This is a genomic window from Streptomyces sp. NBC_00466, assembly GCF_041433995.1.
Classification (GTDB): domain Bacteria; phylum Actinomycetota; class Actinomycetes; order Streptomycetales; family Streptomycetaceae; genus Streptomyces.
Window position 1 is genome coordinate 4,445,172 of sequence record NZ_CP107896.1, and the last position, 910,233, is coordinate 5,355,404.

809 protein-coding genes, 15 tRNA genes, 1 other RNA gene, 11 pseudogenes and 2 riboswitches (2 of these 838 running past the window's edge) are annotated in these 910,233 nt (G+C 70.3%); of the genes and pseudogenes, 443 read left to right on the top strand and 393 right to left on the bottom strand.

Annotated features, from left to right (window positions below; genetic code table 11):
- Nucleotides 1-412, top strand: partial view of an SDR family NAD(P)-dependent oxidoreductase gene (locus OG210_RS19895; RefSeq protein WP_371537991.1) — the 3' portion only. It extends 278 nt beyond the left edge of the window; 412 of the gene's 690 nt are visible here — the last part of the coding sequence; the start codon falls outside the window, past its left edge; its stop codon occupies nucleotides 410-412.
- Between the two features lie 117 nt (nucleotides 413-529).
- Here OG210_RS19895 and OG210_RS19900 read toward each other — a convergent pair whose 3' ends face one another.
- Nucleotides 530-1,681 carry an NAD(P)/FAD-dependent oxidoreductase gene (locus OG210_RS19900; RefSeq protein ID WP_328327094.1) on the bottom strand — a complete coding sequence of 384 codons (1,152 nt, stop codon included), beginning with the start codon at nucleotides 1,679-1,681 and terminating at the stop codon, nucleotides 530-532.
- Between the two features lie 592 nt (nucleotides 1,682-2,273).
- Here OG210_RS19900 and OG210_RS19905 point away from each other — a divergent pair.
- On the top strand, nucleotides 2,274-2,819 hold the full coding sequence (locus tag OG210_RS19905; protein ID WP_371537994.1) for a VOC family protein: 546 nt from the start codon (nucleotides 2,274-2,276) through the stop codon (nucleotides 2,817-2,819).
- A 36-nt stretch (nucleotides 2,820-2,855) separates the two neighbouring features.
- On the opposite strand, the gene OG210_RS19910 is transcribed toward OG210_RS19905, so the two are convergent.
- Complete coding sequence (locus OG210_RS19910) at nucleotides 2,856-4,214, bottom strand: MFS transporter (RefSeq protein ID WP_371537997.1); 1,359 nt, start codon at nucleotides 4,212-4,214, stop codon at nucleotides 2,856-2,858.
- A gap of 84 nt (nucleotides 4,215-4,298) precedes the next feature.
- On the opposite strand from OG210_RS19910, the gene OG210_RS19915 reads away from it, so the two are divergent.
- The 10 genes from OG210_RS19915 (at nucleotide 4,299) to OG210_RS19960 (ending at nucleotide 17,488) form a co-directional block, all read left to right on the top strand.
- A complete protein-coding gene (locus tag OG210_RS19915) occupies nucleotides 4,299-5,291 on the top strand; it encodes a LysR family transcriptional regulator (RefSeq protein WP_371538000.1) in 993 nt (330 codons plus the stop codon).
- A gap of 508 nt (nucleotides 5,292-5,799) precedes the next feature.
- On the top strand, nucleotides 5,800-6,351 hold the full coding sequence (locus tag OG210_RS19920) for a hypothetical protein (RefSeq protein WP_371538003.1): 552 nt from the start codon (nucleotides 5,800-5,802) through the stop codon (nucleotides 6,349-6,351).
- Between the two features lie 55 nt (nucleotides 6,352-6,406).
- On the top strand, nucleotides 6,407-8,590 hold the full coding sequence (locus OG210_RS19925; protein WP_371540384.1) for a bifunctional polysaccharide deacetylase/glycosyltransferase family 2 protein: 2,184 nt from the start codon (nucleotides 6,407-6,409) through the stop codon (nucleotides 8,588-8,590).
- Complete coding sequence (locus tag OG210_RS19930; RefSeq protein WP_371538005.1) at nucleotides 8,587-9,792, top strand: acyltransferase; 1,206 nt, start codon at nucleotides 8,587-8,589, stop codon at nucleotides 9,790-9,792. Before OG210_RS19925 ends, OG210_RS19930 begins: the two co-directional genes overlap by 4 nt.
- Before the next feature lie 110 nt (nucleotides 9,793-9,902).
- Nucleotides 9,903-11,069 carry a uroporphyrinogen-III synthase gene (locus OG210_RS19935; RefSeq protein WP_328327083.1) on the top strand — a complete coding sequence of 389 codons (1,167 nt, stop codon included), beginning with the start codon at nucleotides 9,903-9,905 and terminating at the stop codon, nucleotides 11,067-11,069.
- Between the two features lie 70 nt (nucleotides 11,070-11,139).
- Nucleotides 11,140-11,679 carry a GNAT family protein gene (locus OG210_RS19940; protein ID WP_328327081.1) on the top strand — a complete coding sequence of 180 codons (540 nt, stop codon included), beginning with the start codon at nucleotides 11,140-11,142 and terminating at the stop codon, nucleotides 11,677-11,679.
- A 109-nt stretch (nucleotides 11,680-11,788) separates the two neighbouring features.
- Nucleotides 11,789-12,370 carry an ABATE domain-containing protein gene (locus tag OG210_RS19945; protein WP_328327079.1) on the top strand — a complete coding sequence of 194 codons (582 nt, stop codon included), beginning with the start codon at nucleotides 11,789-11,791 and terminating at the stop codon, nucleotides 12,368-12,370.
- Between the two features lie 142 nt (nucleotides 12,371-12,512).
- Entirely contained in the window at nucleotides 12,513-14,954 is a 2,442-nt protein-coding gene (locus OG210_RS19950) for a UvrD-helicase domain-containing protein (protein WP_371538008.1), read from the top strand.
- A 517-nt stretch (nucleotides 14,955-15,471) separates the two neighbouring features.
- Nucleotides 15,472-16,905, top strand: coding sequence for an NAD-dependent malic enzyme (locus OG210_RS19955; RefSeq protein ID WP_328327075.1), 1,434 nt, complete (start codon nucleotides 15,472-15,474; stop codon nucleotides 16,903-16,905).
- A gap of 301 nt (nucleotides 16,906-17,206) precedes the next feature.
- Complete coding sequence (locus OG210_RS19960; RefSeq protein WP_003968811.1) at nucleotides 17,207-17,488, top strand: HU family DNA-binding protein; 282 nt, start codon at nucleotides 17,207-17,209, stop codon at nucleotides 17,486-17,488.
- Between the two features lie 148 nt (nucleotides 17,489-17,636).
- Here the strand turns inward: OG210_RS19960 and OG210_RS19965 are convergent, their stop codons facing one another.
- Nucleotides 17,637-18,323 (bottom strand): HAD family phosphatase, encoded by a 687-nt coding sequence (locus tag OG210_RS19965; RefSeq protein WP_328327073.1) that lies wholly within the window; start codon nucleotides 18,321-18,323, stop codon nucleotides 17,637-17,639.
- On the bottom strand, nucleotides 18,320-19,078 hold the full coding sequence (locus OG210_RS19970; protein ID WP_328327071.1) for a GntR family transcriptional regulator: 759 nt from the start codon (nucleotides 19,076-19,078) through the stop codon (nucleotides 18,320-18,322). The genes OG210_RS19965 and OG210_RS19970 overlap by 4 nt, the downstream gene beginning before the upstream one ends.
- Nucleotides 19,079-19,356: 278 nt before the next feature.
- Here OG210_RS19970 and OG210_RS19975 point away from each other — a divergent pair, with 278 nt between their 5' ends.
- Genes OG210_RS19975 through OG210_RS19990 form a run of 4 tightly spaced genes read left to right on the top strand, consistent with a single transcriptional unit; the run spans nucleotide 19,357 to nucleotide 23,259 of the window.
- The gene (locus tag OG210_RS19975) at nucleotides 19,357-20,499 is read left to right on the top strand and encodes an ABC transporter substrate-binding protein (RefSeq protein WP_371538020.1); all 1,143 of its coding nucleotides are present in this window, start codon (nucleotides 19,357-19,359) and stop codon (nucleotides 20,497-20,499) included.
- Between the two features lie 2 nt (nucleotides 20,500-20,501).
- Nucleotides 20,502-21,398, top strand: a complete 897-nt coding sequence (locus tag OG210_RS19980; RefSeq protein ID WP_328327067.1) for an ABC transporter permease subunit — start codon at nucleotides 20,502-20,504, stop codon at nucleotides 21,396-21,398.
- Nucleotides 21,386-22,213: an ABC transporter permease gene (locus OG210_RS19985; RefSeq protein ID WP_371538023.1), complete on the top strand. Its 828-nt coding sequence runs from the start codon at nucleotides 21,386-21,388 to the stop codon at nucleotides 22,211-22,213. The genes OG210_RS19980 and OG210_RS19985 overlap by 13 nt, the downstream gene beginning before the upstream one ends.
- Entirely contained in the window at nucleotides 22,210-23,259 is a 1,050-nt protein-coding gene (locus tag OG210_RS19990) for an ABC transporter ATP-binding protein (protein WP_371538025.1), read from the top strand. The genes OG210_RS19985 and OG210_RS19990 overlap by 4 nt, the downstream gene beginning before the upstream one ends.
- Before the next feature lie 173 nt (nucleotides 23,260-23,432).
- Here the strand turns inward: OG210_RS19990 and murA are convergent, their stop codons facing one another.
- On the bottom strand, nucleotides 23,433-24,779 hold the full coding sequence (gene murA / locus OG210_RS19995; protein WP_328327061.1) for a UDP-N-acetylglucosamine 1-carboxyvinyltransferase: 1,347 nt from the start codon (nucleotides 24,777-24,779) through the stop codon (nucleotides 23,433-23,435).
- Nucleotides 24,780-25,048: 269 nt separating this feature from the next.
- Between murA and OG210_RS20000 the strand changes: the two genes are divergently transcribed.
- The 8 genes from OG210_RS20000 to OG210_RS20035 all read left to right on the top strand — a co-directional run bounded on the left by OG210_RS20000 (nucleotide 25,049) and on the right by OG210_RS20035 (nucleotide 36,507).
- Nucleotides 25,049-25,714, top strand: coding sequence for a YqgE/AlgH family protein (locus OG210_RS20000; protein WP_328335443.1), 666 nt, complete (start codon nucleotides 25,049-25,051; stop codon nucleotides 25,712-25,714).
- 30 nt (nucleotides 25,715-25,744) lie between these two features.
- Nucleotides 25,745-26,038 carry a DUF3039 domain-containing protein gene (locus OG210_RS20005; RefSeq protein ID WP_164266014.1) on the top strand — a complete coding sequence of 98 codons (294 nt, stop codon included), beginning with the start codon at nucleotides 25,745-25,747 and terminating at the stop codon, nucleotides 26,036-26,038.
- Nucleotides 26,039-26,254: 216 nt separating this feature from the next.
- Entirely contained in the window at nucleotides 26,255-27,991 is a 1,737-nt protein-coding gene (locus OG210_RS20010) for a beta-N-acetylhexosaminidase (protein ID WP_371538029.1), read from the top strand.
- Between the two features lie 288 nt (nucleotides 27,992-28,279).
- Entirely contained in the window at nucleotides 28,280-29,176 is an 897-nt protein-coding gene (locus OG210_RS20015) for an FAD binding domain-containing protein (protein ID WP_328327057.1), read from the top strand.
- A gap of 92 nt (nucleotides 29,177-29,268) precedes the next feature.
- Nucleotides 29,269-31,029 carry a 2Fe-2S iron-sulfur cluster-binding protein gene (locus OG210_RS20020; RefSeq protein ID WP_371540387.1) on the top strand — a complete coding sequence of 587 codons (1,761 nt, stop codon included), beginning with the start codon at nucleotides 29,269-29,271 and terminating at the stop codon, nucleotides 31,027-31,029.
- Nucleotides 31,026-33,341: a xanthine dehydrogenase family protein molybdopterin-binding subunit gene (locus tag OG210_RS20025; protein ID WP_328327055.1), complete on the top strand. Its 2,316-nt coding sequence runs from the start codon at nucleotides 31,026-31,028 to the stop codon at nucleotides 33,339-33,341. Before OG210_RS20020 ends, OG210_RS20025 begins: the two co-directional genes overlap by 4 nt.
- 209 nt (nucleotides 33,342-33,550) lie before the next feature.
- Nucleotides 33,551-35,758 (top strand): germacradienol/geosmin synthase, encoded by a 2,208-nt coding sequence (locus tag OG210_RS20030; RefSeq protein WP_371538034.1) that lies wholly within the window; start codon nucleotides 33,551-33,553, stop codon nucleotides 35,756-35,758.
- Nucleotides 35,759-35,922: 164 nt separating this feature from the next.
- Entirely contained in the window at nucleotides 35,923-36,507 is a 585-nt protein-coding gene (locus OG210_RS20035) for a DUF1269 domain-containing protein (protein WP_328327051.1), read from the top strand.
- A 33-nt stretch (nucleotides 36,508-36,540) separates the two neighbouring features.
- Here the strand turns inward: OG210_RS20035 and OG210_RS20040 are convergent, their stop codons facing one another.
- Nucleotides 36,541-37,287 carry a DUF1990 family protein gene (locus OG210_RS20040; RefSeq protein WP_328327049.1) on the bottom strand — a complete coding sequence of 249 codons (747 nt, stop codon included), beginning with the start codon at nucleotides 37,285-37,287 and terminating at the stop codon, nucleotides 36,541-36,543.
- An 81-nt stretch (nucleotides 37,288-37,368) separates the two neighbouring features.
- Here OG210_RS20040 and OG210_RS20045 point away from each other — a divergent pair, with 81 nt between their 5' ends.
- Together OG210_RS20045 and OG210_RS20050 are read left to right on the top strand one after the other, a co-directional pair.
- A complete protein-coding gene (locus tag OG210_RS20045; protein ID WP_328327047.1) occupies nucleotides 37,369-37,620 on the top strand; it encodes a hypothetical protein in 252 nt (83 codons plus the stop codon).
- A gap of 9 nt (nucleotides 37,621-37,629) precedes the next feature.
- The gene (locus tag OG210_RS20050) at nucleotides 37,630-38,346 is read left to right on the top strand and encodes a DUF1990 family protein (RefSeq protein WP_328327045.1); all 717 of its coding nucleotides are present in this window, start codon (nucleotides 37,630-37,632) and stop codon (nucleotides 38,344-38,346) included.
- Nucleotides 38,347-38,457: 111 nt separating this feature from the next.
- On the opposite strand, the gene OG210_RS20055 is transcribed toward OG210_RS20050, so the two are convergent.
- Nucleotides 38,458-38,529: transfer RNA gene (locus OG210_RS20055), tRNA-Cys, on the bottom strand.
- Between the two features lie 202 nt (nucleotides 38,530-38,731).
- Between OG210_RS20055 and OG210_RS20060 the strand changes: the two genes are divergently transcribed.
- From OG210_RS20060 to OG210_RS20090, 7 genes are all read left to right on the top strand, one after another.
- Complete coding sequence (locus tag OG210_RS20060; RefSeq protein ID WP_328327043.1) at nucleotides 38,732-40,189, top strand: MFS transporter; 1,458 nt, start codon at nucleotides 38,732-38,734, stop codon at nucleotides 40,187-40,189.
- Nucleotides 40,190-40,222: 33 nt separating this feature from the next.
- Nucleotides 40,223-40,420, top strand: coding sequence for a hypothetical protein (locus OG210_RS20065; RefSeq protein WP_328327041.1), 198 nt, complete (start codon nucleotides 40,223-40,225; stop codon nucleotides 40,418-40,420).
- The gene (locus OG210_RS20070; RefSeq protein WP_371538040.1) at nucleotides 40,420-40,791 is read left to right on the top strand and encodes a type II toxin-antitoxin system death-on-curing family toxin; all 372 of its coding nucleotides are present in this window, start codon (nucleotides 40,420-40,422) and stop codon (nucleotides 40,789-40,791) included. Before OG210_RS20065 ends, OG210_RS20070 begins: the two co-directional genes overlap by 1 nt.
- An 80-nt stretch (nucleotides 40,792-40,871) precedes the next feature.
- A complete protein-coding gene (locus OG210_RS20075; protein ID WP_327297339.1) occupies nucleotides 40,872-42,653 on the top strand; it encodes a DEAD/DEAH box helicase in 1,782 nt (593 codons plus the stop codon).
- A gap of 188 nt (nucleotides 42,654-42,841) precedes the next feature.
- Nucleotides 42,842-43,657, top strand: a complete 816-nt coding sequence (locus OG210_RS20080) for a MerR family transcriptional regulator (protein WP_371538043.1) — start codon at nucleotides 42,842-42,844, stop codon at nucleotides 43,655-43,657.
- Nucleotides 43,658-44,012: 355 nt separating this feature from the next.
- Nucleotides 44,013-44,654 carry an IclR family transcriptional regulator gene (locus tag OG210_RS20085; protein WP_266856555.1) on the top strand — a complete coding sequence of 214 codons (642 nt, stop codon included), beginning with the start codon at nucleotides 44,013-44,015 and terminating at the stop codon, nucleotides 44,652-44,654.
- Between the two features lie 94 nt (nucleotides 44,655-44,748).
- A complete protein-coding gene (locus tag OG210_RS20090; protein ID WP_328327036.1) occupies nucleotides 44,749-45,537 on the top strand; it encodes a S16 family serine protease in 789 nt (262 codons plus the stop codon).
- Nucleotides 45,538-45,624: 87 nt separating this feature from the next.
- Here OG210_RS20090 and OG210_RS20095 read toward each other — a convergent pair whose 3' ends face one another.
- Nucleotides 45,625-46,107, bottom strand: a complete 483-nt coding sequence (locus tag OG210_RS20095) for an Lrp/AsnC family transcriptional regulator (protein ID WP_328327034.1) — start codon at nucleotides 46,105-46,107, stop codon at nucleotides 45,625-45,627.
- Between the two features lie 144 nt (nucleotides 46,108-46,251).
- Here OG210_RS20095 and hppD point away from each other — a divergent pair, with 144 nt between their 5' ends.
- The gene (gene hppD, locus OG210_RS20100) at nucleotides 46,252-47,397 is read left to right on the top strand and encodes a 4-hydroxyphenylpyruvate dioxygenase (protein WP_328327032.1); all 1,146 of its coding nucleotides are present in this window, start codon (nucleotides 46,252-46,254) and stop codon (nucleotides 47,395-47,397) included.
- A 48-nt stretch (nucleotides 47,398-47,445) separates the two neighbouring features.
- Here hppD and OG210_RS20105 read toward each other — a convergent pair whose 3' ends face one another.
- From OG210_RS20105 to OG210_RS20115, 3 genes are all read right to left on the bottom strand, one after another.
- Entirely contained in the window at nucleotides 47,446-48,432 is a 987-nt protein-coding gene (locus tag OG210_RS20105; RefSeq protein ID WP_371538048.1) for an SRPBCC family protein, read from the bottom strand.
- Between the two features lie 5 nt (nucleotides 48,433-48,437).
- Nucleotides 48,438-49,082 (bottom strand): hypothetical protein, encoded by a 645-nt coding sequence (locus tag OG210_RS20110; protein ID WP_328327028.1) that lies wholly within the window; start codon nucleotides 49,080-49,082, stop codon nucleotides 48,438-48,440.
- An 80-nt stretch (nucleotides 49,083-49,162) separates the two neighbouring features.
- A complete protein-coding gene (locus tag OG210_RS20115; RefSeq protein ID WP_328327026.1) occupies nucleotides 49,163-49,591 on the bottom strand; it encodes an Asp23/Gls24 family envelope stress response protein in 429 nt (142 codons plus the stop codon).
- 298 nt (nucleotides 49,592-49,889) lie between these two features.
- On the opposite strand from OG210_RS20115, the gene OG210_RS20120 reads away from it, so the two are divergent.
- The 9 genes from OG210_RS20120 (at nucleotide 49,890) to OG210_RS20160 (ending at nucleotide 54,960) form a co-directional block, all read left to right on the top strand.
- Nucleotides 49,890-50,213 (top strand): gas vesicle protein, encoded by a 324-nt coding sequence (locus OG210_RS20120; protein ID WP_328327024.1) that lies wholly within the window; start codon nucleotides 49,890-49,892, stop codon nucleotides 50,211-50,213.
- 35 nt (nucleotides 50,214-50,248) lie between these two features.
- Nucleotides 50,249-50,707, top strand: coding sequence for a gas vesicle protein GvpJ (gene gvpJ / locus OG210_RS20125; RefSeq protein ID WP_328327022.1), 459 nt, complete (start codon nucleotides 50,249-50,251; stop codon nucleotides 50,705-50,707).
- A 3-nt stretch (nucleotides 50,708-50,710) separates the two neighbouring features.
- Nucleotides 50,711-51,451: a GvpL/GvpF family gas vesicle protein gene (locus OG210_RS20130; RefSeq protein WP_328327020.1), complete on the top strand. Its 741-nt coding sequence runs from the start codon at nucleotides 50,711-50,713 to the stop codon at nucleotides 51,449-51,451.
- 1 nt (nucleotide 51,452) lies between these two features.
- Complete coding sequence (locus OG210_RS20135; RefSeq protein ID WP_328327018.1) at nucleotides 51,453-51,725, top strand: gas vesicle protein GvpG; 273 nt, start codon at nucleotides 51,453-51,455, stop codon at nucleotides 51,723-51,725.
- Nucleotides 51,726-51,775: 50 nt separating this feature from the next.
- The gene (locus tag OG210_RS20140) at nucleotides 51,776-52,129 is read left to right on the top strand and encodes a gas vesicle protein (RefSeq protein ID WP_328335441.1); all 354 of its coding nucleotides are present in this window, start codon (nucleotides 51,776-51,778) and stop codon (nucleotides 52,127-52,129) included.
- Nucleotides 52,126-52,998, top strand: a complete 873-nt coding sequence (locus tag OG210_RS20145) for a GvpL/GvpF family gas vesicle protein (RefSeq protein ID WP_328327017.1) — start codon at nucleotides 52,126-52,128, stop codon at nucleotides 52,996-52,998. Before OG210_RS20140 ends, OG210_RS20145 begins: the two co-directional genes overlap by 4 nt.
- Nucleotides 52,982-53,212 carry a gas vesicle protein gene (locus tag OG210_RS20150; RefSeq protein WP_328327016.1) on the top strand — a complete coding sequence of 77 codons (231 nt, stop codon included), beginning with the start codon at nucleotides 52,982-52,984 and terminating at the stop codon, nucleotides 53,210-53,212. The genes OG210_RS20145 and OG210_RS20150 overlap by 17 nt, the downstream gene beginning before the upstream one ends.
- Nucleotides 53,209-53,493 (top strand): gas vesicle protein K, encoded by a 285-nt coding sequence (locus tag OG210_RS20155; RefSeq protein ID WP_328327015.1) that lies wholly within the window; start codon nucleotides 53,209-53,211, stop codon nucleotides 53,491-53,493. Before OG210_RS20150 ends, OG210_RS20155 begins: the two co-directional genes overlap by 4 nt.
- A 99-nt stretch (nucleotides 53,494-53,592) precedes the next feature.
- Nucleotides 53,593-54,960 carry an FAD-binding oxidoreductase gene (locus OG210_RS20160; RefSeq protein ID WP_371538054.1) on the top strand — a complete coding sequence of 456 codons (1,368 nt, stop codon included), beginning with the start codon at nucleotides 53,593-53,595 and terminating at the stop codon, nucleotides 54,958-54,960.
- A gap of 47 nt (nucleotides 54,961-55,007) precedes the next feature.
- Here OG210_RS20160 and OG210_RS20165 read toward each other — a convergent pair whose 3' ends face one another.
- Nucleotides 55,008-55,484 carry an SsgA family sporulation/cell division regulator gene (locus tag OG210_RS20165; protein WP_328327012.1) on the bottom strand — a complete coding sequence of 159 codons (477 nt, stop codon included), beginning with the start codon at nucleotides 55,482-55,484 and terminating at the stop codon, nucleotides 55,008-55,010.
- Between the two features lie 210 nt (nucleotides 55,485-55,694).
- Between OG210_RS20165 and OG210_RS20170 the strand changes: the two genes are divergently transcribed.
- Nucleotides 55,695-57,200, top strand: coding sequence for an RDD family protein (locus OG210_RS20170; RefSeq protein WP_328327010.1), 1,506 nt, complete (start codon nucleotides 55,695-55,697; stop codon nucleotides 57,198-57,200).
- A gap of 64 nt (nucleotides 57,201-57,264) precedes the next feature.
- The gene (locus OG210_RS20175; protein WP_328327008.1) at nucleotides 57,265-57,957 is read left to right on the top strand and encodes an RDD family protein; all 693 of its coding nucleotides are present in this window, start codon (nucleotides 57,265-57,267) and stop codon (nucleotides 57,955-57,957) included.
- A 112-nt stretch (nucleotides 57,958-58,069) separates the two neighbouring features.
- On the opposite strand, the gene OG210_RS20180 is transcribed toward OG210_RS20175, so the two are convergent.
- A complete protein-coding gene (locus OG210_RS20180) occupies nucleotides 58,070-58,399 on the bottom strand; it encodes a hypothetical protein (protein ID WP_328327007.1) in 330 nt (109 codons plus the stop codon).
- A gap of 438 nt (nucleotides 58,400-58,837) precedes the next feature.
- Between OG210_RS20180 and OG210_RS20185 the strand changes: the two genes are divergently transcribed.
- Nucleotides 58,838-61,207 (top strand): immune inhibitor A domain-containing protein, encoded by a 2,370-nt coding sequence (locus OG210_RS20185; protein WP_371540389.1) that lies wholly within the window; start codon nucleotides 58,838-58,840, stop codon nucleotides 61,205-61,207.
- Nucleotides 61,208-61,330: 123 nt separating this feature from the next.
- Nucleotides 61,331-61,636, top strand: a complete 306-nt coding sequence (locus OG210_RS20190) for a hypothetical protein (RefSeq protein WP_328327004.1) — start codon at nucleotides 61,331-61,333, stop codon at nucleotides 61,634-61,636.
- Between the two features lie 103 nt (nucleotides 61,637-61,739).
- Here the strand turns inward: OG210_RS20190 and OG210_RS20195 are convergent, their stop codons facing one another.
- The gene (locus OG210_RS20195) at nucleotides 61,740-62,324 is read right to left on the bottom strand and encodes an isochorismatase family protein (protein WP_328327002.1); all 585 of its coding nucleotides are present in this window, start codon (nucleotides 62,322-62,324) and stop codon (nucleotides 61,740-61,742) included.
- 195 nt (nucleotides 62,325-62,519) lie between these two features.
- Nucleotides 62,520-63,848: a nicotinate phosphoribosyltransferase gene (locus OG210_RS20200; RefSeq protein ID WP_328327000.1), complete on the bottom strand. Its 1,329-nt coding sequence runs from the start codon at nucleotides 63,846-63,848 to the stop codon at nucleotides 62,520-62,522.
- Between the two features lie 222 nt (nucleotides 63,849-64,070).
- On the opposite strand from OG210_RS20200, the gene clpS reads away from it, so the two are divergent.
- From clpS to OG210_RS20230, 6 genes are all read left to right on the top strand, one after another.
- Nucleotides 64,071-64,376: an ATP-dependent Clp protease adapter ClpS gene (gene clpS / locus OG210_RS20205; RefSeq protein ID WP_328326998.1), complete on the top strand. Its 306-nt coding sequence runs from the start codon at nucleotides 64,071-64,073 to the stop codon at nucleotides 64,374-64,376.
- Nucleotides 64,376-65,008 carry a DUF2017 domain-containing protein gene (locus tag OG210_RS20210; protein ID WP_371538059.1) on the top strand — a complete coding sequence of 211 codons (633 nt, stop codon included), beginning with the start codon at nucleotides 64,376-64,378 and terminating at the stop codon, nucleotides 65,006-65,008. Before clpS ends, OG210_RS20210 begins: the two co-directional genes overlap by 1 nt.
- A 495-nt stretch (nucleotides 65,009-65,503) precedes the next feature.
- On the top strand, nucleotides 65,504-66,940 hold the full coding sequence (locus OG210_RS20215) for an amino acid permease (protein ID WP_328326994.1): 1,437 nt from the start codon (nucleotides 65,504-65,506) through the stop codon (nucleotides 66,938-66,940).
- Between the two features lie 146 nt (nucleotides 66,941-67,086).
- Nucleotides 67,087-67,503: a M67 family metallopeptidase gene (locus tag OG210_RS20220; protein ID WP_328326992.1), complete on the top strand. Its 417-nt coding sequence runs from the start codon at nucleotides 67,087-67,089 to the stop codon at nucleotides 67,501-67,503.
- A gap of 356 nt (nucleotides 67,504-67,859) precedes the next feature.
- Nucleotides 67,860-68,138: a MoaD/ThiS family protein gene (locus OG210_RS20225; RefSeq protein ID WP_328326988.1), complete on the top strand. Its 279-nt coding sequence runs from the start codon at nucleotides 67,860-67,862 to the stop codon at nucleotides 68,136-68,138.
- Nucleotides 68,139-68,146: 8 nt separating this feature from the next.
- Entirely contained in the window at nucleotides 68,147-69,097 is a 951-nt protein-coding gene (locus OG210_RS20230; protein WP_328326986.1) for a cysteine synthase, read from the top strand.
- 139 nt (nucleotides 69,098-69,236) lie between these two features.
- Here OG210_RS20230 and OG210_RS20235 read toward each other — a convergent pair whose 3' ends face one another.
- Entirely contained in the window at nucleotides 69,237-69,734 is a 498-nt protein-coding gene (locus tag OG210_RS20235; protein WP_328326984.1) for a type II toxin-antitoxin system PemK/MazF family toxin, read from the bottom strand.
- 211 nt (nucleotides 69,735-69,945) lie between these two features.
- Here OG210_RS20235 and OG210_RS20240 point away from each other — a divergent pair, with 211 nt between their 5' ends.
- On the top strand, nucleotides 69,946-70,698 hold the full coding sequence (locus OG210_RS20240; RefSeq protein ID WP_328326982.1) for an MBL fold metallo-hydrolase: 753 nt from the start codon (nucleotides 69,946-69,948) through the stop codon (nucleotides 70,696-70,698).
- A gap of 89 nt (nucleotides 70,699-70,787) precedes the next feature.
- On the opposite strand, the gene OG210_RS20245 is transcribed toward OG210_RS20240, so the two are convergent.
- A complete protein-coding gene (locus tag OG210_RS20245) occupies nucleotides 70,788-72,050 on the bottom strand; it encodes a PTS transporter subunit EIIC (RefSeq protein ID WP_328326980.1) in 1,263 nt (420 codons plus the stop codon).
- A gap of 141 nt (nucleotides 72,051-72,191) precedes the next feature.
- Between OG210_RS20245 and OG210_RS20250 the strand changes: the two genes are divergently transcribed.
- The 3 genes from OG210_RS20250 to rdgB all read left to right on the top strand — a co-directional run bounded on the left by OG210_RS20250 (nucleotide 72,192) and on the right by rdgB (nucleotide 74,094).
- Nucleotides 72,192-72,512: a PTS glucose/sucrose transporter subunit IIB gene (locus OG210_RS20250; RefSeq protein WP_328326978.1), complete on the top strand. Its 321-nt coding sequence runs from the start codon at nucleotides 72,192-72,194 to the stop codon at nucleotides 72,510-72,512.
- Between the two features lie 141 nt (nucleotides 72,513-72,653).
- Complete coding sequence (gene rph / locus OG210_RS20255) at nucleotides 72,654-73,379, top strand: ribonuclease PH (RefSeq protein ID WP_266856610.1); 726 nt, start codon at nucleotides 72,654-72,656, stop codon at nucleotides 73,377-73,379.
- Nucleotides 73,380-73,491: 112 nt separating this feature from the next.
- Complete coding sequence (gene rdgB, locus OG210_RS20260) at nucleotides 73,492-74,094, top strand: RdgB/HAM1 family non-canonical purine NTP pyrophosphatase (RefSeq protein WP_328326975.1); 603 nt, start codon at nucleotides 73,492-73,494, stop codon at nucleotides 74,092-74,094.
- A gap of 48 nt (nucleotides 74,095-74,142) precedes the next feature.
- On the opposite strand, the gene OG210_RS20265 is transcribed toward rdgB, so the two are convergent.
- The 5 genes from OG210_RS20265 to bcp form a co-directional block, all read right to left on the bottom strand.
- Nucleotides 74,143-74,215: transfer RNA gene (locus OG210_RS20265), tRNA-Leu, on the bottom strand.
- Nucleotides 74,216-74,229: 14 nt separating this feature from the next.
- Entirely contained in the window at nucleotides 74,230-74,676 is a 447-nt protein-coding gene (locus OG210_RS20270) for an HNH endonuclease (RefSeq protein WP_328326973.1), read from the bottom strand.
- Nucleotides 74,677-74,908: 232 nt separating this feature from the next.
- A complete protein-coding gene (locus OG210_RS20275; RefSeq protein WP_328326971.1) occupies nucleotides 74,909-75,535 on the bottom strand; it encodes an HNH endonuclease in 627 nt (208 codons plus the stop codon).
- Between the two features lie 153 nt (nucleotides 75,536-75,688).
- A complete protein-coding gene (gene proP, locus OG210_RS20280; protein ID WP_328326969.1) occupies nucleotides 75,689-77,185 on the bottom strand; it encodes a glycine betaine/L-proline transporter ProP in 1,497 nt (498 codons plus the stop codon).
- Nucleotides 77,186-77,360: 175 nt separating this feature from the next.
- A complete protein-coding gene (gene bcp, locus OG210_RS20285; RefSeq protein WP_328326967.1) occupies nucleotides 77,361-77,828 on the bottom strand; it encodes a thioredoxin-dependent thiol peroxidase in 468 nt (155 codons plus the stop codon).
- 138 nt (nucleotides 77,829-77,966) lie between these two features.
- Between bcp and OG210_RS20290 the strand changes: the two genes are divergently transcribed.
- The 3 genes and pseudogenes from OG210_RS20290 to OG210_RS20300 all read left to right on the top strand — a co-directional run.
- Entirely contained in the window at nucleotides 77,967-78,296 is a 330-nt protein-coding gene (locus OG210_RS20290) for a DUF3618 domain-containing protein (RefSeq protein ID WP_328326965.1), read from the top strand.
- 85 nt (nucleotides 78,297-78,381) lie between these two features.
- Complete coding sequence (locus OG210_RS20295) at nucleotides 78,382-78,717, top strand: co-chaperone GroES (RefSeq protein ID WP_328326963.1); 336 nt, start codon at nucleotides 78,382-78,384, stop codon at nucleotides 78,715-78,717.
- A gap of 55 nt (nucleotides 78,718-78,772) precedes the next feature.
- Nucleotides 78,773-78,840: riboswitch (guanidine-III (ykkC-III) riboswitch) on the top strand.
- A 29-nt stretch (nucleotides 78,841-78,869) separates the two neighbouring features.
- A pseudogene (locus OG210_RS20300) lies at nucleotides 78,870-79,124 on the top strand (multidrug efflux SMR transporter); the annotation flags it as partial.
- A gap of 51 nt (nucleotides 79,125-79,175) precedes the next feature.
- Here the strand turns inward: OG210_RS20300 and OG210_RS20305 are convergent.
- Entirely contained in the window at nucleotides 79,176-80,432 is a 1,257-nt protein-coding gene (locus OG210_RS20305) for a GDSL-type esterase/lipase family protein (RefSeq protein WP_371538069.1), read from the bottom strand.
- 88 nt (nucleotides 80,433-80,520) lie between these two features.
- Nucleotides 80,521-82,857 carry a transglycosylase domain-containing protein gene (locus OG210_RS20310; RefSeq protein ID WP_328326956.1) on the bottom strand — a complete coding sequence of 779 codons (2,337 nt, stop codon included), beginning with the start codon at nucleotides 82,855-82,857 and terminating at the stop codon, nucleotides 80,521-80,523.
- Nucleotides 82,858-83,133: 276 nt separating this feature from the next.
- Between OG210_RS20310 and OG210_RS20315 the strand changes: the two genes are divergently transcribed.
- From OG210_RS20315 to OG210_RS20325, 3 genes are all read left to right on the top strand, one after another.
- Nucleotides 83,134-83,934 (top strand): ABC-2 family transporter protein, encoded by an 801-nt coding sequence (locus OG210_RS20315; protein ID WP_328326954.1) that lies wholly within the window; start codon nucleotides 83,134-83,136, stop codon nucleotides 83,932-83,934.
- On the top strand, nucleotides 83,927-84,730 hold the full coding sequence (locus tag OG210_RS20320; RefSeq protein WP_328326951.1) for an ABC transporter permease: 804 nt from the start codon (nucleotides 83,927-83,929) through the stop codon (nucleotides 84,728-84,730). Before OG210_RS20315 ends, OG210_RS20320 begins: the two co-directional genes overlap by 8 nt.
- A gap of 76 nt (nucleotides 84,731-84,806) precedes the next feature.
- Nucleotides 84,807-85,829 carry an ATP-binding cassette domain-containing protein gene (locus tag OG210_RS20325; protein ID WP_371538072.1) on the top strand — a complete coding sequence of 341 codons (1,023 nt, stop codon included), beginning with the start codon at nucleotides 84,807-84,809 and terminating at the stop codon, nucleotides 85,827-85,829.
- An 83-nt stretch (nucleotides 85,830-85,912) separates the two neighbouring features.
- Here OG210_RS20325 and OG210_RS20330 read toward each other — a convergent pair whose 3' ends face one another.
- Nucleotides 85,913-87,130, bottom strand: coding sequence for an SGNH/GDSL hydrolase family protein (locus OG210_RS20330; RefSeq protein WP_371538075.1), 1,218 nt, complete (start codon nucleotides 87,128-87,130; stop codon nucleotides 85,913-85,915).
- A 125-nt stretch (nucleotides 87,131-87,255) separates the two neighbouring features.
- Here OG210_RS20330 and OG210_RS20335 point away from each other — a divergent pair, with 125 nt between their 5' ends.
- Nucleotides 87,256-88,596 (top strand): DUF445 domain-containing protein, encoded by a 1,341-nt coding sequence (locus OG210_RS20335; protein ID WP_328326945.1) that lies wholly within the window; start codon nucleotides 87,256-87,258, stop codon nucleotides 88,594-88,596.
- 128 nt (nucleotides 88,597-88,724) lie between these two features.
- Here the strand turns inward: OG210_RS20335 and OG210_RS20340 are convergent, their stop codons facing one another.
- On the bottom strand, nucleotides 88,725-89,024 hold the full coding sequence (locus OG210_RS20340; protein ID WP_266856642.1) for a hypothetical protein: 300 nt from the start codon (nucleotides 89,022-89,024) through the stop codon (nucleotides 88,725-88,727).
- Nucleotides 89,025-89,389: 365 nt separating this feature from the next.
- Between OG210_RS20340 and OG210_RS20345 the strand changes: the two genes are divergently transcribed.
- Nucleotides 89,390-89,569, top strand: coding sequence for a hypothetical protein (locus OG210_RS20345; protein WP_371538078.1), 180 nt, complete (start codon nucleotides 89,390-89,392; stop codon nucleotides 89,567-89,569).
- A 136-nt stretch (nucleotides 89,570-89,705) separates the two neighbouring features.
- Here the strand turns inward: OG210_RS20345 and OG210_RS20350 are convergent, their stop codons facing one another.
- The 3 genes from OG210_RS20350 to OG210_RS20360 all read right to left on the bottom strand — a co-directional run bounded on the left by OG210_RS20350 (nucleotide 89,706) and on the right by OG210_RS20360 (nucleotide 91,329).
- On the bottom strand, nucleotides 89,706-90,092 hold the full coding sequence (locus OG210_RS20350) for a nuclear transport factor 2 family protein (RefSeq protein WP_371540392.1): 387 nt from the start codon (nucleotides 90,090-90,092) through the stop codon (nucleotides 89,706-89,708).
- Between the two features lie 208 nt (nucleotides 90,093-90,300).
- Nucleotides 90,301-90,909 (bottom strand): N-acetyltransferase family protein, encoded by a 609-nt coding sequence (locus OG210_RS20355; protein WP_371538081.1) that lies wholly within the window; start codon nucleotides 90,907-90,909, stop codon nucleotides 90,301-90,303.
- Between the two features lie 75 nt (nucleotides 90,910-90,984).
- The gene (locus OG210_RS20360; RefSeq protein WP_371538084.1) at nucleotides 90,985-91,329 is read right to left on the bottom strand and encodes a hypothetical protein; all 345 of its coding nucleotides are present in this window, start codon (nucleotides 91,327-91,329) and stop codon (nucleotides 90,985-90,987) included.
- Between the two features lie 79 nt (nucleotides 91,330-91,408).
- Here OG210_RS20360 and OG210_RS20365 point away from each other — a divergent pair, with 79 nt between their 5' ends.
- On the top strand, nucleotides 91,409-92,686 hold the full coding sequence (locus OG210_RS20365) for a lanthionine synthetase LanC family protein (RefSeq protein ID WP_371538087.1): 1,278 nt from the start codon (nucleotides 91,409-91,411) through the stop codon (nucleotides 92,684-92,686).
- Between the two features lie 27 nt (nucleotides 92,687-92,713).
- On the opposite strand, the gene OG210_RS20370 is transcribed toward OG210_RS20365, so the two are convergent.
- The 5 genes from OG210_RS20370 to OG210_RS20390 all read right to left on the bottom strand — a co-directional run bounded on the left by OG210_RS20370 (nucleotide 92,714) and on the right by OG210_RS20390 (nucleotide 96,738).
- Nucleotides 92,714-93,244, bottom strand: a complete 531-nt coding sequence (locus tag OG210_RS20370) for a nucleoside deaminase (protein ID WP_371538090.1) — start codon at nucleotides 93,242-93,244, stop codon at nucleotides 92,714-92,716.
- Nucleotide 93,245: 1 nt separating this feature from the next.
- Nucleotides 93,246-93,767 (bottom strand): hypothetical protein, encoded by a 522-nt coding sequence (locus OG210_RS20375; protein WP_371538093.1) that lies wholly within the window; start codon nucleotides 93,765-93,767, stop codon nucleotides 93,246-93,248.
- Nucleotides 93,764-95,449, bottom strand: coding sequence for a hypothetical protein (locus OG210_RS20380; protein WP_371538096.1), 1,686 nt, complete (start codon nucleotides 95,447-95,449; stop codon nucleotides 93,764-93,766). The genes OG210_RS20375 and OG210_RS20380 overlap by 4 nt, the downstream gene beginning before the upstream one ends.
- A gap of 246 nt (nucleotides 95,450-95,695) precedes the next feature.
- A complete protein-coding gene (locus OG210_RS20385; protein ID WP_371538099.1) occupies nucleotides 95,696-95,893 on the bottom strand; it encodes a DUF397 domain-containing protein in 198 nt (65 codons plus the stop codon).
- On the bottom strand, nucleotides 95,893-96,738 hold the full coding sequence (locus tag OG210_RS20390; protein ID WP_371538102.1) for a helix-turn-helix domain-containing protein: 846 nt from the start codon (nucleotides 96,736-96,738) through the stop codon (nucleotides 95,893-95,895). The genes OG210_RS20385 and OG210_RS20390 overlap by 1 nt, the downstream gene beginning before the upstream one ends.
- A gap of 203 nt (nucleotides 96,739-96,941) precedes the next feature.
- Between OG210_RS20390 and OG210_RS20395 the strand changes: the two genes are divergently transcribed.
- Complete coding sequence (locus OG210_RS20395) at nucleotides 96,942-97,598, top strand: ATP-binding protein (RefSeq protein WP_371538105.1); 657 nt, start codon at nucleotides 96,942-96,944, stop codon at nucleotides 97,596-97,598.
- Nucleotides 97,599-97,623: 25 nt separating this feature from the next.
- Here OG210_RS20395 and OG210_RS20400 read toward each other — a convergent pair whose 3' ends face one another.
- Nucleotides 97,624-100,776 (bottom strand): DUF3427 domain-containing protein, encoded by a 3,153-nt coding sequence (locus OG210_RS20400; RefSeq protein WP_371538107.1) that lies wholly within the window; start codon nucleotides 100,774-100,776, stop codon nucleotides 97,624-97,626.
- A 164-nt stretch (nucleotides 100,777-100,940) separates the two neighbouring features.
- On the opposite strand from OG210_RS20400, the gene OG210_RS20405 reads away from it, so the two are divergent.
- Nucleotides 100,941-102,068: an MrcB family domain-containing protein gene (locus OG210_RS20405; protein ID WP_371538110.1), complete on the top strand. Its 1,128-nt coding sequence runs from the start codon at nucleotides 100,941-100,943 to the stop codon at nucleotides 102,066-102,068.
- An 86-nt stretch (nucleotides 102,069-102,154) separates the two neighbouring features.
- Here the strand turns inward: OG210_RS20405 and OG210_RS20410 are convergent, their stop codons facing one another.
- On the bottom strand, nucleotides 102,155-103,150 hold the full coding sequence (locus OG210_RS20410; protein WP_328326912.1) for an SEC-C domain-containing protein: 996 nt from the start codon (nucleotides 103,148-103,150) through the stop codon (nucleotides 102,155-102,157).
- 77 nt (nucleotides 103,151-103,227) lie between these two features.
- On the opposite strand from OG210_RS20410, the gene OG210_RS20415 reads away from it, so the two are divergent.
- The 3 genes from OG210_RS20415 (at nucleotide 103,228) to OG210_RS20425 (ending at nucleotide 105,894) form a co-directional block, all read left to right on the top strand.
- Complete coding sequence (locus OG210_RS20415; RefSeq protein WP_328335439.1) at nucleotides 103,228-104,046, top strand: class E sortase; 819 nt, start codon at nucleotides 103,228-103,230, stop codon at nucleotides 104,044-104,046.
- Between the two features lie 61 nt (nucleotides 104,047-104,107).
- Entirely contained in the window at nucleotides 104,108-104,356 is a 249-nt protein-coding gene (locus OG210_RS20420) for a DUF3311 domain-containing protein (protein WP_328326910.1), read from the top strand.
- Nucleotides 104,353-105,894 carry a sodium:solute symporter family protein gene (locus tag OG210_RS20425; RefSeq protein ID WP_328326908.1) on the top strand — a complete coding sequence of 514 codons (1,542 nt, stop codon included), beginning with the start codon at nucleotides 104,353-104,355 and terminating at the stop codon, nucleotides 105,892-105,894. Before OG210_RS20420 ends, OG210_RS20425 begins: the two co-directional genes overlap by 4 nt.
- A gap of 40 nt (nucleotides 105,895-105,934) precedes the next feature.
- Here the strand turns inward: OG210_RS20425 and OG210_RS20430 are convergent, their stop codons facing one another.
- Entirely contained in the window at nucleotides 105,935-107,395 is a 1,461-nt protein-coding gene (locus tag OG210_RS20430) for an MFS transporter (RefSeq protein WP_328326906.1), read from the bottom strand.
- Nucleotides 107,396-107,484: 89 nt separating this feature from the next.
- On the opposite strand from OG210_RS20430, the gene OG210_RS20435 reads away from it, so the two are divergent.
- The 4 genes from OG210_RS20435 (at nucleotide 107,485) to OG210_RS20450 (ending at nucleotide 110,347) form a co-directional block, all read left to right on the top strand.
- Nucleotides 107,485-108,015, top strand: coding sequence for a helix-turn-helix domain-containing protein (locus OG210_RS20435; protein ID WP_328326904.1), 531 nt, complete (start codon nucleotides 107,485-107,487; stop codon nucleotides 108,013-108,015).
- A 117-nt stretch (nucleotides 108,016-108,132) separates the two neighbouring features.
- A complete protein-coding gene (locus OG210_RS20440; protein WP_328326902.1) occupies nucleotides 108,133-108,432 on the top strand; it encodes a DUF6412 domain-containing protein in 300 nt (99 codons plus the stop codon).
- Nucleotides 108,433-108,533: 101 nt separating this feature from the next.
- Nucleotides 108,534-109,298 carry a YidC/Oxa1 family membrane protein insertase gene (locus OG210_RS20445; RefSeq protein WP_328326900.1) on the top strand — a complete coding sequence of 255 codons (765 nt, stop codon included), beginning with the start codon at nucleotides 108,534-108,536 and terminating at the stop codon, nucleotides 109,296-109,298.
- Nucleotides 109,299-109,489: 191 nt separating this feature from the next.
- Complete coding sequence (locus tag OG210_RS20450) at nucleotides 109,490-110,347, top strand: fumarylacetoacetate hydrolase family protein (RefSeq protein ID WP_328326898.1); 858 nt, start codon at nucleotides 109,490-109,492, stop codon at nucleotides 110,345-110,347.
- 155 nt (nucleotides 110,348-110,502) lie between these two features.
- Here the strand turns inward: OG210_RS20450 and OG210_RS20455 are convergent, their stop codons facing one another.
- Nucleotides 110,503-110,631, bottom strand: coding sequence for a hypothetical protein (locus OG210_RS20455; protein ID WP_371538115.1), 129 nt, complete (start codon nucleotides 110,629-110,631; stop codon nucleotides 110,503-110,505).
- Entirely contained in the window at nucleotides 110,628-111,701 is a 1,074-nt protein-coding gene (locus OG210_RS20460) for a Gfo/Idh/MocA family oxidoreductase (protein WP_328326894.1), read from the bottom strand. Before OG210_RS20460 ends, OG210_RS20455 begins: the two co-directional genes overlap by 4 nt.
- Before the next feature lie 68 nt (nucleotides 111,702-111,769).
- Between OG210_RS20460 and OG210_RS20465 the strand changes: the two genes are divergently transcribed.
- The 12 genes from OG210_RS20465 to OG210_RS20520 all read left to right on the top strand — a co-directional run bounded on the left by OG210_RS20465 (nucleotide 111,770) and on the right by OG210_RS20520 (nucleotide 124,780).
- Nucleotides 111,770-112,960, top strand: a complete 1,191-nt coding sequence (locus OG210_RS20465) for an ROK family transcriptional regulator (protein ID WP_328326892.1) — start codon at nucleotides 111,770-111,772, stop codon at nucleotides 112,958-112,960.
- A 131-nt stretch (nucleotides 112,961-113,091) separates the two neighbouring features.
- Nucleotides 113,092-114,027, top strand: coding sequence for a hypothetical protein (locus tag OG210_RS20470; protein ID WP_328326890.1), 936 nt, complete (start codon nucleotides 113,092-113,094; stop codon nucleotides 114,025-114,027).
- Between the two features lie 120 nt (nucleotides 114,028-114,147).
- A complete protein-coding gene (locus tag OG210_RS20475; RefSeq protein ID WP_328326888.1) occupies nucleotides 114,148-114,909 on the top strand; it encodes a GntR family transcriptional regulator in 762 nt (253 codons plus the stop codon).
- Between the two features lie 157 nt (nucleotides 114,910-115,066).
- Nucleotides 115,067-116,188, top strand: coding sequence for a TIGR03364 family FAD-dependent oxidoreductase (locus OG210_RS20480; RefSeq protein ID WP_328326886.1), 1,122 nt, complete (start codon nucleotides 115,067-115,069; stop codon nucleotides 116,186-116,188).
- A gap of 5 nt (nucleotides 116,189-116,193) precedes the next feature.
- Nucleotides 116,194-116,889, top strand: a complete 696-nt coding sequence (locus OG210_RS20485) for an HAD family hydrolase (RefSeq protein ID WP_371538119.1) — start codon at nucleotides 116,194-116,196, stop codon at nucleotides 116,887-116,889.
- Nucleotides 116,886-118,115: an ABC transporter ATP-binding protein gene (locus tag OG210_RS20490; protein ID WP_328326881.1), complete on the top strand. Its 1,230-nt coding sequence runs from the start codon at nucleotides 116,886-116,888 to the stop codon at nucleotides 118,113-118,115. Before OG210_RS20485 ends, OG210_RS20490 begins: the two co-directional genes overlap by 4 nt.
- Complete coding sequence (locus tag OG210_RS20495) at nucleotides 118,108-118,983, top strand: 2-aminoethylphosphonate ABC transporter permease subunit (RefSeq protein WP_328326879.1); 876 nt, start codon at nucleotides 118,108-118,110, stop codon at nucleotides 118,981-118,983. Before OG210_RS20490 ends, OG210_RS20495 begins: the two co-directional genes overlap by 8 nt.
- Nucleotides 118,970-119,767, top strand: coding sequence for an ABC transporter permease (locus OG210_RS20500; RefSeq protein WP_371538123.1), 798 nt, complete (start codon nucleotides 118,970-118,972; stop codon nucleotides 119,765-119,767). The genes OG210_RS20495 and OG210_RS20500 overlap by 14 nt, the downstream gene beginning before the upstream one ends.
- Before the next feature lie 76 nt (nucleotides 119,768-119,843).
- Nucleotides 119,844-120,902: a 2-aminoethylphosphonate ABC transporter substrate-binding protein gene (locus OG210_RS20505; protein WP_328326875.1), complete on the top strand. Its 1,059-nt coding sequence runs from the start codon at nucleotides 119,844-119,846 to the stop codon at nucleotides 120,900-120,902.
- Between the two features lie 116 nt (nucleotides 120,903-121,018).
- Nucleotides 121,019-121,825, top strand: coding sequence for an HAD-IIA family hydrolase (locus tag OG210_RS20510; RefSeq protein WP_328326873.1), 807 nt, complete (start codon nucleotides 121,019-121,021; stop codon nucleotides 121,823-121,825).
- A gap of 147 nt (nucleotides 121,826-121,972) precedes the next feature.
- Entirely contained in the window at nucleotides 121,973-123,073 is a 1,101-nt protein-coding gene (locus OG210_RS20515; RefSeq protein WP_328326871.1) for a CapA family protein, read from the top strand.
- Nucleotides 123,074-123,286: 213 nt separating this feature from the next.
- Nucleotides 123,287-124,780, top strand: a complete 1,494-nt coding sequence (locus OG210_RS20520; RefSeq protein ID WP_371538126.1) for an alkaline phosphatase family protein — start codon at nucleotides 123,287-123,289, stop codon at nucleotides 124,778-124,780.
- A 78-nt stretch (nucleotides 124,781-124,858) separates the two neighbouring features.
- Here the strand turns inward: OG210_RS20520 and OG210_RS20525 are convergent, their stop codons facing one another.
- Entirely contained in the window at nucleotides 124,859-125,638 is a 780-nt protein-coding gene (locus tag OG210_RS20525) for an HAD-IIA family hydrolase (protein WP_328326867.1), read from the bottom strand.
- A 177-nt stretch (nucleotides 125,639-125,815) separates the two neighbouring features.
- On the opposite strand from OG210_RS20525, the gene OG210_RS20530 reads away from it, so the two are divergent.
- Nucleotides 125,816-126,361: a hypothetical protein gene (locus OG210_RS20530; protein ID WP_371538129.1), complete on the top strand. Its 546-nt coding sequence runs from the start codon at nucleotides 125,816-125,818 to the stop codon at nucleotides 126,359-126,361.
- Between the two features lies 1 nt (nucleotide 126,362).
- Entirely contained in the window at nucleotides 126,363-127,031 is a 669-nt protein-coding gene (locus tag OG210_RS20535) for a class F sortase (protein ID WP_328326863.1), read from the top strand.
- 239 nt (nucleotides 127,032-127,270) lie between these two features.
- Here the strand turns inward: OG210_RS20535 and OG210_RS20540 are convergent.
- Nucleotides 127,271-127,344 (bottom strand) — tRNA-Lys (locus tag OG210_RS20540).
- Nucleotides 127,345-127,479: 135 nt separating this feature from the next.
- Here OG210_RS20540 and OG210_RS20545 point away from each other — a divergent pair.
- The 4 genes and pseudogenes from OG210_RS20545 to OG210_RS20560 all read left to right on the top strand — a co-directional run bounded on the left by OG210_RS20545 (nucleotide 127,480) and on the right by OG210_RS20560 (nucleotide 132,875).
- Nucleotides 127,480-129,159, top strand: a complete 1,680-nt coding sequence (locus OG210_RS20545) for a peptidoglycan-binding protein (RefSeq protein WP_328335438.1) — start codon at nucleotides 127,480-127,482, stop codon at nucleotides 129,157-129,159.
- Nucleotides 129,160-129,266: 107 nt separating this feature from the next.
- Nucleotides 129,267-130,301: pseudogene (locus tag OG210_RS20550) on the top strand (SPFH domain-containing protein); the annotation flags it as partial.
- A gap of 233 nt (nucleotides 130,302-130,534) precedes the next feature.
- Entirely contained in the window at nucleotides 130,535-131,134 is a 600-nt protein-coding gene (locus tag OG210_RS20555) for a lytic polysaccharide monooxygenase auxiliary activity family 9 protein (protein ID WP_328326861.1), read from the top strand.
- Between the two features lie 82 nt (nucleotides 131,135-131,216).
- A complete protein-coding gene (locus OG210_RS20560; protein ID WP_328326859.1) occupies nucleotides 131,217-132,875 on the top strand; it encodes an AMP-binding protein in 1,659 nt (552 codons plus the stop codon).
- A gap of 78 nt (nucleotides 132,876-132,953) precedes the next feature.
- Here the strand turns inward: OG210_RS20560 and OG210_RS20565 are convergent, their stop codons facing one another.
- On the bottom strand, nucleotides 132,954-134,510 hold the full coding sequence (locus OG210_RS20565; protein ID WP_371540395.1) for an MFS transporter: 1,557 nt from the start codon (nucleotides 134,508-134,510) through the stop codon (nucleotides 132,954-132,956).
- A 635-nt stretch (nucleotides 134,511-135,145) separates the two neighbouring features.
- Between OG210_RS20565 and OG210_RS20570 the strand changes: the two genes are divergently transcribed.
- On the top strand, nucleotides 135,146-135,862 hold the full coding sequence (locus OG210_RS20570) for a CDP-diacylglycerol diphosphatase (RefSeq protein WP_328326855.1): 717 nt from the start codon (nucleotides 135,146-135,148) through the stop codon (nucleotides 135,860-135,862).
- 83 nt (nucleotides 135,863-135,945) lie between these two features.
- Here OG210_RS20570 and OG210_RS20575 read toward each other — a convergent pair.
- From OG210_RS20575 to ehuB, 6 genes are all read right to left on the bottom strand, one after another.
- Nucleotides 135,946-136,019: transfer RNA gene (locus tag OG210_RS20575), tRNA-Lys, on the bottom strand.
- Between the two features lie 95 nt (nucleotides 136,020-136,114).
- Nucleotides 136,115-136,873 carry an IclR family transcriptional regulator C-terminal domain-containing protein gene (locus OG210_RS20580; protein WP_328326853.1) on the bottom strand — a complete coding sequence of 253 codons (759 nt, stop codon included), beginning with the start codon at nucleotides 136,871-136,873 and terminating at the stop codon, nucleotides 136,115-136,117.
- A gap of 164 nt (nucleotides 136,874-137,037) precedes the next feature.
- Nucleotides 137,038-137,805, bottom strand: coding sequence for an ectoine/hydroxyectoine ABC transporter ATP-binding protein EhuA (ehuA, locus tag OG210_RS20585; RefSeq protein WP_327299737.1), 768 nt, complete (start codon nucleotides 137,803-137,805; stop codon nucleotides 137,038-137,040).
- Nucleotides 137,806-137,893: 88 nt separating this feature from the next.
- Nucleotides 137,894-138,547 carry an ectoine/hydroxyectoine ABC transporter permease subunit EhuD gene (gene ehuD / locus OG210_RS20590; RefSeq protein ID WP_328326851.1) on the bottom strand — a complete coding sequence of 218 codons (654 nt, stop codon included), beginning with the start codon at nucleotides 138,545-138,547 and terminating at the stop codon, nucleotides 137,894-137,896.
- Entirely contained in the window at nucleotides 138,544-139,215 is a 672-nt protein-coding gene (gene ehuC, locus OG210_RS20595; RefSeq protein WP_328326849.1) for an ectoine/hydroxyectoine ABC transporter permease subunit EhuC, read from the bottom strand. Before ehuC ends, ehuD begins: the two co-directional genes overlap by 4 nt.
- Nucleotides 139,212-140,042: an ectoine/hydroxyectoine ABC transporter substrate-binding protein EhuB gene (ehuB, locus tag OG210_RS20600; protein WP_328326847.1), complete on the bottom strand. Its 831-nt coding sequence runs from the start codon at nucleotides 140,040-140,042 to the stop codon at nucleotides 139,212-139,214. The genes ehuC and ehuB overlap by 4 nt, the downstream gene beginning before the upstream one ends.
- A 201-nt stretch (nucleotides 140,043-140,243) precedes the next feature.
- On the opposite strand from ehuB, the gene OG210_RS20605 reads away from it, so the two are divergent.
- On the top strand, nucleotides 140,244-140,744 hold the full coding sequence (locus tag OG210_RS20605) for a DUF3830 family protein (RefSeq protein ID WP_328326845.1): 501 nt from the start codon (nucleotides 140,244-140,246) through the stop codon (nucleotides 140,742-140,744).
- 28 nt (nucleotides 140,745-140,772) lie between these two features.
- Here the strand turns inward: OG210_RS20605 and OG210_RS20610 are convergent, their stop codons facing one another.
- Entirely contained in the window at nucleotides 140,773-142,170 is a 1,398-nt protein-coding gene (locus OG210_RS20610) for an amidase (RefSeq protein ID WP_328326843.1), read from the bottom strand.
- On the bottom strand, nucleotides 142,163-143,134 hold the full coding sequence (locus OG210_RS20615; protein WP_328326841.1) for a D-2-hydroxyacid dehydrogenase: 972 nt from the start codon (nucleotides 143,132-143,134) through the stop codon (nucleotides 142,163-142,165). The genes OG210_RS20610 and OG210_RS20615 overlap by 8 nt, the downstream gene beginning before the upstream one ends.
- Nucleotides 143,135-143,285: 151 nt before the next feature.
- Between OG210_RS20615 and OG210_RS20620 the strand changes: the two genes are divergently transcribed.
- The 3 genes from OG210_RS20620 (at nucleotide 143,286) to OG210_RS20630 (ending at nucleotide 146,065) form a co-directional block, all read left to right on the top strand.
- Complete coding sequence (locus OG210_RS20620) at nucleotides 143,286-144,122, top strand: decarboxylase (protein WP_328326839.1); 837 nt, start codon at nucleotides 143,286-143,288, stop codon at nucleotides 144,120-144,122.
- Nucleotides 144,119-144,859, top strand: a complete 741-nt coding sequence (locus tag OG210_RS20625) for a decarboxylase (RefSeq protein WP_328326837.1) — start codon at nucleotides 144,119-144,121, stop codon at nucleotides 144,857-144,859. Before OG210_RS20620 ends, OG210_RS20625 begins: the two co-directional genes overlap by 4 nt.
- A 147-nt stretch (nucleotides 144,860-145,006) precedes the next feature.
- Complete coding sequence (locus OG210_RS20630) at nucleotides 145,007-146,065, top strand: LLM class flavin-dependent oxidoreductase (RefSeq protein WP_371538138.1); 1,059 nt, start codon at nucleotides 145,007-145,009, stop codon at nucleotides 146,063-146,065.
- Between the two features lie 87 nt (nucleotides 146,066-146,152).
- On the opposite strand, the gene OG210_RS20635 is transcribed toward OG210_RS20630, so the two are convergent.
- A complete protein-coding gene (locus tag OG210_RS20635; protein WP_328326833.1) occupies nucleotides 146,153-147,934 on the bottom strand; it encodes an EAL domain-containing protein in 1,782 nt (593 codons plus the stop codon).
- Between the two features lie 378 nt (nucleotides 147,935-148,312).
- Between OG210_RS20635 and OG210_RS20640 the strand changes: the two genes are divergently transcribed.
- Complete coding sequence (locus OG210_RS20640; RefSeq protein ID WP_328335437.1) at nucleotides 148,313-149,563, top strand: M6 family metalloprotease domain-containing protein; 1,251 nt, start codon at nucleotides 148,313-148,315, stop codon at nucleotides 149,561-149,563.
- 89 nt (nucleotides 149,564-149,652) lie between these two features.
- Here the strand turns inward: OG210_RS20640 and OG210_RS20645 are convergent.
- From OG210_RS20645 to OG210_RS20680, 8 genes are all read right to left on the bottom strand, one after another.
- Nucleotides 149,653-149,726 (bottom strand) — tRNA-Lys (locus tag OG210_RS20645).
- Nucleotides 149,717-150,454: a bifunctional DNA primase/polymerase gene (locus OG210_RS20650; RefSeq protein ID WP_328326831.1), complete on the bottom strand. Its 738-nt coding sequence runs from the start codon at nucleotides 150,452-150,454 to the stop codon at nucleotides 149,717-149,719. Before OG210_RS20650 ends, OG210_RS20645 begins: the two co-directional genes overlap by 10 nt.
- A gap of 194 nt (nucleotides 150,455-150,648) precedes the next feature.
- Entirely contained in the window at nucleotides 150,649-150,987 is a 339-nt protein-coding gene (locus OG210_RS20655; RefSeq protein ID WP_328326829.1) for a hypothetical protein, read from the bottom strand.
- A gap of 185 nt (nucleotides 150,988-151,172) precedes the next feature.
- Entirely contained in the window at nucleotides 151,173-151,310 is a 138-nt protein-coding gene (locus OG210_RS20660) for a hypothetical protein (RefSeq protein WP_371538142.1), read from the bottom strand.
- Nucleotides 151,298-152,626, bottom strand: coding sequence for an AAA domain-containing protein (locus tag OG210_RS20665; protein ID WP_371538145.1), 1,329 nt, complete (start codon nucleotides 152,624-152,626; stop codon nucleotides 151,298-151,300). Before OG210_RS20665 ends, OG210_RS20660 begins: the two co-directional genes overlap by 13 nt.
- Complete coding sequence (locus OG210_RS20670) at nucleotides 152,623-154,299, bottom strand: hypothetical protein (RefSeq protein ID WP_371538148.1); 1,677 nt, start codon at nucleotides 154,297-154,299, stop codon at nucleotides 152,623-152,625. Before OG210_RS20670 ends, OG210_RS20665 begins: the two co-directional genes overlap by 4 nt.
- Complete coding sequence (locus tag OG210_RS20675) at nucleotides 154,290-155,618, bottom strand: hypothetical protein (RefSeq protein ID WP_371538151.1); 1,329 nt, start codon at nucleotides 155,616-155,618, stop codon at nucleotides 154,290-154,292. Before OG210_RS20675 ends, OG210_RS20670 begins: the two co-directional genes overlap by 10 nt.
- Nucleotides 155,515-156,441 (bottom strand): phosphatase PAP2 family protein, encoded by a 927-nt coding sequence (locus OG210_RS20680; protein ID WP_328326823.1) that lies wholly within the window; start codon nucleotides 156,439-156,441, stop codon nucleotides 155,515-155,517. Before OG210_RS20680 ends, OG210_RS20675 begins: the two co-directional genes overlap by 104 nt.
- Nucleotides 156,442-156,621: 180 nt before the next feature.
- On the opposite strand from OG210_RS20680, the gene OG210_RS20685 reads away from it, so the two are divergent.
- Nucleotides 156,622-157,218: a histidine phosphatase family protein gene (locus OG210_RS20685; protein WP_328326821.1), complete on the top strand. Its 597-nt coding sequence runs from the start codon at nucleotides 156,622-156,624 to the stop codon at nucleotides 157,216-157,218.
- Between the two features lie 119 nt (nucleotides 157,219-157,337).
- Here the strand turns inward: OG210_RS20685 and OG210_RS20690 are convergent, their stop codons facing one another.
- The gene (locus tag OG210_RS20690; protein WP_371538154.1) at nucleotides 157,338-158,708 is read right to left on the bottom strand and encodes a hypothetical protein; all 1,371 of its coding nucleotides are present in this window, start codon (nucleotides 158,706-158,708) and stop codon (nucleotides 157,338-157,340) included.
- A gap of 235 nt (nucleotides 158,709-158,943) precedes the next feature.
- On the opposite strand from OG210_RS20690, the gene OG210_RS20695 reads away from it, so the two are divergent.
- Complete coding sequence (locus tag OG210_RS20695; RefSeq protein WP_371540398.1) at nucleotides 158,944-159,360, top strand: hypothetical protein; 417 nt, start codon at nucleotides 158,944-158,946, stop codon at nucleotides 159,358-159,360.
- Between the two features lie 96 nt (nucleotides 159,361-159,456).
- A complete protein-coding gene (locus OG210_RS20700; protein ID WP_328326814.1) occupies nucleotides 159,457-160,320 on the top strand; it encodes a fused MFS/spermidine synthase in 864 nt (287 codons plus the stop codon).
- A gap of 28 nt (nucleotides 160,321-160,348) precedes the next feature.
- Here OG210_RS20700 and OG210_RS20705 read toward each other — a convergent pair whose 3' ends face one another.
- On the bottom strand, nucleotides 160,349-160,930 hold the full coding sequence (locus OG210_RS20705) for a hypothetical protein (RefSeq protein WP_371538158.1): 582 nt from the start codon (nucleotides 160,928-160,930) through the stop codon (nucleotides 160,349-160,351).
- A gap of 87 nt (nucleotides 160,931-161,017) precedes the next feature.
- On the opposite strand from OG210_RS20705, the gene OG210_RS20710 reads away from it, so the two are divergent.
- From OG210_RS20710 to OG210_RS20745, 8 genes are all read left to right on the top strand, one after another.
- Nucleotides 161,018-161,707: a response regulator transcription factor gene (locus tag OG210_RS20710; protein ID WP_328326810.1), complete on the top strand. Its 690-nt coding sequence runs from the start codon at nucleotides 161,018-161,020 to the stop codon at nucleotides 161,705-161,707.
- On the top strand, nucleotides 161,704-163,098 hold the full coding sequence (locus OG210_RS20715; RefSeq protein ID WP_328326809.1) for a HAMP domain-containing sensor histidine kinase: 1,395 nt from the start codon (nucleotides 161,704-161,706) through the stop codon (nucleotides 163,096-163,098). Before OG210_RS20710 ends, OG210_RS20715 begins: the two co-directional genes overlap by 4 nt.
- Nucleotides 163,099-163,327: 229 nt before the next feature.
- Entirely contained in the window at nucleotides 163,328-164,827 is a 1,500-nt protein-coding gene (locus OG210_RS20720; protein ID WP_328326806.1) for a cellulose binding domain-containing protein, read from the top strand.
- A 561-nt stretch (nucleotides 164,828-165,388) separates the two neighbouring features.
- Nucleotides 165,389-166,717 carry an extracellular solute-binding protein gene (locus tag OG210_RS20725; RefSeq protein WP_328326804.1) on the top strand — a complete coding sequence of 443 codons (1,329 nt, stop codon included), beginning with the start codon at nucleotides 165,389-165,391 and terminating at the stop codon, nucleotides 166,715-166,717.
- A gap of 186 nt (nucleotides 166,718-166,903) precedes the next feature.
- Entirely contained in the window at nucleotides 166,904-167,896 is a 993-nt protein-coding gene (locus OG210_RS20730) for a sugar ABC transporter permease (protein WP_328326802.1), read from the top strand.
- Between the two features lie 15 nt (nucleotides 167,897-167,911).
- Complete coding sequence (locus OG210_RS20735; protein WP_328326800.1) at nucleotides 167,912-168,826, top strand: carbohydrate ABC transporter permease; 915 nt, start codon at nucleotides 167,912-167,914, stop codon at nucleotides 168,824-168,826.
- Nucleotides 168,827-168,954: 128 nt separating this feature from the next.
- Nucleotides 168,955-170,412: a GH1 family beta-glucosidase gene (locus OG210_RS20740; RefSeq protein ID WP_328326798.1), complete on the top strand. Its 1,458-nt coding sequence runs from the start codon at nucleotides 168,955-168,957 to the stop codon at nucleotides 170,410-170,412.
- Between the two features lie 240 nt (nucleotides 170,413-170,652).
- Nucleotides 170,653-171,702, top strand: coding sequence for a LacI family DNA-binding transcriptional regulator (locus OG210_RS20745; protein WP_328326796.1), 1,050 nt, complete (start codon nucleotides 170,653-170,655; stop codon nucleotides 171,700-171,702).
- A gap of 61 nt (nucleotides 171,703-171,763) precedes the next feature.
- Here the strand turns inward: OG210_RS20745 and OG210_RS20750 are convergent.
- The 7 genes and pseudogenes from OG210_RS20750 to OG210_RS20780 form a co-directional block, all read right to left on the bottom strand.
- Nucleotides 171,764-171,895 (bottom strand): annotated as a pseudogene (locus tag OG210_RS20750) (bifunctional ornithine acetyltransferase/N-acetylglutamate synthase); the annotation flags it as partial.
- 330 nt (nucleotides 171,896-172,225) lie between these two features.
- Nucleotides 172,226-172,363 (bottom strand): hypothetical protein, encoded by a 138-nt coding sequence (locus OG210_RS20755; RefSeq protein ID WP_328326794.1) that lies wholly within the window; start codon nucleotides 172,361-172,363, stop codon nucleotides 172,226-172,228.
- A 519-nt stretch (nucleotides 172,364-172,882) separates the two neighbouring features.
- Nucleotides 172,883-173,293, bottom strand: coding sequence for a DUF6879 family protein (locus tag OG210_RS20760; protein WP_371538164.1), 411 nt, complete (start codon nucleotides 173,291-173,293; stop codon nucleotides 172,883-172,885).
- A gap of 566 nt (nucleotides 173,294-173,859) precedes the next feature.
- Nucleotides 173,860-174,117: pseudogene (locus tag OG210_RS20765) on the bottom strand (site-specific integrase); the annotation flags it as partial.
- A gap of 28 nt (nucleotides 174,118-174,145) precedes the next feature.
- A tRNA-His gene (locus OG210_RS20770) sits at nucleotides 174,146-174,218 on the bottom strand.
- Nucleotides 174,219-174,330: 112 nt separating this feature from the next.
- Nucleotides 174,331-174,933 carry an oligoribonuclease gene (orn, locus tag OG210_RS20775; RefSeq protein WP_328326792.1) on the bottom strand — a complete coding sequence of 201 codons (603 nt, stop codon included), beginning with the start codon at nucleotides 174,931-174,933 and terminating at the stop codon, nucleotides 174,331-174,333.
- Between the two features lie 104 nt (nucleotides 174,934-175,037).
- Nucleotides 175,038-176,252: a helix-turn-helix domain-containing protein gene (locus OG210_RS20780; RefSeq protein ID WP_328326790.1), complete on the bottom strand. Its 1,215-nt coding sequence runs from the start codon at nucleotides 176,250-176,252 to the stop codon at nucleotides 175,038-175,040.
- Between the two features lie 851 nt (nucleotides 176,253-177,103).
- Between OG210_RS20780 and OG210_RS20785 the strand changes: the two genes are divergently transcribed.
- Entirely contained in the window at nucleotides 177,104-177,625 is a 522-nt protein-coding gene (locus OG210_RS20785) for a universal stress protein (RefSeq protein ID WP_328326788.1), read from the top strand.
- A gap of 167 nt (nucleotides 177,626-177,792) precedes the next feature.
- Here the strand turns inward: OG210_RS20785 and glmS are convergent, their stop codons facing one another.
- Nucleotides 177,793-179,610, bottom strand: a complete 1,818-nt coding sequence (gene glmS, locus OG210_RS20790) for a glutamine--fructose-6-phosphate transaminase (isomerizing) (RefSeq protein ID WP_328326786.1) — start codon at nucleotides 179,608-179,610, stop codon at nucleotides 177,793-177,795.
- A 15-nt stretch (nucleotides 179,611-179,625) separates the two neighbouring features.
- Nucleotides 179,626-179,904 carry a hypothetical protein gene (locus OG210_RS20795; RefSeq protein WP_328326784.1) on the bottom strand — a complete coding sequence of 93 codons (279 nt, stop codon included), beginning with the start codon at nucleotides 179,902-179,904 and terminating at the stop codon, nucleotides 179,626-179,628.
- A 216-nt stretch (nucleotides 179,905-180,120) separates the two neighbouring features.
- Here OG210_RS20795 and OG210_RS20800 point away from each other — a divergent pair, with 216 nt between their 5' ends.
- Nucleotides 180,121-181,755 (top strand): beta-N-acetylhexosaminidase, encoded by a 1,635-nt coding sequence (locus OG210_RS20800; RefSeq protein WP_371538169.1) that lies wholly within the window; start codon nucleotides 180,121-180,123, stop codon nucleotides 181,753-181,755.
- A gap of 73 nt (nucleotides 181,756-181,828) precedes the next feature.
- Here OG210_RS20800 and OG210_RS20805 read toward each other — a convergent pair whose 3' ends face one another.
- The 14 genes from OG210_RS20805 to OG210_RS20870 form a co-directional block, all read right to left on the bottom strand.
- Nucleotides 181,829-183,661 (bottom strand): IucA/IucC family siderophore biosynthesis protein, encoded by a 1,833-nt coding sequence (locus OG210_RS20805; protein WP_328326779.1) that lies wholly within the window; start codon nucleotides 183,659-183,661, stop codon nucleotides 181,829-181,831.
- The gene (locus OG210_RS20810; protein ID WP_371538172.1) at nucleotides 183,658-184,182 is read right to left on the bottom strand and encodes a GNAT family N-acetyltransferase; all 525 of its coding nucleotides are present in this window, start codon (nucleotides 184,180-184,182) and stop codon (nucleotides 183,658-183,660) included. The genes OG210_RS20805 and OG210_RS20810 overlap by 4 nt, the downstream gene beginning before the upstream one ends.
- Nucleotides 184,179-185,459: a lysine N(6)-hydroxylase/L-ornithine N(5)-oxygenase family protein gene (locus OG210_RS20815; protein ID WP_371538175.1), complete on the bottom strand. Its 1,281-nt coding sequence runs from the start codon at nucleotides 185,457-185,459 to the stop codon at nucleotides 184,179-184,181. Before OG210_RS20815 ends, OG210_RS20810 begins: the two co-directional genes overlap by 4 nt.
- Entirely contained in the window at nucleotides 185,443-186,882 is a 1,440-nt protein-coding gene (locus tag OG210_RS20820; RefSeq protein ID WP_328326773.1) for an aspartate aminotransferase family protein, read from the bottom strand. The genes OG210_RS20815 and OG210_RS20820 overlap by 17 nt, the downstream gene beginning before the upstream one ends.
- 136 nt (nucleotides 186,883-187,018) lie before the next feature.
- On the bottom strand, nucleotides 187,019-187,867 hold the full coding sequence (locus tag OG210_RS20825; protein WP_328326771.1) for a siderophore-interacting protein: 849 nt from the start codon (nucleotides 187,865-187,867) through the stop codon (nucleotides 187,019-187,021).
- 3 nt (nucleotides 187,868-187,870) lie between these two features.
- Nucleotides 187,871-188,899: an ABC transporter substrate-binding protein gene (locus tag OG210_RS20830; protein WP_371538179.1), complete on the bottom strand. Its 1,029-nt coding sequence runs from the start codon at nucleotides 188,897-188,899 to the stop codon at nucleotides 187,871-187,873.
- Between the two features lie 143 nt (nucleotides 188,900-189,042).
- Nucleotides 189,043-189,729, bottom strand: a complete 687-nt coding sequence (locus OG210_RS20835) for a response regulator transcription factor (RefSeq protein WP_328326767.1) — start codon at nucleotides 189,727-189,729, stop codon at nucleotides 189,043-189,045.
- Nucleotides 189,730-189,778: 49 nt separating this feature from the next.
- Nucleotides 189,779-190,996 carry a sensor histidine kinase gene (locus OG210_RS20840; RefSeq protein ID WP_371538181.1) on the bottom strand — a complete coding sequence of 406 codons (1,218 nt, stop codon included), beginning with the start codon at nucleotides 190,994-190,996 and terminating at the stop codon, nucleotides 189,779-189,781.
- A 38-nt stretch (nucleotides 190,997-191,034) separates the two neighbouring features.
- Nucleotides 191,035-191,610 (bottom strand): hypothetical protein, encoded by a 576-nt coding sequence (locus OG210_RS20845; protein ID WP_328326763.1) that lies wholly within the window; start codon nucleotides 191,608-191,610, stop codon nucleotides 191,035-191,037.
- Nucleotides 191,611-191,758: 148 nt separating this feature from the next.
- Complete coding sequence (locus tag OG210_RS20850) at nucleotides 191,759-192,490, bottom strand: amino acid ABC transporter ATP-binding protein (RefSeq protein ID WP_328326761.1); 732 nt, start codon at nucleotides 192,488-192,490, stop codon at nucleotides 191,759-191,761.
- Nucleotides 192,490-193,992 (bottom strand): ABC transporter substrate-binding protein/permease, encoded by a 1,503-nt coding sequence (locus OG210_RS20855; protein ID WP_371538184.1) that lies wholly within the window; start codon nucleotides 193,990-193,992, stop codon nucleotides 192,490-192,492. Before OG210_RS20855 ends, OG210_RS20850 begins: the two co-directional genes overlap by 1 nt.
- A gap of 143 nt (nucleotides 193,993-194,135) precedes the next feature.
- Nucleotides 194,136-194,879, bottom strand: a complete 744-nt coding sequence (locus OG210_RS20860) for an IclR family transcriptional regulator (protein ID WP_371538187.1) — start codon at nucleotides 194,877-194,879, stop codon at nucleotides 194,136-194,138.
- A 191-nt stretch (nucleotides 194,880-195,070) separates the two neighbouring features.
- Nucleotides 195,071-195,235, bottom strand: a complete 165-nt coding sequence (locus tag OG210_RS20865; protein ID WP_328326755.1) for a hypothetical protein — start codon at nucleotides 195,233-195,235, stop codon at nucleotides 195,071-195,073.
- Entirely contained in the window at nucleotides 195,232-195,642 is a 411-nt protein-coding gene (locus OG210_RS20870) for a hypothetical protein (protein WP_371538190.1), read from the bottom strand. Before OG210_RS20870 ends, OG210_RS20865 begins: the two co-directional genes overlap by 4 nt.
- A 162-nt stretch (nucleotides 195,643-195,804) precedes the next feature.
- On the opposite strand from OG210_RS20870, the gene OG210_RS20875 reads away from it, so the two are divergent.
- Complete coding sequence (locus tag OG210_RS20875) at nucleotides 195,805-196,755, top strand: Scr1 family TA system antitoxin-like transcriptional regulator (RefSeq protein WP_371538193.1); 951 nt, start codon at nucleotides 195,805-195,807, stop codon at nucleotides 196,753-196,755.
- Entirely contained in the window at nucleotides 196,712-196,843 is a 132-nt protein-coding gene (locus OG210_RS20880; RefSeq protein ID WP_328326749.1) for a DUF397 domain-containing protein, read from the top strand. The genes OG210_RS20875 and OG210_RS20880 overlap by 44 nt, the downstream gene beginning before the upstream one ends.
- 2 nt (nucleotides 196,844-196,845) lie before the next feature.
- Here OG210_RS20880 and OG210_RS20885 read toward each other — a convergent pair whose 3' ends face one another.
- Nucleotides 196,846-198,252 (bottom strand): MFS transporter, encoded by a 1,407-nt coding sequence (locus tag OG210_RS20885; protein WP_371538196.1) that lies wholly within the window; start codon nucleotides 198,250-198,252, stop codon nucleotides 196,846-196,848.
- A gap of 65 nt (nucleotides 198,253-198,317) precedes the next feature.
- Here OG210_RS20885 and OG210_RS20890 point away from each other — a divergent pair, with 65 nt between their 5' ends.
- The 7 genes from OG210_RS20890 to OG210_RS20920 all read left to right on the top strand — a co-directional run bounded on the left by OG210_RS20890 (nucleotide 198,318) and on the right by OG210_RS20920 (nucleotide 206,925).
- Nucleotides 198,318-199,049: a metalloregulator ArsR/SmtB family transcription factor gene (locus OG210_RS20890; RefSeq protein WP_328326745.1), complete on the top strand. Its 732-nt coding sequence runs from the start codon at nucleotides 198,318-198,320 to the stop codon at nucleotides 199,047-199,049.
- A 183-nt stretch (nucleotides 199,050-199,232) separates the two neighbouring features.
- The gene (locus tag OG210_RS20895; protein WP_328326743.1) at nucleotides 199,233-200,594 is read left to right on the top strand and encodes an MFS transporter; all 1,362 of its coding nucleotides are present in this window, start codon (nucleotides 199,233-199,235) and stop codon (nucleotides 200,592-200,594) included.
- A gap of 108 nt (nucleotides 200,595-200,702) precedes the next feature.
- The gene (locus tag OG210_RS20900) at nucleotides 200,703-201,719 is read left to right on the top strand and encodes a LacI family DNA-binding transcriptional regulator (protein WP_371538199.1); all 1,017 of its coding nucleotides are present in this window, start codon (nucleotides 200,703-200,705) and stop codon (nucleotides 201,717-201,719) included.
- Nucleotides 201,720-202,023: 304 nt separating this feature from the next.
- Nucleotides 202,024-203,220: a hypothetical protein gene (locus OG210_RS20905; RefSeq protein WP_371538201.1), complete on the top strand. Its 1,197-nt coding sequence runs from the start codon at nucleotides 202,024-202,026 to the stop codon at nucleotides 203,218-203,220.
- Nucleotides 203,207-204,892 carry a class I adenylate-forming enzyme family protein gene (locus OG210_RS20910; protein ID WP_371538204.1) on the top strand — a complete coding sequence of 562 codons (1,686 nt, stop codon included), beginning with the start codon at nucleotides 203,207-203,209 and terminating at the stop codon, nucleotides 204,890-204,892. Before OG210_RS20905 ends, OG210_RS20910 begins: the two co-directional genes overlap by 14 nt.
- Nucleotides 204,893-204,895: 3 nt before the next feature.
- Nucleotides 204,896-206,062, top strand: coding sequence for a CaiB/BaiF CoA transferase family protein (locus tag OG210_RS20915; protein WP_371538207.1), 1,167 nt, complete (start codon nucleotides 204,896-204,898; stop codon nucleotides 206,060-206,062).
- Entirely contained in the window at nucleotides 206,059-206,925 is an 867-nt protein-coding gene (locus OG210_RS20920; RefSeq protein ID WP_328326732.1) for an enoyl-CoA hydratase/isomerase family protein, read from the top strand. Before OG210_RS20915 ends, OG210_RS20920 begins: the two co-directional genes overlap by 4 nt.
- Here OG210_RS20920 and OG210_RS20925 read toward each other — a convergent pair.
- From OG210_RS20925 to OG210_RS20940, 4 genes and pseudogenes are all read right to left on the bottom strand, one after another.
- Nucleotides 206,915-208,072 (bottom strand): acyl-CoA dehydrogenase family protein, encoded by a 1,158-nt coding sequence (locus OG210_RS20925; protein ID WP_328326730.1) that lies wholly within the window; start codon nucleotides 208,070-208,072, stop codon nucleotides 206,915-206,917. The genes OG210_RS20920 and OG210_RS20925 overlap by 11 nt on opposite strands.
- Nucleotides 208,073-208,074: 2 nt before the next feature.
- On the bottom strand, nucleotides 208,075-209,016 hold the full coding sequence (locus OG210_RS20930) for a hydroxymethylglutaryl-CoA lyase (protein WP_328326728.1): 942 nt from the start codon (nucleotides 209,014-209,016) through the stop codon (nucleotides 208,075-208,077).
- Nucleotides 209,017-209,096: 80 nt separating this feature from the next.
- Nucleotides 209,097-211,115: pseudogene (locus tag OG210_RS20935) on the bottom strand (biotin carboxylase N-terminal domain-containing protein); the annotation flags it as partial.
- A gap of 27 nt (nucleotides 211,116-211,142) precedes the next feature.
- Nucleotides 211,143-212,765: a carboxyl transferase domain-containing protein gene (locus OG210_RS20940; RefSeq protein WP_328326726.1), complete on the bottom strand. Its 1,623-nt coding sequence runs from the start codon at nucleotides 212,763-212,765 to the stop codon at nucleotides 211,143-211,145.
- 138 nt (nucleotides 212,766-212,903) lie between these two features.
- On the opposite strand from OG210_RS20940, the gene OG210_RS20945 reads away from it, so the two are divergent.
- The 3 genes from OG210_RS20945 (at nucleotide 212,904) to OG210_RS20955 (ending at nucleotide 216,699) form a co-directional block, all read left to right on the top strand.
- The gene (locus tag OG210_RS20945) at nucleotides 212,904-213,542 is read left to right on the top strand and encodes a TetR/AcrR family transcriptional regulator (RefSeq protein WP_328326724.1); all 639 of its coding nucleotides are present in this window, start codon (nucleotides 212,904-212,906) and stop codon (nucleotides 213,540-213,542) included.
- A gap of 59 nt (nucleotides 213,543-213,601) precedes the next feature.
- A complete protein-coding gene (locus OG210_RS20950; protein ID WP_371538211.1) occupies nucleotides 213,602-214,381 on the top strand; it encodes a phosphatase in 780 nt (259 codons plus the stop codon).
- Nucleotides 214,382-214,569: 188 nt separating this feature from the next.
- Nucleotides 214,570-216,699, top strand: coding sequence for a hypothetical protein (locus tag OG210_RS20955; RefSeq protein ID WP_328326719.1), 2,130 nt, complete (start codon nucleotides 214,570-214,572; stop codon nucleotides 216,697-216,699).
- A 28-nt stretch (nucleotides 216,700-216,727) separates the two neighbouring features.
- Here OG210_RS20955 and OG210_RS20960 read toward each other — a convergent pair whose 3' ends face one another.
- Nucleotides 216,728-216,940: a hypothetical protein gene (locus OG210_RS20960; RefSeq protein ID WP_371538215.1), complete on the bottom strand. Its 213-nt coding sequence runs from the start codon at nucleotides 216,938-216,940 to the stop codon at nucleotides 216,728-216,730.
- A gap of 601 nt (nucleotides 216,941-217,541) precedes the next feature.
- Here OG210_RS20960 and OG210_RS20965 point away from each other — a divergent pair.
- From OG210_RS20965 to OG210_RS20980, 4 genes are all read left to right on the top strand, one after another.
- The gene (locus OG210_RS20965) at nucleotides 217,542-219,047 is read left to right on the top strand and encodes an alpha/beta hydrolase (protein WP_328326717.1); all 1,506 of its coding nucleotides are present in this window, start codon (nucleotides 217,542-217,544) and stop codon (nucleotides 219,045-219,047) included.
- Entirely contained in the window at nucleotides 219,040-219,624 is a 585-nt protein-coding gene (locus OG210_RS20970; protein WP_328326715.1) for a hypothetical protein, read from the top strand. Before OG210_RS20965 ends, OG210_RS20970 begins: the two co-directional genes overlap by 8 nt.
- A 261-nt stretch (nucleotides 219,625-219,885) precedes the next feature.
- Nucleotides 219,886-220,194, top strand: a complete 309-nt coding sequence (locus tag OG210_RS20975; protein WP_328326713.1) for a hypothetical protein — start codon at nucleotides 219,886-219,888, stop codon at nucleotides 220,192-220,194.
- Nucleotides 220,195-220,235: 41 nt separating this feature from the next.
- On the top strand, nucleotides 220,236-221,072 hold the full coding sequence (locus OG210_RS20980; RefSeq protein WP_328326711.1) for a phosphatase: 837 nt from the start codon (nucleotides 220,236-220,238) through the stop codon (nucleotides 221,070-221,072).
- A 30-nt stretch (nucleotides 221,073-221,102) separates the two neighbouring features.
- Here the strand turns inward: OG210_RS20980 and OG210_RS20985 are convergent.
- From OG210_RS20985 to OG210_RS21000, 4 genes and pseudogenes are all read right to left on the bottom strand, one after another.
- Nucleotides 221,103-222,673: pseudogene (locus OG210_RS20985) on the bottom strand (FMN-binding glutamate synthase family protein).
- A gap of 217 nt (nucleotides 222,674-222,890) precedes the next feature.
- Nucleotides 222,891-223,763, bottom strand: a complete 873-nt coding sequence (locus OG210_RS20990) for an acyl-CoA thioesterase II (protein WP_328326709.1) — start codon at nucleotides 223,761-223,763, stop codon at nucleotides 222,891-222,893.
- Between the two features lie 63 nt (nucleotides 223,764-223,826).
- The gene (locus OG210_RS20995; RefSeq protein WP_328326707.1) at nucleotides 223,827-224,984 is read right to left on the bottom strand and encodes an acyl-CoA dehydrogenase family protein; all 1,158 of its coding nucleotides are present in this window, start codon (nucleotides 224,982-224,984) and stop codon (nucleotides 223,827-223,829) included.
- 255 nt (nucleotides 224,985-225,239) lie between these two features.
- Nucleotides 225,240-226,772 carry a PucR family transcriptional regulator gene (locus tag OG210_RS21000; RefSeq protein ID WP_371538222.1) on the bottom strand — a complete coding sequence of 511 codons (1,533 nt, stop codon included), beginning with the start codon at nucleotides 226,770-226,772 and terminating at the stop codon, nucleotides 225,240-225,242.
- A gap of 130 nt (nucleotides 226,773-226,902) precedes the next feature.
- Between OG210_RS21000 and OG210_RS21005 the strand changes: the two genes are divergently transcribed.
- The 3 genes from OG210_RS21005 (at nucleotide 226,903) to OG210_RS21015 (ending at nucleotide 231,253) form a co-directional block, all read left to right on the top strand.
- Nucleotides 226,903-228,399: a sodium:solute symporter gene (locus tag OG210_RS21005; protein WP_371538225.1), complete on the top strand. Its 1,497-nt coding sequence runs from the start codon at nucleotides 226,903-226,905 to the stop codon at nucleotides 228,397-228,399.
- Between the two features lie 182 nt (nucleotides 228,400-228,581).
- Nucleotides 228,582-229,580 (top strand): agmatinase, encoded by a 999-nt coding sequence (gene speB / locus OG210_RS21010; protein ID WP_328326703.1) that lies wholly within the window; start codon nucleotides 228,582-228,584, stop codon nucleotides 229,578-229,580.
- Nucleotides 229,577-231,253, top strand: coding sequence for a thiamine pyrophosphate-binding protein (locus OG210_RS21015; RefSeq protein WP_328326701.1), 1,677 nt, complete (start codon nucleotides 229,577-229,579; stop codon nucleotides 231,251-231,253). Before speB ends, OG210_RS21015 begins: the two co-directional genes overlap by 4 nt.
- 75 nt (nucleotides 231,254-231,328) lie before the next feature.
- On the opposite strand, the gene xdhC is transcribed toward OG210_RS21015, so the two are convergent.
- The 3 genes from xdhC to OG210_RS21030 are packed head-to-tail and all read right to left on the bottom strand — an operon-like array spanning nucleotide 231,329 to nucleotide 236,077.
- Nucleotides 231,329-232,138, bottom strand: coding sequence for a xanthine dehydrogenase accessory protein XdhC (gene xdhC, locus OG210_RS21020; protein ID WP_328335435.1), 810 nt, complete (start codon nucleotides 232,136-232,138; stop codon nucleotides 231,329-231,331).
- Nucleotide 232,139: 1 nt separating this feature from the next.
- Nucleotides 232,140-234,590, bottom strand: coding sequence for a xanthine dehydrogenase molybdopterin binding subunit (gene xdhB / locus OG210_RS21025; RefSeq protein WP_371538228.1), 2,451 nt, complete (start codon nucleotides 234,588-234,590; stop codon nucleotides 232,140-232,142).
- Nucleotides 234,587-236,077 (bottom strand): xanthine dehydrogenase small subunit, encoded by a 1,491-nt coding sequence (locus OG210_RS21030; protein WP_371538231.1) that lies wholly within the window; start codon nucleotides 236,075-236,077, stop codon nucleotides 234,587-234,589. Before OG210_RS21030 ends, xdhB begins: the two co-directional genes overlap by 4 nt.
- Nucleotides 236,078-236,725: 648 nt before the next feature.
- On the opposite strand from OG210_RS21030, the gene OG210_RS21035 reads away from it, so the two are divergent.
- The 4 genes from OG210_RS21035 (at nucleotide 236,726) to OG210_RS21050 (ending at nucleotide 243,989) form a co-directional block, all read left to right on the top strand.
- On the top strand, nucleotides 236,726-240,457 hold the full coding sequence (locus tag OG210_RS21035; protein WP_371540401.1) for an ABC transporter ATP-binding protein: 3,732 nt from the start codon (nucleotides 236,726-236,728) through the stop codon (nucleotides 240,455-240,457).
- A gap of 219 nt (nucleotides 240,458-240,676) precedes the next feature.
- The gene (locus OG210_RS21040) at nucleotides 240,677-241,840 is read left to right on the top strand and encodes a hypothetical protein (protein WP_371538234.1); all 1,164 of its coding nucleotides are present in this window, start codon (nucleotides 240,677-240,679) and stop codon (nucleotides 241,838-241,840) included.
- Between the two features lie 179 nt (nucleotides 241,841-242,019).
- A complete protein-coding gene (locus OG210_RS21045) occupies nucleotides 242,020-242,457 on the top strand; it encodes a hypothetical protein (protein WP_371540404.1) in 438 nt (145 codons plus the stop codon).
- A 98-nt stretch (nucleotides 242,458-242,555) separates the two neighbouring features.
- Nucleotides 242,556-243,989, top strand: a complete 1,434-nt coding sequence (locus OG210_RS21050) for a S28 family serine protease (protein WP_328326695.1) — start codon at nucleotides 242,556-242,558, stop codon at nucleotides 243,987-243,989.
- Nucleotides 243,990-244,090: 101 nt separating this feature from the next.
- On the opposite strand, the gene OG210_RS21055 is transcribed toward OG210_RS21050, so the two are convergent.
- The 3 genes from OG210_RS21055 to OG210_RS21065 all read right to left on the bottom strand — a co-directional run bounded on the left by OG210_RS21055 (nucleotide 244,091) and on the right by OG210_RS21065 (nucleotide 248,144).
- Nucleotides 244,091-245,917, bottom strand: coding sequence for a glycoside hydrolase family 3 protein (locus tag OG210_RS21055; protein ID WP_371538238.1), 1,827 nt, complete (start codon nucleotides 245,915-245,917; stop codon nucleotides 244,091-244,093).
- 241 nt (nucleotides 245,918-246,158) lie between these two features.
- Nucleotides 246,159-246,953 (bottom strand): sugar phosphate isomerase/epimerase family protein, encoded by a 795-nt coding sequence (locus OG210_RS21060; RefSeq protein ID WP_371538241.1) that lies wholly within the window; start codon nucleotides 246,951-246,953, stop codon nucleotides 246,159-246,161.
- Nucleotides 246,954-247,082: 129 nt separating this feature from the next.
- Nucleotides 247,083-248,144 carry a LacI family DNA-binding transcriptional regulator gene (locus OG210_RS21065; RefSeq protein WP_328326689.1) on the bottom strand — a complete coding sequence of 354 codons (1,062 nt, stop codon included), beginning with the start codon at nucleotides 248,142-248,144 and terminating at the stop codon, nucleotides 247,083-247,085.
- Nucleotides 248,145-248,350: 206 nt separating this feature from the next.
- On the opposite strand from OG210_RS21065, the gene OG210_RS21070 reads away from it, so the two are divergent.
- From OG210_RS21070 to OG210_RS21095, 6 genes are all read left to right on the top strand, one after another.
- Nucleotides 248,351-249,502, top strand: a complete 1,152-nt coding sequence (locus OG210_RS21070; RefSeq protein WP_371538244.1) for a Gfo/Idh/MocA family protein — start codon at nucleotides 248,351-248,353, stop codon at nucleotides 249,500-249,502.
- Nucleotides 249,503-249,507: 5 nt separating this feature from the next.
- Nucleotides 249,508-250,680, top strand: coding sequence for a dihydrodipicolinate synthase family protein (locus OG210_RS21075; protein WP_371540407.1), 1,173 nt, complete (start codon nucleotides 249,508-249,510; stop codon nucleotides 250,678-250,680).
- A 32-nt stretch (nucleotides 250,681-250,712) separates the two neighbouring features.
- Nucleotides 250,713-251,510 (top strand): sugar phosphate isomerase/epimerase family protein, encoded by a 798-nt coding sequence (locus OG210_RS21080; RefSeq protein ID WP_371540410.1) that lies wholly within the window; start codon nucleotides 250,713-250,715, stop codon nucleotides 251,508-251,510.
- A 348-nt stretch (nucleotides 251,511-251,858) separates the two neighbouring features.
- Nucleotides 251,859-253,268 carry a family 2B encapsulin nanocompartment shell protein gene (locus tag OG210_RS21085; RefSeq protein ID WP_328326685.1) on the top strand — a complete coding sequence of 470 codons (1,410 nt, stop codon included), beginning with the start codon at nucleotides 251,859-251,861 and terminating at the stop codon, nucleotides 253,266-253,268.
- A gap of 65 nt (nucleotides 253,269-253,333) precedes the next feature.
- Nucleotides 253,334-254,506, top strand: coding sequence for a family 2 encapsulin nanocompartment cargo protein terpene cyclase (locus OG210_RS21090; protein WP_371540413.1), 1,173 nt, complete (start codon nucleotides 253,334-253,336; stop codon nucleotides 254,504-254,506).
- Between the two features lie 15 nt (nucleotides 254,507-254,521).
- Entirely contained in the window at nucleotides 254,522-255,400 is an 879-nt protein-coding gene (locus OG210_RS21095; RefSeq protein ID WP_328326683.1) for a geranyl diphosphate 2-C-methyltransferase, read from the top strand.
- A gap of 250 nt (nucleotides 255,401-255,650) precedes the next feature.
- Here OG210_RS21095 and rbsD read toward each other — a convergent pair whose 3' ends face one another.
- From rbsD to OG210_RS21120, 5 genes are all read right to left on the bottom strand, one after another.
- Nucleotides 255,651-256,040 carry a D-ribose pyranase gene (gene rbsD, locus OG210_RS21100; protein WP_328326681.1) on the bottom strand — a complete coding sequence of 130 codons (390 nt, stop codon included), beginning with the start codon at nucleotides 256,038-256,040 and terminating at the stop codon, nucleotides 255,651-255,653.
- Nucleotides 256,037-256,963: a ribokinase gene (locus OG210_RS21105; RefSeq protein ID WP_328326679.1), complete on the bottom strand. Its 927-nt coding sequence runs from the start codon at nucleotides 256,961-256,963 to the stop codon at nucleotides 256,037-256,039. The genes rbsD and OG210_RS21105 overlap by 4 nt, the downstream gene beginning before the upstream one ends.
- A 70-nt stretch (nucleotides 256,964-257,033) precedes the next feature.
- Nucleotides 257,034-259,010, bottom strand: a complete 1,977-nt coding sequence (locus OG210_RS21110) for a substrate-binding domain-containing protein (protein ID WP_328326677.1) — start codon at nucleotides 259,008-259,010, stop codon at nucleotides 257,034-257,036.
- Nucleotides 259,000-260,568, bottom strand: coding sequence for a sugar ABC transporter ATP-binding protein (locus OG210_RS21115; protein ID WP_328326675.1), 1,569 nt, complete (start codon nucleotides 260,566-260,568; stop codon nucleotides 259,000-259,002). Before OG210_RS21115 ends, OG210_RS21110 begins: the two co-directional genes overlap by 11 nt.
- The gene (locus OG210_RS21120) at nucleotides 260,565-261,623 is read right to left on the bottom strand and encodes a LacI family DNA-binding transcriptional regulator (RefSeq protein ID WP_328326673.1); all 1,059 of its coding nucleotides are present in this window, start codon (nucleotides 261,621-261,623) and stop codon (nucleotides 260,565-260,567) included. The genes OG210_RS21115 and OG210_RS21120 overlap by 4 nt, the downstream gene beginning before the upstream one ends.
- 188 nt (nucleotides 261,624-261,811) lie before the next feature.
- Between OG210_RS21120 and OG210_RS21125 the strand changes: the two genes are divergently transcribed.
- Together OG210_RS21125 and OG210_RS21130 are read left to right on the top strand one after the other, a co-directional pair.
- Nucleotides 261,812-264,082 carry an ATP-dependent RecD-like DNA helicase gene (locus OG210_RS21125; RefSeq protein WP_371538250.1) on the top strand — a complete coding sequence of 757 codons (2,271 nt, stop codon included), beginning with the start codon at nucleotides 261,812-261,814 and terminating at the stop codon, nucleotides 264,080-264,082.
- Nucleotides 264,083-264,215: 133 nt separating this feature from the next.
- Nucleotides 264,216-265,514, top strand: a complete 1,299-nt coding sequence (locus OG210_RS21130; protein ID WP_266856891.1) for a citrate synthase — start codon at nucleotides 264,216-264,218, stop codon at nucleotides 265,512-265,514.
- 557 nt (nucleotides 265,515-266,071) lie between these two features.
- Here the strand turns inward: OG210_RS21130 and OG210_RS21135 are convergent.
- The 3 genes from OG210_RS21135 to OG210_RS21145 form a co-directional block, all read right to left on the bottom strand.
- Nucleotides 266,072-266,416 (bottom strand): heavy-metal-associated domain-containing protein, encoded by a 345-nt coding sequence (locus tag OG210_RS21135; RefSeq protein WP_328326669.1) that lies wholly within the window; start codon nucleotides 266,414-266,416, stop codon nucleotides 266,072-266,074.
- Between the two features lie 130 nt (nucleotides 266,417-266,546).
- Nucleotides 266,547-266,738 carry a MerR family transcriptional regulator gene (locus tag OG210_RS21140; RefSeq protein WP_328326667.1) on the bottom strand — a complete coding sequence of 64 codons (192 nt, stop codon included), beginning with the start codon at nucleotides 266,736-266,738 and terminating at the stop codon, nucleotides 266,547-266,549.
- 292 nt (nucleotides 266,739-267,030) lie between these two features.
- Entirely contained in the window at nucleotides 267,031-267,921 is an 891-nt protein-coding gene (locus OG210_RS21145) for a sugar phosphate isomerase/epimerase (protein ID WP_328326665.1), read from the bottom strand.
- A 190-nt stretch (nucleotides 267,922-268,111) separates the two neighbouring features.
- On the opposite strand from OG210_RS21145, the gene iolC reads away from it, so the two are divergent.
- The 8 genes from iolC (at nucleotide 268,112) to OG210_RS21185 (ending at nucleotide 279,314) form a co-directional block, all read left to right on the top strand.
- Nucleotides 268,112-269,068, top strand: coding sequence for a 5-dehydro-2-deoxygluconokinase (gene iolC, locus OG210_RS21150; RefSeq protein WP_371540415.1), 957 nt, complete (start codon nucleotides 268,112-268,114; stop codon nucleotides 269,066-269,068).
- Nucleotides 269,065-269,976 (top strand): deoxyribose-phosphate aldolase, encoded by a 912-nt coding sequence (locus OG210_RS21155; RefSeq protein WP_371538255.1) that lies wholly within the window; start codon nucleotides 269,065-269,067, stop codon nucleotides 269,974-269,976. Before iolC ends, OG210_RS21155 begins: the two co-directional genes overlap by 4 nt.
- The gene (gene iolB / locus OG210_RS21160) at nucleotides 269,973-270,869 is read left to right on the top strand and encodes a 5-deoxy-glucuronate isomerase (RefSeq protein WP_328326661.1); all 897 of its coding nucleotides are present in this window, start codon (nucleotides 269,973-269,975) and stop codon (nucleotides 270,867-270,869) included. Before OG210_RS21155 ends, iolB begins: the two co-directional genes overlap by 4 nt.
- On the top strand, nucleotides 270,866-272,770 hold the full coding sequence (gene iolD / locus OG210_RS21165) for a 3D-(3,5/4)-trihydroxycyclohexane-1,2-dione acylhydrolase (decyclizing) (RefSeq protein ID WP_328326659.1): 1,905 nt from the start codon (nucleotides 270,866-270,868) through the stop codon (nucleotides 272,768-272,770). The genes iolB and iolD overlap by 4 nt, the downstream gene beginning before the upstream one ends.
- A gap of 19 nt (nucleotides 272,771-272,789) precedes the next feature.
- Nucleotides 272,790-274,289 carry a CoA-acylating methylmalonate-semialdehyde dehydrogenase gene (locus OG210_RS21170; RefSeq protein ID WP_371538259.1) on the top strand — a complete coding sequence of 500 codons (1,500 nt, stop codon included), beginning with the start codon at nucleotides 272,790-272,792 and terminating at the stop codon, nucleotides 274,287-274,289.
- A gap of 298 nt (nucleotides 274,290-274,587) precedes the next feature.
- Nucleotides 274,588-275,763 (top strand): EfeM/EfeO family lipoprotein, encoded by a 1,176-nt coding sequence (locus OG210_RS21175; protein ID WP_328326655.1) that lies wholly within the window; start codon nucleotides 274,588-274,590, stop codon nucleotides 275,761-275,763.
- 206 nt (nucleotides 275,764-275,969) lie between these two features.
- Nucleotides 275,970-277,223 (top strand): iron uptake transporter deferrochelatase/peroxidase subunit, encoded by a 1,254-nt coding sequence (efeB, locus tag OG210_RS21180; protein ID WP_371538262.1) that lies wholly within the window; start codon nucleotides 275,970-275,972, stop codon nucleotides 277,221-277,223.
- 201 nt (nucleotides 277,224-277,424) lie between these two features.
- Nucleotides 277,425-279,314 (top strand): phospholipase C, encoded by a 1,890-nt coding sequence (locus OG210_RS21185; protein ID WP_371540417.1) that lies wholly within the window; start codon nucleotides 277,425-277,427, stop codon nucleotides 279,312-279,314.
- 90 nt (nucleotides 279,315-279,404) lie between these two features.
- Here the strand turns inward: OG210_RS21185 and OG210_RS21190 are convergent, their stop codons facing one another.
- The gene (locus OG210_RS21190) at nucleotides 279,405-280,286 is read right to left on the bottom strand and encodes a hypothetical protein (protein WP_328326651.1); all 882 of its coding nucleotides are present in this window, start codon (nucleotides 280,284-280,286) and stop codon (nucleotides 279,405-279,407) included.
- Nucleotides 280,287-280,426: 140 nt separating this feature from the next.
- Between OG210_RS21190 and OG210_RS21195 the strand changes: the two genes are divergently transcribed.
- Nucleotides 280,427-281,320 carry an aminoglycoside phosphotransferase family protein gene (locus OG210_RS21195; protein ID WP_328326649.1) on the top strand — a complete coding sequence of 298 codons (894 nt, stop codon included), beginning with the start codon at nucleotides 280,427-280,429 and terminating at the stop codon, nucleotides 281,318-281,320.
- A gap of 43 nt (nucleotides 281,321-281,363) precedes the next feature.
- On the opposite strand, the gene OG210_RS21200 is transcribed toward OG210_RS21195, so the two are convergent.
- A complete protein-coding gene (locus tag OG210_RS21200) occupies nucleotides 281,364-282,791 on the bottom strand; it encodes a PE-PGRS family protein (protein WP_371538265.1) in 1,428 nt (475 codons plus the stop codon).
- Between the two features lie 114 nt (nucleotides 282,792-282,905).
- Nucleotides 282,906-283,592, bottom strand: a complete 687-nt coding sequence (locus OG210_RS21205; protein ID WP_371538268.1) for a hypothetical protein — start codon at nucleotides 283,590-283,592, stop codon at nucleotides 282,906-282,908.
- A gap of 355 nt (nucleotides 283,593-283,947) precedes the next feature.
- Between OG210_RS21205 and OG210_RS21210 the strand changes: the two genes are divergently transcribed.
- On the top strand, nucleotides 283,948-286,563 hold the full coding sequence (locus OG210_RS21210) for an alpha/beta fold hydrolase (protein ID WP_371538271.1): 2,616 nt from the start codon (nucleotides 283,948-283,950) through the stop codon (nucleotides 286,561-286,563).
- A complete protein-coding gene (locus OG210_RS21215; protein ID WP_328326645.1) occupies nucleotides 286,560-287,480 on the top strand; it encodes an ABC transporter permease subunit in 921 nt (306 codons plus the stop codon). Before OG210_RS21210 ends, OG210_RS21215 begins: the two co-directional genes overlap by 4 nt.
- Nucleotides 287,481-288,030: 550 nt before the next feature.
- Here the strand turns inward: OG210_RS21215 and OG210_RS21220 are convergent.
- Nucleotides 288,031-288,486, bottom strand: coding sequence for a tellurite resistance TerB family protein (locus OG210_RS21220; protein ID WP_371538274.1), 456 nt, complete (start codon nucleotides 288,484-288,486; stop codon nucleotides 288,031-288,033).
- A gap of 254 nt (nucleotides 288,487-288,740) precedes the next feature.
- Here OG210_RS21220 and OG210_RS21225 point away from each other — a divergent pair, with 254 nt between their 5' ends.
- The 4 genes from OG210_RS21225 to OG210_RS21240 all read left to right on the top strand — a co-directional run bounded on the left by OG210_RS21225 (nucleotide 288,741) and on the right by OG210_RS21240 (nucleotide 294,978).
- Nucleotides 288,741-289,643: an Lrp/AsnC family transcriptional regulator gene (locus OG210_RS21225; protein ID WP_328326641.1), complete on the top strand. Its 903-nt coding sequence runs from the start codon at nucleotides 288,741-288,743 to the stop codon at nucleotides 289,641-289,643.
- 339 nt (nucleotides 289,644-289,982) lie between these two features.
- The gene (locus OG210_RS21230) at nucleotides 289,983-291,641 is read left to right on the top strand and encodes an amidohydrolase family protein (protein WP_328326638.1); all 1,659 of its coding nucleotides are present in this window, start codon (nucleotides 289,983-289,985) and stop codon (nucleotides 291,639-291,641) included.
- Between the two features lie 144 nt (nucleotides 291,642-291,785).
- On the top strand, nucleotides 291,786-293,270 hold the full coding sequence (locus tag OG210_RS21235; protein ID WP_328326636.1) for a cytosine permease: 1,485 nt from the start codon (nucleotides 291,786-291,788) through the stop codon (nucleotides 293,268-293,270).
- A gap of 268 nt (nucleotides 293,271-293,538) precedes the next feature.
- Nucleotides 293,539-294,978: an MFS transporter gene (locus OG210_RS21240; RefSeq protein WP_328326634.1), complete on the top strand. Its 1,440-nt coding sequence runs from the start codon at nucleotides 293,539-293,541 to the stop codon at nucleotides 294,976-294,978.
- Between the two features lie 80 nt (nucleotides 294,979-295,058).
- On the opposite strand, the gene lgt is transcribed toward OG210_RS21240, so the two are convergent.
- On the bottom strand, nucleotides 295,059-296,069 hold the full coding sequence (gene lgt / locus OG210_RS21245; RefSeq protein WP_328326632.1) for a prolipoprotein diacylglyceryl transferase: 1,011 nt from the start codon (nucleotides 296,067-296,069) through the stop codon (nucleotides 295,059-295,061).
- A gap of 229 nt (nucleotides 296,070-296,298) precedes the next feature.
- Here lgt and OG210_RS21250 point away from each other — a divergent pair, with 229 nt between their 5' ends.
- Entirely contained in the window at nucleotides 296,299-296,787 is a 489-nt protein-coding gene (locus OG210_RS21250) for a MarR family winged helix-turn-helix transcriptional regulator (protein ID WP_328326630.1), read from the top strand.
- 22 nt (nucleotides 296,788-296,809) lie between these two features.
- Here the strand turns inward: OG210_RS21250 and OG210_RS21255 are convergent, their stop codons facing one another.
- Together OG210_RS21255 and OG210_RS21260 are read right to left on the bottom strand one after the other, a co-directional pair.
- Nucleotides 296,810-297,097, bottom strand: coding sequence for a hypothetical protein (locus OG210_RS21255; RefSeq protein ID WP_328326628.1), 288 nt, complete (start codon nucleotides 297,095-297,097; stop codon nucleotides 296,810-296,812).
- A 385-nt stretch (nucleotides 297,098-297,482) separates the two neighbouring features.
- A tRNA-Arg gene (locus tag OG210_RS21260) sits at nucleotides 297,483-297,555 on the bottom strand.
- A 337-nt stretch (nucleotides 297,556-297,892) separates the two neighbouring features.
- On the opposite strand from OG210_RS21260, the gene OG210_RS21265 reads away from it, so the two are divergent.
- The 8 genes from OG210_RS21265 (at nucleotide 297,893) to OG210_RS21300 (ending at nucleotide 308,159) form a co-directional block, all read left to right on the top strand.
- On the top strand, nucleotides 297,893-299,494 hold the full coding sequence (locus OG210_RS21265; protein ID WP_328335426.1) for a dynamin family protein: 1,602 nt from the start codon (nucleotides 297,893-297,895) through the stop codon (nucleotides 299,492-299,494).
- Nucleotides 299,495-299,871: 377 nt separating this feature from the next.
- Nucleotides 299,872-301,638, top strand: coding sequence for a GTPase (locus OG210_RS21270; protein ID WP_328326626.1), 1,767 nt, complete (start codon nucleotides 299,872-299,874; stop codon nucleotides 301,636-301,638).
- A 329-nt stretch (nucleotides 301,639-301,967) separates the two neighbouring features.
- Nucleotides 301,968-302,369: a single-stranded DNA-binding protein gene (locus OG210_RS21275; protein WP_328326624.1), complete on the top strand. Its 402-nt coding sequence runs from the start codon at nucleotides 301,968-301,970 to the stop codon at nucleotides 302,367-302,369.
- A 276-nt stretch (nucleotides 302,370-302,645) separates the two neighbouring features.
- Nucleotides 302,646-304,046, top strand: coding sequence for a Cys-Gln thioester bond-forming surface protein (locus tag OG210_RS21280; protein WP_328326622.1), 1,401 nt, complete (start codon nucleotides 302,646-302,648; stop codon nucleotides 304,044-304,046).
- A gap of 308 nt (nucleotides 304,047-304,354) precedes the next feature.
- On the top strand, nucleotides 304,355-304,933 hold the full coding sequence (locus OG210_RS21285) for a Type-2Aa cytolytic delta-endotoxin (RefSeq protein ID WP_328326620.1): 579 nt from the start codon (nucleotides 304,355-304,357) through the stop codon (nucleotides 304,931-304,933).
- A gap of 417 nt (nucleotides 304,934-305,350) precedes the next feature.
- The gene (gene ettA, locus OG210_RS21290) at nucleotides 305,351-307,015 is read left to right on the top strand and encodes an energy-dependent translational throttle protein EttA (protein WP_328326618.1); all 1,665 of its coding nucleotides are present in this window, start codon (nucleotides 305,351-305,353) and stop codon (nucleotides 307,013-307,015) included.
- A 2-nt stretch (nucleotides 307,016-307,017) separates the two neighbouring features.
- A complete protein-coding gene (locus OG210_RS21295; protein ID WP_328326616.1) occupies nucleotides 307,018-307,440 on the top strand; it encodes a thioesterase family protein in 423 nt (140 codons plus the stop codon).
- Nucleotides 307,437-308,159 carry a hypothetical protein gene (locus OG210_RS21300; protein ID WP_328326614.1) on the top strand — a complete coding sequence of 241 codons (723 nt, stop codon included), beginning with the start codon at nucleotides 307,437-307,439 and terminating at the stop codon, nucleotides 308,157-308,159. Before OG210_RS21295 ends, OG210_RS21300 begins: the two co-directional genes overlap by 4 nt.
- Nucleotides 308,160-308,234: 75 nt before the next feature.
- Here OG210_RS21300 and OG210_RS21305 read toward each other — a convergent pair whose 3' ends face one another.
- Nucleotides 308,235-308,639: a globin gene (locus OG210_RS21305; RefSeq protein ID WP_328326612.1), complete on the bottom strand. Its 405-nt coding sequence runs from the start codon at nucleotides 308,637-308,639 to the stop codon at nucleotides 308,235-308,237.
- Between the two features lie 129 nt (nucleotides 308,640-308,768).
- Here OG210_RS21305 and OG210_RS21310 point away from each other — a divergent pair, with 129 nt between their 5' ends.
- The gene (locus OG210_RS21310; protein ID WP_328326610.1) at nucleotides 308,769-309,755 is read left to right on the top strand and encodes a methyltransferase domain-containing protein; all 987 of its coding nucleotides are present in this window, start codon (nucleotides 308,769-308,771) and stop codon (nucleotides 309,753-309,755) included.
- Here the strand turns inward: OG210_RS21310 and OG210_RS21315 are convergent.
- The 14 genes from OG210_RS21315 to OG210_RS21380 all read right to left on the bottom strand — a co-directional run bounded on the left by OG210_RS21315 (nucleotide 309,733) and on the right by OG210_RS21380 (nucleotide 329,477).
- Nucleotides 309,733-311,055, bottom strand: coding sequence for an FHA domain-containing protein (locus OG210_RS21315; protein ID WP_371538285.1), 1,323 nt, complete (start codon nucleotides 311,053-311,055; stop codon nucleotides 309,733-309,735). The genes OG210_RS21310 and OG210_RS21315 overlap by 23 nt on opposite strands.
- Nucleotides 311,056-311,130: 75 nt before the next feature.
- Nucleotides 311,131-312,504 (bottom strand): VWA domain-containing protein, encoded by a 1,374-nt coding sequence (locus OG210_RS21320; RefSeq protein WP_328326606.1) that lies wholly within the window; start codon nucleotides 312,502-312,504, stop codon nucleotides 311,131-311,133.
- 77 nt (nucleotides 312,505-312,581) lie between these two features.
- Nucleotides 312,582-313,937 (bottom strand): protein phosphatase 2C domain-containing protein, encoded by a 1,356-nt coding sequence (locus tag OG210_RS21325; RefSeq protein WP_328326604.1) that lies wholly within the window; start codon nucleotides 313,935-313,937, stop codon nucleotides 312,582-312,584.
- Between the two features lie 4 nt (nucleotides 313,938-313,941).
- Nucleotides 313,942-316,602 (bottom strand): tetratricopeptide repeat protein, encoded by a 2,661-nt coding sequence (locus OG210_RS21330; protein ID WP_328326602.1) that lies wholly within the window; start codon nucleotides 316,600-316,602, stop codon nucleotides 313,942-313,944.
- 10 nt (nucleotides 316,603-316,612) lie between these two features.
- Nucleotides 316,613-317,950: a hypothetical protein gene (locus OG210_RS21335; RefSeq protein WP_328326600.1), complete on the bottom strand. Its 1,338-nt coding sequence runs from the start codon at nucleotides 317,948-317,950 to the stop codon at nucleotides 316,613-316,615.
- Between the two features lie 133 nt (nucleotides 317,951-318,083).
- On the bottom strand, nucleotides 318,084-319,049 hold the full coding sequence (locus tag OG210_RS21340; protein WP_328335425.1) for a glutamate ABC transporter substrate-binding protein: 966 nt from the start codon (nucleotides 319,047-319,049) through the stop codon (nucleotides 318,084-318,086).
- A 107-nt stretch (nucleotides 319,050-319,156) separates the two neighbouring features.
- Nucleotides 319,157-320,587 carry a hypothetical protein gene (locus tag OG210_RS21345; protein WP_371538291.1) on the bottom strand — a complete coding sequence of 477 codons (1,431 nt, stop codon included), beginning with the start codon at nucleotides 320,585-320,587 and terminating at the stop codon, nucleotides 319,157-319,159.
- Nucleotides 320,588-321,138: 551 nt separating this feature from the next.
- The gene (locus OG210_RS21350) at nucleotides 321,139-322,284 is read right to left on the bottom strand and encodes a BadF/BadG/BcrA/BcrD ATPase family protein (protein WP_328326598.1); all 1,146 of its coding nucleotides are present in this window, start codon (nucleotides 322,282-322,284) and stop codon (nucleotides 321,139-321,141) included.
- Nucleotides 322,275-323,540: a 6-phospho-beta-glucosidase gene (locus OG210_RS21355; RefSeq protein ID WP_328326596.1), complete on the bottom strand. Its 1,266-nt coding sequence runs from the start codon at nucleotides 323,538-323,540 to the stop codon at nucleotides 322,275-322,277. Before OG210_RS21355 ends, OG210_RS21350 begins: the two co-directional genes overlap by 10 nt.
- Nucleotides 323,541-323,545: 5 nt before the next feature.
- Nucleotides 323,546-324,457 carry a carbohydrate ABC transporter permease gene (locus OG210_RS21360; RefSeq protein ID WP_328326593.1) on the bottom strand — a complete coding sequence of 304 codons (912 nt, stop codon included), beginning with the start codon at nucleotides 324,455-324,457 and terminating at the stop codon, nucleotides 323,546-323,548.
- 5 nt (nucleotides 324,458-324,462) lie between these two features.
- Nucleotides 324,463-325,404 carry a sugar ABC transporter permease gene (locus tag OG210_RS21365; protein ID WP_328326591.1) on the bottom strand — a complete coding sequence of 314 codons (942 nt, stop codon included), beginning with the start codon at nucleotides 325,402-325,404 and terminating at the stop codon, nucleotides 324,463-324,465.
- 7 nt (nucleotides 325,405-325,411) lie between these two features.
- The gene (locus OG210_RS21370) at nucleotides 325,412-326,746 is read right to left on the bottom strand and encodes an ABC transporter substrate-binding protein (protein ID WP_328326590.1); all 1,335 of its coding nucleotides are present in this window, start codon (nucleotides 326,744-326,746) and stop codon (nucleotides 325,412-325,414) included.
- 153 nt (nucleotides 326,747-326,899) lie between these two features.
- Nucleotides 326,900-328,108 (bottom strand): ROK family transcriptional regulator, encoded by a 1,209-nt coding sequence (locus OG210_RS21375; protein WP_328326588.1) that lies wholly within the window; start codon nucleotides 328,106-328,108, stop codon nucleotides 326,900-326,902.
- Between the two features lie 295 nt (nucleotides 328,109-328,403).
- Nucleotides 328,404-329,477 (bottom strand): mechanosensitive ion channel family protein, encoded by a 1,074-nt coding sequence (locus OG210_RS21380; RefSeq protein WP_328335423.1) that lies wholly within the window; start codon nucleotides 329,475-329,477, stop codon nucleotides 328,404-328,406.
- 318 nt (nucleotides 329,478-329,795) lie between these two features.
- Between OG210_RS21380 and OG210_RS21385 the strand changes: the two genes are divergently transcribed.
- The 6 genes from OG210_RS21385 (at nucleotide 329,796) to alc (ending at nucleotide 335,654) form a co-directional block, all read left to right on the top strand.
- Nucleotides 329,796-330,332, top strand: coding sequence for an HNH endonuclease (locus OG210_RS21385; protein ID WP_328326585.1), 537 nt, complete (start codon nucleotides 329,796-329,798; stop codon nucleotides 330,330-330,332).
- A gap of 507 nt (nucleotides 330,333-330,839) precedes the next feature.
- On the top strand, nucleotides 330,840-331,079 hold the full coding sequence (locus OG210_RS21390) for a hypothetical protein (RefSeq protein WP_164265240.1): 240 nt from the start codon (nucleotides 330,840-330,842) through the stop codon (nucleotides 331,077-331,079).
- A 24-nt stretch (nucleotides 331,080-331,103) separates the two neighbouring features.
- A complete protein-coding gene (gene malQ, locus OG210_RS21395; RefSeq protein ID WP_371538296.1) occupies nucleotides 331,104-333,149 on the top strand; it encodes a 4-alpha-glucanotransferase in 2,046 nt (681 codons plus the stop codon).
- Nucleotides 333,150-333,169: 20 nt separating this feature from the next.
- Nucleotides 333,170-333,400: a hypothetical protein gene (locus OG210_RS21400; protein WP_164265242.1), complete on the top strand. Its 231-nt coding sequence runs from the start codon at nucleotides 333,170-333,172 to the stop codon at nucleotides 333,398-333,400.
- Nucleotides 333,401-333,527: 127 nt separating this feature from the next.
- The gene (locus OG210_RS21405; RefSeq protein ID WP_371538299.1) at nucleotides 333,528-334,445 is read left to right on the top strand and encodes a LysR family transcriptional regulator; all 918 of its coding nucleotides are present in this window, start codon (nucleotides 333,528-333,530) and stop codon (nucleotides 334,443-334,445) included.
- 78 nt (nucleotides 334,446-334,523) lie between these two features.
- On the top strand, nucleotides 334,524-335,654 hold the full coding sequence (alc, locus tag OG210_RS21410; RefSeq protein WP_327297589.1) for an allantoicase: 1,131 nt from the start codon (nucleotides 334,524-334,526) through the stop codon (nucleotides 335,652-335,654).
- A gap of 141 nt (nucleotides 335,655-335,795) precedes the next feature.
- Here alc and pepN (OG210_RS21415) read toward each other — a convergent pair whose 3' ends face one another.
- The 3 genes from pepN (OG210_RS21415) to OG210_RS21425 all read right to left on the bottom strand — a co-directional run bounded on the left by pepN (OG210_RS21415) (nucleotide 335,796) and on the right by OG210_RS21425 (nucleotide 343,136).
- A complete protein-coding gene (gene pepN / locus OG210_RS21415; RefSeq protein WP_328326578.1) occupies nucleotides 335,796-338,372 on the bottom strand; it encodes an aminopeptidase N in 2,577 nt (858 codons plus the stop codon).
- Between the two features lie 196 nt (nucleotides 338,373-338,568).
- Nucleotides 338,569-339,597: an aspartate-semialdehyde dehydrogenase gene (locus OG210_RS21420; protein WP_328335422.1), complete on the bottom strand. Its 1,029-nt coding sequence runs from the start codon at nucleotides 339,595-339,597 to the stop codon at nucleotides 338,569-338,571.
- 212 nt (nucleotides 339,598-339,809) lie between these two features.
- A complete protein-coding gene (locus OG210_RS21425; RefSeq protein ID WP_371538302.1) occupies nucleotides 339,810-343,136 on the bottom strand; it encodes a S8 family serine peptidase in 3,327 nt (1,108 codons plus the stop codon).
- Between the two features lie 378 nt (nucleotides 343,137-343,514).
- Here OG210_RS21425 and OG210_RS21430 point away from each other — a divergent pair, with 378 nt between their 5' ends.
- A complete protein-coding gene (locus tag OG210_RS21430; RefSeq protein WP_371538304.1) occupies nucleotides 343,515-345,269 on the top strand; it encodes a TIGR03767 family metallophosphoesterase in 1,755 nt (584 codons plus the stop codon).
- Between the two features lie 94 nt (nucleotides 345,270-345,363).
- On the opposite strand, the gene OG210_RS21435 is transcribed toward OG210_RS21430, so the two are convergent.
- Together OG210_RS21435 and pepN (OG210_RS21440) are read right to left on the bottom strand one after the other, a co-directional pair.
- On the bottom strand, nucleotides 345,364-346,533 hold the full coding sequence (locus tag OG210_RS21435) for a hypothetical protein (RefSeq protein WP_371538307.1): 1,170 nt from the start codon (nucleotides 346,531-346,533) through the stop codon (nucleotides 345,364-345,366).
- Nucleotides 346,534-346,720: 187 nt separating this feature from the next.
- The gene (pepN, locus tag OG210_RS21440) at nucleotides 346,721-349,315 is read right to left on the bottom strand and encodes an aminopeptidase N (RefSeq protein ID WP_371538310.1); all 2,595 of its coding nucleotides are present in this window, start codon (nucleotides 349,313-349,315) and stop codon (nucleotides 346,721-346,723) included.
- A gap of 143 nt (nucleotides 349,316-349,458) precedes the next feature.
- Here pepN (OG210_RS21440) and OG210_RS21445 point away from each other — a divergent pair, with 143 nt between their 5' ends.
- Nucleotides 349,459-350,097: a DsbA family protein gene (locus tag OG210_RS21445; protein WP_328326568.1), complete on the top strand. Its 639-nt coding sequence runs from the start codon at nucleotides 349,459-349,461 to the stop codon at nucleotides 350,095-350,097.
- Nucleotides 350,098-350,264: 167 nt separating this feature from the next.
- Here the strand turns inward: OG210_RS21445 and OG210_RS21450 are convergent, their stop codons facing one another.
- Nucleotides 350,265-350,906 (bottom strand): superoxide dismutase, encoded by a 642-nt coding sequence (locus tag OG210_RS21450; protein WP_328326566.1) that lies wholly within the window; start codon nucleotides 350,904-350,906, stop codon nucleotides 350,265-350,267.
- 218 nt (nucleotides 350,907-351,124) lie between these two features.
- The gene (locus OG210_RS21455; protein ID WP_328326564.1) at nucleotides 351,125-352,489 is read right to left on the bottom strand and encodes an amino acid permease; all 1,365 of its coding nucleotides are present in this window, start codon (nucleotides 352,487-352,489) and stop codon (nucleotides 351,125-351,127) included.
- Between the two features lie 295 nt (nucleotides 352,490-352,784).
- Here OG210_RS21455 and OG210_RS21460 point away from each other — a divergent pair, with 295 nt between their 5' ends.
- Nucleotides 352,785-353,369, top strand: coding sequence for a biotin transporter BioY (locus OG210_RS21460; protein WP_328326562.1), 585 nt, complete (start codon nucleotides 352,785-352,787; stop codon nucleotides 353,367-353,369).
- 89 nt (nucleotides 353,370-353,458) lie between these two features.
- On the opposite strand, the gene OG210_RS21465 is transcribed toward OG210_RS21460, so the two are convergent.
- Nucleotides 353,459-354,892, bottom strand: a complete 1,434-nt coding sequence (locus OG210_RS21465; protein ID WP_371538314.1) for an amino acid permease — start codon at nucleotides 354,890-354,892, stop codon at nucleotides 353,459-353,461.
- Nucleotides 354,893-354,979: 87 nt separating this feature from the next.
- Here OG210_RS21465 and OG210_RS21470 point away from each other — a divergent pair, with 87 nt between their 5' ends.
- Together OG210_RS21470 and OG210_RS21475 are read left to right on the top strand one after the other, a co-directional pair.
- Complete coding sequence (locus OG210_RS21470) at nucleotides 354,980-355,468, top strand: ribose-5-phosphate isomerase (RefSeq protein WP_328326558.1); 489 nt, start codon at nucleotides 354,980-354,982, stop codon at nucleotides 355,466-355,468.
- Between the two features lie 8 nt (nucleotides 355,469-355,476).
- Nucleotides 355,477-356,286: an Fpg/Nei family DNA glycosylase gene (locus OG210_RS21475; protein ID WP_371538316.1), complete on the top strand. Its 810-nt coding sequence runs from the start codon at nucleotides 355,477-355,479 to the stop codon at nucleotides 356,284-356,286.
- Nucleotides 356,287-356,302: 16 nt separating this feature from the next.
- Here the strand turns inward: OG210_RS21475 and OG210_RS21480 are convergent, their stop codons facing one another.
- Nucleotides 356,303-357,532, bottom strand: a complete 1,230-nt coding sequence (locus OG210_RS21480; RefSeq protein WP_328326554.1) for a GNAT family N-acetyltransferase — start codon at nucleotides 357,530-357,532, stop codon at nucleotides 356,303-356,305.
- Nucleotides 357,533-357,637: 105 nt separating this feature from the next.
- Between OG210_RS21480 and OG210_RS21485 the strand changes: the two genes are divergently transcribed.
- Nucleotides 357,638-358,801 (top strand): PP2C family protein-serine/threonine phosphatase, encoded by a 1,164-nt coding sequence (locus OG210_RS21485; protein WP_328326552.1) that lies wholly within the window; start codon nucleotides 357,638-357,640, stop codon nucleotides 358,799-358,801.
- A 175-nt stretch (nucleotides 358,802-358,976) separates the two neighbouring features.
- On the opposite strand, the gene OG210_RS21490 is transcribed toward OG210_RS21485, so the two are convergent.
- Nucleotides 358,977-360,182, bottom strand: a complete 1,206-nt coding sequence (locus tag OG210_RS21490) for an acyltransferase family protein (protein ID WP_328326550.1) — start codon at nucleotides 360,180-360,182, stop codon at nucleotides 358,977-358,979.
- A gap of 498 nt (nucleotides 360,183-360,680) precedes the next feature.
- Here OG210_RS21490 and OG210_RS21495 point away from each other — a divergent pair, with 498 nt between their 5' ends.
- The gene (locus OG210_RS21495; RefSeq protein WP_164261160.1) at nucleotides 360,681-360,875 is read left to right on the top strand and encodes a hypothetical protein; all 195 of its coding nucleotides are present in this window, start codon (nucleotides 360,681-360,683) and stop codon (nucleotides 360,873-360,875) included.
- A 191-nt stretch (nucleotides 360,876-361,066) separates the two neighbouring features.
- Here OG210_RS21495 and OG210_RS21500 read toward each other — a convergent pair.
- Nucleotides 361,067-361,140 (bottom strand) — tRNA-Gly (locus OG210_RS21500).
- Between the two features lie 153 nt (nucleotides 361,141-361,293).
- Here OG210_RS21500 and OG210_RS21505 point away from each other — a divergent pair.
- The 5 genes from OG210_RS21505 (at nucleotide 361,294) to clpX (ending at nucleotide 365,961) form a co-directional block, all read left to right on the top strand.
- Nucleotides 361,294-361,370, top strand: a tRNA-Pro gene (locus tag OG210_RS21505).
- Between the two features lie 115 nt (nucleotides 361,371-361,485).
- Entirely contained in the window at nucleotides 361,486-362,877 is a 1,392-nt protein-coding gene (tig, locus tag OG210_RS21510; protein WP_328326547.1) for a trigger factor, read from the top strand.
- A gap of 282 nt (nucleotides 362,878-363,159) precedes the next feature.
- Complete coding sequence (locus tag OG210_RS21515; RefSeq protein ID WP_323183829.1) at nucleotides 363,160-363,777, top strand: ATP-dependent Clp protease proteolytic subunit; 618 nt, start codon at nucleotides 363,160-363,162, stop codon at nucleotides 363,775-363,777.
- A 51-nt stretch (nucleotides 363,778-363,828) separates the two neighbouring features.
- On the top strand, nucleotides 363,829-364,512 hold the full coding sequence (locus tag OG210_RS21520; protein ID WP_164261167.1) for an ATP-dependent Clp protease proteolytic subunit: 684 nt from the start codon (nucleotides 363,829-363,831) through the stop codon (nucleotides 364,510-364,512).
- Nucleotides 364,513-364,668: 156 nt separating this feature from the next.
- The gene (gene clpX / locus OG210_RS21525; RefSeq protein ID WP_266857025.1) at nucleotides 364,669-365,961 is read left to right on the top strand and encodes an ATP-dependent Clp protease ATP-binding subunit ClpX; all 1,293 of its coding nucleotides are present in this window, start codon (nucleotides 364,669-364,671) and stop codon (nucleotides 365,959-365,961) included.
- Between the two features lie 109 nt (nucleotides 365,962-366,070).
- Here clpX and OG210_RS21530 read toward each other — a convergent pair whose 3' ends face one another.
- Nucleotides 366,071-367,096, bottom strand: a complete 1,026-nt coding sequence (locus OG210_RS21530; protein WP_328326543.1) for a hypothetical protein — start codon at nucleotides 367,094-367,096, stop codon at nucleotides 366,071-366,073.
- A 137-nt stretch (nucleotides 367,097-367,233) separates the two neighbouring features.
- On the opposite strand from OG210_RS21530, the gene OG210_RS21535 reads away from it, so the two are divergent.
- Nucleotides 367,234-369,855 carry a valine--tRNA ligase gene (locus OG210_RS21535; protein WP_328326541.1) on the top strand — a complete coding sequence of 874 codons (2,622 nt, stop codon included), beginning with the start codon at nucleotides 367,234-367,236 and terminating at the stop codon, nucleotides 369,853-369,855.
- Nucleotides 369,856-369,921: 66 nt separating this feature from the next.
- Here OG210_RS21535 and OG210_RS21540 read toward each other — a convergent pair whose 3' ends face one another.
- Nucleotides 369,922-370,935 (bottom strand): rod shape-determining protein, encoded by a 1,014-nt coding sequence (locus OG210_RS21540; protein WP_328326539.1) that lies wholly within the window; start codon nucleotides 370,933-370,935, stop codon nucleotides 369,922-369,924.
- Nucleotides 370,936-371,083: 148 nt separating this feature from the next.
- On the opposite strand from OG210_RS21540, the gene OG210_RS21545 reads away from it, so the two are divergent.
- The 21 genes from OG210_RS21545 to OG210_RS21645 all read left to right on the top strand — a co-directional run bounded on the left by OG210_RS21545 (nucleotide 371,084) and on the right by OG210_RS21645 (nucleotide 400,732).
- Entirely contained in the window at nucleotides 371,084-372,586 is a 1,503-nt protein-coding gene (locus tag OG210_RS21545) for a folylpolyglutamate synthase/dihydrofolate synthase family protein (protein ID WP_371540421.1), read from the top strand.
- Nucleotides 372,587-372,589: 3 nt separating this feature from the next.
- On the top strand, nucleotides 372,590-372,940 hold the full coding sequence (locus OG210_RS21550) for a DUF4233 domain-containing protein (protein WP_328326535.1): 351 nt from the start codon (nucleotides 372,590-372,592) through the stop codon (nucleotides 372,938-372,940).
- A 79-nt stretch (nucleotides 372,941-373,019) separates the two neighbouring features.
- On the top strand, nucleotides 373,020-373,433 hold the full coding sequence (gene ndk, locus OG210_RS21555) for a nucleoside-diphosphate kinase (RefSeq protein WP_328326533.1): 414 nt from the start codon (nucleotides 373,020-373,022) through the stop codon (nucleotides 373,431-373,433).
- A 288-nt stretch (nucleotides 373,434-373,721) separates the two neighbouring features.
- On the top strand, nucleotides 373,722-374,741 hold the full coding sequence (locus OG210_RS21560; RefSeq protein ID WP_164261203.1) for a rod shape-determining protein: 1,020 nt from the start codon (nucleotides 373,722-373,724) through the stop codon (nucleotides 374,739-374,741).
- Nucleotides 374,742-375,003: 262 nt separating this feature from the next.
- The gene (gene mreC, locus OG210_RS21565; protein WP_371538322.1) at nucleotides 375,004-375,954 is read left to right on the top strand and encodes a rod shape-determining protein MreC; all 951 of its coding nucleotides are present in this window, start codon (nucleotides 375,004-375,006) and stop codon (nucleotides 375,952-375,954) included.
- A 15-nt stretch (nucleotides 375,955-375,969) separates the two neighbouring features.
- The gene (mreD, locus tag OG210_RS21570) at nucleotides 375,970-376,644 is read left to right on the top strand and encodes a rod shape-determining protein MreD (protein ID WP_371538324.1); all 675 of its coding nucleotides are present in this window, start codon (nucleotides 375,970-375,972) and stop codon (nucleotides 376,642-376,644) included.
- A 61-nt stretch (nucleotides 376,645-376,705) separates the two neighbouring features.
- Nucleotides 376,706-378,886, top strand: a complete 2,181-nt coding sequence (gene mrdA / locus OG210_RS21575) for a penicillin-binding protein 2 (RefSeq protein ID WP_328326527.1) — start codon at nucleotides 376,706-376,708, stop codon at nucleotides 378,884-378,886.
- A gap of 3 nt (nucleotides 378,887-378,889) precedes the next feature.
- Nucleotides 378,890-380,080 (top strand): rod shape-determining protein RodA, encoded by a 1,191-nt coding sequence (gene rodA / locus OG210_RS21580; protein ID WP_328326525.1) that lies wholly within the window; start codon nucleotides 378,890-378,892, stop codon nucleotides 380,078-380,080.
- An 89-nt stretch (nucleotides 380,081-380,169) separates the two neighbouring features.
- A complete protein-coding gene (locus tag OG210_RS21585) occupies nucleotides 380,170-382,107 on the top strand; it encodes a TIGR03960 family B12-binding radical SAM protein (RefSeq protein ID WP_328335421.1) in 1,938 nt (645 codons plus the stop codon).
- 321 nt (nucleotides 382,108-382,428) lie between these two features.
- Nucleotides 382,429-383,262: a TIGR03936 family radical SAM-associated protein gene (locus tag OG210_RS21590; protein ID WP_328326523.1), complete on the top strand. Its 834-nt coding sequence runs from the start codon at nucleotides 382,429-382,431 to the stop codon at nucleotides 383,260-383,262.
- Between the two features lie 282 nt (nucleotides 383,263-383,544).
- Nucleotides 383,545-387,720, top strand: coding sequence for an Rne/Rng family ribonuclease (locus OG210_RS21595; RefSeq protein ID WP_328326521.1), 4,176 nt, complete (start codon nucleotides 383,545-383,547; stop codon nucleotides 387,718-387,720).
- Nucleotides 387,721-388,013: 293 nt separating this feature from the next.
- The gene (rplU, locus tag OG210_RS21600; RefSeq protein WP_164265538.1) at nucleotides 388,014-388,334 is read left to right on the top strand and encodes a 50S ribosomal protein L21; all 321 of its coding nucleotides are present in this window, start codon (nucleotides 388,014-388,016) and stop codon (nucleotides 388,332-388,334) included.
- Between the two features lie 11 nt (nucleotides 388,335-388,345).
- Entirely contained in the window at nucleotides 388,346-388,600 is a 255-nt protein-coding gene (gene rpmA / locus OG210_RS21605) for a 50S ribosomal protein L27 (protein WP_164265539.1), read from the top strand.
- A gap of 139 nt (nucleotides 388,601-388,739) precedes the next feature.
- On the top strand, nucleotides 388,740-390,179 hold the full coding sequence (obgE, locus tag OG210_RS21610; protein ID WP_328326519.1) for a GTPase ObgE: 1,440 nt from the start codon (nucleotides 388,740-388,742) through the stop codon (nucleotides 390,177-390,179).
- Nucleotides 390,180-390,472: 293 nt separating this feature from the next.
- Nucleotides 390,473-392,497 (top strand): glycosyltransferase family 4 protein, encoded by a 2,025-nt coding sequence (locus OG210_RS21615; protein WP_328326517.1) that lies wholly within the window; start codon nucleotides 390,473-390,475, stop codon nucleotides 392,495-392,497.
- A gap of 184 nt (nucleotides 392,498-392,681) precedes the next feature.
- Nucleotides 392,682-394,187 carry a bifunctional cytidylyltransferase/SDR family oxidoreductase gene (locus tag OG210_RS21620; RefSeq protein ID WP_328326515.1) on the top strand — a complete coding sequence of 502 codons (1,506 nt, stop codon included), beginning with the start codon at nucleotides 392,682-392,684 and terminating at the stop codon, nucleotides 394,185-394,187.
- A 202-nt stretch (nucleotides 394,188-394,389) separates the two neighbouring features.
- Nucleotides 394,390-396,510 (top strand): hypothetical protein, encoded by a 2,121-nt coding sequence (locus OG210_RS21625; RefSeq protein ID WP_328326513.1) that lies wholly within the window; start codon nucleotides 394,390-394,392, stop codon nucleotides 396,508-396,510.
- Nucleotides 396,511-396,662: 152 nt separating this feature from the next.
- Nucleotides 396,663-397,730, top strand: a complete 1,068-nt coding sequence (locus OG210_RS21630; protein ID WP_328326511.1) for a glucose-1-phosphate thymidylyltransferase — start codon at nucleotides 396,663-396,665, stop codon at nucleotides 397,728-397,730.
- A complete protein-coding gene (gene rfbB / locus OG210_RS21635; protein ID WP_328326509.1) occupies nucleotides 397,727-398,716 on the top strand; it encodes a dTDP-glucose 4,6-dehydratase in 990 nt (329 codons plus the stop codon). The genes OG210_RS21630 and rfbB overlap by 4 nt, the downstream gene beginning before the upstream one ends.
- A gap of 115 nt (nucleotides 398,717-398,831) precedes the next feature.
- Nucleotides 398,832-399,716 carry a dTDP-4-dehydrorhamnose reductase gene (gene rfbD / locus OG210_RS21640; RefSeq protein ID WP_328326507.1) on the top strand — a complete coding sequence of 295 codons (885 nt, stop codon included), beginning with the start codon at nucleotides 398,832-398,834 and terminating at the stop codon, nucleotides 399,714-399,716.
- A 248-nt stretch (nucleotides 399,717-399,964) separates the two neighbouring features.
- The gene (locus tag OG210_RS21645; protein WP_328326505.1) at nucleotides 399,965-400,732 is read left to right on the top strand and encodes a class I SAM-dependent methyltransferase; all 768 of its coding nucleotides are present in this window, start codon (nucleotides 399,965-399,967) and stop codon (nucleotides 400,730-400,732) included.
- Between the two features lie 79 nt (nucleotides 400,733-400,811).
- Here OG210_RS21645 and rfbC read toward each other — a convergent pair whose 3' ends face one another.
- Nucleotides 400,812-401,405 carry a dTDP-4-dehydrorhamnose 3,5-epimerase gene (gene rfbC / locus OG210_RS21650; protein ID WP_328326503.1) on the bottom strand — a complete coding sequence of 198 codons (594 nt, stop codon included), beginning with the start codon at nucleotides 401,403-401,405 and terminating at the stop codon, nucleotides 400,812-400,814.
- Between the two features lie 376 nt (nucleotides 401,406-401,781).
- Here rfbC and OG210_RS21655 point away from each other — a divergent pair, with 376 nt between their 5' ends.
- The 6 genes from OG210_RS21655 to OG210_RS21680 all read left to right on the top strand — a co-directional run bounded on the left by OG210_RS21655 (nucleotide 401,782) and on the right by OG210_RS21680 (nucleotide 408,114).
- A complete protein-coding gene (locus tag OG210_RS21655) occupies nucleotides 401,782-402,993 on the top strand; it encodes a glycosyltransferase family 2 protein (protein ID WP_328326501.1) in 1,212 nt (403 codons plus the stop codon).
- Between the two features lie 15 nt (nucleotides 402,994-403,008).
- Nucleotides 403,009-404,136 (top strand): glutamate 5-kinase, encoded by a 1,128-nt coding sequence (proB, locus tag OG210_RS21660; protein WP_328326499.1) that lies wholly within the window; start codon nucleotides 403,009-403,011, stop codon nucleotides 404,134-404,136.
- 154 nt (nucleotides 404,137-404,290) lie between these two features.
- On the top strand, nucleotides 404,291-404,773 hold the full coding sequence (locus OG210_RS21665) for a hypothetical protein (protein ID WP_328326497.1): 483 nt from the start codon (nucleotides 404,291-404,293) through the stop codon (nucleotides 404,771-404,773).
- A 104-nt stretch (nucleotides 404,774-404,877) separates the two neighbouring features.
- Complete coding sequence (locus OG210_RS21670) at nucleotides 404,878-406,161, top strand: glutamate-5-semialdehyde dehydrogenase (RefSeq protein ID WP_328326495.1); 1,284 nt, start codon at nucleotides 404,878-404,880, stop codon at nucleotides 406,159-406,161.
- Between the two features lie 66 nt (nucleotides 406,162-406,227).
- Nucleotides 406,228-406,875: a hypothetical protein gene (locus OG210_RS21675; protein ID WP_328326493.1), complete on the top strand. Its 648-nt coding sequence runs from the start codon at nucleotides 406,228-406,230 to the stop codon at nucleotides 406,873-406,875.
- A 135-nt stretch (nucleotides 406,876-407,010) separates the two neighbouring features.
- Nucleotides 407,011-408,114: a hypothetical protein gene (locus OG210_RS21680; protein ID WP_328326492.1), complete on the top strand. Its 1,104-nt coding sequence runs from the start codon at nucleotides 407,011-407,013 to the stop codon at nucleotides 408,112-408,114.
- 91 nt (nucleotides 408,115-408,205) lie between these two features.
- Here the strand turns inward: OG210_RS21680 and OG210_RS21685 are convergent, their stop codons facing one another.
- Nucleotides 408,206-409,330 carry a M48 family metallopeptidase gene (locus OG210_RS21685; protein WP_328326491.1) on the bottom strand — a complete coding sequence of 375 codons (1,125 nt, stop codon included), beginning with the start codon at nucleotides 409,328-409,330 and terminating at the stop codon, nucleotides 408,206-408,208.
- Between the two features lie 115 nt (nucleotides 409,331-409,445).
- On the opposite strand from OG210_RS21685, the gene OG210_RS21690 reads away from it, so the two are divergent.
- The 15 genes from OG210_RS21690 (at nucleotide 409,446) to OG210_RS21760 (ending at nucleotide 423,804) form a co-directional block, all read left to right on the top strand.
- On the top strand, nucleotides 409,446-409,589 hold the full coding sequence (locus tag OG210_RS21690; RefSeq protein ID WP_203600251.1) for a hypothetical protein: 144 nt from the start codon (nucleotides 409,446-409,448) through the stop codon (nucleotides 409,587-409,589).
- Between the two features lie 81 nt (nucleotides 409,590-409,670).
- A complete protein-coding gene (locus OG210_RS21695) occupies nucleotides 409,671-409,832 on the top strand; it encodes a hypothetical protein (protein WP_328326490.1) in 162 nt (53 codons plus the stop codon).
- 46 nt (nucleotides 409,833-409,878) lie between these two features.
- Nucleotides 409,879-410,475, top strand: a complete 597-nt coding sequence (gene nadD, locus OG210_RS21700; protein WP_328326489.1) for a nicotinate-nucleotide adenylyltransferase — start codon at nucleotides 409,879-409,881, stop codon at nucleotides 410,473-410,475.
- Nucleotides 410,476-410,494: 19 nt separating this feature from the next.
- Complete coding sequence (locus OG210_RS21705) at nucleotides 410,495-412,270, top strand: LCP family protein (protein WP_328326488.1); 1,776 nt, start codon at nucleotides 410,495-410,497, stop codon at nucleotides 412,268-412,270.
- Nucleotides 412,271-412,382: 112 nt separating this feature from the next.
- Entirely contained in the window at nucleotides 412,383-412,844 is a 462-nt protein-coding gene (gene rsfS / locus OG210_RS21710; RefSeq protein ID WP_328326487.1) for a ribosome silencing factor, read from the top strand.
- A complete protein-coding gene (locus tag OG210_RS21715) occupies nucleotides 412,841-413,494 on the top strand; it encodes a histidine phosphatase family protein (protein ID WP_328335420.1) in 654 nt (217 codons plus the stop codon). The genes rsfS and OG210_RS21715 overlap by 4 nt, the downstream gene beginning before the upstream one ends.
- A 111-nt stretch (nucleotides 413,495-413,605) precedes the next feature.
- A tRNA-Ala gene (locus tag OG210_RS21720) sits at nucleotides 413,606-413,678 on the top strand.
- A gap of 335 nt (nucleotides 413,679-414,013) precedes the next feature.
- Nucleotides 414,014-414,247, top strand: a complete 234-nt coding sequence (locus OG210_RS21725; protein ID WP_018103228.1) for a hypothetical protein — start codon at nucleotides 414,014-414,016, stop codon at nucleotides 414,245-414,247.
- An 85-nt stretch (nucleotides 414,248-414,332) separates the two neighbouring features.
- A tRNA-Ala gene (locus OG210_RS21730) sits at nucleotides 414,333-414,405 on the top strand.
- Nucleotides 414,406-414,779: 374 nt separating this feature from the next.
- The gene (gene leuS, locus OG210_RS21735) at nucleotides 414,780-417,695 is read left to right on the top strand and encodes a leucine--tRNA ligase (RefSeq protein WP_328326486.1); all 2,916 of its coding nucleotides are present in this window, start codon (nucleotides 414,780-414,782) and stop codon (nucleotides 417,693-417,695) included.
- A gap of 238 nt (nucleotides 417,696-417,933) precedes the next feature.
- Nucleotides 417,934-418,746: a hypothetical protein gene (locus OG210_RS21740; RefSeq protein WP_328326484.1), complete on the top strand. Its 813-nt coding sequence runs from the start codon at nucleotides 417,934-417,936 to the stop codon at nucleotides 418,744-418,746.
- A gap of 174 nt (nucleotides 418,747-418,920) precedes the next feature.
- Complete coding sequence (locus OG210_RS21745) at nucleotides 418,921-419,766, top strand: DegV family protein (RefSeq protein WP_328326482.1); 846 nt, start codon at nucleotides 418,921-418,923, stop codon at nucleotides 419,764-419,766.
- Between the two features lie 600 nt (nucleotides 419,767-420,366).
- The gene (locus OG210_RS21750) at nucleotides 420,367-421,137 is read left to right on the top strand and encodes a helix-hairpin-helix domain-containing protein (protein WP_371538333.1); all 771 of its coding nucleotides are present in this window, start codon (nucleotides 420,367-420,369) and stop codon (nucleotides 421,135-421,137) included.
- Complete coding sequence (locus tag OG210_RS21755; protein ID WP_371538335.1) at nucleotides 421,134-423,563, top strand: ComEC/Rec2 family competence protein; 2,430 nt, start codon at nucleotides 421,134-421,136, stop codon at nucleotides 423,561-423,563. Before OG210_RS21750 ends, OG210_RS21755 begins: the two co-directional genes overlap by 4 nt.
- Nucleotides 423,514-423,804, top strand: a complete 291-nt coding sequence (locus OG210_RS21760; protein ID WP_371538337.1) for a hypothetical protein — start codon at nucleotides 423,514-423,516, stop codon at nucleotides 423,802-423,804. Before OG210_RS21755 ends, OG210_RS21760 begins: the two co-directional genes overlap by 50 nt.
- Nucleotides 423,805-423,856: 52 nt before the next feature.
- Here the strand turns inward: OG210_RS21760 and OG210_RS21765 are convergent, their stop codons facing one another.
- The 3 genes from OG210_RS21765 to OG210_RS21775 form a co-directional block, all read right to left on the bottom strand.
- The gene (locus OG210_RS21765; RefSeq protein ID WP_371538339.1) at nucleotides 423,857-424,048 is read right to left on the bottom strand and encodes a hypothetical protein; all 192 of its coding nucleotides are present in this window, start codon (nucleotides 424,046-424,048) and stop codon (nucleotides 423,857-423,859) included.
- 138 nt (nucleotides 424,049-424,186) lie between these two features.
- Nucleotides 424,187-424,378 carry a hypothetical protein gene (locus tag OG210_RS21770; protein ID WP_371538341.1) on the bottom strand — a complete coding sequence of 64 codons (192 nt, stop codon included), beginning with the start codon at nucleotides 424,376-424,378 and terminating at the stop codon, nucleotides 424,187-424,189.
- Entirely contained in the window at nucleotides 424,375-424,794 is a 420-nt protein-coding gene (locus OG210_RS21775) for an ATP-binding protein (RefSeq protein ID WP_371538343.1), read from the bottom strand. Before OG210_RS21775 ends, OG210_RS21770 begins: the two co-directional genes overlap by 4 nt.
- A 182-nt stretch (nucleotides 424,795-424,976) precedes the next feature.
- Between OG210_RS21775 and OG210_RS21780 the strand changes: the two genes are divergently transcribed.
- Together OG210_RS21780 and OG210_RS21785 are read left to right on the top strand one after the other, a co-directional pair.
- A complete protein-coding gene (locus OG210_RS21780) occupies nucleotides 424,977-426,236 on the top strand; it encodes a helix-turn-helix transcriptional regulator (RefSeq protein WP_371538345.1) in 1,260 nt (419 codons plus the stop codon).
- Nucleotides 426,233-426,760, top strand: a complete 528-nt coding sequence (locus OG210_RS21785) for an N-acetyltransferase family protein (RefSeq protein WP_371538347.1) — start codon at nucleotides 426,233-426,235, stop codon at nucleotides 426,758-426,760. Before OG210_RS21780 ends, OG210_RS21785 begins: the two co-directional genes overlap by 4 nt.
- Nucleotide 426,761: 1 nt before the next feature.
- On the opposite strand, the gene OG210_RS21790 is transcribed toward OG210_RS21785, so the two are convergent.
- From OG210_RS21790 to OG210_RS21930, 29 genes are all read right to left on the bottom strand, one after another.
- The gene (locus OG210_RS21790) at nucleotides 426,762-427,268 is read right to left on the bottom strand and encodes a hypothetical protein (RefSeq protein ID WP_371538349.1); all 507 of its coding nucleotides are present in this window, start codon (nucleotides 427,266-427,268) and stop codon (nucleotides 426,762-426,764) included.
- A gap of 107 nt (nucleotides 427,269-427,375) precedes the next feature.
- Nucleotides 427,376-428,242, bottom strand: a complete 867-nt coding sequence (locus tag OG210_RS21795) for a peptidoglycan-binding protein (protein ID WP_371538351.1) — start codon at nucleotides 428,240-428,242, stop codon at nucleotides 427,376-427,378.
- A 100-nt stretch (nucleotides 428,243-428,342) separates the two neighbouring features.
- Nucleotides 428,343-428,642, bottom strand: coding sequence for a hypothetical protein (locus OG210_RS21800; protein ID WP_371538353.1), 300 nt, complete (start codon nucleotides 428,640-428,642; stop codon nucleotides 428,343-428,345).
- 10 nt (nucleotides 428,643-428,652) lie between these two features.
- Nucleotides 428,653-428,880 (bottom strand): hypothetical protein, encoded by a 228-nt coding sequence (locus tag OG210_RS21805; protein WP_371538355.1) that lies wholly within the window; start codon nucleotides 428,878-428,880, stop codon nucleotides 428,653-428,655.
- Between the two features lies 1 nt (nucleotide 428,881).
- On the bottom strand, nucleotides 428,882-429,223 hold the full coding sequence (locus OG210_RS21810; RefSeq protein ID WP_371538357.1) for a hypothetical protein: 342 nt from the start codon (nucleotides 429,221-429,223) through the stop codon (nucleotides 428,882-428,884).
- A gap of 111 nt (nucleotides 429,224-429,334) precedes the next feature.
- The gene (locus tag OG210_RS21815; RefSeq protein ID WP_371538359.1) at nucleotides 429,335-430,255 is read right to left on the bottom strand and encodes a hypothetical protein; all 921 of its coding nucleotides are present in this window, start codon (nucleotides 430,253-430,255) and stop codon (nucleotides 429,335-429,337) included.
- 134 nt (nucleotides 430,256-430,389) lie between these two features.
- A protein-coding gene (locus OG210_RS21820) for an IS5 family transposase (protein WP_371540426.1) occupies nucleotides 430,390-431,189 on the bottom strand; the annotation gives its coding sequence in 2 pieces (ribosomal slippage) (nucleotides 430,390-430,841 and nucleotides 430,841-431,189; 801 coding nt in all).
- A 43-nt stretch (nucleotides 431,190-431,232) separates the two neighbouring features.
- A complete protein-coding gene (locus tag OG210_RS21825) occupies nucleotides 431,233-431,487 on the bottom strand; it encodes a DUF6332 family protein (RefSeq protein WP_371538361.1) in 255 nt (84 codons plus the stop codon).
- An 88-nt stretch (nucleotides 431,488-431,575) separates the two neighbouring features.
- Nucleotides 431,576-432,901, bottom strand: coding sequence for a hypothetical protein (locus OG210_RS21830; protein WP_371538363.1), 1,326 nt, complete (start codon nucleotides 432,899-432,901; stop codon nucleotides 431,576-431,578).
- A 58-nt stretch (nucleotides 432,902-432,959) separates the two neighbouring features.
- A complete protein-coding gene (locus OG210_RS21835) occupies nucleotides 432,960-433,988 on the bottom strand; it encodes a hypothetical protein (RefSeq protein WP_371538365.1) in 1,029 nt (342 codons plus the stop codon).
- Nucleotides 433,989-434,000: 12 nt separating this feature from the next.
- Nucleotides 434,001-435,179, bottom strand: coding sequence for a siphovirus ReqiPepy6 Gp37-like family protein (locus tag OG210_RS21840; RefSeq protein ID WP_371538367.1), 1,179 nt, complete (start codon nucleotides 435,177-435,179; stop codon nucleotides 434,001-434,003).
- A 9-nt stretch (nucleotides 435,180-435,188) separates the two neighbouring features.
- Nucleotides 435,189-436,013 (bottom strand): phage tail family protein, encoded by an 825-nt coding sequence (locus OG210_RS21845; RefSeq protein WP_371538369.1) that lies wholly within the window; start codon nucleotides 436,011-436,013, stop codon nucleotides 435,189-435,191.
- A gap of 130 nt (nucleotides 436,014-436,143) precedes the next feature.
- Entirely contained in the window at nucleotides 436,144-439,311 is a 3,168-nt protein-coding gene (locus OG210_RS21850; RefSeq protein WP_371538371.1) for a hypothetical protein, read from the bottom strand.
- 276 nt (nucleotides 439,312-439,587) lie between these two features.
- Nucleotides 439,588-440,118 carry a hypothetical protein gene (locus OG210_RS21855; protein WP_371538373.1) on the bottom strand — a complete coding sequence of 177 codons (531 nt, stop codon included), beginning with the start codon at nucleotides 440,116-440,118 and terminating at the stop codon, nucleotides 439,588-439,590.
- On the bottom strand, nucleotides 440,115-440,447 hold the full coding sequence (locus OG210_RS21860) for a hypothetical protein (protein WP_371538375.1): 333 nt from the start codon (nucleotides 440,445-440,447) through the stop codon (nucleotides 440,115-440,117). Before OG210_RS21860 ends, OG210_RS21855 begins: the two co-directional genes overlap by 4 nt.
- A gap of 94 nt (nucleotides 440,448-440,541) precedes the next feature.
- On the bottom strand, nucleotides 440,542-441,117 hold the full coding sequence (locus OG210_RS21865) for a phage tail protein (RefSeq protein WP_371538377.1): 576 nt from the start codon (nucleotides 441,115-441,117) through the stop codon (nucleotides 440,542-440,544).
- A gap of 102 nt (nucleotides 441,118-441,219) precedes the next feature.
- Entirely contained in the window at nucleotides 441,220-441,645 is a 426-nt protein-coding gene (locus OG210_RS21870) for a hypothetical protein (protein WP_371538379.1), read from the bottom strand.
- An 18-nt stretch (nucleotides 441,646-441,663) separates the two neighbouring features.
- Entirely contained in the window at nucleotides 441,664-441,903 is a 240-nt protein-coding gene (locus tag OG210_RS21875) for a hypothetical protein (protein ID WP_371538381.1), read from the bottom strand.
- 3 nt (nucleotides 441,904-441,906) lie between these two features.
- On the bottom strand, nucleotides 441,907-442,191 hold the full coding sequence (locus OG210_RS21880; RefSeq protein ID WP_371538383.1) for an HK97 gp10 family phage protein: 285 nt from the start codon (nucleotides 442,189-442,191) through the stop codon (nucleotides 441,907-441,909).
- On the bottom strand, nucleotides 442,191-442,457 hold the full coding sequence (locus OG210_RS21885) for a hypothetical protein (RefSeq protein WP_371538385.1): 267 nt from the start codon (nucleotides 442,455-442,457) through the stop codon (nucleotides 442,191-442,193). Before OG210_RS21885 ends, OG210_RS21880 begins: the two co-directional genes overlap by 1 nt.
- A gap of 79 nt (nucleotides 442,458-442,536) precedes the next feature.
- Complete coding sequence (locus tag OG210_RS21890; RefSeq protein ID WP_371538387.1) at nucleotides 442,537-442,926, bottom strand: hypothetical protein; 390 nt, start codon at nucleotides 442,924-442,926, stop codon at nucleotides 442,537-442,539.
- Nucleotides 442,927-442,950: 24 nt separating this feature from the next.
- Nucleotides 442,951-443,286, bottom strand: a complete 336-nt coding sequence (locus OG210_RS21895) for a hypothetical protein (protein WP_371538389.1) — start codon at nucleotides 443,284-443,286, stop codon at nucleotides 442,951-442,953.
- Entirely contained in the window at nucleotides 443,286-443,501 is a 216-nt protein-coding gene (locus tag OG210_RS21900; protein ID WP_371538391.1) for a hypothetical protein, read from the bottom strand. The genes OG210_RS21895 and OG210_RS21900 overlap by 1 nt, the downstream gene beginning before the upstream one ends.
- Nucleotides 443,502-443,504: 3 nt before the next feature.
- Nucleotides 443,505-443,882: a hypothetical protein gene (locus OG210_RS21905; protein WP_371538393.1), complete on the bottom strand. Its 378-nt coding sequence runs from the start codon at nucleotides 443,880-443,882 to the stop codon at nucleotides 443,505-443,507.
- Between the two features lie 35 nt (nucleotides 443,883-443,917).
- Nucleotides 443,918-444,745: a P22 phage major capsid protein family protein gene (locus OG210_RS21910; RefSeq protein ID WP_371538395.1), complete on the bottom strand. Its 828-nt coding sequence runs from the start codon at nucleotides 444,743-444,745 to the stop codon at nucleotides 443,918-443,920.
- Nucleotides 444,746-444,848: 103 nt separating this feature from the next.
- Nucleotides 444,849-445,625 (bottom strand): hypothetical protein, encoded by a 777-nt coding sequence (locus OG210_RS21915; protein WP_371538397.1) that lies wholly within the window; start codon nucleotides 445,623-445,625, stop codon nucleotides 444,849-444,851.
- A 4-nt stretch (nucleotides 445,626-445,629) separates the two neighbouring features.
- Nucleotides 445,630-447,189: a phage portal protein gene (locus OG210_RS21920; RefSeq protein ID WP_371538399.1), complete on the bottom strand. Its 1,560-nt coding sequence runs from the start codon at nucleotides 447,187-447,189 to the stop codon at nucleotides 445,630-445,632.
- 20 nt (nucleotides 447,190-447,209) lie between these two features.
- Nucleotides 447,210-448,484, bottom strand: a complete 1,275-nt coding sequence (locus OG210_RS21925) for a PBSX family phage terminase large subunit (protein WP_371538401.1) — start codon at nucleotides 448,482-448,484, stop codon at nucleotides 447,210-447,212.
- On the bottom strand, nucleotides 448,456-448,968 hold the full coding sequence (locus OG210_RS21930; RefSeq protein ID WP_371538403.1) for a hypothetical protein: 513 nt from the start codon (nucleotides 448,966-448,968) through the stop codon (nucleotides 448,456-448,458). The genes OG210_RS21925 and OG210_RS21930 overlap by 29 nt, the downstream gene beginning before the upstream one ends.
- Before the next feature lie 150 nt (nucleotides 448,969-449,118).
- Between OG210_RS21930 and OG210_RS21935 the strand changes: the two genes are divergently transcribed.
- The gene (locus OG210_RS21935) at nucleotides 449,119-449,487 is read left to right on the top strand and encodes a hypothetical protein (RefSeq protein ID WP_371538405.1); all 369 of its coding nucleotides are present in this window, start codon (nucleotides 449,119-449,121) and stop codon (nucleotides 449,485-449,487) included.
- A gap of 52 nt (nucleotides 449,488-449,539) precedes the next feature.
- On the opposite strand, the gene OG210_RS21940 is transcribed toward OG210_RS21935, so the two are convergent.
- From OG210_RS21940 to OG210_RS21975, 8 genes are all read right to left on the bottom strand, one after another.
- Nucleotides 449,540-449,746 carry a helix-turn-helix domain-containing protein gene (locus OG210_RS21940; RefSeq protein WP_371538407.1) on the bottom strand — a complete coding sequence of 69 codons (207 nt, stop codon included), beginning with the start codon at nucleotides 449,744-449,746 and terminating at the stop codon, nucleotides 449,540-449,542.
- Between the two features lie 132 nt (nucleotides 449,747-449,878).
- Nucleotides 449,879-450,385, bottom strand: coding sequence for a hypothetical protein (locus OG210_RS21945; protein ID WP_371538409.1), 507 nt, complete (start codon nucleotides 450,383-450,385; stop codon nucleotides 449,879-449,881).
- A gap of 99 nt (nucleotides 450,386-450,484) precedes the next feature.
- Nucleotides 450,485-451,159 (bottom strand): hypothetical protein, encoded by a 675-nt coding sequence (locus tag OG210_RS21950; protein ID WP_371538411.1) that lies wholly within the window; start codon nucleotides 451,157-451,159, stop codon nucleotides 450,485-450,487.
- Nucleotides 451,160-451,282: 123 nt separating this feature from the next.
- Nucleotides 451,283-451,942 (bottom strand): hypothetical protein, encoded by a 660-nt coding sequence (locus OG210_RS21955; RefSeq protein ID WP_371538413.1) that lies wholly within the window; start codon nucleotides 451,940-451,942, stop codon nucleotides 451,283-451,285.
- A gap of 183 nt (nucleotides 451,943-452,125) precedes the next feature.
- Nucleotides 452,126-452,857, bottom strand: a complete 732-nt coding sequence (locus OG210_RS21960) for a hypothetical protein (RefSeq protein ID WP_371538414.1) — start codon at nucleotides 452,855-452,857, stop codon at nucleotides 452,126-452,128.
- Nucleotides 452,858-452,963: 106 nt separating this feature from the next.
- On the bottom strand, nucleotides 452,964-453,212 hold the full coding sequence (locus OG210_RS21965) for a hypothetical protein (protein ID WP_371538416.1): 249 nt from the start codon (nucleotides 453,210-453,212) through the stop codon (nucleotides 452,964-452,966).
- Nucleotides 453,209-453,469, bottom strand: a complete 261-nt coding sequence (locus tag OG210_RS21970; RefSeq protein WP_371538418.1) for a helix-turn-helix domain-containing protein — start codon at nucleotides 453,467-453,469, stop codon at nucleotides 453,209-453,211. The genes OG210_RS21965 and OG210_RS21970 overlap by 4 nt, the downstream gene beginning before the upstream one ends.
- The gene (locus OG210_RS21975) at nucleotides 453,469-454,347 is read right to left on the bottom strand and encodes a hypothetical protein (protein ID WP_371538420.1); all 879 of its coding nucleotides are present in this window, start codon (nucleotides 454,345-454,347) and stop codon (nucleotides 453,469-453,471) included. The genes OG210_RS21970 and OG210_RS21975 overlap by 1 nt, the downstream gene beginning before the upstream one ends.
- A 458-nt stretch (nucleotides 454,348-454,805) precedes the next feature.
- Between OG210_RS21975 and OG210_RS21980 the strand changes: the two genes are divergently transcribed.
- From OG210_RS21980 to OG210_RS22005, 6 genes are all read left to right on the top strand, one after another.
- Nucleotides 454,806-456,044, top strand: a complete 1,239-nt coding sequence (locus OG210_RS21980; protein ID WP_371538422.1) for a hypothetical protein — start codon at nucleotides 454,806-454,808, stop codon at nucleotides 456,042-456,044.
- Nucleotides 456,045-456,239: 195 nt separating this feature from the next.
- Complete coding sequence (locus OG210_RS21985; RefSeq protein WP_371538424.1) at nucleotides 456,240-456,626, top strand: DUF6221 family protein; 387 nt, start codon at nucleotides 456,240-456,242, stop codon at nucleotides 456,624-456,626.
- Nucleotides 456,626-456,877 carry a hypothetical protein gene (locus tag OG210_RS21990; protein ID WP_371538426.1) on the top strand — a complete coding sequence of 84 codons (252 nt, stop codon included), beginning with the start codon at nucleotides 456,626-456,628 and terminating at the stop codon, nucleotides 456,875-456,877. Before OG210_RS21985 ends, OG210_RS21990 begins: the two co-directional genes overlap by 1 nt.
- 310 nt (nucleotides 456,878-457,187) lie before the next feature.
- Nucleotides 457,188-457,670 carry a hypothetical protein gene (locus tag OG210_RS21995; protein ID WP_371538428.1) on the top strand — a complete coding sequence of 161 codons (483 nt, stop codon included), beginning with the start codon at nucleotides 457,188-457,190 and terminating at the stop codon, nucleotides 457,668-457,670.
- 81 nt (nucleotides 457,671-457,751) lie between these two features.
- Nucleotides 457,752-458,066, top strand: a complete 315-nt coding sequence (locus OG210_RS22000; RefSeq protein WP_371538430.1) for a hypothetical protein — start codon at nucleotides 457,752-457,754, stop codon at nucleotides 458,064-458,066.
- 55 nt (nucleotides 458,067-458,121) lie between these two features.
- Entirely contained in the window at nucleotides 458,122-458,988 is an 867-nt protein-coding gene (locus tag OG210_RS22005) for an abortive infection family protein (RefSeq protein WP_371538432.1), read from the top strand.
- Here the strand turns inward: OG210_RS22005 and OG210_RS22010 are convergent, their stop codons facing one another.
- A complete protein-coding gene (locus OG210_RS22010; protein WP_371538434.1) occupies nucleotides 458,989-460,443 on the bottom strand; it encodes a recombinase family protein in 1,455 nt (484 codons plus the stop codon).
- Between the two features lie 44 nt (nucleotides 460,444-460,487).
- Here OG210_RS22010 and OG210_RS22015 point away from each other — a divergent pair.
- Nucleotides 460,488-460,709, top strand: a pseudogene (locus OG210_RS22015) (ComEC/Rec2 family competence protein); the annotation flags it as partial.
- Nucleotides 460,710-460,861: 152 nt separating this feature from the next.
- Here OG210_RS22015 and OG210_RS22020 read toward each other — a convergent pair.
- Nucleotides 460,862-461,314: a pyridoxamine 5'-phosphate oxidase family protein gene (locus OG210_RS22020; RefSeq protein WP_328326476.1), complete on the bottom strand. Its 453-nt coding sequence runs from the start codon at nucleotides 461,312-461,314 to the stop codon at nucleotides 460,862-460,864.
- A 345-nt stretch (nucleotides 461,315-461,659) separates the two neighbouring features.
- On the opposite strand from OG210_RS22020, the gene OG210_RS22025 reads away from it, so the two are divergent.
- Both OG210_RS22025 and OG210_RS22030 read left to right on the top strand, forming a co-directional pair.
- Complete coding sequence (locus tag OG210_RS22025; protein ID WP_328326474.1) at nucleotides 461,660-462,496, top strand: arylamine N-acetyltransferase; 837 nt, start codon at nucleotides 461,660-461,662, stop codon at nucleotides 462,494-462,496.
- 167 nt (nucleotides 462,497-462,663) lie between these two features.
- Nucleotides 462,664-463,557 (top strand): YceI family protein, encoded by an 894-nt coding sequence (locus OG210_RS22030; protein ID WP_328326472.1) that lies wholly within the window; start codon nucleotides 462,664-462,666, stop codon nucleotides 463,555-463,557.
- A 100-nt stretch (nucleotides 463,558-463,657) separates the two neighbouring features.
- On the opposite strand, the gene OG210_RS22035 is transcribed toward OG210_RS22030, so the two are convergent.
- On the bottom strand, nucleotides 463,658-463,903 hold the full coding sequence (locus OG210_RS22035) for a hypothetical protein (protein WP_328326470.1): 246 nt from the start codon (nucleotides 463,901-463,903) through the stop codon (nucleotides 463,658-463,660).
- Nucleotides 463,904-464,045: 142 nt separating this feature from the next.
- Here OG210_RS22035 and holA point away from each other — a divergent pair, with 142 nt between their 5' ends.
- Nucleotides 464,046-465,041, top strand: a complete 996-nt coding sequence (gene holA / locus OG210_RS22040) for a DNA polymerase III subunit delta (RefSeq protein WP_328326467.1) — start codon at nucleotides 464,046-464,048, stop codon at nucleotides 465,039-465,041.
- A gap of 261 nt (nucleotides 465,042-465,302) precedes the next feature.
- Here holA and rpsT read toward each other — a convergent pair whose 3' ends face one another.
- Nucleotides 465,303-465,569 (bottom strand): 30S ribosomal protein S20, encoded by a 267-nt coding sequence (gene rpsT / locus OG210_RS22045; RefSeq protein ID WP_164266334.1) that lies wholly within the window; start codon nucleotides 465,567-465,569, stop codon nucleotides 465,303-465,305.
- 251 nt (nucleotides 465,570-465,820) lie between these two features.
- Between rpsT and lepA the strand changes: the two genes are divergently transcribed.
- The 4 genes from lepA (at nucleotide 465,821) to hemW (ending at nucleotide 473,247) form a co-directional block, all read left to right on the top strand.
- Nucleotides 465,821-467,689 (top strand): translation elongation factor 4, encoded by a 1,869-nt coding sequence (gene lepA, locus OG210_RS22050; protein ID WP_371538438.1) that lies wholly within the window; start codon nucleotides 465,821-465,823, stop codon nucleotides 467,687-467,689.
- A 239-nt stretch (nucleotides 467,690-467,928) separates the two neighbouring features.
- Nucleotides 467,929-469,818 carry an AMP-dependent synthetase/ligase gene (locus OG210_RS22055; protein ID WP_328326462.1) on the top strand — a complete coding sequence of 630 codons (1,890 nt, stop codon included), beginning with the start codon at nucleotides 467,929-467,931 and terminating at the stop codon, nucleotides 469,816-469,818.
- A gap of 271 nt (nucleotides 469,819-470,089) precedes the next feature.
- A complete protein-coding gene (locus tag OG210_RS22060) occupies nucleotides 470,090-471,988 on the top strand; it encodes a SpoIIE family protein phosphatase (protein WP_371540429.1) in 1,899 nt (632 codons plus the stop codon).
- A 56-nt stretch (nucleotides 471,989-472,044) separates the two neighbouring features.
- Nucleotides 472,045-473,247, top strand: coding sequence for a radical SAM family heme chaperone HemW (hemW, locus tag OG210_RS22065; protein ID WP_328335419.1), 1,203 nt, complete (start codon nucleotides 472,045-472,047; stop codon nucleotides 473,245-473,247).
- 42 nt (nucleotides 473,248-473,289) lie between these two features.
- Here the strand turns inward: hemW and OG210_RS22070 are convergent, their stop codons facing one another.
- Nucleotides 473,290-474,126 carry a DUF3097 domain-containing protein gene (locus OG210_RS22070; protein ID WP_371538440.1) on the bottom strand — a complete coding sequence of 279 codons (837 nt, stop codon included), beginning with the start codon at nucleotides 474,124-474,126 and terminating at the stop codon, nucleotides 473,290-473,292.
- A 10-nt stretch (nucleotides 474,127-474,136) separates the two neighbouring features.
- Complete coding sequence (locus OG210_RS22075) at nucleotides 474,137-474,898, bottom strand: MBL fold metallo-hydrolase (protein WP_328326456.1); 762 nt, start codon at nucleotides 474,896-474,898, stop codon at nucleotides 474,137-474,139.
- A 156-nt stretch (nucleotides 474,899-475,054) separates the two neighbouring features.
- On the opposite strand from OG210_RS22075, the gene hrcA reads away from it, so the two are divergent.
- The 10 genes from hrcA to OG210_RS22125 all read left to right on the top strand — a co-directional run bounded on the left by hrcA (nucleotide 475,055) and on the right by OG210_RS22125 (nucleotide 486,848).
- Entirely contained in the window at nucleotides 475,055-476,065 is a 1,011-nt protein-coding gene (gene hrcA, locus OG210_RS22080) for a heat-inducible transcriptional repressor HrcA (protein WP_164267318.1), read from the top strand.
- On the top strand, nucleotides 476,066-477,202 hold the full coding sequence (gene dnaJ / locus OG210_RS22085; RefSeq protein WP_328326454.1) for a molecular chaperone DnaJ: 1,137 nt from the start codon (nucleotides 476,066-476,068) through the stop codon (nucleotides 477,200-477,202). It begins immediately after the preceding gene.
- A 200-nt stretch (nucleotides 477,203-477,402) separates the two neighbouring features.
- Nucleotides 477,403-478,476, top strand: a complete 1,074-nt coding sequence (locus OG210_RS22090) for a nitronate monooxygenase (protein ID WP_371538443.1) — start codon at nucleotides 477,403-477,405, stop codon at nucleotides 478,474-478,476.
- Nucleotides 478,473-479,231, top strand: a complete 759-nt coding sequence (locus OG210_RS22095; protein ID WP_371538445.1) for a 16S rRNA (uracil(1498)-N(3))-methyltransferase — start codon at nucleotides 478,473-478,475, stop codon at nucleotides 479,229-479,231. Before OG210_RS22090 ends, OG210_RS22095 begins: the two co-directional genes overlap by 4 nt.
- A gap of 241 nt (nucleotides 479,232-479,472) precedes the next feature.
- Entirely contained in the window at nucleotides 479,473-479,907 is a 435-nt protein-coding gene (locus OG210_RS22100; RefSeq protein WP_328326448.1) for a hypothetical protein, read from the top strand.
- 214 nt (nucleotides 479,908-480,121) lie between these two features.
- Complete coding sequence (locus OG210_RS22105) at nucleotides 480,122-481,072, top strand: hypothetical protein (protein WP_328326446.1); 951 nt, start codon at nucleotides 480,122-480,124, stop codon at nucleotides 481,070-481,072.
- 50 nt (nucleotides 481,073-481,122) lie between these two features.
- Entirely contained in the window at nucleotides 481,123-484,287 is a 3,165-nt protein-coding gene (locus tag OG210_RS22110; protein ID WP_371540431.1) for a S41 family peptidase, read from the top strand.
- A gap of 192 nt (nucleotides 484,288-484,479) precedes the next feature.
- Nucleotides 484,480-484,839 carry a histidine triad nucleotide-binding protein gene (locus OG210_RS22115; protein WP_328326442.1) on the top strand — a complete coding sequence of 120 codons (360 nt, stop codon included), beginning with the start codon at nucleotides 484,480-484,482 and terminating at the stop codon, nucleotides 484,837-484,839.
- 5 nt (nucleotides 484,840-484,844) lie between these two features.
- On the top strand, nucleotides 484,845-485,762 hold the full coding sequence (locus OG210_RS22120; RefSeq protein ID WP_328326440.1) for a ribonuclease Z: 918 nt from the start codon (nucleotides 484,845-484,847) through the stop codon (nucleotides 485,760-485,762).
- A gap of 72 nt (nucleotides 485,763-485,834) precedes the next feature.
- Complete coding sequence (locus tag OG210_RS22125; RefSeq protein ID WP_328326438.1) at nucleotides 485,835-486,848, top strand: adenosine deaminase; 1,014 nt, start codon at nucleotides 485,835-485,837, stop codon at nucleotides 486,846-486,848.
- Here the strand turns inward: OG210_RS22125 and OG210_RS22130 are convergent.
- Both OG210_RS22130 and OG210_RS22135 read right to left on the bottom strand, forming a co-directional pair.
- Entirely contained in the window at nucleotides 486,794-488,152 is a 1,359-nt protein-coding gene (locus OG210_RS22130; protein WP_328326436.1) for an MFS transporter, read from the bottom strand. The two genes, OG210_RS22125 and OG210_RS22130, sit on opposite strands and share 55 nt — an antisense overlap.
- Before the next feature lie 190 nt (nucleotides 488,153-488,342).
- Nucleotides 488,343-489,134, bottom strand: coding sequence for an IclR family transcriptional regulator (locus OG210_RS22135; RefSeq protein ID WP_328326434.1), 792 nt, complete (start codon nucleotides 489,132-489,134; stop codon nucleotides 488,343-488,345).
- A gap of 125 nt (nucleotides 489,135-489,259) precedes the next feature.
- On the opposite strand from OG210_RS22135, the gene OG210_RS22140 reads away from it, so the two are divergent.
- From OG210_RS22140 to OG210_RS22175, 8 genes and pseudogenes are all read left to right on the top strand, one after another.
- Entirely contained in the window at nucleotides 489,260-490,282 is a 1,023-nt protein-coding gene (locus tag OG210_RS22140; protein ID WP_371538448.1) for a 5-dehydro-4-deoxyglucarate dehydratase, read from the top strand.
- Complete coding sequence (locus OG210_RS22145; protein ID WP_328326430.1) at nucleotides 490,279-491,589, top strand: glucarate dehydratase family protein; 1,311 nt, start codon at nucleotides 490,279-490,281, stop codon at nucleotides 491,587-491,589. Before OG210_RS22140 ends, OG210_RS22145 begins: the two co-directional genes overlap by 4 nt.
- Before the next feature lie 155 nt (nucleotides 491,590-491,744).
- A pseudogene (locus tag OG210_RS22150) lies at nucleotides 491,745-493,171 on the top strand (MFS transporter).
- Nucleotides 493,172-493,301: 130 nt separating this feature from the next.
- Nucleotides 493,302-494,387 carry a PfkB family carbohydrate kinase gene (locus tag OG210_RS22155; RefSeq protein ID WP_328335418.1) on the top strand — a complete coding sequence of 362 codons (1,086 nt, stop codon included), beginning with the start codon at nucleotides 493,302-493,304 and terminating at the stop codon, nucleotides 494,385-494,387.
- A gap of 119 nt (nucleotides 494,388-494,506) precedes the next feature.
- Entirely contained in the window at nucleotides 494,507-495,538 is a 1,032-nt protein-coding gene (locus OG210_RS22160; RefSeq protein WP_328326428.1) for a PhoH family protein, read from the top strand.
- Between the two features lie 28 nt (nucleotides 495,539-495,566).
- On the top strand, nucleotides 495,567-496,064 hold the full coding sequence (gene ybeY, locus OG210_RS22165) for an rRNA maturation RNase YbeY (protein ID WP_328326426.1): 498 nt from the start codon (nucleotides 495,567-495,569) through the stop codon (nucleotides 496,062-496,064).
- A complete protein-coding gene (locus tag OG210_RS22170; protein WP_328326424.1) occupies nucleotides 496,061-497,353 on the top strand; it encodes a hemolysin family protein in 1,293 nt (430 codons plus the stop codon). Before ybeY ends, OG210_RS22170 begins: the two co-directional genes overlap by 4 nt.
- On the top strand, nucleotides 497,350-497,703 hold the full coding sequence (locus tag OG210_RS22175) for an MmcQ/YjbR family DNA-binding protein (RefSeq protein ID WP_328326422.1): 354 nt from the start codon (nucleotides 497,350-497,352) through the stop codon (nucleotides 497,701-497,703). The genes OG210_RS22170 and OG210_RS22175 overlap by 4 nt, the downstream gene beginning before the upstream one ends.
- A gap of 42 nt (nucleotides 497,704-497,745) precedes the next feature.
- Here OG210_RS22175 and OG210_RS22180 read toward each other — a convergent pair whose 3' ends face one another.
- Nucleotides 497,746-499,176 (bottom strand): MFS transporter, encoded by a 1,431-nt coding sequence (locus OG210_RS22180; RefSeq protein ID WP_328326420.1) that lies wholly within the window; start codon nucleotides 499,174-499,176, stop codon nucleotides 497,746-497,748.
- Between the two features lie 175 nt (nucleotides 499,177-499,351).
- Between OG210_RS22180 and OG210_RS22185 the strand changes: the two genes are divergently transcribed.
- Together OG210_RS22185 and OG210_RS22190 are read left to right on the top strand one after the other, a co-directional pair.
- The gene (locus OG210_RS22185) at nucleotides 499,352-500,173 is read left to right on the top strand and encodes a helix-turn-helix transcriptional regulator (RefSeq protein ID WP_328335417.1); all 822 of its coding nucleotides are present in this window, start codon (nucleotides 499,352-499,354) and stop codon (nucleotides 500,171-500,173) included.
- A 27-nt stretch (nucleotides 500,174-500,200) separates the two neighbouring features.
- Complete coding sequence (locus tag OG210_RS22190; RefSeq protein ID WP_328326418.1) at nucleotides 500,201-500,563, top strand: cytidine deaminase; 363 nt, start codon at nucleotides 500,201-500,203, stop codon at nucleotides 500,561-500,563.
- A 39-nt stretch (nucleotides 500,564-500,602) separates the two neighbouring features.
- On the opposite strand, the gene OG210_RS22195 is transcribed toward OG210_RS22190, so the two are convergent.
- Complete coding sequence (locus OG210_RS22195) at nucleotides 500,603-500,941, bottom strand: P-II family nitrogen regulator (RefSeq protein ID WP_164264502.1); 339 nt, start codon at nucleotides 500,939-500,941, stop codon at nucleotides 500,603-500,605.
- Complete coding sequence (locus tag OG210_RS22200) at nucleotides 500,938-502,269, bottom strand: ammonium transporter (RefSeq protein WP_371538451.1); 1,332 nt, start codon at nucleotides 502,267-502,269, stop codon at nucleotides 500,938-500,940. The genes OG210_RS22195 and OG210_RS22200 overlap by 4 nt, the downstream gene beginning before the upstream one ends.
- Before the next feature lie 158 nt (nucleotides 502,270-502,427).
- On the opposite strand from OG210_RS22200, the gene era reads away from it, so the two are divergent.
- Nucleotides 502,428-503,378, top strand: a complete 951-nt coding sequence (gene era / locus OG210_RS22205; RefSeq protein ID WP_328326416.1) for a GTPase Era — start codon at nucleotides 502,428-502,430, stop codon at nucleotides 503,376-503,378.
- 51 nt (nucleotides 503,379-503,429) lie between these two features.
- Here era and OG210_RS22210 read toward each other — a convergent pair whose 3' ends face one another.
- Nucleotides 503,430-503,696, bottom strand: a complete 267-nt coding sequence (locus OG210_RS22210) for a protealysin inhibitor emfourin (protein WP_328326413.1) — start codon at nucleotides 503,694-503,696, stop codon at nucleotides 503,430-503,432.
- Between the two features lie 81 nt (nucleotides 503,697-503,777).
- Nucleotides 503,778-504,875: a M4 family metallopeptidase gene (locus OG210_RS22215; RefSeq protein WP_371538454.1), complete on the bottom strand. Its 1,098-nt coding sequence runs from the start codon at nucleotides 504,873-504,875 to the stop codon at nucleotides 503,778-503,780.
- A gap of 311 nt (nucleotides 504,876-505,186) precedes the next feature.
- On the opposite strand from OG210_RS22215, the gene leuA reads away from it, so the two are divergent.
- The 11 genes from leuA (at nucleotide 505,187) to OG210_RS22270 (ending at nucleotide 514,771) form a co-directional block, all read left to right on the top strand.
- Complete coding sequence (leuA, locus tag OG210_RS22220; protein ID WP_328326411.1) at nucleotides 505,187-506,944, top strand: 2-isopropylmalate synthase; 1,758 nt, start codon at nucleotides 505,187-505,189, stop codon at nucleotides 506,942-506,944.
- A gap of 325 nt (nucleotides 506,945-507,269) precedes the next feature.
- Nucleotides 507,270-507,965 carry a TerB family tellurite resistance protein gene (locus OG210_RS22225; RefSeq protein ID WP_328326409.1) on the top strand — a complete coding sequence of 232 codons (696 nt, stop codon included), beginning with the start codon at nucleotides 507,270-507,272 and terminating at the stop codon, nucleotides 507,963-507,965.
- A gap of 65 nt (nucleotides 507,966-508,030) precedes the next feature.
- The gene (locus OG210_RS22230; RefSeq protein WP_328326407.1) at nucleotides 508,031-508,285 is read left to right on the top strand and encodes a hypothetical protein; all 255 of its coding nucleotides are present in this window, start codon (nucleotides 508,031-508,033) and stop codon (nucleotides 508,283-508,285) included.
- Between the two features lie 169 nt (nucleotides 508,286-508,454).
- Nucleotides 508,455-508,757: an urease subunit gamma gene (locus OG210_RS22235; protein ID WP_328326405.1), complete on the top strand. Its 303-nt coding sequence runs from the start codon at nucleotides 508,455-508,457 to the stop codon at nucleotides 508,755-508,757.
- On the top strand, nucleotides 508,754-509,140 hold the full coding sequence (gene ureB, locus OG210_RS22240; protein ID WP_328326403.1) for an urease subunit beta: 387 nt from the start codon (nucleotides 508,754-508,756) through the stop codon (nucleotides 509,138-509,140). Before OG210_RS22235 ends, ureB begins: the two co-directional genes overlap by 4 nt.
- A gap of 1 nt (nucleotide 509,141) precedes the next feature.
- A complete protein-coding gene (locus OG210_RS22245; protein WP_328326401.1) occupies nucleotides 509,142-510,845 on the top strand; it encodes an urease subunit alpha in 1,704 nt (567 codons plus the stop codon).
- The gene (locus OG210_RS22250; RefSeq protein WP_328326399.1) at nucleotides 510,845-511,525 is read left to right on the top strand and encodes an urease accessory UreF family protein; all 681 of its coding nucleotides are present in this window, start codon (nucleotides 510,845-510,847) and stop codon (nucleotides 511,523-511,525) included. Before OG210_RS22245 ends, OG210_RS22250 begins: the two co-directional genes overlap by 1 nt.
- Before the next feature lie 103 nt (nucleotides 511,526-511,628).
- Nucleotides 511,629-512,339 carry an urease accessory protein UreG gene (gene ureG / locus OG210_RS22255; RefSeq protein ID WP_328335414.1) on the top strand — a complete coding sequence of 237 codons (711 nt, stop codon included), beginning with the start codon at nucleotides 511,629-511,631 and terminating at the stop codon, nucleotides 512,337-512,339.
- On the top strand, nucleotides 512,336-513,073 hold the full coding sequence (locus tag OG210_RS22260; RefSeq protein ID WP_328326398.1) for an urease accessory protein UreD: 738 nt from the start codon (nucleotides 512,336-512,338) through the stop codon (nucleotides 513,071-513,073). Before ureG ends, OG210_RS22260 begins: the two co-directional genes overlap by 4 nt.
- 60 nt (nucleotides 513,074-513,133) lie before the next feature.
- The gene (gene recO, locus OG210_RS22265; protein WP_266857187.1) at nucleotides 513,134-513,880 is read left to right on the top strand and encodes a DNA repair protein RecO; all 747 of its coding nucleotides are present in this window, start codon (nucleotides 513,134-513,136) and stop codon (nucleotides 513,878-513,880) included.
- Between the two features lie 75 nt (nucleotides 513,881-513,955).
- On the top strand, nucleotides 513,956-514,771 hold the full coding sequence (locus tag OG210_RS22270) for an isoprenyl transferase (protein WP_328326397.1): 816 nt from the start codon (nucleotides 513,956-513,958) through the stop codon (nucleotides 514,769-514,771).
- 116 nt (nucleotides 514,772-514,887) lie between these two features.
- On the opposite strand, the gene OG210_RS22275 is transcribed toward OG210_RS22270, so the two are convergent.
- The 4 genes from OG210_RS22275 to OG210_RS22290 form a co-directional block, all read right to left on the bottom strand.
- Entirely contained in the window at nucleotides 514,888-515,307 is a 420-nt protein-coding gene (locus OG210_RS22275) for a transcriptional repressor (protein ID WP_327297680.1), read from the bottom strand.
- 57 nt (nucleotides 515,308-515,364) lie between these two features.
- Nucleotides 515,365-516,255 (bottom strand): metal ABC transporter permease, encoded by an 891-nt coding sequence (locus OG210_RS22280; protein ID WP_371538459.1) that lies wholly within the window; start codon nucleotides 516,253-516,255, stop codon nucleotides 515,365-515,367.
- Between the two features lie 2 nt (nucleotides 516,256-516,257).
- The gene (locus OG210_RS22285) at nucleotides 516,258-517,028 is read right to left on the bottom strand and encodes a metal ABC transporter ATP-binding protein (RefSeq protein ID WP_371540435.1); all 771 of its coding nucleotides are present in this window, start codon (nucleotides 517,026-517,028) and stop codon (nucleotides 516,258-516,260) included.
- 77 nt (nucleotides 517,029-517,105) lie between these two features.
- The gene (locus tag OG210_RS22290) at nucleotides 517,106-518,065 is read right to left on the bottom strand and encodes a metal ABC transporter substrate-binding protein (RefSeq protein WP_328326396.1); all 960 of its coding nucleotides are present in this window, start codon (nucleotides 518,063-518,065) and stop codon (nucleotides 517,106-517,108) included.
- Between the two features lie 279 nt (nucleotides 518,066-518,344).
- Here OG210_RS22290 and OG210_RS22295 point away from each other — a divergent pair, with 279 nt between their 5' ends.
- From OG210_RS22295 to OG210_RS22305, 3 genes are all read left to right on the top strand, one after another.
- Complete coding sequence (locus tag OG210_RS22295; RefSeq protein WP_266857194.1) at nucleotides 518,345-519,727, top strand: glycine--tRNA ligase; 1,383 nt, start codon at nucleotides 518,345-518,347, stop codon at nucleotides 519,725-519,727.
- A 340-nt stretch (nucleotides 519,728-520,067) separates the two neighbouring features.
- Complete coding sequence (locus OG210_RS22300; RefSeq protein WP_371538462.1) at nucleotides 520,068-520,883, top strand: DUF899 domain-containing protein; 816 nt, start codon at nucleotides 520,068-520,070, stop codon at nucleotides 520,881-520,883.
- Nucleotides 520,884-520,982: 99 nt separating this feature from the next.
- Entirely contained in the window at nucleotides 520,983-521,309 is a 327-nt protein-coding gene (locus tag OG210_RS22305; RefSeq protein WP_371538464.1) for a DUF3040 domain-containing protein, read from the top strand.
- Nucleotides 521,310-521,331: 22 nt separating this feature from the next.
- On the opposite strand, the gene OG210_RS22310 is transcribed toward OG210_RS22305, so the two are convergent.
- Entirely contained in the window at nucleotides 521,332-521,862 is a 531-nt protein-coding gene (locus OG210_RS22310) for a cupin domain-containing protein (RefSeq protein ID WP_328326391.1), read from the bottom strand.
- An 82-nt stretch (nucleotides 521,863-521,944) separates the two neighbouring features.
- On the opposite strand from OG210_RS22310, the gene OG210_RS22315 reads away from it, so the two are divergent.
- Nucleotides 521,945-522,796, top strand: coding sequence for a LysR substrate-binding domain-containing protein (locus OG210_RS22315; protein ID WP_328326389.1), 852 nt, complete (start codon nucleotides 521,945-521,947; stop codon nucleotides 522,794-522,796).
- 46 nt (nucleotides 522,797-522,842) lie between these two features.
- Here OG210_RS22315 and OG210_RS22320 read toward each other — a convergent pair whose 3' ends face one another.
- The 8 genes from OG210_RS22320 to OG210_RS22355 all read right to left on the bottom strand — a co-directional run bounded on the left by OG210_RS22320 (nucleotide 522,843) and on the right by OG210_RS22355 (nucleotide 530,063).
- Nucleotides 522,843-523,388 (bottom strand): GNAT family N-acetyltransferase, encoded by a 546-nt coding sequence (locus OG210_RS22320; RefSeq protein ID WP_328326387.1) that lies wholly within the window; start codon nucleotides 523,386-523,388, stop codon nucleotides 522,843-522,845.
- Between the two features lie 108 nt (nucleotides 523,389-523,496).
- On the bottom strand, nucleotides 523,497-524,156 hold the full coding sequence (locus OG210_RS22325; protein WP_328326385.1) for a GNAT family protein: 660 nt from the start codon (nucleotides 524,154-524,156) through the stop codon (nucleotides 523,497-523,499).
- A 127-nt stretch (nucleotides 524,157-524,283) separates the two neighbouring features.
- Nucleotides 524,284-525,603 (bottom strand): MFS transporter, encoded by a 1,320-nt coding sequence (locus OG210_RS22330; RefSeq protein ID WP_371538467.1) that lies wholly within the window; start codon nucleotides 525,601-525,603, stop codon nucleotides 524,284-524,286.
- A gap of 210 nt (nucleotides 525,604-525,813) precedes the next feature.
- Nucleotides 525,814-526,800, bottom strand: coding sequence for an ABC transporter substrate-binding protein (locus OG210_RS22335; RefSeq protein ID WP_371538469.1), 987 nt, complete (start codon nucleotides 526,798-526,800; stop codon nucleotides 525,814-525,816).
- 93 nt (nucleotides 526,801-526,893) lie between these two features.
- Nucleotides 526,894-527,637, bottom strand: a complete 744-nt coding sequence (locus OG210_RS22340) for an ABC transporter ATP-binding protein (protein ID WP_328326378.1) — start codon at nucleotides 527,635-527,637, stop codon at nucleotides 526,894-526,896.
- Nucleotides 527,610-528,500 (bottom strand): ABC transporter permease, encoded by an 891-nt coding sequence (locus OG210_RS22345; RefSeq protein ID WP_371538471.1) that lies wholly within the window; start codon nucleotides 528,498-528,500, stop codon nucleotides 527,610-527,612. The genes OG210_RS22340 and OG210_RS22345 overlap by 28 nt, the downstream gene beginning before the upstream one ends.
- A 432-nt stretch (nucleotides 528,501-528,932) precedes the next feature.
- Nucleotides 528,933-529,514 (bottom strand): winged helix-turn-helix domain-containing protein, encoded by a 582-nt coding sequence (locus OG210_RS22350; protein WP_328326373.1) that lies wholly within the window; start codon nucleotides 529,512-529,514, stop codon nucleotides 528,933-528,935.
- Nucleotides 529,515-529,556: 42 nt separating this feature from the next.
- Nucleotides 529,557-530,063 (bottom strand): hypothetical protein, encoded by a 507-nt coding sequence (locus OG210_RS22355; protein WP_328326371.1) that lies wholly within the window; start codon nucleotides 530,061-530,063, stop codon nucleotides 529,557-529,559.
- A 172-nt stretch (nucleotides 530,064-530,235) separates the two neighbouring features.
- On the opposite strand from OG210_RS22355, the gene OG210_RS22360 reads away from it, so the two are divergent.
- The 3 genes from OG210_RS22360 to OG210_RS22370 are packed head-to-tail and all read left to right on the top strand — an operon-like array spanning nucleotide 530,236 to nucleotide 532,906.
- Nucleotides 530,236-531,468 carry a histidine kinase gene (locus OG210_RS22360; RefSeq protein WP_328326369.1) on the top strand — a complete coding sequence of 411 codons (1,233 nt, stop codon included), beginning with the start codon at nucleotides 530,236-530,238 and terminating at the stop codon, nucleotides 531,466-531,468.
- On the top strand, nucleotides 531,456-532,103 hold the full coding sequence (locus OG210_RS22365; protein ID WP_328326367.1) for a response regulator transcription factor: 648 nt from the start codon (nucleotides 531,456-531,458) through the stop codon (nucleotides 532,101-532,103). The genes OG210_RS22360 and OG210_RS22365 overlap by 13 nt, the downstream gene beginning before the upstream one ends.
- A complete protein-coding gene (locus OG210_RS22370) occupies nucleotides 532,100-532,906 on the top strand; it encodes a hypothetical protein (protein ID WP_328326365.1) in 807 nt (268 codons plus the stop codon). Before OG210_RS22365 ends, OG210_RS22370 begins: the two co-directional genes overlap by 4 nt.
- Before the next feature lie 87 nt (nucleotides 532,907-532,993).
- Here the strand turns inward: OG210_RS22370 and OG210_RS22375 are convergent, their stop codons facing one another.
- Both OG210_RS22375 and OG210_RS22380 read right to left on the bottom strand, forming a co-directional pair.
- Nucleotides 532,994-534,481, bottom strand: coding sequence for a long-chain fatty acid--CoA ligase (locus OG210_RS22375; RefSeq protein ID WP_328326363.1), 1,488 nt, complete (start codon nucleotides 534,479-534,481; stop codon nucleotides 532,994-532,996).
- Entirely contained in the window at nucleotides 534,478-535,542 is a 1,065-nt protein-coding gene (locus tag OG210_RS22380) for a TauD/TfdA family dioxygenase (protein ID WP_328326361.1), read from the bottom strand. Before OG210_RS22380 ends, OG210_RS22375 begins: the two co-directional genes overlap by 4 nt.
- A 142-nt stretch (nucleotides 535,543-535,684) precedes the next feature.
- Here OG210_RS22380 and OG210_RS22385 point away from each other — a divergent pair, with 142 nt between their 5' ends.
- From OG210_RS22385 to OG210_RS22415, 7 genes are all read left to right on the top strand, one after another.
- Complete coding sequence (locus OG210_RS22385) at nucleotides 535,685-536,692, top strand: AraC family transcriptional regulator ligand-binding domain-containing protein (RefSeq protein ID WP_328326359.1); 1,008 nt, start codon at nucleotides 535,685-535,687, stop codon at nucleotides 536,690-536,692.
- A 99-nt stretch (nucleotides 536,693-536,791) separates the two neighbouring features.
- Nucleotides 536,792-537,850 carry a 3-keto-5-aminohexanoate cleavage protein gene (locus OG210_RS22390; protein WP_328326357.1) on the top strand — a complete coding sequence of 353 codons (1,059 nt, stop codon included), beginning with the start codon at nucleotides 536,792-536,794 and terminating at the stop codon, nucleotides 537,848-537,850.
- Between the two features lie 186 nt (nucleotides 537,851-538,036).
- Nucleotides 538,037-539,008 carry a quinone oxidoreductase gene (locus OG210_RS22395; protein ID WP_328326355.1) on the top strand — a complete coding sequence of 324 codons (972 nt, stop codon included), beginning with the start codon at nucleotides 538,037-538,039 and terminating at the stop codon, nucleotides 539,006-539,008.
- Nucleotides 539,009-539,023: 15 nt separating this feature from the next.
- Nucleotides 539,024-539,896: a TauD/TfdA family dioxygenase gene (locus OG210_RS22400; RefSeq protein ID WP_328326353.1), complete on the top strand. Its 873-nt coding sequence runs from the start codon at nucleotides 539,024-539,026 to the stop codon at nucleotides 539,894-539,896.
- A gap of 41 nt (nucleotides 539,897-539,937) precedes the next feature.
- On the top strand, nucleotides 539,938-541,284 hold the full coding sequence (locus OG210_RS22405; RefSeq protein ID WP_328326350.1) for an MFS transporter: 1,347 nt from the start codon (nucleotides 539,938-539,940) through the stop codon (nucleotides 541,282-541,284).
- A complete protein-coding gene (locus tag OG210_RS22410; protein ID WP_328326348.1) occupies nucleotides 541,281-541,853 on the top strand; it encodes an alpha/beta hydrolase in 573 nt (190 codons plus the stop codon). The genes OG210_RS22405 and OG210_RS22410 overlap by 4 nt, the downstream gene beginning before the upstream one ends.
- The gene (locus OG210_RS22415) at nucleotides 541,853-543,835 is read left to right on the top strand and encodes an acetoacetate--CoA ligase (protein WP_328326346.1); all 1,983 of its coding nucleotides are present in this window, start codon (nucleotides 541,853-541,855) and stop codon (nucleotides 543,833-543,835) included. The genes OG210_RS22410 and OG210_RS22415 overlap by 1 nt, the downstream gene beginning before the upstream one ends.
- 18 nt (nucleotides 543,836-543,853) lie before the next feature.
- Here the strand turns inward: OG210_RS22415 and OG210_RS22420 are convergent, their stop codons facing one another.
- The 4 genes from OG210_RS22420 to OG210_RS22435 form a co-directional block, all read right to left on the bottom strand.
- A complete protein-coding gene (locus OG210_RS22420) occupies nucleotides 543,854-544,447 on the bottom strand; it encodes a TetR/AcrR family transcriptional regulator (protein WP_328326344.1) in 594 nt (197 codons plus the stop codon).
- Between the two features lie 108 nt (nucleotides 544,448-544,555).
- Nucleotides 544,556-545,575: an aldo/keto reductase gene (locus OG210_RS22425; RefSeq protein ID WP_328326342.1), complete on the bottom strand. Its 1,020-nt coding sequence runs from the start codon at nucleotides 545,573-545,575 to the stop codon at nucleotides 544,556-544,558.
- Between the two features lie 131 nt (nucleotides 545,576-545,706).
- Nucleotides 545,707-546,162 (bottom strand): Lrp/AsnC family transcriptional regulator, encoded by a 456-nt coding sequence (locus OG210_RS22430; RefSeq protein WP_327297697.1) that lies wholly within the window; start codon nucleotides 546,160-546,162, stop codon nucleotides 545,707-545,709.
- A 10-nt stretch (nucleotides 546,163-546,172) separates the two neighbouring features.
- Complete coding sequence (locus tag OG210_RS22435; RefSeq protein WP_371538476.1) at nucleotides 546,173-547,717, bottom strand: amino acid permease; 1,545 nt, start codon at nucleotides 547,715-547,717, stop codon at nucleotides 546,173-546,175.
- 305 nt (nucleotides 547,718-548,022) lie between these two features.
- Between OG210_RS22435 and OG210_RS22440 the strand changes: the two genes are divergently transcribed.
- On the top strand, nucleotides 548,023-548,220 hold the full coding sequence (locus OG210_RS22440) for a DUF6243 family protein (RefSeq protein WP_266857234.1): 198 nt from the start codon (nucleotides 548,023-548,025) through the stop codon (nucleotides 548,218-548,220).
- 138 nt (nucleotides 548,221-548,358) lie between these two features.
- On the opposite strand, the gene OG210_RS22445 is transcribed toward OG210_RS22440, so the two are convergent.
- A complete protein-coding gene (locus OG210_RS22445) occupies nucleotides 548,359-549,735 on the bottom strand; it encodes an MFS transporter (protein ID WP_328335410.1) in 1,377 nt (458 codons plus the stop codon).
- A 212-nt stretch (nucleotides 549,736-549,947) separates the two neighbouring features.
- Here OG210_RS22445 and OG210_RS22450 point away from each other — a divergent pair, with 212 nt between their 5' ends.
- Nucleotides 549,948-550,802: a helix-turn-helix transcriptional regulator gene (locus tag OG210_RS22450; protein ID WP_328326339.1), complete on the top strand. Its 855-nt coding sequence runs from the start codon at nucleotides 549,948-549,950 to the stop codon at nucleotides 550,800-550,802.
- 33 nt (nucleotides 550,803-550,835) lie between these two features.
- Here OG210_RS22450 and OG210_RS22455 read toward each other — a convergent pair whose 3' ends face one another.
- Nucleotides 550,836-552,290 (bottom strand): MFS transporter, encoded by a 1,455-nt coding sequence (locus tag OG210_RS22455; RefSeq protein WP_328326337.1) that lies wholly within the window; start codon nucleotides 552,288-552,290, stop codon nucleotides 550,836-550,838.
- Nucleotides 552,291-552,341: 51 nt separating this feature from the next.
- On the opposite strand from OG210_RS22455, the gene dusB reads away from it, so the two are divergent.
- Nucleotides 552,342-553,469, top strand: a complete 1,128-nt coding sequence (dusB, locus tag OG210_RS22460) for a tRNA dihydrouridine synthase DusB (RefSeq protein ID WP_328326335.1) — start codon at nucleotides 552,342-552,344, stop codon at nucleotides 553,467-553,469.
- A gap of 588 nt (nucleotides 553,470-554,057) precedes the next feature.
- Complete coding sequence (ppdK, locus tag OG210_RS22465; RefSeq protein WP_328326333.1) at nucleotides 554,058-556,802, top strand: pyruvate, phosphate dikinase; 2,745 nt, start codon at nucleotides 554,058-554,060, stop codon at nucleotides 556,800-556,802.
- Between the two features lie 188 nt (nucleotides 556,803-556,990).
- Here ppdK and OG210_RS22470 read toward each other — a convergent pair whose 3' ends face one another.
- The 4 genes from OG210_RS22470 to OG210_RS22485 all read right to left on the bottom strand — a co-directional run bounded on the left by OG210_RS22470 (nucleotide 556,991) and on the right by OG210_RS22485 (nucleotide 561,153).
- Nucleotides 556,991-557,911: an alpha/beta hydrolase gene (locus tag OG210_RS22470; RefSeq protein ID WP_328326331.1), complete on the bottom strand. Its 921-nt coding sequence runs from the start codon at nucleotides 557,909-557,911 to the stop codon at nucleotides 556,991-556,993.
- Nucleotides 557,912-558,107: 196 nt separating this feature from the next.
- Complete coding sequence (locus OG210_RS22475) at nucleotides 558,108-558,971, bottom strand: carbohydrate ABC transporter permease (protein WP_328326329.1); 864 nt, start codon at nucleotides 558,969-558,971, stop codon at nucleotides 558,108-558,110.
- Between the two features lies 1 nt (nucleotide 558,972).
- Entirely contained in the window at nucleotides 558,973-559,866 is an 894-nt protein-coding gene (locus OG210_RS22480) for a sugar ABC transporter permease (protein WP_328326328.1), read from the bottom strand.
- Nucleotides 559,867-559,884: 18 nt separating this feature from the next.
- On the bottom strand, nucleotides 559,885-561,153 hold the full coding sequence (locus OG210_RS22485; RefSeq protein ID WP_328326326.1) for a sugar ABC transporter substrate-binding protein: 1,269 nt from the start codon (nucleotides 561,151-561,153) through the stop codon (nucleotides 559,885-559,887).
- Between the two features lie 252 nt (nucleotides 561,154-561,405).
- On the opposite strand from OG210_RS22485, the gene OG210_RS22490 reads away from it, so the two are divergent.
- Nucleotides 561,406-561,810: a VOC family protein gene (locus tag OG210_RS22490; RefSeq protein ID WP_328326324.1), complete on the top strand. Its 405-nt coding sequence runs from the start codon at nucleotides 561,406-561,408 to the stop codon at nucleotides 561,808-561,810.
- Between the two features lie 75 nt (nucleotides 561,811-561,885).
- On the opposite strand, the gene OG210_RS22495 is transcribed toward OG210_RS22490, so the two are convergent.
- Together OG210_RS22495 and OG210_RS22500 are read right to left on the bottom strand one after the other, a co-directional pair.
- Complete coding sequence (locus OG210_RS22495; protein WP_328335409.1) at nucleotides 561,886-562,848, bottom strand: oxidoreductase; 963 nt, start codon at nucleotides 562,846-562,848, stop codon at nucleotides 561,886-561,888.
- A gap of 118 nt (nucleotides 562,849-562,966) precedes the next feature.
- A complete protein-coding gene (locus OG210_RS22500) occupies nucleotides 562,967-563,752 on the bottom strand; it encodes an aminotransferase class IV family protein (RefSeq protein ID WP_371538480.1) in 786 nt (261 codons plus the stop codon).
- 114 nt (nucleotides 563,753-563,866) lie between these two features.
- Between OG210_RS22500 and OG210_RS22505 the strand changes: the two are divergent.
- Nucleotides 563,867-564,456 (top strand): annotated as a pseudogene (locus tag OG210_RS22505) (NADPH-dependent FMN reductase).
- 43 nt (nucleotides 564,457-564,499) lie between these two features.
- Here the strand turns inward: OG210_RS22505 and OG210_RS22510 are convergent.
- Both OG210_RS22510 and OG210_RS22515 read right to left on the bottom strand, forming a co-directional pair.
- Nucleotides 564,500-565,228: an ElyC/SanA/YdcF family protein gene (locus OG210_RS22510; RefSeq protein ID WP_328326318.1), complete on the bottom strand. Its 729-nt coding sequence runs from the start codon at nucleotides 565,226-565,228 to the stop codon at nucleotides 564,500-564,502.
- Between the two features lie 146 nt (nucleotides 565,229-565,374).
- Entirely contained in the window at nucleotides 565,375-565,962 is a 588-nt protein-coding gene (locus tag OG210_RS22515) for a dihydrofolate reductase family protein (protein WP_328326316.1), read from the bottom strand.
- A 162-nt stretch (nucleotides 565,963-566,124) separates the two neighbouring features.
- Between OG210_RS22515 and OG210_RS22520 the strand changes: the two genes are divergently transcribed.
- From OG210_RS22520 to OG210_RS22535, 4 genes are all read left to right on the top strand, one after another.
- A complete protein-coding gene (locus tag OG210_RS22520) occupies nucleotides 566,125-567,444 on the top strand; it encodes a deoxyguanosinetriphosphate triphosphohydrolase (RefSeq protein ID WP_328326314.1) in 1,320 nt (439 codons plus the stop codon).
- 155 nt (nucleotides 567,445-567,599) lie between these two features.
- Nucleotides 567,600-568,862, top strand: coding sequence for an FAD-dependent oxidoreductase (locus tag OG210_RS22525; RefSeq protein ID WP_328326312.1), 1,263 nt, complete (start codon nucleotides 567,600-567,602; stop codon nucleotides 568,860-568,862).
- 121 nt (nucleotides 568,863-568,983) lie between these two features.
- Entirely contained in the window at nucleotides 568,984-570,885 is a 1,902-nt protein-coding gene (gene dnaG, locus OG210_RS22530; RefSeq protein WP_328326310.1) for a DNA primase, read from the top strand.
- Between the two features lie 165 nt (nucleotides 570,886-571,050).
- The gene (locus OG210_RS22535) at nucleotides 571,051-572,241 is read left to right on the top strand and encodes a sigma-70 family RNA polymerase sigma factor (protein ID WP_371538483.1); all 1,191 of its coding nucleotides are present in this window, start codon (nucleotides 571,051-571,053) and stop codon (nucleotides 572,239-572,241) included.
- Between the two features lie 58 nt (nucleotides 572,242-572,299).
- Here the strand turns inward: OG210_RS22535 and OG210_RS22540 are convergent, their stop codons facing one another.
- The 4 genes from OG210_RS22540 to OG210_RS22555 all read right to left on the bottom strand — a co-directional run bounded on the left by OG210_RS22540 (nucleotide 572,300) and on the right by OG210_RS22555 (nucleotide 577,964).
- Nucleotides 572,300-574,273: an ABC transporter ATP-binding protein gene (locus tag OG210_RS22540; protein WP_328326306.1), complete on the bottom strand. Its 1,974-nt coding sequence runs from the start codon at nucleotides 574,271-574,273 to the stop codon at nucleotides 572,300-572,302.
- On the bottom strand, nucleotides 574,273-576,006 hold the full coding sequence (locus tag OG210_RS22545) for an ABC transporter ATP-binding protein (protein ID WP_328326304.1): 1,734 nt from the start codon (nucleotides 576,004-576,006) through the stop codon (nucleotides 574,273-574,275). Before OG210_RS22545 ends, OG210_RS22540 begins: the two co-directional genes overlap by 1 nt.
- Nucleotides 576,007-576,152: 146 nt before the next feature.
- Complete coding sequence (locus OG210_RS22550) at nucleotides 576,153-577,634, bottom strand: FGGY family carbohydrate kinase (RefSeq protein WP_328326302.1); 1,482 nt, start codon at nucleotides 577,632-577,634, stop codon at nucleotides 576,153-576,155.
- Between the two features lie 30 nt (nucleotides 577,635-577,664).
- The gene (locus tag OG210_RS22555) at nucleotides 577,665-577,964 is read right to left on the bottom strand and encodes a YtxH domain-containing protein (RefSeq protein ID WP_164258730.1); all 300 of its coding nucleotides are present in this window, start codon (nucleotides 577,962-577,964) and stop codon (nucleotides 577,665-577,667) included.
- 168 nt (nucleotides 577,965-578,132) lie between these two features.
- On the opposite strand from OG210_RS22555, the gene OG210_RS22560 reads away from it, so the two are divergent.
- The 3 genes from OG210_RS22560 to OG210_RS22570 all read left to right on the top strand — a co-directional run bounded on the left by OG210_RS22560 (nucleotide 578,133) and on the right by OG210_RS22570 (nucleotide 578,534).
- Nucleotides 578,133-578,205, top strand: a tRNA-Asn gene (locus OG210_RS22560).
- 5 nt (nucleotides 578,206-578,210) lie between these two features.
- A tRNA-Asn gene (locus OG210_RS22565) sits at nucleotides 578,211-578,283 on the top strand.
- A gap of 177 nt (nucleotides 578,284-578,460) precedes the next feature.
- Nucleotides 578,461-578,534: transfer RNA gene (locus OG210_RS22570), tRNA-Ile, on the top strand.
- Here the strand turns inward: OG210_RS22570 and OG210_RS22575 are convergent.
- From OG210_RS22575 to OG210_RS22585, 3 genes are all read right to left on the bottom strand, one after another.
- Nucleotides 578,494-579,246 carry a tyrosine-type recombinase/integrase gene (locus OG210_RS22575; RefSeq protein ID WP_371540439.1) on the bottom strand — a complete coding sequence of 251 codons (753 nt, stop codon included), beginning with the start codon at nucleotides 579,244-579,246 and terminating at the stop codon, nucleotides 578,494-578,496. The two genes, OG210_RS22570 and OG210_RS22575, sit on opposite strands and share 41 nt — an antisense overlap.
- 105 nt (nucleotides 579,247-579,351) lie before the next feature.
- On the bottom strand, nucleotides 579,352-579,504 hold the full coding sequence (locus tag OG210_RS22580) for a hypothetical protein (protein ID WP_371538485.1): 153 nt from the start codon (nucleotides 579,502-579,504) through the stop codon (nucleotides 579,352-579,354).
- Nucleotides 579,471-580,061, bottom strand: coding sequence for a peptidase inhibitor family I36 protein (locus OG210_RS22585; RefSeq protein ID WP_328326297.1), 591 nt, complete (start codon nucleotides 580,059-580,061; stop codon nucleotides 579,471-579,473). Before OG210_RS22585 ends, OG210_RS22580 begins: the two co-directional genes overlap by 34 nt.
- Before the next feature lie 542 nt (nucleotides 580,062-580,603).
- Here OG210_RS22585 and OG210_RS22590 point away from each other — a divergent pair.
- The 4 genes from OG210_RS22590 (at nucleotide 580,604) to OG210_RS22605 (ending at nucleotide 582,095) form a co-directional block, all read left to right on the top strand.
- Entirely contained in the window at nucleotides 580,604-580,903 is a 300-nt protein-coding gene (locus OG210_RS22590; protein WP_328326295.1) for a hypothetical protein, read from the top strand.
- A 189-nt stretch (nucleotides 580,904-581,092) separates the two neighbouring features.
- Nucleotides 581,093-581,584: a response regulator transcription factor gene (locus OG210_RS22595; protein ID WP_371540442.1), complete on the top strand. Its 492-nt coding sequence runs from the start codon at nucleotides 581,093-581,095 to the stop codon at nucleotides 581,582-581,584.
- Complete coding sequence (locus tag OG210_RS22600; protein WP_371540446.1) at nucleotides 581,542-581,922, top strand: hypothetical protein; 381 nt, start codon at nucleotides 581,542-581,544, stop codon at nucleotides 581,920-581,922. Before OG210_RS22595 ends, OG210_RS22600 begins: the two co-directional genes overlap by 43 nt.
- On the top strand, nucleotides 581,844-582,095 hold the full coding sequence (locus OG210_RS22605; RefSeq protein WP_328326293.1) for a hypothetical protein: 252 nt from the start codon (nucleotides 581,844-581,846) through the stop codon (nucleotides 582,093-582,095). Before OG210_RS22600 ends, OG210_RS22605 begins: the two co-directional genes overlap by 79 nt.
- Before the next feature lie 36 nt (nucleotides 582,096-582,131).
- Here the strand turns inward: OG210_RS22605 and OG210_RS22610 are convergent, their stop codons facing one another.
- The 3 genes from OG210_RS22610 to OG210_RS22620 all read right to left on the bottom strand — a co-directional run bounded on the left by OG210_RS22610 (nucleotide 582,132) and on the right by OG210_RS22620 (nucleotide 584,594).
- A complete protein-coding gene (locus OG210_RS22610) occupies nucleotides 582,132-582,776 on the bottom strand; it encodes an RraA family protein (RefSeq protein ID WP_328326290.1) in 645 nt (214 codons plus the stop codon).
- Nucleotides 582,777-582,813: 37 nt separating this feature from the next.
- On the bottom strand, nucleotides 582,814-583,539 hold the full coding sequence (locus tag OG210_RS22615; protein ID WP_328326288.1) for a flavodoxin family protein: 726 nt from the start codon (nucleotides 583,537-583,539) through the stop codon (nucleotides 582,814-582,816).
- 71 nt (nucleotides 583,540-583,610) lie between these two features.
- Complete coding sequence (locus OG210_RS22620; protein ID WP_328326286.1) at nucleotides 583,611-584,594, bottom strand: DUF5996 family protein; 984 nt, start codon at nucleotides 584,592-584,594, stop codon at nucleotides 583,611-583,613.
- Nucleotides 584,595-585,010: 416 nt separating this feature from the next.
- Here OG210_RS22620 and OG210_RS22625 point away from each other — a divergent pair, with 416 nt between their 5' ends.
- Together OG210_RS22625 and OG210_RS22630 are read left to right on the top strand one after the other, a co-directional pair.
- Entirely contained in the window at nucleotides 585,011-586,123 is a 1,113-nt protein-coding gene (locus OG210_RS22625) for an LLM class flavin-dependent oxidoreductase (protein ID WP_328335408.1), read from the top strand.
- 11 nt (nucleotides 586,124-586,134) lie between these two features.
- Nucleotides 586,135-586,755, top strand: a complete 621-nt coding sequence (locus OG210_RS22630; RefSeq protein ID WP_328326284.1) for a CE1759 family FMN reductase — start codon at nucleotides 586,135-586,137, stop codon at nucleotides 586,753-586,755.
- Nucleotides 586,756-587,240: 485 nt separating this feature from the next.
- On the opposite strand, the gene OG210_RS22635 is transcribed toward OG210_RS22630, so the two are convergent.
- On the bottom strand, nucleotides 587,241-587,702 hold the full coding sequence (locus tag OG210_RS22635) for a ricin-type beta-trefoil lectin domain protein (RefSeq protein ID WP_328326282.1): 462 nt from the start codon (nucleotides 587,700-587,702) through the stop codon (nucleotides 587,241-587,243).
- Nucleotides 587,703-587,916: 214 nt separating this feature from the next.
- Between OG210_RS22635 and OG210_RS22640 the strand changes: the two genes are divergently transcribed.
- Together OG210_RS22640 and OG210_RS22645 are read left to right on the top strand one after the other, a co-directional pair.
- Nucleotides 587,917-588,126, top strand: coding sequence for a hypothetical protein (locus tag OG210_RS22640; RefSeq protein ID WP_328326280.1), 210 nt, complete (start codon nucleotides 587,917-587,919; stop codon nucleotides 588,124-588,126).
- A gap of 230 nt (nucleotides 588,127-588,356) precedes the next feature.
- Nucleotides 588,357-589,415: an NAD(P)/FAD-dependent oxidoreductase gene (locus tag OG210_RS22645; protein WP_328326278.1), complete on the top strand. Its 1,059-nt coding sequence runs from the start codon at nucleotides 588,357-588,359 to the stop codon at nucleotides 589,413-589,415.
- A gap of 18 nt (nucleotides 589,416-589,433) precedes the next feature.
- Here OG210_RS22645 and OG210_RS22650 read toward each other — a convergent pair whose 3' ends face one another.
- Entirely contained in the window at nucleotides 589,434-590,006 is a 573-nt protein-coding gene (locus tag OG210_RS22650) for an XRE family transcriptional regulator (RefSeq protein ID WP_328326276.1), read from the bottom strand.
- A 79-nt stretch (nucleotides 590,007-590,085) separates the two neighbouring features.
- Here OG210_RS22650 and OG210_RS22655 point away from each other — a divergent pair, with 79 nt between their 5' ends.
- From OG210_RS22655 to OG210_RS22665, 3 genes are all read left to right on the top strand, one after another.
- Nucleotides 590,086-591,105, top strand: a complete 1,020-nt coding sequence (locus tag OG210_RS22655) for a DUF6282 family protein (RefSeq protein ID WP_328326274.1) — start codon at nucleotides 590,086-590,088, stop codon at nucleotides 591,103-591,105.
- A gap of 142 nt (nucleotides 591,106-591,247) precedes the next feature.
- Nucleotides 591,248-591,967, top strand: a complete 720-nt coding sequence (locus OG210_RS22660; RefSeq protein ID WP_328326272.1) for an aspartate/glutamate racemase family protein — start codon at nucleotides 591,248-591,250, stop codon at nucleotides 591,965-591,967.
- A gap of 93 nt (nucleotides 591,968-592,060) precedes the next feature.
- On the top strand, nucleotides 592,061-592,717 hold the full coding sequence (locus tag OG210_RS22665; protein WP_328326270.1) for a GntR family transcriptional regulator: 657 nt from the start codon (nucleotides 592,061-592,063) through the stop codon (nucleotides 592,715-592,717).
- Here the strand turns inward: OG210_RS22665 and OG210_RS22670 are convergent.
- Nucleotides 592,669-593,751 carry an NADP-dependent oxidoreductase gene (locus OG210_RS22670; protein WP_328326268.1) on the bottom strand — a complete coding sequence of 361 codons (1,083 nt, stop codon included), beginning with the start codon at nucleotides 593,749-593,751 and terminating at the stop codon, nucleotides 592,669-592,671. The two genes, OG210_RS22665 and OG210_RS22670, sit on opposite strands and share 49 nt — an antisense overlap.
- Nucleotides 593,752-593,862: 111 nt before the next feature.
- Here OG210_RS22670 and OG210_RS22675 point away from each other — a divergent pair, with 111 nt between their 5' ends.
- On the top strand, nucleotides 593,863-594,450 hold the full coding sequence (locus OG210_RS22675) for a TetR/AcrR family transcriptional regulator (RefSeq protein ID WP_328326266.1): 588 nt from the start codon (nucleotides 593,863-593,865) through the stop codon (nucleotides 594,448-594,450).
- Nucleotides 594,451-594,523: 73 nt separating this feature from the next.
- On the opposite strand, the gene OG210_RS22680 is transcribed toward OG210_RS22675, so the two are convergent.
- On the bottom strand, nucleotides 594,524-595,165 hold the full coding sequence (locus tag OG210_RS22680; protein WP_328326264.1) for an endonuclease: 642 nt from the start codon (nucleotides 595,163-595,165) through the stop codon (nucleotides 594,524-594,526).
- Between the two features lie 64 nt (nucleotides 595,166-595,229).
- Nucleotides 595,230-595,592 carry a DUF6479 family protein gene (locus OG210_RS22685; protein ID WP_328326262.1) on the bottom strand — a complete coding sequence of 121 codons (363 nt, stop codon included), beginning with the start codon at nucleotides 595,590-595,592 and terminating at the stop codon, nucleotides 595,230-595,232.
- A 187-nt stretch (nucleotides 595,593-595,779) separates the two neighbouring features.
- Between OG210_RS22685 and OG210_RS22690 the strand changes: the two genes are divergently transcribed.
- Together OG210_RS22690 and OG210_RS22695 are read left to right on the top strand one after the other, a co-directional pair.
- Nucleotides 595,780-596,493 carry a DUF6333 family protein gene (locus OG210_RS22690; RefSeq protein ID WP_328326260.1) on the top strand — a complete coding sequence of 238 codons (714 nt, stop codon included), beginning with the start codon at nucleotides 595,780-595,782 and terminating at the stop codon, nucleotides 596,491-596,493.
- A 163-nt stretch (nucleotides 596,494-596,656) separates the two neighbouring features.
- Complete coding sequence (locus OG210_RS22695; RefSeq protein WP_328326258.1) at nucleotides 596,657-599,098, top strand: LAETG motif-containing sortase-dependent surface protein; 2,442 nt, start codon at nucleotides 596,657-596,659, stop codon at nucleotides 599,096-599,098.
- Between the two features lie 141 nt (nucleotides 599,099-599,239).
- Here the strand turns inward: OG210_RS22695 and OG210_RS22700 are convergent, their stop codons facing one another.
- The 4 genes from OG210_RS22700 to OG210_RS22715 form a co-directional block, all read right to left on the bottom strand.
- Nucleotides 599,240-600,367: a permease gene (locus tag OG210_RS22700; RefSeq protein WP_328326256.1), complete on the bottom strand. Its 1,128-nt coding sequence runs from the start codon at nucleotides 600,365-600,367 to the stop codon at nucleotides 599,240-599,242.
- Between the two features lie 162 nt (nucleotides 600,368-600,529).
- Nucleotides 600,530-603,109, bottom strand: a complete 2,580-nt coding sequence (locus tag OG210_RS22705; protein WP_328326254.1) for an MFS transporter — start codon at nucleotides 603,107-603,109, stop codon at nucleotides 600,530-600,532.
- Nucleotides 603,106-603,657: a MarR family transcriptional regulator gene (locus OG210_RS22710; RefSeq protein ID WP_328326252.1), complete on the bottom strand. Its 552-nt coding sequence runs from the start codon at nucleotides 603,655-603,657 to the stop codon at nucleotides 603,106-603,108. Before OG210_RS22710 ends, OG210_RS22705 begins: the two co-directional genes overlap by 4 nt.
- Before the next feature lie 301 nt (nucleotides 603,658-603,958).
- On the bottom strand, nucleotides 603,959-604,972 hold the full coding sequence (locus tag OG210_RS22715) for an NADPH:quinone reductase (RefSeq protein ID WP_328326250.1): 1,014 nt from the start codon (nucleotides 604,970-604,972) through the stop codon (nucleotides 603,959-603,961).
- Between the two features lie 209 nt (nucleotides 604,973-605,181).
- On the opposite strand from OG210_RS22715, the gene OG210_RS22720 reads away from it, so the two are divergent.
- Nucleotides 605,182-605,841: an HAD family hydrolase gene (locus OG210_RS22720; protein WP_328326249.1), complete on the top strand. Its 660-nt coding sequence runs from the start codon at nucleotides 605,182-605,184 to the stop codon at nucleotides 605,839-605,841.
- Nucleotides 605,842-605,941: 100 nt separating this feature from the next.
- On the opposite strand, the gene OG210_RS22725 is transcribed toward OG210_RS22720, so the two are convergent.
- From OG210_RS22725 to OG210_RS22735, 3 genes are all read right to left on the bottom strand, one after another.
- Nucleotides 605,942-606,763, bottom strand: a complete 822-nt coding sequence (locus OG210_RS22725) for a class I SAM-dependent methyltransferase (RefSeq protein WP_328326247.1) — start codon at nucleotides 606,761-606,763, stop codon at nucleotides 605,942-605,944.
- 122 nt (nucleotides 606,764-606,885) lie between these two features.
- The gene (locus OG210_RS22730) at nucleotides 606,886-607,758 is read right to left on the bottom strand and encodes a class I SAM-dependent methyltransferase (protein ID WP_328326245.1); all 873 of its coding nucleotides are present in this window, start codon (nucleotides 607,756-607,758) and stop codon (nucleotides 606,886-606,888) included.
- A 158-nt stretch (nucleotides 607,759-607,916) separates the two neighbouring features.
- Nucleotides 607,917-608,513, bottom strand: a complete 597-nt coding sequence (locus tag OG210_RS22735) for an XRE family transcriptional regulator (protein ID WP_328326243.1) — start codon at nucleotides 608,511-608,513, stop codon at nucleotides 607,917-607,919.
- A 115-nt stretch (nucleotides 608,514-608,628) separates the two neighbouring features.
- Here OG210_RS22735 and OG210_RS22740 point away from each other — a divergent pair, with 115 nt between their 5' ends.
- Complete coding sequence (locus OG210_RS22740; RefSeq protein ID WP_328326241.1) at nucleotides 608,629-609,024, top strand: TOBE domain-containing protein; 396 nt, start codon at nucleotides 608,629-608,631, stop codon at nucleotides 609,022-609,024.
- A 32-nt stretch (nucleotides 609,025-609,056) separates the two neighbouring features.
- Here OG210_RS22740 and OG210_RS22745 read toward each other — a convergent pair whose 3' ends face one another.
- The gene (locus OG210_RS22745; protein ID WP_328326239.1) at nucleotides 609,057-610,013 is read right to left on the bottom strand and encodes an amidohydrolase family protein; all 957 of its coding nucleotides are present in this window, start codon (nucleotides 610,011-610,013) and stop codon (nucleotides 609,057-609,059) included.
- A gap of 58 nt (nucleotides 610,014-610,071) precedes the next feature.
- Here OG210_RS22745 and OG210_RS22750 point away from each other — a divergent pair, with 58 nt between their 5' ends.
- A complete protein-coding gene (locus OG210_RS22750) occupies nucleotides 610,072-610,569 on the top strand; it encodes a MarR family transcriptional regulator (protein ID WP_328326237.1) in 498 nt (165 codons plus the stop codon).
- A gap of 55 nt (nucleotides 610,570-610,624) precedes the next feature.
- Here OG210_RS22750 and OG210_RS22755 read toward each other — a convergent pair whose 3' ends face one another.
- The gene (locus OG210_RS22755; protein WP_328326235.1) at nucleotides 610,625-612,193 is read right to left on the bottom strand and encodes a PucR family transcriptional regulator; all 1,569 of its coding nucleotides are present in this window, start codon (nucleotides 612,191-612,193) and stop codon (nucleotides 610,625-610,627) included.
- 371 nt (nucleotides 612,194-612,564) lie between these two features.
- Between OG210_RS22755 and OG210_RS22760 the strand changes: the two genes are divergently transcribed.
- The 3 genes from OG210_RS22760 (at nucleotide 612,565) to OG210_RS22770 (ending at nucleotide 617,059) form a co-directional block, all read left to right on the top strand.
- The gene (locus OG210_RS22760) at nucleotides 612,565-613,389 is read left to right on the top strand and encodes an FAD binding domain-containing protein (RefSeq protein WP_328326231.1); all 825 of its coding nucleotides are present in this window, start codon (nucleotides 612,565-612,567) and stop codon (nucleotides 613,387-613,389) included.
- Nucleotides 613,386-616,391, top strand: a complete 3,006-nt coding sequence (locus tag OG210_RS22765; RefSeq protein WP_328326229.1) for a molybdopterin-dependent oxidoreductase — start codon at nucleotides 613,386-613,388, stop codon at nucleotides 616,389-616,391. Before OG210_RS22760 ends, OG210_RS22765 begins: the two co-directional genes overlap by 4 nt.
- A 173-nt stretch (nucleotides 616,392-616,564) precedes the next feature.
- The gene (locus OG210_RS22770) at nucleotides 616,565-617,059 is read left to right on the top strand and encodes a molybdopterin-dependent oxidoreductase (RefSeq protein ID WP_328326227.1); all 495 of its coding nucleotides are present in this window, start codon (nucleotides 616,565-616,567) and stop codon (nucleotides 617,057-617,059) included.
- 69 nt (nucleotides 617,060-617,128) lie between these two features.
- On the opposite strand, the gene OG210_RS22775 is transcribed toward OG210_RS22770, so the two are convergent.
- Nucleotides 617,129-617,548 carry a TOBE domain-containing protein gene (locus OG210_RS22775; protein WP_328326225.1) on the bottom strand — a complete coding sequence of 140 codons (420 nt, stop codon included), beginning with the start codon at nucleotides 617,546-617,548 and terminating at the stop codon, nucleotides 617,129-617,131.
- Nucleotides 617,549-617,739: 191 nt separating this feature from the next.
- Here OG210_RS22775 and OG210_RS22780 point away from each other — a divergent pair, with 191 nt between their 5' ends.
- The 5 genes from OG210_RS22780 to OG210_RS22800 all read left to right on the top strand — a co-directional run bounded on the left by OG210_RS22780 (nucleotide 617,740) and on the right by OG210_RS22800 (nucleotide 624,403).
- On the top strand, nucleotides 617,740-618,135 hold the full coding sequence (locus OG210_RS22780; RefSeq protein WP_328326223.1) for a helix-turn-helix transcriptional regulator: 396 nt from the start codon (nucleotides 617,740-617,742) through the stop codon (nucleotides 618,133-618,135).
- 174 nt (nucleotides 618,136-618,309) lie between these two features.
- Nucleotides 618,310-619,113: a molybdate ABC transporter substrate-binding protein gene (modA, locus tag OG210_RS22785; protein WP_328326221.1), complete on the top strand. Its 804-nt coding sequence runs from the start codon at nucleotides 618,310-618,312 to the stop codon at nucleotides 619,111-619,113.
- Between the two features lie 133 nt (nucleotides 619,114-619,246).
- Nucleotides 619,247-621,247 carry an ABC transporter permease gene (locus tag OG210_RS22790; protein ID WP_328326219.1) on the top strand — a complete coding sequence of 667 codons (2,001 nt, stop codon included), beginning with the start codon at nucleotides 619,247-619,249 and terminating at the stop codon, nucleotides 621,245-621,247.
- Nucleotides 621,248-621,358: 111 nt separating this feature from the next.
- The gene (locus tag OG210_RS22795) at nucleotides 621,359-622,981 is read left to right on the top strand and encodes a serine/threonine-protein kinase (RefSeq protein ID WP_328326217.1); all 1,623 of its coding nucleotides are present in this window, start codon (nucleotides 621,359-621,361) and stop codon (nucleotides 622,979-622,981) included.
- A gap of 153 nt (nucleotides 622,982-623,134) precedes the next feature.
- A complete protein-coding gene (locus OG210_RS22800; RefSeq protein ID WP_328326215.1) occupies nucleotides 623,135-624,403 on the top strand; it encodes an MFS transporter in 1,269 nt (422 codons plus the stop codon).
- 15 nt (nucleotides 624,404-624,418) lie between these two features.
- On the opposite strand, the gene OG210_RS22805 is transcribed toward OG210_RS22800, so the two are convergent.
- From OG210_RS22805 to OG210_RS22815, 3 genes are all read right to left on the bottom strand, one after another.
- Entirely contained in the window at nucleotides 624,419-625,825 is a 1,407-nt protein-coding gene (locus OG210_RS22805) for a GAF domain-containing protein (RefSeq protein WP_328326213.1), read from the bottom strand.
- 114 nt (nucleotides 625,826-625,939) lie between these two features.
- The gene (locus tag OG210_RS22810; RefSeq protein WP_328326211.1) at nucleotides 625,940-626,977 is read right to left on the bottom strand and encodes a rod shape-determining protein; all 1,038 of its coding nucleotides are present in this window, start codon (nucleotides 626,975-626,977) and stop codon (nucleotides 625,940-625,942) included.
- A gap of 140 nt (nucleotides 626,978-627,117) precedes the next feature.
- On the bottom strand, nucleotides 627,118-627,696 hold the full coding sequence (locus tag OG210_RS22815; RefSeq protein ID WP_328326209.1) for a hypothetical protein: 579 nt from the start codon (nucleotides 627,694-627,696) through the stop codon (nucleotides 627,118-627,120).
- A 153-nt stretch (nucleotides 627,697-627,849) separates the two neighbouring features.
- Between OG210_RS22815 and OG210_RS22820 the strand changes: the two genes are divergently transcribed.
- Together OG210_RS22820 and OG210_RS22825 are read left to right on the top strand one after the other, a co-directional pair.
- Nucleotides 627,850-629,343, top strand: a complete 1,494-nt coding sequence (locus tag OG210_RS22820; RefSeq protein ID WP_328326207.1) for an APC family permease — start codon at nucleotides 627,850-627,852, stop codon at nucleotides 629,341-629,343.
- Nucleotides 629,343-630,956, top strand: coding sequence for a serine hydrolase domain-containing protein (locus OG210_RS22825; protein ID WP_371538496.1), 1,614 nt, complete (start codon nucleotides 629,343-629,345; stop codon nucleotides 630,954-630,956). The genes OG210_RS22820 and OG210_RS22825 overlap by 1 nt, the downstream gene beginning before the upstream one ends.
- A gap of 48 nt (nucleotides 630,957-631,004) precedes the next feature.
- Here OG210_RS22825 and OG210_RS22830 read toward each other — a convergent pair whose 3' ends face one another.
- Nucleotides 631,005-632,633, bottom strand: coding sequence for a PucR family transcriptional regulator (locus OG210_RS22830; protein WP_371538498.1), 1,629 nt, complete (start codon nucleotides 632,631-632,633; stop codon nucleotides 631,005-631,007).
- A 138-nt stretch (nucleotides 632,634-632,771) separates the two neighbouring features.
- Between OG210_RS22830 and lysA the strand changes: the two genes are divergently transcribed.
- Nucleotides 632,772-634,058 carry a diaminopimelate decarboxylase gene (gene lysA / locus OG210_RS22835; protein ID WP_371538500.1) on the top strand — a complete coding sequence of 429 codons (1,287 nt, stop codon included), beginning with the start codon at nucleotides 632,772-632,774 and terminating at the stop codon, nucleotides 634,056-634,058.
- 45 nt (nucleotides 634,059-634,103) lie between these two features.
- On the opposite strand, the gene OG210_RS22840 is transcribed toward lysA, so the two are convergent.
- The gene (locus tag OG210_RS22840; RefSeq protein ID WP_328326198.1) at nucleotides 634,104-634,535 is read right to left on the bottom strand and encodes a MarR family transcriptional regulator; all 432 of its coding nucleotides are present in this window, start codon (nucleotides 634,533-634,535) and stop codon (nucleotides 634,104-634,106) included.
- A gap of 107 nt (nucleotides 634,536-634,642) precedes the next feature.
- On the opposite strand from OG210_RS22840, the gene OG210_RS22845 reads away from it, so the two are divergent.
- The 4 genes from OG210_RS22845 to OG210_RS22860 all read left to right on the top strand — a co-directional run bounded on the left by OG210_RS22845 (nucleotide 634,643) and on the right by OG210_RS22860 (nucleotide 638,071).
- A complete protein-coding gene (locus tag OG210_RS22845) occupies nucleotides 634,643-635,662 on the top strand; it encodes an NADP-dependent oxidoreductase (protein WP_371538502.1) in 1,020 nt (339 codons plus the stop codon).
- A gap of 64 nt (nucleotides 635,663-635,726) precedes the next feature.
- Entirely contained in the window at nucleotides 635,727-636,155 is a 429-nt protein-coding gene (locus OG210_RS22850; RefSeq protein WP_328326193.1) for an organic hydroperoxide resistance protein, read from the top strand.
- Nucleotides 636,156-636,428: 273 nt separating this feature from the next.
- Nucleotides 636,429-637,199 (top strand): IclR family transcriptional regulator, encoded by a 771-nt coding sequence (locus OG210_RS22855; RefSeq protein WP_328326191.1) that lies wholly within the window; start codon nucleotides 636,429-636,431, stop codon nucleotides 637,197-637,199.
- Complete coding sequence (locus OG210_RS22860) at nucleotides 637,196-638,071, top strand: SMP-30/gluconolactonase/LRE family protein (protein WP_328326189.1); 876 nt, start codon at nucleotides 637,196-637,198, stop codon at nucleotides 638,069-638,071. Before OG210_RS22855 ends, OG210_RS22860 begins: the two co-directional genes overlap by 4 nt.
- 37 nt (nucleotides 638,072-638,108) lie before the next feature.
- Here OG210_RS22860 and mmsB read toward each other — a convergent pair whose 3' ends face one another.
- The 6 genes from mmsB to OG210_RS22890 form a co-directional block, all read right to left on the bottom strand.
- Nucleotides 638,109-639,344: a multiple monosaccharide ABC transporter permease gene (mmsB, locus tag OG210_RS22865; protein ID WP_371538505.1), complete on the bottom strand. Its 1,236-nt coding sequence runs from the start codon at nucleotides 639,342-639,344 to the stop codon at nucleotides 638,109-638,111.
- Between the two features lie 5 nt (nucleotides 639,345-639,349).
- Complete coding sequence (gene mmsA / locus OG210_RS22870; RefSeq protein WP_328335407.1) at nucleotides 639,350-640,870, bottom strand: multiple monosaccharide ABC transporter ATP-binding protein; 1,521 nt, start codon at nucleotides 640,868-640,870, stop codon at nucleotides 639,350-639,352.
- Nucleotides 640,871-640,959: 89 nt separating this feature from the next.
- Nucleotides 640,960-642,066 carry a multiple monosaccharide ABC transporter substrate-binding protein gene (chvE, locus tag OG210_RS22875; RefSeq protein ID WP_328335406.1) on the bottom strand — a complete coding sequence of 369 codons (1,107 nt, stop codon included), beginning with the start codon at nucleotides 642,064-642,066 and terminating at the stop codon, nucleotides 640,960-640,962.
- An 8-nt stretch (nucleotides 642,067-642,074) separates the two neighbouring features.
- On the bottom strand, nucleotides 642,075-643,115 hold the full coding sequence (locus tag OG210_RS22880; RefSeq protein WP_328326185.1) for a hypothetical protein: 1,041 nt from the start codon (nucleotides 643,113-643,115) through the stop codon (nucleotides 642,075-642,077).
- Between the two features lie 136 nt (nucleotides 643,116-643,251).
- Nucleotides 643,252-644,271: a zinc-binding dehydrogenase gene (locus tag OG210_RS22885; RefSeq protein WP_371538508.1), complete on the bottom strand. Its 1,020-nt coding sequence runs from the start codon at nucleotides 644,269-644,271 to the stop codon at nucleotides 643,252-643,254.
- On the bottom strand, nucleotides 644,268-645,425 hold the full coding sequence (locus tag OG210_RS22890) for a mandelate racemase/muconate lactonizing enzyme family protein (protein WP_328335405.1): 1,158 nt from the start codon (nucleotides 645,423-645,425) through the stop codon (nucleotides 644,268-644,270). The genes OG210_RS22885 and OG210_RS22890 overlap by 4 nt, the downstream gene beginning before the upstream one ends.
- A 177-nt stretch (nucleotides 645,426-645,602) precedes the next feature.
- Here OG210_RS22890 and OG210_RS22895 point away from each other — a divergent pair, with 177 nt between their 5' ends.
- Complete coding sequence (locus OG210_RS22895; protein ID WP_328326181.1) at nucleotides 645,603-646,493, top strand: EI24 domain-containing protein; 891 nt, start codon at nucleotides 645,603-645,605, stop codon at nucleotides 646,491-646,493.
- A 21-nt stretch (nucleotides 646,494-646,514) separates the two neighbouring features.
- Here OG210_RS22895 and OG210_RS22900 read toward each other — a convergent pair whose 3' ends face one another.
- Nucleotides 646,515-647,090 (bottom strand): TetR/AcrR family transcriptional regulator, encoded by a 576-nt coding sequence (locus OG210_RS22900; protein ID WP_328326179.1) that lies wholly within the window; start codon nucleotides 647,088-647,090, stop codon nucleotides 646,515-646,517.
- Between the two features lie 217 nt (nucleotides 647,091-647,307).
- Between OG210_RS22900 and OG210_RS22905 the strand changes: the two genes are divergently transcribed.
- Nucleotides 647,308-649,767 carry a glycoside hydrolase family 3 C-terminal domain-containing protein gene (locus OG210_RS22905; protein WP_328326177.1) on the top strand — a complete coding sequence of 820 codons (2,460 nt, stop codon included), beginning with the start codon at nucleotides 647,308-647,310 and terminating at the stop codon, nucleotides 649,765-649,767.
- 17 nt (nucleotides 649,768-649,784) lie between these two features.
- On the opposite strand, the gene OG210_RS22910 is transcribed toward OG210_RS22905, so the two are convergent.
- Together OG210_RS22910 and OG210_RS22915 are read right to left on the bottom strand one after the other, a co-directional pair.
- A complete protein-coding gene (locus OG210_RS22910; protein ID WP_371538511.1) occupies nucleotides 649,785-650,759 on the bottom strand; it encodes an aldose epimerase family protein in 975 nt (324 codons plus the stop codon).
- 9 nt (nucleotides 650,760-650,768) lie between these two features.
- The gene (locus OG210_RS22915; RefSeq protein WP_328326173.1) at nucleotides 650,769-651,674 is read right to left on the bottom strand and encodes an SGNH/GDSL hydrolase family protein; all 906 of its coding nucleotides are present in this window, start codon (nucleotides 651,672-651,674) and stop codon (nucleotides 650,769-650,771) included.
- Between the two features lie 286 nt (nucleotides 651,675-651,960).
- Here OG210_RS22915 and OG210_RS22920 point away from each other — a divergent pair, with 286 nt between their 5' ends.
- Together OG210_RS22920 and OG210_RS22925 are read left to right on the top strand one after the other, a co-directional pair.
- Entirely contained in the window at nucleotides 651,961-652,455 is a 495-nt protein-coding gene (locus OG210_RS22920) for a DUF3145 domain-containing protein (protein WP_328326171.1), read from the top strand.
- Between the two features lie 63 nt (nucleotides 652,456-652,518).
- Nucleotides 652,519-653,394, top strand: a complete 876-nt coding sequence (locus tag OG210_RS22925) for an NAD(P)-dependent oxidoreductase (RefSeq protein ID WP_328326169.1) — start codon at nucleotides 652,519-652,521, stop codon at nucleotides 653,392-653,394.
- A gap of 89 nt (nucleotides 653,395-653,483) precedes the next feature.
- On the opposite strand, the gene fabF is transcribed toward OG210_RS22925, so the two are convergent.
- From fabF to OG210_RS22950, 5 genes are all read right to left on the bottom strand, one after another.
- The gene (gene fabF, locus OG210_RS22930; protein WP_328326167.1) at nucleotides 653,484-654,746 is read right to left on the bottom strand and encodes a beta-ketoacyl-ACP synthase II; all 1,263 of its coding nucleotides are present in this window, start codon (nucleotides 654,744-654,746) and stop codon (nucleotides 653,484-653,486) included.
- A 75-nt stretch (nucleotides 654,747-654,821) separates the two neighbouring features.
- On the bottom strand, nucleotides 654,822-655,070 hold the full coding sequence (locus OG210_RS22935; protein ID WP_266857402.1) for an acyl carrier protein: 249 nt from the start codon (nucleotides 655,068-655,070) through the stop codon (nucleotides 654,822-654,824).
- Between the two features lie 81 nt (nucleotides 655,071-655,151).
- Nucleotides 655,152-656,156 carry a ketoacyl-ACP synthase III gene (locus OG210_RS22940; protein ID WP_328326165.1) on the bottom strand — a complete coding sequence of 335 codons (1,005 nt, stop codon included), beginning with the start codon at nucleotides 656,154-656,156 and terminating at the stop codon, nucleotides 655,152-655,154.
- A 15-nt stretch (nucleotides 656,157-656,171) separates the two neighbouring features.
- On the bottom strand, nucleotides 656,172-657,110 hold the full coding sequence (locus OG210_RS22945) for an ACP S-malonyltransferase (protein ID WP_328335404.1): 939 nt from the start codon (nucleotides 657,108-657,110) through the stop codon (nucleotides 656,172-656,174).
- An 89-nt stretch (nucleotides 657,111-657,199) separates the two neighbouring features.
- The gene (locus tag OG210_RS22950) at nucleotides 657,200-658,399 is read right to left on the bottom strand and encodes a helix-turn-helix domain-containing protein (RefSeq protein ID WP_328326163.1); all 1,200 of its coding nucleotides are present in this window, start codon (nucleotides 658,397-658,399) and stop codon (nucleotides 657,200-657,202) included.
- Nucleotides 658,400-658,461: 62 nt separating this feature from the next.
- Between OG210_RS22950 and OG210_RS22955 the strand changes: the two genes are divergently transcribed.
- The gene (locus tag OG210_RS22955; protein WP_328335403.1) at nucleotides 658,462-659,118 is read left to right on the top strand and encodes a pirin family protein; all 657 of its coding nucleotides are present in this window, start codon (nucleotides 658,462-658,464) and stop codon (nucleotides 659,116-659,118) included.
- Between the two features lie 86 nt (nucleotides 659,119-659,204).
- Here OG210_RS22955 and OG210_RS22960 read toward each other — a convergent pair whose 3' ends face one another.
- Nucleotides 659,205-659,858, bottom strand: coding sequence for a TetR/AcrR family transcriptional regulator (locus OG210_RS22960; RefSeq protein WP_328326161.1), 654 nt, complete (start codon nucleotides 659,856-659,858; stop codon nucleotides 659,205-659,207).
- Nucleotides 659,859-659,999: 141 nt separating this feature from the next.
- Here OG210_RS22960 and OG210_RS22965 point away from each other — a divergent pair, with 141 nt between their 5' ends.
- Complete coding sequence (locus OG210_RS22965; protein ID WP_371538515.1) at nucleotides 660,000-660,962, top strand: alpha/beta hydrolase; 963 nt, start codon at nucleotides 660,000-660,002, stop codon at nucleotides 660,960-660,962.
- A gap of 108 nt (nucleotides 660,963-661,070) precedes the next feature.
- On the opposite strand, the gene OG210_RS22970 is transcribed toward OG210_RS22965, so the two are convergent.
- Both OG210_RS22970 and OG210_RS22975 read right to left on the bottom strand, forming a co-directional pair.
- Nucleotides 661,071-661,337, bottom strand: a complete 267-nt coding sequence (locus tag OG210_RS22970; RefSeq protein ID WP_371538517.1) for a DUF397 domain-containing protein — start codon at nucleotides 661,335-661,337, stop codon at nucleotides 661,071-661,073.
- Complete coding sequence (locus tag OG210_RS22975) at nucleotides 661,297-662,145, bottom strand: helix-turn-helix domain-containing protein (RefSeq protein ID WP_371538519.1); 849 nt, start codon at nucleotides 662,143-662,145, stop codon at nucleotides 661,297-661,299. The genes OG210_RS22970 and OG210_RS22975 overlap by 41 nt, the downstream gene beginning before the upstream one ends.
- A gap of 83 nt (nucleotides 662,146-662,228) precedes the next feature.
- Between OG210_RS22975 and OG210_RS22980 the strand changes: the two genes are divergently transcribed.
- Complete coding sequence (locus tag OG210_RS22980; RefSeq protein ID WP_328326157.1) at nucleotides 662,229-662,663, top strand: ATP-binding protein; 435 nt, start codon at nucleotides 662,229-662,231, stop codon at nucleotides 662,661-662,663.
- A gap of 4 nt (nucleotides 662,664-662,667) precedes the next feature.
- Here OG210_RS22980 and OG210_RS22985 read toward each other — a convergent pair whose 3' ends face one another.
- Complete coding sequence (locus OG210_RS22985) at nucleotides 662,668-663,489, bottom strand: serine hydrolase domain-containing protein (RefSeq protein ID WP_328326155.1); 822 nt, start codon at nucleotides 663,487-663,489, stop codon at nucleotides 662,668-662,670.
- A gap of 15 nt (nucleotides 663,490-663,504) precedes the next feature.
- A complete protein-coding gene (locus OG210_RS22990) occupies nucleotides 663,505-663,972 on the bottom strand; it encodes a GNAT family N-acetyltransferase (RefSeq protein WP_328326153.1) in 468 nt (155 codons plus the stop codon).
- 114 nt (nucleotides 663,973-664,086) lie between these two features.
- Between OG210_RS22990 and OG210_RS22995 the strand changes: the two genes are divergently transcribed.
- Both OG210_RS22995 and OG210_RS23000 read left to right on the top strand, forming a co-directional pair.
- Nucleotides 664,087-664,554 carry a MerR family transcriptional regulator gene (locus OG210_RS22995; RefSeq protein ID WP_328326151.1) on the top strand — a complete coding sequence of 156 codons (468 nt, stop codon included), beginning with the start codon at nucleotides 664,087-664,089 and terminating at the stop codon, nucleotides 664,552-664,554.
- Nucleotides 664,555-664,559: 5 nt separating this feature from the next.
- Nucleotides 664,560-665,579, top strand: coding sequence for an aldo/keto reductase (locus tag OG210_RS23000; protein ID WP_371538521.1), 1,020 nt, complete (start codon nucleotides 664,560-664,562; stop codon nucleotides 665,577-665,579).
- Nucleotides 665,580-665,646: 67 nt separating this feature from the next.
- Here the strand turns inward: OG210_RS23000 and OG210_RS23005 are convergent, their stop codons facing one another.
- The 3 genes from OG210_RS23005 to OG210_RS23015 all read right to left on the bottom strand — a co-directional run bounded on the left by OG210_RS23005 (nucleotide 665,647) and on the right by OG210_RS23015 (nucleotide 668,545).
- Complete coding sequence (locus OG210_RS23005) at nucleotides 665,647-666,498, bottom strand: DUF4429 domain-containing protein (protein WP_328326147.1); 852 nt, start codon at nucleotides 666,496-666,498, stop codon at nucleotides 665,647-665,649.
- 99 nt (nucleotides 666,499-666,597) lie between these two features.
- Nucleotides 666,598-667,785, bottom strand: coding sequence for an alpha/beta hydrolase (locus OG210_RS23010; RefSeq protein WP_328326145.1), 1,188 nt, complete (start codon nucleotides 667,783-667,785; stop codon nucleotides 666,598-666,600).
- A gap of 85 nt (nucleotides 667,786-667,870) precedes the next feature.
- Nucleotides 667,871-668,545 carry a TetR family transcriptional regulator gene (locus OG210_RS23015; protein WP_328335402.1) on the bottom strand — a complete coding sequence of 225 codons (675 nt, stop codon included), beginning with the start codon at nucleotides 668,543-668,545 and terminating at the stop codon, nucleotides 667,871-667,873.
- Between the two features lie 200 nt (nucleotides 668,546-668,745).
- On the opposite strand from OG210_RS23015, the gene OG210_RS23020 reads away from it, so the two are divergent.
- Together OG210_RS23020 and OG210_RS23025 are read left to right on the top strand one after the other, a co-directional pair.
- Nucleotides 668,746-670,344, top strand: coding sequence for an MFS transporter (locus OG210_RS23020; protein ID WP_328326143.1), 1,599 nt, complete (start codon nucleotides 668,746-668,748; stop codon nucleotides 670,342-670,344).
- Between the two features lie 254 nt (nucleotides 670,345-670,598).
- Nucleotides 670,599-670,979, top strand: coding sequence for a peptidase inhibitor family I36 protein (locus OG210_RS23025; RefSeq protein WP_371540451.1), 381 nt, complete (start codon nucleotides 670,599-670,601; stop codon nucleotides 670,977-670,979).
- Between the two features lie 87 nt (nucleotides 670,980-671,066).
- Here OG210_RS23025 and aceE (OG210_RS23030) read toward each other — a convergent pair whose 3' ends face one another.
- Nucleotides 671,067-673,814, bottom strand: a complete 2,748-nt coding sequence (gene aceE, locus OG210_RS23030) for a pyruvate dehydrogenase (acetyl-transferring), homodimeric type (RefSeq protein WP_328326139.1) — start codon at nucleotides 673,812-673,814, stop codon at nucleotides 671,067-671,069.
- 438 nt (nucleotides 673,815-674,252) lie between these two features.
- Between aceE (OG210_RS23030) and OG210_RS23035 the strand changes: the two genes are divergently transcribed.
- From OG210_RS23035 to OG210_RS23060, 6 genes are all read left to right on the top strand, one after another.
- A complete protein-coding gene (locus tag OG210_RS23035) occupies nucleotides 674,253-674,693 on the top strand; it encodes a DUF3052 domain-containing protein (RefSeq protein WP_164260513.1) in 441 nt (146 codons plus the stop codon).
- A gap of 213 nt (nucleotides 674,694-674,906) precedes the next feature.
- Complete coding sequence (locus OG210_RS23040; protein ID WP_371538525.1) at nucleotides 674,907-675,365, top strand: peroxiredoxin; 459 nt, start codon at nucleotides 674,907-674,909, stop codon at nucleotides 675,363-675,365.
- A 126-nt stretch (nucleotides 675,366-675,491) separates the two neighbouring features.
- Entirely contained in the window at nucleotides 675,492-676,067 is a 576-nt protein-coding gene (locus tag OG210_RS23045) for a TerD family protein (protein ID WP_327297894.1), read from the top strand.
- Between the two features lie 102 nt (nucleotides 676,068-676,169).
- Complete coding sequence (locus OG210_RS23050; RefSeq protein ID WP_266857441.1) at nucleotides 676,170-676,745, top strand: TerD family protein; 576 nt, start codon at nucleotides 676,170-676,172, stop codon at nucleotides 676,743-676,745.
- Nucleotides 676,746-676,887: 142 nt separating this feature from the next.
- Nucleotides 676,888-678,030, top strand: a complete 1,143-nt coding sequence (locus OG210_RS23055; protein ID WP_328326136.1) for a DUF475 domain-containing protein — start codon at nucleotides 676,888-676,890, stop codon at nucleotides 678,028-678,030.
- Nucleotides 678,031-678,192: 162 nt separating this feature from the next.
- Nucleotides 678,193-678,927 carry a Tellurium resistance gene (locus OG210_RS23060; RefSeq protein WP_371538528.1) on the top strand — a complete coding sequence of 245 codons (735 nt, stop codon included), beginning with the start codon at nucleotides 678,193-678,195 and terminating at the stop codon, nucleotides 678,925-678,927.
- Between the two features lie 37 nt (nucleotides 678,928-678,964).
- Here the strand turns inward: OG210_RS23060 and OG210_RS23065 are convergent, their stop codons facing one another.
- The gene (locus OG210_RS23065) at nucleotides 678,965-679,792 is read right to left on the bottom strand and encodes a TerD family protein (protein WP_328326132.1); all 828 of its coding nucleotides are present in this window, start codon (nucleotides 679,790-679,792) and stop codon (nucleotides 678,965-678,967) included.
- A gap of 204 nt (nucleotides 679,793-679,996) precedes the next feature.
- Here OG210_RS23065 and OG210_RS23070 point away from each other — a divergent pair, with 204 nt between their 5' ends.
- Genes OG210_RS23070 through OG210_RS23080 form a run of 3 tightly spaced genes read left to right on the top strand, consistent with a single transcriptional unit; the run spans nucleotide 679,997 to nucleotide 684,632 of the window.
- The gene (locus OG210_RS23070) at nucleotides 679,997-681,181 is read left to right on the top strand and encodes an HpcH/HpaI aldolase/citrate lyase family protein (protein WP_328326130.1); all 1,185 of its coding nucleotides are present in this window, start codon (nucleotides 679,997-679,999) and stop codon (nucleotides 681,179-681,181) included.
- Nucleotides 681,181-683,730: a phosphoribosyltransferase gene (locus OG210_RS23075; protein ID WP_371538530.1), complete on the top strand. Its 2,550-nt coding sequence runs from the start codon at nucleotides 681,181-681,183 to the stop codon at nucleotides 683,728-683,730. Before OG210_RS23070 ends, OG210_RS23075 begins: the two co-directional genes overlap by 1 nt.
- Nucleotides 683,727-684,632 carry an HAD family hydrolase gene (locus tag OG210_RS23080; RefSeq protein ID WP_328326126.1) on the top strand — a complete coding sequence of 302 codons (906 nt, stop codon included), beginning with the start codon at nucleotides 683,727-683,729 and terminating at the stop codon, nucleotides 684,630-684,632. The genes OG210_RS23075 and OG210_RS23080 overlap by 4 nt, the downstream gene beginning before the upstream one ends.
- On the opposite strand, the gene OG210_RS23085 is transcribed toward OG210_RS23080, so the two are convergent.
- Nucleotides 684,559-684,897: a hypothetical protein gene (locus OG210_RS23085; protein ID WP_328326124.1), complete on the bottom strand. Its 339-nt coding sequence runs from the start codon at nucleotides 684,895-684,897 to the stop codon at nucleotides 684,559-684,561. The two genes, OG210_RS23080 and OG210_RS23085, sit on opposite strands and share 74 nt — an antisense overlap.
- Before the next feature lie 209 nt (nucleotides 684,898-685,106).
- Here OG210_RS23085 and OG210_RS23090 point away from each other — a divergent pair, with 209 nt between their 5' ends.
- A complete protein-coding gene (locus tag OG210_RS23090; protein ID WP_328326122.1) occupies nucleotides 685,107-685,478 on the top strand; it encodes a hypothetical protein in 372 nt (123 codons plus the stop codon).
- 44 nt (nucleotides 685,479-685,522) lie between these two features.
- Here the strand turns inward: OG210_RS23090 and OG210_RS23095 are convergent, their stop codons facing one another.
- The 5 genes from OG210_RS23095 to OG210_RS23115 form a co-directional block, all read right to left on the bottom strand.
- Complete coding sequence (locus OG210_RS23095) at nucleotides 685,523-685,744, bottom strand: zinc ribbon domain-containing protein (RefSeq protein WP_328326120.1); 222 nt, start codon at nucleotides 685,742-685,744, stop codon at nucleotides 685,523-685,525.
- Nucleotides 685,745-685,785: 41 nt separating this feature from the next.
- A complete protein-coding gene (locus OG210_RS23100) occupies nucleotides 685,786-686,793 on the bottom strand; it encodes a sugar kinase (protein WP_371538533.1) in 1,008 nt (335 codons plus the stop codon).
- On the bottom strand, nucleotides 686,790-687,458 hold the full coding sequence (locus OG210_RS23105) for a bifunctional 4-hydroxy-2-oxoglutarate aldolase/2-dehydro-3-deoxy-phosphogluconate aldolase (RefSeq protein ID WP_328326116.1): 669 nt from the start codon (nucleotides 687,456-687,458) through the stop codon (nucleotides 686,790-686,792). The genes OG210_RS23100 and OG210_RS23105 overlap by 4 nt, the downstream gene beginning before the upstream one ends.
- A 235-nt stretch (nucleotides 687,459-687,693) precedes the next feature.
- Nucleotides 687,694-688,986 carry a hypothetical protein gene (locus OG210_RS23110; RefSeq protein WP_371538535.1) on the bottom strand — a complete coding sequence of 431 codons (1,293 nt, stop codon included), beginning with the start codon at nucleotides 688,984-688,986 and terminating at the stop codon, nucleotides 687,694-687,696.
- Between the two features lie 134 nt (nucleotides 688,987-689,120).
- A complete protein-coding gene (locus tag OG210_RS23115; protein WP_371538537.1) occupies nucleotides 689,121-689,894 on the bottom strand; it encodes a DUF4097 family beta strand repeat-containing protein in 774 nt (257 codons plus the stop codon).
- A 218-nt stretch (nucleotides 689,895-690,112) separates the two neighbouring features.
- Between OG210_RS23115 and OG210_RS23120 the strand changes: the two genes are divergently transcribed.
- The 5 genes from OG210_RS23120 to OG210_RS23140 all read left to right on the top strand — a co-directional run bounded on the left by OG210_RS23120 (nucleotide 690,113) and on the right by OG210_RS23140 (nucleotide 692,523).
- A tRNA-Val gene (locus tag OG210_RS23120) sits at nucleotides 690,113-690,187 on the top strand.
- A gap of 246 nt (nucleotides 690,188-690,433) precedes the next feature.
- On the top strand, nucleotides 690,434-690,730 hold the full coding sequence (locus tag OG210_RS23125; RefSeq protein WP_328326110.1) for a DUF3303 family protein: 297 nt from the start codon (nucleotides 690,434-690,436) through the stop codon (nucleotides 690,728-690,730).
- 258 nt (nucleotides 690,731-690,988) lie between these two features.
- Nucleotides 690,989-691,174: a hypothetical protein gene (locus OG210_RS23130; protein WP_328326108.1), complete on the top strand. Its 186-nt coding sequence runs from the start codon at nucleotides 690,989-690,991 to the stop codon at nucleotides 691,172-691,174.
- A gap of 313 nt (nucleotides 691,175-691,487) precedes the next feature.
- The gene (locus tag OG210_RS23135) at nucleotides 691,488-691,736 is read left to right on the top strand and encodes a hypothetical protein (protein ID WP_371538539.1); all 249 of its coding nucleotides are present in this window, start codon (nucleotides 691,488-691,490) and stop codon (nucleotides 691,734-691,736) included.
- 193 nt (nucleotides 691,737-691,929) lie between these two features.
- Nucleotides 691,930-692,523, top strand: coding sequence for a pyridoxamine 5'-phosphate oxidase family protein (locus OG210_RS23140; RefSeq protein WP_328335401.1), 594 nt, complete (start codon nucleotides 691,930-691,932; stop codon nucleotides 692,521-692,523).
- 45 nt (nucleotides 692,524-692,568) lie between these two features.
- Here the strand turns inward: OG210_RS23140 and OG210_RS23145 are convergent, their stop codons facing one another.
- Nucleotides 692,569-693,726 carry a HoxN/HupN/NixA family nickel/cobalt transporter gene (locus tag OG210_RS23145; RefSeq protein WP_371538541.1) on the bottom strand — a complete coding sequence of 386 codons (1,158 nt, stop codon included), beginning with the start codon at nucleotides 693,724-693,726 and terminating at the stop codon, nucleotides 692,569-692,571.
- A gap of 120 nt (nucleotides 693,727-693,846) precedes the next feature.
- A complete protein-coding gene (locus OG210_RS23150; RefSeq protein ID WP_371538543.1) occupies nucleotides 693,847-694,938 on the bottom strand; it encodes a PP2C family protein-serine/threonine phosphatase in 1,092 nt (363 codons plus the stop codon).
- Nucleotides 694,939-695,321: 383 nt separating this feature from the next.
- Between OG210_RS23150 and OG210_RS23155 the strand changes: the two genes are divergently transcribed.
- The 3 genes from OG210_RS23155 to OG210_RS23165 all read left to right on the top strand — a co-directional run bounded on the left by OG210_RS23155 (nucleotide 695,322) and on the right by OG210_RS23165 (nucleotide 699,400).
- The gene (locus OG210_RS23155; protein ID WP_328326103.1) at nucleotides 695,322-697,232 is read left to right on the top strand and encodes an NAD-binding protein; all 1,911 of its coding nucleotides are present in this window, start codon (nucleotides 695,322-695,324) and stop codon (nucleotides 697,230-697,232) included.
- A gap of 272 nt (nucleotides 697,233-697,504) precedes the next feature.
- On the top strand, nucleotides 697,505-699,058 hold the full coding sequence (locus OG210_RS23160; RefSeq protein WP_328326101.1) for a DUF1254 domain-containing protein: 1,554 nt from the start codon (nucleotides 697,505-697,507) through the stop codon (nucleotides 699,056-699,058).
- A 90-nt stretch (nucleotides 699,059-699,148) separates the two neighbouring features.
- A complete protein-coding gene (locus OG210_RS23165; RefSeq protein WP_328326098.1) occupies nucleotides 699,149-699,400 on the top strand; it encodes a DUF2277 domain-containing protein in 252 nt (83 codons plus the stop codon).
- Nucleotides 699,401-699,426: 26 nt separating this feature from the next.
- On the opposite strand, the gene OG210_RS23170 is transcribed toward OG210_RS23165, so the two are convergent.
- Nucleotides 699,427-700,056: a VTT domain-containing protein gene (locus OG210_RS23170; RefSeq protein ID WP_328326096.1), complete on the bottom strand. Its 630-nt coding sequence runs from the start codon at nucleotides 700,054-700,056 to the stop codon at nucleotides 699,427-699,429.
- Nucleotides 700,057-700,367: 311 nt separating this feature from the next.
- Between OG210_RS23170 and OG210_RS23175 the strand changes: the two genes are divergently transcribed.
- On the top strand, nucleotides 700,368-700,988 hold the full coding sequence (locus OG210_RS23175) for a superoxide dismutase family protein (protein WP_328326093.1): 621 nt from the start codon (nucleotides 700,368-700,370) through the stop codon (nucleotides 700,986-700,988).
- A 72-nt stretch (nucleotides 700,989-701,060) separates the two neighbouring features.
- Here OG210_RS23175 and OG210_RS23180 read toward each other — a convergent pair whose 3' ends face one another.
- Together OG210_RS23180 and OG210_RS23185 are read right to left on the bottom strand one after the other, a co-directional pair.
- Nucleotides 701,061-701,528: a DoxX family protein gene (locus OG210_RS23180; RefSeq protein ID WP_328326091.1), complete on the bottom strand. Its 468-nt coding sequence runs from the start codon at nucleotides 701,526-701,528 to the stop codon at nucleotides 701,061-701,063.
- Nucleotides 701,529-701,657: 129 nt separating this feature from the next.
- Complete coding sequence (locus OG210_RS23185; RefSeq protein WP_371538546.1) at nucleotides 701,658-702,317, bottom strand: HNH endonuclease family protein; 660 nt, start codon at nucleotides 702,315-702,317, stop codon at nucleotides 701,658-701,660.
- A 661-nt stretch (nucleotides 702,318-702,978) separates the two neighbouring features.
- On the opposite strand from OG210_RS23185, the gene OG210_RS23190 reads away from it, so the two are divergent.
- Complete coding sequence (locus OG210_RS23190; RefSeq protein ID WP_328326087.1) at nucleotides 702,979-703,560, top strand: TMEM165/GDT1 family protein; 582 nt, start codon at nucleotides 702,979-702,981, stop codon at nucleotides 703,558-703,560.
- Nucleotides 703,561-703,737: 177 nt separating this feature from the next.
- Here OG210_RS23190 and OG210_RS23195 read toward each other — a convergent pair whose 3' ends face one another.
- Nucleotides 703,738-704,403, bottom strand: coding sequence for an HAD-IA family hydrolase (locus OG210_RS23195; protein ID WP_328326085.1), 666 nt, complete (start codon nucleotides 704,401-704,403; stop codon nucleotides 703,738-703,740).
- Nucleotides 704,404-704,758: 355 nt separating this feature from the next.
- Between OG210_RS23195 and OG210_RS23200 the strand changes: the two genes are divergently transcribed.
- A complete protein-coding gene (locus OG210_RS23200; RefSeq protein ID WP_328326083.1) occupies nucleotides 704,759-706,132 on the top strand; it encodes an MFS transporter in 1,374 nt (457 codons plus the stop codon).
- 399 nt (nucleotides 706,133-706,531) lie between these two features.
- Nucleotides 706,532-708,571, top strand: coding sequence for an MDR family MFS transporter (locus tag OG210_RS23205; RefSeq protein ID WP_328326081.1), 2,040 nt, complete (start codon nucleotides 706,532-706,534; stop codon nucleotides 708,569-708,571).
- An 11-nt stretch (nucleotides 708,572-708,582) separates the two neighbouring features.
- Here the strand turns inward: OG210_RS23205 and OG210_RS23210 are convergent, their stop codons facing one another.
- The 4 genes from OG210_RS23210 to OG210_RS23225 form a co-directional block, all read right to left on the bottom strand.
- Entirely contained in the window at nucleotides 708,583-709,068 is a 486-nt protein-coding gene (locus OG210_RS23210) for a GNAT family N-acetyltransferase (protein WP_328335399.1), read from the bottom strand.
- A gap of 110 nt (nucleotides 709,069-709,178) precedes the next feature.
- Nucleotides 709,179-709,505, bottom strand: coding sequence for an antibiotic biosynthesis monooxygenase (locus OG210_RS23215; protein WP_328326079.1), 327 nt, complete (start codon nucleotides 709,503-709,505; stop codon nucleotides 709,179-709,181).
- A 44-nt stretch (nucleotides 709,506-709,549) separates the two neighbouring features.
- The gene (locus OG210_RS23220; RefSeq protein WP_328326077.1) at nucleotides 709,550-710,299 is read right to left on the bottom strand and encodes an O-methyltransferase; all 750 of its coding nucleotides are present in this window, start codon (nucleotides 710,297-710,299) and stop codon (nucleotides 709,550-709,552) included.
- Nucleotides 710,300-710,402: 103 nt separating this feature from the next.
- Nucleotides 710,403-711,488 (bottom strand): DUF2330 domain-containing protein, encoded by a 1,086-nt coding sequence (locus OG210_RS23225; protein WP_328326075.1) that lies wholly within the window; start codon nucleotides 711,486-711,488, stop codon nucleotides 710,403-710,405.
- Between the two features lie 535 nt (nucleotides 711,489-712,023).
- On the opposite strand from OG210_RS23225, the gene OG210_RS23230 reads away from it, so the two are divergent.
- Entirely contained in the window at nucleotides 712,024-714,195 is a 2,172-nt protein-coding gene (locus tag OG210_RS23230; protein WP_371538550.1) for a bifunctional glycosyltransferase 87/phosphatase PAP2 family protein, read from the top strand.
- Nucleotides 714,196-714,240: 45 nt separating this feature from the next.
- Here OG210_RS23230 and OG210_RS23235 read toward each other — a convergent pair whose 3' ends face one another.
- Nucleotides 714,241-715,485, bottom strand: a complete 1,245-nt coding sequence (locus OG210_RS23235; protein WP_328326073.1) for a cytochrome P450 — start codon at nucleotides 715,483-715,485, stop codon at nucleotides 714,241-714,243.
- 280 nt (nucleotides 715,486-715,765) lie between these two features.
- Between OG210_RS23235 and OG210_RS23240 the strand changes: the two genes are divergently transcribed.
- Nucleotides 715,766-716,935, top strand: coding sequence for a steroid 3-ketoacyl-CoA thiolase (locus OG210_RS23240; RefSeq protein ID WP_328326071.1), 1,170 nt, complete (start codon nucleotides 715,766-715,768; stop codon nucleotides 716,933-716,935).
- On the opposite strand, the gene OG210_RS23245 is transcribed toward OG210_RS23240, so the two are convergent.
- The 8 genes from OG210_RS23245 to OG210_RS23280 all read right to left on the bottom strand — a co-directional run bounded on the left by OG210_RS23245 (nucleotide 716,919) and on the right by OG210_RS23280 (nucleotide 725,672).
- Nucleotides 716,919-717,866, bottom strand: coding sequence for an ECF transporter S component (locus OG210_RS23245; RefSeq protein ID WP_328335397.1), 948 nt, complete (start codon nucleotides 717,864-717,866; stop codon nucleotides 716,919-716,921). The genes OG210_RS23240 and OG210_RS23245 overlap by 17 nt on opposite strands.
- Entirely contained in the window at nucleotides 717,830-719,431 is a 1,602-nt protein-coding gene (locus tag OG210_RS23250; RefSeq protein WP_328326068.1) for an ATP-binding cassette domain-containing protein, read from the bottom strand. The genes OG210_RS23245 and OG210_RS23250 overlap by 37 nt, the downstream gene beginning before the upstream one ends.
- Nucleotides 719,428-720,624, bottom strand: a complete 1,197-nt coding sequence (locus tag OG210_RS23255) for an energy-coupling factor transporter transmembrane component T (protein WP_328326066.1) — start codon at nucleotides 720,622-720,624, stop codon at nucleotides 719,428-719,430. The genes OG210_RS23250 and OG210_RS23255 overlap by 4 nt, the downstream gene beginning before the upstream one ends.
- Complete coding sequence (locus OG210_RS23260) at nucleotides 720,621-721,340, bottom strand: SCO2322 family protein (protein WP_328326064.1); 720 nt, start codon at nucleotides 721,338-721,340, stop codon at nucleotides 720,621-720,623. Before OG210_RS23260 ends, OG210_RS23255 begins: the two co-directional genes overlap by 4 nt.
- Entirely contained in the window at nucleotides 721,340-722,539 is a 1,200-nt protein-coding gene (locus tag OG210_RS23265; RefSeq protein ID WP_328326062.1) for a prenyltransferase/squalene oxidase repeat-containing protein, read from the bottom strand. Before OG210_RS23265 ends, OG210_RS23260 begins: the two co-directional genes overlap by 1 nt.
- A gap of 113 nt (nucleotides 722,540-722,652) precedes the next feature.
- Nucleotides 722,653-722,789: riboswitch (cobalamin riboswitch) on the bottom strand.
- 134 nt (nucleotides 722,790-722,923) lie between these two features.
- Nucleotides 722,924-724,117, bottom strand: a complete 1,194-nt coding sequence (locus OG210_RS23270) for an SPFH domain-containing protein (protein WP_328326060.1) — start codon at nucleotides 724,115-724,117, stop codon at nucleotides 722,924-722,926.
- 11 nt (nucleotides 724,118-724,128) lie between these two features.
- Nucleotides 724,129-724,389, bottom strand: coding sequence for a hypothetical protein (locus tag OG210_RS23275; RefSeq protein ID WP_328326058.1), 261 nt, complete (start codon nucleotides 724,387-724,389; stop codon nucleotides 724,129-724,131).
- A 194-nt stretch (nucleotides 724,390-724,583) separates the two neighbouring features.
- Nucleotides 724,584-725,672, bottom strand: a complete 1,089-nt coding sequence (locus OG210_RS23280; protein ID WP_371538555.1) for an MBL fold metallo-hydrolase — start codon at nucleotides 725,670-725,672, stop codon at nucleotides 724,584-724,586.
- A 209-nt stretch (nucleotides 725,673-725,881) separates the two neighbouring features.
- Between OG210_RS23280 and OG210_RS23285 the strand changes: the two genes are divergently transcribed.
- Nucleotides 725,882-727,357, top strand: a complete 1,476-nt coding sequence (locus OG210_RS23285; RefSeq protein WP_328326054.1) for an aldehyde dehydrogenase — start codon at nucleotides 725,882-725,884, stop codon at nucleotides 727,355-727,357.
- Entirely contained in the window at nucleotides 727,357-727,590 is a 234-nt protein-coding gene (locus OG210_RS23290) for a ferredoxin (RefSeq protein WP_328326052.1), read from the top strand. Before OG210_RS23285 ends, OG210_RS23290 begins: the two co-directional genes overlap by 1 nt.
- A 43-nt stretch (nucleotides 727,591-727,633) precedes the next feature.
- On the opposite strand, the gene OG210_RS23295 is transcribed toward OG210_RS23290, so the two are convergent.
- On the bottom strand, nucleotides 727,634-728,275 hold the full coding sequence (locus OG210_RS23295; protein WP_371538558.1) for a TetR family transcriptional regulator: 642 nt from the start codon (nucleotides 728,273-728,275) through the stop codon (nucleotides 727,634-727,636).
- Between the two features lie 208 nt (nucleotides 728,276-728,483).
- Between OG210_RS23295 and OG210_RS23300 the strand changes: the two genes are divergently transcribed.
- From OG210_RS23300 to OG210_RS23310, 3 genes are read left to right on the top strand one after another with little or no spacing between them, the layout of a single operon-like run.
- Nucleotides 728,484-729,806, top strand: coding sequence for a glycosyltransferase family 4 protein (locus OG210_RS23300; protein WP_328326048.1), 1,323 nt, complete (start codon nucleotides 728,484-728,486; stop codon nucleotides 729,804-729,806).
- Nucleotides 729,807-729,854: 48 nt separating this feature from the next.
- Complete coding sequence (locus OG210_RS23305) at nucleotides 729,855-730,586, top strand: class I SAM-dependent methyltransferase (RefSeq protein WP_327297939.1); 732 nt, start codon at nucleotides 729,855-729,857, stop codon at nucleotides 730,584-730,586.
- The gene (locus OG210_RS23310) at nucleotides 730,583-731,662 is read left to right on the top strand and encodes a prenyltransferase (protein WP_328326046.1); all 1,080 of its coding nucleotides are present in this window, start codon (nucleotides 730,583-730,585) and stop codon (nucleotides 731,660-731,662) included. The genes OG210_RS23305 and OG210_RS23310 overlap by 4 nt, the downstream gene beginning before the upstream one ends.
- Before the next feature lie 30 nt (nucleotides 731,663-731,692).
- On the opposite strand, the gene OG210_RS23315 is transcribed toward OG210_RS23310, so the two are convergent.
- Nucleotides 731,693-731,983, bottom strand: coding sequence for a hypothetical protein (locus OG210_RS23315; RefSeq protein ID WP_328326044.1), 291 nt, complete (start codon nucleotides 731,981-731,983; stop codon nucleotides 731,693-731,695).
- 99 nt (nucleotides 731,984-732,082) lie between these two features.
- On the opposite strand from OG210_RS23315, the gene OG210_RS23320 reads away from it, so the two are divergent.
- Nucleotides 732,083-732,859: a maleylpyruvate isomerase family mycothiol-dependent enzyme gene (locus OG210_RS23320; protein ID WP_328326042.1), complete on the top strand. Its 777-nt coding sequence runs from the start codon at nucleotides 732,083-732,085 to the stop codon at nucleotides 732,857-732,859.
- 84 nt (nucleotides 732,860-732,943) lie between these two features.
- Here OG210_RS23320 and OG210_RS23325 read toward each other — a convergent pair whose 3' ends face one another.
- The 5 genes from OG210_RS23325 to OG210_RS23345 all read right to left on the bottom strand — a co-directional run bounded on the left by OG210_RS23325 (nucleotide 732,944) and on the right by OG210_RS23345 (nucleotide 738,728).
- A complete protein-coding gene (locus OG210_RS23325; RefSeq protein WP_328326040.1) occupies nucleotides 732,944-733,954 on the bottom strand; it encodes an LLM class F420-dependent oxidoreductase in 1,011 nt (336 codons plus the stop codon).
- Nucleotides 733,955-734,067: 113 nt separating this feature from the next.
- Entirely contained in the window at nucleotides 734,068-734,934 is an 867-nt protein-coding gene (locus OG210_RS23330; RefSeq protein WP_328326038.1) for a DUF5336 domain-containing protein, read from the bottom strand.
- Between the two features lie 111 nt (nucleotides 734,935-735,045).
- Nucleotides 735,046-735,996 carry an N-acetylmuramoyl-L-alanine amidase gene (locus OG210_RS23335; RefSeq protein WP_328326036.1) on the bottom strand — a complete coding sequence of 317 codons (951 nt, stop codon included), beginning with the start codon at nucleotides 735,994-735,996 and terminating at the stop codon, nucleotides 735,046-735,048.
- A gap of 128 nt (nucleotides 735,997-736,124) precedes the next feature.
- Entirely contained in the window at nucleotides 736,125-736,766 is a 642-nt protein-coding gene (locus tag OG210_RS23340) for a class I SAM-dependent methyltransferase (protein ID WP_328326033.1), read from the bottom strand.
- Nucleotides 736,767-736,916: 150 nt separating this feature from the next.
- Complete coding sequence (locus OG210_RS23345; RefSeq protein WP_328326031.1) at nucleotides 736,917-738,728, bottom strand: MFS transporter; 1,812 nt, start codon at nucleotides 738,726-738,728, stop codon at nucleotides 736,917-736,919.
- A 190-nt stretch (nucleotides 738,729-738,918) separates the two neighbouring features.
- On the opposite strand from OG210_RS23345, the gene OG210_RS23350 reads away from it, so the two are divergent.
- A complete protein-coding gene (locus tag OG210_RS23350; protein ID WP_328335396.1) occupies nucleotides 738,919-741,168 on the top strand; it encodes an acyl-CoA dehydrogenase in 2,250 nt (749 codons plus the stop codon).
- Nucleotides 741,169-741,236: 68 nt separating this feature from the next.
- A pseudogene (cutA, locus tag OG210_RS23355) lies at nucleotides 741,237-741,380 on the top strand (divalent cation tolerance protein CutA); the annotation flags it as partial.
- A gap of 250 nt (nucleotides 741,381-741,630) precedes the next feature.
- Here the strand turns inward: cutA and OG210_RS23360 are convergent.
- Nucleotides 741,631-742,065, bottom strand: coding sequence for a helix-turn-helix domain-containing protein (locus tag OG210_RS23360; protein WP_328326029.1), 435 nt, complete (start codon nucleotides 742,063-742,065; stop codon nucleotides 741,631-741,633).
- Nucleotides 742,066-742,195: 130 nt separating this feature from the next.
- Between OG210_RS23360 and OG210_RS23365 the strand changes: the two genes are divergently transcribed.
- The 3 genes from OG210_RS23365 (at nucleotide 742,196) to OG210_RS23375 (ending at nucleotide 746,187) form a co-directional block, all read left to right on the top strand.
- Complete coding sequence (locus OG210_RS23365) at nucleotides 742,196-743,068, top strand: aldo/keto reductase family oxidoreductase (protein WP_328326027.1); 873 nt, start codon at nucleotides 742,196-742,198, stop codon at nucleotides 743,066-743,068.
- Nucleotides 743,069-743,421: 353 nt separating this feature from the next.
- Nucleotides 743,422-744,612 carry a lipid-transfer protein gene (locus tag OG210_RS23370; RefSeq protein ID WP_328326024.1) on the top strand — a complete coding sequence of 397 codons (1,191 nt, stop codon included), beginning with the start codon at nucleotides 743,422-743,424 and terminating at the stop codon, nucleotides 744,610-744,612.
- A 111-nt stretch (nucleotides 744,613-744,723) separates the two neighbouring features.
- Complete coding sequence (locus tag OG210_RS23375; protein ID WP_328326022.1) at nucleotides 744,724-746,187, top strand: MFS transporter; 1,464 nt, start codon at nucleotides 744,724-744,726, stop codon at nucleotides 746,185-746,187.
- 32 nt (nucleotides 746,188-746,219) lie between these two features.
- Here OG210_RS23375 and OG210_RS23380 read toward each other — a convergent pair whose 3' ends face one another.
- The 4 genes from OG210_RS23380 to OG210_RS23395 are packed head-to-tail and all read right to left on the bottom strand — an operon-like array spanning nucleotide 746,220 to nucleotide 749,823.
- The gene (locus OG210_RS23380) at nucleotides 746,220-746,825 is read right to left on the bottom strand and encodes a response regulator transcription factor (protein WP_328326020.1); all 606 of its coding nucleotides are present in this window, start codon (nucleotides 746,823-746,825) and stop codon (nucleotides 746,220-746,222) included.
- 51 nt (nucleotides 746,826-746,876) lie between these two features.
- The gene (locus OG210_RS23385; RefSeq protein ID WP_371538564.1) at nucleotides 746,877-748,079 is read right to left on the bottom strand and encodes a sensor histidine kinase; all 1,203 of its coding nucleotides are present in this window, start codon (nucleotides 748,077-748,079) and stop codon (nucleotides 746,877-746,879) included.
- Nucleotides 748,080-748,090: 11 nt separating this feature from the next.
- Nucleotides 748,091-748,816, bottom strand: coding sequence for an ABC transporter permease (locus tag OG210_RS23390; RefSeq protein ID WP_328326018.1), 726 nt, complete (start codon nucleotides 748,814-748,816; stop codon nucleotides 748,091-748,093).
- Nucleotides 748,816-749,823: an ABC transporter ATP-binding protein gene (locus tag OG210_RS23395; RefSeq protein ID WP_371538566.1), complete on the bottom strand. Its 1,008-nt coding sequence runs from the start codon at nucleotides 749,821-749,823 to the stop codon at nucleotides 748,816-748,818. The genes OG210_RS23390 and OG210_RS23395 overlap by 1 nt, the downstream gene beginning before the upstream one ends.
- Nucleotides 749,824-750,159: 336 nt before the next feature.
- Between OG210_RS23395 and OG210_RS23400 the strand changes: the two genes are divergently transcribed.
- The 3 genes from OG210_RS23400 to OG210_RS23410 all read left to right on the top strand — a co-directional run bounded on the left by OG210_RS23400 (nucleotide 750,160) and on the right by OG210_RS23410 (nucleotide 753,199).
- Complete coding sequence (locus tag OG210_RS23400) at nucleotides 750,160-751,014, top strand: MaoC/PaaZ C-terminal domain-containing protein (RefSeq protein WP_328326016.1); 855 nt, start codon at nucleotides 750,160-750,162, stop codon at nucleotides 751,012-751,014.
- 66 nt (nucleotides 751,015-751,080) lie between these two features.
- Nucleotides 751,081-752,157 (top strand): Zn-dependent alcohol dehydrogenase, encoded by a 1,077-nt coding sequence (locus OG210_RS23405; RefSeq protein ID WP_328326014.1) that lies wholly within the window; start codon nucleotides 751,081-751,083, stop codon nucleotides 752,155-752,157.
- 100 nt (nucleotides 752,158-752,257) lie between these two features.
- Nucleotides 752,258-753,199, top strand: coding sequence for a 3-oxoacyl-ACP reductase (locus tag OG210_RS23410; protein WP_328326012.1), 942 nt, complete (start codon nucleotides 752,258-752,260; stop codon nucleotides 753,197-753,199).
- A 158-nt stretch (nucleotides 753,200-753,357) separates the two neighbouring features.
- On the opposite strand, the gene OG210_RS23415 is transcribed toward OG210_RS23410, so the two are convergent.
- A complete protein-coding gene (locus OG210_RS23415; protein ID WP_328326010.1) occupies nucleotides 753,358-753,537 on the bottom strand; it encodes a hypothetical protein in 180 nt (59 codons plus the stop codon).
- A 134-nt stretch (nucleotides 753,538-753,671) separates the two neighbouring features.
- Nucleotides 753,672-755,042: a hypothetical protein gene (locus tag OG210_RS23420; RefSeq protein ID WP_328326008.1), complete on the bottom strand. Its 1,371-nt coding sequence runs from the start codon at nucleotides 755,040-755,042 to the stop codon at nucleotides 753,672-753,674.
- Between the two features lie 187 nt (nucleotides 755,043-755,229).
- Between OG210_RS23420 and OG210_RS23425 the strand changes: the two genes are divergently transcribed.
- The 4 genes from OG210_RS23425 to OG210_RS23440 all read left to right on the top strand — a co-directional run bounded on the left by OG210_RS23425 (nucleotide 755,230) and on the right by OG210_RS23440 (nucleotide 759,138).
- Nucleotides 755,230-756,267 carry an iron-siderophore ABC transporter substrate-binding protein gene (locus tag OG210_RS23425; RefSeq protein WP_328326006.1) on the top strand — a complete coding sequence of 346 codons (1,038 nt, stop codon included), beginning with the start codon at nucleotides 755,230-755,232 and terminating at the stop codon, nucleotides 756,265-756,267.
- Nucleotides 756,268-756,371: 104 nt separating this feature from the next.
- The gene (locus tag OG210_RS23430; protein ID WP_328326004.1) at nucleotides 756,372-757,226 is read left to right on the top strand and encodes a Nif3-like dinuclear metal center hexameric protein; all 855 of its coding nucleotides are present in this window, start codon (nucleotides 756,372-756,374) and stop codon (nucleotides 757,224-757,226) included.
- Nucleotides 757,223-757,966: a C4-type zinc ribbon domain-containing protein gene (locus tag OG210_RS23435; RefSeq protein WP_328335393.1), complete on the top strand. Its 744-nt coding sequence runs from the start codon at nucleotides 757,223-757,225 to the stop codon at nucleotides 757,964-757,966. The genes OG210_RS23430 and OG210_RS23435 overlap by 4 nt, the downstream gene beginning before the upstream one ends.
- A complete protein-coding gene (locus OG210_RS23440) occupies nucleotides 757,966-759,138 on the top strand; it encodes a bifunctional RNase H/acid phosphatase (protein ID WP_371540455.1) in 1,173 nt (390 codons plus the stop codon). The genes OG210_RS23435 and OG210_RS23440 overlap by 1 nt, the downstream gene beginning before the upstream one ends.
- A 110-nt stretch (nucleotides 759,139-759,248) precedes the next feature.
- Here OG210_RS23440 and eda read toward each other — a convergent pair whose 3' ends face one another.
- Both eda and yaaA read right to left on the bottom strand, forming a co-directional pair.
- Nucleotides 759,249-759,866: a bifunctional 4-hydroxy-2-oxoglutarate aldolase/2-dehydro-3-deoxy-phosphogluconate aldolase gene (gene eda / locus OG210_RS23445; RefSeq protein ID WP_328326000.1), complete on the bottom strand. Its 618-nt coding sequence runs from the start codon at nucleotides 759,864-759,866 to the stop codon at nucleotides 759,249-759,251.
- Between the two features lie 73 nt (nucleotides 759,867-759,939).
- Nucleotides 759,940-760,722 (bottom strand): peroxide stress protein YaaA, encoded by a 783-nt coding sequence (gene yaaA / locus OG210_RS23450; RefSeq protein WP_328325998.1) that lies wholly within the window; start codon nucleotides 760,720-760,722, stop codon nucleotides 759,940-759,942.
- Between the two features lie 227 nt (nucleotides 760,723-760,949).
- Between yaaA and OG210_RS23455 the strand changes: the two genes are divergently transcribed.
- Together OG210_RS23455 and rnpB are read left to right on the top strand one after the other, a co-directional pair.
- Nucleotides 760,950-761,519 carry a Uma2 family endonuclease gene (locus OG210_RS23455; protein WP_328335391.1) on the top strand — a complete coding sequence of 190 codons (570 nt, stop codon included), beginning with the start codon at nucleotides 760,950-760,952 and terminating at the stop codon, nucleotides 761,517-761,519.
- Between the two features lie 39 nt (nucleotides 761,520-761,558).
- An RNA gene (gene rnpB / locus OG210_RS23460) (RNase P RNA component class A) lies at nucleotides 761,559-761,963 on the top strand.
- Between the two features lie 227 nt (nucleotides 761,964-762,190).
- On the opposite strand, the gene OG210_RS23465 is transcribed toward rnpB, so the two are convergent.
- Genes OG210_RS23465 through OG210_RS23475 form a run of 3 tightly spaced genes read right to left on the bottom strand, consistent with a single transcriptional unit; the run spans nucleotide 762,191 to nucleotide 766,438 of the window.
- Nucleotides 762,191-763,027 carry a sugar phosphate isomerase/epimerase gene (locus OG210_RS23465; protein ID WP_328325996.1) on the bottom strand — a complete coding sequence of 279 codons (837 nt, stop codon included), beginning with the start codon at nucleotides 763,025-763,027 and terminating at the stop codon, nucleotides 762,191-762,193.
- Between the two features lie 19 nt (nucleotides 763,028-763,046).
- Nucleotides 763,047-764,843, bottom strand: a complete 1,797-nt coding sequence (locus OG210_RS23470; protein WP_328325994.1) for a thiamine pyrophosphate-binding protein — start codon at nucleotides 764,841-764,843, stop codon at nucleotides 763,047-763,049.
- Nucleotides 764,844-764,845: 2 nt separating this feature from the next.
- Entirely contained in the window at nucleotides 764,846-766,438 is a 1,593-nt protein-coding gene (locus tag OG210_RS23475; protein ID WP_328325992.1) for a GMC family oxidoreductase, read from the bottom strand.
- Nucleotides 766,439-766,744: 306 nt separating this feature from the next.
- Between OG210_RS23475 and OG210_RS23480 the strand changes: the two genes are divergently transcribed.
- Nucleotides 766,745-767,800: a LacI family DNA-binding transcriptional regulator gene (locus OG210_RS23480; RefSeq protein WP_328325990.1), complete on the top strand. Its 1,056-nt coding sequence runs from the start codon at nucleotides 766,745-766,747 to the stop codon at nucleotides 767,798-767,800.
- A 2-nt stretch (nucleotides 767,801-767,802) separates the two neighbouring features.
- Here the strand turns inward: OG210_RS23480 and hisD are convergent, their stop codons facing one another.
- From hisD to OG210_RS23495, 3 genes are all read right to left on the bottom strand, one after another.
- Nucleotides 767,803-769,131, bottom strand: coding sequence for a histidinol dehydrogenase (hisD, locus tag OG210_RS23485; RefSeq protein WP_328325988.1), 1,329 nt, complete (start codon nucleotides 769,129-769,131; stop codon nucleotides 767,803-767,805).
- A 67-nt stretch (nucleotides 769,132-769,198) separates the two neighbouring features.
- Entirely contained in the window at nucleotides 769,199-770,692 is a 1,494-nt protein-coding gene (locus OG210_RS23490) for a CoA-acylating methylmalonate-semialdehyde dehydrogenase (RefSeq protein ID WP_328325986.1), read from the bottom strand.
- 179 nt (nucleotides 770,693-770,871) lie between these two features.
- Entirely contained in the window at nucleotides 770,872-771,978 is a 1,107-nt protein-coding gene (locus OG210_RS23495) for a zinc-binding dehydrogenase (RefSeq protein ID WP_328325984.1), read from the bottom strand.
- Between the two features lie 439 nt (nucleotides 771,979-772,417).
- Between OG210_RS23495 and OG210_RS23500 the strand changes: the two genes are divergently transcribed.
- The gene (locus tag OG210_RS23500; protein WP_371538572.1) at nucleotides 772,418-774,022 is read left to right on the top strand and encodes a PucR family transcriptional regulator; all 1,605 of its coding nucleotides are present in this window, start codon (nucleotides 772,418-772,420) and stop codon (nucleotides 774,020-774,022) included.
- 33 nt (nucleotides 774,023-774,055) lie between these two features.
- Here OG210_RS23500 and OG210_RS23505 read toward each other — a convergent pair whose 3' ends face one another.
- The 7 genes from OG210_RS23505 to OG210_RS23535 all read right to left on the bottom strand — a co-directional run bounded on the left by OG210_RS23505 (nucleotide 774,056) and on the right by OG210_RS23535 (nucleotide 781,923).
- Nucleotides 774,056-775,726 (bottom strand): APC family permease, encoded by a 1,671-nt coding sequence (locus OG210_RS23505; protein WP_328325980.1) that lies wholly within the window; start codon nucleotides 775,724-775,726, stop codon nucleotides 774,056-774,058.
- A 384-nt stretch (nucleotides 775,727-776,110) separates the two neighbouring features.
- Nucleotides 776,111-777,595 carry a sodium:solute symporter gene (locus tag OG210_RS23510; protein ID WP_371538574.1) on the bottom strand — a complete coding sequence of 495 codons (1,485 nt, stop codon included), beginning with the start codon at nucleotides 777,593-777,595 and terminating at the stop codon, nucleotides 776,111-776,113.
- Nucleotides 777,592-777,816, bottom strand: a complete 225-nt coding sequence (locus OG210_RS23515; RefSeq protein ID WP_328325976.1) for a DUF3311 domain-containing protein — start codon at nucleotides 777,814-777,816, stop codon at nucleotides 777,592-777,594. Before OG210_RS23515 ends, OG210_RS23510 begins: the two co-directional genes overlap by 4 nt.
- Before the next feature lie 298 nt (nucleotides 777,817-778,114).
- A complete protein-coding gene (locus OG210_RS23520; protein ID WP_371538576.1) occupies nucleotides 778,115-779,302 on the bottom strand; it encodes a M20/M25/M40 family metallo-hydrolase in 1,188 nt (395 codons plus the stop codon).
- A 36-nt stretch (nucleotides 779,303-779,338) separates the two neighbouring features.
- Entirely contained in the window at nucleotides 779,339-780,373 is a 1,035-nt protein-coding gene (locus tag OG210_RS23525; protein ID WP_371538578.1) for a DMT family transporter, read from the bottom strand.
- 88 nt (nucleotides 780,374-780,461) lie between these two features.
- Nucleotides 780,462-780,668, bottom strand: coding sequence for a hypothetical protein (locus OG210_RS23530; protein WP_328325970.1), 207 nt, complete (start codon nucleotides 780,666-780,668; stop codon nucleotides 780,462-780,464).
- Nucleotides 780,669-780,927: 259 nt separating this feature from the next.
- Nucleotides 780,928-781,923, bottom strand: coding sequence for a helix-turn-helix transcriptional regulator (locus OG210_RS23535; protein ID WP_328325968.1), 996 nt, complete (start codon nucleotides 781,921-781,923; stop codon nucleotides 780,928-780,930).
- Nucleotides 781,924-782,206: 283 nt separating this feature from the next.
- On the opposite strand from OG210_RS23535, the gene OG210_RS23540 reads away from it, so the two are divergent.
- On the top strand, nucleotides 782,207-782,533 hold the full coding sequence (locus OG210_RS23540; protein WP_371538580.1) for a hypothetical protein: 327 nt from the start codon (nucleotides 782,207-782,209) through the stop codon (nucleotides 782,531-782,533).
- A 127-nt stretch (nucleotides 782,534-782,660) separates the two neighbouring features.
- A complete protein-coding gene (locus tag OG210_RS23545; RefSeq protein ID WP_328325964.1) occupies nucleotides 782,661-783,806 on the top strand; it encodes a D-alanyl-D-alanine carboxypeptidase in 1,146 nt (381 codons plus the stop codon).
- A gap of 84 nt (nucleotides 783,807-783,890) precedes the next feature.
- Here the strand turns inward: OG210_RS23545 and OG210_RS23550 are convergent, their stop codons facing one another.
- From OG210_RS23550 to OG210_RS23565, 4 genes are all read right to left on the bottom strand, one after another.
- Complete coding sequence (locus tag OG210_RS23550; protein ID WP_328325963.1) at nucleotides 783,891-784,781, bottom strand: PhzF family phenazine biosynthesis isomerase; 891 nt, start codon at nucleotides 784,779-784,781, stop codon at nucleotides 783,891-783,893.
- Between the two features lie 29 nt (nucleotides 784,782-784,810).
- Nucleotides 784,811-785,146, bottom strand: coding sequence for a MazG-like family protein (locus tag OG210_RS23555; RefSeq protein WP_328325961.1), 336 nt, complete (start codon nucleotides 785,144-785,146; stop codon nucleotides 784,811-784,813).
- Between the two features lie 78 nt (nucleotides 785,147-785,224).
- Nucleotides 785,225-785,683 (bottom strand): lamin tail domain-containing protein, encoded by a 459-nt coding sequence (locus OG210_RS23560; RefSeq protein WP_328325959.1) that lies wholly within the window; start codon nucleotides 785,681-785,683, stop codon nucleotides 785,225-785,227.
- Between the two features lie 160 nt (nucleotides 785,684-785,843).
- Nucleotides 785,844-786,596: an SDR family oxidoreductase gene (locus OG210_RS23565; protein WP_328325957.1), complete on the bottom strand. Its 753-nt coding sequence runs from the start codon at nucleotides 786,594-786,596 to the stop codon at nucleotides 785,844-785,846.
- Between the two features lie 144 nt (nucleotides 786,597-786,740).
- Here OG210_RS23565 and OG210_RS23570 point away from each other — a divergent pair, with 144 nt between their 5' ends.
- The 11 genes from OG210_RS23570 to OG210_RS23620 all read left to right on the top strand — a co-directional run bounded on the left by OG210_RS23570 (nucleotide 786,741) and on the right by OG210_RS23620 (nucleotide 801,181).
- Nucleotides 786,741-788,018, top strand: coding sequence for a multidrug effflux MFS transporter (locus OG210_RS23570; protein ID WP_328325955.1), 1,278 nt, complete (start codon nucleotides 786,741-786,743; stop codon nucleotides 788,016-788,018).
- 192 nt (nucleotides 788,019-788,210) lie between these two features.
- On the top strand, nucleotides 788,211-789,371 hold the full coding sequence (locus OG210_RS23575; RefSeq protein WP_328325953.1) for a beta-ketoacyl-ACP synthase 3: 1,161 nt from the start codon (nucleotides 788,211-788,213) through the stop codon (nucleotides 789,369-789,371).
- The gene (locus OG210_RS23580) at nucleotides 789,368-790,594 is read left to right on the top strand and encodes a beta-ketoacyl synthase (protein ID WP_371538583.1); all 1,227 of its coding nucleotides are present in this window, start codon (nucleotides 789,368-789,370) and stop codon (nucleotides 790,592-790,594) included. The genes OG210_RS23575 and OG210_RS23580 overlap by 4 nt, the downstream gene beginning before the upstream one ends.
- An 84-nt stretch (nucleotides 790,595-790,678) precedes the next feature.
- Entirely contained in the window at nucleotides 790,679-792,619 is a 1,941-nt protein-coding gene (locus tag OG210_RS23585) for an acyl-CoA dehydrogenase (protein ID WP_371538585.1), read from the top strand.
- A 369-nt stretch (nucleotides 792,620-792,988) separates the two neighbouring features.
- Nucleotides 792,989-793,234: an acyl carrier protein gene (locus OG210_RS23590; RefSeq protein WP_328325947.1), complete on the top strand. Its 246-nt coding sequence runs from the start codon at nucleotides 792,989-792,991 to the stop codon at nucleotides 793,232-793,234.
- A complete protein-coding gene (locus tag OG210_RS23595; RefSeq protein ID WP_328325945.1) occupies nucleotides 793,231-794,457 on the top strand; it encodes a beta-ketoacyl-[acyl-carrier-protein] synthase family protein in 1,227 nt (408 codons plus the stop codon). Before OG210_RS23590 ends, OG210_RS23595 begins: the two co-directional genes overlap by 4 nt.
- Nucleotides 794,458-794,691: 234 nt before the next feature.
- On the top strand, nucleotides 794,692-795,495 hold the full coding sequence (locus tag OG210_RS23600) for an IclR family transcriptional regulator (protein WP_371538587.1): 804 nt from the start codon (nucleotides 794,692-794,694) through the stop codon (nucleotides 795,493-795,495).
- Between the two features lie 226 nt (nucleotides 795,496-795,721).
- On the top strand, nucleotides 795,722-797,380 hold the full coding sequence (locus OG210_RS23605) for an OPT/YSL family transporter (protein ID WP_371538589.1): 1,659 nt from the start codon (nucleotides 795,722-795,724) through the stop codon (nucleotides 797,378-797,380).
- Nucleotides 797,381-797,512: 132 nt separating this feature from the next.
- A complete protein-coding gene (locus OG210_RS23610; RefSeq protein WP_328325941.1) occupies nucleotides 797,513-798,577 on the top strand; it encodes a hypothetical protein in 1,065 nt (354 codons plus the stop codon).
- Nucleotides 798,578-798,730: 153 nt separating this feature from the next.
- A complete protein-coding gene (locus OG210_RS23615) occupies nucleotides 798,731-800,050 on the top strand; it encodes an alpha/beta fold hydrolase (RefSeq protein WP_328325939.1) in 1,320 nt (439 codons plus the stop codon).
- A 75-nt stretch (nucleotides 800,051-800,125) separates the two neighbouring features.
- Entirely contained in the window at nucleotides 800,126-801,181 is a 1,056-nt protein-coding gene (locus tag OG210_RS23620; protein ID WP_328325937.1) for a small ribosomal subunit Rsm22 family protein, read from the top strand.
- Between the two features lie 90 nt (nucleotides 801,182-801,271).
- Here OG210_RS23620 and OG210_RS23625 read toward each other — a convergent pair whose 3' ends face one another.
- Together OG210_RS23625 and OG210_RS23630 are read right to left on the bottom strand one after the other, a co-directional pair.
- Nucleotides 801,272-801,523, bottom strand: coding sequence for a hypothetical protein (locus OG210_RS23625; protein WP_328325935.1), 252 nt, complete (start codon nucleotides 801,521-801,523; stop codon nucleotides 801,272-801,274).
- Between the two features lie 270 nt (nucleotides 801,524-801,793).
- Entirely contained in the window at nucleotides 801,794-802,309 is a 516-nt protein-coding gene (locus OG210_RS23630; RefSeq protein WP_328325933.1) for a MarR family winged helix-turn-helix transcriptional regulator, read from the bottom strand.
- A gap of 166 nt (nucleotides 802,310-802,475) precedes the next feature.
- On the opposite strand from OG210_RS23630, the gene OG210_RS23635 reads away from it, so the two are divergent.
- On the top strand, nucleotides 802,476-803,690 hold the full coding sequence (locus tag OG210_RS23635; protein WP_328325931.1) for an FAD-dependent monooxygenase: 1,215 nt from the start codon (nucleotides 802,476-802,478) through the stop codon (nucleotides 803,688-803,690).
- A 139-nt stretch (nucleotides 803,691-803,829) separates the two neighbouring features.
- Here the strand turns inward: OG210_RS23635 and ddaH are convergent.
- Nucleotides 803,830-804,660 (bottom strand): annotated as a pseudogene (gene ddaH, locus OG210_RS23640) (dimethylargininase); the annotation flags it as partial.
- A 189-nt stretch (nucleotides 804,661-804,849) separates the two neighbouring features.
- Between ddaH and OG210_RS23645 the strand changes: the two are divergent.
- Nucleotides 804,850-805,551 (top strand): TetR/AcrR family transcriptional regulator, encoded by a 702-nt coding sequence (locus OG210_RS23645; RefSeq protein ID WP_371538593.1) that lies wholly within the window; start codon nucleotides 804,850-804,852, stop codon nucleotides 805,549-805,551.
- 99 nt (nucleotides 805,552-805,650) lie between these two features.
- Nucleotides 805,651-806,379: a bifunctional DNA primase/polymerase gene (locus OG210_RS23650; protein WP_371538594.1), complete on the top strand. Its 729-nt coding sequence runs from the start codon at nucleotides 805,651-805,653 to the stop codon at nucleotides 806,377-806,379.
- A gap of 172 nt (nucleotides 806,380-806,551) precedes the next feature.
- On the opposite strand, the gene OG210_RS23655 is transcribed toward OG210_RS23650, so the two are convergent.
- The 4 genes from OG210_RS23655 to efeO all read right to left on the bottom strand — a co-directional run bounded on the left by OG210_RS23655 (nucleotide 806,552) and on the right by efeO (nucleotide 810,912).
- Nucleotides 806,552-807,523, bottom strand: a complete 972-nt coding sequence (locus tag OG210_RS23655) for a hypothetical protein (RefSeq protein ID WP_328335389.1) — start codon at nucleotides 807,521-807,523, stop codon at nucleotides 806,552-806,554.
- A complete protein-coding gene (efeU, locus tag OG210_RS23660; protein ID WP_371538596.1) occupies nucleotides 807,411-808,379 on the bottom strand; it encodes an iron uptake transporter permease EfeU in 969 nt (322 codons plus the stop codon). Before efeU ends, OG210_RS23655 begins: the two co-directional genes overlap by 113 nt.
- A 91-nt stretch (nucleotides 808,380-808,470) precedes the next feature.
- Complete coding sequence (gene efeB / locus OG210_RS23665) at nucleotides 808,471-809,718, bottom strand: iron uptake transporter deferrochelatase/peroxidase subunit (RefSeq protein WP_328325921.1); 1,248 nt, start codon at nucleotides 809,716-809,718, stop codon at nucleotides 808,471-808,473.
- Between the two features lie 48 nt (nucleotides 809,719-809,766).
- Nucleotides 809,767-810,912: an iron uptake system protein EfeO gene (efeO, locus tag OG210_RS23670; RefSeq protein WP_328325919.1), complete on the bottom strand. Its 1,146-nt coding sequence runs from the start codon at nucleotides 810,910-810,912 to the stop codon at nucleotides 809,767-809,769.
- A gap of 431 nt (nucleotides 810,913-811,343) precedes the next feature.
- Here efeO and OG210_RS23675 point away from each other — a divergent pair, with 431 nt between their 5' ends.
- Both OG210_RS23675 and OG210_RS23680 read left to right on the top strand, forming a co-directional pair.
- The gene (locus OG210_RS23675) at nucleotides 811,344-812,057 is read left to right on the top strand and encodes an urease accessory UreF family protein (RefSeq protein WP_328325917.1); all 714 of its coding nucleotides are present in this window, start codon (nucleotides 811,344-811,346) and stop codon (nucleotides 812,055-812,057) included.
- Between the two features lie 139 nt (nucleotides 812,058-812,196).
- Nucleotides 812,197-813,201, top strand: coding sequence for an urease accessory protein UreD (locus OG210_RS23680; RefSeq protein WP_328325915.1), 1,005 nt, complete (start codon nucleotides 812,197-812,199; stop codon nucleotides 813,199-813,201).
- Nucleotides 813,202-813,228: 27 nt separating this feature from the next.
- On the opposite strand, the gene map is transcribed toward OG210_RS23680, so the two are convergent.
- The gene (gene map / locus OG210_RS23685; protein WP_328325913.1) at nucleotides 813,229-814,086 is read right to left on the bottom strand and encodes a type I methionyl aminopeptidase; all 858 of its coding nucleotides are present in this window, start codon (nucleotides 814,084-814,086) and stop codon (nucleotides 813,229-813,231) included.
- Between the two features lie 30 nt (nucleotides 814,087-814,116).
- On the opposite strand from map, the gene OG210_RS23690 reads away from it, so the two are divergent.
- The gene (locus OG210_RS23690) at nucleotides 814,117-814,350 is read left to right on the top strand and encodes a hypothetical protein (RefSeq protein ID WP_328325911.1); all 234 of its coding nucleotides are present in this window, start codon (nucleotides 814,117-814,119) and stop codon (nucleotides 814,348-814,350) included.
- Nucleotides 814,351-814,509: 159 nt separating this feature from the next.
- Here the strand turns inward: OG210_RS23690 and OG210_RS23695 are convergent, their stop codons facing one another.
- Entirely contained in the window at nucleotides 814,510-815,112 is a 603-nt protein-coding gene (locus OG210_RS23695) for a hypothetical protein (protein ID WP_328325909.1), read from the bottom strand.
- Between the two features lie 94 nt (nucleotides 815,113-815,206).
- Between OG210_RS23695 and npdG the strand changes: the two genes are divergently transcribed.
- Together npdG and OG210_RS23705 are read left to right on the top strand one after the other, a co-directional pair.
- A complete protein-coding gene (npdG, locus tag OG210_RS23700) occupies nucleotides 815,207-815,911 on the top strand; it encodes an NADPH-dependent F420 reductase (protein WP_371538599.1) in 705 nt (234 codons plus the stop codon).
- Between the two features lie 66 nt (nucleotides 815,912-815,977).
- Nucleotides 815,978-816,169: a hypothetical protein gene (locus OG210_RS23705; protein ID WP_328325906.1), complete on the top strand. Its 192-nt coding sequence runs from the start codon at nucleotides 815,978-815,980 to the stop codon at nucleotides 816,167-816,169.
- A 48-nt stretch (nucleotides 816,170-816,217) separates the two neighbouring features.
- On the opposite strand, the gene OG210_RS23710 is transcribed toward OG210_RS23705, so the two are convergent.
- Nucleotides 816,218-817,021, bottom strand: coding sequence for a site-2 protease family protein (locus tag OG210_RS23710; RefSeq protein ID WP_371538601.1), 804 nt, complete (start codon nucleotides 817,019-817,021; stop codon nucleotides 816,218-816,220).
- Nucleotides 817,022-817,130: 109 nt separating this feature from the next.
- Between OG210_RS23710 and OG210_RS23715 the strand changes: the two genes are divergently transcribed.
- Nucleotides 817,131-817,523, top strand: a complete 393-nt coding sequence (locus OG210_RS23715; RefSeq protein ID WP_328325903.1) for a DUF6578 domain-containing protein — start codon at nucleotides 817,131-817,133, stop codon at nucleotides 817,521-817,523.
- 28 nt (nucleotides 817,524-817,551) lie between these two features.
- Entirely contained in the window at nucleotides 817,552-820,878 is a 3,327-nt protein-coding gene (locus OG210_RS23720; RefSeq protein WP_328325901.1) for a BTAD domain-containing putative transcriptional regulator, read from the top strand.
- A gap of 35 nt (nucleotides 820,879-820,913) precedes the next feature.
- Here the strand turns inward: OG210_RS23720 and OG210_RS23725 are convergent, their stop codons facing one another.
- From OG210_RS23725 to panB, 3 genes are all read right to left on the bottom strand, one after another.
- Nucleotides 820,914-821,750, bottom strand: a complete 837-nt coding sequence (locus OG210_RS23725) for an ABC transporter permease (RefSeq protein ID WP_328325899.1) — start codon at nucleotides 821,748-821,750, stop codon at nucleotides 820,914-820,916.
- Nucleotides 821,747-822,781 carry an ATP-binding cassette domain-containing protein gene (locus tag OG210_RS23730; protein WP_328325897.1) on the bottom strand — a complete coding sequence of 345 codons (1,035 nt, stop codon included), beginning with the start codon at nucleotides 822,779-822,781 and terminating at the stop codon, nucleotides 821,747-821,749. The genes OG210_RS23725 and OG210_RS23730 overlap by 4 nt, the downstream gene beginning before the upstream one ends.
- Before the next feature lie 119 nt (nucleotides 822,782-822,900).
- Nucleotides 822,901-823,830, bottom strand: a complete 930-nt coding sequence (panB, locus tag OG210_RS23735) for a 3-methyl-2-oxobutanoate hydroxymethyltransferase (protein ID WP_371538604.1) — start codon at nucleotides 823,828-823,830, stop codon at nucleotides 822,901-822,903.
- Nucleotides 823,831-824,135: 305 nt separating this feature from the next.
- Between panB and OG210_RS23740 the strand changes: the two genes are divergently transcribed.
- Both OG210_RS23740 and OG210_RS23745 read left to right on the top strand, forming a co-directional pair.
- Nucleotides 824,136-825,170, top strand: coding sequence for an endonuclease/exonuclease/phosphatase family protein (locus OG210_RS23740; protein ID WP_328325893.1), 1,035 nt, complete (start codon nucleotides 824,136-824,138; stop codon nucleotides 825,168-825,170).
- Between the two features lie 171 nt (nucleotides 825,171-825,341).
- A complete protein-coding gene (locus tag OG210_RS23745) occupies nucleotides 825,342-826,565 on the top strand; it encodes an MFS transporter (RefSeq protein ID WP_328325891.1) in 1,224 nt (407 codons plus the stop codon).
- Here the strand turns inward: OG210_RS23745 and OG210_RS23750 are convergent.
- From OG210_RS23750 to OG210_RS23765, 4 genes are all read right to left on the bottom strand, one after another.
- A complete protein-coding gene (locus OG210_RS23750) occupies nucleotides 826,537-828,288 on the bottom strand; it encodes an NAD+ synthase (protein ID WP_328325889.1) in 1,752 nt (583 codons plus the stop codon). The two genes, OG210_RS23745 and OG210_RS23750, sit on opposite strands and share 29 nt — an antisense overlap.
- A 167-nt stretch (nucleotides 828,289-828,455) precedes the next feature.
- Nucleotides 828,456-830,408, bottom strand: a complete 1,953-nt coding sequence (locus OG210_RS23755; RefSeq protein ID WP_328325887.1) for a S53 family peptidase — start codon at nucleotides 830,406-830,408, stop codon at nucleotides 828,456-828,458.
- Nucleotides 830,409-830,517: 109 nt separating this feature from the next.
- Nucleotides 830,518-831,168 carry a DUF305 domain-containing protein gene (locus OG210_RS23760; RefSeq protein WP_371538607.1) on the bottom strand — a complete coding sequence of 217 codons (651 nt, stop codon included), beginning with the start codon at nucleotides 831,166-831,168 and terminating at the stop codon, nucleotides 830,518-830,520.
- 17 nt (nucleotides 831,169-831,185) lie between these two features.
- On the bottom strand, nucleotides 831,186-831,869 hold the full coding sequence (locus OG210_RS23765) for a DUF3105 domain-containing protein (RefSeq protein ID WP_328325885.1): 684 nt from the start codon (nucleotides 831,867-831,869) through the stop codon (nucleotides 831,186-831,188).
- 466 nt (nucleotides 831,870-832,335) lie between these two features.
- Between OG210_RS23765 and OG210_RS23770 the strand changes: the two genes are divergently transcribed.
- From OG210_RS23770 to OG210_RS23785, 4 genes are all read left to right on the top strand, one after another.
- Nucleotides 832,336-833,697 carry a glutamine synthetase family protein gene (locus tag OG210_RS23770; protein ID WP_328325884.1) on the top strand — a complete coding sequence of 454 codons (1,362 nt, stop codon included), beginning with the start codon at nucleotides 832,336-832,338 and terminating at the stop codon, nucleotides 833,695-833,697.
- 139 nt (nucleotides 833,698-833,836) lie between these two features.
- Nucleotides 833,837-834,376, top strand: a complete 540-nt coding sequence (locus OG210_RS23775; RefSeq protein ID WP_328325883.1) for an AAA family ATPase — start codon at nucleotides 833,837-833,839, stop codon at nucleotides 834,374-834,376.
- A 547-nt stretch (nucleotides 834,377-834,923) separates the two neighbouring features.
- Nucleotides 834,924-835,679, top strand: a complete 756-nt coding sequence (locus tag OG210_RS23780; RefSeq protein WP_328325881.1) for a DUF3472 domain-containing protein — start codon at nucleotides 834,924-834,926, stop codon at nucleotides 835,677-835,679.
- A 200-nt stretch (nucleotides 835,680-835,879) separates the two neighbouring features.
- Nucleotides 835,880-838,885 carry a bifunctional [glutamine synthetase] adenylyltransferase/[glutamine synthetase]-adenylyl-L-tyrosine phosphorylase gene (locus OG210_RS23785; RefSeq protein ID WP_371538610.1) on the top strand — a complete coding sequence of 1,002 codons (3,006 nt, stop codon included), beginning with the start codon at nucleotides 835,880-835,882 and terminating at the stop codon, nucleotides 838,883-838,885.
- A 71-nt stretch (nucleotides 838,886-838,956) separates the two neighbouring features.
- Here the strand turns inward: OG210_RS23785 and OG210_RS23790 are convergent, their stop codons facing one another.
- The 3 genes from OG210_RS23790 to OG210_RS23800 all read right to left on the bottom strand — a co-directional run bounded on the left by OG210_RS23790 (nucleotide 838,957) and on the right by OG210_RS23800 (nucleotide 842,622).
- Nucleotides 838,957-839,853 (bottom strand): phosphatase PAP2 family protein, encoded by an 897-nt coding sequence (locus tag OG210_RS23790; RefSeq protein ID WP_328325877.1) that lies wholly within the window; start codon nucleotides 839,851-839,853, stop codon nucleotides 838,957-838,959.
- A 68-nt stretch (nucleotides 839,854-839,921) separates the two neighbouring features.
- A complete protein-coding gene (locus OG210_RS23795; RefSeq protein ID WP_328325875.1) occupies nucleotides 839,922-840,983 on the bottom strand; it encodes a LacI family DNA-binding transcriptional regulator in 1,062 nt (353 codons plus the stop codon).
- A gap of 25 nt (nucleotides 840,984-841,008) precedes the next feature.
- The gene (locus OG210_RS23800; protein WP_328325873.1) at nucleotides 841,009-842,622 is read right to left on the bottom strand and encodes an alpha-amylase family glycosyl hydrolase; all 1,614 of its coding nucleotides are present in this window, start codon (nucleotides 842,620-842,622) and stop codon (nucleotides 841,009-841,011) included.
- A gap of 296 nt (nucleotides 842,623-842,918) precedes the next feature.
- On the opposite strand from OG210_RS23800, the gene OG210_RS23805 reads away from it, so the two are divergent.
- The 6 genes from OG210_RS23805 to OG210_RS23830 all read left to right on the top strand — a co-directional run bounded on the left by OG210_RS23805 (nucleotide 842,919) and on the right by OG210_RS23830 (nucleotide 849,463).
- Entirely contained in the window at nucleotides 842,919-844,190 is a 1,272-nt protein-coding gene (locus OG210_RS23805) for an extracellular solute-binding protein (protein ID WP_328325871.1), read from the top strand.
- Between the two features lie 100 nt (nucleotides 844,191-844,290).
- The gene (locus OG210_RS23810) at nucleotides 844,291-845,271 is read left to right on the top strand and encodes a sugar ABC transporter permease (protein WP_328325869.1); all 981 of its coding nucleotides are present in this window, start codon (nucleotides 844,291-844,293) and stop codon (nucleotides 845,269-845,271) included.
- A gap of 32 nt (nucleotides 845,272-845,303) precedes the next feature.
- Nucleotides 845,304-846,221, top strand: coding sequence for a carbohydrate ABC transporter permease (locus tag OG210_RS23815; RefSeq protein WP_328325867.1), 918 nt, complete (start codon nucleotides 845,304-845,306; stop codon nucleotides 846,219-846,221).
- Nucleotides 846,222-846,326: 105 nt separating this feature from the next.
- Nucleotides 846,327-847,982 carry a glycoside hydrolase family 13 protein gene (locus tag OG210_RS23820; RefSeq protein WP_328325865.1) on the top strand — a complete coding sequence of 552 codons (1,656 nt, stop codon included), beginning with the start codon at nucleotides 846,327-846,329 and terminating at the stop codon, nucleotides 847,980-847,982.
- Nucleotides 847,979-849,001 carry a LacI family DNA-binding transcriptional regulator gene (locus tag OG210_RS23825; RefSeq protein WP_328325863.1) on the top strand — a complete coding sequence of 341 codons (1,023 nt, stop codon included), beginning with the start codon at nucleotides 847,979-847,981 and terminating at the stop codon, nucleotides 848,999-849,001. The genes OG210_RS23820 and OG210_RS23825 overlap by 4 nt, the downstream gene beginning before the upstream one ends.
- A 114-nt stretch (nucleotides 849,002-849,115) precedes the next feature.
- Nucleotides 849,116-849,463 carry a 5-carboxymethyl-2-hydroxymuconate Delta-isomerase gene (locus tag OG210_RS23830; protein ID WP_328325861.1) on the top strand — a complete coding sequence of 116 codons (348 nt, stop codon included), beginning with the start codon at nucleotides 849,116-849,118 and terminating at the stop codon, nucleotides 849,461-849,463.
- Nucleotides 849,464-849,477: 14 nt separating this feature from the next.
- On the opposite strand, the gene OG210_RS23835 is transcribed toward OG210_RS23830, so the two are convergent.
- Together OG210_RS23835 and OG210_RS23840 are read right to left on the bottom strand one after the other, a co-directional pair.
- Nucleotides 849,478-850,203 (bottom strand): TetR/AcrR family transcriptional regulator, encoded by a 726-nt coding sequence (locus OG210_RS23835; RefSeq protein WP_371538614.1) that lies wholly within the window; start codon nucleotides 850,201-850,203, stop codon nucleotides 849,478-849,480.
- Between the two features lie 116 nt (nucleotides 850,204-850,319).
- Nucleotides 850,320-851,444 carry a CaiB/BaiF CoA transferase family protein gene (locus tag OG210_RS23840; protein WP_371538616.1) on the bottom strand — a complete coding sequence of 375 codons (1,125 nt, stop codon included), beginning with the start codon at nucleotides 851,442-851,444 and terminating at the stop codon, nucleotides 850,320-850,322.
- A 148-nt stretch (nucleotides 851,445-851,592) separates the two neighbouring features.
- On the opposite strand from OG210_RS23840, the gene OG210_RS23845 reads away from it, so the two are divergent.
- A complete protein-coding gene (locus OG210_RS23845) occupies nucleotides 851,593-852,768 on the top strand; it encodes an acyl-CoA dehydrogenase family protein (RefSeq protein WP_371538618.1) in 1,176 nt (391 codons plus the stop codon).
- Between the two features lie 62 nt (nucleotides 852,769-852,830).
- Here the strand turns inward: OG210_RS23845 and OG210_RS23850 are convergent, their stop codons facing one another.
- The 6 genes from OG210_RS23850 to OG210_RS23875 form a co-directional block, all read right to left on the bottom strand.
- Nucleotides 852,831-854,327, bottom strand: coding sequence for a PucR family transcriptional regulator ligand-binding domain-containing protein (locus OG210_RS23850; protein ID WP_371538620.1), 1,497 nt, complete (start codon nucleotides 854,325-854,327; stop codon nucleotides 852,831-852,833).
- Between the two features lie 154 nt (nucleotides 854,328-854,481).
- Nucleotides 854,482-857,763 (bottom strand): GH92 family glycosyl hydrolase, encoded by a 3,282-nt coding sequence (locus OG210_RS23855; protein WP_328335387.1) that lies wholly within the window; start codon nucleotides 857,761-857,763, stop codon nucleotides 854,482-854,484.
- A 279-nt stretch (nucleotides 857,764-858,042) separates the two neighbouring features.
- Nucleotides 858,043-859,128, bottom strand: a complete 1,086-nt coding sequence (locus tag OG210_RS23860; protein ID WP_328325851.1) for a PDR/VanB family oxidoreductase — start codon at nucleotides 859,126-859,128, stop codon at nucleotides 858,043-858,045.
- 2 nt (nucleotides 859,129-859,130) lie between these two features.
- Nucleotides 859,131-860,045: a metal-dependent hydrolase gene (locus tag OG210_RS23865; RefSeq protein ID WP_328325849.1), complete on the bottom strand. Its 915-nt coding sequence runs from the start codon at nucleotides 860,043-860,045 to the stop codon at nucleotides 859,131-859,133.
- An 89-nt stretch (nucleotides 860,046-860,134) separates the two neighbouring features.
- Nucleotides 860,135-862,078 (bottom strand): hypothetical protein, encoded by a 1,944-nt coding sequence (locus OG210_RS23870; RefSeq protein WP_328325847.1) that lies wholly within the window; start codon nucleotides 862,076-862,078, stop codon nucleotides 860,135-860,137.
- Between the two features lie 69 nt (nucleotides 862,079-862,147).
- On the bottom strand, nucleotides 862,148-865,258 hold the full coding sequence (locus OG210_RS23875) for an alpha-N-acetylglucosaminidase TIM-barrel domain-containing protein (protein WP_328325845.1): 3,111 nt from the start codon (nucleotides 865,256-865,258) through the stop codon (nucleotides 862,148-862,150).
- Nucleotides 865,259-865,636: 378 nt separating this feature from the next.
- On the opposite strand from OG210_RS23875, the gene OG210_RS23880 reads away from it, so the two are divergent.
- The gene (locus OG210_RS23880) at nucleotides 865,637-865,717 is read left to right on the top strand and encodes a tryptorubin family RiPP precursor (RefSeq protein WP_371540459.1); all 81 of its coding nucleotides are present in this window, start codon (nucleotides 865,637-865,639) and stop codon (nucleotides 865,715-865,717) included.
- 82 nt (nucleotides 865,718-865,799) lie between these two features.
- Complete coding sequence (locus tag OG210_RS23885) at nucleotides 865,800-866,846, top strand: cytochrome P450 (RefSeq protein WP_371538623.1); 1,047 nt, start codon at nucleotides 865,800-865,802, stop codon at nucleotides 866,844-866,846.
- A gap of 154 nt (nucleotides 866,847-867,000) precedes the next feature.
- On the opposite strand, the gene OG210_RS23890 is transcribed toward OG210_RS23885, so the two are convergent.
- Both OG210_RS23890 and OG210_RS23895 read right to left on the bottom strand, forming a co-directional pair.
- Nucleotides 867,001-867,648 carry a response regulator transcription factor gene (locus OG210_RS23890; protein ID WP_266857719.1) on the bottom strand — a complete coding sequence of 216 codons (648 nt, stop codon included), beginning with the start codon at nucleotides 867,646-867,648 and terminating at the stop codon, nucleotides 867,001-867,003.
- Nucleotides 867,612-868,901 (bottom strand): sensor histidine kinase, encoded by a 1,290-nt coding sequence (locus tag OG210_RS23895; RefSeq protein WP_371538625.1) that lies wholly within the window; start codon nucleotides 868,899-868,901, stop codon nucleotides 867,612-867,614. The genes OG210_RS23890 and OG210_RS23895 overlap by 37 nt, the downstream gene beginning before the upstream one ends.
- 279 nt (nucleotides 868,902-869,180) lie before the next feature.
- Between OG210_RS23895 and OG210_RS23900 the strand changes: the two genes are divergently transcribed.
- A complete protein-coding gene (locus OG210_RS23900) occupies nucleotides 869,181-871,292 on the top strand; it encodes an MMPL family transporter (protein WP_328325838.1) in 2,112 nt (703 codons plus the stop codon).
- A gap of 139 nt (nucleotides 871,293-871,431) precedes the next feature.
- Here OG210_RS23900 and OG210_RS23905 read toward each other — a convergent pair whose 3' ends face one another.
- Nucleotides 871,432-871,995, bottom strand: a complete 564-nt coding sequence (locus tag OG210_RS23905) for a winged helix-turn-helix domain-containing protein (protein WP_328325836.1) — start codon at nucleotides 871,993-871,995, stop codon at nucleotides 871,432-871,434.
- Between the two features lie 400 nt (nucleotides 871,996-872,395).
- Complete coding sequence (gene glnII, locus OG210_RS23910; protein WP_328325834.1) at nucleotides 872,396-873,415, bottom strand: glutamine synthetase; 1,020 nt, start codon at nucleotides 873,413-873,415, stop codon at nucleotides 872,396-872,398.
- Nucleotides 873,416-873,596: 181 nt separating this feature from the next.
- Here glnII and OG210_RS23915 point away from each other — a divergent pair, with 181 nt between their 5' ends.
- Entirely contained in the window at nucleotides 873,597-874,523 is a 927-nt protein-coding gene (locus tag OG210_RS23915) for a Gfo/Idh/MocA family oxidoreductase (RefSeq protein ID WP_328325830.1), read from the top strand.
- Between the two features lie 44 nt (nucleotides 874,524-874,567).
- Here OG210_RS23915 and OG210_RS23920 read toward each other — a convergent pair whose 3' ends face one another.
- Nucleotides 874,568-874,927 carry an arsenate reductase family protein gene (locus OG210_RS23920; protein WP_328325828.1) on the bottom strand — a complete coding sequence of 120 codons (360 nt, stop codon included), beginning with the start codon at nucleotides 874,925-874,927 and terminating at the stop codon, nucleotides 874,568-874,570.
- Nucleotides 874,928-875,056: 129 nt separating this feature from the next.
- Between OG210_RS23920 and OG210_RS23925 the strand changes: the two genes are divergently transcribed.
- The gene (locus OG210_RS23925) at nucleotides 875,057-875,314 is read left to right on the top strand and encodes a hypothetical protein (RefSeq protein WP_328325826.1); all 258 of its coding nucleotides are present in this window, start codon (nucleotides 875,057-875,059) and stop codon (nucleotides 875,312-875,314) included.
- 135 nt (nucleotides 875,315-875,449) lie between these two features.
- Here the strand turns inward: OG210_RS23925 and OG210_RS23930 are convergent, their stop codons facing one another.
- Both OG210_RS23930 and OG210_RS23935 read right to left on the bottom strand, forming a co-directional pair.
- The gene (locus OG210_RS23930) at nucleotides 875,450-876,280 is read right to left on the bottom strand and encodes a putative protein N(5)-glutamine methyltransferase (protein ID WP_328325824.1); all 831 of its coding nucleotides are present in this window, start codon (nucleotides 876,278-876,280) and stop codon (nucleotides 875,450-875,452) included.
- 184 nt (nucleotides 876,281-876,464) lie between these two features.
- Nucleotides 876,465-877,139, bottom strand: coding sequence for a helix-turn-helix domain-containing protein (locus tag OG210_RS23935; RefSeq protein ID WP_328325822.1), 675 nt, complete (start codon nucleotides 877,137-877,139; stop codon nucleotides 876,465-876,467).
- Nucleotides 877,140-877,272: 133 nt separating this feature from the next.
- Between OG210_RS23935 and OG210_RS23940 the strand changes: the two genes are divergently transcribed.
- A complete protein-coding gene (locus tag OG210_RS23940; protein WP_328325820.1) occupies nucleotides 877,273-878,061 on the top strand; it encodes an SDR family oxidoreductase in 789 nt (262 codons plus the stop codon).
- Between the two features lie 82 nt (nucleotides 878,062-878,143).
- On the opposite strand, the gene OG210_RS23945 is transcribed toward OG210_RS23940, so the two are convergent.
- The 5 genes from OG210_RS23945 to OG210_RS23965 all read right to left on the bottom strand — a co-directional run bounded on the left by OG210_RS23945 (nucleotide 878,144) and on the right by OG210_RS23965 (nucleotide 882,674).
- Nucleotides 878,144-879,532: an alpha-amylase family protein gene (locus OG210_RS23945; RefSeq protein WP_328325818.1), complete on the bottom strand. Its 1,389-nt coding sequence runs from the start codon at nucleotides 879,530-879,532 to the stop codon at nucleotides 878,144-878,146.
- A 221-nt stretch (nucleotides 879,533-879,753) separates the two neighbouring features.
- A complete protein-coding gene (locus OG210_RS23950; protein WP_328325816.1) occupies nucleotides 879,754-880,560 on the bottom strand; it encodes a (2Fe-2S)-binding protein in 807 nt (268 codons plus the stop codon).
- A 128-nt stretch (nucleotides 880,561-880,688) separates the two neighbouring features.
- On the bottom strand, nucleotides 880,689-881,555 hold the full coding sequence (locus OG210_RS23955; RefSeq protein WP_328325815.1) for a DNA-formamidopyrimidine glycosylase family protein: 867 nt from the start codon (nucleotides 881,553-881,555) through the stop codon (nucleotides 880,689-880,691).
- 176 nt (nucleotides 881,556-881,731) lie between these two features.
- Nucleotides 881,732-882,103: a nuclear transport factor 2 family protein gene (locus tag OG210_RS23960; protein ID WP_328325814.1), complete on the bottom strand. Its 372-nt coding sequence runs from the start codon at nucleotides 882,101-882,103 to the stop codon at nucleotides 881,732-881,734.
- Between the two features lie 217 nt (nucleotides 882,104-882,320).
- Complete coding sequence (locus tag OG210_RS23965; protein ID WP_328325812.1) at nucleotides 882,321-882,674, bottom strand: hypothetical protein; 354 nt, start codon at nucleotides 882,672-882,674, stop codon at nucleotides 882,321-882,323.
- Between the two features lie 381 nt (nucleotides 882,675-883,055).
- Between OG210_RS23965 and OG210_RS23970 the strand changes: the two genes are divergently transcribed.
- Complete coding sequence (locus OG210_RS23970) at nucleotides 883,056-885,032, top strand: N-acetylmuramoyl-L-alanine amidase (RefSeq protein ID WP_328325810.1); 1,977 nt, start codon at nucleotides 883,056-883,058, stop codon at nucleotides 885,030-885,032.
- A 231-nt stretch (nucleotides 885,033-885,263) separates the two neighbouring features.
- Here the strand turns inward: OG210_RS23970 and OG210_RS23975 are convergent, their stop codons facing one another.
- Together OG210_RS23975 and OG210_RS23980 are read right to left on the bottom strand one after the other, a co-directional pair.
- Nucleotides 885,264-885,935: a response regulator gene (locus tag OG210_RS23975; RefSeq protein ID WP_328325808.1), complete on the bottom strand. Its 672-nt coding sequence runs from the start codon at nucleotides 885,933-885,935 to the stop codon at nucleotides 885,264-885,266.
- Between the two features lie 84 nt (nucleotides 885,936-886,019).
- Nucleotides 886,020-888,035: an ATP-binding protein gene (locus OG210_RS23980; protein WP_328325806.1), complete on the bottom strand. Its 2,016-nt coding sequence runs from the start codon at nucleotides 888,033-888,035 to the stop codon at nucleotides 886,020-886,022.
- Nucleotides 888,036-888,247: 212 nt separating this feature from the next.
- Between OG210_RS23980 and OG210_RS23985 the strand changes: the two genes are divergently transcribed.
- Nucleotides 888,248-889,648 (top strand): gluconate:H+ symporter, encoded by a 1,401-nt coding sequence (locus OG210_RS23985; protein WP_328325804.1) that lies wholly within the window; start codon nucleotides 888,248-888,250, stop codon nucleotides 889,646-889,648.
- A 203-nt stretch (nucleotides 889,649-889,851) separates the two neighbouring features.
- Here OG210_RS23985 and glnA read toward each other — a convergent pair whose 3' ends face one another.
- Nucleotides 889,852-891,261: a type I glutamate--ammonia ligase gene (glnA, locus tag OG210_RS23990; RefSeq protein WP_328325802.1), complete on the bottom strand. Its 1,410-nt coding sequence runs from the start codon at nucleotides 891,259-891,261 to the stop codon at nucleotides 889,852-889,854.
- A 209-nt stretch (nucleotides 891,262-891,470) separates the two neighbouring features.
- Between glnA and OG210_RS23995 the strand changes: the two genes are divergently transcribed.
- Nucleotides 891,471-891,938, top strand: coding sequence for an RDD family protein (locus OG210_RS23995; RefSeq protein ID WP_328325800.1), 468 nt, complete (start codon nucleotides 891,471-891,473; stop codon nucleotides 891,936-891,938).
- A gap of 130 nt (nucleotides 891,939-892,068) precedes the next feature.
- On the opposite strand, the gene OG210_RS24000 is transcribed toward OG210_RS23995, so the two are convergent.
- From OG210_RS24000 to lipB, 4 genes are all read right to left on the bottom strand, one after another.
- Complete coding sequence (locus OG210_RS24000) at nucleotides 892,069-892,764, bottom strand: DUF4191 domain-containing protein (protein ID WP_328325798.1); 696 nt, start codon at nucleotides 892,762-892,764, stop codon at nucleotides 892,069-892,071.
- A 19-nt stretch (nucleotides 892,765-892,783) separates the two neighbouring features.
- Nucleotides 892,784-892,990, bottom strand: coding sequence for a hypothetical protein (locus OG210_RS24005; RefSeq protein ID WP_327298053.1), 207 nt, complete (start codon nucleotides 892,988-892,990; stop codon nucleotides 892,784-892,786).
- Nucleotides 892,991-893,415: 425 nt separating this feature from the next.
- A complete protein-coding gene (gene lipA, locus OG210_RS24010; RefSeq protein ID WP_266857759.1) occupies nucleotides 893,416-894,369 on the bottom strand; it encodes a lipoyl synthase in 954 nt (317 codons plus the stop codon).
- Nucleotides 894,370-894,539: 170 nt separating this feature from the next.
- The gene (gene lipB / locus OG210_RS24015; protein WP_328325795.1) at nucleotides 894,540-895,337 is read right to left on the bottom strand and encodes a lipoyl(octanoyl) transferase LipB; all 798 of its coding nucleotides are present in this window, start codon (nucleotides 895,335-895,337) and stop codon (nucleotides 894,540-894,542) included.
- Between the two features lie 220 nt (nucleotides 895,338-895,557).
- Here lipB and OG210_RS24020 point away from each other — a divergent pair, with 220 nt between their 5' ends.
- Nucleotides 895,558-897,039, top strand: coding sequence for a regulator (locus OG210_RS24020; protein WP_328325793.1), 1,482 nt, complete (start codon nucleotides 895,558-895,560; stop codon nucleotides 897,037-897,039).
- Nucleotides 897,040-897,151: 112 nt separating this feature from the next.
- Here the strand turns inward: OG210_RS24020 and OG210_RS24025 are convergent, their stop codons facing one another.
- Both OG210_RS24025 and OG210_RS24030 read right to left on the bottom strand, forming a co-directional pair.
- Complete coding sequence (locus tag OG210_RS24025; protein ID WP_328325791.1) at nucleotides 897,152-898,501, bottom strand: FAD-dependent oxidoreductase; 1,350 nt, start codon at nucleotides 898,499-898,501, stop codon at nucleotides 897,152-897,154.
- Between the two features lie 241 nt (nucleotides 898,502-898,742).
- On the bottom strand, nucleotides 898,743-899,630 hold the full coding sequence (locus OG210_RS24030) for a TIGR01777 family oxidoreductase (protein WP_328325789.1): 888 nt from the start codon (nucleotides 899,628-899,630) through the stop codon (nucleotides 898,743-898,745).
- 70 nt (nucleotides 899,631-899,700) lie between these two features.
- Here OG210_RS24030 and OG210_RS24035 point away from each other — a divergent pair, with 70 nt between their 5' ends.
- The gene (locus tag OG210_RS24035) at nucleotides 899,701-900,198 is read left to right on the top strand and encodes an N-acetyltransferase family protein (RefSeq protein WP_371538633.1); all 498 of its coding nucleotides are present in this window, start codon (nucleotides 899,701-899,703) and stop codon (nucleotides 900,196-900,198) included.
- Between the two features lie 30 nt (nucleotides 900,199-900,228).
- Here the strand turns inward: OG210_RS24035 and OG210_RS24040 are convergent, their stop codons facing one another.
- Nucleotides 900,229-900,747: a DUF4240 domain-containing protein gene (locus tag OG210_RS24040; protein ID WP_328325785.1), complete on the bottom strand. Its 519-nt coding sequence runs from the start codon at nucleotides 900,745-900,747 to the stop codon at nucleotides 900,229-900,231.
- A 149-nt stretch (nucleotides 900,748-900,896) separates the two neighbouring features.
- Here OG210_RS24040 and OG210_RS24045 point away from each other — a divergent pair, with 149 nt between their 5' ends.
- The gene (locus tag OG210_RS24045; RefSeq protein ID WP_371538635.1) at nucleotides 900,897-902,894 is read left to right on the top strand and encodes a hypothetical protein; all 1,998 of its coding nucleotides are present in this window, start codon (nucleotides 900,897-900,899) and stop codon (nucleotides 902,892-902,894) included.
- A 61-nt stretch (nucleotides 902,895-902,955) separates the two neighbouring features.
- Nucleotides 902,956-903,879: an SDR family oxidoreductase gene (locus OG210_RS24050; protein WP_328325781.1), complete on the top strand. Its 924-nt coding sequence runs from the start codon at nucleotides 902,956-902,958 to the stop codon at nucleotides 903,877-903,879.
- 13 nt (nucleotides 903,880-903,892) lie between these two features.
- Here the strand turns inward: OG210_RS24050 and OG210_RS24055 are convergent, their stop codons facing one another.
- The 4 genes from OG210_RS24055 to sucB form a co-directional block, all read right to left on the bottom strand.
- Complete coding sequence (locus OG210_RS24055; RefSeq protein WP_371538638.1) at nucleotides 903,893-904,918, bottom strand: helix-turn-helix transcriptional regulator; 1,026 nt, start codon at nucleotides 904,916-904,918, stop codon at nucleotides 903,893-903,895.
- An 87-nt stretch (nucleotides 904,919-905,005) separates the two neighbouring features.
- Entirely contained in the window at nucleotides 905,006-907,672 is a 2,667-nt protein-coding gene (gene aceE, locus OG210_RS24060; protein WP_328325777.1) for a pyruvate dehydrogenase (acetyl-transferring), homodimeric type, read from the bottom strand.
- Nucleotides 907,673-907,878: 206 nt separating this feature from the next.
- A complete protein-coding gene (locus OG210_RS24065; protein WP_328325775.1) occupies nucleotides 907,879-908,502 on the bottom strand; it encodes a GntR family transcriptional regulator in 624 nt (207 codons plus the stop codon).
- Nucleotides 908,503-908,627: 125 nt separating this feature from the next.
- Nucleotides 908,628-910,233, bottom strand: partial view of a 2-oxoglutarate dehydrogenase, E2 component, dihydrolipoamide succinyltransferase gene (gene sucB / locus OG210_RS24070; RefSeq protein ID WP_328325773.1) — the 3' portion only. It continues 161 nt past the right edge of the window; 1,606 of the gene's 1,767 nt are visible here — the last part of the coding sequence; its start codon lies off the right edge, out of view; it ends in the stop codon at nucleotides 908,628-908,630.

Genomic DNA, 910,233 nt, shown 5'->3' on the forward strand with positions numbered 1-910,233 from the left:
AGCCGCGGAGCTGACCGCCGACGTCATGCGGGAGGTGTTCGAGACCAACGTCTTCGGCCTGGTCCGGGTGACCCACGCCTTTCTGCCGCTGCTGGACCGTTCCGCCTCCCCGGTGGTGGTCAATGTCAGCAGCGGCACCGCCTCGCTGGCCCAGGCCGGCAAGGGGTACCCGGGGGTCGCGTACCCGGCCTCCAAGACCGCCGTCAACATGCTCACCGTGCAGTTCGCCAAAGCGTTCCCGCTCATGCGGATCAATGCCGTGGAGCCCGGCTACACCGCGACGGACCTGAACCGGCACGAGGGGACGCAGACCGTCGAGCAGGGCGCCGAGGTCATCGTCCGGATGGCTCAGCTGGGGCCGGACGGCCCGACCGGCGGTTTCTTCGGCGCGACGGGCTCCATCCCCTGGTAGGCGGCGACGTTCAGGACGCGGGCCACGATGCTGCTCGACCGGGGCCGTGACGTGGCAACGGCCGCACAGGACGGCCGTTGCCACAGGGACTGTCCGGCAAGGCAACGGAATTGGCCGTCAGTGTCCGGGGTCCAGGGCTTCGGGGTCTGGGGCATCGAAGCCCAGAGCGAGGAGGTTCTCTGGGACAGCGTCGCCGAACATCTCCTCAAGGTGCTTGGCCGTCTCGTCGGCAGCCTGGCTCATGCGGGTGAACATGGCCTGCTCGTATGCGGCGAGGCCGGACTCGATGTCGTCGGGGTCGGCGGCGAGGGCCTTGCCGAGTTCGGCACCGTCGTACATGGCCTGGTTGGCTCCTTCGCCGTCGGGGGCCAGCAGGTGGGCGGCGTCGCCGACCAGGGTCACGCCGGGCGTACGGTCCCACCGGTGCCCGGTGGGAAGGGCGTAGTGCGGGCGCAGGACCGGCGGGGTGTCGGTGTCGCTGATCAGTGCGGTGAGTTGGGGCGCCCAGCCGTCGAACTCCGCCGCGACGCGGGTGGCGGCCGCGGCCGGATCGGCGAAGTCGATGGTGTCGAACCACTCCAGCGGCCTGGTGAGTTCCACATAGGCGTGCAGGGTGTCGCCGCGTTCGCGGTGGGCGTGGATCACTTTTCCCGGCGCGGGGGCGAACATCGAACCGCCGCCGACCGCTTCCGATACGGCCTGGTGCCGCGTGTCCGCGTCGAACAGGTAGGTCTCGACGAACGACGTGCCGGCGTACTCGGGCATCGACTCGGACAGCAGCGGGCGGACCCGCGACCAGGCGCCGTCCGCGCCGACCAGCAGACTCGTGGTGACGGTGCTGCCGTCGGCGAAGGCCACCTCGTGGCGCCCGTCCCCGAGGCTCCGGGCGCCGGTGACCTTGCGGTCCCAGCGGACGGTGCCTTCCGGGAGTGCGTCCAGCAGCATCCGCCGCAGGTCCGCGCGCTGCGCCTCCGGGCGGCCGCCCGTGCCGTCGTCGGCCTTCTCGAACAGGACGGCGCCGTCCTGGCCCAGAGCACGTATCGCCTGGCGGCCCTCCAGGACGATGGTGCGGAACTCCTCCATCAGACCGGCCGCTTCGAGGGCGAGCTGCCCGTTGTAGTCGTGGATGTCGAGCATCCCGCCCTGCGCCCGTGCGTCCGGTGATGCCTCGGCCTCGTAGACCTCGACCGGGATGCCGTGGGTGTGCAGGACGCGGGCCAGCGTGAGGCCGCCGAGTCCGGCGCCGATGATCGTGACAGGGGTGCGCATGGTGGCTCCTTCGAGAGCGGTCGGGACCGGGCCGCCCGGCGAGAGCTCCGGTCGGCCTCTCTCCGGAACGGTGCCGGACCCCACCGACAAGCCTCCGATATCCGGCCGACAGCCCTCGTTGGCCCCTGACAGGTGACCGACACCGCGGGTCGGCGCCGGCGCCGGAGCCCGGCCACCGCCGGGCGGGTCCGGGCTCTCCGGTCGGGCGGCGGCCCAAGTAGATGACTGTTCAACTTTTTTGGCACCGTCTGCACGCCGGGCCGGCGTCGGGCACTTCGCGTCCGGCCCGGGGGGCGGGGCGGGAGGGTGTCGTGTCGTGCCAGGTCGGAGCCCCCGCGTTCCGAGGCTCCGCTCGCGCCGGACGGACGGCCTGTCCTGGCGCGAGTGCCCCCGGGGCGTCACTGCGGTCAGCGCTGACCACCCGATTTCGTCCTCGCGGGCCGGTCGGCGGGCGGTCGGCGTCCTGGGGCGCGAACAATGGCCCGAATTGATTTAAGGTTCAATCAATTTGAATGTCATGCTGGCCAGAGGGTCGGTGTCCACCCCAGGTATCCGGCCCAACACCCCTTCTGGCCAACGGAGATGACCCGTAATGAGCACCCAGACCCAGACCCAGACCCAGCCGCTCCGCCTCCACCACCACGCCTGGATCACCGACGACCAGGAAGCCAACCGGCGCTTCTACGAGGACGTGATCGGCCTGCCCCTGGTGGCCACGTGGACCGAGCGCGAGGTGCTGTCCGGGGCCGAGCGCGTCTACAGTCACGCCCTCTACGGCCTGGCCGACGGCAGCGCGCTCGCCTTCTTCCAGTTCGCCGACCCCAAGGATCAGGAGGAGTTCAAGACCGGCATCAACTTCACCCCCTTGCGCCACATCGCTTTCAAGATCGACGCGGAGGCCCAGGAAGTCATACGTGAGCGCGTCACCGCGGCCGGTCATACGGAGGCGAAAGCCCACGTGATCGACCACGGGTTCTGCGTCTCGCTGTACGTCACGGACCCCAACGGGCTGATACTGGAGTTCGTTGTCGACCACCCCGACGTGGAGAAGATCGACGCCGAGCGGCGCGCCACAGCACACGCCGATCTCGCCCGCTGGCTCGCCGGTGACCACGCCAGCAACAACCACTGGCGCTGACACCCGCAGCTCCGAGGGATGGTTGATGATCCACGATCAGTTACCCCCGGATTCACCGGTCCGGGTCCCGCCCCGGTGCGTGGCCGCGCACAGCAGCAGGGCGGTGGCTGCCGCCGCCGTGGGGACCGCGTAGCCGGTGGTGGGGCTCAGGTGTTCCACTACCCAGCCCGCCGTTGCCGAGCCCGTCGCTATGCCCCCCAGGAGTGCCGTGACGGCCAGTGTCATTCCCTCGTTCAACTGGCCCTGCGGCGTGATGCGTTGGATCACGGTCATGCCGGTGACCATCGTGGGTGCGGTGGCCGCGCCCGCCAGGAGCAGGGCGGCCGACAGGGCGAGCAGGGAGCCGGACGCCGACGCCGCGACGAGCGGGCCCGTCATCAGTACGGTCATGGCGGCGAGGCAGCCGAGCAGGCGCCGCCGTACGTCGCGTGCCGGGCGCGCCGACCCGTACACCAGGCCCGCGACGCACGAGCCGGCCGCCTGGAGTGCGAGGACCGCGCCCGCCGCCGAACGGTGGCCCTGTGCGTCGGCGAAGGCGATCGTGGTCACCTCCATGGCGCCGAAGACCGCCCCGGTCGCGAGGAACACCGCGATCAGGGACGGGAATCCGGCGGCGCGGAGCGGGGAGCGCGTCGCGGTCGTACGGGGTGCCGGAGGCGGTTCCGTGGCGCGTTGGGCGGCGAAGATCAGCACGCCGGTGACCAGGAGCACCGCGCCCACCAGGGTGCCCGCCTCCGGGAAGAGCGACGTGCAGAGGAACGCCGCCACCACCGGGCCGAGCATGAAGCAGAGCTCGTCCACGGCCTGTTCGAAGGAGTTGGCGGTGTGCAGGGTGTCCGGGTCGCCGCGGTGCAGATGCGACCACCGGGCCCGGGACATTCCGCCGGTGTTGGGGGTGGTGGCGGTGGCCGCGTAGGCGGCGAACAGCGTCCAGTCGGGTGCCCCGTACCGCACGCAGAGCAGCAGGGCCAGCGAGCCGAGGGCCGCGAGCAGCGTGGCGGGTACGGCGATCCTGGCCTGGCCGTAACGGTCGACCAGGCGTGCCGTCCACGGGCCGACGACCGCTGTGGCGGCGAGGCCGGTGGCGGTGACTGCCCCGGCGAGCGCGTACGAGCCACGTGATCCGGCGATCATGATCACGGCGCTGACGCTGAACATCCCCATGGGGAGCCGGGCGAGCAGATTGCCCGCGGTGAAGGCGCGGGCGCCGGGAGTGGCCAGCAGCCGCCGGTACGGGGCGAGGGCCCGGCCGCCTGCGGTACGGGGGGTGGGGGGAGGCTCCGTGCTGTTGCTGGTGTTGCTGGTGTTGCTGGTGTTGCTGGTGTTGCTGGTGTTGCTGGTGGGTCTGGTGGGTCTGGCGGTTCGGGGTTCGGTGCGGGTGGGTTCCAGGTCCATGTACGTCAGACTCCAGGGGCGTCCCTTGCGCGGTCCAACACCTGTTCGGGGCCGATTGACGCGGTTCCGTTGTAAGTTCGGCGGATGTCTCAGCGCCTGCCGGATATCGCGCCCCGTCTGCTGCGTGCCTTTGTCGCCGTCGCGGAGGATCTGCATTTCACCCGCGCCGCCGCCCGGCTCTATGTGGCGCAGCAGGCGTTGAGCCGTGATGTCCGGCGGGTGGAACGGGAGTTGGGGGCCGATCTGTTCGTACGGACCACCCGGCAGGTCTCGCTCACCGCCGACGGCGTGCGGCTGCTGCCGTACGCCCGGCGGGTGCTCGCCGCGTACGACGAGCTGGCGGCGGCCTGGGCGCATGACGAGCGCCCCCTGCTTGTCGATGTGGGAGCCCCGGTCGGCACCGCATCCCAACTGGTGGCACGGGCTCGTGAGATCGCGCCCGATGTCGAGTTCGTGGCGCGTTTTCACAGTGGTCTGACGGGGGGAGCGGCGGAGATCGTGGCGGGCCGCCTTGATGTCTCGGCCGGCCGGGTCGCCGGTCTCGCCCCGGAGGTGCTCGACCTGCTGGACCACCGGCCGGTCCGGTTCGAACGGATGGCGGTCCTGCTGCCCGAAGAGCACCCTCTCGCCGCCCTCGACGAGGTTCCGGTGGCTGCGCTGGCGGGGGAGACGCTCTATGCGGCGGCGGGAAATCCGGCCACCGCGGAGTGGACCGATCTGGCGGGCCGGCTTTTCGCCGGGCGGGGGATCGCGCTGGCGGAGTCCTTCCCGGAGATCGACGGCGAGGAGGAGTTCGCGCGTGTGATTCGCAAACGCCGCTGGTCGGTGCTTGCGAGCACGGTGTTCATCGGGGTTCCCGGCATGGTGCTGCGCCCTCTGGTCGATCCCGTACCGCTGTCGCCGGTTTCGCTCGTATGGCGAAAATCCTTGCGACACCCGGGGCTCAGTGCCCTTCACCAGGCGATCGATGAGGGTGTGGCCGGCCAGGGCTGGCTGGACATGCCCGCCGGGGCCTGGCTCCCTGCCGTGGACATGGCGATGTACGGGCAGATCAGGGGCCTATATGAGCAACTGTGAACAACCGTCCTGAAGTGGCTTGAAGCTGCGCTAGATTCGCCCACCGGACGAGCGAGGTAGAGGGCGCTCGGGCCTGAGTGGGGACTCGGTCCGGCGACATCCGTCCGGTCAACTACGCGCAGTGAATCGACCTTGGGGGGATGTGTGGACAGCGGTGGAAAAGTGGCGAGAAGGCGCCCGTTTCGGGCAGATCAATGAACCGCATGATGTGACGGTTCAAATGGATGGGCTGGGGAGGGAGTTGCCCGGTCCCGGTCCCGGTCCTGCCTCCGGTCCTGGTTCAGGTTCAGGTCCCGGCGCCGGCTCCGGCCCCAGTCCCAGTCCCGGTCCCGGTCCCGTTCGCGGGTCGCTGACTCGCGGCGGTGAGGTGCGTGATGCGCACGGGGTGCGTGAGGTGCTGGGCAGTGGGCCAGGAGAGCCCTCCCGCTCAGGTGAGTCCCCTGGAGCGGGCGGGTCCGCCGGGCCGGACGGCGGGGATGTTCCCCCGGTCACCGACAGCCCCGTCTTCGTGGACGCCAGTGGCCGCCGGGGCCGTAAGTACCGCCGTATCGGCTGGGTACTCGCCTTCGCCTGCGCCTCCTACGCGGTGCTGCTGGTGTTCACTGTCGTCGGCGGGAGCTCCACCGCCCCCTGGCTGCTGATCCCCGGTCCGGCCACCGGGAAGAAGGCGGACACCGCCAGGACCCCGGCCCGGCCTGTGGTGTCCCCGGCGCCGGGGCAGGGGATCCCGGGAGCGACACCGGCACCCGTACCGGTGGACGTCGCGTCCACCGGGGCGCCAGAACAGGCCACCGCCGTCGCCCCCGGGGTACGGGTGACGCCCCCCGGCGCCCGTAGCGCCCCGCCCGGCAAGGCTGCCAAGTCCGGCAAGGCCCGCAAGCCCGCACCGCCCGTCCGGGCCCCCGGTGGCGGCTCCACGCATCCGGCACCCGTGGTGTCCGCTCCGCCGTCCGGTGGCGGCCGTACGCCGTCCCCGTCCGCACCGGCCCCTTCGGACAGCGCGACCGCGCCGACCGGACCCGGACCCGAACAGTCCGCATTCCCAGAGAGCGCACCGTAAGAAAATGAGAACAGCCCGAGGGCCCAAGCGGACCGTTCGGCGCCGCAGGCCGCCCATGCGGTACCTCCTGCCGCTGCTCCTGCTCGTCGCGCTCTTCGGCATGCTCGTGATGCGCGGCTACGTCCACAGCGAGATCGTCGCCGACCACCGGGTCCGGCCGCCCGCGGCGACCGGCGACGTCCCCGGCCACATCCTCGACGGCGGCCCGGTCATCGACGCCCGGGGCAAGGGCGAACCCACCAGCCTGCGCATCCCCGGCCACCGGATCGTCCTGACCTTCGACGACGGGCCCGACCCGGAGTGGACCCCGAAGGTCCTCGACGAGCTGAAGAAGTACCACGCGCACGCCGTCTTCTTCGTCACCGGCACCATGGCCTCCCGTTACCCGGCCCTGGTCAGGCGCATGGTCGCCGAGGGCCACGAGGTCGGCGTGCACACCTTCAACCACCCCGACCTCTCGTACCAGTCGAAGAGCCGCATCGACCGGGAGCTCTCCCAGACCCAGCTGGCCCTCGCGGGCGCCGCCGGTATCCGGTCCTCGCTCTTCCGTCCGCCCTACTCGTCGTTCGCCGACGCGCTGGACGACAAGAACTGGCCGGTCGTGAAGTACATCGGCAGCCGCGGCTACATCACCGTGCTCGACTCCGTCGACAGCGAGGACTGGCAGCGGCCCGGCGTCCCCACCATCCTGCGCAACGCCACCCCCGAGGGCGGTCAGGGCGCGATCGTCCTCATGCACGACTCGGGCGGCAACCGCGCCCAGACCGTCGCCGCGCTCGGCCGCTATCTGCCCGAACTCCAGCGCAGGGGCTACGAGTTCGCCAGCCTCACCGACGCGCTGGGCGCGCCGTCCGCGCAGACTCCGGTGAGCGGGGCCGAGCTGTGGCGCGGCAAGGCGTTCGTCTTCGCCGTCGGGCTCTCCGACGATGTCTCGGGTGTGCTGATCGGCTGCCTCGCCGTCGTCGGTGTGCTGGTGTTCGCCCGCTTCGGACTGATGCTGGTGCTCTCCTTCGTCCACGCCCGCAAGGTCCGCGCACCCGGCTTCCGCTGGGGACCGCCGGTCACCGAACCCGTATCGGTGCTGGTCCCCGCGTACAACGAAAGCGCCTGCATCGTCAGTACGGTCCGCTCGATCGCCGAGAGCGACCATCCTGTCGAGGTCGTCGTCATCGACGACGGCTCGACGGACGGTACGGCGGACCTGGTGGAAGCGCTGCGGCTGCCCGGCGTCCGGGTCGTGCGCCAGCGCAACGCGGGCAAGGCCGCAGCCCTCAACAACGGCATCACGCACGCCCGGCACGGCCTCGTCGTGATGATGGACGGCGACACCGTCTTCGAAGCGGCCACCGTGCGCGAACTGGTGCAGCCCTTCGGCGACCCGGCGGTCGGCGCGGTCGCCGGGAACGCCAAGGTCGGCAACAGGGACAGCCTCATCGGCGCCTGGCAGCACATCGAGTACGTGATGGGCTTCAACCTGGACCGCCGGATGTACGACGTCCTCGGCTGCATGCCCACCATCCCGGGAGCCGTCGGCGCCTTCCGCCGCACCGCGCTCGACCGCGTCGGCGGGCTGAGCGAGGACACCCTCGCCGAGGACACCGACATCACGATGGCCCTGCACCGCGACGGCTGGCGCGTGGTCTACGCGGAGAACGCCCGCGCCTGGACCGAGGCCCCGGAGAGCGTCCAGCAGCTCTGGTCGCAGCGCTACCGCTGGTCGTACGGCACCATGCAGGCGATCTGGAAGCACCGCCGCGCCCTGGTCGAGCGCGGGCCTTCCGGGCGGTTCGGACGGGTCGGCCTGCCGCTGGTCGCGCTCTTCATGGTGCTGGCGCCGCTGCTGGCCCCGCTCATCGACGTCTTCCTGCTGTACGGGCTGATCTTCGGCCCGACGGAGCGGACCGTGCTCGCGTGGCTCGCCGTGCTCTCCGTCCAGGCCGTGTGCGCCGCGTACGCGTTCCGGCTCGACCGCGAACGGATGCGCCATCTCGTCTCGCTGCCGCTCCAGCAGATCCTGTACCGGCAGTTGATGTACGTGGTGCTGCTCCAGTCGTGGATCACCGCTCTCACCGGCGGCCGGCTGCGCTGGCAGAAGCTGCGCCGTACGGGAGTGGTCGCGGGTCCGGGCACGGCTCCCGGCGATATCCGTCCCAGCCGGAACCGTCCCGGCGATATCCGCGCCAGCGAGCACCGTCCCAGCGAGCACCGTCCCAGCGAGAACCCGAGGCCCGTCGCATGACCGCCACCACACCGGCGTCCGTCCCAACGGCCGCCCCCGAACCCGCGTCCGGCCCCGGTCCCGGCCCCGTCCTCGTACCCGGTTCTCCCCCCGGCCGCGACCGCTACCTCGATCTGCTCCGGACCACCGCCCTGGTCCGTGTCGTCTTCTACCACCTGTTCGGCTGGGCCTGGCTGTCCGTCGTCTTCCCCTCCATGGGCGTCATGTTCGCCCTCGCCGGCTCCCTGATGGCCCGCTCCCTGAGCCGCCCCGCCCTGGCGGTGATCCGCGGCCGGGTGCGCCGGCTGCTGCCGCCGATGTGGGCGTTCGGCGCGCTGATGGTCGGACTGATGGCGTACGCCGGGTGGCGGCCCTCCGTCACCAAGTTGCTGCTCTACCTCGTACCGGTCGGCGCCCCGCCCTACCCCGACTCGCTCGGCTCCGCGTCCGGCTGGCTGGATCAGGACTGGCCCGACCAGGCGGTGGGCCCGCTCTGGTATCTGCGGGCCTACCTCTGGTTCGTACTGCTGTCGCCGCTGCTGCTGAGGGCCTTCCGCAGGCTGCCCTGGCCGACGCTGCTCGCCCCGCTCGCGCTGACCGCGGTCGTCGGCACCGGAGTGGTGACCGTGCCCGGTGAACCGGGCCTCGCCCTCACCGACTTCGCGGTCTACGGCTCCTGCTGGATCCTGGGCTTCGCCCACCAGGACGGGCTGCTGAAGAAGGTGCCGCGCTACTTCCTGGTGTCCTGCGCCGTCCCCGTCATGGTGTTCGGTCTCTGGTGGGCGCACGGCCATCTCGGGCCCGACGGCTGGGACCTCAACGACATCCCGCTCGCCCAGGCCACCTGGTCGTTCGGGGCCTGCGCACTGCTCCTGGCGTACTCGCCGTCCTGGCGTCAACTGCCGCCCCGGCTGGCCCGGTTCGACAAGGTGATCACGCTCACCAACAACCGCGCGGTGACCATCTACCTCTGGCACAACGCCCTCATCATGGCCACCGTGCCGGTCGTCGACCAGCTGTACAACGTGCCGTTCATCGAGGGCCGCTTCGACTCGGCGCTGACCGCCACGTACAACGTGTGGATGTTCGTCGCGGTGTGGCCGCTGATCGGGCTGACCGTGCTGGCCGTCGGCTGGATCGAGGACCTGGCGGCCGGCCGCCGCCCACGGCTCTGGCCGGACGGCGCGCGGGGCGCACACGCTCCGGAACGGCCTGCCGGCTGACCTGCCTGCCTCGCGCCCCACGCCTCGGGCTATGCGTCGTTTGTTCCGGCGTGGGCCCGGCGGTATACCGTCGCCGGGCCCGTCACGCGCTCCTGGGAGGCTCACGCACCATGCACGACACCGCACCGCCCGAGCAGGGCCCACTCGCCGGGTTCACCGTCGGCGTCACCGCCGCCCGGCGCGCGGAAGAGTTCATCGCGCTGCTCCAGCGGCGGGGTGCCGAGGTCCGGCACGCGCCCGCCCTGCGGATCGTGCCGCTCGCCGACGACAGCGAACTCCGTTCCGCCACCGGTGAGTTGATCGACGCCGCGCCGGACATCGTGGTCGCGACCACCGCGGTCGGCTTCCGCGGCTGGATCGAGGCAGCCGACGGCTGGGGCCTCGGCGGGGCGCTGGTCGAACGGCTGCGTGGGGTGGAACTGCTCGCACGCGGACCCAAGGTCAAGGGCGCGATCAGGGCGGCCGGGCTGCGCGAGGAGTGGTCGCCCGCCTCCGAGTCGATGGCCGAGGTGCTCGACCGGCTGCTCGCGCAGGGGGTCGCGGGCCGCCGGGTCGCGGTGCAGCTGCACGGCGACCCGCTGACCGGTTTCGTGGAGGCGCTGCGGGACGCGGGCGCGGACGTGGTCGGCGTACCGGTGTACCGGTGGATGCCGCCCGAGGACATCGGCCCGCTCGACCGGCTGCTCGACGCGACGCTCGCCGGGGCGGTCGACGCCCTGACCTTCACCAGTGCGCCCGCCGCCACTTCACTGCTGGCCCGCGCGGAGGTACGCGGGCTCCATGCCGACCTGCTCGCCGTGCTCCGCCACGATGTGCCGGCGGTCTGCGTGGGGCCGGTCACGGCGCTGCCCTTCGAGACGCAGGGCATCGGCACACTCCAGCCGGAACGCTTCCGGCTCGGGCCGCTCGTCCAGGTCCTCTGCGAGGAACTCCCCTCCCGTGCCACCACGTTGTCCGTCGCGGGCCGCCGGGTCGAGATCCGGGGCCAGGCGGTCCTGGTGGACGGTGCGCTCCACCCCGTACCCCCGGCGGGAACGGCCCTGCTGCGGGCGCTCGCGCGCCGCCCCGGCCAGGTGGTGTCCCGCGCGGAACTGCTGCCGGCGCTCCCGGGGGCGGGCGGCGACGAGCACGCCGTCGAGGCGGCGATGGACCGGCTGCGGGCGGCGCTGGGGCCGGCGGTTCCGGTCCGGACGGTGGACGGGCGGGGCTACCGACTGGCCGCCGACCCGGCGGAGGACACGACGTACGGCGAAGGCGACGGCGGAGGCGAAGGCTGACGCGCGTCACGTCCCGGCCGTCGTCCCGACCCGGTGGTCGGGTGGCGGACCCCGGAGTTACCGTGCCGGAATGATGACCGAAGGAATCCGGCTGCGCCCGGTCGAGCTCTCCGACGCCGAAGCCCTCGCCACCGTCCTCACCCGCAACCGTGAGTACATGCGACCCAGGGAACCGGCCAGGCCCGAGTCCTTCTACACCGTCGACGGCCAGCTGGAGCGCCTGCGGGTCTCGCTGGCCGACCGGGAAGCCGGGCGGACGGTGCCGTGGGTGCTGGAGGAGACCGGCACCGGGAACATCGTGGGGACCATCACCCTCAACAACATCGTCATGGGGCCGCTCCGCAGTGGGTCCGTCGGCTACTGGGTCGACGCCGGCTTCACCGGCCGGGGCGTGGCGTCCGGAGCGGTCGAGGAGGTCTGCCGGATCGCCCGCGACGAGCTCGGGATGCACCGCGTCGAGGCCGGGACGATGCTCGACAACGTTGCCTCGCAGCGAGTGCTCACCAAATGCGGCTTCGAGATCTACGGGGTGGCGCCCCGCTATCTGCTCATCAACGGCGAGTGGCGTGACCACCGGCTCTTCCAGCGGATCCTGCACGACCGGACCTGAGGCCGGCCCCGGTCCCGGCTGCGGCCGGGAGCATCCGATCAGGAGTACGCGTCAAGCGCGCCGACGGCAGGGGTTACGGCACGGCACGTCGCCGGGCACTGTAAGAGGTATGGGTTCGCACGCGTACGAGCTGCGGTTCGACTCCGGGCGCATCTGCCTGGACCTGGTGGCGACAGGGACGGATTCCGTTGAACAACTCGACTGCGGGCGGCGGCTCGCCGCCTGGCTGACCGGTGCCGGGCTCGTCCCGGCCGGCACCCCGCTCCCGGTGCCCGGCACGGACTGGCTGCACGCCTTCACCGAACTCCGGTCGTACGTGGCGGAGTTGATAAGAGCCGATGTCGCGGGCCGCGCGGCGGAACGGGCGCTCGACGAGGTCAACGCCCGGGCGGCGGGCCCGCCTCCCGGGCTGCGGGCGGTACGTGACGAGGGCGGCCGCCTCGTCAGGGAGCTGGCCGCCGCCCCCGAGCGCGACGCCCTGCTCGCCCTCGTCGCCCGCGACGCCGTCGAACTGCTCACCGACCCCGGGGCCCGCGCGCTGCTGCGCCAGTGCGAGGGCGACAACTGCCGGCGGCTGTATCTCGACACCTCCCGGGGACACCGCCGCCGCTGGTGCTCCAGTGAGGTCTGCGGCAACCGCGAGCGGGTCGCCAGGCACCGCCGCAGGGCGGCTGTCGCGGCCCGCGCCTGAGGGAAGCCCGGGGAAAGACCGCAGGAAGCGCGGGACAAGCCCGAGCGAAGGCCGCAGGAACGCCGACGGAACGGAGCCTGACATACGCTCCCCGGTCGCATAGGGTTGACGGTCGCCCAATGCATGCAAGAAGGGGGCCTCAGTGGCCGCGCAGGACGCCGCTGTCGACTCGGTCAGAGACCGCGAGATCGCGACCGAGCAGGAGCACCTCGATCAGGTGTACCGACGCCTTGAGGAGAAGATCCACGAGGCTGAATTCCTCATGAACGACGCCGCCCAGCGCGGCCAGGTCGGCACGCCTGGCGCACTCGCCGAGCGGGACGCCCAGGTCTTCCGGGCCGGTATCCACCTCAACCGCCTCAACAACGAGTTCGAGGACTTCCTCTTCGGACGTATCGACCTGCTCCAGGGCAAGGACGGCAAGAAGGGCCCGGACGGCGCGTACACCGCCGTCGAGCCGGCCGACGACGCCGTACGCCCCGACGACACCGCGGATGTCGCAGAGACCCTGCACATCGGCCGGATCGGGGTCCTGGACTCCGACTACTCGCCGCTGGTCATCGACTGGCGGGCCCCGGCTGCCGCGCCCTTCTACCGCTCGACCCCGGTCGACCCCGGCCGGGTCGTACGCCGCCGGGTCATCCGCTCCAAGGGCCGCAAGGTCCTCGGGGTCGAGGACGACCTGATGCGCCCGGAGCTGACGGCGGCGCTGGACGGCGCCCCGCTGGCCGTCGTCGGGGACGGCGCGCTGATGGCCGCGCTGGGGCAGGCCCGCAGCCACACCATGCGCGACATCGTCTCGTCCATCCAGGCCGAGCAGGACCTGGTGATCCGGGCGCCCGCCGCATCCGTCACCGAGGTCGCGGGCGGCCCGGGCACCGGCAAGACGGCCGTGGCCCTGCACCGTGCCGCGTACCTGCTCTACCAGGACCGCCGCAAGTACGCGGGCGGCATCCTGATCGTCTCGCCGACGCCGCTGCTCGTGGCGTACACCGAGGGCGTGCTGCCCTCGCTCGGCGAGGAGGGCCAGGTCGCGATCCGCGCGGTCGGCTCGCTGGTGGACGGCGCGGAGGCGACGGCGTACGACGATCCGGCCGTCGCCCGCGTCAAGGGCTCGTCGCGGATGCTCCAGGTCCTGCGCAAGGCCGCGCGCGGGGCGCTGGAGAACCCGGCGCAGCGTCCTGCACGGCAGCGGACCCGGGGCGGTGCCCGTGGTCAGGGCGGAGACTCGCAGCTGTCCTTCGGCGGGGACCGACTGTCCTTCGGTGACGCGGCAGGGGCGGAGGAGCAGGACCCGCAGGGAGCGTCCTCGTCCCCTGTCACTCCGGACCGGCTGCGGGTGGTTGCCTTCGGCGGCCGGCTCGAACTCGAATCCGACGAGCTCCAGCGCATCCGCCACAACGTCCTCGGCGGCACCGCGCCCGTCAACCTGCTGCGCCCGCGCGCCCGTCGGCTGCTGCTCGACGCGCTGTGGGCCAAGTCGGGCGGCCGGGCCAGGGGCTCGTCCTCGTACGCGGGTGACCCCGAACTGGCAGCCGAGCTGCGTTCGTCCTTCGACGACGACGTGTCGAACGAGGACAGCTTCACCGACTTCCTGGATGCCTGGTGGCCCGAGCTGACCCCGCGCGGGGTGCTCGCCGCGATGGCCGACGAGCGCAGGCTCGGCCGCTGGGCCCGCCGGGTGCTCAACCAGGGCGAGGTGCGCAAGCTGGCGCGTTCGCTCCGGCGCGAGGCGCTCTCGGTGCACGACGTGGCGCTCCTCGACGAGCTCCAGGCACTCCTTGGCACCCCGCACCGGCCCCGGAAGAAGCGCGAGTACGACCCGCTGGACCAGCTCACCGGTCTGGAGGAGCTGATGCCCCACCGCGAGGAGACCCAGTGGGAGCGGGCCGAGCGGCTGGCGCAGGAGCGCACCGAGTACGCGCATGTCATCGTCGACGAGGCGCAGGACCTGACGCCCATGCAGTGGCGGATGGTCGGGCGCCGTGGCCGCCAGGCGACGTGGACGGTCGTGGGCGACGCGGCCCAGTCGTCGTGGTCGGCCCCGGACGAGGCGGCCGAGGCCCGCGACGAGGCGCTCGGCGCCCGCCCGCGCCGCCGCTTCACACTGACCGTCAACTACCGCAACCCGGCGGAGATCGCCCAGCTGGCGGCGAAGGTGCTCGCACTGGCCATGCCGGGCATGGAGTCGCCGTCGGCGGTCCGCTCCACCGGGGTCGAGCCGCGCTTCGCGGTCGTACCGGACGGGGACCTCGCCGGCACGGTGCGGGAGGAGGCCCGGCTGCTGCTCGACCGGGTCGACGGCACGGTCGGTGTGGTGGTCGCCATGAACCGGCGCGACCAGGCCGGGAAGTGGCTGGCCGGTCTCGGGGACCGGGTGGTGGCGCTGGGGAGCCTGGAGGCGAAGGGGCTTGAATACGACGCGACGGTCGTGGTGTCGCCCGCGGAGATCGCGGACGAGTCACCGGCCGGGCTGCGGGTGCTGTACGTGGCGTTGACCCGTGCCACGCAGCAGCTCACGGTGGTCTCGGCGGCGGTCGACGCGCCCGACGGTGACGGCGTGCCGGATCTGCTGCGGGACTGACATCGGTGCTCCGCGCGGGACCCGACTGTGGGCCAGGAGTCAAGGGGCCGCAGGGGAATCACTTTCCCGGGTGGTTTGTTAACCTGGTCGTGACACCGGCCCGATCCAAGCCCCCGGGCCCAACCTTCGTCGCTTCGAGCGACCTCTTGCCGCGAGGCGAGCATGGCGGGCCGGTGTCACTCAGCTGAAGAGGGTCCGTACCGCCTCCGGGTGGTGCGGACCTTTTCTTTTCGGTGGTCCGTACGGTTCGGTTCCGCGGTCCGTACGGTGCCGTTCAGGGGGCCGTCGTACGGTCGGTGAGGTGACGCGTCGTGACCACCCGATGTGACGGGCCGTAACCACCCGGGAAGCATCTTTCTGTGAACCGGCCTCCTCCGGGGCTTCCCCGACCAGGCACTTTCTCGTATGGTGGAAAACACTTTCCGAATCGGAGGTCCCATTACCAGCTACTGGCTGGTAGGTGCGACCATCGGATGCGTTTTACTGAACAACCAGGGAAAAGCAAAGGAAGTCGGCCATGGCAACGGCGCCCAGCGTCTCGTACTCGATCACGGCGCGTCTGGAGGTTCCCGCGAGCGGGACCGCGGTCAGCCAGCTCACCACGGCCGTCGAGTCCTCCGGTGGCTCGGTCACCGGTCTCGACGTCACCGCGTCCGGCCACGAGAAGCTGCGGATCGACGTCACCATCGCCGCCTCCTCCACCGACCACGCCGACCAGATCGTGCAGCAGCTCAAGGGCATCGAGGGGGTCGAGCTCGGGAAGGTCTCCGACCGTACCTTCCTGATGCACCTCGGCGGCAAGATCGAGATGGCGTCCAAGCACCCCATCCGCAACCGTGACGACCTCTCGATGATCTACACCCCGGGTGTGGCCCGCGTCTGCATGGCGATCGCGGACAACCCCGAGGACGCCCGCCGGCTCACCATCAAGCGCAACTCCGTTGCAGTGGTGACGGACGGGTCCGCGGTGCTGGGGCTCGGCAACATCGGCCCGATGGCCGCGCTGCCGGTCATGGAGGGCAAGGCGGCCCTCTTCAAGCGCTTCGCCGGCATCGACGCCTGGCCGATCTGCCTCGACACCCAGGACTCCGACGCGATCGTGGAGATCGTCAAAGCCATCGCGCCCGGCTTCGCCGGTATCAACCTGGAGGACATCTCGGCGCCCCGCTGCTTCGAGATCGAGGCCCGGCTGCGTGAGGCCCTGGACATCCCGGTCTTCCACGACGACCAGCACGGCACCGCGATCGTCGTGCTCGCCGCGCTGACCAACGCACTGCGCGTGGTGGACAAGGAGTTCAGCGAGGTCCGGGTGGTCATGTCCGGCGCCGGAGCGGCCGGTACGGCCATTCTGAAGCTGCTCCTGGCCGCGGGCGTCAAGCACGCGGTCGTCGCCGACATCCACGGTGTGGTGCACGCGGGCCGCGAGGACCTGGTCGACGCCAAGCCCGAGTCGCCGCTGCGCTGGATCGCCGACAACACCAACCCCGAAGGCGTGACGGGCACGTTGAAGCAGGCCGTGGTCGGCGCCGACATCTTCATCGGCGTCTCGGCTCCCGACGTGCTGGACGGCGACGACGTCGCAGCCATGGCGGACGGCGCGATCGTGTTCGCGCTCGCGAACCCCGACCCCGAGGTCGACCCGGCGATCGCCCGTCAGTCGGCGGCAGTTGTGGCCACCGGCCGGTCGGACTTCCCGAACCAGATCAACAACGTGCTGGTCTTCCCGGGTGTCTTCCGCGGTCTGCTGGACGCCCAGTCCCGTACGGTCAACACCGAGATGATGCTGGCCGCGGCGGGCGCGCTCGCCGATGTCGTCGGCGCGGACGAGCTGAACGCGAACTACATCATCCCCTCGGTCTTCAACGACAAGGTCGCCGGGGCGGTCGCGGACGCGGTCAGGTCGGCTGCTAAGTCGGCCGGCGCGGCTGTGTCGTCGCCCACGTCCGCCTGACGCCCGGCGCGTCGCGGGACTCGCGGCCCCAAACGCCCCTCTAGGGTGGCGGGAAATGAGCCCCTGGGCGCCCACAGCCGGGTTTCACGGAGTCGACGGAGCGTCACCATCCCGGGACAGTGACGCGTTCGTGTGACTCCGGTGAGTGCCGGATTGGCTTTCCCGCCGTTGGTGGGGGCAGGATGCATATTCGGGCGCGAGGGTCTGACGTCAGACCCGGGTCCGGGGACTGTCCTAGGGCCCTGGCAGCATCGGCTTCGATCTCACGCCTTACAGGCAAGAAGAACACGGGAGTAACAACATGAACCGCAGTGAGCTGGTGGCCGCCCTGGCCGATCGTGCCGAGGTGACTCGTAAGGACGCCGACGCCGTTCTGGCCGCTCTCGCCGAGACGGTCGGCGAGATCGTCGCCAAGGGCGACGAGAAGGTCACCATCCCCGGCTTCCTGACCTTCGAGCGCACCCACCGTGCCGCTCGCACCGCGCGTAACCCGCAGACCGGCGACCCGATCAACATCCCCGCCGGCTACAGCGTGAAGGTCTCCGCGGGCTCGAAGCTCAAGGAAGCCGCCAAGGGCAAGTAGTCCCCAAGCGCAGAGCACAGAACGGAGGGCGGCCACCCGGTCAGGGTGGGCCGCCCTCCGGCATGTCCGGGTCGCGCGGCTTCCCGGGCTGGGGCGCACGGCTTCTCCGGCCGGGGTGCGCGGCTTCCCGGGCCGGGGCGACAGCCTGTCAGGCCGGCCGGGCCCCGGTGGCCGCGTCGTGGCCCTGGCCGCCGTCCTCGTGGAACGTCAGCAGGTCCACGGCCGTCAGGGACGCGACGAAGGTGGTGCGCGGCCCCACGGCGATGCCCGGGACCGTGGGGACCGCCAGCAGGCGGCACCCGGCCGCCAGGGCCGCAGCCGCCCCGGTCGGAGTGTCCTCCACCGCCAGGCAGCGGGCCGGATCCACGCCCAGCGCCGCGGCCGCCGCCAGATACGGGTCCGGGTGGGGCTTTCCGCGCGCCGATTCGCCCGAGGCCACGGACGTCGCGAACCGGTGCGCGCCGAGCGCTTCGAGCACCATGTCCGCCACATGCCGTTCCGAAGCGGTGACCAGGGCCACCGCGATACCCAGCGCCGCCGCCTGGTCGAGCAGGCGCAGCGCGCCCGGCTGGACGGTGACGCCGGAGGCCACGCCGGCCGTGAAGTCCCGGTCGAGGCGGGCGGCGGCTTCGGCCACGGTCATGCCGATGCCGTGTTCGTGGACCGCACGTTCCGCGGCGTCGGCCACCGCGGCACCCGCGTACGCGGCCATGACACCGGGCCCGGCGGGGACGCCCTGCTCGCTGAGCAGCCGGGCGACGGTCTGCAGCCAGGCGTGCTCGGTGTCGACCAGGGTGCCGTCCATGTCGCACAGCAGCGCCGTGGGGAGCGTCATGAGGGCTCGCTTTTCTGTTCCGGTGCGGTACGGGCCAGGGGGTTGGCCTGTGTGGAGTTGCGTACGGTGAAGACGACCGAGCCGGGGCGGTAGCGGTCGTCCGAGGTCTCGACGGGCCGCCCGTCGGCGGTCAGAGTGGTGCGCCGCACCCGGAGCAGCGGGCTGCCGCGGCGCACCCGCAGTTCGCGGGCGTCGGCGGTGCCCGCGGCGACGGCGTCCAGATGGTGCTCGCCGTGCGCGAAGACCAGCCCGGTGTCGTCGAGGAGCCGTTGGGTGACCGACTCGCAGTCGGCGGGCAGGGCTTCGACGGCGTCGGCCGTCCAGCCCGCGTAGACCGTCCGCTCCAGCAGGACCGGGGCGCCGTCCAGGGTGCGCAGCCGCAGAACGCGCAGCACGCCGTCGTCCGGCGCCAGTTGGAGCAGCGCGGCCTCCTCGGCGCTCGCACCGCCGCGTACGGAATCCAGGACGAGCCCGCCCGGGAGATGCCCGCCGGCCCGCGCCCACTGCGCGAAACTGCGCAGTTCGGCGAAGCTCTGACTGGGTGTGGTGCTCAGCACAGTGTGGCGCGTGCCCTGCCGGGAGCCGAGCAGCCCTTCGGCGAGCAGCGTCGCCAGAGCCTGCCGTACGGTGCCGCGCGAGACGCCGTGCAGCGCGGCCAGTTCGGTCTCCGACGGCAGCGCGGAACCGACCGGAAACCGCCCTTCCGCGAGGTCACGGCGGAGAGTGTCGGCGATCTCCTGATGCCGTCGGGTCACGTCACTCCTCCTGGTGGGCCCGGGGTTCCGGGGCGGCGGCTGATCATGTCATCTGTACACACCGTCATGCGTTCCACGGAGGTTCGATGTATGTGTCTCACCGATCCGCGCCATCTTAAACCAAAACTTATATAACGCTTCTGACCTGCGGTTTTCGAGATCGTTCGGGCTTGTTCGGCGGTCGTCTTGCTGTTAGCTTGCCCAGGCTTACTGACTGATGGCTTGTCCAGACAAGTAGCTGGCCTGGAACCACAGGCCCCGATCGCAGGAGTACAGACGTGAACCCATCCCGACCGGCCCGCCTCGCATCCCTCGCGGCAGCCGTGCTCGCGACCGCGACGGTGGTCAGCGGCTGCGGGGCCGCCCCCACCGCCGATGCCGCCGACAGCAAGGCGGCGAAGGCGGAATCGGCAGCGGACCTCGGCGGGATGGCGGCCCTCGCCAAGGCGGCCAAGAAGGAAGGGACGCTGAACGTCTACGCGCTCGCCCCCGACTGGGCGAACTACGGCGAGATGATCTCGGCCTTCGAGAAGAAGTACGGCATCAAGGTCAACAACGAGAACCCCGGCGGCAGCAGCCAGCAGGCCCTCAACGCGGCGGCCAAGCGCAAGGGCCAGGACCGGGCCGTCGACGCGCTCGACCTCGGCACCGCGTACATGCAGCAGGCCAAGGCGCAGAAGCTGCTCGCCCCGTACAAGGTCACCGGCTGGAACGGCATACCCGCCGCCCAGAAGCAGGCCGACGGCTCGTACTTGAACAACTACGGCGGCTACATCTCGATCGGCTGCGACGCCAAGGCCGTCACGCACTGCCCGAAGACCTTCAAGGACCTGCTGAAGCCGGAGTACAAGGACAAGGTCGCCCTGAACGGCAATCCGGGCGAGTCCAGTTCGGCGCTGGCCGCCGTCTTCGCCGCCTCGCTGGCCAGTGGCGGCTCCCTCGACGACGTACAGCCCGGCCTCGACTTCTTCAAGGAGCTGAAGAAGAAGGGCAACTACGTTCCCGCCGAGTCGACCCTCGCCACCATCCAGAAGGGCGAGACGCCCCTCTCGATCGACTGGGACTACCTCAACCTCGGGTACGCCGCGAAGCTCAAGGCCAAGGGTGTCGACTGGAAGGTCACGGCCCCGGCCGACGCCGAGTACTCCAACTACTACAACCAGGGCGTCAACAAGTACGCCCCGCACCCGGCGGCCGCCCGCCTGTGGATGGAGTTCCTCTACAGCACCGAGGGCCAGAACACCTGGCTGCGCGGCTTCTCCCGGCCCGCACTGCTCGACGTCATGGAGAAGAACGGCACCGCCGACAAGGCCGCGGCAGCGCTCCCCGAGGTGAAGGGCACCGCGAAGACCGCGAGCCCCGCGCAGGAGGCCAAGGCCAAGGAGGCCGTCGTGCAGGGCTGGGCCAAGGCGGTCAGCTGACGATGGCCGACCACGCCGTTGACGCGGCCGTCGTCGCCGATGCGAAACCGGCCGTACGCCGCCGGGGCCGCCACCGCTGGCCCGCCGTCGTCCCGTACTTCGTCTTCCTCGCGCTCTGCTTCGGGCTGCCCGCGGGGACCATGGCGTACAACGCCTTCATGGTCGCCGACCCGAGCGGCGCCACCCGGTTCGGCACCGGCAACGTCAGCAACTCGCTCTCCGGGGCGTACGCGACCGGGCTCACCGGAAGCATCGAACTCTCCGTCGTCAGCGCCCTGCTGGCCACCCTCTTCGGCGCGCTGATCGCCCAGGCCGTCGCCTCGTCGGGACGCCCCGCGCTGCGCAAGGCGGTCGTCGCGGCCTCCGGGGTCTTCGCCAACTTCGCCGGTGCGCCGCTCGCCTTCGCCTTCATCGCCACCCTCGGCACCACCGGCACGCTCACCAGGCTGCTGTCGCTGCGCTCCACCGGCTTCAGCCTCTACAGCTTCACCGGCCTGGTGCTCGCCTACCTCTACTTCATGATCCCGCTGATGGTCGTGACCGTGCTGCCCGCGCTCGACGGGCTGCGCACCCAGTGGCAGGAGGCCGCCGCGTCCTGCGGCGCCACCCGCCGGCAGTTCTGGCTGCACATCGGCATCCCGGTGCTGACGCCCTCACTGCTCGGCGGCGCGGTCCTGATGTTCGGCACCGCCTTCGCCTCACAGGCCACCGCGGCGGTGATGACGGGGAGTTCGGTGCCGCTGATCACCCTCCAGATCTCCAACGCCCTCAACGGCAACGTGCTGGCCGGGCAGGAGAACCTGGCGCTCGCCATGAGCCTCAACATGGTCGTGATCGCGCTGCTCGTGATGACCGTACAGATCCCGCTGCAGCGACGGAGTGCCCGATGGCTCGGATGACGACAGCAGGCACGGCCGGGCGCACCCGCCTCCCGGTGCTCGTCCTGGCCGCGCTCTACTTCCTGGTACCGGTCCTGGCCTCGCTCTGGTTCACGGTCGACAACGCCGACGGGATCAGCTTCGACCCGTACACCAAGGGCCTCGGCTCCGACGGGATGACCAGCAGTCTGCTGCTCTCGCTGGGGCTCGGGCTCGCCACCGTCGTGCTCGGGCTCGCCCTGATGGTGCCGACGACGGTCGCGGTCGCCCTGTACTTCCCGGGGCTGCGGCGTACGGTCGAGATCCTCTCCATGATGCCGCTGGTGGTGCCTCCGATCGCGCTGGTCGCGGGTGTCAGCACCGTTCTGTCCTGGCAGCAGGACCTCGCCACGACCCCGCTCTACGGGACCTTCCAGGCCCTGCAGAACCAGGACTTCCCGCTGATCCTCGTGCTGGTCTACACGGTGATGTCGCTGCCGTTCCTGTACCGCTCGCTGGACGCGGGGCTGCGCGCCGTCGATCTCCGTACGCTCGTCGAGGCGTCCCGGAGCCTGGGCGCATCGCGCATCCAGACCCTGCTGCGGGTCGTCGTACCGAACCTGCGCTCCGCGGTGATCGGCGGGGCCGTGCTCAGCCTGGCCATGGTGCTCGGCGAGTACACCGTCGCCTCCGTGCTCGGCTTCGCACCGTTCGCCGTGTGGATGGTGCAGGTCGGCGACAGTGAGGCCCAACTCTCCGTCGCCGCTGCGATGTTGAGTCTTCTGATCAGCTGGGGGCTGCTGCTCCTGCTCACCACCCTGGCCGGCGGCCGCAACCGAAGGAAGGCCACACCATGAGTGTTCCCGTACAACTGAGGAACCTGCGCAGGGACTTCGGCCCCACGGTGGCACTCGCCGGTCTCGACCTGGACATCGGACCCGGCGAACTGGTGGCGCTGCTCGGGCCTTCCGGGTGCGGGAAGACCACCGCGCTGCGCATCATCGCGGGCTTCGAGTCCGCGGACAGCGGCGAACTGCTGATGGACGGGCGGGACGTCACCTCCGTGCCCGCCCACCGGCGCGACATCGGCATGGTGTTCCAGTCGTACAGCCTCTTCCCGAACATGACCGCCGCCGAGAACGTGGCGTACGGGCTGCGGGTACGTGGGAAGGCCGCGGCGGAGCGGCGTACGCGCTCCGCCGGACTCCTGGAACTGGTCGGCCTCCCCGGCCGCGGGGACCACTACCCGCACCAGCTCTCCGGCGGCCAGCAGCAGCGCGTGGCACTGGCCCGCGCACTCGCCGTCCAGCCGCGGGTGCTGCTCCTCGACGAGCCGCTGTCCGCGCTGGACGCCAAGGTGCGGCTCACGCTGCGCGAGGAGATCCGCCGTATCCAGCTGGAGCTGGCCATCACCACGGTCTTCGTCACGCACGACCAGGAGGAGGCGCTGTCCATGGCGGACCGCGTCGCCGTGATGAAGGACGGCAGGCTGGAGCAGTGCGCGGCCCCGTCCGAGCTGTACGAACGCCCGGCGACGCCGTTCGTGGCCGAGTTCGTCGGCACGATGAACCGGCTGCCCGGCACGGTGCGCGACGGGGGAGTGGTGGAGCTCTTCGGCCGCAGGCTCCCCATCCACGGGGACGCGCCTGCCACCGGCCGGGAGGTCGATGTACTGCTGCGGCCGGAAGGGCTCGCGGTCGGCGCGGCGGACGCGGACGGGGGGACCGGGGCGACCGTACGGGTGGCGACCTTCCTCGGGCCCACCACGCGGCTGCACCTCACCACGGACGGCGGGGTCGCGCTCAAGGCGGATCTGCCGAGCTGGGAGGCCGGGAAGCTCACTGTGGGGGCGCGGTGCACGCTTTTGCCGCACGAGAATCCGGTGCTTGTCGCTGAGCGGTGAGGTGTGGGGGCTGCTCAGGTGTGGGCGGCGCCGAAGGGTGCGGGTGTATCGCGCAGCCTTCGGCGCGCTCGTCCTCGATCTCCCCCAGACTTCGTCCGGGGGGACCCCCAGGACGGGCTTGATCTGCCCGCTGTCCGGCGGTTGAGGACAAGCCCCGGCCCCGGCGTCCGCGCTCAGACCAGCGCCGCTCCCGGCAGTTCCACCTTCGCGCCCAGTTCGATCAGCTTGTCGAGGAAGTTCTCGTAGCCGCGGTTGATCAGGTCGATCCCGTGCACCCGCGACGTGCCCTCGGCCGCCAGCGCGGCGATCAGGTACGAGAAGCCGCCGCGCAGGTCGGGGATGACCAGGTCGGCGCCCTGCAGCCTGGTGGGGCCGCTGACGACCGCCGAGTGCAGGAAGTTGCGCTGGCCGAAGCGGCAGTCCGAACCGCCCAGGCACTCGCGGTAGAGCTGGATGTGCGCGCCCATCTGGTTCAGCGCGGACGTGAAGCCGAGCCGGGACTCGTACACCGTCTCGTGGACGATGGACAGGCCGCTCGCCTGTGTCAGCGCCACCACCAGGGGCTGCTGCCAGTCGGTCTGGAACCCGGGGTGGACGTCCGTCTCCAGCGCGATGGCGTTGAGCGGGCCGCCCGGGTGCCAGAAGCGGATGCCCTCGTCGTCGATCTCGAAGGCGCCGCCGACCCGGCGGAACGTGTTGAGGAACGTCATCATCGAGCGCTGCTGGGCGCCGCGCACATAGATGTTGCCCCCGGTCGCCAGCGCGGCCGACGCCCAGGACGCGGCCTCCAGACGGTCCGGCAGCGCGCGGTGGTTGTAGCCGCCGAGCTGGTCGACACCGGTGATCCGGATCGTCCGGTCGGTGTCCATCGAGATGATCGCGCCCATCTTCTGCAGCACGCAGATGAGGTCCTCGATCTCCGGCTCCACGGCGGCGTTCGACAGCTCGGTGACGCCCTCGGCGAGCACGGCCGTCAGCAGCACCTGCTCGGTCGAGCCGACCGACGGGTACGGCAGCCGGATCTTGCAGCCGCGCAGCCGCTGCGGGGCCTCCAGGTACTGGCCGTCCGCCCGCTTCTCGATCGTCGCGCCGAACTGGCGCAGCACCTCGAAGTGGAAGTCGATCGGCCGGCCGCCGATGTCGCAGCCGCCCAGACCGGGGATGAACGCGTGACCCAGCCGGTGCAGCAGCGGGCCGCAGAAGAGGATCGGGATGCGCGAGGAGCCCGCGTGGGCGTCGATGTCCGCGACGTTGGCGCTCTCGACGTGCGACGGGTCGAGGATCAGCTCGCCCGGTTCCTCACCGGGGCGGACGGTCACACCGTGCAGCTGGAGCAGCCCGCGCACGACGCGTACGTCCCGGATGTCGGGGACATTGCGCAGTCGGCTCGGACCGCTGCCGAGCAGGGCGGCGACCATCGCCTTGGGCACGAGGTTCTTCGCGCCGCGAACGCGGATCTCGCCCTCGAGCGGGTTGCCGCCGTGGACGAGCAGGACATCGTCGGTGCCAGTGCCGGTCATGAATCTCGCGTTCCGGTGGAGGGGGTGGACAGAGGGGCAGTCTCACAGAGTAAGGGGCGGACACCCCCCTTCCATAAGGCAACAGGGGGCTGTCGTGCGTCATGACTTCGCTACAACACGCTCCGTGCGGGATCGGTCACGGCCGGCCGCCGTACCCGGGACCGCTCCGGCTGCCCGCAGAACCGCGCTCCTCCCGCGCTGAACTGCGCCGGGAACGCGCTCCCGGCCCCGCGTCCCACGCAGCGCGAAAGTGCGGGATCATGTCTGCCATGACGGAGGTGTCCTCGCTCACAGGGCGGCTGCTCGTGGCCTCGCCCGCCCTGGCGGACCCGAATTTCGACCGTGCCGTGGTGCTCGTCCTCGACCATGACGGGGAGGGTTCGCTCGGCGTGGTCCTGAACCGCCCGACCCCGGTCGGCGTCGGTGAGATCCTGGCGGGCTGGGAGCAGCTCACCGGCGAGCCCGGCGTCGTCTTCCAGGGCGGCCCGGTCTCGCTGGACTCGGCGCTGGGCATCGCGGTGATCCCCGGCGGCGCCAGGAGTGGCGGGGCTTTCGAGGTCCCCGGCATCGACGAACCCACCCCCCGGCGCAGGCCGTGGGGCGACGCGGCCACGGGGCTGCGGCGCCGCGCCGACCGCAACGACCCCATCGGCTGGCGGCGGGTGTACGGCGCGATCGGCCTGGTCGATCTGGAGACCCCGCCCGAACTGCTCGCGGCGGCGCTCGGCTCGCTGCGGATCTTCGCCGGTTACGCGGGCTGGAGCCCGGGGCAGCTGGCCGAGGAGGTGGCGGCGGGGGCCTGGTACGTGGTGGATTCGGAGCCCGGTGACGTGTCGTCGCCGCACCCGGACGGGCTGTGGCGGTCGGTGCTGAGGCGCCAGCGGAGCGGTCTGGCGATGATCGCCACGTATCCGGAGGACCCTTCGCTGAACTGAAGGTGAAATGAGTCAGTACCCTTGGCCCCCATGAGCACTCTTGAGCCCGAGCGCGGGGCAGGTACGGGGACCCTCGTAGAGCCGACGCCCCAGGTGTCGAACGGCGACGGCGACCACGAGCGCTTCGCCCACTATGTCCAGAAGGACAAGATCATGGCGAGCGCGCTGGAAGGCACGCCTGTTGTCGCACTGTGCGGCAAGGTCTGGGTGCCGGGCCGCGACCCGAAGAAGTATCCGGTCTGTCCCATGTGCAAGGAGATCTACGAGTCCATGGGCGCCGGTGGCGACAAGGACAAGGGCGGCAAGGACGGCGGCAAGAAGTAGCGCCCCGCTCCACCCGTCCCGCTCCACTCCGTCCAGCTCGTCCACCCTGTCCCGCTCCTCCGCAGGCGCACGGAACGGCCGGGGCCTCCTCCGGGAGGCCGGCCGCCGGTGCGCCTGTACGTCTGTGCTGCCCCTCTCCCCGGGCCCCTCTTCTCTCCTCTTCCTACCGGTGAATTGGTCTATGCCACTCGCCTGTGGGTCCGGCAGGATGGGCGCATGGATCTGATTCCCGCGCCCCTCGGCGCACAGGAGACGCAGAACGGCGGTGCGTTCACCCTGGACGCCGGCACGGTCATCGACGCCGGACCCGGCACCGAGGGGGTCGCCCGGTGGCTGCGGCAGGTGCTCGGTGACGCGACCGGACTGCCGCTGGGCCCCGGCTCCCCTTCGAGTGCTGATTGCGGTTCGAGTGCTGATTCCGGTTCCGGTTCCGGTTCCGTTTCGGGTTCCGGTTCCGGTTCCGTTTCGGGAGATGGTGGGGACGGGCGGGCCGTACGGCTGCGGATCGACCCCGCGGGTGTCGCCGGCCCCGAGGCGTACACGCTGTCCGTCGACAGTGACGGTGTCCGCCTGCGCGGCGGCAGCGCGACCGGTGTCTTCTGGGGCGCGCAGACGCTCCGTCAGCTGCTCGGCCCCGACGCCTTCCGCCGGGCGCCGCTGCGCCCCGGCGCCCCGTGGCTGATTCCCGCCTGCGCCATCGAGGACAGCCCCCGGTTCGCCTGGCGCGGCATGATGCTCGACGTGGCACGGCACTTCATGCCCAAGGACGGTGTCCTGCGCTATCTCGACCTGCTCGCCGCCCACAAGCTGAACGTCTTCCACTTCCACCTCACCGACGACCAGGGATGGCGCATCGAGATCAAGCGCTATCCGCGGCTGACGGAGGTCGGCGCCTGGCGCTCCCGTACGAAGTGGGGCCACCGCGCCTCTCCGCTCTGGGACGAGAAGCCGCACGGCGGTTACTACACCCAGGACGACATCCGCGAGATCGTCGCGTACGCCGCCGAGCGTCACATCACCGTCGTCCCCGAGATCGACGTCCCGGGCCACTCGCAGGCCGCCATCGCCGCCTATCCGGAGCTCGGCAACACCGATGTCATCGACACGGCCGCCCTCACCGTCTGGGACACCTGGGGCATCAACCCCAATGTGCTCGCCCCCACGGAGAGTTCGCTGCGCTTCTACGAAGGCGTACTGGAGGAGGTCCTCGCCCTCTTCCCGTCGACCTTCATCCACCTCGGGGGCGACGAGTGCCCCAAGGACCAGTGGAAGGAGTCCGCGGCCGCCCAGGCGAACATCGAAGGGCTGGGGCTCGGCAACGAGGACGAACTCCAGTCCTGGTTCATCCTGCACTTCGACCGCTGGCTCGCCGAGCGCGGCCGGCGTCTCATCGGATGGGACGAGATCCTGGAGGGCGGCCTCGCCCCGGGTGCGGCCGTCTCGTCCTGGCGCGGCTACGCGGCCGGGATCGCCGCGGCCGAGGCAGGCCACGACGTGGTCATGTGCCCCGAGCAGCAGGTGTATCTGGACCACCGGCAGGACGGCGGCGACGACGAGCCGATGCCCATCGGTTACGTCCGCACCCTGGAGGACGTCTACCGCTTCGAGCCCGTGCCGCCGGAGCTGAGCCCCGAGGCCGCCGCCCACGTACTCGGCACCCAGGCCAACGTCTGGACCGAGGTGATGGAGAACCAGAGCCGGGTGGACTACCAGGTGTTCCCGAGGCTCGCGGCCTTCGCGGAAGTCGCCTGGTCGGCGCTGCCGGAACCGGCGGCCCGGGACTTCGCGGACTTCGGCCGGCGGATGGCCGTGCACTACGCCCGACTTGACGCGCTCGGTGTCCAGTACCGCCCGCCCGGCGGCCCGTTGCCCTCGCAGCAGCGGCCCGCCCCCGCCGGGATGGCGCCCGCGGCTCTCGGACGCCCGATCGAGGGGGCGCCCCCAAACGTGTGAGCGTGCGGGCAAGGTGTGTACCGGTTTCCCGGCTCTCCGCCACCATGTACCGCCGGGCCGAACAACTCCGGCAACGGGTGCAGAAGAGAGCTAATCGGCACTTCGCGGCAATCATGCGTGAATGCGGACGTTCAGTCTGGGAAGGGATGGATCTGCCCTTCGCGGACCCTCCCGTCGGGCAGTCCGGAAGATGTGCCAGAGTTGCCTCGTCCGGGCTATGAGCACGTACCGTACGGCGCAACAGGCGGGACAGCCGGGACACCGGGACACCGGGAAGGGGCAGCTGGGTTGACCACGCACGCACCGCAGGCGGCGCAGTCCGTGACGCTGCCGACATCGCTCGACGAGGCTGTGGCGGCACTGACGGCCATGCCTGCCGCCGTCCCCGTCGCGGGCGGCACCGATCTGATGGCGGCCGTGAACTCGGGGCTTCTGCGGCCCACGGGACTTGTCGGACTCGGCAGGATCAGCGAGATCCGCGGCTGGCACTACCAGGACGGCCACGCGCTGCTCGGCGCCGGCCTCACGCACGCCCGGATGGGACGGCCCGACTTCGCCGCGCTCATCCCCGCGCTGGCCGCCGCCGCGCGCGCCGCGGGCCCGCCGCAGATCCGTAACGCCGGCACGCTCGGCGGCAACATCGTCACCGCCGCACCGACCGGCGACGCGCTGCCCGTGCTGGCCGCGCTGGAGGCCACCCTGGTCGTCGCGGGGCCGGACGGCTCCCGCCGCGAGACCCCGGTGTCGCATCTGCTCGCGGGCCGGGACATGCTCCAGCCCGCCGAACTCGTGGGCTTCGTACGGGTACCGCTGCTGCACGCGCCCCAGGTCTTCCTCAAGGCCACCGGGCGTACCGGCCCCGGCCGCGCCACCGCTTCGGTCGCGGTGGTCCTCGATCCGGCCAGGCGCGGTGTGCGCTGCGCGGTGGGAGCCGTCGCGCCGATGCCGCTGCGGCCGATGGAGGCCGAGCAGTGGATCGCCTCGCTCATCGACTGGGACGGCGAACGCGGGCTGGCGCAGGAGGCGCTCACCGCCTTCGGCGAGTACGTCGCCGCCGCCTGCATCCCCGACGCGGCGCCGCCCCCCGACGGGGGAGAGGCGCAGCCGCTGCCCCCGGCCGTACTGCACTTGCGGCGGACCGTCGCCGCACTGGCCCGGCGAGCACTGGGGAGGGCACTGTCGTGACGACCAACGACGACCGGGGCGGCTGGCAGCCGGTCCCGCAGGGCGGTGAGTACGACGCCGAGGCCACCGCATTCGTACAACTGCCGGAGGGCATGGACGCATCCAGCACCCCGCTGGCCGCGCCCGGCCACGGGTACGTACCGCCGATGATCCTGCCGCTGACCCCGGCAGCGGGCACGGACCCGGCCGCCACCGGGCAGTGGACGGTGCCGCAGGCGCCGGAGCAGGCGGATCCGTCCCATCAGCCGCACCAGTCCGACCAGCCCTACGCATCCGACCAGCCCTACGCATCCGGCCAGCCCTACGCGTCCGGCCGGCCTTACCCGTCCGGCCAGTCCCACCAGCCCTACCCGTCCCAGCACGTGCCGGAGACGCCGTACTGGCCGGAGCCCGTGCAGGATCCGCACGCCGGTCCGGGGTACCCGCAGGAGCCGATGGCCACGGGCCAGTGGACGTTCGGCGACGCGCAGGACTCACCCGTCGCTGAACAGCCGCACCAGCCGCAGCAACAGCCGCACCCGCAGCAGCACCAGCCGCACCAGCAGCACGGCGGGGATCTCACCGGCCAGTGGACGATCCCGGTCGCCGAGGGGGACGTCCCCGAGGAGTCCGGTGAGTACACCGCCTCCTCGCTGGCGCGCCCGGCCACGCTGCCCGGTGGTGCGCGCGCGCCCTGGGCCGTACCGGTGGAGCCCGAGCCGGACCACGGCACTCCGGCCGATGGCACCCCCGTACCGCAGGACGAGCACGAGACGGGCGCCGAGCCGCCCGCACCCGCCGGGGACGGACACGGAACTGCGGCTGGAGAGCCTGACGTTCCGGGGGCCGGTTACGGAACCGGCCACGACCACGACGGATCCGCCGGGCACGGTGGCGAGCACGGCGCGCACGACCCCCGGGACCCGCGCGAGGCCCAGCCCCAAGCCCAGACCCAAGCCCCGCATCCCGCACCGGACCGGCACGACGTCCCGGCCCCCCGCGCGGCCGAGTTCGACGCGGCGCCCGGGGCAGGCCCGGAGACCGCTCCTCCCGCAGCCGGTCCCGGTGGTGCGCACCCCGACGCGGTGCACCCCGCTGCCGCGCACACGGACCCCGTGCACACCGACCCCGTGCGCACCGACCCCGTGCGCACGGACACCGTGCACACCGATGCTGTGGTCTCCGACGCCGTGGTCGCCGAGCCCGGCACGGAAGTCCCCGGCGTGGAAGTCCCCGGTACGGAAGTCCCCGGCGCGCTGCCCGCAGCCGACGCGGTCCCCGCCGCCTGGGGCGAGCACACCCCCACCTCGTACGTCCTGCGCGTGAACGGCACCGACCGCCCCGTCACCGACGCCTGGATCGGCGAGTCGCTGCTCTACGTCCTGCGCGAGCGCCTCGGTCTCGCGGGCGCCAAGGACGGCTGCTCGCAGGGCGAGTGCGGTGCCTGCAACGTCCAGGTGGACGGCCGGCTCGTCGCCTCCTGCCTGGTTCCCGCCGCCACCGCAGCCGGTTCCGAGGTCCGTACGGTCGAGGGCCTCGCCGTCAACGGCGAACCCTCCGACGTGCAGCGCGCGCTCGCCGAGTGCGGAGCCGTCCAGTGCGGTTTCTGCATCCCGGGCATGGCCATGACGGTCCATGACCTCCTGGAGGGCAACCACGCCCCCACCGAACTCGAAACCAGACAAGCCCTGTGCGGCAACCTCTGCCGCTGCTCCGGCTACCGGGGTGTGCTGGACGCGGTGGGCGAGGTGGTCGCCGGGCGCGCGGAGGCGGGCGCCGCGTCCGAAGAGGCCCGTATCCCGCACCAGGCAGCACCCGGCTCCGGCAGTATGCAGCCGGACAACCCGCAGCAGCATGACGGAGGCATGGCGTGAGCAGCGACGCGGCCACCGCGGCCACCGCGAAGTCCCCTGAGGCGGACGGCCCGGAGGAGGAGCAGCCCGCGCACGGGCTCGGCGCGTCCCTCCCGCCGGCCGACACCCGCGCGAAGACCGAGGGCACCTTCCCCTACGCGTCCGACCTGTGGGCCGAGGGCCTTCTCTGGGCCGCCGTACTGCGCTCCGCGCACCCGCACGCCCGGATCCTCTCCATCGACACGTCCGAGGCGTCCGCGATGCCCGGCGTCCACGCGGTGGTCACGCACGCCGACATCCCCGGCGACGCCGCGCACGGACGCACGGTCGCCGACCGCCCCGTCTTCGCGTCCGAACTGGTCCGCCACCACGGCGAGGCCATCGCCGCGGTCGCCGCCGACCATCCGGACACCGCCCGGCTCGCCGCGGCCGCCATCGCGGTCGAGTACGAGGTGCTGGAGCCGGTCACCGACCCGGAGCAGGCGTTCGAGGCCGAACCGCTGCACCCCGACGGCAATTTGATCCGCCACATCCCGCTGCGGTTCGGCGACCCGGACATCACCGGCGAGGTCATCGTCGAGGGCCTCTACCGGATCGGCCGCCAGGACCCGGCGCCCATCGGCGCCGAGGCCGGGCTCGCCGTGCCCCGGCCCGACGGCGGTGTCGAGATCTACACCGCGTCCACCGACCCGCACACCGACCGCGACCTGGCCGCCGCCTGCTTCGGCCTGGAGCCCGACCGGGTCAAGGTCGTGGTGACCGGAGTGCCCGGCGCGACCGGCGACCGCGAGGACACCAGCTTCCAGCTCCCGCTCGGTTTGCTCGCGCTGAAGACCGGCTGCCCGGTCAAGCTGGCCGCGACCCGCGAGGAGTCCTTCCTCGGCCACGCCCACCGCCACCCGACCCTGCTGCGCTACCGCCACCACGCGGACGCCGAAGGCCGCCTGGTGAAGGTCGAGGCGCAGATCCTGCTGGACGCGGGCGCGTACGCCGACGCCTCGTCCGAATCGCTGGCGGCTGCCGTCTCGTTCGCCTGCGGTCCCTACGTCGTCCCGCACGCCTTCATCGAGGGCTGGGCGGTCCGTACGAACAACCCGCCGTCCGGCCATGTCCGCGGCGAGGGTGCGCTCCAGGTCTGCGCCGCATACGAGGGCCAGATGGACAAGCTCGCGGCCAGGCTCTCCCTCGATCCGGCCGAACTGCGGCTGCGCAATGTACTGGCCACCGGCGATCTGCTGCCCACCGGACAGTCCATCACCTGCCCGGCCCCGGTCGCCGAACTCCTGCGTTCCGTCAAGGACTTCCCGCTGCCCGCGCTGCCCAAGGACACCCCCGAGGGCGACTGGCTGCTGCCCGGAGGACTTGAGGGCGCGGGCGAGCCGGGCGCGGTGCGCCGCGGCGTCGGCTACGCGCTGGGCATGGTCCACATGCTCGGCGCCGAGGGCGCCGACGAGGTCTCCACGGCCACGGTCAAGGTCCACGACGGGGTCGCCACGGTCATCTGTGCCGCCGTCGAGACCGGCCAGGGCTTCTCCACGCTGGCCCGGCAGATCGTGCAGGACACCCTCGGCATCGAGGAGGTCCATGTCGCGTCCGTCGACACCGACCAGCCCCCGGCCGGGCCCGCCACGCACGGCAGGCACACCTGGGTCTCCGGCGGCGCCGTGGAGCGGGCGGCGAAGATGGTCCGCACCCAGCTGCTCCAGCCGCTGGCCCACCAGTTCGGGATGTCCACCGAACTGCTCCAGATCGCCGACGGCAAGATCACCTCGTACGACGGGGTGCTCTCCACGACGGTCACCGAGGCCATGGACGGCAAGGAACTCTGGGCGACGGCCCAGTGCCGTCCGCATCCGACCGAGCCGCTCGACGAGTCGGGCCAGGGCGACGCCTTCGTCGGCCTCGCCTTCTGCGCGATCCGCGCGGTGGTGGACGTCGACATCGAACTGGGCTCGGTCCGGGTCGTGGAGATGGCCGTCGCCCAGGACGTCGGCCGGGTCCTCAACCCCCGGCTGCTGGCCTCCCGTATCGAGGCGGGCGTCACGCAGGGCGTCGGCGCGGCCCTCACCGAGAACCTCCGTACGACGCGGGGCGTGGTCCGCCACCCGGACCTGACCGGATACGCGCTCCCCACGTCCCTGGACACACCGGACATCCGCATCGTGAAACTCATCGAGGAGCGCGACGTGGTGGCCCCGTTCGGCGCGAAGGCGGCGAGCGCGGTGCCGGTGGTCACGTCTCCGGCCGCGGTGGCGGCGGCGGTACGGGCGGCGACCGGCCGCCCGGTGAGCCGGCTCCCGATCCGGCCACAGGCCGCGGTGGTCACGGGCTGAGCAAGGGCCGGTCTTCCTGCGGCAGTTGAGGGCTGGGGGCGGCTCAGGCAGTTGAGCTGCTCCCCGCCGCAGCACACCGCCCCCCGTCCCGCCCATGGTTCGCGCCCACGTCACACATATGGGCATAGCGCGCGTTCCGGAGGATGCCCGTTCCCGCGCAGGGGTAGTGCTGCTCTGATCAGCGACCTCATGGGAAAGGCCGAACGTCAGTGTCAGCAAAGCCTTTTGAACTGCCGGAGTTCTACCTGCCGCATCCGGCCAGGCTGAATCCCCATCTCGAAGAGGCGAGAGCCCACACCAAGCGGTGGGCCAGGGGCATGGGAATGCTGGAGGGATCGGGGGTCTGGGACGAGCGCGACCTCGACGCCCACGACTACGCCCTGCTCTGCGCCTACACCCACCCGGACTGCGGCGGACCCGAGCTGTCGCTCGTGACCGACTGGTACGTGTGGGTGTTCTTCTTCGACGACCACTTCCTGGAGCTGTTCAAGCGGTCGCAGGACCGGCAGGGCGGCAAGGCGTATCTGGACCGGCTGCCCGCCTTCATGCCGATGGATCTGGCCGACGGGTTCCCCGAGCCGCAGAACCAGGTGGAAGCGGGCCTGGCCGACCTCTGGGCGCGCACCGTCCCCGGTATGTCGATGGAGTGGCGGGAACGTTTCGCCGTGAGCACAGAGAACCTGCTCAACGAGTCCCTCTGGGAACTCTCCAACATCAACGCGGGGCGGGTCTCCAACCCCGTCGAGTACATCGAGATGCGGCGCAAGGTCGGCGGCGCGCCCTGGTCGGCCGGGCTCATCGAGTACGCGACGGGTGCGGAGGTGCCCGTGGTCATCGCGGGATCGCGCCCGCTGCGCGTGCTGAAGGACACGTTCTCGGACGCCGTGCATCTGCGCAACGACCTCTTCTCGTACGAGCGGGAGATCCAGGAGGAGGGCGAACTCAGCAACGGGGTCCTGGTCCTTGAGACCTTCCTCGGCTGCACCACCCAGGAGGCGGCGGAGGCGGTCAACGATCTGCTCACCGCGCGGCTCCATCAGTTCGAGAACACCTTCTTCACCGAACTCGGCCCGCTCTTCGCCGAGTTCGGCGTCGGGCCGGAGGGTGTGGCCGACACGCTCACCTATGCGAAGGGGCTCCAGGACTGGCAGTCCGGCGGCCATGAGTGGCACCTGCGCTCCAGCCGCTACATGAACGACGGCGGTGCGGTGGCGGAATCGGCACCGGCTCTGCCGCTCGGGCCGCTGGGGCTCGGCACGTCCGCCGCGGACATCAAACGGCTCATGGGGAAGACGGGGGCCGCCCGGCTGCGCAACCATCTGCATGTGCCGCACCAGCACGTCGGACCGTCCCGGCTCCCGGACTTCGACATGCCGTTCGAGCTCTCGCTCTCGCCGCATCTGGAGACCGCGCGGCGCCATCTCGTCGCATGGGCGCACCGGGTGCGGATGCTCGACGACATCTGGGACGAGCGGCTGCTCACCGGTTACGACTTCCCGCTCTGTGCCGCGGGCATGGACCCGGACGCCACCGCGGACGAACTGGACCTCGCGTCCGGCTGGCTGGCCTGGGGGACGTACGCCGACGACTACTTCCCGCTGGTGTACGGGCGGGCCCGCGACCTCGCGGGCGCGAAGGTGCAGAACGAGCGGTTCTCGCTCCTCATGCCGCTGGAGGGGGAGGAGGCGCCCCCGCCGGAGAACGTCATGGAGCGGGCGCTGGCCGACCTGTGGGCACGCACGGCGGCCCCGATGGACGGCGCCGCGCGCCGCGCTTTCCGTACGGCGGTGGAGAAGATGACGGCCGCCTGGCTCTGGGAGCTCGCCAACCAGGCGCAGCACCGCATCCCGGAACCGGTCGACTACATCGAGATGCGCCGGATGACCTTCGGCTCCGATCTGACGATGTCCCTGGCCAGGCTCGGCCACGGGCACCGGATCCCGGACGAGGTCTTCCGCAGCGGGCCGGTGAAGTCGCTGGAGAGCTCGGCCGCGGACTACGCCTGCCTGATGAACGACGTCTTCTCGTACCAGAAGGAGATCGAGTTCGAGGGGGAGGTGCACAACGCCGTCCTGGTCGTCCAGGCGTTCTTCACCGTCGACTACCCGACCGCGCTGGCCATGGTCGATGACCTGATGGTGTCGCGTATGCGGCAGTTCCGGCATGTGGCCGAGCACGAGATCCCGGTCGTCTGCGAGGACTTCGGGCTCGACGACGCGACCCGCGACGCGCTGGGGAGCTATGTGCGGGAGCTGGAGGACTGGATGGCGGCCATCCTGAACTGGCACCGCGGGACCCGCAGGTACGCGGAGGCCGATCTGCTCGCGGGCGGGCCCGGCTCCCGCTTGCTGCCGGCTGTTCCGTCGGGTTTCGGCATGGCGGCACTGGGGCTGGCGGAGCTGGTCAGCCGGGGGTGAGGCGGCGGCTGCGCGCCTGGAGAGCAGGGGGACGCCCGGACGCCCGGACGCCTGGAGGGGGCGTCCGGGCCCGCGCGGTACCCGGACGCCACTGCCGCATGTCGGGTTTGCGGCATATTTCCTATAGTGGGCTGAGTCCCGCACCCCGATGAGGAGTCAGTCGCATGAGCAATCTGTTTGTCGTCGCCTACGACGACGTCGCCACCGCCAACCAGGTCCGCGACAAGGTCGTGACGCTGAGCCGCCAGCACCTCATCGACCTGGAGGACGTGGTCGTGGTCGAGCGCCGCGAATCCGACGGCAAGATCAAGCTGCACCAGGGCATGAACCTCACTGCGGCCGGAGCGACCGGAGGTGCGCTCTGGGGCGGGCTCATCGGGATGCTCTTCCTCGCGCCGCTGCTCGGCGCGGCCGTCGGAGCCGCGGCGGGCGCGGCGGGCGGAGCCGTCAGCGACGCCGGGGTGAACGACGACTTCATGCGCGAGGTCAGCCAGAACCTCCGCCCGGGGAGCGCGGCGCTCTTCGCACTGGCCAAGTCGGAAGCGGTCGACAAGGTAGTGGCGGAACTGGCGCCGTTCGGCGGCCAGCTGGTCCAGACGTCGCTCTCGACGGAGGACGAGGAGCACCTGAAGTCGATGGTCCAGGCGGCCCGGGGCGGCGGGAGGGAACAGCCGACGACGCGGCCGGAGACATCTGCGGCACCGGCCGAGGGTACGGAGCAGCGGCCGACGACGCGGCCGGAGGCCTGAGGGCCGGGACACCCGGAGGGGCCCGGCGTCCGGTCAGGCGGCCGGCACTTCCCGGCAGCCCGCGGCGGGTACGACCCGGGTGTCGATGGTGACGCCGCCACGCGGCCGCCCGCCGGCGATATCCGCCGCCCGCAGGCAGAAGTGCACCCACATGTTGAACTGGATCTCCTTGGACACCCGGAGCCGGCAGTACAGCAGGTCCGCCAGCCGGTCGCCCGCCCGGGACCAGGCCTCGATCTCGAAGGCGAGCAGTTCTCCTTCGTCCCTGGCCCGGAACTCGATCTGACCCGCTTCGAGATGGCCCCGCAGCGTGCCGAACCTGAACGACGTCGCGTCCTGGTGGAGTACGCGTACGGGCCCGTCCCACGGTCCGGGCATCCGCACCCGGTATTCGTCGCCCGTTCGCACGGTTCCGGTGCGGCCGGCCGTCTTGTGGAACACCGCGGCGCCACGCGGGGCTGCTTGGTTGAGGTCGGCCATGACGGAGCCCATCAGCTCCCGCGGACTCATCCCGCTGCCGTCGATCAGGACGGAGAAGCGCCGGTGGAGCATCGGTCCGGAGCCGTCCTCCAGGCGCTTGCTGTGCCGGTCGGCCAACTCGGCGGGCACCACGGGCGGCAGGTCGCTGCTGCCGCCCGCCTCCTCGCTGCGGTGCAGCGCGCGGATCCGCCAGAGGTAGTTCCAGGACATGATCGCCACCCCGGCGGGGAACCGCGCGACAGTCCCGAGACGGCGCCGACGGGACAGCTGCCACGGTTGCTCGGTATGCGCTGACGTCATACGGTTCACGATACGGGCAAACTGCACAGTTCATCTTCTTCTGTACTTTTTTGCTGCTTCGGCGGGAGGCTGGGAGGTACGGTGCGGATTTCGCGGTTGCTGCGACGCGCGGGTGTGTCCAGTGCGTACATGGAGGCGGCGTCCATGGCCGGGGTGGCGGTCTGTATCGGGTTCTGGATGCGCGCCAAGGGCTACGACCAGGATGAGCGGGGCAACGCGGAGCGACGGGCGCTTTTCGTCGGTCTCTGGCCCGCCACGCTGTGGCTCATGAGCCAGTCCATCAGCGCAATCGAGCGAATCGAGCAGACCGGCCGGACCGGGCAGTCCCGTTGAGGGGCGCCGATGCTGCGTGAAAGGCGACTCCACGGTGAGGACGCCGCCTCGGCGCTGCGTTCCCTGAAAGGCCGTACGGTCAACTACGCCCTCCCGCCCGGCCGTACGCCCGCGCGGGAGGAGGGCTGGCACGTCGACTCGCTCCGCCGGCCGCTCGCCCGTGAGCGGCCGGGCGACCCGGAGCCGGGCGGGGCCTGGGACATCGCCTGCCGGCTCGTGCGCGACTACCAGTTCCCCGCACCTGGCATCCTCCGTGCGCTCTACCGCCGCGACGACGCGCTGCTCGGGCGGAACATCCTGCTGGAGGGGCGCTTCCTCGGCCTCCGCTTCGACATGGGGGTCAGGATCACGTCGGTCACCGACGACCTGCGCGGTACGGGGGACACCGCGCAGCGGGTCTGGGGCTGGGGCTACCAGACGCTCGACGGACATCTGGAGGAGGGAGAACTGCTCTACCAGGTCATCAAGTACCCGCACACGGGGGCTGTCGAGTTCCTGATCACCGGCTACTCCCGGCGGGCGGCAATCCGTAACCCGGTCGTCCGCGCGGGCTTCGTCCTGTTCGGCCGTATGACTCAGTGCCGCTTCTACCGTGCCAGCGCGGACCGGCTCCACGACCTCACCTGCGCCGAACTCCGGGGCGCCCCACCGGCGGACCCTCAGCCCTCCCCGGCGGGCAGGGGTCTCGTCGTTGTCCCGAGCGGCTCGGAGGCCGTCCGGCCATAGCGGCGCAGAGGCCGTGGCGGGAATCGAACCCGCGTGCTGTGTCTTTCGGGGGGCGACCCCCGTGCCCCCAGCCCGAATGATCGGGGCAGAGGGGGCTCGGTATGTACGCAGAGGCCGTGGCGGGAATCGAACCCGCGTAACTCGCTTTGCAGGCGAGCCCCTCAACCACTCGGGCACACGGCCACGTCACCGGAACCGCTCCGTTCGTCCGCCCGGAACCGATCCAGTACGCCGACCGTAGGCTCCCCCGCGCCACCGCCTCAAGGCCGCGGGCGGTCCCGCAACGTGACTGCCACACCCCGTTCACGGTCGTACGACCAACGGACCAGACCGGCCCCACCCTCCGACAGGGTCCATCCGGCAGTTCGCCCCTTACTGTGGACCCATGACCGCCCTGGAACCCCGCGACGCCGAGGTCGCAGCCCCCGACCTGCCCGACGGCACTTCCACCCCCGCGGCCGGCGGGATCCTCGGCAGCGCGCACCGGGCGCTCAGCATCGGCATCGTCACCGTCGTCCTGCTCATCGCCTTCGAGGCGACCGCGGTCGGCACCGCGATGCCCGTCGCCGCCCGGGAGTTGCACGGGGTCGCGCTCTACGCCTTCGCGTTCTCCGCGTACTTCACCACCTCGCTCTTCGCGATGGTCCTCTCCGGCCAGTGGGCCGACCGGAACGGGCCGCTGCGGCCCCTCGCCACCGGCATCGCCGCCTTCGCGGCCGGACTGCTGCTCTCCGGTACGGCGTCCTCGATGTGGATCTTCGTGGCCGGTCGCGCGGTGCAGGGTCTCGGCGGCGGGCTGGTCATCGTCGCGCTGTACGTCGTCGTCAGCCGCGCCTACCCGGAGCGGCTGCGGCCCTCGATCATGGCGGCCTTCGCCGCGAGCTGGGTGATCCCCTCCGTGGTCGGCCCGCTCGCGGCCGGCACGGTCACCGAACACCTCGGCTGGCGCTGGGTCTTCATCGCCATCCCGGTCCTGGTGGTGCCGCCGCTCGCCCTCGCGCTGCCCGCGATCCGCCGGAAGGCGGCGGGCCCGGCCGACCCCTCCGTACCGCCGCCCGCCTTCGACCGGCGGCGCATCCGCCTCGCGCTCGGGATCTCGGTGGGGGCCGGGCTGCTCCAGTACGCGGGCCAGGACCTGCGGTGGCTTTCGCTGGTCCCGGCCGTGGCGGGCGCGGCGCTGCTGGTCCCCGCGGTGCTCGGGCTGCTGCCGCGCGGCACCTGCCGGGCGGCGCGCGGGCTGCCTTCCGTGGTGCTGCTGCGAGGGGTCGCCGCGGGGTCGTTCATCGCCGCCGAGAGCTTCGTACCGCTGATGCTGGTCACCCAGCGCGGACTCTCGCCGACGCTGGCCGGGCTCTCACTGGCGGCCGGCGGCGGGACCTGGGCGCTCGGCTCGTTCGTACAGTCCCGGCCGCGCATGGAGCCGTACCGGCAGCGGCTGATGGTCATCGGCATGATCCTCGTGGCGGCGGCCATCCTGACCGCGCCGAGTGTCCTGATCCATTCCGTCCCGGCCTGGACGGTCGCGGTGGCGTGGGCGTTCGGCTGCTACGGCATGGGCACGGTCATCGCGTCGACGAGCGTGATGATGCTGAAGCTGTCGGCCCCGGAGGAGGCGGGCGCGAACTCGGCCGCCCTCCAGATGTCCGACGGCCTCTCGAACGTCCTGATGCTCGCGGCAGGCGGCGCGGCCTTCGCGGCGCTGGGCGGGGGAGCGGTGGGCGCCCTGCACGACGGGGCGTCGGCACCGCACCCGGCGGCGTTCGCGGCGGTGTTCCTGCCGATGGCGGCGGTGGCGCTGGCGGGGGCCTGGGTGGCTACGCGGGTGCGGACAAGGGTGGAGTGACACCGAGTGGTACCACGTAGTACCATCCAGCACATGGCTGGACTGAATCTGCGTTTCACCGACGAAGAGCTCGACATGCTGCGTGAGCGTGCGGCAGCAGAAGGCCGCAGCATGCAGGTCTTCGCGCACGATGCCGTCATCGCTGCCATGAACGAGCATTCCCGGCTCTTCAATGAGGCAGCCGACCACGTTCTCGCGGCAAGTACCGAGCTGAACCGCCGGCTCGCCTGATGCACTACCTGACTCTCCCCGAGTTGCTGAATCTCGCGCAGCGGCTGGGGGCGGACGAGGTGCGCGACTACGGTCTGCTCGACTCCGCCCTGGCCCGTCCGCAGTCGAGCGTCTTCGGGCAGGACGCGTATCCCGATGTCTGGCACAAGGCCGCCGCGCTGATGGAGTCGCTGGCCCGTAATCACGCACTGGTCGACGGTAATAGGCGCATTGCGTGGTACGCGACCTGGGTGTTCCTCCATATGAACGGGCATCCCCTGGACGCTGGATTCGATGTGGACGAAGCGGAGCGGTTCGTGCTGGATGTCTGTCAGGGCCTGCTCGACGTGCCCAAGATCGCTGGGCAGCTGCCCGGCTTCGCCGCGCGCTGAGCCACGCCACGGCTGACCCCGGTAGGGTGGCCCGGTTGTCGTACCGCCGCCCCGTGCACCTCTGAGATCCGACGGAGACCGTGACTACTACCGCCTCCCACCACCTCTCACCCGCCTTCCCCGGCCGCGCCCCCTGGGGCACCGCCAGCAAGCTGCGTGCCTGGCAGGAAGGCGCCCTGGAGCGTTACCTCCATGAGCAGCCCCGTGACTTCCTCGCGGTCGCGACCCCCGGCGCAGGGAAGACCACCTTCGCGCTGACCCTCGCGTCCTGGCTGCTGCACCACCACGTCGTGCAGCAGATCACCGTCGTCGCGCCGACGGAGCATCTGAAGAAGCAGTGGGCGGAGGCCGCGGCCCGGATAGGGATCAAGCTCGACCCGGACTACAGCGCGGGCCCCCTGAGCAAGGAGTACGACGGCATCGCGGTCACCTACGCCGGTGTCGGCGTGCGCCCGATGCTGCACCGCAACCGCTGCGAGCAGCGCAAGACCCTCGTGATCCTGGACGAGATCCACCACGCGGGCGACAGCAAGTCCTGGGGCGAGGCGTGCCAGGAGGCGTTCGACCCGGCGACCCGGCGGCTCGCGCTGACCGGTACGCCGTTCCGCTCGGACACCAATCCGATCCCCTTCGTCGCGTACGAGGAGGGCAACGACGGTATCCGGCGCTCCTCCGCCGACTACACGTACGGCTACGGCAACGCGCTCGCCGACGGCGTCGTCCGCCCCGTGATCTTCCTCAGCTACAGCGGCAACATGCGCTGGCGCACCAAGGCCGGCGACGAGATCGCCGCCCGGCTCGGCGAACCGATGACCAAGGACGCGATCGGCCAGGCCTGGCGCACCGCGCTCGCGCCGACCGGTGAGTGGATCCCGAACGTGCTGCGCGCCGCCGACCAGCGCCTCACCGAGGTCCGCAAGGGCATCCCGGACGCCGGCGGTCTGGTCATCGCCTCCGACCAGGACACCGCCCGCGAGTACGCGAAGATCCTCCGGAAGATCACCGGTGACCGGCCGGCCGTCGTGCTCTCCGACGAGAAGGCCGCGTCGAAGAAGATCGACCAGTTCGCCGCCGACGAGTCCCGCTGGATGGTCGCGGTCCGGATGGTGTCGGAAGGCGTCGACGTACCGCGCCTCGCCGTCGGCGTGTACGCCACCACCATCTCGACACCGCTCTTCTTCGCCCAGGCCGTGGGGCGTTTCGTACGCTCCCGCAGGCGCGGCGAGACCGCTTCCGTCTTCGTGCCGACGATTCCGATGCTCCTCGACTTCGCGAACGAGATGGAGGTCGAACGGGACCACGTACTCGACAAACCCAAGAAGGGCAGCGACGAGGAGAACCCGTTCGCGGAGGAGGACAAGCTCCTCGCCGACGCGGAGAAGCTGGAGGACGAGGAGACCGAGGAGCAACTGCCCTTCGAGGCACTGGAATCCGACGCGGTCTTCGACCGGGTGCTGTACGACGGCGCTGAGTTCGGGATGCAGGCGCACCCGGGCAGCGAGGAGGAGCAGGACTACCTCGGTATCCCCGGCCTGCTGGAACCGGACCAGGTGCAGCTGCTGCTCCAGAAGCGGCAGACCCGGCAGATCGCGCACAGCCGCCAGAAGCCGGCCGAGGAGGCCGACCTCCTGGAGAAGGCCGCCGAAGCGCGCCCGGTCGTCACGCACAAGCAGCTGCTGGAACTGCGCAAGCAGCTCAACACGATGGTCTCGGCCTACACCCACCAGAGCGGCAAACCGCACGGGGTGATCCACACGGAGCTGCGCCGCACCTGCGGGGGCCCGCCGAGCGCGGAGGCCACGGCAGGCCAGCTGAAGGAACGCATCGCGAAGGTCCAGGAGTGGGCCACGCGGATGCGGTGACGCGCGGGCGCACCGTCTGCGCCGCACGCCGGGCCGACGCCGTGACAGGCGCCGCCCGGCGGGTGGGCGCCGTGGCCTCGCTGCCGTTCGGATGCCGCTGCTGGAACCGGATCAGGCAGGGCTGTCCCCCGGCCGCCAAGTAGCTTCTTGACTCTCACACTGTGTCAGGCGGTCAGCTCGGAGACACCATGTTCACCATCGGAGACTTCGCCCGGCATGGCCGCGTCTCGGTCCGGATGCTGCGTCACTACGACGCAACCGGACTGCTGCGACCGGCTCACGTCGACCCCGTCAGCAGCTATCGCTACTACACCGCCACCCAGCTCGCCCGCCTCAACCGGATCGTCGCGCTCAAGGACCTCGGATTCACTCTCCAGCAGGTCCAGGACATCGTGGACGAGAAGGTCGGCCTTGAGGAACTGCGCGGCATGCTGCGGCTGCGACAGGCCGAACTGGAGACCGCAATGGCTGCCGCAGGAGCACGGCTGATCCAGGTCGAGGCGAGGCTCCGAGCGATCGAGAGCGAGGGGCACATGCCCACGAACGACGTTGTCATCAAGAGCGTCCCTTCCGTCCGGGTGGCGGAACTGACCGCGACCGCCGCGAGTTTCGAGCCCGAGGACATCGGCCCGGTCATCGGGCCGCTCTACGACGAGCTGTTCCGGTGCCTGGGGTCGGCGGGTATCACCCCCGCGGGCCCCGGCGTCGCGTACTACGAGGACGCTCCGGAGGGCGGAGGCAGGATCAGCGTCCACGCCGCCGTCCAGGTCTCCGCCCCTCTCCAGGACGGCGCCTTCCGGATCCTCGATCTGCCGTCCCTCGACCAGGCAGCGACCATCGTGCACCGCGGTTCGATGGACACCGTGCTCCCCACCGCTCAGGCCCTGGCCCGCTGGATCGACGCCAACCATCACCAGTCGACCGGATACCCCCGCGAGATCAACCTGGAGTGCCCGGAAAATCGTGACGACTGGGTGACGGAACTGCAGGCACCGGTGGCATGAGGTTCCGCTGCCAACCGCAACAGGCGGTCGGCGCGGAAGTGGCCCGGGAGTTGAAGGTAAAAGGTCGGCATAAAGAGATTGAAGGTAAAGGCACGAGATCCGGTCGCGAACTTCGACCTTTTCGCTATAAACGGGGCAAGCCTCGCACCGACTGCCCGGATTCTGGACTTACCCTTCCGCTGAGCGGACCAGCTCGCTACTGTCCCGGCAACGCATACGCCCCGTGGCAGAGCCGCCGCGGAGCGCATCCGGTGCCCTGGCCTGCCGGCGGCCGCTGCGCGCGCGTCGCCGACGGGAACCGGCGTCGTGACGTCCGTGGTGAGCCGCCGCGACTACCACGTAAGGAGTGGGCGTCGTGACCGCCGAGACTTCTCAGACGCTCGACAGGGGACTCCGCGTCCTCAAGCTGCTTGCAGACACCGACCACGGCCTGACCGTCACCGAATTGTCCAACAAACTCGGGGTCAACCGCACCGTGGTCTACCGACTGCTCGCCACATTGGAACAGCACACCCTGGTCCGCCGCGACCTGGGGGGCCGTGCCCGGGTCGGGCTCGGTGTGCTGCGCCTGGGCCGCCAGGTGCACCCGCTCGTCAGGGAAGCGGCGCTGCCCGCGCTCCGCTCGCTCGCCGAGGACATCGGCGCGACGGCGCACCTCACCCTTGTCGACGGTTCGGACGCGCTCGCCGTCGCGGTGGTCGAACCGACGTGGACGGACTACCACGTGGCGTACCGGGCGGGCTTCCGGCACCCGCTGGACCGGGGTGCGGCCGGGCGCGCGATCCTCGCGTCCCGGCAGGGGCTGCCCGACGGGCCCGGCTACACGCTCACCCACGGCGAACTGGAGGCGGGCGCGAGTGGCGCCGCCGCGCCGCTGGTCGGGGTGACCGGGGTGGAGGGGAGCGTGGGCGTGGTGATGCTCGCCGACTCCATACCGGAGCGGGTGGGGCCGCGCGTGGTCGACGCGGCGCGGGAGGTCGCGGAGGCGCTGCGGTGACACGGCCGCGGTGATTCGGCCGCGGTGAGGTGCGGGTGCCCGCCCCCCCCAGTGCCGGGCGGGCCTGATTTGCCCCGCCCGGTAGATTGGCTCCGTGCTCCTCCGCAATCCGCGCTCCCGTGTCCTCGCCGTCTGTGGCGTTCTGGTGCTTGCCCTGTTCGGTACGGCCGCCTTCGCGCCGCTGCCGTTCTCGGTGGCGCAGCCGGGGCTGACCGCCAATGTGCTCGGCGACAACAAGGGGCAGCCCGTGATCAGCATCACAGGCGCAGCCGTACGGAAGACGTCCGGCCAGTTGCGGATGGTGACCATCGAGGCGACCGGTCCTTCCACCGACGTGGATCTGGGGCAGGCGGTCGACGGCTGGTTCCGTACCGACCGGGCGGTCATGCCGCGCGACGCCGTCTACCCGGGCGGCGGCAGCGACGCCCAGATCGAGAAGCACAACCTCGCCGAGATGAAGGGCTCGCAGGACTCCGCGACCGAGGCCGCGCTCTCCTACCTCGGCGACAGCTCCGACAAGGTCAAAGTGACCCTGCACCTCGCGGACGTCGGCGGACCCAGCGCCGGGCTGCTCTTCTCGCTCGGCATCGTCGACAAGCTGGACGGTGACGGTGCGGGCGGCGACCTCACCGGCGGCCGGAACATCGCCGGTACGGGCACGATCGACGCCTCCGGGAAGGTCGGCGCGGTCGGGGGAGTGGCGCTGAAGACGCAGTCCGCCGCCCGGGACGGGGCCTCCGTCTTCCTCGTGCCGAAGGCCGAGTGCTCGGACGCCAAGTCCGGGCTTCCGCACGGGCTGCGGCTGATCCCGGTCACCACGCTCAAGGGCACTGTGTCGATCCTGCAGACCCTGCAGAAGGGCGGCTCGGTCCCCAGCTGCTGACCGGGCCGGAGCGCTGTTGACCGGGCCAGGGGTGTTGACCGCCCCGGGTTCCTGTTCCTGCCGGTTCAGGTTCCGGTCCTGCCCGCTTCACCCTTCGGGGCCCCTTCCCCGGCTCGCCTGCTCCACCAGCGGGATGATCCGCAGAGGGACAGGGTTTTCCATGACGATCGCCGTAGAGGCGCGCACGATGCCATCGAAACCCACCACCAGGTCGATCACCCGTTGGAGGTCCGCGTTCGACCGGGCCACCAGACGGCAGAGCATGTCGCCGTGGCCGGTCGTGGTGTGCAGTTCGAGCACCTCGGGCACCCCGTCCAAGTGCGCCCGCACATCGGCGCCTTGCCCCTGTTTGATCTCCAGCGTCGCGAAGGCGGTCACCGGATAGCCGAGGGCGGCCGGGTCGACATCGGGGCCGAACCCCCGGATTACTCCATGCGACTGGAGCCGGTCGAGCCGCGCCTGTACGGTCCCGCGCGCCACGCCGAGCCGCCGTGACGCCTCCAGCACCCCGATCCGGGGCTCACGGGCCAGCAGCACGATCAGCCGGCCGTCCAGTGCGTCGATGCTCACGCTTCACTCCCGCCGTTGGCGGATGCCACCGTTCTGTGGTCACCCTGTACAGATGGACCGCTCATCCTGGTCCCGCACTGCACAGATTGCCCAGCGAAGCGGCAAACTATTGCGCACCTTGCGATACGGCGGGACGCTTCCCCCATGACTGAGACCACCCAGCACACCCCGGACACCGCGCGTGAGGCCGATCCCTTCCCGGTGAAGGGAATGGACGCGGTCGTCTTCGCCGTCGGCAACGCCAAGCAGGCCGCGCACTACTACGCGACCGCCTTCGGCATGAAGCTCGTCGCCTACTCCGGACCGGAGAACGGCACCCGGGAGACCGCGAGTTACGTCCTGACGAACGGCTCCGCCCGCTTCGTGTTCACCTCCGTCATCAAGCCCGCGACCGACCACGGCCGCTTCCTCGCCGGCCATGTCGCCGAGCACGGCGACGGCGTGGTGGACCTCGCCATCGAGGTACCGGACGCCCGCGCCGCGTACGCCTACGCGACCGCGCACGGCGCCACCGGCCTCCAGGAGCCGTACGAGGTCAAGGACGACCACGGCACGGTGGTCCTGGCGGCCATCGCCACGTACGGCACCACCCGCCACACCCTGGTCGAGCGCACCGGGTACGACGGCCCGTACCTGCCCGGTTACGTCGCTGCCGACCCGATCGTCGAGCCGCCCTCCCGGCGCACGTTCCAGGCCATCGACCACTGCGTCGGCAACGTCGAACTCGGCAAGATGAACGAGTGGGTCGCCTTCTACAACAAGGTCATGGGCTTCACCAACATGAAGGAGTTCGTGGGCGACGACATCGCCACCGAGTACTCCGCCCTGATGTCGAAGGTCGTCGCCGACGGCACGCTGAAGGTGAAGTTCCCGATCAACGAGCCGGCGGTCGCGAAGAAGAAGTCGCAGATCGATGAGTACCTGGAGTTCTACGGCGGTGCGGGCGTCCAGCACATCGCGCTGGCGACGAACGACATCGTCGCCTCGGTCCGCGCCATGCGGGCGGCTGGCGTCCAGTTCCTGGACACGCCCGACTCGTACTACGACACGCTGGGGGAGTGGGCGGGCGAGACCCGCGTCCCCGTCGAGACCCTCCGACAGGAGAAGATCCTCGTCGACCGCGACGAGGACGGCTATCTGCTGCAGATCTTCACCAAGCCGGTCCAGGACCGGCCGACGGTCTTCTTCGAGATGATCGAGCGGCACGGGTCGATGGGCTTCGGCAAGGGGAACTTCAAGGCGCTGTTCGAGGCGATCGAGCGGGAGCAGGAGCGGCGCGGAAACCTGTAGCGACGGGGGCGGGAGCAGCGACGCTGCTCCCGCCCACCACCGGCCGCATCAACGTTCGTCTTCCTCTTCCTCTTCCTCTTCCTCTTCGTCGTCTTCTTCTTCGTATCCCTCTTCTTCGCCCTCCTCGCCGTCTTCGTCCTCGTACTCCTCGTCACCCTCTTCCTCTTCGTCCTCGTCCTCTTCTTCGTCCGTACCGTCGCCCTGGTCCTCGTCGTCCTCCAGGCCCTCTTCGTGGCTGCGGACGACCTCCCCGTCGCGGATCTCGCCGCGCCAGCCTTCTACCTCTTCGTCGTCCCCGGTGAGGGTGACGTATCGCTGGAAGTGCTTGAGGTCCAGCCGCAGCCGGCGTCCTTGCGCGCGCCAGATGTTGCCGGTCTTCTCGAAGAAGCCGGACGGGGTGTACTCGACGACAGCGATGACACGCGTCAGGCTCGGGCCCAGCTCGTGGAAGGTGATGGCGCCCTGGGTCGTCCCCCTGGCGCCCTCGGACGTCCAGACGATGCGGTCGTCCGGCACCTGCTCCTGGACCGTGGCTTTCCAACTGCGGTGGGAGAAGGCGACCTTGAGCTTCCAGTCGCTCTCGATCTCGTCCGATGCCTTCACGCTGGTGACACCCTTGGTGAAGGAGCTGAACTCCTCGATCTCGGTCCATCGGTCGTACACGGTGCGCAAGGGCTTCCCGATGTCGATGGCCTCGATGATATTGGTGACCTTGACGGTCCCGGCTTTGGCGTCACCGCCGCCGAAAGCGCTCTTCACCGTGTCCACGGCTTTGTCCTTCATTTCGCCGGCCTTCTCGCCCACGAATGCCTTGACCGGGCTCTCACCGCCCATGACCCGTTTCCCGATGCCGAGGATGCTCCCGCCGCCGTCTCCGGCGGAATCTTCCAGACCCTCTGCCAGATCCGAGAGTTTCCCCGTGGCCGAATCCACCAACCGCTGCCCCTGGGCGCCGAGATAGGCGGAAAGCTCGTCCTTGACCTTGTCGAGAGCGGACGGGCTCTTGTCCGCTGCGTCGTCCTCCTGCTTGGCCATGAGAGCTACCTCCTTCGGCTGTTACGGCTCGAAGCCTTCTCGGCGGCAGCCTTCTTCGGCGGACTCTTCTTGGCCGCTGTCTTCTTCGCTGCTGCCTTCTTTGCCGGCTTCTTCTTGTCAGGCGGGGGTGCGGACTTCTTGGCCGGTGCCTTCTTGGCCGGTGCCTTTTTGGCTGGCTTCTTCTCTGCCGGCTTCTTCTTGGCGGGCCTCTTTTGGGCGGGCGCCTGCTCCTCGTCCTCAGGCTCTTCCTCTTCCTCAGGTGCGCCCTCGTCTTCCTCGTCTTCCTCGTATTCCTCGTCTTCTTGGTCTTCCTCTTCCTCTTCACCTTCATCCGGCGGTTCCAGCAGAGCGCTGGTCCGTTGCTGGAGTGCCCCGGCGAGGGCTTCGAGGCGGCGGTTGGCCGTTGCCGACAGCGCGGTGCGTCCCGCGTCGAGGACTTCGCCACGTGCTTGCTCTATCACCGGTGCGACCTGCGGGTTCTCCGCGAGCTTGCGTACGCAGAAGGCGGCGAGTTCCCGTGGGCTCAGCGGTAGTTGCTGGCCGGCCACGAAGGAGGCGACGCCGAGCGCCAGCTTCCCCTTCCTGGTCCGTCCCAGTACGTATCCGGCTGCGACAGCGGCAGCGAGAGAAACTTTCGTACTGCTTTCCATGAGTGCCCCTCAGAGCGAGAGAAAAGCGGTCCGGACACGCCCCGGCGGGGCCGGGCGCCCGTCTCCTTCTCCGGCACGGGTCAGCGGACCCGTGCGCCGCCGCCCTCCTCTTCTTCGCCCTCGTCCTCGTCCGCTCCGGCCAGATGGACGTCGAGCACCTTGATGTTGATCTCGACGACTTCCAGACCCGTCATCGTCTCCACCGCGTCCGTGACCCGGCTGCGTATGTCCTTGGCCGCGTCCGCGATGGGTTCCCCGTACTCCACGATGACTTCCAGGTCGATCGCGGCCTGCGTCTCGCCGACCTCGACCTTGATTCCCCTGCCCGGCGACGCCGACCTGGATACCCGGTCGCGAACCGATCCCAGGGCCCGTGAAGTGCTGCCGCCCACGGCGTAGATTCCGTCGGTCTCGCGTACGGCGATACCCGCGATGGTCGCGACGACCGTGTCGGCGATGATGGTGGTGCCCCGCGTGCCGGGGCCTGTGGTGCTTTCGGTGCTGGCCATCGGAGATCCTCCAGTGCGAGAAGGTTTCTTTCGGCGAGCGGCACCAGGATGCTCAGCGGAGGTCGGCCCCCGGCTGTTCCACGCATCGTGGTGCGCATCTCTCCTTCCAATGTCCTCCCGCCTCCGGCACGCCGCCATTCGTGTGGTTCTCGACGAGCCGATCCTGGCGCGGACCAGCGATGCAGCAGGTGGTCATACGCGGAAATGCGGCGGCCGAAAGGCGCCGCTCCGGCCCGGTTACCAGCCGTTCGGGCCACCCGGAATGCGGGGACGCCGGGCGGTCCACAGAATGACGGACATGTCAGAGCAGAAATCCCGGCAGACCAGGACTTCCCGGTCCGCCGGCACCTCCCCGGGAAAGAAGCGCGTCAAGGGCGCGGAAGAGGCCGCCGAGCGCGCCTGCGGGAGTCTGAACAGGCTGATCAACCACCGTACTGAAGGCGTTTCCGCTGTCTCACGGACCGAGGGCGGCTGGCATGTCGACGTGGATGTGCTGGAGCTCCCGCGCATTCCGGATACGACCAGCATTCTCGCTACGTACGAAGTGGATCTCGATGAAGGAGGCTCCCTGGTGCAGTATCGCCGGGTCCGTCGCTACCGCCGCGGTCAGGCGGACACATGAGCGCCCGCGGCCCCTACGGAGATACGGTCCTTCCCTTGACGACATACAGCGAGGAGGTCGTCCGCGTCCCGCGCGCCGGCAGCCTCTACGACGTCCTGGAACTCATCCTCGACCGCGGCATGGTCATCGACATCTTCGTGCGTGTATCGCTGGTCGGCATCGAGATCCTGAAGATCGACGCCCGGATCGTGGTCGCCAGCGTCGACACCTATCTGCGGTTCGCCGAGGCGTGCAACAGGCTCGACCTGGAGCACGACGCGACCAGCAGAACGGTCCCCGAGCTCTTCGGCGGCGGCAGCATGACCAAGAGCGCCGGCAAGGCAGGCGCGAAGAAGGCCGCGCGCTCCGTGGGCGAGAAGGTGAAGAAGGCCGTCGGCGCCGGCGATGACGACGGTGATGACGAGGAGCGGGAGGAAGTCCCGCGCCGCCGCAAGGCATCCCATTCCAAGAGCAGCAGCGGCGGACGTACGCGCCGTCATGAGGAGGAGAGCTGACCGATGGCCGCATCAGGCATCTATGTGTACGGCATCGTGGGCAGCTCACACCTGCTCCCCGCCGGTGCCAGTGGCGTCGGCGAACCGCCCGCCGTAGTCCGGCTGCTGCCGGCCGGGGACCTCGCCGTCGTGGTCAGCGAGACGTACCCGGGGCTCAGGGCCCGGCGACGCGATCTGCTGGCACACCAGGAACTGCTCCTGGCGCTGGCCGAGACCGGGCCTGTGCTGCCGATGCGCTTCGGGATGGTCGCACCGGACGAGGCCACGGTGCTGGCTGACGTCGCCGCGCGCCGGAACGAGCACGCCGCGGTGCTGGAACGGCTGGGCGGCCGCGTCGAGATGAACGTGAAGATCACGCCGGTGCAGGACGGTCTGGCGGCGCTGGTCCGGGAGGACCCCGTGGTCCGGAAGATCCGCGAGGAAACCCGTCGCAGCCCCGGTTACGAGGCCAACATCCGGCTGGGCGAAGCGGTGGCGGCCGGTCTCCGTCGCCGGGCCGCGGTGGCCGCGGCCCGGCTGCCGGTCGAGTTCGCGGAGATCGCCGACGACATGTGTCCGGGGCCGGAGGTCGAGGGCTGTGTCCTCAACGCCTCGTTCCTCGTCCCGCGGGACGGCGAAGCACTCTTCCGCACTGTCGCCGAGCGGTTCGCCGCAGCGCACCCGGACCGCCTCGAACTGCGGGTGACCGGGCCGCTGCCCTGCTACAGCTTCGTAGGCCGGGTACCCGCCCCGGCCAGGGTCTGACATGGGCCTGCTCTCAGGTGTCCTGCTCCTTCCGCTGGCGCCGGTACGCGGCGTGGTCTGGATCTCCGACCGGCTCATCGACGCGGCCGAGCAGGAACTCCACGACCCCGGGGTGATCCGGGCCCAGCTCGCCGAACTCAACCGATGCCTGGACGACGGTGAGATCGGCCTGGCGCAGTTCGAACGCGAGGAGGAGCGGTTGCTGGACCTTCTCGACCGGAAGCAGCCGACCGCACCCGCCGGTATCCACGCGACGCCGGGAGCGCGGGGATGAACGACACCGCAAGGGCCGCGTGGACCGGGCCGGGAGCCGGGGGGAACACCGTGACGGAAGTCGACAGTTGGCAATCGGAGCCCACGTCGCACGCACCCGCGACGGCCAACCTGGCCGAGATCCTCGAACGCGTGCTGGACAAGGGCATCGTCATCGCGGGCGACATCAAGATCGATCTGCTCGACATCGAACTCCTGACCATCCGGCTGCGCCTGTTCATCTCGTCCGTGGAGACGGCGAAGAAGGCCGGCATCGACTGGTGGGAGACCGACCCCGCCCTCTCCTCCCGCGCGGCGCACAACGCTCTGGCCGAGGAGAACAAGCAGTTGCGTGAACGCCTCGACGTGCTGGAGGGCGACGGCGCCGGGGAGTCCGGGAAGCCGAGGGAAGTACGCCGCCGATGACACTCACTTCGCACCAGCCGCCCAGCCCGGCTGACGGCAGCGGGGCCCTGGCCACCTACGTCTTCGCGGTCTGCGGGCCGGACCGTCCCGCCCGTCTCGACCCCGCCCAGGGACACACCGGGGGCGGGCCGCTGCGCTTCCTGCCCGTCGGCCCGCTGCGCGCCGTGGTCCAGGACGTACCGGCGGACGCCTTCTCGGAGGCCGCCCTGCGCGAGCGGCTCACCGATCCCGCCGAGCTCGAACGCTGTGCGCGGACCCACCACGACGTGGTCACCGCCGTCGCCGACGCAGGCCCCACTGTGCCGCTTCCCCTGGCGACGCTCTATCTCGGGGACGAGCGCGCCGCCGCCGCACTCGGCGCGAGCCGGGAACGCTTCCGGACGGTGCTCGACCACATCGCGGGACGCGTCGAATGGGCCGTCAAGGTCTACCTCGCACAACCCGGTTCAGGCACCGGCCCGGCCGCGCCCTCAGGGCCGCCACCGGAAGTGGGCCCCGGGCAGGAGCGCGAAACGGGCCGCGCCTACCTGAACCGTCTGCGCGGCGCCCGGCAACAGCGCGAATCGCGCCAGGAGAGCGCACTGTCCGCAGCCGAACAGGTCGACAGCGCCGTAGGTGCGCTGGCGGTCGGCTCGGTACGGCGCAGGCCGCACGGCCCGGAAGCCACGGGCCGAGGACGCACCCAGATCATGAACGCCGCCTATCTGATCGCCGAGGAGAGAGGCGGCCAACTGGCGCGCACCATCGGGCGGCTCCGCTCCGCCCCCGGTTCCGACGGCATCGAGATCGAGATCTCGGGCCCGTGGGCCCCCTACTCGTTCACCGACCACTCGTTCACCGACGGAGGCGTCGATGCCGGGCACCCGTAACCCCGTCCCGTGGGAGGGCCCGGAGGCCATCGCACCCATCGGTGTCCCCCTGGTCGACCTCCTCGACAGAGTGCTCGGCACCGGCGTCGTCATCAGCGGAGACCTGGTGATCGCCATCGCGGACGTCCCGCTGGTCCGGCTCTCCCTGCACGCCCTGCTGGCATCCGTGAGCGAACGGGTCCCCGCACCGTGGGCCGACAGTGGGCCGCTGTGAGCGACACCCGGGTCGACATCGACCCCGAGAGCGCGGGCCGCGATCTGGCCTCGCTCGTTCTGACCGTGGTCGAACTGCTCAGACAGCTGGTCGAGCGCCAGGCGATCCGCCGGTTCGACAGCGGCGAGCTCACCGAGGAGCAGGAGGAGCGGGTGGGCACCACCCTGATGCTCCTCGACGAGCGGATGACGGAACTCTGCGCACAGCACGGTCTGCGCCGCGAGGACCTCAACCTGGACCTCGGACCGCTCGGCACCCTGCTCTCCCACGAGTCCCGTTGACCCGGGTCCCGTTGACCGGCCACCCCCGGATCGGCCCTCTCCGTACCCGCTGAGCTCCGCCCCTTCCCAGCAGCCGTCCGCCGGTGCCAGGCTGGGATCATGAATGATCTGCTCGAACGCCTGCGCACCGGACTCCCGGCCGAAGCCCTGATCAGCGACCCGGACGTGATGGCCTCGTACGCCAGGGACACCGCCGGTTTCTGCGACGCCGGGGCCCCCGCCGCCGTCGTCCTGCCGCGCACCACCGAGCAGGTCCAGCACATCATGCGCACCGCGACAGCCCTCCGTACGCCCGTCGTCCCGCAGGGCGCCCGCACCGGCCTCTCCGGCGCGGCCAACGCCGTCGACGGCTGCATCGTGCTGTCCCTCACCAAGATGGACCGGATCCTGGAGATCAGCCCCGTCGACCGGATCGCCGTCGTCGAACCGGGCGTCGTCAACGCCGTGCTCTCCCGGGCCGCCGCCGACCAGGGGCTGTACTACCCGCCGGACCCCTCCAGCTGGGAAACCTGCACCATCGGCGGGAACATCGGCACGGCGGCCGGCGGCCTGTGCTGTGTGAAGTACGGGGTGACAGCCGAGTACGTACTCGGCCTGGAGGTCGTGCTCGCCGACGGGCGGCTCCTGACCACCGGCCGCCGCACCGCCAAGGGCGTCGCCGGGTACGACCTGACCCGGCTCTTCGTCGGCTCCGAGGGCAGCCTCGGGGTGGTCGTGAAGGCCGTGCTCGCACTGAAGCCCGCCCCGCCGCGCCAGCTCGCCCTGGCCGCCGAGTTCTCATCGGCCGCTGCCGCCTGCGACGCGATCTGCGCGATCATGGAGCGCGGTCACACGCCCTCACTCCTCGAACTCATGGACCGTACGACCATCCGCGCGGTCAACGCGATGGCGCAGATGGGCCTCCCGGAAACCACGGAAGCTCTGCTGCTCGCCGCGTTCGACACCGCGGATCCCGCGGCCGACCTGGCGGCGGTCGGCGAGCTGTGCGCGGCGGCCGGCGCCACCGAGATCGTGCCCGCCGAGGACGAGGCCGAGTCCGAACTGCTCCTCCAGGCCCGCAGGCTGTCGCTCACCGCGCTGGAGACGGTCAAGTCCGCGACGATGATCGACGACGTGTGCGTACCGCGTTCGAAGCTCGGCGCCATGCTCGAAGGCACCGCCGCCATCGCCGAGAAGCACGACCTCACCATCGGCGTCTGCGCCCACGCAGGCGACGGCAACACGCACCCCGTCGTCTGCTTCGACCACGCCGACCCCGAGGAGTCGCGGCGGGCGCGTGAGTCCTTCGACGAGATCATGGCGCTCGGGCTGGAGCTGGGCGGCACGATCACCGGCGAACACGGCGTGGGCGTACTCAAGAAGGAGTGGCTGGCGCGCGAACTGGGGCCGGTGGGCGTCGAGATGCAGCGCGGTGTCAAGCAGGCCTTCGACCCGCTGGGCCTGCTCAACCCGGGCAAACTCTTCTGAGATCCCCCCGCCCCGGTACGTCCTGTGGTCACCGGCCCTCGCCGTGGTCACCGGCCGTCGTCGTCTGACTCGTCGCTGGGCCAGGGGTCGCGCATCCACAGATCGTCCGCGGGCAGCGGGGTGAGCAGCGCTGCCAGGCCGTCGTCGATGGCCAGATGCGTGCTCTCCGAGCCGGGCGGCACGGCCCGCAGGGTCCGCTCCAGCCAGGCGGAGACCTGAGCGGTCGGCGCCTCGAGGAGGGCGTTGCCGTCGGGTGAGGAGAGCGCGATACAGACGACGCTCTTCGTGTTCACCTTGGTGGGCCAGATCCGTACGTCGCCGTGGCCGCAGGGCCTGAACACCCCCTCGACCATCAGTTCACGGGCGAACGACCAGTTCACCGGGGTGTCCGAGCAGATGTGGAAACTGACGTGCACGGCGTAGGGGTCGGCCGTGCTGTAGGAAAGCCGGGCCGGGACAGGGATGCTGCGCTCGGGCGACAGCACCAGCTTGAGCTCCAGTTCACGTTCCACCACGGTGTTCATGGCGTGGGGTTCCTCTCCTTGTACCTACGCCCAACGGCGGGCCGTACAGGGTGAGAGCACCCTGCCCGGCATTCATTACGCGGGTTTCGAGGATGATTTGGCGATGACCGGAAAGTGGTCGATGCGACAGGACCGGTCCGTGGCCCCACGGCGGTCTGATAGATGTGGAGCCTTGAATTGCGGCTCTCAAGGAGATACGGGACCACGGTGATGAGCGCCCCAACCCCGGCAACCGGCGACGGCAGCCCCACGCCTGGCTACTACCCAGATCCATCGATTCCCGGATATGTGCGGTATTGGAACGGTGCTTCCTGGGTACCGGGCACGAGCCGTCCGGCCCCCGCCGACGACAGCCAGGCCCTGCCGGTACCCCCGGGCGGCGCGGCAGCCGTGCCCGCCGCACCGCTGCCCGCCGTGCGCAGACCGGCCGAGGCGCCCACGGTGCCGCAGGCCGAGGAGACCGGGCCGGTCTTCTTCGACGAGGAGCCGGAGTACGACAGCCGGCAGGAACCCGCGTCCGTCTGGCAGGCCGACGCCTCCCGCCAGGGCGGCTTCGGCGGCGAGCGCGACCGCCGGGTCTCCTGGGGCGGCCCGGACCCCCGTACACCGGCCGAGGCCCCGGCTCGGCCGGCCGACGCCGCGCAGCCCGAGCCCGGCCGCCCGGTCCCCGAGCCGCGCCGGGCCGAGCTGCCCGCAGGACCGGAGGCCTCCCGGCCCGCCCTCCCCACCGGCCGTCAGGCCCCGCCGCCGGACGGCACGGTCACCCTGCGCGCACTGCGCCCGGGAAACGGGTCGGGAAGCGGCACAGGTGCGGGCGCTGGTGCGGGCGGCGACTCGGGCCGTACGAGCAGGACGGACGGCACCATGTCCATCCGCGCCGTACGCCCGGAGCCTCAGCAGCCTCAGCCATCCGCACTGCCACAACAGCCGGTGCAGCCCCAACAGCCCCAGCAATCCCAGCAGTCCGCACCGCAGCAACAACCCGTGCAGCCCCAGCAGCCCCAGCCGCAGTTCCAGCCTCCGCCGCACCTCCCGCAGCAGGGCCAGCCACAACCTGCCCAGTCGCAACCCCAGCAGCCGTATCCGGAAGCGGGCAGCCCGCAGGCCCCTTCCTGGCCGCAGCAGGTGCAGCAGCTCGCCAGGGCCGGCGAAGGGACCGACCAGGAGCGGCTGCCGCCGTGGAAGCCTCCGGTCGAGGACCTGTTCCAGGCTGCCGCCCGCGCCCAGGCATCCGCCCGTCCGGCGAGCATCGGCAAGCGGTTCGTCGCCCGGCTGATCGACACCGCCGTGCTGGGCGCGGTGGCCGGCGCGGTCGCCGTTCCGTTCCTGACGAAGGCCGCCGACCACATCACCAGCAAGATCGACGAGGCCAAGCTCTCCGGGACCACCGTCACGGTCTGGCTGCTCGACGGGACCACGGCCGGCTGTCTGGCGGCCGCCATCGGGGCGTTCCTGGTCCTGGGGCTGCTGTACGAGGCCCTGCCGACCGCCAAGTGGGGCCGCACCCTCGGCAAGAAGCTCTGCCGGGTCCAGGTCCGCGACATGGAGTCCTACGAGCCGCCGTCCTTCCGCGGTGCGGCCGTCCGATGGCTGCTGTACGGGGTGCTCGGCATGCTGGTGGTGGGCGTCGTCAACGTCCTCTGGTGTCTCTTCGACCGGCCCTGGCGGCAGTGTCTGCACGACAAGGCCGCCCGGACGTTCGTGGCAGCGGGCTGACGCGGCCTCACTCGTACGGTCCTGACCGGATGCGGGGCCCCGCCGGGCGCGGTCGACTCGGGCCATGAGCACCGATCAGCCGCCGCCCGGACAGCCCCCCGAGGACGACCCCTTCCTCAAGAAGCCGCGGGGCGAATCGCCGCCGTCCCCGCCGGGCGGCGGCAACCCGTACGACAGCGCGCCGCCCCCGCCGCCGCCCCCGCCCCCGGGTGGCGGCGATCCGTACGGTGGCAGCACACCCCCGCCGTACGATCCGAACGCCTACGGCAGCGGCAGCGCGTACGGCGGTGAACAGCCGCTCGCCGGGATGCCGCCCCTCGCGCCCAGCGGCAAGCGGGTGCTGGCCCGCATCATCGACATCCTGATCGTCGCCGTGGTCGTCTGGCTGGTCTCACTGATCTTCGGCGGGCTGCGGTACAACACGGACCACATGAACTACGGCCGGTCGCTCGGCCAGAGCGTGATCGCGGCAGTCCTCTACGTCGGCTACGACACGCTCATGACGGTCAAGCGCAACGGACAGACCGTGGGCAAGGGGCTGTTCAACCTGCGGGCCGCCAATCTGAGCGACGGCACGACCCCGACCACGCAGGCGGCCCTCGTCAGGGCGGCGGTGCTGTGGCTGCCCGCGGTGTTCTGCTGCGCCTGTGTGTGGACCGCGATCTGCGGTGGCTGGAGCTTCTTCGACAAGCCGTACAAGCAGGGGCTGCACGACAAGGCGGCGAAGACCGTGGTGGTGGTCACGGCACCGTCGTAGCCCGCAGCGCGGCTCCGTGCGCCAGGGTCTCCGTACAACCGGGACTCCGTACACCCGGGTCTTCGTACGACCGCAGCTCCGTACCACCGCAGCTCCGTACGCCTGCGGTGGTTCAGCCGCGCAGTGAGTGGCCGCCGACCCGTTCGGCAGCGGTGGCCCGGCTGGGCTGAGCGGATACCCGCAGGTCCGATGGTGTGGCTGTGGCGTCGGCGGCGGCGGTGCGGCGCGCACCGGATTCCTCGCCTCCGGCCAGTGCGGCCTGGCGGGCCGATTTCGGCATGGGCACGGTCACCGCGACCAGGAGACCGAGGACCAGCGCCGCCACGACGATGACCCCGACTCCGACGCCCGATGAGGTGCGCGAGAGCAGCAGCATCGCGAGGGTCGAGAAGACGACGGTGGCCGAACCATACGAGAGCTGTGCGGCAGTCGGACGCGGCATGGCGATATCCGTCCTAGGGACAGCGGTGGGTGGTCGACTCGGCGGAGCATGTCGGTACATACGTCGAGCGGCACGTACGTCGAGCGCGACTCTAATCCGACGGATGCCCGAGCGGAACCATTAGTAAGCGTCGCCTAACCCGCAGTGCCGGTGCACGGGGGGCGCACGGAGTCACGCACGCAACCCTCCGGCCGGACCGACGCGCCTGTTGACCCTCCGTGAGGTTCCCCGCAGAGCATCGGACTCGGCTGTGCGGCTGCTGTGAGCCGTCCGGATATCGGAAACGACGCTCTACATAATGCAGTTGCTATGTTCAAGTCAAGATCTGTCTTTTCTCTTGCACCTCCGGTCGAATGTCGTCACTTGCGACGCGTTCGGGGAGGACAGCACCAAGTGGATATCAAGAGACGGGCAACGACCCGGGTGGCCGCAGTGCTCGTGGCCATCGCCGCGACCACCGCCACCGCTTCGGCGTACGCCACCGCCCAGGCCGACACCAAGGCCCCTGCGGGCAGCGCGACTTCGAAGAAGATCGATCGCCGTGACCCGGCGACGCAGCTCAAGGGCCAGAAGCACAATCTGGACGGCCCGTTCAGCAAGCAGCAGAACAAGGAACGTCAGTCGGCGCTGCAACAGGTCATATCCGGCCACAAGAAGGTGCAGTCGCACGGCGGTTCCAAGGTGGTGCGCCTCGACGACAAGAAGTACGTCGAGCTCGGCCGCGAGAAGACCGACAAGATATTCACGATCCTGGTGCAGTTCGGCGACACGGTCGACAACACCACCATGTACGACCCGGACGGCCCCGACGGGCCGAAGCCGCCGGTGAAGAAGTACGGCGGCACGCCCGGCCCGGCGCACAACAAGATCGCCCAGCCGGACCGCAAGAAGGACAACAGCACCGCCTGGCAGGCGGACTACAACCGCCAGCACTTCCAGGACCTCTACTTCGGTACCGGCAAGGGCAAGGACTCGCTCAAGTCGTACTACGAGAAGACCTCGTCCGGCCGCTACTCCGTCGACGGCGAGGTCGCCGACTGGGTCACCGTCCCGTACAACGAGGCCCGTTACGGCTCCAACTACTGCGGCTCCAGCATCTGCGCCAACGCCGGTGACCTGGTCCGTGACGGCGTCACCGCGTGGGCCAATGCCCAGAAGGCGGCCGGCAAGACCGACGCCGAGATCAAGGCGACCCTGGCCAGTTACGACCAGTGGGACCGCTACGACTACGACGGCGACGGCAACTTCAACGAGCCCGACGGCTACATCGACCACTTCCAGATCGTGCACGCCGGCGAGGACGAGTCCGCCGGCGGCGGTGCCGAGGGCGCCGACGCGCTCTGGGCGCACCGCTCCTACGTGTACGGCACGGACACCGGCAAGACGGGCCCGGCCGACAACAAGTCCGGCGGCACGCCGATCGGCGACACCGGCATCTGGGTCGGCGACTACACCATGCAGCCCGAGAACGGCGGCCTCGGTGTCTTCGCCCACGAGTACGCCCACGACCTGGGGCTGCCGGACGAGTACGACACCACCAACACCGCTGAGAACGGTGTGGGGTTCTGGTCGCTGATGTCGGCGGGCTCCTGGCTGAGCACCGGTGACAACGCCATCGGCAACAAGCCCGGGGACATGTCCGCGTGGGACAAGCTCCAACTGGGCTGGCTCGACTACGACACGGCCAAGGCCGCGAAGAAGTCGGCCCACAAGCTCGGCGTCTCGGAGTACAACACCAAGAACAAGCAGGCGCTGGTCGTCTCACTGCCGGACAAGCCTGTCACCACGACGATCACCAAACCGGCCGAGGGCAGCAAGCAGTGGTGGAGCGGGATGGGTGACGACCTCTCCAACACCCTGACCCGTTCGGTCGACCTGACCGGCAAGTCCAAGGCCTCGCTGGACCTTTCGGGCTGGTGGGACATCGAGAAGGACTACGACTTCCTCTACGCCGAGGTCTCGACGGACGGCGGCGCCAACTGGACCGCCATCGACGGCAAGGCCGACGGTGCGCAGATCCCGCGCGACGGCGGCGACAAGCCCGCGCTGACCGGCTCGTCCACCGCGTACAAGACCCTGTCGTACCCGCTGGACGCCTACGCGGGCAAGAAGATCGGTCTGCGCTTCCGCTACTCGTCCGACGGCGGTGTCTCGGGCAAGGGCTTCGCGGCCGACACGATCTCGGTGAACGCCGACGGTGCCCCGCTCTTCACGGACAACGCCGAGGCGGACGATGCGGGCTGGACCGCGAAGGGCTTCTCGCGCATCGGTGAGTCCTTCACCAAGGACTACCCGCAGTACTACATCGCGGAGAACCGCCAGTACGTGTCGTACGACCGGACGTTGAAGACGGGTCCGTACAACTTCGGCTTCTCGAAGACCCGTCCGGACTGGGTGGAGTACTACCCGTACCAGCGCGGCCTGATGATCTGGCAGTGGGACACCTCGCAGCCGGACAACAACGTCAGCGCCCACCCGGGCCAGGGCCTGATCCTGCCGGTCGACTCGCACGCCAAGCCGCTGAAGTGGGCGGACGGCACGGTCATGCGGAACAAGATCCAGCCTTTCGACGCGCCGTTCAGCCGGTACCCGACGGCCGGGTTCACGCTGCACAGCGCGGATGTCGCCACGCGGGTCCTGCCGCAGCTCGGCCGGCCGGTTTTCGATGATCACCAGGGTACGTACTGGTACAAGGACAATGAGACCGGAAGCGTCAAGGTAACTGACACCAACACCCGGATCTCGATCGTCCATCAGCCGCTGGACGGCTCGACGATCACGGTTCAGGTCGGCGCCTCGCACCACTGAGTCGCATTTCCGCAGGTCAGAGCATGATCGGCCGTCGCCCTCTAGCGGGCGGCGGCCGATCGTGTTTAGGTGCCTCTTGCACAGTCCTTATTGACACAACGTCTCACGGGGGAGATGAACGGTATGCCTGGTGGCGGATTCAGCAGACTTCCGAACGGCAGCGTGGTGGTCGCACTCACCCTGCCGAGCCCGGACCGGATGACCCATGTCCGGATCCTCGTCCACGCCGTGAACCGAGCGCGCGCCCTGACCCGGGTGCGCAATCTGGGGATGCGGGCGGTGTATCTGCGCGGTAACACGCAGCCACCGACGCCGGACGAGATCACGGCCGTCCTGCACCATCCGGACGGGCTGCTGTGGCGCGCGGCGCCACAGGAGGAGGCGGAGCTCTGGCATCCGATCAGAGCGCTGCTGGGCGAAGGCGTCTGAGGTATCCGAGGCATCCGGGCCGGTGCCGGGGAGGGGCGGGTGAGGGAGCGGCGGGAGCCGGTGCTCAGGCCGCCCGGGCCGCCCGGGCCGCCCCGGGAAGGTCCTACACGACCGGCTTGCCGGTCAGCTCCACGCCGGCGGCCCGCATCTCCTCCAGCGCCCGGTCCGTCGTCGCCTCGGCCACCCCGGCCGTCAGGTCCAGCAGCACATGCGTCCCGAACCCGGCCCGCACCGCGTCGAGCGCCGTCGCCCGGACGCAGTGGTCCGTGGCGATACCGACCACGTCGACCTCCTCGACCTCGCGGCCCCGCAGCCAGTCGGCCAGCGGTACGCCGTTCTCGTCGAGGCCCTCGAAACCGCTGTACGCCGCCGCGTAGGCACCCTTGTCGAAGACGGCGCTGATCGCACCGGACGCCACGGCGGGTGCGAAGTTCGGGTGGAACCCCACGCCCTCCGTACCGGCGACGCAGTGCGGCGGCCAGGAGCGGACGTAGTCCGGGTTCCGGGAGAAGTGGTTGCCCGGGTTCACATGGTGGTCACGGGTGGCCACCACATGCCGGTAGCAGGCCGTGGACTGGCCGATCAGATCGGTGACGGCGGCGGCGACATCGGCGCCCCCCTCGACGGCGAGGCTTCCGCCTTCGCAGAAGTCGTTCTGCACATCGACGACGATCAGGGCGCGGTGCATGGCGGAATCCTTGTCCTGGGGGGAGAAGGGGTGGCGGAAGGACGGCGTGCGCCGGTGCGGGAGGGTGCCCCGGCAGCCGTTCCATTCCCGCTCACCTGTGGTTCATGCGTACGGGACGGGTCTGTGCGTACGGGACGGGTCCGTGCGTACGGGGCGGGTCTCCGCATACGGGACGGACCGTACCGGCCGGACTGCTCAGATGTACTCGGTGGGGATGACCGGCTCGCCCCGGGAGAGCTGAAAGGCCGACATGGGCAGGGTCGCCCGGACGGCCAGATGGCGCTCGCGCACCGTGTCCAGCGATTCACGCTCGACGATCTCGCCGCCCTCGATCAGCTTCACCAGGAGCTCCCGGTCCTTCAGCTCCGGCGGAACCTGGCCGGTGCCGATCACCTCGGCCGCGGCGATCCCGTCGGCGTCGGTCCTGCGCGCCGCCCACTTGCGGCCGCCGCGCGACGTCTTGGCGCCCAGTGACTTCTTCGCCACCGGCTGGAGCGGGGCCTGCGGGTCGGCGGACGTGGCACGGGCCACCAGCTTGTAGACCATGGAGCAGGTGGGGTGCCCGCTGCCGGTGACGAGCTGGGTGCCGACCCCGTACGCGTCGACGGGCGCCGCGGCCAGCGAGGCGATGGCGTACTCGTCCAGGTCGGACGTGACCACGATCTTCGTCTCGGTGGCGCCCATCGCGTCCAGCTGCTGGCGGACCTTGTGCGCGACGAGCAGCAGGTCCCCGGAGTCGATGCGCACCGCGCCGAGACCGGGCCCGGCCACCTCGACGGCGGTACGGACCGCGTCGGCCACGTCGTAGGTGTCGACCAGCAGCGTGGTGTCACCGCCCAGCGAGGCGACCTGGGCGGTGAACGCCTGCCGCTCGTCGTCGTGGAGCAGGGTGAAGGCGTGGGCGCTGGTGCCGACCGTGGGGATGCCGTACCGGAATCCGGCCGCCAGGTCCGACGTGGTGGAGAAACCGCCGACGTAGGCGGCGCGGGCCGACGCGACGGCCGCCAGCTCGTGGGTGCGCCGGGCGCCCATCTCGATCAGCGGCCGGCCGCCGGCCGCCGCGTTCATCCGGGAGGCCGCCGCGGCGATGGCCGAGTCGTGGTTGAGGATCGAGAGGATCACGGTCTCCAGGAGCACGCACTCCGCGAAGGAGCCCTCGACCCGCAGGAGGGGCGAGCCCGGGAAGTACACCTCGCCCTCCGGATAGCCCCAGATGTCGCCGCTGAAGCGGTAGGAGGCGAGCCATTCGGCGGTGGGCCCGTCGACGATCTTCTGCTCGCGCAGGAAGCGGAGCTGGTCCTCGTCGAAGCGGAAGTTCTCGACCGCGTCCAGGACGCGCCCGGTGCCCGCCACGACGCCGTACCGGCGCCCCTCGGGCAGCCGCCGGGTGAAGACCTCGAAGACCGACCTGCGGTCGGCGGTGCCCGCCTTCAGGGCGGCCTGGAGCATCGTGAGCTCGTACTGGTCCGTGAAGAGCGCTGTCGACGGCACATGTACCGGCAGGCCAAGGTCCGCAACGTTCACAACGGTCAACCTCGCACTTTCGTCCGGGCCGGTCCGGCTCCGCCGGCCGGGTCTCCCGGGGCTGTCCCCCGCTCGACCCGGTCCGGCTCCGCCGGCCGGGTCTCCCGGGGCTGTCCCCCGCTCGATGGGGCGTGCGAATGATGCTACCCCCTATTTCGTCAGAGTGACGAGATCTATGGGCCGGTGTGTGCGCCGCCACTCCGCGGGTGGCAGCATGGGACCGTGAGTGTCGCCCCCGTAGAGATCGAGCGTCCCGAGTCGGCCGAGGAGACCTTCGCGGTCCCCGAGCCCGACGTGCCCTGGGTGACGCTCGTCCACAACGACCCGGTCAACCTGATGAGCTATGTGGCCTATGTCTTCCAGAGCTACTTCGGCTACTCGAAGGCGAAGGCGCACAAGCTGATGCTCGATGTGCACCAGAAGGGGCGGGCCGTGGTCTCCAGCGGCAGCCGCGAGGAAATGGAACGCGACGTGCAGGCGATGCATGGCTACGGCCTGTGGGCCACTCTCACCCAGGACCGCAACTGATGGCCGGACAGTTCGAGGCGGTACCGGGCGGCGGCGCCGCCGTCGCGCTCGACGAGGTCGAGATGTCCATCCTGCGCTCGCTCGCCGTACAGCTCCTGGAGCTGGTCGGCCCGGGTGAGGAGCCGGTCGACGGCGAGGACCCGCTGGCCTCGCTGTTCGCGGAGGGGCCGAGCAAGCCGCCGGACGACCCGGCGCTGGCCCGCCTCTTCCCCGACGCGTACGGCGACGAGGAGCCCGACTTCTCGTCGGAGTTCCGCCGCTTCACCGAGAACGACCTGCGCGCCCGCAAGCGCGAGGACGCGCTGGCGCTCGTACGGACCCTCGACGAGGCGGATGCGGCAGGCGAGGCGGGCGCCGACAGTGCCCACCGCAAGGGCCGCCGCAAGCGCGCCGCCCTCCCTGGGGGCACCGTGCAGCTCACCCTCTCGGCCGACGACTCCCGCCACTGGCTCGGTGCGCTCAACGATCTCCGGCTGACCATCGGTACCCGCCTCGACGTCTCCGATGAGGATGAGACCGAGAACGGCGGGCTGTACCGGCTCCCGGACGATGACCCCCGCAAGCCGATGGTGATGGCCTATCTCTGGCTCGGCGCGCTCCAGGAGACCCTCGTCGAGACCCTGATGCCGTAAGGGGGCCTTGCACTATGCCCGTCCGGGTCGCGTGGTCTGGCACCGCACCTCGCGGCGTTGCCGAAAAGTCCTAGTAGCTCCGCTACGAGGACTCCCCGGCGCCTTGCGATGCACGGCACCAGACCACGCGACCTCATCGGACGCTCATAGTGCAAGGACCCCTAAGGGCCCACCTCGGGCTCGACCGGATCACCGTCCGCTCAAAGGACGCTCAAATCCGGATAACGATGACGTCACCATGGCGGCCTTTTTTGCTCCGCCTGGTGCGTTTCGTCCGGTTCTCCCAGTGGCGTGAGTCACATTTCGCCGGGATGATCTCTGATGCCGCCGTGATAAATCTTCACGACCGCCCGGGGACACCACCCCCGTCCCCGGGGCCGCCAGTCAGGCCGACCGCCGACAGCACTCCACCATCCGCGGGTTCTGCCCTCCAGGATCGTCACAGTCGATCCGAGCCTCGTCAGGCCGGATCGGCATGGAGAAAGGCGTAACACCATGACCTCAGTGCAGGTCGACCAGGAACACGACGGCAGTGAGGCCGAGGACGCCGGATCGGGCGAGGGATACAAGCGTGGCCTCGGAGCCCGCCAGATCCAGATGATCGCGATCGGCGGCGCCATCGGCACCGGTCTCTTCCTCGGCGCGGGCAAGGCCATCTCGAAGGCCGGGCCGAGCCTCATACTCGCCTACGCCATCGCAGGCCTGGTCATCTTCTTCATTATGCGGGCCCTGGGCGAGCTGCTCATGTACCGCCCGGTCTCCGGTTCCTTCTCGGAGTACGCGCGAGAGTTCATCGGCCCCTTCGCGGGCTATGTCACCGGCTGGACGTACTGGCTCTTCTGGGTCGTCACCGGGATCACCGAAGTCACCGCCGCCGCCACCTATATGACCTACTGGTGGAACATCCCGCAGTGGTTGTCCGCACTGGTCTTCACGATCATCCTCTACGGCGTGAACCTGATCTCCGTGAAGCTCTTCGGTGAGCTGGAGTTCTGGTTCTCGATGGTGAAGGTCACCGCGATCATCGGCATGATCCTGATCTGCGCCGGGATCCTCACCATCGGCTTCTCCGACGCCGGCGACACCGCGAGCGTCACCCACCTCTGGGACCAGGGCGGCTTCTTCCCCAAGGGGATCACCGGCACCCTGATGACCCTGCAGATCGTGATGTTCGCCTTCCTCGCCGTCGAGCTGGTCGGCGTCACCGCTGGGGAGTCCAAGAACCCCAGGAAGGTCCTGCCCAAGGCGATCAACACCGTGCCCTGGCGCATCGCGGTCTTCTACGTCGGCGCGCTGATCATGATCCTCTCGGTCGTCCCGTGGACCGATTTCCACCCGGGCATCAGCCCCTTCGTCGCCGCCTTCCAGAAGATGGGCCTGGGCGTGGGCGCGGGCATCGTCAACTTCGTCGTGCTGACCGCGGCCCTTTCCTCCTGCAACTCCGGCATGTACTCCACCGGCCGGATGCTGCGCGACCTGGCACTCAACGGCCAGGGCCCGAAGGCGTTCACGTCCCTGACGAAGAGCGGCACCCCGCTCCTGGGTACCAGCGTCTCGGCCGCGCTGATGCTCGTCGGCGTCTGGATCAACTACCAGTGGCCGGGCCAGGCGTTCAACTACGTCGTCTCCTTCGCCACCATCTCCGGCATGTGGGCCTGGATCGTGATCCTCATCTGCCAGATCCGCTACCGCGCCAAGTCGGACCGCGGCGAACTCCCGGAGTCCAGCTTCCGGGCCCCCGGCGCCCCCTGGACCAGCTGGTTCTCGCTCGCCTTCATAGCCCTGGTCATCGTGATGATGGGCATCGACAAGGACACCCGCGTCTCGCTGTACGCGGCCCCCTTCTGGGCCGCGCTCCTCGGCGTCACGTACCTGGTGCTGAGGGCCCGCAACCCGGATGGCGCGGCCTTCGCCAAGCGGATCAAGAGCTGATCGGGCACCGTCCGGTGCTTGATCAAGAGCAGATCGGGCGCTGAACCGGGCGCGTTCCCGGCGTATTTTCCGCCGAGTTCTCAGCATGTGGGCCGGCCCGTACCGCACTCCGGTACGGGCCGGCCCCTCTGCTTATCCTGAACGGCATGCTGACCCTTACCCAGGACCTGTACGACCAGATCGTGGCGCACGCCCGCGCCGACCACCCCGACGAGGCGTGCGGCATGGTCGCGGGCCCGGAGGGCTCCGGCCGCCCCGAGCGGTTCATCCCGATGCTCAACGCCGCCCGCTCGCCCACGTTCTACGAGTTCGACTCGGCGGACCTGCTGAAGCTCTACCGCGACCTGGACGACCGCGACGAGGAACCGGTGATCGTCTACCACTCGCACACCGCGACCGAGGCGTACCCGTCCCGTACGGACATCACCTATGCGAACGAGCCCGGCGCGCACTACGTCCTCGTCTCCACCGCCGACACGGACGGGGCGGGACCCTTCCAGTTCCGCTCGTACCGCATCGCCGACGGTGTGGTCACCGAGGAGGAAGTGACCGTCGTTCCGTAGTCGGCCCACCCTCCTGTCCGACAGCCGGACACATTGATCCCGCATACCGAGACCGCACCTCGGATCGGGGGGCGGGAATCGATACGATGAGCCCATGGTTTCCCATGACGTGAGCGAAAAGACGCCGGGCGCGACGCCCGTCACGCTGCGCTCCGCGTCCACGCTCTTGCTGGGAGCCTTTGGATGTGGAGCCGCCCGGCTGCACGTCGATCTGTGCCGCCTCGACAGCGCAATCTGTCCGCGCCGCGCTGCCGTCTGAGCCGCGGCCCCGCGTAAGCACCACAGGCACCACCGGCATTACCGGCACCACGCGCGCTGCCGCGCCCTCCGCCTCACCATCCGACAGGAGCCCAGCCATGGCCATCGAGGTCCGCATCCCGACCATCCTCCGCACCTACACCGACGGCGCCAAGGCCGTCGAAGGCAGCGGTGACACCCTCGCCGACCTGCTCGCCGACCTCGAAACCCGGCACAACGGCATCCGCGAGCGCATCGTCGACGGCGAGCAGCTCCGCCGCTTCGTCAACGTCTACCTCAACGACGAGGACGTCCGTTTCCTCGACGGCATCTCCACCAAGCTGTCCGACGGCGACAGCGTCACGATCCTCCCGGCCGTGGCCGGCGGCATGGTCTGAGCCCCCTGATGCGATACGACTCCCCGCTCGCGGCGGTGGGCAACACCCCGCTCGTACGGCTCCCGCGCCTGTCCCCGTCGGACGACGTCCGGATCTGGGCCAAGCTGGAGGACCGCAACCCGACCGGATCGGTCAAGGACCGCCCCGCGCTCCACATGGTCGAACAGGCCGAGAAGGACGGCCGGTTGACCCCCGGCTGCACCATCCTGGAGCCCACGTCCGGCAACACCGGCATCTCGCTCGCCATGGCGGCCAGGCTCAAGGGCTACCGCATCGTCTGCGTCATGCCGGAGAACACCTCGCAGGAACGCCGCGACCTGCTCACCATGTGGGGCGCGGAGATCATCTCCTCACCGGCGGCCGGCGGGTCCAACACGGCCGTACGCGTCGCCAAGGAGCTCGCAGCCGAGCACCCCGACTGGGTGATGCTCTACCAGTACGGAAACCCGGACAACGCGGGCGCGCACTACGCGACCACCGGCCCGGAGATCCTCACCGACCTGCCGTCCATCACCCACTTCGTGGCAGGTCTCGGCACTACCGGCACCCTCATGGGCGTCGGCCGCTATCTGCGCGAGAACGTCCCGGACATCAACATCGTGGCCGCCGAGCCGCGCTACGACGACCTGGTCTACGGGCTGCGGAACCTGGACGAGGGCTTCGTCCCGGAGCTGTACGACGCATCGGTGCTCACCACCCGCTTCTCGGTGGGCAGCGCGGACGCGGTCACCCGCACCCGTGAACTGCTCCAGCAGGAAGGCATCTTCGCGGGCGTCTCGACCGGCGCGGCCCTCCACGCGGCGATCGGCGTCGGAAAGAAGGCCGTCAAGGCGGGCACCCCGGCGGACATCGTCTTCGTCGTGGCGGACGGCGGCTGGAAGTACCTGTCGACCGGCGTCTACACGGCCCCCACGACGGAAGCAGCCATCGAAACGCTCCAGGGCCAGCTCTGGGCCTGAGCCGGCAGGGCGGCGGCCGGACCCCACCCAGGTCCGGGCCGCCGCCCGTTGTCACACCCCACCCAGGTCCGGGCCGCCGCCCGCCGGCACACCCGATCGAAGTCCGGCCGCCGCCCGCTGTCGCACCCCGCCGCCGTGCCTACCCCGCCAGATGCCGCACCCGGTTCCACACCGCCGGGTCCACATCGCCCGCCCACCGGCGGAACTCCCGCACCCGGACATCCCGCAACTCGTCCGTCTCCAGAAAGCTCCGCCGGTGCTGCGCGTCGCCCACAGCCCCCGCCGGCAGCGCGATCACCCCGGGCCGCTCCTCGTGGTGCTTACTGGTGATCTTGGCGACCAGGGCCGCGTCACCCCGTACCGAGAGCACCAGACACGGCCGGTCCTTGCCGCCGGGCCCGTCCTCGTACGGCACCAGCGCCCACCAGATCTCGCCCGCCCGCGGCACCCGCCCCGGCCGCCCGGCCCGCTTCGACGGCCGTCCCGCCGGTGCCCGCTGCTCCCGGCCCCCGGCCCGCCCCGGCGGCCGCTGCCGCCCCCGCTGCCGACGCCCGCCGCGCGCCCGCCCGTCGACGACCGAGGCGACCAGGGCAACGACCACCACAGCTATCAGCGCCAGCAACCACGTCGTATCCATACCCAGGACCGTACCGGTGCGGCCCCGAGCCCCCCGCGCACCGCCGCAGCAGGCCCGCCGCCCACCCGAACCGGTGACAGCGCAGGTGAGTTCCCCCACAACGGCGTCCTGTGGAGGAGCGGCCACCGCTCCCGCGCCTTAGGCTCGACGGACCGCTTCGGCGTCCTGCCGGGCGTGCGGGGCCCGGCCCGTCCACGGAGGTTCCCACTCCATGAAGCTCACCGTCGTCGGCTGCTCGGGGTCGTTCCCATCCGCGGAATCGGCCTGTTCGAGCTACCTCGTAGAGGCCGACGGCTTCCGGCTGCTCCTCGACATGGGCAATGGCGCCCTCGGCGAGCTGCAGCACTACTGCGGCCTCTACGACCTCGACGCCATCTTCCTCAGCCATCTCCACTCCGACCACTGCATCGACATGTGCGCGTACTTCGTCGCGCGCTACTACCGGCACGACGGCGGGCGCTGCCCCGCGATCCCCGTGTACGCACCCGAGGGCGCGGCGGAACGCCTGACCACGGCGTACGCGGACACCCCGTCCTCCTCCTCGATGAGCGAGGTCTTCGACTTCCGCACCCTGAAGTCCGCCTCGTTCGACATCGGCCCGTTCTCGGTGCGCACCGAGAAGGTCTGCCACCCGGTCGAGGCCTACGCCATCCGGATCGAGCACGGCGGCAGCTCGCTCACGTACTCGGGGGACACGGGCGTCTGCGACCCGCTGCACGAACTGGCCGTGGGCGCCGACCTGTTCCTCTGCGAGGCGTCCTTCACGCACGGCAAGGAGGACGTCGCCGACCTCCACCTCAACGGCCGCGAGGCCGGCGCACACGCGGCGCGCGCCGGGGTGGGCCGCATGGTGCTGACCCACATCCCGCCGTGGACGGACGCCAAACGCAATCTGGCGGACGCGCGGGCGGTGTACGACGGGCCGGTGGAGCTGGCCAAGCCCGGTGCGGTGTACGAGATCTGACCCGCGGCGCGTCCGGAGCGGGCCGGGAACGGGCGGCGGGCCCCGGAGTCCGCTGTGCGGTTCCGGGGCCCGCGGGCGTCATGCGCCGGTCAGGCCTTGGTGACGTCCTCGACGTCCTCCTGCGGCTCGCGCCCCGGCGTCATCACGTTGAACCTGGTGATCACGAACCGGAAGACCACGTAGTACACCACCGCGAAGCACAGGCCGATCGGGATGATCAGCCAGGGTTTCGTATCGAGGTGCCAGTTGATGACGTAGTCGATCAGACCGGCCGAGAAGCTGAACCCCGCATGGACCCCCAGGGCCCAGGTGATTCCCATCGACGCACCGGTCAGCAGCGCGTGCAGCCCGTACAGCAGCGGCGCGGCGAACATGAACGAGAATTCCAGCGGCTCGGTCACCCCGGTCACGAACGACGTCAGCGCGACCGAGATCATCAGGCCCATGACCTGCTTGCGCCGCTCCGGGCGCGCGCAGTGCGCGATGGCCAGGGCCGCCGCGGGCAGACCGAACATCATGATCGGGAAGAAGCCCGACATGAACTGCCCGGCGGACGGATCGCCCGCGAAGAAGCGCGTCAGGTCGCCCTGCACCCCGGTGCCATCGGGCTTCGTGTAACTGCCCGCCTGGAACCAGAAGAACGTGTTCAGGAACTGGTGCATACCGATCGGAATCAGCAGCCGGTTGGCCACACCGAAGATCGCCGAACCCCAGGCGCCCAGATCGATCAGATGCTTCGCGAACCAGGTCAGCGCATCCCCGACCGGCTGCCAGAGCAGACCGAAGACCACACCGAGCGCGGCACAGATGAAGGCCATCAGGATCGGCACGAGCCGGCGGCCGTTGAAGAAGCCCAGCCAGTCGACCAGCCGGGTGCGGTGGAACCGCTGCCAGACGATCGCGGTCAGCAGCCCGATGAGGATGCCGCCGAGCACGCCCGGATTCTGTGGCGTCCCGGCCGGCAGCGCCTTCGTCACCGACCCGCCGATCGGGAACGCGCTCAGGACACCGTGGTAGACGAGGAAGCCGGCGACCGCGGCCAGCGCCGTCGAGCCGTCCGACTTCTTCGCGAAGCCGATCGCGACACCGATACAGAAGAGCAGCGGCAGACCGAACGCCCCGTCAAGGATCGCGTTGCCGCCCGCCAGGAAGACCTTGGCGGTCTTGTCCCAGAAGGCGCCGTGCAGATACGCGGTGAAGAGGTTGCCGAGACTGACCAGCAGGCCGGCCGCGGGCAGCACCGCGACGGGCAACTGCAGACTGCGGCCGACCTTCTGCAGCCCCTGGAAGAGGCCGTTCCACCACTTCTTCGCCGGAGGTGTCTGTGGCACGGCCGCACTGCTGGTGCTCATTCGGCGTCCTCCTGGCGTCGGCCCTGCTGGTGGTCTCCGTACATGGCTGCGGACCACCTACGGCGCGATCAGATGCTGTGCCCCGGGCGCTGCACCAGTGATCGCCATCTTCCGAGTCGGCACGGTTGCACGCCCGTATAAGTGGGCCAATCGTGCGTTACCTTGACGAAACGGACCGGAGAGCCGGGCCGCCAGGAACACTGCGCCAAGAACACTCAGGAGTCAGACATGGCCACTAAGGCTGAGAAGATCGTCGCGGGGCTCGGCGGCCTCGACAACATCGAAGAGATCGAAGGCTGCATCACCCGGCTGCGCACCGAGGTGAAGGACCCCGCACTCGTGGACGACGCCGCACTCAAGGCCGCGGGCGCCCATGGCGTCGTCAAGATGGGCACCGCGGTCCAGGTCGTCGTCGGCACCGACGCCGACCCCATCGCGGCGGACATCGAGGACATGATGTGAACGGATGAGGCACCGGCGCTCTCCGAACGGCGCCGGCGCCATGTGAACGGATGAGCCACCGACGCCCCGGCCGGTGGCGGGCCCCCGCCCCGCCCCCGGTCCCGGGCATCCCTCCCCACCGCGGCCGATAGGCTCGGCCCCATGTCTCGTATCGACGGCCGCACCCCCGAAGAACTCCGCCCGGTCACCATTGAGCGCGCCTGGAGCAAACACGCCGAGGGCTCCGTCCTCATCTCCTTCGGCGACACCAAAGTCTTCTGCACCGCCTCCTTCACCGAAGGCGTACCGCGCTGGCGCAAGGGCAGCGGAGAGGGCTGGGTCACCGCCGAGTACTCGATGCTTCCGCGCTCCACCAACACCCGCGGCGACCGGGAGTCCGTCCGCGGCAAGATCGGCGGCCGTACGCACGAGATCTCCCGCCTCATCGGCCGCTCGCTGCGCGCGGTCATCGACTACAAGGCGCTCGGCGAGAACACGATCGTGCTCGACTGCGACGTCCTCCAGGCCGACGGCGGCACCCGCACCGCCGCGATCACCGGCGCGTACGTCGCCCTGGCCGACGCGGTCACCTGGGCCCAGTCCAAGAAGCTCATCAGGTCCGGCCGCAAGCCCCTCACCGACACGGTCTCCGCGATCAGCGTCGGCATCGTCGACGGAACACCGCTCCTCGACCTCCGTTACGAGGAGGACGTGCGCGCCGAGACCGACATGAACGTCGTCTGCACCGGCGACGGCCGTTTCGTCGAGGTCCAGGGGACGGCCGAGGCCGAGCCCTTCGACCGCAAGGAGCTCAACGCCCTGCTCGACCTCGCCACCGGCGGCTGCGCCGACCTCACCGCGCTCCAGACCGAGGCACTCGGCAAGTAACGGAGCCCCCCCCGGATACGCGCCTCCGGCGTCATGAAGGGACGGACGGGGACGGACGGGGACGGACGGGGCGCGCGGGAGGCCGCCCCGTCCGCCCCCTGATACTGGACGCATGACCCGTCTGATCCTCGCCACCCGCAACGCCGGGAAAATCACCGAACTCGAAGCGATCCTCGCCGACGCGGGCCTGCCCCACGAACTGGTCGGCACGGACGCGTACCCCGAAGTCCCGGACGTCAAGGAAACGGGCGTCACCTTCGCCGAGAACGCCCTGCTGAAGGCCCACGCCATGGCACAGGCCACCGGCCTGCCCGCCGTGGCCGACGACTCGGGCCTCTGCGTGGACGTGATGAACGGCGCCCCCGGCATCTTCTCGGCCCGCTGGGCAGGCGCCCACGGCGACGACGAGGCCAACCTCCGCCTGCTGCTGGCCCAGCTCTCGGACATCGACGACCCGCACCGGGGCGCCCACTTCGCCTGCGCGGCGGCCCTGGCCCTCCCCGACGGCACGGAACGAGTGGTCGAGGGCCGCCTCCTGGGCACCCTCCGCACGGCCCCGGCCGGCAGCGGCGGCTTCGGCTACGACCCGATCCTCCAGCCGTCGGGTTCCACCCGCACCTGCGCGGAACTCACGGCGCAGGAGAAGAACGCGATCAGCCACCGGGGGCAGGCGTTCCGGGCGCTGGTACCGGTGGTGCGAGAGCTGCTGGGCTGACGGAACAGGCGTGGCCTCCACGGGTGGAGGCCACGCCTTTCTGTCCGGTGCGCCCGATCGGATTCGAACCGATATACACGACCACCTAAAGATCGTCGCTCACCGGGTGGCGTACGGGCGCAGACCAGAAGAACTTTACTTCGTTCCGCGGAGTGATGGGGAACGGTTGGCGAACGTGCCCGTCTGGCTGTGGCAGGACGGACACAGGTACCTGAGGTTCTCGCGGCGATTGTCCAGCCGGTCGCCGTTGACGTGGTCGATCTCCAGCACCAGCCGTCTGCCCTGCCAGAGGTCACCGACGCCGCACTCGGCGCAGACGTGTGGCACGGTCAGATCATCCAGCGCGCGCCGCAGCTTCACGGTCTTGGTCCGGGGTGAGCCAGGGGCCTGCCGGAGCAGGATCTCATCGGCCGATCGCCGGTGCGGCGAGACGCTGCCGCGCGCGTGCGCCTGGCCGGTGAAGTGCTGGGTGGATATCCCGTATGTCTCAAGGCTGTTGTTGACGCGGGCCCTCGCTGCACCCGAGTTCTCCAGCCCGAGCGCTCTGAGGACGCCGGCCAGACTGACCGAGCGGGCAACCACTGTGGCCAGTGGCTCACTTCGAGTAACTCCCGTGAGTAGCTGCGTCTGTCGCGCGCCGGGAGTCGCTCCGCGACGAAGTGCGCAGTGTCGATGCCGTAGTGCTCCAGTCTGAGGCGCAGGTATCGCAGGGTGCGGGCGTCCATGGGCGCGTCCAGCCGGCGCATCAGGTCCACGAGGCCGGCCGAGTCGGCCGCGGTCCTGGTCAGTAGTTCCCGGGGGTACCTCTGTGCGCTCATGCCGCTGCTCCCCGCTTGCGGCCCCGGTAAGTATCCGTGACCGCATGGCAGTTGGGGCATACGAGCCGCAGGTTGGCGGGTCTGTTGTCCCACCATTCGCCGTTGACGTGGTCGACCTCCAGGCGGAGGGGCTTGTTGTTCCACTCCGGTCCTGTGCCGCAGATGACGCACTGTTCCGGTATGCCCATCCGCAGCATTTCGCGGCGCAGGCGTTCGCCGGGAACCCTGCCGTGGTCGGGGGAGCGGAGTGTCAGGACCGGGCCCCCTCTGTGCCTGGTCCCTTTGGTGCTCGGCGTCGTGAAGTGCGAGATGTCGATCCCGGCTGCTCTGATCCGGCGGCCGATGTGGGTGTGGTTCCCGCTGACCGGGTTGATGCCCAGACGGCAGAGGGCCTCCCGGATGCTTGTGGAGGCGGCGACCGCCGCGCGCAGCTTCTCCTCGGTGTGGCGCACCCATCGGTCCGGGAAGTGGGACGCGTCCACCCCGGCCTCTGTCATCTTCCTGCGCAGATATCGTCTGCTGCCCGGCGTCGCGGTGCCCCCGCACCAGCGCACCGCGTCGTCCCAGTTGTCGGTCTCGCGAGCTGCTTCCTCCAGCAGCTCGCGGGTGTACCTCGCCGGCATGATCCTTCTCCGTTCCCGGTCACACGTTCGTGACCTCGTACGGAGTAACGAACCGCTCACCCGCCCGTCACGTACGGGAAGCGGAACGGCCCGTACCGGCTGGGGGCCGGTACGGGCCGTCGGGGGAGTCGGGGTGCGGCTCCCGGGGGTGGGTCAGAAGCGGGGTTCCGGGGCCTGGGACTCGACCATCTCCGCCGCCTCCTCCTTCGTCTCCACCGAGGGCGGCGAGCCCTCCAGGGGCTGCTGGGCGGTTTCCTTCATGCAGAGCACCGCGATCACGCCCACCAGCGCGGCCCCCATCGCGTAGTACGCCGGCATCAGGTTCGTGCCCGCCACGCTGATCAGTGCGGTGATCACGAACGGGGTCGTCCCGCCGAACAGGGACGTCGAGAGGTTGTAGCCCACCGACAGCGACCCGTACCTGACCTGCGTCGGGAACAGCGCCGGGAGCGCCGCCGACATCGTGCCCAGCATGCACACCAGCGAGAGGCCCAGCATCGCCATGCCGATGACGATGGCCGGGACGGAACCCTGGCGGATCAGCAGGAAGGCCGGGAGCGACAGCACCAGGAAGCCGAGCATCCCCGCCATCAGGAGCGGTTTGCGGCCGAAGCGGTCGTTCAGCCTGCCCACCTGGTTGATGACCAGCATCAGGACGACCATGACGCCCAGCAGGATCAGCAGGCCGTGAGTGTCGCCGTAGCCGAGCTCGTCCGAGAGGTAGGTCGGCATGTACGACAGCAGCATGTAGTCCGTGATGTTGTACGCGCCGACCAGGCAGATGCAGAGGACGAGAGCGCGCCAGTGGTCCCGGAAGATCGCCTTGAGGTCGCCCTTGGCGGTGGTCTCGACGACGTCGGCCGCCTCCCCGGCGCCCACGTTCTCGCCGGTCAGCCGCTGGAAGGCGGGTGTCTCGTCCAGCCTGAGCCGCAGATAGAGACCGACCATGCCCAGGGGGCCCGCGACCAGGAACGGGATGCGCCAGCCCCAGCTGTCCATCCCGCCGGAGCCGACGAGCGTGGTCATCAGGGTGACCAGGCCGGCCGCGCCCACATATCCGGCCAGCGTGCCGAACTCCAGGAAGCTGCCGAAGTACCCCCGGCGCTTGTCCGGGGCGTACTCCGCGATGAAGGTCGATGCGCCGCCGTACTCGCCGCCGGTGGAGAAGCCCTGCACCAGGCGGAAGAAGATCAGCAGGACCGGTGACCAGAAGCCGACCGCCGCGTACGAGGGAAGCACCCCGATCGCAAAGGTTCCGATCGCCATCATGATCATGGTCATGGCGAGGACCTTCTTGCGGCCGATCTTGTCGCCCATCGGTCCGAAGACCATCCCGCCGACCGGCCGGATCAGGAACGCGACCGCGAAGGTGGCGAACGACGCGAGCAGCTGGACCGTGCTGCTTCCCCCGGGGAAGAAGACCCGGCCGATCGTAGCCGCGAGGTAGCTGTAGATGCCGAAGTCGAACCACTCCATGGCATTACCCAGGCTGGCCGCCTTCACCGCGCGCTTGATCGCCGCCTCGTCCGTCACCGTGATGTCGGTGCGGCGCAGCCGCGGGTTCCTCCGGCGGTCGATGACGCGGAAGAGGTCGCGGTGGCGTTTGACCGCCTCGGGGTCGGCGGCGGGCTGGTGGCCGGTGTCCGCCATGGTTGTCGTCCTCTCTGTGGGCATACAAAAACACGCAGGAGGCTCTTCTGCACAGCGATGGCGATCGCAAACCAGGGCTCCGTAGAAATGGGACCTTGGTCACGTATTTTCCGTGGATACCGGCCACTTCGGCAACTTGTCGGCCCGTCGGCTCGGCGGGCCGGCCGGGGGCGTCTCAGAGGGCGAGATCCTTGATGATTTTGGCTACGTGGCCGGTGGCCTTGACGTTGTAGAAAGCGTGTTCGATCTTCCCGTTCTCGTCGACGACGAGCGTCGACCTGATGACCCCGGTCACCGTTTTGCCGTAGAGCTTCTTCTCGCCGAACGCGCCGTACGCGGCAAGGGTCTCCTTGGACGGGTCGCCGACCAGCGTGACCTTGAGGGATTCCTGCTCACGGAATTTCGCGAGCTTCTCCGGCTTGTCCGGTGAGACCCCGATGACGTCGTATCCGGCACCGGCCAGGAATTCCAGATTGTCCGTGAAGTCGCAGGCCTGCTTGGTGCATCCAGGGGTGAGCGCCGCCGGGTAGAAGTACACGATGACCTTGCGGCCCCGGTGCGCGGCGAGTGAGATCTCGTTGCCGTCCGCGTCGGGCAGGGTGAAGTCGGGGGCGGTGTCGCCGGGCTGCAGTCGCTCGCTCATCAGGCTCTCCTCGGAGGGGTCGGTGACCGTGAGGTACGGATGGGGCAGAGCGTAATAGGGGTGCCGCGGGGTGCGTTCCCGCTGGAGCTGACAGACTGTCGAGCAACGACTACCGGACACGACCACGGAGGCAGCGCAGTGTCGGATGCCACGGATGCCAGGACCCCGGCGCAGATCGAGGCGGACATCGAGACCCGGCGCGCGGATCTCGCGGACACGCTGGACGAGATCGGTGTGCGGCTGCACCCCAGCACGATCGTCGGAGATGCCAGGGCCAAGGTCACATCGGCCGTCGACCAGACCGCGGGGCGCGCGTTCGTCGCGCTGAACCGGGCGGCGAACGGCGTGCGGGCGCAGTTCGTGACGGAGGACGGCGCACCACGGCTGGAGCGCGTGATCCCGGTGGCGCTCCTCACGGTGGGCGTGGTGGGTCTCTGCGTATCGGCGAAGCGGCGGCGGAGCTGCTGACCCGTCCGGCCCGGTGGCCGGCCGGTGGCCCGCGATGCGGACCCTTCGGTGAACACCGCGCCCCGGGCCAGGTAGGTTCGAGCCTGTGAGCGAGAACACCCACGACGACAAGCTGCCCATCCGGATGCTGCACGACCGCGTGCTGGTCAAGTCCGACAGCCCGGAGGGCGAGCGGCGTTCCGGCGGCGGCATCCTGATCCCGGCCACCGCCGCTGTCGGCAAGCGGCTGGCCTGGGCCGAGGTGGTGGCGGTCGGGCAGAACGTACGGACCGTGGTGCCGGGGGACCGGGTGCTGTACGACCCGGAGGACCGGGCCGAGGTGGAGGTCCGGGGTGTGGCGTACATCCTGATGCGGGAGCGCGATCTGCACGCGGTGGCTTCGGAGCGCGTGTCCGACGACTCCACCGGGCTGTATCTCTAGGTCCTGATCTCCAGGTCCTGTCGGCAAAGTGCCGCCGTGGTGTCCCGCACGGTTTTGCTATCGTGGGACGGACCCCGACGAGACGCGCCGTACCGGGCAGATCGACTGTAAAGACGACGCACCCTGCTGATCCGTCTCGCGGAGGTGCCGTCATGGCCTGGATTCTGCTCGTCGTCGCCGGTCTGCTCGAAGTGGCCTGGTCGATCGGGATGAAGTACACCGAAGGTTTCACGAGGCTGTGGCCCAGCCTCTTCACCGGCGCGGGCATCGTTGTGTCCATGCTGCTGCTGTCGCAGGCGGCCAAGACCCTGCCCATCGGTACGGCGTACGGCGTCTGGGTGGGCATCGGCGCGGCCGGTGCGGCGGTGCTCGGCATGGTCGTCCTGGGGGAGCCGGCCACCGCCGCCGGTTCCGGTGCCGGAGCCGGTTCCGGCTCCGCTGGGCCGGCGCCCAGTGGCTCAGGTGCGGCGGGCCGTGAACGGTCCGTCCGTGCCGAAGGCCAGCTCGGCGAAGCGTTCGCCGATGCGACGGTGGGTCGCGGCGTCCGGGTGGAGCTGGTCGGGCAGCGGCAGTTCGGCGAAGTCCGCCTCGCCGTACAGCTCGTTGCCGTCGAGGTAGTGCAGATGGGGGTCGTCGGCCGCCCGCTGCTCCACGATGCGGGAGAGCTCCGCACGGATGATGCTGAGCGTCAGCTTGCCCGCGGCGCGCTCCGCCGGGTCGCCGGTGGCCCGGAACTCCAGCGTCCCCCTGCTGAAGTCGGGGGCGCAGGGCCCCGGGGTGTCCTCGTGGATGGGGCAGTGGATCGGCGAGACGACCAGCAGCGGTGTGGTGGGGTGCCCCTCGCGGATCGTGTCGAGGAAGCCGTGCACACCCGGGGTGAAGGCGCGCAGCCGCATCAGGTCGGTGTTGACGATGTTGATGCCGATCTTGACGCTGATGAGGTCCGCCGGGGTGTCCCGCAGGGCGCGGGCCGTGAACGGGTCGAGCAGGGCGCTGCCGCCCAGCCCGATGTTGATGAGCTCCGCGTCGCCGAGCGAGGCGGCCAGCGCCGGCCAAGTCGTGGTGGAACTCTCGGCGTTGGAGCCGTGGCTGATCGAACTGCCGTGGTGCAGCCAGACCTTGCGGCCGCTGTCCGGTACGGGCTCGACGGGCGCGTCGGTGCGCAGCGCGACCAGTTCGGTGACCTCGTTGTACGGCAGCCAGATCTCGATGTCCTTGAGCCCGGCGGGCAGACCGGTGAACCGTACGGTGCCGACCGGTCCCGGGTGGGTCTCCGCGGCACCGGTGGCCAGGTCCACCAGCCGTACGTTGCCGCCCGTCACGCTGGCCCGGTCGGTCAAGTGGCCGTCCACGAGCAGGTCGTACAGCCCGTCGGGGCGGGGCGGGGCTCCCTGGTAAGCCATCTTGGTGCGGAGCGTGTCCAGTTCGACGGTGCCGGCCCGGGTACGGAGGACCAGCCGCACGCCGGACGGCTGGGCCTCCGCCATGGCCAGCTGCCCGTCGGAGTACTGGGCACGGGCCCGGGAGGGCAGCCGGTGCGGCAGGAGGCCGTGCTCGGTACGTTCCAGGTCGAGGGCGCCTCGTATCAGGTCCGCGGTGATCGGCGTGCTGATCGGGGCGGTGTCGCTGTACGGAGTGCTGTACGGAGTGCTGTACGGAGCGTTGCGCGGGGAGTTGTGGGGGGCGTGGTGCGGGTCGCGGTGCGGGGAGTTCATGGTCTCAGCCTGTCAACCGGATTACTGATCCGCACACTCTTTTCAGCTGCCCATGACGCCGGCGGCCGAGCCACCGGCCACCCTCGGTTCAGCCCCCGGTTGTGCCGCCCCCCGGGCCGCCGTCCGTGCCTCCGCCCGTGTCCGTGCCGCCGCCCGTCAGCCCGCCGATCACGCCGGGGTTCTCGCTGCTGGGGGTCTCCGACGGCTCCGGGGCCGATGGGGTGGGCTCGGTGCTCGGCGGTGCGGACGACGGCCCGGTCGGTGCCTCGCTCGGCGAGGACGACGACGCCGTTGCCGAGGGGGAGGCGGAGCTCTTGGCCGGGCTGGGCAGCGGTTCCTGGCGCGCACCCGACTGGAGGTCGAGGCGGAAGGGTGTGCGCGGGGTGCTCGCGAGTGCGGCCCCCGTGTACTGGCCCCAGATCTGCGCGGGTGCGCCGCCGCCGTTGATGCGCGGCAGGCCGAGCGCCCCGTACAGCGGCTTCTGCACCCCGGTGGCCGGGTCCTGGCCCATCACGGAGATGACGGTCGACAGGTCGGGGGTGTATCCGGCGAACCAGGCGGCCTTGTCGTTCTCCGCGGTGCCTGTCTTGCCCGCCGCGGGCCGTCCGGCGGACTTGGCCGCGGTGCCGGTGCCGTTCGCGACGACGCTCTTCAGGATCGACGTGGTGGTGTCCGCGGCCTGGCGGCTGACGCCCTGGACGGTGTGCTTCTTCGGCAGCGAGAGCTTCTGCCCGTTCTTGGTGGCCTTCTCGACGATGGTGTACGTCCCGTGCTTGCCGTGGCCCGCGAGTGTCGCGTACGCCTCGCTCATGTCCAGCACGCTGGCGGTGGACGGACCGAGCGCGATGGAGGGGTACGGGTTGAGGTCGGGGGTGTTCTTCGGGATGCCGAGGTCGACGGCGGTCTGCTCGACCTTGGACGGGCCGACGTCCTCGGCCATCTGCGCGTACACCGCGTTGACGGACTTGTCGGTGGCGGTGGCGACGGTGATGCGGCCGTACGACACGTCGTCCTCGTTGCCGGGCGCGTAGCCGGTCGATCCGTTCGGGCCCTGCACCGTACGGTGGTTGGTGCCGTCGTAGACGGTGCTCGGGGTGATCCTGCGCCCGTCCTGAGTGGTCGAGTTGTTCTCCACGGCCGAGGCGAATACGTACGGTTTGAAGGTCGAACCGACCTGGTAGTCCCGGCGGGTGGCGTTGTTGACGTACTGCTTCGTGTAGTCGACGCCGCCGTACATCGCGACGACCTTGCCCGAGTCGGGTTCCACCGAAGCACCGCCGACGCGGACGTTGCGGTCGGCGCTGCGGCTCTTGCTGAGCTTGCTGATCACCTGGTCGTTCACCGCGGTGGCGAGCGCCTTCTGCTTGCTGCGCTGGAGGGTGGTGGTGATGCGGTAGCCCCCGGTGGCGAGAGTGTCCTCGTCGATGACCTTGTTGCCGGCGAGGTCGTCCTTGACGGCCTGGACGAGGTATCCGCGCTGTCCGGAGAGGCCGGACGAGGGCCTGACCTTTCCTGGCACCGGGAACTTCTCGTTGGCGCGTGCCCCGGGGCTGAGCCACTTCTTCTTGACCATGCCGTCGAGCACGTAGTTCCAGCGGGCCTCGGCCCGGCCCCTGTTCCCGGGGTGCACCACGACGTCGTACGCGCTGGGGGCGTTGAGCAGGGACGCGAGGTAGGCGCCCTGGGCGATGTCGATGTCCTGGATGTTCTTGCCGTAGTACGCCTGGGCGGCGGCCTGGATGCCGTAGGCGTTGCGCCCGAAGTAACTGGTGTTCAGATAGCCCGCGAGGATGTCGTTCTTGCTCTCCTCGCGGTCGAGCTTGATCGAGATGAAGAACTCCTTGACCTTGCGGCTGATGGTCTGTTCCTGGCCGAGGTAGTAGTTCTTGACGTACTGCTGGGTGATGGTCGAACCGCCCTGGGTGCCCTTGCCGGTCACGGTGTTCCACGCGGCGCGGACCATGGCCTCGGGGTCGATGGCGCTCTCGGAGTAGAAGTTGCGGTCCTCGGCGGAGAGCGCGGCGTGCTGGACGCCGATGGGGATCTGGGAGAGCTGCACGCTCTCGCGGTTGACCTGGCCGTCGCGGGCCAGTTCGGTGCCGTCGGAGTAGAGGTAGACGTTGCTCTGCGCGGTGGCGGCGGTGTTGGCGGTGGGGATGTCGACGAGGTTGTAGCCGGCGATGAGCCCCCCGATGATCAGCACGAGGATCACCAGAACGGTACTCAGGACCATCCGCCAGGTGGGGATCAGCCGGCGCCAGCCCTTGCGCTTGGGGCGCTTGCGCTTCTTGGCCGCTTTCCCGGCGCCTGCGGAGGCACCCGCGTTCGCGGAAGCGCCGGTGTTCGCGGAGGCACCGGTGTTCGCGGAAGCGCCGGCGCCGCCGTGCTCGCTGCGCCGGCCGTGCTGTGGCTGCTCGTCGCTCACTGTCTCTCCAGCGTCCGGCACAAGGGTGTCGTGGGGGTGGCGTATGGGGTGTAGTACACGGCGCCGTATGGGATGTCGTAAACGGTGTCGTATGGGGTGAATCGTGTTCTACGCCCCATAAAACACTGTTGGAGCGCCCGATTCGAACTGGGCGGATTATTCGGTCGCGGCGCGTGCTCCCCCTGGACTAGGGTCTTGCGCTTTGGTGCTTGCGCGGGGGAGAGCGGCCCCGGGCGGGCCGGACGGGGCGGAACGGACCGGGGGAGGGGGGCTCGTATGCGGCTGTACGCGGTCGTGGCCGCAGGGGGGTTCCGGCGCTTCGCGACCTACCGGGTGGCGACGGCGGCCGGGGTGTTCACCAACACCGTTTTCGGCTTCATCATGGCGTACACGTTCATCGCGCTCTGGGACGAACGTCCGCACCTGGGCGGCTATGACCAGCCGCAGGCCCTCACCTATGTGTGGCTCGGCCAGGCGATGCTGACGACGATGGCGTTCATGGGCGGCGGCCTGGAGGACGAGCTCATCGAGCGTATCCGCACGGGCGACATCGCGATCGACCTCTACCGCCCCGCCGATCTGCAACTGTGGTGGATGGCAAGCGACTTGGGGCGGGCCGGATTCCAGCTCATCGGACGCGGGGTGGCGCCCATGGCACTGGGGGCGCTCGCGTTCCACCTCGCGCTGCCGGCCGACCCTTTCGTGTGGCTCGCGTTCCTGCTGGCACTGCTCTTCGGGGTGATTGTCAGCTTCGCGATCCGCTACCTCGTGGCGCTCTCCGCGTTCTGGCTGATGGACGGGGCGGGCGTCGCGCAGATCGCGGGGATCGCCGGAATGTTCTTCTCCGGGATGCTGCTGCCGCTGAACCTCTTCCCCGGGGCGCTGGGCGAGTTGGCCCGGGTGCTGCCCTGGTCGGTGCTGCTCCAGGTGCCGGCCGACATCCTGCTGGGCCGGCGGACCGGCTGGGACCTGGTGACGGCGTACGCCTTCCAGCTGGGCTGGGCCGTGGTACTGCTCGGCGCCGGGCGGCTGCTGCAGTCCGCCGCGACGCGGAGGGTGGTGGTCCAGGGTGGCTGAGGGGCTGCGCGCGTACTGGCTGATCGCCGGGATGTGGATCCGCTCGACGATGGCCTACCGGGCGTCGTTCATGATGACGGCGCTCGGCAACTTCGCGGCCACCGGGCTCGACTTCGCCGCGATCCTGCTGATGTTCTCGCACGTCGACCGGCTCGGCGGCTACTCGCTGGGCGAGATCGCCTTTCTGTACGGGACCGCTTCGACCGCCTTCGGCCTCTCCGACCTGGTGATGGGCTCGATGGACCGGCTGGGCCGCCGGGTGCGCGACGGAACGCTGGACACCCTGCTGGTGCGCCCCGTCCCGGTGATCGCCCAGATCGCCGCGGACCGCTTCGCCCTGCGCAGACTGGGCCGGATCACCCAGGGGCTGCTGGTCCTCGGATACGCGCTGGCGGTCGTCGATGTCCACTGGACGCCGCTGAAGGTCCTGATGGTGCCGATGATGGTGATCAGCGGTGCGGTGGTCTTCTCCGCGGTGTTCGTGACGGGGGCGGCGTTCCAGTTCTGGGCGCAGGACGCATCGGAGGTCCAGAACTCCTTCACGTACGGAGGGGTGACGCTGCTTCAGTACCCGCCGACGGTCTTCGCGAAGGACCTGCTGCGCGGGGTGACCTTCGTGATCCCGCTGGCCTTCGTGAACTGGCTGCCCGCCCTGTACGTGCTGGGGCGGCCGTACCCGCTGGACCTGCCGGAGTGGCCGGCGTTCCTGCCGCCGCTGGTGGCGGGGGTGTGCTGCGCTCTGGCGGGGGTGGCCTGGCGGGCGGGGCTGAGGTCGTACCGGAGTACGGGGAGTTAGACCGGCCACGACGACCGACGACGCTCACCGGCGACGCCCATCGGCGAACACCGACGACGCCGACCGACGCACACCGATGACGCTCACCGACGCACACCGACGACGCCGACCGACCCAAGGGAGCCGAACTGCCGTGGATGGCGACTTCATCGAACTCGAAGCCCTCGAAAAGGTCTTTGACGTACGCCGCAAGTCCGGCTTCCTGCGCCGGGAGAGACACCAGGTCCGTGCCGTCGACGGCATCAGCTTCCGGGTCCCCCGGGGCGAGATGGTCGGCTACATCGGCCCGAACGGCGCGGGCAAGTCCACCACCATCAAGATGCTCACCGGCATCCTCACCCCCAGCGCCGGCCGTATCCGCGTCGCGGGCCTCGACCCCTCACGCGAGCGGACGAAGCTCGCGCAGCGCATCGGCGTGGTCTTCGGCCAGCGCACCACGCTCTGGTGGGACCTGCCGCTGCGCGACTCGTACCGGCTGGCCCACCGGATGTACCGCATACCCGATGCCCGGTTCCGCGAGAACATGGACCGCTGTGTCGAACTGCTCGACCTCGCGGACCTGTTGGAGGTCCCGGTACGCCAGCTCTCGCTCGGCCAGCGGATGCGCGGCGACATCGCGGCGGCCCTGCTGCACGATCCGGAGGTCCTCTACCTGGACGAGCCGACCATCGGCCTCGACGTCATCTCCAAGGCCAAGGTCCGCGGCTTTCTGCGGGACCTGAACGCCGAGCTCGGCACCACCGTCCTGCTCACCACGCATGACCTGACCGACATCGAGCAGCTCTGCAAGCGGGTGATGGTGATCGACCACGGCCGGCTGATGTACGACGGTGCGCTGGCGGGGCTGCACGAGGTGGGCGAGAGCGAACGGACCCTGGTGGTGGATCTGGAGCGGGAGCTGCCGCCGATCGATATCCCGTCGGCACGCAATGTCCGGGTGGAGGGGCCCCGGCAGTGGCTGGCGTTCCCGGCGTCGGCCTCGGCCGCCCCGCTCGTCGCGGCCGTCGCCGCCGAGTACCCGCTGGTCGACCTCGCGGTACGGGAGCCGGACATCGAGGCCGTCATCGCGAAGATGTACGCGGACCGGGACTTCCGGTAGCCCCCGCGGGAGGAAGCCCTGGACAGGACATGGACGGCAGGGCGGGGGCCGGAACCGGTACCAGGGCCGGGGTCGGGCGGTGCTCAGGCGCTGGCCGGGGCGGACCTGGCCAGGGCGTCCAGGTCCAGGGTCAGCGCCATCCTGCGGTAACCGGCGTCGCTCGGGTGCAGGTGGTCGCCGGAGTCGTACCCGGGCCGGAGCCTGCTCGGGACGTACGGGTCGCGCAGGGCCTTGTCGAAGTCGACCACCGAGTCGAAGACACCGCCCGCCCTGATGGTCGCGTTGACCTGCTGGCGTACGGCCTCCAGCCGCGGAGTCACCCCGATGTGGCCGCCGAACGGCATCAGCGTCGCGCCGACCACGTGCAGCCCGCGCGCCCGCGCCTCCTGGGCCAGCTTGCGCAGGCCGTCGGTGATCTGCGGGGCGCTCAGGTTGTGCGGCAGCCGCAGGACGTCGTTGATGCCGAGTTCGATGACGACCGACTTCACACCGGAGCGCGCGAGCACATCGCGGTCGAAGCGGTCGAGGCCGCTCTGCCCCTTGCCCGGGAGCAGGACGCGGTTGCCGCTGATGCCCTCGTTCAGTACGCCGTAGTGGCCGTCGAGCCGCGCGGCGAGTACGTCCGTCCAGCGCTGGTTGGTGTCCGCGGTGGAGGTGATGCCGTCGGTGATCGAGTCGCCGAAGACCACGACCGAGCCGCGGGCCTCGTGGGTGAGGACGTCCACGGCGGTGAGGTAGCGCCAGTAGGGCGTCTCGACGGTGTGGCCGCCGAGGCTGGCGTACGAGACCTGCCGGGCGTGCGGGTGGTACGTGACCGGGCCGCTCGGCGACGGGGTGGTGAAGGAGACCGTCATATCGCCGTTGCTGGGGACCTGGATGCGGGTCGCGTCGCTGATGGTCTGCCCGCCGGCCGGGATCGTGACGTAGTGGCGCCCATCGAAGGTCACCGTCTGGATCGAGCCGTCCGCCGAGACGGACGCCTCGGTGACCGTCAGCGGCTGGGTGCCGAAGAGGTTGGAGAGGGTGATGCGGGCCAGCGAGCCGCCGATGCTGGTGTGTACGACGTTACGGATGGTGCTCCCGGGGAGGCCGTTCGGTGTACCGGGTTCGGGCCCGACGGGCGCCGCCGACCAGGTGCCGGTCCAGTTGCCGGACGCGGGCACCCCCGACGAGACCCGCGAGGGGGTCCCGGCGGAGACCGTGGTGGCCGGCGATTTCACCATGGCGAAGATGCCAACGGCAACGAGCGTCACCACTGCCGCCAGCGTGGCGAGCAGGGCGTAACCACGGCGCCTGGTCATGAGCGGTCGGTCTCCTCGGGAACTCGACGTGCGTCCCAGGAGTAGCTCAGGCAGGGACAATACGTACGGGGGCGGTACAGGTGCAGGAACGGAAACGGGCGGAACGGGCGGAGCAGGCGGAGCTGATGGAACGTACTGGCAGGGAAACGGAAGCCGGAGCCGGACCTGGGACGGAAGGCGTCACAGGCACCGCGCCGCTGGGCTCCGTTGCCTACAGCGCGGCCGATGAGGAGAAGCGCCGCGGGGTCCGCCGTATGAAGACGACGGCCACTGGACTTCTCCTTCTGGTCGCTCTCATTTTCGTACTCGCCACTTGGGCTTCGCACACCGGGGCAGGGTCGTGGGCGGGGTATGTCGCCGCGGCGGCCGAGGCGGGCATGGTGGGTGCGCTGGCCGACTGGTTCGCCGTGACGGCACTGTTCCGCCGGCCACTTGGCCTCCCCATTCCCCATACCGCGATCATCCCCAACAAGAAAGACCAGCTTGGGGAGTCACTTGGTTCCTTTGTCGGGGAAAATTTTCTGTCGGAATCGGTCGTACGGGCAAGACTGCGGGCCGTCGGCATCGGCGGACGGCTCGGATCCTGGCTCGCGGAGCCGGAACACGCCGACCGGGTGACGGCGGAGCTGTCGACGGCGCTGCGCGGCGCGCTGACCGTGCTGCGGGACTCGGACGTCCAGGCGGTGGTCGGTGAGGCGATCACCCGCCGTGCGGAGGCCGCCGAGGTCGCACCCGGTCTCGGAAAGATGCTGGAGAAGGTCGTCGCCGACGGGGGCCACCGGCGGGTCGTCGACCTGGTCTGCGTCCGGGCCCACGACTGGCTGACCGTCCACTCCGACTCGGTGATGGACGCGGTACAGGGCGGGGCGCCGGGGTGGACGCCGCGGTTCGTCGACAAGAAGATCGGCGACCGCGTCTACAAGGAGCTGCTGCGCTTCATCACGGAGATGCGCGACATGCCCGAGCACCCGGCGCGAGGCGCTCTCGACCGCTTTCTGGCGGACTTCGCGTCCGACCTCCAGTCGGACACCGACACCCGGGCGCGGGTGGAGCGCCTCAAGTCGGAGCTGGTGGGCCGCTCGGAGGTGCAGGACGTCATCGCCTCGGCGTGGGCCTCGGTACGCACCATGATCATCTCGGCGGCGGAGGACGAGCAGAGCGAACTGCGGCTGCGTGCCCGCGCCTCGCTGCTCTCCCTGGGCGCCCGGCTGGCGACCGACACCCGTCTCCAGCGGAAGCTGGAGGGGTGGCTGGAGGACGCGGCGGTGTACGTGGTGACGACGTACCGCAGCGAGATCACATCCCTGATCTCGGACACGGTGGCGGGCTGGGACGGCGAGCAGACGTCCCGCAAGATCGAGGCGCACATCGGCCGTGACCTGCAGTTCATCAGGATCAACGGCACGGTCGTCGGCGCGCTGGCGGGCCTGGCGATCTACGCGGTGTCGCACGCGTTCGGGGCGTAGGGCCGCCTGCGGCAGCCCCTGCCTGCGGCAGCACCCGCGCCCGGCCGTCCTGCGCCAGGCGTGGGGAAGCACGGCCACCCGTCTTCCTACGCCCGGCGGGGGGGAAAGCACCTCCACCCCGTCTCTCCCTACGCCCGGCGTGCGACCACGGTCGAGGCGACGGCGACGGCGCCCGCCACAGAGAACACGGCGGGCCAGGCGCCGATCTTCTTCGCGAGCGGGTGGGACCCGCCGAACGCGGCGAGGTAGACACCGGTGAGGGCGGCGGCCTTGGCCGTACCGGCCTCCTGCTGCCACTGCCGGGCGGCGACCGCACCGGCGGCGGCGAGCGCCACGCCCCCGAGAGGACGCTTCCTGGTCCAGCGGGCCACGGCGAAACCGCCGACGAGTCCGGTGGCTGCTACGGCTGCTGCGGGAATCTTTGCCATGAGGACGAGGCTAATGGCGCGGTTTCGGACGTCGGTGGCGGGGTGGGGGTCGGGATCGGGGTCGACCGTGCGCATCGCACCCTTTTCCGTCCGGTGCGCCCCTCACTGGCGGCCCGGACGGCGAGCCTGTCCGGCGCAGGTGGTGGCGGCGAGCACTGCCGGGCCCGGGTGTCAGTCGCCTGCGGTGCTGAGCGGAAGAACAGCCGGTTGCGCTGCGGCGATGGGACGGATGCTGTTACGGCTTCCGGGAAATTTCTCCCGGTCCGCAGCGAACTCCCGCTGGATGGAACACATCTCACTTGCCGTAAGACGCACCTGACACGGAGAGCGCCGGATGAAGATCCGGTGCCGGGGAAAGAGGAACCATGACCGCCAAGCTCACTCGGGCCGTCCGTTGCACCGCCGCAGTGCTCGCGGTAGTCGCGATCGGCGCAGGCGCCACCGCGTACGGCTCGTCATCCGGATCGACCTCTTCCAAGGCCGGCGGGTGGTCCGGCATTCAGGGTGGCACGCAGGTCGAGGCATCCGACAACCGGAGCGCCTGATCAGCACGTCCGGCGGGACCACCCGAGTCACCCTCAAGTGGCCCTGCGCCGACGCCATCCTGGGCCAGTCCGGGGCCACCCGCCCCGGCACCTTCGTCAACCCGATCGGCGTGGGCTGAACCCACCGCGCCCACGCCTACGCGCACACCTCCGCGATGGCCGCCGTGTCCCAGTAGAACGGCCGGACCTCGCTGATACGACCGTCCCGTACCGCGACCGTCTGAAGGATCGGGAAGGCGATCTCCCGGCCGGTGGCGCGGGAGATCGCCTGGATGCGGTGGAGCACCACGAGGGTCTCGCCCGTGGCGAGGATCTCCTGCTCGGTCATCCGGAAGGACTCCCAAGTCCCGCTCATTGCACGGAAGAAGCGGGCCATGCCGTCGTGACCGTGCCAGGTCCCGCCGTACGGAAGTCCGGCCGCCTGATGCAGTACGACATCGGGGGCGAAGAACGGCGCCAGGATGTCGAAGCCGACCACGTCCGGGCCGCCGGCGGCGAGGTAGCGGGCCTCGGCCGCATACATGCCATGGAGTACGGCCAGCGGTTCACGTTCTGCTGCGTTCTCTGCGTTCTCTGCGTTCTCTGCGTTCTCTGCGGTCTCTGCCATGCACCCGAGCCTGGTGCCCGCGGGCGCGCAGCGCTGGCGGCCATCGGACATCGCGTCGGCCGGATCTCGAAGCGATCGAGGCGGGCACGCTGCCGCAAGGGGTGGAGCGCGGGGCCGGGCGGAACTAGCTGGGCGTCACCCGGGCCGGCGCGGCCACCGCACTGTACGTACGCCCACCCGCGACGAAGTCACCGAGCGGGCACATGCCGAAGCCGTCCACATGGACGCGCCGCGACGGCTGGTTCTCGGCCTCGATGAAGGCGACCACGGCGTCGGCCCGCCCCCGGGCAACCTCGACCGCCAGGTCGAACAGCCCCCGGGCCACCCCACGCCCCCGGAAAGCAGCGTCGACCACCACCGGCCCGTACAGCAGCCAGCGCGAGGCGCTCAGCGGCTGCCCCTGCCAGCGCAAGGAGTCCTGGGCGTCGAGCAGGGCGCGTACGGGCGGCGGCGGGCTGGGCACTTGCTCGGGCGAGGACAGCGCAAGAAGCCCCACCACGCAGCCTGCGTCACCAGGATCCTCCGCGTCACCCGGTTCCTCCGCGACACCCGCGTCATCCGCGACGAGGAGACTTCCGCCCCGGACCATCGCACGCAGGGCGGCATCATCGAAGTTGCCCTGCACAAATCCCTGCTCGGAGCGTTGCTGCTCGGTGAGGGCATCGCGGCGGTTGGCGGCGAAGAGCTTCGCCATGGCGGGCACGTCGGCCTCGGTGGCATACCGGTACTGCATGGTCCCGATGGTCCCACGGCCGGGATCGCGACGAAGGCGGCGACGCCACTGACGCATCGGACGACCCGGCGACACTCAGCCGTTCGGTTGGGTCGGCGGTTCCGTCGGCGGCTCGGTCGGCGGTTCTACTTGCCGATCTGTCTGCGGATACGGGACGAACATGCTCAGGCGATAGGTCACCGGCTGCTCCGCGTGACCGTGGCCGTGATGGTGACCGTGACCGCGGCTTCGGCCGCCGAGCGTCTCCACGCGCAGCATCGACGCATCGGTCAGCCCGAGCTCGCTCCGGATCCGCGGCACCGAACTCTGCCACTCCGCCGCGTCCTGGGTCTCGAAGACTACTTCCCACCGCCCCGCACCGGCACCCCGCAACGGGCCGCCCCGCTGCTGATTCCTCCGCTTACGCTGCTGTCCTGGCACGGGGCCAGCATCTCCTCCGGCCCGCCCGGCAGGCAAAAAGCCCCTTGGCGGCTCGGTACGGCGATGGGATGCTTGGCGTGTGATCGCAGAGAGTGGGCAACCCGTTGACGCCGAGGCTCTGGGCAGGGGAGGTCTGGACTGGCTCGTCGGCTCGGCGCAGGACACCGGAACCGGTCTGGCTTGGAAGGACACACCCGCGGACGAGGAGCCCGACCCCAGCCTCTACGGCGGTGCTGCGGGAATCGTGCTGGCGCTGCTCGAAGGCCGGAATCACTTCGGCGACGACCGGTACGGAGACGCCGCCTCGCGGGGCGCCCGGACCCTGGCGGCAACCGTCGATGCGTGGGACAACTGCTCGCTCTACCTCGGCCTGACGGGAATGGCCGTCGTCCTGCACGCGGTCCACGAGCTGCTGGGAGACGAGGCCGCCGGTGCCGCAGCGGACCGCGCGGTGGAGCGGGTGCGCTCCCGGTTCGACGGGACGCGATGGGATGACCGTTGGTTCGACCTGCTCGCAGGCAACGCGGGCATCGCCCTGGGTGCGCTGGCCGTCGGCGACACGGAGCTGGCCGTACTCGCGGTGACGCCCTACCTCCGTACGGCGGAACGGACCGCTGGAGGCGTGCAGTGGGAGGTGCTGTCCGGGGCGCCGGCCCGATTCCACCACGTCTCGCACGGCACGCTGGGCATCGCGTATGCACTGGCCGCCGTCGGCAGGGCGGCCGGCCGCCCCGACCTGACCGAGCTGGCAGTGGCCGGCGCATCGGACGTGGTGGCCCGCAACGACGCGGGGCCCGAGGGCTTCCTGGCCCCGCACTCCGACCCCCAGCACTTCCCGGATCGCATTGAGCGTTACAGCTACGGCTGGTGCCACGGCCCCACCGGCGACGCTCAGGCATTCAGGCTGCTGGGATCGGTTGCCCAGGACTCGGCCTGGCGTACTCTCGCGGACCGGTGCTGGCACACGGTCACCCACTCCGGACTCCCGCAGCGCCTACGCCCCGGCTTCTGGGACAACAACGGCCGGTGCTGCGGGACGGCGGGGGTACTGGCGCTGGCGTGCGACCGCCACGTCGAGGGCCGCGACGGACTGGACTTCGCGAACACTCTCGTAGCGGACCTCGCGTCCCGGGCGACCGAGGACGCAGACGGAGTGCGCTGGTCGAACGTCGAGCACCGAGAGACCCCGAGCGAGCTCGACCCACGGCCGGGCTGGGGCATGGGCAACGCCGGCATAGTCCGCGAACTGCTCCGCTTCGCCCGGCTCACGACAGGCCGGGACGGTGCGTACGCGGTCGACTGGCCGGACCACCCGGCGGCGGATCCTGCTTTGGGCGGGGGAGCCGGGTCGGAGTGAGCGGGGCGGCGGTCGCCGGGTCCCGGGTCAGAGCTTGGGCACGACAGTGACCGGCAACTGAGCCGCCCACTCGGTGAGGGCCCCGGCCGCGTCCGCGTGCAGGTCTCCACCGACCGGGACCTCGTCCAAGAGCGTCCGTTCCCTGTTCGGACGGGTCAACTCCCGGTAGAACTGGAGGTCTTCGAAGCCGTTGACGGCGACATCGCTGCTGTTGGCCGCGTACACCAGGCGCTGGATCCGTGCCCAGTAGCAGGCAACCAGGCACATCGGGCAGGGCTCGCTGCTCGCATACATGACGCCGTCCTCCATCAAGTGACGGCCGAGCTTCTTGCCTGCGGAGCGCAGTGCCATGACTTCGGCGTGCGCTGTGGGGTCACTGAGTTCCATGACGGAGCTGGTACCTGTTCCCACTACCTCGCCGTCAATGACCACGACCGCACCGAAGGGAGTCTTCCCGTCGTCTTCCAGTGCACGCCGTGAGATGGCGATGGCCTGCTCAAGGAAGGCCCGGTCCTGTGGATTCTCCTGGGCGAAGGGCAACTGGATCCTCTCCCTCATCTCACATGTGGATCGAGGGGTCCCCGTCGCTGAAAGGGCCTTGAAGATCCACGTCGTAGCTGGTCAGGGGTGTCGTTGCGCCGGTGGCGCCAACGGTTCGCAAAGTGAGGTCCGCGTTCTGCGGGTCACACCACTGGCTGTCCTCCAGCAGATCGACCATATCCGGAACGGGAACCGAAGTCTGGTCGCCGGGGATGATGAGGCGGTGCACCTGCGAGGTGGGTGCGGACAGCAGTGCGCTGGTTGCCGCGAGCCGGTAGTTCCATTCGTCGAAGGCCGCTGCCACAGCATCAGCGTCCGCCATCGCTCGCGTGGACGCCGGCAGGTTATGCAGGATCACCCGGGTGATGCGCAGCGACGAGCCACGTCTGAGCTGCGCTGTGAGCACAGCCTCGTCGATCTCGTTCCGGAGGCCCAGGCGCTCAGGCCTCAGCCAGTCGAGCTCACACTGCACGACAATCGCGGCCTCGACACCGGAACTCAGCAATCGCGATGCCCGGTCCTGCCACAGAGCAGTGTTCATGAAGCCCCCGAGCCGTGAACGCCGACGAGTTGCAGGACTTGGAGGCCTTTGACGATGGTGTCAGCCGGAGCGCGGGCACCTGGCGGCAGAGGGAACACCCGTGCTGCGAGCGTGGCGGCGGCCTGCAGCGTGGAGGCGGGCAGGCGGGCCAGGAACGCCCGGAGCTGGGTTTCGCTGCCGCCGTCTGTGAGCGGTGCCAGACGTCCGGCGACAGCGAGCACCATGGCAGCCGGCCGATCCTCGGGCTCGGTGCGGGGCGTGGGGCTGGGCGAAGGGTTTTCAGCTGTACGGAGGCGAATTCGCTGCCACGGCGAGCTGTCCTCGTCCGCGCGGGCCATCAGAGCCAGCAGCACCTCGTGGGCCTCCTGAGAGGTCGAGAACCAGCGGTGGGACGCGAAGGTGCGGAGATATGCACCCAGCAGCTGGGGATCCGGAGTGAACTCGGGGCGGATCAGCTCCGGCGGGTGGGTGAGCCGGGCGTCGCGGAGGGTGGCGATGGCGCCGACGGAGACCAGGCACCAGAAGCGGTCGAATCCTGCGGCAGAACCGAAGGCCTCGCGCGCGGCGTCCGGAGCCTCACCGCTGGCCGGGTCGTCAGGGCCGTACAGCGCCTCGCGCATCTGGCTGAGGATGGACGCCCCATCCCAGTAGTTCGCCATGAACTTGCGGCCGGTGAGGAACTGATAGACCCCGTAGAAGGCGTTGGCCTGGTGAGCTCCGTGGAACTCAGTGAAGTCACGTACCCAGAGCAGTACCCCGACTGCGTCTTCCAGTACCGAAGCGGGTTCGTACCCATTGCTCAGAGTCTTGGGATCAGGGTCTACGGAGAGAAGGATGCGCAGCCGGCAGTCGACCGACATGGAGACGAGTTCGCGTGCTGCCCGGGTCGAGGCGATGCCGCGTACCGACATGAGCATCGAGGTACTGCCGAGCCAGGCAAGGTATCGGCTTGTCGCACCGAGTGCCGCTGCCGGATCGGGGAGTTCACGGCACTGGCCGAGGATGGAGCTGATGAGTGTGTCGGCGCTGCCTGCAACGACGATGGGGTCGGCGCCGCGTACGAGTGCGGCCCGGGACAGGCGGTGCAGCACTTCGAGATGAAGGGCTACAGCATTCTCGTTTGCGGGCGCCGGGACATGTGCGTCGACGAGCTGGCCCACGAGATTGCGGATGCTGGCCGGATCGTTGCCGCTGATCGCCTGGTCGAGTGTGCCGAGGTAGGCCGCGACGACAGGGTCGTCACTCAGCTCCTCGTCGAAGCTGAGCTCCTGGTCGTGCAGCTCTATGAGGCCTCGGGCAAGCGCGCGGGTGAGCAGCTTGTTGCGGCCGCCGACGCTGGCCAGTCCGAAGAGCTGGACAAAGGAGAAGACTCCGAAGACGTTCGCGAGGAGGAAAAGGAGGGCCCCGTAGGTCGCACTCGTGTCGTTCTTCCAGAGCAGCCCGCAGCCGGTGAACATCGCGGCGACCCACCCAATGAGTACCCACTCGCGGAAAGCGATGTGGCTGTCGATGGCGCGCAGCGAAGGCCAGGAGCTGGCAGCGGAGAAGGTGAGAGCGAAGATCACCGCTTCACCGGTCAGCAGTGTCGCGAAGAAGGCCACGGAAAACTGGGATGCGTCAACAACCCTGCTCTCGCCCACCGGGTTGAGCCATGCCAGGACGACCAGTCCCAGAGAGCACACCGCCAACACGGCCTGCCGCCGTAAGTGCCCCATGCCCCGTCTGCCCCCTGCGACTCACCGGCTGGCGATCAACTCTGCCAGGGGGCTTGGCGGTTGCCAAGGGTGCTCAGCGGATGCGGCTGTGGTTGCGGACAAGAGCCGCGACGAGTGGGAGCACTTGGGGGCCAGGTCTGGGGTGGTGTTCTGGAGAGTCAATGGCATGAACAAGACCGCCAACTGGGCCAACCGCTCCACGCAGAGGCCGATTCAGCCGATGCGAGCGCCTTGCACAGCTTGTATGAAACCCACCCAGGCGGCCATCCCTACGGCGATCAGAGCACAGCTCGGCTGCTTCGAATCGCGTATCAGTGCGCCTTCCACCGTTGCTGCACACTCGACGCACTCTGTGCCGCTACCTCCGCTGTAGGTGGACTTGAACCAGCGGAGTTCCGGCCCCTTGGTCATCAACTCTCCTCGGACACAGCGCGGATGAGGTCTGCGGAGGCGTCGATGTCAAGTGCCTGCGCACGGAGGTACTGGAAGGCCAATCTATAGCGTTCGATTTCCTTCGGCTTCTCCATGAACAGGCCGCCCCCGATGATGTCCACGTACACCACATCCAAGTGGGGAGTCTGGCCACCGAGGATTGTGAAGCTGCCCACGGCAGCAGCGTGCGCTCCGGTGCTGAACGGCAGGATCTGGACTGTGACGTGAGGTCGCTCAGCAACCGTCATGAGGTGCAGCAGCTGGTCCCGCATGGTGGTGCGCCCGCCGACGCTGCGGCGGACGGCCGCTTCATCGATGACTGCCCAAATGTGTGGGGGTTGTTCCCGGCTGAGGAGCTCTTGCCTCTTCATGCGGATGTCGACCATGTGCTGCACTTCCTTTTCAGTGCAGCGCATCTCGGAGGCGCGATGGACAGCTTCCGCGTAGGCCCGTGTTTGGAGAAGCCCTGGAATGTACATGCAGGCGTAGTGGTCCTCGCTGATCACTTCGTCCTCAAGAGTGAGCATGAGGTTCATGGACTCGGGGATGGGGTCAGCCAGCGAGCGCCACCAACCTTGGATCTTGGCGCCCTTCGCCAGCTCGACCAGGGCCGTACGCTCAGCATCGCTCACGTCGTACTGACGGCAAAGGGCATCAACAGTCGGCCACTTGACTGTCCCCTCCTTGGTCTCGTATCGACTCAGCGTTGCTTTGGAGATGCCGACGCCCGCGCCCGCCTCTTCGAGGGTGAGGCCCTTCCGTTCGCGTAGGCGACGGAGATCCGAGCCCAACTGGCGCCTACGTGTAGTGGGGCCAACGGCCATGATCCCAACCTTTCGTATCGATTAGAGGTTGCCTGCCTTCTCGCCGAGGGGGCAAGGAGGCGTGCGCCGGGGGCGCGGAGCGCGCCGTAAGTGCTTCGCTCGACCCTCCGTGAGAGTTCCATTTTGGAAGTTCCGCTGCAACTCTAGGTGAGGGGGCGAACGCATCGCGCTAACAAGATCTCAGTATCAAGGAGTTGAGGGACGTGACGGACTGTCGCTTTGGGGTCCCGCGTAAGAGCTGGAAGCTGGCGTTCCTGGCGGATCCAGAGGAAGTGGCCGAACTGCGCCGTGTGATGCGGCTACACCTGGACCTCTGGGGCCTCTCCGAACTGGTTGATGCTGCGCAGCTATGTGTCAGTGAGTTGACGGCCAACGTCATCAAGCATGTGGGAGCGGGGACGCCAACTACCCTTGCCGTGTCCATGAACGGCACGCGTCTGCGCCTTGAGGTTCGCGACCCAGAGTGTCGGGCTCTGCCCACACTTCTGTCCCCCGACGCTAACTCGGAGGGAGGTCGCGGTATGGCGCTGGTTGATGCTGTTGCCGAGCGCTGGGGAGTGCTGCTCTCTGAGGACTACAAGGTCACCTGGTGTGAACTGGCTACGACCCTCGCTGTTGCAGATGATCACGTGGCCGGGCCGCGAGTTGCCCGCGCTGAGACTCTGCTTGGGCTGTATGGCAAGGCGAATGTAGTCGGTGAGGTGACGCGCACCAGGCTGGGTGTTGCCATTGCAGAGGAGGCTGTGGTCGATGTGATCACAGACCTCCTCCACTGGCTGAGTGCCCACGGTTGCGATCCGGAAGCGTCCCTGGATCGTGCGCAGACTCACTTTGAGGCAGAGGTGCAGCCCATCTCCTGAGATGGTGGCGAACACGGCCTGCCAGTCACCCAGCGGCCACCATGGCGTACGACCAGACGTCTGCCGGGATCTTGTGCTTCAAGTCCCAGGTGATCGCCATCGGGCGGCTTCCCCGATGTTCCACGTAGGTGGCCGGGCCCAACAGCATCCAGGGTTGGGCTCCGCCGATGTCGGTGCTCTTGTAGCGGCGAGTGAAGAGCAGTACATGGCTGCCGTTTGCCACATGATTCTGATAGCGGAGTCCAGTGGGAGACGTGTCAGAGGTTTGGTTCTGTGATTCCCAGTGGAAGCGGGTCTCGCTCAATGCGTAGTCGCGGTAGCGGGTTTGAGGAGAGAAGTCCTTTTCATCCTTATCGATCGTGATGAGAAGAGCATCGGTCTGGATGGACTCGCACCACTTCACTCCCTCGCGGAAGTCTCCCGGCATGAAACCGCCAACGAATGACTGGCCGAGCGCGGGCAGGATCTCCTCGCGGCTGTACGAAGCGTGCACGGCAAGGGGCAGGCCGGCGTGCTCGCCCAGGAGAGGCCGCACGATGTGCTCCGTGTGCGCCAGGTTGTAGTCGAGTACTTGGCGGACTTCGCTGCGGAAATCGGGCTGGCTGCGAAGGGTGTCAAATCCTTCGTCGTAGCTCGTGAAGCCTTTGCGGGTGGTGCCTCCGAGTGGCCAGAGCTGGAAGAAGAACATGCGAGCGTATGCCTGGCCCTGTTCGGTGAGCTCGACGTATCGCGGAGCATCGTCCTGTAGCAGTCGCTTGTACTCGTCGACCCGCAGTGGGTCGTCCACGTGCAGGAAGGCGGGCACGCGCTTGAGCAGGGCCGACTCTCCTTCTGGCCCCTCGCGCGCTATGAGCCCTGCACGCCGGAGAATTCCCGTCCAGGAATTTCCGTTGCCCTTGTAGAGTTCCTTGAGTTCGCGCCCGCTCTCCTCTAGGTAGCGTTCGATGAGCGGTTCGGCGTAGGCGGATACCTCACGGGAAAGTGTGTTTACATTGACGCCAATTTGATCCTTGATGTTGGCGATGATCGTTGCTTTCGCCTTCTCCTCAAGCATGATCTGGCAGCCGGATGGGAGCTGTGGGAAGTCATCTGTGATGCTGTCCAACAGGCGCTTGCGGCTCAAGTTCGTCAGCGCGCGGAACTGATTCTCGAAGCGAAACTCCTTGCGATGCTGGCCGATGAAGTCCAGTACGGTCAGCACGGACTTGTTCTCGTAGTGGCGCAGCCCTCGACCTAGCTGTTGCAGAAAGACGGTCGCGCTAGAGGTTGGGCGGAGTAGAAGCAGGGTGTCCACGCTGGGGATGTCGAGCCCTTCGTTGAAGAGGTCGACCGAGAAGATCACCTGAAGGTGGCCAGCGGTGAGATCGGCAAGAGCCTTCCTACGTTGATCGGTTGGCGTCTCTCCAGAGACGGCGATCGCGTTCAGCCCTGTCATACGGAAGTACTCGGCCATGAAGTGAGCGTGGGCAACTGAAACGCAGAAGCCGAGTGCTCGCATGTTGCCGAGATCGGTGATCTTCTCCTGTACGGCCTGCACCACCAGGCGTGCACGTGCATCGTTGCCTGTGAGGAGATTGCTCAGCTCTGTGGAGTCATAGGCTCCGCGCTTCCATTCGACGGCACTCAGATCAGTGTTGTCGCTGATTCCAAAGTAATGGAACGGACAGAGAAGTTCTTTCTCCAAGGCTTCCCATAGGCGCATCTCGGCTGCGATCCGGCCATCGAAGAACTCGTCCTGGATGTTCCGGCCGTCCATACGCTCGGGCGTCGCCGTCAGACCCAGCAGTTGCATGGGGCGGAAGTGGTCCAGAATCTTTCGGTAGGTCGGCGATGTGCCGTGGTGGAACTCATCGATCACGATCACGTCAAAGTGGTCGGGGTTGAGTTGGTCGAGCATCCTTGCATTAAGTGATTGCACACTGGCGAAGACATGGGACCAACGCTTGGGGATTTCACCGCTGTGTAGTTCCTCACCGAAGTTGGCATCGATAAGAACATTCTGGTAAGTCCGCAGCGACTGTTGCAGAATCTCTTTGCGATGGGCCACGAAGAGGAGTCGAAGATCCCTGCCTTCTGCCGCGCGTAGCGCCTTGTAGTCGAGGGCCGCCATCACGGTCTTGCCCGTTCCGGTGGCTGCCACGAGGAGATTTCGTCTCCGCTGGTGAATCTCTCGTTCTACCTGCAAGCGTTCCAACATGTCTCGTTGGTGCGGGTACGCGGTCACCTCGCGTGTGGACAACGTGACTTCGGAACCACCTAACCGCGGAGAGCCCGTGCTGGCGAGGCCAAGAGCCTCGTCAAGACGCTCCGCGTCGCGCTCAGGGTCATACGACTCGAAAGTTGGGTCGTTCCAGTAGGAGTCGTAGGTCGCTTCGAACTTCCGTAGAACATCAGGCGTGGAGACGGAAGAAAGCCGTACGTTCCATTCCAGTCCGTCGAGCAGAGCTGCCTTCGACAGGTTCGAGCTGCCGACGTACGCCGTGTCATACCCGCTGTTGCGACGGAAGAGCCATGCTTTGGCGTGGAGGCGCGTCGAACGCAACTCGTAGCTGATCTTCACCTGTGCGTTGTACCGCTGCACCAAGCGATCCAGGGCCTTGCGCTCCGTAGCGCCGATGTAGGTAGTGGTGATCACGCGGAGAGGGACCCCGCGTTGGTGCGCTGTCTGCATGGCCTGCTCCAGTACACGGAGCCCGGTCCAGCGTACGAAGGCGCAGAGCAGGTCGACGCGGTCGGCCGTAGCGAGTTCGGCGCGCAGTTCGAAGCCGAGGCTTGGATCCTCCGGGGAGTTGGTGATCAAAGCACTCTCGGATAGGGGCGTGGCAGGGCGAATCGCGTAGACGCCGGGTGTCTCCTGCTCGGCCACCGCAAGTAGTTGACGCGGCCCCTCAACGACGAGATCTATCCACTCGCGGGCGCCCTCGATGGTGCTGAGTGACTCCAAGATCTGGTTGACCGCAAGTACTTGCTCTTCAAAGGCGAGACCTTGGAGCACGCGACGCACGATCTCGGCGATGTAGCGCGACAAGACGTAGGGCGAGGACTCCTTGCCAACCGGGCTATCGATGGCCTTCCAGCCTTCAGTTTCAAGTTCCTTGATGCGCTTCTGGAGCCGATGAGTGATCAGCGTCTCGTACAGGCCAACTACTGGTGCTGCATCTCTGAACTCATGGGGCATAGCGCGCCTTTCGCCTGGAAGATCACTGCGTCCGTTGTATCAAGGGCCACAGACAACCGACCGAGCTTGGACGCGAACCGGTCACTTCTCGACTCTCCGACACATGAAGAGCGATCTAACCCTTCGCTAAATCGGACATGTTCGAATAGTTTCTGATCGTGACTATGCGCGAACTGCTCATCGAGGTTGCTAGAAGGTACGACCGGAAGGCCGGTACGGGCGCGGACGTGCCTGGCCAGCAGGTGTTGCGTGCCGTGGCCACTCGGACTGATTTGCCGTGTCCGGATGGGTTTGTCATCAGGGGGTACGGTGGGCAAGGTTCTGCCAGCACCTGCCCTTGGATCGGTGTATTTGACCCGGTCATCAACGATGACCCGAAGACCGGGCTCTATGTCGCCTACATTTTCAGCGCGGACCTATCGGCCGTGACTCTCACTCTCCAGCAGGGCGTCACGGAGCTGGAACCGAGGTTCGCGAAGAAGAGGGACTTCCACTCGTTCCTTGAGGGGAAGGGCGCCGAACTCCGCAACACTCTGCCGGACGCACTGGTGGAAGGCTGGCAGAAGCGACCGTACTTCGGCTCGATGAACGATCTTCCGATGGCGTACGAATCCGCCAGTGTCGTGGCGCATCGGTATGAGATCGACGACCTGCCGACGGACGCTGCACTCAGCGCGGATCTAGCGCACGCTGCCAACCTGTTGCAGCGCGTATCGGCGAGTGAGCGAGCGATGGAAATCGACTGGTCTGACAGCGGACTCGTCGTGAACTTCAAAGGCGGCGGACACCGTAAGAGCGGCGGGCTAGGGGGCTTCCAGCCGAAGGACAGCAGCGAGTACAAGGTGAACATCCCTGCCCGGGAAGCGATGCGGTCGAAGGACCATGAGCGCCTGATCGGGGAGTTCGGCCCGTACATCGCAGCGCGTGGATTCGTTCCCAAAAACCAAGGCGTCCACCCCAAGGACGTCACGCTGCATCGCGCTGAGGAGATCGAGCACGCGCAGTCGGAATGGCTGGTGGAAGCCAAGGTGGTACGGAAGGGCAATGTCACTCAGGCGGTCCGAGAGGCAGTAGGTCAGCTCAAGGAGTACAGCTACTTCCTCTATGGCGAGAGCAAGCGGCCTCGACCGCACCTGGTGGGGCTCTTCACGGAAAACATCGGGGCCTACGCCACGTACCTGGAATCGGAAGGTATTGCTTCACTCTGGCAGACCGAGGGCGGCTGGGCGGGTTCGCCCCTGGCCACCTCTTGGGGCCTAGTCGAGCCCCAGTCGCCTGCCGCCTTCGGTTGATCGTGGCAGTCCTGACTCACCCCATTCCGTACAACAACTGGCTCGGAACGGGGTGAGCCAGGGCGCGACCGGGAGAACCGTGGGACCTACGCCCCATGGCACCCCCGATAAGCCACCCCCGACCCGCACCAGCACCCCGCGTTCCGCGCTGGCGGCCACGGGACGGCGCGCCCCCGGGCTGCCAGTGTGGTGGCGTACAGGGGGAGCAGTTCCGTCTCCGACGGGGACGCCGACTCCGAGGCTGCGAAAGCCTCGTACGACGGGATGCTTCCCGTCACGATGCCCAGGTTCTTCGTGCCCGCCGCCGACAGTTCCCGCAGCGCCGATTCGATTTCGATCAGGTGGGTCGTGTGGGAGGGGTACTCCGACTCCAGGGCCGGGTAAGCCGCCAGGAGTTCGGCGAGTTCCTGGGACTGCCAGTGCAGGACCGCCACCGGGAACGGGCGGGACAGGGCCGCCCGGTAGGTGCCCAACTCCGACTGGAGGCGGGCGATTTCCGCGCGCAGTACCGCCGGGTCGTTCGAGCCGAGAGCCCACAGGCGGTTCGGGTCGTGGAGTTCGTCCAGGCTGATGTCGCCCGTGTGCAGGGAGTCCGCCAGGGCGTCCCACGCGTCGTGCTTGTTGCCCAGGGCCCTGCTCACGCGGTGGCGGCCCGTGAGGAGGGCCTGGGCCGCGTACGGGACCTCTTCCGCCGGGTCGACCAGCAGGGTCAGGGCCTTGGTGAACGTGGCGTGGGCCGCGTCCGGTTCGTCGTGGGCCTCCAGGGTCTCCGCGACGATCGCCCAGGGGGCCGGATCCTGCGGTGTGGAGGCGCGGATGCCGTCGATCATGGCGCGGGCTTCCGCCTCGTGGCCGTACTCCCACAGGTTGGCCGCCTGCAGGGCCTTGATCAGGGCGAGGTTCTCGGCCGGGCCTGACAGCAGCCGGTCGTAGAGCGTCGTGGCGCGGGCGCGGTCGCCGGCCAGTTCCAGGTGGGCCGCGGCCTGGAGCAGCAACGGCTCCTGGTCCTCCGGGTACTGCTCGGCGGTGCGCAGCAGCCGCTCGGCTTCGGCGTTGTGATCAGCGGGAGTGTCGGGGCGCATGCTGCACACCGTACTGCCGTGCGGGGCTCTGGAGACTTCTGGATCCAGCGCTTATGGTGCCGCCCGTGCAGCAGCCGATGCGGGATGCGATTCCGGTAGTGGTGCGGCGGGCGGCCTCGCGGCGCCGTACCGTCCTCGCGCGCGGGCTGTGGACCGGCGCCGAGGTGACGGTGACGCTGGGGCTGATCGTGCTGCTGTTCGTCGTGCAGCAGTTGTGGTGGACCAACCGCGAGGCCAGGCAGGGCGCCGCGCATCAAGTGCAGGCGCTGGAGCGGCAGTGGGACGGCGGCCAGGGGCACGGAACCGGTGCGGGCGACGGGGGTGTGACTCCGGCCACTCCGACGCCCGGTCCTGACGCGAGCCCCGGTGCCGCTCCGGGCAGCCGGTCGCGGTCCGCGTCCGGGGGCGGTACGGCCGGCCGGCAGGCGGCCCGTGCGCCCGTCTACGACAAGGCGTTCGCGGTGATCCGGATCCCGCGCATCGGGATCACCGCGCCGATCGCCCAGGGCGTCAGCAAGCAGAACATTCTCAACAAGGGATATGTGGGGCATTACGTACAGACCGCCGGGCCCGGCCAGGCGGGGAACTTCGCGCTCGCCGGGCACCGCAACACCCATGGCGAGCCCTTCCGTTACATCAACCGGCTCCGGCACGGCGACACCGTCACCATCGAGACCGGCAGCGCCGTGTACACGTACGTCGTCGACAAGGGCCTCCCGCAGACCTCCGCGCGCGACAGCGGGGTGATCGCCGCCGTGCCGCGCAGCACGGTCAGGCCGCAGTACGGCTACAGCACGCCCGGCTACTACCTGACCCTCACCACCTGCACCCCCGAGTACACCTCCCGCTACCGGCTCGCGATCTGGGCCACCCTGCGTTCCATGCGGCCGCGTTGACCGCACGGAACCGCGCTGCCGCCCTCCCGTTCCGCCCCCGGAACCGCCTAAGGTCACTGACGTGCTCAGACGTCGTCCTCAGCTGTTGTGGCTGCTTGTGCCCTTTGTCCTGTTCCTGGGGGCGGTGCCGTTGGTCAATCGCGTGCGGCCCGTTCTGCTCGGACTGCCCTTCCTCTTCCTCTGGATGATCGCGGCGACGCTCCTCACGCCGCTTGCCGTCTGGCTCACCCACCGCGCGGACCTGCGCGCGGAGCGGGGCGCGGACCCGGGCGCAGAGGGGCCCGCGGACCGGCGGGGTGATCGCCCGTGAACGCGGCCGTCGCCACGTCCATCTTCGCGGTGTTCATGGTCGCGACCGTCGTCCTCGGCCTGGTCGCCGTCCGGGGCGGCCGGACCGGCGGTCTGGCCGAGTGGTCCGTCGGCGGGCGCAGTCTCGGCCCGGTCTTCATCTGGGTCCTGATGGCCGGCGAGGGCTACACCAGCTTCAGCTATCTCGGCGCGGCCGGCTGGGGTTACAACTACGGGGCCCCGGTGCTGTACGTGGTCGCGTACATGTCCTGCGGATACGCCCTCGGTTACGTCGTCGGGCCGACGCTCTGGGCGTACGCCAGGCGGCACGGCCTCGTCTCGATCACGGACATGATCGCGCACCGGTACGGCAGGCCCTGGCTCGGCGCGGCCGTCGCCGTCCTCGCGACCGTCTTCCTGCTGCCGTACATCCAGCTCCAGATCACCGGCATGGGCGTGGTCGTCTCGACCATCTCGTACGGGGCGATCAGCCTCAACTGGGCCTATTTCGTGGCCTTCGCCGTCACCACCGGGTTCGTCGTGATCAGCGGACTCCGGGGGAGCGCCTGGGTCTCCGTCCTCAAGGACGCGCTCGTCATCGGCACCCTCGCCTTCCTCGCGTTCTATGTGCCGCTGCACTACTTCGACGGGTACGGGGACTTCCTGCACCGCGTCGTCACCGAGAAGGGCGACTGGCTGACCTTCCCGGGCCACGGCGGCTCCGGGCCGGGCGGCAGCGGCCTCGGGCAGGCCTGGTACGTGACGACCTCGCTGCTCAACTCGCTGACCGTGGTGATCTTCCCGACCACTGTCGCCGGATACCTCGGGGCGCGCAGCGCCGACGTACTGCGCAAGAACGCGGTCTGGCTGCCCGCGTACAACATCCTGCTCTTCGTCCCGATGTTCCTCGGCCTTGCCGCCCTGTTCGTGGTGCCGCACCTGACCGGCGCCGGCTCCAATCTGGCGCTCTTCAAACTGGTGGTGGACTCGCTGCCCGCCTGGGCGGTCGGCGTCATCGGGGTCGCGGCCGCGCTCTCCTCGATCGTTCCGATGGCCATCTTCATGCTGGTGATCGGCACGATGTGGGGGCGCAGCGTGCTCTCGCTCGTACCGCGCTGGCGGGAGCGGCAGAAGGGCGCGTCGCAGTGCGTGGTGGTCGTCGCGGGCACGCTGGCGCTGGTGCTGACGTACACCGCGCCCAACACCCTGGTACGCCTCTCGCTCATCTCGTACGAGGGGATGGCGCAGCTCCTGCCGATGCTGCTGCTCGGTCTTGTGTGGCGCCGGATGACGCTGCTCGGCGCGGGCAGCGGACTGGTCGTCGGCGTGGGGGTGGTCTGTGCCTTCGTGTTCAGTGACCACGATCCGGTGTGGGGTGTGAACGCGGGGATCGTCGCGCTCGGCGCCAATCTCGTGGTCGCGCTGGCCGTGACGTACGCGGGGCCGCGCGACCACGATCCACGGCCGGACGGGGAGCTCCTCGCCCGCGACCCGATCGGGGCCGCGGGCGGTGGGGGCTCAGGCGGTGGTGGCGCCGGCGGAGCTGACGTCCCCGCCTGACGGTGGTTCGTGGCCGTTGCGTCGTCCGGGCCGGGCCGTCTCAGCGGCGCGGGCGGAGCAGCAGCATGCTGAGCACGCCCACCGCCGTCAGACCGGCCGAGACCAGCAGCACGGCGTCGCTGCCCGCCGGGGCCACCGCGATGACCAGGGCCACACCGATCGACGAACCGATGTAGCGGGCCGTGTTGTTGGCGCCCGAGCCCATCGCCGCGCGCTCGGGCGGGACGGACCCGACGGCGACGCGCGGCAGGGCGGCGTTCAGCAGCCCGCTGCCCACCCCGGCGATGAACAGCCCCGGGAGCAGCCGCACCAGCGAGCCCGCGTCCACCGCGCCCAGCATCGTCAGCACACCCACCGCGTGCAGGGAGAAGCCGATGGCCAGCTGGTGGCGGGCCTGCACCCGGTCCGCGAGACGGCGGGCCTGGAGCGCGACCAGGAAACCGGTACCCGACCAGAGGACGAAGAGCCAGGCGGCCGTCAGCGGCGAGGTGCCGAGCGCCTGCTGGAGCAGCGCGGGCAGATAGCTGAACAGCCCGATCACCGCGAGCCCGGTGAACAGCGCCCCCGCCGTCGACGCCAGGAACTCCGGGCGGCGCAGCAGTCGCAGATCGATCAGCGGTGTCGCGGTGCGCCGCTCCACGGCGACGAACACCGCCGCGAGCACGAGCGACGCGAGCAGCAGCAGGCCCACGGGGGCGCGCAGCCAGCCGTCCCTGCCGAGCGTCAGCGCGCTGACCAGCGAGGTGAAGGCGAGGCCGAGTGCGGCGGCGCCCGCCAGGTCGGGGCGGCCGCCGCGCGGGGCGCGCGACTCGGTGAGCGTACGGGCGGCGACGACCGCACCGGCCAGGGTGGCCGCCGCGAGCACGCCGTACGTCAGCCGCCAGCCGTACGGAGCGAGCAGACCCGCCAGCAGGGGGCCCACCGCGATACCGGCGCTGACGAAGGCGCCCCACACACCGGTGGCCCGGATCCGGGCGGAACCGGCGGGGAAGGCATGGACCAGCAGGCCGAGACTGCTCGCCAGGACCGCCGCGGTCGCCGCGCCCTGGGCGGCGCGGGCGAGCGTGAAGGTGAGCGTGGTCGGGGCCATGGCGCCCAGCGCGACCGTGATGGCGAGTCCGAACGTGCCGATGAGGAAGAGCCTGCGCCTGCCGTAGTCGTCGGCGAGGCTGCCCGCCACCAGCAGCAGCGCGGCCAGGCCGAGCGGGGTGCCGTTGATCAGCCATGCCTGGGCGCCGACCGGGGTGGAGAAGGAGGCGGTCAGGCCGGGGATCGTCAGCATGGGGGCCGTGTAGTTCATGAGCGCCACGGCGGTGACGGCGCTGGTGACGGCGAGCGTCGCACCCGCGCCCGCCGGTCTCCCGGCGGTCGCGGTCGCGGTCAGCGTTGCCGGTCCCGGCCGAGTGGCCGGTGTGGCCTGTGTGGTCTGCGTCTCCTGCGTCTCCTGCGACGCCTGCGTGGCCTGTGTTGCTGACGTTGTCCGTGCCGCTTGCTGAGCCATGAGTCCCCCAGGTGCGTCATAGGTTCAGTGAATGAACCCACGCTACCACTGTCAGTTCATTCATTGAACCTGCGGAGTAGGGTGGGGCCATGGCACTGGGTAAGGACTACGCGGCACAGCAGTGCTCCATCGCGCGGGCGCTGGAGGTCATCGGCGAGCGCTGGACGCTCCTCGTCGTGCGCGACGCCTTCTACGGCGTGCGCCGGTACAACGACTTCCTCGCCCACCTCGGGATGCCGCGGGCCGTCCTGGCCGCCCGCCTTCAGGCGCTCATCGAGGCCGGTGTCCTGGAGAAGCGGCGCTACCAGGAAGCCCCGCCGCGCGACGAGTACGTACTGACCGACGACGGGGTCGCCCTCTGGCCCGTCCTGCGCTCCCTCGGGCTGTGGGGGCGCGACCACGTCCCGGGCACCCTCCCCATGCGCACCTTCCACCACGCCGCCTGCGGCACGGAGCTCGGCGCGTACGGCGAATGCCCGGCCTGCGCCGTTGCCGTACCGCCCAGGGATGTGGAGATGCGCCCGGCCGCAGGGCTTGATCCGGAGCCGGACAATCCGGTCAGCCGTGCGCTCCTTGAGCCCCGGAGGCTGCTGGAGCCGATCGAAGCGAGTCGTGTATAACGGCTGGAGATACGTTTTTCAGCATCGCCATGCAGTGATCACTGCATGTAGTGATCACTGCACTGGATCAGCTACTGCGCGGACAGGAAGGGGGTGGGAGACGTGGCCGCTCGGTTCATGCGTCTGTCCCGCCCCGCCATGGCGCTGTTCTTCTTCCTCCTCGCTGAAGTACTCCTCGCCGAGAGCGGCACGCTCACCTCCGCCGTCGCACTGGCCGCCACCGCCGCGGTCGGTTCCGCGGTCGCCGCCTTCGCGCTCATCGCCTCGCGCACCGCGCCCGCCGTGCCGCGCACCCGGATCCGTACGGCCATCCGCGACCGTGAGCGGCGTACGGCCTTCCTTCCGCAACGCGATCCCGACGCCTCGGGCAGGCCCAGGCCCCGAGCGCCCGGCCGTCCCGTCCCGACGGCCGCGTAGGACACCCTCCGCCCCACGTACCACCACAGTTCCGCTGCGGTCCGTCACGCCGACATGTCTTTCTGTCCGGCCCGCGACGAGACCCCTCGGAGGGTTTTCCCGTGTTCTCTTCCGTCTTCACAGCGTTCGCCAGCCTGGTCACGCACATCGCCGACCTGCTTCAGCCGCTCTTCCACGGTTCGGCGACCGCCGTCGCGATCATTCTCTTCACCGTCTGCGTACGGCTCGCTGTGCACCCCCTCTCGCGGGCCACGGCCCGTGGCCAGAAAGCCCGCACCAAACTTGCCCCGCGCGTGGCCGAACTGCGCAAGAAGCACGCCAAGGACCCGCAGAAGATGCAGAAGGCCATCATGGAGCTGCATGCCGAGGAGAAGGTCTCCCCGCTCAGCGGCTGCCTGCCGAGCCTTCTGCAGATGCCCGCGTTCTTCGTGACGTACCACCTGTTCTCCAGCCCGCAGATCGGCGGCTCGTCCAACTCCCTGCTCGGTCACACCCTCATGGGCAGCCCGCTCGGCGGCCGGCTGAGCGACGCGATGGGGCACGGCGGGCTGTTCGGCGAGCAGGGCGCCATCTACCTGGTGCTCTTCGTGATCGTCACCGCTGTGGCCACGTTCAACTACCGCCGCACCAAGCAGATGATGGCCGCCGCTCCGACCCCCGCCGCCGAAGGGCCCGGGGCCGGTGCGATGGGCGCGATGACCAAGGTGATGCCGCTGATGTCGTTCATGACGCTCCTCACGGTGTCCTACGTGCCGCTCGCAGCCGCGCTGTACGTCGTCACCAGCACCACCTGGACCGCCGTCGAGCGCGCCTTCCTCTACCGGGACACGCTCCCCGCCGCGGCAGCCGTCGCCAGTCCGATCTAGCGGCATGACGGTGAGGTGATCTGGCCGGCCCAGCGGCCTGAGCTGCGGCTCGTCCGGGCACGTTCGGGGAGCCGGGTGGTCCAGCTTGTGAACGGGGTCTTGCGGCCTGCACCTCGAACTTGGAGGATCAGCCAATCCCCCGATGGCCGCAACCCATCGGCCGGACCGGTCCAATCGTTGGGAGACTGACCATGAAGCTGCTGCGTGTCGGAACAGCCGGGGCCGAGCGCCCCGCACTGCTCGACGCCGACGGAACCCTCCGTGACCTCTCCGCGCTGGTTACGGACATCGACGGCGGCCTGCTCGCCGACGAGGCGACGCTCGACCGGATACGGGCTGCCGCCGCGGCCCGTGTGCTGCCCGCCATCGAGGGCGATGCGCCGCGGATCGGGCCGCCGGTCGGCCGGATCGGCAAGGTCGTCTGTATCGGGCTGAACTACCACGACCACGCGACGGAGACGGGCGCGGCCATCCCCGCCGAACCGATCGTCTTCATGAAGGCGCCGGACACCGTGGTCGGCCCCGACGACACCGTGCTCGTACCGCGCGGCAGCGAGAAGACCGACTGGGAGGTCGAGCTGGCCGTCGTCATCGGGCGTACGGCCCGGTACCTCGGGTCGGCGGAGGAGGCGCTCGGCCATGTCGCCGGGTACACGATCGCGCACGACGTATCGGAGCGGGCCTTCCAGATCGAGCGCGGCGGCCAGTGGGACAAGGGCAAGAACTGCGAGACGTTCAATCCGCTCGGTCCCTGGCTGGTGACCGCCGACGAGGTGGCCGACCCGCAGGCGCTCCCGCTGAAGCTGTGGGTGAACGGCGAGCTGAAGCAGAACGGCACGACCGCCGACCAGATCTTCCCGGTCGGTGAAGTGGTGCGGTACCTGAGCCAGTTCATGACGCTGTACCCGGGCGATGTCATCAACACCGGTACGCCTGCCGGGGTCGCGATGGGGCAGCCCGAACCCAAGCCGTATCTGCGGGCCGGGGACGTCGTGGAGCTGGAGATCGAAGGGCTCGGACGGCAGCGGCAGCCGCTCAAGGACGCGTAGCGGCCGGTCCGGCCGCCTGCGGGATCGGCTGCGGGCGGCCCGGCCTGTCGCGGGATGGCTGCGGGCGTGGCCGGCCGGGCCTGTCTGCGACAGGCGTGTCTGCGACAGGCATGTCCGCGACGGGTACGTCGCTACAGGCATGGCGGCCGGCCCGGTCAGCCGCCGTACGGGTGGTCGGTGCGGGCGGCGCGCAGCGCGCGGTTCCACCGGACCAGCTGGTCGGCCATGCCCTGGGCGGCGCCCGCACCGACCGCTTCGTCGAGCGGCTTGCCCCGTCCGCTCACAGGTCCACCGTGACGCCGTCGCGCGCGGAAGTCCGCGCGGCCTCGATGACGGCCAGCGCCGCCGCCGCCTCGTCCGCCGTGACCGGCGGCCGGCCGCCGTCGCGCAGGGCCTTCGCGACACCCGCGTAGTACGCCGGGTAGTCGCCGGGCACGGTCGGTACGGGCGAACCGCCGCCCGTCAGCGGGGACTCGCCCGCACCGATGCGGCCCCACAGCGACTCGGGCTCCTCGCCCCAGTGCGCCGAGGCCGCGGGGCGCGCGCCCGCGCGCAGCGCCGCCTCCTGGGGGTCGAGCCCGTGCTTCACATAGCCGGCCGCCGAGCCCAGCACCCGGAAGCGCGGGCCGAGCTGGGCGGTGGTGGCGGAGGCGTACAGATGGGAACGGACGCCGTTCGCATGGGTGATCGCGATGAAGGTGTCGTCGTCGGCGCGTGCGCCGGGTCGGCGGACGTCCGACTCCGCGTACACCCGGACCGCCGGGCCGAAGAGGACCAGCGCCTGGTCGACGATGTGGCTGCCGAGGTCGTAGAGGAGCCCGCCGATCTCCGACGGGTCGCCGGACTCGCGCCAGCCGCCCTTGAGTTGCGGGCGCCACCGCTCGAAGCGGGACTCGAAGCGCTGGACGTCGCCCAGCCTGCCGTCGGCGATCAGCCCCCGGAGAGTCAGGAAGTCGTTGTCCCAGCGGCGGTTCTGGAAGACCGAGAGCAGCAGGCCGCGTTCATCGGCGAGCGCGGCCAGCTCGCGGGCCTCGGCGGCCGTGCCCGCGAGCGGCTTGTCCACGACGACCGGCAGCCCGGCCTCGATCGCGGCGGTCGCGAGCGGCACGTGTGTCCGGTTCGGGGACGCGATCACGACCAGGTCCAGCTCGTCCGCGTACCGCCAGAGCTCGTCCGGGGTGCCGGCGAACCGGACGCCGGGGAACTCGGCGCGCGCCTGCTCCCGGCGCTCCTCGTCCGAGGTGACGATCGTGTCGAGAACCAGGCCGTCGGTGGCCGAGATCAGCGGTGCGTGGAAGACGGAACCCGCGAGGCCGTAGCCGATGAGTCCGACGCGGAGCGGGTCTGCAGTCATGCGAGCAGTCATGCGAACCACTTAAGCAACGGTGTTGCCAAAGCGCAAGTGTGCCCCACAATGGGGGCGTGAACAGGAGCGAAACCACCGGGTCCGGCGCCAATCTGCCCGCGCTGCGCAGCCACAACGCGGCGCTCGTGCTGGAACTGCTGCGTACGGCGGGGGAGGCCGGAATCAGCCGCCTCGAACTCGCCGAGCGGACCGGTCTCACCCCGCAGGCCGTCAGCAAGATCACCGCCCGGCTGCGGGCGGACGGCCTCGCGGCGGAGGCGGGCCACCGCGCCTCCACGGGAGGCAAGCCGCGCACGGTGCTGCGGCTGGTGCCGGGCGCCGCGTACGCGGTCGGGCTGCATCTGGACCGGGACCGGGTGAGCGCGGTGCTGGTGGACCTGGCGGGGACGGTCGTCGCCGACCGGAGCGCGGAGCTGGACTTCGGGGCGGGCGCCGACGCGGTGGCCGGGGCGGCGGCCGGTGTGGTGTCCCGGGTGGTGGCCGACGGGGTTTCCGGAGCGGCGGCCGATGGGGCGGCGAGCGCGGGCGGGACGGACCCCGCCGGCGGCCACCGGGCTCCGGTCCTGGGCGTCGGGGTCGCCGCCCCGGGCCCCCTCGACCACGACACCGGGGTGCTGCGCCGGGTCACCGGATTCCCCCAGTGGGACGGCTATCCGCTGCGCGACGCGCTCGCGGAACGGCTCGGCCTGCCCGTCGTCCTCGACAAGGACACCAACGCGGCCGCCCTCGGCCTGGCGCTGCGCGGACCGGGCGACTCGTTCGCCTATCTGCACCTCGGGACCGGGCTCGGCGCCGGTCTGGTGCTCGGGGGCGCGCTCTACCGGGGGCCGCGCACCGGCGCCGGGGAGTTCGGGCACCAGACCGTGCAGCTCGACGGGCCGCCGTGCGACTGCGGCGGCCGGGGCTGTGTCGAGGCGCTCTGTCTGGCCGCCGTCGCCGGGGGCGACCACGCGGCCGCCGCGCGCTTCCTCGGTGTCGGCGCGGCCAACCTCGTACGGCTGCTCGACGTCGACCGGGTACTCCTCGGCGGCCGTACGGTGGACGCCGCCCCGGACGTCTTCGTACGGGGCGTGGGCGCGGTACTCGCCGAGCGGGCCCGGCACGCGGGGGGCGGGGAGGCGGTCCGGGTGGAGGCTGCGGGTGGTGGGCGGCGGCTCGTGGCCGAGGGGGCGGCGCAGCTGGCGCTGGCCCCGGTGTTCGGGCACTTCGGGCGGGCGGCGGTGCCGTTCAACGCCCGTAGGACCTGATGACCATGGGCTGATCGGGCGGGAGGGCCCGGGGCATTCGGCGGTACGCGGTCGTGGCGGGCCAGGCCGGCCCCGCCGGTGCGGTTCCGTGTATGGAGTCCGGACCTACGCGATCAGCAAAGGCGTCCCCCATGCGACTGCGCAGTGCCCTCTGCACCGGAGCGGCCCCGGCCGCCGCCACCTCTGCTCTGGCCTCCCTGCTGCTGCTCGCGGCCGCACAGCCGGCCACCGCGCAGAACCTCACTGTCCGGGGCGGAACCGCCTCTGCGCCCGTCTGTGCCGACCGGGGCGGCTCCGCCTTCCCCGTCGAGGCCAGGATCCACGGCGGCCCGACCTCGTATGTGCCCGGCGGCGCGTACGACACCTGGTCGCTCGAACTGACCAACACCTCCGACGGCGACTGCCAGGACATCCACCCGGTCGTTGTCCTCGTCGACCGGGGCAGGAAGCTGGAGGACCGCCAGATCCAGCTGGAGTTCAACGACCCGGCCGCGCACCGCTGGCGGCCCGTGCCCTTCACGACCACCGACGAGGACGAGCACATCGGCCCGTTCGGGGATGGGGCCGACGGGACCGACAAGGCTGCCGGGGCCGACGGGACCGACAAGGCCGGCGGGGCCGGCGGGTTCGACGTTCCGGCGGGCCGGACGGTCTCCGTCCCGGTCCGACTCGCGTTCGCCGACGGCACCACCCCGGACGACGTCACCGCCAACGCCGCCGTCGTCCGGCGGCACGGCGACGACGGCGACTGGGTCGGTGAATCCGACGACTACCGCTTCACCATCACCGGCACCCCGCCCGCCGACCCCACCACCACGGACGTCCCCGGCGAGCGTGTCCCCGGGGAACGCATTCCGGGCCGGGACCACAACGGGGACATCGGAGGCCGGATCGGTGTCGGCCCCGAAGTCGGCCCCCGTAACGGCGCCCACCGTTTCGTCGGTGAGCTCGCCAGGACCGGCTCGCACCGGCTGCGCACGCTGGGCACCATCGCCTGCACCAGTGTGCTGCTGGGCGCGGCCCTGGTCGTGGGATCGCGGCGCCCGAGAATCCAGCGCCGCCGGTAGGGCCAGTAGCAGCGCCACCGCCTCCCGAAGTACTGCCGCCACCCCGGGCGCCGGCAGCTCCGACGTAGCAGCACCACCGCCGTGGCTGGCCCGTTCACCCGGGTCTGGGACCATCGCCCCGTGGACTACCCGCACAGCCAGGCACCTGGCGCACCGATCCGCTCCGGCATCCCGGAGCACGGCCGCATCCCGAAGTACTACGCGGTCAAGGCCCATGTCTCGCTGCTCATGGAGGAGTTGGGGGAGGGCGAGGCGCTGCCCACCGAGCGCGATCTGGCCGTACGGTACGAGGTGTCCCGCGAGACCGTACGGCAGGCGCTGCGCGAACTGGTCCTGGAGGGGCGGCTGCGGCGGCAGGGGCGGGGGACCGTCATCGCGGGCCCCAAGCTCGAACAGCCGCTGTCGCTGGCGAGTTACACCGAGGGTGTGCGCCGCCAGGGCCGGACGCCCGGGCGGCATCTCATCTCGCTGGACCGTTTCCCCTGCCCCGACGCGCTCGCCGCCGAGACCGGGCTCGGCCGGGGCGAGCCGGTCTGGCATCTGGAGCGGGTACTGCTCGCGGACGACGAACGCGTCGGACTGGAGAGCACCTATGTCGCGGTGGCCCGAGTCCCCTCCCTGGACAGCGAGTTCGACCCCGACTCCTCCTTCTACGGTTTCCTGCGCGACCGGCTGGGCATCGGCTTCGGCGACGCCGACGAGCGGATCGAGACGGTCCTGGCCACCCCGCGCGAGGCGCTGCTCATCGGGACGCCGCCCGCGCTGCCGATGCTGCTGATCCACCGGGTCTCCCGTGACACGGAGGGGCTGCCCCTGGAGCGCGTACGGACGCTCTACCGGGGCGACCGGTTCAGCTTCACCACCCACCTCGCGTCGGGCTGACGCCCGAGCCGGTCCCGGTCCCGGCCCCGGACCAGGCCAGGCCGGCTCGCTTTGATAACAGAAACATAACGGGTCTAGTCCAGTCTTGTGGGGCTGTTCACCCTGCCGTTGCCCCGGGGTCGGCACCGGGACACCCGCTCCCAGCAGCGTTGCCGTCGTGAGAGTCATCGTCGTAGGAGCCGGCGTGGTGGGAACCATGCACGCCTGGCACGCAGTGGAACGCGGCCACGAGGTCGTACAGATCGAGCGCGAGACCGAGGCGCGGGGCGCCTCGCTCCGTAACTTCGGGCAGGTGTGGGTCAGCGGGCGGGCCGGCGGGGAGGAGCTGGCGACCGCGCTGCGCGCCCGGGAGCTGTGGGAGGAGATCGGGAAGCGGGTGCCGGGCATCGGCTTCCGCGCCACCGGGTCGCTCACCCCCGTACGGAACGCCCTGGAACGGGGCGTCGCGGAGGCCGCGTTGAAGCGGGACGACGCGGCGGCGCGCGGGTACCGGCTGCTGACCCCGCAGGAGGCGCGCGAGATCAACCCGGCGCTCCGGGGCGAGTTCGAGGCGGCCCTGTGGTGCGGGAAGGACGCGGCCGTGGAGCCGCGCACCGCCCAGCTGGAGCTGAAGAAGGCCCTGCTGGCGTCGGGGAGTTACACCTACCTGGGCGGGCGGGAGGTCCGCGAGGTCGTCGGCGCCGGCTCGGTGCGCGACGACCACGGCGATGTGCACACCGGCGACGTCGTCGTCCTCTGCACCGGCGCCTGGCTCGGCGGTCTGGTGCGCGAACTCGCCCCCGACCTGCCGGTCCGGCGGGTCCGCCTCCAGATGATGCAGACCGAGCCACTCGGCGAGCGCCTCACCACGTCCGTGGCCGACGCCGACTCCTTCCGCTACTACCCGGCGTACGCCTCCGAGGCCCTCGACGCGCTCAACGCGCGGCAGGCCCAGGACCCGGTGGCCGCCGAGCACCGGATGCAGCTGCTGATGGTGCAGCGCGCGGACGGCGGGCTGACCATCGGCGACACCCATGAGTACGAGCACCCCTTCGCCTTCGACGTGCGCGAAGAGCCGTACGAGCACGTCGCCCGCGTCGCCGAGTCCTTCCTCGGGCGCCCGCTGCCGAAGATCCGCCACCGCTGGGCCGGGGTGTACGCGCAGTGCACCGACACCACCCGCGTCATCCACCGCGAGCAGGTGCGGGACGGCGTGTGGCTGGTCACCGGGCCCGGCGGGCGCGGCATGACCTGTTCCCCGGCGATAGCCGAAAAGACCGCGAACGACCTCGGATGGTGAGTGAGTTGACCGTGCACAAGCCGATCAATCTGGTGGTGCTCGACATGGCGGGCACGACCGTCGCCGACGGCGGCCTTGTCGAGAGCGCCTTCGCCGCTGCCGCCCGCCGGATGGGCGCCGAGCCCGACGCGATGCTGGGCTATGTCCGCGCGACCATGGGCGAGTCCAAGATCTCCGTCTTCCGGCACCTCTTCGGCGACGAGGAGAAGGCCCGGCAGGCCAACACCGCCTTCGAGGAGGCATACGGCGAACTGGTCGGCGCCGGACACATCGCCCCCGTCCCCGGCGCGCGCGAAGCCATCGAACGGATGCAGGGCGAGGGCCGGACCGTGGTCCTGAGCACCGGTTTCGCCCGGACCACCCAGGACGCGATCCTTGCCGCGCTCGGCTGGCAGGACCTGGTCGGGCTGACACTCTGCCCGGCCGACGCGGGCGGTCGCGGACGGCCCTACCCGGACATGGTGCTCGCCGCGTTCCTGCGGACCCGGGCCGTGGACGGGGTGGACCAGCTCGCGGTCGCGGGCGACACCTCGTACGACATGCTCAGCGGCGTACGGTCCGGGGCGCGGGTCGTGGCCGGTGTCCTCACCGGCGCCCACGACCGGGGGCAGCTGGAGCAGCACGGCGCCACCCACGTCCTGGGTTCGGTCGCCGAACTGCCGGACCTGCTGGCCCGGTTGGCCCCGCCGGTGGAGATATGACCAGCGGCACCGGTAGCACCAGCGGCATCCGCTTCGACGGGGTCTCGGTCGCGTACGGCGCCAAGGGCAGGAACGGCGGGACCACCGTCCTGGACTCGCTGGACCTGACCGTCGAGCCCGGTGAGGTGATGGCCCTGCTCGGCCCCTCGGGATCGGGCAAGACCACCGCCCTGCGCGCCGTCGCCGGCTTCGTCCAGCCCTTCGCCGGGCGGGTCCTCATCGGTGGCCGCGACGTGACGGACCTTCCCCCGCACCGGCGGGGCGTCGGCATGGTCGTCCAGCAGTACGCGCTCTTCCCGCACATGCGCGTCGAGGACAACGTCGCGTTCGGCCTGCGGGCGCAGAAGGTGCCCAAGGGCGAGATCCCGGAGCGCGTCGCCGAGGCGCTCGGGATGACGGGCATGGCCTCCTACGCCAAGCGCTACCCGCGCGAACTCTCCGGCGGCCAGCAGCAGCGCGTCGCCATCGCGCGGGCCCTGGCCATCCGGCCCGGGGTGCTGCTCCTCGACGAGCCGCTCTCCGCACTCGACGCCCAGCTGAGGTCCGGGATGCTGGCCGAACTGGCCCGGCTGCACCGCGAGTTGCCCGAGGTGTCGATCCTGTACGTCACGCACGACCAGGTCGAGGCGCTCACCCTGGCGGACCGTATCGCCGTGATGGACCGCGCCCGGCTCCAGGACTGCGGGACCCCGCAGGAGCTGTACCGGCGGCCCCGCACCGAGTTCACCGCCTCCTTCGTCGGCAATGCCAACCTCCTGCCGGTCACGGTACGGAGCGCGGCAGCGGGCTCCGGCGGCGCCGTGGTCTCCTTCGCCGGTACGGAACTGGCGGTGACCGGCGCGGACGGCGCCGCCGACGGCGCCACGGCCACCCTGTGCGTACGCCCGCATCTGGTCGGGCTCGGCGAGGGCCCGAACGCCCTGCGTGGCAGGATCGCCGAGGTCCAGTGGCGCGGCTCGACCCACCGGCTGCTGGTCGACGTGGACGGCCACCGGGTCAAGGCCGATGTGCGCGAACTGCGTGCTACCCCGGCGCTGGGCGACGCGGCGACGCTGCACTTCGCCGCCGAGGACGCGGTGCTGCTCACCGCGGGCGTGACAGCGGACGGGACGGCACCGGACCCCACAGCACCGGACCCCACAGCACCGGGCGGGACGGAAGCAGGCGGGTCGACAGCGGCTACGGCCGCACCGGCGAGCGCTGGGGCGGGAGTGTCCGATGGCTAGCACCACCGCGGTCGCGCCGACAGCCCCGGCCGCGCCGGCCGCGCCCCGTTCACTGCCCCGCTGGATCTGGGCGCTGCCGCCCGTCGTCGTGCTGGCGCTGGTCTTCCTCTACCCGCTGGCGCTCGTCGTCCAGCAGTCCTTCACCCCGGACACGGGCGGTATGTCCGTCGCCCCGTACACCCAGGTCTTCGCGTCCGACGCCTTCCGCCAGGCGCTGACCACGACTGTCTGGCTGGCCGTCGGCTCCACCGTCGGCTGTCTCGTCCTCGGGTTCGCGCTCGCCGTGGTGATCGCTTTCGTACCGTTCCCCGGCGGGAAGGCGGTCGCCCGGTTCATCGACGTCTTCCTCTCGTTCCCGTCCTTCCTGATCACGCTCGCGCTGCTCTTCGTCTACGGCTCGGTCGGCATGGCCAACGGCGCCTGGACGGACCTGACCGGCGCGCACCAGGGGCCGTTCCAGTTCCTCACCACGCCGTGGGGCGTACTCCTCGCGGAGATCACCTACTTCACACCCTTCGTGATGCGGCCGCTGCTCGCGGCCTTCTCCCAGCTCGACACCGCGCAGCTGGAGGTGGCCTCGTCGCTGGGCGCAGGCCCGGCCCGGATCGTACGGCGGATCATCCTGCCGGAGGCGCTGCCCGCGCTCGCCGCCGGCGGCAGCCTCGTGCTGGTGATGTGCCTCAACGAGTTCGGCATCGTGCTCTTCACCGGGGCCAAGGGCGTGACGACCCTGCCGATGCTCGTCTACAGCAAGGCCATCCTCGAATCCGACTACCCCACCGCGTGCGTGGTCGCCGTCGTCAACGTGGCGATCTCCGTCGGGCTCTACTCCCTCTACCGGATGGTGGCGCGCCGTGCTGGTGCATAGCCGTACGGGCAAGTGGACCACCTGGGTCGTCTTCTTCGCCCTCTTCCTGCCCCTGTTCGCCCTGCCGCTCCTGGTGATCCTGCTGGCCTCGTTCGCCACCAACTGGTCGGGGGCGCTGCCCTCGGGCGCGACCGTGAGCCATTACGCGACCGCCACCAGCGGGGACTCCCTGCGGGCCCTGACCACCAGCCTGGTCACCGCCGCCTGCGCGAGCGTGCTCGCACTGACCGTCGGGACGTGGGCGGCTCTCGCCGGGGCCGCACTCAAGAAGCGCGGACGGCGCTTCATGGACGCCCTGTTCATGCTGCCGGTCGCGGTGCCGTCGGTGGTCGTGGGCCTGGCCGTGCTGGTGGCGTTCAGCAAGCCGCCGGTCCTGCTCAACGGCACTTCCACGATCGTGATCCTGGCGCACACCATTCTCGTCACGGCGTTCGCCCACCAGTCGGTCTCGGCTGCCATCCTGCGTCTCGACCCGGTGTACGAGCAGGCCGCGGCCTCGCTGGGGGCCCGTCCCTCGTACGTCCTGTGGCGGGTCAGACTGCCGCTGCTGCTGCCGTCCCTGACAGCGGCGGCCGGACTCTGTTTCGCCCTGTCGATGGGGGAGCTGAGCGCCACGATGATGCTCTACCCGCCGGACTGGACACCGCTTCCCGTCCAGATCTTCGCGATCACCGACCGGGGCTCGCTCTTCACGGGCGCGGCGGTCTCCGTGGTCCTCATGGCGGCGACGCTGCTGGTCCTGTCCGGGGTCTCCCGCATCCGGACCAAGGCGTCGTACCGCTGAACCCGGCCTGCTCTCAACCGAGTTGATCCGCACCCAGAAACCCAGAAGCCCAGAAGCCCAGGAGACACGAAACGTCATGCGCCACCACATCAAGCCGCTCGCCGCCGTCGCCGGGGCCCTGGTCCTCGCGGGTTCCCTCTCCGCCTGCGGTGGTTCCTCAGCGGCGTCCGACGCCAAGGTCGTCACCGTCTACAGTGCCGACGGCCTCAAGGGCGAGAACAACGACGGCTGGTACGACCAGGTCTTCAAGGACTTCCAGAAGCAGACGGGCATCAAGGTCAATTACGTGGAGGGCGGCTCCGGCGAGGTCGTGCAGCGCGCCGTCCGCGAGAAGTCCAACACCCAGGCCGACGTCCTCGTCACGCTCCCGCCGTTCATCCAGCAGGCCGACGCCAAGGGGCTGCTCCAGAAGTACGCGCCCAAGGGCTCGGGCCAGGTCGCCCCGGCCGACAAGGGGACCGACGGGACCTGGACCTCGGTCGTCAACAACTACTTCGGCTTCATCTACAACAAGAAGGAGCTCAAGACCGCCCCCACCACCTGGGACGAACTGCTGAGTGGGAAGTACAAGAACAAGCTCCAGTACTCCACACCGGGTGTCGCGGGCGACGGCACCGCCGTGCTCATCAAGGCGATGCACGACTACGGCTCCAAGCAGGCGGCCATGACGTACCTGGGCAAGCTCCAGGCGAACAACGTCGGCCCGTCCGCCTCGACCGGCAAGCTCGCGCCCAAGGTCGACAAGGGCGAGATCCTGGCCGCCAACGGCGATGTCCAGATGAGCTACGCCCAGTCGAAGACCATGCCGAACCTGGGCATCTGGTTCCCGGCGAAGTCGGGAGGCAGGCCGACCACGTTCGCGCTGCCGTACGCGGCCGGTCTGGTCAGCAAGGCGCCGCACTCGGCGAACGGCAGGAAGCTGTTGGACTTCATGCTCGCCGAGCAGGCCCAGAAGCAGGTCAGCGCGATCGGCGGCGGCTTCTCGTCCCGCCAGGACGTCAAGGCCACCGATGCCAACGCGACCGCGCTGAGTGCACTGATGAAGGGCGTCGACGTCTTCGCACCCGACTGGAACGACATCTCCAAGAACCTCACGTCGTACGTGGGGGACTGGCAGTCCGCCACCCACAGCTGAGTACGGGGGGATGCTGGTGAGCCAGGCCCTGTTCGCGGCACCCGCTACCCCGGGCGGATGTGCCGCAGGCTCCGTACACGCTGCGATGTCGTACGAGGGTGGCTACCGTCGATCGTATGGAACGAGGCGGCGCGGTCCTGATCGACATCGACGGAGTACTCACGGTCTCCTGGGAGCCGCTGCCCGGCGCCGTCGCGGCCATGGAGCGGCTGCACGCCTCGGGGCGCCCCTTCGCCCTGGTCACCAACACGACCTCGCGGACTCGCGCCTCGATCGCCGAGCGCCTGGCCGGGGCGGGGTTTGCCGTCACCGTCGACGACATCCTCACCGCGCCGGCCGTCACCGCCGCGTATCTGCGCGAGCACTGTCCGCACGCGCGTTGTCTGCTGCTCAACGCCGGTGACATCCGGGACGATCTGTCAGGTGTGACGCTCGTCGACGACACGGATCCGGATGCCGACGTGGACGTGGTCGTCACGGGAGGGGCCGGCGCCGAGTTCGGCTACACGGCCCTCAACCGCGTGTTCCGCCACCTGCAGCACGGAGCCCGCCTCGTGGCGATGCACCGCAACCTCTTCTGGCGCACCGCCGATGGCCTCAGCCTCGACAGCGGGGCCTTTCTCCTGGGCCTGGAGCGGGCCGCCGGGGTCGAGGCGGAGATCACCGGCAAACCGGCGGAGGCGTTCTTCGCCGCCGCGCTCGCCCACCTCGGCGCCGAGCCGTCGACGGCGCTCATGGTCGGGGACGACATCGAGTCCGACGTTCTCGCCGCCCAGCGCGGCGGGATCACCGGCGTCCTCGTCAAGACCGGCAAGTACGCGCCCGAGACCCACCGGGCGGCCACGGGCACACCCGACCACGTCATCGACTCCTTCGCCGCGCTGCCTGCCCTCCTGGAACGCCTGGCTACGGACTCCGGCTGAGCCGTGGCGTCCTTCGGCGCGACAATGGTGGCAGGGAACATATCTGCCGTCGTGGAGAGGCGGGAGCGAAATGCCGCATATATCCGTCACCGCTCGGACGCGACGAACGCGACGGACGCGACGGACGCGACGGAACGGAGGACCGGCTTGACCACCCTGTTCGTCTGCGGCGATGTCATGCTCGGCCGCGGCGTGGACCAGATCCTGCCGCACCCCGGCGACCCGGATCTCCGGGAGACGTACGTAAGGGACGCCCGGGAGTACGTCGGTCTGGCGGAGGCGGTGAATGGCCCCATCCCGCGTCCGGTCGGCTTCTCCTGGCCTTGGGGGGACGCACTGGAGGTCCTTGAGTCGGCCGCGCCCGACGCCCGCGTGATCAATCTGGAGACCAGCGTCACGCGCAGCGACTCGTTCGCCCCCGGCAAGGAAATCCACTACCGGATGCACCCCGCCAACCTCCCCTGTCTGTCGGCGGCCCGCCCCGACATCTGCGTACTGGCCAACAACCACGTCCTGGACTTCGGCCACCGTGGCCTCGCGGAGACACTCGACTCCTTGGCCGGCGCCGGCTTGCGGACGGCCGGCGCGGGCCGGGACGACGCCGGGGCGAGCCGCCCGGCGGTCGTTCTCCTCGACGGGGGCCGACGGCTCCTGGTCTTCTCCTTCGGTATGCCGTCCAGCGGTGTCCCGCAGTCCTGGGCCGCGACCGGGTCGCGCGGCGGAGTCGGCTTCGTGGGCGGTCCTTCGGACGCCGCCGCTGCCGAAGTGGCCGACCGCATACGGCGGATGAAGCGCCCCGGCGACATCGCGGTGGTCTCGGTCCACTGGGGCTCCAACTGGGGCTATCGCATACCCGGGGACCACGTCGCCTTCGCCCACGCCCTGATCGACGCCGGAGCGGATGTCGTGCATGGCCACTCCTCGCACCACCCCCGCCCCCTGGAGGTGTACCGGGGCAAGCTCGTCCTGTACGGCTGCGGCGACTTCATCAACGACTACGAGGGAATCACCGGCTACGAGCAGTACCGCGGCGACCTGCGGCTCCTCTACCTCCCCTCGTTCGAGCCCGGCACGGGCAAGCTCGCCGGTCTGCGCATCACTCCGCTGCAGGCCCGGCGCATGCGCCTTTGCCACGCCTCGTCCGACGACTGCCGGTGGCTGCGATCCCTCCTCGACCGGTTTTCCGAGGGTTTCCGTCCATGCGCCGCGCCGGACCCGGAAGGCACCTTGACGCTCCGCGCGGTCTGACGGACCAGCCCACCAGTCCTGACCCGCAGTACATGTACATCTGAACAACCTTCGCGGAACCGGGTGTCGGGGAGAACTTCACCGCACGCCTCTGGCCGTCGGCAATCTATTGCGAAAAGATAACGGGTCTAGTCCCATACCCAACGCCTCTGCTCCGGCAGGGGCGTTGGCCTGCCTGGCCGCTCAACACCCCACCCCTCACCGGAGGATCACGTGTCTTCGCAGCTGTCGCGCCGCTCCCTCCTCATCGGCGCCGCCTCCCTCGCCGTCGCGGCGGGCCCCCTCGCCCAGGTCGCCCGCGCCGTGGACAGAAAGCCCAAGGTCCTGGTCATCGGCCTGGACGGCACCCTGCTCAGCAAGATCGAAGTGGCGGACGCCCCGCATCTCAAGGCGCTGCGGGCCGCAGGTCTGACCGCGGCCTCCCCGCTGTACGCGGCACCCTTCGCCCCCACGCTCTCCGGCCCCGGCTGGTCGACGATCATCACCGGCGTCTGGCCCGACAAGCACAAGGTGATGGACAACACCTTCGCCGGGCAGAACTTCGCTCAGTACCCGGACTTCCTGACCCGCGTCGAGAACGCCCGGCCCGCGCTCGGCACCTACGCCATCGCGTCCTGGAACCCGATCACCACCACGGTCTTCTCCTCGAAGGTGGACACCCGCGTCAACACCCCGAGCGCCGAGTACGACACCGGGACCACCTCACGGCTGGTGAGTCAACTCGCCACCGGGAACTCCGACGCGCACTTCGTCCAGCTCGACGGCGTGGACGAGGCGGGCCACGAACACGGCGCCGCCAGCCAGGAGTACCTCGACGCGATCCACGCCGTGGACACCTCGGCCGGACAGTTCGTCGCCGCGATCGAGTCCCGTAAGACGTACGCCTCGGAGAACTGGCTGATCATGGTCACCGCTGACCACGGCCACACCGACCCCGGCGGCCACGGCGGCTCCAGCTGGCAGGAGCGCCAGACCTTCCTGATAGCGCGGGGCGCCGGGATCGGCGCCGGTTCGACGCGGTACGACATCCGGATGCCGGACGTCGCCGCCTCCGCCCTCGCCCACCTCGGTATCGCCATCGACCCCGCCTGGGGCCTCGACGGCAGACCGCTCCAGCAGCCGGGCGACGACGCGTTCGACGCGCTGCGGCCCCGGCTGACCGGGCCGGTCGACGAGGGCGGCATCGGGGCGGGCGTCATCGGCTTCACCCACACCCCGCCGCCCGGCTGGTCGGTCGACAACTCGGCGATGGGTACCGGCGGGGTCACCGAGTGGCGCGGCTGGTCCTTCACCACGGACGAGTTCTGGACGAAGGCCGAGCCGGACCAGCAGCGCGAGTCCAACGTCCGGGCGCGCGGCGTCTTCGCGGTCGCCGACGGGGACGAGTGGTCGGACACGTCCTTCACGGGGACCTTCGACTCGACCCTGATCAGCCCGGCCTACCGGGTGCGGGGCGGACGCCCGGCCACCCTCACGTACACGACGTACTACCGCCAGGAGGCCCCGCAGCGCGGCGAGGTGCTGGTCAGTTATGACGGCGCGGCCCCGGTGAGCGTGCGCACGTACACCGCGGACACCTCGTCCCGCGTCGAGAACCTCACACTCCAGGTCCCGGCCGGGGCCACCAGCGCCCGGGTGCGGTTCCGCTACACCGGGGGCAACAACTGGTTCTGGACGGTCGACGGGGTCAGGATCACCGCAGGGTGATGAGCCGGGGGCGCCGGAAGCACCGGGCGGTGCGGCCGGCGCCCCGGGTCCTGTTCAACTGCCCAGGGCCATGTCCGGTCAGACGAGGTCGACCAGGTCGGCGATGGAGTCCACGACCGTGGTCGGACGGTACGGGTAGCGGCCGATGTCCGCGCGGCTGGTCAGCCCGGTGAGCACCAGGAAGGTCTCCATCCCGGCCTCCAGCCCCGCCAGTACGTCGGTGTCCATCCGGTCGCCGATCATGGCGGAGCTCTCGGAGTGGGCGCCGATCGCGTTGAGTCCGGTGCGCATCATCAGCGGGTTGGGCTTGCCGACGAAGTACGGGTCCTTGCCGGTCGCCTTGGTGATCAGCGCGGCCACGGAACCCGTCGCGGGCAGGGCGCCCTCCGGCGAGGGGCCGGTGTTGTCGGGGTTGGTGGCGATGAACCGCGCACCATTGTTGATCAGGCGGATCGCCCTCGTCAGCGCCTCGAACGAGTAGGTCCGGGTCTCCCCGAGGATCACGAAGTCGGGGTCCGAGTCCGTCAGGATGTATCCGGCGTCGTGCAGGGCGGTGGTCAGCCCGGCCTCGCCGATGACGTACGCGGTGCCGCCCGGGTGCTGGTTGTCGAGGAACTTCGCCGTCGCGAGGGCGGAGGTCCAGATGTTCTCCACCGGCACTTCCAGGCCGATCCGCTGCAGCCGCGCGTGCAGGTCGCGCGGGGTGTAGATCGAGTTGTTGGTGAGCACGAGGAACGGCTTGCCGGTGTCCCGCAGCTTCTTGATGAAAGCGTCGGCTCCCGGCACGGGGACGCCCTCGTGCATCAGTACGCCATCCATGTCCGTGAGCCACGATTCGATGGGCTTGCGCTCTGTCATGCGGGCTGGCTCCTGGCGGCTCGGCGGGATGGTCACCGGAGGTCCGAAGGGTACGGGGGCTCCGAGGCGGCCATCCTATTCAAGCCGGCCGGGCCGCACCCCGATCGGACGTATGTACGGCTTTCCGGGATGCGGGATGGCTCCCCAGGCAGCAACCTTCGTAACAGGAGGTTCACCATGCGTCTGATATCCGTCACTCTCTGTGGCGCAACGGCGGTCGCGGCTGCCCTCTTCCCCGCGGCCGCGATCGCGGCCCCGGCCGAAGGGTCATCGGGGACGGTCACGGTCAGCCCGTCCGTCATCGCCCCCGGCGAGGAGGTGGACCTGAGAGTGAGCTGCAAGAGCGGCAAGCCGTTCGGCAGGTCCGACGCCTTCGACTCGCAGGCCCAGTTCTCGCCCGCCGCCGACCGGGGCTCCATGTACGCCGCCGCGCGGATCCGCGCCGACGCCGAGTCCAGGGACTACACGGTCCAGGTCAGGTGCGGGCACACCGTCGTGACCGGCACGATCACCGTCGTACGGGAAGGCGGCGACCACCACCACCGTCCCATGCCGCTGATCACCCCGACCGCTCCTGTCCACGCGGGTGGCGGGGCCACGGCCACGGTCGCGGCCCAGGAAGCAGCTCCGGGCACCGGGCACACCGTCGTCGGCCTGGTGCTCGCCGGGATCGCCGCCGTGGCGGTGGCCGGGCGCAGCGTACGGCGCCGGCGCAGCAGCTGATATGTCGTCCGAGGGTTCGTCATCGGGAAGCGGCCGGCTGCTGACGGGGGTCGCCTGGGCCGTACTGCTGCTCGGGCTGTGGCTCTGGGGCCGCCAGATCACCGAAGGCCCCGAGGGGAGCTCGGGGCCGAAGACCGGCGATGTGGCTGCGGTGGGCCGTCCGCTCGGCGTCACGCTGCCACCGGCCCATGATCCGCTCGCGGGAGAGCGGCCGAGGCGGGTGCAGATCCCATCGGTGGGGATCAACGCCCCGATCGTGCCGCGCGGGCTCGACGCCCACGGCGCGGTCGACCCGCCGCCGTTCGAGGCTCCGGACGAGGTCGGCTGGTTCGGCGGTGGCACCCGTCCCGGCGCTGTCGGGGCCGCGCTGCTGGTCGGTCATGTCGACACGAACACCAGGAAAGCTGTCTTCTACGGCCTGAGTGCGGTCCGTCCCGGCCAGAAGGTGCGGGTGACGGGCTCCGACGGCTCGGTCAGCGAGTTCACCATCGACGATGTCCAGGTCTTCCAGCGCAGCCACTTCAACGCGAAGAAGGTCTACGGGGAGCGGGTGCACGGCCGCGCGGAGCTGAGGCTGATCACCTGCGGCGGCTCGTTCGACCGTACGACGCGGGCGTACAGCGCGAATGTGGTGGTCTCGGCCTACCTCACGGGTGTGCCGAAGAAGTGAGCGACGGGGTGAGTGACGGGGTGGGCGGCGGGGTGAGTGGCGGGGTGCGCGGGTCTGTATCCGTCCGGCCGGTTCTGTTTGCCCGGCCTCCCGTCCGGCCTCTGTGACCTGTTTGATCTACTCGGCCGAATTGTTTTGCTTGATCCATTCCGAGATCCGGGTCCCGGTGCCGGGCGGTCGGAGGAGGGGGTGGAACGACCGAAGCCCCCCACCGCGAGGTGGGGGGCTTCGGTATCGCGTGCGCCGCCAGGGACTCGAACCCCGGACCCGCTGATTAAGAGTCAGCTGCTCTAACCAACTGAGCTAGCGGCGCCTGCTGACCTGGAGAACTTTACCGGACCGGCGGAGGTGCTCCGGACCGCCCGTCGGGTCATATGTTCGTTTTCTCCCCATTCATCCCGTCAAAATGCGATTCCTCCGCATAGTTGAGAAGCTGACGACCGTGCAGATGCCTTTGCGCAACTTCAACAACGCGGAGGGGACACGTATGACGGTTCCGGTCTTCGAGGAGTACGAACCTGCGAGCGACTGCGGCTGTGCGGGGTGCGTCGAGTGGCGCCGCTCGGCCTTCCACACTCTCTCGCTGAGAGAGGGCGGCCACCCGGCGGCCCACGGCGCGCGGCGCGCGCTCGTGCTGGCGACCGCCGCCGGAGTCGTACTCGGCGGGGGGACGGCGGCGGCTGCTTCCCCCGACCCCGGCGGCCAGGGGCAGGGGCCGGCCACGGCGCCCGTCGAGCACGCGAAGCTGCCCGCCACCACCAGGTCGGCGATCATCAGCCGCGCCGCGAAGTGGGTGGCGGCCAAGGTTCCGTACCGCATGGACAAGAACTGGAAGGACGGGTACCGGCAGGACTGCTCGGGCTTCGTCTCGATGGCCTGGGGACTGGACGGGAACGAATGGACGGGAAACCTGGCCCAGTACGGGAGGCGGACAAAGAGGAGCGCTCTCCGGCCCGGTGACATCCTGCTGTTCCACAACCCGGCGAACCCCAACAAGGGCTCCCACGTCACCATCTTCGGGGGCTGGACCAACTCCGCCCACACCTCCTACCTGGCGTACGAGCAGACGCGGCCGCACACCCGCGCGCAGTCCACCCCGTACGCCTACTGGTCCCACTCCGGCCGCTATGTGCCCTACCGCTACAAGGGGCTGAGGACCGGCAGCGGCGGTTCCCGGCCTGTCACCGTCTATCCCGGGGTGAGGTCCTTCGGGAAGGGCGCGAAGAACGCCGACGTCACCCGGCTCGGCCGGATGCTCGTCGCACGCGGTGGCGGCCGTTTCTACCGGCAGGGCCCCGGGCCGAGGTGGGGCGAGGCCGACCGCCGGGCCACGCAGGCGTTCCAGCGGGCCCAGGGGTGGACCGGCTCCGACGCGGACGGGCTGCCCGGCCGCACCACCTGGAGCCTGCTGGTGAAGGGCGGCGGCAAGAACATCCCGGCCGCCGGGAAGCACCGGACCACCGGCAGCAGCCGCACCACCACCGGCACCGGTGGGAAGGGCAGTCCTGCCCGTACCAGCAGCCCTGCCCGTACCAATAGCCCTGCCCGTACCAGCAGTCCAGCCCATAGCAGCAGCCCTGCCGGCACCAGTAGCCCCACCAGTGCGAGCAGTCCCGCCGGTACCAGCGCCCCTGCCACCCCCGCCGGTACCCCTGCCACCCCCGTCGGCCAAGCCCGCCCCAGCGCCCCCGCCGGCACGAAGGCCCCCGCCGGCCACGCCAGTACCGGCACTCCCGCCGGCGCCAAACCCCCTGCCGGTACCAAACCCCCCACCGGCACCAAGAACCCAGCCGGCACCAAACCCCCTGCCCGCCCCAGCACCCCCGCCGGCCACGCCGGCACCCCTGCCCGTACCAACACCCCCGCCCGCCACCCCAGTGCGGCGCGCGCCGCGGCCTTTCCCGGTGCCGCGTTCTTCAGGCGGGGGCAGTCCGGTCCCCACGTGGAGCAGCTCGGCAAGCAGTTGGTGAAGAAGGGCTTCGGCACGTACTACACGGCCGGCCCCGGACCCCGGTGGTCCGAGGCGGACCGGCGCAATGTCCAGGCGTTCCAGCGGGCCCAGGGATGGACCGGCGCGGCGGCCAACGGCTATCCCGGCCCCGAGACATGGAGGCGACTCTTCGCATGACCGAGACGACAGCAGCAGCCGGTGAGCGCACCGGGCTCGGCGGACAGGCCGAACCTGCCGGCCCAACGGACTGGCCCGCAGGGCCGATTGAGCGGGTCCCGCCCCTGGAGACGGCGGAGCCCGCAGGACCTGCAACGGTCGGCCGGCCCGCGGGCCGGCCGGGGAGCCCCGCCGGGCCGAAGCAGCGTTCGGCCCGGACGGAGACCCGCGTCCAGGGCTCCGTCAGGCCCGCACCGTCCGTCGACCCCCGGCTCGCCGAGCACCCGGGCCCCTCACTGCCCGGGGCCGTCGCACTGCTCGGCGGTGCCGTCGCGCTCGCCGGCTTCGCGGTGGTGCTGTGGAGGGCCGGGGCGGTCCCGGCCCCGGTGGCCGCACTGCTGCGGCTGGACGCGGTGCCGTACGACGGGATCGGGCCCGAGGCGGGCGCGGTGCTCGCCGTGCTCGGCGCGCTGGCGCTCCTCGCCTTCGGCGGGCTCGGGCGCGGGCGGGTCGGCCACGCGTGGGTCCTCTCGCTCTTCGGCGGCTACCGGGGGAGCGTACGGCGGACCGGGCTGGTGTGGATGAGCCCGCTGGTGCTGCGCCGCCGGATCGACGTACGGCTGCGGCACTGGCGCAGCGAGCCGCTGCCGGCAGTCGACGCCGACGGCACGGCCCTGCGCGTCGTCGTCCTGGTGGTGTGGCGGATCAAGGACACGGCCCGGGCCGCGTACGCGGTGGAGGACCACGAGGCGTATCTGGGCGAGCAGGTGGAGGCGGCGATGGCCCGGGTGCTCTCGCAGCTGCCGGCCGACGCGTTCCACGAGGACGGTCCGACGCTGCGCGACAGTGAGGCGGTCGGCGACTCGCTGACCCGGCTGGTGCGGGCGGAGACGTTCCCGGTCGGCATCGAGGTGTTCTCGGCGCAGCCGACCCGGATCGAGTACGCACCTGAGGTCGCGGGCGCGATGCAGCGGAGCCGGGTCGCGGCGATCGACGCCCGGCACCGGGACACCGTGCTGACCTCGGTGGTGGACGCGGTGGACGACACGGTGACCCGGCTGACGGCGCGCGGGCTCGTCGAGCTCGATGCCTATGAACGCAACGCGCTCGTCCGGGATCTGACGGTCGCCTTCTACTCGGGGCGCAGCGGCACTCCTTCCTGAGCCTCCGTCAGGGTCCGTCCTGAGTCTCCGTCAGGGACTTCCTGAGCCTCTGCCAGGGACTGCCCTGAGCCTCCGCCAGGGACCGCCTTCCTCGCGCGCCTCCCCGCACTCGCCTCGGAATTGGTACAGACCTGTCTTTGATATGGACACGGCGAACCGACGTCCATACTCTGAGCCTTGGTCTAGACCGCAGCTCGGCACATCGAACTCCCCCAAGTTCCGAGGAGTGCAGCATGCGCAAGAAGTTAGGCGCGGCCGTGGTCGGCCTTGCCGTGGCGGGCGTCTCCCTGCTCGCCACCGGCAGCGCCAGCAGCCACGGATACACCGACCAGCCCATCAGCCGCCAGAAGCTCTGTGCCAACGGCACCGTCACCAACTGCGGTGCCATCCAGTACGAACCGCAGAGCGTCGAGGCCCCCAAGGGGTTCCCCGGCGCCGGGCCCGCCGACGGCAAGATCTGCTCCGGCGCGCACGACGACTTCGCCCAGCTCGACGGGGCGAAGACGCCGGGCGGCGGCGCCTGGCCCACCACCAAGCTCACCGGCGGGCAGGCGTACACGTTCCGGTGGCAGTTCACCGCCCGGCACGCCACGACCGACTTCGAGTACTTCATCACCAAGAACGGCTGGGACGACTCCAAGCCGCTCACCAGGGCCGACCTCGAACCCCAGCCGTTCATGACGGTCCCGTACGGCGGTCAGCAGCCGCCCGGAACGGTCTCGCAGCAGGGCACCATCCCCACGCAGAAGACCGGCCACCACATGATCCTGTCCGTGTGGAACATCGCCGACACCGGCAATGCCTTCTACGCCTGCTCGGACGTCAGCTTCTGACGGTGCGCCACTGGCCGCTCATTTCCGGCGGTGCGCCACCGGCCGTTCATTTCTGACGGTCGGTCAGTTAACCTGCTCCGCCATGAGGAGCGCAGATACCTTCGCGGAGCTCGTACAGCGTCAATGGGGCGACCGGCGGCCCGGCCTGAAATCCGGTGAACTGGTCCTGAGCCACCACCAAGTCGCCTCGGGTGCTGCCGCACGGGCCGCGCTTCTCGTGGATCTGCTCCCGGCCGGAGCCGAGCCCCACATCGGGGTACTGCTCCACAACACCCCGGAGTTCCCGCTCTGGCTGAGCGCGGCGGCCCTCGCGGGGGCCGCCGTCGCCGGGATCAACCCGACGCGGCGCGGGGCCGAACTGGCCCGCGACATCGTGCACACCGACTGCCGGGTGCTGATCACCTCGCGGGAGCTGCTGCCGCTGCTCGACGGCCTGGAACTGCCGGGCGTACGGATGCTGGTCACCGACTCCGACGCCTACCGCGAGCTGCTCGCCCCGTACGCGGATGCCGTACCCGGCGAAGCGGTCGCGGCGCCGGTGTCCCCGTCCGCGCGGATGCTCCTCTACTTCACATCGGGCTCCACGGGCGCCCCCAAGGCCGCGATCTGCACCCAGAGGCGGCTGGCGGCGGCCGGACAGTCCCTGGTCACGCACTTCGGGACCGGCCAGGACGACGTCCACTACATCTGCATGCCGCTGTTCCACGGCAACGCGGTGATCGCCAACTGGGCGCCCGCCGTGGCGGGCGGCGCCGCGGTCGCGCTGCGCCCCCGCTTCTCGGCCTCCCGCTTCCTGGACGACGTACGGGCCCACGGCGCCACGTACTTCACCTATGTCGGCCGCGCGGTGCAGTACCTGCTGGCCACCCCCGAGCGCCCCGACGACCGCGCGCACCCGCTGCGGACCGGTTTCGGTACGGAGGCGGGGGCGGTGGACGCGGCGCGCTTCGCCGAACGGTTCGGCGTGCGGCTGATCGAGGGGTACGGATCGTCCGAGGGCGGCGCGGCCGTCCAGCACACCCCCGGCACACCCCCGGGCGCGATCGGCAGGCCGGCGCCGGGCGACGACCTGGCGGTGGTCGACCCGGACACGCTCGACGAGCGGCCCCGCGCCGTCTTCGACGAGCGCGGCCGGCTCACCAACGGCACAGAGGCGATAGGGGAGTTGGTCAACCGGGGCGCCAACCCCTTCGAGGGGTACTGGCGCAACGAGGCCGCCGAAACGGACCGCAGGCGCGGTGGCTGGTACTGGACCGGCGACCTCTTCTACCGCGATGCCGACGGCTTCCTCTATTTCGCGGGCCGTACGGACGACCGGCTGCGCGTCGACAGCGAGAACCTGGCCGCCGCCATGATCGAGAACATCCTCGCCCGCTGGAAGGACGCGGCGGCGGTAGCGGTGTACGCGGTACCCGACCCGGTGGCCGGCGACCAGGTGATGGCGGCGCTGGCCCTGCGCGAGGGCGCTGCCTTCGACCCGGTGGCCTTCGCCGGCTTCCTGCGCGAACAGCCGGACCTGGGAACGAAGATGGCGCCGTCCTACGTACGCATCGTCCCCGCGATGCCCGTCACGGCGACGAACAAGGTGCACCGGGTGGGGCTGCGCCGGGAGGGCTTCCGCTGCGGGGATCCGGTGTGGCGGGCAACGGACGGGGCGTACGCACGGCTGGCCGCACAGGACGTGGAACGGCTGGTGGCGGAGTACAGGACGCGGGGGCGCGCCGACCTGCTGAACCGGTAGCGGTTCCGGCCCTTCCGGGAGGGGAGGCGGGGTCCCCGCCTCCCTTGTGGCCCCCGGGCCTGATCCAAACGGAAGGCCCTAAGCCGCCGGCGCCGCCGAAACACCGGCCGCCTCACGCCCCACCGTGTTCTTCCGCCGCCGCAGCAGCGCCACGGTCAGGACCGCCCCCGTCAGCAGCAGCGCCGCGCCGCCCGCCGCCGCGAAGTGCATCCCGTGCACGAACGCCTCCCGTGCCAGATCCACCATGCCCGGATCCCCCGCGGCCCGCGCCCCGCCCAGCGTCTCCCGTACCTGGTGGGGCGCCGACGCCGGAATGTCGGCGCGGTAGACCGCCGTGCCGATCGAGCCGAGGACCGCCATTCCCATCGCCCCGCCGAACTCCTGCCCCGTCTCCAGGAGCGACGCGGCCGAACCCGCCTTCTCCACGGGGGCCGATGCGAGTGCCATGTCGGCGACCAGCGCCATCACGGTCACGATGCCGCAGCTGCTGATGGCGGCACCGGCCAGCAACAGCCACAGGGAGTCCGTACCGGTCAGGTTCAGTACGGCGAACCCGGCCGCCGCGATGACGAACCCGGCGGCCACCACCGACGACCGCTGCACCCGCTGGGCGATCGCGGTGGCGGTCGGCGCGGCGATCCCCACCGAGACCGACGGGGCCAGGGACCAGAGCGCAGCCTCCATCGTGCTCATCCCGAGGACCGACTGGAGGTACTGCGTGGTGAAGTACGCGGACCCCATCATGGCGAACGCGGCCAGCGCGTTGAGCGTGATCCCGGCCCCGAAGCCGCGCTCCTGGAACAGCGCACGGCTGATCATGGTGGAGCGGCCGGAGCGCTGCCGGCGTACGAAGACCGCGCCCACGGCCAGTCCCGCCAGGACGCACAGCAGCATCGGAACACTGAAGCCGTTCGCGGCCATCTCCTTGACGCCGTAGATCACCGGAAGCACGGAGCCCATCGACAGCGGCACGCTCAGCAGGTCGAACCTGCCGGGCTCCGGGTCCTTGAACTCCGGTACGAGGAAGGGGACCAGGACCAGCAGGAGCACCATCGCGGGCACATTGATCAAGAAGACCGAGCCCCACCAGAAGTGCTCCAGCATGATTCCGCTCATCACCGAACCGAGCGCGATACCGCCGGCCATGGCGCCCGACCAGATGCCGACCGCCTTCGAACGCTGCTTCGTGTCGGTGAACATGTTGCGCATCAGCGCCATGGTGGAGGGCATCAGCGTCGCCCCGCCGACACCGAGCACGGCCCGGGCGGCGATGAGCATCTCGGCACTCTGCGCGTACGCGGCCCCGACGGACGCCACACCGAAGGCCGCGGCCCCGAACAGCAGCAGCTTCCGGCGGCCGATCCGGTCGCCCAGCGAGCCCATCGTGATGAGCAGCCCGGCCAGGGCGAAAGCGTAGATGTCGAAGATCCAGAGCTGCTGGGTGCTGCTCGGGTCGAGCTCCCGGGTGATGGACGGGATGGCGAAGAACAGGACGGACACATCCATCGAAACCAGCAGGAGCGGCAGGAGCAGGACGACGAAGGCAGTCCACTCCTTGCGCCCGGCGCGCGCCGGGCCTGCCGGGCCGGTGGGGTGGGTGGGGGCGCTGGTGTTGGTGGGTCCGGCTGGGTTCATGGGGTCGGTCGGGCCGGTGGAGCCCGTCCGGTGCGTCGGCTGAGTCATAGCGAGGACTATACGAGCGTCTTAAACGCTTGTATAGAACGCATGCGTAATACATTTGTATGGAGCCGACGGCTGTGCTTCTGGGGCTCGTCCGGCACGACGCCGGAGGGCTCCGGGGGTGGGGGGCCTTCGGCATCGGCCGACAGTTTGACGGCGGTGGAAATCGGCGGCCCGTACCGCAGACGGAATTCCTCTCCATGACGGAATGCGCCACACCAACCCGTTCGGTCGATGGGGAATCCGATCGCACGTCCCTATTCTGTGAACGGATCAGCGATCAGTAAAAACCAGGGCGAAAACGGGGCGAGCGACTGCGCCCTCTCGCTCATGGCTGTCAAATCCGGACGCGGTCATCACCATCGGAGATCACACGCATGAACGACCAGAAGAACGAGAAAGAATTTCCCCGACGTCAATTCGTTGCGCTCTCGGGTGCCCTCGGTGCCGCAGCGCTGCTGACCGGCGCGGGAGCAGTGGCACGCACGGCCGCCGCGGCGAGTCCGGCGCACGGAGGGCCGTCGCCCGACCCGTCGTGCCCCTCGAACCCTCCTCCCGGTGGGACCGCGAGCCCCTGTCCGCCCGCTCAGATGCAGTCCGTCTGCGGCAAGCCCACCGACAACGACCCGCTGTGGCACGACGTCCAGTACTGCACGCAGGGCATCGTCCCGCCGGCACCGCAGCCCAAGCCCGACTGCTTGAAGATGACATCGAATTACGTCGTGCTGCACGGAAAACCGGAGAACACGCACAACTATCTTCTCCTTCCCTCGTGCCGGATCACGGGTATCGAATGCCCGTTCATCCACACGGGCTCGGCGGCGAACTACTGGCATGAAGCATGGGAGAACGGGAGGAGCGGAGGAAGTGTCCCCGTGCAGTACCCGAATATCGGGCTGGGGATCAATTCGCAGGGCGCCCGCCGTTTCAACCAGCTGCACATTCACATGGCCGGAATCAGGGCGAGCACACAGAGGCGGCTCCAGGAACTCGAAGCCCAGGGCCGCATGGCCACCCAGCCTTCGCAGTGGGCCGCTCCGGGCAGCCAGGCGCCCATCTCGGGGCCCGCGGGTTCGGGCGACCGCGTCTATCGGATCCTGAAGCTCCACGACCTTCAGCAGAACCTCTTCACGCTGCTGTACCGGAACGTGGTGGTCCCGGGCTCGCTGAGCATGGCGAACCAGACCATGATCGTGATCCCGAAGATGACGGCCACCGGATTCGCCGGTTCTTTCTACGTCCTCAACAGCGACACGTCTCTCCATGACGGCACGAGCACGTGCGACTACCTGCTGGTGTACAGCTGACGACGGCTCGATGGCGGCTTCGCCGAGGGCGGGGCAGCCACACGAAAAAGCCCCCCGCTTCCGCGAGGGGCTTCTTCTGTCGGTGCGCCGCCAGGGACTCGAACCCCGGACCCGCTGATTAAGAGTCAGCTGCTCTAACCAACTGAGCTAGCGGCGCTTGCTGACTCGGAAATACTAGCGGGTCCGACGGGGTGCTCCAAACCAGGCCGGGATCGGGCCGGGATCAGGCCGGGACCGCCCCCGGAACCGCCCTCAGATGGTGAGCGAGAGTACTACGGGAGCGGCTTGCCGGTTCAGCGAGTCCGCCGCCGCGCGCAGCCGGTGGGCGTGCTCGATCGGCAGCGAAAGGGCCAGGCATCCGACGGTGGAGCCCGCGGTGAGCGGTACCGCGGCGCAGACCGTGCCCACCGCGTACTCCTGGATGTCCAGCACCGGGACCGTGGCCGGCTGGGCGTCCAGCTTGGAGAAGAGGACCCGCTCGCTGGTGATCGTCTTCGAGGTGAGCCGGGCGATCTTGTGGCGCGATATGTGGTCGCGGCGGGCGTTCTGGTCGAGCTGGTTCAGCAGGCACTTGCCGGCCGCGCTGGCGTGGGCCGACGAGCGGAAGTCCACCCACTCCTGGACCGCGGGCGTCAGCGGCCCGTCGGCAAGCTGGGTGATCTTCATTTCGCCGTCGATGTACCGGCTGATGTAGACGGCGGCACCGACCGAGTCCCGCAGCTGGTCCAGAGTGTTCTGGAGCTTGGCGTGCAGCGCCGTCTCGCGGGTGGTGCCGGACCCGAGGAGGACCAGCGAGTCACCGATGACATAGGCGCCGTCGCTGACCTGCTCGACGTACCCCTCGCGGCGCAGCATCAGCAGCAGGGCGGAGAGGTGGAAGGTGGGCAGGCCGGTCTCACGGGCGATGTCGGTATCGGTCACGCCGCCGCCGTACTTGGAGACGGTCTCCAGTACGCGGAGCGCGTACTGCACCGAATGGAACGGCGCAGTCGGCTCGGGCTTCAGCGCCACGGTTCCCCCTACAGGTTGTGACCGCTTGCTCGCGTACCACGATAGCCGCCAAGGGCCCGTTGTGGGGGGCCTGTTGATGACTTGCTGGCGCGCCCCATGCCGTCAAGCTGGGGCGCGCCACCATGGCATATGCCAGAGTCCTGGTTCTCGCCGGGAGTCTCAGGTCAGAGCACTGCGCTGAGGAACTCGCGCGTACGTTCGTGCTCCGGGTCGCTGAAGATTTTTTCCGGGGAACCGGACTCGATCACCTTCCCGGAGTCGAACATCAGCACGTCGTCGGAGATGTCCCTGGCGAAGTTCATCTCGTGGGTGACGCACAGCATGGTGATGTCGGTCGTCCGGGCGATGTCGCGCAGCACGTCGAGCACCCCGGCCACCAGCTCCGGGTCGAGTGCCGATGTGACCTCGTCGAGCAGCAGCACCTGCGGACGCATCGCCAGCGCGCGGGCGATGGCGACGCGCTGCTGCTGGCCGCCGGAGAGCTGGTTCGGCTTGGCGTCCGCGCGGTCACCGAGTCCGACCAGGTCGAGCAGGCCCTTGGCGCGTTCGGCGGCCTCGTCCTTGGACATCCCGAGTACCCGGACCGGGGCCTCGGTGATGTTGCGCAGCACCGACATGTTCGGGAACAGGTTGAACTGCTGGAACACCATGCCGATGTTCTTGCGTACCTCCCGGATCTGCTTCTCGCCCTTCGACGGGTAGAGCTGATCACCGTTGACGGTTATCACCCCTTCGTCCGGCTTGAGCAACGTCATCAGAAGTCTGAGAATCGTCGTCTTCCCGGAACCGGAAGGTCCGATCAGGGTGACGTGCTTGCCCGGCTGGACCGAGAAGCAGAGGTTGTCGAGGACGGTGTTCTCGCCGAACCGCTTCGTGACGTTGGTGAAGCGGATCAGCTCGTTCGTGGTGACCGGCTTCGCAGGGGTCTTGATGGCCTCGGCCGCCGCGCCGGCTCCGGCAGTATCGGTGCTGCCGGCGGTGTCGGTGTTGTCGGTCGGCTCGGGGTTGTTGGCGTTCGCGTCAGCGGACAAGGCGGCGCTCCAGGGCTCGTACAAGAAGAGATGCCGGATAGGCGATGACGATGAAGGCGACGCCGACGACGGTGAGCGCCTCGTTGTACTGGAAGGTCATGCCGCCCTGCAGGCGGGCCTGACCCAGCAGGTCCAGCACGCTGATCGCGACGACCAGCGGGGTGTCCTTCAGCATCGCGATGACGTAGTTGCCGAGCGCGGGAAGCACCCGGCGGATCGCCTGCGGAAGGATCACCGCGGTCCAGGTGCGGCTGCGGGGGAGGGAGAGCGCGGTGGCCGCCTCCCACTGCCCGACCGGCACCGCGTCGATGCCGGCCCGGTAGACCTGGGCGGTGTACGTCGAGTAGTGCACGCCGATCGCGACCGTGCCGGTGGTCAGCGCGGAGAACTGGATGCCCCACTCGGGAAGCACGAAGAAGAGGAAGAACAGCTGTACCAGCAGGGGGGTGTTGCGGATGAACTCGGTGATGAAGTTCACCGGCCACCGTACGAAACGTGTCTTCACCCGGTAGCCGAGTGCCCAGACCAGACCCAGCGCGAAGGAGAGCACCGAGCCGAGCACCAGAATCCGGAGGGTGGTGAGCAGCCCGTCCCAGAAACGTGGCATGAAGTCCGCGACGGCGGACCAGTCCCAGCTGTTCATCGGGCACCTCCGGTGGCCGTGAGGCCGAGATTGGCCCGGGTCTTGCGCTCAAGTGCCCGCATCCCACGGGTGAGTACGAACGCGATGACGAAGTAGATGACCAGGACCACGGAGTAGATCTTGGAGCTCTCCTGCGTGGCGAGCCGCACCAGGTAGGCGGCGAACGACACATCCCCGACACCCAGCAGCGAGACCAGGGCCGTGCCCTTGAGCAGCTCGATCAGCAGGTTCGAGAACGGCGGCATCATCTCGGGTACCGCCTGCGGCAGCAGGATCAGCCGCATCCGCTGCCACGGGGTGAAGTTGAGCGCGACACCCGCCTCGCGCTGAGCGGGCGCGACCGCGTTCAGCCCGCCGCGGACGATCTCGGCGCCGTACGCCCCGTACGAGAGACCCAGGGCGAGCACCGCGGCCCACATCGGCACCAGTGCCCAGCCGAACAGGTTCGGCAGCACGAAGAAGATCCAGAACATCAGCACGAGAGACGAGGTGCCGCGGAAGATCTCGGTGTAGAAGCCGGCCAGGAAGCGCACCACACGGGAGCGGTGGTGCCGCGCCATGCCGATGCCGAAGGCCACCGCGACCGCCAGAGCGGCGCTGTATAGGGTGAGTTGGATGGTGATCCAGATGCCCGGAAGCACCCAGTGCTGCCACAGTCCGGACGTCATGATGCGCACAGCTCCTTGGCCGTCAGCGTGGTCATCTCGTCCTTGGTGAAGCCGAACGGCTGCAGCACCCGGAAGAGTTCGCCGCTCTTCTTCATCTTGTGGATCTCGACGTTGAAGGCGTCACGGAGTGAGGTGTCGGTGCGGCGGAAGGTGAACCCGCCGCCGTCGATCTTCTTCTTGCCGTCGATCGTGGTCGCGAAGGCCTTGGTCGACTCGGCCTTGTGACTCTTCTTCACCACCTCGCGGACGGTCAGCGCGGTACCGGCGAAGACATCGACCCGGCCGGACTCGACGGCGTTCAGACCTGCCACCTGGTCCTGGAGAATGACGAGGTCCTTCTCCTTGTAACCGGCCGCGACGGCGTAGGCGATCTCGGCGTACGCGGTGCCGGTGGCGAATTTCGCCTTGGCCCGCACGCAGTCCTCGTAGGTGTGCAGGTTCTTCGGGTTGCCCTTGCGGACGATGAAGGCGTCCAGCATCTGGTACTCGGGATCGGCGAAGATGACCTGCTGGCAGCGGTCCTTGTTGATGTACATCCCGGCCGAAACGCAGTCGAACTGCTGCGAGTTGAGCCCGGGTATGAGGGAGGCGAAGTCCGTTGCCACTGGCTGGACATGGCCGACACCGAGCCGTTTGAAGATGATCTTCGCGAGTTCCACGGCCTCGCCGGTGAAGTCCCCCTGCTCATTGATGTACCCGTACGGCACCTCGCCCGCGATGCCGAGCCTGACCGTGCCCTGCGACTTGAGCCTGGCGAGGGTGTCTCCGGTCGGTACCCGGGCGCAGCCGGCTGCCCCGAGCGCCCCCGCGGCTCCCAGACCCGCCATGCCGAGCAGAAGTGAACGGCGGCGTATGGTTTCGATGGGCCGAATGAGGCGTCTTGTGGTGCTTCCTGAGTCGTTCCCTGGTGGTGAAGCCATGGGCGCGCGGCTACCCGCCCCCAGCCGGGATATGCCGGTCAATTTCAGCCCCCCGACACGGAGAGGGGGCCTTGACCGGGTGGGGGCCCAGGGGAGAACCATGGGGGGATGAGCGATCGATTCGTGGAACTGTCCCTCGACAAGCGCGGTGTGAGCTGCACGGCGAAGCTCCTCGACGACAAGGCGCCGGTGACCTGTGCGGCGGTGTGGGACGCGCTTCCGCTGGGCGGAGACGTCTACCACGCGAAGTACGCGCGCAACGAGATCTACGCCCTGGTCCCCGGCTTCGCGCCGCAGGAGCCGCCCCTGGAGAACCCGACGGTCACCCCCATTCCGGGTGACCTGTGCTATTTCACCTTCTCCGAGACGGTGTTGGGCACGGACTCGTACGGATACGAGACAGCGGCCGACCACCGCGGGCGTACGACGGTGGTCGACCTGGCCCTGTTCTACGAGCGGAACAACCTGCTCATCAACGGGGACACGGGCTGGGTGCCGGGGATCGTGTGGGGCACGGTGGTGGAGGGGCTCGACCGGATGGCGGACGCGTGCCAGGACCTCTGGCGGTCGGGCGCGACCGGCGAAACGCTGAACTTCCGCCGGGCGTAGGCCCCTTTCCGGGGCCGGAGACCGGGCGTTACGGAGCGGCCACCCTCGCGGCCACCCCCGCCTCGTACAACGTATGCGCGGCCCGCAGCACCAGCGCGTCCGCATGGCGTGCGCCCACCAGCTGCACCCCGACCGGCAGCCCCGCCGCGTCCGTCCCGCAGGGCACCGAGGCGGCGGGCTGCTGGGTCAGATTGAACGGGTACGTGAACGGGGTCCACCCCGTCCAGCGCCGGTGCCCCGAGTCCCGTGGGGCCTCACGTCCCGCCTCGAAGGCGGTGATCGGCAGGGTCGGGGTGACCAGCAGGTCGTACTCCTTGTGGAAGAGGCCCATGCGCCGGCCCAGTTCCATCCGTACGTCCACGGCCGCCAGATAGTCCAGCGCCGAGCACCGCTCGCCCTCCTCGACGATCTCCCGCAGCCCCGGATCCAGCAGTTCGCGCTGCTCGCGGCTCAGATGCTCGGCCACCCGGGCCGCCCCGCTGAACCACAGGGTGTGGAAGGCGGCGACCGGATCGGTGAGGTCGGGATCGGTCTCCTCGACGTATGCGCCCAGCTCGGCGAGGCGGCTCACCGCGTGCCGGACCGCCGACGCCACCGCGGGGTCGACAGCGACCTGGCCGCCGAAGGCCGGCGAGTACGCGATCCGCAGCCCCTTCACCCCGCCGTCGAGACCGGTGCGCAGGCTGCCGTCGGGCGGGGCCAGCTGCGACCAGTCGCGCGGGTCGGGGCCGCTGATCACATCCATCATCAGCGCCGCGTCCGCCGCGTCCCGGGTCATCGGCCCGACGTGTGCGAGCGTCCCGAAGGCGCTCGCCGGATAGAGGGGGACCCGTCCGTACGTCGGCTTCAGACCGAAGATCCCGCAGAACGACGCCGGGATACGGACCGAGCCGCCGCCGTCCGTCCCCAGCCCCAGCGGCCCGGCCCCGAGCGCCACCGCCGCCGCCGTACCGCCGCTGGAGCCGCCCGCTGTGCGGCCGGCGTCGTACGGATTGCGGGTCACCCCGTGCAGCGGGGAGTCCGTGACGCCCTTCCAGCCGAACTCCGGCGTCGTCGTCTTGCCGACGAAGACCGCGCCGTGCTCCCGCAGCCGGGCCACCGACGGCGCGTCCTCGTCCCAGTTCCCGTCCGGCCGTACGGTCCTCGACCCGCGCAGCGTCGGCTCCCCGCGCAGCAGCAGGATGTCCTTGACCGTGACCGGCACGCCGTCGAGCAGCCCCTGCGGCTCACCGGCGCGCCAGCGCGCCGCCGACGCCCCGGCCTGCTCCAGGGCCGCGGCCGAGTCGATCCGGACGAAGGCGTTCACCCGGGGCTGCACCACCTCGGCCCTGTGCAGCACGGCGCGGGCCGCGTCGACCGGGGTGAAGGTGCCCTTCCGGTAGCCGGCCAGGAGTTGTCGGGCGGTGAGGTCACAGAGGTCAGTCATGGCTGTGGACGTACCCACGTTTCTTGTCGACCACGTTCGGCAGGGGCTCTCCGTTCGCCCACTTGTCGTACAGATCGAGGAACTGCTCGCCGAGGTCGTCGCGCCAGCCCACGGTGTCGCCGCTCATGTGCGGCGAGATCACCAGGTCGGGGACGTCCCAGAGCGGGCCGGCGGGGGGCAGCGGCTCCTCCGCGAAGACATCGAGCGCCGCGCCGGCCAGCCAGCGCTTCCCGAGCGCCTCGGCCAGGTCGTCCTCGACGACGAGGGCTCCGCGCCCCACATTGATGAAGTGAGCGGACGGCTGCATGGTGCCGAAGGCGTGCGCGTCGAACATGCCGCGGGTGGCGTCGGTGAGCGGCGCGGCGCAGACCACCCAGTCGGCGCGGGGCAGCAGCAGGTCGAGCTCGTCCGCGCCGTGCACCCGGCCGCGCGCGGTCCGGCCGACCAGCGCCACCCGCACCCCGAGCGCCGTCAGGGTGGCGGCGATCGCCCGGCCGATGGGCCCCGAACCGACGACCACCGCCCGGGTCCCCGCGACGCGGCGTGTCTCGCGGTGCTGCCAGCGCCGGCGGCGCTGGAGCTCCAGCGTGCGGGGGAGGTCCTTGGCGAAGGCGAGGACGAGGCCCGCGACATACTCCGCGATCGGCTGGTCGAAAATCCCGCGGGCGTTCGTCACCACGGTGTCCGAAGCGGCCAGCTCGGGAGAGAGGAGGTGGTCGACCCCGGCGCTCGCGGTATGCACCCAGCGGGGGCGCGGGCCCTCGCCCGGCCACGCCCTGCGGACCGCGTCGGAGAGGAAGTCCCAGACCAGCAGGACGTCCGCGTAGGGGAGTTGGTCGCCGAGGGTGTGGGCGTCGGCGTGCACGATGTTCGCCCGGCCGGCAAGTTTTCCGAGGCGCGGCGGCGGGTCGGCGTCCAGTACGAGAAGGGTCGGTTCGGCGCTCTGTTCAGCGGGTTCGGGCATCTGCGCGGTCCTTCGACAGGGGGCGGTCGGGTTTCGCCGGAGTAAGCAGATTGCAACGTCTGACATGTACTGATTGACCGGGCTCGCACGGTGACCCTACCGTCGACAGCAGAAGCACAACGGCCTCACCCACATCACTTGGGGGGCAGTAATGGACATCTCCTTCCTCGGCGGACCACAGCCACAACGCGGTGTGGGTGTCGTCGCCCCTTTTGACTTCGCTCTCGACAGGGAGCTGTGGCGATGGGTGCCGGACGACGTCTCGCTCCATCTGACACGTACCCCCTTCGTACCGGTCGAAGTCTCCCTGGATCTCGCCCGGCTGGTCAGTGAGCACGAGACGCTCCGCGAGGCGGTCCGTGCACTGGGCGCGGTCGCCCCGCAGGTCGTGGCGTACGCCTGTACCAGCGGCAGTTTCGTCGGCGGAGTAGCCGGTGAACGGGCCATGTGCACCGCGATGACCGCGGCGAGCGATCTGCCGTCGATCACCACGTCGGGCGCTCTCCTGGAGGCTTTCCGGGAGCTCGGTGTCCGGCGGATCGCGCTGGTCACGCCCTACACTGAATCTGTGACGTCCTCCCTGGAGGAATACCTCGGCGAAGCGGGGACAGTCGTCACCGGGCGGGCCTTTCTCGGCCTCACCAGGCACATCTGGAAGGTCCCGTACCGCGATGTGGTGGACATGGCTCGGCAGGCGGTGATCGGTTCGGCGGACGCGCTCTTCATCAGCTGTACCAACCTTCCGACGTACGACGTGATCCCGCAGCTCGAAGCGGAGCTGCGGATGCCGGTGCTTTCGGCGAACCAGGTCACGATGTGGGCGGCGCTGCGCTGTATCGGTGCCCACGCCGTCGGTCCGTACCAGCGGCTGCTGATCGACTCCGCGCCCGAGCCGGCACCGGCGCCGGCACCGGCGCCCCTGTCCGCGCCCGAGCCCGCCACCGCACTGGCAGAAGATCCGCCCGAAGAGCAGGGAGGCTGGACATGACAGCGGTCGGGTTCCTTTACCCGGGGCATTCCGCGGAGGACGACTACGAGCGCATCGAGCAGCTCCTGGCGTCCGACGTGAGACTGTCCGTCGTCCACACCGACATCGGCGAGGACGCGCACCGGGTGGACGCGCTCATCGAGATGGGCGCGACGGACCGGCTCGAGGCAGGTGTCGAGGAGCTGCGGCTCGCCGGGGCCGAGGCAGTGGTGTGGGCGTGCACGAGCGGCAGCTTCGTCTACGGCTGGGACGGCGCGCAGAAACAGGTCAGGGATCTGGCACTCGCGGCCGGAATGCCCGCGTCCAGTACGTCCTTCGCCTTCGCGCACGCGATCCAGTCCCTCGGCGCGAAGAAGGTCGCCATCGCCGCGACGTATCCGGAGGACGTGGCGGCGTACTTCGCCGCCTTCCTCAAGGCGGCGGATGTGGAGGTCACGGCGACCCGCGGCAGCGGCATCATCACCGCGGCCGAGGTCGGCACCTGGGGCCGGGACGAGGTCATCGAACTGGCGCTGTCGGGAGACCATCCCTCCGCGGAGGTGCTGCTGCTGCCCGACACCGCGCTGCACACGGCGGCGTACATCCAGGAGCTGGAGCAGGTCCTGGGCAAGCCGGTGCTCACCGCGAACCAGGTGTCCGTGTGGGAGGGGCTGCGGCTGGCCGACCGGAAGGTCCCCGGGGAGCGGCTCGGGAAGCTGTTCGCCCGCCCGGATGTGACCCGGGGCGGGCGCGTGTGACCCGGACAGGTGTGAACCAGGTGGCTGTGATCCCGGCGGGTGTGGTCCCGGCGGGGTCACGCCCGCGGGGTGCGGCGCGGGAATAACCGGAGACCGTCCCCTGTTGCTGCCGCTGTACCTGGCCGACAACCAGAAAGGCCCAGCGCGGTGGACCCGATTCAAGGCAAGGCGGCCGGAACCGCCCCCGTACCCCTGTCCGTACTGGACCTGGTGACCGTGGGGGAGGGGCGCACCGCCACCCAGGCCATCCGTACCGGAGTGGAGATCGCGCAGCTCGCGGAGCGGCGCGGTTTCCACCGGTACTGGGTGGCCGAGCACCACTCCATGCCCGGGGTCGCCTCCTCGTCGCCCGCCGTACTGCTCGCCCACCTCGCCGCCCACACCGACCGCATCAGGCTCGGCTCCGGCGGTGTGATGCTGCCCAACCACGCCCCGCTGGTGATCGCCGAGCAGTTCGGCACGCTGGAGGCGATGGCCCCTGGCCGGGTCGATCTGGGCCTCGGCCGGGCGCCGGGCACCGACGGGGCCACCGCGGCCGCGCTCCGCCGCTCCGACCGGCTGCACGAGGGAGCCGACGAATTCCCGCAGCAGCTGGCCGAGTTGATCCGGTTCCTGGATGACAGCTTCCCGGACGGCCACCGGTACGCCCGGATCCACGCGGTGCCGGGACCGGTCCAGGGTCCGGCGGGCCGGCCGCCGGTGTGGCTGCTCGGTTCGTCCGGCTTCAGCGCGCGGCTCGCGGGCACGCTCGGGCTGCCGTTCGCCTTCGCGCACCACTTCTCGGCGCAGAACACCATCCCGGCCCTCGACCTCTACCGCGAGACCTTCCGGCCGTCGGCGGTGCTGGACAGCCCGTACGCAGTGATCGGCGTCGCAGCCCTCGCGGCCGACGAAGAGAAGGAGGCCCACCGGCAGATCCTCAGCGGCGCGCTGTCGATGGTCCGGCTGCGCACCGGGCGGCCGGGGCTCGTGCCGACGCCCGAAGAGGCGGCGGCGTACGAATTCAGCCCAATGGAGCGGGAGTTCGTGGACGGCTGGCTCAGCAACATCATCACGGGGACCGCCGACGAGGTCCGCGCCGGTCTCGACGACCTCCAGAAGCGCACGGGCGCCGACGAGTTGATGATCACGGCCAACGCGCACGGCGGCGAGGCGCGGCTGCGTTCGTACGAGCTGATCGCCGACGCGTACGGGCTGCCCGGGTAGGGCGGCGCGGCGCGGGAGAGGGCGTGTGGAGGCCGGTCCGGTCACCACACGCCCTCTGCCTTTGTCCCCTGGTGGCGGGTGCGGCCGTCAGCTCCGCCGCGCGGCCGAACCCGCCACCAGGGCGTCGATCTCCTCCGGGGCCACCGCCCGTGAGTACAGATAGCCCTGCCCGGTGTCGCAGCCGATCCGGCGCAGCCGCGTCGCCTGCCCCGCGGTCTCCACGCACTCCGCGGTGACCGTGAGCCCCAGCCGGTGTGCGAGCTGGACCAGCGCCTCGACGATCATCTCGTCGGCAGGGTTCGGGTGCGCGCCCGCGTCATAGCGGAATCCGTGTACGAACGACCCGTCCAGCTTCAGTACGGACACCGGCAGCCGGCTCAGATACGCGAGGTTCGAGTACCCGGTGCCGAAGTCGTCGATCGCGATCTGCACGCCCATGTCACTGAGGTCCTGGAGCGCCTGGAGGGGGCGCCCGGCCGACCCCATCACCGCCGACTCGGTGAGTTCCAGCTGGAGCAGGTCGGGCGCGAGACCGGTCTCGGCGAGAATCCCGGCGACGTCGGCCACCAGATCCGAGTCCCACACCTGCCGTACGGCGATGTTGACGCTCACGAACAGCGGTGGCCGGGAGGGGTGTTCGAGCTGCCACGCTCTCGCCTGCCGGCATGCGGTACGCAGCACCCACGCGCCGAGCTGGACGATCGAGCCGTCCTCCTCGGCCAGCCCGATGAACCGGTTCGGTGTCAGCCGGCCGAACTGCGGGTGGTCCCAGCGCACCAGCGCCTCGACCCCTTTGAGCTCCCCGTCCGCGAGATCCACCAACGGCTGGTACTCCAGCACGAATTCACCGTCGTCCACGGCGGGCCGCAGGGTGGACGAGAGAGCCTGCCGGGTCATCCGGTGCGCGTTGCGCTCCGGGTCGAAGAGCGTCCAGCGCGCCTTGCCGTCCGCCTTCGCCCAGTACAGGGTGGTGTCGGCGTCCTGCATCAGGCCGGTGGCGGTGGTGCCGTCGGTCAGCCGCTCCACCACTCCGATCGACGCGGACACCGAGAGCCGGTGGCCGCCGAGGTCGAACGGCTCCTGGAGCGCGGCCAGTACGGAGGCCGCCAGATCGGCGAGCTGGTCCGTACCGGTGGAGTCCTCGACCAGCACGGCGAACTCGTCGCCGCCGAGCCTGGCGACGAGATGGCCGCTGCCGCGTCCGTAACCGGACTGGTCGGCGCAGTGGGTCAGCCGGGCGGCGACGACGCCGAGCAGCCGGTCGCCGAAGCGGTGGCCGAGCGTGTCGTTGACGGCCTTGAAGCCGTCGAGGTCCAGATAGCAGAGCCCGATCCGGCCGGTGCCCGGCTGCTCGCACGTCGACGGGTCGAGCGCCGCCGACAGCCGCTCGAAGAACAGGGTGCGGTTGGGCAGCCGGGTCACCGGGTCGTGCATCTGGAGGTGGCGCAGCCTGGCCCGGAGTTCGCGCCGGTCGCTGACGTCGGCAACCGAGAGCAGCACCTGGGAGCTGTCGGGGAAGGGGGCGACACTGACCTCGGCCCAGAGCGAGTGGCCGTCGGCGTGCTTGAGGCGGCGGGTGCAGCGGAAGCTGGAGCGGCGGCCCCGGAGTACCTCGCGGTACGCGTACCAGGTGCGGGTGTCCGCCGCGAGGTCCACCAGGCAGGCCGCGGCCTGCCTGGCCAGCGCGGCGGGCTCGGTGCCGAGCAGTCCGCCGAGCGCCGCGTTGGCGGAGACGACCAGTCCCTCGCGGTCGACGACGGCCATACCGAGCCGTGCCGTGTTGAAGGCGGCGCGGTAGTCGTGCAGCTCGGCTGCGGTACGGCCGACGGTCTGACGCTCCGTGACCGGTGGCCGGACGGATCCCGGCACCGGAGACGGTCCTTCAGGGGTTCCGTTCACGGCTGGCTCCCGCGGTGCAGTCGTCTCGAACAGGTGTGGCCGGGGTTCGTCGGCCGGGCGGTGGAGGACCGCCGGATGCGCGTGTCCACTTGGGAAAGTGTGCCGATCATAGAGGTTGAGGCAAGGACCGTTCCAGCCTCGTTGGCGCACGGTGATCCTTCCCGCGCCCGAGGGTGATCGTTTCTGCGCGGCTGTGGTCCGGGGTCTTTCTGACGTGATCGGTTGTGACTTTGCGTAAAGGCCCGGGGTGTCGTGCCGATCACTCGCCTGGGGCAGCTGGACAGGACATAAACATATAAACGGACCAGGGTGGGTGGGGTGTCCCGCATCCCGAACCCGGAGGTCCACGTGCAGCGTCCGCAGGCACCCGGGCGAGTGGACCGGCGCCGTCTGCGGCAGACCGCCGCCATCCTGGTGTCGTTCATGGCGCTCACCGCGACGTCCCTGGTCGCGGGGCCCGCTGTCGCCACCGTGGGCGGCGCGGGGCCGTGCGCGCTGCCGCGCACCGACGTCCACCACTCGGTCGGTCTCGACAGCTGGAACTCCGGCTACCCCAGGCCGGTCGGAGTGCTCAACGCGGTCATGATCTTCCTGTCCTTCCCGGGGGCCGCGCCGGACACCACCCCGCAGGAGCTGACGGCCGACTACTTCCCCTCGACCACCACCTTCTTCCGGCGGGCCTCGTACGGGAAGTTCACGCTGCGGCCGCATCCGATGCGGCAGTGGACGATGATGCCGAAGCCGGCCTCCGCGTACGCGATACGGCGTGACTGGAGTGCGGACGAGCGCGACGCGTATCTGCAGGACGCGGTGGCCGCGGCCGATCCGGCGGTGGACTTCAGCAAGTACGACCTCGTCTATCTGATCGCCGACCCGGACGCGCCGGGTGTCGACTCGGACGCCACGAAGGTGGTCAACCTGGATACTCCGCTGCACGCCGACGGTACGGATATCCGGCGCTTCGTCACCGGCTTCGAGCGGCACCCGCCGGACCGCGATGTGCTGGCCCACGAGACCGGGCACGTCTTCGACCTGCCGGATCTCTACCACCGCCCGTCGGACGACAAGGGCGACTGGGACACGTATGTGGGCGACTGGGACGTCATGGGCAGCCAGTTCGGGCTGGCCCCCGACTTCTTCGGCTGGCAGAAGTGGAAGCTGGGCTGGCTGGACCGGCGGCAGATCGGCTGTGTGCGCGGCACCGGGGCCAAGATGTTCACGCTGGAACCGCTGGAGGAGGTCCCGCCGCCCGGTACCGACACGGCCGGGACCCGGCTCATCGTCCTGCGGACCGGGCTGGAGAGCGCTCTCGTCATAGAGGCGCGCACGGCGGCCGGTAACGACGGGTCGACCTGCTCGGAGGGAGTCCTCATCTACCGGGTGAAGGCGGAGCAGGCCTCCGGCGACGGCCCGATCCGGGTGATCGACACCCATCCGCACAGCTCGGGCTGCTGGGGACAGTCGGTCTACCCGCCGCTGGCCGACGCGCCGCTCGGGGTCGGCGAGACGTTCACGGTTCCCGGCAACGGGACGAAGGTGGAGGTGGCGGACCGTACGCCGTCGGGATCCTGGACCGTCAAGATCACGCCGGTCGTGTGACGCACCGGGAGGCGGGACACGTCGGGTCCGTGTGAGGTGCGGGTGCAACGAAGAAGCCCCCCGCTTCCGCGAGGGGCTTCTTCCGTCTGTGCGCCGCCAGGGACTCGAACCCCGGACCCGCTGATTAAGAGTCAGCTGCTCTAACCAACTGAGCTAGCGGCGCCTGCTGACGTCGTAGACCTTAGCACCCTGATCGGCGCGGGGAAAAATCGATAAGGCGTCCGCCTTCGTAGCCGGGGCAGCCGCCGCACGCGCCGCGCGGACACAGGCCCAGAGCATGACCTCGGGCCCCGGCAGCCAGGGGTGGCGGGTGTCGGGTGCCACCAGCCAGCGCGGGCCCGACCGGGGAACGGAGGAGGTCAGCGACGGTACGGTCACCGCGTCGCCGGTGCCGTGGCAGAGCAGCGGCGGCACCGCGTCGCCCCACTCCTCCCAGTGCAGCAGGGACGGCAGCCGCTGGGCCGTACCCGGGGCGGCGAAGAGCAGCATCCGGCCCCGGTGACCCGCGACCGGGCCCGATCCGGGGCCCTCGGACCACAGGGTGTCCAGCATCCGGCGGCCGAAGATCGCGGGGACGTTGACGACGTCGAAGACCGAGCCGCAGTCCAGCACGTTCGGAGCGGTGGGCCGGGACTCCCAGAGCGAGAGCGCACTGCGCGGGTACGGGGCGGCGGAGGCGAGCCATCCCGCCCCGGCCGGGGTGACCGCGGTGGCGTGCCGGCCGTCCTGCTCGTCGAGGATCCGGCTGAGCGCGGCTGAGGAGTTTCCGGCGGGGACGCGGAGGACCGAGGAACTGTGGATGCCGGAGCCCTTGATGCCCGAGCCCCGGAGGCCCGGGCCTCTGCCGGAGGGGATTCCTGTGCTGTCGTCGTCTCGCTGCCATGCGCTCATACCGGACAGGTCTACCCGGAGTGAGGGGGCCGTTCCGCTGGGTTGGCCGAAACCGGGACAGGCAGGGGCGGGGAGGCGTATCTTGCCCATCGGCCTTGCCGACGGGCTCTGCCCAACGGCATATGCCGGACGGGCTGGACGCGCCGGGGCGCGGTGGCGGGCGTGCCGTCCGTGCCGTCCGTGCCGTCCGTCCGTCAGGTCGGCAGGCCGCGCAGCAGGTCCCGGCCGAACTCGACCATTCTCTTCGCGTAGTCCTCGGTCCACTGCGCGCGCCCGGCGATGTCCGCCACCGTCAGCCGGTCGAAGCGGCGCGGGTCGGCGAGCTGCGCGGCGGCGATCGCCTGGAACTCGACCGCCCGGTCCGTCGCGGCGCGGAAGGCCAGCGTCAGCTCGGTGGCGCGAGTGAGCAGCGCCGCCGGATCGTCGATCGACTCCAGGTCGAAGAAGTGCTCGGGGTCGGTGGTGGCATCGGCAGGCTCGAAGAGCAGCGGCGCAGGCCGCAGCTTCCGCTCGCGCTGTTCGGGCTCCGCCATGTGTGCCTCCTGCTGTGCCGTGCTGCCAGTGCCGTTCGGGCTGTGCCGTGCTGCGTCTCCCGGAGGTCCGGCGGGTCCGGTCTCCGGGTCGTGTGCGGTGCTCGGATCTCCGCCGTGGGATTCCGGCCACCGTCCATTGTCCCGCCCCGCGCAAGAGGACGTCCCGGGCAGCGCCCCACACCGCGTCACAGCGGCCGGTACGGCACCCGGTGCTCCGCGAGATGGGCCAGGACCGCGTGATTCGCCTCCCAGCCGTCCGGGGCTGTGTCCGTCGGCCGCCTGCGGCGGTGTGCCGGACTCCGTCCGGCGGTTACGGGGTCCACGGCACCCGGTGCTCCGCGAGATGGGCCAGGACCGCGTGATTCGCCTCCCAGCCGTCCGGGAACTTCACTGTCACTCCCAGCTGCACCGGCTCCGCCGACGGGTGCTCGTCGAGCAGCCCGGCCACGCCTTCCCGGCACACCACGATGCAGGCGTGCCGGTGCCGCGACGCCAGGACGCAGAGCCTGCCCGTCTCCAGATGGAACGCCGTCGCGTCCGGGCGGCCCGACAGCGGGTGCAGCACCACCGTGACGTCGAACTCCCGGCCCTGGAGGCGGTTGGCCGTGTCGACCGCGACGCCTGTCACCCCGAGCTCCGTGAGCGCCGACCGGACCGCGGCCGCCTGATCGCGGTGGGCCGTGCCGACCGCGATACGGTCCGCCGTCAGCGGCACCGGATCCGGCGACTGCTCACTCACCGCCGCGCCACCGCGGTCCAGCAGCCGCCGGACCACCAGGGCCACCGCCCGTACCGCCTCTGGGTCCGTACGCGGTGTGTGCCGGGCGGGCAGTTCGAGCAGGCCCCAGCCCGCTTCCGCCGCCTCGTCCAGCACCCGGTCGGGGCCCGAACCGTCCGACGCCACCCCGAAGGTCAGCCGCCGGTCGCCGTGGTCCGTACCGCTGCGGAACGGCGTGTACGGGTAGAACGCGTCCGAGACCAGCGGCGCCGCCGACGCGGGCAGCCGCCAGGAGACCGGCAGCCGGTGCTGCGGCAGCTCCGGATTGTGCGCGAGCAGGGTCGCGACCGCGCTGGACGACGGGTCGTACGCCAGCCCCGCCCACTGCTCGGCGCCGACCACGCTGAACGGGTCGAGCTGGCCGGGATCGCCCACGAACAACGCCCGTTCGAACAGCCCGGCCACGGCCAGCAGGGCATCCGAGCGCATCTGGTACGCCTCGTCCACGATCGCGTGCCGCCAGGGCTCGACGCCCTTCACATGCGCCCACTTCGCGGCCGTCGAGATCACCACATCGAGCCCGGCGAGATCCGCCGCCTTGGCGGACTTGCGGACGTTCGGCAGGTCGTCCAGCGCCTTGTCGTACGGGTCGGGGTCGCTGCTGTGCAGCCGGCCGACCGGCAGTTCGGGGTCCTTCACGGCAAGACGGGTGACCAGGTCGTCCACCTGGGCGTTGGTCTGCGCGACCACCATCAGCGGCCGTCCGGCGGCGGCCAGCTCAAGGGCCGCGCGCACCACGAGCGTCGACTTGCCCGCACCCGGCGGGGAGTCGACCACCACTCCGCGGGCGGTGCCGTGCAAGGTGTCGTCGAGGATGGCCCGCGTCGCACGGGCCGCCTCCGCGCCGGGATCGAAGGTCACAGCAGGTCCTCCGGGGTGACGGGGTCGGGACTCGTCTCGGAGCCGAAAGGAGCGGGTACGGCGGGTGCGGTGGACACGGCAGCTCCGTCGGGCATCGTGGACGAGCCGTCCGACGGGCCGGTGGCGCCCGGCGGGCCGCCGTGCGTCCAGGGGGTGTCCTCCTGCGCGGGCAGCTCGGGCCCGCCCCGCGAACTGTGCTCGAACAGCGTCCAGCACAGCCGGTCGCCCTTCTCCGGCACGGTCCCCGGGGCCGGATCCTTGGCGCGGCCCATGCCGTTGGTCAGCCGCAGCACCAGCGAACCGTCCTCCTCGTACCGTACGAACTCGGCTGTCTGCGCCTTCGGCGGGTCGCCCGCAAGCGCGCGGTGGACCTTGACCCGCTCCCCGATGTGCGGTGTGTCATCCGTGCGGAACGTCACCAGGGGGCGGGGGCTCGGGCGCTTCGACTCGCTCCATGCCATCACCACATCCGTCACCTCACCGGCGAACGCCTCGCCCGCGAGCCGCCGCCCGGCCATCACCAGCGGGTCGTCCAGGGCCTCCTGCGCCTCCAGCTGCGTCTGCGCGGTCTCGCGGGTGGCGAGCTTCTGCGCCGCCGTCACCGCGTCGTCCCGGCGCGGCTGCGGCGGCTCGCCCGCCCGCACCCGGTCCCGGTGGCCGGTGAACGACCAGCGGTCCCGGGTCCACCGCTCGCCCGCCCTGGCCCCCTCGGGCAGCTCGCGCAGCAGCCCGAGCCCGTGCCACACCGCGTCCCAGGTGGGCCGCAGCTGTCCGGCCAGCAGCCTGCGGATCTCCCGCTCGGCGGCCGTCAGCTCACCGAGCCGGTCGTCGGCCGCCGGACCGTCCTCGGCGGCGGCCAGTGCCGAACGCGCCGCGTCGTACCGTTCCACCGCCGGGGCCAGCAGCCTGTTGTCGAAGGCCGGATCGGTGGCGGGCCCGGCGGGCGGGCAGAGCAACTGCCCGTCCCGGTCGCGTCCCAGCTCGGCCCGGAGCGCGGCCTCGGCGCCGGACGTACCGTCGGCCGGGTCGATCCAGGCGAGCAGCGCGCCGAGGTGCTGGTCCTCCAGGCTGCTCCGGCCGGTGGCCCAGTGACGGTTCAGCAGGTCGGTCGCGGCGAGCAGCAGCGCGGACCCCGGGACCCGGGCGCGCTCACCGTAGTGCGTCAGCCAGCGGCCGAGCAGCGGGACGCGGGGCGGCGCCGGGTAGGGCGTCTCCGGATCCTCGTCGGCCGTACGCCGGAAGCGCATCGACCGCCCGAGGAGCCGGACGAAGTCGATGCCCGCCCGGCCCGGCACGATCAGCTGCGGGGCGTCCGCGCACAGCTCGGTCTCGACCTTGACCTTCTTCTTGGTCTCCGGGTCGGTCTCGGAGCGCTCGGCGGCCTCCACGTCGTCGGCGTACCCGTCGATGTACGGCAGGACGGCCTCGGCCAGCTCGGCCAGGAACGCGGACCGCAGGTCCCGGTCGCGCGGCTGGGCGACGACCAGCAGCCTCGGCTCCTCGGGGTCCGTCCCGACGAGCGCCCCGAGCGGGGCGCCGGCCTCGCCCGCCGTGGTGAGGGGGACGAACACCAGCGGGCGCGCGGAGAGATGGCGGTGCCGGACGGTCGCGGTGGGCTCCGCGCGGCCGGACCGCACGGCCTCCAGCCGGGCGAGCGTGCTGATCAGCGACATACCGGCGAGCCCTCCTGCTGAGGCACCGGCTGCTGAGGAGCCGGCCGCTGAGAAACCGGCCGCTGGTGAACCGACTGGTGGCGAGCTGTCTGCCGGCGAACCGGCTGCGGCGCCTCCGCCAGTGCCTCCGCCCGCAGCGCCGCGGCCCTGCGCAGCGCGGCCACCGTCGGGTCCGACGGATCGCCCTCCTCGCCGTGCGCCGCGGCCAGCACCGCGTCGACCGTGGTCAGCCCGCCCAGCTCACCGCGGACCCCCCGGCCCAGCGCCTCCACCGCGCCGGTGTCCCGGGCCCGGTCGCGGCAGTGGAAGGCCAGCTCGCACGCGGCCAGGCACTCCGGTGCGTATGCCGCGCCGACCGATTCGACCGCCGCCGTGAGCTCGGCGGGCGGCAGACCGGGATCGAAGGTGGTGCCTTCGGGCAGGGCCGCCGCGATGTCCTCGATACGGGTCAGCCGGGCCAGCTGACGCCGGGTCACCGAGAGCTGCTTGCGTACGTCGACAGCCGAAGCCGTCGGCAGGTTGGAGAAGTCCTTCGGGCACACCAGCAGGATCCGGTCGTGCACGGATGCGCCGCCTGGGCTGTCCGCGCCACCTGGGCTGTCCGCCCTGTCCGCCCTGTCCGTACCGCTGAGGTGCGCTGCGATCCGCTCCAGCGCCAGCACGTACACCGCGGACTGCCGGGCGGCCGCCCCCACCTTCGCCGCGTCCGCCGACCCGTCGATCATCGGGAACGACTTGATCTCGATCACCGTCCAGCGTCCGGCCGGATCGACCACCACCGCGTCCGGCTCCAGATAGGCGGGCGAACCCGCCACCTCCAGCGCCAGCATCGGGTGGTCGAACAGGGTCCACCCGCCGGCCTCCGTGGCCTCACGCAGCGCCAGTGCGGTGCGGGCCGCACGGCCCTCGGGGCCCGCCGCCGTGAGATCGGGGACCGCCACGTCCACCGGCTGGGCCGTGCCCATGTGCTCCGCGAGGAGCCGCATCAGATCGGCGCCGCCGTCGGCCTTGACCCTGGCCTCGAAGGCGTTGCCCCGCATGAAGGCGAACTGGGACTGGCCGAAGGCCGAAGGGGAGCCGAGTGCCTGTGCGAGAACCGTCTTGTTCACCCCGGCGCCGTCGAGCAGCGCCCGGCGCTCGCAGCCGGGGTTGGCCGCGAGGGCCGCCAGCGCGCGGGCGTCCAGCGGCTGTGGCGCGACGGACGGGCCCCGCAGCTCAGCGAGCCGCTGTCGGAGTGCCGTCGTCGGCGGTTTCACCTGCTGTGTCGCCTGCTGACGCGGAAGAGGCGGAGGAGGTCCGCTGCCCGGGGAATCGCTCACCCGGGGAAGTCTTGCACCCGGCACCGACAATCGGGGACGGAGTGTCAGCGGTACGGGAGAAGAACCGGTCCCGTATTCGGTCGGCCAGCCGCACCACGGGCCTGGCGAGCAGCAGCCCCACACCCATCACCGCGACCCCCGCGATCGCGTCGAGCAGATAGTGATTGGCCGTGCCCAGCACCACGAAAGTGATGGTCAACGGGTAGAGCACCCCGAGTATTCGGGCCAGCGGCGTACGGCCGTGGCGCCACAGCATCACCCCGCACCACAGCGCCCACCCCACATGCAGGCTCGGCATCGCGGCGAACTGGTTGGTCATCCCGCCGAGTCCGCGCGGCGCGCTCGCGTCGTCGCCCCACCAGCCGTACGAGCTGTACTGCGCCATCGTGTCGACAAAACCCTGCGCATGGTCGAGCAGCCGCGGCGGACAGGTCGGGGTCAGCGTGAAGCCGATCAGGCCGAGCAGCGTGGACACCATCAGCCAGGTGCGCGCCATGCGGTACTGGGCGGGCCGGCGGCGGAAGAGCCATATGAGGATGCCCGGGGTCACCAGGTAATGCAGCGAGGCATAGGCGAAGTCGGCGGGTATCCCGATCGCCGGGGTGTGCGTGAACAGCCTGTTCAGCGGGTGTTCGATGTTGATGTGCAGGAACTTCTCGGCACGCAGCAGCGAAAGCCCGTGGTGGACCGCGTCCTCGGTATTGCCGCGTGCCAGGAGCCGGCCGGACGAGTACGCGGTGTAGACGACAGCGATCACAAGGAGCTCTGTCCACCAGCGGGGCCGGTCACGGTTCGCGGTGTACGGCATCCGAATGCTCTCCATCGTCTGTTCAAACGGGGCCTGTCACCCGGCGTACCACCATAGGGCGTATGGAATGACAAGTTCAGGGGGCCCCTCTTTGCCGGGGCACGGTAGGTGGGACGCCGAAGCCGTCCGCCGGGTTGCTCCCGGAACCCGTACGCGATGATGGAAGCAGCATCACCGCACGGAGGAGAGACCGTCATGGCACCCCGCATGCTGCTGGTCCGGCATGGACAGACCGCATGGTCGCTGTCCGGGAAACACACCGGCAGGACGGACATCCCGCTGCTCGAAGAGGGACGCGAGGGGGCCGAGCTGCTCGGCAAGCGGCTGCACCGGTCGCCGTGGGACGCGCTGCCGGACGCCAGGGTGTTCACCAGCAGACTGCTACGGGCGAGCGAGACATGCGCACTTGCCGGGTTCGCCGACCGCGCGGAGGAGTGGGACGCGCTCCTGGAGTGGAACTACGGGGCGTACGAAGGGCTCACCCCGGCCGAGATCCAGGCGGTCGATCCCGGCTGGTTCATCTGGCGCGACGGCGCTCCCGGCGGTGAGTCCGTGGCCGATGTCACCGCGCGGGCCGACGCGGCGATCGACCGGATCCGTACGGGCGGCCGTGACGTGCTGGTCTTCGCGCACGGCCACATCCTGCGGGCGCTCGCCGCGCGCTGGCTCGGCTACGACTTGACGTTCGGCGCCCGGATCCGGCTGGCCCCGGCGTCGCTCTCGGTGCTGGGCTGGGCGTACGACGCCCCCGCGGTCGAGCGGTGGAACGACACCGGGCACCTGGAGCCGTGACGGCCGGTTGACGGCCGGTCCCGGACCGGGACCGGCTGCCGCTCGGAACAGCCGTTCAGAACCGCCGCTCGGGCGGCTCTTCAGGTCGCCTCTTCAGACCAACCGCTCAGACCAACCGCTCAGACCAGCCGCGGAGTCGACGCGTGCCGGTCCAGGAAGGCCGGCACCCCGGCCGCCCGGCGCTCCGGCAGCAGCCTGCGTGCCGTGCCCGCGAGCATCGCCTGGATACGGGACGACTGGACCTGGTCCAGCAGGTCGAGCACCTGGTGCCCGGCCGCCGCCGCCCGGTCGGGAGCGCCGGCCCTGGCCAGGTCGTCGGCGAGCTGCGCACGGTAGAGCGCCAGGTTGCGGGCGAAGTGCGGATCCTGGAGCTCGGCCGCGCGCTCGGCGTGCTGGGCCGCGCGCGGCCAGTCGCTCAGCGCCGACCAGCACTGCGCCTCCAGCATCTCCAGCTCCGCCTCGACGAAGAAGCTCATCCACTCCGGGTCGGCGTCCGATGTGCCCTGCGCGAAGAGGGACTTGGCCCGTACCAGCGTGTCCGAACAGGCCGTACGGTCGCCGAGCCCCGCCCAGCCACCCGCCTCCCGCAGGGTCAGCAGCGAGAGCAGCCGGGGCGACGCCAGCTGCTTCGCCGCGCGCTCCCCGGCCTGCGCGGCCCGCACCGCCTCGCGCGGGCGCCCCGCGTCCCGCGCCAGGAACGCGGTGTTGCAGAAGGCGTGCGCCTCCAGCGCGGGATCGCCGGAGACGCGTGCGGTCGCCAGGGCCTCGGCGTAGTGCGACCGCGCGTCGTCGAAGCGGCCCGAGTCGTGCGCCAGCCATCCCACGGAGATGGCCAGTTCACCGGCGCCCGCGTGCAGCCGGTCGGCCGCGGACCGGCGGGCGGTGCCCGCGTCGAGCAGGGCGTACGCGGCTGCCAGCGGTCGCGCCGCCCGCTGGTAGAGACCGGCGGCGCCATGCCGGTCGTCGAGCAGCCGGATCTGCCGTACGGCCGCTTCGACGGCGCTGACCTCCGCCTCGCCGACACGGCGCTGGGACGGTACGGGGGCCGGGCCGAGGCCCAGCGAGACGGCGGCCAGAGCAGCGGAACCGCCGGCCATGAATGCGCGACGCAGCACGTCGCTCTCCTCGTTGTTCTGGCAGGTGTGGGACTGGCTGGTGTGAAACTGGCCGGTGTCGAACTGGCCGGTGTCGGACTGGGACGGCTGCTCGGCGTCGGGACACATGCCCCGGCCGCGTACCGCCCCCCGGTCGGAGAACCCCAGGTCCTTCAGGGTCGAACCGGGGAACATATGCAGGAAGACCCGCTCGTACGCGTAGTTGGGGCAGCGGATCTCGCCGGCCTCGACCCGCCCGATGTACCGTGCGTCACAGGCGACTTGCTCGCCGATCTCGCGCGCGGCCCGGCGGATCGCCGCCGCGAACTCACCGGGCGAGCGCTGTCCGCGCAACTGCCGGAAAGCCGGGTTGCGTACCTCCCGTGACGTCGCCATGGCCGAGCCCTCTCTGGCGGATGGTGCTGCCGGCCCGGACCGCTCCGGCGCGCAAAACGTACCGTCTGTGATGAGACGCACACGCCCGGTATAGCTACAAAACGGATATCTCACCCGCGATTTGCCATGAACTGCCATCCTTTACGGCGGTGCTGCGCCGTAGCCCTTGACGCCCGCAGGCGTTGAACCTTGCGGAGAACGAGGAGGGGTTGCCTTGTTGGAGACCGGTATCGAGATGAGCGGTTCGAGAACGACCGCCCGGCACACACCCAGTCAGGAGGTCAGCGCACCACCCGACGGTGTCGCCGAACCCTGCGATCTGGTGACGGTCCCCGCGCGGCAGGGACTTGAGGCGGTGGACATCCTGCGCAGGGGAGCGGACTCGGCCGGCGTCGGCCCCGTCCTGCACGACGGCGCCTGCGACACCCTCGGCTTCCTGGTGCCGCCCGGTACGGCCGACGGCTGGGACATGCCGGGCAGCGCGTGTACACAGACCAACGGGCGCGGGCTGCGGATCCCCGAGGAGCCGCCGGTCCGGGGCACCGGCTGGCTGCTGCCGCCCGAGGCGACGCCGGTCACCGACCCTTCGGTGCTCAGGGCGGCGCTCGGCGAGGCGGCACGTCTCATCGAGGCGGCGGACAACCGCCGGTGAGCAGCGGGGCCCGCTGAGCGCTGTCGCGGGCCGGGGAGCGCGGTACCGGGGAGCGCGGTACCGGAGGGCGCGACAGGGGCGCGCGATACTGGGGGAGTGGCGAAGAACAAGCGGCAGGGCCGTTCCGCACCGGAGTCCGTCGTCGAGCAGGTGGCCGGCGGGATCGCCGAACTCAGGCCCGACCGCGACCGCCCGCGCGCCTGGACCCTGCTGATCGACGGCGCCCCGCAGTCCCATGTGGACCTCGACGACCCCACGTACCTCGACTTCGAGTACCAGCGCAGGCTCGGCCATGTCATCGACCTCGCGGGACCGCCCAGGCAGCCGCTGCACGTCGTGCATCTGGGCGGCGGGGCGTTCACGCTGGCCCGTTACGTCGCGGCGACCCGCCCCCGCTCCACCCAGCAGATCGCCGAGGTCGACGGCCCGCTGGTCCAGCTGGTGCGCAGGGTGCTGCCGCTGGACCCCGGTGCCCGGATCCGCGTCCGCTCCACCGACGCCCGCGCCGCGCTCGCGAAGATCCCGGACGGCTGGGCCGATCTGATCGTCGCCGACGTCTTCAGCGGTGCGCGCACCCCCGCGCATCTCACCAGTACGGAATTCCTCACCGAGGTCCGCCGGGCGCTGAAGCCGGAAGGCTGGTACGCGGCGAACCTCACGGACGGCCCGCCGCTGACGTATCTGCGCGGCCAGATCGCGACCGCGGCAGCCACCTTCCCCGAACTGGCCCTGGCGGCCGAGCCTGCGGTGCTGCGCGGCCGGAGGTTCGGGAACGCGGTACTGGTGGGTTCCGCGCTCCCGCTGCCCATCGCCGAGCTGACCCGCCGGGTGGCGGGGGACGGGCACGCGGGGCGGCTGGAACACGGCCGGGGCCTCACGGACTTCACGGGCGGGGCGAAGCCGGTACGGGACGCCGACGCGGAGCCGTCACCTCCACCGCCGCCCGCGGTCTTCGGGTAGCCGGACAGCTCCTGGTGGGGCGTCCCCCTCAGCTGTCGTCCACCTCGACCGACGGCTCGTGCCCGTTCCAGGTGCAGAACACCGACACCGACCGGCGCCCCTGCGTGAACGTCACCCGGATCCACTCGGGCTGCTTCCAGACCTGCATCTGCCAGCCGTCCGCGGGCGCCGCCGACACCAGCTCCGCCGAGGCCGCCCCCAGATCGAAGACGACCCGGCCACCCGAAGACGTATAGCTCCGCACGTCACCGGACGATCCGGAAGAACCTGACGAATCTTTCGAACCAGGAGAAGGGCGTGAAGCGGGCGCCGATGCCGATGCCGAGGGAGACGGCGAGTGCGGCGGGGAAGCGCTCCCGGACGAGTGCGCGGGGGACCGGGAGGACGACCCGCCCCCCGGTGACCGCCCAGCCCCCGGTGACGCGGAATCCGGCTCCTCGGGCCGCTGGGTGGCCGACGAGAGCAGCTCAGGACTCCCCGCCACCGGAAGCGCCCGGGGCAGGTCATAGGCCGTGCCGGCCATCACCGAATGGACCCCCCACCAGGTCAGCGTCGTCGCCGCACCGGTGGCGAGCGACCATGCCAGGGCCTGTGTCAGTCGCCGGATCATCGCGCCATACTGCCCCACCCGCCCCACCGGCGTCGCGACACGGTGAGACGCATACCGGCCACCCCCGAATGGCGTACGGTGCCGCCCATGGCAAGTGTGCTCGTGGTCGAGGACGACCAGTTCGTACGCTCCGCCCTCATCAGGCACCTCACCGAGGCCTCCCACACCGTACGGAGCGTCGGCACCGCCCTCGAGGCGCTGCGTGAGGTGGCCCATATCGGCTTCGACCTGGTCATTCTCGATCTGGGTCTGCCCGATCTCGACGGGGCGGAAGCGCTGAAGATGCTGCGCGGCATCACCGACGTACCGGTGATCATCGCCACCGCGCGGGACGACGAGGCGGAGATCGTACGGCTGCTGAACGACGGCGCCGACGACTACCTCACCAAGCCCTTCTCCGTGGAGCATCTGTCGGCCCGGATGGCGGCCGTGCTGCGCCGTTCCCGCAGCAGCTCCGGCGCCGAGCCCCCGCCGCGGCTCATCCGCGTCGGCGGGCTCTGCGTCGATCCGCTGCGCAGGCAGGCGGAGCTGGACGGGGCGCGGCTCGATCTGACCCGGCGGGAGTTCGACCTGCTGACCTTCCTCGCCGGGCGGCCCGGTGTGGTCGTGGCGCGCAAGGAGCTGCTCGCCGAGGTGTGGCAGCAGTCGTACGGCGACGACCAGACCATCGATGTCCATCTCTCCTGGCTGCGCCGGAAACTCGGCGAGACCGCCGCGAACCCGCGCTATCTGCACACGCTCCGGGGCGTCGGGGTGAAGCTGGAGCCGCCCCGATGAGGTGGGCGCTGGTCAAGGTGGCGCTGGCCGCCACCGCCATGGTCGTGGTGGCCTTCGCCATTCCGCTCGGTCTGGTCATCAAGGAGATGGCCCACGACCGGGCGTTCGCCGGCGCCGAGCGGAACGCGTCGGCCCTCGCCCCCACCCTCTCCATCACCACCGACCGCCTCGCGCTGGAGAAGGCGGTCGCCTCCACCCCGGCGGGCGCCGCAGGCCGCGTCGCCATCCATGTGCCCGCGTCGGGCGAACCGGGCAGCCGCCCGACCGAGACCGGCCACGGGCGGGCAGCGGCCAAGGACATCGAAGCGGCCCGCCGCCAGGCCGTGATCACCGCGGTGCCCGGCGGCTCCGCGCTCCTCCAGCCGACCGCGCTGCCCACCGGGAGGATCGCGGTCGTCGAGGTGTACGTGCCGCAGGGCGAGGTCGCCAACGGCGTCGGCACCGCCTGGCTGGTCCTCGCGGGCGTCGGCATCGCGCTGGTCGTCGGCTCGGTCGCGGTCGCCGACCGGCTGGGGGTACGGATGGTGCGCCCCGCGCAGCGGCTCGCGCGGGCGGCGCACGACCTGGGCGAGGGCAGGCTGTCCGTACGGGTCGTCGAGGAGGGGCCGACCGAACTGCGCTCGGCCGCCGTGGCGTTCAACTCGATGGCCGACCAGGTCGTCCAGCTCCTGGACAACGAACGCGAACTGGCCGCCGACCTCTCGCACCGGCTGCGCACCCCGCTCACGGTCCTGCGGCTCAACGCGGCCTCGCTGGGCGAAGGACCGGCCGCCGAGCAGACCCGCGCGGCCGTCGAGAAGCTGGAGCGGGAGGTCGACACGATCATCCGCACGGCCCGCGAACAGCGCCCTCGGCCCCAGGGGCTGCAGACCGCGGCCGCCGGCTGCGACGCCTCCGAGGTGATCCGCGAACGGATGGCCTTCTGGTCGGCGCTGGCGGAGGACGAGGGCCGTACGGTACGGCTGGCGGGCGTGGGCCGGACGGCCCGCATCCCGGTCGTACGCTCCGAACTGGCCGCCGCGCTCGACGCGTTGCTCGGCAACGTCTTCCGCCACACCCCCGAGGGCACCCCCTTCTCGGTGGACGTGCACCACGCGGAGGACGCCGTCATCGTGCTCGTGTCGGACGCCGGTGAGGGCATCGCCGACCCGGCGGCCGCTCTGACGCGCGGCAACAGCGGCGGGCAGACGGGCTCCACGGGTCTCGGCCTCGACATCGTGCGCCGGGTCGCCGAGTCGACCGGTGGCGACGTACGGATCGGGCGCTCGGTCCTCGGCGGCACCGAGGTCCGGCTGTGGATCGCCCTCGACGGCGGCCGTGCGCTGCCGGCCCACAGCCACCGGGTACGGGGCCGCAGGCGCGGGGCGCTCCGGGGGTCGGTGCCGGGCTGATCCGGGGCAGCGGCACCCCACCGGGCAACACTCACCCGGCAAGCCTCGGGAGGTCTGCGGCACTCCCCCTGGCAGGCCCCGGCAGGCCCCGGCATTAACCGCTCCCTTTGTCTTCCTTAAGCCCACCCTAAGATCCTCGACTTCCTTCCTGAACCGCCCAATTGTCCGGTTCGGAATCGCTAGCGTGCTGCCACACCCCCCACTTCCGTAACGCAGAGGCAGGCACGCCATGAGTACGACGACCCACCGGCGCAAGGTGAGCGGCAGGACCAAGGCGGTGGGTGCGGTGGTGGCCGCAGCCGTCGCAGGGGGCGGCGCGTTCGCACTGACCGGAACGGCGCACGCCGCCGACGTGGGCGCCGCCTACACCAAGACCAGTGACTGGCACGGCGGTTACACCGGCCAGTACGTCGTCAGCAACGACGCGGGCAAGGCGCTGACCGACTGGAAGCTGGAGTTCGACCTGCCCGCGGGCACCAAGCTCAGCTCGCTCTGGAACGCCGAGTCCACGGTCGACGGACAGCACGTCACGGTGCGGCCTGCGAAGTGGGACAAGGCGGGTATCGCAGCGGGCACCTCGCTCACCATCGGCTTCGTCACGTCGTCGGGCGCCACCGCAGGCGACCCCACCGGCTGCGTCATCGACGGCGCCAAGTGCTCGATCGACACCGGCGGCGCGCCCGCGCCGAGCGGCCGGCCCACCAAGCCGTCCGAGCCGTCGCAGCCGTCCGACCCGTCCAAGGCGCCGCAGCCGTCGGCCAAGCCCACGTCGACCGCACCGTCGAAGCCCGCCCCCACGCCCACCAAGACCACCGGCACCGGAACGGGCACCTCGTCCGGTGCGGGATTCGCCCCGTACATCGACACCTCGCTCTACCCCGCGTACAACCTGCTCGACACCGTGACCAAGACCGGTGTGAAGGAGTTCAACCTGGCCTTCATCACCTCCGGCGGCAGCTGCGCCCCGCTCTGGGGCGGTGCCACGGGCCTGGGCGACGACAAGGTGGCCTCGCAGATCAGCGGATTGCGGGCCAAGGGCGGCGACGTCCGGGTGTCCTTCGGCGGGGCCTCCGGCACCGAGCTGGGCGCGGCCTGTACGTCCGCCGACGCGCTGGCCGCGGCGTACGGAAAGGTCATCGACACCTACAAGCTCACCAAGGTCGACTTCGACATCGAGGGCGGTGCGCTGCCGGACACCGCGGCCAACACCCGGCGCGCCCAGGCCATCGCGCAGCTCCAGAAGTCCCACCCGGGGCTCGACGTCTCGTTCACGCTGCCGGTGATGCCCGAGGGGCTGACCCAGCCCGGCGTGGATCTCGTCGCCAACGCGAAGAAGAACGGCGTCGACATCTCCGCGGTCAACATCATGGCGATGGACTACGGGGCCTCGTACAGCGGTGACATGGGCGACTACGCCACCCAGGCGGCGACCGCCACGCAGGCCCAGATCAAGGGTGTGCTCGGGCTCTCGGACGCCGCTGCCTGGAAGGCCGTCGCGGTCACTCCGATGATCGGAGTCAACGACGTCAACACCGAGAAGTTCACGGTGGACGACGCGAAGAAGCTGGCCGGGTTCGCCAAGGCAAATGGTCTGGGGCGGCTCTCGATGTGGTCCGGCGCACGGGACAAGGAGTGCCCGGGCGGTGCGAAGAACTCGGCCGACCCGACGTGTTCGTCGGTCGTCCAGGACGAGCTGGCGTTCACCAAGGCGTTCGCCGCGAACAGCTGACGCAGACTCCTGACGCGATACCCTGGCGCGTTCTCCTGACCGACGCCCCGGCCGGTTCACCCCCCACCCGGCCGGGGCGTTCGCCGTGTCCGGACACGGCCGGCCCGGCGGCACCGCCGGCCCACCGGTGCGCCTGCCGCGCCCCCGACGCCGCACCGCCCGCCGCACCCCGTAACCCACCGAATCCCGCACGGAGTTCGCTAAAAAAAGGCGAGGTCCGTCCGGAACGGCCGGCTCTCCGGCCCTCCGTTCACCTTCCGGCGTACGCCCGCGAACCCGGCAGCGGTCCGGCCCCGTTCGGCCCCGCAACCGGGTCATCTGCGTTCATCACCCCGCTGAGCTGCGGGAATTGATGCTGCCCTGACGGCGGCCCGGTCATGGCAAGAGCCGTGCGGGACACGTTCTCGTGACGTGCGGGACACGCTCGGGCAACGGAACCGTCTTCAACTCTTGACACTCACCCCTCCAAGGCAGCAACCTTCCGGCATCAGCGCATGGGAGCGCTCCCATATCGCTCCCGCATCGCACGGGTCTTTCCCGTACGGACCAAGGAGTAGTGGAATGCGCATCACCCGCACCGCCGGCGGTCGCCGCCGCAGAGCCGCGGTCATCGCCACCACGGGCCTGACGGCCACCGCCCTGTTGCTGGCCGGCTGCAGCAGCGACTCGTCGGACTCGGGCAAGAGCTCGGACGCGAACGGGAAGATCACCCTGACCGTCGCGGACTACGGGCAGTTCGGCTACAAGGAGGCCGGGCTCTTCGCCCAGTACCACAAGCTGCACCCGAACATCACGGTCAAGGAAGACGTCACCGCTGATGAGAAGGTCTACTACCCCAAACTGCTCCAGGAGCTGAACTCCGGCAGCGGCCTGGCCGATGTCCAGGGCATCGAGGTCGGCCGGATCAAGGAAGTGGTCGACACCAAGGCGGACAAGTTCGCCGACCTCAGCAAGGTGATCGACGTCAACGACTGGGTGTCCTGGAAGGAGAAGCAGGCCACCACGTCGGGCGGGCAGGTGATCGGCGCGGGTACCGACATCGGCCCGATGTCGCTCTGCTACAACACGGACCTCTTCAAGAAGGCCGGCCTGCCGACCGACCGGGACGCGGTGGCCAAGAAGGTCGCCGGTGGCTGGAGCGACTACCTCGCGCTGGGTGAGGAGTACAAGAAGAACGCTCCTGCGGGCACCTACTTCATGGACTCGGCGAGTGCCATGTTCAACGCTGTGGTGAGCTCCAACACGCAGCAGTACTACGACTCCAGCGGCAAGCCGGTCTACAAGACCAGCTCCAGCGTCAAGGACGGCTGGAAGCTGGCGTCCCAGGCGGCCTCCGAGGGGCTCTCGCACGGTCTCGCGCAGTTCGACCCGCCCACCTGGCCGCCGGCGCTGCGCAAGAACAGCGTCGCCACTGTCGTCTGTCCCGCATGGATGGCCGGTCAGATCTCGACCAACGCGGGCCCGTCCAACAAGGGCCACTGGGACATCACCACGGCCCCCGGCTCGTCCTCGGCCAACTGGGGCGGCTCGTTCCTGGGTATCCCCAAGAGCGGTAAGCACGTGACCGAGGCCAGCGCACTGGTCAAGTGGCTGACCTCGCCGGCACAGCAGGCCGCCGTCTTCAAGGCGATCGGCGCCTTCCCGTCCAACAAGCAGGCGTACACCCTTCCCGAAGTGAAGAACGCCAAGCTTCCCTACTTCAACAACGCGCCGATCGGCAAGATCTACGCCCAGGAGGCCGGCACCATCCCGGCTGCCGTGCTCGGCCCGAAGGACGCCGACATCAAGGACGCGTTCTCCACGCAGATCACCAACATGGAGCAGCGCCACACCAGTTCCAGCAAGGCCTGGAACGACGCGATCAACAACATCGACAAGACGGTCGGCTGATCACCACCGGTGCGGGCGGCCGCCGGGCCGCCGGCGCCGGTACCCGCGCGGGCGGCGCCCTGCCGATCAGGCCGGACGCCGCCGGGCCGGTACGCACATGGACCAGCGTTCCGACACCGCCACACCGGGCCGGACAGGTCCGCTCATCGCGCCGGGTCGGCGCATCCCAGGGAAGGACTCCCGCCTGTGGCAACCTCGACCCCCACCCGGGACACCCACGCCCCGCCTCCCCGCGGCTCCCAGCAGATGTCGGCCCGCCGGCAGACGTGGCGGAGCCGGCTGTGGCGGTTCGACGACAAAGCATCCCCTTACGCATACATCGCTCCCTTCTTCCTCGTCTTCGGCGCCTTCGGTCTCTACCCGCTGATCTACACCGGCTGGATCGCCATGCACCGGGTGGAGATGACCGGTCTCGACCAGATGCAGTGGGTCGGCTGGGACAACTTCTCCAAGATCCTCCAGGACTCCGAGTTCTGGACGGCGGTCAGCAACACCTTCCTGATCGGAGTGATGTCGACGGTCCCGCAGCTGCTGGTGGCGCTGGGCCTCGCGCATCTGCTGAACTACAAGCTGCGGGCCAGCACCTTCTGGCGCACGATCATCCTCACCCCGTACGCCACATCGGTGGCCTCCGCGGCCCTGGTCTTCGCCCTGGTCTTCCGGGCCGACGGCGGCCTGCTGAACTGGGTGCTGCACTTCATCGGCCTGGGGCACACCAACTGGGTCAACGGGCAGTGGACTTCCAAGATCGCGATATCGGTGATCGTGATCTGGCGCTGGACGGGTTACAACGCACTGATCTATCTGGCCGCCATGCAGGCCGTGCCGACCGATCTGTACGAGGCAGCCTCGATCGACGGAGCCTCGCGCTGGCAGCAGTTCCGCAAGGTGACCATCCCCTCGCTGCGGCCGACGATCCTCTTCACGATCGTCATCTCCACCATCGGCTCCATGCAGCTGTTCGGTGAGCCGCTGCTGCTGGAAGGCGGCAGGCTCGGAGCGATCGGCGGAAACGAGAACCAGTACGAGACGCTCAGCATTTACCTCTACAACTACGGCTGGAACCTGGGGCATCTCGGCCCGGCCGCCGCGGTTGCCTGGGCGATGCTCGTCCTGCTGCTGCTCATCGCCGCGATCAACTGGCTCATCAGCCGCTTCGTACGCAAATCCGCGGCCTGACCGGGAGCGATATCCATGACCATGACCAGCCCCACCCACGCGCCCGGTCCCACCGCCCCGCCGGCCGCCGCCCCTCCGGCGCCGCGCCGCCGCTTCAGGCCCGGCGCCGGCCAGCAGCTGAAGGGCGGCCCGTTCGCCTACCTCGCCCTGGCCCTCGTGGGCATCGGCTCGATCGTGCCGCTGTACTGGACCCTGGTGGCCGCGTCCCACACCCAGGACGAAGTACTCAACACCACACCGCCGTTCCTGCCCGGCGGGCGGCTCGTCCACAACCTCGACGCGGCCTGGAACCAGGCGCACCTGGGCAAGGCGATCGTCAACTCCGTCATCGTCTCCGGCTGCATCACCGCGGCGACGCTCTTCTTCTGCACCCTGGCCGGGTACGCCTTCGCCAAGATGCGGTTCCGGGGCCGGGGCGGGCTGATGACCGCGGTCATCGCCACCCTGACCATCCCCCCGCAGCTCAGCGTCGTGCCGCTCTTCATGATGATGTCCAAGATCGGCTGGGGCGGGAACCTGGAGTCGGTGATCTTCCCGACCCTGGTGAGCGCGTTCGGCGTCTTCTTCATGCGGCAGTACCTGCTGGAGGCGCTGCCGTACGAACTCATCGAGGCCGCCAAGCTCGACGGTGCCAACAACCTCCGCATCGTGCGCAGCGTGGTCCTTCCGGCGGCCCGCCCCGCGATGATGGTGCTGGGGATGCTGACCTTCGTCCAGGCGTGGAACGACTTCTTCTGGCCCTATCTCGCCCTGAACCAGCAGAACCCCACCCTCCAGGTGGCGCTCGGCCAGCTGAGCGCCTCGTACACGCCTGACCAGAGCATCGTGATGGCGGGCGCGCTGATCAGCACGCTGCCGCTGCTCGTGGTGTTCGTGATCTTCGGCAAGCGGATCGTCGGAGGCATCATGTCCGGCGCCGTCAAGGGGTGACGCCCGCGTCCCCCGCCCTCCCCGGTACGTCCCGTACGGCCCGTTCCTGACCGCAGGCCGTACGGGGCACCGGAGCCCCCTCTCCTCCTCAACTGCCCCTGTCCGCCCACCCCTGGGAGCGCTCCCGCATGACCGCCGTACGATCCGAGACCACCACCCGTGAGCAGGCACCCGATACGACGGACTTCCCCGTGGGCTTCGTCTGGGGCGCGGCTACCGCCGCCTACCAGGTGGAGGGCGCCGCCGCCACCGACGGCCGCACCCCGTCCATCTGGGACACCTTCAGCCACACCCCGGGCAAGATCCGCAACGGTGACACCGGCGACATCGCCGCCGACCACTACCACCGCTACCGCGACGACGTGGCGCTGATGAAGGAGCTGGGCCTCCAGGCGTACCGCTTCTCCATCTCCTGGTCGCGGGTGCAGCCCACCGGCCGGGGCCCGGCCGTGGAGCGCGGCCTCGACTTCTACCGCAGACTCGCCGACGAACTGCTCGAAGCGGGCATCACCCCGGTCGCCACGCTCTACCACTGGGACCTGCCACAGGAGTTGGAGGACGCGGGCGGCTGGCCCCACCGGGCGACCGCCGACCGCTTCACCGACTACGCGGCGATCATGGCCGGCGCACTCGGCGACCGCGTCGCCATGTGGACCACGCTCAACGAGCCCTGGTGCTCCGCCTTCCTCGGATACGGCTCCGGGGTGCACGCCCCGGGCCGCACCGAACCGGCCGCGACCCTGCGGGCGGCCCACCATCTCAACCTCGCCCATGGCCGGGCGACCGAGGTACTGCGCGGTCAACTCCCCGCAACCGCACAGATCTCGGTCACCCTCAATCTCCACCAGGTCCGCCCGCTGACCGGCAGCGTGGCCGACGCCGACGCCGCGCGCCGGATCGACGCGGTCGGCAACCGGATCTTCACCGGCCCGATCCTGGACGGCGCCTACCCCGACGACCTGCTCGCCGACACCGCGCACCTGGTGGACTGGCAGAAGCTGGTACGGGACGGCGACCAGGCCACCATCGCGGCGCCCATCGACGTACTGGGCGTCAACTACTACACGCCGACGCTGGTTTCGACGCCGGAGACCGGCACCGGGGACACCCGCGACGACGGCCACGGCAGCAGCGACCACTCGCCCTGGACCGGTTCCGAGCAGGTCGCCTTCCATCTCGCGGAGGGCAAGAAGCGCACCGCGATGAACTGGGCGATCGACCCTGACGGGCTGTACAGCCTGCTGACGGACGTCAGCCGGGACCACCCGGGACTGCCGCTGATGGTCACCGAGAACGGCGCGGCCTTCGACGACTACGTCTCGCCCGAGGGCCGGGTCGCCGACCCCGAGCGGATCGAGTATCTGCGCGGCCATCTCGACGCCGTACAGCGGGCGGTGGCCGACGGCGCCGATGTGCGCGGCTACTTCCTCTGGTCCCTGATGGACAACTTCGAGTGGGGGTACGGGTACTCCAAGCGGTTCGGCGCGGTCTACGTCGACTACGCGTCCCAGCGCCGGATCCCGAAGGCGAGCGCCCACTGGTACGCCGACGTGATCCGCCGCCACGCGCTGCCGCCGGTGGACTGACCGCGCCGGGCTCCGGCGGACGGACGGGACCCGGCCCTGTGCCCGGTCCTGTCCGTATTCCCTGTTCCGTATTCCTGTTCCGTTTTCCGGCGGCCGTGCCCGCCCCGTACAGTGGGAGCGCTCCCATCGGTGGCGCGCGCGTACGGGACGGGCCTGTCCGAGAGCGTGTCGAGGAGCCGGTGACCGGACTTGGTCCGGTTGTCCGACGTGTGAGAAATTGACCGCGAACGGGAGGCAGCCATGGCGGCAGCGCGAGTACGGAGCGGCGGGCGGCCCACGCTCGAAGAGGTCGCGGCACGGGCCGGGGTCGGACGCGGCACGGCCTCCCGGGTCATCAACGGATCGCCCCGGGTCAGCGCCCGCACCCGCGAGGCCGTCGAAGCCGCGGTCGCCGAGCTGGGATACGTGCCCAACCGGGCGGCCCGCGCGCTCGCCGGGAACCGTACGGACGCCATCGCCCTCGTCGTCCCCGAGCCCGAGACCCGCTTCTTCGCGGAGCCGTACTTCTCGGACATTGTCCGGGGTGTCGGCGCCGCACTCGCCGACACCGAGATGCAGCTGCTGCTCACGCTCGTCGGTAGCGACCGCGAGCGCGACCGGCTCGCCCAGTACCTGGCCGCGCACCGGGTGGACGGGGTGCTGCTCGTCTCCGTACACGCCGACGACCCGCTGCCCGACCTGCTCCAGCAGCTCGACATCCCGGCCGTGGTGAGCGGCCGGCGCTCCGACCACGAGACGCTTCCGTCGGTCGACTCGGACAACTACCAGGGCGCGCGCAGCGCCGTCGGGCACCTGGTCGCGCGGGGCCGGCGCAGCATCGCGACGATCACCGGGCGGCTCGACGTGTACGGCGCGCAGTGCCGCCTCGACGGATACCGCAAGGCCGTCGCCGCGGCGGGCGCCGACGGCGACGAAGCGCTCGTCGCCCAGGGCGACTTCTCCGAGGAGAGCGGCCGCCGTGCGATGGAGCTGCTGCTCGACCGCCGCCCCGATCTGGACGCGGTCTTCGCCGCGTCCGACGTGATGGCGGCGGGCGCCCGCCAGGTGCTGCGCGAACGCGGTCTGCGGGTCCCCGACGACGTGGCCCTGGTCGGCTTCGACGACTCGGTGATCGCGCGTCATATGGACCCGCCGCTGACGAGCGTGCGTCAGCCGATCGAGGAGATGGGCCGCGCCATGGCCCGGCTGCTGCTCTCGGAGATCGAGGAGCACCGGTCGCCGGGACCGGCCGCCGCCGAGCGGACCCAACTGGTGCTCCCGACGGATCTGGTGCCACGGCTCAGCTCTTAGGGCCCTTCGTCTGGATCAGGCCGGGTCGTTCGGATCAGGCCGGGCTCGCGGTGCGGGGTTCTCAGGTGGTGTAGTCGGCGTTGATCCTCACATAGCCCTCGGTGAGATCACAGCCGTAGACAGTGAACGCGCCTTCGCCGATTCCGAGATCCACTCGGATCACGATCTCGTCGCCGGTGAGGTAATCGGCGGCCTTCCCTCGAAATACCTGCATAGGTATGCATGGAAGGCTGAAGTTCCCGCTGGGCCCGGCCACGGTCCGCCCGGCCGGCTCTGAGAACGAGAGAAGCCCCTGACCTGCGTTTCCGCATATCAGGGGCTTCCCTGGAGAGATGAGTAGCGGGACTCGAACCAGATTCTTTGCACCGCTGTGACCTGCGACGATGCGGAACACCCAACCAAAACGGGTCAGTTCGATACCCCTGGACAAAGCCCAGACCGCCCGCCGCAGGGCGACGGACGGTCGGGAGCTCAGGCGGCGTTGGGCCTGCAAAGCAAGCTGTCCGCTACCGGGGCTGGTTGCTCAGTCCTGCGTGGTGTCCGGGGCGGGCGGGGCGATGAACGCCCGTGCGGGCCGGGGCTCCGGGTCTCGCGAGTCCGGTTGCTGTGTGTCATCCCACGCTGCCACCAGCTCGGCGTACCGGGGGTCGGTCCAGTCCATGTGGCCTCCCTTCTCCCCCGCAGGGTACCGATCAGCCCTTGGGCTCGGGCTGCACAACGACCGTGCAGTCCGGGGAGTGCTGGCACTTCGCCGCGACGGACACGAGCAGTTCATCGGTCGGCGGGCTCCAGAGTTCTGCGTCTGCCGCGTACCCAAGGTCGGCGATGGCCTCGCGGGTCCGCTCCAGGATGCGCAGATCGTAGTTCGTCGGTCATAGCCCGGGTAGTGGTGGACGTATTCGCCGCCGAGGAATGCGCACAATTCTGTGTACAGGGCGGTGTGCAGGATCAGGGCGTGCCATCCCTCGTCCACGATCCGCGACGGTGCCAGGCCGGCGCCGGGGCGCCGGGAGCAGGCGGCGACGAACTTCAAGGCCTCTGCGTCCGGCCATGTCCTGGGACATGTCGGGGTTGGCGTCCATGACGGTCTGGCGGCAGCTGGTGAACTGCGCGTCGCTGATGAGCGCGCGGGCGACGACAGGGATCGGGGACGGGTCGGGGCCGGGGTTCGGAGGTACGCTCACGGTGATCTCCTCTGGTGTATCCGGTGGGGATTGACCCGCCCTGGCCGGTGGCTCCGCCAAGAGATCTGGCCGGGGCGGGAGTTCACTGGCAGTAGCGGCGCACCGGCGGGACGCGGACCGGGCATACGACATGCAGACGCACCGCCGCGACTGCACCAGTGCCGCCACTGATCTCGTACTCCTGGGAGGGCGTCTTCTCCCGCGGCCACGTTGTCCGGGGTCGTGGCGAGGAGATACCGCTGCCCGTTTGTCGGGGGCTCATCGACCAGGCGCACCCGCTCGATCCGTTTGCCCCGCCGGGTCTGCTCCCGAACGTTGACGAACCACGGGCCTCCCTCATCGCGCGGCGGTGCGATCCCTTGACGGAACTGGCTGTACTCCTCAGTAGCGGCGTAGGCGAGAAACATGCCAGGGCCTCCGGACACGACAAAACGCCCTCCGCCCTCCCCGAAGGGAGGTCGGAGGGCGCGGTGTTGTCAGTATCTGCGGCGGTCCGCAGTGAGAAGCACGAGGTTGGTTGTCGTCGGGAATAGCCACCCGGGCAGGTCTGCCCGTCGCGGCCGTCCTTCCCGTCTGCACCCGTTCTTGCCGGGCTCTCCTGGTGGGCCAGCGGGGCCGGGAACCGTCGAATCGGCGCCGGCCGGGCCCGGCGGCCCGTGCACCGACGAGTCCCGCCCAGGAGCCCCTGCTGGGCCTGGCGCCCCCGGGGACGGCGTGAGCGACCCACCGCCTGCCCCCGCCGACTCAAAGGGGGAGAAGACGCTGGAACACCAGCGCGAGAGTCCGTGGCAGAGCCTCGTCGGCCAGCTGGTGGGGGTGGTGCTGGAGGCGAGGGCCTGGGCCGCTCGTGCGGCGGTTTCACCAGCGAGATCCAGCTGAGTGCGGACGCCTGCTGCCGCCCGCTGTCCCTCATCACGGTCGTAGAGATCGACTCATGGCCGAGGCGCAGCGGAATGGCCGGCAGTGGGATGTTCGCGCCGATCAGCCAGGCGACGTGCGTATGCCGTAGGTCGTGGATCCGGGGCTTCTTCGGCAGGCCCTTGGTCACGGCCGCGGCCGTCGCCGGCAGCCACTTCCGGTTGTAGTAGTTGGCGTGGTGCCACGCTCCGCCCACCGCGCCCGGAGCACATAGTCCTCCGGGCGCCGACCTGTAACCAGTCAGCGCGCGACGTCGACCTGGGGAGCCGAGAGGGCGAGCATGCGTCTCGGGAACGACTAAGGGCTGACCCATTCATGCAGGTCAGCCCTTGATCAATAAGGGTGAGTAACGGGACTCGAACCCGCGACATCCTGGACCACAACCAGGTGCTCTACCGTCTGAGCTATACCCACCATGACCGTGTCGTTTCCGACCGGCCGAGAAAAAGTGTACAGGGTCCGGGAGGGTGCTCGCGCCCGCCTTTCGGGCGGGTCTCCGTCAGTTCTCCCGGAGCGCCCCCACGGTCTAATCCGCAGGCAGGACGTACTTGGCCGCGATCTTCTTCGCGGTGTCCGAGTCCGGCCCCGGCTGCGGTACGAAGACGGCCTCCCGGTAGTAGCGCAGCTCCGCGATCGACTCGCGGATGTCCGCCAGCGCCCGGTGGTTGCCGTTCTTCTCCGGGCTGTTGAAGTAGGCCCGCGGATACCAGCGGCGGGACAGCTCCTTGATCGACGAGACGTCCACGATCCGGTAGTGGAGGTAGCCCTCGAGGTCCTTCATGTCGCGCAGCAGGAAGCCCCGGTCGGTGCCGACCGAGTTCCCGCAGAGCGGCGCCTTGCCCGGCTCCTTCACGTGCTCGCGTACGTACGCCAGCACCTGCGCCTCGGCGTCGGCCAGCGTGGTGCCGCCGTCCAGTTCGTCGAGCAGGCCGGATGAGGTGTGCATCTTCCGCACCACGTCGGGCATGGTCTCCAGTGCCTCGGCGGGCGGGCGGATCACGATGTCCACCCCTTCGCCGAGCACGTTCAGCTCCGAGTCGGTGACCAGTGCGGCCACCTCAATGAGTGCGTCGTCCGTCAACGAGAGCCCGGTCATCTCGCAGTCGATCCACACCATGCGATCGTTCATACGCCCTACCTTAGAGCCTCTCATCGCTCCAAATGAAAGGCCCGGTCGGCGCTCACGCCCGACGGAGCCGGGGGCCGGTCCGTGCGGACCGGCCCCCGGGCCTCCTACGTCGCGCTCCGCTGCCCGGGGACCGTGGGGCGGCCCGGGGCGTAGGTGTCCGAGCCCGGTTTTCCCGGCTCGGGCAGGGCGGGGGAGCCCTGTGGCGGTGCCGGGGGCTGGGTGCCGCCCGGTGCGGGGGCGCGGCGGGGCTGCGGGGCGCCGTCCGCCACCGGGGCCGCCGGTACCGGTTCGGCACCCTGCGGTCTGCGGGCCCGGTACGCCGTCCGGTACGCGGCGGGAGACGAGCCCAGCTGGCGCCGGAAGTGGCCGCGCAGCGCGACCGGCGAACGGAAGCCGCAGCGGCCCGCGACCTCGTCCACCGAGTAGTCCGACGTCTCCAGGAGGCGCTGCGCCTGGAGCACCCGCTGTGTGATCAGCCACTGGAGCGGCGCACTGCCGGTCAGCGAGCGGAACCGGCGGTCGAACGTCCGGCGGCTCATGTACGCGCGGGCCGCCAGGGTCTCCACGTCGAACTGCTCGTGGAGGTGCTCCAGCGCCCAGGCGACGACCTCCGCGAGGGGGTCGGAGCCGATTTCCTCAGGTAAAGACCTGTCGAGGTAGCGCTCCTGGCCGCCGCTTCTGCGCGGGGGGACCACGAGCCGTCGGGCGAGTGCTCCCGCCGCGTCCGCGCCGTGGTCCGTCCGCACGATGTGCAGACACAGATCGATGCCCGCCGCGGTACCGGCCGAGGTCAGGACGTCGCCGTCGTCGACGAAGAGCTCACGCGGGTCCACGTGGACCGACGGATAGCGCTTCGCGAGCGTCGGGGCGTACATCCAGTGCGTGGTCGCGGGCCTGCCGTCCAGCAGTCCCGCGGCGGCCAGTACGAAGGCGCCGGTGCACAGGCCGACGATGCGCGCGCCCTCCTCATGGGCCCGGCGCAGCGCGTCCAGCGCCTCCGGCGGCGGCGGCGAGGTGATCGACCGCCACGCCGGTACGACGACGGTGCCGGCCCTGCTGATGGCCTCCAGGCCGTACGGCGCGGTGAGTTCCAGCCCGCCCGTGGTGCGCAGCGGGCCTTCCTCGCCCGCGCTCACCAGCAGCCGGTAGCGGGGCACTCCGGCGTCCTGCCGGTCGATGCCGAAAACGGAGAGCGGAATCGAGCTCTCGAATATGGGCCCGCCGCTGAAGAGCAGTACCGAGACGATCTCCTTGCGGCGGCGCCCGGAGAGCTTTCTTGCGGTCTCCGCCACGGCTGTGGAGTCCTGGCCCTGACTCATGGTGCTAAGCCCCCCTCGGTGCTCACGGCTCCCTGATCCTGTCGGGACTGTCGCTCCTGCACACTGCTTTTAATCGTCACAGCCCCTCGGTCCAGCACGAGATCCCCCGCCTCTTACCCAAGATCGAATCTACTGTGTCCCGTGCTGTCGGCGTGACAAGTTCGACTGACGGCGTTATGTCGACATGGCAACTTGGCGCGAAGCATTCGATCAGGAAGCGTTTCACTCAGGAAGCCCCCAGGGAAGTGGGCATCCCGCGCATGGCCCGTCCCAGTAGGGTGCGTGAGCCGCCGTTGGTCCTTTCTTCCCTGGTGGCACGGGGGTTGGCGTATCGTTCCGCCAAGGTCGGGGTGGGTCACCGAAGTTGGCTGAAAACGATCGGGCGCGCGGGTGGGATTCGGTCAGTGGACCGGCGTGCGCCGCTCAGACTGCCACCGGAATCTGTGCGCTCCCGGCACGCCGGGCCCGCGCGGCGGGTGAACGGCGGTCGCACGGCGGCCGTACGCCCCCTGCCTGCGCGGCGGTGAACGGCGGGTGTCGACCCGGCGTCCGGGAGGTGTGCCGGGCCGCGCGGAGGAGTTGCGGACGGGAGGAGCGCGGGGGTCGTTTTCCGGCGCCGGCGGCTCCGGCGGGAAGCTGTAGATACCACCCGGCATTGCCATTTACCGGCCTGCTCGGGCATGCTCCCTGGAACGCCGGACTGGATCGGCGGGCAGTGGGCATGAGAGGAGTGTCGCCGTACTCTGGAGGGTATGGGCTTGGGAAGATGATTCCCGGACACAGCTCCGCCGGACACGCTCCAACGTCAACTGCCGTTCCCTTCCAAGAGGAACTTCTTCGCCGAGACACCGATGGCCGGTTACGAATTCTCCGAACCCGCGGACCGCAGGCAGATCGCCGATCCATCGGCCGAACTCCATGCGGCGGACGAACCACGTCACGCATGTGATCCCGCTTTCAAACACGGGGTAGTCGTCGGTTTCGACGGCTCGACCTCCAGTGAGCGGGCTCTCGCCTATGCCATCGGCATGGCCGTACGACTGGGCTCAGGCCTGATCATCGTCCATGTCGCCAACCGGCTGCCGACCACGGTATGGGCGGGCTGCGAGCCCCCCGTCTTCGTGGACGTGCCGGACCACAGGACCGAAGTGCTCGGCCTCGAACTGGCCTGTGCGGACTATCTCGCCGACGTGCCCTGGATCCTCGTGGAGCGCGGCGGCGACATCTGCTACGAGCTGGAGGAGGTCGGCCGGGAGTACTCGGCGGACGCGATCGTCGTCGGCTCCACGCAGGGCATCGTCGGGCGGATCTTCGGCTCGGTGGCCGGGCGCCTCGCACGGCGCGCCCAGCGGCCCGTCATAGTCATCCCGTAACGCGGCCCGCCCGCCCGGCAGTCCGCCCGCCCTCCGGCAGCCCGCCCGGCCGGCCTCCGGGCATCGGCACCGCCGCGCAACACCGGCTGCTCCCGGGGCGCTTGCCACCAGGAACAGCCGGGGGCCGGACGGCCGGAGCAGCCGGGACGGCCGCTGCGCGCGGGCGGCTACTCGACCGTGACGGACTTCGCCAGGTTGCGCGGCTTGTCGATGTCCCGGCCCAGGGACAACGCCGTGTGGTAGGCGAGCAGTTGCAGCGGGATCCCCATCAGGATCGGGTCCAGCTCGTCCTCGTTCTTGGGCACCACGATCGTGTGGTCGGCCTTCGGCTGCTCCTGGTGCGCGACCGCGAGGATGCGCCCGTCGCGCGCCTTGATCTCCTCCAGCGCCGCCCGGTTCTTCTCCAGCAGATCGTCGTCGGGCACGATCGCGACCGTCGGCATGGCGGGCTCGATCAGCGCGAGCGGCCCGTGCTTCAGCTCCGACGCCGGATACGCCTCGGCGTGGATGTACGAGACCTCCTTGAGCTTCAGCGAGGCCTCCCGCGCCACCGGGTAGCCGCGCACCCGCCCGATGAACATCATCGACCTGGCGTCCGCGTACTCGACGGCCAGCTTCTCGATCTCGTCCTCCCTGGCCAGGATCTCGGCGATCTGGCCGGGCAGCTTCCGCAGCCCCGCGATGATCCGCTTGCCGTCGGACACCGACAGGTCGCGGATCCGGCCGAGGTGGAGCGCGAGCAGGGCGAACGAGACCACCGTGTTGGTGAAGCACTTGGTCGAGACGACACAGACCTCGGGGCCCGCGTGCACGTACACTCCGCCGTCGGTCTCGCGCGCGATGGCCGAGCCGACGACGTTCACCACGCCCAGCACCCGCGCACCCTTGCGCTTGAGCTCCTGTACCGCCGCCAGTACGTCGTACGTCTCACCGGACTGCGACACGGCGACGTACAGCGTGTCGGGGTCCACCACCGGGTTGCGGTAGCGGAACTCCGACGCGGGCTCGGCGTCCGCGGGGATCCGGGCCAGCTCCTCGATCAGCTGGGCGCCCATCTGGCCCGCGTGGTACGAGGTGCCGCAGCCGAGGATCTTCACCCGGCGCACGCCCCGCGCGTCCCGGGCGTCCAGGTTCAGGCCGCCCAGGTGCACGGTCGAGAAGCGGTCGTCGATCCGGCCGCGCAGCACCCGGTCCACCGCCTCGGCCTGCTCGGAGATCTCCTTGTGCATGTACGTGTCGTGGCCGCCCATGTCGTACGACTCGGCCTCCCACTCCACGGTGGTCGGCGTTGACGAGGTGGTGGAGCCCTCGGTCGTGTACGTACGGAAGTCGTCGGCCTTGAGGGTGGCCATCTCGCCGTCGTCCAGCGTGACGACCTGGCGGGTGTGCGAGACGAGGGCCGCCACGTCGGACGCGACGAACATCTCCTTCTCGCCGATGCCCAGGACGACCGGCGAGCCGTTGCGGGCGACGACGATGCGGTCGGGGAAGTCCGCGTGCATGACCGCGATGCCGTACGTGCCCTCGATCAGCCGCAGGGCCTCGCGGACCTTCTCCTCCAGCGTCTCGGCGGTGGAGCGGGCGATGAGGTGGGTGAGGACCTCGGTGTCGGTCTCGGAGAGGAACTCCACACCGTCGGCGTTGAGCCGGGCGCGCAGTTCGGACGCGTTGTCGATGATGCCGTTGTGGACGACGGCGACCTTGTTCTCCGCGTCCAGGTGCGGGTGGGCGTTGTGGTCGCTGGGGGCCCCGTGGGTGGCCCAGCGGGTGTGGGCGATACCGGTGGTGCCCGCGAACCTCTTGGGCACCCGGGCCTCCAGCTCGCGGACCCGGCCCTTCGCCTTGACCATCTTCAGCGCGGCGGACTTGGGCGAGGAGATGACGATGCCCGAGGAGTCGTACCCCCGGTACTCCAGCCGCTGCAGCCCTTCCAGCAGCAGCGGGGCCACATCACGCTTGCCGATGTACCCGACGATTCCGCACATATCGCTCCTTGGTTCCTAGCCGTAGATCATGCGGCGCAGCTGCCGCAGGGAGAGCTCGGGCGGTGCCACCGCACGGTGAGGCAGCTCGTCCGAGATCTGTTGGAAAATATCCGGGTTCGTCCGCCCGCGGGCCTGCAGCTCGCGGTGGCGCCTGCGGACGAACTCCTCCGTTGTCTCGTCGAAGTAGGCCAGCACATCGAGGACCACCCGGGCGGCTTCGCCGCGCTGGAGGGCGGAGCTGCGCACCAGGTGGTCGATGAGGTCGTCGTACGACGGCCGGGACGATGCGGGCACCCGTTGATATTGGAGTGGTGCGAGGCCGTACGCAATATTTCTGCCCGATATCGGGCAGATGGTGGCGTCTGCGCCGCTTCGGATTCCGTTGTTCCGTCCGGGCAGGAGACCCGGAGTGGTCTATACCCTTGACCTTCCCCGGGGCTCGCGATACCCATGGGGCACGTTCGGTTGCCCAGCACCACAGTTGCGAGACCCTCCGGAGGGAATCCGCTTGTGAGACTGCACAGAACACTCGAATCCAGGTCCCTGCCCCGGCTCCTCGGTACGTTCCTGCTCGTCGCGGCTGCCGGATTCGCCGGCACCGGAGCGGCCCCGGCCGCCACCCCGGCCGCACCCGCAGGCCCCGCCGTCCGCCCGCTCGGCGCGGTCATCCCGGCGCCCTCCTCCGTTCAGGCCGGCGGAGCCCCGTACGCGATCACCGGCACGACGCACATCCGGGCGGACTCCGGCGCCGCGCGCGAGGTCGGCTCGTATCTGGCGGGGCTGCTCAGGCCCTCCACCGGATACCCGCTGCCGGTCACCGGCGGTTCGCACGGCGGCCGGGGCGACATCACCCTGGCGCTCAGCCCCCGTGAACACGGCCTCGGCGACGAGGGGTACCGGCTGGTCAGTTCCGCGAACGGAGTCACGATCACGGCCGAGAAGCCGGCCGGGCTCTTCCACGGCGTCCAGACGCTGCGCCAGCAGCTGCCCGCCACCGTCGAGGCGAAGCGGCGGCAGCCCGGCCCGTGGCAGGTCGCGGGCGGCACCGTCACCGACGTACCCCGGTACGCCTACCGGGGCGCCATGCTCGACGTCTCGCGGCACTTCTTCACCGTCCAGCAGGTCGAGCGGTACATCGACGAGCTGGCGCTCTACAAGATCAACAAACTGCATCTGCATCTGAGCGACGACCAGGGCTGGCGCATCGCCATCTCCTCCTGGCCGAAGCTGGCCACCTACGGGGGGTCGACCGAGGTCGGCGGCGGCAAGGGCGGCTACTACACCCAGGCGGACTACCGGGAGATCGTGCGCTACGCGGCCTCGCGCCGGCTGGACGTCATCCCCGAGATCGATCTGCCCTCGCACACCAACGCGGCTCTGGCCTCCTACCCCGAGCTGAACTGCGACGGGGTCGCGCCCCCGCTCTACACGGGCACCGACGTCGGCTTCAGTTCGCTGTGCGTGCCCAAGCCGGTGACGTACGACTTCGTGGACGACGTGGTGCGTGAGCTGGCCGCGCTCACTCCTGGCCAGTACCTGCACATCGGCGGCGACGAGGCGCACTCCACGATCCAGGCCGACTACAACGCCTTCATGGACAAGGCGACGGCCATCGTCGGCAAGCACGGCAAGAAGGTCGAGGGCTGGCACCAGATCACCGCCGCCGCCCCGGTGAAGGGCGAGATCGCCCAGTACTGGGGGTACGACGGCACCGGCGCCGCCGAGCGTGCGCAGGTCGTGGAAGCGGCGAAGAAGGGCACCAGGCTGGTGATCTCACCGGCCGACCGCGCGTACCTCGACATGAAGTACACGGCGGACACCAAGCTGGGCCTGTCCTGGGCCGGTCTGGTCGAGGTGCAGCGTTCGTACGACTGGAATCCGGCGACCTATCTGGCGGGCGCGCCGGCCGGTTCGGTCCTCGGGGTCGAGGCGCCGCTCTGGTCGGAGACGCTGACCACCAGCAAGGACATCGACTACATGGCGTTCCCGAGGCTCCCCGGTATCGCCGAGCTGGGCTGGTCGCCGCAGTCCACCCACGACTGGGGCGCGTACCGGACCCGGCTCGCCGCGCAGGCACCCCGGTGGGACGCGCTGGGCATCGACTACTACCGGTCGCCGCAGGTGGACTGGCCGGCGCAGCAGTAGACGACGAGTGGGTCCGACGCCCGGAGAGGACCGGTCTCCGGGCGTCGGGCCGTCTTCGGCCGGCCGCCGTGGATCAGGCGATCGGGTTCTTCAGGGTCCCGGCGAGCTGGAGCGCGCCCGACGGGTCCTGGAGGTCCACCATCTGCTGGTTGTCGCGCAGCTGGAGCCGGTTGAGGCAGGAGAGCGCGAACTCCGGCGCGAACAGGTCGTACTGGCGGAACTTGTCGGCCAGTTGGGGCACCGAACTCTGGTAGTCCCGTATGCAGGCGCCGACGGTCCGCCAGAACTCGTCCTCGCCGAGCACGCCCCCGGTGGCCAGCGTCGCGCTGAGGAAGCGGAAGAAGCAGTCGAAGACATCAGTGAAGAGCGACAGGAGTTTCATGTCGTCGGGCACATCGGCGCGGACGCGCTCGACGTCCGGCGGCAGCACCGCGTCGGGGTCCATCACCGCTATCTCCTCGGCGAGATCCTTGTAGACCGCCCGCCGCACCACGCCGTCCTCGATGACCAGGATCACGTTCTCGCCGTGCGGCATGTAGACCAGGTCATAGGCGTAGAAGCTGTGCAGCAGCGGGGTGAAGTACGCGTCGAGGTAGCGGCGCAGCCAGTCGGCCGGAGCGAGACCCGACTCGGCGATGAGCGCACCCGCGAACGAGGCGCCGTCCCGGTCGGTGTGCAGCAGCGACGCCATGGTGGCGAGGCGCTCGCCCGGTCCGAGCGCCGGCACCGGGCTCTCCCGCCAGAGCGCGGCCAGCATCTTCCGGTACGGCGATCCCTTCACGGTCGCCTGCTCGTACTGCCGGTGGTGGTACCCGATCGAGGCACGCTCGCGGATGATCGTCAGACCGGTGGCCTTCAGCACCGGGTCGCTCTCGATGAGCTGCCCGAGCCAGTCGTTGATCGCGGGCGTGGCCTCCATGTACGCGGCGGAGAGCCCGCGCATGAAGCCCATGTTGAGCACGGAGAGCGCCGTTTTGACGTAGTGCTTCGCCGGGTCGCTCGTGTTGAAGAAGGTGCGGATCGACTGCTGCGCGAGGTACGAGTCGTCACCGTGTCCCAGCAGTACCAGCCGCTGTTTGGCCACCTCGGCGGCGAAGGTGACGGACAGTTTGTTCCGCCACTGCCAGGGGTGCACCGGGATCAGGAAGTACGCGTCGAGGTCCAGGCCGAGCCCGGTCATCGTCGCGGCGAACCGCTTCAGCGTCTCCTCGCCCAGTTCGGCCCGGATCAGCGACTCGTAGTCGAGTCCGTCGCCCGCGCTGAAGGTGGCGTGGTCGCGCCGGGCGGCCAGCCAGATCAGCCGGACCGGGCTCGCCGCCTCCGGCGCGTAGCTGAGGTACTCGTCCGAACCGAAGCCGAGGCGACCGTTGTTGGCGACGAAGCAGGGGTGGCCCTCGGTCATCCCGGTCTCGATGTCCTGGAAACCGGACGCGGCCAACTGGGCGGCGGACAACGGGTGTTCGGCGTGGCGGGCCAGTTTGTACGCCGTGCTGGACAGCGTGGAGGAGATCTCCTCCAGATAGACCGGCAGGATCGCGTCGCTCAGCCCCAGCACCCCGCGCAGCTCGATGAAGAACTCCAGTGCGTCCAGCGGGAGTTCCCCGGTGCCGCGGTGGCGGGTGATGGACTCGGCCGGGATGTGCCAGTGGTCGAGGGCGAGGATCCGGGCACGGAAGCGGTACTCGGTCCCGCCGTCGTCACTGCGTACGGAGAACTCCCTGAGTACGGGGAGCTCACCGTGTGCGGAGAACGGGGCTTCCCCCGTGACGGCGGGACCGAGACGCGCGGGTTCTTCGCTTAGCGGCTGTGGGGACAGCAGCCGCTCGTGCGAGAACTCCGCCAGCGCCTTGCGGATCAGAAGCCGCTCGGCCTCGGCCCAGAGTACGGGGGTCAGATGGCTGCTCATCGACGGGCTCCCTCGAACGCGGCGCGGGTGCAGAAGCTCAGCAGCGCGGTCTTCTCGGGCTTCGCCAGTTCGCGCACCGCATCGAAGCCGACGGCCTTGTTGAGCGCGTGGACCGCCGTGTTGCGGATGTCGGGCTCCACCACGACCCGGCATGTCGCCGGGTCCGCGAACAGCTCCGTCATCACGGCCGTGATCACCGCCCGGGTGAAGCCGTGCACGGGGGTGTCGGTGGGCGCGACCAGGAAGTGCATCCCGACATCGCCGGGTTCGGGCTCGTAGAGGCCCTTGAGCTCGACATGCGCGGGGTCGTACCGCTCCATCAGGAACGCCGGGGTGGAGCCGTGCAGTCCTATGAAGGCGTCGTGGTGCTCCGCTGCCGCTATCGCCATGTACTCGCGCTCGACATCGGTGAGGCTGAAGTCCTGCATCATCCAGTAGGCGGACTTGGGGTGGGTGACCCAGCCGTGCACCAGCTCGGCGTCTTCGCGGGGATCCATGGGGCGGATGGTGAACCGGTTCATGCGGCGAACTCCTGGAAAGCGATGGTCTTTTCGACCGGGTAGTACTCCTGGCCGCCGAGCAGCTCGCGGATGATGCACGAGTTGCGGTACGCGGCCATCCCGAGGTCGGGTGCGACGAAGCCGTGGGTGTGCAGCTCGGCGTTCTGTACGTAGATCGTCCGGTCCGGGTCGACGCTGTAGTTGCGATGGACGTCGAAGCGGCCCTGCCCGTCCCAGTTGATCCGGTCGTGCACCGGGGCGAGGAACTCGGGCACCCGGTACTTGTAGCCGGTGGCGAGGACGAGGCCCTGGGTGGCGAGGGTGAAGTCCTTCTCCTGCTCCTCCTGGCGCAGTCCCAGCGTGTAGGTGCCGTGGTCGTAACCGGCGCTCTCCAGCGAGGTGTTGGTCATCAGCCGGGTGGCCACCGGGCCGCGCCGCTTCTTCGCGTACAGCAGGTCGAAGATGGCGTCGATCAGCTCGGAGTTGATGCCCTTGTAGAGGTTCTTCTGCGCCACGTTGAGCCGGTCGCGGGTCCGGGGCGGCAGCCCGTGGAAGTAGTCCACGTACTCCGGGGACGTCATCTCCAGGGTGAGCTTGGTGTACTCCAGCGGGAAGAAGCGGGGCGAGCGGGTCACCCAGTTCAGTGCGTACCCGTGCTGGTCGATGTCCTGGAGCAGGTCGTAGTAGATCTCGGCGGCGCTCTGGCCGCTGCCGACGACGGTGACCGACTCCTTGGCCTGGAGGGCCTCCTTCGCCTCCAGATAGCGGGAGTTGTGGATCAGGTCGCCGCCGAGGTCCCGGCAGGGCTCCGGGAGGTACGCCGGGGTTCCGGTGCCGAGGACGAGTCTGCGCCCCCGGTACACGGCGCCGCCCGCGGTCCGTACCGCGTAGACCGCGTCCCGCTCCTCGTACGTCACCTCGGCCACCGACTCGCCGAAGCGGATCGCGGGAATCTTCGCGGCGGCCCACCGGCAGTAGTCGTTGAACTCCTCGCGCAGCGGATAGAAGCTCTCGCGGATGTAGAAGGAGTACAGCCGCCCGGACTCCTTCAGGTAGTTGAGGAAGGAGTACGGCGATGTGGGGTCGGCCAGGGTGACCAGGTCGGACATGAAGGGCGTCTGGAGCGTGGAGCCCTCCAGGAACATCCCGCTGTGCCAGTCGAAGTCCGGCTTGGACTCCAGGAAGAGGCCGTTCAGTTCGTCGATCGGGTCGGTCAGGCAGGCGAGCCCCAGATTGAACGGTCCGAGCCCGACCGCGATGAAGTCGTAGGGTGTGTGGGGCTCAAGAGGCGTGGACAAGGGTTTCTCCCAGGTACTGGCCGGCGTGCTCGGCGAGGAGTTCGAGGACGGCCGCGATGTCGGTGAGGGTGGTCTGCGGGTTGAGCAGGGTGAACTTCAGATAGGCGCGGCCGTTGACCGTCGTTCCGGCGACGACGGCCTCGCCGGACGCGAACAGGGCTTTGCGCGCGTACTGGTTGGCCCGGTCGATCAGCGCGGGGCTGGTGACATCGCCGGGGATGTAGCGGAAGACGAGTGTGGAGAGCTGCGGCTGGACGGCCACATCGAAGCGCGGGTCGGCGGCGAGGAGCTTCCACCCCTCTTCGGCGAGGTCGACCACCTCGTCGAAGAGCCCGCCCACCGCGTCGGCGCCCATCACCCGCAGCGTCATCCACAGCTTGAGGGCGTCGAAGCGCCGGGTGGTCTGGAGGGACTTGTCGACCTGGTTCGGGATGCGGGCCTCGGCGGCGGAGCGGGGGTTGAGGTAGTCCGCGTGGTACGTGGCGTGCCGCAGGGTGACCCCGTCCCGTACCACCAGCGCGCTCGAACTCACCGGCTGGAAGAAGGACTTGTGGTAGTCCACGGTGACCGAGTCGGCGTGCTCGATGCCGTCGAGGCGGGCCCGCCTGCGGGAGACGAGGAGCCCACAGCCGTACGCCGCGTCGACGTGCATCCAGGTGCCGTACCGCGCGCAGAGCCCGGCGATCTCGGGCAGCGGGTCGATGGAGCCGAAGTCGGTGGTCCCGGCGGTGGCGACGACGGCCATCGGGACGGCGCCGTCGGCGCGGCAGCGCTCCAGTTCACGGGCGAGCGCCAGGGTCTGCATGCGCTTGTCCTGGTCGCAGGGGATGGAGACGACCGCTCCGGGGCCGAGGCCGAGCAGTTTCGCGGACTTCTGGACGCTGAAGTGGCTGCACTCGGAGGCGAACACCCTGAGCGCGGAGGTGTTCTCGCACTTGGCCTCCTCGCGGGCCAGCAGCAGTGCCTGGAGGTTGGACTGCGAACCGCCGCTGGTGAAGACCCCGTCGGCGCCCGGGCCGTAGCCGATCCGGCCGGCCGTCCAGTCGATGAGCCGCTGTTCGATCAGGGTGCCGCCCGCGCTCTGGTCCCAGGTGTCCAGGGAGGAGTTCACGGCGGAGAGCACGGCCTCGGCGACCACTGCGGGGATGACGACCGGGCAGTTCAGATGGGCCAGATAGCGGGGGTGGTGGAAGTAGACGGCGTCCCGCAGATAGACGGTGCCGAGTTCGTCCAGGGCGGCGTCCGCGCTGCCCAGCGGCTTGTCCAGGTCGACGGAGTCCAGGGCGGGGGCGAGTTCCTGGTGCGAGATCCCGGTGAACGGCTGTTTGGTGGAGGCGAGTTGGGCCGCCACCCGCTCGACTGCTGCGGTGGCAGTGAGTCGGTACTGCTCCGCGGTCGTGTCGTTGAGCAGGTGTGAGCGCATGAACGGTCCTCCGGGGAAGGAAGAAAGGGGGTGAGGTCACCGCGACGCCGTGGCCGGGTAAGTCATGGTTAGGTAAGCCTAACCTAACTAATCCGAGCGTCGCAATGAGGCCTCACCCCCTTGGGGATGCGATGGGTCAGGCGGCGCGCGCCGCGGTCTCCCTCAGCTGTTCCTCGCTGACCCCGCGGCGCCAGTAGCCGACGAACGTGACCTGCCTGCGGTCGACTTGGCGCTCCCGTACGAGATGCCGGCGCAGCTCCTTGACGCAGCCCGACTCGCCCGCGATCCAGGCGTACGGGTGCGCGCCGGGCAGCTCGGCCGCGCGTACGGCCTCGATGGCGGCCGGGGCGCCCTCGTCCCGTACGAGCCAGGTGACCCGCGCGTGCGCATCGGTCCGCAGCGGCTGCCGGTCGGCCGAGTGCTGGACTTCCAGATAGACCTGGGCCCTGGTGCCGGCCGGCAGCCACTCCAGGATGGCCGAGGCGGCGGGCAGTGCGGTCTCGTCCGCCCAGATCAGTACCGAGTCGGTGCCGGTGGGCGGCTGGAAGCGGACGGCGGTGTTGTGCTCGACGGCGGGGCCCAGCACGCGGACCCGCTGTCCTGCCGTGGCCTGCCGGGCCCACCGGGAGGCGGGGCCGCTCGCCGCGCCGGCGGCTGATCCCGGCGCCCCGTGCAGCGCGAAGTCGATGTCGACCTCGTCGGGGTCGCGGCGCTGCTCGCGCACGGTGTACGAGCGCAGCACGGCCCGTACGTCAGCGGGCAGTGCCCGCCACTCGGCGAACCAGTTGTCGCCGGAGGGCAGTTGTGGTTCCCGCTGCCCCGGGTGCGGCAGGAAGAGGGAGAGGCTCTGGTCACGGCCTCCGGCGGCGAAGTCCCTGAGGTCATCGCCGCCGAACGTGATGCGGACCATCGACGGGCCGAGCCGCCGCGTCCGTACGACATGCAGGCCGAAGAAACGGAAGGGGGCGATGGCGGCCGTCGTCATGGGTCAGCTGACCTTCTTCGCGGTCTCGATCGCCTTGGCGAGCGCCTCCAGGGCCGGGGCGCACTTGGCGTAGGAGAAGATCGGGTCCGTCGTCGAGCGCGGGATGACCTGTCCTGCCTTGACCGCGGGCAGCTCGCCCCAGGTCGGCCTGGACTTCAGCGCGGCCGGCTGGATGGCGGAGGTCCGGTTGTCCATCATGATGACGTCGGCCGGGTACTTGTCGGCGTTCTCCCAGCTCAGGCCCTCGAACCAGCCGTCCTTGTCGACCTTGTCGGGGACGACGATGTTGACGCCCAGCTCCTTGAAGTACCGCAGGTCGGCGGAGGGTTCGGGGGTCGAGATGTAGAGCAGGTCGGCGCTGGCCGAGCCGATGAGCACCTTGATCTTCGGGTTGGCCTTCGCGGCGGAGCGCAGCCGGGCCGCGGCCTTCTCGAAGCGGGCCTTGGCGTCGGTGACCTTCTTGGCCTTCAGGTCGGCGCCGAGGGACTCGGCCAGTTCGGCGTGGCGCTGGAGCGCGGCGGGCATCGAGGTGCGGGCCACCATCAGGGCGACGCTCGGGGCCAGCTTGAGGATCTTGGACTTCGACTCGTCGGGGACGTACCAGAGTGCGCCCTTGTCGTACATGCCGGTGATCAGCAGCTGGGGGCCGATCGCGGCGTACTTCTCGATGTTGAACTCGCCCCAGACGTTGCCGAGTATCTCGACCTTGCTGATGTCGAGATCGCCTGCCTGCACATCGGCTTTGCCGTCCTTGGTCTTCGTCGGGCCGAAGACCCCCGCGACCTCGACGCCGTAGTCGTGCAGCGCGGCGGCGGTCCCGGTGAAGGCGACGATCTTCGTGGGGGTCGCGTCGGCCTTGGCGGTGATGCCGCGGTCGTCCGTGAAGGACCAGGGGCCGGAGTCCGATTTCGCGGAGCCCGAGCTCTTCGATTCGCTGCCGCCGCAGGCGGTGAGGGCGGCACCGATACCGATGACGCCACCAGCGGCGAGGATGCCGCGACGGGAGAAGTGGGAGGCGCGGGCGTGGGGCATGGCTGGACTCTGCTTTCCGTACGTGCCGGGACGGCCACTGGGCAATTCCTGGTCAGGTTAGCCTAACCTGACCTACTGTCCAGGGGTGGGGGACCGTCCCGGGTACGGGGGAGTCGCTGCGGGCTCTGATGCGCCCGTCGGTCTTACGGAGTCCTGTCGGCCAGTCCGTACCGCCAGGCCCAGGCGATCAGCGACCCGCGGTCCTCCAGGGCCAGTTTGGCCAGCACATGGTTGAGGTGCGTCTTGACCGTCGCCTGGCTGACGACCATCTCCTTGGCCACCTGCCGGTTGTTGAGCCCCTGCGCCACCAGCCGTACGACGTCGATCTCCCGCCGGGTGAGGCCCTCGGCCTCGGCCGGAATCCCGGGTGAGGCCGAGGGCTCGGGCGCCGGAGGGGTGGAGGCCGGTTCGCTGACGACCAGTTCGACCAGGCGGCGCTGGACCGCGGGGTCCAGAACCGTGTGCCCCGCGGCCACATCGCGGACCGCGGCGAGCACCGCCTCACCGGTGGCGTCCTTGGTCAGATAGCCGGAAGCGCCGGCCCGCAAGGCCGGCATCACCGCGTCGTCGTCCGCGTACGTGGTCAGGATGAGCACCCGTACCCCGATGTCCGCGGAGACGACCCGGGCCGTCACCTCGGCGCCGGTCAGCCCCGGCATCCGCAGGTCGACGAGGGCCACATCGGGCCGCGACTCCGTGGCCAGCCGCACCGCCTCGTGCCCGTCGCCCGCCTCGCCGACCACTTCCATGTCGTCGGCCGACGAGAGCAGCAGCACCACTCCGTCCCGTACGACTGCCTGGTCGTCCGCGACCAGTACCCGAATCGTCACGCGTCCGTCTCCCCGCCCGTGTGCGGCGCCCGGACGCCGGCTGATGTGTTCACGACCCCATCTTCCCTGCCCGGTCCGCGCCACCCCCGGCCCCCGCCACCGGTACGCGCATGTCGGTCCGCCAGCCCGCCCCGCCGGGCACCGGACCGGCGGACAGCGTCCCGCCGACGGCTTCGATCCGCTCGGCCATGCTCCGCAGACCGGTACCGCTCCCCTTCACACCCGAGGGTCCGCGGCCGGCCGGCAGCCCGTGGTCGCGGACGTACACCCGCAACTCCCGTTCCGACCAGGCCACATCGACCTCGATGGCGCTCCCGGTCGCGTAGCGCGCCGCGTTCGTCATGGCCTCCTGCACCGCCCGGTACACCGCGTGGCCCGCATCGGGGCCGAGCGGGCAGGGCCTGCCGGTGACCCGCAGGCGCGCCTCGCCGGGGAAACCGCCGACCAGGCCCTTGAGGTCGTCCACGCCCCGCAGCGGCGCGTGGCGCAGCGCGCCGACCGCGGCGCGCGCCTCCTGGACGCCGTCGCGTGCGAGGTCCGCCGCCCGGTCGATCGGACCGGTCAGCGAAGCGGGCGCGTTCTCCCGGCCGGCGATCGCCCGTACCGCCTGCAACTGCACGGAGAGCCCGGCCAGGCTGTGCGCCAGGACATCGTGCATCTCCCTGGCGATACGGCTGCGTTCCTCGACGGCCGCCGCCTCCTGCAGGGCCTGCCGGGACGCCTCGACCTCGGCCAGCAGCGCCACGGCCCGGTCCCGCTCCGCCTGGAGGGCGGTGTGCTCCACGGCCCGGTCGGCGAGCAACCAGGCGCCCACACCGCTCAGCAGCCCGGCCGGACTGCCGGTGATCACCATGATCGTGATCGCGAACGCGGCCGACACGACGGCGACGCCCGCAATACGCACGGGGCCCGCCGGCAGGCGAAGGGTGAGGACGGAGAGGCCCACGAGCACCGGGACGGAGCCGAGCCCGGCCGGCACCAGGAGCGAGATCGCGAGGCCGGTTCCGATGGTGAGCGTCGCGCCCAGGGCGCCCAGGATGGACGGCAGGGTCCGCCGGCCCAGCAGCAACCCCAGCTCCGCGAGGACTCCCAGCGCACCGATGACGATCCTGAGAGTCGTCCCGTGGGCCGCGGCCACGGTGACCGCCAGACAGGCCGTCATGGCCGCCGCGCCTCTGAAAGTGCCCCGGTCCAGCGTCTCCCAGCCCGGTGCTTCCCAGACCGGCGCGCTCCAGTCCACCGGATTCCGCCACCAGCGCCCGCTCATTGCCCGTACTCCGTTCTCCGCCTGCCGCTCCGCCCCGGTCAGACGTAGGAGCCGGAGCCGGGTGCCGGTGCGGCGGAGGGCGATCCGGCGTGGTCGCTGCTGTCGCTGATGGCGCGCTTGTTACGGGCCATCAGGAGCCCGCCCCGGGCGACGATCGTACCCAGCCGGACGATGACCTCGCCGAACGCCATCAGGACGAGAGCCACCACCCACGCCTGCCCGGTGGTGATGTCATGGGTGACCGAGAAGTGCGCGAGGTGGGCCTGGCCGGAGGCGTGGCTGGACCAGATGGTGAAACCGAGCCGGAAGCCCATGCAGATCACCCAGAGCGCCGCTGCGCTCACGGTGGCCTTGATGCGCACGTGCCCTTCCGCGTAGCGGACGCGGGTCAGCAGGCCGGAGAGGAGGCCGAAGACGATCCCCACACCGGAGAACAGCGCGATCAGGGTCAGGTCGTTCCCCGCGGTCGGGAAGCCGTCCAGGTAGTTGTAGCCCGTCCAGCTGATGATGGCCAGCGGCAGCAGGACCGTACGGGCGGTGAGCCGTTCTTCCCGGAACTGCCGGAAGACGATGAGGAGGAGCAGGATGTCGATGATCCAGTCGGTGAGCGTCATGGCTTCGACTATTCGCTCCGGGGCCCCGGAATCCTTCAACCCACGGGTGGAACGAGGGTGGAACGGGGGTGGAACCCGGGTGCGGGCGGGCCTCCACCCGGGACATGACCCGCAGGGTGGAGGCCCGGGTGAATCCCCCGGTGGGGCCCTACAGCACCTTCGCCAGGAAGGTCCGGACCCGCTCGTTGTCGTTCCCCTCGGCGAAGAACTCCTCGGGCGGCAGATCCGCGGCGATCCGGCCGCCGTCGATGAAGACGACCCGGTCGGCCACCTTGCGGGCGAAGCCCATCTCGTGCGTCACCACGACCATGGTCATGCCCTCCTTGGCGAGGCCGGTCATGACTTCCAGTACGTCCTGGACCACCTCAGGGTCCAGTGCGGACGTCGGCTCGTCGAACAGCATCAGCTCGGGGTCCATGGCCACGGCCCGTGCGATGGCGACCCGCTGCTTCTGCCCGCCGGACAGCCGGTTCGGGTAGACGTCGGCCCGCCCGAGCATCCCCACCCGGTCCAGCAGGGCGCGCCCCCTGGCCTCCGCGTCCTGGCGGGTCCGGCCCAGCACGTTCATCTGCGGCAGGACCACATTGCGCAGCGCCGTCATGTGCGGGAAGAGGTTGAACTGCTGGAAGACCATGCCCATACGGGCCCGCAGCTGGTCCAGGTTCGACTCGGTGGCGCTGAGCTCGTCGCCCGAGAACACGACGCGCCCCGAGGTCGGCGTCTCCAGCAGGTTGAGGCAGCGCAGGAACGTCGACTTGCCGCCGCCACTGGGGCCGATGACGGCCACGACCTGACCCGGCTCGATGGTGAAGTCGATGCCGCGCAGCACCTCGTGATCACCGAACGCCTTGGTGATGCCGTGGGTTTCGAGGAGTGCCATCAGACGTACACCGCCATCTTCTTCTCTATTGCATGGGTCGCGAAACCGATGAGGTTGGTGAGGACGTAGTAGAGAAGGCCGATGAAGAGATAGACGGTCAGAGCGTCGAACGTCCTGGATATGACCACCTGGCCCACCAGGAACAGCTCGCTGATCGTGACGAACGAGACCAGCGTGGAGTTCTTCGTCAGCGACACGAACTCGTTCCCCAGCGGAGGAAGCATCCGCAGGAACGCCTGCGGTACGACGACATGGCGCATGGCCGACAGGTGGGACATGCCGCAGGACCTGGCGGCCTCGATCTGGCCCCGGTCCACCGACTGCACGGCCCCGCGGAAGATCTCGGTGACGTACGAGCCGCTGTACAGGCCGAGGGAGAACACACCCGCGACCATGGGCGACAGTTGCAGCCCGAGCTGGGGCAGACCGAAGTAGATCAGGAAGAGCTGGACGACGAACGGCGTACCGCGGATCACGGAGACATACGCGTTGCCGAGCCAGCGCACCGGCGCGATCCTGCTCAGCTTGGCGAACCCGCCCGTCATCCCGAACAGGAGACTCAGGCACAGCGACATGAGGATCACTTCGATGCTCACCAGCAGGCCGTGCCAGATCTGGCCCCAGGAGTCGATGATCGTCTGCGGATTGATCAGCGCGTGCTTCGACTTCGCCTTGGCCGCGCTGCCGGCTCCGAACCACTTGTGGGTCAGCTTGCCGTAGGACCCGTCACTCTTCATGTCCTTCAGCGCGCTGTTGAACGCGGCGGTCACCGCCGTGTCCGCCTTCGGGAAGGCATAGCCGTAGTCCTCGCCCGTCAGACGTTTGCCGACCTGCTTGAGGCCGCCCTGCTGGGCGATGAAGTACTGGCCTGCCGGGGCTCCGGTGACGACTGCCGCGGCCTGGCCCAGCTTCACGGACGAGAACATCTGCTGGTTGGTCTGCACCGTGACCAGCTTGGCGCGGGGCTGGTTCTCCTTGACCCACTCGACGGACTTGGTGCCGACCTGCACCGCGACCCGCTTGCCCGCCAGGTCGGCCAGGGAGTGGACCGTGTTGTCCTTGGCGGCGGTGAACATCGCGAGCCCGCCCGGGTAGTACACGTCGGAGAAGTCGATGACCTTGGACCGCTCCTTGTTGATGTAGATCCCCGAAGCGCCCATGTCGATCTGATGGGCCTGCAACGCCGGGACGATGTTCCCGAACGGCATCTGCGTGAAGGCGACCTTCTTGATGCCCGCGCGCTTGGCGAGCGCCCTGACCAGCTCGATGTCGAAGCCCACCCGGACGCCCTTGGCGTCGGTGAACTCGAAGGGCGGGAACGTCGCGTCGGTGCCCACGCGCAGCGTGGCCTGGCCCGAGCGCAGCTGCTGGAGCTTCTGGGACCCCTTGTCCGCCTGCGGAGCTGCGGCGGCGGCGGGCGAGGCTCCCGCCAGCAGAAGGAAGGACGAGAGGAGGCCGGCCAGAACGGCTGCGGCCTTTCGTCCCACGGGTGCTCTTACCATGTTCCACTCCATTCGGACCGTGTGTGATGCGCGAGTTCAGGTGAGGGGGCCCGCGTTGCGTAACGCGGGTCGCCGGGCGCACCCCCTCGTCCTGGGCAGGCCCTGGTCACCGGCGGCCCGTGGACGGTCACCGTCCCGGGCCGTCACGGCAGCGGCTCGTCGAGGCGGCCGATGTCCTGCGCCGCGGCATGGGTGAAGGTGAGCAGCGCCTGGTGGTTGCGGCGCCCCCGGAACTCCGGCGCCATGGTGCTGACGGTTCCGGTGAGCTGCCCCTGCCGGTTGAGGACGGGGACGCTGACACCCCACACGCCCTCGTCGACGACTCCGGTGCTCATGGCGTAGCCCCGGTCGCGGATACGGGAGAGGTCGGCGGTCAGCGCCTGGGCCTCATCGGGGCCGAGGCGGTGCGCCGCGCAGACCTCGGCCACGCGTGCGGCCGGAAGATGGGCGAGGATCGCCTGCGCGCTCGCCCCGAAGGTCAGCGGCTGGCTCAGTCCGGGCGAGAAGCTGCACTTGATCACCCGTGACCCCTCGGCGGCCTCGACGCACAGGACGTGCTGACCGCTGGGGATCAGGAAGGCCGCCAGCTCCTCGGTGTCGGACGCCAGCCGCTCCAGCCGGCGCTTCACGCCCCCGCTGAGCATCTCGCGCCGGTAGTTCTCCGCCATCTGCACCGCCAGCGAACCCGCGCAGTACCGGCCGCGCGTCCGTGTCGGGCTGACGAGACCCAACTGCGTCAGATCGCCCAGATGGCGATAGACGGCGCTGACCGGAATGCCGGTGCGGCGGGAGAGGTCCTGGGCGGTCACAGAGGCCTGCTCGGCGAGCACGGCCAGGATGGCACCGGTTCTGTGAGCCGGACCCGGAGCGGTCTTTCCGGTAATCACCCGGCAGACCTTAGGGAACAAATCCAGCCACGACGAGACCGTTGTCTCACCCAGTGAGAACTTGTCTATCAACCAGTGGGAGATGTGCGATGTGACGGAGTTGTCGACTGCTCGTGTGAATTGTCCCTGACTGTACGGATATTGTCGGTCAGCCGGGCGGTCGGTCCGGCTGACCAGGCGCGGACGGCTGCTTACGGTGCCGGGTGGCGGGCCGTCACGGCCATGGCGATCACGGCCAACAGGCCGCCGACGCTGCCGACCATGAGTACCCCGCCCCAGAAAGCGCCGTCCGACGTCACTTTCCAGCCGCGCGCTCGTCGTACGTGCGCACCCGGGCGGCGGGCGTGACGCCTCATGTGCGGTGCTCCTGCTGCTGGTGACGGCGGAGCAGCACGTTGGCGTCGGTCTCGTCGCTGCCATCGAACCGTGCGCGGGCGCGGTCGCGCTGCTCGGCGAGATCGGCGCAGGTCTCGCAACCGGGTACGGGGAGGGGTGGACGGCTCACATTGAAGCGGGGCAGCGCCGACGCGTCCCGGGTACGGTCGTTGGCGGCCCGCACCCCGGCGCTGATCCGTTCCGCAGGGGTGGCCGGGCGGATGCGCTCCGGGTCGGCCTGCCATACGGGCCCGCCGCCCAGGGGGCGCAGCGTCGCGTACGCCACGTTGTCCCGGAACTCCCCGACACGGTCCGTCGCCGGGTCGTAGACGAGCGCCCCGCGCGCCGGAGGCGTCACCTCTGCCGCCTCGTCCGCCTGCCGTGCCATATGCCACTCCGTACGGTATTTGTGCTGGTTTATGCGTTTGCGCCCGCGAGACCCGGTTCGCCAACTACTGTGCGTAGGGAGAGCGTTGCCCGCTGGAGTGGTCGGGCGCAATGCTGATCGCGTGCCACTGGGGAACTGTCACGAAGCGCGGAGGGGGACGGCGTGAATCGACGGAACGCGGCGGGGGGTACGGCTGCGACCACGGCGGCCGTGTTCGGCGAGGTGCTGAAGCACTTCCGGGAGGCGGCGGGACTCACGCAGGAAGGGCTGGCGCGCAGGATTCCCTGTGACCGTTCGCATGTGGCGCGCGTGGAGGCCGGTACCCGGGTGCCGCAGCAGGATTTCGCGAAGAAGTGCGACCAACAGCTCAATACGGGTGGGGTGTTGTCACGCATGTGGGAACGCATCGACTGGTACGCGGAGGTCGAGCATCCGGACTGGTTCCAGCGCCGGGCTGACATGGATGCCGTAGCCATCGCCTTACGCGAGTACCAAACCCAGGTGATGCCAGGCCTGTTGCAGACCGAGGACTACGCGCGGGCACTGTTCGGTCGTGTGGCGAGCGGCGAAGAAGTGGAGGAGCGCGTCAGGGCGCGGCTGAGTCGGCAACAGCGCTTCCTTGCCCCGGACGGCCCTTTGTACGTTGCTGTGCTGGACGAGAGTTGCCTGCGTAACGTTGTAGGGAGTGCAAGTGTCATGCGTGACCAGTGTGCGCACCTGTTGGACGTTGCCTGGCGGCCCAATATTCGCATTCAGGTCGCCCCGGCCGACCTTGTCGGGCTCGTGCGACCCACGCGGCCCTTGTCGCTGATCGCCTTGCCCGATGGCCACCAGTGGGTCTATTCGGAGTCTTTGGATCGTGGCCATTTCGGCGACGATCCAACCGTCTTCGCACACCACAGCCGCACCTATGATGTGCTCAGGGCGGATGCCCCGTCATCTCACGAATCCGCCGCTCTGATCAGCGAGGCGATGGAAGGGTACGGGCAGCATGAACAGGCACGATCTCAGCGTAGCGACGTGGGTCAAGAGCAGCTACAGCGACAACAACGGCGGCAACTGCGTAGAGGTGGCCCCCGGATTCGCCGGCGTCGTCCCCGTCCGGGACAGTAAGAACCCGGATGGCCCGGCGCTGGTCCTTGAGCAGCCCGCATGGTCCTCGTTCGTATCAGCCCTCCAGCGCGGCCAGTTGAAGCGCTGACCTCAAGTCTGCGTGTCCCGGTCGTCGCCAGACGACCCCCGTACGAAAAGGGCCGCGACCACCGCAGCCGTGAGGAAGCCCGCCGCCCCCACCGACACCGCCATGTGCAGGCCGCCCAGGAAGTCTCCCGCGACCAGCGTGCCGAAGACCGCGACGCCGATGGCGCTGCCGATCTGGCGCGCCGCGTTGAAGGCGGCAGCCGCAGCCCCACCGCGGCTGTCGGGCACGGCCTCCATCACCGCCGCCGTGGAGGCCGGCATGGTGAACGCGGTGCCGAATCCCGCGGCGGCCATCGGGACGACCAGCGCCAGGTACGACGTCTGCGGACCGGCGACGAGCCAGCCGGCCAGGCCCGCGGCCCCCACCGTCAGGCCCGCCGCCATGGGCAGGCGCGGCCCGGTGCGCGCCGTGATCCGTCCGGCCACCGCGGAGGAGAGGGCGACGACCCCCACCAGCGGCAGCAGTGCGAACCCGGTGCGCAGGGCGCTGTAGTGGTGCACCCGCTGGAAGTACAGCGGGGCGAGGAACAGCAGCCCGTAGAAACCGATGTTGAGCTGCACACCGATGACCACCGACGCGGTGAAGTCCCTGTTACGGAAGAGCGAGAGCGGCAGCATCGGCGCGGCGGAGCGCCGCTCCAGCAGGACGAAAGCCAGGCCGCCGGTGAGGGACGCCGCGAAGGCGCCGAGGACGACGGGGTGCGTCCAGTGCAGCGCCCCCGCCTCGATGAGCCCGCCGGTGAGGCAGGTCAGCCCCACGGCCAGCGCGGCTTGCGCCGGCACATCAAGTCCGGGCCGGGCGGTACGCGGGTGCGTGGACGGTACGTACCGCGTGGTCAGGGCCAGCGCGACCGCCCCGACGGCGATGTTGACGAGGAACACGGACCGCCAGCCGAACCCGGCGACGAGAACACCCCCGACAACAGGCCCCGCCCCGGCGGCGAGACCCGAGACCGCGGCCCAGACGCCGAAAGCGCGTGCGCGTGCGGCCTTGTCCGGATAGGCGGACTTCAGCAGCGCCAGCGAAGCCGGGACCATCAGCGCCGCTCCGACGCCCTGGACCAGCCGCGCGAGGATGAGGCCCGAAGCGGTGGGAGCGGCGCCGCAGCCCGCGGAGGCGAGCGTGAACACCACCAGCCCGGCCAGGAACACCGGCTTGCCGCCGCGCTTGTCACCCAGTCCGCCGCAGAACAGCAGCAGCCCGGCGAACACCACGCTGTAGCCGTCCACCACCCACTGGAGCCCGGTCACCGAGGTGTGCAGGGCGGTGCCGATGACCGGTACGGCCACGGAGACCACCGTGACATCCAGGATGACCATGAAGTAGCCGAGGCAGATGGCCACGAGGGGCAGCACCGATCGCCGGGTCCCGCGCTTCGGCTCCTCCGTCAGCTGATCGCTTGTCGCCATACCGCCAGTGTGGTGCCGGATCATTACGCCGGCGGGCGAAACGTACTCGACATACCCTGAGAGACATGACGAAGGCCCGGACCGAAACAGATGTGGCCCATGTTGCGGCAGCGATCGGCGACCCCTCCCGGGCCAAGGTGCTGATGGCCCTCGCGAGCGGCGGCGCGCTGCCGGCCAGTGCGCTGGCGGCCGAGGCCGGAGTCAGCAATTCCACCATCAGCCGCCATCTGGCCAAGCTCACCGAGGCCAGGCTCCTGACCGTCGAGCTGGACGGGCGCCACCGCTACTACCGGCTCGCGACCACCGACGTCGCCCGCGCACTCGAACAACTCGCCCGTATCGCCCGTCCGTTGCCCCCGAAGTCCCTCAGTGCGGACACCCGGGCGAAGGCTCTGCTGCGCGCCCGGCTCTGCTACGACCACCTGGCCGGACGCCTCGGTGTCGCCCTGATGGACGCCTTGCGGGAGCAGGACATCCTCGCCGCCGAGGAGACACGGCGCGGCGACGGTTCCACGGACGTCACCTATCTGCTCACACCCCGGGGCCGCCAGGAACTCGGCACCATCGGCGTTGACGTGGAGGCCCTGCCGCGTCGGCGCGCCACGGTCCGCTACTGCGTCGACTGGTCCGAACAGCGCCACCACCTGGCCGGAGCGCTCGGTGCCGCGATCACCGACCAGCTGTTCGCCCTGGACTGGCTCCGCCACGGAAAGTACCGCCGCGTCGTCCGCCTCACCGACGCGGGCCGGGAGCAGCTGGAGACGGTGTTCGGCGTACGGGGCGACCGGATCGCGTGACCGCCGGCGGTCACCACATTGCTTGACGCCGTATCGCCTGGCCCTTAACTTGGCTGGTAAAACGTCATACCAAGTCGTTAAAACGTCATACCAGGTCGCTCACTGGTTCGGCGTCGAGTGACAGCAGGTGCGTGCCTGTGCGGTTCAGCCACCTGTCCGACTGTGACTGCCAAAGGAGACCCAGTGGACACAGCAGACCCAGCGGAGACAGCGGAGACGGTGGATCCCGTGGAGGCGAAGGGGCCCGGCAAGGCCAAGATCGTCGTGGCCGCTGCAGCCGGGAACTTCGTCGAGTGGTACGACTTCGCCATCTACGGGTACTTCTCGCCCGTTCTCGCCAAGGTGTTCTTCCCCGACTCGGGAGGGCTGAACGGTCTGCTCGCGACGCTGGCCATCTTCGGTGCGGCGTTCGTGCTGCGCCCGGTCGGTGCGGTCATCTTCGGTCACCTCGGCGACAAGAGGGGGCGGCGATGGGTGTTGTCCTTCGTCATCCTCGCCATGGCCGGTGCCACGACGCTGATCGGACTGCTGCCGTCGTACGCCTCGGTCGGAGTCCTCGCGCCGATCGCCCTCACCGTGCTGCGTCTCGCCCAAGGGCTCTCGGCCGGCGGTGAGTTCGGCGGAGCCGCGTCGTTGCTGTTCGAGCACGCGCCCGCGCGGAAGCGCGGCATCTTCGGATCCGCCCAGGCGGCGAGCATCGCCGTCGCGCTCGCTGTCTCGGCGGGCCTCGGTACGCTCCTCACGGCGTGGATGAGCGATGAGTTCCTCCACACGCAGGGCTGGCGCATACCGTTCCTGCTCGGCCTTCCTCTCGGCGTCGGCGGCTGGTACATCCGCCGGCACATCGACGAGACGCCCTCCTTCACGGCCATGCAGGAGCAGGGGCAGGTCGCTGACAGCCCGGTGAAGGAAGTCTTCCGCGACCACTGGCGCATGATCATCGCGGGAACGGGCGCGATCGTGTCCTGGACGGCCGGGGGATACGTCACGCTTCAGTACCTCCCGGCCTTCTTCGACGGCGTTCTCGACAGGAAACTGTCCGATGGGCTCACCGCCTCGCTCTGCGGGCTGACCGTGTACGCCGGATTCATCGTCCTCGGCGGGTGGCTCTCCGACCGGGTCGCGCGGTGGAAGGTGATGACGGGCGGCGCGATCGGTCTGGCCGTGGTCGCCGTCCCCTGCTACCAGCTCCTCATCCACGGAGGGGCCCTCGGTATCGGCGTCGCGGTCGTCCTCTTCGCGGGCTTCCTCGGGCTCACGGCGGGGCCGACGCCAGCGCTGCTGTCCGAACTGGCCCCCGACAACGTGCGCAACTCCTATCTGTCGATCGTCTACTCCGTCGCCAACGCGGCGTTCGGCGGGTTCGCTCCGTACATCGTCACCGCCCTCGTCTCGTCGAGCGGCAACCTGCTGTCCCCGGCGTTCTATCTGATCGGCCTGGAGGTGCTGGCGGTCGCCGGACTCCTCGGGATCTCCGTGCATCTGCGCCATCGCGCGCGTCTCCCCGACGCGGCGCCGGCCGCCGGAGCCGGCGCCCGGGTGTGAGCCGGCCGGTCCTGGTCACCCACCGGGACCGGCCTGCCGACCTGCGCCGGAAGGCCGAGGCCGCGATCAAGCTAATGTGTGTGTCAGCCCCGGGGAGGAACACACGCAATGGCCACTCTGGTCGACGTAGCGAAGCGGGCCGGCGTATCGGTCGGCGTTGTGTCCCGACTGCTGAACGGTGACGAGACTCTCCGCGTACGGGACGAGACCAAGCGCCGGGTCAGAGAAGCTGCGGCCGAACTGGAATACACGCCGAACTACGCCGCCAGGGCGCTGCGCAAGGCCAAGGTCGGTGTGATCGGCCTGGCGGTGCACGACGCGAGCAACCCCGTCTACAGCGAGATCATCGCGGGCGCCCAGGCCGAGGCGACGAAGGCCGGTTACGCCCTCATGCTGTCGGACGTGGACGCTCTCGCCACGGACGACGTGATGTTCAAGCGCGTCGTCTCCAGCGGTGCGATCGACGGGCTGCTCCTCCAGCGGGCCGGTACCGCGTCCGACGCACTGGTGTCGAAGATCGCCTCCGGGCAGGTGCCGACCGTACTGCTCAACGACCGCACCCGGGGGGCCATCGGCAGTGTGGCCGTCGACGACTACACGGCGGCGCACATGGCCGTCTCGCACCTGATCGGCCTCGGTCACCGGCGGATCGGACTGCTCCAGGTCGACGGCCCCCAGAGCCGTGCGCTCCGCAGGCGCAAGGGCTGGGCCGACGCTCTCACCGCCGCCGGGCTCGACGCACCGCGCGCCGGTGTCTTCCCCGGCGGCCACACCGCCGAACAGGGTTACCGCGGTATGACCGACCTGCTCTCCGCGCGGAAGCCGCCGACCGCGGTGTTCGCCGCCAACGTGCTCTCCGCGGTCGGCGCTCTCAGCGCCGCCAACGACCTGGGCGTCTCCGTACCGGACGACGTCTCGCTGGTCGGCCTCCATGACGTCTTCGTCGCGAATTTCCTCCAGCCCCGGCTCACTGTGGTCCGGCTGCCGCTGTTCGAGCTCGGCGCCAGAGCGGTCACGCTTCTCCTCAAGCAGCTGCAGAACGAACCGGCCCAGCACGAGAGCATCGAGGACCCGGCGCCCGTCATGGTGATCCGTGCCTCCACCGCCCCGCCCGCAGCGGGCTGACCAACGCCCTTTCCCCGACTGGGAGTTCGCCCCATGGATGCGCCTGCGGGTTTCTGAACTGCGCAGTGAGTTCCTGAGCTGCGCCGGGGGTTTCTGAGCGGCGCCGGGGGTTCCTGACCCGCTTCCTCCTCGTGCGCGGCAGCCCCGTCCGGCTCTGACCCGTGCCCCGCCATGTCCGGAATCCGTCGGCCCCGGCCTGCGTCCCGTACGGGTTCGACGTTCACCCTTTGCTCGTACCGGTGGAAAGAGCTACGTTGGTAATGCGTTTTACCAACTATCCGCCGCGCCGGACGAGGAGCCCTTGATGCGCAGCACGACCCGGCTTCGAGGCATGACCTGGGACCACCCACGAGGCATTGACGCCCTCCGGGCCGGCAGCGATGAGTTCGAACGGCTGACGGGGGTCGCGATCGACTGGACCGCGCGCCCGCTCCGCGAGTTCGAGGACACACCGGTGGTCGAGCTGGCCGCGAAGTACGACCTGGTGGCACTCGACCACCCGTTCATCGGCGACGCGGTGGCCGCAGGTGCCCTGATGCCTCTCGATACGGTCCTGCTCCCCGCCGAGTTGGCCGAACGGGCCGATGACTCCGCCGGTGCGAGCCACGCCAGCTACCACTGGGAGGGCCGTCAATGGGGCGGTGCGGTGGATGCCGCCTGCATGGTCAGCGCCCATCGCGTGGGCGCGGTCGACCCGGTGGAGATACCGGGCCGATGGGACGCCGTGGCCGCGTTCGCACGGAGCCGGGGACGGGAGTCCGTGCTGCTGGCCGCGAATCCGACCCATCTGTGGGGCACGGTCCTGTCGCTGTGCGAGGCCGTCTCCAACACGGCAATCGGCCCTCGTGACGGCTGGCGCCGAGGTGGGGACGGGCGCCCGGACTGGTGGGGCGACGGCGGCATCGAGCCCGCGGTGCTGGACGAAGCCGTCGACAGGGCGCTCCGGCTGCTTCCGCTGTGTGCCCCCGAGTCGCTGCGGAGCGATCCGATCACCGTTCTCGAACGCCTGGCCCGGTCCGGCGATCCGGCCGTCTACACCCCGCTGGTGTTCGGCTACCTCACCTACGCCCGGCCCGGTGAGCGCGGCGAACTCGTGGCGTTCAGCGACGCCCCACGCGTGGGTGACGACCCCGTCGGCACCCTGACGGGCGGGGTCGGTCTCGCCGTCTCGGCGCGTGCGGAGTCCGGCCGTGAGGCCGCCGCCTTTGTCCGTTTCGCGACGTCGGCGAAGGTGCAGGGTGGACTTTCCCATGCTGCGGGAGGGCAGGCGGGCCGCCGGTCCGTCTGGGCGGACGGAGATGTCAACGCCCAGGTCACGAACTTCTACCGCGACACCCTCGCCACCATGGACCGGTCCTTCCTGCGCCCCCGGCTGCCCGGTTACCCCGCCTACCAGCGGGCGGCAGCGGGCGCGCTGCACCGTGGAGTGCTGAACGGTGTGGAGCGGCGCGAGATCGTGACCGAGCTCGGAAAGCTGTGGCGCGAGCATGTCCAGGACTGAAGTCGACATCCGCGAGATGGCGGGCAGTCATGCGGCCACCATCGGCGAGCAGTTCGCCCTGGCCGAAGCCGCCCACGGCGACCGCCGGGCACTGCGGTCGGCCGGGACCGGACCGGACCGCCCGTGCGACTGGCTGACGTTCTCGGAGGTCGCCCGGCTCGCCGGGGCCGCCGTCGCCCAGCTGGTCGAGCGTGGCGCCGCCTTCGGCGACCGGGTGGTGCTCGCCCTGCCGAACAGTGTGATCCTCCGGATCCTCGACCGCGCCGTGCTCGGGTCCGGGCTCGTCCGGGTCGCGCTCTCCCCGCGTCTGCACCCACGGGAGATCGCCGATATCGCGCTCGACTGCGGTGCTCGCGCGGTGTGTTGTTCCCCCGGGGCGGTGGGGGAGATCCATGCGGCGCTCACCGCTGTGGGGTCCGCAGCGGCCGTGATCGGGTGCGCGGACGAAGCCCCGCATCACGGTCGCCCGTCCGCGACGCTCACTCCGGGCTCGCTGGCGACCTCGCCCCCGTCGGCTTCCGTAACGCCGGCTCTCGTACCGTCGCCGCCCACAGCTCCTCGTACCGGCGCACCATGGCCCGCACCCGCCCCCTCCGACATCGCGATGCTGATGTACAGCTCGGGGACGACGGGCCGGCCCAAAGGCGCCGTCGTGACGCACGGGACCTGGGTGGCGCAGACCCGCCGGGCGCTTCGTGAGCTGCCGCCGACCGGACCCGGCGACGTCGTCCTGGCGGTGGCCCCGATGAGTCACTTCGGCGGATCGATCGGCCTCGACTGCGCGGTGAGCGGTGCGGCCACGGTGACGATGCCCCAGTTCGAACCCCGTGCGGTCCTTGAGGCCGTCGAGCGGTACGGAGTGACGGTCCTGCCACTCGCGCCGATCATGCTCGAACGACTGGCACGGGCTGCCGTCGGACCGGCCGGCCCGCTGCGCGGCGTCCGGGCCGTTCCGTACGGCGGCTCGCCCATCGGCGCCGACTCGCTCGCGCTGGCCGAGAGGCTCTTTCCCGGTGCGCTCAGCCAGTTCTACGGGCTGGCCGAAGCACTGGCGCCGCTCACGGTGCTGTCGCCGGCCGACCACGCTTCGGGAGCCGCCGGACGACTGGCCTCCGCGGGCCGGGTCTCCGCGGGGGTCGAACTGCGCCTCGTCGACGGGGAGATCGTGGTCCGGAGCGACACGGTGATGACCGGCTACTGGAACAGGCCGGAGCTGACCGCCGCGGTGCTGTCCGACGGCTGGTTCAGGACCGGCGATCTGGCGCACCTCGACGCGGACGGCTATGTGCACCTCAACGGCCGCTCCAGCGACCTGATCGTGACCGGGGGGTTCAATGTCCACCCCGCCGAGGTCGAGCGAGTGATCGCCGGGGTCGCCGGGATCCGTGACGTCGCGGTGGTGGGGATGCCCCACCCGGTGTGGGGGGAGGGCGTCACCGCCGCGGTGGTACTCGACGCCGACCGGGCCACAGACAGCGCTGACGCCCCCGACGCCCCCGACGCCCCCGGCGAGGCGATCCTCGCGGCCATCACCCGCGCCTGCGCAGCGGCCATCGCGAGCTACAAGAAGCCCGTAGCGGTGCACCGGGTCCCGGAAATCCCGCGCAACGCCGCCGGAAAGACCGACCGCAGGACATTGCGACACCTGCTGTCCGACCGAGAGGAACACTGAGACATGCAAGCGCTCGACGCCATTCGCGTTCTCGACTTCACGCAGATGATGCTCGGCCCCTTCGCCACCCAGCTCCTGGCCGACCTCGGCGCCGACGTCATCAAGGTCGAGCGGCCGGAAGGGGAATGGGAGCGGGACCTCGCCATGATGGGCGAGTACGTCGACGGGGAGTCGGCGGCGTTCCTGGCGATGAACCGCAACAAGCGTTCCGTGGCCCTCGACCTCAAGGACCCCCGGGCCAAGGACGCGTTGCTGAAGCTCGCCGCGACCTGTGATGTGGTCGTCGAGAACTTCCGCCCCGGCGTGATGGACCGGCTCGGCCTCGGCTACGCGGACTTCAAGGCGGTCAAGGACGACATCATCTACTGCTCGGGCTCCGGCTGGGGCCAGGACACCGGCTTCGCCAGGGAGGGCAGGCCAGGACAGGATCTGCTCATCCAGTCGATGTCGGGCCTTGCCGCGTCGACGGGACGCCGCACCGATCCGCCGACTCCGGCCGGTACGGCCATCGTCGATCACGCCACCGCGCTCACCCTCGCCAACGGCATCATGGCCGCCATCATCGCCCGCAGCACCCATGGCATCGGCCAGCGGGTGGAGGTCGATCTGTACTCCACGGCCATCGCGATGCAGTGCCAGGAGATCTCGACGTTCGTGAACCAGGGTGCCGAGTACGAGCGTTCGGGCTCCGGCATCGGGCAGTCGTGGTTGTCCGCGCCGTTCGGAATCTACGAGGCAGTCGACGGCTGGATGGCCATCGCGATGGCACCCCTCGAAACGGTCGCATCGGCCGTCGGAGTCCCGGGTATCGCCGATTTCGACGCCTGGACCGAGCGCGACGGGGCCAAGGACGCGCTGGAGGCGGTCACCCGGACGGACACCGTTCAGCACTGGCTCGACGCGCTGCTCCCGGCCGGGGTCTGGGCGGCACGGGTGCGCAGCACCAAGGAAGCGGTGGATGAACTGCGCGCACAGGGCTCGGAGTTGCTGGTGACCGTCAACGGCCCGGCGGGCACCCCGATCGAGCTCGTCGGCTGCCCGGTCTCGCTCAGCGGTACGCCGTGGCGCCAGCGCCTCGCGCCGCCAAGGATCGGTGAGCACACCGCCGCTGTCTTCGGTGAGGTGCTCGACGACGCGAGCCTGGCGGACCTGGTCGGTGACGCCCGATGAGCGCTCGGCAGGAGCCACCCGCGGTGACGGCGGGGCCGGTTGAGTACCCGCACCCGAATCTCGCAGTCCAGGATCACACGGTCGCCGGAGCCGATTGCGGTTCCGGTTACGGCGCGGTGCGCGTGCTGCGGATCGACAGGGAGGACAAGCTGGGCGCGCTGTCCGGCGGACTCGTCGTGGCGCTCGGCGAACAGGTCGCCCGGATCCGGCAGGACGTGGGAATCCGTTCCGTCGTCCTCACCGGGACCGGCCGCGGGTTCATCGCGGGCGCTGATGTGGGCGAGTACTTCGAGGTGAGTACCGAAGCCTTCATGGCGTACCAGCGGACGTCGCGCGAGGTGTTCGACGCCCTCGAAGGGCTGCCGCAGCCGACCATCGCCGCCGTGAACGGTTACGCGTTCGGCGGCGGGTTCGAGGTGGCGCTCTGCTGCGACTTCATCATCGCTTCAGCGCTGGCCCGATTCGCCCTGCCGGAGGTCACTCTGGGCCTGATACCGGGAGGCGGAGGCACCCAGCGGCTGGCGCGGGCGGCCGGGAAACGCCTCACCAAGGAGCTCGTGATGACCGGCCGCCCCATGCGCCCCGACGAAGCCTTCCGGCACGGTCTGCTGACCGGGATCACCGAGCCGGAAGCCTTGCAGTCCCGTGCCGTCGAGTTCGCCGCTTCCCTCGCCGCCAGCGCTCCTCTCGCGGTCCGCGAAGCCAAGCGGATCGTCGACGGCGGGGTGGAGCAGGAGCTGAGCGCGGCTCTCTCGGCCGAACAGTCCGCGCTGGGCAGGCTCTTCGACTCCGCCGACGGGCAGGAGGGAATCCGGGCGTTCATCGAGAAGCGCGCACCTCGCTTCACCGGCCTCACCCCGTAGGCAGCCCCAACTCCCGTGCGATCAGCATCCGCTGGACCTCGCTGGTGCCCTCGCCGATCTCCAGGATCTTGGAGTCGCGCCACATCCGGGCCACCGGGTACTCGTTCATGAAGCCGTACCCGCCGTGGATCTGTGTCGCCTCGCGGGCGTTGTCCACCGCCACCGTCGAGGAGTACAGCTTCGCCAGCGCGGCCTCCTTCTTGAACGGGTCACCGCTCACCAGCCGTGACGCCGCGTCCCGCCACGAGATGCGCGCCGTGTGGGCCTTCATCTCCATGTCCGCGATCTTGAACTGGATGGCCTGGTTGTCGCCGATCGGGCGGCCGAACGCGTGGCGCTGCTTCGCGTACGCCAGGGACTCGTCCACACAGCCCTGCGCCAGCCCCGTCGCCAGGGCGGAGATCGCCACCCGGCCCTCGTCGAGGATGCGCAGGAACTGGGCGTAACCGCGGCCCTCCTCGCCGAGCAGGTTCGCCGCGGGGACCCGGACGTCCGAGAACGACAGCTCACGGGTGTCCGACGCGTTCCAGCCGACCTTGGAGTACGGGGCGGCCACGGTGAAGCCGGGGGTACCCGACGGGACGATGATCGCGGAGATGTGCGGGCGGCCGTCCGGCTTGCGGCCGGTGACCGCGGTGACCGTGACCAGGCCCGTGATGTCCGTACCGGAGTTGGTGATGAAGCACTTGGAGCCGTTGATCACCCAGTCGTCACCGTCGCGCACCGCCGTGGTGCGGGTGCCGCCCGCGTCCGAACCGCACTCCGGCTCGGTCAGGCCGAACGCGCCCAGGATCTCGCCCGAGCACATCCGGGGCAGCCACTCGCGCTTCTGCTCCTCGGTGCCGAAGCGGAAGACCGGCATCGCGCCCAGCGAGACGCCTGCCTCCAGGGTGATCGCCACCGATGAGTCGACGCGGGCCAGCTCCTCCAGGGCGATGCCCAGGGCGAAGTAGTCGCCGCCCATCCCGCCGTACTCCTCCGGGAAGGGCAGCCCGAACAGGCCCATCCGGCCCATCTCGCGGATGATCTCGTACGGGAACTCGTGCCGCTCGTAGAAGTCGCCGATCTTCGGGGCGACCACATCGTGCGCGAACGCCTCGACCGTGCGGCGGAGTTCTTCGAGTTCGGTGCTCAGACGGTGGTCCATCGTTACTGCTCCTGGTGGGAGAGGGCACGTACGGTGCGGGACGGGCTGGGTCGGCCCAGTTGTCCGGCCATCCACACGCTGGTGGCGGTGAGGCGGCCGAGGTCGACGCCGGTCTCGATGCCGAGTCCTTCGAGCATCCAGACGAGGTCTTCGGTGGCGAGATTGCCGGTGGCGGACTTCGCGTACGGGCAGCCGCCGAGCCCGCCCGCCGACGCGTCCACCGTGGTCACGCCGTGCTGGAGGGCGGCCAGGGTGTTGGAGAGCGCCTGGCCGTAGGTGTCGTGGAAGTGGACGCCGAGCGCATCCGTGCCGACGCCCGCCTCGTTGAGGCCGGTGAGCAGGGCCTGTACGTGGCCGGGCGTCGCCACCCCGATGGTGTCGCCGAGGCTCAGCTCGTCACAGCCGAGGTCCAGCAGGCGCCGGGCGACCGCGACCACCTGGGCGACCGGGACCGGCCCCTCCCAGGGGTCGCCGAAGCACATCGAGAGATAGCCGCGCACCTGCAGTCCCGCCGCGCGGGCCGCCGCGACGACCGGCGTGAACATGGCGAGCGACTCGTCCACGGTGCGGTTCAGATTGGCCTTGGCGAACGACTCCGTCACGCTGCCGAAGACCGCGATCCGGCGGGCCCCGAGCTCCAGGGCGCGGTCGAGACCGCGGCTGTTCGGCACCAGGACCGGCAGGTCCACCCCCGGGATGTCCGCGAGCTGCGGGAACAGCTGCTCGGCGTCGGCCAGTTGGGGCACCCACTTGGGGTGCACGAAGCTGGTCGCCTCGATGGTCGTCAGGCCCGCGTCGGCCAGGCGGTGGATGAACTCCGCCTTCACCTCGGTCGGTACGACCGTCTTCTCGTTCTGCAGCCCGTCGCGGGCGCCGACCTCGTGGATACGGACCCGGGGCGGGAGCCCGTCCGCCGGTACGGACATGGGCAGGCCGTTGGTCATGACTCCTCCTGCGGGATTCCGGCGGCCGGGGTGCCGATCGGGGTGTCATCCGGGACGGCCGGGATGCCGATCTGGGTACCGGCCTGGACGTCGGCCGCGATACCGGCCGGGATGTCGTCCGGGACACCGACCGGGGCGTCGGCCGGGTCGCCGGCCGAGCCTTCGGCCAGGGTGCCGGCCGGGGTGACGACCGCCAGTACCTGGTCCATCGCGACCGTCGTGCCGGGGGCGACGTCCAGTTCGGTGACGGTGCCCGCGTGCGGTGCGGTGATCAGATGCTCCATCTTCATCGCCTCGACCACCAGCAGGCCCTGACCGGCGGCCACTTGGTCCCCGGTGGCGACCTTGACCACGGTGACCGTGCCCGGCATCGGCGCGGTGAGCGAACCCGCGCCGCCCCGGCCCGCCGCCGCGTCCAGCGTGGTCTGTACGGGGTCGTGGTCCTGGACGTGCCAGGCGTCGCCGTCCCGGCCGAGCCAGTTCCCGGAGCGGTGGAAGGTGTGCACGGTCCCGTCGACCGTGACCGTCACCGTGTCCGGTGTGACCTGGCCCGCGCCCCCGGCCTGCACCGCCTCGTGCCCGGTGATCTGGAGCCACTGGGTCACCGGCAGGGCCGCGCCGCCCAGCCGCCAGCCGCTCGGTACCGAGAACGGGTCGGTCCAGCCGCCGGCGTCCGGTCCCGGGGCCAGCCGGGCCGCCCGTACCGCGGCCGCCGCCGTGTACACCTCGGGCGGCACCGTGTCCGGCACCAGACCGTCCGCCTCCCGCTCCACCAGACCGGTGTCCAGCTCGCCCGCGACCACCGCGGGATGGGCGAGCAGCCGCCGCAGGAAGCCCGCGTTGGTCGGGACGCCGAGGGTGACCGTGCCGGCCAGCGCCGCCCGCAGCTTGCGCAGCGCCGTCGCGCGGTCGGGGCCGTACGCGATGACCTTCGACAGCATCGGGTCGTAGCGGCTGCCGACCTCCACGCCCTCGCTGAGGCCCGAGTCGGTCCGTACGCCGTGGCCCTGCGGTTCGCGCAGCGCCAGCACCGTGCCGCCCGACGGCAGGAAGCCGCGCGACGGGTCCTCCGCGCAGACCCGCGCCTCGATGGCGTGCCCGGTGAGCACGATGTCCTTCTGCTCGTACGGCAGTTGCTCACCGGCGGCGACCCGCAGCTGCCACTCCACCAGGTCGAGGCCGGTGATCAGCTCGGTCACCGGGTGCTCGACCTGGAGGCGGGTGTTCATCTCCATGAAGTAGTACGAGGACGGGTCGCCTCCCGGGACGATGAACTCCACCGTGCCCGCACCGGTGTACCCGCAGCTGCGAGCGGCCTGGACCGCTGCCTCGCCCATCGCGGCCCTGGTCGCCTCGTCCAGCAGAACGGACGGCGCCTCCTCGATGATCTTCTGGTGGCGGCGCTGGAGGGAGCACTCGCGCTCACCCAGGTGCACCACGTTCCCGTGGGCGTCCGCGAGCACCTGGATCTCGATGTGGCGCGGGCGGTCGATCCACCGCTCCACCAGCAGGGTGTCGTCGCCGAACGAGGACCGCGCCTCGCGCCGGGCCGAGACGATCTCGTCGGCCAGCAGCGCTTCGTCGCGGACCAGGTGCATCCCCTTGCCGCCGCCGCCCGCCGACGGCTTCAGCAGTACGGGCATCCCGATCTCCCGTGCGGACGCGGCCAGTTCGGCGTCGGTGAGCCCGCTGCCCGAGGAGCCGGGTACCACCGGGACACCCGCGGCCCGCACGGTCGCCTTGGCGCGGATCTTGTCGCCCATCAGGGAGATCGCCGTGGCGGGCGGCCCGATGAAGACCAGGCCCGCGTCGGCGCACGCCTGCGCGAACTCCGCGTTCTCCGCGAGGAATCCGTACCCGGGATGGACTGCCTGCGCGCCGGAGCGCGCTGCCGCTTCCAGTAGCCGTTCCACCGAGAGATAGCTCTCGGCGGCGGGCGCGGGACCGAGCCGGACCGCGGTGTCGGCCTCCCGTACGTGCCGGGCGTCCGCGTCCGCGTCGCTGAAGACGGCGACCGAGCGGATGCCCAGCTCCCGCAGCGTACGGATGACGCGCACGGCGATCTCGCCCCGGTTGGCGATCAGAACGCTGTCGAACATTTTCATCCTCATCCCAGAACTCACATCTCACATCCGGAAGACGCCGTAGCCGGGTGTCGCCCGGTCCTTCTGGGCCAGCGGGGCGTTGGCGCAGGCGGTCAGCGCGAGGCCGACGACCTGGCGGGTCTCCAGCGGGTCGATCACGCCGTCGTCCCAGAGCCTGGCCGTCGCGTAGTAGGCGTTGCCCTGCTCCTCGTACTGCGCGCGGACCGGGGCCTTGAACGCCTCTTCGTCCTCGGCGCTCCAGTCGTCGCCCAGCTGGTCGCGCTTGACCGTGGCCAGCACGGAAGCGGCCTGCTCGCCGCCCATCACGGAGATCTTGGCGTTCGGCCACATCCACAGGAAGCGCGGCGAATAGGCCCGGCCGCACATCGAGTAGTTCCCCGCGCCGTACGAGCCGCCGACGACCACCGTCAGCTTCGGCACCCGGGTGCAGGCCACCGCCGTCACCATCTTGGCGCCGTGCTTGGCGATCCCGCCCGCCTCGTAGTCCCGGCCGACCATGAAGCCGGAGATGTTCTGGAGGAAGAGCAGCGGAATGCCGCGCTGGTCGCACAGCTCGATGAAGTGCGCGCCCTTCTGGGCGGATTCGGAGAAGAGAATGCCGTTGTTGGCGACGATGCCGACCGGGTGGCCGTGGATCCGGGCGAACCCGGTGATCAGCGTCGTACCGAACTCCGCCTTGAACTCGGCGAACCGGGAGCCGTCCGTGATGCGGGCGATCACCTCGCGTACGTCGTAGGGCGTACGGGAGTCGACCGGCACCGCGCCGTAGAGCCCGGCCGGGTCCACCTTCGGCTCCGCCACCGGCTCCACGGACCAGGGGAGCGGGGTGCGCTCCGGCAGCGTGGAGACGATGGTGCGGACGATGCGCAGCGCGTGCGCGTCGTCCTCCGCGAGATGGTCGGTGACCCCGGAGGTCCGCGAGTGCACCTCGCCGCCGCCCAGCTCCTCGGCCGTGACGACCTCGCCGGTCGCGGCCTTCACCAGCGGCGGGCCGCCCAGGAAGATCGTGCCCTGGTTGCGGACGATCACCGCTTCGTCGCTCATCGCCGGGACGTACGCCCCGCCCGCCGTGCAGGAGCCGAGCACGGCGGCGATCTGCGGGATGCCCAGGCCCGACATCCGGGCCTGGTTGTAGAAGATCCGGCCGAAGTGCTCGCGGTCGGGGAAGACCTCGTCCTGCATCGGCAGGAAGGCACCGCCCGAGTCGACCAGGTACACGCAGGGCAGCCGGTTCTCCAGGGCCACCTCCTGGGCGCGCAGATGCTTCTTCACGGTCATCGGGTAGTACGTGCCGCCCTTGACCGTGGCGTCATTGGCGACCACGACCACCTCGCGCCCGCTCACCCGGCCGATCCCGGCGATGACCCCGGCGGCGGGCGCCGACCCGCCGTACATGCCGTCGGCGGCCAGCGGCGCCAGCTCCAGGAACGGTGAGCCCGGGTCCAGCAGGGTGTCGACGCGGTCGCGCGGCAGCAGCTTCCCGCGCGCCACATGGCGGGCCCGCGACTTCTCGCCGCCGCCGAGGCGCGCGGCTGCCAGCCTGGTCCGCAGCTCGGTGGCGAGCGCTCCGTGCGCCGCCTCGTTGGCCCGCCAGGCCTCCGAAGCGGGATCGGCCGCGCTCGTCAGGACTGGTGCCTGCTGCATCGGTCGGGCCCCCTCTGCTCGCTTGCGTTCTTTTCTGACCGGTCGGTCCGACCATCCCTACCCGATCAGGGCGGTTAGTGATCGTTAACACCTGCGGCCAGGTTAACGCTCGCTAACCCCGCTGTCTAGAATGGAGCCATGAGCACCAGGACGGACGCCCCGACGCGGCGCGAGCAGATCCTCAAGGAGGCGGCGCGCCTCTTCGCCGAGCGCGGCTTCCACGGCGTCGGCGTCGACGAGATAGGGGCAGCCGTGGGCATCAGTGGCCCCGGCCTCTACCGCCACTTCGCGGGCAAGGACGCGATGCTCGCCGAGCTGCTCGTCGGGATCAGTGAGCGGCTGCTCGACGGCGGCCGGACGCGGGCGGAGCGGGCCGTGGGCGGCCCGGCGGCGGTACTCGCCTCGCTGATCGACGGACATATCGACTTCGCGCTCGACGACCGCCCGCTGATCACCGTCCACGACCGGGAGCTGGACCGGCTGCGCGACAGCGACCGCAAGGCGGTCCGCAGGCTCCAGCGGCAGTACGTCGAGCTGTGGGTCACCGTCGTACGCGAGCTGTACCCGCACACCCCCGAGCAGGAGGCCCGCGCGGCCGTGCACGCCGTCTTCGGCCTGCTGAACTCCACCCCGCACCTGGGCACCGGCGGCCTGCCCGGCCGGACCGCCACCGGTGCGCTGCTGCGCCGCCTCGCGCACGGCGCTTTCGCGGCGCTGGACCGGGCGCCGGCAACGGCACCGGAGGGGCTGCCGGACGGGACGCCGGCGGCGGGCTGACCCCGGTCTCCGCCGATACCGGACTGACGGGGACAGGGCCTGGCGTCCACAATGGGCTCATGCCGATACCCAGCCGTGCCGAACTCGTCGACCACCTCGTCCGCACCCGGATCGCCGGGAACGTCGCCACGCCCCGCGACAACAACCTCTCCCACTACCGCAAGCTCTCCAACGGCGACCGGCACTTCTGGCTGGGGCTCGAACTCGGTGACCGCTGGGCGGACGAGCAGGACGTGCTCGCCGTGATGGCCGAGCGCTGCGGTGTCAACGACGACCCCGGGCACCGGCACGGCCAGGACACCATCGACCCGGAACTGACGGTCGACGCCCTGGACCGGATGGCCGCCCGGCTGCGGAAGGCCGCTGAAAGCAAGGAGAGCGTGCTCTTCGCCACCGGCCACCCCGGCGGGCTGCTGGACGTGCACCGGGCCACCGCGGACGCGCTGCGTACGGCGGGCTGCGCGATCGTACGGATTCCGGGCGGGCTCACCGCCGACGAGGGCATGGTCTTCCAGTTCGCCGACGTGGCCGTGCTGGAGCGCGGCGCGACCCTCTGGCACACCCACTCGCCCGAACCGATGCGGGCCATCCTCGACGGTCTGGAGCGCGCCGGCAGACCGCTGCCCGACCTGGTGGTCGCCGACCACGGCTGGGCGGGCTGCGCGGGCCAGCGGGGCCTCGACTCGATCGGTTACGCGGACTGCAACGACCCGGCACTCTTCCTGGGCGAGGCCGAGGGCACGCTCCAGGTCACGGTCCCACTGGACGACCACGTCACGGACCCGCGCTTCTACGACCCGATGACGGCGTACCTGCTGGACGCGGCGGGGCTGGGCTGACGGCCGCCGGAAGATTCCCCAGGACTTCAGCGGTGCCATGCCCCGTTCCCTGCATTCAGCGGATCTCTGTGGTGGCCGAAGTCCATCCCGGAAGGATCGGCCTATTTCCGTAGCGTCGTTTCTCGGCGGTTGCGCTGTACTGGCTGGCACGGCGGGCGACACGCGCGCCGACGGCGGCGGGGGGCAGCGTGTTGGCGAGACGTCTCTTCATGGTCATGGCCATGATGGTCGCGTTGATAGGCGGCACCACCGCCGCTCATGCGGCACCCGGCTCCTGGCATTGGCGCCCGACGGCAACGCCGAAAAGCCATGTTGTGGCCGGCGAGATGCGCTCGGACAAGGAATCCGTACCCGACGGGTACAGCAAGGCTGATGCCGACAAGGCCGAGACCATGGAGGCGGGGAAGGGCGTCACCGCCGGCTGCCAGGTGTACTGGCCTGCGCCCTACGAGGTCTGCGGGGCCATCAAGGACAAGTACAACGAGCTCGGTGGCCCGAACAGCTTCCTGCTGCTGCCCAAGTCCAACGAGCTGACCAACCCTGACGGGTACGGCAAACGCACCGAATTCGTCAACGGTCCGATCTACTGGTCGCCGCAGGGCGGCGCGCATCCGGTGGTCAACCATTTCTTCGCCGCGTGGGCCCGCAACGGCTACGAGGCAGGTGCTCTGGGCTACCCCACCAGCGACGAGCTGGTGAATGCCGACAACGTCGGGCGGCGCCAGCAGTTCGAGCACGGTGACATCTACTGGAAGCTCAACGAGGCCTACGCCGTGCACGGCGCGATCCTGGACAAGTGGAATGAGGCCGGCCGGGACGGTGGCTACCTCGGCTACCCGATCGGAGACGAGTTCACCACACCCGACGGCATCGGGCGGGCCAGCCGCTTCGAACACGGAATGATCTACTGGACCGAAGCCTACGGTGCGCACCCGGTCAGCGGCGGCCTGCTGACCAAGTGGGAGATGTCCGGGTACGAGGCCGGACCGTACGGCTATCCGACCGCCGACCAACAGCCGCGAGGGTCATCCTTTGACCAGGAGTTCCAGTTCGGCACCATGGGGTTCCCCACCGACCCTGTGTCGGCAGCCGATCCCGATGACGGGGACGCTGAACCAACTGTGGGCGAAGCGCGGCCGGTGACCTGGTCCGACTTCGCGGCCGACGCCCGCACCGGCAACCAGACCCCCGTCAAACAGGGCCCCATCGGCGACCTGCAGCCGTGCCAAGAGGGCGTTTCCTGCATCGAGGGCGGGGAGCCGGGCCCGCCGGGCACGGACCCGGAGGACCCTGTCATCGACGGCCCCGACACCCAGGGGGCGTTCATTCCGGGCTGGTGCACCACAGAGGCGTGGGACGGACAGTGGCGGGCGAGCCGCAAGAACGCCTGCGCCATCTGGGACAACCTCGCCCTGAAGGTCTACAACTCCAAGGGCGCCGAGATCGGCAGTATGCCCTACCTCGTGAAAACAGGCATCTTGAGCTCCCACAAATCCGGTGAGATCCAGCAAGAGGTCCGCATCACGTTCGGCCCCTTCGTCGGCGATGTGGGTACGCCGACCTGGCGCTACGAGCCGGACTACAACGGCCACGGCAGCGATGCCTACAGCGTGGAGGGGCCCAAGAGCGGGTCCGTGATCAAACCCAACTCCACCAAGTCGATCGTCATCACCTGGAAAGAACAAGCCATGGCGGACAACGCCATCGCATATCCGGGCCTGAATTTCACGTACAGCTTCGGCAACCTCGGAGACGTGACTCCCAGCAACGACGGTGTGATCCGCAACAACATGTTCCGGTGCGACTCGACCATGAAAACCTCCAGCGGCAAGTACCGGCAGGGCTGTGTAGATGCCGGCAGGCCCCCGGAGTTCGAGTTGACCTCCGTCGATCCCGAACAGACCTGGCACGTCGAGGAAGCCATCAAGTCAGGTCTTCCGGGTGCGGCGGGGAACCCGCTGCACAGGCTGGCCGACAAGAAGATGCGGGACATCAACCGACAGACCTCGTGCCCCAAGGCCGGCAAGGTACGTGATGGCCGGACGCTGGCAGGCAGGTCGTGCGACGAGTATCCATTCGCCTCGACCAAGGAGGGCGCGGCCTCCACGAAGAACGGCCGCACCATCAACGAGAACTGCCACGTCCCGGACCTGGCACCCGCTACGGGACCGAACGGGTACAGCGTCTGCATGATCGACGCGAAACAGAACTCCCACAGCGGCAGCCTGCTCGGGTCCTTCTACGGCACTGAGCGGGTCATCGATGGGGACAAGTTCACCGTCACGACATCCGGTGGCTCAGCGCCGCCCAAGCCCTGATCGACAGCTTGCACGTTGAATGCGACGCTCAGTGACGGAAGTTGTCGGGGTCCGCCGCTCGCCAGCCCGCTTCCCACTCCTGCGGGGGCTCTGACGTGAGCTGACCGGGGCTGAGCCAGTCGTACAGCGCTCTGTAGGAGAGAACGGTGCGTGGGTCCAGTCGACGGCGCAGCTGATGCTGCCCCAGCTCGCTCGGGTCCCGCACACCCATGGACGCCATGATCTGCAGGGCGCTGCTCACCGTGGCTGCCTGGTAACGGTGCACCCGCCGGGACCGGCGTCGGCAGCAGAACAGACGCGCCGGTGCCCATCACCATGCCGAGAACTCCAGTGCCGAGGCCACCGAAAACGCGGCGGCGAGCACAGCCATCGCGAGGAACATCAGTCTGAGCACGCACTGAGTTGAACGCATCTCAGCGGGGCCCCGCAACCGACATTTGATGAGAGCAAGGCTTTCAACAAGAACCGCAAGCCTCAGAAGGCCGACTGGTTGGCACCCGGCAAGGATGCGTACGTACCACGCAACACCCGCTCCGAATTGAATTCCCGTGGCGCCTGGCACACCCGGATGGGACCGCCGTGAGGGGGAGCCACGCATGTGTTCGCCGAAGTTCCGGAAGTTGGCTGATAGGTGCTTGTCTCATCCTCACCAAGGTTTGACGTCGTAGGTTTTCGGCCTTGGCTGGATCGCGCCCCATCGGGTTCCCAGTCAGAGCGATGGTGGTGTAAGGCTCCAACTTACCTTGGTTTAAACGTGCTTGAACCCGATAGTTCAGTGACTGGGAGATCATGGGCTGGTAGCGTGTTCTAGGTTTTCAGTCACATGGGGGCGGGGGCAGGGAATGAGTGATCCAGGTGGCCGAGGCGACGCTTTCTGCGGCATCAATCCGGAGGCGCTGCAAGGTACGATCGCTTCCCTGAAGGCGGATGCAGACCGATTGCATGGAAGCGCGTCACGGTTCAAGAGTCGATTCGATGGTCTCGGGATCGACGCGCAGCCCCTGACGAAGCTTGTCCACATCGCCACTTGGGCCAGTGACCAACTGCCGATGTTACGCAGGCGCCATCACCTGGCAGTGCTCATCGATCATGGTGGCAATCCGTTCTCTCACTACCCCAACCACCCCGAAATGGTCATGGTTGACGAGGTTGAGGTCGCCGAAGGGCCGCCCAAAGCCAGCGATCTCCCGACTGGCTCGGACTCCAAGCTGAATGCAGACTGGTGGGGTTCCCTCAGCCCGGGGATGAAAGCGGAGGTGCAATTCCTCTACCCAGCTCGTATCGGAGCAATGGATGGCCTGCCGGCTGTAGTCCGCGACAGGACCAATCGCGTTGTCTTCGACAAGCTTTACGGGACGACCAAGGCGAAGCTGGCGAAGCTGAACGCGCAGGAGCCTGCCAAGTACGAACAGGGAAGCAACCCGTTCGGCGAGACAATCGAGACATCGGCGTGGCAGGGCTGGAACGAGGAAAAGGGGCGGCTCGAAGGTCAGCTCAAGGGCATGGACGCGATCCATTCGCGCCTTGGCCGAACGGGCACCGGCGACCTGCCGCGGGCGTACCTGCTGGGCATCGACACACACCATCTCGGCCACGCCATCGTTGCCAACGGCGATCCTGACACCGCTGACCACACAGCGGTCTATGTACCCGGCACAACATCGAAGCTCGCTGGAGCGGGCGGCGATATCAAACGCATGGAAAGCCTCTGGAGGACATCCAGGATGATGGCTCCTGGCCAGAGCGTCTCTACGATTACATGGATCGGTTATGACGCTCCACAGACCGTATTTCCGCAAGCCGCGTCGCGGTCATATGCCGACAAGGGTGCTCCCGTACTCAATCACTTCCTCGACGGTCTTCAGACTGCACAAGGCGGACCGAACGCCAGCCATTCCACAGTCATCGGCCACAGCTACGGCAGCACGCTCGTCGGTGATGCCTCCAAGCAACACGGCAACTTCGCTGCCGACGATATCGTGGTGGCCGGAAGCCCGGGCATGCTTGTGGGAAACGCCGATCAGCTCGACGTCGGCACCAAACACACCTGGTCGGAGGCTGCTGGCACTCAATACGACCAAGTACCGGCGCTTGGCAAGGTTGCCGGCCTGGGTGGCAACAGCGTGAAGGTCCGCACATGGCACGGAATCCCTTACGATGCAGCAGTCAATGTAGACGTCGTACCGTCGGACAGGGAATTCGGGGCAAATATCATGAAAACGGATTCTCATGCTCACGGGGGCTATTGGGATTCAAGTACCCACGGAGGTAATTGGGAAGCCTCTATCAGTCTCAAGAACCAAGCGGCCGTAGTCACTGGAAACTATGACGAGGTGAAGCGTGACTAATCGACGGATGGCCCCGGCGGGTCGCCGCCATGCGGCCATGATGATTTCGAGCGCCGCAACTTTCGCCATTCTGACGGGATGCTCGGATATGCCAAAATCCCACGATCTTGGTTACACCCCTGAAACCCGAGATGTCTCCAGCGTGAAGAACGAGGCGCAGGAGCTTTCGAGTCAGCTGCACCATCTGATGGCATTGGATGGGAAGATGATGAACACGGGTCCCGGAGTTGATCTCTGTGGTGATGAGGATCCGGACCACCTGTACGTCATCCGCCACCCTTGGTCCGTCTACGGAGTACCCGTTGAGGACATGAAAAGGGCGATGGGGCAACTTAAGGCCGAACTTCCCCGCCACAATTGGAAGATCGTCAAATTCGGTCCGGACAGTAGTCCGTCCAAGAGCCTTGAAATCGTCGCCGACTCTACGAAGGGGAAGTTCTCGGTGAACATCACCCTCTATGACCGACGAAAGAGGAGCGGCGACGCTCCGAGCGCAAGCAAGGTCTCCATCATTGCTGTCGAGCTCGCATCTGCCTGTTTTCGTGTCCCTCACGGAAAGACGGTCGATCAAAGCTGATATGGAAGCTGAACGGGAATCAGCCTGATACCTCGATGCTCGAAGCTGATTTGTCGGCGTTGCAGAGCGCTTCGTTTGCTTCAGGTAGCACACGACGATTCGACGCTGGAATGGCAGCGGCTACATGTCGGCAGCCGGGTGGGCGCCACCAGCCGCAAGGCGGTCCGCCAGATGCGTCGTCAGCGTTCGCGGTCAGCCAATTCTCGTCCCAGTGGTACACACATGTGGAAGACTTGTCACGGGGGTGAAGGGGGAGGTCTGATGAGTGGTGATTCGGCCAAGGTCGAAAACCCGCGGCGCCATGCTCTGGTGAAGCTGAAGAGAGACATCGAGCACGAAATGAACGATCTGAACAACTTGCTGAAGAAGCCATCTGCCGACGTTGGCGAAAAACGATCCTGGGCGGGGCCGAACGCGACAACCTGGCACTCTGATATCGAAGGACGCCGGAAGGCCATGCTGGCCCAACTCGGGAGCCTGCTCCCGACGGTGCAGGCCGAGATCAACAGGGCTCCGGAAAAGGTCAGCCCTGCTGAGGCGAAGCTGATGCAGCTGGACCTGCGGAGGTAGTGCCCAGGGCCGATGGGTGGCGGCTGGGTTGGATGGCCGAAATGCAGCCACGGAGTATCACGGGCGAGGCTGTGGACCGGCGTGCGACGGACCGATGCCGACAGCAGCCCAGCCGTGCCGAACTCGTCGACCACCTCGTCCGCACCCGGATCGCCGGGAACGTCGCCACGCCCCGCGACAACAACCTCTCCCACTACCGCAAGCTCTCCAACGGCGACCGGCACTTCTGGCTGGGGCTCGAACTCGGTGACCGCTGGGCGGACGAGCAGGACGTGCTCGCCGTGATGGCCGAGCGCTGCGGTGTCAACGACGACCCCGGGCACCGGCACGGCCAGGACACCATCGACCCGGAACTGACGGTCGACGCCCTGGACCGGATGGCCGCCCGGCTGCGGAAGGCCGCCGACGGCACGGAGAGCGTGCTCTTCGCCACCGGCCACCCCGGCGGGCTGCTCGATGTGCACCGGGCCACCGCGGACGCGCTGCGTACGGCGGGCTGCGCGATCGTACGGATTCCGGGCGGGCTCACCGCCGACGAGGGCATGGTCTTCCAGTTCGCCGACGTGGCCGTGCTGGAGCGCGGCGCGACCCTCTGGCACACCCACTCGCCCGAACCGATGCGGGCCATCCTCGACGGTCTGGAGCGCGCCGGCAGACCGCTGCCCGACCTGGTGGTCGCCGACCACGGCTGGGCGGGCTGCGCGGGCCAGCGGGGCCTCGACTCGATCGGCTACGCGGACTGCAACGACCCGGCACTCTTCCTGGGCGAGGCCGAGGGCACGCTCCAGGTCACGGTCCCACTGGACGACCACGTCACGGACCCGCGCTTCTACGACCCGATGACGGCGTACCTGCTGGACGCGGCGGGGCTGGGCTGACAGCCGCCGGGCCGACCGGGCGAGTCAGAGTCAGTGACGGAAGGTGTCAGGGTCGGCCGCTCGCCAGTCCGCTTCCCACTCCTGCGGGGGCTCCGACGTGAGTTGACCGGGGCTGAGCCAGTCGTACAGCTCTCCGCAGGAGAGAACGGTGCGCGGATCCAGCCGGCGGCGCAACTGGTGCGGCCCCAGTTCGCGCGGGTCCTCCACCCCCATGGCCGCCATGATCTGCAGAGCGCTGCTCACCGTGGCCGCCTGGAAACGGTGTACGCGCCGGAACTTGTCATCGACGTCCAACGCGCGTGTGCGCCGCGGATCCTGGGTGGTCACCCCGACCGGACAGGTGTTGGTGTGGCACCGCTGGGCCTGGATACAGCCCACGGCGAACATCATGGCGCGGGCGGCGTTGGTGTAGTCGGCGCCCTGGAGGAGCCGTTTGACGAGGTCGGTCCCGGTGGCGACCTTGCCGCTCGCACCGATCTTGATGCGGTCGCGCAGCCCGGTGCCCACCAGGGCGTTGTGGACGGTGATCAGCCCTTCGGTCAGTGGCGTGCCCACGTTGTCCGCGAACCCCAGCGGGGCGGCCCCGGTGCCCCCCTCCGCGCCGTCGACAATGATGAAGTCCGGAGTGATGTTCTCCTCCAGCATCGCCTTGCACACAGCCAGAAATTCGCGCCGGGAGCCGACACAGAGTTTGAAGCCGGTGGGCTTCCCGCCCGCCAGCTTCCGCATTTCAGCAACGAAGAGGACGAGTTCACGCGGTGTGCTGAAAACCCGGTGGTAGGGCGGGGAAATGACGGTCCGCCCTTCCGGCACTTCGCGTACACGCGCGATCTCGGCATTGACCTTGCCGCCCGGCAGCACACCGCCGATACCCGGCTTCGCGCCCTGGGAGAGCTTCAACGACACGCATTTCACATGGTCATGAGCTGCTTTGGCCGCGAACTCCCGTCTGTCGAAGCCGCCGTCGGAGGTCCGGCAGCCGAAGTAGCCGGTGCCGATCTCCCAGACCAGGTGACCGCCGTGCCGCAGGTGGTACTCCGACAGCCCGCCCTCGCCGGTGTCATGGGCGAAACCACCCTCAGCGGCGCCCGGTTGAGGGCGAGAATCGCGTTGGAGGACAGCGAACCGAAGCTCATGGCCGAGATGTTGAGCAGTGCCATGTCGTACGGGCGGGTGCAGTCGGGCCCCCCGATCCGTACCACCGGGGTCTTCTCGGGCACCGGCTTCGGCGCCATCGAGGGCACCAGAAACTCGTAACCGGCGGTGTAGACATCCCGCTCGGTACCGAACGGTTTCTCCGCCTCGGTGCCCTTGGCCCGCTGGTAGACGATGCTGCGCACATTGCGGTCGAACGGACGGCCGTCAAAGTTCCGCTCCACGAAATACTGCTGCATCTCCGGGCGGATGTATTCCAGCAGATACCTCAGATGGCCCAGAACTGGATAGTTACGGAGTACGGAGTGTCTGCGCTGCGTCACATCCCAGAGCCCGACCAGCGCCGGCAGCACAAACAGGCCCGCCGGTACCCACCACCATGCCGAGAACGCCAGTGCTGAGGCCACCGAAAGCGCGGCGGCGAGTACAACCATCGCGAGGAACATCAGTCTGAGCACTCATCGAGTAAAATCCATCCCGGCACGGGCCGCGCAAACGACATCCCGGCCTGCGGCCTTCGGCGGCACGCGCGCGGACGGACCGGGTGTCGACGATCAACGTGTGCCCCCGAAGGCCGAGGAAAGGGATGCGGCTGTTCGGGGCGGTGGGCGAGCACCCCGGGCTGTCGCTGCCGCGCCGGGAGATCGAGCGGGGGCTGCCCCCTCACCGCGGAACCCGGATCACGCCCTCCTGGATCACCGTGACCGCCAACTGCCCGTCCTGCGTGTAGATCCGGGCCTGCCCCAGGCCGCGTCCGCCGGACGACGACGGGGACTCCTGGTCGTACAGCAGCCACTCGTCGGCCCGGAACGGGCGGTGGAACCACATCGCGTGGTCCAGGCTGGCGCCGACCACGTCGCCGACCGCCCAGCCGCCCCGCCCGTGGGCCAGCAGCACCGAGTCGAGCAGCGTCATGTCGGAGACGTACGTCGCGAGGCAGACGTGCAGCAGCGGGTCGTCCGCCAGCTTGCCGTTCGTACGGAACCAGACCTGCGAGCGCGGCTCGCGCGGGGTGCCGACGCTGCCGAACGGCGGGGCGTCGGCGTACCGCAGGTCGACCGCCGCGCGGGCCTCGATCAGCCGGTCCACGACCCCCGGCTCCAGGAAGTGGTCCGCGTACCGGGGCAGCATCTCGGCCGCCGTCGGCAGCGTCTCCGGGTCCGGGGCCTGCGGCATGGCGATCTGGTGGTCGAGCCCTTCCTCGTACGTCTGGAACGACGCCGAGAGATGGAAGATCGGCTGCCCGTGCTGGACCGCGACGACCCGGCGCGTGGTGAAGGAGCGGCCGTCGCGGATGCGGTCGACCGTGTACACGATCGGCGCGCCCGGGTCGCCGGGACGCAGGAAGTACGCGTGCAGCGAGTGAGCCGTCCGGTCGGTGGGTACGGTGCGCCCGGCGGCGACCAGGGCCTGAGCGGCGACCTGGCCGCCGAAGACGCGCGGCACGACGGCGGAGCGGCTCAGGCCGCGGAACATGTCCTGCTCGATCCGCTCAAGATCGAGCAGATCGAGCAGGGACTCAAGTGCCTGGTTCATGAGGCCATTTCTACAAGATGTCTCTGCGGCGTATCTCTGAGCGTCCCGCCAGCCCCAGAGCCTCTACAGGCCCATGCTCTTGGCGATGATCATCTTCATGACCTCGCTGGTGCCGCCGTAGATCCGGTTGACCCGGTTGTCCGCGTACAGGCGGGCGATCGGGTACTCGTTCATGTAGCCGTAACCGCCGTGCAGCTGGAGGCACTTGTCGATCACGCGGTGCGCGACCTCGGTCGTGAAGAGCTTCGCGGACGCGGCCTCGGCCGCCGTCAGCTCGCCCAGGTCGTGCGCCTCCAGGGCGCGGTCGCAGACCGCCTCGGCGGCGTCCACCTCGGCCTTGCAGGCGGCCAGCTCGAACTTGGTGTTCTGGAAGGACGCGACGGTCTTGCCGAAGACCGTGCGGTCCTGGACGTACGCCTGCGCGAACCGGACGGCGGCGGCGGCCTGCGCGTACGCGCCCACCGCGATGCCGAGGCGCTCCTGCGGGAGGTTCTGCCCGAGGTAGGAGAAGCCCTTGTGCTCCTCGCCGAGCAGGTCGCCGACCGGGACCTTGACGTCGGTGAAGGAGAGCTCGGCGGTGTCGGAGGTCTTCAGCCCGAGCTTGTCGAGCTTGCGGCCGACCGCGTACCCCTCGGACTTCGTGTCGACGACGAGCAGGGATATGCCGTGCCGGCGGTCCTCGGGGGTCGGGGCGGCCGTGCGCGCGCAGACGATCACGCGGTCGGCGTGCACACCGCCGGTGATGAAAGTCTTGGCGCCGTTGAGCACGTAGTGCGTGCCGTCGTCCGAGAGCTTGGCGGTGGTCTTCATGCCGGCCAGGTCGGAGCCGGTGCCCGGCTCGGTCATGGCGATGGCGTACATCGAGGCGCCGCTGACGAAGTCGGGAAGCCAGCGCTTCTTCTGCTCGTCGGTGGCGTACGCCTTCAGGTACGGCAGGCAGAGCGCGACGTGCACCCCGGAACCGCCGAAGGAGACACCGGCGCGGGCGCACTCCTCGGAGATGATCGCCTGGAACTTGAAGGACTCCTCGCCGGCGCCGCCGAACTCCTCGGGCACCTCGATGCCGAAGATCCCCAGCTCGCCGAGCTTGTAGTAGAACTCGCGCGGCGCCTGGCCCGCCGCCAGCCACTCGTCGTACACGGGCACGACCTCGGCCTCGATGAAGGCCCGGATGGTGTCCCGGAACGCCTCGTGGTCCTCGTTGTAAACGGTACGGCGCACGGAAGGCTCCTCTGCGGTTCTGGCTTGGCCCCGGGGTCTGGTCGGCCCCGGTCGGCCACTCCTGCTAAGCGCTTGCTCAGTCGAAGTTACCGGGTGGTCACCGGGGCTGTCCAGGGTGAGTCCGCGCACGCTCGGACTCATCCTCCGCCTTGCAGCTGAACGCACCGGACCCCGCTCCCTGATCCGGCCTGATCCGGCCTGATCCGGCCCGATATAAACGGAAGACGCCTGGGGTCGGTGTCGGCTTCTGCCGGGTCACCCCTGCCGCAGCGCGACCCACAGCTCCGTCCGTACGTCCATGTCGTCCAGGTCCGCGCCGAGCAGTGTCGCGCAGCGGCCGATGCGCTGGCGGACCGTGTTGCGGTGAATGCTCATCGCCACCGCCGTACGGTCCCAACTGCCGTGCAGTGCGAGCCAGGTGCGCAGTGTGTCGAGCAGTGTGGCGGGCGGTGGGTCGCCGAGCGGGGCGAGGAGGGTGCGGGCGTGGGCCGCCGCCTCGGACGGGTCGAGGAGGGCGGCGAGGCCCGTCGTGCCGTGCCGGGACAGTGGGGCGCGGGTCGCCTCCGCGTGGCGCAGGGCCCGGCCTGCCTGGGCGTCGGCCGCCGGGAGATCGCCCAGCGCGGCCGGGGCGCTCAGCCCGAGCGTCCAGCCGGGGTGGCGGGCCACCTCGCGGTCGGCGGGCAGCAGGACGCGTACGGTGTCGGCCGACGTGTCCACCAGTGGACTGCCCAGCGCGGGCGGGGTCCCCGTGCCGTGGGCGTGCACCACCGTCCAGGGGCCGTTGCCCAGCAGCGGTGCCACGTCGGCGGGTGCGGCGCCGAGCAGCAGCCGGACCAGCGCCGATGAACGCGCCGCCTGGTCGGCGCCCTGTCGGTCCGCGGTGAGCAGCGAGAGCAGGACGACGGCCACCCCGGCGATGGTGTGGTCGCCCGGTTCGCGTGCGGTGGTGGCCACACCGAGCACCAGGCCCTCCCCGCCCGCCACCGCGTATGCCGCGAGATGCACGGAGCCCGCCGTGTCGGTGGCGGACGCGGGGGCGGGGCGGGGGCCGGCCGGGCTGTTCCCGGGTGCGGAGGAGGGCCCGGGGGAGGGGGAGGGCTGTGTCCCCGACGCGGCCGGCCCCTGACCCCCCGGCCGTACGACCCGGGCGAGCGCCGCCAGCGCCTCACGGGCCTCGCGCGCACCGGGCTCCGGCTCGCGTCCCGCCGCCTGGAGCGCCGTGCCGTCCGCGGCGAGCAGTACCGCCCGGCCGCCGAGCCGGGTGGCCAGCTGGCGCAGTACCGCGGGTACCGGGTCCGGGCGGGCCGCCGCCGCTGCCAGGCCCTGCTGGGCCTGGGACACCCGGCGCAGCTCGTGATGGCGGGCCTCCGCCATCAGGCCCCACACCGCGCGGGCCACCGCCGTGAAGGGAGTCTTCGTCGGCACCTCCACCAGTGGCAGACCATGGCGGTCGCACGCGGCGGCCAGCGCGTCCGGCACCGTGTCGTAGACCGGCGCGAGCCCGAAGCCGAGCGCCGCTCCGCCCGCCGCGACGATGCGGGCCGCGTACCGGTCCGGGTCGGCCGCGAGCTGCACCCCGGCGGTCAGCAGCAGCTCACCACCGAGCAGATACGGATACGGGTCGGCCATCTCGCTGGTGTGCACCCAGTGCAGCGCCGCACCGCCGCCTTCCCCCGCCGGAGGGCCCGCGACCTGGCGCAGCCCGAGGTCCCTGCGGGCCAGCAGGGCCGACAGCTGGACGGGGGAAGTCGGTGGAGCGGCGGCGTCCGGCATGGATGTTCCATCCATCAGGGGAGGGTTTCAATGGATAGAACGTACACTTCAACGTCGCTTTCAGGCCACCTAGGGTCAACGTTCGAAAGCAGTCCGGCGCAGGTGGCAGAGGTGCAACGGCCCCCCGCGAAAAGAGGGAGCGCGCATGGCAGTCGACTACGCGGTGATCGTGGCCTACCTGGCAGGCATGCTCGCCATGGGCTGGTGGGGCATGCGCCGCGCCAAGTCCAAGTCCGAGTTCCTGGTGGCGGGCCGCAGGCTCGGACCCGCCATGTACTCCGGCACCATGGCCGCGATCGTGCTCGGCGGTGCCTCCACCATCGGCGGTGTGGGCCTCGGGTACCAGTACGGGCTCTCCGGCGCCTGGATGGTCTTCACCATCGGCCTGGGGCTCCTCGCGCTCAGCATCTTCTTCTCCGGGCGCATCGCCCGGCTGAAGGTCTACACCGTCTCCGAGATGCTCGACCTGCGCTACGGCGGCCGGGCCGGGGTCATATCCGGCGTCGTCATGTGGGCGTACACGCTGATGCTCGCGGTCACCTCGACCATCGCCTACGCCACGATCTTCGACGTCCTCTTCGACATGAACCGGACCGTGGCGATCATCCTCGGCGGTGCGATCGTCGTCGCGTACTCGACGCTCGGCGGCATGTGGTCCATCACCCTCACCGACATGGTGCAGTTCGTCGTCAAGACGATCGGCGTGCTCCTCCTGCTGCTGCCGATCGCGATCGTCAAGGCCGGCGGCTTCTCCGAGATGAAGGCCAAGCTGCCCACCTCGTACTTCGACCCGCTGGGCATCGGCGGCGAGACGATCTTCACGTATGTCCTGATCTACACCTTCGGCATGCTGATCGGGCAGGACATCTGGCAGCGGGTCTTCACCGCGCGCAGCGACAAGGTCGCCCGGCTCGGCGGCACGGTCGCCGGTACGTACTGCCTGGTGTACGCGGTCGCCGGGGCCGTCATCGGGACGGCCGCCAAGGTCATGTACCCGAAGCTGCCGAGCTCCGACGCCGCCTTCGCCACCATTGTGAAGGACGAACTGCCCATCGGCGTAAGGGGACTGGTGCTCGCCGCCGCGCTGGCCGCGGTGATGTCCACCTCGTCCGGGGCGCTGATCGCCTGCGCCACCGTCGCCAACAACGACATCTGGTCGCGGCTGCGCGGGATACGCGGCGGCGGGCGCGTCAAGGGCGGGGACCACGACGAGGTGCGCGGCAACCGGGCCTTCATCCTCGCCATGGGTGTCCTGGTCATCTGCATCGCCATCGCGCTGAACAGCGTCGTCGAGGCGCTCACCGTCGCCTACAACCTGCTGGTCGGCGGGTTGCTGGTGCCGATTCTCGGCGGTCTGCTGTGGAAGCGCGGCACGGTGCAGGGGGCGCTGGCGTCCGTCGCGGCGGGCGGGCTCGTCGTCCTGGGCCTGATGGTGAAGTACGGCGCCCTCGCCAACGAGCCGATCTACTACGGGCTGCTCTGCTCCCTGGTCGTGTACGTCGTCGTCTCGCTGGCCACCGAGCCGACGGACGCGGCGGTGCTCGCGGCCTGGCGGGAGCGGCTGGCCGGACGCGACGGGTCCGGCGCGGAGGCAGCCGCCGAGCCCGGCGCCGGTGAGGATTCCGTACCGGCCCATCATTGAGGTTCCACGCGCCGGACAACTGAGGTTCCACGCGCCGGACAACTGAGGTTCCACGCGCCGGACAACTGAGGTTCCACGCGCCGGACAACTGAGGTTCCACGCGCTGGACAACTGAGGTTCCACGCGCCGGACATGCGCCACAAGCGCAGAAGCACAGAGAAACAGAGAAGAAGGGCACACCCATGAGCAGCACCGAACAGCCGCGCGGCCCCGTCGATTCGTCCCGCGTCCCCCGGTACGCCGGCCCCGCGACCTTCGCCAGGCTGCCCAGGCTCGACGAGGTCGGCACCGCCGATGTGGCGGTCGTCGGTGTGCCCTTCGACTCCGGTGTCTCCTACCGGCCGGGCGCCCGCTTCGGCGGCAACGCCATCCGCGAGGCGTCCCGGCTGCTGCGCCCGTACAACCCGGCGCAGGACGCGTCGCCGTTCGCGCTGGCCCAGGTCGCCGACGCGGGCGACATCGCGGCCAACCCGTTCAACATCAACGAGGCCGTCGACACCATCGAGGCCGCCGCCGACGACCTGCTCTCCACCGGCGCCCGCATGATGACGCTCGGCGGCGACCACACCATCGCGCTGCCGCTGCTGCGCTCGGTCGCCAAGCAGCACGGCCCGGTCGCGCTGCTCCACTTCGACGCGCACCTGGACACCTGGGACACCTACTTCGGCGCCGAGTACACCCACGGCACGCCGTTCCGCCGGGCCGTCGAGGAGGGCATCCTCGACACGTCCGCGCTCTCGCACGTCGGCACGCGCGGCCCGCTCTACGGCAAGAAGGACCTGGACGACGACGCGAAGATGGGCTTCGGCATCGTCACGTCGGCCGACGTCATGCGGCGCGGGGTGGACGAGATCACCGACCAGCTCCGCCAGCGCATCGGCGACCGGCCGCTGTACATCTCCATCGACATCGACGTACTGGACCCGGCGCACGCACCCGGCACCGGTACCCCGGAGGCGGGCGGGCTGACCTCCCGCGAGCTCCTGGAGATCGTCCGCGGACTCTCCTCCTGCCACCTGGTCTCCGCCGACCTGGTCGAGGTCGCGCCGGCGTACGACCACGCCGAGATCACCTCCGTCGCCGCATCCCACACTGCGTACGAGCTCACCACCATCATGTCGCGCCAAGTCGCTGCCGCCAGGCAGGGCCACGGACACAGCGCCGAGGACCGGGCCAAGTGACCCACGACCACCACCACGAGACCCCGAAGCTCACCGCCGAGCAGACCGCGGCCGCGCTGAACCCTCCGGCCGGGCGCAACGGCGGCGACCTCGTCGTCGAGACGCTCCAGGGACTCGGCGCCACCACCGTCTTCGGGCTGCCGGGCCAGCACGCGCTCGGCATGTTCGACGCGCTGCGCCGCTCCGCGCTCTCGTACGTCGGGCTGCGCGTCGAGAACAACGCGGGCTTCGCCGCCGACGCGTACGGCCGGATCACCGGAGAGGTCGCACCGCTGCTGCTCTCCACCGGTCCCGGCGCGCTGACCTCGCTCGCCGCGCTCCAGGAGGCGGCGGCGGCCAGTGCCCCCGTGCTCGCCATCTCCAGCCAGGTCCCGACGGCCGGGCTCGGTGGCGGACGCCACGGGTATCTGCATGAACTCCGCGACCAGAAGGCGTCGTTCCGCGACATCGTGAAGTCCGTGCACACCGTGCGCACCGCTTCCCAGATCCCCTCCGCCATCGCGGCCGCCTGGGAGTCCGCGCTGACCGCCCCGCACGGCCCCGTCTGGGTGGAGATTCCGCAGGACGTGCTGCTCGCGGAGACGTCCCTGCCGCCCGTCACCGCGATGGACGCGACCCCGCGCGAGCTGGACCCACGCCCCGAACTGACCGCCGTGGCAGCACACTTGCTCTCGCACGCCGAGCGCCCGGTGATCATCGCGGGCGGCGGTGTCGTACGGTCCGACGCGGCCGGGAAGCTGCTCGCGCTCGCCGAACGGCTGGACGCCCCGGTGGTCTGTACGGTCGGCGGGAAGGGGGCGTTCCCCTGGGAGCACCCGCTCTCGCTCCAGTCGTGGATGGAGGACCGGCACACCACGGACTTCCTGGAGGCGGCGGACGTCCTGCTGGTCGTCGGCTCCGGGCTGGGTGAACTCTCCTCGAACTACCACACGTTCAAGCCGCGCGGCCGGGTCGTCCAGATCGAGGCGGACCTCGGCAAGCTGGAGTCCAACCACCCGGCGCTCGGCATCCACGCGGACGCCAGGAACGCGCTGTCCGCCCTGCTGGATGCGGTGGAGGAGCGCACCGACCCGGGCGCGGCCGACTCCGTACGTACCGTCCTCGCCAAGGTCGCGGAGCGGATCGCGGGCCAGGACCTGGACCGGGAACAGCAGATCCTGGCCTCGGTCAGGGCCGCGCTCCCGGCGTCGTCACCCAGCTTCTGGGACATGACGATCCTCGCCTACTGGGCCTGGTCCGCCTGGCCGGGCGCCCTGCACTCCGCCCAGGGCGCGGGCGGCCTCGGCTACGGCTTCCCGGCCGCGCTGGGAGCATCGGTCGCCGATCCCAGCACGCCGGTCCTCGCGGTGTCGGGCGACGGCGGCGCGATGTACTCGATCGCGGAGCTGGCCACGGCCAAGCAGTACGGCCTGCCGGTCACCTGGCTGATCGTGGACGACGGCGGCTACGGCATCCTGCGCGAGTACATGGAGGACGCCTTCGGCGAGGCCACCGCCACGGAACTCACCCGCCCGGACTTCGTGGCCCTGGCCGAGTCCTTCGGGGTTCCGGCACTGCGTACGACCCCGGAGACGCTGACGGACGACCTGGCCGGGGCACTGGCGGAGCCCGGTCCCTCGGTGGTCGTGCTGCCTGCGGTGCTGAAGATGTTCGCGCCCACGCATCTGGGCTGAGGCGCGGTCACGCGTCCGGGCCGGCGCCCCCGCACTCCGGGCGGGGGCGCCGGCCCGGAGTGCGGGCGCGCGCGGTCAGCCCCCCTGGGTCTCGAAGGTGCGCAGCACATCGGCCGCGATGCTCACGGCGATGGTCGCGGGTTCCTTGCCGGTGATGTCGGCCAGCCCGATCGGGGTCTTGATCCGGTCGATGGCGGCCTCGTCATGACCGCCCTCGGTGGCGAGGCGCTTGCGGAACCGCACCCACTTCGCCGCCGACCCGATCAGCCCGATGGAACCGAGATGGGGCGTGCGCAGGGCGGCGTCGCACAGCGCGGCGTCCTCGGCGTGATCATGGGTCATGATCAGGACATGGGTGCCGGGTGGCAGCGTCTCCAGCACCTCCTCGGGCAGCAGCGGCGTGTGATGGACGTGGATGTGCGCCATCGCGTCCGCGAGCACGTCGAGCCGCTCCTTGGTGAGGATGTCGGAGCGGGTGTCGATCAGATGGAGGTCGAGGTCCTGGCGCGCCAGGATGCGCACCAGTTCCAGTCCTACGTGCCCGACCCCGAAGACCGCCACCGCCCTTACCACCGGCAGCGGTTCGAGCAGCACGGAGACCGTGCCTCCGCAGCACTGCACGCCATGCTGGTTGGCCACCTTGTCGTTCAGGGCGAAATCGATCAGTTCTGGCTCCGGCTTGGACGTGGCGATCATTTCCCGGGCCCGGTCGATGGTGACGGCCTCGATATTGCCGCCGCCGATCGAGCCCCATGCCTCGGTCCGCCCCACGACGAGTTTCGCACCGGCGTCGCGCGGCGCATGGCCGCGCACGGTCGCGACGGTCACCAGCACGCCGGGCTCCCTGCGTGTGCGCAACCGTGCGACCGCGGCGACCCATGTCATGTCAGGCACCGCTCAAGGCTTCTGCGCCGGCCCGGATCCCGCCGTTCGCGACCTGCCGGTTCCCGGCCCGGCCGTCGGCGGTGAAGCCGTCACGGGCGTGGCCGTTCTTCCGGGAGGCATCGCTCTGCCGGGCCGCCTGGATCGCCCAGTACATCGCCTCCGGCGTCGCAGGCGAGGCCAGCTCGACGCTGACACCGTCAGGACCGAACGCGGCGGCGGCCTGCCGCAACGCCTCCCGCACCGAGAACGCCAGCATCAGCGGAGGCTCACCCACCGCCTTGGACCCGAACACCGCGCCCTCTTCGGTGGCGTTCTCCATCAGCGTGATGTTGAACTCCCCGGGCATCTCCGAGAAGCTCGGCAGCTTGTAGGTGCTCGCTGCCTGGGTCTGCAGACGGCCCCTGTTCGGCCCGTCACCGGTGTCCCAGCGCAGGTCCTCAAGCGTCAGCCAGCCCGCCCCCTGCACGAAACCACCCTCGACCTGGCCGATGTCGATCATCGGGGACAGGCTGTCGCCGACGTCGTGCACGATGTCCACCCGCCGGATGCGGTACGCGCCGGTGAAGCCGTCGACCTCCACCTCCGTCGCCGCGGCGCCGTGGGCGAAGTACTTGAACGGCGATCCCCTGAAGCTCTTCGCGTCCCAGTGCAGTCCCTCGGTCCGGTAGAAACCGGACGCCGACAGCTGGACCCGCTGGAAGTACGCGGTGTGCACCAGGTCGTCCCAGGCCAGCTCCTGGTCGTTGCCGAGGGCCCGCGCGACGCCCTCGACGGTGCGTACATCCGAGGCATTCGCACCCAGCCGGGAGGCTGCCACCTGTAGGAGCCGCTCACGCAACTGCTCACAGGCGTTCTTGATCGCTCCGCCGTTGAGGTCCGCACCCGAACTGGCGGCGGTGGCTGAGGTGTTGGGCACCTTGTCCGTACGAGTCGGGGCCAGCCGGACCTTGTGCAGCGGGATACCGAGCGTGGTCGCGGCCACCTGCATCATCTTGGTGTGCAGGCCCTGGCCCATCTCGGTGCCGCCGTGGTTGATCAGGACCGAACCGTCCTTGTAGATCAGCACCAGCGCGCCGCCCTGGTTGAAGGCGGTGAGGTTGAACGAGATGCCGAACTTGATGCCGGTGACCGCGAGAGCCCGCTTGGTGTGCGGGTGCGCGGCGTTGAACGCGGCGATCTCGCGCTTGCGGTCGGCGACACCGGCGTTCTCCTGGACCTGCTGCCAGATGGCGGGGATCCGTTCGGCCTGCGTGACCGGCTGTCCGTACGGCGTCGTCTGGCCCTGGCCCGGCCGGTAGAAGTTGCGCTCCCGCAACTCCATGGGATCGAGGCCGAGCAGCGGCGCGCAGCGGCCCAGGATGTCCTCGATCACCAGCATGCCCTGCGGTCCGCCGAAGCCGCGGAAGGCGGTGTTGGAGACCGTGTGGGTCCTGGCGATGCGACCGGCGACGCGCGCGTGGGGAATCCAGTACGTGTTGTCGATGTGGCAGAGCGCACGGGCCAGCACCGGCTCGGACAGGTCCAGGCTCCAGCCGCCGTCCGCGGTCAGGGTGGCGTCCAGGGCCTGGATGCGGCCGTCCGCGTCGAAGCCGATGCGCCACTCGGCGTGGAACCCGTGCCGCTTGCCGGACATGGTCAGGTCCTGCGTCCGGTTGAGCCGGAACCGGACCGGCCGGCCGGTCAGCTTGGCGCCGAGCGCGGCGATGGCCGCGAACCCGTGCGGCTGCATCTCCTTGCCGCCGAAGCCGCCGCCCATCCGCAGGCACTGCACCGTCACCTCGTGGCTGGGCACGCCGAGCACGTGCGCGACGATCTCCTGGGTCTCCGAGGGGTGCTGGGTGCTGCTCTGGATGAACACCTGCCCGTTCTCGTCGATCTGGGCGAGAGCCGCATGGGTTTCCAGATAGAAGTGCTCCTGGCCGGCGAACTGGAACTCGCCGGTGAACACATGCACGGAGTCGGCGAATCCGGCGTCGGTGTCTCCCGCCAGCATCACCGGCTTGGCGCCGTGGTAGCTGTCGGCCGCGATCGCGTCCTGCAGCGTGACCAGGGAGGGCAGTTCGTCGATTTCCACCTCGACGGCCGCCGCGCCGAGCCGGGCCGACTCCAGGGTTTCGGCGAGCACCCAGGCGACCGCGTGGCCGTGGAACATGACCTCGTCGGGGAAGAGCGGCTCGTCGTGCTTCATCCCGGCGTCGTTGACGCCGGGCACGTCAGCACCGGTCAGGACGCGCACCACACCGGGCACGGCGAGCGCCGGCTCGGTGCGCAGCGCGGTGATCCGGCCGTGGGCCTTCATGACCTGGACCGGGTACGCGTGCAGGACGTCCTTGGTGCGCTGGACCAGGTCGTCGGTGTAGAGAGCGGTACCTGTGACGTGGAGGAAGGCGCTCTCGTGCGGCATCGATACGCCGACGACGGGCTTTTCGGGAATCTCGGACAAGTGGCTCATGACGGCACCGCCTCAGTGGTTTGCGCGTACAGCTTCAGCAGGCTCTGGCCGAGCATCGCGGATCGGTAGTCGGCGCTGGCGCGGTGGTCGTTCATCGGTGTGCCCTCGGCCCGCAGTACGGGGGCCGCGGCCTCGACGGTCTCCGCCGTCCACGGCTTGCCCTCCAGGGCCGCTTCGGTGGCCAGGGAGCGGATCGGAGTGGCGGCCACGCCGCCCAGGCCGATGCGTGCCGTACGGACGATGCCGTCCTGGATGTCGAGTGCGAAGGCGACGGCCACGCTGGAGATGTCGTCGAAACGCCGCTTGGCGATCTTGTGGAAGGCCACGACCGGCGACAGGGGCAGCGGGATGCGCACCGCACGGATCAGCTCGCCGGGACGGCGCACGCTCTGCCGGTAGCCGGTGAAGTAGTCGGTGAGCGGGACCTCCCGCTCGCCGTCGGCGTCGGCGAGCAGCACCGACGCCTCCAGCGCGAGCAGCACGGGCGGGCTGTCACCGATGGGCGATCCGGTACCCAGATTGCCGCCGAGGGTCGCCCCGTTGCGGATGAGCCGGGACGCGAACTGTGGAAACAGCTCTGCCAGCAGGGGGACGCTGCCATCGAGGCGGCGTTCGATCTCGGTGAGCGTCAGTGCCGCCCCGATCTCGATGTGGTCGGATGCGACCCGCAACTCCCGCATCTCGGACAGCCGGTCGACGGCGATCACACAACCCGCCCTGCGGGAACGGATGTTCACCTCGACGCCGAAGTCCGTGGAGCCGGCGACCACCACCGCGTCGGGCCGCTCGCGCAGCAGCCGCAGCGTCTCGGCCAGGGTGCCCTTCCGCAGGAACGCACTGCCGTCCTGGGTGTATTCGGTGGCAACCGGTGCGGGTGGCGACTGCTCGCGGCGCTGCGCCAGCGGGTCCTCGTCGGCGGGCGTACCGACGGCGAACGCGGCATCGCGGATCGGGCGGTAGCCGGTGCAACGGCACAGGTTTCCGCTCAGCGCGTGCAGATCGAAACCGTTCGGACCGTGCTCGGCGTCGCTGCTGTCGGCTGTGTCCGCCGTGTCCGCCGGGTGTGTCGACTCCGCGTGCGCACAGCGGTTGGGGCGGTAGTACTCGGCCGCCATGCTGCAGATGAACCCGGGTGTGCAGTAACCGCACTGGGAGCCGCCGCGGACCGCCATCTCCTCCTGTACCGGGTGCAGTTCGGGCGGAGTGCCGGCTCTGCCGGGGGTGGCGAGACCTTCGGAGGTGATGATCTCCTGGCCGTCCAGGGCCGCGGCCGGGACCAAGCAGGCGTTGACCGCCACCCAGTCGGTCGGCTTGTTCACGCCGGGCCGGGCCACCAGGACCGAACAGGCGCCGCACTCGCCCTCGGCACAGCCCTCCTTGGTGCCGGTGAGGCCGCGCTCGCGCAGGAAATCCAGCACCGTGGTGTGGGGTGCGGCCGGTGCGATCGGGGTTTCCTTCCCGTTCACCACGATTCGCGCCGCTACCATGACGGGCCTTCGTTTCGGGGCAGGGCAGGTCGATTCAGCATGTTTGCCACTTTCAGGCAGCTCTCTGTGTTCAGCCGCGCCGCGTAAGAGGGGCGGGCGCACAACGGCACGCGTCAGCGCTGTGCCGGGAAAAGGTGAGGGAAAAGCAGAGATGTGCCACGAAGGGGGCACATCAGAACGGCGTACTCAGCAGCCGTGCGCGACCTGACCCGGAGCCCAGACCGTAAGGCGGGCGAGGCGGGCCATATCAGAGCAGGTGTACATCTGCTGGTCGCCTCCTTCGGAAGTCATAGGTCTACTTCACCGAAAACTAGTGGTTGAAGTTACCGGGGTCAAGAGAAGTTGATCTTGGTTTTTGGATGACCGACCAGATCTCACGTGAAGGGAGGGCCTTCGGACAGGACTAGGTCCGCAGGCCCACCCCCCGTACGTCTTTCGCACGGACCGGTGCCGCCGATTGTTGCGCGGGGATGAAATCCCCAGGTCGCCGTGTTGGTTCCTTCCGGTGGCAAGAGACAACGGGAGGCACCAGTGGCGGACGCCGCGCAACAGGACAGCGTGCAGCAGGGCGGTGCGCCGGAGGCCGGGACAGCCGGGGCCGGGGCAGCCAGGGCCGGGGCTGCGCAGCGGCCGGGCTGGGCGCGGCGGATCGTCGGGTACGCCTGGCGGTACCGGCGCAATGTGCTGCTGGCCCTCGGGTCGTCGCTCGCCGGGATGGCCGTCATGGCGCTCGTCCCGCTGGTCACCAAGGTGATCATCGATGACGTCATCGGCAACGGCACGCGTTCCCTCGCTGTGTGGACGGGGCTGCTGATCGGCGCCGCCGTCGTCGTCTACGCCCTCACCTACGTCAGGCGCTACTACGGCGGACGCCTCGCGCTCGACGTCCAGCACGACCTCCGTACCGAGATGTACGGAACGATCATGAAGCTGGACGGGCGGCGGCAGGACGAGCTGTCCACCGGGCAGGTCATCGGCCGCGCCACCAGCGACCTCCAGCTCATCCAGGGGCTGCTCTTCATGCTGCCGATGACCCTCGGCAACGTGCTGCTGTTCGTGATCTCGCTGGTCATCATGGCCTGGCTCTCCCCGCTGCTCACCCTGATCGCCGTGGCCGTGGCGCCCGCCCTGTGGATCATCGCCAAGCGCAGCAGGACCCGGCTCTTCCCCGCCACCTGGTACGCCCAGGGGCAGGCGGCCGCCGTCGCGGGCGTCGTCGACGGAGCCGTCACCGGGGTCCGCGTGGTGAAGGGGTTCGGCCAGGAGGACCAGGAGACGGGCAAGATCCGTACGGTCAGCCGCAGGCTCTTCGCCGGGCGGCTGCGCACCATCAAGCTGAACTCCCGCTACACCCCGGCGCTCCAGGCCGTCCCCGCCCTCGGGCAGGTCGCGATGCTGGCGCTCGGCGGCTGGCTGGCCACCCGCGGTGAGATCACCCTCGGAACGTTCGTCGCCTTCTCCTCCTACCTGGCGCAGCTCGTCGGCCCGGTCCGGATGCTCGCCATGGTGCTCACCGTCGGCCAGCAGGCCCGCGCCGGTGTCGAGCGCGTCCTCGAACTGATCGACACCGAGCCGTCCATCGTGGACGGCACGAAGACGCTCCCGGCGGACGCCGAGGCCACCGTCGAGTTCGACGGAGTCTCCTTCGGGTACACCGACGACCGGCCCGTGCTCGACGGCTTCTCGCTGACCATCGCGCCGGGCGAGACCGTCGCCGTCGTCGGCTCGTCCGGCAGCGGCAAGTCCACCGTCTCGCTGCTCCTGCCGCGCTTCTACGACGTCTCGCACGGCGCCGTACTCATCGGCGGCCACGACGTACGCGAACTGACCCTTGAATCGCTGCGGTCCGCCATCGGTCTCGTGCCCGAGGACAGCTTCCTGTTCTCCGACACCGTCCGCGCCAACATCGCCTACGGCTTCCCCGACGCCACCGAAGAGCAGATCCGCACCGCTGCGCGCGCCGCCCAGGCCGACCGCTTCATCGCCGAGCTGCCCGCCGGATACGACACCACCGTCGGCGAGCATGGCCTCACCCTCTCCGGCGGCCAGCGCCAGCGCATCGCGCTCGCCCGCGCCATCCTCACCGACCCCAGGCTGCTCCTCCTCGACGACGCGACGTCCGCCGTGGACGCCCGCGTCGAGCACGAGATCCACGAGGCGCTGCGCGGGGTCATGGCGGGCCGGACCACGCTGCTCATCGCGCACCGCCGCTCCACCCTCAACCTCGCCGACCGGATCGCGGTCATCGAAGGGGGCCGGCTCGCCGACATCGGTACGCACGCGGAGCTGGAGGAGCGCTCGGCGCTCTACCGGCAGCTGCTGACTGACCCGGACGAGCTGGGCGGCGTATCGCCGGGCCACACCGGGCCCGCGGCGGACGAGCCCGAGGACACCTCCGTACGAGCGGAGCTGGACGCCGAGTTCGACGTGGAGCGGGGCATCACCCCGCAGCTCTGGGTGCGCAACGAGGCCCCAGGCACCGGCACCAGCGCCGAAACCGACGGCGCGCCCGCCCCCGGCGGGATGCCCGCGACGCCCGAACTCCTCGCCCAGGTCGCGGCGTTGCCGCCCGCCACGGACACCCCGGACGTGGACGAGGCGCACGCCGTCGCCGCCGAGACCTCGTACGGGCTGCGCCGGCTGCTGCGCGGCTTCGGGCCCGTCCTGCTCATCAGCCTGTTCCTGGTCGCGGTCGACGCGGGCATGGGGCTGCTGCTCCCCGTACTGATCCGGCACGGCATCGACCAGGGCGTCACCCGGCTCGCCACCGGCGCGGTGTGGACGGCGGCCGGGCTCGGCCTGGTCACCGTGGCCGTCCAGTGGCTGGCGCAGACCGGCGAGACCCGGATGACCGGGCGTACCGGCGAGCGCGTCCTCTACACCCTGCGCCTCAAGATCTTCGCGCAGCTCCAGCGGCTCGGCCTCGACTACTACGAGCGCGAGCTGACCGGCCGGATCATGACCAGGATGACCACGGACGTGGACGCGCTCTCCACCTTCCTGCAGACCGGCCTGGTCACCGCGTTCGTCTCGGTCGTCACCTTCTTCGGCATCCTCGTGGTGCTGTTCGTGATCGATGTGCAGCTGGCGCTTGTCGTCTTCGCGACGCTGCCGTTCCTGGCCGTCGCCACGTACTTCTTCCGCAAGAAGAGCGTCCAGGCGTACGAGCTGGCGCGCGAACGGGTCTCCGTCGTCAACGCCGACCTCCAGGAATCCGTCTCCGGGCTGCGGATCGTCCAGGCGTTCCGCCGCGAGTCCACCGGCGTGGGCCGCTTCGCCGGCCGCAGCGACCACTACCGGCAGGCGCGGGTGCGCGGCCAGTGGCTGATCTCCGTCTACTTCCCGTTCGTCCAGCTGCTGTCGTCGGTGGCCGCGGCCTCCGTGCTGATCGTCGGCTCCCACCGGATCGAGGCCGGCACCCTCACCACGGGTGCCCTGGTCGCGTACCTCCTGTACATCGACCTGTTCTTCGCCCCCGTGCAGCAGCTGTCCCAGGTCTTCGACGGCTACCAGCAGGCCACCGTCTCGCTCAAGCGCATCCAGGAGCTGCTCACCGAACCCACGTCGACCGAGGCGAGCGCGGTGCCGCTGGAGGTCCCCGCGCTCCGCGGCGACCTCGCCTTCGAGGGCGTCTCGTTCGCGTACGGCCAGGCCGAAGGGCCCGACGGGCCCGCTGAGCCCGGGGCGGCGCTGAGCGGCATCGATCTGCGGATCCCGGCCGGGCAGACGGTCGCCTTCGTCGGGGAGACCGGCGCCGGCAAGTCCACGCTGGTCAAGCTGGTCGCACGGTTCTACGACCCGACAGCGGGCCGGGTCACGGCCGACGGCATCGATCTGCGGGACATGGACATGACGGCCTACCGGCACCGGCTCGGGGTCGTCCCGCAGGAGGCGTACCTCTTCGCGGGTACGGTCCGCGACGCCATCGCGTACGGGCGGACGGACGCGACCGACGCCGAGGTCGAGGCGGCGGCGCGGGCGGTCGGCGCGCACGACATGATCGCGACCCTGGAGGGCGGCTACCTCCACGAGGTGGCCGAGCGCGGCCGTAACCTCTCGGCGGGTCAGCGCCAGCTGATCGCGCTGGCCCGCGCCGAGCTGGTCGACCCGGACATCCTGCTGCTCGACGAGGCGACGGCCGCACTCGACCTGGCGTCCGAGGCCCAGGTCAACCAGGCCACGGACCGGATCGCCGGTCGGCGGACCACACTGGTCGTCGCCCACCGGCTGACCACCGCGGCACGGGCGGACCGGGTGGTGGTGATGGACCACGGCCGGGTGGTCGAGGACGGCACGCACGAGGAGCTGCTGGCCCTGGACGGCAGCTACGCACGGCTCTGGCGGACCTTCGTGGGGGAGCCCGCCGAGGTGCGGGCGTAGGGCCTCTCCCTGGGCCCGGTCCCTTCCCGGAGAGTTCCGGCCCCTCGCCGGAACGGGGGAGGGGCCGGGCCCTCGTGAAGATGCTGTGAGTGCGGGATGAGAGCGTTACCGGGGCCGCACGTCCGCCGCCGGGACAACTTTTCCTCCCGTTCGGCCCTCTTCCATGCCGGGATGTGCAGCCCCGACAGCGCACAGACCGGAAGCGGGAGCTGAGATACGGTGCCGACGATCAGCCAGCGGATGCACTTGGTGCTGCTCACCGCCTGGACGGTGCTGTGGTTCGCCGTGGTGGAGCCGCACGGCGGCTTCTCCTGGCACTATCTGCACACCGGCGGCGAGCTGATCTACCAGGACCCCGGTGGCACCGGCGGGCTCAACCTGTACGCCCACCATCCCGAGCTCCAGATGGGCCCGGTCAGCTTCCTCGTCGCCGGACTGTTCAACCCGTTCCCGGAAGCCACCGGCCAGTTCCTCGCCGCCGCGCTGATGTCCCTGCTCGGCCTGGTCATCGTCGTCCTGGCCGGGCGCAGCGCGGCGCACCATCTGCTGGGCACCGGCACCAACCACCAGCGGCTGCGCCAGCGGGTGCTGATCGCCGGGCTCGCCTTCATCCCGATGTGGATCGAGGTCGCGGTCCGCTTCGGGCACCTGGACGACGTACTCGCGCTGTTCTTCACCGCACTCGCGGTCCGGGCCGTCACCCGGGGCAGCCCGGCCATGACCGGCGCCTTCCTCGCCCTGGCGATGGACTCCAAACCCACCGCGCTGGCCTTCCTCCCGCTGCTGCTGGCCCTGCCCCGGCGGCACTGGCTGCGGGCCGCCCTGTGGTGTGCGGGCCTGGTGGCGGTCGCCTGGCTGCCGTTCTTCGTCGGCGACCCGCAGTCCTTCGCCGCGGCCAAGTTCGCCATCCCGAACCATCCGGCTTCCGCCCTGCGCTGGCTCGGGGTCGGCGATCCGGAGACGCCCGGCTGGGACCGGCCGGCGCAGGCCGCGCTCGGCCTGGTGCTGGGCACGGTGGCGGTCTGGCGGGGCCGCTGGCCCGCGGTGGTCCTGCTCGGTGCCAACGCCCGGATCGTGCTCGACCCGAGCGTCTACACGTACTACACGGCGTCGGTGCTGCTCGGCACCCTGCTGTGGGACGTCATCGGGCAGCGCCGGCTGGTGCCGTGGTGGAGCTGGCTGGCACTGCTGACGCTGTACGGCAGTGTCTTCGTCGTCCCGGACGACGCCATGCGCGGGCTGCTGCGGCTGGGGTTCGTGGCGGTGTCCACGGCGTATGTGCTGCTGTGGCCGGTCCGCGAGCGCGGCGGCCGGGGCGGGGTCCGCGGCCGCCGCAGACCCCGTGCCCGTGCGGCGGTTCCACTGGCGGACGCGGGCCGGTGACGGCTCCGCCCGTGCACGACGGGTGCTGCGGCCCGTCAACAGAACGTGGCCCGTAACGGATGGCGTGGGTTGCACCGAACCTGTCACCCTCTGTCCGCTTCTGTGGCGCAACCAGCGGACTGTCCCATGCGTCCGTACACACATACGCCCACGCGGCCGAAGGGGAAGAAGTGTTCGAGTTGTGGCGAAAGCCGGAGTGCGGGCCGGAGCACGAGTCCGTACGGGTACCCGCACGCGGCCCGGGGGCCGGCCGCTGGGCCGCCGGTCTGACGGCGGCGGCCGCGGTGGCGCTCGCCCTGGTGGTGCCGGGCGCTCACCCGGCGAGCGCCGCCTCCGGCTGCCCCGGGCACGAGGTCAGGTCCGTGGGCTTCGCCACGGGCCGGCTCCAGGTCTACCGGACCGGCCAGTACGTCTGCGCCGTCACCCTCGCCAAGAAGCCGGGCGCCAGGAGGCAGATGTCCGTCCAGCTCCAGGTCCGCGGCGGCCGGCCGGTCGCCGACAGCGGGCGGTTCACCCGTCTGGCGGGTCCGGTGAGGGTCCGTGCGGCGAACCGCTGTGTCCGGGCCGTGGGCGCGGTCTCCGGCAAGAAGGGGGCATCGGGCTGGTTCCTGTGCTGAGCGGCTGATCTCCCCCGATGGTCAACTGGGTCTGGCGTGCTTGGTGTTACCCCGGCTAGGTTCGCGGCTACTCGTTGTGATCCCCAGGGGAGGGCTGAATGCGCAAGGCGCTCAGATGGCTGCTCGCGACAGTGGTGCTCATAGGCACCTTGAGTGCGGCGGGGGCATCAGCCGGTGCGGCCACCGCCGCAGGACCGGACAGCACGGACATCGAGGCCCGGATCCTCGCGATTCCCGGCATGAGCCTCATCGAGGAGAAGCCCTACCCGGGCTACCGCTTCTTCGTTCTCCAGTACACGCAGCCCATCGACCACCGCCACCCGTCGGACGGCACCTTCAACCAGCGCTTCACCCTGCTGCACAAGGACACCAGCCGGCCGACCGTGTTCTACACCGGCGGGTACAACGTCTCCACCACGCCCAGCCGCACCGAGCCGACCCGCATCGTCGACGGCAACCAGGTGTCACTGGAGTACCGCTACTTCACGCCGTCCAGGCCGCAGCCCGCCGACTGGTCCAAGCTGGACATCTGGCAGGCCGCCAGCGACCAGCACCGGCTGTTCACGGCGCTCAAGAAGATCTACACCCGGAACTGGCTGACCACCGGCGGTTCCAAGGGCGGTATGACGGCCACCTACTACGAGCGCTACTACCCGAAGGACATGGACGGGGTCGTCGCGTATGTGGCGCCCGACGACGTCGTCAACAACGAGGACTCGGCGTACGACCGGTTCCTGAGCACCGTCGGCACCAAGGAGTGCCGCGACCGGCTGGAGGGCGTCCAGCGTGAGGCGCTCATCCGGCGCGGACCGCTGGAGAAGATGTACGCCCAGTACGCCAAGGACAACGGCTACACCTTCAGCACCGTCGGGTCGCTCGACAAGGCGTACGAGGCCGTGGTGCTCGACTACATCTGGGGCTTCTGGCAGTACAGCCTGCTCTCCGACTGCGACACCGTCCCCGCCGACGCCCCGCACGCCACCGACCAGGCGATCTGGGACTCCGTCGACACGATCTCCGGGTTCTCCTTCTACACCGACCAGGGGCTTGAGGCGTACACGCCGTACTACTACCAGGCGGGCACCCAGCTCGGCTCGCCGGACATCCAGCAGCCCTGGCTCGGCAAGCTGAGCCGCTACGGCTACCAGCCGCCGCGGCACTTCGTACCCAGCTCCATCCCGATGCGCTTCCAGCCGGGTGTGATGGCCGACGTGGACAACTGGGTGAAGCACCACGCCGACCACATGCTGTACGTGTACGGGCAGAACGACCCCTGGGGCGCGGAGCGCTTCAGCGTCGGCAAGCACCCGCACGACAGTTACGTCTTCACCGCGCCCGGGATGAACCACGGCGCGAACGTCGACGGCCTCGCCCCGGCCGAGAAGGCGCAGGCCACCGCGCGCATCCTGGCCTGGGCCGGGGTCGCCCCGGCGGCCGTGCAGGCCGACCCGCGACGGGCCGAACCACTCGCCCCGTACGACGCGACGCTCGACCGCAGGAGCCTGGAGCGCGAACGGTCCCTGCGGCCGTGACCCCCGGCCCCGGCCGGTAACCGCCCCTCCAGCGAGGCCGGTTGAACTGTGCCCGCCGCGAACTCCCGCGGCGGGCACAGTCATTGCGGGCCGGCGGCGGCTCAGTACGTCAGGCCGTGGCCCACCGGATACAGCACCTTCGTGGGATCGTCCGCACGCTGCACGGGGACCGGCAGCAGACCGCGCGGCGCGACCCGGCCCGCGATCACCCGTGCCGCCGCCCGGAGTTCGACGTCCGTCCAGCTGTACGTGGCGAGCGAGGCCCGGACACCGGAGAGCTCCGCGATGTCGTACGGATTGCGGATCGCGATCTGCACCACCGGGACCTTGGTGGCGACCAGCGCCGCCACCAGCTTGGACTGCGCGTCGCCCGCGGCCACGTCGTAGGTCCCGATGATCACGGCGTCCTTGCCCGCCGCCGCGGCCACCGCGCTGTCGATCAGGGCGGCGGTGGGCGCGGTACCGGTCGAGAGCACCGTGGTGGTGAAGCCGAGACCGGTCAGCTCCTTGCCGAGCACGGTCGTCGGCGGGCCCGTCGTCCCCGAGGGCGACGCCGGGTCGGCGCCGACGATCAGCAGGCTCCTGGCACTGCGCCGGGAGAGCGGCAGCAGCCGGTCCTCGTTCACCAGGAGGGTGGTGGTCCGCTCGGCGATCCGGTCGGCCGACTCCAGATGGGAGTGGATGCCGACCGTCCGGTCCACCCGGACGTCGGCCACGTACGGGCTGCTGAAGAGCGCGCGCCGGTCCTTGAGCCGCAGGATCCGCAGGATCGATTCGTCCAGCCGCTCCTCGGTGAGCTCCCCGCTCTTCACCGCGCCGAGCACCGCGTGCCAGGCGGTGTCGAGGTCCGGCGGGTTCAGCAGCTGGTCGACGCCGGCCTTGAGCGCCAGCACCGGCACCCGGTCGTCGCCGTACTTGTCCCGTACGCCCTGCATCCCCAGCGAGTCGGTGACGACGACGCCGTCGTACCCCAGCTCCTCGCGGAGGATGCCGGTGAGGATCGGCCGCGACAGGGTGGCCGGGTCGTTGCTCGGGTCCAGCGCGGGGAACTGGATGTGAGCCGTCATGATCGCGTCGATCCCGGCGGCGACGGCGGCCTTGAAGGGCGGCGCGTCGATACTCTCCCACTGCTCGCGGGTGTGCGTGATGACCGGGATGCCGGTGTGGCTGTCGACCGCCGTGTCGCCGTGGCCGGGGAAGTGCTTGGCGGTGGCGGCGACCTGCGAGCTCTGGTAACCCTGCACCTCGGCGGCCACCAGCCGGGCCACGGCGGCCGGTTCGGAGCCGAAGGAGCGGACCCCGATGACCGGGTTGGCGGGGTTGACGTTGACGTCGGCGTCCGTCGAGTAGTCCTGCCGGATGCCGATCGCCCGCAGTTCGGCCCCGGAGATCCGGCCGACCGTACGGACGTCCTCGCGCGAGCGCCCGGCCCCGAGCGCCATCGCGCCGGGGAAGAGCGTGGCCGGGTAGCCCACCCGGCAGACGATGCCGTGCTCCTGGTCGGTGGCGATCAGCAGCGGTACGGGGGTGGGCTGGGCGAGACCGGCGCGCTGGATGCCGTTGGAGAGGGAGGTGATCTGGTGCGGGTCGCGGGTGTTGTGCGCCCAGCTGAAGTAGATGATGCCGCCGACGTGGTACTTCGCGATCAGCTCGGCGGCGGTGCGGACGCCGATCTCTTTCAGGTTGGCGTCGATGTCGGCCTGGTCGGGCGCGGTGGCGGAGTGTCCGTACACCCGCATCACGAAGAGCTGGCCGACCTTCTCCTCGATGCTCATACGGCCGATGAGCTTCTTGAGCTGCCGGTCGCGACCACTGGGGTCAGGGCCGGGGCGGTGGGGATCGGCGTGTGCGGTGGCTCCCGTGGCTGCTGTGGCGACCGCGGCTGCGGTAGCGGTGAGCAGGGAGCGTCTGGAGGTGCGGTACTGCACTGGTGCCCCTTCCGGCCATGCTGCGCAAGGAATCTGAAGGAAACTTTCCAGCAGCACCGATATCCGGAAACTAACTGTCAGGTCAAGGGTGTAGGACGGATCGGAGCGGCATTGGCCCGTTTGGCAGCAAGACGGCCCGGCCCGGGCGCGGACCGCCCGCCACGGCGGTGACGGAGGTCTGGGCCCGGGCCGGGCCGTGGTGCGGGTGGCGGGCTGTCCGGCGGTAACGCCACCCGTACGGTCAGGCCCCGCCCCCGGCCACCAGCCGCTCCAGGTACTCCCGGCCCGCCGTCAGCATCCCCGGCAGCTCGGCCGCCTGCGGATACCAGCGCTTCTCGTACTCCCAGCAGAGCCAGCCCTGGTCCGGCGCCAGCAGATCCACGCACTCGCCCAGCGGCAGCACCCCGGCGCCGAGCGCCAGCGGGGTGGTGTCCTCGGCCGATGCGATGTCCTTGACCTGTGCGTAGCCGAGGTGCGGCGCGAGGACGGCATGGCTGGCCGCCGGGGACTCGCCGCCCAGCCAGGTGTGCATCACGTCCCAGAGCGCACCGACGTTCCGGTGGCCGACCGGGCCGAGCACCCGGGCCGCGTCGGCGCCCGTACGGTGCGAGTCATGGGTCTCCAGCAGGATCCGTACGCCCTTGTCGGCGGCGACCTCGGCGGCCGTTCCCAGCCTGCGGGCGGCTGCCGCGTCGGCCTCGGCCGGCTCCTGGCCGCCGCCGCCGGGGAAGACGCGGACGAACGGGGCGCCGAGGTCGGCGGCGAGGAAGACGAGTTCGGCGAGGTCGCCCTCGATCTCCTTGTCGTCGCCGGGCGCGGCCACCCGTACGTATCCGGCCACCCCGAGGATCTCGACGCCGCCGCGGGCGAACTCCTCGGCCGCCGCGGCCCGTTCCCGCAGTCCGGTGCCGGGGTGCAGCGCCTCCTCGGCGTGGGCGCGCAGTTCGACCCCCTGGTAGCCGCTGTCCGCTGCGAGCCGCACCACGTCAGGGACGGTGATTCCTGGCACCCCGAGGGTGGAGAAGGCGAATTTCAACGGACTGTTCCTTCCTGAAGGCTGAGAGCTGCTGATGCCAGCACATCATTGGCGCACCCGGCGCTTTCCCGGTAGCCCGCCTCGCGGGCGGGGCCGCTCACCGCCCCGGCCGGCGCACGGCGGGCCCGGTCACCGCCCGGGCGGAGCCGTCGACGCGCGGGTCACCAGTTCGCCGCCTATCACCGCGACACCTCCCTTCGGCACCGCCTCGCGGCCCATGGCCAGCCGCCCGGCCCGCGCCCCCGCCTCGTGCAGCGGCAGCCGCACCGTCGTCAGCGCCGGTACCGCGTCCACCGAGAACGGCAGATCGTCGAAACCGGCCACCGAGACGTCATCGGGAATCCGCAGCCCCTGCTCCCGCAGCGCCGCGCACGCCCCCAGCGCCACCGTGTCGTTCGCCGCCACGATCGCCGTCAACCCCGGCTCCCTGCTGAGCAGTTCGAGGGTGGCGTGGTAGCCGGAGCGGCGGTCGTACGGGCCGTGGACCGTGAGCGCCGCCCGGCCGTCGGGCAGCCCGGCAGCCGCCATGGCCAGCCGGTGTCCCTCCAGGCGGTCGCGGGTCGTCGTCCGTTCGGCGGGACCGGCCACGTAGCCGATCCGCCGGTGCCCCAGGCTCAGCAGATGCTCGGTGAGCCGCTGTCCGCCGCCCCGGTTGTCGAAGGGCAGCGCGGCCACCGCGGACTCGCTGCCGGGGATCGACGGGCGCCCGCAGAGCACCACACGTGTCCCCGCGCCGGTGAGTTTCGCGAGCTTCGCGGAGACCGCGGCGGTGTGCTCCGGGTCCTCGATGGCGCCGCCGGTCAGCACGACCGCGGCGGCGCGCTGGCGCTGGAGGAGCGTGAGATAGGTGAGTTCGCGCTCCGGGGAGCCGCCGGTGTTGCAGACGACGGCCAGCTTCTCACCGCCCGCGCGCCCACTGCCCTCCTGGCCGCTGATCTCCGACTGGGCCGCGCCCGCCATGATGCCGAAGAACGGGTCGGCGATGTCGTTGACCAGGATGCCGACCAGGTCGGACGTGGCGGCGGCGAGTGAGCTCGCCGGGCCGTTCAGTACGTAGTCCAGCTCGTCCACGGCCGCCAGTACGCGCTCCCGGGTGGCCGCCGCCACCGGGTAGTTGCCGTTGAGTACCCGGGACACCGTCGCCGGGGACACCCGTGCGCGGGCCGCGACATCCGAGAGGGTCGCCGTCATGTCTGCCTCCGTGCCACTCGCCCGCATCTCCTGCCATGTGTGTCATGTGATCCCGGCCGGTGCGCGTGCCCGCGCCTCTTGCCGGGGCCTCCTGCTCGCGCCTCTTGCCCGTGCCTCTTGTCGGGGCCGGTCTGCGCAGGTTAGCTTCATAGCGCGTAGAAAGCGCTTGCTATTGCTGAGTGTACGACCGTGTGGAGGGATCTTTCGTGACACGTAAGACAGTGCGGATCGCCATGAACGGCGTGACCGGCCGGATGGGCTACCGCCAGCACCTGGTCCGCTCCCTCCTCGCGATCCGCGAGGAGGGCGGCCTGGACCTCGGCGACGGCACGGTGCTCTGGCCCGAGATCGTCCTGGTCGGCCGGCGTGAGCACGCCCTCCGGGCGATGGCCGAGAAGCACGGGCTCGACCAGTGGTCCACCGACCTCGACGCCGTCCTGGCCGACCCGGCTGTCGACATCTACTTCGACGCCCAGGTCACGTCCGCCCGCGAAGAGGCACTGCGCAAGGCCATCGCCGCCGGGAAGCACATCTACACCGAGAAGCCGACCGCCACCGGCCTCGACGGTGCGCTGGAGCTGGCGCGGCTGGCGGAGGCCGCCGGGATCAAGCACGGCGTCGTCCAGGACAAGCTGTTCCTGCCGGGCCTGCTGAAGCTCAAGCGGCTCATCGACGGCGGCTTCTTCGGGAAGATCCTCTCCATCCGGGGCGAGTTCGGCTACTGGGTCTTCGAGGGTGACTGGCAGGAGGCCCAGCGCCCGTCGTGGAACTACCGCGCGGAGGACGGCGGCGGCATCGTCGTGGACATGTTCCCGCACTGGGAGTACGTCCTGCACGAGCTGTTCGGCCGCGTCACCTCCGTACAGGCGCTCACCGCCACGCACATCCCGCAGCGCTGGGACGAGCGGTCCGAGCCGTACGAGGCGACCGCCGACGACTCCGCGTACGGCATCTTCCAGCTGGAGAGCGGCGCGGTCGCCCAGATCAACTCCTCCTGGGCGGTGCGGGTCAACCGCGACGAGCTGGTCGAGTTCCAGGTCGACGGAACGGAGGGCTCGGCTGTCGCGGGTCTGCGCAACTGCCGTGTGCAGCACCGCAGTTCCACCCCGAAGCCGGTCTGGAACCCGGACCTGCCCGCGACCCACTCGTTCCGCGACCAGTGGCAGGAGGTCCCGGACAACGGCGACTTCGGTAACGGCTTCAAGGTGCAGTGGGAGCTGTTCCTGCGCCACATCGTGCTCGACGAGCCGTACCACTGGGACCTGCTGGCCGGTGCGCGCGGTGTGCAGCTCGCCGAGCTGGGGCTGAAGTCCTCCGCCGAGGGCCGCCGTCTCGACGTTCCGGAGATCTCCCTGTGACGATCATGCTTCCGGGCACGGGCACGGGCACGGGCACGGGTGCGGGCGGTACGTACGCCTACACGCCCCGCGCCGAACCCGCCGCGTTCACCGTCGGCGGTGCGCCGCTCGCCTCCCGTACGGTCTTCTCCGCCGCGCACGTCGTCGCCGACCCGTACGCCGATGTCTCGCCGGACGGGCCGCCCGCCGTCGACTGGGACGCCACCCTCGCCTTCCGCCGCCACCTCTGGTCCCACGGGCTCGGCGTGGCGGAGGCCATGGATACCGCGCAGCGCGGCATGGGCCTGGACTGGCCGGTCGCGGCGGAGCTGATCCGCCGGTCGGCGGCCGAGGCCAGGCCGGCAGGCGGGGCCATCGCCTGCGGTGTCGGCACCGACCAGCTCCCGCCCGGCGAAGTGACGCTGCAGCAGGTCGCCGACGCGTACGAGGAGCAGCTCGCCGTCGTCGAGGAGACCGGCGCGCAGGCGATCCTGATGGCCTCGCGCGGGCTCGCGGCCGCGGCCAAGAGCCCAGACGACTACCTGGAGATCTACGGTCAACTGCTGCGCCAGAGCACGGAGCCGGTGATACTGCACTGGCTCGGCCCGATGTTCGACCCGGCGCTCGACGGCTACTGGGGATCACCGGACCTGGACGCCGCGACCGGGACCTTCCTGGAGGTCATCGCGGCCCACCCGGACAAGGTGGACGGCATCAAGGTGTCGCTGCTCGACGCCCGGCGCGAGGTGGAGCTGCGCCGCAGGCTCCCCGACGGGGTCCGCTGCTACACCGGGGACGACTTCAACTACCCCGAGCTGATCGCGGGCGACGAGCGCGGCTTCAGCCACGCCCTGCTCGGCATCTTCGACCCGCTCGGCCCGCTGGCCGCCGAGGCGGTCCGCGTCCTCGACACCGGGGACAGCCAGGGATTCCGCGACATCCTCGACCCCACGGTCGAGCTGTCCCGCCATCTCTTCCAGACCCCGACCCGCTTCTACAAGACGGGCGTGGTCTTCCTCGCCTGGCTGGCCGGGCACCAGTCGCACTTCACGATGGTGGGCGGCCTCCAGTCGGCGCGCTCGCTGCCGCACCTGGCGCGGGCGTACGAACTGGCCGACCGCCTCGGCCTGTTCCCCGACCCGGCGCTCGCGGAGAGCCGGATGAAGTCCCTGCTCAGTGTGTACGGAGTCGCTCAGTGACCGCAGACCTCGCCCGCTTCAGCATCAACCAGATGACCGTGAAGCAGCTCGGCCTTCCCGAACTCGTCGCCGCCTGCACCGACCTGGGTGTTCCGGGGGTCGGTCTCTGGCGTGAACCGGTCCAGCAGTACGGGGTGGAGGCGGCAGCCGCACTCGTACGGGACGCGGGCCTGAGCGTCACCACCCTCTGCCGGGGCGGGTTCCTCACCGCGACCGGTCCGGCCGAGCGGGCGGCGGCGCTGGCGGACAACCGTACGGCGGTCGACGAGGCCGTGACGCTGGGTACGGACACGCTGGTGCTGGTCTCGGGCGGCCTTCCGGCGGGCTCGAAGGACCTGCACGGCGCACGCGAGCGGATCGCGGACGCGCTGGCCGAACTGGGACCGTACGCGGCCGAGCGCGGGGTGCGCCTCGCGATCGAACCGCTGCACCCGATGTTCTCCGCTGACCGCTGCGTGGTCTCGACCCTGACCCAGGCCCTGGACCTGGCAGAACGCTTCCCGGCCGACCAGGTGGGCGTCGCCGTGGACACGTACCACATCTGGTGGGACGACCAGGCTCCCGCGCAGGTGGCCCGGGCGGGCGCGGGCGGCCGCATCTGCACGTTCCAGCTGGCGGACTGGACCACCCCGCTGCCGGCGGGCGTCCTGAACGGCCGTGGCCAGATCGGCGACGGGTCGGTCGACATGCGGGAGTGGCGGGAGCGGGTGGACGCGGCAGGGTATACGGGACCGGTCGAAGTGGAGCTGTTCAACGAGGAGCTGTGGGCGCGGGACGGCGTGGAACTGCTGCGCGAGACGGCTGAGCGGTTCGTGCGGTACGCGCTGTAGCGGCCGCGGGCCGGAATCACACCTGAGCCGGCGCCGCGGTAACGCGAAGGGGCACAGCGAGAAGGGCGACCGCCTGACTGGTCGCCCTTCTCGCTGTGCCCCCTTTGCTGTGCTTCTCCCTCGCACCGCTCGCACTGTCCGGATTTCGTCGGTCATCCGATAAACCTGATGCGGAGCGAGATCGCTGCATCGAAGTAACTCGGCCGTCTCTCCATGTGGGTTGGGTGAACAGGCCGTTACCGTTCTCGTGGATCTGGACGGATTCCCTGCGATTCACCCCCTTCGTTCCTCTTTCATCGGTCGGCGTACGCGCGCCGACCACCGCCGCCGCAAAGGAGAACCCGCCTGATGACCGTTGAGACCGGCCAGGAAGCAGAGCTGGAGCCGTCCGGGCAGTCCGCCCTGAGTACTGCCGCCGCCCGCAACCTCGCCACCACGGCCAAGTCCGCCCCGCAGATGCAGGAGATCACCTCGCGGTGGCTGCTGCGGATGCTCCCCTGGGTGGAGACCAAGGGCGGCACCTACCGGGTGAACCGCCGTCTGAGCTACACCGTCGGCGACGGAGTCATCGACTTCGTCCAGGACGGTGCCGGGGTCCGGGTGATCCCCCGCGAGCTGGGCGAACTGGCCCTGCTGCGCGGCTTCGACGATGTCGGCGTGCTGACCGCGATCGCCGACCGGTGCGTCCAGCGCGACTTCCGCGCGGGCGAGGTGCTGGTCGAGCGGGGGAACCTCGCCGAGCAGATCCACCTGGTCGCCCACGGCCGGATCAAGCAGACCTCCGCGGGCAAGTACGGCGACGAGGTCTCCGTCGCGCTGCTCGCCGACGGTGACCGGTTCGGCGAGAACGCCCTGCTGGACACCGACGCGAGGTGGGACTACACAGCCACTGCCGAGACCTCCGGCACCGTGCTCACCCTGTCCCGCGCGGACTTCGACGCCGTGGTTGCCGGCGCGCCGGGTCTCCAGGCCCACCTCCAGCAGTTCGGTTCGCTCGCACTCCGCCCGCAGACCCGGCACGGCGAGGCAGAGATCGCGATGTCGGCGGGCCACACCGGCGAAGCCCAGCTGCCGGGTGCCTTCGTCGACTACGAGCTCAACCCGCGCGAGTACGAACTCTCCGTGGCGCAGACGGTCCTGCGCGTCCATACGAGGGTCGCCGACCTCTTCAACGGGCCGATGAACCAGACCGAGGAGCAACTGAGGCTCACCGTCGAGGCGTTGCGGGAGCGCCAGGAGCACGAGCTGATCAACAACCGGGAGTTCGGTCTGCTCCACAACGCCGCCTTCAAGCAGCGGATCCAGACCCAGTCCGGCCCGCCCACCCCGGACGACCTCGACGAGCTGCTCTGCCGCCGCCGGGGCACCAAGCTCTTCCTCGCCCATCCCCGGACGATCGCGGCGATCGGGCGTGGGTTCAACGCGTGCGGGCTCTATCCGGACCACGTCGACCTCGGCGGCCAGCAGGTGCCGGCCTGGCGCGGGGTTCCGATCCTGCCCTGCAACAAGATCCCCATCAGCAAGGACAACACCAGCTCGATCCTCGCCATGCGCACCGGTGAGGACAACCAGGGCGTCATCGGTCTCCACCAGACCGGCCTGCCGGAGGAATACGAGCCGGGGCTTTCGGTGCGCTTCATGGGCATGAACGAGCAGGCGATCATCTCGTACCTGGTCACCACCTACTACTCCGCCGCCGTCCTGCTGCCCGATGCGCTCGGTGTGCTGGAGAACGTGCAGATCGCCCACCGGGCCTAGCGCCCCTGGCGCCCCCACCGGCCCTATCGTCTCTGGTGCCTCTGGCGCCCGCGCGGCCCACCCACCTGACCAAGGAGCTACGGATGCCCGACCCCGGGCCTTCACTTCTGCAGCCGAGCGCTGCTCTGCAACGGATCCTGTGCGGCCCCAGCGGTCTGGGCACGGCGGGCCTGCACCTGGGACGGCGCGCGGAACCTCCGGCTCCTGCCGGGCCGGGGACCGGGCCCGGGACCGGGTCCGAATCCGGGGCACCGGAGGAGGGCACACCGATCCCGGGCCTCTACTACCACCCGGTGGCGCCCCCCGACCCGGCGCGGGTGGAGGAGGTCAGCAAGCGGATCAAGGTGTGGGCGGTGGACGAGGTCGAGGCGTACCCCCCGGAGTGGGAGGACCAGTTCGACGGCTTCTCCGTCGGCCGCTACATGGTCGCCTGCCACCCGGACGCGCCCACCGTCGACCATCTGATGGTCGCCACCCGGCTGATGGTCGCCGAGAACGCGGTCGACGACTGCTACTGCGAGGACCACGGCGGCTCACCCGTCGGACTCGGCAGCCGTCTCCTGCTGGCCCACACGGCTCTGGACCCCCTGCACACGACGCAGGAGTACGCGCCGGAGTGGGTGGAGTCGCTCCAGTCGGACGCGCCCCGGCGCGCCTACCGCTCCGCCATGGAGTACTTCAACCAGCAGGCCACCCCCTCGCAGACCGACCGGTACCGGCACGACATGGCCCGGCTGCACCTGGGCTATCTCGCCGAGGCCGCGTGGGCCCAGGCGGATCACGTACCCGAGGTGTGGGAGTACCTGGCGATGCGCCAGTTCAACAACTTCCGCCCCTGCCCCACCATCACCGACACCGTCGGCGGCTACGAACTCCCCGCTGACCTGCACGCCCAGCCGGCCATGCAGCGGGTCATCGCGCTCGCGGGCAACGCCACCACGATCGTCAACGACCTGTACTCGTACACCAAGGAGCTCAACAGTCCCGGCAGGCATCTGAACCTGCCCGTGGTGATCGCCGAACGGGAGGGTGTCTCCGACCGGGACGCCTATCTGAAGGCGGTCGAGGTCCACAACGACCTCATGCACGGCTTCGAAAGCGAAGCCGCAGCGCTGGCAGCCGAGTGCCCCGTCCCGAGCGTGCTGCGTTTCCTCCGGGGAGTGGCCGCGTGGGTCGACGGCAACCACTACTGGCACCAGACCAACACCTACCGATACAGCCTGCCCGATTTCTGGTAAGGAGCGGACTTCACCATGACCAGCACCGAGCTCACCACTGACGCCCCCGTTTACATCCCGGCCCCGGCGTCGCCGTACCAGGGTGACATCGCCCGATACTGGGACCGTGAGGCCAGGCCCGTGAACCTGCGTCTCGGCGACGTCGACGGGCTCTACCACCACCACTACGGCATCGGCGACGTCGACCACGCCGCCCTCGGGGACGCTCGCGACAGCGAGTACGAGAAGAAGCTGATCGCCGAGTTGCACCGCCTGGAGTCGGCACAGGCCGAAGTGCTCCTGGACCACCTCGGCTCCATCGGGCGTGACGACATGCTCATGGACGCCGGCTGCGGCCGGGGCGGTTCGATGGTGATGGCGCACCAGCGGTTCGGATGCAAGGTCGAGGGCGTCACCCTGTCGGCCAAGCAGGCCGAGTTCGGCAACCGGCGCGCGCACGAACTCGGCATCGACGACCACGTCCACGCCCGGGTGTGCAACATGCTCGACACGCCCTTCGAGACGGGGCAGGCCGCGGGCTCGTGGAACAACGAGTCGAGCATGTACGTCGACCTGGACGACCTCATGGCCGAGCACTCCCGGGTCCTCGGGGTCGGCGGCCGCTATGTGACCATCACCGGCTGCTGGAACCCGCGTTACGGCCAGCCCTCGAAGTGGGTCTCGCAGATCAACGCGCACTTCGAGTGCAACATCCACTCCCGCCGGGAGTACCTGAAGTCCATGGCCGACAACCGTCTCGTACCGCAGACCATCATCGACCTGACGGCGGCGACGCTGCCCTACTGGGAGCTGCGGGCCACGTCCTCGCTGGTCACCGGCATCGAAGAGGCGTTCATCAACTCGTACAAGGACGGCTCGTTCCAGTACCTGCTGATCGCGGCCGACCGCGTCTGACCGGTCCGCCGAGCCGGAGAAACAACTCCCCGTATCCATACAACCCTTGACCCGTAACGGAAGTCGTACGTGGCATCAGGGCTTCAGGGGGACGGATCCGGGGGGAAACGGGAAGCTCTGGTATCAGGGGAGGGGAATGCGGAGGGGGCCCGGTCCGGTGGACCGGGCCCCCTCCGCACATCCTGACCGGAGCATCCCGTCCAGCCGGCAGCCCGTTCAGCCGGCCGCCCTGGTCAGCCGGCCGTCCTGTTCAGAAGAAGACCCCGCACCGCAGCAGCACATTCGCGTACGGGCGCGCCTCTCCCGTGCGGACCACCAGGCGGGTGCCCGCCGAGAGGTCCTTGAGGTCGTCGTGCGGGACCAGCCGCAGGTCCGGGAAGCGGGCGTCCAGCAGTTCCGCCGTCGCCGGATTCGCCTCCCGTACCTCGCGGGCGGCCGTCGCGCCCTCCACGACCAGTTCCGCGAGCAGCCCGTCGAGCACCTCGGCGAACGACGGGGTCCCGGCCCGGAACGCCAGATCCACCAGGCGGGGCCCGTCCGGGACCGGCATCCCCACATCGCAGATCAGCACACCGTCGCCGTGGCCCAACTCGGCCAGGGCGCCCGCGAGATGACGGTTGAGGATTCCGGACTTCTTCATTCCGCCCGTGCCTCGTCCGGAGCTTCCCGCACCTCGTCGGCGGTCGGGTAGGACTCCTGCGCGCCGGGCCTGGTGACGGCGGTCGCGCCGACCCGGGCGGCGAACGCGGCGGCCTGAGCCAGGTCCTCGCCCCGGCCCAGGCGCCAGGCCAGCGCGGCCGTGAAGGCGTCGCCCGCACCGGTGGTGTCCACCGCGTCGACTTTGAGGCTCGGTACGTGCGCGCTCGTCCCCGTACGGCCGTCGGCGACCAGCGCGCCCGCAGCGCCCAGGGTGATCACCACGGAGCGCGGCCCGAGTGCGAGCAGTGCCCGCGCCCACGCCTCGGGGGAGTCGCCCGCCGCGTCGCCCAGCACCGTCCTGGCCTCGTGCTCATTGACCACCAGCGGGTCGCAGGCCGCGAGGATCTCGTCGGACAGCGGCTGCGGCGGGGACGGGTTCAGTACGAACCTGGCTCCGTCGGGCAGCACCCGTACCAGCTCGGTGACCGTCTCCAGCGGGATCTCCAGCTGTGTCGACACCACCCCGGCCGCCGCCAGCAGGTCGCCCGCCGCGCGGATATCGGCCGGGGTGAGCCGGGCGTTGGCACCGGGGGAGACCACGATGCTGTTGTCGCCCGACGGGTCCACCGTGATCAGGGCGACACCGGTGGGCGCGCCGCCGACGAGGACGCCCGCGGTGTCGACGCCCGCCGCGCGCTGGGATTCAAGGAGCAGCCGTCCGTTGGCGTCGTCCCCGACCCGGGCCAGCAGGGCGCTGCGGGCGCCGAGCCGGGCCGCGGCCACCGACTGGTTGGCGCCCTTGCCGCCCGGGTGGATGACGAGGTCGGAGCCGAGCACGGTCTCGCCGGGCGCGGGGCGGCGTTCGACGCCGATCACCAGGTCGGCGTTGGCCGACCCTACGACCAGCAGGTCGTAGTCGTACATATCAGTCCTGCTTTCGGAGTGGGCGGTCTTTCGGAGGGCCGGTGGCCGGGCCTGCCGGGCTGTGGGCCCGTCAGGAGAAGTCGGCTGCGTTCTTCTTGGTGACGACCTTGACCGGCACCTTCACCATGCTGCCGACCTTCTTGCCGTGCGAGGCCCTGACCGCGTTCTGGACCGCCAGCTTGCCCAGCTCAGCGGGCTGCTGGGCGACCGTGGCGTACAGGGTGCCCGCCTTGACGGCCTTCAGCCCGTCGGGCGTTCCGTCGAAGCTGACCACCGGGATCGACGTGCCCGCCTTGGAGCCGAGCGCCTTGATGGCGCCGAGGCCCATCTCGTCGTTCTCGGCGAAGACCCCGGTGAGCCCGTGGTTCGCCTGGAGCAGATTGGTCATGACGTCCAGGCCCTTGGTGCGGTCGAAGTCCGCGGGCTGCCGGGCGACGATCTTGATCCCGGGGTACGCCTTCATGCCCTCTTCGAAGCCCTGGCCGCGCTCGCGGCTGGCCGAGGTGCCCGCGGTGCCCTGGAGGACGACGATCCGGCCCTTGCCGCCGAGCTTGGCCGCCAGGGTCTTCGCGGCGAGCTTGCCGCCCGCGATGTTGTCGGATGCGACGAGGGTCGCGGTGTCCGCCTTGTTGACGCCGCGGTCGGCCGCGACCACCGGTATGCCCGCCTTGTCGGCCGCCCGTACGGAGGGGGCCGCCGCGTCCGAGTCCACCGGGTTGATGATCATGGCCTTGACGCCGGAACTGGTGAAGTTCTCGATCTGGTTGGCCTGCTGGGATGCGTCGTTCTGCGCGTCGGTGACGGTCAGGTCGACGTTCTCGGCCTTGGCCTCCTGCTGGGCGCCCGCCTTCATCTGGACGAAGAACGGGTTGTTCATGGTGGAGAGGGAGAGTCCGACCTTGGTCTTGCCGCCGGACGACGAACCGGAGTTGAAGTAGGTCACGGCGCCGATGACGGCCGCCACACAGACGACGGCGATGCCCGCCTGCGCCGCTTTCCTGCCCTTGCCGTCCGGACCGCCGGATCCGGCACCCGCACCTGCCTGGCCGGTACCGGCGCCCGCCCCGGACCCGGCGCGGCGGCGCAGCGTGTCGAGCAGGACGGCGAGCGCGATGACCACGCCGATCACGACCTGCTGCCAGAACGCCGACACCGAGAGGAGGTTGAGGCCGTTGCGGAGCACGGCGAGGATCAGCGCGCCGATCAGGGTGCCGGACGCCTTGCCGACACCGCCCGCCAGGCTGGCCCCGCCGATGACGACGGCGGCGATGGCGTCCAGCTCGTACCCGTCGGCGGCCTGCGGCTGCGCGGAGGAGAGCCGCGACGCGAGGACGATGCCCGCGGCGGCGGCGAAGAGCCCGGAGAGCGCGTAGATGGCGAGCTTCTGCCGCTTGACCCGCAGCCCGGAGAGCCTGGCGGCCTCCTCGTTGCCGCCGATGGCGTACATGGAGCGGCCGATGTACGTACGGGCCAGGATCAGCGCGGTGATCAGCCCCATCGCGATCATCACGATGACGGGGACCGGCAGCCAGCCGCCGAGCGTGTCACCGAGCGAGGAGACCGAGCCGGGGAAGGCGATCGGGCTGCCCTGCGAGATGACCAGCGAGAGACCGCGGCCGATGGAGAGCATGGCCAGCGTCGCGATGAACGGCGGGAGTTTGCCGTACGAGATCAGTACGCCGTTGACCAGGCCGCAGGCGATGCCGGTGGCGACGGCGAGTATCACCGCGATCCAGACCGGTATCCCCGCGGAGGTCGCCGTCCACGCGAGCACGGTCGCGGAGAGCGCGGCGACCGAGCCGACCGAGAGGTCGATGCCCGCCGAGACGATGACGAAGGTGACACCGAACGCGAGGATCGCGGTCACGGCGGCCTGGACACCGACGTTGAGCAGGTTCTGGGTGGTCAGGAAGTCGCCGGAGAGCAGCGACATCGCCACCACCAGGACGACCAGGGCGCTGAGCGCGCCATTGTCGAGCAGGATGCGGCGGACGACCGCAGAGGCGCCACTCGCGCCCGTATTGCTCTTGAGCGTGTCAGTGGTCACGGGAACCCTCTGCTTCCTTCACTTCGTTGTGGGAGGTTGCCGCGCTGACGGCGAGTGCCATCACCGCGTCCTGGGTCGCTTCGTGCGCGGGGAGTTCACCGGCGATCCGGCCCTGCGCCATCACCAGCACCCGGTCGCTCATGCCGAGCACCTCGGGCAGATCGCTGGAGATCATCAGGACCGCGTGGCCCGACGCCGTCAGCTCGTTGATGAGCTGGTAGATCTCGACCTTGGCGCCGACGTCGATACCGCGCGTCGGCTCGTCCAGGATCAGGATCTTCGTGTCGGCCAGCAGCCACTTGCCGATGACGACCTTCTGCTGGTTGCCGCCGGACAGCGTGCGTACGTGCTGGCCGAGCCCGGCCATCCGTACGCCGAGCTGTCCGGCGACCCGGGCGGCGGCGGCCTGCTGGCCCTTGATGTCGACGAGGCCGGCGCGGGTGGCGGAGCGCAGCGTGACCAGGCCGAGGTTCTCCTCGACCGAGGCGTCCAGCAGCAGGCCCTGGCCCTTGCGGTCCTCGGGGACCAGGCCGATCCCGGCGCCCATCGCGGCGTTCACGTCGTGCCGGGGCAGCCGTCTGCCGATGACGTCGACGGTGCCCCTGTCGTACGGGTCGGCGCCGAACACCGCGCGGGCGACCTCGGTCCGGCCGGCCCCGACGAGTCCGGCGATGCCGACCACCTCACCGGCCCGCACCTCGAAGCTGATGTCGTGGAAGACGCCGTCCCGGCCCAGACCGCGTACGGAGAGCAGCGGGGCATCGGCGGCACCGGATCCAGGGTCTGCGGGGTCCGCGGCGGCCGGGCGCTCCCGGGGGTACTGCTGCTCGATGCTGCGGCCCACCATCAGCCGCACCAGTTCGTCCTCGGGGGTGTTCGCGGGCACCTGGTCGATGCTGCGGCCGTCGCGGATCACCGTGACCCGGTCGCCGAGCGCGGCGATCTCTTCGAGGTGGTGGGTGATGAAGACGATGCCGACGCCGTCGTCGCGCAGCGCGCGGACGAGCCCGAACAACTTCTCCACCTCGCCGGACGTGAGCACCGCGGTCGGTTCGTCCATGATCAGAACGCGTGCTTCCAGGCTCAGCGCCTTGGCGATCTCCACCATCTGGAGCCGGGCGATGCCCAGTTCACGGACCTTGGTCCGGGGCGCGATGTCGAGGCCGACCCGGGCCAGCAGCCCGGCGGCGTCCTGCTCCATCCGGGCCCGGTCGATCATCCCGAAGCGGCGCGGCTGGCGGCCGAGGAAGATGTTCTCCGCGACGGTCAGATCGGGCACCAGGTTGAACTCCTGGTAGATCGTGGCGATCCCGAGGCGCTCGGCGTCCTGCGCGCCGTGGATACGGACCTCGCGGCCCTCGGCGAAGATCCGGCCGCTGTCGGGACGGTAGGCACCCGAGAGCATCTTGATGAGGGTGCTCTTGCCCGCGCCGTTCTCGCCGAGCAGTACGTGCACTTCGCCCCGCCGCAGGTCGAAGTCGACGCTGTCGAGCGCGACCACTCCCGGGAAGGTCTTGCGTATGCCTTCGATACGCAGCAACTCGTCGGGGACGCTCACCGGTTGCTCCTGTTCGGCGTGGGGGCGGGGGACGTGGGGGACGTGGGCGGCGGGGAAGCGGGCGGCGGCTCGCCGCACGAGCGGCGGACCACCAGCTGGGCGGGGAGGATCGCGGACTCCGGCTCCCGGCCCTCCAGACGGTCGATCAGCGCGCGTACGGCGGCCCGGCCGAGTTCGCCGGTCGGCTGGGCGATCGCCGTGATCGGCGGGTCGGTGTGCACGAACCACGGGATGTCGTCGAAGGCCGCCAGCGCGATGTCCTGCGGGATGCGGAGGCCGTGGGCGCGGATCGCGTCCATCGCGCCGAGCGCCATCAGGTTGTCGGCGGCGAAGATCACGTCGGGGGGCTCGGCGAGCGCCAGCAGCCGGGTCGCCTCGCGGCGCCCGCTGCCGGCCTGGAAGTCGCCGTGCCCGATCCGGGCGTCCGGCAGCGGCAGTCCGTGCTCGCGCAGCGCCTCGCGGAAGGCGTCCACCCGCTCGCTGCCGGTGGTGGTCGTGGCCGGGCCCGCGATGATGGACAGCCGGCGGTGGCCCAGCGCGTACAGGTGGGCGACCAGGTCGCGGACCGCGCCGCGCCCGTCGGCCCGTACGACGGGGACGTCCACGCCCGGGATCCAGCGGTCCACGAAGACCATCGGCACCCCGGCCCTGACCGCGTCGAGCATCAGCGGTGAGCCGCCGTCGGTGGGGCTGACCAGCAGACCGTCTATCCGGCGGTCGACGAGGGTGCGGATGTGGTGGTCCTGGAGGGCGGGCTGCTCGTCGGCGTTGCCGATGATCACGCTGTAGCCGTGCGCCCGCGCCTCGTCCTCGACGGAGCGGGCCAGCTCGGTGAAGTACGGGTTCAGCACATCGCTGATGACCAGGCCGAGGGTGCGGGTCTGCTGGGTGCGCAGCGACCTGGCGACCGCGTTCGGCCGGTAACCGAGGGCCTCCACGGCGGCCATCACCCGGGTGCGGGTGTCGGGCCTGACCGACGGATGACCGTTGAGTACCCGGGACACCGTGGCGACGGAGACCTCCGCGCCGGCTGCGACGTCCTTGATGCTCGCCATCGCTGGACCACCTCCTTGTGGGCCGCATGGAATCGATTACACGGGAGATTGGAATCGATTACATGGGCGGCGGTCAAGAGGAGTCCTGCATTCCGTAACTCGATCGTGATGGTCAGGCCGGGGCGCCCGGACCGGCCGCACCCGCCTCCCCGTACCGGGCTGTCGGACCCCGGCGGTAACGTCGCACCATGTCCAACATGGCAGTGCTGGAAGGGGTCCTGGAGCGGATCACCTACGCCAACGAGGAGAACGGCTACACGGTCGCCCGCGTCGACACCGGCCGCAGCTCCGACCTGCTGACCGTCGTCGGTTCACTGCTCGGCGCCCAGCCCGGCGAGTCGCTGCGCATGGAGGGCCACTGGGGCTCCCACTCCCAGTACGGCAAGCAGTTCACCGTGGAGAACTACACGACGGTCCTGCCCGCCACCATCCAGGGCATCCGGCGCTATCTCGGCTCCGGGCTGATCAAGGGCATCGGCCCGGTGATGGCCGACCGGATCACCACACACTTCGGCCTGGAGACGCTCGACGTCATCGAGCAGGAGCCCGAGCGCCTCATCGAGGTGCCGGGGCTCGGCCCCAAGCGGACGAAGATGATCGGCGCCGCCTGGGAGGAGCAGAAGGCGATCAAGGAAGTGATGATCTTCCTCCAGGGGGTCGGGGTCTCCACCTCCATCGCCGTCCGGATCTACAAGAAGTACGGCGACGCCTCGATCTCCGTCGTGCGGAACGAGCCGTACCGGCTGGCGGCCGACGTCTGGGGCATCGGCTTCCTGACCGCCGACCGCATCGCCCAGGCGGTCGGCATCCCGCACGACTCGCCGGAGCGCGTCAAGGCCGGCCTCCAGTACGCGCTCTCCCAGTCCACCGACCAGGGGCACTGCTTCCTCCCCGAGGAACAGCTGATCTCCGACGCGGTCAAGCTGCTTCAGGTCGACACCGGCCTGGTCATCGACTGCCTGGCCGAGCTGGCCGCCGACGAGGGGGTCGTACGGGAGCGGGTGCCGGGGCCCGAGGGCGGCGAGGAGCAGGTCACCGCGGTCTATCTGGTCCCCTTCCACCGGGCCGAGGTCTCGCTCGCATCGCAGGTGGTCAGGCTGCTGCGCACCGAGCAGGACCGGATGCCCGCCTTCCGTGACGTCGACTGGGACAAGGCGCTGCTCTGGCTGGCCGGGCGCACCGGCGCCGAGCTGGCGCCCGAACAGCAGGCGGCGGTCCGGCTCGCGCTCACCGAGAAGGTCGCGGTCCTCACCGGAGGCCCCGGCTGCGGCAAGTCCTTCACGGTCCGCTCGGTCGTCGAGCTGGCCCGCGCCAAGCAGGCCAAGGTGGTGCTCGCCGCGCCCACCGGCCGCGCCGCCAAGCGGCTCGCCGAGCTGACCGGGGCCGAGGCCTCCACCGTGCACCGGCTCCTGGAGCTGAAGCCGGGCGGGGACGCCGCGTACGACAGGGACCGCCCGCTCGACGCGGACCTGGTCGTCGTGGACGAGGCGTCGATGCTCGATCTGCTCCTCGCCAACAAGCTGGTCAAGGCGGTCGCCCCGGGCGCGCATCTGCTGCTCGTCGGCGATGTGGACCAGCTGCCGTCCGTCGGCGCGGGCGAGGTGCTCCGTGATCTGCTGTCGGCCACCAGCCCGGCGCCGAACGTGCGGCTGACCCGGATCTTCCGCCAGGCCCAGCAGTCCGGGGTGGTCACCAACGCCCACTGGATCAACTCCGGGGTGCACCCCATCACCCAGGGCCTGCCGGACTTCTTCCTCTTCGTGGAGGACGAGACCGAGGAGGCCGGGCGGCTCACGGTCGATGTGGCGGCCCGCCGCATCCCGCAGAAGTTCGGGCTGAACCCGCGCCGTGACATCCAGGTGCTGGCCCCCATGCACCGCGGCCCGGCCGGCGCGGGCACGCTCAACGGGCTGCTCCAGCAGGCGATCACCCCGGCCAGGCCCGGCCTGCCCGAGAAGCGGTTCGGCGGCCGGGTCTTCCGGGTCGGCGACAAGGTCACCCAGATCCGCAACAACTACGACAAGGGTGCCAACGGAGTCTTCAACGGCACGGTGGGCGTGGTCACTTCGCTCGATCCGGAGGACCAGAAGCTGACCGTGCTCACCGACGAGGACGAGGAGGTGGAGTACGAGTTCGACGAGCTGGACGAGCTGGCGCACGCGTACGCGGTGACGATCCACCGCTCGCAGGGCAGCGAGTACCCCGCCGTGGTCATCCCGGTCACCACGGGGGCCTGGATGATGCTCCAGCGCAACCTGCTCTACACGGCCGTCACCCGGGCGAAGAAGCTGGTCGTCCTGGTCGGCTCCCGGAAGGCGATCGGCCAGGCGGTCCGCACGGTCTCCGCGGGCAGGCGGTTTACCGCACTGGACCACAGACTGGCGGGAGGCGGCGCGGACGGCGGACGGTGGGAATCGTCACCCCGGGGTTCCGGAACCGGGGCGAACAGGGCAGGATAAGCAGGTTGGCGGCACTGAGTGCCGCCAAATAGCCCAACGGGCGACCCCGAGTGCACTCTGCTGAGCCAAGTGGGGGATGGTAGAGACAGTCAGGGCACCTCGAAGAAGAGGCACTACGTCGGTGAGGGATGACGTGAGCGAGAACGCTAACAAGGCTGTAGTACTGCGGTACGGCGATGACGAGCACACCTACCCGGTGATCGACAGCACCGTCGGCGACCAGGGCTTCGACATCGGGAAGCTCCGAGCCCAGACCGGGCTGGTCACACTGGACAGCGGATACGGCAATACCGCCGCCTATAAATCCGCGATCACCTACCTCGACGGCGAGCAGGGCATCCTGCGCTATCGCGGGTACCCGATCGAGCAGGTCGCCGAGCAGTCGACCTTCCTCGAGACGGCCTACCTGCTGATCAACGGCGAGCTCCCGAAGGTCGACGAGCTGGCGACCTTCAAGAACGAGATCACCCAGCACACGCTGCTGCACGAGGACGTCAAGCGCTTCTTCGACGGCTTCCCGCGTGACGCGCACCCGATGGCGATGCTGTCCTCGGTGGTCAGCGCGCTGTCCACGTTCTACCAGGACAGCCACAACCCGTTCGACGAGCAGCAGCGGCACCTTTCGACCATCCGCCTGCTCGCCAAGCTTCCGACCATCGCGGCGTACGCGTACAAGAAGTCGATCGGCCACCCGTTCGTCTACCCGCGCAACGACCTCGGGTACGTGGAGAACTTCCTGCGGATGACCTTCTCGGTCCCCTCGCAGGAGTACGTGCCGGACCCGGTCGTCGTCTCCGCGCTGGACAAGCTGCTCATCCTGCACGCGGACCACGAGCAGAACTGTTCGACCTCCACCGTGCGTCTGGTCGGCTCCTCGCAGGCGAACATGTTCGCCTCGATCTCCGCCGGTATCAGCGCGCTGTGGGGCCCGCTGCACGGTGGCGCCAACCAGTCGGTGCTGGAGATGCTCGAAGGCATCAAGCAGTCCGGCGGCGACGTCGACACCTTCATCCGCAAGGTGAAGAACAAGGAAGACGGCGTGAAGCTCATGGGCTTCGGGCACCGCGTCTACAAGAACTTCGACCCCCGGGCGAAGATCATCAAGGCGGCGGCGCACGATGTCCTCTCGGCCCTCGGCAAGGATGACGAGCTGCTCGACATCGCGCTGAAGCTCGAGGAGCACGCGCTGGCCGACGAGTACTTCGTCGAGCGGAAGCTCTACCCGAACGTGGACTTCTACACGGGCCTGATCTACCGCGCCATGGGCTTCCCGACCGAGATGTTCACCGTGCTGTTCGCGATCGGCCGGCTGCCCGGCTGGATCGCCCAGTGGCACGAGATGATCAAGGAGCCCGGCAGCCGCATCGGCCGCCCGCGCCAGATCTACACCGGTGAGGTCCTGCGCGACTTCACGCCGGTCGAAGGCCGCTGACCCCGGTCGCACCACGCGGTAGGCGCACCTGCAGGAGGCACACCTGCGGTAGTCGCACCGCTCAGCGCATCGAAAAGCGCCCCGCCGCCGATCCCCCCACGGGTCGACGATACGGGGCGCTTCCCGTTTCCCCGGGCGGATTCCCCCCACGGGATCCGGTCCGGGCGTCTGTTGGGCGCGGACGCCACTCCGCGTATCACTGCTGCTGCCACGGCACGCGATCTGCCGGGGTACGTACTCGACGGGTGGGCCGCTCAAGCTCCCCGTAGCACGTGCCCCGGCCAACGCTTGCCCGGAACATCCCCCAAGATGTTCCGCCGGACGTCCCCCAAGACATCCTTGGCATCGTTCACTTAGACACTCGGGGCGCCAGAATGGTTACCCCCCAAATCCTGTGATCTAAGTCTCGTTGTGAACGTCCTGTGAAGGTACGCAATTACGGGCCGTTTGTCACTACGAACAGCGAAGAGTTGGCCATGGCAATACCTGCCGACGAGGTTTCGGGCGGCCCGGTCACCAGAAGATCTCCACGTACGGGCACAGACCGGGCCCGGTGATCAGGCCCGGCCCACGAGTCCGTATCCCGCCTCGTCCAGCACCGAACGCACCGTCCGCTCGTCCAGTGGGGCGAGCGAGACCACGGTCACCTGTCCGGTGGCGGCGACGGCCGTGACACCCGTGACGCCGGACAACTCCGCGAGTTCGAGCGAGACGGCACCCTCGCAGTGCTCGGAGGCCATCCCGGACACCTGGTAGACGGCGGTGACCGAGCCCGCCTCCGCGCCGGAGCCGCCGTCACCGCAGCACCCGCCGCCGCAGCAGCCGGATTCGGGGGCGGCCTCGGCGGGCGGGCCGGACTGGGGGATCCCGAGATAGGCGGTGTTCTCTCGCTCAGCGGTCATGCTGCTCTCCTCTGCTGTACGGGTGCGCGTGTACCCATCCATGGTGCGCCCGGCGCTCCCGACGGCCACCGGGACCCGGGGTGTCGTCGGCATCCGGGTCCCGGTGCGGCGGCGGCCGCTCCCCTGGGGGTCAGCGGTCTCTGTTCCTGGGCCTGCGCGACACCCACAGCCGGACGGTCTCCGCGTACCAGTAGGGCTTTCCGTTCTCCACCTGGTCGGGGGGTGGCAGCAGTCCGTGTTTCCGGTACGAGCGGACGGTGTCCGGCTGCACCCGGATGTGTGCGGCGATCTCCTTGTAGGACCAGAGCTTTCGGTCGGTCATGTCCAGCACCTCCCTGCCTGCCGCGCGACGCCGGCCGGAAGGCCGGCGGGGGAGTCGCGGAGCTGCGCATTGGTGATCAATTCACCCTCTCCCCGGACAACGGCGTCCGAAGGGGGCAGGGCAGGGGCTGTTGATCTCCTGTGACCGAAAGGCCACGTAACGCGGACATGCGTGACGGGAAGGTAACTCCTGTGACTCAAGCGGCACATGAGGGCATAGGGGTGTGCGTCCGGAGCAACTGCCGGTTCTTCGGGCCTCGCTGTTCCAGGTCCGCCGTTTCAGGCCCGCTGTTTCAGGCCCCGCAGGAGCGGAGGAACGCGCGGGTGCGGCGGGCGATCGGCAGCGGCCGGTCGGGCGGGCACGGGTACATGTCCTGCTCGACGACCGCGAACAGATCGGCCTCCAGCTTCCGCGCCGCGTCGAGCACCGGCTCCAGTGCCGGGATGCCGCCCGGCGGCTCGCACATCACCCCGCGTGCCACGGCGGGCCCGAACGGCAGCCGCTCCGCCCGTACCTGCGCCAGCACCTCGGGATCCACCTGCTTCAGATGCAGATAGCCGATCCGCTCCCCGTACGTCTCGATGAGCCGCACGCTGTCCCCGCCGCAGTACGCGTAGTGCCCGGTGTCCAGGCAGAGCGAGACCAGCTCCGGGTCGGTCGCGTCCAGGAAGCGGGCGACGTTCTCCTCGGTGTCGATGTGGGTGTCCGCGTGCGGATGCACCACGATCCGCAGCCCGAACCGCTCCCGCACCTCGTGGCCCAGACGCTCGGTCAGCCTGGTGAGCTGCCGCCACTGGCCGGCGTCGAGGGTGTCGGGTTCCTTGACCTCGCCCGTCTTGTCGTCGCGCCAGAACGACGGGATGACCACCAGGTGCCCGGCCCCGGCCGCCTGCGCGAGCGCCGCGACATCGGCCACATGCGCCCAGGTCGCGTCCCAGACCCCCGGCCCGTGGTGCAGCCCGGTGAAGACCGTCCCGGCCGACACCCGCAGCCCGCGCCGGGCGGTCTCGTCGGTGAGGCGGACCGGGTCCGTGGGCAGATAGCCGTACGGGCCCAGCTCGATCCACTCGTAGCCGGACGCGGCGACCTCGTCGAGGAAGCGGGTCCAGGGGACCTGGAGCGGGTCCTCCGGGAACCACACCCCCCAGGAGTCGGGTGCGGAGCCGATCCGGATCTGCGTCATGGACCAAGGCTTCCGCCAGGCCCGGAAAGCTGTCAAGTGTTCGTCCGAATGTCCTGACAATGCGTTGACACGGGTCCGAGGGGGGAGTTAGACCTGAGGGCCCGTTACCCGGCCCCCGACACCCGGCCCGTCACACGGCCGGGGCCGCCCGCCGATGGAGAGGACGTGCACGGTGTACGACCTGATCACGATGGGCCGGATCGGGGTGGACCTCTACCCCCTCCAGACCGGTGTGCCCCTGGCGCAGGTCGACACCTTCGGCAAGTTCCTCGGCGGCTCGGCGACGAACGTCGCGGTCGCGGCGGCGCGGCTGGGGCGCCGGACGGCGGTCGTCACCCGGACGGGCGCCGACCCGTTCGGTGAGTATCTGCACCAGGAACTGCGGGCGTTCGGCGTCGACGACCGCTGGGTCACCCCCGTACCCGGCCTGCCCACGCCGGTGACCTTCTGCGAGATGTTCCCGCCGGACGACTTCCCGCTGTACTTCTACCGGCAGCCCAAGGCGCCCGATCTGGAGATGTACGGGGAGGAGCTGGACCTGGGGGAGATCCGGGCCGCGCGGGTGTTCTGGATGACCGGTACGGGGCTCTGCGCGGAGCCCAGCCGCACGGCGACCCTGGCCGCGCTGGCGGCCCGGAGCGCCGCCCCCCAGGGCCCCTGGGAACCCGCCCCGCCCGAACCCCGCGCCACCGTCTTCGACCTGGACTGGCGCCCGGTGTTCTGGACCGGCGACCCGGAGCCGCACTACGTCCGCGCGCTGCGCCACGCCACCGTGGCCGTCGGCAACATCGACGAGGTCGAGATCGCCACCGGCGAGCGTGAACCCCGCGCGGCGGCCGAGGCGCTGCTCGCCCGGGGGCCGGAGCTGGCCGTCGTCAAACAGGGCCCCGGCGGCGTCCTCGCCGTCCACCGCGACGGCCGCACCGCCGAGGTGCCGCCGGTGCCGGTGGAGGTCGTCAACGGCCTCGGTGCGGGCGACGCGTTCGGCGGGGCACTCTGCCACGGCCTGCTCGCCGGGTGGGAGCTGGAGCGCACCATGCGGTACGCCAACGCGGCGGGCGCCATCGTCGCCTCCCGGCTGGCCTGCTCGTCCGCGATGCCGTACGCGTCCGAGGTCGACGCGGCCCTCCAGGGAGTGCGTCCGTGACCGGCGCCGTGGCGGTCTCCGTCGGTGATCTGGTGGCCACCAGGACCCGCCACCCGGAAGCGATCGCCGAGGCCGCGGTCCGCCGCGTCCGCAGACCGCTGCTCGGCGACCGCGGCCGGCTGATGATCGTGGCCGCCGACCACCCGGCCCGCGGCTCGCTCGGCGTCGGCGGGCGGGAACTCGCCATGGCCAACCGGCACGACCTGCTGGAGCGGCTCTGCCTCGCCCTCTCCCGGCCCGGCGTCGACGGGGTGCTCGCCACCGCCGACATCCTGGAGGACCTGCTGCTCCTGGGCGCCCTGGAGGGCCGGGTCGTGATGGGCTCGATGAACCGCGGCGGCCTCGCCGGGGCCTCCTTCGAGCTGGACGACCGCTTCACCGGCCACCGCGCCCAGGACCTGGCCCGCCTCCGCTTCGACGCGGGCAAACTGCTGCTCCGTATCGACTACGAGGACCCCGGCTCGCCGGCCACCCTGCACTCCGCCGCCCGCGCCATCGACGAGATGGCCGCCCGCGCGCTGCCGGTCTTCGTCGAGCCGTTCATCTGCCACCGGGTGGGCGGAAGGCTCCACAACGACCTCACGGCCGACGCGGTCACCCGCTCCCTCGCCATCGCGTCCGGGCTGGCCGGCACCTCCGCGTACACCTGGCTCAAAGTGCCCGTCACCGCCGACCCCGACGACATGGCGCGGGTGATGGAGACCACCACGCTGCCCGCCGTGCTGCTCGGCGGCGAACCGGGCGGCGACCAGGACGCGACCTACGAGAAATGGCGCACCGCGCTCCGACTGCCCACGGTGCAGGGCCTGGTGGCCGGGCGCTCGCTGCTCTACCCGGCGGACGGGGACGTGGCGGGCGCCGTGGACATCGCGGTGGGCCTGCTCCAGCCGCCCGGGAGGGACGTATGAACGACAGCCGTCCGCACGACGAGGCCCTGGTGGTACGGGCGGGCAGCGCGGCCCGCGCCCCGTACGCCCTGGACATCGGCCCCGAGCGGGCCGGCTGGGACCGCTCGGCGCTGCGGATCCTGGAACTCGCCCCCGGAGGTTCACACCGTCTTTCCACGCAGGACAGCGAATGGATCGTGCTGCCCCTGGCCGGGGGCTGTACGGTCCTTGTCGACGGAGAGAGCATCGAACTGCGGGGCAGGGCAGGGGTATTCGCCGGAGTCACCGACTTCGCCTACCTGCCGCGCGACGCCCGCGCCCAGATCTCCTCCGGTGCGGGAGGCCGCTTCGCCCTGGCAGGAGCGAAGTGCGGGCGACGTCTCCCCGCCCGCTACGGTCCCGCGCCGGAGGTTCCCGTCGAACTGCGCGGCAGCGGCAGCTGCTCGCGCCAGGTCAACAACTTCGCCGCCGCCGACACCTTCGAGTGCGACCGGCTGATCGCCGTCGAGGTGCTCACTCCCGGCGGCAACTGGTCGTCGTTCCCGCCGCACAAGCACGACGAGTACCGGCCGGGCGAGGAGTCGGTCCTGGAGGAGATCTACTACTTCGAGATCGCGGACGGCGGCCCCGGCTACCACCGGGTCTCCCCGTCCAGGCCCGGCGGCACCGACCTGCTCGCCGAAGTCCGCAGCGGGGACACGGTGCTGATCCCGGACGGCTGGCACGGTCCTTCGATGGCCACCCCCGGCCACCACATGTACTACCTCAACGTGATGGCGGGGCCGGGCGCCGAACGCGAGTGGCTGATCAGCGACCACCCCGACCACGGCTGGATCCGGCAGACCTGGGACACACAGCCCGTCGACCCGAGGCTCCCGCTGTACGGCAACGGAGCACAGGAGGAGGGCCGATGACAGGCCGTCAGCCGGACACCCTGCACACCGGCACCCGCCGGCTGACCACCGCCCAGGCGCTGGTGGCCTTCCTGGCGCGCCAGTACACCGAGCGCGACGGCCGCAGGCAGCGGCTGATCGCCGCCACCTGGGGCATCTTCGGCCACGGCAACGTCGCCGGGATCGGCCAGGCGCTCGTCGAGTCCGGCCAGGACACGATGGAGTACCACCAGGGCCGCAACGAACAGGCGATGGTGCACGCGGCCGTCGGATACGCGCGCCAGTCCGGCCGGCTCTCCGCGCACGCCGTCACCACCTCCATCGGCCCCGGCGCCACCAACCTGGTCACCGGCGCCGCCCTCGCGAGCGTCAACCACCTGCCGGTGCTGCTGCTCCCCGGCGACACCTTCGCGGCCCGCCCGGCCGACCCGGTGCTCCAGCAGCTCGAAGTCCCGTACGCGGGCGATGTCTCGGTCAACGACTGCCTGCGGCCGGTCTCGAAGTACTTCGACCGGATCACCCGCCCCGAGGCGCTGATCCCGGCCGCGCTCGCCGCGATGCGGGTCCTGGCCGATCCCGAGCTGACCGGCGCGGTGACGCTGGCGCTGCCGCAGGACGTGCAGGCCGAGGCGTACGACTGGCCGGCGGAGTTCTTCGCCGAGCGGGTGTGGCGGGTGCCCGTACGGCGTCCGGACGCCACCGAGTTCGCCGACGCGGCCACCGCGATCCGCGCCGCGCACCGCCCGCTGATCGTCGCGGGCGGCGGCGTCCGCCACAGCGGTGCCCAGGACGCCCTGCGCGCCCTCGCCGACGCGACCGGCATCCCGGTGGCCGCCACCCAGGCCGGCAAGGGCGCACTGCCGTACGACCACCCGGCGGACGTCGGCGGCATCGGCCACACCGGCACCGCCACCGCCGACGGACTGGCCCGCGCCGCCGACCTGGTGATCGGCGTCGGCACCCGCTACACCGACTTCACCACCGCCTCCGGGACGCTCTTCCAGCACCCCGGGGTCCGCTTCGTCAACATCAACATCGCCGGATCCGACGCCCACAAGCTGTCCGCGCTCCCGCTCGTCGCGGACGCCCGCGCCACCCTGGAGCGGCTGACCGGGGCGCTCACCGGCCACCGGGTATCCGCCGCGTACGAGGGCGCGTACCGGGCGGCGAAAGCGGAGTGGGAGGTACGGGTCACCGCCGCCTACACGGGCAGCGAGGACGCCGCGCCCACCCAGACCCAGGTGCTCGGCGCGCTCGACGCGCTCGTGACCGGCGACGACATCGTCATCAACGCGGCCGGATCGCTCCCCGGCGATCTGCACCAGCTGTGGCGGACACGCTCCGCCGACCAGTACCACGTCGAGTACGGCTACTCCTGTATGGGGTACGAGATCCCGGCCGCGATCGGCGTCCAGCTGGCGGCCCCCGGCAGGCCCGTCTGGGCGCTGGTCGGCGACGGCACGTATCTGATGAATCCCACCGAGCTCGTCACCGCTGTCCAGGAGCGGCTCCCGGTCAATGTCGTCGTCCTGCAGAACCACGGGTACGCCTCGATCGGCGGCCTCTCGGAGTCCGTGGGCGCCGAACGCTTCGGCACCGCGTACCGCTTCCGGGCGCCGGACGGCACGTACACCGGCGACCCGCTGCCGGTCGATCTGGCGGCCAACGCGGCCAGCCTCGGACTGACGGTCCTGCGCGCCAAGACCCTGCGTGACCTGCGCGAAGCCCTGGCCGCCGCGCGTGCGTCGGACCGTCCCACATGTGTCTACGTGGAGACCGAAACGGCAGACACAGTGTCGGGGCCGCCTCCGCCGCAGGCGTGGTGGGATGTTCCTGTGGCCGAGACCGCCACTCGCCCCTCGGCGGTCGGGGCCCGGGAGGAGTACGACCGGCAGGTCGCAGCCCGACGCCGTCATCTCTAAGGTTTTAGGAGCGTTCACCATGAAGACCGTCAACCACTGGATCGGTGGCAAGGCCGTCGACGGCACGTCGGGCAACTGGGGCCCGGTGACCGACCCGGCGACCGGCGAAGTCACCACACAGGTCGCGCTGGCCTCCGCCGCCGAGGTGGACGCCGCGGTCGCATCGGCGAAGGCCGCGTACGCGACCTGGGGTACCTCCTCGCTCTCCGCGCGCACCACGGTCCTCTTCCGCTACCGGGCGCTCCTCGACGCCCACCGCGACGAGATCGCCGCGCTGATCACCGCCGAGCACGGCAAGGTGCACTCCGACGCGCTCGGCGAGGTCGCCCGCGGACTGGAGATCGTGGAGCTGGCCTGCGGGATCACCACCCAGCTCAAGGGCGAGCTGTCCACCCAGGTCTCCAGCCGGGTCGACGTCTCGTCGATCCGGCAGTCGATCGGTGTCGTCGCGGGCATCACGCCCTTCAACTTCCCGGCCATGGTGCCGATGTGGATGTTCCCGCTGGCCATCGCCTGCGGCAACACCTTCGTACTGAAGCCCAGCGAGAAGGACCCGTCGGCCGCGAACCTGCTGGCCGAGCTGGCCACCGAGGCCGGTCTGCCGGACGGTGTGCTGAACGTCCTGCACGGTGACAGGGTCGCCGTGGAGGGCCTGCTGAGCCACCCGGACGTCGCCGCTGTCTCCTTCGTGGGATCCACTCCGATCGCCCGCCACATCCACGCCACCGCCACCGCCAACGGCAAGCGCGTCCAGGCACTCGGCGGCGCCAAGAACCACATGCTGGTGCTGCCCGACGCCGACCTGGACGCCGCGGCCGACGCCGCCGTCTCCGCCGCGTACGGCTCCGCGGGTGAGCGCTGCATGGCGATCTCCGCCGTCGTCGCTGTCGCCTCCATCGCCGACGAGCTGGTCCAGAAGATCCGCGAGCGCGCCGAGAAGATCACCATCGGCCCCGGCAACGACCCGTCGTCCGAGATGGGCCCGCTGATCACCAAGGCGCACCGCGACAAGGTCGCCTCGTACGTCACGGGCGCGGCGGCCCAGGGCGCCGAAGTCGTCCTGGACGGCACCGGGTTCACGGTCGAGGGCCATGAGGACGGCCACTGGATCGGCCTCTCGCTGCTCGACCGGGTCTCCACGGACTCGGACGCGTACAAGGACGAGATCTTCGGCCCGGTGCTGTGCGTGCTGCGCGTGGAGACGTACGAGGACGGCGTGGCGCTGATGAACGCCTCACCGTTCGGCAACGGCACCGCGATCTTCACCCGGGACGGCGGCGCGGCCCGCCGCTTCCAGCTGGAGGTCGAGGCCGGCATGGTCGGCGTCAATGTGCCGATCCCGGTCCCGGTCGGCTACCACTCCTTCGGCGGCTGGAAGGACTCGCTCTTCGGCGACCACCACATCTACGGCAACGACGGGGTGCACTTCTACACCCGCGGCAAGGTCGTCACCACCCGCTGGCCGGACCCGGCGGACGCCCCGGCGGGTGTCGATCTGGGCTTCCCGCGCAACCACTGAGGCGGGTATCGCCTGAGCCGGTACTCCTGAGTCCGGTTCGCGCCGACGGGCGGATGGCCCGGCGGTGAACTCTCGGGGAACTCGCCCCGGGACGGCTCCCGTACGGCAGTTCGGGGGCGGCACGGATGCCTAGCATGAACGGCGTCCGACCGCCCCCGCTCGCCTGCCGTACGAACGGAGCCACCCTGTGCCCACTCGCGCCGCCGGCCCCGGTCCCGGCTCCGCCTCCGCCTCTGGATCCGGCTCCACCTCCGGCTCCGGTGAGGGGCCCGCCGTCGGCCGCCGTATATGGGTGGCGGTGGCCGTCATCGCCACGGCCGCCGCGGTCACCCTCGGCGCGCTCCTGACCGCCGACGGGCCCGGCGCGGCGGCCGGACATCCGGCGGCCACTGCCTCCGACGGGCTGCGCCACACCGCCGTCGAGGTCTCGCCCGGCTCCTGCGGCCGCGGCTGGACCCGGCCGCACCCGGGGACCCAGGTCTTCGACCTGACCAACACCTCCAACGGCCCGGCCGAGGTGGACCTCACCGACCCGCGCACCGGCGCCGTCTACGCGGAGACCGAGGGGCTCGCGCCCGGTACGACCCGCGCGATGCGGGTGGCGCTCGGCGGCGGTTCGTACGCCTTCACCTGTCTGCCCGACGACGCGGACGCGGTGCGCGGTCCGACCGTGCACATCGCGGGCGGCGCGCGGGGGAGCGGCCCGCACGCGGTGCCGGTGACCGAGCACGATCTGGTCCCGCCGACCCTCGCCTACCAGAAGTGGATCGGCACCAGGGCCGCCGAACTCGCCCGGAAGACCGGCGTACTCAGGAAGGCCGTCGACAGCGGCGACCTGGCCGCGGCCCGTGCGGCATGGCTGCCCGCGCACCTGGTGTACGAGCGGATGGGCGCGGCCTACGGCACCTTCGGCGACGCGGACGCCGCCATCAACGGCACCGGCGCGGGACTGCCCGGCGGCCCCCACGACCCGCACTTCCAGGGTTTCCACCGCGTCGAGTACGGGCTGTGGCACGGCGAGCCGGCCGCCTCGCTGCGCGGCCCCGCCGACCGGCTCGACGCGGCGGTACGCGCCTTGCGCGACGGCTGGCCGCAGCAGCGCATGGACCCGGCGGACCTGGGGCTGCGTGCCCATGAAGTTCTGGAGAACACCGTCCAGTTCGAGCTGACCGGACGCACCGACCAGGGCAGCGGCACCAGTCTGGCCACCGCCCGCGCCAACCTCGACGGCACCCGTGAACTCCTCGCCGTGCTCCGGCCGTTGCTCACCTCGCGCGATCCGGAGCTGCCGCTCCTGGACTCCTGGCTCGACCGCACACAGCGCACGCTGGACGGATTCGGCCATGGCGGCAGGTGGACCCCGGTGGACCGGCTGAAGACCGCCGACCGGGAGCGGCTCGACGCCGACGTCAGCGGGACGACGGAGCTGCTGTCCTCGGTGGCAGCCCTCTGCGACCTGCGCAGAGCGGCCTGAGTACATGGACCTGAGTACGTGGACCTGAGTACGTGGACCTGACTACGTGGACCTGAGTACGTGGATGAGGACGGCATGAACAGCCGCATGGGCAGTGTCTTGCGGGACGGCGTGCGGGACGCAAACATGCGGGACTGCGGTATGCGGCACGGCCGTCCGCCGGCCGGGAGCTCGCGGCACGGCACGGGAACAGCAGGAGGAGCGGTATGAGCGGGACCGGCGGGACCGGCGGGAACAACGTGCGCAGGCGCGGATTCCTGCGGAGTGCGGCGCTCGGCGTGGGGTCCGTGGCAGCGGGGGCCGCCCTGGTGGGCGCCGACCGGCCCGCTGCGCTGTCCGGCACCACGGCCGCACCGGCCGCATCCCGTACGGACTTCCACGGCGCCCACCAGACGGGAATCCTCGGGGCGCCGCAGCGCGCCACCGTGTTCGCGTCCTTCGACGTCACCGCCGACGGCCGCAGGGAACTCACCGAACTGCTGCGCACCCTCACCGCACGGGCCCGGTTCCTGACCACGGGAGGCACCCCGCCCCCGCTCGGCATCACCGCCCCGCCCAGCGACTCCGGCGTGCTCGGACCGCAGGTCCCCCCAGGCGGCCTGACCGTCACGGCCGGTGTCGGCGCGTCCCTCTTTGACGGCCGCTTCGGGCTCCACAGCCGCAAGCCGCTGCGGCTCACTGTCATGCCGTCCTTCCCCGACGACGACCTCGACCAGGCCCAGTGCCACGGCGATCTCAGCGTGCAGCTCAGCGCCGAAAGCCCCGATGTGGTGCTGCACGCGCTGCGGGACATCGCCCGGCACACCCGGGGCGCGATGCAGGTGCGCTGGCGGATGGACGGCTTCAGCAGCCCGGCCCGGCCCAGCGGAACACCCCGTAACCTGCTGGGATTCAAGGACGGTACGGCCAACCCCGACGCACACGACGCCGAAGCGATGGACCGGCTGGTCTGGGTGGGCGCCGGTGCCGAGCCCGACTGGACGGCCGGGGGCAGCTATCAGGTGGTGCGGCTGATCCGGATGCTGGTGGAGTTCTGGGACCGGGTCTCGCTGACCGAGCAGGAGCGGATGTTCGGCAGGGGCCGCGACACCGGCGCCCCGCTCGACGGGAACCACGAGTTCGACTCCCCTCGGTACGCGCAGGACCCCAAGGGCGATGTGATCCCGCTGGACAGCCATATCCGGATGGCCAATCCGCGGACACCGAAGACCGAGGGGCAGCGGCTGCTGCGCCGGGCGTACAACTACGACCGGGGCATGGACTCCAACGGCAACCTCGACATGGGGCTGCTGTTCTGCTGCTACCAGCAGGATCTGGCCCGGCAGTTCGAGACCGTACAGAAGCGGCTGGCCGGCGAGCCACTGGTGGACTACGTCAAGCCGTTCGGCGGGGGCTACTTCTTCGCCCTGCCCGGCGTACGCGACCGTACGGACTGGTTCGGCCGGGCGCTGCTCTCCTGAAACCGCCCGGCACCCGGGGGCCGGGGGTGCCCAGCGTTCCCCGTCATGCCCTGCCCCAAGGAACGGTCAAGTCTTCCCCCGGACTTCGTGACTGGCTGTTCACCCTGGCGACACGGACGCGCAGCCACCCGGTCGTGGCGCCCGAGCACCATCCTCCGCGTGAGCGATAAGCCGACAGCCAACAGCGGAGGCACGGAGAGCATGGTCAGCACAGGGAGAACGGCGGGGCCCGGACGCCGGGCGATACGGTGGGGCGCCTTCGCCGGAGCTGCGGCGCTCACCGTCCTCGGGGGCTCGGCCCCCGCGTTCGCGAGCACGCACGGGACCGGCCACGGTCAGCACGGCGGCAGTCACGCGACCGCCACCCCGGTCAAGCACCTGGTGGTGATCTTCCAGGAGAACGTCTCCTTCGACCACTACTTCGGTACGTACCCGAAGGCAGCCAACACCGACGGTACGAAGTTCACGGCGGACCCGCGCACCCCGAAGAACATCAACACCCTGAGCAACGCCGGGTTGCTGAAGAACAACCCGAACCAGTACACGCCCCGCAGGCTCTCCTCGTCGCAGGCGCTGACCTGCGACCAGAACCACAACTACGGGCCCGAGCAGTACGCGGCCAACGGCGGCAAGGCCGACCAGTACGTCCAGAACACCGACTCCGGCAAGTGCTCGGGCAACCTCTTCGGCGAGCCCGGCCTGGTCATGGACTACTACGACGGCAACACGGTCACCGGACTGTGGAACTACGCCCAGCACTACTCGCTCGGCGACAACGCGTACAGCTCCAACTACGGCCCCTCCACGCCCGGTGCGCTCAACCTGATCTCCGGCCAGACGCACGGTGTGACCTCCGTCGACCCGGCGTCCGGCACGGAGCACCCGAAGCAGACGCCGAAGCCCGACGCGTACACGGTCGTCTCACCGGACGCCAAGGGCGTCGGCACGGTCACCAACGACCCCGACCCGGCGTACGACGACTGCTCGAACAGTGACCACACCAGCAAGAACGCGCTCGCCGCGATGCACGGCAGCAACATCGGTGACCTGCTGAACAAGAAGAACGTCAGCTGGGGCTGGTTCCAGGGCGGCTTCCGGCCCAGCACCGCCTGGAGCGGCAAGCAGGGCGACTACGCGAAGTGCGCGGGGAACACCCACGCCAACGTGGGCGGTGCCGCGTCCGTCGACTACAGCCCGCACCACTCGCCCTTCCAGTACTACAGCTCGACGTCCAACCCGCACCACCTGGCCCCGAAGAACGTCAGCGAGATCGGGCACAGCGGGCAGGCGAACCACAACTACGACCTGACCGACTTCGACGCGGCCCTGAAGGCGGACCAGCTGCCCGCGGTGAGCTTCCTGAAGGCGTCGGAGTTCCAGGACGGCCACGCCGGGTACTCGGACCCGACCGACGAGCAGCACTTCCTCGTCGGGCAGATCAACAAGCTCCAGAAGTCCCCGGAGTGGAAGGACACCGCGGTCGTCGTCGCCTACGACGACTCGGACGGCTGGTACGACCACGCGTACGCGAAGCCCCAGAACGGCTCGAAGGACACCACGACCGGTTCCAACGGCAAGGCCACCGACAGCCCGGCCTGCCAGGCCGGTCCCCGGTCGGCGGGCGGCTACGCCGACCGCTGCGGCCCCGGCACCCGGCAGCCGCTGCTTGTCATCTCCCCGTACAGCAAGGTCAATTCGGTCGACCACACCCGCACCGAGCAGGCGTCGATCACCAGGTTCATCGAGGACAACTGGCACACCGGCCGCATCGGTGATGCCTCCTTCGACGCCCGCGCGGGTTCCCTGACGTCGGCCTTCGACTTCAGGCACCCGAACAACAAGCAGGTGCTGCTCAACGCGGACGGAACGGTGCAGTCCGTACGGCACATCCCCGCGCAGCCGTCGCACCCGCACGGCGCGGTGGCCGCGAAGACGGCCGGATCCGCTGCCCGGTCCGACCTGGCGTCCAGTGACGTCGCGGCGAGCGCCCCGTCGTCGGCCGCTGTGCCGGCCGGGATCGCGGCGGTGCTGGTGGCAGCGGGCGGCGCGGCCTTCGTGCTGCGCCGCCGGAGGGCACGTACGGAGGGCTGAGCCCCTGAACAACGGTGTGCACCCCGCCCGCCCTGCCCTGCCCTGTGCGTAACGGACAGGGCAGGGCGGGCGCACACCGCGCGTGGAGGATCAGCCGGCCGTCTGCCCGGTCTGCCCGGTCTGTCCCGTCTGCCGCTTGATCGCGTCCGTGAGGTCGGCGGTGTCCGCGGCTGCCGGCGCCCGCAAGGCCTTCGCGGGACCGAACTTCTTGAAGTCGATCGACACGTTCATGGCGCCGATGTCCTCCTTCATCCGGACCGGCATGTCATTGCTGTCGACCCAGACGTCGAAGGTGATCGCGTCCACGGTGCCGGTGAACTGCTGCAGCAGCTGCTTCTTGTCCTTGGACCCGAGCGCGGATCCGGCCGCTCCGAGATCGTCCTTCGACACGGTGGCGTGGTAGTGGGTCGCCTCCCTGCCGAGCACGGTCTCCTTGCCGATCTCCTTGGCGTTCCTGGCGTACTTCAGGGACTGCAGCCCCTGCGTCGGGTCGGCGCTGCTGTTGTTCATCGCCGATGAAGCCTGCTCGCCGAGCACGGCCGACGCGTCGACCTTCATCCAGTGCTTGCCCTTGAGCGGGCCGCTCGGCTGCGGGTCGACGTTGTAGTAGTACGCGCCGTTCACCAGCAGCATGTTCACGTTCTGGCGGGAGACCAGCTTCGTCATCCCGGCGGCCTTCGCGTCCATGCTGACGTCGAAGGAGAGGCCGTTCCCCCAGGAGTACGTGCCCGCCATCCTGGTCGGCGCGGCGCCCGCCACCGACGTGGCCATGTCCACATCGGCCGAGCCGTACTTCTTTGTGCTGTCCGTCGCCCGCTGGAGAGCGGCCAGCGGCTGAACGGCCACCTTCGCCGCCCCCTCGGCCGTCTTCTTCGCTGTGTGGGCGGAGCAGCCGGTCATCCCCACGACCGTCGCGACCGCCGCGGCGCACAGCGCGGCTCTGCTCATCCTGGTGCTCGTCTTCGTGCTCATGTTCATGTCCCCCACCCTTGTATTCGCTTGTAACCAGAGGAGTTTAGACCGCAGGAAATCGGGAGGTGGGCGTCCGCTCCCGCCAGGTACGTTGGCGCGAAAGACCGCGGGCTACGGATCACGGAGAGCGGGGGAGCAGCATGGCGGCGGCAGTGGATCCGGCAGTAGCGGGACCGGAGCAGCACCCCGGCAACCGGGCCCGCCTGATCGCGCGCTTCGGCCCCATGGCCGGCCCCTGGTACGACGCGCTCCCCACGCTCGTGGACGGCCTCGCCCGCCGGTGGGGTCTCGACGTCGGCGAGGCCGGCGGCGGTGGCACCTCCCGGGTGTACCGCTGCCTGCGCAAGGGGGAGCACGAGGGGGCCACCGCCACCGTGTGGCTGAAGCTGACGCCCGATCCGGTCGTCGCCACGCAGGAGGCCGAGGCGCTGAGCGCCTGGTCCGACACCCCGTCCGTCGTGCAGCTGCTCGACAGCGATCCCGGCGCCGGGGCGCTGCTGCTGGCCGGGGTCGAACCGGGCACCCGCGTACGGGAGAGCGGCCGGCGGACCGCGGACATCGCCCGGCTCCTGATGGACCTGCGTACGGCCCCGCGTCCCCGCACACCGCGGCTCCCGCCGCTCAGCGAACGGATCACGTTCATGTACGACATGGCCGCCCGCCGCGGTGCCCACAGCCCGGAAGTGCTGGCACGCGGACGCGCCGCCGCGCTCGGTCTCGCGCGGACCGGCCCGGCCGACGGGCTGGTGCACGGCGATCTGCACCCGGGGAACGTGCTGGTCGGCCCGGGGCACCGGCTCGTCGCCATCGACCCCCGCCCGACCTTCGGCGACCCGGACTTCGACGCGGCCGACTGGGTCATCGACGGGGTGACGGACGAGAGCGGGCTGCGGCGCCGGATCGCCGAACTGACCGCACTGGTGCCCGGCATGTCGGCGGACCGGGTGCTCGACTGGTGCCGCGCCACCGCACCGCTCACCACGGGCGCACCGGCGTTCCTGCTCCCGGGCGGCGGGGCGGCACGGATGCGGTGAGAGGTGCCCCCTCCCGACGCGGCCTTCCGTTGTCCGGCCTGTCTCAGAACCAGTTCGCAGGGTTGGCGTGCTTGGCCAGGCTCTTGGCGCCGTCAGCGATGCCGCCGCCGATCTTGGATGCCTTGTCGCCCACCCAGCCGGCGGCCTTCCCGGCGCCCTTCTTGATGTCGCCCCAGTGCTGGACGATCTTCGCGCCACCGTAGACGACCCCGAAGCCGACGGCGAGGCCGATAGTGACCGGGTTGGGCGCGATCATGGCAGCAGTCATCGAGGCGTTGAAGCCCGCGTCGGCGACATCGGCGACGTAACCGGCCCCCTCCCTCTTGAAGGCTGCGACCGGGTTTCCCTGGACGATGACATTCGCGGTGCTGAAGCCGGTGGCGGCCACGCTGCCGACGATGCCGACGCCTCGCAAGGCGCCGGCGACTTTCCCGGCACCTGCCAGCCCCTTCGTCAGAGATGCGGTACGGCTGAAGTTGAGGCCACGCGCCTTCGAGTAGACGTTGCCTGTGACCCTCAGCAGGTTGGCATTGCCCGCTCGTGACACTGCCTGACCGGAGGGTGCGGTGCCGTATCGGGCAGCCAGCGAGTCCGAACCCACCAGGAAGTTGATAGCTCTGTTGGCGGAGACACCGTTCCAGAGGGGTGCCTTCATAAAGGAGAAGCGGCGCACGGCGTCGTAAGCATCGCCTGTCCAGTCCCCGATGGTTCCTCGTGTTCCCGGTATTTTCTGCGCCCACTGGCTGAGCTTGCTCGGAAACCAGCTTCCTGGCGCTCCGAGTGAGCGGATCTTCGGCGAGTAGGCGACGATCTTGTTGCCCGACCGCCTGAGCAGGCCGTTGCTGGAGCTTCCGAGTGCGGTGCCGATCCGGTTCTTCCAGGGTGCAAGGACGCCCGCTTTGAGGGAGTTGCCGACCAGGACCTTGGTCAGTGCCGTTCCTTGCATCGTCACGGTCGCCGTTGTGCCGCCGACCGACTTCCAGTCGCCGTACAGATCCATGATGCTGACGATGGTCGCCGCATGTGGCTTGAGCCCGGGGATCTGTTCCAGCGCGTGGGCCTTGATTCGGCTGATCCAGTGGCTCAGTGACTCGTTGGAGTCCCTCTTGAAGACGGATGCCTTGGGATCCGTGCTGACCGCGACGGAGTTGGCAAGCAGGATTTCGTCCGGTGTCAGCCCTTCGCCTTTATGCTCTTTGAGGTATTTTTTGAGTTCCTTTGGTGAGAATCCGGCCCATCGTATTCCGGCCTCTGGGTCGCCACTCTCCAGCCTGGCGATCGAAGCGCGCTTGCGGAGATCCGGACCGGTGTCATGGGCCCAGGAGCGAAGCGTTTTGAGTGACGTCAGATGGCTGGAGACACCGAGTCGAGAGGCTCTGGTGAACGCCTCATCCAATTTATCCTGTACGCCACCTTTGCCATCCAAGAGCTTGGCGAGCTGTTCCAGGTCATCGGGATTGGCCATCCTCATGTGGGCGGATTTCCTCGGGAGTTCAGTTCGCCGGACATGGACCAGCTGAGCGACACCTCAAGAGTGCGCAAGGCTCAGGTTGCGTCGGTTGAAGGAATCGGGTTACACGGCAGGCTATTTGTCGCCGATGAGTGCGAATGCGAAAGCCAGGCGGCGATCGATCCAATCCGCGTAGATATTAATCTTCGTGCTGCCGAGGGACGTGATGACGACCTCGTCTCCGCAGCGCCACTCAAGTGGCCTGTATCTGCTCCCAGGCTGATCGCCTTGGCCCGGATTGAGCATGTCGTCGAAGACGCCCGTAACAAACCTGCCTGCTGCCCGGCCTGCCACTTCCTTGGCGCTGCCACTCGCCATCTTGTTGCGCCCGACGATCTCCGGACGGTCTGGCTGATCAATCCGCCAGGTGTGCTTGAACGGACGCTTGGGGGGCACCCGCCGCAGGGTTCCAATGACATGACCCCGCGTGTCACGCACTACGTGATGCCTTTCGCCCTTCACGTCCTGCGGGGCGTCGAGGTAGCAGAGCAGGTGTTGCTGCTCGAAGTCCTTGTACAGAGTCAGAGCGGGTTCGGAAGGGAGTGAGTGCTTCTCCGCGGTCGCCACGTAGGCGCAAGGAGCAAGGACTTGCATGTCCTTGTCGCCCTGCGGTACGCGTATGGCGCGAGGGCCGAACCCGGAACGGGTGCGTTTCGCTGTCTTGGGCCGTTCGACGGACCCCAGAACGAACTCGTGGACATCCGCCCAGGCAACTGGCTCCACCGGAGGTTCCGCGACTTTCTTGTCCCTGCCGAATCCCACCGATACCTCCTGAACCGAACTGACGGGTGAGACGATCTGAGCCCGTCCTGATCCTACGAGGGCTCTCCAGCGCTCATCAGCTTCGCCCTTCTGGACAGGGAGGGTGGAGATGCCTTTTACCGGCCGACGTCGGACGCTTGGCCGGACGCCCTGACCCGGCCGAGAAGCCGGCTTCCGGCGCATGGGCAAAGGCTCCGACGAGGGCTGTTGGGCGGTGCCCGTCGACGGGCCCGGCGGCGCCCGGAGACTACTCCCGCCGCGGTACGCCGGCCGGGCTGGCTACTCCGCCAGTACACCGGGCAGTTCCACCCCGTGGCCCTCTCGCACTGTCCGGGCAGGCGCCTAGGGTTTAGACATGAAGCTACGCAAACCCCGCGGCCGGGTGCTCGCCGGTGCGGTCGCCGTGCTCGTCCTCCTTGCCGGGGCCGGTACGTGGACGGCCGTCGCCGCCGACGGGCCTGCGCCCGTGCACCGCTCCGACCGGCTGATGGCGGTGGACGGGGTGCGTATCGACACGTCGTACTTCACGTCGGGCGGCTCCGGGCGGCGGCCCGCCGTGCTGCTCGGGCACGGCTTCGGCGGCAGCAAGGACGATGTGAAGTCCCAGGCGCAGCAGTTGGCGCGGGACGGGTACGCGGTGCTGACCTGGTCGGCACGCGGCTTCGGGAAGTCGACCGGTGACATCGGGCTCAACGACCCCGGCCACGAGGTCAAGGACGTGTCACGGCTGATCGACTGGCTGGCGACCCGCCCCGAAGTCCAGCTGGACAAGCCGGGCGACCCGCGCGTCGGTGTCACCGGCGCCTCCTACGGCGGTGCGATCTCGCTGCTCGCCGCCGGGTACGACCACCGCGTCGACGCCATCGCGCCGCAGATCACCTACTGGAACCTGGCCGACTCGCTCTTCCCCGACGGGGTGTTCAAGAAGCTCTGGGCCGGGATCTTCATCAACTCCGGCGGCGGCTGCGCCCGTTTCGAGAAGCAGCTCTGCGCGATGTACGACCGGGTCGCCGAGAGCGGCAAGCCGGACGCCGCCGCCCGCAGGATGCTCGACGAGCGGAGCCCGTCGGCGGTGGGCGGCCGGATCAAGGTGCCCTCGCTGATCGTCCAGGGCCAGACGGACTCCCTCTTCCCGCTGGGCCAGGCCGATGCCGCGGCGAAGCGGATCAGGGCCAACGGCGCACCCGTTTCGGTCGACTGGATCGCCGGCGGACATGACGGCGGCGACCGGGAGAGCGGCCGGATCGACGGGCGGATCGCCTCTTGGTTCGACCGCTATCTCAAGGGCGACAAGGGCGCCGACACCGGACCGGCCTTCCGCGTCACCCGGACGGGCGGGGTCGATTCGACCGATGGCGCGGCCCAGTTGAGGGATGCGAGCAGCGGCCACTACCCCGGCCTGGAGAGCGGCGGGCGCCCGCTCGCGCTCACCGGCCGCGAGCAGACCGTGGAGAACCCGGCGGGCGGTGCGCCGCCCGCGATCTCCGCCGTACCGGGCGTCGCCGCGCTCTCCCAGCTCTCGGGGCTCGGGGTGGGGCTCTCGCTGGACTTCCCCGGCCAGTACGCGCACTTCGACTCCGCACCGCTGACCACCGCCCTCACCGTCACCGGCGCACCTCAGGCCAGGATCAGGGTCACGTCGTCCTCACCGGACGCGGTGCTCTTCGCCAAGGTGTACGACGTGCCGCCGGGCGGCAAGCAGCAGGTGCTGCCCCACCAGCTCGTCACCCCGGTCCGGATCACCGGGGCGCAGGAGGGCCGGACGGTCGAGCTGACCCTGCCGGCCATCGACCACAAGGTCGAGGCCGGACACCGGCTGCGGCTGGTCCTCGCGTCGACCGACCTCGGTTACGCGTCCCCGGCGTCCCCCGCCACGTACACCGTCGCGGCGGCCGGACCACTGACCGTCCCCACGGTGCCGGCGCTGCGCACCGCGAGTGCCGGATTCCCCTGGTGGGTGTGGGGACTTCCGGCGCTGGGAGCGCTGATCGCGGCCGTGCTGCTGGTGCCACGGCGGGCCAGGTCCGTCCCCGCACCCGACCCGGAGCTGGCGCACCTGCCGCTGCGGATCACCGGGCTGGCCAAGAAGTACGCCAGGTCCGCCGACCGGTACGCGGTCCGCGACCTGTCCTTCGACGTGGGAAGGGGCCAGGTGCTCGGCCTGCTCGGGCCCAACGGCGCGGGCAAGACCACCACCCTGCGCATGCTGATGGGGCTCATCACGCCGGACGGCGGCGAGATCCGGGTGTTCGGCCACGCGATCCGGCCGGGTGCGCCCGTCCTCTCGCGGGTCGGCGCGTTCGTCGAGGGGGCCGGGTTCCTGCCGCATCTCTCCGGGCGGGCCAACCTCGATCTGTACTGGCAGGCCACCGGCCGCCCCACCGAGGACTCGCACGTCGCCGAGGCGCTGGAGATCGCCGGTCTCGGCGACGCGCTGGACCGCGCGGTCCGTACGTACTCGCAGGGAATGCGGCAGCGGCTCGCCATCGCTCAGGCCATGCTCGGCCTGCCCGACCTGCTGATCCTGGACGAGCCGACGAACGGACTCGACCCGCCGCAGATCCGCGAGATGCGGGACGTGATGATCCGGTACGCGGCCGAGGGCCGGACCGTGATCGTCTCCAGTCATCTGCTGGCGGAGGTCGAGCAGTCCTGCACACATCTGGTCGTCATGGACCACGGACAGCTCGTACAGGCCGGACCCGTCGCCGAGATCACCGGCAGCGGGGACACCCTCCTCGTCACCTCCGCCGATGAGATCACCGAGGCGCTGGCCGGGAAGGTGGCCGCACTGCCCGGCATCGGCTCAGCCGTACGGACCGACGACGGACTGCTCGTACGGCTGGACGGAGCCACCCCGGCCGCGCTCGTCTCCGAACTGCTGCGCCTGGACCTGCCGTTGACCGGTGTGGGGCCGCACCGCCGCCTGGAGGACGCGTTCCTCACCCTGATCGGAGGCCAACCCGTATGAGCACGACTGTCGTCCCGGACCCCGCAGCCCCCGACCCCGCTCTCCCGGACTCTGCTCTTGCGGACCCTGCGACAGCCACCGCGCCCGGATACCGGGCACGGCACACGCTGCCCCTGCTGGTCGAGACGAAACGGCAGTTCAGGCGCCGGCGCACGCTGGCGATGGGCGCGGTGCTCGTCGCGCTGCCGTTCATTCTGGTCGCGGCGTTCGCGGTCGGCGGTACACCCAGCGGCAGCGGCCGGAACGGGCCGACGCTGCTGGACACCGCGACGGCCTCCGGTGCGAACTACGCGGCGACCTGCCTGTTCGTGTCGGCGGGCTTCCTGCTGGTGGTGCCGGTCGCGCTGTTCTGCGGCGACACGGTGGCATCGGAGGCCGGCTGGTCCTCGCTGCGCTATCTGCTCGCCGCGCCCGTGCCGCGCGCCCGGCTGCTGTGGAGCAAGCTCACGGTGGCCCTGGTCTTCAGCCTGGCGGCGATGGTGGTGCTGCCGGTGGTGGCGCTCGCGGTGGGCACGGTCGCGTACGGCTGGGGGCCGCTGGAGCTGCCCACCGGGGGCTCCCTCGCAGCGGGGGACGCGGTGCCGCGGCTCATGCTCGTGGTGGCGTTCATCTTCGTGTCCCAACTGGTCACGGCAGCACTCGCGTTCTGGCTCTCCACCAGGACCGATGCGCCGCTGGGGGCGGTCGGCGGCGCGGTCGGTCTGACGATCGTCGGGAATGTCCTGGACGCGGTCACCGCGCTCGGCTCCTGGCGCGACTTCCTGCCCGCGCACTGGCAGTTCGCCTGGGCGGACGCCCTTCAGCCCCAGCTCGAATGGGGCGGCATGGTCAAGGGGGCGGCCGTGTCGGTGGCGTACGCGCTCGTACTCTTCGCGCTGGCCTTCAGGGGGTTCGCCCGGAAGGACATCGTGTCGTAGCGGAGGCGGCCCGGCGGCCGTGTGGGGCACCGCAATGCGCGATGGTGCGAAGCGCCGGAAGGAGTGCGCCCGCCAGGTGCCGAGTGCGTGGGTTCTTCCTATGGGGCGCGGGCCCCGGAACCCCCTAGCGTCGAGGCCAGGAAGCGTCGGGTGTGCCACTGGGGTGTGCTGTGCGATGTCTGCTGTGCCACGGATCCTGCCCGGCTCTGCGGAATGAGAGTGCGTGACAAGCACAGCAGGCAAGCTCGGGAATGCCGTGCGCGACGAGGGAACGCCTCCGGTCCTGGTGCGCTGCTCCTCGTACCGGCCGGAGGCGGACCGGTGGACGGCGTACCGGCCGACGGCGTACCGGTTGACGGCACCGGCCGCCCAGCGCTGGAAGGGGCGAAGGCCACGGCTCCCGTGCGGAGCGCGACCGAGGCCACGCCTCCCGTGTTCGGTTGCCGCCTTGCCTCACACCGTGGTCAACACGGAGCGAGGCAAGGCGCTGACACCGTTCAAAACAGTCAACACACGTCAAGACATGTCAACACGTGTCAACGCATGGGTTCTACAGGTCGAACTCCGTCGGGGCGATCCCCAGCGCGAAGCACGCCTCGCGGACCACGGCCTGCTCGGACTTGTCGAAGTCTCCGTCGGCGCCGCCGATCACGATGCCGATCTGGATGACGGCGCGGGCCTCGGCGGGCTTCTTGCTGACCTTGCCGATGGTCTGCAGGACGCTGACCTTGCCGAAGTCGAAGTCGGTGGTGAGCTTCTGGCAGTAGTCGTTGAAGCGCGTCTGCAGATCGTCCGGCGCGAAGTTCGTCAGGACGTCATTGGTGGCGATCAGCGAGGCGACGCGCTGGCGCTCCGCGGGGTCGATCGAGCCGTCGGCCGCGGCGACCAGCGCGCACATGGCCATGCTGGCATCCCGGAATCCGCCGCTCTTGAGGTCGTTCTTCTTCGCGTCGAGCTGCGTCTGCATCGTCTTCGCAGAGTCCTTCAAGCGGTCCCACAGGGCCATCAGCCGTCTCCTCGTTCACCACGTGACCATTTTGATCACTCTTTACGGAGAGACAACGGCCGGACCCGTCAGGAAGTGCCCGCCGGTGTCATCCGGTGATGGCCGCCGCGAGCCGGGTGCGGGCCCAACGCGGGCGGTGGCGTGGGGACCGGGCGCGGGCGCACGCATCGGACCGCGGGCCGGGTGCAGCCGGGTACGGGCCGGGCCCGGACGGCGGGCGGCGGTTCCGGTGCGCGTGGCAGACTGGCTGTCCGATGAACCTCGACTCCACCGACCTCGCGCTCGTCCACCTCCTCCAGGAGGACGGCCGCACGTCCTACGAGACGCTCGCCGCACGCGTCGGCCTCTCCCGCGCCGCCGCCCGCGCACGGGCGCTGCGGCTGACCGAGGACGGGGTCCTGCGGATCGTCGGTGTCATCCACCCCGCGGTGCTGGGGCGCACAGTCAGCGCGCATGTGGCCATCGACGTCGTCGGGCCCGCCGAACCCGTCGCGCGGACCGTGGCCGGGCTCTCCGAAGCGGTCTTCGTCACGATGACCGCAGGCCGGCGCCCGGTCATCGCGGAGCTGCGGACGTCCGATTTCGACGCGCTGAGCGCCCTGGTGGCGGACGTCGCGCGGCTGCCCGGCGTACGGGGCGTCGACACGACCCCGTACACGCGCGTGCTCAAGGACCCCTATCTGCCGGTGACTTCGCCCGACGTGGTGAGCCTCGACGAGACGGACCACGCGATCCTGCGGGCGCTCCAGACCGACGGGCGCATGTCCTACGCCGAGTTGGCCGACCGGATCGCCATGTCGGCCGCCGCCGCGCGGGCCCGCTCACTGCGCCTGCTGGACGCCGGTGTCTTCCGGGTCGCGGCCCTGGTCCGCCCGGGAACCCTCGGTATGGGCCACCTCGCGGGCTTCTCGCTGCGCCGCTCCGGTGATGTGCACGGCGTTGCGGGGGTGGGCGGTCTGCTGGCCACCGAGCAGGTGCAGTTCGCCGCGGAGTGTGTGGGCCGCGCGGACGTCATCGGCACGGTGGGCGGCGAGACGCTCGCCGATGTGCTGGCCTCGCTGGAGAAACTGCGCGCGCTGGACGGCGTACACGGTCTGGAGAGCTGGCTCCATCTGGAGCTGGTCAAGGAGCGCTACGACTCGCTCACGACGACCTGACCGCGGCCTCCTTCTTCTTCACCTTCTTCCGTTACCGCCATTCGTCTGCCGCCATTCGTTTCCCTCACGTCTCTCCCCGGTCGCACGCGGTTCGCTCGCACAGGCCCTCCATCACAAGTGAAAAGTTCTTCATCTACCCCTCTGGCGAATCTTTCGCTTGCATCGTACTGTCGCAATCAGCGGATCGCTCGCACATGCCTCTCGTGGGCGTCGATTCGCTTCCCGCGGCGCTGGGTCGCCCACCGTCTGCCGAACCGCATACGGCTGCGCCCGGCCCCGGCAACAGCGCCCGCCCACCGGGAGACCGCACGCCCCTCCCCGTACTACCGGAGCACCCACATGGCCAGCACGCCCGCAGCACACCCGGACCGCACCCTTCTCGTCACCGGCGGCACCGTCCACACCCTCACCCCGGCGGGCCGCGCCGAGGCCCTCGCGGTGCGCGGTGAGCGCATCGTGCACGCGGGCACGGCCGATGAGTGCCTGGCCGCACTGGACGGCCGTGTGGACGGGCGGCTGGACCTGGGCGGGCGACAGCTGATGCCCGGTTTCGTCGACGCGCACTGCCACCCGGTGATGTACGGACAGAACCTCGCCTGGGCCGACGTACGGCCCGAGACCGTCGCGGACATCGACGGGCTGGTCGCCGCGCTCCGCAGCCACGCGGAAGGGCTCCGCCCGGACGCCGCCCTGCGCGGCTTCGGCTACGAGCACCGCAGGCTGGCCGAGGGCCGCCACCCCACCTGCCAGGACCTCGACCGGGTCGCCACCGACCGCGAGGTCTACGTGATGAACGCCTCCGGCCACGGCGGTGTCGTGAACACCTACACCCTGCGCAAGTACGGCATCACCGCGGGCACCCCCGACCCGCTCGGCGGCCGCATCGGCCGTACGGCGTCCGGCGAGCCCAACGGCGAGCTGTGGGACGGCGCCTGCGATCTGCTGACAGGCCCCGACGGTGTGAAGATCACCAACCACGGCCCGAACTTCCACCTCGACGACCCGGCCGACGTCATGCGCGGCCATCTGCTCCGCGCCCAGCAGACCTTCCTCGCCGCCGGGGTCACCACCATCGGCGACGCCCAGGCATCCCGCCGCGAGCTCTCCACGTATCTGCGCGCCCGTGATGCGGGCGACCTGCGGATGCGCACGTCCGTCTATCTGACGTCGGCGCTGCTCGACACCGCACTCGACCTCGGTCTCGGCAGCGAACTCGGCGACGACCAGCTGCGGATCCAGGGCGTCAAGCTCTACGCGGACGGCACGCTGGGCGGCTGGACCGCGTACTTCCCCGAGGGGTACGCGGCCGACTGCTGCAACCACGGGCAGCTCTACCACGACCCCGCCGAGTACGCCGACCTGGTGCTGCGCGCCCACCGGGCCGGCTTCCAGACCGCGACCCACGCGCAGTCCCCGTACGCCATCGGCATGGTCCTGGACGCCGTCGAGAAGGCGCTCGCCGACACGCCCCGCGCGGACGCCCGGCACCGCGTCGAGCACTGCGGGCTGCCCACCGACGCCGAGATCGACCGGATGCGGGAGCTGGGCGTGCACGGTGTGCTCCAGCCGCAGCACCACCTCCGTACCGGCGACGGCACGCTCACCGCGATCGGCGAGATGGGCCACCGCTACAACCCGGCGGGCCTGCTCCAGTCCGCGGGCACGGAGTTCGCGTTCAGTTCGGACGCGCCCGTCGCGCCGCCCCGGCCGTTCGAGGCGGTCGCCGCCGCCGCGAGCCGGGAGACCGTGCTCGGTACCCGGCTCGGCACCCCGGAGATGCGGCTCGCCGTCGCGGACGGCATCCGCGCGCACACACTCGGCGGAGCGCGGGCGCTGCACCGCGAGAACGAGGTGGGCAGCCTCCGCGCCGGGGCGTTCGCCGACTTCGTCATCACGGCCGCCGACCCGTACGCGACCGACGACCTCGCCCAGCTCGCCACGACCGGCGTGGACGAGACCTGGATCGGCGCCCGCCAGGTCTGGTCCGCCACGGCCTGACCGTCGCTACGCCCCTACGCCCCTACGTCGCTACGCCCCTGCGTCCGTCGATCCGGCGCCCACTGAACCCGGGCTGTTCACCGATTACGGCACACCGCGCCCGCCCTTGCCGGCGGCGCCCGCCACCGTGAAGGAGCACCACCGATGAGCACCACCGCACAGCCGGACCGGCCGGGGACCGGTACGGCCGAACGCGCCGGCGGCGGCCCCGCAGCGGGCGCGGTCGAACAGCACGGCTACGACTTCATCCCCGAGTCCGAGCGCTATATGACCCCGCGCCAACTGGGCTTCTTCTGGGCCGGGATCAACTCCTACCAGTTCTTCTTCGTGCTCGGCGCGGGCGCCATCGCCCTCGGTCTCTCCCTCGTCCAGGCCCTGGTCGCGGTGGTGGTGGGCAACGCGCTGTTCGGGCTCGTCGCGTACAGCTCGATCGCGGGACCGCGTGCCGGACTGCCCGCGCTCACGCTGAGCCGGGCGCCGTTCGGCGTGTTCGGCAACCGCATCAACGCGCTGTTCACCTGGGCCATGTCCCTGGGCTTCAAGACGGTCAACGGCCTCCTCGGGGTCTTCGCCGTGCTCGCCCTCTTCGACCGGCTCGGCTGGCACCACTCCGGCGCGGCCGGCAAGGTCCTGGCGACCCTGCTCGTGCTGGGTGTGGCCATCATCATCGCGGTCACCGGGCACCGGCTGCTGGTGAAGGTCCAGCCGTACTTCGCGGTGGCGGTGGCCGTGGTCTTCGCGCTGCTGCTCTGCTTCACCATCGGCGGGGTGAACTGGAACTGGCAGCCGCCGCACCCCGCGTCGGGCGGCCACTGGCTCGCGCTGATCGTCTCCGCCGCCGCGCTGATCGCGTCCGGTTCGCTGTCGTACCTGGTGGTCTCGCCGGACTACGCCCGCTACCTCCCATCGGACACCCCGGTCCGCAAGGTCTTCCCGCGGGTGCTGGGCGGCGGCGCGGGAATGGCCGTCTACCTGGGCATCGCGGGCGTCCTGGTCGCGACCCGTACGGACCTCACCGACCCGGTGGCGGGCGTTCAGCCGCTGGTGCCCGGCTGGCTGTACGTCCTCTACATCGCCGCCTGCTTCCTGGGCTCGATCTCCAACAACGCCTCGGTGTTCTACTCGTCGGGGCTGGCCATCCAGGCCATCGGCATCCCGCTCAAGCGCTGGCTCGCCACGGCCCTGGACGCCACCCTGGCGCTGGCCGCGGTGCTGCTGATCCTCTTCGTGTACGACTTCGAGACCGCGCTGAACGAGTTCCTCTCCCTGGTCAACGTCTGGGCCGGTCCGTTCGCCGCCGTCTGGATCGTGGACGGCATCCTGCGCCGCTGGCACTACGACCAGCACGACATCCACACCAGTGACCGGAGCAGCCGCTACTGGGGTGTCGGCGGTGTCAACGTCCAGGGCCTGATCGCGCTCGCCTGCGGCATGGCCACCGGCCTGCTCACCATCAACTCGCCCCTCCTGCACAGCTGGCTGAGCGGCCGGCTGGGCGGCGCCGACCTCTCCTGGTTCCTGCCGATCGTGGTCTCGGGGGCGGCCTATCTGCTGCTGGCGGGGCGGCGGGTGCGCGGAGAGCTGGAGAGGGGCGGGCAGGAGATGAACGCGCGGGTGAGCGGCTCGTAACGGAGAGTTGCCAGGGAGTGCGCCTTGCAGGGCCCGGAGGCGCACTCCCTGACTCGTGCGCATCGACTCGTACGCATCGACGGCGCGCATCGACAGCTCGCCGGCAACGCACCGGCAGCTCACCGGCAACGCATCGGCGACAAAGTATTTCGGTATCCGATGTAATCTTCTTCTGTGGGACGAACCCCGCCGACGGCTCCTGCCGTCGTGCTCGCGGGGACGCGGCCCCGGCACCCGGCGTGCGAGTGGAGGAGACGTGAGCAGGCGCATGGCGCTTTCCGGTGGACGGCACCCCTCGTGGATGGACGTCCTCCTGCGGGAGCGTGCCCGGCCGGAGCGGATCCGGCTGCGGCCGGGCGCCTGGTGGCTCGCGGTGGCCACGGTGTGCTTCGGGGCCTTCATGGGGCAGCTGGACGCGAGCATCGTGACGTTGACGTACGGCAGTGTGCGTACGGAGTTCCACGCGTCGCTGGCGGCCGTCGAGTGGGTGTCCCTCGCGTACCTGCTCACGTTGGTGGCCCTGCTGGTTCCGATCGGCCGGCTGTCGGACGCGTACGGGCGCAAGCTGTTCTACCTCTACGGCTTCGTGGTCTTCACCGCGGCATCGGCGGCCTGCGGTCTCGCTCCGTCGCTGGCGACGCTGGTGGCCTTCCGGGTGGTGCAGGCGGCGGGCGCGGCGATGATGCAGGCCAACAGCGTGGCGCTGGTGGCCACGAGCGCGCCACGGGAGCGGATGCGGACCGCGCTGGGCGTGCAGGCCGCCGCCCAGGCCCTCGGCCTCGCGCTGGGGCCGACGGTCGGGGGCGCTCTCGTGGCGACGCTCGGCTGGCGCTGGGTCTTCGGCATCAACGTGCCGATCGGGCTGGTCGCGCTGGTCGCGGGCCACTATCTGCTGCCGAGGACGCGCAGCCGGCTGCGGTCGGACGGCTTCGACTGGGCGGGCCTGGCGCTGCTGATCGTGGCGACGACCAGCGGGCTGCTCGGGGTCTCGGCCGCGTCCGGACTGCCGGTACCCGGCTGGGGTGTCGCCGCCCTGTTCGTCCTGGCCGCCGGGGCCGGCTGGGCGTTCGCGGTGCGGCAGCGGGTGGCCGCTGTGCCGCTGCTCGACCTGGCGCTGCTGCGAGTGCGGGCGGTGTCGTCCGGGCTGATCGGGGCGCTCTGCGGCTATCTGGTGCTCTTCGGGCCCCTGGTGCTGGTCCCGATCGTGCTGACGGGCGGCGGCTCGTCGGAGCTGACGGCGGGGCTGGTGCTGACCGCGCTGCCGGTCGGCTTCGCGGTCGCCGCTACTGCCGCCGACAGGGCCCTGCCGGCGGCCCTGGGCGACCGGGGCCGCTGTGTCCTGGGCGCGCTGATCTGTGTGGCAGCGCTGGTGGCGATGGTCCTGGCGCCGCTGACTCCCGGACCGCTGGTGCTGCTTCTCGCGGTGCTCGGCCTGGGCCTGGGCATCTTCACCCCGGCCAACAACACGCTGATCATGGGGGCGATCCCGGCGCGTTCGTCGGGCACCGGCGGCGGACTGGTCAACATGGCCCGTGGCCTGGGTACGGCCCTGGGTGTCGCGCTGGTGACCCTGGCCCTGCATCTCGCCCCGCCGCACGGAGTGCCGGACGGTCCGCGCTGGGCCGTGCTGGTCCTGCTCATGGCAGCGCTGGTGGCGGTGTACGCGGCGCGTTCGGGGCCCCGGGCGGGGGCTCGGTCGCGTACGTAGATGCCGCGTACGTAAACGCGTACGTAAATGGGGGAGCGAGCGGCCGGGGTACGACCGGGGTACGGCTGGTGGTGCGCGCGTCACCGGTCCGTCGGGTGGTCCGTCGGGTGGTCCGTCGGGTCGCGGTCGGAAGGAGAAGCGCCCTGCGAGCCGTCGCTCGCGGACTCGGCAGTTGCACCGGAGCCGGTACCGCTGTCGCTCTCACGACCGGCTTCGCTCCCGGAGCCCGGGCCGGAAGTGGTGTTGGAGCCGGAGCCGGAGCCGGAAGTGGTGTCGGTGTTGAGGTCGGTGTCGGCACCGGCGCGACGGTGGGTGGCGATGAGATAGACCAGCGCCCCGGCGAACAGCGCGGCCGACACCCAGTCGTTCAGCCGCAGGCCGAGGAAGTGGTTGGCGTGGTCGATCCGCAGGGCTTCGATCCAGGCCCGCCCGGCGGTGTACGCCAGCACATAGCAGGCGAACAGCCGTCCCCTGCGCGGCCGGTAGCGCCGGTCGATCCAGAGGAGCAGGGCCATCACGCCGAGATCCCACAGCGACTCGTAGAGAAACGTCGGGTGGTAGAGGGCGACGGTCGGGCTGTCCGCGGGCCGGTGCGCGGGATCGATCATCAGGGCCCAGGGCAGATGGGTCGGACCGCCGAACAGCTCCTGGTTGAAGTAGTTCCCCCACCGGCCGATCGCCTGAGCCAGCACCAGGCCGGGAGCCGCCGCGTCCGCGAAGTCCGCCAGCCTGATGCCCCGGCGCCTGCACCCCAGCCACGCACCCACCGCGCCGAGGGCGACGGCACCGGGGATGCCGAGCCCGCCGTCCCAGATGTACAGCGCGCGGATGGGCTGCTTGCCGGCGGCGAAGTACAGCTCGGGGTCGGTGATGACGTGGTAGAGCCGCCCGCCCAGCACACCGAACGGCACAGCCCACAGCGCGATGTCGGCGATGTGGTCGCGGTTGCCGCCACGGGCCGCCCAGCGGCGGCCGGTCAGCCACACCCCGGCGAAGATCCCGGCGATGATGCACAGCGCGTACGCCCGGATCGGGAAGGGCCCGAGATGCCAGACACCCTGGGAAGGGCTGGGAAGGTACGCCAGGTTCATCGGCGGGACCGCTCTCGACGTGAGGTTGCCGACCGGGGCCGGAGGAACCCGAACGAGATTACCTCGGACACCGATCCTTCGGCCTGTGACCCCTGCGGTCGCGGCCTGTGCCACTGGGGCGCGTGCCTTCGCGGACGGGGGCGGTCGCCTTCGCGGCGGGCGTGGCCGCTGCTGCCGTCGCGGGCCCCGAGCCTGTGACCCCGGTGCCGGAGGTCAGTAAAGTTCGCGTATGCCGCCCCAGCCCCGATCCGGGACCCGTAAGCCGCCGAAGGACCACACGTCCGACGCGCGACTGCTCACCGAGGCCGTCACGCGCCTGCGCCGTTCGCTGCGGGCGTCGATCCGCACCGACTACCCGTGGGAGACCCTGCCCATGGCCCAGGTCGAACTGCTCCAGGTCCTCGCGGAACACTCCCCGGCCCGCATCAGCGACCTGGCAACCCGCCAGCATCTGGCGGCCAGCACGGTATCGGGCCTGATCGGGCAGATGATCACGGCCGGTCTGGTGACCCGGGATGTCGACTCCGCCGACCGGCGGGCCTCCGTCGTCGTCCTCACCGACGCGGGCCGCGCCCAGCTCACCGCCTGGGCCCAGGCCCACGAACGCCGCCTGGGTACCGCACTCGCAGCCCTGGGCGACGCGGACCGCGACACGGTCAGGGCGGCACTGCCCGCTCTGCTCCGTATCGCGGAACACCTGGACGACACGGGGGAGTGACCGGGCGCCCCTGAAAGCGGGCTCAGTTGGAGTTCGCGCTCTTGGCGGGACGGCCGTCGATGTAGGCCGTGACCCGGTAGAGGTAGCCGCCAGGGGTCAGGTAGAGCGTGTGGTTGGTCGCCCCGCGGGGGTCCCCGGGCGGCACGTCCACCCAGCCGATGAGGGTGGACCGGGGGATCGGCACCCTGACCTCGGCGAGCTCGGCTATCAGCTGGGGGTCGAGTGCCACGGGGCGCAGTTCGAGAAGCCCCCCGTGGCTCCACAGTTCGCCGGACTCCGTCTGGGAACACGTCGCCGTTGCGCTGCTCATGACTTCTCCTGTCGATCAGTCGAATCCGTACTGTGACATTAGGTGCACTCAGCGTGAGCAAAGTGTCAGGAGGGCTGGAATGGCTCATTCCCCGTGCTGACGTGGCGCTTCACGATGGTTCCTGCTCGTAGGCCTTCCGGCACCGTCTGTGCCGATGGGTTCCACCCTGCCGGAGGCATCCTGAAGCTGACCTGAAGCATCCTGAAGCCGTCTTCAGGTTCGGCCTGTTGGGTTCCGCTGGTTACGGGACGGGCTGCCGGTCGTGGGGGTGGAGCGGGGTTCGCTCTCCGGGTCCTTACGCCGTCACTACGTCGTTCCCGCTACGTTCCCCAGACCTGAAAAAAGGCCCTCCCGGTGGGAGGGCCCGGCCGCGGTGCGGCGAGAGTGCCCCCGGCAGGACTCGAACCTGCGGCCAAGCGCTTAGAAGGCGCCTGCTCTATCCACTGAGCTACGGGGGCCGGATCGTGGCCTCGGCGGCCTGGAGCCCCGGTTGTACGGGTGCGTGACCTTGCCAGGGACCAGGATAGGGCTCCATTCACCTGCTCCCCGTTGCTTCACCTCCGTGGCACGATGTGGAGGTTCAGTGAAGCGAACTGATAATCGCAGGCGGGTGCGGATCGCGCACCGCTTTTGGCTCCTCGAATCCCGGGTGTTGTGCAGTCGTTATGCCTGCGTCCCACTCGTCCCGAGTGGTCCGGGTGTCCGAACGGCCCTGATCGCCCACTATTGGGCCGCACATGCGGCTATACGCTTCAAAAAGCCAATGAAATTGGGCATTCTTCGCATGTGGTGACCTTGGATGTACGGCCTCAGCTGATTGACGCACTCTCCGCCCTGCGTGACCGAGTCGCCGCCGTGCGCCTTCCGCTCCCGTTGCCAGGCGCACCACGCGCCCGCCGGACGCGGACCGAGCTGCTCGCGCAGCTCGACGACTACCTGGTGCCCCGGCTCAGAGCTCCGGAAGCACCCCTGCTCGCAGTGATCGGCGGGTCGACCGGCGCGGGGAAGTCCACACTCGTCAATTCGCTGGTCGGACGCCGGGTCAGCGAGGCCGGAGTGCTGCGGCCCACCACCCGGACGCCGGTCCTGGTCTGCCATCCCGACGACCACCACTGGTTCTCGGGGCTGCGCGTGCTGCCGCGCCTCACCCGCGTATGGCTTCCGCAGCAGGACGACACCGGCGACGACGGCCCCGCGGAGCCGCACGGGGCCACCAGTGGTGCGCTGCGGGTCGAAGTGGCGGCGAACCTGCCGCGCGGGCTCGCACTGCTCGACGCACCCGACATCGACTCGCTCGTCGCGGGCAACCGGGCGCTGGCCGCCGAGTTGATCTGCGCCGCCGACGTGTGGGTCATGGTGACCACCGCGTCCCGGTACGCCGACGCCGTGCCCTGGCATCTGCTGCGTACCGCGAAGGAGTACGACGCGACGCTCGTCACCGTCCTCGACCGGGTGCCCCACCAGGTCGTCGGCGAGGTGTCACGGCAGTACGGCGCGCTGCTCACCCGGGCCGGGCTCGGGGACGCGCCGCGCTTCACGATCCCCGAACTGCCCGAGTCCGCGGGCGGCGGCAGCGGGCTGCTGCCCACCACCGCCGTGGCACCGCTGCGCGAGTGGCTGACCCAGCACGCGCAGGACCCGGTGGCCAGACAGCAGTCGGTCGACCGTACGGCGCGCGGGGTGATCGATTCGCTCGGTGCGCGGATGCCCGAACTGGCCGCTGCCGTCGCCACGCAGTACTCCGCCGCGGTACGGCTCACCGGCACCGTCGTGGAGGCGTACGAGGGCGAGGGCAGGCGCGTACGGGCGCGTCTCAAGGCAGGCGCGGTGCTGGCCGGGGACGCCAGGACCCGGTGGCGCGGCTATCCGCTGGACAGTTCGTCGGGCGAGCTGCTCGACGCTCTCTCGGAGAGCCTGGCGGTGCTGCTCCAGTGCGCGGTGGCCGCCGCCGACGAACGGGTCCGCGAGAGCTGGGGGCGCGAGCCCGCGGCGGCCGGTCTCGATGCGGAGGCGGGGGAGGCCGGCGAGCGGGTCGGCCTCGCCGTGCGGCGCTGGCGGCGGGTCCTGGAGGAGCTGGCCGAGGAAGAGGTGAGGGAGCTGGAGCGCTCGGCCGCGCCGGAACCCGAGGCGGTCGCCGCGCTGCTGGCCGCCGCGCTGCTGGGCGGGCGCCGGACGCGCAAGGCGGGGGAGCGGCTGGCCGAACGGATCGGCGCGCAGGGGGCGCTGAGGCTGCGCGACAAGGGCGCCGGGCTGGTCAGTACCTACATCGACGACGTGCTCGGCGCGGAGCGCGACCGCCGGCTCGCACCGCTGGATGCCCTCGACGTGGGCCCCGAGTCGCAGGCCGAACTGATCGCCGCGCTGTCCGTACTGCAGAAGGAGAAGTGCCCGCGATGACCGAGGCGACCGAGGTGACAGACGTGACTGGGGTGACCGGAGCGGCGGAGGTGGGGCCCGGGTGGCCGGGGTCAGGTGAGAGCCACGAGCCGCAGGGGGTGCTGGAGCCGCACGCGGCTCCCGCGCCTGGGGCCTCCGGCACTGCGCCGCAGACGGCATCCGGCGCGGCGCCCAGCGACTCGGACTCCGATGAGGCTTCCGGCACGTCCTCGGGGGCCGCCCTGGCTACGGCGGCCGTCGGTTCATCTGGTTCATCCGGTACATCTGGTCCATCCGGTCCGTCTGGTTCATCTGATCCATTCGGTCCGTCTGATCCGTCTGATCCGTCTGATCCGTCCGGTCCGTCCGGGGCCTCCGAGCCGGCAGGGCCAGCAGGAATGTCGGTGCTGTCCGGTCAGGCCAAGATGCCCGAGCAGGCCGGCCACCGCTGGGACGACGGGTTCATCGCCCGGCGCGCCGCCGACCGCGGCGACAGCGCACCGGGGAGCGCGCGCGACGTCAGCCTCGGCCCCCTGCCCGAGTCGTACGAGGACTTCCCGCGCTCCGTCTCGTACGGCGCCGAACTGCGCGCCCGGCTGGACGCCTTGCGGGAACTGGTCGGTCTCTCCCGTACGCGCCTCGACGGCCCGACGCTGGCCGAGGCCGGACGGGTGCTGGACGAGGCGTCGGCCCGGCAGCGGCTCTCCTCGCAGCACACCGTCGTCGCCATCGCGGGCGCGACCGGCAGCGGCAAGTCGACCCTCTTCAACGCCCTTGCCGGGGTGGCGATCTCCGAGACCGGGGTGCGCAGGCCCACCACCTCCGCGCCCCTCGCCTGCAGTTGGACCGACGGCGCCGCCGGGCTGCTCGACCGGCTCGCCATCCCGGGGCGGCTGCGCCGCAGGCCCTGGATGAGCGCGGGACCCGGCGACGAGCTGCACGGCCTGGTCCTCATCGACCTGCCCGACCACGACTCGGCCGTGACCGCGCACCGCGACCAGGTGGACCGCGCGATGGAGCTGGTCGACGCGGTGATCTGGGTGGTCGACCCGGAGAAGTACGCGGACGCCGCACTCCACGACCGCTATCTCAAGCCGCTCGCGGGCCACGCCGAGATCACCTTCGTGGTGCTCAACCAGATCGACCGGCTGCCGGGCGAGGCTGCCGACCAGGTGCTCGACGACCTGCGGAGGCTGCTCGACGAGGACGGCATGGCGCTGGGCGAGCACGGCGAACCCGGGGCGACGGTGCTCGCGCTGTCGGCGCTCACCGGTGAAGGAGTGGGCGAACTGCGGGAGCTGGTCGGCCGGTTCGTCCGCGAACGGGGTGCCCCGGCGCGGCGGCTGGCCGCCGATGTGGACGCGGCGGCGGACGGCCTGCGGCCGGTGTACGTGGCCGAGGGCCACGCCGGGCTCGGAGAGCTGGCGCGTGAGGAGTTCGGTGACCGGCTCGGCAACGCGGTCGGCGCCCTGGCCGCGGGCGAGGCCGCGGAGCGCGAGTGGAGCCGGAACGCGGTGAAGGCGTGCGGAACGCCGTGGCTGCGGCTCTGGCGCTGGTACGAGTCCACACGCGCGCCCGGTGGCCCGGAACCGTTGCCGGCGGAGCCCGTGGGCGCCGAGGCCACCGCCCGCCAGGAGGTGGAGCAGGCCGTGCGCAAGGTCGCCGACGAGGCGGCCGACGGGCTTCCCGCGCCCTGGGCGCAAGCGGTGCGCGAGGCGGCCGCACGCGGAGCCGAGGGGCTGCCGGAGGCCCTGGACGAGCTGGCGGTGACCACGGTCGCGCAGGAGCCGGGGGGCCGTTCGGGACGGCCCGCCTGGTGGCCGGCGGCCGTGCTGGCCCAGGTGATGACGACCGTGCACCAGATTCTGGGTGTGCTCTGGCTGCTGGGGGTGCTGGTGGGCGTGCTCGATGTGGCTCCGTTGACACCCGTCCTGGTGATGCTGGCGGGAACCGTGGGCGGCCCGCTCGTGGAGTGGGCGTGCGGGATGGCCGTACGGGGGCCCGCGCACCGGTACGGGCAGGAGGCGGAGCGCAGGCTGCGGGAGGCGGCCGCCGCGTGCGGCAGGGCGAAGGTGCTCGATCCGGTCGCCGCTGAGCTGGTGCGTTACCGGGAGGTGCGGGAGCAGTACGTGACGGTGAACGGGTTGTCCACAACCAGCAAGTAGTCCACAGGCGCGAGCGGAACGGGCGATCGCCGGGGCAGCATGGGAACCGGATCAGCAACCGGTGGCCGACCACCCGACCAGCCGACCAGCCGACCAGCCGGACGGGCCGAACGAGCCGACCAGCCGGACGGGCCGAACGAGCCGACCAGCCGGACGGGCCGAACGAGCCGACCAGCCGGCCGGGACGAACGGTCCGGACGGTCCGGACGGACGAATGAGCCGTGCGGCGGCAGGGCAGTTCGGTGTGTGGCGCGGGCAACCGGGTGCATCCGCAGGGTCGTTACGGGACGGCCCCGCAGGACCACGGCGGGACGGGGGAGACAGGGCTCATGAACGACACCTTGGTGACATTGGTGGGAAATGTGGCGACGCAGCCTGAATACCGGGATTCGGTCACCGGGGGAATGGCGCGATTTCGCTTCGCGGTCACCGCGCGCCGCTGGGACCGGCAGAAACAGGTCTGGACCGACGGACCGACCAGCTTCTACACGGTGTGGTCCTGGCGGTCGCTGGCAGTGAATCTGGCCGGATCCGTGTCCGTCGGTGAACCACTCGTCGTACACGGCAGGTTGAAGGTACGCGACGAGGACAAGGACGGACAGCGCAGATTCTCGGCAGACATCGAGGCGCTTGCCGTGGGGCACGATATGACGCGCGGGACCAGCGCGTTCAAGCGTGTAGCCAGGGCCGATGCGTCTCTGACGGAGCGTCCCAAGAACCTGGTGGCCTGAACTGGGCGGTGTGGCACCGAGGTGCCACCAGCCCCTGGGAGGTGGTGATTTGTCGATACGGTCGGGTCGCCGAGGGGATTCACGGTAACGATTCCGATTCGGAATGGTTATCAGATGCCTTGTGTGGGGACCGTGTTGCTCCTGCGTCCTTAGGATTCCCAGATACTCACGGGGCATTTGAGTCTGCCGGCGAGGAACCTCCCCCACGCGCGCCATGATGCGCATCGCGCGAAGATTCCTCGCCCGAAGGGGAATTCTGTGTTTTCTGCGGTTTCTATGTTTTCTGCGGGATCTGGTTCTCGCATACGGCGGCTGGGCACCTCCCGGCTGGCCGCCGCGGCCCTGGCTGCGGGGCTGGTCGCCGGTGGTGCGCTGGCAACTGCCGCGCCTGCTCTTGCCGATGACGCTCCCACCAACTCCTCCGGCGTCACCGCCACCCTGGACAACCCCGGGGTGTCGGTCGGTGACAAGGTCGTGGTCGACGGCGTCGACGAGACGGCCGGGCTCTTCGAGCTCAAGGTCGACGGCGGCGGGTCCATCAAGACGTACTGCATCGACCTGCACAACCACACTCAGGCCAACACCTCCTACCGGGAGGTCACTTGGGCCGAGTCCTCGCTTGCGCACAACAACGACGCGGGCAAGATCCGCTGGATCCTTGAGCACTCCTTCCCGCAGGTGACGCCCGCGTCCCTCGGTGCGAACCTCAACGTCACGCTGACCGACGCCACTGCCGCCGCCGCGACCCAGGCCGCGATCTGGCACTTCTCGGACCACGTCGACGCGATGCCGAAGGACGCGGCCGGCCGGAAGCTGACCGAGTACCTGGAGAAGTCCGCGGCCAACGTCGCCGAGCCTGCCGCGTCGCTCTCGCTCGGCCCCGCCGACGTGGCGGGCCACCCGGGCGAGCCGCTCGGCCCGGTGACGGTCTCCACCAACGCCGCCAGGGCGGAGGTCTCCCTCTCCCCGGACGCGCCGCAGGGTGTCAGCGTCGTCGGCAAGGACGGCAAGCCCGTCACCAGCGCGGTCAACGGCACGCAGCTGTTCTTCAAGGTCCCGGCCGGCACACAGCCCGGCTCGGCCAAGCTGAACGTTACCGCGCAGACCGCGGTGCCGATCGGCCGTGCCTTTGTCAGCGACTCCAAGAGCCAGACGCAGATCCTCGCGGGCACCAGCACCGCGTCGGTCAGCGCGATCGCCACGGCCAACTGGGCCAGCAAGGGTGCCGTCCCGGCTCTCTCCGCCATGAAGGACTGCGCCAAGGGCGGCGTGGACATCACCGCCGGCAACAAGGGCGATGAGGCGTTCACCTTCGAGCTGGCGGGCCAGAAGCACACGGTCGAAGCCGGCAAGTCCCAGACGGTGACCGTCCCTGTCGCCGAGGACCAGGCCTACGACTTCACCATCAAGGGCCCGAACGGCTTCGAGAAGCGCTTCCAGGGCGTCCTCGACTGCAAGACGGCCGGCAGCACGCCCACCCACAGCGGCACCCCTTCCCCGAAGCCCAGCGCGGCCTCGGCGGGCGGCAGCACCTCGGGTACCAACGGCAGCGGCCTGGCCGAGACCGGTAGCTCCAGCTCGACCCCGGTGATCGCCGGTGTCGCGATCGCCCTCGTGGTGGTCGGTGGCGGCGCGGTCTTCATGCTCCGCAGGAAGAACAGCACCACGGGTCAGTGACCCCGGACCGGTCACCGGAGAGCGGTACTCCCGGTGACCGGCCAGTGAAGCGACCGGCCAGTGAAGCGACCGGTCAGTGAAGCGGTCGGCCCGTGAGTGGCCCGGCCGTGAGTGGCCGGACCATGAGCGGTAAGTGAAGTGAGTGAGTGGCCACCGGACAGGGATGGCCACAGTGGTGCAGCGGCTCCGGTACGCCTCGGCGTACCGGAGCCGTCTGCTGTCGTCCGCACCCCGGGACGCTGCCGCATCGCGCGAAGTCCGCTCGGCATACTGCCTCCGCCAGATCACCGCGATACGCAGGAGGAGTCATGGCAGGCAATTTCAAGACCGTCATCGACGTGGGCCCGGACCATCTCGACCAGGCCCGGGCTATCGACCGGGTGTTCCAGGAGGCGATTGCCCCGGCGACCGTCAACTTCGACTTCGACAACATCCGGGAGGCCGCCGCCGCCATACCCGACGGAGCCATCGTCAAGATGGTCCGCGGTTGGGGGCTCCAGGAGCACGCCGAGATCGGGGTGATCGTGCTCTCACTGAAGGAGGCTGTCCGCCAGGCCCTGCCGGACGCGCTCGGCGACGCCTCCTTCTGGGACACGATCGAGGAGGAGTTCGTACGTGCCTTCACCGGCCTCGCCGCGCAGGAGGGCGAGCCGGGGCTCTCGTACTACGAGGAAGGCATGGAGCGCACCAGCTTCTACCGGGACCTGTTCTTCGCCCTCCAGGACGAGGAGACCGGGGCAGGGGTGTACGCCATTGCGTTCTGCGTGGACGCGACCATCGGCCTGGACAAGGCTCGGGTCGGTGCCCTGAAGATCTCGGATGTCGCTCCGTTCGCGCTCCGGCTCAACGCGATCGTGGTGCGGCAGGAACTGCAGCCGGCAGCCTGACCGCCTTTCCCTGACGGGCAGCGCCCCGTCCGTCCGGCCCGCCGTCCCGGGCCGGCCGGCCCCAATGGCGAGCAGTACCGCTGCAACCCGCTGCTCTCGCCCGTACCGGAGCCGGAGCCCCAGGTTCGACCACGGCCACATCGTCGAACGGTCATCGTCGAACGGTCACGGAAGCAAGTACGTACCCCGACCCCGACGTGCTGTGAGCCGCGCTCCCGGTCGCCTGGGCCGTCCCGCAGGGCGACCCACCCCTCGCCCCCCCCGCAGCGCCTTCCCCGGCAGCGCCAGGCGGCCTGCCGCGGGTCCGCAGCGAAATCCCAGGTCAGAGCCCCCCGGCGATACTGGTTTCCGCCCGGCGGTGGACGTCAGGCAAGATGGGGTGTATCTGCCCACACATCTAATGCCGGACGGTTTCTCTTGGCTGAGTTCATCTACACCATGCGCAAGACGCGCAAGGCGCACGGCGACAAGGTGATTCTCGACGACGTCACCCTGAACTTCCTGCCCGGCGCGAAGATCGGTGTCGTGGGCCCCAACGGTGCCGGTAAGTCCACGGTTCTGAAGATCATGGCGGGCCTTGAGCAGCCCTCCAACGGTGAGGCGTACATCACGCCCGGATTCAGCGTCGGCATCCTCATGCAGGAGCCGGAGCTGGACGAGTCGAAGACCGTCCTGGAGAACGTGCAGGACGGCGCCGCCGAGGTCATGGGCAAGCTCAAGCGCTTCAACGAGGTCGCCGAGCTGATGGCGACCGACTACACCGACGCGCTCATGGACGAGATGGGCAAGCTCCAGGAGGACCTGGACCACGCCAACGCCTGGGACCTCGACGCCCAGTTGGAGCAGGCCATGGACGCCCTGGGCTGCCCGCCCGGCGACTGGCCCGTCGTGAACCTCTCCGGCGGTGAGAAGCGCCGCGTCGCGCTCTGCAAGCTGCTGATCGAGGCGCCCGACCTGCTCCTCCTCGACGAGCCCACCAACCACCTGGACGCCGAGTCGGTGAACTGGCTGGAGCAGCACCTCTCGAAGTACGCGGGCTGCGTCATCGCCGTCACTCACGACCGGTACTTCCTGAACAACGTCGCCGAGTGGATCCTTGAGCTCGACCGCGGCCGCGCGATCGCCTACGAGGGCAACTACTCCACGTACCTCGACAAGAAGTCGGCCCGCCTCAAGGTCGAGGGCCGCAAGGACGAGAAGCGTCAGAAGCGGCTCAAGGAAGAGCTGGAGTGGGTGCGCTCCAACGCCAAGGGCCGCCAGACCAAGTCCAAGGCCCGCCTCGCCCGTTACGAGGAGATGGCGGCCGAGGCGGACAAGATGCGGAAGCTGGACTTCGAGGAGATCCAGATCCCGCCGGGTCCGCGGCTCGGTTCCATCGTCGTCGAGGTCGAGAACCTCTCGAAGGCCTTCGGCGACAAGGTCCTCATCGACGACCTGTCCTTCACGCTGCCGCGCAACGGCATCGTCGGTGTCATCGGCCCGAACGGCGCGGGCAAGACCACGCTGTTCAAGATGCTCCAGGGCCTGGAGACGCCGGACACCGGCGCCATCAAGGTCGGCGACACGGTCAAGATCTCCTATGTCGACCAGAGCCGCGCCAACATCGACCCCAAGAAGACCCTCTGGGCGGTCGTGTCGGACGAGCTGGACTACATCAACGTCGGCCAGGTCGAGATGCCTTCGCGGGCGTACGTCTCCGCGTTCGGCTTCAAGGGCCCGGACCAGCAGAAGCCGGCCGGTGTCCTCTCCGGTGGTGAGCGCAACCGCCTCAACCTGGCGCTGACGCTCAAGGAGGGCGGCAACCTGCTGCTCCTCGACGAGCCCACCAACGACCTGGACGTCGAGACGCTCTCCTCGCTGGAGAACGCGCTGCTCGAATTCCCCGGTGCGGCCGTGGTCATCTCCCACGACCGCTGGTTCCTCGACCGTGTCGCCACGCACATCCTGGCGTACGAGGGCGACTCCAGGTGGTACTGGTTCGAGGGCAACTTCGAGTCGTACGAGAAGAACAAGATCGAGCGCCTCGGTGCCGACGCGGCCCGCCCGCACCGTGCCACGTACAAGAAGCTGACGCGAGGCTGACCGTGCGGCACATCTACTCCTGCCCCCTGCGCTGGTCGGACATGGACGCCTTCGGGCACGTCAACAACGTCGTCTTCCTGCGGTATCTGGAAGAGGCGCGGATCGACTTCATGTTCCGGCTGGCGCCGGGAGACGGTTCGCCGTCGTTCTCCGGCGGGTCCGTCGTGGCCCGGCACGAGATCGACTACGTGCGCCCGCTCGTGCACCGGCACGCGCCGGTCACCGTCGAGTCCTGGGTGACGAAGATCTCCGCCGCGTCGCTGACCATCGCCTACGAGGTGAAGGACGACGACCAGGTGTACGTACGGGCGTCGACTGTCGTCGTCCCGTACAACCTGGAGACGCAGCGTCCGCGGCGGATAACCGCCGAGGAGAAGTCCTTCCTCCAGGAGTATCTGGACCAGCCGGGAGTGCTCGCCGCATGACGGGACTCCCGGTGCTGGCCTTCGCCGACGCCGGGGAGGCGGCCGATCTCGCCGCCTTCCTGGCCCGGCTGATCCACTACGACCGTGCCGCCGCTGTCCGGCTGCAGGCACGGGCGGACGGCGGTACGGAGCAGAGTCTGGCCGTCTTCGGGCGCCCGCCCTCGTTCGAGGTGCTGGCCGTCCGGACGGCGCGGCTGGCCGCCCCCGCCGAACTGGACTTCACCGTCTCGGCGGGTGAACTCCTCGAATCCATCGACGAGCAGGGCGCCACGGCCACCGTCCCCGCTGCTGTCACCGGCCCGCCCTGGGCCGGTCTGCTGCCGCCCCGCAGCGGCTGGCGGCAGCTGCCGGGGCTGCCGTCACCCGATGCGCTGCACTCCGCGGTCGCGGCCGTCGTCGCCGAATTCCGGGTACGTACCGAGGAGTTGCCGGCTGACCGGCGCACCCGCGCCGAACTCGACCGGATCGGGCGGGAGATCTGGTCCCGGCCGGTCGGCGACACCGCCCTCCCGGTCCGCGCGGCACACGCCGCCCAGTCGCTCGGCTTCCTGCGCCCGGTCCGGGTGGCTGTCCCCGACCTCTCCACCGGCGGGGCCGGCCGCCCCGGCCCGTACACGCTGCTCGGCGCCGGCTCCTGGCTCCGGTTGCGTACCCCGTACGGCTCGACCGCCGTCCGCGAGGCATCCGCACTGGGCGGGCTGAGCGTCACTCCCGCCTGACGTCATCGGAAGGCGCTGTCTTCCTTGGGCGGGGCTGTTCCTGGGAGCCGTTTCCGGGGCGGGATGTCGTTCCGGTCAGCCCTCGGTGTTCACCATGGAGGCCGCCGCGTACGTGAGGTACTTCCAGAGCTGCTGCTCGTGTTCCTCGGCCAGACCGAGTTCGTCGACGGCCGCCCGCATGTGCTTCAGCCAGGCGTCATGGGCCGCACGGTCCACCTGGAAAGGGGAGTGCCGCATCCGCAGCCGGGGGTGGCCGCGGTTGTCGCTGTAGGTGCGGGGGCCGCCCCAGTACTGCATCAGGAAGAGGGCGAGCCGCTCCTCGGCCGGGCCGAGGTCCTCCTCCGGGTACATCGGCCGCAGCAGGGGATCTCCCGCTACGCCCTGGTAGAAGTGGTGGACCAGGCGCCGGAAGGTCTCCTCGCCGCCGACCTGCTCGTAGAAGGTCTGCTCCTGAAGCGTGCCGCGCGGGATCTCTGTCACCCCTCCATGGTCGCAGACGTAACGGCGGAGGTCTGCGGTCCTAGGACCCTCGTTCGGATCCTGCGGAGCTGTCCGGCAACCGGCCGCTTCGGGTTCGCTTCGCCGGGCCGGACGCAGCAGAGTGGAGATATGGGCGCAGACCAGGCATTGCGGGCGGCGCTGGTGCGGGAGATCGCGGAGAGCGGCGCACTGGCGGATCCGGCCTGGCGGGACGCGTTCGCCGAGGTGCCGAGGCATCTCTTCGTGCCGTACTACTTCGTGGACGGGGTGGGGCGGGGTGCGCGGCTGTGGGGTGAGGATCCGGACCCTGTGCGGCGCAGGCGCTGGCTGGAGGGTGTCTACACCGACCAGCCGCTGGCCACCCGGATCCGCGACGGCGAGCTGATCTCGTCCAGCAGCCAGCCCTCACTGATGGCGCGGATGCTGGACGGGCTCGCGCTGCGGGACGGCGACGCGGTGCTGGAGATCGGGGCGGGCAGCGGGTACAACGCGGCTCTGCTCGCCCACCGGCTGGGCGACTCCCAGGTCACGACCGTCGACATCGACCCGGAGATCACCGAATCGGCGCGCAGTCATCTGTCGGCCGCCGGTTACGCCCCCGCCGTCGTCACCGGGGACGGGGCGCTGGGCTGCCCCGCGTGGGCGCCCTTCGACGCGATCATCGCGACCTGCGCGCTCCCCTCCGTACCGCGGGCCTGGCTCGCGCAGTGCCGGCCGGGGGCGCGGATCCTCGCCCCGCTCGCGACAGGTCTGATCGTGCTGCGGGTGCGGGATGATCAGCATGCGCAGGGGCGGTTCCTGGAGACGCCCGCGTACTTCGTACCGCTGCGTGGTGCGACGGAGGCCGGGCCGGTGCCGCGCAGCGGCGGGCTGCCGCCCAGCGTGCTGAACGACGCGCTCTTCCGCTTCGTGCTCACCCTGACGAGCGGCAGCCTCGATCCGGTCGAGGCGTACTCCCTCTGGGAGCGCGAGGGGCGTCCGCAGCGGGAACGGTTCGGGGTGACGGTGAGCGGGGAGCACGAGTGGGCCTGGCTGGACGACCCCGAAGGGCCGTACGCGTGGCCGCTCGTCCCCCCTGCTCACCGTCCGGTGGCTACTGCCCCCGGTGGATCCTGATGGTCGTCCAGGCGCCGACGTGCACCCGATCGCCTTCCTGGAGCGGGATCGGCACATAGGGCTGGATCGGGTCCTCGCCGCCGTTGACCGTGGTGCCGTTGGTCGAGTTCTGGTCGACCACCGCCCAGGATCCGTCGGGCTGCTGGACCAGGACCGCGTGCTGGTGCGACACCCCCGGGTCCTCGGGCGGCACCGACAGGTCGATGTCGGGTGACTCGCCCGTGGAGTGCCTGCGGCGGCCGATGGTGATCTGGTTCCCGTCGAGCGGAAGGCGCTGCTCGGGGGAGTAGGCGGGCAGATTGAGCCCGGTGGCCTCGGGGCCACTGCGCTGCATCATCGCCATGAAGTACTCACGGTCGGGGCCGACCGTGGCCGACCAGCCAGCCGGGGCCTGGTTCTCCCCGCCCGGCCGGCCGGGCTGACCGGGCTGACCGGGGTGGTTCGGCCGGCCGGGCAGCGGCTGGCCGGGTCCCTGCTGCGGCTGCGGCTGCGGCTGCGGCTGCGGCTGGTGCGGCTGCGGGGGCTGGGACTGAGGCGGCTGGGACTGCGGGGGCTGGAACTGCTGAGGCGGCTGGTGCTGCGGGGGCGCCTGTCGGCCCGGTCCCTGGGAGCCCGGTCCTTGGGAGCCCGGTCCCTGCGGGTGTCCGGGGCCCTGCCCCTGGCCCGGTCCCTGCGGCTGTCCCTGGCCCGGTCCCTGGGGCTGGGCCCGGGACGGTGGCGGGAGCAGCCAGTCGTCTGCTTCCCGCTGCTCGGCAGGCTGCGGGGCCTGCGGTGCCCTCGGCGGCTGCGCGAACGAGGGCGGCGGCGGAGCGGACTGCTGCTGGTACGGCGGCGGGGGCGGCGGAGGCGGCGGGACGGGACGGCCGCTCGGGGCGTTCGTCAGCGGCTCAGCGGGACGGTTGACCTGCGAGGGCCGCGAGCTCTGGTAGTCGAACGAGTCCGGCGGCCTGGGCGGCTGCTGCTGGGACTGCAGGCCCGGCGGCAGGTTCGGGGCCACCGGCGTGTACGAGGTCGCGGTGTTGGTGAGGAAGTTCCAGCGGCACTCCTCGCAGAACGGCGCCCCGGCCTCGCGCGGCGTGCGGCACTGCGGGCAGATCTCCGCCTGGGCGGTCGCGCTCGGCGGCTGCGGGTAGCCGTAACCGGCCGCAGGGTTGCCACCCGGCGGGGGCTGCTGGGGCGCGCCGCCGCCTGCGTACGGCGGGGGCGGCGGGGGAGGCGGCGGCACGGCGCCCATGCGATGGCCGCAGACCTCGCACCAGTCGTCGGATCCCGACTGGTGTCCGTTAGGGCAGGTCGGCATGGAGTCGCTTCCCCCTCTCCTCGTCCGGCCCGGAGGCCGCAAAACGTCACTCTGCTGCTTATGGTGCTTTTTCTGTTACTTCTTGACGCGAACTGTCTTGGTGGAGCGGGTTTCGAGGGTCATCTCGTCCGCCTCCGCCACCTTTGCCTTCAGTCGCACAGTACCGGTCGCTTCGTCGACGACGTCCACCACCTTCGCGAGCAGTTTCGCAGTGTCCGCGTTCCCCGAGGCTGCCGCAAGCTGCACCGCGCGCCCGAGCTTCGCTGTCGCTCCGTCCAGATTGCCCGACTTGCGGGCATCCAGACCTTGTTGGATGGCCTGTGCCAGTTCAGCCTGGCCTGTGTAGTGCGCGACCTGCGGGTTGATCGAGGTCGAGGCGACCATGTCGTCCGTCCACACCGCGCGCACCAGGCCCTGCGAAAGCGTCTGCGGCGCACCCCCCGCGGGGTCGGGCAGGACGAGCGAGACCCGGGCGGCGAGCATCTCCTGGCCGATTCCCGCCTCCGGCACCTGGACGCACACGTGGTAATCGCGCGACTCGTCTCCCCACGAGCCGGTCGGGTAGTCCCCGGCGCGCGGGCCCACCTCGGTACGACGGTCCGTCAACTGCTCGACGCTCGGTGCCACTTGTTTGACGTACTTGATCTCCACGCCGACGGGTGTCCAGATCCGCAGCGCGACATCTGCGACCTCCTTGCCCATCGTCTTCTCCATCATCTGTGTGAAGTCCGCCGAGAGCCCCGAGGGGTCGGCCACGATGTCGGCCGTGCCGAGCAGCGCCGACGCGATACCGGTGACCTCCTTGACCTCCCAGTCCGTACCGACCCCGCGTGCGTCACAGGTGAACCGGCCCGCCGCGGCGTCCAGCGAGGCCCGCAGGTCCTCCGGCGCCTCGTGTTCGTTGCGGCCGTCGGTCAGCAGGATGCCGTGCCGGATCTGCGGTACGGCGCCGCCCGCCGGGTCGGGGGTGTTGAGCAACCGGTCGGCAAGCCGCAGCCAGGTGCCGATCGCCGTACCCCCGCCGGCGCTCAGCTTGCGCAGCGCCTCCCTGGCCTGGGCACGGGTGGCCCGGTCGGCGACCGCGAGCCTGCCGTTGCCCGGATAGATGTCCTTCGCCACATGGGTGCCCGCCACCACGGAGAACGCGGTGCCGTCCCGCAGTGCGCCGATCGCCGCCGCCGTCGCTTCCCGTGCGTTGCGCATCTTCGTCGGCGGGTAGTCCATCGAACCCGAGCAGTCCACCATGATGACCACGGCGGCCGCCGGTGCCTGTCCCGGCAGCGGTGCGGACGCGGGTCTCGCACCGGAGAGTGCGGAGCCGCTGGTGCCGCCCCCGGTCGAGGTGACCGTGACGATCGCGTTCACCTCGCGCCCGCCCTCCGGCAGGAACTCGTTCTGGTAGATGTCGACGGAGAATTGCGGCACGTTGGATTTGGAGAAGTTGGCCATCTGACGGGCTCCTTGACGACAACGCGGCAATTTCAACAGGGTTAACGAGACAGAGTGACCTTCACGCCTTCACGCCTTCACGCCTTCTCGTGGGCGGAGCCTGCCCTCTGCGGTGGCAGGGGGAACGGCACAACAGCCACTGTTACGTTGTCGTGGCCCCCGCCGTCGAGCGCGTGGCCGACGAGTACCTGCGCGCTGTGCAGGGCCCGGGTGGCCGCGTCCGGCGGGACGATCCGCGCCATCTGCTCGGCCGACTCCGCGTAGTTCCACAGGCCGTCGGAGCAGACCACGACCACACCCGACCGGTCCGGCTTGAAGGATGCCGTGTGCGGCTCCAGTTCGTACGCGTCCGCGCCGAGCCAGCCCGTGATGGCGTGGGCCCGTTCGTCCGCGTACGCCTGCGCCTCGCCCATCAGCCCGTTGGCGACCATCTGCGCCGCCCACGAGTCGTCCTCGGTGAGCCGGGACGGGTGGGCGGTGCGGTCGTCGGGCACCCAGTACACCCGGCTGTCGCCCACCCAGCCGACGACGAGCAGCGCGCCCACCGTGATGGAGGCGACCAGGGTGCAGGCCGGGGCGTTCTGATGGCGGTGCTGGTCGTGCTCCATGGCGCCGGCCGGCTCGTTGGCCAGGGCGTTGACCGCTTCCGACGCGGCGATGATCGCCTCGTGCAGCGCCTGCTGGGGATGAGTGCCCGTGGGCAGGGAGGCCAGCAGCGCCTCATTGGCCGCCGCTGCCGCGGCGGCTGATGCCTCGTCGGGGCGGGTCGCCGACGACACCCCGTCGCAGACGATCGCCACGGTGGCGGCCGAACCGTCCGGCAGGCCCACCGATGACACCGCGAACGCGTCCTCGTTGCGGTGGTGGCGCAGCCCGCGGTCGCTCACCGCGGCCACCGCGTCCAGCTCCTGCTCCATGTGGTCACGTTCGCGGGGCTGGGCGTGGCCGCAGTTCTCGCAGTAGCCGTCGCCGTCGATCCGGCCCGTGCGGCAGGCGACGCAGACCTTTGTGCCCTGAGCCGGTGTGCCCTGCGCCGCGACCTGCGCCGCGCCTTCCGCTGTGCCCTCCGCCGGGGTGGGCGGCACAGCGCCTGCGGCCCGGGGGTCCGGCGCGGACAGCGCGTACTCATCAGGCGCCGGCGGGCCGTCGAACCGTACGCCCGCGGGCAGTTCATTGCCGTCCGACGTGACACCCGGCAGATCGGACCCGGCCTGTACGGGCGCGGGGCTGCCGGAGCTGTCCTGCTCGGCGGCGGCCGGCCAGGCGGTGTGCGGGGCCCCCGTCGGGCTCGTGCCGCCGGCGGCGTTCGCCACGTGGCCGTCCGGCAGCTCGGGCGCCGCCGACAGGTCGTACCCGCACGCGCCGCAGAACAAGTCGCCGGGCTCCAGCGGCTCCTCGCAACCGGGGCACGTGGCCAGATTCGTCTGGGACATCAATTCACACCCACGTCCGGGGGCGGAAACGGTTGGCCCGCTCCACCAGATCGATCCTGTCCTCGCCGCGCTGGGCGAGCCGGGCGAGTACCCGGTACGAGCGTTCGAGTCCGAAGCGGAGGCCACGCTCGTCGAGTGGACTGCCGAGCAGAGTGGTGGACTGCGCCACCTGGCCGCCCCGGCCTCCGGAGAGTACCCAGTCCAGGGCGGTGCCCAGTACTTCGGTGGTGAGTTGCTCCCGCCGCACGGCGTCGAGGCCGAACTGCTGGAGTGCCGCCACCTGGTCCGCGGCCGACCGCAGGTCGTCCACCAGGGGGTCGGTCGGGACACGGCGGCGCAGCCGGGCGCGCACCGCGGCAACGCGGGCCGCCGTGTAGTGGATCGACGCCTCGGGGACGGACTCCAGGGTGCGTACGGCCGCGGTGCGGTCACCGGCCGCGAGCTGCACTCTGGCGAGGCCGAACGCCGCGCTGACATAGCTGGGGTCGGTCGTCCACACGAGGCGGTAGTACTCCGCCGCGTTGTCCAGCTGGCCGAGCACCTCCGCGCAGACACCGAGCGCCACCTTCGGCGCGGGCTCACCGGGAAACGCGTCGTAGATCGCGTCGAAGGACAGCGCGGCCGTCTCCCGGTCGCCGGTGACGAGCGAGGCCAGACCGCGGTACCAGACGACCCGCCAGTCGTGGGGGTACTCGGTCTCCAGGGCCGTGATCATCTCGACCGCGGTGTACGCGTCCCGGCTGTCGAGGAGGGCCCGTGCCTGACGGAGACTCCGTTCGAGCGACGGGGTCGGTGCGGACTCCAGCGCGGTGATCAGCTCGCCGGGTGCCGCGGCCATCAGACCGGCCAGGAGACCGGCGTTCGGGTCGTGCGGGTCGATGCGCGGCACGGGCAGCGCCAGCGCGGTGGTGCCTGCTTCGAGCCCGGCGAGGTACTGGCCGGGCGGGACCGCTGCCGGGCCGGCGGCCGACGGCCCGGCCGGTTCCGGCGGCGCGGCCTGCGTCTGCTCCGGCCGGCGCTGTGCGGGGAGGCCGGCCTGGGCGGGCCCGTGGGCGACGGCGGTACCGGTCGCGATCCCGGCGCCCCCGTTGCTCCGGACCGCCTTTGCTCCCCGGCGGCCGACGGGCAGTTGGCGTGCGCCGAGCAGGGACGCGTCCCCGGTCAGCTCGGTGAAGAGTGCGGTGTCGGTGACCCGAACCTCGGGCCCGAACAGCGTCGACAGCGAAGGTCTCGGCCGTCCCGTCTGGACGGCGACGACCTCCCGCAGCACCCCGGTGAGCTGCTCGGCCATCTCCGCTGCCGATGCGAACCTGCGGGCCGGGTCCGGATCCGTGGCCCGTACGAGCAGCCGGTAGAACGACTCGTACCGCCGGAACACCTCGATGTTGTCCGGGTCGGGGAGGCTGTCGGCGAACACGTTCGTGTAGCCCTGGAAGTCGAAGGTCAGCACGGCGAGGGTGCGCGCCACGGTGTACAGGTCGGAGGCGACCGACGGCCCGACCTCGGCGACCTCGGGCGCCTGGTAGCCGACCGTGCCGTAGATGGCCGACTCGTCGTCGTCCATCCTGCGCACCGCACCCATGTCGATGAGCTTCAGCTGGTCCTGCTGCTGTATCGCGTTGTCGACCTTGAAGTCGCAGTACAGCAGCGCCCGGCTGTGCAGATGGCCGAGCGCCTCCAGGGCCTCGATCCCGTACGCACAGGCCTGCTCCACCGGCAGCGGGTCCCGCCTGCCCGAAGGCCCGCGCCGCTCGTTGGCGATCTCCTTGAGCGACTTGCCGCCGACGTACTCCATGACGATGTAGCCGTCCATGGAGCCGGTCCGCTGGTCGAGGTGCTCCACGAAGTTGTAGATGCGCACGATGTTGGAGTGCTCGATCTCGGCGAGGAAGCGCCGCTCCGAGATCGCCGCGGCCATCGCGTCCTGGTCGCCTGTGTCCAGCAGGCCCTTGAGCACCACCCAGCGGTCGGAGACGGCGCGGTCGACGGCGAGATAGACCCAGCCCAGACCGCCGTGGGCCAGACAGCCCATCACCTCGTACTGCCCGTGCACGACATCGCCGGCGTTCAGTTTCGGTACGAACGAGTAGGGGTGGCCGCACTTGGTGCAGAACCCCTCCGTGCGCCCGGCCCGTGTACCGCGCGAACGGCCCACCTGGGCACCGCAGTCGGAACGCGAGCAGAACCGCTTCCGCTCCGGCACCTCGGGGTTGGCCATCACAGCGGACTGCGGGTCGGGGCGCGGCACATCGGGGATCGATACGAGACCGGCGCCCAGCCGGTTGCGGCCCGAGGAACTCGCCGAACTCCCGGAACTGCGCACCGAGACCGAACGCCCCGAACCCAGCCCCGACAGGGAGCGCGAGAGCCGCCCGGAGACCGACCTGCGCGAGGTCGAAGAACGGGACGACGACCGAGCGGAACGGGACGACGACCGCGACGACCGCGACGACGACCCGGACCCGCCGCGCACCGAAGCACTGCCGGAGCGCGCGCTGTCGCTCCCGCGGCCGCCACCGGCGATCCCGGTCGGCGGTGAACTCACCATGCCGGTGGGCGACACCACCGGCGCCAGACCGCAGGTGCCGCAGTACAGCTCGCCGCCGCCCATGTCCTCATAGCTGCCCTCGCACCCGGGGCGCTGGCACTGCTGCTGTTCGCTCATCCCGCATTCCTCACGCGTTCCCCCTGTGGTCGGTGGGCCCGGCCTGTCTCGGGACCAGGACCTCCGCCGTGGCCTGCTGATAGCGGAGCACCGCCTGTTCGGCGACGCGCAGATCGCACGGCGCGCTCCACAGCATTCTGCGGGCCGCGTCGTACCGCTCGATCAGCAGGGGATCCTCCGCCATTCCGTGCCGGGCGACCTTCGCCCGGTAGGCGTCCAGCCGGCCCCGCAGCTCCGCGCGGACGGCGAGCGGCGCGGTGACCGCGGACAGCGAATCACGGGCGCGCCGCAGTTCGTCGTCGGCCTCCCGTTCGAGGGATTCCAGGAGCGGCGAGAGCCGGTGCCACTGGGCGTGCCTGCGGTACTCGGCGGCGGCCCGCAGCTGCTCCTGGAGCACCGTCGAAGGTCCGCTCACCGCGGGCACCTCGGACGCGGCGATCTTCGCCAGCACCTCACCCCGCGCCGATCTGGCCTCGGTGAGCGTGCGGTCCGCGCGCGTCAGTACGTCCCGCAGCCGCAGCAGCCGCTGCTCGGCGTCCTGCCGGACAGTGAGCACCGCGTCGATCTCGCGGCGGATCTCCTCCAGGGCCCGGGCCGCACGGTCGTAGCGCTCTGTGTCGGCGCGCCCGCCGCCCGGGGCCGAACTGCCCTGTGTGGGAGACCAGTAGGCCAGCGGGTCGGATATCACCCCGGCGCGCAGCGTGGCCAACTCCTGGGTGATCGACTCCAGGTCGTCGCCCGCCGGGTGCTCACCGGGGCGTACACCGACCGAGTGCGCCAGCGAACGGGTGCGCGCCAGCTCCGCCGCGAGCAGGTCGATCCGGGCGGGCAGTGCGGACCACACCGAGTCCGATGCGACGATCATGTCCAGCGACTGCGCGTACAGCGCGTTCATCCGGGTCACCAGCTCTTCGAGCGAGAACCGCTCGGTGAGTCCGGCGGGCCCGGTGAGGGCGGCCGGGAGCTGGGCGGCGGTGCTCGCCAGGGTTACGCCCCGGCCGCGCAGCACATCGGTGAGCTCGGCCAGGTCCTCCTGGCCGGGCCAGCGCCGCCGGGAACGCAGCGTACGGGCCTCCTCCAGCGCCTTCGCGTACGCGTCGAAGTACGTCCAGAGCACGGTGATCGACTGCTCGGTGGCGGCCCAGCGGTCCTTGGTGACCCCCGTCAGCTCGGCACCTTCGAGGAGCCGGCGCCCGGCGTGGTCCTGCAGGGCGAGGAGCGAGGTCTCGATGGCCTCGTGCTCCGCGCCGAGCCGCGCCAGCGCACGGTCCACCTCGTCCCGGTCCATCACCGGCCCGGGGGCGCTCCCCGGCCCGCCGGGGCTGGGGACGGAACCCGCGACGCCCATCGATCACCTCTCCGCTCCGCTGCCCTGTGCTGCGTGTGTGCTGCGCTGCCTGTGTCCTGTGCTGCTGCCTACAGTGTCAAGTTCTGCCCGTGACCGCGCTGTTCTACCGGTACTCGGCTTACCGGTACGCGGCCTACCGGTACTTCGGTGCGGGAGGTGCCTTGATCCCCTTCAGATCCGCCGAGAGCCACTTCCGGTACGCCTTCATCCAGGGGCTTCCGTCGCCGCCCGCGCGGTAGTCGACGAGCACCTGGTTGATCCGGCGCACCAGATCGTCGTTGCCCAGCTTCGTCGCCACGCCGTAGTACTCGGTGGTGAACGGCTGGCCCTTGAGGTCGACGGCCGGGTCCTGCGCCGCCTGGCCGGCCGCCAGGGCGTTGTCCGTGACCACCGCGTCGACCAGGCCCAGTTGGAGCTTGACCAGGCAGTCCAGCTGGTTGGGCACGGTCCGCTGCTCGGTCGGTGTGTCGGCGAAGACCGCGCCGTACGACTTGGCCTTCAGGGCGTCGTACGCCGTCGAGCCGGTCGCCGTGCAGACCCTCTTGCCTTTGAGCGTCTCGTTGTACCCGGTGATCGTGGACCCCTTGGGGGCCAGGACCTGCTGGCCGGCCTGGAAGTACGCGGTGGAGAAGGCGACTTGCTTGACCCGCTCGCAGTTGATCGTCATCGTCCGTACGACGATGTCGACCTTGTCCTCCTGCAGCGCCTCGACCCGCTGGTTGGTGGGGATGGCGCGGTAGGTGACCTTGTCCTCGCTGCCCAGGATGTTCTTCGCTATGGCCCGGACAAGAGCGATGTCGAAGCCGTCCAGCCTGCGGGTGGCCGGGTCGCGGTATCCCCAGCGGTAGCTGTTCTGGTCGACACCGACGACGAGGTGGCCGGCCTTCTTGATCCGGTCGATGGTGGGGCCGTCCGCGCCGGACGGGGTGAGGCTCGCCTCCGGGTCGGTGCAGGTCTCGGCCTTCGCGGGGGAGGCCAGTGCCACCTGCTGGCCGCCCGTCCCCGCACTGTCGCCGGGCCCCGCACCATCGCTGGAACCGCTGTTCAGGACGAGCGGGAGCACGGTCGCGGCCGCCGTCAGCGCACACGCCGCGGCCATCGCCGTGACGCCGCCCCAGCCATGGAGCCTGCCGCTCCTCTGATTCAGCACGCTGCCCCTCCTCACCTGGCCCCCGCTCGCCTGGCCGTTGCCCACCTGGCCCCTGCTCACCTGTACTCCGAAAGCCTGCGGCTGATGCCCAGCCCCGCGGCCGCCGCACCCAGTACGGCCAGCACTGCCGCGCCCACCGGAAGCCCGGTCAGCGCGCCCCGGCCGTCCGACGCTGCTTGGGTGAACTCCTTCTGCTCATGGCCGAGCGCCTGGTCCAGTGCCGTGTCCACCTGGTCGAAGGACTGACCGGTCGAGCCCGTCCTGCCGATGACCTGCGTGAGCGCCTGGTCGTAATCGCCGCTGTCGTCAGTGCGGCGTGCTGCGGCATGGCGGGCCTTCCAGGTGGCCACGTCGTCCGCTGCGGCCTTCACCGGCTCGCTGCCCGCCTTGTCGTTGGCCAGGCTTTTCGCCTTGTCGAGCCCGCTGACCAGGGAGGCCATGTCCTTGGTGTAGTCGGACTCGTACTGGTCGTGCTTGCCGTCCTTGGTCAGTACGGAACCGCGCGAGACCAGGGTGAGGTTCTCGTTGGAGCGTGCCTTCAGCGAGCTGATGCGCGCGTCGTTGAGCACCTTCAGCGACTCCTGGCCGTGCGCCCGCGACGTGTGCAGATCGGCGGTCGCGACCAGGTGTCCGGCCATCAGCCACAGCAGCACCACGACGGAGGCGGCCGACGCGGCGACCAGGCCGTGGTTGAACACCCGGTTGGTCCGCAGGTAGTTGCGCCGCTGGACACAGACGAGGCCGCCCAGGGCCAGAATCCCCACCACGGTGCCGAAGTACGGCCAGAGGGTGGCCGAGTCGTAGTCGTCGTACAGCCGGCCCGTCTCCGCTTCGTAGAGCTTCTCCGCGGCCGGCAGCAGCAGCGTGCTCATCTGCTGGTTGGCGTACCGCAAGTAGGCGCCGCCGAGCGGCAGTCCCTGGCGGTTGTTGGCGCGGGCGCGCTCCACCAGCCCTGTGTAGCGGGGGAGCTGCTCATTGAGCTGGGCGATCTGGCGCCCCGACTCGGTCGAACTGTCCGTGTGGGAAGCGGCCTTCGCCAGCAGCCGGGACGCTGTCGTGATGTCGCTGTCGTACCGGGCGTGCACATCCGCGGGCTCCACGGAGCCCGCCAGGAAGCCGCTCGCCGCCGCGGTGTCCGCGTCGGCCAGCGAGCGGTAGATGTTCGCCGCGTCCGCGCTGAGCGGCTGGCTGCGGCTGACCACATCGTCGGCGGCGGCCGCCCGGTCGGAGATCTCGAAGGCGGTCACCGCTCCGAAGGCCACGACCAGCGCGGCCACCAGCGTCCCCATGATCCACAGCCGGCCCGGCTCGGTGGTCGCGGCGGCGCGCAGCCGGTCCCGGGACCCCGCCCAGGCGCTGCGTCGCTCCGGCGGCACCGGTGCCTGCGCGGGCGATGCGGGCGCGGGCACACGCACGGGTGACGCGGGCGGAGGCGGCTGCGCGGGCGGTGGGCCCTGCACCGTGCCCCCGTTCGGCGGGTGTACCACTCGACCTCCCCCTGTCTGTCACGATCGGTCTTTCACGATCGCCTTCACGAGCTGGCTGTCACGAGCTGGCTGTCATGATCTGTCGCGATCTGTGTTTCGCGACTTCACTGGGCTTCCCCGGTCATGAACTCGGTCATGAACTCGGTCATGAACTCCCTGACTGTTCATGAACTCCGTGGCAGCGGAAGACAAGTGCCCGGCCAGCAGTATGGCCGCCGGGGCCCGGTACGCGCACCAGGATGGGCCGATCTTGATCGATCCGTCGCCTGCCCCGCCCAGTTCTCTCCCCGCGCTCCTCCCGAGCCCTCTCTGCGCTTTTCCCACTCCTGTCCCCGCGCTCGCCGCTCGCCGCCCTCACCTTGAATACGCCGCCCGGATCAATTCGGTTCCCGTTCGAGCCCCGGCCTTCAGGTGTCACCGGGGTGCCATCCAGGCGGAATGCGCACATCAGGGGCGTACGGAGAGGGGGTTGCGCTCCGCTCCGCGCGGAACACAACCCCCGTCGCCCATCAGGACACAACCCCCTTCACCCACGGGGACGGCCTGGCCCCTCAGGCGTACTGCTCCCGGACCCGCGCGTAGGACTCCGCCGGGGCCGAGATCCGGTCAAGACCCAGCAGGGCGGCGCCGAGTACCGGCGAGGCCGACACCACCCGGGGGACGGCCTTCGGCGCACGGTCGGCCAGCAGCTGCCGGATGCGGCCGTCCAACTGCGGGTGCCGCGCGGCCAGTACGCTCCCGCCCAGCAGCACCGGAGTCTCCTCGTCGAGCAGGCCGAGCCGGCCCAGCGCCACCACGGCGAGCGAGACGACCTCCTCCGCCTGCCGCTCGACGACCGAGCGGGCGACCGGGTCACCGGCCGCCGCGGTCGCGAAGAGGACCGGTGCCAGTTCGTGCTTGCGCTCCGGCGGGATATGGCCCAGGTGCAGCGCCTCGATCACGGCGTACATCGTCGGCAGCCCGAAGTGCGCGGGCACTGTCCGCATCAGCTCGGTGCGCCCGCCGCGCCCGTCCTCGGCGCGCGCCGCATGGAACAGCGCCTCCTCGGCCAGTCCGCCGCCGCCTCCCCAGTCGCCGGAGATACGGCCGATCGCGGGGAAGCGGGCGGTGCGTCCGTCGGGCGTCATCCCGACACAGTTGATGCCGGCCCCGCACACGACGGCCACCCCGCGCGGCTCGTCCACGCCCGCGCGCAGGATCGCGAAGGTGTCGTTGCGTACCTCGACCGCCGGGCCCCAGCCGCGTGCCTCGATGGCGGCGGCCAGGTCCCGCTCCTCGACCGGGAGATCGGCGTTGGCCAGACAGGCGGAGACGAACGATGCGTATGGCTGAAATTCAACCCCACGGGCCGCCGCACTGCTCTCACCGGCGCCACCGACCCCAGCAGTTGCACCGCCCCCACCGACGCCAGCAGCCGCGGCGCCCCCACCGACACCACCGCCCCCCAGCACCGCACAAGCCCCCGCGCGTGCCGCAGCCGCAGCCGCCCCCGCGCGTGCAGCCCCCGCAGCTGCCTCCGCGACCGCCGCCCCGACCGCGACGGCCAGCACGTCCACCGCCGCCTCGATCCCCACCACAGGCGGCTGGAAGCCGCCGGAGCGGCCCCGCCCCAGGACGGTGCCGTCCGCCGCGATGACGGCCGCGTCCGTCTTGCTGTTGCCGGCGTCGATCGCCAGCACACTTGCTGTCAGGCCCACGCGAAGTGCTCCCGGTTGTGCGCGATGAGCTTGTCCGTCAGCTCGTCGGCGTACGCGTACTGCCCGATCAGCGGGTGCGCGAGCAGGGCCCGGAACACCCGGTCCCGGCCGCCGCGCAGCGCGGCTTCCAGGGCGAGGTCCTCGTACGCCGTGACGTTCGCGACCAGACCGGCGTACAGCGGGTCCAGCGCGGGCACGGCCAGCGGCGTCGCGCCACTGCCGTCCACCGTCGCCTGTACCTCGATCACGGCGTCGTCGGGGAGGAACGGCAGCGTGCCGTTGTTGTACGTGTTGACCACCTGATACCGGGAGCCTCCCGACCCCAGCAGCGAGGACGCCAGGTCGACGGCCGCCTCCGAGTAGAAGGCGCCGCCCCGCTTGGCGAGCAGCGCGGGCTTCTCGTCCAGCTTCGGGTCGCCGTACATGGCGAGCAGCTCCTTCTCCATCGCGGCGACCTCGGCGGCCCGCGACGGCTTGCTGCCCAGTTCCCTGACGACCGCGTCGTGCGCGTAGAAGTAGCGCAGGTAGTACGAGGGCACCACCCCGAGCCGGTCCACGACCGAGCGCGGCAGACGCAGGTCGTCGGCTATCGCGTCGCCGTGCTCGCCGAGCAGCTTCGGCAGGACGTCCTCGCCGTCGGGGCCGCCCAGGCGGACACCCAGCTCCCAGGTGAGGTGGTTGAGCCCCACGTGGTTGAGGAACACGTCCGACGGCGCCACATCGAGGTGCGCGGCGAACTTCCGCTGGAAGCCGATGGCCACGTTGCAGAGCCCGACGGCTTTGTGCCCGGCCTGGAGCAGCGCCCGGGTGACGATGCCCACCGGGTTGGTGAAGTCGATGATCCAGGCATCGGGGTTGGTGCGCCGTACGCGCTCGGCGATGTCCAGCACCACCGGCACCGTGCGCATCGCCTTGGCCAGGCCGCCCGCGCCCGTCGTCTCCTGCCCGACGCAGCCGCACTCCAGCGGCCAGGTCTCGTCCTGCTGCCGGGCGGCCTGGCCGCCGACGCGCAGCTGGAGCAGGACCGCGTCGGCGTCGGCGACGCCCGCGTCGAGGTCCGAGGTCGTCGTGATGACCCCCGGGTGCCCCTGCTTGGCGAAGATCCGCCGGGCGAGACCGCCCACCAGTTCAAGACGGTCGGCCGCGGGGTCGACGAGTACCAGCTCACTGATCGGCAGCGTGTCCCGCAACCGCGCGAAGCCGTCGATGAGTTCGGGCGTGTAGGTGGACCCGCCCCCCACTACTGCGAGCTTCATTTCAGCTAACCCTTCACTCCGGTCAGTGTGACGCCCTCGACGAATGCCTTCTGTGCGAAGAAGAAGACGAGGATCACAGGGGCCATGACCAGGACGGTCGCGGCCATGGTCAGATTCCAGTCGGTATGGTGTGCGCCCTTGAAGGACTCCAGGCCGTAGGAGAGCGTCCAGGCGGCCGAGTTCTCCGAGGTGTAGATCTGCGGGCCGAAGTAGTCGTTCCAGGCGTAGAAGAACTGGAAGAGCGCGACGGCCGCGATGCCCGGCCTGGCCATCGGGACGATGACCTTCAGCAGGGTGCGGAACTCGCCGCAGCCGTCGACCTTCGCCGCGTCGATGTACTCGTCGGGGATGGTCAGCAGGAACTGCCGCAGCAGGAAGATGGAGAACGCGTCACCGAACGCCATCGGGATGATCAGCGGCCAGAGCGTGCCCGACAGGTCCAGCTGCTTCGCCCAGAACAGGTACATCGGGATGATGACGACCTGCGGCGGCAGCATCATCATCGAGATGACGAGCATCAGCGACAGATGCCGGCCGCGGAAGCGGAACTTGGCGAGCGCGTACGCCACGGGCAGCGACGACACCACGGTCAGTACGGTGCCGAGACCCGCGTACAGCAGGGTGTTCCGCCACCAGGACAGGAAGCCCGGAGTGTCGAACACCTTGCGGTAGTTGGACCACTCGAAGGTGTGCGGCCACAGGTCGCGGGTGAGCGCCTGCTGGTCGCTCATCAGCGAGGTGAGGATCACGAAGACGAACGGCAGCACGAAGAACAGCGCGGCGGCCACTCCGAGGGCGTGCACGGCGATCCAGTGCAGCAGGGTCTTCCGGCGGGCGGTCCGCTGGGCGGCGGCGGGGTCCTCGCCTCCCCGGGCCCGGACCGGGGGGTTCTCCGCGAGCTGGGTGAGCTGTGTCATGACGGTCAGTCACCTGCCTGTACGAGCCCGCTGCGGCGCCGCATCAGCAGTGCGGTGAACGCCATGGCCAGGGCGAAGAGGACGAGCGCGACCACACACGCGGAGCCGTAGTCGAAGCGCTGGAAGCCGAGCGTGTAGACGAGCTGCGGCAGGGTCAGCGTGGACTTGTCGGGGAAGCCGGGCTGGAACTGCTGCCCGGAGCCGCCGATGATGCCCGACGCGACCTTCCCGGCCACCAGTGGCTGGGTGTAGTACTGCATCGCCTGGATGATCCCGGTGACCACGGCGAACATGATGATCGGCGAGATGTTCGGCAGCGTCACGAACCGGAAGCGCTGCAGCGCTGACGCGCCGTCCAGCTCCGCCGCCTCGTACTGCTCCTTCGGTACGTCGAGGAGCGCGGCCATGAAGATCACCATCAGGTCGCCGATGCCCCACACCGCGAGCATGGTGAGCGCGGGCTTCGACCAGGTCGCGTCGGTGAACCAGCCGGGTGTCGGCAGCCCGATGCCGCCGAGTATCGAGTTGACCGGCCCCGTCCCCGGGTTGAGCAGGAAGACGAAGGCCAGGGTCGCGGCGACCGGCGGCGCGAGATACGGCAGGTAGAACAGGGTCCGGAAGATCCCGGCACCCGTCTTGATCTTCGTGATCAGCATCCCGATGCCGAGCCCGAAGACCACCCGGCAGGCGACCATCACGACCACCAGCCAGAGCGTGTTGCGCATCGCGGGCCAGAAGTCCGGGTACTCGGTGAAGACGTACGTCCAGTTCGTCAGGCCGTTGAAGGACGGGGCCTTGAAGCCGTCGTACTTCGTGAAGGAGAAGTAGACGGTCGAGACCAGCGGGTACACGAAGAAGAGGCAGAACCCGATGAGCCAGGGCGACATGAAGGCCGCCGTCCGCACGGCCGCGCGGCGGCGCTTCGAACGCGGGGTGTACGTGGTCATGGCGAGGCTACTTCGCCTTCTCGTTGTCCTTGTCGATCTGCGAAGCGGTCTTCCGCAGACCGGCCTGCAGATCCTTCGCCCTGCCGGACTCGAAGTCGTATCCGAAGTCCTGGAGGGTCACCTGGTAGGTGCCGCCGTTGACCGACGGAGGCGTGGTGTTGGACCGCGGGTCCTGCGCGATGTCCAGGAACGTCTTCAGCCGCGGGTCGAACTTCAGCTTCGGTGACTTGAGCGCGGCCAGCGTGGACGGGATGTTGTGGATGTCGTTGGCGAAGTCCACGACCGCGTCGGTGTCGGTGGTGATGTACTTGACGAACTCCCAGGAGGCGTTCTGCTTCTTGCTGGTCGACGCGATACCGGCGATCGTGCCGGTGATGTAGCCCTTGCCGTACGAGGCGGCCTGGTCGTCGGGGACCGGCAGCGGCGCGATGCCGATGTCCACCTTCGACTTGGCATCCTGGGCCATCCCGAGGCGCCACTCGCCGTCGACCTGCATGGCGACCTGGCCGGTCTGGAAGGGGTGCTTGGCGCCCCACTCGTCGCCGAACGTGGCCCGGTACTTCTCCAGCTTGCTGAAACCGCCCAGCTTCTTCACCAGGTTCTGCTGCCAGGTGAACATCTTCCCGAAGGCGGGATCCCTGTCGACGTTCGACTTGCCGTCCTTGCCGACGTAGGTGGGGCTCCACTGCGCCACCATGTGGCTGGGCGTCGACTCGTAACCGTGGAAGGTCGGCATGAAGCCGAGCTGCTGGTACGAGTCGCCCTTGGACTTCGTCAGCTTGACGGCGTCCTGGTCGAACTCGGTCCAGGTCTTGGGCGGCGCGGTGATCCCGGCGTCCTTGAACTCGGCCTTGTTGTAGTAGAGCGCGTACGCGTCGCTGAGCAGCGGCAGGGTGCAGCGCACGCCGTCGAACTGCGTGTAGTCCTGGAGCGGCTTGGAGAAGGTCTTGTCCAGGTCGATCTTCGACTTGGCGAGGAAGGGCTTCAGATCCGCGAAGGCACCGGACGAGCAGAACTTGCCGACGTTGTCGGTGGTGAAGGAGGAGACGACGTCGGGGGCGTCCGAACCGCCGCCGCGCAGCGCCTGGTTGATCTTGTCGTCGGTCATGTTGCCGACGACCTTCACCTTGATGTTCGGGTGGATCTTCTCGAACCGGTCGACATCCGCCTGGATCGCCTTGACCTCGCTCGCGGCGCTCCAGCCGTGCCAGAAGGTGATGGTGGTCTTCGCGTTCACGTCGTCGGTCGCGCCGCCCGAGCTCTGGCCCGTACAGGCCGAGGCGAGCAGGGACATGGATGCGGCAGCGACGGCGGACGCGGCCAGTCGGCGGTTTCTGGGCATGACGGAATCTCCCTCTGGCGGATCTGTGGCTTTACGGGGGTACTCGCGGAGCTGCTTGCGGGGCACTCGGGTAAGCGGAACCTGCGGGGCACTCGGAGGAAACAGAAGGGCTGAGCGAAGGGGTACGGCGGGACGCGGTCGGCGCTGCGGGGGTCAGGGGGCCGAGGTGTCGAACACCTCGTCGCGGGTGGTGGCGAGTGCGCTCTCCAACGCCCCGCGCAGGACGGGCTGTTCCCGTACGGAGCCGAGGACGAGCCGGGGCCGGGACGCGGCCAGCTCGGCCAGTTCGCGCTGGACGAGTTCGCGCAGCGGTTCGCCGCCCGCCGCGATCAGATCGCCGGAGAGAACCAGGAGTTCGGGGTCGAGCACGGCCACCAGCGAGGCGAGACCGGTGGCCACCGCGGTGGCGAAGACCTCCAGGAGGCGGCGGTACGGTCCTCCGTCGGCCCGCGCGGCCTCGGAGACCAGCGCGCTCGCCACCTCGATGTGCGAACCGCTGCCGATGTCCTCGATGCCCAGCTCCCGGGCCAGTCTGGCCAGCGCCTGGGAGCCGGCGAGCTCCTGGAAGCCGCCCGCGTTGACCTTGGTCACCTGGCGTACCAGCGGGGCGCCGGGCACCGGCATGAAGCCGACCTCGCCCGCGCCGCCGGTGAAGCCGCGGTGCAGCCGGCCGCCGAGGACGACGGCGGCGCCGACGCCCTCCTCGTTCCAGAGCAGTACGAAGTCCTCGTGACCGCGGGCGGCTCCCAGTCGCTGTTCGGCGATGGCTGCCAGATTGACGTCGTTCTCGTACTCGACGGGCATCGGCAGCGCGGCCGCCAGCTCGTCGAGCAGCGTGGGGGAGTGCCAGCCGGGCAGATGGGATGCGTACCGCAGCCGGCCGGTGTTCGGGTCGAAGGCGCCGGGGGTGCCGACCACCACGCGCCGCAGATCGGCCCGCACCAGTCCGGCGGCCTTCGTGGCGCCGTCCAGGGCGTCGGTCACCTGCTTGACCACGTCGGCGCCGCGCCTGCCGGGGGTCGAGAGGCGGAACTCGCCGATGGTGCGGCCCGTGATGTCCGCGACGGCGGCCCGGATGCGCTGCGGGTTCACATCGATCCCGGCGGCGTGGCCGGCCCCCGCGTTGACGGCGTAGAGCTGGGCGCTCGGTCCTGGCCGGCCCTCGCTGGTGCCGGTGGCCACCACGAGCCCGGCGGCCTCAAGGCGCGCCAGCAGCTGGGAGGCGGTCGGCTTGGAGAGCCCGGTCAGCTTGCCGATCTTCGTGCGGGAGAGCGGTCCGTGCTCAAGCAGCAGGTCGAGGGCGGCGCGGTCGTTCATCGCCCGCAGCACGCGGGGGGTTCCTGGAGTCGTGCCACCGGCCACGTCGTACGCACCTGCCCCTCGCGCCACTGTTCAGGAAGCACTGTTAGGAAAGTTTCCAATTCGGTTGTGAGGAACGTAGGCCGCAGGTCAGCCGGGCGTCAATGGTCTGTCCCCGTCCGGCAACCAAAGCGTTACCTGGGCACACGGAAAGAGCGCCCCGCGTGTTCTGCGGGGCGCTCGTCCGTACGGAGAGTGAACGGTGCTGCTAGGGGCTCCGGGAGACGGCGCCGCTCCGGGCCGTTTACTTCGAAAGGCTCTGCTGCTTCGAAAGAGTCTGCTGCTTCGAAAGGCTCTGCTACTTCGAGAGGTTCTGCGGCGGGATCGGCGTCGCGGCGAGCGACTGCGGCGATGTCGGGCTGGCCAGTGCGGACGGGGCCGCCATGCCGGCCGACGGGTCCGGCGGGGGCTCCTGCGTGTCGACCGTGACGGGGCCGCCCACGACCGTGATGCCCGCCTCCTCCAGCGCGATCTTGAGCCGCCAGCGCAGCTCCCGCTCCACGCCCAGGGCCTTGCCCGGCATGGTCTTGGCGGAGATCCTGATGACCATCGAGTCCAGCAGTACGGAGTCCAGACCGAGGATCTCGACCGGGCCCCAGAGCTGTTCGTTCCACGGTTCGGACTTGGCCAGATCCTGCGCGACCACGCTGATCACCTCGCGCAGCCGCTCCAGGTCCTCGGTCGGCTTGACCTGGACGTCCACGGCCGCGGTCGCCCAGCCCTGGCTGAGGTTGCCGATCCGCTTGATCTCGCCGTTGCGTACGTACCAGATCGCGCCGTTCTCGCCGCGCAGTTTGGTCACCCGCAGCCCGACCTCTATCACCTCGCCGGTCGCGACCCCGGCGTCGATGCTGTCCCCGACGCCGTACTGGTCTTCCATGATCATGAAGACACCGGAGAGGAAGTCGGTGACCAGATTGCGCGCACCGAACCCGATCGCGACCCCGGCGACCCCGGCGGACGCGAGCAGCGGCGCCAGATCGATCTTGAGCGTGGAGAGCACCATCAGGGCCGCGGTGCCGAGGATCACGAAGGACGCCACCGAGCGCAGCACCGAACCGATGGCCTCGGAACGCTGGCGCCGGCGCTCCTGGTTCACCAGGAGACCGCCGAGAGCGGTGCCTTCGACGGCCGTCGCGCTGCGGTTCATGTGCTCTATCAGCCGGGTGAGCGCCCGCCGGACAAGAGAGCGCAGCACGGTGGCGATGACGAGGATCAGGAGGATCCGCAGCCCGATCGAGAGCCAGGTGGACCAGTTCTGCTGCACCCAGTCGGCGGCATACGTCGCGGACTTCTGAGCGTTGTCGAGACTGTCGGCCGTACCGGGCCGAGAGCTGTCACCCGTCGCTAGCGACCAGGTCACGGCTTGCACGGCGTTCACAGCGGAAACCTCCAGGGGAAGCGGGCAGAACCTCCACACTAACGGCGCATCACCGCTACTTCGGCCGACCTGTTCGGCGGAGAGATCTATCCCACGCGCGGAACCGGTATGAAGGGCTGGGAACCGCTGACAGCCGCTGAAAACCGCCGGGAACGGGGCGCGAACGGTCAGGAACGGCCAGGTACGGACGAAAACACTCCGAGCCCGTTACCTGACGTTGGTGGCGCTTCCACCAGGCATGAGGAGAGACTGAGGGCAGATCGTCCCGGCGCGAGCCACGCGCCGCCGGCGTACAAGGAGGCATCCACCGTGCCGCACGTCCTGGTCCTCAACGCGTCGTACGAGCCGCTCGGCGTCGTACCGCTCCGTCGCGCGCTCGTCCTCGTCCTGGAGAACAAGGCTGTCTCCCTGGAGGAATCCGGCGCCTTCATGCACAGTGCCACCCGCATCGTCCCCGCGCCCAGTGTCGTACGGCTGAAGCGGTTCGTGCGCGTCCCCTACCGGGGGCCCGTCCCGCTCACCCGCCGTGCACTGTTCGCGCGGGACGGCGGCCGCTGTATGTACTGCGGTGGCGTCGCAACCAGCGTCGACCATGTCATTCCGCGCAGCCGCGGCGGACTGCACCGCTGGGACAACGTGGTGGCCGCGTGCCGCCGCTGCAACCACGTCAAGGCCGACCGGCACCTGCTGGAACTGGGCTGGCGCCTGCGCCACCAGCCCGCCCCGCCGAGCGGCCTCGCCTGGCGCATCATCGGCACCGGACACCGGGACCCGCGCTGGCTGCCGTACCTGCAGCCGTTCGGCGCGGAGGACGCCATGGCACGGATCGACGGCGTCTCGGCCTGACGAGCGGCGCTCCCGGTGGCCCGCCGGGGCCGCCGGGAGCTCTTCCTGTCGCCGCCGCGCAGGTCATCGGTTCATCGGTTCATGGCCTCATCGGTTATCGCGTCATCCGTTGATGGGCCCACCGGATCATCGCCTCAGCGCATCACCAGCTCAGCGCATCACCACCTCAGCGCATCACCACCTCACCGGACCACCGGATCAACACCTCAGCGGTTCATCGCTTCACTGGTTCATAGCTTCACCGGTTTATTGCCTCATCGGTTTATTGCTTCATCGGTTCGTACCGTCCATCCCCAGTCGCCGCACCGGCTGGAGCGGGTTTCCGGGTGCGCGGCGGGGCGGGTGGCGGTGTGCCGGAATTGCCCGATCCGGTGATGGTGTGGACAATTTCTTCTGCGGGGAACGCAATGTGACCCGGCGCACGTTGGTGAGACGAATACGGATGGGGTCGCGCCCGCTGGGTAGGGGGTTGGATCCAACCTCGTCGCCGACCTTACGGAGATTCTCGTGGCCGCTTCCGCGCAGCTTCTGCTCTCGGCCCTGTCCAAACCTGTCCCGGAGACCGTTCCGGAGCTCGTGCCGGACCTGATGCCCGACCCCGACGCGAGCACCAGCTCCATGGAGCTGCCGCTGACCAGCGAGCCCCCGCTCTCCGATGTCGCCCCCCTCACCAGCGAACCGCCGCTCGCCGACTTCACCCCGTTGACCAGTGAGCCCACCGCATACGGAACGGCTGCCGGGATCTGACCGCAGCCTGAACGGGGAGTCCGCATGAGCCTTGCCAGGCTCGCCGCGCTGCATGGAGTCGCCACCAGCTACGCACCGTCCGAGGACGTCACCGTCCCGGTCTCCGACACCACCGTCATCGCTGTGCTCGCCGCGCTCGACATCGACGCGTCGACACCGGATTCGGTCAGCGCGGCGCTCGCCCGCCACGAGGCGGCCCTGGCGGACCGACTGCTGCCGCCGACCGTCGTGGCCAGACCCGGTGAGCGCCCCCCGGCCGTGCGCGACCTCCCGCTCGGTACCCGGCTGCGGATCGAGACCGAGCAGGGCAGCACCCTCGACAAGTGGCAGGAACTGCCGCTCGGCGTGCACCAATTGCATGCCGAGGCGGCCGACGGCCGCACCGTGCGGGCCGCACTCGTGGTCGCGCCCGAACGGGTGCCGCAGCCGCCCGGCCACAGCCACGGCTTCCTGGTGCAGCTCTACTCCCTGCTGTCCGCGCGCTCCTGGGGCATGGGCGACCTCGGCGACCTGGCCGAGCTCGCCGCCTGGTCGGGGCGGGTGCACGGCACCGGGTTCGTCCAGGTCAATCCGCTCCACGCGGCAGCGCCCGGAGCGCCCACCGACCCCTCGCCCTACCGGCCCTCGTCGCGGCGCTTCCCGGACCCCGTCCACCTGCGGGTCGAGGCGGTCCCCGAGTACGCGTACGTCGAGGACCGCAGCCATCTCCGCCGGGCCGCCGTGCTGAGGGACGCGGTGCTCCACGGGGGCGCCCTGATCGACCGCGACGCCGTGTGGGCGCTGAAGAAGGAGGCCCTGGAGCTGGTCTACGAGGTGCCGCTCGGCCCCGGCAGACGCGCCGCCTACGCCGACTACCTCGCCGCCCAGGGCCGCCCGCTGGAGGACCACGCCACCTGGTGCGCGCTGGCCGAGGAGCACGGACCCGACTGGCACGCCTGGCCCGCGCCGCTCCGCGACCCCCGCTCGCACGGGACGGCCCGCGCCCGCGCGGCGCTCCAGCACCGTGTCGACTTCCACATGTGGCTCGCCTGGCTGACCGACGGCCAGCTCGCCGACGCCCAGCGCGCCGCCCGCGAGGCCGGCATGGAGACCGGTCTGGTCCACGACCTCGCCGTCGGGGTGCATCCGGACGGCGCGGACGCCTGGGCCCAGCAGTCCGTCTTCGCCGCGGGGATGTCCGTCGGCGCCCCGCCGGACGCCTTCAACGCCCGCGGCCAGGACTGGGGTCTGCCGCCCTGGCGCCCCGACGCGCTCGCCGCATCCGGGTACGCGCCCTACCGCGGGCTGCTGAGAGGCATCCTGCGGAACGCGGGCGCGCTCAGGATCGACCATGTGATGGGGCTCTTCCGGCTCTGGTGGGTACCCGCGGGCGGCGATCCCACCACAGGAACATATGTCCGTTATGACGCCGACGCGATGCTGGCGGTACTCGCGCTGGAGGCCCACCGTGCGGGCGCGGTCGTCATCGGCGAGGACCTCGGCACGGTCGAGCCGGGCGTCCGTGAGTCCCTCTCGCGCCGCGGTGTGCTGGGCACTTCGGTGCTCTGGTTCGAGCGCGACTGGAGCGGTACGGGCCGGCCGCTGGCGCCGGAGAAGTGGCGCGAGGAGTGCGTGGCGACGGCCACCACCCACGATCTGCCGTCCACCGCGGCCCGGCTGACCGGTGAACATGTCGAACTCCGCCACCGCCTGGGCCTGCTGACCCGTCCGCTGGGCCAGGAACAGGCCGAGGACAAGGCCGAACTCGCCGAGTGGCTCGGCTTTCTCTCCCGGCTCGGACTGCTGCCCGAGGGCCCGGGCGACGAGGAGGGGGAGGTCCGCGCGGTCCACCGCTTCCTGCTGCGCACCCCGGCCCGGATGACGGGCATCTGGCTGCCGGACGCGGTGGGGGACCGCAGGCCGCAGAATCTCCCCGGCACCTGGGACCAGTATCCCAACTGGCGGCTGCCGGTCGCCGACCCGCAGGGCAGGCCCATGACCCTGGAGGAAGTGGCCGCCTCACCCCGTCTGCACCGCCTGATGGCTGAGTTCCGGCCGCGTACGGCACCCCCGGGCGCGCAGACCGTATAGCCGTTCGCTACGTTTGGTCCGTGGACAAGAAGAACGCCGTGCGCGCCGGAGCCGTAGCAGCCGGTACGACGCTGATGATGCTGCTCATGTCGTCCCCCGCGCTCGCGCTGACCCGCGACGACGGCGACGACCCCGGTCCTGGCCTGAGTGTCTTCGACACGATCGGCCTCTTTGTGATCACACCTCTCGTACTGTTCGGGATCATTGCCGGACTGGTGATGGTCCTCGACAAGTCCCGTAAGAAGGCCTGAAGCAAGAAGGCCTGACACTCGCCCTCTTGACCCGATGTGCCGCGGAGCCGCCCGAACCGGCCCCGCGGCACCTCTGCGTTCCGCACCTGTTCCGTGTCTGCTGTGCGCCTGGGGATAGGTTGCGGGTATGACCGAGTGGGACATCCGGAAGCTCCAGATCCTCCGCACCCTGAGCGAGCGGGGCACCGTAACGGCCACCGCCGAGGCGCTCCGGATGACCCCGTCGGCCGTCTCCCAGCAGCTGTCCAACCTGGCGAAGCAGCTCGGCGTACCGCTGCTCGTGGCCCAGGGCAGACGGGTCAGGCTCACCGACGCGGCGCATCTGGTCCTCCGGCACGCCGAGGCGGTCTTCGCCCAGTTGGAGCGCGCGGACGCCGAGCTGGCCGGCTACCTCCAGGGGGAGGCGGGCGAGGTCAGGGTGGGCGCCTTCTCCACCGCGGTCCCCGCGCTGGTGGTCCCCGCGGTGGCCGCGTTGCGCCGCAGCCACCCCGCTGTCGAGGTCCGCATCCGGGAGGCGGAGGCGGCCGAGGCGTACGAGCTGCTCTCGGGCGGCGACGTCGACCTGGCGATCTCCCTCGCCGCCCACGCCCCGACCGCCCGCGACCCGCGCTTCACCCGCGTACCGCTGCTCGCCGACCCGCTCGACGTGGCGCTGCCCGCCGGGCACCCGCTGGCATCCACCGAGGGGCTGCGGCTCGCGGACCTCTCGGGCGAGGCGTGGATCTTCGGCGGCAGCGGGCCCTGGTCGGAGATCACCACGGCGGCCTGCGAGGCCGCCGGATTCGTCCCCGAGCAGGCGCACAGCGCGGCCGGCTGGACAGCGATCCTGGCCATGGTGGAGGCGGAGATGGGGGTCGCGCTGGTGCCCAGGATGGCGGTCGGCGGCGAGCGCCGTACGGGTGTGGTGACCCGGGTGCTCAGCGCCGACCAGCCGCAGCGCCATGTGATCGCCGCGGTACGGCGCGGGGCCGAGGAGGGCACCGCGGTCGGCCGGGTGCTGGACGCGCTGCGCGAGGTCGCGGTCGGGCAGGGCGGCCATCCGTAGCATCGTTCAGTTCTGCTGAATGGATTCTGTGGAAACTTTCGATGGACGTGATCGTTGGTTCTGGGTGACAGTCGGAGCATGACTTCCACCGATGCAGCGAGCTCCCAGGACCCCCACGCCAACGACGCGGCCCCCTACGGCGGCGGCGACCCGTACGCCGACTACCGCTCGGGGGACCACGCCTTCACCGAGCTGGTCGACCTGGCCGACCGCCGTCTCGGTGCGGGGGTCGTAGCCGCCAACGACGAGTTCTTCGCCGAGCGCGAGAACCTGCTCGTCCGTGAGCGTGCCGTCTTCGACCCCGAGCACTTCGGTCACAAGGGCAAGATCATGGACGGCTGGGAGACCCGCCGCCGGCGCGGTGCGTCCGCCGAGACGCCCTTCCCGACCCCGGACGACCACGACTGGGCGCTCGTCCGCCTCGGTGCCCCCGGCGTCATCCGCGGGATCATCGTCGACACCGCCCACTTCCGCGGCAATTACCCGCAGCAGATATCGGTCCAGGGCGCCACGGTGGAAGGCTCCCCGAGCCCCGAGGAACTGCTCGCCGACGACGTGAAGTGGGAGGAGATCGTCCCGCGCTCCCCCGTCCTCGGCCACGCGGCCAACGCCTTCGAGATCACCGGCGACCGTGTCTACACCCACGTCAGGCTCTGCCAGCACCCCGACGGCGGTGTCGCCCGCCTCCGCGTGCACGGCGAGGTCGTGCCCGACCCCGAGTGGCTCGACCTGCTCTCCACGGTCGACCTGGCCTCGGTGCTCAACGGCGCCGCGTACGAGGACGCTTCGGACCGCTTCTACTCCTCGCCGACCCAGATCATCCTGCCCGGCACCTCCCGCAAGATGGACGACGGCTGGGAGAACCGCCGTCGCCGCGTCCGCGACACCAACGACTGGGTACGGTTCCGGCTGGCCGCCCAGGGCGCCGTACGCGCCGTGGAGATCGACACCGCCTACCTCAAGGGCAACGCCGCCGGCTGGATCGCGCTGAGCGGCCGCGACGGCGAGTCGGGCGAGTGGTTCGAGATCATCCCGCGTACCAAGCTCCAGCCCGACACCCTGCACCGCTTCAAGCTCGCGGCCGAGGCGGTCGTCACCCACGTACGCCTGGACACCTTCCCGGACGGCGGCGTGGCACGGATGCGCCTCCACGGCACCTTCACCGAGGCCGGCACGGCGGAGCTGCGCCGCCGCTACAACGCGTCCTGACCCTTCCGCACCGCTGACACCTCTGTCCGGAGGCCGGGGGAAAACCCGCACAGAGGAAGGGGCGGGTGGCCGAGGTCCTGCCGGACCCGGCCACCCGCCCCGCACTCATTCCTGGACCGGGCGCGACTCTGCGGACAGGGCCTAGGCGCGCGCCGCGGCAGCGTCCGCCGCCTGGGCCCGCAGGGCCCGCTCCACGCCCGAGCGCGACTCGGACACCAGTCGCCGCAGCGCGGCGTTCGGCCCGGCGGACTCCAGCCAGGCGTCCGTCGCGTCCAGCGTCTCCTGCGAGACCTGGAGCGCCGGGTACAGCCCGACCGCGACCTGCTGGGCCATCTCGTGGCTGCGGGACTCCCAGACGTCCTTCACCGCCGCGAAGTACTTCTCCGTATACGGAGCGAGCACCTCGCGCTGGTCGGTCTGGACGAAGCCGCCGATGACCGCTTCCTGGACGGCGTTGGGCAGCTGGTCGGACTCCACGACCGACGCCCACGCCTCCGCCTTGGCCGCCTCCGTCGGACGCGCGGCACGGGCGCTCGCCGCGTGCCGCTCACCGGCTGAGGTCTTGTCGCGCTGCAGCTCGCCCGCGATCTCCTCCTCGTCGAACCGGCCGACAGCGGCCAGCCGGTGCACGAACGCCCAGCGCAGCTCGGTGTCGACGGCCAGCCCCTCGACCGTCTCCTCGCCTTCGAGCAGCGAGTTCAGCAGATCGAGCTGGAGCGGGGTACGCGCTGTCGCGGCGAACGCACGGGCCCACGCCAGCTGGTGGTCGCTGCCCGCGTCGGCGGCCCGCAGATGCGCCAGCGTCGCCTCCGTCCACTGGCTCAGGCCGGCCTCGCGCCAGGCGGGGTCCGCGTACAGGTCGAGTGCCAGCTTCACCTGACGGTGCAGCGACTGCACGACGCCGATGTCCGACTCCTTGGAGATACCGGACAGGACGAGCGCCAGATAGTCGCGGGTGGCCAGCTCGCCGTCGCGGGTCATGTCCCAGGCGGAGGCCCAGGACAGGGCGCGCGGCAGCGACTCGGCGAAGTCGCCGAGGTGCTCGGTGACGACGCGCAGCGACTCCTCGTCGAGGCGCACCTTCGCGTACGACAGGTCGTCGTCGTTGAGCAGGATCACCGCGGGGCGCGGGGTGTCCTGCGGGAACGGCACCTCGGTGCGCTCGCCCTCGACGTCCAGCTCGATCCGGTTCGTACGGACGAGCTTGCCGTCCTCGTCCAGGTCGTAGCAGCCGATCGCGATGCGGTGCGGGCGCAGCGTCGGCTCGCCCTTGGCGCCCGCGGGCAGCTCGGGCGCCTCCTGCCGTACGGCGAAGGAGGTGATGTGGCCGGCGCCGTCGACCTCGATCTCCGGGCGCAGGATGTTGATCCCCGCGGTCTCCAGCCACGCCGTCGACCAGGCCTTCAGATCGCGCCCCGAGGTCTTCTCCAGCGCGCCGAGCAGGTCCGAGAGACGGGTGTTGCCGAAGGCGTGCTCCTTGAAGTACGCCTGTACGCCCCGGAAGAACTCGTCCACGCCGACATAGGCGACGAGCTGCTTGAGCACCGACGCGCCCTTGGCGTACGTGATGCCGTCGAAGTTGACCAGGACGTCGTCCAGGTCGGTGATGTCGGCCATGATCGGGTGCGTGGACGGCAGCTGGTCCTGGCGGTAGGCCCAGGTCTTCATGGAGTTGGCGAACGTCGTCCACGACTGCGGCCACTGCGAACCGTCCGCGTACGCCTGGCACGCGATCGACGTGTACGTGGCGAACGACTCGTTCAGCCAGAGGTCGTTCCACCACTCCATGGTGACCAGGTCGCCGAACCACATGTGCGCCAGCTCGTGCAGGATGGTCTCGGCGCGCGTCTCGTACGCGGCGTCGGTGACCTTGGAGCGGAAGACGTACTGGTCGCGAATTGTCACCGCGCCCGCGTTCTCCATCGCGCCCGCGTTGAACTCCGGCACGAAGAGCTGGTCGTACTTGGCGAACGGGTACGCGTAGTCGAACTTCTCCTGGAACCAGTCGAAGCCCTGCCGGGTGACGTCGAAGATCGCGTCCGAGTCGAGGAACTCGGCGAGCGAGGGGCGGCAGTAGATCCCGAGCGGGACGGACACGCCGTCCTTCTCGTAGCTGCTGTGCACCGAGTGGTACGGGCCGACGATGAGCGCCGTGATGTACGTCGAGATGCGCGGCGTCGCCTCGAACTCCCAGACGTGGTCGCGCGGTTCGGGCGTCGGCGAGTTGGAGATCACGGTCCAGCCCTCGGGGGCCTTCACGGTGAACTGGAACGTCGCCTTCAGGTCCGGCTGTTCGAAGTTGGGGAAGACCCGCCGTGCGTCGGCGACCTCGAACTGGGTGTACAGGTACGCCTGGTCGTCGACCGGGTCGACGAAGCGGTGCAGGCCCTCACCGGTGTTGGTGTACGCGCAGTCCGCGACGACCCGCAGCTCGTTCTCGCCGGCGAGCAGCCCGGAGAGCGCGATGCGCGAGTCCTTGAAGACGGCGTCGGGATCCAGGGGCGTGCCGTTCAGGACGGCCTCGTGCACGGTCGGCGCGATGAGGTCGATGAAGGTCTCGGCCCCGGCTTCCGCGCTCCGGAAGCGCACGGTGGTCACGGACCGGTAGGTGCCTCCCTCCTGAGCGCCGCTGAGGTCGAGGTCGATCGCGTACGAGTCAACGGTGAGGAGGCTCGCGCGCTGCCGTGCCTCTTCGCGGGTCAGATTTGTGCCGGGCACCCGGGTCATCTCCTCGGTATGTGACGTTTCCGCTCATCCTTCCACGCCCTGCGGCATCCGGGTGGGCCGGATGGGACGGGCTGGGGCGCGTGAGGCGGCGGAGGGGCTGGATACGGCGGAGCGCACAGCCCCGCGGTGGGGCTGTGCGCTCGCTGTGGGGCTGTGCTGTGCGGCCCCGAGAGGTGCCGCGGTGGGGTCAGGCGCTGAGCTCGGCCGCCACCAGCTCCGCGATCTGGACGGCGTTCAGCGCGGCGCCCTTGCGGAGGTTGTCGTTCGAGACGAAGAGGGCCAGGCCGTTCTCCACGGTCTCGTCGTTGCGGATGCGGCCCACGTACGACGGGTCCGTACCGGCGGCCTGGAGCGGGGTCGGGATCTCGGAGATCTCCACGCCCGGGGCCGCCTTCAGCAGCTCGTAGGCGCGCTCCACCGTGAGGGGGCGGGCGAAGCGGGCGTTGATCTGGAGGGAGTGGCCGGAGAAGACCGGGACCCGGACACAGGTGCCGGAGACCTTCAGCCCGGGGATCTCCAGGATCTTGCGGGACTCGTTGCGGAGCTTCTGCTCCTCGTCCGTCTCGAAGGACCCGTCGTCGACGATCGAGCCGGCCAGCGGCAGCACATTGAAGGCGATGGGGCGCTTGTAGACGCCGGGCTCGGGGAAGTCCACCGCGCGGCCGTCGTGCGTCAGCCGGTCGGCGTCCGGGACGACCTTGGCCGCCTGGTCGTGCAGCTCGGCGACACCGGCCACACCCGAGCCGGAGACGGCCTGGTAGGTGGCGACGATCAGCGCCTCAAGACCGGCCTCGTCGTGCAGCGGGCGCAGCACCGGCATCGCGGCCATCGTCGTGCAGTTCGGGTTGGCGATGATGCCCTTGGGGCGGTCGGCGATGGCGTGCGGGTTGACCTCGGAGACCACCAGCGGGACCTCGGGGTCGCCACGCCAGGCGGAGGAGTTGTCGATCACGACGGGGCCCTGCGCGGCGACCTTCTCCGCGAGCGCCCTGGAGGTGGCGCCGCCCGCCGAGAAGAGCACGATGTCCAGCCCCGAGTAGTCGGCCGTGGCCGCGTCCTCGACGGTGATGCCCTTGCTCTGCCAGGCGAGGGTGGTGCCCGCGGAGCGGACGGAGGCGAACAGCCGCAGCTCGTCGACGGGGAACTCCCGCTCAGCGAGGATCTTGCGCATGACTGTGCCGACCTGACCGGTGGCTCCGACGATTCCGACCCTCACGGTGACTCCTCCGTACTCACTGCGCACCTGCTGCGCGTCGTTGCTGGCCATGGCGGCCACGGGGGTGGCCGCACCATCATGCGTACGACCGGCGGCGCCTTGTCCAATCCATTGTCCGGGGAACGGACAGTGGGGCGGGCGCCGATCCTGGCGCCTGCCCCACGGCCCTGCCGCTCACACCTTATTCCGCACGGTTGCGGCGTTTCACACAGTTACGGTGTGACCTTCGCGATCCGGACGCTGCCGGTACCCGCGACCGTACCGCGGGCGTTCAGCAGCTGCACCTGGCCGAAGAGCTCGCGTCCGGCGGGCGCCGGTCCTGCGGCGACGATCCGGGCATCGAGCTTCGCCGACGCCCCGGTGGCGAGCTTCACCGTCTTCGACGCGTCGACCTCGACCGAGCCGAGCGACGGCGCGAAGTACACGTCGCGGTAGCTGTACGCCGTCGACCCGGCCGGGACCGCGTAGGCGTCCACCTCGACGGTGTACGTACCCGCGGCCGGCTTCAGCAGGCTGACCGACTCGTCGGAGCCGCCGGCCGCGGACGAGCCCACCTGGGTGGCGCCCCGGTAGACGTAGAGGTCCAGGTCGGCGCCGGTGTCCGAGGTCCCGCCGATGGACACGTCGAACCGGTCGACGCCCTCGGGGACGGTGACCGTGGTGGTCCGGCTCTCGCCCTCCCTGAGGGTCGGCGTCGCCTCGTCGGACGAGCCGAGCGGGCCGCCCTTCAGCGTGCCCTCGATGGCGGCGAAGCCGTTGCGGACGGTCCAGTCGACCGGGGTGGCAGTGCCCGCACCGGCCTCGGGGAGGGTCTGCACGGCCGGGTCGAAGGCGGCGCCGAGCAGCGCCACATCCAGCTTGTACGGGTTGTCGAGGTAGGGCGAGGTACGGCGGGCCTCGACCTCGATCTCCCAGACGCCCGGCGCCGGGTCCTGATAGGAGCGCAGGTCCGGGCGGCAGGTGTTGGCCGGGTTGTCGTAGTTCGGGTAGCAGCTGGGTGTCCCCGTGTCGTCCACCGGAACCCCGTACGGGTGGATCGAGATGAACCGGGTCTGGCTGCCCGACCGCAGGGCGCTCATCCCGACCTCAAGGGCCTTGGCGCCCTCCGGCACCGTCAGGAAGTACGACGTGGTGCTGTTGCGCTGCACCGAGCCGGAGTGCTTGACGGTGTACGAGGGCTTGGCGAGCGGCTCCGATACGACCACGGTGGACATGATCTGCTGGTCGGTGCCGACCGTCCTCGGGTCGTCGAGCTGGAGGATGGCGCTGTGCACCCCGGCCGACGCGGGCTTCGCCCGGACGGTCACGGTCACCGCCCTGTCCAGCGGCAGGGACACCTGGGCGGGCCCGGCGAGCGAGAAGGTGCCGTCGTTGTTCCGGAAGGACAGCCGGTGCGCGACGGGCCGGTCGGGCCCGGTGGTCCGCACGACGGTGACCTTGTACGTCCTCTGCTGCCCGGCCTTCAGACCGCCCTCGCGGTCGTAGATGCCGGTGCCGTGGCCGGGGGTCTTGAGGGCCTCGTCGATCGCGGTGTCGACAGGAGCGTCGACCCGGTACTCGTGCGCGGCGCCCTGCCGGGAGTCCGCGCCCTTCCTGATGGTCTTCCAGGCGCCGATGATGTTGATCAGGCCCGCGCCCTCGGCGTGCGCGGGGACGCCCTTGATGTGGGTGGCGGTGCTGGTGAGGGCGGTGCGCAGATCGGCCGGGGGCAGCTCGATGTGCTGCTGCTTCGCGGCCGAGAGGAGCAGCGCGCTCGCGCCGGCGGCCTGCGGGGAGGCCATCGAGGTGCCCTGGAGCATCGAGTACCCGGCGGGCAGCGGGTAACCCGCCTCCTTCACGGGAGCGCCGGGCAGCCAGGTCTGGGTGGAGTTGACGGCCGCGCCGGGCGCGGAGAGCGTCGGGGTGAAGCCGCCGTCCTCACGCGGGCCGCGCGAGGAGAACGGCATCATGTCGTTCTTCTTCGTCACGCCGGACCCGTAGTCCGCGGCCCAGGTCTCCTTGGAGATGGTCGCGCCGACGGAGATCACGTGGTCGGCCAGGCCGGGGTCGCCGATGGTGTTGACGCCGGGGCCCTCGTTGCCCGCGGAGATGACGAGCTGGACGCCGTAGGTGTCGATGAGGCGCTTGTACAGCTCGTCCCGCGCGTTGTTGCCGTCGTTGAGCGGGGGCAGCCCGCCGATCGACATGTTCACGATGTCCACGCCGCGGTTGACGACCAGATCCATCATGCCTTCGGTGAGGGCGACGTTGGTGCAGCCGCCGCTCCAGGTGCAGGCACGCGACGAGACGATCTTCGCGCCGGGCGCCGCACCGTTCATCGCGCCGCCGAACAGGCCGTTCGCCGCGGTGATGCCCGCGACATGGGTGGCGTGCTCGCCCTCGATGACACCGATGTTGACGTAGTCGGATGTGTCGCCCGCCGCGTTGTAGACGACGTTCTTCCGGCTCTCGACCACGAAGGGGACGCGCTCGACGACATCCGTCCTCGGGTCGTCCTTGCCGAAGTAGCCGATCTGGAACTTGTCCCTGTACGGCTTCATCGCGACGTCGTCGGTGAAGTCGCCGTCGCCGTCCAGATCCACCCGCACGGTTCCGGCGGCCGGGTCGTACAGCACGCCCCACACGTCGGTGGTGTCGCCGTCCCGGTTGAGGTCGCCCGCCTCGTCGCCGCCGGTGGTGACCTTCTCGGCGAAGGTCTGGAAGCGGTACGAACCGGCGGGGGCCTTCCAGCTGCGGCCCGCCGCGGTGAAGGACGGGCCGGTCACGGCGGTGTTCATCCGCAGCCAGGTGCCGTCGCCGTCGGAGACCGGGTCCGTCGCGGTCACCCAGTCGACGATCTTCCGCTCGCCGGTGGTGGTCTTCCGCAGCGCGGGGTGGCCCAGGTCGACACCGGAGTCGAGGATGCCGATGGTCACGCCCCGGCCGTCGGACTTCGGGTGCTGCTTCACGAAGTCCACCGCGCCCGTCTCGAAGGACGGGTTGTACGGGTTCTTCGCCGGGGTCTTCCGGCCCGGGGCGCCGTAAGGGCCGGCCGACGCACGGGACTTGGCGCCCTTCGCGGTGTCACCGGCCGGGGTCGGGTCGTCCAGCTCGATCTCCTGCTTGAGGTCGATGCCGTGGACGGACGAGAGCTTCCCGGCCGCCTTGATGGCCGAACCCGCCCTGGGGGTCGGCAGAGTGGCCCGTACGTACCCCAGCTTGTCGTCGGTCCTGCCGACGATCGCGCCGGGTACGGCGTCGAACTGCTTGCGCACCTGGGCGGTCGCGCCCGGGGCGGTGGCCACCATGACGGTCACGGACTTCGCACCGTCCTGCTCGGCCCGGCCGAGCAGCTGCGCGTCGGACGCACCGAGCTTGTCCGATGTGGACCCGGCAGGTTTCGCGGCCTTCACACCGGCGGGCGCGGGCCCGTCCTGACCTGCGGCGGCGACCGCCGGGGCGACGCCGGCCGCGGCGAGGGCGAGGACCACGCCCGCGGCGGCGGCGACTCGGGCCGCGCGTCTCGCCCGGGTTATGGAGCTGGGGAATTCGAGGCTCATCTACATCCCTGTATGTGGAAGAAAAGGTCCGGAATCCGGAGCTTGATGACCGGAGCTTTACCTAAATGACCCTCTCTTGGGGAGAGTTGTCCGCCGGGAGGCCGCTCCTTGGCGGTCTTCCGCCATACGCCACCCCGGTCATAGCGGGACGGAACAGGTCAACTCCGCCCCGCCGGGATGCGCGGGGGACTGCCGGACCCCGCGCGGCAGGCGGCACTCCGACGACAGGCCCCGGCCGCGAGTGATCCCTGTGCGGTGATCGGTGTTGCCTGTTGCGGCCTCGTTCACGCACAGGTCATGCCCGCTGCCAACCATCCAGAGGAGCGGGGAAATTCCAGCCCCGCCGTCGCAGCCGTCCGCACCCGGGGAGACCGAGCCATGTCACGTATGCGTTCCGCCGCCCGCGCTCTCGACCGCCGCGCCTTTCTCGCCGTCGCCGGGGCCGCGGCCGTATCGGCCGGCGTCGGTACGGCCATCGGGACCGGGAGCGGCGCCTCAGCCGCCCCCGCTCCGGCCACGCCCGGCGCCGCCGTACCCGCCGCACTCCGCTCCGCGCCCACCGCACCCACCACGCCCGCCGGACCGTCACCGGCCGGCACCACCCTGCTCACATCGGCGGCCCCCCGCACCGGCCACCCGGGCAGCGGCTACCGGCGGCTGGGCGACGGCCCCGGCTGGGGCCGGGTCGTACGGGACGGGCTCGCCCCTGCGGGCGCCGGCCGCGCCGCCCGGCGCACCGCACTCGCCGCCTTCGTCCAGCTCACCGACCTGCACCTCACCGACGTCCAGCACCCGGTGCGCGGCGAGTTCCTGCGCCCCGCCGACACCGCCGCCTGGCGCCCTCAGGAAGCACTCACGGTGCCGGGCGCCGTGTCCCTGGTCGAACGCGTCAACGCGCTGCGTGCGGGTCCCGCCACCGGGGCGCCGCTCTCCTTCGTGATGACCACCGGGGACAACACCGACAACAACTCCCACGCCGAACTCGGCTGGTTCCTCAAGGTGATGAGCGGGGGCCGCATCACCCCCAACACCGGTGACCCGCGCCGCTACGAAGGGGTCCAGGACTCCGGCATCAAGCACTTCTGGCACCCGGACACGGCCCTGCGCGACACGGACAAGCAGCGCGGCTTCCCGCGCGTCGAGGGCTTCCTCGCGGCGGCCGTCCGCCCGGTGAACAGCCCGGGACTGCGGATGCCCTGGTACTCGACCGTCGGCAACCACGACTCGCTCACCAGCGGATCCATGGCGGCCCGTGGCCACTTCCTGGCCGACTTCGCGGTCGGCGGGCGGAAGCTGTACGAGATCCCGGCCGCCGAGGCGCGGACCCAGCTGGCCACGGACCAGCGGAACGGCGACTTCGACGGCAGCCACTTCGCGGCCCTGGTCCGCAGGCACGGCAAGGACCTGCGCCACATCACCCCGGACCCGGCCCGCGCCCCGTTCACCCCGCGCGAGTACCTCACCGCGCACCTCGACCCCGCACACGCGGGCGCCGGTCCGGTGGGACACGGCTACACCCGGGCCAACCTCGACAGCGACACCCTCTACTACACCTTCCGGGTCGCACCCGGCGTCCTCGGGATCAGCCTCGACACCACCGGCAGGGGCGGCCACTTCACCGGTACGGTCGGCACCGCGCAGCTGAACTGGCTGGAGCGGACGCTCAAGGCCCATGCGGGCGAACACGTCCTGGTCTTCAGCCACCACAACAGCTGGACCATCACCAACACCCACCCCGACCCGGCCCGTCCCGGCGAGCGGAACCACTCGGGCGACGAGATCGTCGCCCTCCTCGGCAAGCACCGCAACACGGTCGCCTGGATCAACGGCCACAGCCACCGCAACAAGATCCAGTCGCACGGCTCCTTCTGGGAGGTCACCACCGCGTCGCACATCGACTTCCCGCAGCTCGCCCGGGTCTTCGAGCTGGTCGACAACAAGGACGGCACGCTCTCGCTCTTCACCACCCTGGTCGAGTCGGCGGCCCCGCACCGTACGGACTTCACCGACCTCTCCCAGACCGGCCTCGCTGCGCTCTACCGGGAGCTGTCCTTCAACGCGCCCGGCTCCCGTACGGATCTCTCGGGAACGGCCGGCGACCGGAACACCGAACTGGTCCTCAGGAAGCGCTGATCCGCGCCCCGGGGCGCCGCCGTCCGCGGCGCCCGACTGCCGGCTCCCGTCTCTCCGGTCCCCGATTCCCGGCTCCCGATTCCCGGCTCCCGGGTCAGCGGGGCAGGACCACCACACGGGCGGCGGGCGCGCGGTCCTCGGCGGCCATCAGGGCGGTGCGCACCACCGTCGCCTGCTGCGCCGGTGCGTCACGCAGCTTGGCAGGCGTCAGATGGACGACCGTGATGCCGAGCCGCTCCAGATGGTCGCGCTTGCGGGCGTACGGCGAACCGAGCACGTCCGCATCGCTGTCGGCCGCACACCCGGCCGCGCCTCCGGCCCCATGACCGGAACGCGCACGGGGCACCGCCCGGGTGTCCAGCTCCACAGCCACCGCCTCGTCGGGCCAGTAGGCGTCCACACCGCCCAGCGAGGGCCCGCCGGGAAGCCGCAGCTCCACGTTCCACAGCGGATCGGGCAGCGCCTGGTCGCGCACCAGACCGTAGAGCCGGTCCTCGGCGAGCGAACGCCCCTCCGCGAGCAGCGAGTCCACCGCGTCGGACACCAGCTCGCGCGAGAGCAGCCGGGCCAGGGTCAGTTCCCTGACCAGGGCAGTGGGTTCGCAGTGCCCGCCGCGCACGGCCTCGGTGAGGAGCCGGCGTACCGCGTCCGCGTCCGAGAGTTCGGCGACCGCGTCGGCCAGCGCCCGCTCCACGGGCGCCACCGGTACCCCGTCGATCTGCTGGGCCCCCGGCAGGGTGTGCGCGCGGACGATCCGGGCGCAGCCGGTGGAGCGGAGCCTGCGGGTGCGCGGCACCAGCACGTCGATCCGGTCGACGGAGATCAGCGGGGGAGCGGCCGAGAAGCGGTGCAGCGCGAGCGCGGCGAGGCCGGTGACCATCGTGTTGCCGTACCGGGCAGGACCGGTCGCCGAAGGGTCCGGTACCGATGCGTCCGGTACCGGAGCGTCCTGCACCACCTCCCGGCGCGGCTGGGACGGCACCTTCCCGGACCGTTCCGCCGGCGGCCGCCCGGCGTACAGCAGCGCGGCGTGCACCCGTTCCTCGCCGGTCGGCGGGCCCGGGTGCAGCACGAAGACCCCCGGCAGCAGCTGCTGCCAGGGGCCTCCGGGCCGGCACTGGGCGGCCGCGCGGGCCGCCGTCACCCCGTGCTCGCGCAGTTGCGGCGCGGAGAGCACCCGGCTGTGGACGCCGGCGGAGTGACAGAGGGAACGGGGGGAGAGCGGGGACGAGGTCTCCCCGCAGAGGGAGGTATCGCGGTTCATGCACCGGAGATGCCCACGCTCCCGCCGCCCGCTAACCCCTGTTACACAACTGTCGGCAAAACCGGACAACACCGTCCTAAAGTAAGCCCGTTCGATGGCCGAGCAGGCCGTCGCCCGATTGGCCCAGGCGGCGGCCCGCTCAGGGAGCAGCCGGCTGCTTTTCAGACCGCGGAGCGGACTCTCGGACTCAGACGGCCCGGTCCGCCGCGGACCCCGCGCCGGCGTCGCACTCCTGGCCGCGCAGCGAACGTGCCAGGTCGTCCCGCGCCTCCAGGACGAGCCGGCGCAGCGCGGGCGCCGCGTCCTGGTGCCCCTCCAGCCAGGCGTCGGTCGCGTCCAGCGTCGACCGGTTGTCCTGCAGCCCCGGGAAGAGGCCCCGCACGACGAGCATCCCGATCTGGATCGAACGCTCGGTCCAGATACGCTCGATGACCTCGAAGTACTTCGGCGCGTACGGGGCGGTCAGCTCGCGCTGCGACGCCTGTCCGAACCCGCCGATCGTCGCCTCCACCAGCGCGTTGGAGAGCGTGTCCGAGTCCACGAGCGCCGTCCACGCCTCGGCCTTGACCTCCGCCGATGGGCGCGAGGCGAGCGCGCGCACCTCGTGCCGCTTGCCGGACGCCGTGTCGTCGCGGGCCAGCTCCGCCGCGATGCCCTGCTCGTCGGCGACACCGTGCGCGGCGAGCGGGGCCAGCAGCTCCCAGCGCAGCTCCTGGTCCACGTCGAGCCCGTCGATCTTCGCCGAGCCGTCGAGCAGCCCCTGGATCAGCTGGAAGTCGCTGTCCGTCGTCGCGGTGGCTGCGAAGAACCGTGCCCAGGTCAGCTGGGCCTCGCTGCCGGGCCCGGCCAGCCGCAGTTCGCGCAGCGCGCCCTCGGCGAGCAACTGCCCGCCCTCCCCGCGCCAGTCGGGCGCCGCGTAGTGCAGCAGCGCGCTCCGCGCCCAGGCGTGCAGCATCTGGAGCACACCGATGTCCGACTCACGGCCCGCGAACCGCAGGACCAGGGCGATGAAGTCCCTGGCCGGCATCAGCGCGTCCCGGGTCAGGTTCCACAGCGCCGACCAGCAGAGCGCCCGCGCGAGCGGATCGGTGATGTCGCCGAGGTGCTCGCGGAGCGTGTCCAGCGAGCCCTCGTCGAAGCGGATCTTGCAGTACGTGAGGTCGTCGTCGTTGACCAGCACCAGGTCGGGCCGCTCGGCACCGGCCAGTTCGGCCACGACCGTACGGGGCCCCGACACATCGGCCTCGGCGCGCGCGTACCGCACCAGCGCCCCGTCCTCGACCCGGTACAGCCCGACAGCGACCCGGTGGGGCCGCAGTTCGGGGTGCGAATCGGCCGCGTCCTGGAGGACGGTCAGCTCCGTGATGCGGCACTCCGCGTCGTGGACGATGGCGGGCGTCAGCGAGTTGACCCCGGCCGTCTGGAGCCACGAGCGCGACCAGGACACCATGTCCCGGCCGCTGGTCTCCTCCAGTACGGACAGCAGATCGCCGAGGCGGGTGTTCCCGTACGCGTTCCGCTTGAAGTAGCGGCGGGCGCCCTCCAGGAAGGCGTCCTGCCCGACATAGGCGACCAGTTGCTTGAGCACCGACGCACCCTTGGCGTAGGTGATCCCGTCGAAGTTGAGCTTGGCGTCCTCCAGGTCACGGATGTCGGCCGTGACCGGATGGGTGGACGGCAGCTGGTCGGCGCGGTACGCCCAGGCCTTGCGGTTGTTGGCGAAGGTGATCCAGCCGTCGGTGAAGCGCGTGGCGTTCACCATCGAGAAGGAGCCCATGAAGTCCGCGAAGGACTCCTTCAGCCACAGGTCGTCCCACCAGACCATGGTGACGAGATCGCCGAACCACATGTGGGCCATCTCGTGCAGGATGACGTTGGCCCGGCGCTCGTACGCCGCGCGCGTCACCTTGCCCCGGTAGATGTACTCCTCGCGGAACGTCACCAGGCCCGGGTTCTCCATCGCGCCGAGGTTGTACTCGGGCACGAAGGCCTGGTCGTACTTGCCGAAGGGGTACGGGAAGTCGAAGTGGTCGTGGAAGAAGTCCAGCCCCTGCCTGGTCACCAGGAAGATGTCATCGGCGTCGAAGTGCCGGGCGAGACCCTTGCGGCAGAGCGCGCCGAGCGGGATCTCCAGCTCGGTCCCGTCGGCCAGGGTCCGGCGGTAGACATCCGTCACATGGTGGTACGGGCCGGCGACCACCGCGGTGATGTACGTGGAGATCGGCTTGGTCTCCGCGAAGTTCCACACCCCGTCGGTCCGCTCGCCGACGCCGTTGCTCCACACCGTCCAGCCTTCTGGCGCGGTCACCTCGAAGGTGTAGGGCGCCTTCAGGTCGGGCTGTTCGAAGTTGGTGAAGACCCGGCGCGAGTCGGCGGGCTCGTACTGCGTGTACAGATAGACCTCGCCGTCCTCCGGGTCGACGAAGCGGTGCATACCCTCGCCGGTCCTGCTGTACGCGCACTGCGCGTCCACGACCAGGACGTTCTCGGCGGCGAGCCCGTCGAGCGCGATCCGGGCCCCGTCGAAGACGGCGGCCGGGTCCAGCTCCCGCCCGTTCAGCGTCACCGATGTCACCGACGGCGCGATCAGATCGGCGAAGGTGGAGACGCCCGCCTCGGCCGAACGGAACCGCACCGTCGTCACCGAGCGGAACGTACGTGGCTCGCCGTCCGGGGCGTCCCCGACCGCCGAGCGGAGATCGAGGGCGACCGCGTACCCGTCGACAGAGAGGAGCTCGGCCCGCCTCCGGGCTTCGTCGCGGGACAGATTCTCACCGGGCACGGGCACTCCTTCGTGTATACGATCCGTTGTCCGAATCCTCCCACGCACCGCTCGGGGGAGTCAGCCGGGAATGGCGGGGCCGTCCCGGGGTGTTGCAGCGGAAGAGTTGCCGCAGTTGAGAAGTGCGCCTCCCGAGGAGAGACATGTCCGAGAAGACCCCCGTCGACTTCTGGTTCGATCCGCTGTGCCCGTGGGCGTGGATGACGTCCCGCTGGATGCTCGAGGTCGAGAAGGTCCGGGACGTCGAGGTCCGCTGGCACGTGATGAGCCTGGCGGTGCTCAACGAGGACCGGCTCGACGACCTGTCCGAGGAATACCGCGAGATGCTCGCCGTCAGGGCCTGGGCGCCGGTGCGGGTCGTCGTCGCCGCCCAGCAGAAGCACGGTAACGAGGTCGTCGGCAAGCTGTACACCGCGCTGGGCACCCGTTTCCACAACGAGGGCCAGGGCCCGACCCGGGAGGCCATCGCGGCCGCGCTGGACGAGGTGGGCCTGCCCGCCGAGCTGCTCGACTACGCGGACCAGAGCCCGTTCGACTACGAGGCGGAGCTGCGCGCCTCCCACCACGACGGCATCGACAAGGTCGGCCAGGAGGTCGGCACCCCGGTCATCGCGGTCCCCGGCACCGACGGCGAGCAGATCGCGTTCTTCGGCCCGGTCGTCACCCCGGCCCCCAAGGGCGACGACGCGGCGAAGCTCTGGGACGGCACCCTGATGGTCGCCTCGATCCCCGGCTTCTACGAGATCAAGCGGACCCGCACCCAGGGCCCGGTCTTCGACTGAGCCTCCGGCCGAATTCCTGGGCCGGCCGGCCGACGCCGACAGACAGCCGGCCTCCGCGAGTCATGTCCTCGCGGAGGCCGGCTGTTTTTCATCCGCCCGCAGGTGAAGGTTGAGAAGACGATCACGAGCAGGACGTCATGGGCCCACACGGCCGTGGGCCTGCGGGGTCACGGTGCGAGCAGCAGCACGTCGGCGCGCTCCTTGGCCGCGGCGTAACGCCTGGCCACGTCCTGCCAGTTGACGACCTTCCACATCGCCTCGATGAAGTCCACCTTCTGGTTCTTGTACTGCAGATAGAAGGCGTGCTCCCAGGCGTCGAAGACCAGGACGGGCACCGAGCCCTGGCCGACGTTGCCCTGGTGGTCGTAGATCTGCTCGACGATGAGCCGCCCGCTGACCGGCTCGTACGCGAGGACGCCCCAGCCCGAACCCTGGGTGGTCGCAGCGGCCTTGGTCAGCTGGGCCTTGAACTTGGCGAAGGAGCCGAACGACTCGGCGATCGCACCGGCGAGCTCGCCGGTGCCGTCCTTGTCGAGGGGTTCGCCGCCGCCGTCACCGGTCATGTTGTGCCAGTAGATGCTGTGCAGGATGTGACCGGAGAGATGGAACGCGAGGTTCTTCTCCAGCCCGTTCACCGCACCCCACTGGTCCTTGTCGCGCGCCTCCGCCAGCTGCTCCAGCGTGTCGTTCGCGCCCTTCACATACGCCGCGTGGTGCTTGTCGTGGTGCAGCTCGATGATCTGGGGATTGATCACCGGTTCCAGCGCCGCGTAGTCGTACGGAAGTTCAGGAAGTGTGTAAGTCGCCATGTCGTCCGAGCCCTCCGACTGCTTATTGCAAGCTATATGCAAGTGCAGGCTAGCAGCAGGTGCAGTGATGGTGCGGGAGGGCCCGCCGTACTGCCGTGCGGGCGTCGTGCCGTACCGCCGTGCGGGCGGGCGCGGGCAGCCGGAAGGGCGGGCGCCCTGTACGGCGCCCGCCCTTCCGGTACCTCTGCCTCTGGACCGCGTCGGATCCCAGCGGTCCGCTAACCGCGCCGCGCGCTCAACTCCCGTACGCCCGCGGCCACCAGCACCACGGCCGTCGCGCCCAGCGACCAGAGCAGCTGCGGGCGCGCCGTGGCATCGGTCAGCATCAGGACGAAGACGGCGGCCAGACCGGCCAGCGTCGCCCACGTCAGCCACGGGAAGCCCCACATCCTGAGCTGCAGCAGCTCCGGGGTGTCCCGCTCGATCTTGCGGCGCAGCCGCAGCTGGGAGGCGGCGATCAGGGCCCAGACGAACAGCAGCACCGCGCCGACCGCGTTGAGCATGTAGAGGAAGACCGAGTCCGGCCACTCCAGATTGAGCAGGACCGACACGAAGCCGAAGGTGACGGAGGCGAGGACCGCCCGGCGCGGCACGCTGCCGGTGACCTTGAGCAGCCCGCGCGGCGCCTCGCCCCGCTCGGCCAGCGAGAAGATCATCCGCGACGAGCCGTACAGATTGGCGTTCAGCGCGGAGAGCATCGCCACGAAGACGACGATGTTCATGATGGTTCCCGCGGACGGCACGCCGATCGAGTCGAGCACCGTCACATACGGCGAGAGCCCCGCCTTCTGCGCACTCCAGGGCAGCACCGTCACGATGACCAGCATCGACCCCACGTAGAAGAAGAGGATCCGGACCACCGCGCTGCGCACCGCCCGGCTGACCGCGCGCACCGGGTTCTGCGTCTCCGCCGCGGCGATCGTCACGACCTCGAGGCCGCCGAAGGCGAAGACGACCGCGAGTACGCCGGAGATGACGCCGTGCCAGCCGTGCGGCAGGAAGCCGCCCTTGCCGGTGAGGTTGGTCAGCCCGACCGGGTCGGTGTCCGGGAGCACGCCGAAGACCGCCAGCAGCCCGAGCACCAGGAAGAGGACGATCGCGCCGACCTTCAGCGCCGCGAACCAGAACTCGAACTCGCCGAAGTTCCGCACGGCCGCGAGGTTGGCGACGGTGAAGACCACCATGAAGACCAGCACCCAGGTCCACTGCGGTATGCCGGGCACCCAGCCGTTGGCTATCTGGGCCGCGGCCGTCGCCTCCACCGCGAGGACGACCACCAGCAGGAACCAGTACAGCCACCCCACCGTGAACCCGGCCCAGCGCCCCAGCGCCCGCTCCGCGTGCACCGAGAACGAACCGGACGCGGGGAGCGCCGACGACATCTCGCCGAGCATCCGCATCACCAGCATCGCGAGAGTGCCCGCGATCAGATAGGAGACGACGATGCCGGGGCCCGCGACCGCGATGCCCGCGCCCGAACCCACGAAGAGCCCGGCGCCGATCACCCCGCCCAGGCCGAGCATGGTCAGGTGGCGCTGCTTCAGACCGGCGGAGAGTGGCTCAGTCTGGAGTGGTTCGGACATGTCAATGCTCGCGATGCTCTGGGTGACGGGGCTGGACGTCTCGGCCGGACGTTTTCGCTGAACGTTTTGGTGAGATCCCACAGTGTCCCCAAGCGGCCACCGGTTCCGCAATGGAGATACACCTGCCCAGGACCTCCAGTGACGAGCATCACGCACGAAGATGGTTCAACCACCCGCTTTGTATGAAACCAACCAAAGCCCCAACCCCCGCTTTGTGGGCCGCTGATGGTGATCCCGGCCGGTCCACCGCGCTAACGTCAGGCTGTTCCCACCTGTCCTCACCCGCGGAGTCCCGATGAGCACTGCTGTCGCCACCACCCGCCCCGGAGCGGTTCTCGCCGACCTGCTGCCCGCAACCCGTACGCGTGACATCGCGCTCGTGCTCGGCGGCGCCGCGCTCACCGGCATAGCGGCGCAGATCGCCGTGCCGATCCCCGGCTCCCCGGTCCCGGTCACCGGGCAGACCTTCGCCGCGCTCCTGGTCGGCGCCTCGCTCGGCGCGCGCCGCGGCTTCCTCTCCCTCGCGGTGTACGCGCTGGTGGGCATGGCGGGTATGCCGTGGTTCGCCGACGGCGCGTCGGGCGCCGGCGGCGCCACGTTCGGCTACGTCCTGGGCATGCTGCTCGCATCGGCCGTGGTCGGCGCACTGGCCCGGCGCGGCGGCGACCGGTCCGTGCTGCGTACCGCGGGGACCATGGTGCTCGGCTCGGCGATCATCTACGCGGTCGGTGTCCCGTACCTGGCGCTGACCACCGGCCTCTCGGCCTCCGCGGCCATCGCCGCCGGCCTTGTCCCGTTCCTCGTCGGCGACGCGCTGAAGGCGGCCCTCGCGATGGGCGCGCTGCCGAGTGCCTGGAAGCTGGCGGGCCGCCGCGGCTGACCCGCGCGCCCGACGGACAGACATGCGGGAGGGGCCGCACCCGGTTCACTGGGTGCGGCCCCTCCCGCAGGTGCGCGTCCGTGTACGGATCAGCCGTCGGCCGCGGCCGGAGCCGCCTCCGCGACGGTCTTCCGCCGCCGGTCCCGTACCACCGCGACCACCAGCACCAGCGCGGCCACCAGCACCGAGAGCAGCATCTGCTTGCGTCCGTCGGTGTCGTACAGCATGTAGCCGACCACGAAGAGGATCAGGGCGATCGTCGCCCAGGTCAGATACGGGTACAGCCACATCCGTACGGTCAGCAGCTCCGGGTTCTCCCGCTCGATCCTGCGGCGCATCCGCAGCTGCGAGAAGCAGATGACCAGCCAGACGAAGAGCGCCACCGCGCCCGACGAGTTCAGCAGGAACTGGAAGACGGTGTCCTGGGCGATGTAGTTGAAGAACACCGCGACAAAGCCGAACGCGACCGACGCCCAGATCGCGACGGCGGGTACGCCGCCCCGGTTGACCGTCGCGAACGCCTTCGGGGCGTCACCGCGCTGACCGAGCGAGAAGGCCATCCTGGAGGCCGTGTACAGACCGGAGTTGAGACAGGAGAGCACCGCGGTCAGCACCACGATGTCCATGATCGTGCCGGCGCCGGGGATGTCCAGCGAGTCGAGCACGGCCACGTACGGACTGGCCGTGACCGCCTTGGAGTCCCACGGCAGCAGCGTGACGATGACGAAGATCGAGCCGATGTAGAACAGCGCGATCCGCCAGATCACGCTGTTGACCGCCTTGCGGACGGCCTGTACCGGGTTGGGCGACTCGGCGGCGGCCAGCGTCACGATCTCCGAGCCCATGAAGGAGAAGACGACCAGCAGCATCCCGGAGAGGATCGCGCCCGGCCCGTTCGGCAGGAATCCGCCGTGCCCGGTCAGATTGCTCATCCCGGCCGGGTCGTGGCCCGGCGGCAGGCCGAACACCGCGAGCAGCCCGATCACGATGAAGGCAATGATCGAGACGACCTTGATCCCGGCGAACCAGAATTCGAATTCGCCGAAGGAGCCGACCGAGACCAGGTTGGTGCCGGTCAGTACCAGCATCACCAGGAGCGCCCACGCCCACTGCGGTATCGCGGGCACCCACCCGGTGAGGATCGACGCGGCAGCGGTCGCTTCCACGGCCAGGACCACGGCCCAGAAGAACCAGTAGAGCCAGCCGATGGTGAACCCGGCCCACCGGCCGAGCGCCCGGTCGGCGTACGTGGAGAAGGAACCGGAGACCGGATCCGCCGCGGCCATCTCGCCCAGCATCCGCATCACCAGGACGACGAGCAGCCCGGTCAGCGCGTACGAGAGCAGGATGCCGGGGCCCGCGGCGTTGATCCCGGCCCCGGAGCCCACGAACAGCCCCGCGCCGATCACACCACCGATGGCGATCATCGAGAGATGGCGGTTCTTCAGACCTGCCTGAAGTCCGTCAGGGGAATCACCGCCGGGTGATCTGTCAGCGACCCGCGAAGGAGGTGCAGCACTCATGCTCTCTGTCCTTAATTGTCGCGAACGGGTCACGCAATACGTGCCCCGACCAGGCGTCCCACCTACCCGGCGTGCCACACTCGAAGCATGCGCGTGTACCTCGGTTCCGATCATGCCGGTTACGAACTCAAGAACCACCTCGTCGAGTGGCTCACCGCCCACGGCCATGAGCCCGTGGACTGCGGTCCCCACATCTACGACGCCGTGGACGACTACCCGCCGTTCTGCCTCCGGGCCGCCGTGAAGACGGCCGCGGACCCCGACAGCCTCGGCGTCGTCATCGGCGGCTCGGGCAATGGTGAGCAGATCGCGGCCAACAAGGTCAAGGGTGTCCGGGCGGTGCTCGCCTGGAGTGAGCAGACCGCCGCGCTCGGCCGCGAGCACAACGACGCCAACGTCATCTCCGTCGGCGGCCGGATGCACACGCAGGAGGAGGCGGTGAAGTTCGTGGAGATCTTCCTCAACACCCCGTACTCCGGCGAGGAGCGCCACCAGCGCCGCATCGACATGCTCACCGCGTACGAGGCGACCGGCGACCTGCCGCCCGTTCCGGCCCACCACCCGCAGAAGGACTAACTTCTTCCGTGCCCGAGGGCCACACCATCCACCGACTGGCCGCCGACCACTTCGAGAGGTTCGGCGGCCGGCCTGTGCGTGCCTCCAGCCCGCAGGGCAAGTTCTCGGGCAGCGCGGCGCTCATCGACCGGCACACCCTGGAGACCGCCGAGGCGCACGGGAAGCACCTGTTCCTGGGCTTCGGCGCGGGTGGCTGGGTCCATATCCACCTCGGTCTGTTCGGAAAGCTGGGCTTCGGCAGCGCGCCCGCCGTACCGCCCACCGACACGGTCCGCCTGCGCCTGGTCAACGACGAGGCGTACGCCGACCTGCGCGGCCCGACCACCTGCGCGCTGATCACGGACGGCGAGAAGCAGGCGATACACGACCGGCTCGGCCCCGACCCGCTCCGTCCCGCGGACTCCGGCGACCGCGCATGGTCCCGGATCTCCCGCTCCCGTACGACCGTGGCCGCCCTGCTCATGGACCAGAAGGTGATCGCGGGCGTCGGCAACGTCTACCGCGCCGAGGTCCTCTTCCGGCACGGCATCGACCCGTACCGCGCGGGCAAGGACCTGACCCGCGCCGAGTGGGACGCTGTCTGGGCAGACCTGGCGGCCCTGATGCGGGAGGGCGTACGGAACAACCGCATCGACACCGTCCGCCCCGAGCACATGCCCGAGGCGACCGGCCGGGAGCCGAGGGTCGACGACCACGGCGGTGAGGTGTACGTCTACCGCCGGGCCGCGATGCCCTGCCACCTCTGCGGCGCCGAGATCCGCACCGCACCGCTGGCCGCCCGCAACCTCTTCTGGTGCCCGGACTGCCAGCAGCGCTAGAAGCCCGCGCGACCGGTCAGAAGCCGTGCGGCAGCCAGGGCGCCTTCTCCGAACCGAAGGCGAGCGACGCCAGGGCCAGCGACCCCGGCCGCAGCTCCCGCACCAGACCGGCGTCCGCCAGCGCGGCGAGCGGCGTACCGCCCAGATAGGCGGCGGCCAGCTCCTGCACGGACAGTTCGAGATCGGCCGGGTCGTCGGTCCGTACGCAGGCCGCGCCCCCGGCGTCTCCGGTCAGCCGCCAACGCCCGCTGTTCCAGGGGCAGAAGGCGTCCTCGACGTCGAACACCACATCCACCGGGACCCGGTAGGTACGGGCTTCGAGCGCGGCCCCCACATCCACGAGCCGCAGATGCAGCACATCGCGGACCTGCAGCCGGCACCGGCGGATATCCGACACCAGATACTGCCAGGGGTCGTCCAGGGGCCTGTTGCGGACATGCAGCGTCGACATCAGGTCGATGCCGAACAGGAACCGCCACAGAGCCGCACACGCCGCCGGGTCCACCGCGTCGATGCTCTGCAGTGTGACGGAACCCTTGGGGCCCGCCGCGTCCGAATCGGGCTTCGTACGGAAACGGATGTACCCCACCAACTCGCCATCCCGCTCGGCGAGCACACACTGCAGCGGCGACGCACCCCCACGCTCGCCGGGCGGGTCGAGCAGCGGCAGCCGCTCCCAGCCCGGATTCCGCTGGAGCATCCCGGGGCGCGAACCGACGGAGCGCACGTACAGCGCCTCGCACTGCGCGGCCACCTCCTCGACCGGCGCGTACCGCAGCCGTACGGCGTCGGTCCCCGCCGGGACCGCGAGCGTCACCCGCGACGTGTCGATCTCGGCCGTCAACTGCCGTGAGGCGATGCCGTATCCGAACCGGCCGTAGATCGCGGGCTCCGAAGCCGTCAGTACGGCCAGCGGCTCACCGAGCGCCCGTACGTCGTCCAACTGCCGCCGCATCATGGACGTCAGGATCCCGCGCCGCCGGTGCGTCGCGGCGACACTGACCATGGTCACGCCCGCCGCCGGTACGCACGCGCCGCCCGGCACGGACAACTTGAAGCTGAACGCCCCCGTCGTGCCCACGCACTCGTCACCGTCCCAGGCGCCGATCGAGCGCTCGAACTCGGTGATGTCGTCCCAGAGCGCGCGCTCCTCGGGCGGTTCGTCCACCCCGCCGAAGGCCCGCATCAGCCCCCCGTACCAGGTGTCCATGTTGTCCCGGCGCAGTACCTTCAGCTCGGTATCCATGAGCCATCCCTACCAGCGGGGCCCCACGGCGGGCGAGCCAATTTCGAACGCGATGTCACAGGGTCCCCCTGCGCGGGACCCGCACAGGTGGATAAGGTCCGGGCAATGACCGGTCGCGTCGGAGAAGAAGCGTTCACGGCCCGGATGCGGAAGTCGGTGCACCGGGCCAGGACCGTGCTGCGCCGGTCCGGTGTCGACTACTTCCGCGGCGACGGCTCCGAAGGGCTCGCCCTCGCCACCCTCCTGCTGACCGTCCCCGCGCTGGCCTGGGCGACCATCCTCACCCCGGTCTGGTGCTCACCCTCGACGCTGGTCCTGCCCATCGTGGCCGGCGGACTGCTGCTGCGCCCGGCGAGCCTGCTGGGCCTCTACGCCGCAGCGGCCGCCGCGCTCATCGTCGAGTCGGTCAAGCTCGGTCCGTACAACCACGGCGCCGCGCCGGTCACCCCCGGCACGGTCCTCACGGTGGCCGCCTGCGGGCTCTTCGGCCTGCTCATCGCGCAGTTCCGCAGCCGGGTCGGGGTGCCGTGGCGGCGCGGCGGAACCATGCTCTTCGACCTGCGCGAACGGATCCGCGTCCAGAGCAAACTGCCGCGGCTGCCACAGGGCTGGCACCGCGAGATGGCGCTGCGGCCCGCCGGCGGGCAGTCCTTCTCGGGCGACTTCGTGGTCGCCGCGCGCACCAGCGGCGGCCGCACCCTGGAAGTCGTCCTCACGGACGTCTCCGGCAAGGGGATGGACGCGGGCTCCCGGGCCCTGCTGCTCTCGGGCGCCTTCGGCGGCCTGCTCGGTTCGCTCCCGCCCCATGACTTCCTGCCGGCCGCCAACGGCTATCTGCTGCGTCAGGACTGGGACGAGGGGTTCGCCACCTCGATCCATCTGGTCCTCGACCTGGACACGGGAGACTACGAACTCCTCTCGGCCGGCCACCTCCCGGCGCTCCAACTGCACGCGGGCAGCGGCCTGTGGGAGGAGAAGTCGGGCGAGGGCCCGCTCCTCGGCGTCTACGACGGCGCCGAGTTCGACCCGGCCAAGGGGTCGCTGGGCCCCGGCGACGTCCTGATGCTCTTCACGGACGGCCTGGTCGAGGCGCCCGGCCGCGACATCAGCGAGGGCATCGACCGGCTGAGCGGGGAGGCCGACCGCTATGTCGCCAGCACCTTCGAGGGCGCGGCGTGGCATCTCATCGAGGCGGTGGCCAAGGACGTCAACGACGACAGGGCGCTGCTGCTGATCTGCCGGGACAGCGACGCGGGGCCGGTGCTGTAACCCGCTCCGGCGTCGTAACTCCCCACTGCTCCGTGGAGCTGAGCCCGGTCACGCAGTTGAGCCCCGTCCAACGGTTCTCCGTCGGGCGGGGCTCACCTGCGGGCGGTGCTCACTGCGGGCGGTGCCGCTGGTTCAGCTCAGGAGACAGGACCCCGGGCCGGGGTCTTCCTCCGGATCAAGCCGGCACCTTCTCGCGCTCCCGCTCCTGTTGCCGCTCCTGCTCCCGCTTCCGTGCGCTCTCCACCGGGTCGGACCGGAACGCCCACTTCATCTCGGGTTCCGTCGCGAAGCGCATCACGCGCCGCACCGGCGGGGTGCAGAACAACGTCACGGCAGCCGCCATGAAGAGCGTCGCGAAGACCTCGCCCAGCGGGCTCTTCAGCCAGCTGTAGTCGTCGATCAGGCCCGCGTACTCGATGGTCTTGATGAGCAGGCCGTGCAGCAGGTAGCCGCAGAGCGTGCCGGCGCCGAGCGCGGTGAACCAGGTCTTGCGGCGCGGCACGAGGGCCAGGAAGCAGGCGGTCAGCACCAGCCCGCAGACGGTGAGGCCGAGCGTCATCACGACGCCCTCCCACCAGTCGACGCCGAGCTGCTGGGCGCTGGTGCCGCGGTAGAACCAGTTGAGCGTCATCCGGGGCGCGGCCCAGTAGGAGAACACCAGCGTGACCAGCATGACCGCGACGGCCACCGGCCGCGCACCCCGGCGCTGCACCAACTGGAAGTGCTCGGGCTTGAGCTTCAGGCCCAGCACGAAGAACGGCAGGAACTGGAGGACCCGCTGCAGATCGAGGTCGTCGCCGATGTTGGGGGTGACCGACGCGAGGACCGCGATGACGAGCGAGATGGTCAGCGGATAGCGCAGATTGAGCCAGATTGGCGTGGTGAGCCGCCAGATGAAGAGGGCGACCAGGAACCACGTCAGGAAGTACGGGTCGAGCAGGCTGATCTCGTGACTGGGGTCGTTGTTGCCCCACTTCTCGTAGAGCGAGTAAGTGGTCTCGAAGATCACATAAGGAACGACGACACCCGTCACCAGCCGGCGCAGCCGGTCGGGCCGCATGTCGAAACTGCGGGAGAAATACCCCGAGATAATGATGAATGCAGGCATATGGAACGTGTAGACGAACATGTACAGCGCCCGCGTGGTGCGGCTGCCGTCCATGATCGGCTCCCACGCGTGTGCCATGGCCACGAGCACGATGGCCAGGAACTTCGCGTTGTCGAAGAGCGCGTTGCGCTCCTTCTTGGCGCCGGGAGCGGGCGCCTGTACGTGCGCTGTGGCCGGTCTGGGCGGCGCCTGTGAGTCCGTGGGGGTTTCGGGTTCCGTCTCCCGCGCCAGGGGGAGTGGGGCCCGCTGATATTCGTGTGGAGCGTGAACCATTCGAGGAACCCTAGCGTCGCGTGAGGGATTCCGTAAAACCCTCTCGGGTGTCTGTGATATTCGCAGTACGTGTACCCACGCGGCTTACCTTTACTACCCTGATCTTATGTGTGCATATGGGGTAACTCATCCCACTTAAATGGCGCATAACGACGCCCTCCAGGGCCTGCTTCGGGCCCCGTTCGACGGCCGCCCGGGCTTATCGCAATCACCTGTGAACATAATGTGTGGACAGTGAAACGATCGATTCGGATTTATCCCCGCGAGTGGCGGACCACACCGTCCTGAAATTGCCGTCGCGCGCCCCGGTGGCGCCCGCGCGCCGGGCCCCGGGGCCGGACGCGCGGGGAGCGCGGGATGGCGCGATCCGATCGGCGCCGTTTCGTCACCGGGCAACAACCACAGGCCTGTTGGTGGCACCATGGACCAGCGGAAGAAGTGCTGGAGCGGCATCGTTCCCGGCCGGCAAGGCGGACCGACCAAGGGTTGTGATCAGTTGTGGCCATTTCACTGTCTGTGGTGCTGCTGTTGGCGATCGTCCTTGTGGTGTTGATCCGCGGTGGATCCATCAAGGCCGGTCCCGCGATCGTCGCCATGCTCTTCGGCTTCTTCCTGGCGTCGACGGGCATGGCTCCGTCGATCAACAGGTTCCTCAACTCGATAGCCGACACGATCAACCAGATCAAGTTCTAGCGCCCGGAGCTCCACGTCCCGGCTCCCTGATCCAGCGGAGCATGTGGCGACCGGCGGGCAGGCTGCTCCACAACCGCGTAGCTTGCCCGTCCCCGGCCGTCGGCGCGCTCGCGCTCCGTGCGTGATCCGGCCCGGGGAACGTCGAAGGCCCAGGTGGAGGAGGAGCTCCTCTTGCCTGGGCCTTCGTCATGTGGAGCGGGCGACGGGAATCGAACCCGCGTAGCTAGTTTGGAAGACTAGGGCTCTACCATTGAGCTACGCCCGCAGGTGCCGCCGGTCGGAGCGACCGCGGCACGAGAAACATCGTAGCGGGTCGGCACCCGTCCGCGCACACCCGTCCCGCGCCGCGTGGAATCGGGTAACTCCGAAACACCGCCACGGCGCGGCGAGCGGCCATGTACCCTACGTCTCGCACCGACGGGGTGTGGCGCAGCTTGGTAGCGCGTCCGCTTTGGGAGCGGAAGGTCGTCGGTTCGAATCCGGCCACCCCGACCAGCAGCAAGATCGCATTGTGGGTCTCCTCCTGCTTGCCGTTACTATGCAAGCTGTGTGCCCGCGTGTCTCTAAACCGGGCAGAGATTCTGAAGTCAGCCCCCAAGGAGACCGAACCGTGAAGAGCGCCGTGGAGACCCTGAACCCGACTCGGGTTCGGCTCAGCATTGAGGTGCCCTTCGAGGAGCTCAAGGACAGCCTCGACGCGGCGTACAAGAAGATCAACGAGCAGGTCACGGTGAAGGGCTTCCGTAAGGGCAAGATCCCGAACCGCGTGATCGACCAGCGCTTCGGCCGCGGTGCCGTGCTGGAGGAGGCCGTCAACGACGCCCTCCCGAAGTTCTACACCGAGGCCGTCAACGAGGGTGAGCTGAATGTCCTCGGCCAGCCCGAGGTCGACATCACGGAGCTCAAGGACGGCGAGCTGCTCTCCTTCACCGCCGAGGTCGACGTCCGGCCCGAGATCGAGATCCCGGACTACTCCGGCATCGAGGTCGAGGTCGACGCGGTCGACGTCAGCGACGAGGACGTCGACAAGGCCGTCGAGGAGCTGCGTGGCCGCTTCGCGTCCACCAACCCCGTCGAGCGCGCCGCCGCCGACGGTGACGTCGTCACCATCGACCTGGAGGCCAAGGTCGACGGCGAGGTCCTGGAGGACGGCGTGGCCGAGGGTGTCTCGTACACCATCGGCTCCGGTGAGCTGCTCGACGGGATCGACGAGGCCGTGACCGGCCTGGAGGCCGGTGGCGAGGCCACCTTCACCTCCGAGCTCAAGGGCGGCTCCGCCGAGGGCAAGGCCGCCGAGGTCACCGTCAAGGTCACCGCGGTCGCCGCTCGTGAACTTCCCGGCCTGGACGACGACTTCGCGCAGCTGGCGAGCGAGTTCGACACGCTGGACGAGCTCAAGGCCGACAGCCGCAAGCGCCTCGAAAGCACCAAGCAGTACGAGCAGGCCACCCAGGCCCAGGAGCGCGTCCTCGACGAGCTGCTGAGGCTCGCGGAGGTCCCGATCCCCGAGAAGCTCCTCGAGGACGAGATCAACACCCGCAAGCACAACCTGGAGCACCACCAGCTCGGCCAGATGGGCCTCGACCTCGCCAAGTACCTGGAGATCCAGGGCAAGACCGAGGAAGAGTTCACGGCCGAGACCAAGGAGCAGGCCGAGAAGGGCATCAAGACCCAGTTCATTCTCGACGAGCTGGTCAACAAGGAGAAGCTGAACGTCAACCAGGAGGAGCTCACCGAGCACCTCATGCGGCGTGCGCAGTCCTCCGGCATGAGCCCCGACCAGTTCGCCCAGGCGGTCGTCGAGGGTGGCCAGGTTCCGATGCTCGTCGGCGAGGTGGCCCGCGGAAAGGCCCTCGCGGTCGTCGTCGAGGCCGTCAAGGTCAAGGACACCAACGGTGAGGTCGTCGACCTGAGCGACGACGAGGACGAGGCTGCCGAGGCCGGCGACGACGCCGCGGTCACCGAGGCGTCCGGCGAGGCCGAGGCCAAGCCGGAGGCCTGAGCCTCCACCGGTCTCGGCCGGGCCGTTCTCCGACCCGGCCGGTGCTGATCTCGATCGAAGCGAAGGGTCCGGGCGTGCCGCACGTCCGGACCCTTCGTCGTACGCACGCGCCGGGCCTACCTTGCGCTCCCAGCGAACAGTTCGGGAAGCGGGATGGCGTTGTCCTACCTGCGCGTTAGGGTCCATGAAGAGGAGAGCTCGGGAGTAGGCAACCACCCCCGGACTCCTGCTGTACGAAGACGCTGAGACGGCCGGAGCCGTCAGAGACGAGCAGGTGGATACGTGACGAATCTGATGCCTTACGCCGCCGGCGAGCCCAACATCGGTGGCGGCCTCGGCGACCAGGTCTACAACCGACTGCTCGGTGAGCGGATCATCTTCCTCGGCCAGCAGGTCGACGACGAGATCGCCAACAAGATCACCGCGCAGCTGCTCCTCCTTGCCGCCGACCCGGAAAAGGACATCTTCCTTTACATCAACAGCCCCGGCGGCTCGGTGACGGCAGGCATGGCGGTCTACGACACCATGCAGTACATCCCGAACGACGTGGTCACCATCGGTATGGGCCTCGCGGCCTCGATGGGCCAGTTCCTGCTGACCGGCGGCACCGCGGGCAAGCGCTTCGCGCTCCCCAACACCGACATCCTGATGCACCAGGGCTCGGCCGGTCTCGGCGGCACCGCATCGGACATCAAGATCCAGGCCCAGCAGCTGCTCCGTACCAAGAAGCGCATGGCGGAGATCACCGCCCGGCACTCCGGCCAGACCGTCGACGCGATCATCCGCGACGGTGACCGTGACCGCTGGTACACGGCGGACGAGGCCAAGGAGTACGGCCTCATCGACGAGATCATCTCCTCCGCCTCGGGCGTTCCGGGCGGCGGCGGCACCGGGGCCTGACGCTCCGCATCCCTGCCTCCGAACCCGACCGACCACTTGAACGCCACCAGGATGGTGAACACCAGCATGAACGACTACTCCGCCTCCGCCAGCGGCCTCTACACCGGCCCGCAGGTCGACAACCGCTACATCGTTCCGCGCTTCGTCGAGCGCACCTCGCAGGGCGTGCGCGAGTACGACCCGTACGCGAAGCTCTTCGAGGAGCGCGTGATCTTCCTCGGTGTGCAGATCGACGACGCCTCCGCCAACGACGTCATGGCGCAGCTCCTCTGCCTGGAGTCGATGGACCCGGACCGGGACATCTCCATCTACATCAACAGCCCTGGTGGCTCGTTCACCGCGCTGACGGCGATCTACGACACGATGCAGTTCGTGAAGCCGGACATCCAGACGGTCTGCATGGGCCAGGCGGCCTCCGCCGCCGCGGTCCTGCTGGCGGCCGGCACCCCCGGAAAGCGCATGGCGCTCCCGAACGCCCGTGTGCTGATCCACCAGCCCTCCTCGCAGACCGGCCGTGAGCAGCTCTCCGACCTGGAGATCGCGGCCAACGAAATCCTGCGTATGCGGACCCAGTTGGAAGATCTGCTGGCCAAGCACTCGACGACGCCGGTGGAGAAGATCCGCGACGACATCGAGCGCGACAAGATCCTCACGGCCGAGGACGCCCTCGCCTACGGCCTGGTCGACCAGATCGTTTCGACCCGCAAGGGCTCCGTGGGAATGATGACCACCTGATGGCCATTTGATTTACCTTCCGTCCCCTGGCACGGTGCACGTCAAAGTGAACCGTGCCAAGGGGGGCCCGAACGAGGGGTCCGGCAAGGTACCGTCGAATATGAGGCACCAGGAGACGCTGAACGTGGCGCCTCCCAGGCGAAGGGGAAGCACCTCGTGGCACGCATCGGTGATGGCGGCGACCTGCTCAAGTGCTCGTTCTGCGGGAAGAGCCAGAAGCAGGTGAAGAAGCTCATCGCAGGCCCCGGGGTGTACATCTGCGACGAGTGCATTGATCTCTGCAACGAGATCATTGAGGAAGAGCTCGCGGAGACCTCCGAAGTGCGGTGGGAGGAACTGCCCAAACCGCGCGAGATCTACGAGTTCCTCGAGGGGTACGTCGTCGGGCAGGAGCCCGCGAAGAAGGCCCTCTCGGTAGCGGTCTACAACCACTACAAGCGCGTCCAGGCCGGCGAGAACGGCGGCGGCGCCAGCCGCGAGGACGCGATCGAACTCGCCAAGTCCAACATCCTGTTGCTGGGCCCCACCGGCTCCGGCAAGACGCTGCTCGCCCAGACACTGGCCCGGATGCTCAACGTCCCGTTCGCCATCGCGGACGCGACCGCGCTGACGGAGGCCGGCTATGTCGGCGAGGACGTCGAGAACATCCTGCTCAAGCTGATCCAGGCCGCCGACTACGACGTCAAGAAGGCCGAGACCGGCATCATCTACATCGACGAGATCGACAAGGTCGCCCGCAAGAGCGAGAACCCGTCGATCACGCGTGATGTCTCGGGCGAGGGCGTCCAGCAGGCCCTGCTGAAGATCCTGGAGGGCACCACCGCTTCGGTGCCGCCGCAGGGCGGCCGCAAGCACCCGCACCAGGAGTTCATCCAGATCGACACCACGAACGTGCTGTTCATCGTGGGCGGCGCGTTCTCCGGTCTTGAGCGGATCATCGAGTCCCGGGCGGGCGCGAAGGGCATCGGCTTCGGCGCGACCATCCGCTCCAAGCGGGAGATCGAGGCGAGCGACCAGTTCCAGGAGGTCATGCCGGAGGATCTGGTGAAGTTCGGGATGATCCCCGAGTTCATCGGCCGCCTCCCCGTTCTGACCTCGGTGCACAACCTGGACCGCGAGGCGCTGCTGCAGATCCTGGTCGAGCCGCGCAACGCACTGGTGAAGCAGTACCAGCGCCTGTTCGAACTCGACGGTGTGGAGCTGGACTTCGACCGTCCCGCGCTTGAGGCCATCGCCGACCAGGCGATCCTGCGCGGCACCGGGGCGCGCGGTCTGCGCGCCATCATGGAGGAGGTCCTCCAGTCGGTGATGTACGAGGTGCCGTCCCGCAAGGACGTCGCCCGGGTCGTCATCACGGCGGATGTCGTCCGGGACAACGTGAACCCGACGCTGGTCCCGCGCGAGCCGCGGATCGTCGGCAACGACGGGCGTCACGAGAAGTCCGCCTGACCGCAGCCGCGTTGAGTGCGAACGCGTCGATCACATACATCGAAGGGGCGCCGACCGGGTCCACATGGACCGGTCGGCGCCCCTTCGGTGTGAGCGTGCGCGCCGGTGGTTACTGCTTGACGCGGGACGCGTCGTACACCTTGGCGGTGAGGGCCGCGGCGGCGTCCAGCGAGAGCGTCTGGTGGGTCATGATCAGCGACACATCGGTGTTCTGCACGATCCCGAGGGTGCTGTAGTCAGCCCAGGCGCAGATGGGCAGTACGAAGGTCTTCGGCACCTGCGATGTGGGATCGCTGCTGCCGGCGCTGCTGTCGGCGGTGCTCGTGACCTTGGCGTTCTGACACTTCATGAGAGCGCCGCTGAAGCCGGGCGGCGTCATGGACTTGGGGCTGTCCTGGAGCTCCACCTTGACGCCGTCGGAAGCGGCCTTGGTGATATTGGCCTCGGAGAGCGCGAACGCCCCGTCCAGGGCCTGCTCCGGATTGTCGATCGTGCCCCAGAGACCGGAGAGGTTGAGGTCCTTCTCGGTCAGGTTCGAACCGGTCTTGTAGGCGGCACCCGTCTTCGAGGGGTTCTTGATGCCCAGGCCCTCGGCCTTCTCCTTGCCGCCGGCCGCCCACGCCGACTGGTCCCCGCCCTGCTGCTTCTGGTACTCACCGATCGAGGCGGGGGCCACGAGCTTGTACCCCTTGGTGCCGGCCGAGACATCGCTGTTGCCGCCGCCCTGAGAGGTCAGCAGATAGACCCCGCCGCCGATCACCGCGACCGCCACGATCACCGCGCCGACGATCAGGCCCGTCTTCTTCTTCGGGGCCTGCGGGGGCGGCGGCATCTGGCCGTACGCGGGCTGCTGTCCGTACGGCGGCTGCTGGGGCTGCTGGCCGTACGGGTTCGGCTGGCCCGGCTGCTGCTGCGGGTAGCCGTACCCCTGCGGCGGTACGCCCTGCGGCGGCTGCTGCTGCGGGTAGCCGTAGCCGGGCTGCGGCTGGCCGCCGGGCTGGCCGTACGGGTTGCCGGGCTGCTGCTGGGGCTGCTGCGGCTGTCCGTACGGTCCGGCCTGCTGAGGCGGCTGCTGTCCGTACGGCCCCGGCTGCTGAGGCTGCTGTCCGTACGGTCCCGGCTGGTTGTAGCTCATGGACTGGGTCCCCCTCTGGATTCTTACGTGATGCGAACATCCTGACGGACGCCTGTGCGCGCCGGGGAGACGGGGGCCACAGTCTCACCAAAGATTCCCGTTTCAGTACGGGACCGTGACGCCCTTAAACTGAACCCGTGACCGAGAACTCATCGCAGACTCCAGCGCCCATCACCGAACTGCCGACCCAGTACGCGCCGGCCGAGGTAGAGGGGAAGCTGTACGAGCGCTGGGTGGAGCGCGGTTACTTCGAGGCCGACGCCAAGAGCGAGAAGCCCCCGTTCACCATCGTCATCCCGCCGCCGAACGTCACGGGCGCCCTGCACCTGGGCCACGCCTTCCAGCACACGCTGATGGACGCCCTCACCCGCCGTAAGCGTATGCAGGGCTACGAAGCCCTGTGGCTGCCCGGTATGGACCACGCCGGTATCGCCACCCAGAACAAGGTCGAGCAGCAGCTCGCCGAGGAGGGCAAGTCCCGCCAGGACCTGGGGCGCGAGGAGTTCACCGCGCGCGTCTGGCAGTGGAAGGAGCAGTACGGCGGCAAGATCCTCGGGCAGATGCGTCGCCTCGGGGACGGGGTCGACTGGTCCCGTGAGCGGTTCACCATGGACGAGGGGCTGTCGCAGGCCGTCCAGACCATCTTCAAGAAGCTCTACGACGACGAGCTGATCTACCGCGCCGAGCGCATCATCAACTGGTGCCCGCGCTGTCTCACCGCGATCTCCGACATCGAGGTCGACTACCAGGACGACGACGGCGAGCTGGTCTCGCTCAAGTACGGCGAGGGCGACGAGACCCTGGTCGTCGCGACCACCCGGGTCGAGACGATGCTCGGTGACACCGCGATCGCCGTCCACCCCGACGACGCCCGGTACGCGCACCTCATCGGCAAGCGGATCAAGCTGCCGCTGACCGACCGGACCATCCCGGTCGTCGCCGACACGCATGTCGACCCCGAATTCGGCACCGGCGCCGTCAAGGTGACGCCCGCCCATGACCCGAACGACTTCGCCATCGGCCAGCGGCACGGCCTGGAGTCCATGACGATCATGGACGAGCGCGGTGTCATCACGGTCCCCGGCCCGTTCCACGGTCTCGACCGGTTCGAGGCGCGCTCCACGATCGTCGAGGCCATGCGCGAGCAGGGCCGTGTCGTCGCCGAGAAGCGCCCGTACACGCACTCCGTCGGCCACTGCTCGCGCTGCAAGACGACCGTCGAGCCCCGGCTTTCCCTCCAGTGGTGGGTCAAGGTCGAGACGCTCGCCAAGGACGCGGGCGACGCGGTCCGCGACGGCCGCGTCACGATCCACCCGAAGGAGATGGAGAAGCGCTACTTCGACTGGGTCGACAACCTCAACGACTGGTGCATCTCACGCCAGTTGTGGTGGGGCCACCGGATCCCCGTCTGGTACGGCCCGGAGGGCGAGGTCGTCTGCGTCGGACCGGACGACGAGGCGCCCACGGGTGAGGGCTGGCACCAGGACGAGGACGTCCTCGACACCTGGTTCTCCTCCGGCCTGTGGCCGTTCTCCACGCTCGGCTGGCCGGAGCAGACCCCGGACCTGGAGAAGTTCTACTCGACCGACGTCCTGGTCACCGGCCACGACATCATCTTCTTCTGGGTCGCCCGGATGATGATGTTCGGTCTCTACGCGATGGACGGGAAGGCCCCGTTCAAGACCATCGCGCTGCACGGTCTCGTCCGCGACGAGAACGGCAAGAAGATGTCCAAGTCCTTCGGCAACGTGGTCGACCCGCTGGACTGGATGGACGAGTACGGCTCCGACGCCGTCCGCTTCACCCTCGCCAACGGCGCCAACCCCGGTGCGGACGTGCCGATCGGCGAGGACTGGGTCAAGGCGTCGCGCAACTTCGCCAACAAGATCTGGAACGCGACCCGCTTCGCGCTGATGAACGGCGCCACCGTCGAGGGCGAACTGCCGCCCGTCGAGAAGCAGTCGGCCAACGACCGGTGGATCCTGTCGCGGCTGAACGCGGTCGTCGCCGAGGCGGACGCGTACTACGACGACTACCAGTTCGCCAAACTCGCCGACACCCTCTACCACTTCGCGTGGGACGAGGTCTTCGACTGGTACGTCGAGCTGTCGAAGACGACGTTCTTCGCGGGCGGCGAGCCCGCCGAGGTCTCGGCGCGGGTCCTCGGTGAGGTCCTCGACGTGATGCTGCGGCTGCTCCACCCGATCGTCCCGTTCGTCACCGAGACGCTGTGGACCACGCTCACCGGCAAGGAGTCCGTCGTCGTGGCCGACTGGCCGAAGGACTCCGGCTTCCGGGACAGCGCGGCCGAGCAGGAGATCACGCTGGTCCAGCAGGTCATCACCGAGGTCCGCCGCTTCCGCTCCGACCAGGGGCTGCAGCCGGGCCAGAAGGTCCCGGCCCAGCTCGACCTGGGCGGTACGGCGCTGGCACCCCACGAGGCGTCCATCCGCCAGGTGCTGCGGCTGCAGCCGGCGGGGGAGGGCTTCCACGCCACCGCCTCGCTGCCGGTCGCGGGCGCCAAGGTCGCACTGGACCTGTCGGGGACGATCGACGTGGCGGCCGAGCGCAAGCGGCTGACCAAGGACCTCGGCGCCGCCGAGAAGGAGAAGGCACAGGCGCTCGGGAAGCTCGGCAACGAGGCGTTCCTGGCGAAGGCACCGGACAACGTGGTCGACAAGATCCGTACGCGCCTCGCCAAGGCCGAGACGGACATGGAGCGGATCCAGGCCCAGCTGGACGGGCTGCCGCAGGCGTAACGCGGGCGAGTTCGCGTACGAGGAAGACCCCCGGTTCCGGCCGGGGGTCTTCCTCGTGCCGGGACGCTATGTGGCGGGCGTCAGCACCTTGGTGTTGACCGAGTCGAAGTCCTCGACGCACTTGCCAGTACCCAGCGCCACGCACTCCAGCGGCCTCTCGGCCACGGTCACGCCGATGCCGGTGGCCGACGCGATCCGCAGATCCAGGCCCGGCAGCAGCGAGCCGCCGCCCGTCAGCACGATCCCGTGCTTCATCACGTCGGCCGCCAGCTCCGGCGGGCACTCCGCCAGGGTCGACTGCACCGTGGCGACGATCGCCTCGATCGGCTCGTGCATCGCGGCGCGGATCTCGGGGGCGGTGAGGATGAGCGCGGTCGGCACCCCGTTGATCTTCTCGCGCCCCCGCACGGTGCAGGTCCGGCTCTCCAGCGCCTCGTCGTCCGGGGCCGGCCAGGCCGAGCCGATCTCCAGCTTGACCTCCTCGGCGGTCCGCTCCCCGATCAGCAGGCTGCGCTCCTGGCCGATGTGCTCGGCGATCGCCGCGCTCATCCGGTCGCCCGCGAGCCGCAGCGACCGCGAGGTGACGATGCCGCCCATGGAGATCACGGCGACCTCGGTCGTACCGCCGCCGATGTCGACGACCATGGACCCGCGCGGCTCGTCCACCGGCAGCCCCGCGCCCATCGCCGCCGCCATCGACTCGTCGAGCAGATGGACGGTACGGCCGCCCGCCTCCTGCGCGGCCTGCACGATCGCCCGCAGCTCCACCGGGGTCACCCCGGTCGGCATGCAGACCACCATCCGGGTGCGCGTCCGCCTGCCTTTGAGGGCCTTGCGTACGAAGTACCTGATCATTTCCCTGGCGGCCTCGTAGTCACCGATCACCCCCTCCCGCATCGGGCGGAGCGCGGAGACCGAGTCCGGGGTGCGTCCGAGGCTCTCGCGGGCCTCGTCACCGATGGCCGGGGCCCCGCGGCCGCCGTCGCGCACCGCCACCACGGAGGGTTCGTTGAGCACGATGCCCTTGCCGCGGACGTAGAGGAGCGTGTTCGCCGTACCGAGATCAATACCTATGTCCATATTTGGTAAGTCTGGCCTGGCAAGGGGGTGTTCCGCGCGCCGGAGTGCTCCGAACCGGGGGTCCGGGTCCGGACGGGACGGGCGGAGTCCGGGCGCGCCGGGACCTCCGTAGACTGGTCCCGTGAGCGAGTCCGACCCTTTCGACGAAATCGTCGACGCAGCGACCGACCTTCCCCCAGCCGACGACGCGGTACCGGCGGGGGAGACACCGTCGTCCCCCGACCAGGCGGTGATCGAGGCCGGCAGCCGCACCCTGCGTACCCACGGCGGACCTCCGCCGGGCGACGGGGTGCCGGCCAGGCCCGCCGACCCGGAGGTGGACAGGGCGCTGCGCGCTGTGGAGCAGGAGCTCATCGGCCGCTGGCCCGAGACCAGGCTCGACCCCTCCCTCGTACGGATGGAGGCGCTGCTCGACGTCCTGGGTGATCCGCACCGCGCGTACCCCTCGATCCACATCACCGGCACCAACGGCAAGACGTCGACGGCGCGCATGGTCGAGGCGCTGCTCGGCGCCCTGGAGCTGCGTACCGGGCGGTACACCTCGCCGCACGTCCAGTCGATCACCGAGCGCATCAGCCTCAACGGTGAGCCGATCGACGCCGAGCGGTTCATCGAGACGTACGAGGAGATCAAGCCGTTCGTCGGGATGGTCGACGGACAGCAGGAGCACCGGCTCTCCTTCTTCGAGGTGCTCACCGGAATGGCGTACGCGGCCTTCGCCGACGCGCCGGTGGACGTCGCCGTCGTCGAGGTCGGGATGGGCGGCAGCTGGGACGCGACGAACGTCATCGAGGCACCCGTCGCCGTCGTCACCCCGATCTCGCTGGACCACACGGACCGCCTCGGCGACACGCCCGCCGAGATCGCCGGCGAGAAGGCCGGGATCATCAAGCAGGGCGCGACGGTCATCCTGGCGCAGCAGCCGGTCGACGCCGCCCAGGTGATGCTGAAGAAGGCCGTCGGAATGGACGCCACGGTCGCCCGCGAGGGCATGGAGTTCGGCGTCGGCAGCAGGGAGATCGCCGTCGGCGGCCAGCTGCTGACACTGCGCGGCCTCGGCGGTGACTACGAGGACGTCTTCCTCCCGCTGTACGGCGCCCACCAGGCGCACAACGCGGCGGTGGCCCTCGCCGCGGTCGAGGCGTTCTTCGGGGTCGGTGCGCAGCAGGCGCAGCGGCTCGACATCGACGTGGTCCGCAAGGCCTTCGCCTCGGTCACCTCGCCGGGCCGCCTTGAGGTCGTACGCAGCTCTCCGACGGTCGTCCTGGACGCGGCGCACAACCCGGGGGGCGCGCTGGCGACCGCCGCGGGTGTCACCGAGGCCTTCAGCTTCTCGCGGCTGATCGGAGTGGTCGGGGCGAGCGGCGACAAGGACGTCCGCGGGCTGCTCGAAGCGTTCGAGCCGATCTTCGCGGAGGTCGTGGTCACCCAGAACTCCACGCCCCGGGCGATGAGCGCGGACGACCTGGCCGCGATCGCCGTCGAGGTCTTCGGCGACGAACGCGTGGTCGTCGAGCCCCGGCTCGACGACGCTCTGGAGGCGGCGATCACGCTCGCCGAGGAGGAGGGCGAGTACGCCGGTGCGGGTGTCCTCGTCACCGGTTCCGTGATCACGGTCGGCGAGGCCCGGCTGCTCCTGGGAAGGCGCTGACCTATGCGCACGCTCTGCGCGTCCACCCTGATCGGTGAGTTCTTCGTGATCGGCTTCGCCGGTCTGGTCGCCATGAAGGGCGATCTGTCGGAGACCACCGTCTGGACGGTATGCGGTATCGGCATGCTCCTCTCGGTGCTGCTGTGCGGAATGCTGAGCCGTCCGGGCGCTGTCCAGATCGGCTGGGCGCTCCAGATCGCGCTGATCGCCAGCGGCTTCTTCGTACCGGTGATGTTCATTCTCGGGGTGGCGTTCGCCGGACTGTGGTGGGCGTCCGTCCACTACGGGCGGATCGTCGACGCGACGAAGGCCCGCTGGGCGGAGCAGGCATCCGCAGGGCCTGACGCTGCGTAATAGGCGCACGACACGCCCTGTAGCCTGAGGGCTCGTTACCCCCTTATCCCGCACCGCCCGTACTGAAGGAGTCCGTACAGTGAGCCAGCGCACGCTCGTTCTGCTCAAGCCCGACACCGTACGCCGCCGCCTGGTCGGCGAGGTCGTCGGCCGCATCGAGCGCAAGGCGAACTGGACCATCACGGCGATGGAGCTGCGGACGCTCGACCAGGACACGCTGGAGCAGCACTACGGCGAGCACAAGGGCAAGCCCTTCTACGAGCCGCTGGTCGAGTTCATGGCCTCGGGTCCGGTCGTCGCGCTGGTCGTCGAGGGCGAGCGGGTCATCGAGGGCGTGCGCGCCCTGGCGGGTCCGACGGACCCGATTGCCGCCGCGCCCGGCTCCATTCGTGGTGATTTCGGCACCATCGTCCGGGAGAATCTCATCCACGCTTCGGACTCGGAGGAGTCCGCTGAGCGAGAATTGAAGATTTTTTTCCCGGGCGTATCCTGACACCATGTCAGCCGAATAGCGCTCGCAGCCTCGGGCGACCGAATTAATTCGGTCGCCCTTCGGCATATGCCGGGCGATTTCGGGAACGCATCGCACCGACATGACGTCACCATGACTGAGGCGGGGACAACTTCCGCCCACATGGCGGAGGACCCTCGCGCGGTGTCCGTGCAGGCGGCATTACGATGGAAGCCTTCACACCCACTAGTGCTCACTTCGCCTACCAAAAAGCCAATCGCTCCACTTGGGAAGGCCCGACGCATCCTCATGGGGAACAAGGGGAACTCAATGTCGTTCATCGGCCGTGACATGGCTATCGACCTCGGGACTGCCAACACGCTGGTGTACGTCAGGGGTCGAGGAATCGTCCTCAACGAACCCTCCGTCGTCGCCATCAACACCAACACCGGCGGGATCCTCGCCGTAGGCGCCGAGGCGAAGAAGATGATCGGCCGTACACCGGGCAACATCGTTGCCGTACGGCCGCTGAAGGACGGCGTGATCGCCGACTTCGAAATCACCGAGCGGATGCTCCGCTACTTCATCCTGAAGATCCACAAGCGCCGGTACCTGGCCCGGCCGCGCGTCGTCGTCTGTGTTCCCTCGGGCATCACAGGGGTCGAGCGCCGCGCCGTCATCGAGGCGTCCACCCAGGCGGGCGCCCGCCAGGTGCACATCATCGAAGAGCCCATGGCGGCCGCCATCGGCTCGGGTCTGCCCGTCCACGAGGCCACCGGCAACATGGTGGTCGACATCGGCGGCGGCACCACCGAGGTCGCGGTGATCTCGCTCGGCGGAATCGTCACGGCACAGTCGATCCGGGTCGCCGGCGACGAGCTGGACAACGCGATCATCCAGCACATCAAGAAGGAGTACTCCCTCCTCCTCGGTGAGCGCACCGCCGAACAGATCAAGATCACGATCGGCTCCGCGTTCGACCTGGAGAAGGACGAGCACACCGAGATCCGCGGCCGCGACCTCGTGTCCGGGCTGCCCAAGACCGTGGTGATCTCCGCCGCGGAGGTCCGCAAGGCCATCGAGGAGCCGGTCAACGCCATTGTCGACGCCGTCAAGACGACGCTCGACAAGTGCCCGCCCGAGCTCTCCGGCGACGTCATGGACCGCGGCATCGTCCTCACCGGCGGCGGGGCGCTGCTCCGCGGTCTGGACGAGCGCCTGCGCCACGAGACGGGCATGCCCATCCATATCGCCGAGGACCCGCTCGACTCCGTCGCCCTCGGATCGGGCAAGTGTGTCGAGGAGTTCGAGGCACTCCAGCAGGTTCTGGACGCCCAGCCCCGCCGGTGACGGTGCCCGTGTTTGAGCCGTACGGGGCATGTCTGCCCCGTACGGCGGATCGTTGAAGTAAAGAGTTCGTCCGCATCCGGGCAGGCCTTCGCAGGCGAAAAGCTTCACCGACGTACAGCTTCTCCGGTGCAGAGCTTCATGGACGCAGAGCTCCACGAACACGGAGCCCGGCAAACACAGAGCTCCACGAACACAGAGCTCCACAGACGCAGAACTCCACAAGCGCATATGAATTCCGACGAGGAAGGCACGGCCTCCGCACGTGAGGGACACACGAGAGAGCCGGCTGCTCCTGGTGCTGCTGATCGCCATCGCGTTCGCGCTGATCACGGTGGACATCCGCGGCGGTGAGGCGTCTCCGGTGGATGGCGCCCGGCACGCCGCCGCCACCGTGTTCGGACCGGTCGAGAGCGGTGTCGCGGACGCCGTGAACCCGGTCGGCAACGCCATCGGTGCAGTACGGGACTCCGGCGACCGGCACAGCCGCATCAGCGCGCTGGAGCGTGAGAACACCGCTCTGAAGCAGCAGCTCGGCAGCAGCGACCGCAACCGCAGCCGCGTGCGCCAGCTCGACAGCATGCTCAAGACCGCAGGCGCGGGCCAGTACGGGATCAAGGGAGCCCAGGTCATCGCCATCGGAGCAGCCCAGGGGTTCTCCTGGACGGTCACCATCGACGCCGGAACCGCCGACGGCATCAAGCGGGACATGACCGTGCTCAACGGGGACGGACTCGTCGGCCGGGTCACCACCGTCGGCCCCAATACGGCCACCGTGCTGCTCGCCAACGACCCCGACTTCACCGTCGGCACCCGGATGGAGAAGACCGACGAGGTCGGCTTCGCCACCGGCCGAGGCGACCGCCCGCTCTCGGTCCAGTTCCTGAACGGGAAGGCCGAGGTCAACAAGGGCGACCGGCTGGTCACCTTCGGCTCCAGCAACGACAAGCCCTTCGTACCCGGGGTGCCCGTCGGCCAGGTCGTCCGCGTGGACCCCTCGGGCGGCGACCTCACCCGTACGGTCTACGTCCGCCCGTACGTCAACTTCACCAAGCTCGACCTGGTCGGCGTCGTCGTGGAGCCGCCGCGCAGCAACCCGCGCGACACGGTCCTCCCGGCCAAGCCCGCCAAGCCGAAGCCCGTACCCACCGTCACGGTCACGGCCACGCCGTCGCCCGGTGCCAACGCGAACACCGACCCCAACGCCCCCCAGTAGTAGGAGCTGATCCGTATGCGTCTCAACCGGATGCTGCTCTCGGCCACGCTGGTGGTGGTCGCCCTGGTGATCCAGGTGAGCGTGCTCGCCCGACTCCAACTCCCCGGCGCCGTACCGGACCTGCTGCTGCTCACGGTGGTGGGCCTCGCCCTGGTGTACGGCCATGTGGGGGGCGCCCTGATCGGTTTCGGCGCCGGCCTGCTGGCCGACCTGGCCCCGCCCGCCGACCACGCCGCCGGACGGTACGCGCTGGTGCTGTGCGTGATCGGGTACGCGGCCGGGCTCGCCAGGCCGGAGAACGGCCGTATCAGGTCCGTCACCGGACCGATGCTCGTGGTGCTCGCCGCGGCGATCGGCTCGACCCTGCTCTACGCCGGGGTGGGCTCCCTCGTCGGTGACACCGCCGCCCGTCATGTGGGCCTGGCCGGGCTGCTGTTCAGCGCCGCGATCTACGACCTGCTGCTCGCGCCGTTCACCGTCCCGCTCATCATGGCGCTGGCGAGACGCGCCGAGAACGACCCGCTCGCCGAAGGCCGCGACACCGGCGGTATGACGAGCGATGTCGCCACCGGCTGGCTGGCGACGGGCACCGGACTGAAGATCGGCGGCCAGCGCGGCGGTCTGCGCATCAAGGCGGCCAAGTCACGCGCGGCGAAGGCCGGACGCATCAAGGGGGTCAAGAGGCTGTGACACTGCGACACGCTGGGGCGCGGCCGTCGGATCCCGGCCGGACAATCAGTGGGGCACGGCTGTGAGCAATATTCCCGAGACCGGACGGACCTCGCGGGTCCGGATCCGGCTCGTCGTCATTCAGGTCCTTGTCTTCTCCCTCCTCCTCACCCTCGGCGGCCGGCTCTGGTACCTCCAGATCCGCAACGGTCAGGAGTACAGCGCGGAGGCCAGGAACAACCACGTCCAGCAGGTCGTCCAGCCCGCCGTGCGCGGCTCCATCTACGACGCGCGCGGGGTGCCGATCGCCGACAACGAGACCAAGCTCGTCGTCTCCGCCAACCGCACCGACCTGATGAGGACGAGCGACAACGGCAAGGCCGTCCTCACCCGGCTGGCCGGCGTGCTCGGGATGAAGCCCGCGGACGTCATCGCGAAGGTCAGGCTCTGCGACGCCAAGACACCGAAGCCGTGCTGGAACGGCTCGCCGTACCAGCCGATCCCCGTCACCGAGACCGCCACCACTCAGCAGGCACTCCAGATCCGCGAGCGCACCGAGGACTTCCCCGGCATCACCGCCGGGCCCACCGCGGTCCGCAGCTACCCCGGCACCGGAGGCCTCAACGCCGCGCAGGTGCTCGGCTACCTCGGCCCGGTCACCGACCAGGAAGTCGCCAAGTCCAACAAGACGAGCAACCCGCTGCTCCGCTCCGACCAGGTCGGCCGGGCCGGTCTGGAGTCCACGTACGACCAGCAGCTGCGCGGCAAGTCCGGCGTCACCCGCTACGAGGTGGACAACCTCGGCCGGGTCATCGGCAAGGCCGGGCAGACGGCGTCGCAGCCCGGCAGTTCCCTGGTCACCAGCATCGACTCCCGGGTGCAGGCGCTCACGGAGAAGGAACTGGACGCGACCATGAAGGCCCTCCGGGGGACCTATGACTCGGTCACTCACTCCAACTACAAGGCCGACTCGGGTGCGGCCGTGGTGATGGACGTGCACACCGGGCAGGTCATCGCGATGGCCAGCGCCCCGACGTACAACCCCAACGTCTGGGGCGGCGGCATCTCGGCCAAGAACTACGCCAAGCTCACCAAGGTGTCCTCCAACTACCCCCTGCTGAACCGCGCCATCCAGGGTCAGTCGGCGCCCGGCTCGACCTTCAAGGTCATCTCCACCAGCGCCGCCATCAACGCCGGGTACGCCCCGGACGGCGGCTACCCGTGCACCTCGTCGATGACCATCGGCAACCGCGAGTTCAAGAACTTCGAGGGCGAGAACTACGGGAACATCAGCCTGGGCAAGGCCCTTGAGGTCTCCTGCGACACGGTCTTCTACCACCTGGCCTACGACCAGTGGAAGAAGGACGGCGGCAACAACCCCAAGCACCCGAAGGACTGGTTCTTCAAGACGGCCCGCGAGTTCGGGCTCGGCAAGAAGACCGGCATCGACCTGCCCGACGAGCTGGCCGGCCGGGTCCCGGACCGCGACTGGAAGAAGGCCTACTGGGAGGCCAACAAGGACGTCTGGTGCAAGCAGGGCAAGAAGAACGGCACCTACGTCGAGCAGATCGAGTACGAGAACTGCACCGACGGCAAGCAGGTCCGCGCCGGTGACTCCGTCAACTACGCGATCGGCCAGGGCGACACGCTCCTCACCCCGGTCCAGGAGGCGATGATCTACTCGGCCATCGCCAACGGCGGCACGATGTACCAGCCGAGCGTCGGCAAGGCGATCGTCAGCGCCGACGGCAAGACGGTGCAGCCGATCAAGCCGAAGCGCATCGGGAAACTCCCCGACACCAAGTCGACCGTCTCGTACATCAACAAGGCCCTTGAGGGCGTGGTCACCAGCGGTACGGCGGCCTGGCAGTTCGGCGGCTGGCCGCAGAACAAGATCCCCCTGCACGCCAAGACCGGCACCGCGGAGGTCGCGGGCAAGCAGACCACCGGGTGGCTGTCCACGTACACCAAGGACTACGCGATCGTGATGACGATCTCCCAGGGCGGTACCGGGTCCGGCGCCGCCGGGCCCGCGGTCCGCAAGATCTACGAGGCGATGTACGGAATCGGCAAGGGCGGCCAGCCGGACCCGAAGAAGGCGCTCCTGCCCAAGCCGGAGACGGCCCTGCCGAAGATCAACAAGGACGGTGCGATCATCTCGCCCAAGATCACGCCGCCCAAGCCCGACCAGTCGCCGCCGGCGCCCTCGCCGTCGTCATCGGGCGGGCAGCAGATCGCGGTCGGACCGGGCAGGAAGGACTAGGACATGGGTGGTTTCTCCGTAGCGCGGTACGCCCCGGAGCAGGGCACCTGGTCCAAGCTGACCGCCCGCGACTCGCTGATGCGCAGGCTGGACTGGCCGCTGCTGATGTCGTCGCTCGCGCTGTCGTTCATCGGCATGCTGCTGGTGTACTCGGCGACCCGCGGCCGCACCTCCCTCACTCACGGCGACCCGTACTACTTCCTGCTGCGCCATGCCATGAACACCGGCATCGGCGTCGGCCTGATGATCGGCACCATCTGGCTCGGCCACCGGACCCTGCGCGGCGCGGTCCCGATCCTGTTCGGCATCTCCGTACTGCTGATCCTGGCGGTGCTCTCGCCGCTCGGGCAGACCGTGAACGGTGCGCACGCCTGGATCGTCATCGGCGGCGGATTCTCGCTCCAGCCCTCCGAGTTCACCAAGATCACGATCATTCTGGGGATGGCGATGATCCTCGCCTCCCGGGTCGACGCGGGTGACCAGGAGCATCCCGACCACCGCACGGTCGCCAAGTCGCTCGGGGTGGCCGCCATCCCGATCTTCATCATCATGCTGATGCCGGACCTCGGCTCGGTCATGGTGATCGCGATGATCGTCCTCGGAATCCTGCTGGCCTCCGGCGCCTCCAACCGCTGGGTGATCGGGCTCATCGGCACCGGAGTGGTCGGTGCCATCGGCGTCTGGAAGGCCGGGCTGCTCGACCAGTACCAGATCGCCCGCTTCGCCGCCTTCGCCAACCCCGCGCTCGACCCGGCGGGCGTCGGCTACAACACCAACCAGGCGCGGATCGCGATCGGTTCGGGCGGCCTGCACGGAATGGGCCTCTTCCACGGCTCGCAGACCACCGGGCAGTTCGTCCCCGAGCAGCAGACCGACTTCGTCTTCACCGTCGCCGGCGAGGAACTCGGCTTCCTGGGCGCCGGACTGATCCTGGTCCTGCTCGGCGTCGTGCTCTGGCGCGCCTGCCGTATCGCCCGGGAGACGACCGAGCTGTACGGCACGATCGTCGCGGCCGGGATCATCGCCTGGTTCGCCTTCCAGGCGTTCGAGAACATCGGGATGACGCTCGGCATCATGCCGGTGGCCGGGCTTCCGCTGCCGTTCGTCTCGTACGGAGGGTCCTCGATGTTCGCCGTGTGGGTCGCGATCGGGCTGCTCCAGTCGATCCGGGTGCAGCGCCCCATGTCGGCCTGACCTCCCGGCGGATTCCCCGGCGGGCGGTGGAGGCCGCCCGCCGGGGTACGCTGGATGGTCATCCCTGCCCGCTCATGAGAGACACCACCATGCCTGTCGAGTCGGTCGAGTCGGTCTTCCCGCGACTGGAAGCGCTTCTCCCGCACGTCCAGAAGCCCATCCAGTACGTGGGCGGGGAGCTGAACTCCACCGTCAAGCCGTGGGAGAGCTGCGACGTCCGCTGGGCGCTGATGTACCCGGACGCGTACGAGGTCGGGCTGCCCAACCAGGGCGTCATGATCCTGTACGAGGTACTCAACGAGCGCGAGGGCGTCCTCGCCGAGCGCACGTACAGCGTCTGGCCTGACCTGGAAGAACTGATGCGCGAGCACAAGGTGCCGCAGTTCACGGTCGACGCGCACCGCCCGGTGAAGGCGTTCGATGTCTTCGGGCTGTCCTTCTCCACCGAGCTCGGCTACACCAACATGCTCACCGCCCTGGATCTCGCGGGCATCCCGCTGGACGCCAAGGACCGGACCCTCGACGACCCGATCGTGCTCGCGGGCGGCCACGCGGCGTTCAACCCCGAGCCGATCGCCGACTTCATCGACTGCGCGGTCATCGGCGACGGCGAGCAGGCGGTCCTGGAGATCACTGAGATCGTCCGTGCCTGGAAGGCCGAAGGGCGTCCCGGCGGCCGCGACGAGGTGCTCTTCCGCCTCTCGAAGACCGGCGGCGTCTACGTTCCGCGCTTCTACGATGTCGAGTACCTGCCCGACGGGCGTATCGCCCGCACCGTGCCCAACAGGTCGGGCGTGCCGTGGCGGGTCTCCAAGCACACCGTCATGGACCTCGACGAGTGGCCCTACCCGAAGCAGCCGCTCGTCCCGCTCGCCGAGACCGTCCACGAGCGGATGTCCGTCGAGATCTTCCGCGGCTGCACCCGCGGCTGCCGTTTCTGCCAGGCCGGCATGATCACGCGCCCCGTGCGGGAGCGAAGCATCACCGGCATCGGCGACATGGTGGAGAAGGGCCTCAAGGCGACCGGCTTCGAAGAGGTCGGCCTCCTGTCGCTGTCGTCCGCTGACCACAGCGAGATCGGTGACATCGCCAAGGGCCTCGCCGACCGGTACACCGAGGACAAGGTCGGTCTCTCGCTGCCGTCGACCCGGGTGGACGCGTTCAATATCGACCTGGCCAACGAGCTCACCAGGAACGGCCGCAGGTCCGGCCTGACCTTCGCCCCCGAAGGCGGCTCCGAGCGCATCCGCAAGGTCATCAACAAGATGGTCTCGGAAGAGGACCTGATCCGTACGGTCTCCACCGCGTACGGCAACGGCTGGCGCCAGGTGAAGCTGTACTTCATGTGCGGCCTGCCCACCGAGACCGACGAGGACGTCCTCCAGATCGGCGACATGGCGGTCAACGTCATCGCCGAGGGGCGCCGTGTCTCCGGCCAGAACGACATCCGCTGCACCGTCTCCATCGGCGGCTTCGTGCCCAAGCCGCACACCCCCTTCCAGTGGGCCCCGCAGCTCTCCGCCGAGGACACCGACGCCCGGCTCACCAAGCTGCGCGACAAGATCCGCGGCGACAAGAAGTACGGCCGCTCGATCGGCTTCCGCTACCACGACGGCAAGCCCGGCATCGTCGAGGGCCTGCTCTCGCGCGGCGACCGCAGGGTCGGCTCGGTCATCCGCGCGGTGTACGAGGGCGGCGGCCGCTTCGACGGCTGGCGCGAGTACTTCAGCTACGACCGCTGGATGAAGGCCGCCGAGCAGACACTCCCGGGCTTCGGCGTGGACGTCGACTGGTACACGACCCGTGAGCGGACGTACGAGGAGGTCCTGCCCTGGGACCACCTGGACTCGGGTCTCGACAAGGACTGGCTCTGGGAGGACTGGCAGGACTCACTCGACGAGACCGAGGTCGAGGACTGCCGCTGGACACCGTGCTTCGACTGCGGGGTGTGCCCCCAGCTCGACCTCGACATCCAGATCGGGCCGACCGGCAAGAAGCTCCTGCCGCTGACCGTCGTCAACAAATAGCCCGTGCGTGCGCGTGGAGGCCCTGCCCTGCGGCAGGGCCTCCGCCGCGTTCCGGGGCTGCTTCCGCAGCACTCGGGCCGACGTCCGGGAACCTGCCGTGCTCCGTGCGCGTACTCTGGGTGGTAGTACATCGACTGTCCCCGAAGCGGCAGCCGGACCAGAGTTCTCCCAGCACGGCACGCATTCCGCCGGACTGGGGTGAGCCGGTCCGATGCCCCGGGAACCCCGCCGTAGGGCGGCGCGCCCCCCGCGCCAGCCCCGCACCGAGGAGAAGAACCACTGGGCAAGCGACAGCCCGAAGGCCCGCCGCCCGCACCGGCAGTGCAGCGCATCCGACTGCGCTACACCAAGCGCGGCCGCCTCCGGTTCACCAGCCACCGTGACTTCCAGCGCGCCTTCGAGCGCGCGCTGCGCAGAGCCGAGGTGCCGATGGCGTACTCGGCGGGCTTCACGCCGCATCCGAAGGTGTCGTACGCCAATGCCGCACCCACCGGCACCGGCAGCGAGGCCGAGTTTCTGGAGATCGCCCTCACCGAGGCGCGTGACCCCGGCACGCTGCGGAAACTGCTCGACGAGTCGCTCCCGGACGGGCTCGACATCACCGACGCGGTCGAGGCGCACACCTCGGGTCTCGCCGACCGGCTGACCGCCTCGGTATGGGAACTGCGCCTGGACGGCGTGGAGTTCGAGGAGGCGGAGAAGGCCGTGGCCGCGTTCGTCGCCGCCGGGACGGTCGAGGTCCAGCGCCGCACCAAGAACGGCGTACGGACCTTCGACGCCCGCAGCGCGGTGGCCGGTCTGCAGGCCGTACGCCCCGAGCCCGGCGCGGACGCCGGGACCACCGGGGCCGACGGCACCGAGCCGGTCAATAGGCCGGGAGGTGAGCGCTGTGCGATACTGCGGCTGGTTGTTCGGCACGTGACACCTGCTGTGCGACCCGACGACGTCCTGTCCGGTCTCCGCGTTGTGGCCGACCTCGCGCCGCCGGTCCCCGCAGCGGTGACCAGGCTGGCGCAGGGGCTCTTCGACGAGGAGTCCGGCACGGTGACCGACCCGCTCTCGCCCGACCGCGAGGCAGCCCCGGCCGCTCCACCCACGGCCGCCGGAACCGCCACCCACCGGCTTTCCGCCGACGGGACACCCGCGACGGTGTGAGACGGACCTCCCCGGCCCCCGGGCCGCGGAGGCGGTCCCGCCGCGTAAGGACCAGTCGTTGTAGCGCAGCCCTCGTATCCGGGAGCCACCTGGGTCGGGCAGCGCACTGACCAGAAGACTTTCGCCAGGCCGTACGTACATCGCGTAGGGAACCGGCGAGCCAGACATCAGCTCCCGTGCGGCGCCCGCGCCCCGGACGAGCGGAACCGCGTATCTGACGCGGACCGTGCCGGACCGGACACAGACGCGGCGCCCGGGAGCGTGACGGGAGAACCGCCCGCAATGCTTGAGTCGAACGATTCCGGTACCACCGGAGCGAACGAAGAGACCAGTCCCAGCGACACGCTGCCCCCGCGCCGTCGGCGCAGGGCCGCGTCGCGCCCCGCAGGCCCCCCGGCCGGTGCGCAGAACGGCGCCGCCGAAGCGGCCGCACCAGTGACGCCGGCCATACCGGCCGCGGACGCCGCCGCGGCCGACTCCGGTGCCGGTGAGACCGCGGCGCCGCCCGCCCGCCGCCGCGCCACCCGTAAGGCGACCGCACCCGCGGGTTCCGCCAGGTCCACGGAAGCCGCGCCCGCCGCAGCGGTGAGCGAGGAGCCCGCCGCCGAGGCGCCGCGCGGCCGTGCCCGCCGCCGTGCCTCCGCTCCCGCGGGCGCACCGCAGGCCGAGGCCACCGCGGAATCAGCCGCGGAACCCACAGAACAGGCAGGGCCGTCCGAAACCGCGCCGCCCACGAGGTCACGCCGCCGGGCCACCCGGTCCACCGGTGCACCCGTGGACGAGCCGCAGACCACCCAGGCCGTCGTGGCCGCTGCTGAGCCGGAGGCCGTTGTGGCCGATGAGACCGCCGACACGCAGGACGCCGCCCCGGCGCGTACCCGCCGTCGTGCCACCCGTAAGGCCACCGCGCCCGCCGGTGCGCCGAAGAGCTCCGAGGCTCCGGAAGGCGCGAGCACCACGACCGGGACCGCAGGGGCAGCGGAGACCGCCCCGTCCGCCGGTTCCGGTGAGCCGGGCGAGCCCGCCGTGACGCAGGACGCCGCCCCGGCGCGTACCCGCCGTCGTGCCACTCGTAAGGCCACCGCGCCGGCCGCGGCCGAGCAGCCCGCCGCCGAGCAGGCGCCGCAGGCCGCCGAGGCCGCGCCCGCCGCCGAGGCCCCGGCCGCCGAAGCGCCGCGCGGCCGCGGCCGCCGCCGTGCCACCTCGCCCGCCGCCAGCCCGCAGTCCGACGCCGGCCAGCCCGAGGCCCCGGGTGAGAGCCTGCCCGAGGCCGTGGCCGAGGCGCTCGCCGAGGAGACCGAGGCCGCGCCGCGCGGACGCAAGCGCCGCAGGGCCGAGTCCCCGCAGTTCACCGCTGTCGGTGAGAAGGAGAAGGCGCAGCGCCCCGCGGAGCCCGCCGAGGCCGCGGAGCCCGGACGCTCGCGCCGCCGTGCGCAGCGCCCCGCCGTGGCCGTCTTCCAGGCCCCCGTCTTCGCCGAGCCGATGTTCCAGACGCCGGAGACCGCCGCCGCGGCCGCCGCCGCCCGGCCCGCCGAGCCGGTGGAGGAAGAAGAGGACGAGACCGCGGTCGAGGAGACCGCCAAGGCGCCCGAGCCGGCCGAGTCCGCGCCGCAGGGCGGCACGCGCGGCCGTCGCCGCCGTCGCCGGGGCGAGGCCGCCGAAGCCGAGAAGGCTCCGGAACAGGTGGCAGCGCCCGCCGCCGAGCAGCCCGCAGCCGACGAGGCCGAGGCCGACGAGCAGTCCGCCGAGGACGCGCAGCACGGCGAAGAGTCCGACGAGTACGGTGACCGGCCCTCGCGCCGCCGTCGCCGGGGTGGCCGCCGCCGCCGTCGTGGCGAGTCCGGCGACACGGACGACAACGACAACAACGACCGCGACGACCGCCGCCACGACGACCACGAAGCCGAGGCGGAGGGTCCGGACGAGTCGGAGGCCCGCGAGGGTTCCGGCGCGGACGAGGAGGACGACGACCACGCGGCCTCTGGGTCCAGCAGCAGCCGCCGTCGCCGTCGCCGTCGCCGTCGCAGCGGTGACGCGGGCACCGACGCCGACGCCGTGGCCGACGACCCGGAGCGCACGGTCGTCAAGGTCCGCGAGCCGCGCAAGAAGGAAGCGGCCGAGCGCGAGCCCGGCACCGGCTTCGACGAGGTCCAGTCCATCAAGGGCTCGACCCGTATGGAGGCGAAGAAGCAGCGCCGCCGCGAGGGGCGCGAGCAGGGCCGCCGCCGCGTCCCGATCATCACGGAGGCCGAATTCCTGGCCCGCCGTGAGGCCGTCGAGCGTGTGATGGTCGTACGCCAGCACGGCGAGCGCACCCAGATCGGCGTCCTCGAGGACAACGTGCTGGTCGAGCACTACGTCAACAAGGAGCAGGCCACCAGCTACGTCGGCAACGTCTACCTGGGCAAGGTCCAGAACGTGCTGCCGTCGATGGAGGCCGCGTTCGTCGACATCGGCAAGGGCCGCAACGCCGTCCTGTACGCCGGTGAGGTCAACTTCGAGGCGCTCGGCATGGCCCACGGGCCGCGCCGTATCGAGACCGCGCTCAAGTCGGGGCAGTCGGTCCTGGTCCAGGTGACGAAGGACCCGATCGGCCACAAGGGTGCCCGCCTGACCAGCCAGGTCTCGCTGCCCGGCCGCTACCTGGTCTACGTGCCCGAGGGCTCGATGACCGGCATCAGCCGCAAGCTGCCCGACACCGAGCGGTCCCGGCTGAAGACCATCCTCAAGAAGATCGTCCCCGAGGACGCGGGCGTCATCGTGCGCACCGCGGCCGAGGGCGCGAGCGAGGACGAGCTGCGCCGTGACGTCGAGCGGCTCCAGGCGCAGTGGGAGGAGATCGAGAAGAAGGCGAAGAGCGGCGGCAGCAGCAATGCCCCGACGCTGCTCTACGGCGAGCCGGACATGACCGTCCGGGTCGTCCGCGACATCTTCAACGAGGACTTCTCGAAGGTCATCGTCAGCGGCAACGAGGCCTGGGACACGATCCACGGCTACGTCGCCCACGTCGCCCCCGACCTTGCCGACCGGCTCTCGCGCTGGACGTCCGAGGTCGACGTCTTCGCGACATACCGCATCGACGAGCAGCTGATGAAGGCGCTGGACCGCAAGGTCTATCTGCCCAGCGGCGGGTCGCTGGTGATCGACAAGACCGAGGCGATGGTCGTGGTCGACGTCAACACCGGCAAGTTCACCGGTCAGGGCGGCAACCTCGAAGAGACCGTGACCAAGAACAACCTGGAGGCGGCCGAGGAGATCGTCCGCCAGCTGCGGCTGCGCGACCTCGGCGGCATCGTCGTCGTGGACTTCATCGACATGGTGCTGGAGTCCAACCGGGACCTGGTGCTGCGGCGCCTGCTGGAATGCCTGGGCCGGGACCGTACGAAGCACCAGGTCGCCGAGGTCACCTCGCTCGGCCTGGTCCAGATGACCCGTAAGCGGGTCGGCCAGGGACTCCTGGAGTCCTTCTCCGAGACCTGCGTCCACTGCAACGGGCGCGGCGTGATCGTGCACATGGAGCAGCCGACGTCGGCCGGTGGCGGCGGTGGCGGTGGCAAGCGCTCCAAGAAGCGCGGCCGCGGCGGCGCGGACCACGAGCACACGGCCGACCACGAGCACACGTCGGAGCAGGGTCACGACGAGGCGCACGACCACGAGGCGGACACCGAGTACGTCGAAGCGGTCGACGTGGTCCCCGTAGCGGACGAGCCGGAGAGCTTCGTACCGGACGAGGAGCTGTACAGCAGCCCCGCAGAGGCGGAGGCGGCCGCCACGCGCAGCCGCGGCCGCCGCCGGGCGACCCGCAAGGTGTCGGCCCCGGCCGGCGCTCCGAAGGGTGCGCAGCCGGAGCCCGAGCCGGTCGTCTCCGAGCCGGTCGTCCCCGAGCCCGTGAGCGAGCAGCCTGCCGCTCCCGAGCCGGTCGCCGAGCCGGTAGCCGCCCAGCAGCCGGCCGCCGAGCCCGAGCCGGTCCAGGAGGCCGCTCCGGCCCGTGGGCGCCGCCGGGCGACCCGTAAGGCCACGGCCCCGGCCGGTGCGCCCAAGGCAGCCGACGAGACCGCGGAGATCGTGGTCGAGGAGGCCCCGGCCCCCGTGGCCGAGGAGCCGCAGGCTCCCGCCGAGCCGGCCGCCGAAGCCGCACCGCCGCGCGCTCGCCGCCGGGCGACCCGTAAGGCCACCGCCCCCGCGGGCGCGGCCGATGCGGCTGTCGTCGTGGTCGAGTCCCCGTCGGACGAGGCCCCCGCCGGTACGGAGACCGGTACGGAGACCGAGGCACCGGCCAAGAAGACGGCCGCGCGCAAGACGGCCAAGAAGGCGCCCGCGAAGAAGGCGGCCGCCAAGAAGACCGCGGCGAAGAAGACCACCGCGGCCAAGAAGACGACGGCCAAGAAGGCGACGAAGAAGACGGTCGCCGCCGAGGAGCAGCCGGCGTCCGGAGTCACGGCCTCCACCGAGGACTGACCCGCGCCGGCCCGTCAGGCGAAAGGTGCGGCCCTCCTCCGGGAGGGCCGCACCTGTCTGTGCGGCGACGCCACCGGGGCCCTCGGGGTCCCGCCCCTGGGGCCGGTTTGACCCCCCGGACCCCGACCCGTAGCCTTACCCCTCGGCGTGTTTCCTGTGCGCCACACCTCTGAGCAACTCCCTCCTGGCTCCGCCGGGAGAGGCCGCTCGTCCATTCCGGATCGTCGCGGGTCCCCGGACCCGTGTGAGCGGCTGGCATCAGAGGGCCGATTCCGAGCGAAAGAGAGATCCGCGTGTACGCCATCGTGCGCAGCGGTGGTCGTCAGCACAAGGTTGCTGTCGACGACATCGTTGAGGTTGACAAGATTCCCACCGCCAAGGTTGGCGACACGGTCGAGCTCTCGACCCTGCTCGTGGTCGACGGTGACGCGGTCACCAGCGACCCGTGGGTGCTTGCCGGTATCAAGGTCCAGGCCGAGGTCGTGGATCACCACAAGGGCGCGAAGATCGACATCCTTCGCTACAAGAACAAGACCGGCTACCGCCGTCGCCAGGGTCACCGCCAGCAGTACACGGCGATCAAGGTCACCGGTATCCCCGCGGCTGCGAAGTAAGGGACTGAGACATGGCACACAAGAAGGGCGCATCGTCCACTCGGAACGGGCGCGATTCCAATGCTCAGCGGCTCGGCGTGAAGCGCTTCGGCGGTCAGGTCGTCAACGCCGGTGAGATCCTGGTCCGCCAGCGCGGCACCCACTTCCACCCGGGCACCGGCGTCGGCCGTGGCGGCGACGACACGCTGTTCGCGCTGAACCCCGGTTCGGTCGAGTTCGGCACGCACCGCGGCCGCAAGGTCGTGAACATCGTTCCGGTCGCCTGATCTTTGAACAGGCGCAGTCTTAGGCTGCCGTAGAGCGATCTGTCGAGGGCGGACCAGGTTTCCCGTTGCTTACGGGAAGCCGGTCCGCCTTCGTCGTGTTACAGATAAGACAATTCCGTACGTTTCTGGAGGCACACCCATGACCACCTTCGTGGACCGCGTCGAGCTGCATGCCGCCGCGGGTAGCGGGGGCCACGGCTGCGCCTCCGTACACCGTGAGAAGTTCAAGCCGCTCGGTGGACCCGACGGCGGCAACGGCGGGCGGGGCGGCGACGTCATCCTCGTCGTCGAGCAGGCCGTGACCACGCTGCTCGACTATCACCACAGCCCGCACCGCAAGGCCACGAACGGCCAGCCCGGCGCCGGTGACAACCGTTCCGGCAAGGACGGGCACGACCTCGTGCTGCCCGTACCTGACGGCACCGTCGTCCTGGACAAGGACGGGAACATCCTGGCCGACCTGGTCGGCCAGGGCACCACCTTCGTCGCGGGCCAGGGCGGCCGCGGCGGCCTCGGGAACCACGCGCTGGCCTCGGCCCGCCGCAAGGCGCCCGGCTTCGCGCTGCTGGGCGAGCCGGGGGAGTCCCGGGACATCGTCCTGGAGCTCAAGACCGTCGCCGACGTGGCGCTCGTCGGCTACCCGAGCGCCGGGAAGTCCTCGCTGATCTCGGTGCTGAGCGCCGCCAAGCCGAAGATCGCGGACTACCCGTTCACCACCCTCGTCCCCAACCTCGGCGTGGTGACGGCCGGTTCGACCGTCTACACCATCGCGGACGTCCCCGGTCTCATCCCCGGCGCCAGCCAGGGCAAGGGCCTCGGCCTGGAGTTCCTGCGGCACGTCGAGCGCTGCTCGGTGCTCGTGCACGTGCTGGACACCGCGACCCTGGAGTCCGACCGTGACCCGGTCTCCGACCTCGACATGATCGAGGAGGAGCTCAAGCTGTACGGCGGCCTGGAGAACCGGCCCCGCATCGTCGCCCTCAACAAGGTCGACATCCCCGACGGCCAGGACCTCGCCGACATGATCCGCCCGGATCTGGAAGCGCGCGGCTACCAGGTCTTCGAGGTGTCCGCCGTGGCCCATCTGGGGCTGAAGGAGCTGTCGTTCGCGCTGGCCGGCATCATCGCCGAGGCGCGCGCCGCGAAGCCGGCGGAGGAGGCCACCCGGGTCGTCATCCGGCCGAAGGCCGTCGACGACGCGGGCTTCACGGTCAGCTTCGAGGAGGAGGAAGGCGTCTACCGCGTCCGCGGCGAGAAGCCCGAACGCTGGGTCCGCCAGACCGACTTCAGCAACGACGAGGCCGTCGGCTACCTCGCCGACCGGCTCAGCCGTCTCGGCGTCGAGGACCAGCTGATGAAGGCCGGTGCCCGTGCGGGTGACGGCGTGGCCATCGGTGCCGAGGACAACGCCGTCGTCTTCGACTGGGAGCCGACGATGATGGCGGGCGCCGAGATGCTGGGCCGCCGAGGCGAGGACCACCGCCTCGAAGCGCCCCGGCCCGCCGAGCAGAAGCGCCGGGACCGCCAGGCAGAGCGGGACGCGTCCGACAAGGAGTACGACGAGTTCAAGCCGTTCTAGCAGAACCCCACAGGTTCTGACAGAACCGCCCAGCAGCCCGGAGGCCCGGGAACGCCGACGCGTTCCCGGGCCTCCGGCGTTCCGGTTCCCGGGCCTTTGGCCGTCGCGCCGACTGTTCCGGGCCATCGTGCCGGCCCCGTCGCGCGACTGCTTCGCGTATGCGCACAACCCCTGGTTGCCCACAGGTGTCTTGCAAGCGGGTGGATGACCAACCACCCGTGAACGCGGGCCTGCGATGTCATGGCGGGGGTTGTGCACCGGCCCGGAAGAGCGGAAGCGGAGTTACGGGGCAGATGAAGATCTCCTTCCTCATCCACACGGTCTACGGGATCGGCGGCACGATCAAGACCACACTGAACCTGGCCGAAGAGCTCGTCGACCGTCATGAGGTCGAGATCGTCTCGGTCTTCCGGCACCGGGAGATCCCGCTGTTCCGTATCGACCCCCGGATCGCCGTCTTACCCCTGGTCGACACCGATCCCGCCTCGATGGGCAATGAACTGGAGCATCCCCTCCAGCGGCTGCCCTCCCAGTGCCTGCCGACGGCCGAGGCACGTTTCAAGGAGTACAGCAAGCTCTCCGACCAGCGGGTGCGCGAGCACTACGCGACATCGGACGCGGACGTCGTCATCGGTACCCGGCCCGGTCTGGTGGCGTACGTCGCCCAGTTCGCCCCGGCCGGTGCGGTGCTCATCGGCCAGGAGCACATGACGCACAACCACCACAAGCAGGCCCTGCGTTCCCAGCTGTACGAGCATCTGGCCGCGCTCGACGCGTTCGTGACCGTCTCCGAGGGCGACGCCGCGGTGTACCGCGAGAAGATGCCGCTGCCCGCGACCCGGGTGCTCTCGATCCCCAACAGCGTTCCCGAACCGCCCGTCGCGCCGTCCGACGGCAGCGGCACCACCGTGGTCGCCGCCGGGCGGCTGGCGCCCGAGAAGCAGTACAACGTACTGGTCGACGCCTTCGCCGAGGTGGCCGCTGAACGCCCCGACTGGACCCTGCGGATCTACGGCGGGGGCTCCGAGCGCCCGAAGCTCCGGGAGCGGATCGAGGCCAGGGGCCTGCACAACCAGGTCCATCTCATGGGCCCCCACTCGCCCATCGAGCCCGAGTGGGCCAAGGGCGCCATCGCCGTGTCCACCTCCCGCCACGAGTCCTTCGGCATGACGCTGGTCGAGGCGATGCGCTGCGGGCTGCCGGTCGTCTCCACCGACTGCGACTACGGCCCCCGCGAGATCATCGAGGACGGCGTGGACGGGCTGCTCGTGCCCGTCGGCGACAGCACCGCGGTCGCCGCCGCGCTCCTGAAACTCATCCGCGACGAGGAGCTGCGGCACCGGATGAGCGCTGCGGCGCTCGCCAACGCCCGCCGCTTCGACCCCCGGCAGGTCACCGAGCAGTACGAGCAGCTCTTCACCGCACTGCGCCCGCAGGCCGCGAGCCGGGCCGGCCGGCCGCCGTTCGCACCGGAGGCGGACTGCGTGGTGCGCCCGGACGGCGAGCTGACCGTCACCCTCGTACCGGGCCCCAAGTACCCGGAGGGGGAGGAGGGGCCGCGGCTGCTCTGCTCGCGCGCCGACGACCGGGCCGACCAGCGCTCGTACCCCTTCGACGCGGACGGTGTCGCGGTCGTCCCGGCCGGCGAGGAGTTCGCCGAGGGGGTCTGGGACTTCTACGCCGAGGCGGCCGGCTCCGGACGGCGGGTCCGGATCGCCGCCCGCTCCGTCGACCAGCGCGGCCCGTTGCGCCCCGGCGGGAACGGCGAGGGCGTACGCAACCAGGTCGCCTACCGGCTCAAGGACAAGGGCTTCCTGACCATGCGCAGCTGGAACAGACCCGTGCACGCGGAAGCCGGGGACATCGGTGTCGACGGCACTCAACTCACCTTGTCGGGACGGCTGATGGGGGCGGCCACGCTCGCCGGGGACCCGGTCCTGCTGCTGCGCCGCCGGGGCGGTACGAGTGAGGAGCTCGCCTTCCCGGCCGGCCGCGAGGGCACCGACGGCTTCCGGGTCGCTTTCCCCGCCGCCGGCCCCGCCGCCCGCCTGCTGACCAGGAACGACTACTGGGACCTGTGGCTGCGGTACGCACCGCAGGAGCGGCCGGTGAAGATCGGCCGCATCCTCGACGACGTCGTGGACAAGAAGGCCGTCTACTCCTGCCCGCCGGCCCTGGTGCGCAAGAAGCGCCCCTGGGGGGCGCTGCGCAAGGCCGTACGGAAGGTCCGCGGCAGGCCGCAGCAGTGGGTCAGGGTGCGGCCGTACTACACCGTCAGCAACGACCTGGCCCTCACCGTGGCGGACGTCCAGCCATGAGTTACCCTCGCACCCTGTGGCGTCGGTCACTCACAGTGGCTGGGGGGATCCAGGCCACTTCCCTGCCCTTAGGGTGAACACGCGGTATCGCAAGGGTTGTGGAGGCTTGGCGTCCACCTTGCGAGACGGTCACGGAGAGTGCGACCATCACACCGTTCCCTCGTCATCGCAAGGTAGGTCGTCTGTGTCTGTGCAGCACAAAGCAACCAAGCCCCGGACTACAGCAGTCGTTCTCGCCGGTGGTACCGGCCAGCGCGTGGGTCTGTCGATCCCCAAGCAACTGCTGAAGATCGCCGGGAAGGCTGTGATCGAGCACACCCTGACGATTTTCCAGCAGTCCGATTCCATCGACGACATCATCGTGCTGATGGCCCCGGGCTACGTACCGGACATCGAGAAGATCGTCGCCAAGTCCGGTCTCACCAAGGTCACCCGGATCATCGAGGGCGGCTCCACCCGTAACGAGACCACCGAGCGCGCCATCTCGGCCCTCGGCGAGGGGCTGGCCGAGGGCGAGGACCGCAACGTCCTCTTCCACGACGCCGTGCGCCCGCTGCTCTCGCAGCGCGTGATCAAGGACTGCGTGGACGCGCTGGAGCGCTACCAGGCCGTCGACGTCGCCATCCCGTCCGCGGACACGATCATCGTGACCCGCACCCACGGCGAGGACGGCGAGTTCATCACCGAGGTCCCGGACCGCTCCCGGCTGCGCCGCGGGCAGACCCCGCAGGCCTTCAAGCTCTCCACGATCCGCCGGGCGTACGACGTCGCAGCGGGCGACCCGAACTTCCAGGCCACCGACGACTGCTCGGTCGTGCTCAAGTACCTGCCGGACGTGCCGATCTACGTGGTCGCGGGCGACGAGTACAACATGAAGGTCACCCAGCCCGTCGATGTCTTCATCACCGACAAGCTGTTCCAGCTGGCCTCCACCGCCGCCCCGCGCCAGGCCGACGAGGCCGCCTACCGCGAGCTGCTGACCGACAAGACCCTGGTCGTCTTCGGCGGTTCGTACGGCATCGGCGCCGACATCGCCGCCCTCGCCGAGTCCTACGGCGCGAAGGTGTACGCGCTGGGCCGCTCCACCACCGGTACGCACGTCGAGAACCCGGAGCACGTCGACGACGCGCTCTCCAAGGCGTACTCGGAGACCGGCCGGATCGACTACGTCATCAACACGGCGGGCGTGCTGCGGATCGGCAAGCTGGCCGAGACGGACAACACCACCATTCAGGAAGCGCTGAACGTCAACTACCTGGCGCCGGTGCAGATCGCGCGCGCCTCCTACAAGTACCTGGCGGAGACCAAGGGCCAGCTGCTGCTCTACACCTCCAGCAGCTACACGCGGGGTCGCGCCGAATACAGCCTGTACTCCTCCACCAAGGCGGCCATGGTGAATCTCACCCAGGCCCTCTCGGACGAGTGGGCCGGTGACGGTGTCCGGGTCAACTGCGTCAATCCGGAGCGCACGGCGACCCCGATGCGCACCAAGGCGTTCGGCCAGGAGCCCGAGGGCAGCCTGCTCTCGTCGGAGGCCGTGGCCCGTACCTCGCTTGACGTCCTGCTCTCCGAGCTGACCGGCCACGTCATCGACGTACGCCAGCAGGACCCGACGCGCGACGCCAGCGCGGAGGCGTCGGGGTTCGAGCAGGCGCTGGCCTCAGTGCTGGACCGTCAGGAAGATGTGTAATACTTCCCTGGCATAAGTAGACGTTTCTTTTCGGGCCTCTGTGATCGCGTCGCGCGAATCGCAGAGGCCCGAATGCGTGAAGCCTCGCCTTCACAATTTCCTCAAATGAAGTATCCGGCGAAATCCACACGAAATCCCCGGATCACATCCGATCGAATCAATCCCCCAGAATAAAACCGGCACCCCCTGGAGCAGGTTCTTCGTGATTTCGACCGCCATTCGACTGGCGCGCGTAGGCAGCCGGTCCGAGCTGATCGCCGCAGCCTTCATGGGGCTCAGCTACCCGTGCGTGATGATCGCAGCGCTGATCCCCAATATCTGGTTCTTCGCAGCGGCCACCCTCGTGACCTATGTGTCCGACTGGTTCCTGCACCAGCGCCGCAGCTACCTCATCAACCGGCTGGCCAAGGTCCGCGCCGGCCTGTCGATCCGCTTCCTGCTGCGCGAACTGCTGCTTATTCTGCTGCTCGCCCGCCTTCAGCTCGCCGAGCAGCGGGTCTACTACGCCGCTGTCGCCTGTTTCCTGCTCTTCTACGGTCTCCAGGCCGCGCACGGCACGCTGACCACCCTCATCCGGCTGCGCCGCGTCATGCCGGTGGTCACCCGCAACATCGACCTCGGTGCCATCCCGATTCCGGGGCCCCCGCCGGCCCGGCTGCTGAACCGCGCCGCCGAGAAGATGCTCCACCTGGACGCCTTCGCGATGGTCGGCCTGCTGATCGCGGCCAAGACCGGCACCGACGACTACGGCTACTTCGGCATCTTCATCACGCTGGGCCTCGCCGTCCTGTACATCGCCGCGCTCGTCCCGTACATCCTCAAGGGCCGCCGCGTCCCCTCCGCCGCCACGGTGCTCGCAGGGCTCGACGACTGGCTGCGCGAGTACCGGCCGACCGTCGCCCTCTACTTCTCGGGCTCCAGGGACTCCGCCTACCAGGTGAACATGTGGCTGGAGACGATGGCCCAGACCGAGGGGCGCCCGCTGATCATCCTGCGTGAGCGCGCCATCCTGTCGCAGCTCGGCCCGACCACGGTGCCCGTGGTGTGCGTGCCTGGCGGTGTGCACCTGATGAACATGGACCTCTCGACCGTGCGCGTCGCGCTGTACGCGGCGAACGTCGGCAAGAACATCCACATGCTCCGCGTCCCGACCATCAAGCACGTCTTCATCGGGCACGGCGACAGCGACAAGCTCGCCAGCGTCAACCCGTACAGCAAGGCGTACGACGAGGTGTGGACCGCGGGCCGGGCCGGCCGCGACCGTTACGCGCTGGCCGACGTCGGCGTGCGCGACGAGGACATCGTCGAGGTGGGCCGCCCCCAGCTGGCCCCCATCGAGAGCTGGACCGGCGCCCCGAAGCAGCAGATCCCGACCGTGCTGTACGCCCCCACCTGGGAGGGCTGGGACGACAACCCGGGCAACACCTCGCTGCTGCTGGCCGGGGAGAACATCGTCAAGCGGCTGCTCGGTGCCGAGCGGCCGGTCCGGGTGCTCTACAAGCCGCACCCCTTCACCGGCACCCGCAGCGCGAAGGCCAAGGCGGCGCACCTGCGGATCACGGCCATGGTCGAGAAGGCCGCGGCCGACCGCGCTGCCGAGCCCCGCTGGATCGAGCAGGCCGCGGCCGGTGCCGCCGACCGGGCCGCCGCGCAGGCCGAGCTGACCCGGATCGAGGCCAGGCTGGATGAGCTGGCCGCAGGCGGCCCGACGGACCCCGGGGTGTCCGAGGAGTCCGAGGTGCCCGAGGAGTCGGGTGCCTCGTCGGCCGACCCGGCGCGCGAGGACGAGACCGCCGCCCTGCGTTCCGAGTGGAACCGCGCCTACTGGCGGACCTTCGGCTACTGGGAGCACCGCGTCGTCACCGGCGGCCAGCCGCATCTGTACGACTGCTTCAACGAGTCGGACGGAATGGTCTCGGACATCTCCAGTGTCGTCTCGGACTTCATCGCGAGCGGCAAGCCCTACGCCGTCACCGACTCGGCCGAACTGGGCGTCGAGGAGTTCAAGCGGCAGAACACCGCCGTACGCGCTGCCGTGATCCTCTCCAACAAGGCCAAGGAGATCGACCGGCTGCTCGCGGCGATCACCGAGTCATCGGCCGACCCGCTGGCCGACGACCGCCGGGAGCTGAAGGAGTATCTGCTCGGCCCCGACGAGCCCACCTCGATGGAGCAGTTCAACGCCGCGGTACGGGCGCTCACGGCCAAGGCCGACGCCCGCAACGTGGCTGTCGCGCAGCGCATGGGCGCAGCCGAACCGGAGGGCGCACCCGGTCTGAACGACTCGGACGCCACCCCCGTCGACTCGGCGGTCGGCGACTGAAAGCGGCGTGATCCGATCCCTTCGTACGGCCGTTCGCGCACCTCGCGCGGACGGCCGTACCGCATTTGTCCTTACGGGTTCGCAACACGACAATGGATAAAATCCGACAGGACGGATCAAGCCAGCCCGACTGCTCGCAAGGGACTCATCACGTGAAGGCTCTCGTCCTTTCCGGCGGTGCGGGCACACGCCTGCGCCCCATTACGCACACATCCGCGAAACAACTCGTGCCGGTGGCGAACAAGCCGGTGCTGTTCTACGGGCTCGAAGCCATCGCCGACGCGGGCATCACCGATGTCGGCATTGTCGTGGGGGACACCGCGGAGGAGATCCGTGAGGCCGTCGGGGACGGATCCCGTTTCGGCATCAAGGTCACCTACATCCCGCAGGAGGCACCGCGCGGCCTGGCCCACGCCGTGCTCATCTCCCGCGACTTCCTCGGCGACGACGACTTCGTCATGTACCTGGGTGACAACTTCATCGTCGGAGGCATCACGGGTCTGGTCGACGGTTTCCGTGCCTCCCGCCCCGACGCCCAGATCCTGCTCACCAAGGTCCCCGACCCGACGGCGTTCGGCGTGGCCGAACTCGACGGTGAGGGCCGCGTCGTCGCGCTGGAGGAGAAGCCGGAGGTCCCCAAGAGCGATCTCGCGCTCGTCGGCGTCTATCTCTTCACCCCGGCCGTGCACGAGGCCGTCCGCTCCATCGGGCCCTCCCGGCGCGGCGAGCTGGAGATCACGCACGCCATCCAGTGGCTGATCGACCAGCAGCGGGACGTGCACTCCACGACGATCTCCGGCTACTGGAAGGACACCGGCAATGTCACCGACATGCTGGAGGTCAACCGCGCGGTCCTGGAGACCGTCGAGCCCTGCGAGGACGGCACGGTCGACGGGGACTGCGAGATCATCGGACGCGTCAGGATCGAGAAGGGCGCCCAGGTCACCCGCAGCCGTATCGTGGGTCCCGTGATCATCGGCGCGTCCACGGTCATCAGCGACGCCTACGTCGGTCCGTACACCTCGGTCTCGGAGGGGTGCCGGATCGAGGACAGCGAGATCGAGTACTCCATCGTCCTGCGCGACTCCTCGATCACCGGGGTCCGCCGGATCGCGGCCTCGCTGATCGGCCGGGGCGTCGAGGTGACGCCATCGCCCCGCAGCCCAGCAGCCCACCGACTTGTCCTCGGCGACCACAGCAAGGTGCAGATCTCCTCATGACGAACAGGATTCTGGTGACCGGCGGCGCCGGCTTCATCGGCTCGCACTACGTCCGCACGGTCCTCGGCCCCCAGGGCCCCGGCAACATAGCGGTCACCGTGCTCGACAAGCTCACCTACGCGGGCAACCCGGCCAACCTCGACGAGGTCAGGGACCACCCCGGATTCTCCTTCGTACAGGGCGACATCTGCGATCCCGCGCTGGTCGGCAAGCTGATGGCGGAGCACGACCAGGTGGTGCACTTCGCCGCCGAGTCCCATGTCGACCGGTCCATCGACGGTGGCGCCGAATTCGTGCGGACCAATGTGCTCGGCACCCACACCCTGATCGACGCGGCGCACCGGGCCGGTATCGACACGTTCGTGCACATCTCGACCGACGAGGTGTACGGCTCGATCGACGAGGGCTCCTGGCCCGAGACCCACCCGCTGGAACCCAACTCGCCGTACTCGTCGGCCAAGGCGTCCAGCGATCTGATCGCGCTCTCCTACCACCGCACCCACGGCCTGGACGTGCGGGTGACCCGCTGCTCGAACAACTACGGGCACCACCACTTCCCGGAGAAGGTCATCCCGCTCTTCATCACCAACCTGCTGGACGGCAAGTCCGTCCCGCTGTACGGCGACGGGGCCAACGTCCGCGACTGGCTGCACATCGACGACCATGTGCAGGGCATCGAGCTGGTCCGTACGAAGGGCCGCGCGGGCGAGGTGTACAACATCGGCGGCGGCACCGAGCTCTCCAACAAGGAGCTCACCGGACTGCTGCTCAAGGCATGCGGGGCCGACTGGGACACCAGCGTCGAGTACGTCGCCGACCGCAAGGGCCATGACCGGCGTTACTCGGTGGACTGCGCCAAGATCCGTACGGAGCTCGGGTACGAACCGCGCAAGGACTTCGCGGACGGGCTCGCGGAGACCGTGCAGTGGTACCGCGACAACCGTGCCTGGTGGGAGCCGCTGAAGGAGCGCGCGGCGCTCGCCTGACGCGGGGCCGCCGACCGTACGTGGTGCCGGGGGCGGAGGCCGGGTCCGGCCGGCATCTCGGGTAGCGTCTGCCGGGACCCCGACAGAGGCGACGGACGTACGGAACAGGTTGAACATGAGCGGCAGTTGGCTGGTCACGGGGGCGGGCGGAATGCTCGCCCGGGACCTCCTCGCAAGGCTGGCGGACGACGGCACCCCGGCGGTCGGCCTGGAGCGCGCGGCGCTCGACATCACCGACCCGGGGGCCGTCCGCGGCGCGTTGGCGGAGCACCGCCCGGCGGTCGTCGTCAACTGCGCTGCCTGGACGGCGGTCGACGACGCCGAGTCCAAGGAGGACCAGGCGCTCGCCGTCAACGGCACGGGCCCCCGGGTCCTGGCCGAGGCGTGCCGGGAGACCGGCGCCGTGCTGCTCCAGATCTCCACGGACTACGTGTTCGCCGGTGACGGCACCCTGCCGTACGCCGAGGACGCCCCGGTGGCCCCGCGCAGCGCGTACGGCCGTACCAAGCTGGCCGGGGAGCAGGCCGTGCTGAGCGTGCTGCCCGAGCGCGGGTATGTGGTGCGCACGGCCTGGCTGTACGGGGCGGGCGGCGGCAACTTCGTCCGGACGATGGTCCGTCTTGAGGGCGTCAAGGACACCCTGGACGTGGTGGACGACCAGCGCGGCCAGCCCACCTGGACCGCCGATCTGGCGGATCTGCTGGTGCGCCTCGGCGCGGGCGCCCTCGCGGGTACCGCGCCCGCGGGCGTCTACCACGGCACCAGCGGTGGTGCGACGACCTGGTTCGGGCTCACCCGGGAGATCTTCCGGCTGCTGGACGCCGACCCGGCGCGGGTGCTGCCCACGACCAGCGAGGCCTTCGTGCGGCCCGCGCCGCGCCCCGCGTACAGCGTGCTCGGGCACGACCGCTGGGCGGCGGCGGGCATCGAACCGCTCCGCGACTGGCGGCTCGCACTGGCCGACGCGTTCCCCGCGCTGGTCGCCGCCGAGCGCTCCTGATCCGCCTGGTGCGCCGGATCCGCCCGGTCCGGGCGGATCTGCCGGGTGAGGGGACAGCGGGGGCGGCGTGCGGTGATTCCGTAAATGTTCTGCTGGCCTTTGCGGTTACCCGGTCGGCGGACGTTTACATCAGCGCCGACGCTTTCACGGTCCGGCATTCATGAGGTAGCTTCGCCGGGGATCGGACCAGTCGTTAATTTTCGACGAAGGGCGCTCCCCCCGTGAACCGTCATGAATTCCTGCGCGGCATGCATCGCATATACCGGCCCCGCACCTATCTGGAGATCGGCGTCAATGACGGGCGCAGCCTGGCGCTTTCCCGGGTGCCTTCCATCGCCGTCGACCCCGCATTCAAGGTCGTGACCTCGATCAGCTGCGACGTACACCTGGTCAAGCAGACGAGCGACGACTTCTTCGCCCGCAAGGACCCGCTGCTGCACCTGCGGCCCGGGCGCAACCCCTTCCGGGCCCTCGCCCGCCGGGACCCGCTGGGGCTCCTGGGCGGCGACCCCCGCCTGGAGCTGTCGTTCATCGACGGTATGCATCTCTTCGAGTTCGCCCTGCGCGACTTCATGAACGTCGAGAAGCACGCCCGCTGGAACAGCGTGATCGTCCTGGACGACATGCTGCCGCGCAACGTCGACGAGGCGGCCCGCGACCGGCACACCGGGGCGTGGACGGGTGATGTCTACAAGGTCGCCGAAGTGCTGCGGCGGTTCCGCCCCGACCTGCTGGTGGTCGAGGTGGACACCAAGCCGACCGGAGTGGTCGCCGTCTTCGGCGCCGACCCGTCGAGCACCGTACTGAAGGAGAACTACGACGCCATTCTCGCGGAGTACATCACCGAGGACCCGCAGGACGTCCCGGAGGAGGTGCTGAACCGCAAGCGTGCGGTGGCACCCGAGGTACTGCTCGGCGCGGGCTTCTGGCCCGGTCTCATCCGCACCCGCAACCTCAACCGCCCGCGCTCGGCCTTCACCGGCCTGCGCAGGCAGATCGAGCGCGTCACCGGCTGACCACGCAGTCCCGGACGGCGACCGCCGCGCCCCGGCCGGGGCGCGGCGGTCGCCGTCCGGCGCGCTGGGGCCAGGGGCCTCAGCCGCGCAGCTTCCGGGCGTACGCCACGCAGTCCGCGTACGAGGGCAGCAGCCCCTGGGCCTCGGCCTCGGCGAGCGTCGGGGCCGCCGCGTCCTTGTCGGAGAGCAGCGGGGTGACGTCCGCCGGCCAGTCGATGGCCAGGTCCGGGTCGAGCGGGTGGATGCCGTGCTCGCGCTGCGGGGCGTACCCGGTGGAGCAGAGGTAGACCACGGTGGCGTCGTCCGTCAGCGCCAGCAGGGCGTGGCCGAGCCCTTCGGAGAGGTAGACGGAGCGGTGGTCCACGTCGTCGAGCCGTACGGCCTCCCACTTCCGGTACGTGGGTGAGCCGACCCGGATGTCCACGACGACGTCGAGAATGGCGCCGCGTACGCACTTGACGTACTTGGCCTGGCCCGGCGGCACGTCGGCGAAGTGGATTCCGCGCAGCGTGCCCCTGCTGGACACCGAGCAGTTGGCCTGGGCGAGCCGCAGGCTGTGGCCGACCGCCTCGGACAGATCGGGCTCCTTGAACCACTCGTGGAAGCTGCCGCGGCTGTCCGGGAAGACTTTCGGCTCATGCACCCAGGCTCCCTCGATGGCGAGCTGCCGCATCAGATCACGTCCTTGTCTGCATTTTCCGCTGCCGGGACATCAGGAATCTGTGGCCATTTCCACAGTGACCGGACGGTGGGAAATTTCCCGCGGGCCCGCGAATTCGCCGCCCGCCTCTCGCCGTGCTCCCTCGGCGCGCTTCGTGCCGTGCCGCCTTGTGCTGGAGGGAGAGCCGTCCGACGGGCGGTGAGTGTATCGGGTGCGGAGTGGCTCGATCAGGCTGCCCCCGCCGTATGAGGAATGTAAAATTCCGGAACCGGGGTGGCTGAAACCGTCACGCTGGGGTGTGATATCGCCGCACGTGGTCCGAGTCCGGCGAATATCGGTACGGCCTGTGAGGCAACCAAGTGCCGTATCCAGCTGTCTTCCTGTTGTGATGAGCACAAGTGAGCCCGACGTGACCGTTGTCGTCGGTGCCTATGAAGCAATGCCGTACCTCGTGAAGTGTCTTGAGTCCGTGGAGGCCCAGACCCTGGGCGCGGACCGGATCGAGATCGTCGCCGTGGACGACGGATCGACGGACGGCACGGGGGAGTACCTGGAGGAGTTCGCCGCCCGGTCGAAGATAAGCACCACCGTCGTACGGCAGGAGAACTCCGGAGGCCCCAGCGGACCGCGCAACGTCGGTCTCGGGCTCGCCCGCGGCCGCTATGTCTTCTTCCTCGACGCGGACGACTACTTCGGCGAAGAGGCGCTCGAACGGATGGTCGCGATGGGCGACCGCGCCGGTACGGACGTGGTGCTCGGAAAGGTCGTCGGTGTCAACCGCGGCGCCCCCAAGTCCATGTGGAAGGAGACCGTCGAGCGCGCGGACGTCTTCGACTCGCAGATCAAGTTCACCCTGAGCGCCCAGAAGCTCTTCCGGCGCGCGCTGCTCGAACGCCTCGGGATCACCTTCGACGAGACCCTCAAGACCGGTGAGGACGCCCTCTTCACCCTGGAGACCTATCTGCGCGGCGGCGGGGTGTCCGTCATCTCCGACTACACCTGCTACTACCTGGTGGGGCGCGACGACGGCAAACACGTGACGAAGAGCGGCAGTTACCTGCTGCGGTTCGACTCGGCGCGGGCCCTGATGGGGCTGATCGCCGAGTACGTACCGCCGGGCCCGCGGCGCGACATGCTCATGGTGCGCCCCTTCGTGGTCACCCTGCTCCCGCAGTTCGCCGCCGGCTTCCTCAAGCAGTCCGCCGCGGTCCAGCAGAAGCGGATGGAACTCGCGGCGCCGCTGATGGCCGCGTACTGGAACCCGGGGGTGGCCAGGAGACTCAAGCCGGCCGAGAGGCTGCGGCTGCACTGCGTCGCGCTCGGCCGGACCGACCTCCTCACCGGCGTGCTCACCGAGCTCAAGCAGCGCAAGGCGCCCGAGCGCGTCGGCCGGGGCCTCAACGGCACGTACCACCTCGCCCTGCCCTACTTCAGGGACCCTTCGGCCGGAATCCCCGACCACATCTATGCTATGCCCTGCCCCCCGGTCTGGCGCCGGCTGCCCGCGGCCGGGCGCACCCGGCTGCGCAGGCTCCGCAAGTGGGCCGCCGCCAACCCTGTCCAGCGCGTGGAATCCCCGCGCACCGGCGAACAGGGCTGACGTAGATTCGGCCGTGTGACAGAGGCAAGGCAACTCGTAACGGAAGCCCGCAGGATCGTCGTGAAGGTCGGGTCCTCCTCCCTCACGACCGCGGCCGGCGGCCTCGACGCGGACCGGGTGGACGCCCTCGTCGACGTACTGGCCAAGGTCAGGAGCGGCGGCGAGAAGGAGATCGTGCTCGTCTCCAGCGGCGCCATCGCCGCCGGACTCGCCCCGCTGGGCCTGGCCCGCCGTCCCAAGGACCTGGCCAGGCAGCAGGCCGCCGCCAGCGTCGGCCAGGGGCTGCTCGTCGCCCGGTACACCGCGTCCTTCGCGCGCTACGGCGTCCGGGTCGGCCAGGTGCTGCTGACCTCCGACGACACCAGCCGCCGGGCCCACTACCGGAACGCCTACCGGACCCTGGACCAGCTCCTGGCCATGGGTGCCCTGCCGGTCGTCAACGAGAACGACACGGTGGCCACGGACGAGATCCGCTTCGGTGACAACGACCGGCTGGCCGCTCTGGTGGCCCATCTCGTCCGGGCCGACCTGCTCGTCCTGCTCTCGGACGTGGACGGCCTGTACGACGGTGACCCGGCCACGCCGGGCACCCGCCGGATCGCGGAGGTGGCGGGCCCCGCCGACATCGCGCACGTCTCCATCGGCTCGGCGGGCAAGGCCGGCGTCGGCACCGGCGGCATGGTCACCAAGGTCGAGGCGGCCAGGATCGCCGCCGCGGCCTCCGTCCCGGTCGTGCTGACCTCGGCGTCGTGCGCCGCCGACGCCCTCGCGGGCCGGGACACGGGTACGTACTTCCACCGCACCGGCCGCCGCTCGGCCGACCGGCTGCTCTGGCTCCAGCACGCGTCCACCCCACGCGGTGCGCTCACCCTGGACGACGGCGCCGTGCAGGCGGTCGTGGAGCGGAACTCCTCGCTGCTGCCGGCCGGAATCGCCGCCGTCGAGGGCGAGTTCAGCGCCGGGGACCCGGTGGAGCTGCGGGACACCGCGGGCCGCACCGTCGCCCGTGGGCTGGTGAACTTCGACGCCAAGGAGCTCCCCCAGCTGCTCGGCCGCTCCACCCGGGAACTGGCCCGGGAACTCGGTCCAGCCTACGAGCGGGAAGTCGTACACAGAGACGATCTCGTGGTCATGGCCCCCTGAAACGGCTGAAACACCAGCCTTTCAGCAGGGACCTTCCGGAAAACCGTCACGCGCCGGGCGCCGGGCTGGTCAACTTTGTCCAGGAGCCCGCTCCCGACCGCTGCCCGGCCCGTCACCGCGGGGCAGAAGCCGCAACGCACACAGGAGGCCGCCGGTGAGACGAGCCCGTCCCGGGGCATCGCCCCGAGGAACCGGGGAGCGGACCCTGACGAGTGTCGGCGCGGGGGCCGGCTTCGAGGAACGCGCGGAAGCGGACGGGGAACAGCGGCCGCAGCAGCCCCCGGAGGAAGCGGCCCTGTCCAAGCTCTGGCACATCACCCTGAGCGTGTCGGGCCGTCCCGCCCCGCTCAAGGAGGTCAGACGCGGTCTCGAACAGCTCGCGCACGACCACCCCTTCCTGCTGACCAGCCGGTACGCCGACAACCACGCGGAGATCCGCTACTGGGAGGAGGCGCGGGATCTGCACGACGCCGCAGCGGTGGCCCTGCGGCTCTGGGGCGAGCACCGTTCCACGTCGCAGCTGCCGCCGTGGGAGATCGTCGGCCTGGAGGTCATCGACCGCGAGACCTATCACCTGCGGATAGCCGAGGGATACGGCCCGCCGCCCGCGGCGCCCGTAGGGGTGCACCCGTACTGATCAGCCCCTGCTGACACACCCGGGGAGCCGCTGGTACGGCCCCCACCGTCTCGGAGCGTGGGATCGCGGACGGACGCCCGCAGACCGCGCATTAGTCTGCGGGCATGACCTCGCTCTCCCCGCTCTCCGACCAGTCCCCGGTCATTCAGGCCGCCTACCGGTCCCGCGCCGCCTCGGCCGATCTCGCGCCACTGCCCCGCGCGGCCAAGGACGACGCACTGCTGGCCATCGCCGACGCGCTCGAAGTGCGTACGTCCGAGATCGTCGAGGCCAACGCCGAGGACGTCGCGAGGGCCAGGGCCGAAGGGTCCGCCGGGACGGTCATCGACCGCCTCACCCTCACCCCCGAGCGCATCCGCGCCATCGCCGGTGACGTACGGGACGTCGCGGCGCTGCCCGACCCGGTCGGCGAGGTCGTACGGGGCTCGACGCTGCCCAACGGGATCGACCTGCGCCAGGTGCGCGTGCCGCTCGGCGTCGTCGGGATCATCTACGAGGCCAGGCCCAATGTGACCGTGGACGCCGCCGCGCTCTGCCTGAAGTCGGGCAACGCGGTGCTGCTGCGCGGCTCGGCCTCCGCGTACGCCTCCAACACCGCACTCGTGCGGGTGCTGCGCGACGCGGTCGGGGGCTCCGGGCTGCCGGCCGACGCCGTCCAGCTCGTGCCGGGGGAGTCCCGCGAGTCCGTACGGGAGCTGATGCGCGCCCGCGGCATGGTCGACGTGCTGATCCCGCGCGGCGGCGCGTCCCTGATCCGTACCGTCGTCGAGCAGTCCACCGTCCCGGTCATCGAGACCGGCACCGGCAACTGCCATGTGTACGTGGACGCGCAGGCCGACATCGACATGGCCGTCGCCATCCTCGTCAACTCCAAGGCCCAGCGGCCCTCCGTCTGCAACGCGGCCGAGACGCTCCTGGTCCACCGGGACATCGCGGACGCGTTCCTGCCGAAGGCGCTCGACGCGCTCGGCGAGGCCGGCGTGACCGTGCACGGCGACGAGCGGGTGCTCGGGTACGCCGCAGGGACGGAGACGACCGTCGTGGAGGCGACCGCGGACGACTGGGAGGCCGAGTACCTCTCGTACGACATCGCGGCCGCCGTCGTCGACTCGCTGGACGCGGCCGTCGCGCACATCAGGCTGTGGACATCCGGCCACACCGAGGCGATCGTCACCACCTCGCAGGCCGCGGCCCGCCGTTTCACCCAGCTGGTCGATTCCACGACGGTGGCTGTCAACGCGTCCACCCGGTTCACCGACGGCGGTCAGTTCGGATTCGGCGCCGAGATCGGTATCTCCACGCAGAAGCTGCACGCCCGGGGGCCGATGGGACTGCCCGAGCTGACCTCGACCAAGTACATCGTGACAGGGGACGGTCACATTCGGTGACCCCCCTGACCGGTCGGCTTCGCACTCTCCCTGCCCAAATCCACCCACCGGGTCTACTCTGATTCCGTGCCGGACGACGTGGGGGGCAGGCCGTTCCAGGACGGCTGGGAGCCTGACGACGACCGCGGAGGAGCGGACGAGGACTTCGCCTCCGTGGTCTTCGGCGAGGACTTCGTCAGGGCCGCCACCATCCACGAACCGACCGCGGTCGAGCGGCTGCTGGCCGCCGCCGAGGCGCGCGCGGAGGCCGAGGCCGCCAGGGCACGCGCGGGCGGCCCGGGCGGCGAGGACTTCGACGAGTACGACGAGTTCCTCCGAGAGAACGCAGCGGACCACGGCCTGCTGTACGGGCCGGGTGGCGCCGGGGGGTACGGCGAGGGGCCCGACGACGCCCTGGGCGGCCCCTACGGGCCGCACGGCGGCGTGCTGCGCCCGTACCGCGGCCGTGCGCGCTGGCACCGGCCGGTGGCCTGGCTGCTGGCCCTCGTCATGGGGATCGGCATGGTGGCCCTGGCCTTCGCCGCGGTCTACCGGGGAGCGTCGGCCAGCCGGCAGGACCAGGTGCCCGCGCCGGTGACCACCGGGGTCGGCGCTGTGCAGGGCGGCGGCGTCAGCCGGCCGTCCCCGTCGGGATCGGTTCCGGCGGGCCACTCGGCGGGCCGCTCGCTCGACCATTCGGCCCCACCCGCCGCAGCCCTTCCGCGTACGCCCTGACCGCGGGAGCCACCCGCCCGGACCCGCCCACGGCCACGGCTGCCGCGCCGCCGCGGGCGGACGGTGTGCCGGCCGCTCGGAAGATGTCCCGTACCGGGGCGTTTACGCAGCCCCGCCGCGACCTAATCTCAAGGTATGGCGGGGCGCGATGAGCCACCCGAGGGGACACCCGAGGGCCTGCCCAGCGGTGGCGAGGACGAGTACCGGTCCGTCGTCTTCGACGAATCGTTCATCAGGGCTGCCCGGCTCCAGGAGTTCTCCGCGCAGGAGCGCATGGGCCGGCACGCCCGGGCCGTCCGCAGCGTCTCCGGATGGCCCGGCAGAGGCCCCGTACGCCTGCTCGTCGCACTGGCGCTGCTGGTGCTGGCCTTCGGCACCGCGGTCTTCATGGGCGTCCACCACCCGTACCGGCCGCCACAGGCCACCCGCGCCGAACCGCTGCACACCACGGTGATCCCGCTGGCGCCGCGGGGCGCGGTGCCGGGCGGGACACCCGCCGGCCTCTTCGCACACAGCCCGGCCGCGGAGTTCCGTACCGGCGCCTCCGGCGTGAACCCGCCCGGGGCCCGGAACACCGCGCACTTCGCGTACAGCGAGGTACTGGAAGCGCTGAAGATCGCCAAGGAGTACGTCGTGGCGTCCTCGCTGGACCCCGCCGTGCTGATGGGCGGCTCCGCGGACGGGGTCAGGGACCTGATCGCCCCGGAGCAGTACCCGCAGTTCGACCGGAGCCTGGCCGCGCCATCGGCGGACGGCAGGCACGCGGCGACCGGCTGGCTGGTGCGCTTCGACCCCGCACAGGTGGCGCTGGCGGGCTCCGACGTGCGGGTGGCGGGCGTCCTGCGGTACGCGGAGGCCGCGGACCGGACGCTGGAGGTGACCGCGGACCACACCTTCGTCTACGCGCTCAGGCCGGCCGCCCCCCGGAGCGGACAGGCCGGACCCGCGACGGCCGGACCCCCGAAGGCGGACGGCGCCTCGCTGTTCATCGTCCGCCGCGAGGTGCACTTCCGCTTCGGCGCGGAGGACCTGCGGCTGCACCAGGCGCAGGTGACCGTCGCCGATGTGCAGGCCGGGCCGCAGAACTGCACGGCCGACGCGGCGAACCGGCTGCGCCCGCTGCTCGCCGGGCAGCACGCGGCCGACGGCGGCCCGGCCGGCACCGATCCGTACGCCACCGGGCAGCAGGCCCCCGCGCTGTGCGGAACGCTCACCGCCAAGGCCCTGGGGTCGGATTAGGCCAGACCTCGCGGGCCGCCCGGCACGGTCGGGACAGCGGGCCCCAGGTCCGGATCGGGCCCTGCCAGGACACGACTTCGCGGACGCGGTACTAGTCCGCAAGCGGTCCTTCCGTACCACGGGCAGGGCCGTCGTCGGCGCTGCCGTCCGCGCCCTGCCCGCCCTTCCCGGCACCGCCCGCTCCGCCGCCGGTGAACTTCCCGCGCAGCTTCCCGCCCAGGTCGCCCGCGCCGCCCGCGATGTCGCCGACCAGCTTCATCAGCGGGTCCTTGCTCGTGCGCACCGTGTCGGCGTAGTGCGAAGCGGACTCGCGGAAGGACTCGCCGACCGACGCGTCCTTGTCCTCGTCGCGCCGGGGGTAGTGCCCGTCCATGATCCGCTGGAAGTCCCGGCTCTCCGCCCACTTCTTCAGCTCGGCGGCGCGCACGGTGGTGAACGGGTGGCTGCGCGGCAGTACGTTCAAGATCTTGAGCACCGAGTCGCGCAGGTCACCGCCCGCCTCGTACTCCTCGGCCTGCTCCAGGAACGCGTCGACGTTCATCTCGTGCAGATGGTTGCCACCGGCGATCTTCATCAGGCCGCGCATCGACGCCCGGAGGTCCTGGCCCACGAGCAGCCCCGCCCGGTCCGCGGACAGCTCCGACTTGCGGAACCACTCGCGCAGCCCCGTCACCAGCGCCATGATCGCCACATTCCCCAGCGGGATCCAGGCGACCTTCAGCGCGATGCTCGTGAGGAAGAGCAGGATCGTGCGGTACACCGCGTGGCCGGAGAGCGCGTGCCCCGTCTCATGGCCGACGACCGCACGCATCTCCTCCTCGTCGAGGAGCTCGACCAGACCCGTGGTGACCACGATGATCGGCTCCTCCAGACCGATGCACATGGCGTTGGGCTGGGGGTTCTGCGTGACGTACATGGCGGGGACCTTCTCCAGGTCCAGGATGTAACAGGCGTCGCGCAGCATGACGTTGAGGTGCGCGAACTGGGCGTCGCTCACCCGCACCGAGTCGGAGAGGAAGAGGAGGCGCAGGCTCCGCTCGGGCAGCAGTCCGCTGAGCGCCTTGAGGACGGTGTCGAAACCGGTGAGCTTGCGCAGCGCCACCAGGGCCGACCGGTCCGCCGGATGCTCGTACGCCCGTGAGGAGATGCCCTCGAAGCGCCTGCGCTTCCTGCCCGGCACGTTCTCGTGACTGTTCTCGTGACCGCTGTCTGTCATGAATGTCCCCCTGCCTTCCGTCTTCGAGCTCTGCTCGTCCCCCTGGCGGGCCCCAGCGTATGCGGTGGGGCTACCGTGTGGCGGGGGTCCTACACCGAGAAGGAGCGCACCCGTCATGCCGGACGCGACCACACTGCTCGCCGCTGCCACGAACCAGCAGGGGCCGGGCGACACCTTGCGGGTCCTGCTGGTCGTCCTGCTTGTCGGGGCTGTCCTGCTCGCCTGGTTTCTCCTGCGCGGATATCGCGACAACGACTGAGTCGGCGTGAGCGTGCCCAGCGGGCCCGCATACGATGTCGGCGAAGTCCCCGCTCCGACTCCCGGATAGGTCCTGCTGACCATGAGCCTCCACAGCACCACTGCCAGCCTCGCCACTCTCGCCTCCGAGAGCGGACACGGCGGTAACCACGAAAGCCTCAGCCCCTACCTCACCGGTGGCGGCGCGCTCTTCGCGCTCCTGCTGCTGCTGTGGATCACCACCCGCTTCAACCGCGACCGCTGACCCGGGGCGCAGACGGGTAGGTGGCGGCCCAGTAGGGTCTGCACGCATGGGAGAGCAGAAGAGGCGTCTCGGCGTGATGGGCGGGACATTCGACCCGATCCACCACGGGCACCTGGTGGCCGCCAGTGAGGTGGCCGCTCAGTTCCAGCTGGACGAGGTCGTGTTCGTACCGACCGGGCAGCCCTGGCAGAAGAGCCACCGGGTCGTCTCACCGGCCGAGGACCGCTACCTGATGACGGTCATCGCGACCGCGTCCAACCCGCAGTTCTCGGTCAGCCGCATCGACATCGACCGCGGCGGGCCGACGTACACCATCGACACCCTGCGGGATCTGCACGACCTCAACGTCGACGCGGATCTCTTCTTCATCACCGGTGCCGACGCGCTCTCCCAGATCCTCACCTGGCGGAACGCCGAAGAGCTTTTCGCACTCTCCCACTTCATCGGCGTCACCAGGCCGGGCCATGTCCTGACGGACGACGGCCTGCCGGAGGGCGGCGTCTCCCTGGTGGAGGTCCCCGCCCTGGCGATCTCGTCGACCGACTGCCGCGCCCGGGTCGAGCAGGGCGACCCGGTCTGGTATCTGGTTCCGGACGGTGTGGTGCGCTACATCGACAAGCGCCAGCTGTACCGCGGCGAATGAGCCGTGGAGAGGGGCACCGTTGAACGACCGACAGAACCCGTACGTTCAGTACGACCAGTACGGGCAGCCGATGCAGCTCGTCGGGTACGACGAGTACGGGCAGCCGGTGTACCAGCAGGTGCAGCCGCAGCAGAATCAGCAGAACCATCAGCCTCAGCAGTCCCAGCAGTCCCAGCACCCTGAGCAGCAGTACGACCCGTACGGCCGGCAGCACCAGCAGGCCCCGGGGTACGGATACGACCCGTACGCGCAGCAGCAGCCCCCGCCCGCGCCGTACCAGAGCCAGGGCCACGGCCAGGGACACGGGCAGAGCCAGGGTTACGACTACGACACCGGGCAGACCGGGCAGCAGCCCGCGGTGGACACCGCCCAGCAGTGGATCCCGCAGCAGAGCCAGGCACCGCAGGCACAGTCCCCACGGACACAGCCCTCGCAGGCCCAGCCCCCGCAAGCCCAGTCCCCGCAGCCCCAGACGCCGCGGCAGCCCGAGCAGCCGCAGCGGGCCGTTCCGGGCCAGCGCCGCTCCGCGCCGGGCGACGACGAGTACCGGACCGAGCAGTTCTCCTTCATCGAGGAGCCCGACGAGGACTCCGAAGACGTCATCGACTGGCTGAAGTTCACCGAGAGCCGCACCGAACGGCGCGAGGAGGCCAGGCGCCGGGGACGTACTCGCGTCGTGTCACTGGTCGTCGTGCTGGCGCTCGTCGTCGTGGGCGGTGTCGGCTATCTCTGGTACGCGGGCAAACTGCCCGGGATCTCCGGATCCGGCGACGGCAGTGCCACGGCCTCCGGGGCGCAGCAGCGCAACGCGATCGTGGTGCATCTGCACAACACGAAGAGCGGCGGCACATCGACCGCGCTACTCGTCGACAACGTCACCACCGGCAAGGGCACCACGCTCCTGCTGCCCAACTCCCTTGCCGTGTCGAACGATGACGGCATGGCGACCACGCTCGGCAAGTCCGTGGACGACGACGGCTCCGACGGCACCAGGGACGCGCTGGACACCCTCCTCGGAGCCAAGATCGGCGGCACCTGGCGGCTCGACACCCCGTATCTGGAGAACCTGGTCGAGCTGATCGGCAATATCGACATCGACACCGACATCGACGTACCGGACACCAAGAAGGGCGCCGAGCCGCTGGTGCACCGCGGCAAGGACCAGACGCTCAGCGGTCAGATGGCGGTCGCCTACTCCACCTACCGCGCGCCCGGCGAGCCCGAGGCGAAGCAGCTGGAGCGGTTCGGGCAGGTCATGCAGGGCGTCCTGAAGAAGATCTCGGACGATCCGCAGGCCGCGACGGCCACCGTGAAGAACCTGGCCCAGATCCTTGACCCGTCCCTGACCGACAAGGACCTGGGCGTGTCCCTGGCCAAACTCGCCGCACACGCGAAGAAGGGCGACTACAGCACGGAGCTGCTGCCCGTACGGAGCGACGGCACGGTCAGTCCGCAGGCGAGCGCCAGTGTGGTCAAGGACGTCCTCGGCGGTTCGGTGAAGGCACCCGACCAGGGCGGTGCCGTGAGCGTGGGGATCAGCAACGCCAGCGGCCGGCCGGCCGCGACGGAGAGCGCCAGGATCGCCCTCGTCAACGGCGGCTACTCGGTCGCGGTCGGCGGAACCACGAGCGCCACCGCGTCGTCGCAGGTCAGCTATAGCGACCCGGCACAGAAGGCCAAGGCGGATGAAGTGGCGAAGACGCTGGGGCTGCCGGCCGGATCGGTCCACAAGGGCAAGGCCGCCGGGAACGCGGACGTCACCGTGGTGCTGGGACAGGACTACAAGATCACCTGAGGTCTGAGGCCCGCAGGGGGCTGTCAGCCGGTGGGCGGTCATAAGAATTGCGGGACCGTCGGCGGTCCGTGAGACCCTTGGGTACTCCACGACCGCCGACGAAAGCCTGCCAGTGACCGCCACGGACCGTTCCATCGAGCTCATCAACGCCGCCGCTCAGGCGGCCGCCGACCGGCTCGCGCACGACATCACCGCGTACGACGTCAGCGATGTGCTGTCGATCACCGACGCCTTCCTGCTCGCTTCGGCGCCCAACGACCGCCAGGTCAAGTCGATCGTCGACGAGATCGAGGAGCGGCTGAACAAGCAGCTCGGCGCCAAGCCGGTGCGCCGGGAGGGCGACCGCGACGCCCGCTGGATCCTTCTCGACTACGTCGACATCGTCGTCCACGTCCAGCACAGCGAGGAGCGCGTCTACTACGCGCTGGAGCGCCTCTGGAAGGACTGCCCCGAGATCGACCTGCCCGAGGACGCCGTCAAGACCCGCGGCAAGGGCGAGGAGCACGCCAGGCTCAACGGCATCGACGGCCCCGACGCCGGTACGGACGCCGACCTGGACGGTGAGCTGCACTGAACGGCACCAAGGGCGGCCGTGGCCGCCGCATCGTTCTCTTGCGGCACGGCCAGACCGCCTGGAACCTGGAGCGCCGCTTCCAGGGCTCCACGGACATCGAGCTGACCGAGACCGGTGTCGGCCAGGCACGCCGGGCCGCCCGGCTGCTCGCCTCGATGAAGCCCGACGCGATCGTGGCGTCCGACCTCAGCAGGGCGGCGACCACCGCCCGTGAGCTCGGGGCCGTGACCGGCCAGGACATCACGTACGACGCCGCCCTGCGCGAGACGTACGCGGGCAGCTGGCAGGGGCTCACGCACGACGAGATCATGGCCCGCTTCGGCGAGCAGTACGCCGCGTGGAAGCGCGGTGAGCCCGTGCGGCGCGGCGGCGGCGAACTGGAGTCCGAGGTCGCTGACCGGGCCGCCCCGGTGGTCCTCGGGCACGCCGACGCGCTGCCCGACGACGGGACGCTCGTCGTCGTCAGCCACGGTGGCACCATCCGCACCACCATCGGCCGGCTCCTCGGTCTGGAGTCGCGCCACTGGGAGAGCCTGGGCGGGCTCTCCAACTGCTGCTGGTCGGTCCTGGGCGAGGGCGCCCGCGGCTGGCGGCTGCTGGAGCACAACGCAGGGACCCTCCCCGAGCCGGTCCTCGGCGACGACGACTGAGCACCCCGCAAGGGGCGTCCGGGCGGATTTCACTTTCCGGCTGGTCGCAGGCTAAAGTTCTTCTTGTTCGCGCCGCAGGACGCAGAGAATGCAGCGAGCGAAGCGAACAGCGGGGCTATAGCTCAGTTGGTAGAGCGCCTGCATGGCATGCAGGAGGTCAGGAGTTCAATTCTCCTTAGCTCCACAGTCGGAAGCTCCGGATTCGGAGCAAGGAGAAATCCCGTCCCCATCAGGGGGCGGGATTTTTCGTCCGCCCGCCCGGCCCCCGCCTGTCCGTCCGTCCGACGTCGCCGCCCCTCTTGCGGGGCCATGGCAGAATCGGAGCGCCGGAGGGACGCCGGCCCTGAGGGAGGGGAGAGCGCGATGCCCGCGAGCATGCTCGATCGCGTTCACGCCCTGGCCGACGGGGCGAAGGCCCGCACTCGCCCCCACCGCGGGGACCCGCTCAACTGCCCCTCGCCTTCCGTCCGTCCGGCCTGTCCCGACTGCCCGCCCCGCGGCCACAGCTGGAGCTGACTGATGGGTGCACACAGGAGGAAATGCGACTGGTGCGGCAGTGGTACGCCCATCGTCAGGGACATGGATCCGGTCAACGCCGACTACCAGTACTGGTGCGAGGAGTGCGCGCGGGCGCTGATCATAAAGGGCGACCCGATCGAGACCTACCGTGAGCTGGAGGGGGAGCCGATCTACGGCCGGCTCCTGGAGGAGCACTGCACGCTCAAGCGGTTCTACTCCTTCGCCACCGCCTGACCGCGGAACGGATTTGGCGGAGCAACGGGGTACCGGTAATGTTGGCGGAGCCGAGGGGGCAACCCCGCAGAACGGCGGACAGCACGGGGCTATAGCTCAGTTGGTAGAGCGCCTGCATGGCATGCAGGAGGTCAGGAGTTCAATTCTCCTTAGCTCCACAGTGAGATCTCTTACGAGGTCGTCGGAAGCGGGTCACCCGGATCGGGTGGCCCGCTTCTGTGTGTGCGTACGGCTGTCTTCGTCCGTCCGGCTCGGCTGTGTGCGCGCGGCCCGCTCCGTGCGGCCGACGCCGCAGCCAGGTGCCCGCAGCCGGGCGTCCGCGCGGGCCGTACGGTGCCTGCGGTACCCTGACGCCATGCGTGCCGTACGCCTCCTGCTTAGTGAGCCGCGCTGATCAGTCCCGACCGATGAAGTGTCCCGGTCGGCATCAGCGCGGCGTCCCCTCCTGTGCGAGGGGCTTTTTCGTTTGGTGCCACAGGCACCACAGCCATGAGGATCGCGGGCAGAGACGACCGATGGAGCTTTGAGGATCATGACCGAGACGAATTCTTCCCCCGCTGTCGCGAGCGCGGGAGGGCCCTCATCCGAGGTGGCCGCGGCGCACCGTTACACCGCCGCCATGGCCGCCGACATCGAGGCACGCTGGCAGGACTTCTGGGACGCCGACGGCACGTACGACGCACCGAACCCGACGGGTGACCTGGCGGGCGACCCGGCCATGGCGGCCAGGCCCAAGAAGTTCATCATGGACATGTTCCCGTACCCCTCGGGCACCGGCCTGCACGTCGGCCACCCGCTGGGCTACATCGCCACGGACGTCTACGCCAGGCACCAGCGCATGACCGGCCACAACGTCCTGCACACCCTGGGTTTCGACGCCTTCGGGCTGCCGGCCGAGCAGTTCGCCGTACAGACCGGCACCCATCCGCGGGCCTCCACCGAGGCCAACATGGAGAACATGAAGGCCCAGCTGCGCAGGCTGGGACTGGGCCACGACAAGCGCAGGTCGTTCGCGACGATCGACCCCGAGTACTACAAGTGGACCCAGTGGATCTTCCTGCAGATCTTCAACTCCTGGTACGACCAGGACGCGCAGAAGGCCCGCCCGATCGCCGAGCTGGCCGCCCAGTTCGAGAGCGGTGAGCGCCCGGTCCCCGGCGGCCGTGCGTGGAGCGCGCTGGACGCGGTGGCCCGCGCCGACCTGCTGAGCGAGTACCGGCTGGCGTACGCGTCGGACGCCCCGGTCAACTGGTGCCCCGGCCTGGGCACCGTCCTGGCCAACGAGGAAGTGACCGCCGACGGCCGCTCCGAGCGCGGCAACTTCCCCGTCTTCAAGGCGAAGCTGCGCCAGTGGAACATGCGCATCACCGCGTACGCGGACCGGCTGCTGTCCGACCTGGACGCGCTGGACTGGCCCGAGGCGATCAAGCTGCAGCAGCGGAACTGGATCGGCCGCTCCGAGGGCGCCCGCGTGGACTTCGCGGTCGGCGGTGACCCCCGTCCGATCACGGTCTTCACCACCCGCCAGGACACCCTGTTCGGCGCGACCTACATGGTGCTGGCGCCCGAGCACGAGCTGATCTCCGGCGAGAAGCCGATCGTCCCGGACGCCTGGCCCGAGGGCACACACGACGTGTGGACCGGCGGCCACGCGACCCCCGGCGAGGCCGTCGCCGCGTACCGCGCCTTCGCCGCGTCGAAGTCCGACGTCGAGCGGCAGGCCGACGCGAAGGAGAAGACCGGCGTCTTCACCGGTGTGTACGCGATCAACCCGGTCAGCGGCGACCAGGTCCCCGTCTTCATCGCCGACTACGTACTGATGGGGTACGGCACCGGCGCGATCATGGCCGTCCCGGCGCACGACAGCCGTGACTTCGCTTTCGCGCGCGCCTTCGAGCTGCCGATGCGCTGTGTCGTCGAACCGTCCGACGACCGCGGCACCGACCCCTCCACCTGGGACGACGCCTTCGGCTCGTACGAGGCGAAGCTGGTCAACTCCACCCACGACGGCATCTCCCTGGACGGCCTGGGCGTCGCCGACGCCAAGGAGCGGATCACCGAGTGGCTGGCCGAGCGCGGCGCCGGCGAGGGCACGGTCAACTTCCGGCTGCGTGACTGGCTGTTCAGCCGCCAGCGCTACTGGGGCGAGCCCTTCCCGATCGTCTACGACGAGGACGGCATCGCGCACCCGCTGCCCGAGTCGATGCTGCCGCTGGAACTGCCCGAGGTGGACGACTACTCGCCGCGCACCTTCGAGCCGGACGACGCGGACACCTCCCCGGAGACCCCGCTGTCCCGCAACGAGGACTGGGTCAACGTCGAGCTGGACCTGGGGCTGGGCGACGGCGTCAGGAAGTACCGCCGCGAGACCAACACCATGCCGAACTGGGCCGGTTCCTGCTGGTACGAGCTGCGCTATCTGGACCCGCACAACAGCGAGAAGCTGGTCGACCCGGCCATCGAGCAGTACTGGATGGGCCCGCGCGAGGGGCAGCCGCACGGTGGCGTCGACCTGTACGTCGGCGGCGCCGAGCACGCGGTACTGCACCTGCTGTACGCGCGGTTCTGGTCCAAGGTGCTGTTCGACCTGGGGCACATCTCGTCGGTCGAGCCGTTCCACAAGCTGTACAACCAGGGCATGATCCAGGCGTTCGTCTACCGCGACAGCCGCGGTATCGCGGTGCCCGCCGCCGAGGTCGAGGAGCGGGACGGCGCGTTCTGGTTCGAGGGCGAGAAGGTCAGCCGCGTCCTGGGCAAGATGGGCAAGTCCCTGAAGAACGCGGTCACTCCGGACGAGATCTGCGCGGAGTACGGCGCGGACACCCTGCGCCTGTACGAGATGGCCATGGGCCCGCTGGACGTCTCACGGCCGTGGGACACCCGCGCGGTGGTCGGCCAGTACCGGCTGCTGCAGCGGCTGTGGCGCAACGTCGTGGACGAGGAGACCGGCGAGGCCGGTGTCAGCGACGCGGAGCCCGGTGAGGAGACGCTGCGCGCGCTGCACAAGGCGATCGACGGCGTCGGCCACGACATGGCGGGGCTGCGGTTCAACACCGCCATCGCCAAGGTCACCGAGCTGAACAACTACCTGACCAAGGCGGGCGGCCCGGTGCCGCGTGCGGTGGCCGAGCAGCTGGTCCTGCTGGTCGCGCCGCTGGCGCCGCACATCGCCGAGGAGCTGTGGCGCAGGCTGGGGCACACCGGGTCCGTGGTGCACCAGGACTTCCCGGTGGCGGACCCGGCGTATGTCGTGGACGAGACCGTGACGTGTGTCGTCCAGGTCAAGGGCAAGGTCAAGGCGCGGCTGGAGATCTCCCCGTCGATCTCGGACGAGGACCTGGAGAAGCTGGCGCTGACGGACCCGGGTGTGGTCGCGGCGCTGGGCGGGGCCGGGATCCGCAAGGTGATCGTGCGGGCGCCGAAGCTGGTGAACATCGTTCCGGCCTGATCGGCGCTGATCTGATCCGGTCCGGTCCGACACGGCCTGGTCCGGTCCGACACGGCCTGGTCCGGTCCGACATGGCCTGATCCGGTCCGACATGGCCTGATCGGGGCTGAACGGGCCTGATCGGGACGGGAGGCCCCGGGGTTTCCCCTACGGGCAGGTTGGGGGTTCTGATGGAACCCTCAGCCTGCCCTTTCCGTTTACCGTGGAGGTACCGAGTCCGACAACCGAGGGACGCTCCATGGAAGCCGTGATCCTGATCCTGGTGCTGCTGTTCCTCGTCTTCCTCGGCGTGGGGGCGTACGCGGCGGTCAGGGTGGTGGGAGCCGCGAGGCGGAGCGTGGACCGGACGATCTCGCAGGCCCGGCGCACCGTCGAGGACACCGCGCTGCGCGCGAAGAGCTACGGCCAGCCGGGCGCCGCCGGCGAGCTGGCGCAGCTGAGGCTCTCGCTGCGCACGTCGATGCGGGCCACTCAGGACGCCCTGCACGCGGGCGTGGCCGAGGACGAGTCGCTGCGCGAGACGCTGAGTCTCTTCGAGCGGCTCAGCGCGCACGGCCTGGAGCTGGACGCGGAGCTGCGGCGGCTGGAGCGGGAGCCGGACAAGACCGGGCTCGGGCAGCGGCTGCCGGCCCTCCGGGAGCGTACGGAGCAGATCACGCACTCGGCGGACGCGCTGCGCTGGGCGGCCCGGGACCGGGCGCGGAAGTTCGCCGACGACGATCTGATCGCGCTGAACGAGCAGATCGATGTGGAGGCGGGGGCGCTGCGGCACTGGACGACACCGGCGGCCGACGGGCGTCCCCAGGCGCAGCAGCGACAGCGGCCGGGGCAGGGGTCAGGGCAGGGGTCGGGGCAGACGCAGGGGGCCGGTTCCGGTTCGTCGGCTGACGCGGGGCCCTGGTCGTCGGCGGGTGACGGAGCTGCCGACGGGAGCGACGCCGGACACCGGACCGGATCCCAGCCCGGCCCCGAGGCGATCACCGGCAGGGACCCCAACCGGCAGCAGCGTTACCCGTGGCAGAAGGCTGCGCGCCCGGAGAGCACCACCTGAGTGACCGTCGAGAGAGCTTCCGGCACGGGACCGGACACAGGCACGGGCGCGGGCTTCGCCGGTACCGCTGGTTCCACCGGTACTGCAGGTACTGCTGGTTCCTCCGGTACTGCGGGTTCCACTGACGAGGGGTCGCACTGCCGGGTCACCGCGCCTGCGGGTAATCTCCGGCTCATGTCCCGCCATGTCGCGATCGTGACCGATTCCACGGCCTACCTGCCGCCGCAGACGTTGGCGCGGCACCACATCACAGCGGTGCCGCTGACCGTGGTCCTCGGCGACCGCGCTCTGGAGGACGGTACGGAGACCTCGGCCCGCGCCCTGGCGCTGGCCCTGCAGAAGCGGCGTTCGGTGACCACGTCCCGGCCCGCCCCGGAGATGTTCGCCGCCACCTACCGGGCGGCAGCCGACGCGGGTGCGAGTGGAATCGTCTCGCTCCATCTGTCGTCCGAGCTCTCCGGCACGTACGACGCCGCCGTGCTGGCGGCGCGGGACGCACCCGTCCCGGTCCGCGTGGTCGACACCGGCATGGTCGCCATGGCCCTCGGCTTCTGCGCGCTCTCGGCGGCCGGGACCGCGGGGTCGGGCGGCTCGCTGGAGGAGGCAGTGGCGGCCGCGGAGAAGTGCGCCGGGGGGATGTCCGCGTACTTCTACGTGGACACGCTGGACTATCTGCGCCGCGGAGGCCGGATCGGCACCGCACAGGCACTGCTCGGCTCGGCCCTCGCGGTGAAGCCGCTGCTGCAACTCGACGGTGGCCGCATCGAGATGCTGGAGAAGGTACGGACGGCATCGAAGGCCATCGCCCGGCTGGAGGAGATCGCCGCCGACCGGGTGGGGGACGGTCAGGTGGACATCGCGGTGCACCATCTGGCGGCGCCCGAGAGGGCCGCCGCGCTCGCCGAGCGACTGCGGGAACGCGTTCCGGGGCTTGTGGACCTGCACGTCAGCGAGGTCGGCGCGGTCATCGGCGCGCACACGGGCCCTGGGCTGCTCGGGGTCGTGGTCTCGCCCCGTTGAGCGCCCGCTGAGTGGACCTGTGGGGCGGAGCCGCTGAGGGAATCGGCTGTGTGGGCCCGCTGGGCGAACCTGCTGAGTGGGTCTGTCGGGCGGCTCTGCCGAGCGGACCGGAGGCGCTCGTTCGGGTGGCCGGGTTATCCACAAGTCTCGGTGTTTCCACCGAAATTGACCTTGATCAGCAAGGTTGCGCCGACGTCTCTACCGTCTCGTGGCATGACTTCCCGCACGCTCACGTCACGATCCGCGACCAGCGGTCCCGGCCGGGCCCCGGCATCGGACGGCCGCACCCGTTACACCGGTTCGCGCCGCCGTAAGCGGCTCAGGCATTCGCGGACGGTGCTGGATCAGGCGCGGCGCCTCCGCGCGGAGGCGCTCTTCCCGGCGCGGTCGGCTGTTTCGGTAGCCCAAGTGGAGGTGACTGCCCGGGCGGGCAGGCCAGTTGCGCCGGAACGGGTGGGGGAGGGCGGGCGGCCGCTTGGTGGCGCGCCGAGTGGTGGTGTGCTGAGTGGTGGCGCGCCGAGTGGTGGTGCGCCGGGCGGTGATGCGCCGCTTGGTGGTGCGCCCAGCGGTGGCCCGGATCCCGGCCGTACGGGCGCGGTGGTGGCCCGCGCGGGGGAGGCACTGCGGGAGCGGCTGCCGCTCTGGGTACAGGCGCGCTGCGGGCTGACGCCCCGGACGCTCGCCGCTCTCGCGGTCGTGCTCGTCGCGGCGGCGGTTCTCGCCGCCCAGCACTTCTGGGCCGGGCGCCCGCGTTCCGTTCCGGCGCCCGCCGTGGTCAGCGCGGGTCTGCCCGCCGCCGGACCACGGCCCACCGGCGGGGAGCAGCCACCGTCCGGGCCTCACCCGTCCCCGGGACCACCGCTGTCCGCGGGGCCGCTTCCGCCGGGGGCGGGTCCCGCGCGCCCGGGGGCGGCCGCCGCGCGGATCGTCGTCGATGTGAGCGGCAAGGTCCGGCGGCCGGGAATCCAGCGGCTGCCCGCCGGATCGCGGGTGACCGACGCGTTGCGGGCGGCGGGAGGGGTGAAGGACGGCACCGACACCTCCGGGCTCAACCAGGCACGGGTGCTCACGGACGGCGAACAGGTGGTGGTCGGCGGCCCGTCCGTACCGGAGGGCACCGCAGCGGGAGGCGCCGGCGGCGGTACGGGCGGACCCGGTGCCCCCGCCGCGTCCGCCACGGGGCCGGTCAGCCTCAGCAGCGCCACCGTGGAGCAGCTGGACACACTGCCCGGTGTCGGCCCGGTACTGGCGCAGCACATCATCGACTACCGCACGGAGCACGGCGGGTTCACATCCGTCGACGAGCTCCGGCAGGTCACCGGTATCGGCGACCGGCGGTTCTCCGACCTCCAGCCCCTCGTACGGCCATGACACGCGCGGCAGTTCATGCGGCATCCGGCCATCGGCTCGGCGCGGCCGATCCCCGCCAGGAGGGCCCCGCCGACCTGCGGCTGGTGGCGCCCGCCCTGGCGGCCTGGGCTGCGGCGGCCCTGTCCGTCGCGGTACCGGGGTGGTGGGCCTTCTGCGCCACCGCGGTCTGTCTCGGCACGGCGGCGGTGGTGATGGCAGTGGCATCGGCCCGTGCATCGGGGCGCCCGTGTGGTGTCGCCGGAGGGGGACCCGGCCGGCCCGGACGGTGGCTGAATGCGACAGCGGTGGCCGCCGCCCTGCTGTGCGCCGCAGCCGGGGCCGCGTCCGGCGGGCTGAACGCGGCGGACGTCCGGCGCGGGCCCGTACCCGAGTTGGCACGTCAGTCGGCCCGGGTCACGGTGGAGTTGACCGTCACATCCGATCCCCGCCCGACGCGCCCCCGGATCCGTGGCGATCACGCGACCCGCGCATCCGTCGTCCTCGACGCCGATGTGACCCGCGTGCGGGCCCCGGACGGTACGACGTCCACCGTTCGCACGCCCGTCCTGGTGATCGCGCACTCGGCGGAGTGGCAACGGCTGCTGCCGACCACACGGCTGCGGCTGAGCGCCCGTCCGCAACCGCCGCTCTCCGGCGACCACCGCATCGCGGCGGTGCTCAGCGCGGAAGGCAGCCGGCCACCTCAGGTCATCGGTGCGCCGACCGGAGTGCAGCGTCTGGCGGGACACCTGCGCGCCGGACTGCGCGAAGCGAGCGAAGGGCTGGCCCCGGACGCACGGGCGCTGCTCCCCGGGCTGGTGGTGGGTGACACCTCCCGGGTCCCGCCCGACCTCTCCGACGCCTTCAGGACCACCGATCTCACCCATCTGCTTGCGGTGTCCGGCAGCAACCTCACCCTGGTCCTGGCTCTGCTGATCGGGCCGCCGGGCACCGCGCTGCGGGCGGAGAGGGGCGGACTCGCGCCGCGGCTCGGGATCCCGCTGCGGACGACGGCCGTGCTGGGCGGGGCTCTCACACTGGCCTTCGTGATCGTGTGCAGACCGGACCCGAGCGTGCTGCGGGCTGCCGCCTGCGGGCTGGTCACCCTGCTCGCGATCGGCACCGGCCGCCGCAGATCGCTGGTCCCCGCGCTGGCCGCCGCGGTCCTGCTGCTGGTGCTGTACGACCCCTGGCTGGCCCGCAGTTACGGCTTTCTGCTCTCCGTCCTCGCCACCGGTGCCCTGCTCACGGTCGGCCCGCGCTGGAGTGCCGCACTACGGCGGCGCGGGGTGCCGCCGAGGCTCGCCGAGGTCGTCGCTGCCGCAGCCGCCGCACAGGCGGTGTGCGCGCCCGTGATCGTCCTGCTGGCGTCCCGTGTCGGGCTGGTGGCCATCCCCTGCAATCTGCTCGCCGAGCTCGCGGTGGGACCCGCGACGGTTCTCGGCTTCGCCGCCCTCGGCGTGGCTCCACTGTGGGGCGCGGCCGCCACCGTGCTGGCCCACTGTGCCGGGTGGCCGGCCGGCTGGATCGCGGCCGTCGCCCGACGGGGCGCCGCACTGCCCGGCGCGGAGATCGACTGGCCCGGCGGATGGCCCGGCGCGCTGTTGCTCGCCGCGGTCACCGTCGTCCTCGTAACGGCCGCCCGCAGAGTGCACCGCCACCCCTGGGCCGGCGCGGCCTGTGTCCTCCTGCTGCTGCTCCTGGTCGTCCGGCCCGCTCCGCTCACCCGGGTCGTCACGGGCTGGCCGCCGCCCGGGTGGAAGTACGCGATGTGCGACGTGGGACAGGGCGACGCGACGGTGCTCGCGACCGGCGCGGGGACGGCCGTCGTGATCGACACGGGCCCTGACCCCCGCCTCGTCGACCGTTGCCTCCGGGCCCTCGGCGTGACCCGCATCCCGTTGCTCCTCCTCACTCACTTCCATGCCGATCACGTTGCCGGTCTGCCCGGCGTGCTGCGCGGCCGGACCGTCGGCGCGATCGAGACGACCAATCTCCAGGACCCACCGGACCAGAGCGCGTCCGTACGGCGGGAGGCAGCGGCGGCGCGGATCCCTCTCGTCCGGGCGGGACCGGGGGAGCAGCGCCGTATCGGACAGCTGAGCTGGCAGGTGTTGTGGCCACCCGCAGCGCCGGTGCCCGTCGCCGACGGGCCGAACGACGCCAGTGTCACCCTGCTGGTGCGCACCGCGGGCCTGACCCTGCTGCTGCCGGGCGATCTCGAACCGCCCGCCCAGCAGGCACTGTTGCGGGCCTACCCGGCGCTCCCGCCGGTGGACGTGCTCAAGGTGGCCCACCACGGCTTCACTCGTACCTGCCTACTTGAGAGTTTGGAGCGATCTCGGGACGACGAGGTCAACAGGCTACAGACTGGTGGGCTAGCGATGAGGGGGCGAAATGGCGACCAAGAAGATCCTGACGATCACGCTGGAGATCGAGGTCAATGAAACGGTGACCCGGTACCCACGTCTTGAGGTCACGTACAGCGAAGTGGTCAGAGGTGCCGTCGAGGCGGCGCGGGGCTACATGCCCAAGGACAGCATCCGGCAGATCACCACGCACGCGAGGTGGGAGTACCGCCACTGGGATCCGGACCCGATCACCTATCCGAAGGGCGAGCTCCCGGGGCCGGACCCCTTCGCGCCGGGTTACTTCGAGTGGGAGGGCGAGCCGACCGACCCGGCTTGAAGAAGCCCAAGGAGCCTCTCGCGGACCGGAGCTTCCTGCGGGCCCAATTGACCTATCCCGCCGCTTCACGCGTGACAGAGGTGGCTTCCGCTGTGACGGACCACGTGGACACATGCTCGTCCAGAGCACGGAGGAAGCCGGTAGGGCTTCCTGCCGTCTGGGCCAGCTCGATGAGACCTTCGAGGAATTCGTACGCTTCAAGATCATTCAGGTCGTTCATCCACGGGAACGTGCTGCTCTGCATGAGGAGTGCTCCTTCCAGACCTTGCGGATCCGAATAGTAAGGGGCCCCGGTCTTCAACGACCGGGGCCCCTCCTCACCTCGCCGGGCTGGGGGAGCCTTGCCCTTATGGCTCACCCGACGAGGGAGTCTGTGGCGCTCCTAGAACTCGGCCCGGTCCCTCAAGGGCACGGTGACCGTCAACTGGCCACCATTACGGTTCTGCCACTGATCAGGGCCGTTCACAGCGCGGAGGATGTAGACCGTGCCCCACTGGACGTCAGTGACGATGCCCTCGCGGCGGGCGTCCTCGTCGCGGACCTGATCACCCACCCAGGGCATCCCGTCCTTCACGAGGTGACCTCCAGCTCTGCCCAGACCTGCTTGCCCCAGCGGTACAGGTCGGTGCCCCACCGGTGCGAGAAGCCGTCCACCAGGACAAGACCACGGCCGTGGATCTGGTCGCCGTCGGAGTCCGTCCGCAGCATCGGGAGGACCTTCGAGCGGTCGACGACTCCAAGTCGGACGAGAGAGGGGGTGGGCTGGGAGACCATGACGCGGATCGATGCAAGGCGAGAATGCACCACCGCATTGGAGACCAGCTCCGAGATGATCAGTGTCCCCGGCTCAATCATGTCCTGCTCCAACCCCCAAGCGGCCATGGCGGTACGTACGAGTCTGCGGGCGGTGGCCGCGCTCTCCGGCTCGCGAGGGAGCGTCTGGGAGTATCCGGGGTGCCCCGTAGGGCGCGGCGTAGCGGTCACAGTCATCAGGACCTCGGTGGGTGTGTGATCTACCTGGGGTGGCCCTCAGGTAGCGACGGCCTCGATTCAGTCAACGACTTTCCGCTCGCTCGCAGGAGGAAAAATCCGCCCAGCGTGCATACGGCTCGACCGGAAATTTCTGACGCTCTCTCCTCACTGATTGAGGTGTGAGTGGCTACCGTGAGTGTGTGCAGGCCAATGAGCGACTCAGCAGCGCCATGCAGGAGAGCGGTTTGACCCAGGCCGAGTTGGCCGACGCGGTGAACGCTCGCCTCATCTGCGATGGGCACGAGGGCACGGTCAGCGACCGGACGATCCGCAACTGGCTGACCGGAAAAACCAGATGGCCCCACCCCCGCCAGCGCGAGGCGTTGCAGGCAGTATTCGGCTGTGAGGCCGAGGAACTGGGGTTCAGTCGGCCGGCCCGATGTCCAAGTCCCGTTAGTGAACCGGAGTCATCCGTGAGGCGCAGGTACTTCCTCACTGCCACGACCAGCGCCGTGGTGACCCCCTTCGTAGGGGCACTGCCCCAGGTCGGCTCCTCTGATGTGATCCGGCTCCGCAGTGGGCTGGACGCGCTGACAGCCCTGGACGCCTCCAGAGGCGGGCATGAGGCCCTGGAGCGGGCCGCACTCGCCGGTGCTGCTGAAGCGCTGGACCTCCAGAAGCGGGCCGCCTCTCAGCGCCTCCGGCAGCGTCTCTTCAGCGTGGCCGCGAACTACACCGCGTCGGCGGCGTGGTCGGCTGTGGATGCCCGCCAGAGCGACCGCGCGCATTCTCACCTGAACCGGGCCCTGTACTTGGCAGGTATGGGCAAAGACCCGGTGGCGGAGCTGCGGGTGTGGAACTCGCACGCCATGCTTGCGGTCCATCGCGGGGAGTACTCGCAAGCCGTGGACGCTGGCCAGGCCGCGCAGGCGACTGCCGTCACGCGTCGCGATCCGCTGTTCGCTTCCCTGGCGCACGCGCGGACAGCTGTCGGGCATTCCATGGTCGGGGACCGTCGGGGCGCCCTGCGGTCACTGGGCCACGCGGAAGAGGCGATGGTGAAGTCGGCCACGGATGAGTCCCGGCCGTCGTGGGTCGCGTTCTACGGCCCGGCGGAACTACTGGCCATCACCGCCATCGTCCGGGATGACATCGGGGATGCTGTGGGCGCTGAGGCGGCCTCACACCGGGCCCTGGCGGCCATCCCGCAGCAGTTCCGGCGGAACCGGGCCCTGGCCACCCTTCAGCTTGCCCTCACACAGCTCCACCAGCGGGACATCGACCAGGCGTGCTCCACGGCGGCGCACGTGTTCGCGCTGATGGAGGGGAGTCCGTTGCCCGGCCGGATGCGTTCGTTCCTCGGGGATTTCCACCGAGATTTGATCACGCTAGCGCCGGACTCCGGTACTGCGCTTGAGTGGGAGGATCGCTACCGATCAGAATGGAGCCAGGCCCGATGAACTCCACTTTGGAGCTGCGCCACTACGGCCACGACGACCTGTCGGAGATCCGGCAGACGCTGATAGACGTCCATGCGGACGTCCACGCCGACCGGATGGCGGACGACGATTTCCGGAAGAAGTTCCCCTGGTTCGTGGACCACTGGGGCGGAAACCCCGGCTTCTCCTGCGTGATCGCGTACGACGGCTCGGAGGTGGTGGGCTTCACCTATGGCGCCCCCGGCGCAGAGGGCCGCGAGTGGTGGCGGGAGCACCTGGATCCGGCGCCGGAGAAGGTGCGCACGTTTCACTTCTCGGAGCTGATGGTGCGCGAGCGGTGGCGGAAGACGGGCGTGGCTGAGCGGCTGCACCGAGCGCTGATGGACGCCAGGGACGAAGACTTGGCGTCGCTGCTCGTGGACGTGACACACCCGAAGGTGGAGGCCCTGTACGAGTCCTGGGGCTACCGGAGGGTCGGGGAGGACCAGCCGTTCCCCGACTCCCCCGTCTACGCCGTCATGCTCGTGGAGCTGCCGTTGACGTAGGTCAAGCCGGGGGATGGCCTTCGTCTTCCAGCGCCCTGCGTGCTGCTTTGGCGAAGGCGTCCAGCCGTGCTTCGAGTAGACGCCCTTGGTTGGCGGGGTGCCCTTCGAGGCGGCCGTGTGCGAGTTCGTTTCGGAGATTCCTGACCTCGTCGGCGAAAATGCCTGCTGACAGAGCGACGACGTCCGGTCCTGCTATGGCCACGGTGGAGCGCCACTTGCGGATGTTGCTCTGAAGGTCCTCATATTGCGTCAAAAACTCGTCCCGCCCAACGTGGAGCGCGTCTACCAGCTCCTGGCCAGCCGCTACGAACTCTGCGTACGCCTGGGAGCGCGGCCCCCTCCTCTCGGTCAGGCTCTCAAATCGGCGCTGACGAGCGGCCTCTGACTCCTGGGAACCGAGCTGAAGGCGTGCCGTTCGGAGACCGAACATGCCTGTACCGAGGGCCGTAAACCCGGTCAGTCCGCCACCGATTGCCGCACCCAGGACGGCTGCTACTCCTGCATCCACACAGCGATTCTTGCCCAGGCTCTGCGGAGCCGCAGGCCAACCCCGAAACGCAACAGTGCGCCCCTTCCTGGCATCAACCAGGAAGGGGCGCAATGGTGTTCGTGATGTCAGCCCTTGGGGACCTTCAGGGCTGACCAGGAGGAGGGGCCCGGAGGCCACTTGGCAGCGGAGCCGGTGTAGCCCAGCTTGCGCTGGAAGGCCTCGTAAGAGGCGATGTCGCCGGAGCCGATGGTGTCCTTGCCCGCAGAGGACGTGTACCGGTTGCAGCCGACGGCCACCAAGCGGTCATGCATCCGGCTCACGATCGGGCTCTTACGGCCCACAGAGAACCAGGAGGATCCCGGGAAGAGCTCGTACTGCTTCGCCGGGGGACCTGAGGGCTTCTTGACGGGGAAGGAGGGCCAGGTGCCAGGGTCCGTGTGCTCATTCTCTGGGACGTGGGCATGGGCGTACCAGCCGCCCTTCTTCTCCCAGGTGGACTCGGAGCGGTTGCCGGTGAACGAGGTGGGCTTGCCCATGGGCCAGGCGTCCGGGACGCCCCAGGAGGCCACCCACGCGTGCATCTCGTCCCAGCCCTTGCAGGGCGTGTCCTCCAGGGACTCGTACACCTTGCCGCCCACTCGGCACCAGGGGAAGAAGAGCGCCTCGATCTGGATGACGACTGAGCCGGCCCGGTTGGTCCGGGTCCCTCCGGCGCTGTCCACCAGGGACAGGGAGCGGGAGTTCGCCGGGAAGAACTGGACGACCTTGCCGGTGAACGGGTCCCACAGGAGATGCGGAGCGACGGCCCGGCCGGAGGCGTTCGAGCCGAAGTAGGTCCGGAGGCTGGCGTACGGGACGAGGTCCTGGGGCTTGGTCTTCGTGGCGTTCTTGTCCCAGGTGATGTGGGCGATCGCCTTGGCGGGTCCACCGTCAGTGGGGGCGGTGTTGCCAACCGACAGGTGCTCAGCTCCGGGCATCCAGAGATCGGTCATGGAGTGTCTCCTCGGGGGTCTGGCGGCATGAAGAAGCCCCCTCGCGGCTGGGCGGGAGGGGGCGGGAGAACGGGTCTCATGAGACCGAGGGGAGCTTCCGCTAGGGGTGCTCCCGCCGGTACGCGGCGTACGAGATCAGGCGGACAAGGAGGAGGGCGTCGATCGCCGTCAGGAGACCGATCGAGATCACCATGTCCCACCAGGTCTGGCTGGGGTGGCCACCGCGGATTCCGAGGAGCGCGAGAGAACGTGCGTACCAGAGGCCCACGATGATGACCCACCATGAGGCGTTGATCTCGGTGACCCGGAAGAACCGCCGGGGACGGTGCAGGATCAGGAACCCGACCGATGCGGCCAGGCCGGTGCCCAGGAGGACGAACAGGGCGAGCGAGTAGAGCATGAGTCCCTCCCTACGATCGGCCGTCACTGAGGCGGCCGAGGACGATGCCCTCGATGAAGTCGGAGTAAGCGTTGGCCCGGTTGTGGGCCTTGAGCTGCTCAGTTACCCGGCGGCTCTCTTTGAACTGGGCCTCGGAGTCGGGGGTCCGGGCCTGCGCTTCCATGAGGGAGTTCTCGGCGTCCCTCTTCGCGGTCTCCGACTCCGGAGACACCGTGCTGCGTCGGGTGAAGAGCCACATCTCAGGCGCTCCCCGAAATGCTCTGGGGCCGGTGACCGAACTCTTCGAGGAGCTTGACCATCGCCCGGCCCTGTTCGTTGGCGACGTCAGCACTGGCCTGGGCAGCCGCGAGTTGCTGAAGCGTGACCTGGTGGGCCTCTCGCTCCTTCTCGAATGCGTCGCGCCAGTTGTCCCTCTCGCGGGATAGGGCGTCCAGTACGTACTTCGGCGCAATGACGCCCAGGATCAGCAAGACGACGATCAGGCCGACGACTCCGTACTGGACGAACTTGCCGAGCAGGCTGCCGATGTCAGGACCTGAATCTGCCTCCTGGGCCATGGCGAAGACTCTGTGCAGGTCCACACGACCTCCTTGCGTGGGTGGGCGCAGGAGGATCCGGCGCGGGTCTGAACATGCGAAAGCCCCGGCTGGGGAGCCGGGGCCTCGATGGGTGGTGATCGACTGGATCAGTCCTCAGTCAGGGACTTCTTCCTCTTCTTCTGGGTGGAGGTGCCAGAGGAACTCCTCGACGTCGCTCATCAACCGCTCCCCCGCTTCGTTCACCAGCGGAATGCTGTGCGGTATCCCGGCTGCTTGCATCTCGTGCGCCGTCAACGTGAATCGGCATACAAGGCAAATGAAGCTCTCGGGGATGGAGTGTCCAGGTTCCCCTACCCTAACGAGAACCGGTGGTCCAGCCGTGATGAGGGCCTGGTTGCCACAGGCAGGACAGGGCCAAGGGACGAAAACCTTGTAGGAGGAAACCTGCATCCCGAATTTCAGCTGTGATCGCTGGTCGATGTAGCTGTTCAGCGCTTCTCTCGGTAGGCCCTTGAAGCGCTTGTGAAGCAGCCGATGGGCCTGCTCCATACGCCGTGCAACGTCCCGCTCTACCCGCTCTTGCAGATCGTTGAGTGTGATGTCGACGAGCTTGGACCAAGTACCCCAGTAAGGACTCCGCCTGGCATCCAGGTGATCTAGCAGCTGGTTGGTCACTCGGCAGAAGACGGTGAGGCCGTCGAACTCGTCATCGACCGATGCCATCAGATGCGCCACGCCGTTCCGTAGCTCGATCAACTCATCCAGGTCCGGATCAGGCTGCGGAAGGACGGCCATGCTCCTGAGGCGACTGATGGCCTGCCCCGCCCCGATCGTCCTGAGCTTGGCCGTCTGGCGAACGCCGGTGAGGTGAAAGAGGGTGTCGTCCTTGCCCTTCATCTCCATCAGGAGGAACGGGCTCTTCTTCACCAGGGCGGCTTTGGCCAACCGCTCGATGCTCACCCCAGCGTGGAGGAGGAAGACCTCCTCGTCTTCCAAGCCGTGCGCCTCCAGCGCCGACGACGCGAACTTGCGGGCGCCGCGAAGCAGGCCCTCGTACGAGAGCGATTCGTCCATGCACGGACGGTAGCGGCACCTGTACTACAGGAGCCAGCGGTTTGCTCGATGACGGGGCTGGGTGAGCCGGCCGATTCGCCATGCGGCTGCGAACCCTTTGGTCGTGCCCGTGCCCTGGGGTCTAAGAAGTCATCTCATTTGGTGAGTCTGCGGTAGCAGATGAGGGTGCAGGCGATGCTGGTGAAGGCGAGGAAGTGGTCGGCTTTGCGTTCGTAGCGGCGGTGGAGGCGTCGGCAGCCGGCGAGCCAGGCCATGGTGCGTTCCACGGTCCAGCGATGGCGGCCCAGCCGTTGCGAGGACTCGACTCCCTTGCGGGCGATGCGGTGGGTGATGCCGCGCTCGCGTAACCAGCGCCGCAGGTGGCCGTAGTCGTAGCCTTTGTCGGCGTGGAGTTTGCCGGGCTTGCGCCGTCGTCGTCCGCGGCGCGAGCGGATCGGCGGTATGCCCTTCACGAGCGGGATCAGGGCCTGGCTGTCGTGCACGTTGGCCCCGGAAATGCCGACGGATATGGGCAGACCCGACCGTTCCGTGATCAGGTGGATCTTCGAGCCGTACTTGCCCCGGTCGACAGGATTCGGACCTGTCAGGTCCCCCTTTTCAGGGCCCGCATGTTCACCGAGTCGATCGCGCATCGCGACCAGTCCAGCTCGCCGCGGGCACCGAGTTCGTCGAGGACTAGGCGGTGGAGCTTGGCCCACACCCTGGCCTTCGACCACTCCGAGAACCGCCGGTGGGCGGTCGCTCCGGACGGGCCGAACGACGCCGAAGGCAGCTGCAGCCAGGTACAACCCGACGTGGCCACGAAGACTATCGCCGCCAGCACCTCCCGGTCGCCGTACCGACGCCGACCGCCCCCCTGCGGCCGCGACGGCGCCTCCGGCACCACCCGCTGGAACAACTCCCACAACTCGTCCGGCACCAGCCGCTCAACGATCCCCACGCCGGGAGGCTACCGACCGCAAGGGGAAGGGCCGTAGTCAGTGGCCCATTCGACGCTGCTCGTCGAACCGAAGCAGCACCCGTACCAGACGCCACACTCCGGCCACCGCTCCGAGCAGTGCACCCCCTACCAACACGCCTCTCTCTGCCGAGCCAGAGAGGTCAAGGACCAGGACGAGAGCCCAGGCGACGGCAAAGATCACCCCAGCCAGCACGGCGGCAGTCACCAGGGCGAAAACGATCTCCACCGTCATTGCGTCCTTTTCCCACCGCGACTCACGCCCCATGTCCATGCTGCAAGTCTCACATCACGGTCAAGTCAACGGGCCTGCGTCTGGTCTCCGATTGCACGGGCGGCTTGATCGCCAATTGAGATGACTTCTAAGCCACACCGGCATAGATGTTGTTGGCGTCCGGGGTGTACCCGGAGAGCGTGATGCTGGTCGGCAGCGAGGTATTGCCCGCCGCCGGGCTCCGGCCGAACCGGTAGCTGCCAGCTGACAGGTTGTCGTTCCCCGGAGTGAAGTTCGATCCGAAGGTCGAGCCGCACGCGAAATAGGGGCTCGTGGTGCCGTTGAAGAGCAGAGCCACGTAGTACTTGCCCGCCGGTGCGTTGTACGACGAGGTCAGGGACATCGACTTGTCGCCCGCGCTATTCCAGGTGGTGGACATGTTTGCGGTCAGGGCCCGACGTGTACCGGTGGAGCTGTAAAGCCCTGCCAGACACTGGCCGGAGGTCAAGGTGGCCCCACCGATACCGATCACTGCTGTCAGATTCGAGATCGTGTCGGCAGACCGCAGGATGACCTGCATCAGATAGATGTACCCAGCGGAGAGCTGGGTACCGTTACTGCTCGAACACGCGGGATCGAGGGTCCACGCGATCAGACCGTGGTCGTTCGGAGCCCAGACGTTGCCGTAGTTGGCCACGCTCGTGTAAGTGGCCGAGAGGTCCGGGATCTGCGCCACCGGCACCTTGGTGCCCGAGTCGAGAGAGGCGACTCCGGAGGCCGCTCCCACGACGGTGGTGGCCACTGCGCTGATGCTGGCGGGGGTGACCGACACTGCCCCCTGGCTGCCGTTGACCGAGGTGACGCCCGCATGGACGTGATCTCCTCTCGCGGCGCTGTTGGCCGACCCGGCCGCGTTGGCCGACCCGACGGACAAGATGGTGCCGGTGGCGCTGTAGAGCTGCTGGGAGCCGGTGAGCTTGCTGGAGGCGTCCAGGCCAGCCACACCGCTCGCTGCGTTCTTCTGCGTCATAGCAACGTAGGTCGCTGACATGTCAGGGATCTGCTCCACCGGCACCTTGGCGTCCGAACCCAGAGTGGCCACACCGGAGGCCGCCGCCTTCTCCGCTGCGGGGACAGCGCTAAGGTCTGCTGCCGCCAGAACCACGGTGCCGCTGTAGCCATTCACCGAGGAGACCGCATCCAGGTCACGGGCGCTCATCAGGTACCGCTCGTCGTATCCGAAGTCGACGTAGAGAGAGCTGATGCCGTCCGGGCCGTAGAACCCGATCACGGAGTTGGAGTCCGACGTCACCGTGGTGGCCGGAACGGACGTCAGATCCGTAAGGTCAGTGAGCCGGGTACCGCCCGACCGTGCGTCCCAGACGGTCCCCTCTGAGCCGGGGCGGAGCTTCATGTCCTCGCCGACCTGCTCGACGGTGACGTCAGCAGGGGAGAGTCCGAAGAGGTATCGCACTTATTCCTCCTGGTAGGTGGTGCAGCCCTAGGGGACTGACGCAGTCGACCGGTGCCTGTCAGGCCGCTTCGAAGGTGCCACTGATGGTCAGACAGTCGCCGCTCGAAATATTGAAGGGCGAGTTGGTCAGGATGTTTCGTGAGTTGATGCCGCCAGAGGTGCCTGAAGCGTTCTCCGACACGGGCACCCGGATGCGGGCGATCTTGTTGTTGGACTCGGTCGGGTAGGCCATCGCCGTCCCCACGAAGGACAGACCGCCGTTGCCCGATGCCTGCGTGAAGTTGACGTTGAACAGTTCCCGGGTTGAGCCCTGGAGCGTAAGGGGCAGCGTCACCTGGATTGGGTCGTCATACGCAGGCGGGTTCCCGGTCGGAATGACTTGGATCTTGACCCAGTACAGGTTGCCAGCGAGGCGCTTGTACCGGCCAATGTTCTGCGTGCCCGTTCCCCAGTTGATCGTGGTCGAGCCTGCGTTCCACACGGGCGTATACGTCTTCGCCGCCGGTTCCTCGGCGGTCCCGAGGTAGTTCCAGCTCATTCCGTCGCCCAGGTACAGATCCGCACCGTTGTCGATGTGGAGCTGACCCCGGGTCGGGGGACGTCGGTAGGGAGAGCTGCCGAAGACCGCAGGACGGCCCACGAACCAGCGGACGTCCACGACCCCAGACGGGGGTACGACAGACGCTCCGGCGGCCACTGTGACCCGCGCGAGGGGGATCTCCCAGGTGCCGTTGAGTGTCTGAGTCAGGGACGGGAAGCTTGTTCCGCCCGTCTTGTACTGGACCGTGGTGGTGTCACCGGAAGGGTCCCGGCGCAGGACGATCAGGTCGTTGCGGGTTGAGCTGCCGCCGGAGTTGGTGGGGACGGAAACGTTCAACGAGGCGCTGTTGGCGTAGTAAGTCCCCTGGATCCATGCCTCACCAGCGGCCAGAGTCACGGTGGAGGCGTTGGACGCGGAGACCTTCAGGTCAGTGTCGTTCTCGCTGCTGGCGAAGACTCCGTCCACCTGGGTCATACGGAACATCGAGGACCACTGGTCCTCCGTGGCGATCTGCGAGGAGCCGAACGGGAAAGACGACTGGCTCATGGGACCTCCAGGTCACGAGGGCTTGCGCGTTTCGAGGCGCCTGAGCCGGTTGAAGATGCGGGCGATGTACTGGAACTGCCGTGCCAGGACGTCCTGGTTGTCCGTGGAGTCCGAGGAGCCGATGACCGCCTTGGCGACGTAGCCGCCCTGCGAGTCGAAGGTGATGCCGACCTCGCGGACCACGTCGGCGAAGAAGTCGTCCCGGACCTGGCACGAGACGATGTCTCCGACCGTGTAGTCCCGCCCGAACTGGAGACGAGGAGTGTCGATCGGGTTCATCGTCAGGTTCCCCTGGGCCGCACCCGAGGTGAGCGCCTCATCGGCGGCCTGGGCCATCTGGGCTGTCAGGTCGGTGGAGGCGGTGTCGACGCTCGTCAGGTCCACGAACTGCTCGACCCAGGGCCCGGGGAAGGCCGGATCGGCCCGGGGCGTCACGGAGACCACACGGTGGCTGCTGCTGCCTCCCGCCACCACGACGGCCTTTGTGCAGGTCGGGGCGGTGACGGAGTAGGAGGCGTCGGTCAGGTTGCCCAGCTTGAAGGAGAACTTCGCGGACGCTGACAGGTCGGCCGGCTCATAGATCTGGAACTGGAGGGCGGAGCCGACCTGGATCACGCGGAACCCGAGGCTGGCGGTCTTGCCGATGTCCTGGAGGACGGCCAAGAGACTGTCGAACTGATTGACCTGCCTGGTGATGCTCACCCCGTGGCCGCCGTCAGCGGCCAGCGTGAGGTTGGAGATCTTCCGGGAGCTTTGAGCTCCGGGACCGAAGTTCAGGTTGACCAGGGTCCTCATTGCCGTCTCGGCCACGACCCCGGAAATCTTGTAGAAACTGTCCGCCTGTGACCCGGGGGCCGAGGTCGGATTAGGCCAGCAGGTCCCGGTGAGGACGAACATGTCGTCGACCCCGTTGACCGTCAGAGACCCGCTGCCGCCGTCGCTCTCCGACCGGCTCCAGTTCGGCTCCCGGATGGGGCCAGACATCAGCACCGTGGATCCGCGGCGAATCACCAGGCCATTACCCGGGACCAGCAGGTCCGCCTTGGGGGAATCTGCCGAGATGTTCAGGACGTAGGCCCCGACGGCGTTGAAGCGGGGCGAGATGGTCAGCGAGGTGAAGTCGCTGACCACCCCGATGATGTGCAGGTTGCTGTCCCGGACCTGGACAGTCAGGGGAGGCAGATCGGGCAACTTCGCCTCCTACGCCGTGAGATACCGGGGCTGGTAGTCGACTCGGACCGTGGTGCTGCTGTTCGTACCGACCAAGGTCAGCGACATGTCGTTCAGGCCGGGCTGAAGGGCCCACAGTTCCGAGTCGGTGGCGAGGTTGGGCCACCAGTTCGTGGAGCCGTTCAGGACGGCCGTCTGGACCCGTTCACGGGTGTCGACAACCAGGACGTCCGAGGAGCCGAGAGAGGCTGTCACGGAGAAGCTCTGGCCCGTCGTGGTGTTCGTGATGACCGCCGACGTGGCCGGGCCGTGGATCGTCCAGACCGGAAAGCTCGCAGCGTCGCCGGGGTTATCGATCGTGGCGTCTCCCAGGACCTGAGAGTCCCGGACCACCAGGGGGAGCACCGGGAAGAAGCCCCCGGTCGCCCCGGCGGAGAAAGTCTTGGAGACTTGGTCGCCGACCCAGTACGGGCTAGGGCAGGAGAACGTCAGCCCCACCACCTGCCAGTGCAGACCGGAGGTGTCCTCGCCGAAGTCCCCTTCGGCTCCCGAGACGTAGTACGCCTCGATAGTGCGGAAGGTGCCGTCCGACTCGGTCAGGGTCAACGCCCCCAGCCCCAGGTAGGGGTTGAGCGTGCGGAAGAAGCACCGCTTGCGCTCAATGAATCCCGCACGGTTCGGACCGAAGAAGACGACCGGCAGAAAGATCTCCCGGGGCTGAGCCCTCAACCCCCGCAGTGCGTTGCCGTCGATCTGCGGCGAGGCATCGGTGTAGAAGTCGTACCCGGGCATGTCCAGGCCACGGACACCGGGCTGGAGGACCCAGCCGCCCTCCCAGTCGGACAGGAGCGTCACGCGCCCCTGAGGATCCGTCCAGGAGAGGTCTGGGACCTCCAGTGGGGCGAGCGGGGGAGGGTTATTGCCGCCCGGGAGGACCCCGGAGGAGCGTACGAAGATCGGCATGTCTGCCCCTCCGGGGGTTCGATCAGAGGGCGATCTGTGGTCCGTACAGCGCGGTGTAGTCGCGCATGACGTCCATGACTGCCTTCTTGGTGGGCTTGTCGCTCGTGGTCGCGTGCAGGTGGACGTCCCGAACCTGCTGAGTCCGGGCTGAGATGTCGGAGCCCATACCGCTCTGTGTAGCCATGGCCATCCGGTTCGAGCTGGAGACAACGGCCGCATGGGTCGCGTCCATGCCCATGACCAGGCCCTCGCCGACGTGCTGTCCGATCTCGGCCATTACGCGGGACGGAGACTTGATCTTCAGGGCCTTCTTGATGGACGACTGGATCGCTCTGGCCAGGGAGGACATTGAGTCCTCGATGGACTTCTGCTGGGCCTTGAGCCCGGTCAGGAACCCCTTGCCCGCCTGGCTACCCGCGTCGTACATGATGTCCGCTGCCGAGTTGCCGTACGACGAACTGGCCTTGGCGATCTGCGCCTGGGTGCTGTTCAGCGCCTTGAGCGTGCCCGGAGTCGCCTTCACCAGAGCGGCAGCGTAGGCCGCTCCACCATCCGGGCCGGCTGAGATGAGCTGGCCGATCAGGTCCTTCGACAGACCCATCTTGGCGAGCTTGCCCACGTTTGCCGAGAAGGCGTTGAGCTGGCCCAGCCGGACCTTCAGGCCCGAGAGGATGCCCCCGGCGTCGAAGGTGTTCCCGCCGTTCGGCAGGGCGGTCATCGACGTAAAGGACAGCCCAGCGGCCTTCTGGTCCGTGGCCATCTGCTGGCCCGCAGCGATGGCCGCCGCTGCCTTGTCCCGCTTGGCGGCCAGGTCCAGCAGCTTCGCCGTCTGCTTACTGAGCATCCCCGCGAGGCGGTTGTCCGTGGACCCACTGAACGTGTCCCAGATCGACTTGGCCAGAGACGCCGATGCCGCCTTGATCTCAGCGCTGGACCCGGTGAGTCCCTTGATCAGACCAGCGCCGATGTTCTTGGCGAGCGCCACCATCTTCTTCGAGGGGCTAGCGATCTGGAGTTCCTTCCGGACACCCGCCTCTACGGCAGCCGCCATGACCACGGCGGCACCGTTGACCTTCGACGAGCTGTCCTTCATGCCGTTCGCCAGGCCGCTGGCGACTTCCGCGCCCGCGAGACCACCAGACGACAAACGGCCCAGGTTGAGCGTTCCCGAGTTCACCGCGTTGAGGAACCCGAGCCCGTACTTGGCGACGGACTTCGCCTTGACGACGTACTCGTTGTTCGACAGGCGGGTCAGGATTGAGTCGGATGTTTCGGTGCCCGGCCCGCTGACAGGCCCGCCACCGGGGAAGCCAACTACGCCGCCGGACGCACGGCGGACGATCCCGCCGGACGCCTTGCCGAATCCGTACCCGGAGGCGAGCGGCCCGTGAGGGGCCTGGTTGCCCTGCCGGTAGAAGGTGGTGGCAGTGATGGTCACGGACTTGCCGGTCACGCTGGCGATGGCCCGCTTGGCGGCGGCGACCTTCGCTTGCAGGTCGCTGATTGTGGCGCGCAGTGCGGCCTGTTTGCTGGCCGGTACCGTTTTCAGCTTCGCTTTGGCCGTCTCGATCTGGGACTGCCAGCTGTTGATGTTCATCTGGAGCTTGTTGTTCTGCAACTTCGGCAGAACGCCAGCGGCGAACGAGCGGGTCTTGGCCTCGGCGGCGCTCAGTCCGCTGATGTACCCAGACTTGAACTTGGCGAACGCGGAGTCGGCGCCCTTGAGCTTGGAGCCGATACCCGGAATCCATCCAAATGCGACGGCTGCGGCGTGCAGGACCCCACCCAGCGCCGTGACCATGCCGCCCGTGGTGAGTCGGAACACCGCGATCAGATTCGGCAGGTTCGCCACGGCGCTGCTCACCATGCCGATGACAGAGGCCCCGAAGACGCGGGCCATCTCCTGGATGCGGCCCTTGTTCGCGCTGATGTCGTTCCCGAGCCGCTGCAACGGGCCCTTGGCCTGGTCGAACGTCGAGAACGCGGGAACCAGCGCCGTGAAGATCGCCGACGCGGTGTCCTTCACCGTGGGGCCGATGATGGACAGAATCGACGTGACGTCCTTGATCCCGTAGCTCAAGTCCTTGAAGACGGGGCCCAGCCACTTCACCGCGCCGCCCAGCCCATCCAGCAGGACAGCTGTCGCCTTGCCGGAGAAGTCCATCAGCTGGCCCAGGAGCGGGCCGAAGGTACGGGCGAAGGCACCAGAAAACCGGCCGAGGGCGGGCAGGACGTGGTTGAGCGCACTGAAGATCCCGTCAAGGAATTTCGAGCTGCCGGAGATCCCGGACTGCAATCCCTTGAACATGCCGGGCAGCCCTTTGCCCAGCAGCCCGGAGATCCCAGAAGAGAACGCCTTGAGGGTCGGGCCGGAGGCAGCGCCGAAGTCGAGCAGCGACTTCACGAACGGGCCCATGGAACCTGTCAGTTCACGTACGAAGCCGTTGCCGAGCTTGAGAGTGGTGGCGAAGTCCTTCTGGAATCCGGAGTCCTTCATCATCTTGCCGACGCCCTGGGCCGCATCACCGAAGGTCTTGCCCATCTCGGTCATGCCCTTACCGAGGATCTTCACGACGGGTCCGGCCTGCTTCACCGCGTAGGTGAAGCCGGGCAGCATCGCCTTCTGAACCTCACGCCCGATAGGCGCGAACTCCTTCTTCAGGCCGACAATGGCCTCCGTGAACGTGCGCTGCTCAGGGCCGAGCTTCTTCAGCGCCTCTTGGTACTTCTTCTGGTCCCCGCCAGCGAGGGCCAGCGCACCACCGACGCCCTTGAACGCGAGCGCCATCGTGCCCGCGCCCAGAGCGACACCGGCCATCATTGGGACCAGCGCACCGAGGGCGGGCGCCAGTGCCAGACCGGCGGCTGCTCCAGTGGCGAGGAGATACGGGTTTGTGCCACCGGAGGCAGCAGCCCCAGCCGCAGACGTGGCACCGCCAGAGCCGCCTGGGCTCGTCAGGCGAGGGTTCGGGTCGTCCCTACGAACGTTGATCGTGAGGGTCTGTGTGCGGGTCAGGTCCGCGATCTGAGCCCGGTATGCGGCCAGGGCCGCCATATCGAGGTGCAGGGATACCGGGAGCATGACCTCCCTGGTGAGGCGTGCCAGGCGGGCCCGAAAGTCCGCGACCGACGTCTCGTCAAGGGACAGTTTGACCTTCACCTCGGGCAGGTTGCGAAGACTCGCGTCCATCTCCGCGCGCAGAGACCTCGCGAAGCCCCGACCGACGGATCGGCCTGAGCCGGCCGCCTGAACCTCTGCCCGGTCCAGCGCTCGACTCAGGCCCGTGTTGATCCCGGAGAAGTCGAGTGCCCGGGTCATGGACCGGGAGAGGCTCTCTCCCAGCTTCCGACCCAGGCGATCTGCCATGGGCGTCAGGGCAGCGTCCGCTTGGGCGGCGAAGCCCGAGGTGTCCGGGACGATGCTCGCTTCGACACGGCCGACGTTGGTGGCCATCGCCCCTCCGATTCAGTTGTCGGGCGGGGCCGGGTCTTCACCGCCAGGAGACCGCTGTCGCTCAGCGGCCAACCGTTGGTGCTCCGCGCGCACAGCCGCCAGCTTGTTGAGGTACTCGGTGTTCTGAGAGCCGGGCTTCATGGCCTCGTGGAATTTGCGGGCCCGTTCGGCTCGTGCCACGGCAAGTTCCCGATCCGCCTCGATCTGTTCGGGGAGACGGAGGTCCGGGTGCGGCCACGGAGGAAGGTCGGGCGCCGGGCCCTGGAGTTGCCCGGCAATCCAGGCGATACGGGACTGGAACTGCAAGAGGGCGAGGATCTCCCTCAGCAGGTAGTCGCTTTCGGTCCATCGACGATGCCCGTGGTCGCCTGCCATGGCGGACTTGGTCATCGAGTCGTACGGGAGGCCGAGGTAGAACTCCCACAGCTCCAGCCACGTCATGGTCCCGGCGCCGGACTCGTTCCGGTGGAACTCGTTGAGGGACCGCCCAGGGAAGTACCGGACGATGTCCGCTCGCAGTTCGGAAGGGTGCTCCTCGATCACTCCGAGGAGCTGGTCGATTCCCCCGGGCTCACACCCGAGTCCTCCTGGAGCTGCTCGAAGATGTTGACCAGCTCACCGACAGTGAGCCCCAGCTCGAACAGCCGCTCCGTCTTCTCCTTGCCCAGCAGGATCTCCGTCTGGGCGATCAGGTCGCTCTCGTCATCCAGAGCCTTGATCTTCTTGTACACGGAGACGGGGAGCCAGTTGAACGTCGGGAAGACGAACTTCTCGTCCTCCAGCATCACTTCCAGCTCCTTGATGCCCTCGGCCTCCAGGCGCTGGGCGCGGAGGGTCTCCAGCTTGATGCGCTTGCGGTTGGGTTGAGTCATGGCGGTGCTCCAGCTTCTCGCGGATCTTTCGCGGGTCAGGCACTGGCCGGGGAGCAGACCCGCGAAGGGCTCCCCGGCCAGTGGATTGAGGCGGTCAGGCCGGGAGAGCGACCTTGCCGAGCATGTAATTGATGGGGCTGACGCCGGACGCCGCCTCCAAGGCGGTGAAGGTCAGGTCGTAGCTGACGGTCTGGTCCGCCTTGTAGACGATGTCGCCCTTCGCGGTGACCTCAGCGCTGACGACGACGATCCGCTTCGGGTAGTCACCGTCGATCACGTCCATGCCGAGCATGTAGTACATCGACTCCGGGTTCTCCGGCTCGTTCCAGCTGATGTACTGGGTGTCGGCGCTACCGGACGAGGTCATGTCTGCGATGTCCACGCCGTAGAAGAGCGACACCGTGTGCGCACTCGTCTGCTGCGTGACGATCTTGAAGGTGTTGGTCCGGCTGGTGATCGCGGTCCGGACGGGGCGCTTCCTGCCCCATGCCTTGAAGTCCTGGCGCTCCTCGTTCAGGGCCTCGGTGAGGCCGTCCTCAGTGCAGAAGCCGAGGTCGATCCAGCCATCACCCCAGGGTGTGTACGGGTCGGTGGGAGCGGTGGTGCCGACCGGGGCCACGTAGACCGCGCCCTCGACGCCAACCCGCACCTGCGTGGTATCAGCAGACATGGATTTCTTCTCCTGTGGTTGCCGCCATCACGAAGACGGGCAGGGCCAGTTCCGTTCGAGGCGGGAATGCTGTTGGGCCGATTTGGCCCACGGCGTCGCGGGTCAGATGGGTCGAACGCGGAGGCCGACGAGCAGGCCGATCCGCGTGATGTTGGTATTGGGCTCCTCCGGGCGAACCGCAGGGCCCGTCTCCTCCCAGGTGCGCAGCACGAAGCCGCCGTCCCGGGAGGTGCCGTGCATCTGCTCGAAGGCGGCACGGACTTGAGCAACCGCGTCAGTGGCGGCCACACGGTCTGAGGCGTAGACGTCCAGGGAGATCCGGGCCTCGTCGTGGAGGCTCAGGCCCTGGAAGGTCCGGGTGACGCGTACGCCCCCGATGCGGTTGACCCAGACGAAGGGGAGCGCCTCGGTGAAGGCGTCTCCGTCCGGCCGCACAGTGGAGGCTTCGTACCCGAGCACTTCGAGCAGTTGGTTCACGACCATCTGCTCCGTGTCCGGGAAGACCAGAGAGGTCAGAGGAAGGGTCACCGCGGCCTCCTGGTCCTGCTAATCGGCCGGGGTCTTGCTCCGGCGCTTGGTGGACTCCTGCGGGGCCTCAGTGGGCTTCTGCGGGGCTTCGGCGGGCTGGGCGACCTTGGGGAGCCGACCGAGCCTCAGCACGGGTTCAGCACCCTCCAGGTGACCGATGCCGCACTCGACGAGATTCCGGACCTCGTCGTCGCGAACCTCGACCACGTCACCAGGCCGATGGCCCTTGTACGGGAAGGCGAGCTTCAGGTTGGCCATGGATCAATCCCTTGCGGCATCGAGTGCGGTAGCGATGGTGTGGTGAGCGTCCGTGTCCCGTGTGCCGAGCTCGACGTACACGGAGTAGTCGAGGTCGGAGACCACCTGGACCGAGCCGGCCGGGCCGTCCTCGGCATGGATGGAGTCCCTGAAGCAGCCGGACCGCACAGGAGCGATGGCCTGGGCCGCGTCCACCACACGATCGGCCCGCTCGTGGAGGTCACGCTGAACGAAGTCCTCATGGACCAGGGCCGCGATGGCCGCGTGGTCGGGCTTGAAGGAACCCATCAGCCGGTGACCTCCCGCAGCAGGACATTGAGGTGGCTCAGGGCCGCCAGGGGCCCAGCACCCTGCTCTCGTCCCGGTCGGCCGTTGACCTCGTACGTGATGCCGTCGATTTCCACGCGGTCGTACTCGCTCACCGCCGCCTCGGGCGGGAAGAAGCACTGGCGCTCGGTGGTGACCTGGTCGCCCTGCTGCGTGATCTCCACGGAGCTGAGCGGCTGAAGCATCGCGTCGTAGGTCTGGCGGTCGGCCGAGGACCAGTCGCACACACGGTTGTTCTGTCGGTCACGGGTCGGCTCTGGCCTCGTCAGGACGGTGGCCCTCACATTGCTCATGAGGAGCACGCGGTCACCCCCAGACGATCGGATTGATCGGCAGGAGCCCCGAGGTCTGAAGCAGGGCGAGCATGTCCGGCGAGATCCGAGGAGTTCCGCCCCCGACCAGCGACAGCGCCCTGAAGACTCTCTGGTTGCCGACGTGCATCTGGTTGACGTTCGCGTTGGCGCCCGTCTCGTCACCGAGGGCCGAGATGTAGTGGGCCTGGATGCAGACGGCCTCCCTGAACACAGCCGCGAGGGCCGGGTCCGTAGGGAGGCCGTCCGTATCAGTCTTGTACACAGCCCCGATGAGGAGCTGGTCGAGCTTGGTGGACGCCCGGCTCAGGAGGCGGGCAGCGTTTGCCGGGACCGCATCCGGATCGAGGTAGTCAGTGAATTCCTGCACGGTGGCGTACGCCATCAATGCCTCCCTCCGGGCCTCGTGTCAGAGGGACAGGCAGGCCACTGTGACGCTCGCGACGGTGCTGAAGTCGACGAACACGGTGTCCGTGGCGCCCGGCTGCTCGTAGTCGTCGCTGAACGGACCGAAGAACTTCTCGGCCCCAGCGGCCACGGTGGCGGTCGGGGCGGTCACGGCCTGGCCCTGGACGGTGCGCCCGATCTTGAGCGTCACGGTGACCGAAGCCCCCGAGGCGTTCTTGACGTGCAGCACCTGCTTGCCGCTGCTGCGGAGCGAGACGCCCGCTGCATCCGGGGTCACGTAGGTTGCCAGCAGGCCCGTGGTGGCGAACCGCTGGGGGTTCAGCGCAGTACGCGCCATCAGGTCTTCTCCTCGGTCTTGGCCGGGGCCTTGGCGACCCGCTTGCCCCCAGAATCCTTGGAGGCCGGCTCGGGCTTGTGCTCCTCGTGAGCGGTCCCGTCCTGGTTGACCCGGACGAGCCGCCCCTCCCCGTGTGCTCGGGCGTGCTGCTCACTGAGCGGGAGATCCATCTCCCACACGTGGCCGCCCTCACCCATGAAGTACGCGGTCTCCATGGGTCAGAACCCCCGGGGGACCTTGAACACGGTGACCTTGCCCGCGTGCCCGGAGACGATGTCCAGGTTCAGCACGTTGCCCGCCTGGGCGAAGCGCGAGCTGGACAGCGGGCCGATGAAGACCACGCCGGTGGTGGCCGGGACGGAGACAGTCAGGTCGCCCTGTCCACCGCGCCAGGCCGGAGGGTTGGTCCCGCCCGCCTTGACGGTGACCACGTGGGCCGAACTGTCGGTGTTGGTCACCCGGATCAGAAGCTCCTCGGGGTGAACCGAAGCCAGGCTGATCGAGTGGCTGTTGGTTGCGTCGATGGTGGTACCGGCCGGGTCCGCGAGAGACCCGTTGCCCACCAGGTTGGAGATCGGCACAGCAATACGCGCCATGGTGATTACCTCTCAGGGGTTGGTGACGCGGGGCGTCAGGACTTGGAAGCGGTGAGCACGGCCATGGCGTCCGGGCGGATCACCTTGGCGCCGTACAGGTGCAGGCCACGGACCGCCGAAGCGAACGTGTTCTGGAGACGCAGGGTCTCCATCTCGGTGACCTGGTCGGCGAAGGAGATGGCGTCCTTGACACCCGCCGTCACCGCGTAGTCGTCGCCGGAGATGATCGGCACAGCGTTCGACATGAGGATGTCGAAGCCCGCCGCACGTCCGACCTGGCCGTTGAGGAGCGGGGCGGTAGAGCCGGACTTCTCAGCGTTGATGAAGTTCGCGCTCTTCAGGAGCCAGCCGTGGTACCAGCTCGGAACGACGACGTACCGGCCCTCGGCCTGGACATTGCACTCGTCCAGCCGGACCTTGAGGTCGACCAGTGCGTTGTAGGCCGCGTCGCCGCTGGTGATTGCGGTGGAGGCGAGGACGTTCGCGGACTGGACCTGTGTGTAGAACCCAGCCACGTACGAGTCGACCTTCTCGGCCATGCGCCATGCGGCGTTCTTGGTACGAGCGGGCATCTCGTCGCCCGCCTGGGCCTTCTCGATGTCGTCGACCTTGAAGGCGAAGTAGTCCGACTGGTCGACCTTGAGGTTCATCTCCGCGTCGGGGAGGTCCTCGTAGGTGATGGAGTCGCCCTGGTTGTACGTCTGGACGGTGACGTCACCGAGCATCTTGATGTGGACGGTGTCGCCCACCTTCTTGATCTCGCCCTCGTAGTCGTGGTTCACGACCTGCGGGCCTGCGTACACCAGGGACTTGCGGAGAGAGACGAGGGCCTGAGCGGCCCACACCTCGGGCTTGAAGACCATGAGTTCTCCATGTGGTCTCAGAGGGGGATGGACGTGGCCTGTGCACCTCGTGCGTCAGCCGGGAGTGACGAGGCCAGGTCCGGTGTGGGCCCTGTGCGTCTCGTCAGGAAGCGAGGTAGTCCTTCAGGAGGCCGTCCTCCTGGGCCTTGACCAGCGCCTCCGGGTTGCTCTTGGCGAGCTTGTCGACCTCGGCAGCGGTGAGCTGGCGCTTGCCGCCCGTGCCGCCTGCCATGTCGACGCCGCCCTTGAAGGGCACCGGGGGAGCGGTCTGGGCCTTCAGCCGGGAGTTGGACTCCACGGCCTTCTTGATGGCGCTCTCGACGTTGGCCGCGAAGGTGTCGGCCGATGGGTCGAGCTTGCCGATGGCCTTCGAGAACGAGGCCGAGTCGAGCAGGGCCTCAGGATCGGCTCCGTGCTTGCCAGCCGTCTGGAAGACCGCCAGCTTCACGGTGGCCTCACGAGCCGTCTGGTCGCTCTCCTGGGCCTTCCGGGCGATCTGCTCAGGCGTCAGTGCCTGCTTCTGGTCGCCACCGAACAGCTTGGTGAAGCCGTCCATGAAGCCGGAGAACTTGGTCTCCAGCTCCGTGCGCTTGGTCTTCTCCTCGCCCACCTCAGTGCGGAGGTTCTCGATCAGGCGCGCGGCCTTGGCAGGGTCGTACTCGCCCTCGAACTTCGGGGCCTTGCCGGTGCCGCTGTCACCCTGACCCTGTGCGTCGGCCTGCTGACCGTTCGGGGGCTGTGCGGGGCTCTGGGTCTCCGGGGCCTTGCCCGTGTCTCCTGCGCCCTGCTGCGGGTTCTGCGGTTCGGTGGGTGTCGCCATGACGTCGTCCTCCTTGTGACGCTCGTCGAAGAGCCCGGCCACGCCTTGGCGGCCGAGCATGGGGTTACTGCTGGGGGCTGACCGGCTTGGGCGTCGGAGGCACTGCCACCGGGGCCTTGTCCGGCCGTTCGGCCAAGATGCGGTCAACCTCAACCTGCACCTCGGCCTTGGTCCACGTCGGGTGCAGGGTCTGCACCCGCAGGAAGATGGACATCGCCTCGGCAGTCGCGAGCAGGGACAGCGTCTGTGCCATCTCCTGCATCGAGGGCTGGACAGAGGCGGGGAACACCACGTCGATCCCGGCCTCCGGATTGGACCGGTTGCCGAACACCTCGCGGTCGATGCCCAGGAGGGCCTGGAAGAGCTGCTGGAGGGCCGGACGCCAGTAAAGGATCTTCTGGCCCCTGGTCGTCAGTGACTGCTCCTTGCGGGCCTGGACCTCGGTAGCCGTAACGGCCGCCACATCACCCTTGCCGCCGAAGCTCTGCACCGAGTAGCCAGCGCTGGAGACGATCTGGTCGAAGAGCGCCTGGACAGTGGCCTGGTGCTCGGCGACCCGGATAGCGAACTGGTTGAGAACGAGGGCCTTGCTGTTAGGGTCGCCGATCATGCCGTCGAGACCCACGTAGACCTCGCGGTCCAGGTCGGCTCGGGCACCCTTACCGGCGCCGTCCGTCTCCAGCATCATGTTCGGGACGATGATGCGGCTCTTGGCCAGCCGGAGGTCACGCATCCAGCTCGTCCACGCCTCATCCAGCGCGTCCATGAGCGGCTCGATACCGGCGACGTCCGAGCGGCCCAGGTTCTGTGCACAACGCACGCCGCGCCAGACCCGGTTGGGCTTGACGTTGGGGACGTACGCAGCAGTGAGCCACGGCAGGTTCGTGAGCATCACGCCCTCGTCGCCGTACAGGGTCGCGAGTTCTGCGGTGCCCTCATACAGCGACAGCGGCAGGCGGTCACCCAGCTCGGTCGGCGTGCCCTGATAGAGGCCGTACGAGATCGAGCCGATCTCGTGCATCTCCAGGAGGCGGAGTGTCACGTCCTCGTCCTGCTGGAGCACAGTCCAGAACGTGACGGCCTGGAGACGGTCCCAGGACCATGACGGGACGGCCAGCTCCGGGGCGACCGGGCAGAGCCACGGGCGATCCGCCAGCGTCTGATCCCACACGACCTTCAGGAAGACGCCTCCGAGGGCCGCAGCGGTCTCCGCGGCCTCCCTCAGGGACGCGTGCATCCCGTCCGTCTGGAAGGCTTCCAGCTCCTTCTGCGTGGTGCTGTCCGTGGAGGTGAACTTCGGCATCTCGCTGAAGAGCAGGTTGGCGCTCAGTTCAGCAATGTCGGCGGCCACCGGGGCGTGCAGCTTGGTGCGCTGGGTCCCCGGCGTGAGCGGCGCTCCCCAGAAGGTCCTGGCGACCGTGGCGGGGCCAGACGCCCCCAGGGGCTTGTCGCTCTGGAAGAAGCGCTGGGACGTCGGCGTGGTCGCTGAGCCGGCCAACGAGTACACGGAGGCCAGGGCGTTGGTATCGCCGCTGTACCAGGCGGACCACTCGGTGAGCTTGCGTGCCACCGGGCCCAGCTCGGGAGGCGGCCACGGGGTCTCTCCGCCAGGGGGAAGCGGCATCGGGTCACCTCTGTTCTTGGTTAGGCGGCCAGTGACAGGCCGATCAGGTGAGCCCACTGGCTCCGTGTGGTGAATGCGCCGTAGCGGATCGCGTCCACGCTGTGGTCGTTGACCTTCAGCGGCTTGTCCTCGCCCAGGAGGGCCGCTCGGTCGTCCCAGGAGTAGCCGGGGACCTCCGAGATCAGGCCCTTGCATGAGCGGTGGATGAAGAGTTTCTTGCGCGCCAGGAGATCCGACACGAGCCGGATGCCGTCCAGGACGCTGTTGTCCGCCGAGATGGGGCTGAGTCCGTCCCGGTGGAGCTGTTCCTTGAAGGAGGCCGCAGAGGGGTCCACAGCGACGAATGGAGGCCGGACCCTGCCGTACCCCGGAACGTCTGCGAGCCATGTTCTGAGGGCCTGCGAGGTCTCGCTCTGGGTCTGCGTTCGGCGCTGCTGTCGTCCGTCGTAGCGGTATTCGCTGACCGCGTACATCCGCTTGTCATTGCCGAGCCCCAGCAGGACACCAGCCGTGGGGTTTGAGGCGCCGTAGTCGATGCCCAGGGACACCCAGCGGTGCATCTGCGGCATGAAGTCGACAACGTGGACGTCGGGGTCCCACATATCGAAGACGGCCCCCTCGGCCGCGACCCACTCACCGAGCACGAAGCGCCGGTAGTAGAGCCCTGTGTACATCGCCTTGATGTCGGCGACGTACTGAGCCGGGAGGAACGGGTTGTCGTCCACAGTGAAGTGCCAGCGGCGGACAGGTGTGCTCGGGTTGGACAGCCAGTCCCGCATCAGCCAGTGCGCGGGGTTGTCGGGGTTGGTCGTAGTGAAGAGCTTCGCGCCCTCCACGGACATGCGGCCCACGAGCTGATCGAAGAACTCCTTGGAGACGAGCGTGGCCTCATCCAGGTACGCACCCGCCAGGGTGATGCCTCGGAGCTTGCCCTCGGCCTTGGAGTCGTTGGCCCCCAGCACGTGGACCCGCCGACCCAGGATGGTCGCGTACGGGGCGTTGGCCGTGTAATGGATGTGCACCGCGTATGGCCCGGTGATCTCCGGGTCCATCAGGGGCAGGAAGAGATTGGAGAAGACCGAGCGGATGGTCTTGCCGATCATCACCAGCTCGCCCCGCTCCGGGGCTTCCGCGATGAACTTCAGCCACCGGATGAGCGAAGCCACCGTCTTGCCCGATCGGATCGAGCCCTCCCACACGTTGATGCGTGCGGTGGACTGGACGATAGAGCAGCCCTGCTTTGGGCTGAGCGGGATACCGAAGGGGTCAGTCCGTGCCGGGCTCGCGATAGTCATCCGCGCCCCCGTAGATGGCACTCAGAGCGTTCCCGAGGGATCCGAGGGCTGCCTTGGCCTTGTCGGTGTCCGATTCGGCGTCTACCTGAGCGAGCTTCAGTGCCCCGTTCAGGGCCTGCATGGCCGCTGTCGTCAAGTCCTTGGTCTCCTTGGCCGGGGGCTCAGGGACAAGCTGGGCCACGAACTGCCCAACGTGGTCGAAGCCCGTCAGCCGGTACTGGCCCTGAGCTCGATTGAGCTGTCGGTTGAAGAAGTCCATCAGGCGCTGCTGGGCCTGCTGACGCTGTTCCTTCAGATCGACCTGACGGGCCTCTACCGCTGCCCTCGTGGCAGAGCGGTCGAAGTCCAGTCCGAGGCGCCTGGCGTGGTTCGTGATGGTGCCTACGGACCAGCCCATCTGACGGGCGATGTCGTTCCTGCTGACGCTGTCACGGTGAAGCTGACGCAGGGTCTCTTCGTCCTCGGGGGAGAAGGTGCGGGACACGGCCGGCTCACCCCCTCACGTGCGTGTGGTGACGGCTGACTGGTCAGGAGCTGACGGTCGTCAGCGATGTCCGAAAGCGAGTGCTGCTTAGGAGGTACGGCGTGTGGCCGAAGCCGGTAATCTCATGATCGGACTCAGGGGGGTCAAACGATGAGCAACACAGACGCGCTCAACATGATCAAGCTGCTCGACTTCTACCGTCAGCACGGCTATCCGATGAACGGTGCGGCCTACCAGCGGATCACCAACCGCATCGCTAGCGGTGAGTATCCGGTCTACGCACCGAGCAAGAAGATCAGGTACATCACTCCGGAGGTCGGAGATCAGATCCTGAAGGAGGTTCCGCCTCCAGCGAGTGACGTGGAGGTTGCCGAGGACATGGAGTCCGGGGAGGAAACCACGCAGGCCCAAAGCAGTGAAGATGAGTTCGGGACTCAGAGTGAGCTGCGCGCTCTGCGGGATGAGATCGCAGGTCTTCGTGGGGCTGTGGTCGCGTTGACCGAGGCGATGAAGCGATAGATACGACGAAGGGCCCTGTCTGCTATCGGACGGGGCCCTTCGTCGTGCGGTCTCAGGCAGCAACCAGTGCGCGCTTCGCCTTGGTCCGGGTCGCCATCTCGGCCCTCGCGACGTCCAGATGACGGAAGAGCTTCTGGCCTCGGTGATCGAGCCCCTCGACTTTCAGATGGCCTCTGCGCACCCAGGAGTAGACCGTCACGAGGCTGACGCCACAGTGATCAGCGGCTTCCCGGGCTGTCAGCCAGAGTTCGTCCTCCATTGAAGCCCTCCCGACATGCGAAAGGCCCCGCATCTCCAGTGGAGTCGGGACCTGCGCGAGGACGTACGTGTCCTGCTGCGTTCGATTATGCAGTCGTTCGTTAGGGAAAGCAAGTACCTGTCCTGACGGGCGTCATGACGGGTGTGAAGCGTCCGGATGGTTGCGCCAAACCTCCCGGGGAAAGGGCTGTCGGCGGAGCACGGTCCCCATCACCTTCCGGATGTCTCCACACAGGGTTATGTACCTCGGAGGCCAGCCGTTTGGGTCACCGACCCACTCGACCCGAACCAGGATGTCGGCATGGCAGTCAGTGAGGAGTTCACGTACTTGTGGGTCGGAAAATCTGAGCGCTTGCTCCTCCAAAGACTGGTTCATCCGCTGAAGGTCCTCGTGCCATTGCCGACCGTCCGGGCTCCGTTCGTCTCCCACTCCTTTTTCGAACAGCTCCTGAATCGCATAGCTCAGCCGCACGCACTCGTTGGCCGCAGCCTCGGACAGCCCCAGCAGATGAATGCGCTCGGCCTCGCGGGCTGTCTTCCTCTGCTGCCAGACGACGGCCCCCGTGGAGACTGCCGCACCCACAAGGGTTCCCCCGAGACCGAACAGTGCCGCCAACGTTTCCGCCTGCATGACGGTCATCCCTCCAGGAGCCATCTTCGTAATTTCACACGGATCATCATGCCGACGGGACCAGCCCTCGTGGGGCTGATCCCGTCAAGTCCTTGATGCCTCCGGCCTTCAGGCGGGCGGCAGTTCCTTCAGCTGCGGCTCCCGCTGCTCAACTCGCAATCGGGCCTGTCGGCACGAACCGTCAGAGCAGGGAAGCCCCGCGTCTTCCAGGGCCTGACGGATGTGTCGAGTCCCCGGCCGCTTTTCACCAAGCTGTTCGTAGAGCTCCCTCACGATCTGGTCAGCCGAGGGCCTCGGGGGGCTCTCGACGGTCCTCTCCGGCTCCGTGCTGACGCGGGCTGTCACCACGTCAGGACGCGGCTCCTGTAGGGCGCTGACGGCCCTGAGGGCAGGCGGCTGGAGGGCGGTCATCGCCTTGGGCGTCGCGGGCTTCCACGGAGGAGTACCGGCCCGGATGACGTTCACCGTCAGTTCCGGCTTCGCAACGATGGCGCTCGTTCTGGCGTCGTTCCCGGCGAGGGAGTGGACCCTCCAGACCGTGATCGGGATCAAGAGGGATACAGCGGCAACCAGGGGAACGGACGCAGTGACGCTGTGCGTCGTCAGTAGGTGGGCACTGACCTGGCACCCGCCCATGACGGCCAACGACCCTGCGATGTCCCACCCTCGGCCGGCCCGCACGGAGGCGACCAGGTAGACATCGATGGCGGCTGGGAACAGCGGCGCCACAGCCGGGTGGACTCCGACCTGGAGGGCGAGCTGCCACTCCGAGTAGGCCGTCACGGCGATTCCGGCGAGGAGAGCGACCGCCAGGAGAGCTCTGTCGGTCAGGGCCAGTGGGGGCGGCCAAGGGGAAGGCCCCGCGCCCTTGGCGGACGCGGGGTTCTTACGGAGACTCACGGGCGGTCATGCCTCCACCGTCAGCTTGGCGGCCTGGCTCTGGACCAAGAGGTCATAGTCGTGCTGGTCCAGGCGGACGGCGCTGCACAGTGCACACTCGGCGGCCCAGTCCCCGGGGAAGTACCGGATGAGCGTCAGCCCCTCGCAGCTCGGGCACGTCACGCCCCTCAGCAGCTCCTTGCGGGGCTCCGTCATCGTGATCCTCTGAGAGGTCTTGAGCAGCTCCCTGAGCTCCTCCTCGAAGTCCCGCACCCACGGCTGTTCGCAGATCCAGCCGAGGTGGGCCGTCAGCAGTGCCGTCATCGCCGTCACGTGCCTCCTGACGGGCGTCAGATACCTCTCCTCGGCCACGGCCTCGCACCAAGTCTCCAGGACTGCGAGGAAGGGCACGGGGCCCGTCTGGTCCTGGGCGTCAGTGACGTTCTGACGGGCTGCCGGGCCCAGGAGGTTGAGGGTGTCCTCACGGCCCGGGAGAGGGGCGTGGAGACGCGTGGAGGACCTCCCGTCAGTGCCTCCTCCCTGTACCGGCTGACGGCTCATCGACAGGTACGTGTACTGCATCGGAAGCTGGGCGAGGACACCGCGGATCTGGCTTCGGCAACGGTCGCAGGTCTTGGTCCACTCGTTGTGCTCACCGCAGACGAGGCACGGGCGTATGGCGGTCATGGGGACTCCCATCAGGGTCAGGCGGATCAAGAGGGCGTACTAGCCCGGGGGGACCCCGTCGGGGATCCCGGGGGCCTGCTGGGAACGGCCGGCTCATTTGCCTTCCGGCCAAGGAGCACCCCGAAGGCATCAGCTCCTCGGGGTGCTCGCTCAGCGCGTTCGCCAGACGGTCATCTCGGTCATTTAGCCGAGCTCTATGTCCAGGGCCGGACCACGACGGGCCTTGCGGAGCGCCTCGTCCTCGGTCAAATCGGTGCGGAACATGTCCGCGACGCTGCGGCCGGTGGGCTGGCCGTCCGCGCTGTACGTCGGGACGTCCTGGAGCCTGTCGCCGAAGTGTTTCGCGAAGGCGTGACCGAGGGCGTCCTCGGTGTTGTCGGTGAACTCGCGGCCCCACGGGGAGCAGGACAGCAGCGACGGGAGACGGTCCGTGGAGATGAGCCAGTCCCCGGCCATCGCCAGCTGGGCTCCACAGTTCTCGGCCTTGACCTCAGGGTCGTCCATGACCAGGTCGAGCTGGAGATCGATGCAGCCGCGCATCCCGTCATAGCCGAGGAGGCCGTCCCCGCGCTCCTCGTCCGCCTGACGCTGGTCGCGGACGGCCCACTGGTACTCCTGGTCAGCCCACTCGTGGGCCTTCGAGAGGGGCCAACCCAGCTCTTCGGCGCACTCGCTGAGCAGGACGTACTTGTCGTGGTCGCTCTCGAAGTGGATGGGCACGGAACCGAAGCCTGCAAGGTCGATCCTCGTGTCCGAGACAGGCCGCAGGGGCGTGTGGCGGACGAAGGCGTCGATCTTCTTGAGCACCCGGCTGCCCTGCTCGGTGGGTCCCTCGTTGCAGAGGTGGTCATCGTGGCGGTCCAGGACGTCGCCGACGAAGCGGAGCAGGCTGGCGGTGGTCAGGTCGTAGATCATCGGGCACTCCGCTTCCAGCGGCGGATGATCGCCACGATCAGGCCGAGGCAGAGCCCGGCGGCGACGGCGTGGAGGGCCAGGTCCAGGTGGTGCCAGCAGGTCATCGTCATCGGTTCTGCTCCTGCTCGTTGAAAAGCTGGGCATCGGCCCAGAAGGCATCCAGCGCTGCGGTCTTGGCCTCGCCGTGGAGCTCCGTCAGAGAGCCGTCAGGGCGCTTCTCGTAGACCGTGACGGGCTTCGTGGTGACCGTCTCGACGATGTCGACACCGTCGATGCGCTCGCGGACCTGGACCTGCCGGACCTTCCGCGAGTCGTAGCCGACGATGTAGCGCTCCCAGGGGTCGGCGATGCTCATCGGGCCTCCTCCTTCGGGGCGATAGCGGTCCAGACACCGTCCTCGTCGCAGACCAGGCCGCGCTCGGTGAGGGCCTTGATCGCGCGGTAGACGGTGGCCTTGTCCACGCCGAGGGCGCGGACGATGGTGGCCTTGCGCTGGCCGGAGGGGCGGTTGTGCAGGTGGGCCCAGACGAGCCGGGCCACGTGCGTCAGCTCGGAGTCCCGGAGGACCTTGTCGAGCGCCGGGTCGACCGGGCGCGGTGTGTTGTTCTCCATCAGGCACCCCGCCGCATGGTGATCCGGTAGCCGTCGACAACCTCGGTGGACTCCGACGCCGTCAGGGCCAGCCGGCTCGGGCCTCGGGTGATGCTCGGGTTGTGGCGCAGGCCCTCGCTGATGAGCTGCTCGACCAGGTCCTGGATGCGATCCGGCCTGACGACGGCTCGGCCACGGAGGCGACCGTTGGCGTCCACGTACATGACCTCGGGGAGCTGGAAGAACCGGTCTCCCTTGCCCGCCTTCGGGTGGCCGTGACGGAACCCGTCCTTGGTCAGGTTCCCGAACTCGTCCTTGCGCTGGTTGCGCTGATCCAGCAAGTAGCCGTGGCTGTACAGGTGCCGGAAGAAGCGGCCCTCGGGGACGTCGCTGAAGTAGGCCTGGCGGAAGGTCTTCGGCGGGAGGCGCTTCGCCTGGGGGAGCTGACGAGGCTCGGCCTGGGGACGGACGGCCTGCTCGACGTTCAGCAGGTGCTCGCGGACCCGGCGGGCCACCTGAGACTCGGTCAGGAGCTGGCCGACGTTCAGCAGGGCGCGGCGGGTGAAGAGCCGCAGGGTTCGTACTCCGTTGAACAGGTGGTCACCCTGACCACCTGTCTCCACCTTGAAGGCCCGCAGTTCGGCACCCTGGAGGGTGTGCATCCCGTTCTGCTCCAGCTCGTCGCGATTACGACGGACGAGGCTGTGGATCGCCTGGGTGTCCACCTCGTAGTACGCGGCGGCCATCTCGGTGGTGACGTGCAGGCTGTCCGGGAGCATCGCCAGGGCCTTGACCTTGTCGAGCGCGTCCGTGCGCCCGATGGTCTGCGCCCGCATGGTCCGGGACTCCGTGAGGACCAGCTCGTTGCTGATCGGGGGCGGGGGAGCGATGGCGTGCATCGGCGTTCCCTTCGACTCAACGCACGGAGGACATCCCCGTGCGGGGGACCTCCAGCGGAGTCGATATCGCCTTGGTGGCGATGCCTTTACATTACCACCTTGCGGGGGCGGAAAACCTCTTCTCGGGGGCTCCGGGCGACAATTCGTTGACTTTATTACTTCTCTCGGACTTTCCTTGTAGGGATAGCCTCTACGGGAATTCCTGGAGTGATTCCGAGTATTGGCCAATGCGCTACACGCGTGCGTATCCTGACCCTCAGGCACGACAAAGGCCCCCGGGCTGGTAACCCGAGGGCCGTGTCAGGGATTTTAAATCCCGGTTGGTCCAGGAGGCTCCTACACCTCTCAGGACCGGCACTCCGTCCACCTTGAGAACCGGAGCACCAATGAAGTTGTCCCCGAATTCTAGCGGCCGTGACGTCTCCGGTCGAACCGATCTCCCCACCTCTCAGGAGTCGGTGAACGCTGCCCACCTCGTCGAGATAGCCACGCGCTCCGTGGGCCGCTCCGAGGTCCTGATGGAGCTGGCCCTCGCCTGGACCGTCACCACCCGTCCGTACATCTCCGGTACCCGTGGCCTCGCCCGGTGGACCGGGACGACCGACAAGGTGGTCCGGGAGACCGCTGGTCCCACTGGGGGTCACTCGGAATTTAAGTTCCTCTGGACCAGGACCCGTGGGGCTTCCTCGCCCACTGCTGAGGAGCGAGAGCAGATGGAGATCCGGCTCCACTCCAATAAGCGCACTCAGAACCGCAGTACCCCACCGAAGTACTTCCAGGCCCCTGAGGCCCCTGTGGGTCCCCAGGGGGACTTGGCCCTGGAGGAGGGGCTGAAGGAGCTGTTGGAAGGTAATGCGGTTCTCAGTGCGCGTATCAGTGAGAGGGCCCAGGAAGTCCTGGTCGACGGCATGAAGACCCTCTCCCGCCTCTCCAAGCTGGACCGCACGAACGAGCGGGGACAGGTCCTGACCGCCCTGGACCCGGGCCTGGACCTCTGGGCGGAGATCGACGACGACAATGCGGTGAAGATCGCCGCGATCCCGCTGGGCCGGAGGGCCTGGCACCTCGCGGTGCTGTGCGGCCTGGAGGATGTCGTCCTCTCCGTGGCCGACATCGAGACCCTGACGGGCCTGTCGAAGCGGGGAGCCCAGGCGCTCCTGGCCCGCATGGGGAAGGCCAACGCCCTCCTGGTCGACAAGGTCCGCCAGGGCCGCTCCATCGCGTACGAGATCCGCTGGGCCTCCAACTACCGGATGGACGGCGACTGGTACGAGGACGCCTCCCTCCGGGACGAGATCCGCAAGGCCCGTGCCGCCAAGGACCGGGCGATCCAGGAAACTTCGGCCCGCCGTGGGACTCCGGCCGGATACCTGGCCTTCCTGCACTCGGTGGCCAACTCCCGGAGGGAGCAGTACCTCGCGGAGCACGCGCTGCCGGAGAACGCCTCCCGGGAGTACCGGGCCCTGGTGGCCGAGGGGGACGAGATGGCGCTCTACGCGTACTTCAAGGGCCAGGAGGACGCGGTGTCCATCCCGGTCTCTCCCGAGGCCCTGAGCGCCCCTCTCCCGGCCCCGAAGGTCGAGAGGGTCCCGGAGGCCCCCCGGTTCGCCACGAGCCGCCTGAGCGACGAGGAGCCGACCCCGGAGCTCCTGGCCGCCATGCGGGCCCGCATGATCCGCACATCTCTGACCACCTGAAGGAAGACCTGCTTTCGATCTGAGCGAAACCAGACTCGTCCTGGTACTCAAAATCTGAGTACCAGCCCTCACCGTCCAAGCCGGAGATCGCCGCCGCCCGGTCCGCCTCTCTGCGGGCGGCCGGCTCAGGAATCCTTGGAGTCCGCGGTGGGTGGATGATGTCCCCTCAGCGCTTACTGACAAGGGGGGGCGGCGATGAGGCAAGTCGATTTCGAGGTCTTGATGGAGTTCCTGTGGGCCCGGCTTCGCGAGGACGAAACGGCGGCTCGCGCGTTGAAGCCCGGCAAGAACGAGGACCTGACCCGCTTGCGGGATCGGGTCCTTTCCGACGTCGAGGCGAAGCGCAGGCTCCTGCACTGGGTGCACGAGATTCCGTGGGCTGTCGAGGACAAACCCCGCTCCTTCTGGGAGGACGCGCTCGTGAACGTGATTGCCGGTGTTCCGCTGAGGCTGCGTAGTCCCGTGGCCATCACCCTCCTTGCGTCGTACGTCGATCACCCCGACTTCCGGTCCGAGTGGAAGTCGATCGTGGGCGAGACCGAGGGCGAGATCCGCAACCGTGATCAGGAGCGCACCACCTGATGACCCCTGAGGAGCGCCAGGAGGCCCTGAGGCGCCACGGCCTGACCGAGACCCAGGACGGTTACGCCTTGTCCCTGCGGGGCTTCCAGAAGGCGGCCAGGCGGGCTCTGGACCTCCGGAAGCTGGGGGACCTGGAGGCGGCCCGGATGCTGGCCCTGAGTCCCGAGGATTCGCTCCGCTGGGAGTACGCCCGCTGTCTCCAGATCGATGCGTTCACGTCGGAGATCCAACGCCAGGAATTTAAAATTTAGCGACGTTCATTTTCCGCCAGGCAATGCGCGCCGTAACGGAGAGGTCGCTTCCCGTCACTTCAAACGGCTAAGGTGTTGATGGTCGCACGAAGAAGGCCCACCCCTGGGGAGGAGTGGGCCTTCAGAATTTAAAAATCTCTGGTGAGAGATAAATCGGGTGTTGGGACACCCGAGGTTTGGGGAAACCATGGGTGAGCTTAGCCGAATTCGTACAGTAGATCTAGAAGACGAGTTGCATTTCTCGTTGTGGGACGCAGTTCGTGTCGTGGGGCACCGCTCGATCGGCGCTTACGGTGCGAACTATCGCAAAGTGCCCAAGGAGATGAAGCGGCGCGTTCCCTGGGAGGTCTTCGGTGAGACCGGTCCTCGGGGCAGGACTCTGACCACGGCCGTGACGCTGGATGGTCTGAAGCGCATGGTGGGGAACTCGCGGCGGGCTTCCTCCATGAACCTCGCGGCAGAGCTGGGCATGGAGATGGTCTATGTCCCGACGCCTGAGACCGAGGTGCTGCGAATCCTCGCCGCCGCCTTGAAGCCGCTGGAGTTCGTGGAGGAGCACAGAGTTGGCGAATACACGGTGGACGCCTACCTCCCCGGCATCAACGTGGTCATCGAGCGGGACCGATCACTGCTCGACCGGAACGCAGAGTGGTGGCGTCAGACGTTCATCGAGGACCGGCTGGGCTGCTCGTTTGTGCGATTCGACCCGAAGCGCCGCGACTTCAACGTCGGGGACATCGTGAACCAGATCCTGACCATAGAACTGCCCGAGCGGACTGAGCAGTCCGCCTAATCTCTCCAAGAAATCCTAGAGGAATTCTCGGGAGTCAAACGGAAGTTGCGCTGTCACTCGAACGGGTGGCAGCATTTCCGTATGTCTGGAATACCGAAGGGCCTCTGCATCCTCGACACGAAGGCCCCTGGAGGCCGTAGGCAGGTCTCCTATGGCGTGCGGGTGGACGGGAAGGCCCTGAGGTCCCCGGCGATGCGCAAGCTCGTCCAGGGCCTCGTGAGGGATCGGGTGGCCTTCGCCGAGCGGGAGCGCCTGGAGGCTTCCTGGGTGGAGCGGCAGTTGGCCACAGCGCCTCAGCTGACGGCCTACCAGGCCAAGATGCTTCGACGGGTCAAGACGGACCTGACGAAGGTCGCGCGCAGTCGTAGTGAGGAGCCTGCACGCAGGGCGGCCTGAGGGGCTCTGCCGGAAAAGCCATGACGGTGTCAGGGTCTACTCGTATCTTCAGACCATGACCGTAACCGCCCGCCGCGAGCTGGTGAGTCCAGCGACCCGCAACGCCTTTCGCACTCTTGCCACGGACCTGACGCTCCGGATCGTGGCCAGGTTGTGGGAGGACCACGGGTTCGCCCCCATCGCACCTGATGAGTTGAAGTACGAGGACCCGGGTCAGCGGCGCACCGAGTTCATGCTCTACGCAGAAGGCGTGGACTGGGCCGACCCTGGCCATGTCCGGCGAGCCCTCCTCGTCTTCGAGGACTTCATCCGTGAGTACCGGGACCCTGACCAGCAGGGAACCCCGAAGTGGCTGGCAGACATCGGTGTTCGGCTGGAGAGGGACGGTTTCCTCCTCGACGAGAGCGGTCGGATCTCGTGGCAGCAGTCGCCCATCTCCCTAATCGGTCGTGATCTCAGCGACCTGCACGACAGTTCGGGGATCGTGGCCGAGCTGGAGCGGATCAGGCGGGACCTGACCACTGACCCCCAGGGAGCTATCGGAGCCGCCAAGCAGCTCATCGAGGCAACGGCCAAGACCGCTCTCCAAGAACTGGGTGTCGCTGTGGCCAAGAAGCCGGACGTGCCGATCCTGGTGGCCATGGTGCACAAGGAGCTGAGGTTGGACGCTGCCTCGGCACCCGAGGGCCCGGACGGCAGCAAGGCGATCAAGAAGATCCTCTCCGGGGCCGTCAATATCGCTGTGGGAGTCGCCGAGCTGCGTAACCAGGGTTTCGGGAGCGGACACGGGCAGGCGAGCGTCCCCTCCGGCCTTGGAATTCGTCACGCCCGTTTGACGGTCAACGCGGCTGTGACCTGGTGTGAGCTGATCCTCGACACCCTCTCGGACCCGGCCGCGCCGTGGCGCAGGGCCAAGGTCTGATCACTTCCAGAAGACCTTGACCCGGCCCGGGTTCCAAACGTTCTTCGGAGGGGTCGCGGGCAAGATCAGGACCTCCTTGATCAGCGATCGGTACACGGATTGACGGCGGGCTGGTGGATAGTCCTCCCATACCTCCCTCAGCTCCTCGGCGCTGACCTCCAGGATCCTGGTCTTGACGGAGTACTCGGCGGCCTCCCGCTGTGTCTGGGCGATACGGGAGTTGAGGGTGTCGATGGCCCCCTGGATCTCCCTTCCCGGACGGTCCCCATCGAGCAGTTCCTCCTTCAGCTCCTCCACGCGCCGCTCCCACCGCCCCAGCTTTTGTTCGAGAGCCGGCCGAGGGTCGTTGGGGTCTCCCTCGTCCATCGGCTCGACCTCTTCGAGCTTCGCGAACAGCAGCTTCTCCATGAGCCGTTCGAGGTCGGCGATCTTGATGGTGCGTCCACCACACCCGCCGTCTCCCTTGGGAGGGCAGCGGTAAACAGGGCCCTTCCGATTCGAGCTGGGGGAGGTCTTCATGCGGATGTGGTCCTCGGTGCAGGTGCAGCGGACCAGACCGGACAGCGGGTACTTCAGGGCCGTTGATGTTCGCTGGGCGCCGTTCTCCTTGGCCTGCTCCGCCCGGTTGTTCAGCAGGGCACGGAGCTGCTGGTGCTGTTCCACGGTGATGATGGCGGGCCAGACGGCCTTGCCCACGACCTGGCGCCGGTGTTCCTTCAATCCGGCGATCCGGCCGGAGGCCAGCAGGGCGCGCATCCCCTGGTAGCTCCAGAGTCCCCCGGTGGAGGTCTTGATCCCAAGGGAGTTGGCGTCGGCTACGAGCGAGTACAGGCTCTCGCCTTCCAAGGCCCGCTTGGCCCAGTCCCGGATGTGCTTCGCCTCGTCCTCATCGATGCGGTCCTCGATCACCTTCCGGCGGGGGCCAGTGCCTTCGTAGATCCGCTCGTACCCGAAAGGGCGGTGTCCGCCGTTGTGGATGGCGCCCGCCTGGACCAGCTCCTGAACCTTGCGGAGGATGCGCTCCTGTTTGTGCTCGGTCTCGTATTTGCCAATGGCCCCGAACATCCGGGCGTGCAGGCGGCCAGTGGGAGTGGAGAGGTCCAGCTCGCCCGCCATCTTGGTCCGGATCTCAACATCGTTGGCTTCGATCAGGGTGATCAAGTCTTCCAACTCTGCGGGCTGGCGGTACAGGCGGTCCGGGTGCCAGGCCAGGACACCGTCGATGTGATTGCTCTCGATGTCCGCGAGCATCCGGCGGTAGCCCTTGCGGACCTTCCGGCGGTCGGAGGCGGAGACGTCGTTGTCGACGTAGAGCTCAACGACCTTCCAGCCGAGGGACGCAGCCAGGACGCGGCAATCGTCTTCCTGGCGCTGTACCCCGAGTCCGCCGCCCTCGCGGTCGTCACTGATGCGTACGTAAATGCCAACGCGGCGGGCTCTGGCGGAGGTCTTCATGCTGTCAAGCGTAGGGGAGTTGGTGGGTCTGTGTGAACTTGTGGCATCACGGCTCCGCCTACCAGGACCCGGCACTGCTGCGTGCGCTGCGCCCCCGGCTCGCCCTGATCTCCTGCGGTGAGGACAACCCGTACGGCCATCCGGCACCGCGTACGGTCGCGTCGCTCCGGGCGGGCGGTGCCACGGTGCTGCGCACGGACACGGACGGCTCCATCGCGGTGACGGGGACGGGGCCCGCGCTGCGGGCGATACCGGCGGGGCAGTGAGACCGGGCCCCCTGCGGTACCGGGCCCCGTGGTACCAGGCCCCGCGACACCGGACCCACCCCCGCGACACCGGACCCACCCCCGCGACACCGGACCCACCGCCGCGGCAGCGGGCCCGCCGCCGTGCCCGGGGCGGCGCGGGCCGGGCGTGCTCAGTCGAGCCAGGTGCCGTCGCGCATCAGGTCGCGTCCGGCGATCTCGTTCACCTCGCGCCAGGCCTGGATCACCTTCGGGGTGATGCGCAGATACACGTACCCCTTCTCGGTGCGCGGGTCCCAGGTGAGCTTCGCCGCGAAGGCGTCGGCCGCCGCGGTGCGACTGTCGTCCGTCAGCAGTTCGCCCTCGCCCTCGATGAGCACCACGTCCCTGGTGGAACCGAGCGTGACCCTGGAGCGGCCGTCGCGGACCAGGTTGGCCCCGGTCGGGTTGGTGCGCCGGGTGCAGACCACCACGCCGCCCTCGTGCCACACGAACGACAGGGGTACGAGGCACGGTTCGCCGTCCTCGGCGGCCGTGGCCACCCAGCAGTCGACGTCCTGTTCCAGCCGGTCGAGGGTGTCCTGCCGTCGCTGCTTCCGGCTGCGCGCCGGTTCCTGGTTCGTCATGGCCGACCGCGCTAGTGGTGAAACGGCGGCCGGGGGATCATGCTGCGGTCCTAGGTACCCGGGCCTAGGCCGCCCCAGATCTCCGGACAGATCTCCGGGCGGATCTCCAAGCAGGTCTCCGGGCAGGTCTCCGGGAAGTTTCCAAGCAGGTCTCGGGGCAGGGTTCCGGGCGCTTGATTGGCGCGAGTCCGTACCCGGAGCGAGACTGCCTCCATGGACAGACGGCTGGAGACTCCGCCGGAGACCCCGCCCGGAACTGCGCCCCCGATCCCGCCCGGAATCCCGCCGGAGAATGCGCCCGCGACCTCGCCCGCGAGCCCGCCCGTGACCACGCCGGAGACACCGATGGACGCATCGACGCCGGACGGCGGGTCGGCGGCCCCGTCCTCGGCGGAGCCCGCGTGGGTGGCTGCTTACCTCCGGCGCATCGGGTCGCGTCGTCCGGCCGCGCCGGACTCGGCGGCTCTCCGTGAGTTGCAGCTGCGGCATCTGCGGACAGTGCCGTTCGAGAACCTCTCCATCCACCGCGGCGAGGGCATCGTGCTCGCCGACGCCCCGCTCATCGACAAGATCGTCGGCGCCCGGCGTGGTGGTATCTGCTACGAACTCAACGGCGCCTTCGCGGCGTTGCTGCGGGCTCTCGGCTTCCATGTGACGCTGATTCAGGCCCGGGTACACGGTGCCGACGGCGGTCTCGGCATCCCGTACGACCATCTCGCCCTGCGGGTCGGGACCACCGACGGCACCGGGCCCTGGCTCGCCGACGTCGGGTTCGGCGATCACAGCCACCACCCGCTGGTGTTCGGTGCGCGGGGCGGCCGGCAGGACCCGGCAGGCACGTTCCGGATCGCGAGCGCGGCCGACGGCGACCTCGATGTCGTACGTGACGGAAAGCCGCAGTACCGGCTGGAGCAGCGCCCGCGAGAGCTGGCCGACTTCGAGGCGGGGGCCTGGTACCACCAGACCTCGCCCGCCTCCCACTTCACCCGGTCGCTCGTCTGCACGCGGCTCAGCGACGACGGCCGGATCACGCTCAGCGGCCGCAGGCTGATCACCACCGTGCGGGGCGAGCGGCACGAGCAGAACCTCGGAAGCGACGCGGCCGTTCTCGCCGCCTACCGCGACCACTTCGGGCTGGAATTCGACCGGGTGCCGACACTAAGGGACATTACTTCTGAGTAAGTACAACTCGTGACAGCTACTGGCCAACCCCCACGACCAGCGCCGTTTGCCCAGAACGGGCCAACAGTGATCGAATGCATATTCGTCAGCGGGTCGCCGCCCCGACGATGACGTCCGAGCGTGCGTGCGACCGAAGGTGGGCGCGATGCGCGGGGGGTTCTGCAGAAGTGTTCGGACGTTGGTTTGGTAACCGGTCGCAGACCGGCGCAGGACGCAGTGGCGGCCCCCTCGGCGGACTGACGTTGCCCGCGCACGCGGGCGTACTCAGCTGCCGGGTGTTCGACCCCGTCAACGAGCCCGTGCAGCAGGCGGAGTTCGTCCTCACGGACACCATGGGCCGCAGAACCGTCGGCGGCGAGACCGATCCGTACGGCTCCGTGTTCGCCACCGTCCCCCCGGGCGAGTACCGGCTGGCCGTCACCGCCGAGGGGTTCACCCCCTTCCACGGCAGTGCCACCGTCACCGAGGGTGGCCACTCCGGCCTGGGCGACATCACGCTCCAGGTCGCCCAGCCTCCCTCGCTGCCGGAGCCGGGCGAGTGGGAGATCGAGCCGATGCACTCGCAGATCAGCTTCACCGCCCGCCACATCGGACTGGCCCGTATCCACGGCCGGTTCAACACCTTCGCCGGTGCCGTCAGGATCGCGGACCACATGGAGCAGTCCGCGATGCACGTCATCATCGACGCGGCGTCCATCGACACCAATGTCCAGATGCGTGACGACCATCTGCGCTCGGGGGACTTCCTCGATGTGGCGCGCTTCCCGGTCATGGAGTTCTACAGCGAGCGCTTCGTACACCGCGGCGGCAGCCGCTGGGGCGTGACCGGCGCGCTCACCCTGCACGGCGTCAGCCGCACCGTCACGCTGGACACCCAGTACCTGGGCATCGGCAACGGCATGGAGGGCGAGGTGCGCGCCGCCTGCCGCGCCACCACCGAGCTGCACCGTGACGACTTCACCATGCGCTGGCAGACCATGCTGGCGCGCGGTATCGCGGCGGTCGGCAACAGCATCACCATCGACCTGGACGTTCAGATCGTGAAGAAGAAGGCCGACTGAGCAGGGCCGACTGAGCGGGGGAGCCCCGCAGACGCGCCCCTCCCGTCGCCGTCGGCCCGTCCCCGCTGACGGGCTCCAGCCGCTGAGGCGCCTCCAACCGTTAAGGCGCCTCCAGCCACCCGTCGTACTCGGCGGCGAACGCGTCCAGCGCCCCGGGATCCAGCCGCTCCTGCGGGTCCTCGACGACGACCAGCCACTGCGCGTCCTCGGCGTCGTCCTCCCCGGCCAGCGCGTCCCTGACGAGCTGGGGCTCATCGGCCACCCCGAAGCGGTCGGCGACCTCCCCGGCCACCTCCTCGGCGGTGTCGCGGTCGGGCAGCACCAGTACATGTCTCACATCGCTCACCGGGCCATTCTCCGGCACGTCAGGACCACCGGTGCGGCCGGCGGGGACGGCCGGGCAGCTCCCGGACTTCCGCGGCTCCCGGACTTCCTCGGCTCCGGGACGTCTGCGGCGCTGTCAGTGCCCCGTGGGATGCTGGACCGCGATGATCCGGAAACAGAGTCAGCAGAACTCCGCAGACAACCCGCTCGTGCCGCTCACCCTCGCCGTGGGGCAGGAGGACCTGCTGCTCGACCGCGCCGTCCAGCAGGTGGTCGCCGCCGCCCGTGAGGCCGATGCCGACACCGACGTCCGCGATCTCACCTCCGACCAGCTCCAGCCGGGCACCCTCGCCGAGCTGACCAGCCCCTCGCTCTTCGCGGAGCGCAAGGTCGTCATCGTGCGGAACGCACAGGACCTCTCAGCCGACACGATCAAGGACGTCAAGAACTACCTCGGCACCCCGGCCGAGGAGATCACCCTGGTGCTCCTCCACGCCGGAGGCGCCAAGGGCAAGGGGCTGCTGGACGCCGCGCGCAAGGCAGGCGCCCGTGAGATCGCCTGCCCCAAGACGACCAAACCGGCCGAGCGGCTCTCCTTCGTACGGTCGGAGTTCCGGGCCCTGGGCCGTTCCGCGACCCCCGAGGCCTGCCAGGCGCTGGTCGACTCCATCGGCAGCGATCTGCGGGAGCTCGCGAGCGCGGTCTCCCAGCTCGTCGCGGACGTCGAGGGCACGATCGACGAGGCGGTCGTCGGGCGGTACTACACGGGGCGCGCCGAGGCCTCCAGCTTCACGATCGCCGACCGGGCCGTCGAAGGGCGGGCGGCCGACGCGCTGGAGGCGTTGCGCTGGTCGCTGTCGACCGGGGTCGCCCCCGTGCTGATCACCAGCGCCCTGGCACAGGGTGTCCGGGCCATCGGCAAGCTCTCGTCGGCCCGCGGCGGGCGCCCCGCCGATCTCGCCCGGGAGCTGGGCATGCCGCCGTGGAAGATCGACCGGGTGCGGCAGCAGATGCGCGGCTGGACACCGGACGGGGTGGCGGTCGCGCTGCGCGCCGTCGCGGAAGCGGACGCCGGGGTCAAGGGCGGCGGCGACGACCCGGAGTACGAGCTTGAGCGTGCTGTGGTCACGGTGGCACGGGCCGCCCGGATGCGGCGCTGACGGCCGTCCCGCCGGCCCGCACCCCGGACACGCCGAAGGCCCCGCCTCCGTCCCGGGGAAGGACAGAGGCAGGGCCTCGGCTCAAGCGTTGGTGCGCCGCACCCGCGTGGCGAACGCAGGCCGTGTGCGGCGCGGGGTGTCGTACCGGAGCGGTAGAGGGGCCGCTGGGCCCGGGACGACGGGGTGGGGCTCGCGGAGAGCCCCGTAAGTCGAAGTCACGCGAAAGCGGTCAGCCGTGAGGCCGGACCGGATCGGTCAGCTTCAGGCGGAGAGACCGGCAACGCGCTTGGCGATCGCCGACTTCTTGTTCGCCGCGGAGTTCTTGTGGATGACGCCCTTGCTGACGGCCTTGTCGAGCTGCTGCGAGGCCAGCCGAGCGGCCGCGGTGGCCTTCTCGACGTCGCCCGCGGCAGCGGCCTCACGGGACTTGCGGATCGCGGTCTTGAGCGACGACTTGACGGCCTTGTTGCGCAGGCGCGCCTTCTCGTTGGTCTTGTTCCGCTTGATCTGGGACTTGATGTTCGCCACGAAAAGCCTTTTCAGGTTCGATGAATTTCGAGTTTCCATGAGCGCCCCCGCACCGACCGACACGAACCGTGTGGAGCGTTCATCCGGAAGGCCCAGGAGGCACAGCTGCCCACGGTACCAGCCCGCCATCCACCGGCCCAAAACGGGCTCAGCCCCCCAGCCATGGGACCATGGAGCTTACGTATCGATCCGCCATCGCCCCGTCACCGCCCGAGACGAGACGCCCGGCGTCTCAAGAATCAGGACCCTGCGTGCCCGCGACTCCTACCAACGTGCCCGAGCCGAGCCGTACCGACCCGGCGCTGATCCGCAATTTCTGCATCATCGCGCACATCGACCACGGCAAGTCGACCCTTGCCGACCGGATGCTCCAGCTGACCGGGGTGGTCGACCAGCGGCAGATGCGTGCTCAGTACCTCGACCGGATGGACATCGAGCGCGAGCGCGGCATCACGATCAAGTCCCAGGCCGTCCGGCTGCCCTGGGCGCCCACCACGGGCGGGGATCTGGGCACCACCCATGTCCTGAACATGATCGACACCCCTGGTCACGTGGACTTCACCTATGAGGTCTCCCGCTCCCTCGCCGCCTGCGAGGGCACGGTCCTGCTGGTCGACGCGGCCCAGGGCATCGAGGCGCAGACCCTCGCCAATCTCTATCTGGCGATGGAGAACGACCTCACGATCGTTCCGGTCCTCAACAAGATCGACCTGCCGGCCGCGCAGCCCGAGAAGTTCTCCGAGGAGCTGGCGAACCTCATCGGCTGCCAGCCCGAGGACGTGCTCAAGGTCTCGGCCAAGACCGGCGTCGGCGTGGACGCGCTCCTCGACCGCGTGGTCAAGGACGTGCCCGCGCCGGTGGGTCAGGCCGACGCCCCCGCCCGCGCGATGATCTTCGACTCGGTCTACGACTCCTACCGCGGCGTCGTGACGTACGTCCGTGTCGTCGACGGTCAGCTCAACAAGCGCGAGCGCATCCGGATGATGTCCACCAACGCCACCCACGAGCTCCTGGAGATCGGCGTCTCCTCCCCGGAGATGACCTCCTCGGACGGCCTGGGCGTCGGCGAGGTCGGCTACATCATCACCGGTGTGAAGGACGTCAGGCAGTCGAAGGTCGGTGACACGATCACCTCGCTGCACAAGGGCGCGACGGAGGCCCTGGGCGGCTACAAGGACCCCAAGCCGATGGTGTTCTCCGGGCTCTACCCGCTGGACGGCTCGGACTACCCCGACCTCCGTGAGGCCCTGGAGAAGCTCCAGCTCAACGACGCCGCCCTGGTGTACGAGCCGGAGACGTCGGCGGCTCTCGGCTTCGGCTTCCGCGTCGGCTTCCTCGGCCTGCTCCATCTCGACGTGGTCCGGGAGCGGCTGGAGCGGGAGTTCAATCTGGAGCTCATCGCCACCGCGCCCAACGTGGTCTACCGCGTGGACATGGAGGACGGCACCGAGCACATCGTCACCAACCCGAGCGAGTTCCCCGAGGGGAAGATCGACAAGGTGCACGAGCCGGTCGTCCGCGCCACGGTGCTGGCCCCCAGCGAGTTCATCGGCGCGATCATGGAGCTCTGCCAGAACCGCCGCGGCACGCTGCTCGGGATGGACTACCTCTCCGAGGACCGGGTCGAGATCCGCTACACCCTGCCGCTCGCCGAGATCGTCTTCGACTTCTTCGACCAGCTGAAGTCGAAGACCCGCGGCTACGCCTCGCTCGACTACGAGCCCACCGGCGAGCAGGCGGCCCAGCTCGTCAAGGTCGACATCCTGCTGCACGGCGACAAGGTCGACGCGTTCTCCGCCGTCACGCACAAGGACAAGGCGTACGCGTACGGGGTGCGGCTCGTCGCCAAGCTGCAGAAGCTGATTCCGCGGCAGAACTTCGAGGTGCCGATCCAGGCGGCCATCGGCGCCCGGGTCATCGCCCGTGAGACCGTCCGCGCCATCCGCAAGGACGTCCTCGCCAAGTGCTACGGCGGTGACATCTCCCGTAAGCGGAAGCTGCTGGAGAAGCAGAAGGAGGGCAAGAAGCGGATGAAGATGGTCGGCAATGTGGAGGTCCCGCAGGAGGCCTTCATCGCGGTGCTGTCAACCGACGAGTCCGGTGAGAGCAAGAAGAAGTAATCACCTCCACGACCTGCGCGAACCGGCGGTAACCGGCGAGAACTGGCGAGAACCGGAACGAGAATCGACAGACGGGCCCCCGCGCTGCGGCACGGGGGCCCGTTCGTTATGAACCACACGGCCGTTCCCTCTTACGTGGCGGACACGGGCGCTCTACTCTGATCACTAGTTACTCGCCAGTTTAATAACAGCCACCAGCCAGTCGCGCAGAGCTGCCCGCAGGCCCGGAGGACGACGTCGTGAGCGACACACAGACCTTGATCGAGACCCGGCCGCCCTCCGTGGCGGCCCTTTTCACCCAACGGGTGGCCAAGACGCCCGATGCCGAGGCGTACCGCTATCCGGTACCCGCGGCCTCCGGCGACGGACCTGATGAGTGGAAGTCCCTGAGCTGGGGCCAGGCGGCCGAGCGGGTGTACGCCATCGCCGCCGGCCTGATCGAACTCGGTGTGCGGCCCGAGGAGCGCGTCGCCCTCGCCTCCTCGACCCGGGTCGAATGGATTCTGGCCGACCTCGGCGTGATGTGCGCGGGAGCCGCGACGACGACGATCTACCCGTCGACCAACACCGAGGAGTCCGCGTACATCCTCTCCGACTCCGAGAGCCGGGTGCTGATCGCGGAGGACGCCGGACAGCTCGCCAAGGCGCGGGAGCGGCGCGCCGAGCTGCCGGACCTCCGCCATGTCGTGGTGATCGACAGCGCGGGCCTGGAGCCCGACGCGTCGGACGAGGCCGGCTGGGTCCTCTCCCTCGCCGATCTGGAGGCCCGCGGAGCCGCGTACCTGGCGGCGAACCCCGGTGCGGTCAAGGAGCGGATCGGCGCCATCACATCCGATCAGCTCGCCACGCTGATCTACACCTCGGGCACCACGGGCAGGCCCAAGGGCGTACGGCTGCCGCACGACAACTGGTCGTACATGGCCAAGGCCACGGTCTCCACCGGGCTGATCACCAAGGACGACGTCCAGTACCTCTGGCTGCCGCTCGCGCACGTCTTCGGCAAGGTGCTGACCTCCGGCCAGATCGAGGTCGGCCATGTCACCGCGGTGGACGGCCGGGTGGACAAGATCATCGAGAACCTTCCGGTGGTCCAGCCGACCTATATGGCAGCCGTCCCGAGGATCTTCGAGAAGGTCTACAACGGGGTCGCGGCCAAGGCGCGGGCCGGCGGCGGCGCCAAGTACAAGATCTTCCAGTGGGCCGCCGAAGTGGCACGCGAGTACGCGAAGGTCACCCAGGACAACTTCCGGCACACCGGCTCCGCTTCGGCGCCGTTCGCGCTCTCGGCCAAGCACAAGGTCGCCGACGCGCTGGTGTACGCCAAGATCCGGGAGGCGTTCGGCGGGCGGCTGCGCGCCTGTGTCTCGGGCTCGGCCGCGCTCGCCCCCGACATCGGGCTGTTCTTCGCCGGCGCCGGCATCCACATCCTGGAGGGGTACGGCCTCACCGAGTCCAGCGCCGCCTCCTTCGTCAACCCCGGCGAGGCCTACCGCACCGGCACCGTCGGCAAGCCGCTGCCCGGGACCGAGGTCCGGATCGCCGACGACGGCGAGATCATGCTCCGCGGCCCCGGCATCATGGCGGGCTACCACCGGCTGCCGGAGAAGACCGCCGAAGTCCTGGAGTCCGACGGCTGGTTCCACACCGGCGACATCGGCGAGCTGTCGTCCGACGGCTATCTGCGGATCACCGACCGCAAGAAGGACCTGATCAAGACATCCGGCGGCAAGTACATCGCACCGGCCGAGGTCGAGGGCCAGTTCAAGGCGGTGTGCCCGTTCGTCTCCAACATCCTGGTGCACGGCGCGGACCGTAACTTCTGTACCGCCCTGATCTCCCTCGACGAGCCGACCATCCTGGGCTGGGCCGAGGAGAACGGCATGGGCGGCCGGCCGTACGCCGACGTGGTGGCGTCGAAGGAGGTCGAGTCGCTGATCGACGGCTATGTGAAGCGCCTCAACGAGGGCCTCCAGCGCTGGCAGACGGTCAAGAAGTTCCGGCTGCTGCCGCGCGACCTGGACATCGAGCACGGTGAGCTGACCCCCAGCCTCAAGCTGAAGCGGCCGGTCGTCGAGCGGGAGTACAAGGCACTCATCGACGACATGTACGCGGGCTCGCGCGAGGCGTAGCGCGGGCGCGGAGCGGGACCGGCGGCAGACCCCACCGCCGGTCCCTCACCCGCAACCACCCCCGGGGGACGGTTCCGCAGGACCGGATCCGTACCGGATTCCTGTCTCGGCCACCGCGCCCACCAGCGCTTTCCTGTTCCGACACGGCCCATTTGAGTAACTCGACGCATATGGGCGGGCTCCGTCTGTCACTCTGTCGGTGTCGTCGTCGGCGCAATGTCAGATCTGGTCAGGGAGCCACCGAGTGGGGTCCATTCCCGGGTCCATTCCCGTGCAGAGGGAGACCGCGGTCCATGCCGTGCGTGCCTCCGGGCCACCGGCAGGCTTGCCGTCGGTGGTCCGCACCAGCCTGCCCGGCAACCCGCTGTGCCCGTCCGCCGCGCGCCGGTTCGTCCGGGCCGCGCTCGCCGACTGGACCGCGCTCGGGCTGCCGGCCACCGGATTCACCGACCAGCTCGCCGACGACTCCGCCCTGATCGCCAGTGAACTCGTCACCAACGCCGTCGTGCACGCGGGCACCACGGTCGAGGTGCTCGTACGGCTGGAGGGCGCGGCAGGCGACGAGCCGCCCGCGCTGGTGATCGAGGTCTCCGACCACCACCCGTCGAGGGAGGTGCGCAACGACCCGGAGGACCACCAGGACGGCCTGCCGGAGTACGGCCGCGGGCTGCGGCTCGTCTCGTCCCTGGCCGAGGCCTGGGGCATCACCTACCGCACCGGGCTCAAGACGGTGTGGACCCGGCTGCCGCTCGACGGAGGCGACCCGCAGTCCGCCCCCGGCAGCGATCCCCGCCTCCGGCGCGGACTGCGCGCCACCGAGATCCTGGCCCCCGCGCCCCGGCACAGACAGGGCGCGGAGCGGGAGTGGAGCAGCAGCGGGGCGCTCAGCTTTCTCGCCGAGGCCTCCGAACTGCTCGCCGGGCAGTTCGACGAGGACATGATCGCCGCACTCGCCGCACAGCTCCTGGTGCCCCGGCTCGGCGACTGGTGCGCGGTCTGGCTGGACCCGGAGGCGGGCGGCCCCGGACGCAGACCGAGGCTGTCGCGGGTCTGGCACGCCCACGAGAGCCGGATCGACGAGCTGCGGGCCGTACTGGAGAAGGAGCCGCCGCAGCTGCCCGAGTCCGCGCGGGGCGGCGCGGTGGCCCTGGAATGGCCCTTCGCCGACGGGACGGCAGGCGCCGACGGCACAGCGGGCGCCGACGGGACGGTGCTCGGCTACCGGCTCCTCGCGGCCGGCCGCCCGCTGGGCACGCTGCTGCTCGGCCGGGCCGCCGGGAGGCGCGCCCACGAGGAAGTGACCGCCCTGGTGGCCGACTTCGCGCGCCGGGTCGCGCTGGCGATCGGCGCCGCGCGCCAGTACACCCGGCAGGCCACCATCAGCAGGGTCCTCCAGCGCGGCCTGCTGCCCAGCAGCGTCGCCGAGATCCCCGGCATGGACAGCGCCCTCGTCTACGAGCCGCGCGGCGAGGGCGTCGCCGGCGGCGACTTCTACGACGTCTTCCCCGGCGACAGCGCGGGCGGCCGCTGGTGCTTCGCGCTCGGCGACGTCCAGGGCAGCGGCCCGGAGGCGGCCGTCGTCACCGGACTTGCCCGCCCCTGGCTGCGGCTGCTCGCCCGCGAGGGCTACCAGGTCTCCGAGGTGCTGGACCGGCTCAACAAGCTGCTGCTCGACGACGCGATGGAGACCGCAGAGGCGGCGGCCCGGATGGTCGCGATGGCCGGCGGCCAGGAACTGCACGAGGACCCCCAGTCCCGGTTCCTCTCGCTGCTCTACGGCGAGCTGGTGCCGCTGCCCGACGGCGCCGGAGTCCGGTGCACGCTGGCCAGCGCGGGCCATCCGCTGCCACTGCTGCTGAGCCCCGACGGCACCGTACGGGCTGCCGCGGCGCCGCAGATGCTGCTCGGCGTGATCGAGGGGGTCACGTACGAGAGCGAGACGTTCGACCTGCTGCCCGGCGACACGCTGCTCTGCGTCACCGACGGCGTCACCGAGCGGCGGGCAGGACCGCGCATGTTCGACGACGGCGACGGCCTCTCGGCCGAGCTGGCGGGCTGTACGGGGCTGACCGCGCAGGGGGTCGCCGAGCGGATCAAGCAGGCCGTCTACGCGTTCGGCGTGGAGCCGCTGGACGACGACATGGCGCTCCTGGTGCTGCGGGCGGAGTAGTTCCCGGACCGGGGGACAATGGGTGCATGCCTTCCGTACTGCCCGATGGTGAGCCCATGCCCGATGACGGGGCGCTGCCCGGTCATGCCCTGGAGGGCGCGGGTGAGCGGCCGCTCGGGTTCTATCTGCACGTGCCCTACTGCGCGACGCGCTGCGGGTACTGCGACTTCAACACCTACACCGCGACCGAGCTGCGCGGCTCGGGCGGTGTGCTGGCTTCGCAGGACAACTACGCGTCGACCCTCACCGAGGAGATCAGGCTGGCCCGCAAGGTGCTCGGCGACGACCCGCGCCCGGTGAGCACGGTGTTCGTCGGCGGCGGCACACCGACCCTGCTCGACGCGGCGGACCTGGTGCGGATGCTCGCGGCGGTCCGGGACGAGTTCGGTCTCGCCGACGGCGCCGAGATCACCACCGAGGCCAACCCCGAGTCCGTCGGCCCGGAGTATCTGGCCACGCTGCGGGCCGGAGGCTTCAACCGGATCTCGTTCGGGATGCAGAGCGCGCGGCAGCACGTCCTGAGGATCCTCGACCGCACCCACACCCCGGGCAGGCCCGAGGCGTGCGTCGCCGAGGCGCGCGCCGCGGGCTTCGAGCACGTCAATCTGGACCTGATCTACGGCACGCCAGGCGAGTCCGACGACGACTGGCGGGCCTCGCTCTCGGCGGCGGTCGGCGCCGGTCCCGACCACATCTCCGCGTACGCGCTCATCGTCGAGGAGGGCACCCAGCTGGCCCGCCGGATCCGGCGCGGCGAGGTGCCGATGACGGACGACGACGAGCACGCGGACCGCTATCTGATCGCGGACTCGGTCCTGGCCGACGCGGGGTTCTCCTGGTACGAGGTCTCCAACTGGTCCACCACCGACGCGGGCCGCTGCCTGCACAACGAGCTCTACTGGCGCGGCGCGGACTGGTGGGGCGCGGGCCCCGGCGCGCACAGCCACATCGGCGGCGTGCGCTGGTGGAACGTGAAGCACCCCGGCGCGTACGCGGCGGCCCTGGCGGCCGGGAAGTCACCCGGTGCGGGCCGGGAGATCCTGCCCGCGGAGGACCGCCGGGTGGAACGCATCCTGCTGGAACTGCGCCTCCGCGACGGCTGCCCGCTCTCCATCCTGGCCCCGGCGGGCCTGGCCGCGTCCCGGCGCGCCCTGTCGGACGGGCTGCTCGATGCGGCGGCGTACGAGGCGGGGCGGGCGGTGCTCACCCTGCGGGGGCGGCTGCTGGCCGATGCGGTGGTGCGGGATCTGGTGGACTGAGGCGGCGCCGGCCGCACGGGGCTCCGCCCCGGACCCCGCTCCTCAAACGCCGGAGGGGCTTGAATCTTCCGGCGCCGTCACGAAGTCGATCAGTTCCTCGACCCGGCCCAGCAGCGCGGGCTCCAGGTCCCGGTAGGAGCGCACCCCCGACAGGATCCGCTGCCAGGCGGCACCGGTGTTCTCCGGCCAGCCCAGCGCCCGGCACACACCCGTCTTCCAGTCCTGCCCGCGCGGTACGGCCGGCCACCCGGCGATGCCCACCGACGACGGCTTCACGGCCTCCCAGACGTCGATGTAGGGGTGCCCCACCACCAGCGCGTGGTCGCTGGAGACCTCCGCCGCGATACGGGACTCCTTCGAGCCCGGGACCAGGTGGTCGACCAGCACCCCGAGCCGCGCGTCCGCCGCCGGGCCGAACTCCGCGACGATCGCGGGCAGATCGTCGATGCCCCCCAGATACTCGACGACGACGCCCTCGATCCGCAGGTCGTCGCCCCACACCCGCTCGACCAGCTCCGCGTCGTGCCGCCCCTCGACGTAGAGCCGCCCGGCCCGCGCGACCCGGGCCCGCGCACCGGGCACCGCCAGCGAACCGGATGCCGTCCGGTTGGTGCGCTGGGGCGCCGCCGCGGGGCGTACGAGAGTGACCGGACGCCCCTCCAGCAGGAAGCCGCGCGGACCCATCGGGAACACCCGGTGCTTGCCGAAGCGGTCCTCCAGCGTGACCGTCGGCCCCTCGGCCGTCTTCTCACAGCGGATCACCGCACCGCAGAACCCGGTGGCGATCTCCTCGACCACCAGATCGGGCTCGGCCGCGACCTCGCGGGCGGGCGTCTGCTTCTTCCACGGCGGCGTGAAGTCGGGGCTGTAGCTGCGCATTCCGCAGACGCTACGACACCCCGGAGCGCGCTGCCAGCACATCACGCTGAGCGCGGACGAACGCGGCGTCGACCACGGCCCCGTGCCCCGGTACGTACAGCGCGTCCTCACCGCCCAGTGCCAGCAGCCGGTCCAGCGCCGCGGGCCAGCGGGCGGGCATCGCGTCCGGGCCCGCCTGCGGCTCGCCCGACTCCTCGACCAGGTCGCCGCAGAAGACGACGTCGCGGTCGCCCGCGCCGTCCCCGGGGCCGGCCTCCTGCCCGCCCGGGACGAGCAGCGCCAGGTCGTGGCCGGTGTGCCCGGGGCCGCAGTTCACCAGGGTGACCCGGCGGCCGCCCAGGTCAAGGGTCAGCTCCCCGGAGACCGGATGGTGCGGAGCGACCAGATGGGCCACCGCGTCGGCGGCCTCCGCCGCCGGGACGCCGTGGCGCACCGCGTCCTGGCGCAGCGCGTCGGCGCCGCGCGAGCCCCGGGTGAGCAGCGCCTCCGCGCCCACCGCTCCGTAGACCTGGACACCCGCGAACACGGCGGTGCCCAGCACATGGTCGAAGTGCGGGTGGCTCAGCGCGATGTGCGTCACCCGGCGGCCCAGCACCGCCTCCGCGCGCATCCGGATCTCCCGGCCCTCGCGCAGCGTCGCCCCCGTGTCGAAGAGCAGCGCACCGTACCGGCCCGCCACGAGCCCGGCCGTCGCGTCCCAGCGGGGGAGACGGCACCGGCCCACGCCCGCCGCCAGGTGTTCCCAGCCGGAGTCTTCCCAAGTGGCGTCCATACAGCGACGCTATCCCGGTCGGCGGACACCGGCGCGACCGCGCGACGGGCCGCCCTTGCCAGCGGTGAACCTCTCCGCCGTACACTGGGACGCTGCTGGCACTCGAACATTCCGAGTGCCAGGCAGGCCCGGATCGACAGCTGGAGGTGTGCGCGGGTGCTCAGCGAACGCAGACTCGAAGTGTTGCGCGCCATCGTCCAGGACTATGTGGGCACCGAGGAGCCGGTCGGCTCCAAGGCGCTCACCGAGCGGCACCGGCTCGGTGTGTCACCGGCCACCGTCCGCAACGACATGGCGGCCCTGGAGGACGAGGGTTTCATCGCCCAGCCGCACACGAGCGCGGGCCGCATCCCCACCGACAAGGGCTACCGGCTGTTCGTCGACCGGCTCGCGGGCGTCAAGCCCCTCTCGTCGCCCGAGCGGCGCGCCATCCAGAACTTCATGGACGGCGCCGTCGACCTCGACGACGTGGTGGGCCGCACCGTGCGGCTCCTCGCCCAGCTCACCCGGCAGGTCGCCGTGGTGCAGTACCCGTCGCTGACCCGTTCCACGGTGCGGCACGTGGAGCTGCTGGCGCTGGCCCCGGCCCGGCTGATGCTCGTGCTGATCACGGACACCGGACGGGTCGAGCAGCGCATGATCGACTGCCCGGCGCCGTTCGGTGAGACATCTCTCGCCGACCTCCGTGCCCGGCTCAACAGCCGGGTGGTGGGGCGCCGCTTCGCGGACGTACCACAATTGGTGCAGGACCTTCCCGAGTCCTTCGAGCAGGAAGACCGGGGTACGGTTTCCACGGTGCTCGCGACCTTGCTGGAAACGCTGGTCGAGGAGACCGAAGAACGGCTGATGATCGGCGGAACCGCCAATCTGACGCGATTCGGACATGACTTCCCACTGACCATCAGGCCGGTGCTGGAAGCGCTTGAGGAGCAGGTCGTGCTGCTCAAGCTGCTCGGTGAGGACTCGGGCATGACCGTACGCATCGGGCATGAGAATGCCCACGAGGGCCTGACGTCCACATCGGTCGTCGCCGTCGGCTACGGTTCGGGCGACGAGGCAGTCGCCAAACTCGGCGTGGTCGGACCGACCCGCATGGACTACCCCGGAACGATGGGAGCGGTACGCGCAGTGGCACGTTACGTCGGACAGATCCTGGCGGAGTCGTAAGTGGCCACGGACTATTACGCCGTTCTCGGCGTGCGCCGCGACGCTTCCCAGGACGAGATCAAGAAGGCATTCCGGCGATTGGCGCGCGAGCTCCACCCGGACGTCAATCCCGATCCCAAGACGCAGGAACGCTTCAAGGAGATCAACGCCGCCTACGAGGTGTTGTCGGACCCGCAGAAGAAGCAGGTCTACGACCTCGGCGGCGACCCGCTCTCGCAGGCGGGCGGCGGCGGAGCCGGCGGCTTCGGCCAGGGCGGCTTCGGCAACTTCTCGGACATCATGGACGCCTTCTTCGGTACGGCGTCCCAGCGCGGGCCGAGGTCGCGTACGCGGCGCGGCCAGGACGCGATGATCCGGCTGGAGATCGACCTCAACGAGTCGGCCTTCGGCACCACGAAGGACATCCAGGTCGACACCGCTGTGGTCTGTACGACCTGCAGCGGCGAGGGAGCGGCCCCCGGCACCTCGGCCCAGACCTGCGACATGTGCCGCGGCCGCGGTGAGGTCTCGCAGGTCACCCGGTCCTTCCTGGGCCAGGTCATGACCTCGCGGCCGTGCCCGCAGTGCCAGGGCTTCGGTACGGTCGTGCCGACCCCGTGCCCCGAGTGCGCGGGCGACGGGCGCATCCGCTCCCGCCGCACGCTGACGGTGAAGATCCCGGCCGGTGTCGACAACGGCACCCGCATCCAGCTCGCGGGCGAGGGCGAGGTCGGCCCGGGCGGCGGCCCCGCCGGCGACCTGTACGTCGAGATCCACGAGCTGCCGCACGCGGTCTTCCAGCGGCGCGGCGACGATCTGCACTGCACGGTGACGGTTCCCATGACGGCGGCCGCACTCGGTACGAAGGTGCCGCTGGAGACACTGGACGCGCTGGAGGAGGTCGACATCCGGCCGGGCACGCAGTCCGGCCAGTCGATCCCGATGCACCAGCGCGGCATCACGCATCTGCGCGGCGGCGGCCGCGGTGACCTGATCGTGCATGTCGAGGTGCTCACCCCGACGAAGATGGACGCCGAACAGGAGCGACTGCTGCGGGAGTTCGCCAAAATGCGCGGCGAGGAACGCCCGACCGGCCAGTTCCAGCCCGGTCAGCAGGGGCTGTTCTCGCGGCTGAAGGACGCGTTCAACGGGCGGTAGCGGGTGCCTTTCTGCTGGGGGCCGGGGGTCGTCCCCCGGGTGGATGCAGTCAGCCCGGTCAGCAGGGGCTGTTCTCGCGGCCGAAGGATGCGTTCAACGGGCGGTAGCCCAGGGCGGTGCTTCCCCCCAGGGAACGCACTCACCGGACCGCTGCCCGGCGCCGATTCGGTGCGGTGCGGAGGACATGGCACGATGCGGTCATGTCCTCCGTACTCGCCGATCTCTGCCGATATCCGATCGTGCAGGCACCCATGGCGGGCGGTGCTTCGGGCCCGCAGCTCGCCGCAGCCGTCTCCGAGGCCGGTGGCCTCGGGTTCCTCGCCGCCGGGTACAAGACCGCGGACGGCATGTACGAGGAGATCAAGCAGCTGCGCGGGCTGACCTCCCTGCCCTTCGGTGTGAACCTGTTCATGCCGCAGTCCGAACACCCCGATCCGGCCGCCGTCGAGGTCTACAGCCACCAGCTCGCAGGTGAGTCCACCTGGTACGAGACGCCCCTCGGCGACGTCCACGGCAGCTCGGACGACGGGTACGAGGCCAAACTCGCCGTCCTGCTCGACGACCCCGTCCCGGTGGTCTCCTTCACCTTCGGCTGTCCCTCCCGCGATGTGCTCGACGCCTTCGACCGGGTCGACACCTTCACCATCGTCACCGTCACCACCGCCGAGGAGGCGCAGACCGCCCAGTGGTGCGGCGCCGACGCGGTCTGTGTGCAGGGCATCGAGGCGGGCGGCCACCAGGGCACACACCGCGACGACCCGCAGAACGACGGCACGGGCATCGGCGTGCTGTCGCTCATCACGCAGGTACGGGAGACCGTGCAGCTGCCGGTCCTCGCGGCCGGCGGGCTGATGCGCGGCTCGCAGATCGCGGCGGTCCTCGCGGCGGGCGCGGAGGCGGCGCAGCTCGGTACGGCCTTCCTGGTGTGCCCGGAGTCCGGGGCGAACAGGCTGCACAAGCAGGCCCTGACCAACCCGCTCTTCGTCCGCACGGACCTCACCCGCGCGTTCAGCGGGCGCCCGGCGCGCGGCCTCGTCAACCGGTTCATGCGCGAGCACGGACCGTACGCCCCCGCCGCCTATCCGCAGGTGCACTACCTCACGGCCGGACTGCGCAAAGCCGCCGCCGGGGTGGGCGACGCCCAGGGCATGGCGCTCTGGGCCGGCCAGGGCCACCGGCTCGCCCGTGAGCTGCCCGCCGGCCAGCTGATCGAGGTGCTGGTCGCCGAACTGGGCTCGGCCCGCGCGCTGTTGGCCGAAGGCGGTGCGTCATGACGGCCCCGGTCTTCGTCGTCGACGCCGGCGGCCTGGACGCGGCGACCCCCGGCAGCAGCTTCGTCCTGGACGGTCCCGAGGGCCGGCACGCGGTGTCCGTGAAGCGGCTGCGGGCGGGCGAGGACGTCGTACTGACCGACGGCGCCGGCCGCTGGGCGCGGTGCGTGGTCCTGGCGGCCGAGGGCAAGGACCGGCTGGAGGTCCGGGTGGACGCGTGCGCCGGTGATCCGCCGCCCGTGCCCCGGATCACCGTCGTCCAGGCGCTGCCCAAGGGCGACCGCGGCGAGGTCGCCGTCGAGACCATGACGGAGACCGGCGTCGATGTGATCGTGCCGTGGCAGGCGTCGCGCTGTATCACCCAGTGGCGCGGCGACCGGGGCGCCAAGTCCCTGGCGAAGTGGCGCAGTACGGCACGCGAGTCGGGCAAGCAGTCCCGGCGGACCCGCTTCCCCGAGATCACCGATGCGATGAGCACCAAGCAGGTCGCCGCGCTTCTCGCGGACGCGGACCTGGCCGGGGTGCTGCACGAGGACCAGGAGTACGGCAGCGAGCCACTGGCGGCGGCCGAACTCCCCGCGCGGGGCGACATCGTGCTGGTCGTCGGACCCGAAGGGGGAGTGTCGCCGGAGGAGCTCGCGGCGTTCACGGCCGCCGGGGCCGGGGTGTACCGGCTGGGGCGCAGTGTGCTGCGCACCTCCACGGCGGGGACGGCCGCGGGAGCGCTGCTGCTGGCCCGGACGGGGCGCTGGGGCTGAGCCGGCCCGTCATCCTGTCCCGCCTGGCCCCGATTCCGTCTCCTGCTGCCCCGGTGTGCCACCCGCGAGAGTGAAGTGGGCGCGAAGAGGCTGCACATCGGTGCCCTTCAGTGGGATCCTGCCCAGTATGGGGGCATTGAGACGCGTATCGAGGCGCGTACGGTACCGGTCGGTTCTCGCTGCGATCGGCGCTGTCTGCACGGCAGTTGCGGGCGTCGTGGCCTGTGATCCGGTCGACGGGGTGAACACCGCGTCCGTCGCCTACACCACCGACCGCACCGCCACCAGCGCCCTGGAGCACCACGGCGTCGGCGTCGACTGGCTGACCTGTACGGCCGATGCCGCGGCCGCCACCTCGCCCGCGCCCTCCGCCGCCCCGCGTGACGTGGCACAGGTCGACTGCCAGGGCAGGACCAAGGACAAGAAGGACATCACCGTCAAGGGCCGGGTGACCAGGACCGTCGACGGACGGTGCGTACGGGGCAATCTGAGGAGCACGGTCGGCGGGGAACTGGCCTTCACCGCCACGCTGCTGGGCAACTGCGCCGCCCCGCCCCCGGACGCCACCACCGCCCCCGCTCCGGGCATCGGCGGCGGCAGCGGCGGCAGCGGCGGCGCGCAGCCGACGGCGACCGTGACGGTGACCGCCACCGTGACGCAGTACCCGGGCAAGTAGCGAACCCGCGAAGCCATGAACCCGCGAAGCCATGAACCTACGAAGTCCTGAACCCGCGAACCAGAAGCCATGAACCCGCGAACCAGTGGACATCCCGGCCCGATCCGAATGAATCCCTAGGTATCCCGCCTAGGTACCCCATCCATGGATTTAGGTGTACGGATCTTCGCCCCGGGCCCGCGCGCGGCGGGCCGTCGCCGGTCAGAGTGGGTCCATGGCTGCCCTACCCGAACCGGACGCCCTCCCCGAGCCGGAGCCCGGCGCGCTCGCCGAACGCCTTGCCGCCACCCGCCTCGTGACCCTCACAGGCCCCGGCGGCATCGGCAAGTCACGGCTGGCCGCCAGACTCGGCGAGGAACCCCCGTGCACCGGCACGCCCGTGCACCGGGTCGACCTCTCCGGCTGTCCGGACGCGGCGCTCGTCCCGTACATGGTGGCCACCGCGCTGCACACCGCGCCCGCACCCGGCACCGACCCGGTACGCGCGGTGCTCGACCTGCTCACCCACAGCCGGGGACTGCTCGTCCTGGACACCTGCGAACACGTGCTGACGGGCTGCGCCTACCTCGTCGGCCGGCTGCACGACAGCTGTCCCGGGCTCCGGATCCTGACCACCAGCCGCAAACCGCTCGGCCTGCCGGGCGAACACCTGGTGGAGGTCCCGCCGCTGCCCCGCGAACGGACCGCCGGGCTGCTCCAGGAACAAGCCGCCTCGTACGGTGTCGAGTTGCCCGACTACTGGGCCGGGCAACTGGCCGGCCGGCTCGACGGCGATCCGCTCTCCGCCCTGCTCGCCGCCCGGAGCCTGCGGCTGATGACCGCGCAGCAGCTGCACGGATCGCTCTGCGCGCCCGGCGGGCGGTTCACCGTCCTCACCGACGGCCCCGGCGACCCTGCCAGGCACCGCACACTCCTGGAGGCCGTCGAGTGGAGCCACGAGCTGTGCAGCAGGGCCGAACGGCTGCTCTGGGCACGGCTGTCGGCGTTCACCGGTGAGTTCACCGCCGAGCAGGTCCGTACGGTCTTTCCCGACGGATCCTCGCTCGCGTCCCTGGTGAGCTCGTCGGTGGTGCTCGCCCGTGGCGGCGGGACCTACCGGCTGCCGCTGGCGCACAGGGAGTACGGACAACTCAGGCTCGCCGGACTCGGCCACGCCATAGGGTGATCCTTGTGAACCAGCCTTCCTATCTCCGGTTTCCGCATGTCCAGGGCGATCTGATCGCTTTCACCGCAGAGGACGACGTCTGGATGGCCCCGCTCGACGGCGGCCGTGCCTGGCGGGTCAGCGCCGACAACAGCCCCGTCAACCATCCCCGGATATCTCCCGACGGCCGCTGGGTCGCCTGGACCTCCACCCGGGACGGGGCGCCCGAAGTGCATCTCGCCCCCACCGAAGGAGGCCCCTCCAGGCGTCTGACGTACTGGGGCGACGCACGGACGTCCGTCCGGGGCTGGACCCCGGACGGCGAGGTGCTCGCCATCAGCACCCACGGCCAGAGCTCGCTGCGGCGCAGCTGGGCGCGGGCCGTTCCGGTCGACGGCGGCCCGGCGCGGACCCTGCCGTACGGACCGGTGGGCTCCCTCGCGTACGGGCCGGACCAACGGGTACTGCTCCTCTCGGCGACGATGGGCCGCGAGGCCGCCGGCTGGAAGCGGTACCGGGGCGGCACCGCGGGCAAGCTGTGGACCGGTGAGACCGGCGGCGACTTCGTACGGCTGCACGCGGACCTCGACGGGAACATCGAGTGCCCGCTGTGGGTGGGCGACCGGGTGGCCTTCCTCTCCGACCACGAAGGTGTCGGGGCGCTCTACTCCTCGCTCCCGGACGGCTCGGAGCTGCGCAGGCACACCGCGACCGACGGGTTCTACGCACGCCACGCGGCCACCGACGGCACCCGTGTCGTCCACATGGCGGCCGGTGAGCTGTGGATCGTCGACGACCTCGAAGGCGCCGAGCCCCGCCGGATCGACGTCCGGCTCGGCGGCCAGCGCGTCGACCTCCAGCCCCACTCGGTGCGCGCCGGGCACCACATCGGCACGGCGTCCCCGGACCGTACGGGCCGGGGCAGCGCCGTCGAGTCACGCGGCGCCGTGCACTGGGTCACCCACCGGGAGGGCCCGGTCCGCGCACTGGCCGCCGAGCCGGGGGTACGGGCGAGGCTGCCCCGCACCTTCCGGGCCGACGGCGCCGAGCAGGTCGTCTGGGTCACCGACGCGGAGGGCGAGGACGCCCTGGAGTGCGCGCCCGCGACCGGCGCCGCCCCGGCGGCCGCCCCGCGCCGCCTCGCCCAGGGCCGCATCGGCCGGGTGCTCGGGCTCGCAGCGGCCCCGGACGGCAGCCGGTTCGCCGTCGCCGCGCACGACGGGCGGGTGCTGGTCGTCGAGCGCGAGTCCGGCGATGTGCACGAGGTGGACCGCAGCGAGGACGGCGACGTCTCGGGCCTGGTCTTCTCGCCCGACTCCTCCTGGCTGGCCTGGTCGCACCCCGGCCCCGAGCCGCTGCGCCAGCTCAAGCTCGCGCACCTGGCCGACCTCTCCGTCGCCGAGGCGACCCCGCTGCGCTTCCGGGACTTCGACCCGGCCTTCACCACCGACGGCAAGCACCTCGCCTTCCTCTCCGAGCGCGCCTTCGACCCGATCTACGACGCGCACGTCTTCGACCTGGCGTTCATCGGCAGCTGCCGTCCCCACCTGCTGACACTCGCCGCGACCACACCGTCGCCGTTCGGACCGCAGCGGCACGGCCGCGCGACCGAGCGGGACAAGGACGCCGACGAGCACGACGCACCCACGGCGCTGCCCGTGACCCGTATCGACCTCGATGGTCTCGCCGACCGGATCGTGCCGCTGCCCGTCGAGGCCGGCAGCTACTCGACGCTGCGCGCCGCCAGGGACGGGCTGCTCTGGCTGCGCCACCCGCTGCGCGGGGTCCTCGGCACGTCCGGGGCCACTCCCGACGCGCCCTGGCCGCACACCGTCCTCGAGCGGTACGACCTGGACAAGCTGCGCGACGAGGAAATTGCCCCGGACGTCGACCACTTCGAGGTCAGCGGCGACGGCAAGCGGCTCGTACTGCACCGGGACGGCAAACTGCGCGTCGTCCCGTCGGACAGCCGGGTGGCCAAACCCGACGCGGACGAGGACACCGACAGCAACATCTCCGTCGACCTCTCCCGGATCCGCCGGACCCTCGACCCGGCCGCCGAGTGGCGGCAGATGTACGACGAGGCCGGCCGCATCATGCGGGACAACTTCTGGCGCCCCGACATGTCCGGCGTCGACTGGGACGGGGTCCTGGACCGCTACCGGCCGGTGCTCGCCCGCGTCGCCACCCATGACGACCTGGTGGACCTGCTCTGGGAGGTGCAGGGCGAGCTGGGCACCTCGCACGCCTATGTGACGCCGCCGGGCGGCTGGCGCGACGACGCCACCCGGCAGGGGCTGCTCGGCGCCGACATCTCCCGTACGGAAGAGGGCAGTTGGCGCATCGACCGGGTTCTGCCCTCGGAGACGTCCGACCCCGCGGCGCGCTCCCCGCTCGCCGCGCCGGGCGTGGCCGTCCGCGCGGGGGACACCGTCCTGGCCGTCGACGGCCAGGCGGTCGACCCGCTCACCGGGCCCGCGCCGCTGCTCACCGGCTCGGCGGGCAAGCCCGTCGAGCTCACCGTCTCGCCCGCCGACGGGGGCGATCCGCGCCATGTCGTGGTCGTGCCGACCGGTGACGAGGAGGCGCTGCGCTACCACGCGTGGGTGGCCGACCGCCGGAGCTACGTCCATGAGCGGTCCGGCGGCCGTCTCGGCTATCTGCACGTCCCCGACATGGTCGGCTCGGGCTGGGCGCAGCTCCACCGCGACCTGCGGGTCGAGGTGGCCAGGGAGGGCCTGGTCGTGGACGTACGGGAGAACCGCGGCGGCCACACCTCGCAGCTGGTGGTGGAGAAGCTGGCCCGCCGCATCGTGGGCTGGGACCTGCCGCGGGGGATGCGGCCCTCCAGCTACCCGCAGGACGCCCCGCGCGGTCCTCTGGTGGCCGTCGCCAACGAGTTCTCCGGCTCGGACGGCGACATCGTGAACGCGGCGATCAAGGCCCTGGGCATCGGGCCCGTGGTCGGCACCCGCACCTGGGGCGGCGTCATCGGCATCGACAGCAGGTACCGGCTGGTCGACGGCACCCTGGTGACCCAGCCCAAGTACGCCTTCTGGCTGGAGGGTTACGGCTGGGGTGTGGAGAACCACGGGGTCGACCCGGACGTCGAGGTGGTCCAGGCGCCGCAGGACCACGCGGCGGGCCGGGACCCGCAGCTGGACGAGGCGATCAGGATCGCGCTCGCCGCGCTGGAGGAGACCCCGGCGAAGACCCCGCCGGGCCTGCCGGGCTGACGGCTGTGCTGTGCCCCCGCCATGCGCCCACGGCCGGGCGGGGGCGCATGGCCCGGGGCGGAGCGCGGGCGTACCGACCGCCCCCGGCTAGCATGGCCGCGTACACGATCATCACGGACCGGCACCATCACGGACCGACACCGGCCCGACCGGCAGTGCGACCGGCCGGCACCATGACCGAGGAGTGAGCGCATGGCGGGAGAGCCGCAGACCGACTGCCTGTTCTGCAAGATCGTCTCGGGAGACATTCCGGCGACCGTGGTCCGGGAGACCGACACCACCGTCGCCTTCCGTGACATAAACCCGCAGGCACCCACGCACGTTCTGGTGATCCCCAAGGTGCACTACCCGGACGCCGCCACCCTCGCGGCGGCCGAACCGCAGATCGCCGCGGACGTGCTGCGCGAGGCGGCCGAGGTCGCCGCCGGGGACAAGGTCGACGGGACCGGGTACCGGATCGTCTTCAACACCGGGTCGGGCGCCGGCCAGACCGTCTTCCACGCGCACGCCCATGTCCTGGGCGGCCGTGGACTCAACTGGCCGCCCGGATAGTCCCGTTGTCCGTACGAGAACTCGTGGTGCTCGGCACCGCCAGCCAGGTCCCGACCCGGCACCGCAACCACAACGGCTATCTGCTGCGCTGGGACGGCCAGGGCATCCTCTTCGACCCCGGCGAGGGCACCCAGCGGCAGATGCTGCACGCCGGGGTGGCCGCGCACGACATCGACCGGATCTGCGTCACGCACTTCCACGGGGACCACTCGCTGGGCCTGGCCGGGGTGATCCAGCGGATCAACCTGGACCAGGTCCCGCACCCGGTCACCGCGCACTACCCGGCGAGCGGGCAGCACTTCTTCGACCGGCTGCGGCACTCCACCGCCTACCGCGAGTCCGTCGCCCTGGTGCAGACCCCGGCCACCGGCGACGGAGGCGTCCTGGCGCGGACACCCGCGTACACGCTGGAGGCGGTCAGGCTCTCGCACCCCGTCGAGTCGTACGGCTACCGGCTGACCGAGCCCGACGGGCGCCGGATGCTCCCGGAGAAGCTTGCCGAGCACGGTGTGTCAGGACCCGGCATCGGGCAGCTCCAGCGGGAGGGCGTGCTCGACGGGGTCACCCTCGACCAGGTCAGCGAGGTACGGCGCGGCCAGCGCTTCGCCTTCGTCATGGACACCCGGCTCTGCGACGGGGTCCACCGGCTCGCCGACGGCTGCGACCTGCTGGTCATCGAGTCGACCTTCCTCGACGACGACGCGCGGCTGGCGGCCGACCACGGCCATCTGACCGCCGGACAGGCGGGCCGTGCCGCGCGCGACGCGGGCGTACGGCACCTCGTCCTGACGCACTTCTCGCAGCGGTACCCCGACTCCGCGGAGTTCGGCAGACAGGCGCGCGCCGCGGGCTTCGAGGGTGAACTCACCGTCGCCGACGACCTGATGCGCGTCCCGGTCCCCACCCGGCACCCCACCGCCTGACCGCAGGCCCGCCCCCAAAATGAGAACAGCCCCCACATCCCCACCCACACCACCGACCTGAGCGAGACCCCGATGCACCACCTCCCCAAGGCCGAACTCCACCTCCACATCGAAGGCACCCTCGAACCCGAACTGGCCTTCGCGCTCGCCGCGCGCAACGGCATCGAGCTGCCGTACACGGACACCGAAGCGCTGCGCAAGGCGTATCTCTTCAGCGATCTCCAGTCGTTCCTCGACCTGTACTACGGGCTGATGGCCGTGCTGCGCACCGAGGAGGACTTCGAGGAGCTCACCGAGGCCTACCTCGCGCGCGCCGCCGCGCAGGGCGTGCGCCATGCCGAGATCTTCTTCGACCCGCAGGCGCACTCGGCGCGCGGCGTGCCGATCGGTACCGTCATCGAGGGCATCTCGCGGGCGCTCGGGCGCAGCGAGGAGCGGCACGGCATCTCCACGCAGCTGATCATGTGCTTCCTGCGCGACGAGTCGGCCGACTCGGCGATCCGCACCCTGGAGGCGGCCAAGCCGCATCTGCACCGGATCGCGGCGGTCGGCCTCGACTCGGCCGAGGTCGGGAACCCGCCGTCGAAGTTCCGCGAGGTGTACGCGGCGGCCGGCGAACTGGGGCTGCGCAAGGTCGCGCACGCGGGTGAGGAGGGCCCCGCCACCTATGTGCGCGAGGCCCTGGACATCCTCGGGGTGGAGCGGATCGACCACGGGCTGCGCTCGATGGAGGACCCGGAGCTGGTGGAGCGGCTGGTCAGGGACCGGGTGCCGCTGACGCTCTGCCCGCTGTCGAACGTACGGCTGCGGGCCGTTGACACCCTGGAGCAGCACCCGCTGCCGCAGATGATGGCCGCCGGGCTGCTCTGCACCGTCAACTCCGACGACCCCGCGTACTTCGGGGGCTACGCGGGCGACACCTTCCACGCCGTGCACGAGGCGCTCGGCCTCGGGCACGAGGAGCTGCGGACACTGGCCCGCAACTCCTTCCTCGCCGCCTTCCTGGACCACGACGAGGAGCGCAGGGCACGCTACTTGGCAGAGGTGGACGCGTACGACTTCGACGCGGACCTCGATCTGGGCTGAACGCCCCCGGTGAGCCGGTACTTGCGGCGGGGTACCGGCTCCGGTTCCAGGGCGATCTCGGTGACGGTGAGTTCGGGCGCGCCGAGCTGCGGGACGCCGGGCGCCACCGCGCCCAGGGTGCCCGCGACGACGGCCGCAGGGGCGCCGCCCCTGCGGCGTACCGCACCCGGCATCAGGGGGCGGCCCGATGTGTGCAGCGCCACCGCGGTCAGCGGGACCGCCAGCAGCAGGAGCACTGCGCACAACACCGCCCCCATCAGCGGGAAACCGGTCCGCGCGGAGAGCAGACTGCCCGCCACCGGGCCGCAGGCCACGCCGATCGACGACGCCGAGCCGACCAGGACGGCCCAGCGGCCGCGCGGATCCAGCGAGGCGGCCAGACCGATCAGATAGGACAGCACCACCGGGTAGAAGGTGTTCCAGAGGATCTCGCCCGACGCGAACGAGCCGAGCCCGCTCGCCGATGAACTCAGCGCGATACACGCCGAGATGATCACCGTGCCGCCGCCGATCGGCAGTGCCCTGCCGAGCCGCGAGCCGAGCGCCCCGGCCCCCGCGACGCCGATCAGTCCGGCGCCCAGCGACACCGCGAAGATCGCGCCGACCGCCACCTCGGACAGCCCCGCCTGATCCTGGCCGATCCGGCTGCTGACGCCCCAGAGCGAGTTCTGGGCCATGGCCCAGCAGACCATCGCTCCGGCCAGCACCGAGCCCGAGCCCAGATGAGGGATCCGGCCGCGCCCGGCCCCGGTGGCGGGCTGGTGCGGGCGGATCCTGCCGAGCCGGCCGGTCGCCGGCCAGACGAGAGCGGCGACCAGCGCGATGGCGGCGAACGGCGCCCGGTGGCCGCCGCCGAGCTGCGGCAGTACGAGGTAGAGGGCGCCGGCTGTCGCCGACACCGTGAGCAGTCCGGTGGCCGAGGCCCGGTGGGGGTCGGGCAGGCCCGCGATGCCGCCCGCGGCCACCGCCGTCGCCGTACCGGAACCCACGCCGCCGACGGCGGCCCCCGCGATGACGAGGGGGAGGTACGAGGTGGTGGCGGCGGCGCCGTACCCGGCGAGGGCGAGCAGCAGCCCGACGCGGGCGACCCGCTGCGGGCCGATGCGCTCGACGTGCGAGGCCAGTACGAGACCGGCGCCCGCCGAGCAGAGGAGGAGGACCGAACCGGCGACGCCGGCTTCGGCAGGAGAGAGGCCGAGGCCGGAGCCGAGGCGTCCGACGATGGTCGGCAGGAGGTACGAGGCGAGGTAACCAGCGGTGAACACGGCGATGAGAGGCCATGTGGCGCGTGAGCGCGAAGACACGGGCGTTCCTGACAGAGACATGCCTGTGACCAGGCAGAAGAGTGGGGGGAAGTGGGCGTCGTGTCATTGACAGGAGCGCGCGGCCAATTTGTATCAACCACGCGGAGCCAACGAAAAGCCGCCACTCTGTGATCTATAACACCTTCGGTTTATAGTCACGCAGGCGCGGGCAACAGTGAGGTTTTTTTACTCAGATCCAGTCGGGTGCACCGGGCAGCGTGTGCGCCGCGGCCTCGATCTCGGCCCGTACCTCGCGCATCGTCGCGATGATCCGGCGCTCGTGCCCGGCGGTCAGCCGGGTCACCGGAACCGAGCAGCTGACGGCGTCCACCGCGGGCGTGTCGTACCGCAGCGCGAAGCCGAAGCCGACGATGCCGGTGACGCCCTCCTCCCGGTCGACCGCGTAGCCCCGCTCGCGCACCAGTGCCAGATCGGCGTCGAGGGCGGCCCGGTCGGCCAGGGTGTTCGGGGTCAGCCGTTCCAGTTCGCCGACGGGCAGCCCGTCCGGCCCGTCGGCGGCTCGCTCGGCGAGCAGCGCCTTGCCCAGTGAGCTGACGTGGGCGGGCAGCCTGCGGCCGACGCGGCTGAGGGTGCGCAGATACTCGTGCGACTCGCGGGTGGCGAGATAGACCACGTCGCCGCGGTCGAACCGCCCCAGGTGGACGGTCTCCCCCAGCGCGGTGGACGCCTTGTCGAGATACGGCTTCACCGCCCGCACCCGGGCATCCGTGTCGAGATAGCTGGTGCCGGTGAGCAGGGCCCGGATGCCGATGCCGTACAGCGATCCCGTCGCGTCGGTGCGGACCCAGCCGCGGTCGGTCAGCGTCTGCAGCAGCGCGTACATGGAGCTGCGGGGGACGCCGAGCTCGTCGGCGAGTTCCCGCAGCCGGGCGGGCCGGTCGCCGCGCGCGGCGAGCACCTCCAGCAGCTCGACGGTGCGGCCCGCCGACTTCACCTCGCGTACGCCTCCGGTCTCCGGCATGCCCAGAGCCTAGGGCCCCGCGGAGCGGCGGGTGGTGCGGGGCCGGTCGGAACCCTTGACGCCTCTCGTTCATGTATCTACTGTCCATTTTCATGCATGGACGCCATCTACATACGGAGACATGAATGGATGCGGGGACCAACACGGGGGCCAACGCTGGGACCAACACAGCGCCCGGTGCAGGGACGGATACGGGAACCGGTCCGCGGTCGGCGCAGGTGGCCGGGACAGTGGCGCGGCTCAGGGAAGGCATGGCCCGCGGGGTTCTCTCCTTCCCGCTGACCGCCTTCACCGACGGCGGAGACCTCGACACCGACGGGTACCGGGCCTATCTGGAGACCCAGTTGGCCGCCGCCCCCGGCGCGGTCTTCCCGGCCTGCGGCACCGGTGAGTTCTTCTCGCTGGACGAGGACGAGTACCGCAGCGTCGTCACCGCCACCGTCGAGGCGGCCGCCGGACGTACACCCGTCGTCGCGGGCATCGGCTACGGCTGGGCGCAGGCCGTCAGATTCGCCCGGATCGCCGAGGAGGCGGGCGCCGACGCGGCGCTCGTCCTCCCGCACTACCTCGTGGCGGCCCCGCAGGACGGACTCGTCGCGCAACTGGAGCAGATCGCCGCACGCACCCGGCTGCCCCTCATCGCCTACCAGCGCGGCCAGGTCGCCTTCACCGCCGCGTCGCTCCGCCGCATCGCCGCCGTCCCCGGCGTCATCGGGCTCAAGGACGGCCACAGCGACCTCGACCGGCTCCAGCGGCTGACCCTCGCCGCCCCGGACGGCTTCCTCTTCTTCAACGGCGCGTCCACCGCCGAGATCCAGGCCCGCGCCTACGCGACCGTCGGTGTCCCCGCCTACTCCTCCGCCGTCCACGCCTTCGCCCCCGAGATCGCCGGAGCCTTCTTCACCGCACTGCGCACGGACGACCAGGCACGCCTGGACGCGCTGCTCCGCGACTTCTACGTTCCGCTGGTCGAACTCCGCGACCGGGTCCCCGGATACGCGGTCTCGCTGGTCAAGGCCGCCGCCCGGCTGCGCGGCCACCGGGTCGGCCCGGTGCGCGCACCTCTGACCGACCCCGGCCCCGACGACCTCGCGGCCCTGGACACCCTGCTCACCGCCGGACTCGACCTCGTAGGAGCGGCCCGATGACCCCCAACACCCCACGTGAACTGGCGATCGCCGAGGTCCGGCTCACCCCGGTACTGATCTCCGACCCGCCGCTGCTCAATGTGCACGGCGTGCACCAGCCCTACACCCCGCGGCTCGTCGTCGAGATCGTCACGGAGTGCGGGGTCAGCGGTATCGGCGAGACCTACGGCGACACCAAGTACCTGGACATAGCCCGGCCCTACGCCGAACTGCTGCCGGGCCGGTCCATCGCCGACCTCAACGGCCTCGCCGCACTCGCCCAGCAAGTCGGCACCGGCGGCGCGGGGGTGGATGACGCGATCGACGTGGGCGGGCTGCGCGGCGTACAGACCGCGGACAAACTCCGGCTCTCGGTCTTCTCCGCCTTCGAGGTGGCCTGCCTCGACGCGCTGGGCAAGGTCCGGGGCCTGCCGGTGCACACGCTGCTCGGCGGGAAGGTGCGCGACTCGGTCGAGTACAGCGCGTATCTCTTCTACCGCTGGGCCGAACACCCCGACGGCGCGGGGGAGTCCGACACCTGGGGCGAGGCCGTCGACCCGGCGGGCATCGTCGCGCAGGCACGGCGATTCGTGGACGACTACGGCTTCACCTCGTTCAAGCTCAAGGGCGGCGTCTTCCCGCCGGACCAGGAGATCGCCGCGGTGAAGGCCCTGGCCGAGGCGTTCCCGGGTCACCCACTGCGGCTCGACCCCAACGGCGGCTGGACCCCGCAGACCTCGCTGAAGGTCGCCGCCGAACTCGCCGGCGTACTCGAATACCTGGAGGACCCGGCCCCCGGCACCGCCGACATGGCGGAGGTCTCCGCGGGCACCGACGTGCTGCTCGCCACCAACATGTGCGTGACGACGGTCCCCGAGATCCGCGAAGCCTTCCTGACCGACGCGGTCCAGGTGGTCCTCTCCGACCACCACTACTGGGGCGGACTGCACGCCACCCGTGAACTGGCCGCGATCTGCCGGACGTTCGGCGTGGGTCTCTCCATGCACTCCAACACCCACATGGGCATCAGCCTCGCCGCGATGACCCATGTCGCGGCCACCGTGCCCAACCTGGACTACGCCTGCGACAGCCACTACCCGTGGCAGACCGACGACGTGATCACCACCCGCCATGTCTTCACCGACGGCGCCCTGCCGGTCTCCGAAGCCCCCGGTCTCGGTGTCGAACTCGACCGGGACAAGCTCGCCGCGCTGCACCGGCGCTGGACCGAGGACGACGGCACCATGCGCGACCGTGACGACGTCACCGCGATGCGCAAGGCGAAGGGCTACGAGGACTGGACGTCCCCGGTGCTGCCCCGCTGGTGAACCACCGGGGGAGGGGCGCCCGTTCCGCGGAGCCCCTCCCCGGCGGAGACCTCCCCGCCCTGCTCCACCCGTTCCCTCCCACCTCCCCGCCCTGCTCTGCCCGCTCCTTCCGACCTCCCCGCCCTGCTCTGCCCTGCCCACGATCGGAGCCGCTCGTGTCCGCAGCAACCCCCGCCCCCGTAGAGCACTCCCCAGCCGTCCAGTCCGCCATCCGCAAGATCTTCAAGCGCGTCGTACCGCTCTTCTTCGTCATGTTCGTGGCGAACTACATGGACCGGGTGAACCTGGGATTCGCCCAGGACCAGCTACGGGCCGACGTGGGTCTCTCCGCCGCCGCCTTCGGGCTCGGTGCCGGGATCTTCTTCGTCGCGTACGCCATATTCGAAGTCCCCAGCAACATGCTGATGGAACGCTTCGGCCCCAAGATCTGGCTCACCCGGATCATGATCACGTGGGGCGTCGTCGCCACCGCGATGGCCTTCGTCAGCAGCCTGAGATGTTCTACGCCCTGCGCTTCCTGCTCGGAGTCGCGGAGGCGGGCTTCTTCCCCGCCGTGATCTATTACCTGTCCCGCTGGCTGCCCGACTCGCATCGCGGCAGGGCGACCTCCATCTTCCTGATGGGTTCAGGGACGGCGACGGTCGTCGTCGGCCCTGTCTCCGGCGCCCTGCTGGAGATGCACGGCGTCTGGGGGCACTCCGGCTGGCAGTGGATGTTCTTCATCGAGGGCGTCTTCTCCGTCGTCCTCGGCTTTGTCGTCCACCGCTTCCTCGACTCCAGCGTCGAGAAGGCCACCTGGCTGACGGAGGACGAGAAGCAGGGTCTTATCGCGGCCATCGACACCGAGCAGCGGGAGCGGGACGCCCACCGCGACGACACCAAGGTCTCCCGCTGGAAGCTGCTCGCCGACCCGCAGATGCTGCTCTTCCTCTGGATCTACTTCGCCATCAACGTCGCGCTGTACGCCGTGACGTTCTGGCTGCCGTCGATCGTCGACGACCTCGGCGGGCTGAGCGAGTTCCAGGTCGGGCTGCTGACCGCGGTGCCCTGGCTGTTCGCGCTCCTCGCGCTGTACGTGACGGGCCGGATCTCCGACCGCATCGGCAAACGCCGTCCGATCCTGGTGGGTCTGCTGCTGCTCGGCGGCACCGGCACACTGCTTGCCGTCTTCGTCTCGCCATGGGTGGGCCTGGGCGCACTGTGCATCGCCGCGATGGGCTTCAAGCCGGCGTCGCCGATCTTCTGGACGATCCCGCAGAGCTACCTGGACGCGCGGGCAGCCGCCCCGGGTATCGCACTGATCAACTCCATCGGAAACCTGGGCGGGTTCGTCGCGCCGACCGCCTTCGGGCTGCTGGAGGACTCCACGGGATCCACCAAGGGCGGGCTCGTCGGGCTCACCGTGATCGGGTTCCTCGCCGCGCTGAGCGTGCTGCTGGTGCGGGGCGGCGGACGTAACGACAGGACCAGGGCCAGGCCCGCAACCGCCCCTGCGAGCAGGGGCCGCGAGGCGAACCCCGGAGTGGCGCCCCGGAGTGCGGCGTCCCCCGGAGCGGCGGCAGCACGGCCCGCGGAGGCCTGAGAGGACGGGCACGGCCACCGCAGGACGCCGCAGCACGAGGCGCGTCCACGCTCCCGCCGAACCGGTGGTGCAGACTGTTCTCCATCCGCACCGTTGGCCAGTCCGCGACCCGTTGGAGCATACGGTGGCCATTCCTGCCGAGCCCGCCCTGGATCCGCTGAAGGAGACCCGCCGTCCCGACGATCCGCCCTGTGACGTCTACCTGACCGGCACGGTCTTCCTGGACATCATCTTCACCGGCCTCGACAGCGCACCGGTGCGCGGCACCGAGTCCTGGGCGCGCGGCATGGGTTCGAGCCCCGGCGGGGTGGCCAACATGGCCACCGCGCTGGCCCGGCTCGGACTGCACACCTCGCTCGCCGCGGCCTTCGGCGACGACCACTACGGCGAGTACTGCTGGGACGCCCTGGAACAGGGCGAGCAGATCGACCTGTCGCGCTCCCACACCGTGCCCGGCTGGCACTCCCCGGTCACCGTCTCCATGGCGTACGAGGGCGAGCGCACCATGGTCTCGCACGGCCACGAAGCGCCACCGCCGTTCAGCACCCACCCCAACTGCCCACCGCGTGCCCGCGCCGCCATCGCCTCACTGGGGCCCGGCAGCCGCGAGGAGTGGGTGCTGCGCGCCGCCGACCGGGGCACGAAGGTCTTCGCCGACGTCGGCTGGGACGAGACCGGACGCTGGGACCTGGCGTGCCTCGCCGACCTGGAGCACTGCGAGGCGTTCCTGCCCAACGCCGAGGAGGCCATGCGCTACACCCGAACCGACTGCCCGCGCGCCGCGGCCCACGCCCTCGCCGACAAGGTCCCGCTGGCCGTCGTCACCCTGGGTGCCGAGGGTGCGTACGCGGTGGACGGGTCGACCGGCGAGGCCGCGTCGGTGCCCGCCATCGCGGTCGAGGCACTCGACCCGACGGGCGCGGGCGACGTCTTCGTCGCGGGCTTCGTCACCGGGACGCTGGCGGACTGGCCGCTCGCCGACCGGCTGGCCTTCGCGGGGCTCACGGCGGCGCTCTCGGTCCAGGAGTTCGGCGGCTCGCTCTCGGCACCCGGCTGGGCCGAGGTCGCCGCCTGGTGGCAGCAGGTACGCAGCTGCGCGGGCCAGGACCGGGCCGCGCTGCGCCGGTACGCCTTCCTGGAGGAACTGCTGCCCGCGGCGGCCCGGTCCTGGCCGCTGCGCCGGGCCGTGCCGACGATCGGCTTCCGCGCACCGTAACGACCTCGCCGTAAAAGCCCTGGCGTTGTCAGTGCGGCGTCGTAGGCTTGGAGGTCCAGAGGTTGTCGAGCAGCGAGAACCCTGCAACGGGAGGTATGCGCAGGCCCGAGGGCCGGCCCATGACTCAGACACCTACACAGCCGCAGGCGCGTGCCCACATCACTGTCCCGGCCGCACACCCCATGGTGATGCTGCTCGGTTCGGGCGACTCGCTGCTGCGCGTGATCGAAACGGCGTTCCCGGCGGCCGACATCCATGTCCGGGGAAACGAGATCAGTGCCACAGGAGCGGCGTCCGATGTCGCCCTGATCCAGCGCCTGTTCGACGAGATGATGCTGGTGCTCCGCACCGGGCAGCCGATGACGGAGGACGCTGTGGAACGCTCGATCGCCATGCTCCGGGCCAGCGAGAACGGCGAGGGCGAGCCGGGGGGCGAGACCCCGGCCGAGGTCCTCACCCAGAACATTCTGTCCAGCCGCGGCCGCACGATCCGCCCCAAGACGCTCAACCAGAAGCGCTACGTCGACGCCATCGACAAGAACACGATCGTGTTCGGCATCGGCCCGGCGGGTACCGGCAAGACCTACCTCGCGATGGCCAAGGCGGTCCAGGCCCTCCAGTCCAAGCAGGTCAGCCGGATCATCCTGACCCGCCCCGCCGTCGAGGCGGGGGAGCGGCTCGGCTTCCTCCCCGGCACGCTCTTCGACAAGATCGACCCGTATCTGCGCCCGCTGTACGACGCGCTCCACGACATGCTGGACCCGGACTCGATCCCCCGGCTGATGGCGGCCGGGACGATCGAGGTGGCGCCGCTGGCCTATATGAGGGGCCGCACGCTGAATGACGCGTTCATCATCCTCGACGAGGCGCAGAACACCAGCGCCGAGCAGATGAAGATGTTCCTCACCCGCCTCGGCTTCGACTCGAAGATCGTCGTCACCGGTGACGTCACCCAGGTCGACCTGCCGAGCGGCACCAAGAGCGGGCTGCGCCAGGTGCAGGACATCCTGGAGGGCATCGACGACGTGCACTTCTCCCGGCTCACCACGGAGGATGTCGTCCGGCACAAGCTCGTCGGCCGTATCGTCGACGCGTACGAGAAGCACGACAGCCAGAAAGACAGCCGGAAAGACAGCCGGAAACGGCTGTAGGCACAGACCGAAAGAGTCAGCAGTCCCCATGTCGATCGACGTCAACAACGAGTCCGGAACCGAGGTCGACGAGCAGGCGATCCTCGACATCGCCCGCTACGCCCTCACACGGATGCGGATCCACCCGCTCTCCGAGCTGTCCGTGATCGTCGTGGACACCGAGGCCATGGAGCAGCTGCACATCCAGTGGATGGACCTGCCGGGTCCCACGGATGTCATGTCCTTCCCGATGGACGAGCTGCGTCCACCGGCCAAGGACGAAGAGGAGCCCCCGCAGGGGCTCCTCGGTGACATCGTGCTCTGTCCCGAGGTCGCCAAGCAGCAGGGCGAGGAAGCCCCGACGCAGCACTCCATGGATGAGGAGCTCCAGCTCCTGACCGTCCACGGGGTGCTGCACCTGCTGGGCTACGACCACGAGGAGCCCGACGAGAAGGCCGAGATGTTCGGCCTCCAGGCCGCGATCGTCGACGGCTGGCGGACGGAGAAGGGACACACCGGCCCCTCCCCGGCGCCGACCGTCTCATGACCGCGCAGCTGATCGTCGGTGCGGTCGCGCTGGTCGTGGTCGCCTGGCTGGCGGCCTGCGCCGAGACCGGCATCGCCCGTACATCGAGCTTCCGGGCCGCCGAGGCCGTACGGTCGGGGCGGCGCGGCAGCGACAAGCTGGCGCAGATCGCCACCGACCCCACCCGGTATCTCAATGTGGCGCTGCTGGTGCGGGTCGCCTGCGAGATGGCGGCCGGGGTCCTCGTCACCTATGTCTGTCTCCGGGAGCTGTCCGAGACCTGGCAGGCGCTGGCGCTGGCCATCGCCCTGATGGTGCTGGTGAGTTATGTGGCCGTCGGCGTCTCGCCGCGCACCATCGGCCGCCAGCACCCGCTGAACACGGCGACCGCCGCCGCGTATGTGCTGCTGCCGCTCGCCCGTGTGATGGGTCCGGTCCCGCAGTTGCTGATCCTCATCGGTAACGCGCTGACGCCCGGAAAGGGCTTCCGCAAGGGCCCGTTCGCGTCCGAGGCCGAGCTGCGCGCCATGGTCGACCTCGCCGAGCAGGAGTCGCTGATCGAGGACGACGAGCGCCGGATGGTGCACTCCGTCTTCGAGCTGGGCGACACCCTGGTCCGCGAGGTGATGGTCCCGCGCACCGACCTGGTCTGCATCGAGCGCTCCAAGACGATCCGCCAGGCCACCACGCTGGCGCTGCGCTCGGGCTTCTCGCGGATCCCGGTGACCGGGGAGAACGAGGACGACATCGTCGGCGTCGTCTACCTCAAGGACCTGGTCAGGAAGACCCACATCAGCCGGGACGCGGAGACCGACCTGGTCTCCACCGCGATGCGCCCCGCCGTCTTCGTGCCCGACACCAAGAACGCCGGTGATCTCCTGCGCGAGATGCAGCAGGACCGCAACCATGTGGCCGTCGTCATCGACGAGTACGGCGGCACGGCGGGCATCGTCACCATCGAGGACATCCTCGAAGAGATCGTCGGCGAGATCACCGACGAGTACGACCGTGAACTGCCGCAGGTGGAGGACGTGGGCGAGGGCCGCTTCCGGGTCACCGCCCGCCTGGACATCGAGGATCTGGGCGAGCTGTACGGCCTGGACGAGTACGACGACGAGGACGTGGAGACCGTCGGCGGTCTGCTGGCCAAGGCCCTCGGCCGGGTGCCGATCGCGGGCGCTTCCGCGATCGTCGACCTGCCGGACGGCAGGCGGCTGCGGCTCACCGCCGAGTCCCCCGCGGGCCGCCGGAACAAGATCGTGACGGTGCTGGCCGAGCCGGTCGCCGATGTGGAGGAGACAGCGGGATGAAACCGCAGGAGCTCAGGGCGTTCTGCCTGGAATTCAACGCCGCAGCCGAGGAGTTCCCGTTCGGCCCGGAGACCTCGGTGTTCAAGGTGTGCGGCAAGGTCTTCGCCCTGAGCCACCTCGACGGTGACCCGCTGCAGATCTCGCTCAAGTGCGACCCGGACGAAGCGGTCCGGCTGCGCGCCGAGTACGAGGCGGTCGTCCCCGGCTGGCACCTCAACAAGCGCCACTGGAACACGGTGACGGTCGGGCCGCTGCCCGACCGTCTGGTCCGTGAGCTCATCGAGGATTCGTACGACCTGGTGGTGGCCGGTCTGCCGAAGGCGGAGCGCCTCCGGCTCGACCGCCCCTGACCGGAAAGGACCGGGCGGGAACAGGCCCCGTCCGGACCGGAGTCAGACGGCGCGGCCGTGGTCACGGCTGCGCCGGCCGAGTCCCACCGCAACCAGCACCGCGGTCCCGACGAGGATCGCCCCGGCGATGCCCAGCACGGTCCGCACCCCGTCGAAGAGGTCGGGCCCGGTGGTGGCCAGCACTCCGAGCAGCGGGATGCCGACGGTGATGCCGACCTGCTGGGTCGTGGTGACGAGCCCGGTGGCCAGGCCCTGTTCGGCGTCCGGCACACCCGAGGTGACGGTCAGCCCGTACGAGATGATCGCGCCCAGGTGCGCCATGCTGGCCACCGAGACGGCGACCGTGGCCAGCCAGACCCCGGAGTCGGCGCCGAGCCCCAGCATCGTGGCGATGAGCAGGCCCTGGGCGAGCAGCGAGCCGACCAGCACCCGGCGTGCGCCGAGCCGCCCGATGACCTTCGGTGCGATCATTCCGGCGGCCACCGACGCCAGGCCCTGGACGCCGAAGACCAGCCCGGTCCGGAAGCTGGACAGGTGCAGGACCTCCTGGAGGTACAGGGTCAGGACGAAGACCACCGTCGACATCATCGAGAAGGTGATGAGCCCGCCCAGGTTGCCCCAGGCCACGGTGCGCCGCTTCAGCATCGGCAGCGACACCAGCGGGGCGTCGGCGCGGGATTCGACGACCACGAAGCCGGCCAGCAGGGCGATGCCCAGCACCAGCGACACCAGGACGTCGGCGTGGCCGAAGCCGCGCTGGGCCGCCGTCGACAGTGCGTAGATCATCGCGAGCAGCCCGCCGGTGACGGTCACCGCGCCGGGGATGTCGAGCCGCGGCCGCTCGGAGTGGCGCGACTCGGTGAGCAGCCGGGGAGCCACGGCGAGCACGATCACCGCTGCCGCGCCCAGCAGGCCCATGGTCGAGCGCCAGCCCAGGGTGTCCGTCAGGACGCCGCCCAGCACCATGCCGACGGTGAAGCCGAGCGAGAGCAGGGTGCCGCTGATGCCCAGCGCCCGGTCGCGCTGCGGGCCCTCGGGAAACGTGGTGGTCAGCAGGGACATCCCGGTCGGCACGATGACCGCGGCGCCCAGGCCCTGGAGGGCCCGGCCGGTGAGGAAGACCTCCTGGTTCCAGGCGAAGGTCGCGATCAGCGAGGCCGCGCCGAAGACGGTGAGACCTGTGAGGAACAGCTTGCGCCGGCCGAAGAGGTCGGCGATCCGGCCGAAGAGGAGCAGAAACCCGCCGGAGGGCAGTGCGAAGGCGGTGACGGCCCACTGGAGCCCGGCCCGGGTCATGCCCAGGTCCTGGCCGAGCACGGGGAGCGCCACGTTCAGTACGGAGAAGTCGAGCGCCACCATGAACTGGGCCGCGCACAGGACGAGCAGGACGAGCTTGGCCCGGCCGGTGAGCCGGTCGCCGGCCGCGGGTGGGGCGGTGGTCGGGGTGAGTACGGGTGAGGTATCGATCGCCATGTCCCGAGCTTCGGGCTTCGGGAACAATCGTGGGGAGCGGGTACTTATGCTGGTGGCCGCACCACCAGGCAGCCGTACAGGGGGAGACGTCGTGGCGAGTCCGATCGAGAGCGGTGCGGAAGGGCCGAGGCCCGGCACCAAGGCGCACCGGCTCAGTGAGCTGCGGGAGTTCCTGATGAGCCGGCGGGCCAGGGTCACTCCGGCCGAGGCGGGACTGCCCGACGGCGGTGGCCGGCGCCGCACGCCGGGGCTGCGGCGTGAGGAGGTCGCCGTCCTCGCGGGCGTGGGCGTCTCCTGGTACCAGTGGCTTGAGCAGGGCCGGGACATCACGGTGTCGCCGCAGGTCCTGGACTCGGTGGGCCGGGTGCTGAAACTGAGCAGCGCCGAGCGCCGCCATCTCTATGTGCTGGCCGGGCTGAACCCGCCGCCGCAGGAGGTCGATCCGGCCAATGCGGACATGTGCGAGGGGCTCAAGCGGCTGATCGACGCGTGGATGCCGTTCCCGGCGCACATCATGGACCAGTACTGGAACACGATCATTTACAACGACGCTGCGGCGATGACGCTGGCCATGCGCCCCGGCCTGGTGCAGAACTGTCTGATCGCGTTCTTCACCGACCCCGTCTACCGGGCCCGCGCCAAGGGCTGGGAGTCCATCGCACACCAGGTGGTCGCGCAGTTCCGGGCCGCCTGCTCGGAGCGCCCGGAGGACGACGGTTTCCAGGCGGTCGTCACCGAGGCGCAGGAGCGCAGCCCCGAGTTCGCCGAGCTGTGGGAGCGCCGGGACATCGCGCCGGGCGGCCAGATCCGCAAGGAGCTGGAGCATCCGGTGGTCGGCACGCTGTTCGTGGAGTCCACCCAGCTGAGGGTTCCGGCCCGGCCCGATCTGGCGATCGTGCTGCACACCCCGCTGCCCGACACGGGGACGGAGGCCAAGCTCCAGTGGCTGGCGTCGCCGGAAGGCCGCAGGGGCTCGATGTACCCGGTCGCCAACTGACCGGTGCGGGCTCTTTATGCTCTGCCCATGAGCGACGACGCAGCGAACAAGGTCCCGGACGCCGAGGACCGCAAGATCATCACGCTGGCGCGCAGCGCCCGGGCCCGTAACGGGGTGCCCGAGGGCGCCGCCGTACGCGACGAGACCGGGCGTACGTATGTCGCGGGCACCGTCGAGCTCGACTCGCTGAAGCTCTCCGCGCTGCGGACCGCCGTCGCGATGGCGGTGGCGAGCGGGGCGCAGTCGCTGGAGGCCGCCGCCGTGGTCAGCGCCGCCGGGGAGGTGTCCGACGAGGACCGTGCCGCGGTGAAGGACCTGGGCGGAGCCGGTACCCCGGTGCTGCTGGCGGGCCCGGACGGCACGCTGCGGACAACGGTCACGGCGGGCTGAAGCGCTTCCGCTGCCTCCGGGTGCCGGCGGGCGCGCTGATCAGAGCGCGTCGGGGCCGCGCTCGTCCGTTCTGACGCGTACGACCGTCTCCACCGGCACGGCCCAGACCTTGCCGTCACCGATCTTGCCGGTGTGGGCGGCCCGTACCACCGCGTCGATGACCGCCTCGCTCTCCGCGTCGCCGACGACCACCTCGATCCGGACCTTCGGTACGAGGTCGACGCGGTACTCGGCGCCGCGGTAGACCTCGGTGTGCCCGCGCTGCCTGCCGTATCCGCTCGCCTCGGTGACCGTCAGGCCGTTGACCCCGAGTTCCTGGAGGGCCGTCTTGACGTCGTCGAGCTTGTGCGGCTTGACGACCGCGGTGACCAGCTTCATGGCTTGACCTTCTGCAGCACGGAGGCGGAGAGCGGGGCTCCGTGGCCCAGCACGCCGTGATCGTAGGCGCTCTCTGCGTGCACCGTCAGGTCGAGGCCCTGCTGCTCGTGTTCCTCATCGGCCCGGAAGCCGGTCAGCCGGTCGATTCCCCTGCCGATGCCGTACGTCACGGCGAACGCGTACACCGCGACCGCCAGCACACCGACGCTCTGCCGCCCCAGCTGGCCGAACCCGCCGCCGTACAGCAGCCCGCGCGCGCCGCCCGTCATCCCCGCTGTCGCGAACAGCCCGATCAGCAGCGTCCCGACGATCCCGCCCACCAGGTGCACCCCGACGACATCCAGGGAGTCGTCGTAGTTCAGCCGGAACTTCCAGCCGACCGCGTACGAGCAGAGCACCCCGGCCGCGAGCCCGACGACCAGCGCCCCGACCAGCCCGACCGAACCGCAGGACGGGGTGATCGCGACCAGACCGGCCACCGCCCCGGACGCCGCGCCCAGTGTGGTCGGGTGGCCGTCCCGCTTCTGTTCGACGAAGAGCCAGCCGAGGAGGCCGGTGCAGCCTGCCGCGAGGGTGTTCAGGAAGACCGCGGCCGCCAGCCCGTTGGCGCCGAGCGCCGAGCCCGCGTTGAAGCCGAACCAGCCGAACCAGAGCAGCCCCGCTCCCATCACGACCATCGGCAGGTTGTGCGGGCGCATCGAGTCCTTCTTGAAGCCGAGCCGCGGCCCGAGCACCAGACAGAGCGCGAGCCCCGAAGCGCCCGAGACGATCTCGACCGGCATACCGCCCGAGAAGTCCAGCGCCTTCAGATCGCTGAGGATCCAGCCGCCCGGCCCCCACACCCAGTGCGCCACCGGGACGTATACGAGCAGCGTCCACACGGGGACGAAGACCAGCCACGCGCCGAACTTCGCCCGGTCCGCGATGGCCCCGCTGATCAGCGCGGCCGTGACGATCGCGAAGGTGAGCTGGAAGGTCGCGAAGAGCAGCGTGGGCACCGAACCCCGCACACTGCCCGGGCCGATACCGGCCATGCCGGCGTGGCCGAGCCCGCCGATCAGGCCGCCGAACGCGTCGGGGCCGTAGACCAGTGAGTAGCCCGCCAGCAGCCAGACCACGGTGACGAGCGCGATCGACACGAAGCTCATCATCAGCATGTTCAGCACGCTCTTGGTGCGGACCATCCCGCCGTAGAAGAGTGCGAGGCCGGGCGTCATCAGCAGGACCAGCGCGGTCGCGGCGAGCACCCAGGCGGTGTCGCCGGTGTCGATACCGGCGGCCAGGGTGGTCAGCGGTGGCAGGGGTGTCGCAGGCGTCGCATGCGTCACAGGGGGGTCACCTCTCCGGTTACGTTGCGGTAGAGGTTCCCGCTTTCGCGTTTCCACACGGCTGCACCCGTGTTTCGTCCGTATTTCGTGTCGTGGGACGGTTACCGGAAACTCACCGCGGGGCCACCTGGTCGGCGTCCACCGGACGATCGGGGAGAATGGGCGCCATGAGCGTTCACACCCAGTCATCCGAAGCAGCCCACCGGGCCGGTTTCGCCTGCTTCGTCGGCCGCCCCAACGCGGGCAAGTCCACTCTCACGAACGCTCTCGTCGGCAAGAAGGTGGCGATCACCTCCAGCCGGCCGCAGACCACCCGCCACACCGTGCGCGGCATCGTGCACCGCGCCGACGCCCAGCTGATCCTGGTGGACACCCCCGGCCTCCACAAGCCGCGCACGCTGCTGGGCGAGCGGCTCAACGACGTCGTACGGACCACCTGGGCCGAGGTCGACGTCATCGGCTTCTGTGTCCCCGCCGACCAGAAGCTCGGCCCCGGCGACAAGTTCATCGCCAAGGAACTCGCCGGGATCAAGAAGACCCCGAAGATCGCCGTGGTCACCAAGACCGACCTGGTCGACGGCAAGCAGCTCGCCGAGCAGCTCATCGCCATCGACCAGCTCGCCACGGAACTCGGCTTCGAATGGGCCGAGATCATCCCGGTCTCCGCCGTCGGCGACCAGCAGGTCTCGCTCCTCGCCGACCTCATCGCCCCGCTGCTGCCGCTGAGCCCCCCGCTCTATCCGGAGGGCGACCTCACGGACGAGCCCGAGATGGTGATGGTCGCGGAGCTGATCCGGGAGGCCGCGCTGGAGGGCGTACGGGACGAGCTGCCGCACTCCATCGCCGTCGTCGTCGAGGAGATGCTGCCCCGCGAGAACCGGCCCGCGGACAAGCCGCTGCTCGACATCCACGCGAACGTATACATCGAGCGGCCGAGCCAGAAGGGCATCATCATCGGGCCCAAGGGCGCCCGCCTGAAGGACGTCGGCATGAAGTCCCGCAAGCAGATCGAGGCACTGCTCGGCACCCCGGTCTTCCTGGACCTGCACGTGAAGGTGGCGAAGGACTGGCAGCGGGACCCGAAGCAGCTGCGGAAGCTCGGCTTCTGAGCCCCGCCCGCCAGGGCCCCTCGCCGGTGCCGCGGCACCGGCGCCGCGGTGCTACGCGCCCTCCTTCAGCACCCGCGAGATCAGCGAACGCTGCGCGTCGCTGAGCCGCGGGTCCGTGCAGTACACCGTCCGGTCGTCCACCGTGATCCGGTAGTTGAACCCGTCGGGCACCCCCTGGGGTGGTGCGTCGTGGCCCGCGGCCACCGCCTGTTCGGCCAGCTCGTGCCACTCGCCGGCATCGGGCCGGGCCGAGGTGTCCACCTCGGCCCGGCGCTCGATACCGGCGAAGCCTCCCGTGCGCCTTACCTGGATACGCATGGGATCTGTCTACCCCCTATGTCTGCCCCTATCGACCTGTCTACCCCTATCCCCGTGTCGGCCTCTTGTGCGGTCGACGTCTTACGAGCCGGTCGGGACACCGACCGTGGACCACGCCTTGGTCACCGCCTCCTGCTCGTCGCCACTGCCGAAGCGGGCCTGGGCTGCCTTGACCGTCAGCCGGGCGAAGTCCGCGAAGCTCGCGTCGGCCGCCAGGCCGCCGCCGGTCAGGGTGTCGTACCAGATCTGCCCGGCCCGCTCCCAGGCCTTGCCGCCCAGGGCGTCCGCCAGCAGGTAGAAGGCGTGGTTGGGGATACCGGAGTTGACGTGCACCCCGCCGTTGTCGTCGGTGGTCTTGAGGTACCCCTTCATCGTGGCGGGCTGCGGGTCCTTGCCGAGCACATCGTCGTCGTACGCGGTGCCCGGCGCCTTCATCGAGCGCAGCGCGACCCCGGATACGTGCGGCGCCAGGAGGCCGGCGCCGATCAGCCAGTCGGCCTGGTCGGCGGTCTGGCCCAGGGCGTACTGCTTGATGAGCGAGCCGAAGACGTCCGATACCGACTCGTTGAGCGCGCCGGACTGGCCGGAGTACGCCAGGTTCGCGGTGTACTGCGTGACGCCGTGGGTGAGTTCGTGGCCGATGACGTCCACCGGGATGGTGAAGTCGAGGAACATCGTCCCGTCACCGTCGCCGAAGACCATCTGGCTGCCGTCCCAGAAGGCGTTGTTGTACTTCCGGTCGTAGTGGACACTCGCGTCGAGCGCCAGCCCCTTGCCGTCGATCGAGTACCGCCCGTACGCCTTGAGATACAGCTCGAAGGTGGCGCCGAGGCCCGCGTAGGCCCGGTTGACCGTCGCGTCCTTGCTCGGCTGCGCGCCCTCCGCGCGGACCTTGGTGCCCGGCAGCTGGGTGCCGTGCCCGGCGTCGTAGATGGTGCGCTTCGGCGTCCTGGGCGCCGGGTCGGCCGGCCCCGAGACACCGCCGTCCCCGGGCACGGTGGCGGCCATGGCCGCCCGGCGCCGGCTGCGGTGCGAGTCGTCCGCCTCAAGGGTGCGGCGGGCCGGGCCGGAGACCTCCGGGTCGTCGGCTTCCGCGAGCTTGTTGAGGATGTGCGGCGGGATGATGGTGCAGAAGACGGAACGTCCGGCCGGGCCGGTCATCTCAGTGGTGCCAGTCATCTCAGGAGTGTCAGTCATCCTTCGAATGTGGCACTGCGTAAGGGAATTGTCACTGGTTGCGACGGTGATTGACGAGAAAGAGTGACCCGGCACCGTGCCGACGGTGACTGCCGGGTGTCCCGCATACTGATACGGGAGCGGCGTTCCAGGTGCCGCTGGGCTAGGCTGCGGAACATCATGCGTTTCGGGCTGCTTCTCCTTAGCTGCCGCGGCGAGGGCCTGTAGTCGTAGGTCGACCCCCTCCCCGCGGAGTCTGGTGCTGTAGCGGCACAGTCGGCCTTCCCCGCTGGATCCCGAGGAGCCCCACGCAGATGTCGCACCCCACGCCGATCACCAACGCCACCCGGACGCAGAAGCCCTCCGGAATGCCGGTGCACAAGTACGGCCAGTACGACGCCGTCGAGATCCCCGACCGCAGCTGGCCCGACAACCGGATCACCCGGGCCCCCCGCTGGCTCTCCACCGATCTGCGCGACGGCAATCAGGCCCTGATCGACCCCATGTCGCCGGCCCGCAAGCGCGAGATGTTCGACCTGCTGGTGAAGATGGGCTACAAGGAGATCGAGGTCGGCTTCCCGGCCTCCGGCGAGACCGACTTCAACTTCGTACGCTCGATCATCGAAGAAGAGGGCGCGATCCCCGAGGACGTGACCATCTCCGTCCTGACCCAGGCCCGTGAGGACCTGATCGAGCGCACCGTCGAGTCGCTGCGCGGCGCGCACCGCGCGAGCGTGCACCTGTACAACGCGACCGCGCCGACCTTCCGCCGGGTCGTCTTCCGCGGCTCCAAGGACGACATCAAGCAGATCGCCGTGGACGGCACCCGTCTGGTGATGGAGTACGCCGAGAAGATCCTGGGCCCCGAGACGACCTTCGGCTACCAGTACAGCCCGGAGATCTTCACGGACACCGAGCTGGACTTCGCCCTGGAGGTCTGCGAGGCGGTCATGGACGTCTGGCAGCCCGAGGCCGGACGCGAGATCATCCTCAACCTGCCCGCCACCGTGGAGCGTTCGACGCCGTCCACGCACGCGGACCGCTTCGAGTGGATGTCGCGCAACCTGACCCGCCGCGAGTTCGTCTGCCTGTCCGCCCACCCGCACAACGACCGCGGCACCGCCGTCGCCGCTGCCGAACTGGCCGTCATGGCGGGCGCCGACCGTATCGAGGGCTGTCTGTTCGGGCAGGGCGAGCGCACCGGTAACGTCGACCTGGTGACGCTGGGCATGAACCTGTTCAGCCAGGGCGTCGACCCGCAGATCGACTTCTCGCAGATCGACGAGGTGCGCCGCACCGCCGAGTACTGCAACCAGATGGAGATCCACCCGCGCCACCCCTACGCGGGCGACCTGGTCTACACGTCCTTCTCCGGCTCCCACCAGGACGCCATCAAGAAGGGCTTCGACGCCATGGAGGCCGACGCGGCCGCCCAGGGCAAGACGGTCGACGACATCGAGTGGGCCGTGCCGTACCTGCCCATCGACCCCAAGGACGTCGGCCGCTCGTACGAGGCCGTGATCCGGGTCAACTCGCAGTCCGGCAAGGGCGGTATCGCGTACGTCCTGAAGAACGAGCACAAGCTGGATCTGCCGCGCCGGATGCAGATCGAGTTCTCGAAGATCATCCAGACGAAGACCGACGCCGAGGGCGGCGAGGTCACGCCGAAGGACATCTGGGCGATCTTCCAGGACGAGTACCTGCCCAGCTCCGTCGAGGGCGACGCCCGCTGGGGCCGGATCCAGCTGCGTTCCGGCCAGACCACGACGGACACCGACGGCAGGGACACCCTGACCGTCGAGGCTGTCGTGGACGGGGTCGAGACGGCGCTGTCGGGCACCGGCAACGGTCCGATCTCGGCCTTCTTCGCCGCGCTGTCCGAGACCGGCGTGGACGCCCGGCTCCTGGACTACCAGGAGCACACGATGAGCGAGGGCGCGAGCGCGCTGGCCGCCTCGTACATCGAGTGCGCGATCGACGGCAAGGTCATGTGGGGTATCGGCATCGACGCCAACACCACACGCGCCTCGCTGAAGGCGGTCGTCTCCGCTGTGAACAGGGCCGCCCGCTGACCCAGGGGCCCCGCCCGCCGACTCCAGCACCCCGCTCCGCGTGACGGGGCCGTCCCGGAAGATCTTCTTACGGGTACGGCCCCGCCGTCGTTTTTTCGGCGGCCCCGGCCGCACGGAGCCCTTCTGACCTCTCCCTTCCCGGATCCCGGCCGCGCTCAGCGATGGTCGGGACCAAGCCATCTCCTGTCAGGGTGCTGACGCCGCATCATCGATGTGGCTAACATCACGTCCACATGGCGGCCCTGTGTCCAACGGAACAACCGGGGGACACGGGCGTGGTGGAGCGCAGCGCAACGGAGCGTTGCCGGTGTTACGGAGGTGAGCCGTGCTGTCAGTCCGTGGACGAAGCGGCAAGAAGTCGATCATCTGGGCCGTCCGTACCTCCTGGGACACGGTCGGCGACGGCGAGTTCTTCTGTGCGGACTGCGGGGGAGACCGCAACTACCGCCGCCTGACAGGCCGCCGCCGGCTCACCGTGCTCGGTCTGCCGCTCCTCTCGCGCGGCCGCACCGGCCCGGTGATCGAATGCGCCGCCTGCTGGACGCAGTTCTCCACCGACACCCTCGACCGCCCCACCACGACACGCTTCTCGGCGATGCTCCGCGACGCCGTCCACACCGTGACGCTCGCCGTCCTCACCGCGGGCGGTACCGGCTCCCACACGGTCGTCGAGACCGCCGTCTCCACGGTCCGGGCCGCCGGATTCGACGAGTGCACCGAGGAGCAGCTCACCGCCCTGGTCGACGCACTGGCCGCCGACACCGGCCGTTTCGTCACGGACGCCGAGCCGTGCGGGGCCGCGCTCACCATCGAGCTGCACGAGTCGCTGCAGCCGCTGACGCCCCATCTCGCCCCGGTGGGCCGGGAGTCCATCCTGCTCCAGGGCGCCCGGATCGCCCTCGCCGACGGCCCGTACAGCCCCGCGGAGCGCGAGGTGCTCGCGACGGTCGGCGGCGCACTCCAGCTCTGCACGGAGGACACGGCCCGGCTGCTGGCGGCAGCGGCGCGGACACCTTCCTGAGGCGGCGCTGACACCTTCCGCGGGTGGCGCGCACACTTCCCTGAGGGCGCGGCCGTACCCGCGCGATGGAAGGTACGGGCTCCGCCAGTCCGTACCGGGCGGAGCACTACGAGCGGTGGCACGGCCTGCTGCGAGGTGCGCTGGGGGAGATTCCCGGCATCGCCGACAGTGGTTACACCGCGCACGCGCTGCTCGCCGTCATCCGTGCCGACCTCGTGGAACACCTCGTGGACCAGGAGCGGATGAGCTGTGAGCAGGTGTGGGCGCACCTGGCGGACTTCACTGCCAGGGTGCTCGGAACCGGTGCGTCGCAGGGTTGAATCCCGCGGAGATTTTGGGTGGCTTGCCCGTATTTAGTGGGTCATAACCCCAGAAGGGGACTTTTTATGGTGTCCCGAAAGTTGCCACAGCGCCGTCGATGGGTTTATAAGAGGGAGGTGGCTGTGGCGATTCCGGGAATTCCGGAGAGTGCCGCCACGGAGGTTTCCCATGCTTCTCACTCCGTCCGACACGGAGAAATTGCTGCTGAGCGTCGCCGGAATGGTCGCCCGTGACCGGCGTGAACGCGGCGTACGTCTGAACTACCCCGAGGCAGTGGCGCTGCTTTCCTGCTGGGCGATGGAACGCGCCCGCGAAGGTGCCCGTGTCGTCGACCTCATGACGGCGGGCAGGTCCGTCCTTACCCGTGCTGACGTGCTCGAAGGCGTCCCGGAGATGCTGCACGACGTCCAGGTCGAAGCGACCTTCCCCGACGGGCGCAAGCTCGTCACGATCACCTCGCCGATCCCGTGATTCCTGGAGAGATCCGGACCGGGCCGGGCGTACTCGAAATCAATGAAACCCTTATGCAATTGCGACTCGACGTGGTGAATGACGGTGACCGGCCCATTCAGATCGGCTCGCATTTCCATTTCTCCGACGTGAATCCCGCCCTTTCTTTTGACCGGGTCGCGGCCGAGGGATTCAGGCTCGATATTCCGTCCGGCACCTCGCTGCGCTTCGAGCCCGGGGTCGGCGCCGAGGTGACGCTGGTCGAACTCGGCGGGCGGCGGTCGGTCCCCGGACTCGTGCCGCCCGGGAGCCCCACCCGTACAGCACCCACGGCCCGCACCACACCCGCAGAACCAACGGCAACCGAACCCGCGACGGCGACGGCACGGACGGAGGAAGGCTGAGATGGCCCGGATGACCCGTGCCGCGTACGCGGCGCTCTACGGACCCACCACCGGTGACCGGATCCGCCTCGCCGACACCGACCTCTGGATCGAGGTAGAGGAGGACCGCTGCTTCGGCGGCGACGAAGCCGTGTTCGGCGGCGGCAAGTCCATCCGCGAATCCATGGCCCAGGCCACCACCTCCCGCGCCGAAGGCGCCCTCGACCTGGTCATCACCAATGTCGTGGTGCTCGACCACTGGGGCGTCGTCAAGACCGACGTCGGGATCCGGGCGGGCCGGATCGTCGCACTCGGCCGCTCCGGCAACCCCGACATGAGCGACGGTGTCCACCCCGGCCTGGTGATCGGCCCCGGTACCGATGTGGTGTCCGGCGAGGGGCGCATCCTGACCGCCGGGGCCATCGACACCCATGTCCACTTCCTGATGCCGGAGACGCTGCACGAGGCGCTCGCCACGGGCACCACCACCGTGATCGGCGGCGGCACCGGGGCCACCGAGGGGTCGAAGGCCACCACCGTCACCCCTGGCGCCTGGAACCTCGCGATGATGCACCGCTCCCTGGACCGGGTCCCGCTCAACATCATGCTGTTCGGCAAGGGCTCCACCGTCAGCGAGGAGTCCCTGCGCGAGGCCGCGCTCGGCGGCGCCGGCGGCTACAAGGTCCACGAGGACTGGGGCGCCACGCCCGCCGCCATCGACGCCGCCCTGCGCGCCGCCGACACCTACGGGCTCCAGGTCGCGCTGCACGGCGACAGCCTCAACGAGGCCGGATACGTCGAGAGCACCCTGGACGCCATCGCCGGACGCGGCATCCACGTCTTCCACGCCGAGGGCGCGGGTGGCGGCCACGCCCCCGACATCATCACCGTCGCCTCGCACCCCCATGTGCTGCCGGCCTCGACCAATCCGACGCTGCCGCACACCGTGAACACCGTCGCCGAGCACCTCGACATGCTGATGGTCTGCCACCATCTCAACCCCCGGGTGCCCGAGGACCTGGCCTTCGCGGAGTCCCGCATCCGCGCCACCACCATCGCCGCCGAGGACGTCCTGCACGACATCGGCGCCCTCTCCATCACCTCGTCCGACGCCCAGGCCATGGGCCGCATCGGTGAGGTCATCTGCCGCACCTGGCAGGTCGCGCACACCATGAAGCAGCGTTTCGGGGACCGCGGCACGGAGCTGCCCGCGGACAACGAACGCGCCCGCCGCTATGTCGCCAAGTACACGATCTGCCCGGCGGTCGCCCACGGCATCGACCATGTCATCGGCTCCGTCGAGCCCGGCAAACTCGCCGACCTGGTGCTCTGGGACCCCGCGTTCTTCGGCATCAGGCCCGCCGCCGTGCTCAAGGGCGGCATGGTGGTGAGCGCGCCGCTCGGCGACGCCAACGCCGCGATCCCCACCACGCAGCCGGTCCTGCTCCGCCACAGCGCGGCGGCCGACGCGGCCCCGCACCTCTCGGTCAGCTTCGTCTCCCCGGCGGCCCTGGAAGACGGTCTCGCCGAACGGCTTGGTCTGGTACGGGAGTTGGTCGCCGTACGGCCGACCCGCCACCTCACCAAGGCGGACCTGCCCAACAACACGGCGCTCCCGGCGATCGACGTCGACCCGGAGACCTTCGCCATCCGTATCGACGGGGAGCTCGTGGAGCCCGCCCCGGCCGCCGAGCTGCCGCTCACCCAGCGGTACAGCCTGTTCTGATGCCTACATCCGGGCTCGCACCCCTGCTGCTCGCGGACGGACGACTGCCGGTCGGCGCGTACACCTACAGCGCCGGGCTCGAACCGGCCGTGGCGGCCGGGCTCACCCGCGACCGGATCCCCGCACTGCTGCGGGCCAGGCTGCACACCACCACCGTCACCGAGGCGGCCGCCGCGGTGCTCGCACTGCGGGCCGCGCGCCGGGACCCGGTGGACTACGCCCCCGTACAGCGGGCGCTCGCGGCCAGGACGCCGGTGGCGCCGATGCGTGCGGCGTCGGCGACGCTCGGCCGGGGCGTGCACCGGCTCGCCCGCAGGCTCGCCCCCGGCCATCCGGCGGTCACGGCGCTCACCACCGCGCACACGCCGTCCCTGCGCCCCCTGCGGCCCGTCACGCTGGGCGCGCTCGGCGCGGTGCTCGACGTGTCGGACGAGGAGCTGGCGTACGGCGTCGTCTACGACGAGCTCCAGACGGTCGCCGCCGCCGCGCTGAAGCTGCTGCCCGGCGACCCGCTCGACTCGGTGGCCTGGATCCTCGCCGCCGGACCCGACGCGGCCGCCGCGGTCGCGGAGGCCGTCGCCGTACGGACACCGGACGGACTGCCCGCCAGGGCCGGCCTGCTCACCGAGGAGTGGGCCCTCGAACACGACCGACGAGAACGGAGACTCTTCCTTGCCTGAGAACGACCCCCGGATCCAGCACCGGCTCCCCACGGCCGAGCACCCGCTCCCGCCCGCCGAGCGCGCGCCGGAGCCGCCCCTCAACCAGCACTTCAACGAACCCCTGAACCAGCCGCGGGCCCTGCGCCTCGGTGTCGCCGGGCCGGTCGGCACCGGCAAGAGCTCGATCCTGGCGACCCTCTGCCGTGCGCTCGCCAGTGAACTCTCCATGGCCGTCGTCACCAACGACATCTACACCGATGAGGACGCCCGTTTCCTGCGCTCGGCGGGCGTCCTGCCCACCGAACGCATTCGCGCGGTCGAGACCGGCGCCTGCCCGCACACCGCGATCCGCGACGACGTCAGCGCCAACCTCGACGCGGTCGAGGACCTCGAAGAGGCGTACGGGCCGCTCGACCTGGTGCTCATCGAGAGCGGCGGCGACAACCTCACCGCCACGTTCAGCCCGGCGCTCGCCGACGCGCAGCTCTTCTGCATCGATGTCGCGGGCGGCGGCGACGTGGCCCGCAAGGGCGGCCCCGGCATCACCGGGGCCGACCTCCTCGTCATCAACAAGACCGACCTCGCCCCCCATGTGGAGGTCGACGTCCCGGCGATGGTCGCCGACGCGGAGGCGGCCCGCGACGGGCTCCGGGTGCTCGCGCTGTCCAAGCACGACACGGCGTCGGTGTCCGAACTCGCCGACTGGGTCAGGGCGTTGCTCGTACGCCACCGGTCCGGCACCCATGTGCCCACCGACCCGGGACCGATGGCCCCGCACAGCCACAGCCACAGCCACAGCCACGGTGACGGCGAAGGCCACAGTCACCCGTGACCGGACCCGACGACGGCGGCGCCGACCCCACGGTCGTCGTTGTCGAGCGCGACGCGGCCGGCCGCCACCTGGCCCGCGAACTGAGACCCGGCGCCTTTCTGGCCCCCCGCCCGCTGTGGCCCGCGCCCGACGGGCTGCACATTGCCATGGTCGGGACCCGCGCCGGACTCCTGGCGGGCGACGCACTGACCCTGCGCCTCACCGTCGGCCCCGGCGCCCGGCTGCACATCGTCGAACCGGCGGGGCTCGTCGCGTACGACCACCGCGGCGGCACATCGGCCTGGCACGCCCGCGTCGACATCGCCGAGGGCGGCGAACTCACCTGGGACGCCCAGCCGTTCGTGGTCTCGTCCGGCGCGGACGTCCGGCGCACGATGGAGATCGCGCTGGCCGCCGGGGCCCGGATGCTCTGGCGCGACACCCTGGTCCTCGGGCGCTCCGGGGAGCGGGGCGGCAGCGTACGGGCGACGACCCGTGCCACCTACGACGGCCAGGACCTGCTGGTCGAGGACCTGGACCTGTGCGACCCGGACATCCGGGAGCTGCCCGGCATCCTCGGCGCGCACCGCGTCATCGGCTCGGTCACCGCCCTCGGCGCCACCCCCGGCGGCCCGCCGCACCCGTACCACACGGACCTGGCGGGCCCGGGGGCGCAGGTAAGGCTGCTGGACACGGTGGCTCCGGCGGTCGACGCGGACCTCACGGAGGTGTGGGAGGAGTGGCGCCGGGCCTGAGGGGGCGGGCGCGGGACGCCCCGCGTACGGCACCCCGGCGCGTACGGGACAATGGACCCCATGAGTCTTTTCCGTGACGACGGGGTCGTCCTGCGGACTCAGAAGCTGGGTGAGGCCGACCGCATCATCACGCTGCTGACCCGGGGCCACGGGCGGGTGCGCGCCGTCGCGCGGGGCGTGCGCCGTACGAAGTCCAAATTCGGGGCGCGGCTCGAACCGTTCTCCCATGTCGACGTGCAGTTCTTCGCGCGCGGCAGCGAGCTGATCGGGCGCGGGCTCCCGCTGTGCACCCAGAGTGAGACCATCGCTCCGTACGGTGGCGGGATCGTCAGTGACTACGCCCGCTACACGGCGGGCACGGCCATGCTGGAGACGGCGGAACGCTTCACCGACCACGAGGGTGAGCCGTCCGTCCAGCAGTATTTGCTGCTCATCGGCGGGCTGCGTACCCTCGCCCGCGGTGAGCACGCCCCGAATCTGATCCTCGACGCGTTCCTGCTGCGCTCGCTCGCCGTCAACGGCTACGCGCCCAGCTTCGAGGACTGCGCGAAGTGCGGCCTGGAAGGACCGAACCGGTTCTTCTCCGTGGCGGGCGGCGGGGCGGTGTGCGGCGACTGCCGGGTCCCCGGCAGCGTCGTACCCTCTGCGGAGGCCGTCGGGCTGCTCAGCGCACTGCTGACGGGGGACTGGACGACGGCCGACGCGGCCGAGCCGCGGCACGTCAGGGAGGGCAGCGGGCTCGTATCGGCCTATCTGCACTGGCACTTGGAGCGCGGGCTGCGCTCGTTGCGGTACGTGGAGAAGTAGCGAGCACGCCGAGAAGCAGCGAGTGCTCAGAGAAGCAGTGAGTACGTAGAGAAGTAGCGAGAGGGAGACGAGCACATGGCACGACGCGGGATTCTGGGGCGTAGCAAGCAGGAGTACAAAACCCCCGAACTGCACCCGTCGGGCGCCCGCCCGCCGAAGATCCCCGGCGAACTGGTGCCGAACCACGTGGCGATCGTCATGGACGGCAACGGCCGCTGGGCCAAGGACCGCGGGCTGCCGCGCACCGAGGGCCACAAGGTGGGCGAGGCCACCGTCCTCGAAGTGCTCAACGGCTGCATCGAGATGGGCGTCAAGAACCTCTCGCTGTACGCCTTCTCGACCGAGAACTGGAAGCGCTCGCCCGACGAGGTGCGCTTCCTGATGAACTTCAACCGCGATGTCATCAGGCGGCGCCGGGACCAGATGGACGAGCTGGGGATCCGGATCCGCTGGGTGGGCCGGATGCCCAAGCTGTGGAAGTCGGTCGTCGAGGAACTCCAGGTCGCGCAGGAGCAGACCAAGGACAACGACGCGATGACGCTGTACTTCTGCGTCAACTACGGCGGGCGCGCGGAGATCGCCGACGCGGCACAGGCCATCGCCCGCGATGTGGCGGCGGGCAAGCTGGACCCGGCGAAGGTCAATGAGAAGACCTTCGCGAAGTACATCTACTACCCGGACATGCCGGACGTGGACCTCTTCCTGCGCCCGAGCGGCGAGCAGCGCACGTCCAACTACCTGATCTGGCAGAGCGCGTACGCCGAGATGGTCTTCCAGGACGTCCTGTGGCCGGACTTCGACCGCCGCGACCTGTGGCGGGCCTGCCTCGAATTCGCCCAGCGGGACCGGCGGTTCGGCGGCGCGATCGAGGAGACGACAACGACCGCCTGATCAGTACGCGGTCCGGCCCCGGACCGCGCTCTCGGCCAACGACCGCCGGATGGGCTCGAAGACATCGAGCCCGTCCGGCGGCACTTTGACGACAGGCCCCGGTTCAGCTCTCCGGTTCAGCTCTCCGTCGCGGACCCCGCGCACTCCGCGCAGGTCCCGAAGACCTCCATCGTGTGCGCGACGTTCACATACCCGTGCTGCGCCGCGATCGTCTCCGCCCACTTCTCCACCGCGGGCCCCTCCACCTCGACGGCCTTGCCGCAGGTGCGGCAGACCAGGTGGTGGTGGTGCTCACCGGTCGAGCACCGCCGGTACACCGACTCGCCGTCGCCCGTGCGCAGCACGTCGACCTCGCCCGCGTCGGCCAGCGACTGGAGTGTGCGGTAGACGGTGGTCAGCCCGACCGAGTCGCCCCGGTGCTTGAGCACATCGTGCAGCTCCTGGGCACTGCGGAACTCGTCCACCTCGTCGAGCGCCGCGGCCACCGCGGCGCGCTGCCGGGTCGACCGGCCTCGTACTGGTGCTCCCGCGGTCACAGGTGCCTCCTCGCCGTGCGTCGCCCGCCCATGTGTCGGGCCATTGTGCCAGCTCCGTCAGGTCCCGGCCGATTCCACCGGCCGCCGCGCCGCCGGGACGGGACCGGACTCGGCCTCCGCGGCCGAGGCGGCCCGTGCGCGCCGCCTCGCCAGGGGCGCGGCGAGCGCGGTCAGTGCCACGAAGACCAGGATGGCCAGCAGCACAATTGTCGCTCCGGGCGGGACGTCCTGGTAGTAGGAAGTGATGGTGCCGGAGAGCGTCACCGCCGTACCGATCACCACGGCCAGTACGAAGGTGACCGCGAACGACTTCGTCAGCTGCTGCGCCGCCGCCACCGGGACCACCATCAGCGCGCTCACCAGCAGCAGCCCGACCACCCGCATGGCGACGGTGACGGTGACGGCCGCTGTGACCGCGATGAGCAGGTTGAGCAGCCGTACCGGCAGCCCGGTGACCCGGGCGAACTCCTCGTCCTGGCTTACCGCGAAGAGCTGCCTGCGCAGCCCGAGCGTCACCAGGATCACGAACGCGGCCAGGATGCAGATCGCGGTGACATCGCTCTGCGAGACGGTCGCGAGCGAGCCGAAGAGATACGACGAGAGGTTGGCGTTCGAGCCGGTCGGGGAGAGGTTGATCAGCAGCACCCCACCCGACATACCGCCGTAGAAGAGCATCGCCAGCGCGACATCGCCGCGCATCCGGCCGTAGCTGCGGATCAGCTCCATCGAGACGGCGCCGACGATCGAGACCAGCGTCGCCATCCACACCGGGCTGGAGTTGAGCAGAAAGCCGAGGCCGACCCCGGTCATGGCGATGTGGCCGATGCCGTCGCCCATCAGGGCCTGGCGGCGCTGGACGAGGTAGATGCCGATGGCGGGGGCGGTGATGCCGACCAGGACGGCGGCGAGCAAGGCCCGCTGCATCAGGGGGCTCTGGAGAAGTTCCATGATCAGCTCAGCAGTCCTGTCCTGGCCGGCCCGGCCGGCGCGTGCGGGTGTACGTGGTCGTGGCCCGGCAGGGCATGCTGCCCCAGGGCCTCCGGCGGGGGGCCGTCGTGCGTGACGCAGCCGTCGCGCAGGACTACGGCGCGGTCGATCAGCGGTTCCAGCGGGCCCAGCTCGTGCAGGACCAGCAGCACCGTCGTCCGGGCGGCCACCTGCTCGCGCAGCGTCGAGGCGAGGATCTCCTGGCTGGCCAGGTCGACCCCGGCCATCGGCTCGTCCATGATCAGCAGATCGGGCTCGGAGGCCAGCGCCCGCGCGATCAGTACCCGCTGGTGCTGGCCTCCGGAGAGCGCGCCCACGGAGTCGCCCGCGCGGTCGCTGAGCCCCACCAGCTCGATCGCGCGGGCCACGGCCGCGCGGTCGGCCCTGGACGGCCACCGCAGCTTCGTACGGGCGAGCCGGCCGGACGAGACGATCTCGCGCACCGTCGCGGGCACCCCGCCGGCGGCCGTGGTGCGCTGCGGTACGTAACCGATGCGCGCCCACTGCCTGAACCGCCCCAGCGGGCTGCCGAAGAGTTCGATCGAGCCGCCGGTGAGCGGGACCTGTCCGATCACCGCGCGTACGGCGGTCGACTTGCCCGACCCGTTGGCGCCGAGGAGGGCGACGACCTCGCCGCGGTGCACGGTGAGATCGATACCGCGCAGCACGGGGCGCGAGCCGAGCGCGGCCGTGGCGCCACGCACGGAGATGACGGGTTCCTGTTCGATGTCCATGGCGCGTGCCTCCGGTGTGGTCGCGGGCGCGGTGCTGGATGCGGTACTGGGTACCGGCGGGCGGGCGGTCGGCGGGGTCACTTGGCGCCGAGCGCCTTCTGGAGCGCGGCGAGGTTGGACTGCATGACCTGGATGTAGTCGCGGCCCTTGGACTTGTCCGTGATCCCCTCCAGCGGATCCAGCACGCCGGTCTTCACATGCAGGTCACCCGCGAGGGTCCTGGCGGTATCGGGGTTCGCGATGGTCTCGAAGAAGACCGTGTTGACGTGGTGCTTCACTGCGAGGCTGTGCAGGTCCTTCATCCGCGAGACGCTGGGCTCGCTCTCCGGGTCGATCCCGCTGATGGCCTCCTCGGTGAGGCCGTAGCGCTCGGCGAGGTAGCCGAAGGCGGCGTGCGTGGTGACGAAGGTGTCGGAGGTGCGGTTCTTCAGCCCGTTCGCGTACTGCTGGTTCAGGGCGTCGAGCTTCTTCACCAGCGCGTCGGTGTTCTTGCGGTAGTCCGCCTTGTGCTGGGGGTCCGCTGCGGTGAGTGTCCTGTCCACACCCTTGGCGACCTGGGCGAACCGCACCGGGTCGAGCCAGATGTGCGGGTCGAGCCCGGCTTCGCTCTCCGAGTGGGAGTCGTTGTCACCGGTCGTGTGGTGGTGGCCGTCGACCTCGGTGCCGTGCTTTTCGAGGGTGGTCATCGAGGCGGCGTCCGCGGTGTGCTTCACACCGGACTGCTTGATCGCCTCGTCGACGGCGGGCTGGAGGCCCTTGAGGTAGATGATCGCGTCCACACTGGAGAGGGCGACGGTCTGCTTCGGGCTGAGTTCGAGGTCGTGCGGCTCGACGCCCGGCTTCGTCAGGTTGGTGACGGAGACGTGGTCGCCGCCTATCTCCTGCGTCAGGTACTGGAGCGGATAGAACGACGCCACGACGTGCAGCTTGCCGTCCTTGTGGCCGGCGGCGGAACCGGAACAGGCGGAGAGGGCGACCAGTCCGGCGGCGACCGCTGCGGAGACGGCTGTGGCGGGTATGAGGCGTCGTACGTTCATGACAGTCATTTTCAACAAAAGTGGAAACGATTGTCAACAAGGGGTTCCGGGGTGGGTCTGGGGGCGGCCTCTCCGGGGATGGCCGGCGACCGCAGCGGGACCGTCCGGCGACCGCGCCGGGGCGGATCTGCGACCGCGCCGGGGTCGATCTGCGGACGATCCCGGGCGGATCTGCGGACGATCCCGGCAGTAACCGGGAACCGATTTGATCCGGGGGGTGCAGCCGCCGGTAACCTGAGGTATTCCGCTGTTCGCAATCGTCGTAATGAAGAGAGCACCGTGGCCGCCGACAAGATCGACACCATCGTCAGCCTGAGCAAGCGCCGTGGCTTCGTCTACCCCTCCAGTGAGATCTACGGTGGTCAGCGTGCCGCCTGGGACTACGGGCCGCTGGGTGTCGAGCTGAAGGAGAACCTCAAGCGCCAGTGGTGGCGTTACATGGTCACCGCGCGCGAGGACGTGGTCGGTCTCGACTCGTCGGTCATCCTGGCCTCCGAGACCTGGGAGGCGTCCGGCCATGTCGCGACCTTCTCCGACCCGCTGACCGAATGCACCTCCTGCCACAAGCGCTTCCGCGCTGACCACCTGGAGGAGGCGTACGAGGAGAAGCACGGCCACGCGCCTGCGAACGGCCTTGCCGACCTCAACTGCCCCAACTGCGGAAACAAGGGCACCTTCACCGAGCCCAAGAACTTCTCGGGTCTGCTCTCCACCCACCTCGGCCCGACCCAGGACAGCGGCTCCGTCGCCTACCTGCGCCCCGAGACGGCCCAGGGTATTTTCACCAACTTCGGCCAGGTGCAGCAGACTTCGCGCAAGAAGCCGCCGTTCGGCATCGCGCAGATGGGCAAGTCCTTCCGGAACGAGATCACTCCGGGCAACTTCATCTTCCGCACCCGTGAGTTCGAGCAGATGGAGATGGAGTTCTTCGTCAAGCCGGGCGAGGACGAGCAGTGGCAGGAATACTGGATGGAGCAGCGCTGGAACTGGTACCGCGACCTCGGTATGCGCGAGGAGAACATGCGCTGGTTCGAGCACCCGAAGGAGAAGCTCTCCCACTACTCGAAGCGCACCGCCGACATCGAGTACCGCTTCCGCTTCGGCGGCAGTGAGTGGGGCGAGCTGGAGGGCGTCGCCAACCGCACCGACTACGACCTCGGTGCGCACTCCAAGGCGTCGGGCACCGACCTCTCCTACTTCGACCAGGAGAAGGGCGAGCGCTGGACGCCGTACGTCATCGAGCCCGCGGCGGGTGTCGGCCGGGCGATGCTGGCCTTCATGCTCGACGCGTACATCGAGGACGAGGCGCCCAACGCCAAGGGCGTCATGGAGAAGCGCACCGTGATGCGCCTCGACCCGCGCCTCGCGCCGGTCAAGGTCGCGGTCCTGCCGCTCTCCCGCAACCCGCAGCTCTCGCCGAAGGCCAAGGGCCTGGCGACCGACCTGCGCCGCAACTGGAACATCGAGTTCGACGACGCGGGCGCCATCGGCCGCCGCTACCGCCGCCAGGACGAGATCGGTACGCCGTTCTGCGTCACGGTCGACTTCGACACGCTCGACGACAACGCGGTGACGGTGCGCGAGCGCGACACGATGAAGCAGGAGCGGGTGTCGCTGGACCAGATCCAGTCGTACCTCGGCGGCCGTCTGCTGGGCTGCTGACCTGGCGCGAGTGCTGCTGCATGGTTCGTGCGTGGCTCGTTGCACGACTCGTGCGTGACCCGTTGCATGACTGAGGGCCCCGGTCCCGCTCCGGCGGGGGCGGGGCCCTCAGTCATGAGGTCCTCAGTCATGGGGCCCCTCGGTCATGAGGCCCTCAGTCATAGGGAGGCCGGACCGGAAGGTGATGCCCCGTGTCGCGATGAGTTCCGGCCGGTTCGCGAGTCTGCCCTGGTGAGCGTCGTGAGCGTTGGAGAACGTCGTACGACGCCGCCCGGCACGAGACTCCACGCACGGGACACCCTGCGCGGGACACCACGCACGAGGCACCACGGAGGCCACCATGACGCCCACGCCGAACGACCCGACCACCGCGCTGCCCGGCCGGCCGCCCGTGGTCGACCAGGCCGCCTGGCAGGCCGCCCGTGACGAGCTGCTGGTCCGCGAGAAGGCCCACACCCGGGAGGGCGACGCCATCGCCGCGGCCCGCCGCCGGCTGCCGATGGTGGAGCTCGACGGGACGGCCGAAGTCGTCGGACCCGACGGCCCGGTCCAGTTCCTGGACCTGTTCCAGGGCCGCGACGAGCTCGTGGTCTACCAGCACATGTGGTACGACGGCGCGCCGCACCAGGGGCAGTGCGAGGGCTGCACCCTGGCGGCCTGGCACCTGAAGGACGCTGTCTACCTCAACGCCCGCGGGGTCTCGTTCGCCATCCTGACCACAGGTTCGTGGGACGAGGTGGCGCCCTACGTCGAGTTCATGGGCTACACCCAGCCCTGGTACTCGGTGCGGGACGTGGAGGCGCCGATCGGCGGAGACATGGGGCACCTCATGTGCTTCCTGCGCGACGGCGACCGCGTGTTCCTCACCTACTCCACGACCGGCCGTGGCAACGAGCCGGTCGCCGGATCCCTCGGCCTGCTCGATATGACGCCCTACGGCCGCCGCGAGGCGTGGCAGGACAACCCGGAGGGCTGGCCCGAGGCGCCTCAGGCCGGTTCGCCGGTGGGTGGCCATGGCGCGCCGATCTGCTGGTACTGGCGGACGGACGCCGACGGCATCGCCACCTGGGGGCCGACCGGCCGGCCCGTGCCGCAGTGGACCCGCCCCGGCGCGACCCCCGTGGAGACCCTCGGCCGGCACGGCGGCCCCAGCTGACGTTGCCCCGGGTCGGACCGCATCGCAAACCGTCTTAAACTGGATGTGACAGTCCCGGAGAAGAGGTATCGAACAGCCTGCCCATGTGTGGAGGTGGCCGTGGTGGACGGACCTCCGCTGTCGAAGGACGAACAGCAGATCCTCTCCGAAATCGAGGCATCGCTGGCGCGGGACCCGGAACTTGACCGTCGCCTGTCCGCTTCTGAACTGCGGCCGCTGGCCGGACGCCGAAAGCCACGCCGGGCGGACATCTGGCTCATGGTCGTCCTGGGAGTGGCCTGGGTCTGCCTGCTGGCGGCGTCGCTCCGTACCGGCTCACTGGCAGTTCTCGGCGCCTGCGCCTGTACGGGGACCGCCGCGGTAGCGGTGACCACGTACGTCGCCGCCAGGACGTGGCGTCGCCCCACTTCGCGCCCGCTGGACTAGCGCCTTTCGTTTGGATCCTGGATCAGGCCGGCTCGGTGGCGTAGCGGCTCATTGTCCGGACGTGTGCCTCTGGAGTCAGTGCCTGGCCGGCGGCGATCATGTCCTGCAGGTCCCGGAAGTACTGCACATACAGGTCCGGGGTGAACGTGCTGAGCATGACGGCCGGTTGGCCGGTCATGTTGGCGAAGGTGTGCGGAGCCCCGGGCGGTACCACCACGAGCGTGCCCGCCGTCGCGTCGTACTCCTTCTCGCCGACCGTGAACCGCACCGTGCCGGAGAGGACGTAGAAGCTCTCGTCGTGCTGGGCGTGGCGGTGCTGCGGCGGTCCTGGTGTGTGCGGCGCGAGGACGGATTCGGCGAGCCCGAGGCGGTGCCCGGTGTTGCTGCCGTCTTCGAGGATGCGCAGCCGTGTGGTGCCCAGGACGATGGTCTCGCCGTCGTCCGGACCGACCACCGATACGGCGGGATCGGCCACCGGTTCAAGGGAATTGGGATCGAGGGCGTTGGGATCGAGGGTGTCCGGCTCACCAGTCTTCTTCGGTTCGTTGGTCATGCTTCGATTCCACTGCCGGGGCACTGCGGCTGTCCAAGACCTGTTCCGTGATCTCGATACCGTACGGGTATCGTCACGCGCCATGGAGCTACGTACGCTGCGCTATTTCGTGGCGGTCGCCGAGGAACTCCACTTCGGCCGGGCCGCCGCCCGGCTGCACATCAGCCAGCCGCCGCTGAGCCGGGCGATCAAGCGGATGGAGACCGAGTTCGGTGCCGCGCTGTTCGACCGCTCGTCCGCCGGTGTCGCGCTCACTCCGGTGGGGGCCGTGCTGCTCGACGAGGCGCGCGCTCTGCTCGACCGGGCCGACCGGGTACGTGTACGTGTGGCCGCGGCGGCCGGCGCCGCGGCCCTCACCGTCGGCATCCTGGGAGACAGCACCGACCCGGACGCGACCCGGCTGGCAAGCGTCTACCGCCGTCGGCACCCGCACGTCGAGGTCTCCATCCGCGAGACCGACCTGACCGATCCCACCTGCGGGCTGCACGCCGGACTGGTCGATGTCGCCCTGACGCGCGGGCCGTTCGACGAGACCGGCCTGACCGTGCACGAACTGCGGGCCGACCCGGTGGGGGCGCTGCTGCGCGCCGACGACCCGCTGGCCTGCCGCGAGAGTCTGGCCCTCGCCGAGCTGGCCGACCGCCGCTGGTTCCTGTTCCCGGACGGCACGGATCCGCTCTGGCAGACGTACTGGAACGGCGGGGAACCTCGGGAGGGCCCGGTCGTACGCGCCGTCCAGGAGTGCCGCCAGGCCGTGCTCTGGAACGGCACGGTCGGCGTGACGCTGCTGAACCACGACCCGGGGGAGGGGCTCACCGTGGTGCCGCTGACCGACATGGAGCCGAGCCGTGTGGTGGCGGCATGGAACGAGCGCGACACGAATCCGCTGATCCGTTCGTTCGTCCGGATCGCGACCGCGGCGTACCGGGACTGACACCAGGATCCGCGGGTGTCTCCGGTCTGACGGCCTCCGCCGTGTGTCAGTTCCAACGGCGGAGGGGCGGCGGCGGATCATCGGTCTGCGGTGCCGCGTTCCCGGCCCAGGCGATCTCGTAGTACTTCACCCGCTCGTCCTGCCCGACCATCGTCATGCCCGCAGCCGTCATGACGCGGTGGGACGCCGCGTTCTCGTGGTCGGCGTCGCCCCTCACCCGGACGAAACCCCGCTCGCGGGCGGAGACGAGCAGGGCGCGGACGGCCTCGGACGCGTATCCCCTGCCCTGCGCTTCTGGGACCAGGCCGTACCCGATGGTGAGGCTGCCCTGCTCGTCGGGCGGGCCGTGGAAGTCCACACCCCCGATCGCGTACCCGTCGCCGCGCCGCCGGATCTCGTACGCGCCGGGGTGCGCCGCAGCACCACCCTGCGCGCGGGCCCCGAGGAACCGCCGGGCCGCGGAGACGTCCCCTTCCATGGGGTAGCCGGGTGCCCACCGGTCACCCTCACCGGGCCGGCCCGCCACCAGCCGCTCGGATTCGTCGACGGTCAACGGATGGAGCACGAGCCGCGCTGTCACAAGGTCGCCCATGAGGGGCATTGTCCGCTCATTTTGATCGTTGGTCCGGGCACGCCATCGAACGATGCGCAGCGGGCGCGGACCGAGCCGTCGCTGCCGGACCGGGCGCCGAAGCGGGGATCAGGACGAAGCGTCCTGGCCGATGCCCAGGACAGGCAGGCATTCCTCGACGCCGGTCAGTTCGATGTCGTCCCGGCGGACCCGTTCCCATGCGTCCCGAGTGAGCCGCCACTGCTGGATCTGCGCGGCCTCACCGCGGCGGGTGTCCCAGTCCGTGCCGTTCGGTGCGTAACCCAGGCCGCGGGAAACGCGGTTGGACGCTTCGTTGTCGACGAAGGCGTCGCTGCCGGCTTCGCGTGCGCCCAGCCCGGCGAAGGCCAACTGCAGGACCGCCGCCCGCATTTCCTTGCCGAACCCCTGTCCTCGGCTGCCGGGGGCCAGCCACGAGAAGCTGGACACCGTGCCGAAGCGCGTGAAGTTCTTGCCGGTGAGGTCCTGCATGCCGACCGGTTCTCCGTCGACGAGCACAGCGAAGTACAGCCGCCAGGAATCCGGGCTCATCCGGGCGCGGCCGGCCCAGATGGAGCGCAGCCACTGCCATTCGCGTTCGGGGCTGTCGGCGTAGAAGGAGATCGGGTCGTCGAACGGCCACGGCTTGGTATCCGCCACCCCGGCCCGCACGAGCGGCACGAGACGTTCCAGCAGTTCGTCGGAGGCGCCGGCCAGCGTCAGGCGCGGCGTGCGGACTTCGATGTTCAGCGGGGGATAGGTGTGAGCCACGCCGGGACTGTAGCCAGCCGGCCCGGCCGCCGCATCCGGTTTTCCCCAGGTGCCTACGGGTGATCCCGGGACCGCTCGGGGACCACACGCCGTGCACACGCCGCCGTCCCGGGGAGGTTCGTACGGCTCAGAGCGCGGGCTCCGCTTTCGGCCGGGGGGCCGGAGTGGTGGCCGGAGGCCCGGTCGGCAGATCGCGGGCACGGCGGATCGGGGAGAACCAGAGGAGCGATGCGGCGACGGGCAGCCCGGTGATGGTGATCCACAGTGCGGTGCGGGTCCCCAGCGCCTCGCCGAGCGCGCCGCCGAGTACCGCTCCGAGCGGGATGGTGCCGTAGTTGAGGAATGCCGCCGAAGCGGAGATCCGGCCCAGCATGTCCTTGGGGCAGTACTGCTGACGGAAGGTCGAGGAGATGATGTTCGCCGCGATCACCCCGATGGACACCGAGGTGTAGCCGATCACGAAGAGCACCAGGCCGAACCCCCGCGTGGTCAGCGGGATCAGGAGCGCGAGCGAGGGCACCGCCAGATTGAAGAAGATCAGGGCGCGGGCGCTGCCGATCCGGGCGGCGACCCGGCGGGCGGCGAAGGCGCCGATGATGCCGCCGATGCCGCCTCCGGTCATCAGGGCGCCGATGGTCCCCGATGAGAGGTGGACCTCGCGGACCAGGAAGACCACCAGGATCGACTGATACGCCATCAGCGCCAGATTGGACGCACCGCCGGAAGTGGCCAACGCGCGCAGATACGGGTCGCCGAAGGTCAGCCGCAACCCCGTACGGATCTCCCGGCCGAGCGCTCCCCGCGAACGCGTGACCTCCGGGCCGCGCGGCTCACGGTGCTTGATGCGCAGGACGCAGAGGAAGGACACCGCGAACGTCGCCGCGTTCACGAACAGCCCGTTCGCCGCGCCGACCGCCTGCACCAGGAAGCCGCCCGAGCCGAATCCGGCGAGCTGGGCCGCCGACTCGCTGCCGTGCAGCTTGGAGTTGCCCTCCGCCTGGTCCCCGGAGTCGACGAGGTGGGGGAGCAGCGCGGTGTACGCGGTCTGGAAGAAGACGGTTGCCGTACCGGCCAGTACCGCCGTGGCCAGCAGATAGCCGATCGAGAGCACCCCCAGCCAGGCGGCGACGGGTATCCCGCCGAAGAGCAGCAGTGCGGCGGCGTCGGCGGTGAGCATGACCGGGCGGCGCGGCAGCCGGTCGACCCAGGCGCCGGCGGGCAGCCCGATGAGCAGCCAGGGCAGCCAGGTCGCGGCGGTGAGCAGGCCCACCTGGAGGGTGGAGGCGTGCAGCAGGGTGACCGCGACCAGGGGCAGAGCGACGGAGGTGACCGAGGCGCCGTACTTCCCGGTCGTCGAGCCCGTCCAGAGGAGGCGGAAATCGCGGTTGCGCAGCAGGAGGCTGCGGGAGGTGGAGCGCGCTGGCGTACCCGGAGTCGGCATACGCATGAAGATAGCTTGCAGAGGACTCTCTGCAAAGAGGTTTGCAGAGAGTCCTCTGTGAAATGTCCTCTGTGAAATGCCGGGATCACCGCCAAGCTGCGAGATCACTGCCGAGCTGCGGGAGGCCGGCCGGCGTCGGGGCGCCGACGGGCCTCGGCCTCGGCCTCGTCTGTCTGGACGCCTGGATGCCTGGACGCCTCGGCGCCTGGACGCCTTTCAGAACGTGTGGGGCGGGGTGGTGGACGGCGGCACACCGCCGTTGAACCGGGTGTCGACGAAGTCGGAGAATGTGAACTGCTCGGGTATCAGCTTCAGGCCCGCGAACTCGTCGGCGATCTGCTGCTCCGAGGCGATGGCGGCCCGGTCCACGGCGACCCGTACCGTCGTGCCCGACGTACGCCGCACCGCGTCCAGCGCCACCTTGTACGGCACGCCGGTGTCCTTCGCCCATACCTTCGCCCACTGCTGCGGGTGCTGGTAGACCCACTTCCGGGCGAGCTGCAGCCGCTGCAGGTAGTCCTTCATGGCTGCCGACTTCCCCTTGTCCGCCAGCGCGGAGGGGGAGGCGATGTCGAAGGTGAGGCCGTTGACCAGACCCTGTCCGCTCACCAGGACCCGGGCGTTGCCGCTGTCCAGCGCCTGGGTGGTGGTCGGGTCGGCCGCCGCCCAGGCGTCGACGTCTCCCCGCTTGAACGCGGTCTTCGCCTCGGCGGACTGGAGGTAGTCGACTTTGACGTCCTTGATCGACATTCCGGCCTTCCTGAGCGCGGAGAGCAGCAGGTCGTGCCCGGTGGTGCCCTGCATCACCGCGATCTTCTTGCCCTTGAGACCCTGGACGCTCTTCAGCGGCGAGTTCTTCGACACCAGGATGGCGGTGCCCGCCACCGAGCTGTGCATCGCGCCCACGACGGTGATCTTCGATTTGGACGCGGCGGCGAACACCGGTGGTGTGTTGCCGGTCCAGCCGAGGTCGACCGCCTTGGCGTTGACGGCTTCCAGCAGCAGTGGCCCGGAGGCGAACGTCGACCAGTTGATCTTGTGCGGCATGTTGTTCAGCTCGCCGGAGGCTTCCAGCATGGCTCGGTCGCCGCCCGTCTGGTCACCGACGTTGAGCGTGGTCCTGGCGTGTGCGGGCTTCCCTCCGCATGCCGTGGTCAGCAGAGCGAACGGGATGAGCAGGGCGCCGAGGCAGCGTCGTTTCATGCGGAGTTGTTTCATGGGGAGCCGTTTCATGGGGAGTTTTCTTCGGGGCACGGGGAGTTTTTCTTCGGGTTGAGCGGAGGTGTCGCGGGCCGGTCAGAAGAGGGCCTGGGGCGCCACTACGCCAAGTTCGGTCAGCAGCCCGGCGCGCAGCAGGGTGAACTCCGGTGCGCCCACGTCGCGCGGGCGCGGGAGGCCCACCGGTTGCTCATGGGCGATGACGCCGTCCTGCATCACGAGCACCCGGTCGGCCAGCAGTAGCGCTTCCTCCACGTCATGCGTGACCAGCAGCACGGCGCAGCCCCTGCGCTGCCAGACCTCGGCGACCTGCTGCTGAGCCTTGATCCGGGTGAGCGCGTCGAGTGCGCCGAACGGCTCGTCGAGCAGCAGGAGGTCCGGTTCGCGCACCAGCGCCCTTGCCAGCGAAGCGCGTTGGGCCTCGCCGCCGGAGAGCGTCTTGGGCCAGGCATCCGCCCGGTGCTCCAGGCCGACCTCGGTCAGCGCCCGTACCGCGGTCTCCCGCGCTGGGCGGCCCGGCAGGCCCAGCACGACGTTGTGCCACACGCGCTTCCACGGCATCAGACGGGGCGCCTGGAAGGCCACCGCCCGGCGGCGGGGTACGAGTACGGTCCCGTCGATGTCCCGGTCGAGCCCGGCGAGTATCCGCAGCAGCGTGCTCTTGCCGCAGCCGCTGCGCCCCAACAGGGCCACGAACTCGCCCGGCCTTACCGTGAGCTCCAACTTGTCGAGGACGGCCCGGCCGTCGAAGGACCGGGTCAGACCGGTGATCTCGACGACCCCCCGGCCGGCGGTCACTTCCCCGTGAACGTCGGTCGCCATCGCAGCAACAACCTTTCCAGCGTACGGACGACGAGATCGGCGGCCAGGCCGAGGAAGGCGTAGACGATCAGGCAGACCACGATGACGTCGGTGCGGTAGTACTCGCGGGCCTGATCCATCAGGAAGCCGATGCCGTCGCCGGCGTTGACCGTCTCGCCGAAGACCAGAGCCAGCCACGCCGAGCCCAGCGCGAATCGCAGCCCGGTCAGGGCGCCGGGCAGCGCCCCGGGCAGCACGACATGGCGGATCAGGCCCCAGCGGCCCAGGCCAAGCGTGGCGCCGGCCTCGATCAACTGCTCGTCCACACCGCGGATCCCGGCGTAGGTATTGATGTAGAGCGGGAAGGCTGAGGCGAGGGCGATCAGCGCCACCTTCACCGTCTCATCGATGCCCAGCCAGACGATCAGCAGCGGGATGAGCCCGGCGAACGGCACCGCGCGCAGCATCTGCACCACAGCGTCGATCAGGTCCTCGCCGATCCGCAGCAGCCCGGACAGCAGCCCCAGCCCGACCCCGGCCAGCGTGCCCAGCACCAGGCCGATGGCGACGCGTTGCACCGATACCGCCATCGCGGACGGCAGCGTGCCGTCGGCAATCAGCCCGCCCGCGGTACGGGCGATGGTGCCGGGGGAGGCAAGGACGTCCGACTGGAGCACGCCGGTGGCGCTGAATGCCTGCCACAGGACCAGCAGCAGCACGGGCCCGGTGGCGCGTCGGAGCCAGCGTGGCACGCGGCGGCGCCGGGACGACGCGGAGACGATGGGTTCCAGATCGACGCCCGCCGCGCCGGGTGTGTCCGTCCCTTCCGGATCACTGGCCGAAATGCCAAATATGCCCGGCCCAGAGGGTGTGTCGGTACTCATCAGGGGCTCCACGTCGGGACAGGAGGGCGCGGGCCCGCAGCGTGGCGTGTGCGGGCGGCTGCTGGCGGTGCCGACGGCGGAGTGCCGTCACGGCGCCGGGCGCGAGACGGGGAGCAGCGAGAAACCTGAAGGCGTCGGTAGTCGGGGCAGCGTGCGGAGGTGGTCACGCTTAGCGAGTCAAAGGGGCCGTCCGTAGGAGGGCATCTAGTAAATGCGACATGAACACGCGGCAGAAGCTAGCAGATGGGACCCTTGGACGGTCAACGGCGTCTCGCCCACCGGACGTCCTCTCTTACGCGCCGAACGGTCTTGATCGGATCGCCCCGGCCTAACGGATCAGCCCGGCCCAGCGAAATCGGCCCGGCCCAACGAACCAGCCCGGCTCAACGGATCGGCCCGGCCCAGCGAATCGGCCCGGCCCAACGGATCGGCCTAGCTCCTGCCCTCATGGCGGGCGAACGACTGGATCTGGATGCTGATCGGCAGTGATCCGGGTGCGGACGCTTCGCCCGCCGCCGGGTAGTACTTGTCGACCACGGCCATCAGCTCGTTGTTCAGTTCCCGCAGCCGTGCCGGGGTCAGCCGCAGATCGTCCCAGTTGGCGATGGTGCCCGCGCTCTCCCACTCGGCCGGCCACTCCTGGGCGGCGTACGCGGACGCCCGCTGGAAGTAGAGCTGGATGAGCTCCTGGACATACGCGTCGGCGGCGACGCGCGCCGAGGGATCCTCCTTGCGCAACTGCGCGGTGTGCAGCACCTGCCGGTCCTCCACCGCCCGCCACCAGCGCTCCCGCTTGGTGCCGCGCTCCACGTCCTCCTCGATGAAGCGGTGCTCGGCGAGCTGCCGCAGATGCCAGCTCACCGTGCCGGTGCTCTCGCCGAACTCCTCGGCCAGTGTGGTGGACGTCGCTGGCCCGTCGCGGCGCAGCGACTCCATGATGCGCACCCGCAGCGGGTGCGCGAGGGCACGCAGGCTTCGGGCATCGATCGTCCGTACGGGCTTGTGGCTGGCCATACCGGCAGCGTAACCGGACAGGAGCGGCCTTCCCCCGAGCCCTTACCCGTTCTGTTCGGCTACCCGTCGCGCAGCCAGTACCGCACATATCGCTGCCAGCGGAAGCTCCGCACAGACCGCGAGCGTCACGGCGGTGGTCAGCTCGGGCCCGGGCGCCGATGTCGTCACGTCGAACCAGGCGTCCACCAGCAGGAGTGCCCCGGTGGCGGCGGCTGCGGCCGAGGCGCGCGGGTCCTGTCTCCTGAGGAGAATGCCTGTGCCGCCGAGTCCGATCGCGAGGAGGGCGTCAAGGCCGACCCAGGCTGTCGACCAGTTGGAGACCTCGGTGGTGCGGGGAAGCGTCTTGGCGAGGACGAACATCCAGGGGACCAGGGCCGCACCGCATCCGGTGAGCACGGTCGAGAGCTGAAGTCCGCGCAGACTGCGGGGAATCCGGATGGTTGGGCTGATCCGAGTGGTCAGGCCGATCCGCGTGGGCGGGGCCATCCGCGTGGCGGGGGCGATCCGCGTGGGCGGGGCGATCCGGTTGGGCTGGGCGGCGAGGGTCATGAGTGCTGAACTCCTTCCAGGGCCCGCCTGATCGGGCACAACAACAAGGTTCGCCGTCGGAGGAGTCGAGGTCAGTAACGCACGGGTCCGTCCTGTGGTGGTGCCAGTACCACCACAAGTTCGGGCATCAGGGTGATGGAGCAGCCCGGAGCGGTCCCTCTACGGTGTTCCCATGTCGATGCGCCTGACCTCCTGGGCAGCCGGGCATGCACCCTGGTCGGCCTGGGCCTGGCGCAACACCGCCTTCGCCGCCGCCGGACTGCCGCTCTCGCTGCCCGCCGTACTAGCCGTAGCCACCGTGATCATGGCTCCCGGGCACCTGCCGGGTGGACTGGTCGCCCTGCTCGCCCTCTGCCCGTCCCTGACCGCGCTGCAGCGCAGCCGGTTCTGGTCGCTCATCGGGCTCAACGTTCCTCAAGTCGTCTGGAAAGAGAGGCGGTTTCGCTGGAAAGGGATGATGGAGCGGCTGCGCTCCGACGCGACCTGGCGGCAGTTCGGGTACCACCTGCTGGCCGCGCCACTGGCCGCCGCCGGGGGAGCGCTGGTGGTCTGCGCCTGGGTCGCCGGGATGGCCGGTGCGCTGGTCTTCTCCTGGGTGTGGGCGCTGCCGCTGGATGCGCGACTGCCTGGGTGGACCGATCGGTACGTCCTGCTCACCGCCGGCGGAGTGCTGCTGCTTCTGCTCACCCCCTGGCTGGCCGCCGCCGTGACCCGGCTCGATGTGACCGCGGCCGCAGCCCTTCTCGGCCCCAACCGGGCTGAGGAGTTGGAGCGCCGGGTGGAGAACCTGGCCGAGAGCAGGGCCGGTGTGGTCGACGCCGCCGACGCCGAACGGCGCCGTATCGAGAGGGACTTGCACGACGGAGCGCAGCAGCGGCTCGTCTCGCTGGCGATGAACCTCGGGATAGCGCGAGCGGCCCTCACTGATCTGCCACCGGAGGCGCGACAGGTCATCGACGAGGCCCACCGGGAGGCAAAGGAGGCGATCGAGGAGCTCAACAACCTGGTGCGCGGTCTACACCCGGCCGTACTGGATGACCGCGGGCTGGACGCCGCACTCTCCGGGATCGCCGCGCGGGCACCGCTGCCGGTCGACCTGACCGTGGACATCGGGCGCCGGCCGGCGCCGACCGTGGAGGCGGTCGCGTACTTCGTCGTCTCCGAGGCGCTGGCGAACGTCACGAAGCACGCCCACGCCCGCTGGGTCGCCATTGAACTGCGCACCCGCGGTGGCCTGCTCCGGATAACGGTCGTCGACGACGGCCGAGGGGGTGCCGATCCCTCGGGCGGCACGGGGCTGGCCGGACTGGCGCAACGCGTAGGGTCGGTCGACGGAACGATCCGGATCAAGAGCCCCGTCGGGGGCCCGACTGTCATCACTGTGGAGCTGCCGTGCGGGCTGTGATCGCCGAGGACTCGGTGCTGCTACGAATCGGCCTGGTCAAGGTCCTCGAGATGGCGGGCTTCGAGGTGGCCGCCGAGACGGACGACGCGGATTCGCTGCTCGCGGCGGTCGAGGAGCACCAGCCCCAACTCGCCCTGGTCGATGTACGGATGCCGCCCGGATTCAGTGACGAGGGCGTGCGGGCCGCGCTGATGATCCGGCGGCAGTGGCCCGACACGGCGGTGCTGCTCCTCTCGCAGTATGTCGAGGAGCGGTACGCGGCCGACCTGCTCTCCGCGCAGACGGGCGGTATCGGCTACCTGCTCAAGCAACGCGTCGCGGACGTCGAGGAGTTCATGGATGCGCTCAAGCGTGTTGCGGCAGGCGGGACAGCCCTTGACCCGCAGGTCGTTGCCCAGCTGCTGCTGCGCCGTCGCGGTGCCGACCCGCTGGACCGGCTGACTCCGCGCGAGAGAGAGGTGCTCGCGCTGATGGCCGAGGGGCGTTCCAACGCGGGCATCGCCGAGCAACTCGTGGTGAGCGAGAGCGCCGTCGCCAAACACATCAACAACATTTTCGCCAAGCTCGATCTGGGCCAGGCGGACGGCGATCACCGCCGGGTGCTCGCGGTACTGCGCTTCCTGGACGGCGCGTGATCACCGGCCGGTGGCCGCGCCGCCGCCGTGGCACCTGGATCGTGGTCGCCGTGCTGAGCGCGCTGTTCCTGGTGGTACCGGTGGGGGCCGAGGCATGGGCGCAGCTCGCCCGACAGAGCAGCTCGTCCACCAGTTCCGACACGGTCGACCAGCACCCGGTGAAGGCAGTCGATGTGGACTCGGGCAGCTCCGAGGTGTCCATCAGCGCGGGGACGGGCCGAGAGGTGCGCGTCCACCAGGAGTTGAGCTGGTCGCTGCGCAGACCCACCGTCGACCGGAGCTGGGACGGTGACACGCTGCGGCTGCGCACCCGGTGCGACGGCACGCTGGCGATGACCAGCCTCGGCTGCTCCGTGCGGCTTGATCTGTCCGTGCCGGCCGGTGTCACGGTGCGGGTGGTGTCCGGCTCGGGGCATGTCCGGGTGAGCGGGCTCACCGGGTCCATGGATCTGCGTTCGGGCTCCGGCGAGTTGCAGTTGTACGGAGTCGCGGGGCTGGTACGGGTCCGTACCGGATCGGGGGCGGTCGACGGCATCGCGCTCACGTCGAAGACCGTCGACGCCCAGACCGGTTCGGGCCAGGCGAAGTTCGAGTTCGCCGCTCCGCCCGAGAGGCTGACCGGTTCAGTGGGGGCGGGGGAGTTCGACGCGACCCTGCCCCTCGGCTCCCGCTACCAGGTGCGGGGTGGCACGAGCTCGGGCACCTGGGCGGTCGAGAAGGGTGTCGACGACCCTGCCGCCGACCGCCGTATCGATGTCTCGTCCCGCTCCGGGACGGTCCGCATCGGATACCCCGGGTGGTGACCGATGGCAACGCTGCGTCGGTCCCCACGCCGTGCGGTCCACAAGCTGTGTCAGCCGGCACGCTCGGCCGGCCCCGCAGTTGGGCTGCTACCGGATCACGATTTCCCGCTTGAGGATCTTGCCGGTCGCGCCCTTGGGCAGGCTGTCTGTGAGCGTGACGATGCGGGGGTATTTGTACGGGGCCACCCGCTGCCGCACGTAGTCGCGCAGTTCCTCGGCCGTGGCGCCGGCACCCGGACGGAGAGTGACCGCGGCGGCCACCTCCTGACCGTGCAGCTCGTGCGGTATGCCGACCACGGCGGCTTCGGCGACCGCCGGGTGCTCGTAGAGAACCTCCTCGATCTCGCGCGGGTACACGTTGTAGCCGCCGCGAATGATGAGGTCCTTCTTCCGGTCGACGATGAAGTAGTAGCCCTCCTCGTCGACCTGTGCCAGGTCCCCACTGGAGAACCACCCGTCGCTGATGGCCTCCGCGGTTGCTTCGGGGCGGTTCCAGTAGCCCTTCATCACGCCGTCTCCGCGGATCGCGAGCTCGCCGACCTCACCGGGGACGGCGACGGTGCCGTCCCCGGTCATGAGCTTCATCTCGACTCCGCGGATCGGAAGGCCGATCGACCCCGGCTTGCGCGGCCGGTCCACCGGGTTGAAGGAGACCACCGGCGAGGTCTCCGAGAGCCCGTAGCCCTCCAGTACGGGGACGCCGAAGTCGCGCTCGAATCCGTCCAGCACCTCGACGGGCAGTGCGGCACCGCCGGACACGGCCAGGCGCAGCGCGGGGAGCGCGGCGGCGGTCGGCATCCCGGTGCGGAGCAGCGAGGTGTACATCGTGGGCACGCCGAGGAAGACGGTGACGGCGTCCCGGCGCAGGATGTCCAGCGTTCGCTGCGGCTCGAAGCGCGGGAGCAGGGTCAGGGATGCTCCGGCAGCGACGGCGGTGTTGAGCGCGCAGGTCTGCCCGAAGGCGTGGAACAGCGGGAGGCCCCCGAACAGCACGTCGTCCGGGCCCAGTCGGAGTACGGTTTCGGCCGCCGTGGCCGCGTTGGTCATCAGGTTGCGGTGCGTCAGCTCGGCGCCCTTGGGGGTCCCGGTCGTGCCGGAGGTATAGAGGATGACCGCGGTGTCGCTCTCCGACCGCTCGACGGTGTCCGGGCGCGGCTCGACGGCCCGCAGCCGGGCGGCGTATGCGTCCGTGTCCATGACCAGGCATTCGACCCCGGTCTGCGCCGAGGCCGCGGCGGTCTCGTCGGCGGCCTGCGGATGCGCCAGCACCATCGAAGCGCCCGAGTCGCGCAGGGCGAAGGCCGTTTCGCGCGCCTTCAGCAGGGGATTGAGGGGCACCACGACGGCGCCGGCGCGGAGGACACCGTAGTAGGCGATCGGGAAGTGCGGAGTGTTGGGCAGGGAGAGCGCGACGCGGTCACCCGGTCCGACCCCGGCGGTTCGCAGCAGGCCCGCCAACTGGGCGCTCGCCGCGTCGAGTTGGGCATAGCTGAGCACGGTGCCGTCCTGGCGGACGGCCGGGCGGTCGCTGTGGGTGTGGGCCGAGGCCGCCAGGAGGGTGGCGAGGTTGGTCATACGGATATCCCTTTCGCTCTCGCGATCACATCGCGGGGTGCGACCCCGCCGCGTCCACGACGGTCGTCGGCCTGGTGCCGGTCGCCCCAGAAGTCCGCGGGCAGGTCGCGTCTCTGCCAAGGGGTCAGCCAGAGCCGGAGCAGATGGCGCTTCTCCTCGGGAACGGCGCCGTCCTCGAACTCGGTGCGGGCGTGCAGCACCGCGTGGTTGTTGAGCAGGAGCAGATCGCCGGCCTGGAGATCGAGGTCCAGCCGGAGGTCCTGAGTGGATGTCAGCTCGTCCATCAGATCGAACAGCTCCCGGTCGGCCGGTGTCAGCCGCGGCACCTCGGGGAAGCGCTGTGCCGATTCGAGGTAGCAGCGGTGGTAACGCAGGCTGAGCCTGCCCCCGTACCAGGACGCCAGCGGCGCCCGGAAGTAGGGGAGTTCACCGAGGCCCTGCTCCTCCCGGCGGTCGAAGCAGTACCGGTGGTACAGGCGGTCGACCAGGTCGGGCCGCCGCGCCAGCACGCGATTATGGACTGCTGTCGAGGAGACGAGAGACATCTGTGCCCCGGAGCGGGCCGGGCGCAGACACAGCAGCGCCAGCACATCGGACGGGTCGGTGTGGAACGGCAGGCGCCCCCGGGTCTGATAGCCGCGCGTCGCGGGATCGGCCAGAGTGCGGCCGGTGTCGCGGACGTGGCCGAGCATCTGGCCTGCGGCGTTCTGCGAGACGGGGATACCCAGATGCTGCCCCAGCCCCCACAGGACAGTGCTCGCGGCCGTCTCACCGTACTGTGCGACCGGCAGGCCGGAGATGAGAGCGAAGCCTCGCCCGTGCTCCAGTGCGTCCGTGATGCCGGCCAGCTCCGCCGCCAGGGACGGCAGAGGGAAGCCGGCAGCAGTCAGCTTGAGGAGCGGGGTGCCTCGTGCGCGCGCTGCCCGCAGCGCCTCGTCGAGCTCACGGAGCTGCGGCGGCGAGAGACGCAGCACCCACTGCCCGGTGTCCTGGAGATCCGGACCGTTCCATGCGGCCGGCCCGCTGAGGGGCCGGCGCAGCACACTGCTCACGCCAGTCATGACGGCCTCTCTGGCATCACGGTGGAGGGGCTCCTCCACGGTCGAATCGGTGCCGCCACGCTAGGACATCTTCTGCGCGGAGTCTTGACCTGAAGTGACGATGGACTTATCACTTGGGGACATCGCCCAAGGGAGTGCGTCTGTGAAGCCGCTGGTCCGTTATGCGTCGTTGAGCAGCTACGCCGAGCTGTGCCGTTCGCTCGGTATCGATCCACAGGCCCTGATGCGGAGCGTGGGGCTGGACATCAGCGGCCTCGCCGCCCAGGACCGGTGGGCGCCGGGCGCGGCGGTGGTCCGGCTGCTGGAACTGTCGGCGGACGCGTCCGGCCGGCAGGACTTCGGCCTGCGGCTGGCCGAGCGCCGCCGGTTCTCCAACCTCGGCCCGATCGGCCTGGTGGCCCGCGAGGAGCCGGATGCGCGGAGCTCGCTCGATCTGCTCATCCGCTACGAGCGCATGTACAACGAGGCACTGCACACCCGGCTGGCCGAGGCCGAGGGACTGGCCACGCTCAAGGTGGAGCTGGATCTGGGCGAACCGCTGCCGTGCCGGCAGTCCACCGAGCTGGCCGTGGGCGCGTACCACCATGTGCTCCGGCACTTCCTCGGCGACCGCTGGCAGCCGTTGGCGGTGTGCTTCACCCATGAGCCACCCGCGGACCTCGCCGCGCACCGGCGTTTCTTCGGCCCCGCAGTGGAGTTCGACCGCGAGTTCAACGGAATCCTCTGCTACTCGGGGGAGTTGGACGCCGCCAACCCGGAGCCGGACCCGCAGTTGCGCACCTACGCGCGGCAGTACTTCGAGTCGGTCGCGGTCTCCCGGGACACCTCCGTACGGGACCGTGTGGTGGCCGTGATCGAGGTGCTGCTGCCCACCGGACGCTGTTCGATCGAGCAGGTGGCACACAGCCTCAGCGTCGACCGCAGGACGGTGCACCGGCATCTGGCGGAATCCGGGGAATCGTTCTCGTCCCTGCTCAACGAGACGCGTGCCCGCCTGGCGGAGCAGTTCGTGGCGAATCCGCGCCGCTCCTTCACGGAGATCTCCGATCTCCTGGGGTTCTCCGCGCCGAGTGCCTTCTCCCGTTGGTTCCGCGAGCGGTTCGGGTGCAGTCCCCGGGAGTGGCGGTCCAGGTCCCGAATGGGCAAGTGAATCGTCCCGCACGGTAAAGAATCGGGCGCTGCCGGGTCCTAGCGTGGCACCACCGCAAGGCCGGACACCCACGCTCCACCCGATGAAGGAGAGCCCACCGTGCATTTCCTCGACGATTCACTGCTGCCGGAGAACCAGGAGAAGCTGGTGATCCAGGTCGCGCCCTACGGGCCCGAGTGGCTGCCGGGCGACGCCGACGACCTCCCGCTCACCATGGACGAGCATGTGCAGGCGGCTGTCGACTGCTACAACGCCGGCGCGACCGTGCTGCACATCCACGTACGTGAGCTGGACGGTCATGGGTCCAAGCGCATGTCCATGTTCAACGAGCTGATGTCCCGGCTCCGGGAGGCCGTCCCGGACATGGTCCTGCAGATCGGCGGGTCGATCTCCTTCGCCCCCGAGGACGAGGGCGGGGACGCCAAGTGGCTGAGCTATGACACCCGCCACCTGCTGGCCGAGCTCACTCCGGCGCCCGACCAGGTGACGATCGCGATCAACACCAGCCAGATGAACATCGTCGAGATCATGTCCGACGACGATCTGGAGGGCACCTCCATCGCCAAGCCCGACTACTACCGGGCGTACCGCGACATGGTGGTCGAGGCCGGTCCGGACTTCTACCTCGAGCACCTCAAGCGGCTGCACGGCAACGGCATCCAGCCGCACTTCCAACTCGCCACCATGGCCCAGCTGGAGACCGTGGAGCGGCTGATCCGGTCGGGTGTGTACACCGGCCCGATGGTGCTCAACTACGTGGCGATCGGCGGTGGTTTCGCGGGGCGGCACCCGGCCGACCTGGTCGAGTTCATCCGCCGTGTCCCGGACGGTGCCGTCCTCACCATCGAGAGTTCCATGCGCGCGGTGGCGCCGATGAACGCCGTCGCCATCGCCCTGGGCGTGCACGTGCGCGTCGGTAACGAGGACAACCTCTGGCGGCGCAAGGGCGAGCGGATGAGCTCGGTCGAGCAGGTCGAGCAGATGGTACGGATCGCCGACTCCGTGGGCCGGGACGTGGCCACTGGGCCGGAGGCCAAGCAGATCTACCAGCTGGGCAAGTACTACGGCAGCGCCGAAGAGACCCTGGACCGGCTCGGCATGGTGCCCAACCGCCGTCCCGGTCAGCGCGGCTTCATGCTGCGCGACCCTCAGGTCTGAGCGACGCGCCAGGTTTCAGCGACGCGCCAGGTCTGAGCGAAGCCCAGGTTCAAGAGGAGCCGGTCCCGAATGCGGCGGTCGCGGGGTCAGTCGCTCACCTACGACCGGTCTCGCGACCACCCCACACACCGGCACACCAGCGCACCGCCACACCAGCACACCGACCCACCACAGACGGAGCTCTTCATGGCCCATGCCATCCGCTTCCACGAAACCGGCGGCCCCGACGTCCTGCGATGGGAGGAGACCACCGTCGGTGATCCCGGCCCCGGCGAGGTTCGGATCCGGCACGAAGCCATCGGCCTCAACTTCGCCGATGTCTACTGGCGTACCGGCCTCTACCCCGCCCAGCGGCCCAGCGGGCTGGGCGTCGAGGCGGCCGGCGTGGTGGAGGCGGTCGGTGAGGGCGTCACGCACATTGCTGAGGGAGACCGGGCGACCTACACCGGCAGCCCGCTGGGGGCGTACAGCACCGAGCGGGTGATGCCCGCCGACACGCTGATCAAGCTGCCGGACGCGATCAGCTGCGAGACCGCCGCCGCGATGACCATGCGGGGCCTCACCGCCTCCTACCTGCTGCGCCGGATCCACCCGCTCAAGGCGGGCGACACCGTACTGCTGCACGCGGCCGCGGGCGGCGTCGGCCTCATCTTCTGCCAGTGGGCGAAGCTGCTCGGCATCACCGTGATCGGCACCGTCTCCAGCGAGGAGAAGGCGCGGATCGCCCGTGCCAACGGCTGCGACCACATCGTCTACTACCGGCGGGAGAACGTGGCCGAACGAGTACGCGAGATCACCGGCGGCGCCGGGGTGCCGGTCGTCTTCGACAGCGTCGGCAAGGACACCGTCGCCGGGTCCATGGCCTCGCTCGCCCGCCGCGGCCTCCTGGTCTGCTTCGGCACCACCTCCGGTGTGCCGCCGCTGGACGCCATGCAACTCGCCGTACACGGCTCGCTGTTCGCGACCCGGCCCGCGCTGGCCGACTACATCGCCGAGCCCGCCGAGCGGGACGCCCTGGCCGGCGAACTGTTCGGGCATGTGGCGGCCGGGCGCATCAAGATCCAGGTCAACCAGCGCTACGCACTGAAGGACGCGGCGCAGGCGCACCGCGATCTGGAGGGCGGGAGGACCACCGGGTCCTCTGTACTCACTGTCTGAGAAGGAGATCGCACCATGCCGCACACGGTCCGCACAGCCATCCAAGTCGAGCCGCTGACCTGCACCATCGGTGCCGAGCTGAGCGGGGTGCAACTCGGTGACGCGGCGCGGGACGACGAACTGTTCGCCGAGATCAAGGGATTGCTGCTGAGGCACAAGGTCCTGTTCCTGCGCGACCAGGAGATGACCCGCGCCGAGCACGTCGCCCTCGCCTCACGCTTCGGCCCGCTGGAGGACCACCCGGTGGTCGGCGGTGACCCCGAGCACCGGGGGCTTGTCCGCATCTACAAGGACCTGGACAGCAAGCCCGAGCACTACGAGAACGCGCTGCACTGCGACGCGACCTGGCGTGAGTGCCCGCCCATGGGGGCGGTGCTGCGCTGCGTGGAGACGCCATCGGTGGGCGGCGACACGATCTGGGTCGACATGGCCGAGGCCTACCGCCGGCTGCCCGAGCACATCAAGGTACAGATCGCCGGTCTGCGTACGCGGCACAGCATCGAGGCCACCTTCGGTGCGGCCATGCCTGCCGAGCAGCGCCTCGCGCTGAAGGAGCGCTTCCCGGACCCGGAGCACCCGGTGGTGCGCACGCACCCGGAGACCGGCGAACAGATCCTCTTCGTCAACGCCTTCACCACTCACTTCGTCAACTACCACACCCCCGAGAACGTGCGCTTCGGCCAGGACTACGCACCCGGCGCGAGCAACCTCCTGAGCTACCTGATCAGCCAGGCCGCCGTACCCGAGTACCAGGTGCGCTGGCGCTGGCAGAAGAACAGCGTGGCCATCTGGGACAACCGCTCCACGCAGCACTACGCCGTCCAGGACTACTGGCCCGGCGTACGAAAGATGGAACGCGCCGGGATCGTCGGCGACAAACCGTTCTGAGCCCCGGCCCACCGGGAGCCGCCACAGGAGAGGTCACCCACATGGGACTGCACGCCGCCGGCCCGGCCGCACTGGACAGATCTCCGGCCCCACCGCAGGCTGCCGCCCGCCGCTACGCCTGGGTGGTGTTCGCCCTGAGCTTCGGGCTGCTGCTGTCCGACTACATGTCACGGCAAGTGCTCAATGTGGTATTTCCCGACCTCAAGGCCCAATGGCTGCTGTCCGACGCCCAGTTGGGCTCGCTCAGCGGCATCGTGGCCCTGATGGTCGGAGTGCTCACCTTCCCGCTGTCGCTGCTGGCCGACCGCTGGGGGAGGAGCCGGTGCCTGGTCGCTGCCGCGGCGGTGTGGAGCCTGGCGACGCTGGGCTGCGCGATCTCGGCCAATTACGGCCAGATGTTCGTGGGGCGGTTCCTCGTCGGTGCCGGGGAGGCGGCGTACGGCAGCGTAGGTATCGCGGTGGTGCTGAGCGTCTTCCCCGTACGCCTGCGGGCCACGCTCTCCGGGGCGTTCATCGGGGGCGGGGCGTTCGGGACCGTACTGGGCGTATCGGTCGGCGGTGTGCTGGCCCAGCACATCGGCTGGCGCTGGGCCTTCGCCGTGATGGGGCTCTTCGGACTGGCGCTGGCGGTGGTCTACGCGTTCGTGGTCACCGAGAGGAGGCTCGCGGCGCAGATGGCGGTGGTCTCGGACGCCGGCCGGGGAGGGGCAGGCGAACGGGCGCCGCTGCGCACGATGCTGCCGCGGCTCTTCTCCTCGGCCTCGGTGGTCTGCGCCTACATCGGCAGCGGGCTGCAGATGTTCATCGCGATGGCCCTGCTCGCCTGGATGCCCGCCTTCCTCAATCGCTCGTACGGTATGCCGACCGCCCGGGCCGGACTGGCGGCCGGGGCATTCGCCCTGCTCACCGGTATCGGCACGATCGCCGGCGGGATGCTGTCGGACCGGCTCAGCAGGACCGCGCCGATCCGGAAGTGGACGGTGGCGATCAGCTGCACATCGGGCACCCTCGTCCTGCTGCTGTGCGGATTCCGGCTGCCACCGGGGCCGGCGCAGCTCGCGTTGGTCGCGGCCGGGGCCCTCCTGTCCAACGCCACGGCCGGACCGGCCGCCGCCATGGTGGCCAATCTGACCCCGGGCGCCCTGGCCGCCACCGCCATGGCCACGCTCACCCTGGCCAACAGCCTGCTCGGTCTGGCCCCTGGCCCGACCGTGACCGGCATGCTCGCCGACCACGTCGGTCTGCTCGGCGCGCTGCGCCTGATCCCGCTGATCGCGGTGGCCGCGTGCGCCGCCTTCGTGATCGGCCGGCACCACTACCCACGAGACCTGCGCCGCCTGGGCCTGCTGCCCGGGGCCGCGCTCGAAGGACTGGAGTCCCAGCCATGAGCACCGCCGCACCGCCACCGACCGTCGTGATCGTTCCCGGTCTGCGCGACCATGTGCCCGAGCACTGGCAGACCATCCTCGGCAACAAGATCCCCGACGCCCGTACCGTTCCGCCGGTGGCCACCGGCCGGCTCAGCTGCGACACCCAGGTCGCCGCACTGGAGGAGGTCCTCTCCGAGGTCCCGGGTCCGGTCGTCCTGGTCGCGCACAGCGTCGGTGTACTCACCGTCACGCACTGGGCGCAGCGGCACCGGCGTCCCGTCCAGGGCGCTCTGCTGGCCACCCCGCCCGATCTCGAAACACCCCTGCCCGAGGGGCAGCCCACCCCCGACGACCTGCACCGCAACGGCTGGCTGCCGGTGCCGCGCACCCCGCTGCCCTTCCCGAGCATCGTCGCGGCCAGTACCGACGACCCGCTGGCGGGTTTCGCCCCGGTCGCCGCGCTCGCCTGGGCGTGGGGGAGCCGGCTGGTCGACCTCGGCCCGGTCGGGCACCTCAACCCGGCGGCGGGCTACGGCGAGTGGCCCCAGGCCGGGGAGTTCGTCCGCGAGCTCAGCGGGGAGAGCTGATGAGCACCACCACCGACCTGCTGTGGTCACCCGGCCCCAGCCAGACCGAGAACTCCAATCTCGCCGCTTTCCTGCACTGGCTGGACCGGACGAGGGGCCTGGCCTTCCCCGGCTACCCGGAGCTGTGGCAGTGGAGCACCACCGACCTGCCCGGCTTCTGGTCAGCGGTCTGGGAGTTCTACGGACTGGACGCCGTGACCGGCTATGACGAGGTCCTCGGCGACCCGTCGATGCCGGGGGCGACCTGGTTCAGCGGAGCACGGCTCAACTTCGCCGAACGGTGCTTCGCCCAGGCAACCGACGTACGCCCCGCCCTGATCAGCCTGTCGGAGGGCGGTACGCCGGCAGAGACCTCCTGGGAGCAACTGCGCCGCGACACGGCGGCCCTCGCCGCGGCCCTCAAGGACATGGGGGTGCGCCCCGGGGACCGGGTGGCCGGCTACCTGCCGAACACGCCGCACGCGGTGATCGCCCTGCTGGCCTGCGCCGCCGTCGGCGCGGTGTGGACGGTGTGTTCGCCGGACTTCGGCACGCCGAGCGTGCTCGCCCGGCTGCGCCAGGCGCGCCCGACGGTGCTGCTGGCGGCGGACGGCTACCACCACGGCGGCAAGGAGTTCGACCGCCGTGCGGCGGTCTCCGAGATCGTGGACGGGCTGCCGACGCTCCGGCACCTGGTGGCGGTCGGCCACCTCCAGCCGTCGTCGGCCGGAGCGCCGTGGTCGCAGCGGCCCGAGGTGGCGCAGCACGCCTGGCCGGAGCTGCTCGCGCGGCCGGAAGCCCGACTCGACTTCGCCGACGTCCCGTTCGACCATCCGCTGTGGATCCTGTGGTCCTCGGGCACCACCGGTGTACCGAAAGGCATCGTGCACGGTCACGGCGGCATCGTCGTCGAACTGCTCAAGGCCCTCGGCCTGGGCTCCGACCTGCGCGCCGACGACCGCTTCTTCTTCCATACCTCCACCAGCTGGATGGTCTGGAACCTCATGGTCGCCGGCCTGCTGCACGGAACCACCGTCGTGCTGTACGACGGCAGCCCCGGCCACCCCGACATCAACGGGGTCTGGCGGGTCGCCGAGCGTACCGGCGCGACGATGGTCGGTGTCGGTGCGGCCTATCTGGTCGCCGCGGAGGCGGCGGGAGCGCATCCGGCGGCCGCGACGGACCTGAGCGCCGTTCGCTCCGTCCTGCAGACCGGTTCGGCGCTGCCGGTGAGCACCTGGCACTGGGCATCCGAGCGCCTGGTCCCCGGTGCCTGGCTGCAGTCGATCTGCGGCGGGACCGACATCTGCTCGGTGCTCGCGGGCGGCAGCCCGCTGCTGCCGGTGCGCGCCGGACGTATCCAGTGCCCCGCGCTCGGGGTCGCGCTCGCCTCCTGGGACCCGGCAGGGCAGCCGCTCTTCGGCGAACAGGGCGAGATGGTGGTCACCGCGCCGCTGCCGTCGATGCCGCTGCACTTCGTGGACGACCCCGATGGGCAGCGCTACCGCTCCAGCTACTTCGACGTCTATCCGGGGGTGTGGCGGCACGGGGACTGGGCCGTCCTCAACTCTGATCTCACGGTGGTGGTGGCGGGCCGGTCGGACTCGACGCTCAACCGCATGGGCGTGCGGATGGGTTCAGGCGATATCTACGAGGTGGTCGAACAGCTGCCGCAGATCGCGGACAGTCTTGTCGTCGGCGCGGAGCTGCCGCAAGGCCGGTACTGCATGCCGCTGTTCGTCGTCCTCGCCGACGGCGCCCGTCTCGACGACGCCCTGCGGAAGGAGATCGCCCAGGCGGTCCGCGACCAGCTGTCGCCGCGTCACATACCGGACCTGATCGTCCAGGTGGCTGCGGTGCCGCGCACTCTGACCGGCAAGAAGCTGGAGGTGCCGGTCAAGCGCATCCTCCAGGGCTCCCGCGTCCGCGATGTGGCCGCGGAGGGCGCCGTGGCCCACCCCGAAATGCTGGAGTGGTTCGCGGAGTTCGCTTCGCAGCTCTAAGGGGTCCTTGGTCCCGGGTCAGCGGGCCCGGAGGCCGCCCAGCAGCAGATTCTGTACGGCGGTGAAGTCGCCTTCGATGCCGGGGCGGCTCCACTCCACCGCGTACACCGGGTCATGGAAGCGGCCCGTCGCGTCGAAGACCGCGCGGGCCGTCACCGTGAAGCCGACCTCGACCGGGGCGAACTCGCCCTGGCCGCAGCCGTCCTCGATGATCCGGGCGAGCTGCCCGACGAGCGCTTCGATGTGGCTCTCCACGACTCCGCTGTTCTCCCCGGTCAGCACCCCGAAGGTGGCGAACAGTTCGGGATCGCCGCCCGCCTTGTGGCGCTTCGCCGCGAAGAGGGCCGTCAGCCAGTTCGTCAGCCGCGCGGTCGCGGAGCCCTCCCGGTCGTCGGCGAACCGGGCCAGCTCGGCCTCCGACCTGTGCAGCCAGCGCTCGGTGACCGCCTCGCGCAGTGCCGCCTTGGTACGGAAGTGGCGGTAGACGCTGCCGTGACTGACCCCGAGCACCCGTGCCACGTCGACCACCGTGGCCTTGGCCGGGCCGTAGCGGCGCAGCACGTCCTCGGTCGCCTCAAGAATGCGCTCGGGTGTCAGGGCTTCGGGCGTCATCGCGTCTGCGCTGCCTTTCGGTGCCGCGCTGCCTTTCGGAGGACGCGCTGCCGTGCGGGGAGTGGAGGTACCGGGGGGGGGTGGAGCCCCACCGACGGTACCCGGGACTCAGCGCTCGCTGTCCAGGTGGGCCATCTGGGAGGTCGGGTAGCGGTCGCCCGCCGCGGATCCGGCCGGGACGGCTTCCTCGATGGCTGCGATGTCCGCGGCGTCGAGCGTGACATCGAGGGAGCCGAGGGCCTCGGCCAGCCGGTCGCGGGTACGGGCACCGATCAGCGGGACGATGTCCTCGCCGCGTGCCGAGACCCAGGCGATGGCGGTCTGCGCGACGGAAGCGCCCTTCTGGTCGGCGACCTTCCGCAGCGCGTCGACCAGATCGAGGTTGTGCTGCAGGTTCTCGCCCTGGAAGCGGGGGCTCATACCCCGGAAGTCGCCGGGGGCCAGCTCGCGGTCACGGGTGAAGTGGCCGCTGATCAGACCGCGGGAGAGCACTCCGTACGCGGTGATGCCGATGCCCAGCTCACGGGTGGTGGGCAGGATCTCCGCCTCGATGCCCCGGGAGATCAGCGAGTACTCGATCTGGAGGTCCGCGATCGGTGCGGTGGCGGCGGCCCTGCGGATGGTGGCGGCGCCCACTTCGGAGAGGCCCACGTACCGCACATGGCCCGCTTCGATCAGTTCGGCGATGGCGCCGACGGTCTCCTCGATCGGCACGTCCGGGTCGACGCGGGCGATCCGGTAGATGTCGATGTGGTCGGTGCCGAGCCGCTGGAGCGAGTACGCGGCGAAGTTCTTGACGGCGTCCGGGCGGCCGTCGTAGCCGCTGAAGGCCCCTTCGACGGTTCGCAGCGCGCCGAACTTGACGCTGGTGAGGGCCTGTTCGCGGCGGGCTGCGGGGGCGGTGCGCAGAGCTTCGCCGATCAGCAGCTCGTTGTGGCCCATGCCGTAGAAGTCACCGGTGTCGAGCAGCGTGACCCCGGCGTCCAGGGCGGCATGGATGGTCGCGATCGACTCGGCGCGGTCGGCGGTGCCGTACAGCGCGGACATTCCCATGCAGCCGAGGCCGAGGGCGGAGGTCAGCGGTCCCGCGGTGCCCAGGGCGCGGGAGGGGACGGGAGTGGTGGCCATGAGGGGCTCCTTCGCCGGAACGGAAGCTGACAGAAGTCGGTTCATGGCGACTATGGCATGACGACTGACAGATTTCAACATCTGTCAGTCGTTATGCCTTGGTCTGCTGAGACACGGCGGCGGCCGAGGCGCTACGCGGGTGAGCCCGAGCTGAACCGGCGTACGAGCGGGGACAGTACGAGCACTGACTTGGTGCGTTCGACGAACGGCTCGCCCGCGATGCGCTCCAGTACCCGCTCGAAGTGGCGTACGTCCTCGGCGTAGATCTGGATGACCGCGTCCGCGTCGCCGGTGACGGTCGAGGCGGACGCCACCTCCGGGTACCGCGCCATGCCGCGCCGGATGTCCTCGGGGGAGGTGTTGTGCCGGCAGTGGATCTCGACGAACGCCTCCGTCTCCCAGCCCAGCGCTGCCGGGTCCACCCGCACGGTGAAGCCGGTGATGGCGCCGGATGCGAGCAGCCGGTCGACTCTGCGTTTGACGGCGGGCGCGGACAGGCCGACCCGGGTGCCGATGTCGGCGTAGGAGCGGCGGGCATCCTCCGCGAGGGCGTGGACGATGCGTTCGTCGAGATCGTTCAGTCGCAAGGCGGGTGGATCACACTTCTTCTCGGGCGGTCACGTCTTCTCGGGCGGTCACTTCTTCGCGGGCGAGCTGGGAGCGGCGCATGCCGTAGCCGAAGTACAGCACGAGCCCGGCGGCCATCCAGATACCGAACCACACCCATGTCTTGGCGCCGAGGCTGGTCATCATCCACAGGCACAGCGCGAAACCGATGGCGGGGGTCACCGGCGAGAACGCCACCCGGAAGTTCCGCGGCATGTCGGGCCGGGTCCGGCGGAGCACGATGACAGCGACGTTGACCAGCGCGAACGCGAAGAGCGTGCCGATGCTGGTGGCGTTGGCCAGCTCGCCCAGCGGGACGACCGCCGCGAGGATGCCGCAGAACAGCGAGACGATCACCGTGTTGGCGACGGGGGCGCCGGTCCGCGGGCCGACCTTGGCGAACACCTTGGGCACCAGGCCGTCGCGGGCCATGGAGAACAGGATGCGGGTCTGCCCGTAGAGCACGGTCAGCACCACGCTGGCGATGGCGATGACCGCCCCGGCGGCGAGCAGCACGGCCCAGAAGCTCTGGCCGGTGACGTCCCGCATGATCTGGGCGAGGGCGGCGTCCGCGTTGTGGAAGTGCTGCCACGGCATGGCGCCGACGGCGATGAGGGCCACCAGGCAGTAGAGGACCGTGACGATCAGCAGCGAGAGCATGATCGCGCGCGGCATGTCGCGCTTGGGGTTGCGGGCCTCCTCGCCGGCGGTGGAGGCGGCGTCGAAGCCGATGTACGAGAAGAAGAGGCTGGCGCCGGCCGCGCTGACGCCGGTCATGCCGAGCGGCATGAAGGGCTTGTAGTTGCCCGCCTTGATACCTGACGCGGCCACCACGCAGAACAGGATCAACGAGGCGATCTTCACGACCACCATGATCGTGTTGGCGCGGGCACTCTCCCTGGCACCGCCCAGCAGGAAGGCCATGGCCAGCAGGACGACGAGCAGCGCGGGGATGTTGATGACGCCGCCGTCCCCGGGCGGTGCGGACAGGGCGGTGGGGATCGTCACCCCGATCGTGCCGTCCAGGAACTCGTTGAGGTACTGGCCCCAGCCGACGGCCACGGCCGCCACGGACACGCCGTACTCCAGCATCAGGCACCAGCCGCAGATCCAGGCGATGAACTCACCCATCGTGGCGTAGGTGTACGAGTACGAGGAGCCGGCGACCGGGATGGTGCCTGCCAGCTCCGCGTACGACAGCGCGGAGAAGAGGGCGGTGAGTCCGGCGATCACGAAGGAGATCACGACGGCGGGCCCGGCCTTGGGGACCGCCTCGCCGAGGACCACGAAGATGCCGGTGCCGAGGGTGGCCCCGATGCTGATCATGGTCAGCTGCCACATGCCGAGCGAGCGCCTGAGCTGCCCGCCCTCGCCCTGCCCGCTCTCGGCGATCAGCCGCTCGACGGGCTTGCGGCGCATCAGCCCGGAGCCACCGGAGCCGGAGCCACTCGAGCCGGTGCCACCGCCGCCGGACCCGGTATCGGGACCCGGACCGGCCCGGTCCCGGGTGATCGGCGCTGCGTCAGGTCGTGCCACGGTGAGGCTCCTTCATCGCTGCCTGCTCCAGAGGCGGAACCCGCGCGGACGGCGCCGCCCACGGGTGCGCGTCCCGGCGCACAGCAGGAGGGGACCGCCGAGCCTGGGGTCTCCACCGCTCCACGTACAGGGCAGAACACTACGAGGCGTGCGTACTGGCTCGTAATGCAGGTTCCTTGTCCATCTGCGGCGATTCATTGCGCGCATCCGTGCGGAGCGGTTGATCGTGTACGCCTCAGCCGGAGCTCGCCTCCGCCCGGAAAAGCGGTGCACCCCCCAGCGGTATGCCCGGTACTGTGACCGGCATGGCAAAGAGTCGCAACAACCTTCTTGGCGTGGGCGGGCAGCGCAAGAAGATGCCCCGCTCCGGAGCACAGAGCTCGGCCGCCGCAGGCGCCGAGGACCGCAGGTCAGCCGCTGACCAGAAGCAGGAACTGCTCCAGAAGATGCGCGAGCGGGCCGAGGGGGCCGGAGCGGCCGGAACCCCCGACGCCGAGAGCTGACACACCGGGCACCACAGCAGTACAGGCCGGCGAAGCAACAGCAACAGCAACAGTGCATCCCAGCACAGCACAGTGGGCCCGGATCGTCTCCACGATCCGGGCCCACCGCCATGTCCGCACCCGGCTACCTCACCCCGGCTACCGCACCGCACGGGGCAGCCGCAGGCTGAGCAGCGCGGTCACGGCGACCGCGGCCAGCTGCAGCAGCAGCGTCACCGCCAGCGCCTCCCGCATCCCCACCGACGTGGTCAGCGACAGGAAGAGTGTGCCGAGCGTGGCCACCCCCAGTGCGAGCGACGCCTGCTGCGTCGTGGTCATCACGCCGCTGCCCACCCCGGCCCGCTCCGCCGGTACGTCGGAGAGCACGATCCGGAACAGCACCGGCAGCTGGAGCCCCTGGCCGAAACCGGCCAGCGCCATACCGGGCGCCAGGGCCGCGATGCCGAGCCCGGACCAGTCCCACCACACGGTCGCCGCGATCACCATGACGCCGACGGCCTGGATCAGCGCGCCCGCGGTCACGACCCGGCTCGCGTACCTGCCGACCAGCCGGGGGCCCGCCAGCGACGCGGCGAAGAACGCCACCGCCAGCGGTACGAGCGTGAGCCCCGCCGTCACCGGACCCATCCGCAGCCCCTGCTGGAGCGCGACCGCGATGACGAACATGAATCCGCCGAAACCGATGGAGAACGGCACCACCAGCGTGAGCCCGCGCCGCAGCGAGTCGAGCCGCAGCAGGCTCGGCGGCACCAGCGGCACCTCGCCCCTGCGGTCGGCCGCCCGCTCGGTGAGGTAGAACGCCACCGCCGCGAACGGGAAGACGCCCAGCGAGATCCAGGTCCACAGCGGCCACCCGGCGGCCCGGCCCTCGGTCAGCGGCGCGAGGAGCGTCACCAGCGAGAGCGCGAGCAGCAGGGTGCCGGGTATGTCGACCGGCGCGGGCTTCTGCGACCGGGTCTCCGGTACGGAGCGGACCGCGAGCACCAGGCCGAGGAGCGCCACCGGCACATTGACGAGGAAGATCGACCGCCAGCCGGTGCCCGCCACGTCGGCGGCGACCAGGACACCGCCGAGTATCTGCCCGGCGACCATCGAGAGCCCGGCCGTGGCCCCGTAGAGCCCCATCGCCTTCGCCCGCCGCGGCCCCGCCGTGGTGGCCTGGATGGTGGCGAGCACCTGCGGGAGCATCAGCGCGGACGAGGCGCCCTGCGCCACTCGCGCGGCGACCAGTGTCCAGGCGTTGGGCGAGAGACCGCAGGCCAGCGAGGTGAGACCGAAGGCGGCCATACCGAGCAGGAAGAGCCTGCGCCGCCCTGCCATGTCCCCGAGCCGGCCGCCGAGCACGAGCAGCACCGCGTAGGCGACGCCGTATCCGGCGACGACCAGCTCCAGCATCGCGGGGCCCGCGGCCAGATCGTGGTCGATGGTGGGCAGGGCGACATTGACGATGAAGAAGTCGATCAGCGGCAACGCCGCCCCGAGCAGCACCGTGAAGAGCCCCAGCGTGCCGAGCACCGGGGTGGGGTGGTCGTGCCGGTGGACGGTGCCGGGGACGGTGGATGGAGTCCGTACTGTCGTGCCTGTCGTACCTGTTGTCTTGACTGTCGTGCCTGTCGTATTGCTCACGAAGACGAGAGTGCTCCGCCGCTCAGCCTGGTACCAGAGTCTCCTTGTCCTGGTACAAGGAGTACCTGGCAATGGGCTGCCGGGTGCTGCACTCTGGTTCCATGACCACAGTGGCGCCGGAGACGGACGTACGCAGGCACGAACTCGCAGACTTCCTGCGCAGCCGCCGTGAGCGCATCACGCCCGAGCAGGCGGGCCTGCCGCGCGGCGCCCGGCGCCGGACCCCGGGGCTGCGCCGCGAGGAGGTCGCCCAGCTCTCCGCGGTGGGCGTCACCTGGTACACGTGGCTGGAGCAGGCGCGCGACATCACGGTCTCCCCGCAGGTCCTTGACGCCGTCGCCCGCACGCTCCTGCTGGACCTGCACGAACGCGCGCACCTCTTCTCGCTGGCCGGTGCGGTCGACCCGTCGCCAGGAGCGGTCTGCCCCTCGATCACGCCGGCGCTCTCGTCGCTGATCGAGCAGCTGGACCCCGTCCCGGCCTGCATCCAGAACAGCCGTTACGACATCCTCGCGTACAACCGCACGTACGGTCGGCTGCTCTGCGACCTCGACGCCGTCGCCCCCGAGGACCGCAACTGCATGCTGCTCTCGTACACGAACGAGGACTGGCGGTCATCGGTCGTCGACCTCGATGCCATGTGCCGGGTGATGGCCGCCAAGTTCCGCGCGTCGATGGCCGGGCATCTGGCAGAGCCCGCCTGGAAGGCGCTGCTCAAGCGGCTGGAGGCGGCTTCGCCCGAGTTCCGGGAGATCTGGGCCCGGCATGAGATCGTCGGCCCCGGCAGCAGGACCAAGCGCTTCCACAACCGGCACGTCGGACCGCTGCTCGTGGACCACACCGACCTCTGGCTCGGCCCTGCGGCCGGTCCACGCGTGGTGACCTACGTACCGGCCAACGCCGAGTTCCGCGAGCGGCTTGAGCGGCTCTACGCGTTGGCCCCGGCCACCGTCTGAGGCGCCGGGTCCGGTGAACAACCGGACTCGGCTCTACGCGTTGGCGTCCGCCACCGTCTGAGCCGTCTCGGGGGCGTCCAGCCGCTCCGCGGTCCGCCGGGCCGAACGCTGCGCCCACTTCCCGCTGGTCAGCAGCCCGAAGACCAGGACGGCAAGTCCGCACGCGGTGATGATCCACCAGGCGGTACGGCTGGCTCCGGCGAAGCCCTCGGTGTGCGCGGCGCCGCTCACACCCGAGGCCAGCACGGCCCCGATCACGGCGACACCCAGCGTCGATCCGATCTGCCGGCTGGTCGACGCGACGGCCGCCGCCACCCCGGCCTGCGCACGGGGCATCCCGGAGACGGCGGTGTTGGTGATCGGAGCGTTCACCATGCCGAAGCCGATCCCGAAGAGTACGTAGCCGGTGAAGAGCAGCGCCGTGTTCGTCTCCGCGTCGAGCAGCGCGAAGACCAGTCCGCTCAGCGCCATCGTCACCCCGGCGATCAGCAGGGAGAGCCGTGGCCCCCGGTTGCCCACCAGCCGTCCCGACAGCGGTGCGCAGACCAGGGTCAGCACGGCCATCGGCAGCATGTAGAGGCCGGCGTGCAGCGCGGAGAGACCGCGGACGTCCTGGAGGTACAGCGTGTTCAGGAAGAGGAAGCCGCCGAGCGCGGCGAAGCCGCAGATCGCGATGACGGTGGCCCCGCTGAACGGCGCGCTGCGGAAGAAGCGCAGGTCGATCAGTGGTTCGGGGCGCCTGGGCTCGTACAGCAACAGCCCCACGAGTGCCAGCAGGGCCACCCCGGTGAAGGACAGGATCAGCGGTGAGGTCCACCCGGCCGACGGCGCCTCGATGATCGCGTACGTCACCGAGCCCAGCAGCGCGATGACGAACAGCTGGCCCACCGGGTCCGGCCTGCGGCCCTTCGGGGCCCGCGACTCCGGTACGTATCGCCAGGTGAGCAGCAGAGCGGCCAGCCCCACCGGCAGATTGATCCAGAAGATCGAGCGCCAGCCGACCGAGTCCACCAGCAGACCCCCGACGATCGGGCCGGCCGCCATCGAGATCCCGACGACGCCGCCCCAGACGCCGATGGCGCGGGCGCGTTCGCGCGGCTCGGTGAAGGTGTTGGTGATGATCGACATCGCGACCGGGTTGAGCATCGAGCCGCCGACCGCCTGCATCATCCGGAAGACGACCAGCGACTCCAGGTTGGGTGCGACCGAGCAGAGCGCCGAGCCGATGGTGAAGATCACCAGGCCCGCCTTGAAGACCCTGCGGCGGCCTATCCGGTCGGCCGTCGAGCCCGCGAGCATCAGCAGCGAGGCCAGGACCAGGGTGTATGCGTCGATCGTCCACTGAAGTCCGGAGACCGATGCGTGCAGCTCCTTCTGCATCGACGGGAGGGCGACGTTCAGGACGGTGTTGTCGAGGCTGACGATCAGCAGACTCATGCAGCAGATCGCGAGCACCAGCATCCGCCGGCGGTGGTTGAGCTCGGGCATGTATGAATAGTACGGCTAACTAACGACTTCGGTGTACGCGACAATGGATGCATGACCACGCTCTCCATCGGCCCGCACTCCGTGCAGCCGCCCGTCGTACTCGCCCCCATGGCGGGTATCACCAACGCCCCCTTCCGCACGCTCTGCCGTGAATTCAGCGGTGGGAAGGGCCTGTTCGTCAGCGAGATGATCACGACGCGGGCGCTGGTGGAGCGCAACGCCAAGACCATGCAGCTGATCCACTTCGACAAGACCGAGACACCGCGCTCGATCCAGCTGTACGGAGTGGATCCGGTCACGGTCGGCAAGGCGGTCAGCATGATCGTGGACGAGGATCTCGCCGACCACATCGACCTGAACTTCGGCTGCCCGGTCCCCAAGGTCACCCGCAAGGGCGGCGGCTCGGCGCTCCCGTTCAAGCGGCCGCTGCTGCGCGCGATCCTGCACGAGGCGGTCTCCAGCGCGGGCGCCGTCCCGGTCACCATCAAGATGCGCAAGGGCATCAACGACGACCACCTCACCTATCTCGACGCGGGCCGGATCGCGGTCGACGAGGGCGTCACGGCCGTCGCACTGCACGGCAGGACCGCCGCCCAGCACTACGGCGGGACCGCCGACTGGGACGCCATCGCCCGGCTCAAGGAGCACGTCCCGGAGATCCCCGTCCTCGGCAACGGCGACATCTGGTGCGCGGACGACGCGCTGCGCATGATGCGCGAGACCGGCTGCGACGGCGTGGTCGTGGGGCGCGGCTGCCTGGGGCGGCCCTGGCTCTTCGCCGACCTGGTGAGCGGCTTCGAGGGAACGCCGACCCGGCAGGCGCCGACGCTGCGCGAGGTAGCGGCGGTCATGCTGCGGCACGCGACGCTGCTGGGGGAGTGGATCGGCGACGAGACCCGTGGCGTGATCGACTTCCGCAAGCACGTGGCCTGGTACCTGAAGGGGTTCTCGGTCGGCTCGGAGATGCGCAAGCGGCTCGCGGTCACCTCGTCGCTGGACGAACTGGGCAGTCAGCTGCACGAGCTGAACCTGGACCAGCCGTGGCCGGACGGCGCGGACGGGCCGCGCGGGCGCACGTCGGGCAACAACCGGGTCGTCCTCCCCGACGGCTGGCTGAAGGACCCGTACGACTGCTCGGGCGTGAGCGCGGAGGCCGAACTCGACACGTCGGGCGGCTGAGCGCGACAGGAGGCCGACAACACCCCGGCGGGGCCCGCCCCTGCCCTTCACTTCTCCGCCCCTCGCCCCCCGCTCATACGAGCACAGGCGAGGGGCGGAGGCTTCTCCCCGGGAAAGACCGCGAATCCAGGGCCTCCCGCCCCATGCGTACGCGGCACTGAGTGCACACTGCACCGCTATATGCAGCTGAGTGTCCGACTGGCGATCCACAAAGGTCCGAATAGTGGCCTCAGAGCCAGACGGATGGCGTGATTCTCGCCACCTCTGATCGCGATGTTGCTCAGATGAGCGATTAAACATGGGCTGTACTTCTCAAAGGCTGGCACTGGGTGCCAGTCGCCAACTGTTCCCGCTGTGAACCCGATATCGCCAAGCGTGGCCGAAAGTGCACTACATGGCTACGTACAGCTGTGATGCCTTCAAGAGTTGAATTTATGGGCTGGTGGACCCTGCTCTGCCGATCACTTTTGATCTGCTGGCAGACGAGTGGTTACGGCCGTACGACGACCAGGTGGACGTACCCAGGAGCCTTCGATCTGGGTATGTTCCTCGCCGTCAGGGCAGCCAGTCCGCGAGGAGTCGAGTCCCGTGCCGGAATCGAAGAACGCAGAACCCCACGTAACTCAGGCGCAAGCGCCGCAGAAGTTCGTTTATGACTTCACCGAAGGCAACCGCAACCTCAAGGACCTGCTCGGCGGGAAGGGTGCCAACCTCGCCGAGATGACCAACCTCGGTCTGCCCGTCCCTCCGGGCTTCACCATCACCACCGAGGCGTGCAAGACGTACCTCGGCAGCGGCGACGAGCCCGTCGAACTCCGCGACGAGGTCAGTGCGCACCTCGCCGCCCTGGAGAAGACGATGGGCAAGGAGCTCGGCCAGGCCGGCAACCCGCTGCTCGTCTCGGTCCGATCGGGCGCCAAGTTCTCCATGCCGGGCATGATGGACACCGTTCTGAACATCGGCCTCTCGGACAAGTCCGTGGTCGGTCTCACGAAGCAGTCCGGTGACGAGCGCTTCGCCTGGGACTCCTACCGCCGCCTCATCCAGATGTTCGGCAAGACCGTCCTCGACGTCGACGGCGAACTCTTCGAGGAGGCCCTGGAGGCCGCGAAGAAGGCCAAGAAGGTCAGTGTCGACACCGACCTCGAAGCAGCCGACCTGAAGAAGCTGGTCTCCCGCTTCAAGAAGATCGTCAAGCAGGCCGCGGGGCGGGAGTTCCCGCAGGACCCGCGCGAGCAGATGGACCTCGCCATAAGGGCCGTCTTCGAGTCGTGGAACACCGACCGGGCCAAGCTCTACCGGCGCCAGGAGCGCATCCCCGGCGACCTCGGCACCGCGGTCAACATCTGCTCGATGGTCTTCGGCAACCTCGGCCCCGACTCCGGTACGGGCGTCGCCTTCACCCGCGACCCGGCCAGCGGGCACCAGGGCGTCTACGGCGACTACCTGCAGAACGCGCAGGGCGAGGACGTCGTCGCGGGCATCCGCAACACCGTGGCCCTCGCCGATCTGGAGCAGATCGACAAGAAGTCGTACGACCAGCTCATGCAGATCATGGAGACCCTGGAGACCCACTACAAGGATCTCTGCGACATCGAATTCACCATTGAGCGCGGCCAGTTGTGGATGCTCCAGACCCGCGTCGGCAAGCGCACCGCGGGCGCCGCGTTCCGGATCGCCACCCAGCTCGTCGACCAGGGGCTCATCGACGAGGCCGAGGCGCTCCAGCGGGTGAACGGGGCGCAGCTCGCGCAGCTGATGTTCCCGCGCTTCGACGACACCGCGAAGGTCGACAGGATCGGGCGGGGCATCGCCGCGTCGCCGGGTGCGGCGGTCGGCAAGGCGGTCTTCGACTCGTACACCGCGATCAAGTGGTCGCGCTCGGGCGAGAAGGTCATCCTGATCCGCCGCGAGACCAACCCGGACGACCTCGACGGCATGATCGCCGCGGAGGGCATCCTCACCTCGCGCGGCGGCAAGACCTCGCACGCGGCCGTGGTGGCGCGCGGCATGGGCAAGACCTGTGTCTGCGGCGCCGAGGAGATCGAGGTCGACACCAAGCGCCGCCGGCTGACCGCGCCGAACGGTGTGGTCGTCGAGGAGGGCGACGTCGTCTCGATCGACGGCTCTTCGGGCAAGGTGTACGCGGGCGAGGTGCCGGTCGTCCCGTCGCCGGTCGTCGAGTACTTCGAGGGCCGGATGCACGCGGGCGCCGACGACGCGGACGAACTGGTCGAGGCCGTCCACCGGATCATGGCGTACGCGGACCGGCGCCGCCGGCTGCGGGTGCGGGCCAACGCGGACAACGCCGAGGACGCCCTGCGTGCCCGGCGGTTCGGCGCCCAGGGCATCGGGCTCTGCCGTACCGAGCACATGTTCCTCGGCGAGCGCCGCGAGCTGGTCGAGCGGCTGATCCTGGCCGACACGGACGACGAGCGCGAGAAGGCGCTCGGCGCGCTGCTGCCGCTCCAGAAGAAGGACTTCATCGAGCTGTTCGAGGCGATGGACGGACTCCCCGTCACGGTCCGTCTCCTGGATCCGCCGCTGCACGAGTTCCTCCCGGACATCACCGAGCTCTCGGTGCGCGTCGCCCTCGCCGAGTCCCGCAAGGACGCCAACGAGAACGACCTGCGCCTCCTGCAGGCCGTGCACAAGCTCCACGAGCAGAACCCGATGCTGGGGCTGCGCGGGGTGCGTCTCGGACTGGTCATCCCGGGCCTGTTCGCCATGCAGGTACGGGCCATCGCCGAGGCGGCGGCAGCCCGCAAGGCCGCCAAGGGCGACCCGCGCGCGGAGATCATGATTCCGCTGGTGGGCACGGTCCAGGAGCTGGAGATCGTCCGCGAGGAGGCCGACCGCGTCATCGCGGAGGTGGAGGCCGCCACCGGCACGGAGCTGATACTGACCATCGGCACCATGATCGAACTGCCGCGTGCCGCGCTGACGGCGGGCCAGATCGCCGAGGCCGCGCAGTTCTTCTCCTTCGGTACGAACGACCTCACCCAGACGGTGTGGGGCTTCTCCCGCGACGACGTGGAGGCCTCGTTCTTCACCGCGTACCTGGAGAAGGGCATCTTCGGGGTCTCCCCATTCGAGACGATCGACCGGGACGGGGTCGGCTCCCTGGTCCGCAGCGCCTGCGAGGCGGGCCGCGCGACCCGCCCCGACCTCAAACTGGGCGTCTGCGGCGAACACGGCGGCGACCCGGAGTCGGTGCACTTCTTCCACCAGGTGGGCCTGGACTACGTCTCGTGCTCCCCGTTCCGCATCCCGGTGGCCAGGCTCGAAGCCGGCCGGGCCGCGGCGCAGTCGGACGGCAGCGACAGCCGCTGACAGACCCCCGGAGCCGCCGTCGGGTTCACCCCGACCCTCACCGACCCCGTCGGCGGCTCCGGTGCACCGGACGGAGGGGCGGCACCCGTGCGGGGATGCCGCCCCTCCTGGCTTTTTTTTGGGGGGGCTCAGAGGTCGCCGCGATCCACGGCGAAAAGGTCTGACCGGCCGGCGGGGTCGGCGCGGAGTCAGCCGCGCGCCTTCGCCATGGCTTCGACCGCCTTGATGACGACATCCGGGCGGTCGGTCGGAATCTCGTGTGAGCTTCCCTTCGCGACGATGTACTTCCGGTTGGTGGCAGCCTTCGCGAACTGGGTCTGGGCGTCCCGCCACAGCTGGGCGTCGCCGGGCGTATCGAAAGGCGTCTTCGACGACGCGATCACGGTCGCGGGGACACTCTGCGGCCAGGAGGTCTGGTGGTAGGCGTGGTGCATCGGGCCGTAGTTGTCCGCTGTCGCCAGCAGTTGGCGGATCGGCTTCGTCGAGAGCTTGCCGTCGAGTTGCGCCACCTGCGCCTGGTTCGCGGCCTCGATCCTCGCCGTTTCGGTGTCCGTATAGAAGTTCGGCAGGCCGGCGTCGACCAGGACGGCGCCCGAGAGCCATTTCGGGTGCTTCTTCGCGAAGTACGTGGCGACCTCGCCCGCCTGGGAGTGCGAGACGAGAACCACGTCATGGGTGGCGCCCAGCTTGGTGAGGCCGGCCTCCAGGTCGGAAGCGGCGTTCTGTGCGTTCCAGGCGCCGACGACCTCGTCGCTCCTGCCGATTCCGGCACGGTCGTACGTGATGACCTCGGATCCGGTCTTCTCGGCCAGGGCAGGAGCTATCTTCTGCCACTGTGACGAGCCCTCCCCGCCGCCCGCATCCAGGACGATGGCAGGGAGGTGGCCGGGCGTGACATGGAAGGCCAGCTTGTGGCCGTTGTTCGAGATCATGTGGAGCGAAGAACCAGCGGTGGCGGAGGCCGAAGGGCCGCTTGACCGTGCCGGTGCCGCCGCGGCGGAAGCGGAGGAGTTCCCACAGGCCACCAGGGCTCCGGTCACGACCGTGGCCAGGGCCGCTGTCGCGAACACTGCCGTACGGCGACGTGGTGTGGTGGTGCGTGCACTCATGGCTGGCTCCTGAAGGCGGGAAAATACCGTGCGCCGAGCGGCTTGGGACCGGCTTTCGGCGGGTTCTGGTGAACGCCTTCAGTCTTGTTGGACCGGGGCCGGTGGACGATGGTGCTGCCGGGTGAGTACAGGTGTACGTGAACTCCGAGCCTCTGGTGGTGCTGGCCCCCCACCGGGGAGGCGCAGGATCGCCCGTTCAGTCGTCGATCCCCGACCGCTCCACCCCCGCCACGATGTGCCGTTGCAGCAGCAGGAACACCAGCAGCAGCGGCACGATCGACACCGCCGCCGCGATGAACAGCTCGTGGATGTTGACCACTTGGCCCGTCGTGAAGGTCGAAAGCGCCACCTGTACCGTCCACGCGTTCTTGTCCTGCCCGATCACCAGCGGCCAGAGGAAGGCGTTCCACGCGCCGATGAAGACGATCGTGGAGACCGCCGCGAAGACCGGGGCGGAGTTCGGGACCACGATGCGCCAGTACGTACGCCAGTAGCCGAGGCCGTCGACCCTCGCCGCGTCCTCCAGTTCCTGCGGGAAGCCCAGGAAGTACTGGCGGAAGATGAAGCACGCGAACGCCGAGAACAGCGTCGGGATGATCAGGCCGCGCAGTGTGGAGATCCAGCCGAGCGTGGAGACCAGCACGAAGCTCGGTACGAACGTCACCGCCGCCGGGACCATCAGGGTGCCGAGGATCGCGTAGAACACCTTGTTCGCGTGGCGGTACGGGATACGGGCCAGGCCGTACCCCGCCAGTGACGCCAGCAGGACCGTGCCGAGTGTGGTGGCCACCGCGATCAGGGACGAGTTCAGCAGGGAGCGGGCCATCGGGACCGCCGGGTCGTCGAACAGCTCGCGGATGTTGGACCACTGGAGGTGGGCGGGGAAGAACGTCCACGCAGGTGAGGTGATGTCCTGCTCCGTGGACAGCCCGTTCCGCACCAGCAGATAGAACGGGATGAGGAAGAGTGCCGCCAGCGCGATCAGCAGGACGGTGCGCAGCGCGCGCCCGGCCCGTACCAGGGCGTCGTCACGGCGGGGCGTGCCGGTGCTGCGGGGCATGTCAGTCCTCCGTCCTGCCGAGCCCGAACCAGCGGGCCTGGACGATCGTCACCACCGCGATGATCAGGGCGAGAATGACCGCCCCCGCACTGCCGAGACCGAGGTTCTGCCCCTGTCCGAGCGCCGTGTAGTAGAGGTACACGAGCGGTGGGCGCGCGTACGGCGGATAGCCCCGGGAGTCGCTCAGCAGGTTGTAGAACTCGTCGAACGCCTGGAACGCGTTGATCACCAACAGCAGCACCACGGCGACCGAGGTCGCCCGCAGCTGCGGGAACGTGATGTGCCGGAAGACCTGCCAGCCGGGGCGCGCACCGTCGACGGCGGCGGCCTCGTACAGCTGCGGCGCGATCCGCTGGAGCCCGGCGAGGAACAGCACCATGAAGAACCCCGCCTGGAGCCAGAGCCGCAGCGTCACGATCACCAGCCAGTACCAGGGCGGGTGGGTCGTCGAGAGCCACGCGGTCTGGTCCGCGCCGAACCAGCCGAGCACGGTGTTCGCCAGCCCGAAGCGGACCCCGTTGAAGACCGACAGCTTCCAGATCATCGAGGCCACCACATAGGAGCAGGCCGCCGGGAGGAAGAAGACCGACCGGAAGAAGGACTGCGCGAACCGCAGCCGGTTCACCATCAGCGCCAGGGCGAGCGAGAGCACGTACGTCGCCGGGACGATGAACAGTGAGAAGACCGCGAACGTCCACAGGCTGGAGGTGAACGCGCCGTCGCTCAGCATCGATGTGTAGTTGCCGAGGCCGACGAAGTGCGTCGGTGAGACCGTGTTGTGGGCGTCGAAGAAGCTCAGATACAGACTCCACAGCAGCGGTACGTACGTGAAGAGCGCGAGGCCGGCGGCGAAGGGCCCGACGAAGACCCAGAACCAGAGCGTGCGGTTTCTCACTGATCGCTCACCGGTCCCTCACGACTTCTTCTGTACCCGCTGGAGCTCACTGTTGGTCTTGCGGACGACCCCCTTGACCTCGGTCTCCGGGTTGGCGCCGTCCTTGATGATCCGGTTGAGGGCGTCCTGGTACGCGACCTGGCAGGCGGGCGTCCACAGCAGCGGCTGGGCCCAGCCGCTGTCGGTGGCGTACCGGACCGCGTCCGCCGCCGCCCCCTCCCGCAGCTTCGCCGCCTTCTTCGCGAGGGAGATCCGGGCCGGGATGTGGAACCCGTAGGAGAGGGCGAAGTCCTCCTGGTACCCGGTCCGGTCGATCCACAGCCACTTGGCGAACGCCTTGGCCTCGTCGCGGTGCTTGCTGCGTGCGCTGACCGCCGAGCTGTACGCCCCGACCGGGACCGAGGGCTTTCCGGCCGCGCCGTCCCTGGGGAAGGGCAGGACGCCGAAATCGTCGCCCAGCGCCTTCCTGACCGCCGGAAGCGCCCACAGGCCGCACCACTGCATGGCGGTGAGCCCCTGGACGAACGCCGACGGGTCGGACCAGTCCGCCGGGGCGCCGAGCAGCAGCGACTTGTCGGCGTACAGCCGGTGGAACTTGGCCAGGGTGCGGGCCGCCGCCGGATCGTCGAAGCCCGTCTTCCCGTCCTGGGTGACGAGGCTGAGCCCGGCCGCGTAGAGCGGGGTGCCGCCGAGGACGCCCGCGCCGCCGTCGTTGCCGAGGAACAGGCCCTTGACCTTCTTGTCGGTCAACGCCTTTGCCGCGTCGACGAGTTCGTCGAGGGTCTGCGGCGGCTGTACGTTCGCGTCCTTGAGCAGGCTCTTGCGGTAGTAGAGGAGCTGGGTGTCGACGGTCTGCGGGATGCCCCAGATCTTCCCGCGGTAGGTCTTCGGCGCGAGAACCGCCTGGTTGAAGTCGTCCTTCACCCCGTCGAAGAGGCCGGTCAGATCGGTGACCTGGCCGCCCTGGATCTGGTCCAGGGTGGGGCCGTTCACCTCGAAGACGTCGGGGCCCGACGAGGACAGCAGTGCGGCGGCGGTCTGCTGGTCGTAATTGCCCGGCCGCCACTGGATCCTGACGGTCGCCTTGCGGTAGGCGGCCGCGTACCGCCGCACGGCCTGCTCGGTCCCGGCTTCGCCGTACTGGTGGTACCACTGCTGGAGCGTGGGCCCACCACCGCCCGAAGTGCCGTCGTTCCGGCCGGTGTTGGACCCGCACGCGGCGGCGAGTGCCCCTGTCAGTGCGAGGCTGCCACTGGTGGCGAGCAGTCGCCTGCGGCTGATGGTCATGGTGCGTCCCCCTGGCTCCGGCCGGTGTCGGTCCTCAGTGTCTGGAGTCTCCGGTGTGCTGTACGCGCCTTTGTTGTACGCCCTAACGATCAACCATGGTGCGGGATTGCGACAGGGGTGTTGCGCGGGCATGTCGGCCCGGCTCGTACGGGTTTCCGTTCGACCGATGAGTTTCCGGGCGCCCTGACGTCTGTATCTCCGAAGGGTGTCGCCGCTGGGCGGGCCACCGGAATGAGATGAGAGAAGAGCGCAATGCCTCAGATGATCTTCGTCAATCTGCCGGTCAAGGACCTTGAGGTTTCCAAGGCCTTCTTCACCGCGCTCGGTTACACGATCAACCCGCAGTTCACCGATGAGAACGCGGCCTGCGTCGTGATCAGCGACACGATCTACTCGATGCTGATCACGGAACCGTTCTTCAAGCAGTTCACCAAGAAGGAGATCGCGGACGCGACCAGGACCACCGAGGTGTTGGTCTGTCTCAGCGCGGAGAGCAGAGAGGACGTCGACCGGCTGGTCGACACCGCGCTGGTCTCCGGCGGCTCGCCCGCGAACGAGCCCCAGGAGCAGGGTCCGATGTACGGGCGCTCCTTCCAGGACCCGGACGGGCACATCTGGGAGGTCATGTGGATGGACCCCGCGGCGGTCCAGAGCTGACCTCGGCCGTCGGCTGCGGACCTCGGCCGACGGCGGGTCCGGGCTCGTTCCTGCCCGACGTCGGCGGCGGTGCGGTCAGGCCGTGCCCGTGCCGTTCCCCGGGGCGCCCAGCGTGTCCAGGCCCTGGTACGTCACCCCTGTGAGCTGCTCGGACGCCGTCCAGAGCCGCTCACTCGCCACGTCGTTCGTCGTCCACTTCATCCGCCGGGACGGCCCGGGGGTTCCGCGCCAGCCCAGGAATTTGGGCCCGGTGAAGGAATCGGGCAGGACGCAGGGTGCGGTGGCCGCGTAGAGCGTCGGCAGCGCACCCACCTCGGCCGGCTGGGCGAACAGGCGGTTGCCGAACTCCACCCACCGCTCGGCGCGCTTGCGGCCCTCCATCCTCACCCCGGCCGTCTGGAGGTTCGTCTCCGCGTAACCGGGGTGCGCGGCGGCCGCGACGAGGCCGGACCCGACGGTGGCGAGGCGTCGCGTCAGTTCGTGGACGAAGAGCAGATTCGCCGTCTTGGAGCGGCCGTAGGCGACCCAACGGCGGTAGCCACGCTCGCTGTTGAGGTCGTGGATGTCGATGTTGCCGATGGCGTGGAGACCGCTGGACACGCTCACCACGCGGGCGTCCGGTGTGTCCAGCAGCTTCGGGATGAGCAGCCCGGTGAGGGCGAAGTGCCCGAGGTGGTTCACCCCGAACTGTGTCTCGAACCCGTCGGTGGTCGTGCCGTACGGCAGGGCCATGACGCCCGCGTTGTTGATGAGCAGATCGAGGCGCTCGGCCCGGACGGCGGACGCGAACTCCCTCACGGACGACAGGTCCGCGAGATCCAGCCGTACGAACTCGGCTTCGGCGCCCGGGACTTCGTCCCGGATCAGAGCTTCCGCCTCCTTGCCGCGCGTCTCGCTGCGGCAGGCGAGGATCACCCGTGCGCCCCGCCGTGCCAGCTCACGTGCGGTCACGAGGCCGATACCGCTGTTGGCCCCGGTGACCACCGCCGTGCGCCCGCTCTGGTCGGGTATGTCGCCCGTGTTCCAGCCTTTGGTCATGGTTGCAGCGGTCATGAGTCCAGCGTACGACCGGGGCCGCGGTCAGGCAGCCGCGCCTCCGCCGGGCACCGGGCCGGCCCCGTACGGCCACCCGGTCGGCCACCCGTACGGCCGTCCGCTACGGCATGGCCGGGATCTCGTCCCAGGGGGCTGACGCGTAGACCTCCGCCACCCGTCGCATCAGCTCTTCGTCGACCGCGAACTCCGTGGTGTCGATCCGGCGCACCGGGTTGATGCCACGCGAGTTGGTCACGAAGGCCGACCGGTACGCGCCCAGGTCGTCCAGCGTCACCCGGCGGCGTACCGACGGCAGCCCCGGCTCGATCAGCGCCATGGCGATCCCGGCCAGCGCGGGGGCGTCCGGCCAGACCACCGAAGTGCCGTCCCAGAAAGCGATGTTGGTGACAGCCCCCTCCGCGATCACCCCGCCGGGACCGGTCAGCAGCGCATCGTCGAAGCCCGCGCGGACGGCGGCCCTGCCGTAGTGGATCTGGCCGAAACCGCCGAGGTGCTTGATGTGGGGGACCGGCCGCTGGTACGGGACGGACATCAGGCTCTGCGGTTCACCGGACGGCACAGCGGGTGGCCGCACGGTGACCATCACCGTGGCGGCCCCGTCCCCGTCGGGCCAGTGCACGTACACCCGCGTCGACGCGTCCCGTACGCCCGCACTGTCCAGCGCGTGCCGGATCAGCCGGCAGACGTGCCCGCCGTCGAGCCCCGCGCCGAACAGTTCCCGGGTCGCCGAGTCCAGTCTGGCGAGATGCAGCGCGAGGCCGCGTACCCGGCAGTCGCTGACCTGCATGGCCGTGAAATGGCCGTAGTTGAGGAAGGCGGGGGTGCTGAGCGAGGTATCGGTGACGGGCCGGCCGTCGATCTCTATGTGCAGGGGCTCCATGGGCATGGGTCCACGGTACGGATGAGGGCGGGCCGCGCGGACCGGTCCGGCCGGACGGATGTGCGCCGTACGGCAACCGCGCTTGACCTCAACCAAGGTTGATGTATGACGCTCCTCGTCATGGACATCACCACGCAACCCCTGAAGCTGGCCCTCGTCATCGCCAGCAACCGCACCGGCCGTTTCGCCCCCACCATCGCCGACTGGTTCCTCTCCCGGGCCCGCTCCGCGCCGACCTCGACATCGAGGTGATCGACCTCGCCGACGTCGAACTGCCCACCGCGCTCTCCTACGACCCGTCGCCCGCAGTGCGCGAGGTGCGCGACCAGATCGGCGCGCGGCTGGAGTCCGCCGACGCCTTCGTTGTCCTGACCCCCGAGTACAACCACTCCTTCCCCGCCTCCCTCAAGAACCTCATCGACTGGCACTACGGCCAGTGGCAGGCCAAACCGGTCTCGTTCATCTCGTACGGCGGGATCTCCGGCGGTCTGCGCGCGGTCGAGCAGCTGCGGCAGGTCTTCGCCGAGATGCACGCGGTCACCGTCCGCGACACGGTGAGCTTCCACCATGCGCACGGTCACTTCGACGAGGACGGCACCCACAAGGACCCCGAGGCCCCCGACGGGGCGGCCAAGGTCATGCTCGACCAGCTCGTCTGGTGGGGACTGGCGCTGCGGGACGCGAAGGCGGTACGCCCGTACGGAAGTTGACGGGTGGTGCCGGTCCTCGGCAGCCGGGGGCGGCGGCCGGCTGTCAGTGGTCGCCCAGTGCTCGCGTGACGCCCTTCTCACGGGGGCCGAGGAAGTGCGGGTCGGGCTTGAACGTGGCATCCAGGGCCGCCTTCCCCGCCGCCAGGATCTCGCGGGCACCGCCGTAGTACCAGGTCACGTCGTGCGCGTCGGACACGCCGACGCCGTACGACTCGATGCCGGCCGACCGGCAGAGCGCGATGGCCCTGCGGATGTGGAATCCCTGGCTGACCAGGACGGCCCGGTGGACCCCGAACACCTTCCTGGCCCGCACGCAGGAGTCCCAGGTGTCGAAGCCCGCGAAGTCGCTGACGACTTTCCCGCCCGGCACCCCGTGCCGTACCAGATAGGCCCGCATCGCGTCCGGCTCGTCGTAGTCGGTCCGGCTGTTGTCGCCGGTGACCAGCACCACCTTCACCGTGCCTGCCCGGTACAGACCGGCGGCGGCGTCGAGCCGGTGCGCGAGGTACGGCGACGGCCGGCCCTGCCAGAGACCCGCGCCGAAGACCACGGCGACATCGGCCCGGGGGACGTCGGCCGCCGTCCGCACCCCGTCGCCCGCGACAGCGAACATCCAGGTGGCAGGGGTGAGCGCCAGCACACAGCCGAGCATGACGGCCTGCACGGCGCGGCGCCGGCCGCGCCTGGTCCGCGGCAGCCGCGGCCCGGGCAGCCGCAGGTTCGGCAGGTGCGGCCGCAGCCGTCGTACGCGGGGCAGTGCGGGTCTGCGCATGGCTGGCCTTCCGACGCCGGACGTGTCGGAATGTCGGACGCGCAAAGGGGGACGTCCGGTTCGCTCAGGAAGCCGACTGGACGTCCGGTTCGCTCAGGCAACCGACCGGTCCGGTTCCGCCCGGGCCGCCGGCCGCCGGACCGGCGTCACCTCAGGGTGTACGTCAGATGGGTCACGCCGTTCCCCTCGATCACCGTGGGCCCCTCCAGCGCGCGCGGCGCCTCCCGCAGGTTGTCGAGGAAACGCACGCCCGAACCGAGCAGCAGCGGCACCAGGTCGACATCCAGCTCGTCCAGCAGCCCGGCGTTGATGCACTGCTGGGTGAGGTCGGCGCTGCCGATGACGACTTTCTTCTCGCCCGCTGTCGCCCTGGCCTGCGCGATGGCGCTCTCGACGCCGTCGGTGACGAAGGTCAGCGGGGTGTCCGCACGGGGCCAGCCATCCGGGATGCTGTGGCTGACGACGATCACCGGCTTGCCCATGGGATGCCCACCGATCCAGCCGCCCGCGTCGTCGAACGTACGCCGCCCGTAGACGAGGACACCGATCTCCGAAAGACCGCGGTTCAGCCGCTGGGCGCTGGCCTCCGACACCTGGAAGGTCATGTCCGGGTCCGCGGTCCTGACCGTGACGTCCCCGTTTCCGTACCACCGGAACAGCTGATCGATCCCGTCGGAGGGATGGGAGACGAACCCGTCCAGCGACATGGACATGTTGGCGGTCACCTTGGCCATCGGTTCTCTCCGCTCTGCTCGGCCGTCTCGTTCCACGTTCCTCCGATACGGACGGTCCGGCTACCCGGCGGCCCGTCCGGTGCTTCGCGACGCGCCGTCTCCTGAACCGCCGCCTGGCGGGCCCGGCCGCGTCCAGGGCCTGGGACTCAGTACTGTCGGGGCATGGAAGGCACCGCGTACACCCCGACCGACTGCGAACGCTGGGACACCGAGCCCGACAAGAGGCCCGGCCGTACCGCCTTCCAGCGCGATCGCGCGCGCGTGCTGCACTCCGGTGCGCTGCGCCGGCTCGCGGGCAAGACCCAGGTGGTCACGCCGGGCTCGCTCCCGCAGGCGGGCGGCGCCGTCCGGGCGGGGGAGGCCCCGTTCCAGATCTGGGACTCCAGCCCGCGCACCCGCCTCACACACTCCCTGGAATGCGCCCAGGTCGGCCGGGAACTCGGCGCCGCGCTCGGCTGCGACCCCGATCTCGTCGAGACCGCCTGCCTCGCCCACGACCTGGGCCACCCGCCGTTCGGCCACAACGGCGAACTGGCGCTCAACGACTTCGCCGGGGACTGCGGCGGCTTCGAGGGCAATGCCCAGTCGCTGCGCCTGCTCACCCGTATCGAACCCAAGCGGTTCGTTCGGTCGGACGCCACCGGCGAGCCGGTCAGCGTCGGTCTGAACCTCACCAGGGCCGCCCTCGACGCGGCCACCAAGTACCCGTGGCCGCGCGGCGGACACCCCACCGATCCCGGCTCGGTGAAATTCGGGGTGTACGAGGACGACCTGCCCGTCTTCGACTGGGCCAGACTCGGCGCCCCGGCCGACCGCAAGTGCTTCGAGGCCCAGGTCATGGACTGGTCCGACGACGTCGCGTACTCCGTGCACGATGTCGAGGACGGGCTGCACGCCGGGCACATCGACCCCGGCTGTCTGACCTCCGGGCCCGAGCGGGACGCCGTCATGGCGGTGGCCATCGGCCGATACGTACCGGGCGACACCGATCCGGCCGAGCTCACCGACGCACTCGACGGCCTGCTCGCCCAGGAGTGGTGGCCGCACGGCTACGACGGGACCGCCGTCGCGCAGGCCCGGCTGAAGGACGCCACCAGCCAGCTCATCGGCCGGTTCTGCCTGGCCGCCGAGAGCGCGACCCGGGAGTCGTACGGCGCGGGGCCGCTCACCAGATACGCGGCGGAACTGGTCGTTCCACGCCGGGCGCGACTTGAGTGCGCCGTCCTCAAGGCCCTCGCCGACCGCTATGTGATGCAGCGCGAGGAGCAGGAACGGCTCCGTGTCAATCAGCGCGAAGTGCTCGCCGAACTGGCCGGGGCGCTCACGGCCCGCGCGCCCGAAGGGCTCGACCCGCAGTTCCGTGCGCTGTTCGAAGCGGCACCCGGCGACCGCGACCGCAAACGTGTGATCGTCGACCAGATCGCCTCACTCACGGACACCTCGGCCCGCTCGCTGCACGCGCGGCTGACCGTCCGTCACTGAGGATGCCCGTCCGCGGTACGGCGCTCCCGCGCCGCCATGCCATCATGACCGGCCATTCCTGACCGTGCGTGAGCCTCAACACCTCACACCTCTTCCCCCATCACACTCCGTGCGGGACGCTCGCAAGTGGCGCCAGCACTCCAAGGAGGCATCAAGTGGTCGACGCACATCTGACGTTCGTCATCATCGGCGGCGGGCTCGCGGGGGCGAAGGCCGCCGAAACCCTCCGTACCGAAGGGTTCGCGGGCCGTGTGATCCTCATCGGTGACGAACGCGACCACCCCTACGAACGCCCGCCCCTGTCCAAGGGGTTCCTGTCGGGCAAGGACGAGCGCGACAGCGTCTACGTCCACGAGACCGCCTGGTACGCCCAGGCCGACATCGAGCTCCACCTGGGCCAGACCGTCGTCTCGATCGACCGTGCCGTCAAGGTCGTACGCCTCGGTGACGACACGGCCATCCACTACGACAAACTGCTGCTGGCGACCGGCGCCGAGCCGCGCCGCCTGGACATCCCCGGCACCGAACTCGCGGGCGTGCACCATCTGCGCCGGCTCGCGCACGCCGACCGGCTGCGGAACGTACTGGCCTCACTCGGCCGGGACAACGGCCACCTGGTGATCGCGGGAGCTGGCTGGATCGGTCTGGAGGTCGCGGCGGCCGCGCGCGGCTACGGGGCCGAGGTCACCATCGTCGAACCGCACCAGACCCCGCTGCACGCGGTTCTCGGCCCTGAGCTCGGCCAGATCTTCACCGACCTGCACGCCGAGCACGGTGTCCGCTTCCACTTCGGCGCGCGCCTCACCGGGATCACCGGCCAGGACGGCATGGTCCTGGCCGTCCGGACCGACGACGGCGAGGAGCACCCGGCCCACGACGTGCTCGCCGCGATCGGCGCGGCCCCCCGCGTCTCGCTGGCCGAGGCAGCGGGCCTTGAGCTGGTGGACCGGGCGGACGGCGGCGGCATCGCCGTCGACTCCTCGCTGCGCACCTCCGACCCGGACATCTACGCGGCGGGCGACGTCGCGGCCGCGCAGCACCCGCTGCTGGGCACCCGGCTGCGCGTCGAGCACTGGGCGAACGCGCTCAACGGCGGCCCGGCGGCGGCCCGCGCGATGCTCGGCCAGGGCGTGGCGTACGACCGGATCCCGTACTTCTTCTCCGACCAGTACGACCTGGGCCTGGAGTACTCGGGGTGGGCGCCGCCCGGCTCGTACGACCAGGTACTCATCCGGGGCGACGCGGGGAAGCGGCAGTTCATCGCCTTCTGGATGAAGGAAGGGCGGCTGCTGGCCGGGATGAACGTCAATGTGTGGGACGTCACCGAACAGCTCCAGCGGCTGATCCGCTCCGGCGCGACACTGGATCCCGAGGCGCTCGCGGACCCGTCGGTGGACCTGGCCACGCTGGGCACCTGAGGGCCTGTTGTCCGGATCAGGCCGGGCGGGACAGCCTGGGCGGCCCCTGACCGGGCCGCCCAGGGGTCTGTCCGACGACTGTCCCGTACGGAGTGTCCGAGCCGGACCGTAGACTTCACCCGTGGCAGGCAGGATCAACGATGACGACGTGAAGGCGGTCCGGGACGCGGTCCCGATCGACGCCGTCGTTTCCGAGTACCTCCAGCTGCGGAACGCGGGCGGCGGGAACCTGAAGGGGCTCTGCCCCTTCCACGACGAGAAGTCCCCCTCCTTCCAGGTCAGCCCGGCCAAGGGCCTCTTCCACTGCTTCGGCTGCCAGGAGGGCGGGGACACCCTCGCCTTCATCATGAAGATCGACCACCTCTCGTTCTCCGAGGCGGTCGAGCGGCTCGCGGGCACGGCCGGCATCACCCTCCGGTACGAGGAGGGCGGCTACACCCCCAACAGCCAGCGCGGCGAGCGCATCCGGCTGGTCGAGGCGCACAAGGCGGCCGCGCAGTTCTACGTCGAGCAGCTCGACAGCGCCGAGGCCGAGATCGGCCGGAAGTTCCTCGCCGAGCGCGGTTTCGACCAGGCCGCCGCCACCCATTTCAGCGTCGGCTACAGCCCGGCGGGCTGGGACCACCTGACCCGCTACCTGCGCGGCAAGGGCTTCTCCGACAAGGAGCTCATCACCTCCGGCCTGTCCCAGGAGGCGCGCGGCGGCAAGCCCATCGACCGCTTCCGCGGCCGGCTGATGTGGCCGATCCGCGACATCAGCGGCGAGGTCGTCGGCTTCGGCGCGCGCAAGCTCCGCGACGACGACAACGGGCCGAAGTACCTCAACACCCCCGAGACGTCGATCTACAAGAAGTCCCAGGTCCTCTACGGGATCGACCTGGCCAAGAAGGAGATCGCCAAGTCCAGCAGGGCCGTCGTCGTCGAGGGGTACACCGACGTCATGGCCTGCCATCTGGCCGGCGTGACCACCGCCGTCGCCACCTGCGGCACGGCCTTCGGCACCGACCACATCAAGATCCTCCGCCGGCTCCTGATGGACAACGGCAGCGCCCGCGTGATCTTCACCTTCGACGGAGACGCGGCCGGACAGAAGGCGGCCCTGCGCGCCTTCGAGGACGACCAGAAGTTCGCCGCCGAGACCTATATCGCCATCGCCCCCGACGGGATGGACCCCTGCGACCTGCGGCTCGCGCAGGGCGACGAGTCGGTGCGCAGCCTGGTCGAACCCCGCACCCCACTCTTCGAGTTCGCGCTCCGCCAGATCATCTCGCGCTACGACCTGGAGACCCCGGCGGGCCGGGCCACGGCGCTCGACGAGGCCGCGCCCGTGGTGGCCCGGATCAAGAACAGCGCCTCGCAGCACGAGGTCGCCGTACAGCTGGCCGGCATGGTCGGCATCCTGGACACCCAGTTCGTCGTCAAGCGCATCAGCCAGCTCGCCCAGTGGGCCCGCGGCCGGGGCAACGCACCGGCGCCCACCCGCGGCGGCCGCCCCCCACAGCAGGCCGAGGCGCCACGCACCCCGTCGAGCGGCCCCGCGCTCCACCTCCGCAGCCCCGCGCACCGCACCGAGCGCGAGCTGCTGAAGCTGGCGCTGCAGCGCCCCGAACTGGTCTCCCCGGCCTTCGACGCCTACGGGGCCGACGAGTTCACCGCCCCGCCGTACGCCGCCGTACGCGAGGCGATCATGGAGGCGGGCGGCGCCGAGGCGGGCATCACCGACTCCTTCGAGTACCTCACCCGGGTCCGCGCGGCGGCGCCGGACGACACGGTCAGGGCCGTGGTCACCGAGCTGGCCGTGGAGGCGATCATGCGCCGTACGGTCGACGAGCTGTACGCGGGCGAGCAGCTGGTGCACGTCCGGCTGCGCGCGGTCGACCGCCGGATCACGGACGTCCAGGGCACGCTGGCCCGGGCCTCCGCCCAGGGCGACGCCGAGCAGTACGCGGCGGTCCAGAGCGAGTTGTGGACCCTCCAGCAGTACGGCCAGTCCCTGCGCAACCGCGGTGCCGAAGCGCTCTGAGCCGGGCCGCCCGTCACCGGCCCGGGCCGTCGGCTCCCGGCTGCCCGGTGGCGTTCACGTAACCGCCGGGTCACGGACCGGACTCAGAAAGTCACCGCACACCTCTCGTGGCCGCGCTGTGTCGTGCCCCACACTGGGCAGCGGCGCCTGAGACCGGTCCGGCACATGGGGGACGGAAGGCGGGCTCGGCCGCGCTGTCCCGCTGCCGCATGCCCCGACCCGGCAGTCATCCTGGAGGCCGCCCCCGTGCAGACCCGGACCCCGACCGAAACCGACGTGGCCCCGGCAGTCCCTCAGCAGGGCCCGGCCGCAGGCCACCCCGAAACCGTCCCCGGCCCGGCACGGCCCGCGCCCGAGGCCGTCTCCGAGGCCGTCCCCGATGTCGTGGTCGAGGACCCGGACGAAGCGCCCGCACCCGCGCGCACCGGCGCCGCGGACACCGGCGGCCCCTCGTCCGACCTCTTCCGCCAGTACTTACGGGAGATCGGCCGCATCCCGCTGCTCACGGCGGCCGACGAAGTGGACCTCGCACGCTGTGTCGAAGCGGGCCTCTTCGCCGAGGAACGGCTGGGGAGTTCGGCCGATCTCGACTCCCGCCTCGCCGTCGACCTGGACCGCCTCGTGGTGCTCGGCCGGATGGCCAAACGACGGCTGATCGAGGCCAACCTCCGCCTCGTGGTCTCCGTCGCCAAGCGGTACGTGGGCCGCGGGCTGACCATGCTCGACCTGGTCCAGGAGGGAAACCTCGGCCTGATCCGGGCGGTGGAGAAGTTCGACTACGCCCGGGGCTACAAGTTCTCCACGTACGCGACCTGGTGGATCCGCCAGGCGATGTCCCGGGCCCTGGCCGACCAGGCCCGGACGATACGGGTCCCGGTCCACGTGGTCGAGCTGATCAACCGGGTGGTGCGGGTCCAGCGCCGGATGCTCCAGGAACGCGGGTACGAACCGACGCCCGAAGAGGTCGCGGCCCAGCTCGAACTCACCCCGGAACGCGTGGGGGAGGTCCTGCGTCTCGCCCAGGAACCGGTGTCCCTGCACGCCCCGGTGGGGGAGGAGGACGAGGTGGCGCTGGGCGACCTGATCGAGGACGGCGACGCGGCGTCCCCGGTGGAGTCGGCGGCGTTCCTGCTGCTGCGGCAGCACCTGGAGGCGGTGCTCTCCACGCTGGGCGAACGCGAACGCAAGGTCGTCCAGCTCCGTTACGGCCTGGCGGACGGCAGGCCCCGCACGCTGGAGGAGATCGGACGGATCTTCGGGGTGACGCGGGAGCGGATCCGCCAGATCGAGTCCAAGACCCTGAACAAACTGCGGGACCACGCATTCGCGGACCAGCTGCGGGGCTACCTGGACTGAGCGCAACCCCGCAGCGGAATCCCCGGACCGTTGATCCGGGCCGGCTGACCCCGACCCGCTAGTCCACCTCCACCACGGCCTGCGCGAACTGCGCCGCGTAGAGCCGCGCATACGCCCCGTCCGCGGCCAGCAGCTCCTCGTGCGACCCCTGCTCCACGATCGCCCCGTTCTCCATCACCAGAATCACATCCGCGTCCCGGATCGTGGAGAGCCGGTGCGCGATGACGAAGCTGGTGCGGCCGTGCGCCAGCCGGGCCATCGCCTGCTGGATCAGCACCTCGGTACGGGTGTCGACGGAGCTGGTCGCCTCGTCGAGCACCAGGATCACCGGGTCGGAGAGGAAGGCCCGCGCGATCGTGATCAGCTGCTTCTCGCCCGCGCTCACCCCCGTACCCTCGTCGTCGATGACCGTTTCGTACCCCTCGGGGAGGGTGCGGATGAACCGGTCGGCGTGGGCCGCCCGGGCGGCTTCCTCGACCTCCTCGCGGGTGACGGCACGCGACGAGCCGTACGCGATGTTCTCCGCGATCGTGCCGCCGAACAGCCAGGTGTCCTGGAGCACCATGCCTATCCCGGAGCGCAGTTCCTCCCGCGTCATGCTGGCGATGTCGGTCCCGTCGAGCGTGATCCGCCCGCCGGTCACCTCGTAGAACCGCATGAGCAGGTTGACGAGTGTCGTCTTGCCCGCGCCGGTCGGTCCGACGATCGCGACCGTGTGCCCCGGTTCGACCGAGAGCGACAGATCGTCGATGAGCGGCTTGTCGGCCTCGTACCGGAAGGCGACCTTCTCCAGCGAGATGCTGCCGCGCACGGCCACCGGACGGTCGGCGACACGGGCACCGGGCACCGCGTCGGACACCGCGTCGGATTTCGTACCGGAGGAGTCGGCGTCGGGCGCCTGCTCCTCCGCGTCGAGCAGTTCGAAGATCCGCTCGGCGGACGCCACACCCGACTGCACCAGGTTCGCCATCGATGCGACCTGGGTCAGCGGCTGCGAGAACTGCCGCGAGTACTGGATGAAGGCCTGCACATCACCGATCGACAGCGAACCGGAAGCGACCCGCAGCCCGCCGATGACCGCCACCAGCACGTAGTTGATGTTGGAGACGAACATCATCAGCGGCTGCATGATGCCGCTGTTGAACTGGGCCTTGAACCCCGCCTCGTACAGCGCGTCGTTCTGCTCGCGGAAGGCCTCGGCCGACTCCGCCTGCCGCCCGAAGATCTTGACCAGGGCGTGCCCGGTGTACATCTCCTCGATATGGGCGTTGAGCTTGCCGGTGACCTTCCACTGCTGTACGAACTGCGGCTGGGACCGCTTGCCGACGCGCGTGGCCACCAGCACCGACAGCGGTACGGTCACCAGCGCGACCAGCGCCAGGATCCAGGAGATCCAGAACATCATCGCCAGCACGCCGATGATGGTGAGCAGCGAGTTCATGAGCTGGCCCATGGTCTGCTGCATCGTCTGGCCGATGTTGTCGACGTCGTTCGTCGTCCGGCTGAGCACCTCACCGCGCTTCGCCCTGTCGAAGTACGACAGCGGCAGCCGCGAGAGCTTCGCCTGGATCTCCTCACGCATCCGGAACATGGCCTGGTTGATGATCCGGGCCGCGAGCCGGGTGGTGACGAGCATCAGCAGACCCGCGCAGCCGAAGGCCGCCAGCGCGAGCAGCAGGATCTCTCCCACCTGGGTGAAGTCGATGCCCTTGCCCGGCGTGAAGTCCACGCCGGAGAGCATGTCGGCCATCGCGCCCTGACCCCTGGCGTGCAGGCCCTTCAGGGCCTGTGCCTTGGTCGTGCCCGCGGGCAGGTGCCGGCCGATGATCCCGGCGAAGATCAGGTCGGTCGCCCGGCCGAGGATCTTCGGTCCGACGACCGAGAGCGCGACGCTGCCGACGACCGCCAGCAGCATCGTGAACAGCGCGGCACGGTCCTGTGCCAGCTGCCGCAGCAGCCGCTTGCCCGACCCCTTGAAGTCCATGGACTTCTGGGTCGGTCCTGCCATCATGCGTCCACCAGCACCGGACATCAGGCTGCCTCCGCCTCGGTCAGCTGGGAGAGCACGATCTCCCGGTATGTCTCATTTCCGTCCATCAGCTCGTGGTGCCGGCCGGTCCCGACGACCTGGCCCTCGTCCATGACGATGATCCGGTCCGCGTCGCGGATGGTCGAGACGCGCTGGGCGACGATCACCACGGTCGCCTGGGCGGTCTCACGCCGCAGTGCGGTCCGCAGCGCCGCGTCGGTCGCGTAGTCCAGCGCCGAGAACGAGTCGTCGAAAAGATAGATCTCCGGCCGCTGGACCAGCGTCCTGGCGATCGCCAGCCGCTGGCGCTGCCCGCCGGAGACATTGGTGCCGCCCTGGGCGATCGGCGCGTCCAGCCCGCCTTCGAGCTTCTCGACGAACCCCTTGGCCTGCGCCACATCCAGCGCGTGCCACAGCTCCTCGTCGGTCGCGTCCGGGTTCCCGTACCGCAGGTTCGTCGCGACGGTCCCGGAGAACAGATACGGCTTCTGCGGCACCAGGGACACGGTCTTCGCCAGCAGGACGGGGTCGAGCTCCCTTACGTCCTTGCCGTCCACCAGCACCTCGCCGCCCGTGGCGTCGAACAGCCGGGGTACGAGACCGAGCAGCGTCGACTTCCCGCTGCCGGTCGACCCGATCACCGCGGTCGTCTCACCGGGCAGCGCCTCCAGAGCGACCTCCCGCAGCACCGACGCCTCGGCGCCCGGGTACTTGAACCCGGCCCCGCGGATCTCCAGATGGCCGTGCCTGGTCAGCTCGGTGACGGGATTCACCGGCGGCACCACGCTGGAGTCGGTGGAGAGCACCTCCTGGATCCGCTCGGCGCAGACCTCCGCGCGCGGCACCATCATGAACATGAAGGTGGCCATCATCACGGACATCACGATCTGCATCAGATAGGAGAGGAACGCGGTGAGCGCCCCGATCTGCATCGCGCCGCTGTCGATCCGGTGCGCACCGAACCAGACCACCGCGATCGACGACACGTTCACCACGGTCATCACCGTCGGGAACATCAGGGCCATCAGCCGCGCGGTCCCCAGGGAGACATCGGTCAGGTCGGCGTTGGCGCCCTTGAAGCGCTCCTTCTCGTACGCGTCCTTCACGAAGGCGCGGATGACGCGGTTGCCGGTGATCTGCTCACGCAGCACCCGGTTCACCGTGTCGAGCCGGACCTGCATCTCCCGGAAGAGGGGCCGCATCCGCCGGACGATCAGGGAGACCAGTACGAGCATGACCGGGACGACCGCGATCAGTACGAGCGAGAGCGGGACGTCCTGGCCGAGCGCCAGCACGATGGCGCCCACGCACATGATCGGCGCCGAGGCCATCAGGGTGAACGACATCAGGACCAGCATCTGGATCTGCTGGACGTCATTGGTCGTCCGGGTGATGAGGGACGGGGCACCGAAGTGCCCGACCTCGCGGGCGGAGAAGGACTGCACCCGGTCGAAGACACCGGCACGGATGTCCCGGCCGAGTGCGGACGCGGTCCGGGCGCCGTAGTAGACGGCGCCCCCGTTGCAGATCACCTGAACCACGCTGATGGCGATCATGAGACCGCCGTAGCTCAGGATGTAACCCGAGTCGCCCTTGACGACACCGTTGTCAATGATGTCCGCGTTGAGCGTCGGCAGATAGAGGGTGGCGCAGGTCTGGAGCAGCTGAAGCAGCGCCAGCATGGCCATGGGTTTCTTGTACGGACGCAAATAGGTCCGCAGAAGTGTTATGAGCACTGCAGTCTCTCGGGTCGGCGGTCCGGCGGGGCTTCCGGTAGGGCAGGGCAGGGCAAAACAGGGACGGTGTCCGGCTGTCCCAGTTTCGGGCACCGCGCAGCCCGACACGAACCGTTTTCCTCAAACAGAGGTCAAGAAGACGACCGTCAGGCCGGCGTGCCGAACGCTCCGGGGTGGATCTGGTCACGCGTCGCCGCGTACTGCTTGCGCACCGCCTGCCCCACCGCGAGCCCGTCGCCCGGTTCGAGTACCTGCGCCGCCGCGCCCTGCCAGGCGGGCGGGGTCTGCGGATCCAGCGTGCCCTCGGAAACACCGAGTGCCCAGGCGGCCTGCCGGGCGGCACCGACCGCCGCGTAGTCGGCGGGCTGCGGGACGACGACCTGCGCCCCGAAGATGCCGGGGGCGGCGGCCTGGACGGCGGGCAGTTCGGCGGCGGCGCCCAGCAGGAACACCCGGCGCACCTCGACGCCGCGGTCCCGCAGCACGTCCATGGCGTCCGCCAGCGAGCAGAGCATGCCCTCGAAGGCCGCCCGCGCCACGTGTTCACGCTTCATCGACTCGCGGCGCAGCCCGGACAGCGTGCCCGCGGTGTGCGGCAGCTGCGGGGTGCGCTCACCCTCCAGATACGGCAGGAGCACCACCCCGGACGCGCCGGGAGTGGACGTCAGCGCGAGTGCCGACAGGGCCTCCAGGTCCTCAGCGCCGAGGAGTTCGGCGGTGCCGCGCAGCGCCCGTACGGCGTTGAGCGTGTGCACCACCGGCAGATGCATCCCGGTGGCGTCGGCGAACGAGGTGATCATCCCGGACGGGTCGGACAGCGCCTCGTGGTGCACGGCCATCACCGAACCCGACGCACCGAGCGACACGACCACGTCGCCGACCGAGACCCCCAGACCGAAAGCGGCGGCCATCGTCTCGCCGGTGCCCGCCGAGATCAGCAGCCCCTCGGGGGTGGTCCCCGCCGAGTCGGACGGGCCGAGCACCTCCGGCAGCGCGGCCGTGTGCCCGAGGGCCAGCTCCACCAGATCGGGGCGGTAGGCGCCGGTCGCCGCCGACCAGTAGCCGGTGCCCGACGCGGCGCCCCGGTCGGTGATCCGCCGGGCGGGCCGCCCGAGCAGCTGCCACACGAGCCAGTCGTGCGGCTGGAGCAGCGCGACGATCTTCGCGGCCGCCTCCGGCTCCTGCCGCGCCAGCCAGCGAAGCTTCGACACCGGCTGCGCGGCCTGCGGCACGGAGCCGACCGCCTCGGCCCACGCGGACCGGCCGCCGAGCGAATCGACCAGATCCGCCGCGGCGACCTGCGCCCGCTTGTCGTTGCCGACCAGCGCGGGCCGTACGAGATTGCCCTGCCGGTCCAGCGGCACCAGGCCATGCTGCTGGGCGGACACGCCAATGGCCTGCACACCTTCCAGCAGCCCGCCGGACGCCGCCTCACCGAGCGAGAGCAGCCAGCTCTGCGGATCGGTTTCGTACTTGCTGGCCTCATTGGCCCTGTTGGCTTCTTCGCCCGCACCATCCGTCTGTGGATGGGGCGCATACCCCTGGCGCAGCACGGCACCTGTGTCCGTGTCGCACACGACGATGCGCGTGAAGGCGGCTGAGCTGTCAAGACCGGCGACTATCCCCATACGGCCCGATTGTGCCGCACGCGGGGGACGTCAGGTGTTGGTGGTGCCCCAGTCGTCCTCGACAGCGCCGTTCCGATCCCGCAGCGACCGGACCCGGTGGGCCATCGCGTCGGGCATCCTGTCGCCCATCTTCTCGCTCACGGTGTGGAGCGCTTTGCCCGCGACATCCCGCCCGTTCTGCGCGGCGGCCTCGGCCGCGTTGCGTACGGCCGGGTTCTCCGCGACCTGACGGGCGGACTTCTTCAACTGCTCGTAACGCTCCCGACCGGCACGTGTGCCGATCACATAACCGAGAGCGAGTCCCACGACGAACGTCAGCTTGTACCGCATGGCTGCCTTCCCTTGTGCCGGTGCTGCCCGCCTACCCGGCCGGCACGTGATCACCCGGGGCGGAACCGATTGGCGGAGCACCCCCCTGCTTGCGCTAATGTATGTGTCGCAGCGAGCACACGCCCCCCGGGAACGGTTCCGGTGGGTACGTTCGGTGCACAGCAGCAATCCCCTGTAGCTCAATTGGCAGAGCAGCCGGCTGTTAACCGGCAGGTTACTGGTTCGAGTCCAGTCGGGGGAGCGCGGTCCCCTGTAGCTCAATTGGCAGAGCATTCGGCTGTTAACCGGAGGGTTACTGGTTCGAGTCCAGTCGGGGGAGCAAGACGGAAGAGGGCCCTCAGGGGCCCTTTTTCGTGCTGTTTTCCGCCGGGGTGGAACCGCCTCGTCCACGGTGCAGTCCTCATGGTCAGCGATGCCGACCATCCGAGGCAGGAGATTGTATGAGCGGCTATGCTGCGGCAGACGGCGCGCACACATGTACGCGCCACGCCGTAATGGGGCGGTAGCTCAGCCGGTTAGAGCAGCGGACTCATAATCCGTCGGCCGTGGGTTCGAGTCCCACCCGCCCCACCGCGAAGTTCCCCCAGCGAATCGTTTCTACCTGCGGGAACGTGAGAACGGGGGCCACCACACCAGTGTGGTGGCCCCCGTTCATTCGTTCAGACCAAGATCCAGGGGACGCACAGGGGACACGGAACCGGCCAGGGGACGGAAGCGCCCTCACGCCGTCTTCCGACGCCCGTTCGGACCCCGGCGGGCGGCCCGCGTGGCTGTCGGCGGCAGGCCCGTTGGCAGCGCCCGGCCATCCAGGCTCGCAGACTCGGAGCGGGCGACCGTGAAGCGCGTGAGCGAGAAGTCCGTCCACTGCTCCTCGGGACACCGGTCGTTGAGGTTCTCGACCCGGACCAGCTCCAGGTCGTTCGCGGCGCAGCGATCGCGCGTCCACTTCACGGCCGCGTTGGCGGCGTCGTCCTGTCCCCGGCCAGCGAGGGTGATCAGGCCGAGGAGACCGGTGCCTGGCTCCCGCTGTGTAGGTGTCGGAGGTGATCTGGCGTGAGGAGTGCCCCAGCTTCTCCTGGACGACCTTGATGTCGTGACCGGCGAGCAGGGCCAGGGTGGCGGCGAGGTGACGAAGGGCGTGCAGGCGGACCGCCGGCAGACCGGAGAGCTCCACCAGGAGGGCGAAGCGTCGGGATATCCAGTCGGGGTGCAGCTCCTCACCGTTCTCGTGCGTCCACACCCGGCCGCTCTCGATGTACGCGGTGCCCGACTCTTGGCGCATCCGGTCCTGCGTCGACCCCGCGGATGCGGGGATGGCCAGCCGCTTCCGTGCTCGGTGCCGCCGGGCGGTGAGCGGGCGGATGCCCAGCTCACGGACCTGGCCGCGCTAGATGTTGTGGTCGTAACCGCGGTCGGCGTAGAGGACGTCGGGGCGCTGACGGGTGAACCCCAGCACGGCCCGCAGCAGCGGCAGGCCGTCCTTCGTGGGCTGGTGGGCCCAGCGCGTCAGCAGGGCTTGACGTACCAGACCCAGGTCCAATCGGCCACATCATCCCAGTCGTACGCGCCGGGGTCGGTCCAACGTGTCACGTGATCGCTGGACTTGAACTGCGCTTGGGTGCCGGTGGTCTGATTGTTGACCCAGGAGCCGTTACCCATCCACGAAATGTACTGCTCAACGCAGTTGTACATGTCGAAGACCGTGCCGGTGTAGTTCGTGCCAGTGAAGGCGCAGAAGTGGCCATAGTCGCACCTGTACTGAGCCGACTTCGTGGAGGTGGGCGTTGCGGAGTTGCTGGCGTACTTGGCTCCCGGGAGAGGCAGGACCAGGGTGCCGGCCGGAACCTGGATCCTGTTGGCGGCGACCTGCGTGCCGCCCACCGTGCTCAGGTAGTGGTCGACCTGCCTCTGGAGCGTTGCCGCCTCCTTGGTGTTCAGCCCGAAGGCCTTGGCCTGGCTTGCGTAGCGGCTGGTTGCCGCCGGACTGTGATGGCTCGCCGCCTCTGCCGTCCCCACTCCGGCGGTCGCCCAGATAAGACTGGCAGCGGTGGCCAGGCTTACCGCAACGCGACGAAGAACCCTCGTTCTGGGAAGCATGAACCCCTTCTTCCGTTCGTCTGTGGCCCCTGGTCGGGGGGGCCGGTGTACGAGAGCCTGGCGTGCTCAATGTCCTATTCACAAGGCTGGTACGTACAAGTACGTATGCCTATGCGCTCGCTCCAGTGCTCCGAGCTCGCGCTCCGGACAGCAGTTGCGCCCCCACCAGTCACCCGGCGGGGGCGAGGTCCTTCCACCAAGGCGGCGCACACCGGCGGCGGTCTAGCTATGGCGTACACGAGGTCCCAGACAACGCGGACATGGTGGCGTGGGCGATCGGCGACATCCGGGCCTGGGTGACCGGGCGTCCAGAGCGTGGTGACCTGGCGCTGTGGCCGCTGGAGCTGTCCATGCCGCTGGCGCGGCTGCGCTACACGCACGCCCTGCTGCTGGTGCACGGCGAATTTTCGCGGGGCGCTGCGGAGCTGGAGGGCCGTGGTCCATGCGTACCTTTGCGTACGCGCCCGCCCGGGCATGCTGCGAGGGGGCAGGGGCAGGGGCCGGGCGGGACGAACTCATGCGGTGGGGCGGGATGGAAAGCGATGACGGACGCAGTATCGGCGCGCCACGACGCGCGCCTGCTCGACTTCGTCTCCGAGGTACTGGGCAGCCGCGCCCCGGACACCCTGTGGACCCGGGTCGCCGCGGAGATCATGGACGCGCTGCCCGGTATGGCAGTGCTGTGCAAGGACGACGAGTGGACCGAGGTTTCGGGCCGGGTGTCCGCGTGGCCGGTCTCGCGGCTGCCGACGGCGGAACAGCTGGGCTGCATCCGGAGCGGTCGGCCCTTCACCGACGAGGGGCGGGTGATCCCCGGGGACCGGCTCCTGGTCGCCAGCTAGATCGCTGGCGACGGTGCGTGGTGCGGCAGTGAGACGTTCAACGTGACACGGGCGCTGTTCGGTACGAGGGACGTGATCGCGCTGCGGCTCGACAAAGGCTCCCTCGGTCCGGTGCGCGGTCTGCTGGGCCTGGGAGGTACGGAGCAGGAGCGGGCGTACCTGACCCGGATGCGGCCGTTGCTGTGCGGCATGGAGCGGCACGCGAGCCTACTGCGGCGCTGCGTGGCGGCACCCGCGGTGCGGGCAGGGACGGACGAGTACAGGCTGACGGCACGGCAGACAACCGTGCTCGTGCTTCTGGCGGAGGCGCTGCCCGCGGAGGCGATCGGCCGGCGGCTGGGGATCTCCGTGCGCACGGTGCACAAGCACGTTGAGAACATCTACCGCAAGCTCCACACCCGGGACCGCCTGGAGACGGTACTCGTCGCCCAAGACTCCGGCCTGCTGCCGACACCAGGTGAGGGAACGGAGTTCCCCCGAGCGCCCCATGCATCTGGGGCGGTGGGGGTCTCCACGGCCGACGGCCCCGACCAGGGTAAGTACTCCGTCTGGAGACCGAGCCGGCCGATGATGCCGCTGCCCGGGAACCGTTCGAGACCGGTCGGCTCTTCACGCCGCGGGTCGACCGCTACGGGCAGATCCCGGCCCGCACCAACCGCTACTCGGTCCCGATCCGGTTGATCGGCAAACGTGTGCGGGTCGTCCTGCACGCTTCCCATCTGGTGGTTTACGACCAGGACGTGGAAGTGGCCCGGCACGAGCGACTGATCGCGAAGGGCGCGGTTCGTCTGGACCTGGACCACTACCTGGAAGTCCTGGTCCGCAAGCCCGGCGCCTTCCCCGGCTCAACCGCTCTCGAACAGGCCCGTTCGGCAGGCAGGTTTACGGCCTCGGGGCCGCCGAAGACGTTCCGGCGCCGGAGCTGCCAGTCATCCTCGACATGCCGGGCAAGGTCGCCGAGTTCCTGCGCGCCGCCGAGCTGGACGATGTCGAGCGGACCGCGCTCGACCAGGGGGTGACCGTGCGGCGCGGCCAGGGCTACACCCTGCGCGTCAGCGCCGTCCCCGCCGTGCACCGCCAGCTCCTCGCCCGCTGCCAGCCGCTCGACGGCAACCAGGGCCTCCCCTCGGTCCCGGCCCAGCGCAAGGCCCGCCGAGAGTACGAGAACCGCGTCAGCGCACTCACACCCTGACCATGATCGTTCTCACCGGGATTTCCTGTACGCCAACTACTCAGACCCGGTGTCCTTGCGGATCTGCTCTGCTGCGCGGGCATCGTCGGCGTCCATCGACTCCGCCTCCTGCAGCACCCGGTCCACGCTCCCGGCCGGGATGACCACACCCCCGGACGCGTCCGCGTAGACCAGGTCGCCGGGGACGATGCAGACACCGGCGCATTCCACCGCGATGTTCGCGGCGTACGGCATGACGGAGGAGCCGCCCCAGTGCGTCGCCTCTCCCCGGCACCAGGCGGCGACTTCGTTGGCGCGCAGCTCGCCGAAGTCACGCAGGCGGCCGTCCGCGAGGACGCCGGCCATGCGGTGGGTCGCCACCCGCAGGAGTTTGGTGCCCCCGCCGTGGGAGACGTCGGGGCTGCCGCCGCTGGAGAGGACCAGCACGCGCCCGTCGGGCGAGGTGCCGACGGCCTGGTCGAAATAGAAGCCGAAGTCCCGCTCGCTCTCTGGCAGATCGTCGCGGTAGGGCATGTAGGCGATGGTCACCGCGGGCCCGCACACCGGCGTGTCCGGGCTGGGGCTGGTCATGGCCAGCATGTGCGCGCGGTGGCTGTGCACGCGCCCCATGGCGTCGACCAGGGCGGCGCATCCCAGTTGTGCCAGGCGGTCGGTGAGCTCCTGTTTCCCGGTGTGGCTCATCTCGTACTCCTCGCGCGTGCGTGGGCCGGTGCGCCGGCTAGCGGTGTTCCGGGTTGTCGTTCTCCGAGCGGCATCCCGCCTCCCACGCGGTGCGCTGGTTGCCGTAGGCGGGGATGCCGCCCGCCCGGTTCAGCATCGCGGCCATGTGCAGCAGGTTGTGCGTCATGAAGGAGACGTTGCGGTTGGTGAAGTCGTTGTCCGGGCCGCCTGAGCCGGGGTCGAGGTAGGAGGGGCCGGGGCCGGCCTCGCCGATCCAGCCGGCGTCGGCCTGCGGCGGGATCGTGTAGCCGATGTGCTGCAGGCTGTAGAGGACGTTCATGGCGCAGTGCTTGGCGCCGTCCTCGTTCCCGGTGATCAGGCACCCGGCCACCTTGCCGTAGTAGGCGTACTGCCCCTTCTCGTTCAACTGCGAGGAGCAGGCGTACAGGCGTTCGATGACCTTCTTCATCTCCGAGGAGTTGTCGCCGAGCCAGATCGGACCGCACAGGACGAGGATGTCGGCGCTCATGACCTTCTGCGAGAGGGCCGGCCATTCGTCGCGGTCCCAGCCGTGCTCCGTCATGTCGGGCCAGACGCCGGTGGCCACCTCGTGATCGACCAGCCGGATGACCTCGCTGGTCACGCCGTGCGCGTCCATCACCTCGCGGCTGCGGTCGATGAGACCGCCGGTGTGGCTCACCGCGGGCGAGCGCTTCAGGGTCGCGTTGACGAACAGTGCTCGCAGGCCCTCGAATCCCGCCGTTGCGCTCTGCACCTCGGACAAATGGACTCCGCCTCGCTTCTGATCCGGCGCCCGGCTCAGGCCGCCGGACGGCTGTGGGCATCCTGCGCGGGCTACACGGACTGCACCCGGCGGGCGTAGTCCCAGGCGCGGTTCTGCTCGGCAGCCCAGCGCTGGGGATCGACTTCCAGGCTCGGCCTGTCCCAGTGGCCGTGCTCCGCGGCAGCCTCGTACGTGCTGTGCAGGAAGTGTCCCAGAACCCGGTCCGGGTCGTCGGAACGACGCACCGCCTCATACGGCAGCAGGAACTGCCCGTTGTCCTGGCTGTAGTAGGCGGCCTGCGGCTTGACCTCCGCGTCGGCGTAGCCATCGGGCTCGGGGTAGGCGTAGGAGTAGAAGGCGCCCTCCTCGCCGCCGCCGGGCCAGAAGCCGCAGCTGCTCAGCTCGCGCGAGTAGCTTTCGACCATCACCCAGTCACCGCAGTTCGGTGCGCCGCCGGGGTGCTTGGGCGCCGAGCGGCCCGAGAACCTCGTGCACGCCAGATCGAGCGAACCCCAGAAGAAGTGCACCGGGCTCACCTTGCCCTGGAAGTGGGACCGGAACTGCATGAACCCCCGGTGGGCCTGCATCAGCTGCCGCCAGAACAGGTGGGTCGCCCGGGGATCGTAGGTGTGGTGCGTGTGGTCCTCGGAGAACTGCAGGGCCTGCTCGACCTCGTTGGGGTGGTCCTGGATGACGGTGTCGATCCCGAGGTCGTGCAGGCAGCGCATGGTGCGGTCGTGGAACTCCGCGACCGGCATGGGGGCCAGCGCGAACTCGCGGTGGCTGCCCCCGCTGGCGCGGAGGATCAGCTTGTGGTCCACGAAGTCGAACTCGATGTCGAACATGCCGTCCGCGTAGTCGATGCCGGACGTGGACAGACCCCTCGGCGTGACGTAGAGGGAGACGGCCCACCAGTGGTTGACGAGCGGTGTGTGGGACAGGCGGATCTTCCCGACGATCTGCGTCCACATGTGCAGCGTCTCGCGGGTGTCCGTCCAGTCATCCACGCGCAAGGCAGGCCAGTTGTTGGCACTTCCGAAGTCGCTGAAATTCATGCTGGATCCTTCCGCACTGAGTGCGGAACACCGCGACGTCGGCGAACCGCACGTCTTTTCATGCTGTGACATCGCAATTCCCCCGTCAACGGCCCGCAGCAGCCTCTTTCCGAGAACCGGACTCTTCCGCTGCCGAACGCGGCACCGCATGCGCACACGAATGCACGGGGTGTATTTGCGGCTGGTCCCGGAATGCGTGCACGACCCGCGCGGGCATACGCTCGAAACGTGGTCCGCGCTGCCCGAAGGCCTTATACGGCCGGTGCTCCGCCTTGACCCCACAGGTCCCCTGCAGGCAGCGAGCGCCAGGTCATAAACCGTCGCCAGCATCTGCCCGACACCTGATGCGGGATACCCGCATTAGGTGGCCGGGCAGCTTCTCAGGAGAGTCCGGAAGGACGCAGATCATGTCCGACATGCAGTTCGGCATATTCACCGTCGGCGACGTCACCCCGGACCCGACAACGAATCACGAACCGACTGAGAACGAACGCATCCTCGCCACCGTGGAGATCGCCAAAAAGGTGGAAGAGGTGGGTCTGGACGTCTTCGCCACCGGCGAGCACCACAACCCGCCATTCGTGCCGTCCTCACCGACCACGCTTCTTGGCTACATCGCAGCGATCACCGAGCGGATCGTCCTGTCCACCTCCACCACACTGATCACCACCAACGACCCCGTGAAGATCGCTGAGGACTTCAGCGTCCTGCAGCACCTGTCCAACGGGCGCACCGACGTCATGCTGGGCCGCGGAAACACCGGCCCGGTGTACCCGTGGTTCGGCCAGGACATCCGCGAAGCCATCCCGCTGACCGTGGAGCACTACGGCCTGCTGCGCCGGCTGTGGCGCGAGGAAGTGGTCGACTGGGAAGGGAAATTCCGGGGCCCGCTCCAGGGCTTCACCCTGGCACCCCGGCCCCTGGACGGACTGCCGCCGTTCGTCTGGCACGGCTCGATCCGTACCCCCGAGGTCGCCGAACTGGCCGCCTTCCACGGCGACGGGTTCTTCGCCAACCACATCTTCTGGCCCGCCTCGCACACCGCGCGCATGGTCGAGCTCTACCGCAGCCGCTTCGAGCACTACGGGCACGGGCCCCCCTCCCAGGTCATCGTCGGCCTCGGCGGCCAGGTCTTCATGCGCCCCAAGAGCCAGGACGCCGTGAACGAATTCCGGCCCTACTTCGACAACGCCCCCGTCTACGGCCACGGGCCCTCCCTGGAGGACTTCACCACCCTGACACCGTTGACCGTCGGCTCACCGGCGCAGGTGATCGAGCGCACCCTCGGCTTCCGCGAGTACGCCGGCGACTACCAGCGTCAGCTCTTCCTCATCGACCACGCCGGCCTCCCCCTGAAGACCGTCCTGGAACAGCTCGACATCCTCGGGGAGGATGTCGTCCCCGTCCTCCGCAAGGAATTCGCCGTCGGGCGGCCCGCTGACGTCCCCGCGGCCCCCACCCACCAGTCCCGACTGCAGGCCCTGGAGCTGGAGGACACCGGCCCTCCGGACGAAGCCCAGGACACATGAGGAGGTCAGCGATGCTGATCCGGATGACCGTCATCAGCGGCGGACTGCGCATGCCCTCGTCCACGCGGCTCCTGGGCGACCGGCTCGAAGCCGAGGTGCAAAACCAGCTCGCCAGGCTGGGCCACCAGGCGGAGAGCACGTTCGTCGAACTCCGCCCGCTCGGACACGCGATCATGGACGCCATGTTCACCGGCAGCCCCCCGAGCCCCCTCGAGGAAGCCGTAGAACAGGTCGCCGACGCGGACGCGGTCATCGCCGTCACACCGGCCTTCAACGTGTCCTTCAGCGGCCTGTTCAAGTCCTTCTTCGACGTCCTGCCCGAGGAGACGCTCTCGGACATGCCCGTCCTCATCGCAGCCACCGGCGGCACCGAACGGCACTCGCTGGTCCTGGAACACGCGCTGCGCCCGATGTTCTCCTACCTCCACGCGATCGTCTCCCCCCGCGGCGTCTACGCCGCCACCGACGACTTCGGATCAGCCGGCGCAACCGGCGAAGACCGGCTGGCCACCAGGATCACCGGGGCCGCATCGGACTTCGCGCGCCTCATCCAGGCCTGCGGCCCCCATCAGCGCCGCGACGCCTTCAACGAAGAGCTCCGGTCCATGGAGCAGCTCCTGGGCGGCCAGTAGGAAGCCACTCCCAGCGCCGGGTGGGACCGATCGTTTGCCGGAGGCCGACTCGTTCACCGTGCTGGATCGGGCACGCGAGGGTCGGGGGCCGGGGGCGGGGATCAGGCGCGTCAGGTCGACGCCGGGATTCAGGTCGGCTGCGATGGTCAGCAGCCGCATCGGCTGAGGGCCCAGCCCCGTCACCCTCGTCCGGCGCGGGGCGCTGCCGGGCGCAGCGGGGCCAGGGTGGTGTAGTCGATCTCACCCTGCGGGCTGATCCGTGCGCGGGTGCCGTCGACCGTGGTCGTGATGTTCATGCTGGGGGTTGAGGAACAGCCGACCTCGTCGTCGGTGACCGCGGCGAGCGGGAGCCCCTCGCCCAGGTGCTCGGCGGTCTTCCCGACTGAGTGTGCTGGACCACGATGCCCGGCGGGACGCGTTGGATGACCGCCTCGTCGGCGCCTGGGTCCGCAGGGTCCGGCCGATTGGCGGTGCCTTGCGGGGAGTCAGGTGGTCTGCATCTCCCACTGCTGGGAGTTGCCACCTGAACACGGGACGAGTTTGACGAGGTGCTTGGCGTCCGGCCCTTCGCCGAGACAGGTGTTGGTCACGTTGTTGACCAGCTGGAACCCGACGGTCGTGGGGGCCAGGACCCACAGGGCTGCCGGGTCGCTGGACAGGCACGGCTTCATCGTGGCCGCACCATTGCGGGCCACCAGGCAGAGCCGGTCGCCCGCGTTCTGCCGCATGGCGGAGAGCTGGAAGGCCTCATTGTTGATCAGCCAGGTTTGGTAGCCGCCGCCGTTGCAGTCGGTCGCGTAGGGCCCGTAGTCGGCCCGGTAGTCCAGGCAGTGGCCCGTGGCCTTGTTCTTGAAGTGCACGTAGACCGATGCCGCGTTCGCCGTCGTCGCACTCAGGCCCCACGCCAGCACAGCGGCCGCGCTCACCGCGATAGCCCTCTTCAGCAACGCCGTCTCCCTCGACCTCGTCCCGTACTCCCGCTGACGCTGAACAGTAAAGCGCCTATGCCGGCCGCCGGGTGGGTCAACGGCGGATTCGGGGGCTTTCGAGTCAGCTTTCTGCATGTCGGGTCAGAAGGCAGTCAGGAGCCGGGCATTCGAACGGAACCTGTCCGGCGGTCCGTGAGCGTTTGTCGATGAGTTTTAGGTTCTGGCACAGATTTTGGGGAGCCGTCGCGGAGGGCCACCGCACGTCGTCGTCGTCCTGGACTCCGTCATCAACGCCACCACCTCGCTCGACTACCAGCACTGGGTGATGACCACCGTCAACGCCTTGTGCGCTGCCGACGGAGTGGTGTGCCTCGGCACTCGGAGCCTCGCCCTCGATCAGCACTGCCTGCGCAGCTTCGGCCAGCCCGACCGCCCCGCGTAGACACGCACCGCCGGCATCAGACCCTCGAACTCCCGCAAGACAATGCGCCGCTGGCAACCGAGTTGTCGTGCGCGGAGTGGACGTCAGTGCGGCGCAGTGTTGTGTCGGTAGGCAAGCCGGCTGGGTGCAGTCTCTGTGTGGCTGTGTTGTTGGGAGGCTCCACGCCCCTCCTCCTTGCTGAAACGGCATGAGGCTTTGCTGTGCTGGCGCGGGGGTCGCAAGGTGGCGGTATGAGTGAGAACGAGCTGTTGCGCGCGGATGGTCAGGTGTGGGATGTCGTGGTGATCGGGGGTGGAGCGGCTGGTCTGTCGGCTGCTCTGACCTTGGCTCGGGTGCGCCGGTCGGTCGTGGTCATCGATGCGGGTGAGCCCCGCAACGCTCCGGCTGCGGATGTCGGTGTGCACGGGGTTCTGGGGCGTGAGGGCATTTCTCCGCTGGAGTTGCTGCGGCTGGGGCGGGCGGAAGTCGCCTCGTACGGGGGGCGGGTCGTCTCGGGTCGAGTGGCGCGGGTGCATCGGGACGGTGCGGAGTTCTCGGTGGTGACCGAGGACGGGCAGCGGGTGCCGGCTCGGCGTGTTCTGGTGGCGACGGGGCTGGTGGACGAGCTGCCGGAGGTGCCGGGCCTGGCTGAGCGGTGGGGGCGCGATGTCATGCACTGCGTGTACTGCCACGGCTGGGAGGTCCGTGACCGGGCGATCGGGGTCCTCGGCAGCTTCCATCAGGCGTTGCTGTTCCGGCAGCTCTCGCGGGACGTCACGCTGTTCCGGGACACCGGGACAGGGCTCATGGAGGAGCAGTGGGAGCAACTGGCGGCTCTGGGCGTCGGTGTGGTGGAGGGTGAGATCGGCGGTCTGGAGATTGACGGCCAGGACCGGCTGGCGGCGGTGCGTCTGACCTCGGGCGTGGTGGTGCCGGTACGGGAGCTGGTGGTCGCGCCGCGCTTCGTGGCGCGGGCCGGATTCCTCGACGGGCTCGGCCTCACGGTGCGGGAGCACCCGATGGGGTTCGGCGAGCAAGTGGCGGTGGACGCCTCCGGCTTCACCGGAGTCGAGGGGGTGTGGGCGGCCGGAAACGTCAGTGATGTGCTGGCGGGTGTACCGGCCGCGGCGGCGGCCGGCGTCACCGCGGCCGCGGCGATCAACATGGATCTGCTGACGGCCGGCGCCCGCAGGGCTGCCGCGTCCCGCGAGTACGGCGGGGTGTTCGGCGGGTCGGTGGAAGCCGAGGTGTCGCGGCGTGTGCTGGGCACGCGCGTCCACGGTCCGGAGTCCCGGTCCGACCGCGGCTGAGGCCCGCGGGGTGCCTGTTCAGGTGGTGCGGGCCTTGAGGTGGGCCCGCTCTCCCTGGGGCCCGAACAGGACGAGGAGTTCCACGGTCCGCTCGTCGTCGGGGCCGAGCCAGTGCGGGACGTGGGTGTCGAATTCGGCCGCCTCGCCGGACTTGAGGGCCACGGTCTTCTCGCCCAGGACCAGCCGGAGCCGGCCGGCCAGGACGTAGACCCATTCGAAGCCGTCGTGGGTCTTGAGCTCCGGTTGTGTTCCGGGGCTGGGCGGGATCAGCAGTTTGTGGGCCTGCGCGCCGCCGGGGCGGCTGAGCGGCACATACGTGATGCCGTCCCGGACGACGGGCTTCAGATGGATGCGCGGGTCTCCGGTGCGGGGTGCGCCGACGAGTTCGTCCAGGGGCACCGCGTAGAGCTCGGCGAGAGGCAGCAGCATTTCCAGGGTCGGCTTGCGGGTTCCGCCTTCGAGGCGCGAGAGCGTGCTCTCGTTGATCCCTGTCTCCTCGGCGAGCCCGGCCAGAGTCAGCCCGCGTCGGCGGCGCAGCTCCCGCAGTCGTGGCCCGACGGCCTCCAGTCTGTCCTGCTTCGCTTTGTCCATACCCACCACCATGCTGAAACGGCATGGAGCTTTGCAACTCCCGCAGCAGCAGACGCATGGGCGTCACAGCAGGCCTCAAGTGACTGTTCCGTACGAGACGTCCGACGACAGGTCGATGGAACTTCCCGACGAACTGCTCCGCGGGACGAGCGACGTACACGTCCACAGCGGACCCTGGCTCAAGTCGTGCCCCGGCCGTCTGGACCCGTTCCAGATCGCCGAACAGGCCAAGGCCGCCGGCATGAAGTCGCTCGTCTACTACGACCACACCATGGGCATCAGCAACGGCACGTCGATGCTGGTGAGCAGGCAGATCCCCGGGATCCGGATCTTCGGCGGCATCATCATGACCACCGTCCTCGGCGGCCTGAACCCACGCGCCGTGAAGACCGCGCTGCACTACGGGGCCGGGGCCAAGTTCGTGCACTTCGGCGCGCACTGCACCCACTTCATGGCCAGCCACGAGGGCAGTTACGTCGACGGCAAGCCGGTTCCGTTCAAGGACCAGTATCCGAAGTTCGCCGATGAGGAACTGTCGCGGTCGATCCGTATCCCGCTGGAGGGTCCGGTTCCCGGCGACCTCGCGGAGATTCTGGGGCTGATCGCCGAGCGGCCCGACGTCCACCTCAACACCGGGCACCTGTCGGTCGATGAGGCCTTCCGCCTGGTGGACCTCGCCATCGAGGCCGGGATCAGGAAGATCGTCGTGGCGCACCCCTGCCGGGGACGCATGACGACCGAGCAGCAGATGCAGCTGGCGGCCAAGGGTGTGTTCCTTGAGGGCGCGGCGTCCGACTGGATGTTCCACCGCGGTCTGCCGAGGACCAACTACTACGTCGAGCGCGAGTGGGCGGACGAGATCGCCGGTATCGCCAACTCGCCCGAGTTCAGCGGCATCATGCCGTGGGCCAGGCAGATCAGGGAGATCGGTATCGAGCACTTCATCCTCGGCACGGACTACGGCATCCGGTCCGGTCCGACGCCGGTCGAGGGGATGCGCACCCTCATCAGCTCGCTCCTCGATCTTGAGTTCAAGCCCGAGGAGATCACCACCATGATCAAGGGAAACCCGGGACGCCTGCTCGACGTCGAGCCGTAACCCGCGCCGCGGCCCGGAGGCCGGGCCGGGCTCCTCGCCCGTGCCGGGCCCGGCCTCCCGGCCGCGCGACCGGACATCATGGGACGCGCACGTCCGGCGGACGCCTGAGCGCGCTCGGGCGCACAACGAAAGGGCCCAGCCGTTGTCCCAGCTTTTGCCGTACACCGGAACCCGGACCGTTGTCCTCGTCAACCCCAACACGAACCGGGGCACGACATCGATGATGGCCGAGCTGGCGCGGAAGCACCTGACGCCTGCGGGGCTGGCGGTCGAGAGCCTCACCGCCGGGCACGGCCCCTCGATGATCGTCGACCCGGTCACCCTCAAGGAGTCCGCGCGGCATGTCGTCGACGTGGTGCGAAGTCGGCTCGCCGAGCCGTGCGCCGCACCGGTCGCCGCGGTGATCATCGCCGCCATAGGGGACCCGGCGCGCGAACAGCTCGCGGCCGAGCTGGACATCCCCGTCATCGGGATCGGCCAGGCGTCGATCGTCACGGCCGCCGCAGGAGGCCGCCGCTTCGGGATGGCCACCAGCACCTCGTGCCTCGTCGGGTCCCTGACGGAACTCGTCGGGCGGCACGGCGCGTCGGACACCTTCACCGGAGTGCGGCTCACGCCATCGGACCCGCTCGTCCTCGCCGCCTCCGCCGAACAGCAGTACCGGGAACTGGCCGCGGCGGTGCGGGCCTGTGTCGAACAGGACGGGGCCGAAGCCGTCATCATCGCGGGCGGCCCGCTGAGCCGGACTGCCCGCAGGCTGGCCGCGCTCGGCCTGGTCGAGATCGTCGAACCCGTCCCCAGCGCGGGCACCCTCGTCATCGACGCACTCCGTGCGGCCGTGCGGGAAGGCTCCCCGGGCTGACCTCCGGTCGTGGCCTGGCGCTGACGGGGCGGCCAGGCACAGACTGGCATCCCACCCGGTCCTTCGGAATCGAACGAGCGTAAGCAGAGACCCGTGACGACATCGTCCTCCAGGCTGTACCGCAACAAGAAGCCCCTGCGAGACATCGTCGGCGAGCAGCTTCGCAACAGCATCTACGACGGCACGCTCCCGCCCGGCACCCGCCTGGTCGAGCAGGAACTCGCCCAGCAGTACTCGGTGTCCCGGTTACCGGTCCGTGAGGCCCTGCGCATCCTGCACAACGAGGGTCTTGTCGAGCACCTGCCCACCCGCGGGGTGGTCGTGCGCACGCTGGACCGCCGGCAGGTGTCCGAGTTGTACGACGTTCGAGAGGCACTCGAAGTCCTGGCCGCCCGGCAGGCCGCCGAGCGAGTGGCCGAGGGGGCGGAGAACCGTATCGCCGCCACGCTGAAGAGAGCCGCAGAGGCTGCCGGGACCGGCGACGCGGCGGCCGCGCACGCGGCCAACTCCAGCCTGCACGACGAGATCACCGCGCTCGCGGGCAATGTGCTGCTCGCCGAGACACTGGAGCCCATCGTGGGCCGGGTCGACTGGCTGCGCCGCAAGATCGAGGACTTCACCCTCATCCACGCGGAGCACGAGGCACTGGCCGGGGCGATCGCCGGCGGCGACCCCGATGGAGCCGCCACCGCGGCACGGCATCACGTACGTGCATCCCGGGAGCGGACGCTCAGGGGGCTCTTCGACTGAGACAGCGGTGAACTGGCTGGCTTCCGATCGACCGTGAGGACGATCTTGCCCTGGATGTGCCCCCGGGCGGCGCGTTCGTGCGCTGCTCGGGCATCCGCGAGGGTGAACGTGCTGTCGATCGCGACGCGGACCGTGCCCGTGTCGAGCAGGCGTCCCAGTTCGGCGAGCTGAGCGCCGTTCGAGCGGACCTGGGTGGCCGTGACCGTGACACCCAGCTCGGTGGTCTCTTCTTCGTCGAAGTCGCCGAAGAATACGGGGAACTGGGCGCCACCACGCTTGAGCGTGCGCAGGAAGCGCCTGCTGTCGGGGCCGCCGACGGCGTCGAGAACGAGGTCGACGTCATGTACGAGTTCCTCGGGGCGGCTCTTGGTGTAGTCGATGAACTCGTCGGCGCCGAGCTCGCTCAGGAACGATTCGTGCGCGCCTGATGCCACCGCGATGACATGTGCGCCCTTCCACTTCGCCAGCTGTAGCGCGAGGTGGCCCACGCCGCCGGCGGCGCCGTTGATGAGCACTGTCGTGTGGGCGTCGAGTGGCACCGGACGATGCTTCGCCGCCTGGAAGGGCGACGGGTGATCGTGCCCGAGCTCGATCAGGAACTGCCACGCGGTGAGCCCTGCCATGGGCGCCCCGGCGGCGTGCACGTGATCGATACCGGCCGGCTTGAGTGCGAGGTCCGAGGCGGGCGCGGCCACGTACTCGGCATAGGTGTGGCCATCGAAACTGGGGAAGCGCAGGAGACCGAAGACTTCATCACCGACCGAGAAGCCGTCCACATCGGCGGCGACGGCCTCGACGGCGCCCGACAGGTCCGTCCCCGGAATCACGGGCAGGTCGAACTTCGGCCTCGTCTCCGGAGGCAGGTTGGACATACCGTCGCGCAGGTACCAGTCGGGGGGATTGATGCCGACCGCGTGCACCCGGACCAGCACCTCACCCGGCCCCGGCTCAGGAATCGGCACCTCGTCGTACCGCAGAACCTCGGGGCCGCCGTGCTCATGGAGCCGGATCGCCCTCATCGTGTGTGCCGTCATCGTTTTCTCCTGCTCGCCCTGCGGGTTACCCTTATCCGGATCAGCGGTCCACATAACCGGATCACTGATCCGAATATATGGACCACTGATCCGGATAGTCAAGAGGGGCCGATGCGGGCCGACGCCAGGAAGAACCGTGACCACCTGCTCGCAGTAGCGGGCGCCGCCATCGCCGAGCAAGGTGTCGACGTGTCACTGCGCGACATCGCCCGCAGGGCCGATGTCGGTCTCGCCACGCTGCTGCGGCACTTCCCGACGCGCGAGGCGCTGCTCGATGCCCTGCTCCGTACGAGCTTCGACGAACTGACCGTGAAGGCGGGCGAGTTCGAGGCGTCGAGCTCGCCCGAAGACGCTCTCGTCTCGTGGCTGCGCGACTGCGTCGCGTGGACCACCGAGTACCGGGGCGTGACCGTCCTGATGGCAGCCGCCATCGAGGACACCGAATCCGCTCTCCACGCCTCGTGCGTCACGCTGCGCGCAGCCGGTGCGCGGCTCCTCACCCGTGCCCAGGCCGTGGGCACGGCCAGGAGCGATATCGATGGCACCGATCTGTTCGCGCTGGTGGCGATGCTCGCCTGGCTCGGTGATCAGCCCGCCCTCGCGCCACGCGCCGATCGCCTCTCCGGGGTTGTCGCGAGTGCGATCCTGACGAGCCCGGGCGGCAGTCAGGCCGGGATCCACTTTCGAAGTGCGCCCTGATCGTGCTGATCCGTGAGGTGGGGGCGCGGCCGGCCGACGGTTTCAGCGTGCTCGTCGGCGCCGACGGCTCGGGTCAGGCGTTGGCCCGTACGGTCGCCACGATGTTCTTGTCCAGTGCCGCGCGTACCAGCGCCGCCGCGAGGACAGCGGGGCCGTGCTGCCCCGTCGGCCGTGCCTGTCGCGCCAGTTGTGCCAAGTTCGCCGGTGACGTCGGCAGGCCCAGCCGCTCCGCTCCCTGCAGCGCTTTCTTGTCGAGGTACGGCGCTGTCTCCGGCCACACCTCCTGCGCCTCGCGCAGGAAGATGTCCGCGCCTGTCGGACCGATGCCGGGTGTCCGGCGGAGCCCGTCCCGCAGCGCGTCGAGATCGCCGTCGGCCGACCGGCGAAGGCGCCGGAGGTCGCCGCCGTACGTATCGAGCAGCAGCTCCGCCCCGTCGGCGAGCTGGGTGGCGGTCTTCTCGTCGTAGCGGCGGTACCCGCCCTCCCCGAGTGCGTCCACGCGTTGCTGCCAGGTCGCTTCGAGCATGTGGCGCGGCGTGCGCATGCCGTGGGTGAAGAGAGCCTGTGCGGCGGCCACCGCGACGGACGCCCTGATCCGGGCGCTCAGCAGGTGACTGAGCACCAGCAGTTGGTACAGGGGCTGCGGGGTGTCCCGCAGCCGGATGCCCGCCTCGTCGGCGAACGTCCTGCCGTGCTCCGTGAGCAGGGCTTCCATCGTCCTACGGTGGTTCACGACCGGTCGTCCCTCCTGGCGTCGAGCTGCCCGGCCCCCGCCTGGCTCAGCTTCCGAGGCCGCCGCTGCCGAAACTGCTGCCATCGCCGAAGCCATCGGCGTCGTCGTCCGTCGGCGGCTTCTGCGAGGCGCTGCGGTGCGTGCTGGAACCCTTGATTTCGTGCGGCAGCAGGCGTGAGCCGTCGTGGGGCATTTCCTCCGGCTCCCGGTATTCCCGGATTTCGTGGACCGCGCCATCCTTGGGAAGATGAGGCTGCTCGTTCGGCTTTGGTGGCGGGAGTTCGCGGGCGCGGATACGGCGCCCCCATGCGAAAGCAGCGAGTAGTACGCCAACCACAACGATGCCGGTCAGGAGCATGAAAAGGGCTGTGTTGGATGAGACGGCGAGCTGAAATTTCGAGGCGTCCATTTGATTCTCGTACCCGCATGCCAGGCTTCGTACCGCTTCATCAGCGGCTCATACGGCCGCAGGGGTGAGGATGCCACCCTTGGATGCAGCCGAGAGTTTATCGATCCGGCTGAATGGGAATTCGTTTTCTCTTTGGGCGGTGAGCGGGAGCACTGGCGGTGAATCGCGAGCCGCTACGGTGACCGCCATGACCGCCAACGACTTCTGGACCTCACCGGCCGATCGCATAGTGCGCGGCTCCATGGGCCACTGCAACCTGACCGTCCTTGAGCCGCGCTCCGGCGCGGGTGCGCTGCCTGGCAACGAGCCGTCGCGGGCGGCCGGGTTCGCCTCCTCCCTCAGTACCGTCGATGAGGTCCTCGAAGACGCCGGGCCGTGCGTCGCGCTCCATACACCCGAACCGGGCACCCGCGCCGAACTGGACGTCATCCAGGTCGGCGCGTGGGGCCCTGCCCTGGGTGTCTGTGATCCGGCGTTCGCCGACAACGGCAATGACACGCCGCTCCTGTACGAGGCCGAAGCCCTTCGGGAGCGGTTCCCCGACGCCCGGATCGTCGGCCGGGTCCACTTCCACGGAGGCGCCGACCACACCGAGGACATCGTGTGGCTGCCGGACGGCGCCATGTTCCACGCCAGTGGCTGGCCCGGTGACGAACCGTTCGTCATCACCGGCGACCCACATGCGGTGATCGCTTCTCTGGGACTGACGGCCGAGATGCTGGAGGACGCCGGGATCGACCTGGAGGAGGACGACCCCGGAGAGACCGAGTGGGCGGCTCTGGCTGCGCTGGCTCTTGGTCATGCCGACCCGTGGAACCGCCCCGGCGTCGAGGCCACGGCGTTCCGTGTCCGCCACACCGAGGGTGCTGTCGGCACGATGGAAGACCTCTACTTCATCTGACCAACTCCCGCACAACGTGAATGAGTTGACACACCGACACGCCATTGCCTGTTCTTTGCCCGGCGGCCCCGGGCGCTAGGGTCTGCCGGGCGGCGCGTACATGTCACGGGGGCTCGCGCGCCGCCCGGATTCCCCTTGCCCCCGCCGAGGGAAGACACCCACGTTGAATCGCATACTCGGACTGTCCCGCAGCTGGCGGACCGGCTTACGTCTGGCAGCGGCGGCCGGACTGGCCGCCGCGGTCACGCTGACCGGTCTGCCGTCCATCGACACCGCCCAGGCGGCCGGCGGGCCGCCCGTCCTGGCCAAGCCCAAGCCCGGCACCGGCAAACGCTGCGATGTCCGCAACGGACTCCCGGCCGCCAAGCGCACTCCGGCGAACTCGGGGTTCCCCGACGACCCGGCCGGGCTGATCCACAAGTCCACCGAACTGCCGAAGAACTTCGACTACAACCTTCCCGGCCAGGCGTACGACGGGATGAAGGCCCCCACGGCCGCCCAGAAGCAGCAGGCCCTGTCCAAGGTCCCGGGCGACCCGAAGAAGAACGTCGCAGCCTGGACCAGGCAGGCCAACAAGTCCGGGGATCCGGCGGACCGGGCCATGGAGATCTATGCCCGGTTCCTCGCCAACAAGGAGAACCTGGCCTTCGACCACTGGTTCAAGTCCCGCTACATCCGCAACCAGACCAACAACAGCAAGGGTTCCGGGTTCGAGCGGCAGCTCGTCAAGGACTACAACCTCATCGGGCCCGACTGGCTGTGCGAGTACTACGTCGAACTCTTCGACAAGGACGGCGACAAGGTCGGTGAGCGCCGCTACGACGCCTACAACAAGCGGACCAAGGAGTTCAACGAGTTCAAGTCCAACAGCCGGCTGGAGAACCCCCAGCTCGCCAAGGACCGCGTAGTCGCCAAGTCGATGCCCGACCACACCTTCCGCTACACCGGCGCGAAGAATTTCACCAAGGGCCAGGCCAAGAAGATCAGCGACCTGAACCAGGAGATCGTCGCGGAGCGGCCGGGGAAGACGAATCAGGTCCGCGGCAACCAGCGCTTCTACAACCCGGTTGCCAGGACCACCCCGGTCCCTGGCTACTCCCGTCAGGACCGCGCGTTCGCGCCCGGCTGCCAGGGCGGTGGTACGCAGCTCACCTCAGCCACCACGTCCAACTGCGGTGGCAGCCGAGGCCCGCTGAACGAGCGCATCAACGACTCAGGCCGTACTCCGGCCGAGGCCAGGCGCATCCAGGCCGAGGCACGGCGCTTCGACAGTCGCGGCACTCTTCCCCGGGGCGGCCCGGGCGGCGTGGACTTCACCACCCTGGAGCTGCGCTATGTCGGCGGCCTCGGAAAGGGCAAGGGCATGCAGTACAGCATGCGCGCCGACCAGATGCCCGACCCGGACAACAACCCCGGATACGGCGGCCAGGCCAAGATGCAGCTGGCATCGGACGCCCTGTTCACCTGGCTGGCCCTGACGCCCGACAAGTTCTGGGTGAACCTGAACCCGGACCAGCCGGACCGGGTCATGGACGACAAGTTCGCCTCCACCGACGCCGGGCGCGTGCTGCTGGAAGCAGACCTCCGGATGAAGCACGACTTCTTCAGGACGATGGACCCGAAGACCGACCTCGGCCGCCGGTTCTGGGCCGCCCTCCCCAAGGTGGACGGGCGTCCGTGCTTCACCGGCATCCGCAACTGGATCGAGCCCAAGCCCGCCGAGGTCCGTGAGCAGGACGGCGGCATCTACATCGTCGACGCCCCGCTCAAACTGAAGTCCACCGAGCAGGACACCGTCACCCAGCCCGGCGGAGGCGAGGGCATCTGCCACCCCACCAAGGCGCAGCGTGACCAGGCCCAGGGGGTCATCGACCGGATGATCGTCCCCGCGGTGGAGAAGACCATCAACGCCGCTCCCCAGTACGCGGATCTGCGCCGGGTCTACACCTCCCGCGTCGCAGCCGAGTACATCCGCCGCCAGGACGCCAAGAAGCCGACCGACTTCCACAAGTTCATCAACAGCAACGATGTGAAGGCGTGGCCACTGCGGGCCCCGAACCAGAACTGGGACAAGGACAAGCTGTTCCAGGAGTACCGGAAGATCTTCATCAACGGCGAGTTCAAATACAACGTCGACACCGCCAAGGGCGTCATGGTGTACATCGTCGGCGGCGTCGACTTCTCCAAGGCGCCGAAGCGGAACATCACCAAGGTCCGCTTCAAGGTGGAGAACCGGGACCTGGACCACACCACCAGTAACTCCATGCAGTCCGACGACACCTCCTACCGCGACACCGACACCCTCTACCTCGGTGGAGGACCTGTCACCAGCGGCGGAGGAAAGCCCACGCCGACACCCACCCCCACCCCGACGCCCAGCGGAAAGCCGTCCGCGCCGGCCGGTCACACACCGGCCCCCGGTACGAGCAGCGCGCCGGCCGGCGGCGGCGGGGCGAGCCACCCGCCCATCAGTCCGGGCGGGGACCTCGCCCACACCGGGTCCGACACCCCCGTCGGCCTGATCTCCGGCATCGCCGCCGCGGTCATCGCCGTGGGTGGCGGCCTGGTCTGGTGGATGCGCCGACGCCGTACCGCACAGGACTAGGCGTATCGCACAGGACTAGCCGTATCGCACAGGACTAGGAGGTCTCAGGCCTCCCGCCCGGCGTGACGTCGTTCTCCAGGACTGGTTGTGGTCTTGGTTGTGGTCCTGGAGAACGACGTTGTCAGCCACCCGCCCGGAGGGCTACTGGCTGCCCATCATGCGGAGCATCTCCCTGCCGCCGGTGCGCAAGAACCGGACCAGGAGCGCGGCGCCTAGGATCAGGAACGCGATGTTGAGCCAGGTCGTGTAGTTCCAGCTGACGCCGCCCATGGGGACTCTCGCGCCGGCCCGGTCGGGGACGATTCCCAGGCCGCCGAAGGCGAACTCGACGACGTATCCGGCGACGACCATCGACACATAGAAGGTGACGAGCAGGAACGCCGTCATCCGCGCGCCGTAGTACTTCCGGTAGATGTTGAGGATCGGCAGGATCAGCAGGTCGGCGAAGATGAAGGCCAGCACGCCGCCGAAGCTGATGCCGCCCTTCCACAGCACGACCGCGAGCGGCACGTTCCCGATGGAGCAGACGAACGAGGCCATGGCCACCAGCGGGCCGATGACCGGGCCCCACAGTCTGGACGCCAGGGGGTGGCCGTCGAAGAAGAACGTGCGCCAGAAGGAGTCCGGGACCCAGGCGGCGATCGCCCCGGCGACGAGCAGGCCGATCACCAGGTCGCGCAGGATGGCCGCCCACTCCATGACGAAGACGTGCGAGGTCGCCGTGAGGCCGTCCCGCGAGAACAGCCGCCGCGCGAAGGAACCCTCCCGCTGGACGGACATGTCCATCGCCGCGTGGCCCTCCATCGAGCCGGCCCGGCCCCGCTCGGCCTGTTCACGCGCCTGGCGCAGCAGTCCGTCCCGCAGGAACAGCCGGAACAGCAGGGCCAGTACGGCGATCATGAGGGGGCCGCCGGCGAACTCCGCCGCGGTGAACTGCCAGCCCATCAGCAGGGCCAGGATCACACCGAGTTCGACCACCAAGTTGGTCGAGGCGATCTCGAAGGCCATGGCAGCGGTGAAGTCCGCGCCCTTGCGGAACAGCGAGCGGGCGAGTGCCACCGCGGCGTAGGAGCACGAGGACGAGGCCATGCCGAGGCCGGTCGCCACGGCGAGGGTACGGGGGCGGTCGTCGCCGAGCAGGGAGATGACGGTGGACTTGCGGACCACCGCCTGGACGACAGCGGACAGCGCGAAGCCGAGAATCAGGGCCCAGGTGATCTCCCAGGTCATGGAACCGGCGATCGACAGTGCGTGCAGTACGGCTTGCATCCGTGCAGCCTTCCTCGCGACGCGGTAAACGCACCGGAGGCCGTGGTGCGACACCTTCGTGTCGCACCACGGCCTCCGGCAGAGCCGCCTCCCGGCCGCCCCGACTCACCACGCCAGGGAGGGAGTTACGGTCGGCTCCCGCCTCTCAGGGCCCTGGCCGCCTCAGTGGCTCAGGTCCAGGTCGAGGTCCTGCCCGCCCTTGCGGTCCACCAGCAGCGATTGGGCGCTGGGAGCGTATCCGCTGGCCACCACCGTGTAGTCGCCGGTGTCGAGGTCGTTGAACGTGTATACACCGTCCGCACCCGTGACCGTCGACCCCACCGTGTTCCCCGCGGCGTCGAGCAGGGTGACCCGGGCGTCGTCCAGGGGCTCGCCCGCGCTGTTGCGGATGGTGCCGTGGACCCGGGCGCCGGGGTCGAGCCGGACCTCGTAGCGGTTGGCGGAGCCGCTGGCGACCTCCACCGGCACGGCCGTCGGCCGGTGCCCGCCGGCGCTCACCGCGAGGGTGTAGCTGCCGGGCACCAGGTCGCCGAAGCCGAAGTCCCCGGCGCCGTCGGCGGTGCCGGATGCGACGACATCACCGCGCATGTCGGTGGCGATGACGAGCGCGCCCGGCAGCGGACGGTTGCCGGGCGTCGCCAGGACCGTACCGGAGAGCCCGGCGGCACCGCTGAGCATCAGGTCGAAGTCGACGGGGCCATCGGCGACCGCCACCGTCGTCGCCTGGGGCTGCCGTGCGCCCCCGGAGCCGATCAGGACGTACGTACCGCCGGCGGGCGCCGCGACGAAGTACCGGCCGTCCGGTCCCGTCGTCGTACGGCCGAGCTGCCGCCCGCCCAGGTCGATCAGGGTGACCACGGCCTGCGGTACGGGCGAGCCGTCGGCGTCGCGGATGTATCCCCTGACGCCCGCGCCCGATCCGTCCGCCGTGGCGGCTTCGACTGCGTCGGCCGGCTCCTGCCGGGGTGCCGCGTGGCGGCCGGCGGTGGTGGTGGCCGGGAGCGGCTCCGGGGTGGCCGCGACGGCGGCCTCGGCGGCGGCACTCGCCACGCCGTTCTCCTCATCGGCACGGGCCTGCAGGCCCGACACGTTCCGCAGCGGAACCTCCTTGGTCCACAGGACCATCAGGAAGGCGACCGCGACCACGCCTGCGGCGATCAGGAACACCAGGTGCATGGAGTCGGCGAAGCCCTGCTTGAAGGGCTCCGACAGACGCGGGTCGAGCTGCTGGATGAACGAGGAGTCGTTCAGCACGCTGGCCCCGCCACCCCCGCCGGGGTTCTTCACCATGTCGAGCACCGGCTTGTTGGCCGGGTTCGACAGCACCTGTGGATCGTGGAGCGCGGCCTGGAACTGCGGGGTCTGCGCGGCCGACTTGAACGCCGAGGCGATCTTGTCGCCGACATTGCTGAACAGCACCGACAGGAAGATCGCGGTACCGGCGGTGGCGCCCATCTGACGGAAGAACGTGGACGACGCTGTCGCCACACCCATGTCCTGCGGCGGCACCGCGTTCTGCACCGCGAGGACCAGCGTCTGCATACAGCCACCCAGGCCGAGGCCGAAGATGAGCATGAAGACCATGGTCTCCCACAGGGGCGTGTCCCACTGGACCTTGAAGTGGAACAGCAGCAGCGCCGCGACCATCAGAGCGGTGCCGATGATCGGGAAGATCTTGTAGCGTCCGGTCTTCGCGGTGAGCTGACCGGCCACGACCGAGGCGATGATCATGCCGAGCATCAGCGGCAGCATTTCGAGGCCCGACCGGGTGGGACTGGCGCCCTTCACGATCTGCAGGTACTGCGGGATCATCAGCATCCCGCCGAACATGCCCGCGCCGATGAGCACGGACAGCAGACTGGTCTTGCTGAAGATCGAGTTGCGGAACAGGCGCATCGGGATCAGCGCGTCGTCGCCCATCCGGAGCTCGACGAGGATCCAGGCGATGATGCCCACCACGCCGACGCCGTAGCAGACCAGCGAGTTCGTGGAACCCCAGCCCCACTCACGGCCCTGCTCGGCGACGAGCAGCAGCGGCACCACGCCGATCGCGATGGTGACCGCGCCCCACCAGTCGATACGGCGGAATCGGCGGACGTGCGGGATGTTGAGGACCTTCGCGACGACGAACAGCGCGATGATCCCGATCGGGACGTTCACCAGGAACACCCAGCGCCAGCCGGTGACGCCCAGGATGCTGTGCTGGCCGGCCAGGAAGCCGCCGATCAGCGGTCCGGCGACACTGGAGGTGGCGAAGGTCGCCAGCATGTAGCCCTGATAGCGGGCCCGTTCGCGGGGCGGCACGATGTCGCCGATGATCGCGAGGGCCAGTGACATCAGACCACCGGCGCCGATGCCCTGCAGGGCACGGAAGGACGCCAGCTCGGTCATCGACGTCGAGAAGGTGCACAGCACCGAGCCGATGATGAAAACAGTGATCGCGGTCAGGAAGTACGGCTTACGTCCATGCAGGTCGGACAGCTTGCCGTACAGCGGTGTGGCGATCGTCGAAGTGATCAGGTAGGCCGTCGTCGCCCACGCCTGCTGGCTCAGGCCGTGCAGGTCGTCCGCGATGGTGCGGATCGAGGTCGAGACGATGGTCTGGTCGAGCGCGGCCAGGAACATGCCCAGCATGAGGCCGCTCAGGATGGTCAGGATCTGCCGGTGGCTCAGGCCGCCCGGGCTGTTGGGTATCGCTTTGGTCTGGGTGTCTCCGCGTGGCGCGGACACGGCCTCACTCATGCTTGTTTTGCTCCCTGCTTCGCCGCTGCTTCGGAGTGGTTTCCCGAGCAGTGACGTGCGTGTTCATGCTCTGCCAGGTCGTCGTTGAGGCGTGCCATCAGCCGGATGAGCTGGTACCGGTCCTCCGGTGGCCAGGGCCTGAGGAGATCCGCCAGCTCCGCGTCGCGCTGCCGCCGGTACGCCTCGAACGCCGCGTGCCCGGCCTCGGTCGCGTGCAGCAGCGCACCACGCCGGTCCTCCGGGTCCGGGCGCCGGGCGATCAGGCCGTTCTCCACCATCGACCGCACCTGCCGACTGACAGTCGAAAGGTCCAGGAAGGTGTCCGTGGCCAGGTCGGTGGCTCGCCGTTCGCCGTCGAGCACCAGTCGCGCGAGGAGCAGCCGCTCACCGGCACCCTGCTCGAACTTGGCCCGGCGTCTGTGGGCTGTGAGCAGTCGGGAGAACCGTACGATCTGGCTCCCGAGTCCGGCTGCGGCCTCCTCGGCACTGGCGTCTCCGGTGACCGGAATCGCCTCTGCTGGGCGGTCATGGACCGTCCCCTTGTCCATGCCTCCCGCCTCCATGTTCTTATTGTTGCTTGTATCGAGCAAGTTATTGTAGCGGCCCTGGACCCGTGCTGGAACACGGCCCTCGCGAGGAGTACGCCGACTCGCCCTGCGTATCGGTGCCGTACGGCCATCCTGGGCGGCGCCGCCGACAGACCGCCGACAGCGCACCGACAGGCCGCCGGCGCTAGCACTGAAGCGGCATCAGCAGGGCGCCGGCGGCATCCGCAGGGTCCAGGTGGTGGTGGGACCGACGGCCAGTGGGCGCGCGGCGAGGACCGGGGCGGTCACGGGATGAGGGCGGTCACGGGATGTCGAGCAGAACCCGCCCGACCACGCCTTGTTCAAGCGCGGCGTGGGCGTCAGCGGTGCGCTCCAGCGCGAAGCGGTGCAGCGGCATTCCGGCCTCCTCGCCCACGCGCAGGGCGCCCGCGTCCACGGCCGCCGCGACATCGGTGAGTGCCTGCTGCTTCGCGGCGGGCGGCACCGTGTAGACGAAAACACTCTGCCAGCGCAGATTCGCCGCCAGCGAGGAGAGCACCGGGACGGAGAGCTGCTCGTCCTCGCCGCCCGAGTAGTAGGCCACCACAGCACCCTGGGCGGCTACCGCGATGTCGAGAGCGGCGTTGGCGCCCGGTGCGACCTCCACGACGATGTCGACACCCTCGGGGGCGAAGGCGAGGATCTCCGCGGTGGCGTCCTGGGTGCGGTAGTCGACCACCTGGTGGGCACCTGCCGCGCGCGCCAGCGCTGCCTTGGCAGGGCTGCTGACCGTGGTGATCACACGCGCCCCGGCCCAGCGGGCGAGCTGAACGGCCGCGTTGCCGACCGCGCCGGCACCGCCCGCCACCAGCACCGTCGCGCCCCGCAGGGTGCCGGGCGCGATACGCCCCGGCCCGCCGTCATGCACGGTCAGCGCGCGATGGGCGGTCAGGGCGGGGATGCCCAGGGCCGCGCCGAGCTCGAACGGGGCGTGGTCGGGCAGGGCGACGGCATGCCGGTCGGGCACGAGCGTGTACTGCTGTGCCGTTCCCCAGGGCCGCTCCCACGCGGCCTCCCAGATCCACACCCGCTGCCCGACCCGAGCCGGGTCGACCTGCGGACCGACGGCGTCGATCACCCCGGCACCGTCCTGGTGGGGCACCTGCTCGTTCACGCCCGGCGGCAGCGCGCGTCTGCGGCTGCGCCAGTCGGTGGGGTTGATGCCCGAGACGCGCACACGGACCCGTACCTCACCCGGGCCGGGCTCGGGAACCGGACGCTCGACGAGCTGCAGGACCTCGGGTCCGCCGGCAGCCGTCCGGATGACGGACTTCATCTGTCACCTTTCTTCGCCCGCCCCTGGGGAAGCTGTCGCACGGGGAGAACGCGTTCTGTGTGGGGCACCTTCTGAACCGCCTTACGGCGCACGGTATTCCGGGAGCCTCGGAGAGCCCCGGGACAAGGAGACGAGCGGGGCGGCCTCCCGGCCCGGACCTGAACGAAAAGTCCCGGCGGCCCCTCGACCCTGCCTCTACGCTGCCGAGCATGACAGTGAACCCCGTGGAACTGGTGATCTTCGACTGTGACGGTGTGCTCGTGGACAGCGAACGAATATGCATCAAAGTAGACGCGATGATCATGGCCGACCTGGGGTGCGACTTCACCGAGGCGGAGATCATCGAGCGATTCGTGGGTTCGTCCACGGAGGTCTACACGGCTGCTGTGGAGGAGCGGCTCGGACGACGGATGGAGAAGGACTGGCAGCTGCGGTACGAGCATCTGTACCAGGCGGCGTTCGCGGCCGAACTGACTGCTGTCGACGGTATCGCGGAGGTCCTGGAGGGCCTGACCACGCCCCGGTGCGTCGCGTCCAACGGCGATCACGAGGGCATCCGGCGGAACCTGGAGACCGTCGCGCTGACCGACCACTTCAAGGGACGCATCTTCAGCGCCGACGATGTCCCCAGGGGCAAGCCGGCGCCCGACCTCTTTCTGCACGCGGCCCGCTCCATGGGTGTGGACCCCGGGCGGTGCGTGGTGATCGAGGACAGCCCGTACGGAGTCCAGGCCGCCCGAGCCGCCGGAATGCGGGCCTTCGGCTACTGCGGCGGCCTGACGCCGGCCTCCCGGCTGGAGGGGCCGGGCACGGTCGTCTTCGACGACATGCGCGGACTGCCGGAACTGCTGACGGCCGCTGCCCGGTGAGCCGGTAACCCGGGCGGCCGGTTGGCCGGGGCAGGACCTTCCCGGCCAACCGCAACTCCGACCTGGCGTGCAGTCAGCGCAGTCAACGCAGCCAACGCGGTCAACGCAGGCGCGCAGTCGCGACGTGGACCAAGAACGTGCACGGAACCTGCCCGTCCGGCGTCGTCATCTCCCGCACCTCGGCGAAGAAGGCTGCCCGCAGGCGCTCCACGGCGGCCCGGTCCAGGGGGCCAAGGTCGTAAAGGCCGGACACGGAGTCCCACACCTGCTCCACCGGACCACTCAGATCGATGGGAACGGTCTCCCAGTCCACCGCTGCGAAGCCGGCCGGCCCGAGGATTTCGTCGAGCCCGTCCCGACTGCGCGTCCGCCGGTCTCCCAGCGGCGGAACGCGCCGCGATGCGGGCAGTTCCCGTACCGCGGACCGCAGCAGCCCGATGAAGCGCTCGTAGGCTTCGCCGCCGAGAGCGCCCCGCCCCAGCACACATGCCAGCACGCCTCCGGGAGACAGCACGCGGGCGACCTCGGCCACGACCTCTTCGATCTCGCCCATCAGCATCAGCGCCATATGGGAGACGCAGGCATCGAAGGTGCCGTCGGCGAAGGGGAGTTTCTGGGCCCGGCCCTCCTGGAGCCTCGCCCCGGACAGCGCCGGCCGGCGCCGTGCCAGCGCCAGTGCCTGCGGGGACAGATCCACCCCGGCCAGCTGTCGCCCCTCGGTCCTGGCCAGGAGTTCCAGCAGCGGACCATCGCCACAGCCGAGGTCCAGTACGCGCCTGCTGCCGGCCACCCGGTCGCACAGGATCTCGTAACTTGACCGGCCGTCCGGAGCCCGGCCGCCGCCGAACGCCTCGGCGGTAACCGCCGGGTGCTCGGCATGGAAGGCCTTCAGGAATGCTTCCTGCGTTGCGGTAGTCGTCACCGGCCCAACCTACGGCGCACCCCGCCCATATGACCGTCCCTCAGCATGACTGTCCTCAGTGCAGTAGGTGAGGGCCGCCCGGCGCTGAGGACGGTGGGGGCGGGGGAGCGGGGTGCGGTGGTTCAGGGGCGGCGGGCGGCCCACACCGTGCGCTCGGTGCGTACCGTCAGGTCGTCGCGGCGCAGGATGCTGTGCGGGCTGTCGGTGTCGAGCAGTTGGTCGAGAGCGGTGAGGTCTTCGGCTGTCAGCGCCTGGGCGACCCCGCCCCGTATGCGGGTCAGGCTGCCGAGTGCGTAGCGGCCGACGGCCTCGGTGTGGGGCGGGCCCATGTTGACGGTGATGACGCGTTCGCCCTCGACGGTGAAGCCCGCGGCGGTCAGTTTGGGTCCCCAGTCGGCGCCGCGGTGGGGCACCTGTTCGGCATGGTGGCGGTCGAGTGCGGCGTGGCAGCGTTCTTCGAGTCCGGGACGGTCTGCCGGTGCGTCCTCGGGCAGGAAGCGCGGGAAGCCCGCCAGTTCGACGACGGCGAACAGCCCTTCGGGAGCAAGCGTGTTGTGGACCTGGCGCAGGGTGCGGTCGGGGTCGGCCATGTGGTGCATGGAGGCCGATGCCCAGACCAGTTCGGGAGTGCCGAGCTCTGGCCAGACCCCGTCGAGGTCGGCCTGAACGGTGCGCACCCGGTCGGCGAGACCCGCTGCCTCGGCCTTGTGCCGCAGGCGTTGCAGGTGGTCGGCCGAGGTGTCGACCGCGGTCACCTCGGCCCGGGGGAAGCGCTTGAGCAGGGCGAGGGTGCCGGCCCCGGTGCCGCAGCCCAGATCCACGATGTGGCGGGGGTCGGCCGCGACGGGCAGCCAGGCGGTGATGGCAGCGATGTGTTCGGCGAGCACCTCGGCGTCCAGGTCGAGGAGCTCCGCCTGGCCGTCGGTGTCGTGCTCCGGTCCGTGGGCCGGGTGGGCGCCGTGGTCGTGCGCCGCGTGCGGGGAGGGGTGTGTCATGGCGCCCACGCTACGAGGATCACGAGGGTGTGGCCCGGTCGCTTTCCGGAAGAGCAAGAGGGTGGGCGCTTTCCGTGCCGGCCGCGCAAGCAGCCGGCGGCCTGAGTGGAAAGGCGTCGCAGGGCGGAGCCGCCGGGGGCCACCGGGCACGGCGGGGATCAGCGCGACGGGCTGTCCGGGCTCCCGGTGCTGTCGTCGTTGCGCTGGTGGCTGCGGCGGGCGTCGCGGTCGAAGATGCCCAGCAGCTCGCACGGCCCGCCTTCGGCACCGATGGCGTGCGGGACCATCGTGGGGAACTCGGCGGCCTGGTTGGTCTCCACCCGGAAGCGCCGGTTGCCCAGAAGCAGGACGGCGGTGCCGGAGAGGACGACGAGCCATTCGCGGCCCGGGTGGGCGCGCATACGTGAGGGGCTGTCGGGCGGTGGGTCCGTCATGCGCTGGCGTACGACGGTCATGCCCGGGTCCGCCCGGACGGACCAGCGCATCAGCTGGTGGGCGGAGTCGATCACCGGGCTGGAGATGACGTCGTCCGTGGCCGTCTCGACCAGTTGGTCGAGCGTGGTGTCCAGCGCGCGGGCGAGGGTGACGAGCTGGTCCAGAGCGAGGCGGCGCCGACCGTTCTCGATCCGGCTGAGCGTGGAGGGGCTGAGCCGGGCGCGGGTGGCCAGCTCGTCCAGAGACCAGCCCTGCGCCACGCGCAGAGCGCGGATCCGTTTGCGTACGAGGCTGTCGAACTCCCCATCGCCTTGCGTCATGGGCAACATCGTATGCCGTATGCGCAAAGCCCACAGAACTGTCGGCACCACCGCCCCGTGACGCCGTCGTCACCCGTCGGGTCGGGAGGTTCCCGGGAGGCTCTAGGGTGCTGGAATGCCGTCGTACAGCATTGGCCAGGCAGCGGGACTGCTCGGTGTGAGTCCTGAGACCGTCCGTCGCTGGGCCGACGGGGGGCAGATCGCCATGGACCGGGACGGCTCGGGGAACCGCGTCATCGACGGGGTGAGCCTCGCGGCCTTCGCCAAGGGGCGGGCCGAGGGTCTGCATCCGGTGCCGGGGGAGGTCCACACCTCCGTACGGAACTCCTTCGCCGGGATCGTCACCCGGGTCGTCGTGGACGACGTGGTCGCCCAGGTCGAGATCCAGTCCGGGCCGCACCGGCTGGTCTCCCTGGTGAGCCGGGAGGCCGTCGACGAGCTGGGGATCGTGGTCGGGGTGACCGCGACGGCGCGGGTGAAGTCGACGAACGTTCATATCGACAGGCAGTAGTCGGCTCGACAGGCGGTAGTCAGTCCCGGCGGTCAGCGGGCGAGGCGGGCGAGGCGGGGGAAGAGGACTTCGGCGCTGCCGCGGTTGACCGCCTCGGCCTGGCCGGGGGTGAAGTCCCGGTAGGTCTCCAGGAAGTGGTTGTAGTAGCTGCCGGCGTTCTGCGGGGCGAAGGGCCAGTCGCTTCCGTAGAGGACGTGACCGGGCTCGGCGAAGGCGAGCAGTGCGGGCAGGGCGCTGGGGCTGGCGGCCAGCGCGGTGTCGAAGTAGAACCGCTTGAGGTCGCGGATGATGTCCTCGTCGTTGCGGCCGGTGTCGACCACGGTCGAGGTCAGGCCGGAGAACCGGTAGGCCGCGTAGGGCAGGAAGCCGCCGCCGTGCGACAGGATGACCTTGACCTTCGGGTACCGGCTCATGACACCGTTCAGCACCATGTTCAGAGCGGTGCGGGTGGTGTCGAAGACGTAGTCGGCCAGCGGGGCCGGGGTTCCGGGAAGCAGCGCCATCGGAGGCTGCGCCGGGTGGATGAACACGACCGCCTCGCGCCGGTCCAGCTCGGCCCAGAGCGGCTCGAAGCCGGGATCGCCGAGGTAGCGGCCCTGGGTGTTGGACATGAGCACCACACCGTCGGCACCCAGGGTGTCCAGTGCGTAGGCGGTCTCTTCCAGCGCGCCATCCACGTCCGGCAGCGGGATGGAGGCGAAGGAGCCGATCCGGTCGGGGTGGTCCCTGACCATTTCGGCGCCGTACTCGTTGACGGCGCGGGCCAGGGCGCGGACCCCGGCCACGTCGTCGTCGAGGCGGACACCGGGCGCGGTGACCGAGAGGACGCCGGTGGCTATGCCCTGCTCGTCCATCATCGTGATCGCGTCGGCCGCGCTCCAGGCCGGGATGGCCCAGCCGCCGGAGTCCATGCCGCGGGTTTCCAGGGCCTTCGCCCAGACCGGCGGAACGATGTGCTGGTGGACGTCTATGCGTGCCGGGAAGCTCATTTCTTCTGCTCTCCTAACACTTAGCGTGCTAACGAATTCATTTAGTACGCTAACGGTCATGGTGGGAAGAAGCAAGCGCGCCCCGGACGAGGGCGCCGAATCGAACGCACCCGACACATCGGATGCAGGCGTGGACGAGCTGGCGCAGGCCGCGGACGCGCTCTTCTACGCGATGCGCCGCGCCCGCTCGGTGGCCGGTCAGGCGGGCTCCGGTCTGTCCCTCGCCCAACTGGCCCTCCTCGACCCGCTGGCGACGGCAGGGGAGCTCACGGTCGGGCAACTGGCCGCCGCGGCCGACGTCAGCGTCCCCACCGCCACCCGGATGCTTCAGCAGCTGGAGAGCAAGGGCAGCGTGACCCGTCGGCGCTCGGCCACCGATGAGCGCCGGGTTCTGGTCGGCCTCACCGATGACGGCGCCCACCAGCTCGGCGCCGTACGCGAGCGACTGCGCGAACGCCAGACCCGCACCCTGACCCAGTTCCCGCCCGCTGAACGCACGCAGCTCGCCCGCCAGTTGCACCGACTGGCCGACGCCATCGCCGCCCTGGACGCCTGAGCGCCCCGGTGGGCGGCAGCCGGTCTGTGGCCGGCGGTCCGTCAGCGGCGGTTCGTCAGCGGCACTTCAGCGCGGCGTGCAGATCGAGTTTGTCGTCCAGGCTGGAGAGCCCGCGGCCGGTCAGGGACTCCACGCGCTGGATGCGGTAGTGCACTGTGTTGACGTGCAGATGCAGGGCCTCCGCGGTGCGGGTCCAGGAGCAGTTGTGGTCGAGGAAGGCCTCCAGTGTTTCCAGGAGCACGCGGTGCGAACTGCTGGAGCTGTCGGACAGGGGGCCCAGGGCGTTGGCGCTGAAGGCCGTGCGTACGTCGGTGGGGATGCCCGCCAGCAGCGCGTCCAGTGAGGTGAGGTCGTCGACCGCGGTGACCCGGTCGGCTCCGGCGGCTGTGGTGGCGGCCGCTGCCAGGGCGTAACGCGCCTGCCCGAGCGCGGAGTTGAGGCCGCTGGGTCCTGGAGTGCTGTCGCTGATACCGGCGTGCAGCGGTGTCGCCGGGGCGCAGTCGTGCAGCAGCGACCACGCCTGGTCGACCGCGGGCCGCCCGGCGGCGCGGTGGTGGCTGTCCTGGCTGTCCTGGCCGGTGTGCAGGACGGCCGCCGCCGTGCCGCCGGGCCGCAGCCCCACCGCGAACGGACCGGCCGCGGCGTGGCTCAGTGCCTCCGTGAGCGCGGCCCGCGCGCCCGTCCCCTCGTTCTGCTGCGATCCGCAGGCCCCCAGTGCGGCGACGAGCACCCGGTAGTGGCCGTGCGCGGGGAGGCCGCAGGCGGTCAGCGCGGAGTCCAGAGCCGTCGCGTCGGCCACCGGGGAGTCGACCAGGGCCAGCAGTTCGTCGGCTGCCCGCCGCTCCGCCGCCCGGCGGCGGTCGAGGGCGTGGCGGTACTGGGCCATCACGTCGGCGATCTCGTGGAGTACGCGGGGCGGGGCCTCCGCCGGGTCGGGGAGGTAGAGGTACCAGGTGTCGTAGGGACCCGAGTCCGCCTCGATGCGCAGGGCGACCCGGGTGGTGTCCCGTGCGGTGTCCCTCAGCAGTGCGGCGGCCCGCTGTACGGGCAGTTTGGGGGCGGACGGCGTACGGCCGAGGGTGCGGCCCCCGGCCGCCAGCAGGTAGCAGGGCAGCCGGCCGAGATGGGCGAAGGCGCGGTCCAGGAGTTCGGCGGCGCCCGCGCCGTCCGCGAGCAGCCGGGCGAGCTCCGTCCGGACGTTGGCGGGCAGCGCGTAGTGGTGGGCCGGGCGGCGGCTGAGGTCGCCCCACTGGCGCAGATAGACCGCCTCGGTGATGGCGCGGAAGCTCGTCTGCGCGGGCACGGAGAGCAGGGGGACACCGTGTTCGCGGCAGGAGTCGACCAGGACGGCGGGGACGGTGCCGTGGGTCTCCTCGCCCGCGAGGAGCGCCGTCGCCCCGGCCGAGCGGAGCGCCGAGACGAAGTGGTCGGTCTTCGCCGGGCTGTCGCCGGGGCTCCACCAGACCAGCCCGCTCAGCACGATCTCGCCCTGCTGGAGGAAGCGCGCCGGGTCCTCCAGATCCGTGGCGGTGACACCGCTGATCTCCCGGGTGAGGAGCGGGTGCTCCCCCCAGAGCAGGGCCAGATCGAGCGATTCGAGCTGGAGAAGTTGTTCGACGTGCATGCTCTGGCTCCTTGTGCGGCGCCCGACCTGAAGATCCGGCATCTCACATTCACTAGGCGAGTGCGAGTGGAGCCATCGTAAATGCCAGGGCGCCGTGCCGGAATGCCTCTTGGTTGATCGTCCAACCATCGTGCTGGGGACTCGGCGGATTTCCGTGGCTGAAACCAGTCGTGCCGGACCGTGGCGCGTTGCTTCACTGACGGAGTACGTGCCGGTACGTGCCAACGGTGCAGGCGCTGGACGGAGCTTCGGCGGCCCGGGAAGCGGAAACCCCGAGCGGCACGACCGGGCACGACCGGGCACGACCGGGCACGAACCGGCAGCACGGAGAACCCGGAGAAGGAAACCCGAGAAGGAAAAGGGGGAGCGGTATGGATCTCAATACGGTGGCCGAGGTGTGCGACGCGCGCACCGGACCGGCCTGGCGCCCCGGCGACTACTGGCTGGGCGGCGGCACCTACCTCTTCTCCGAGCCCCAGCCCCGGCTGCGGCGGCTGATCGATCTCAGCCGGATGGGCTGGGAGCCGCTGAAGGAGCTGCCGAACGGTGATCTGGAGATCGCGGCGACCTGCACGATCGCGCAGCTCTCCCGGTTCGGTAAGGCCTGGTCGGCCCCCGCGGCGCCGCTCGTCGAGCAGTGCTGCCGGGCGTTCCTCGCCTCGTTCAAGATCTGGAACATGGCGACCCTCGGCGGGAACCTCTGCAACGGTCTGCCGGCCGGCCCGATGATCTCGCTCACCGCCGGTCTCGACGGCGTCTGCCTGCTCAGGGCGCAGGACGGATCGCTGCGCCGCCTGCCGGTCACGGACTTCATCATCGGCGCCGGGGAAAAGAACCTGGGCCAGGGGGAGTTGCTCCGCTCGGTCACCCTGCCCGCCCGCGCCCTCGCCTCCCGTACGGCGTTCCGTCAGGCGTCGCTCTACGGGCTCGGCCGCTCCGGCGCGCTGATCGTCGGCGCGCTCGACCCGCTGGACGGCTCACTGGCCATCACAGTCACGGCCTCGACCGTACGGCCGTTCCGGTTCTGGTTCCCGCTGCCGCCGACGGCGGCCCAGCTACGCGCGGAGATCCTGCGGAAAGTCCAGGACGACGACTGGTTCGACGACATCCACGGACTCCCCGAGTGGCGCCGCCACATGGCGCTGCGTCTCGCCGAGGAGATCCGTTCCGAACTCACCGGGGGCGGTGCGCGATGACCTACGAGATCGAAGTGAACAAGAAGCGGTTCGATGCGGAGCCCCGTCCCGGCCAGTGTCTGCGTACCTATCTGCGGGACCGCGGCTGGTTCGGTGTGAAGAAGGGGTGCGACGCGGGGGACTGCGGGGCGTGCACCGTGCATGTGGACGGCGAGCCCGTGCACAGCTGCCTCTACCCCGCCGTACGGGCCGAAGGCCGTTCGGTCACCACGGTGGAGGGGCTGGCCGGGGACGGCGAACTCCACCCCGTACAGCAGAAGTTCCTCGACGCACAGGGCTTCCAGTGCGGATTCTGCACCGCCGGGTTCCTGATGACCACCGCTGCGCTCGACGAGGACCAGCTGACCGACCTGCCCAGGGCGCTCAAGGGAAACCTGTGCCGCTGCACGGGCTACCGGGCGATCGAGGACTCGATCCGGGGGGTCAAGCACGCGGAGGCGCCCTGCGCGGGCAAGGCCGTCGGCCGCAGCCTGCCCGCCCCCGCGGGGCCGCAGGTGGTCACCGGCACCGCGCGCTACACCTTCGACATCGAGGTGCCGGGGCTGCTGCACATGAAGCTGCTGCGCTCCCCGCACGCGCACGCCCGCATCGTCTCCATCGATACGTCGGCCGCACTGCGGGTGCCCGGCGTGCACACCGTCCTGACCCACTACGACGCGCCGGAGCGGCTGTACTCGACGGCGCGCCACGAACACCCCGAGGAGGACCCGGACGACACCCGGCTGCTCGACGACACCGTGCGCTACGTCGGCCAGCGCGTCGCCGCGGTCGTCGCCGACAGCGAGGGGGCCGCCGAGGAGGGGTGCCGCCGGATCGAGGTCGTCTACGACGTACTGCCTGCCGTGTTCGATCCGGAGGAGGCGATGCTGCCGGGCGCCCCCGTGGTCCACGCCAAGGACGCGAAGCAGGCCCGTATCTCCCGCCCGCAGGACAACGTCGTCGGTGAGGCGCACGGGGAGATCGGCGACGTCGAGGCCGGGTTCGCCGAGGCAGATGTGGTGTACGAGCAGGACTTCCGCACGCAGCGGGTGCAGCACGCCAGCCTGGAGACGCACGGAGCGGTCGCCTGGTTCGAGCCCATGGAGGAGGGCGCGGGCGGCGAGACGGGCTCCGCAGTAGGGGTCGACCGGGTGAGCAGGTCCGGCGAAACGGAGGAAGCCGGCCGCGCCGACAACAGCGAGGCCGCCAACACCGAGGCCGACAACAGCGGGGCCCACAACGCCGAGAGGGAAGCCGAGGGGGGCGGGACCGCCGGCCGCACCGAAGGGATTCCCGCTCCGCCCGACGGACAGCGGCTGGTCGTACGGACGAGCAGCCAGACCCCGTTCCTGACCCGGCGCGCGCTCTGTGTCCTGTTCGAACTTCCGCTGGAGAAGGTACGCGTGGTGGCGGGCCGGGTCGGCGGCGGATTCGGCGGCAAGCAGGAGATGATCGTCGAGGACATCGTCGCGCTCGCCGTGATGCGGACGGGCTGCCCGGTCAAGCTGGAGTACACCCGGGCCGAGCAGTTCTTCGGCGCCACCACCCGCCATCCGTTCCGTATCCGCATCAAGGCCGGTGCCCGGCGCGACGGCACGCTCACCGCGCTCCAGCTGCGGGTGGTCTCCAACACGGGGGCGTACGGGAACCACGGCCCGGCCGTGATGTTCCACGCCTGCGGGGAGTCCCTGTCGGTGTACCGCTGCCCCAACAAGAAGGCGGACGGCTACTCGGTCTACACCCATGCCGTTCCGGCGGGCGCGTTCCGGGGGTACGGGCTCGGGCAGGTCGTCTTCGGTATGGAGTCCGTGCTCGACGAGCTGGCCAGGCGGCTGGACATGGACCCGATGGAGCTGAAGGCGCGCAACATCATCAAGGCGGGCGAGCCCATGATCACCGCCGACGGCGAGGAGGAGGACCTGCACATCGCGAGCTACGGGCTCGACCAGTGCCTCGGTATCGTCCGCGCGGCACAGAAGCAGGAGAAGGAGAGGGAGAGGGAGAGGGAGAGGGAGCAGGCGAAGGCGGGGGGCGGCCCGCAGGACTCGCCGCCGGGCGGTTCCGTGCCCGACGGGTGGCTCGTCGGCGAGGGCTCGGCCCTTTCGATGATCGCCACCGGGCCGCCCGGCGGTCATATCGCCGACGCGCGCGTCACGCTGCTCGCCGACGGCAGCTTCGATCTCGCCGTCGGTACGGCCGAGTTCGGCAACGGCACCACCACCGTGCACCGGCAGGTCGCCGCGGGCGAACTCGGCACCACCGTCGACCGGATCACCATCCGCCAGTCGGACACGGATGTGGTGCGCCACGACACGGGCGCTTTCGGCTCGACCGGCACCGTGGTGGCGGGCAAGGCGACCCTGCGGGCATCACAGGCGCTCGCTGCGTCACTGCTGACCTTCGCGGCCGCCCATCTCGGGGTGGTCAAGGAGGACTGCCGGCTGGTCGAGGAAGCCGTCGAGTGCGGCGAACGCCGCCTGCTGCTCAAGGAGTTGTACGCCGCCGCGCAGGCCGCGGGCCAGGAACTCGCCGAGGACGGCCACTTCGGCGGCACGCCCCGCTCGGTGGCCTTCAACGCCCAGTGGTTCAAGATCGCCGTCGACCCGGGCAGCGGAGAGATCCGCATCCTGCGCAGTGTGCACGCGGCGGACGCCGGCAAGGTGATGAACCCGATGCAGTGCCGCGGCCAGGTCGAGGGAGGAGTGGCCCAGGCGCTGGGTGCCACGCTCTTCGAGAACGTACGGCTCGGAGACCGCGGCCAGGTCACCACGCCTGCCTTCCGTATGTACCGGCTGCCCGCCTTCGCCGATGTGCCCCGTACCGAGGTGCACTTCATGGAGACCGATGACGCGATCGGCCCGCTGGGCGCGAAGTCCATGAGCGAGAGCCCGTTCAACCCGGTCGCCCCGGCCCTGGCGAACGCGCTGCGGGACGCCACCGGCATCCGCTTTACCGAACTCCCGGTCACCCGCGACCTCGTATGGCGTGCCATGGACCGGCGGGCGCGGGGCCTGGATGGGTAGCGCCACCCCGCCAGGAATCTCGCGTATGCCGCCATTCCCAGCCCCTTTCACTCCTATCAGCGAGCTTTCTGGGCCGAATCGACCTGCATATGTGGTTCAGGCTCCGGTGCGGTGGGCATCATGGGCTCCAGGCAACGGCGGACGCCGAGCGGCCCGCCTGGAGGGGGAACCCCATGAGTGGAATCAGCGCACCGTCCCGTTCCGTCCGTGCCGCCTCCCTGGCGCCCAAGAGCCTTGTGCTCAAGGGCGAGTTGGTCCGGCCGGCAGCGCTGACGGTGGCGGATCTGCGGGCCCGCTGGGGGCAGCGCCGGGCGGATGTGGTCTTCGACTGCGCCAAGAACGGCCCGCAGCACCACACCTTCGAAGGGCCGCTGCTGCGCGACGTCGTCGGCGACGCGCAGCCTGCCTTCGACCCGGCGCGGCGCAAGGACCGCTCCCGCTTCCTGCTGGCCGTCACCGGCGGGGACGGGCACCGTACGGTGCTGTCCTGGGCGGAGATCGACGCGGACTTCGCCGGCTCGCCGATCCTGCTGGCCACCGCCATGGACGGGCGCGGCCTGGACATGGCGGGCAGTCAGCTGGTGGTCCCTTCCGACCGCTGCGGCGCGCGCTACATCAGCTCGATCACGAGTGTCTGGGTCGGCACCTTCGCGTTTGCCGGGCTGTAGCCGTAGTCGCTACAGCCGTAGCCGTAGCCGTAGTCGCCGCAGCTACAGCTGTGTCCGTAGCTGCCGCCGTCAGGCCGTGGCGAGGGAGACCTCGGTGGACTTGATGAGTGCGACGACGGACGAGCCCGGCGCGAGACCGAGTTCGGCGGCCGACTCCTTCGTGATGGCCGCCGTCAGCTCGGCTCCCTCGACGGCGACCTTGACGCTCGCCATGGCTCCGCCCGTCGCGACGTCGGTGACCGTGCCCGCAAGCCGGTTGCGGATGCTCAGCCCGGTGACCGTGCCGGTCGCCAGGGAGATCTCGGTGGACTTGATCAGGGCCCGTACGGCGACCCCCTCGGCGATGCCCAGTTCCCGCGCGGCCTCCAGGGTGATCGCGGCGGTGACCTCCTGGCCGCCGCCGAGGCGCACCTTGACGGTCGCCATGACCGCTCCGTCGGTGACGCCGGTAACGGTGCCGGGGAGCTGGTTGCGGATGCTCAGAGACATGGAGGAACCTCGCACGCAGAGTGGGATGTCGGATTTGCAATATTACGTCCCTTGTCTCCCGCTCGCGCTCCCCTGCGTACTCCCTGTCGCCGAACGGTGCTTCGGGTCTTCCTCCAAGTGCTGCGGCATCTGCCATATAGCTTCGCCTGATGAATTGCAAATGCGAGCCAACTCGGCATATCTTTCCGCATATGCAGTCCTACACGATCGGCCAGGCGGCTCGTCTGCTCGGCGTCAGCCCCGACACCGCTCGTCGTTGGGCCGATGCCGGCAGGGTCGCGACCCACCGCGATGAAGCCGGCCGCCGACTTGTCGACGGACGCGATCTCGCCGCCTTCTCGATCGAGATCGGGCAGAACGCCGCAGGCGAGGACGGTGATTCCTACACCTCCGCGCGCAACGCCTTCCCGGGCATCGTCACCGCCGTGAAACTCGGCGATGTGGCAGCCCAGGTGGAAATCCAGGCCGGCCCGCACCGGCTGGTCTCCCTCCTCACCAGGGAGGCCGTCGAGGAACTCGGCCTGGAGGTCGGCATGCAGGCCACCGCCCGCGTCAAGTCGACCAGTGTGCACATCGACAGGACCTGAGCCCCGTGCCGGCTCAGGTGCCCGCTCCCGCAACCAGCTCCCCAACGCAGCGGCGTCGCCCTTCTCCGAACCCTCGGGAGCAACCCGAGCCGGGAGGGCCCCCATTCGGCGTGGCTCATCCCCATCCGCTCGGGCAGCAGCCCTGCCGCCCGTCCCTCAAGGAGTCCCACCCTCATGTCTCGCATCTTCACCCGCCGCCGTACCGCCACCGCGATCGTGACGGCGGCCCTGCTGCTGCCGCTGGCTGCCTGCGGCGGCAAGGACGACAGCAAGAAGGACACCGGCGCCAAGGCCGCTGCCTCCGGCACGCCGAAGGCCGACCTGACCGTCCTCGCGGCCTCCTCGCTGACCGATGTGTTCGGCACCGCGAAGAAGGTGTACGAGAAGGAGCACCCCGGCACGACGGTCAAGTACTCCTTCGCCGGCTCCCAGGACCTCGCCACCCAGGTGAAGCAGGGTGACCCGGCCGACGCGCTGGTCACGGCGGACACCAAGACCATGGACGGTCTGAAGTCCGAGGTCGGCAAGCCGGAGATCATCGCCAAGAACCGTCTGGTCATCGTCACCCGCAAGGGCAACCCGGACAAGGTCCACAGCCTGAAGGACCTCTCCAACAGCAAGCTGAAGGTCGTCCTCGCCGCGCCCCAGGTGCCCGTCGGCAACTACAGCAAGAAGGTGCTGGACGCGCAGAAGATCAAGGTGAAGCCGGTCTCGCAGGAGGTGAACGTCCGCGCCGTCCTGTCCAAGGTCGAGCTGGGCGAGGCCGACGCGGGCATCGTCTACAAGACGGACGCCGCCACCGCGCCCGGCAAGGTCGACACGGTCACCATCCCCGACGCGCAGAACGCCGTCGCCTCCTACCCGGCGGCGACCGTCAAGGGATCGAAGAACTCGGCCGCGGCTGCCGCGTTCGTCGCCTGGCTCGACACCCCCGAGGCGCAGAAGATCCTCCAGGGCGCGGGCTTCCAGAAGCCGTAGTGGAGCCGGAGTAGCGCCGTAGTACGCCCAACTCGGCCGTACGGGGCTGTCCTTGCCGCACAGACGGTGGACAGCCCCGTACGGATTCGCATCCGGCATCCCGATCACAGGCACCCCGATCACAGGAACCCCGATGAGAAGCATCCGCACCCGCGCCCGTAGACCGCGCACCGGCTCTCCCATAGCCCTCGCGGTGCCCGCGCTGATCGGGGTCGGGTTCCTGCTGATGCCCCTGATCGGCATTCTGGCGCGCACCTCATGGGGCGAGCTCGGTGCCAACCTGACCAGCCCGGACACGACTCAGGCGCTGCGGCTGTCGCTCGAGGTCTCCTTCTGTGCCCTGGGCGTCTCGCTGCTCCTGGGGGTGCCGCTGGCCTGGGTGCTCGCGCGGGTCGACTTTCCCGGTAAGGCGTTCGTACGCTCTCTCGTCCTGCTGCCGATGGTGCTGCCGCCCACCGTCGGGGGAGTGGCACTGCTGCTCGGGTTCGGCCGCCGGGGTGTGCTCGGTCCCTGGCTGGAGAACACCTTCGGTATCACGCTGCCCTTCCACACGTCGGGGGCGGTGGTCGCGGCGACCTTCGTGGCGATGCCGTTCCTGGTCATCAGCCTGGAGGGCACACTCGCCGGGCTGCGGCCCCGTTACGAGGAGACCGCGGCCTCGCTCGGTGCCTCGCCGGTCCGGGTGTTCCTCACCGTCACCCTGCCCATGGTCGCGCCGGGGCTGGCCGCGGGCGCCGCGCTGACCTGGGCGCGGGCGCTCGGTGAGTTCGGGGCGACCATCACCTTCGCCGGGAACCTCCCCGGTTCCACCCAGACGCTGCCGTTGCAGGTGTATCTCCTTCTGCAGGACTCACCCACGGCCGCAACATCCGTATCGCTCCTGCTTCTTGTCATCGCGATGGCCGTCCTGGTGGCCCTGCGCGGGCGCTGGACCGGCGGTACGTCCGCGCGCACCGGGAAGGCCGCCCGCCCCGCGGACGACACGGACGACACCGGCCGGCCGCTCCCAGGCTCCGGACCCGCCGACGCCGCGACCGGTGGCGCGCCGGGCGGCACGGACGGGGCCACTCCCCGACCCAACTCCCGGGCCCCGCAGGAACGCTGGCCGCTGCACGCGGTGGTCACCGGCTTCAACGAGCTGACGCTCGACGCGGAGCCGGGCACCACCATCGCGGTCGTCGGCCCCAACGGCGCGGGCAAGACCACCCTGCTGCGCGCCCTCCTGGGCCTGACCCCGCGCGCCCGCGCGGAGCTGCGTCTCGGTGACATCGACGTCAGCCCGCTGCCGCCGCACCGCCGGGGGGTGGCGTGGGTCCCGCAGGACGGCGCGCTCTTCCCGCACCTGAGCGCTCTCACCAACACCGCCTACGGCCTGCGCTCGCGCCGGGTGCCGCGCGCCGAGGCGCGCCGGGAGGCCGCCCAGTGGCTGGACCGGCTCGGCGTCGGGCATCTCGCCGCCCGCAAGCCCTCCCAGCTCTCCGGTGGCCAGGCCCAGCGCGTCGCACTCGCCAGGGCGCTCGCCGCCCGCCCCCGGCTGCTGCTTCTCGACGAGCCGCTCGCCGCGCTCGACCAGACCACCCGGGCCCATGTGCGGCACACCCTGCGCACGCATCTCAGTGACTTCGCCGGTGTCTGCCTGATCGTCACCCACGACCCGGTGGAGGCGGTCTCGCTGGCCGACCGGGTCCTCGTACTGGACGACGGCCGTACGCTCCAGGACGCCCCGCCCACCGAAGTCACCCTGCACCCGCGGTCGCCGTGGGTGGCCCGGATGCTCGGCCGCAACGCCTGGACCGGCACCGCGTCCGCGGACGGTCTGACTCTCACCGGCGGCGGACGGCTCGTCGTCGCCGACGGGCTCGCCGAGGGTGTCAGGGCGCTGGCGATCATCGCGCCCGAAGCCGTCTCCATCCACCGGGACAGGCCGTCGGGCAGCCCGCGCAACGTCTGGCCCGGCACCGTACGGGAGATCACATCGGCCGGCAGCAGGCTCCGCGTCCTCGTCACATCGGCCGAGGCACCCGACCTGGTGGCGGAGATCACTCCGCAGGCCGCACTCGAACTCGGCCTCGCGGACGGCGTACCGGTGTGGACCAGCGTCAAGGCCACCGAGATCACCCTGGTCGAGGTCTAGAGCCTTTGATCTGGTGGGGCGTCAGCTCGCGTTCTACGATCGTGGGCGAATGCGCGCGGGACGGTCCGGTCGTGGGGCATCCCGGGGCGGGGTAACGAGGGGGAGCACTCCATGTCCAGGACAGCGTTCCGGTTTCCTGCGCTGCAGCCGCACGACCCCGACAGCCTCGGGGACTTCCGGCTGGTGGCGCGGCTCGGTGAAGGGGGTATGGGGCAGGTCTTCCTCGCCCTCTCTCCCGGCGGGCAGCCGGCGGCCGTGAAGGTGATCCGCAGCGAATTCGCCCGGGACGCGGAGTTCGGGCAACGGTTCGCACGCGAGGTGGGGGCCGCGCAGAAGGTGCGCGGTGCGCATCTCGCACCGCTGCTGGACGCCGAACCCCGAGTGGAGCGGCCGTGGCTGGCCACGACCTACGTCGCCGGGCCGTCCCTGCGGGACCTGGTGGTCGAGCGCGGACCGCTTCCGGCTGGTCAGGTGATGCTGCTGGCCTGGGGCATCGCCCACGCCCTCGGCGACATCCACGCCGCGCACGTGGTCCACCGGGACCTCAAGCCCGCCAACATCATCCTGGACGAAAGCGGCCCGAAGGTCATCGACTTCGGCATCGTCAAATCCCTGGCGCAGTCGGTGACGCACAGCAGCCACTCCACCCGGATCGGCACGCCGCTGTACATGTCGCCCGAGCAGGCCGCGGGCCGCACCGTGGACGCGGCCTCCGACGTCTTCGCCCTCGGCTCCACCCTGTACTTCCTCGCTACTGGCCGTGAGGCCTTCGCGGCCGAGAACGAGTGGGCCGTTGCCCACCGCGTCGTCGCCGACACCCCGGACGTCTCCACCATCGCCCCACCGCTGGGCCGGCTGATCAGCGACTGCCTGCACAAGGAACCCGACCAGCGCCCGACACCGGTACGTGTCCGGCAGCGGTGCGAGGAAGAGCTGGGGGCCGCACTCGGTCCGGGCGCCTGGATGGGCATCACCGGCGCCCGTGAGGCAATCCGGCAGCGCACCAGCGCCTTGCGCACCCTCACCGCCCCGGACCGGGAAGCGGCCGTCGGTGCCTCCCGCGAGCAACCCGCCTCCGCCCGCGTCCCCGGCGCCGGCGAGGCCGGCAGCTCATCGGTCACGGTGCCCGTCCGGCCATCGCCCACCGTGCGGGCGCCGGAGACGCAGAGTCCGCCGAACCGGACGGGACCGGCCCCGGTGGGGCGCGTGATCGCCACACACGTGGCTGAGCTCCTGGTAGCGGTGGGGGTGCTCTTCTGGGCAAGCTCCCTGCCGTTCATGTCGGAGACCTGGAAGGAGAAGTCGTCCGGCAGCCAAGTGGCCCATGTGGTGGAGAGTTTCGACTGGCATCACCCGTGGCAGCCCGTTCTGAGCGGTATCCCCGGAGTGAATACGACCTGGCAAGTGATACCGGCCGGGTTCATCGGCACAGCGGTCAGCCTCGTCTGCGCTGCCCTGTTCCTGCTGAGGCTGGCCGACGACCGTGATCTCAGGAAGCGCGGGCTGGCAGCAGGCATGGCTTCCGGCGCCTGGACCCTCGTCGTCGCCTTCATCGGCCTGCTTCTGCTCGCGATGACACTCGGCCTGGAGGTCACGGACGACAACCCGGCCTACGCGGACCGCGGGGAGTACCTGGCAGGAGGATGGCTGCTGCTCCTGGTGAACGTGCTGATAGCCGACACGATCCGGCGCACACAGAAATACGTCGCGAGGCGGGCAGCGGACACCGCCTGACGCAGCGCGACCGAAGCTGTTCCGGCGCGGCCCGGCTTCCCGCCAGGACGCGGCCCGGCTTCCCGCCAAGAGAAGACCGCCACCATCTGCGTATCTGCGTATCTGCGTATCTGCGGGAGCGGGGGCCGGGGGTCCGGCCGGTTAGCATCGCCTGTGACTCCGATACCCGCACCCAAGGAGACGCCGATACGTCGGCGCATACTCGCCGACCTCACCCCGCTGCGCACATCCCCCGACTTCCGGCGGCTCTGGTTCGGCAACACCGTCTCCTGGGTCGGGCAGGGCATGACCGCCCTGGCGATCTCCCTCCAGGTCTACGACCTCACCCGCTCCAGCTTCTCCGTCGGTCTCGTCGGCCTCTTCTCGCTGGTGCCGCTGGTCGCGTTCGGCCTGTACGGCGGGGCCATCGCCGACACCCTCGACCGCCGCAAACTCGGGCTCTACAGCGCCCTCGGGTCCGCAGTCCTCTCGGTGGGGCTCTCGTCGGCCGCGTTCGCGGGCTTCCACCATGTCTGGTTCCTGTACGGCATCGTGGCACTCCAGTCCGTCTGCGCCGCGCTCAACGCCCCGGCCAGATCCGCGATGATCCCCCGGCTGCTGCCCGGCGACCAACTGCCCGCGGCCAACGCCCTGTCGTCGATGACCAGCACCTTCGGAACGCTGATCGGGCCGATGCTCGGCGGCCTCATCGTCGGCTTCTGGGGCTACCAGGCCGCGTATCTGATCGACGCCGTCTCCTTCGTCGCCGCCCTGTACGCGATGTGGCGGCTGCCCTCGATGCTCCCCGACCGGGCCGCCGGATCGAAGAGCCGCGCCTCGGTCCTGGACGGGCTGCGCTTCCTGGCCACCCGCCCCAACCTCCGGATGACGTTCTTCTCCGACTTCTGCGCCATGATCCTGGCCCAGCCGCGGGCGCTGTTCCCCGCGGTGGCCGTCCTCTGGTACGGGGGCGACGCCCGCACCACGGGGCTGCTGGTCGCGGCGCCCGCGGTGGGCGCACTGCTCGGCGGGGTCTTCTCCGGCTGGCTGGGCGGCATCCACCGGCACGGCCTCGCGATCGTGCTCGCGGTCGCCGGATGGGGGCTCGCCATCGCGGTGTTCGGCCTGACCAGGAACCTCTGGCTCGGCCTGTTCTTCCTCGCGCTGGCCGGTGCCGCGGACACCGTGTCCATGGTCTTCCGCAACACGATGATGCAGGTCGCGGCGCCGGACGAGATGCGCGGCAGGCTCCAGGGGGTCTTCATCGTGGTCGTGGCGGGCGGCCCGCGCCTGGGCGACTTCCTCGCGGGCTCGGCGGGCGACCTGGCCACCCCGACCGCTGCCGTGGTCGGTGGCGGTCTCGCCTGCGTCGCCGCGGTCACCCTGCTCGGCCTGACCCGGCGCGGCTTCCTCCGCTACGACGCACGGTCGCCGGTGCCGTAGCCGGGCACGGGGCCGCTACGACGCCTCCCACACCAGCGCGTTCCCGTCCTCGCCCTCCGGTGTCCCGTCGTGCGTGACGGTCAGCCGTACCGGGTCCTCCCGCGCGTCGACCACCACCGCCACCTGTGAGACGTCCGGCAGCCGGTGCGCGCGGGCGAGTGCCCGGCGCAGGGCGGCCAGCAGGTCATCGCCGACCTGCTCCGTGATCCGCGAGTCGACCGGGCCGAGGAAGTGCACGGACGGAGCGAACCCCAGCAGCACCCGCGCGCCGTCCGTCTCCCGCAGCACCTGGCCGCGCAGCGTCGACGGGGCGTCGGCGGGCGGCTGCTGGAGGGCGAAGATCGCGGTCCTGACGTCCTGGATGGTCGAGTCGAGTTCATCGACCGCCCGGCCGATCAGCTCACCGAGCTCGGTGCCTGCCGCCCGCCGCCGGGTCGACTCCAGCATCATCTCGGTCGCGAAGAGCCGCTGGACGACGAGGTCGTGCAGATCGCGGGCGATCCGGTCGCGGTCCTCGTACACCGCGAGCCGCTCGCGGTTCTGCCGGGCATCGGCCAGTACGAGCGCGAGCGCGGCCTGCGAGGCGAACTGCAGGGCCAGCGTCCGGTCCGCCGCGTTGTAGGGGCGGCCACTGCGCCGCCGGGGCAGCGCGAGCGTGCCGATCAGCTTGCCGCCGCTCTGCAGCGGCAGCATCATGCTCGGCCCGAAGCGCGCCCGTACATGGGTGGTCATCCGGGGATCGGTCGACGAGTCCTCGATGTACACCGGGTCCCCGCTGAGCAGCTGGACCAGGACGGGGGAGCCCGGCGCGATCGTGGCGCCGATGAGGTCGCCCGGGTCCTCGAAGGTGGAGGCGGCGACGATCTCCATGCCGCCGCTGCCGGTCGGCAGGAGCACCACACCGGCGACCGCGTCGGCGAGGCCCCTGGCCTGTTCGGCGACCGTGGTCAGCGCGTCGGTCGCGCTCTCGCCGGTGAGCAGCGCGTTGGTGACGGCCGCCGCCCCCTTGATCCAGCGCTCCCGGAGCCTGGCCGTCTCGTACAGCCGGGCGTTGCCGATCGCGATGCCCGCCTGCGCGGCGAGCACCCGCAGCAGCGCCTCGTCGTCCACGTCGAAGCCGCCCTCGCGCTTGTCCGCGAGATGGAGGGTGCCGAAAACCTGCTGGTGCACCCGGACGGGGACCCGCAGCAGGCCGGGGGTGTCGTCCGGGAGGCCGATCAGCGCGTCACCGTCGGCGCCGGTCGCGAACAGGTCGCTGAGGCGGTCGCGCTCGGGGTCGACCACCCCGAGCGCCCCGCGACGCGCGCCCGTCAGCCGGGTCGCCGAGTCCACGATGTGCTGGAGCGTGCCGCGCAGTTCGAGATCCGTACCGACGCTCAGCACCGCTTCGAGGAGCAACGGCAGCCGTGTGTCACCGGTCATCGTGGTCCCCCGGTCCGAATCGTCGCAGGCCCCGCGGTGCCGCCCGGCCGTTCCCGCGGCCCGCCCGTGAGCGGGCCCTCAGCTGTTCACAGGCCCTCAGTTGTTCACAGGCCCTCAGTTGTTCAGCGGGGCCAGCGTCATGGGCGTCATCTTTCCCTCCAGCATCGCGCCGAGTCCGAGGACCGAGCAGACGTCGGGCCGCTCGGCGATGTGCACCGGCATCCCCGTCGCATTGCGCAGCATCTGCTCCAGGCCGGGGAGCAGGGCGCTTCCGCCGACCATCATGATGCCGCGGTCCGACAGGTCGGCGACCAGATCCGGCGGGCAGGCGCGCAGCACCCGGCCGATGCCGTCGAGTACGGCGGTCAGCGGGGTGTGGATGGCCTCCCGTACGGCCGCGGTGTCGACCTGGACCGACCGGGCGAGGCCGGTGGCCACGTCTCTGCCGTGGATCTCGGTGAACTCGGGGCCGTCCAGGGACAGCCCGTTGCCGCTGAGCGCCAGCTGCAGCGGCCGTACGGACTGGCTCGGCAGCAGCAACTCGTGGCGCTGGCGCAGGTGCTGTACGACGGCCCGGTCGATGGCCTCACCGCCGACCGGGACCCGCTCGGCGGTCACGATCGAGCCGAGCGAGAGCACGGCGATCTGCGTGGTCGCCGCACCGCAGACCATGATCATGGTGGCGGTCGGCTGCTCGACGGGGAGCCCGCAGCCGACGGCGGCGGCGATGAGGGTGTCGACCAGCTCGACCTTCCGGGCGCCGAGGCCGATCAGGGTCTCGACCGTGGCGCGCTGCGCCAGCGGGTCGGACTCGTGCGGGGTGCACGCGGCGGCGCGCAGCATCGGGGTGCGGCGCAGCCTGCGCCGCAGCTTGTCGCCGAGCAGGTGTGCCAGCATCCGCCGGGCCAGGTCGATGTCGACGACGGTGCCGCCGGAGACGGGGCGCGCCACCCGGATGTAGCCGGGCGTGCGGCCGGTCATCTGCTCGGCGAGGGTGCCGACGGCGATGAGCGCGTCCGTGCGGTTGTTCACCGCGACGACGCTCGGCTCATCCACGACGAGTCCCATGCCCTTGACGAACACCCGGGTCCGCGCGGCCCCGAGGTCGACGGCTACCTGGCAACGGCGCAACTGCTCAAGACTGACGGTCACGGCAGGATCTCCCGAGAAACGCTGAGGTGGAGCACCGGCGGCAGCCGGTCCTCATCGCATCCTGCGACGGCCGCAACCGGAGCGCGCGCTGGGCTGAGCCGCCCGGGTGGTTCTCCGCCGTCCCGCTGGAAAGCAAGCTCCTAACGAGGTGTGTCGGCGGGTTGTACGTCCTGGAGCAGCCCCCAGGTGAACTCGGCGACGGCGGGGTGCCCGCCGGGCAGCGTGAGGGCGAGCCGCCACCGGGTCGGCGCGGTGCCCTCCATCGGGCGGGCGGGGGCGAACGCGCGGGCCGCCTCGTCCACCGTGCACGACCAGGGCCGCAGGTCGTCCGCCGTGTGCAGGGCCGGCGCCGCGGCGCCGGGGGCACGGACCAGCCACTCGTTCCACACCGCGCCGCCGGGCCCGGTCAGCACCTCGAACCGCAGTCCCGGCCAGAGCGGCACCGGCCACTGGAGGGCGTCGCACTCCAGGTCGCCGATCTTTCTGCGGGCGGTGGCGGACGGCTCCCCGAGCACCGACCGGTAGCGCTGCGCGGCCGCCCGGGACCGGGGCGAGCGGGCCATCGCCTGCCAGCGCCGGTTCGCCTCGCGCATCTCGGCGAGCGTGACGCCCAGCTCGTGCCGGGCGTCCTCGACGAGGCCCGGCTGATGGTCGGCCATCCGGCGCAGCAGCACCAGCTGGAAGTCGAGCGGCCCGAACGGGCTCCCTGATCGCGTCATACACCCATCCTGCAGAAGCTCCGGGTGGATCAGCCCGGCGTTGGTAGCAGCGACAACCGAGGGGCCGGGGCTTTGGCGCACACGACAAGGACGGCCCCGATGACGCTCCCGTACGTTGTGCCGACCAGGCGGAAGCGGAGAGTGGAGCCCAGGATGACCGAACTGATCCCGTCGGAAATCAAGCGGTCGGCGCCAGGGGCCGGCAGACGCACGCTCGGCGTGCTGCCCCTGGTCGGAATCTTCTTCTTCACGGTGTCCGGAGGCCCCTTCGGGCTGGAAGCCTCACTCTCCAGCGCCGGTCCGGGCATGACCCTGCTGATGATCGTCCTGGTGCCGGTGGTCTTCGGCGTGCCGAACGCGCTGGTGGCAGCGGAGTTGAGTGCCGCGATACCGGTCGACGGCGGCTACTACTACTGGACGAAGATCGCGCTCGGCAGAGGTGCGGCATTCGTGTTCGGGGCCTGGAATTCGATCGGGTCGGTGCTGAACCTCGCCCTCTACCCGATCCTGCTGGTCGACTACCTGGCCACCTGGGTCCCGGACATCGCCCGCGGTAAGGGGCTGGTGATCGTTGACCTGTTCCACGGCGGTTTCGTCGTGGACCTGCACTGGATCGTCACCGTCGCCCTCATCGTCCCGATGGCGTACCTGAACTACCGCGGCTCCAAGGCGGTGAGCGAGTACTCGGTGGGGATGATGCTGCTGATCCTCGCACCGTTCGCGGTGCTGGCCGTCCTCGGCATCTGGCATGCGGTCGGCAACGGGATCAACGTGCTCTCGCCCTTCGTGGTGCCGGGGCAGAGCGTCCACTCGTCGGTGGCCGGCGCGCTCAGCGTGATCGTGTGGCTGTACCTCGGCTTCGACGGCCCGAGCACCGTGCTGGGCGAGGTCGCCGACGCGCACCGGACCTACACCCGGGCGCTGGTCATCTCGGTTCCGCTGATCACGGCCGCCTATCTGCTGCCCACCGCCGCCGCCATCGGCAGCGGGCTGCACCGGGGCTCGCCCGCCGACTGGGTCCAGGGCGACTTCATCGTGGTCGGCGACGCCCTGGGCGGAATCTGGCTGAAGGTGCTGCTCTCCCTGGGATCGGCGCTCTCCCTGGTGGGACTGTTCATGGCGATCCTGCTGACGAGCACCCGGGTCCCGCGGGCGCTCGCCGCGGACGCGTACCTGCCGCGCTGGATGGCCCGGGACAGCAAACGGTTCAACACGCCGGTGGGTGCGCTGCTGGCGAGCACCACCGTCGTCGTCGTGCTCTCCGCCGTCGACTTCAGCTCGATCCTGCGGGCCACGGTGCTGCTCACCCTGGCCTCGATCCTGCTGGAATTCGTGGCCTTCCTGGTCCTGCGCTGGAGATATCCGCAGATGCTCCGGCCGGTTCGGGTCCCCGGCGGCTGGACCGGCGCGGTTCTGGTCGTCCTGCTGCCCACAGCGATGATCGTGTACCTGGCGTGGGGTACGGCGGTCGACGAGGCCGCGACGTTCGGCACGAGTCTCGCGGTGGCGCTGCTGGCCGTGCTGCTGTACCCACTGTGCCGACGGTTCGTCAAAGGCGACCGGCCGGACGCGGAGATCGACTCCTCCCGGGTCGAGCTGGGTCCGGACCGGTTCGCGGGATTCGGTGCGCGGAAGGCGGGCGTCTGATGGATGTGCGACAGGAACTCTCCGGGCTTGCTGAGCAGTTGCGGACCTGGTGGCCGGTGCCGGGAATCGCGATCAGCGTCGTCGACGGGACCGGCGAGTCCGCGTTCGTCACCGCGGGATGCGCGAACGCGGAGTCCGGGGCGCCGGTCTCCCGTCGTACGCGGTTCGAGATCGGTTCCGTCAGCAAGACCTTCACCGCCTTTCTGCTCGGCATACTGGCGGACGAGGGGAAGGTGGACCTCGACGCGGCGGTCGCCGACCACCTGCCCTGGTTCGCCCCGAACGGCGGCTCCCGTGCCATCACCGTCCGGCACCTCCTGCAGCACACCTCCGGCCTGGTGGCCGGGGCCGACGCGCTGCCCGATGCCGCCGCACGCGGCTACGCGCTGCGCGACGCGAGGACCTGGGCCGAACCGGGTGAGCTGTTCCACTACTCCAACGAGGGCTACAACCTGCTGGGGCTGATCGTCGAGCAGGTGACGGGGGAATCGCTGGCGGACGCCATGGCCGGACGGCTGCTGCGGCCCCTGGGCATGGGCGACTCGGCGGCGCGTATCACTCACGAGGACATCGGCGACGGGGACATCAACAGACTTGCCACCGGGTACCGGTTCCTGCGCGACGACCGCCCACCGCTGCCGTCGGCCCCGCTCGCGCCGGCCGGCTTCTTCGAGTATTCGGCGGCCGACGGGAACGTGCTGGCAACCGCTTCCGACCTGGGCCTGTTCGCCCGCATGCTGCTGGGCCGGGGCACCCTGGACGGCACCAGGATCATCGGGCCTGAGCGCTTCCGGCAGATCGTCACGGTGCCTGCCGACGCCGGGGGTTCCGGCTACGCGCTCGGTGTGGACGTGGAGGTGGTCGACGGCCGCACCTGGCTGACGCACGCCGGCGGGATGGTCGGATACCGCTCGTACCTCGCCGTTGACACCGACGGCGGGCACGGTGTCGCCGTGCTGACCAACGCACCCGGCGAGTGCCACATCGTCGACCGCTTCGCCCGCCATGTGCTCGCCGTCGTCCAGGGAGCCCCGGCGGACCCGGCGCTCTTCGACCCGGAGCGGATCCCCGACGCCCAGCGCTACGTCGGGATCCACGGGACGACGCCGCGTCAGATCCGCGTCGAGGCCACCGGGGACGACCGTCTCTCGCTCACATCGGACGAGGTGACGGGCACGCTGTACGACGCGGGGGACGGGCGGCTGGTGTGCGATCACCCAGCATGGTCCGCCTATCACCACTCTCTGGACGGCCACTCACCGGACGGACGCTGGCTCTACGGCCCCGAGTCCCTGGGCCCCGGCCCCTCCTCCGCCCCGACCGCCTCCCCGCACGCACTCGTAGGCCGCTACCGGAGCTACACCCCCTGGTACCCCGCCTTCAGCATCGTGCAGAGGGCGGGACGACTGCACATGATCGCCGCGACCGGCGTGGAAGCGCCCTGCGACGAACCGGAACTCGTCCCGCTCGACGACGGGACATTCCGCATCGGAGCCGACTCCCGGCTGCCGGAGCGCCTGACGCCCGGCCCCGCCCTGGACGGCGCGGTGCTCTGGGTCGACCTGGACGGGTGCCGCTACACGCGCTCGTTCCGGGATCAGCCGGAACCTTGATCAGTCGGAGCCTTGATCAGTCGGAGCCTTGATCAGCCGGAACCGTGATCAGCCGGAGCCCTGGGAAGCGCCCGCCCGCAGCTCACGCACCCGGAGTTGGAGGTGCGCGAGCAGCATGGCGTCGGCATCGGTGAAGTCAAGACCGGAGACCTCGCGGATACGGCGCAGCCGGTAGCGCATGGTGTTGGGGTGGATGTGCAGGGCCTCCGCCGCGGTGTCGGTGACTCCCGCGGCGGCGAGATAGGCGGCCAGGGTCGCCGCCAGCGGACCCTCCTGGCCCTCTTCCTGGCGCAGCCGGTGCAGTGCGCCGCCGGCGTCCGGCAGGCCGAGCGCCTCGGTCGCGTCGGCCAGGTGCAGCAGCAGCACCGCCAGCGCCATGTCCTCCACGGTGCGCACGGCCGGTCCGCGGACGGCCGGGTGCCGCAGCGCCCGCAGCGCGGCGTCCGCCTGCGCCCGCACGCCGGCGATCCGGCCCATCGATCCGGCCGGGCCGCCGACGGCGACCACGTAGTCACCGGCCAGTGGGGTCCGCGCGAGGAAGTCGCGGGCCAGGGCGACGGCCGACTCCAGGGCCGTGGCGTGTTCCGGAGGCCAGGCAGCCAGTACGTACACCGTTCCGGTGCCCGCCACCAGGGCTGAACGGGGGTGCACGGCCGCCAGGAAGTATTCGAGCGTGTCCGCGAACCGGCGCAGCCCGGCGGCGTCCAGTGTGTCGGAGCCCGACGCGTCCGACCCCCCGTGGCCGGCCAGCCGCGGGGCCGCGGCCAGGACGCAGACCGGGCCGGATCCCAGCTGCAGCCGACTCGCCTCCACCGGGTCGGCCGCCCCGCCGAGTACCGCGGCGGCCAGCTCGCCGCGCTGGTGGCGGGCGTAGCTGGTCTCCGTGCGCAGGCCGACCAGCTGCAGCGCGACCACGGGCGCGAACTCGCGCAGCCGGGCTGTGGCCGCCTCGTCGAGCGGCCCCGTGACGGCGGCCCAGATGTAGCCGACGACGTCCGAACCGGCCCGGACCGCGATCGCCAGCCTGGCCAGCTGATCCGCCCCGGTCGCCTCCATGTACACCGGTTCGGTGCTGGCATGGAGCCGCTCGAACTCCTGACGGTCGCGCTGTTCGGCGAGCGTCCGCTGGTGCACGGCCCGCCCCAGGATGGTCTCGATCCGCTCGGAGTCGGTCCGGTCCTGCCCCTCCGACCAGGCGACCAGCGCGGAGAAGCGGTCCTCGATGGTGACCGGGGCGCCGACGGCCTCGTAGACCGCGTTCGCCAGGGCGAACAGCTCCGCGCCGCTGCCGGCTGAGCGCACCCGCGTCCTCGCGTACTCGAGCAGCTGCTCACGGACGGTCGTCGCCACGTGCATCCAGGACGCGTCCCGGTTGACCTCGATGATCGCCGGCCTGTCGCCGGCCGACGGCGGCACCGGGGCCTTCACCGCCAGTACCTCCGCACCGGCCGACCGCATGGCCGTGGTCAGCTCGCGCAGCTCGGCCTCCGTGGTCACGCCGACCCCCAGCACCACGCACCCGGGTCCGAGCTGTGCCGGCGCACCCGGGGCATGGATGGCGATGTCGGTGAGCGGCCCGCCGCTGCCGGTCCCCTCCTGGACCAGGCGCAGCAGCGCCGGGCCGATGTTGTCCACGAGCTGACGGACGGGCAGGTGACCCCGAGCCGACTCCCGCATGGTGCACCCCCGACTCGAAGGACTGTTGTGGGCGTCAAGTCTGGGAGACCCGCATTGACGATGTCAACGATGATCCGGAGTGACCTCAGCGGGAGCATGGCAGGAGAGCGGGACGGATCCATGGCACAAGGAGCACGGATGGCAACGACGCAGACGCAGGCAGACCGGGAACTGCTGGGGCTTTTCCCGCCCGGCACCACCCGGGCGGGGAACGGCGGACTGGCGATCGGCGGCGTACCGGTGGCCGAACTCGCCGAGTCGTACGGCACTCCCGCGCTGATCATCGACGAGGCGTCGGTCCGCGCCCGCGCCCGCCGGTACGCCGACGGCCTGGCCGCCCGTTGGCCGAGCTCCCGCGTCGCCTTCGCCTCCAAGGCCTTCCCCTGCACCGCCGTCATCCGGCTGCTCACGGAGGAGGGCCTGGACATCGACGTGGCCGGCGGCGGCGAGCTGACCCTCGCCCTCGCCGCAGGCGCGGACCCGGCCGGCCTGGTCGTCCACGGCAACGCCAAGACCGAGGAGGAGCTGCGCCTGGCCGTCGAAGCCGGCGCCGGGACGGTCGTCGTCGACAACTTCGACGACATCGACCGGCTGGAGAAGATCCTCGCCGGCACCGCGGCGGAGCAGGGAGTACTGGTCCGGGTCACCCCCGGCATCCGCCCCGACACCCACGAGGCCGTGTCCACCGGCCAGAACGGCTCCAAGTTCGGTCTGCCCCTGCCGCAGGCCCGGGAGGCGATCGCGCGGCTGCGCGGCAGCGACCGGCTGCGGCTGGACGGCGTCCATGTGCACGTCGGGTCGCAGATCCTGGATCTCGCACCGTTCGCGCAGGCCGTCGAGGCGGTCGCCGAACTCGGCGAATTCGCCGTCTACGACCTGGGCGGCGGCCTCGGCTCCCGCTACACCTACGCCGACCGGCCGCCCACGGTGGAGGCGTACCTCGACACCGTCACCGACGTCGCCCGACGCCTGCTGCCCGCCGGCGCCCGCATCCTCATCGAGCCGGGGCGCTCGATGGTCGCCGAGTCCGGCGTCTCGCTGTACCGGGTCGTCTCCGTCAAGCGCGGCGGAGGCCACACCTTCGTCGCCGTCGACGGCGGTATGGGCGACAACCTCGAAGTCTCCCTGTACCAGCAGCGCTTCGAGGCCGCCGTCGCCGACCGCCCGACCGGCGGGGGCGAGCTGTGCCGCCTGGTGGGCCGGCACTGCGAGTCCGGCGACACCCTCAGCGTCGGCGTCCCGCTGGCGGACCCGCGCGTCGGGGACCTGATCGCCGTGCCGGTCACCGGCGCCTACACCTATGCGCTGAGCAACAACTACAACGGCGCGCGCCGCCCGCCGGTGGTCTTCGTCCGCGACGGCGCGCACCGTGCCGTGGTGCGCCGCGAGACCTACGCCGACCTGATGCGCCGGGATCTGCCGTAGCGGAGCGGGCAGCCGAGCAGGCAGCCGAGCCGGGCTGTTCCGGGCCTACTCCTCCGTACGCCCGAGCATCCGCTTCAGCAGGTCCCGCAGTACGGTCCGCTCCCCGGCCGACAGCTCGCCCAGCGGCTCACGGGCGAAGTCCATCGTGGCGCGCAGCTCCCGGGAGGTCCGCCGGCCCGCCTCGGTGGCGGCGGCGAGTTTGACCCGGCGGTCGGCGGGGTCGGGGCGGCGCTCGGCGAGGCCACGGGCTTCGAGCCGGTCGACGATCCCCGTGACGTTCGACGGCTCGCACTTCAGATGCCCGGCGAGACGGCGCATGGGCATCGCCTCGATGGACAGCAGTCCCAGTACCCGCGCCTGTGCCCCGGTGAGTGAGTGCACGGCCGCTGCCTCGTCGTACTCCTGGTGGTACCGGGCGACGACGTCGCCGATCAGCTCGACGACTTCCAGGGTCAGCGGGTCTGTACGAGTGGCCATGCCAACCATCGTACCTACATGCTTGACAATCTAAAATATCCAGGAGCATGGTTGTTTCAACAGGTAGATATTTCATGTCATGAAGCTTTGCTCAGGAGGCTGTACCGATGTCCGCACTCCCCACGACCGGCCGCGAATGGCACCTCACCGCCCGTCCGAGCGGCTGGCCCACCCCGGCGGACTTCGCCCTGCGCGAGGTCCCGGTGTCCGAGCCCGCCGATGGCCGGATCCTGGTCCGCAACCTCTACTTCTCGGTCGACCCGTACATGCGCGGCCGGATGAACGACGTGAAGTCGTACACGCCGCCCTTCCAGCTCGACAAGCCGATGGAAGGCGGCGCGGTCGGAGAGGTCATCGCCTCGAACGCCGAGGGCTTCGCGGTGGGCGACCACGTCCTGCACTTCCTCGGCTGGCGTGAGTACGCGCAGGTGCCCGCCCAGCACGCCACCAAGGTGGACCCCTCGGCCGCCCCGCTCTCGGCCTACCTCGGTGTGCTCGGCATGACGGGCCTCACCGCCTACGCCGGCCTCTTCGACGTCGCCTCTTTCAAGGAGGGCGACACGGTCTTCGTCTCCGGCGCCGCGGGCGCCGTCGGCAACCAGGTCGGCCAGATGGCCAGGATCAGGGGCGCCGCACGCGTCATCGGCTCGGCGGGCTCCGACGAGAAGGTCAGGCACCTCGTCGACGACCTCGGCTTCGACGCGGCGTTCAACTACAAGAACGGCCCGGTCGCGGAGCAGCTGCGCAAGGCCGCCCCCGACGGCATCGACGTGTACTTCGACAACGTGGGCGGCGAGCACCTCGAAGCGGCCATCAGCTCGTTCAACGTGCACGGCCGCGCCACGATCTGCGGAATGATCTCGCAGTACAACAGCACCGAGGCCACCCCGGCCCCGCGCAACCTCGCGCTGGTCATCGGCAAGCGGCTGCGCCTCCAGGGCATGCTCGTCGGCGATCACTCCGCGCTCCAGCCGCAGTTCGTCAAGGACGTCGCCGGCTGGATCGCCTCGGGTGAGCTGAAGTACCAGGAAACGGTCGTCGAAGGTGTCGAGCAGGGTGTCGAGGCGTTCCTCGGTCTGCTCCGCGGTGAGAACACCGGGAAGATGATCGTCGCGGTCAACCAGTAGTCTCGACCCCAGGCCGCCGCGGTCGTGGGCGCGAGACGCGGCGTACACAACAGAAGGAACTCGCATGGCAATCCAGAAGATCGATGTCGCGTACACCGCAGTCGCCACCGCGGAGAACGGCCGTGACGGCCGGGTCTCCTCCAACGACGGCAACCTCGACGTCGTCGTCAACCCGCCGAAGGAGATGGGCGGAAGCGGCGCGGGCACCAACCCGGAGCAGCTCTTCGCCGCCGGTTACAGCGCCTGCTTCCAGGGTGCGCTCGGTGTCGTCGCCCGCCAGGAGAAGGCCGACATCTCCGGCTCGACCGTGACCGCTGCCGTCTCCATCGGCAAGACCGAGGCGGGCGGCTTCGGCCTGGAGGTCACCATCACGGCCTCCATCCCGAACGTCGACGCCGCCACCGCGCAGGCGCTGATCGAGAAGGCCCACCAGGTGTGCCCGTACTCGAACGCGACCCGCGGCAACATCAAGGTCGACCTGGCCGTCGCCTGATCATGACCCGCTGATCCCGGCTCCGGCCGGGACCAGGAAGGGCCGCACCCGCTCCGGCGGGACGCATCACCAGCGTCCCGGTCAGACGGGGGCGGCCCTTTGTTCGTGTATGGGGGTGTTACGTGGTGAATTCTCTGCCAGGTCCGCCGCCGCGGCCGCAGGTGCGGCCATTGCCCGCCGAACTGCGCTGTGCGTACCGTGTGTTCGTGATCCCGACCACCGGCCGGAGTTTCGAACACTGGAGTACCGAACAGAAGGGGTGGGTGGACCACCATGGGACGACTGGTCCCGGCGGTGACCCGGGCGCTGGACATACTTGAGCTCTTCCTCGAAGGGGACGGTTCGCTCTCCGCGCCCGATGTGACCCGCAGACTTCAGCTGCCGCGCACCACCGTGCACGAACTGCTCACCACACTCGCGGCCCGTGCCTATCTGGTGCCGGTACCCGAGCAGCCCGGCCACTACCGGCTCGGCGTACGGACGTACCAGCTCGGCAGCCGGTACGCGGAACAGCTCGACCTCGCGGCCGAGGGGCAGCGGGTCGCCCGCGAGGTCGCCGAGACCTGCGACGAGACCGTCCATGTCGCCATCCTGGAGGACACCGACGTCATTTACATCGCGAAGGTCGACTCCACCCACGCGGTCCGGATGGTCTCGGCCGCCGGGCGGCGGCTGCCCGCTCACTGCACCTCCGTCGGCAAGATGCTGCTCGCATCGCTGCCCGACGCCGAGCTCACCGCGCGGATATCCGGCCGGGAGCTCGCCGCGATGACGCCGGACAGCGTGACCGACCCTGCCGCGCTCCGGGAGGCGCTCGCCGTGGTCAGGGAGCGCGGTTTCGCGGCCGAACACCGTGAGTCCAATCCGGATGTGAGCTGTGTGGCCGCTCCGGTGCGCGACGGATCGGGGCAGGTCGTCGCCGCGCTCTCCATCTCGGTCCCGATGATCCGCTGGAGCGGGAAGCGCGAGAGCGAGCTGGCACAGCTGGCGCTGGACGGCGCGGCCGAACTCTCCACCCGGCTCGGCCACCGGGGGCGGGTATGAGCCGCCACCGGCCGCCCCGGGCGGGCGCGGGCCGTCCGGAAGTGGCGGTACGGGAGCGGGCCGCGCTCGGCGAGGGCCCGACCTGGGACGCGGCGGCCGGCCGGCTGATCTGGGTGGACATCCTCTCCGCGCGCGTCCACACCTACGACCCGGCGACCGGCCGCCGTACGGTCCTGGCCACCGAGCAGCACGTCGGCGCCGCGAAACCGCGCGCGGGCGGCGGCCTGGTGGTCAACCTCCGGGACGGCGTGGGGCTCTACGCGCCCGGCGGTGCCTTCTCCTGGCTGGTGCGCGACCCGGTGCCGGGGAGGCGGGCCAACGACGCGGCGGTCGCCCCGGACGGCGCGCTCTGGGCCGGGACCATGCCCTACGCGGACGGCGTCACCGGAGGCGGCACGCTGAGCCGGATCGCACCGGACGGCACGGTCTCCGGGACGCTGCCCGCCAGTGTCTCCAACGGCATCGGCTGGAGCCCGGACGGCACCCTCATGTACTACGTCGACACACCGACCCGGCGCATTGATGTATTCGACTTCGACGGTGAACTGCCGCACAGCCGCAGGGCGTTCGCCACCATCGAGCCGGGCGCCGGCTTCCCCGACGGGCTCACCGTCGACGCGGAGGGCTGCGTCTGGGTGGCGCTCTGGGACGGCGCGGCCGTCCGCCGGTACACCCCGGCCGGCGCCCTGGACCGTACCGTCGCACTGCCCGTACAGCGCCCCACCGCCTGTGCGTTCGGCGGCCGGGAGCTGCACGACCTCTACATCAGCACGGCCCGCGGCGGGCTCACCGCCCCGCACCCGCTCTCCGGCTCCCTGCTGGTCGTACCCGGCGCGGGGCAGGGACTGCCGCAGCCGCCCTTCGCGGGCTGAGCGACTGCGTGGCCGGCTCCGGTGCGAAGCGGCCGGGTCACGAACCGATACGGCGCTTGTTGTAGACGTCGAAGCCGACCGCGGCCAGCAGCACCAGGCCCTTGATCACCTGCTGGTAGTCGCTGCCGATGCCCACCAGGGACATGCCGTTGTTGAGCACGCCGAGCACCAGACCGCCGATGACCGCGCCGAGAACCGTGCCGACACCGCCGCTCATCGAGGCACCACCGATGAACGACGCGGCGATGGCCTCCAGTTCGAAGTTGACGCCGGCGTTGGGGGTGCCCGCGTTGAGACGGGCCGCGAAGACGATGCCCGCCAGTGCCGCCAGCAGGCCCATGTTCACGAAGACCAGGAAGGTCACCCGCTTGTCCTTGACGCCGGACAGCTTGGCCGCGGACCGGTTGCCGCCGAGTGCGTACACATGGCGCCCGATGACCGCGTTGCGCATCACGAAGCCGAGGCCGATGAGCAGGGCGGCCAGCACCAGCAGCACCACCGGCACACCGCGGTAGCTCGCCAGCGTCATGGTGAAGGCCACCACGGCGGCGACCATCGCCACGCACTTGGTGAGGAAGAGACCGCGCGGGAGGACGTCGAGTTCGTACTCCTTCTCGCGGCGCCGCGAGCGCAGCTCCTGCACCAGCACGACCGCTGTCAGCACGAGCCCCAGCAGGAGCGTGAGGTTGTGGTAGTTCGTGTCCGGGCCCACCGCGGGCAGATAGCCGGTGGCGATCTTCTGGAACCCCTCGGGGAACGGGCTGAGCGACTGCGAGCCGAGCAGGATCTGCGTCGCGCCCCGGAAGATCAGCATCCCGGCGAGCGTGACGATGAAGGACGGTATCCCCACATAGGCGATCCAGAAGCCCTGCCAGGCCCCCGCGACCACCCCGATGAGGAGTGCGACGACCAGCGCGAGCACCCAGGGGACCTTGTGCTGGACCATCATCACGGCGCAGGCCGCGGAGACGAACGCCGCGAGGGAGCCGACGGACAGGTCGATATGGCCCGCGATGATGACGATCATCATGCCGATGGCCAGCACCAGGATGTAGCTGTTCTGGAGGACGAGGTTGGTGACGTTGTTCGGCTTGAGCAGTACGCCGCCGGTCCAGATCTGGAACAGGACGACGATCAGGCCGAGCGCGATCAGCATCCCGTACTGGCGCATGTTGCGGCGCACGGCGTCCATCAGGAGGGCTCCGGTGGCGGAGCGCGGCGGGTTCGGCGCCGGTGGGGCGCCCTTCGGGGTGTCGGTGGTGACCGGGCCCATGGCGACTACCTCTTGTTCATGGTCATGTGGCGCATCAGCACTTCCTGGTCCGCTTCCGCCCGCGCGACCTCGCCGGTGAGCCGGCCGGCCGCCATCGTGTAGATGCGGTCGCACATGCCGAGCAGTTCGGGGAGTTCGGACGAGATGAAGACGACGGCTCTGCCCTCGGCGGCCAGCTGGTCGATCACGGTGTAGATCTCGTACTTGGCGCCGACGTCGATACCGCGCGTCGGCTCGTCGAGGATCAGCACGTCGGGCCCCGCGAAGATCCACTTGCTCAGGACGACCTTCTGCTGGTTCCCGCCGGACAGCCGGCCGACCTGCTCGAAGACCGTCGGGGCCTTGATGTTCATGGATCTGCGGTACGACTCGGCGACCCGGGTCTCCTCGTGCTCGTCGACCACACCGCGCCGGGAGACCTTCGGCAGCGCGCTCAGGGTGATGTTGCGGCTGATGGTGTCGATGAGGTTGAGGCCGTACTGCTTGCGGTCCTCGGTGACATAGGCGATGCCGTGCCGGACCGCATCGGGCACGGTCCTGGTACTGATCTCCTTGCCGTCCTTCAGCACGGTCCCGCTGATGCTGCGCCCGTACGAACGCCCGAAGAGGCTCATCGCCAGCTCGGTGCGGCCCGCGCCCATCAGCCCGGCGATGCCGACGATCTCGCCCCTGCGCACCTGCAGCGACACGTCGTCGACCACCTTGCGCTGCTGGTCGATGGGGTGGTGCGCGGTCCACCCCCGTACTTCGAGCGCGGGGTGCGCGCCCGGGTCGCCCGCGTAGCGGGTGCGCTCGGGGAAGCGGTGGTCGAGGTCGCGGCCGACCATGCCCCGGATGATCCGGTCCTCGGTCATCTCGGGGGCCTTCACATCGAGGGTCTCGATGGTGCGGCCGTCCCGGATGATGGTGACGGAGTCGGCGACCGCTGAGATCTCGTTGAGTTTGTGCGAGATGATGATCGAGGTGATGCCCTGTTCCTTCAACTCCAGTATGAGCTGGAGCAGTTGCGCCGAGTCCTCGTCGTTCAGGGCGGCGGTCGGCTCGTCCAGGATGAGGAGTTCCACCTCCTTGGAGAGTGCCTTGGCTATCTCCACGAGCTGCTGCTTGCCGACCCCTATGTCCGCGACCCGGGTCTGCGGATGCTCATGGAGCCCGACCCGCTTCAGCAGCTCCGCCGCGTGCTTCAGCGTCTCGTTCCAGCTGATGACACCGCGGGTGGCGTGCTCGTTGCCCAGGAAGATGTTCTCGGCTATCGAGAGATACGGGATGAGCGCCAGCTCCTGGTGGATGATGACGATTCCGCGCGCCTCGCTGGCCCGGATGTCCTTGAAGGCGCAGTCCTCGCCGCGGAAGAGGATGTCCCCCTCGTAACTCCCGTGCGGATGGACCCCGCTGAGGATCTTCATCAGGGTCGACTTGCCCGCGCCGTTCTCCCCGCAGATGGCGTGCACCTCGCCATCGGCGACGGTCAGTGAGACGTCGGAGAGGGCCCGGACGCCGGGGAACGTCTTGACGATCGAGCGCATCTCCAGCACGGGGGCGCGTTTCCCGGCCTCCGCTGTGCCGTTCCCCGGCACCGCTGTGCCGTTGTTCCCGGGCGCCTGCCTGTCGCCGGTCACTTCAGATCACTCGCCTTGATGTACCCCGAATCCACCAGCTCGGCCCGGTAGTTGGACTTGTCGACGCTGACCGGCTTGAGGAGATAGGCGGGCACGACCTTCTTCCCGTTGTTGTAGGTGGTGACGTCGTTCACCTGCGGCTTCTTCTTGTTGAGCATGGCGTCGGCCATCTGCACGGCCTGCTTGGCGAGCGCCCTGGTGTCCTTGTAGACGGTCTGGGTCTGCTGGCCCGCGATGATCGACTTCACCGATGCCACCTCGGCGTCCGAACCGGTGACCACCGGGTACGGCTTGGCGGGCGTTCCGTATCCGTCCGACTTCAGCGAGGACAGGATGCCGATGGATATCCCGTCGTACGGCGAGAGGATCGCGTCGACCCGGGCGGACGAGTACGACTTGGTGAGCAGGTCGTCCATCCGCTTCTGGGCGGTGGCACCGTCCCAGCGCAGGGTGGTCAGCTGGTCGAGCCTGGTCTGCCCGCTCCGCACGACGAGCTGCTTCTTGTCGATGTACGGCTTGAGGGTCTTCATCGCGCCGTCGAAGAAGTAGCGGGTGTTGTTGTCGTCGGGCGAGCCGGCGAACAGCTCGATGTTGAACGGGCCCTTCTTGCCGCTCTTCAGGCCCAGTTTGCCGATGAGGTAGTTCGCCTGGAGCACGCCCACCTTCTCGTTGTCGAAGGAGGCGTAGTAGTCGACGTCAGGGGTGCCGAGGATCAGCCGGTCGTAGGCGATCACCCTGATGTGCTGGTCGGCGGCCTGCTTGAGGACGTCGGTGAGCGCGTTGCCGTCGATGGCCGCGATCACCAGCACGTCCGCGCCCTTGGTGATCATGTTCTCGATCTGCGACACCTGGTGGTCGACGTCGTCCTCGCCGTACTGGAGATCCGTCTTGTAGCCCAGGGCCTTGAACTGCTTGACCATGTTGCTGCCGTCGGCGATCCAGCGCTCGGACGACTTGGTGGGCATGGCGATCCCGATGGTGGAGCCCTTGCCGCCGCTCTTGGTCTCCTTGCTGCCGCCGTCGCTGCTCTGCCCGCAGGCGGTGAGGGCGAGGGCCAGTGATCCGGCGACGAGGGTGAACGCGGCTCGGCGGGTGTGGCGCATGGCGGTCATCAGTCCTTCTCGGGGGAGGGATTCACGGGGGAGGGAACCTTGGCGTTCTCGGGGGTGGGGGCGGCCGTCGGTGACGACGGGACGGCGAACCGGCTGAGGGGCCCCGGCAGCCGCGAGCCGAGCGGCGACATACCGCCGTCGGCGCCGTGCCTGGCGAGCAGGTCGAGGGCGAGCCTGCCGCGCCTGACCCGCTCACGGGCGGTGTTGAGGGTGTGGTCGCGCAGCTGGGCGCCGTACGGGTAGATGCCAGGTGACTTCGACAGGCCGAACTTCAGATAGATCGGGGCGCCGCGCCGGATCAGCTCGGCGGTCTCGTACATCCGGACGTAGCCGCCCAGGTCGTCGGGTGCCTCGATGTAGAGGTCCATCGGGGCGGCGCAGACCCGCCGGATCTCGGTGAAGTGGGCCAGGGTGAGGTCGGATGGGATGTTGACGGAGTCGGCGCCCAGCTGCTCGAACACGGCGTACGAAGCGGGGTTCACCGGGCCGATCAGCGCCGAGACCTTGAAGGTGGTGTCGGCGGGGAGCACACCCGCCGTGCGGAGCCTGTGCAGCGACCAGAGCACCCCCTCGTCCGCGACGAGCAGGCACTTCACGCCCAGTTCGGTGGCGCGCACGGCGTCTTCGAGCGACCCGGCGACGGCGTCGTGGCCCCGGGCGCGGAGCCCCGCGCCGCCCGAATCCGTCCGGGTGGACGCGCCGATGTCCCAGGTGCCGCGCGGCCCGGTGAACAGGCACAGCTCGACGGAGCGCTCCGCGCAGGCGGCCACCATCTCGCGGATCTCGGCGTCCGTGAGCATCCACACACCGCTGCCCTGGCTGATGCGGTGGACCGGCACCTCCAGCCTGGCGGACTCGTCGAGTACGACACCGAGCGCCTCCGGGCCCTCGACGGACGGGACTTCGGTACGCCAGGAGCCACCGTCGGGGAAGCGGCGCGGTGAGGCGTCGGCGGGGTCGGCCGCGGGTGCGGCGAGGCCGAGCGCGGCGAGCGCCCGTTCGCCGGGGCGGCGGGGGACAGGGGCTGATACGTCGGTCACAGGCGGGTTCCTCGCAGCTGGGGGCCGGGTCCGGTGGGAACGCACACCGGCCGCGTCCGTTCGGTATACCGAACGTCGTTCGGATTGCTGGGCATGGAATGACCGGGCATGGTCCGCTGCCGCGGACCGGTGCGGCTCATGGGCGCAGCAGCACCTTCCCGGTCTCCGGGCCGCCGCCTCCGACGAGTGCGACGGCGTCGGCGTACCGTTCCAGCGGGAATTCATGGGTGATCAGCGGCCCCGGATCGAGGATGCCCGCGGTGAACGCCCGTACGGCGAAGGACCAGGCGGCGGAAGGCGCGCCGAAGACGCTCCGTACGGTGAGCTGGCTCAGCGCCAGATGCACCGGGTCGATTCCGGTGGCGCCCGGGGTGAACATCCCGGTGAGCACGACCCGGCCGCCGCGCCGTGCGAGGAGGCAGGAGTCGGCGGCGGTGGTGGGCGCCCCGGCCGTCTCGACCACCAGGTCGTAACTGCCGCGCCCGGACACCGATTCGGCCGGAGTGCACGCCTCGCTCGCTCCGAGATCCGTCGCCAGGCGGGCCCGTCCGGTGCGCGGGTCGATGACGGTGAGTACGGCGGGGGCGGCCGCGGCGATGAGCTGTACGGCGAGCAGCCCGAGGGTGCCGGCGCCGACCACGGCGATCCGCTCGCCGGGCTCGGGCCGCCCGGCCCGCACCGCCGCGGCCACCACGGCAGCCGGCTCAAGGAGCGCGGCGGCGCGCAGATCCGCCCCGTCCGCGAGCGGGTGCAACAGCCGGGCGGGGACGATGAGATGGTCGGCGAACGCCCCGGGGCAGGTGAATCCGGTCTCCTCGTACCCGCCTTCGCAGAGGGAGGTCTCGCCCGCCCGGCAGCGTTCGCAGGTCCCGCACGCGCGGAAGCCCTCGGCCACCGCCGGGCGCCCGGTGAGGGCGGGGTCCACCCCTTCGCCCACCGCGTCGACGGTCCCCGACCACTCATGGCCGGGCGTGACCGGGTAGCGGACATAGGCCGGGTCGCGCCGGCCGTCGTACACCTCGCGGTCGCTCATGCAGATCCCGGCGGCCGCCACCCGGATCCGGACCTCAGCGGGACCGGGTTCAGGCCGGTCACCGCTCACCAGCCGGACGGCACCCGGGGCGTCGACCACGACGGCACGGCTGCCGCCGCTCATCCGGCGGTCCCGGGTGAGCGCTTCTCCCAGCCGTCCGCCCACAGGTCGAACCTGGCCTGCTGCTGCGGGAATTCGGCGGCCGCGTCCACATCCAGCTCGACACCGAGGCCGGGCGCGTCCGGCAGTTCGAAGTAGCCGTCCACGACCTGCGGCGCTCCCTTCACCACCGCCTTGATACCGGCGTCCGCGAAGTCGTTGAAGTGTTCGAGGATCTTGAAGTTCGGTGTGCAACCGGCCACTTGGAGCGTCGCCGCGGTCAGTACCGAGCCGCCCACGTTGTGCGGGGCGACCAGCACGTAGTGCGTCTCGGCCGTCGCGGCGAGCTTGCGGGTCTCCAGGATGCCGCCGATGTGGCCGACGTCCGGCTGGATGATGTCGGCCGCCTGTGAGGCGAAGAGTTCCCTGAACTCGGTCCGGTCGTGGATGCGTTCACCGGTCGCGACGGGGATGTCCACCTTCGCCGCGACCTTCTCCAGCGCCCTGAGGTTCTCCGGCGGGACCGGTTCCTCCAGCCACGCGGGCCTGAACGGCGCGAGATCGCGGGCGAGACGGACGGCGGTGGACGGCGAGAACCGCCCGTGCATCTCCAGCATCAGCTCCGTCTCCGGACCGATCGCGTCCCGCACCGCCTCGATCAGCGAGACCGAGTAGTTCGTCTGTGCCTGGTCCAGCTCGTAGTGCCCGGTGCCGAACGGGTCGATCTTCAGCGCGCGGTAGCCCCGCTCCACCACCCCGAGGGCGGCCCGGTGGTAGGCCTCGGGCGTGCGCTCGGTGGTGTACCAGCCGTTCGCGTACGCCTTCACCCGGTCGGTGACCCGGCCGCCGAGCAGCTGCCAGACGGGGACGCCGAGCGCCTTGCCCTTGATGTCCCAGCAGGCCATCTCGACGACGGCGATACCGGACATGACGATCTCGCCCGCCCGCCCGTAGTCGCCGTACTTCATGCGCCGGACCAGGTCCTCGACCGCGAACGGGTCCGAGCCCTCGATGTGGTTGGCCGCCGCCTCCCGCAGATAGCCGACGAGCGCGTCGGTCCGCCCGAGCATCCGGGTCTCGCCGACGCCGGTGAGGCCCTCGTCGGTGTGGACCCGCACATAGGTGAGGTTGCGCCAGGGAGTCCCGACGACATGGGTGCTGATTCCGGTGATGCGCACGGCAGTTGCCCCCGACGTGTTCGATATTTCGGCACTCGTTCGAAATCCTGGCGTGACCGTAATGGGGCGACGCGCGCAACGTCAATGGGCCTGCGCCAACAGCTCTGTTCCCGCCGCCCTGAGCGGGGGCGGGCCGGTGCGGGGCCCGGCTGCGCCGGCCCCCGATAGGCTGCGCGCATGGGTGATCTCGGGGCGGGTTTCGGTTATCTGGTGAAGGGCCAGCGCTGGGTCGGCGGGCGCGGCAGGCAGTACGGATTCGGGCTGCTGCCGGGGCTGATCACGCTCGTCCTGTACGTGGCGGCGCTGGTCGCGCTCGCGTTCTGGGCGGATGACGCCGTCGCCTGGGCGACACCGTTCGCCGACACCTGGAGCACGCCCTGGCCGGGACTCCTCCGGGGCTTTCTGACCGTACTGCTCTGGGCGCTGGCCCTGCTGCTCGCCGTCGTCTCGTTCACCGCCATGACCCTGCTGGTCGGCCAGCCCTTCTACGAGGCGCTCTCGGAGCGGGTCGACGCGTCGGAGGGCGCGGATGTCCCCGGATCCGGCCTCCCGCTCTGGCGCGAACTGTGGATCTCCGCGCGCGACAGCCTCCGCGTCCTGGTGCGGGTGGCGTTCTACGGCCTGCTGCTCTTCGCCGCCGGTTTCCTCCCGGCCGTCGGCCAGACCGTCGTCCCGGCGATCGGCTTCTGCGTCTCCGGCTTCTTCCTGGCCGAGGAGCTGACGGCGGTGGCGCTGCAGCGCCGCGGTATGGAGTTCCGGGAGCGGCTGGCCCTGCTGAAGAGCCGCCGCCTGCTCGCCCTCGGCTTCGGGGTCCCGCTGACGCTCTGCTTCCTGGTGCCGCTGGTCGCGGTCTTCCTCATGCCGGGCGCGGTGGCGGGGGCGACGCTGATGGCGCGCGACCTGACGGGGGAGACGGCGCCGGATCCGGACGCAGCCGCGGAGCCGGACGCCGGGGGTGCGGTCGGGCCGGGGGGTGCCCCCGGCAGTGCGGTCGGGTCAGGGGCAGGCGCGCCCGGTGGTGCGCCCGCGCCCGCCACGCCTCCGCCCGCTCCCTCCCGTACCTGGTAGTACCGGGCGGCCGCCCGCGCGTCAGTGCGCCGCACCACCGCCGAGCAGCGTCGTGAAGGCCCGGAAGGCGGTGGGCATGTCCACCGATTCCGGGTCGAGCAGCCACTGGTACTGCAGGCCGTCCATCACCGCCACCAGCAGCGGTGCCACTTCCTCCGGCGTCAGCCCGCCCGGCAGCCGGTCCCCGAACTCGCCGCGCAGGGTGGCCGCCATCGACCCCCGCACCTGCACATAGCGCCGGGTGAAGAACTCCCGCGCCGGATGCCCGTCCGTGACGCTCTCGCCGAGCAGCGCGGCGAAGGTCTGGACGATCCCCGGGCGCATCGCGTTGTACTCCACCAGCGAGCCGAGCAGTTCGAGCGGCCAGGCCTCGCCGGAGCGTGCCGACGCGCCCGGGTCCCAGCGGTCGCGCGCTTCCAGTACGGCGACGAGCAGCGCGTCCTTGCTCGGGAAGTAGTGCAGCAGCCCCTGCTGGGTGAGGCCCACGCGCTCGGCGACCGCGCCGAGGGTCGTGCCCCGGTAGCCGCGCTCCGCGATGACCTCAAGGGCCGCGCGGAGGATCTCCGCCCGGCGTCCCTCGCCTCTGGCGCTCCCCATCACCGGCTCCTCTCCCCGTACGGGCTCCCCGTGCGTGCTCTCCGAGGACCGTACGACATCGATCATCACGAAGAGATAACGAAACCTACCGATCTACCGGTACGAGCGCCAGGATGGATACCTCGCGCGCCGGACGGCGGTACGCCAGAACTTCAGGAATCAGCGCTTCAGGGCTTCAGGGCTTCAGCCCTTCACCACTCAACGAGGAGGTACGACGGTGGCAGCCACCCCCATCAACGACGCGGACCCGGTCCGCGAGGCCGCGGTCGAGGCCGCGCTCGGCGCTCTCGACCTCGACACCAAGGCCCGGCTGCTCTCCGGGCAGGACTTCTGGAGCCTCCCGGCGGTCCCGGAGATCGGGCTGCGGTCCCTCGTCATGTCGGACGGCCCGATCGGGGTCCGCGGGGTGCGCTGGACCGCCGACGACCCGTCCATCGCCCTGCCGTCACCGACCGCCCTCGCCGCCACCTGGGACCCGGAACTCGCCCGCAGGGCCGGGGTGCTCCTCGCCCAGGAGGCGCGGCGCAAGGGGGTGCACGTCCTGCTCGCACCCACCGTCAACCTGCACCGTTCGCCGCTCGGCGGGCGGCACTTCGAGTGCTACTCCGAGGACCCGTACCTCACCGGCGAGATCGGCACCGGCTACGTCCGGGGCGTGCAGAGCGGCGGCGTCGGCACCACCGTCAAGCACTTCGTCGGCAACGACGCGGAGACCGACCGCTTCACCGTCGACAACCTCATCGCCCCGCGCCCGCTGCGCGAGCTGTACCTGGCGCCGTTCGAGGCCATCGTCAGGAACGCCCACCCCTGGGGCATCATGACCGCGTACAACACGGTCAACGGCACGACGATGACCGAGCACCGCTACCTCGTCAACGAAGTCCTGCGCGGTGAGTGGCACTTCGACGGGTTCAACGTCTCGGACTGGACGGCCGCGCGCTCCACCTCCGGCGCCGTCCTCGGCGGCCTCGACGTCGCGATGCCGGGCCCCGTCACCCCGTACGGCGAGCCGCTGGCCGCCGCCGTCAGAGCGGGCGAGGTCCCCGCGAGCGCGGTCGACGGCGCGGTACGGAACGTCCTGCGGCTCGCCGCCCGGGTCGGCATCCTCGACGGCGCGCCGCCGGTCGTCACCGAGCTGCCGCCGGAGACCGACGGGCGTGAGCTGGCCCGCGAGATCGCCCGCCGCGCCTTCGTCCTCGTACGGAACGAGGGCGGCGCGCTCCCGGTCGACCCGGCGAAGACCCGCAAGGTCGCGCTCATCGGCGCCGCCGCCCGCGACGCCCGCATCCTCGGCGGCGGCTCGGCCACCGTCTTCCCGACCCAGGTGGTCTCCCCGCTCGACGGGCTGGCGGCAGCGCTCCCCGACGGCGCTGTCAGCTACGCCCTGGGCGCCGATCCGAGCGGTCGACTGGCCACCGCAGGGCCGGGGTTCGAGCTGCGCGCGGTCTGCCGCGACAAGGCGGGCCGGACCATCGGTACCGCGTCGGTGCCCGGCGGACGTATCCAGTGGGTCGGGAGCGACCTGCCCGACGGAGTGACCCACGAGACGCTGCACACCATCGAGGTCACGGGCACGTTCACGCCCAGGGAGAGCGGCGAGCACACCTTCGGCACCCGGGGGCTCGGCGGCTTCCGGCTCACCGTGGGCGAGCAGGTGCTCTTCGACGGGGACGAGCTGCCGGGCGACGAGGCCGATCCGTTCGCCGCGGTCTTCGGCGCCCCCGTCGAGCGCGGCACCGCCACCCTCACCGCCGGTGAGCCGGTCGCGATCAGCTTCGAGTACACCGTGTTCAAGAGCCCCGGCGCCCGGCTCCAGGCCATCGGCTTCTCCCTCATGCACCGCGACCCGCAGCGCGACCCCGACGAGCTGATCGCCGAGGCCGTGGCCGCCGCACGCGAGGCGGACACCGCCGTCGTGGTCGTCGCCACCACCGAAGAGGTCGAGTCCGAGGGCTTCGACCGCAAGGACCTCAGGCTCCCCGGCCGCCAGGACGACCTGGTGCACGCCGTGGCCGCCGCCAACCCGAACACGGTCGTGGTCGTCAACGCGGGCTCCCCGGTGGAACTGCCCTGGCGCGAGGACGTGGCGGCGGTGCTGCTCAGCTGGTTCCCGGGCCAGGAGGGCGGCGCGGCGCTCGCCGACGTACTCCTCGGCGCGGCGGAGCCCGGCGGGCGCCTGCCCACCACCTGGCCGGCGGCCCTGGAGGATGCCCCGGTCCGCAGGGTCGAGCCGGACGGCGGTGAACTCCCGTACGAGGAAGGCGTGTTCATCGGCTACCGGGCCTGGGACCGGGCCGGTACGACACCTGCCTACCCCTTCGGCCACGGCCTGGGCTACACGGAGTGGAGCTACGAGTCCCTGCAGGCGACCGCCGCGGCCGCCACCGTCCGTATCCGCAACACCGGCAGCCGCACCGGGCGCGAAACGGTCCAGGTCTACGTCGCCCCGTCCGACCCCGGAACGGACCGGGCCGCCCGGCAGCTGGCCGGTTTCGCCACCGCGGAAGCGGCGCCGGGGGAGGCCGTGGAGGTGGCCGTCGCGCTCTCCTCCCGGGCCTTCGAGACCTGGGACGAGACGGCCGACACCTGGGCGCGGCGCCCCGGAACGTACGAGATCCGGACCGGCCGCTCCCTCACGGACACCAGACTGACCGCCACGGTCGACGCCGCACACTGACGGACCGGCGCGTACATCTACCGAACGGAGAACCCGTACACCGTCTCGGAAACGAACGCGTCGCCCGGCCGGAGCACCGCACCCGGGAACTCCGGCCGGTTCGGCGCGTCGGGGAAGCGCTGGGTCTCCAGCGCGATCCCGGCGCCCGGCCCGAACGGCCCGGCGTCGATGTGGTCACCGGTGTAGAGCTGCAGCCCCGGCTCGCTGGTCGTGATCGTCAGCACACGCCCGGACGCCGGGTCGGACAGCTCGGCCGCCTCCGTACCGTCCAGCACATAGTTGTGGTCGTAGCCGAGGCCCACCTTCCGGGCCTGCCGGAAGTCGAAGCGCGTCCCCGCCACCGGCGCCTGCTCGCCGGTCGGGATCAGCTCCGCGTCCACGGGCGTCACCCGCGAGGCCGGGATGCGCAGTTCGTGCCCGGCCGCACTGCCGGAGCCCGCACCGGCCAGGTTCCAGTACGAGTGGTTGGTCAGGCTCACCACGGTCGGCGCGTCCGTCGTCGCCTCGTACGCGATCCGCAGCGCACCGCTCGCCGTCAGGCTGTACGTCACGGAGACGGCCAGCCGCCCAGGGAAGCCCTCCTCGCCGTCCGGGCTGACCCGGGAGAGCCGCACCCCGTGACCGGTCGTCTCCGCGTCCCACACCCGCTTGTCGAAGCCCCGGTCGCCGCCGTGCAGGCTGTTCGGCGGGTTGTTGCGGGGCAGCTGGTACGTCCGCCCGTCGAGCTCGAACACGCCGCCCGCGATGCGGTTCGCGTACCGCCCGATCAGCGCCCCGAAGTACGGCCCGGGGGAGGCCAGATAACCGGCCAGGTCCGGGAACCCCAGGGCCACCCCGGCCACCGCGCCCGCCCGGTCCGGCACCTCGGCCGACTGCACGATCCCGCCGTACGTGAGCACCCGCACCCGGGTGTCGCCGCGCTCCAGGGTCCAGCGGTGGACTTGGGTGCCGTCACCGAGACGGCCGAAGGGCTCCGGCTGCGCGCTGCTCATGCCCGGACCCTACGCCGGGGGCCGCGCGGCGGTGACGTTGCGGTACGCGATCTCCGCCAGCCGCTCCTGGCCGTTCCTGCCGGGGTGGAACCAGTCCCAGGGACTCAGCTGCGCCCCGGTGAACCGGAACCCGAAGACCGCCCCGCCGTCGTAACGGCAGTGCGTGTCAGTGGCGCACACGTCCCTGAGGACCGTGTTGTACGCGACGACCCGGTCCCGCACGGCCTCGCGCCGCTTCACGGCCGCCGGGTCCATCGCGTCGGCGTCCCGCAGCATCGAGGCGCAGATCCCCAGCTTCCAGACCTGCTTGCCCAGCGGGTTGCCGCGCCCCTGCGACCACAGCCGCTTCAGGTCCGGCACGCTCGACACATAGACCTCGCTCCTGGGCAGCGCCGTGCGCAGTCGTTTCAGAGCCGTCGTGAACGAGGTCCTGAATTCATCCACCGGTGTCATGTGCGAAACCGAGTCCCGGCACGCGTCATTGGCACCTGCCATGATCGTCACCAGCTCGGGCCGGTGCGCCGCCGCGGCGGTGATCTGGGCCGGCACATCGGCCATCCGGGCCCCGGTCCTGGCGTCGTTCCAGCCCTTCTTCACCCCGAGCCGGGAGACCAGACTGTGCACCCGGGTGTCCGAACCGGTCGCCCAGGAGACCTTGGGACAGTCGGAGAGCACCGAACAGGCGTCGAAGCCACGGGTGATGGAATCGCCCACGGCGGCGACCGACCGGGGGGACCTGTCCCAGGCCGGGGCGGGTGCGGGGGACGCACCGCGATGCCCCTGCGCATGTTTCGCGCCACTGTCGGAAGAGTCACAGCCGGCCAGCGCGCCGAGCGGCAGGACGAGCGTCGCGGTCAGCGCCGCGACAGCGGTGCGGCCGCGGCGGTTCCGGGCGGATTCCGGCTTCCTCTGCACCCTCTGGACCCTCCAAGTGGCCGACCCGGGCGTCCTGCCGAGTGAAAGCTGTGTGTTCAACGGGGCTGGGACCGACAGTACGTCACACGAGTCAGGCCACCGCGCGGTAGTTTTTCCCCGTCGAACCAGTGACAACTTCGCCCACCCGCTCCGGTAAATTACGTCACGTCACATACTGTCCCATTTCAGGAGATTAACTCCCGATGCTGTTTACTGTTGTACCCCGGGGCAGGACGGGCGAGAGGCCGCTGGGGAAGGCGAACCTCGAACCGCACTGGAGGTCCCGGTGACGACACGTGGAGTTCTGTACGTGCACTCCGCACCGCGCGCGCTGTGCCCGCACGTCGAGTGGGCCGTGGCGGGTGTTCTCGGTGCGCGGGTGAACCTCGACTGGATCAGGCAGCCCGCCTCGCCCGGCACCTGGAGATCCGAGTTCTCCTGGAAGGGCGGCACGGGCACCGCGTCCCAACTCGCCTCCGCGCTGCGTGGCTGGAATCTGCTGCGCTTCGAAGTGACGTCGGAGCCGTGTCCGTCGGCCGAGGGCGAGCGCTACAGCGCCACGCCCGAGCTGGGCATCTTCCACGCCGTCACCGGAATCCACGGCGACATCCTGATCCCCGAGGACCGGCTGCGGGCCGCACTGGCCCGTTCGCTGGGCGGCGAGAGCGATCTGGAGGCCGAGATCGCCCGACTGCTCGGCAAGCCGTGGGACGACGAGCTGGAGCCGTTCAGGTACGCGGGCGAGGGAGCGCCGGTGCGCTGGCTGCACCAGGTCGTATAGGGCCGGTCCCGGCGGAAGGCCCTGATCCGAACAGAAGGCTCTGATCCGCTTTACGGTGGGGCCATGGCTGACAACACCTCAGTAGCTGTTCTCGGTACGGGCATCATGGGCGCCGCGATGGCCCGTAACCTCTGCCGCGCCGGGCTCGACGTCCGCGTCTGGAACCGGACCCGCTCCAAGGCCGAGCCCCTCGCGGAGGCGGGCGCCCGCGTCGCCGACACACCGGATGAGGCCGTCGAGGGCGCGGACGTGATCATCACCATGGTGTACGACGGTGCTGCCGCCCTCGAAGCGATGACCGCGGCCGGGCCCTCGCTGAGCGCCGGGACGGTCTGGCTGCAGTCCACCACCGTCGGCACCGAGGGGCTGCTCCCGCTCGCAGCGCTGGCCAGGCAGCACGGGCTGGCCTTCGTGGACGCCCCGGTCCTCGGCACCAGGGCCCCGGCGGAGAGCGGGCAGCTCACGGTCCTGGCGGCCGGCCCCGGCTCCGTACGCGACGATATGGCACCCGTCCTGGACGCCATCGGCTCCCGTACGGTCTGGGTCGGCGACGACGGCACGACCGGCGCGGCCACCCGTCTCAAACTGGTCTGCAACAGCTGGGTGCTGACCCTCACTCACGGCACGGCCGAGGCACTCGCGCTGGCGGCCGGTCTTGGCGTGGACCCCGCGAACTTCCTGGACGCGGTCGGCGGCGGCTCGCTCGACTGCGGCTATCTGCACCTCAAGGCAGAGACGATTGTCACCGAGGACTACACCCCGAGCTTCTCGGTCACCACGGCGGCGAAGGACGCCCGGCTGATCGTCGAGGCGGGGCGTGCGGCGGGTGTGCGGCTGGACGTGGCAGCCGCGGGCGCCGAGCGGTTCCGCCGGGCCGAGGCGCTGGGGCACGGCGGCGACGACATGGCCGCGTCGTACTTCGCGAGCTTCGAGGCCTGAGACAGACAGGGCACCGACGAGCAGGCCCGCCCCTCCGGACGGGGAGGGACGGGCCTGTGCGTGGGGCGCTGTGTGATCAGCGGGTGTGATCAGACCGAGCGGAACGCCAGCATCACGTTGTGACCGCCGAACCCGAACGAGTTGTTGACCGCGGAGATCGGTCCCTGCGGCAGCGTCCGCGGCTTGTCCCGGACGATGTCCGCGTTGACCTCCTCGTCGAGCTCGTCGACGTTGATGGTCGGCGGAGCCGTGCGGTGGTACAGCGCGAGCACGGTGGCGACGGTCTCGATACCGCCGGCGCCGCCGAGCAGATGCCCGGTCATCGACTTCGTCGCGGAGATCGCGACATGGTCGAGGTCGTCGCCCAGCACCTGGCGGAGCGCCTTGATCTCGGCGACGTCACCCTGCGGGGTCGACGTGGCGTGCGCGTTGACATGCACGACCTCGGAGGGCTTCAGATCCGTGGTCTCCAGCATGTGCCGCAGCGCCGCCGCGATACCGCGACCGGTCGGCTCCGGCTGCGCGATGTGGTGGGCGTCCGACGACAGGCCCTGGCCCACGAGCTCGCAGTAGACCCTGGCACCGCGCGCGGCGGCGTGCTCGGCCGACTCCAGGACCACGATGCCGGCGCCCTCGCCGAGTACGAAGCCGTCGCGGCCCTTGTCGTACGGGCGGGAGGCGCCCTCGGGGTCGTCGTTGTTCTTGGACATCGCCATCATGTTGGCGAAGGCCGCGATGGGCAGCGGGTGGATGGTCGCCTCGGTGCCACCGGCGACGACGACGTCGGCACGGCCGGAGCGGATCATCTCGGCCGCGTAGCCGACCGCTTCGGCGCCGGACGCGCACGCGCTGACCAGGGCGTGGACACCCGCCTGCGCGCCGAGTTCGAGCCCGACGTTGGCGGACGGGCCGTTCGGCATGAGCATGGGGACGGTGTGCGGGGAGACGCGGCGTACGCCCTTCTCCTTGAGCACGTCGTACTGGTCGAGCAGGGTCGTGATGCCGCCGATGCCGGAGGCGACGACCGCACCGAGGCGCTCGGGGTGGATGGCGTCGTCCTCGCCGGCCTTCGCGGTGAAGCCCGCGTCGGACCAGGCCTCACGGGCCGCGATCACGGCGAACTGGGCCGAGCGGTCCAGCTTGCGGGCGAGGGGGCGCGCCAGCACCTCGCTCGGGTCGACAGCGACCGGGGCGGCGATGCGGACCGGGAGCTCGGCGAAGCGCTCGCCGGTGAGCGGCTTGACGCCGGAACGGCCTGCGAGCAGACCGTCCCAGGTCGATGCGCTGTCGCCACCCAGCGGTGTGGTTGCGCCGATACCGGTGACGACCACGGTGCGATTGGTCGGGCTCACTGGAATTTCTTCTCCACGTGTAGAGGGATCTGAATCACGGCGCCACCGCCGGGTGGCGTCAGCCGCGGGCCTGGGTCAGGCCTGGTGCTTCGAGATGTAATCGGCAGCGTCGCCGACCGTCTTGAGGTTCTTGACGTCGTCGTCCGGGATCTTCACGTCGAAGCGCTCTTCGGCGGCGACGACGACCTCGACCATGGACAGCGAGTCGACGTCCAGGTCGTCGGTGAAGGACTTGTCCAGCTGGACGTCCTCGACCGGGATACCGGCGATCTCGTTGACGATCTCGGCGAGACCGGTGACGATCTCTTCCTGGGTGGCGGCCATGTTGGCGCTCCTTCGATGTGTAGCGGTGTGTGTCGGGGACTGCTCGGGGTGTTCGAGCGAACCGGATTCCTCCGGAATGCCCTAGGGGAGGGTAACGACAGTCGCGGCGTAGACGAGACCCGCCCCGAAGCCGATGACCAGCGCGGTGTCGCCGCTCTTCGCCTGACCGGTCGCCAGGAGCCGCTCCATCGCGAGCGGAATCGAGGCTGCGGAGGTGTTGCCGGTGGTCTCGATGTCACGGGCGACCGTGACGTGCTCCGGCAGTTTGAGAGTCTTCACCATCGAGTCGATGATCCGCATATTGGCCTGGTGCGGGATGAAGACGTCCAGGTCGGCCGCCTCGATACCGGCCGCGTCCAGGGCCTGCTGAGCGACCTTCGCCATCTCGAACACAGCCCAGCGGAAGACCGCCTGGCCCTCCTGCGTGATCGCGGGGAACTTCTCGCGGCCCTTGCCGTCGCGGTAGTCCGACCATGGCACGGTCTGCTTGATCGTCTCGGACTTGTCGCCCTCCGAGCCCCATACCGTGGGGCCTATGTGCGGCTCCTTGGACGGGCCGACCACGACCGCGCCCGCGCCGTCGCCGAAGAGGAAGGCCGTCGCGCGGTCCTCCAGGTCGGTGAGGTCGCTGAGCCGCTCGACGCCGATGACGAGCACGTACTCGGCGGAACCCTCGACGACCATGCCCTTGGCGAGCGTCAGCCCGTAGCCGAAGCCGGCGCAGCCCGCCGAGATGTCGAACGCGGGCGCCTTGTCGGTACCGAGCCTGTGGGCGATCTCGGTCGCGATGGCCGGGGTCTGCGCGAAGTGCGAGACCGTCGACACGACCACGGCGCCGATCCGGTCGGCGGTGATCCCGGCGTCGGCGATGGCCTTGCCGGAGGCCTCGATGGACATCGCGGCCACGGTCTCCTCGTCGGATGCCCAGTGGCGGGTCGCGATGCCGGAGCGGGAGCGGATCCACTCGTCGGACGAGTCGATCGTCTCCAGGATCACCTCGTTGGGCACGACCCGGGCCGGACGGTAGCCGCCGACGCCCATGATCCGTGCGTACGGGGCGCCCTGGCTGGGCTTGATCTTCGCCATGCTCTCTCGGGCTCCTTAGGCCCCCGCCGCGTCAGCGGCAGGTGATTGGGTCTCGGCGATGAGGGCGCGGGCCGCGTCGAGGTCGTCGGGTGTCTTGAGCGCCAGCGTCCGTACGCCGGGCATGGCGCGCTTGGCGATGCCCACCAGCGTGCCGCCGGGGCAGACCTCGATGAGCGCGGTCGCGCCCAGCCGCTGCGCGGTCTCCATGCACAGGTCCCAGCGGACCGGGTTCGAGACCTGGTTGACCAGCCGGGCGATGACGTCGGCGCCGGTCGTGACCACCTCGCCGTCGGCGTTCGAGAGATACGGGACGGCCGGGTCGGCGACGACCAGGTCCTGCGCCGCCCTGCCGAGTCCGGTGACCGCCGGAGCCATGTGGTGCGTGTGGAACGCACCGGCCACCTTGAGCGGCACGACCCTGCGGACCCCGTCGGGCTTGTCGTCGACGAGCGCGGCGATCTGCTCGGCGGTGCCCGCGGCGACGATCTGTCCTGCGCCGTTCACGTTCGCCGGGGTCAGCCCGAGCTTCTCCAGGTGCGGGAGCACGGTTTCGGGGTCGCCGCCGAGCAGCGCGGCCATCCCGGTCTCGGTGACGGCCGCGGCCTCGGCCATGGCCAGTCCGCGGGTCCGTACGAAACCGAGGGCCGCGGCGTCGTCGAGGACGCCCGCGAAAGCAGCGGCCGTGATCTCACCGACGCTGTGCCCCGCGACAGCGCCGGGCACGAAGTCACCCAGTGCAGAAGCGGACAGCAGACCGGCCGCGACCAGCAGCGGCTGGGCCACCGCGGTGTCGCGGATGGCGTCCGCGTCGGCCTTCGTGCCGTAGTGGGCAAGGTCGAGCCCGATGGCGTCCGACCACGCGGCGACGCGGTCGGCGGCACCGGGAAGTTCGAGCCAGGGAGTCAGGAAGCCGGGCGTCTGAGCGCCTTGGCCGGGAGCGACGAGTACGAGCACCCTCACACTCTCTCTTGTGGACGGCTTCGGATGCCCGTGGGGAGAGGGACGAAGAACCGTCGGGGTAATTGTTGGTGTCCGACAAAAGTCTAGAGCTGCGTATCCCCGTCGGCCAGGCGCCCCAGGATCAGGGCGATGCGCAGAGTGAATGCGGAGCGCACATCGGAGGGTGACCAGCCGGTGACGTCGGTCACACGTCGGAGCCGGTAGCGAACGGTGTTGGGGTGTACGAAGAGCATCCTGGCCGCGCCTTCCAGGCTGCTCGCCTGTTCCAGGTAGACACTCAGCGTTTCCAGGAGGGCCGACCCCGCCTCCTCCAGAGGTCTGTAGATCTCCTCCACCAACTGCTCACGCGCCGAGGGGTCCGACGCGATGGCGCGCTCCGGCAGCAGATCGTCGGCGAGCACCGGGCGTGGCGCGTCCTGCCAGGCGTAACCGGCCTTGAGCCCGGCGGCCGCCGCTTGCGCGGACCGGGTGGCCGCGAGCAGGTCGGGGACGATCGGCCCGGCGACCACAGGACCTGCCGCGTACGGGCCGATCAGGGCCTTGGCGACCTGGAGCGGATTGTCGTTGCCGCCCGCGATGACGACGAGCCGGTTGCCGAGCACCCCGGTCAGCACCTGCACCTTGGCGTGCCGCGCGGCGCGGCGGATCGCCTCGACGGTCAGTTCGCTGTCGCCCTCCGGCGCAGTGCCGAGGATCACACAGACATGGTCGGGCGAATTCCAGCCGAGCGCGGCGGCGCGGGACACCGCGCCCTCGTCGGCCTCGCCCGACAGCACCGCGTTGACCACCAGGGACTCCAGCCGGGCGTCCCAGGCGCCGCGGGCCTCGGCGGCCTGCGCGTACACCTGGGCGGTCGCGAAGGCGATCTCCCGGGCGTAGACCAGCAGCGCCTCGCGGAGGATCGACTCGTCGCCGGGGGCGGCGACTTCGTCGATCGCGGTCTCCATGACCTCGATCGTGGTGCGCACCATTTCGACCGTCTGCCGGAGCGTGATGGCCCGGGTCAGCTCGCGCGGGGCGGTGCCGAAGACGTCGGTGGAGATCGCCTGGGGGGCCTCGGGGTGCCGGAACCACTCGGTGAACGCCGCGATGCCGGCCTGGGCGACCAGACCGATCCAGGACCGGTTCTCCGGTGGCATCGCCCGGTACCAGGGCAACGTCTCGTCCATCCGGGCGATGGCGTTCGCCGAGAGCCGGCCGGAGGACTGCTCCAGCCGCTTCAGCGTCGCGGCATGCGGATGTGCGGGAGGGGGTCCGGGTGGCGCGGAATCGGGTCGGGGCACGTGGACAAGACTGCCTTATCGGGACCCGGGTATGGCGTGGCGGGGCTACGGTGGGCGGCGTGATGGATGTACGGCGCTCCGGCGAGCGCTACCGCGGAGGCGACCCGGCGGCCGGTATCGACTCCCGCCACGCCTTCTCGTTCGGCACCTTCTACGACCCGGACAACCTGCGTTTCGGGCCGGTCCTGGCCTGCAACGAGGAGCGGCTCGCGCCCGGCGCCGGCTTTGACGAACACCCGCACAGCCACACCGAGATCGTCACCTGGCTGGTCGAGGGCGAGCTCACCCACCGCGACTCGACGGGCGGCGCCACGGTCGTACGGGCCGGAGACGTCCAGCACCTCTCGTCGGCCGGCGGCGTGCGCCACGAGGAGCGCAACGAGGGCCCGGAGCCGCTGGTCTTCGTACAGATGTGGCTGGCACCCCTGGAGCCGGGCGGCGAGCCCGCGTACGAGATCGTGCGCGGCATCGCGGACGCCACGCCGTACGCGGTCCCGGCTTCGGGCGCGCTGCTCTCGGTCCGCAGGCCGTCCCCGGGCGAGCGCGTTGCGGTGCCGGACGCGGCGGGGGTGTACCTGCATGTCGTCCGGGGGGAAGTGCGGCTGGGGGAGACGGGTTTGGGGCCGGGGGACTCGGTGCGGATCACCGGGGAGCGGGGGCTCGACCTGGTGGCGGACACCGCGGCCGAGGTGCTGCTCTGGGAGCTGGAGACGGTCTGAGGCGGGGCGCCCCCTCCATCCGGCCTCCCGTACCGGGCCTGCGCCGGCTGCTCGATCCGACCGCGTCGCAGGCATGATCCGGCAGATCAGGGGATCCCGGCCTCGATGTGGGCGAGGTGGGCGGCGAGGATCTCCTCGAACGCGGCGCGGCGGTCTGCTCCGAGGGGGCGGATATCGCGGGCGAAGTGGGCCAGGGCGGGGAAGCGTCCGGGGTCGGCGCCGAGTACCGCGACGCGGAACTGCTCCATTCCCTGTTCGTACTCCTTGGGGGTGAGCGTGCCGACCCCGGCCTCGGAGGAGATCAGCGCGGCGAGAAGAGTCACGATGCGGTGGTAGCGCACCGGGACCTCCGCGTCGGGCAGGCCCGACGCGCGCAGGGCCTGCAGCAACTCCTCCATGACCAGACGGGAACCGGTGCCGCCGGACCCGTAGCGTCCCCACACCGCGGCGAGTTGGAGCTGCTCGCCGAATGCCTCACGCAGGCGCAGGGCCAGGGCGGTGACGCGCTGCTTCCAGTCGCCCTCGGGCCGGTAACCGTCCATGGTGGCCAGCAGGATCCGGTCGGCGACCGCTCGTAGCAGTTCGGTCTTGTTGCGGAAGTGCCGGTAGAGGCTGGAGGAGTCGGTCCCGAGCGTCGCGGCGAGCTTGCGCACGCTGAACGACTCGGCGTCGTCCGTACGCAGCAGTTCCGCCGCCGTGTCCAGGATCTCCTCGGTCGACCATCGCCGTCGGCCAGTCATCTCGCCCCTCTCGTCACGCGTGAGTCTAACCCGCGCCCCCACTGATGCACTTGCTGATGCACGCGGTGCGTGCATAATGAGGGCGATGCGCTTCAACCACGAGGCCACACACGGCACTTGGCCGGAAGAGGAGAAGGAAACATGGGGGAGACCACGACTGCCGCGCGACCGCCGGAGCCGGATTTCTCGGCGATGACGACCGAGGAGCTGCTCGTCTATCGCGACGCGGAGAACCGCTTCCGGGCCTCCGGCGAGGCGCGGGCCATCCTGGGAGTGCCCCACCCCTGCGCCGCGATCGACTGGCAGGAGATCGCGCTGCCCGGCCGCGACCTGCCGGTCCGGGTGTACCGGCCGACCCCGGCGGGAGACGCCGAGGCCACCTCCCGGACCGGCCTGCCACTCGTGGTCCATGTCCACGGAGGCGGCTTCGTGGGCACGGCGGTGCAGTGCGACTGGACCAACAGCCACCTCGCCGCCCGGCTGCCCGCTCTCGTCGTCTCGGTCGAGCACCGCCTCCTCGCCCCCGGCAGTCCGCTCGCGGACGCGGCCGAGGACGGCTGGGATGTACTCGAACACGTGGTGCGGCAGCCCGCGCGGTGGGGCGTCGACCCGGCGCGCGCGGCCGTCTTCGGCGAGAGCTGCGGCGCGCTGATCAGCGCCCGGACGGCCATTCGGGCCCGGGAGGCCGGTCTGGAGCTCGCGGCGCAGGTCCTGGTCAACCCCGTGACCGACGTGACCGGGACGATGTTCGACTACGCCTCGATGACCGAGTACGCCTCAAGGCCGACACCGGCCTTGCCGTTGCTGCGGTTCTTCCGGCAGCTCGCCGTCCCACCGGGGTACGACGCCCGCGCGGTCTCGCCGCTGTACGCGGACGATCTGAGCGGGCTTGCCCCGGCGCTCGTGGTGGTGCCCACCCAGGACGCGGTCGCCGACCACGGCCGCCGCTTCGCCGACCGGCTGCGTGCGGCCGGCACGCCCGTCCAGCTCACCGAATACCCGGGCGCACAGCACGCGTTCCTCACCTTGCCCGGCATAGCACCCCAGGCCGAAGCCGCCCAGTCGGAGATCCTCCAGTTCCTCCGCACGGCCCTGGCGCGGTGAGGGAGGAACGAAGCGACGACCACCGCACACGACGACGACCGCACGCGGTAGCCGCCTGCTCATGAACGTCGCGGTCTGGGAGTCCGCAGAAGCGCTCGCCCTCGCGCTCTAGTGGAGCCCGTCCACGAAGGTCTGCCAGGCTGCGGCGTGGACGAACAGGGTGGGACCGGCGGGGTTCTTGCTGTCCCGGACCGGCACGGTGCCGGGGAGGCCGTCGGCCACCTCGACGCAGTCGCCACCGGTGGTGCCACTGTAGGACGACTTCCGCCAGGCCGCGCCGTCGGTCACCGTGCACTCCACGCACTCGCCGCCCGTGCTTCCGCTGTAGCTGGACTTACGCCACCGTGCGCTCTTCAGGTCGCGACCGGTCTCCATAACGCTCCTCCATCACGCGGGCGATCAGTGCCGCCGACGCTTCAACGGAGAGTGCGGCGGCCTGCAAGTGAGCGTAACGGCGTGTCGACTCCCGGACGGTCTCGGGGCTGGCGGTCATGTGGCCCGAGATGAGGTCCTCTGTGTAGATGATGTCCGGATCGTCCTCGAAGCGCATGACGGTGAAAGACCCATCCAGGCTGGCATGTTCACCCGCAGTGAAGGGCAACACCTGGATCCGCGTCCAGCGGTGATCGGCGTAGTCCAACAACCGGGCCAGTTGGTTCCGCATGACCTCCCGGCCACCGATCGGCCGGTACAGTGCGGCCTCATCGAGGATCGCCCAGGTGAGCGGCGGTCGTTCCCGTTCCAGGATGCGCTGGCGCTCCACGCGGGCAGCCACCAGACCTTCGAGGTCGTCGGGCAGGCCGGTGGCCAGTACTGCCCGCGCGTACGCCTCCGTCTGAAGGAGCCCGTACACCAACTGCGCCTGGTACGTGGAGATATAGGCCGCACGCGCCTCCATCTCCGCATACGGCTGGAACCAGGTCGGCAGCTGGCTGCGCAGCACCAGGCCGACCAGGCGGGAGAACACCCCGTCCGTGCCGAGGGCCGCGTCCGCGCGCTCGGCGAAATCGCGGGTCGGGATCTTCTTCGTGGTCTCGATCTGGCCGATCAGGGAACCCGTGCAGAAGATGATGTCGCCGAGCTGCCCCTGTTTCAGGCCGGCGGCCTCTCTCTGCCGGCGGAGTTCCCAGCCGAAGTAGTCCAGCGGGGACGCGCTGGGGTCGAGGGAGTGGATGTTGGCCACGGGGGCACCTCCGGCCTGCAACGCCGCTCGGCGTTCGGTTCAGTACGTAGCCGAGCGTAATCGCCGCGTTGCACGCTGGTGGCATGAATGACGTAACTGGTTCCCCGGCGGGCACCGCTGAGGCGACCTACCGTGCCGCCTTCGCGGTGAGCGAGCACTCGGCGCGGCATCTGCGCCGCATCCTGCGCATGTATCTCACCGGCTGGGGCCTTCTCGAAGTGGCCGACGTGGCCGAGCTGGCGCTCACCGAGCTGATCGCGGATGTCGTACGGAACGTCCCCGGCCGTCTCTGCCAGACGTGCATTCTCTGGCTCCCCGGCCGAGGTGTGCGGGTCGAGGTCGCGGACGGGTGCCCTCAACTGCCCAGCGCGGCCGTCGGTGACGAACTCGACGAGGGCGGGCGGGGGCTGGTCCTGGTCGAGGCACTCACCGACAGCTGGGGCGTGGAGCCGCGCAGCGACGGGTGTGGCAAGACGGTGTGGTTCGAGTGCCTGACCGCGAAGGTGGCCGAGGCGTGATGTGTCACCGCCCGGAGTTGAGCTCCGCCAGAACCGCATCCGTGAACGGCGGCCACGCCTCGATCGCCCACGGTCCGAAGTCCCGGTCGGTCAGTGCTACACAGGCGGCCCCCGCCTCCGGGTCGACCCAGAGGAACGTACCGGACTGGCCGAAGTGGCCGAACGTCCGCGGTGACGACGAACTGCCCGTCCAGTGCGGTGACTTGGCGTCCCTGATCTCGAAGCCGAGGCCCCAGTCGTTCGGGTTCTGCACACCGTAGCCCGGCAGCACGCCCTTGAGCCCCGGGTGGACCACCGAGGTGGCTTCGGCGACGGTGCGCGGGTCGAGCAGCCGGGGCGCCTGGAGCTCGGCGGCGAACCTGACCAGGTCGTCGGCGCTGGACACGCCGTCCTTCGCGGGGGAGCCCTCAAGGGAGGTGGCCGTCATCCCGAGCGGTTCGAGCACCCCCTCGCGGAGGTACTCGGCGAAGGGGATACCGGTGGCCGCGGCGATGTGGTCGCCCAGCGCCTCGAACCCCGCGTTGGAGTAGATGCGGCGCTCACCGGGGGCCGCCATCACCCGGTTCTCGTCGAAGGCCAGACCGCTGGTGTGGGCGAGCAGATGCCGGACCGTGGACCCGGGAGGACCCGCGGGCTCGTCCAGCTCGACCGCGCCCTCCTCGTACGCCATGAGCGCGGCGTACGCGGCGAGCGGCTTGGTGACCGAGGCGAGCGGGAAGCGCCGCTCGGTCGGGCCGACCGTACCGGCGACGCTGCCGTCCGCTCGTACGACAGCGGCGGCCACCGCGGGTACCGGCCAGTTCTCGGTCATCGCCAGGCTCTTCATGAGGGACGAGCCTAACTACAGCGTCAGGCGCATCGCCGGATCGGGGGTCCTGACGAACCCGAGCGAGGTGTAGAGCGGCTCGCCGTCGGCCGAGGCGCGCAGGTCGACCTTTGTCACACCGCGCTCCCGGAACCAGCCGAGCAGCGCCTCCATACAAGCGCGTGAGTACCCTCGGCGGCGCATGTCCGGATCGGTCGCGACGCTGAAGACGTAACCGCTCGTGCCGTGCGGGTTGCCGGGGCCGCCGAGCCGGTACTCGACCGTGCCGACCACGCAGGCGGCGAGCCCGCCGTCCGGCCGGTCCACGACGAACGCGGTGAGATCGGCCGTCGGGTCCTTCAGCTTTGCGCGGAGCGTCTCGACGGCAGTGGACTGCCAGCTGATGTCCGGGTGCGGTGTCCCGGACATGGAGTCCTGCATCAGCTTGCGCAGGCGTACGAGTTCGACGGCGTCATCGGGGGTGGCGCGGCGGGCGGTGCTCATGGTCCGGGAGGCTACGGGAGCCGTCTGTGAAGTTCCGCTCGATTTCGCTTGCCTGGAGTGCACTCCAAGGATCTAGCGTTGGTGCTGTCGCGAGGATGAAGGAGCTGGGACCGCATGACTGTGACCGAGACCGAGGCTGTGCCCGCGTCGTCCCGTGTGGCCGTCTGTGCGGCGCCGCCCACGGCGGGCAGGCGCCCCGACGGACAGGACCAGTACACGATCAGCGAGGTCGTCACGTTCACCGGTCTCAGCGCGTACACCTTGCGCTGGTACGAGCGGATCGGGCTGATGTCGCAGGTCGACCGGTCGAACACCGGCCAGCGTCGCTTCACCAATCGCGATCTGGATTGGCTCAACTTCGTCGGCAAGCTGCGGCTGACCGGGATGCCGGTGGCAAAGATGGTTCGCTACGCCGAACTCGTACGCGAGGGCGAGGACACCTTCGAGGAACGGCAGGAGCTCCTGGAGGAGACCCGCAGAGATGTACGGCTGCGTATCGCGGAACTCGACGACACGCTCTCCGTACTCGATTTCAAGATCGGCTTTTACGCGGACGCCCGACGGGCGTCGGAGAGGTTCTGAACCTGATGAGCATCGAGAAGATCGACAGGGTGCGGCTGGGCCAGGACGGCCCCGAGGTCGGCGTGCAGGGCTTCGGTGCCATGGGCATCAGCGAGTTCTACGGGGACACCGACGAGGGGGCGGCCAGGGACACCCTGGAGGCCACCGTCGAGGCCGGTGTCACGCTGATCGACACGGCCGACATCTACGGGCAGGGCGCCAACGAGACCTTCCTGGCGCCGTTCGTCGCCGCGCACCGCGACGAGATCACGCTGGCCACCAAGTTCTCCATCGAGCGGCGCGCCGACGACCCGCACTACCGGGGGGTGCGCAACGACGCCCCGTACATCAGGCAGGCCGTCGAGGCGAGCCTGCGCCGGCTGAACGTCGATGTCATCGACCTCTACTACATGCACCGCCGCAACCCCGATGTCCCGCTGGCCGAGTCGGTCGGCGCGATGGGCGAGCTGGTGGCCGCGGGCAAGGTCAAGTACCTGGGGCTGAGCGAGGTGACCGGTGCGGAACTGCGCGAGGCGCACGCCGTGCACCCGATCACCGCCGTGCAGTCCGAGTGGTCGCTGTTCAGCCGTGACGTGGAGCTGAGCCTGATCGGCGCGGCCGCCGAACTCGGGGTGGGCATCGTGCCGTACTCGCCGCTCGGCCGGGGCTTCCTCACCGGCTCCTTCGCGGACGCGTCCAAGGAGCTCGGAGGCGGCGACTTCCGGCAGTCCCAGCCCCGCTTCACCGGCGACAACGCCAAGGCGAACGCGGCGCTCCTCGAACCGGTGCACAAGATCGCGGCGGCGCACGGAGCGACGGCCGCGCAGGTGGCCCTCGCCTGGGTGCAGCAGCGGGCCGAGGTGCACGGTCTCTCGGCGGTCGTGCCGATCCCCGGCACCCGCAAGCGCACCCGCCTGCTGGAGAACACCGGCGCCACGCGGCTGCGGCTGACCAGTGATGAACTGGCGCTCCTGGAACCGATCGCGGGCGAGGTCAAGGGCGACCGCTACCCGGACATGTCATCGACGTCCGCTGCCCGCGAGTAGCCACCGGGGGAAGTCATGCCGGAGGGGGCCCGCGCGGTGCGGGCCCCCTCCGTCTGTACGGCTGCCGCTACAGCTCCGCCAGCAGTTCGGCCTTCTTCGCGCTGAACTCGTCGTCCGTGACCAGTCCGGACGAGTGCAGTTCGCCCAGATGCCGTATCCGCTCGGCGATGTCCGCCGGGTCGCGCCGGCCGGTGGCGATGGCGGGCACCGGCACCGGCCTGGAGTGGCGGGCCGCCCCCAGGACCGCGGCGGCGAAGGGCAGCGACTCGTGCACCGGTCCGTAACCGAGCCCGAAGACGACCGCCGTGGGGTCCTGGTCCGCCTGCGCCGCATCCGGCTCGCCCTGCCGCAGCACCCGCAGATAGCCGTCGTACGCCTCGGGGGAGCGCCAGTCCACACCGGTCAGTTCGGCCACCGGGAAGTTCTGGTCGCCGCACTTCCACTTGGCCGACGACGCACCCGTCCACGACCACCGGAACGAGACCCGCGACCCGTCGAAGGACGCCTTGCCGTCGTACGCCTTGAAGTGGAGCGGCGCCTCGGGCGCCGCCACCAGGAACCGCTCGGCCGGATCGGCCGCCTCGGGCACCAGCCGCGACGTCAGCTCGTCCGCGTAGTACTCCGCGAGCGTCCGCTGCGCGGCCGGAAGCACCAGCCGGTACGGATCGCACCCCTCCTTCAGCTGCCCCGAGGCGGCCTCCATCAGCGGGTCGGCGCCCGCGCGCGGCGCCGCGCGCAGCACCACCGTCCCCCGTCTCCCCTCGGTCACCGACACCGACCCCAGCGCTTCGTGAGGGATACGCCGCTGACGCAGCGCCTGGAAGAGCTTCGGCGTGCGAATCCCCCGTTCGAAGCGGATGAGCACGGAGTCGGTCGCGAACTCCCAGGTGGCTTGAATTCCGGCCAGCACATCACCCATGTGCCACATCGTAGGCGGCGTGCGCCCGCGCGTCGCCCCTCTGCGGCGGACCTGATGCACGGGCATCTACGCGCGTGAACCTCCTGAGTCACCGCAAGATCAGCTGCGGCAGGCGTCCCCACCGTTCGCACATGTCACCGAATCGAACTCGCCGGTGCCGACCGCCGCGAAGTTGTGCAGGCTCTCCGTACCAGGCGTGAAATAGCCGGTGTGGCCCTGTGCCGCGCCCGCCGACACGACGCGGGCGCCGAACTGCGGCGAGACCGGGTCGGCGCCGTGGCCGAGGCCGCCGACGTCCAGATGCGGGACGTCCTGGATCCAGTCGCTGCTGTCCCGCATCGCCCACACCCGGGCGCCCGTGTCCAGCTGGGCGGCGTTCTCGACCCGCATCCCCGGGCTTCCCGCGACCGCGATGTCGCTGACCCGTGACGGGAGGTCGCGGGCGGCGACGCCGCAGAGCACCGAGCCGTAGCTGTGGCAGAACAGCGCGACGGGCGCCTTGCCCGGCAGCGCGTCGACGAGCGCGTGGAGCCGGAGCGAACCCTCGGCGGCGAGTCTGCCGATCGCCGCGTCCACGCCGATACCGACGGGCGAGGTGTAGTCGGCCCAGGCGATGACGGCGGTGCGCGACCCGGGGGCCGCGGAGTGCTCGGCGCTGTACAGCGACGTCGCCATGCCGACCGGCGCGGTGTAGTAGGCCTGCTGACTCTTCTGGAAGGTCAGCAGGTTGGTGTCGACTCCGGGTACCACGATGGAGATGTGCCGGGCCTGCTGCAGATCGCCCATCACCTGGGCGACCCGGCCGGTGCCGGTCGGGTCGAAGGCGAGGATCTGCCGGCCGGGCTGCGCCAGCGCGTTGTACCGGTCGTAGGTCTGGCGCGCGTCCTGGTGGCCGAGCTTGTTCAGCGTGGGGTCGGTCAGCCGTTCGCGTTCCTGCCCTGCGGCCTGTTCCAGCGCGCGCCGGTTGGCCTGATAACGCAGGGTCACCGGGGCGCCGTTGAGATTGCCGACCACCAGCGGATAGTCGTCGACGAGCCGGTCACGCTCGGCCGCGGTGAGCTCAGCGAAGAAACGCGCCAGCCGGTGCGGCGACGCGTTGGGCGAGGGGAGATGGTGACCCGCGATGGAGCCTCTGCCCCAGGCGGCCAGCGCGGCTTGGCGGGGTCCGGCGGTTCTCTGGTGGTGCACGGCGGTCCAGCCGGTCGTGGCCAGCATGACGAACACCACCGCGAGCGCGAGCAGAGTGCGCCAGACGGTGAGGGTGGGGGAGGAGTCGAAGGAAGTCACTGCCCGCCACCCTAGGAGACGGGGGAGCGTGCTTGCGAAGTCCGTGAGGGACATCACGTTTCATAGCGGGAATGTATCCGAATGACTACATTCCGTGTGCGCCTGTCGTACGCCAGTTCCCTGCCAGTGCCGGCCCGATCAGGTCGAGATGAGTCAGGGCGATCGCCCGCATGGAGGCGATGCTCAGGTCCTGGCCCTTGCCCCAGATCCGGCCGGTGGCCCGCATCACGCCGTCGAACGCCGCGACGGCCACGCGCGGCCGCGGATCGGTGTCCACGTCGAGCCCCTCGCGTGCGGCGATCAGCTGGGCCATCCGGTCCTCCAGCTCGGCCGAGCGGCGCAGATGGATCGCGAGCAGGGCCGGGGAGGACTCGATGACCTGACAGGTCCGCATGTACAGGTCGACGGGGACCAGGTCCTCGATCGTCAGGCTGATGCTGTCCCAGGAGGCGAGCACCGCGTTGCGCATCGCCTCGAACGGGGTCTCCTCCGGCGGGCGGGCCTCCAGCGCGGTGAAGAACTGCGACTCCACCAGATCGTGTACCGCGAAGGCGGCCTCCTCCTTGCTGGCGAAGTACCGGAAGAAGGTGCGCTGGGAGACCTCGACGGCGTCGGCGATCTCGTCGACGGTCGTCTGCTCGTACCCCTTCGTCGTGAAGAGTTCGAGTGCGATGCGCAGCAGGGCCTCGCGGGTGCGCTGTTTCTTGCGCTCCCGCAGTCCGGTCGGCGCGTCCGGCGTCGACGGCCCGGTCTGCTCCATCGTCACGGTCTGGTCCTCTTTCGGCGTGGGGGGTGATGTGCGGGGGGTGGTGTGCGGAGTGCGGTGCGGATCCGGTCCGGGCCCGAACTGCTTCCGTTTTGAGGTGCTTTGTCGTCTCAGGATACCTGTGAGCTACGTGACAGCTACCGACTTGTGAATTGGTTTGTCAACTGTCAGTGGCTGACACTAATCTGACTCGTATGACTAGTCAGACCACTGTCGACCCGGCGCCGCAGGACATTGCGGCACCGCCGGTCAAGGGGCTCCGCGGCCACCCTTGGCTGACGCTCTTCTCCGTGGCCATCGGCGTGATGATGGTCGCGCTCGACGGCACGATCGTCGCGATCGCCAACCCGGCCATCCAGAAGGATCTCGGGGCCACCTTCGCCCAGATCCAGTGGATCACCAATGGCTACTTCCTCGCCCTCGCGGTGGCGCTGATCACCGCGGGCAAGCTCGGTGACCGCTTCGGCCACCGCCAGACCTTCCTCATCGGCGTGGTCGGCTTCGCCGCGTCGTCCGGCGCCATCGGCTTCTCCAACAGCGTCAGCCTGGTCGTGACCTTCCGGGTCCTCCAGGGGCTGTTCGGCGCGCTGCTGATGCCCGCCGCGCTCGGCCTGCTGCGCGCCACCTTCCCCGCCGAGAAGCTCAATATGGCCATCGGTATCTGGGGCATGGTCATCGGCGCCTCCACCGCGGGCGGCCCGATCATCGGCGGCCTGCTCGTCCAGCACGTCAGCTGGCAGTCGGTCTTCTTCATCAACGTGCCGGTCGGTGTGATCGCGCTCGTCGTGGGTGTGGTGATCCTCAAGGACCACCGGGCCGAGAACGCCCCGAAGTCCTTCGACATCCTGGGCATCCTGCTGCTGTCGGCGGCCATGTTCTGCCTGGTCTGGGCGCTCATCAAGGCCCCGGCGTGGGGCTGGGGCGACGGCAAGGTCTGGATCTTCCTGGCCGTCTCGCTGGTCTGTTTCGCGGCCTTCGCGTTCTGGGAGACGAAGGTCAGGGAGCCGCTCATCCCGATGGCGCTCTTCCGCTCGGTGCCGCTCTCCGCGGGCGTGGTGCTGATGGTGCTCATGGCCATCGCCTTCATGGGCGGGCTCTTCTTCGTCACCTTCTACCTCCAGAACGTGCACGGCATGAGCCCGGTCGACGCCGGCCTCCACCTGCTGCCGCTCACCGGCATGATGATCGTCGCCTCCCCGCTCGCGGGCGCGGTGATCACCAAGCTCGGCCCGCGTATCCCGCTGGCCGGCGGCATGGTCTGCACGGCGGTCGCGATGTACGGCATGTCCACGCTGGGAACCGACACCGGCAGCGTCACGATGTCGATCTGGTTCGCGCTGCTCGGCCTGGGGCTCGCCCCGGTCATGGTCGGTGCCACCGAGGTCATCGTCGGCAACGCCCCGATGGAGCTCTCCGGCGTCGCCGGCGGTCTCCAGCAGGCCGCCATGCAGATCGGCGGCAGCCTCGGTACGGCGGTGCTCGGCGCGGTCATGGCCTCCAAGGTCGACAGCACCCTGCCGGTCAAGTGGGCGGATGCCAAACTTCCTCCGTTCGGGCCCGGTCAGCTGGACCAGGCATCGCAGGCCGTCCAGGTCGGCATGGCCCCGGTGCCGCCGAACGCGCCGGCCGGACTCGCCGCGAAGATCACCGGCGTCGCGCACGACACTTTCATGTCCGGCATGGGCCTGGCCTGCCTGGTCGCCACCGGCGTCGCGGTCGTGGCCGTCTTCGTGGCCCTGCTCACCAAGCGCGGTGACAACCCGGAGGCCGCTGCGGGCGGTGCCCACATCTGACGATCCGGCGTCAACTCCACGCCACGACAGCCCCGCCGGACCTCTCCGGCGGGGCTGTCGCCTATCAGGGTGGTGCGGGCGGTGTGCTCTTCCGGCGGTACGTGATCACGGGTCAGGCTGCGGTCCAGAGATCCGTACGACACGTCACACGGGGGACCACCACCATGAACACCGCACACACCAGGGCCACTTCACTGCCGCAGCGCACGGCGACCACGCACACCGCGCCCGCGGCCCGCATCCGCAAGGCGCTGCTGCGTACGACCGTCACGGCCGGGATCGTCACGGCCACCGTGTTCGCCGCGCCCCAGACAGCTGCCCCGCACACCGCGCCGGCCGCCTCGCAGCCCCGGATGGGGGAGTGCGCGACCGGCGAGCTCTGCCTCTGGGAGAAGGGCGCCTTCAAGGGCGTACGCCGCACCTACGACCTCTCCGGCAGCGGCATCGACAGCTGTACGCCGCTTCCCGCGGGCTCCACCGCCCAGTCCGTCGCCAACCGCACCGGGCGCCCGGTCACCACGTACCAGTCCGCCGAGTGCGCGGAGACCGGCGAGTTCGAGACGTACCCGGGAGGCGGCACCTGGCTGCCGCACTCCCCGTACCAGGTACGGGCGTTCAAGATCCGGGAGAACTGAGCCCCCACCGAACGCGCACCCCACGGACACACGCAAGGGCGGCGGGACCGCCGTGGTCCCGCCGCCCTCATACGTGCTCAGTGGCGCCTACGCGTCGCCGCCCGCCGCGCCCGGATCGGCCGACGACACGTCCAGGAGCTGGTAGCGGTCGATGGCCTGCTTCAGGGCCGAGCGGTCCACCTTGCCCTGCTTGGCCAGCTCGGTGAGGACCGAGACGACGATCGACTGCGCGTCGATGTGGAAGAAGCGGCGCGCCGCGCCCCGGGTGTCCGCGAAGCCGAAGCCGTCCGCGCCCAGCGACTGGTAAGGCCCCGGCACCCAGCGTGCGATCTGGTCCGGCACCGAGCGCATCCAGTCCGACACGGCCACGAACGGGCCTTCGGAGTCCGCGAGCTTCCGCGTCACGTACGGGACGCGCTGTTCCTCCTCGGGGTGGAGCAAGTTGTGCCGCTCCACCTCCACGGCCTCGCGGCGCAGCTCGTTCCAGGAGGTCGCGGACCAGACGTCGGCCTTCACGTCCCACTCGTCGGCGAGGATCTGCTGGGCCTCGACCGCCCACGGGACCGCCACGCCCGACGCCATGATCTGTGCCGGGATCTGCCCCCGCTCGCCCTGCTTGAAGCGGTGGATGCCCTGAAGGATGCCCTCGACGTCGACATCGTCGGGCTCCGCCGGATGCTGGATCGGCTCGTTGTAGACGGTGAGGTAGTAGAAGACGTCCTCGCCCGCCCTGCCGTCCGCCGTCTCGCCGTACATCCGGCGCAGACCGTCCTGGACGATGTACGCGATCTCGAAACCGAACGCCGGGTCGTAGGCGACACAGGCCGGGTTGGTCGAGGCGAGCAGCTGCGAGTGGCCGTCCGCGTGCTGGAGACCCTCACCCGTCAGCGTGGTCCGCCCGGCGGTCGCGCCGAGGACGAAGCCGCGCGCCAGCTGGTCGCCCATCTGCCAGAACTGGTCGCCGGTGCGCTGGAACCCGAACATCGAGTAGAAGACGTAGACCGGGATCAGCGGCTCGCCGTGCGTGGCGTACGCCGAACCGGCCGCGATCAGCGACGCCGTGCAGCCGGCCTCCGAGATGCCGTCGTGCAGCATCTGCCCGGTCGGCGACTCCTTGTAGGCGAGCAGCAGTTCGCGGTCCACCGACTCGTACTGCTGGCCGAGCGGGTTGTAGATCTTCGCGCTCGGGAAGAACGCGTCCATACCGAAGGTGCGGTACTCGTCGGGGGCGATCAGCACGAAGCGCTTGCCGATCTCCTTGTCCCGCATGAGGTCCTTCAGGACACGGACGAACGCCATGGTGGTGGCGATCGACTGCTGGCCCGAGCCCTTCTTCGCGGTGGCGTACGTCTTGTCGGACGGCAGCGGCAGCGGCTTGGCGCGCACCACCCTGGTCGGTACGTAACCGCCGCAGGACTTGCGGTGGTCGTGCATGTACTGGATCTCTTCGGAGTCCCGGCCGGGGTGGTAGTATGGCGGGTTGCCGTCCTCCAGCTCCTTGTCCGCGATCGGCAGGTGCAGCCGGTCCCGGAAGCGCTTGAGGTCGTCCGCGGTCAGCTTCTTCATCTGGTGGGTCGCGTTGCGGCCCTCGAAGTTCGGACCCAGCGTCCAGCCCTTGATCGTCTGGGCGAGGATCACCGTCGGCTGGCCCTTGTGCTCCTTGGCCGCCGTGTAGGCCGCGAAGACCTTCCGGTGGTCGTGCCCGCCGCGCCCGAGGTGCAGGATCTGCTCGTCGGACATGTCCTCGACCATCTTGCGCAGCCGCTGGTCGGTGCCGAAGAAGTGCTCACGGATGTAGGCGCCGCTCTCGGTGGCGTACGTCTGGAACTGGCCGTCCGGCGTGGTGTTCATCTTGTTGACCAGGGTGCCGTCGCGGTCCTGGGCCAGCAGCGGGTCCCAGCTCCGGTCCCAGACCAGCTTGATGACGTTCCAGCCGGCGCCGCGGAACTGCGACTCCAGCTCCTGGATGATCTTGCCGTTGCCGCGTACCGGGCCGTCGAGGCGCTGGAGGTTGCAGTTGACGACGAAGGTCAGGTTGTCCAGGCCCTCACGGGCAGCGATGGAGAGCTGGCCGAGCGACTCGGGCTCGTCCATCTCGCCGTCGCCGAGGTAGGCCCAGACATGCGACTTGGAGGTGTCCGCGATCCCGCGCGCCTCCATATAGCGGTTCATCCGCGCCTGGTAGATCGCGCCGAGCGGGCCGAGGCCCATCGAGACGGTCGGGAACTCCCAGAAGTCCGGCATCAGCCGCGGGTGCGGATAGCTGGACAGCCCGTAGGGAGCCTTCGACTTCTCCTGGCGGAACCCGTCGAGCTGCTGCTCGGAGAGCCGGTCGAGCAGGAAGGCGCGGGCGTAGATACCGGGGGACGCGTGCCCCTGGAAGAAGACCTGGTCGCCGCCGAGGCCGTCGTCCTTGCCGCGGAAGAAGTGGTTGAAGCCGACGTCGTACAGCGAGGCGGAAGAGGCGAAGGTGGCGATGTGGCCGCCGACCCCGATGCCGGGGCGCTGCGCGCGCGAGACCATCACGGCCGCGTTCCAGCGGGTGGCGTTCAGGACCTTGCGCTCGATCTCCTCGTTGCCCGGGAAGAACGGCTCGTCCTTGGTGGCGATCGTGTTCACGTAGTCCGTGCTGCGCATCTCGGGCACGGCCACGCGCTTCTCTCGCGCGCGCTCGATGAGGCGGAGCATCAGATATCGCGCACGCTCACGGCCGCGCTCGTCGACGGCGGCATCGAGGGAGTCGAGCCATTCCTGGGTCTCTTCAGGATCGAAGTCCGGGACCTGGCTCGGAAGGCCGCCAATGATGATCGGGTTGCGATCGGATCCGGAAACCACGCTGTTCCTTCGCTGTTCGGTGGTGCGGTATCGGGGCGTACGCCGCCACCATCGTGTACCGCCAGGACGCTGACGTCATCTCTACCGAGGGGTAACCGACCGTCACTCGGTGAGACATCCCGTCCGGAGGCCGCTGCTGGGTCCGGCGAAATCGCAACCTTACGCCCGACCCGCTCAGACATTCCCAAAGGGATCCGGGGCACAATTGACGTATCCGATGCCGCGGAACCCCGCAAATACGGATGAACAGTGTGGGATGGATCACCAGAGAGCGTCAGGACCTGCCTGAGGTTGGGATGAGGTGCCAGGAAACGTCACCGTTTCGGCTGTCTCGACCGCTGGGTACTTGCGCGATCGGTCCCGCCCGTGTGGACTACGGCCAACGCCCCGCGCACGCGCGTGGCTGGTGCATTTCCAAAAACGATCAGGAGGCAAACCGTGAGCGCGACCGCGGACCACGCGGAGGAGCGGACCAATCAGGCAGCACGCCTTGGGTTCGAGCCCGGACAAGTGGTCCAGGAGATCGGCTACGACGACGACGTCGAGCAGGAACTCCGTGAGGGTATTGAGAGCGTCATCGGCCAGGAACTCGTCGACGAGGACTACGACGACGTGGCTGACGCTGTCGTGTTGTGGTTCCGCGACGAGGACGGCGACCTTACGGACGCACTGGTGGATGCCATCGGTCTGGTCGACGACGGCGGCGCGGTCTGGCTGCTGACCCCCAAGACCGGCCGTGACGGTTACGTCGAGCCGAGCGATATCAACGAGGCATCTCAGACAGCCGGTCTGGCCCAGACCAAGAGCATCAATGCCGGCAAGGACTGGACGGGGAGCCGTCTGGTCACACCGAAGGTGGCAAGGTCCGGCAAGCGCTGAGTCGCCACAAGCCCCGAGAAGCCCCCGCCGGCCGTCCTGCCGGCGGGGGCTTCCCCCTTTTCCGGCTGGTCCGGCTGGTCCGGCTGTCCCGGGTGTTCAGGCGGTTCCGGCTGTCCCGGCGGTTCCGGCGAAGGGCTGTGCCCCCGGTGCGGCCGGTGGGGAGGCCCTAGGGTGGGCATCATTCGAATGGCCCCACCGAAGGGAAGCGTTTTCATGGCGATCGAGGTCGGCACCGAGGCCCCGGAATTCGAGCTCAAGGACAACCACGGCCGGACCGTCCGCCTCTCGGACTTCCGCGGCGAGAAGAACGTGGTGCTGCTCTTCTACCCCTTCGCTTTCACCGGCGTGTGCACCGGCGAGCTCTGCGCCCTCCGCGACGAGCTGCCGAAGTTCGTCAACGACGACGTGCAGCTGCTTGCCGTCTCGAACGACTCCATCCACACGCTGCGTGTCTTCGCCGAGCAGGAGGGCCTCGAATACCCGCTGCTCTCGGACTTCTGGCCGCACGGCGAGGCCTCGCGGGCGTACGGCGTCTTCGACGAGGAGAAGGGGTGCGCGGTACGCGGGACCTTCATCATCGACAAGGAGGGCGTCGTCCGCTGGACCGTCGTCAACGGCCTGCCGGACGCTCGTGACCTGAACGAGTACGCCAAGGCGCTCGACACCCTCTGACCCGGCCGGTGAAGTGCCTGCCGTGTCCGGGAACCGGTCACTAGGATCGGTTCGTTGATCCGGTGCCACGTAAAAACACGGGGGCAAGGGCCCTCCTCGGCCCCTCGAAACCAATTGGGAGGACTCGTGGGAGTCAGCCTCAGCAAGGGCGGCAACGTCTCGCTGACCAAGGCCGCACCCAATCTGACCGCGGTCGTCGTCGGTCTCGGATGGGATGCACGCACCACCACAGGTGGTGACTTCGACCTCGACGCCAGCGCTCTGCTGACGAACGAAGAGGGCAAGGTCGCCAACGACTCGAACTTCGTCTTCTTCAACAACCTGAAGAGCCCCGACGGCTCGGTCGAGCACACCGGTGACAACCTCACCGGTGAGGGCGAGGGCGACGACGAGGTCATCAAGGTGAACCTCGCCGGCGTGCCCGCCGACGTCGCGAAGATCGTCTTTCCGGTCTCGATCTACGAGGCCGAGAGCCGCCAGCAGAGCTTCGGCCAGGTCCGCAACGCGTACATCCGCGTGGTGAACGAGGCGGACAACTCCGAGCTGGCGCGGTACGACCTCAGTGAGGACGCGTCGACGGAGACCGCCATGGTCTTCGGCGAGCTCTACCGCAACGGCGCGGAGTGGAAGTTCCGCGCCATCGGCCAGGGGTACGCCTCCGGGCTGCGCGGTATCGCGCAGGACTTCGGCGTCAACGTCTGAGTCCGGCGTCTCTGAGCAGGATTCACTCCGTCCGGCGCCGCACCTCAGTGCGGCGCCGGACGTGCTAGTCAACCGTTCACACCTCGGGGAGGATCAGCGATCATGGGCGTAACGCTCGCCAAGGGCGGCAATGTCTCCCTCTCGAAGGCCGCACCCAACCTCACGCAAGTACTGGTCGGGCTCGGCTGGGACGCACGCTCCACCACCGGAGCGGACTTCGACCTCGACGCCAGCGCGCTGCTGTGCCAGTCGGGCCGGGTGCTCGGCGACGAGTACTTCATCTTCTACAACCAGCTGACCAGCCCGGACGGCTCGGTTGAGCACACCGGTGACAACCTCACCGGCGAGGGCGAGGGTGACGACGAGTCGATCATCGTCGACCTCTCCAAGGTGCCCGCCCACTGCGACAAGATCGTCTTCCCCGTCTCGATCCATGAGGCGGACAGCCGCGGCCAGACCTTCGGTCAGGTGGCCAACGCCTTCATCCGCGTGGTGAACCAGGCCGACGGCCAGGAGCTGGCGCGGTACGACCTGAGCGAGGACGCCTCGACGGAGACCGCGATGATCTTCGGCGAGCTCTACCGGTACGGCGGCGAATGGAAGTTCCGGGCCGTGGGGCAGGGGTACGCGTCGGGGCTGCGGGGCATCGCTCTAGACTTCGGGGTCAATGTTTCCTAAAGCATTCTTCCGGCGTGGTTCAAGTCCGGGAGATCTCCCGGGGTCCGTGCGGGGGACCCAGGGTTCGTGCCCCGGGAGGAGTGCAGGTCTTGAAACATGCCGGACGCGCGGGGGAACCCGTACACACACGATGGGGTAGCCAGTGCTTCTGAAAACCTTCGGGTGGTCATTCGTGATCACCGTGGTCGGTCTCGCCGTGGCGGTGATCTACGACGGATGGACCGCCCTGGGCATTGTGGCGATCCTGGGCGTCCTGGAGATCTCGCTGTCCTTCGACAACGCGGTGATCAACGCCGGAATCCTGAAGAAGATGAATGCCTTCTGGCAGAAGATCTTCCTCACGGTCGGTGTGCTCATCGCCGTCTTCGGTATGCGACTGGTCTTCCCCGTCGTGATCGTCGCCATCAGCGCCAAGATCAATCCGGTCGAAGCGGTGAAGCTCGCGATCAACGAGAAGGACCACTACCAGCAGCTGGTCACCGACGCCCACCCGTCGATCGCGGCCTTCGGCGGTATGTTCCTGATGATGATCTTCCTCGACTTCATCTTCGAGGACCGCGACATCCAGTGGCTGCGCTGGATCGAGCGCCCGCTGGCCAAGCTCGGCAAGGTCGACATGCTGTCGGTCTGCATCGCGCTCGCCGTGCTGCTGATCTCCTCCTTCACCGTCGCCACCCACGCCCACCAGCACGGCGGCGTGCACGCGGACAAGGCGCAGACGGTCCTCGTCTCCGGTATCGCGGGGCTCATCGCCTACCTCGTGGTGGGCGGGCTCTCCGGGTACTTCGAGAACCGGCTCGAAGAGGACGAGGAGCGTGAGCAGGAGGCCGAGGAGAAGGCCAGGAAGTCCGGCTCGAACGTGCCGGCGGTCATGATGGCCGGCAAGGCCGCGTTCTTCATGTTCCTCTACCTGGAAGTCCTCGACGCCTCCTTCTCCTTCGACGGGGTCATCGGCGCCTTCGCCATCACCAACGACATCGTGCTGATGACGCTCGGCCTCGGCATCGGCGCCATGTACGTCAGGTCGCTCACCGTCTACCTGGTCCGCCAGGGCACCCTGGACGACTACGTCTACCTGGAGCACGGCGCGCACTACGCGATCGGCGCGCTCTCGGTGATCCTGCTCATCACCATCCAGTACGACATCAACGAGGTCATCACCGGCCTCGTCGGAGTCGTGCTGATCGGCTTGTCCTTCTGGTCGTCGGTCCGCAGGAACAAGCGGCTCGCCGCGGAGGGCGGGGACAGCTCCGGAGACCGGACAGAAGTGCCGTCCGGGGTGTGACCCGTACCGGATTGCGGAACGCTCTGAACGGGGCGGTCAGGAAGCGGAAGCCTCCTGACCGCCCCGTGCGCGTGCCTGTGTGCGTGTGGGCGCTCGTGCGCGTGGGGGAAGAAGTCCGGGGAAGAACCGGGGAAGAGTCACCGAGCAAGCTGGGGGTGGGACATGGCCTTCTGGGACAGTCTTCGACGGGACAAGCCGCACTTCGATTCGGGGAGCTCGGCGTCCAACTCGATCGAGCTGACCAAGCGGCACCCGGTGGTCTCACTGACCAAACAGGGCGCCACCACCGGAAACCTGCGAGTGAACCTGTCCTGGCGGATGCGTTCGTCGGACTTCGGCGGCAACTCGCGGCAGCGAGGAAGCCTGCTGCGCCATCCGTCCCGGATGTTCCAGCCGGACGTCGTCCAGGCGCACACCCAGGGCGTCGTGAACGTCGACCTCGACCTGGGCTGCCTCTACGAGCTGGAGGACGGCACCAAGGGCGTGGTGCAGCCCCTGGGGAACTTCCTCGGCGGACTCAACGAAGCGCCGTATGTGCAGCTCAGCGGTGACGACCGGTTCGGATCGCCGTCCGGCGAGACGCTCTACGTCAACCTCGACCACCGGGACGAGATCAAACGGCTGCTGGTCTTCGTCTACATCTACGACCAGACGCCCGCCTTCGACCGTACGCACGCCGTAGTGACGCTCTACCCCAGCAACGGCCCGCGCATCGAGATCCAGCTGGACGAGCGCCACCCGCAGGCACGCTCGTGTGCGGTCCTGGCCATCGAGAAGGTCAAGGGCGACATGGTGGTGCGCCGCGAGGTGAAATTCGTGTACGGCTTCCAGGCCGAGCTGGACCGGCTGTACGGCTGGGGGCTCCAGTGGGGCCGGGGCTACAAGACCAAGATCTGAGCCGGGCGGCTCTCACCGGCTCACCGGCCGGCCCTGCTCACCTGGGCAGGAACTGCGGTCCCATCGGCGGCAGCCGGAAGTACGGATCGGGCGCGGGTGCAGCCGCCGCGGCCGGCTGGGCCATGGGCCGGGTCGGCACGGCCTGCGGGTACCCGTAGCCGGGCGGCGGCGACTGCGGGGGCGGCGGGAAGCCGGCGGGCGACGGGACCGTGGGGCCCGTCGCGCCCGTGGGGCCGGGCTGTGCGGACTGCCCGGGCTCTGCCGCCGCGCCTGCTGAGGCCCCGTCCGCTCCGGCCGGTTCGGCGTTCTCGTCGACCGAGATGCCGTACGCCGTGGCAAGACCGACCAGACCGGTCGGGTAGCCCTGCCCCACCGCCCGGAACTTCCAGCGGTCGCCGCGGCGGTACAGCTCGCCGCAGATCATCGCCGTCTCCTCGCCGGTCTCCGGCTGTACGTCGAAGACGGCCAGAGCCGGAGTGCCGTCCCCGGCCGGCGCCGCCGCGTCGTACAGCAGGATCCGCAGATCCCGTACGGCGCGGAAGGGTGCGTCGTCGGACGACGCGGCCAGCACCACCTGCTCCACCGAGGGGTCCAGAGCGGCCAGGTCGGCCTCGACCGTGTCGGTGAGTCCCTCGGCGTCACGCTTCTTCGGCAGCCGCCGCACCAGACCCGACGGGTGGCGCGGCTGGTTGTAGAAGACGAAGTCCTCGTCGGAGCGCACACGCCCGCCGGGGCCGAGCAGCAGAGCGGAAGCGTCGATGTCGGGGACGTCGGGGCGCGGGGTCCAGCGCAGGACGGCCCGTACCGCCATGGCGTCCAGCGGGACGTTCGAACCCTTCATCATCGCGTGCGTCATGCCGGTCATCCTGCCTTCCCCATGTGGCCCCGGACAACGTGGGGGCGCTTTGGGGCGAGTCCGGTACATCCCGTCGGGACGGGCGGGACGACTGTTGCAGGCCGGTTGCAGGCCGGCCCGGATTCCCTCTCCGTTGGAACTAGTGACATGCGTCCATACGTACTATTACCGGCCGCGCGTCATCGGGACGGCATGGCACTACGAGGGGACCTTGTGCATCATTTCGGGCATATCTCGCCCCTTGTCCGGTCGGAGCTCTTCCATCAGGAGCCGGCCGACTTCACCTCCGGGTCTCCGGCACCCGTCCTCGCCGCCGCTCTCGGCGCCACCCTCTACAGCCCGGCCACCCGGCCGCAGCTCGCCGACGACGTGCTGAAACAGGCCGCGCGCGGGGTGGTCTCCATGGTGCTGTGCCTGGAGGACTCCATCGACGACGCCGAAGTCGCCGACGGCGAGGTCAATCTGGTCCGCCAGTTCGCCGAGCTGGACGCGAGGTGTGCCGGACCCGCCGGGAACGCGGACGACGTGCCGCTGCTCTTCATCCGGGTCCGCGAACCGGATCAGATACCCGACCTGGTCCGCAGGCTGGGCCCCTCGGCGCGGCTGCTGTCCGGATTCGTACTGCCGAAGTTCACCGAGGAGCGCGGCACGGCCTTCCTCGAGGCGCTCACCGCGGCGGAGGCGGCGGGCGGCCGGCGGCTGTTCGCCATGCCTGTCCTCGAATCGCCCGAACTGCTGCACCTGGAGACCCGGGCGGACTCCCTCGCCGGGATAGCCCGCACGGTCGACAAGTACCGTGACCGGATCCTCGCGCTCCGGCTCGGTGTCACCGACTTCTGCTCGGCGTACGGGCTGCGCAGGACGCCCGACATGACCGCGTACGACGTCCAGATCGTCGCCTCCATCATCGGCGACGTGGTGAACGTCCTGGGCCGCTCGGACGGTACGGGCTTCACGATCACCGGCCCGGTCTGGGAGTACTTCCGCGTCCAGGAACGGATGTTCAAGCCGCAGCTGCGCCGCAGCCCCTTCATGGAGGGCCGCGCCGACCAGCTCCGCACCACCCTGATCGAGCACGATCTGGACGGACTGCTGCGCGAGATCGGGCTCGACCGCGCCAACGGACTGCTCGGGAAGACCTGCATCCACCCCTCGCACGTGATGCCGGTACACGCCCTCTCGGTCGTCAGCCATGAGGAGTTCAGCGACGCCCGTGACATCGTCCGGCCCGACCGGGACGGCGGTGGCGTACTGCGCTCCGCGTACACGAACAAGATGAACGAGGTGAAGCCGCACCGGGCCTGGGCCGAGCGGACCCTCCTGCGGGCCGAGGTCTTCGGTGTGGCGAGGGAAGACATCGGCTTCGTCGAACTGCTCACGGCCGGGCTCTCCGGCTGATGCGAACCGTGGGAGAAGAGACCGGAAGAGGAGAGAACGGCGAAGTGGTCTGGTCGGGAACATGGGTCGCGGACCGGCTCGGTGTGCGGCTCGCGGGGGACGACGGCCTCCGGGAGGTGCTGGGCCTCGCGCTGCGGCGCAATCCGAAACGCGCCCATCTGCTGGTGTCGAACGTGCTGGGCAAGCATGTGCCGCAGCGCCCCTCGACGGTGTACGGCCACGGCCACGGGCTCGGCCTCGCGGTACGGCGGCTGCTCGGCGACGAGGCCGCGCGCAAGGCGGTCGTCCTCGGCTACGCGGAGACCGCGACGGGTCTGGGCCACTCGGTCGCGGACGGGCTGGTCCTCGCGCCGTATCTGCACTCCACCCGGCGCGAGGTCGCCGGGGTGGCGCGGGCGGGCGGCTTCGAGGAGTCGCACTCGCACGCGACCTCGCATCTGCTGCTGCCCGAGGACCCGGAACTCCTGACGGGCGACGGCCCGCTCGTCCTCGTGGACGACGAGTTCTCCACTGGCAACACGGTGCTCAACACCATCCGCGATCTGCACGAGCGGTATCCGCGCCAGTGGTACGTGGTCGTCGCGCTGGTCGACATGCGGTCGGCCGCCGACCGGGACCGGCTGACGGACTTCGGCCGGGAGATCGGCGCCCGGGTCGACCTGCTGACGTCGGTACGCGGTGAGGTGGAACTGCCCGACGGCGTACTGGAGAAGGGGCGCCGCCTGGTCGAGGAGCACGAGGGGCGCAAGCCCCACTTCCCCGTTGCCCGGGGCGCGGGTCCGGCCGTCCGGGTGGACCTCGGCTGGCCGGCCGGGCTGCCGGACGGCGGGCGGCACGGCTTCACCCCCGGCCACCGCACCACCCTGGAGGCCGCGCTGCCCGGGATGGCGGCGCGGCTCGCGGAGGCGCTGGCGCGGGACGCGCGGGATGCGCCCGGCTCGGACGTACCGGGCACGAACCCGCCCGCCCCGCGACTTCTCGTGCTCGGATTCGAGGAGCTGATGTACGCCCCGCTCCGCCTCGGCCTCGCGCTGGAGCAGGCCGGGCACGACGTACGCTCATCGACCACCACCCGCTCGCCCGTACTCGCCCTGGACGATCCCGGCTACGCGATACGGACCGGCCTCGTCTTCCCCGCGCACGACAGCCCCGGCGACGGGCCGGGCGACCGCTACGCGTACAACGTGGCGGGCGGCGGTTTCGACGCGGTGGTCCTCGTCGTCGACTCGGCCGCCGACACCCCCGAACTGCACGCCCCCGACGGTCTCCTGGCCCAACTCGCCGTGCACGTACCGCAGGTGCTGCTGGCGGTCGTCCCGTCGTACGTACCTCCACAGCGGTACGTACCCGGACAGGCCCACGTCCCCGTACAGCCCCACGTTCCCGAACAGCAGGAAGCAGCAGCCCCCATGCCCGAGCCGTTGCGCGGCCCCGCCTTCTCCTCCTATGCAGCCGAAGATGTCGGCTGGCTGCTCCAGGACCTCTCCGACGTGGAGCTGGAGGCACCCACCGAGGAGCGCGAGGAGGCGATACAGGCGGGCGGTGCCCACTACGCCGAGTCGCTGCCCGTCGAGTACCAGCCGAGCGAGCAGTACCAGGAACTGTTCAGGTCAGCGCTGGAGACCTCGGCGCCGCGGATCGCGCAGGCCGTCGGCACGGTCACCGAGACCGTGCTCGCCGAGCGGTCCGCACGGCCGGTTCTGGTCTCCCTCGCGCGCGCCGGTACGCCCGTCGGCGTGCTGATGCGCCGCTGGGCCCAGCACCGCCACGGCCTGGACCTGCCGCACTACGCGGTGTCCATCGTGCGCGGCCGGGGCATCGACGCCAACGCACTGCGCTGGCTGGCCGCACACCACGACCCGGCCGATGTCGTCTTCGTCGACGGCTGGACCGGCAAGGGCGCCATCACCCGTGAACTGGCCGACGCGCTGGCCGGGTTCCCCGGCTTCGACCCGGAGATCGCGGTCCTCGCCGACCCCGGCGGCTGCGTCCGGACGTACGGCACCCGGGAGGACTTCCTCATCCCGTCCGCCTGCCTCAACTCCACGGTGTCCGGACTGATCTCGCGTACGGTCCTCCGCGCCGACCTGGTCGGGCCCCAGGACTTCCACGGCGGGAAATTCTACCGCGAGCTGGCGGAATCCGACGTCTCGGCCGACTTCATCGACGCCGTCGCCGCCCGCTTCGACGCGGTGTCCGATGCGGTGGACACGGCGGCGAAGGAGCAGTTGGCGGCGGACCGTGCGCCGACCTGGGAGGGATGGGCGGCCGTCGAGCGGATCAGCGAGGAGTACGGCATCCACGACGTCAACCTCGTCAAGCCGGGGGTCGGCGAGACCACACGCGTCCTGCTGCGCCGCGTCCCCTGGAAGATCCTCGCGAGGAGCGGTGCGGGCGCCGATCTCGACCACGTACGGCTCCTCGCGGAGCAGCGCGGCGTGCCGGTCGAGGAGGTGGACGGCCTGCCGTACAGCTGCGTCGGTCTGATCCACCCGCGCTTCACCCGCGGCGCGACCGGCGCCGACGGTACCGCGGCGGTGACGGCGTGAACCCGGCAGCGCCCGTACTCGTCGCCAGCGACCTGGACCGCACCCTCATCTACTCGGCTCCCGCGCTCGGCCTGACCATGCCGGACGCCGAAGCGCCGAGGCTGCTGTGCGTCGAGGTGTACGAGAGCAGGCCGCTCTCGTACGTCACGGAGACCGCGGCCGGGCTGCTCGGCGCGCTCGCCGCCGAGACCCTTTTCGTACCGACGACGACGAGGACGCGCGAGCAGTACCACCGCATCCGGCTGCCCTGCCCGCCGCCGCGGTTCGCGATCTGCGCCAATGGCGGCCATCTGCTGGTCGACGGGGTGTCCGACGCGGGCTGGCAGTCCGCTGTGGCCCGGCGGCTGGCCGCCGAGTGCGCCACCCTGGCCGAGGTGCGCGCCCACCTGGTGTCCGCGGCCGATCCGGCCTGGCTGCTCAAGGAGCGGGTGGCCGAGGAACTCTTCGCCTATCTGGTCGTCGAACGGGCCCTGCTGCCCGAGGGCTGGGTGGACGAGCTGTCCGCGTGGGCCGGGCCGCGCGGCTGGACGGTCTCGCTCCAGGGCCGCAAGCTCTACGCGGTGCCGAAGCCGCTCACCAAGAGCGCGGCGGTGCGCGAGGTGGCCCGCCGCACCGGCGCCGAACTCACCCTGGCCGCAGGCGACTCGCTCCTGGACGCGGACCTGCTGCTGGCCGCCGACCGGGGCTGGCGCCCCGCGCACGGCGAACTGGCGGACGCGGGCTGGAGCGCGCCGCATGTGGAGGTGACCGCCGGGCGCGGGGTCGCGGCCGGCGAGGAGATCCTGCGGGAGTTCACCCGTGCCGCGCGGGGGGCGGGCGCAGGGGCGGTCAGGAAGGGCCGGGCCGATCGTGGCGGTCCTTCCTCTCGACCTTCCGTTCCTTCGTCTCCTCGATCTCCTTGACGTCCCACGGTCCCGAGACGACCGCGGGCGCCTCGCCCAAGATCACGGACGAAAGGGGTATGCCGTCCTTGTCGTAGACGGTCGCGACGTCCGTGAGCTGCCAGAAGAAGTTCATCTCGGGGTTGGCCCCGAGGTTGTGGAAGGTGGTGGACACATAGGAGGTCGTCTGGGTGGACACCGTGAGCTGCTGGCTGGTCGTGGACGACTCACTCAGGGAGGCGGAGACGGACGCGCTGAACGGGCCCCAGCCGGCACTGGCGCTCACGCCGACGGACGCGTTGGTGGTGTCGGACTGTGAGCTGCTGTCCTGTTTGCCGTGGGTGACGGTGTAGCTGACCTCCCTGCTCTCACCCGGCGCGAGGCTGTAGGAGTCGCCCGTGCAGTGCCAGAACTGCTCCCGGGTGACCGCGGGCCCTTGTCTGGCCCTCGAAGACCCAGAGCATCACGATCACCGACATCAGCCAGGTGCCACAGGTGGAGGAGCTGGAAGAGGACCACGGGCCGGCCTACGGACTCGACGTGGCTTTCGCGGGCATGATGACCGCGTTCCACAGGGGGTTCGTCATCTCCGTCCACGCCATGCTGAAGTCGTACGGCGAGGGAGAATTCTCGCCGTACAGGGATCTCATTCGGGTCAGTCCCGTCGATCGCATGACCGAGCACGGAGATTCGGGGGCGATGCTCGTCGGTGTGGACGGCCGCTACAGAGGAGCGGCGCTCGGGACACTCCTCACCAGCGACCCCGACTCCTACTATTTCGCGAGGATTCCCGCCGCCAAACCGCCTGGCCTCACACGGCTCTACCAGCCGGTCCATCCGCCCGCTCCGTTCCCTCCCCAGGACTGAAGGCGCGGTGATCCTGTGCACCAGGAGCGACTCCGACCTCGGTACTAGCCGCAGCAGCCTCCGCCGCAGCACCCGCCACCGCCGCCTCCGCCGCTCCCGCCGGACGGAGCCGCGGCAGCGGACCCGCCGACGGCGACCGCGGACAGCAGCTTGACCGTGTCCTCATGGCCCTCGGGGCAGGTGGCGGGCGCCGAGGACTCGGCCATCGGACGGCTGATCTCGAATGTGTCGCCGCAGGAGCGGCAGCGGTACTCGTAACGGGGCATGAGGCCCAGATTAGAGGTGCGGGGCGCCGCCGCGCACCACCTCAGCGCACCACTGTTCCCGGCGCAGCTGCGAGGAGCCCCAGCTCGGCGCGGGTCGGAGCGCCCTCCCAGTCGCCGGACGCGGCCACCGCGAACGCTCCCGTGGTCACCGCACGGTCCAGCCGCCCCGCCGTGTCCGAACCGTCGAGCAGCGCCGAGAGATACCCGGCGACGAACGCGTCGCCCGCACCGACCGGGTCCACGACCGGCACCGTACGGGCAGGTGCGTGCAGCTCGCCCTGCAAGGTGTACGCCGTGGCGCCTGCCGCACCGAGCTTGACCACGACCTCGCCCGCTCCGGCCTCCAGCAGCGCTTCCGCCTGCCGGGCGGGATCTTCCGGGGAACCGGCGGGCAGGCAGAGCGGCAACTCGTCGTCGGATGCGATCAGTACGTCGGCGCGCGGGGCCCAGTCCCGCATCACCGCCGCTGCCTCATCCGTACTCCACAGCCGGGTGCGGAAGTTGACATCGAGGCTGATCAACACGTTGTTCTCGGCGGCCAGTTCCATGGCGCGCTCGGCGGCGGAGCGGGCGGTGGGGGAGAGGGCGGGGGTGATGCCGGTCAGATGCAGCACGCGGGTGGTGCTGTTGGTGTTCGCGCCGGTGTCCGTCCCGGTGTCCGCCTCGGTTCCGGCTTCCAGGAACGTGGTGAAGGCCCGCTCCACGCCGTCGGCCGCGATCCTCGAACCGGCCGACCCCGCACGGTAGTAGTGCACCCGCGTCACGCCGGGCAGCCGTGGTTCGAAGAGGAGCAGCCCGGTGGGCGCGGCCTCGTCACGCGTGGTGCCCGTGACGCCGACCCCCTCGGCGCGCAGCGTCCGCAGCACCAGTTCACCGGCCTCGTCGGCGCCGACCGCGCCCGCCCAGTGCACCGGGTGCCCCAGCCGGGCCAGGCCGATGGCCACGTTCGACTCGGCACCGGCGACCGAGACGGCCATGGTGCCGCCCAGCTTCAGCTGTCCGTCGCCGCGCAGCGCGACCATCGTCTCGCCGAAGGTGAACACATTCATGACCGGACCGCCGTGGCCGCTGCCGCGGTGGCCCGCACGCTCTCCACGACGTTTCGGAACGTGGCGGCCCGCTTCCGCAGCGCGTCCTGGTCCCCGCCGTCAGCCGCGTCCCCGATCAGCGGTGACCCGACGCCCACGGCGACCGCACCCAGCGTCAGGTACTCGGCGGCGGCCGCCGCGTCCACCCCGCCCACCGGTACGAACGGAACATCCGGGAAGGGGGCCCGCAGCGCCTTCAGATAGGAGGGGCCGCCCACCGAGGCGGGGAAGAGCTTCAGCGCGGTGGCGCCGGCCGCGACACCGGCGATGACCTCGGTGGGGGTGACGACTCCGGACAGTACGGGGAGCCCACGACGTACGGACTCGTCCACGCCCGCGCCGAGCCCCGGGGTCACGATCAGGTTGGCCCCGGCGTCCGCGGCCCGCTGTGCGTCGTCGGCGGTGAGCACGGTGCCGGCGCCCAGCCACGCGCCGTCCCCGAGTGCGGCCCGCGCCCGGCGTATGACCCCGAGGGCGTCCGTACCGCTGAGCGACACCTCGACCAGGGGTATCCCGCTCTCGACGAGCGTCATGACCGACCTGAAGGCCGCCTCGGGGTCCGACCCGCGGACGATGGCGACCAGCCGCTCATTCCGGAGGCTGGCGGTGAAGTCCGTGCGGTCCATGCTGTTCTCTTCCTGCCTTTTCCTTGTCTTCCTGTGCTCCGGTGATTCCCACAGGACCCCTCGGCCCCATGAGCCCGGACGAGCCCGGACGAGCCCGGAGCCGACCGTCTCCATCCACCGCAGCCGGGGCCAATCCAGTTCGATCCAGCCCCAGCGGCTCAGTGGCCGACCCTGCTCAGTGGCCGACGACCCCAGCTCAGTGGCCGACGCCCCCAGCTCAGGGGCCGACCCCATCTCAGTGGCCGGTGCCGCGCTCCTCGCGGATCTGCTCGACCACGTGCGTGGCGGTCTTCCGCACCTCCTCGGTCTCCGTGAGGAAGTGCCAGTAGTCGGGGTGCCGGCCCTCCAGCCCCGCGACCGCCCGGTCCAGCCGCTCCACCGCCTGGTCCAGCGGACGGGCGTGCCGGGGGTCGGGAGTGTTCCGGCCCGCCATCGCCAGCCGCTGCGCGTCCCGGATCGTGAACCTGGTGCGCTCGATCTCCTGCTGCGGATCCTTCGCCACGGCGTTGAGCCGTTCGAGCCGCGCACCGGCGGCCGAGACCGCCTCGTCGGTGCTGTTGAGCAGCGACCTGACCGTCGTGAGCAGGGACGTCGCGTCGGGCCAGCGCTGCTCCTGGCGCGCCCGGGTCGCCTCCTTGAGCTTCTCCTCCGCCTGCCGCACGGACACGGCGGCCTGCTCGGGCACATGCTGGAGGTCCTGCCAGCACGGCGCGGTGAAGCGCCGCCGCAGCTCACTGAGGACCGGGGCGACCGTGCCGGCCCGGGTGGTGAGCGCCTGGGCGCGGGTACGGAGCGACACCAGGCGCCGGTCGATCTCGGAGGCCCGCTCCGGCAGCCGGGCGGCCTCGGCCCGTACGGCTTCGGCGTCACGCATCACCTTGTCCGCGCGGTCCAGGGTGCCCTGCACACCGTGCTGGCCTGCGCCCTGGTTGAGCTTGGTCAGCTCGGGCCCGAGCTGCGCGAGACGGGTGGCGAGGTCGTCGGCCTTCAGCCCGGATTCCCGTACCGAGTCGAGAGCATTGCTCGCGGAGAGGAGCGCCTGCCGCGCCCGTTCCACGGCGGGCGCGAGCCGGGCGAGCTGCGTCTCGGCCTTGCCGAGCAGCGGCCCGAGCCCCTGCCCGAACCGGTCGAGCTCGCCCTTCACACGTACGAGATCGTCCTTGGCCCTGGTCAGCTCCGTACGCGCCTGGGACAGGGCGGAGCCCTCCAGACCGTCCCGGTCCAGGTCATGGGCGTCGACCGCGGTGATGTACGAGCTGCTGACCTCGTCGATCCGCCGGCCCAGCTCGGCGAAGTCGGAGAGGGCCTTACGGGCCTCCGGCGAGTTGTCCACCGCGGAGATCGTCTCGATCGAGATCCGCAGATCGCGCTGAGCGGTGTCGAGGTCGTAGAAGGCGGCGGCCGCGGCGTCCTTCGCGGCCTGAGCGTCGGCCCGCTGGCTCTCACCCCGCCCGCCGAACCAGCGCCGCGTGCCCCCACCTGCGAAGGCGCCGGCCAGACCGGCGAGCAACGGCACCGGGAGGGCCATGAGCGTCAGGACATCCCGGACGGCACTCGATCGCGCATACGGCTGTCCGTCTCTTGCCGTCACATCCCTCTCCCGTGCTGGTCCGCCCTGCCCTGGCCATTCTCCCACCAGGTAGGAACGAACACACGGGCCGGTCAGTTCGCGCTTCGGACAGTGATCCTTCCGTTGTCACTGCGCGCAGTGACGGAGTGGCGACTGGCGTCGTCCGTGGGCACACCGACCTTGGTGCTCCCGTTGTTGCTCCGGGCCTCGACCTTGTATGCCAGCCCCGGCTCCTTCGGCAGCGCGATCTCGACCGACCCGTTGTTGCTGTAGCTCTTCACCCGGTCGGGAACCGCGGTGAGTGACAGCCGTACCGCACCGTTGCTGGAGTCCGCCGTGACCTGCCTGGACGAGATGCCGTCGGCGTTGATGCTGCCGTTGTCGCTGTTCAGGTCCAGGGCTCCGCTGGAGTCCCGGACGGTGACCTTGCCGTTGTTCGAGCGGAGTTTCAGCGGGGTGTCGAACCCGGCGGCGGTCACGGAGCCGTTGTCGTCCTTGAGGATCACGGAGACCCCGCGCGGAACCTTGATCCGGTGGCGCGCCGAACAGTTGCTGATGAGGGCGCTGCACTTCACCTTCAGGCTGAGTGTGCCGTCCCGCATGGACCAGGAGGAGTCGGGTCCGTTCCCCACGAAGACCCACCCGTCGACATTCCGGGTGACCTGCACGGACTTCACATCGGCGGGCACCAGCTCGATGGCGGAGTCGTTGGCGTGGATGGTCAGGGTCTTCCCGCTGAGCGCGAAGGACTTGTGCTCGGCGGGCGCGTCCGAAGGATCGGAGCCGCACCCGCTCAGGGCGACGGAAACAAGAACGGCCCCTCCGGCCGCGACAAGCGTACGAGGACGGAGTGCCACGTAGATCATTCCCCCAGATCGAACCGAACCTGCCGAAGAGCCCCAACGGTACGGACGGCCCCCACCCCGGCACGATCCTGCGACCCACCGGACCGGGGGTGGGGTTATCCCCCGGTCGTACGGGCTGACGGGATCGCACCGGGGCGGGCGCACCGGGGCGTTCCATGGCCCCTGCAACAGGTTTGCGAACGGGGGCCCGGGGCCATGTACCCTGTTGCTTCATCCACGGGTGCGTAGCTCAGGGGTAGAGCGCTGCTCTTACAAAGCAGATGTCGGCGGTTCGAAACCGTCCGCGCCCACCAGTGTGACCAGCCAGGTCAGGCACATAAGCCCAGGTCAGAGCTCGATTGGCCTGGGCTTTTCGCTGTCTTGCCGCACCCTCGTGCGTGCTCCGTGCGGCATGTCACCGCATCGCACCAGGCAGCCACGAATGGAGGGCCAGATGTTGCTGCCCTGATCGCCCGGAGAAAGGCTGAGCCGGACGTCACCGAGTCATAAGGAGTGCGGACGGGACCGCGCCGGCCACGGTGGACTGAAGGAGCGGTGCAATGAGGGTCATGTTGCGGGCGCGTATGGACACCCAGCTCTCGAATGAGGCAGTCAAGAACGGCACACTGCAGAAGATCATGCAGTCGATGTCGGAACGGCTCAAGCCCGAGGCGGCCTACTTCGGCCCCGTCAAGGGTGGGCGAGCCTGCACCTTTGTCTTCGACATGCAGGACAGTTCGCTGCTGCCCGCCATCGCGGAGCCGCTCTTCCAGGAACTCGGCGCGGAGATCGAGATCCAGCCGGTGATGAACACCGAAGACATGCAGAAGGGCCTGGCCGCACTCCAGAAGGGCTGACCTTGTCAGTCGCCTGCACGGTGCACCACGGGTGCCACGTTGATCCCCAGGATTCGCCGTGGCACCCGTTTCCGCTGGTGCACTCGCGGATGGGCGGACGGCGGCGCGCGGTCACCGGCAGGTGATGTCATGCGCCACAGGCGCATGTGCATGCCATGTTAATCTGACGCGCCATCGCATAATCGATCGCCTGACCAGCGAGGGGTTGGCCACCAACCGACTGATTCTGCCTGCTGGTTGAGGTGCTGAGGGGAACATATGAACAACGGTAAGAAGAAGCTGACCGCTGTCGCCGTTTCAGCGGTACTTTCGTTGTCGGTGATCGGCCTGACCTGGCAGGCCGCGGCTGAGTCTCACGGATCCACCCGTCAGACCGTGGCCACTCAGTGGCCCCCGGCGCAGGGCTCTTCGGTGTCTTCCACAGTCGTCGGCAAGGTCGCCTAGTTACTCAGCGGCCCGACGGCGCAGGGGCCTTCGGCCGAGGTGGGCAGCGGCGGTTCTGCGGGCCGCGCGTACGCTTCCGGGCGTGACGATTCCGAGCCGTGACTGACCTTCGACGACCTCGAACTCATCGCGTACGCCCGGCAGATCGTCGATGCGAACACCGCCACGGCAGCCGGCGCCGCGATGGGCGACCGACAAGTCGCCCCGCTGCTGGGACGCGCGAGGCGGGACGTGCAACGCGCCCGCCCCGCGCGCCCGTGCGACCCGGCAGGCCCCCTGCCGGCGACCCAGTCGGCCGCCGACCATCGGACGCGTGGCAGAACCTTCAGAGGTGCCGTGCGCCTGTGGCTGCGGCGAGTCCCTGCCGGAAGAGCGAATGGTCGAACTCGAGGGGGGCCAACACATCGCTGAGCAATGCCTGGAGGCGGTGATCAGGCGCGAATCGCACTATGAGCCCTTCCAGCGCTATGACGACGGCCTGACCCGGCCGACAGGAGACCCGGGCGAGGCCGGGAAACAGGACGAGCAGCCTCCCGGCGACGACCAGAGCGACGCCGCATGAAGAAGCGCGCGTTCAGCGGTCAGGCGACCCCGGCCCCCGCCCGCACCGCCACCAGCTGCGCGAGCACAGCCCCGATACGGGCCGTGCCGCAGAAGAGCTGACCTCACTGCGAAGAGCTGACCTCGGGGGACCCGTGCCCGGGCGGGCTTGAATCACAGGTGCCAGGGTGACCCCGGCCCGCCATAATCGGCCCATGGGAAAGAGCTACGAGCGGATAGACGGCAGGCTGCGTGACTTCATCGAGGCGCAGCACATCTTCTTCACCGCGACGGCGCCGCTGGACGGCGACGGCACCGTCAATCTTTCGCCCAAGGGCCTGAACGGATCGTTCGCGGTGCTCGATGAGCTCACCGTGGCCTACCTCGATTTCGCCGGCAGCAATGCCGAGACCATTGCCCATCTGCGCGAGAACGGCCGCATCACCTTGATGTGGTGCGCCTTCGACGGTCCGCCCAACATCGTGCGTGTGCACGGCCGCGGAGAGCCTGTCTTCCGCGACGACGCACGCTGGTGCGAGCTGATGGGGCACTTCCCGGACATCGACCCGGCCCGGCACGGTCTGCGCGCGATCATCGTCGTGACCGCCGAGAAGATCCGCGACACCTGCGGATACGCCGTCCCGTTCCTGACCTATGACGAGGACCGCCCGCTGCACGCATCGCGCTTCGCACGTGAAACCGATGAGTCGCTCGACGCGTACTTCCAGAAGAAGGAACACATCGCGACCAGCATCGACGGCCTGCCGGGTCTGCCGTTGCCGCTGCCGGCGCTGTCTCCTACCGAATAGCGCCCAATAACGCCGCGGGGAACTGCGCCCTGCCGCCCTGCCGCTCTACTCGGCTTCCCCGGCCATCCGGTTCGGGCCCGGGCCCGCCGGGCTGAGGCCCGCTGTCCATTTCTCCTCGATGCGGCCGAACTTCCATATCGCCATGGCCACCAGCCAGGTCACGAAGAACAGCCCGACGATCACGAACCCCACGATGTTCAGGTCCAGTCCGCCCACCCAGTCCCAGAAGGCGCCGTGCAGGCCGAGCTTCTGGGTGAGCAGGCCGAGCAGTTCGACCGTACCGATGATGAACGCGACCGCCACCGAGAGGCCGGTGATCGTGAGGTTGTAGTAGACCTTGCGGACGGGCTTCGAGAACGCCCAGCCGTACGCGAAGTTCATGAATGAGCCGTCGATGGTGTCCAGCAGGCACATGCCGGCCGCGAACAGCACCGGCAGGCAGAGGATCGCGTACCAGGGCAGCCCGGACGCGGCGCCGGAGCCTGCCAGGACGAGCAGGGCGATCTCCGTGGCGGTGTCGAAGCCGAGGCCGAAGAGCAGCCCGAGCGGGTACATCTGCCAGGGCTTGGTGATCGACTTCATCACGCGCCCCAGAAGCCGGTTCATCAGGCCCCGGTTGTTCAGGTGCTCCTCCAGGGCGGCTTCGTCGAAGTCGCCCGAGCGCATCTTCCGGAAGACCTTCCAGATCCCCACCAGGATGAGGACGTTGATGCCCGCGATCAGGTAGAGGAAGAACCCGGAGACGGTCGTGCCGATCAGGCTGGTGACGTTGTGCAGCTGGGAGTTGTCGTCGCGCACCGGGCCCGCGAGGGCCTTCACGCCCAGGGACAGCAGGAACGCCAGGACGAACACGACGCTGGAGTGCCCGAGCGAGAACCAGAAGCCCACCGACAGGGGGCGCTGCTTCTCGTTCATCAGCTTGCGGGTGGTGTTGTCGATCGCCGCGATGTGGTCCGCGTCGAAGGCGTGCCGCATCCCCAGGGTGTACGCGGTGACACCGATCCCGATGCCGAACGACTTCGTACCGAGGCTGTAGTGCTCGGGAGCCACGATCGTCACGAGCGTGAGCCACCCGACGACGTGCAGCGCCACGATGAACGCGCCCATGCCGCCCAGCCGGGTCCACTCCTGGCGCGTCATCGACATCTGCAGACGCCGGCGTCGCGTGGGGGTCGGGGGTGGTGCGGTGGACGTGGTGCTCATGGTGCTGCCTTCCGGTTCGATATGCCGTAGACAGCCAATTGCAATCAGCTCGCAATAGCAACCAAGGTGCAGTAAAGGCAGGTCAGGGTGCGTTTCCGTGGTTACGGCGTCCCCGCGCTGCTACCGGGCCGTGTCCCGGGTGCTGCTGACGGCGCCGTCGTCCCGGTGCCGGAGCAGCAGCATGGCCGCGTCGTCCTGGAGCGGCCCCGCGGTGTGCTGCACCAGGTCCTTGCGCAGGCGCTCCAGCGCACGCTCGGGATCATCGTCCCCCAGGAGCTGGTGCCGCTCTCCCAGGGGGTAGAAGGCCCCGTCGCGGTCCCGGGCCTCGGTCACCCCGTCGGTATAGAGGAGCAGCTGGTCGCCGGGGCCGAAGGCGACCTGAAACGGCTGTGGCCCTTCGGTCCCGTGGACGCCGAGGCCCAGCGGGAGCGCGTAGTCCGCCGGCTCGGGGAAGTGCGCGGAGCCGTCCGCCCGTACGAGGAGGGGTGGCGGATGCCCGTAGTTGAGGAACACCGCGCCCCGGTCCGGGCTGATCTCCGCGATCAGCGCCGTCACGAACTTCTCACCCTGGAGCGCCCGGTCCGCGGACCGTTCGACGCGGGCTCCGACCCCCGCCAGGTCCGGCTCGTCGTGCGCGGCCTCCCGGAAGGCGCCGAGGACCACGGCCGCGGTCTCGACGGCCTCCAGCCCCTTGCCCTGTACGTCCCCGACGATCACGCGCACCCCGTCCGGGGCGGCGACCACCTCGTACAGATCCCCGCCGATGTGCGCCTCCGCGACGGCCGATGTGTACGAGACGGCGGCGCGCAGATGACCCGCTCGGTGCGGCACCGGGCGGAGCAGCACCCGCTGGGCGACCTCGGCGATGGTACGCACGCTGGCCAGCTCCGCCTCGCGGCGCTGGCGCATGACGGCGGCCGCGACCCCGGCGATGGTCACGCCGAGCACCGACGACATCGCGGTGTATCCGCGCCTGGCGTGGAACGCCCCGTCGTGCCAGGCGAGTGAGTAGCAGAGCACGAGGGCCAGCACCCCGATGGCGGCCGTGCGCCGCCAGCCGCCGACCAGCCCGGCGAACGCCGGTCCGAGCGAGATCAGCGGCAGGAATCCGACGCTCGAACCCGCTGAGATGTCCACCCCGGCGACCACGGCCATCACCGCGAACGGCAGGACCGACAGCGAGGCGAACGCGGGACTCTTCTCCTCTGGCACGGGGTTCTCCGGTGGTGTGGCGGGCGAATAGCGGGCGGGTGGTGGCTGCTCGGCCCTCCAAAGCTGTCAGACGGACATCTGTGCGGTTCCGTTGCACGTGAGGGCACGTATGTGCGCTCCTGGACGCGCTCTCAGCGCGTACCGGGGTGCGTTCCCGGGGGCCACCTTAGATGTTTAGGCTATGCAAAGGTTTCCCTTGCGAAGCATCGGAGTCGCCCGACGTTATGGAATCGAGGCCGGCTGTACGGACCGGCCGAACACCCGCCGAGACCCTCCTGAGCCCTCCCGAACCCGCGTGTGAAACCGAACACCCCCATGGGGCAGTCTCTGTTGACGTGTACTCACTCCCGAATCAGAGCCAACAGAGCTCCCCCGACGGCCACATGATCGTCTGTGGTGACGACGGCCTGGCCCACCGGCTCGCCGCCGAGCTGCGCGGTGTGTACCGGGAGACGGTGACCCTCGTCGTACCGCCGGCCGGAGCGGCGGGTGTCCCGGCGCACACCCAACTCACCCCGGTCGGGCGGGCCTCCGCGCTCTTCGGGCGGATGTCGCGCGTCGTCGCCGGCCCGCAGTCCGGCGACCGTGACGCGGTGGCCGACCGGCTGCTCGAAGCGCCCGGCCTGGACGACGAGGTGCTGCTGCGCGCCGGGGTGGAAGAGGCGTCAGCGCTGGCGCTCGTCCACCAGGCCGACGAGGCGAACATCCGGGCCGCGCTCGCCGCCCGGCGGCTCAACCCCCGGCTGCGGCTGGTGATCCGGCTCTACAACCGCAAGCTCGGCCAGCATCTGGAGGAACTGCTCGACCAGGCGGCCGCCGTCAGCGCCCCGGACATGGACCGGGACCAGGCCGACGCCACCACGACCGTACTGTCGGACGCCGACACCGCGGCCCCGGCCCTCGCGGCGACCGCCGTGGCCGGTACGAGCAAGGTCGTCCATGCCGACGGACTGCTGCTGCGCGCCGTGGAGCGGCCGCCGGCCGTCCCGTACGGGCCGGCCACCGACCCCGGCCTGTGCACCCTGGCGCTGCTCTCCTCGACCACCGGCGACCCGGGAGGAGCCGACGGTTCGGACAGCGGCGGCGAGACCGGACCCCAGCTCCTCCCCGACGAGGCATCCGTCAGTGCGGCGACCGGGCGGGGAACGGTCGTCCTGGAAGCGGTCTCCTACCAGGGGCCCGACCTCTCCCCGGGCAGGCTGGCCGGCCGCGGCGCGCCCCTCGGGCAGGTGTTCTCGCGCCGGCTGCGCTGGTCCCTCTTCGGGATCTTCGCCTCGGTGCTCGGTCTGGCCGTCGCCTCCTGGCTGACCACGGATGAGCCGCCGAAACACGCCGCGTACCTGACGATTCTCGACATCTTCGCGATCGACGATCCCGCGATCGGCGAGCCCACCAGCCGCCAGGTGCTCCAGATGCTGTCCGGGCTGACCGGGCTGTTGCTGCTGCCGGTGCTGGTCGCGGCCGTACTGGAAGGGCTCGGTACCTTCCGCACCGCCGCCGCGCTGCGCCGCCCGCCGCGCGGGCTCTCCGGGCACGTCGTCCTGCTCGGGCTCGGCAAGATCGGCTCACGGGTGCTGGCCCGGCTGCGGGAGCTGGACATCCCCGTCGTGTGTGTGGAGGCCGACCCGGAGGCGCGCGGGGTCGCCCTGGCGCGGCGGCTGCGGGTACCGATCGTGATCGGCGACGTGACCACGGAGGGCGTGCTGGAGGCCGCCAAGATCGAACGGGCCCGCGCACTGCTCGCGCTCACCAGCGCCGACATCACCAACCTGGAGGCGGCGCTCTACGCCCGCACGGTGAAGCCCGACCTCCGGGTGGCGATGCGGCTCTTCGACGACACGTTCGCCTCCGCCGTCTTCCGTACGCTGCGAGCGGCCCACCCGCAGGCGGTCACCCGGAGCCGGAGCGTCTCCACGCTGGCCGCGCCCGCCTTCGCCGCGGCGATGATGGGCCGCCAGATCCTCGGCGCCATGCCGGTCGAGCGTCAGGTGCTGCTGTTCGCCGCGGTGGATGTCGCGGGCCACCCCCTGCTGGAGGGCCGCACCCTCGGCGAGGTCTTCCGGGAGGGCGCCTGGCGGATCCTCGCGCTCGATCCCGCGGACCCGGACGAGCGCCGCGCCGATCTGTCCGCGCCCCGCTCACCGGACGGGGAGAGCCGCAAGGCCGAGCTGGTCTGGAACCTGCCGCAGAGCTATGTCCTGCGCCCCGAGGACCGGGTCGTCATCGCGGGGACCCGGCAGGGCCTGGGCGATCTGCTGGGCAGGCGGCAGCCCCGTGTGGTGGTGGAGCCGTAGGGGGCGCAGGGGGCGTAGGGGGCGTAGGGGGGCCGGTCGGGCCGGGCCCTTCCCGGCCTCGGCCCGGGCCTCGGCTTCACCCGGATGGCCGCGCTCCGCTGGTTGCGCGGCGGGCGCTCGCGGAGGCTCGGAGCTGTCACCGGGAGGGCAGCGGCATCGGGTCCACCAGGGCCGGAACACCTCACCGGACTGTGGCGGGCGCGTGAATCCGAGAGTTCCCGCGGCCGCCCCCGCGCTCCCGCGCGCCTGTGCGCGGCCGAGAGGAGTCCGAAGTGACCGACCAAGCCGACGGCTCCCATCAGGCCGACCGCCCCGACCGCCCTGATCACGAAGGTCGCTCGGATCAGGCAGAGCGTCCTGATCGCGCAGAGCCCTCAGGTCACCCGGACGTCTCAAGTCCCACCGGCCCCGGTGTCCCGGCCGAGTCCGACGAGCCCGCCGCGCCCCCCGGACCCGCCGTACCCCCCGCCCCTTCCGATCTCACGGAGCTGGCAGCCGAGGCGTACATCTACGGGTATCCACTGGTCTTCGACCTGTCGATGGTCCAGGCCGCCCTCCACGAGGGGTTCGGTTCGCTGCCGTCCGCCTCCTTCAACGAGTTCGCGCACTCCTCGCGGCTCGCCACCCCCGACGCGCACTTCGTGTCCGTGAACAACGACACGGTGTACTCGATCGCGCAGCTCGACCTCTCAGGCGGCCCGCTGCGGCTGCACGTGCCCGACACGCTCGGCGCGTACTACGTACTGCAGTTCATCGACGCGTGGAGCAACAACTTCGCCTACGTGGGCCGCCGTGCGACCGGCACCGGCGAGACCAAGTGGCTGATCGTGCCGCCCGGCTGGGCCGGTGAAACCCCCGAGGGGATGACCGGGGTGATCGACGCGCCGACCACGATCGTCTCGATCGCCGGCCGCTTCGCCTGCGCGGGCCCCGACGACCTGCCGCGTGTGCACGGGCTGCAGAAGCGGCTCACGCTCCGGGTCCTCGAAGAGTTCATGCACCACACCTGGCTTCCGGCCACCGACCCCGATGTGCCGGAACCGCTGCACTTCTTCGAGAAGCTGCGGGTCTGGATGGCGGCCTTCCCGCCGTCGGCCGACGACTGCGCCTACCAGGACCGCTTCCAGCCGCTGCAGCTACTGGAGGAGGGGCCGTCGCCGTACACCCGCCCCACCCCCGAGCTCCTGCACGCGCTCACCGAAGGGCTGAAGCGCGGAGCGGCGCGGGTCGAGAGGGCGAGCCGGACGGGGGTGGACGGCACCCGGGCCCCCGGCGCCTGGGAGATGAACCCGCACCTCTTCGACTACAACCTCGACTGGTTCGGGGTGGGGACCCATGACTCCCCGGAGTGGCGCATCGAGGACCGGACGTCGTCGTATCTGACCAGGGCGGTCGCCGCGCGGGTCGGTCTGTGGGGCAACCACGGCTACGAAGCGGTGTACGCGCACACCTTCGAGGACGCGGACGGCCACTGGCTCAACGGCTCCAGGAAGTACACGCTGCGCTTCGAAAGTCCGCCGCCCGTACGGTCGTTCTGGTCCGTGACCATGTACGACTCGCCGGACTACTTCCTCGTGGCCAACCCGGCGGACCGCTACTCCATCGGCGACCGCACGCCGGGCCTGGTGTACGGCGACGACGGGTCGCTGACGCTGCACATCCAGAAGGACCGTCCCACCGACCCGGCGGAGGCGGCCAACTGGCTGCCCGCGCCGGAGGGCGACTTCCGGCCGATGCTCCGCCTCTACACGCCGGAGCAGTCCGTCCTGGACGGGAGTTACGAGATCCCGCCCATCACCCCCAAACGGGAGCCGGGGGCTGTCTGAGACCCGGGGCCGGGCGCACTCCGGGGCACATGCTGCAACTGGATCGCCGGATCCGTGCCCGGGGCGGCCGGTCCGCGTCAGACTGGAAGTATGTGCCGCAGTATCAAGACTCTCCGTCCGCCCGTCCTCCCCGGGGAAGCGACCGAGGAGGACATCAGGGCCGCAGCGCTTCAGTACGTACGGAAGGTCTCCGGCTTCCGGGCCCCCGCCGCGCACAACCGCGCGGTGTTCGACCGGGCCGTCGACGAGATCGCCCGCGCGACGCAGACACTGCTCGCCGACCTGGAGGTGCGGGGGAGCGGGTCAGGAACACCGAAGGGGGCCGCGCGTACCGGGGGCTGAGTCCCGGCGGGGGCCCCGGGCCGGGGTCACGAGACCGGTGCGGCCACCGGCTCGGGACGCCGTATCAGCAGGGCGGCCACCGAGCCCGCGCCGAACAGCGCGAAGAGCGAGACCGCCGTACCCAGCCAGCTCGTGCCCAGCCACTGGCCGCCGAAGTACCCGAGCCCCACGCTGTAACCCGCCCAGGCCACGCCCGCCAGGGCCGACCAGGGCAGGAACTCCTTCGCCCTGCGGTGCGCGGCGCCCGCGCCCAGCGAGACGACCGAACGGCCCGCCGGTGCGAAGCGCGCTATCACGACGAGCAGACCGCCGCCCCGCGCCAGCGCCGTGCCGAGGCGTTCCTGCGCGCTGGTGAGACGCCGGGAGCGGGCGATGGCCCGGTCGAGGCGTTCGCCTCCGCGCCAGGCCAGCCGGTACGCGATCAGGTCGCCCACGATCGAGGCGGCCGCGGCGCAGGCGGTGAGGACCAGCAAGTCCGGGACGTTGTGCGGCACTTCACCGGCCACCGTGGTCGAACCGGCGGCGGCGCCGGTGGCTGCCGTGATCACCAGGACCCCGCTGGGGAGCAGCGGTACGAAGACGTCGAGGACGACGGAGAGCGCGACCACGGCATAGATCCATGGACTGTCGGTCAGCGACCGCACACTCTCCAGCACCGGACTCCCCGTTCATGAAGGCGCCGCGGTGTCGCAGGGGAGCGGCAGGTGCGGCTGTACAGCCATACAGCGTACGCGTGAAGGTTCTGCGCCCATTCGCCGGGGCCGGTGATGTTCGAAAGGTCCCGCTCACCCGTATGGATGCTCCCGTACGGGGGGGTTGACCGCGCTGCGCCCAGGCTGGGCCGTACGCCTGCGGAACAGTGGCGAACGAGCAACCCGGGCAACCCGAGCGAACGAGTCAATGAGTCGACGAGTCGACGGCGGTCGGGCCATCGGGCATCGGGCATGTCGAGCACAAGGAGCAGACGATGGTGGTGGCAGGGGTACTGGCCGGAGCGGCGGCGCTGGCGATGCTGACGGGTGGTGGGGCGGCTCCCGCGGGGAGCACCGCGGCGGGGAGCGCGCCGGCGCGTCACGCGCCAGGGAGGAGCGCGTCTGGGGCCGGCGCCGGTGCGCACGCGGGCGTGTACTGGCAGCGCGTCCAGGCCCGGTTCGCGCCGCCCACCGCGTTCATCCCGCCGTCCGCGGTGACGTACGACATGAAGCTGGTGCCCGCGGCCTCCCCGATCGAGGTCGAGCAGTACGCGGACCCCTCGGGCACCCGTGTGACGGCGCGGCTGGCGGGGCTGAAGCCCGGGCACGCGTTCGGTATGCGAGTGCACACCAGGCCCTGCGGCAGCACCCCCGGCGCTGCGGGCCCGCGCTATCGGCGCGGCACGGACAGCCGGAAACCGGGCCCCGGCGACGAGGTGCGGCTGGATTTCACGACCGACGCGAAGGGCGCGGCCACGGTGACCACGCGCCGAAGCTGGAACTTCCGGCCAGGCGGCGCCGGATCGGTGGTGATCGACGGGGTGCGGGGCGGCGCGGCGGACCCCGTCGCGTGTTTCACGGTGCCGTTCGGACCGCTGGCCGGCCCCGCCACGTAAGGCCCCGTCATGTAAGGCCCCGTCACGCATGGCCCCGTCACGTGAGAGACCGGGCGGGGCGGGGCATGCGGGTCAGGCCGTCACCGGGGCGGGCCCGGTGACGCGCCGCCGGGAGGCGAACACGGCGTCCAGTGCCAGCGCGCCGGGACCGGTGAACACGATCAGCAGGAAGGCCCAGCAGAACATCACCGAGGGCTCGCCGCCGTTCTGGATCGGCCACAGGGCGTGGGGCTGGTGCACGTGGAAGTACGCGAAGGCCATCGCACCCGACGCGACGAACGCGGCCGGACGGGTCAGCAGCCCGGCCAGCACCAGTACGCCGCCGACGAGTTCGATGACGGACGCGTATCCGTCGGGCCAAGTGCCCGCCGACACCGTGCCGCCGCCCGGTGCGCCGCCGAGTACACCGAAGAGAGAAGCGGCGCCGTGGCAGGCGAACAGCAGGCCGACCACGGCACGGAAGAGAGCCAGGACGTACGGGCGTGCCAGATCGGTCTGCCGGCCTAGCGAGGACACAGCCGTGGATATCGCTGAAGGCATGACGGTGGAACTCCTTCGGTGGGGGACCGGAGCAGCCCTAGATTAGGTATGCCTGACTAGAACTTGCAAGTTCAACATTTGGTCAGGTTGCCCGGTCCCCCGCCCGGCCGGAATTCGCTCGGCAGGCGCTCAGCAGCCGTTCAGCACCCCCTGGAGTGCCGTCTTCTCCGCCGGGTCGACCGTGAGCTTGTAGTAGTGCTTCACCTCCACCCAGGCCCGGACGTAGGTGCACTTGTAGGCGGCGCGCGGAGGCAGCCATTTGGCCGGGTCCTTGTCGCCCTTGGACTGGTTGACGTTGTCCGTCACCGCGATGAGCTGCGGCCGGGTCAGGTCGTTGGCGTACGCCTGCCGCTGTGCGGTGGTCCAGCTGCTGGCGCCCGAACGCCAGGCCTCGGCGAGCGGGACCATGTGGTCGATGTCCACGTCGGACGACGCGGTCCAGGTCGCGCCGTCGTACTCGGAGTACCAACTGCCGCTGGTGGCCGCGCAGGTGGAGCTCTGGACGACGTTCGTACCGTCGCGCTTGAGGACGACTTCGCGGGTGTCGCAGGCGCCGGACTGGGTGATCCAGTGCGGGAACTTGTCCCGGCTGTAGCCGTCGGACGACCCTTCGGCCGCGACGGTGAGAGAGCTGAGGTAGGTCCGTGCGGTGGCCGCGCTCACCGGGGTGGGCAGGGCGGCCTGGGCGGATGGGGCGGTGACGAGGCCGGCGAGGGTGATTCCGGCGGTCGCGGTGAGTACCGCTATTCGACGCGCGTAGACACTTGAGGAACCTGAGGCACGTGACATGCGAACTCCCGTGGGGTGGAGGGGCTTTGCCGATCCGGCTCGGCCATCGTGATGGCGCCGGATTGCCGTGGGGTGGGCGCCGGGTAACAGCCTGGCGACATGTGCACGTCACATCAAGAGGGCTGCCGATGTTTGACGCTCCGGCAGATTTCCCGCACAGCCGTACGGGTGGCGCGCGCCGCCCCGCCCGCGCCGCCCCCGGGGCCCCGCCCGGGGTACTTCTGCTGGTCGCGGCCTCGGCGGATGTCTGTGCCCGGCTCGGTCCTGCCGGCGGAATCCGCGCTGCGGGGAGGTGTGCGGCGGTTCCGGTGCCGTTTGTCGCACTTTTGGTCGGCCGGGTCATCCGATCGGGGCTTTTGTCCGGGATGTGTGGCTGCTGGTGAAACTGGGGCGGGGGAGTGCTAGCAGCTGTGCCCGGTGCACCGCTCGGGCCGGTGCCGTATCGTGTACGGAGCAGAAGGGGAGTAGCTCTTCGCCGGAACGTCGACATACTGCCGAACCTCGGTTCGGCCGGCGCCCGGAGGCGGATCTTCTGTGGAGTCCGCCAGCGAGACCTTCGGCAGCAGTGTCCTGTTGACGCTGCCGTGCCGAAGCGACCCCTTTTCTCTCCGAGTCAGGTCCTCCCGGTGCGGTCAGCCCGAACCGATTGAGGAAATCAACCGTGTTCAGCTTTACGATCCTGGCGATCACCTTCGGCGTGATCTTTCTCGCCGAACTCCCCGACAAGACCGCTCTCGCCGGTCTGATGCTGGGCACCCGCTACCGGGCCTCGTACGTCTTCGTGGGGGTCGCTGCGGCCTTCGCCGTCCATGTCGCGCTCGCCATCGCCGCGGGCAGCGTGCTGACCCTGATCCCGCACCGGCTGCTGCAGGCGATCGTCGGCGCGCTCTTCCTCGCGGGGGCGGCGATGCTGCTGTTCAAGAAGGACGAGGAGGAGGAAGAGGTGAAGCCCCCCGCCGACCAGTCCTTCTGGAAGGTGGCCGGGGCCGGTTTCATGCTGATTCTCGTCGCCGAGTTCGGTGACCTGACCCAGATCATGACGGCCAACCTGGCGGCCCGCTACGACAGCCCGGTCTCGGTGGGTATCGGCGCGGTGCTGGCGCTCTGGGCGGTGGGCGGTCTGGGGATCCTCGGCGGCCGCAAGCTGATGAAGCACGTACCGCTGAGGCTGATCACGAAGATCGCCGCCGCGCTGATGCTGGCGCTCGCGGGATTCAGCCTGTACGAGGCCATCGCGGGCTGAGGTCCGGACGGGCGGGGCGGTGGGGAGCGGGACCGGTGGGGGAGCGGGCGCGTCCTGTGGATGCGGCTCCGGCTCCGGCTCCGCAGGTGTGGTTTCAGCCACTCGGGGACGGTTCCGGCCCGCCGGTGCGGTTCCGGCCCCCGCGGGGTGGCCCCCGGCCGCGGGGGCCGCGCGCCGTCAGTCCGTGACGTGGACCAGTACGGTTCCGTCGTCCGCCCGCTCGATGCGGATCCGCGTCAGGTCGGGTACCTGCGCGGTCGGCCGGTGCGCGACGGCGCGCGGGCCCACGCCCACGACCTGCATCCCTGCCGCCCGGCCCGCGGCGATCCCCGCCCCCGAGTCCTCGAGGACGAGGCACTCGCCGGGGGCGAAGCCCAGTTCGGCGGCGCCCTTGAGGAAGCCCTCCGGGTCCGGCTTGCTGGCGCCGACACTTTCCGCGGTGACCCGGATCTCCGGCATCGGCAGCCCGGCGGCCGTCATCCGGGCCCGCGCGAGCGCCGCGTCAGCCGAGGTGACCAGGGCGTGCGGCAGACCCGCCAGGGACGCCATGAACGCCGGTGCGCCGGGGATCGGGACGACGCCTTCGGTGTCGGCGGTCTCCAGGGCGAGCATCGCGCGGTTGTCGGCGTAGTTCTCCTCGACAGGGCGGTCCGGGAGAAGGATGGCCATCGTCGCGTACCCCTGGCGGCCGTGCACCACCTTGAGCGCCTCGTGCGGGTCCAGGCCGTGGTCGACGGCCCAGCGGTGCCAGATGCGCTCGACCACGGCGTCCGAGTTCACCAGCGTCCCGTCCATGTCGAGCAGTACGCCCTTAAACACACCGAGGAGTCGTTCGTTACTCAAGGCACCCATCCTCTTCGTCCTGCTCGTCGTCCTGGTTCGCGCTTCTTTGTTCCATCACGATACAAAAGATTCGGGTGCTCTTCACCCGCTCGGGCGCAGGTGGGGCTCCGGGCGCGGCCGGCGGCCGTCCGGCGTCGTCCGTACAGGCCCTTCACGTTCACCTCTTGACATATATCAATTCAGAATTGAGGCTTCATGAAACTATCCATACAAGCCTGTTGGCAACGGGTAGCCGGAAGTTGAACCCGTCGACCGCTTCGAGCGGCCGGAGGGGGACGCGCCGAGCTGCTCCGCACACCGCTGCCGCCAGGCGGGCCGCCCCGAGCAGCCGTGACCGAGGGGACAACCAGACCCGATGGCAGATGCCGGCACCTCCTCACCACCCACCGCTCCCGCGGTGCCTCCTGCCCCGGCCGCGTCGTACTCCTTCGACGACGCGCCTCTCAACCGCTTCCACCTCAAGGTCACCGCGCTGACCTTCGGTGCCAACTTCTCCGACGGATACCAGCTCGGCGTCATCGGAATCGCCCTGACCCTCATGGCCCCGCAGATGGGTCTGGGCGCCGTCTGGCAGGGCATGCTCGGTGCCTCCGCCCTCATCGGCATCTTCATCGGCAGCATCGCCCTCGGCTGGCTCGCCGACCGCATCGGCCGGCAGAAGCTCTACACGCTGAACTTCGCCCTCATCACGGTCGCCTCGGTGGCCCAGATCTGGGTGAACGGCCCCGGGCTCCTCTTCGTGCTCCGTGTCCTGATCGGCGTGGGCATCGGCGCCGACTACGCCATCGGCCCCACCCTCGTCGCCGAGTTCTGCCCGCGACGCCACCGCGGCTTCCTGCTCGCCTCGCTGACCGCGCTGTGGACCATCGGCTACATCTGCTCGTTCTTCCTCGGCCACTACATCACCGGCTTCGGCGGTGACAGCTGGCGCTGGCTGCTGGGTACCGGCGCCATTCCCGCCGCGGTCGTCCTCGTCCTGCGGATCGGCACCCCGGAGTCCCCGCGGTGGCTGGTGAGCAAGGGCCGCATCGAGGAGGCGCGTGCCGTCGTCGCGCGCTACATCGGGCCGAACGTCGACTTCGAATCGGTCCGCGGCAACGCGCCGTCCGAGACCTCTTCGTCCTCCGGTTCCTCAGGCTCGTACCGGGACTTGTTCAGCCGCGAGCAGTGGCGCGCCACCACGTTCGGGATCCTTTACTACAACTGCCAGGTCATCCCGTACTTCGCCATCTACACCTTCCTGCCCGTGGTGCTCGCGAAGTTCGCGATCGGCGAGAGCGTCACCGTCGACGGCCTGCTCAACGGCTTCCTGTTCATCGGCAGCGTCATCGGCCTGTGGTGCGTGGCCCGCTTCTCGCGACGCGCCTTCGTCACCGGCTCGTTCATCGTCATGGCCCTCGCGCTCGGCCCGATGGGGCTCTGGCCCGGCGGGCCGAAGCTGCTGCTGTTCGGGCTCTTCCTGCTCTTCACCCTGGTGATGTCGGCGTCCTCCAACCTCGACCAGGTCTATCCGCCCGAGCTGTTCCCGACCCCCCTGCGTGGCTCCGGAGTCGGACTTCTCAACGGGCTCAGCCGGGTGGGCTCCGCCGCCGGTACTTTCCTGCTGCCGCTCTCCATCGACCACCTCGGCTTCGCCACCTCGATGACCATCCTCGCCGCCTTCCTCGTGCTCGGCGCGGTCGTCTCGGCGGCCTGGGCGCCGGAGACCTCGGGTATGGCCCTCGACTGAGCTGTTCCGGCCGGCGGTGCGGGAGGGGGCAGCGGAGACAAGGCGGTCCCGCCCGCCGGTCAGGGAGTGCGGGCGGAACCACTTTGTTTCGCCAGAGTACAAAACAAAGCGTGCTCTGCGCCAGGGGGCCCAGCCGTCCTCTTCGCACCCCGGCCGGCCCGCACCCCGGTCGGCTGCGCACCCGGCCGGCGCCCGCGCCCAGCTCCGCCCGCCGTCACCCGCTCGGCGGCGGGCGGGGCTGTCGGGTACGCGGCCCCCGCCACGTCGTCCAGCGGACACGGCGGAGGATCCGGCAGCCGCGCAGACGGCCGTACGCGCCGCGGACCGGAGCCCGCGACGCGCCCCGTGGCCACCCTTCTGAACTCGCGGCGGCTATTCCGCAGCACCAGGATGGGAGGCATGGCTCAGGAAACCCCGGCACCCCCGGCGGCGCCGGTGGCGGACGACGGGCAGCCCCAGCGGTCCGTCCTCGTGGCGATCGGCGCCCTGCTGCTCGGAATGCTCCTCGCCGCCCTCGACCAGACGATCGTCTCCACCGCGCTGCCCACGATCGTCAGTGACCTCGGCGGTATGGAGCATCTGTCCTGGGTGGTCACGGCGTACATGCTGGCCTCGACCGCCGCCACGCCGCTCTGGGGCAAGCTCGGCGACCAGTACGGCCGCAAGAAGCTCTTCCAGACGGCCATCGTCATCTTCCTCATCGGATCCGCCCTCTGCGGCATCGCGCAGAACATGCCGCAGCTCATCGGCTTCCGCGCGCTCCAGGGCCTCGGCGGCGGCGGTCTGATGGTGCTGTCGATGGCGATCGTCGGCGACATCGTCCCGCCCCGCGAACGCGGCAAGTACCAGGGACTGTTCGGCGCCGTCTTCGGCGCGACGAGCGTCCTGGGCCCGCTGCTCGGCGGGCTCTTCACCGAACACCTCACCTGGCGCTGGGTGTTCTACATCAACCTGCCCATCGGCGTGATCGCGCTCTGTGTCATCGCCGCCGTGCTGCACATCCCGGTCCGCTCGACGAAGCACACCATCGACTACCTCGGTACGTTCCTCATCGCGTCCGTGGCCACCTGTCTGGTCCTCGTCGCCTCGCTCGGCGGCTCCACCTGGTCCTGGGCGTCGGCGCAGGTCATCGGCCTCTCCGTGCTGGCCGTCGTGCTGCTCGTCGCGTTCGTGTACGTCGAACGGGGCGCCGCCGAACCCGTACTGCCCCTGAAGCTCTTCCGTATCAGGACCTTCGTGCTCTGCTCGGTCATCAGCTTCATCGTCGGCTTCTCGATGTTCGGCGCGATGACCTACCTGCCGACCTTCCTCCAGGTCGTCCAGGGCGTATCACCGACCATGTCCGGTGTGCACATGCTGCCGATGGTCTTCGGCCTGCTGCTGTCCTCGACCGCATCCGGCCAGATCGTCAGCCGTACCGGCCGCTGGAAGGTCTTCCCGGTCGCCGGGACGGGCATCACCGCGATCGGGCTCGCGCTGCTGCACCGGCTGACCGAGCACAGCTCCACCTGGTCGATGAGCAGCAGCTTCTTCGTGTTCGGCCTGGGGCTCGGCCTGGTCATGCAGGTCCTGGTCCTCGTCGTGCAGAACGCCGTGAGCTACCAGGACCTCGGCGTCGCCACCTCGGGCGCGACCTTCTTCCGCTCCATCGGCGCGTCCTTCGGCGTGGCCATCTTCGGCACCATCTTCACCACCCGGCTGCACGGAAAGCTCAGCGACGCCCTGGCCGGCCGGCCGCTGCCGCCCGGCGTCAGCGCGAGCAGCCTGCAGGCCGACCCGCGCGCCATCGCCGCACTCCCGCCGCAGCTGCGCCCACGGGTGCTGCACGCGTACGCCACGTCCATCACCGACGTGTTCCTGTACGCGGTCCCCGTGGTGCTCCTCGCCTTCGTCGTCTCCTGGTTCCTCAAGGAGGACAAGCTGCGCGGCTCGGTCACCACCCCGGAGATCACCGAGACGCTCGCCTCCAACCCGGTCCAGCGGTCGTCGTACGACGAGGTGATGCGGGCCCTCTCGGTGCTCGGCAGCCGGGAGGGGCGCCACGAGATCTACGAGACGATCACCGCGAAGGCCGGTTACGACCTGCTCCCCGCCACCAGCTGGCTGCTGCTGCGCATCAAACGCCACGGCCTGGTCGAACCGGCCCAGCTGGCCGAGATGGCGCCGGTCCCGCTGCGGGCCATCACCGATGCGGCCCGGCAGGCCGAGGAACGCGGCTTCGCCGTACGCGAAGGGGTCCAGCTCGCGCTGACCGACGCGGGCGTGAATGTCGCGGCCCGGCTCTCCAAGGCCCGCGAGGAGTCCCTCGCCGAGCTGCTCGGTGACTGGTGGGGCCCCGAACGGCCCACCGATCTGGTCGTCCTGGTCGAGGAGCTGAACGCGGAACTGAACGGCTCCGACGCCGAATGGCCGCGCGAGCACGAGCAGCGGACGGTGTGACGCGGGCGGCCCTACAGGTCCTTCCCGTACCAGATATCCATGTACGGGCCGGTCGTGTACGCCGGTATCTCCCGGTAGCCCAGGCGTACATAGAGCCCGCGCGCCTCGACGAGGTCCAGGCGGGTGTTCAGCACCATCCTCGTCGCCCCGAGCCGCCGTGCCGCGTCCTCCAGCGTGGCGAGCAGGATCTTGCCGCCGCCGGTGCCGCGCTGTCCGGGGCGCGTGTACACCCGGGTGAGCTCGGCCGTCGCCGGGTCGAGCAGCAGCACCCCGCCGCAGGAAGCGGGCTTGCCCTCGTGCCGTCCGACCAGGAACTCGCCGGTGGGGAACGCCAGTTGCTCGACACCGTCATCGGCCAGGCCGTCGTCGATCTCTTGCTCGGTGGCGGCCCGCCGCCAGTAACGGCTGGCCACCTCGTCGTAGTAGGAGCGGCGCAGCGCGCAGGCGTCAGGGGTGTCGAAGGGCTCGGGGGCCACGATCCAGGTCACCGGAGCCATTGTGGCGGCGGCGCCGCCGTTCGGCACTCGGATTCCGGGCACTGAACGGCGGTGCTGCCGCTGCGGCACCGGATGAGGGGTGCGTAACCGAGCGCCTGCTGAAGCTCTGATCAGCCGTTCTTCGGGGCGGCCTGCTGGACGACCTCGAAGGACCACAGGGACGAGCCGGAGGCGGCGGGCTTGGGGCGCTCGCCGCCCTCCGCGCCACCGGCGTGGGCGCCGCGCATGGATGTCGCCATCCACTTCTCGAAGTCGGCCTCGCTGGCCCAGCGGGTGTAGACGAGGTACTGGTCGGTCCCCTCGACCGGACGCAGCAGCTCGAACCACTCGAAGCCGTCGGAGTTCTCCACCGACCCCGCGCGGGAGGCGAACCGCTTCTCCAGTACCTCGCGCTGCTCGTCGGGCACGGTCAGGACGTTGATCTTCACGATGCTCATATCGCCCATCCTGCCGTACCCGGCGCTCACCCGTGCCGGGTGGGTCAGGCGACCACCCGTGCCAGGACGAAGCCGTCGTACCCCTTGCTGCCGACCGTCTGGAGCGCGGTGGCGCTGAGCTTCGGGTGACCGGCCATCATCTCGATCATCGCCCGGGTGCCCCGGACCCGCGGATCCGTGCTCGCCGGGTCGACGACCGCGCCGTCGCGCACCACGTTGTCGCCGATGATCACGCTGCCCGGCCGGGTCAGCTTCAGGGCCCACTCCAGGTAGTGCGGGTTGTTCGGCTTGTCGGCGTCGATGAAGACCAGATCGAAGGGGCCGGCGCCCTCGGCCGCCAGGAGCGGCAGGGTGTCGAGGGCCGCTCCTGTCCTGACCTCGGCGACGGAACCGAGCCCGGCCCGCGCCAGGTTGGCGCGGGCCACGTCGGCGGCCGCCGGGTCCGCCTCCAGCGAGACGAGACGGCCGTCGGACGGGAGCGCCCTGGCCAGCCAGATGGTGCTGTAGCCGCCGAGCGTGCCGATTTCGAGGACGGTGCGCGCGCCCTGGATGCGGGCCAGCAGATGCAGCAGCTTGCCCTGGTTCGGGGCGACGTTCATCGGGATCAGGCCGGCGGCGTCACTGGAGGCCAGGGTGGCCTCCAGGGCGTCGTCGGCCGGGACCAGATGGTCGGTGAAGTACCGGTCGACCTCGGTCCACCGGTCCTGAGCCGGGTCCTGAGCCGGGTCCTGGTCCTGGACCTGAGCCTGGTCCTGGGCCTGAGCCGGGTGCTGGATCTCGGGCATGGATTCCATGGATTCCTCCCACGGGCCGCGGAAACGTGAGTTCCGAATCGTGAGTTCCCTCTGGGAACTTGCCACGAATCTACTCGTGGCCCGACCGCGCGCCCCCGGCGGGTCAGGAGAGCGGCGGCGGTACGTACACCGGCGGCGGAGGTGCCACCGGGCGACGGCGGCGGGCCACCGTCAGCAGCAGCGCCGCCACCACGAGCACCAGCAGCACCCCGCCCACGGTCAGCAGCCAGACCGGGACCCCGCCCGCCGTCAGCAGCTTCTCCTCGTAGATCACCCGCTGGTAGGGCCGGTCGGACGCGGTACGGCGCAGCTCGTGGTCCCCATTGATCCGGGACGGCACGGGGAAGCTCTGCTCCAACGCGGTCAGATACCGTTCCCCGTCCGCGAAGCGGCCCAGCGCACCGGTCGACGGGATCCGCCCGGCGTACGTCACATCGGGCGGCAGCCCGCCGATGGTGCCCCGCGGCTCCATCCGGTGCGCGGCCAGCACGTACAGCCCCAGCGTCTGGGGGTTCCGCGCGCGCCGCGACAGCCGCATCGGATAGACCAGCCGGTCGCTGGCGAAGCTCAGCCGCAGCGGGTCGAGCACGCCCGCGAGCGTGCCGCCCCTGCGGTCGGGGGCCAGCCGCACCGCGACGTACTCCCACTTCCGGTCGACGTACGGCTTGAGGTCCTCCGGCATCCCGGCGGGCATCCGGAAGCCGTTCAGCCGGAGCCAGCTGTCCAGCGCCCTGGGGTCGGTGGCTGTCAGCCGGGCGACGTCGAAGGGCCCCAGCCGTTCGCGGCCGACGACTCCGACAGCGGGAGCGCCCGGGGCGCGCGCGCCGGCGGACGCGCCGTCACGGCCCGACCCGGAGCCGAACGGCCAGTCGCCGCTGTCCGGCCAGAAGTGGTCGCGGGTACGGTGCACCGGCGCGGTGACCGAATCCAGCGCGTCGAAGAGCGCGTTGTCCCCGAGCGTGACCGTGGCCCGGTGCGGGACCGGCATGATCCAGGCGGCCTGCGCCGCGTTCCCCGCGACCGTCAGGCTCATCACGATCTGCTCGCTGTGACCGTCCCAGCGCACCGCCGACGTCTCACGGTCGACGCTCAGCCGGGACGCCGGGTCGTGCACCAGCGCACCGCATCCGCAGGCGTACGCCGGTGCCACCAGCGATCCCAACTGCACCGCCAGCAGCGCGAGCACCACCAGGACCGTTCGGCTCCGCAGCCTCGCCGCGAGGCTCCCCGGGAGCAAGGGCCGCTGTGCCCGGCCCCCTCGTATCCGCCGCGCCCGGGTACCCCGCAGCCGCATTCTCCGTACCCGCATCCCCCGTTGCCTCTCCCCGTCGCGGTGCTGTGCCGTGCGGTGCTGTGCCCCCGTCCGACACGAGCACAGACGGCGTACGGAGGGGGTCGGTTCCGGACAACTCTGCAGGCAGTCCGCACCCCCTCGCGAGGCCGCGGGTGTACGCCGCGCCAAGGGGCCCACGGACCTGAGCGACCTGCGCACCGGCGCGGGCAGTGCTTGAATGGCCCGGCTGGACAGGCCCAGGAGGCCGGCCACCGGCCGGTAAGGGACCACGATCCCGGCGGCGGTGTCTGCGTACCCGCCAACGGTCGTCCTCACCGCGGCCCTTGGCCGGAACCTCAGGGGCCGGGTCAGGTGAACAGGGGGTTGCCTGCGTCCCTACTCCGGAGCAGTGCGAGTCTCTATCAGACACAGGTACCGGGTATTCCCGGTGATGAAACGGGTGGAGGGCCGGCGCGGCGTGGCGAACGACGGGCACAGCGGAGCGCGGACTGCGGTGGGCGCAGGAGCGGGAATCGAGCGGGCACGGGCGGTGCTCTGGCTGGTCGTCGCGGCACTGGCGGTCCGGCAGGTGGCGGCCATACTGCGGTTGCCGCCCAGCAGACGCCTCACCGACCTGGAGACATGGACGGGCGCCGACGGTGTGCTGCACATCGGCGGGCCGCTCTACGCGACCGGGAAGTTCACCGGGACCCCGTTCGCCGGTCTGGTACTGAAACCGCTGACCCGCTCCGCCGAGCAGAGCCTCGGTGTCGTCTGGACCTTCGGGTCGCTGCTGCTCGTCGTCCTCCTGGGTGTGGTCGCGGCGCGCGCGCTGCCGGGCGAGGTCTCCCGGCGCACGTCGCTGATCGCCGCCCCCGTCGCGATCAGCCTGCTGATGCTCTCGCTGCCGGTGCGCAACGCCTTCCACCTGGGCCAGACCAGCATCATCCCGGTGCTGCTCGTCCTGCTGGGGTGCTTCGCCGTACGGGACGAGCGCGGCTCCGGCGCGCTCATCGGGCTCGGGGCCGCGCTCCAGCCCACCGTGCTGCTCTTCGTGCCGCTGCTCTGGCTGACCGGCCGCAGGCGTGCCGCGCTCTCCGCCACCGCCGCCTTCGCCGTCTGCACCGCGCTCGCCTGGGCCCTGATGGCGCGTGACTCCTGGACGTACTGGATCCACCACGTGGCGGGAGCCGGCCTCGGCTCGCACCCGGACGGGCTCGCCAACCAGTCGATGCACGGCGCGCTGCTGCGCTTCGGGCTGCACGGGCCGCTGGAGATCGTGGTCTTCCTGGTCCTCGCCGCCGCGGTCTCGGTGCTCGCGCTGCGCCGCGCGGCGCGCTACGCGAAGGACGGACAGCTGCTGCTCGCCGTCGCCGTGACGGGCTGCGCCGCGGTCGCCGTCTCGCCGACCGCCTGGCAGCACCAGCTGCTCTGGGTGCTGCTCGCGGTCGTCGGCCGGGTCGGCCGGCGCGCCGCCGACCGGATGGTCTGGCCCGCGGTGGTCGTGCTGGTGAGCACCCTGCCGGGCACGATGCTGCTGCCCAACATGGCGGCGCTGTACCCGGTACGGGACAACGTGGTGCTGCTGACCGCGCTGGCCGCGGCCTGCGCCGTGCCGTTCCTGGGCCGCACCGCGCCCGGCTGGGACGCGGCGGAGCCCACCGTCTACGCCACACCGGTCCCGGCCCGCTGGAGCCGGGTCCCGCTGCTGCCGTTCTGGCGGCGGGTGCTGATCCGGCCCAATCTGCTGCTCGAACTCCTCGCGATCCGCGTCGGCTACTCGGTGTACTCGCACATCCGGGCCGCCGCGACCGGTGGCCGGTCCACCGCCGAGGCGCACGGCCGTACGGTCGTCGCGATCGAGAAGGCCCTGCACATCAACATCGAGCACTGGGTCAACCACGCGGTGGTGAAGGTCCACTGGCTCGAATCGTTCTTCAACTTCTACTACGAGTCGTTCCACTTCGTGGTGCCGCTGGCGATCCTCGCCGTGCTGTACGTGCGCCGTCCCAGCGACTACCGCTGGGCGCGTACGTCGCTCTCGTTCGCGACCCTCCTCGGCCTGGTCGGGTTCTACTTCTTCCCGCTGGCCCCGCCCCGGCTGATGCCGGGCCTGGGCTTCATCGACTCGGTCCACGGGGTGCAGGACCTGGCGCACCCGGACTACGGCGCGATGACCGCGATGACCAACCAGTACGCGGCGATGCCCTCGCTGCACTTCGGCTGGGCGCTGTGGTGCGGCGTCACCGTCGCCGTCCTGGTGCCGAAGCGCTGGATGAAGGCGGTCGCGCTGCTGCACCCGCTCTTCACGGTCAGCGCGATCATCGCCACCGCCAACCACTGGGTGCTCGACGCGATCGGCGGGGCGACGGTGGTGGCGCTCGGCTTCGGGCTCACCTATCTGCTGGCCGGCCCGCGCACGCTGCTGGCGCCGCCCGGTGACGTGGCGCCGCCCGGTGACGTGGCGACGCCCGGGGACATGGCGATGAAGGACGTCGCGGGGACCGGAGTCGGCGCCGCGGACCCGTCTTCCGGCCCCACCCCTCCGTCTTCCGAGCCCTCTTCGTCCGAGCCCGAGCCCCCGTCGTCCGAGCCGGAGCCCGAGGCCGCCGGCGCCGGCTGACGGGTCCGCGGCGCCGGCTCCGGTCCCCGACCGCCCGTGGACCCGTCAGCCGCGGTTCACCTGAAGCTCCTTGATCCCGTTCAGCCAGGCCGAGCGCAGCCGCCGCGGGTCGCCGGTCAGCTTCAGGTCGGGCAGCACGTCCGCGATGGCGTTGAAGATCAGGTTGATCTCCATCACGGCGAGGGACTTGCCCAGGCAGAAGTGCGGGCCACCGCCGCCGAAGCCGAGGTGCGGATTGGGGTCGCGGGCGATGTCGAACTGCTCCGGGTTCTCGAAGACCTCGGGGTCGTTGTTGGCCGACGAGTAGAAGATGCCGACCCGCTCACCCGCCTTGATCTGCTGCCCGCCCAGCTCCAGGTCCTGGGTCGCGGTGCGCTGGAAGGACACCACCGGGGTGGCCCAGCGGACGATCTCCTCGGCCGTCGTGTCGGGCCGTTCCGCCTTGTAGCGCTCCCACTGCTCGGGGTGTGTGAGGAACGCGTGCATACCGTGGCTGATCGCGTTGCGGGTGGTCTCGTTGCCCGCGACCGCGAGCAGGATGACGAAGAAGCCGAACTCGTCCGACGACAGGTTCCCCTCGCCCTCCGCCGCGACCAGCGTGGACACGATGTCCTTGGCCGGGCACTCCTTGCGGTCCGCCGCGAGGTTCATCGCGTACGAGACGATCTCCATCGCCGCCTCGGTGCCGACCTCCTCGGTGATGGCGTACTCCGGATCGTCGTACGCCGCCATCTTGTTGGACCAGTCGAAGATCTTGGACCGGTCCTGCTGCGGTACGCCGATGAGTTCCGCGATGGCCTGGAGCGGCAGCTCCACCGCGATGTTGGTCACGAAGTCGAAGGAGCCGTCGTCCGCCGCACTCGCCAGCGCGGTCTCGACGATCGAGCGGGCGCGCCGGCGCAGGGTGTCCTCCAGCGAACGGATGGCCCGCGGGGTGAAGCCGCGCTGGACGATCTGGCGGACCCGGGTGTGCTCCGGCGGGTCCATATTGAGCATGATCAGCCGCTGTACGTCGATCTGGTCGCGGCTGATGGACTCGTTGAACCGGATGACGGCGGTGTTGGTGTTGGACGAGAACAGCTCCGGGTGCGTGGAGACGTACTTGACGTCCGCGTGCCGGGTGACGGCCCAGTACCCCTCGTCGTCGAAGCCCGCGATCCCGGTCGGCTGGGTGCACCACCAGACCGGCGCGGTCTGCCGGAGCTGGGCGAACTCCGGGTGCGGGACCCGGGATTGGAGCAGATCCGGATCCGTGAAGTCGAATCCTTCGGGCAGATGGGGGCAGTGCATCGGCTCCTCCAACTCCAGTTCTGGCCGGCTGTGTCTGGCCGCTGACAGTCTGACGACCCATCAGAAGTTGTCCGAAAGATAGTAACGAGTTCTACAAGGAGCAAGGGCTCCGGACGGAGTTGTTGCGTGCCGAGTGGGTGCGCGGCACCGCAAGACCCGTGCACAGGCCTTGCGTACCGGGGGTAGCACTCATAAGACTGCACGGAGAACTAGAACGCGTATCAGTTCTTCCGTGCGGGCGCCGGGACGCCTCAGCGGATGTGGAGGAGAGGACGAGCTCATGGCCGCGGAACCCGTCATCGTCGAAGCCGTACGTACCCCCATCGGCAGGCGCGGAGGCGCCCTCGCCAATCTCCATCCCGCCTATCTGCTGGGCGAGACCTACCGTGAACTCCTGGGCCGCACCGCCATCCACGCCGACTGCGTCGAGCAGATCGTCGGCGGTACGGTCACCCATGCGGGTGAGCAGTCCATGAACCCGGCGCGCAGCGCGTGGCTGGCCATGGGGCTGCCGTACGAGACGGCCGCGACCACCGTGGACTGTCAGTGCGGATCCTCGCAGCAGGCCAGCCACATGGTCGCCAACATGATCGCGGGCGGGGTCATGGACATCGGCATCAGCTGCGGTGTCGAGGCGATGTCGCGGGTACCGCTGGGCAGCGGCTCCAAGCACGGTCCCGGCAAGCCCTTCCCCGACGAGTGGAACGTCGACCTGCCGAACCAGTTCGAGGCCGCCGAGCGGATCGCCCGCCACCGGGGGCTGACCCGCGAGAACGTCGACTCGCTGGGCCTCATCTCGCAGGAGCGGGCGGCCGCGGCCTGGGCCGAGGAGCGTTTCAAACGGGAGACGTTCGCCGTCCAGGTCCCCACCACCGAGGAGGAGCAGGCCGCCGGGCAGGGCATGTGGCGCCTCGTCGACCGCGACGAGGGGCTGCGTGACACCACGATGGAGGGGCTCGGCCGGCTCAAGCCGGTGATGCCGGTCGCGATGCACACGGCGGGGAACTCCTCGCAGATATCCGACGGCGCCTGCGCGATCATGTGGGCGTCCAAGCGGATGGCGCGCGCACTCAAGCTCAGGCCGCGGGCGCGGATCGTCGCCCAGGCGCTGGTGGGTTCGGACCCGCACTTCCATCTGGACGGGCCGGTCGACGCGACGCGTGCGGTGCTCGGCAAGGCGGGGATGTCGCTCAAGGACATCGACATCGTGGAGATCAACGAGGCGTTCGCCTCGGTGGTGCTGAGCTGGGCCCAGGTCTTCGAGCAGGACCTGGAGAAGGTCAATGTGAACGGCGGGGCGATCGCGCTGGGGCACCCGGTGGGGGCGACCGGCGCGCGGCTGATCACCACCGCGCTGCATGAACTTGAGCGCAGGGACAAGGAGTTCGCGCTGATCACGATGTGTGCGGGCGGCGCGCTGGCCACCGGCACGATCATTCAGCGGCTGTAGCAGGCCCGGGGGCAGGGCCGGACCGGTCCGGCCCTGCCCCCGGGACGGCCTGTACGCCGGGTTCTGTCGCCACGTCGAAGGCGGCCTCCGCGTCGAACCCGCCCTCCGCGTCGAACCCGCCCTCCGCGTCGAAGGCCGCGCGCCGGGTCGCCCGGCGCAGCGCCTTCAGCAGGGTCGGGCCGACGACGAGGGTCAGGACGACGGTGACGGCAGCCCGCCCCAGGTCCCAGCCGAGCGAAGTGGCCGCGCAGTACGCGAAGAAGCGCGTCAGATTCGCCCCGACGGCGTCACCGGGATGGAAGGAGATCCCGGTGGAGAGCCCGCCGATGTACGTCCAGCCCTGCAGGTTCATGACCGTGCCGTACGCGAAGGCCGCCACGCACCCGTAACCGGCGAGCATCAGCAACTCGGCCCGCCCGCGCAGCCGCCGGGCGCCCGGCAGCAGCCCCGCGCCCATCGTGAACCAGCCCATCGCCAGCATCTGGAAGGGCATCCACGGGCCGACCCCGCCGGTCAGCAGGGCCGAGGCGAACATGGTGACCGAACCGAGCACGAAGCCGAATCCCGGACCCAGCACCCGCCCGCTCAGCACCATCAGGAAGAACATCGGCTCAAGTCCCGCCGTGCCCGCGCCGAGCGGGCGCAGCGCGGCGCCGACCGCCGCCAGCACACCGAGCATCGCCACTGCCTTCGCGTCGAGACCGGCGTCGGCGATGGTCGCCACCACCACGGCCACCAGCAGCGGCAGCAGCGCGGCGAACAGCCACGGGGCGTCCTGCGAGTGCGCGAGCCCGGACGCGGAGTCGGCGAGCAGCGGCCAGCCGAAGGCGAACACCCCGATCACCGTGATCAGGACGAGCGCGGCGACCGAGCGGGGCCCGAGCCCGATGGCTCTCACAGCGCCTCCCGCACCTGGGTCACCGTCAGCCAGTCCTGCGGCGCCAGGATCTTCGAGACCTGCGGTGCGAAGGACGGCGAGGAGACCACGACCTCCGGTGTCGGCCCGTCCGCGACGATCTCGCCGTCGGCCAGGATGACGACCCGGTGGGCGAGTTCGGCGGCCAGTTCCACATCGTGGGTGGCGAGCACGATGGCGTGCCCGTCCCGCGCCAGCGCGCGCAGCACCCCGACGAGCCGGGCCTTCGCCGCGTAGTCCAGACCGCGCGTCGGCTCGTCGAGCAGCAGCAGCGGGGGACGTCCTGTCAGCACGATCGCCAGCGCCAGTGCGAGGCGCTGCCCTTCGGAGAGGTCACGCGGATGGGTGGAGTCGGGGACGCCGGGGAGCAGTTCGGAGACGAGAGCCCGGCAGCTGCCGGGCTCCGCGCCCGCGTCCGCGTCGGCCGCCGCGCACTCGGCGGCGACCGTGTCCGCGTACAGCAGATCGCGCGGCTCCTGCGGTACGAGCCCGACCCGGCGGATCATCTCGCGCGGCGGGGTCCGGTGCGGGGTGCTGCCGCCGACCTGTACCGACCCGGACGACGGCTCGTACATCCCGACGAGCGTGCCGAGCAGGGTGGACTTCCCGGCGCCGTTGCGGCCCATGAGAGCGACCGTCTCGCCGGGCCGCACCGAGAGGGAGACCTGCCGCAGTGCCTCGATCCGCCCGCGCCGCAGGCCGAGCCGGTCCGCGGTGGCGACCGGTCCGGCGGCCGGGGGAGCGGGCGGGTCCGTGCGGACGCGGCCGGCCAGCCGCTCGCGCAGCGCCGCGGCGCGGCGCCTGGCGTCGCGTACGGACAGCGGCAGCGGATCCCAGCCCGCCAGCCTGCCCAGCGCCACGACCGGCGGGAACACCGGGGACACCGCCATCACACCGGCGGGCGCGCCGATGACCGGAGCCTCGCCGGGACCGGGCAGCAGGATCACCTGGTCCGCGTACTGCACCACCCGCTCCAGCCGGTGTTCGGCCATCAGCACGGTCGTGCCGAGGTCGTGCACCAGCCGCTGGAGGACGGCCAGCACCTCCTCGGCGGCTGCCGGGTCCAGCGCGGAGGTCGGTTCGTCGAGCACCAGCACCTTGGGGTGCGGGGTCAGTACGGAGCCGATCGCGACCCGCTGCTGCTGACCGCCGGAGAGCGTCGCGATCGGCCGGTCGCGCAGCTCGGTGAGGCCCAGCAGATCGAGGGTCTCCTCCACCCGTCTGCGCATCACGTCCGGGGCGACCCCCAGCGACTCCATGCCGTACGCGAGCTCGTCCTCGACGGTGTCCGTCACGAAGTGGGCGAGCGGGTCCTGGCCCACCGTGCCCACCAGGTCGGCGAGTTCGCGGGGTTTGTGGGTCCGGGTGTCCCGTCCGTCGACGGTGACCCGGCCGCGCAGCACCCCGCCCGTGAAGTGCGGCACCAGACCGGACACCGCGCCGAGCAGTGTCGACTTGCCGACACCGGACGGGCCCACGAGCAGCACCAGTTCGCCTTCGGGCACGGTCAGGTCGACCCCGCGGACGGCGGGCTCCCCGGCGTCGGCGTAGGTGACCGAGACCTGCTCGAACCGGATCACTTACACCCTCCTTCTTCTTGGTACGGGGCCTTCGGTACGGGGGACTGCGCCCCGGGAGCCTGCGCCCCGGGGGCTTTCGGCTTGGGCGCATTCCGCGCGGGCGCTTCCGGTACGGGCGCCACGAAGGCCGGGACCAGCCCGACCAGCACAGCTGCCGCCGGCCACAGCGGCAGCACCGGTGCGACCAGCGGGACCACCCCGGGGTGCAGCGCCGCCGCGTCGCGCGACCCCGCCCAGATCATCAGCGCGGCCACCGCGACCCCCGAGCCCGCGACCAGCCAGGCGCGCGGACCCCAGCGGTCCGGCCGGTAGCGCGTCCGCACGGACCGCCGGCCGCCCAGCCTGAGCCCGGCCAGCGCGGCCAGCAGCCCCACGCCCAGCACCGGCAGACCGTACGAGGCGCCCTCGGCGGCCAGCAGACCGTACGTCCCCGCGCAGACCCCGAGCAGCCCGCCGAGCGTCAGCGCGGTCGTGGTGTGCCGGACCGCACGCGGCACCTGCGCCGTCCTGCCGTACCCGCGCGCGTCCATCGAGGCCGCCACGGCGACCGACCGCTCCAGCGCGCCTTCCAGCACCGGCAGCCCGATCTGCAGGACCGCCCTGACCCCGCCGGTGGGACGGCCGCGCAGCCGCCGTGCGGTCCGCAGCCGCACCACGTCGGCGACCATGTTCGGCGCGAAGGTCATCGCGACGACGACCGCCACCCCGACCTCGTACAGGGCGCCCGGCAGGGACTTGAGGAGCCGGGCCGGGTTGGCGAGCGCGTTGGCCGCGCCCACACAGATCAGCAGGGTGGCCAGCTTGGCGCCGTCGTACAGCGCGAAGACCAGCTGCTCCGCCGTCACCCGGCCACCGATCCGCACCCCCTGCGCCCAGTGCGGCAGCGGGAGTTCGGGCAGCGTGAACAGTGTGTGCGAGCCGGGCACCGGGGAGCCGAGCACCACCGAGAACACCAGCCGGATACCGATGACGAACAGCCCGAGCCGCACGAACGTGCCGTACGAGCGGGCCCACGGCGCGTCCGTGCGCCGGGCCGCCACCACATAGCCCGCCACACCCACCAGCAGGCCGAGCAACAGCGGGTCGGTCGTGCGGGACGCGGCGGTCGCGAGCCCGAGGGCCCACAGCCACCAGGCCCCCGCGTGCAGGGCGTTGCTGCGGCCGACGGCGGGGGCGCGGAGTGACACGGTCATCCGCTGTTGCGCCTGCGGCGCGCCTGCCACACACCGGCCGCGCCGAGCACGACCACCGCAGCGATCCCGCCGACGAGCCCCGCCGACGGCCCACCGCTGTCGTGCCGCGGGGCGCTGTCGGTCCGCTGCGCGTGGCCACCCTTCTGCGTCTGCGAGACCTGCTCGCCGCAGCCGGTGCGGGGAAAGCCCGCGATCGAGCAGAGCAGCGCGTCGCTGTTGTAGCGCAGCGGCCGGGCGACGGCGGCGAGCGCCTCCGCGCTGGTCGCGTCCCCGCCGACCCGCGCGCACACGGTGCGCTCGGCGGGCGGCTTCTCGCCGTCCGGTGCGTCGGCCGCCGTACCGAAGTCGATGACCAGCGCGATCCGCTTGGCGCCGCCCTTGGCCGGGGTCTTCCCGCAGATGCCGTCGAAGGTGAGGGGGGTGCCGCGCGCCGGGACGCGCGGCTTGCTCGCGTCCTGGGAGTCCGCACTGACGGCGAACCGGAATCCCTGTACGTCCCCGTCGGTGGGCCGGGCCGTCGACGGGCCCTGTGTGGCGTACTCCCAGCCGCTGCCCGAGCGGTCCCAGAAAGACCAGTACCGGTACCCGGCGGCCTGCGCGGGAGCCGCCCCGAACGCGGTGAGCGCGGTGAATGCCGCGCCCACCGCGACGGCCAGGGCGATCAGCCGGACGGAACCGGTCCGCATGGCGCGCGTACGAGCTATCGGGGGGCGCATCAGCGCCGCTTCCTGCCGCGCATGCTGAGCAGGAACCCGCCGCCGATTCCGGCGATCAGGCCGACGCCGATGATCCACCAGACGCTGATGCCCGAACTGTCGCTGCTCTGCTTCGAGTCCGCGGCCTTCACCGAACCTGCGGGGGCGGGGCCGGTCGCGTTGAGCTGCTCGACCAGGTCCGCGCCGCCGAAGTCGTGCGGGTCGATACCGTTCGAACGGGCCGCGAAGATCAGCTGGGCGTACGCGGCGGGGCCGCTCTGCCTGGCCCATCCCGCAGAGTGCTGCTCCAGCCAGGCCAGGGGCTGCCTGGCCTGTGCGATGAGGCCGTCGGCGCCGAGCGAGGTCACCGCGTCGGCGGTGTTGCCGTAGTCGGGCTGGTCCTCGGCGCCGGGCATCGCGGACTTCAGATAGGCCTTCCCCGCGGTCGCCCCGGCGAGGTAGGTGGCGCCGTTGTGCGCGGCCTGGGCGGGCGTCGACGCGTTCAGGCAGCCGGTGCCGCCGACGTCCTTGCCGCCGGGGCCCGGTGCCAGTCCGGCGCCCAGGGTGCCCAGTACGGCGGCGCCCGTCGCGTCGGCGTTCGCGTACAGCTTCCCGGACTTCTTGTCGGGCTGGTACGCGAAGCCGCCGCCGCCCTCCTTGGCATCGCACGGGATCGAGAGCGAGACCAGCATCTTCTTGGCCGCGGCCGTCGGCTCCCCGGCCGCGGCGAGCGCGCCGATCACCACGGATGTGGAGTTGGCGTCGCTCGGGCCGCCCGGGTTGTAGCTCCAGCCGCCGTCCTTGCCCGCCACCGACTTCAGCCAGCCGGCGCCCTTCTTCACGGCGGCGTCGTGCCCGCCGAGCGCCTTCAGCGCCTGTACGGCGGCGGCGGTGGCGTTGGTGTCCAGGAGTTCCTTCGCGCCGCACGGCTTCGTCACGTCGGCGCGGAAGGAGGTGAAGGCGCCGTTGGCGCACTGCTGGCCGGTCAGCCAGTCGACGGCTTTCGCGGCGGGGCGGACCCCGGTGGCGTCCTGCGCGATCAGCGCGAGGGACTGCCGCCAGACCCCGTCGTACTTGGGGTCGGTCTTGCCGTACAGGCCGGAGGGGAGCACCGGGGACGGTGAGGGTGACGGCGAGGAGTCGGCGAAGGCCGTCGGCGCAGCGGCCGCGCAGAGTACGGCGGATGCGGCGAGCGCGGTGACGCTGCGGCGAAGGGTCATGGCGGGCGGGGCCTCTCCTGCGGGGAAGCCGGGGCACGGGCCCACTCAGGCACCGGGGCTCCGGCTCCGTATACCTCGACGGTGCCGGCCACCGGAGGCTTCCGGTGGCACGAGCCGGTCACTTCCGTACAGGGCGGTCCGGCTCACCGCCTGGGGCAGGCGGTTTACGGTTGCGGGGTCAGCGCCGGAATTGCACCGGCTTCCCCCTGTACGGGTGTGATGACGACCGTCTTACTGTACCGACCGCCCCTGAGCGCCCCTGGGGGCGGCCAGGGAAACGGACGGCGGCGCACCGCTGGATCCGGTGCGCCGCCGTCCGTTCTCGCTGTTCTCGTCCGTGCCCGTCCTGTACGGCCCGGGGCCGTACAGGACGGCCGGCCGGTTCTACTTGATGTCGATCGGCCCGTTGTCGCCGTTGTCGCCATTGTCCTTGCCGGACTTCGCGCCGAGGTAGCGCTGGATCTCCGCGCCCCGGCCGCCCTGGTGGGCGTCGTCGTCCTGCGCGCCCAGGTTCTTCCGTACCGAGTCGAGGATCGTCAGACCCTGGCCCACCAGACCGGCAGCGATCTCGCCCAGGCCGTCCGCGCCGTTGAGCACGTTGACATTGGCGCCCGCGAGGCCGGACGCGGCCTCCTTGACGATCTGCGGGAGCTGGTCGATCAGCATCCGGTCGAGCGCCACCCGGTCGTACGAGGCGGCTGCCGCGGCCTGGATCTTCATCCGCTCGGCCTCGGCCACGGCCAGCACCCTGATGCGCTCGGCGTCGGCCTCGGCGGGCTTCACGATCTCGGCGACCAGCTGCTGCTGGCGCAACTGGGCGGCGCGCTGGGCCAGTTCGGTCTGGGCCGCGAGCACCTCCTGCTGCGCGTGCGCCTGGGCGAGCGGACCGGCCTGGGCGGCCTGCGCCTGCGCCCGGTCCACCTCCGCCGAGTACTGCGCCTGTACGACGGCGGTCTGCCGCTGGTACTCGGCCTGGTTACGGGTGGCTTCCTGCTGCGCCTCGACGGACGCCTGGGTGGCCTGCGCCTGGGCGATCTGCGCCTGCCGCTGGATGGCCGCCGTGTGCGGGGCGGACATGGCGGCGATATAACCGGTCTCGCCGTCGTCGATCGACTGGATCTGGAGCGAGTCCACGATCAGGCCGATCTTGGCCATCTCCGTCTTGGAGGTCTCCAGCACCTCGGTGGCGAGCTTCTGCCGCTCGGTGACGATCTCCTCGACGGTCATGGAGCCGATGATCGAGCGCAGATGACCGGAGAAGATCCGCCCGGTCAGCACCGACATCTGGTCCTGGTCGGAGAGGAAGCGCTGGCCGGCGTTGACGATGCTCTCGGTGTCGTTGCCGACCTTGAACGCGATGACGGCCCGCACGGTCAGCACGATGCCCTGCCGGGTCACACAGGTCTCGGCGACCTCCGCCTCGCACATCGCGAGGGTCAGGAAGCGGGTCTTGCGGAAGACCGGAAGTACGAACTTTCCGTGGCCGGTCACGACCCTGAAGGGCGCACCGCCCAGACCACGCCTGCCTCCGGAGATGAGCATGGCCTCGTCCGGCGCTGGAACGCGATAACCCAACATCCTTGGTCTCCTTAGTCGGTGTCGCCGGGGTCGAGGGTCAGCGCATCCAGCGGGTCCACGGGATCGGTCCACTCGATGACGTCGACCTGGCGAGTACCGCGGGATTCGATCACGAGCACTGTCGCCCCGTACGACAAGGGCTCCGTGGACCAGGCGAGAAAGGCTTCCCAGCCCCCTCTGACCTGGATCAGAACCTCACCGGGACCGGCGGATCCGCGCGTTGCCAGGATCAGCTTCCCCGTGCAGCCGATCACAGCCTCGTCCGGCGCCATCGGCGGCCGCCCCCCTCGTGATGTGCGGTACTGAATGCATGACCCTAACGCTACTCCGACCTGCGGACTATCCTCCGCTGGTCCCGAGTTCGGACGCGGGCGGGAAGCGGGTGACGTACGGGCGGCGGGCCTGATCCGGGGTGGTCTGCCGCCGCCTCGGGCGCGTACCGGAAGGATCGGGGCTAAGTTTCCGGCTATACCGCCATATAGGTCACGGGGTCACTGCCGGTGAGGGCTTCCGCCCGCCCCAGTTTCACCAGCCGCCGCAGATGGGCCTCGGCCTCCGAGACCGCGATATTGCGTGAGCCGTGCGGTATCTGCTCCCAGGGGCGGTTCCACTCCATCCGCTCGGCGATCTGCCAGAGGGTCTGCGGCTGGGCCAGCAGGGTCAGCAGATCCCGGAGCCGGTCCTCGTGGTGGGCCAGCAACTCCCGTACCCGGGCGGCGGCGTCGGTGAAGGCGTACTGGTGGGCGGGGAGCACCTCGGCGGGGGCCAGCCGGCCGATCCGTTCCAGCGAGTCCAGGTAGTCGCCAAGGGGGTCCCCCCGCTCGAACGAAGCTGAGAGTGGGGGCGGGTCCCCCCGCTCGAACGACGCGGCCGTGGTGTCGTCCGGGTCCTCGTAGAGCCCGATGTGCGGGGTGATGCCGGGCAGCAGGTGGTCGCCGGAGAAGAGCCGCCCGTTGCCCGGCCGGTTCGTCGGGTGCTCCTCGTCCAGATGGAGGCAGACATGGCCCGGGGTGTGGCCGGGCGTCCAGATGGCGCGGAGCCTGCGGCCGGGCAGCGGCAGCAGGTCGCCGGGGACGATCTCGCGGTCGGGGACGGCGGCCCGCAGTCCCGGGAGCGTCCGCGTTCCGCCGGAGGCGCGGGCCCGGCGCAGCGGTGCGATGTGCTCGTCGGGCGCTCCGGCGGCGGCGAGTTTCCGGGTGAGGTACTCCAGCCAGACCGCCGGCTCGGCGCCGCGGGTGCGCTTGACGACCTCGGTGTCGGCCGCGTGCATCGCCAGCCAGGCCCCGGACGCCTCGCGCACCTGCCCGGAGAGGCCGTGGTGGTCGGGGTGGTGGTGGGTGATGAGGACGCCGTGGATGTCCGTGACGGAGAGGGAGAGGGCTGCCAGGCCCGAGGCCAGCGCGTCCCAGGAGTCGGGGTCGTCCCAGCCGGTGTCGATCAGTACGGGGCCGCGGTCCGTCTCGACGACGTGGACCAGGGTGTGGCCCAGGGGGTTGTCCGGAATCGGGACCTCGATGGACCAGACGCCTCCGCCGTGCTCGGTCACCTGCGCCATGGCGTCCTCAACTCTCTTCCGGGGCACTAACTCTCGTCCGGGGCAATGCCTTTGATCGCGAACTCACTATAACTAGAACCGGTTCCATCGACCCCGCCGGTCCTGCCCGGACCGGTCCCGGCGCCCCCCTGGGGGTTCCGGATGCGAAGTAGAACTGGTATCAGTTTCTGATACAGCGTCAGAAAGTGTCCACCGGGAGGCAGTCAGTCATGACCGAGCTTGTGGAACACCGGCAGCTCTTCATCGGCGGGGAGTGGGCGGAACCACTCGGCACCGACGTCATCGAGGTCGTCTCGCCCCACACCGAGCAGGTCATCGGGCGCGTACCGCACGCGTCCGAGGCCGATGTGGACCGCGCTGTCGCCGTGGCGCGGCAGGCGTTCGACGAGGGCCCCTGGCCCCGGATGTCGCTGGACGAACGGATCGAGGTGATCACCCGGATCAAGGACGCGTTCGCCGTGCGGTACGAGGAGATCGCCCGGGTCATCAGCTCCCAGAACGGCACCCCGTACACCTCCAGCACCATGGTGCAGGCGCTCGCCGCGATGATGGTGTGGGACGCGGCGATCACGACCGCCCGTGCCTTCCCGTACGAGGAGAGCCGGGACGGTGTCCTCGGCAAGCTGCTCGTACGGCGTGAGCCGGTCGGGGTGGTGGCCGCGGTGGTTCCGTGGAACGTCCCGCAGTTCACGGCCGCCGCCAAGCTCGCCCCTGCGCTGCTCGCGGGCTGCCCGGCGATCCTGAAGGTCTCGCCGGAGACCCCGCTGGACGCCTATGTGCTCGCCGACATCGTCAGCGAGGCAGGGCTGCCGAAGGGGGTGCTGTCGATCCTCCCGGCCGACCGCGAGGTGAGTGAGTACCTCGTCGGACACCCGGGCGTCGACAAGGTGTCGTTCACCGGCTCCGTCGCCGCGGGCAAGCGCGTGATGGAGGTCGCGGCGCGCAATCTGACCCGGGTGACCCTGGAGCTCGGCGGCAAGTCGGCGGCGATCATCCTGCCCGACGCGGACCTGGAGTCGACGGTCGCGGGAATTGTGCCGTTCGCCTGGATGATCAACGGGCAGGCGTGTGTCGCCCAGACCCGGATCCTGGTCCCGCGCAGCCGGTACGACGAGATCGCCGAGGCGTTCGCCGCGGCGGCGGGTGCGCTCAAGGTCGGCGACCCGCTGGACCCGGCGACCGAGGTCGGCCCGCTGGTGGCGCGCCGTCAGCAGCAGCGCTCACTGGACTACATCCGCATCGGCCAGGAAGAGGGCGCCAAGATCCTCACCGGCGGCGGCCGTCCGGCAGCCCTTGAGGACGGCTGGTACGTCGAGCCGACCCTCTTCGGAGACGTCGACAACTCGATGCGGATCGCCCGTGAGGAGATCTTCGGCCCGGTGATCTGCCTGCTGCCCTACGGGGACGAGGAGGAGGCCGTGAAAATCGCCAACGACTCCGACTACGGGCTCAGCGGCAGTGTGTGGACGGCGGACGTCGAGCACGGCATCGAGATCGCGCGCCGGGTCAGGACGGGCACGTACAGCGTGAACACCTTCAGCCTGGACATGCTCGGGCCGTTCGGCGGCTACAAGAACTCCGGAGTGGGCAGGGAGTTCGGGCCCGAGGGGTACGGCGAGTACTTCGAGCACAAGATGATCCATCTCCCCGCCGGGTACGAACCGGCAGCGGGCGAGGCGGAGTAATGGGGGACCGCTGGCGCGTGGAGGTCGACCGGTCCGTCTGCATCGGCTCCGGGATGTGCGTGAACCACGCACCGGACGGCTTCGAACTCGACTCGGCGCGCCAGTCCCACCCGCGGCCGCCGGAGACCGACGCGAGCGAGAAGGTGCTGACCGCCGCGGAGGGCTGCCCGGTCGAGGCCATCATGATCACGCTGCTCGGGAGCGGCGAGACGGTCTTCCCGCCGGACGAGTAGCGCCCGGCGGGGATCGCCCTGTCCGGCGGGAGCACCGTAAGCGCTACGGGGGCGCGATCCGGCCCGGGCCGCTGTCCGGGCCGCTGTCCGGGCCGGTCAGGTCGATCAGCCGGCAGACCGTTTCGATGTCGATCTTCACCTGGGCGATCGACGCCCGCCCGGACAGCCAGGTGATCAGCGCGGAGTGCCAGGTGTGCTCGATGACCCGGACCGCCGAGAGCTGCTCGGGGGTGGGGTGCTCCAGGCCCATCGCGTCCAGGATGATCGCCGTCGTCAGACGGGAGACGGTGTCCACCTCGGGGCTGACGCTCCGGTCGGCGAAGGTCAGCGCCCGGACCATCGCGTCCGCCAGATGCGGCTCACGCTGGAGTGCGCGGAAGGCGCCCATCAGCGTCGACGCGACGCGCTCGGCGGGGGTGTCGCCCGCGGGGGGCCGCTTGCGGAGGGTGGTGTGCAGATGCTGGAGCTGGTCCTGCATGGTGGCGACCAGCAGATGGACCTTGGAGGGGAAGTACCGGTAGAGCGTTCCGAGCGCCACCGAGGAGGACTCGGCGACCTCACGCATCTGCACCGCGTCGAAGCCGCCGCGGCTGGCCAGCTGGGCGCTCGCGTGCAGAATCCGGCGGCGGCGCGCCTCCTGCCGCTCCGTCAGGGGCGGCGACGCCGGTCTGGCTTCCACAGTCATCTGTCCCATCCGATCCCGCCGTGGCGCGAATCACCTGATCCGGCTGCTGCGACGGAGCTACCAGCCGGTAGATTCGAAGCTCATTGAACGATCAAGTCTGGCTGAGTTCTTCCGGGGGTGCCCTCGGACCCCAGGCTTGCGAGAACTTGTTCTAGATTAGCGTGAGCGACTACGCTCCGCCGGGACTGCTGCGAGAAGGGGGCCGAGTGTGACCGCTGAGGCCATAGAAGCGGGCCCCCTTGCCGGTGGTTCCGCCGCCGGTGCCCGGGGCTCGTTGCGTATCGCGTTCCTCACGTACAAGGGCAATCCTTTCTGCGGAGGTCAGGGCGTCTACGCCCGGCACCTCTCACGGGAGCTGGCCCGGCTGGGCCACAGCGTCGAGGTGATCGGTGCCCAGCCCTTCCCGGTGCTGGACGAGGGCGTACCGCTCACCGAGCTGCCCAGCCTCGACCTCTACCGCAGCCCGGACCCCTTCCGCACCCCGGGGCGCGACGAGTACCGCGACTGGATCGACGCCGTCGAGGTGGGCACCATGTGGACCGGCGGCTTCCCGGAGCCGCTGACCTTCTCGCTGCGCGCCCGGCGCCATCTCCTCGCCAGGCGCGGCGAGTTCGACGTCATCCACGACAACCAGACCCTCGGCTACGGACTGCTCGGCGACCTCGGCGCGCCGCTGGTCACCACCGTCCATCACCCCATCACCGTCGACCGGCGGCTCGACCTCGCGGCCGCCGACGGCTGGCGCCGCCGCGCCTCCGTACGCCGCTGGTACGGCTTCACCCGGATGCAGAAGCGGGTCGCCCGCAGGCTCCCGTCCGTCCTCACCGTCTCCGGCTCCTCGCAGCAGGAGATCATCGAGGACCTCGGGGTGCGCGAGGACCGCATCCACGTCGTGCACATCGGCGCCGACACCGAACTCTGGTCGCCCGACCCGGCCGTGGCCGAGGTGCCCGGGCGGATCGTGACCACATCGAGCGCCGACGTACCGCTCAAGGGCCTGATCCACCTGGTCGAGGCGCTCGCCAAGATCCGTACCGAGCACCCGGCCGCCCACCTCGTCGTCGTCGGCAGACGCGCCGAGGACGGACCGGTCGCGCAGGCCATCGAGCGGTACGGACTCGACGGGGCGGTCAGGTTCGTCAAGGGCATCAGCGACCAGGAGCTGGTCGACCTGGTGCGCGGCGCGCAGATCGCCTGCGTGCCCTCGCTCTACGAAGGTTTCTCGCTGCCCGCGGCCGAGGCGATGGCCACCGGCACCCCGCTGGTCGCGACGACCGGCGGAGCCATCCCCGAGGTCACCGGCGCCGACGGCGAGACCTGCCTCGCGGTGCCCCCCGGCGACGCCGGCGCGCTGGCCGGAGCCCTGTCCCGGCTGCTCACCGACCCCGTGCTCCGCACCCGCCTCGGTGCGGCCGGGCGTGAACGCGTCCTGGCCCGCTTCACCTGGAAGCAGGCCGCCATCGGCACCGCGGAGCGCTACCGCGAAGCCATCGCCGCCCGCCGCCCCGGTACCCCTTCCGTGCCGGCCTAGGCCGCGCCGCATCCCCTCCCCTACCCCTAGCGAAGAAGGCAGACCCCCGTGCTGACCGTGGACTTCTCCCGCTTCCCGCTCGCTCCGGGCGACCGTGTACTCGACCTGGGCTGTGGCGCGGGCCGGCATGCCTTCGAGTGCTACCGGCGCGGTGCGCAGGTGGTGGCACTCGACCAGAACGGCGAGGAGATCCGCGAGGTCGCCAAGTGGTTCGCCGCCATGAAGGAGGAGGGCGAGGCCCCCGCGGGCGCCACCGCCACCGCCATGGAGGGCGACGCGCTCAATCTGCCGTTCCCCGACGCCTCGTTCGACGTCGTGATCATCTCCGAGGTCATGGAGCACATCCCGGACGACAAGGGCGTGCTCGCCGAGATGGTGCGGGTGCTGAAGCCCGGCGGCCGGATCGCGATCACCGTCCCCCGGTACGGACCAGAGAAGGTCTGCTGGGCGCTCTCCGACGCCTACCACGAGGTCGAGGGCGGCCACATCCGGATCTACAAGGCGGACGAACTCCTCGGCAAGATCCGCGAGGCGGGGCTGCGCCCGTACGGCAGCCACCACGCGCACGCACTGCACGCGCCGTACTGGTGGCTCAAGTGCGCGTTCGGCGTCGACAACGACAAGGCGCTGCCGGTCCGCGCCTACCACCAGCTCCTCGTCTGGGACATCATGAAGAAACCGCTGGCGACCCGGCTCGCCGAGCGCGCGCTGAACCCGGTCGTCGGCAAGAGCTTCGTGGCGTACGCGACCAAGCCGCACACGCCGCGGGTGGACGCGTGACCTCACCGGGCCGTACGGAACATCTGGTCCTGCCCGGAGTCCTCACCGCCGAGCAGGCCGCCCGCACGGTCGCCGGGATCCTCGCCGTCCAGCGCGAGGACGGCGCGATCCCCTGGTTCCGCGGGCACCACCTCGACCCGTGGGACCACACCGAGGCGGCCATGGCGCTCGACGCCGCGGGCGAGCACGAGGCCGCCGGGCGCGCGTACGCCTGGCTCGCCCGGCACCAGAACGACGACGGCTCCTGGTACGCCGCCTACCAGGACGGCGACGCGGCCCGGGTCACCGACCGGGGCCGGGAGACCAACTTCTGCGCGTACGTCGCCGTCGGAGTCTGGCACCACTATCTGGCCACCGGCGACGACACGTTCGCCGAACGGATGTGGCCCGTCGTGCGGGCCGCGGTCGAGTTCGTGCTCCGACTCCAGCAGCCCGGCGGCGAGATCGGCTGGAAGAGGGAGCCCGATGAGGAGGGCGGGGCGGTCGTCGAGGACGCGCTGCTGACCGGTTCCTCGTCCGTCTACCAGGCGCTGCGCTGTGCGCTCGCGCTCGCCGAAGAGCGTGAGGAGCCGCAGCCCGACTGGGAGTTGGCGACCGGCGCGCTGGGACACGCGATCCGCAGCCACCCCGAGCGCTTCCTCGACAAGAGCCGCTACTCGATGGACTGGTACTACCCGGTGCTCGGTGGCGCGGTCGGCGGAGCGGCGGCGAAGCAGCGGATCGACGCGGAGTGGGACCGCTTCGTCGTACCGGACCTCGGGGTGCGCTGTGTGCTGCCCAACAACTGGGTGACCGGCGGCGAGAGCTGTGAACTCGCCCTGACGCTCTGGGTGATGGGGGAGTCGGACCGGGCGCTGGAGATACTCCAGTCGATCCGGCACCTGCGTGCGGACGACGGCATGTACTGGACGGGGTACGTGTTCGACGACCGGGCACTGTGGCCGCTGGAGCGTACGAGCTGGACTGCGGGATCACTGCTGCTCGCGGTGGCCGCGCTCGGCGGGGACGAGGCGACCACCGCGGTCTTCGGGGCGGAGCGGCTGCCGGCCGGGCTCGAACCCGACTGCTGCCGCTGACGGTTCGGCGCGGGCCGTGCCACCGGCGGCTCAGTGCCGGCGCACCCGGCCCGCGACGAGGTGGCCGATGAAGAGGTACACGACCGCCGCGAGACCGTAGCCCGATACGACGCGGGCCCATGCCTCGTTGAAGGTGAACAGGTCGCGGGACCAGCCGGCCAGCCAGTCGGCCGCGTGGTGGACGAAGGTCACCAGGTCATTGGCCCGGTTCGCCTCCAGGAGATACATCAGAATCCACAGGCCCAGGATGAAGGCCATGACATCGGCGACCACCATGATGGCTTTCGCCGCCGGGTTGCTTGCGCTCGAATATCTGGACATGGTCGAACGTGTTGCCGCTTGTGCTTGCGTGAAACCTCTGTGTGCGCCGACGGCGGAATCGCGGGTGCCCCGGGAGGCGGCGCTGTCTAGGGTGGCTCCATGACGCAACTGGGACATGACCGCTACTGCACCGAACTTCTGCGGCAGACCGACCTGTTGGGGGCGGCGCTGGCCGGAGCCGACCTGACGGCGACGGTGCCGACCTGCCCGGAGTGGAGCCTGGGGGAGCTGGTCCGCCATGTGGGTCGCGCGCACCGCTGGGCCGAGACGATCGTACGGACGAAGGCCACCGAGGCGGTTCCGCCCGACCAGGTGCCGGACAGCGCCGGTCCGGCCGACGACGCCCCGGAGGCTCTGGGCGACTGGCTGGCCGAGGGCGCCGCGCGGCTCGCGTCGACCCTGCGGGCGGCGGGCCCGGACGCCGAGGTCTGGACATGGGCGGCCGATCAGCACGCCGGGTTCTGGGCGCGCCGGATGGTCCACGAGACGGTGGTCCACCGGGCGGACGCGGACCTCACGGCCGGTGTGCCGTTCGAGGTGGAGGCGGACATCGCGGCGGACACCATCGACGAGTGGCTGGAGATCCTGGCCTTCGCCCTGGCGCACGGCGAGAAGGGCGTGACCGACCTGCGGGGAGCGGGCCGGTCGATCCATCTGCATGCCACGGACGCGCCGGGTGCGGAGTGGCTGATCGAGTTCGGCGACGACGGGTTCACCTGGCGCCGGGCGCACGAGAAGGCGACGGTGGCGCTGCGGGGTCCGCTGACCGACGTGCTCCAGGTCTTCTACCGGCGGCTGCCCGCGGGGAGCGACCGGGTGGAGGTGCTGGGGGACCGGGAACTGCTGGACTTCTGGCTGGAGCGGGCCTCGTTCTAGCTTGAACTCGTGGCGACGCCGGCTGTCTGTCGTGAGTGGGACAGTCGGTACGGGTACGGGTACGGGTACGGGTCCCGGTGCCGCTCAGGTGTTCAGCTCTGCCAGGACCCGCAGCGTCGTCAGGTCCGGAGCCGTCACCAGCAGGTCGGTCACCGGGCCCTTGCGCCACAACTCCAGTCGTTCAGCGATCCGTTGGCGTGGACCCACCAGTGAGATCTCGTCGGCGAACGCGTCCGGAACTGCCAGCACCGCCTCCTCCTTGCGGCCCGCGAGGAACAGCTCCTGGATGCGGTGGGCCTCGGTCTCGAACCCCATCCGTGCCATCAGATCCGCGTGGAAGTTGCGGGCCGCGTGTCCCATGCCGCCGATGTAGAAGCCGAGCATCGCCTTCACCGGGAGCAGGCCGTCGGCCACGCTGTCGCAGACGTGCGCACGGACCATCGGCGCGATCATGAAGTCGTCGGGGAGGCCGGCGAGCGACGCCTCGTAGACGTCGAAGCGGGTCGGCGACCAGTACAGGGGGAGCCAGCCGTCCGCGATACGGGTGGTCTGGGCGATGTTCTTCGGTCCCTCGGCCCCCAGCAGGATGGGCAGTCCGGCCCGCAGCGGATGCGTGATCGGCTTGAGCGGCTTGCCGATACCGGTGCCGTCCGCGCCCCGGTACGGGTGCGCGTGGAAGCGGCCGTCCAGCTCGACCGGGGCCTCCCGCCTGAGGACCTGGCGGATGACGTCGACGTACTCACGCGTCGCGGTGAGCGGGCTGCTGGGGAACGGGCGTCCGTACCAGCCCTCCACCACCTGGGGGCCCGAAAGCCCGAGCCCCAGCATCATCCGGCCGCCGGAGAGGTGGTCCAGAGTGAGAGCGTGCATCGCGGTGGCGGTGGGGGTGCGGGCCGCCATCTGGACGATCGCCGTCCCCAGCCGGATACGGGAGGTGTGCGCCGCGATCCAGGTCAGCGGGGTGAAGGCGTCGGAGCCCCAGGCCTCGGAGGTCCAGACGGACGCGTAGCCGAGTCGCTCGGCCTCCTGGGCCAGTTCGAGATGGCCGGGGTCCGGGCCGCGGCCCCAGTAGCCGAGGGCGAGTCCTAGCCGCATCGCAAAGCCTCCCGGTCGCACGACAACTGACGGATCGTCAGGAAACTGTAAGCGCAACGGCCCCCGCCCGGAAGGGGCGGGGGCCGTGAGGTGTCAGGGCCGGAAGGGAGCGGCTAGCCGCGCTGGATACCCGTGGTGTCCTGGAGCACGCCGCGCCGTCCGTCCTGCGTCTGCGCGATCAGACCCGGGCCGCGCTGCTCGACCGCGAGGTACCAGGTGCCCGGGGCCAGTTCGGCGATGGGGGCGGGCGAGCCGTCCTCCCCGTACAGCGGACGGGCCACCGGAACCGCGAACCAGAACGGCGCGAACTCCCCGGCGGGGGCGTCGGCCGAAGGCTGCGGCTGGGCCGCCGTGGGCTGGTGGGTGTCCTGCGGCTGACCGGGGTGCCCGCCCTGGCCTCCGAACGCCGCGGGCTGCGGCTGGCCCGGCTGCGGCTGGGCGCCGTAGGGCTGTTGGGCCTGTGCGCCCGGGTAGCCGTAGCCCTGGCCCGGCGCACCGGCTGCCTGCACCCCGTACGGGGACGGCGTCACGGCGGCCGGCTTCGGGGCGCTCAACAGCGGGCCCTTGAGCGCGGGGAGGAGCGGACCGGCGACTGCCCCGCCCGCGAGCACCAGCGCCGCGATGAACCCGAGAATCAGTCCGGCCCCCCGGCTCGACGCGTCGACCAGGGTCCAGAAACCCGTCCACGCGGCGAAGATGGTGAACGCGACACCGAACTGGGCCATGTCGAGACCCACGACCTTGCGCGGCTGCGGCAGGGCGCGGGCCACGGTGATCAGGGCTGCCCCGATGACGCCGGCCAGGTAGATGCCCATCAGCGTGCCCAATGAGTCCCATGCGCTGGGGTTGCTCAGGTTGGCACAGTACGAACCGCTGCACTGGTTGCCGTAAGAGGTGAGATCGAGGAACGAGGCGATGAACAGCACCACCGCTGCTCCGATCACCACGCCGTCGCCTCGTGTGAGGGAGCGGATGTTCACGTAAGAATCCTTAGTAGGTCGGCTCGTCGGGGCGGCGTGGAGCTCGGGGGCGGCTCCCCATCGTAGGGGTGAATCTATCGTCTGCCCCGGCGGGTCGTGTGTCGGGTCTCGTCACTCCGCGTGGAGAAAGCTGCTGATGCCGTCAGCGATCCCCTGTGCGGCCTTCTGGCGCCAGCTTCCGCTGGTGAGCAGAGCGGCATCCTTGGGATCACGCATATTGCCGCATTCGATGAACACTTTGGGCACGGTTGAGAGATTGAGGCCGCCGAGATCGCCCCGGGTGTCCAACCCCGTACCGCCGCCGATGTAGTTGGAAGGAGAGGTTCGGGTGTCCCGGACGAACTTTCCGGCGATCCGGGTCCCGAGATCGCGCGACGGGGCCACGATGTCAGCGGTGTTGGCCGTACCCGCTTTCACCAGGGCGGGAAGGATCACATGGAAGCCCCGGTGGCCGACCGACGAGCCGTCGGCGTGCACGGAGATGGCGGCGTCGGCTTTCGCCTTGTTGCCGAAGGCGGCCCGTTCGGTCACACAGGGGCCGAAACTGTGGTCGTCGTTCTGCGTCAGCCTGACCTTCGCGCCCTGCTTTTCGAGCAGGGCGCGCAGCCGGTGCGAGACATCGAGAGTGAACCGGGCTTCCGCATAACCGTTATTGGTCGAAGTGCCGGTGGTGTCGCACTCTGTTGTGCCATTGCCGATATTCACCCGGCGGTTGATTTCGGTCGGGTGACGGTAATTGTTCGGGTTGTGCCCCGGGTCGATCACGACGACCTTTCCCGCGAGCGGCTTGTGCCCGGCGGGTGCACCGTTGTCGGACTTGTCGTCGCCGGCCGCCGTGTGCGAGGGCTTCGCCGAGGTGGCACTCGGGGTGCTGCCCTGTGTCTGTGTCTCTGTCCGCGCCGGGGTCTTGGCCGACGTCTCGTCCGGACCGCCCACGGCGTGCCAGATCAGCCAGCCCGCCAGACAGGCGGGCACCAGGGCGGCGACCGTGATCACCCCCGGTGACTTCCGGAGGCGGCGCGAGAGGGAGGGGCGGGTGTCGTCATCGTCGTCGTACAGCACGGCGCGAGCTTAGCCCGGCGTTCCCTGCGGCAGTCCGGCCTTCCCCGCCGCTGTCCGGCGTTCCGTCGCCGGCCGGTCCTGGCCCGCTTGCCCGGCCGCCGGGTCGCGGGCCCGGATGGGCCGGGTGCTCAGATTCCCGTTCCGGTGCGTCGCAGGACGCGGAGCGAGCCGGTTACGGAGATCTCGGTGAAGGCGCCGGACGCGAGGGCCCTGAGGTAGACGCGGTACGGGGCCTGGCCGCCGTCGGCCGGGTCCGGGAAGACGTCGTGGACGAGCAGCAGGCCGCCGTCCGCGAGGTGCGGGGCCCAGCCCTCGTAGTCGCCGCTCGCGTGCTCGTCGGTGTGGCCGCCGTCGATGAACACCAGGCCGAGCGGTCCGCCCCAGGCCCTGGCGACCTGCGGGGACCGGCCGACCATCGCGATCACATGGTCTTCGAGTCCGGCCCTGTGCAGGGTGCGGCGGAAGGTGGGGAGCGTGTCCATGAGGCCGACCTCCGGGTCCACGACGGAGGGGTCGTGGTACTCCCAGCCGGGCTGCTGCTCCTCGCTGCCGCGGTGGTGGTCGACGGTGATGGCGGGGACCCCGGCCGCGCGCGCGGCGTCGGCGATGAGGAGGGTGGAACGGCCGCAGTAGGTGCCGACCTCCAGGAGCGGGAGGCCGAGCCCGGCGGCCAGCACGGCCGCCTCGTACAGCGCGAGCCCTTCGTCCACGGGCATGAACCCCTTGGCGGCCTCGAACGCGGCCAGGGTCGCTGGCGTGGGGGCGGCCATGGGGATCCTCCTGTGCGGGGCGGGGCTGGTGTACGGGGCGGGGCTTGCCGGGGCGGCTGGGCCGGGCCGGGCCATGCTAGTCCCGGGGGCCGGGGGCCTCGCGCGGGCCCCCGGCGACGCCTGCCTGACTCGCCCCGCCCCCGGCGATGCCTACCGGCTCGCCTTCGCCTGGACGGTCGCGCCCATCTTCAGGTCCACCGCCACCAGCTGGTCCACGCTCGTGTACGCGACGTGGGTGGCCAGTGGTGGGAGGCCGGGTGCCGTGGCGGCCAGGATGTACGTACCGGCCGACCGCGCGGCGAGCGCGAAGGCGCCCGCGCCGTCCGCGACCACGATCCCCGACTGGCGGCCGCGGTGGTCGATCAGTGTGACCGTGGCGCGCGCCACCGGAGTGCCGTCGGCGTCGAGCACCCGGCCCTGGAACCCCCGGAAATCCGGGAGGCCGCGGTCCTGGGCTCCGATGAGGGCCGCTGCGGCCTCGACGACGGGCGCCGTGCTGCTCTCGTTCGTGGCGACGGGCCGCGACTTCATGGCCGCGCGCTTGCGCGAGGGGAGGAACGCGGCGAAGGCCAGGCCGATCACGACCGCGGCCGTGGCGATCATGAACGAGGTGCGGAAGCCGCTCATGCTCGGTACGGACACCGGGCCCAGCGCGGTCGATGAGTGCGCGAGCACCATGCCGATCACGGCGCTCGACACCGAGGTGCCGATGGAACGCATCAGTGTGTTCAGGCCGTTGGCCGCGCCCGTCTCGGACGGGTCGACCGCGCCGATGATCAGCGCGGGGAGCGAGGAGTAGGCGAGACCGATGCCCGCGCCGACGACGACCGAGATGATGATGGTCTGCCAGGGCGCGCTCATGAGAGCGAGCCCCGCCCCGTACCCGATCGCGATGATCAGCATGCCGATCATCAGCGAGACCTTGGGCCCGTACTTCGCGGCGATCTTGGCGTAGACGGGCGCGGTGAGCATCATCGTGAGGCCGAGCGGCGCCACGCACAGGCCCGCGACCACCATCGACTGGCCGAGGCCGTAACCGGTCGCCTTCGGCAGCTGGAGCAGCTGGGGCAGGACCAGCGAGATGGCGTAGAACGCGACACCGACCATGATCGACGCCAGGTTGGTGAGCAGCACCTCGCGGCGGGCGGTGGTGCGCAGGTCCACCAGCGGGGCCGCGATCCGCAGCTCCATCACGCCCCACAGCAGCAGGATGGCGAGCGCACCGGCGAAGAGGCCGAGCGTGGTGCCCGAGGTCCAGCCCCAGTCGGAGCCCTTGGTGATCGGCAGCAGCAGGCAGACCAGACCGGCCGAGAGGCCGAGCGCGCCGAGGGTGTCGAAGCTGCCCTGGGCGCGGGTCGAGGACTCCGGTACGAAGACGAGGGTGAGCAGCATCGAGATGACACCGAGACCGGCGGCGCCGAAGAACAGGGCGTGCCAGTCGGCGTGCTGTGCCACCAGGGCGGCGGCCGGCAGGGCGAGCCCGCCGCCGACGCCGATGGAGGAGCTCATCAGCGCCATGGCCGAGCCGAGCTTCTCGCGGGGCAGCTCGTCGCGCATGATGCCGATGCCGAGCGGGATGGCGCCCATGGCGAAGCCCTGGAGAGCACGGCCGACGATCATGACCAGCAGGTTGTCGGTGAACCCGCAGATCAGTGAGCCGATCACCATGACGGCGAGGCTGGCGAGCAGCATCCGCCGCTTGCCGTAGAGGTCACCGAGCCGCCCCATGATCGGGGTGGCTATCGCGCCCGCGAGCAGCGTGGCGGTCATGACCCAGGTCGCGTTCGACGGGGCGGTGCTCAGCAGCGTCGGCAGGTCTTTGATGACCGGGACAAGCAGCGTCTGCATGACGGCCACGACGATGCCTGCGAAGGCGAGTACGGGGACGATGCCGCCCCTGCCACGGGGGGTGCGCGGTTCCTCGGTGGTGATCTCGGGCAGCGAGGGAGCGGCCTGTGTCATGCGTGAAGCCTCCAGGGCGTAGGGCGGACCGGCAGGGGACCGGGCGTCCAAGTGGTTGCATCATGAAGCTTCCGGAGGGGTTCGTGTATTCCGGTAAACGCCATATAAGTACCGCGTGATCTGTATCACCTGCTTCGACCTCGGTATCTGACCTTCCGTCAGAATGGAACGTGTTCTAGTCTCGCTGCGCATGGGCATCGGAATCACGCAGGAGCAGAAGGAGTTGGCCGACGCCGTACGGGGGCTGCTGGCGCGGGAGGCGCCGCCGGCGAAGGCCCGCGAACTGCTCGACGCGCCACCCGGCGGCGACGGCGGCGACGGCGGCGGCGAGGCTGGCAGTGGCAGTGGCGACAGCGCCGGTGGTGTTGGCGGCGGTGTGTCACCGGCCCACTGGGCGGCCCTCGCCGCGCAGGGGCTGCTGGGCGCGCACCTCCCCGAGGAGTACGGGGGAGGGGGCGGTGGACTCCTTGAGCAGGCCGTCATCCTGGAGGAGGCCGCCCGTGCGGCGCTCCCCGGCCCCTATCTCCCGACCGTGCTGGCCTCCGCAGTCCTGCACCGGGCGGGCCGCCCCGACCTCGCGGCGCCGCTCGCGGAGGGGCGGTGGCCCGGCGCGGTGGCCCTGGGTGAGGCGGGTGACCCGGTACTCGGCGGTGCGGAGGCCGGTCTGGTCCTGTTGCGGCACGAGGGGCGCTGGGCCGCCGTGGACGCCGCGGATCTCGATGTACGTGCCCAGCGGAGTGTGGACCCGACCAGGCCGACCGCCGAGGTGCGGCTGCGCGCGGACGTACCCGCCGACCGGCTGCTGACGCTCGACGCCGCGCTCGTCACCGATCTGGCGGCTGTCCTGTTCGCCGCCGACGCCTGCGGCACGGCGGCCTGGGCGCTGCACACCGCCACCGAGCACGCCAAGGTGCGCGAGCAGTTCGGGCGGCCCATCGGCCAGTTCCAGGCCGTCAAGCACCTCTGCGCCGACATGCTTCTGCGGGTCGAGCAGGCCAGGGCGCTGACCTGGGACGCGGCGCGGGCCGCCGAAGCGGACGGCGACTCCTCCGGGGCGAGCGCTCGGGGGAACGCCGGGGTGAGTGCAGAGGCGAGCGCCGGGGTGAGCGCCGGGGTGAGCGCCGAGGCGCGCGGGCTCGTTGCCTCGCTCGCGGCCGCCACGGCGCTGGACGCCGCCCACAGCTGCGCCAAGGACTGCATCCAGATCCTCGGCGGCACCGGCTTCACCTGGGAACACGACGCACACCTCCATCTGCGCCGCGCCGTCGTCGCCCGGCAGCTGCTCGGCCCCGGCGACACCCACCGGGCGCGGGCGGTACGGCTCGCCGCCGCGGGCGCGCGCCGGGAACTGCGCCTGGAACTGCCCGCCGAGGCCGCGCCGTACCGGGAGCGGGCCCGCGAGGTGATCGGGGCCGCCCACGGCCTGGACCCCGCCGAGGCGCGCCGCGTCCTCGCCCCCACCGGATACGCGGCGCCCCACCTGGCGGAGCCGTACGGCCTCGGTGCGGGCCCGGTTCAACAGCTCGCGGTGCAGCAGGAGTTGAAGGCCGCCGGAGTACGGATCAGCGACCTGGGGATCGCCACCTGGGTGGTGCCCTCGCTCCTCGCGTACGGGACGGACGAACAGCGCACCCGCCATCTGGCCCCGACGCTCCGCGGGGACGTGCTCTGGTGCCAGCTCTTCTCGGAGCCCGGCGCCGGATCCGACCTGGCCTCACTGCGCACCCGCGCGGACCGCGTCGAGGGCGGCTGGCTGGTCAACGGCCAGAAGCTCTGGACCTCGGCGGCGCAGTGGGCCGACTACGGGATCCTGCTCGCCCGTACGAACCAGGAAGCGCCCCGGCACAAGGGGCTCACCTACTTCCTGGTGGACATGAAGCGGACCGCCGGGATCGACATCAGGCCGCTCAAGGAGATCACCGGCGACTCGCTCTTCAACGAGGTGTACTTCGACGATGTGCTGCTGCCCGATGACGCGGTACTCGGCGCGGTCGACGACGGCTGGCGGGTGGCCCGCAACACCCTCGGCAACGAACGTGTCCACATGGCCGACCAGTTGACCTTCCCCACCGGGCTCGAAGCGCTGATCGCCAGGTCGGACGGGCTCGACGGCGCCCAGCGTGCCCGGATCGGCGCGCTCGCCGCCGAGGCGCACGCCCTCGCCTGCATCGGGCTGCGCACCACCCTCCAGCAGGTGTCGGGTCTCGAACCGGGCGCGGGCGCCTCGGTGCGGAAGCTGGTGCAGACCCCGCACCAGCAGAAGGTCGCCGAGCTGGCCCTCGAACTGCTCGGCCCGGCGGGTGCGGTGAGCGAAGGGGCGGGGGAGCAGGCCGTCCACGGCTTCCTGATGTCCCGCTGCCTGACCATCGCGGGCGGGACCACTCAGGTACAGCTCAATGTCGTCGCCGAGCGCCTGCTCGGCCTGCCGCGCGATCCGTGAGCCCCGTTCGAGGGGCGGGGCCGAAGGGGAAGGGGAGGGGCGGCACTGGATCGGATCGGCGCGCCCGGACGACCACGGATCGGCTGCCGGAGCTGGAGGCCTGGGTTGCCGAGAAGCACACCTACGAGGTGCCTGAGTGGATCACTCTGCCCGTGACCGGCGGGTCGGCTGCCTACCTGTCCTGGGTTGAGGAAGAGACGCACCCGGCCTGACAACGGGGCTGCTTATGGCAACGTTCGTGTCTTGAGCGGTCGTTGGCCGGCCTCAGGACGCGAACTGTCGCAGGTGGTCGGCCAGGTCGTTTCGTTTGGATCATCCGCTTGTTCTTCCAGTTCTTCCAGCCATAGGTCCGGTCGTGGCGCCCGATCCGCAGATGCGGGCCCGGCTTGACCCGCGTTCGCTGCACCACATTCATGGTCAGGCCGATCCCAGCCGGTAGCAGAGACGGAGAACGCTGCCACGCTAGGAAGCTCGTGCGTCGTGGCTCTCGCGATGGGCGAGGACTTGTTCCATGTGGGTCTGGGCCCACTGCCTGAGCCCGCGTGTCAGGTGGTGAAGCGAGAGGCCGAGGTCGGTCAGCTCGTAGGTGACCGTGACAGGGACTGTGGGTGTCACGGTGCGGATGAGCAAGCCGTCGCGTTCGAGAGCCCGTAGGGTCTGGGTCAACATCTTCTGGCTGACGCCAGCCAGTAGCCGGGCCAGTTCGGAGTAGCGCATCGCCTGCGGGGCGTGTGATGCGCCGGACTGTTCGGGTGTGTCACCGCCCAGTGCGCACAGGATCAGGACGACCCACTTGTCCGAGATCCGGTCGAGGAGCTGACGGCTGGGGCACACCGCCAGGAACGCGTTGTACTCAGCCTTGGCCTGCGCCTTCTTATCGGCCTTCGTCGTCGTCACTGATCTCGCCTCTCACCTTTTGGGTTGTTACGCACTTCAGAGTGCCTACTTCCCGGCAGGAAGTTCCTCTCCAACACTGGTGCAAGAGGGCTGGAGACACCACCCCTTGCATGAAGTGAAAGGCACCACGATGAACACGCCCTCCGCACCTCTTCCCGGTGGAACCTGGACGCTGGGTGACTCGGCCGTCACCCGGTTCGGCTACGGCGCGATGCAACTCGCCGGCTCGTGGGTCATGGGGCCGCCCGCCGATCACGAGGGCGCCCTGGCCGTGCTGCGCGAGGCAGTCAGCCTCGGGATCACCCACATCGACACCAGCGACGCCTACGGACCGCGCTTCACGAATGAGCTGATCCGTGAAGCGCTGCACCCCTACCCGGAGCCGCTGTTCATCGCCACCAAGGTGGGTGCGACCCGCGACGCGCAGGGCGGCTGGCCCACGGCCCGGCGCCCCGAAGACCTGCGCAAGCAGGTTCATGAAAATGTCGAATCCCTTGGCGCCGATACCCTCGACCTGGTCAACATGCGCATGGGCGACGCTCAGGGCCCGCAGCCCGGCTCGATCGCCGAAGCATTCGAGACGCTCGTCGACCTCCAGCAAGAGGGGCTGATCCGCCATCTTGGCGTCAGCAATGTCACCGGAGAGCAGGTCGCTGAGGCGCGCGGCATCGCCCCGATCGTCTGCGTGCAGAACATGTACAACCTCGCCCACCGCCACGACGACGACCTTGTAGATCATCTCGCCGCTGATGGCATCGCCTACGTGCCGTTCTTCCCTCTGGGAGGCTTCACGCCGCTACAGTCCGAGGCCCTCTCGCAGGTCGCGAACCGACTGGGGGCGACGCCCATGTCGGTCGCGCTGGCCTGGCTGATGCAGCGCTCGCCGAACATCCTGCTCATCCCTGGTACTTCGTCCACCGCCCACCTGCGCGAGAACATCGCAGGCGCCGGTCTCTCCCTCTCGGACGAGGATGTAGCCGAACTGGACAGCATCGGCCACTGAACAACACACAGGCCCTCGCCGAGTCGGTCCATGGCGTCGGGCGGCGCAGCCGGTACCACCGTCTCGCAGGGCCCGACGCCCTGAGACGCCACGAACTCGGTGGCCTCTTCGCCAGGCGCGATGGTCTCGACGCCTCCCGCCTGCCCATGGGCCTGCGGGCAGACAGCATCGTTCCCGGACCCCTTGCCGTCGACCCCTCGCCCTCGGCCAGGCAATCACCGGGCGCGCGGCCTTCCGCTGACCGCCTCCCGCTGCCACTATCTACGTATCTGACGGTGCGTCAGATCGAAGGCGCCCGGCGGAACCGCCGGACGCGGGACAGGGGCAGCGGGCCCGGGAGGCGGGACAGGACCATGAAGGCGTACATCGTCGGCGTCGGGATGACCAAGTTCGAGAAGCCGGAGAGCCGTGACTGGCAGTACTGGGACATGGCGAAGGAGGCAGGCACCCAGGCGCTCGCCGACGCCGGGGTCGCCTATGAGCAGGTGCAGCAACTGCCCGTCGGCTACTGCTTCCAGGCCTCCACGGCCGGACAGCGTGCCGCGTACGAGCTGGGGCTCACCGGGATACCCGTCTACAACGTCAACAACAACTGCGCCACCGGGTCGACGGCGCTGATGATGGCGCGGCAGTTCGTCGAGGGCGGCATCGCGGACTGTGTGCTCGCGCTCGGCTTCGAGAAGATGCAGCGCGGCGCGCTCGGCGGCGGCGCGGACAGCGGGGACTTCAAGACGTCCCCGGTGGCCAGGCACTACGGGATCATGGCGGCCGGACACGGCTTCGAGATGTCGCCGCCCACCGCCCAGATCTTCGGCAACGCGGCCCGGGAGCACATGGAGCGGTACGGGACGACCGCCGCCCAGCTGGCCGCGGTCGGCGCCAAGAACCACCGGCACTCGGCGGACAACCCGCGCGCCCAGTTCCAGGACGTCTACACGGTGGACGAGATCCTGGCTGCGAAGACCATCCACCGGCCGCTCACGAAACTCCAGTGCTCGCCGACCTCGGACGGCGCCGCTGCGGCGGTCGTCGTGTCGGAACGGTTCGTCGTCGAACACGGCCTGCACGACAAGGCGGTGGAGATCGCGGGCCAGTCGATGACGACGGACACCGAGGAGAGCTTCGCATCGGGTTCGTGCATCGACGCGGTGGGCCGGCCGATGTCGCGCGAGGCGGCGCGGCAGGCGTACGAGCGGTCCGGTCTCGGCATCGAGGACGTGGACGTCGTCGAGCTGCACGACTGCTTCTCGGTCAACGAGCTGCTGACGTACGAGGCGCTGGGCATGTGCGCCGACGGGGAGTCGGGCAAGCTCGTGGAGAGCGGTGCGACGACACACGGCGGCCGGTGGGTGGTGAACCCGTCGGGCGGCCTGATCTCCAAGGGCCACCCGCTGGGCGCGACGGGCCTGGCCCAGGCGGCCGAACTGGTCTGGCAACTGCGCGGGGAGGCCGGGGGCCGGCAGGTCCCGGGGGCCCGGGTCGGCCTCGCGCACAACATCGGTCTTGGCGGGGCCGCGGTGGTGACGGTGCTGCGGCGGGAATAGGGGCCTTGGGCGACCCGCCCCATGGCCGGTCGGCCCTAGGACTCGCGGACCAGGGCCACTGCGCCGATATGCGGATGCACTGTGCAACGAACGGATGCCACGATGGCACTCATGCTGCGCACATCTTCGAACGCCCGCACCACCGCGCGACGGCCCGCCCCGACCCGCACCTGGCTGGTGGTGCTCGCCGCGTGCGCGGGGCAGTTCCTCGTGGTTCTCGATGTCTCCGTCGTGAACGTCGCCCTGCCGTCGATGCGCACCAGCCTGGATCTCAGCGCCGCCGGACTCCAGTGGGTGGTGAACGCGTACGCCATCGCCTTCGCCGGGTTCATGCTGCTGGGAGGGCGGGCCGGGGATCTCTTCGGCCGCAAGCGGATGTTCCTCGTCGGCCTCGGGCTCTTCACCCTCGCCTCGCTCGCCGGAGGACTCGCCCAGGAGGGGTGGCAACTGCTCGCCGCGCGCGCCGTGCAGGGGCTCGGCGCCGCCGTGCTGGCTCCCTCGACGCTCACGCTCCTCACCTCGGCCGTCCCGGAGGGCGCGGCCCGCGCACGGGCCATAGCCACCTGGACGGCCGTCGGCGCGGGCGGCGGGGCGGCGGGCGGTCTGGTCGGCGGGGCGCTGACCGACGCGCTGTCCTGGCGCTGGGTGCTCCTGATCAATGTGCCGGTCGGCGCGCTCGTCCTGGTGGGCGCGGCCCGCTGGATCTCCGAGAGCCGGGCCACCGGCGCACGCCGGCTCGACCTGCCCGGCGCTGTGCTGGTCACCGCCGGTACGGCCACACTCGCGTACGGCATCGTGCAGACCGAGGCCGAGGGGTGGACGGCCGCGGCGACCCTGCTGCCGCTGCTCGCCGGCCTCGGGCTCATCGGCCTGTTCCTGACGGTCGAGGCGCGCACCCCGCGGCCCCTGATGCCGTTGAAGCTGTTCCGGGTGCGCTCGGTCGCCGCTGCCAACGCCGCGATGTTCCTCTGCGGTGCCGGCACGTTCGGCATGTGGTTCTTCATGACGCTGTACGCCCAGAACGTGCTGGGCTACACGCCGTTCGTCGCCGGACTCGGCCTCGCACCCAGTTCGTTGAGCGTCATCGCCGGGTCCAAGTTCGCCCCGCGGCTGATGTCGCGCTTCGGCGCCAAGAACGTGGCGGTCGCCGGCATCCTGATCACCATGGCCGGATTCGGCTGGCAGTCGACGATGACCGCGCACGGTGCGTACCTCACCTCGATCATGCTGCCCGGCATGCTGATGATGGCCGGTGCCGGGCTCGCCATGACGCCGCTCGCCTCGCTCGCCACATCGGGCGCGGCGCCGGGCGACGCGGGCCTGGTCTCCGGCCTGGTCAACACCTCCCGCACGCTGGGCGGTTCGCTGGGCCTCGCGGTCCTCTCCACCGTCGCCGCCTCCCGTACCCGGGGCGGCACCGGGGCGGAGGCGCTGACCGAGGGGTACGCGCTGGCGTTCCGGTGCGGCGGGTTCGTCCTGCTCGCCGGTGCGGTGCTGATGCTGGTGTGGCTGCCAGGGGTACGCAGGCCGGTGACCGGCCGCCCGGTCTCCGCGTCGGAGCCGTCCGGCGACTGACTTCCGGCGACTGACCAGCCCCGCCTTCGGGGCTACAGCCAGCCCTGCTGCCGGGCCGACCGTACGGCCTCCATGCGGTTGCGGGTGCCGGTCTTGCCGATCGCCGACGAGAGGTAGTTGCGGACCGTCGACTCCGAGAGGTGCAGCTTCCCCGCGATGTCGGAGACGGTCGCCCCGTCCACCGACGCGTTCAGCACATCGCACTCGCGCGCGGTCAGCGGGCTGGGCCCCGCGCTCAGGGCTGCCGCGGCCAGGGCGGGGTCGATGACCGTGTCACCGGCCAGCACCCGGCGGATCGCGGCGGCCAGGTCCTCCACCGGACCGTCCTTGACCAGGAAGCCCGCGGCGCCCGCCTCCATCGCCCGGCGCAGATAGCCGGGCCTGCCGAACGTGGTGAGGATCAGCACCCGGCACCCCGGGGCCTGAGTGCGCAGATCGGCGGCCGCGTCGAGCCCGCTGCGGCCGGGGAGTTCGATGTCGAGCAGCGCCACATCGGGGTTCGCGTCCAGCACCGCGGCGACGATCGCGTCGCCGGTGGCCACCTGGGCGACCACCTCGATGTCCTCCTCAAGGCCGAGGAGCAGAGCGAGCGCTCCCCGCATCATGCCCTGGTCTTCGGCGAGGAGGACTCGGATCATTCGCTGCTCTTCCCATCTGCTGGTCACGATCTGGCCTGGTCACGCTGCTGGTCACTCCGGGGCGTGCACCGCCCCGGGCGCGGTGTCCGGCGCGGCGGTCTCCACCGGCAGTTCGGCCACCAGGCGGAAGCCGGACCGGCCGGGGCCCGCGTCCAGCGAGCCGCCCGCCGCAGCGAGACGTTCGGTCAGGCCCTTCAGCCCGCTGCCGGGTGGCGTCGAGCCTACGCCGCGCCCATTGTCACTGATCACCAGCCGCACACGTTCGGGCTTCTCGCCGTCCACGGCGATCTCGCACCGGGTGGCCTTGCTGTGCCGCACGGTGTTGGTGACGGCCTCCCGGACGACCCAGCCGAGCAGGGACGCGCTCTGCGGCTCCAGCGGCGGCCCCGACTGCCGTACGACGGGCTCGATCCCGGCGGCGGTCAGCATGGAACGGGCGCTGTCCAGTTCGCCGGCCAGGCTGGCGTCCCGGTACCCGGTGACCGCCTCGCGGATCTCGGTGAGGGCCTGCCTGCCGACGGTCTCGATGTCGGAGATCTGGCCGAGAGCGGCGTCGATGTCGCGCGGTGCGAGCCGCCGGGCCGCCTCCGACTTCACCACGATCACCGAGAGGGTGTGGCCGAGCAGGTCGTGCAGGTCGCGCGAGAAGCGCAGCCGCTCCTTCTCGACGGCCGAACGGGCCAGCTCCTGACGGGTGGCGCGCAGTTCCATGACCGTTTCGGAGAGCGTCAGGAGCGCGGCGGTCACCGCGCCCGAGATGAACGTGCCGTACCCCAGCGTCCAGGGGTCCCACGGGCTGTGTCCCTCCATGCCCGAGATGTATCCGGCGGAGCCCGAGAGGACCAACAGGCTGAAGCCGAGCTTCCGGTCGCGCAGTGTGGTGCCGACGGCCAGCGAGAGCAGCGGGAAGAACAGCAGCCAGCTGCCCCCGTAACCGAGAGCCAGCCCGTAGGTGATGGCGGCCAGCGCGCCGAGCAGCCAGAGCGTCGTACGGCTCTGGCGCTTCTCCTTGACGAACGCCCGGATCGCCACCGAGATGTAGAGGGAGTTGAAGGCCAGCAGCCCGGCACCGCCGATCCACGGGTTCGGTGTCTGGCCGCCGATCAGATTGGAGAAGCTGCCGAGGCCGAGCAGCAGCCAGGGCATCAGCGCGAACGCGTTCGGCGGCCCGGGCCGCCTGCGCTCCTCCCGTTCCCTGCGCCGCCGAGCGCACCCTCCGGCCCACTGCCTCAGCGGATCCAGCTTCTCCAGCATGGTCACTCCCGTCACACGGTCCTCGCGGACCGACGGTACGAGATCACCGCGTACGTGCCGAACGCCAGCAGCCAGCCGGCGAGCACCGCCACCGTGCCGAGGGCGGGCGCGCTGCCCTGGGTGGTGGACCAGCCCAGCTCGGCGAAGCGGTTGGTCGGGGTGTACCGGGCGACGGACCGCAGCCAGCCGGGAAAGGCGTCGACCGGGAACCACAGCCCGCCCACGATGGCGAGCCCCATCAGACAGGCCACGTTCACCACACCCGTGGTCTGGGCGGTGAGCCGGTATCCGTTGCCGATCCCGAGCAGCGTGAACGGCAGCGCGCCGATCCACAGCAGCAGGGTGAGGACGGCCCACTGCCAGGCGTCGATCCGTACGCCGTTGATGAGCGCTCCGGCCAGGAGCACCGCCACGATCCCCGGCAGCACGGTCACCGAACCGGAGACCGCCCGGCCCAGCACCACCTGCGAGGGCGGCAGCGGAGTCACCCGCAACTGGCGCAGCCAGCCGAGGGACTTGTCGGACGCGACCCCGGTGCCGACGCCCAGGGCGGCGCCCAGCGCGCCGTACGCGGCCATGCCGACCATCGAGGTGACCCGCCAGGCCGCCGAGCCGGAGTCGGTCGGGCCGATGTTGGTGAACAGCAGGTACATCACCACCGGCATACCGATTCCGAAGATGACGAACCCGGGATCGCGCAGCGTCCGCCGGACTTCGAGCTTGATGTACTCCAGCATCAGACCGCTGCTTCCTGTGTGGTGGTGCGGGGTGGGTTCCCGGCGCTCCCCGGGGCGGGAAGGGCGCCGTCCGTGCTGCCGGTGCCGGCTGTGCTGCCGGGGAGCGGGCTCTCCTGCGCGGTCAGGGCCAGGAAGGCGTCCTCCAGCGTCGCCGGGGCGACCGCCAGGCCGCGGATCGCGCCCTGCTCCGCCAGGGCGACGACGGTGGCGTCCGAGTCGTCCGTACGCAGCGAGGCCCGGTCCCCGCGGATCTCCACGGCGGTGACCCCGGGCAGCACCTGGAGCCCCTCGGTGCCGGCCCCGGCGAGGTCGAAGGAGACCAGGCTGCCGCCCGCCGCGCGCTTGAGCACATCGGAGCTGCCGTCGGCGACGATGCGGCCCTGGTGGATGACCACGATCCGGTCGGCGTTGCTGTCGGCCTCCTCCAGATAGTGCGTGGAGAAGAGCACGGTGTTGCCGCGCCGTGCGTACGACCGCATCGAGTCCCAGAACGCCCGCCTGGCCTCCACGTCGAGCGCGGCCGTCGGCTCGTCGAGCACGATCAGTTCCGGATTCCCGGCCAGCGCGACGGCGAACCTGACCCGCTGCATCTGGCCGCCGGAGAGCTTGTCGACCCGGCGTGCCCCGTACTCGCCGAGTCCGGCCATGTCCAGCGCCTCGGCGACCGGCAGCGGGTGCGGATACGTGCTGGCCACGAAGGCCACCAGCTCCCGCACCGTCACCCGGGGGATGGGTTGCCCCGCCTGGAGCATCGCGCCCACCAGACCGGCCCCGACCGCCTGTGCGGGGGTCCGGCCGAAGAGCCGCACCTGCCCGCTGTCGGGCTCGTCGAGGCCGAGCAGCAGACTGATCGTGGTGGACTTTCCGGCCCCGTTGCGCCCCAGCAGGGCGACGGTCTCCCCGCGCTGGATCTCCAGGTCGGCGCCGTCCACGGCCCGCACCGCCCCGAACGTCTTGACCGCTCCCGTGAAGCTCACCGCGGGTCCGGTGTCTGCTGTCTGCGTCATGCCCACACGCTACGGAGCCGGGCGGTCCCGCGGACAGATGCGGTTGTACGCAACCGCCCGGGACAAATGTCATGGCCGCCTGCCATGGAGGGAGGTGCGACGGCCGCACGCCGTGGCCGACTGTGGTGGCCGGATGTCGCGGGCCGTGCGCCGCGACCCGATCTGACGTGGCGTCAGCAGTCTTCACAAGTCATGAGGGGTGCGTTATACATGGGGCCATCGGCCTAGAACGCGTTCTACAAAGGGCGCCGGAAGCCGGTCCCGTACGACCTCGGTGCGCCTGACGGTGCGGACGGTCGCACCGAGGTCTTTCCACCGTCAAGGAGCGCTTGCCCCATGCCCATTGATGCCGCAGAGGCCATCGCCGCCGAGCCCCGCTCCGGCCAGATCGCCTGGGACCACAAGGACATCCAGCTCTACCACCTGGGAATCGGCGCGGGCCGGCCGGCCACCGACGCCGACGAGCTGCGCTACACCCTGGAGTCGAAGCTCCATGTGCTGCCCAGCTTCGCGACCGTCGCGGGCGCCGGTATGGCGCTGATGGGCGGGCTCGCCGCACCGGGCATCGATGTGAACCTGGCGGCCGTCCTGCACGGCGGGCAGACCGTCGTCCTGCACCGGCCGATCCCCGTCAAGGGATCGGCGGTCACCACCGCCCGGGTCCAGGCGGTGTACGACAAGGGGAAAGCGGCCGTCATCGTGCTGCGCTCCGAAGTCTCCGACGAGCAGGGCCCGTTGTGGACCAGCGACTCGCAGATCTTCGTACGCGGGGAGGGCGGTTTCGGCGGCGAGCGCGGCCCCTCCGCCCGGCTCGACCTGCCCGACAGGGCCCCCGACCGCACCGAGGACCGCCCGATCCGCGAGGACCAGGCGCTGCTCTACCGGCTCTCCGGCGACTGGAACCCGCTGCACGCCGACCCGGAGTTCGCCAAGCTCGCCGGGTTCGACCGCCCCATCCTGCACGGACTCTGCTCGTACGGAATGACGCTCAAGGCCGTGGTCGACACGGCGCTGGGCGGCGACGTGGCCCGCGTCGACTCGTACACCACCCGCTTCGCCGGTGTCGTCTTCCCCGGCGAGACGCTCAGGATCCGGATGTGGCAGTCGCCGGGTCAGGTCCAGGTGACGGTCTCGGCCGTCGAGCGGGACGAGGCGCCGGTCCTCGCCGACACGGTCGTCACCCACCACTGAGGGCGCCCGGCCGGCCACTCCTGCCCATTGATCCATCAGAACCAGCCGTATGTGAGGAGCCGCACCATGCGCGCAGCCGTACTGCACGAGATTGGCCAGGACAAACTCGAAGTCCTCGACGACATCGAGGCGGTGGGCTTCGGCCCTGGCAAGGTCAGGATCAGGGTCCGGGCCACCGGCCTCTGCCACTCGGACGTCTCGGCGATGAGCGGTGTGCTGCCGCAGCCCGCGCCGTTCGTGCCAGGACACGAGGGCGCCGGCGAGATCCTCGACGTCGGCGACGGGGTGACGGGCGTCAAGCAGGGCGACCGGGTGGTGATCTGCTGGCTGCCCGCCTGCGGCACCTGCCCGGCCTGCAAGCGCGGCCAGACCGAACTCTGCCTCGCCGGCTTCATGAACGCGGGCACCCCCAACTTCAAGCGCCCCGGCGGCGATGTCTTCGGCTTCGCCGGGACCGGCACCTTCACCGAGGAGGTCGTCGTGGGCGCCGGGTGCGCGGTGCCGATCCCCGACGACGTGCCGTTCGAGATCGCGGCACTGATCGGCTGCGGGGTGACCACCGGGCTCGGCGCCGCCATCAACACCGCCGATGTGGAGGCCGGTTCGTCGGTCGCGGTGATCGGCTGCGGAGGCGTCGGCATCTCGGCCATCCAGGGCGCACGGCTCAGGGGTGCGTCGCAGATCATCGCCGTCGACCCGGTGGCCTCCCGCCGGGAGGCCGCGCTGGCCTTCGGCGCGACGGAGGCCGTCGCACCGGACGCGCTGAACGACGCCAAGCAGCGCATCACGGCGGGGGAGGGCTTCGACTACGTCTTCGAGGTCGTCGGCAAGTCGGCCACCGCCCGCACGGCGTACGAGACGACCCGGCGCGGCGGCACCCTCTGCATCGTCGGCGCGGGCGCCATGGACGACTTCCTCCAGCTCAACATGTTCGAGCTGTTCTTCGACGAGAAGCGGATCCTGCCCTCCATGTACGGCGGCGGGGACGTGGTCCGTTCGTACGAGCGGGCCATCTCGCTCTGGCGGTCGGGCCGCATCGATCTCGAAGGGCTGATCACTCACCGGGTCGAACTCGCCGGGATCAACGACGCGCTGGACCAGATGCGCTCCGGCGAGGCACTGCGCACCTGCATCCAGATCTGATCACCGGAGCACCGGCGCCGGATCGCCGTGAGTACGAGAGTGCCGCGTGCGCCCGGAGCCGGACCGCCGGTACCCGCAGACCCGTAAGGAGAGCTCGTCCATGTCCTTGCCACTTGATGGCCTGTCCGCGATCGTCACCGGGGCCGGCCGCGGCCTCGGCCGGGCCGAAGCGCTCGAACTCGCACGGCTCGGTGCGAGTGTCGTCGTCAACGACTTCGGCCAGCCGGGCCGTGACGGTTCCGGCGAGGCGTCCGCCGCACCTGCCGAAGAGGTCGCCGAGGAGATCCGCGCGGCCGGCGGACAGGCGGTCGCCCACCTCGGCGACGTCGCGGACCACGAACAGGCCCGCGCCCTCGTCCAGCTGGCCGTCGACACGTACGGAAAGCTCGACATCCTGGTCAACAACGCGGGCATCCTGCGGGACCGGATGGTCTTCTCGATGACGGAGAACGAGTGGGACTCGGTGATCCGGGTCCACCTCAAGGGCCACTTCAACACCACCCACTTCGCTTCGGTGCACTGGCGTGAGCGGTCCAAGGCGGCGGGGGGCCCGGTCTACGGCCGGATCGTCAACACCTCCTCGGAGGCGTTCCTCGCCGGCTCGGCGGGCCAGCCGAACTACGCGGCGGCCAAGGGCGGCATCGTGGGGCTCACCACGTCGACCGCGCTGGCACTCGCCAAGTACGGCGTCACCGCCAATGTGATCTGCCCGCGCGCCAGGACCCGGATGACCGAGGACGTGTTCGCGGGCTTCGGCGAACCGGACGCGGGCGAACTGGACCCACTGGCACCCGAACACGTCTCGCCGCTCGTCGGCTATCTCGCCTCCCCGGCGGCCGCGAAGGTCAACGGCCAGCTGCTGGTGGTGCACGGCGGCATGGTCGCCGTGGTGGAACGGCCCAGGGTGGCGGCGAAGTTCGATACGGCGAAGACGGTGTTCTCGTACGAGGAACTGGACGAGGTGATCTCGCCGTACTACGCGGACCGCCCGCCGAACGAGACCTTCGCCGCCGCGGAGGTCCTGGGCCTCAAACACGGCTGACGTCCCGGCTCCACGGCGGAAGGGCCGGTCCCCGCCTGAAACGGGGACCGGCCCTTCCGGTGTGCGTGAAGTGCGTGAAACGGTTGTACGCGAGCAGTTGTGCTTGAACGGTTGTACGCGAGCTGGTTGTGCGTGAGCGGTTGTACGTGCGCGGACCGTCAGGCCGCGTTCGAGTGCTGGTGCTCCGCCGAGCGGCGATGGCGGCCGTTGGTCTCCGCCTCGGACGCCTCGGTGGACGCCGCACCCCCCCGGTGCTTTCCGGAGCCTCCGGCTTCGCCCCGGCCGGCGGCCGCAGGCTGCGGGCGCGACTGGGCGGTGTCGGTCCTGGCTTCAGACATGATGGGAAATCTCCCCCGTCAAATCGCTGTGTTCGGTACTTTGCCGTGCTGTGCTGCCGTGCTGTGTTGTGCTGTGCCCGCGCTTGAAGTGATCACGCGTAAGCGATCACTTCTGCGTGTGCAGGCCCGCGATTCTAACCACGCTGCGGGCGGCTCGTCAGAGGCGCCTGCTGCAACGGTACGGGCTTGCACACAACAGGAGGCATCTGGGCCGCACATGGTTCCTGACCAGCGACTTCCGCTTGTGCGGGTTCTGTGCCCCCGTCACCCGGCGACTCCATCCGGAGATCGAGCGGCAGACCGCCGAGCGGTGCGATGTCCACCACGCCGACCGGCGCGGCCCCGGTGGTGCAGGGCAGTCGGAGCACCCCCTCCGTGCTCCACAGCCCCGCGCCCGCCAACCACCCTTCGGGGGCCGCCAGTTGCAGCAGCCGCCGCCCCGCGGGGCGCCACACTCCGAGCCGGCTGCCCGCCGCGCTCGCGATCCGCAGCGCGACCCCGCAGCTCTCCGGCATCAGCATCTGCCCCGGCTGTACGGCGAACGGCGTCAGCACCGCGTCCTCCAGACGCAGGGACTCCGGGAACCGGATCGGCCGCGCGCTCCCCAGGACGCCCCAGCCCAGCCGGTCGTCCCCCGGCGCGTCCGACCGTACGAGCAGCAGACCGCTGTCCGGGTCGGCGAGCAACAGCCGGTCGTCGCTTCCGTCGGCGATCTGGAGCAGCGCGGTGACCTCGCCGCCCCGCTCCAGGTCGACCGCGACCGCCTTGGTGACCCCGGCCGTCTCCCGGTCGAGCGCCAGCATCCGGCCGGTACGGTCCAGCCACACCCCGCCGGTGCAGCGCCCCGGCACATCGGCGATGTGCTCGGGCCCGAAGGCGCCGCCCGCCACCAGCCAGACGGCGGTCGTGTGCGCACGGGGCTCCAGTGCGTACGCGCGGCTGCCGCCGGGCACGGGCGGCAGCAGCGTCAGCCGCTCGCACTCGACGGCGCCCAGCGGCAGTTCACCGGTGCCGGGCCCGGTCGGGTACAGCAGCGAGAAGGCGTGCCGCCCGTCCACGGACCGCCGGATCAGCACCCGCCCGTCGGCCATCGGCAGCACATCGGAGCCGGGTTCCTCGGGCTGGTGGCCGGGCAGCTCCACCGCGTACGGCTCCGGACCGTCCAGGGTCCAGCGCTCGGGGAACCAGGCGTCCCCGGTGCGCCGGGCCAGCCGGGCCGCGTAGGAACCGTCATCGGCGATGGTGAAGCCCATCTCCGGTACGGCGCCGCCCTGCGCACCGTCCTCCGCGGCGCACTGCGCGCTGTCCTCCGCGCCGCACTGCGCGCTGTCCGCTGCGGCGGGTTCCGCACTGTGCTCGGCGGCGGGCCCCGCGCTGTGCTCCGCGCTGTCCGCTGCGGCGGTCCGGGTCCGTACGACGATCGCTGCCGCTGTCGCAATCGTCGCAGTCGCAGTCGCAGTCGCAGTCGCTGTCGGTGTGGCGGTCTTCGTGGCCGAGGCCGTCATATTTCGGTCACCTCCGGACACCGAAGCTAGTTTTCGCACGTCCTGCCGAGTCGGCCCCGGCCTGCCGCTTCACACATACGGGTGGCTGTCCCGGTATTCACCTGAGGGGGAGGGGGCGGGTGTGCTCGCGAACCGGAGGCCGTCTAAGGTAAGGCACACCTAAGTGGTTTCTGTCAGGAGCTTCGCCATGTCCGTACGTCGCCGCAGCGCCGCTGCCGCCGCCCTCGCGCTCACCGGCGCGCTCGCCCTCACAGCCTGCGGAAGCAGCGACAGCGGTGACGGGGGGTCGAGCAAGGCCGGCGCGGCCGCCAAGAAGGACGTGGCCACCGGAGGCAAGGACTTCGGCGACGCGGCGACGAAGACCGCGGCGCTCGGCACCGACGCGAAGCCCGGCCAGTTCCCGCGCACCATCACCCAGGCCATGGGCAAGACGGTGCTCAAGGCGAAGCCGGAGCGCGTCGTCGTGCTCGACGTCGGCGAGCTGGACAACGTCGTCTCCCTCGGTATCAAGCCCGTCGGCTACGCGCCCACCGAGGGCAGCGACGGAATCCCCGGCTATCTGAAGAAGAACGCGGGCAACCCGAAGAACGTCGGCACCATCAACAGCCTCAACCTGGAGGCCATCGCCAACCTCCACCCGGACCTGATCCTCGGCAGCCAGCTGCGCGCCGCGGACAAGTACGACCAGCTCAAGAAGATCGCGCCGACCGTCTTCTCCATCCGCCCCGGCTTCACCTGGAAGCAGAACTACCTGCTGAACGCCGCAGCCCTGGACCGGACCGCCCAGGCCAAGGCCGAGCTCGGCGCGTACGAGAAGCGTGCGAGGAAGCTGGGCGCCGACGTCGGCCCGCACAAGCCCACCATCTCGATGGTCCGCTACATGCCCGACCGGATCCGCCTCTACGCCGAGGACTCCTTCATCGGCACGATCCTCAAGGACGCCGGGCTGCCGCGGCCCAAGAGCCAGCAGGTGAAGGACCTCGCGGTGGAGGTCAGCCCCGAGAAGATCGACTCGGCCGACGCGGACTGGATCTTCACCGGCGTGTACGGGGACCCCAAGGCCACCAAGCGCGACACCGTCCAGGCCAACCCGCTCTGGAAGAACCTCAAGGCGGTCAAGGACGGGCAGGCGAAGAACGTCCCGGACGAGACCTGGTACCTCGGTCTCGGTGTGACGGCGGCCAACAAGGTCCTCGACGACCTCCAGGGCTACCTGGTCAAGTAGGAGCGCGGGCCCGGCCCCGGCGGTTCTGGCAGCTCCGGCAGGTCTGCCAGGTCCGGCGGGACCGACCGGCAGCAGGGGCACGGAGCGCAGGTAACCTTGTAGCCGTGCCCCGTCTGTCTGAAGTCCTCTCCGCACTCGACGCCCTGTGGCCGCCCGAGCGGGCCGAATCCTGGGACGCCGTCGGCACGGTCTGCGGCGACCCCGACGACGAGACCGACCGCGTACTCTTCGCCGTCGACCCCGTCCAGGAGATCGCCGACGAGGCGGTGAAGCTCGGCGCCCAGCTGATCGTCACGCACCACCCGCTCTATCTGCGCGGTACGACGACGGTCGCGGCCGACACCTTCAAGGGCCGGGTCGTCCACACCCTGATCAGACACGGCATCGCCCTGCACGTCGCGCACACCAACGCCGACACCGCCGACCCCGGGGTCTCCGACGCCCTCGCGGGCGCGCTGGACCTGCGGGTGGTGGGTCCGCTCGTACCGGACCCCACCGATCCGCTCGGCCGTCGCGGTCTCGGCCGTGTCTGCGAGCTGGACCATCCGCTGCCGCTGCGGGAGTTCGCCGCACTGGTCGCCGCCCGGCTGCCCGCCACCGCGCAGGGCGTCCGCGCCGCGGGCGACCCCGGCACCCTCGTCCGCACTGTCGCGGTCAGCGGCGGATCCGGCGACAGTCTCTTCGGCCAGGCACGCGCGGCCGGAGTCGATGCCTTCCTCACCGCGGACCTGCGCCATCACCCGGTGTCCGAGGCCGTGCAGCAGTCGCCGCTCGGTCTGCTCGACGCCGCGCACTGGGCCACCGAGTGGCCCTGGTGCACCCAGGCCGCGGCCCAGCTCGACGAGATTTCCGACCGCAACGGATGGGGTCTGCGTACCCATGTGTCCCGTACGGTCACCGACCCCTGGACCGCCCACGCGGCGTCCACCGCAACCGATCATTCTGGAGCCCCCAACTGAACGCCGCGCACGCCGACCAGATCCGACTTCTCGACGTCCAGTCCCTCGACGTACGCCTGTCGCAGCTCGCGCACAAGCGCAAGTCGCTGCCGGAGCACGCCGAGATCGACTCCCTGACCAAGGACCTCACCCAGCTCCGTGACCTGCGCGTCGCCGTGCAGACCGAGGAGAGCGACACCGCCCGCGAGCAGACCAAGGCCGAGCAGGACGTCGACCAGGTCCGTCAGCGCTCGCTCCGCGATCAGCAGCGCCTCGACTCCGGCGCGGTCAGCTCGCCCAAGGACCTGGAGAACCTCCAGCGCGAGATCGCCTCGCTGGCCAAGCGCCAGGGCGACCTGGAGGACGTGGTCCTGGAGGTCATGGAGCGCCGCGAGTCCGCCCAGGAGCGGGCCGCGGAGCTCACCGAGCGCGTCTCGTCCGTCGAGGCCAAGGTGGCCGACGCCACCGAGCGCCGGGACGTGGCTGCCGCCGAGATCGACCGGGAGACCGCCACGCTCACCAAGGAGCGCGAGATCGTGGCCGGTTCGGTCCCCGCCGACTTGATGAAGCTCTACGAGAAGCTGCGGGAGCAGCAGGGCGGCGTGGGTGCGGCCCGGCTCTACCAGCGGCGCTGCGAGGGCTGCCGTCTGGAGCTCAACATCACCGAGGTGAACGAGGTCAAGGCGGCCTCCCCCGACACCGTGCTGCGGTGCGAGAACTGCCGCCGCATCCTGGTGCGTACGGCCGACTCGGGCATCTGATGCGGGAGTTCGTCGTGGAGGCGGACGGCGGTTCCCGGGGCAACCCGGGTCCCGCCGGCTACGGCGCCGTCGTCATCGACCCGGTCAGCGGGGAGACGCTCGCCGAGGCCGCGGAGTACATCGGCATCGCGACGAACAACGTGGCCGAGTACCGGGGCCTGATCGCCGGGCTGCGCGCGGCCGCAGCGCTGGACCCGGCGGCCCGGATCCGGGTCCGGATGGACTCCAAGCTCGTCGTCGAGCAGATGTCGGGGCGCTGGCAGATCAGGCACCCCGACATGAAGCCGCTGGCCGCCGAGGCGGCGACGGTGCTGCCGGCTACCCAGGTGACGTACGAGTGGATCCCCCGCGCGCAGAACAAGCACGCGGACCGGCTCGCCAACGAGGCGATGGACGCGGGCCGGGACGGCAGGCAGTGGGAGCCGTCCGCATCGACGGCGGAGCTCACGGCCGGGGGCGCGTCCGCCCGTACCGGGGCCGCCCGGAGCCCGTCCGCCCGGGACACCGCCGCGGCGACGCAGTCCGTCGGCTGGGCCCCGGCCGATCTGGGCGCTCCGGCGACCTTCGTCCTGCTGCGCCACGGTGAGACGGCGCTCACTCCGCAGAAGCGGTTCTCCGGCAGCGGGGGCACGGACCCCGAGCTGTCAGCCGTCGGCCGCGGGCAGGCGGCCGACGCCGCGACCGCGTTCGCGGCCCGCGGCACGATCCAGGCGGTCGTCTCCTCACCCCTGCGCCGCTGCCGTGAGACGGCTCGGGCGGTCGCTGACCGGCTGGGTCTGGAGGTACGGATCGAAGAGGGCCTGCGCGAGACGGACTTCGGCGCCTGGGAGGGGCTGACCTTCGGCGAGGTACGCGAACGCCACCCGGCCGACATGGACGCCTGGCTCACTTCGGCGAAGGCGGCGCCGACGGGCGGCGGCGAGAGCTTCGCGACGGTGACCCGCAGGGTCGCCGCGGCCCGCGACCGCCTGACCGAACGCCACCGGGGCGAGACGGTGCTGGTGGTCACGCACGTCACACCGATCAAGACGCTGGTACGGCTCGCGCTGGGCGCACCGCCGGAGTCGCTGTTCCGGATGGAGCTGTCGGCGGCTTCGGTGTCGACGGTGGCGTACTACGCAGACGGCAACGCGTCCGTACGGGTGCTGAACGACACGTCGCACCTGCGCTGAGTAGTCGGCCAGTCGGCCAGTCGGCCAGTCAGGCAGCTGGGCCGCTGAGCGAGCTCGCGGGGGAGGGGCGGGACCGCGGGGGCCGACCGTGCGGGACCGGCCCCCGGCAGTCAGCCGCGCAGCGCCGCGGCGCCCCGGGCCAGCAGCTCCACCCGGTCCCAGTCCCGCGCCGCCAGCGCATCGGCCGGCAGCATCCAAGTGCCGCCCACGCACGCCACGTTGGGCAGCGCCAGATACGAGGGCGCGGACGCCAGCGAGATACCGCCGGTGGGGCAGAACCTGGCCTGCGGAAGCGGCCCGCCCAGGGACTTGAGATAGGCCGTGCCGCCCGCCGCCTCCGCGGGGAAGAACTTCATGTCGGTGATCCCGCGCTCCAGCAGCTCCACGACCTCGGACGTGGTGGAGACCCCCGGCAGGAACGGCACGCCGGATTCGGTCATCGCGCCGAGCAGCCGCTCCGACCAGCCGGGGCTGACCAGGAACCGGGACCCCGCGGCCACCGCCTGTGCCACCCCGTCGGGGGAGATCACCGTGCCGGCGCCGACCACGGCCTCCGGCACCTCGGCGGCGATGGCGCGGATCGCGTCGAGCGCGGCGGGCGTCCGCAGCGTCACCTCGATCGCGGGCAGCCCGCCCGCGACCAGGGCCCGCGCCAGCGGCACGGCATCGGCGGCATCGTCGATGACGACAACAGGGACGACGGGGGCGAGGTCAAGCACGGAAGTCATACGGGCATCCTGCCCCGGCACACACGTCATGCGCAACGCGCGTTGCGCACCGTGCAACGCGCGTGGGGTGTGGTCAGTGGATCTGGGCCACCAGCACATCCAGCTCCCGGGGCTTGCCCGGCTTCACCGGGGCCGGGGTCTCCACCTCGTAACCCAGTTCCCGCAGTACCTCCACCAGCTCGTCGGGCCCGGCCGGAGCCGCGCCCGCGAGGAGCAGGTCCCGTACGATCCGGCCCTTCGTCGCCTTGTTGAAGTGGCTGACGACCTTCCGGGTCGGCGCGTGCAGCACCCGTACCGAGGCCGTACGGCCGGCGACCTCGCCCTTCGGCTTCCAGGCCGAGGCGTACGCGGCGGACCGGAGATCGAGCACCAGCCCCTCGCCCGCGGCCTCCGGCATGACCTCGGCCATCGGTCCGCGCCAGTACGGTCCCAGCGCCCCGAGCCCCGGCAGCTTCACACCCATCGAGCAGCGGTACGAGGGGATCCGGTCGCCGATCCGTACCGCGCCCCACAGCCCCGAGAAGACCAGCAGCGAGTCCTCGGCCCGCCGCAGCGCCGCCGCGTCCAGCGAGGCGAGGCCGAGCGCGTCGTACAGCACCCCGGTGTAGATCTGCCCGGCGGGCCGGGCGCCCGCGGTCCGCAGCCCGGCGTTCTTGGCGACCTCGCCGCGCAGCCCCTCGCTCAGCCCGAGGACCTCGCGCGCCTTCTCCTCGTCGGCCGCGCACAGCTCGACGAGCTCGTCCAGCACGGCGGCCCGCGCACCGGCCAGCCCGGGCAGCGAAAGGGACTCCGGCTTCAGCGGGGCACCGGAGCCGCTCGCGGCCTTCCCCTCGGACGGCGGCAAGAGCACGAGCACAGCAGGTCTCCTCACGTACGGACAGCAGCGTCTGCCCAGGGTAGAGGGGCCGCCCGGTTCCCCGTCGCCCCACCGTTTCCGACGCATCCGTCACCGGAACCGCCGACAGCGCTCAGCCCCTGCCGACGTGTGCCACGATCGGGGGAAGATCTCCCATCTCACGGACGGTGGAGCCCCCGATGTCCCAGTCTGGCGAGCGACCGAGGAAGGGGCGTGACATGACTGCCATGCCGCATGAACCGCTCACGCAGGCTGAGGTCCTGCTGGAGGGCTTCCTGGCGCTGGAGACGCCGGAGGGCTTCCGCGCGGAGCTGATCGAGGGGGAGATTGTCGTGACGCCGCCGCCGGACGGGGATCATGAGGATTACATCGGCCTGATCGTGAATCATGTTGCCAGGCGGTCGCGGACGGATATGCAGTTTGCCGGGAACAAGGGGCTGAAGCTGAAGAGCGGCGGAGCCTGCCCGAAGAACCACGCCATCCCCGACGGCACGTTCGCCCCCACCGCACAGCGGTTGTTCCGGGGCGCCGAGCCGTGGATGCCCTGCGAGGGTGTGGCCCTGGTGGTCGAGGTCACCTCCAGCAAGCCGCAGGCCGACCGGGAGGGCAAGCGCCGCTGCTACGCACGCGGGGCCGTCCCGCTGTACCTTCTCGTCGACCGGGAGGAGTCCTCGGTGACGCTGTTCAGCGACCCCGAGGGTGACGACTACCGGCAGCGCTGCACCATCCCGTCCGGGAAGTCCCTTGCCCTCCCGGAGCCCTTCGCCTTCGAGCTGGAGACAGCGGACTTCGTCTGAGCCTCCCTGCCGGCCGGGTAGCATGGTCAACACGGCAGACGAGTCGGCCGGACGGCCGCGTGAAGGTCCTCTGGATCTTCCCGAGGAACGTCCGGGCTCCACAGGGCAAGGTGGTGGCTAACGGCCACCCGGGGCGACCCGCGGGACAGTGCCACAGAAAACAGACCGCCGGGGTCCGCAAGGCCCCCGGTAAGGGTGAAACGGTGGTGTAAGAGACCACCAGCGCCTGAGGTGACTCAGGCGGCTAGGTAAACCCCACCTGGAGCAAGGTCAAGAGAGGCCGCCGCAAGACGGCCTTGCGCGGACGTTCGAGGGCTGCTCGCCCGAGTCCGCGGGTAGACCGCAGGAGGCCGGCAGCAATGCCGGTCGTAGATGGATGGCCGTCTCCCCGGCGACCGCGAGGTTTCCGGGAGACAGAACCCGGCGTACAGGCCGGCTCGTCCTGTCGCAAGGGGCCTCTGGCCAGCTTAATCGCTGGTCAGAGGCCCCTTCGCATACCCGCTGGCGGCTATCCCGGATCCGGTGCGGCCCCGCTCAGGGCTTACGGGCGACGAGCCCCCACTGGTCGGCGGCTGTGGGGTTCTCTTCCGTCGGGCGCCGGAACGCGATGGATCGCGCCCAGGGCATGACCGTACCCTTGCCCCGACGAGAAGTTGCCCGTACGGCGTCCCTCAGGGCGCGTGCTTGTCGATGAGCCCGGACAGGTGCTGGTAGCTCTTGGTGGCCGCCTCCAGGGATGCGCACTCCACGGAGAGCACCAACTCGTGATCGGCACGGGCGAGTGTGGCGACGATGCGGTCCCAGTCGATGACCCCTTCGCCGCAGGCGCAGCCGAGCATGCCGCGTACCTTGCCCCGGTAGCGTGCGGCGTCCTCGTGCGATATGTCCTTGGCGTGCAGGTGGGTGACGCGGCCGACGATGTCCTCCAGCCACTGGTGCGGGTCGTTGCCGCTCAGATAGCTGTTGCCGGTGTCGAGATTGATGGTCAGCGCCGGGCTGTCAATGAGCCCCATGAGGCGGTCGAGCCGCCCAGGCGTGGCGGTGTACTCGCCGTGCGTCTCGATCGCGATGGCGATGCCCCGCGCCTCCGCCACCAGGGCCGCCTCCTGGAGCGTGTACCGCATGAGGGTGTAGTTCTCCTCTTCGGTGGTCCAGGACGGCAGCGGCCCGTCGTCAATCATGATCATGGGGGCGCCGCACTCGGCGGCGTAGCGGATGGACTGGCGCAGGTACTCGACGCTGACCTCCGGCTTGGCCAGCGGTGCGTGGCTGGACAGCGAGGAGATGCTCAGCCCCCGGCTCTCCGCGGCGTGCTTCAGACGCAGCGGGTCGTCGAGCATGGAGAGACTGTGGAAGTAGCCGGCGGCGCTGAGCAGTTCACGGCCCCAGTGGACCATCGGCTCGACGTACTTGTAGCCGATCGCCGCGGCCTGGTCCATGGCCCAGTCGAAGGACCCGTTCTCGAAGCGGGCGAACTCCAGGTTGAGGCCGAGTTTGATGTTGCCCATGGTGTGTACCTTCCTCCGGTCAGAAGCCGCGCTGGACGACGTACTCGTCACGGGTCGGGCCGTGGTAAGCGGGGACGGTGATGTCCCACCAGCCGGTCGGGTGCATCTCGGTCCAGGGCAGTTCGTGCGCGCTCATGGCCTCGATGACCACCGGGCCGGGAGTGGCGAAGGCGCGGCGGACCGCGTCCGCGAGTCCGGCCGGGTTCTCGACGCGTTCGGCCGTGCAGCCCAGTGAGCGGGCGAACTCGGTGATGTCGGCGAAGTACGGCTTGCCGTCCTTGGTGGTCCAGCCGCTGACGATCTGGCGTTCCTTGCCGAAGAGATTGATCTGGAGGTCCTTGATCGCTTCCCAGCCGCCGTTGTTCAGCACGACCACGACCAGCGGAAGGCCGAGCATGACCGCGGTGGCCAGTTCGGTGCCGGTCTGCAGGAAACTGCCGTCACCCACCATCGCCAGGACCGGCCGGTCACCGACGGCGGCCTGGGCGCCGATGGCGGCGGGCAGGCCGAAACCGATCCCCGACATGCCGCCGGCCACGATGTTGGTACGCGGCCCGTAGACGGGGAACTCGTTGAAGGCCTGGTTGGCCGGATTGCTGGAGTCGGTGACCAGGATGCCCTCCCGGGGCAGGGCCTCGCGGATCTCCACCATGGCCCGGGAGTTGGTCATCGGCAGGTGGTCGGTGGTCCGCATCGGGCGCAGGTGCTCCTCCCACTGTGCCTTGAGGTCCTGCAACTCGGCGAAGTACTCGGAGGAGCGCCAGTCCGGGGCGTCGCCGAGCGTGTTCAGCTCGCCCAGCAGGGCGCTCAGGCTCGCCCTGGCATCGCCGACGACACCGACCTCGACGGGGTAGTTCCGCCCGATCTCGAAGCCGTCGATGTCGATCTGGACGAGTTTGGTGCCGGGGATGTTGAAGGTGACGCCCGGCTTGTAGGAGGAGGTGATGCGGTCGCTGAAACGGCAGCCGACCGCGAGGATGACGTCCGCGGTGCGGGTCACGCCGTTGCCGGGGATGGAGCCCATGTCGCCGCAGGGCCAGGCGTACAGGTCGTGATCGGCGGGGAAAGCGCCCTTGCCCATGAAGGAGTGGGTCACGGGCGCGCCGAGCCGTTCGGCGACGGCCACCAGTTCGGCGCCGGCCTCGGATGCGATGACGCCGCCGCCCGCCAGGATGACCGGGCGCCGGGCACCCGCCAGCAACCGGGCGGCCTCCGCGATGCGCTCGGGGTCGCCGCCGGGGCGGCCGTGCGCGCGCCGGCGGCGGGTCTCCTCCGGCTCGTACTTGCCGTACTCGGCCTGGAGATCCTGCGGGATGTCCAGGAGGACGGGGCCGCGGCGGCCCTCGTACATGGTGTTGAAGGCCTGGGCGAGGACGGTGGGGAGCTGGTCGACGCGGCTCGGCTGCCACCAGCGCTTGACGACGGGCTCGGCCATGCGCGGGAAGTTGTTGCCGTGCGGCCGGTCGATCTCCTGGAGCACCCCGTGGTTCTCCATGTAGGTGTGCACCGCGCCGGTGATCAGAAGGAAGGGCTGGGAGTCAGCGAAGGCCGTGGTCAGACCGGTGAGCGTGTTGGTCGCACCGGGACCGATGGACGTACAGCAGGCGGCGACCTTGCCGGTCGCACGGTAGTAACCGTCGGCCATGTGGGCGGCGCCCTGCTCGTGCATGGCCGGGACGACTTCGATCTCGTCCTTGCGGTCGACGAAGGCGTCGATGAGGGCGGTGTTGCCGTGTCCCGGGACGGCGAAGACTTTCTCCACCCCTTCGCGGATCAGGAAGTCGACGACGATCTGGCCGCCGGTGAGCCTGGGCATATCTACCTCTTGTTCGTGTGCTGGACGTTCGTGTGCTGGGCGGGGGCGGCTGCGGGGGAGGCGCCGGTGAGGTGGTCAGCGACGCGCAGGGCGTTTGCGGCGATGGTCAGCGCCGGGTTCATCACCGGCAGCGACGGAAAGAAGGACGAGTCGACGACGTACAGGTTGTCGACGCCGTGCGAGCGGCAGTTCGCGTCCAGTGCGGAGGTCGCGGGGTCGGTGCCGGCCCGGACGGTGCCGGCCTGGTGGGAGTTGACCTCGATGCCGGTCCGCTGGCTGAACACCAGGGGGAACCCCATGCGGCGCAGGATCTTCCTGGTCTCCCGGACGAGGACCTCGTGCGCACGTACGTTGTTGGGCTTCCAGTTGATCCGGATGTCCCCGGCGGACGTCAGGGTGACGCGGTTGTCCGAGTCGGGCAGGTCCTCGGTGAACAGCCACCAGTCGATGCTGCGGTGGGCGGCGTAGCGGAGTGCCCAGGTGGGGATGGCGGGGCGCTGACCGGCCATCATGTCCGCCTGGAGCTTGCCGATGAGCTGGACGTGCCCCAGCGGGTAGGGGTGGTCAGCGGTGCCCTTGGTGTAGAAGTCGTTGAAGTACAGGGTCTTCTGGAACTCCGCGGTGTTCTTCCGGGTCGGGTGGACGCCGACCATCACGGAGTTGTTGTGGACCATGTAGTGGCGGCCGACTGTGCCGGAGGAGTTGCCGAGCCCGTCCGGGTGCTGCGGGCTCGCCGAGCGCAGCAGAAGGGCTGCGGAGTTGACGGCGCCGCAGGAGACGACCACGGTGCCGGCGCCGACAGTGACGGGCGCTCCGTTGTGGAGGAGCTCCACTCCGGTCGCCTTGCTGCCGGAGTCGTTCGTGAGCACCCGGGTGACCCGGGCGTTGGTGACCAGCTCGACCGAACCGGCGGCCAGTGCGGGCCGGACACAGCAGACGTCGGCGTCGGACTTGGCCAGGACCCGGCAGGGGAATCCGTCGCAGAAGGCACAGCGGATACAGGACCCGCCGTCCCGCAGGTCCAGGCCGAGCGGGATGCTCGACGGGGTGAGCCCCATGCGGGTCAGGGCGTCGGCGGCCTCCTGGACCGGCGGCTCGTGTCCGATCGCCGGGTAGGGGAAGGGTTCGGACCGGTCCAGGGTGGGGTCGTCGAACTGGTCCCCGTGCACGCGGAAGAGCGTCTCGGCGCGCAGGTAGTACGGCTGCAGGACTTCGTACGGGAAGGGCCACTCCGGCGAGGTGCCGGCCTCGTGCTCCGTCGCCCGGAAGTCCTCGCGGCGGAACCGTACGAGCGAGGAGCCATAGAGCTTCGTGTTGCCGCCGACGTAGTAGTAGTTGCCGGGCGTGAAGGCCTTGCCGCTCGCGTCGTACCACTGCTCCGCGTTCTGGTAACGGTGGCGGCGGAAGATTGCTCCGGCGTCCCAGTTCTGCTTCTCCTGCGGCAGGAAGTCACCGCGTTCGACGAGAAGCACGCTGGCACCGACGTCCTTGAGGGCGTAGGCCATCGTGGCGCCGCCCATGCCGGAGCCGACGATCACGAAGTCGTAGTGCGACCCGGTGGGGCCGTCATTGGGGAGAGTTGGTTTTCCGTTCATGGGGTTCGTCCCTGACTGGAGCTGGAGAGGGGGCGTGCGGAAGATCCGCTACGGGGTGGCAGGGGGGGTGCGGAGACCGCTCGTCCGCCGGCACTGCGGTGTGCGGCACCCCATGGCTCGGAAGCGTGGCGGGACGGGCTGTGAGTCTTCGGTGATCACTTTAGTTATTCGATTAACCGACGCGAGGCTAACATCGTGACCCGGGCTGTCAACAGAGGTGAATGTGGCCCGCAACGCCCGGAAGCGCGCTGGGTAGGGTTGCCGGCGAACCACGCCAACGAGGGGAAGCAGGCGCCAGTGGTCACCATGCGTGATGTAGCACGGGCGGCGGGTGTCTCCCAGGCGGCCGTCTCCTACGCGTTCAGCCGGCCGGAGAAGCTGTCCGCCGCGCAGCGCGAACGCGTCCTGCAGATCGCCGAGGAACTCGGATACGCCGGTCCGCACTCGGCCGGCCGTACGCTGCGGACCGGCCAGGTCGGGGCGCTCGGCCTGATGGTCACGGACTCGCTGCCCTACGCCTTCGACGACCCGGCCACCGCCGCGCTGCTGCGGGGAATCGCCGAGGTCGGCGAGGTGTCCGAGACGGCGCTCACCCTGCTGCCGTGTCCGCTGGAGTCGGAACGCCTGACCCAGAACTCCGGTGTGCTGCTGCGGGGGCTTGTCGACGGCTTCCTCGCCTACGCCCTGCCCGAGGGGCATCCCGCGGTGGAGACCGTGCTGCGCAGGCGGTTGCCGGTGGTGGTCATCGACGGTCCCAACCCCGGAGGGCTTCCCTGGGTGGGGATCGAGGACCGTGCAGCCGCCCGGTCGGCCGCCGCTCACCTGCTGGCCCTGGACCACCGTTCGGTCGGCATCCTGGTCGACCGGCTGGTCCCCGACGGCTACCGCGGCCCTGTCGCTCCCGCCCGGCAGCGCGAGGCACGCGACCGGGTGATGAAGGAACGGCTGGCGGGCTACGCCGCCGCCTTCCGCGCGGCCGGCCTGCCGTGGAGGGAGGTCACGGTCATCGAGGCGGGAGGCTTCGACGAGACCGCTTCGCTGGCCGCGGCCGAGACCCTGCTGGAGGAAGCCGGCCCCATCACGGCCGTGCTCGCCGGTACCGACGTCCTGGCGCTCGCGGCGATGCGGACCGCCCGCAGCCGCGGCCTGCGCGTTCCCGAGGATCTCTCGGTGATCGGGTTCGACGACCTGCCCGGTGCGGCCGGCGCGCAACTGACTACCGTGCGCCAGCCGTTGACCGAGAAGGGCCGAAGCGCCACCCGGCTGCTGCTGGATGTGATCGCGGGCGCCGAGCCGAAGGAGATCCTCCTGCCGACGGAACTGGTCGTACGGGCGACGACCGCCCGGCCCGGGCACGGCTGACCTCACCTGCCGGATCCGCCGAGGCGTACGTCGTGGTCGCTCCACGACAGGCCCGCCTCGCCGTACCGGGCCGCGCGCAGGTCACCGGAGCGGGCGTGACCCTCGAAGTTCTCCAGGCGGGAGGCCCGACCGCAGATCTCGCCCAGCAGCGCACTGCTGGCCTTGTTCCGGACCTCCTGGTAGGTCACGGTCTTGAGGTACTTGCCCACCCACAGACCGCCGGTGTACCGGGCTGCGCCCATGGTCGGCAGGACGTGGTTGGTCCCGATGACCTTGTCACCGTAGGGAACGCAGGTGTCCTGGCCGAGGAAGAGGGCGCCGTAGTCCCGCATGCCGGTCAGGGCGTCCCGCGGTTCGGCGGTGAAGATCTGCACGTGTTCGCTGGCGTAGGTGTCGGCCAGGGCGAAGGCCTCGTCCTGGCTGTCCACCACCACGACCTCGCCGTGGTCGCGCCAGGCCGCACCGGCGACCCTCCCGGTCGGCATGGCGGGCAGCAGTTCGCCGATGAACTCGATCGTGCGCCGGCCGACCTCGCGGGAGGTGGTGATCAGGACCGCCGGGGAGTCCGGGCCGTGCTCGGCCTGGCTGAGCAGGTCCACGGCGACCGTGAACGGGTCGGCGGTGTCGTCGGCGACGATGAGTACCTCGGTGGGCCCGGCGAACAGGTCGATCCCCACCTCGCCGAACAACTGCCGCTTGGCCTCGGCCACATAGGCGTTGCCGGGGCCGGCCAGCATATGGACCGGGGCGATGGTTTCGGTGCCCAGGGCAAGGGCGGCGACCGCCTGCACTCCGCCGAGTACGTAGATCTCCTCCGCGCCCGCCATGTGCATGGCGGCGACGCTGACCGGCGGCGGGGCACCCTCGTTCGGAGGAGTGGTGGCGGCCACCCGCTCGACGCCCGCCACCTTCGCCGTGACGATGGTCATGTGCGCGGAAGCGGTGAGCGGGTAACGACCGCCCGGCACATAGGCACCGGCCGCCGAGACCGGGATGTTGCGCTGTCCCAGGAACACGCCCGGCAGGGTCTCGATCTCGAAATCGTGCAGGGAGTCGCGCTGCGCCTGGGCGAAGTTCTGCACCTGCTGCTGCACGAAGCGCAGATCATCGAGGACGCCGGCGGGAACCGACGAGACGATGGATTTGATCTCCTGTGCGCCGAGTCGGTAGGACGGCCGGTCCCAGGAGTCGAACTTCGCCGAGTACCGGCGGACGGCGTCGTCGCCGTTGGCCCGGACCTCGGCGATGACCTCGGCGACGATGTCGACGACCTCCGGGCGGCTGCTGCGCGCACCGCTCTTGGCGGCGGCGGACTTCAGTACAACGGGCACGGCTGGTCTCCTTGAGGAATGGGAAAAAGCGGAGGGGGGAACTATTCGGCCCGCGGAGGGGCGGCGGTCAGGTGTTCTCGGGGAATCCGAGGTTGATTCCGCCGTGGCTGGGGTCGAGCCACCGGGTGGTGATGACCTTGCCGCGGGTGAAGAACTGGACGCCCTCGGTGCCGTGGGCGTGGCTGTCACCGAACAGGGAGTGCTTCCAGCCGCCGAAGGAGTAGTAGGCCATGGGGACGGGAACCGGGACGTTGACGCCGACCATGCCGACCTTGATCTCGTTGGCGAACTGCCGTGCCGCACCACCGTCGTTGGTGAAGATCGCGGTTCCGTTGCCGTACGCATTGCGGTTGATCAGCTGGACGGCTTCGTCGTAGCTGTCCACGCGGACGACGGAAAGCACCGGCCCGAAGATCTCGTCGGTGTAGATGCTCATGTCGGTGCCGACGTGGTCGAAGAGGGTGGGGCCGACGAAGAAGCCTGACCCGTCGGCGTCCGGACGCACCTCGCGCCCGTCGACCACCAGCGTGGCGCCGGCCTTCTCGCCGGCGTCCACATAGCCGGACACCCGCTGCTGGGCCTGCGCGGTCACCAGGGGCCCCATGTCGCAGTCGCGGGTGCCGTCGCCGGTGCGCAGCCGGAGCGTGCGCGCCTTTATCCTGGCGACGAGTTCATCGGCGATGTTGCCGACAGCAACCACTGCTGAGATGGCCATGCACCTCTCACCCGCTGAGCCGTACCCGCCGTTGACGGCCTGGTCGGCGGCGAGATCGAGGTCGGCGTCGGGCAGCACGACCATATGGTTCTTGGCCCCGCCGAGAGCCTGGACGCGCTTCCCGTGGGCGGCGGCCGTCTCGTACACGTACTGCGCGATCGGCGTGGACCCCACGAAGGACACGGACTCCACGTCCGGGTGGGTCAGCAGGCCGTCAACGGCGGACTTGTCCCCGTTGAGGACGTTGAAGACACCGTCGGGAAGTCCCGCTTCCTTCCACAGCTCGGCCAGCCACAGCGCGGCGGTGGGAACCTTCTCGCTCGGCTTGAGGATGACGGCGTTGCCCGCCGCGATGGCAATGGGGAAGAACCACAGAGGCACCATGGCCGGGAAGTTGAACGGCGAGACGATGCCGACCACGCCGAGGGGCTGGCGCACGGAGTGCACGTCGACCCTGGTCGACGCGTTCTCGGTGAAGCCGCCCTTGAGCAGGTGGGGGATACCGCAGGCGAATTCGACCACCTCCTGGCCCCGGCTGACTTCTCCGAGTGCGTCGGAGAGCACCTTGCCGTGCTCGGAGGTGATGATCTCGGCGAGTTCGGGCTTGCGGGCGTTCAGCAGCTCGCGGAAGCGGAACAGGACTCGGGTCCGCGCTGTCAGCGATGTGTCGCGCCACGCGGGGAAGGCCGCAACTGCCGCCTCCACGACGGCATTCACGTCGCTCTCGGCGGCCAGCGCCAGCTGAGCGGTGACCTCTCCGGTCGCCGGGTTGGTGACGTCGGAATACCGGTCGCCGATGCCTTCGAAGGCCGTACCGTTGCGCCAGTGGTGCAGCGTGAGTGCCATGGACTGATCCATTCTGCTGTCGTCTCTGCTGTCGTCGGAATCGCTGCTGAGGGAGTGCGCGGCGGGGAGAGGCCGCGCTGAGGGAGTCCGCAGCGGGGAGAGGCTGCCCGGGCCGGCGGCTGGTGCCGCGTCCACATGGGGCGGGGAGCGCTGCTGATGAACGCGGGGAGTGCGAGGTGTCAGGCGTCGGGGTCGATCTCGATGAGAGCCCGGCCGACGATCTTTCCTTCGCTGAGAAGCCGGTAGGCATGGTCGGCCTGGTCCAGCGGGAAGCGCCGGCTGATCAGGGCTCCGGGGTCGAGACGCCGGTCGGCCACGAGCCGGCCCAGGTGCGCCAGGTCCTGCCGGGGGCGTCCGCCGAAGGACCCGCAGACCTGGATCTTGCGACGTACGAGCCGGGTGATCTCGATCTCGGCGGTGCGGCCTGCCGGTGCGATGCCGATCATCACGCACCGGCCGCCGTCGGCTGCCATCTCCGTCGCCTGCCGGAAAGTGCCCGGCTGCCCGATCGCTTCCACCACGAGACGGGCCCCTCCTCCGGTGATGTCGCGGACCGCCCGGACCGGGTCGGCGGTGGAGGCATTGACCGTGTCGGTCGCCCCCAGGCGCGACGCGGTTCCCAGCCGGTCGTCGGCGACGTCGACGGCCACGATGCGACCGGCGCCCAGGGCCTTGGCCACGGCCACGGCGCTGAGGCCGACTCCGCCGGCGCCCACGATGACCACCGAGTCGCTCTCCCGCAGTTCGCCGACGTGGACCAGCGCGCCGTAGGCGGTCAGGAAGGCGCAGCCCAGGATCGCGGAGTCCTTGAGGTGGCCGCCGGAGGGGATCGGCGCCGCACCGAGCGCGGGCATGACGGCGTACTCTGCCAGGCCCGCCATGGAGTACATCCACACCGGATCGCCGTTGGCGTCGAAGAGCCTGGTCGTCCCGTCGTAGAGCGTTCCGTTCAGCCGGTTGTGTGCGAAGAACGGCTCGCACAGTTCCTCCCGGCCCGAGGCACACATCGCGCAGGAGCCGCACGGCATGATGAATGCGCCGACGATGCTCTGGCCCGGGCTGAGGTGATCCACACCGGCCCCCGTTTCGACGACCCTCCCGGAAATCTCATGCCCCAGAACCGCGGGGAACGGGAAGGCCACCGAGCCGTCATGGACGTGCAGATCGGTGTGGCAGACACCGCAGGCGGCGACACGCACGAGGATCTCTCCCGGCCCGGGCCGGGGCATCCGCAGGTCTGTGATGCCGAAAGGTCCGGACGGGCGCGGAACGACGGCGGCTCTCATGGTGGTCCTCCAAGTGCAGATGGAACGTCCTGGCGCGGCGGGATCCGGGTCAGCGAGGTCCTGGTGCCTCGTGCTGCGGGGGAGCCGGCACCTGGCCGGCTGCCGACGCGCTCGCGGGGCGGGGCGCCGCTCCGGGGCCGGCGGGAGCCCCTGCCCATCGCGCTCGCGGCCTGCGCTGCGCGACCCAACCTGTGGCGTCCACCAGCATGAAGGCGAGGGCCACCCGCAAGGCAGACACAGACTGTGCAAGGATGTCGCCGAACGCTGCATCATCCGTGCAATCCCAGGGCCCACCGCGCAGGGCACCATGGGGACCTGCCCCCTGACCGTGGCTCCGGGCGTCCGGCATCCGTCCCGGCCAGTTGCATCGGCGCACCCCCCCCGCTGAGCCACCCGTACACCCGGGTGGAGTTCCTACTTGTTCCGAAGAGGTTCCGTCATGGCTCTGTCCGTAGCAGCCGCACTCCAACTGGAGGTCTTCAGCCGGACCGAGGTCCGTGTGTACGCGGGTGAGGAGAATCTGGACCGGACCATCCGCTGGGTCCATCCTGTGGAGATCCCCGACGTCGCCCGTTTCCTGACGGGCGGCGAGTTGCTGCTGACAGCCGGGCTCGGGGTCGGCCGTACGGCAGGTGAGCAGCGGCGTTACGTCCAGGAGGTCAGCGCCGCGAACGCTGCCGCACTCGTCGTGGAACTGGGCGGGAGGGCGTTCACCACGATGCCGTCGGCCCTGGTGGACGAAGCCCGGCAGCTGGGCCTTCCCCTGATCGGCCTGGTGGATGAACTGCCGTTCGTCGAGGTGTCCGCGCAGGTGCATGAGTTGATCTCCGACGAGAGGAACGCCGACCTCCTCGCCTTCGAGCGGCTCAACGCGGACTTCATCCAGTTGCTTCTGGCCAGTCGCAGCCATGTGTCCTTCGCTGAGACGCTCGCCCATCACGTGGGCTCTCCCGTGGTCCTGGAGGACACCGACCACCAGGTCGTGGCGTACGCCGGGGGCACAGCCGACACCGATCTGCTGATGAAGAACTGGGGGCTGCACGCCAGGATGGCCCACCGGACCGGGGCCCCCAGCGAGCACAGCAGGTCAACGGTGGTTCAGTCGCACGAGGAGCCGGGCTGTACGCGCCGCATGATCGTCCTGCGCGGCGAGGCGTGGGGCTGGATCCACGTCTTCAACGGAAGGGCGGCTCTCTCGGGCGCCCATGCCTACGCCCTCGACCGCGCCGCGGACACGATCGCCATCGCCCTGCTCGGCGACCGGGAAAGCGGTGCACGCGCCTCCCACCGGCAGAGCTCGCTGATCAACCGGTTGCTGCTGGGCGACATCACCGGCGAGCAGTTCGTCGACCGGGCGCTCAAGGTGGGCCGTGATCTGCGCGACCGGCCGCTTGCCGTGGCCGTCGTCTGCAAGGAGCCCGGTGACGACCACTCCGCCAGACTGGCGCTGGAGCCGGTGCTGAAGAGCATGAAACTGCCGGCCGTCCTGGCCGACACCGGCGATCAGGTGCTGGCCGTCGTCGGTCTGACCCACCAGGTGTCCGGGCAGCAGCTCACCGAACAGCTCGACGCCCAGGGCGCCAGAGCAGGGGTGAGCCGCAGCGGCCCCGCCGAGCACCTCGTGGACGCGGCACGGCAGGCCCGTACAGCGGCGTCGGTGGCCGTCACCAGGGAGAAACCCACCACGCTCCACTTCGACCGGCTGGGTGTCCTGCGCCTGCTCGTGGCACTGGCCGACGGGCCCGAGCTGCACCGATACGTCGATGTCGAGCTCGGGCCGCTCCTGCAGCACGATGCAACCGAGACGAACGCGCTGCTGCCGACGCTGCAGGCCTACCTCGCCGCCGACGGCAACAAGACACGGGCCGCGGAGGCCTTGTTCATCCAGCGGCGCACGCTCTACTACCGCATCGAGCGTCTCAACGCGCTACTCGGCAGGTCCGTCGACGACCCCGAGGTGCGGGGCGGCCTCTCCCTGGCACTCCGCGCCCTCGACCTGATGGGCCCGCACTGTTCCGGCACGCCCGAGAAGCAACGCCGGTAGCGGCTTGGCGGCTCCTGGCACGAACGGGTGTTGCTACCGGGGGCCGGCCGTGGTGGGGGACGACGGCTTGGCCGCCCTTCTCGCGTCGTGGTGCTCCCCGGAGCCACCGCCGATGTTCGCGTAGACGTCGGGGCGGGTCCTGCGCCACCGCAGGGCGACCAGGACACCGGTGACGACAATGGCGACCAGGAGCAACTGCTGTCCGTACGCGAGCCATTGCGGCGCGCCGATCGACATCGAGTAGTAGACCGAAGTCAGAGTGAGAAGGAGTACGAGTCCGGCGAGCGCGAGGATCGGTGCGACCGAGGTGTTCCAGATCCTCTCCCCGTGCTCGATGATCCGGAAGTAGCGCAGGACCGAGACCGTGGTCAGCGTGAACAGGATGAGCAGGGCGAACGTTCCGAGCGCGAACATGGACGAGTACATCGCCACGGCATCGAGCCTGCTGAGAAGGAACGGGAGCATACAGATCACCGCTGCTCCGGTGGCGAAAGCCGATGCGTTCGACGGGGAGCCGTGCCGGCCGTGGGCCTTCCCGAGGAAGGAAGGCAGGATACGGTCGCGGCCGAGCGAATAGAGGTACCGCGACAGTGAATTGTGGGTCGACAGCGCACCGGCGAAAACGCTGGTGACGACCATCACGATCATGATCTGGGTGAAAGTGTCACCCATGTAGTGGCGGAAGCCCTCACTGAACAGAGTCGTAGGATTCGCCGAACCGGCCGCGGCCACACGACTCGGCCCCCAGAAGGTCACAATCGCCCATGAAGTGAGGACGTAGAACCCTCCGAGACCGGAGATCGCGAGATAGGTCGCACGCGGGATGGTCTTTTCGGGCCGTTTGACCTCGTCGCGGTAGATCGCGGAGGACTCGAAGCCGAGAAAGCACGTGATCGCGAAGAGAGTTGCGACGCCGAGGTCCCCCTGGAACACATGCGCCGGCTGGAAGGACTCAACCTGGTAGCCCTGTGGGCCGCCAGTGAAGAGAACGGGCGCATTGAACAGCATGACCAGCACGACTTCCGCGACCATGAAGGCTGAAAGCACCTTGCCGGAAAGCTCGACATTGAAGTGCCCGAGTGCGGTGATGATGACGCAACAGAGCGCAGCCCAGAGCCACCAGGGCGTACTCGGTGCACCGAAGGAACTGAGTACGTTCTCGATGGAAACCCCGAAGAACGCGTAGCTGCCGATCATGAAGACCAGGTAAGTGAAGGCTGCGAGGAGTCCCGTGCCGAGGCCGAGCGTTCGGGAGAGGCCCGCGGTGATGTAGGTGTAAAAGGCGCCGGGCTTCGGCAAGTTGCGAGTCATCGTGGTGAATCCGACGGCGAACAGCAGAAAGATCACGCCGACGAACGCGTAGATCACGGGCGTGCCGATCCCGTTACCGCGGGTGATGCCGAGCGGCAGTACGCCGGTTACGTTCCCGATGGGCGCCGACATGGCGAGCACGGTCAGAGCGAGCTGAAGGGTGCCCATGGTGCCGCGCAGGCTTCCAGCGGGTTTGTCGGATGGCACGGAAAGGCTGACTTTGCCGGCTTCGGCAGGTATCCCGCTTCGAGAGCGGACTCCGGTGCTTTCGGCGCTCATGGTGTCCTTTCTGAGCCGCACTCGGACGAGCCGGGCATGCGCTCGCGCGAGCCACGTAATGGGGGTCGTGCCCCGCCGATACCGGTCGACAGCGAAACGCGGCCGGTCGGGCATGATATCCGGCGTACCGGCACGGGCGCGGGGGCGTCGCCCTCTGTGAAGAAGGGTGAACTCGGTGAATTCGGTGACTGCTCGTCGGACGTCTTCGAGTGGGCGGCGCGCAGTATTCGGGAGCCTGTGGTTGTCCGCCGATCGGTCACTGCAAATTCGCGATGAATAGTAGAATGCGCCAACGTGACCGGGCATTGAAAGACACACTCTGTGCAGCGATGCACTCCGTGCTGCACAGTCCGGGAAGCGTCGTGCTGCACAGTCCGCGAAGCGCCGGAGAGCGAGTCATCGATTCCGTACGGTGGCTGGAGCCCCCGTTGCGTCGAGAAGCCCCACCATGCGCGGCATGGTGGGGCTTCTCCGAACCGGTGTGCGGTGGCCGTGCCGTCAGACGGCGCCGACCGGCGGTGCCGTTTTCGCGGGGGCCTCGCTCACCGAGGTGCGGGTGGCCGCCGAGACGGCGAACATCACGAGGGTGTTCGCGATGAGGGCGATGACGCCGACGTTGAGGTCCTTGACCGCCTGCGGCAGCCCCGGCAGCAAGCTGCCCACGGTGGCGCCGGAGATGGTCACCGCGCTGACGATCAGGACGCCCACGATGATGCCCGTGGCCGCGCCCTGTTTGCTGACCAGCTTGCGCGGTGCCAGGCTGACCAGCAGGGCCGGGAAGAGCTGCGTGACCAGTGAGTAGCCCATGAGCATCAGGTTCACGATGCTGCTGCCGCCGTTGAAGGTGAAGAACAGCGCGATGAGCGCCAGCACCGGCACCAGCAGCTTGGCCAGCCTGCCCACCGACTGTTCCGACGTCGCCGGGCGGGCCAGCTTGTAGATGTTCTTGGCCAGGCAAGTCGCCGAGGTCAGCAGGAGCAGCGAGCCGGGGACCAGCGCGGTGAGCACACCGGCGCCGCCGACGACCCCCACGAACCACGGGTCGAAGGACTTGACCGTGATCCGCAGCATTGACAGGTCGGCGTCGGCGCCCTTCAGACCGGGTACGGCGATCAGCGCGGCGAATCCGGCCAGGAAGACGAAGAGCAGGACGAGTTGGTAGAGCGGCATGAAGATGGCGTTCCGGCGGAACACCCGCTCGTTCTGGGCGGTGTAGGAGGCGCTGAACGAGTGCGGCCACATGTAGAAGCCCAGCGTGGACAGCAGGACGGTCGAGACGAACCAGGTCGGGCTGAAGCCGCTGTGCTGGAGGGTCAGGAAGCCCGGTTTCGCGGTGTTGATGGTGTGGAACATGTGGCCGACGCCGCCCGCGTAGTGCAACGGCAGGTAGATGCCGAGGAACAGCACCACCGAGAGGATCAGGACGTCCTTGAGGACCGCGGTCCAGGCCGAGCCGTGGATGCCGGAGATGGTCACGTACACGGTCAGGGCGACCGTACCGATGATCACCGCGACGGTCTTGGAGATATGGCCGTACGAGGCCTCGGAGACGATGATCCCCATGCCGGTCAGCTGGAGGACCAGGTACGGCACCATCGCCACGACGCCGACCAGGGCGACCAGCGCGCCGAGCAGGGGGCTGTTGAACTTCTTGGCGAAGAAGTCGGACTGGGAGACGAGGCGGTGCTCCTTGGCGTAACGCCAGATCGCCGGCAGCAGCCAGTACGAGATCACGTACCCCAGTGCGCCGTAGCACAGGATGTACAGGGCGGGCCCGCCCTTCCCGTACGCCCAGCCCGAGGCGCCGAGGAAGGTGAAGGTGGTGTAGATCTCGCCGGCGAGCAGCAGGAAGACGAAGGTCGTTCCGAAGCTGCGGCCGCCGACGGACCATTCTTCGAGGTCCATGTCCTTGCCGCGCCGGGCCTGCAGGCCGAGGCAGATGGCGACCAGGAGGAAGCCGAGGATGACGACGAGTGCGGTCATGCCGAGTGCTCCTCTCGGTTGCGCGGGTCGAGCTTGTAGATCACTGCCATGGCCGCCGAGATCAGGGCCACCCAGAGGACGATCCAGAACAGGATGAACGGCATTCCTAGGACGTAGGGCGTCACCCGGTTGGCGAACCAGATTCCGCCGAGGATCCCGATGAACGGGATCGCCCCGATGAGGGGGAGCAGGGCGCGGCCAACCGGACGGGGTTTGGACACTGGGGGCATGGGGACGTCCCGGGGTAGTGGTGAGCTCGTGTTATTCCACTGTGTGCTTCACAAAGCGTGTATTCCGTAATGCGGAATTCACTTTCCGGAAAGAGCGTAGCTGCCGGTGTGGGATCTCTGTCAAGGCTCCGGCGGTGACCGGTTTCAATTCAACATTTCGTTGAATCCGCCCTGGTGGGAGGGTGTTTGGGGCTCCAGGCCAGTGTGCGCCCGCCCGTCCGCATATCCGGTCCGGCCGTCCGCCCGGGATCTCAGAGGCTCGGGGCCCTGAGTCCCGGGGCCCGGGGGCTCAGGCGGCGAGGATGACGTCGCGGTCCACGGTGTTCAGCAGCAGCGCGCTCGTCCGCACCACCGCGTCCAGCAGGGCCTGTGTGCCGAGGACCAGCTGCTTGTCGGGCGTGTGCTCCCGGTTGGAGTGCGAGAAGCCGCCCGTGGAGGGGACGAACAGCATCGCGGTCGGCAGCCGGGTGCTGATGACGCTCGCGTCGTGACCGGCGTAGGACAGCAGTGGCTCGCTCGCCTCCGTCCGGCTCCGGCACACGTCGTCCACGGTGTCCACCAGGCGCTTGTCGAACTGCGCGGCCGGCTTCGCGGAGGTGCGTTCCAGAGCCGCCGTGCAGGACTCCTCCACGGCGACCTGCGCCAGCCGGTCCCGGAGCTCCGCCTCGATGATGTCGAGGGTGCCGTCCTCCCCGGCCCGGATCTCGATCTCGGTGCGCGCCGTGCCGGGCACGACATTCGCCGCGCCGGGGCCGAACTCGATGACGCCGGCATTGCCGATGGAGAACGGGTCCGCCTCGGTGCAGATGTCCCGCAGGGCCGCAGCCATACGGGAGGCGACGCGCCCCGCGTCGGCCCGCAGGTGGAACGGGGTGGTCCCGGCGTGGTTCTCCTGGCCCCGGACGGTGAGGGTGTAGCGGCGCACACCGACGATGCCGGTGACCGGGGACAGTTCGAGGCCGGACGCCTCCATCCGCGGGCCCTGTTCCACGTGGAGTTCCAGATAGCCCACGAGCTCGTCCGCGTGCGGGTCCCGGGTCAGCGCGGTCGAGCCGACCAGCCCGCCGTTCGACTCCGGTGTCACGCCCTCCTCGTCGAACCAGGCGACGGTCTCCACGTGGTCGGCCATGGGGTGGTCCGTCTCGTGCAGCGTGCGCAGCACTTCCATGGCCGCGATCACCCCGTACGCGCCGTCCAGATGGCCGCCACCGGGCACCGTGTCGGCGTGCGAGCCGATCAGCAGCCAGGGGCCCCCGGTGGCCTTCCTGCGGGCGAAGACGTTGCCGGTTTCGTCGTAGTACGAGTGCAGGCCCGAGACCCGCATGGTCTTGTCGATCCAGTCACGGCCCGCCCAGTCGGCCTTGTTCCCGGCGATGCGGTGGATGGAGCCGTCAGGACCGGCTCCGATCTGGGAGAGGTGGGTGAGATCGGTGAGCAGGCGCTGCGCGTTGATGCCGGGAACGTGTGCGTTGTCCATGGTGCGTGAAGTCCTCGTGGGTCAGGGGGGATTGGTTCAGTTCTTCTTGCCGGCGCCGAGCGCGATGCCGGAGATGATCAGCGCCATGCAGATGACCTGCATCCCGCTGGTGTCCTCGCCCAGGGCGAAGTAGGAGACGATCGCGACGAAGACGGGCTGGAGGTAGTAGATGATCCCGGCCCGCGCCGCACCGATCAGGTCGATGGCCTTGTTCCAGGTGAAGTACGCGACGGCCGACGAGGCGACACCGATGTAGAGCAGGGCGCCGACCGTGCCGCCCGACGGGGTGAAGCCGCCCTGTACGACCAGGCTCACCACATAGGCGGGGACGAGAAGCACCGTGCCCAGCAGGAATGTCGTGAACAGGAACGAGATGCCGGAGATCCCCTCCGGCCTGCGGCGCAGCAGCGCGGTGTATCCGGCGAACGTGGCGGTCGCGGCCAGCATCCACAGGTCACCGACGGCGAAGTCCAGGTGCAGAAGGACAGAGAGCGACCCCTTCGACACCAGTGCGACGACCCCGACGAGCGCCACCACCATGCCGACGGCGCGCCGCCCCGTGACCTTCTCGCCACCGCGGCCGATCATCCCGAACAGCACGATCAGCACCGGTGAAGCGGCGGCGATCAGCGCCAGGTTGGTGGCGCTGGTGGACCGCCCGGCCTGGTAGATCAAGGTGTTGAACAAGGTGACGCCGAGCAGGGCGGCCCCGCAGAGATACCGCAAGTGGGCGCGGATCAGCCCGCGTTGCTGCCAGACCGCCTTCGCGGCGAAGGGCAGTACGGCCAGCATCGCGATGATCCACCGCCAGAACGCGGTCTGTACGGGAGCCACGTCCTCGTGCAGGGCGCGGGCGATGACGAAGTTCCCGGACCAGATGAGGGTGGCGAGGGTCGCCAGGACCGGGCCGATCCACACCACCGCGCGGACCGATCGCTCCCCGCCCCCCTCGGGCGGTGCGTTCCGCGCGGGCGGTGCGGCGTCCGCATGGGGCGCGGGCTCTTCGGCGGGCACGACCTTCTCCTCGGCGGGTGCCGGTGCCGGTACCTGGGGCTTTTCCAGCTGCTGCATCACAACGTCTCTCTGTAGGGGATCAATCTGTGCGATCGATGCGGTCAATCGCGTTCTGTCCGTGGCCTCTTGGGTCAGTCCCATCGGGTCAGTCCCAGCCGATGCTGTTCTTGTTCTCCTGGGGCGTGGCGCTGTCCCAGCCGATGCTCGTGCCGTCGCCGGCGGCCACCGTGCGGGTGACCTCGACGGGACCGGCCGCAGGCCGCTCGGATCCCGCTGCCGCGCCGGCGGCGAGTCCGGTGAAGGCGAGGGCGGCAAGGGCGGAAGCGGTGGCGATGCGGCGTGCAGCAGACATGGCGGTACCCCAAATCGAGAGCGGTGAGTGTTCCGGGAAGTTCTCCCAGGGGGCGCCGGTCGCGTCGTTTCCGGTCCGGCGCGCCGCCCTGGTGATGACCAGATTTCCCGATCCGCCCCGGCGGGGGTAGAGGTTCCGGGTGGCAGCTACTGCACCCGGCACGCTCATGCCGTCATTTCCGCAGGTCACCACGGTAGGGCCGGTACGGGTGGCAGGGCCCGGCCAGACCGTGGGGCCCGCTGTCCTGCTGCTCCGCGCCCTACTGTTCCGCGTCGAGCCAGCCCCGCTGTGCCGCCCGCACACCCGCCTCGAAGCGTGAACGGGCGTCCAGGCGGCCCATCAGGTCGGCCATCATCCGCCGCACGGTCCGCAGCCCGATGCCCAGCCGCCGGGCCGCGATCTCGTCGGTCAGGCCCTGTGCAAGCAGCCGGAGGAGTTGGGCCTCCTGCCCGGTGAGCCCCTCTTCGTTGAGCTCGCGGTCACGGTCCGTACCGAAGGGGGCCGCCCGTTCCCACACGGCGTCGAACAGCGCCACCAGCGCCACGATCACCCCCGGCCCGCCCAACTGGACAGCTCCGCGTCGGGTGTTGTCCGGATCGACCGGCAGCAGTGCGGCCCGGTCGTCGAAGAGCACCATGCGGACCGGCAGCACCGGGGCGGTGCGGACCTGCCCGCCGAGCTGGGTGAGCCACTGCGCGTACGCACGCGTCGCCGGGTCGTTGCGCACGCTGTCCTGGTAGACCGTGAGGAGTTCGACGCCCCGCTCCCGGGCTGCCAGGTCCAGCGGCCTGCTCGCCTTCAGGCTCGCCGCGGACTGCGCGCCACCGGGCATGAACGAGATGACCCGCGAGGAGCAGGCGTGGGCGAGCTGTTCGAGACGGTCCTGGATGGCATCGATGCCGACCAGCTGCTCCATGTCGTGGCGGGACGCCCCGCGGTCGGCGTACTCGTCGAGCAGCCGCATGGCGGCCGCCTGCGTCTCGGCGAACTGCTGCTGTCTACGCAGTACTTCGCGCTCCTGCTCGGCGAGCAGGAGCGGCAGCCCCACGGCGGGGTTGATCGGGCGGAGCGATCCCCCGGTCAGGAGCGAGGTGCGCAGCAGATTCAGCTCGGCCAGCCGGTCGAGCGCGGTTCTGACCTGGGTCTCGGTCAGGCCCAGATGTGCGGCGATCTCGGCGACGCCCCAGTCGGACTGATCGAGCATGAGCCGGTACACGGCCTCGGCACGCTCATCGATGCCCAGCGCGGACAACAAGACAAATCCCCCCGTACTTCACACATTGGGATGTCCTGTCCGCCCCCGGAACATACCGATCTTCCCAGGTCCATACCGCGCCGGGCAACCTCCTGCCGTGAGCACTTCATGCCAGGCCGCACCCCTGTCGACCCGCCGCGCACGGTCGCAGGATCGACGGAGCAAACCGTTTCCCCCTCGCTGCCTGCCCTCCCCTGCCTGTTCACTTCCCGCTTGCCCGTCTCCGCTGCTGCCTGCTCCTCTCCCGAAAGCCGCCTGCTCCCCTCCCGATAGAGGTCGGTCGATGCACATCGTCACGGTCACACTCACAGCCCACGGAACCCCTCCGCCGACCACCGTGCTCGCCCCGCGTGACGTGGATCTCTTCTGGGTGTCCGCCCGCCCGGGCGACGGCCTGGAACATCTCCACCTCCACCCCGGAACGGCCGGCGCCCACCTCACCTTCTTCATCCGGGCCCCCGACGCGACTGTCGCCACCACCACCGCGCGTGCCATCGCCCGCCGGGCCACGGAAACCGCACCGGCACTCCGCGGCTGGCAGCCCGCCCGGGGGGTGGGCGACGGGCCGGAGGCCGCACGGCGCGGTCGCGGGCCCCGCCGGACGGCGTGAATCCCCGTTGCGCACCGTGTCCGGCGCACCGTGTCCGGCGCACGGTGTGAAGCGTCGCGTGAAGCATTTCGAGTGATCCGCACCCCCCGGCGCACCCGCGCACAGCTACGGTTCGTACGATCCCTCAGTGACCAGCGACGCTTCGCCCTCCCGGCGCGCAGTGCTCGGCCTCGCCGCCGCTGCCGTGCCCGCCGCTCTTCTCGCCACCGGGGCCGCACCGGCCTCGGCCGCCACCGCCGTGGGGGGTGAGCGGCTCGGTCTCGACGGGATACAGGTGAGTCCCGGCGGCGCGCCCCGGGTTCCGCACGTTGCCGCCCAGTCGTGGCTGGTCGCGGACTGCGAGAACGGGGAGGTGCTGGCCGCCTACCGCGCGCACCACCGGCTGCCGCCCGCCTCCACGCTCAAGATGCTCTTCGCGGACACCGTGCTCCCCAAGTTCGACAAGGCGCAGAAGCACCGGGTCGCCGCGGCCGATCTGGCCGGCATACCGGAGGGCAGCAGCCTGGTGGGCGTCGAGGCCGGTACGACGTACACCGTCGACCAGTTGTGGCACGGGGTCTTCCTGCGCTCCGGCAACGACGCCGTCCATGTGCTCAGCGCCATGAACGGCGGGGTGCCCGCCACCGTGCGCGAGATGGCGGCGAAGGCCGTCGATCTGCAGGCCCTCGACACCCATGTGGTCAGCCCGGACGGATACGACCACCCGGGGCAGGTGTCATCGGCGTACGACCTGTCGCTGTTCGCCCGGCACGGGCTGCGGAACGCCGACTTCCGCGCGTACTGCAAGACCCGGATCGCCGAGTTCCCGGCCCGGGGCGGTAAGAAGTTCCAGATCCAGAACACCGACCGGCTGCTCGGTGTGTACAAGGGCATGATCGGCGTCAAGAACGGCTACACCACGCACGCGGGCAACACCTTCACCGGCGCCGCCACCCGCGACGGCCGCACCCTGCTGGTCACCGTCATGCATCCGGTGAACGGCTACGACCAGGTGTACAAGGACACATCGGCGCTCCTCGACTGGGGCTTCCGGGCGGCGGGCAAGGTCACGCCGGTCGGCACGCTCGTGGCCCCGGTCAGTGAGGGCGGCCGCCCCGCTGCCGCCGGCACCCCGGCGCCGGGCCCGAACGCGGCGAAGACCGGCTCCGGCGGCTCCGGCGGCTCCTCGTCCTCCTGGCCGCTGTTCGGTGCGGGCGGTGGGGCAGCCGCACTGCTCGCCGTCGGCACGGTGGCCCTGCGCAACCGGCGGCCGCGCCGTACCCGCAAGCACTGAACCGCCCATCGGGGCGGGCCGGGCACTTCGCCCGGCCCGCCCCGGTCGACTGTGCGGGTCAGCCGCTGAGGCCGTCCGTCCCGGTCAGCCGCGGCTCTCCGGAATCCGGGTGCCCGTGCCGCTCACCCGTACCCGCGCGTCGCCCGCCCGCAGTGCGACCGTCAGCTCGCCGGGGCGGCCCATGTCCGCGCCCTGGTGGAGCGTGAGCACCGCGTCCTCCGCGACGAGGCCCAGTTCACGCGCGTACGCACCGAACGCAGCGGCGGCGGCCCCGGTCACCGGGTCCTCGACCACGCCTCCCACCGGGAACGGGTCCCGGACATGGAAGACCGTCTCCGACTCCCGCCACACCAGCTGGAGCGTGGTCAGATCCAGGCTGTGCATGAACGCGGCCAGCCGGTCGAAGTCGTACGAGAGGTCCGCCAGCCGGGACCGGGTCGCGGCGGCCAGCACCAGATGGCGCGCGCCCGCGTAGGCGATACGGGGCGGGAAGGCCGGGTCGAGATCGGAGGCCTGCCAGCCCAGTGCGGCGAGCGCTTCGCCGACGTCGTCACCGGCCGCGTCGAGGACGGCCGGCTCGACGCTCGTCAGGGTCGCCCGCAGCGCACCGCCCTCCTCGGCCACCGTGACCGGCACCGTGCCCGCGGGGGTGGCGAAAAGGAGATCACCGGGGCCGTGCCGTTCGGCGAAGGCGATGGCGGCGGCGACCGTCGCGTGCCCGCAGAACGAGACCTCGGCCCGGGGGCTGAAGTACCGGACGGTGAAGGCCCGTCCCGGCTCCCCGCCGAGCCCCTCCGGCGGCGCGGTCAGGAACGCGGTCTCGCTGTACCCGAGGTCCGCCGCGATCGCGAGCTGCGCCGCGTCGTCGAGGCCGGCGGCATCCAGCACGACCCCGGCGGGGTTGCCGCCGGCGGGGTCGGTGGAGAAGGCGGTGTAGCGGAGTATCTCGGGTCTGTGGTCGGTGCGTGGCGTCATGTCCGTCGCCAACCGCCGGGCCGCCGCGGTCATTCCCCGGCGGGGTCCGGCCGGCTCAGGGAGCGGTCCGAGACCCGCTGAAGATGACCGGCGAAGACCTCGGCGGCGTCCGGGGTCAGCGTGCGCAGCGCCACCATCGCCGTCACGATCACATCGCAGAGCTCGGCCTCCACGTCCTGCCAGCTGTGCGATGTGCCCTTGCGGGGGTTCTGGCCGGTGGCGCCGATCACCGCCTGGGCCACCTCGCCGACCTCCTCGGAGAGCTTGAGGATCCGGAGCAGGGTCTCCTCGTGAGGGGGTCGGGAGGTGGATTCGGCCAGCCAGGCGTGGAGTTGAGCGACGGTGGTCCAGGCGTGTTCGTCCATGAACGGCACCCTGCCATGCCCGTGGCCGCGCCTGTGCTCATGCCGGTGCTCACGCCTGTGCCCGCGTACTCAGGCGGGTCAGCTGGTGACGTACCCCTTGCCGGGGCGCGACCACGAGACGCTGTCCTTCTTCTTGCCCTTGGAGTCGGTCAGCGTCGCGGTGTCGCGGTCGTTGTTCCACACGTACGCGCCGCGCCCCTGGTACTTGGACGCCGTCGTGTTGGTGCCCTTGCCCGTGTACACGGTGACCGACTGGTTCCGCTTGAGTGTGACGCTGCCGAAGGTGTAGCTGTGCCGGCTCGCGTCGGTCACCTTCCAACCCTTGATGCTGACAGTCGACTTGCTCCGGTTCTGGAGCCGTACCCACTCGCCGTTGAGGCTCTTGTTGCTGCGGGTGTCCTTGCCCGGCGAGTCGTACTGGACCTTGCTGATCTGCACGGGCGATGTGGCCGCCGAAGCGCTCGGGGCGGTGGCGAGCAGCGCCCCCGCGAGGGCGGCGACGAGCAGTGCGGCGGGGGCCGTGGAACGTATGCGCAAGGTGCGCTCCTGATGTGGAAAGTGTGAAGAAACCTTGAAGTAGTGGAGTGTAGAGGGCAGGAGCGACCGCCGTGGCCGCTTTCGCCAACTCGCCCTTCCGTCAACTCCCCGGCCCGCAGAGCCACTCGTCCGCACGTCGCTGCCCGGCCCCCTCCCCGGCTCAGCCGCGTCCCACGTACGGCATCGATGTCGCCAGCACCGTCGCGAACTGCACATTCGCCTCCAGTGGCAGCTCCGCCATGTGCAGCACCGTGCGCGCCACATCCGCCACATCCATCACCGGCTCGGCCAGCAGCTCGCCGTTGGCCTGCTTGATGCCGCTGCGCATCCGCTCGGTCATCTCGGTGGCCGCGTTGCCGATGTCGATCTGCCCGCAGGCGATGCGGTACGGACGGCCGTCCAGGGAGAGGGACTTGGTGAGGCCCGTCAGGGCGTGCTTCGTCGCGGTGTACGCGATCGAGTCCGGGCGCGGGGTGTGCGCCGAGATGGAGCCGTTGTTGATGATCCGGCCGCCCTGCGGGTCCTGCTCCTTCATGAGCCGGAAGGCGGCCTGCGCGCACAGGAACGAACCCGTCAGGTTGGTGTCGACTACCTGCCGCCACGCCTCGTACGGAAGGTCCTCCACCGGCACTCCGCCGGGGCCCGGGATGCCCGCGTTGTTGAAGAGCAGGTCCAGCCGCCCCCAGCGCTCCCGCACCGCGCCGAAGAGCGCGCCGACCTCGTCGGGGGACGTGACATCCGCCACTACGGGAAGGGTCTCGCCCCCGGTGAGCGCGGCTGTCCCGGCCAGCTTCTCCATGCGGCGCCCGGCCAGCGCCACCGACCAGCCCGCGTCCGCCAGGGTGCGGGCGACACTGCGGCCGATGCCGGAGCCCGCGCCGGTGACCACTGCTGTCTTCCGAGATGTGTTCATGGGGGCGCAGATTACGACAGGGCCGGCCACGGGCCGGTCCCCGGTGCCGGAGCATGGCCCGGTCCCGCCCGCGCGCGGGCGCGCGTGACCCCGGCTCGCGCAATGCGTCCTTATCACACCCGCCGAGCTGAGAGCATAGGGGTCATGCCGAAGACCTCTGCCCCGGAGCACATACGCACCGGGCTCCCCGCCCCTGCCGTCGCACGCACCACCGGAATCCTGGTCACCCTCGTCCTCGGCGGGCTCACCGCGCTGCCCGCGCTCTCGATGGACATGTATCTCCCCGCGCTGCCGGAGGTCACGGACGCGCTGCACTCGCCCGCCGCCACCGTTCAGCTCACCCTCACCGCCTGCCTGATCGGTATGGCGCTCGGTCAGCTCGTCGTCGGTCCGATGAGCGACAAGTGGGGAAGGCGGCGGCCGCTCCTCATCGGCATGGTCGTGTACGTCGCCGCCACCGCGGTCTGCGCCTTCGCGCCGAGTGTCGAACTGCTCATCGGCTTCCGGCTGTTGCAGGGTCTTGCCGGCTCCGCGGGCATCGTCATCGCACGTGCGGTGGTGCGCGATCTCTACGACGGCCTGGAGATGGCGCGGTTCTTCTCCACGCTGATGCTGATCTCCGGGGTCGCCCCGATCGTCGCCCCGCTCATCGGCGGCCAGATCCTCCAGATCACCGACTGGCGCGGGGTCTTCGTCCTGCTCACCGTGGTCGGCACGCTGCTGACACTCGTGGTCTGGAAGTGGCTGCACGAGACGCTGCCGCCCGAGCGGCGGCACACCGGCGGTGTCGGTCACGCGCTGCGGACGATGCGCACGCTCCTCGCCGACCGGGTCTTCACCGGCTATCTGCTCGCCGGGGGTCTCGCCTTCGGGGCGCTCTTCGCGTACATCTCCGCGTCACCCTTCGTCGTGCAGGACATCTACGGGGCGTCGCCGCAGATGTTCAGCCTGCTCTTCGGGATCAACTCGGTCGGTCTGGTCGCGGTCGGCCAGATCAACGGCAAGCTGCTCGTCGGCCGGGTCAGCCTGGACAAGGCGCTCGGCTTCGGGCTGGCCGTCATCACGCTCGCCGCCACCGCACTGCTGCTGATGACGTCCGGGGTCTTCGGCCACGTCGGCCTCTTCCCGATCGCGGCGGGGCTCTTCGTCCTGATGTCCGCGATGGGCCTGGCCATGCCGAACACCAACGCGCAGGCGCTGATGCGCACCCCGCACGCCGCCGGATCCGCATCGGCGCTGCTCGGCACCTCCACCTTCCTGCTCGGCGCGGTGGCGTCCCCGCTGGTCGGCATGGCGGGCGAGGCGACGGCCGCCCCGATGGCCGTGGTTCAGCTGGTGTGCGGGCTGGGTGCGATGACCTGCTTCCTGGCGCTCTGCCGGCCGTGGCAGCGCAGGGCGCCCTCGGTGGCGGGCACACCGTAGCCACCCGGGCGCGGCGGGGCGCGGCTTCCACCGCCCGACGGGTCCGCACCGAAGCGTCGCAGGTCATGACGGTACGGACGCACGGTTCGAACGACTGACCAAGGGCCACCCGTTCGGCCCCGTGCTGCGAAACCCTTCCCCCTCGTACGCCGTTCTGCTGCCGCAGACAGCGTACGGACGAGGGGGGACGGGGTGGCTCTGGTCGAGTCGGTTGCCGGGTGGGTCCCGCCGTGGCGCGTGACCAACGACGAATTACCCGCGCACTGGGGCGTGGACGACCGCTGGGTGCGCACCCGGACGGGGATCGCGGCCCGCCACCGGAGCGGTCCTGGGGTCTCCACCGGGGACCTGGCGTATGCGGCGGCCCGGCTGCTCCTGGAGCGCGCGGGCCATCCGCGCGTCGACGCTCTCGTCCTGGCCACGGCCACCCCCGACCACCCGTGTCCGGCCACGGCTCCAGCCGTCGCGGCCAGGCTGGGCCTGGGCTCCGTCGCGGCGGTCGACGTGTCGGCGGCGTGCAGTGGCTTCATCTACGGGCTGGCCTGCGCCCAGGGCCTGGTGGCCGCCGGGATCGCCGAGCGCGTCCTGCTGGCCGGCGCCGACACGTACTCCGGCTGGCTCGACCCGGACGACCACAGGTCCGGGGTCGTCTTCGGCGACGGCGCGGGGGCCGCGCTGGTCGCTGCGGGACCCGCCGGAGCCCCCGGGGAACTGCTCGGCTTCGACCTGGGCAGCGACGGCGCCGGACACGACCTGATCACCGTGGCGGGCGGCGGCTCCCGGGCGCGGTCTGCGCGGGAGCCCGCAGGGCCGGGCGACGGCTACCTCCGGATGCGCGGCGGAGCCGTCTACCAGCAGGCCGTCGAGCGGATGACCGCCTCCTGCCGGACCCTCCTCGCCAAGCTGGACTGGGACCCCGGGCAGGTCGACCACTTCGTACCGCACCAGGCCAACGGCCGGATCCTCAGCGCGGTCGCCGAGCGGCTGGGCATCGACCCCGTCCGGTGCGTGACCCACCTGGACCGCGTCGGCAACACCGGCGCCGCTTCCATTCCGCTCGCACTCGCCGACGCGGACGCCAGAGGTGCGCTGCGGACCGGCGACCGCGTGCTGCTGACCGCCTTCGGCGGCGGCCTGACCTGGGGGTCGGCCGCGCTGCGGTGGGGCGGTCCACCCGGGGCCGCACCCGCTTCTGCCGCCTCCGCCGCTTCGGCCTCCGCCTCCGCCCGGTCAGCTGATTCTGCTGCTTCTGACGGCATCCCCGCTTCCCGTACCGCCGCTTTCCGTACCCCTGCTTCCCGTACCACCGCTGCGCGGTCCGCCGCGGCCGCACTCTCCGAGGAGCTCTCATGAGGACACCCGAGATCGCTGTGACCGGACTGGGGATGGTCACCCCGGGCGGCGTCGGTGCGGCCGAGACCTGGGAAGAGGTCCGCGCCGGCCGGCCCACCGCCCGGCGGCTGCCCGAACTGCGCGGCCTGCCGGTCGACTTCGGCTGTCCCGTGGAAGGTGTCGACCTGGACGCAGCGGTCGGCGGACGGAAGACCTGGCGGATGCACCGGTTCGTGAAACTGGCAGTGATCGCCGCCCGGCAGGCTGTCGCCGACGCCGGGCTCGACCCCGCGGGCTGGGACGGCGGCCGGGTGGGGGTCGTCATCGGCGTCGGCGTCGGCGGCGTCTCCGCCCTCACCGACAACGCCCTGCGGCTGGACGCCGAAGGGCCGGGCGCGGTCTCCCCGTTGCTGGTGCCGATGATGATCCCCAACGCGGCCGCGGGCGAGGTCGCCATCGCACTGTCGGCGCACGGGCCGAGTCTGGCGCCCGCCACCGCCTGCGCGTCCGGCGCCACGGCCATCGCCGTCGCCCGTGATCTGCTGGCCTCCGGGCAGTGCGACGTCGTGGTGGCCGGGGGAGCGGAGTCGGTGCTCCAGCCGCTCGTGGTGTCCGGATTCGCGCAGATGGGCGCGGTGTCGAGGCGCTGCGACGACCCGGCGGGGGCGTCCCGGCCGTTCGCCGGGGACCGGGACGGGTTCGTCATCGCCGAGGGCGCGGGGGTGCTGGTCCTGGAGCGGGCCGCCGACGCGGCGGCGCGGGGCCGCCGGGCGCGGGCGCTGCTCGCCGGGGTGGGATCGACCACCGACGCGCACCACCCCACCGCCCCCGACCCGCACGGCCGTTGTGCGCAGGCAGCCGTCGAGGAAGCGCTGCGGGACGCGGGCTGGAGTCCGTACGACGTCGGGCACGTCAACGCGCACGGCACGTCCACCCCGCTCAACGACGCGATGGAGGCCGGCGTGATCGCGCGGGTCTTCCCGCACTGGCCGCCGGTGACCTCGGCCAAGGGCGTCCTGGGACACTCGCTCGCGGCGGCCGGGGCGATCGAGGCCGCGCTGACCGTACTGACCCTGGAGGAGGGCGTCGTCCCGCCGATCGCCAATCTGGACGCCCCCGCCGTCGAGTTCGACCTGAACTGTGTGACCAAGCAGGCGCGCCGCGAGTCCGTGGAGCGGGCCGTCAGCCACTCCTTCGGCTTCGGCGGGCACAACGTGGTGCTGGCCTTCCAGCGCGGAGCGTGAGACATGACATCGGAAACGATGACTGTGGCAACGAAGGCTGTGGCAACGAAGGCTGTGGCAACGAAGGTTGCGGAAACGAAGGCTGTGGAAGCACTGGCTGCGCCTGCCGCTGCCACCACAGCCGAGACCCGGACCGCTGAGTGCGGCTCGGCCGTGCGGGGTGAGCTCGTCCGGGTGCTCTTCGGCCACGACCACCGGGCCGCCCACGGCCCCTGGCGCGCGCTCCTCACCACGGAGCCCTTCCGGCGCAGGTCAGGTCTGGCACCGGACGCGCAACTGCGGCTGGCGTACGGACGGCTGCGCACCCTCAACTCCACGCTGGACAGCGCCTTCCGGCTGGCCGCCGACCCCGTGGCACTGGCCAACATGCACGAGTGGCTCAGCCCGGTCGACACCGCGCTGACCACGGTGGCCGGTATCCACTACAACCTGTTCCTCGGCACCCTGCTGGACCATGACGGCGACGGCGACGTACAGCGGGATCTGTCCGACTTCGCGGATCTGACCCGCGTCGGGACCTTCCTCTGCACCGAACTCGACCACGGCAACGACGCGACGGCACTGGAGACGACCGCCCGCTACGACCGGGCCAGGGACGGATTCCTGCTGCGCACCCCGCACGCGGGCGCCCAGAAGTTCATGCCCAACACCAGTACGGCGGGCGGCCCCAAGAGCGGAGTGGTGGCGGCCCGGCTGCTGGTGGACGGCAGAGACCTCGGCGTCTTCCTGTTCCTGACCGCGCTGACCGGAGTGGAGGGACCGCTGCCCGGCGTACGCGTCCGGCTGCTGCCCCGGCGCATGGGCAGCGTGGTCGACCACTGTCTGACCTCCTTCGACGATGTCCTCGTCCCGCGCGAGGCACTGCTCTCCGGGGCGCAGGGCCGGCTGGACGCGGAAGGCACCTTCAGCAGCGAGGTCGTCAACCGGCGCAGCCGCTTCCTGCTGTCGATCGGCCGGGTCACCGCCGGGAAGCTGAGCATGAGCGCCTCTGCGGTGGGGTCCGCGCGGGCGGCGCTGGCGGTGGCGGTGCGCCATGGCTCGCACCGGCTGATCGGCGGGGTACGGACGCCCGAGCGGGTGCCCGTCATGGCGCACCGCAGCCACTACGCCCCCCTCGCGGGCGCGCTGGCCACGGCGTACGCGATGACGTTGCTGCACCGCACGGTCCTGCGTACCTGGACGGAGCAGGACCGGCCGGAGCGCGACCGGCCGGAGCGCGACCGGCCGGAGCGCGACCGGCCGGACGGGGCCGGCCGGGCCGAGGCCGAGCGGCTGGTCGCCGTCGCCAAGGCGTGGATCACCTGGGAGGCGCGCGCTGTCATCACCGAGTGCCGCGAACGGTGCGGCGCCCAGGGGCTGTTGGAGAACAACGGCCTCGCCGCGCTGGTGACCGGCATCGAGGGCGCGATCACCGCCGAGGGCGACAACCTCGCCATCCACGCCAAGGCGGCGGCCGGGATGGTGTCGGGCCACCGTCCGCCACGCCCGCCCGCCGACCCGGCCGGCCGTGAACTGACCGATCCGGTGTTCCTCCGGGAGTTGCTCGCCGCCGTCGAGTGCGTCGAGTTCGACCGGGCCCGCGCCGGGATGGCCGAGGCAGCCCCGGGGGACGCGCTCGGCCGGTGGAACGCGGGGGCGACCGCAGCGCTGCGGGCTGCCACCGCGCACGCCCAGCTCCGGGCCGCCGAGGCCGTGGCGGCGGCCACGGACGCGCTGCCCCCGGGCTCCGCCGCCGCGGAGCTACTGCACACCCTGGGCCGGCTGTTCGCCCTGGAGCGCATCGCGCCCCGGAGCGGTGATCTGCTGAACGAGGGTTACGTCGAGGGCCGGCACGTCGCCGCGATCCCGGCCGAGACCGACCGGCTGGCTGCCCGGATCGCCGGGCAGGCGCAGGTCCTGACCGGGGCGTTCGACCTGCCGGCCGAGTGGCTGGCGGATGTGCCGGTCGCGGGCGCCGGGTACGCGTCGGCGTACGACGACCCCGAGGGGCCCTGGCACCGTCCGGCCGGGGACGCGCGGCGGTGAACCGGCTTCTGCTGCGCACGGTTCTGGTCGCGTACTGGGGCACGGTCCACGTGCTGTCCCGTTTCTGCCGTTAGACCCTGGCCGGTCGATCTCGGTGGGCCCGGCACTGCTTCCGATGCGGCGTCCAGTACGGGCCCGGCACCGCTTCCGGTACGGCTTCCGGTACGGGGTCGGTCACGGCTTCCGATCCAACGTCCGGCACCGGTCGCCGTGGGGTGAAAAAACCTTCCCTCACCGCGTAACCGGAAGATCGTCCAACCGTTGGACCGATGTCCATGAGATGCGTTTCATCCGTATTCAGCACGTTTTATAGGTTTGTTCTGTAGGCCCGTTCAGTGGGTCTGTCCGCTTTGCGCGAAGGGGAATGTCATGTCCGAGCTGCACCCGACCCTTGTCGACGTCCTGACCAACACCTTCAAGGTCCCCGCCGTCGAACTCCGCCCCGAGGCCACCATGGACGACCTGGAGATGGATTCCCTCGCCGTCGCGGAGCTCGGGGTCATCGTCAAGGAGACCCTGGGTGTCGACGCCGACTCCGACTCCGCCTACAAGGGCGCCACGCTCGGCCGGATCAGCGCGTTCCTGACCGAATCTGCCACGGCCGGCGCCCGATGACGCTGCCGCCGGTCGCCGTCACCGGCCTGGGCATGATCACCCCGGCCGGCAACGACACGGAATCGACCTGGCGGGGTGTGTGCACGGGCCGCTCCACGGCCCGCACCGTTCCCGAACTGGACGGCTGCGCCATCGACTTCGCCTGCCAGGTCACCGGAATCGATCTGGCGGACGCCGTCGGCGGCCGGGCCGTCTACCGCATGGGCCGCTACGTCAGGTTCGCGGTGCTCGCCGCCGAGGAGGCCGTCGCCGACGCCGGACTCTCCCCGGCCGGCTGGGACGGCACCCGGGTCGCCGTCGTCATCGGGACCAGCAGCGCGGGCTCGACCGGGCTGTACGAGCAGTCGGTCGCCCTGGAGCGCCGGGGCCCCGAGGCGATCTCGCCCCTGGGCACCCTGCTCACCGTCCCCAACATGGCGGCCGCCGAGGTCGCCATCCGGCTGCGGACGACCGGGCCGAGCCTGGCACCCTGCACGGCCTGCTCGTCCGGCGCCACCGCACTCTCGGTGGCCCGCGACCTGCTGGTCACCGGGCAGTGCGACATCGCCGTCGCGGGCGCCACCGAATCGATCATCGACCGGCTGGCCCTGACCGGGTTCGCACGGTCGGGGGCCGGCGCGGTGCGGGCCGGGGAGCAACCCCCGGCCATCTGCCGCCCGTTCGCCGCCGACCGGCGCGGTGTCGTGATGGGGGAGGGCGCCGCCGTCATGGTCCTGGAACGCGAGGCCGACGCCCTGGCCCGGAACGTCGCCCCGCGTGCCCTGCTGGCCGGAACCGGTGCCACCACCGACGCGTACCACCCGACCAGCCCCCGGCCCGACGGCTCCGTCGCCGCGGCCGCGGTGGACGCGGCGCTGCGCGACGCGGGCTGGTGTGCGGCGGACGTCGGCCATGTCAACGCCCACGGCACATCGACCCTGCTCAACGACGCCACCGAGGCCGGGCTGATCGCCCGCGCCTATCCGCACCGGCCCCCGGTGACCGCGCCCAAGGGTGTGCTCGGTCACTGCATGGGCGCGGCGGGCGCCATCGAGGCCGGGCTGACCGTCCTCACCCTCCAGCACGGGCTCGTACCGCCGATCGCCAACCTGACCGCCCCCGCACCGGAGTTCGACATCGACTGCGTGACCAAACAGCCCCGCCGGGTACGGGTGTCGCGCGCGGTCAGCCACTCCTTCGGCTTCGGCGGGCACAACGCCGTGCTCGCCTTCCAGCACGCCTGACGGGTCTCAGCAGGCCCTTTGTGCGGTGCCGGTCCGCGCCGACGCGGGCCGGTACTGTGCGAGCGCGAGCCGGTACGACGCGATCCGCCGCCGGTCCGGGGTCCGGATCCGGTTCCCGGCAGACTCTTGACACGTGCTGAGCGCACCCGCATCCTTTCGCCAGAAAACGCAACGGCGTTGCGTTTTCCGCAACGGAACGGACAACGGACGACGCAGGCGAAGGAGGTCGCTCCCATGGTGGAACGCGGCGCCGACCCCAGTACCACCCCGCCCGACGCCAGGCCCCAGACGGCCGGCGTCCTGCAGACGGTGGACCGCGCCCTGCTCGTCCTGCTGACGTTCACGGAGCAGCGCCCCGAGTGGGGCGTCAGCGAGCTGGCCCGCCACCACGGCTGGGACAAGGCGGTCGTCCAGCGGCTGCTGACGACGCTGACGGCCCGCACCTTCCTGATCTGCGACCACACCAGCCGTCGCTACCGCCCCGGCCCCGCTCTCTCCCGGCTCGCCAGGGTCAGTGAACACAGTGGCGTGTTCTCGTCGCTGGCCCGTCCGGTCCTCGCCCGTCTGCTCCGCGAGACCGGTGAGAGCATCGTGCTCAACGTCCCGCACGGCGGCAGCTACCGCTGCGAGGCCGCGGTCGACGGCACCGGTCCGGTCCGCTACACCGCGATCATCGGCGCGGTCATCCCCGGCCACGCCGGAGCCTCCGGGCACACGATCTTCGCGTACCACCCCGAACGCGAGGTCCGGCAGATGTTCGGGCCGACGGGGCTGACCCGCTTCAACGACCGCACCATCACCGACCTCGACACCCTGCTCTCCTGCTACGAGCGGGTCAGGGCCGACGGCCACTGCATCAGCCACGGCGAGTACGACGAAGCCGTGACCGCGGTCTCGGCCCCCGTCTTCCAGGGCGACGGGGTCGCCGCCTCCCTCACGGCCATCGGCCCCTCCCACCGGGTGGACCGGGCGACCGGAACCCTGGTCGCTCTGGTACGCGCCGGGGCGGCGGAGATCACCGCCGCACTGGGCGGCTGAACCGGCACCCCGGACACCCGCCCGCCCTTCGCACCGCGCCCAGCCTGAACCGCGACCACACCCGTAACCGCAGTCGCACCACACCCCACCCCACCCGCAGTCCCGCTCACCCGCGATCCGCCCGCGTCCCCGGCGTGCCGCGTGCTGCCCCCGCACGCCCCGTACGCCCCGCCGGAAGGCATCGCTCCGCCCGCCCCTGCCCGTGCTCACCGAAGGAGGTGCCCCCGTGGCGCACCCCGTCCCGGCTCCGCCCCGCGTTCCGCCGCTGACCGGCCCCGACGAAGAACCCGCGCACCCGCGCGTCCTGGAACCCCTCCTGCTGGTGGTCCTGGTGGCGCTCTCCGCCGTCGGCGCCGTCATCGGGATCGACCTGGTCGCCAAGCTGGGCATCTCCGCCAACACCTCGGTCGTCGGCGCGCTCGTCGCCATGCTGATCGGCCGCATCCCGCTGAACTTCCTGCGCCGGATGCGCTCGGTCCACCGCCAGAACCTCGCCCAGAGCGCCATCTCCGCCGCCACCTTCGCGTCCGCCAACGCACTGCTCACGTCGGTCGCCGTGCCGTACGTCTTCGGCCGCGAGGACCTGGTCTGGCCGATGCTGGCCGGGGCGTTCATCGGGCTCGTCGTGGACGCCTGGGTCCTCTACCGCGCCTTCGGCTCCCGGCTGCTGCCCGCCGACGCGGCCTGGCCGCCCGGCACCGCCGCCGCCGAGACCATCAAGGCGGGCGACCGGGGAGGCCGCCGGGCCCTGATCCTCGCCGGGGGAACCGTCGTCGGCCTCGCCGGAACGCTCTTCAGCCTGCCCCTCTCCGCGGCGGGTGTGGCGTTCCTCGGCAACGTCTGGGCACTGATGATGTTCGGCATCGGACTGCTGCTGCGCCAGTACAGCCCCGACCTGTTCCACACCGACATCGGCGCCGGGTTCATCCCGCACGGCATGATGGTCGGTGCCGGAATCGTCGCCCTGGGCCAGGCCGTCCACCTGCTCATCGGCCGCCGTGAACGCACACGCCGGCCGGCCCCCGTGGTCGCCTCCGCCGCGCCTCCCGCCGACCCGGCCACCGCGTACACCGTCGACGAGCGCGGGCTGCGGAGCGCGCTGATCCGCGGCTACGTCCTGTTCACCGCGGGCGCCGCCGTCCTCGCCGTGCGCGGCGGACTGATCGGCGACATGAGCGTCCCCGGCCTCATCGGATGGGTGCTGTTCGCGGCGTTCGCCGCCCTGGTCCACGAGCTGATCGTCGGCCTCGCGGCCATGCAGTCCGGCTGGTTCCCGTCCTTCGCCGTCACCCTGATCTTCCTGATCCTCGGTCTGGCGATCGGTATCCCCTCCGTACCGCTGGCCCTGCTCATCGGGTATGTGTCCGCCACCGGGCCGGCCTTCGCGGACATGGGCTACGACCTCAAGGCGGGCTGGCTGCTGCGCCGCGACCACCGGCCCTGGGACCCGTACGAACGCGAAGGCCGCCGCCAGCAGTTCCTGGCCGCCCTCATCGGCTTCGCCGTCGCACTCGTCGTGGTCGCCGTGGTCTGGCGCTCCTACTTCGGGCAGGGGCTGATCCCGCCCGTCGCCAAGGTCTACGCCGACACCCTGCGCAGCGGACTCGGCGACCCCCACACGGTGCGCACCATGCTGATCTGGGCCGTCCCCGGAGCCCTGATCCAGTTTCTCGGCGGCACCCGCAGGCAGATGGGCGTCATGCTCGCCACCGGCCTGCTGATCCTCACTCCGCAGGCGTGCTGGCTGGTCCTCGGCGCCCTCGTCGTCCGGGTCGGCTACCGCAGGCTGCGCGGCCCGGCCGCCGACGAGGAGCTCAACCTGGTCGGCGCGGGGCTGATCGCGGGCAGCTCACTCGGCGACTCCGCCCAGATCCTCAAGACGTGATGCCCCTGCCCCGGCAAGAGCTGAGCAGGACGTGACGGCCCCGCCCCCGGCCGTCGCCAGACCACCCCCGGCACGGACCCCGGCCCACCGGCCCGCGCCACCGAACCATCAGCACGGCAAGGAGAACCTCCCATGGACATGTACAGCAGGCTCGAACCGCGTCCCGAGTACCTCAGCTTCGAACTCGCCCTGGCGGCCCGCAAGCTCGTCGAGGACGTCATGCTCGTCAAGCCGGGGGAGGACGTCGTCCTCACAGGCGACACCAGCAGCGACCGCCGGGTCGTCGAAGCCACCGCGCAGGCGGTCGCCGCCGCCGGGGCGCACCCCGTCATCGTCTGGTACGAGACGATGCCCGGCTCCTCGATGGAGCCGCCCCGGCCGGTCGCCGGTGCGATATCCGACGCCGATGTGTGGATCGAGTTCGCCGTCTCGTACGTGATGCACTCCCACGCGTTCCGCGCCGCCATGGCCAACGGCTGCCGCTACACCAACCTCACCGCGATGGACGTCCAGATGCTGGTCGCCACCGTCGGCCGGCCCGACTTCCCGGGCGTCATCCGCCTCGGCAAGGCGCTCGTCGCCCTCCTGGAGGCGGCCGACGAGGTCCGTATCACCTCGGCCAACGGCACCGACCTGGTCGGCCGCAACGGTGACCGGCCCATCAACCTGCGGGGCAAGCCCGCCGAGAAGCCCGGCGAGACCGTCATGCTCTCCGGCCAGATCTCCTGGAACCCCCTGGAGGAGACCCAGGACGGGGTCCTCGTCTTCGACGGCGCCCTGTGGCCGCCGGACGAGATCGGGCTGCTGCGCTCTCCCGTCCGCTGCACCGTGGAGAAGGGTGTCGTCACCAAGATCGAGGGCGGCGCCGACGCGGATGTCTTCCGCAGCTGGATGGAGTCCTTCGACGACCCCAACATGTTCCGCGTCGCGCACTGGTCGCTCGGCTTCAACCCCGGTGTGCCGGCGCCCACGGGCCGCATCGTGGAGGACGAGCGGGTCTTCGGCTGCGTCGAGCTGGGCATCGGCACCAAGGGCGCCTGGATCGGCGGCGAGCCCTGGGTGGCCGCCGCGCACACCGACGGCAGTGTCCTCGGCCCGTCCATCTACCTGGACGGTGTGGCGATCGAGGAGAACGGGCGCTACGTGCACCCGGAGCTCGTCCGGATCTGCCGCGACCTCGGGGTCGCCGGCTACTGAACGGCTGCTGAAGTCAGCGGGACGGGGGGCGGGGAGCGTGCGGGGCAATGGCTCCGCACCGCCGCCCGCCCCACCGCCATCCGTCCGTCCGTCCGTCCGTTCCACCGTCATACGTCCGCCAGTCCGCCCGGGATCCGCGAAGGAGCGCTCCCCATGTCCACCCCCGCACCACCCCACTCCGACGACCACGCCTCCTACCGCCACGACGGTCTGGTCTGCACCGACCACACCATCGGCGTGCCGCTCGACCACCGGGACCCCGACGGGCCGTCCATCACGCTCTTCGCCCGGGAAGTCGTCGCCGAGGACCGCGAGGACAGTGAACTGCCCAGGCTGCTCTGGCTCCAGGGAGGTCCGGGCGGCCGTGCCGAACGCCCCAACGCCGCAGGCGCCTGGCTGCGCCGCGCCCTGCGCGACTACCGCGTCGTCCTCATGGACCAGCGCGGCACCGGCCGCTCCACCCCCGCCGACCGGCGCACCCTCGCCCGGTTCGGTACGGACGCCGGGGCCGCCGCCGCGTACCTCGGGCACTTCCGCGCCGACTCGATCGTCCGCGACGCCGAACTGCTGCGCCGCCGCCTCCAGGGCGACCGGCCGTGGAGCGTACTGGGCCAGAGCTTCGGGGGCTTCTCCACCCTGACGTACCTCAGCCTCGCCCCCGAAGGGCTCACCCGGGCCTACATCACCGGCGGACTGCCCACCCTCACCGGCCACGCCGACGACGTGTACCGGGCCGCCTACGCCCGCACCCTGGCCCACAACGAGCGCTACTTCGCCCGCTACCCGGCCGACCAGCGCATCGCCGACGCGGTGGCCGGGCACCTGGCGGAGCACGACGTCCGGATGCCCAGCGGCGAACGCCTCACCGTCCGGCGCTTCCAGACCCTCGGCATCGGCTTCGGGACCTCCGCCAAGTTCGACTCGCTCCACTACCTCCTGGAGACCGCCTTCACGGAGGGCGCCCACGGCCCCGAGCTCACCGACACGTTCCTGCGCGGGGCCGACGCCACCGTCTCCTTCACGGAACGGCCGTTGTACGCCGTACTCCACGAGCCGATCTACGCGCAGGGCGGCCGCCCCACGGACTGGTCGGCGCACCGCGTCCGCCGGGAGTTCCCCGCGTTCGACGCGGTCCCAGGGGCTCCAGTGCGGTTCACCGGCGAGATGGTCTATCCGTGGCAGTTCGACGAGGACCCGGCGCTCGTCCCGCTGCGCGGCGCCGCCGAAGCGCTGGCCGCGCGCACCGACTGGCCGGCTCTCTACGACCTGGACAGGCTCGCCGCCAACGAGGTCCCGGTCGTCGCGGCCGTCTACCACGACGACATGTACGTGGACCGGGAGCAGGCTCTCGCCACCGCGGGCGCCGTCCGCGGACTGCGGACCTGGGTCACCGACGCGTACGCGCACGACGGGGTGCGCGCCGACGCCGCGGTCCTGGACCGGCTGATCGCCATGGCCGACGGCGAGATCTGAACCCGCCGGACGCTCGGGCCCCGGCCAGGCCTGCGAGCCCGGCACGATCCAGACGAAAGGCCCTACACTCCTTCGGTGAACGACTCCCTCCGCACCGCCGAAGCCCTGCGCACCGCCCTGGCCGGGCTCCTCGACGGACTGCCGCCCAAACAGGCCGCCCAGGCCGTCGAGCGGCTGATCGCCAACTACCGGGGGACCATCCCCACCGGTACCCCGCTCCTGCGTGACCGCTCGGACGTCGCCGCGTACGCCGCGTACCGGATGCCCGCCACGTTCGAAGCGGTACGGGCGGCACTCGACGCGTTCCGTGCCGCGGTGCCCGGGTGGGTGCCCTCCCGGCACACCGACATCGGCGGCGGCACCGGTGCGGCGACCTGGGCGGTGGCGGGGGCCTGGGACGACGACCCGGACGGACGGGGCGGGGCGGACGGCCCGGGGACCCGGCGCACCACCGTGCTGGACTGGGCGGAGCCCGCGCTGGTGCTCGGCCGTGAACTCGCCGCGCAGTCCGGCTCATCCGCGCTGCGCGCCGCCGAGTGGCAGCGCTCTCGTATCGGACCGGGGCTCACCCTGGAGAGCACTGATCTGGTGACGGTCTCGTACGTCCTGGGAGAGCTGACCGAGGCCGGCCGCACCGCCGTGGTGGACGCCGCCGCGCAGGCCGCCCAGGCGGTCGTCGTGGTCGAACCCGGCACACCCGACGGCTATCTGCGGATCATGGCGGCCCGGGACCGGCTGACCGCCGCCGGCCTGCGGACAGCCGCCCCCTGCCCGCACAGCGACGCCTGCCCCATCGAGCGCGGTACCGACTGGTGCCACTTCTCGGCCCGGGTGAGCAGGTCGTCACTGCACCGGCAGGTCAAGGGCGGCTCACTCGCCTACGAGGACGAGAAGTTCAGCTATGTCGCCGCGTTCCGGGGAGAGGTGGCGACGGTCCCGGCCCGGGTCGTACGCAAACCCCAGATCCGCAAGGGCCTGGTCCAGCTGGAACTGTGCACGGCCCCGGGCGGACTTACCCGCGAGACCGTCTCCAAGCGCCACGGCGAGCTCTACCGCGCGGCCCGGGACACCGCGTGGGGCGACGCATGGCCGCCGCCCCACGTCGAAGGGCCGCCCGCGCCCGGGCAGTGAATCGGACACCTCCTGCGACCGGCCTCTGCTTGCCGTCCAGCACGGGTACGACGTGCTGGACGAGGACCGGGCGCCCGGTCGGACAGCGGGTCAGTGGCCGCCACTGGGCATGTCGCAGCCGGGGTGATCGGGGTAGCCGCCGAAGGCGTGTGCCTGGGTGGCATCGCGGCTCATGGTGACCTCCACACACAGCGGGGAGGCGTTGACCTCGATGAGGAAACCGACCCCGGTAGGACCCAGCTCGTGCGACTCCACCGTGTCGGCGGGGTAGCCAAGTCCGGTGAGCGCGCTACGGGTGCTCGCCGGGGTGAAGTCGCCGCTCTTGCGCAGCGGTTCGAGCACCTTCTCGATACGGCCGACGGCCGCGATTCCGTCGCATCGGCTCTGCCTGCCGTCAGCAGGGCCAGCGCCGCCAGCGGCAGGATCCCGCGCTGGACCTTCATCGTCCTGATCAACGTCATGTACCGATCATCGGCTGTGCCCCCGCGGCGGTCGTGAGTTCTCCTACTCAAGTCGGGGGATGTGCCGACCGGCACGATGCCGGAGACCGGCACCGGGCGACTCACGATGAGCGTGATCCGGCGCCGGTCAGGCTGATGCCCGGGACACTGTTCAGCCCTCGCCGCCCTCGTCGAACCGTGCCAGCCGGACCGTGACGTCGTCGACGAGCCGGGCCAGGAGCCGGGCGAGGTCGTCCCGGTCCTGCTGTGGCCAGTCGGTGAGTGCTTCGGCGAACCAGGCCAGCAGCGAGGTCACATACCGGTTGGCACCCTCCGCACCTGCCTCGGTGGGTTCGATGAGGCTCGCTCGGCGGTCGTGCGGGTCGGCGACACGTCGTACGAGACCGCGTTTCTCCAGGGCCTGGACCTGGCGGGTGACGTGCGGGCCCACGACCTGCATGCGGTCGGCGATTTCGCCGATCCGTAGTGGCCTGTCGGCTGTGCGGAGAGACAGCAGCACACCCATGGCGGGGCGGTCGAGGGTGAGGCCGGCCGCCTCGGTGGCGCGTTCGACGAGCCGGCCCCTGGTAACAGCGGCACTGAACTGGATGATCCGGGGCAGCACCGCGAGCAGGTCGGGGGGCGGCGGATTCTCCGATACGGGCGACCCGGGGGACTCGTGGGTCACGGCACCTCCATTTGCATACCTGAGTTAGGTATCTATATTGTAGGGGAGTGGCCTCCGCCATTACGGCGCTGCACGACCTCCATAAGGATACCTAAGGTACGTATCTTTGTCCCATGCGGTGCGTACCCCTTCATGCCGGGCATGTCCCGGAGGAAAGGTGAGAGCAATGAACCACGCATCCCGACCCGCCCGCCGCGTACTGATCTCCGGAGCGAGCATCGCGGGCCCCGCCCTCGCGCACTGGCTCGACCGGTACGGCTTCGAGGTGACCGTCGTCGAGAAGGCCCCCGCCGTGCGAGGGGGCGGATACGCGATCGACATACGCGGTACGGCCCGCGAAGTAGCTGACCGGATGGGCATGTTGCCGCGCCTCCGCGAGGCGCACGTGCACAGCCGGCGGATCACTTTCGTGGACGCGGCCGGCGAGACGATCGGCTCGCTGCCGCCCGAGCAGGCGACCGGCGGAGAGGCGGGACTCGACCTCGAAGTCCGGCGCGGTGACCTGGCCGACGCGCTCTGCACGCCGTTGCTGGAGCGGATCGAGTTCCTCTTCGGTGACTCGATCGCCGCGCTGGACGACGACGGAGAGGCCGTGCACGTCGTCTTCGACAGCGGCACTCGCCGCACCTTCGACCTGGTGATCGGTGCGGACGGACTGCACTCGAACACCCGCCGCCTGGTCTTCGGCCCTGAAGAGTCCTTCCACCGCTATCTCGGTCATATCTTTGCCGGCTTCACGCTCCCGAACGAGTTCGGGCTGGCGCATGAGGCGGCCATCTGGAACGTGCCGGGACGAGGCGCGGTCCTCTATGCCCACGAGCCGTCCGACGGTGTGCACGGCTTCCTCACCTTCACCCGCGAGGTCCCGCCCTTCGACGCCTTCCGCGATCCGCGGGCCCAGCGCGACCTGGTCGCGGCGCACTTCCCCGAGCGGGTCTGGCACCTGCCGCGTCTGGTGGAGGCGATGCGTGAGGCCGACGACCTCTTCTTCGACGTCGTGAGCCAGATCCACATGCCCATGTGGTCCCGCGGTCGCGTCGCGCTGGCGGGCGACGCCGCGCACGCGACCTCGTTCCTCTCCGGTCAGGGATCGAGCGTCTCGCTGGTCGGCGCGTACGTCCTGGCGGGCGAATTGGCCACGCACGCGGATCATGGCGACGCTTTCGCCGCCTACGAGCGCCGGATGCGGCCTTTCGCGGAACGCAACCAGGCACTGGCCACCGAGGGCGGCACTGTGGTGACGCCGACGACGCAGGAACAGCTCGACGCCCGCAACGCCGTGGTGCGTGACCCGCGGGCGGGGAGGGTGACGGCGAGGGCCGAAGAAGGGCGCGCGGCGCACTCGGGGCTGGTGCTGCCCGACTATGCGGCGGCCGTCTGAGACGGAGTATCGAGCCGCGCGGACGGCGGTGAACCGCGCCTCACCGGCCGGAAGCCCAAGTGCGTTCGTACGAGGGCTTCCGGCCGGCCCGGAAGGGGCACCCCGGAGTCACGATCACGCCGGGTCGGTCACGCCCCGGCTACGAACGCAGCTCCTGCGTACAGCACTTGACGCTGCCGCCGCCCTTGAACAGCTCGCTCAGATCCATGCCGAGCGGTTCGAAACCACGGTCCCGCAGTGGTGCGTAGAGGCCGACTGCGGCCTGCGGCAGCAGTACATGGCGGCCGTCGCTCACCGCGTTGAGCCCCAGCGCCGCGGCGTCCTCCGGGGCCGCGATCAGCGCGTCGGGGAAGAGCCTGGCCAGGACGGAGCGGCTGCCGGGCGAGAAGGCATCCGGGTAGTACATGATCTCGTCCGCCGAGTCGTCCAGGACGGTCAGCGCCGTATCGAGGTGGTAGTAGCGGGGGTCGACCAGGTCGAGGCCGATCACCGGGCGGCCGAAGAACTCCTGCGCCTCGTCGTGCGAGAGCGGGCTGGAGCGGAAGCCCCGCCCGGCCAGGATGTACGAGGAGGTGGCGGCGAAGTCGCCCTCGCCCTCGTTGACGTGGGCGGGCCGGTGGATCCCGGTGAAGCCGTGCGCGCGGAACCACTCCAGATGCGCTTCGGCCTCCTCGGCGCGCTCCGCGTGGGCGAAGCGGGCGCCGAGCACGCGCCCGTCGATCACCGTCGCGCCGTTGGCCGCGAAGACCATGTCGGGCAGGCCGGGCCGGGGTTCCAGGATCTCGACCGTGTGGCCGAGCGCGCGGTAGCGGTCGCGCAGGTCCTCCCACTGGGCGAGGGCCAGGGGCAGTTCGACCGGTTTCGAAGGGTCCATCCACGGGTTGATGGAGTACGTCACCCTGAAGTGTGCCGGTGGGCACATCAGATAGCGCCGGGTTCTGGCGTCACGAGGCAATGAGGGCTCCTCACGGCGGACATGGGCTGCGGGTGTGCAGCCGGTTGCTTGCCATGGTCCGCCCTGCGGGGCCCGCGCGATGTGCACCGATCGGGTGGTTCACCCACCGTGGCCGAACGCCCGCACAGCATCGGTACGGAAGCGCCACATCACGGGGATACCGAGACGACACGTATCGGATCCGCCGATGTTAGATTCCCCTCCATGGCCGACTCCCCGTCCCCCGCAGCGAAGCCGCCCGCCGGACGCCGGTCCGGCGCGCGGCAGCCCGGAACCCAGCCCCCGGCGCGGCCCGCCAGGGCGCCGGACGTCAGCCGCCGCAGCGAACGCTCACGCCGGGCCATCCTCGACGCGGCCCTCGCGCTGGTCTCGGAGACCGGCTACGACAAGCTGACCATCGAGGCCATCGCCGCCCGCGCCGGAGTGGGGAAGCAGACGATCTACCGCTGGTGGCCCTCGAAGGCGGCCGTCCTCCTCGACGCGTCCATCGCCCTCGCCGGGGACGCCGAGACCGAGGGCGACTGGAGCGGCTTCCCCGACACCGGGGATCTCGCCGCCGACCTCAAGCATGTGCTGCGGCTCACCGTCGACCAGTTCAACGACGAGAAGTACGACGCCCCCACCCGCGCCCTGACAGCGGCCGGGGCCACCGATCCGGAACTCGGCAGGCGCTTCACCCGCGAGCTGCTCGAACCTGCCCTCGGGCTGTACGAGGAGCGGCTGCGGTCCGCCGTCGCGGCCGGACAGGTCGGCGCGGACGTGGACATCCGGATCGCCGTGGAGATGCTGGTCGGGCCGCTCACCCATCGATGGCTCCAGCGCACCAACCCGCTCACCCACGCCTTCGCCGACACCTGTGTGGACCAGGTGCTCCGCGGTATCGGGGCCCGCCCGGACGGTGGCTGAACCACCCCGGCCGATAAGTGTGGTCACCCGGGGCGCAGGATGGTGGCAGCATGGAGGGTCCGTGGAGTATGCAGCGGCAGCGGTGAGGTGAGGGGATAGATGGGAACAGAGTTCGGCCGAGACCGTGGCCCGGCGAGCAGGATGACCCAGTGGCTGCGCCGCCGCCCCAGACAATCCCCTGACAACAACCTCGTCCGCGAGAAGCTCTTCCTCGCCGCCGCCGAAGCCGGGCTGCCCCTCTCGCCCGCCGCCCACCCCGTCGGGTACCGGTGCTCCTGCGACCGCGTGGGCTGTCCCACCCCGGCCAGGCACCCTCTCTCCTTCGCCTGGCAGACGCAGTCCACGACCGACCGCGCCCAGGTCGAGCGCTGGGTCCGCAACCAGCCCGAGGCCAACTTCATCACCGCGACCGGCATGGTCCTCGACGTCCTCGACGTGCCGCTCGACGCCGGGCGCAGCGCGCTGGAGCGGCTGCTCGCCGAGGGAATCCAGGTGGGACCCGTCGCCCAGTCGGGTATCGACCGGATGCTCTTCTTCACCGCCACCCGCGGTACGCCCGAGGACGAGGACGAGTGGTGGCCGTGCGAGCTGGACTGCCACCCCGAGACGATGGACGAGCACCCGGGGCTGCGCTGGCACTGCCGCGGCAGCTATGTGCTCGTACCGCCCGCCCGGCTGCCCGGTGAGGCGAGCGTGGACTGGGTGCGCGGACTGGAACATCCGCTGCCCGACCCGCTGACCCTGCTGGAGACGCTCACCGATGCCTGTGCGCGCCATGCCGACGGTGACCAGGACGCCCACGCGGTGGCGTGGCCACTCGGCCGCTGATCCGCAGCGCGCCCGGCCTGATGCGGACGGCGCCGAGCCTGAGCCGCACCGTGCCCGGCCCGCTGCGAGGCGGGCCGGACCCGTAAAGGTGCCGCACCCATACGACGTGCCGGACCCATGAACCGTGCCGGACCCGCTGAACGTGCCCGGCCCGTGCCCGGCGTGACGAGCCCTACGAGCCCTTCGCCGCCGTCAGCCCGGCCAGCCGGTTGAGGATCGTGACCTGTCCCTTCGCGGGGACCAGCGCCACCTGGCTGGAGATGCGCTCCTTGGTGATGGTGCTCGTCGCGTCACCGGTCATCAGCGCCTTCACATCCGCGGGCACCGACAGATGCAGCCCCTTCGCGGCGGTCTGCTGCTCGTAGTGCCGGGTGGAGAAGAAGACCAGCGCGCCGCCGCCCCGGATGGCCAGCCCCAGCGGCCGGTAGTCGCCGTCGGTGAGCGACCGGTCGACGTACTGCGTGGAGAGCCCCGGCAGATTCGCGTTCTTCGCCCGCGTCTCGCGCCAGACGGTGGTGTCGTTGCCGGGGGCGAAGTGGTCCGGGCTGCCGTTCTTCAGATACCCGGCGTACTCACCGCTGAGCTTCTCCGGAGCCACCGCGAGCGAGGGGTCGGCCGGTTCGGCGGGCTGCGCCCAGCCGTCCTTGTCCGTGGCGAAGTCGGGGATCGCCGACGGGCGGAGGACCGAGAGATAGGCGGCCTTCCACGGCTGGCCGGCCGCGTCCCGTACGAACACCACCAGCCAGCGGGTGTCCAGCCTGCCGCCGCCGTCCTGGTCCCGGTTGGAGTCCGTGTCGGCGACGAACCACCGCGGCCACCCGGCCTTCTTCGGGATGACGAACTTCGCGTCGGTGAGCTGAAGATCCGAGTGCTGTGCGTTGCCGGCCGGAGTGGTGACGTGCCGCGCCTTCAGCCCCGCCTGGTTGATGGCCCCGAGCGGACCGGTGACCCGGCCCTCGTCGAGAGCCGGGTCGTACGCCTTGTCCGCCTTGTTGTACGCGACGGTGAAAGCGGCGAGCGCCCGTGCCGCCTCAGCCTTCGTCGCTGACGGTACGACCTCCAGCTCGCCGTGCACCGTCATGCACCCGCTCGCCGTCAGCGACATCGCCGCCGTCGTCGCCAGCCCCGCCGTCAGCCGCCCCAGCCTGCCCATGAGTTGCCTTCTGCTCCTGCGATCCCGCTGCCTTCGAGGACGTGGTGAACCCTACCGGGGCGAAGAAGAACACGAGCGTGGGGACCAGGTACAGCGCCCATACCGTTGCCTGGAGCACCGTCGGGTCGGGCTGGAAGTTGAACACGCCCTTCAGGAGCGTCCCGTACCAGCTGTCCGGCGGGACGGCCGAGCTGATGTCGAACGCCAGACTCTGCAGACCGGGGACGAAGCCGGCCTCCTGCAGGTCGTGGAAGCCGTACGCCAGCACACCCGCGGCCACGACCACCAGCATCCCGCCGGTCCAGGTGAAGAACTTCGACAGGTTGATACGGACCGCGCCCCGGTAGAAGAGCCACCCGAGTACGACGGCGCTGAGGATGCCGAGCAGGGCGCCGATCATCGGCCCCTGGGCGCCGTCGGTCGAGGTGTGCACCGAGGACCAGATGAACAGCGCGGTCTCCAGGCCCTCCCGGCCCACGGCCAGGAACGCCGTCGCGACCAGCGCGCCCGTCCCCATCTGCAGCGCGGTGTCGAGCTTGCCGTGGAGTTCGGTCCTGAGATGCCGGGCGGTGCGCCGCATCCAGAAGACCATCCAGGTCACCAGGACCACGGCGACGATCGACAGTGAACCGCCGAGCGCCTCCTGGGCCTTGAACGTCAGCTCCTGCGAGCCGAATTCGAGCGCGAAGCCGAAGGCGAGCGACACCAGGACCGCGGTGGAGATACCGATCCACACCGGGCGCAGCGCGTCACGCCGCCCGGTCTTGACCAGATAGGCGATGAGGATGCACACGACCAGGCTCGCTTCGAGCCCCTCGCGCAGACCGATCAGATAGTTGCCGAACACGTCGGGTCCTTTCTGGTTGCAGGAACCGGATTACGAGAACGACGGAAAGTGGACAGAGGGGGAAAGGGCGGAGAGGGGCAGGAGCGGTACGTCAGGTGAAGAGCGCACGGCCCCACCAGTCGCTCTTGTCACGGACACCCGGCGGGACGGCGAAGTGCGCCGAACCCACGTGCTGGATGTACTCGTTGAGCGCGTCATGGCGGGCCAGACCGCGCTGGAGCGGGATGAACCCCTGCCGGGTGTCCTTCTGGTACGCGAGGAAGAACAGCCCCGCGTCCAGCCGTCCCAGACCGTCCGTGCCGTCGGTGAACGAGTAGCCCCGGCGCAGGATCCGGATCCCCTGGTTGCTGTCCGGATGGGCGAGACGCACGTGTGACGTCGGCAGCATCGCCTTCAGGAACGGCTCGTCGCGCTCCTTGGCCTTGCCGACCGGCGCGCCCTCGCCCTTGTCGCGGCCGAAGACGTCCTCCTGCTCCTGGAGCGAGGCGCGGTCCCAGGTCTCGATGTGCATCCGGATACGGCGGGCCACGAGATAGGAGCCGCCGGTCATCCAGGCCGCCCCGTCCTTCTCCGCCGCCCACACATGCCGCTTCAGCGCGGCCGTGTCGGTGCCCGAGATGTTCCGGGTGCCGTCCTTGAAGCCCATCATGTTGCGCGGGGTCTGGGCGTCCGGGGTGGTCGACGAGGTCTTGCCGAAACCCAGCTGTGACCAGCGGATCGCGATCTTCCCGAAGCCGATCCTGGCCAGGTTGCGGATCGCGTGCACCGCGACCTGCGGGTCGTCCGCGCACGCCTGGATGCACAAGTCCCCGCCGCTGCGCGCCGTTTCGAGGTTGTCACCGGGGAACTCCGGAAGATCGACCAGCGCTTCGGGGCGCCTGCCCTCCAGGCCGAACCGCCCCTTCTCGAAGAGCTTGGGGCCGAAGCCCACCGTCAGCGTCAGCCGGGACGGCTTCAGACCGAGCGCCTCGCCGGTGTCGTCCGGCGGGGCCTCGGGGAGACCGCCGTACGCCCCGTCGCCCACGGTGTGCCCCTGTGTCATCAGGGCGGCCGCCGCCGTCCAGTCCTTGAGCAGCTGGATCAGCTCGGCCCGGTCGCCGGTCGTCACGTCGAACGACGCGAAGTGCAGCCGGTCCTGGACCGCGGTGGCGATACCGGCCTGGTGCGCGCCGTGGAACGGCACGGCCGCGCCGGACTCCGCCACCGGAGCGCTGTCGCCGCCGGTGCGCAGCGCGGCGACAGCGCCGCCCGCCGCCACCGCCCCGATCGCGAGTCCGGCACCGCCCCAGCCGATCAGGGAACGTCTGGAGGGGGAAGGAGCGCTGGTCTCGTCAGCCATTCCGTGCTCCTGCTTCTGCTGTGCGGTCGTCTTCTCCGTGTGGGCCATCTACTTGGTGACCACGGCCGCTGCGAGCTTCGACAGCGGCTCGGCCAGGGCGTTGACGGCGTCCGACAGCTTCTTGCGGTCCGTCTCCGAGACCTTGTCGTACGAGGTGAAGTCGTACGAGGTCTTGTCGTTGCGGTAGTGGTCGAGCAGCGAGTTCAGCGCGGTGAACTGCTGGTCCAGGTCCTGGGTCAGAGCCGGCTGGTTCTTCGCCGCGACCGGCTTCAGCAGCTCGTACGCCTGCTGCGCGCCCTCGACGTTCGCCTTGAAGTCGACCAGGTCGGTGTGGCTGAAGCGGTCCTCCTCACCGGTGATCTTCCCGGTGGCGACCTCGTCGAGCAGTTCCTTGGCGCCATTGGCCATCGAGGTCGGGGTGATCGCCGCCGTGCCCACGCGCTTCTGCCAGTCGGCCAGGTCGGTGTCCAGCTCGGTCGCGAGGGCCTTCTCGGTGGCGCCGGTCTTCTTGTCGTGCCAGAGCGCCTTCTCCAGGCGGTGCCAGCCGGTCCACTTCTGGCCCTTCTCCAGGCCGTCCGCACGGGTGTCGGTCTTCGGGTCGATGTCGCCGAACGACTCGGCGACCGGCTCGGTGCGCTCCCAGCCGATGCGCGAGGGGGCGTACGCCTTCTTGGCCGCTGCCAGGTCGCCCCTGCGGATGGCGTCCGTGAAGACCTTCACCTTCGGCAGCGTCTCGTCGGCCTGCTCCTGGACGTACGTGCGGTACGCGGCGACCGCGGCGTCCAGCTTCGGGTCGCGCTTGACGGCCTTGCCGCCGGTGGCGGTGACCTTCTGGCGGATGCCGTTGCCCTTCATCCCGGGCTTGCAGGCGAGCTCGTACGAGCCGGCCTTCACCTCGGCGGTCAGGTTCTGCTTCAGGCCGGGCCCGATGTTCTCGCGCTCCGCGACGATGCGGTCGTCCGGGAAGAGCAGATAGACCTCGGTGACCTTGGAGCCCTTGTTCTCCAGGGCGAACTGCACGTGTCCGGCCGGGAATTCGGTCGTGGACACCTTGCAGGAGGAGTCGCTCGCGGTGACGGAGACGACGCCGCCGCTGCCCGCCTTGGCGTCGCTCTTCTCGGCACAGCCCGTGACGGCGGTGAGAGCGGCCACCGCCGTGGCGGCGGTGACGACGGAGAGTCGGACGGGTCGCATAGGGGCTCCACGCTGGGTGAATGGTCGAGTGAGGCAGCCCTAACTTAACCGAGGCTTACCTGACCGATACCCGTCCGTGTTGTGATTCAGGTCTCATTCCACCGGGCCGGTCACCGCCGCGTCACGGCCGGCCATCGCCGGGCCGAGTCGCTCCCGGTCCGTGCCGTGTGGCGCCGCTCACTCCATCGGGTCGTCTGGAGTGGCAGCCCGGCCGGGCTCTCGTAGCGTCGGAAGCGCGGCCTCCGCCGTGCCCGACTCCACTCAGTGATCTGCCCGAAGATCTGCCCGAACTGCCGAAACGAGGCAACCATGGCCGGCCAGCCGGTGTACCCGTACGGAGACGACCCACCGGTCGTCCCACGTGCCGACGGTTCGCTCGGAGCCGAACCGGGGCGCCGCGTGCCGTGCCGCCCGCCCTGCCCCCGCATCCGGTGACGCCCGCAGACCCGGCAGCCCCGGGCCCGCACGCTTCGCTCCTGGTCAGCCTGCAACTGGCGGACCCCGAGTTCCCGGGCGGCGGGTGCAACCCCGCGTACGAGTGGGACTGCCTGGTCCGGCCGGACCGGGTGGACCAGGCCGGCCTGGGGCCCCTGCTCCACGCCCTGCTGCGCCATGGCGTCGGCCCGTCCGACGCGACGGCCCTCGCCCTCGCCCATGCCGCCGCCACCGAGGGCTGCTGGGGCGAGGTGGCCGAGATCGACGAACGGCTCTACGCCGCCAAGCTCGGCCGGGAGCAGCGAGCGGCCGCGACCCGGACCGGCCGGCGGATGCTCGACCTGGGCCGTGCCGTGTTCCCCAGCGAGGCCGTGGAGGAGTTCGCCGCTCTGGTCGCGCGCAGGGAGGCGCCCGGCACCCGGGCGGTGGTCTCCGCCGTCATCCGGGCCGGTGCGGGCGTACCGCGCCAACAGGCGGTGACCGCAGACCTGTTCGGGTTCTGCGCCGCCTTCGCCGGAGCGGCCCGGCGGACGGGGGCGGCCGACCACGGCGCCGCGCAGCTGCTGCTGCGCGAGGCGGCGCCGGTGGTCGAGGAGGTGACGGCGGATGCCCTCTGCCGTGAACTCGCCGATCTGGGCGGCTGCGTGCCGGCGGCCGAAGCCCTGTCGGGGCTCCCCGGCCGCGCGCCGGCGCCGGCGTCCGCCGGCTGAGCGGGCACGCAGCGCACGACCTGCCGGCCCACCGGCCGCCAGAGACCGGAAGGAATCACCATGAACGACATATCGCGTGCGGTCCGCTGCCACCCCGGACTCTCTGTGCCAGGTGTCCGGCACGGGGCGGTGGTCTGACATGGCGCTCGTCACGGATGAGGTGCCCGAGACCTCGGGGACGGGACGCGCGCGGGGGGAGTCGCGGCTCTGCGCCGCGCACCACAGCCCCGGCCGGGTACCGCCCGAGGTGGCCGGGCACGCCCCCGGCGCCGGTGAATCCGCCGCAGGACCGTCCACCCGGGTCGGTCTCCTGGAGATGGGGTTCGAGCGGGTGAGCGGCCGCACCGAACTGGTCCGCCGCTACAGCAGGATGCCGCTGCGGACCGGCCGGCCGCAGTACCCGGACCCGCTGCGGCCGCAGATGGCGTTCGTCCGGCAGGCTCCGGTCGTGGGCGGCCTGGTCCAGGACGACCGCCAGCGCGTCGATGTCTGCTGCGGCGCCGAGACCGAGGTGCATCTCGCGACGGGGGCCGCGACCGAGGTCCGGCCGATGGAGCGGGGCTATGCCACCCGGCTGTTCAACCTCTCGGCGGGGCCGGACGCGTATCTGGAGTACCTGCCGGATCCGCTGCTCCCGCTCCCCGGGGCCCGGCTCTACCAGCGCACCGTGATCACAGCGGACCCCGCCGCCACTGTCGTCATCGGTGAGACGGTGGCGGCGGGACGGCCGGGGCCCGGTGCCCGCCACGGGTACGACGTGATCGGCCTCGACCTGGAAGTGCGCAGGCCGCACGGCAGACTGCTCGCCCTGGACGCGGTACGGCTGTGTCCCGACCGGCACGATGCGGCAGGTCCTGCGGTGCTCGCCGGACACACCCGGCTGGCTTCGCTCTTCGTCGTGACCGGCCGGTCGCCCGCGGCCGAGGTGGCCGACGCCCTGCACGCCGCACTCGACGGCATGGGGCTCCCGTACGGCGTGAGCGTGCTGCCGCACGACTGCGGCGCGTGGCTGCGGGTGCTCGGCGACGACGAGGCGGCCGTGGCGTCCGCCCGGTACGCGGGCTGGGACGCCGCCCGCCGGCTCCTCACCGGCTCGCGCGCCCCAGCCCCCGCGCCCGGGGGGCGCGCGAGCCGGGCGGCGTGAACTCCCGCGAGCGGGCCGCGAGCGGACTCAGGGCAGCGTGAGGATCTCCGCCCCGGTCTCCGTCACCACGAGCGTGTGCTCGAACTGCGCGGTCCGCTTGCGGTCCTTGGTCACCACGGTCCAGCCGTCCTCCCACATGTCGTACTCGTACGAGCCGAGGGTGAGCATCGGCTCGATCGTGAACGTCATGCCGGGCCGGATCAGCTCCGTGGCGTACGGGCTGTCGTAGTGCGGGACGATCAGCCCGGAGTGGAACGACGTGCTGATGCCGTGCCCGGTGAAGTCCTTCACGACGCCGTAGCCGAAGCGCTTGGCGTACGACTCGATGACCCGCCCGATGATGTTGATCTGTCGGCCGGGGCGCACCGCCTTGATGGCACGGTCGAGCGACTCCCGGGTCCGCTCCACGAGGAGCCGGGACTCCTCGTCGACGTCCCCGCAGAGGTAGGTGGCGTTGTTGTCCCCGTGCACCCCGTTGATGTACGCGGTGACGTCGAGGTTCACGATGTCGCCGTCCCGGAGCACAGTGGAGTCCGGAATCCCGTGGCAGATGACTTCGTTGACGGATGTGCAGAGAGACTTCTTGAACCCGCGGTAACCGAGGGTCGACGGATAGGCGCCGTGGTCGCACATGAAGTCATGGGCGACCCGGTCGAGTTCGTCCGTCGTCACACCGGGCGCGATGTGCTTGGCGGCCTCCGCCATCGCCTGTGCGGCGATACGGCCCGCGACGCGCATACGCTCGACGGTGTCGGCATCCTGGACTTCCGGACCGGTGTACGGCGTCGGCGCGGGCTTGCCCACGTACTCGGGACGCCGGATGTTTCCGGGTACGGAACGGGTGGGAGAAAGCTCCCCTGGTACGAGCAGTGACTGGCCAGACATGCCAGCGAGTGTATGAGAGAGGAACCGGCCATGGCTTTGTTCAAGAGGCGAACGACCGCGCAGCCGGGCGACTGGTACTACTGCCTCCAGCACAAAAAGGTCGAAGACGGGCCCGAGTGCCCGGGCAAGAACCGGTTCGGCCCCTATGCGACCCGCGAGGAGGCGGCGCACGCCATGGAGAAGGTGGCCGAGCGCAACGAGGAGTGGGACACCGACCCCAAGTGGAACGACGACAGGAGCGCCCGCACCGACGAGGAGGGCTGACGGTCCAGCCCCACCGCCCACCGCCCCGGCCGGACGGACCCGGTACCGGGGCGGGCGGGCGGGAGCGGGCCGGGCCCGGCCGCTCTGACGGTGCTGTTCCGGACGGTGGAGCGGCAGACCGCCCCGCACCCCGGCCGCCCCGCACCGGCCGCAACGGGACTACCAGCGGCCCGGCGGGGGAGCGGTCAGCTGGTCGGCGAGGCGCGACAGGCGGTCGCGGAAGCGCGGCTTGCCGCGCTGCGCGGGCAGGCTGTTCTCCCCGGCGGCGGCGCTGACCAGGTGCTGCACGGTGTCGAGATCCACCTCGTCACCGTCTGCCACGGTCAGCGTCTCGTGCGCGAGCCCGTGCACCTCCGGATCGCCGCCGTCCAGCGCCAGCACGGTGGCCCCCGCCCGCCGCGCCCCGTGCACCCGTTCGAGAAGCCCCGCGCCGGGCAGCCCCGGCGCGACGACGAGCAGCGTCTCGCCGCGCCCCGCCGCCTCGATCCGCCCGAGCCCCACGGAGAGATGCGCGGGCTCACCGCCCCCGACCCGGTGCCGTACCAGCGTGGGGGCCAGCTCGGGCAGCCCCGACCAGGCGGCCTCGTCCACGAGATGGGCCGCCAGATGCCACGGCTCGTACCGCTCGGTCCCCACCAGGAGCAGCCCCCCGCCGTGCGGCACCACGGACGACCGCAGCGCGGTGGCGAACCGGCGGGTGGCGCGCGGCCACTCCGTCCCGGCGAGTACTTCCCGGAGCAGCGCTACCCGTACGGCATCCATGGCCCGGCATCCTGCCCCACCGGGCCGCCCGGCGCGGGCTGTTGGCCGCTCCTCATCCGTACGGGTATCGGGTACCAGCAAGTAGGGTCGGGCCATGACTTCCACCGACAGTGCACAGCAGCCGGCCGCCAGGGACCCCTGGGACCTCCCCGACGTATCGGACCTGGTCGTCGGCGTCCTCGGCGGGACCGGCGACCAGGGGCGCGGGCTCGCCTACCGGCTGGCCAGGGCGGGCCAGAAAGTGATCATCGGCTCCCGCGCCGCCGAGCGGGCCCAGGCCGCGGCCGCGGAGCTCGGACACGGCGTCGACGGCGCGGAGAACGCCGAGTGCGCACGCCGCAGCGACGTGGTGATCGTGGCCGTGCCCTGGGACGGGCACGCCAAGACCCTGGAGTCGCTGCGGGACGAGCTGACCGGCAAGCTCGTGGTCGACTGCGTCAACCCGCTCGGCTTCGACAAGAAGGGCGCGTACGCCCTGAAGCCCGAGGAGGGCAGCGCCGCCGAGCAGGCCGCCGCCCTGCTGCCGGAATCCCGGGTGGCCGCCGCCTTCCACCATCTGTCGGCCGTGCTGCTCCAGGACCCGGCGATCGAGCAGATCGACACCGATGTGATGGTGCTGGGCGAGGAGCGCGCCGACGTCGAGATCGTGCAGGCGCTTGCCGGGCGGATCGCCGGGATGCGCGGAGTCTTCGCCGGCCGGCTGCGCAACGCCCACCAGGTCGAGTCGCTGGTCGCCAATCTGATCTCCGTCAACCGCCGGTACAAGGCCCACGCGGGGCTGCGCGTCACCGACGTGTGAGTGCGACCGGGGCATGGGGGACACTGGGGGGCGAACAGCCTTTGCCCCCGGACAGGAGCCGCCCCCATGCCCCGCCTCGCTCTGTACGCCCTCGTCGTCTGCGCCCTCGCCGTGGCAGCGGCCGTGGTCTCCTTCGTCCAGGGCAGCTTCATCGGGATCGTCTGGATCCTGCTGGCGGGACTCTCCTCGAACATGGCCTGGTTCTATCTGCGCAGGAGCCGCGCCGCGAAGTCGGCGAGCGCACCCGCCACCCACTGACCGGCCGCACCGGCCCGGCGGGAACAGGCCCGGTCCGGGCCGCCGCCGTTACCCGGCCGGGCAGAAGAACCCGGGGGGCGTGCCGTACCAGAAGCGGTAGAAGTTCTGCCCGCAGTACGTGTCGTTGCCGCTGACCCCGACGCCGCGCAGGATCGCGTCGATCAGGTCGAAGAACGCGTGGTTCAGCGACGGGATCCACAGCAGGGCGAAGACCGCCAGCATCCCGACCTGACCGAACGGCTCGACCTGGCGGCGGATGCTGTACGGCAGCCAGGGCTCGATCACCCCGTACCCGTCGAGCCCCGGCACCGGCAGGGAGTTCAGGATCGCCGCCGTGAACTGGAGCAGCGCGAGGAAGCCCAGCGCGTAGCGGAACAGCGGCGGTACGCCGTCCAGCGCGTGCAGCCAGAACGGCGCAGTGCAGACGAACGCGAACAGCACGTTCGTCAGCGGTCCCGCCGCCGAGATCAGGCTGTGCCGCCAGCGGCCCCTGATCCGGCCCCGCTCGATGAAGACCGCGCCACCGGGCAGCCCGATCCCGCCCAGCACCAGGAAGATCAGCGGCAGCACGATGGACAGCATCGCGTGCGTGTACTTCATCGGGTTCAGGGTGAGATAGCCCTTCGCGCTGACGGAGATGTCACCGCTGTGCAGGGCGCTGCGGGCGTGCGCGTACTCGTGCAGGCAGAGCGACACCACCCACGCCGACGTCACGAACAGGAACACGGAGAAACCGGGGACCTTCGAGAAGTCCGCCCACACCGCCCAGCCGGTGACCGCCATGACAGCGACGATCCCCAGGAAGACCGGACTGATCCGCCGCTCGCTGCGGCGGGTGAAGGCGGTGGTCATGGACGGAGCTCCTGATGCGTGGGCGGCCGGGTCTCAAGTGCTCCGACCGTACAGGTGACACGCGGTAAACGTCTCGCGGTCGGGGAGGGGTTCCGGGCAGGGTGGGGGCATGACGGTATGGCAGGTGGTGTACGCGGACTGGGAGATGGAGTGCTGCGGCACCCCGTTCTCGGTGGGCGACGAGGTCACCTGGACCGTGGGCCCGTACGACGGGGCCGGCCCCGGTCTGCCCGACGGGACGCTCCGCGTCTCGAACCACAGCATGGGCGGCCCGGACGCGGAGCCGCTGACGGGGCGCGTCCGGTCGATCCAGGTGATGACGGAGGAGTTCATGGAGGCGCCGGACGGGTCCGGGTGCGAACCCGTGCCGGGGCGGCTCGGGCTGCGCTCCGTGCGGAGCTGCCCGAAGTGGTTCAGCCGCGAGGCGGACGGGGCCGGCGGGCCCGGTCAGGACAGGCGTGCGACCGGTGTGCTGGTCGCGCTGGAAAGACCGGGCGGCTGAGGTGGGCGGAGTAACGGACAATGGGCCCGTGCGCTACCGGATCCTCTCCACGACCCAGGCGCTCCGCCCCGACGGCACGGCCGTCGCTCTCGGCGGGGCGCGGCTGCGTGCTCTCCTCACCGTACTGGCGCTGCGCGTCGGACGGACCGTCCCGGCGGCCGTGCTGGTCGGCGAGGTGTGGGACGGCGAACCGCCCGCCGACGCCACCGGTGCGCTCCAGGCGCTGGTGGCCCGGCTGCGGCGGGCGCTCGGGCATGAGGCCGTCACCTCCGTGGACGGCGGGTACCGGTTGTGCGCGGATCCGGACGACGTCGATCTGTACCGGTTCGAGCGGCTCGCGGGGGAGGGCGCGCGGGCCCTGGACGAGGGCGACCCGGCCAAGGCGGCCGGTCTCCTGGAGGACGCGCTGGCGCTGTGGCGGGGGATGGTGCTCGCCGACCTCCCCGACCGCACGGCCGTGGCGGCCCGCTGGGAGGCCAGGCGTCTTGACGCGCGCCGGGCGGCGCTCGGCGCGGCGCTCGCGCTCGGCCGGGCCGATGAGACGCTGCCGGAGCTGGCCGCGCTCTGCGCCGACCACCCGATCGACGAACCGCTGCAGGCCCTGCGGGTCCGGGCGCTGCGGGACGCGGGGCGGACGGCGGAGGCGCTCGTGGCGTACGAGGAAGTGCGGCGCGGTCTCGTGGAGCTGCTCGGCGCGGACCCGGGGCCCGAACTGCGCGCGCTGCACGCCGAGTTGCTGTCGCCCGGCATGCCCGCTGGGCCTGCTGCGCCCGCAGAGCCCGCCGCGTCTGCCGAGTTCGCCGCTACGCGGGCTGCCGGTTCCGGGGGGCGCGCGCCCGGCAACCTCCGGGCCCGGCTGACCAGTTTCGTCGGACGTGAGAGCGACATCGACGCCCTGCGCGGCGACCTCGCATCGGCCCGGCTCGTCACGCTGCTCGGACCCGGCGGGGCCGGGAAGACCCGGCTCTCGCAGGAGGCGGCCGAGGCCGCCGCCGGGGCCTGGCCCGACGGGGTGTGGCTGGCCGAACTCGCCCCGGTGGACGACCCGGAGACCGTGCCCGAAGCGGTACTCGGCGCGCTCGGCGCCCGCCAGACGGTACTGCGCGGCGCGGGCGCCGAGGAGATACGCGCCGCCGACCGGCACGCGGACGACCCCCTCACCCGGCTCGCCGAGCACTGCTCGCGGCGCCGGATGCTGCTCCTGCTCGACAACTGCGAGCACGTCATCGCGGCTGCCGCCACCCTCGCCGAGACGCTCCTCGCCCACTGCCCCGGCCTGACGGTCCTCGCCACCAGCCGGGAGCCGCTCGGGGTGCCCGGCGAAGTCGTACGCCCCCTTGAGCCGCTGCCCCAGCCGTCCGCGCTCCGGCTGTTCGCCGAGCGCGGGAGCGCCGCGAGACCGGGCTTCCGGACCGACGACGACCCGGAGGCCGCCACCGAGATCTGCCGCCGCCTCGACGGGCTGCCGCTCGCCATCGAACTCGCCGCGGCCCGGCTGCGGATGCTCTCCCCGCGCCAGATCGCCGACCGGCTGGACAACCGGTTCCGGCTGCTCACCGGCGGCGCCCGGACCACCCTGCCGCGCCAGCAGACCCTGCGCGCGGTCGTCGACTGGTCCTGGGACCTGCTGGACGAGCCGGAGCGCACCGTGCTGCGCAGGCTCTCCGTATTCGCCGGGGGCTGCGGGCTCACCGCGGTGGAGGCGGTGTGCGGCGACGACGCGCTGGACGGACTCGGCTCGCTGGTCGACAAGTCCCTGGTGGTGGCGGCCCCTTCGGGCGAGGGCGAGATGCGCTACCGGCTCCTCGAAACCGTCGGCGAGTACGCGGCCGAGCGGCTCGACGAGGCGGGGGACCGCGCCGACGCCGAACACCGCCACCTGGTGCACTACCGGGAGCTGGCCAGGCGGGCCGACCCCGAGCTGCGCGGGCACGGGCAGCGCGCGGCCATCGACCTGCTGGTGCGCGAGTACGAGAACGTGCGTACCGCCCTGCGCCGGGCCGTGGCGACGGGCGACGAGCAGGAGGCGCTGGTCCTGGTGCACTCCCTCGCCTGGTTCTGGCAGATGCGTGATCTGCGCAGCGACGCCAGGCACTGGGCCGACGCGACCGCGGACCTCGGTCCTGACCCGTTCGAGCCGCCGGTCGCGAAGGCCCCGCCGCTGCATGAGCGGTGCACGGACGCCCCGCCGCCGATGAGCCCCGAACTGCTGGAAGAGGCGCGGCGCGGGGTGCGGCTGATCCATCTGGCCTCCGCCGACCACGATTTCGACGACTGGACCACCCCGGCGAGCAAGGAGCGGCTCAGCCGGGTGGTGGAGGCCTACGGCCCCGGGCTGCCGCAGACCTGCCGGAGCCCAGCCTCGCTCTGGTTCTTCGCGATCATGCTCACCGGCTCCCCCGCCCAGCTGCGGGATACGCTCGACATAACGGTACGGTCCTGCCGGGACTTCGGGTACGAGTGGGAGCTGGCCGTCGCCCTGCAGTTGCGGGCCAACGTCCTGGCGAACCGCAGCGACTGGGCGGGCGACGCCGCCAGGGACGCCGAGGAGGCCCTCGACATCTTCATCCGCCTCGGCGACGCCTGGGGTGCCGCCGAGGCGCTCTCGGCGCGGGGCGAGGCGCGTGAGCGGCGCGGCGAATTCGCGCTCGCCGGCGAGGACTACCGGATGGCCTTCGGCTACGCCGGGCAGCTCGGCGCCCGGACCCAGGTCGGGGTGTTGCGGGCGCGATACGCCGGGGTGCTCCTCGAAGCGGGCCGCGGCGACGAGGGCGAGACGATCCTGCGGCAGATCCTGGAGGAGGAAAGCAGGCCGGACGTCGGGCACGAGGTCTGGCCGGTGGCCCGGATGCTCCTCGCCACCTGGCTGGGCCGCACCGGCCGGCCGGCCGAGGCGCGGGTCGAACTGGCCCTGCTGCACGAGAAGTTCAAGCTGGGGCCGCTCGCCGTCTTCGAGGGCATGCTGTTCGGTCTGATGGCCTGGCTGGACAACGAGGAGGGCCAGTACGCCGAGGGCCGTGCGACGGCGCGGAAGGCGCTCATCCGGACCCGTGACCCGCTGTCGCTGATGGTGGCCCCGCAGATGCCCGCCACCCATCTGGTCACGTACGCCTGGGCACTGGCGGGACCCGGCGATCCGGCGGACGCCCGGGACGCGGCGCGGCTGATCGCGGCGTCCGACGCGCAGCTGCCGCCTGGTCACTTCAGCGGGACGCTGGAGCGCGGCAACCGCGAGAAGGCCGAGGCGGCAGCCCGGGCCGCCCTGGGGGACGCCGGCTACGAGAGTGCGTACGCCGAGGGCGGTGGCCTCACCCCGGAGGAGGCCACCGCCCTGGTGGAGCGACGCGATCGGTGAACGGGACCGCCGGGTCATCAGGCCCGGCGGCCTGATCAGGTCTTCTTGCGGAACTTCCGGATCGCGAGCGGCGCGGTGAGCGCGGTGAGCGCCACCGACCAGCCGAGCGTCATCAGCACGGAGTGGGCGACCGGGCCGCCGTTCATCAGGTTCCGCGCCGCGTCCGCGAGGTTGGAGAGCGGGTTGTAGTCGGTGAACGCCTGGAGCCAGCCCGGCATCGTGGTGGGCGGGGCGAAGATCGACGAGCCGAACTGCAGCGGCATCAGGACCAGCATGGCCATCCCCTGGACGGCCTGCACCGTCTTCATGGTCAGTCCGAGCAGAATGAAGATCCACATCAGCGAGGCGCCGAACACCAGCGAGAGGCCGATCGCCGCGAAGAGCGAGAGCACCGAGGTGTGGATGGTGAGACCCAGTATGAAGCCCACGGTCAGCAGGATCGTGATGGCGACCAGCATCCGGCCGATCTCCACGACGATCTTCGCGATGAGGACGGACGACCGGGCGATGGGCATACTGCGGAACCGGTCCATCACCCCCTTCTTGAAGTCGTCGTTGACCCCGGTGCCGACGGCCATGGCGATGTTCATGCCCATCATCGCCATCAGGCCGGGGACGACGTAGTCGACGTACTGCGTCTGGTTGCCCTTGCCCGCGATGGCGCCGCCGAAGACGAAGACGAACAGCAGGGTGAAGACGATCGGCATGAACAGGACGTCGAACATCGACTCCGGATCCGCCTTGATCTGCAGCGCGTTGCGCCGGGCGAGGGCCCCGATGTGGCGCAGATTGGCCCGCAGCCCGATCCGCCCCTCACCGGCGGCCGTGGCCGTCACGGCGGGCGCGGGCTTCTCGATCGTTGCCGTGCTCATACCGCGGCCTCCTGGACCTGGTCCGTCTTCTCGTTCTCGTCGAAGCCGTCCTGCACGGTGGGCTTCTGGCCGGTGATGGCCAGGAACACCTCGTCCAGGCTGGGCAGATGGGTGCCGATGTTGGTGATGCCGAAGCCGCGCGAGGCCAGCAGGCCGACCACCGCGGTCAGTTGCTCGTCGCTCAGGATCGGCACATTGAGCAGGCCCTCGTCCGGCACCGCCTGCGAGCCCGCGACACCGTCGAGCCCGGCCTCGGCCAGGGCGCGCGCCATGGCGGGCAGCTGGGCACGGTCGCTCGGCTCGATCTGGAGGGTGCGGCCGCCGACCTTCGCCTTCAGCTCGTTCACCTTGCCGTTGGCGATGACCTTGCCCTTGTCGATGACCGTCAGCTCGTTGGCGAGCTGCTCGGCCTCCTCCATGTACTGGGTGGTGATGAGTACGGTCGCGCCTTCCGCGACCATCCGCTGCACCTCGTCCCAGACCTCGTTGCGGGTACGGGGGTCGAGACCGGTCGTCGGCTCGTCCAGGTAGAGCACCGACGGGTTGCCGATCATCGATGCCGCCAGGTCGAGCCTGCGGCGCATCCCGCCCGAGTAGTTCATCGCGGCCTTCTTGGCCGCCTCCGTCAGCGAGAACCGCTCAAGCAGCTCGTCGGCGCGGCGCCTCGCGTCCTTGCGGGGGAGGTCGAGCAGCCTGCCGATCATGTAGAGGTTCTCCCAGCCGGAGAGCTTCTCGTCGACCGACGCGTACTGCCCGGTGAGACCGATGACCCGGCGCAGCTGCCGGGGCTGGGTCAGTACGTTGTAGCCGGCCACGGTCGCCGTGCCCGAGTCGGGCTGCAGCAGGGTGGAGAGGACTCGTACGAGGGTGGTCTTCCCGGCGCCGTTGGGCCCGAGCACACCGAGGACCGTGCCCTCCCGGACGTCCAGGTCCACCCCGTCCAGGGCCTTGGTGTCCCCGTAGTGCTTCACCAGCCCCCGTACCTGTACGGCGGGGCCGCCGTTTCCGGGGTTCTTGTCGATTCGCGTCATGCCCACTATCAGACCAGCCACCACTGACAAGTCACCGACAGAATGCCGACAGCCCGCCGATGGGGGATGTCGGCGGGCTGTCGGTCCGTGCGGCAGTGGCCTGAGGAGGACCGGTGACCCTAGTGGAAGGTGTGCTGCTCCAGCGGGAAGGTCCCGCCCACGACCTCGTCGGCGAACTCCTTCGCCGCGTCGCCCAGCGTCCGGCGGAGGTCCGCGTACTGCTTGGTGAAGCGCGGCACCTTGCCGCCCGTCAGACCGACCATGTCGGTGTAGACGAGCACCTGCGCGTCGCACTCGGGGCCTGCGCCGATGCCGACCGTCGGAATGTGCAGGATGCGGGTGACCTCGGCGGCCAGCTCGGCGGGTACGAGTTCGAGTACGACCGCGAACGCGCCCGCGTCCTGCACGGCCTTGGCGTCGCGCAGCAGCTGCTGTGCGGCCTCCTCGCCGCGGCCCTGCACCCGGTAGCCCATGGAGTTGACGGACTGCGGCGTCAGCCCGATGTGGCCCATGACGGGGATACCGGACTGCACCAGCAGATCGATCTGCTGGTGGGAGCGCTCGCCGCCCTCCAGCTTCACCGCGCCCACGCCCGCGTCCTTGATCAGCCGCATCGCGCTGCGCAGTGCCTGGACCGGGCCTTCCTGGTAGCTGCCGAAGGGTAGGTCGGCGACGATCAGCGCACGCGAGGTGCCGCGTACGACGGCCGCGGAGAGCATCGTCATCTCGTCGAGGGTGACCGGGACCGTGGTGTCGTAGCCGAGATGGCAGTTGCCCATCGAGTCGCCGACGAGCATCACCGGGATGCCCGCCTCGTCGAAGACGGACGCGGTCATCGCGTCGTACGCGGTGAGCATGGGCCACTTCTCGCCGCGCTCCTTGGCGCCGCCGATGTCGTGGACGGTGATGCGCCTGCTGCTCCGGCCGCCGTACAGCGCCTTGCTGCTGTCGGCGGGCTTCCCTGCGGAGGCGGTGGAGCTCCCGGACGTGGAGCTGTGAGGTGTGGAGCCGTGGGGCGTGGAGCTCTGGGGGTTCAACGCGCGCGTCATCGCAACGCTCCTGTTCGTCATCTCGAGGCGCCCTGACGGCGTCCCCGGACCGCCTCCATGGTTGCACCGGACAGCCGCCGCACGGAAGTGGGGGCCGGGCCTGCCGCCGGCCCCCGGGTAAAAATTTCCCGACCGGGGGCCGGATGACTGAAATGTGCGGGTTCCGTCACAAGCGGAACTCCGCATGGCACCTGCCTCGTCCTCGAGACCGTACGGCCGTGTCCGCACGGCGCGGAAAGTGCCGTCCCATCGCTTAGTGTCAAGGGCCGGGACGGCATGCACGGCAAGGCAGCGAGGGCAACGGTATGGCGCAGGCGCACATCACGGACACGGAACACGGCGGCCCGGAGCACGGCCATCCCGAATCCGGTTCCCGGCGTCTGTTCGGCGGGCGCTGGAGGGGGGACCAGGGCATCTGGCGCCGCGGCATCGTCCTCGCGTGCTTCGCCGTCCTGCTCACGCTGCTGTTGCTCTTTCACGGGCATCTCCCCAACGACATCGGCAACCTCGGCAGCCTCACCGAGACCTTCCTGCCCTGGCTGGGCCTGATCGGCATTCCGATCCTGCTCGTACTGGCGCTGCTGCGCCGCTCGGCCACCGCGCTGATCGTCCTGCTGCTGCCCGCCATCGTCTGGCTGAACGTCTTCGGCGGACTGCTCACCGACAAGACCCACAAGCCGGCCGGCGGCGACTTGGTGGTGGCCACCCACAACGTGAACGCGGCGAACCCCGACCCGGTGGGCACCGCGAAGAAGGTCGCCGCTTCGGGTGCCGATGTGGTCGCCCTGGAGGAGCTGGCGTCGGACAAGGTCTCGGCGTACACGAACGCCCTCGCGGCCACCTACCCGTACCACTCGGTGAAGGGCACGGTCGGGCTCTGGAGCAAGTACCCGATGAGCGACACCGAGCCCGTCAACATAAGGCTCGGCTGGGTCCGCGCCCTGCGGTCCACGATCACCACGCCCAAGGGCAAGGTCGCTGTCTACGTCGCGCACCTCCCCTCGGTACGGGTGAAGCTCGACGCCGGGTTCACCGCGTCGCAGCGCGACCAGAGCGCGGACGCGCTGGGTGCCGCCATCAGGAAGGAACCGCTGCACGACGTGGTGCTCCTGGGCGACCTCAACGGGACGATGAACGACCGTTCGCTGAACGCCGTGAGCGCGCAGATGCGCTCCACCCAGGGCGCGGCGGGCAACGGCTTCGGCTTCAGCTGGCCCGCGAAGTTCCCGATGGCGCGGATCGACCAGATCCTGGTCAAGGGCGCCGACCCGGTCTCCTCCTGGACGCTGCCGAGCACCGGCAGCGACCATCTGCCGATCGCGGCCCGCATCAGGCTCTGAGCGGGGCGGCGGCGGGGGCCGAAGAGATACGCATCACTTAACGGGACGTTCACCTGCCGGAACAACACGGCGGGGAGACTTTGTTCAGGAGGAGAACTTAAGCTGGCCTCCCGGCCCGCCGCCGTTCTTCCGCTCCTGCCCTCCCGCTCTCGTAAGAGAAGGTCTTCCTCCATGCCCCTGGCCCTGCTCGCGCTGGCCATCTCCGCGTTCGGCATCGGCACCACAGAGTTCGTGATGATGGGCCTGCTGCCCAACGTCGCCGACGACCTGGGCACCTCCGTGCCCACCGCGGGCTATCTCGTCTCCGCCTACGCGATCGGCGTCGTCGTCGGCGCCCCGCTGCTCACCGCGCTCGGCTCCCGGATCCCGCGCAAGCGGATGCTGCTGCTCCTGATGGCCCTGTTCACCGTCGGCAACCTGGCATCCGCCTTCGCGCCCGGCTTCGGCTGGCTGCTGGCCGGGCGGGTACTCGCCGGGCTGCCGCACGGCGCCTTCTTCGGCGTCGGCGCGGTCGTCGCGTCCGGCCTGGTCGACGAGGGCAGGCGCGGCCGCGCCGTCGCCACCATGTTCCTCGGCCTGACCATCGCCAACATCGTCGGCGTCCCCGCCGCGACCCTGCTCGGACAGCACCTCGGCTGGCGCGCCACCTTCGTCGTGGTCGGTGTGATCGGTCTGGTGGCGCTGGCCGCGCTGGCCCGGCTCATTCCGTACGTACCCGTCGACGCGCACCAGAGCCTGCGCCACGAGGTGCGCGCCCTCGGCAACCGGCAGGTGCTCCTCGGGCTGCTCACCGCGGTCTTCGGCTTCGCCGGGGTCTTCGCCGTCTACAGCTACCTCGCCTCGATCACCACCGAGGTCATGGGCTTCTCCGAATCCTCGGTGACCCTGGTGCTCGCGCTCTTCGGCATCGGTATGACGCTGGGCGCGCTGGCAGCCGGGCCGCTGAGCGACCGGGCGCTGCGCCCCACGGTGTACGGCTCGCTGGCAGGGCTCGCCGTCGTGCTGGTCGCCTTCGACTTCACCGTCCATGTGAAGTGGGCCGCGCTGCTGAGCGTCGTGCTCCTCGGCGCAGTCGGTTTCATGACCACGACCCCGCTGCAGATGCTGGTGATGGAGAAGGCCAGGTCGGCCCCCACCCTGGCGTCGGCCTCCAACCACTCCGCCTTCAACATGGCCAACGCGGGCGGCGCCTGGCTCGGCGGGGTCGCCATCGCGGCCGGCTGGGGCTGGATGTCGCCGACCCTGGTGGGCGCGGCCCTCGCGCTGACCGGCCTGGCCATCGCGGTGACCGCGGGCGTCCTCGACCGCGGTACGCGCAAGGGGGCCTCCCGCGTGGTCGCGGAAGGCCCCCGTACGGAGCGTGCGCTCAGCTCGTCTCGCGCCAGCGGTTCGTGATCGGCAGCCGCCGGTCCTTGCCGAACCCCTTCGCGGAGATCTTGGTGCCCGGCGGGTACTGACGGCGCTTGTACTCGGCGGTGTCCACCATCCGCAGCGTCTTCGCCACCAGCTCCGGGTCGAACCCGGCCGCGACAATGGAGTCGAGGCCCTGGTCGGCGTCGACGTACCGCGCCAGGATCGCGTCGAGCACCTCGTAGTCCGGCAGCGAGTCCGTGTCGACCTGGCCGGGGCGCAGCTCGGCGCTGGGCGGCTTGGAGATCGAGTTCTCCGGGATCGGCGGGGTCTGGCCCCGCTCGGCCGCCGCCCGGTTCCGCCACTCGGCGAGCCGGAAGATCGACGTCTTGTAGACGTCCTTGATCGGACCGTACGCGCCGACCGAGTCGCCGTAGAGCGTCGAGTACCCCACCGCCAGCTCGGACTTGTTGCCCGGCGCGAGCACGATCTGGCCCTCCTGGTTGGAGATGGCCATCAGCGTGGTGCCGCGCAGCCGCGACTGGAGGTTCTCCTCGGCCAGGCCGGTGAGCGAGAGCGAGTCCATGTACGCGTCGAACATCGGCGCGATCTCCACGGTCCGGTAGTTCAGCCCGGTACGCCGGGCCAGCTCCGCCGCGTCGCCCCGGGAGTGGTCGGACGAGTACTTGGACGGCATGGACACGCCGTACACGTTCTTCGCACCCAGGGCGTCGCAGGCGATGGCCGCGACGAGCGCCGAGTCGATACCGCCGGACAGCCCGATCAGCACCGAGGAGAAGCCGTTCTTCGCCGCGTACGCCCGCAGGCCCACGACCAGCGCCGTGTACAGCTCCTCGTCGTCGTCGAGCCGGTCCGCGTAGCCGCCCGCATGCTCGGCCGCGTACGCGGGAACCGGCTTGTCGGAGAGCGTCACGTGCTCGATGCGCAGCCCGTCGGCGACCACGCCGGACGGTACCGGTCCCGCGGCGGGCAGCTCCAGGTCGACCACCACACAGCCCTCGGTGAACTGCGGCGCCCGCGCGACGACTTCGCCGTCCTTGTCGACCACGATCGAGTCGCCGTCGTAGACCAGCTCGTCCTGGCCGCCCGTCATCGCGACGTACGCCGTGGTGCAGCCGGCCTCCCTGGCCCGCTTGCGGACCAGCTCCAGCCGCTGGTCGTCCTTGTTCAGCTCGTACGGCGACGCGTTGATCGAGACCAGCAGCCCGGCCCCCGCGGACCGGGTGGCGGGGACCCGGCCGCCGTCCTGCCAGAGGTCCTCGCAGATGGCGAGCGCGACATCGACGCCGTGCACCCGGATCACCGGGAGGGTCTCGCCGGGGACGAAGTAGCGGAACTCGTCGAAGACGCCGTAGTTCGGCAGATGGTGTTTGGAGAAGGTCAGCGCGACCTCGCCGCGGTGCAGCACGGCCCCGGCGTCCCGCGGGGCGCCCGCGGGCTGTCCGTAGCGGGGCTGGGCCTTCTCGGTGCGGTCGAGGTAGCCGACGACGACGGGGACCTCCCCGAACCCTTCGGCGTCCAGCCGCGCGGCGAGCGTGCGCAGCGCGGCCCGGGACGCGTCGACGAAGGACGACCGCAGGGCCAGGTCCTCGACGGGGTATCCGGTCAGCATCATCTCGGGGAACGCCACCAGATGGGCGCCCTGCTCGATGGAGTGCCGGGTCCAGTGGACGATCGCCTCGGCGTTCCCGGCGAGGTCACCGACGGTCGAGTCGATCTGATTCAGTGCGAGGCGTAGTTGAGGCACGGGGCCAGTGTAATCGTCTCTCTGACGCGATGCCCTGCTGGGAGGGTGCGCGGTATGTCACTGCGACGCCGCCCCGCCCCCACCCGCGATGCGGGGTTGCAGGGGGCGGGGCGGCGTCCGTTGCTACGGCCCGCGGTGGGGCGGGCGGCAGTGACAGCCGGTGGCGGTCAGCGACGGGCGTACGAGCTGATGTACGTCCGTCCCGGGCTGCCGACACCCGTCACGTCGTCGTAGCCGACGGTGGCGACCAGCGAGGAGTCCGCGCCGAGCGTCCGCAGCGAGGTCAGCAGACCGCCGCTCGCGTCGACACTGTTGGCGAAGTCGACCCGGACGACCGACTGGGTGCGGCCGGCGCCCAGCGGGTGGTCGGTGACGTCGTGGTACGCCGACGTGCCGTAGCGGGAGTAGATCGACGGGTTGGCGAACCCGATCGGAACCCCGTGCTGCGCCTGCTGCGCCAGCGCCTGGATGCCCGCGATCACCGGAGCCGCCAGCGAGGTGCCGCCGATGCGGTACTCGCTGTACTGCTGCGAACCGTCCGGGAAGGTCTGCGTCTGGCCCACCAGGAAACCGGTGTTCGGGTCAGCGATCGCCGAGATGTCCGGAATGGTGCGCATGGGCTTCTTGCCGTTGAACGTGGCGAGGTTCCCGGGCACCACACCGCGCTGGTAGAACGGCTGCGCCACGGTCTTGCTGGTACCGCCGCCCGCGCCGCCGTTGTAGGTGCCGGGGAAGGCCGTCCAGGTCTTCTTGTCGGCCGAGAGGGTCGACTTCAGGGTGCCCCAGCCGGTCTCCCACTGGTACTTGTCGCCCTTGCCGACGGCGAGCGAGGTACCGCCGACCGCCGTCACCCAGGCGGAGTTGGCCGGGGTGTCGACCTGCTTCGTACCGGTGTTGGCGACCTCGTCGCCGTTGTCGCCGGTGGAGAAGTAGAAGCCGATGCCCTCGACGGCGCCCTGCTGGAAGACCTGGTCGTAGGCGGCCGCGACGGCCGGGGTCTCGTTGGCCTCGATGTCGCCCCAGGAGTTGGAGACGATGTCGGCGAGGTGGTTGTCGACGACCTTGCCGAGCGAGTCGAGCAGCGCGTCGTCGTTGCAGGAAGCGGCGCCGACGTACACGATGTCCGACTTGGGTGCCACCGCGTGCACGGCCTGGACGTCGAGGGTCTCCTCGCCGTACCAGCCGGCCGCGCCGCACTCGTCGATGTCGGTGTAGTCGCTCGGCAGCACCTGCGAGAGCTGACCCTTGGCGTACGCGCTGTCGCCGTTGCGCTGGGCGTACTTGGCCGAGTCCTGCGCGATGGTCGGCGAGGCGTAGGCGTCCGTGATGGCGACCGTGACGCCCTTGCCGGTCTTGTCGCCCGCGCCGTACGCGGAGCGCAGCTGCTTGCCGGTGTAGCCCTTGATCGCGTAAGGGGCCTTCTGGCCGTACGCGTTCGGAAGCTTCTTGTCGACCTTCTGGCCGTAGTACGACGACATCGGCCCGGCGTTCTTGAAGACCGCGCTGGGCGGGGGCAGCGTCGTGGTGTCGTGCTTCACGTTGTGCGGGGCGTTGTCGAGGCCCACCACCGTCAGCACCGCACCCCGGAGGGAAGCGGGCGCGGAGGCCGTCGACGTCGGGGCCCGGTAGGTCTTGCTGCCCTTGCGGTAGTTGTGCAGCTGCGTCGAGAACGCCTTCTCGGCCGCGCTCACGTCACCGCTGACCGAGACGTAGTGCTGGTTGGTCCCGGTGACCTTCAGGCCCGAGGACTTCAGCCAGGAGGTGACCTGCTTGATCTGCTCGGGCGTCGTGCCGAAGCGGGCCTTGGCCTGCTTCGCGCTCAGGTACTTGCCGTAGGAGGCGGACTGCGGGTCCGACACCTCCTTCGCGTACGCTGCCAGGCCCTGGGCGTCACGCCCGGCCAGATAGACGCGGGCGTTCACCTGGCCCGAGTCCGCGCTGGCGCCACGGTCGGCGGAGGCCTTCGCCCAAAGCGGCTTGGTGCCCTGAAGTGCGTGGCGGCTGCCCGTACCGGAGTCGGCGTTGGCGCTGGGTATGGACAGAGCCAGCGCGCCGGCGAGCAGTGGCAGTGTCGCTGCCACGCTCAGCCCGGCGCGCATTTTCGAGCGGCTGGATCTCATGGAACCCCCTGTGTTGCGGTTCGTCGCAGGTGTGCGTGTACGCCACACCCTGCCCGATGAACAGCTCACGCCAGGGGCATGCGATGACCAAGAAGAGCTCAAGGAACGGTCATGAACCGGCAGTTGATCCCGTTGTTGCCGAAGCGCCCCTTTCCTTCAGCAGATCGGCCATGAGCTGCACCTCGGACTGCTGGGCGGCCACCATGCCCTGGGCCAGTTTCTTCTCCGTGCCGACCTTGCAGAGCTGCACACACCCCTCCGCCATGTGGATGCCGCCCTTGTGATGGGCCGTCATCAGCTGGAGGTAGCGGATCTCCGCCTTCCTGCCGCTCAGCTTCCGCAGGGCGGAGAGCTGGGCCGTGGTGGCCATGCCAGGCATCAACGCCCCGTCGGTGGGAGGTTCCTGGCCCATCCCCATCCACTGCATCGGCAGCCGGTCCGCGTCGCTCACCGGCAGCCCCCAGAGGTTCAGCCAGCCCGTCATCATGCCGCGCTGGTTGGCCTGGGTGTTGGCGATGTCGTACGCGAGGCGGCGCACATCGGCGTTGTCCGTGCGGTCCCGCACGATGAACGACATCTCCACGGCCTGCTGGTGGTGGACCGACATGTCACGGGCGAAACCGGCGTCCGCCGAGCCCGCGGTGGGCGTCCGCGCGGCGCCCGCACCGGTGTGCCCGGCGTGCGGGTCGTGACCCGTGGTGAACGCCATCGTCGCGGCGGCAACGCAGAGCAGGACGAGAACGGCGGCGGCGACGGCCATCAGCCGCGTGCTCCTGCTCACTGGCCGTCAAGCCCGCCCGTGCACGCCGCGCCCGGCTCCGGGGTCTGCGGGCCCTGCACGTACTTGGTGAAGAACTGGTTCACCCTCGGGTCGTCCGCGCCGTCCACGGTGACCTGCTTGCCCCAGGCGCTGAGCATGATCGCACCCGACTGGCCCGGGTAGGGGCTCATCAGCGAGTACGGGGTCCTCGACACCTTCGCGCCGAGCTTCTTCACGTCGGCCGCCGGGGCCTTGTCCGTGTAGGTGACCCAGACCGAGCCGTGCTCCAGCGAGTGGACGGCGTTCATGTCGGGGAGCGGCTTGGTGTAGACGTTCCCGTTGCAGTCCATCCAGACCTGGTTGTGGTTCCCGCCCACCGGCGGCGTCATCGGGTAGGTCACCTTCGTGGTGACGTGGGTGCGGCCGAGCTTCTTGATGTCCCAGTCCTTCTCACCCTTGATGGGCCCGGCTGTCGTCGCGCCGTCCGCCGTGCTGTCGGACGCCTTGCTCTCGGACGTGGTGCTGTCCGAGCCCGGACTGTTGCTGACGAGATACGTGCCGAAGCCGACCAGCCCCGCCACGGCGACCGCCGCCACCGTGATCACGGCGATACGGACACGGCGCTCGCGCGACCTCTCGGCGCGGCGCATCTCCTCTATTCGGGTCTTGCGATCGTTCTTCGAGCCCTGCGTCGAAGCCATCGATGAGTCCTCAAGTCCTGGTGGGATAGGGGCGGTCCGGGGGCTCAGATCGTAATGGCGGGGCAGGCGGCATGGCACAGGGACCGGGCAGTGGAAGCGCGGCACTCGGCCGGGGCACTGGCGTACGGAGGCGGACGAAGGGTGCACAAGTGTGCGATCGCCGCGGAACCGTGCTCCGGTGGGCGGGCCTGACGGCGCTGTGAGCCCGCGCAACCCCAACACCGTACGAGGGGTTTTCGTCCTGCTCCCCGCCCTCACGGAGGGCCGTCCGGGAGGGCGGAGGCCCTGACTCGTTCAGGGCCTCGACGTGACCCACAATGGAAGCTGCGGTACACCCGAACGGGGTCAGATGTTCGGACGAGGGTTCGCAACATGCTGGAAATCGTGTGGTGGGATGCTCATGAGCCCCGGGGACTCCGGAGGCGTGGGAGCAGGTGGCTGACCAGCAAGGATAGGTAGGAACGGTATGGATAAACAGCAGGAATTCGTGCTCCGTACGCTGGAGGAGCGCGACATCCGCTTTGTGCGCCTGTGGTTCACCGACGTGCTCGGGTTCCTGAAGTCGGTCGCCGTGGCACCCGCCGAGCTGGAGCAGGCCTTCGACGAGGGCATCGGTTTCGACGGGTCGGCCATCGAGGGCTTCGCACGCGTCTACGAGTCCGACATGATCGCCAAGCCGGACCCCAGTACCTTCCAGATCCTGCCGTGGCGCGCGGAGGCTCCCGGTACCGCCCGGATGTTCTGCGACATCCTGATGCCGGACGGCTCCCCGTCCTTCGCCGACCCCCGCTATGTGCTGAAGCGGATCCTTGCCAAGACCTCCGACCTGGGCTTCACCTTCTACACCCACCCGGAGATCGAGTTCTACCTCCTGAAGGACAAGCCGCTCGACGGCACCCGCCCCACCCCCGCCGACAACTCCGGCTACTTCGACCACACTCCGCAGAACGTCGGCATGGACTTCCGCCGCCAGGCGATCACCATGCTCGAATCCATGGGCATCTCCGTCGAGTTCAGCCACCACGAGGGCGCGCCGGGCCAGCAGGAGATCGATCTGCGGTACGCCGACGCGCTGTCGACCGCCGACAACATCATGACCTTCCGGCTGGTCATGAAGCAGGTCGCGCTGGAGCAGGGCGTGCAGGCCACCTTCATGCCGAAGCCGTTCAGCGAGTACCCCGGTTCGGGCATGCACACTCACCTCTCCCTCTTCGAGGGCGACCGCAACGCCTTCTACGAGTCGGGCTCCGAGTACCAGCTCTCCAAGGTGGGCCGGTCCTTCATCGCGGGCCTGCTGACGCACGCCGCGGAGGTCTGCGCGGTCACCAACCAGTGGGTCAACTCCTACAAGCGCATCTGGGGCGGCTCGGCGCGCAGCGCGGGGGCGGGCGGCGAGGCCCCCTCGTACATCTGCTGGGGGCACAACAACCGCTCCGCGCTGATCCGCGTCCCCATGTACAAGCCGGGCAAGACCGGCTCGGCGCGGGTCGAGGTCCGCTCCATCGACTCCGGGGCCAACCCGTACCTGACGTACGCGCTCCTGCTCGCGGCGGGCCTCAAGGGCGTCGAGGAGAGCTACGAACTCCCGGCAGGCGCCGACGACGACGTATGGGCGCTCTCCGACTCGGAGCGCCGCGCGATGGGCATCGAGCCGCTGCCGCAGAACCTGGGCGAGGCGATCGAGCTGATGGAGCGCAGCGAACTGGTCGCCGAGACGCTCGGCGAGCATGTCTTCGACTTCTTCCTGCGGAACAAGAAGCAGGAGTGGGAGGAGTACCGCTCCGAGGTCACCGCTTTTGAGCTGCGGAAGAACCTGCCGGTGCTGTAGGGGCTGGACAGAGCGGTTCTCTGTCCGGTGACGTTCCGGGCGCGCGCTTCACAGGTGCGAGCCCGGAACGGCCGCTCACGAGCGGTTTCGTGCCGGACGGGGGGTGAGTCCGCGGCCACTGGGCCATAGAGTCCCGCGCATGTGTGCAGAACGTTCTTCCGAGCCCGGTGCCCTCCTGATCAACGGCACTGTCGGCGTGGGCAAGACATCGGTGGCCGAGAGCGTGGGCGGCCTTCTCACCGACGCCGGCGTGGCCAACGCCGTCATCGACCTCGACTGGCTGAGGCGGTCCTGGCCGAGGCCCTCGGGGGACCGCTTCAACGTCGGCATGATGCTGCGGAATCTGCGCAGTATCGCCGGCAATTACCTCGCCGCCGGCGCGGTTCGGCTGGTCATCGCCGGCGTGATCGAGGACATGGAGGGCCGGAAGCTGTGCGCCGACGCGATCGGTATCGAGCTTTCGGTGTGCCGGCTGCAAGTCGACCTGCCCGTCATCCGTCAGCGACTCGAGCGACGCCACGAGAACGAGCCCGAAGCGTTGGGCTGGCATCTGGCCAGGGCCGGCGAACTGGCCGGGATCCTGGAACGAGCGGCAGTCGATGACTTCACCACCGACGCCACCACGCTCTCGGTCACTGAGGCCGCCGCCGAGGTGATCGGGAAGGCGGGCTGGCTGTGACGCGGCTTTTGACGCCTGTGCCGGATCGATGGCGCGGTCAGTCGTCCCCGGCACGCGCCATCGCGTTCTCTTAGGCGGCCAACGTGCCGCCGGCCATGCACCGCTGACTGGGCGTCAGCGGTTCCGGTGCCTGCTGCTACGCGCCGGCCCCGCGTGCGAGCCATTCGGTGATGGTCGGCCGCGTGCTGCTGGTGACGCTCACGATGCGGCGGCGCCGGTCCGACTCGTGCTCGCGCCGCGGAAGAATCTGCCGGTGCTGTAGCCGCCTCCCGAAGCGTTCCGCACGAAGCGTTCCGCACGAAGCGTTCCGCACGAAGAGTCCCGCCCGGGCGCACGACCGGGCGGGACTTCTGGCTTCCGGTGGCTCTTGGACTTTGAGGGTGCGGCACTTGTCCTTTTGTCGCCGGTCGGTCGCCAGCTGTTGACGAGACGTCAGTTGGTGCGTGAACGTGCTTCTTCAACGCCGCCGGTGAACAGAACCACTCACCCGGCCGCACAGCCACGTAACGCCACCAGTGCACTCTCCACCCCCACACAGGAGACACACATGCGGATGCGGCACCTGCTCACCACCGGAACACTGGCCGCGGCGGCGGGCGCCGCCGTGCTGCTCATGGGGCCCGCGGCTCCCGTACAGGCCGCCGGCACCGGGCAGACTCCCGGGACGTACGCCTACTGGAGCGCACCCTCCGACGTCACATCGGTCTCGATCCCGATGACGCTCCAGCACTCGCCCGGCAACTACAACGCCTACTGGTCGACCCAGTTCGGCTTCGCGGGCAGCGGGGCCTCCGGGTACATGGGGTTCCAGACCCACGCCGACGGCGGCGGGATGTTCCTCGTCTCGATCTGGAACGGCACGGAGGCCACCGCGGGCGGCTCCGGCACCTACTGCCAGGACTTCGACGAGGGCGGCACCGGCAAGACCTGCCGGCTCGACCAGCGCCCCGTCGAAGGGCACCAGTACGCGATGGAGGCGGCGCAGCAGTCCGGTTCGTACTGGAAGTACTCCATCGTCGACAGGACCGCGGGCACCACCACGGTCCTCGGGAACATCAAGATCGACGGCGACCATCCGATGGCCGGGTCCAGCTTCGACAGCTGGACCGAGTACTTCGACTGGAACAACCCCGCCACCGTCTGCGCCGACGCCAAGTACTCCAAGCTGCTGTTCGGCATCCCCACCACCAGCGCGGGCAAGGGCACTTACCACTCGTCCAGCCTCAGCGACACCTGCCAGTCCATCGCCAAGGTGACCCTGGACGCCTCCGGCGCCACGGAGGAGAACGGCATCGGGCAGTAGCGGCCACCGCGGACCCCGTGCTTCCCGGCGGGCAGCCGGTTCTCCGGCCGCCCGCCCTCTTGCCCCGTTGAGCGCCCCCTTGAGCGCCGCGTCACACCACGTGGCAGCGCCACCGCAGCCCGCTGCGACTACGCTCGGAACCGGACTTCGATCAACCGGTGTTCCGAGCAACCGGGTGCCACGTGACGAGAGGCGGCAGCATGAGCGTGCCGGGACGCAGAGGCAGTACGTTCACCCGGCTGCTCCGGCACGGTTTCACCGACCCCGCCGCGGCCGAGCGATTGCTCGACGCCCCCGAGCTGGCGTCCGTACGCGACGACTCCGTCCTGCTCGACGCGCTCGGCGCCACCGCCGACCCGGACCTCGCCCTGCACGGCCTGGTCCGCATGGTCGAGGCCCAGCAGCCCGACGAACGGCAGACGCTGCTCGACACGCTGATCGCGGCCAAGCCGTTGCGCGACCGGCTCCTCGGGGTGCTCGGCGCGTCCGAGGCGCTCGGTGACCACCTGGCGCGGCACCCGCACGACTGGCACGCCCTTGTCACGTACGAGACGTCCGATCTGCATCCCGGCGTTCCCGAGTTCGAGGACGGGCTCGCCGGGGCGACCGACGCGGTGGAGCTGCGGATCGCCTACCGGCGGTGTCTGCTGGCCATCGCGGCCCGGGACGTCTGCGGCACGACCGACGTGCGGGAGGCCGCCGCCGAACTGGCGGACCTGGCCACCGCCACCCTGCGGGCGGCCCTCGCCATCGCGTCGGCCGCGGCCCCCGAGGACGCCGCGCTCTGCCGCCTCGCCGTCGTCGCGATGGGCAAGTGCGGCGGCCACGAGCTCAACTATGTGTCCGACGTGGACGTCATCTTCGTCGCGGAGCCCGTCGAGCCCACCGTCATCGGCGAGGCCGCCGACGAGGCCGGGGCGATGCAGGCCGCCACCCGGCTCGCCGCACACCTCATGCGGATCTGCTCCGACACCAACATCGAGGGCACCATCTGGCCCGTCGACGCGAACCTGCGGCCCGAGGGACGCAACGGACCGCTGGTCCGTACGCTCTCCAGCCATCTCGCGTACTACGACCGCTGGGCCAAGACCTGGGAGTTCCAGGCGCTCCTGAAAGCCCGCGCGGTGGCGGGCGACCCGGCGCTCGGTGCTGAGTACACCGAAGCGGTCGGGCCCCTGGTGTGGCAGGCGTCCGAGCGGGAGAACTTCGTCGCCGACGCCCAGAAGATGCGCCGCCGGGTCATCGACAACATCCCCCCGGCGCTCGTCGAGCGCGAGCTGAAACTCGGGCCCGGCGGGCTGCGGGACGTGGAGTTCGCCGTCCAGCTGCTCCAGCTCGTGCACGGCCGCAACGACGCGACCCTGCGCAGCGGCAACACCCTGGACGCCCTGGCGGCCCTGGCGGCCGGCGGCTACGTGGGCAGGACCGACGCGGCGCAGCTCGACGCGGCCTACCGCTTCCTGCGGGCCATGGAGCACCGGATCCAGCTGTACCGCCTCCGGCGCACCCACCTGGTGCCGGACGAGCCGGCGGACCTGCGCAGGCTCGGGCGCTCGCTGGGACTGCGCACCGATCCCGTCGCCGAACTCACCAGGGTGTGGAAGCGCCACGGGGCGGTCGTGAGGCGGCTGCACGAGAAGCTCTTCTACCGGCCGCTCCTGGACGCCGTCGCGCAGCTCGCGCCCGGCGAGATCCGGCTCAGCCCCAGGGCGGCGGGCCAGCGCCTCGAAGCGCTCGGCTACGCGGACCCGGCCGGCGCCCTGCGGCATCTGGAGGCGCTGTCCTCCGGGGTCTCCAGGAAGGCCGCCATCCAGCGCACCCTGCTGCCCGTGCTGCTCGGCTGGTTCGCGGACTCCGCCGACCCGGACGCCGGGCTGCTCGGCTTCCGCAAGGTCTCCGACGCGCTGGGCAAGACCCCCTGGTACCTGCGGCTGCTCCGGGACGAGGGTGCCGCCGCCGAGAACCTCGCCCGGGTCCTGTCGGCCGGCCGGCTCGCCCCCGACCTGCTGCTGCGGGCCCCGGAGGCGGTCGCGCTGCTCGGTGCGCGCGGCGGGCTCGAACCGCGCCCCCGGGAGGTCCTGGAGCTGGAGGTCCTGTCGGCCGTCGGCCGCGCCGAGACCCCCGAGGGCGCTGTCGCGTCCGCGCGCGGGGTGCGCCGCCGCGAGCTGTTCCGTACCGCGGCCTCCGACCTCATCGGCTCGTACGGCACCGAGGAGAACCCGGCGGAATCCGACCCCGGGGCATTGGTCGACCGGGTCGGCAACGCCGTCACCGATCTGAACGCCGCCACCATCGCGGGCGCGCTGCGGGCCGCCGTACGGGCGCAGTGGGGCGACACCCTGCCCACCCGGTTCGCGGTCATCGGCATGGGCCGCTTCGGCGGCCACGAGCTGAGCTACGGCTCCGACGCCGACGTGCTCTTCCTGCACGAGCCGCGGGAGGGCGTGGGCGACCAGGAGGCGGCCCGCGCCGCGAACGCCGTCGTCGCCGAGATGCGCAGGCTCCTCCAGCTGCCGACCACCGACCCGCCGCTGGTCATCGACGCGGATCTGCGCCCCGAGGGCAAGAGCGGTCCGATGGTGCGGACGCTGGCCTCCTACGCCGCGTACTACCGGCGCTGGTCGGGCGTCTGGGAGAGCCAGGCGCTGCTGCGCGCCGAGCCGATGGCGGGCGACGCGGAGCTGGGCCGCGGCTTCATCGAGCTGGTCGACCCGCTGCGCTATCCCGTCGAGGGGCTCGGGGACGACGCAGTACGCGAGATCCGCCGCCTCAAGGCGCGGATGGAGTCCGAGCGGATGCCGCGCGGCGCCGACCCGACGCTCCACGCGAAGCTGGGCAGGGGCGGGCTCAGTGACGTGGAGTGGACCGTGCAGCTGTTGCAGATGCAGCACGGCTGGGTGGTGCCGGGGCTGCGTACCACCCGTACCCGGACCGCGCTGGCCGCCGCGCACGCCGCGGAGCTGATCTCCACGGAGGACGCGCAGACGCTGGACGAGGCGTGGGTGCTGGCGTCACGGGTCCGCAACGCGGTGATGCTGGTGCGGGGGAGGGCCGGCGACACGTTTCCATCGGACGGGCGGGAGCTGGCCGCGATGGCCCGGTACCTGGGGTACGAGACGGGGCACGTGGGCGACATGCTGGATGACTACCGGCGTGCGACGAGGCGTGCGCGCGGGGTGATGGAGGTGCTGTTCTACGGGGCGTAGGCGGGGTGCGGGTGCGGTGCTGTGCGGGCCGGATGTGCGGCCTCAGCGTGGGACAGCCCTGACGTCAGCCTTCAGCGCTCCGATTTTGCCGGTACCGGCTTCAGCGTGCCGTGGATGCCCTGGGTGAACGTGCCGCCCGCTCTGACCTTCTCCGGGACCCTTGGGAGCCGGTGCGGCAGTGCTCCGTACCAGGCGTACGAGAGGCCCCCGCCGAAGGCCAGGCAGAGGACGCCGCCCACCGCGTCCAGCCAGAAGTGGTTAGCCGTCCCGACGATCACCAGAAGGGTCAGGGCCGGGTACAGCAGGCCCAGGATCCGGACCCACGGGGCGCGGGCCAGTGCGAAGATGATCAGGCCGCACCAGAGGGACCAGCCGATGTGCATCGAGGGCATCGCCGCGTACTGGTTCGACATGTTCTTGAGGTTGCCCGAGGCCATCGAACCCCACGTGTCGTGCACCAGCACCGTGTCGATGAAGTGGCTGTTGTTCATCAGGCGCGGTGGCGCCAGCGGGAACAGGTAGTAGCCGGCCAGCGCCACCGCGGTCGTCGCGAAGAGCGCCAGGCGGGCCGCCGCGTAGCGCCCTGGATGGAAGTGGAACAGCCAGACCAGGACGCTGATGGTCATGATGAAGTGCAGTGTCGCGTAGTAGTAGTTCATCGCGATGATCAGCCATGTCACCGAATTCAGCGCATGGTTGATGTTCTGCTCGACCGCGATACCGAGAAAGTGCTCGGCGCGCCAGATCCAGTCCGCGTTGCGCAGCGCCTCCGCCTTCTGCTCCGGTACCGCGTTGCGGATCAGGGAGTAACCCCAGTAACTCACCGCGATCAGCAGTACTTCGAACCAGATGCGGGGGCGGCGAGGCGCACGCAGACGCCCGATGACTGAGATGTGAGGCTCCTTGGCCACGACGGGTGACGCGGTGGCCGAATGGCCGTCCAGTGTCTTCACAGTCGTTTCACCCATAGGGGAAGAGTCTGCCAGAAACTCGGCTACCCACAGATCATCCCTCGGGAGGGACGCGCCCGCACCCGCTACGGCTTGTTGACGCCCTCGCCCCGGGATACCGGGCCGGACGAGGATCCCGGAGCGGCCGCCGTGGAGCCACGGACTACCAACTCGGTCATAAAGACGAATTCGCTGTGCGGGGCGGGGGTGCCGCCCACCTCTTCGAGCAGGGTGCGGACGGCTGCCTGGCCCATGGCGGTGACCGGCTGTCTGATGGTGGTCATCGGCGGGTCAGTGAACGCTATGAGCGGGGAGTCGTCGAAGCCGACCACCGAGATGTCGCGCGGCACGTCGAACCCCAGCTGGCGGGCGGCCCTGATGGCACCGAGTGCCATCATGTCGCTGGCGCAGACCACCGCCGTACAGCCCGACGCGATGAGCTCGGACGCCGCCGCCTGGCCGCCCTCCAGCGTGTAGAGCGAGTGCTGGATCAGCTCCTCGCTCTCGGCCGCCGACAGCCCGAACCTGGCCTGCATCTCGGCCTGGAAACCCTCCGTCTTGCGCAGCACGGGCACGAAACGCCTCGGTCCGAGCGCCAGCCCGATCCGGGTGTGGCCGAGCGACGCGAGGTGGGTGACGGCCAGCCGCATCGCCGCGCGGTCGTCGGGCGAGATGAAGGGCGCCTGCACCTTCGGCGAGAAGCCGTTGACCAGGACGTACGGCACGCCCTGGGCGCGCAGCTGCTCGTAGCGGCGCATGTCGGCCGTGGTGTCCGCGTGCAGTCCCGAGACGAAGATGATGCCCGCGACCCCGCGTTCCACCAGCATCTCGGTGAGCTCGTCCTCGGTGGAGCCGCCGGGTGTCTGGGTGGCGAGGACCGGCGTATACCCCTGCCGGGTCAGGGCCTGGCCGATGACCTGGGCCAGTGCCGGGAAGATCGGGTTCTCCAGCTCGGGCGTGATCAGACCGACCAGACCCGCGCTCCGCCGGCGCAGCCGTACCGGACGTTCGTAGCCGAGTACGTCGAGTGCGGCGAGTACGGACTCGCGGGTGGCCGCCGCTACCCCGGGCTTGCCGTTGAGGACCCGGCTCACCGTCGCTTCGCTGACCCCCGCCTGAGTTGCGATGTCGGCAAGCCGTGCGGTCATGGGATGGGACTGTACCGGGCGCGTGTCAGATTGCCCACCAGGTGCAGGAATCACCGGGAATGCGCACCGATTCACCGGAGATGTCCGGGGCGGCCGACGAGAGCAGCGGCCGTCCCGGTACGCGCAGTTCGACAGCGCCCGGCAGGGTGTTGACGGTGCAGATGAAACCCGGCCGGGTGAAGGCGAGCACCCCGTCGGGCCCTTCGAGCCAGCTCATCGGGCCGTCGCCCAGACCGTCCACCTCGCGCCGGAGCGCGAGCGCGGCACGGTACAGCTCCAGTGTGGATCCGGCGTCCCCGGTCTGCGCCGCCACGGAACGCTCTCCCCAGTCCGCCGGCTGCGGCAGCCATCCCGGGCCGGCCCCGAATCCGTACGAAGGTCCTTCACCGGTCCAGGGGATCGGCACCCGGCAGCCGTCCCGCAGCCCGTCCTGTCCCGCGCCGCGGAAGAACGACGGGTCCTCGCGCAACTCGTCGGGCAGGTCGGTGACCTCGGGCAGCCCGAGCTCCTCGCCCTGGTAGAGGTAGACGGATCCGGGCAGCGCCAGCATCAGCAGCGCGGCGGCGCGGGCCCTGCGCAGTCCGGCCTCGCCGTCCCCGTACCGCGTCACATGGCGTACGACATCGTGGTTGGAGAGCACCCAGGTGGTGGGCGCGCCCACCGACGCCGTCGCGGCCAGCGAGTCGTCCACCACCGCGCGCATCGCCGCCGCGTCCCAGGGGCACCGCAGGAACTGGAAGTTGAAGGCCTGGTGCAGTTCGTCGGGGCGTACGTACAGGGCGAGGCGCCCGGCGGACGGGGCCCACGCCTCGGCGACGCCGATGCGTTCCCCCGGGTAGGAGTCGAGCAACGTCCGCCAGGAGCGGTGGATCTCGTGCACCCCGTCCTGGTCGAAGAAGGGGAGCGTCTGGGAGCCGATCATCCGCACCTGCTCGGCGGTGCCGATGTCGGGCAGCCCGGCGGCCTTGACCATGCCGTGCGCCACATCGACACGGAACCCGTCCACGCCGCGCCCGCCGAGCTCCAGCCAGAACCGCAGGACCGACTCGAACTCCGCGCGCACCTCGGCGTTCTCCCAGTTGAGGTCGGGCTGCTCGGGGGCGAAGAGATGCAGGTACCAGGAGCCGTCGGACACCCGGGTCCAGGCCGGGCCGCCGAACACCGACTGCCAGTCGTTGGGCGGCAGTTCACCGTCCGCGCCCCGGCCGGGCCTGAAGTGGTAGCGCGCGCGGGCCGGGCCGCCCGCCAGCGCCTCCCTGAACCACACATGCCGGTCCGACGTGTGGTTGGGGACCACGTCCACGATCACCCGCAGCCCCAGCCGGTGCGCGGCGTGCAGCAGCGACTCGGCGTCGGACAGCGTCCCGAACAGCGGGTCCACGACCCGGTAGTCGGCGACGTCGTAGCCGCCGTCGGCCTGCGGCGACGCGTAGAAGGGGGTGAGCCAGACCGCGTCGGCGCCCAGCTCCGCGAGGTACGGCAGCCGCTCCTCGATGCCCCGCAGATCGCCGATGCCGTCACCGTCGCTGTCCGCGAAGGACCGCACGTACACCTGGTAGATGACGGCGTCCCGCCACCATCGGGTGCGGGCCCCGGATGCGGTGGCCGCGCCGGTGGGCTGCTGCGTCTGCTGCGTCATGGGGGGATGGGTCCCTTTCGGAAGGCTGCAACGTACGGGAACAACGCCGGTGCCCCTCCGAAAGTAACAGCCTTGCAAGGGCTTGCGAAGGCCGCCACGGCTCGCGCCACAGCGTTCGAAGCGCCCCAATGCCCCGTTTGACAAGGGGCATCACGGCAACCGTGCGGACACGTCGAGGTAACGAAGGCGGCTTCTTGCAGAAATTCTTCGCAAGGTCTTTCGGTCGTCTTTCATCCTTGTTACGTTCCTCGACGACCCGGAGCCGTGATGGCACGGCACCCCTCGAAGGAGTTCACATGCGACGTGGCATAGCGGCCACCGCCCTGGTCGCGGCCCTGGCGCTCGCGGCGACAGCCTGCGGCGGCGACAGCGGCAGCGGCAAGGCGGACGGTGTCACCACCATCACCTGGTGGGACACCTCGAACGCCACGAACGAGGCACCGACCTACCGGGCGCTGGTCAAGGAGTTCGAAGCGGCGAACAAGGGGATCAAGGTCACCTACGTCAATGTCCCCTTCGACCAGGCGCAGAACAAGTTCGACACGGCCGCCGGTGCCAAGGGCGCCCCGGACGTGCTGCGCTCCGAGGTCGGCTGGACCCCCGCCTTCGCCAAGAAGGGCTACTTCCTCCCGCTGGACGGCACCGAAGCCCTCAAGGACAAGGCGCGCTTCGAGCCCAACCTGCTGAAGCAGGCGCAGTTCGACGGCAAGACCTACGGCGTCCCGCTGGTCACGGACACCCTCGCCTTCGTCTACAACAAGGCGCTCTTCGCCAAGGCCGGCATCACCAAGGCCCCCGCCACCTGGGGTGAACTGAAGAGCGACGCCGCCGCGGTCAAGTCGAAGGCGAAGGTCGACGGCTACTGGGCCAGCACCGCCGGCTACTACGCACAGCCCTTCCTGTACGGCGAGGGCACCGACACCGTCGACCTGGCGCACAAGAAGGTCACCATCGCCGGCGCCCCCGCGGTCAAGGGCCTGGAGACGTGGAAGGGCCTCTTCAGCGGCCCCGGTCTGCACAAGGCGGACACCACGGCCGACGCCTACGCCCACCAGCAGGACGCCTTCGTCAACGGCAAGGTCGCCTCGATCATCCAGGGGCCGTGGGAGATCACGAACTTCTACAAGGGCTCGGCCTTCAAGGACAGGAAGAACCTCGGCATCGCCACCGTCCCGGCCGGTTCCACCGGCAAGGCGGGCGCCCCGACCGGCGGCCACAACCTCACCGTCTACGCGGGCTCCGACAAGGCGCACCAGGCCGCGTCGCTGAAGTTCCTGAACTTCATGACCTCGGCGAAGAGCCAGGAGCAGATCGCGCTCAAGAACTCCACACTGCCGACCCGCTCCGACGCCTACACCGCGAAGGTCACGGCCGACCCCGGCATCGCCGGCTTCCAGAAGGTGCTCAGCGCCTCGCGGCCGCGGCCCGAACTGCCGGAGTACAGCTCGCTCTGGGGTCCGATGGACACCGAGCTGCCCAAGGTCGCCGACGGCAAGGAGTCGCTCCAGGACGGGGTCAAGGCCCTGGGCGAGAACATGGCCAAGCTGGTCCCCGGCTTCACCAACTGACCGCCCGGCCGCCGGACCGTGCGACCGCGCGGATCCGGCGGCCGCCCGACCGTGTCCGCGACATCGCACCACCCCCGAACTCCCCTGAAAAGGTGTCAAGATGACCGTTGCCGTCGCAGGCGCGGGCCCGAAGCGCCGTAGGCCGGCGCAGCGCATCAAGCAGTCCTGGCAGAAGCACTGGTACGCGTACGCGATGGCGGCCCCGGTCGTCGTCGTCCTCGGTGTACTGGTGGGCTATCCGCTGGTCCAGGGCCTCTACCTCACCCTGACCGACGCGAACAGCCTCAACTCGGCCCGCACCATCGGCGTCAACCACATCGACGCCACCTACAAGTTCATCGGGCTGCACAACTACGCGGACATCCTCTGGGGGCCGACCGCCTGGGACCGCTTCTGGTCCCACTTCCTCTGGACCATCGTCTGGACCGCCGCCTGTGTGGCCCTGCACTACTGCATCGGCCTCGGCCTGGCCCTGCTGCTCAACCAGAAGCTGCGCGGCCGGACCGTCTACCGGATGCTCCTGATCCTGCCCTGGGCGGTACCGACGTTCGTCACCGTCTTCTCCTGGCGGATCATGCTCGGCGACTCCGGCATCGTGAACTCGGTGCTCGGCGGCCTCCATCTGCCCCAGCCCGCCTGGCTGGAGGAACCGCACTTCCAGCAGCTCGCCGCGATCATCGTCAACACCTGGTGCGGTGTGCCCTTCATGATGGTCTCGCTGCTCGGCGGACTCCAGTCGATCTCCGCCGACCTGTACGAGGCCGCCGAGATGGACGGCGCGAGCCCCTGGCAGCGCTTCCTCAATGTCACTCTGCCCGGCCTGCGTTCGGTGAGTTCCACCGTCGTCCTGCTCGGCATCATCTGGACGTTCAACCAGTTCGCCATCATCTTCCTGCTGTTCGGCAACGGCGCACCGGACGCCCAGATCCTCGTCACCTGGGCCTACCGCCTCGGCTTCGGCCAGCAGCCCAGGGACTACGCCCAGTCCGCCGCGTACGGCGTACTGCTGCTCTCCATCCTGATCGTCTTCACCTCCTTCTACCGGCGCTGGCTGGCCCGTAGCGAGAAGGCCAGCAGCTGATACCGGCCGGACAAAAGAAGGCAGGACCCCCGATGACGACCCCGACGACCCTCACCACGGAGACCGCACCGGCGGAGCGGACACCACCGCCCGTACGGCGGCCCGCCCGCACCGTCAGCCGCGACCGGCCGAGCCGCCGGGCCACCGTGCTCTCGCACACCGCGCTCAGCGTCGCCAGCCTGATCGCGCTCTTCCCGATCGCGTGGCTGGCCTTCCTCTCGCTCGGCCCCGACAAGAGCGACTATCTGCATCCGGGCCGGATCTGGTCCAAGATCTCGTTCGCCAACTACTCGTTCGTCCTGGAGCACACCCGCTTCTTCACCTGGCTCGGCAACACCGCCCTGATCGCCGTCGCGACCAGCGTCATCGGCGTCCTCATGGCCGCCACCGCCGGGTACGCCGTCTCCCGCATGAGGTTCCCCGGCCACAAGAAGCTGATGTGGCTCCTGCTGGTCACCCAGATGTTCCCGGTCGCCGTCCTGATGGTGCCGATGTACGTGATCCTCGCGGACCTCGGCCTCATCGACACCTTCGGCGCCCTGATCCTGGTGTACTGCTCCACCGCCGTGCCGTACTGCGCCTGGATGCTCAAGGGGTACTTCGATACCATCCCGTACGAGATCGACGAGGCGGGGCGCGTCGACGGGCTGAGCCCCTTCGGCACCTTCTGGCGGCTCATCCTGCCGCTCGCCAGGCCCGGTCTCGCGGTGGCGGGCTTCTACACCTGCCTGACCGCCTGGGGCGAGGTCGCCTTCGCCTCGACGTTCATGCTCGACGACAGCAAGTACACGCTCGCGGTGGGCCTCTCCAGCTTCGTCAGCGAGCACGATGCCCAGTGGAACTACATGGCCGCCACCGCTGTCCTCATCGCCATCCCTGTTTCCTTCATCTTCTACCTGGTGCAGAAGCACCTGGTCACAGGCTTGACAGCGGGCGGGACCAAGGGCTGAGCCGTACCCCATCCGTACGCACCGTGACGCGTACGCCTCCACGACGCCGTACGCCTCCGTGACGCCGTACGCCCCCATGACGCAACTGACTCACCCAGGGAAGACATGACTCAGCACTCCGCCGCCCCTGCCGCCGCAGCCCCGACGACCGCCGCCCGCACCGGCTGGTGGCGGGACGCGGTGATCTACCAGGTCTATCCGCGCAGCTTCGCCGACAGCAACGGCGACGGCATGGGCGACCTCGAAGGCGTCCGCAGCCGGCTGCCGTACCTGCGTGACCTCGGCGTCGACGCCGTCTGGCTCTCGCCCTTCTACGCGTCCCCGCAGGCCGACGCCGGGTACGACGTCGCCGACTACCGGGCCATCGACCCCATGTTCGGCACGCTCATGGACGCCGACGCGCTGATCCGCGACGCCCACGGCCTCGGCCTGCGGATCATCGTGGACGTGGTGCCCAACCACTCGTCCGACCAGTACGAGTGGTTCAAGCGCGCCATCGGCGACGGCCCCGCCTCGCCGCTGCGCGACCGCTACCACTTCCGCGAGGGCAAGGGCGAGAACGGTGAACTCCCGCCCAACGACTGGGAGTCCGTCTTCGGCGGACCCGCCTGGACCCGGGTCGCCGACGGTGCCTGGTACCTGCATCTCTTCGCCCCCGAGCAGCCCGACCTCAACTGGGAGAACCCGGCGGTCGCCGACGAGTTCCGCTCGATCCTGCGGTTCTGGCTCGACATGGGCGTCGACGGCTTCCGGGTCGACGTCGCCCACGGGCTCGTCAAGGCGCCCGGCCTGCCCGACCTCGGCAGCACCGACCAGCTCCGGCTGCTCGGCAACGACGTCATGCCGTTCTTCGACCAGGACGGTGTGCACGAGATCTACCGGTCCTGGCGCACGATCCTCGACGAGTACCCGGGGGAGCGGATAGCCGTCGCCGAGGCGTGGACGCCGACCGTGCAGCGCACCGCCCACTACGTACGCCCCGACGAGCTGCACCAGGCGTTCAACTTCCAGTACCTGGCCACCCACTGGGACGCCGCCGAGCTGCGCGAGGTCATCGACGTCTCGCTCGCCGCGATGCTCCCGGTGGGCGCTCCCGCCACCTGGGTGCTCTCCAACCACGACGTCACCCGGCACTCGACCCGCTTCGCCAACCCGCCGGCCGGCACCCAGATCCGCACCCCCGGCGACCGGGGACTGGGCCTGCGGCGGGCCCGCGCGGCGACCCTGCTGATGCTGGCGCTGCCCGGCTCCGCCTACCTCTACCAGGGTGAGGAGCTGGGCCTCCCGGACGTCACCGACCTGCCCGATGAGGTCAGGCAGGACCCGTCGTTCTTCCGCGCGGCAGGCCAGGACGGCTTCCGCGACGGCTGCCGGGTGCCGATCCCGTGGACCGCTGAGGGCCCCTCGTACGGCTTCGGCAGCGGCGGCAGCTGGCTCCCGCAGCCCGAGAGCTGGGGCGCGCTGAGCGTCGAGGCGCAGACCGGCGACCGCGATTCCACCCTGGAGCTGTACCGCGGCGCGCTCGCGCTGCGACGGGAGCTGCCGGGCCTGGGAGCGGGCGAGTCCGTCGACTGGGTCCCCGGCACCCCCGCCGGAGTACTGGCGTTCACCCGTCCCGGCTTCCACTGCACCGTCAACACCACCGGCCGCCCCGTACGCCTGCCCGTGCCCGGCCGGATGGTGCTGGCCAGCACCGAAGTCACCCTGGAGGAAGGCGAGTTCGAGCTGCCCGCGGACAGCACCGTCTGGTGGTCGGTGTGAGCGCACCGCCCCGGCTCGCGCACATCGCCGCGCAGGCCGCCGTCAGCGAGGCCACCGTGAGCCGGGTGCTCAACGGCAAGCCGGGCGTCGCGGACACCACGCGCCAGCGGGTGCTCGCGGCGCTCGACGTCCTCGGCTACGAGCGGCCCGTACGGCTGCACAGACGCAGCGCGGGCCTGATCGGCCTGGTGACGCCCGAGCTGACCAACCCCATCTTCCCGGCCTTCGCCCAGGCCGTGGAGCAGACGCTGGCGGGACACGGCTACACCCCGGTCCTCTGCACGCAGATGCCGGGCGGCGCCACCGAGGACGAACTGGTCGAGCAGCTGGTGGAGCGCGGGGTGGGCGGCATCGTCTTCCTCTCCGGACTGCACGCCGACACCTCGTCGGACCCCGCGCGCTACGCCGGCCTCGCGGAGCGCGGGGTGCCGTTCGTCCTGATCAACGGCTACAACGAGCGGATCAGCGCGCCCTTCGTCTCGCCCGACGACCACGCGGCGGCCCATATGGCCGTGCGCCATCTCTCGGACCTGGGGCACCGCAGGATCGGTCTGGCGGTCGGCCCGCCCCGCTATGTGCCGTCGCGCCGTAAGCGCGAGGGGTTCATCGAGGCGGTGGCGGCCCGGCTCGGCCAGTCGGCGGATGAGGCCGGAGCCCTGGTCCAGCACACCCTGTTCAGCGTCGAGGGCGGCCGGGCCGCGGCGGGCGCGCTGTTCGACCAGGGGTGCACGGCCGTGGTCTGCGGCAGCGACATGATGGCGCTGGGCGTCGTACGGGCGGCCCGTGAACGCGGTCTCGAAGTCCCCGACGACGTCTCGGTGGTCGGCTTCGACGACTCGCAGCTGATCGCCTTCACCAGCCCGCCGCTGACCACGGTCCGCCAGCCCGTCCAGGCGATGGCCGCCGCCGCGGTGGGCGCGCTCCTGGAGGAGATCGGCGGCAACCCCGTCCAGCGCACGGAGTTCGTCTTCCAGCCGGAACTGGTGGTACGGGGGTCCACGGCCCGCCGCACCGGCTGACCGGCGGGGGGACCGGCGTGCGAGGCTGAGCGGTGGCAGCGCGCCGCTCCGCCCTGCCGACCGGACCGGACACCGTCCGTTCCGGACCAGAAGCTTTCCCGGGAGGAATCCGCCATGCCGCAGATCACCGTCGAGTACTCCGAGTCCCTGGAGGACGCCTTCGACCGCAGGGGCTTCGCGCTCGGCCTGCACCCGGTCGTCGTGGAGACGGTCTCCGCCAAGCTCCCCGCCTGCAAGACGCGGTTCGTCAGGACGGCCGGGTTCGTCGCGGGCGACGGCACGGGTGACGACGCCGTGCTGCACGTGGAGATCGCGCTGCTGGCCGGCCGTACCGACGAGGCCAAGGCGCGGCTGAGCGAGGCGGTGCTCGACGTCGTACGCAACCATCTGAAGCCCACGCAGAGCACGCTGCACCTGTCGGCCGAGATCCGCGATCTGGACGCGTCCTACCGCAAGGTCTGAGCGCCGGCCGGTCCTCAGCCCTTGCGCTGGGCCGGGAGTTCCGCCGCGGGCGGCGGCGTCAGCGAGAGCAGCCGGCCGACCAGGTCCCCGAACGGCCCGTCGGCGGGCTCCTCGCTCAGTATCCGCCGTACGACCGCCGCCATCTCGGCGTCGTACGCGGCGCTCACCGCGGCCAGCGCGGCGAAGTCGTGCACCAGCTGCAACTCCAGCTCGGCCCGCGGAATGCTCCGCCCGTCGAGCCAGATCAGCGCGGTCGACTCGGCGAGCGACACCCACGACCTGACCACCAACTGGAGCCTGACGGGCGGCTCCTGGACGTCCAGATGGGACAGGATCTGGAGATACGCGGCGGTGCGGACCTCGTCGATCATCGCGTTGGTGGTGGTGGAACCCACGGCGGGGCCGCCGCGCATCAGCGCGGAGAAACCGGGCCCGTGCTCCTCGACGAAGTCGAAGAACCGCTCCATCACCCGCAGCAGCCGCGCCCCCAGCGCCCCTTCACGCGGCTCGACGAACCGCTCGGCCAGCTCGTCGGCCGCGCGGCGCAGCGCCGCCTCGTACAGACTCTGCTTGCCGGGGAAGTAGTGGTAGACGAGCGGTCGTGAAATGCCCGCGGCCGCGGCTATCTCGTCGATGGAGACATCGTCGGGGGAGCGGTGGCTGAACAGTTCGAGCGCGACACTGATCAGCTGCTGCCTGCGCTCTTCGACGCCCATTCTGCGGCGTACCCCGGTCGTCATATGAACAGGGTACCGACTGTGGTGCCGCCGGGCGTTGGCCGTACCGGGGCGGGCTGCGTCAGGTGCGCCGGATGCGGCGGCCGGCGGGACACCGGGTGGAGCGGCAGGCGGGCCGGTCATCCGGTGAGCCAGTCGCGGAGGATCTCCTCGTGGTGCGCGTCGAGTCCGGGGGTGGTGGACGGCGAGGCGTCGGGGACGCCCTGAAACACGACGGGTTGGCGCAGCGCGGTCATACCCTGCAGCGCCGGATGCCGGAACCGGCCGGTGACGCCCCGCGGACCGACACTGTCGATGGCCTCCCTGAGGTCCTGCATCGGGCCTGCCGGGACGCCCTGTTCCCCGGCGAGGGCGACGATCTCGGCTGCGGAGTGCTGCCGGGTCCAGGCCTCGATGGTGGCGCGGACCTCCGGTTCATGGGCGGTGCGCGCCTCGTCGGTGCGGTAGACGGGGTGGTCTGCCAGGTCGGGGCGGCCGATCAGGTCCAGCAGGCGGTGGAAGGTACGGTCGTTGGCGGCCGCCAGGACCACCGGTGCGTCGGCCGCCCGGTAGACGCCGAACGGGGTGGACACCGGATGCCGGTTGCCGACCCGGGTGGGCGGGGCGCCGTCGGCCGCCAGCAGGCTGGCGCCGGTGAGCTGGAGCGAGACCATCGCGTCCAGCATCGCGATGTCGAGATGCTGTCCCCGCCCGGTGCGGGCCCGTTCGACCAGCGCCGCGCAGACCGCCCACGACCCGTAGAGACCGGCCTGCAGATCGGCGATGGACTCACCGACCTTGGTCGGTTCGCCGTCCGGGGTGCCGGTGGTCTCCATGATTCCCGACATGGCCTGGATGATCAGGTCGTAGGCGGGGCGCGCGGACATCGCGCCCGACTGCCCGAACCCGGAGATGCTCGCGTACACCAGCCTCGGGTTGTGGGCGAGCAGCGCCGGCGCGCCGATGCCGAGCCGGTCGGCGACGCCAGGACGGAAGTTCTCCACGAGTACGTCCGCCCGCGCGGCCAGCGACCACAGGGTCTCCAGGTCCCCGGGGTCCTTGAGGTCGAGTGCGATGCTCCGCTTGTCCCGGTTGAGCATCGCGAAGTAGACGCTGAGGTCCTGCGAGAACGGTCCGAGCCGCCGGGTGTCGTCACCGCCCGGCGGCTCGACCTTGACGACATCGGCGCCGATGTCGGCCAGCAGGGACGTACAGAACGGGCCGGCCAGTACCCGGGACAGATCCAGCACACGAATGCCGCTCAACGCCGGCATGGCAACTCCTCGGTTCGACTGCGCCGAACGCTAGGAGCGCGGACCGGCCGGGGGATATGTGCAGAGCCACGGAGACAGCCGCCGTTGTTGTGCGGGCGCACATGGCGGTGGACGGGCGGCGAGTGGATGACTTGAGGGCATGAACACCTCCGAACAGACCTCCCAGGAGCACCTGCCGTACCGGATGCCCGACGAGTACGAGGAATTCAGGGCCTCCGTACGCGCCTTCGCCGAGGACCGGATCCAGCCACTGGCGGCCCGCGCCGACGCCGATGACGTCTTCTCCGCCGACGGCTACGGGGAACTCGTCGCCGCCGGATTCCACGCACTCGGCGTCCCCGAACAGTACGGAGGGGCGGGCGCCGACACACTGGCGCAGGCCATCGCCATCGAGGAAGTGGCGCGGGTGTCCGCGGGCATCTCCACCGTGCTGAGCTCCAACAAGCTCGGCGTCACCCCGCTGCTGCTCGCCGGGTCCGGCGAGCAGCGCGACCGGTATCTGCCCGATGTGGCATCGGGCGATGCGCTGTGCGCGTACGCGATCTCCGAGCGCGAAGCGGGCAGCGACGTCGCCGCGATGACCTGCCGGGCGGAGCCCGAGGACGGCGGCTGGCGGCTCTCCGGCACCAAGAGCTGGATCACATCGGCGGGCGAGGCGGCCGTGATGATCGTGTTCGCGGTCACCGATCCCGGCCTGGGGAAGCGCGGTATCTCGGCGTTCGTCGTCGAGGCGACCGACGAAGGGATCTCGTACGGCGCCCCGGAACGCAAGATGGGGCTGCACGGTTCGGTCACCAGGGAGGTCCACTTCGACGGTGTCCGCATCCCCGCGGGCCGGCTGCTCGGCGAACGGGGGCGCGGTCTGCGGCTGGCCCTGGCGACGCTGGACCACACCAGGATCTCGATCGCGGCCCAGGCCGTCGGCATCGCCCAGGGCGCACTGGACTACGCGGCGGACTACGTACGCGAGCGCCACCAGTTCGGCCACCCGGTCGCGGAGTTCCAGGGCGTCCAGTTCATGCTCGCCGACATGGCGATGCACATCGAGGCGGCGCGCACCCTGGCCTACCGTGCGGCGGCGGCCTCACAGGCGGGATCCGGGGACCTCACCTTCCTCGGCGCCGCCGCGAAGTGCCTCGCATCCGACACGGCGATGGCGGTGACGACCGACGCCGTTCAGCTGCTGGGCGGGGCGGGTTATGTGCGCGACCACCCGGTGGAGCGGATGATGCGCGACGCGAAGATCACACAGATCTATGAGGGGACGAACCAGATTCAGCGGGTGGTCATGGCCCGCCAGGTGCTCGGCCGCTGAGCTGCCAGCCGCTTGCTGCGGGCCATTTCAGCCGCTTCAGCCGCGTCAGCCGTTCAGTCGCGTCAGCCGTCGGCGGGGCCGAGCACCTGGAGCGCCAGCCAGAGCTCCAGCCGGTCCTGGGTCGCCGTGAGCCGCTTGCCCAGCAGCCCTTCGATCTGGCCGAGCCGGTAGCGCAGCGAGTTGCGGTGCAGGTTCATGGCGCGGCAGGTCTCCGTCACCGACCCGTCGTGTTCGAGATAGCTGCGCACGGTGGCCTCCAGGGCCGCACCGTGCTCGGTGTCGTAGCGGCGCACCGGTTCGAGCAGGGTGGCCGCCAGTTCCGCCAGCGGCAGTTCGGCGCTGCTCAGCAGCAGGCCGGGCAGGGACAGGGTGCGGCACTCCTGCACCCCCGGTCCCTGGCGCTGGGCCTGCCGGGCCTCGTGGTACCCGATGCGGATCCCGTGGGCCCCCTGGTGCACCCCGCTGACCCCGACCGCCGTCGCCCCGGGCCCGCCGCCGATGTGGTGGAGCAGCCGGTCGGCGACGGTCCTGGCGTCGCCGTCCGCACCGACGAGCACGACGATGCCGTCGTCCAGCGGGCACATGGGGTACGGGTCGGACTGCCCGTGCAGCAGCGCCGCCAGGTCGAGGGGCCGCTGCCGCAGCAGGGCGGCGGCCTGGCCCGAACTCGCCACGACCACACGGTGGCTGCCGTGCGGATCCACCCCGATCCGGGTCAGTTTGCGCTCCGCCTCGTTCCCCCCGAGGCCGTGGTGCAGGATGTCCGCGACGACCTGGCCGACCAGTTCACGGCGTCCGGACAGCAGCGCCTGGCGGCGTGCGATCTCCAGGCCCACCAGACCGGCCACCGGCGCGAGCAGCGTGACCTGTTCGCCGGGGCCCCGGGCCACGAGGTAACCGGCGACGGTGCCGTCCGCCCGTACCGGGAAGGACACCAGACCCGGTCCCGGACCGGCCGTTCGCGGGGTGTCCGACGCGGCAGCGACCTCGTCGACGGGCCACCGTGCGGACCGGGGGTGCTGCTCCAGTACCACGCCCGCCGGATCGAGGACCGCGACATCGGCGCCCAGCCGGCGGGCCAGCAGCGGGACGAGGTGGCGCAGTCCGCGCCCGGCGAGCAGGGCGCCGGTGATCTCGTCCTGCAGATGGATCATCAACCGGGTGCGGGCGTACTGCTCGGCGAAGATCCGGTCCGCCGCCCACCGGCTGATCTGGATGAAAGGGATCTCCACCGGCGACGTCAGCAGCGCGAGCCCGTGCCGCTGCGCGGCGGCCCGCAGCCCGGCCGGCACCCGTTTGTGGACCAGTCCGGTCCCGACACAGACGGCGGCGACCGGAACCGCCACCAGGTCGCGCACCAGCCGGTCCCACTGGTCGCGGGTACGCCTGCGCAGCGCGGTGGTCAGGACCAGTTCGCCGCCGCGGAGGAAGGGGACCGGGTCCTCCAGCTCGGTGGTGGACGACCAGCTGATCGGTACGTCGGGCCATGAGCCGGGTGAGGTGACCGCGGCCAGCCGCAGTTCACGCTGGGCCAGCAGATCGGACGCGAGGACGGGCACCAGCACAGAGTGCCACAGGCGCCCCGTGCCAGGCCCGGTGCACCGGCGGGCGGGCGGGGAGACAGCGAACGGGCCGCCGCGGCACGGAATCCGTGCCGCGACGGCCCGCCGGCCGGTGGCCGCCCGTCAGGCGATGGCCACCGGCTGCTCAGGATCAGGCGGTGGCCACCGCGAAGACGTGCAGCACGCCGCCGTTCGTCGTGGACGGCAGCGTCACGCTCGCCAGCTGCTTGCCCGCCTGGAGCGTGACCGGCGCGGTCGCGAAGACCTCCGTACCGACCGGGTCCGTACCGCCGCCCTGGACATCGCGGTACGGGGTGTGGACCGCCACCGTGTTGCCGAACGACGGCTTGTCCGCTCCGCCGCCGAGCGTCCAGTCGCTGAAGCCGATGTCCGCCTTCTGTGTGGTGCCGTCGGTGTACGTCAGCGTCGCCGTACCGCTGGCCGAACCCTCCGCCGCGCTGCCCAGCAGGCTGAGCTTGGTGGCGCCCTGCGCGGACGGGACGTTCAGCACCTGCGGGGTGTCCCCGGCCACCTCGATGTTGTCGGGGTCCCCGGCCGCCACCTTCGGCCAGGTGAAGTCGAAGCCGCCGGACGAGACCGTACCCCCGGGTGCGGCCCCGGCCGCTGCCAGCGCCTTGCCCGAGTAACTCCAGCCCTCACCGTCGAAGTTGGCCTGCGGGTTGTCGTCATCGGTGGAGATGGCCGTGCTGTTCCGGTTCCAGAGCATGCTGTTCTTCGCGGCGACGGTCACCGCGACCGAGGTCTTAGGAAGCTCCTTGCCCGCCGACGACTTCAGCGTGACCGGGACCGTGTAGCGGCCCTCGGCCGTGCCGGACGCGGCCGAAACGGAGAGCTTCGCGCTCGCCGAACCGCCCGCCGGGACCGTGAAGTCGCCCTGTGCCGGCTGCACCGTGACACCGGCCGGCGGCGTCGCCGTCCAGTGCACCGTGGTCGGCTCCTGCTCCAGCGTCTGCACCTTGACCGTGGTGTCCGCACCGGCGGCGCCGGGCTCGATCTTCAGCTGCTCGGGGGTGGCGCCGGTGAAGTACTTCACGCCGCCGCCCGGGAAGGACGGCGGGGCGTCGGCCGCCGCGCTGCCCCACGAGGTGTCCGCCTCGGCGCCCAGCGTGTAGTCGAGGGTGCCGCCGTGAGCGACCAGTGAGGCGGGGACCCAGGGCTTGCCGGACGTCCGGCCGTTGACCTTCAGCCCCTGGATGTACGTGTTGTCCGCCGAAGCGGCCGGGGCGTTGACCGTGATCGTCCGCCCGTGCCCGGTGTGCACCACCGCGTGCGGGAACAGCGGCGCGGAGAGCGTCAGATCGGCGCGGCTGGGGTTCTGCGGGTACATGCCGAGCGCCGAGAAGACGTACCAGGACGACATGGTCCCGGCGTCGTCGTTACCGGGAATGCCGCCCGGGGTGTCGGTCCACAGCTGGTCCATCTCCGCGCGGACGGTCTCCTGTGTCTTGTACGGGGCGCCCAGGTAGTCGTACAGATAAGGCGTGTTGATGTCCGGCTCGTTGGTCGCGTCGTACCGCGTGTCGTCCTTCGCCGAGAAGTCGAACTTGCCGTCCGGTGTACGGAAGAAGGCGTCCAGCCGCTTCACCGCGGTGTCGTCGCCGCCCATCGCGGACGCCAGGCCCGCCACGTCCGAGTACACCATCCAGGTGTAGCGGGCGCTGGTCCCCTCGACGAAGCCGCTGCCGGTGCCGGGCGTGAAGGTGCCCGCCCAGGTGCCGTCGGCCTTGCGGTCGCGGATGTAGCCGCCCTGCGGGGTGGCGTTGGCGTCGAAGACGTTCGTCCAGTTCCCCGAACGGTCCAGGAACTTCTTCGCGTCGGCGCTCCTCCCGGTCTGCCGGGACAGCTCGGAGAGACCGTAGTCGGCCGCCGCGTCCTCCAGCGTCTCGGCCGCGCCGCCCCAGCAGTGGCAGTTGTCGGCCGGTACGTACCCGAGGTCCAGGTACTTGTCGAGGGCGGGGCGCTGGCCCACGCACTCCACATTGCAGCCCGAGCTGTCCGAGTCGTTCGCCGTCGGTACGGTCGCCGCCTCGACCAGCGACTTCAGTGCGCCCTTGACGTCGAAGTCATGGCCGCCGAACGCGTAGATCCCGGCGAGCGCGGCGTCCGACGGGTCTCCCGACATGACGCTCGTCTTGCCGTTCTCGAGGAGCCAGCGGTCCCACTCGCCGCCGCGCTGGCCCGCGTAGTTGTAGAGCGACTGCGCGTAGTCGCTGCCCGCCCGGGGGTTGAGCAGCGTCATCAGCTGCACCTGGGCGCGGTACTGGTCCCAGCCGGAGAACGTGCCGTACTGCGCCTGCTGCCCCTTGGCCAGCCGGTGCGGCTTGCGGTCGGCGCCCAGATAGCGGCCGTCGACGTCACTGGTCAGCGTCGGCTCCAGCATGGAGTGGTAGAGCGCGGTGTAGAAGGTCGAGCGCTGGGCGTCGGTGCCGCCGCCCACCTCGACCGACTTCAGCACCTTGTTCCAGGCACCGGCCGCCTGCGACTTCACCGAGCCGAAGCTCTTGTGGGGCGCGTTCTCGGCGCGGAGGTTGGCCTCGGCGTTCTGCGGGCTGACATAGGAGACGGCGACCTTGGCCTGCGCCTCGGTGGTCCCGCCGGCGAAGGTGATGTACGCGCCCGAACCCTTGCCCTCCACGGCGTTGCCGGACGAGCTGTAGCCCGTACCGCCGGACGCCGATGTGGAACCCGGGCTGACCGTGCTGTCCTTCCAGGTGCCGACCTTGGCGAACGCCTTGTCGAAGTGGGCGGTGAAGTACAGCGTGTACAGGTCGTGCCGGTTGTTCGCGCTCTGCGGACCGCAGAAGTTGCCCGCGGTGACCGAGCCCGTCACCGTCCTGGCCTTCTTGTCGATCTTCACGGTGGCGTCCGTGCTGCCGCTCTCCGAGTTGGAGGTGCGGAAGAGCATGCTGGCCGGCTTGGACTTCGGGAAGCCGAACTGGCCGGAGCCGGTCCGTGCCGTCGTGGTCAGCGCGGCGGACGCGCCGTTGTCCAGACCGACCTTGTAATAGCCGGGCGACGCGCTCTCGTTGGTGTGCGAGAAGGTGCTGGCGTACTTGGCGTCGGTGGTGTCCGCGCTGGGCGAGGAGTCGACATCGCCCGTGTACGGCATGATCGGGATGTCGCCGTTCGCACCGGAGCAGCCCACCCCGTTGAGGTGGGTGAGGCTGAAGCCGCGGATCTTCGTGGCGTCGTACTGGTACCCGCCGGGCGCGGGCGTGGAGACCTGCTTGCCCCTGGAGTTCTGCGGGCTCCAGGCCAGCATCCCGAAGGGCTGCACGGCGCCCGGGTAGGTGTTGCCCGCGTTGGCGGAACCGATCAGCGGGTGGACGTACGACACCGGGTCCTTGACGGTGCCGTGCGGGGATGCGGCCGAGGCGGGGGCGGCGGTGGCGGCCATCCCCAGGGCGGCCATGGCGGTCACCACGACGGAGCTCAGCGCTCTGGTCCCGGTGCGCGTCCGACGGCTGTGCGTGTCTGACACCCGTTCCTGCCCTTCGTGTGACTCGTTTGTGGCGACTCGTGTGTGACGGACGGTCAACGCGCCGGAAACGGGAGCGCCGTTGAACACTCCGGAGCGGCGCGCCGTCCGACAACGTTGTCAACGACGTGAGGATGCTCCTCCTGCCGATCCGGGGTGTCAAGGCTCCCCGGGCCCCCGGACGGGCCCGGGGGCACACGAGACGCGTCAGGTCTACAGATCCAGCACCAGCCGCCTGCCCCGCGCCCGTGACACACAGATCAGCATCGAGTCGTCCCGCTCCGCGTCCGTCAGCAACTCGTCCCGGTGGTCTATCTCGCCGTCGATCACGCGCTGTTGGCAGGTCCCGCAGAAGCCCTGCTCGCAGGAGTACGGCACATTCGGGACCTCCGCGCGGACGGCTGCCAGCACCGTGGAGCCGGGCGCGACCGTCACCGTACGGCCGGAGCGGCGCAGTTCGACATCGAAGCTGTCCGAGTCCGCCGCACCGGCCGTCTGCGGCGCGAACCGCTCCAGATGGAGCGCGGCACCCGCCGGGAGCGCCGCCGACACCGCTTCGAGCAGGCCCTCCGGGCCGCAGCAGTAGTACGCGGTTCCCGGCGGGTCGTCCCCGAACTCCAGGACCGGGTAGCCCAGTTCGTCCTGCGGGACCACCGTCACACGGTCCGCGTCACCGCCGCCCAGCTTCTCGGCATCCGCCAGGAACGGCATCGAGGCGCGCGTACGCCCGCAGTACACCAGCCGCCACCGCGCGCCCGCCGCTTCGGCCGCCCGGAGCATCGGCAGGACCGGGGTGATCCCGATGCCGCCCGCGACGAAGACGTACGAGGCGGCTTCGGTCAGCGGGAAGCGGTTGCGGGGGCCGCGGATCTCGATCTCCGTGCCCTCGTGGAGATGTTCGTGCACCTCGCGGGAGCCGCCCCGGCCGTCCTCGATCAGCCGGGTGGCGACGGTGTACGCCCCCCGGTCGGCCGGGTCCCCGCACAGTGAGTACTGGCGGACCAGACCGGACGGAAGCACCAGATCCAGATGGGCGCCCGGGGTCCAGGTGTCGAGCCGTTCGCCGGACGCGCTCTCCAGCCGGAGCCGCACCACGCCGTCGGCCTCCGGGGCGCGCTCGGTGATCAACAGCCGTCGGCTGACGGTCCGGTGGCGGCCACGGCCCGACACCGGGGTCTCCAGTGCGGGCATCGGCCAGAGCGGGGACGCGGCGATACGGCGGCGCAGAGCGCGCCTGGCGAGCAGGGCCGCACCGGCGACCAGGACGACCGTACGGACGCGGGGCAGGTTCGGCGCCATGGTCAGCGGGCTCCGTTCGAGACGGCGGAATTCGCAGTGGGGGCGTTCGCAGCCGGGGAGTTGGCGAGGTAGGCGACGGCCTGCGCCGTGCTGCCCTCCTGTGAGGGGTGGTACGTACGGCTCAGATAGCCCGGCACGGACCGGGCGATGGCCCCGGTCGTGGGCAGCAGCCCCTGCTTGCCGCGCCGGTGGTACGCCCGCAGGGTCGCCCGGCCGTCCACAAGGAGCGGATCGTTCTCCATGAAGAACCTGACTCCGCGCTGCCAGAGGAAGACCAGCGCGGAGAAGGCGGTCGCCCAGGTGCGCACCCTGCGGCGGTAGCCGCCGTCGATGTGCTGGAAGACCTCGAAGGCGACCGACCGGTGCTCGACCTCCTCGGCGCCGTGCCAGCGCAGCAGGTCCAGCATGGTGGGGTCGGCGCCGCGCCGGTCGAGGGCTTCCGCGTTGAGCACCCAGTCGCCGAGGAACGCCGTGTAGTGCTCGATCGCGGCGATCGTCGCGACCCGCTCCTTGAGCCACCAGCGGCTCGCCCGGCCCGGCGGCAGCGTCCGGTCGCCGAGCAGCTTCTCGAAGAGCCAGTCGACCTGGGCGGTGTACGGGGACGGGTCGAGCCCCTGCGCCGCGAGATGGGGGAGCACGTCGTCGTGCGCCTGCGAGTGCATGGCCTCCTGGCCGATGAACCCGATCACGTCCTCGCGCAGCCGCGCGTCCCGGATCAGCGGCAGCACCTGCTTGTAGACGTGCACGAACCAGCGTTCGCCCGCCGGGAGCAGCAGATGCAGCACATTGATGGTGTGCGTGGTGAACGGGTCACCGGGCACCCAGTGCAGTGGGGTGGACTCCCAGTCGAAGGAGACCTTGCGGGCCTTGAGCGCTATGTGTTCCGAAGCCACCGGGGCAGGCTGCGTATTAGACATGGCGTCAATGTACCGACGGGTACGCCCGAGGGACAGGGCCTTGCGCGCAGCTGTTCACCGCCCCCAGTCACCCCCGCCACGGCCCCCCGTCACCGCAGCGCGCTGACGCGGGTCCCGTCCGCCAGTCGTCCGGTCAGCTGCGCCTTCGCCCCCTGCTTCGCGGGCAGGGCGAGCAGCGGGCCGGTCGAGCTGCCCGTCACACCGCCCGTCGTCGCCAGCGAAGTGAACTGCGCACTGCCCGCCGCCAGCACGTACCACTGCCCGCCGCGCGACTTCCACAGCACTCCGGCGAGCACCCGCGGCTGCCGTTTGCCGCAGGCCGGTGAGTTCTCCGACCGGGCCACCACCGTGTCGGGATCCGGCCCCCGGCCGCCGGGGGCCCGGAACTGCGCGAGCACCCGGCTCCCCGCGCCGCGCCAGGTCTCCGCGCGGGTGCAGAGCCAGGCCGCCCGGCCGCCCGCCGCCGGCAGCTGCTGGGAGGCGAACTGCCAGGAGTTCACCGTGCGTACGCCGTGCGAGCGGACCGCGGGGAGCAGGCACGCGGTGTGCGCCCAGCCCGCCAGGTCCCCCGCAGCCGTCACGTCGTGCGGCCCGGCCGGCGGGCCCGCGAGCAGCCGGGCCGGGGGCAGCTCGCCCAGGTCGGTGACCAGATGTGTGCCCGCGCCGTCGCGCAGTGCGAGCGCGTTCCAGGAGGTGCAGGTGCGGGAGGTGCCGGGGCCCGGTACCGGGTCGGTGACACCGTCGGCCGAGCGGCCCAGCGGCCGCGCCCCCGCCGAAGGGGCGAGCAGGTCCCGCACACTCGCGCGGCGCACCCAGGGCGCCGTCAGATAGCGGACGTTGTCGTCGGTCCTGCCGACGACCAGCGCGTCCGAAGCGGCCTCGTCCGCGTTGTCCACCCGTGCGAAATCCAGCGCGGTGCGCCCTCCGCCGTCCTTCGCCTCGGCGTACCGCACCACCCGCAGGCCGTCGTAGAGCAGCACGACCACCGCGTCGTCCACCGTGCCCGCGTACAGCAGCTGCGGCGCGCCCATCGGTGGCCCGGCGGGTGTGCCGGGGGTCGCCGAGACCTGTACGGAGCCGCCGGGGCGGGCCCAGACGGCGAGCGCGCGCCGCAGTAGCGCTGTGTCACCGGTGCGGTCGCCGCGCGCGGGCCATACGGAGAAGTCGGTACGGGCCGACGCCTTCCACGCCGTCCCCGCGACCCGGGTCAGCTTCGCCGGATTCAGGGCCTGTTCGGAGACCGGACTGCCGGTGTACGCCGGAGCTGCGGCCCGCCCGGCGCCCAGCCCGCCGTCCGGCAGTGCCAGCAGCGTCCCGCACACCAGGACGGCGGCCGCTGCGGCCAGCGCACCCCTGCCGAGGCGCCTGCGCCGCAGCAGATCGGTCGGCCTGGCCTGGAGCGAGCAGGGGTCGAACGCGGCGGACGCCAGCAGCCCGTACTGCGCCGCCGGGCCGTCCGCCCGGTCGAGCGCCGTTCTGGGGTCGGCCACCCCGGCGGCCTCCAGCACCCGCCGTACCCGGGTGTCGTCGAGCCCTTCGAGGCCGCGCAGCGCGTACGCGGCGCGTGCGGGCCCTGAGAGGGCGGAGAGCCGCTGGTCCAGGGCGAGTTCATCGGCGCCACCGGACCGGGGGAAGAGCCGCAGCCCCCACACCTGGGGCAGCAGCGGCGGCAACTGGGCGCGGCGTGGCCAGGCGTTCCACCGCCGGGGCCGCGCGACCTCCAGCGCCGCCTCGACCACCCGGCCCCGCACATAGGCGTAGGCCGGGTCGCAGTCGTCCGCCCGGCGCGGCGACGGAAAGGAACCGGCCGCCCAGGACCGCCGTCCGCGCGGCAGCGCCCGCTGCGCGATGGAGTGCGCGGTCAGCACCCGGCGGTTGCGGCCGAGCGAGGGCGGCAGGATCAGATACGCCAGCCGGACCAGCCGGGGGTAGTGCTCGACGAGCGCGGCCCCGGCCTGTCCGGCGTCGACATCGGCGGCATCGGTGGCGGCTGAGCCGGGCGCGGGGCGACGGGTGAGATCCTTTGGACGCACATTCAGCAGAACGAGCGAATGGTGGGTTGGTCACCGGGGGCCCCGCCCCGACGGGGCCCCCGGCACCGCTCAACTCAGCGACCAGCCACTGAAGTCCACGGTCCCGCGCATGCCGTTTCCGCCGTTGGTCGCGCTCATGAAGATCCCCGTGTCCTGGGTGTCCGCCGCACTCGGCACGGCGACGGTGGCGACGGTGCGCCAGCTGGTCCCGCCGTCCGTCGAGAACGAGCCGGTGTAGGCCGTGCCCGCCCGGGAGAGCCGCAGCACGACCGGTGCCTTGATCCCGGTGACGCGCTTGTAGGTGTCCAGCGCGCCGTCGCCTTCCGTGTCGTACGAGAGCACGACGCCCTGGCCCGGCGTCACCGCCAGGTTCAGGAACCCGGCCGAGCCCGGGGTGGCCAGGCTGTTGCGTACGACGATCCCGCTCCGGGCCCAGCTCCCGGTGTCGTCCTGGGAGTCCACCCGTACGGTCACGCTCGTGCCGTCGGTCATCGCCCCGGCACGGAACGCGGTGCCGAACTGGGTGGTGCCCTTCCACAGGTCCTGCCCGCCGCCGTTGATCGCCATCCGCTCGCCCAGCTGCCCGAACACAGCGTCGTTGCCGGTGTACGTCCGCCATCCGGCGTCGAGCGGGGCGGCCACGTACACCGCGCTCCGCTCCCGCACGTCCACCTGCTTCTCGCCCTGCGGCCCGAAACGGGTCAGAAGGGTGTACGGCATCGGGCGCAGCGGAGTGGTCAGCGGGTCGGCGGGGGCGGTGACCTGCCAGGAGACCGAGCCCGACGCGCCGGGGCCGACACTCTTCAGGGAGGTGCCGCCCTTCGGCACCGCGTCCAGGCCGGTCAGCGTGAAATCGACCTGGCCGGTCGCGCGCAGCCCGTTGAGGTTGCGGAAGCCGGCCGTGACCGTGCCGGTGCTGCCCGGGGTGAAGGCGACGGGCTGGGCGGAGACGGTGGCTGCGCCCTGGTACGGGGCAGTCGCCAGGGTGTCGTACACCCGCTGCGCGGTGCGGTACGCGTCGCCGGTCGCCTTGACGGGGTACGCATCCGTCCGGTGGGCCCAGGACGCCTCGTCCGGGTACCAGTCGAAGGATTTGGCATCACGGCCGTCGGCGAGCGCGGCCGCCAGTTCGTCCAGGAACGCCTGCCACTGCGGGAGATGGACGTCGCTGAGCAGCCCGTGCCAGTCGCGGTTCGCGTAGTTGCTGAGGTGGTCGGCGGCGGTGCGGTCGCCCCAGGTGGTGATGAGGGTGCGGGCCGTCCACTCCAACTGCACCGCCTCGGCCGGGCTGGTGGCGAAACGCTTGGCCTCCTCCAGCCAGGGGCCGAGCAGGAACGCCTGGTGGCAGCCGGCCAGGGTGTCGGCGAGCCGCATCAGCTTCATCCAGAGCGCGGACAGCTCACGGAGGGTGGCGGCGTCCTTGCCGGTGTAGGCGTCGTGCAGTTGGGGCAGCAGGATCCGGCCCCGGTCGGCGAGGGCCTGCCGGGCGAGATCGACGAGGTCGTAGCGGTAGGCGTCCGAGCCGCGCAGCGGTGCCCGGACATCGAGCAGAGCGGCGAAGGCGGTGTCGAACCCGGCGGTGTCGAAGGCGGACTTGACGGAGGCGGTGAGGCTGGGCCGGCGGGCGAAGAGCGAGTCGACCGGGCGTCCGTCGGTGGTGGTCAGCTGGTACGCGGTCGTGGCGAGCGCGGCGAACGCCGTCCGCGCGGCGCGGTCGTCACCGCCGTAGCGCACCCCGGCGTACTGGGTGAACCACGCGGTCCGGTCGATCTTCTCGGTGCGCCAGGCCAGTTCGCTGAAGAGCTCGAAGGCGGCCGGGTCGCGCTCGGCGGCCTCCGGCATGTACGCGGTGCCGGCCAGCGCACTGCCCGGCTTGTCGCGCCACGCGGTGAACTTCTCCGTCCAGCGGTCGGTGTCGGCGCCGATCGTCGTACGGCCGCCGAAGTCGGGGATGGAGCCGAAGGCGTACGGGGCGCCGCCCCAGTCCTTCTCGCGGTCGGTGACGGTGTCGATGTCCGAGAGCCCGTCGACGATCAGGATCCGGTCGGTGTCCACGGCCCGGAGCAGTTCGGCGCGCGGGTTGGCGCCCCAGCCGAGGATGACCCAGGTGGCGTCGGGGTGGGCGGTGTGCAGGGATGTCTCGACGGCCCGCGCGGCGTCGGCGACCGGGACATCACCGGGGGTGCCGCCCTCGTGGAGCAGGTCCATCTTGAAGTGCTGGGCGTCGCCGAGGAGTTCGGACTGGTGCCGGTAGAAGGCCGCGGCCACCTCGTCGAACACCTCGGACCTCGGGTCGAGCCAGTCCGGGCGCCGCAGCCCGTTCCAGGTGCCCTGCGGGACGACGTCGGCGCCGGGGTTGCGGTCGGGGAACCCGTCAGGGACGGTCCCGAAGTAGCCGGGGAACACCGGGTGCATGCCCAGTTCGCGCAGCCGGTCGGCGATCCGCCGGCCCAGGGCGGCGCGCCGGTCGATCAGCGCGGTGGAGAGCGGGCCGCCGTATCCGCTCATGTTCTGGAGGAGCCACCAGGGCTGGTGGGAGGGGGCGGGCAGCCAGGTGCGGGCCTCGGTGTCGGAGTACCCGAAGTCCTGGAGCAGCCGGTGGTAGACGGCTTCCTGACCGGGCGTGATGAGGACTTCGTTGCAACCGTGCAGGGCCAGCACGTCGATCGTCCGCTCCCAGTGCGGCCAGTCCGCGTACGGGGCGGTGTAGCCGTCGTGGGTGTCGTTGAGCGCGAAGCGGTGCGGGACGGTCGCCGACTGCTGGACTGCCTTGCCGGGTGCGGGCAGCCGCTTGGGGAGGTCGAGCTGCGAGGTGTTCCATGAGATGTGCGCCCGGCAGACGTACTTGAGGTACCAGTGGACGCCGGTCAGTGCTGCGGCGGGGCCGGTGGCGGCGACCTCGATCCGGCCCGCGGAGCCGGTGACCCGGAAGCGTTCCCCGCCAGTCAGGGGCGTGAGCGTGAACTGGTCGGCGTGGAGCGGCAACAGGCGCTTCAGGGCCGCGCGGGCCGGCCCGGTGTCGAGCGGCTCAGGGGCGGCGGGGGAGTGGCGCATGGGGAGGCCCAGGGGGAGGGCGGCCGGTGCGCCGGCCGCTGCGGCGGGGGTCTGCGCGCCGATCACGGCGCCGGCGCCGATCGCGCCCGCGGTGCTCAGCAGCGTACGTCTGGACAGCTTGTGCATCGGCACTCCTCGTGTTGCGCGTCAATGCTGCTGACGGTCCGTGCGATGACAGATGCGTGCGATGCGCACGGTAATGACGAGGGGCAGGTGGAGCAATGGGGCGCACAGGTATGAGTGCGTAAAAGCGGCCCGGTTCCATCTTTCGGCCCGCCGAATCCAGGATTGGCGAGGTGTGGAGTTGGGTATCACGGCGATCTCGTACAGGCCGATTCCGTTCTGTTGGTCATTGTTCGGGGTGCGTGACCGATGAAACATGTAAAGTGGCCGACCGGTGAGTGATCTGCATTACATTGACGTACCTTTTCTGCTGGGTTTCACTTCTGCCGCCGGGTTCTTATATCCGGCTCGGTCAGTTCGCCGTCAATCGGAGGTACTGTCATGAAGCTCATTCATTCACTCAAGAACAAGATCAGGCCCGAGAAGAGCCTGAAGTCGTACGCCTGGTACATCTGGTACTGACCTGCGAATTGTTCGCCCAGTTCCCGGCGGGACCGTTCAGCGGCCCCGCCGGGCGCCGGCCGCTTGCTCTGGGGGATCTCCGATGAACATTTCCGGTACCGACAGGGGCGCCCGGACCACGGTCTTCACGCCGAGAATCGACGATCTTCTGCGCACCTACCGCGGTGCGGAGGCATTCCGTCTGGATCCCGGAACCGTGGGCGTCGCAGGGCCCGAACTGATTGACGAAATACTCCGCAGCAGGCCGGCCAATGAATTCGAACGGCCGACATTCAAGCCGCTCAAGGGGAGATCCATCACCCGGCCTGAATCGTCCGCGCTCATGCGTGCTGTTTCGCAGGACGTCAAAGCCGCACTCAGAGAACCGGACCATGAAAAGGTCGATCTTTCCGGGGAATGGCCGCAGGTTGGCCATGCTTATCTGCGGGACCTTGTATTCGGTTCCGACCCCTACCGGTACCGCGTCCTCATGGACCGCAGGCTGGAGTGGACGACCGCGATGACCTGGACCGTCATCGGAACGGGCGCCGCACTGCCCGGCGTCCCGCGGCCCGGCGCGCCGGTCTCACAGCTGGCCGCGCTCACCGCGGCAGCCGAGACCTATGGGGAGCGGCGCCACGCCATGGGCATGTACCGCCGGGCGGCGGCGCCCGTCTGCTTCACGGTGTCCACCCTTGTCGCCAACGCGCTCTGGCTCGGCTCGCCCTTCGGCGACGACGTGTCCAACCGGGACATCCTGCTGGAGACGCTCCGGCTGCTGCCGCCGTCCTGGAACCTGCTGCGGGTCGCATCGCCGGAGTTCGCCGCGCTGGACGAGCGGATCGGCGAGCGCGACGACGTGCTGATGCTGCCCCTGCTGACCCACCGCTCTCCCGCGATCTGGGACGACCCCGACACCTTCCGTCCGGGCCGGTGGACCGGGACCGACCCCGACGACCACCCGGGATATCTCCCCTTCGGCCACGCCAACGAGCGCTGCTGGGGACGGCACATGGTCATGCCCCTGGCCGAGCGGCTGCTCGATCTGCTGCGGGCCGGCGACTTCGCCGTGGCCCCGGACCAGACATCGGCACGAGTCCCGCTGGCCGGGCTGCTGGGGGTCACCGGAGTGCGGGTCACCCGGCGGTAGTGGTACCGGTGGCGCGTCCTCCTGGACCGCAGCCCCGCGCCGCCGCTATGGACCGCCTCCCCGCGCCGCCGCCGGTCAGACCCGTTGTCCCCGGTCAGCCCCGTTACGCCTGGGTCTTCCCCGGTCAGCCCTGGGTCGTCCCGGTCAGCCCCGGTCAGCCCCGGTCGAGATAGGCGAGCACCGCGAGGACGCGCCGGTTGTCATCGTCCGACACCGGCAGGCTCAGCTTGCCGAAGATGTTCGACGTGTGCTTCGCCACCGCCCGCTCCGTCACCACGAGCTGGCCGGCGATGGCGGCATTGGAACGCCCCTGCGCCATCAGCTCCATGACCTCCAGCTCGCGCGGGGTGAGGCTGCCCACCGGCTTGTCCTGGGCCCGCCGTGACAGCAGTTGCTGGATCACCTGCGGGTCCATCGCGGTACCCCCCGCTGCCACCCGGCGTACCGCGTCGATGAACTGGTCGGCGTCGAACACCCGGTCCTTGAGCAGGTATCCCACGCCGCCCGTGCCGTCCGCCAGCAGCTCGCGCGCGTACAACTGCTCCACATGCTGCGACAGGACCAGGACCGGCAGTCCCGGTCTGGCCCGGCGGGCGGCCAGCGCGCACTGGAGGCCCTCGTCCGTGTGGGACGGCGGCAGCCGGACGTCGACCACAGCGACGTCGGGCTCCAACTCGGCGAAGGCCTTTGTCAGTTCGGGTCCGGTCTCGACCGCTGCCGCGATCTCGAAGTCGTACGCCTCCAACATACGGACCAAGCCGTCTCTCAGAAGGAAGAGGTCTTCGGCGAGGACAACGCGCACGGAATCTCCATCGTCACCATGGTCGGGCCGTCCACTGGGCTGTTGACGGCCAGTACGCCGTCGAATGTACCCAGTCGGCGTTCGATTCCGCTCAGTCCCGAACCCTTTCCTGCTGACGCGCCCCCGCGGCCGTCATCGGTGACCGATATCCGCAGCATCCCCTCGGCGTGGTGGATGTCGACCCAGATCCGGTCCGCCTCCGCGTGCTTGACGGCGTTCGTCAGGACCTCGCTGACCGCGAAGTACGCCGCCGATTCGACCGGGGCCTCCGCGCGGCCCGCCATGTCCACCTCGACCTCGGTCGTCACGGGAAGCCGCAGCGCCAGGGCCCTGACCGCGTCGCCGAGACCGCGCTCGGCCAGCACCGGCGGGTGGATGCCGCGCACCAGGTCCCGCAGCTCCGTGAGCGCCTCCGCCGACGACTCGCGGGCCATCGACAGCATCTTCTTCGCCTGCGCCGGGTCCTTCTCGATGAGCGCCTCGATGGTGGAGAGGTTCATGCCCATCGCCACCAGCCTGGCCTGCGCACCGTCGTGCAGATCCCGCTCGATCCGGCGCAGTTCGGCAGCCGAGCTGTCCACGGCGTCGTGCCGGGTCTCGGTGAGCCGGTCGATGCGTTCGCCCAGCTCGGCCTCCCTGGTGGGGGCCAGCACCGACCGGGTGAGGGAGAAATGGACGCGGATCAGAGCGGGCCCGAAACGCAGTGCGGCCGCGAGCCAGCAGATACCGACCAGGGCCGCGAACGCCGCGGTGGTCCAGCTGTCGACCCGGACGAACTCGTACCAGTACCCGCCGCCCGCGCGGACGATCGGCTTCCACAGACCGAGCAGCAGCAGGATGCCGAAGAGCCCCTCGCTGAGCAGCGACAGCGGCAGCAGTGCGATGACCGCGCCCGCCGTCATGTCGACCAGCAGCCAGCGTATGTCGCGCCATGTCACGGGATCCTTCACCAGCACCGCGCAGCGCTCCACCTGACCGGCTATGCCCGACCGCGGGTGGCGCGGGAGCGGCGGGCGCACCACCGGAATGCGGGTGCCCGTCCACTTCGCCGCCAGCAGCCGGCGCTGGTCGGCGTGCGAGCGGATCAGTCCCAGCAGCGCGGGTGTGGTGAAGACGCCGACTCCGACAGGGATCAGTGCGATCGACGTGACCGCCAGGGTGAAGAGCGTGATCGAGCCGATGAGTGACATCCCGGCCAGCGCCAGGCCCCGTACGGCCGCCACCCCCGCGTCGCGTGCCTTCGTCGCCCTCATTGATGTCCCTCTCGTCCCTGGCCGGGTGATCACCGGCCTGGACACCAGTGTGGCCGCAAGAGGGTGCCCGGGGCATTGGGTTCCGCACCCGATTCGGGGGTGTAGCTGGCACCACCCCGGGCCCCTCGCCCTATGGCTCCGCACCGGGGGCCCCGACGGCTGGGACCGCCCGCGGCCCGTTCCTAGCGTGTGAAGCGAACCAACCGACGCTGACATCGCGAGTCAACAGACGCCGACGCAGCGAATCGGCCGACGCTTACATCTGGGGGCGAAAACGCCATGAGGCTCAACCTCGCGGCACGTATCGGTGTGTGGAGCGCGCACCACCGCAGAACAGCCATCTTCGGCTGGCTGGTGTTCGTGGTGCTCGCCATGGGCATCGGCGGGGCCTCCGGCATGGTGAACATGTCCGACTCCGAGAACGGCGCGGGCGAATCGGCGCAGGCCACCCGGATCCTGGAGGACGCCGGTCTCAGCCGGCCCGCCGGCGAGATGGTCATGGTGTCGGGCAGCGGCGCCGGCGACTGGAAGCCCGCGGCCCGAGCGGTCACCGCTGCCGTCGGGAAGACCGGAGCGGTGCGGAACATCGCGGCGCCCCTCCCCTCGAAGGACGACAGGGACGCGCTGATCACCTTCGACATGAAGGGCGATGCGGACACCGCGGCCGACCGGGTGGGGCCGGTGCTCGACGCGGTGTCCGGGGTGCGCGCCGGCCGGCCGGATGTGCGGATCTATCAGTTCGGCGACGCCAGCGCGGGCAAGTGGCTCTCCGACCTGCTCTCCAAGGACCTCCGCTCGGCCGAATTCACCGCCGTACCACTGGCGTTGGGTATCCTGCTGGTCGCCTTCGGGGCCGTGGTGGCCGCGCTGCTGCCCGTCGGGCTCGCGCTGACGGCGTGCATGGCGGCGTTCGGGCTCCTGTCGCTCGCCAGCCACCAGCTGCACCTCTTCCAGACCACGTACTCGGTGATGTTCCTGATGGGCTTCGCCGTCGGCGTCGACTACTGCCTCTTCTACCTGCGGCGCGAGCGCGACGAGCGGGCCGCGGGGCGCGACGCCGAGACCGCCCTGCGCATCGCGGCCGCCACCAGCGGACGGGCCGTGCTCGTCTCGGGGGTCACCGTGATGGTGGCGATGGCCGGGATGTTCCTGTCCGGCCTGATGCTGTTCAAGGGCTTCGCGCTCGCCACCATCATCGTGGTCCTCATCGCGATGCTCGGCTCGGTGACGGTGCTGCCCGCGCTGCTCTCCTGGCTGGGCGACCGGATCGACGCGGGCCGGGTCCCGCTGCTGAACCGGCGCAGCAGGCGCGGCGTACGGCAGAGCGGCGCGACGGCCGGACGGCTGCTGAAGCCGGTACTCGCCCGCCCCGCGTTCTTCGCGGTGGGAGCGGTGGCGGTGCTGCTCGCCCTGGCGGCGCCCGCGCTGGGGATGAAGACCGAGGAACTCGGCCTGGAGAAGCAGTTCGGCTCCTCGTCCGAGCTGTCGGTCGGCTACCGCCATATCGCGGACACCTTCCCCGGCGGCCCCGCCCCGGCCACGGTGGTGGTCAAGGCCGACGACATCGGAGCGCCGGGTGTACGCAAGGCACTCGCCGGCTTCGGCCAGGTGACCGTGCACAGCCGGCAGAACGTCGCGGAGATCGAGGTGCCCCTGCCCACGGGCCGGGCCGGCCTGACGGAACTGCGGGACGAGCGGCTGCCCGCCGCCTTCGACGGCACCGGCGCCCACGCCTACGTCACCGGGGAACTGGCCAATTCCGTCGACTTCAACCACCAGCTGAAGCACGGCATCGTGCCGGTCTTCGCCTTCATCACGGCGGTGACCTTCCTGCTGATGCTCTGCTGCTTCCGCTCGTACGTCATCGCCCTGACGTCCGTCCTCCTCAACCTGCTCTCGGTGGCCGCCGCCTACGGGGTGATGGTCGCCGTCTTCCAGCACGGCTGGGGAGCGTCGCTGATCGGTTCGGAGAAGGCCGGTGCGGTCGAGTCCTGGATGCCGCTCTTCGTCCTGGTCGTCCTCTTCGGTCTCTCGATGGACTACCACGTGTTCGTCGTGTCCCGGATCCGGGAGGCGCACGAACGGGGGCTGAGCACCAGGGACGCGGTCGACGAGGGCATCCGGCGGACCGCGGGCGCGGTGACCGGCGCAGCCGTGATCATGGTCGCGGTGTTCTCGGTCTTCGGCTCGCTCTCGATGCAGGACATGCAGCAGATGGGCGTCGGCCTCGCGGTGGCGGTCCTGCTGGACGCGACCGTGGTGCGGATGGTGCTGCTGCCCGCCGTGATGACGCTGCTGGGCGAGCGCAACTGGCGTACACCGAAGGGACTTTCCCGGCAGCCCGGCCTCGACCACCGCGACGCGGAGCCGAAGGTCCCGGCAGGCATCTGACCGTACGCAGTCGGCAGTCGGCAGTCGGCAGTCGGCAGCCGGCAGCCGGCAGCAGAACAGGGCCCTCCCCGGCCGTGAGGCATAGGGAACAAGCCGGGGAGGGCGCCGCGTTGGGTGCTGCGCGGACGAACGGGTGTGATCAGGGCGCGTACTTGTACCCGACGCGGCGCACCGTACGGATCGTGTGACGGTGCTCGGCTCCCAGCTTGCGGCGCAGCCGGGCCACATGGACATCGACGGTCCGGCCGTCGCCCACATGCCCGTACCCCCACACGGTGGTCACCAACTGGTCGCGGCTGTGCACGCGGTGGGGGTGCGCGACGAGATGCGCGAGCAGTTCGAACTCCAGATACGTCAGATCCAGCGTGCGCCCGTCCACCGAGGCGGTGCGCCGTGCACTGTCGATCCGCACCACCTCGTCGGACGCGGTGGGGGCCGGTACCGGGCCGGGCTGGTGATCGGCGGGCACCAGCACCAGATAGCCGATCATCGGCGGCTGCCCCGGAAGGGCGGGCAGAGTGTGCTGGGGCGCGGGCAGCCAGGTGGCGCCCGGCGGCAGGAAGCCGGCGACCGGTACCACCTCGTCAGGGTCGACGGACCGCAGCCGGTTCCGGTGGGACGGGAGAGGCGTGGCGGTCGCAGCGGTCGCAGCGGTCGCAGCGGTCGTGGCGGTCGCGGCGGAGAAGGAACGGGTGTCAGCCATGAGTGGTCAGCTCTTTCGCGCGGAGAGGTCGTCGATGGACGTACGTCGTGCGCGCCGGCCGAAGGCTTCGAAGCGGAAGAGGCGTTAGAGGGCCGGCGCCTGTGTCGCACGGCAACACACCCGGTCGAAGTCGTGATGCTGACGGGACGGCCAGAACGGTTCGAGGTCGGAGCGACCGGTCGAGGTGTTCTGATGGCGGGCCATGTGCCCATTGAACCAGATGCGCCGGAGCGGCAGCAGGGGCTCCCGGCAATGGAACGGCACGGGGGCGCCCCACCGGTGCGGCGGGGCGCCTCCGTGGGGAACGCGGCGAAGAGGCGAACCCGGGTGCTCATGTGCTCGGGAGGTCCGAGGGGTCCAGGGGGTCCAGGAGGGTCAGGGGGTTCGGTGCCCAGGGTGCTCAGACCTGTCCTGCCTTCTCCAGCGCGGTGCAGCAGGTGTCGGTGACCAGCCGGGTCACCACATACGGGTCGACGTTCGCGTTGGGCCTGCGGTCCTCGATGTACCCCTTCCGGTCCCGCTCGACCTGCCACGGGATCCGGACCGACGCACCGCGGTCGGAGACACCGTAGGTGTACTCGTTCCACCGGGCCGTCTCGTGCAGACCGGTCAGCCGTCCGTCGATCCCGGCGCCGTAGTTCTTGACGTGGTCCAGCGGCTTCGAGCCCTCGCCCAGCGCCTCGCACGCGGTGATGATCGCGTCGTATCCCTCGCGCATCGCCTTCGTGGAGAAGTTGGTGTGCGCGCCCGCGCCGTTCCAGTCGCCCTTCACCGGCTTCGGGTCGAGCGTCGCCGACACGTCGAAGTCCTCGGCGGTCCGGTAGAGCAGCCAGCGTGCGATCCACAGCTGGTCGGAGACTTCGAGCGGCGCCAGCGGACCGACCTGGAACTCCCACTGGCCGGGCATCACCTCGGCGTTGATACCGGAGATGCCCAGGCCCGCCGCGAGGCAGTGGTCGAGGTGCTTCTCGACGATGTCGCGGCCGAAGATCTCGTCGGCGCCGACCCCGCAGTAGTAACCGCCCTGCGCGGCCGGGTACCCGCCCTCGGGGAAGCCGAGCGGCCGGTGGCCGTCGAAGAACGTGTACTCCTGCTCGATACCGAAGATCGCCTCCTGCGCCTCGAACCGCCCCGCGACCTCTGCCAGTGCGGCCCGGGTGTTGGAGGAGTGCGGGGTCAGGTCGGTGTTGAGGACCTCGCACAGGACGAGTACGTGGTCACCGCCGCGTATCGGGTCCTGGCAGCTGAACACCGGGCTGAGCACCAGGTCGGACGCATGGCCCTGTGCCTGGCCGGTGCTCGAACCGTCGAAGCCCCAGAGCGGCGGCGCCTCCCCGGTGGCCAGGATCTTCGTCTTCGAGCGGAGTTTGGCGGTCGGCTCGGTCCCGTCGATCCAGATGTACTCGGCCTTGAACGTCACGGAAGCCATCCTTCGCTGGTGCGGCCCTGCGGTTGCGGTCGTGCTGCTGCTCTCTTGCGTTACGGCCTGCGGGTGCGGCAGGTCCATGGCCGCAGCATCGCAATCCGCGGTTTCCCGGCCGTTGCCCGAGCGTGAACGGGGTGTTTCCCGGCTCGGATCCCGATAGCCGACACTGACCGGTATGACGAAGCCATCCCGTACCAAGCCCTCCCGTACGAGGCCGCGCATCGGTCTGCTCGGCACCGGCCCCTGGGCGCGGTCCACCCACGCCCCCGCGCTCGCCGCCCACCCGGACATCGAGTTCAGCGGAGTCTGGGGCAGGCGGCACGAGGCGGCGGCCGAGCTCGCCGCCGGACACGGGACGACCGCGTACGACGATGTGGGCGCCCTCCTCGCGGCGAGCGACGCGGTCGCGGTGGCTCTCCCACCGGACATCCAGGCGCCGCTCGCGACCCGGGCCGCGGCAGCCGGGTGCCATCTGCTGCTCGACAAACCGGTCGCCACGACGGTCGGCGGCGCCCGCGAGGTCGTTGCCGAGGCCGCACGCTCAGGCGTCGCGTCCGTGGTCTTCTGCACGCTGCGCTTCACACCGGGGGTGGCCGAGTGGATCGCCGGACAGGCCGCTGTGGACGGCTGGTTCACCGGCCGCGCGGAGTGGCTCGGGGCGCTCTTCTCGCCCGGAGCGGACAGCCCGTACGCGGCCTCTCCGTGGCGCGGGGAGAAGGGCGGGCTGTGGGATGTGGGCCCGCACGCGCTCTCCGTCCTGCTGCCGGTCCTCGGGGACGCCACGGAGGTCACAGCGGCCGGCGGCGCCGGGGACACCGTCCACCTCGCGCTGCGCCACACCTCGGGCGCTTCCAGCTCGGCGACGCTCAGCCTGAGCGCCCCGCCCCAAGCGGCGGGCGCCACCGTCGAGTTCCGCGGCACCCACGGGGTGGCGGTGCTGCCGGAGGGCCGGGGCGGCGGGGCGCGGGTGCCGTTCGCCGCGGCGGTCGACGCGCTGCTCGCGGCCGTACGGACCGGTGAACCGCATCCGTGCGACGTACGGTTCGGCCTGCGGCTGACCGAGATCCTCGCGGAGGCGGAGAAGCAGCTGACCGGGAAGTGACCGGCGGCGCGGACGCAGGGCTGCGTGAACCACCGGCCGGGAACTCACCGCCCGAGAACGTCCCGTACCGCTTCCTCTGTACGCCCCACCACCGCCGTGCCGTCGTCCGCCGTGATGATGGGCCGCTGGATCAGCTTCGGATGCCCGGCCAGCGCGGCGATCCACCGGTCCCGTGCCTCCTCGGCGCGCGGCCACTCCTTCAGCCCGAGCGCCTTCGCGTCCGGCTCCTGGGTCCGGGTGATGTCCCACGGCTCCAGTCCGAGCCGGCCGAGCACCGCCCGGATCTCGTCCTCGGTCGGTACGTCGTCCAGGTATCTGCGGACGGTGTACGAAGCGCCTTCCGCGTCCAGCAGGTCCACCGCACTGCGGCATTTCGAGCATGCGGGATTGATCCAGATCTCCATGGGGTCAAAGGTACGCGAGAGGCCGTCGGGACCCTTCTGGCCAGGGGCTTCTGTCAGTGCCCGGCAGTAAAATGGAGGCAGTTCGTGAGGGTCCGTGAGGGCCCTTTCACCAGCGCCTGGAGGTCGCCGATGGCCGTAGCCATGTTCCCGACGGAGTCCCTGGTCAAGAAGAAGCTGCCCGCAGGAAAGCCACGTGAGTGGTACGTCTCGCACAACCGCAGGCTGAAGGCGATGCGCCTGGCCATCGCGCTGCTCGACACCGGTGTCTACCGTCCGGATCAGGCACCGAACCGGAAGATACGCTCCACGGCTGCCCTCGCGGGCATCCACCCGCCGTCCGACGCCACCTGCCGGATGGTCCGCGTCCTGATCCGCTTCGGGCGCTGAGCACACGCACACCAGCTGTCCGACCGGGTTCCACCAACTGATCCACCCACTCCAGTCGTCCGGCCGGTGGGGGCGGGCATCACCTCGCACCCACCGGCCGAACGGCCCCGGAGCCGGGCCCGGCCCGTCCCGTCGTCACTCCGTGGAGCGCGTCCCGATGACGACCGTGGCGTACCGCTCCGCGCAACTGGCCACCCGCGCGGACAGCCCGTCCTGGGTGACCGTCCGTACGGCCGCGGGCGCCTGCCGTTCGCTGGTCTCGAACAGCAGATGGCCGCCGGGCGCCAGCCAGGGCAGCGCGGCCGCGGTCACCCGTCGCAGTACGTCGAGGCCGTCCGCACCACCGTCGAGGGCGACGCGCGCCTCGTGCACCCGGGCCTCGGCGGGCAGCAGCTCGATCTCCTCCGTGGGGACGTACGGCACGTTGGCCAGCAGAATGTCGACGCGCCCGCGCAGCGATCGCGGCAGCGGGCCGTAGAGGTCGCCCTCGTACACCCGGCCCCCGGTTCCGGCGACATTGCGGCGGGCGCAGCGGACCGCGGCGGGGTCGACATCGGCCGCGTGCAGTTCGGCTCCGTCCAGCGCGGCGGCGAGCGCGGCCCCCAGGGCGCCCGATCCGCAGCACAGGTCGACCACGACGGCACCGGGCGGAGCGAGGGCGACGGCCTGCTCGACAAGGAACTCGGTACGTCGGCGGGGTACGAAGACCCCCGCGTCCACAGCGACGCGCAGACCGCAGAACTCGGCCCAGCCCAGCACGTGTTCGAGGGGGAGACCCACGACGCGCCGGTCGACCATGGCGGCCAGTTCGGCGGAGTCGCGGGCGGCGGAGACAAGCAGCTCCGCCTCGTCCTCGGCGAAGACACAGCCCGCGGCCCGGAGCCTGGTGACGACGGCGGAGAGCGGCAGAGGCGACTGAGGTGACAGCGGCGCAGGATGAGACAGATGTGAAGGTGGGACCGGCATGTGAGCCTTTCGGGATACCTGTGGGGCTCCCTCGGTCACCTGAGTCAGATGAACCGCACGGCCGTGAGGGGGAGCGCCCGGCCTGCTACAGCGGTAATGGGGCTCACCTCCTCGGTACGGTCCACGGGTCGTGGGGAGGGCAACAGTACATGAGCGGGGCGGCGCGGTCCGCGGTCACGACCGGTCACGGGGCGAAGGTGGCGCCCGGGGCACCCATACCGCGCAGGAGCGTGTCGACCACGAGGGTGGCCAACTCGTCCACGTCATCGGGCTCCCGGGGCCCACTGACGGGTGGGCCGGTCCTCCGGTCGGTTGGGCCGGCCGAGTCGGTTGGGCCGGTTCGGCCGGTCCGGCTCCGAGCCGCTTCGTGGATCAGCGCGTAGTAGACGCGGCGCGTCCAGTCCAGATCGGCGTCGGCGCGCAGCACACCGGCGTCCCGTGCACGCCGGAACAACTGGTCGCACTGGTCGAGCACATCGGCGTGGACCCGCGCCACTTCGGGATCCTCCGGCGCCGGCCTGCTCATGGCGAATCCCCAACTGATCTTCACCCGCAAGACGTTCGCCGTCACCTGGTAGAGCGCGACCAGCGGAGGTGTGCTTTCGGGACGGGCGCTCTCCACCGCCTGATGGAACTGCTGGGTGGCCCATGCGGTCAGCGCGTCGACCAGGGCTTCCCGGGTCGCGAAGCGGCGGTGCACGGTCGTCCGCGCGACCCCCGCCGCCTCGGCGATCTGCTCCATCGTCGCCGCCGGCTGAGCGCTCAGCACCCGTTCGGCGGCCGCGAGGATCGCCTGGACGGTGCGCTCCGCATCCGCGCGGAGGGGCCGTCGCTGACTCCGCTGTTGCAGATGATCCATGGGCGCTCCCTCTCGGTGGTATCGCCCCGATACTACGACAGTGTGGCGACTCAGTCACTACTTGCAACATCCGTGTTGCAAGTACTACATTCATCGCGTCATCCAAGACTCGTATCTGGCACGGGAGTGTGCGATGGATCTGCAGTTGACCGGTAGAACGGCAGTAGTGACCGGTGCGAGCCGGGGCATCGGTCTGGCCACGGTGGCCGCGCTCGTCGGTGAGGGGATGAGGGTGGTGGCGGCGGCCCGGACCGTCACTCCGGAGCTTGAAGCCACGGGGGCGACGGGTGTATCCGTGGATCTCACCGACCCCGACGGTGCCGCCGAACTGCTGCTCCGCGCGACGGACGAACTCGGCACGCTTGACCTGCTGGTCAACAATGTCGGCGGTGGTGACGCCGGTCCGGGGCAGACAGGCGGCTTCCTCAGCTTCTCGGACCAGCAGTGGCAGGACGCTTTCGACCTGAACTTCACTGCGGCCGTCCGCACCACCAGGGCCGCGCTGCCCCATCTCGTGGGAACCCGGGGCTCCGTGGTCAATATCTCCTCCAACGGAGCCAGGACACCGCACGCGGGCCCCGTCACGTACACGACCGCCAAGGCGGCGCTCACCGCGTTCGGCAAGGCGCTGGCCGAGGAGTTCGGCCCGCGTGGTGTCCGCGTCAACACGGTTTCGCCGGGTCCGGTCCGCACCGGTATGTGGGAGGCCCCGGACGGTTACGGGGCTGAGCTGGCCGCCTCGATGAACGTGAGCCAGGAGCAGCTCCTGGCCCAGCTCCCCTCGCTCATGGGCATGGTGACCGGCCGACTGGTGCGGCCCGCCGAGGTGGCGGCCCTCGTTGCGTACTTGGCGTCGCCCCTCGCGGGCAGCGTGACCGGGGCGGACCACATCATCGACGGCGGCGCGGTCAAGACCGTATGAGCTGCATGGGGCTGACCTGAATGAACGGGCGGCGTGGCCGGTGGGTGTACCGGCCACACCGGTCGCGCCGCCCTGCCGCGGCCTACGACGTGGCGGCGGTGTCCAGGGCGAGTACGCCCTTGGCCGGGACCGTCGCGGTGACCTTGCCGTCGTCGCCGACCGTCACGGTGTTGCCCGCGCAGTTGTCCGGGGACGCCTTGGCGACGTTGCAGTACGTGCCGCCGGGCAGTGACGTGGTGAACGTCTGCTGGAGGTCGCCGTCCCCGTTGTTGAGGGCGACGTACCCCTTGGCGCCGCGTCCGAAGGCGATGGCGCTGCCCTGCGACCACCAGTCGGTCAACGCCGCGTCGCCGACGGCGTTGTGGAACCCGACCATCCCGGTGATCTCGGGGTCCGCGTGCATGTTGGTCCAGCCGTCGCTGCCGCTGGGCGGTCCCGCGTCCTTGTCGGACCACTCGTAACCGGAGAAGACGTTCGGCGAGCCGTAGGGGTGCGCCAGCATGAAGGCGTTGGCGAGCTTGTAGGTGTCGCCGTCCTTGTAGCTGAGCGTCGAGCCGTTGCGCTCGGTGTCCCAGTCGTCGACGAACGTGGTGGCCTTGTCACCGGCCAGTTTGCCGTCGGCGACGTTCTGCAGGCCGCCGAGGTCGCCGCCCTGGAAGGCGCTCTTGAGGTGGGTGCCGTAGCGGAACTCGTCGACGTCGCCGAGGCCCGTGTACTCGTCGGGCTGTACGGCCTCGCCGCTGCCGTAGATGACCTCCGAGACCCAGAACCCGGGGTCGGCCATCTTGCCCCTGATGGCCTGCAGGTCGGCGGCGGCCATGTGCTTCGCCGCGTCGATGCGGAATCCGTCGACGCCCATCTTCCGCAGGCCGGTGAGGTACCCGGCGATGGTGGACCGGACGTAGTCGCTGCCGGTGTCGAGATCGGCCAGGCCGACCAGTTCGCAGGTCTGGACGTTCTCGCGATTGGTGTAGTCGGTGATGTCCTTGCGGCAGGTGTGGAAGTCCGGGTCGCTGTAGGTCCCCGGGTAGTTGTACTTGCTGTACTGCGTGCCGCCGGTCCCGGTGCCCGACCCGGCCGACATGTGGTTGATGACCGCGTCGGCGATCACCTTGACGCCGGCCGCGTGGCACGCGTTCACCATGCCCTGGAACGCGTCGGCGTCCCCGAGGCGCCCGGCGATCCGGTAACTCACGGGCTGGTACGAGGTCCACCACTGGGGACCCGCGATGTGCTCGGAGGCGGGTGACACCTCGACGTACCCGTAACCGGCCGGGCCGAGCGAGTCCGTGCAGATCTTGCCGACGTCCGCGTACGGGCGCTCGAAGAGGGTTGCGGTGACGGTCCGGTCGCCGGGAGGCGCGGCGTGCGCCTGCTGCGTCTGCCAGGGGGAGAGGGCGAGCAGGCCGCTGGTGGCCATGACCCCGGCCAAGACCCCGGTCATGGACGTGCCGATCAGACGGTTGCGCATCGTTTGCGACTCCTTCGCTGTGGGGGGCAGTGCGGTGTCCCGGGGCGGCCGCGTGCGGTTGACCGCTCATGGGGGGAGACGCAGAGGAGCCTGCCGCTAAGGCATGAGCACTTCAAGGGTTGGCGCAAAAGTTTCCTGCAACTTACAGAAACCTCTTGCCGGTCTCTCGCCGGTCTCCTATCGGCCTCCTGCTGGTTTTCGGGGAGGGGGCGGCTGTCGGCCTACCGGGCGGCGGCGGGCCGGCCGTTACGCGGATGCCGCAGGACGCAGTCGCCGCAGAGGCCACCGCCCGGCGCCCGGTAGTAGAGGCAGCAGTTGTTGCGCAGGAACGCGAAGCCGAGCCCCTCCTCGACGATGAACTCGCCACTGCCCGCGAGGGGTTCGCCCGCCAGCACGGCGGCCGCCAGCGCGGTGGCCCGCGCCTCGGCGTCGGGGCGCCGGCCGTTCAGCACGCGCACCGCCCCGACCAGTGCGGACGCCGCGTTGCCCCGCAGAGTGTGTGGCGAGAGGCCGTATCGGGCCCGCAGTGTCGCGTGGAACGGGCGCAGATGGCCGAGGGCCACCGCCGCGAGTACGGCGTCGGCCGGGCGGTCCTGCTGCGGTCCCTGCGGCGGCCGTGGCGCGAGTACCGGTACGGGCAGCCACAGTTCGAGCGGACCGTCGTCGGTGAGGCGTACCCGCAGCCGCTCCGGGTTCAGGTCCGGCAGGCGCCCGGCGAGCACGGCTGCGCCGAGCGCGACCGACCAGAGGCGGGAGGCGAGACCCAGCTGGAGGGTGGAAGCGGCCACCCGGAGCTGGTCGGTGCCCATCCGCCGGGCGTACAGCCGCACATACGCACTGAGGGGGCCGGCCGCGCGATGGCTGTCGCCGTCGGGGATTCCGGAGGCGGTGTCGGTGCCGGTGCCGTCCATCGCGTACAGATCCGACAGCGGCCTGAACCCTTCCGCGTCCGGGATCTCGCCGTACCGGACGCTGAAGTACGGCCCTACGGAGTCCAGTCGGGCGAGCACGGCGGAGGCTTCAGTCACGGGGTCACCAGAGGGTTCGACGGCGGCGGTTCGAGGGGCCGAAGGCCCGGACCGGTCAGCCTAAAGGCCGGGCCGCAGCCCCACGGACGCCGCCCGGGCCACGGTGTCACGGAGCAGGAGGGAGGGGGCTATTTCAGCAGCCGGGACATCCGCCGGTCCGCCAGGATTTTGCCGCCGGTCTGGCAGGTGGGGCAGTACTGCATCGAGGAGTCGCTGAACGACACCTCGCGGATCGTGTCCCCGCAGACGGGGCAGGGCTCTCCCGCGCGCCCGTGCACGCGCAGCCCGCTCTTCTTCTCCGCCTTGAGATTGCGCAGGGCCAGCCCGCGGGACCGTTCGACCGCCTCTCCGAGCGTCGTCCCGATCGCCGCGTACAGCACGGCCACCTCCTCGTCGGAGAGCTTGGCGGCCAGCCGGAACGGTGACATCCGGGCCGCGTGCAGAATCTCGTCCGAGTACGCGTTGCCGATCCCGGCGATCACACTCTGGTCGCGCAGCACGCCCTTGATCTGGCGGCGCTCACCCTCCAGCAGGCCGGTGAAGGCGGCCAGGGTGAAGGAGTCGGCGAGGGGATCCGGCCCCAGGCGCGCGATGCCGGGCACCTCCAGCGGATCCCGGACGACATAGACCGCAAGCCGCTTCTGGGTGCCGGCCTCGGTGACGTCGAAGCCCGCGCCTTCCGGCTCCTTCAGCCTGACCCGGAGCGCCAGCGGGCCCTTGCCCGGGCGGGGTGGCGCGTCCGGCAGGCGGTCGCTCCAGCGGACCCAGCCCGCCCTGGCGAGGTGCATGACCAGATGGACTCCGCCGATCCCGAGGTCGAGGAACTTGCCGTGCCTGGTCACCTCGTCGAACGACTGCCCTTCGAGCGCGGTGAGGGGCGGGTCGTAGGTCTTGAGCGCATTGACGGCCACCGGGTGGACACGGGCGACGGTACGGCCGACGACGTGCTCGCCCAGGAACCGGGTGAGGGACTCGACCTCCGGCAATTCAGGCATAACGCCATTCTGCCTCGCATCGGCGCGATCGGACCGCCGGACCGGCCGCCATCGGACCGGTCCAGCCGGAAGCGTCATGCCGCACCGGGCCTGGCCCGCCCCTCGACATCCGGCGGCGGGCCGGGCCGTGGCGGGCCAGGCCGCGTGGAGGACCGGGGGCGGTCCGAACCAGGCCCTCAGACGGCGGGGACGCGGTCCAGGAAGCCGTGCACCGTACGGATGCGGCCGTCCTCCGCGAGCGCGATCACATCGAACCCGGCGACGGGCGCCGAGCCGTCGGCGAGGGACACCAGCTCCCAGTTGAAGCGGGCGAGGCCGTGGTGGCCGTCGACGGCCCCGGTCTGCCGGAACTCGAAGCCGGGGAACTGCTCCCCGGCTGCCGCGATCACGGCCGCGATCCCCTCGTGCCCGGCGACGTCGGCCAGCGGGTCGGTGTAGCTGCCGTCCTCGCTCCAGGCGGCGGCCACGGCCTTGGCGATCCGGTCGGGGTGTCCGGCGGCGTTCCAGGCCTCGAAGTAACGGGCGACAGCGGTCTCGTGCACAGACATGGTGGGCCTCCGGCAGGTCGTACGGGCGATGGGTCCCGAAACCCGGGGGAGCAGGCCCCCCGGGCTTCGGATGACTTCAGCCTGCCGTGCGCGCGCTGAGGGGTCGATTACGTCCGGGGTAATGGTTGCCGATCAACCGGGACACCAACGGCGACGACCGTCCTGAGTCAGGCGCGACTTTGCGACGCGGCCTGATCCGGACGGAGGCCTCGGCCCCTCACGGCAGCCACCGCTGAGCCGCCTCGACGCTGTCGCCCCCGCTGGTGTTGAACGCGATGGCGGCCTGCGGCGCGTGCTGCCGGACGAGATTCACCGCCTGCTCGAACAGCGTCAGGAGCGGTTCCGGCTTGCGGATGCCGCCCCCGACGACCACGACGTCCCACGAGCGCCCGGCCGGCGCCGCGGCCATCGCGGGACCGGCCGACTCGTCGAGCGCGATCAGTGCCATGGACGCATCGATGCCGAGCTGACCGAAGCGGGCCAGCTCGCCGTCGAGGACCGCGCGAATGCCGCCCCCGTCGATGCCGGGCACCACGTGTGGATCAATACCGAGAACGAGTACGGAAGACATCCGGGCGGCCTAGGGGGCCCAGCTGCGCCGCCCGGGCCGTGGACCTGATGGAGGGTCACGACGCCCTGCCTGACTACCGTGTAGGTCATCCTGGCAACCTGTCGACGCACCGCAGCCCCCGTTCACCCCCATATCAGGAGCCACGGTGAAGGTTTTCCGACGGAACGGCTCCGGTTCTTCACTCCGTCACATGAAACTGACAAAGTGACAGATCACATGGCGCCGGGACACCGAGGCCGTCTCCGCTGAGGAGACCCGACCCACCTCGGTGTGCGCGAGCGGATCCCCAGCGCCACCCCCACCATCCCCGGCCTCCGTGGGGCGAAGCGACAGCCGTCCAGCCGAAGGCACTCCGGGGTAGTTGCACGGAAGGAAACACCTTTGCACAAGAGAAAAGGGAAGCGATGGCTGCCGGCGGCCGTCCTCGGCGGCACCCTGGCCGCAGGAGCCCTTGCTTTCCTGCCTGCCATCGCCCAAGCGGGAAACGAGGACGACGGGAAACAGCCGACCACCGCGCAGGCCGACTTCAACGCAGCCGCTGCGGAGTTCAAGGTTCCGGTCTCTGTCCTCCAGGGCGTGGCTCACGAGGAGTCCGGCTGGCAGCAGCACAGCGGCTACAGCAACACCGGTGGCTGGGGTCTGATGAACCTCACCGATGTGACACCGGAGATGGTGGCGGACGGTGAGGCCGGCGCACCGGGCCGCTCCGGCCTCGCCTCGTTCACTGCCCACCCCGAACTGCACACCCTGCGGGCCGCCGCGAAGCTGACCGGTGTTCCGGCCGCACAGCTCCAGCACGACCGGAGGGACAACATCCGGGGCGGGGCCGCCCTTCTCGCCTCGTACCAGAAGCAGCTCACCGGCAGTACGTCCGACGACCCGTCGCAGTGGACCGCGGCGATCGCCAAGTACAGCCGGATGTCGGACCGTAAGGCGGCCACGTCGTACGTCGACGACGTGTTCGCCACCATCGCGTCGGGCGCCAAGCAGGACTCCAAGGCCCCCGCCGGATCGAAGACGGCCAAGGCGTCCAAGGCGGCCATGGCGCCCACCACCGGCGTCACCATGCATGCCGTGCCCTCGGCGAAGCCGGTCACCGGCCAGCTGAGCAAGCTCCGTCTGAAGGACACCTCGTCCCCGCAGGCCGAGTGCCCGCGGTCGATGAACTGCCAGTTCGTCCCCGCGGATCCGTCCAACGGCCAGGTGTCCGACCGTCCCGCCAACGGCATAAAGATCAACCAGATCATCATCCACACCACGGAGGGGGCGTACGACGACGCGATCAAGACCTTCCAGACCCCGGGCGGCGCCTCGGCGCAGTACGTGATGCGGTCCTCGGACGGCGCGGTCACCCAGATGGTGGCCGACAAGGACGTCGCGTTCGGTGACGGCAACTACGACAGCAACCTCCACGCGGTCCAGATCGAGCACGAGGGCTTCTCGGCGCACGGCGCGGACTGGTACACGACGGCGGCCTACCAGCAGACCGCCAGGCTCGTGCGGTACCTGGCCGCCCGGTACGACATCCCGCTGGACCGGCAGCACATCCTCGGCCACGACAACGTGCCGGGACCGTCGGACACCACCCTGTCGGGTATGCACTGGGACCCGGCCGACGGCTGGGACTGGACGCGCTTCATGCGGCTGCTCGGCGCCCCGTTCGACTTCGGCCTCCACGGCGTCGGACCCGTCGGGTCCGCAGTGACGATCACCCCCGGGTTCCGTCAGAACGAGCAGACGTACACCGTCTGCCCGGAGGACGACCCGTCGGGTGCGGTCACCGCCTGTACGCCGGTGACCGCGCCGTCGAGCTCCCTCTTCGTACGCAGCGCACCAAGCGACGACGCCCCGCTGATCCTCGACCCGGTCGTCCACCCGGACCCCGAGGCGAAGGGCGGCACCGACAGGGTCAACGACTGGAGCGTCACGGTCCAGGCCGGGCAGCAGTTCGTCGTCGCCGGGGAGCAGGACGACTGGACGGCGATCTGGTACGACGGCCAGATGGGCTGGATCCACAACCCCGGCGGCAGCAACACCTCACCCGCCCCGGGCGCACGGATCCTCAGGGCGGCCGGTACCGCCGCCGCTCCCGTGTACGGAACTGCGTACCCGGACCCGTCCGAGTACCCGGCCGGGCTCTCCCCGTCGAAGCAGGTCCCGCTGACGGCGAAGAACTACTCGATCCCGGTCGGCCAGGCCTACGTGGCGGCCCGACCGCCGGTCGGCAGCGCGGACTTCTTCCCCACGGGCGGAAAGGTCGTCACCGGGGCCAAGCGCTACTACACGGTCCAGTTCAACCACCGGTACATCCTGGTCAACGCGGCTGACGTCACGGTGACTCGGACGGCGCGCCACTGACGGACGGAGGCGATGGCCACCCCGACGGGTGGCGCGGGCGTGGTTCCCGGGGGTCCAACACCCCTGGGAACCACGCCCGTTCGCCGCTCCGGAGCGCTCCCTTCCCGGCCACCCCGTCTGCTCCGCTGCGGGGCCGCTCCGTGCTGCCCCGTGCTGCCCCGGACTTCCGGGTCGACGAACGCGGCACAACTGAGCGTCGTAACGGCGCAGTTGGCGACTCTCCGGCCACGTTCACGGAATCCGGTACTCCTGCTCGGGGCGCCCGGTCGCCCCGTAACGCAGTTTCATCTTCAGCAGACCGCTGGTGACAAGGCCCGCGAGGTAGCGCTGTGCCGTGGCGCGCGAGACGCCGATGAGCGCACCGACCTCGCCGGCCGACAGCGGGGACGCCGAACTCCGTACGGCCGAGAGCACCGCGTCGCCGGTCACCGTGCGGGCGGCGGGACGTCGGGCCGTGCGGCTGACCGGCGGGCTCCGCAGTGCCGCGTACGCGCTCTCGACCGTGCCCTGGTCGATGATCTCCGCGTCGGTCAGCTGGCGGAAGCGGGCGTAGCCGCGCAGCTTCTCGGCCAGCAGTTCCGGCGTGAACGGCTTGACCAGATAGGCCAGCGCTCCCGCCGAAACCGCCCGCCGCACCATCGTTCCCTCGGCGGCGGCGCTCAGCACGAAGGCATCGCACTCCAGGCCGCGCAGCAGGTCGATCCCGGAACCGTCGGGCAGATAGAGGTCGATCAGCGCCAGGTCCACAGGCGCGTCGTCGGCGGCCCGGAGCGCGGCCCCGGCGGAGTTCGCCGTGGCGACGGCCCGGAATCCGGGTACGCCGTCCACGAGCGACGCATGGATCCCGGCGACCCGGAAGTCGTCGTCGACGACCAGCACGGAATACGGCTCACGCTCGGTCATCGGCCTGCCTCATCCACGTCGCTGCTCCACGGGTCCTCATCTGCGGTTCCTGCTCCGCGGGTCCTGGCCCGGTCGCTCCGGGTTCTACGGTTCCGGGGCCGTGGACCCGGACTCCACGGTTCCGGGCTCGGTCGCTGCGTGCTCCATGACTCCGTGCTCCATGACTCCGTGCTCCACGACTCCGGGCAGCCGGGCTACGAATACGGCACCGCCCGAGACCCGCCCCTGCTCGGCATTGCCCGGTCCGGACGCGGACGCCTCTGTTCCGTACGACCCCGACGGGCCCGGGAGTTCGGCCCCCGCCCCGGGCGGGCCATCGCGCCCGGCCTCCGGCCCAGCCGGCGGATCCCCGCGCCCGGCTGCCGGCTCCGGTGGCCCGCCCCGCTCGGCGAGATGGACGTCTCCGCCCCTGGCCCGCGCGATCTGCCGCGCCAGTGCCAGTCCGATGCCCCGGCCGCCGACGGCCGACGTGTGGTCCTTCGTCGACATGCCCTCGCGGAACACATCGTCGGCCGGTCCGGGCGGAATGCCGTCGCCGGTGTCGGCGACGGTGATGAGGAGCGTGGTGTCCTCGGTCATCAGCTCGACCTCGACCAGGGGAGGGGTGCGCGCCCCGTGCCGGGCGGCGTCGATCGCGTTGTCGACCAGGTTGCCGAACACGGTGGTGACATCGACCGGCGCCGTCACGGTCCCGTCGGCCCAGGTCGCCCCGCCGATCACCAGCGTCACCCCGCTCTCCCGCGCCTGGGCGGCCTTCGCGGACAGGAAGGCCCGTACGTAGGAGTCGCGGACCGCGTCGATACCGGGCAGGGCCTCACCCAGCGGGCCGGTCCCGAGCAGCGTGCCGATGTACTCGGTCGTCTCCGCGAGGTGACCGCCGTGGACCAGTGCGGAGACCACGTGCAGCCGGTTGGCGAACTCATGGCGCTGCGCGCGCAGCGCCGAACTCATCGCCTGGACCGCGTCGAGCTGGCGGGTCAGCGACTCGACGTCGGTGCGGTCCTGCACGGTCAGCAGAGTGCCGAGATCCTGCCCGTCGCGTTCGACCGGCCGCGCCGAGAGCACCAGGACGCGCTCGCCAACCGCCGCCATGACCGGGCTGCCGACGGGCGTACGGATCGTCTCCAGCACCCGCGGTGTCAGCCCCAGCGAGTCCACGGACGATCCGGGGCGGGCCGGGGTCGCCAGCAGCCGGCGCGCCTCGTCGTTGACCACGGTGACCGTCCCGCCGTTGTCGACGGCGAGTACCCCTTCGCCGATTCCGTGCAGGACGGCTTCCTGCTCCTGCACCAGACCGGCCAGCTCCTCCGGCTCCAGGCCGAGCGTCAGCCGCTTCCAGCGCCGGGCCAGCAGCGCCGAAGCGCCGATACCGAGCAGCAGGGCGACCACCAGCCAGCCGAGGCCGCCCAGCAGTACGCGGACCAGCTGCGCGCGCACGTCGGAGACGGCGACACCCGCGTTGGCCTCGCCGACGACCCGGCGCGAGCCCGGTGCGTACACCGGGACCTTCGCGACCACCTCGTCGCCGAGATGCGCGTGGTCCCGCGCCAGCACCTCGTGGCCGGAGAGCGCACCGCTGGGGTCGGTGCTCACCATCCGGCCCAGCTGGGACCGCTGCGGGTGCGCCAGCCTGATGCCCCGGTCGTCGGTGACCACCACGAACAGCGAACCCGTCCTGGTGCGGGCCGCTTCCGCCGCCGTCTGGACCGGTCCGGCGGCGAGCGTCGCGCGCGGCGTGCTCGCGGCCCCGCCGCCGGGACGGGTGTTGGCCGCCGAGTACCGCGCCGCGCCGCGCCGGACGGCTGGCTGGGCGGCGACCGTACGGGCCACCGCGAGCGCACGCAGCTGGTACTCGCTGACGAGCCGGTGCTCGTTGGAGTACGCGAAGGCGCCGAACGCAGTGGCCAGGGTCACCGCGACGACCGCGCACTGGAGCAGCAGGACCTGGGTGCGCAGCCGCACCCGCCCGCGTATCCGCACCCGCCCGCGTATCCGCCGGGGCGCGGAGGGCAGCCGGGTGGACGGTTTCGCGCCGGACGGCCTCCTGGCGGACAGCCTCCCGGCGGCCGGCTTCGCGGCGGACGGTCCGAAGAATCTCACCCCGCCGACGGTAACCGCAGCCGCCCGGTGCACAGAATGCACACAACGCACGGAACAGGGGTTACGCGGGTTGTGTGCAGAACCTGGAGAGCAGTGGCAGGCGCCGGATAGCTTCCGCCCGGGACACAACGAGCCGCACCAGGAGTTCTCTTGCTGAAGATACCGCGCCCCGGACCACGGGCCCGCTCGCGTCGCACCCGCGGGGGCCGGCTGTGACGGGGCACACCTGGACGCTGCTGATCATTCTGGCGGCAGCCATCGCCGTACTGATCCTGCTGATCAACTCGCGGTTGCGGTTCCACCCCTTCGTGGCGCTGATGACCGTGTCGATCGGTGTCGCGCTGGCCGCGGGCCAGCCTGTCGAGAAGATCGCGGAGTCCCTGGAGTCGGGCGCCGGCGGCATCCTCGGCAACGTCGGCGTGACCCTGGCCTTCGGCGCCATGCTGGGCAGGCTGCTGTCGGGGTCGGGCGCCACGGACAAGATCGCCCGCCTGATCGTCGACCGGTCCGGGGAACGCTCCCTGCCCTGGTACATGGCGGGCGCTGCCTTTGTCATCGGAATCCCGATGTTCTTCGAGATCGGGCTGATCGTGCTGCTCCCGCTGATCTTCAGCGTGGCCCGGCGCCTCCAGGACACCCACCGGATCAAGGGTTCGCCGTACGTCTTCCTCGCCACCCCCGCGATCGCCGCGCTGTCCACCCTGCACGGAATGGTGGCACCGCACCCCGGCCCGCTGGTCGCGGTGGAGGGTCTGCACGCCAACCTGGGCATGACGATCGTGGTGGGCCTGATCTGCGCGATCCCGACGATCATCATCGCCGGCCCGGTGTACGGGCGCTGGATCGCGCCGCGTCTCGACGTACACCCCGACCCCGAACTGGTCGCGAAGTTCACCGGGCCCGAGAACCCGGACGACGGCGCCGACGGCTCCACCCCTCCCGTCAACAAGGTCCGCACCGGCTGGGCGCTGACCGCCGTACTCGTCCCGGTCGTACTCATGCTGCTGCGTACGCTCGCGGAGCTGGTGTACGACGAGACGAGCCCGGTACGGCACGTCCTGACCTTCACCGGTGAGCCGGTGATCGCGATGCTCGCGGGCTTCCTCTTCGCGCTGTTCGCACTGGGCTACCGCAGCGACATGACCCCCGACGCGATCCGGTCGTCGCTGACGGACAGCCTCAAGGCGGTGGCCGGCATCCTGCTGATCATCGCGGGCGGCGGCGCGTTCAACCAGGTCCTGGAGGACTCGGGCATCGGCAAGGCCGTCGAGTCGGCCGCATCGGGACTGCACATCAACGTCCTGATCCTGGGCTGGCTGCTGGCCCTGCTCCTGTCGTTCTCGACGGGCTCGGCCACCGTGGGAATCGTCGCGGCGACCGGCATCCTGGCCCCTCTGGCGGCCTCCGGCAGCAGCCTGCACACGGCCCTGCTCGTGGTCGCGATCGGAGCAGGCTCGATCGGCCTCAACTACGTGAACCACGCGGGATTCTGGCTGGTCAAGGAGTCCTTCGGGATGTCACTCGGCCAGGCCACGAAATCACACACGGCGATCCAGACGATCGTGAGCGTATGCGGCCTGCTGATGGCACTGCTGCTCTCGGTCGCGGCCTGAACACGGCCTCGCCGCACACCGGATCACGTACCGGATCGCACACCGGAAACTGACCCGCGACACCGACCCGCGGCACAACCGGGGGCCGCCGCCCAGCAGTTGGGCGGCGGCCTTTCGCGGTACTGAACCCGTGCACTGACTGAGGGCCGCCATCCGGATGGATGGCGGCCCTCAGTCTGCTGACAGCGAGTCAGCCCAGCGGTTTAGAGGTCGAAGTACAGCTCGAACTCGTGCGGGTGCGGGCGCAGCTGGATCGGGGCGATCTCCTGCGTGCGCTTGTAGTCGACCCACGTCTCGATCAGGTCGGACGTGAAGACGCCGCCCGCCTGGAGGTACTCGTTGTCCGCCTCCAGGGCGTCGAGGACCGCCGGGAGCGAGGTCGGGACCTGGGCGACGCCCGCGTGCTCCTCCGGGGCCAGCTCGTAGAGGTCCTTGTCGATCGGCTCGGCCGGCTCGATCTTGTTCTTGACGCCGTCCAGGCCGGCCATCAGCAGTGCCGAGAACGCCAGGTACGGGTTGGACGACGGGTCGGGCGCGCGGAACTCGACGCGCTTGGCCTTCGGGTTCGAGCCGGTGATCGGAATCCGCATCGCGGCCGAGCGGTTGCGCTGCGAGTAGACCAGGTTGACCGGGGCCTCGAAGCCGGGGACCAGGCGGTGGTACGAGTTCACCGTCGGGTTGGTGAAGGCCAGCAGCGACGGGGCGTGCTTCAGGATGCCGCCGATGTAGTAGCGGGCCATGTCCGACAGGCCTGCGTAGCCCTGCTCGTCGTAGAAGAGCGGGGAGCCGCCGGTCCACAGGGACTGGTGGACGTGCATGCCCGAGCCGTTGTCGCCGAAGATCGGCTTCGGCATGAACGTCGCGGTCTTGTTGTTGCGCCAGGCGACGTTCTTCACGATGTACTTGAAGAGCATCAGGTCGTCGGCCGCGGCGAGCAGCGTGTTGAACTTGTAGTTGATCTCGGCCTGGCCCGCGGTGCCGACCTCGTGGTGCTGGCGCTCGACCTGGAGGCCGTTCTTGTCCAGCTCCAGGGAGATCTCGGCACGCAGGTCGGCGAAGTGGTCGACCGGCGGGGTCGGGAAGTAGCCGCCCTTGTAACGGACCTTGTAGCCGCGGTTGTTCTCCTCCGCACCGGTGTTCCAGGCGCCCGCCTCGGAGTCGATGTGGTAGAAGCTCTCGTTCGCGGAGGTCTGGAAGCGGACGCTGTCGAACACGTAGAACTCGGCCTCGGGGCCGAAGTACGCCGTGTCGGCGATCCCGGTGGAGGTGAGGTACGCCTCGGCCTTCTTCGCCACGTTCCGCGGGTCACGGCTGTACTGCTCACCGGTGATCGGGTCGTGAATGAAGAAGTTGATGTTGACGGTCTTGTCGCGGCGGAAGGGGTCGACCCGGGCGGTCGACAGGTCCGCGCGGAGCGCCATGTCGGACTCGTGGATGGCCTGGAAGCCGCGGATCGACGAGCCGTCGAACGCAAGCTCCTCGGTCGGGTCGAAGACCGCCGCCGGGATGGTGAAGTGCTGCATCACACCGGGCAGGTCACAGAACCGGACATCGATGAACTTGACGTCTTCGTCGGCGATGAACTTCTTCACGTCGTCGGCGTTCTGGAACATCCAACTCCTCCTACTCCCGACCCGGGAGGGGCGGGGTTGCGGCTCGTTGTGGGGCCAGTGCGGTGGCACACGCTGGACCTGACCATAGGGACAGCGGATTTCTCAAGCATGACCCATTTGTTTCGCTGAAGTTAACCGGGCCGGGTGCGACATCGCCGCGACGACCCCCGACCGTACGGATCGGGAGGGGGCCGCAGTACCGTGGACGGGTGGACAACAGGCAAGTAGTCGGATCGTGGCTCTCCGGGCCTGGCGAGGCCGCGAAAGAGATGGGCGCCGACTTCGGCTACCGGGGCAAGCGGCTCGGTCTGCCGGAGGAAGGGCCGGGCGCGATCGCGCCGCTGGGCCGCCGGTTCGCGGCCGTTTTCATCGACTGGGCACTCTGCATGCTTATCGCATACGGGCTCATCGCGCGCGGCGGACAGCAGTCGGCGGGGAACTGGGCCCTGCTCGTGTTCTTCGTGCTGAGCCTGCTCACCGTCTCGACGGTCGGATTCACCCCGGGCAAGCGTCTGCTCCGGCTGCGGGTCGTCGCGGAGGGCGGCGGGCGCCTCGGTACGGGCCGTGTCTTCGTACGCAGTCTGCTGCTCTGCGTAGCCATCCCCGCGCTCATCTGGGACCGCGACGGACGCGGCCTCCACGACCGGCTGGCCCGCGCCGTGCAGGTGCGGATCTGACCTCCGGCGTACGGATCTGATCTGGGAGTACGAGGCTGATCCCGGGCGTGCGACGTCGCCCAGCGCGCACGACAAGGCGGCCCGGACCTGGTGGTCCGGGCCGCCTTCGGTGTGTGGTGCGTGGCGTGGGTCAGCGCTGCTTTCCGCCGCGCGGGGCGCGTGCGCTCTTCGGCATGGGGCCCTTCGGGAGCGGCATGTTCGACATCAGGTCGCCCATCGCGCGCAACCGGTCGTTGGCTGCGGTGACCTGGGCACCGGTCAGGATGCGCGGCAGCTTCAGCAGCGTGGTGCGCACCTTCTTCAGCGGGACCTGGCCCTCGCCGTCGCCCACGATGATGTCGTGCACCGGCACGTCCACCACGACGCGCGCCATCTTCTTCTTCTCGGCGGCCAGCAGGGACTTCACCCGGTTCGGGTTGCCCTCGGCCACCAGGACCACACCGGCCTTGCCGACCGCGCGGTGCACGACGTCCTGGCTGCGGTTCATCGCGATGGCCGGGGTCGTGGTCCAGCCGCGGCCCACGTTTTCGAGCACCGCCGCCGCAGCGCCGGGCTTGCCTTCCATCTGTCCGAAGGCCGCTCGCTCGGCGCGGCGTCCGAAGACGATCGCCATCGCGAGGAAGGCCAGCAGGAAACCCAGGATGCCCAGGTAGATGGGGTGACCGAGCAAGAAGCCGACGCCGAGGAGGACGCCGAAAACGACGATTCCCAGGCCACCGAGGACAAGACCGACCTTGGGATCGGCCTTGCGGGTCATCTTGTAGGTCAGGGCGATCTGCTTGAGTCGCCCGGGATTCTCAGAGTCTGCGTTTGCCTTCCTCGCCATGGCCAGAAGTTTACGCGGACTAAGAAGTGCGGGCCGCCACGGCCTCCAGAACGTGCTCTGCGTCCACCCGGTCCTTGGCCCGGCGGCGGTCCTCAAGAACCGATGTCCAGGCATTGCGGCGGGCGGTGCGCTGGCCGTTGCTCAGCAGCAGTGACTCGACCGCGCGGAGTGCTCCGGTGACGGTCGGGATGGCGGTGACGCGTACGGACTGGGTCGCGGCCTGCATGATGGGGTCCCCTCGGGACGGCAGCGGATACACGGCGGATACAGCGGTACGGCGAATGGTGCGGTGCGTGACGTGGTGCGTAAGTGACACGGTGCGGTGCGTGACGCAAAGCGGTTCTGCGGCGTGCGCGGGACCGGCGGGCGGAATGGTGCTTCCGGGGTGTGCGCCGGACCCGTTGCTCCGGACCGGGCACCGCGCCGCTCCCCGCATCGTTCCCCGGGCCGGTGTCCGGTCCGATGGGGCGGTGCGTAGTTCCAGAGTCACTGATTGTTGTTACCAAGGCATGTCCAGGCGGTCAAACGCCCGTGAAGGCCAGGTGGTCCCCGTTGAACGGACGACGCGGCCCGTACCGGCCCCCGACCTGCGAGGACCGTACGAGCCGCGTCTCACGGCGACTACCGCACAGTAGTGGGTTGTGCCCGGATTCACACGGCGGCGGCGCCGCGCCGGTCCATCGCCTGGCGGAAGAGGCGGCCCGCGCGGTACGAGGACCTGACCAGCGGACCCGACATCACACCGGAGTAGCCGATCTCCTCGGCCTCCTTCTGGAGCTCCACGAACTCGGCCGGCTTCACCCACCGCTCGACCGGGTGGTGGCGCGGGGAGGGGCGCAGATACTGCGTGATGGTGATGAGCTCGCAGCCCGCGTCGTACAGGTCCTGGAGCGCCTGGCTGATCTCCTCGCGCTCCTCGCCCATGCCCAGGATGAGGTTCGACTTGGTGACCAGACCGGCCTCACGGGCCTTGGTGATGACTTCGAGCGAGCGCTCGTAGCGGAAGCCGGGGCGGATCCGCTTGAAGATGCGCGGCACCGTCTCCACGTTGTGCGCGAGGACCTCCGGGCGGGACGAGAAGACCTCGGCCAGCTGCTCGGGGACCGCGTTGAAGTCGGGGATGAGCAGCTCGACCTTGGTGCGGCCCTCGGCCCGCTCGGCCGTCATCGCGTGGATCTGCCGCACGGTCTCCGCGTACAGCCAGGCGCCGCCGTCCTCCAGGTCGTCGCGGGCGACGCCGGTGATGGTCGCGTAGTTCAGGTCCATCGTGACGACGGACTCGCCCACCCGGCGCGGCTCGTCCAGGTCCAGGGCGGCCGGCTTGCCGGTGTCGATCTGGCAGAAGTCGCAGCGCCGCGTGCACTGGTCGCCGCCGATGAGGAAGGTGGCCTCGCGGTCCTCCCAGCATTCGTAGATGTTGGGACAGCCCGCCTCCTGGCAGACCGTGTGCAGCCCTTCGGACTTCACCAGGGCCTGCATCTTCGTGTACTCGGGGCCCATCTTGGCGCGAGTCTTGATCCACTCGGGCTTGCGCTCGATGGGGGTCTGGCTGTTCCGGACCTCCAGACGCAACATCTTGCGCCCGTCGGGTGCGACAGCGGACACGTCCGGCTCCCTACAGCTTCGATTCTTCGGCGAACACCAGGGTACGCCCGTCATATGTATGGCTTGTTCTCTGGCCAACCCGTGGCCGCTGAGGCACATTCCCCCGAACGGCCCGGACCGCTCCTGTTCCGGACGGGGACGGACCGCCCGGACGAAGCCCGCCGGCCGCGTTACGCGGTGGCACTCCCGACCGTACGCGGCGCCAGGGCCGCGTTCTCCAGCACGTCCCGCAGATGCTTCTCCACGACGGGCAGCACCTCGGCGACCGTGACCTCGCGGCCCAGTTCGTACGAGAGCGAAGTCACCCCCGCGTCCCGGATCCCGCACGGCACGATCCGGTCGAACCAGGTGGTGTCCGGATTGCAGTTCAGCGCGAAGCCGTGCATGGTCACGCCCTTCGCGACCCGGATGCCCATGGCGGCGATCTTCCGGTCCTCACGGCGCTGTCCGGCGTTGGACGGCGCGTACTCGGGGCCGTTCATCCGCGGGTCGAACTCCTCGTCGTGCAGCCGCGGGTCCAGATCGAGCGAAAGACCGCCGATCGACGGGCGCTGCTCCACCGGATCGCCCAGCACCCAGACACCCGCGCGGCCCTCGACCCGGCTGGTCGCGACGCCGAATTCCGCACAGACCCGGATCAGTGCGTCCTCCAGACGGCGCAGATGCGCGATCACGTCCACCGGGCGCGGCAGCTTCTGGATCGGGTAGCCGATCAGCTGGCCGTAACCGTGCCAGGTGATCTTGCCGCCGCGGTCCACATCCACCACCGGCGTCCCGTCGAGAGGGCGCTCGCTCTCATCCGTGCGCCGCCCCGCCGTGTAGACGGGGGGATGCTCCAGGAGCAGCACGGTGTCCGGCGTCTCGTCGGCGAACCGTGCCGCGTGCACCTCACGCTGCTTCTGCCAGGCCTCCCGGTACTCGACGGCTTCCTCGCCGAACCCCAGACGGACAAACCGCAGCTCGCTCACGGCAGCTCCTCATCGCATACGGACAGCACGCCCCGGAGAGCGCCACCCAGCAACTGTACGACCGCCTCGAACGGCACCTCTGGGCGGGCAGAAACGACACCTCCTCACACGATCGGATGAATCCGGGGCGAAGGTGGCGGAACGAGCGGTTGAGCCCGCTAAATTCGCGCCGTTCCATGAGGGCTGCTCCCGGCCCGGAAGGCAGGAGACCGCACAGCTGATGACGGAACGAACCCCGCAGCGCACGTCCAACCGCCAGCTCGCCGCGCTCATCGGAGAGGCAGGCTTCTCCAACGCGGGGCTGGCCAGAAGAGTCGACCAGCTCGGCCTTGAGCACGGTCTCGACCTGCGGTACGACAAGACGTCGGTGACCCGCTGGCTGCGCGGCCAGCAGCCGCGCGGCACCACGCCCGCGCTGATCGCCGAGGTCTTCACCAGACGTCTGGGGCGCAGGCTCTCCGCGCAGGATCTGGGACTCGACGCCTGCGCGCCGGTCTACGCGGGGCTGGAATTCGCGGGTACGCCCGAGGAGGCCGTCGACATCGTCAGCGGTCTCTGGCGCAAGGACTCCGGCAGCCATGCCGAACTGCGCAAGATCGCCTTCACCCCGGCCGGGCTCGTCGTGCCGAGCCGGGACTGGCTGATCGGCCGCCCGGACGACTGGGGTACGCCCGGTTCGGCCGGTGGAGTGAGGCCGGGGCAGAACGGCCGCGCCGAGCCGCCGCGCCCAGGCACCCGGATCCCCTCGCAGCCCCGTCCGACCGTGCCGCGCCAGCGGCAGACCGAGCGGACGACCGGGCAGCGGGTCGGGGCGGGCGACATCGCGGCGCTGCGTTCGGTGGGCGAGCTGTTCCGCACCCTCGACCACGCGTACGGCGGCGGTCACGCCCGGCAGGCCCTGGTGCGCTATCTGGAGCACGAGGCGGAGCCCATGCTCCGCGGGACGTACGGGGAGGCGACCGGCCGGCGGCTCTTCGCCGCCGCCGCGGATCTGACCCGTCTTGCGGGCTGGACCTCGTACGACATCGCGGCCCACGGGCTCGCCCAGCGCTACTTCGTCCAGGCCCTGCGGCTCTCGCAGGCCGCCGGGGACCGGGCGTACGGCTCGTACGTGCTCGTCACCATGAGCCGCCAAGCCGTCTATCTCGGGCACGGCAGGGAGGCGGTCCAGCTGGCGCGCGTGGCCCAGCAGGGCATCGGGAGCTCGGCGCCGCCGGTCGTCCAGGCGCTGCTGCACGCCGCCGAGGCGCGCGGCCACGGGGCGCTCGGCGAGGTACGGGCCTGCACGGCCTCCCTCGCACGGGCCGAGCGGGCCATGGAGGCGGCCCGCCCCGGCGACGAAGTGCCGTACTGGGCACGGTTCTTCGACGAGGCGCAGCTGGCGGACGAGTTCGGCCACTGCCACCGCGACCTCCAGCAGTACCGGCCCGCGGCGCAGTACGCGGAACGCTCGCTCCAGCTGCGTGCTCCCGCCTTCGCGCGCTCCCGGCTCTTCTGCCGGGTCGTGCTGGCCACCGCGCGGCTGGGCCTCGGCGAACTGGACCAGGCGTGCGCGCTGGGGGCCGAGTCCGCGCAGCAGGCGGGGGAGATGCGGTCGGTGCGGGCCGTGGAGTATGTGCGCGAGTTCGAGCGGAGGCTGGAGCCGTACCGGGACGCGGCGGCGGTACGGGGGTACCGGGACCGCGTCGCGGCGATGGGCTGAGGCGGGGCGGGGCGGGGCGGCGGTACGAGGCGGGTGGTACAAGGCCGGCGGCCGGTGATAAAAGGCCGGCGGTACAAGGCCGCCGGGCCGGTGGTACGCCGTCGGCCTCGCGTCACGCGGCGAGCGGGAACCCGTCCACCGCGACGTCCGGTTTGATGCCGAAGTCCCGCATGACCGCCTGCGCGGCTCGGCGGCCCGAGGCGAGTGCGCCCTGGGCGCTGCTGGTGTCGCGGTGGTCGCCGCACACGTAAAGACCCGCGAGCAGCCGGACCGGGCGCCGCATGTCGTGCGGCGCCGGCATCGCGGGGACCGCGTCGGGGGAGTGGTGGACGGCGAGGAGTTCCCAGTCGTCGGTCGATGTGCCGTGCAGCGCGGCCAGTTGGGCGCGGGCCGCGCGGTCCAGACCGGGGCCCGGGGCGCCGAGCACCGTCGACGAGATCAGCGCGCGGCCGTCCGGGGCCCGGGCGGGGTCGACCTCGCTCATCACCGCGCTGTGCGAGACGGGGCCCGAGCGGTCGGCGTCCAGAACCAGCGCCGGGCCGGTGGGCGGCGGCGCCGGGGCGGCGTGATGCAGGACCGTCACCGGGTGGAAATCCGGGATCCGCAGCCCGGGCAGCAGCAGAGCAGCCGAGCGGGCGTCGGTCGCCACGATGAGCGCACGGCAGTTCAGCGTGGACAGCTCCGTCGTGGTGACCGAGCTGATGGAGGCAGCCGTGACGGTGACCCCGGTGCGCACCGTGCCCGGCGGCAGCGTCGCCGCCAGCCGCTCGGGCAGGACGGCCGCGCCGCCCGCCGGTACGCACAGCCGGCCGCGGGCGAAACTCCGCAGGGCGAGATCCGCGCACCGGCTCGACGTGGTCAGCCCGGGGTCGCTCAGCAGCGCGGACAGCAGGGGCTTGAGGAAACCGGTGGCGGCACGCGGCGGGAGGCCGTACGAGCGGAGCGCGGCCAGCGCGGTCCGTTCCGGGCGGGCCGTCAGCCGTTCCACCGGGGTGGCCGAGAGGCGGGCCAGCGCGGCGCCCAGCCTGGCCCGGTCGAGTGCGCCGCTCACGAGTGCGCCGCCCGCGCGGCCACCGCCCGTGAGCGCACTGCTCAAGGGGGCGCGTGAGGCGCTTCGCAGGGCGCGTGCGGCGTTGAATGCGCCCCGTGTGCCCCCGGCCTCGCCCGTACGGTGCAGACGGCCCCCGCTGTGCACGAGGACGCCCGGTGAGAACAGCCTGAGGTCCGTCTCGCCCAGGCACGGAGCGCGGAGCAGTTCCGGGTACGAGGTGTTGAGGAACCCTCCGGCGCGGTCCAGGCGGAAGCCGCCGGCCAGCTCGGTGGACATACGGCCGCCCGGCGATGGGGCGGCCTCCAGGACACTGACCGACACACCGGCACTGGTCAGCCGGTGAGCGGCTGCCAGGCCGGCGAGCCCGGCTCCGACGATGATCACGTCTGCATGGCATGCGGTTCTGAGCACGTGCCCCTCCCCGAGGTCGGCGCGGCCGCGGTCTTCCGTGCAGGGCTGATTCCCCCAACGGGCCGCGGAAATGCCCTGGTTCGGGTTGAGAGTAGAGAGCGGGGCGGTGGGTTGCAGGCGCGCGGTGCGGGGGCATGGGGGCGCGGGGTCGCACGGTGGGGACGGGGGCGTGCCGCGGGGGTCCGGTGCGTGGTCCGGTGCGGGGCGTGCCGGGGCGATTTCGCCTGCGGCGCGAACTCGCCTACGCCGCCGCCCGGATCGCCTCGTCGATCTCCGGGAACGCGAATGTGAAGCCCGACTCCAGGAGCTTCGCCGGGAGGACCCGCTGGCTTCCCAGGACGTCTCCCGCCATCTCGCCCAGCGCGATCCGCAGCGCGGGCGCCGGGGCCGTGAACAGCGTGGGGCGGTGCAGCACCCGGCCCATGGCCGCTGTCACCTCGCGGTTGGTGACCGGCTGAGGGCCGGTCAGGTTCACCGGGCCCGACAGGGACTCCGTGTCCAGGATGTGGCGCAGCGCCGCGACATGGTCGTGCAGCGCGATGAAACTCCAGTACTGGCTGCCGTCGCCCATCCGGCCGCCGAGCCCTGCCTTGAACAGCGGGAACAGCCGTCCCCAGGCCCCGCCCTCCTTGGCCACGACCAGTCCCGTACGGGCGAACACCGTCCGGATGCCCGCCTCTTCGGCCGCGTGCGCCGACTCCTCCCACTCGACGCAGAGCGAGGCGAGGAAGCCCTCACCGGGGGGCGCGCTCTCGTCGACCGCACGGTCGCCCGTGTCCCCGTAATAGCCGAGCGCGCTGCCGCACAGGAACACCGCCGGCGGTACGTCGAGCGAGGCGACGGCCTCCGCGAGGGTGGCGGTGCCCAGCACCCGGCTGTCCCGCAGCTCCTTCTTGTACGCGTCCGTCCAGCGGTGGTCGCCGACCCCCGCCCCGGCCAGGTTGACCACCGCGTCGCAGCCCGCCAGACCCGCCGTGTCGACGTGCTCGCGGCCCGGGTCCCACGCCACCTCGTCCGCCACCCTGGCCGTACGGCGGACCAGCCGCACCACCTCGTGCCCGTCGGCGCGCAGGGAGCGGCCCAGCGCCGTACCGATCAGTCCTGATGCTCCGGCAATCGCGATACGCATGGACCCATCCTCACGCACCCCGGCGAAATCGCGCGGCGCCGTCGCCCGCGGCCGTGGCAGAGTGGCCCGCATGCCCGACCCGAACATACGCATGGCCGTACCCGGTGACGCCGGAGTGCTCGGCGAACTCGACCGGGCGACCTGGTCCTCGCTGCACGCGGTCATGCCGCCGCCCCAGCCTCCGTACCAGCCGTTCTTCGACGCGAGCCACCGCCCGGAGGACCACCTGGTCGCGGAGCTGGCGGGTGCGGTCGTGGGCTACATCCGGCTGGTACGGCCGACCCCGCTCGCCAGCAACGACCATGTGCGCCAGATCCAGGGCCTGGCCGTCGCCGGGACGGCGCGCCGCTACGGTGTGGGCCGGGCGCTGCTGAGGGCCGCGTGCGCCGAGGCGCGGCGCCAGGGTGCCTCCCGGATCACCCTGCGGGTGCTCGGGCACAACACCCCGGCCCGCGAGCTCTACGCCGCCGAGGGGTTCGCGGTGGAGGGCGTGCTGCCGGGTGAGTTCTACCTGGCGGGCCGGTACGTGGACGATGTGCTGATGGGGCGCGGCCTCACCGCGTACTGAACTACCGCCACGGCCGGCGGGTGTGGGCGCTCAGGAGCCGAACCGCTCCCACAGGCGCGGATACCGTTCGGCGAGCGCCTCGTCGTCGAAGTCGACCGGCTGCCCCTCCGGGTCGGCGGCCTGCGGCGGAATACCGAGATCGGGCGTAGGTGCCCCGGTGAGCTGCTCGTACGCCTCGTCGGCCGCGTACCCCAGATCCTCGCCGTCGCCGTCGATCTCCTCGTCGAAGTCGTCGAGGAGATCGGCCAGGGAGTCCGGGTCCTGCAGCGCGCCCTCGAAGATCTCCCGGCCCTGGCCGATGAGCCAGCAGCGGAAGTAGTCGAAGGAGTCGCTGTCGCTCTCGCGCAGCAGCACGACCGCCGCGCCCCACAGGTCCCAGCGGTACGCGCGGTTGTAGCGCGTCTCGAAGTACCGGGCGAACTCCAGCACGGACTCCGGGTCGAGCTGCGCCAATCGCTCGGTGAGCAGGTCGGCATGGTCCTCGGGGTCGCCGTCGGCGGCCGCGCGAGTGCTGTCGATGGTCTCCCAGAACTCCGTCTCGTCCCTCACGCGTCCAGCATCGTGGTTGGCGGGGCGCCGCGCACGCGGAGCGCCGATCAGCGGCCCTCTTGTTACCAGGCGATGTGACCGTCCGATGAATCACTCGTTTGACGGGTGAAGCGATTCCGATCACTCATCCCAAAAGGGTCACCCTCGTCATGCGAACGCAAGAGCAACCGGAAGGGGCGCGGTCCGGCGCCGCCCGAGTGGGCGTGGAACAGGCCGAAGCCGCACTCGTCGAGCACTATCCGCGGCTCGTCCGCCTCGCCTACATCACGCTGCCCCCGTCCCTGGGCCGCCACCGCCGGGTGCTCGCCGCCCATGCGGCCGTCCAGCGGGCGCTACCCGCCTCGTCGCGCGACAGCGGCCCGGACGGGCCGCGGGTGCCCGTCCAGCGCGGCACTTCGGAGGACCCCGGGTACGTCCTGGTCAGACAGCGTGTGCTGACGGCCGTCCTGGCGTATGGGCAGCGCCCCGGCTGGTGGCCCCGGCAACTGCCTGCGCCGCGTGCGCTGCGGCCCGCGCTGCCCGCCGTCCTCGGGCTGCGGATCTTCCCCCGGTCCGGTGGCGCCGACGAACTCGCCCTGGAACAGGCGCTGTCCGGGACCACGGCGGCCGCCAGGGCCGCACTCGTACTGCACCGCGTCGACGGGCTGAGCGAACAGGCCACCCGTACGCTGCTGACGGCGGCGGGCGCCGGCGACGCCGGGTCCGCACTGCGCACGGCGCTCCGGCTGGCCCGTATTCCTGCGGAGACGGGCACCGACGCGCTGCTGAAGTCCGACGAGTTCGACCCCTGTCTGGTGCACACCCGGCCCACCGATCTGCTCCGGCGCAGGCAGCGCGTCAGGTTCGCGCGGTGCGTGGGCGTCGTCGTGACCGTGCTCGCCGTGGCGCTGGTCGTGGTGGACCGCGAAGGCAGCCCGGTGCCGTCCGCGGCGACCGGACCGTTCGACCCCGCCGTCAGCGCCCGAGCGGTGGACCCCGCGCTGCTGCTGCGCGCCCCGGAGCGGGAGTGGGACGACAGCTCGCGCCTGGACTTCACGGTCTGGCCCGCGCGCGGCGCCCGCAAGGACGACACCGCGCTGCTCGGCCGGGCGCTGAAGGTCTGGGCGAGCCCGGCCCGTACGGTACGGATCTCCGCCACCCAGGGCGCCGCGACCGTCCCGCCCGCCCAGCCGCCCCGGCTGCTCTACGCGGGCGACGTGGACGGTGCGGCGGTGGTGCTGTTCGCCGAAGGCGAGCGGGTCGTCCGGTACGCCGAGCCCACCGGCGGCAAGGGTGCGCCCGCGCTCGACTTCGCCCGCACCGACGGCGCCGACATCACCACCGGGGCCGCGGTCGTCATCGGCCGCACCGACGGCAACGCCCGTTATCTGCTGGCCCCCTGGGTCGCCGAGTCCGGCACTCGCGACCTCCTCGCCCCGGACACCCCGGCGCGCCCGCTCGGCGAGGGCAAGGACGGAGTGACCGCACCGGTGTCGAGCCCGGCCCCGGTCGTGGGCGGCACCGGATGCGGCTCCTGGACCGCGCTCCAGCTCCGCTCGTCCAGCATGGTCGCGGAGAAGCACGCGTTCCTTCTCACCGACCTCGGTGACCTCACGCCCGTCCACCTCACCTACACCCCGCCGCCGGCAGGCGGCGACCCGGCGCGGCAGCCGAGGGAGGCGACCGGCAGCCAGGCGCTGCTCAGCTGGGCGCACACCGCCTGCTCGCTGGCCGGTGTACGCGGCACCGGTGTACGCGCCGTGAACAACTGGGAGTACGCCCGCCAGCAGCTGCCCGAGAACGGCGGCCGCGCCTCCTGGGTGTGCACCAGGGCGGACACCTGGCAGGGGCCCGGCCGGGTCTCCGTACAGCTCCAGCTCCCCACCGGACCGGTGTCCCGGCCGGGTGCGGTCGTGGCGCAGCAGAAGAACACCGCGCTGTGCAGCCGCTTCGGCCAGAACGTACTGGCCGGCGCCAAGTGGAAGTCCGGCTCGGGGCGGTGGTATCTGCTGGCCGCCGGCAGCAGGGAGGTCCGCGAGATCGACACGACCGGGGGCGTACGGGCCAAGGCGGACGGTACGACGCTTGCGGTACGGGCGGGAAAGAGCGCCCGGGCCGTGATGTCGGCCCGGCTGGCGAACGGGGACACGCTGAAGGCGCTGGGCTGAGACCGGGATTGCTCCGGGAATCCGGACCGAAGCTGTCGGGTATGGGTGGCACGGTGACCGTATGGAGACAGACAAGCCTTTGACGGGCCGGATCGCCCTGGTCGCCGGAGCCACCCGGGGCGCGGGCCGGGCCATCGCCGTACAGCTGGGAGCGGCGGGCGCCACCGTGTACGCGACCGGGCGCACCACCCGCGAGAAGCGCAGCGAGGTGGGCCGCGCCGAGACCATCGAGGAGACCGCCGAGCTGATCGGTGCCGCGGGCGGGACCGGCTTCGCCGTGCCCACCGACCATCTGGACGAGGAGCAGGTCCGCACACTGGCCGAGCGGATCGACCGCGAGCAGGGACGGCTGGACATCCTGGTCAACGACGTCTGGGGCGGTGACCATCTCGCCCGGGTCGGCGAGGAGAACAAGATGTGGGAGATCCCGCTGGACGAGGGGCTCCGGATGCTGGAACTCGGGGTGAAGAGCCACATCATCACCAGCAGCGCCCTGCTCCCGCTGCTGGCCCGCACCAGGGGCGGCCTGGTGGTCGAAGTGACCGACGGAACAGCCGAGTCCAACCGCGACTACCGGGTGAACTTCTACTACGACCTGGCCAAGAACGCGCCGATCCGGATGGCCGCCACCCTCGCCCACGAGCTGGAGTCCGTCGGCGGCACCGCGGTCTGTGTCACCCCGGGCTTCCTGCGCTCGGAGGCGATGCTCGACCACTTCGGGGTGACGGAGGCGACGTGGCGCGACGCCATCGCCAAGGAACCGCACTTCGCCATCGCGGAGTCGCCTGTCTTCGTGGGCCGCGCGGTGGCGGCGGTCGCGGCCGACGCGGACCGGGCGCGGTGGAACGGGCAGTCGCTCTCCAGTGGACAACTGGCCGCGGAGTACGGCTTCACGGACGCGGACGGGAGCCGGCCCGACGCCTGGCGGTACATCACCGAGGTCGCGCTCGGCGGGGCCGCCCGGTCGGCGGAGGAGTACCGGTAACGGCCGCCCCGGCTCAGGCGTACAGCCGCGCCGCCGCGCTCAGAGCGTCGGCGAAGCGCGCCCGGAGTTCCGGCGGCCCCAGGACCTCCACCTCCGGCCCCAGCGACAGCAGCTGCCCGTACGCCACCTCCAGTGACTCGACGGGCAGCGCGACCGTCACCCGGCCGAGATCGTCGGGGGCCGAGGCCGAGGTCAGCGCCTCGTTCGCCGCCGCGCGGTCCACGACGTACGGGAGGAACTCGGCGCCGGCCGCGGAGACCCGGACCACCACCTCCGCCGTGAGGAGCGACCGGGCGAAGTCCGCGGCACGCTGCTCCCAGAAGGCGGGCAGATCGAACGCCTCGTCCCGCACGAAGCAGCCATGCTCATCGGGGGCATGGAGCGTGAGCGCGGTGAAGCGGTCGATGCGGTACACCCGGAACTCCCGGGAAGTGCCGGGGCAGCCGGAGCTGTCCGGACCGCCCGACCGGGCCTCCGCGCGTGCGCAGACGTACCAGACACCGGCTTTCAGCACGAGGCCGTACGGCTCCAGGGTGCGCTCCACATCGGAGCCGTCCCGGCGGCGGTAGCGCGCCGACACCCGTCTGTCCGCCCACACCGCACCGGCCAGCACGGGCAGCAGCTCCGGCGTGCTCGGTTCCTGGTACCAGCCGGGCGCGTCCAGATGGAAGCGCCGGGCCGCCGACGCGGGGGCGTCGCGCAGCGCGGGCAGCAGGGCCGCCGACACCTTCAGGCGGGCCGCCGACGCGGCGTCATCGAGCCCCATCTCCCGCAGCGCGCCGGGCAGTCCGGAGAGGAACAGCGCCTCGGCCTCGGTGCGGGCCAGACCGGTCAGCCGGGTGCGGTAACCGCCGATCAGCCGGTACCCACCGGACCTGCCCCGCTCCGCGTACACCGGAACGCCCGCCTCCGAGAGCGCGAGCGCGTCCCGCGTGACGGTGCGCTCGGACACGTCGAGCTCCTGCGCCAGCTCGGCCGCCGTCATCAGCGGCCGGGACTGGAGCAGGAGCACCATCTTGATCAGGCGGGCAGCGCGCATGGAATCAGCATGCACGCCGCCACTGACAACGGGCGCGTGACGTCGGGCATCCCCGGTTCACGCGCCCGCTGCCGGATGCTCACACGGTCACAGGCCGTAGCGCTCGCGAGCCTCCTTGACCGCCGACACGGGGACCTCACCGCGCTTGGCGAGCGAGGCCAGCGCCGCGACGACGACCGACTGGGCGTCGACACCGAAGTGGCGGCGGGCCGCCTCACGGGTGTCCGAGAGGCCGAAGCCGTCCGTGCCGAGCGAGGTCCAGTCCTGCTCGACCCACTGGCTGATCTGGTCCGGGACCTGTCGCATCCAGTCGCTCACCGCGAGCACAGGACCGGGCGCACCGGCCAGCGCCTGGGTGACGTACGGGGTGCGCTGCTCGCCGCGGAGCAGCGCCTCGTCGCACTCCAGCGCGTCGCGGCGCAGCTCGCCCCACGAGGTCGCCGACCAGACATCGGCCGTGACACCCCAGTCGGCCGCGAGCAGTTCCTGCGCCTCAAGCGCCCAGTGGATCGCCGTACCGGATGCGAGCAGCTGCATCCGCGGGGCGCCGGCCGCCGCCGCGCCCTCCTTGAAGCGGTACAGACCGCGGCGGATGCCCTCCTCGACGCCCTCGGGCATCGCGGGCTGCTGCTTCGGCTCGTTGTAGACCGTCAGGTAGTAGAAGACGTTCTCCGCGTCCGGACCGTACATCCGGCGCAGACCGTCCTTGACGATCACCGCGATCTCGAAGGCGAACGCCGGGTCGTAGTTGAGCGACGCCGGGTTGGTGGAGGCGATCAGCTGCGAGTGGCCGTCCGCGTGCTGGAGCCCCTCACCGGTCAGGGTGGTGCGGCCCGCGGTGGCGCCGACGATGAAGCCGCGGCCGAGCTGGTCGCCGAGCTGCCACATCTGGTCGGCGGTGCGCTGCCAGCCGAACATCGAGTAGAAGATGTAGAAGGGGATCATCGGCTCGCCGTGCGTCGCGTACGACGAGGCGGCGGCGATGAAGTCGGCCATGGCACCGGCCTCGGTGATCCCCTCGTTGAGGATCTGGCCGTCGGTGGCTTCCTTGTAGTACATCAGCTGGTCGCGGTCGACCGCGTCGTACGTCTGGCCCTTCGGCGAGTAGATACCGGCCGAGGGGAACAGCGACTCCATACCGAACGTACGAGCCTCGTCGGGGACGATCGGCACCCAGCGCTTGCCGGTCTGCTTGTCCCGCATCAGGTCCTTCATCAGGCGGACGAAGGCCATGGTGGTGGCCATCTCCTGATGTCCGGAACCCTTGATGAGCGCCTTGAAGGCACGCTCCTCGGGCTCCGGGAGCACCACCTGGTGCACCCGGCGGGCCGGGGCGGGGCCGCCGAGCTCGGCGCGGCGCTCCTGGAGGTAGCGGACCTCGGGGGAGTCGGCACCGGGGTGGCCGTACGGCACCAGGCCCTCGTCCAGCTTCGCGTCCGGGATCGGCAGCTCCAGCAGGTCGCGCATGGCGCGGAACTGCTTGCCGTCCAGCTTCTTCATCTGGTGGTTGGCGTTGCGGGACTCGAAGCCCTCGCCGAGCGTGAAGCCCTTCACGGTCTGCGCGAGGATCACGGTCGGCGCGCCCTTGAACTCCAGGGCCGCCTTGTACGCCGCGTACACCTTGCGGGCTTCGTGGCCACCGCGCGAGGTGTGGAAGCACTCGGCGATCTTCGCGTCGGTGAGCAGCTTCGCCAGCTCGGCGAGCGCGGGCTCGGCGCCGAAGAAGTGCTGGCGGATGTAGGCCACGTCGCGCGTCGCGTACGTCTGGAACTGCGCGTCCGGCACCTCGCGGAGGCGGCGGATCAGCGCACCCGTGGTGTCGAGCTGGAACAGCTCGTCCCAGGCGGAGCCCCAGAGCGTCTTGATGACGTTCCAGCCGGCGCCGCGGAACTGCGCCTCCAGCTCCTGCACGACCCGGAAGTTGGCCCGCACCGGGCCGTCGAGGCGCTGCAGGTTGCAGTTGATGACGAAGGTGAGGTTGTCGAGCCCCTCACGGGCGGCCAGGGTGAGCGCGGTCGTCGACTCGGGCTCGTCCATCTCGCCGTCGCCGAGGAAGGCCCAGACGTGCGAGGCAGAGGTGTCCTTGATGCCGCGGCCGGTCAGGTAGCGGTTGAACCGCGCCTGGTAGATCGAGGAGATCGGGCCCAGGCCCATCGAGACCGTGGGGAACTCCCAGAGCCAGGGCAGCCGGCGCGGGTGCGGGTAGGACGGCAGGCCGTCGCCGCCCGCCTCCTGGCGGAAGTTGTCGAGCTGCTGCTCGCTGAGGCGTCCGTCGAGGAAGGCGCGGGCGTAGATGCCGGGCGAGGCGTGGCCCTGGATGTAGAGCTGGTCGCCCGAGCCGTCGCCCTCCTTGCCGTGGAAGAAGTGGTTGAAGCCGGTCTCGTAGAGCCAGGCGGCCGAGGCGAAGGTGGCGATGTGGCCGCCGACGCCGAACCGGGAGCCGCGGGTGACCATCGCGGCCGCGTTCCAGCGGTTCCACGCGGTGATCCGGCTCTCCATCGCCAGGTCGCCGTCGAAGGCGGGCTCGGCGGAAGTCGGAATGGTGTTGACGTAATCGGTCTCAAGCAGCTTGGGCAGCGCGAGACCGTCGCCTTCGGCCCGCTCCAGCGTGCGGCGCATCAGATATGCGGCACGGTGGGGGCCGGCGGCCTTGGTGACGGCGTCCAGGGAGGCCGCCCACTCGGCGGTCTCCTCGGGGTCGCGGTCCGGGAGCTGGTCGAGCTCGCTGTGAAGCTTGCCTACGGGGTCGGTCATGGTCGCCGCCTTCCGGACAGAACAGGGGGTGCAGATAGGCCCGGTCTGGCAGGACAGGGCGACGGGCTGGGTGAAGCCCTCCGGAGACTGTAAATCGCTGATCGATGATCGATCAAAGGGTAGAAGGAAAAATCTTTCCGCAACGTAGAAAGTCGGCATTCGGTGTCAGCAATCGGGGCACGCGGTGCCGCGAAAAGGGCCTCTCATCAGGCCCGCGGTGCACATCCGAGCACATGGTCCTTCACCAGAGGGCCGATCTGGGGGTCCCTCCGGCGGAAGGCCTCGACCAGTGCCTCGTGCTCTTCCGCGTACGACTTCTGTACGGTCCCCAGCCAGCGGATCGACAGTGTGGTGAACACCTCGATGCCCAGCGACTCCCAGGTGTGCATCAGCACGCTGTTCCCAGCGGCCCGCACCAGCTCGCGGTGGAAGGCCACGGTGTGCCTGACCTGCGCCGCGCTGTCGCCGGCCTGGTCGGCCCGGTAGAGCGCGGCGACCGAGGGTTCAAGGACGGAGACGTCGGCGGCCAGCCGGTCGACGGCCAGCTCGGCCGCGATCTGTTCGAGACCGGCCCGGACGGGATAGCTCTCCTCCAGGTCGGCCGCGGTCAGATTCCGTACGCGTACACCCTTGTTGGGGGCCGACTCGATGAGGCGGAGCGACTCCAGCTCGCGCAGGGCCTCCCGGACCGGCGTCTGGCTGACCTCCAGCTCGACGGCGATCCGCCGCTCCACGATCCGTTCACCGGGCTGCCAGCGCCCGCGGACGATGCCCTCCACGATGTGCTCGCGAATCTGCTCGCGCAGGGAGTGGATGACGGGCGGCGTCATGTTGTGCTCCTTCGGACCGTATTGGTCTGGGTGAGGCCGGCCGCGCGGACCAGGCCCCCCATGACAATACGGCGGCGCCCCCGTCCGGAAGTGATCCGGAGGGGGGGCGCCGCAGGTGAGGCTGGTTACAGGCCGAGCTCGACCTCGAACTCGCCGGCCTCCAGGATCTCCTTGACCGTCGTCAGGTAACGGGCCGCGTCGGCGCCGTCCACCAGGCGGTGGTCGTAGGAGAGAGCCAGGTACGTCATGTCGCGGACGCCGATGACAGTGCCCTCGGCGGTCTCGATGACGGCCGGACGCTTGACGGTCGCGCCGATACCCAGGATGGCTGCCTGGTTCGGCGGGACGATGACCGTGTCGAACAGCGCACCGCGCGAGCCGGTATTGCTGATCGTGAAGGTCGCACCGGACAGCTCGTCCGGGCTGATCTTGCTGGACCGGACCTTGCCGGCCAGCTCCGCGGTCTTCTTGGAGATACCGGCGAGGTTGAGGTCGCCCGCATCCTTGATGACCGGGGTCATCAGACCCTTCTCGGAGTCCACCGCGATACCGATGTTCTCGGAGTCGAAGTAGGTGATCGTGCCCTCGTCGTCGTTGATCCGGGCGTTGACGACCGGGTGGGCCTTCAGCGCCTGGGCGGCGGCCTTGACGAAGAACGGCATCGGGGACAGCTTGACGCCCTCACGGGCGGCGAAGGCTTCCTTGGCCTGGTTGCGCAGCTTCATCAGCTTGGTGATGTCCACCTCGACCACGGTGGTCAGCTGAGCCTGGCTGTGCAGCGCCTTCATCATGTTGTCGCCGATGACCTTGCGCATCCGGGTCATCTTGACGGTCTGGCCGCGCAGCGGGGAGACCTCCAGCTTCGGCGCCCTGGCAGCGGCCGCCGGAGCGGCGGACGGCGCCGGGGCGGCGGCCCTGGCGGCCTCCGCCGCGGTGATGACGTCCTGCTTGCGGATACGGCCACCGACGCCGGTGCCCTTGACCGAACCCAGCGCGACGCCGTTCTCGGCGGCGAGCTTGCGGACCAGCGGGGTCACGTAGGCGCCGTCGTCAGCGGCGGCCGCGGCAGGAGCCGGGGCCGGGGTGACGGGGGCGGGCGCCGGAGCGGCGGCCGGGGCCGGAGCGGGCGCCGGTGCGGCGGGCGCGGCCGGAGCCTGCGGGGCAGGCGCAGCAGCCGGAGCCGGAGCCGGAGCCGGAGCGGCGGCCGGAGCCGGAGCAGCCGGTGCCGGAGCGGCAGCGGCAGCGGGGGCCGGGGCGGCGGGCGCCGCGGCCGGGGCCGCACCCTTCGCACCGACGACGGCGAGCCGGGCGCCGACCTCGGCGGTCTCGTCCTCGCCGACCAGGATCTCCAGCAGGGTGCCCGCGACGGGTGACGGGATCTCGGTGTCGACCTTGTCGGTCGAGACCTCGAGCAGCGGCTCGTCCTCGGCGACGTCGTCGCCGACTTCCTTGAGCCAGCGGGTGACGGTGCCCTCGGTGACGCTCTCGCCGAGCGCGGGAAGGGTGACGTCCGTGCCCTCGGCTGAACCGCCGGCGGCGGGCGCCTCGGCAGCCGGAGCGGCCGCGGGGGCGGGGGCCTCGGCGGCCGGAGCGGGGGCCGGGGCGGCAGGCGCCTCGGCGGCGGCCGGAGCCGGGGCGGCAGCGGGCGCGCCCGTGCCGTCGTCGATGACGGCCAGCTCGGCGCCGACCTCGACGGTCTCGTCCTCGGCGACCTTGATGGCGGCCAGCACG

What these genes read in the sequence shown, in the direction of transcription:
- OG210_RS19900 (WP_328327094.1), bottom strand. Translation starts at nt 1,681, where the DNA reads ATGCGCACCCCTGTCACGATCATCGGCGCCGGACTCGGCGGCCTCACG.
- OG210_RS19905 (WP_371537994.1), top strand. Translation starts at nt 2,274, where the DNA reads ATGAGCACCCAGACCCAGACCCAGACCCAGCCGCTCCGCCTCCACCAC.
- OG210_RS19910 (WP_371537997.1), bottom strand. Translation starts at nt 4,214, where the DNA reads ATGGACCTGGAACCCACCCGCACCGAACCCCGAACCGCCAGACCCACC.
- OG210_RS19915 (WP_371538000.1), top strand. Translation starts at nt 4,299, where the DNA reads ATGTCTCAGCGCCTGCCGGATATCGCGCCCCGTCTGCTGCGTGCCTTT.
- OG210_RS19925 (WP_371540384.1), top strand. Translation starts at nt 6,407, where the DNA reads ATGCGGTACCTCCTGCCGCTGCTCCTGCTCGTCGCGCTCTTCGGCATG.
- OG210_RS19930 (WP_371538005.1), top strand. Translation starts at nt 8,587, where the DNA reads ATGACCGCCACCACACCGGCGTCCGTCCCAACGGCCGCCCCCGAACCC.
- OG210_RS19935 (WP_328327083.1), top strand. Translation starts at nt 9,903, where the DNA reads ATGCACGACACCGCACCGCCCGAGCAGGGCCCACTCGCCGGGTTCACC.
- OG210_RS19940 (WP_328327081.1), top strand. Translation starts at nt 11,140, where the DNA reads ATGATGACCGAAGGAATCCGGCTGCGCCCGGTCGAGCTCTCCGACGCC.
- OG210_RS19945 (WP_328327079.1), top strand. Translation starts at nt 11,789, where the DNA reads ATGGGTTCGCACGCGTACGAGCTGCGGTTCGACTCCGGGCGCATCTGC.
- OG210_RS19955 (WP_328327075.1), top strand. Translation starts at nt 15,472, where the DNA reads ATGGCAACGGCGCCCAGCGTCTCGTACTCGATCACGGCGCGTCTGGAG.
- OG210_RS19960 (WP_003968811.1), top strand. Translation starts at nt 17,207, where the DNA reads ATGAACCGCAGTGAGCTGGTGGCCGCCCTGGCCGATCGTGCCGAGGTG.
- OG210_RS19965 (WP_328327073.1), bottom strand. Translation starts at nt 18,323, where the DNA reads ATGACGCTCCCCACGGCGCTGCTGTGCGACATGGACGGCACCCTGGTC.
- OG210_RS19980 (WP_328327067.1), top strand. Translation starts at nt 20,502, where the DNA reads ATGGCCGACCACGCCGTTGACGCGGCCGTCGTCGCCGATGCGAAACCG.
- OG210_RS19985 (WP_371538023.1), top strand. Translation starts at nt 21,386, where the DNA reads ATGGCTCGGATGACGACAGCAGGCACGGCCGGGCGCACCCGCCTCCCG.
- OG210_RS19990 (WP_371538025.1), top strand. Translation starts at nt 22,210, where the DNA reads ATGAGTGTTCCCGTACAACTGAGGAACCTGCGCAGGGACTTCGGCCCC.
- murA (WP_328327061.1), bottom strand. Translation starts at nt 24,779, where the DNA reads ATGACCGGCACTGGCACCGACGATGTCCTGCTCGTCCACGGCGGCAAC.
- OG210_RS20000 (WP_328335443.1), top strand. Translation starts at nt 25,049, where the DNA reads ATGACGGAGGTGTCCTCGCTCACAGGGCGGCTGCTCGTGGCCTCGCCC.
- OG210_RS20005 (WP_164266014.1), top strand. Translation starts at nt 25,745, where the DNA reads ATGAGCACTCTTGAGCCCGAGCGCGGGGCAGGTACGGGGACCCTCGTA.
- OG210_RS20010 (WP_371538029.1), top strand. Translation starts at nt 26,255, where the DNA reads ATGGATCTGATTCCCGCGCCCCTCGGCGCACAGGAGACGCAGAACGGC.
- OG210_RS20020 (WP_371540387.1), top strand. Translation starts at nt 29,269, where the DNA reads ATGGACGCATCCAGCACCCCGCTGGCCGCGCCCGGCCACGGGTACGTA.
- OG210_RS20035 (WP_328327051.1), top strand. Translation starts at nt 35,923, where the DNA reads ATGAGCAATCTGTTTGTCGTCGCCTACGACGACGTCGCCACCGCCAAC.
- OG210_RS20040 (WP_328327049.1), bottom strand. Translation starts at nt 37,287, where the DNA reads ATGACGTCAGCGCATACCGAGCAACCGTGGCAGCTGTCCCGTCGGCGC.
- OG210_RS20050 (WP_328327045.1), top strand. Translation starts at nt 37,630, where the DNA reads ATGCTGCGTGAAAGGCGACTCCACGGTGAGGACGCCGCCTCGGCGCTG.
- OG210_RS20060 (WP_328327043.1), top strand. Translation starts at nt 38,732, where the DNA reads ATGACCGCCCTGGAACCCCGCGACGCCGAGGTCGCAGCCCCCGACCTG.
- OG210_RS20065 (WP_328327041.1), top strand. Translation starts at nt 40,223, where the DNA reads ATGGCTGGACTGAATCTGCGTTTCACCGACGAAGAGCTCGACATGCTG.
- OG210_RS20070 (WP_371538040.1), top strand. Translation starts at nt 40,420, where the DNA reads ATGCACTACCTGACTCTCCCCGAGTTGCTGAATCTCGCGCAGCGGCTG.
- OG210_RS20080 (WP_371538043.1), top strand. Translation starts at nt 42,842, where the DNA reads ATGTTCACCATCGGAGACTTCGCCCGGCATGGCCGCGTCTCGGTCCGG.
- hppD (WP_328327032.1), top strand. Translation starts at nt 46,252, where the DNA reads ATGACTGAGACCACCCAGCACACCCCGGACACCGCGCGTGAGGCCGAT.
- OG210_RS20105 (WP_371538048.1), bottom strand. Translation starts at nt 48,432, where the DNA reads ATGGCCAAGCAGGAGGACGACGCAGCGGACAAGAGCCCGTCCGCTCTC.
- OG210_RS20110 (WP_328327028.1), bottom strand. Translation starts at nt 49,082, where the DNA reads ATGGAAAGCAGTACGAAAGTTTCTCTCGCTGCCGCTGTCGCAGCCGGA.
- OG210_RS20115 (WP_328327026.1), bottom strand. Translation starts at nt 49,591, where the DNA reads ATGGCCAGCACCGAAAGCACCACAGGCCCCGGCACGCGGGGCACCACC.
- OG210_RS20120 (WP_328327024.1), top strand. Translation starts at nt 49,890, where the DNA reads ATGTCAGAGCAGAAATCCCGGCAGACCAGGACTTCCCGGTCCGCCGGC.
- OG210_RS20130 (WP_328327020.1), top strand. Translation starts at nt 50,711, where the DNA reads ATGGCCGCATCAGGCATCTATGTGTACGGCATCGTGGGCAGCTCACAC.
- OG210_RS20135 (WP_328327018.1), top strand. Translation starts at nt 51,453, where the DNA reads ATGGGCCTGCTCTCAGGTGTCCTGCTCCTTCCGCTGGCGCCGGTACGC.
- OG210_RS20145 (WP_328327017.1), top strand. Translation starts at nt 52,126, where the DNA reads ATGACACTCACTTCGCACCAGCCGCCCAGCCCGGCTGACGGCAGCGGG.
- OG210_RS20150 (WP_328327016.1), top strand. Translation starts at nt 52,982, where the DNA reads ATGCCGGGCACCCGTAACCCCGTCCCGTGGGAGGGCCCGGAGGCCATC.
- OG210_RS20160 (WP_371538054.1), top strand. Translation starts at nt 53,593, where the DNA reads ATGAATGATCTGCTCGAACGCCTGCGCACCGGACTCCCGGCCGAAGCC.
- OG210_RS20165 (WP_328327012.1), bottom strand. Translation starts at nt 55,484, where the DNA reads ATGAACACCGTGGTGGAACGTGAACTGGAGCTCAAGCTGGTGCTGTCG.
- OG210_RS20170 (WP_328327010.1), top strand. Translation starts at nt 55,695, where the DNA reads ATGAGCGCCCCAACCCCGGCAACCGGCGACGGCAGCCCCACGCCTGGC.
- OG210_RS20175 (WP_328327008.1), top strand. Translation starts at nt 57,265, where the DNA reads ATGAGCACCGATCAGCCGCCGCCCGGACAGCCCCCCGAGGACGACCCC.
- OG210_RS20180 (WP_328327007.1), bottom strand. Translation starts at nt 58,399, where the DNA reads ATGCCGCGTCCGACTGCCGCACAGCTCTCGTATGGTTCGGCCACCGTC.
- OG210_RS20190 (WP_328327004.1), top strand. Translation starts at nt 61,331, where the DNA reads ATGCCTGGTGGCGGATTCAGCAGACTTCCGAACGGCAGCGTGGTGGTC.
- OG210_RS20195 (WP_328327002.1), bottom strand. Translation starts at nt 62,324, where the DNA reads ATGCACCGCGCCCTGATCGTCGTCGATGTGCAGAACGACTTCTGCGAA.
- OG210_RS20210 (WP_371538059.1), top strand. Translation starts at nt 64,376, where the DNA reads ATGGCCGGACAGTTCGAGGCGGTACCGGGCGGCGGCGCCGCCGTCGCG.
- OG210_RS20215 (WP_328326994.1), top strand. Translation starts at nt 65,504, where the DNA reads ATGACCTCAGTGCAGGTCGACCAGGAACACGACGGCAGTGAGGCCGAG.
- OG210_RS20220 (WP_328326992.1), top strand. Translation starts at nt 67,087, where the DNA reads ATGCTGACCCTTACCCAGGACCTGTACGACCAGATCGTGGCGCACGCC.
- OG210_RS20225 (WP_328326988.1), top strand. Translation starts at nt 67,860, where the DNA reads ATGGCCATCGAGGTCCGCATCCCGACCATCCTCCGCACCTACACCGAC.
- OG210_RS20230 (WP_328326986.1), top strand. Translation starts at nt 68,147, where the DNA reads ATGCGATACGACTCCCCGCTCGCGGCGGTGGGCAACACCCCGCTCGTA.
- OG210_RS20235 (WP_328326984.1), bottom strand. Translation starts at nt 69,734, where the DNA reads ATGGATACGACGTGGTTGCTGGCGCTGATAGCTGTGGTGGTCGTTGCC.
- OG210_RS20240 (WP_328326982.1), top strand. Translation starts at nt 69,946, where the DNA reads ATGAAGCTCACCGTCGTCGGCTGCTCGGGGTCGTTCCCATCCGCGGAA.
- OG210_RS20245 (WP_328326980.1), bottom strand. Translation starts at nt 72,050, where the DNA reads ATGAGCACCAGCAGTGCGGCCGTGCCACAGACACCTCCGGCGAAGAAG.
- rph (WP_266856610.1), top strand. Translation starts at nt 72,654, where the DNA reads ATGTCTCGTATCGACGGCCGCACCCCCGAAGAACTCCGCCCGGTCACC.
- rdgB (WP_328326975.1), top strand. Translation starts at nt 73,492, where the DNA reads ATGACCCGTCTGATCCTCGCCACCCGCAACGCCGGGAAAATCACCGAA.
- OG210_RS20275 (WP_328326971.1), bottom strand. Translation starts at nt 75,535, where the DNA reads ATGCCGGCGAGGTACACCCGCGAGCTGCTGGAGGAAGCAGCTCGCGAG.
- proP (WP_328326969.1), bottom strand. Translation starts at nt 77,185, where the DNA reads ATGGCGGACACCGGCCACCAGCCCGCCGCCGACCCCGAGGCGGTCAAA.
- bcp (WP_328326967.1), bottom strand. Translation starts at nt 77,828, where the DNA reads ATGAGCGAGCGACTGCAGCCCGGCGACACCGCCCCCGACTTCACCCTG.
- OG210_RS20305 (WP_371538069.1), bottom strand. Translation starts at nt 80,432, where the DNA reads ATGAACTCCCCGCACCGCGACCCGCACCACGCCCCCCACAACTCCCCG.
- OG210_RS20315 (WP_328326954.1), top strand. Translation starts at nt 83,134, where the DNA reads ATGCGGCTGTACGCGGTCGTGGCCGCAGGGGGGTTCCGGCGCTTCGCG.
- OG210_RS20325 (WP_371538072.1), top strand. Translation starts at nt 84,807, where the DNA reads ATGACGCTCACCGACGCACACCGACGACGCCGACCGACCCAAGGGAGC.
- OG210_RS20330 (WP_371538075.1), bottom strand. Translation starts at nt 87,130, where the DNA reads ATGACCAGGCGCCGTGGTTACGCCCTGCTCGCCACGCTGGCGGCAGTG.
- OG210_RS20335 (WP_328326945.1), top strand. Translation starts at nt 87,256, where the DNA reads ATGGAACGTACTGGCAGGGAAACGGAAGCCGGAGCCGGACCTGGGACG.
- OG210_RS20340 (WP_266856642.1), bottom strand. Translation starts at nt 89,024, where the DNA reads ATGGCAAAGATTCCCGCAGCAGCCGTAGCAGCCACCGGACTCGTCGGC.
- OG210_RS20345 (WP_371538078.1), top strand. Translation starts at nt 89,390, where the DNA reads ATGACCGCCAAGCTCACTCGGGCCGTCCGTTGCACCGCCGCAGTGCTC.
- OG210_RS20350 (WP_371540392.1), bottom strand. Translation starts at nt 90,092, where the DNA reads ATGTATGCGGCCGAGGCCCGCTACCTCGCCGCCGGCGGCCCGGACGTG.
- OG210_RS20355 (WP_371538081.1), bottom strand. Translation starts at nt 90,909, where the DNA reads ATGCAGTACCGGTATGCCACCGAGGCCGACGTGCCCGCCATGGCGAAG.
- OG210_RS20370 (WP_371538090.1), bottom strand. Translation starts at nt 93,244, where the DNA reads ATGAGGGAGAGGATCCAGTTGCCCTTCGCCCAGGAGAATCCACAGGAC.
- OG210_RS20375 (WP_371538093.1), bottom strand. Translation starts at nt 93,767, where the DNA reads ATGAACACTGCTCTGTGGCAGGACCGGGCATCGCGATTGCTGAGTTCC.
- OG210_RS20385 (WP_371538099.1), bottom strand. Translation starts at nt 95,893, where the DNA reads ATGACCAAGGGGCCGGAACTCCGCTGGTTCAAGTCCACCTACAGCGGA.
- OG210_RS20390 (WP_371538102.1), bottom strand. Translation starts at nt 96,738, where the DNA reads ATGGCCGTTGGCCCCACTACACGTAGGCGCCAGTTGGGCTCGGATCTC.
- OG210_RS20400 (WP_371538107.1), bottom strand. Translation starts at nt 100,776, where the DNA reads ATGCCCCATGAGTTCAGAGATGCAGCACCAGTAGTTGGCCTGTACGAG.
- OG210_RS20405 (WP_371538110.1), top strand. Translation starts at nt 100,941, where the DNA reads ATGCGCGAACTGCTCATCGAGGTTGCTAGAAGGTACGACCGGAAGGCC.
- OG210_RS20410 (WP_328326912.1), bottom strand. Translation starts at nt 103,150, where the DNA reads ATGCGCCCCGACACTCCCGCTGATCACAACGCCGAAGCCGAGCGGCTG.
- OG210_RS20415 (WP_328335439.1), top strand. Translation starts at nt 103,228, where the DNA reads ATGCGGGATGCGATTCCGGTAGTGGTGCGGCGGGCGGCCTCGCGGCGC.
- OG210_RS20430 (WP_328326906.1), bottom strand. Translation starts at nt 107,395, where the DNA reads ATGGCTCAGCAAGCGGCACGGACAACGTCAGCAACACAGGCCACGCAG.
- OG210_RS20435 (WP_328326904.1), top strand. Translation starts at nt 107,485, where the DNA reads ATGGCACTGGGTAAGGACTACGCGGCACAGCAGTGCTCCATCGCGCGG.
- OG210_RS20440 (WP_328326902.1), top strand. Translation starts at nt 108,133, where the DNA reads ATGCGTCTGTCCCGCCCCGCCATGGCGCTGTTCTTCTTCCTCCTCGCT.
- OG210_RS20450 (WP_328326898.1), top strand. Translation starts at nt 109,490, where the DNA reads ATGAAGCTGCTGCGTGTCGGAACAGCCGGGGCCGAGCGCCCCGCACTG.
- OG210_RS20460 (WP_328326894.1), bottom strand. Translation starts at nt 111,701, where the DNA reads ATGACTGCAGACCCGCTCCGCGTCGGACTCATCGGCTACGGCCTCGCG.
- OG210_RS20470 (WP_328326890.1), top strand. Translation starts at nt 113,092, where the DNA reads ATGCGACTGCGCAGTGCCCTCTGCACCGGAGCGGCCCCGGCCGCCGCC.
- OG210_RS20490 (WP_328326881.1), top strand. Translation starts at nt 116,886, where the DNA reads ATGACCAGCGGCACCGGTAGCACCAGCGGCATCCGCTTCGACGGGGTC.
- OG210_RS20495 (WP_328326879.1), top strand. Translation starts at nt 118,108, where the DNA reads ATGGCTAGCACCACCGCGGTCGCGCCGACAGCCCCGGCCGCGCCGGCC.
- OG210_RS20505 (WP_328326875.1), top strand. Translation starts at nt 119,844, where the DNA reads ATGCGCCACCACATCAAGCCGCTCGCCGCCGTCGCCGGGGCCCTGGTC.
- OG210_RS20510 (WP_328326873.1), top strand. Translation starts at nt 121,019, where the DNA reads ATGGAACGAGGCGGCGCGGTCCTGATCGACATCGACGGAGTACTCACG.
- OG210_RS20525 (WP_328326867.1), bottom strand. Translation starts at nt 125,638, where the DNA reads ATGACAGAGCGCAAGCCCATCGAATCGTGGCTCACGGACATGGATGGC.
- OG210_RS20530 (WP_371538129.1), top strand. Translation starts at nt 125,816, where the DNA reads ATGCGTCTGATATCCGTCACTCTCTGTGGCGCAACGGCGGTCGCGGCT.
- OG210_RS20535 (WP_328326863.1), top strand. Translation starts at nt 126,363, where the DNA reads ATGTCGTCCGAGGGTTCGTCATCGGGAAGCGGCCGGCTGCTGACGGGG.
- OG210_RS20545 (WP_328335438.1), top strand. Translation starts at nt 127,480, where the DNA reads ATGCCTTTGCGCAACTTCAACAACGCGGAGGGGACACGTATGACGGTT.
- OG210_RS20555 (WP_328326861.1), top strand. Translation starts at nt 130,535, where the DNA reads ATGCGCAAGAAGTTAGGCGCGGCCGTGGTCGGCCTTGCCGTGGCGGGC.
- OG210_RS20560 (WP_328326859.1), top strand. Translation starts at nt 131,217, where the DNA reads ATGAGGAGCGCAGATACCTTCGCGGAGCTCGTACAGCGTCAATGGGGC.
- OG210_RS20565 (WP_371540395.1), bottom strand. Translation starts at nt 134,510, where the DNA reads ATGAACCCAGCCGGACCCACCAACACCAGCGCCCCCACCCACCCCACC.
- OG210_RS20570 (WP_328326855.1), top strand. Translation starts at nt 135,146, where the DNA reads ATGCAGTCCGTCTGCGGCAAGCCCACCGACAACGACCCGCTGTGGCAC.
- ehuD (WP_328326851.1), bottom strand. Translation starts at nt 138,547, where the DNA reads ATGAACAGCTGGGACTGGTCCGCCGTCGCGGACTTCATGCCACGTTTC.
- ehuC (WP_328326849.1), bottom strand. Translation starts at nt 139,215, where the DNA reads ATGACGTCCGGACTGTGGCAGCACTGGGTGCTTCCGGGCATCTGGATC.
- ehuB (WP_328326847.1), bottom strand. Translation starts at nt 140,042, where the DNA reads ATGGCGGGTCTGGGAGCCGCGGGGGCGCTCGGGGCAGCCGGCTGCGCC.
- OG210_RS20605 (WP_328326845.1), top strand. Translation starts at nt 140,244, where the DNA reads ATGAGCGATCGATTCGTGGAACTGTCCCTCGACAAGCGCGGTGTGAGC.
- OG210_RS20610 (WP_328326843.1), bottom strand. Translation starts at nt 142,170, where the DNA reads ATGACTGACCTCTGTGACCTCACCGCCCGACAACTCCTGGCCGGCTAC.
- OG210_RS20615 (WP_328326841.1), bottom strand. Translation starts at nt 143,134, where the DNA reads ATGCCCGAACCCGCTGAACAGAGCGCCGAACCGACCCTTCTCGTACTG.
- OG210_RS20620 (WP_328326839.1), top strand. Translation starts at nt 143,286, where the DNA reads ATGGACATCTCCTTCCTCGGCGGACCACAGCCACAACGCGGTGTGGGT.
- OG210_RS20625 (WP_328326837.1), top strand. Translation starts at nt 144,119, where the DNA reads ATGACAGCGGTCGGGTTCCTTTACCCGGGGCATTCCGCGGAGGACGAC.
- OG210_RS20650 (WP_328326831.1), bottom strand. Translation starts at nt 150,454, where the DNA reads ATGAGCGCATGGCAGCGAGACGACGACAGCACAGGAATCCCCTCCGGC.
- OG210_RS20655 (WP_328326829.1), bottom strand. Translation starts at nt 150,987, where the DNA reads ATGGCGGAGCCCGAACAGCGCGAGCGGAAGCTGCGGCCTGCGCCGCTG.
- OG210_RS20670 (WP_371538148.1), bottom strand. Translation starts at nt 154,299, where the DNA reads ATGTCGCTGATCAGCACGCTCGCCCGGCTGGAGGCCGTGCGGTCCGGC.
- OG210_RS20680 (WP_328326823.1), bottom strand. Translation starts at nt 156,441, where the DNA reads ATGGAGAGCATTCGGATGCCGTACACCGCGAACCGTGACCGGCCCCGC.
- OG210_RS20685 (WP_328326821.1), top strand. Translation starts at nt 156,622, where the DNA reads ATGGCACCCCGCATGCTGCTGGTCCGGCATGGACAGACCGCATGGTCG.
- OG210_RS20690 (WP_371538154.1), bottom strand. Translation starts at nt 158,708, where the DNA reads ATGGCGACGTCACGGGAGGTACGCAACCCGGCTTTCCGGCAGTTGCGC.
- OG210_RS20695 (WP_371540398.1), top strand. Translation starts at nt 158,944, where the DNA reads ATGAGCGGTTCGAGAACGACCGCCCGGCACACACCCAGTCAGGAGGTC.
- OG210_RS20705 (WP_371538158.1), bottom strand. Translation starts at nt 160,930, where the DNA reads ATGATCCGGCGACTGACACAGGCCCTGGCATGGTCGCTCGCCACCGGT.
- OG210_RS20710 (WP_328326810.1), top strand. Translation starts at nt 161,018, where the DNA reads ATGGCAAGTGTGCTCGTGGTCGAGGACGACCAGTTCGTACGCTCCGCC.
- OG210_RS20715 (WP_328326809.1), top strand. Translation starts at nt 161,704, where the DNA reads ATGAGGTGGGCGCTGGTCAAGGTGGCGCTGGCCGCCACCGCCATGGTC.
- OG210_RS20720 (WP_328326806.1), top strand. Translation starts at nt 163,328, where the DNA reads ATGAGTACGACGACCCACCGGCGCAAGGTGAGCGGCAGGACCAAGGCG.
- OG210_RS20725 (WP_328326804.1), top strand. Translation starts at nt 165,389, where the DNA reads ATGCGCATCACCCGCACCGCCGGCGGTCGCCGCCGCAGAGCCGCGGTC.
- OG210_RS20735 (WP_328326800.1), top strand. Translation starts at nt 167,912, where the DNA reads ATGACCATGACCAGCCCCACCCACGCGCCCGGTCCCACCGCCCCGCCG.
- OG210_RS20740 (WP_328326798.1), top strand. Translation starts at nt 168,955, where the DNA reads ATGACCGCCGTACGATCCGAGACCACCACCCGTGAGCAGGCACCCGAT.
- OG210_RS20745 (WP_328326796.1), top strand. Translation starts at nt 170,653, where the DNA reads ATGGCGGCAGCGCGAGTACGGAGCGGCGGGCGGCCCACGCTCGAAGAG.
- OG210_RS20755 (WP_328326794.1), bottom strand. Translation starts at nt 172,363, where the DNA reads ATGGACTGGACCGACCCCCGGTACGCCGAGCTGGTGGCAGCGTGGGAT.
- OG210_RS20760 (WP_371538164.1), bottom strand. Translation starts at nt 173,293, where the DNA reads ATGTTTCTCGCCTACGCCGCTACTGAGGAGTACAGCCAGTTCCGTCAA.
- orn (WP_328326792.1), bottom strand. Translation starts at nt 174,933, where the DNA reads ATGAACGATCGCATGGTGTGGATCGACTGCGAGATGACCGGGCTCTCG.
- OG210_RS20780 (WP_328326790.1), bottom strand. Translation starts at nt 176,252, where the DNA reads ATGAGTCAGGGCCAGGACTCCACAGCCGTGGCGGAGACCGCAAGAAAG.
- OG210_RS20785 (WP_328326788.1), top strand. Translation starts at nt 177,104, where the DNA reads ATGGCCGGTTACGAATTCTCCGAACCCGCGGACCGCAGGCAGATCGCC.
- glmS (WP_328326786.1), bottom strand. Translation starts at nt 179,610, where the DNA reads ATGTGCGGAATCGTCGGGTACATCGGCAAGCGTGATGTGGCCCCGCTG.
- OG210_RS20805 (WP_328326779.1), bottom strand. Translation starts at nt 183,661, where the DNA reads ATGAGCAGCCATCTGACCCCCGTACTCTGGGCCGAGGCCGAGCGGCTT.
- OG210_RS20810 (WP_371538172.1), bottom strand. Translation starts at nt 184,182, where the DNA reads ATGAACCGGTTCACCATCCGCCCCATGGATCCCCGCGAAGACGCCGAG.
- OG210_RS20820 (WP_328326773.1), bottom strand. Translation starts at nt 186,882, where the DNA reads ATGCGCTCACACCTGCTCAACGACACGACCGCGGAGCAGTACCGACTC.
- OG210_RS20825 (WP_328326771.1), bottom strand. Translation starts at nt 187,867, where the DNA reads ATGACGACGGCCGCCATCGCCCCCTTCCGTTTCTTCGGCCTGCATGTC.
- OG210_RS20830 (WP_371538179.1), bottom strand. Translation starts at nt 188,899, where the DNA reads ATGCCCCACGCCCGCGCCTCCCACTTCTCCCGTCGCGGCATCCTCGCC.
- OG210_RS20840 (WP_371538181.1), bottom strand. Translation starts at nt 190,996, where the DNA reads ATGAGCGGGCGCTGGTGGCGGAATCCGGTGGACTGGAGCGCGCCGGTC.
- OG210_RS20845 (WP_328326763.1), bottom strand. Translation starts at nt 191,610, where the DNA reads ATGACGCTCACCGACTGGATCATCGACATCCTGCTCCTCCTCATCGTC.
- OG210_RS20850 (WP_328326761.1), bottom strand. Translation starts at nt 192,490, where the DNA reads ATGGCACTCCTCGAAACCCACGGCATCACCAAGGCGTTCGGTGATCAC.
- OG210_RS20855 (WP_371538184.1), bottom strand. Translation starts at nt 193,992, where the DNA reads ATGGTAAGAGCACCCGTGGGACGAAAGGCCGCAGCCGTTCTGGCCGGC.
- OG210_RS20865 (WP_328326755.1), bottom strand. Translation starts at nt 195,235, where the DNA reads ATGAGGCGTCACGCCCGCCGCCCGGGTGCGCACGTACGACGAGCGCGC.
- OG210_RS20870 (WP_371538190.1), bottom strand. Translation starts at nt 195,642, where the DNA reads ATGGCACGGCAGGCGGACGAGGCGGCAGAGGTGACGCCTCCGGCGCGC.
- OG210_RS20885 (WP_371538196.1), bottom strand. Translation starts at nt 198,252, where the DNA reads ATGGCGACAAGCGATCAGCTGACGGAGGAGCCGAAGCGCGGGACCCGG.
- OG210_RS20890 (WP_328326745.1), top strand. Translation starts at nt 198,318, where the DNA reads ATGACGAAGGCCCGGACCGAAACAGATGTGGCCCATGTTGCGGCAGCG.
- OG210_RS20900 (WP_371538199.1), top strand. Translation starts at nt 200,703, where the DNA reads ATGGCCACTCTGGTCGACGTAGCGAAGCGGGCCGGCGTATCGGTCGGC.
- OG210_RS20905 (WP_371538201.1), top strand. Translation starts at nt 202,024, where the DNA reads ATGCGCAGCACGACCCGGCTTCGAGGCATGACCTGGGACCACCCACGA.
- OG210_RS20910 (WP_371538204.1), top strand. Translation starts at nt 203,207, where the DNA reads ATGTCCAGGACTGAAGTCGACATCCGCGAGATGGCGGGCAGTCATGCG.
- OG210_RS20915 (WP_371538207.1), top strand. Translation starts at nt 204,896, where the DNA reads ATGCAAGCGCTCGACGCCATTCGCGTTCTCGACTTCACGCAGATGATG.
- OG210_RS20920 (WP_328326732.1), top strand. Translation starts at nt 206,059, where the DNA reads ATGAGCGCTCGGCAGGAGCCACCCGCGGTGACGGCGGGGCCGGTTGAG.
- OG210_RS20925 (WP_328326730.1), bottom strand. Translation starts at nt 208,072, where the DNA reads ATGGACCACCGTCTGAGCACCGAACTCGAAGAACTCCGCCGCACGGTC.
- OG210_RS20930 (WP_328326728.1), bottom strand. Translation starts at nt 209,016, where the DNA reads ATGACCAACGGCCTGCCCATGTCCGTACCGGCGGACGGGCTCCCGCCC.
- OG210_RS20940 (WP_328326726.1), bottom strand. Translation starts at nt 212,765, where the DNA reads ATGCAGCAGGCACCAGTCCTGACGAGCGCGGCCGATCCCGCTTCGGAG.
- OG210_RS20945 (WP_328326724.1), top strand. Translation starts at nt 212,904, where the DNA reads ATGAGCACCAGGACGGACGCCCCGACGCGGCGCGAGCAGATCCTCAAG.
- OG210_RS20950 (WP_371538211.1), top strand. Translation starts at nt 213,602, where the DNA reads ATGCCGATACCCAGCCGTGCCGAACTCGTCGACCACCTCGTCCGCACC.
- OG210_RS20965 (WP_328326717.1), top strand. Translation starts at nt 217,542, where the DNA reads ATGAGTGATCCAGGTGGCCGAGGCGACGCTTTCTGCGGCATCAATCCG.
- OG210_RS20975 (WP_328326713.1), top strand. Translation starts at nt 219,886, where the DNA reads ATGAGTGGTGATTCGGCCAAGGTCGAAAACCCGCGGCGCCATGCTCTG.
- OG210_RS20980 (WP_328326711.1), top strand. Translation starts at nt 220,236, where the DNA reads ATGCAGCCACGGAGTATCACGGGCGAGGCTGTGGACCGGCGTGCGACG.
- OG210_RS20990 (WP_328326709.1), bottom strand. Translation starts at nt 223,763, where the DNA reads ATGAACCAGGCACTTGAGTCCCTGCTCGATCTGCTCGATCTTGAGCGG.
- OG210_RS21000 (WP_371538222.1), bottom strand. Translation starts at nt 226,772, where the DNA reads ATGGATGGAACATCCATGCCGGACGCCGCCGCTCCACCGACTTCCCCC.
- OG210_RS21005 (WP_371538225.1), top strand. Translation starts at nt 226,903, where the DNA reads ATGGCAGTCGACTACGCGGTGATCGTGGCCTACCTGGCAGGCATGCTC.
- speB (WP_328326703.1), top strand. Translation starts at nt 228,582, where the DNA reads ATGAGCAGCACCGAACAGCCGCGCGGCCCCGTCGATTCGTCCCGCGTC.
- xdhC (WP_328335435.1), bottom strand. Translation starts at nt 232,138, where the DNA reads ATGACATGGGTCGCCGCGGTCGCACGGTTGCGCACACGCAGGGAGCCC.
- xdhB (WP_371538228.1), bottom strand. Translation starts at nt 234,590, where the DNA reads ATGAGCCACTTGTCCGAGATTCCCGAAAAGCCCGTCGTCGGCGTATCG.
- OG210_RS21030 (WP_371538231.1), bottom strand. Translation starts at nt 236,077, where the DNA reads ATGGTAGCGGCGCGAATCGTGGTGAACGGGAAGGAAACCCCGATCGCA.
- OG210_RS21050 (WP_328326695.1), top strand. Translation starts at nt 242,556, where the DNA reads ATGCGCAAGGCGCTCAGATGGCTGCTCGCGACAGTGGTGCTCATAGGC.
- OG210_RS21065 (WP_328326689.1), bottom strand. Translation starts at nt 248,144, where the DNA reads ATGACGGCGACCCTCTCGGATGTCGCGGCCCGCGCACGGGTGTCCCCG.
- OG210_RS21075 (WP_371540407.1), top strand. Translation starts at nt 249,508, where the DNA reads ATGCTTCCGGGCACGGGCACGGGCACGGGCACGGGTGCGGGCGGTACG.
- OG210_RS21080 (WP_371540410.1), top strand. Translation starts at nt 250,713, where the DNA reads ATGACCGTGAAGCAGCTCGGCCTTCCCGAACTCGTCGCCGCCTGCACC.
- OG210_RS21085 (WP_328326685.1), top strand. Translation starts at nt 251,859, where the DNA reads ATGACCGTTGAGACCGGCCAGGAAGCAGAGCTGGAGCCGTCCGGGCAG.
- OG210_RS21095 (WP_328326683.1), top strand. Translation starts at nt 254,522, where the DNA reads ATGACCAGCACCGAGCTCACCACTGACGCCCCCGTTTACATCCCGGCC.
- rbsD (WP_328326681.1), bottom strand. Translation starts at nt 256,040, where the DNA reads ATGAAGAAGTCCGGAATCCTCAACCGTCATCTCGCGGGCGCCCTGGCC.
- OG210_RS21105 (WP_328326679.1), bottom strand. Translation starts at nt 256,963, where the DNA reads ATGTACGACTACGACCTGCTGGTCGTAGGGTCGGCCAACGCCGACCTG.
- OG210_RS21120 (WP_328326673.1), bottom strand. Translation starts at nt 261,623, where the DNA reads ATGGCGAGCATCAAGGACGTCGCAGCCGGCGCGGAGGTCTCCGTCGCC.
- OG210_RS21125 (WP_371538250.1), top strand. Translation starts at nt 261,812, where the DNA reads ATGTCCAACATGGCAGTGCTGGAAGGGGTCCTGGAGCGGATCACCTAC.
- OG210_RS21135 (WP_328326669.1), bottom strand. Translation starts at nt 266,416, where the DNA reads ATGACCGCTGAGCGAGAGAACACCGCCTATCTCGGGATCCCCCAGTCC.
- OG210_RS21140 (WP_328326667.1), bottom strand. Translation starts at nt 266,738, where the DNA reads ATGACCGACCGAAAGCTCTGGTCCTACAAGGAGATCGCCGCACACATC.
- OG210_RS21145 (WP_328326665.1), bottom strand. Translation starts at nt 267,921, where the DNA reads ATGACGCAGATCCGGATCGGCTCCGCACCCGACTCCTGGGGGGTGTGG.
- iolC (WP_371540415.1), top strand. Translation starts at nt 268,112, where the DNA reads ATGGGCCGGATCGGGGTGGACCTCTACCCCCTCCAGACCGGTGTGCCC.
- iolB (WP_328326661.1), top strand. Translation starts at nt 269,973, where the DNA reads ATGAACGACAGCCGTCCGCACGACGAGGCCCTGGTGGTACGGGCGGGC.
- iolD (WP_328326659.1), top strand. Translation starts at nt 270,866, where the DNA reads ATGACAGGCCGTCAGCCGGACACCCTGCACACCGGCACCCGCCGGCTG.
- OG210_RS21170 (WP_371538259.1), top strand. Translation starts at nt 272,790, where the DNA reads ATGAAGACCGTCAACCACTGGATCGGTGGCAAGGCCGTCGACGGCACG.
- efeB (WP_371538262.1), top strand. Translation starts at nt 275,970, where the DNA reads ATGAGCGGGACCGGCGGGACCGGCGGGAACAACGTGCGCAGGCGCGGA.
- OG210_RS21185 (WP_371540417.1), top strand. Translation starts at nt 277,425, where the DNA reads ATGGTCAGCACAGGGAGAACGGCGGGGCCCGGACGCCGGGCGATACGG.
- OG210_RS21190 (WP_328326651.1), bottom strand. Translation starts at nt 280,286, where the DNA reads ATGAGCACGAAGACGAGCACCAGGATGAGCAGAGCCGCGCTGTGCGCC.
- OG210_RS21195 (WP_328326649.1), top strand. Translation starts at nt 280,427, where the DNA reads ATGGCGGCGGCAGTGGATCCGGCAGTAGCGGGACCGGAGCAGCACCCC.
- OG210_RS21200 (WP_371538265.1), bottom strand. Translation starts at nt 282,791, where the DNA reads ATGAGGATGGCCAATCCCGATGACCTGGAACAGCTCGCCAAGCTCTTG.
- OG210_RS21210 (WP_371538271.1), top strand. Translation starts at nt 283,948, where the DNA reads ATGAAGCTACGCAAACCCCGCGGCCGGGTGCTCGCCGGTGCGGTCGCC.
- OG210_RS21215 (WP_328326645.1), top strand. Translation starts at nt 286,560, where the DNA reads ATGAGCACGACTGTCGTCCCGGACCCCGCAGCCCCCGACCCCGCTCTC.
- OG210_RS21220 (WP_371538274.1), bottom strand. Translation starts at nt 288,486, where the DNA reads ATGGCCCTGTGGGACCGCTTGAAGGACTCTGCGAAGACGATGCAGACG.
- OG210_RS21225 (WP_328326641.1), top strand. Translation starts at nt 288,741, where the DNA reads ATGAACCTCGACTCCACCGACCTCGCGCTCGTCCACCTCCTCCAGGAG.
- OG210_RS21230 (WP_328326638.1), top strand. Translation starts at nt 289,983, where the DNA reads ATGGCCAGCACGCCCGCAGCACACCCGGACCGCACCCTTCTCGTCACC.
- OG210_RS21235 (WP_328326636.1), top strand. Translation starts at nt 291,786, where the DNA reads ATGAGCACCACCGCACAGCCGGACCGGCCGGGGACCGGTACGGCCGAA.
- OG210_RS21240 (WP_328326634.1), top strand. Translation starts at nt 293,539, where the DNA reads ATGGCGCTTTCCGGTGGACGGCACCCCTCGTGGATGGACGTCCTCCTG.
- lgt (WP_328326632.1), bottom strand. Translation starts at nt 296,069, where the DNA reads ATGAACCTGGCGTACCTTCCCAGCCCTTCCCAGGGTGTCTGGCATCTC.
- OG210_RS21250 (WP_328326630.1), top strand. Translation starts at nt 296,299, where the DNA reads ATGCCGCCCCAGCCCCGATCCGGGACCCGTAAGCCGCCGAAGGACCAC.
- OG210_RS21255 (WP_328326628.1), bottom strand. Translation starts at nt 297,097, where the DNA reads ATGAGCAGCGCAACGGCGACGTGTTCCCAGACGGAGTCCGGCGAACTG.
- OG210_RS21270 (WP_328326626.1), top strand. Translation starts at nt 299,872, where the DNA reads ATGTCGGTGCTGTCCGGTCAGGCCAAGATGCCCGAGCAGGCCGGCCAC.
- OG210_RS21275 (WP_328326624.1), top strand. Translation starts at nt 301,968, where the DNA reads ATGAACGACACCTTGGTGACATTGGTGGGAAATGTGGCGACGCAGCCT.
- OG210_RS21280 (WP_328326622.1), top strand. Translation starts at nt 302,646, where the DNA reads ATGTTTTCTGCGGGATCTGGTTCTCGCATACGGCGGCTGGGCACCTCC.
- OG210_RS21285 (WP_328326620.1), top strand. Translation starts at nt 304,355, where the DNA reads ATGGCAGGCAATTTCAAGACCGTCATCGACGTGGGCCCGGACCATCTC.
- OG210_RS21300 (WP_328326614.1), top strand. Translation starts at nt 307,437, where the DNA reads ATGACGGGACTCCCGGTGCTGGCCTTCGCCGACGCCGGGGAGGCGGCC.
- OG210_RS21310 (WP_328326610.1), top strand. Translation starts at nt 308,769, where the DNA reads ATGGGCGCAGACCAGGCATTGCGGGCGGCGCTGGTGCGGGAGATCGCG.
- OG210_RS21315 (WP_371538285.1), bottom strand. Translation starts at nt 311,055, where the DNA reads ATGCCGACCTGCCCTAACGGACACCAGTCGGGATCCGACGACTGGTGC.
- OG210_RS21320 (WP_328326606.1), bottom strand. Translation starts at nt 312,504, where the DNA reads ATGGCCAACTTCTCCAAATCCAACGTGCCGCAATTCTCCGTCGACATC.
- OG210_RS21325 (WP_328326604.1), bottom strand. Translation starts at nt 313,937, where the DNA reads ATGTCCCAGACGAATCTGGCCACGTGCCCCGGTTGCGAGGAGCCGCTG.
- OG210_RS21330 (WP_328326602.1), bottom strand. Translation starts at nt 316,602, where the DNA reads ATGAGCGAACAGCAGCAGTGCCAGCGCCCCGGGTGCGAGGGCAGCTAT.
- OG210_RS21335 (WP_328326600.1), bottom strand. Translation starts at nt 317,950, where the DNA reads ATGGGCGTCGCGGGTTCCGTCCCCAGCCCCGGCGGGCCGGGGAGCGCC.
- OG210_RS21340 (WP_328335425.1), bottom strand. Translation starts at nt 319,049, where the DNA reads ATGGCCGCGGCGTGTGCGCTGACGGCGGCCGCGACCGTGCTCCCGCTC.
- OG210_RS21355 (WP_328326596.1), bottom strand. Translation starts at nt 323,540, where the DNA reads ATGAAGCTCGCAGTAGTGGGGGGCGGGTCCACCTACACGCCCGAACTC.
- OG210_RS21360 (WP_328326593.1), bottom strand. Translation starts at nt 324,457, where the DNA reads ATGACACAGCTCACCCAGCTCGCGGAGAACCCCCCGGTCCGGGCCCGG.
- OG210_RS21365 (WP_328326591.1), bottom strand. Translation starts at nt 325,404, where the DNA reads ATGACCACGTACACCCCGCGTTCGAAGCGCCGCCGCGCGGCCGTGCGG.
- OG210_RS21370 (WP_328326590.1), bottom strand. Translation starts at nt 326,746, where the DNA reads ATGCCCAGAAACCGCCGACTGGCCGCGTCCGCCGTCGCTGCCGCATCC.
- malQ (WP_371538296.1), top strand. Translation starts at nt 331,104, where the DNA reads ATGAGCCTTGCCAGGCTCGCCGCGCTGCATGGAGTCGCCACCAGCTAC.
- OG210_RS21405 (WP_371538299.1), top strand. Translation starts at nt 333,528, where the DNA reads ATGACCGAGTGGGACATCCGGAAGCTCCAGATCCTCCGCACCCTGAGC.
- alc (WP_327297589.1), top strand. Translation starts at nt 334,524, where the DNA reads ATGACTTCCACCGATGCAGCGAGCTCCCAGGACCCCCACGCCAACGAC.
- OG210_RS21425 (WP_371538302.1), bottom strand. Translation starts at nt 343,136, where the DNA reads ATGAGCCTCGAATTCCCCAGCTCCATAACCCGGGCGAGACGCGCGGCC.
- OG210_RS21430 (WP_371538304.1), top strand. Translation starts at nt 343,515, where the DNA reads ATGTCACGTATGCGTTCCGCCGCCCGCGCTCTCGACCGCCGCGCCTTT.
- OG210_RS21435 (WP_371538307.1), bottom strand. Translation starts at nt 346,533, where the DNA reads ATGAACCGCGATACCTCCCTCTGCGGGGAGACCTCGTCCCCGCTCTCC.
- OG210_RS21445 (WP_328326568.1), top strand. Translation starts at nt 349,459, where the DNA reads ATGTCCGAGAAGACCCCCGTCGACTTCTGGTTCGATCCGCTGTGCCCG.
- OG210_RS21450 (WP_328326566.1), bottom strand. Translation starts at nt 350,906, where the DNA reads ATGGCGACTTACACACTTCCTGAACTTCCGTACGACTACGCGGCGCTG.
- OG210_RS21455 (WP_328326564.1), bottom strand. Translation starts at nt 352,489, where the DNA reads ATGTCCGAACCACTCCAGACTGAGCCACTCTCCGCCGGTCTGAAGCAG.
- OG210_RS21460 (WP_328326562.1), top strand. Translation starts at nt 352,785, where the DNA reads ATGAGCACTGCTGTCGCCACCACCCGCCCCGGAGCGGTTCTCGCCGAC.
- OG210_RS21465 (WP_371538314.1), bottom strand. Translation starts at nt 354,892, where the DNA reads ATGAGTGCTGCACCTCCTTCGCGGGTCGCTGACAGATCACCCGGCGGT.
- OG210_RS21470 (WP_328326558.1), top strand. Translation starts at nt 354,980, where the DNA reads ATGCGCGTGTACCTCGGTTCCGATCATGCCGGTTACGAACTCAAGAAC.
- OG210_RS21480 (WP_328326554.1), bottom strand. Translation starts at nt 357,532, where the DNA reads ATGGATACCGAGCTGAAGGTACTGCGCCGGGACAACATGGACACCTGG.
- OG210_RS21485 (WP_328326552.1), top strand. Translation starts at nt 357,638, where the DNA reads ATGACCGGTCGCGTCGGAGAAGAAGCGTTCACGGCCCGGATGCGGAAG.
- OG210_RS21490 (WP_328326550.1), bottom strand. Translation starts at nt 360,182, where the DNA reads ATGGTTCACGCTCCACACGAATATCAGCGGGCCCCACTCCCCCTGGCG.
- OG210_RS21520 (WP_164261167.1), top strand. Translation starts at nt 363,829, where the DNA reads ATGGTGAACACCAGCATGAACGACTACTCCGCCTCCGCCAGCGGCCTC.
- OG210_RS21530 (WP_328326543.1), bottom strand. Translation starts at nt 367,096, where the DNA reads ATGAGCTACAACCAGCCGGGACCGTACGGACAGCAGCCTCAGCAGCCG.
- OG210_RS21540 (WP_328326539.1), bottom strand. Translation starts at nt 370,935, where the DNA reads ATGGACATAGGTATTGATCTCGGTACGGCGAACACGCTCCTCTACGTC.
- OG210_RS21550 (WP_328326535.1), top strand. Translation starts at nt 372,590, where the DNA reads ATGCGCACGCTCTGCGCGTCCACCCTGATCGGTGAGTTCTTCGTGATC.
- OG210_RS21560 (WP_164261203.1), top strand. Translation starts at nt 373,722, where the DNA reads ATGTCGTTCATCGGCCGTGACATGGCTATCGACCTCGGGACTGCCAAC.
- mreD (WP_371538324.1), top strand. Translation starts at nt 375,970, where the DNA reads ATGCGTCTCAACCGGATGCTGCTCTCGGCCACGCTGGTGGTGGTCGCC.
- rodA (WP_328326525.1), top strand. Translation starts at nt 378,890, where the DNA reads ATGGGTGGTTTCTCCGTAGCGCGGTACGCCCCGGAGCAGGGCACCTGG.
- OG210_RS21585 (WP_328335421.1), top strand. Translation starts at nt 380,170, where the DNA reads ATGCCTGTCGAGTCGGTCGAGTCGGTCTTCCCGCGACTGGAAGCGCTT.
- OG210_RS21595 (WP_328326521.1), top strand. Translation starts at nt 383,545, where the DNA reads ATGCTTGAGTCGAACGATTCCGGTACCACCGGAGCGAACGAAGAGACC.
- rpmA (WP_164265539.1), top strand. Translation starts at nt 388,346, where the DNA reads ATGGCACACAAGAAGGGCGCATCGTCCACTCGGAACGGGCGCGATTCC.
- obgE (WP_328326519.1), top strand. Translation starts at nt 388,740, where the DNA reads ATGACCACCTTCGTGGACCGCGTCGAGCTGCATGCCGCCGCGGGTAGC.
- OG210_RS21615 (WP_328326517.1), top strand. Translation starts at nt 390,473, where the DNA reads ATGAAGATCTCCTTCCTCATCCACACGGTCTACGGGATCGGCGGCACG.
- rfbB (WP_328326509.1), top strand. Translation starts at nt 397,727, where the DNA reads ATGACGAACAGGATTCTGGTGACCGGCGGCGCCGGCTTCATCGGCTCG.
- rfbD (WP_328326507.1), top strand. Translation starts at nt 398,832, where the DNA reads ATGAGCGGCAGTTGGCTGGTCACGGGGGCGGGCGGAATGCTCGCCCGG.
- OG210_RS21645 (WP_328326505.1), top strand. Translation starts at nt 399,965, where the DNA reads ATGCATCGCATATACCGGCCCCGCACCTATCTGGAGATCGGCGTCAAT.
- rfbC (WP_328326503.1), bottom strand. Translation starts at nt 401,405, where the DNA reads ATGCGGCAGCTCGCCATCGAGGGAGCCTGGGTGCATGAGCCGAAAGTC.
- OG210_RS21655 (WP_328326501.1), top strand. Translation starts at nt 401,782, where the DNA reads ATGAGCACAAGTGAGCCCGACGTGACCGTTGTCGTCGGTGCCTATGAA.
- OG210_RS21670 (WP_328326495.1), top strand. Translation starts at nt 404,878, where the DNA reads ATGACCTCGCTCTCCCCGCTCTCCGACCAGTCCCCGGTCATTCAGGCC.
- OG210_RS21680 (WP_328326492.1), top strand. Translation starts at nt 407,011, where the DNA reads ATGGCGGGGCGCGATGAGCCACCCGAGGGGACACCCGAGGGCCTGCCC.
- OG210_RS21685 (WP_328326491.1), bottom strand. Translation starts at nt 409,330, where the DNA reads ATGACAGACAGCGGTCACGAGAACAGTCACGAGAACGTGCCGGGCAGG.
- OG210_RS21690 (WP_203600251.1), top strand. Translation starts at nt 409,446, where the DNA reads ATGCCGGACGCGACCACACTGCTCGCCGCTGCCACGAACCAGCAGGGG.
- OG210_RS21695 (WP_328326490.1), top strand. Translation starts at nt 409,671, where the DNA reads ATGAGCCTCCACAGCACCACTGCCAGCCTCGCCACTCTCGCCTCCGAG.
- nadD (WP_328326489.1), top strand. Translation starts at nt 409,879, where the DNA reads ATGGGAGAGCAGAAGAGGCGTCTCGGCGTGATGGGCGGGACATTCGAC.
- OG210_RS21725 (WP_018103228.1), top strand. Translation starts at nt 414,014, where the DNA reads ATGGGTGCACACAGGAGGAAATGCGACTGGTGCGGCAGTGGTACGCCC.
- leuS (WP_328326486.1), top strand. Translation starts at nt 414,780, where the DNA reads ATGACCGAGACGAATTCTTCCCCCGCTGTCGCGAGCGCGGGAGGGCCC.
- OG210_RS21740 (WP_328326484.1), top strand. Translation starts at nt 417,934, where the DNA reads ATGGAAGCCGTGATCCTGATCCTGGTGCTGCTGTTCCTCGTCTTCCTC.
- OG210_RS21745 (WP_328326482.1), top strand. Translation starts at nt 418,921, where the DNA reads ATGTCCCGCCATGTCGCGATCGTGACCGATTCCACGGCCTACCTGCCG.
- OG210_RS21755 (WP_371538335.1), top strand. Translation starts at nt 421,134, where the DNA reads ATGACACGCGCGGCAGTTCATGCGGCATCCGGCCATCGGCTCGGCGCG.
- OG210_RS21760 (WP_371538337.1), top strand. Translation starts at nt 423,514, where the DNA reads ATGGCGACCAAGAAGATCCTGACGATCACGCTGGAGATCGAGGTCAAT.
- OG210_RS21765 (WP_371538339.1), bottom strand. Translation starts at nt 424,048, where the DNA reads ATGCAGAGCAGCACGTTCCCGTGGATGAACGACCTGAATGATCTTGAA.
- OG210_RS21775 (WP_371538343.1), bottom strand. Translation starts at nt 424,794, where the DNA reads ATGACTGTGACCGCTACGCCGCGCCCTACGGGGCACCCCGGATACTCC.
- OG210_RS21785 (WP_371538347.1), top strand. Translation starts at nt 426,233, where the DNA reads ATGAACTCCACTTTGGAGCTGCGCCACTACGGCCACGACGACCTGTCG.
- OG210_RS21795 (WP_371538351.1), bottom strand. Translation starts at nt 428,242, where the DNA reads ATGACCGATCTCTGGATGCCCGGAGCTGAGCACCTGTCGGTTGGCAAC.
- OG210_RS21800 (WP_371538353.1), bottom strand. Translation starts at nt 428,642, where the DNA reads ATGCTCTACTCGCTCGCCCTGTTCGTCCTCCTGGGCACCGGCCTGGCC.
- OG210_RS21805 (WP_371538355.1), bottom strand. Translation starts at nt 428,880, where the DNA reads ATGTGGCTCTTCACCCGACGCAGCACGGTGTCTCCGGAGTCGGAGACC.
- OG210_RS21815 (WP_371538359.1), bottom strand. Translation starts at nt 430,255, where the DNA reads ATGGACGAATCGCTCTCGTACGAGGGCCTGCTTCGCGGCGCCCGCAAG.
- OG210_RS21825 (WP_371538361.1), bottom strand. Translation starts at nt 431,487, where the DNA reads ATGGACATGGGGCGTGAGTCGCGGTGGGAAAAGGACGCAATGACGGTG.
- OG210_RS21835 (WP_371538365.1), bottom strand. Translation starts at nt 433,988, where the DNA reads ATGAGCCAGTCGTCTTTCCCGTTCGGCTCCTCGCAGATCGCCACGGAG.
- OG210_RS21850 (WP_371538371.1), bottom strand. Translation starts at nt 439,311, where the DNA reads ATGGACGCGAGTCTTCGCAACCTGCCCGAGGTGAAGGTCAAACTGTCC.
- OG210_RS21860 (WP_371538375.1), bottom strand. Translation starts at nt 440,447, where the DNA reads ATGACTCAACCCAACCGCAAGCGCATCAAGCTGGAGACCCTCCGCGCC.
- OG210_RS21865 (WP_371538377.1), bottom strand. Translation starts at nt 441,117, where the DNA reads ATGTCTGCTGATACCACGCAGGTGCGGGTTGGCGTCGAGGGCGCGGTC.
- OG210_RS21875 (WP_371538381.1), bottom strand. Translation starts at nt 441,903, where the DNA reads ATGGCCAACCTGAAGCTCGCCTTCCCGTACAAGGGCCATCGGCCTGGT.
- OG210_RS21880 (WP_371538383.1), bottom strand. Translation starts at nt 442,191, where the DNA reads ATGGGTTCCTTCAAGCCCGACCACGCGGCCATCGCGGCCCTGGTCCAT.
- OG210_RS21890 (WP_371538387.1), bottom strand. Translation starts at nt 442,926, where the DNA reads ATGGCGTACGCCACCGTGCAGGAATTCACTGACTACCTCGATCCGGAT.
- OG210_RS21895 (WP_371538389.1), bottom strand. Translation starts at nt 443,286, where the DNA reads ATGGCGCGTACTGCGCTGAACCCCCAGCGGTTCGCCACCACGGGCCTG.
- OG210_RS21900 (WP_371538391.1), bottom strand. Translation starts at nt 443,501, where the DNA reads ATGGAGACCGCGTACTTCATGGGTGAGGGCGGCCACGTGTGGGAGATG.
- OG210_RS21905 (WP_371538393.1), bottom strand. Translation starts at nt 443,882, where the DNA reads ATGGCGCGTATTGCTGTGCCGATCTCCAACCTGGTGGGCAACGGGTCT.
- OG210_RS21910 (WP_371538395.1), bottom strand. Translation starts at nt 444,745, where the DNA reads ATGGTCTTCAAGCCCGAGGTGTGGGCCGCTCAGGCCCTCGTCTCTCTC.
- OG210_RS21915 (WP_371538397.1), bottom strand. Translation starts at nt 445,625, where the DNA reads ATGCTCGGCCGCCAAGGCGTGGCCGGGCTCTTCGACGAGCGTCACAAG.
- OG210_RS21920 (WP_371538399.1), bottom strand. Translation starts at nt 447,189, where the DNA reads ATGCCGCTTCCCCCTGGCGGAGAGACCCCGTGGCCGCCTCCCGAGCTG.
- OG210_RS21925 (WP_371538401.1), bottom strand. Translation starts at nt 448,484, where the DNA reads ATGACTATCGCGAGCCCGGCACGGACTGACCCCTTCGGTATCCCGCTC.
- OG210_RS21935 (WP_371538405.1), top strand. Translation starts at nt 449,119, where the DNA reads ATGAGCAACACAGACGCGCTCAACATGATCAAGCTGCTCGACTTCTAC.
- OG210_RS21940 (WP_371538407.1), bottom strand. Translation starts at nt 449,746, where the DNA reads ATGGAGGACGAACTCTGGCTGACAGCCCGGGAAGCCGCTGATCACTGT.
- OG210_RS21945 (WP_371538409.1), bottom strand. Translation starts at nt 450,385, where the DNA reads ATGACCGTCATGCAGGCGGAAACGTTGGCGGCACTGTTCGGTCTCGGG.
- OG210_RS21955 (WP_371538413.1), bottom strand. Translation starts at nt 451,942, where the DNA reads ATGACCGCCATACGCCCGTGCCTCGTCTGCGGTGAGCACAACGAGTGG.
- OG210_RS21960 (WP_371538414.1), bottom strand. Translation starts at nt 452,857, where the DNA reads ATGATCTACGACCTGACCACCGCCAGCCTGCTCCGCTTCGTCGGCGAC.
- OG210_RS21965 (WP_371538416.1), bottom strand. Translation starts at nt 453,212, where the DNA reads ATGAGCATCGCCGACCCCTGGGAGCGCTACATCGTCGGCTACGACTCG.
- OG210_RS21970 (WP_371538418.1), bottom strand. Translation starts at nt 453,469, where the DNA reads ATGGAGAACAACACACCGCGCCCGGTCGACCCGGCGCTCGACAAGGTC.
- OG210_RS21975 (WP_371538420.1), bottom strand. Translation starts at nt 454,347, where the DNA reads ATGCACGCCATCGCTCCCCCGCCCCCGATCAGCAACGAGCTGGTCCTC.
- OG210_RS21985 (WP_371538424.1), top strand. Translation starts at nt 456,240, where the DNA reads ATGAGGCAAGTCGATTTCGAGGTCTTGATGGAGTTCCTGTGGGCCCGG.
- OG210_RS21990 (WP_371538426.1), top strand. Translation starts at nt 456,626, where the DNA reads ATGACCCCTGAGGAGCGCCAGGAGGCCCTGAGGCGCCACGGCCTGACC.
- OG210_RS22000 (WP_371538430.1), top strand. Translation starts at nt 457,752, where the DNA reads ATGTCTGGAATACCGAAGGGCCTCTGCATCCTCGACACGAAGGCCCCT.
- OG210_RS22005 (WP_371538432.1), top strand. Translation starts at nt 458,122, where the DNA reads ATGACCGTAACCGCCCGCCGCGAGCTGGTGAGTCCAGCGACCCGCAAC.
- OG210_RS22010 (WP_371538434.1), bottom strand. Translation starts at nt 460,443, where the DNA reads ATGAAGACCTCCGCCAGAGCCCGCCGCGTTGGCATTTACGTACGCATC.
- OG210_RS22020 (WP_328326476.1), bottom strand. Translation starts at nt 461,314, where the DNA reads ATGACGAACCAGGAACCGGCGCGCAGCCGGAAGCAGCGACGGCAGGAC.
- OG210_RS22025 (WP_328326474.1), top strand. Translation starts at nt 461,660, where the DNA reads ATGGACGCATCGACGCCGGACGGCGGGTCGGCGGCCCCGTCCTCGGCG.
- holA (WP_328326467.1), top strand. Translation starts at nt 464,046, where the DNA reads ATGATCCGGAAACAGAGTCAGCAGAACTCCGCAGACAACCCGCTCGTG.
- hemW (WP_328335419.1), top strand. Translation starts at nt 472,045, where the DNA reads ATGCCCGATGACGGGGCGCTGCCCGGTCATGCCCTGGAGGGCGCGGGT.
- OG210_RS22070 (WP_371538440.1), bottom strand. Translation starts at nt 474,126, where the DNA reads ATGCGCAGCTACAGCCCCGACTTCACGCCGCCGTGGAAGAAGCAGACG.
- OG210_RS22075 (WP_328326456.1), bottom strand. Translation starts at nt 474,898, where the DNA reads ATGGACGCCACTTGGGAAGACTCCGGCTGGGAACACCTGGCGGCGGGC.
- OG210_RS22090 (WP_371538443.1), top strand. Translation starts at nt 477,403, where the DNA reads ATGTCCTCCGTACTCGCCGATCTCTGCCGATATCCGATCGTGCAGGCA.
- OG210_RS22095 (WP_371538445.1), top strand. Translation starts at nt 478,473, where the DNA reads ATGACGGCCCCGGTCTTCGTCGTCGACGCCGGCGGCCTGGACGCGGCG.
- OG210_RS22105 (WP_328326446.1), top strand. Translation starts at nt 480,122, where the DNA reads ATGGCTGCCCTACCCGAACCGGACGCCCTCCCCGAGCCGGAGCCCGGC.
- OG210_RS22115 (WP_328326442.1), top strand. Translation starts at nt 484,480, where the DNA reads ATGGCGGGAGAGCCGCAGACCGACTGCCTGTTCTGCAAGATCGTCTCG.
- OG210_RS22125 (WP_328326438.1), top strand. Translation starts at nt 485,835, where the DNA reads ATGCACCACCTCCCCAAGGCCGAACTCCACCTCCACATCGAAGGCACC.
- OG210_RS22135 (WP_328326434.1), bottom strand. Translation starts at nt 489,134, where the DNA reads ATGCCGGAGACCGGAGGCGTACGCGAGGTGAAGTCGGCGGGCCGCACC.
- OG210_RS22140 (WP_371538448.1), top strand. Translation starts at nt 489,260, where the DNA reads ATGGATGCGGGGACCAACACGGGGGCCAACGCTGGGACCAACACAGCG.
- OG210_RS22145 (WP_328326430.1), top strand. Translation starts at nt 490,279, where the DNA reads ATGACCCCCAACACCCCACGTGAACTGGCGATCGCCGAGGTCCGGCTC.
- OG210_RS22160 (WP_328326428.1), top strand. Translation starts at nt 494,507, where the DNA reads ATGACTCAGACACCTACACAGCCGCAGGCGCGTGCCCACATCACTGTC.
- ybeY (WP_328326426.1), top strand. Translation starts at nt 495,567, where the DNA reads ATGTCGATCGACGTCAACAACGAGTCCGGAACCGAGGTCGACGAGCAG.
- OG210_RS22170 (WP_328326424.1), top strand. Translation starts at nt 496,061, where the DNA reads ATGACCGCGCAGCTGATCGTCGGTGCGGTCGCGCTGGTCGTGGTCGCC.
- OG210_RS22175 (WP_328326422.1), top strand. Translation starts at nt 497,350, where the DNA reads ATGAAACCGCAGGAGCTCAGGGCGTTCTGCCTGGAATTCAACGCCGCA.
- OG210_RS22180 (WP_328326420.1), bottom strand. Translation starts at nt 499,176, where the DNA reads ATGGCGATCGATACCTCACCCGTACTCACCCCGACCACCGCCCCACCC.
- OG210_RS22185 (WP_328335417.1), top strand. Translation starts at nt 499,352, where the DNA reads ATGAGCCGGCGGGCCAGGGTCACTCCGGCCGAGGCGGGACTGCCCGAC.
- OG210_RS22190 (WP_328326418.1), top strand. Translation starts at nt 500,201, where the DNA reads ATGAGCGACGACGCAGCGAACAAGGTCCCGGACGCCGAGGACCGCAAG.
- OG210_RS22195 (WP_164264502.1), bottom strand. Translation starts at nt 500,941, where the DNA reads ATGAAGCTGGTCACCGCGGTCGTCAAGCCGCACAAGCTCGACGACGTC.
- era (WP_328326416.1), top strand. Translation starts at nt 502,428, where the DNA reads ATGGGCGCCATGAGCGTTCACACCCAGTCATCCGAAGCAGCCCACCGG.
- OG210_RS22210 (WP_328326413.1), bottom strand. Translation starts at nt 503,696, where the DNA reads ATGCGTATCCAGGTAAGGCGCACGGGAGGCTTCGCCGGTATCGAGCGC.
- OG210_RS22215 (WP_371538454.1), bottom strand. Translation starts at nt 504,875, where the DNA reads ATGACTGGCACCACTGAGATGACCGGCCCGGCCGGACGTTCCGTCTTC.
- leuA (WP_328326411.1), top strand. Translation starts at nt 505,187, where the DNA reads ATGTCGCACCCCACGCCGATCACCAACGCCACCCGGACGCAGAAGCCC.
- OG210_RS22230 (WP_328326407.1), top strand. Translation starts at nt 508,031, where the DNA reads ATGGAAGGTACGGGCTCCGCCAGTCCGTACCGGGCGGAGCACTACGAG.
- OG210_RS22235 (WP_328326405.1), top strand. Translation starts at nt 508,455, where the DNA reads ATGCTTCTCACTCCGTCCGACACGGAGAAATTGCTGCTGAGCGTCGCC.
- OG210_RS22245 (WP_328326401.1), top strand. Translation starts at nt 509,142, where the DNA reads ATGGCCCGGATGACCCGTGCCGCGTACGCGGCGCTCTACGGACCCACC.
- OG210_RS22250 (WP_328326399.1), top strand. Translation starts at nt 510,845, where the DNA reads ATGCCTACATCCGGGCTCGCACCCCTGCTGCTCGCGGACGGACGACTG.
- recO (WP_266857187.1), top strand. Translation starts at nt 513,134, where the DNA reads ATGAGTCTTTTCCGTGACGACGGGGTCGTCCTGCGGACTCAGAAGCTG.
- OG210_RS22270 (WP_328326397.1), top strand. Translation starts at nt 513,956, where the DNA reads ATGGCACGACGCGGGATTCTGGGGCGTAGCAAGCAGGAGTACAAAACC.
- OG210_RS22280 (WP_371538459.1), bottom strand. Translation starts at nt 516,255, where the DNA reads ATGGAACTTCTCCAGAGCCCCCTGATGCAGCGGGCCTTGCTCGCCGCC.
- OG210_RS22285 (WP_371540435.1), bottom strand. Translation starts at nt 517,028, where the DNA reads ATGGACATCGAACAGGAACCCGTCATCTCCGTGCGTGGCGCCACGGCC.
- OG210_RS22290 (WP_328326396.1), bottom strand. Translation starts at nt 518,065, where the DNA reads ATGAACGTACGACGCCTCATACCCGCCACAGCCGTCTCCGCAGCGGTC.
- OG210_RS22300 (WP_371538462.1), top strand. Translation starts at nt 520,068, where the DNA reads ATGACGCCCACGCCGAACGACCCGACCACCGCGCTGCCCGGCCGGCCG.
- OG210_RS22310 (WP_328326391.1), bottom strand. Translation starts at nt 521,862, where the DNA reads ATGACCAACGAACCGAAGAAGACTGGTGAGCCGGACACCCTCGATCCC.
- OG210_RS22315 (WP_328326389.1), top strand. Translation starts at nt 521,945, where the DNA reads ATGGAGCTACGTACGCTGCGCTATTTCGTGGCGGTCGCCGAGGAACTC.
- OG210_RS22320 (WP_328326387.1), bottom strand. Translation starts at nt 523,388, where the DNA reads ATGGGCGACCTTGTGACAGCGCGGCTCGTGCTCCATCCGTTGACCGTC.
- OG210_RS22330 (WP_371538467.1), bottom strand. Translation starts at nt 525,603, where the DNA reads ATGCGTATGCCGACTCCGGGTACGCCAGCGCGCTCCACCTCCCGCAGC.
- OG210_RS22335 (WP_371538469.1), bottom strand. Translation starts at nt 526,800, where the DNA reads ATGAAACGACGCTGCCTCGGCGCCCTGCTCATCCCGTTCGCTCTGCTG.
- OG210_RS22340 (WP_328326378.1), bottom strand. Translation starts at nt 527,637, where the DNA reads ATGGCGACCGACGTTCACGGGGAAGTGACCGCCGGCCGGGGGGTCGTC.
- OG210_RS22345 (WP_371538471.1), bottom strand. Translation starts at nt 528,500, where the DNA reads ATGAGTACCGACACACCCTCTGGGCCGGGCATATTTGGCATTTCGGCC.
- OG210_RS22350 (WP_328326373.1), bottom strand. Translation starts at nt 529,514, where the DNA reads ATGGCCAGCCACAAGCCCGTACGGACGATCGATGCCCGAAGCCTGCGT.
- OG210_RS22355 (WP_328326371.1), bottom strand. Translation starts at nt 530,063, where the DNA reads ATGACCCTCGCCGCCCAGCCCAACCGGATCGCCCCGCCCACGCGGATC.
- OG210_RS22360 (WP_328326369.1), top strand. Translation starts at nt 530,236, where the DNA reads ATGTCGATGCGCCTGACCTCCTGGGCAGCCGGGCATGCACCCTGGTCG.
- OG210_RS22375 (WP_328326363.1), bottom strand. Translation starts at nt 534,481, where the DNA reads ATGACCAACCTCGCCACCCTCCTGGCGGCCTCGGCCCACACCCACAGC.
- OG210_RS22380 (WP_328326361.1), bottom strand. Translation starts at nt 535,542, where the DNA reads ATGACTGGCGTGAGCAGTGTGCTGCGCCGGCCCCTCAGCGGGCCGGCC.
- OG210_RS22395 (WP_328326355.1), top strand. Translation starts at nt 538,037, where the DNA reads ATGGCCCATGCCATCCGCTTCCACGAAACCGGCGGCCCCGACGTCCTG.
- OG210_RS22400 (WP_328326353.1), top strand. Translation starts at nt 539,024, where the DNA reads ATGCCGCACACGGTCCGCACAGCCATCCAAGTCGAGCCGCTGACCTGC.
- OG210_RS22405 (WP_328326350.1), top strand. Translation starts at nt 539,938, where the DNA reads ATGGGACTGCACGCCGCCGGCCCGGCCGCACTGGACAGATCTCCGGCC.
- OG210_RS22410 (WP_328326348.1), top strand. Translation starts at nt 541,281, where the DNA reads ATGAGCACCGCCGCACCGCCACCGACCGTCGTGATCGTTCCCGGTCTG.
- OG210_RS22415 (WP_328326346.1), top strand. Translation starts at nt 541,853, where the DNA reads ATGAGCACCACCACCGACCTGCTGTGGTCACCCGGCCCCAGCCAGACC.
- OG210_RS22420 (WP_328326344.1), bottom strand. Translation starts at nt 544,447, where the DNA reads ATGACGCCCGAAGCCCTGACACCCGAGCGCATTCTTGAGGCGACCGAG.
- OG210_RS22425 (WP_328326342.1), bottom strand. Translation starts at nt 545,575, where the DNA reads ATGGCCACCACTCCCGTCCCCTCCCGCGCCCTGGGCACCGCGGGACCG.
- OG210_RS22440 (WP_266857234.1), top strand. Translation starts at nt 548,023, where the DNA reads ATGGCAAAGAGTCGCAACAACCTTCTTGGCGTGGGCGGGCAGCGCAAG.
- OG210_RS22450 (WP_328326339.1), top strand. Translation starts at nt 549,948, where the DNA reads ATGACCACAGTGGCGCCGGAGACGGACGTACGCAGGCACGAACTCGCA.
- OG210_RS22455 (WP_328326337.1), bottom strand. Translation starts at nt 552,290, where the DNA reads ATGCCCGAGCTCAACCACCGCCGGCGGATGCTGGTGCTCGCGATCTGC.
- dusB (WP_328326335.1), top strand. Translation starts at nt 552,342, where the DNA reads ATGACCACGCTCTCCATCGGCCCGCACTCCGTGCAGCCGCCCGTCGTA.
- OG210_RS22470 (WP_328326331.1), bottom strand. Translation starts at nt 557,911, where the DNA reads ATGAGTGCACGCACCACCACACCACGTCGCCGTACGGCAGTGTTCGCG.
- OG210_RS22475 (WP_328326329.1), bottom strand. Translation starts at nt 558,971, where the DNA reads ATGCCCCGCAGCACCGGCACGCCCCGCCGTGACGACGCCCTGGTACGG.
- OG210_RS22485 (WP_328326326.1), bottom strand. Translation starts at nt 561,153, where the DNA reads ATGACCATCAGCCGCAGGCGACTGCTCGCCACCAGTGGCAGCCTCGCA.
- OG210_RS22490 (WP_328326324.1), top strand. Translation starts at nt 561,406, where the DNA reads ATGCCTCAGATGATCTTCGTCAATCTGCCGGTCAAGGACCTTGAGGTT.
- OG210_RS22495 (WP_328335409.1), bottom strand. Translation starts at nt 562,848, where the DNA reads ATGACCAAAGGCTGGAACACGGGCGACATACCCGACCAGAGCGGGCGC.
- OG210_RS22500 (WP_371538480.1), bottom strand. Translation starts at nt 563,752, where the DNA reads ATGCCCATGGAGCCCCTGCACATAGAGATCGACGGCCGGCCCGTCACC.
- OG210_RS22510 (WP_328326318.1), bottom strand. Translation starts at nt 565,228, where the DNA reads ATGCGCAGACCCGCACTGCCCCGCGTACGACGGCTGCGGCCGCACCTG.
- OG210_RS22515 (WP_328326316.1), bottom strand. Translation starts at nt 565,962, where the DNA reads ATGGCCAAGGTGACCGCCAACATGTCCATGTCGCTGGACGGGTTCGTC.
- OG210_RS22520 (WP_328326314.1), top strand. Translation starts at nt 566,125, where the DNA reads ATGGAAGGCACCGCGTACACCCCGACCGACTGCGAACGCTGGGACACC.
- OG210_RS22535 (WP_371538483.1), top strand. Translation starts at nt 571,051, where the DNA reads ATGGGGGACGGAAGGCGGGCTCGGCCGCGCTGTCCCGCTGCCGCATGC.
- OG210_RS22540 (WP_328326306.1), bottom strand. Translation starts at nt 574,273, where the DNA reads ATGTCCGGTGCTGGTGGACGCATGATGGCAGGACCGACCCAGAAGTCC.
- OG210_RS22550 (WP_328326302.1), bottom strand. Translation starts at nt 577,634, where the DNA reads ATGGGGATAGTCGCCGGTCTTGACAGCTCAGCCGCCTTCACGCGCATC.
- OG210_RS22555 (WP_164258730.1), bottom strand. Translation starts at nt 577,964, where the DNA reads ATGCGGTACAAGCTGACGTTCGTCGTGGGACTCGCTCTCGGTTATGTG.
- OG210_RS22575 (WP_371540439.1), bottom strand. Translation starts at nt 579,246, where the DNA reads ATGCGCCAAGAGTCGGGCACCGCGTACATCGAGAGCGGCCGGGTGTGG.
- OG210_RS22585 (WP_328326297.1), bottom strand. Translation starts at nt 580,061, where the DNA reads ATGCTTCCCAGAACGAGGGTTCTTCGTCGCGTTGCGGTAAGCCTGGCC.
- OG210_RS22590 (WP_328326295.1), top strand. Translation starts at nt 580,604, where the DNA reads ATGACGGACGCAGTATCGGCGCGCCACGACGCGCGCCTGCTCGACTTC.
- OG210_RS22595 (WP_371540442.1), top strand. Translation starts at nt 581,093, where the DNA reads ATGGAGCGGCACGCGAGCCTACTGCGGCGCTGCGTGGCGGCACCCGCG.
- OG210_RS22605 (WP_328326293.1), top strand. Translation starts at nt 581,844, where the DNA reads ATGCCGGGCAAGGTCGCCGAGTTCCTGCGCGCCGCCGAGCTGGACGAT.
- OG210_RS22610 (WP_328326290.1), bottom strand. Translation starts at nt 582,776, where the DNA reads ATGAGCCACACCGGGAAACAGGAGCTCACCGACCGCCTGGCACAACTG.
- OG210_RS22620 (WP_328326286.1), bottom strand. Translation starts at nt 584,594, where the DNA reads ATGAATTTCAGCGACTTCGGAAGTGCCAACAACTGGCCTGCCTTGCGC.
- OG210_RS22625 (WP_328335408.1), top strand. Translation starts at nt 585,011, where the DNA reads ATGCAGTTCGGCATATTCACCGTCGGCGACGTCACCCCGGACCCGACA.
- OG210_RS22630 (WP_328326284.1), top strand. Translation starts at nt 586,135, where the DNA reads ATGCTGATCCGGATGACCGTCATCAGCGGCGGACTGCGCATGCCCTCG.
- OG210_RS22645 (WP_328326278.1), top strand. Translation starts at nt 588,357, where the DNA reads ATGAGTGAGAACGAGCTGTTGCGCGCGGATGGTCAGGTGTGGGATGTC.
- OG210_RS22650 (WP_328326276.1), bottom strand. Translation starts at nt 590,006, where the DNA reads ATGGACAAAGCGAAGCAGGACAGACTGGAGGCCGTCGGGCCACGACTG.
- OG210_RS22670 (WP_328326268.1), bottom strand. Translation starts at nt 593,751, where the DNA reads ATGACGGCACACACGATGAGGGCGATCCGGCTCCATGAGCACGGCGGC.
- OG210_RS22675 (WP_328326266.1), top strand. Translation starts at nt 593,863, where the DNA reads ATGCGGGCCGACGCCAGGAAGAACCGTGACCACCTGCTCGCAGTAGCG.
- OG210_RS22680 (WP_328326264.1), bottom strand. Translation starts at nt 595,165, where the DNA reads ATGGAAGCCCTGCTCACGGAGCACGGCAGGACGTTCGCCGACGAGGCG.
- OG210_RS22685 (WP_328326262.1), bottom strand. Translation starts at nt 595,592, where the DNA reads ATGGACGCCTCGAAATTTCAGCTCGCCGTCTCATCCAACACAGCCCTT.
- OG210_RS22690 (WP_328326260.1), top strand. Translation starts at nt 595,780, where the DNA reads ATGACCGCCAACGACTTCTGGACCTCACCGGCCGATCGCATAGTGCGC.
- OG210_RS22700 (WP_328326256.1), bottom strand. Translation starts at nt 600,367, where the DNA reads ATGCAAGCCGTACTGCACGCACTGTCGATCGCCGGTTCCATGACCTGG.
- OG210_RS22705 (WP_328326254.1), bottom strand. Translation starts at nt 603,109, where the DNA reads ATGAGTGAGGCCGTGTCCGCGCCACGCGGAGACACCCAGACCAAAGCG.
- OG210_RS22710 (WP_328326252.1), bottom strand. Translation starts at nt 603,657, where the DNA reads ATGGACAAGGGGACGGTCCATGACCGCCCAGCAGAGGCGATTCCGGTC.
- OG210_RS22715 (WP_328326250.1), bottom strand. Translation starts at nt 604,972, where the DNA reads ATGAAGTCCGTCATCCGGACGGCTGCCGGCGGACCCGAGGTCCTGCAG.
- OG210_RS22720 (WP_328326249.1), top strand. Translation starts at nt 605,182, where the DNA reads ATGACAGTGAACCCCGTGGAACTGGTGATCTTCGACTGTGACGGTGTG.
- OG210_RS22730 (WP_328326245.1), bottom strand. Translation starts at nt 607,758, where the DNA reads ATGACACACCCCTCCCCGCACGCGGCGCACGACCACGGCGCCCACCCG.
- OG210_RS22735 (WP_328326243.1), bottom strand. Translation starts at nt 608,513, where the DNA reads ATGACGCAAGGCGATGGGGAGTTCGACAGCCTCGTACGCAAACGGATC.
- OG210_RS22740 (WP_328326241.1), top strand. Translation starts at nt 608,629, where the DNA reads ATGCCGTCGTACAGCATTGGCCAGGCAGCGGGACTGCTCGGTGTGAGT.
- OG210_RS22745 (WP_328326239.1), bottom strand. Translation starts at nt 610,013, where the DNA reads ATGAGCTTCCCGGCACGCATAGACGTCCACCAGCACATCGTTCCGCCG.
- OG210_RS22750 (WP_328326237.1), top strand. Translation starts at nt 610,072, where the DNA reads ATGGTGGGAAGAAGCAAGCGCGCCCCGGACGAGGGCGCCGAATCGAAC.
- OG210_RS22755 (WP_328326235.1), bottom strand. Translation starts at nt 612,193, where the DNA reads ATGCACGTCGAACAACTTCTCCAGCTCGAATCGCTCGATCTGGCCCTG.
- OG210_RS22760 (WP_328326231.1), top strand. Translation starts at nt 612,565, where the DNA reads ATGGATCTCAATACGGTGGCCGAGGTGTGCGACGCGCGCACCGGACCG.
- OG210_RS22765 (WP_328326229.1), top strand. Translation starts at nt 613,386, where the DNA reads ATGACCTACGAGATCGAAGTGAACAAGAAGCGGTTCGATGCGGAGCCC.
- OG210_RS22770 (WP_328326227.1), top strand. Translation starts at nt 616,565, where the DNA reads ATGAGTGGAATCAGCGCACCGTCCCGTTCCGTCCGTGCCGCCTCCCTG.
- OG210_RS22775 (WP_328326225.1), bottom strand. Translation starts at nt 617,548, where the DNA reads ATGTCTCTGAGCATCCGCAACCAGCTCCCCGGCACCGTTACCGGCGTC.
- OG210_RS22780 (WP_328326223.1), top strand. Translation starts at nt 617,740, where the DNA reads ATGCAGTCCTACACGATCGGCCAGGCGGCTCGTCTGCTCGGCGTCAGC.
- modA (WP_328326221.1), top strand. Translation starts at nt 618,310, where the DNA reads ATGTCTCGCATCTTCACCCGCCGCCGTACCGCCACCGCGATCGTGACG.
- OG210_RS22790 (WP_328326219.1), top strand. Translation starts at nt 619,247, where the DNA reads ATGAGAAGCATCCGCACCCGCGCCCGTAGACCGCGCACCGGCTCTCCC.
- OG210_RS22795 (WP_328326217.1), top strand. Translation starts at nt 621,359, where the DNA reads ATGTCCAGGACAGCGTTCCGGTTTCCTGCGCTGCAGCCGCACGACCCC.
- OG210_RS22805 (WP_328326213.1), bottom strand. Translation starts at nt 625,825, where the DNA reads ATGACCGGTGACACACGGCTGCCGTTGCTCCTCGAAGCGGTGCTGAGC.
- OG210_RS22815 (WP_328326209.1), bottom strand. Translation starts at nt 627,696, where the DNA reads ATGACGCGATCAGGGAGCCCGTTCGGGCCGCTCGACTTCCAGCTGGTG.
- OG210_RS22820 (WP_328326207.1), top strand. Translation starts at nt 627,850, where the DNA reads ATGACCGAACTGATCCCGTCGGAAATCAAGCGGTCGGCGCCAGGGGCC.
- OG210_RS22825 (WP_371538496.1), top strand. Translation starts at nt 629,343, where the DNA reads ATGGATGTGCGACAGGAACTCTCCGGGCTTGCTGAGCAGTTGCGGACC.
- OG210_RS22830 (WP_371538498.1), bottom strand. Translation starts at nt 632,633, where the DNA reads ATGCGGGAGTCGGCTCGGGGTCACCTGCCCGTCCGTCAGCTCGTGGAC.
- lysA (WP_371538500.1), top strand. Translation starts at nt 632,772, where the DNA reads ATGGCAACGACGCAGACGCAGGCAGACCGGGAACTGCTGGGGCTTTTC.
- OG210_RS22840 (WP_328326198.1), bottom strand. Translation starts at nt 634,535, where the DNA reads ATGGCCACTCGTACAGACCCGCTGACCCTGGAAGTCGTCGAGCTGATC.
- OG210_RS22845 (WP_371538502.1), top strand. Translation starts at nt 634,643, where the DNA reads ATGTCCGCACTCCCCACGACCGGCCGCGAATGGCACCTCACCGCCCGT.
- OG210_RS22850 (WP_328326193.1), top strand. Translation starts at nt 635,727, where the DNA reads ATGGCAATCCAGAAGATCGATGTCGCGTACACCGCAGTCGCCACCGCG.
- OG210_RS22855 (WP_328326191.1), top strand. Translation starts at nt 636,429, where the DNA reads ATGGGACGACTGGTCCCGGCGGTGACCCGGGCGCTGGACATACTTGAG.
- OG210_RS22860 (WP_328326189.1), top strand. Translation starts at nt 637,196, where the DNA reads ATGAGCCGCCACCGGCCGCCCCGGGCGGGCGCGGGCCGTCCGGAAGTG.
- mmsB (WP_371538505.1), bottom strand. Translation starts at nt 639,344, where the DNA reads ATGGGCCCGGTCACCACCGACACCCCGAAGGGCGCCCCACCGGCGCCG.
- mmsA (WP_328335407.1), bottom strand. Translation starts at nt 640,870, where the DNA reads ATGCGCTCGATCGTCAAGACGTTCCCCGGCGTCCGGGCCCTCTCCGAC.
- chvE (WP_328335406.1), bottom strand. Translation starts at nt 642,066, where the DNA reads ATGCGCCACACCCGCCGAGCCGCGTTCACCCTCGTCGCCGGATCACTG.
- OG210_RS22885 (WP_371538508.1), bottom strand. Translation starts at nt 644,271, where the DNA reads ATGAGCGGCGGCAGCCGTGCCGTCGTGGTCGACGCCCCGGGTGCCGTC.
- OG210_RS22895 (WP_328326181.1), top strand. Translation starts at nt 645,603, where the DNA reads ATGGGTGATCTCGGGGCGGGTTTCGGTTATCTGGTGAAGGGCCAGCGC.
- OG210_RS22900 (WP_328326179.1), bottom strand. Translation starts at nt 647,090, where the DNA reads ATGGGGAGCGCCAGAGGCGAGGGACGCCGGGCGGAGATCCTCCGCGCG.
- OG210_RS22910 (WP_371538511.1), bottom strand. Translation starts at nt 650,759, where the DNA reads ATGAGCAGCGCGCAGCCGGAGCCCTTCGGCCGTCTCGGTGACGGCACC.
- OG210_RS22925 (WP_328326169.1), top strand. Translation starts at nt 652,519, where the DNA reads ATGGCTGACAACACCTCAGTAGCTGTTCTCGGTACGGGCATCATGGGC.
- OG210_RS22935 (WP_266857402.1), bottom strand. Translation starts at nt 655,070, where the DNA reads ATGGCCGCCACCCAGGAAGAGATCGTCACCGGTCTCGCCGAGATCGTC.
- OG210_RS22940 (WP_328326165.1), bottom strand. Translation starts at nt 656,156, where the DNA reads ATGGCGAAGATCAAGCCCAGCCAGGGCGCCCCGTACGCACGGATCATG.
- OG210_RS22955 (WP_328335403.1), top strand. Translation starts at nt 658,462, where the DNA reads ATGGATGTACGGCGCTCCGGCGAGCGCTACCGCGGAGGCGACCCGGCG.
- OG210_RS22960 (WP_328326161.1), bottom strand. Translation starts at nt 659,858, where the DNA reads ATGACTGGCCGACGGCGATGGTCGACCGAGGAGATCCTGGACACGGCG.
- OG210_RS22965 (WP_371538515.1), top strand. Translation starts at nt 660,000, where the DNA reads ATGGGGGAGACCACGACTGCCGCGCGACCGCCGGAGCCGGATTTCTCG.
- OG210_RS22970 (WP_371538517.1), bottom strand. Translation starts at nt 661,337, where the DNA reads ATGGAGACCGGTCGCGACCTGAAGAGCGCACGGTGGCGTAAGTCCAGC.
- OG210_RS22980 (WP_328326157.1), top strand. Translation starts at nt 662,229, where the DNA reads ATGAATGACGTAACTGGTTCCCCGGCGGGCACCGCTGAGGCGACCTAC.
- OG210_RS22985 (WP_328326155.1), bottom strand. Translation starts at nt 663,489, where the DNA reads ATGAAGAGCCTGGCGATGACCGAGAACTGGCCGGTACCCGCGGTGGCC.
- OG210_RS22990 (WP_328326153.1), bottom strand. Translation starts at nt 663,972, where the DNA reads ATGAGCACCGCCCGCCGCGCCACCCCCGATGACGCCGTCGAACTCGTA.
- OG210_RS22995 (WP_328326151.1), top strand. Translation starts at nt 664,087, where the DNA reads ATGACTGTGACCGAGACCGAGGCTGTGCCCGCGTCGTCCCGTGTGGCC.
- OG210_RS23000 (WP_371538521.1), top strand. Translation starts at nt 664,560, where the DNA reads ATGAGCATCGAGAAGATCGACAGGGTGCGGCTGGGCCAGGACGGCCCC.
- OG210_RS23005 (WP_328326147.1), bottom strand. Translation starts at nt 666,498, where the DNA reads ATGGGTGATGTGCTGGCCGGAATTCAAGCCACCTGGGAGTTCGCGACC.
- OG210_RS23015 (WP_328335402.1), bottom strand. Translation starts at nt 668,545, where the DNA reads ATGGAGCAGACCGGGCCGTCGACGCCGGACGCGCCGACCGGACTGCGG.
- OG210_RS23020 (WP_328326143.1), top strand. Translation starts at nt 668,746, where the DNA reads ATGACTAGTCAGACCACTGTCGACCCGGCGCCGCAGGACATTGCGGCA.
- OG210_RS23040 (WP_371538525.1), top strand. Translation starts at nt 674,907, where the DNA reads ATGGCGATCGAGGTCGGCACCGAGGCCCCGGAATTCGAGCTCAAGGAC.
- OG210_RS23050 (WP_266857441.1), top strand. Translation starts at nt 676,170, where the DNA reads ATGGGCGTAACGCTCGCCAAGGGCGGCAATGTCTCCCTCTCGAAGGCC.
- OG210_RS23060 (WP_371538528.1), top strand. Translation starts at nt 678,193, where the DNA reads ATGGCCTTCTGGGACAGTCTTCGACGGGACAAGCCGCACTTCGATTCG.
- OG210_RS23065 (WP_328326132.1), bottom strand. Translation starts at nt 679,792, where the DNA reads ATGACCGGCATGACGCACGCGATGATGAAGGGTTCGAACGTCCCGCTG.
- OG210_RS23075 (WP_371538530.1), top strand. Translation starts at nt 681,181, where the DNA reads ATGCGAACCGTGGGAGAAGAGACCGGAAGAGGAGAGAACGGCGAAGTG.
- OG210_RS23095 (WP_328326120.1), bottom strand. Translation starts at nt 685,744, where the DNA reads ATGCCCCGTTACGAGTACCGCTGCCGCTCCTGCGGCGACACATTCGAG.
- OG210_RS23100 (WP_371538533.1), bottom strand. Translation starts at nt 686,793, where the DNA reads ATGAATGTGTTCACCTTCGGCGAGACGATGGTCGCGCTGCGCGGCGAC.
- OG210_RS23105 (WP_328326116.1), bottom strand. Translation starts at nt 687,458, where the DNA reads ATGGACCGCACGGACTTCACCGCCAGCCTCCGGAATGAGCGGCTGGTC.
- OG210_RS23110 (WP_371538535.1), bottom strand. Translation starts at nt 688,986, where the DNA reads ATGGCCCTCCCGGTGCCGTTGCTCGCCGGTCTGGCCGGCGCCTTCGCA.
- OG210_RS23115 (WP_371538537.1), bottom strand. Translation starts at nt 689,894, where the DNA reads ATGATCTACGTGGCACTCCGTCCTCGTACGCTTGTCGCGGCCGGAGGG.
- OG210_RS23125 (WP_328326110.1), top strand. Translation starts at nt 690,434, where the DNA reads ATGAGGGTCATGTTGCGGGCGCGTATGGACACCCAGCTCTCGAATGAG.
- OG210_RS23130 (WP_328326108.1), top strand. Translation starts at nt 690,989, where the DNA reads ATGAACAACGGTAAGAAGAAGCTGACCGCTGTCGCCGTTTCAGCGGTA.
- OG210_RS23140 (WP_328335401.1), top strand. Translation starts at nt 691,930, where the DNA reads ATGGGAAAGAGCTACGAGCGGATAGACGGCAGGCTGCGTGACTTCATC.
- OG210_RS23145 (WP_371538541.1), bottom strand. Translation starts at nt 693,726, where the DNA reads ATGAGCACCACGTCCACCGCACCACCCCCGACCCCCACGCGACGCCGG.
- OG210_RS23155 (WP_328326103.1), top strand. Translation starts at nt 695,322, where the DNA reads ATGATCGTCTGTGGTGACGACGGCCTGGCCCACCGGCTCGCCGCCGAG.
- OG210_RS23165 (WP_328326098.1), top strand. Translation starts at nt 699,149, where the DNA reads ATGTGCCGCAGTATCAAGACTCTCCGTCCGCCCGTCCTCCCCGGGGAA.
- OG210_RS23175 (WP_328326093.1), top strand. Translation starts at nt 700,368, where the DNA reads ATGGTGGTGGCAGGGGTACTGGCCGGAGCGGCGGCGCTGGCGATGCTG.
- OG210_RS23180 (WP_328326091.1), bottom strand. Translation starts at nt 701,528, where the DNA reads ATGCCTTCAGCGATATCCACGGCTGTGTCCTCGCTAGGCCGGCAGACC.
- OG210_RS23185 (WP_371538546.1), bottom strand. Translation starts at nt 702,317, where the DNA reads ATGTCACGTGCCTCAGGTTCCTCAAGTGTCTACGCGCGTCGAATAGCG.
- OG210_RS23200 (WP_328326083.1), top strand. Translation starts at nt 704,759, where the DNA reads ATGGCAGATGCCGGCACCTCCTCACCACCCACCGCTCCCGCGGTGCCT.
- OG210_RS23205 (WP_328326081.1), top strand. Translation starts at nt 706,532, where the DNA reads ATGGCTCAGGAAACCCCGGCACCCCCGGCGGCGCCGGTGGCGGACGAC.
- OG210_RS23210 (WP_328335399.1), bottom strand. Translation starts at nt 709,068, where the DNA reads ATGGCTCCGGTGACCTGGATCGTGGCCCCCGAGCCCTTCGACACCCCT.
- OG210_RS23215 (WP_328326079.1), bottom strand. Translation starts at nt 709,505, where the DNA reads ATGAGCATCGTGAAGATCAACGTCCTGACCGTGCCCGACGAGCAGCGC.
- OG210_RS23220 (WP_328326077.1), bottom strand. Translation starts at nt 710,299, where the DNA reads ATGGAATCCATGCCCGAGATCCAGCACCCGGCTCAGGCCCAGGACCAG.
- OG210_RS23230 (WP_371538550.1), top strand. Translation starts at nt 712,024, where the DNA reads ATGAAACGGGTGGAGGGCCGGCGCGGCGTGGCGAACGACGGGCACAGC.
- OG210_RS23235 (WP_328326073.1), bottom strand. Translation starts at nt 715,485, where the DNA reads ATGCACTGCCCCCATCTGCCCGAAGGATTCGACTTCACGGATCCGGAT.
- OG210_RS23240 (WP_328326071.1), top strand. Translation starts at nt 715,766, where the DNA reads ATGGCCGCGGAACCCGTCATCGTCGAAGCCGTACGTACCCCCATCGGC.
- OG210_RS23255 (WP_328326066.1), bottom strand. Translation starts at nt 720,624, where the DNA reads ATGACCGTGTCACTCCGCGCCCCCGCCGTCGGCCGCAGCAACGCCCTG.
- OG210_RS23260 (WP_328326064.1), bottom strand. Translation starts at nt 721,340, where the DNA reads ATGCGCCCCCCGATAGCTCGTACGCGCGCCATGCGGACCGGTTCCGTC.
- OG210_RS23265 (WP_328326062.1), bottom strand. Translation starts at nt 722,539, where the DNA reads ATGACCCTTCGCCGCAGCGTCACCGCGCTCGCCGCATCCGCCGTACTC.
- OG210_RS23270 (WP_328326060.1), bottom strand. Translation starts at nt 724,117, where the DNA reads ATGTTGGGTTATCGCGTTCCAGCGCCGGACGAGGCCATGCTCATCTCC.
- OG210_RS23275 (WP_328326058.1), bottom strand. Translation starts at nt 724,389, where the DNA reads ATGGCGCCGGACGAGGCTGTGATCGGCTGCACGGGGAAGCTGATCCTG.
- OG210_RS23280 (WP_371538555.1), bottom strand. Translation starts at nt 725,672, where the DNA reads ATGGCGCAGGTGACCGAGCACGGCGGAGGCGTCTGGTCCATCGAGGTC.
- OG210_RS23285 (WP_328326054.1), top strand. Translation starts at nt 725,882, where the DNA reads ATGACCGAGCTTGTGGAACACCGGCAGCTCTTCATCGGCGGGGAGTGG.
- OG210_RS23290 (WP_328326052.1), top strand. Translation starts at nt 727,357, where the DNA reads ATGGGGGACCGCTGGCGCGTGGAGGTCGACCGGTCCGTCTGCATCGGC.
- OG210_RS23295 (WP_371538558.1), bottom strand. Translation starts at nt 728,275, where the DNA reads ATGACTGTGGAAGCCAGACCGGCGTCGCCGCCCCTGACGGAGCGGCAG.
- OG210_RS23315 (WP_328326044.1), bottom strand. Translation starts at nt 731,983, where the DNA reads ATGTCCAGATATTCGAGCGCAAGCAACCCGGCGGCGAAAGCCATCATG.
- OG210_RS23320 (WP_328326042.1), top strand. Translation starts at nt 732,083, where the DNA reads ATGACGCAACTGGGACATGACCGCTACTGCACCGAACTTCTGCGGCAG.
- OG210_RS23325 (WP_328326040.1), bottom strand. Translation starts at nt 733,954, where the DNA reads ATGCGGCTAGGACTCGCCCTCGGCTACTGGGGCCGCGGCCCGGACCCC.
- OG210_RS23340 (WP_328326033.1), bottom strand. Translation starts at nt 736,766, where the DNA reads ATGGCCGCCCCCACGCCAGCGACCCTGGCCGCGTTCGAGGCCGCCAAG.
- OG210_RS23345 (WP_328326031.1), bottom strand. Translation starts at nt 738,728, where the DNA reads ATGACACAGGCCGCTCCCTCGCTGCCCGAGATCACCACCGAGGAACCG.
- OG210_RS23350 (WP_328335396.1), top strand. Translation starts at nt 738,919, where the DNA reads ATGGGCATCGGAATCACGCAGGAGCAGAAGGAGTTGGCCGACGCCGTA.
- OG210_RS23365 (WP_328326027.1), top strand. Translation starts at nt 742,196, where the DNA reads ATGAACACGCCCTCCGCACCTCTTCCCGGTGGAACCTGGACGCTGGGT.
- OG210_RS23370 (WP_328326024.1), top strand. Translation starts at nt 743,422, where the DNA reads ATGAAGGCGTACATCGTCGGCGTCGGGATGACCAAGTTCGAGAAGCCG.
- OG210_RS23375 (WP_328326022.1), top strand. Translation starts at nt 744,724, where the DNA reads ATGCTGCGCACATCTTCGAACGCCCGCACCACCGCGCGACGGCCCGCC.
- OG210_RS23380 (WP_328326020.1), bottom strand. Translation starts at nt 746,825, where the DNA reads ATGATCCGAGTCCTCCTCGCCGAAGACCAGGGCATGATGCGGGGAGCG.
- OG210_RS23385 (WP_371538564.1), bottom strand. Translation starts at nt 748,079, where the DNA reads ATGCTGGAGAAGCTGGATCCGCTGAGGCAGTGGGCCGGAGGGTGCGCT.
- OG210_RS23390 (WP_328326018.1), bottom strand. Translation starts at nt 748,816, where the DNA reads ATGCTGGAGTACATCAAGCTCGAAGTCCGGCGGACGCTGCGCGATCCC.
- OG210_RS23395 (WP_371538566.1), bottom strand. Translation starts at nt 749,823, where the DNA reads ATGACGCAGACAGCAGACACCGGACCCGCGGTGAGCTTCACGGGAGCG.
- OG210_RS23400 (WP_328326016.1), top strand. Translation starts at nt 750,160, where the DNA reads ATGCCCATTGATGCCGCAGAGGCCATCGCCGCCGAGCCCCGCTCCGGC.
- OG210_RS23405 (WP_328326014.1), top strand. Translation starts at nt 751,081, where the DNA reads ATGCGCGCAGCCGTACTGCACGAGATTGGCCAGGACAAACTCGAAGTC.
- OG210_RS23410 (WP_328326012.1), top strand. Translation starts at nt 752,258, where the DNA reads ATGTCCTTGCCACTTGATGGCCTGTCCGCGATCGTCACCGGGGCCGGC.
- OG210_RS23415 (WP_328326010.1), bottom strand. Translation starts at nt 753,537, where the DNA reads ATGTCTGAAGCCAGGACCGACACCGCCCAGTCGCGCCCGCAGCCTGCG.
- OG210_RS23420 (WP_328326008.1), bottom strand. Translation starts at nt 755,042, where the DNA reads ATGACGGCCTCGGCCACGAAGACCGCCACACCGACAGCGACTGCGACT.
- OG210_RS23425 (WP_328326006.1), top strand. Translation starts at nt 755,230, where the DNA reads ATGTCCGTACGTCGCCGCAGCGCCGCTGCCGCCGCCCTCGCGCTCACC.
- OG210_RS23440 (WP_371540455.1), top strand. Translation starts at nt 757,966, where the DNA reads ATGCGGGAGTTCGTCGTGGAGGCGGACGGCGGTTCCCGGGGCAACCCG.
- eda (WP_328326000.1), bottom strand. Translation starts at nt 759,866, where the DNA reads ATGACTTCCGTGCTTGACCTCGCCCCCGTCGTCCCTGTTGTCGTCATC.
- OG210_RS23455 (WP_328335391.1), top strand. Translation starts at nt 760,950, where the DNA reads ATGCCGCATGAACCGCTCACGCAGGCTGAGGTCCTGCTGGAGGGCTTC.
- OG210_RS23465 (WP_328325996.1), bottom strand. Translation starts at nt 763,027, where the DNA reads ATGGGCAACATCAAACTCGGCCTCAACCTGGAGTTCGCCCGCTTCGAG.
- OG210_RS23470 (WP_328325994.1), bottom strand. Translation starts at nt 764,843, where the DNA reads ATGCCCAGGCTCACCGGCGGCCAGATCGTCGTCGACTTCCTGATCCGC.
- OG210_RS23475 (WP_328325992.1), bottom strand. Translation starts at nt 766,438, where the DNA reads ATGAACGGAAAACCAACTCTCCCCAATGACGGCCCCACCGGGTCGCAC.
- OG210_RS23480 (WP_328325990.1), top strand. Translation starts at nt 766,745, where the DNA reads ATGCGTGATGTAGCACGGGCGGCGGGTGTCTCCCAGGCGGCCGTCTCC.
- OG210_RS23490 (WP_328325986.1), bottom strand. Translation starts at nt 770,692, where the DNA reads ATGGCACTCACGCTGCACCACTGGCGCAACGGTACGGCCTTCGAAGGC.
- OG210_RS23495 (WP_328325984.1), bottom strand. Translation starts at nt 771,978, where the DNA reads ATGAGAGCCGCCGTCGTTCCGCGCCCGTCCGGACCTTTCGGCATCACA.
- OG210_RS23500 (WP_371538572.1), top strand. Translation starts at nt 772,418, where the DNA reads ATGGCTCTGTCCGTAGCAGCCGCACTCCAACTGGAGGTCTTCAGCCGG.
- OG210_RS23505 (WP_328325980.1), bottom strand. Translation starts at nt 775,726, where the DNA reads ATGCCCGACCGGCCGCGTTTCGCTGTCGACCGGTATCGGCGGGGCACG.
- OG210_RS23510 (WP_371538574.1), bottom strand. Translation starts at nt 777,595, where the DNA reads ATGACCGCACTCGTCGTCATCCTCGGCTTCCTCCTGGTCGCCATCTGC.
- OG210_RS23520 (WP_371538576.1), bottom strand. Translation starts at nt 779,302, where the DNA reads ATGGACAACGCACACGTTCCCGGCATCAACGCGCAGCGCCTGCTCACC.
- OG210_RS23525 (WP_371538578.1), bottom strand. Translation starts at nt 780,373, where the DNA reads ATGCAGCAGCTGGAAAAGCCCCAGGTACCGGCACCGGCACCCGCCGAG.
- OG210_RS23530 (WP_328325970.1), bottom strand. Translation starts at nt 780,668, where the DNA reads ATGTCTGCTGCACGCCGCATCGCCACCGCTTCCGCCCTTGCCGCCCTC.
- OG210_RS23540 (WP_371538580.1), top strand. Translation starts at nt 782,207, where the DNA reads ATGCACATCGTCACGGTCACACTCACAGCCCACGGAACCCCTCCGCCG.
- OG210_RS23550 (WP_328325963.1), bottom strand. Translation starts at nt 784,781, where the DNA reads ATGACGCCACGCACCGACCACAGACCCGAGATACTCCGCTACACCGCC.
- OG210_RS23555 (WP_328325961.1), bottom strand. Translation starts at nt 785,146, where the DNA reads ATGGACGAACACGCCTGGACCACCGTCGCTCAACTCCACGCCTGGCTG.
- OG210_RS23565 (WP_328325957.1), bottom strand. Translation starts at nt 786,596, where the DNA reads ATGAACACATCTCGGAAGACAGCAGTGGTCACCGGCGCGGGCTCCGGC.
- OG210_RS23570 (WP_328325955.1), top strand. Translation starts at nt 786,741, where the DNA reads ATGCCGAAGACCTCTGCCCCGGAGCACATACGCACCGGGCTCCCCGCC.
- OG210_RS23580 (WP_371538583.1), top strand. Translation starts at nt 789,368, where the DNA reads ATGAGGACACCCGAGATCGCTGTGACCGGACTGGGGATGGTCACCCCG.
- OG210_RS23590 (WP_328325947.1), top strand. Translation starts at nt 792,989, where the DNA reads ATGTCCGAGCTGCACCCGACCCTTGTCGACGTCCTGACCAACACCTTC.
- OG210_RS23595 (WP_328325945.1), top strand. Translation starts at nt 793,231, where the DNA reads ATGACGCTGCCGCCGGTCGCCGTCACCGGCCTGGGCATGATCACCCCG.
- OG210_RS23600 (WP_371538587.1), top strand. Translation starts at nt 794,692, where the DNA reads ATGGTGGAACGCGGCGCCGACCCCAGTACCACCCCGCCCGACGCCAGG.
- OG210_RS23610 (WP_328325941.1), top strand. Translation starts at nt 797,513, where the DNA reads ATGGACATGTACAGCAGGCTCGAACCGCGTCCCGAGTACCTCAGCTTC.
- OG210_RS23615 (WP_328325939.1), top strand. Translation starts at nt 798,731, where the DNA reads ATGTCCACCCCCGCACCACCCCACTCCGACGACCACGCCTCCTACCGC.
- OG210_RS23635 (WP_328325931.1), top strand. Translation starts at nt 802,476, where the DNA reads ATGAACCACGCATCCCGACCCGCCCGCCGCGTACTGATCTCCGGAGCG.
- OG210_RS23645 (WP_371538593.1), top strand. Translation starts at nt 804,850, where the DNA reads ATGGCCGACTCCCCGTCCCCCGCAGCGAAGCCGCCCGCCGGACGCCGG.
- OG210_RS23650 (WP_371538594.1), top strand. Translation starts at nt 805,651, where the DNA reads ATGGGAACAGAGTTCGGCCGAGACCGTGGCCCGGCGAGCAGGATGACC.
- efeB (WP_328325921.1), bottom strand. Translation starts at nt 809,718, where the DNA reads ATGGCTGACGAGACCAGCGCTCCTTCCCCCTCCAGACGTTCCCTGATC.
- efeO (WP_328325919.1), bottom strand. Translation starts at nt 810,912, where the DNA reads ATGCGACCCGTCCGACTCTCCGTCGTCACCGCCGCCACGGCGGTGGCC.
- OG210_RS23680 (WP_328325915.1), top strand. Translation starts at nt 812,197, where the DNA reads ATGGCGCTCGTCACGGATGAGGTGCCCGAGACCTCGGGGACGGGACGC.
- map (WP_328325913.1), bottom strand. Translation starts at nt 814,086, where the DNA reads ATGTCTGGCCAGTCACTGCTCGTACCAGGGGAGCTTTCTCCCACCCGT.
- OG210_RS23690 (WP_328325911.1), top strand. Translation starts at nt 814,117, where the DNA reads ATGGCTTTGTTCAAGAGGCGAACGACCGCGCAGCCGGGCGACTGGTAC.
- OG210_RS23695 (WP_328325909.1), bottom strand. Translation starts at nt 815,112, where the DNA reads ATGGATGCCGTACGGGTAGCGCTGCTCCGGGAAGTACTCGCCGGGACG.
- npdG (WP_371538599.1), top strand. Translation starts at nt 815,207, where the DNA reads ATGACTTCCACCGACAGTGCACAGCAGCCGGCCGCCAGGGACCCCTGG.
- OG210_RS23705 (WP_328325906.1), top strand. Translation starts at nt 815,978, where the DNA reads ATGCCCCGCCTCGCTCTGTACGCCCTCGTCGTCTGCGCCCTCGCCGTG.
- OG210_RS23710 (WP_371538601.1), bottom strand. Translation starts at nt 817,021, where the DNA reads ATGACCACCGCCTTCACCCGCCGCAGCGAGCGGCGGATCAGTCCGGTC.
- OG210_RS23715 (WP_328325903.1), top strand. Translation starts at nt 817,131, where the DNA reads ATGACGGTATGGCAGGTGGTGTACGCGGACTGGGAGATGGAGTGCTGC.
- OG210_RS23725 (WP_328325899.1), bottom strand. Translation starts at nt 821,750, where the DNA reads ATGAGCACGGCAACGATCGAGAAGCCCGCGCCCGCCGTGACGGCCACG.
- OG210_RS23730 (WP_328325897.1), bottom strand. Translation starts at nt 822,781, where the DNA reads ATGACGCGAATCGACAAGAACCCCGGAAACGGCGGCCCCGCCGTACAG.
- panB (WP_371538604.1), bottom strand. Translation starts at nt 823,830, where the DNA reads ATGACGCGCGCGTTGAACCCCCAGAGCTCCACGCCCCACGGCTCCACA.
- OG210_RS23740 (WP_328325893.1), top strand. Translation starts at nt 824,136, where the DNA reads ATGGCGCAGGCGCACATCACGGACACGGAACACGGCGGCCCGGAGCAC.
- OG210_RS23745 (WP_328325891.1), top strand. Translation starts at nt 825,342, where the DNA reads ATGCCCCTGGCCCTGCTCGCGCTGGCCATCTCCGCGTTCGGCATCGGC.
- OG210_RS23755 (WP_328325887.1), bottom strand. Translation starts at nt 830,408, where the DNA reads ATGAGATCCAGCCGCTCGAAAATGCGCGCCGGGCTGAGCGTGGCAGCG.
- OG210_RS23760 (WP_371538607.1), bottom strand. Translation starts at nt 831,168, where the DNA reads ATGGCCGTCGCCGCCGCCGTTCTCGTCCTGCTCTGCGTTGCCGCCGCG.
- OG210_RS23765 (WP_328325885.1), bottom strand. Translation starts at nt 831,869, where the DNA reads ATGGCTTCGACGCAGGGCTCGAAGAACGATCGCAAGACCCGAATAGAG.
- OG210_RS23770 (WP_328325884.1), top strand. Translation starts at nt 832,336, where the DNA reads ATGGATAAACAGCAGGAATTCGTGCTCCGTACGCTGGAGGAGCGCGAC.
- OG210_RS23775 (WP_328325883.1), top strand. Translation starts at nt 833,837, where the DNA reads ATGTGTGCAGAACGTTCTTCCGAGCCCGGTGCCCTCCTGATCAACGGC.
- OG210_RS23780 (WP_328325881.1), top strand. Translation starts at nt 834,924, where the DNA reads ATGCGGATGCGGCACCTGCTCACCACCGGAACACTGGCCGCGGCGGCG.
- OG210_RS23785 (WP_371538610.1), top strand. Translation starts at nt 835,880, where the DNA reads ATGAGCGTGCCGGGACGCAGAGGCAGTACGTTCACCCGGCTGCTCCGG.
- OG210_RS23790 (WP_328325877.1), bottom strand. Translation starts at nt 839,853, where the DNA reads ATGGGTGAAACGACTGTGAAGACACTGGACGGCCATTCGGCCACCGCG.
- OG210_RS23795 (WP_328325875.1), bottom strand. Translation starts at nt 840,983, where the DNA reads ATGACCGCACGGCTTGCCGACATCGCAACTCAGGCGGGGGTCAGCGAA.
- OG210_RS23800 (WP_328325873.1), bottom strand. Translation starts at nt 842,622, where the DNA reads ATGACGCAGCAGACGCAGCAGCCCACCGGCGCGGCCACCGCATCCGGG.
- OG210_RS23805 (WP_328325871.1), top strand. Translation starts at nt 842,919, where the DNA reads ATGCGACGTGGCATAGCGGCCACCGCCCTGGTCGCGGCCCTGGCGCTC.
- OG210_RS23810 (WP_328325869.1), top strand. Translation starts at nt 844,291, where the DNA reads ATGACCGTTGCCGTCGCAGGCGCGGGCCCGAAGCGCCGTAGGCCGGCG.
- OG210_RS23815 (WP_328325867.1), top strand. Translation starts at nt 845,304, where the DNA reads ATGACGACCCCGACGACCCTCACCACGGAGACCGCACCGGCGGAGCGG.
- OG210_RS23820 (WP_328325865.1), top strand. Translation starts at nt 846,327, where the DNA reads ATGACTCAGCACTCCGCCGCCCCTGCCGCCGCAGCCCCGACGACCGCC.
- OG210_RS23830 (WP_328325861.1), top strand. Translation starts at nt 849,116, where the DNA reads ATGCCGCAGATCACCGTCGAGTACTCCGAGTCCCTGGAGGACGCCTTC.
- OG210_RS23835 (WP_371538614.1), bottom strand. Translation starts at nt 850,203, where the DNA reads ATGACGACCGGGGTACGCCGCAGAATGGGCGTCGAAGAGCGCAGGCAG.
- OG210_RS23845 (WP_371538618.1), top strand. Translation starts at nt 851,593, where the DNA reads ATGAACACCTCCGAACAGACCTCCCAGGAGCACCTGCCGTACCGGATG.
- OG210_RS23855 (WP_328335387.1), bottom strand. Translation starts at nt 857,763, where the DNA reads ATGGCCGCCCTGGGGATGGCCGCCACCGCCGCCCCCGCCTCGGCCGCA.
- OG210_RS23860 (WP_328325851.1), bottom strand. Translation starts at nt 859,128, where the DNA reads ATGGCGCCGAACCTGCCCCGCGTCCGTACGGTCGTCCTGGTCGCCGGT.
- OG210_RS23865 (WP_328325849.1), bottom strand. Translation starts at nt 860,045, where the DNA reads ATGTCTAATACGCAGCCTGCCCCGGTGGCTTCGGAACACATAGCGCTC.
- OG210_RS23875 (WP_328325845.1), bottom strand. Translation starts at nt 865,258, where the DNA reads ATGCACAAGCTGTCCAGACGTACGCTGCTGAGCACCGCGGGCGCGATC.
- OG210_RS23880 (WP_371540459.1), top strand. Translation starts at nt 865,637, where the DNA reads ATGAAGCTCATTCATTCACTCAAGAACAAGATCAGGCCCGAGAAGAGC.
- OG210_RS23885 (WP_371538623.1), top strand. Translation starts at nt 865,800, where the DNA reads ATGAACATTTCCGGTACCGACAGGGGCGCCCGGACCACGGTCTTCACG.
- OG210_RS23895 (WP_371538625.1), bottom strand. Translation starts at nt 868,901, where the DNA reads ATGAGGGCGACGAAGGCACGCGACGCGGGGGTGGCGGCCGTACGGGGC.
- OG210_RS23900 (WP_328325838.1), top strand. Translation starts at nt 869,181, where the DNA reads ATGAGGCTCAACCTCGCGGCACGTATCGGTGTGTGGAGCGCGCACCAC.
- OG210_RS23905 (WP_328325836.1), bottom strand. Translation starts at nt 871,995, where the DNA reads ATGGCTGACACCCGTTCCTTCTCCGCCGCGACCGCCACGACCGCTGCG.
- OG210_RS23915 (WP_328325830.1), top strand. Translation starts at nt 873,597, where the DNA reads ATGACGAAGCCATCCCGTACCAAGCCCTCCCGTACGAGGCCGCGCATC.
- OG210_RS23920 (WP_328325828.1), bottom strand. Translation starts at nt 874,927, where the DNA reads ATGGAGATCTGGATCAATCCCGCATGCTCGAAATGCCGCAGTGCGGTG.
- OG210_RS23925 (WP_328325826.1), top strand. Translation starts at nt 875,057, where the DNA reads ATGGCCGTAGCCATGTTCCCGACGGAGTCCCTGGTCAAGAAGAAGCTG.
- OG210_RS23930 (WP_328325824.1), bottom strand. Translation starts at nt 876,280, where the DNA reads ATGCCGGTCCCACCTTCACATCTGTCTCATCCTGCGCCGCTGTCACCT.
- OG210_RS23935 (WP_328325822.1), bottom strand. Translation starts at nt 877,139, where the DNA reads ATGGATCATCTGCAACAGCGGAGTCAGCGACGGCCCCTCCGCGCGGAT.
- OG210_RS23940 (WP_328325820.1), top strand. Translation starts at nt 877,273, where the DNA reads ATGGATCTGCAGTTGACCGGTAGAACGGCAGTAGTGACCGGTGCGAGC.
- OG210_RS23945 (WP_328325818.1), bottom strand. Translation starts at nt 879,532, where the DNA reads ATGCGCAACCGTCTGATCGGCACGTCCATGACCGGGGTCTTGGCCGGG.
- OG210_RS23955 (WP_328325815.1), bottom strand. Translation starts at nt 881,555, where the DNA reads ATGCCTGAATTGCCGGAGGTCGAGTCCCTCACCCGGTTCCTGGGCGAG.
- OG210_RS23960 (WP_328325814.1), bottom strand. Translation starts at nt 882,103, where the DNA reads ATGTCTGTGCACGAGACCGCTGTCGCCCGTTACTTCGAGGCCTGGAAC.
- OG210_RS23965 (WP_328325812.1), bottom strand. Translation starts at nt 882,674, where the DNA reads ATGTCTTCCGTACTCGTTCTCGGTATTGATCCACACGTGGTGCCCGGC.
- OG210_RS23975 (WP_328325808.1), bottom strand. Translation starts at nt 885,935, where the DNA reads ATGACCGAGCGTGAGCCGTATTCCGTGCTGGTCGTCGACGACGACTTC.
- glnA (WP_328325802.1), bottom strand. Translation starts at nt 891,261, where the DNA reads ATGTTCCAGAACGCCGACGACGTGAAGAAGTTCATCGCCGACGAAGAC.
- OG210_RS24000 (WP_328325798.1), bottom strand. Translation starts at nt 892,764, where the DNA reads ATGGCGAGGAAGGCAAACGCAGACTCTGAGAATCCCGGGCGACTCAAG.
- OG210_RS24005 (WP_327298053.1), bottom strand. Translation starts at nt 892,990, where the DNA reads ATGCAGGCCGCGACCCAGTCCGTACGCGTCACCGCCATCCCGACCGTC.
- OG210_RS24020 (WP_328325793.1), top strand. Translation starts at nt 895,558, where the DNA reads ATGACGGAACGAACCCCGCAGCGCACGTCCAACCGCCAGCTCGCCGCG.
- OG210_RS24030 (WP_328325789.1), bottom strand. Translation starts at nt 899,630, where the DNA reads ATGCGTATCGCGATTGCCGGAGCATCAGGACTGATCGGTACGGCGCTG.
- OG210_RS24035 (WP_371538633.1), top strand. Translation starts at nt 899,701, where the DNA reads ATGCCCGACCCGAACATACGCATGGCCGTACCCGGTGACGCCGGAGTG.
- OG210_RS24045 (WP_371538635.1), top strand. Translation starts at nt 900,897, where the DNA reads ATGCGAACGCAAGAGCAACCGGAAGGGGCGCGGTCCGGCGCCGCCCGA.
- OG210_RS24050 (WP_328325781.1), top strand. Translation starts at nt 902,956, where the DNA reads ATGGAGACAGACAAGCCTTTGACGGGCCGGATCGCCCTGGTCGCCGGA.
- OG210_RS24055 (WP_371538638.1), bottom strand. Translation starts at nt 904,918, where the DNA reads ATGCGCGCTGCCCGCCTGATCAAGATGGTGCTCCTGCTCCAGTCCCGG.
- aceE (WP_328325777.1), bottom strand. Translation starts at nt 907,672, where the DNA reads ATGACCGACCCCGTAGGCAAGCTTCACAGCGAGCTCGACCAGCTCCCG.
- OG210_RS24065 (WP_328325775.1), bottom strand. Translation starts at nt 908,502, where the DNA reads ATGACGCCGCCCGTCATCCACTCCCTGCGCGAGCAGATTCGCGAGCAC.